Origin of the sequence: Kitasatospora sp. YST-16, from assembly GCF_026802215.1 — a bacterium.
Taxonomy (GTDB): domain Bacteria; phylum Actinomycetota; class Actinomycetes; order Streptomycetales; family Streptomycetaceae; genus Kitasatospora; species Kitasatospora cineracea.
Genome location: NZ_CP113837.1, coordinates 4,997,317 through 5,920,062, shown reverse-complemented (window position 1 = coordinate 5,920,062; position 922,746 = coordinate 4,997,317). Strand labels below are relative to the sequence as shown.

Here is a 922,746-nt window from a genome sequence, read left to right as displayed (position 1 = left end):
CCGAGTACCTGCTGCCGCGCGCCGCCGCGGGCGCCGCGATCGCCGAACTGCGCTCGCTGGGAGCACAGTTGGCGCCGGTGCTGCACATCTCCGAGATCCGCACGGTCGCCGCGGACGACCTGTGGCTGAGCCCCTCGTACGGCCGCGACTCGACCGCCTTCCACTTCACCTGGAAGCCCGACCCCATCGCCGTCGCCCCCGCCCTCGCCGCCGTCGAACGCGCCCTGCTGCCGCTCGGCGGCCGCCCGCACTGGGGGAAGATCACCCTCGCCGACCGCGCCACCACCGGCTACGAGCGCCTCCCCGACTTCCTGGCGCTGCGCCGGGAACTCGACCCGGCAGGCAAGTTCGCCAACCGCTTCACCGAGCAACTGGCCGGCGCCGCCCGCTGATCCGCCCCGCCCGCCCTGTTCCCTCCCCACCCCCACCGCTTCCGCCGACCGGGCAGCCCCCGCTTCGCCGCCCGGCCGACGGCGCCCGCCCCTGCCCGCCGCCCCCGGACACCCGGTCGCGGCGCGGCGGCGGACGGGCCGGTCGGCCGTCGGCCCGCAACGACGCGGAACCAGCCGACGGCCGATCCGAACTCCCGCCCGGCAGCCGGGCCTTGGCGCGCAGAGACCGCCTGGCGACGAGCCCCCGGACGGCAGAGCGACATGACGACATGGCGGCATGGCTGCGCATGGCTGTACGGCTGTACGGCCGGAGCATGGCGGCAAGCCTTCGATCAGCCGGGCCGACCGGCCGATGCCCCGGCCCGGGCCGCCGGGCCCACCGCCACCGCCGACCACCGCCCGTCCGGTCAGCGGACCGCTGGTTAGGATGCGGCGCAGACACGGCAGCAGAGCAGAGCGCAGCACGGCACGGCACGGCACAGGGGGCACCGGTGGGGAGCGGCAGTCGCGGCAGGGGTTTCCTGGGCCTCTTCCGGCGCCGGCGCGCGGACGAACTCGCGCAGATCGACGCCGAGATCACCGCCTTCGGCGAGGCGCTCGCCCGGTACGAGTTCACCTCCGCCCTCCCCTCCGGACCGACCGCGGACGAGGCAGCGGACGAGACCGCGCTCGCCGACTACGGCCGCGCCCTGGACGCCTACGAACGCGCCAAGCGGGACTTCGTCGGCGACCGCGACCGCGCGGACGCCGAGGACGTCGTGCGCGCCCTGGCGGAGGGGCGGCACGCGCTCGCCCGCGCCGAGGCCCGGCGGGCCGGCCGGCCGGTGCCGGACCGGCGTCCGCCGTGCTTCTTCGACCCCCGGCACGGCCCGGCCACCACCGAGTTCCCGTGGTCGCCGCCCGACGGTGTGACCCGCCCGGTCCCGGTCTGCGCGGCCGACGCAGCCCGCCTCTCCGACGGGCTGCCGCCCGCCACCACCGCCCGCCGCCCGGACCGGCGGCCGTCCCGGGCCGCCCGTCCCGCGGCCGCCCGCCCCGCAGCCGTCCAACCGCCCCCGGCAGGCGGGGCCGGCGCTCCCTGGCGGCCGTACAAGACCCCGCCGCCCGGCACCAGGACGGCGCACCGCGCCGAGGGCCGGGGCGAGCGCGAGGTCAGGCTGCACCGGCCCGATCCGGCCGAGCCCGCGCTGCTGGTGATCCGCTCGTCCTACGAGGGCGAGGTCCACCTCGTCGACGGCGCCGGCGGGTCCGGCGGCAGCACCCTGGTCATGCCGCACGCGCTGGAGCGGACGATGGTGCTGCTGCCCCCGGACGGCGGCGAGCACGTCCGGTTGCGGGTGGAGAAGCGGGGGCCGTGGCAGCTGTGGCTGCAGTCGCTGGAGCACGTGCCGGTCCTGGAGCGGAGCCTCTCCTTCAAGGGGCGGTACGTCTTCCGCCACGAGGGCGGGCCGGCCGCCATCCGGTTCAGCCACCGCGGCAGCGGGTCCTGCTGGGTCGAGGAGCTCACCGGGGAACTCACCGCCGGGGCCCGGCTGGTGAGCGGGAAGGGCACGTGCGACCTGACGGGGGAACTCCCGGGGCCGGGGCTCTTCCGCGTCCGGGCGAACCACGACTGGAGCCTCACCCGCCGGACCTGACCACGCGTCAAGCCTGACCACCCGTCGACGGGCACCGAACGCCGGACGCCGACCGGCACCGGGCGTCCCGCCGCACCGGCCACGCCCGCCGCACCCGCCGCACCCGCCGCACCGGCCGAAAGGCGATCGGCGCCGATCGGTCGCGCCCGCGCCGCGCCCGGACCGCGCGTTCCGCGCCACACCGGTCGAATCACCCGCCTTTTCCGGCCGACCGCAGGGCCGCTTCCGGGCATCATTACCGGCGCCGATCGAATATCGGCAGAAAGTTTCAACCGGAACATTGACACCCGAACTGCCCGGGTCAAAACTCTTCGCAGTCGGCCGTCGCCGACTTCCCCCAGTCGAGCCGGGTCGCCGGTTCCATCCGCCTCCCGGGCTCCCCAGCGAACCACGAGGAGTCGCACCCCCATGCGCATCGCCAGTCTTTCGCCGCGCCCGCTGATCGCCGGGCTGGCCGTCGTCGCCACCGCGGCGGCCGCCCTGACCGTCTCCGCCGTCGATCCGGCCCCCGCCCGGGCCGCCACCTGCACCGGCTACGTCGGGCTCACCTTCGACGACGGCCCCTCCAACGACCACACCCCGGCGCTGCTGAACGCCCTCAAGCAGAACGGGCTGCGGGCCACCGTGTTCAACGAGGGCCAGTTCGCCGCCTCCTACCCGGCCCAGGTCCAGGCCGAGCTGGCGGCCGGGATGTGGATCGGCAACCACAGCTACACCCATCCCCACCTGGTCCAGGAGAGCCAGGCCCAGATGGACTCCGAGGTCGGCAACACCCAGTCGGCCATCGCCAACGCGGGCGGCGGCACCCCCAAGCTGTTCCGCCCGCCGTACGGCGAGACCAACGCGACCCTGAAGGCGGTCGAGGCCAAGTACGGCCTGACCGAGGTGATCTGGGACGTCGACTCGCAGGACTGGAACGGCGCCAGCACCGCCGCGATCGTGCAGGCCGTCGGCCGGCTCGGCAACGGCCAGGTCATCCTGATGCACGAGTGGCCCGCCAACACCCTGGCGGCCATCCCGCAGATCGCCCAGAACCTGGCCTCCCGCGGCCTGTGCGCCGGCATGATCTCCCCGCAGACCGGCCGCGCCGTCGCCCCCACCGACAACGGCGGCGGGACCGGCGGCGGCACCGGTGGCGGCACGGGCGGCGGGACCGGTGGCGGGAGTTGCACCGCCACCCTCTCCGCCGGCGCCTCCTGGAGCGACCGCTACAACCTCAACGTCGCCGTCACCGGCTCCAGCACCTGGAAGGTCACCGTCAAGGTGCCCAGCCCCGAGAAGGTCAGCTCCACCTGGAACACCAACGCCAGCTACCCCGACGCCCAGACCCTGGTCGCCACCCCCAACGGCGCCGGCAACAACTGGGGCATGACCATCATGAAGAACGGCTCCACCACCTGGCCCACCGTCAGCTGCACCACCAGCTGACCGCACCGCAGGGGCCGCACGGAAAACCCCCCACAGATACACCGTGCACGTATCGGTAAAAAGGAAAAGCGGCGGATGGAATTCACCGGCGCGGGCCATTCGGTGCACCGCACCACCGCTCCGCCGGGAATTCCTCCGCTCCTGCCGCACCGGACCGCCGGCCCCGGCCCACCCCTCCTCGGTTTCGAAAGTTTCGACCATCTCTTGCCGAAAATTGTGCCGCACGCCCCAGCCGGACGCCATCGAAAGCGCCCGATCCGCGTTCGACTCCCCGCGCCACCCCTCGGCAAATCCCGCGCTGAACAGCAGAGTTGCTCACGCGCCTGCCACAGCCCGGCGATCGACGCATTCGGAAATCCTGTCGAAAGAGTTGACAGCCCGTCGGGGGCCGCCCAACACTGGCGCCGTCGACAAGTCCGTACGGCCGCGGATCCAGGCCGTGCCCGCCAACCTGCGCCCGGTGCAAGCCTGTTGACGACGGACCGGGCCCGGCGCAGAGCGGCATCCCCCACCCCCACCCCTCGCAGAACGGATCTCGACCCGTGACCCTCCCCCACCCCAAGAGCGCCGGCCGCCTGTCGCGGCTGGTCCGCACCGCCCGCATCCTCCCGCTGGCTGCCGCGGCGGTCGTCCTGCTGCCCGGCACCGCCGACGCGGCGACCATCAGCAGCAACCAGACCGGCAACGACGGCGGGTACTTCTACTCGTTCTGGAGCGACGGCAACGGCTCGTCCTCGATGTCACTGAACGGCGGCGGCAACTACAGCACCTCCTGGAGCAACGTCGGCAACTTCGTGGCGGGCAAGGGCTGGAGCACCGGCTCGCGCAACCCGGTCACCTACTCGGGCACCTGGAGCACCAACGGCAACGCCTACCTGTCGCTGTACGGCTGGACCACCAACCCGCTGGTCGAGTACTACGTGGTCGAGAACTACGGCTCCTACAAGCCCACCGGCACCTACAAGGGCACCGTCACCACCGACGGCGGCACCTACGACATCTACGAGACCACCCGCTACAACGCCCCCTCCATCGAGGGCAACAAGACCTTCAACCAGTACTGGAGCGTCCGCCAGTCGAAGCGGACCGGCGGCACCATCACGGTCGGCAACCACTTCGACGCCTGGGCCCAGCACGGCATGAACCTCGGCAGCATGAACTACGAGATCCTGGCCACCGAGGGCTACCAGAGCAGCGGTAACTCCAACATCACCCTCGGCTCCTCCACCGGCGGCGGTGGCACCGGTGGCGGTGGCACCGGTGGCGGCGGCACCGGCGGGAGCTGCACCGCGTCCCTCTCCGCGGGCGACTCCTGGAGCGACCGCTACAACCTGAACGTCTCCGTCACCGGCTCCAGCAACTGGAAGGTCACCGTCAAGGTGCCCTCCCCGGAGAAGGTCAGCGCCACCTGGAACACCAACGCCACCTACCCCGACGCCCAGACCCTGGTCGCCACCCCCAACGGCGCCGGCAACAACTGGGGCATGACCATCATGAAGAACGGCTCCACCACCTGGCCCACCGTCAGCTGCTCCGCCAGCTGACCGCCGACTCCCGTCCTGGCCCCGGCTGTTGGACGCACCGGCGGGTGCGTTCAGCGGCCGGGGCCGGGGGCACCCGCGTCCCGGGCGAGGGCGACGCAGTGGTCCATGACGGCCGGCCGGTAGCGCACGGGCATCGTCTGTCCCGGGGCGAGTCGGGTGAGCTCGGTGATCGTGAGGTCCTCGTCCGCGATACCGCGGAAAGAGCTGCCGTCGGCGGTCTCCACGTCGAGCATCAGGACCACGCGTGGACTGCCGTCGCTGCTGACCTCCCGCCAGTCTACGAGAACGCCGAACGCGAGCTCCCCCGTGCGCAGTTCCGCACTGCGCTTGCGGGCCTCACTGCTCAGGAGCGGGTTCGGGACGACGCCCGGGAAGTCGGGCCCGACACCGAGCGACTCCCGGCTCAGGTCGGGCCTGAGCTGCGCCACCAGATCGTTGAGCTTCTCGCTCGGACCGAGCCTCCCACCGAACATCCCGCCGAACATCCTGCTGAAGATCCTGCCGAACATCCTGGCCCCTCCCCCGCGCCGGTGCCGGAGTCCCGGCCCGGCGCTCCGCCCTCCGCGCGATTCTACGGCGCGGCCGTTCCCGGCCGGCCGGGGCCGAGGAGGGTCCAGGGCTGGGGGCGGGCGAGGGCCAGGTGGGGGCGGCGGGTGGCCCAGTGGTGGACGGAGGCGGCCATGGCGGTGGCCGGGTCGGGGACCTTCCAGGTGGGGGTGAAGGGGCGGCGCATGCTGGTGTAGCTCTGGAACATGGCGAGGAGCTTGACGGCCTGGCTCTGGATCGGGGAGAGGTACTGGTCGCAGAGCGGGAGGAAGAAGCGGTTCCAGCTGTCGACGGGGACCAGCGGCGGGCGGGCGACGGGGGCGGCGCCGTGGGCGGCGCGGAAGTCGTTGAGGGTGGTGCAGATGACGTCGAGCAGGGTGTCGAGGTCGAGGCTGTCGGGTCCGGCGGCGATCACCTCGGTGCGGGGCCGTTCGGGCGGGGCGTCCAGGACGGCGGCGGTGAGGGCGGCGGCCACCTCGTCGACGGGGCTGATCTCGGCGTGGCCGGCCGGGTCGCCGACGACCACGGCGGCGGTGCCGGAGACCAGGGCCTGGAGCATGGTGTAGGGGCCGGAGAAGCGGGCGATCTCGCCGGTGGCGCGGCGGCCGACGACCAGCGGCGGGCGGACCAGGGTGAGCGGGCCGGGGTGGTGGGCGCGGGCGAGGTCCTCGCAGCGGGCCTTGGACCACTCGTAGCCGTTGCGGTAGCCCTCGAACTCGGTGCCGCGCAGGTCCTCGGGGTTGCGGTCGCCGCCGACGTACGCGGTGGAGACCTGGACGAGGTGGGTGTCGCGGTCGGCGAGGGCGAGGACGGCGCGCAGCGGGTCGAGGTTGGCGGCGACGGCCTGGTCCCGGCCGAGGGTCCAGCGGGTGCTGGCGGCGGCGTGCACGACGACGTCCCAGTGGCCGGTGAGTTCGGCGGGCGGGGGTTCGGTGCCCATCCGCCAGCGGACGGTGTGCTCGCCGCGGCGGGAGACCGGGACGAGGTCGAGCGGGCGGCCGTGGGCCGCGGCGGCGGCCCGTAGCTGGTGGGCGAGTTCGGTGCCGACCACTCCGGTCGCCCCGGTGAGCAGGACTCGCATTGCTTGGCTCCATCCGAGGGGCGGGGTCAGGTCGGGGGTGCGAGCACCAGGCAGGCGTTCTGGCCGCCGAAGCCGAAGGCGTTGGAGAGCACGGGGGCGGGGGCGACGGCGCGCGGGGTGCGGTGGACGAGGTCGAGCAGGTCGGCTTCGGGGCTGGCCCGCAGGTTGGCGATCGGCGGGACGAGTCCGTCGGCGGCGCAGCGCAGCGCGAGCGCGGCGGCCAGGGCCCCGGCGGCGCCGATCAGGTGGCCGGTGACGCCCTTGATCGCGGTGACGGGCGGCGGTTCGGCGCCGTAGCAGCGGGCGACGGCGCGGGCCTCGGCGCGGTCGCCGGGGACGGTGGAGGTGCCGTGGGCGCTGATGTGGCCGATGTCGGCGAGGGAGAGTCCGGCGTCGGCGACGGCGGCGCGCATGCAGCGGGCGGCGAGTTCGCCGTCCTCGTGCGGGGCGGCGATGTGGAAGGCGTCGCAGTTCTCGGCGTACCCGGCGATCTCGCCGTGGATCCGGGCGCCGCGGGCGCGGGCCGCCTCCCAGCGTTCGAGGACGAGGACGACGGCGCCCTCGCCCATCACGAAGCCGTCCCGGTCGGCGTCGAACGGGCGGCTGGCGAGGGCGGGTCGGTCGTTGCGCAGGGAGAGCGCGCGCATCCGGGCGAAGGAGCCGAGCACGACGGTGCTGACGGCGGCGTCGACGCCGCCGGCCACCGCGACGTCCAGTTCGCCGTGCCGGATCCGGCGGGCGGCCTCGGCGAGCGCGGTGCCGCCGCTGGCGCAGGCGCTGGAGTAGGTGGTGCAGACGCCCTGGAAGCCGTGGCGCAGCGCGACCCGGCAGGCGGGCGAGTTGGCCATGGTGCGCGGGACGGTGTGCACGGGCAGGTCGCGGGGGCGGTGGACGTACCCGGCGGTGGCCTCCTCCATGCTGGTGAGGCCGCCGATGCCGGTGCCGATCTGGACGCCGATCCGCTCGCGCGGCTGTCCGGCGGGCAGTTCGGCGTCGGCGAGCGCGTCGGCGGCGGCGCACAGCAGTAGTTGGGCGGGGCGGTCGATCTGCCGGGCCTCGCGCCGGCTGAGGTACGGCTCGGTGTCGAACTCCGGTACCAGGCAGGCGATGTGGACGGGCAGGCCGGCTTCGACGAGGCGGTCGAGGCGGGTCGCGGCGGGCTTGCCGGCCAGGACGGCGGCGTACGCCTCGTCGAGGGTGTGGCCGACCGGGGTCTTCAGGCCGATGCCGGTGACGGCGACCCGGTGGCCGCCCGAGGGGTGCCGGTCGCGCGGGTTCACGCGGCGCCTTCCGGGGCGGGCACCAGGTCGATCACCGCGCCGGCCGGCCGGCTGCGGGGGGCGGCGGTCGCCGGGTCGGCCAGCCGGGCGTGCAGCAGGTCGACGGCGTGGCCGACGTCGCGGGCCGAGAGCAGGTCGTCCGGGTCGATCCGCAGGTGCAGCGTCCGTTCCAACCGGGCGCCGATCTCCATGAGTTCGAGGCTGTCGACGCCGTGGTCGTCCGCCAGGCTGGTCCGTTCCTGCAGTGCGTCCGGCTCCGTGCCGAGGACGTCGGAGATGACCGTCCTGACCGTCACGGCCAGTTCCTCTCGCGTGGGCACCTGCGTTCGCTCCTTTCGCCGCACCGGGCGGCGTGCTCCGTACCGGCCGGTCCCGGCCGTTGTCCCGTGCGCCGGCCGGTCCCGGCCGGGGTTCCCCGTGGGCCGGCCGGGGTCAGCCGGTGGTGCCGGTCGGCCGCAGGGCGCGGCCGGTGGCGGTGAGTGCGGCGTCCAGGGCCGCGGCCGCCTCGGCGAGTTCGGTCGCGGTGGCGATCAGCGGCGGCAGCAGCCGGACGGTGGTCGGTCGACTCAGGCACGGGGAGACCAGCAGCCCGGCGGCGGCCAGTTCCAGCACCATCGAGCCGGCCGCCTGCGGGGAGGCGCAGTCCAGGCCGCGCAGCAGGCCGCGGCCGGGGACGGCCCGCACCACCTCGGGGTGGCGCGCGTGCAGGCCGGCCAGTTCGGCGTCCAGCATGGCGGCCAACTCGCGTCCGTGGTCGGCGAGTTGTTCGATCGCGTCGAGGGCGGCGGGGACGGCGGCGCAGCTCAGCGGGTGGCCGCCGAAGGTCGCCGAGTGCAGGAACGGGTCGGCGGCCAGCGGCGCGTACAGCCGCTCCGAGCACAGCAGTGCGGAGAGCGGGACGACGCCGCCGCCCAGCGGCTTGCCGAGCAGCACCGCGTCCACCGAGAGCCCCTCGGCGAGGGCGACCGAGCGTTCGCCGCAGCGGCGCAGGCCGCACTGGATCTCGTCGGCGATCACGAAGGCGCCGTCCCGGGCCGCGTCCGCGCACCACTGGCGCAGCACGTCGGCGGGCAGCGGCAGCGCGCCGTTCTCGCCCTGCACGGGTTCCAGGACGATCGCGGCCACCTCGCCGCCCGCGGTCTCCCGGCCGACCGCCGCCGGGTCCTCGGCGTCCACGTGCACGACGTCGACCTCGCAGCCGAGCAGGCCGCGCCGGTAGAGCGGGCTGTGGGTGAGCGCGAGGGCGCCCTGCGACTTGCCGTGGAAGCCGCCGCGCACCGCCAGCACCCGGGGGCGGCCGGTGGCCAGCCGGGCCAGCTTGACGGCGACCTCGACCACGTCGGCCCCGTTCAGGCCGAAGTAGACCTTCGGGAGCGCGTCGCCGAGGTAGCCGCTGAGCCGGGCGGCGGCCTCGGCGGTGACCGGGTTGGCCAGGCTGCGGGTCGCGGTGGGCATGGTGTCCAGCTGGGCCCGGACGGCGGCGGTGACCGCGGGGTGGCGGTGGCCGAGCAGGGTGACCGCGTAGGAGCCGAAGTCGAGCGCGGTGCGGCCGTCGGAGAGCGTCACCCGGCAGCCGTCGCCGGCCGCCTCCACCGCGCCGCGCCCGGCGAAGCCGCCGGTCAGCGCGAGTTTCGGGGAGAAGTGGCGGCGCAGCCGGTCGAAGACCGCGGCGGGGTCGGCGGCCGTGCCGGGGGCGGTGGTGGTCATCGGGCGGCTCCCTGGAGCAGCAGGCGCTGTTCGAGGGCGCCGAGCATCTGGGCCGCGCTCTCCCGCAGGGCGTCCGCGGCGACCGGGTCGAGCATCTCGGCGAGCAGCGGGATGCCGATGTCGAAGTCGACGTGCAGGGCGACGGTGCTGCCGCCGCCGGGGGCGGGCGACACCGACCAGTGGCCGGTGAACGCGCCGAGGTCGCCGCTGGTCTGCGCGAAGTCGAAGCGGCGGGCGGCGTGGTCGATCACCTCGGCCTCGGTCCAGCGCAGCACCGAGCCCTTGAGCCGGACCGACCAGGCGGTGGTGCGGTGCCGGTCGTCGGGCTGCTCGACGAGTTCGACCGAGTCGACGCTCTCCATGCAGGCGGGGTAGCCGAGGACGTCCACCACCACCGGCCAGGCGTCCTCGGGGGCCGCGGCGACGGGCAGCTCCACTTCAACGTGCGGCATGCGGGGGCCTCTCTTCGGTGCGGGCTTCGGCCCGGGGGTGCGGGGGTGCGGGGCGGGCGCCGCCGTGCGGGCCCAGCGGGCCGTGCGGGCCGAGCGCCCGGTCGCGGGCGGCGGTCAGCGCGGGCGGCAGGAGCCGACGGAGCAGGGCCCGGGGCAGCGGCCGGACGTGGGTCATCGCGTGCCACTGCTCGACCAGGGCGCAGCCCAGCTCCACCTTGGGCAGGTACGCGGTCTGGGCGAAGCGGATGTGCCGGCAGCCCTCGGCCATGGCCAGCCGGACGGCCGCGTAGTGCAGGTTGTGGTAGAGCGCGGCATCGTGGGCCAGCCGGTAGTCCAGCCCGATCCGGGCCCCGGTCGCGCCCGCCGCGGCCGCTGCGACGCCCCCGGCTCCGTCCCCGTCCCCCGCCCCGGCCCCGGCCGCCTCCCCGAACCCGATCCCGTTCCCGGTCCCGGGTCCAAACCCGTCCCCGTCCCCATGCCCGGCCCCGGACCCATGCCCGGCCCCGGTCCCGTCCCCGGACCCGGTCCCGTCCCCGGACCCGGTCCCGTCCCCGGACCCGGATCCGGTACCGGCCCCCGGGGTGAACAGGCAGAGCAGGAAGCCGACCAGCCGCTCGCCCTCGAAGCAGGCGACCAGGCGGCTGAGCGGGTCCTCGGCGACGGCGGCCAGGAAGGCGTGGTCGAGGACGTCCAGGGTCTGGTCGGCCCGGTCCATCACCTGCCCGTAGAGGGCGAGCACGGCGGGCAGCAGGTGGGCGAAGTCGGCCAGCACCTCGATCCGCAGGCCGGGGCGGGCGGCGAAGCGGCGGATCTTGGCCCGGGCGTTGCGGCGCGGCTTGGCCGGGAGGGCGGCCAGGTACTGCTCGAACGAGTCGGCGGGGAGGGCGAGTTCGGTGTCCGGGAGGCTGGGGACGAGGAAGAAGCCGGCCGCCGTCAGCGGGGCGCGCAGCGGGGCCAGGTCGGGCCCGGCGAAGTCCTTGAGGACGACGGTGCCGAGCCGCTCGCGGCGGGCGAAGTCGAGGACGGCGGAGACCAGCAGTTCCCCGGCCGGGCCGTCCAGCGGTTCGGCCGCCAGGACGTGGCCCTGGCCGAGCAGGTGGCCGCAGAACAGCATCGGTACCCGCAGCAGGCGGGGCGCGTGGCGGCGCAGCGGGGCGAGCAGGCGGCGTTCCCGCGGGCCGACGATCCGGTCGAGTCGCAGGTCGCGGAAGAGGCACAGCGGCAGCACCGCGACGGTCTCCGCGCCCCGGCGCACCGTCAGGTAGGCGTAGCCGGACGGGCCGACCCGGCTGCGTTCCAGGGCGCGGAAGACGCCGCGGGACCACATCGGGTCGCCCGCGGGGGCGAGCCGTTCCCAACTGCCGGGCGGCAGCTGGTCGATGCTGCGCAGCACCTCGGCCCGGTGGCCGGTCGCGCGTCCCACCGGGTCAGCCGATCCGCAGCGGGCGGCCGTCGAGGTGCTCCCGGAGCGGGCGGGCCATCCTGGTGCGGGCCGGGGGGTGGAAGGTCAGGGCGAGGGCGGCCGAGGCGAGGTAGGAGCCGTCCGGGGAGTGGACGAAGGACATCCCGCCGAGGGCGGCCAGGCAGGCCCGGGTGCTCTCGGCGATCGCGTCCTGCGCGGCGTAGCGGGCGGTGAGCGCCCGGACCAGCAGGGCCTCGTCCCAGGGCTCGTCGGCCATCGCCCGGGCGACGGCCTCCACGGCCAGCATCGCGCCCTCGACCGGGACGAGGTACGGCGTCGGGTCGTCCTCGGCGGCGCCCGGGCGGCGCAGGGCGCGTTCGACCAGGGCGCTGGCGGTGCCGAGGTAGCCGGCGGTCAGCAGCAGTTCGAACCAGAGGAAGCCCGCCACGTTGAGCGCGTCCGGCACGGCGTCGGCGGTGACCTCGGTGGCCACCACCATGCTCGGGTCCAACTCGACGTCGGTGAGCCGGACTTCGTCGCTCTCGGCGCCCGCCAGGATCGGCGTGCCCCAGAACGGGTGGACGGTGATGCCGGGGGTGTCGGCGGGGATCAGCGCGACGGCCAGCCGCGGCACGCCGTCCGGGCCGGTCAGCGCGACGGAGGCGGTCAGCAGGTCCATCGAGCGGGAGAGGCTGCACGGCATCTTGCTGCCGTTGAGCACGATCCGGTCGCCGTGCCGTTCGGCGGTCAGGTGCGGGGTGAGGATGTTCCGGCCGGGGCGGCCCTCGGCGAAGGCGGAGGCCAGCAGCAGCCGCTGCTTGGCGACGCTCTCCAGCAGCGCCCCGGCCAGGCCGTCGCCGTACTCGGCGGCCGCGGCCAGGCCCGCCACCGAGAAGTGGTGCATGGTGGTGGCCACCGCGAGCGAGGGGCAGCGGGCGCCGACCGCCCGCTGCACCCGGACGGCCTGCAGCGCGCTCGCCCCGGCGCCGGAGTTCGCGGCGGGCACCAGCAGCCCGGGGCCGCCGGCCGCCTTGAACGCGGCGATCGCCGGGCTGGGCGCCTGCTCCAGTTCGGCCAGCGGGTGGCGGGCCAGCGCCTGGTCCAACCCGGGCATGAGCGCGTCGAGTTCGGCGCGTTCGCGGTGCAGGAAGTTCACGGGCACGTCCTTCGGGGCTGCGGTCGGGAGGCTTCGAGCGGGGAGGGTGCGGGCGGGGCGCTAGCCGGTGGCCGCCAGCGGCAGTGCGTCGAACGAGCGCAGGCAGGCCGAGGCGCGCCGCACCGGGGGCCCGGCCGGGGCGAGCCGGGGGAAGCGCTCCAGCAGCCGGCCCAGCAGCACGGCCGCCTCCAGCCGGGCCAGGGCCGCGCCGAAGCAGTAGTGCGGGCCGGCGCCGAAGCTCAGCACGTGGACGTCGGGGCGGGTGACCAGGAACGCGTCCGGGTCGGGGTAGCGGCGCGGGTCGCGGTTGGCGGCGCCCAGCACGGCGGTGACGCTGGCCCCGGCGGGGACGGGCACCCCGGCGACCTCGGTGGGGCGGGCCGCCAGCCGCTCGGTCATCAGCACCGGCCCGTCCCAGCGCAGCGCCTCCTCGACCGCGCCGGGCAGCAACCCCGGGTCGGCCCGCAGCAGCGCCGCCTGCGCGGGGTGGGCCAGCAGCGCGGACACCGCGGTGCCGAGCAGGCCGGCCGTGGTCTCGAACCCGGCGACGAAGACCAGCAGCAGCAGGTCGGCCGTCTCCCGTTCGGTGAGCGGCGGTCGCCCGGACGGCGGCCGCGGGCCGCCCGGGTGGGACGCCGGGGCGAGCAGGGCGGTGGCGAGGTCCTCGGCGGGGCGGGCCCGGCGTTCGCGCAGCAGGCCGGTGAAGTACCCGCGCAGCGCGGTCACCGCCGCGTCCGCCCGCTGCCAGTCCTGCTCCGAGCGGACCGGCTCCAGCAGCCGGGCGGCGTCCCGGCCCAGCCGGTGGAAGTGCTCCCGGTCCGCCCCGGGCACCCCGATCAGCTCGCCCACCACCGCGACCGGCAGCGGGTAGCCGACCAGGGCCTGGAAATCCGCCGTCCCGCCGTCCGCGGTGGCGTCCGCGAAACCGTCCATCAGTTCGTCGGCGATTTTCTCGACGCCTGCCGACAGCCGCGCCGCCTGCCGCGGCCCGAACGCGGCCGTCAGCGGCGCGCGGAGGCGTTCGTGCGCGGCCCCGTTCGTTCCCAGCAGTGAGGCGTAGAAGAAATCCGCCGCGGGCCGGGCCGCCCACTCCGGGCGCTCCCGGGCCAGCCACCGCGCGTCCGGCACCGCGAAGGCCGGGCTCGCCAGCGCGGCCTGGCAGTCGGCGAAACCGGTCAGCAGCCGCGTCCCCAACTCCTCGTCGTACCAGGCCGGATCGGCCTCGCGCAGCGCTGCCAGCGCCCCGTACGGATCGGCCCGGAACGCCGGGCCGAAGGCCGTCGACGGGGCGTGCCGGGCGCCCGCCGGGTCAACCGCGGAACCGTCCACCGAGCTCGCCCACCTCCACCCACTGCCGCGCGTGCCGGACCGGACGAGCCGCCCGGGAATTCCGTTCCGTTCGGACCGAGAGTACCTGAATTGGCGGGCCGAATACACCGGGAATGCATTGAAGTGCCCATCCAGCAATAGGAATTACTGCCCGTCGGATCATTTCCTGGATCCCCTTTTCCGGCCCGCCCTCCCGGCCGCTGCCCCCTCGACCGCGCGGCCGTCCGACCGCCCCGGTGGTGGACGCAAGGCCCGCCGCCCCACGGTTCGGCAAACTTTCGCCGACAGCCTTTCGATGTCACATGAAACATGCCAGCATGCTCGGCGTCGAAAGACCCCACCTTCGACAGCGAGTGATGTCACTTGCTTCCATGAGCTTCGGAGGAGCGGCATGACCGCATTCCGCAGAACCTCGGCGCCCCTGCTCGCGGCGGCGCTGCTGCTGCCCGTCCTGGCGGCGCAGGCCCCGGCCCACGCCCAGCAGTCCGCCACCCCGGCGGGGTGCGCGGGGCTCGGCACCAGCCCCGCCCCGGCGCTGCTGGACGTCGACTACGAGAGCGGGACGCCGGACTCCGGCATCCCGGGCCTGACCACCACCCACGCGAGCGCCCCGGACGCCTCCGCCGTCGTGCAGCCGGGCCACCTCAGCGGGTACGCGATCCAGCACCGGGTCACCCTCGACGACCCCGGCTACTTCTCGGACGGCGCCCCGCGCAGCGAGAGCGCGACCGACCTGCTCCCCAACGGCACCTTCCGCCCGGGGGACGCCCAGCGCTACGAGTTCAGCGTGCTGCTGGAGGACTGGCAGCCCTACCAGGCGGGCGACAGCGCGAGCGGCGACATCTTCTTCCAGGGCAAGTACGGCGGCGGCCAGCCGCCGGCCTTCTACCTGATGACCAAGCGCAACGCGGTGGCGTTCCGCTCCCCGCAGCTGAACCGGCAGGAGACGGTCGTCGCGGACTTCCGGCCCTACGTCAACCAGTGGATGGACTTCCGGGTGGACGTGCGCTGGGCGACCGACTCCACCGGCTGCTTCCGGGTCTCGGCGCGGCTGCCCGGGCAGGACGCCTACCAGCAGGTCGCCGCGTTCGACGGGGTGCCCACCTGGCAGCCGTCCGCGCCCGCCGACCACGGCTACCTCAAGTGGGGGCTCTACCGCCCCTCGGAGTCGCTCCTGAACGGCGACGTCCCCACCCGGACCGTCCGGCACGACGACATCCGCATCCTCGACCTCCCCAGCTGACCCCCGCCCCCCCCCACCCGCCCCCACGCACCCACGCACCGCAGATCCCCCCGAGGAGTACCCGATGACCGACAGCCCCTTCCTGAGCAGGCGCCTCCTGCTGCAGACCGGCGGGGCGCTCGGCGCCGCAGTGGCCGCCGGGCTGCTGCCCGCCGCCCGGGCCGCCGCCGCGGCGCCGAACCCGACCGCGGCCCCGGACCCGCACGCCGTGACGGTGACCGACCTGGGCCCGGGCCTGGTGCAGTTCTCGCTGATGAGCGGGCTGCGGGTGGGCGACACCCTGTACATCGGCTCGCGGAACCTGACCCCCTCCCGGGTGATCGGCTTCCACCTGCCGAGCCGCACCGTGGTGTCGCACACCGAGCTCGGCGCGGGCCCCGAGCCGTCGATCCAGGCGCTCGCGGCCGACCCCACCGGCCGCTACCTGTACATCGGCGTGCTGCTCAAGGCCGACCAGGGCAAGCCGAACCTGTACCGGTGGGACCTGACCACGCCGGAGCAGCCCGCCGTGCCGGTCGGCCGGACCGAGGACCGCGACATCCGCGACCTGGCGGTCGCCCCGGACGGGACGGTCTACGCGGTGGGCGGCATGCCGGGCACCGCGCCCGTGCTGTGGGAGTACGACCCGGCCACCGGCAAGGTGGCGAACCTCGGCGCCCCCGACCCGAACGCGACCCTGGCCCGGGCGGTGGCCGCCACCGACAGCACCGTCTTCTTCGGGGCGGGCAGCATCCTGGCCGGCGGGAACGGCGCCAGCGCCGCCTCGCTCTACGCCTACGACCGGGCCGCGCGCCGCTTCTCCCCGGTGCTGCCCGCGGAGCTGGCGAAGGACCCGAGCCTGCGCGAACTCGCGGTCATCGGCGACCAGTTGGTGGTGGGCACCTCGGGCGGGACGGACCCGGCGAAGTTCGCCGTGCTGGACCTGGCCGACCTCTCCCGCGCCACGGTGGTGCCCACCCGGGGCACCACCGTCAAGGCCTTCACCTCCGACGCGGAGCGGATCTACTTCGCCTCCGAGTCCGGCATCCAGGTCTACTCGAAGGCCGGACGGACCATCTCCCCGCTGCAGTTCGACGGTCCCGACCTCGGCGAGATCTGGGGCCTGGAGCAGACCGGCGGGAAGCTGGAGGCGGTCTCCGGCTACGGCATCGTGGTCGAGATCGACCTGGCCTCCGGCACCTCGGTGACCACCGACCTGGGCCAGGCGGGCGCGCCCGCCGACGCGCAGGCCGCGATGGGCGTCGCGGCCGGCGGCGGCTACGTCTACCTCGGCGGCAACGGCGCCATCGCCCGGCACGACCTGCGCACCGGACAGGTCGTCAACCTGCGGGCGCCCGGGGAGGCCAAGGACGCCGAGGTGATCGACGGCCTGCTCTACACCGGGCAGTACGACGCGCAGGGCATCTGGTGCTACGACCCGAGCGGCGGCGGGCAGCCGCACCAGGTCGCGGCGTTCCCCAGCGAGCAGAACCGGCCGCTGGACACCGCCTGGGACCCGGTCCACGGGCTGCTGCTGGTCGCCGTGCAGAACGACACCCGGGGCGGCGGCGCCCTGTGGACGTACGACCCGCGGACCGGGAGGTCCGCGTCCTTCGCGGACCCGGTCGACGGCGTCCAGCTGGTCCGGGCGGTGGCCTGCCAGGACGGGGTGGCGTACCTCGGCGGGGACAACGCCGCCAAGTCCGGGGCGCGCGGCACCGTCGTCGCCCTCGACCCGGTCACCGGCCGGGAGGGCTGGCGGATCGAGACCGGGCAGCCGGGCGGCGTGGCCGCGCTGGCCGCGCAGGGGCACCACCTGTACGTGCTGACCAGGAACGGCCGGGCGCTGGTGGTCGACCTGCGCACCCGGGAGGTGGTGTCCAGCGCCGACGTGAGCGGCGTCTGCCAGGGCTTCGCGGCGCTGGTGGCCAACCGGGGCATGGTCTACGGCGTCTCCACCACCACGCTGTTCCGCTTCGACCCGGTGACGTTCGCGGTCGGCACGGTCGTGGCCGGCGTCAACGGCGCCTGGTACAGCGGGCCGCACCTCAACGCCCACGGCGGCAGGCTGTACACGCTCCGCGACCACCACCTGATCGAGGTGGTGGACCGGACGGCGCGCTGACCGCCGTTCCGCCGGTCGCCCGATCCGCTCCGGTGTAGACCTTTGATTGATATCTTTCGACGGTCGAGTGAAGGGCAACCGGCTCACTCGCTACCGAGGGAGGGTCGAAGGTGTTGGCTGACGAACGCCGGCAGGCGATTCTGCGGGCCGTGGAACAGCGGGGCGCGATCACCGTCAAGGAGTTGGCGGAGGAGATGGGGGTCTCCGCCGTCACCCTGCGCCAGGACGTCCGGGAACTGGCCGACCGGGGCCTGCTGGCCCGGGTGCACGGCGGCGCCCGGGCGCTGGCCGGGGCGCCGGCGGCGGGGGCGGCCCCGCGGCCGCCGCCCCGGCCGCACGGGTCGCACCGGTCCAGGAGCCGGCGGCCGCCGCACCACCGGCGGCCGCCGGCTCCTGGACCGTCGGGCTGGTGGTGCCGCCGGGCGGCTACTACTACGCGGAGGTGATCCGGGGCGTCCAGGACGCCGCCCGGGCCCGCGGCGTGCGGGTGGTGCTGGCGGTGTCCGGGGAGTCGCTGGCGGACAACCAGGAGCAGGTGCGCCGGCTGGTCGCGGGCGGCGCCGACGGCCTGCTGCTGATGCTGCACCCCGGCCTGCACCCGCTGGCCGGGGCCGAGGCGTGGCTGGACGGCCTGGAGCTGCCCGCCGTCCTGGTGGAGCGCCGGGCCGGCCTGCAGGCGGGCCGGCTGGAGCAGGTGGCCTCCGACCACGCCGGCGGCGCGGCCCTGGCGGTGCGCCACCTGGCCGCGCTCGGGCACGACCGGGTCGCCCTGGTGGCCCGCGCCGAGAGCCCCAACACCGCGCTGCTGAGCGCCGGTTGGTCGGACGCGGTGCGGTCCGCGGGGCTGGCGCCCGGGCCGGAGTACCGGATCACCACCGCCGGTGACGCCGCGGAGGCGGACGCCGGGTTCGAGGAGGTGGTCCGGGCGGTGGCGGCCGGCGAGTTCCGGGCCGCGCTGGTGCACAACGACATCGACGCGATCGCCCTGCTCGGCCTGCTGCGCGCCCGGGGCCTGCGGGTGCCGGAGGACCTGGCGATGATCACCTACGACGACGAGGTCGCCGAGCTGAGCGAGATCCCGCTGACCGCGGTGGCCCCGCCCAAGCAGGCGGTCGGGTCCTGGGCCCTGGAGCTGGTGCTCCGCCGGCTGACCGACCCGGCCGCGCCGCTGGCCGAGGTGCTGCTCCGCCCCGAGCTGCGGGTGCGGGCCTCCTGCGGCGCCGACCGCGCTGGCCTCGCCGACCGGGACGACCGCGCTGACGTCGCCGACCGGGCCGATCGGGCTGCCTCCGGGGTCGATGCCTGATCAAGTGACACTGCGGAGCTTTCGTTTCTAACATTCGACATCATTTGTATTGACGAGCTGTCGTACATACCGAATGATTGCGGTGACACCCCAGCAAACGATCGGTGGCACCCATGTTCCGCAGACGTCTGTCCGCGCTGTCCTGTTCCGTGGCCCTGCTCGGCGCCCTCGTCACGGGCTGCGGGAGCTCGGCGAACGAGCCCTCCGCAGCCCGGGAGGCGACCGGCTCGGTCACCTTCTGGTCCTTCGTCAAGGGCTCCGACAAGGTCGCCGACGCCTTCAACCGCACCCACCCCGGCATCAAGGTGACCTTCGAGTCGGTGCCCTCGGGCCAGGAGTACTACTCGAAGCTCACCAACGCGGTGAAGGCCGGCACCGTCCCGGACGTCGCGGTGGTCGAGTACCCGCAGCTCCCGGAGTTCGCCGCCCAGGGCGCCCTGGAGAGCCTGGACGGCGACCTCGCCGCCACCGTCAAGGGCGAATTCCCGGATTCCGTACGGCAGTTGGTCGAGCTCGGCGGCAAGACCTGGGGCGTCCCCCGGGACGCCGCCCCGCTGCTGATGTACTACCGCAAGGACTTCTTCGACGCCCACCGGATCGCCGTCCCGACCACCTGGGACGCGTACCGGACGATGGCCGGGCAGGTGAAGCAGGCCGACCCGAACGCCCGCGGCGGGGTGCTCTTCACCGACAACCCGGGCCTGCTGACCGCCCTCGCCTGGCAGGCCGGCGCCCACTGGTTCGGCATCCAGGGCGACGCCTGGCAGGTCTCGCTCACCGACCCGGCGTCCCGGAAGGTCGCCGACTACTGGGGCGACCTCGCCAAGCAGGACCTGGTCGGCTCGCTGAGCACCCTCGACCCGTTCTGGACCAGCGTCCAGCAGAACCGGACCGTCGCCTACGTCTGCGCCAGCTGGTGCGCCGGGTCCCTGCAGGCCACCGTCGCCGACCAGGCCGGCAAGTGGGCGGTCGCCCCCGTCCCGACCTGGGACGGCAAGCCGGCCTCCGCGATGTACGGCGGCTCGTCCTTCGCCATCCCGAAGGGCGCGAAGAACAGCGCGGCCGCCGCCGAGTTCATCAAGTGGATCACCACCGACCCCGAGGGCATGAAGGCCTGGGTCTCCTCCGGCACCAGCAGCATGTTCCCGGCCGACCCGAAGCTCGTCCCGGTCGCCAAGGCCGCCTACCCCACCACCTACTTCGGCGGCCAGGACGTGTACGCCGTCGGCAGCGCCTCCTACGACGCGGTCGTGCCCGGCTGGACCTGGGGCCCCGTGATGGGCACCACCAACACGGCGATCGTCGACCAGCTGCCGAAGGTCGCCACCGGCGGCGCGGACCTCTTCGCCGTCCTCGACGGCGCCCAGCAGGCCACCGTCAAGGACGTCCAGCACCGCGGCATGCGGCTCGCCCCGTAACCCCCGGCGGGGCCCCCGCCCGCACCCGACCGCCCCGCCCGGCGCCGCCACCGCCGGGCGCCCCTCCCCCGCACCCTCCGAGGAAGCCGGTATGGCAAGCCCGTCAGCCCGTGCCCAGCGCCGAACCGCCGCGCTGCTCCTGGCACCGTTTCTCGTCCTGTTCAGCGCCGTCACCCTCGCCCCGCTGCTCTACGCGGGCTGGATGAGCCTGTTCACCACCCGCACCTCCGGCCTCGGCTTCGGCGGCGCCCACGAGGTCTTCACCGGCCTGGACAACTTCACCAACGCGTTGGCGGACCCGGCGTTCCGCCGCGGGTTCCTCACCATCGCCCTCTACGTCGCGGTCTACCTGCCGGTGATGATCGGCGGCGCCCTCGCCCTGGCCCTGCTGCTCGACTCGGCACTGGTCCGGGCCCGGGCCTTCTTCCAGCTGGCCCTGTTCCTGCCGCACGCCGTGCCCGGACTGATCGCGGCGCTCATCTGGGTGTACCTGTACACCCCGGGGCTCAGCCCGGTGATCGCCCTGCTCGACTCCGGCGGCCTGCACCTCGACTTCCTGTCCGCGGACAACGCGGTGCTCTCCACCGCGAACATCGCGGTCTGGGAGTGGACCGGCTACAACACGGTGATCTTCTACGCCGCGCTCAAGGCGGTGCCCGGCGAGGTGCTGGACGCGGCCCGGATCGACGGCGCCAGCGGCATCCGCACCGCGCTGTCGATCAAGCTGCCGATGATCCGCCCCTCCGTCGCGCTGGCCGTCCTGTTCACCGTGATCGGGTCGATCCAGCTGTTCACCGAACCGAAGGTGATCTACAGCGCCTCCAGCGCGATCGGCAGCAGCTGGACGCCCAACATGTACGTCCAGACCGCCGCGTTCACCCGCAACGACTTCGGCCTCGCCGCCGCCGCCTCGCTGCTCATCGCGCTCTTCGCCGCGCTCCTCTCGTTCCTCGTCACCCGTCTGTCGCGCCACAGGAGCCAGCCGTGACCAAGCCCCTCACCCTCCGGGCCCCGGCCCCCGCCGCGGCCCCGGGCCCGGCCGGCGGGAGCGGGCCGCAGCGGTCCGCGCCGCGCCGCCCCCGCCGCGCCCCGGCCCTGCTCTCCCGGGCCGCCGTGACCGGACTGCTGGGCCTGGCCGCCCTCTACACCCTGCTGCCGATGCTCTGGCTGCTGCTGTCCTCCACCAAGAGCCGCCAGGACCTGTTCGGCACCAACGGCTTCGCCCCGGGCCGCGAGTTCGCGCTGCTGGACAACCTCGGCCACCTGTTCCGCACCGACCACGGCATCTACCTGCGCTGGATCGCCAACACCGTCCTGTACGCGGGCGGCGGCGCGCTGCTGGCCACCGTGTTCGCGGTCGCCGCCGGGTACGCCTTCGACAAGCTCGCCTTCCCGCTGAAGGAGAAACTGTTCGGCTTCGTGCTGCTCGGCGTGATGGTGCCGGGCACGGCGCTGGCCATCCCGCTGTACCTGCTGGCCGCCCGGGTCGGCCTGGTGAACACCTTCGCGGGCGTCTTCCTGGCCGGCCTGGTCTTCCCGTTCGGGGTGTACCTGGCCCGGGTGTTCAGCGCCGCCTACGTGCCCGACGAGGTGCTGGAGGCGGCCCGGATGGACGGCGCGGGCGAGTTCCGGGCGTTCTGCCGGATCGCCCTGCCGATGCTCGCGCCCGCCTTCGTGACCATCTTCCTGTTCCAGTTCACCCAGATCTGGAACAGCTTCTTCCTCCCCCTGGTGATGCTGTCCGACAAGGACCTGTTCCCGGTCAACCTCGGCCTGTACGTCTGGTACTCGTCCGCGCTCTCCCAGGGCCACCCGCAGGACTACCTGCTGGCCGTCGTCGGATCGCTGGTGTCGGTGGCCCCGCTGGTGGTGCTGTTCCTGATGCTGCAGCGGTTCTGGAAGTCCGGCATGACGGCCGGCGCCGTCAAGTAGGCCCACCGACATGAGGATCCCCGTGCCCGCCACCCCGCCCGCCCCGCACCGCCCGCGCGCCCTGTTCGCCATGGGCCGCCGGCACCGCGACGCGCTCTTCCCGCCCGCCGCCGTCGAACGGCTCACCCGCCACGTCGACCTCGACCTGCAGCTCGTCGTCGAGGACTTCGACCGGATCCCCGGCCCCGCCTCCGTCGAACTCCTGATCACCTCCTGGGGCTGCCCCCCGCTGGACGCCGCCGCCCTGGCCAGGATGCCCGCGCTGAAGGCCGTCGTGCACGCCGCCGGGAGCGTCAAGCACCACGTCACGGAAGCCTGTTGGGAGCGCGGCCTGCGGGTGTCCACCGCCGCCGCGGCCAACGCCGTCCCGGTCGCCGAGTACACCCTCGCCGCCGTGCTGTTCGCCAACAAGCGCGTCCTGGAGATCGCCGACCGCTACCGCGAGCACCGCACCGCGCTCGACTGGTCGGCGCAGTTCCCCGGCTTCGGCAACCACCGGCGCACCATCGGCGTCGTCGGCGCCTCCCTGGTCGGCCGCCGGGTGCTGGAACTGCTGCGCCCCTTCGACTTCGACGTCCTGGTGAGCGACCCCCACCTCGACCCGGCCGACGCCCTCGCCCTGGGCGCCCGGCTCACCGAACTCGACGAGCTGCTCGCGCAGTGCGACGTGGTCTCGCTGCACGCCCCCGCCCTGCCCGAGACCCACCACCTGCTGGACGCCCGCCGGCTGGCCCTGCTGCGGGACGGCGCCACCCTGGTCAACACCGCCCGGGGCTCGCTGGTCGACACCGCCGCCCTCACCGCCGAAGCCCGCTCCGGCCGCCTGCACGCCGTCCTCGACGTCACCGAGCCCGAGGTGCTGCCCGCCGACTCCCCGCTGTACGCGCTGCCCAACGTGCTGCTGACCCCGCACATCGCCGGCTCGCTCGGCAACGAACTGCTGCGGATCACCGACAGCGCCCTGGACGAGGTCGAACGCTACTGCGCCGGACGGGAGTTCGCCCACCCGGTGAACCGCGCCGCGCTCGCCGTCTCCGCCTGACCGCCCGCACACCCCGCCCGCACGCCCCGCCCGCACGCACTCCCGGAGGACCCCCGTGCCCCACCCCGGCCGACCCACCGACGTCCTCCTGTACACCCGCACCACCGGCTACCGCCACGACTCCATCCCCGCCGCCACCGCGGCGCTGCACGAACTCGGCCAGGACCACGGCTTCGCCGTCGAGGCCACCGAGGACCCCGCCGTGTTCACCGACGCCTCCCTCGCGGGGCGCGGCGCGGTGCTGTTCCTGTCCACCAGCGGCGAGGTGCTCACCCCGGCCGGCCGCGCCGCACTGCGCCGCTGGACGGCCGCCGGCGGCGGCTTCGCGGGCGTGCACTCCGCCGCCTGCACCGAGTACGACTGGCCGCACTACGGCGAGCTGCTCGGCGCCCGCTTCGCCGGCCACCCCGAACCCCAGCCCGGCACCGTCCTGGTGGAGGACCGCGACCACCCCGCGACGGCCCACCTGCCGCAGCGCTGGGCCTGGCACGACGAGTGGTACGACTTCCGCCACAACCCGCGCCCCGGCGTCCGCGTCCTGGCGACCGTCGACGAGTCCGGCTACCGGGGCGGCGGCATGGGCGCCGACCACCCCCTGGTGTGGTGCCGGGAGCCCGCCACCGGCGGCCGCTCCTTCTACACCGCGCTGGGCCACGCCGCCGACGCGTACGCCGACCCGGCCTTCCGCCGCCACCTGCTGGGCGGCCTGCGCTGGGCGGCCGGCGCCGCCTCCTGACGACCCGTCCGACCTAGGCGCGGCCCCCGTCCCGGGCCGGGCCGCGGCCCCGCACGCCCGAAAACCCCTGCTCCCCGCGCCCGGGGAGCCCCCTCCTCCGAGAAGAGACCCGCATGTCCCGCAGAGTGATCGGCATCGTCATGAACGGTGTCACCGGCCGGATGGGCTACCGCCAGCACCTGGTCCGCTCGATCCTGGCCATCCGCGAGCAGGGCGGCCTGCCGCTCGGCGACGGCGAGGTGCTGTGGCCCGAGCCGATCCTGGTCGGCCGCAACGCGCACAAGATCAAGGAGCTCGCCGACCGGCACGGCCTGGAGCACTGGACCACCTCGCTGGACGAGGCGCTTGCCCACCCCCTCGCCGAGATCTACTTCGACGCCCAGCTGACCCCGCTGCGCGAGCCGGCGATCCGCCGGGCCATCGCGGCCGGCAAGCACGTCTACACCGAGAAGCCGACCGCCGAATCCCTGGACGCCGCCCTGGAGTTGGCCCGCCTGGCCCGCGAGGCCGGGGTCTGCAACGGCGCGGTGCAGGACAAGCTGTTCCTGCCCGGCCTGCTCAAGCTGAAGCGGCTGGTCGACGGCGGCTTCTTCGGCCGGATCCTGTCGGTGCGCGGCGAGTTCGGCTACTGGGTGTTCGAGGGCGACTGGCAGGAGGCGCAGCGCCCGTCCTGGAACTACCGGGCCGAGGACGGCGGCGGCATGATCCTCGACATGTTCCCGCACTGGCGCTACGTGCTGGACAGCGTCATCGCCCCGGTCCGCTCGGTCTACGCGCACACCGCCACCCACATCCCGCAGCGGGTCGACGAGCAGGGCCGCCCGTACGCGGCGACCGCCGACGACGCCGCGTACGGCGTGTTCGAGCTGGAGGGCGGCATCGTCGCGCAGGTCAACTCCTCCTGGGCGGTGCGGGTCGACCGCGACGAGCTGGTCGAGTTCCAGGTCGACGGCACCGAGGGCAGCGCCGTCGCGGGCCTGCGCGAGTGCCGCTTCCAGCACCGCGCCGCCACCCCCAAGCCGGTCTGGAACCCGGACCTGCCGGTCACCGAGCCGTTCCGCGCCCAGTGGCAGCGCGTCCCGGACAACGCCGAGTACGACAACGGCTTCAAGACCCAGTGGGAGCTGTTCCTCCGGCACGTGACCACCGGCTCCGCCTACCGCTGGGACCTGCTGGAGGGCGCCAAGGGCGTGCAGCTCGCCGAACTCGGCCTGCGCTCCGCCCGCGAGGGCCGCCGCCTCGACGTCCCCGCCCTGGAGCTCGACGTCCCCGCGCGGGAGGTCCGGTGACCGCGCTGCAGCTGCCCGGCACCGGCACGTACCGGCTGCGCGAACCCGTCGCGTTCGACGTCCCCGCGGGCCCGCCGGTCTCCCGCACCGCCTTCGCCGCCGCGCACGTGGTCGCCGACCCGCTCGGCGGAAACGCCCCGGGCGCCCCCGCGGCCGTCGACTGGGACGCCACCCTCGCCTTCCGCCGCCACCTGTGGTCGCTGGGCCTGGGCGTCGCGGACGCGATGGACACCGCGCAGCGCGGCATGGGCCTGGACTGGGCCGCCACCCGTGAGCTGATCCGCCGCTCGGGCGCCGAGGCCCGGTCGGTGGGCGGGCGGCTGGCCTGCGGCGTCGGAACCGACCAACTCACCTCCCCCGTCGCCTCGTTGGCCGAGGTGACGGCCGCCTACGAGGAGCAGCTGGCGGTCGTCGAGGACGCGGGCGCGCAGCCGATCCTGATGGCCAGCCGGGCACTGGCGGCCTCGGCCCGCGGGCCGGAGGACTACCTGGAGGTGTACGGGCGGCTGGTCGGGCAGTCCCGGCAGCCGGTGGTCCTGCACTGGCTGGGCGAGATGTTCGACCCGGCGCTGTCCGGCTACTGGGGCTCGGCCGACCTCGACGCGGCCGCGGCGACGGTGCTGGAGCTGATCCGCAGCCACCCCGGCCGGATCGACGGCATCAAGGTGTCGCTGCTGGACGCCGGCCGCGAGGTCGCCCTGCGGCGCCGACTACCGGACGGGGTGCGGCTGTACACCGGCGACGACTTCCACTACCCGGAGCTGGTCCGGGGCGACGGACTCGGCCACAGCCACGCCCTGCTGGGCGTCTTCGACCCGATCGCCGCCACGGCCGCCGCCGCCCTGCACGCCCTGGACGCGGGCGACCTGGCGCGCTACGACGCGCTGTTCGCGCCGACCCTGCCGCTGGCCCGGCACCTGTTCGCCGCGCCGACCTTCCACTACAAGACCGGCGTGGTCTTCCTCGCCTGGCTGGCCGGCCACCAGGAACACTTCACCATGGTCGCGGGCGCCCAGAGCGGCCGCTCGGTGCCGCACCTGGTCGAGCTGTTCCGGCTCGCCGACGCGGCCGGGATCCTGCCCGACCCGGACCTCGCCGCCGACCGGATGCGCCGCTTCCTCGCGGTCGCCGCCCCGGCCTGACCGCCGCCCGGCCCCGGGGCCGCCGCCCGCCCCGGCGGCGGCCCCTCCTCCGTCCTCCGTCCCCCTCCCCCTTCCTCCGCTTCCCCTGCAACGAAAGGAGCCGCGCCATGACCGGACCGGACCGGCTGTCGCTCAACCAGGTCACCACCAAGCGGTGGAGCCTGCCCGAGGCCGTCCAGGGCTGCGTGGACGCCGGAATCCCGGCGATCGGCCTGTGGCGGGACAAGGTCGCCGAGACCGGGGTCGCCGAGGCCGCCAAGCTGGTCCGGGACGCGGGCCTGGCGGTCTCCACCCTGTGCCGGGGCGGCTTCCTCACCGCCCCCGGCCCGGACGGCCGGCGGGCCGCCCTCGCCGAGAACCTGCGCGCCCTGGAGGAGGCCGCCGAACTCGGCACCGACACCCTGGTGCTGGTGGTCGGCGGCCTGCCCGACGGCAGCCGCGACCTGCCCGGCGCCCGGGCCCGGGTCGCCGAACTGCTGGCCGAACTCGCCCCGCACGCGGGCGACTTCGGCGTCCGCCTGGCGATCGAACCGCTGCACCCGATGTTCTGCGCCGACCGCGCCGTGGTCTCCACCCTCGGCCAGGCCCTCGACCTCGCCGAACTCTTCCCCGCCGACCAGGTCGGCGTGGTGGTCGACAGCTACCACGTCTGGTGGGACCCGGAGTTGGAGCGCCAGGTGGCCCGGGCCGGCGCCGGCGGCCGGATCGCCTCCTACCAGGTCTGCGACTGGACGCTGCCGCTGCCCGCCGACGCGCTGCTCGGCCGGGGCCACGTCGGGGACGGCCACATCGACTTCCGCGCCCTGACCGGCCTGGTCACGGCGGCCGGCTACACCGGCTGGATCGAGGTCGAGATCTTCAACGAGCAGGTCTGGGACACCCCCGGCGCCGACACCCTGCGGACCGTGGTCGAACGCCACCGCGCCCACCTGGAGCGCGCGTGAGGGTCGTCATCGCCCCGGACTCCTTCAAGGGCACCGTCACCGCGGCGGACGCCGCCCGGGCCCTCGCCGAGGGCTGGCACTCCGTCCGGCCGGACGACCGCCTGGCGCTGCGCCCGATGGCCGACGGCGGCGAAGGCACCCTCGCCGCCGTCACCGCCGCCCACCCCGGGGCCGCCACGGTCCGAGTCGGCGGCCGCACCGGCCCGGACGGCCGCCCCGTCGACGGCGCGTACGCGCTGCTGCCGGACGGCACCGCGGTGGTCGAACTCGCCACCGCCAGCGGCCTGCCGCTGCTCGACGGCCGCCCGGCCCCGCTGACCGCCACCACCCGCGGCACCGGCGAACTGGTCGCCGCCGCCCTCGACGCGGGCGCCACCCGCCTGCTGCTCGGACTCGGCGGCTCCGCCACCACCGACGGCGGCACCGGCCTGCTGGCCGCCCTCGGCCTGCGCCTGCTCGACGCCGACGGCCGCCTCCTGCCCGACGGCGGCGGCGCCCTCGTCCGCGCCCACCGGGTCGACCGCACCCGGCTGCGGCCCGCCCCGCCCCGCGGCGTCGAACTGCTCACCGACGTCACCAACCCGCTGCTCGGCCCCGACGGCGCCGCCACCGTGTACGGCCCGCAGAAGGGCGCGGGCCCCACCGAGACCGCCCGCCTGGAGGCCGGCCTCGCCCGGCTCGCCGAACTCCTCGGCGGCGACCCCGGGCAGGCGGGCGCCGGAGCCGCCGGCGGCACCGCGTACGGCCTGACCGCCGCCTGGGGCGCCACCACCACCCCGGGCGCCACCGCCGTCGCCGACCTGCTGCACCTCGACGAGGCGATCGGCCGGGCCGACCTGGTGATCACCGGCGAAGGCCGCTTCGACGCCACCAGCCTGCGGGGCAAGGCCGTCGGCGAAGTCCTCGCCCGCGCCGCCCGCGCCGGAGTCCCGGCCCAAGTGGTGGCCGGCGAATCCCCCGACCCCACCACCCTCACCCTCACCACCCTGGCCGGCAACCCCCGCACCGCCCGCACCGCCGCCCCCCACTGGCTACGCCGCGCCGGAGCCCACCTGGCCGCCACTCACCGGAACACCGTTGCGCACTGGTCCGCCTGACGCTCCGCCAGCTACCGCGGCGATCCCCCGAAGGCCACCCCTCGGGATGCACGGGAAGTGGCGTTCTCCTGAGCAGCGCGGAGCCCCGCCCACCGGCCACAGGGCGTGGCAGGTGGGCGGGGCCGGTAGCGCCGGGTCAGCGAACGGCGGAGAGGACTCGTGTCCTCAGCCGGCCGTCAGCGATGGTGTCGGCGTCACGCCAGGCGTAGCCGCTCACTTCCTCCTCTTGCAGGGACAGGGCGGTGTCTTCCGCCGTCCGGAAGAGGAACCGGAAGTCGATGTGCTGGTGCGCGGGCTCGCCCTTGGCGTCGTTGGCCGGGATGGGGTGCACGTCGATGTGGACGGGCGAGCTGTCCACCAGGGTGATGCCCTCGGGGCTGATGCCGGTCTCCTCGGTCAGTTCCCGGAGGGCGGCCCCGGACAGGGTGTCGTCCTCCGGCTCCAGGTGCCCGCCGGGGGTGAGCCACTTGCCCAACGCCACGTGATGGATGAACAGCGCCTTGCCGTTCCGGTCCACCAGGACGGCCCCGGCGGTGGCGTGCCCCCGGAACTCCTTGCGGCTGGTCACCTCCGCCCCTTCGTCCACCAGGGCGAGGACGGCCGACAGCTCCGGCTTCTCCTCGGGGTGGGCGTCCAGGTAGGCGGTGACGGTCTCGCTGACGTGCTGTGCCGTGATGGGCATCGGATCACCTGTTGTAGTAGTCGAGCCAGGTAGCGGCGATGGCTGCCCGGTCGTCGCCGGGCACTTCGTGCATGGTGGCGTCGAGGTCCCGCCGGGCGAGCAGTCGCACGCCTGCCAGGATCTCAGCCTGTACGAGGTAGATGAACGGGCCAACTGACGCGCCGTGGAGGAAGTTGACGGCGTTTCCGTTGTTGAGCAGGTAGAAGTAGTGGCCCGTCGTGCTGTACCGGGTGACGTTCTCGCCGGAGCCACTGCGGGTGTAGCCGTCCGGCAACCCGTCCAGCTCCAACTCGTCCTCGCTGCTGGTGACCGTGGCGACGTAGGCCCCGTTCCGCAGGTTCGGGAAGTCCTCGCCCTTGAGCGCGAGCGCTCCCGTGGCGCACAGGACGAGCCCGGCGGCGGCGATCGCCCGCTCCCGGTCCCGGGCCAGGCCGAAGCCCTGGGAGAGCGCCTGGGCGCGCCGCACGGGGTCAATGTCATAGACCGTGACGTGAACTCCCTTTGCGTGCAACAGCCTTGCGATGCTCGAACCCAGCTTCCCGAACCCGATCACCAGCGCCGGACGGCCGTGCAGGATGTCTCCCCGGCCCCGCAACAGCGCCTCGGTGGAGAACACGACGGACTGACCGACGAGGAAGTCCTCCGGGTCCTTGAGCGGCGAGCGGGCCACCGACACGACGGGGCACGGCAGCTTGTCCCGATCGGCGTACCGCTTGTGGCCGTTCTCGGTGTCCTCCACCACTCCGAGGACGGTCCCGGAGAACCGGTCGCACAGCGCGTCGAGCACCGGGGCGAAGTAGCCGCCGACGTCCAGCAGCACCACGTCCTCGCCGGCCGCCCGGGTCTCCAGGTAGGTCACCGCCGCTTCCGGGTCGGCGAACAGCTCACGCGACAACTCGTCGCAGACGAAGCCCTGTTCGACCTCTCGGCGCGCTGCGGCGTCGATCGACTTCGGTTTGGGCAGGACCGCCCGGAGGCTGGACACGGTGCCGACCGCCCGCACGAACGACGGGCGCTCCGGCAACAGGTGCGTCACCAGCAGCGAGGACGGGAGGACCGGGGGCGTGAACCGCCGGGCGATCTTCCCGAAGTACGTGTCCAGTCGTGCGCGCTCCGAGGTCTCCACGGAGACTCCCCTCCCTGTCGCTGCTTTCGCTGGAAACCCGCCCGGGCCGAAGCTCTCCCCCAGCAGCCGGGGCGGGAGGCTGCGAGGCCCGCACGGGCCTGCTGGGGCGAAGGAACGCCCGCCCGCCGTGGGCGCCCATGCAGGTGCCTTCTGCGCCCAAGCGGGCCCGGCCCCGGACCACCTCGCCGATCTTCGGGCGGTAGTTCTCCCGCCTGGGTGTCCTGCGCATTGCCATCGGTCAACTCCTCTCCGTGATCACACGAAGAGGCTCCCGTGATGCGATCGGAGCCAACAGGGATGGAACGTCCTACTTCTGACGGCTAATCAGCAACACCCAGCAGGCGTGCCAGCCTCCGAAGGCCGGGGGGCCGGACCGGCCCCGCCCACAGGTCGGAGACGATCGCCACGGCGAGGGTGTGGTGCCGCATCCATCCGGGTGCCACCCGCTGGAGCTTCTCCAGGGTCGCCACCGCCCCGGCGGCGTCTCCCAGGTCCGTGTGCGCCCGCGCCACGTCCAGCAGTAGCCAGGTGCGCCATGAAGGCGGCGTGTCGGCGCTCAGACGGAGCCCACGGGCCAGCGTCAACGCTTCCTCCGGGCGAGCGTGCTGGACCGCGAGGCGCACCCGTTCGATTCGCACGGACGACCGGCTGAACACGCTCACCATCCGCCCGTCCGCAGGGGCTTCCAGGCGGGCCAGCCGAGCGGTGGCCTGCTCCGCCGTGAGCATCATGTCCGACGCGCCCGCGTAGTCACCGCTGCGGGCGGTGCTGGTCGCAGCCGACATGACCAGACCGCCCCAGACCCTCAGCCGCTCGGCGCTCGTCGTCCGGTCCCGCTCCAGCCCGTCGGCGGCACGCACGGCGAGTACCTGCGCGTCGTCCAAGCGGTTCTGCCGCTGGTAGGCCCAGGCCACGGAGTTGCAGATCATCGCGGACAGCAGCGGGTCTTCGGAGGCATCGGCAGCCGCTACGGCCCGCTCAAGGCTGGACAGCCCGAGGTCCGTCTTCCCCAGCCGGATCGCCAGGTGCCCGCCGAGTTGCAGCACCTTTCCGAGCGCGTGTTGGCCCTGTAGCCGATCACGACCGCGCCCGACAGCGGCAACCAGCCGAGCGTCCGCGATGACCCCCGGTAGAAGCTCCATGACCCTGCCGAAGTCGGCATTGTGGTAGAGCGTCCAAGCCTCTGCGATCTCTGCGCGCAGCAGCGCCGGGGACAGGCGATCAGCCCCGTCCGGCACCAGGGGAGGAGCGAACAGCGGCGGCATGATGGCGCGGCGTACCGCCACCAGCTCCGGGGGCTCCACGTCGCCGGTGGACGGTACGGCGGGCGGGTCTCCGAGCAGGGCCGTCACCTCCACTCCGAGTCCCCGCGCAAGTGCGTGCAGCGTCGGCAGTCGAGCGGAGTGCTTGCGCTTCTGCTCCAACTTCCTCACTACGTCTGCGGATACGCCCGACTTCTCCGCCAAGCCCTCTTGCGTGAGGTCCGCCAGCCGTCGCAGCCGGCCGAGCCGGTCGCCGAGATGGTCGTTCGCCATGTCGCAGACCCTACGCCGTGATCGGGCGGGAACAGCCGCCTCGCGGCCAACGCGGAGGAGCCCGACACCGACCCCAGGGCAACAGCCTGTTCACGGTGACCTTGGAGCGTGAGGGTTCCCCGGCGCGTTCCGAAGGGTAAACAGTCCCCTCAGCAGAACCGCATCAACAACCCGCCACCCCGACTACCTGACACGACGTCAACCGCCGATCCTGCGCAGCGCCTTGCGCGTGGTGCCGAGCTTGCGCAGCACCGCGGCGACGTGGTGCTCGGCGGTGCGTTCGGAGACGTAGAGGGCGGCGGCGATCTCCTTGTTGCGGGCGCCCTCGGCGAGCAGGCCGGCGACCTGGCGTTCGCGCGGGGAGAGGGTGTCGGCGGGGTCCGCGGGGGTGCGCGGGACGGGGCCGAGGGTGCGCAGGTGGCGTCGGGTCCGGGAGGCGTCGCGGACGGCGCCGAGGCGGTCGAACTCCTCGGCGGCGGCGGTCAGCAGCGGCCCGGCGTCGGCGGCCGGCCCGGCGAGCGCGGCGCGTTCGGTGGCGAGGGCGGCGGGGTGGGGGCGGCCGACGGCCTGCCAGGCGTCGCGGGCGCGGAGGAACGCGGCGGCGGCCGCGTCCGGGGTGTCGGCGAGCAGTCCGGCGGCGGTGTGCTGTTCGGCCCGGCCGGCGGGGCTGACCAGCCCGTCGAGGCCGGCCGCGTGCTCGGTGGCGAGGGCGGTGGCGGTGGCCCGGTCGTCGCGGCGCAGGGCGGTGTCGACGGCGGTGGGCAGCAGGTCGAAGGCGAACGGCCAGAGTTCGCGGCGGCGCAGCAGGCGCAGCGCGGGGGCGAGGGTCTGCCAGGCGGTGTCGGGGTCGTCGCGGTCGAGGTGGAGGCGGGCCAGGCCGGCGGCGGCGGGCAGGGCGAGGACGCTGGTGGCGTCCTGGTCGAGGGCGCCACGGAAGTGCTCGGCGGCGCGGGCTGCCTGGCCGCGGGCGGCGGCGATGGCGCCCTGGGCGGCGGCGAGCAGGCCGGTGTCGGCGACGGGGCTGTCGGGGAAGCGCCGACGGTAGGCGGCGAGGGCGGCGTCGAACCGGGTCCACCGGCCGGCCGTCCAGTCGAGCAGGACGGGGTAGCTGTGGGCGTACATGGCGAGGCCGCCGAGTCCGGCGCGCTCGCAGAGGGCGGCGGCTTCTGCGGCCCAGCCGCGGACCGAGGCGTCGAGGCCGGTGCAGCAGCCGATCTCGGCGGCGTTGGAGAGGCTGATGGCCGTGCAGAGCACGATCTTGGGGTGGTCGCTGTGCCGGGGCAGGGCGGCGATCAGGTCGGGGATCCCGGGGGTGGCGCAGAGCGGGAGCGAGACCAGCCGGTTGGTCCGGACGACGGCGGTGGTCTCGGGGTCGTCGAAGCGCTCCAGCAGGGCGAGGGCGCGGTCCATCCAGCCCCGGCGTTCGGCGGCGGTGGCGTCGCCGGTGTCCATGGCGGCGATGACGGCCAGCGTCTTGGCCGCGTGCCGGGGGTTGTCGGCCTCCAACTCGACGGCGGCCTCCTCGAGTTCGGCGACGCCGTGGGAGCCGCCGAGGTGCAGTCGGAGGATGTTGCCGAGCCGGGCCCGGATCTCGCCGCGGACGGCCGGGGCCAGGCCGGGGGTGTCGATGATGCGGCGCAGCGCGTCGGCGCTGGCACCGGCCTCCTCGGTGTAGGCGACGGCCTCGGCCAGCGAGCGGGCGGCGGCGCCGAGTTCGTCGGTGGGCAGGCCGGGGTGGTCGATGATCCGGCGGAGCATCAGGGCGGCGGTGCCGAGGTCGCCGACCTCCATCGCCCGGTCGGCGGCGGCGCGGGCGTGCACCAGCCACTGCGCGGTGTCGCCGAGCGCCTCGGTGTGGTGGGCGATCTGCACCAGCGGCTGCGGGTCCCGGGCGGTGAGCAGGCCGAGGACGCGGCGGTGCAGCCGGGTGCGGAGCGGGCCGGGCAGCGCGTCGTAGACGGAGCGGCGGGCCAGGGCGTGCGAGAACCCGTAGCTGTCGGGGCCGTGCTCGACCAGGACGGAGCGCTCCAGGGCGTCGGTCAGGGCGGCGTCGGCCCGGTCGGCAGGGAGCGCGGCGGCCTCGGCCAGCAGGTCGCCGGACGCGGGGACGGCGAGCACGGCGGCGGCGTCGACCAGGTCGGCGGCGTCCAGGGTGAGCCGTTCGATCCGGGCGGCGAGCACCTCGCGCAGGCTGCGCGGCACGCCGAGCACGCCGAGCAGGTCGGGCCGGTCGGCGGCGCCGGGGCGGGTGCCGAGGGTGATCAGGTCCTCGACGGCGATCAGCGGCAGGCCGTGGCTGCGCTCGTACAGTGCGCCGGTGAGCCGGCGGGCGCCGTCCGGGCCGAGGGCGGAGCCGGCCAGTGCGGCGAGGGCCGGCCGGTCCAGCCGGTGCAGGGCCAGGTCGCGCAGGCCGGTGCCGGCGGGGCGGCGCAGTTCGCGGCCCAGCAGCGGGCCGTGCACCTCCTCGCCCCGGTAGGTGAGCAGCAGCGCGGTGTCCTCGGGCAGGCTGCCGGCCAGCAGCAGCAGGAGTTCGCGGGTCGCGTCGTCGGCCCAGTGGACGTCCTCGACCACCAGCACCACGGGGGCCGCGGCCGCCAGCAGGGCCCGGGTGGCGGTCAGCACCGCCTGGCGCTGCTCGCCGGGCCCGGTGGGCTCGGCGGGCGGCGGGGGCAGCCGGTCGGCGAGGTCGGGCAGCAGCGGTGCGAGGGCCGCGGTGGCGGCCCCGAGCCGGGCGCCGGGCGGCAGCAGCGGGCCGAGCGCCCCGAGGGCGTCGATGACCGGGCCGAAGGGCAGCGGCTCGCGCAGCGGGTGGCAGCCGCCCACCACGGTCCCCACTCCGCGGGCCCGCAACGCGTCGGCGGCCTCCGCGACCAGCCGGGTCTTGCCCACCCCGGCCTCCCCCTGCACCAGGGCGACGGCCGGCCGGGCGGCCAACAGGTCCACCAGCTCGGCCAGTTCGGGCCCGCGGCCGACGAAGGCGAAGCCCCGCCGCTCCGGGGCGGGACCGAGCTGCCGTACCGTGCCGACCATCCGCCGCTCCTGACCACCGTGAACGCTTGGCCCCACGCTACTGCCGCCCCCGCCGGAAAACCCCCCGGCGGGGTCCGGCGGGCCGGGAGCTGACCGGTCGGGAGTCGGCCGGGCGGACCGCCCCGGTCCGGGTGCGGAACTACCCATGTCCCGGCCGCCGGCGGACGGGAATGGGTAGTTCCGCGTCTTCCGGCGGGCGGCGGGCCGGTCTTCCCTGGAACCAACAGCACCACCCGCACCACCCGGAGGCGAGCAGCCATGAACCCCACGAACCGTCCGGCGGCCAGCCGCCCCACCGCCATCTACCTGCGCTGCTACCCGTACGACGCGGGTTTCCTGCTGGACTTCTGGAGCGCGCTCAGCCATTACGCCCTGGCCACCGGGCTGGGCGAGGCGACCGTGTTCCTGGACAACGGGCGCCGCTCCCAGGACCCGCTGAGTTCGCTGGAGGCGCTGCTGGCGGCGGCCGCGGCGGGGCGGGTGTCGGCGGTGGTGGTGCCCGGCCCGTTCGTCTTCTCGTTGGACGACGAGGCGGCCCGGGCCACGGTGCGCCGGTTCGAGGCGGTGGGCTGCGCGGTCCACGAGCTGCCGGACACGCACCGGCGGCGGCCCTCCGCCCGGTTCGCCGTGGCGGGCTGAGCGGGGGCGGCGGGCCCGTCAGGGGATTTCGGCGACGACCAGCTGTCCGACCTGTTCGCCGAGCACGGCCCGGGCGGGTGCGTCCAGGCCGGAGTCGGTGACGAAGCAGTCCAGTTCGTCCAGGGCCGCGAAGGCGCTCAGTCCGACCACGCCCCACTTGCTGTGGTCGGCCACCGCGACCACCCGGCGGGCCGAGGAGATCAGGGCCCGGTTGGTCTGCGCCTCGGCCAGGTTGGGGGTGGTGAGCCCGGCCCGTTCGGAGACGCCGTGCGCGCCGATCAGCAGGATGTCGACGTGCAGCGAGCGGATCGCCTGGTCGGCCAGCGGGCCGACCAGGGCGGCCGAGGGGGTGGGGGTGCCGCCGGTGAGCAGCAGGGTCGGTCCGCTGCCCGGGTTCTTCGCGGCGTGCTCGCGCAGCAGGTCGGCGACCGGCAGCGAGTTGGTGACGATGGTCAGGCCGCGGACGTCCAGCAGCCGGCCGGCCACCGCGTGGGCGGTGGTGCCGGCCGAGACGGCGACCACGCTGCCGGGTTCGACCAGGGCGGCCGCGGCGTCGGCGAGCGCGGCCTTGGCGGCGGACTCGCGCTGCGTCTTGGCCTCGAAGCCCGGTTCCTCGGCCCGGGCGGCGCTGGTGACCGCGCCGCCGTAGATCTTCTCCACTTCGCCGGCCCGGGCGAGTTCGTCCAGGTCCCGGCGGATCGTCATGTCGGAGACGCCGAACTGCTCGACCAGGTCGGCCACCCGGACGGCGCCGGTCCGGCGCACCAGTTCGAGGATCAGCGCTCGGCGCTGGGGGCCGAGAAGTGTCGGGTCCGCCACGGGTTCTCCTTACGCCGCTCGGCAGTGGTTCACGGATCAACAGAATAGTGCGGTCCTGATCAGCCGGACGTCCACCCCTGCCCACCCCACCCAGATTCAACATAATCAAACGTTCAATGACGGCGGCGGCAAGGTCACGAAATGTCTCCTTTGAACCGGAGAAAACCCGGCTGACCTGCTCAAACACCCTCGCTCCCGATCGGGGCCCGGAACCGGACCGGTCAGAACCCTTGACACAACCGAACACCGATCCGAAACTCTCCCCAGCCGCTTGTTTGCGCCAACATGCTTCACCCCCACCCCCACCCGAAGCCGCGAGGTACTCCCCCATGTCGCGTACGAGATCCGCGCTGCTCTGCGCCCTGCTGGCGCTCGGCGCCCCGCTGGCCGCCGGCACCGCCCCCGCGCAGGCCGCCCCCGTGCCCGTCGTCAACGGCACCCAGTTCACCGACACCACCGGCGCGGGCGTGCAGGCGCACGGCGGCGGCGTGATCAAGGTCGGCGCGTACTACTACTGGTTCGGCGAGGACCGCAACGCCGACAACAGCTTCCGGTACGTGTCGGTGTACCGCTCCACCGACCTGAAGACCTGGGAGTTCCGCAACCACGTGCTGACCCAGGCCACCGACCCGGAGCTGGCCTCGGCCAACATCGAGCGGCCCAAGGTGATCTACAACCAGGCCACCGGCCAGTTCGTGATGTGGATGCACAAGGAGAGCGCCACCGACTACGGCGAGGCCCGGGCCGCCGTCGCGGTCTCCTCCACGGTGGACGGCAACTACAGCTGGCGCGGCAGCTTCCGGCCGCTGGGCGAGATGTCCCGGGACATCACCACCTTCGTGGACGACGACGGCACCGCGTACATGGTCTCCGCCGCCAACGAGAACCGGGACCTGCACGTCTACCGGCTGACCGCCGACTACACCGGCATCGACGCCCAGGTGCAGAGCCTGTGGAACGGCTCCTCCCGGGAGGCGCCCGCGCTGTTCAAGCGGGGCGGCGTGTACTTCCTGCTCACCTCCGGCGCCACCGGCTGGGCCCCCAACCAGCAGATGTACGGCACCGCCACCAGCGTCACCGGCAACTGGAGCGGCCTGACCAACATCGGCGACGACGTCACCTACGGCAGCCAGACCGCGTACGTGCTGCCGGTCCAGGGCACCTCCGGCACCAGCTACCTGTACATGGGCGACCGCTGGGGCAACTCGATGGGCGGCACCGTCAACGACTCCCAGTACGTGTGGCTGCCGCTGACCTTCCCCACCGACACCAGCATGACGATGGGCGACTCCCCGCAGATCACCGTGGACACCGCGGCCGGCACCGTCGCCCCGATGAACGCCACCTGGGAGAACCTGACCGGGCAGCAGAGCGGCAAGTGCATGGACGTCGCCAACTACGCGTTCTCCGCGGGCGCGCAGGCCATCCAGTGGTCCTGCGGCTGGGGCGCCAACCAGACCTTCTGGTTCAAGCCGCTCAGCGGCGGCTACGTGCAGATCATGGCCCGGCACAGCGGCAAGTGCCTGGACATCGCGGGCAACTCCACCGCCAACGGCGCGGCCGTCGTGCAGAACACCTGCTCCACCGCCAACTCCCAGCAGTGGCAGGTCCAGAAGGCCGACAGCAGCGGCAACGTCCGGCTGGTCGACCGGCGCTCCGGCAAGTGCCTGGACGTGACCAACCAGTCCACCGCCGACGGCACCGCGCTGGAGCAGTGGACCTGCAACACCGGCACCAACCAGCTGTGGCGGCGCGGCCCCTCCTGGCTCTGACCCCTCAACCGCCCCCACGCACCACCCCCACCCGACGGCACGTCCCTGGCCCTCGCCCGGCGAGGGACGTGCCGTTCCGCATGCCCGCCCCCGGAGGAACACCGTGTCCCCACAGCGCCGCACCGCCCGCGCCGCCGCCCTGACCGCCCTGGCCGCGCTCGCCGCCGGCACCCTGGCCGCCCCGCCCGCCGCGGCCGACGAGGCCGCCGCCCACGTCACCGTCCGGCTCGACCCCAGCTACCAGCAGCAGCCGTTCCAGGGCTGGGGCACCGCCCTGGCCTGGTTCGCCAACGCCACCGGCAACTGGCCGGACGCCAAGCGCAACGAACTCGCCGACGCCCTGTACGGGACCAACGGGCTGGGCTTCACCGTCGCCCGCTACAACATCGGCGGCGGCGACAGCCCCGAGACCACGCCCTACCTGCGCCCGGGCGCGGCCGTGCCCGGCTACTGGAACCGGCCCGCCGCGTACGGCCCGCCCGGCGGCGACACCACCGGGTGGACCGAGCAGCCGAACTGGTGGGACCCGGGCAACCCGGACGACTGGAACCCGCAGGCCGACGCCGCCCAGCGCTGGTGGCTGACCGCCGCGAAGAGCCGCGGCGCCGACACCTTCGAGGCGTTCTCCAACTCCGCGCCGTACTTCATGACCAACAGCGGCCTGGTCTCCGGCGCCGTCAACGGCTGGCAGGACAACCTGCGCCCCGACCAGTACGACCGGTTCGCCGCCTACCTCGCCGGGTCGCTGCAGCGCGCCCAGGCCGCCACCGGCGTCACCTTCGGCTCGCTGTCGCCGATGAACGAGCCCGGCACCTCGTACTGGCACGCCGGCGGCCCGCAGGAGGGCTCGCACTGGGACACCGCCTCGCAGACCCAGCTGGCCACCAGCGTCCGCGCCGCGCTGGACGCGGCCCACCTGACCACGCCCCTGGCGGCGATGGACGAGACCAACCCGGACCTGTTCCGCGACGAGTGGAACGCCTACCCGGCCGCCGCCCGCGCCGCGGTCGGCAAGCTCAACACCCACACCTACTCCACCGGCGGCCGCGGCACCGTGCGCGACCTGGCCAAGGGCGCCGGGCTGCCCGACTGGATGTCCGAGGTGGACCTCGGCGGCTCGGTGCCGCAGAGCTTCACCGACATGTCGCCCGCGCTCGACTTCGCGCACCGGATCACCGACGACGTCCGGGAGCTGGAGCCGGGCGCCTGGGTGATGTGGCAGGCCGTCGAGGACTACACCAACATGACGCCCGCCCACGAGAACTCCAACTGGGGCCTGGTCCAGGTCGACCTGAACTCCGCCGACCCGGCGAACGAGCCGCTGCGGCTGAACAAGAAGTACTGGGCGATGGCCAACTACAGCCGCTTCGTCCGGCCCGGCGCCCGGGTGATCGCCACCGACTCCACCGACACGCTGGCCGCGCTGCGGCCGAACGGCACCGGCGCGGTCGCGGTGTACACCAACTCCACCGGCGCCGCGCAGACCGTCACCCTCGACCTGGCGGGCTTCCAGAGCGTCGACACCTCGGTGCCGGTGCAGCAGTGGACCACCGACGGCGGCAAGAACCTGGTCCGCGAACCCGACCTGGCCGCGACCGCCGCCATGACCCTGACCGCCACCGTCGGCCCCGGCTCGGTGACCACCTTCGTGCTGCCCGGCGCCACCGGCACCGCCACCGCGGCCGCCACCGTCCCCACCGGCCAGACCCGCCGGCTGGTCAACGACCACAGCGGCCTGGCCCTGGCCGCCTCCGGCACCGCCGTGGTCCAGCACACCCCGAACACCACCGACACCACCCAGCAGTGGAACTTCACCCGGCTCGCCGGGACGTACGACTCCACCGCCGCCTACCGGATCACCAACGCCAAGAGCGGCAAGGCGCTCAGCGTCGCCGGCGGCGCGCTGTCGCTGGTCGCGGCGGGCAGCTCCACCCAGCAGCAGTGGCTGCTGTCCACCACCGGCGACGGGCACGACACCCTGGTCAACAAGGCCAGTGGCCTGCTGCTGGACGTCAGCGGCGAGTCCACCGCGGACGGCGCGCCGGTCGGCGCCTGGACGCCCACCGGCGGCGGCAACCAGTCCTGGGCGATCGGCTCCGCCGCGCCCGACGCCTACAAGGGCCTGAAGGTCCGGCTCAGCGGGCGCTGCGCGGAGGTCGCGGGCGGCTCCACCGCCGCGGGCACCGCCGTGGTCCAGCACACCTGCGCCAACGCCACCGACCAGCAGTGGACGCTGCGGCCGGCCGGCAGCCCCGGCCAGGTCAACGTGGTGGTCCGGTCCACCGGCCAGTGCCTGGACGTGTCGGGCGCCGCCACCGCGGACGGCGCGCCGCTGGTGCAGTACCCGTGCAACGGCGGGACGAACCAGCAGTGGTCGGTGCGCGACACCGGCTCCGGGTACGTGACGCTGCTGGCCCGGCACAGCGGCAAGTGCCTGGACGTGAACGGCTCCTCGACGGCCGACGGGGCGGCGCTGGTGCAGCGGCCCTGCACGGGCGCGCCGGGCCAGCAGCTGCTGGTCGGCTGACCGACCCGGCCGCGACGACGGCGGCGGGCCCCACCTCCGGGTGGGGCCCGCCGCCGTCGTTCGTTCGGCCTTCAGCCGCGCGGGGCGGGCGGGGGCGCGGTGCTGGCCCGCACCACCAGCTCGGGGGCGACCACGACCGGCGCGTCCCCGGCCGTGCCGGGGGCCTCGATCTGGGCCAGCAGCCGGGCCACGCACTGCCGGCCGACCTCCTCGAAGTCCTGCCGGACGGTGGTCAGCGGCGGCAGGTAGTAGGCCGCCTCGGGCAGGTCGTCGAAGCCGGCCACACTGACGTCCTCGGGGACCCGGCGGCCGGCCTCGTGCAGGGCCCGGAGCAGGCCGAGCGCCAGGTGGTCGTTGGCGGCGAACACCGCGGTGACGTCGGGGCGGGCGGCCAGTTCGCGGCCGATCCGGTAGCCGTCCTCGGCCGTCCAGTCGCCGTACCGCAGCGGGGGCACGGGCGCGCCGGCGGCCTTCAGCGCGGCGTGCCAGGCGGCGGCGCGGCGGCGGGCGGCGTAGGAGTCCTGCGGGCCGCCGAGGTGCCAGACGGTGCGGTGGCCGAGGTCGAGCAGGTGGCGGGTGGCGGCGGCGGCGCCGGCCGCCTGGTCGGTGTCGACCGAGGGGAAGCGGCGCTCCGGGTCGCCGTCGGCGACCACCACCGGGACGCCGGAGGTGACGGAGAAGCCGGGGCGGTCGAGGATCTGCGCCTCGATCACCACCAGGCCGTCCACGGCCTGGTCGGTGAGCTGGCGGACGGCCTGCTGCACGGCGCGCTCGGTCTGGTCCTCGGCGCAGACCACGTTCAGCGAGTAGCCGGCCCGCTGGGCGGCGCGCGAGATCGCGGCCAGGGTCCGGGCGTTGCCCTGGGCGGTGACGTCGAAGGTGACCACGCCCAGGACGTGGAAGCGGCCCAGGGTGAGCGCCCGGGCGGCGCTGTTGCGCTGGTAGCCGAGCACCCGCATCGCCGACAGCACCCGTTCGCGGGTCTCCGGTTCGACGTTGCTGCGGTTGTTGGCGACCCGGGAGACGGTCTGCGAGGAGACCCCGGCGAGCGCCGCGACGTCGGCCTGCGACGGCGGCCGCGTCCTGCCGCGGGCGGTGCCGTCCGCTGTCGGGCCCTGCTGCATGCGGTCCTCCTTCATGTCTGCGTAAACATGGTAGCGGGGTGGAGATCGGAAAAAGCCACCGCCCCGGCTGCCGGAGCAGTCGGGGCGGTGACCTGGCGGGCGCGGCCGACCCTCAACGGCCGGCCCGCCGTTCCGTCCCCGGCCAGGAGCCGGGCCGCCACGCCCGTGGGGCGGCCCACCGAAGCCCGGTGGCAGGGGGACGGAAGCACGGGAGGGCGGGTCAGGCGGGCAGGCCGATGGCGCGTTCGCCGCTGCGGCGCTGCTGGATGACGACGGCGACGACGAGGAGGGCGCCCTGGGCGACGTTCTGCCAGAAGGAGTTGATGCCCTGGACGGTGAGGCCGTTCTCCAGGCAGCCGAGCAGGGCGACGGCGAGCAGGGTGCCGCCGACGCCGCCCTTGCCGCCCTTGAGGGCGCAGCCGCCGAGGGCGGCGGCGGTGATGGCCTTGAGTTCGAGGCCCTCGCTGCCGGAGGTGGGCTGGCCGCTTCCGGTGCGGGCGGTGAGCAGCACGCCGGCGAGGGCGGCGACGATGCCGATCAGGCCGTAGACGGCGATCAGGTACTTGTTGATGTTGATGCCGGCCAGGCGGGCGGCGGTGTCGTTGCCGCCGATCGCGTAGAGGTTGCGGCCCAGGTCGGTGCGGGCCAGCAGGACGTGCACGGCGAGCGCGACCAGGACCAGCAGCCAGACCATGACGGGCAGCCCGGCGATCTTGCCGCGGCCGAGGAAGACGAACACCGGGTCGCCGAGCACGTAGCCCTGGGCGCGGCCGTCGGAGATCAGCTGGGCCAGGCCCTTGTAGGCGGCCAGGCCGGCCAGGGTGGCGATGGTCGGGTTGACCCGGCCGTGCACGATGATCGCGCCGTTGAGCAGGCCGATCAGCAGGCCGACGCCGACGGCGGCGGCGATGCCCGCGTAGGCGTTGGAACCGGCCGAGGTGAAGGCCATCGCGGAGACCACGGAGGCGACGCCGGCCTGCGAGCCGACCGAGATGTCCAGACCGCCGCAGATGATGACCACGGTCTGCACGACGGCCAGCAGGCCGGTGATGGTGGCGGCCTCGGCGATCACCTGGAGGTTGCCCAGGCTCAGGTAGTTGTCGTTGAGCGTGCCGAACACGGCGAGCACGACGACCAGGGCGCCGATCAGGCTCAGGTGCTGGGCGCCGAGCCGGGCGATCAGCGAGGGGAGGACGGAGCCCCGGGCGGCCTCGGGCCGGGCGGGCGGGCTGGTCAGGGCGGTCATGAGGTGGCTCCAGGAGAGGGGTTGCGGGGCGTGAGGTCGTCGGCCATGGCGAGGTGCAGGACGGCTTCCTCGGTGGCGTCGGCGCGGTCGAGTTCGCCGGTGATCCGGCCGCCCTGCATGACGACGATGCGGTCGGAAAGGCCGAGCAGTTCGGGCAGTTCGGAGGAGATCACCAGCAGGGCCACGCCCTGTTCGGCGAGGTCGGCGATGATCCGGTAGATCTCGGCCTTGGCACCGACGTCGATGCCGCGGGTCGGCTCGTCCAGGATCAGCACCTCCGGGCGGCGGGCCAGCCAGCGGGCCAGCACCACCTTCTGCTGGTTGCCGCCGGAGAGCTTGCGCACCTCGTGCTCGATCGAGGGGGTGCGCACCCGCAGCCGCTCGGTGTACTCCTGCGCCAACTGCTTCTCGGCGCCGCGCCTGACGAACCGGAAGCGGCGCAGGCGCTCCAGCACCGCGACCGAGGTGTTGTCGCGGATCGAGCGGTGCAGGAACAGCGCCTGCGCCTTGCGCTCCTCGGGCGCCAGGCCGAGTCCGGCGCGGATCGCCCGGCCGGGGCTGCCGCCCAGCGGGCGGCCGTCCAGGGTCGCGGTGCCGGAGCGGATCGGCAGGTCGCCGGCCAGCGCCAGGGCCAGCTCGGAGCGCCCGGCGCCGATCAGACCGGCCAGGCCGACCACCTCGCCGGCGTGCACCCGCAGGTCGATGCCGTGCACGTCGTCGGTGCTCAGGTTCTTGACGTCCAGCACCAGGCGGTCGGTGGCCACGCGTTCGCGGGTGAACATCGCGGACAGGTCGCGGCCGACCATCAGGCGCACCAGTTCGCCCTCGTTCGTGGTGGCGGCCTCCTGGACGCCGGCGAGTTCGCCGTCGCGCAGCACCGCGATCCGGTCGGCGAGCCGGAAGATCTCCTGCATCCGGTGCGAGACGTAGATGACGGCGACGCCCTGCGCCCGCAGCCGGCCGATCAGCGCGAACAGCGCCTCCACCTCCTGCTCGGAGAGCGAGGAGGTCGGCTCGTCGAACGCGATGACCTTCGCCTCCCCGGTCAGCGCCCGCAGGATCTCCACCAACTGGCGCTGCGCCGGGGTGAGTTGCGAGCCCAGCAGGTCGGGGTCCAGGACGCCGGCGAAGCCCAGCCGCTCCAGGTCGGCCAGGATGCGGCGGCGCAGCTCGGCCCGGTCCAGCCTGCGGCCGGCCTTGCGCGGCAGCGAGCCCGCGTAGACGTTCTCGGCGACGGTGACGTGCGGGATGATCTCCGGTTCCTGCGGGATGATCCGGATCCCGGCGGCCCGGGCGTCGGCCGGGGAGCGCAGGTCGAGGCGGTGGCCGTCCAGGTGCAGGTGGCCCTCGGTGGGCAGGTGGTCGCCGGTGAGGATCTTCAGCAGGGTGGACTTGCCCGCCCCGTTCTCGCCCATCAAGGCGGTGACCTGCCCCGCGGGGAAGTCGAGGGTGACGCCGCCGAGCGCCCGGACGGCGCCGAAGCGCTTGCCGACGGCGACGACACCGGCCGTGCCGGGCGGGAGCGGTGGCGGGGAGTGGTCGGGTGGGGTGGTCATGGCGGGTCACCTCGAAGCGGACGGGCGAACGGGCGGAGGGCGCGGCGCGCAGGAGGGGCGCGCAGGAGAAAGGAAGGGGGTGAGGGAGGGTGGGCCCCCGGCCCGGCGGGGGCAGCCGGGCCGGGCCGGGGGCGGCTCGGGCGGGTCAGCCGCAGCTGACGCCGGCGTCCTGCCAGCTGGTGGCGTCCACCATCCGGGTCGGCGCGAACGCCTCGGCGGGGAACTCCTTGCCGTTCTTGAGCTTGTCGTACACGGTCTGGACGGCGAGCGCGCCGACGTCCTTGCCGTTGATGAACAGCGCGGCCTTCATGCCGCTGGGCTGCCCGCTCTTCCAGTCCTTGCAGGCCAGGTAGGCGCCGAGGCCGACGCCGGCCACGTCCTCGGCCTTGAAGCCGGCGTTGGCCAGCGCGGTGACGCCGCCCTGCACGTTCTCGTCGTTGCAGCCCCACACCACCCAGTGCTTGACGCCGGCGTTGGCGGTGACGGTGGCGGCGACCTTGTCCTGCGCGCCGGTGGGGGTGTTGTCGGTGGCGACGTCGATGGTCTTGACGCCGGGGACGGCGGCGTCGAAGGCCTGCTGGGCGGCCTTGACCCGGTCGCCGCAGACCGTGACGTCCTGCTTCCAGGCGGAGATCACCCGGGTGTCGGCGGCGCTCCAGCCTGCCTTGGTGAACTCCTCGGCGGCGCGCTTGCCGACCTCGCCGCCCATCTGGGCGCCGGAGAAGCCGATCCGCGGCACCAGCTGCTCCTTGGCGCAGGCGGCCGGGTCCGGGCCGTTGGCGCAGATCTGGTCGTCCGAGGTGAGCAGCGCGACCTTGGCGTCCCGGGCGGCCTGGACGACCTGCGGGCCGACCGCCGGGTCGGGGACGACCACGATCAGGCCGTTGGACTTCTGGGCGAGGGCGGACTGCACCTCGCTGACCGTCTTGTTGGCGTCGTTGCCGAGGTTGACGACCTTCAGGTCGACGCCGAGCTCGGCGGCCTTGGCCTTGGCGCCGGCCGCCTCGCCGACGAAGTACTCCTGGTCGCCCTGCTTCTGCAGGTAGGTGATCGAGATCTTCCCGTCGACCTTGGCCACCTCGCCGGTGCCGGACCCGGACTGCTGTCCGGTCGAGCAGGCGGTGGCGGCCAGGCCCAGGGCGAGCAGCAGGGCTGCGGCCGAGGCGGTGCGGGAGGAGGGGGCGGTTCGAGGCATGGGGACGCTCCTTGGCGCAGGAGTCCGGACCGGCGCGAGACTGGCGCGCCGAAGTCAACAGACAACCGAACACGATCAAACGTGATGCAACAATGAGAGGGGCGGGGACTCATCGGAGTCAAGCCGGGTGACCCACCGATACCGGGTCGTAATCTGGCCGCCGAGTCGACCGAACCCGCCACCGCCCGCCCGACCACCACCGCACCGACCGCCGTGACCTGCGGCTTCTCCGGGTGGAACGGGCGCCCGCCGGGGCCGCCGTCCGATCACGAAGCGGCATCACGACGCAACAACTGCTTGACGCCCCGGCAACACCAGGTCAACACTCGTCGCCAACACCATGTTGGCGTAAACATCCGCCGAAGGGCACTTCCCGTGAGCACGTCGCAGAGCACCACCTCCAGTCCCGCCCGGTCCCGCTCCGCCCCCGCCGCCCACCGTTCCCGCAACCGCGGTGCCCGGCACGGCGGTTGGGGCTTCGCGTTCTTCGCGCCGTTCCTGGTGGTGTTCGTGATCGGGGTCGCGGCGCCGCTCGGCTACGCCGCCTACCTGAGCCTGTTCCAGGACCGGCTGATCGGCGGCACCGTCTTCGTCGGGCTGGAGAACTACCGCCGGGCCCTGGGCGACGAACTCTTCCGGGCCGGCCTGTGGCGGGTGCTGATGTTCCTGCTGGTGCAGGTCCCGGTGATGCTCGGCCTGGCCCTGCTGGCCGCGCTCGCCGTCGACAGCGGCCGGCTGCGCCGCCCCGGCCTGTTCCGGATCGGCGTCTTCGTCCCGTACGCGGTGCCCGCCGTGGTCGCCTCGCTGATGTGGGGCTACCTGTACGGCGACCGGTTCGGACTCGCCGGGCAGATCGGCGACTTCCTCGGCACCAAGCTGCCCGACCTGCTCGGCCCGGACTGGATGCTGGCCTCCATCGGCAACGTGGTGACCTGGCAGTACACCGGCTACAACATGCTGATCCTGTACGCCGCGCTGCGCACCGTGCCCACCGAGCTGTACGAGGCCGCGGCGCTGGACGGGGCGGGCGAGTTCCGCAAGGCGTGGAGCATCAAGCTCCCCGCGGTCCGCCCGGCCCTGGTGCTGGCCACGGTGTTCTCGATCATCGGCACCTTCCAGCTGTTCAACGAGCCCAACGTGATGCAGTCGCTGGCGCCGAACGTGGTCTCCACCAGCTACACGCCCAACATGTACGCCTACAACCTGGCCTTCAACGGCCAGCAGTTCAACTACTCGGCAGCCGTCGCCGTGGTCCTCGGCGGCGTCACCGCCGTGATCGCCTACGCCGTCCAGCTCCGGTCGATGCGGAAGGGGCAGGGCGCATGAGCAGCACCACCACCACGAAGCGGCGGCCGCGCCGCAGCCGGGCCAGCAACGCGCTCACCCTGGCGATGGCCCTGATGCTCGGCTACGCGCTGCTCCCGCTGGTGTGGCTGTTCATGGCCTCCACCAAGGACACCGCCTCGCTGATGAACAGCTTCGGCCTGTGGTTCGGCCACGGCTTCCACCTGTTCGGCAACATCGCCGACGTGCTGAGCTACGACCACGGCATCTACCTGCGCTGGTTCGGCAACACCCTGCTGTACGCGGTGGTCGGCGCCGGCGGCGCCGCGTTCATCGCCACCGCCGCCGGGTACGGCCTGGCCAAGTACCGCTTCCGCGGCCGCACCGCGCTGGCCGCCACCGTGCTCGGCGCGATCGCCATCCCCGGCACCGCGCTGGCCGTCCCGACCTACCTGCTGTTCAGCAAGGCCGGGATCGTCGACACCCCGTGGGCGGTGCTGCTGCCCTCGCTGGTCAGCCCGTTCGGCGTCTACCTGATGCGGGTGTACGCCGCCGAGGCGGTGCCGGACTCGATGCTGGAGGCGGCCCGGATCGACGGCGCGGGCGAACTGCGCACCTTCTTCACCGTCTCGCTGCGGCTGCTCGCCCCCGGCTTCGTCACCGTCCTGCTGTTCGCCCTGGTCGCGACCTGGAACAACTACTTCCTGCCGCTGATCGTGCTCAGCGACCCGAAGTGGTTCCCGCTGACCGTCGGCCTCAACCAGTGGAACTCCCTGGCCACCGGCGCGGCCGGCAGCGGCGCCACCACCACCGACTTCTACCCGCTGGTCGTCACCGGCAGCCTGCTGGCGATCGTCCCGCTGGTGGTCGCCTTCCTCTTCCTGCAGCGCTACTGGCAGTCCGGCCTGTCGGCCGGCTCCGTCAAGGAATGACGGCACCTCCCCCTCCCTCCCCCTCTCCACGGCAAGGAACCACCATGTCTCCCGCACCCGCCCGCCGCCGCAGACTCGCGGCCCTCGTCCCGGCCGCCGCCCTGGTGCTCGGCCTGACCGCCTGCGGCTCCTCCGGCGCCGGTTCCGCCGCCCCGGCGGTCACCGACCCCGCCGCGGCGCTGGACACCCCGACCACGCTGACCTTCTGGACCTGGGCCCCGAACATCGACAAGACGGTCGCGCTGTTCGAGCAGAAGTACCCGAAGATCAAGGTGGAGGTGGTCAACGCCGGCCAGTCCGCCACCGAGTACACCAAGATGCAGACCGCGATCAAGGCCGGCAGCGGCGGCCCCGACATCGCCCAGGTCGAGTACTTCGCGCTGCCCGAGTTCGCGCTCTCCAAGCGGCTGGTGGACCTCAAGCAGTACGGCGCGGCCGGCCTGGAGTCGAAGTTCACCCCGTCCGCCTGGTCGCAGGTCGCGCTGAACGGCGGCGTCTGGGCCGTCCCGCAGGACACCGGCCCGATGGCGATGTTCTACAACCAGAAGCTCTTCGACCAGCTCGGCCTCAAGCCGCCCACCACCTGGGCCGAGTTCGAGGACGTCGCGGTGAAGATCAAGGCGTCCGACCCGAACCGCTTCGTCACCTCCATCGACCCCGGTGACGCGGGCGGCCTGGACAGCCTGATCTGGCAGGCCGGCGGCCGGCCCTTCCAGCAGAAGGACGCCAGCAACGTCGCCGTCGACCTCCAGGACCCGGGCAGCAAGAAGGTCGCCGACCTCTGGACCTCGCTGCTGCAGCGCAAGCTGGTCGACGCCGCGCCCGGCTGGACCAACGAGTGGTGGCAGAGCATGGACAGCGGCCGCTACGCGATGTGGATGACCGGCGCCTGGGCGCCCGGCAACATCGCCTCCACCATCCCGAACACCGCCAAGGACTGGCGGGCCGCGCCGATGCCGCAGTGGTCGACGGGCGACAAGGTCTCCGCGGAGAACGGCGGCTCGGCCGTCGCGGTGCCCACCTCCAGCAAGCACCAGGCCGCCGCCGCGGCGTTCGCCATCTGGCTGAACTCCGACCCGGAGGCCGTCCGCTCGCTCAACGACAACGGCCTCTTCCCGGCCACCACCGGCCTGCTCACCGACAAGGCCTTCCTGGACAAGCCGCTGGACGCGCTCGGCGGCCAGCAGGCCAACCGGGTCTTCGCCGACTCCTCCGCCACCGTCGGCACCGGCTGGCAGTACCTGCCCTACCAGGTGTACGCCAACTCGGTCTTCAAGGACACCGTCGGCCAGGCCATGAACGGCGGCGACCTGAACGCCGGCCTGGGCGCCTGGCAGAAGCGGATCGCCGACTACGGCAACCAGCAGGGCTTCAAGGTCACCACGCCGTGACCCCCGGCCGGTGCCCGCCCGTCCCGCCGCGGACGGGCGGGCACCGGCCCCCTCCCTCCAGCACCCCAGGAGCAGCAACCCCATGCCCGTCCTCGACACCGACGGCGGCGAGTTCACCCTCGACGGCGCCCCGTTCCGCATCCTCTCCGGCGGCCTGCACTACTTCCGGATCCACCCCGACCACTGGGCCGACCGCCTGCGCAAGGCCCGGCTGATGGGTCTCAACACGGTGGAGACGTACGTCCCGTGGAACCTCCACCAGCCCCGGCCCGGCGAGTTCCGCTTCGACGGCGGGCTCGACCTGCCGGCCTTCCTCGACCTCGCCGCCGCCGAGGGCCTGCACGTGCTGCTCCGCCCCGGCCCGTACATCTGCGCCGAGTGGGAGGGCGGCGGCCTGCCGTCCTGGCTGCTCACCGACCCCGACATCCGGCTGCGCAGCAACCACCCCGGCTACCTGCACGCCGTCGAGGGCTGGTTCGGCGCGCTGCTGCCCCGGGTCCTGGACCGGCTCGCCACCCGCGGCGGCCCGGTGCTGGCCGTCCAGGTGGAGAACGAGTACGGCGCGTACGGCGACGACACCTCGCACCTCGCCCACCTCGCCGAACTGCTGCGCCGGCACGGCGTGGACGTCCCGCTGTTCACCTGCGACCAGCCCGGCGACCTGGCCCGCGGCGCGCTGCCCGGCACCCTGGCCACCGTCAACTTCGGCAGCCGCTCCCGCCAGGGCCTCGCCGCGCTGGACGAACTGCGGCCCGGGCAGCCCAAGCTGTGCGCCGAGTTCTGGATCGGCTGGTTCGACCGGTGGGGCGGCCGGCACGTGGTGCGCGACCCCGAGGACGCCGCCCGCGAACTCGACGAGCTGCTCGCCACCGGCGCCTCGGTCAACCTGTACATGTTCCACGGCGGCACCAACTTCGGCTTCACCAACGGCGCCAACGACAAGCACACCTACCGGCCCACCGTCACCAGCTACGACTACGACGCCCCGCTCGACGAGGCCGGCGACCCCACCGCCAAGTACCACGCCTTCCGCGAGGTGCTCGCCAAGTACGCCCCGCTGCCCGTCGAACCGGCCCCCGCCGCCGGGCCCAAGCTGCCCGCCACCACCGTCCACCTCACCGAGAGCGCCCCGCTGCTCGCCGACCTGCCGGTGCTCGGCACCGCCGTGCCCGCGCTGCGCCCGCTCACCATGGAGGAGCTCGGCCAGGACTTCGGCTTCGTCCTGCACAAGGCGATCCTGCCCGCCGCGGGTCCCGCCCTGCTGGAGGTCGGCGCCGTCGCCGACCGCGCCCAGGCGTTCGTCGACGGGCAGCCGGTGGGCGTGCTGGAGCGCGAGAACCACGAGCGGGCGATCGCCTTCCACGTCCCGCGGGCCGGCGCCGTGCTGCGGCTGCTGGTGGAGAACCAGGGCCGGGTCAACTACGGCGAGGGCCTGCACGACCGCAAGGGCCTGCACGGGCCGGTGCTCCTCAACGGCGTGGAGCTGACCGGCTGGAGCAGCCTGCCGCTGCCGCTGGACGACCTCGGCGAGCTCTCCTTCACCGGCACCGCGGGCCCCGTCCCCGGCCCGGTCTTCCACCGCGGCACCTTCCAGGTCGACGAGCCCGCCGACACCTTCCTGCACCTGCCCGGCTGGACCAAGGGCAACGCCTGGGTCAACGGCTTCCCGCTCGGCCGCCACTGGTCCCGCGGCCCCCAGTGCTCGCTGTACGTCCCCGGCCCGGCCCTGCGCCCCGGGCCGAACGAGCTCACCGTGCTGGAGCTGCACGCCGCCCCGTCCCACCGCACCGCCCGGCTGCTCCCCCACCCGGACCTCGGCCCGACCGAGGAGTAGCCCCGGCCCCGGACCCCGGCGGCCGCCGCGCCGCCGGGGGCTTCGGCCTGCCCGTGACCAGGGAGAACACCGGCAATCATCACAATCAAACATGATCCACCAGGAAACTCGTCCGTAACCTTGACACAACCAAACAGCGCTCCGAGACTCTCAGCAGTGTCCGCCCGACCGCCCGGGCGCCCTCCCCCACCGCGAGCAGGAGTCCCCCCATGCCCTCGCCCCACCCCTCGCTGGACCGACGGCAGTTCGTCACCGCCGCCGCCCTGACCGCCGGGGCCGCCGCCCTCGGCGGGGCCCTGCTCCCGGCCGTGCGCGCCGCCGCCGCCGTCCCCCCGCAGGTCACCCTCCCGCAGCGCGGCAGCTACGACACCGCGCAGGCCACCGCCTGGACCGACGGCTTCGTCACCGGCAACGGCACCCACGGCGCGGTGCCCTACGGCGCCCCCGCCCTGGAGCGGGTCGTCCTCAACCACCACTCCTTCGTGCTCCCCAACGGCACCCGCGACCTCCTGCCGCCCGTCCTCTCCGGCAACCTCGACACCGTCCGCGACAAGGCGCTGGCCGGCGACTACTGGGGCGCCGCCGGGACCTTCGCCGACGGCTGGTCGCTGCGCTGGACGCAGACCTTCCACCCCGGCTACGAACTGCAGCTGAACAGCCCGGCCATGACCACCGCCGACAACTACGCCCGGATCGTCGACTACCGCACCGGCGAGGTCACCCACACCTGGACCGACAGCGCCGGCACCTGGAAGCGGCACGTCTTCGCCTCCCGGGCCGACGACGTGGTCGTGCACGAGCTGCTGCCCGCCACCGGCCAGACCGTCAACACCACCGTCACCGCGAACACCGCGCTCGACGGCGCCCCCTCGGACGTGACGTTCACGACCGCCGCCGCCCGGGTCTCCACCACCGAGGGCACCCTCGACGTGCGCGGCACCTACCCGGCCGGGCAGGGCGCGTACGGCTTCGAGGGCGTCACCCGGGTCGTGGTCACCGGCAGCAAGGCCACCGTCACGGTCTCCGGCAGCGGCCTGGTGGTCGCCAAGGCCGCCAAGGTGCTGCTGCTCACCAAGCTCGGCCGGTACGAGAACGCCACCGGGTGGAACGCCAAGCCGCTGCAGGCCGCCCTGGCCGCGCTGCCCGCCGACTACCCCACCCTGCTGGGCCGGCACACGCCGCTGCACCAGGCGCTGTTCGACTCCTCCAGCCTCGACCTCGGGGTGTCCGCCGCCGACCGGCAGCTGTCCACCGGCGAACTGATCGCCCGGCAGAACGGCGGCCGCTCCACCGTCGACCTGGCCCTGCTGGAGCGGATGTACGACTCCGGCCGCTACCTGTTCGCCAGCTCCAGCGGCCTGCTGCCGCCCCGCCTCACCGGCCTGTGGGCCGGCTCCTGGAACGCCGCCTGGGCCGACGACATCACCACCGACGCCAACATCAACCTCCAGGTCGCGGGCGGCAACCTGCTCGGCCAGGACGGCGCCATGAACGCCTACTTCACCCTGGTCCTCAGCCAGCTCGCCGACTGGCGCGACAACGCCACCCGCCTGTACGGCGCCCGCGGCTTCCTCGCCCCGAGCCGCACCGACGGCGAGGACGGCCACATGCTGCACTTCAACAACAGCGACTTCCCCGGCCAGTGCTGGACCGGCGGCGCCGACTGGCTGCTGTACCCGCTGCTGGAGCACTACCAGGTCACCGGCGACGCCGCGTTCCTGCGCGACAAGCTCGGCCCGGCCCTGATGGAACTCGCGCTGTTCTACGAGGACTTCCTCACCCGCACCGACAGCAGCGGCAAGGCGGTCTTCGTCCCGTCCTTCTCGATGGAGAACTACCCGTCCAACACCGGGCAGTCGCTCTCGATCAACGCCACCGGCGACATCATGGCCGGCCGGCACGCCCTGCAGGCGGCGATCGACGCGGCGAACACCCTCGGCCTCGAACAGGGCTCCGGCCAGGGCGTGGCCCGCTGGACGGCGCTGCTCGGCAAGCTCCCCGACTACACCGTCAACGGCGACGGCGCGCTCGCCGAATGGTCCTGGCCCGGGCTGCAGGACCGCTACAACCACCGGCACGTCCAGCACCTGTACGGGGCCTGGCCGCTGCACGAGATCAACCCCGAGGAGCGGCCCGACCTGGTCCGCGCGGCCGGCCGCGCCCTGGACCTGCGCGGCGACGAGAACTACTCGGCGCACGGCAGCCTGCACCGCGCCCTGGCCCGGGCCCGGCTCAAGGACGGCGCCGGCGTCCTCGACAACATCCGCAAGATCCTCGGCAGCAACATGGTGTGGCGCTCCCTGGTGACCTCGCACAACCCCGACCTGACCACCTACAACTGCGACGCCGCCAACGCGCTGCCGGGCGTCCTCGCCGAGGCCCTGCTGTACACCCGCCCCGGCGTGCTGGAGATCCTGCCCGCGCTGCCCGAACAGCTCGTCAAGGGCACCATCCGGGGCGTCCGGGGCCGCAACCGCGTCCTGGTGGAGAGCCTGACCTGGGACACCTCGGCCCGCACCGCCACCGCCACCCTGGTCTCCGACACCACCCAGACCCTCACCTTCATCTGCCGCCGCGGCATCGCCGCGCTCTCCACCACCGCCGCCACCGGCACCTCCCCGCTCGGCGCCCACGCCCGGACCCTGACCCTGACCGCCGGCACCCGCACCACCGTCACCGTCACCACGCTGGCCGGCACCTACCGCCTGGTCAACCGGGCCAGCGGCCAGGTCCTGGACGTGGCGAACCAGTCGACCGGGGACGGCGCCCAGGTCGTCCAGTGGCCCTGGAACGGCGGCGCCAACCAGAAGTGGCAGCTGCTGCCCGACTACGACGGCTCGTTCCGGCTCGCCAACGTCAACAGCGGCAAGGTCCTCGACGACCCCGGCTCCTCCCCCACCCCCGGCCAGGCCCTCGACCAGTGGACGGACACCCACAGCCCCAACCAGTGGTGGAACCTCGTCCCCGCCGCCACCGCGGGCTACTACAAGCTGGCCAACGCCTCCAGCGGCCTCTACCTGGACGTGGCCGGCTCCACCACCGCCGGCGCCCCGGCCGTCCAGCTGGCCGCCGGCACCGCGGCCGGCCAGGAGTGGCAGCTCGTCGCGGTCTGACACCCCGGCCCCGCCCCCCACCCCGATCCAGGAGCCGCACCGTGCACCACCCCCGCAGCAGAACCACCGCCAGGGCCGTCGCGGCCGTCGCCGCGCTGGCCACCGCCGTCATCGGACTCGGCGCCCCGCCCGCGGCCGCCGCCGGGAAGACGTACTACGTCGCCACCGCCGGCCGCGACAGCAACGCGGGCACCCAGAGCAGCCCGTTCAAGACCGTCCAGAAGTGCGCGAGCGTCGCCGTCGCGGGCGACACCTGCCTGATCGGCACCGGCACCTACCGGGAGACCGTCACCCCCGCCGCCTCCGGCACCGCCCAGGCCCCGATCACCTTCGCCGCCGCGCCCGGCGCGAGCGTCACCGTCGACGGCACCGACCCCGTCACCGGCTGGACCCTCGACAGCGGGCACGTCTACAAGACCCGGGTCACCCTGGCCGGCACCGCCACCGCCCCCTACGGCTCCACCCCGTACCCGGGCAACACCGACCTGTGGGCCAACCAGCTGTTCACCGGCACCACGCCCGTCCCCGAGGCCGCCTACCCGGCCGCGTCCAGCGACCCGTGGCAGCAGTCCTTCGTCACCGGCGGCTGGTCCTCCACCCGCTCCGGCAGCCCCGACACCTGCGCCACCCCGCCGTGCACCACCGTGCTGGACGGCACCCTGAGCTACGACGGCTTCCCCGCGCTGGGCGACCTGAGCGGCGCCACCGTCTACCTGGCCGGCTCCTGGGTCGCCAACTCGGCGACCGTCAGCGGCGGCACCCTGGACGGCTCCAACAAGACGCTGAACCTGCGCTTCCCCGCCAGCGACGGCCACGTCGAACCCGGCGGCTACTCCACCAAGTTCCGCCTGGTCGGCAAGAAGTCCCTGCTGACCGGCCCGAACGCCTGGTACTACGACGCCGGCGCCCGCGAGCTGTACCTGTGGGCCCCCGACGGCCGCACCCCCGCGAACATCACCGCCAAGAAGCGCAACTTCGGCTTCGACCTGGACGGCCGCAGCAACGTCACCGTCCGCGGCATCGGCCTGTTCGCCACCTCCGTCACCACCGACGACGCCAGCAGCGGCGACGTCCTGGACGGCATCACCGCCCGCTACCTCTCCACCTGGCAGACCGCCCAGTACGACACCTCGCTGCCGTACGCCGGGGTCTACGACGCCAACCACCACTTCGACAGCGGCATCCTGCTGCACGGCACCGGCAACGCGCTGCGCAACAGCACCCTGCAGTACTCGATGGGCAACGGCGTCTCGGTCAAGGGCAGCGGCCACGACATCAGCAACAACCTGATCTCCGACGTGGCCTACGGCGGCACCTACACCGCGGCGGTCGCCCTGGAGATCGGCGCGAGCGGGGTGACGGTCACCCACAACACCATGCGCGCCACCGGCCGCGACGTCGTCAACATGAACACCAACGCCTACCCCAACCCCGGGTACCGCGACATCCGCATCGCCTACAACGACATGTCCGACTACGCCCGCACCAACTTCGACCTGGGCGCCGTCTACACCTGCTGCAACACCGCCTACACCGGCAGCCGGATCGACCACAACCGGATCCACGACCCGGCGCAGATCGGCAACGGCCTGCACTTCGACAACGGCAGCTACGACCTGGACGTCGACCACAACGTCATCTGGAACACCCTCGGCGGCACCGGCATCTCCTTCGGCGGCTTCACCCAGTCCGGGCAGCAACTCCCGTACCTGACCGGGCACATCACCAACAACACCATCGTCACCGGCTCCGGCGACCCGATCTTCGACTACTACGCGGACACCTCCCAGGTCGCCAACACCGTGCTGCGCAACAACATCCTCGACGGCGCGCACCCCGCCGGACAGAGCTACGACTACATCCCCGGCGGCACCCCGAACGAGAGCAACGACCTGGTCACCACCCGCAGCCAGAGCGGCACCGACCCCGACCCGGGCTACACCGCCCCCGGCAGCGGCGGCTTCGGCCTGCGCGCCGGCTCCCCCGCCGTCGACGCCGGCACCCCCGTCCCCGGCCTGACCGACGGCTACAGCGGCGCCGCCCCCGACCAGGGCGCCTACGAGAGCGGCCAGACCCCCTGGACCGCGGGCTGCACCCTGACCGGCTGCGCCTCCCCCACCCCGGCCTTCGCCACCCTCGGGGCCGTCGGCAGCGGCAAGTGCCTGGACCTCGACGGCGGTTCCATCACCGACGGCGCGGCCGCCATCCAGTACGGCTGCGGCAGCCAGTTCAACCAGCAGTTCACCCTCACCGACCAGGGCGGCGGCTACCTCCGCCTGGTCAACCGCAACAGCGGCAAGTGCCTGGACGTCTCCGGCGGCTCCACCGCCGACGGCGCCGGCATCGTCCAGTGGACCTGCAACGGCCAGCCCAACCAGCAGTTCACCCTGACCGGCACCACCGGCCACCAGCAGATCGTCTCCCGCAACAGCGGCAAGTGCCTGGACATCTCCGGCGGCTCCACCGCGGACGGCGCCCGCGTCATCCAGTGGACCTGCGGCACCCAGGCCAACCAGCAGTGGGCGGTGACCCCGGTCGCCTGAGCACCGCCCCGCCCCGCCACCGGGCGCGCCGACCGCTTCGAGCGGGCGGCGCGCCCCAGGCTTCCGGCTCAGCGGTGGCCGGTCACCAGGGCCTCGATCGCGGGGACGCTCGCGGCCGGGGTCGGCAGGGCCTCGTTCTCGGCGCGCAGGCGGGCCGCGGCGGCCCGCAGGCCGGGGTCGGTGACCAGGCGGGTGAGCAGGGCGGTGTCGACGTCGGCGGAGCCGGCGCGCAGGCCCGCGCCGGCCGCGGCCAGGGTCTCGGCGACGATGAAGTTGTCGGCGCCCTGGGGCAGCACCAGCTGCGGGACGCCGGCCTGGAGGCCGGTGAGGGTGCTGCCGGAGCCGCCGTGGTGGACCACCGCGTCGCAGACCCGCAGCAGTTCCGCCAGCGGCACCCAGGGCAGCGGGCGGACGTTGGCGGGCAGCGGGCCGAGCTCGCCGAGGTCGCCGCCGCCGACGGCGAGCAGGAAGTCCGCGTCGACCCCGGCGGCGGCCGCCACCAGGCGGCCGATCGCGGCCAGCCCGTCCGTCCCGGCGATCACGGTGCCCAGCGTGACGGCGATCCGCGGCCGCGCCCCGCGGCGCAGCAGGTCGGCGGGGACGGTGCCGCCTCCGTTGTAGGGCAGGTAGCGCATCCGCAGCCCGCCGGGGTCGCCGCCGAGCGACTCGGGGACGATGTTCAGCGGGGTGGTGGCGGCCGGGCCCGCGACGCCGTGCTTGTCGTACAGGTCGGTGAAGTGACCGGCCAGCCGGCCGGCCATGTCGAGGCCGGAGCTGAGACCGAAGTTCTGCAGCGCGGCCGGGATGCCCAGCTTCGCGGCGACCAGCTGGGCGGACGCCAGGCAGGAGTCGTGCACCAGCAGGTCGGCGCCCCACTCCTCGGCGACGGCGAGCAGGCCGTCCACGGTGGCCCGGGAGGCGTGCGCGAAGGCGGCGGCCGCCAGGTCGAGGATCCGGTCCTGGGTCATGTGCGGCCGGGCGTAGCCGACGGACTCCCCGGCGGGGAGGACCGCCTCGAACGAGTCGCGCAGCGAACTGCCGTCGCCGATCTCGACGATCGGGAACCCGGCCTGGCGGAGCTGGTCGAAGGGCGCGGGCGAAGCGAACAGGACCTCGTGCCCGGCCGCCCGCAGGGCCTGCGCGGTCGGCACCATCGGGAACACATGGGTGGGCGCGGCCGGGCCGGTGAAGAGCATGCGCACGGTGGTCTCCTCGTGTTTCGTCAGCAGACGGAATCGCGTGGGCGCGGGCCGTACCCGGACGACCGCGCCCGCTCCATTAACTGACGGATCCTCAGTTGACCTTCCCGGCACGATCGATAATCGGACGTTCTGTCGCGCCCCTTGCCTTCCCGGCCCCGGTCTGCTCCCGTCGGCCGCCGCTCCGGGTGAACCGTTGGTCAGCGGCGGGTGACGGCCGCGGCCCCGGCGAAGCGGCGGCGACGCTTCCGCGGCCACCGCCGCCGGAGCGCCGCGACCGGTGCCCGGCAAACGACCGGATGCCGCCGCAGTCCCCCGGAGGGAACTGCGGGCGGGCGGGCGGTTCAGCGGGCGGGCCGCGGTTCAGCGGGCGGCGCGGCGGTTCAGCAGGCGATCGGCGCGGAGCCCAGGGCCACGTCGTCGTACCAGAGGGTGTCGGCGCCGTTGCCGTAGGCCTCCCAACCGAGGTCCAGGGTGACCGGCCGCGGGGCGGTGGTGCGGCTGAGCCACTGCTGGTCGATGTCCGCGGTGGGGACGCCGTCGTCGTGCAGGCCGGGCACCAGCTGGTCGTTCAGCCAGGTGTCCATGGACTGCCTGGTGGTGTCGACGGCGAAGCGGACGCAGACCCACTGGTTCACCGGCAGCGGCACGCTCTGCGCGACGCCGACCGGGCTCTGCGCGGGCAGCGTCGCGTCGTCGGACTCCCGGTTCCACTGCAGGGCGCCGTTCTGGCCGCCCAGCCGCAGGTGCTTGTTGCCGTCGGCGGAGTCCGCCATGGTGACCATGGCGATGTGGTCGGCCGGCAGCGCGGTGGTGTGCCGCACCCAGTACCGGGCGTAGACCACCGGCCCGACGGCGGCGACGTTCGCGGTGGCGGCCGCGAACACGTGGTTGCAGTAGCCGGCCTGCCCGTTGACCCGCAGCGAACGCCCGCCGCTGTGGGCGACCGCGGTGTCGACGGTCACCGTCCCGGCACCCGAGCAGTCGGGGGCGGCGACGCTCCAGTCACCGCTCAGGCTGCTGCCGCTCTGGTCCTCGAAGCCCGAGCAGACCACCGTCCCGGCCCCGGCGCAGCCGGTGGAGCCACTGGAGCTGGGCGACGGCGACGGACTGGACGACGGCGACGGGGACGGGGACGAGGACGGGGAAGGGGACGGGCTGGGTGTCGGGGACGGTGTGGGCGTGGGCGAGGGGGTGCCCGAACCCCCTTGGCAGGAGGCGCCGTTGAAGGCGAAGTCGGCGGGGGCCGGGTCGCTGCCCGACCAGGTGCCCTGCAGCCCGAAGGACACCGAACCTCCGCTCGCCACCGTCCCGTTGTAGCTCAGGCTGCTCGCCGTGACGGCGGTGCCGCTCTGGACGAGCTGCGCGTTCCAGCCCGAGGTCACCTGCTGACCGGCCGCGAACGTCCAGCTCAGCTTCCAACTGCTGACTGCCGCACCCGCGTTGGTGACGGTCACCTGCGCGGTGAAGCCGCCGGTCCACTCGTTGCCCACCCAGGAGACCTGGCAGGCCGCACCGCCCGCGCCCCAGGCCGGCGCCGGCCCCTGCCCGAACCCGGCCAGCAGTCCGAGCACCACCGCGAGCACGGCGAGCACCGCTCCCCGTCCGCGCCGGCTTCCGTACGTCCTCGCTCCGTTGCGCACCATGTCGAACCTCTTCGTGTCGTCGGTTCCCGTCCGTGGGTCGTGCGGGCCCCGGGTCCGGGCCCGCCGCGGGCTGCGGCGGGCCCGGACCCGGGGCGCGGGGTCACGCGGCGGTGCAGGAGATGGAGCCGGTCGGGAAGTTGTTGCCGGTGGAGTTGGCGGTGAAGCCCAGCGTGGTGCTGGAGTTCGCGGCGATCGTGCCGTTGTAGGCCGCGTTCTTCACCGTCACGTCGCTGCCCGAGGTGGTCAGCGCCCCGTTCCACAGGCTGGTGATGGTGGTGCCCGGACCGGTCTGCCACTTCAGCGTCCAGGAGTTGACCGGCGTCGCGTTGTGGTTCATCACCTCGACCGACGCCTGGAACCCACCGCCCCAGGAGCTCACCACGCTGTACGTCGCCATGCAGCCGCTGCCCGGCATCGTCGTACCGCTGGACGACGGGGACGGGGACGGGGACGAGCTCGGGCTCGGGCTCGGGCTCGCGGAGGCCGACGGGCTGGAGCTGGAGCTGGGGCTGGGGCTGGGGCTGGTGGAGGCCGGGGCGCTCGGGGAGGACGAGGAGGTCGGCAGGTGGATGCCGGTCACCTCGCCGTTGCCGCCGTCGAAGACCAGGTCGGAGCAGGAGAAGAAGTTCTCCTGGCTGTCCGAGCGCACCCACTGGATGAGCATCTCGGCGGCGCCGCTGCGGCCCGACGGCAGGGCCAGGTTCCAGTAGTAGTGGCCGCCGTCGACGCCGGGGCTGCCCACCTGCGGCGGGTTGGCGACGGTGGTGAGCAGGCCGAGGTCGGCCCAGGCCAGCGGGGTGGTCGGGGACCAGCCCTGCTTGGTCAGGTAGACCCGGAACTCGCCGGGGTGGGCGGCCCAGTTGGAGTAGTCGACCTCGATGGTGGCGCCGGAGGTGAGGTGCGTCTTGGGCCAGTCGTCGCGGGCCGCGTTGTAGGCGGAGAAGTCGTACGGGGACTTGTTGCCGGCGCTGCACAGGGTGCCGTCGGGGACGTAGCCCTGGCCGCGGCCGCCCGCGTTGGAGTCGAGCACCGCGAACCAGTTGTAGAGCGGGGTCGTGCCGCTCTGCGCGACGGCGGCCTGGCAGGCCGGGTTGGTCGGCGTCAGCGCGCCGGTCCCGGTGAGCCCGTCCTGGTAGCACAGGTACGTGCGCGAGCCCGGGACGATCGCCACGCCGTGCGCGTGCGCCGGGGACAGCCCGAGCAGCAGCGCGCAGATCGTCGCGGCCGCGGTCGCCAGGGCCGCGACGATCGTGGAGGTCTTGCGTCGTGACATGAAACTTTCACCACCTCGGTGGATGGGGCCCGCGCGTGCCGTCCCGGCCGGGCGAGCCGTCTGACTGGGGAAAAGCCATGCTCATGCCATGAGCGAGGGGGTCTATGGGAGCGCTCCCAGGGCCCAAGGTAACGGGCTGTCAAGAGCGTGTAAACGGGGTGGCCCGCCGACCGTGAAAGGTTCAAGTCCGTTGAGCGGCAAGGCTGTTGGCGATCACCGCCCCGAGACCCGGCGCCCGCTCGGACCCTGCGCCGACTCCGCACGGACCCCGAGCCGACCCGGACCCGCCCGGCCCCGCCCGGACCCGCCCGGCCCCGCCCGGCCCCGCCCGGCCCTGCTGGGATTCCACATGTATCCTAGTTGGGTGCCGGATTACCGATCCTCTGCTGCCCTGGAAGCCCTGGAGCGCCGCCTGCGCCACTCCCGCCTCCTGAACGTCGTCCTCGCCGCCGTCTGCGTGTTCCTGCTGGTCGTCGCCCTGGCCGGCGGCGGCTCCCGCAAGGTGGCCGGGTCCGCCCCGGCCCCCGCGGCCACCGGCGGCGCGAGCGCCGGCGCCACCGCGCAACGGGCCACCGCCGCCGACTCGTTGGCCCGGCGCGACCCGGCGGACCGGATGGCGCTGGGCCCGGTCGACGCGCCGGTGGTCATGGTCGAGTACGCGGACCTGCGCTGCCCGTACTGCGCGCTGTTCAGCCGGCAGACGCTGCCCGCGCTGCTGTCCGAGTACGTCGACACCGGCAGGGTCCGCTACGAGTTCCGGGACCTGGCGTTCTTCGGCGACCAGTCGGTGGACGGCGCGGTCGCGCTGCACGCCGCGGCCGACCAGGGGCGGTTCCGGGAGTACCTGACCACCCTGTACGGCGCCGCCCCCGACCACGGGCACCCCGACCTGCCGAAGGAGAAGCTGCTCGGCTTCGCCCGCACCGCGGGGGTCCCGGACCTGGCGGCCTTCGAGACCGCGCTCGGCGACGCCGACCTGCGCGCCGCCGTGACCACCGCGACCGGGAAGGCGCAGGACCTGGGCGTCACCAGCGTCCCGTTCTTCGTGGTCGGCGACCGGGTGCTGTCCGGCGCGCAGCCCGCCGACGCGTTCCGCGAACTGCTCGACGGCGCGCTGGCGAAGGCGGGCGGCACCCGGTGAACATCGGCTTCGCCGGGGCCCTGGCCGGCGGCGTGCTGACCCTGCTCAGCCCGTGCTCGGTGATGCTGCTGCCCGCGTTCTTCGCCTACGCCTTCACCGCGCCGGGCCGGCTGGTCGCCCGCACCGGGGTCTTCTACCTGGGCCTGCTGGCCACCCTGGTGCCGGTCGGCGTGCTGGCCGGCGGCCTGGGCGCCGTCGTCGCCGAGCACCGCGGCCTGCTGGTGGGCACCGCCTCCTGGACGGTGATCGCCCTCGGCCTGGTGCAGCTGGCCGGCCTGACCCTGCCGGCGCTCGGGCAGACCCGCACCGGCGACCTGACCTCGAACCTGTCGGTGTTCCTGCTGGGCAGCGTGTACGGGGTGGCGGGGGTGTGCGCGGGGCCGGTGCTGGGCTCGGTGCTCGCACTGGCCGCGCTCGGCGGCACGCCGCTGTACGGCGGCACCGTGCTGGCGGTGTTCGCGTTCGGCATGGTCGTGCCGCTGTTCCTGCTGGCGCTGGCCTGGCCGCGGCTGCCGTGGGTGCGCCGCGCGGTGCGCCCGCGCGAGGTGCGGATCGGCCGGTGGCGCAACACGGTGACCCAACTCGTCGGCGGGGCACTGGGCGTGGCCCTGGGCGTGCTGCTGCTGGCCACCGACGGGACGACCGCGCTGGGCGGGTTCCTGGGGGCGTCCGAGCAGTTCGCGGTGGAGACCCGGACCCTCGACGGGGCCGCGTCCGTGCCCGACCTGGCGGTGGTCGGGGCGGCCGTCCTGCTGCTGGGCGCCGCCCTGCTCGTGCACCGCCGCCGTGCCCGGGCCGCCGCTGCCCGGCGTTGACGGGCGGACGCGCCGCGTGCCCGCCCGGTCGTCCGGCCGGCTCCGGGTCGGGGAAGATGGGGGCCATGTCGACAAGCGAGAGCGCCTCCGAGCGGGCCTACGCCGCCCTCCGGACCGGCATCCTGGACGGGACGCACCGGCCCGGGACGATGCTCGGCGAGGCCGGCCTCGCCGCCGAGCTCGGCCTCAGCCGCACCCCCGTGCGGGCCGCCCTCGCCCGGCTCCAGGACGAGGGCTGGATCACCGTCTACCCCAAGCGCGGCGCCCTGGTCCGCGGCCTGGACGGCAAGGACGTCCAGGACCTCGCCGACGCCCGGCTGATCCTGGAGAGCACCGCCGTCCAGCGCACCACCCCCGAACGCCGGGCCGCCCTCGCCGCCCGGCTGGCGGGCGAGGTCGACCGCCAGGAGCAGGTGCTGGCCGACGGCGACCTGCCCGGCTTCATCGAACTCACGGTGGCCTTCCACCGCTCCTTCGTCGAGGCCGCCGGCAACCAGGTCCTACTGGAGCTGAACGACCGCCTCGCCGACCGCCAGCGCTTCCTGCTGTTCAGCTACGGCGGGCAGCTGATGGAGCGCTGCGCCGACATCATCGCCGAGCACCGCGCGCTGGTCGCCCGCCTCGCCGCCGACGACATCCAGGGCTTCTCCGACATCCTGCGCTCGCACGTCGGCGACACCTACGGCTTCGACCTGCGCCACCTGCGAGTCTGACCCGGCGTCACACCACCGCCCCGCCCTGCGCCACCTGCGGGTCCGACCCGCCGTCACACCGTCGCCCCCGCCCTGGAGCAGTGCAGTTCCGGGTCGGCGACGCTGCCGGTGCGCAGCAGGGCGACGTCGCCGCGGTAGTCCATCGAGGTCAGCCACGGCATCCGGTCGCCCTGGCGGGGCAGCGAGTCGACGGCGCGCCGGACGTACCCGGCGCCGAAGTCCAGGAACGGGCGGGTGGGCATCGCCGGGTCCGCGGGCTCGGGGCGGCAGACGTCGTGGCCGTGGGCGTCCAGGTGGGCGAGCAGGCGACAGAAGTGCTCGCACAGCAGGCCGATCTTCAGCGTCCAGGAGGAGTTCGTGTAGCCGATGGCGAAGGCGAAGTTGGGGACGCCGGAGAGCATCATGCCCTTGTAGGCGAGGGTGTCGGCGAGTCGCACCTCCCGGCCGTCGACGATCAGCCGCAGGCCGCCGAACGCCTGCACGTCCAGGCCGGTGGCGGTGACCACGACGTCCGCCGCGAGCTCCCGGCCGGACTCCAGCCGGACGCCGGTCTCGGTGAAGGTCTCGATCCGGTCGGTGACCACCGAGGCCCGGCCGGCGCGGATCGCGGCGAACAGGTCGCCGTCGGGGACGGCGCACAGCCGCTGGTCCCACGGGTCGTACGGCGGGTTGAAGTGCTCGTCGACGGGGTAACCGGCGGGCAGCCGACGGGTGTTGACCCAGCGGATGATCCGCCGGGCGGCCCGCGGGTGGCGCCGGCAGAAGCTCCACACCAGGCGCTGCTGGGCGATGTTCTTGCGCCGGGTCAGCGCGTAGCCGCGGCGCGGGCCGAACAGCCGCTTCAGCGCGTTGGCGACCGGGTCCTTTCGGGAGACCGGCATGACGTAGGTCGGGGTGCGCTGCAGCATCGTCACGTGCCCGGCGGTGGCGGCCATCGCGGGGACGACGGTGACGGCGGTGGCGCCGCTGCCGATCACCAGGACGCGCTTGCCCGCGTGGTCCAGGTCGGCGGGCCAGTGCTGCGGGTGGACGACGGTGCCGGTGTAGCGCTCGCGACCGGCGAACTCCGGGGTGTGGCCCCGGTCGTAGCGGTAGTAGCCGCCCGCGCTGAACAGCCAGCCGCAGGTCAGCACGGTGCGCTCACCGGTGTCGGTGCGCTCCACCTCGACGCTCCAGCGGGCCGTCGCGGTGGACCAGGACGCGCCGAGCACCTTGTGGTGGTAGCGGATGTGCGGGTCGATGCCGTTCTCGGCGGCGGTCTCCCGCAGGTAGGCCAGGATCCGGGGGGCGTCGGCGATCGACTGCTCGTCGCGCCAGGGCTTGAACGCGTAGCCGAAGGTGTGCAGGTCCGAGTCCGAGCGGACCCCGGGGTAGCGGAACAGGTCCCACGTCCCGCCGGAGGCCGCGCGCGCCTCCAGGACCGCGAAGCTCTTCGCGGGCAGTTCGGTCTTCAGGTACCGGGCGGCGCCGATGCCCGATATCCCGGCCCCGACGACGAGGACGTCGAGGTGCTCGGCGTCGGCACTGGCAGCGGACGGGGACACGGGCGGCTCCGGGGGCGTCGGCGGGCGGACGGGTTCATCGTGCTGCCGCCGCGCCCGTCCGGGCAATGTGCGAACCGCACCCTCCAGGGCCCTTCGAGTGGGCGGAGTGCACCACTACGATGGGCCGCATGTCGTGGCCGCCGCCCTCACCCCGGGTCCGGGAACTGATCCGCCGCGGCGCCGGGATCGCCCTCGACCCGCCGCCCGGCTGGCTTGCCGAACTCGACGCCGCCGTGCTGGCCGGCGAGGCCCGGCAGCAGATCGCCGCCGACCCGGTGCTGGCCGCCGGGACGCGCCGCACCAACCGCTCCAACCTGCTGTTCTGGGCCGCCTCCAACATCCGCGCCCCCGGCGAGCCCGTCCCCGCCAACGACACCGGGGCCCCGCTCGCCGTCGCCCGCGACCTGATCCGGCGCGGCCTCGACGAATCCGCGCTGGACGCCTACCGGGTCGGCGAGAGCGTCGCGGTGCGGATGTGGACGCAGATCGCCTGCACCCTCACCGGCGACCCGGAGGAGCTGCGCGAACTCCTCGACGTCTCGCTGCGCTCCATCTCCGCCTTCGTCGACGACACCGTCAGCGCCATCTCCGCCCGGATGCGCGCCGAACGCGACGAACTCACCCGCGGCACCCAGGCCGAACGCCGCGCCACCGTCGCCCTGCTGCTCGAAGGGGCGCCGATCACCCGGCAGCGCGCCGAGAGCCGCCTCGGCTACCGGCTGCAACCCGCGCACACCGCCGCCGTCCTGTGGAGCGACTCCCCCGCCCCCGACCCGCGCCAGCTCGACCGCGCCGCCGACGCCCTCACCGAGGCCGCCGACCAGCCCCGCCCGCTCAGCGTCGTCGCCGGCACCGCCACCCGCTGGCTCTGGGTGCACGGCCGCCCCGACGCCGACCGGCTGCGCGCCGCCCTCGACCGGCTCCCCGACGTCCGCCTCGCGGTCGGCCCCACCGCCCCCGGCCCCGACGGCTTCCGCCGCAGCCACCTCGACGCCCTGACCACCCAGCAGCTGCTCACCCGCCTGCGCTCCCCCGCCCGCCTCGCCTTCCACCACGAAGTGGAACTCGTCGCCCTCCTCACCGCCGACCCCGACCGCGCCGCCCGCTTCGTCACCCGCACCCTCGGCGCCCTGGAGACCGCACCCCCCGAACTCACCGACACCGTCCGGGCCTTCCTCGCCGAGCAGTGCAACGCCACCCGCGCCGCCGCCCGCCTCTTCACCCACCGCAACACCCTGCTGCGCCGCCTCGCCCGCGCCGACCACCTCCTCCCCCGCCCCCTCGCCGAGCACCCCCTCGACGTGGCCGCCGCCCTCGAAGTCCTGCACTGGAGCGGCCGGCCCTGACCCCGCTGCGACTGCTGCGCCCGCCGCACCCGCCGCACCCGCCGAGGGCAAGATCGCGCCACCGCGCCCCGGCCGGCCCGGCCGGTGCCCGCGGGGCCGCCCCCGGGCGCCGGCGGGACCGGTGACGAGCGGATACGCCGCCCCGGCTCCGCCCCCGGACCGGCCGGGCCGCCGCCCCCGGGTGTGATCACCGTGACGGGCGGGACAGGACGGAGCTCGATCATCCAGTTGTGAACCGTCTTCACATCGGCTCGATCTCCCGCTGCGACCGCCCGGCCCCGGTCGTTAGCGTCGGTGCTCCAACTCACCGGAAAGGGCGAGGACTTGACCGACGACCAGAACCAGGACCCGCAGCTCGGCGGGGCGACGGACCTCTACGTGTTCGGCTACGCGCTGATCATGATGGAGTTGACCCGCCGGCTGCAGACCAACACCGTGCAGGTGAACGCGACCCAGGCCCCGGTCAACCAGTTCTGCCAGCACACCTCGCTGCCCACGCCGGAGATGAAGGACGTGGTCCGGCCCAACCTGGACACGCTCTACAGCCAGGCGTGGCTGGACCTGTCCGCCGAGCCGATCGTGCTCGAGGTGCCGGTCATGGACGAGGGCCGCTACTGGCTGATGCAACTGCTGGACGCCTGGTCGAACACCAGCGAGCAGTCGCCCAGCAGCATCACGCCGCTCACCGCCCCGGCCATCGACCCCGCGCAGGACGTCCAGGTCTACACCTACGCGCTGACCGGCCCCGACTGGAAGGGCGAACTCCCGGACGGTGTCCAGCAGTTGCCGTTCCCGACGAACACCGTCTGGCTGATCGGCCGGATCGAGCTGCACGACGACAGCGAGCAGGAGGTGCAGACCGTCGTCGGCTACCAGGACCAGATGCGGCTGCTCCCGCTGAGCGCCTGGCCCGACAGCGGCAGCTACCTGCCGCCCGCCGGCGTGTACGACCCGGACGCGTCCACCGCCCCGCCGTCCGAGGCCATCACGCAGTACAGCGGCCCCGAGTTCTTCCACGAGCTGGCCGCCCTGCTGGAGCGCACCCCCCTCGACCCGCCGGACGACCGGACCTCCGCCCTGCTCGCCGACCTCGGCGTCCACCCGTACGACGAGGACCGGCTGCCGGACGCCGCGACCCTCGACCTCGCCAAGGCCGCCGGCCTGGACGCCATCGAGCACCACCAGGGGCCCCCGCCGGTGAACGGCTGGGCCTTCCCCACCACCGACATCGGCACCTACGGCACCAACTACCTCCAGCGCGCCTACGTCGCCATGACCGGCCTCGGCGCCAACCTGCCGCAGGACGCCCTCTACCCCAGCACCGGCAACGCCGCCACCGACCCCGGCGGCGCGCCGATCGCCTACACCCTCACCTTCCCGGCCGGCCAGCTCCCGCCGGTGGACGCCTTCTGGTCGCTCACCGCCTACGACTCCGCCAGCTTCCTGGTCGCCAACCCCGAGGACATCTACGCGATCGGCCACTTCGCCGCCCCGCTGGCCGACCCCGACACCGGCGCCACCACCCTCTACGTCCAGGCCGCCGCGCCCGCCGACCCCGAACTGCGGACCGCCAACTGGCTCCCCATCCCCACCAGCGGCACCTTCTCCGTCACCCTCCGCCTCTACGCCCCGGTCACCGCCGACCTCCTCCCCGACTGGCCCCCCGCCCTCACCCCGGTCGCTCCGCAGGACTGACCCGCTCCCGGCCCGGTCCGGCCCGCCGCGCGGCGGGCCGGACCGGGTCAGGCGGACTCGCGGCAGACCAGCGTGGTGGGCAGCAGGGTCCGGGGGCCCGGGGGCGTGCGGTTCTCGATCAGGGCGAGGATGTGGCGGGCCATCGTCGAGCCCTGCTCCTCCACCGGCTGGCGGATCGTGCTGAGCGGGGGGTGGGTGTACTGGGCGACCGGGTCGTCGTCGAAGCCGATGACGGCGACGTCGTCGGGCACCCGGCGGCCCGCCCGGCGCAGCGAGCGCAGGGCCCCGGCCGCCATCAGGTCGGAGGCGGCGAAGACCGCGTCGAGGTCGGGCCGGCGCCTGAGCAGCCGGGTCATGGCGCGCTCGCCGGACTCCAGGGAGAAGTCGCCGAGGTCGACGACGGGTTCCAGGCCGGTGGCGGCCAGGGCCTCGGTGAAGCCGCGGAGCCGGTCCTGGCTGGCGGCCATGTCGCGCGGCCCGGCGATGGTGCCGATCCGCTGGCGGCCGGCCGCCAGCAGGTGGTGGACGGCGGCCTGCGCGCCGCCGTAGTTGTCGGTGTCCACGTACGGCGCCCCGTGCTCGGCCAGCGGCCGGCCGCACAGCACGGTGGGCACCCGGGCCGTGTCCAGGACGGGCATCAGCGGGTCCGAGCCGTGCGAGGAGACCAGCAGCACCCCGTCGACCCCGCGCTGCACGAAGCGGGCCGCCGCCACGTACTCGCTGCGGTCCTGCACCGCGACGAACGCCAGCTGGTAGCCGGCCGGGGCGAGGGCCCGGGACGCGCCGTGCAGCAGGCGGGCGAAGAACGGGTCCGAGAAGAACCGCTGGCTGGACTCGGTGACGATCGCGGCGACCGACCCGCCGCCCGAGCGGTGCGCCCGGGGCGCCCGGCGGCGCACGTAGCCGAGCTGCGCGATCGCCTCCTGGACCCGGCGGTTGGTCTCCTCGCTCACCCGGGCCGAACCGGTGAGGACCCGCGACGCGGTGGCCGTCGAGACGCCGGCCCGCAGGGCCACGTCGGTGAGGGTGGGCGGCGGCGGTGACGGGCTGCCGGCGGCATCGGCGGGTGCGGGCACGGACTCCTCCACGGGGTACCGGGCGACGGGAGCGGACGGGGGCGCCGGACGCGGCCGGGACGGGGTCGGGCGGGATCGGGCGGGATCGGACCGGGGACCGGGGCCCGGCGGGGACGGCCCGGGAGGCGCCTCGGGCGGTCGGGCGGTCGGGCGGTCGGGCGCCTCGGGCGGTCGGGCATCGGGCCGGAGCGGCGGCCCGGCGGTCGCCCCACCCATGATCCACAGCACCGGACGCACCGTCAATCCCGGTCCGGACGGGCCCACTTGGCGCCGCACCCCGGCGGCAGGTCACCGGTGGGCGCCGTCACCGCCGTCCGGCAGGAGCCGCGGCAGCCGGGCCGCCTCCTCCGTGAGCAGCGCCGCCGCCCGCTGCTCGCGCCGGCGCAGCTCGGCCAGGTCGCCGCGGATCCGGTCCGCCGTCAGCGCGGGCGCCCCGGCGTGGAAGGCGTTGATCCGGTCGGAGAGCGCGGTGGCCAGCTGCGCGACGTCCGCGTACGCGGCGCGGACCTGCCCGCCGTGCCGGGTGAGCGCCAGGAAGCGGCCGAACAGGGTGCGCGAACCCGCCAGCAGGGCGATGCTGTTGACGCCGGGCGCCCGGTACACGGCGTCGGCCGCCGCCCGTTCGGCGGCCAGGTTCTCGCCGATCAGGTCGTAGATCCGGAACCCGTCGCGGAACCGGGCCAGGAAGGCGCGGTAGGCGGACTCGAAGCCGTCCAGGTCCGGTCCCGACCGGGGCACCACGGTGGAGCAGTCGACGAACCAGCGCTCCGGCTCCCGGGCGTACCCCTCGCGCAGCACGTCCCACCCCACCGTCAGCGGGACGTACTCGTGGTCGTCGGTGGTGTTGTCGAGCAGCAGCACCTCGCTGCCGCTCGCCCCGCCCACCAGGAACGAGTGCAGCAGCCGCCGTTCCTCCGCGACGGTGCCGACCCGCTCCATGAACTCCACCCAGTGCGGGAAGTGGTGCCGGGGCGCGTAGAACAGCACCGGCCGTCCCGCGGCGAGGAGTTCGGGCAGGCCGGCGGCGAAGCGGTCGACGTCCACCGTGCCGGCCGAGAGCAGGTCGAAGCCGAGCAGCCGCAGGTCGTCCTCGGTCACGTAGGGCGCCTCGAACGCCCAGCGGTCCCTCCCGCGCAGGTAGCAGTGGCGGTAGACGGCCGAGGTCGAGCCCAGCGCCCGGTACATCAGCAGGTCGGAGTGCGGGGTGCGGCCCGCGACGTGGGCCAGCAGCTGGGACTTCCGGCAGTGCAGGTGGTTGTTCGGGTCCTGCGTGCGGATGCGGTCGGCATCCGGGATCCGGATCATCCGGTCGGTGAGCGCCACCGTGGTTCCTTCCGTCGCGTGCGGTCGGGGCGGTCCTCCGTTCCAGCATCCGGCGGCGGTGGCGGACGAAGACGGGCGGCGGGAGGAGATCCTCGCCCCGGCGGCGGGCACCGTCAAGGCGCCCCCGGTCCGCCGCCGGCGGGGGGCCCGGAATCCGCCGGGTCCGGCCGCCCGGACCTGCGGCGGCGGCCCGGATGTAAATTTCACGGCCTTTTGACCCGCCGTCAGGCCCGGACGCATATTGCTGCCCGAGCGACCGATCACGACGTCAGCCCGTCGCGGGCGGGATTCCCGGCGCTCCGGCGGGCCGGTGCTGCGAGCCGCTCCGGCGGCCGGTGCTGCGGGCCGGTCCGGCGGGCCGGTGCTGCGGGCACCGCTCCGGGCGGCGCGCCCCCCATGACCGACTACCGGTGAGGACGTACCTGTGCGGGTGTTACTCCATTTCGGCGGCCTGGGCGATCCCGGGGGCCCGCTGCTGGACCGGCTCCGCGCGCTGTTCCGGCAGCCGCAGAACGCCCGGTTCTTCGCCTCGGCCCTCGCTGGCGTCGAGGCGGCCTTCGAGATCGCGGGCCGCGCGGAGTGCGCCCGCTTCCTGCCCGGCGGGCTGCCGGTGCGCGACTGGCTGGCCGCCCCCGGCGACCCGCTGGTGCCCGCGGCGGCGCGCGGCTCGGTGGCCGAGGGCGTGCTGCTGCACCTGTACCAGCTGTGCGTGCTGCAGCCGGGGCCGGGCAGTCCGCTGGCCCCGGCGGGCGGCCTGCGCCCGGTGGGGGCGGTCGGGCACAGCCTGGGCAGCTACGCCGCGGTCTTCTCCGCCCTGCCCGTCGCGGGCCGGCGCGGGTACGCGGAGGCCGCCGGACGCTCGGTCGCCCAGGTCACGGTGGCGCTGCTGCGCTGCCACCAGGTCGTCCCCGCGGCGCCCCGGCCGGACGGGGAACTGCTGCGCCGGCACGCCGCCCTCGGCCCGGGGGCGGGCGTCCCCGCGGCGATGGCCGCCGTGGTGGGCCCGCGGCGCCCGGTGCTGGAGGAGGCGGTCCGGCGCAGCGGCGACGGCCCGGGCGGCCGGGTCGGGATCGGCCTGGTCAACTCGCCCACCTTCCACGTCCTCACCGGCGCCACCGAGGCGCTGATGCGGCTGCGGCTGGCCGAGGCCGAGCTCTTCGAGCGGCCCGGCGCCCGCTGGACCTACCTGGGCGCCACCGCCCCCTTCCACAGCCCGGCGCTGACCCCGGCCATGGCGCTGATCGGCCGCGACGTCGACCACCACTGGCAGCCCGTCAAGGGCGACGGCCTGACCATGCCGGTCTACGGCACCGGCACCCCCGCCAACCTGCAGTCCTCGCCGCACGTCCTGTACGAGGTGGCCGAGCAGCAGATGTGCCGCCCCTTCGACTGGCCGGCCGTCGTCGACGCCGCGCTGGCGGAGCTGGACCCGGACCTGGTCCTCGACCTCGGCCCCGGCGTCTCGGCGGCCGCGCTGACCCGGTCGCGGCTGCGCGAGAGCGGCTCGGCCGCGCGGTTCACCTCGCTCTGACCGCCCGCCGCGCCCGCGTCGCGCCGCCGGACCCGTACACCCCACGACCACACCCCACGACAGGGAGGGCGCGCCGTGCGCTGCCTCGTTTTCCCCGGCCAGGGCGTCCAACGCCCGGGCATGGGCGCCGAGTTGTTCGACCTGTTCCCGGAGGAGGTCGAGGCCGCCGACGCGGTGCTCGGCCACTCGGTCCGGGAACTGTGCCTGCACGACCCCGAGGGGCGGCTGGGCGACACCCGCTACGCGCAGCCCGCCGTCTTCCTGGTCAACGCCCTCGACGCCCGGCGGCGGCTGGCCGAGGAGGGCGACAGCGCCGAGCCGGTCGGCTGCTACGCGGGCCACAGCCTGGGCGAGTACAACGCCCTGGTGGCGGCCGGCTGCCTGGGCCTGCTGGACGCCCTGCGCCTGGTGCGGGCCCGGGCCGAGGCCATGGCGACGGTGCGCGGCGGGGCGATGGCGGCCGTGGCGGGGATCGGCGGCGACCGGGTGGCGGCGGCGCTGCGGGAGGCCCGGGTGCGCAACGTCTACGTGGCCAACCGGAACTCCGACCGGCAGACCGTCGTCGCGGGCGGCCGGGACGAACTGGCCGGCGCCGCCGCCGTGCTGCGGGCCGCGGGGGCCCGGGCGGTGGTCCCGCTGCCGGTCAGCGGCCCCTTCCACACCCCGCTGATGGCGCCCGCCGCGCGGGCGTTCGCGGCCGCGCTGCGCGGGCAGGCGTTCGCGGCCCCCGCCGTGCCGGTGTTCTCCGGCGTCACGGCGGCGCCCTTCGAGCCGGACCGGGCCGCCGCGCTGCTCGCCGCGCAGATCACCGCCCCCGTGGAGTGGGTGCGCACCGTGCGGGCGCTGCGGGCCGCCGGGGTCACCCGGTTCGACGAGGCCAACGGCAGCACGCTCACCGCCCTGCTGCCCGCGATCGCCTGACCGCTCCGCACCCGCCCCACCGCCCCACCGCTCCGCGCCCGCACCCGCACCCGCACGCCCCGGCCGGCCGCCCGCTGCCTGCTGCCCGCTGCCCGCTACTCGCTGCCCGCCCGCTGCCTGCCCGCCCGCCCGTCCCGAAGGAGAACGCCTTGAACTCGGACATCGCCATCGTCGGCATCTCGGTGGAGGTGCCCGGAACCCGGGACGTCCACGGGTTCTGGGACCTCGTCGCCGAGGGGAGGAACCTCACCGGCCGCTTCCCCGAGCACCGGGCCCGGAGCATCGACGCCTACCTGCGCTACGTCTTCGGCACCACCGTCCGCTCCCCCGCGGACGCCGGCATCGCCTACCGCGACGGCGCCTACCTGGAGCACCCGGAGTACTTCGACGCCGAGTTCTTCGGGATGACCCCGAAGCAGGCCGCGACCACCGAACCGCACCTGCGGCACGCGCTGCGCGCCATGTACCTGGCCTTCGAGGACGCCGGCTACCCGGCCGCCCGGCTGCGCGGCAGCCGGACCGGCGTGTTCGTCGGCTTCGCCGTCAACCCGGGCTCGGCCTACCTGGAGTACCTGTCCAAGATCGACCGGTCGCTGATCCAGCCGGCGCTCACCGGGAACGTGCCCACCATGATGGCCAACCGGCTCTCGCACCTACTGGACCTGCGCGGCCCCAGCATGGTGGTGGACAGCGCCTGCTCGGCCTCGCTGGTGGCCGTCCACCAGGCCAAGAACGCCCTGCTGCTGGGCGACTGCGACACCGCGGTGGTCGCCGGGGCGCGCATCGTCAGCGCGCCGATCGACCACCCGGACACCCGGATCGGCATCGAGTCCTCCGACGGCCGCACCCGCACCCTGGACGAGCGCGCCGACGGCACCGGCTACGGCGAGGGCTCGGGCGCCGTCGTCCTCAAGCGCCTCGACCACGCCCTCGCCGACGGCGACCGGGTGTACGCCGTCATCAAGGGCAGCGCCGTCAACCACGACGGCACCGCCGGCGGCGTCACCACGCCCGACTCCGCCTCGCAGGCGGACCTCCTCCACGCGGCCTGGGCCGACGCCGGGGTCGACCCGCGCAGCATCGGGTACGTCGAACTGCACGGCACCGCCACGAAGTTGGGCGACCCGATCGAGATCGAGGGCCTGCGGCAGGCGTTCGCCCCGCACACCGCGGACCACCGGTTCTGCGCGGTGGGCACGGTCAAGGCCAACATCGGGCACCTCTTCGAGGGCTCCGGCGTGCTGGGCCTGATCAAGGCGGCGCTGGTCCTGCGCCACCGCACGCTGCCGCCGCTGGCGGGCTTCGAACAGCCCAACTCCCGGATCGACTTCGACCACTCCCCGGTCCGGATCCCCACCCGGGCCGAACCGTGGAGCAGCGAGCACGGCCCGCTGCGCTGCGGCGTCAGCGCGTTCGGGCTCGGCGGCACCAACTGCCACGTGGTGCTGGAGGAGTACCCGGACCCGGCCCCCGCCCCCGTCCCCGCCCTCGCCGGCACCGGCGCGCCCGCGCCCGCGCCGCAGCTGTTCGCGCTCAGCGCGCACAGCGAGGAGTCGCTGCGGCTGCTGGTCGGCGCCTACGCGGACTGGTTCGCCCTGGGCCGGTTCGACGGGGTCACCCTCGCCGGGCTGTGCGCCGCCGTCCGCCGTTCCCGCGCCACCCACCGCCACCGGCTGGCCCTGGTCGTCACCGGCCTCGACGAGCTGCGCGCCCGGCTGGAGGCGCTGGCCGCGAACCGGCTCGCCGACGCCGCGCCGTTCCACTCCAGCCACCCCGACTGGGAGTTCTGGGCGCCCGCCCCCGGCACCGCACCCGTCCCCGGCACCGCGGCCGACCCGGACCTCGCCGCCCGGGCCGCCGCCTGGGCCGCCGGGGCCGACCTCGGACCCGACGACGCCCGCCCCGGCACCGGCCCGGCCCCGCGCCCGGTCGACCTGCCGCCCTACGAGTTCGACGAGCGCCGCGCCTGGATCGACTTCCCCGAGGACTGGCGGGAGGCCCTCGCCCTCGGCACCCCCGGCTCCGCCGGCCCCGCGACCCACCAGGTCGTCTTCCGGCCCGCCGACGGCCCCGCCCCCGCCGCCGACCCCGGCGCCCGGGTGCTCGCCCTGGTCGACGGCTCCACCGGCGCCGAGGAACTGCTCCGCGCCGCCGGCCTGACGGACGACCAGCTCGTCCGCCTGCCCGCCGCCGCGGACACCGGCGCGGACACCGGCGCGGACACCGACGCCGACGCCTTCTACGAGGAGCTGGCCGTCCGGGCCGTGGAGGAGGGCGTCACCCACCTCGTGCACGCCCTCGGCTTCGAGGCCGACCCGGCCCGGGACCTCGCCGCCCTGGACGCCCGGCTGGAGAAGAACCTGCACGGCCTGTTCCGGCTCGCCAGGGCGCTGATCACCGAGGGCGCCGAACTCCACCTGGCCGTCCTCACCCGCACCGCCCTGGCCTCCCGCCGCGCGGAGCCCGGCGTCGTGGTGGAGAACTCCACCCTGACCGGCCTGGCCAAGAGCGTGAGCCGCGAGTACCCGTACCTCACCGTCTCGGTGGTCGACACCGACGGCGCCACGCCCGCCCGCACCGTCCTCGACGAGCTCCTCGGCGCCGAGCCCGCCGTCGTCGCGCTGCGCGACGGCGCCCGGCTGCGCGAGACGTTCGCCGAACTGCCGGAGGCCGAGCTGGCCGACCGCGGCGAGTACCTCAAGCCCGGCGGCACCTACCTGGTCACCGGCGGCACGGCCGGCCTGGGCCTGGCCCTGTGCCGCGAGTTCGCGGCCCGCCGGCCCGGCATCAACCTGGTGCTGCTCAGCCGCTCCGGCGACCCCGGCCCGGACGACGGGCAGGCCGGCGCCGACACGCCCGGGGCCCGGCTGCGGGCCGCCCTGCGGGAGCTGCGCGACCTGGGCGCGGAGGTCCTGGTGCTGGCCGCCGACGCCGGCGACCCGGACGCCCTGGCGGCGGCCGTCGCCACCGTCCGGGAGCGCTTCGGCCGGATCGACGGGATCGTCCACGCGGCCGGCGTCCCCGGCGGGGAGGTGATCACCCAGCGCTCCCGGGAGGACTTCGACGCGGTGGTCCGCCCCAAGGTGCACGGCGCGTTCGCCCTCGACCTGCTGACCCGCGACGACCGGCCCGACTTCGTCGTCCACTTCTCCTCGGTGGCGGCCGTGTTCCCCGCCATCGGGCAGGCCGACTACGCCGCCGCCAACCAGTTCCTGGACACCCTGGCGGAGTCCGAGACCGACCCGGACTGCCACGTCATCACCTTCGACTGGGTGTCGTGGAAGGAGATCGGCATGGCGGTGCGCAGCCGCGCCAACGTCGACACCACTTTCAAGGCGCTGCCCACCGCGCTCGGCCTCTCGATCGCCGACGCCGGCCTGCGCTCCGGCCGGGCCCGGGTGTTCGGCGGCGAACTGCACTACGAGGGCGACTACGCCGACGCCCTGCCCGGCTACCACATCGCCCTCGACCCGCCGATCGCCGCCAAGCTCCAGGAGGCGTCGCGCCGCCGCACCGCCCGCCGCGAGCAGGGCGCCGACCAGGCCCGCCGGGAGATCGCCGAACTGCCGGTCGAGCTCACCGGCCGCCTCGACGGCCGGTACACCGACACCGAGCTGACCATCGGCCGCTGCTGGGCCCACGTCTTCGGGTTCACCAGCATCGACGTCGACGCCGACCTGTTCGACCTCGGCATCGACTCGATCACCGGGATGTCCCTGGTGGCCACCGTCACCTCGGTGCTGGGCGTCGAGATGCAGAGCAGCGACCTGCTGGTGGACCGCACGGTCGCCGCCCAGGCCAAGATCGTCGACGAGCGCCGCGCCACCGGGCCCGACGGCCGCCGCGGATGAGCGGGGCCACCCGCACCGGCCCGCCCGGGGGCACCCCGCCCCCGGGCGCCGCCGACGCCACCACGGCCGCGGCCGGAACCCCGGCAGGGGAGCGCTCCCGGCTCACCCGCGGCCCCGTCCTGCGCGCCGTCCTCGGCTTCGCCGCCCCCCTCACCCTCGCCAACCTCCTCCAGCAGACCTACCTGCTCGCCGACGGCGCCGTGCTCGGCCACTGGGTCGGCGTCGACGCGCTCGCCGCCGCCGGTGTCGTCCAGCCGCTCTACCTGCTCGCCGACGGCGTCTTCCTCGGCCTGACCACCGGCTTCGCCATCCGCCTCGCCCACCACACCGGGGCCCGCTCCCGGCGCGGCCCCGCCACCGTCGCCACCGCGCTGGCCCTGGCCGCCGCGGTGTGGGCGGCGGTGTGCTTCCTGGTCGCCCGCACCGCCGGCGGCGCCCTGCTGCGGCTGACCGGGGCCCGCGGCGCGGTGCTGCACGACGCGCAGGTGCTGCTGTCGACGCTGGCGTACGGCTTCCCGTCGGTCTTCGCGGTGTCCGCAGTCTTCGCCCTGCTGCGCGGCCTCGGCGACTCCCGGGCCCAGATGCGGCTGATGGTCGGCAGCAGCCTCGCCAACCTGGTGCTGGCCTGGTTCTACGTGGTGGTGCTCCAGCTGGGCGTGGCCGGCGCGGCCCTGGCCACGGTCACCGCGGCCACCGGCACCGCGGCCGCCGGGCTGGTCCTGCTGCGCCGCCGGGGCGAGCTGCTGCCGCGCCGCTCCCCGGGTGGCCGGACGTGCGGGCCGAGGCGGCGGCCGCCCTGCGCCTGGGCCTGCCCGGCGCCGTCCAGCAACTGCTGATCGCGCTGGGCATCGTGGCGCTGATCCGGATCGTCGCCCCGCTCGGCGCGCCGCTGCTGGCGGCGGTCACCGTGGTGGGGCGGCTGGAGTTCTTCGCTAGCACCGCGTTCCTCGACCTGTCCGGGGCGCTCACCGTCTTCGTCGCCCAGAACCGCGGCGCCGGCCGCCCCGACCGGGTCCGCCGCGCCATCCGCCGGACGCTGCCCTTCGCGCTCGCGCTGGCGCTGGCCGTCAGCCTCGCCGTGGTGCTGCTGCGCCCCGTCATCGCGGCGGCCGCCACCACCGACCCCGCCACCCGGCACCTGGTGGAGCTGTACGTCCTGATCACCTACCCGTGCTTCGTGCTGTACGCCGTCACGGCCGTCGTGCACGGCGCGCTGAACGGCGTCGGCCGCACCGTCGTGCCGCTGGTGTGCACGCTGGTGTCGTTCGTCGCCGTCCGGCTGCCGCTGTCGTACCTGCTGCGGGTGCGGCACGGCGCCGAGGGCGTGATGTGGGCCGTCGACCTCGGCTGGGTGGTCGGCGCGCTGTACACCGCGTTCGCCGTCCGCCGCCACCTGCGCCGCCGCCCGGCCGCCCGGCCCGCGCTGCCCGGGATCCCCTGGACGCGGGTGCTGGCCCCGGTGCTGTGCGCCTGCACCGTCCTGCTGGCCACCGCCGGCCGCTACGGCTACTTCCGCGACGAGCTGTACTGGCTGGCCGCGAGCCGCCACCTCGCCGCCGGCTACGACGACCAGCCGCCGCTGGTGCCGCTGATCGTCCGCGCCGAGACCTGGTTCGGCGGCGACTCGGTGCAGGTCGTGCGGATCGCGCCGATGCTGTTCGCGGCCGCCACCGCCCTGATGTCGGTGCTGTGCGCCCGGGAGCTCGCCGGGACCGACGAGCGGCGCTCGCACCGCGCCCAGCAGATCGCCGCGGTCGCCGTCTCGGCCTCCGTGCTGGTGCTCGTCGAGGGGCACTTCTTCACCACCGCCACCTCCGGCCTGTTCTTCTGGTCGGTGGCGATCTGGCTGGTGCTGCGGATCCTGCGCACCGGCGACCGCCGCCTGTGGTACGGCTTCGGCGCGGTGCTGGGCGTCGGCATGCTCAACAACGACACCATCGTGATGCTGCCGATGTCGCTGCTGGCCGCCGCCCCGTTCACCGGCCACGCCCGGCTGCTGCGCGACCGCGCCCCGTGGCTGGCCCTGCTGCTGGCCCTCGCCGTCGCCTCGCCCGACCTGCTCTGGCAGGCGGCGCACGGCTGGCCCCAGTTCACGATGGCCGGCCACCTGTCCACCTGGGCCAAGCGGTTCACCGCCCTGCCGCTGCAGTTGGAGGCCGCCACCGTGCTCAGCTGGCTGTGGCTGGCCGGCCTGCGGCACACCTGGCAGGACCCCCGCTACCGGGTCCTGCCCGCCGCCTACGCGGTGACCCTCGGGATCGTGGTCGTCTCCGGCGGCAACTTCTACTACCCCATGGGCTGGTACCCGCTCCTGCTCGGCGCCGGGGCCGCCCGGCTCGCCGCCCGCTGGCCGGCCGGCCGCCGCCGGTTCACCGCCTGCGCGGCGGCCGCGGCCGCCGTCACCCTCGCGCTGGGCCCGCCCCTGCTCCCGGTGTCCGCCTACCGCCACCTGACCGCCGTGAACCCCTTCAACGCCGACTCCCTCGGCTGGCCCCGGCTCGCCCGGCAGGTCGCCGACCTGGAACGCCGGCACCCCGGCGCCACTCTGCTCGCCGTCAACTACGGCGAGGCCGGCGCCCTCGCCCACTACGGCCCCGCGCTCGGCCTGCCCGCCCCCTACGCCGACCACAACGGCTACAGCCGCTTCGGCCGCCCCGCCGGCACCTCCGCCACCACCATCGCCGTCGGCTACACCCCCGAGTCCCTCGCCCCCTACTGGCAGAGCTGCACCGTCGCCGACCGCATCGACAACGGCCGGAACGTCCCCGCCATCGAGCAGGGCCTCCCGATCCTGGTGTGCACCGGCCAGAAGTACTCCTGGGAGGAGCTCTGGCCGCTCCTCAAGCACTACAACTGAGCCCGAACCGGCCGGCACAACCGAGCCCGAACCGGCCGGTCGGCGGTTGAAGCCGGCCGTTCCGGGAAGGCGCCCGGTACGGCGACACCGGCGCGCACGGAGGTGACGGCGATGACCGGACCGCGCACGGCCGCCGGGCAGTTGATCGCCTCCCACCTGGTCGGCGGCCGGCCGGTGCCCGGCGAGGAGATCGCCCTGCGGATCGACCAGACCCTCTGCCAGGACGCCACCGGCACCCTGGTCATGCAGGAGCTCGAGGCCCTCGGCCTGGACCGGGCCCGCACCGAGCTGAGCGCGCAGTACGTCGACCACAACATCCTGCAGGCCGACCAGCGCAACGCCGAGGACCACCTCTTCCTGCGCTCCGCCGCCCGCCGCTTCGGCCTCTGGTACTCCAAGCCCGGCAACGGCGTCTCCCACCCCGTCCACATGCAGCGCTTCGGCGTCCCCGGCAAGACCCTGCTCGGCTCCGACTCGCACACCTGCGCCGGCGGGGCGCTCGGCATGCTGGCGATCGGCACCGGCGGCCTGGACGTCGCCCTCGCCATCGCCGGACAGCCCTACCACCTGACCATGCCCCGCGTCTGGGGCATCCGGCTCGACGGCGAACTGCCCGCCTGGGTGAGCGCCAAGGACGTGATCCTGGAACTGCTGCGCCGACACGGGGTGCAGGGCGGGCTGAACCGGGTCCTGGAGTACCACGGGCCCGGGCTGGCCGGGCTGAGCGCGATGGACCGGCACGTCATCGCCAACATGGGCGCCGAACTGGGGGCGACCGCCAGCGTCTTCCCCGCCGACGGCGCCGTGCGGGACTTCCTGCGCGCCGAGGGCCGCGAGGAGGACTTCCGGCCGCTGGCCGCCGAGCCCGGCTGCCGCTACGACCTCACCGAGCGGATCGACCTGTCCGCCCTGGTGCCGCTGGTCGCCGCGCCCAGCTCGCCCGGCAACGTCGTCCCGGTCCGCGAGGTCGCGGGCACCCCGGTCGGCCAGGTGGTGATCGGCTCCTCCGCCAACCCGGGCCTGCGCGACTACGCGGTCGCCGCCGCCATGGTCCGCGGCCGCCAGACCTCCGGCCGGGTCAGCCTGGACGTCAACCCCAGCTCCCGCGAGGTGTTCCAGGACCTGCTGCTGACCGGCGCCGCGTTCGACCTGACCGCCGCGGGCGCCCGCATCCACCAGACCGGCTGCCTGGGCTGCATCGGCATGGGCCAGGCCCCCGCCACCGGGCAGAACTCGCTGCGGACCTTCCCCCGCAACTTCCCCGGCCGCTCCGGCACCCCGGACGACTCGGTCTGGCTGTGCTCGCCCGAGACGGCCGCCGCCTCCGCCCTCACCGGCGTCCTCACCGACCCCCGCGCCTGGGCCCGGCAGGAGGGCCTCGCCCCGCCCGACCCGGCGCTGCCCGACCACGCCTCGGTCAACCGCACGATGCTGGAGGCGCCGCTGCCCCCGGAGGCCGCCGCCGCGGTCGAACTGGTCCGCGGACCCGGCATCTCCGCACTGCCCGACTTCGACCCGCTGCCGGACGACCTCGACCTCCCCGTCCTGCTGAAGACCGGCGACGACGTCTCCACCGACGAGATCTGCCCGGCCGGCGCCCGGGCCCTGCCGTTCCGCTCCGACCTGCCGAGGCTCGCCGAGTTCACCTTCACCCGGATCGACCCCGACTACCCGGACCGCGCCCGCGCCGCCGGCCCGCACCTGGTCGTCGCGGGCGACAACTACGGCCAGGGCTCCTCCCGCGAGCACGCCGCCATCACCCCGCGCCTGCTCGGCCTGCGCGCCGTCCTCGCCAAGTCCTTCGCCCGCATCCACTGGCAGAACCTCGCCAACTTCGGGATCCTCGCCCTCGAGTTCACCGACCCCGCCGACCACGACCGGATCCAGCCCGGCGACCGGCTCCGGCTCACCGGCCTGCACCGGGCCCTGGCCCCCGCCGCCGAACCCCGGCTGACCGTGCACAACGCCACCCGGGACGAGGACTACCCGGTCATCCACCGCCTCTCGCCCCGCCGGCGCGAGGCCGTGCTCGCCGGCGGGGCCGTCCCCGCCCTCCGGCACGCCGGCAGGTGACGGCGGCTCAGAGCGCGGCCAGCCGCCGCCCGGCCGGCCCCAGGGAGCGGCCGCGGCGCAGCTCCCCCGCCCAGGGGTCCTCGCCCGCCAGGCGCTCGCCGAGGGTGGTGAGCGTCCAGCGGCGCGGGGTGAGCGCGGGGTCGTCCAGTTCGTCCCAGCCCAGCGGGGTGGCGACCGGGGCGCCGGGCAGGGCGCGGACCGCGTAGGGGGTGACGGCGGTCTGGGCGTAGGCGTTGCGCTGGACGTCGAGGTAGAGGCGGCCGCCGCGGGCCTGCTTGCGGGCCTCGGTGCTGAGCAGGTCGGGGTGGCGCCGGGCGAGCAGGCGGGCCGCGTCCCGGGCGAAGGCCCGGACCTCGTCGAACGGGGCCCGGCGGTCGAGCCGGACCAGCACGTGCAGGCCGCGCGAGCCGGTGGTCATCAGGGCGGCGGGGAGGCCGAGTCCGTCGAGCAGGCCGTGCAGCAGCCCGGCGGCCTCCCGCACCGGTTCGAAGTCCTCGCCGGACGGGTCGAGGTCGAAGACCAGCAGGTCGGGGTGGTCGGGCCGGTCGGCCTTGGAGAGCCAGCGGTGCGGGGTGACGCACGCCTGGCCGGCCAGGTAGAGCAGGGTGGCCAGGTCGTCGCAGACCGGGTGGGTGACGGTGCCGCCCTCCTTGGGCAGTTCGCTGCGGTGGATCCAGTCGGGGAAGTGGTCGGGGGTGTCCTTCTGCATGAAGCGGCCGCCGTCGATGCCGTCGGGGTGGCGCTCCAGCATCAGCGGGCGGCCGCGCAGCTGCGGCAGGATGCGCCGGCCGACCCGGCGGTAGTGCGCGGCGAGGTCGGCCTTGGTGAGGCCGTCCGCCGGGAACAGCTCCTTGTCGGCCCGTTTCAGCTGGATGATCCGGCCGCTCGCCCGGATCTCGACGGTGGTCATGGCGTGCCCCCTTCGCGGATGGCGTCGGCCGGCCGGCCCCGGGCCGGCCCGGGCAGCGCGGGTGGCGCGGCCGTCCGGCGCGCTGCGCCCCGGCGCCTACCCGGCCGGGGCCGCCCGACACACCCCCGGAGCGGGTGAGCCCCGGGCCGCGGACCGCCCCCGGCCGGGGCCGTGCCAGTCGAGGCACAGCACGGTGGCGTCGTCCGCCAGGTGGCCGCCGCCGGCGTCGGTGACGGCGGCGGTCAGGATGCGCACCACTTCGCGGGGGTGCTCGCGGGCGGTGGCGCGGATCAGCCCGGGCAGGTCCACCCGGGCCGCCTCGCGCTCCTGCATGCCGTCGGTGTACAGGACCAGCCGGTCGCCCGGCCGCAGGTCGAGGCGCTGCACCCGGTACGGGGGGCCCATCACGTCGAGGCCCAGCGGCATGTCGGCGTGCAGCCGCACCTCCTGCACCGCGTCCCCGCGCAGGCGCAGCGGCCGGGGGTGGCCGGCGTTGACGAGTTCGGTGCCGCTGCCGTCGAGGGCGACGCGCAGCAACTGGCCGGTGGCGAAGGCGTGTCCGTGGTCGACGAGGGCCTGGTGGGTGCGGCGGGCCTGCTCGGCGAGGTCGCAGCCGGCCCGGCGGGCGCCGCGGGAGGCGTTGACCAGGAGGGTGGCCGTGAGGGCGGCGGCGACGTCGTGGCCCATCGCGTCGGTGACGGACAGGTGCAGGGTGTCGTGGTCGAGGGTGTAGTCGTAGGTGTCCCCGGCGATGCTGTCGGCCGGGACCAGGGCGGCGGCCAGGGCGAACTCCGGGGCGTCGTAGCTGGACGCGGAGGGCAGCAGCTGGCGCTGGATCTCCGCGGCCAGGCTCAGGTCGGTGGTGCGCCGGCCGCACTGGTAGACGTCGGTGAAGCGGCGGTCGGCCACCACCAGGTAGGCCAGGGCGTGCGCGGCCCGCGCCACCCGGTCCAGGACCTCCCGGGTGACGCGGTCCAGGTGCAGTTCGAGGACGCCGAGGGCGTCGCCGCGGTGGGTGACCGGCGCGAGGATCCGCTGCCCGTGGTCGCCGTCGTCCTCGTGCACCGCCGTCTGGGCCCGCAGCACGTCCTCGTAGCGGCTGCCGGCCAGCGGGACCTGGCCCGTGCGGCACCCGTGCCCCGCGGTGGACTCCTCGCCGACCCGCACCATGCGCCGCCCGGTGACGTCGAGGAGCAGGAACGACGCGTACCGGGCGCCGAAGCGCTCCCGCAGGTCGCGGGCCGCCGCGTCCAGGGACGCCATCGGCGCGTGCCGCTCCGCCGCGGCCAGCATGTCGGCCGGCCCGACCCGTGCACCCATCGCGCATCACCTCCCGGGCCACACCCCGCTTCTGTCCGGGCCGCCCCGCCCGCACACCCCGCCCGGGTCGGACCCCGGGGCCCGCCCGTGTCGGATCCCCCCGGAGCGGGCAGACGTGCGGTGACCGAGAAGGTGATGGAGATGACCACGACCACCACGGCCAAGCGCCCCGCCCCGCCCCGTCCGCGTCCCCCGCTCGACCTGCGCACCCCTTCGGGCCGCCGCCTCCCGTACTGACGCCCCGCGCGGGCGCACGGACGGGCCCGGCCCCGGCACTGTCGCCGGGGCCGGGCCCGTCCGCGTCCCGTGCCCGGGGCCGCGGCGGCCCCGGGGTCAGGCGCCCATGGCGTGGACGCCGCCGTCGACGTGCACGATCTCGCCGGTGGTCCGCGGGAACCAGTCGGACAGCAGCGCCACCACGCCGCGCGCGGCGGGCTCCGGGTCGCGCAGGTCCCAGGGCAGCGGGGAGCGGGTCTCCCAGATCGCCTCGAAGTCGGCGAAGCCGGGGATCGACTTGGCCGCCATCGTGCGGATCGGGCCGGCCGCGACCAGGTTGGAGCGGATGCCGCGGCCGCCGAGGTGGCGGGCCAGGTAGCGGGAGGTGGCCTCCAGCGCGGCCTTGGACACGCCCATCCAGTCGTAGCTGGGCCAGGCCACGGTGGCGTCGAAGTCGATCCCGACCAGCGAGCCGCCGTCCCGCATCAGCGGCAGGCAGGCCGTCGCCAGCGCCTTGTAGGAGAACGCGGAGACCTGGACGGCGGTCGCCACGTCCGCCCAGTCGGTGTGCAGGAAGTTCCCGCCCAGGGCCGCGGCCGGGCCGAACGCGATGGAGTGGACGACGCCGTCCAGGCCGTCCAGGTGCTCGCCCACCCGGTCGGGGAGCGCGGCGAGCTGCCGGGCGTCGGTGACGTCCAGCTCGATCACCGGGGCCGGCTTGGGGAGGCGGTCGGCGACGCGTTCGACCAGGCTGAGCCGGCCGTAGCCGGTCAGCACGACCTCCGCGCCCTCCTCCTGGGCCAGCCGGGCGGCGTGGTAGGCGATCGAGGCGTCGGTGATGACGCCGGTGACGAGGATCCTCTTGCCGAGCAGGAGAGTGCCCATGGTTGCGTGACCTGTGCCCAATCTGCCGCCGGGACGCGGCGGCTGCGGTCGGTGCCGGTGCGGCGGGGTGCGTCAGGGTGCGGCGGGGTGCGTCAGGGTGCGGCCGTGGCGCACTGCGACGCCACGAAGGAGGCGAGCCGGCGGACGCCCTCCTCGATCTCGGAGGGGGACAGGTAGCTGCAGGACAGCCGGAGCAGGCGGGTGCCGGAGCCGTCCGGGTAGAAGGGACTCATCGGGGTCCAGAGCACCCCGAACTCGCGGGCCGAGCGCTCCAGGGCCCGCTGGTCGGCGGTGAACGGGACCGTCATGGTGAGGAAGTAGCCGCCGGCCGGCCGGTTCCAGCCGATGCCCAGCTCCGCCCGGCGGGCGGCCGGGAAGTGGCGCTCCAGCTCGGCCAGCAGGGTCTCCAGGGTGGCCCGGTAGAAGGCGATGGCCCCGGCGTTGGCCTCGCGCAGCCGGAAGCCGCTGTCGATGAGCAGCCCGCCGATGACCGCCTGGCTGAGCGTCGGGGTGTTCACCGTGGTCATGCTCTTGATCTTCGACAGTTCGTCGGCCAGCAGCGTCCGCCGGCCGTCGGCGCCGCGCACCTCCTGGTCGGCCACCACGTAGCCGACCCGGGCGCCGGGGAAGGCGGTCTTGGCGAACGACCCCAGGTAGACCACCCGGCGGCCGGTGTCCATCGACTTGAGCGTCGCGGCCGGCTCGCTCTCCCGGGTGAAGAAGCCGTACGGGTTGTCCTCCAGGAGCAGCAGGTCCTCCGCCTCGGCCACGTCGAGCAGGTCCCGGCGCGCGCCGTGGGACAGGCTCGTGCCGGAGGGGTTGGCGAAGTCGGGCACCAGGTACAGCGCCCGCGGGCGCCGCCCCTCGGCGCGGACCCGCCGGGCGGCCTCGGCGACCGCGGCCGGGTCGAGGCCGTGCGGCCCCTCGGGGACGGTCACCACCGGGATGCCCAGCAGGCTCGCGGCGCCCGTGACGCCCACGTAGCACGGGGAGCTGACCAGCAGGACGTCCGCCGGGGTGGCGCACAGGGCGCGCAGGGCGATCAGCATGCCCTCCTGGCAGCCGACGGTGACCACGACGGACTCCGGCGGCACCGCGATGGACTCGTCGTTGGCGATGGTCCGGGCGACCAGGTCCTGGATGAGGCCGCTGGTGCGCCCGTACTGGAAGAGTTCGGTGTCGACCTGCCGGCCGGTGTAGCCGCGCTCCTTGCGCAGGTGGTCGGTGTAGACGGTGAGCCAGTGGGTGACCTGCTGGACGTCGAAGAAGCCCTCGTAGGGGCGGCCCGGGGCGAAGGAGAGCGCGTCGGGGAAGCGGCCGGTCACCTCGTTGAGGAAGTTCATCGCGTCGAGCAGCGGGTCGGAGACCGAGCCGTGCAGCTCCGCGAGGTCCAGCACCACCGGGGCCGACGCCGGGGCCGGGGCGGGCGCGGGCGCGGCGAGCGAGTCGCGCAGGAAGCGGGCGGCCTGCGCGAGCGCCTGCCGGCCCGCGTCGAGGACGCCGCCCATGGCGAAGAAGCCGTGCACGACGCCCGGGTAGCGGGTGAGCTCGGCCGCGACCCCGGCCGCGGCCAGTTTCCGCGCGTACGCCTCGCCCTCGTCCCGGAGCGGGTCGTACTCGGCGGTGATCACCAGCGCGGGCGGCAGGCCGCCGTGGTCGGCGGCGCGCAGCGGGGAGGCCAGCGGGTCCGAGCCGTGCTCGGGGTCGGCCAGGTAGTTGTCCCAGTACCACTGCGCGGAGCGGGCGTTGAAGAAGTACGGGTCGTTGTTCTCGCGCCGGGAGGGGGTGTCGGAGCGGTAGTCGGTGTTGGGGTAGACGAGCAGCTGGGCGGCGATCTCCGGCCCGCCCCCGTCCCTGGCGCGCAGGGTGACGCCGGCCGCGAGGTTGCCGCCGGCGCTGTCGCCGCCCACGGCCAGGCGGTCCGGGTCGAGCCCGAGTGCGGCGCCGTGCCGGGCGATCCAGTCCACGGCGGCGTGGCAGTCGTCCACGGCCGCGGGGAACTTGTGCTCGGGGGCCAGCCGGTAGCCGACGGCCACCACCGCGCAGCCGGCGGCGTTGGCCAGCGACCGGCAGATCGCGTCCGAGGTGTCGATGGTGCCGAGGGTCCAGCCGCCGCCGAAGAAGTAGACCAGGACGGGCAGCGTCCCCGCGGGCCGCGGCCGGTAGATCCGGATCGGCAGGTCGCCGCCCGGCCCGGGGATGCTCCGGTCCTCCACCAGGGCGACCGGCTCCGGGGTCCCGGCGGTGGCCAGGATCGCCGCGAGGTCCTGGGCCCGGGCCTCCTCGACGGTGTAGCTGTACAGCTGGCGGTGTCCGCCCGCTTCCCGGGCCGCGCGGATCGCCTGGACCTGCGGATCGAGTGGCATGAGTGTCTCCACGAGAGGGGTTCAGGTACGGGTCGGGGACGGTGGGGTGCCGGGGACGACGACGGTGGCCGGGGCGCCGGCCGCGCCGGGGGACCACACGCCGACCGCCAGGCAGAGCCCGGGCGGGGCCTGCGGCAGGCAGAGCGCGAGGTCCGGCCGGGCGGGCAGCGGGGCGAGCAGGCCGGTGGGCGGGGTCCCGGGCGGCAGGACGCGGCGGCGCATCCCGCCGCCGCGCAGCCCGGTGCCCAGGGCCTTGCCGAGCGCCTCCTTCTGCACCCACAGCCGCAGGAAGGCCGTCGGCTGCTCCGGGCCGGGCTGCCGTGCGAGCCACTCGGCCTCCGCCGGGTCGAACCAGCGGCGGGCCAGGCCGGCGGTGGGCAGCGGCCGGACGCGCTCCACGTCCACGCCGACCGGGCCGAGCCGGGTGAGGGCCGCGGCCACGGTGTCGCGCCCGTGGCTGAGCGCGATGTGCAGCGGCCGGTCGGCGCCCTCCGCCGCCGGCGGGCCGGCGCCCTCCAGCACCGGCCGGCCGCCCGGCTCGCGGGCGATCCGCAGGCCGGCCCGGGGGACGCCGAGGGTGTCCGCGGCGGCGTCGAGCAGGAGGCCGCGGACGGTCCGGCGGGCGTCCGGCCCGGCGGCGGCCACCAGCACGGTGACCCCCGCCGCCTCCTCCGACACCGCCGCTGCCGCTGTCGCTGCCGTCGGCGCCACCGCCGCGGTCGGGCCGGTCACCGGTGCGGGGTGGGCCAGTTGAGGGCCACGGCCCGCTCGGCGAGCATCAGCACCGGCAGGTGCGTGGTGGCGCGCGGGCTGACCGGCATGACGGAGGCGTCGACGACCAGCAGCCCCTCGACGCCGTGCACCCGGCAGCGGCCGTCCACCACGGCGTCCGGGGTGTCGGCGGGCGCCATCCGGCAGGTGCCCACCGGGTGGTTGTAGATCGCCGGGTGGTGGCGCACCGCCTCCTCGAGGTCGGCGTCGGCGACCTCGGGGCCGGGGCGGAGCTCTCCGGTGAGCAGTTCGCGCAGCGCCGGGGTGTCGGCCAGCCGGCGGGCCGTCCGGACGCCGGCCGCGACCCTGCGGGCGTCCTCCGGGTCGCGGTAGAAGCCCGTGTCGATGACCGGGTGGTCGGCGGAGTCCGGGGAGGCCAGCCGGACCGAGCCGGTGGACCTCGGCTGGACCAGGCCGACCATCATGATCATGTCGTAGCCGGTCGGGTGGGGGCCGCGGCTCAGGGTGGGGGCGGCGGCCCGGGCCTGGACGTGCAGGTCCACGTCGGGGGCGTCGGGCGAGCTGCGCAGCGACAGCATGGTGCGCAGGCGCGGGGCCGGGTAGTCGCCGGGGCGGGCCGCGAACACGGTGCGGTACGCCGGGTGCTCGACCAGTCCGGAGCCGACCCCGGGCCGGTCGCGGACCACCGCGATGCCCAGCTCGCGCAGGTGGGCGGCGGGTCCGATGCCGGAGCGCTGCAGGATCGCCGGGCTGCTGTAGCTCCCGGCGGACAGCACCACCTGACGGGCCCTCAGCTCCTCCCCGGTGCCCAGCCGGACCCCGACCGCCCGGCCGTCCTCGACCAGCACCGAGTGGACCTCGCAGTCGGCCCGCAGCCGGAGGTTCGGCCGCCGCAGGGCCGGGGCGAGGTGGGTGAAGACCGCGTTCTCGCGGCGGCCGCCCCGCTGGTTGAGCGGTGCCACGCCGACGCCCTCGGCGGTCGGGTCGTTGAAGTCGGCGACCGCCTTGTGCCCTTCGCTGCGGCAGGCCGCCAGGAAGCTGCGCTGGGCGTCCGTCAACTCCTCGGCGCCGCCGCGCCGGACCGGCACCGGGCCGGAGCGGCCGTGCCAGCGGGGGTCGCCGTCCGGGTCGTCCTCCAACTGCCGGTAGAACGGCAGCACTTGCTCCCAGGACCAGTCCGGCAGCCCCAGGGCGGCCCAGGCCCGGTGGTCGGCCGGGCGGCTGCGCAGGGCCAGGCAGTAGTTGACGGCGGAGGAGCCCCCGACGACCTTCCCGCGCAGCAGTCCGACCGGACGGCGGGTTCCGGGCGGGACGGTCTCGCGGTAGCCCCAGTCGTGGTCGGCGGGCATCGCGGCGGCGTCGAGCAGCTGCTCGGGCCACTGCCCGTCGGCGGTGTAGTCGGGGCCGGCCTCCAGCAGCAGGACCTTCCGCTCCGGGTCCTCGCTGAGCCGCGCGGCCACGACGCACCCCGCCGAGCCCGCCCCGACGACGACGACATCCAACTCCATGGCTACTCCGTAAGGTGTTCGGTGCTCCGGCGGCGGTCGGGCGGCTCAGCGGTAGAAGCGGTAGAGGGCCTGGGCGACGCAGGCGGGCTTCGGGCCGTCCTCCACCTCGACGGTGAAGTCCAGTGCCAGTTCGAGGCCCTTGGGGACGTCGGTCACCGAGGCGATCCGGGCCGCCAGCCGGATCCGCTGGCCGGTGCGGACCGGCGCCGGGAAGCGGACCTTGTTCAGGCCGTAGTTGACGGCCATGCCGGCGCCCTTGACCTCCAGCAGTTCCAGGAAGAGCGGGATGAGCAGGGAGAGCGTCAGGTAGCCGTGCGCGATGGTGCCGCGGAAGGGGCTGGCGGCGGCCTTCTCCGGGTCGACGTGGATCCACTGGTGGTCGTCGGTGGCGTCGGCGAAGGTGTCGACGCGGTCCTGGGTCACCGGCATCCAGCCGGTGTGGCCGAGGTCGAGGCCGGCCAGGTCCTTGAGTTCGTCCATGGTGTGCACGTGGGTGGGCATGTCGATCCTTCCGAACCGTTGCGTGGGGGCACCGCGGAGGCGGGTGCCGGGGCGTCAGGGGAGCTCGGCCAGCCGGTGCCGCAGGAGCTTGCCGAGCGCGTTGCGGGGCAGGGCCGGCAGGAACCGGACGGCCCGGGGGACCTTGTAGCCGGCCAGCCGGCCGCGGAGGAACTCGATCAGTTCCGGCCCGTCGGCGGAGGCGCCCGGGCGCAGCACCACCGCGGCGTGGCCGCTCTCGCCCCACTTCGGGTCGGGGACGCCGAACACCGCGCACTCGGCGACGGCGGGGTGGCCGTGCAGGACGTTCTCGACCTCGGCCGGGTAGACGTTCTCCCCGCCCGAGATGATCATGTTCTTGAGCCGGTCGACGATCCGGACGCAGCCGTCCCCGTCGCGCACCCCGACGTCGCCGGTGCGCAGCCAGCCGCCGGACAGGGCGGCGTCGGTGGCGTCCGGGTCGCCCCAGTAGCCGGCCATCACGTTCGGCCCCTCCAGCAGGAGTTCGCCCTGCTCGCCGTCGGCCGCGTCGGCCGCGTCGGCCGGGTCCGGGCCGGCGACCCGGAGGTCGGAGAAGAAGTTGGCGACGCCCACCGACCCGGCCTTGGCCGCCGCCCGCTCCGGTTCCAGCACCGTGGCGCACGGGGAGCTCTCGGTCATGCCGTAGCCCTGGACGAAGGGCAGCCCGCGGTCGAGGTAGGCGCGGACGGTGCGGTCGGAGGCCGGGGCGCCGCCGCTGAGCACGATCCGCAGGCTGCTCAGGTCGGCCGTCGCCCAGCCGGGCGCGGCGGCCGTCGCCTCGTGCATGGTGGGGACGGCGAACACGAAGCCGACCCGTTCCCGTTCGATCAGTTCGAGGGCGCGCTGCGGGTCGAAGCCGTCCTCCAGCAGCACCTTCCCGCCCTTGAGCAGGGTGGGCAGGCAGATCAGGTTGAGCGCCGCCGCGTGGAACAGCGGGGCGTGCACCAGGGACACCCCGTCGGAGTCCAGGTCGAGGTCGACCAGCAGGTTCAGGCAGTTCCACACGACGTTCCCGTGGGTCAGCACGGCGCCCTTGGGGCGGCCGGTCGTCCCCGAGGTGTACATGATCAGGCAGGGGTCCCGGTGGCCGACCGGCAGGTCGACGGGCTCCGGCGGCGCGGCCAGCAGTTCCTCGTACCCGGTGTCCCCGGCCGCCGGGCGGGCGGCCTCCAGTGCGACGAACCGCCGCACCGGCGTGCCGGTCCGCAGCCCGGCCACCACCTGCGCGTGGCCGGGCGCGTGCACCAGGACGGAGCTGCCCGAGTCGGTCAGGACGTGGGCCAGTTCGGGCCCGGCGAGGCGGGTGTTGAGCGGCACGAACACCGCGCCGAGCAGCCCGCAGGCGAACAGGGTCTCCAGGAAGGCCGGGTGGTTGCCGCCGAGGTAGGCCACCCGGTCGCCGCCGCGGACCCCGAGCGTGCGCAGCCCGTTCGCGGCCCGCAGCACCCGTTCGTGGAGCTCCCGGTAGGTGACGGGGCGGTCCCGGTGGAGCAGGGCCACCCGGTCCGGGGAGCGCCTGGCCCGGCGGGCCGGCCACGAGCCGATCCCGTGGTTGCGCACCCCGGGCTCTCAGTCCTTGACCAGGCCGAGCAGGCGGGCCGCGTTCCCCTTGAGGACCTTCGGCCGCACCTCCGGCTTGATGTCGAGCTTCTCGAAGTCCGCCAGCCAGCGGTCCGGCGTGATCATCGGGAAGTCGGAGCCGAACAGCATCTTGTCCTTGAGCAGGGTGTTCGTGTACTGGACCAGCTGCGGCGGGAAGTACTTCGGGGACCAGCCGGACAGGTCGATGTGGACCAGCGGCTTGTGGGTGGCCACCGCCAGCGCCTCGTCCTGCCACGGGAAGGAGGGGTGCGCCATGATGATCGGCAGGCCCGGGAAGTCGGCGGCGACGTCGTCGATCAGCAGCGGGTTGGAGTACTTGAGCCGGATGCCCGCGCCGCCCGGCGCGCCCGCCCCGATGCCGGTCTGGCCGGTGTGGAAGAGCGCCGGGACGCCCAGTTCCTCGATCGCCTCGTACATCGGGTACGCGGCGCGGTCGTTGGGGAAGAAGCCCTGGACGCTGGGGTGGAACTTGAAGCCCCGGACGCCGAACCGCTCGACCAGCCGGCGCGCCTCGCGGGCGCCGAACCGGCCCTTGGCCGGGTCGATGCTGGCGAACGGGATCAGCACGTCCGGGTTCGCGGCCGCGACCTCGGCGACCTCCTCGTTGGGCACTGCCGGGGCGCCGGTGGCGGCCTCGGCGTCGACCGGGAAGATCACGCAGGCCATCTTCCGCTCGCGGTAGTAGCCGGCCATGTCGGCGGCGTTCGGGTAGCGCTTGCGCTCCACCTTGAAGTACGCGGCGGACGCCTCCTCGATCTCGTCCGGCAGGGAGTTGCGGCCCTCCAGCGAGACCTGCGCGTGGGTGTGCATGTCGATGGCGACGAGGTCGTCCACGTCGAGCGTGGTCATCTGCTTCTCCTGGTGGTTTCCGACGGGCGGCACGGGCGGTGGCGGGGTCAGGAGGACAGCTGCTGGAGGGCGGCGATCCCGTACGACTGCGGCTCGGCGCCGACCGAGGTGGGCCAGGCGGTGGCGATCGCGTCCGCGCTCCAGCCGCCGTCGGTGAAGGCCGCCGCCACCTCCTCGGGGTGCGACCACAGGGTGAGCTTGTCGCCGCCGATGCCGACGCACTGGCCGTTGACGTCCTCGGCCGCGTCGGAGGCGAGGAAGACCACGGCGCCCGCCACGTCCTCGGCGGTGCCGAAGCCGATGCCCTTGCGCAGGAAGTCGGGCAGCGGGGTGCCGTGCTGCTCCCAGGCGTCGATGTGCGGCGCGAAGGCCGGGATGGTCTTGGTCATGGCGGTCGCCGCGTTCGGGATCACCGCGTTGACCGTGATGCCGGCCCGGGAGAGCTCCATCGCCCAGGTGCGGACCATCGCCGCGATGCCGGCCTTGGCGGCCGCGTAGTTGGTCTGCCCGAAGTTGCCGCGCTGCCCGGCCGGGGAGCCGGCCAGGATGAGCCGGCCGCCCTCGCCCTGCTCGCGCATCCGGACGGCGGCGGCCCGCGCGCAGACGAAGGTGCCGCGCAGGTGCACCCGGACGACGTCGTCGAAGTCCTCGTCGGTCATCTTCCACAGCACCCGGTCGCGCAGGATGCCGGCGTTGGTGACCATCACGTCGAGGCGGCCGAAGCCGTCGACGGCGGCGGCGACCAGCGCGTCGGCGGACGCGCTGTCGCCGACCGCGGCGACCACCGGGACGGCCCGGCCGCCGGCGGCGGTGATCTGCTTGACGGTCTGCTCGGCCGCGTCCGCGTCGACGTCGTTCACCACGACGGCCGCGCCGCTCGCGGCGAGCGCCAGCGCGTACGCCGCGCCGAGCCCGCGTCCGCTGCCGGTGACGACCGCGACCTTGCCGGTGAGCTCCATTGATCTGCCCTTTCGTTGCGACGGATGAGCGGGACGGTGCGCGGTCAGCCGGCCCGGCCGGAGCGGGCCGCCTCGGCGGCGGCCATCTCCTCCACCAGGCGCCGCGCGCGCAGGGTGCCGGCGTCGTTGCGCAGGTTGACGGTCGGCCGGCCGGGGTTGCGGCGCATCACCGAGTAGGCGCCCTCGATGGCCCCGCTGTCCTCGGCGAAGACGTTGGCGAACTTCTTCTGCAGCACCTCGTCGTAGCCGGGCTCGTCGCGCCGGAACTTGCGGGCGAAGGCCCAGAAGTACCAGGTGGTGTGCTCGGTCTCCGGGGTGCCGAAGTTGAGGTTGCAGCCCTGGGCGCCGTGGCTGCGGTCGCCGCCCGGCGCGCCGGTGCCGACCGGGGCCACCCCGACGTCCAGGACGGTGGAGGCCGGCGGCTGGAACCTGATGATCTGCCAGCGGTCCACGTTGCCGTCCTGGTTGAGCGCCTCGCGCCACAGCGGGGCGGCGTCGTGGTCCAGGATCCAGCGGGTGACCAGCACCGACTTCTCGTCGCCGGTCACGCTGATCGGGTTCGCCTGGATGTTGTCGTCGCCGAGGCTGCCGATGTGGACGTAGGTCTCGTGGGTGGTGTCGATCAGGTTGTCGGCCAGCAGGGTGTAGTTGGCCTGCAGGTGGATCGTCCCGTGGACGGACGTCCAGTCCGGGTGGTCGTTGCGCTCGAAGATGTCCTGGATCAGGTCGGGGTCGGCGAGTTCCGCCTCGCCCGGCCAGACCCAGACGTAGCCGTGGCGCTCGACGCAGGGGAACGCCCGGACCCTGGCCGCGGCCGGGACGTTCGCCTGGCCGGGGGCCTCCACGCAGCTCCCGTCGGCCTCGAACCGCAGCCCGTGGTACATGCAGCGCAGGGTGCAGTCCTCCTCCAGCCGTCCGAGCGCGAGCGGCATCTGCCGGTGGCAGCAGCGGTCCTCCAGCGCGGCGGGCCGGCCCTCGCGGTCGCGGAACAGGACGATCGGCTCGTTGCAGATCGTGCGGGAGAGGATCTCCCCGGGCGGGACCTCCTCGGGCCAGGCGGCGACGTACCAGGCGTTCATGATCAGCGTCATGGCTTCCCCCTTCAGGATGGTGAGCCCTCGGCGCGGGCGGCCACCACGGGGCCGGCCGGGCGAGGGAGCGGGGCCGGGGTCCTCGCGGACTCGGCCGGGGCGTGGAAGTAGTCGTCGGTCCGGGTCTCGTCGGCCCCGTCCGGCACCCGCAGGGCGCGGCAGGCCAGGGTCACCAGGACGGTCACCACCAGGTTGACGACCAGGGCGAGCACGCCGACGTACATCGTCATGTGCGTGTGGAAGCCGAGTTCGGACAGCGGGAGGGCCGAGCCGCCGAAGTGGGCGTGGTGGGTGGCCGGGTTGGGGATCCGGTAGAGCATCCACAGGCTGGCCGCCATGCCGAGCACCCAGCCCGCCAGCAGGCCGGTGCGGTGGAACCACCGGACCACCACGCCGAGGCCGACCGCCGGGAGCGTCTGGAGGATGATCACGTTCCCGATCAGCTGGAAGTCGGTGGAGAACTGCGGGGTGAGCATCAGGGTGCAGATCAGGGCGCCCAACTTGACGGCCAGCGAGGCGAGTTTGGACACCCGCGCCTCCTCGGCGGGCGTCGCCCGGGGCCGCAGGAACTCCCGGTAGACGTTCCGGGTGAACAGGTTGGCCGCGCCGATCGACATGACGGACGCCGGGACGAGGGCGCCGATGCCCACCGCCGCGAACGCGATGCCGGCGAACCAGCTCGGGAACATCTGGTGGAAGAGCAGCGGGACCACGGTGTTGGAGTCGGTGCCCCCGTCGGCGGTGCCGAGCGGCACCACCCCGGCGGCCAGGGCCATCAGCCCCAGCAGCGCGATGAAGCCGACCGCCAGGCTGTAGGCCGGCAGCGCCGCCATGTTCCGCTTGATCACCTTGCGGTCGCGGCTGGCCAGCGCGGCGGTGCTGGTGTGCGGGAAGAGGAACAGCCCCATCGCCGAACCGAGCGCCAGCGAGGCGTAGTTGAGCTGTCCCTGGGGGGCCAGGGCGGTCCTCCCGGTGCCGGACGCGGAGAGCTTGTGGCCGGCCGTGTCGAAGATGTGCCCCCAGCCGCCGAGCTTCAGCGGGATGAACACGATCGCGGCGATGACCACCGTGTAGACCAGGACGTCCTTGACGATGGCGATCAGGGCGGGGGCCCGCAGGCCGGACTGGTAGGTGAACCCGGCCAGCCCGACGAAGGCGACCGCCACCGGCCACTGCCCGTCCACGCCCATCGTCCGCAGCACCGCCTCGATGCACATCAGCTGCAGGGCGATGTAGGGGAGGGTGGAGAGGATGCCGGTCACCGCGACGCACAGCGCCAGCGTCCGGGAGCCGAACCGGCCGCGGACGAAGTCGGCGGTGGTGACGTACCCCTTGGCCTTCGACACCGACCAGAGCCGCACGAGCAGCAGGTAGACCATCGGGTAGACGATGGCCAGGTCCGGCAGCGAGAAGAAGCCGGCGCCGCCCACGTGGTAGATCAGGGCCGGGATGGCGACGAAGGTGTACGCGGTGTAGAGGTCGCCGCCGATCAGGAACCAGGTGATCCAGCTCCCGAACTGGTGGCCGCCGAGGCCCCACTCCTTGAGGTCGTCCATGGCCCGGGTGCGGCGCCACCGCGCGGCCAGGAAGCCCAGCACCGTCACGGCGAGCAACAGCACGGTGAACACGGTGAGTTCGGTGACGTCAAGCTTCATCGGACGCTCCGCCCCGCCGGGTCGCCAGGTAGACGGCGGAGGTGCAGGCCGCGGCGAAGGCGACCAGGAGCAGCTGGAACCAGTAGAAGAACGGGATGCCGGCGAGCCGGGGTTCGTCCCGGTTGAAGATGAAGGTGAGCAGCGGCGCGATCGCCGCCGGGGCGAGCAGCCAGTTCCAGGGGCTGCGGTCGCGTCTCGCGGGTGAGGGTTCGGCGGACGAGGAGTCCGAGGTGGCCTTGACCACGCTTCCTCCGTCGGGTCAGCGGGCGGCAAGTGACGTCAAACAAAGTGAACGATCGATCGGGCAATGTCAAGAGCCCTCAATTCCCCATATCGGGCAGCACTCTTGGGTAACTGATGGTACGTTCGGTCAGTTACATCGTCGTCACCGGCTGTGAGAAGAGAGTGAAAGCCATGGCTGTTTCGCGCACGGCGGCAGGTGTCAGCAGCGGCATCGTCACCGGCCTGGCCTGGGGCTGCATGTTCGCCGTCGCCAAGTCCGCGTACGGGCACCTGGACCCGTTCCACCTGACGGCCGTCCGGTTCGTGCTGGCCGCCGCCGTCTTCTGCGTCCTGCTGCTGGTCCGGGAGGGGCGCGCCGCCTTCGCCTTCGAGGGGCGGCTGGGCCGCCTGTGGGTGCTGTCCACGATCGGCTTCGCCGGCTTCAACTTCTGCACCTACGTGGGCCTGGAGAGCATCCCCGCGCAGAGCTCGGCCCTGATCATGGCGACCATGCCGCTGGTGACCGTGCTGGTGATGTGGGGGCGCACCCGCAAGGCGCCGCCACTGGTCACGCTGGCCCTGGTGCTGGCGGCGCTGCTCGGCGTCGCCATGGTGCTGGGCAACGGCAACCCGGCCGCGGTCGTCACCGGCGGCGTCGGCTACGGCGGCCTGCTGACCCTGGTCGGGGTGGCCGGCTGGATCCTCTACACCACCGGCGCCGCCGGCTACCCGTCCTGGTCGCCGCTGCGCTACACCACGCTGACCTGCCTGCTCGGCACCGCCAGCATCGTGGTGATCACCGTCGCCGCCTCGTTCACGGGCTGGATCCCCAACCCCGGTCTGCGCGAGTACCCGGCCGTGTGGTGGCAGATCCTGTACGTGGTGGTCGCCGCGACCACCGTCGCCGCCCTGACCTGGAACACCGCCTTCCGCAACCTCGGGCCGTCGAACGGCGTGCTGTTCATCAACCTCGTCCCGATCACCGCCTTCGTGGTCCAGGCGTTCCGCGGCCACCGGCCGACCCCCTACGAGATCGCCGGGGTCTGCGTCGTCCTGGCCGCCCTGGCCGCCTCCAACCTCTACTCCCGCCGCCGGGCCGCCGCGCAGGCCGCGCAGGCCGCCCCGGCGACGGAGGCCGAGCCCGCCCCGCAGGCCGCCGCGGGCCGGTAGCCGGGCGTGACGCCCCGGCCGCCGCGTCCCGGCCATGACGTAAGCTGCACGACACCCAACGACCAAGAATCCGGGTGCCGAGCGAGCGGACCGGGCACCACCCCGGTCCGCCGGCCGCACGGCCGGATCTCCACCAGGGGCGCCCACCGCTCTGCCCGGCTCCGCCCCGCAGCCAGACGGATGGAGCCAACATGATCGATCCCCGGACCGACGGCCGCATCCTCCGAGGCAACCAGACCCGACGGACGATCGTGCGCCGGGCCGTCGACATCGCCTCCGTCGAAGGACTGGACGGCCTGTCGATCGGCCGGCTCGCGGCCGACCTGAAGCTCAGCAAGAGCGGCGTGTTCGCCCTCTTCGGCTCGAAGGAGGACCTCCAGCTCGCCGCGGTGCGGGCCGCCACGAAGATCTACACCGAGCAGGTGGTGGATCCCTCGATGGAGGTGGCGCCCGGACTGGGGCGGGTCTGGACCCTCTGCGAGCGGTGGCTGGACTACTCGGAACAGCGCGTGTTCCCCGGCGGCTGCTTCTTCTTCTCCGCGTCGGCCGAGTTCGACTCCCGGCCCGGGCGGGTCCGCGACGCCGTCGCGGACGCCAGCCGGACCTGGCAGCAGATCATGGCGCGGAGCATCACCGACGCGGTCCAGATCGGCGACATCGCCTCCGGCACCAACAGCGACCAGCTCGCCTACGAGCTGATCGCCCTGCTCGAAGCCGCCAACGGGATCGCCCTGCTGCACGACGACCCCGCCGCCTACGTCCGCTCCAGGATGGCGATCCGCGCCCGGCTCAGCACGGTCTGCACCTCGCCCGCGCTGCTCCCCTAGCGACCCGGCCGGCCCCACCCCCTCCGCGGTGGGCGCCGGCCGGTCGCTGCCCGCCAGTTGACGACTTCTGCATGTTGCCAATTTACAAATTGACATACCGCCGACTTCCAGAATTCTCACTGGTGGCCCTTGGCCACGCCCGGTCACGGATGGTAAAAATGTATGACCGTTCGGTCAGACTTTCGCACCCAGGCTCCCGGAGCGCAGCAGGGCGTCCTGGTCCGACCGCACCACTGGGGAGAGGCATGGACAGACGGGGTGCGAAACCCCTGCTCGTCCGGGACTACGAGGACCTGGCCAGGGCCCGGCTCCCGGCGGACGTCTGGGACTTCATCAGCGGCGGCAGCGGCACCGAGTCCACCCTGACCGCCAACCGGGCCGCCCTGGAACGGATCCGGCTGCGCCCGCGCGTGCTCACCGACGTCACCGCGTGTGATCCGGGGACCGAGCTGCTGGGCGCCCGGATCGCCGCGCCGATCGGGATCGCGCCCATGGCCTACCACCGGCTGGCCTGTCCCGAGGGGGAGACCGCGACGGCCCGGGCCGCCGGGCTGGCCGGCGTCCCGCTGATCGTCAGCATGTTCGCCAGCCGCACCCTGGAGGAGATCGCCGCCGCGGGGTCCGGCCCCCTGTGGCTGCAGCTGTACTGGCTGCGGCAGCGGGAGTTGCTGACCGGGCTCGTCCGCCGCGCGGAGGAGGCCGGCTTCGGCGCGCTGGTGCTCACCGTCGACGCGCCGCGCGTCGGCCGGCGCCTGCGGGACGTCCGCAACGGGTTCGTCCTGCCCCCCGGCGTCCACGCGGCGAACGTGGCCCCCGAAGCGATGGCGGCCTCGCACCGCGCCGCGCCCGGCGCCTCGGCGATCGAGCGGCACGCCCGGGAGCAGTTCGATTCCTCGATCACCTGGAAGGACCTGGCGCGGCTCCGCGCGATCACCGCCCTCCCGCTGGCCCTGAAGGGGATCCTGACGGCCGAGGACGCCCGGCTGGCCCTCGAACACGGCGTGGACGCCGTCATCGTCTCCAACCACGGCGGCCGCCAGTTGGACGGCGCGGTGGCGAGCGCGCAGGCGCTGCCCGAGATCGCCGCGGCGGTGGGCGGCCGCTGTCGGGTCATCGTCGACGGCGGGATCCGGCACGGCACGGACGTCCTGAAGGTGCTCGCCCTCGGGGCGGACGCCGCACTGGTGGGCCGGCCGGTCCTGTGGGGGCTCGCCCAGGGCGGCGCGCAGGGGGTCTCGGACGTGCTGGGACTGCTCCGGGACGAGCTGGAAGAGGCGATGGCGCTGTCCGGACGGCCGCGGATCTCCGACGTCGACCGGTCCGCCGTCACACTTTAGAAAGAATCCATACCAGCCCCGTTCATATATCTCCCGGAATATTTTCCGACCCCCCTTGCGCACCGACCGCCCACCCGCAAGGATGAATTCGCCTTCGTTTTCGAATCGCAATGAAAACCGCCCGGTGATGTGCATTCTCCCGGGCGCCTCCCAGCCAGAACGCCGAAACATTGGCTCGTCCCGTCAGCCCGGCATATCAGGTTTCATGGAGGAATCACCATGCATCGATCGTCTTCACCGGAAACGCCGGGAGATTGGGTCGACCGGTTACTCCTGGCCGGCCCGGAGCAGGATATCTGCCTGGAGTTCGACCGGCCGATTTCCCGGGCCGAGCTGCGTGCATCGGTTTCCGAACGGCAGCGGGCGCTCGCCGGGGCCGGCCTCGCGGCCGGCGGGGCGGTGGCGCTGCGGCTGCCGCCGTCGCTCGCCTGCGTCACCGACCTGCTGGCCGCCTGGCGGCTCGGCGCCCAGGTCGCCCTGCTGGACCACCGGCTCACCGAGCACGAGGTCTCCCGGGCGCTGGAGCGGCTCGCCCCGCAGTTCCTGGTCGAGCCGAGCCGCCCGCCGGCCGCCGGCGCCCTGCGCGGCTACCTCTCGGTCGAGGCGCGGATCACCGCCCTCCCCGGCCGGCCGGCCGACGGCGACCACGTCCTGGTCCAGCTGAGCTCCGGATCGACCGGCCCGTCCAAGGTGATCGGCCGCACCGCGGCCGACCTGGCCGCCGAACTCGGGCGCTACGACCTGATCGAGGGCTTCCCGGGCCGCGGCCACCGGGTCGTGGTGCTGGCCTCGCTGGTGCACGTGCTGGGCCTGGTCGGCGGCCTGCTGCACAGCCTGCACGCGGGTGCCCGGATGGTGGTGCCGGAGCGGTTCAGCGTCGACGGGATCCTGCGCGCGCTGGCGGCCGCCGAGGAGCCCACCACCGTCCTGGGCGTCCCGTTCCACGCCGAGATCCTCGCCTCGGTCGCCGCCCCGCCCCCGCTCCCCTTCCTGACCGGCATGATCACCGGCGGCGAGCCGGTGCGCCAGGAGGTCTGGGAGGCGTTCACCGCCCGCTACGGCGCGACGCTGGGCAACATGTACGGGATGACCGAGGCCGGGGTAATCGCCACCGACGTCACCGGCCGGCACCGGCCGGAGCTCGCCGTCGCGCCCGGCATGGAGGTCCGGGTGGACGCGGGCGAGATCCTGATCGGGCGGCCCGCCTCCCCCTACCTCGGCGCCGCCGGCCCGAGCCGCTGGGCGGACGGGTGGCTGCGCACCCGCGACGCCGGCGCCGTCGACCCCGCGACCGGCCGGCTGGCCGTCCGGGGCCGGCTGGACTCCCAGGTCTCCATCGGCGGCCTCAAGGTCGACCTGGCCGAGGTGGAGCAGACCGTCCGGTCGCTGCCGCAGGTGCGCGAGGCCGTCGTGCTGCACGGCAGCCACATCGAGGCGTACCTCGCCCTCGCCGAGCCGGCCCCGGTGGCCGAGCTGGAGCAGGCCCTCGCGGCCCGGCTCGCGGCCTACAAGCGGCCCCGCCGCCTGCACGTCCTGCCGGACCTGCCCCGCACCGGCACCGGGAAGCTCGTCCGGGACCCGGCGGCGCTGCGCGCGGCCGCCGGACAGCCCGCCTCCTGACCCCCTCCTCCCCCACGCCCCCGGCGGCCCGCCGCCCCGGTTCGCACCGCTCCGCACCCGCCCGCACCCGCCCGCATCCTTCGTGTACATGACAAGGAGTCCCCATGAGCGCCGACATCAACCGGTTCATCGTGAAGAGCCTGGCCGAGATGAACTACGACACCTCCGAGATCTCCGACGAGACCCCGCTCGGACCGTCCGGCCTCGACCTGGAGTCGCTCGCCCTCGCCGAGATCGCCATCCAGGTCGAGGACGAGTACGGCGTGCGGATCGACGAGGACGAGACCGAACAGCTGGCCCTGATGACCCTCGGCGAGCTCGCCGCCGAGATCGCCCGCCGGGCCTCGCTCACCCAGGCCGGGGGCAAGTGAGCATGGGCCGGCCCCCGCGCATCGACCGCGCCGAGGTGCTCGCGCTGCTCGCCACCTACCGCGAGCGGGCGGCGCAGGACGGGGTCGAGCAGATCGACTCGCTGGAGCTCGCCTGGCTGATCCACCAGGTCGAGCAGCGCTACCAGGTCCAGCTCGACCTCGGCGACGACCAGCTCGTCCGGATGGCCACCGTGCCCGGCGCGGTCGGCGTCCTGGACGAGCAGCTGCAGGAGTGCGGCCATGGCTGACCCCGTCCCCGACCTCGAACCCGTGATCACCGGCCTGTCGGCGCTCTCCGCCTGCGGCCGGGGCGCCGAGGTCCTGTACGAGCGGGCGGCGGCCGGCGAGCCGGCCTTCGGGCCGGTGACCCGGTTCGACGTCAGCCGGTTCCGGGCCGGCGCCGCCGCCCAGCTGCCCGGCGACCCGGTCCTCGCCGACGAACTGGCCGCGGTGACCGAGGAGGCCTGCGCCGCCGCCCGGCTGTCGGCCGGCCAGCGGGCCGGCAGCCGGCTGCTGCTGGCCGGCCACACCGACCCGGCCGCCGCCCGGCTGCCCGCCGCCGACCGGGCCCGGCACACCCCGGCCGCCGACGCCCGGACCCTCGCCGACCGCTGCGGGCTGCGGGCCGCCACCGCGCCTACACCACGGCGTGCGTGGCCGGGAGCACCGCCGTCGCGGACGCCGCCGCCGCGATCCGCACCGGCTCCGCCGAACGCGTCGTGGTCGCGGCCGGCTACCTGGTCGACGAGGAGCACTTCGCGCTGTTCGACGCCGGACGGGCCCTCGCCCCCGACGGGCGGGTGCGGCCGTTCAGCGCGGGCCGCCAGGGCATGGTGCTCGGCGACGGCGTGGCCGCCGTGGTGCTGGAGTCGGCCGCCGCGGCGCGCCGCCGCAGCGCCCCGGTCCTGGCTCGGCTCGCGGGCTGGGGCCGGGCCGGCGACGCCCACCACGTCAGCCAGCCGCACCCGCAGGGCACCGGGCTCGCCCGGGCCGTCCGCAACGCCCTGCACCGGGCCGGCCGGCTCCCCGAGGACATCGGCTACGTCAACGCGCACGGCACCGGCACGGCGGCCAGCGACGCGGCCGAGACCGCCGGCCTCCGGGCAGCGCTCGGCGACCGGGCCACGCTCGTCCCGGTGAGCTCCTCCAAGTCGGTGCACGGCCACACCCTGGAGTCCTCCGGACTGCTCGAACTCGTCGTCACCGTCGGCACGTTGCGGGCCGGCCGACTGCCCGTCAACGCCGGCTACCTGGGGGCGGACGAGCGCTGCGGTCTCAACCTGGTGACCGAGGGCCCGCACCGGGCCGCCCCCCGCTACGCCCTGAGCCTGAACGCCGCCTTCGGCGGGGCCAACACCGCGCTCCTGGTCGGTGCCGCGTGAGCCCGACCGCCCACCGGGCCGAGGCCCCCGCCGACCGCCCGACCGCCCGACCCGCCGGGACACCGACCACCGGCCGGACGATCCGTCAGACCGGATCACTCGACGACAACCCGGCCACCCGGCCCGCCGAGGCCGACGCCCCGACCACCCGGCACGCCGGAACCGACAACCCGGCCACCCACCGGGCCGAGGCCACCGCCGACCGCCCGACCGGCCAGCAAGCCGAAGCCACCACCGACCACCAGACCGCCCACCGGGCCGGGGCCACCCCCGACCGCCCGACGACCCGACCCGCCGGGGCACCGACCACCGGCCGGACGATCCGTCAGACCGGGTCACTCGACGACAACCCGGCCACCCGGCCCGCCGAGGCCGACGCCCTGACCCCTCGGCACGCCGGAACCGACAGCCCGACCCCCCACCGGGCCGGGGCCACCCCCGACCGCCCGACCGGCCACCGGGCCGAAGCCGACACCGGCAACCCGGCCCGTCAGCAGACCGAAGCCGAAGCCGACGGCCCAGCCGCCCACCGGGCCGAAGCCACTACCGACCACCCGACCGCCTGCCAAGCCGAAGCCGACACCGGCAACCCGGCCCGTCAGCAGACCGAAGCCGAAGCCGAAGCCGACGGCCCAGCCACCCACCGGGCCGAAGCCGCCGCCCGCACCGTCCGGGCCCGGGCCGTCTGGCCCGAGCCCGGCGAGGGCGGGGCGCCCGCCATGCCCGCCGGGTTCATCGCCTCGACCTTCCCCGCCCTGGTCGCCACCGTCGCCGACCGCTGCCTGCGGCGCGGCTACGGCGAGCCGGGCGGGCCCGCCGCCGGAGGCGGGGAGCGGCGCACCGCCGTCGTGCTGGTCAGCGAGCGCGGCGACCAGGGCACCCTCGACGCGGTCGCCGCCGCGGTGGACGGCGGCCGCCGGATGCAGCCGCTGCTGTTCTTCCAGTCCGTGCCCAACGCGGTGCTCGGCTGGGTCGCGGCCCGCTGGGCGCTGGTCGGCCCCGTGGTGTGCGTCAGCCCGGGCGGCGACCCGGCCGCCGAGGGCCTGGAGCTGGCCGACCTGCTGATCGAGGACGGCGACGCGGACGACGTGCTGCTGCTCCTGGCCGACCAGGCCGCCGGGCCCGACCAGCCGGACCGCGCGACCGCGTTTCTGATCACCCGACCGTCGTGAGCAGGCCCGGAAGGGTCCTGACCCAGGAGATGACATGAGCCTACGCACGATCCGCGCCGAGCTCGCGGCGGACCCGCAGCTCGGGACCGGCAACGTCCTCACCACGCTCGTCGCCCGCGGCGAGGGGCTCGACGAGCCGTCGCTCACCTTCGACACCGACGTCGACGGCCACCCGGCGCTGCGCGCCCTGACCCTGCGCGAGCTGGACGAGCGGGTCGCCGCCCGGGCCGCCGCGCTGCACGCGCTCGGCGTCAAGCCCCGGGACCCGGTCGCCGTCCAGGTCACCGCGGGTGCCGACCAGGTCCTGAGCTTCCTGGCGCTGGCCCGGCTCGGCGCCATCCCGGCGCTGGTCAACGGCAGGCTCCCGGCGGAGCCCGCCGCCGAGTTCATCCGCCGGCTGCGGGCCGCCGCCCTGCTGACCGACGCCGCGCACCGCACGGCCTTCGGCGACCGGGACCTCGGCGTCCCGCAGGTGATCGACGTCGCCGGGCTCGGCGCCGGCGACCCGGCCGCGGCCCCCGCCCCGTTCCGGCACCGCCCCGGCGACCCCGCCGTCATCACCCACTCCTCCGGCACCACCGGCCTGCCGAAGGCCGTGGCGCACTCGCACGCCGGCCTGTTCGCGTCGGTCCGCCACCGGCTCACCCTGCCCCGGGCCCAGGGCGTCGAGCGGCTGCTCGGCGCGCTGCCCCCCGCGCACGCCGCCACCGTCATCGCCGTCAACCTGGCGCTGGCCAACCGGTCCGAGCTGCTGGTGCTCTCCGAGCCGAGCGGGACGACCGTGCTGGCGGCGATCGAGGGCTGGCGCCCCACCGGCGTGCTCGGCTTCGCCGCCATCTGGTCGGAGCTGGCCGCCGTCGACCTGACCACCCGGGACGTGGACTCCGTCCAGCTCTGGTGGAACACCGGCGACTGCGCCCACGAGGCCCACATCCGGCGGCTCGTCGCGGTCGGCAGCCGCCGGGTGGCCGCCCGCGGCGGCGGCCGGGTCCAGCCGGGCTCGGTGTTCATCGACGGCCTGGGCTCGACCGAGATGGGCCACTCGCAGTTCTTCATCACCCACACCCCGGAGACCGAGCGCTACGGGCGGTGCATCGGCAAGCCGCACACCTTCTCCGACGTCGCGGTGCTGGACGAGGCCGGCGAGCCGCTCGGCGTCGGCGAGGTCGGGCAGCTCGGGATCAACGCGCCGACCCTGGCGCTCGGGTACTGGAACGACTCGGTCACCACCTGGCGCACCCGGCTGAACGACTACTTCCTCACCGGCGACCTGGTCTACCGCGACGAGGCCGGCTACTACTACCACGTCGACCGGATGGTCGACTCGGTCGACCTGGGCGGCGGCCGGCGGCTGTTCACCGCCGCCTGCGAGGAACGGGTGCTCGCCGCCCTGCCCGACGTGCTGGAGTGCACCGTGGTCGCGGTCGCCGGGCCCGCCGGCGCCGACAGCCACGTGCTGCTGGTGCTCACCGCGGACGCCGACCCGGCCGTCGACCGGACCGCCGCGGTGCTCGCCGCGCTGGAGGAGCACGTCGCGGCGACCGTCCGCGGCGTCGTCGTGGTGGACCCGGACCGGCTCCCGCTCGGCCCGACCGGCAAGGTCCGCAAGCTGCTGCTGCGCGAGCGCTACCTCGCCGGGCAGCTGCTCGCCCCGACGGGCGGTGCCGCATGAGCGCGGACCGCCGCCCCCGGGCCGTGGTCACCGGCATCGGGCTGATCAGCTCGCTCGGCCGCGGCGCCACCCGGACGTTCGAGGCCCTGTGCGCCGGCCACTCCGGCCTGCGCCGCCCGGGCGAGCAGCACCCGGTGGCCGGTTCGGTCGACGTCGCGGGCATCGCCCCCGGGCTGGAGGCGGCCGCCCTGCTGCCGCCCAGCGAGGGCCGGTTCGTGGACCGCTACGCGCTGCTGGCCCTGGCCGCCGCGGACGACGCGCTCGCCGACGCCGGCCTGGTGGTCGGCCGGGACGCCGACCCCTGGCGCACCGGCGTGGTGGTCTCCAGCGGCGGCGGCGGCCTGGAGACGTACGAGGAGCAGGCCCGCGGCCGGCACGCCCGCGGCCGCACCGCCGTCAGCCCCTACTTGCTGCCCGGCATGCTGCCCAACATGGCGGCCGCCAGGATCGCCATCAAGCACGGCATCCGCGGGCACAGCGCGGCGATCGCCACGGCCTGCGCGGCCGGGGCGCAGTCCGTCGCGGAGGCGCTGCGGCTGATCCGCGGCAGGGAGGCGGACGTGGTGGTCTGCGGCGGCTCGGACGCGCCGCTGCACCCCACGATCGCCGAGGCGTTCGGCAACGCCCGGGCGCTCGCCCACGGCTTCGCCGACCCGCGCGAGGCCAGCCGGCCCTTCGACACCCGGCGCAACGGCTTCGTCCTCGCCGAGGGCGCCGGCGTGCTGGTGGTGGAGCGGGCCGAGCACGCCGCGGCCCGCGGCGCCGCCGCCTACGCCGAGCTGCTCGGCTGGGGCGCCACCACGGACGCCTACCGGCCGACCACCCCGCGCCCGGACGGCGAGGGCGCGGTGGAGTGCATGCGCCGCGCCATCGCCGACGCCGGGCTGTCCCCGGCCGACGTCGGCTACGTCAACGCGCACGGCACCGGCACCAAGCTCGGCGACGTCGCCGAGGCGAAGGCGATCCGGGAGGTGTTCGGCCCGCACTCGCCGGCCGTCGGCGCGACCAAGTCGATGACCGGCCACCTGCTCGGCGGCGCCGGCGCGGTGGAGGCGGCCATCACCGCCCTGGCCCTGGCCACCGAGGCGCTGCCGGCCACCCGCAACCTGGACACCGTCGACCCGGCGTGCGAGCTGGACCACATCCGCGGCAAGGCCCGGCTGACCCGGGTCGCCGCCGCCGTGTCCAACTCCTTCGCGTTCGGCGGGCACAACCTCTCCCTGGTGCTCGGCCCGGTCGAGGGCCGGGCCAAGGCGCTGGGCGAGGCGGGCCGGGACCGATGAGCGACGGCCACGACGCCCCGCCGGCCCACCAGTTCTGGTGGCTGCACGACGCCCGCTGGTACCAGGGCGTGCTGAAGCGCTTCGGCCAGGACGCCGCCAACGAGATCAACGCCGAGGCGATCAAGTTCGTCGCCCGCCGGGCCGCCATGTGGTACCGCCGGCAGTCCGGGACGAAGTTCGACGAGATCCCGATGAAGGAGTTCGTCGAACTCTTCGGCAACGTCCCGCCGCTGATGTGGACCGACGACATGTACGTCGCGGACCAGGTCCACCTCGGCGAGGAGGAGTGGGAGAGCGTCGTCCACTTCAACTACGCGCTGAAGATGCTCAGGGCCGCCCGGGCCCTGGACGGCTACGAGTGCCCGTGCCTGGAAATGCGCCAGGGCTGGTTCGAGGGACTGGGCGTGTCGGTGTGCGACAGCCGGGTCGAATGCCTGCGGACCGGCGGCGGGGCCTGCCGTTTCCTGGCCGTGCGGAACGGCCGGTCCGGAAAGACCGCGGAGTGACCGAGAATTCCCATCCGATTCATCCGACGTTGAGGGACGCATGGAAATCCGAGGAATAGACCACGTGGAATTCTACGTGGGCGACGCGCAGCAGTCCGCCTTCTACTTGTGCACCGCACTGGGATTCCGCCTGTGCGGGGAGACCGAGCCCACCGACCACCGCTCGCTGCTGCTGCGCCAGGGCGGCATCCAGGTGGTCCTCACCTCCGCGCTGTCCGAGCACCACCCGGCCGCCGAGTTCGTGCGGCGCCACGGCGACGGGGTCGCGGTCATCGCCCTGGAGACCGCCTCGGCGGCCGCCGCGTACGACACCGCCGTGGCGGCCGGCGCGGCCCCGCTCGCCGAGCCCGCCGTGTACGAGCACGAGGGGGCCCGGGTGGTCACCGCCGAGGTGGCGGCGTTCGGCGACGTGGTGCACCGCTTCGTCGAACGGCACTGCGGGACCGAGGAGTTCCTGCCCGGCGTGATGAACGTGCTCGCCCCGGACCCGGAGCCCGGCGACGAACTGCTCAGCACCATCGACCACTTCGCGGTCTGCCTGCCGGCCGGCGAGCTGCGGCCGACCGTCGAGCGCTACCAGCGGGTGTTCGGCTTCCGGCAGATCTTCGAGGAGTTCATCGAGGTCGGCGACCAGGCGATGGACTCCAAGGTGGTGCAGAGCCCGTCCGGGCAGGTGACGCTGACCCTGATCGAGCCGGTCACCACCAAGCGGCCCGGGCAGATCGACGAGTTCCTCGCCCGCCACAACGGCACCGGCGTCCAGCACATGGCGCTGCTCACCGACGACATCGTCAGCACGGTCCGGACCCTGACCGAACGCGGCGTCACCTTCCTGCGCACCCCCGGCAGCTACTACGACCTGCTGGAGGAGCGGCTCGGCGAGCCCGAGGTGCGGATCGAGGAGCTGCGCGAGACCAACGTCCTGGTCGACCAGGACCACCACGGGCAGCTGTTCCAGATCTTCACCCGCTCCATGCACGTGCGCCGGACGTACTTCATGGAGGTCATCGACCGCCACGGCGCCCGGACCTTCGGCAGCGGCAACATCAAGGCCCTCTACGAGGCCGTCGAACGGGAGAAGGTCACCAGCTGACCCGCCCCGCCCGCCCGTTCCGACCCAGACGAACCCCTGGAGAACCCACCATGTCCGCACAGGAATTCCGGCTCACCGACGAGGAACTGGGACTGCTGCCCACCGACGAGGACGTCCGGTTCTACGCCGAGCACGGCTGGTACCTCAGCGCGAAGCTGTTCACCGACGAGGAGGTCGAGCAGCTGGAGGCGGCCAGCGAGCGGTTCTACGCCGGCCACCGCGACCGGACCCTGCCGGTGCGCCCGCCCAAGCTCGCCTACTGGGAGCCCGCCAAGGGCCAGGTCCAGCGCCACAACGACTACATCCACTACGAGGACGACACCATCGGGCGGATCCTGCGCAAGCCGCTGCTCGGCGCGGTCGCCGCCCGGCTCGCCGAGGCCGACGAGATCCGGGTGTTCCAGTCCACCCTGATCTTCAAGCCGCCCCGGCCGGAGGAGCAGAGCAACATCGTGCCGTGGCACTTCGACCGGCACTACTGGGCCACCTCCACCTCCGAGCGGATGCTCACCGCGTTCATCCCGTTCCACGACTGCGGCGAGGAGATGGGCACCATCACGATGGTGGACGGCAGCCACCGGTGGAAGGAGATCGGCGGGCGGGACACCACCTCGCTGCACTTCGCCGAGCGCAACCGCGACGAGCTCGACGCGATGCTGGAGGAGAACGCCGCGTTCAACGGCACCGAGGTGCGCAAGGTCCCGGTCGAGATCCCCAAGGGGCACGTGAGCTTCCACCACTGCCGGACCTACCACGGCAGCGGCGCCAACCGCAGCGACCGGCCGCGGCGGGCGATCTCCTTCCACCTGCAGGACGGCGGGAACCGGTTCCGCCGGTTCGCCCGCTCCGACGGGAGCCTGGTGTCCTACAACCACGACGTCCTGGTGCGGCGCACCGCCGACGGCGACCCGGACTACGCCGACCCCGAGTTCCTGCCGGTCGTGTGGCGCGCAGAGGCCCCCTGATGCGCAGCATCGCCGTGGTGGGCACCGGCCTGATCGGCACCTCGGTCGCCCTGGCCGCCCGCAGCCGGGGCCTGACCACCTACCTGCTCGACCGCAGCTCGCTGGCGGTCGGCGCCGCGGTGGCCCTGAACGCCGGGATCGCGGGGCCGCCGCCCGAACCGGTCGACCTGGCCGTCATCGCCGTCCCGCCGGCCCAGCTGGCGACGGTGCTGAAGGAGCAGCAGGACCGCGGCCTCGCGCGCTGCTACACCGACGTGGTCAGCGTGAAGACCCGGACCAGGCTGGCCGCGGCCCGGGCCGGGTGCGACCTGAGCCGCTTCGTCGGCGGCCACCCGATGGCCGGCAGCGAGCGGTCGGGGCCGTTCGCCGCCGCCGCGGACCTCTTCCAGGGGCGCAACTGGGTGCTGACCCCGTCGCCGTCCACGGACCGGCAGGCGATCGACCTGGTGCTGCGCCTGGTCGCGCTCTGCGGTGCCACGCCCGTCCTGATGGAGGAGGAGGACCACGACCGCACCGTCGCACTGACCTCGCACGCCCCGCACCTGGTGGCGAGCCTGCTGTCGGCCCGGCTGGAGTCGATCGGGCCGGCGACGGCCCAGCTGATCGGCCAGGGCCTGCGGGACACCACCCGGATCGCCGGCGGCAGCCCCGGGCTGTGGACCGACATCCTGGGCGCCAACGCGGTGGCGGTGGCCGAGATCCTGGACGGGTTCGCGCAGGACCTCGGCCGGGCCCTCGAAGCCCTGGAGCAGCTGGGCAGCGAGGACCCGGAGCACCGCCGCGGCGGCGAGCGGGTCCTCGGCGAGCTGCTCACCCGCGGCGTGGCGGGCCAGGACCGGATCCCGCCCCGCCGCGACGGGCGCGCCGGCACCCCGAGCAGCCGGGTCTCCGTACCGGTGGCCAACCGGCCCGGGGACGTGGAGCGGCTGTTCGCCGACGTGTGGAGCACCGGGATGCACATCGTGGACCTGGCGGTCGACCACACGCCGGACGCCCCGGTCGGCCGGCTCGACCTGATCGTCGACCCCGAGGCGGCGGGCGACCTCGCCTCCCACCTCGCCGAGCGGGGCTGGGCGGCGCGCCGCTGACGCCCCGCCGGCTCCGGCCCGCACCGCCGTCCACCGGGTGGAGCCCGTCCGCCGGTGGGCGGGCTCCACCGGGCCGGGCGCGCGGCACCACCGTTCGCACCCGTTTCGAATCCATGCAGCTGACGAGCGTTCACGTGTTCAAGGAGGGTCCCATGGGGCACTACAAGCCGAACCTGCGCGATCTGGAGTTCAACCTCTTCGAGGTGTTCGGCCGGGACGGGCTGTTCGGGACGGGCCGGTTCGCCGAACTGGACGAACAGACCGCGCGCAGCGTGCTCCACGAGATGGCCAGACTCGCCGAGGGGCCGCTGGCCGAGTCCTTCGCCGACATCGACCGCAACCCGCCGGTCTTCGACCCCGCGACCCACTCGGCCCCGGTCCCGGACTCCTTCCGCAAGAGCTACCGGGCCTACCAGGACGCCGGGTTCTGGCGGCTGGGGATGGCCGAGGAGCTCGGCGGCACCGCCAGCCCGCGCCTGCTGTACTGGGCGCTGGGCGAACTGGTGCTCGGCGCCAACCCGGCGATCTGGATGTACGCGACGACCCCGGGCTTCGCCGGCGTCCTGCACAGCGAGGGCACCGAGGAGCAGCTGCGGATCGCCCGGCTGATGGTGGACCGCGAGTGGGGCTCCACCATGGTGCTGACCGAGCCGGACGCCGGCTCCGACGTGGGCGCCGGCCGCACCAGGGCGATCGAGCAGGCGGACGGCTCCTGGCACATCGAGGGCGTCAAGCGCTTCATCACCTCGGGCGAGCACGACATGTCCGAGAACATCGTCCACCTGGTGCTGGCCCGCCCCGCGGGCGGCAAGCCGGGCACCAAGGGGCTGTCGCTGTTCATCGTGCCGAAGTTCGACTTCGACCGGGAGACCGGCGAGCTCGGCGAGCGCAACGGCGTCTACGCCACCAACGTCGAGCACAAGATGGGCCTGAAGGCGTCCAACACCTGCGAGTTGACCTTCGGCGCCGAGCACCCCGCCAAGGGCTGGCTGGTCGGCGGCCGGCACGACGGCATCCGCCAGATGTTCAAGATCATCGAACTGGCCCGGATGATCGTCGGCACCAAGGCCATCGCCACCCTGTCCACCGGCTACCTGAACGCGCTGGAGTACGCCAAGGAACGCGTCCAGGGCCCCGACCTGGCCCGGTTCACGGACAAGGCCGCCCCGCGCGTCACCATCACCCACCACCCCGACGTGCGCCGCTCGCTGCTCACCCAGAAGGCGTACGCCGAGGGCATGCGCGCCCTGGTCCTGCACACCGCCGCCGTGCAGGACGAGATCGAGGTGCTCCGGGCCCGCGGAGCGGACGCCACCGGCGCGCAGCGCCTGAACGACCTGCTGCTGCCGATCGTCAAGGGCTACGGCTCGGAGAAGTCCTACGAGCAGCTCGCCCAGTCCCTGCAGATCTTCGGCGGCTCCGGCTACCTGCAGGAGTACCCGGTCGAGCAGTACATCCGGGACGCCAAGATCGACACCCTGTACGAGGGCACCACCGCCATCCAGGGCCAGGACTTCTTCTTCCGGAAGATCGTCAAGGACGGCGGCCAGGCGCTGACCGCCGTGGTCGACCGGATCCGCGCGTTCACCGCGGACACCGCCGCCGACGACCCGCTCGGCCGGGAGCGGGCCCTGCTCACCACCGCCGTCAACGACCTCGAAGGCATCGTCGCCGCCATGGTCGCCGACCTCTCCGCCGCCGGGCAGGACCCGGCGAACATGTACAAGGTCGGCCTCAACACCACCCGCCTGCTGCTGGTCTCCGGCGACGTGCTGGTCGGCTGGCTGCTGCTGCGCCAGGCCGACGTCGCGCTGCGCGCCCTGGCCGCGGGCGCCAGCGGGAAGGACGTCCCCTTCTACCGGGGCAAGGTCGCCACCGCCCGCTTCTTCGCCCGCACCGTCCTGCCGACCGTCACCCCGCAGCGCCTGATCGCCGAGGACGTCGACCTCGCCGTCATGGAACTGCCCGAAGAAGCGTTCTGACCACCCGTCGGCCCCGACAGCCCCGTCGGCCCCGTCGCACCACGCACCCACCCCAGCCGGAACGGAAACCGCCATGCCCGAAGCCGTCATCGTCAGCACCGCCCGCTCGCCGATCGGCCGGGCGTTCAAGGGCTCGCTGAAGGACGTCCGCCCGGACGACCTCGCCGCGCAGATCATCGGCGCCGCCCTCGCCGAGGTCCCGCAGCTCGACCCCCACCGGATCGACGACCTGATGCTGGGCTGCGGCCTGCCCGGCGGCGAGTCGGGCCACAACCTGGCCCGGATCGTCGCCGTCCAACTGGGCCTGGACCGCCTCCCCGGCACCACCGTCAACCGCTACTGCGCCTCCTCGCTGCAGACCACCCGGATGGCGCTGCACGCGATCAGGGCCGGCGAGGGCGACGTCTTCGTCTCGGCGGGCGTCGAAACCGTCTCGCGCTCGGTCAACGGCACCTCGGACGGCCTCCCCGGCACCCACAACCCGCTGTTCGCCGAGGCCGAGGCCCGCACGGCCACCTGCGCCGAGGTGGGGAGCGACCACTGGTACGACCCGCGCGAGGAGGACCTGCTGCCCGATCCGTACATCGCGATGGGGCAGACCGCGGAGAACCTGGCCGCGCTCAAGGGCATCACCCGGGCCGAGCAGGACGAGTTCGGCGTCCGCTCGCAGAACCTCGCCGAAGCCGCGATCAAGGCCGGCTTCTGGCAGCGCGAGATCACCCCCGTCACGCTGCCGGACGGCAGCACCGTCAGCGCCGACGACGGCCCGCGCGCGGGGGTGACCCTCGAAGCCGTCTCCGGACTCAAGCCCGTCTTCCGCCCCGACGGCACCGTGACGGCCGGTAACTGCTGCCCGCTCAACGACGGCGCCGCCGCCCTGGTCGTCATGTCCGACACCAAGGCCCGCGAACTCGGCATCACCCCGCTCGCCCGCGTCCTCTCCACCGGCGTCTCCGCCCTCTCCCCCGAGATCATGGGCTACGGCCCGGTCGAGGCGTCCAAGCAGGCCCTGCGCCGGGCCGGGCTGTCGATCGGCGACATCGACCTGGTCGAGATCAACGAAGCCTTCGCCGCCCAGGTCATCCCCTCCTACCGGGACCTCGGCATCGACCCGGACCGGCTGAACGTCAACGGCGGCGCCATCGCCGTCGGACACCCCTTCGGCATGACCGGCGCCCGCATCACCACCACCCTGATCAACTCCCTCCAGTGGCACGACAAGCAGTTCGGCCTGGAGACCATGTGCGTCGGCGGCGGACAGGGCATGGCCATGGTCATCGAACGGCTCAGCTGATGCCGGCCGCCGCCGCCCGCTCGGCCCCGCCGACCGACACCGCCCCGCCGCTGCGCTACCAGCGCTGCGGCTGGTGCGCCGCCGCGGACTTCCTCCCCCGCGCCCTCTGCCGCCTCTGCGGCTCCGACGACCTCGTCTGGGAGGAGAGCGCCGGCTCCGGCTACGTCCACCACGCGGTGGCGGTGCCCCGGGCGGACCGCCGGCCCGGGCAGCACGCCGTGGTGGTCGCCCTGGACGAGGGCTTCCAGCTGCCCGGCGTCGTCGTGGGGGCGGCCGCCCGCCCCGTGCCGGTCGACGCCCGGGTCCGCGTCGTCTCCGTCCCCGGCACGGGCCGCCGCCGGCCCGTGTTCCGCCTCGTCCGCCCCTGAACGCCCCGCCGAACGCTCCGCTCAACGCCCCGCCGAACGCCCCGCTCCGGCAGCGCCGTTGCCGTGCCCACCGAGGAGGACGTCGTGCTCAGCACGATGCAGGACATTCCGCTGGCCATCACCCGCATCATGCAGCACGGCACCACCGTGCACGGCACCTCCGAGGTGGTCACCTGGACCGGTACCGGGGCCCGCCGGGCCAGTTACGCCGAAGTCGGCCGCCGGGTCGCCCAACTGGCCCACGCCCTGCGCGAGTTGGGAATCAGCGGGGACGAGCGGGTCGCCACCCTGATGTGGAACAACCAGGAACACCTGGAGTGCTACCTCGCGGTGCCCTCGATGGGCGCCGTGCTGCACACCCTCAACCTGCGCCTGCCCGCCGGCCAGTTGGCCTGGATCGCCGACCAGGCCGAGGACCGCGTCGTCGTGGTCGACGGCACCCTGGTCCCGCTGCTGGCCGCGGTGCTCCCGGAACTGAAGACCGTCGAGCACGTCATCGTCACCGGCCCCGCCGACACCGCGCCCCTCGAACGGGCGGGCAAGCGGATCCACCGCTACGAGGACCTGCTCGCGGGCCGCCCCACCGGCTTCGACTGGCCGCAGGACCTCGACGAACGCTCCGGCGCCGCCCTCTGCTACACCTCGGGGACCACCGGCGACCCCAAGGGCGTCCTCTACAGCCACCGTTCGACCTACCTGCACAGCCTGCAGATCTGCACCGCCGAGGGCTTCGGCCTCGGCGTCACCAGCCGGGTCCTGCCCGTCGTGCCGATGTTCCACGTCAACGCCTGGGGCCTCCCGTACGCCGCGATGCTCTCCGGCGCCTCCCTGGTCATGCCCGACCGCTTCCTGCAGCCCGAGCACCTCGCCCGGATGATCGCCACCGAACGCCCGACCAACGCCGCGGCCGTCCCCACCATCTGGACCGGCCTGCTCCACCACCTCGACGAGCACCCGGCCGACCTCTCCTCCCTGCGCGAGGTGATCGTCGGCGGCTCCGCCTGCCCGCTCCCGCTGATGAAGGCGTTCCAGGAGCGCTACGGCACCCGCATCCTCCAGGCCTGGGGCATGACCGAGACCTCCCCGCTCGGCAGCGTCGCCCGCGAACCGGCCGGTGTGGCGGGCGAAGCCGCCTGGGCGTACCGCGCCACCCAGGGCCGGCTGCCCGCCACCGTCCAGGTCCGGCTGGTCGGCCCCGACGGCACGGTCGTGCCGAACGACGGCACGACGGTCGGCGAGATCGAGATCCGCGGCCCCTGGATCACCGGCTCCTACTACGGCTCCGACCACCGGGCCGACCCGTCCGGCGGCGGCCGCTTCCACGACGGCTGGCTGCGCACCGGCGACCTCGGTTCCGTCAGCCCCGACGGGTACCTGCGCCTGACGGACCGCGCCAAGGACGTCATCAAATCCGGCGGCGAGTGGATCTCCTCGGTGGAACTGGAGAACCACCTGCTCGGCCACCCCGCCGTCGAGGACGCCGCCGTGATCGCCGTCCCCGACCCCAAGTGGGGCGAACGCCCGCTCGCCCTCGTGGTGCTGCGCCCCGACCCCGCCTCCCCGGAAGAACACCGCCTCCGCGCCCTCAAGGACTTCCTGGCCCACCACGTCGCCCGCTGGCAGGTCCCCGAACACTGGGCCGCGGTGCCCGCGATCCCGAAGACCAGCACCGGCAAGTCCGACAAGAAGGCGCTCCGCGCGTCCCACGCCGACGCCGCCGTCCCCCTCCGCACCTTCCGCTGACGCCCGCCCCCGGCCCCGGCCCCCGCCCCCACGGCCCCGGGACCACGGTCCCGGGGCCGACCCCGCCCCGGAGCACGTTCCCGGTGCGATCTCGTGCTCCGCGCGGACGGATTGACGGACCGTCGGATGGTCCTCTTGGAGGGCGCCGGGAACAGTTCCGGCGCCCACTCCGAGGGGGTCCTTCCCGTGCACGACCACGCACCGCAGCACCACCGTCCGAACCCGCGTCCGGACCGGCGTCCGAACCGCCTCCGCCGGCGCGGGGCCGCGGCGACCGTGACCGCCGTGGCCGCCGCCGTGCTGGCCGGCGTCCTGGCCCCGACCGCGGCCACCGCCGCACCCCGGCCGGACGCCGTGCAGCAGCGCCTCGACGCCCTGGTCCGGGCGGACGGGGTGCCCGCCGCGCTCGCCACCGTCAAGGGCCGCGACGGCCGCGCCCGCACCTACACCGCCGGAGTCGGCGACGCGGCCACCGGGGCCAAGGTCCCGGCCGACGGGCAGGTGCGGATCGGCAGCAACACCAAGACGTTCACCGCCGTCGTCGTCCTGCAACTGGTCGCCGAGGGCAAGGTCGGCCTCGACTCCAACCTCGACACCTACCTGCCCGGCCTGGTGCACGGCGACGGCATCGACGGCCGCACCATCACGGTCCGTCAACTGCTCCAGCACACCAGCGGTCTGCCCGAGTACATGGACACCGGACGCGTGCTCGCCGACCCCAAGCGGTACTTCGAACCGCGCGAACTGCTCGACGCCGCGCTCGCCCAGAAGGCCCACTTCGCGCCCGGCACCCAGTGGGAGTACAACAACACCAACTACCTGCTGGCGGGCCTGATCGTCCAGAAGGTGACCGGACGCCCGCTCGGCGAGGAGATCACCAAGCGCGTCATCGACCGGGCCGGCCTGCGCCACACCTACTTCCCCGCTCCCGGGGACATGACGATCCACGAGGCTCACCCCCAGGGCTACCTGCGCGCCGCGGACGGGTCGCTGCGCGACTACACGGAACTGGACCCGTCCTGGGGCTGGGCGGCCGGCGCGATGGTCTCCACCACCACCGACCTCACCCGGTTCTACGGCGCGCTGCTCGACGGCCGCCTGCTGCCCGCCGCCCAGCTCGCCCAGATGCGCACCACCGTCCCCGCCGAACTCCTCGGCCCCGGCATCCGCTACGGCCTCGGCCTGATCAGCCGCCCGCTGAGCTGCGGCGGAGTCGCCTGGGGCCACGGCGGGGCGATCCCCGGCTACGAGACCTTCGGCGGCACCACCGACGACGGCCGCACCGCGAGCATCGCGGTGACCGCGTTCCCCGGCGACGAGAACATCGGCAAGCACGCGGACCAGGCCGTGGACGAGGCGCTCTGCCGCTGACCGTCCCACCGGGGCGGCCGGCACCGGCCGCCCCGCACTCGCCCCTTCCCAGCCGTGGAGCCCCGATGAACGCACCCGCCCCGCACCGCACCACCCGCCGCCTGCGCCTGCTGCGGCACGCCACGGCGGCCACCGCCGCCGCCGGACTCGCCCTGACCGCCTTCGCCCCCACCGCGGCCACCGCCGCACCGCGCCCGGACGCCGTGCAGCAGCGCCTCGACGCCCTGGTCCGGGCGGACGGGGTGCCCGCCGCGCTCGCCACCGTCAAGGGCCGCGACGGCCGCGACCGCACCTACACCGCCGGAGTCGGCGACCTGGCCACCGGGGCGAAGGTCCCGGTCGACGGGCAGATCCGGGCCGGCAGCAACACCAAGGCGTTCACCGCCGTCGTCGTCCTGCAACTGGTCGCCGAGGGCAAGGTCGGCCTCGACGCGAGCGTCGACACCTACCTGCCCGGCCTGCTGCGCGGCGACGGCATCGACGGCCGCACCATCACGGTCCGCCAACTGCTCCAGCACACCAGCGGCCTGCCCGACTACATGGACGTCCCCCCGCTGGACGACTTCGTCCCCATCCAGTACCGCTACTTCGAACCGCGCGAACTGCTCGACGGCGCCCTGGCCCAGAAAGCGCTGTTCGCCCCCGGCACCGGCTGGATGTACAGCAACACCAACTACCTGGTGGCCGGCCTGCTGGTCCAGAAGGTCACCGGCCGCCCCTTCGGCGAGGAGGTCACCAAGCGCGTCATCGACCGGATCGGCCTGCGCCACACCTACTTCCCCGCCACCGGGGAGACCGCCCTGCGCGAAGCGCACCCGCACGGCTACCTGAACACCGGCCCGGGCGCACCGCTGATCGACTACACCGGGATGGACGCCTCGATGGCCTGGTCCACCGGCGCGATCGTGTCCACCAACACCGACCTCAACACCTTCTACAGCGCCCTCCTGGCGGGCCGCCTGCTGCCCGCCGCCCAACTCGCCCAGATGCGCACCACCGTGCCCGCCGAACTCCTCGGCCCCGGCGTCCGCTACGGCCTCGGCCTGCAGAGCCGCCCCCTGACCTGCGGCGGCCTCGTCTGGGGCCACGGCGGCACCTCCCCCGGCTACCGAACCCGCGGCGGCGCCACCGAGGACGGCCGCGCCGCCACCATCACCGTCACCACCGTCCCGGACGGACCCACCACCGGACACCTGACCGACGCGGTCGACACCGCCCTCTGCCGGTGACCACGCCGCCCCTCCCGGCGCCCGTCACTCCTCGGCGCCGACCGGGGCGTAGCGGCCGGCCGGACGGGGCAGGCCGAGCAGTCCGCGCAGCGTGTCCGCCTCGTAGGCGGTGCGGAAGGCGCCGCGGCGCTGGAGTTCGGGCACCAGGCCGCGGGTGATCGCCGTGAGGTCGTGCGGCAGGGTGCCCGGCCGCAGCCGGAAGCCGTCCAGTCCGGTCTCCCGCCAGTCCAGCAGCAGGTCGGCGAGTTCGGCGGGGGTGCCGGTGAAGACCAGGGCGTCCGAGCCGAGGACGGCGCCGTCCACTCCGTCCAGGCGCTGCTTTCGCTCGGCGGCCCGGCCCGGCTCGCCGTCCAGGAAGACCACCAGGTCGGCGAAGGCCCGGATCGGCTCCGCGGCGGGCCGCTCGAAGCGCTGCCGGGCCCGGTCGAACGCGCCGAGCCTGGCCACGGCGTCCGCGCGGGACTGCGGGGTGACGAGGACGACGTCCGCCCCGGCCGCGGCCAGTTCGTACGGAGTACTGGCGTGCGCGAGGACGGCCACCACCGGCTGGCCCTGCGGCGGGCGCGGGGTGATGGAGGGGCCGCGGACGGAGAAGTGCTCGCCCGCGAAGTCGACGTGGTGCACCTTGGCGGCGTCGAGGTAGCGCCCGGTGGCGGTGTCGCGGATCACCGCGTCGTCCTCCCAGCTGTCCCAGAGCCGGCGGACGGCCTCGACCACCTCGTGGGCCTCGTCGAAGAGTTCGCGCAGCCGGGCGGCGATCAGCTCCGAGTCGGTGACGTCCTCGTCGGTCAGCTGCGGGGTGGTGCGCCGCCCGAAGTGCGCGGCGTCGGCGGCCCGGGAGGTGATCTGCGGGCGCCAGCCGGCCCGGCCCAGGCTGGCGTGGTCGAGCGAGGCGATGCCGATGGCGAGGTGGAACGGCTCGGTGTGGGTGACGTTGGTGGTCGGGACGAGTCCGATGCGCGAGGTCAGCGGGGCGAGCGCGGCCGTCAGCAGGACGGCGTCCAGCCGGCCCCGGACGTGGTCGGTGCGGTCGTCGGGCCGGTGGAAGGCCGAGGTCTGCAGGCCGAGGGCGTCCTCGACGGTGACGAAGTCGAGCAGGCCGCGTTCGGCCTCCAGGACCAGGTCGGCCCAGTAGCGGGCGGTGAGGATCTCGGCGGGCCGGGCGTCCGGTTCGCGCCAGGCGGCGGGGTGCCAGCCGGTGCCGTCCAGGGCGACGGCCAGGTGCAGGTGGGTCACGGGGTCTCCTCGAAGTGGCGGCGGGCGGGCTTCAGCCCGAGGTGGTCGCGCAGGGTGGGGCCGGTGTAGTCGGCGCGGTGGACGCCCATCTCCTGGAGCAGCGGCACCACCCGGTCGACCAGTTCGTCCAGCCCGCCGGGCACCGTGTGCGGGGAGAAGACGAAGCCGTCGGCGGCGTCGCTCTGCACGAACGCGTTCATCGCGTCGGCGACCTGGCGCGGGGTGCCGACGAAGGTGGGCCGGGCGGTGACCTCGGTGACCAGTTCCCGGATGCTCAGCCCGCGCTCCTCGGCGGTCCTGCGCCAGTGCCGGACGGTCTCCTCGCGGCCCCGGCTGCGGTACAGGGTGTGGCCCTTGGTGACGACGCCCTCCGGCACCGGGTCGACGTCCGGCAGCGGGCCGTCCGGGTCGTAGCCGGACAGGTCGCGGCCCCAGGCCGCCTCCAGCAGCATCAGTGCGGTCTGCGGGCCCACCTGCGCGCGGGCGACCTCCTCGGCGCGCTCGGCGGCCTCCGCCGGGGTGTCGCCCAGCACGTAGCTCACCGACGGGATGATCTTCAGGTCTTCGGGGTCGCGGCCGTACTCGGCCAGCCGGGCCTTGACGTCCCGGTAGGCGGCCCGGCCGCCCGCCAGGTCGGCGTGCCGGCTGAAGATCACGTCGGCGTCGGCGGCCGCGAACTCGCGGCCCTCGGGCGAGTCGCCCGCCTGGATGATCACCGGGTGGCCCTGCGGGCCCGCCGGGGTGCTGAACCGGCCGGATATGTCGAAGTGCCGCCCCCGGTGGGCGAACCGGCCCGCCCCCGGTCGGACGAACTCGCCCGCGGCGGCGTCCGCCCGGAAGTCGCCCGGCCGCCAGCTGTCCCACAACTCCCGGGCGGTGTGCAGGAATTCGGCGGCCCTGGTGTAGCGGTCGGCCTCGTCCAGGAAGCTGCCGCGCCGGAAGTTCTCGCCGGTGAACGCGTCGTGGCTGGTCACCACGTTCCAGGCGGCCCGGCCCCCGCTCAGGTGGTCCAGGGTGGCCACCCGCCGGGCCACGTCGTACGGCTCGTTGAAGGTGGAGTTGACCGTCGCGGCCAGTCCGAGGTGCGTGGTGACGGCGGACAGCGCGCTGAGCACGGTCAGCGCCTCGGGGCGGCCCGCGACGTCGAGGTCCAGGACCCGGCCCTTGTGCTCGCGCAGCCGCAGGCCCTCGGAGAGGAAGAAGAAGTCGAACCTGCCGCGCTCGGCGGTCCGCGCGAGACGGGCGAAGGAGTCGAAGGCGATCTGGCTCCCGGCGGCCGGGTCCGACCAGATCACGGTGTGCTGGACGCTGGGGAGTTGGGCGGCGAGGTGGATCTGCTTCAGTGGTTTCACCGGCATGCTGAACTGCCTCCTGTACGGGGTGCGGTGGTTCGGCGGGGTGTTCGGTCCGGGGCGCCTGACGGCCGGTCACCCGCGCCGGGACGGGAAGCCGTGCGACCTGGCGGAGACCACCACGCCCAGCACCGGGACCAGCAGGACCAGCACCGCCCACGGGAAGGACCCGGCGCCGATCCCGTCCAGCAGCAGGCCGCCGATGACGCCGCCCGCCGCCATCGCCGCGTTCCACAGGGTGACCAGCATCGCCTGCGCGGCGTCCGCCCGCGCACCGCCCGCGTCGCCCACCGCGGTCTGCAGCAGGGTCGGCACGCCGCCCCAGCCCAGGCCCCAGAGCGCCGCCGCGACGTACACCGGCGGGTGGGTGCCGGACAGCAGCCCCAGCACCGCCGCCGCGGCCGCGACCAGCAGTGCGCTGCCGATCGTCAGGGCCCGCAGCCGGCGGTGGATCCGGGCACCGACGATCCAGATGCCCAGCATCGAGGTGGCGCCGAAGACCAGCAGCACCAGGTCGGTGGAGTCCCCCATGCCCAGGTGGTCGAGGAAGGTGGCGACGTACGCGTACAGGAGGGTGTGGGCCAGCACGAAGAGCAGCGTCACGAACAGCACCGGCGGCACGCCGGGCACCGAGAGCGCGCCGAGGATCCGGGTGCGCCCCTCGGGCCGCCGGCCCGGGTGGTCCGGGACGGTCGCCACGATCCACCCGATGACGACCACGGCCAGCGCCGACATCGCCAGGAACGCCACCCGCCAGTCGAACACCCGGCCCACGAAGGTGCCCGTCGGCACCCCGAGCGACAGCGCGACCGGGATGCCGGTCATCACGAGCGCGATCGCCTTGCCCTGCAACGGCACCGGCGCCATCCGGCGGGCGTACCCGGCCAGCAGCGCCCAGGCCAGACCGGCCGCCACGCCCGCGACGAACCGGCCCGCCATGGTCAGCAGGTACGCGGAGGACAGCGCGGTGACGGTGTTGGCGACCGCGAACGCGGCCATCGCCGTCAGCAGCAGCCGCCTGCGGCGCCAGGCCGCGGTGGCCGCGGTCAGCGGGATCGCGGTGAGCGCGGTGGCGATCGCGTAGATCGTCACCGACTGCCCCGCCGCCGACTCGCCGACCCCCAGGTCGGCGCTCATCGCGGGCAGCACGCCCGCCGGGAGGGTCTCGGTCAGCGAGGTGACGAAGACGGCGGTGGTCAGGGCCAGCAGCGCCAGGACCGGGAGTCCCCGGCCCTCCGCCTGCTCGCCGTCGTCGGGTGCGGTCGTGGTGCCCACTGGCGACTGGGTGCTCATGGCGGCTATGTTCGAACCCTCACACCTATGTGAGGGTCAATCAGATCTCCCGTGAGGTGGGTCACATGCGCATCGGGGAGCTGTCCGAGCGGACCAACACCTCCCGCCGCCTGCTGCGCTACTACGAGGAGCAGCTGCTGATCGTCTCCGCCCGGATGCCCAACGGCTACCGGGAGTACGACGAGCGCTTCGTCGACCGCGTCCTGCAGATCCGCGGCCTGCTCGACGCCGGACTGCCCATCAGGATCATCAAACAGATCCTGCCCTGCCTCGACAAGCCCCGAACCATCCACTTCCCCGACGCCACCCCCGAGATGCTCGACACCCTGCGCCGCGAACGCGACCGGATGACCGAACGCATCGACTGCCTGATCCGCAACCGGGACTCGGTCTCCGAATACCTCGACGAGGTCAGCAAGGGCCAGCGCCCCACCCCGGAACCCACCCCCGCCGAGACCTGACACACCCCCGAGACGGTAGCGACCTTCGGACAGACCGGTAGAATCATTCCGCTGCGCACCTTCCCGGAGGGTACGAGGCTCAGGTCCCATGTGTCCTCAACAGGCTGCGATTGACGAATGGTTGTGCCCGTCAGATCACCATCTGACGTGAGCGTGGCTGCCCGGTAGGGTGCCCCCTGCCATTCCGATCTCACTACCTAGGGATGGCCACATGACCTCGGTCAAGTGCAAGCTCGCGCGTCGCGAAAGGATCCGCGAGATCCTGACCGACATCGCTGTCGGAGTCGTCTCCAACGTTCTGGTGACGGCGCTGACTTCGGTGGCGCACCTGCTCTTCTGACGCAGGTAGGTGGCGGGCCCGGCGAGCCCGCCACTTCCACCTCGCTGCGCTGTCCGTCAGAACAGCCGAAGGTCGTCCTTGCGTTTCTTCCGCCCCTTCTGCGGACGGGCGTGGTGCTTCGGCAGACTCTCCCGGGTCGGCCGCAACCCGTGGATCTGGGTCTCCCCGACGAGGTTCTTGAGGTACTCCCGGGTCTCTTCGTCCGTGGAGTAGAGCACCGCTGCCCGGCTGGCCCGCGTCATCAGCACGTGGTAGGCGTGCCGAATCAACCGGGCGAACTCCTCGTCGCTGACGCTTCCTGCCTTGACCTTGGGGTCGAAGGACCCGGGAATGCGCACCCGCTTCGCACCCTCCGCCGACTTCCCCGTCTCCTTGCCCCGGCGAAACACCCATCGACCGTCTCGGCGCACCATGTCATCGCCCATGATCACTCCGCACCAGTCCCATTCGAGGCCCTGCGCGGTGTACACGCACCCGATCTGGCCGATGCCGTTCTCGTGCACCGACCACCTGCTGCTGGGCGGGGCTCCGTCCGCACAGAAGCTGTCGCTCTTCGCGTTCCACGGCCGGTGCCAGTCGCCGATCCTGACGTCTGGTTCCAGCCGCTTCTCCGGCTCCAAGGGCTCGGTCCATGGCCAGCAGTAGCCGGCCACCATCCGTGCGGACGCCCCGGCGTTCTTCTCGCTGAGGATGATTTCCTCGAGCGCTTCCGGCGTGTCCACCACCTCGACATGCATCAACCCGTCCGGCGTCCACTGCTCGGGCACGTCGTCCGACACACCGAGCAGAGCGCGTACCCAACGGGCGTAGGCGTCACTGCCACCGCACCGGAACTGTTCGCGGAGCCCGCACTCCATCACTTGGGCTCCGCGACGCTCGGCCGCCTCCCGGATCAGATCGACCGTACCGACCTCGTTGGGACGGACGACTTGGCCTTCGTCGAGGAAGAAGACCGTCAGGCGGGACGCATCGAGGAGTTCGTCCACCTGCGGCCGGGTTCCCTGTTTCTCCGGCGGCCAGTACTGGTTCGTGGAGCGGTCACGGAGTCGGTGCGCCTCGTCGCAGATCAGCACGTCGATCAGCGGTTCGGGAGTCGTGACGTAATTGGAGAAGTAGGTGAAGGTCTCCTTGAACTCCCGGTCCCCGACACCGACGTGCTCCTGCATCGCGGCGTTGAAGGCCCGGCTCCCGCTGGCGTAGTTGACGGTCCGGCCCGCGGCCTCCAGCTCAGCCTTGATCTGCAGGCCGATAGCGCTCTTGCCGGTGCCTGCGCCGCCGGTCACCAGGAAGACCAGCCGCCGCTCGTCCGGAACCAGCGCGGGCTGCTGCGGGGACGGCAGTACCTTGGCGGCGGCTTCCAGGATCTGATCGGCCGCCTTCTTCTGCCGGCCACGGAGGGTGAAGACCGTGTCCGTCCCCCGGGACCACATCATCGCGTCGAGCAGGGGCGTGTTGCGCACGCCAATGCCCCGCAGCAATTGTTCGGCCTGGGAGGCGCCGCCGTCTGCGGCGAAGTGGTTCTGCAGGTCGGTCAGCAACTGTTGGCGCCGGTCCCCGGTGTACACCTGGGCGCAGACACCCATCGGCGCGTCCACGTCGATCAGCGGACGCACCGAGTCCTCGGTGGCGTTGTGCAGGTAAGCGAAACCGCCGCACTCGATGTCGACGGGGAAGGGTCCCTTCTCGCTGATGAAGGCATGGTAGTACTCGCCCAGTTGCAACGCAGGGTGCCTCTTGGGCTTCGCCAGGCCCTCCACGTAGATCAGGTCCGCAACGGCCCTCTCGACCCTGGTCACCGTCGACCAGCGCTTCAGCTCCACCAACTGGACGGACGGCCGGTCCTCGATCGGGTGGCGGCCCACCAGGACAACGTCCACGAGTCTGGGGCTGCCCCCCTTGAGGTCTTCGTCAGCAGTAACGGCACACTCGACGACCATCTGCACGTTGCCCCGGTCAGCGGCAACCAGGTCCTTCGCCAAGCAGATCAGGCTCTCCGCCCACGCGGACCGCTCCGTTTCCGAAGCCTCGTGCTCTCGGAACTTCCGCCACCGTTCGGCGAGGTGCGGCACCATCCGGCGACGCGAGTCAAGAGTGAGCAGATCCTGCGCCGACAAGTTCAGCAGGAGCATAGGCACGAAGGGACCCCCTGGACCGGACCACGAATGATTCGTGCGGGTTGGGGGCATGTCCTCAGCGGGAAGCCTGTCGGGCCGCAAACAGTACCGCAGATCCTAGATGCAGGAGCGGCCGTCTGTGCACAATGCTCATCGACGGCGAGGACGGTTCGGACGGTAGCCCGCGGCCCGTCTCCGGCCATCGGACTTGATCGGGTGCGGTCGGAGTCCGGCTCAGAGGCCGCCTGGGCGCCAAAGGCTCAACCCTGACCTCCGGGGCCTGCTCGTCCGCGCCCGGCTCGAGTCCTCGGCTGCCCGTCTACGTGCCGGACCTCATCCCGCGGGAAAGGATCCGGTCACTGGCCGAACAAGACATCGGGATCCGTCACGCGCCGCTGGAAGCCCAAGTGTTCGGACACCGGCTCAGGCACTCCGTTATAGGTTTGGCCCAGTCATCAGCGCGGCCCGCCGGACTTCCCTCCAGGGACATGCCCCCACCCGCACGAGCCACTTCGTGCTGCCTGGGAGCATGTCTTGCTGTTCCGCGACTCCGCGTCCGCGGTCGCCGCCGAGAGGCTGGCCGGATCACTGTTCGTGCGCCTCATCGACCAGTTCGTCCACCAGCACGGCCACAAGCCCAGCCCGTCCGAGGTGCGCTCCTGGGAGATGAGCATCCCCGAGCTGACCAATGCCCTCCTGGACGCCGGGCTCGGCATGGTGGAGGTCCTCCTCGAGTACTCCCTCCCGCTGAACAGCAAGCGCGCGGACGTCGTGCTCGCCGGCGTCCACCCGGGCACGGGTGAGCCGTCGTACGTGGTGGTCGAGCTCAAGCAGTGGGGCAGCGCGCTGCCGGAGGACGGCGAGCCGCTGCTGTGCCGCGTCGACGCGTACGCCCGGCCGGTGCTGAACCCGATCGAGCAGGTTCGCGGCTACTGCGACTACCTGATCTCCTTCAACGGAGCGCTCGCCGACCACCCGGAGCGGGTGTCCGGGGTGGCCTTCCTGCACAACGCGACGGAGTTCGGCGTCCAGGGCCTGTACGAGGTGCCGCAGGACGAACGCGGTCGGCTGTTCACCGCCGAGCGCCGCGGGGAGTTCGTGGAGTACCTGCGCTCGAAGCTGAAGCCCGCCTCCGGCGCGCAGGCGGCGGACCTGCTGCTCGCGGGCAAGGTGGCCCCGTCCAGGCAGTTGATGGCGGTGGCCGCCGAGGAGGTCCGCGAGCGCGAGCAGTTCGTCCTGCTGGACGAGCAGCGGGTCGCCTACGAGCTGGTGCTTCGGGCGGTGCGCCGGGCGCAGCAGTCCGACCACAAGCAGGTGGTCGTCATCACGGGCGGTCCGGGCACCGGGAAGAGCGTGATCGCGCTGTCCCTGCTGGGCGATCTGTACCGGCGCGGCGTGACGGCCTTCCACGCCACCGGGTCCAGTTCGTTCACCACCACGATGCGCCGGGTGGCCGGGGCACGCAAGCGCCAAGTCCAGGAGCTGTTCAAGTACTTCAACAGCTTCATGACCGCCGAGCGCAACGGGCTGGACGTGCTGATCTGCGACGAGGCGCACCGGATCCGGGAGACGTCGGCGAACCGCTACACCCGGGCCGACCAGCGCACCGGCAAGCCGCAGATCGAGGAGCTGATCGACGCCGCCCGGGTGCCGGTGTTCCTGCTGGACGAGCACCAGGTGGTCCGGCCGGGCGAGATGGGCACCGTGGCGCAGATCAGGGCCGCTGCCGCGGTGAAGGGCCTGGAGTGCCAGGTGGTCGAGCTGGACAGCCAGTTCCGCTGCGGCGGCAGCGACGCTTACCTGCGCTGGGTGGTGCGCCTGCTGGGCCTGGAGCCCGGCGGCCCCGTCGACTGGGAGCCCGACGGCAAGGTCGTCCTCGAAGTCGTTGACACCCCGCAGGAGTTGGAGGCGTTCCTCGACGCCCGGCGCGCGGAGGGCTATGGCGCCCGGATGTCGGCCGGGTACTGCTGGAAGTGGACCACCAAGGTCGCCCCGGGCGACCCGCTCCCCCTCGACGTGCGGATCGGCGACTGGGCCCGCCCGTGGAACGTCTACGGCGACCGCTCGATCGCCGGCGCACCCCCGGCCGCGCTGTGGGCCACCGACCCGGCCGGCTTCGGCCAGGTCGGCTGCGTCTACACCGCCCAGGGCTTCGAGTACGACTGGAGCGGCGTCATCCTCGGGCCGGACCTCGTCTGGCGCACCGACCGCTGGACCACCGACCGGACGGCCTCCAAGGACCCCGTCTTCCGCAAGTCCACCAGCGACGCCGACATCGACCGCCTGATCCGCAACACCTACAAGGTGCTGCTGACCCGCGGCATGATCGGCACGGTCGTGTACTCGACGGACCCGGAGACCCGCGCCAAACTGCGCGAACTGGTCACCGTGCAGCAGGCAGAACGGATCGGGGCGGGGCGGAGCAGCCGCGGCTGACCGCCGACCGTACGTGGCCGGTGCAGGCAGTCAGCCGGTGAACGGCGAACTCTCGGATTCCCGGGGCGCACCGTGGAGGACCTGGGCGGTGTGCCGCTTCCGGTACCGGTCCGCGATCGGGAGGATCCCCGGTTGCGGACCGATGACCGGTCGCCCGGCCAGCGCGAGCAGGTGCTGCCGGCCTCGCTGCGGCCGACGAAGCGCCGGGAGACCAGGACCCGGTGCCCCTCCCCCAACCCCAGCACGCCCTTGTCGAAGAGCTTGTGGTGCAGGGAACACAGGCACAGACCGTTGTCGACCTCGTCCGGCCCGTCGAAGGACCACCACCGCACGTGCGCCGCCTCCAGGCCGACGGTGCTCGCCCCGCGTCTCCTCGGTGTCGGCCAGCTCCAGGTCGGGTCCGAAGATCAGGGTGTTCCCGGAGCCAGGTCGGCGATGAGCCGGTCGAGCGCCGATTCCTCGTGCAGGGCCACGTTCAGTGCCGTCATGGCGGCGGCGAGGTCCGCGTCCCAGCTCGCCTCCACCGGGACGCCGACGAGCGGGAGGCCGGGGCTGCCCTGGTCCCGGGCGTGGGCGGCGAGTTGTTCGTAGTCCTCGGCTGCCATCCGCCAGGGCAGGGCCGCGTAGCGTCGGATGACGCGGTTGGCGAGCGTGATGCCGGGCCAGTCGAAGTCGCCGTGGTAGCGCAGTTGCAGGCCGGCGGCCGCGAGGGTGTCGAGGAGTTCGAGAACGACGGTGGAGGCGCTGCCCGAGGTGCAGACCAGAGTGCCCCCGCAGCGGGCCTCGGCCGCAGCCTCGACCACTCGGGGGTTCTCACAGATGTGTACCAGGGTGTCGGAGGACGGTACGACGTCCAGCTCTCGCAGTTCACGCAGGGTCAGGTGGGTTTCGGCACGGTGGTCGGCCCGTTCCCGCAGGGCCCGTTCGCGCCAGCCGCGGCCCACGGGGCGCAGACCGTAGGTGAGCACGGTGCTCGACACCTCGTCGGGGACGACGGCTGCGGCCCGCCACAAAGCCCGCCGACCAGGCGCGTGCTCGGGCGGTTCGCTGCCGGTGGCCCGTGCGAGGCCGCGTAGGACCAGGCGGGACAGGACCGTGTCGTCGTCCAGGCCGTGTGCCGTGCCGGTCACCCGGGTCGCGAGTTCCCCGCGGCCGTACGGCGCCGCCTCCTCTCCTCGATCGGACCGGAGGAGACTGAGGACTCGGATCGCCCGGTGAAGCAGGTCCACCGCATCCTGGGGCGCGAGCCTGCCGAGTGCGCCGGTGCGGCGCAGGTCGTCGAGCCAGCCGCCTACCCAGTCCTGGCCGGTCAACGGGGATGCGGCGACCGCCGCTTCGGCCGCCGTCCACAGCGCGGTCCGCTCCTGCCGTCCGGTGTCCCGTGCCGCCCGCAGGTCGGTCAGCGGCAGTCCCAGCTGTTCGACAGTTGCGGCCAGTCCGCAGTCCGCTGCGGTGTCGCGCAGCCTGCTGTCCAGGTCCGCCAGCGGGATCGTGGTGGCGGCGGTGGTGACCCGGCGGCCGAGCAGCAGGGACAGGGCCTCGCGCTCGGCTGCGGTGCAGCCGGTCAGCCGGATGCTGCCGCTGGGCTGGATTCCGTTGCGCTCCAGGCGGTGGTGGACAGCTGTCCACAACCGGGCGAGGTCCGGCCGGGCGAGGAATGCGCGGGTCTGCGGCGGGAGCGTCACACGGTCACCAGACGGCGGTTGCGTCCGTTCCAGGTGTAGTGGAGCGTGGCGACACCGCGCACGTGCGGGTCGCGCAGGCACTCGTAGATGTGGAGTGCCGGCACGTCGGGCCAGGTGCCCATCAGGCGTTCGCTGGTCAGTACGAAGTCGAGGTCGAGGTCGACGAGGATGCGGCCCAACCTTCCGTGGGTGGGCTCGTCGACCTTGGCGAAGGCGTCGTCGAGGAGGATCAACCGGGGCACTTGCGGGGCGGCCTCGGCGAGCGTGGTGAAGTGGGCGGCCGCGGCCGCGAAGAGTGCGAGGTAGGAGAGGACCCGCTGCTCGCCCTGGCTGAGCCCGGTCCGCCCGGTGAACTTTCGTCGGCGGGCGGTGGAGGTGTCGTCCAGCACCCACGGCTGGAAGGTGAACCACGTCCGGTAGTCGAGCGCGGTCCGCAGGTGCGCGGCGTAGCCCACGGCCGGGTCGGCGCGACGGGCGTCCTCGATGCGGCGCTGCAGGATCTCCCTCAGTTGCTCCGTCTGCTCGCGGGTGCGCAACCCCGAGGGGCTGCGCAGCAGTTCGACGGCTGCCCGGACGTCCGCGTCGACGGTGTCGGCCAGTCGCCAGTCGAGTTCCACGCCGAGGCCGTGCGAGGTGCGGACGGATCGCAGGGTGGTGTTGAGCGCGTCGACCAGCGCTCCCGCGGCGAGCAGTTGGGTGGACAGGTGGTCGCCCAGCTCCCCGGTGAGGAAGCGTTGGAAGACTTCCCGCTCGCGGTCGGTGAGCCGGGCCCGGGCGTCATCGGCCTGCCGGGCGATGCGTTCGCCGACCAGCGCCACGTCGTGCGGGCCGGTGTCGTCGACGAGGTGGCAGACCTTGATGCCGTCGGGCTCCTCCAGGGTCGCGTCGTAGCCGCCGGCGAGTTGGTCGCGCAATTCGTTGAACCGGTTGAGCAGCGCGGTGTCGGAGATGTCGCGGCGCTCGGGGTCCAGGCCGCGCTGCACCGCCTCGACGAGGGTCTGCAGGGCCCGCAGCCTGGTCCTGGCGTCCTCCTGGGTCGGGTCCGGACTCGACAGCTCGCCCGCGAACTCGTTCAGTGCCGCGCCGCGCACGATGTCGGGTGTGGCCAGGGTGGTCCGCAGGGCGCGTCCGCACCGGATCACCTCGGCCTCCTGCGCCCGGAGCTCCTCGCGCCTGGTCCGCTCGTCCAGTTCGCCGCGCACCACGTCGTCATGCAGGCGCCCGGCCGTGCGCCGCGCCTCGGGCAGTTCTTCGCCGATCTCGTCGAGGCGCCGGACAATGGTCTCTTCCTCGGCGAGGATGTCCTGCTCGGTCGCTCCGACCGCGCTCTCCAGTGTGCGGATCTCCCGGCGGGCCTTCGCCAATTCGTCCGCCCGCCGCGTATGGTCCAGCTCTGCTTCCTCTCGGGCGGTGCGGGCCCGTTCGTAGCTGCGGCGTTCGTCGCGGTGGGCGGCGAGGCCCTCGGCGGTGGCGTCCACGCGAACGCGCAGTCGTCGGGTGCCGCCGGCCAGTGCCTCCAGCGCGGACCGTACGGTGAGCAGCGCGTCCCGGTCGGCCGGCAGGTCGTGCGCGGTGGCGGTGGCTTCGGCGCGGCGGCGGGCGTCGACGTAGGCGGAGCGGGCGTCCTGGGCGGTGCGGGCCGCCGTCGCGGCTTGTCGCCGTAGGCCGGCCGCGACCCGCTCGGTCTCCTCCAGGCGTGCCCAGGCACCGGTGAGCCGCTGCTCGCGCGGCGGACGCCGCAGCAGTTCGAAGTCCTCTTGGAGCTCGGCGAGTTCCTTCACCTCGGACCGCGCGGCCCGTGCCTGTTCTTCGAGCCCCACGAGGCGTTCGGCGAGTTCCGCAATGCGACGCAGGCGGGTCTGCGCCCGAACCTCCGCGCCGACGTACTCCGCCACCGGCTTGGTGTGGGCACCGCCGGTGACGCCGAGCCGCCAGCGGCCGTCCGCGCTCACCGCTCCGCCCGCTGCCGTGCCGAGTGGGGCACCGGCCGGCACCAGGGCGACGGCCGCCAGGATACGGGCGACCTGTGCTGCGGCCACGCTGCTGTCACCGGTAGGTACGGGGTGCAGCACCTCGGCGAGTGACGGGCCGACGGCAGGCATGGTGGCGGTGAGCACGGTGTCCTGGACGAGCGGGTCGGGCAGCACACCGTCCGCGCCGATCCAGGCGTCCAGGATCCCCGATGCCTCCAATGCCGCCTCGATACCGGCTCGTTCCGCCTCGCTCAGCTGCGGGGCGAAGTCTACGAGCCGGTACAGCGGGGCGCCGGTGCTCGGGGTTCGGGGGGCGTCACGGTGCGGTGGCTCGGGCGGGACCGGGTCGCTGCGCTCCTCCCATTCGGCTTTCTCTGCGCGGACGGCGTCGAGCACCCGGGTGAGGTCGCGTGAGCGGAGAGCGGCCCCCTCCCGCCGGTCCTCCAGGTCGCGCCGGTACGGCTCGAGCGCCCGGAACGCAGCGGACGCCACCTCTTCGGCGACCGAGACGGGCAGCGTACGGTCTTCGAAGGACGCTTCCGCAGCCAGGTCGCGTCCTACCGCAGTGCGCACGCCGTCAGCGGGTGCCCCCGATCGCTCCTCCAGCCGGTCCGCCCATGCCTCGATCTCGGACGCGTACGCCGCACTCGCCGTGACGACCGCCGCTTCGCGCTCCGTAACCCGGGCCGCCTGGGCCTGAACCTGCTCCTCCAGGCGTTCGTGCTCGGTGTCGGCCTCCCGCGCCCTCGTTTCGGCCTCGCGCAGCCCGTCGAGGAGGCCCGCGAGTTCCGAGACAGTACGGAGCCGGGTCTTCACCACCGGTTCGGCGGCGGTGAGTCGGGTGCTCCAGGCACGCAAGGAGGCCGTTGTCCCGGTGGTGTCGAATGCCTCCACCCGCTCGGTGTGGACGAGAGCGGTGTCGCCGTCCGGATCGGTGATCTCCTGCTCGGCCACCGCGGCAAGCACTGAGGCGCTGCCACCGACCGGGTCGCCGAAGTGCACAGACGCCAGTCCGGACCGTTCGGCCTGCCCGCACAGTTCGCGGTGGGCCTCGCCGAGCTCGCGCAGTTGTCCCGCGGTCCGCGCGGCTCCTGCGGTGAGCGCGGCCCCGGCGGCCGTCTGCGCGTCGTGGGCGCGTCCGAGCGCCTTGTGAGTGGCCTGGGCCGTCGTTTGGATCGCCGCGACGGTGCGGCGTCGCTCGCCCAACTCGTGCAGGCTCCGGTAACCGGAACTCGCCCGCAGGGTGGCCAGGTTCGCCTCGGCCGACGTGTGTTCTTGCTCCAGCCCGTCGTACCGCTCAGCGGCTTCGGCCTCCTCGGCGCGCAGCGCGGCGACCTTCCTGGTGGCCTCTCCGGCGGCGAGCCTGCGCTCGGCGAGCGTGTGAAGCTCGGCGAGGACCTCGTTCGACCTCCGACGCAGGGCACCTTGAAGGTATCCGCGGTAGCTGCCCAGGAACCGGCGCAGTGCCTCGTCGGTCCGCTCCAGACGGCCGAGGTCGGTCCGGACACTGTCGAGGTCGTCGAGGTTGCGGGCGACGCTGTCGATCACGTTCTCGTCGAGCGCCGGCAGGGTCTCGCCGAGGACGGTCACCAGACCGCCGGACTCGATCCGGTCTCCGGTGGTCGGGCGGCGCAGTCGGTGCAGCAGCTGGGTGAGGTTGCGGTAGCGGGCGGCATCGGCCAGTCCGAACAGTTCGCGGGCCACCCTGGCACGGTGGTCGGCGGGCCGGTCCAGCACGTTGTCGGCGCCGACGGCGGCCCGCAGCCGCTCCAACGGCAACGGCTGCCCGGACTCGACGAGGTCGAGGTCCTCCCCCACCCGCAGGGGGGTCGTGAAGAAGAACGGCTTGGCCGCGTTGGTGGACTTCGACGCACTGACCGCAGCGCCGACCGTCAGATGGTGCTCGGTACCGTCCTCGTCCACCCGCCGGAACTCGACCCACAGGTACCCGAGACGGTTGGTCTGCTGGAAGCCGTCGAGCATCAGCCAGGTCAGCGTGGTGCGGCCGGTACCGGTCGCGTCGAGGGCGCGGACGTCCGCGTCGAGCAGGTAGGGCAGCAGCATCTCCAGGGCCTTGGACTTGCCCGCGCCGTTCTTCCCGCGCAGCAGCAGGCGGCCGCCGCCGAACAGGAACTCCTGCCGGTCGTACTGCCAGACGTTGAGGATCCCGGCCCGGTTGAGCCGGAAGCGGTGCGGGGCCGTGTGCTGCAGGGGCTGCTGGTTCCGGCTCACGTGGGGGTCTCTCCGTTGCGGTCGGTCTGCGGGGGCCGTCGATCGGCGCGCTTGATCGAGACGGTGGTGGCGTACCGGGCAGCGGCGGCGAGCAGCACCCACTCGCCGGTGGTGCCGGGCCGAGCCGTCGACACATCGGTGACCGCCCGACCGTCACCGGCTGAGACCTGGTACTCCGGCGGCACTCCGTGGCCGTCGGAACGCAGTCGGCCCGCCCGGGCCACCAGCCGCATGCGGCTGAGGAATTCGAGGGCGTCGGCGCGCAGGGCGGACGGGTCCTCCAGGTATCCGCGGTGCCAGTTCGCGCGCTGCCCGTACTGGCCGAGCAACTCGTCGACCAGTTCGCCGACCAGACCCGGCGGGATCGGCACGCCCACGATCAGGCGGCCACCGGTCGCCGGATGGCCCGCTCCCTCGGGGCGCAACCGTGCCACCAAGCGGTCGACCAGGAGCAGCGCGGCCTGTGCGACCGTCCCGGTACCGGGGAGTTGGAGGTCCGTCAGCTCGTCCTCCGGGTCGATCATGGCGATGCCCTCGGCGCGGATCTCGGCTTCCAGTCCGAGCAGTTCGGCGAAGGCCTGGGCCTCTCGTCGCTGACGGGTGCGCAGCCATTCGCGTTCGGCGTCGGTGAGCTCGTCGAGGTAGACAGCGGAGGTCTCCACCAATTGCCGGCGCACGTAGGTCCGCGGCCCGCCGAATCCGGGGTCGGCGGCGCGCAGGACGAGGTCAGCGCCGTCGCTGCTGTGGCTCAGGGGACCTGCCACGATCGAGCGGGCGATGTCCCGGTCGACGGTCAACAGGGCCTCGCCGTCCTGCTCCGCAGCAACCGAGCCGACACTCCCTTCGGTCTCGGTCAACGCTCCCCAGAGGACGAGTTGGCGAAGGGCCGCCGCGAGGGCGCGCTTCTCCACCGCCCGGCCGGAATCATCGAGCACCAGGCCCGCGTCGGCTGCTGCCGCCCGCAGGTCGGTCACCAGCCGGGACAGCAGCAGTTGTTCGGGTGCGGTCACCAGCACGGACAGGGCGAGCGCCAGGTAGGCGTAGGTGCGCGGCGTGAACGGAGTACCGGTCGAACGCTCGATTCGGTGCCCAGCTCCCGGTCCGAGACCCGCCTTGAACAGACGCGCGTACGATGCCTCCACCAGCAGGCGGTAACCCAGAACCTGTTGGAACCGCTGGACCAGCCAGTCCGCGTGTCGGCGCACCAGCGGGAAGGTGTCGGCGTGCGGCCCGTCGGCAGTGACCAGCGGGTGGCGCAGCAGCAGGCGGGCTGCGATGCGCCGCTCGGCGGTGAGGGCGACGTCGTGCGACGAGGGCAGCGCCATCAGGCACTCACCTCCTGGACCGCGCTGCCCGGGCCGGTCCCTTCTGCGGCGGTGATCCCGATCTCGACGTCGTCGACCGCCAGGTCCCCGTCGACCGAGCGCAGCACGGTCGTGCGTCCCGGTACCCGGCGCAACGTCAGGCGCAGGTCCAGTTCGGCTTCGACGGCATGAGCGTCCTGCAGGCCGAAGCCGTGCGGCGCGGGCTCCTCGGCCCACTGCAGCATCGAATTCCCGAGCGCCGCGGTCAACAGTTCCAGCAGCAGGGCCATGGCGGGAGCGCTCAGCCGCACCTGGCTGAACCGGTCGGCAACGCTGCGGAGTTCGTCGGCCGCCTCCCGCCGGGCGGTGGCCTGCTCACGGGCCGCCGAGAGCAGCCGGGCCTTCTGCTCCGAGTGGTCCTCCACTGCTGCCGCCCGGCCGCGCGGTGCCCGGCTGCCGCGTTCGCGCAGCGCCACCGGCACCTCGACCGTCGGGCCGCTCCACCAGCTGACGTAGGCGGGCACGGTGCCGTCCGGATCCGGAGCGAGGCCGAGGTGCCGTGCGCTGTAGAGCCCGAAGGCCGCGACTGCGAGGTCGTGCGCCTCCTCGGGGTCGGCGGCGTCGAACCAGGCCGCCAGCCGCAGCAGGTCTCGGCGGCGCGACATCTCCCCTGCCGCCGAACGTAGCATCCGCTTGGCGTTGGCCAGCAACGACTGCAGCGCGCGCAACGTCGCGTCCCGTAGCTGGTCGACCTGGCTGCCGCGCCCGTTCGTGTCCACGAACCAGTCGCGCAGCGCTTCCCAGTCGGCGAGTTCGCGCCCCCGGCTGCGCTGCACGCGAATCTCGGGCAGTCCCTCCCCCAGGGAGCCCAGCCCCGTGGCGTGCGCGCCGATCAGTTTGAGCAACCCCTCCAGGTCCGGCCAGAGCCGGCCCAGGGTGGCCGCGATCCTCGGTGACCGGAAGGAAACCTCCTCCGTGATCGCCTCCACGTAGTCCAGCAGCAGTTCCTTGAAACCCTGGTACTCGGCGCCGTCCAGGTCGTACCGGGCCAGCACCTGGCCGAGGTAGGCGTAGAAGTCCCTTACTGAATCGGCGAATTCGGCGAACTGCACGAACAGCGTGCTGACCTTCTCGAGCGCCTCCTGCGCATCGGCGCCACCCGGCCGACTGACCGCAGTGGCGATCTCCTGCAACCCCCGGTCGACCAGGGCCAGTAGCTCACTGCTCACCTCGCGCGCGGCATCGGCGTTCGCCAGCACCTCCTCGGCGTCGCGTTGCACCTGCTCACCGAGCTTCGAGAGCTGGTACCGGGCGCGCGAGCGCTGGTACTCGGCAATGCTGGTGGCCTTCACCGTGTGACTGCTGCGCAGTAGGTTTCCCCACTTCACCAGTTGCTCCAGCCGCGCCGTCACCACCTCGGCACTGGGTTGCCCGTTCCACGCCGCATCCCGGGCGAGTCTGGCCACCACGTCCGGCACGGCGAGGTCCGCGAGGAGCGTCGAGCAGAAAACCCGCATAACGGCCACGTACTCGAAGCGCTCGGGGGCGCTCAGGTAGGAGTATGCGGCGAGGCGCTGCCAGGCACCGTCACCGGCCGACGGCAACGAAGCAGCTGGGTACGGGGGTTCGTCCGAGTGGTGCGGGACTGGGTGGTCCATGGGGTCGAGGTTACGAGACGCCGTGAAAACCTCGGCCCCGAACCCGGAAAGTCGATCACCGTTCCGCCCTCCACCGTTCCGGTCGGCGGACGGGCCCACGGTCTGTTGTGACCACAGCCCGCGGGCTCCGTCCCGCTCGAAAGCCGGTACCCCGTGGCCGCGGCCCTCCGCGGCCACGGGGTACCGCTTTCGTGCTACCGGTCGGCTTCCGGAGTCCGCACTGCCCCGCCCTGGTCAGGCACGATCCGGATCGCGAGCACGCTGCCGTCGTCACCGAACGAGACCTCCGACCAGTGCTCGTCCCCGCCGCGCGGCAGCTGTCCGCGCAGCCGGTACGCCTCCCGCCGGTACTCCTCGACCTCCTGATCCTTCAGGAGGTCGTACAGGCGATCCGCCATCCCGGAGAACGCCTCCACCCGGAGCCCGCCGAGCCGGAACACCTGGTCGGTACCGACGTAGCGGACGGCACCGAACCGGTTCTCCGCGTCGTGGACACTGTCCGCCCCCGCGAAGGTGTCGATGTCGTAGTGACTGCGGCCCTGGTCCTCGGTCAGGTACCAGGCGATGTGCTTACCGCCGCCCGCCAGCGCGAGCCGGCTCGCCGCCCCGACGTGCGCCACCACCCGCCCGAACCAGGCCGCGTACTCGGCCGGGATCGCGAACCCGTCCTGTACCCGGCCCAACCGCCCTTCCACGGGCGGCACCTGGACGGCGTTGACGTAGGGCGGATTGTGCTTCCGGGGCCGCTCGTCGGCGCTCCCCCTGCCCGTGGCGGGCCTGATCGGCAACAGGCCCTCGCCCCTGGCCCGCAGCGCGTGGACGGTGATGCCGTCGGTGGCGAGCAGTTCGGTCGACAGCAGCAGACACGGGACGTCGTTCCAGGCGGCGAGTTGGAAGTTCTCCGCTCGCTCCGCCCCCCGGGCCAGCTGGTTGTAGCTGGTGCGGTCGGTCGCGCCCGTCCGCTTGGTGGCCACCTGATGGTTGCCGTTCACGGTGACGGCAAACAGCCGGGACGGCGCCCCGGGCCGCCACGCCTCGATGAAGTAGTCCGGCCGGGGCCTGGCCCCCAGGTTGGGCAGGCCCTTGCCGCTGCGGGCGAACCCCGCCAGCAGCACCGGCTCAGCGTCGACCGTGGACACGATCCGGTCGGGGAAGCGCTCCCGGACCGCCCGCTCCGCCACCACCAGCCCGAAGGCCCGCCCCAGCTCCCGCGCCTGCATGCCCCGGTACGACCGCTCCGGCAGCAGGCCGCCCTTCGACAGCCGCATCGCCCCGAGGCTGTCCGTACCGAGCGCGGCACAGTACTTGAGGATCTGCCAGTGCTCGGCGATCCCCCGCCCCCGCCCCTGTCGCGCCAGCGCGGTAGCCCGGGCCAGTACCCCGAGCAGTTCCCAGGCCGTGACCACCAGATCACCACCATCGCGCAGCGGCACCAGGCTTGGCTTGCGGCGTGCGGGTTCGTCGTTCGCCGTCCCCTTCTTCTTCGCCCTCCTGGCCCGCGCGCGGTCGATCGCCGCAGCGGCCGTACCAACCTTGGCCGCCAGCACGGTACTCGACGCCACCCGGACGGAGCGGGGACGGTTCAGCTCGGCCAACACCTCTTCGGTCTGCATTCCCGCACCGTAGGAAGCGCCGGACGGGCGCACGCAAGTACGCATCAGCGCGATACCCGGCGAAAACCGTTCCGGGCCGAGCTACCACCAGTATTGATCAGGGATTCCTTGGGGCATCTCGGTGGAACGCTGAGGATCTTTTGGCCGAGACGCGCACCTGTTTTCCCTCCGCGGGAAACCTGAGCAGGCAAGCATCTAGAGCGGAGCGACCCGGCTGGCCTCGCCTGTTACAGCGATCGAACTTCGCGTCCTGGCCGCGCTCGACTCCTTCCCAGGCAATCAGGGCCATTCCCGATCAGGTTGCAGATGCAGGAGCCCATCCGGGTCTCCTCTCCACGTAGCCAGGGCCGTCCCGTCACCTCGGCCGGAAAAGGCTTTAACCCCGGGTGGCCCAGGTCGTTGGCTGGCTCGGGACTCTGCGAGCGAGTGCTCCGAGAGACGGCCGACTGCCAGTGGCAGAACGGTTCTGCCATGGAGACGGCAGGTGGCCGACGCCAGATTCAGCGGGCTCCCTGCTTGGGCCGGGAGGTCGCGAACCGGACAGGGGCGGTCCAGTCGCGGTCGCCCTTGCGGGCAAGGCAAGCCCGGGCCTTCGCCCTGAGCCCGGATGCACCGGCCAATTGCCGCTCCAGGGGTCGGACATGAAAACGGAGATGCCATCTGACCTGGGAAGATGTGACTTGTCTAGGGTTACATCCACTTGATCAGAGAGGCATCTCCGGGGTGCAATCTCTCGTGCCGTCGCGAGCGGTGTTACTCGCGTTCGACGAACGGAACCTGCTCGCGGACGCAGGGTCGGTCCCGCTGGTTCGCCTGGCCGAGCGGCTCGGCCTGCCGGGCTTGGTAGCCGGCCGGATCCGGATCGGGCAGGCGGCGAACAGCGCCGGAGCGAACGCGACAGCGAAGGCGATGACACTGGTCGCGGCGATGTGCGCCAGGGCCGACTCGATCGGCGACGCCGACCGGCTGCGGCACGGGGCGACGGCCAGGCTCTTCGGCGGGGTACGCGCACCGTCGCCACTCGGCACGTTCCTGCGCGCCTTCACCCACGGACACAACCGCCAACTCCACTGCGTGCACCGCGATTTCCTCGACCGCTTGGCCTCATCGACGCCGCTGCTGCCCGGCATCGGCGAGGTGGCGTTCGTCGATGTCGATCCCACACACCGGCGGATGTTCGGCCGGGCCAAGCAGGGCGCCGAGGTCTGCCGCTTCAAGGGGGTACGCACCCTGCACCCACTCCTGGCAACGCTGTCGACCCCGCTCGCGCGGCCAGTGGTCGCGGCGGTGCGGCTGCGGCGCGGGAAGGCCACGGACGCCCGCGGCGCCGGCCGTTCACCGCCGAGACCGCCGAGACCGAGTACACCTCGTTCACCGGACGCCGGAAGACCGAGCACGTCACCGCCCGGTCGATCGTGCGCCACGTCCGACGACTGAGCGCCGAAACCGCCGCCGGGCAGGGCGAGTTGTTCACCGCCTGGCGTTACCGCACGCTCTTCACCGACAGCCCCTTCGAGACGCTCCAGACCGAACTCCAGCACCGGCAGCACGCCACGATCGAGCAGGTGATCGCTGATGGCAAAGGCTCCGCGCCGGCCCACCCGCCCTCCGGAGACTTCCAAGCCAACGCCGCGCGGCTGACTCTGCGGGCGATCGCGCACAACCTGCTGCGAGCCGCCGACGCACTCACCGGAGCCTTCCACGCGAAGGCGACCACGGCCACGATCCGCACGCATCTGGTCCACATCCCGGCCCGACTCGCCCGCACCGCACGCAGGCTGACACTCCACCCACCGACCCGACGGCCCTGGCAGCACGCCTTCACCCGCCTGTTCCACGCCGTCCACCCGCCGCCGACACGCTGACCACCTCGGCCACCGCCCGCGAGGGCCCGACCAGGACGAACGTGGAAGAGCTGAGCAGACCAGCGGATACCCGACGCCCATCCGCCGACCAACCCGAACGAACCTCCGAAACGATCACACTCACATCAGGCCGGTGTATTCGGGTTGAGCCTACGGATCAAAAGCGGGCATCCGCACTCTCCCAAGACGACCGCTGCGGAGACAGGGCCGACACTGGGGGCGGCCCCTCGTTCACGATCGAAGGGCATCGGTCCCCCACCGGCCCCCAGCAAGATCGCTTAGGGGCGTCCGCAGGCGACCAGCTCCACCAACGGGATAACACGAGAAAGGCCGTTGATCGGGGATTTCTCCCGATCAACGGCCTTCCGACATCTCTGTCGGGACGACAGGATTTGAACCTGCGACCCCTTGACCCCCAGTTTAGTAGGGATATCCTATTACCTCTCAAAATGCGCCCACGCACACGTCGTGCGCGTGCAGACGAGCATGTTTCGCGCACCTCGCGCGGCAGCGCGCACGACGTGTGGTCCCCAGCTGGTCCCCAGGTCAGGGGCTTGACGGAGGGTCCGGGTGGCGTTCATGTCTCCAGGGTAGCGCCACTCCGGCCGCTGATCCAGCGATTCCTGCAGATCACCCAGAGGGCCACCAGGCAGAAGCCAGGTAGCGCCGAGAGAAATCCATCTGACCCAGACCGAACGCCAGTCAAAGAATGGCCACAACAAAATCCCACTCTCACCAATTCCTTGCGGTCTCGCAGAAATTCTCGGCGCTCGCCACCGCTCACTCCGAAGACCAGCCCGAGAATCGGCGCCACGCACCGCACGTGCTCCGGGTTGTACGAGCCCGACAACCCACGGCCAGCCAGCAGACGCCTTGTCCCGGCCCGCGGCCACCCTCCTCGGCGGCGACCCGGTGCGCGGATGGTGCGCGATCAGCTGCTCTACCCACCATCCGCACAGCGTGATCACCCTTACGGCGTGTCGCCGGCGCGTGTCCCGGCCGGTCGATCTCGCTGTGCTCCACGCCCCGCCCCGCACGCTCTGCCGACCCGCCCACCACTCCCGCAACTCTGGACACGCCATCACCACTTGGTTCGAGGAGGAGCCCATGGCGCAGTGTCCCAAGCGTGGTCGGGTGTACCGCAGGTGCGGGTGCAAAGACAGCAACACCGGGAAGCAGTTGGGTTCGTGGTGTCCGCGGCTGGCCGCCGATACCGCGCATGGCCGGTGGACGTACGCGGTGGACCTGGCGCCGGAGGACGGCAAGCGTCGGACTCGGCGGCGGGGCGGGTTCGCCAGCCGGGCGGAGGCGGCCCGGGAGATGGCGCGGGTGCTGGATGCCGAGTACCGGGGCGTGTACGAGGACCGGACGCTGCGCGTCGGGCTGTTCCTGTACGAGTGGCTGGAGGCGAAGCGGCCGGCGCTGGCCCCGAACACCTGGGCCGGCTACCGGGCGTGCATCGAACGCGACCTGGTCCCGGCGTTCGGCGGCATGCTGCTCCTCGACCTCCGCCCCAAGCACATCGACACCTGGGTGAGCAGGCAGCTCGCCGCCGGCCGCGGGCGCACCACCGTCCACCACGCGGTGGCCATGCTGCGAGGCGCCCTGAACCACGCGGTACGGACCTGGCGGCTGCGCTACAACCCGGCCAAGCACTCCGTCCCGCCCAAGCCCCGCGCCGCCGAACGTACCTGCTGGACCCCCGACCAGGCGGCGGCGTTCCTGCGCCACAACGCGGAGCACTACGCGGACCGGCTCACCGACCTGTTCGAGGTCATGCTCGGCACCGGCATGCGCCGCGGCGAAATCCTCGCCCTGCACTGGTCCGACGTCCACCTCATGGACCGCAAGCTCTACGTCCGCTGGACGCTGACCGCCATCAACAACGGGAAGATCCACCTCGGCGAACCCAAGACCGAAGCCAGCCGCGCCTGGATCAGCCTCTCCCCCAGAGTCATGGCTGCCCTGCACCGCCGGGCCGCCATCCAGATGGCCGCCGGTCCCCACGGCCGGCTCGAAGGGCTGGTCTTCGCCCGCCCGGACGGGGAGCCCCTTCGGCCTCAGTGGGTCCTCGATCAGCTCCGCAAACGCACTGCCGAACTCGACCTGCCGAAGATCGGTCTGCACGACCTGCGCCACACCGCGGCCAGCATCATGATCGCCGCCGGCATCCCCCTCGCCGTCGTCTCCAAGACACTGCGCCACTCCAACCTCGCCATCACCGTCGACCTCTACGGACACCTCCTCAAAGACTCCGCCGACCATGCCGTCACCGCACTCAGCAGCGCACTCGACCAAGCGGACAAGCGCTGCGAGGGCGTCACCGATAGGCGACAGGTCACACCTCTGGCCGCCTGACCCTGCGCTGCTGGAAGTGCGGGAAATCTGTGCGGTGTTGTCCGGGGCCGCCGGTATCCTCCCGGTGCGGGCCAGCACGTGGGACGCCGCCTCGCAGCACCGGGTACGGAGGGGTCCTCGTGATAGATCTCAGCAGTTACGAACTGGTCTGGCCTGCCGACCTGTTCGTTGCCGAGGCCGGCCGCATCGCGGCACTCGGGCGGCGGGACTGGGTGTCGCGGGCCGAGTGGCTGCTCACGGAGGCGTTCCAGGGATCGAGTGCCTGCTCGGACTTCGAGAGCCTGCCCTCCACGGCACCGAAGTCCGACGACCCCTGGGGTGCAGGCGCGGATCCATGGAGCCAGGCTCCGGTGCTCACCCAGCAGATGTGGTTGCGTGAACTGATCGGCCGAGCGCAGGAGATCCGCCAGTTCACGGAGCCCCGTCCCTACTGGCCGCACCGCAACGGGCAGGTCGCCCCGACGGCGCCGTCCGATCCGGTTTCTGTGCGGTTTGGCTTCGCGCGGCTGGTCATGGAGTTGCTCGGCAACGGCTACCTCGCCGAGCACTTCGGCGAGGAGTGCGTCGATTCCGACGAGCAACTGCCGGACCCGGCCGAGGTCCTGGAGCAGCGGCTGGGGGTCGGCCAGTTGTGGCCTCTTGAGCCGAAGGACTGGGACGAGGACACCTTCTTCGGTCTCGTCGAGGTTTTCCACGATCTGGTGTCCCGGCCGCGGGATCGCACCTTCCACTCCTGGGACGGATGCGGATGGCACCACCGCGAGTTCCATGTCGGCCCGGCCAGGGTCCTCTACCGATGGCGGGTGAACCGCCTGCTCGCGGGTGCCGGCGTTCAGTACCGACTCGCCGACGAGGGCGAGGACCAGGGCCGGCTCGTCGCGGTCACCGATGACGCCCGCGCCGACCTCGTCCACCGTACCCTCGCCGTCGCCGACCCCGACATCAAGCAGCGCACTACACACGCCATCGCCCTCTACCGCGGCCGCGGCGCGTCCATCGAGGAGAAGCGCTCGGCGGTGATCGTGCTCGCGGGCATCCTGGAGGAGCGGCGCGACCTCATCCGCAGCGAACTCGGAAAGCCGGACGACGGGGCGCTGTTCGTGATCGCCAACAAGTTCGAGATCCGCCATCGGGACGCATCCCAGCAGGAGGACTACGACCCGGCGTTCCTCGACTGGATCTTCTGGTGGTACCTCGCCACCGTCGAACTCACGACGACTCTCCTGAGTCGCCAGCAGGCGGAGGGCTCTCGCGCCTGACAGCAACACGATCAGGCTGCGGTTGTCCGAGAGCCTGTCGAGGAGCTGGGCGTTGTCAGCTTTCGCGTTCGTCCTCCGCGCGGCCGGTGTGTCCGGGGCCGGGGTGGGCGACGCCGGGCACCGTCGGGTTGTCGTAGTCGAGTTCGATCTTTCCGAAGGTGCTGCTGGGGACGGGAGCGGAGTCGTTGTCGGCGATGATCAGCTGGATTCGGGAGCCGTAGGTTTCAGCGATTGCCTGGAGGCGGCGGTAGGTGCGGCGGCCGCGTTCTTGGTCCTGCTCGTTGGTTCCCGATGCCTTGCGTGGTGAGTCGATGATCAGCAGGGACGGGACGAGGACGTCGGGGTGGGTGATGCCGAATTCCAGAAGGGTGAGGCTGTACGCGACGTTGATGCATGTCACGATGCCGCCCCCGTCTGCCTGGAGGGTCTCGAACGAGCCATTGTTGATCAGTGGCAGGTAGGTCGTGGGGTCGATCGTTGCGGACTCGATCCACGGGGCGGGGCGGAGTTCGGCGACCATAGTGTCGAAGTTCCGGCTGAGGTCGGTGACCAGCCCCTTGCGTACGGCGAGTTCCGCGAGTCGGGCTTTTTGGTCGGCGGCGGCGCGGGTGCGGCGGGCTTTGATGTCGCGGACGGTCTGGTCGATCGCGCGGGCTCTGGCCCAGGAGTCACGCAGCTGCGTCACCGCGTCGATGCTCGCCCTGAGGGTGGCTCCGCGGGCGCTGGCATCGGCGATCGCCTCGAAGTGCGGAGACACCATCCCCCGGGTCTGCGCGTCAAGTTGCCGACGCAGGCTGTGCGTGAGGAATTCGGCCTGCTGAGCGCGTTCGCGGGCGGTGCTCAGCACCTCGGTGTCGGCGGCCAGGAGGGTTCGGGCCTCCTGGAGTTGCTGTTCCAAGGCGTTGCGGGTGTGCTGGACCGCGGCCGGGTCGACGTCGTCGTCGGCGGGGTCGGGCTGCAGGCACACCAGGCAGTGGTCTTCCGGCACCGGTCGTGCGTCGAGTCTCTGCATGCATCGGGGGCAGACGACGAAGTGGAAGGGCAGGAGCTTCTCGATGGCGGTGGCGGAGCGTTCCAGGCGGGAGAGGTCGAGTTCGATCTGAGCGACGACCGCTTCCCGGGCTTCGATGAGTTCCTCGGCTGCCAGGAGTTCCTGCGTGGCCTTGCTCGCGTCCTCGATCGCCGTGCGCAGTTCTTGGCGGAGGACCGCGTCGGCCGCACTGCTTTCCTGCAGTTCGTGGCGCAGCGATGCGAGGGCGGTGTCGGCGCGCTGCAGCATGTCGCGCAGGTCGGCTAGTTCGGCGCGGAGTTCCTCGTCGGTTCGGGGGTCGGTGGCGGCCAGGAAGCGCTGGACGCTTTCGTACTCGGCCGTCTTCGCCTTGAGTTGCTCCTTGAGTCTGCCCAGGAGTTTTCCGAGCTCCAGCACGGTGCTGTCGGTCAGTCCGAACATCAGCTTGAAGAGGTGGGTGCGCGCGGACTTGAACCAGGTGTCGAGGTGTCCGACGACCTCTTGGTCGATCCCTCGGGCGTCCCGGTAGACGTATGTGAAGAGGTCGGCGAAGGTGAGGTCGCGTTCGGTGGCTTTCCCCTCGCGGGTGGTGGCGATGCTCTCGCGGGGGAATCGCAGCGCTTCCAGGAGCAGGTCGGAGAGGGATTCTCCGCCGGCGGAGTCGCGGATGGGGAGGGTGCGGCGCAGCGTGAGGGTCTCGGGGTCGAGGACGTCGACGTGGTCGGTCCGGCTGTCGTTGATGGTCCGCTTGAGGGTCATGTGCTGCTCGCCGACGACCACCTCGGCCTGTACTGAGTGGACGTGGTTGCGGACGGCGGGGGTCAGCATGGCTTTGCCGCCGATGGCGTACTTGAGCAGCATGAGCAGGCTGGATTTGCCGGTGCCGCTGGCACCGCTGACGACGGTGGCCGGCTGGTCGAAGCGGTAGGTCTTCTCGGTGTCGGCCGTGGTGACGGTCAGGGAGATGAAGCGGAGGTGGGTTGCCATCAGATCTCCGTGCGCAAGGGCCTGTCGACCGCGTCGGGCAGGCGGTCGTAGATGAGGGTCTTCAACGCTGTTCCCGACTTGTTGAAGTGCCGCTTCAGGAGGGCGATGCGCTGGGCGACCACGGCCCATTCGTCGGTTACCGTCAGCGCGGTGGCGGCGATCGCGCCGTCGGCGGTGACGCGGAACTCCGCGCGGTTCGCGCCGCTGTAGGTGATCAGGCCGCGGGCTGCGAGGGATCCGAGGATGCTGTAGTAGCGCTGGTCCCAGGGGCCGTACTTGTACCGGGTCATGCGGCTTTCGACGGCGAGGCGTTCGGAAGCGGTGGGCTGTGCTCCCTGCGGCCAGTGGATGTCGTCCTCTGCGAGAAGGCGGTCGAGCATGGCGGGGTAGCGCAGCAGGAAGTCGAGCTTGGCGAGTTTGGTGAGCCCGTCCAAGCCTTTCTTCGCGGTGGTGAACTTGTCGATCAGCAGGAGGATGCGGGCCTCGTGGTAGCCGGCTTCGCGCATCTCCTGACGGCGGGCCCGGTCCCTGACCCTCGCGATGGCGGCCGTGTGGTCGTCGCTGCGGCTCGTCACGATGCCTCCTCCTCGGAGGTGTCGAACGGCTCGGAGAAGTAGAAGTCGCACTGGTCGCAGAGTTCGTAGGCCAGGCCGCGCAGGTGTTGTCCGTTGACCGGGAACGCCAGGGACGACGAGAGGTTCTCGGGCAGGAGGCGCTGGGTGAGGAGCTGGTTCATGCGCCGGCCGTAGGGCGCCCCGTCGAGCGCTTCGTTCTCCGCCTGGTCGCGACTGGCGAAGGCCGCGTCGACCACTTCGAGGCTCACGTTCGCCAGGTCGCTGGTGTCGCCCGCCAGGCCCGATCGGTGCTCTTCCCAGGTCGTGTACCAGGCGGAGCGCAGACGTTCGGCGTGGGCGGCCTGGTCGGAAGGGACTCCACCGCGCGCGAGCTTCTTGCGCAGGTTCGCCCCGCCCGGAGCCGCGATGGGGGTTTTCCCCCGGGCGAAGGTCGGCACCGCAGCGCGACTTGAGACGAATTCGTCGAGGATCGTGCGGCGGTAGAGCGTGCGCCGGGCGATGCGCTGCTGGATTTGGACGTTGTGGCGGACCCTGCTCGGGTCTGCGATGTAGGCCGCGTACTGGGCGCGGTCACTCTCGTCGCGGTTCGCCTTGTCGATGCGTTCGACCACAGCCAAATACGTGGCTTCTATGTCCACGTTCTCGCGCTGCAGGAGTTCGACCGCCGGCCGTAGAAGCCTCTGCAGGTTCACGTCCGTGATGTCTCCGCGGGAGGACAGCTCGGCGTCTATGTGGAGCACCGCGAAGAAGGATTTGACCAGGTCGGTGAAGCCGGCCGGGATGACGATGTCGGCGAGTTTGGATACGTCGGGGACCTTGGGGATGGTGGCGTAGGGCTGCTGCAAGCGGATCTTGAGGAAGTGCCGACTGACTGCCTCCGCCATGGCGTCCACCCCGACGGTGGTCTTCGGGTCGGGCCCGCACATGGCGGCGAGCGCCGCCGCACCGGTCTTTCCTGTGGCGAGGCCGGCGTTCGTGGCCAGGCGCAGTCTGACGTTGCCCGCGCCGTCGCAAGCCCGCCAGCGGTCGAAGAGATGCGCCAGGCCGCCGTCTTTGCAGATCTCCTGCAGGTTCCACGGCGTCCGGCTCTTCGCGCGGTGTTTGACCGAGACGAGTTCGACCGAGCCGTCCGTGTAGGCGACAACGTAGTCCTCGTGCCATTCGCAGACGACGTAGTCAATGTTGTCTGCGGTGAGCATGGTGATGCACGTCTGGGCAGTGACCTCGGTCTGGTACCGGTAGTTGCGCAGCGTGTCGGACCCGCTGTCCTCCTTCGGCACCATCCGGAAAATCGGATGGACGAACTCTTCCTTGTCGGCTTCATCAGGGCCGTCGGCAGTCTCGGCTACGACCAGATCAACCACTGCCGCCTCCTGTCCAACCACCACGCGATCGACTGCAGACGACCGGTGCGGAAGATCCCCACAACTACCACACAGATTGCGCAGCCCGTAACTGGTTGATCACATCCGTTATCGGAACGCTGCGGCCCGATGGATGAACCAGGTCAGTGCGTTCTCGGTGGACCCGGTGCGGGTGCCCCGTCGCCGGATCACGTGTCCGAGACGGCGCACTCCTACCCGAGGGCTTGACCCCGCCCCGTTCCCCGGTTCCGGGGCCCGCTGCGGGTCATCCGAGAATGACGACCTCCAGCGTGCGGGGGCCGTGGACGCCCTCGACACGGTCGAGTTCGATGTCGCTGGTGGCGGACGGCCCGGAGATCCAGGTCTGCGGGCGCAGCGGGTCGAGACGGGGCAGGGCCTGGGGGACGGAGGCGACGACCTGGTCGGCGCGCACGACGCAGACGTGGTGGTCGGGGACGAGGGTGAGGACGCGGCGGCCCTGGCCGGGGCCGGCGTCGAGGACGAGGGTGCCAGTCTCGGCGATGGCGAGGGCGCAGCCGGTGACGACACTGTCGGTGGCATCGAGGCGGTTCGGTGTCAGGGCGCCGTCGTCGTGGAGCTGTTCGGTCCGGGTCCGGGCGAGCCAGTGCTCGGGCAGTCCTGCGGGGACGGCGACGGTCCGGGTCCCGCGGTCGGTCAGCAGCCGGGCGAGCAGGGCGGGCAGTTCGTCTTCCGTGCAGCGGTGGACGAGGGCGCGGTAGTCGGCGAGGTTCTCGGCGAGGACGTCCAGCAGTTCGGCGGGGGTGCCGTGGAGGTGGGCGTCCTGGTAGTGGCGTGGGACGTCCTGCTGGTCGGGGGTGTCGGGGAGGTCCGCGAGGGCGGCGCGGATGCGGGCGAGGACCTGTTCGCGGGAGCTGCTCACTGGGGGTCGTTCCCTTCGGTGCGGGGGCCGGCCGGGTGGGTGTTCTTCCACCAGTCGCGGAACGATTCGGCAGGGAGGGCGGGGAGGTCGCGGCTGTCGGTCCAGGCCTTGGCGGGGCCGGGGAGCGGGAGGCGGCGGGGGTGCAGGGCGCGGGTGCGGGTGGCGGCGCGGGTCGCGGCCGTGTAGGCGGCGGGGTGGTCGAGCAGCCAGGTCGCGGCCTTCATCGCGGCCTTCTCGGCGCGGTGGCCGGTGCCCTGGTCGGCGACCTTCTCGCGCAGGTGGACCAGGACCTCGGGGATGTCGATGGCGACCGGGCAGACCTCGTAGCAGGCCCCGCACAGCGTGGAGGCGTACGGCAGCGAGGCGTCCACCTCGCTGGCGGTGCCGCGCAGCTGCGGGGTGAGGATGGCGCCGATCGGGCCGGGGTAGGGGGAGCCGTAGGCGTGGCCGCCGGCCCGTTCGTAGACGGGGCAGACGTTCAGGCAGGCGGAGCAGCGGATGCAGCGCAGGGCCTGGCGGCCGACCTCGTCGGCGAGGGTGTCGGTGCGGCCGTTGTCGAGCAGCACGAGGTGGAAGGCGCGCGGGCCGTCGCCGTCCGTGGTGCCCGTCCACGTCGAGGTGTAGGGGTTCATCCGCTCGGCGGTGGAGGAGCGGGGCAGCAGTTGGAGGAAGACCTCCAGGTCGCGCCAGGTCGGGACGACCTTCTCGATGCCGACCACGGAGATCAGGGTCTCGGGCAGGGTCAGGCACATGCGGCCGTTGCCCTCGGACTCGACGACGACCAGGGTGCCGGTCTCGGCGACGAGGAAGTTGGCGCCGGAGACGGCGATTTTGGCGCGCAGGAACTTCTCCCGCAGGTGCAGGCGGGCGGCCTCGGCGAGTTCGGCAGGGGAATCGGTCAGGCCCTCGGGGGCGGGGCGGCCCCAGCGGCCCATCGCGTCCTGGAAGATGTCGCGGATCTCGGCGCGGTTGCGGTGGATCGCGGGCACCAGGATGTGCGAGGGCAGGTCGTCGCCGAGCTGCACGATCAGTTCGGCGAGGTCGGTCTCGTACGCGGTGATGCCCTCGGCGGCCAGCGCCTCGTTCAGGCCGATCTCCTGGGTGGCCATCGACTTGACCTTGACCACCTCGCTCTCGCCGGTGGCGCGGACCAGGTCGGCGACGATCCGGTTCGCCTCGGCGGCGTCGGCGGCCCAGTGCACGGTGCCGCCCGCCGCGGTGACCGCCTGCTCGGCCTGCAGCAGGTAGTGGTCGAGGCGGGCCAGCGTGCGGTCCTTGATCGCCTTTCCGGCGGCGCGCAGCTCGGCCCAGTCGTCCAGTTCGGTGACGGCCGCGGCCCGCTTGTCGCGGATGGTGTGAGTGGCGCGGGTCAGGTTCGCGCGCAGCTGGGTGTTCTGGGTGCTCGCCTTGGCGGCCTTGGGGAAAGCCGGCATGCCGAGGTAGGTGCCGCTCATGCGTGGGCCTCCGGGCCGGTCGAGGCGAGGATCTCGGCGATGTGAACGGTGCGCAGCGGGGCGTCCTGGCGGCGCAGGGTGCCCTCCAGGTGTAGCAGGCAGGAGTTGTCGGCCCCGCACAGGACGTCGGCTCCGGTGGAGAGCGCGTTGCGGACCTTGTCCGCGCCCATCGCGGCGGAGACGTCCGGGTTCTTGACGGAGAAGGTGCCGCCGAAGCCGCAGCACTCCTGGGCGCCGGGCAGCTCGACCAGGTCCAGGCCGCGCACCGCGCGCAGCAGTTGCAGGGGTCGCTCCCCCAGGCCGAGCATGCGCAGGCCGTGGCAGGAGGGGTGGTAGGTGACGGTGTGCGGGTAGTGCGCGCCGACGTCGGTGACACCGAGGACGTCGACCAGGAACTCGGTGAACTCGTACATCCGGGGTGCCAGTTCGGCTGCGGCGTCGGCGAGTTCGCTGCCGCGGCCCTCGGCTGCGGCCTTCGCGCCGATGCGCGGGTAGTTGTCGCGGACCATCGCCGCGCAGGAGCCCGAGGGGGTCACCACGTAGTCGTAGCCCTGGAAGGCATCGGCGGTGCGGCGCAGCAGGGGTTCGGTCTCGCGCCGGTAGCCGGTGTTGTACTGGGGCTGGCCGCAGCAGGTCTGGGCGGCGGGGAAGTCGACGTCGACGCCGAGGCGGTTGAGGACGCTCACCACGGCCCGGCCGGTATCAGGGTGCAGGGCGTCGTTGATGCAGGTGACGAAGAGGGCGACGCGCATTCTGGTCCCGTCGGTGGCGCGGGTGCGGGGCGGGTGGTTCATCCGGGGTTCCTCGTTCATGTCAGGACAGTCCCACGCGGGCGGCGGCGGAGTCCCAGGCGTGGGTGTCGCCGCTGGGTTCGTAGCGCTTGAGGTGCTGGGTGCGGGCGACCAGGCGGCGCATGGCGCGGCGGTCGGCGACGAGGCCGTGGGTGCGGGCCTGGACGAGGATGTTGCCGATGGCGGTGGCCTCGGTGGGGCCGGCGATGACGGGCAGGCCGGTGGCGTCGGCGGTGAACTGGCAGAGCAGTTCGTTGCGGCTGCCGCCGCCGACGAGGTGGACGGTGCGGATGGGCTTGCCGGTCAGTTCGGCGGCCCGGCGCAGGGTGTGGCGGTGGGCGAGGGCGAGGCTCTCCAGGATGCAGCGGACGACGGCGCCCGGGTCGTCGGGCAGGTGCTGGCCGGTGCGGGCGCAGTACTCGGCGAGGCGGGCGGGCATGTCGCCGGGGGCGAGGAACTCGGGGGCGTCGGGGTTGACGAGCGCGGCGAAGGGGCGGGCGGCGGCGGCGCGTTCGAGCAGCTCGGGCAGCTGATGGCGCTGCCCACGGGCGCTCCAGGTGCGCTGGCTCTCGCTGAGCAGCCACAGGCCCATGATGTTGCGCAGGTAGCGGACGGTGCCGTCGATGCCGCGCTCGTTGGTGAAGTTCGCAGTACGGGACGCTTCGGTGAGGACGGGGGCGTCGAGTTCGAGTCCGGCCAGTGACCAGGTGCCGCAGGAGATGTAGGCGAAGTCGGCGGTGGTGGCGGGGACGGCGGCGACAGCCGAGGCGGTGTCGTGGGAGGCGACGGCGGTGACCGGGATGCCGGGGCGCAGTCCGGTGGCGGCGGTGATGTGCGGGAGCAGGGTGCCGGTGCGGGTGCCGGGTTCGTGGAGGGGCAGCAGCAGGGTGGGGTCGATGCCGATGAAGTCGGTGAGGTCCTTGGACCAGGTACCGGTGCGGGCCTCGAGGAGGCCGGTGGTGGAGGCGTTGGTGGCCTCGGCGCCGAGATAACCGGTGAGCCAGTAGGTCAGCAGGTCAGGAATGAGCAGCAGGGTGCGGGCGGTGGCGAGCTGCGGGGCTTCCTGGGCGGCGGCGAGTTGGAAGATCGTGTTGAAGGGGAGGTGTTGGAGGCCGGTGATGTCGTAGAGGCGGGCGGCCCCTGCGCGGTCTCTGACCTGCTGGGCGATCGCGGTGGTGCGGCTGTCGCGGTAGTGGTGGGGGATGCCGATGAGGGCGCCGTCGGCGTCGAGGAGTCCGTAGTCGACGGCCCAGGTGTCGATACCGACGGAGACGATGTCGGCTTCGCGGGCGGCTTCGCGAAGGCCGTCGAGGACGTTCTGGTGGAGGGCGGTGATGTTCCAGTGCAGCCCGGAGGGTAGGTGCAGGGGGGTGTTGGGGAAGCGGTGGGTCTCGGTGAGGTGCAGGGTGTCGGGGCCGACGCGGCCGACGATCACTCTGCCGCTGGTGGCGCCTAGGTCCACCGCAACGAAGGCGGCGGGTGGGGTGGAGGGCGCAGGTGTTGTCACGGCGGACGTTCCTCGAAGGTGCGGTGGCTGAAGGAAAGGTGGCGCGGCCCGCGGATGGCAGTCCGCAGGCCGCGCCGGTTGCTCCGGGAGACAGCTGGCGGTGCGCGCCGGCTGCCGGTCCGCGGCGGCCCGTATGACGGAACGGTCACCGCGGAGGCTGCCGGAGCTGCTGGGGGTGTCAGCGCAGGAAGGCCGCGGCGACGCCCGCGTCGACCGGGACGTGCAGGCCGGTGGTGTGGGTCAGGTCGCCGCCGGTGAGGGCGAAGACCGCGTTCGCGACGTGCTCGGGCAGCACCTCGCGCTTGAGGATGGTGCGCTGGGCGTAGAACTCGCCGAGCTTGTCCTCCTCGATGCCGTAGGTGGCGGCGCGCTGGGCGCCCCAGCCGCCCGCGAAGATCCCGGAGCCGCGCACCACGCCGTCGGGGTTGACGCCGTTGACGCGGATGCCGTGCTCGCCGAGTTCGGCGGCCAGCAGGCGGACCTGGTGGGCCTGGTCGGCCTTGGTCGCGGAGTAGGCGATGTTGTTCGGGCCGGCGAAGACGGCGTTCTTGGAGGCGATGTAGACGATGTCGCCGCCCAGTCCCTGCTCGATCATGGTGCGGGCGGCCTCGCGGGAGACCAGGAAGGAGCCGCGGGCCATGATGTCGTGCTGCAGGTCCCAGTCCCGGGTGGTGGTCTCCAGCAGCGGCTTGGAGATGGAGATGCCCGCGTTGTTGACGACCAGGTCGACGCCGCCGAAGGCGAGCGCCGCGGCCTTGAACGCCTCGGCGATCTGCGCTTCGTCCGTGACGTCGACCGTCACCGCCACCGCCTTGTCCGGTCCGCCCAGCTCCTGCGCGACGGCCGCCGCGTTCTCGGCGTTCAGGTCGGCGACGACGACGCAGGCGCCCTCGGCGACCAGCCGCTCGGCGATCGCCCGGCCGATGCCGGAGCCGGCGCCGGTGACCAGGGCGACCCGGGTGGCGAGCGGCTTGGGCTTCGGCATCCGCTGCAGCTTGGCTTCCTCCAGCGCCCAATACTCGATGCGGAACTTCTCCGCCTCCTCGATGGGGGCGTAGCTGGAGACGGCCTCGGCGCCGCGCATCACGTTGATCGCGTTGAGGTAGAACTCGCCCGCGACCCGGGCGGTCTGCTTGTCCTTGCCGAAGGAGAACATGCCCACGCCGGGGACGAGGACGATCGCCGGGTCGGCGCCGCGGATCGCCGGGGAGTCGGCGGTGGCGTGCCGGTCGTAGTAGGCGCGGTACTCCGTGCGGTACTGCTGGTGCAGCTCGCGCAGCCGGGCGACCGCCTCGTCGAGGGGTGCGTCGGCGGGCAGGTCGAGGACCAGCGGGGCGACCTTGGTGCGCAGGAAGTGGTCGGGGCAGGAGGTGCCGAGCGCGGCCAGCCGCGGGTGCTCGGCCCGGGCCAGGAAGTCCAGCACCTCGGGGGTGTCGGTGAAGTGGCCGACCTGCGGGTGGTCGGTGGAGGCCAGGCCGCGGATCAGCGGCGCGAGGGCGGCGGCCCGCTCGCGCCGCTCCGCCCCCGGCAGGGCCTGGTAGCCGTCCAGGACCGGGCCGAACGGCTCCGGCTTGCCGCGCTCGGCGAGGAAGGCTTCGGCGGTGCGGATGATGTGCAGCGCGTTGGCCTCGCACTCCTCGCTGCTCCCGCCCCAGGCGGTGATGCCGTGGCCGCCGAGGATGCAGCCGATCGCCTGCGGGTGGGCGGCCTTGACGGCGGCGATGTCCAGGCCGAGCTGGAAGCCGGGGCGGCGCCAGGGCACCCACACCACCGTGTCGCCGAAGCACTCGGCGGTGAGCTTCTCGCCGTCGGCGGCGGTCGCGAGGGCGATGCCGGAGTCGGGGTGCAGGTGGTCGACGTGCGCGGCGTCGACCAGGCCGTGCATGGCGGTGTCGATGGAGGGGGCGGCGCCGCCGCGCCCGTGCAGGCAGTAGTCGAACGCGGCGACCATCTCGTCCTCGCGCTCCACGCCCGGGTAGACGTCGACGAGGGAGCGCAGCCGGTCCAGACGCAGCGCGGCCAGGCCGGAGGCGGTCAGGGTGCCCAGGTCGCCGCCGGAGCCCTTGACCCAGAGCAGTTCGGCCTCGCGGCCGGTGGCGGGGTCGGTGTCGGTGCCCTTGGCGGAGGTGTTGCCGCCGGCGTAGTTGGTGTTGCGCGGGTCCGCGCCGAGCTTGTTCGAGCGCGCCAGCAACGCGGCGACCTCGGGGTGCAGTGCCATGGGGAGGGTCTTCCTTGTCGATCCAGTGGTGCGCCGACGTGGTTCGCGGGTCGGCCGGAGGGTGCGCCGATGCAGCCGACCCGCGGGTTCGGGGTTTCCGGCGGGGTCAGGCGCCCCAGCCGGCCTGGTGGCCGCCGACGCGCTCGGCGGCGATCTTGTCGGCCCATCCGGTGGCCTTGTATGCGGCGAGCGGGTTGGGGTCGAGTCCGGCCTCGGCGCGGACCTCGGCCAACAGCGGGCGAACGTCGGTGTTGTAGGCGTCCATCAAAACGGCGTTCGCTTCCAGGACATCGCCTGCCGCTTGGGCTGCGGAGAGTGCCGCGCTGTCGACGAGTAGAGCCTTGGCGGTGGCCTCCTGGACGTTCATCACCGAGCGGATCACCGCGGGGATCTTCGCCTCGATGTTGTGGCACTGGTCGAGCATGAAGGCCACGCCGGTCTCCGGTGCGAGGCCGCCGTTCTTGACGACCTCGTGCATGATCCGGAACAGCTGGAACGGGTCGGCCGCGCCGGCCATCAGGTCGTCGTCCGCGTAGAAGCGGGAGTTGAAGTCGAAACCGCCGAGCTTCCCCTCGCGCAGCAGGAACGCGACGATGAACTCGATGTTGGTGCCCGGCGCGTGGTGGCCGGTGTCCACCACGACGGTGGCCTTCGGGCCCAGCCGCAGGCAGTGCGCGTACGCGGTGCCCCAGTCCGGGACGTCCATCGTGTAGAAGGCGGGCTCGAACAGCTTGTACTCCAGCAGGATCCGCTGGTCGTCGCCGAGCCGCTCGTACACCTCCGCGAGCGCGTCGGCCAGGCGGCCCTGGCGGGCCGAAGTGTCGTCCTGGCCGGGGTAGTTGGTGCCGTCGGAGAACCACAGCTTCAGGTCCGTCGAGCCGGTGGCGTCCATGATGCCGACGCACTCCAGCAGGTGGTCGACCGCCTTGCGGCGCACCCGCGGATCGGGGTTGGTGACGGAGCCGAGCTTGTAGTCGTCGTCCTGGAAGACGTTGGCGTTGATCGCGCCGATCTCCAGCCCGAGGCCGCGGGCGTGGGCGGCGAGGGCGGCGTAGTCCTCGACCCTGTCCCAGGGGATGTGCAGCGAGACCTTCGGGGCGGCGCCGGTGGCGGCGTGCACCTGGGCGGCGTCGGCGAGCTTCTCGAACGGGTCGCGCGGCACGCCCGGCTGGGCGAAGACCTTGAAGCGGGTGCCCGAGTTCCCGTAGCCCCAGGAGGGCGTCTCGATGCGCTGGGCCCGCAGGGCGTCCTTCACGGCAGATCGGTCGGTCACCGGAGCACCTCTCACAACTTGAATCGTTTCAAACAGACCGTAGGGTGAGTCGACGGAAAACGTCAAGACACTGCCGTAATCTGTTTCCCGCTCGACGAACATGCTTATGAATCTTTTCAACCATGAACGGAGGCAGGCGTAGACATGGGCAGCGCAGCAGGGATCAAGGACGTGGCCCGCGCGGCCGGCGTGTCGGTGGGCACGGTCTCCAACGTGATCAACCGGCCGGAGGTGGTCGGCGAGGAGACCCGGACCAGGGTCCAGGCAGCGATCGAGCGACTCGGCTACGTGCGCAGCGAGTCGGCGCGCCAGCTGCGCTCCGGGAGCAGCCGGATCATCGGCCTGCTGGTCCTCGACCTGGGCAACCCGTTCTTCGTCTCGGTGGCCCGCGGCGCGGAACGGGCAGCGCGGGCGGAGGGCCTGGGCGTGATGGTCTGCAACAGTGCGCAGCGACAGGCCGACGAGGCGGACTACCTGGCCCTGTTCACCGAGCAGCGGGTGCGCGGCGTCCTGCTCACCCCGGCAGACACGGCTGGCTCCGGGGCGGCCGCCCTGCGGCGGGGCGGTGTTCCGTTCGTCCTGGTGGACCGCCTCGCTCCGGGGATCGATGCCTGCTCGGTGTCGGTGGACGACGTCAAGGGCGGCTCGCTGGCGGCCGCGCACCTGCTGGCGGGCGGCCACCGGCGGATCGCGTTCGCGGGCGGCCGCCACCGCCTGCAGCAGGTCGCCGACCGGCGCTCAGGTGCGCTGGCCGCACTGGAGGGCTCCGGCGCCGAGCTGGTGGACCTGGAGGTGGCGGGGCTGGACGTGGCGGCCGGGCGGGACGCGGGCGCCCGCCTGCTGGGCATGCTGCCACGGCCGACGGCCGCGTTCTGCGCCAACGACCTGCTGGCGCTCGGCGTGCTGCAGGCCGCTTTCGCGGCGGGGCTGCGGGTGCCCGAGGACCTGGCGATCGTCGGCTACGACGACATCGAGTTCGCCGCCGCGGCCGCGGTGCCGCTGACCTCGGTGCGCCAGCCCGCCGAGGCGATGGGCCGCACAGCGACGGAACTCCTCATGGAAGAGACCGGCGGCGGAGCACACCAGCACCGGCAGGTGGTCTTCGAACCCGAGCTGGTGGTTCGGCAGTCGAGTCTATTTACCGGCCGTGGCTGATCGTGGGTGAAACCATTCACGTCCGGTAGCCCGGTTTTCGTGCGCTGATCGGTTCCGCTGGGGCCGGATCCAAGCGCGAGACGGCAGGGCAGCGTTCGGCAGATCCGCAGCACGGCGCGGTGAGCGACGGCGGACAGTCCACTCACGCTCCCAGCTCCTGTGCTCTGTCCTCCCACCGGGTCGGTCGACCCCGCAACCTGGCGCCGAGCGGCCCGCGGCCACCGGACGGCTTCGTCCGGTGGCCGGGGCCCTCAGTGGGGAGAGTGCCGGGCTAGGAGGCTGTGACCTGTGCCGGGAGGAACGAGGCACCGGCGTCGACGCTCACGACGTTGGTCCTGCCCTTCGGGTGGAGGACCGCCACGCCTTCCTGGTTCGTCGTCGCGGTCTCACCGCCGACCTTGACCGTGGCGCCTCGGACGGGGCGGCGGTCGACGCCCTGCTCGTTGGCACCGGCCCCGCCGTAGGCGGAGGTCACCTTCACGATGACGGCGTGCCCGGCCCGCTTGGCCTCCACGTCGAGCGCCGTGGGACGAGGCAGCGCGCCGCGGACGTCCTCGCAGCGCTTCTCGGTCGAGTCGGGGCCGGTCACGGTGGTGCCGTCGTAGGTGGCCGTCTGCGATCCGGTGGACTTGAACGGCCTGGACTGGAGGTCCATGGTGATGTCGCCCTTGAGCGAACCGGTGTGCTCACCGCGGAGGGTCAGGTTGTTGAGCAGTTGGACCGTCGTGCCACCGCGCTTGACGATCTGGGTGCCGCTGACGAAGGACTTGCCGTCGTCGGAGTAGTCCTCGTAGGTGGCGGTCGACTCGGTCGGTGCGGTGGCTCCGATCGGAGCGGTGTAGTGGACGGTCACCGTACCCGAGGACAGGCCCTTGAGCGTGACGGTGGTCTTGGCGCCGAGGGCCCCGTGGTACTGGTCCGGTGTGGGAGCCCACGCGCCCGGCTCGGAACTCACGATCGGCAGCGGCTTGCTCGGCGGGCGGTTGAAGTGCGCGACGAGCAGGTAGGGGGCCGCGGCCAGGGTGGTGAAGCTCTGGGTGGTCAGTGCCACCGAGGTGCTGTCCGGGCTCCAGATGGGCTGGCCGTGGATCTGGGTGCTGTCACGGATGTCGCCGCCGTCGTAGGGGTCGATGACCTGGCCCACGAGCCGGCCACCGCGGTCACCGTCAGCCGGCAGCAGGCTGGAGGCGAACGGGGCGCAGGAGCGCAGTTCGGAGGACGACACGTGGGTGATGGCCGCCGCGCCGACCCACGAGCCGTCGAAGAATCCGCGGAACGGCACGAGGCCGGCCCAGTCGAAGTAGTGACGGCCGTGCGAGTCGACCCCGACGTACATCGACTTGCCGTCGGGCGATGTCGCCATGTCCTCCTGCCACTCGGGATCGGCGGTCAGGCGGGTGCGCTGGCCGGTCGCGAGGTCGAGCTTCCACAGGTCCGGGTTGCCGGAAGCGTCGCCGCCGACCTGCACGTAGGTGACGGCGCGCCCGCCGTCCACGAACGCCTTGAACTCGAACAGCGCGGCACTGTCGGACCAGTGGCGCGGATCGGGGTCGGTCGGTGAGGTGGGCCCGGGCGGGTTGAGCGTGCGCGGGTCGCTGACCACGTACTTGTCACCCGTGAACGACAGCTTCGCGAGCACCATCAGTTCGAGGCTGTCGGTGCGGTAGTCCGACCAGGCGATGTAGTTGCCGTCGGGCGAGAGCTTCGGCGACGCCGCCCCGCCGCCGTTGAAGGAGGGCGTCTGCACCGCTCCGCCCGGCGGGACCAGTCCGCCGTTGGGCCGGGCACCCGACTGGTCGATCCGGTAGGTCGTGGCGCTCTGGCAGTCGAGCAGGCTGGGCGCGCAGTGCAGCACCCTCGGGTCTCCGTAGGGACCGTAGAAGGCACGCTTGCCGTCGGGGAACGGGGAGATCAGGCCCGGCTGCTCGGCTTCGCCGACGAGCGGCTCGTCGGTCCCGCAGGACAGGCAGTGCGCGCCCTTGCCGTCGGTGCCCACGATCCACAGGTGCAGCGGTCCGCGGTTGGGGTCGGGGTTCTGCGCGGGATCCGCGACGATGTTGCCGAAGAACAGCAGGTGCTTGCCGTCCGCACTGTACGCCGGGGCTGCCGCGGTCTTGACCGTCGACGGGAGGGAGATCTTCTCCAGGCTCACGGTCTCCCAGGGCGACGCCCCGGGGGTCGTGCCGGGACGCGCCGACTCCGCGGAGAACGCCGGAACGGGCGCCGACGCCACTGCTGCGGCCAGCAGCAGCGGCGCGCTGATGAGGCAGGCGTGTCTGAGCGTGCGCCGACGAGTGGTTTTCGACATGAACACTCTCCTTTGAGTGGGGGGAGGAACGCCGTGCCGAAGGCACGGTGGTCGGAGGGAAAGTGGCTTTCGGGGGTGACGGCCGGCCGGGATGTTCCCGTGGCGCGGTCAGGCGGGTCCGAGCAGGTCCCGAACGAGGTCGTCGGGCAGGACTCGCCTGTCCTCGTCGGTCTCCGCGTACAGGTCGGCGAACCGCCGTGCGTGGGCGGCCGAAAGGGCGCAGTACGCCCGCAGGCCGCGTTCGACGTCTCGCCGCTCCGCCGACGGCCGGTCGAGGTGGTGGAACTTGGGGGCGAGCCACTCGACACCGCGGTAGCGGTCGAGCAGTTGGCGGAGTTTGGCCTGTGTCAGCTGGCCGGCTCCCGCACCTGTCGCGAGGGCCCCGATGGCGAAGGGCTCGAAGTCGGGTTCCAGAGCGTATCGCCAGTGGCCGCCGAGGGCGGCGGGGCCCTCGTCGACGACGGCAATCAGCCAGGGCTTGCCGTCGACCGTGCTGTCGGGCACCGGGAGCGGTGTCGCCGGTAGGGGCTGGGTGAGGTCGAGGTCCGCCATGGCCGGTGTTCCGGCAGGCACCGGCAGGACCCGGACGTCCGCCGCGTCACCGAGGATGTCCAACAGGCCGGTGGCGGGTTCCGCGTCCGCCGGGCCGCCGGGCGCGCTGCCGGAGCCGTGGATTGTCGCGTCCGCGGACAGGTCGGCAGCGAGACGCGCGCTCACCTGCCGCAATGGAACCAGGAAGTCGGAGGAGCTGAAGACCGCCGCGACCGGGCAGGTGATCCGGGAGAGGTGGTCCACCGGCGAGTGTTCGAGCCAGCCCGGTGCGGAGAGGTCCTCGCCGTAGGCGAGCTTCCAGCCCTCGGCTATCGGCAGGGTGGTCTGCAGTAGCAGTGGGACAGCCGGGTGGTCCGGCGGCGGGTCGGCGGTGAGCTGTGGGAGGACGTCCAGCAAGTGGGCCCGCTGGTGGGCGAGGCTGACCACCGGGACGGCGGGCACGGCCGCGGCTGCCGGGAACGCCTCTGCGGCGGTCAGCAGCGCGGCGAACCCTCCGGCGCTGCCGCCGGAGTAGACGATCGAGGCCGGATCGACGAAGGACAGCCCGCGTACGAGGTGGGCCAGGACGAATTCCGTGTTCGGACCGCGCACCAGGGGGTTGGGGCCGGGAAAGACCTCTCCGGGTGCGGGCTCGCACGGGGTCGCCACGATCCATCCCCGGCGGGCTTGTTGCACGGCCGGTGCGTCGGCGAGCTCGTACCCGCAGTTGAACCAGACGGGCACCCGGGCCGCCGGATCCTCGGCGAGGGCGGCCGGGAGGATGACCTTGGCGGTCGCCTCGTACGTCCGGCCGCGCAGGTCCTCCGCGGTGAAGCGGATCGTGACGACGGCGAGGCGGTCTCCGTCTACCGTCCGTTCCTCGGTGCGCAGGTCGGAAATTCGTCCCGCGGGGTCGTCGAACGCGCCCGCCAGCAGGCGTTCCGCCCAGGGCTCGTCGGTCTCGGGCACGTCAGTCCTCCTCGATCCAGCGCGACATGGCGGCCAGGGTCCGTTGGGCCTCGGCCAGGTGGGGCCTGTTGAGGTGCCCGTGCGCGACACCGGGAGCCGTCCGCAGGTCGACGTTCACACCCGCCAGGCGCAAGGCGAGCGCGAATTCCTCGCCGGAGGCGCGCAAGGCGTCGTACTCGCAGTTGAACACCAGTGTCCGGGGCAGTCCTCGCAGGTCCGCCACGGCAGGCATCGCCTCGCCGGGGGCCGAGGCGGACGGCGCTCCCAGGTAGTTCTCGATGACGGCTTCGAACATCCCGGCTTCGTACCTCATGTGTGCGGGGAGTCTGTGGAGTTTGGCGGCGAGTTCGTCCGACGCCGCGGGGAGCACCGGGTGCACGCACGGGTAGAGCAGGAGCAGGGAGGACGGCAGGTGCCCTCCGGCGTCGCGGACCCGCAGGCAGGCCCCGGCCGCAAGGGCCGCGCCCGCGCTGGCGCCACCGAGGTGGATCCGGCGGTGCGGGGTGCCGGAGGCCCCCGCCAGCCGGGTGGCCCACGTGTAGGCGGCGACTACGTCGTCGAGCGGAACGGGGTGGTGCACGCCGTGGACCGCTCGCCGGTAGTCGACGGAGACGACGAGCGCGTCCGCCAGGACGGCGATCGTGCGGGCGGTGGCGTCCGCTTCGGGCATGTCGATGTCTCCGAAGGCGAAGGCACCACCGTGGCACCACACCAGGACCGGTCGGCCTGCCCGGGCACCGTGCGGCTGGTAGATCCTTACGGGAACCGGACCGTGCGGCCCGGGCAGGTGCTCGTCGGCGACCCGGACATCGGGGGGTGCAAAGCCGTCGACGAGCCGGGGCTCCAAGCCCAGGGCGATTTCGGGGTCCTCCCCCGTGCTCGGCTCCTCCTGCTCGGCGGCCAGGGCGAGCAGGCGCTGGAAGTACGGGTCCGTGTCGGCGCTCACCGTTCCTCCAGGTAGGTGAACTCGTGCGGCCCGGTGCCGACGACGTGCTTCGTCCCGTCGGCGAGGATCACCTCGGCCTCGATACCGTCGGGGACCGCCGCACGGACGTGGATGCGGTCGCCTCGGCGTTCCCACCCGCATTCGACGGTGCCGTTGGGCGTGTCCAGGGCGGCACGGGCCCATTCGAGGCCCGGCCCCGGCGTGGGAGCGAGCTCGATCCGGGCGTAGCCGGGCTCGGCGGGGCGGATGCCGGCGACGACCCGGTACAACCAGTCGGCGACCGACCCGAGGGCGTAGTGGTTGAAGCTGGTCATCTCGCCGGGGTTGACCGTGCCGTCGGGCAGCATCGAGTCCCAGCGTTCCCAGATGGTGGTCGCGCCCATGGTGACGGGGTAGAGCCAGGAAGGGCAGTCGGTCTGCAGGAGCAGCCGGTAGGCGTCCTCGACGTGGCCCGTCTCCGACAGCGCCCAGGTGACGTAGGGGGTGCCGGCGAAACCGGTAGTGACGCGGTGGCCCCGCTCGCGCACGATCTCTGCCAGCCGCTCCCCCGCCGCGCGGCGGCGGTCGCCGTCCAGGATGCCGAAGCAGATCGCCAGGGCGTACACGGTCGCGCAGTCGGAGCGCACCCGGCCGTCGGGATCGACGTAGTGCTCCAGGAAGGCGGCCCTCGTCCGGTCGGCGAGGTCGGCCCAGCGGCGGCTGTCCTCGGTGTGTCCGAGCACGTCCGCGGCCCGTGCGGCGAACGCCGCCGACCGGATCAGGCAGGCCGTGGCGACGACGCCGGAGTCGGCCTTCGCCGCCCCGGGCTCGTCGGGCCTCGCGTCGGGGTCGAGCCAGTCGCCCCACTGGAAGCCCTGGTCCCACAGGCCGGTGTCGGAGAGCGCGGCGACGACCGATTCCAGGTGGAGCACCATGCCCGGGTAGTGCGCGGCGAGGCGGTCACGGTCGCCGTACGCCTGCCAGAGCGCCTCGGGGACCCAGACCGCGGCGTCTCCCCACACCGCGGTCGGGCCACTCCGCAGGGGGGCGTCGTCCTCGATCGAGGGAGTGAGCTTCAGGATGTCGGGGACCACGGCGGGTACGGCCGACCTCTCGTTGTGCCGGGTCTCGGCCTCCAGGTCGAGCAGCCAGCCGTGCAGGAAGTCAGCGACATCGAACTGGAAGCACGCCGTCGGCGCGTACACCGCGATGTCGCCGGTCCACCCGAGTCGTTCGTCGCGCTGGGGGCAGTCGGTGGGCAGGGAGAGGAAGTTCCCCTTCTGCGACCAGACGGAGTTCTCGACCAGCCGGGTGACGAGCTGCGACGAGCAGGAGAAGCGGCCGGTGCGGCGGAGGTCGGAGTGGACGACGACGGCCTCCAGCTGATCGGCCGTCAGTTCGCCAGGGTATCCGGTCACTTCGACGTACCGGAAGCCGTGGAAGGTGAGGGTCGGCTCGAACTCGTCTTCGCCGCCCGACAGAACGAAGGTGTCGGTCGCCTTCGCCGAGCGCAGCGGCCTGGTGGCCAACTCCCCGTCGGACAGCGCCTCCGCGTGCCGCAGGACGATCTGCGTCCCGGCCTGCCCGCGGGCCCGCATCCGGACCCAGCCGACCAGGTTCTGCCCGAAGTCCACGAGCGTGGCGCCCGAGGGCGCGAGGCTGATCCGGGTCGGCTTCAGGGTTTCGTGACGGATCACGGCGGGACTGTCCCGGGGCACGAACCTGGCGCGGTCGACGTCGATCCGCCGCACCGGCAGGGTGTCGCGGGTGCCGCGCAGCCGCGCGTCGATGCACTGCCCGCCGTAGAGGTTGTTCGCCACGGTGTCGCTGGTCCGTGCCTGCCAGTGCTGACCGGTCGTCACCGTCTGGGTGTGCCCGTCGTGGTAGACGACCTCGATCTCGGCGACGAAGCCGAGCTCGGAGCCGTAGTTGAGGTTCATGTCCTCGAAGCCGAGGTCACCCCGCCACCAGCCGTTGCCGAGCAGCACCTCGACGGTGTTCTCCTCCGCCAGGAGGTGCCGGACGGGATCGTCGCTCACCGGCAGCCGCCACTCGTAGGCCGACCAGCCCGGGGCGAGCACCTCGGCCGACACCGGGCGTCCGTTGATGCGCGCCTCGTAGACGCCGTGTGCGGTTGCCCGCAGGCGCGCGGAGCGGATCCGGTCCGCGGGCTGGTCGAGGCGGAAGGAGTGAACGAGGACGACGGCCGCGGAGCGGTCGGCGTCGGCAGTGATCATCTCGCTGGTTTCAAGCACTTCGGTTTCCTGGGGTGTTGTCGTTCTCGGGTGCCGAACGGCGCATCACGAGTCGGTGGCTCCCGGCGGGCAGCTCCTGGCTCGGGCCGGCCAGTGGGAGGAAACGGATCGGGACGGGGCTGGAGATCGTGATCTCCTCGCCACGGATGCGGACCTCGACCGGTCCGTGCGGTGTCGGGGCGGCGCCGGCGACCTCGTGCAGCCGGCCCGGTCGGGGGGCGATCCGCACCCGCTCGAATCCCGGCAGGTCCGGGGAGATGCCCAGCACGTGCACGACCAGGTCACGGGTCGGGGTACTGGACCAACCGTGCACCGGGGTGCCCCAGCCCCAGCATTCGCCGAAGGTGTCGTAGCCGTCGTGCAGGAACACCGACCAGTCCCGGACCAGGTCCGCGATCCGGTCGGCGAGGCCGGCCTGGGCCACGGCGTCGTGCACGACGTAGCTGAAGAACGGCTGCGCCCGGACGATCTCGCGCTCGGCGTCCCAGTCGATCCGCTGGATGCCGCGCCGCTGGTCCTCCTCCTTCCGGGGGTCGTAGCCTCCGTCGCCGCCGATCCAGGACCGGGTGACGACGAGGGAGGGATCGATCATCGCCGAGGCGATCGCCCTCCACCGGTCGGTCGGTGCGAGCCCGGAAACGATCGCGGCGGCGTTCGCCGCCTGCGAGGCGGCGGGCCTGCGCTCCCCGTCGACGATGTGGTCGACGTAGAGACCCCGGTCCGGGTCCCAGAAGTCCTCGAACGAGACCGCCACTCCCGCGTGGCGTGCCCGGGCCCAGGCCGCAGATCCGGCGTTGCCCACCCAGTCGGACAGTTCGGCGTACTCGGCGAGCCCGCGGGCCCACAACGCGGACACGATCGAGCTGCGGCCGGTGGTGAAGACGCTCGACCAGTCGACCAGGTTCCATTCGGGCAGGTCGCTCAGCGTCCCGTGCTCGTCAAGGTGGGGCTCGTACCAGCGCAGCACCCGCTCGACGGTCGGCAGGTACTTGGCCAGCCCGGCCCGGTCGCCGGTGTGACGGTAGAGGTTGTGCACGCCGTGGACCCAGTGCAGCGACCAGTCCGGGATGGTGAATCCCTCGTACTGCTCGAAGTCGCCGGCCACGCTCAGCGGCAGGATGCCGTCGGAGCGCGGCGAGTTGGCCAGTTCGACGTAGTGCTCGGCCAGCCGCCAGTCCTCGTTGGTGGCGAGGTGGACCATCTGGTGGACCACCCCATCGCCGACCCAGGAACGCTGCTCCCGGGTCGGGCAGTCGGTGTAGGCGTCGAAGGAGTTGAGCTGGACAGTCCGGATCCCGGCCCGGTAGATGCGGTCGAGCTCCTTGTCGTCGGAGCTGAAGTACGCCGACCCGGTCTGGGGGTAGACGTTCTCCCGCACCGCGACGTCCACGACCGTCACCTCGGCGGCCGTGGGCGTGTGCACGGTGAGGTACAGGTAGCGCAGGCCCGCCGGTTCCAGGGCCGAGTAGACGGCCCGACCGCCGGGACAGACGTACCGCGCGCCGGCTTCGTAGTCGGACGTGGTCTCGACGATCCCGACGCGCTTCCGCTTCTCCCGGTAGCCGAGTTCCAGCACGGTGCCGGCCGGGGCGTCGACGGTGAGTTCCACGAAGCCCGCGGTCAGCGCACCGAAGTCGATCACCAGGTCGAGCGTCCGGTCGGCGCCGATCACTGCGGACAGCGGCAGTCCGGCCGGAAGTGGCTCGCCGGGGAATTCCAGGTGCTGCACCACCCGGGCCCCGGGGTGCTCACTCGCCCATGCGGGCTTCGCCCTGGTGCGGGCATCAAGCACGGCCGCCGGACGGACGGTGTCGCCGCCCAGCACGGCCATCGGCCGGGGCAGCAGCTTTCCGAACGGGCTGACGGGGGGCCGGCTGCGTCCGAGTCCGCCCCAGTGACGTGCCGTCAGGACCGTCGCGGTGGACCACTCCCCGTCGTCGAAGCCCGGACGCGTCCACCCCTCCGGCAGCTCGCGGGCGTCCAGCACCTCGCACGGGACTCCGGCGGCGGCTGCCAGGCTCCAGGCGGAGGAGCGGTGCACACGCCATGAGCTGTCGGTGGCGAGTCCGGCCCCGCCCAGGCGCGCGTCCAGCACCAGGCAGGCGTCGCCGTTGATCCCGCCCTCGGGCGGAGCCGGGTACCACCACGAGGTCGCCGTGCCGTAGTACGTCACCAGCACCGCGACCGCGTTCGATCCTCGTTCGAGGTGCGGGGCGATGTCGAACTCCTCGTACCGCCATCGGCGCGGCTGTGCCCGGACCGGTCCGCGTCCGACCTCCCGGCCGTTGACCCAGACGACGAACCGGCTGTCGGCGGTCAGCCGCAGGGGCGCGGTCGGCGGCACCTCGTCGAGCCGGAACTCCTTGCGGAACAGCACGCGCGAGAACCCGCGTCCCGCAGCGGTCCCGGTGACCGCGTCCTCCAGCTCCGGGACGGGGGCGGGAGCGGCCCCGATCCAGTGCCCCTGCCACGGCTCCTCCCGCGCATCCTTGTCGTGCAGCACCACGCTCATGCGCCCGCCTCCAGGAGCTCGCGACGGCGTCGGCGGCGCTGGGCCTGGACGTCGGGGTCCGGTACGGGGGTGGCCAACTGCAGCCTCCGGGTGTAGGGGTGGACAGGGCGCAGGGAGACTTGCTCGCTGTCGCCCGTCTCGACGATCACGCCTTCGTGCAGCACGGCGATGCGGTGGCTGACCTCCCGCACCACGCCGAGGTCGTGGCTGATGAACAGGTAGGACGCGCCGGTGTCCCGCTGGATTTGGTGCAGGAGGTCGAGGACCTTGGCCTGGGTGGTCAGGTCCAGTGCGCTGGTGGGTTCGTCGCAGACGATGAGACCGGGGCGCAGGGCCAGGGCCCGGGCGATGGCGATGCGCTGCCGTTGTCCGCCGGAGAACTCACTCGGGTAGCGTGCGCCGGCGTCGTCGGGCAGGCCGACCTGCTGCAGCAGTTCCCGGACCCGGGCGTGGCCGTCGGCGACGCCTGCGACGCGCAGGGGTTCGACCAGGATGTCCTGGATCGTCATCGACGGGTTGAGCGAGGAGTACGGGTCCTGGAAGACGACTTGGATGTCATGGGCCAGGGTGCGCCGTCGCGAGCGCGGCAGGTTCGTGAGTTCGTGCCCGCGGAAGGAGACCGATCCGCCGACCACCGGTGCGAGGCCCAGCAGGGCACGGCCGATCGTGGTCTTGCCCGATCCGGACTCGCCGACCAGGCCGAGGGTCTGACCGGGGGCGATCTCGAACGAGACGCCGTTGACGACGTCGACGCGTCCCCTGCCCCGGCCGTAGGCCACCCGCAGGTCCTTGACCTCCAGTCCCTTCCCGGTCGTGTGCTCGGTCGCGGTCTCACCCATCGGTGGCCACCTCTCCCAGGTCCACGACGCGGGTCGAGGACAGCAGTTCCTTGGTGTACGGGTGGTGCGGTGCGCGGAAGACGGTGCGGACGTCGCCGGACTCGACGATCCGGCCGTCCTTCATCACGCTGACGGTGTCGCACAGGTCCGCGACGACGCCGAAGTTGTGGGTCACGAGGACCATTCCGAGGCCGCGCTCGTCGCGCAGTTCCCGCAGCAGGTCGAGGACCTCCGCCTGGACCGTCACGTCCAGTGCGGTGGTCGGCTCGTCCGCGATGATCAGGTCCGGGTCGGCCGCGACCGCGCCGCAGATGAGGACGCGTTGCGCCATGCCGCCGGAGATCTGGTGCGGGTAGAGGTTGAAGACGTGCGCGGGGTCCTTGATGCCGACCCTGGCGAGCAGCGCCAGCACCTCGCGTCGGGCCTCCTGCCGGTCGATCCGCCGTACCGCGCGCAGGCCGTGGACCAGCTGCGAGCCGACCGTGAAGCAGGGGTCGAGGTTCGACATCGGCTCCTGCGGGACGTAGGCGATCCGGCGTCCGCGGACCCGGGCCCGGGTCGCCGGGTCCGCGATCAGGTCGTCACCGTCGAAGACGGCCGAACCGCCGACCAGTGCTTCCCTGCCGAGGATGCCGAGGACCGAGAAGGCGGTCTGGGTCTTGCCTGATCCCGACTCGCCCACCAGTCCTCGGATCTCGCCCCTGCGGACGTCGAGATCGACACCCCGCACGACCTCCGCGGTCCCGCCCTCTGCGGAGGGGTAGGCCACCCGCAGCCCCCGGACCGACAGGAGGGCGCCCTGGTCGGCCGCGGGGCGGGCCGGTTCGTCGTCCGCCCGCACGGCAAAGGCCGCGGCCAGCCGTTCGCGCTGCCGCCGGGTCGGCGTGGTCCGGGCCGCGCCGACCTGGAGGGCGTCGCGCAGCGCGTTGCCGAGCAGGACCAGGACGAGGCCCGTCAGGCTGATCAGCGAGGCCGGCCACACCACGCTCCACGGGTTGGTGTAGATGTTCGCGAACGCCTCCTGCAGCATGGCTCCCCAGGACGCCTTCGACGGGTCGCCGAGGCCGAGGAAGTCCACGGCTGCCTGGATCGCGATGCCAGCGCCGAGCACGAAGGAGCTCTGGATGACGACGGGGGCGCGCACCGCCCAGAGCACGTGCCGGCCGATGATGCGGGCGTCCGACAGGCCGACGACCTTGGCCGCGTCCACGTAGAGCTCGTTGCGCACGCCGAGCACCACTCCACGGACGATGCGGAAGTAGGACGGCGCCACGAGGACGCCGAACACTCCCATGGCCGCGACGAGGTTGGGGCCGGTGAGCGTGTACAGCGCGATCAGCAGGACGATGCCGGGCAGCGTCATGACCAGGTCGGAGACCCAATTGATCAGCGAATCGGCAACCCCGCGGCGATAGCCGGCCAGCAGCCCCGCGGGGACACCGACGACGAGGGCACTGACGAGCATGATCACGCAGGAGAACAGCGTCCGCTGAGTGCCCCACATCAGGCGGGACAGGATGTCCCGGCCCGATCCGTCGCCGCCGAGCAGGTGGCCGGGGGTGAAGGGCGGCGCGTTCACGGCGTCGAGTTGGGTGGCGTCAGCCGGGTGCGGGGCCAGCCACGGGCTGGACAGACCGAACAGGATCGCGGCGGCCAGGAAGACGAGGCAGGCCGCAGCCAGCGGGTTGCCGAGCAGCCGCCGCACCCACCCGGTGCGGCCCCCGGGCTCTGCGGGGGGTCCGGCCGCGTCGTCGGACGCCGCAAGGTGATGCGCGGTCATGACGCCCTCGCTTTCGGGTTGAGTGCCGTGGTGAGCAGGTCGGTGACCAGGTTCACGACCGACACCAGGAGGACGGTGACGGCCACGCAGCCCATGACCACGGAGACGTCACCCCGAGACGCCGCGTCGGTGACGAGCGACCCCATCCCGGGCAGGGCGAAGACCTGTTCGATGATCACGACGCCGCCGAGCAGTCCGATCGTCAGCAGGGAGAGCACGGTCAGCCCTGGCCCGCCCGCGTTCCGCAGGACGTGCCGGTAGATGACGGCCCGTTCGGACAGGCCCCTGGCCCGCAGGGTGCGGACGAAGTCCCGGTCGAGGACGTCCTTGACGGCCCCGCGGAACTGGGCGGCCGCGCCGGCGATGGAGCCGACGAGGATCGCCAGCACGGGGAGGGTGATCGAGGCGGCCCAGTCACCGATGCTGACGTCCGGGGAGACGTACCCCGTAGCCGGGAAGAGGGGCAGGGCGACCGCGAAGGCGAAGACCAGGCCGATCGCCACGATGAAGGAGGGGATGGCCCCGCCGATCACGGAGAGGAACTGGAGCAGCCGGTCCGGCCAGCCTCCGCGGACCGCCGAGGAGACGCCGATCAGGACACTGAGGACGACGGTGAGAACAAGGCTGAGGATCATCAGCGCGAGAGTGACGGGGAACCTGATGCCGAGTGTCGTCAGGACCGGCTGGCCGGTGAAGTACGACTGTCCGAGATCGCCGTGGATGAGGCCGGCGAGCCAGTGCTGGTACTGCTCCAGGAGAGGGCGGTCCAGGCCGAGCTTGACGATTTCGGCCCGGACCGCGTCGTCGTTCGCGCTGATCCCCACGACGTTGCGGGCGATGGCGGCGGGGTTCGCGTAGACGATCGCGAAGGTCACGAAGGTGACGGCGAAAAAGACCGTTGCCGCCCTGAGCACGCGGATGGCGATGAACTTGACCATGGTGGGTATCACTCGCGAGGGTGTGCTTACCGGAAGTCGCTCAGCTGGGGAGCGAGCTGGTTGAGGTCACTGGACTTCTGCAGGACGACCTTCTTCGGGTCGTAGCCGACGAAGCTGTTCATGTACACCCAGGGCGCGAACCACGCCTGGTCGACGATGTGCTTGTTCAGCGCCTTCTGCGCCGCCGCCGATGCCTCGCCCTGGCTGGTCAGGACGGTGTTCCACAACTGGTCGACGGTGGGGTCGCTGGTCTTCCCGGTGTTCCAGACCGATGTCGGCAGGACGGAGCCGTCGATGGTGAGCCGCGAGTCACCGTGGTTGCCGAGCGGCCAGAAGATGACGGGGTACTTGCCGCTGAGCATGTCGAGCAGGGCGTTCGCCCCGGACAGTGTGACCTGCTTGGCCTCGATGTTGAGTTCCTTGAGACCTTGGACGGCGACCGGCATGGCCGAGTCGAGCCCGAAACCGGCCAGGTAGGGAATCTCGAGGGAGAACCCGTCGGCGTAGCCGGCGTCGGCCATGAGCTTCTTGGCGGCCGCGAGGTCGTACGGGTAGGGGTCCTTCAGGTCGGGGATCCACGCGGCACTGTTCTTGCGGAAGATCTGCGCGGTGGGTTCGGCCTGGCCCTGGTAGAGCTTCTGGGCGATGGCGGCCTTGTCGAAGACCATGTTGATGGCCTGGCGGACCCGGACGTCGCCGAGCGCCGGGACGATCTTCCCGGCCCGGTCCTCGATGAGTAGACCCGCCCACTGGCCGTGCTGCTCCAGCGTGTTCAGCCCGGAGGACTTCAGCTGGCCGAGTGTCGACGCGTCGGTGATGGCGCCGGCGATCTGCCCGGTCTTCAGTGCGTTGAGACGCGCGGTCCGGTCGGTGAGGACCTTCAGCGTGACCTTTTCGTAGGGGTAGCGGCCCGCGTCCCAGTTGTCGTGGTTCTTGGTGAACACGTACACCGAACCGGGCGTGGAGTGGGCCTGGTCGTAGACGTAGGGGCCCGAGCCCACCGGAGCCTGGTCGAGGTTCCCGGATGCGAGGTACTTGGGGCTCGCGACGGCCCCGGAGCCCATGCACATGTAGGTGGTGAGGTACGGCTTGGGCGTCGGAGTGGTCATGACCACCGTGGACGCGTCCGGCGAGGACACCGTGACCCCCGGCAGGGTGCTCTTGCCGCCCGGCGCGTTCACCTGGTATTCGAGGGCCGACTTGACGGCCGGGCCGTCCACCGGGGTTCCGTCGCTGAACTTCATGCCGGAGCGGATGTGCAGGGTCAGCTTCGTGTTGTTGTCGGTGAACTCGTAGCTCTGGGCGATGTTCGGCGAGATGTTGCCGAGCTCGTCGCAGTTGAAGACCGTGTCGTAGACGGCCTGCGGAGCCCACCCCACGGAGCCGGGGAGGATCTTGCCCGGGTCCCAGCCGGGGATGTCGGCCTCCAGCCCGAGGACCAGGTCGTCCTTGCTCGCGGTGCTCCCGGTGGCGGATGTGCTCCCGGTGCTGCCGCCGGTGCAGCCGCTCACGAGGAGTGCCGCCAGCAGCGTGCCGCAGCTGACGAGGGGGACGAAGGTACGACGTCTTCCGGTTGACATACGTGCTCCTAGACAGGATCCACGTCCCGCTGCTGCCCGCGCGGGAGTTGGTGACTGGGTGAGGGTGGGGCCCTGCGGTCGAAGCCCCGGACGGGGCGACCGCCAACATCGGCCACTGGTTACTCAGAGGTTGCGAAACGATTTCCAAGCTTTACCTGAAGTCTAGGTTCGCTACGTCACGGCGTGTCAAGACCCGGGCGGCGAAGACTTCGCAGAACGGGTCCACGAGGTAACAAACCGGTGGAGGCGTGCACCGACGGCTTGCAGAGCGTCACTCTGAGGATGTAAAAGGTTTCGCAAGATCGCCCCGTGCGACCGGAAACCGCCCCGGGCCCCTCACCTCCACCGCCGACGGGAAGAGTCCAGTGAACGGCCCTCGTGTCACGATCCGCGACGTAGCGCACGCCGCCGGCGCCTCCATGGCGTCGGTGTCCAAGGCACTCAACGACGGCTACGGCGTCAGCGCGGCCATGCGCGAGAAGGTCCTGCAGGCGGCCGCGGACCTGGGATACCGACCGAACCCCGCAGCCCGGGCCATGCGGGGCCGGTCCCACACGGTGGGCATCGTGGCGGACATCGGCGCGCCGATCGTGGCCCAGATCACCGAAGGCGTCCAGGAGGGCCTGGACGGCTCCTCCCTCGACATCGTGCTCGCTCCGGCCGGAAACACCCCCGAGCGTCAGCGCCACAGCATCGACGCGATGCTCGACCGGAACGTCGACGGCCTGATCCTGGTCGTCCCGACCGTTCCCTACGCCGTCCTCGACGCGTTCGGGCAGGCGACCCCGACCGTCGTGATCGGCAGGCACGGCGGGGGCCGCCACTTCGACAGTGTCATGGACGACGACGCGGCGGGCGCCGGCCTGGCCGTCGAGCACCTGGCAGACCTGGGACACCGGAGGATCTCCCACATCGCGATGCCGATGGGCAGGCTCCGCCGCCCCTCCGTCCTCCCCCAGACCGCCCGGGAGGACGGGTACGTCGCCTCGATGCGCGCCCACGGCCTGGAACCCCACATCCTGACCACCGACTACAGCGAGGAGGGCGGCCACGCCGGCGCCCTGGCCGCGCTGGGCAGCGAAAGTCCACCGACAGCGATCTTCGCGGGCACCGACACGGCCGCCCTGGGCGTCCTTCGGGCGGCGCACGAACTCGGGCTGCGGGTCCCCCAGGACCTGTCCGTGATCGGCGCGGACAACCTGCCGGTCGGCGCCCTGCCGCAGATCTCCCTCACCACGATCGACCCCGCCGGGAAGCTGAACGGCTCGACGAGCGCGAAGCTCCTGCGCGAACGCATCGACGGCCGGCGCAATCCGGTCACCTACGCGATCTCCCCGTCCATGGTCGTCCGAAGCACGACGGCACCTCCACGAGAGTGACCCATGACGTACAGCTCCATCAGGCCGGGCCAGATATGGCTGGACACGAACGGCAACCGGATCCACGCCCACGGCGGCTCGATCCTGCATCTCGACGGAACCTTCTACTGGTACGGCGAGAACAAGGAGAGGTCGAAGCCCGGAAGTGGCATCTGGCACTGGGGCATCCGCTGTTATTCCTCGACGGACCTCTACAACTGGACCGATGAGGGGCTCATCATCCCGCCCGTGGAGGACGACCCCGCCTCACCGCTCCACCCCGCCCGCTTCGTGGACCGGCCCCACATCATCCGCGACGAGCGCACCGGCAGGTACGTGTGCTGGCTGAAGGTCATGAGCGAGGGCCGGCTCCAGACCTCGACGGTCCTGGTCGCCGACCACCTGCTCGGCCCCTACGAGATCGTGCACGCGGAAAAGCGCCCGCTCGGGATGGACACCGGCGACTTCGACCTCGCCGTCGCACCCGACGGCAAGGGCTACTACTACTTCGAACGGGTCCACAGCGAACTCATCTGTGCCGACCTCACCGAGGACTACACCGATGTGACGGGCTACTACTCCACGCACTTCCCCCGGCGCCAGCCGCCCGACGTCCGCGAAGCGCCCGCCCACTTCACCCGTGACGGGCTGCACTACCTGTTCACCTCCGGAACCACCGCCTACTTCCCCAACCGCTCGGAGGTCGCCGTGGCCGAGACCTTCCACGGACCGTGGACGGTCCTCGGCGACCCGCACCCCACCGATCCGACCGGCACCTCGTTCCGGTCGCAGATCACCTCGGTCTTCCGGCATCCCGGCAAAGAGGACCTGTACATCGCCCTCGCCGACCGGTGGCTGCCCAAGGTTTCGGCCGAGCTGGCGGGCCGGGCACCCGAGGCGTTCCGGCGGATGTTCTCGGGCCGACCGGTCGAACCCGACCCGGCCCTCGATGCGGTGGAGATCGACACGTCCGTCGCCGACTACGTCTGGCTGCCCGTCAGATTCCAAGGCGGCACGCCGATTCTGGACTGGCACGACGAGTGGCGGATCGAGGACTACCAGTAGGTCTTCGCCCTCGCCCCCAAACCTTGACCCCGAGTAAAGAAAAGTCCTATGTTACTCGCGAGTCAATGACGTCACAGTCCACATGGGGCTTCCCCGAGGAGAGTCAGGATGACGCGTTCCGCCGACCACCACCCCGTGCACGTCGAGGGCCGGTACGCGGAGAACATGACGGCGGTGGTGGAAGCGTTCGCGGCGAGCGTCGCGGACCCCGCCGCCGGGGGCGCCGCGCTGTCGGTGTGGCACGGGGGCGAGGAGATCGTCGACGTCCGCGTCGGGGTCGCCGACCCGGGGACCGGGCGCCAGTGGGAGGCCGAGACCCGGGCCGTGCTCTTCTCCGCGACGAAGGGTCTCGCCGCGATCGCGGTCGCGCGACTCGCCGAGGAGGGTCTGCTCGACCCGGAGGCTCCCGTCGCGTCCGTATGGCCGGAGTTCGCCGCACACGGCAAGGGCCGGATCACCATCGCGGACGTGTTGGCCCACCGCGCCGGCCTGGTCGCTCCCGCCACCTCCATGACCCTCGACGACCTGGTGGACATATCGGGCTTCGCTGCCCGTCTCGCGGCGCAGCCACCGCTGTGGCCCGACGCCCGGGCGCACCTCTACCACGCCCTCACCTGGGGCCCGTTGGTGAGTGAGATCGTCCGGCGCGCGACCGGCCAGGATGCGGCGGAGTTCTTCGCCCGCGAGATCGCTGCGCCCTTGGACGCCGCGGTCACCCTGCGGGCCGACGAACACGCCCTCGGCCTCGTGGCACCTACCACGATGGCACCCGAGACGGCGCTGCTGACCTCGCGGACCGTCCCGCAGATGGGCGAGCTGGCCGAGCGTATGCTGACCGCGGGCGGCGCCCTGCCGCTCACCCTGGTCGGAAACCGCACTGGCCTCAACGATCCCCGCGTTCTGGGCTCGGGGCTGCTGAGCGCCGCCGGCGTCGGTACCGCGTCGGGCCTCGCACGCATCTGGTCCTCCACGGTCCGGCCCACACGCGGCGTGCGGGTCCTGTCGGACGACGCGGTGCGCCAGCTCACCTCTCCGCGCAGCGAGGGCCCCGGCGCCACTGACACGGACACCACGGGACCGTTCCACCGGTGGGGCTCGGGCGTCCAGCTCGCCTCCGAAGCGCTGACCTGGCTCAGCCCCGACTCCTTCGGACACGACGGCGCCGGAGGCCAGGCAGGCTTCGCCGACCCCCGCTACGGCGTCGGTTTCGGGTACGTCACCAATCGCATGGCCCCTTCGTCCCTGGTCGGCCCGATCGTCGCAGCCCTCCGCGCGGCACTCGACGACGCCTAGACCGACCCCGACCTCCACGATCGGATTTTCATGGACTCGCTCCTGCTGTCCCGCCGCGACCTGGACTTCCTGCTCCACGACTGGCTGGACGTCACCGCCCTGACCGCGCGCGAACGCTACGCCGAGCACGACCGGGACACCATCGACGCGGTGCTCGACCTCAGCGCGGAGATCGCCACCCGGCACTTCGCCCCGCACAACAAGAAGAACGACGCCCAGGAACCGGTCTTCGACGGCGAGCGCGTGCACGTCATCCCGGAGGTCGGGCAGGCGCTGCGGGTCTTCGCCGACTCGGGGCTGGCCGGGGCGGCGATGGACCACGCGGTGGGCGGGCAGCAGCTGCCGCAGGTGGTCGCCCACGCCTGCATGGCCTGGTTCCAGGCCGCGAACGTGGGAACCGCCGCGTACCCGTTCCTCACCGTGGCCAACGCCAACCTGCTGCTGGCGCACGGCAGCCCGGAGCAGGTCGACACCTACGTGCGGCCCATGGTGGCGGGCCGCTTCTTCGGCACCATGTGCCTCTCCGAGCCGCAGGCGGGCTCCTCGCTGGCCGACGTCACCACCCGCGCGGTGCCGCAGCCGGACGGCACGTACCGGGTCACCGGCACCAAGATGTGGATCTCCGGCGGCGACCACGACCTGAGCGAGAACATCGTCCACCTGGTGCTCGCCAAGATCCCGGGCGGACCGGCGGGCGTGAAGGGCCTCTCGCTCTTCGTCGTCCCCAAGTACCTGGTGGCGCCGGACGGTTCGCCCGGCGAGCGCAACGACGTCGTCCTGGCGGGCCTCAACCACAAGATGGGCTACCGCGGCACCACCAACACGATGCTCAACTTCGGCGAGGGACGGCACACCCCCGGCGGCGCACCGGGCGCGGTCGGCTTCCTGGTCGGCGAGCCGCACCGCGGCCTGGCGTACATGTTCCACATGATGAACGAGGCCCGGATCGGCGTGGGCCTGGGCGCCGCCGCGCTCGGCTACACCGGCTACCTGCACGCCCTCGACTACGCCCGCACCCGCCCCCAGGGCCGCCCGCTCACCGGCAAGGACCCGGCCGCCGGGCAGGTGCCGATCATCGAGCACGCCGACGTCAGGCGGATGCTGCTGGCCCAGAAGAGCTACGTCGAGGGCGGCCTCGCGCTGAGCCTGTACTGCAGCCGCCTGCTGGACGAGGAGCGCACCGCCGGGGGCGAGGCCGGACGCGCGCGGGCCCGGCTGCTGCTGGACGTGCTGACCCCGATCGCCAAGAGCTGGCCCTCGCAGTGGTGCCTGGCCGCCAACGACCTCGCCATCCAGGTCCACGGCGGCTACGGCTACACCCGCGAGTACGACGTCGAGCAGTTCTACCGCGACAACCGGCTCAACCCGATCCACGAGGGCACCCACGGCATCCAGGGCCTCGACCTGCTCGGCCGCAAGGTCGTCATGGGCGGGGGCGCGGGCCTGCGGCTGCTGCTGGAGACCATCGGCGCCACCGTCGAGCGCGCCACGGCCGCCGGTGGCGAAGCCGGCACGCTGGCCGCCCGACTGGCCGCGGCCGCCACCCGGGTCGAGCGCACCACCGCCGCGCTGTGGGCGGGCGGCGACCCGGACACCGCACTGGCCAACGCCTCCGTCTACCTGGAGGCGGTCGGGCACGTGGTGCTGGCCTGGATCTGGCTGGAGCAGTTCCTCGCCCTGCCCGACGCCGGGGACGGCTTCCACCAGGGCAAGCGCCAGGCCGCCCGCTACTTCTTCCGCGTCGAACTCCCCCGCACCGGCCCGCAGTTCGACCTCCTGGACGCCCTGGACCGGACGGCCGCCGACACCCGCCCCGACTGGTTCTGACCACCCGCGCACCGCACCGGACCCGACGGCCCGGTGCGGTACGGGCCACCCCCTCAGCGGCCGTCGAGCTCCGCGCGGCGGCGCTCGCGCAGGACGAAGCGCTGGACCTTCCCGCTCGGGGTCTTCGGCAGTTGGTCGGTGAAGTGGACCGCGCGCGGGTAGGCGTGCGCGGCGAAGCGGGTCTTGACCAGGCGCTGCAGTTCGGCGGTGAGCCGCTCGTCACCGACCGCGTCCGGCCGCAGGACGACGAAGGCTTCGAGCACCTCCCCGCGCAGCGCGTCGGGCACCCCGATGACCGCGGCGTCGACCACCTGCTCGTGCTGGAGCAGCACGCTCTCCACGTCGAAGGGGCCGATGCGGTAGCCGGCCATGATGACGATGTCGTCGTCCCGGGCCGAGAAGAAGAAGCGGCCGTCCTCGTCGCGGGCTCCGGCGTCGCCGGTGAGGTACCAAGTGCCGTCGGCGGTGAAGCGTTCGGCGGTCTTCGCGGGTGCGCCGTCGTAGCCGTGGAACCATATCAGCGGACTGTCGGCCACCTTGATCGCGACGCGGCCGGAGGTCCCGACCGGGGCCGGCTCGTCGCGGACGTCGTGCAGGATCTCGGCGGTCCAGCCGGGCAGCGGCCGACCCATCGAGCCCGGTCGGAGCGGGGCCCGAACGCCGTCGGCCCAGCCGTTGGCGATGACCATGCCGTGCTCGGTCTGTCCGTAGTGGTCCCGCACGGGGATGCCGAACGCCTGCTCGGCCCAGTCGATCACCTCGGGCGTCAGCGGCTCGCCGGCCGAGGACGCGGCGCGCAGGCGCAGGCCCTCCGGCAGCGGCGCCTCGGCGGCGCGCAGGCTGCGGTAGACGGTGGGCGCGGCAGCGAAGTTGGTGACGCCGAACGCACGCATGACCTGCCAGGTCAGCGCCGGTGAGAAACCGGCGTGCAGCAGCAGGCTGCGACGGCCCGCCGCGAGCGGGCCGAGGACCGCGTAGTACAGGCCGTAGGCCCAGCCGGGGTCGGCGGCGTTCCAGAACACGTCGTCGGGCCGGACGTCCAGACCGAACTCCAGGTAGGCCTGGAACGAGGCCAGCGCCCTGAGCGGGACGGGCACGCTCTTGGGCGTCCCCGTGGTGCCGGAGGTGAAGAGCCGCACCAGCGGCGCGTCGCCGCCCCCGGCGAACGGGCGGCCCTCCGGCTCGTCCCCGCGGTGCGCGTCGAGCAGGCGGGCGAAGGAAAGTTCGCCCTCGCCGGGTTCGCCGCCCGCCACGATGACCTGCCAGGGGGCATCGGCGGGCAGGTCGGGGCCGGGCGCGAGCTTGCCGCGCTGGTCGGCGTCGACGACGACGGCCTTCGCCGCGCTGCCGTTCAGCCGCAGGGCGACGGCCGGCGGCGCGAAGGCGGTGAACAGCGGCACGTGGACGGCCCCGCGGCGCCAGATGCCCAGCAGCGCCACCACCAGGTCGGCCGACTTGCCCATCAGGACGGCGACCGCGTCCCCGGGGGCGATGCCGAGGCCGGCCAGGGCCGCGGCGAACCGGGCGGAGTCGCGGCGCAGTTCGCCGTAGGTGAGGTCGCGGGCGGAGAGGTCCGCCTCGACGACGGTGAAGGCCACGGCGTCGGCGGGGTGCCGGTCGCACAGCAGCTCCGCGGCGCACGCGCCGGGCGAGTCGAAGCGGGAGAGCAGCTCCCGGACCCGCTCCGCCGCCGTGGCCGGGACTGCGGTTTCCCCTGGTGCTACGGCGGGTTGACCGGTGCTGTGCATGATCGTTCCTTCCCGGCGCGGTCGGCCGACTCTTTGCTGCGGCGTTACGGCGGCCTATGCTCCGGGTCACCAAGGGCCTCCCACTACCCCCGGAAGGGGGCAACACCCGTGCTTCCCGTTCCGGCCCCCTCGATGCGTCCCGACGACAGCGACGCCTTCCGCCAGGCCCTGCGGACGGCCCGGGAGGGATCCGGCGCCCCCGTCGTGTTCGGCGGCCCGGTGCAGAACGGGGTCCTGCACCTGACGCAGCACATCGGGCTGCGGACGGCGGGGCTGCGCGGCCTGTCCGTCCCGGCGGGCACGGGCCTGGGCGGCCACGTGGTGGTGGCCCGCCGGCCCGTCGCCGTGGCCGACTACGGGGCGGCCGACTCCATCACCCACGACTACGACACCCCCGTGCTCGCCGAGCGTCTGTGCTCGGTGGTCGCGGTCCCCGTCGTGGTCGCCGGGTCGGTGCGCGGGGTGCTGTACGGCGCGGTGCGCGAGCGGACCCCGCTCGGCGAGCGCGCCGCCGGGGCGGTGGTCCGCGCCTCGCGGCAACTGGCCCGGGAGCTCGCCCTGCGGGACGAGGTCGACCATCGGCTACGGCTGCAGCGGGCCCTGGAAACCGGCTCGGGACCTGCCCCGGGCCGGGGCCGCGACGAGGAGGTCCGCGCCCTGCACGCAGAACTGCGCCTGATCGCCCAGGCCGTGGGCGACGACGCGCTGCGCGGCCGGGTGCTGGACGCCGCCCGGCGCCTGGCCGGTCTCGACGCGCCGAGGGCGGCGGAGTCGAATCCGCACCCGCCCCTGGCTCCGCGGGAGGTCGACGTACTGGCTCAGGTCGCCCTGGGGTGCAGCAACGCCGAAACGGCCGCCCGATTGTCCCTGAGTCCGGAGACCGTCAAGGCATACCTGCGCAGCGCCATGCGCAAGCTCGACGCGCGCACGCGGTTCGAAGCGGTGGTTACAGCGCGCCGTCAGGGCATGCTGCCCTGACGAACGCCGTCCCTCGAAGGGCCCCCTCGGCCCGCGGATCGAGGCGGCGTGCACGAAGGTTCATCGCGGCGCCCTTCCGTCCAGGGCTGCTCCCTGCATGTCCCAGCATCCCCCGCCGCAGCACGTGACCAGGCAAGCGGACATCCGCTCGACCCAATCCCGACACGCACCTTGACTTGAAGTAAAGCTCCCCCTAATTTAACCCGGCAGTAACAACGTTCTGTGGTCGCGCGACACGAACAACCCACCCCCACCATCGTTGGAGCCCACCCATGCACCGACGCATCTCCCGCCTGCTCGCCGCAGCCCTCCCCGTGCTGGCCACGGTCGGCATGCTCGCCTCGCCCGCCGGCGCCGCAACCCCCACCTACGACTCGACCACCCACTACGTGGCGATGGGCGACTCCTACTCTGCCGGCCTCGGGGCCGCGAACCCCACTCTCCCGTGCGGCCAGAGCACGCAGGGTTACCCCACCCTGTGGGCCCAGGACCACGGCATCGCCTCGTTCACCGACGTCACCTGCAGCGGCGCCGTGAGCGACGACGTGCTGACCAAGCAGCTGCCCGCGCTGAACGCGCAGACCGACGTCGTCACCATCACCATCGGGGGCAACGACGTCGGCTTGGGGCAGCAGGTGTCGACCTGCCTGAGCGGCGGCGACCAGGTCTGCAGTCAGACGGTCCAGCAGTTCAAGGCCGACCTGCCGACCTACCTGGCCAAGATCGACCAGACCTATGCCGCGATCCGCCAGGCCGCGCCCAACGCGAAGGTCTACGTGCTCGGCTACCCGCACCTGTTCGAGCCGAGCCCCATCTGCTGGGACCTCGCCCCCAGCCTGGCCGCCCGCATCACGCTCAACGACGGCAACGACGCCCTGAACAACGGCCTCGCCCAGCACGCGACCCAGGCCGGCTTCACCTTCGTCGACGTGCGCCAGGCATTCTCCGGCCGCAGCGACTGCTCCTTCCTCCCCTCCTGGATCAACCCCACCCTCAACCTGCTCGCCCCGCTGCACCCCACCGCCGACGGCTACAAGTACGGTTACTTCGCCACGCTCAAGTCGGTCACCGGCTGATCCGTATCCGGCGCCCGCGGGCCCGGCCGATCGCCGGCGCGAACGGGACCGCAGTTTCGACTGAGCGCCGGACCGCGCTCCGCACACGAGCGGATTCACGACAGGAAACGGGCAGAAGCTGCGCTTCACCCCGAGCAGGCACACGCGCGTTCGTACAATGATCCGGTGTCCGCGCAATCAGCAACCAGCCTCAGCGGCCGCCGCTTCGAGGAGGACCACCTCCTCGACGCGGCGCTCCGCATCTTCCATGCCGAGGGGTACACCTCCGCGCAGATCGCGGACATCGCACAGCAGGCCGGGACGACCAAACCCACTCTCTATGCCCGGCTCGGCAACAAGGAGCAGATCTACCTCCGCGTCGTCCAGCGCGAGGCGGAGGCGTTCCGGAAGTCGGTCGCCGACGCCTACAAGAAGGGCGACCGCCTGCCCCTACCCGCGCTGGCCGAAGTCGGCATGGAGCCGCTCTTCCGCTTCGCGGCCGAACGGGCCGAGGGATTCGGCCTGCTCTTTCGGGGCGACAAAACCGGCGACCGCACCGCGGCCCTGCGCAGGGAGGTCGTCGCCGACGTGACCGAGCAGCTCACCGCACTCATCAAGCGCCGACAGGACGTCTTCGGGCCCGACTTCGGACCCCAGGTCTCCCTCCTCGCCGCCGCTTGCGTCGGAGTGGCCCGCCAAGTCTGCGAACACGCCATCGACAGCGGCACCGACCTCGGGGTCGCCCAGCACCTCGCGGCCCGCTTCGTCGAGAACGCATTCCGCAACCTCCACTCCGCCGCCTGACCGCACCCGGCACAGACTGCCGGAGCACCACCGCCGACCCGGGTCGCGCCGCTCGCTTGCCGCCCGTCCGGCCGCGAAGCGCTACCAGGGTCCTCGCCACCCGATTGAATGAATCGTTTCAAGCATTACTGCTCGGCTGATCCCGGACAGGGCGGTGCCCCGCTGGTCGACCTTCCCCACGGCGAAGCCCCCTCCACTTCGCCCACATCGGTTGACGCCGAAGAACCAAGGACGGACAACCGTCCTCCGCTGAACCGTGTACGGGCCCGGTCCCGCGTTCGAGGAGGGCCCCACGCCCCGAGCAGAGAAGAGCGCCCCGCCATGAGCAGACCCCACTCCGCACGACGCAGGGCACGCAGCTCCCGCCGCCTCCCGCTCCGCACCGCGCTGACCGTCCTGCTCCTGGTCCCCGGGGTATCGCTCATCGGCGTGACAGCGGTCGGCGCCCTGCAGCCCCTGCGGCAGATCAACCAGGCCCGCGACATCCAGAAACTCTCGCAGGACGTCGGCCCGACGGCCTTCCTGATCTTCTACGACCTGGAGAAGGAGCGACGGCTCACCGCCGAGGCGTTCGGCCCGTCGCAGGCCGCGCGGGCGGCGCTCGTCCAACAACGCAGCCAGACCGACCGGGACACGGCCGCCCTCCGACGGTTCGCCTCGAGCGACACCGGCGAACTGCCGGGTCTCGACGCCGCCATCGACTCCCTCGTGCAGGAGATGGAGCAGCTGCCGAAGGAACGGACCGCCATCGACTCGGGGTCCAGCGGTCCCGACCGGGCGTTCGACTACTACAGCCACCTCATCGGCAGCAGCCTGCGCACGCTCACCCCGTTCGGGCAGAGCACCGACGGCAACGCCGTCACCCCGTTCGAGACGCTCATCGACATCGTGGGTGTGTTCGACGCCATCAACCGTGAGGACGCCCTGATCACCGGCGGTCGGATCTCGGGAAAACTGGAAGGCCGCAACCGTCTCCAGGTGGTGCAGGCAATCGGTGTACAGCGGTACCTGCTGGAATCACGGGTCGTCCCCCGTCTGACGACAGCCCAGGCCGCCCAGTACGGAGCGCTGACCGGTGGCGACGCCTGGAAGACGAAGGCGGCTACGGAGGAGTGGCTGACCGGCGCAGCGACGACACCCGACGGTGCGGTCACCATGAAACCGGACCAGACGCAGTGGCGGGCGGCGATGGACACTGTCCAGCAGCAGATGCTCCTCCTCATGGTCGACGGCCGACGCGCCGTGCAGGACATCGGCAACACGGACGTCCACCAGACGGTCTCACGGCTCGTCACCGTCTACGCGCTCACCGCCGCCGCCGTCGCACTGGTCATCACCGTCACCTGGCGCCTCACCCTCCTGCTGCGCCGCCGCATCCACGCTCTCCAGGCACAGGCGCAGCGACTCCGGGAACGCCTGCCCGATGTAGTGGCACGACTCTCCCGGGGCGAAGACGTCGAGGTGGACCGCGAGGTACCCGAACTCCCCACCCCCTCCGACGAACTCGGCGAACTGGGCCGCACCTTGAACCTGGCCAGCCGCAGCGCGGTCGCGACGGCCGTCCGCCAGGCCGAGCAGCACCGCGGCTTCGAACGGCTGCTGCAGCGCCTCGCGCGGCGGACCCAGCTGCTCATCGGACTCCAGTTGAAGAAACTGGACGAACTCGAACGTCGGCACGAGGACCCCGAGGTGCTGGAGGGGCTCTTCGAACTGGACCACCTCACGGCCCGGCTGCGCCGCTACGAGGAGAACCTGGTCATCCTCGCGGGCGGTCAGCCGCAGCGCCGTTGGCGCAAGCCGGTGCCGCTGCTGGACGTGCTGCGCGCCGCGCAGAGCGAGGTGCAGGACTACCGGCGCATCACCATGGAGGTCGAAGGCTCTCCGTGGATATCGGCGCGGGCGATCGGCACCCTGACACACGTCCTGGCCGAATTGATGGAGAACGCCGCGGCCTTCTCGAAGCCCCCGGCCCCGGTGTCGGTCAGGGCCGGTGCGGCGGGCCGCGGCGCCATCGTGGAGGTCGAGGACCGCGGCCTGGGCATGGAGGCCGAACAGTACGCGGCGGCCAACGCCCTGATGCAGGATCCGCCGGCGCTGGACGTGATGGACCGGGCCGACGACGTGCGCCTGGGCCTGTACGCGGTGGCCCGGCTGGCCGCTGCTCTCGGGCTCGCGGTCGAACTCCAGCCGTCGGTCTTCGGCGGTACCCGGGCCGTCGTGTTCATCCCCGAGGCTCTCGTCGTCGAACACCACCAACCCTTCGATCCCTCGCAACCGGTGCGGGGGGTGCACACGCCCGACCTCCGGCACTCCCTGGTGCGTGTGCTCGGCACCTCGGCCGGGCTGCCGTCGCGCGGTCCCGGGCAGGCAGCGGCTGACGCCGGGGACAGGCTCGACCCGGTGGTGGCGGCCCTGCCCGTCGTACGTCCGGACGGCCCGGGCCAGGGCCCGCTGCCCCGGCGGGTGCCGCAGGAGAGCCTGGCCCCCGAGCTCAGAACAGCCCCTGGGCAGTCGCACCTTCCCGGGCGCGGGGCCGGGTTCCTCCCGGGCACCATCCGACCGGAGCGCTCGGCGGCCGTCATCAGTGCCTTCCGACGGCAGTCCCGCGGCCCGCGGCCCGAGATCCGCCCGGAAGGACCGGTTCCGACTCCTTCCCTCCCCTCCCGCACCTCCCAGACGGAAGACGAACGATGACTCAGCACAACGCCGCCGCGCACCACGACCTGGACTGGCTGCTCGACGGGATGGTGCGGCAGGTGGCCGGGGTCGGGCACGCGGTCCTGCTCTCCGACGACGGTCTGGTGATGGGGAGTTCGACGACGCTGGGCCGGGCCGACGCCGAGCGGCTGGCCGCGATCGCCACCGGCCAGCAGAGCCTGGCCCGCGGGATCGGCGAGATCTTCGACGGGGGCCCGGTCCAGCAGGTCATGGTCGAGTTGGCCGATCTGTGGCTCTTCCTCACCTCTGCCGGCCGCGGGACCCACCTGGCCGTCATCGCCTCCCAGGAGGTCGACGCCGAGCTGATCGCCGTCGCCATGCACACCCTGGTCAGGCAGGTCGGCCAGAAGCTGGGCACCGAGGCACGCCGGCCGGAAGCAGCCGGTCGACCGGGAAGACCCGAATGACCCACTGGTCGCAGGAGGCGGAGGAGGACGGGCTGGACACGCCCTTCGTCCGTCCCTACACCGTCACCGGCGGCCGCGCCGCCCCCGGTTCGGACGCCATGGAGTTGATCACTCTGATCAGTGCCCTACCGGCACCGGAGGCGAGCTCTCGGTACGGGTTGCAGCCGGAGCACCACGCGATCCTGGAGCTGTGCCGACGGCCGCTGGCCGTCGTGGAGATCGCCGCGCGGCTCGATCTCCCGGTCTCGGTCACGAAGATCCTGATCGGCGACCTGGTCGACGCGGGTCGGGCGCACGCCCGTACCCCCGTGGCTTCCGTTGCGGGCGGCCTCCCCGATGTGGCAGTCCTGAGAGCCGTGAGAGATGGCCTCCGCAGGCTCTGACCTGGCGCCGTTCGGCCAGCAGGTGGTGGGGACGGTGCCGGCAGGGGGTTCGGCCCCGGCAAGGCGGCACCTGTGGGGACGGTCACTGAGATCCCCTGCTGCGGACCGGGGCAGCCCTCCTCAGGGCCGGTACGAGTGAGGACGACATGGCTGGTTGACGCGGGACAACTCAGTGCACGGGCGCTCGAGGTCAGTTGCTTCCACGGTATCCGCGAGCGAGGTACGGAGGAGGTACGTTCCGTGCTCGTCCAGGAGCCCGGCCTCCCGGTCCTCTTCCGTGACGCCCACGACCGGCCGGAGGTCCGTGACGTGATTGGCCTTGACCGACCACCTGGTGGAAGGTCGGCTCACGGCATCCCGACCGTGAGCCGACCGGACTCGTCCCGACGTCGCTCTCAGGACGTCGGGCGCGGGTCGATGTGGACCTTCGGGCCCGGCCCGGCGCCGTCCGGGCGCTCCCCGGCGAGGACCGCGCCCGCCCGCTCCAGCGGCACCGTGGCGGCCACGAGCGGCCGGGGGTCGACCCGTCCCTGCGCGTAAGCCCGGACGGTGTCCGCGATTCCGGGCGAGGCCGACAGCACGCCGACTGCGGTGACGTCCTTGAGGGCGAGGGTGCGGGTGTCGATCCGGCTGGGTTCGCCGGCCAGTCCGACGTAGACCAGGCGGCCGCCCGGCTCGACCAGGTCGAGGGCCCGGGCGGGGAGGTGGGCCGCGTTGGAGGCGTCGATCACCGCGTCGAAGGGCAGGTCGGGCAGGGTGTCCTCGTACCAGGTGTGCGCGAAGCCGAGGTCGCGGGCGAACGCGAGGGAGCTGTCGGTGCGGCCCATCAGGTGGACGTCCGCGCCGTCGGCCCGGGCGAACATGGCGGCGAGCAGGCCGATGGTGCCCGGGCCGAGGATCAGGACCCGGTCGTCGGGGGCGAGTTCGGCGGCCCGTACGGCGCGCAGGGCGTTGCCCCCGGGTTCGACCAGGGCGCCGAGGGCGGCGTCGACGGTGTCGGGCAGGACGTGCAGGGAGGAGGCGGGGACGGCGAGTTGCTCGGCGAGGGCCCCGGGGCGGCCGCCGCGCACGCCGACCTCCTGGCGCTGCTCGCACACGTGCTGGTGGCCGCGGCGGCAGCGGCGGCAGGTGCCGTCGCCGAGCATCGTGTCGCCCATCACCCGGCGGCCGGTCCAGGCCGGGTCGACGCCTTCGCCGACGGCGGTCACCTGCCCGGACCACTCGTGGCCCAGCCGGATCGGGTAGGAGGAGTGCCCTTCGTGGAGGTAGGCCATCTCGCCGGTGTAGAACTCGACGTCGGTGCCGCAGACGCCGACGCGCTCGACGTCGACGACCACCTCGCCGGGTGCCGCGACGGGGGCGGGGACCTCCTGTACCGCGCCCTCGAAGGGGCCGGTCAGGACGTAGGCACGTATGGTGCGGCGGTTCATCGCGGCCCGATGACGTGCTGGCGCTGGCTGCCGAGGTGCCGGATGCCGAGTTCCATGACGTCCCCGGCTCGGAGCCAGACCGGCGGGGTGAAGCCCATGCCGACGCCCGGCGGGGTGCCGGTGTTGATCAGGTCGCCCGGTTCCAGGACGAGGAACTGGCTGAGGTGGTGGACGATGAAGTACGGGTCGAAGATCATCGTCTTGGTGTTGCCGTTCTGGCGGCGCACCCCGTTGACGTCCAGCCACATGTCGAGGTCGCGGACGTCCGCGATCTCGTCGGCGGTGGCCAGCCACGGGCCCGCCGGGTTGAAGGTCTCCGCGGACTTGCCCTTGGCCCACTGCCCGCCGCGCTCCATCTGGAAGGCGCGCTCGCTGACGTCGTTGACGACCAGGTAGCCGGCGATGGCGTCGCGCGCCTCCTCCACGGAGTCGAGGTAGCTGGTGCGGCGCCCGATGACGATGCCCAGTTCGACCTCCCAGTCGGGCTTGGTGGAGCCGCGCGGGATCCGCACGTCGTCGTTCGGGCCGACGAGGGTGTTCGGCGACTTGGTGAACAGGATCGGTTCGGCGGGCACGGCTTGGCCGGTCTCGGCCGCGTGGTCGCTGTAGTTCAGCCCGATGCAGAGGATCTGGTGGGGGCGGGCGATCGGTGCGCCGACCCGCTCGCCCGCGAAGGGCACCGTCTGCCCGGCCGCGGCGCGTTCGGCGACCAGGGGTCGGATCCGGTCGAGTCCGCCGGAGCCGAAGAACTCCTCGTCGAAGTCGGTGACGGCGTCCGAGAGGTCGACGTAGGTGGCGTCGTTGATCCGGGCCACGGGCTTCTCGGCGCCCGGGGCGCCGATGCGCATGAGGTACACGGTGTGTGCTCCCGAAGAAGGGGGTGGAGGAGGAGGGGTCAGCGGGCGGGCGGCGCCCAGGGGGCGACCGGCAGGCCCGGCACGTCGACAGGCACGGTGAACAGGCGGCCCGACTGCGGGTGGGCGCGCAGCCGCTCGTCGTCGAGTTCGGCCGTCGCGGTGGTGATCACCAGGGTGCGCAGGTCGGGTCCGGCGAAGGCGACGCTGGAGGTGTGCGGCGCGGGAACGGCGATCCGGTCGGTGAGGGTGCCGTCGGGTGTGTACCGGCACACCGTGCCCGTGCCCCACACGGCCACCCACAGGTGGTCGGCGGCGTCGGTGGCGATGCCGTCCGGGTAGCAGCCCTCGGCCAGCTGGAGGTGGGTGCGGCGGGGGCCGACCGCGCCGCTGTCGGGGTCGTAGTCGCGGACGTGGACGGTGCGGCGGAGGGTGTCGACGCTGTACATGCGGTGGCCGTCCGCCGACCAGGCCAGCCCGTTGGACAGGGAGAGGTCGGCGTCCAGGGTGGTGACGCTCCCGTCGGCCTCCCAGCGGACCAGGGCCTCGCGCGTCGACGGGCCGCCCAGCGACAGGGTGCCGACCAGGAAGCGGCCGGCCGGGTCGGTGCCGCCGTCGTTGAGGCGGCGCGGCTCGCCGGCCGGGATGACGCGGGGGCCGGGCGTGCGGGTGCCGTCGGGGTGGAGGACGACGAGGCCGTGGTGGGCGGCCACCAGGAGGGTGCCGTCCGCGGCCGCCGTCACCGCGCTGACCGTGCCCTCGAAGCGGTGTTCGGCGGTGGCGGTGATCCGCTCCTCGTGGAGGGTGCCCTCGAAGAGGACGCCGTCCAGGATGTCGACCCAGAGCAGGCGTTCGCGGGTGGCGTCCCACCGGGGCCCTTCGGCGAGGCGGTGGATCGTGGCGGTGGCCGGGGAGGCTGCTCTCACGTCCGCGGCCCTCCGAGTGGGCCGAGCGCGGCGCGGATCTCGTCGACGGCGTCGACCAGCACGTCCAGCGTGGTCCGGTAGGTCAGCGCGCTGACGCTCACGGCTCCGCTGGGCGTGGTGGGCGAGCCGCCGTGGACGGGCAGGGCGACGCAGTTGATGCCCTTCTCGCTCTCCTGGTCGTCCACGGCGTAGCCGCGCGCCCGGATCTCCTCGAACGCGCGGTGCAGTTCCTCGGCCGTGCACAGGCTGTTGGGGGTGCGGCGCACGAGCGGCCGCTCGCGGATCCACTGCCGGACGGCGTCGAGGGTGGGCAGTTGGTGCGCCAGCAGCAGCTTGCCGACGCCGGTGACGTGGGCCGGGTTGCGGCCGCCCACGGTGGAGGTGAGGCGGACCGCGCCGCTGGGTGGGTCGACCTTGGCTCGGTAGACCACTTCGTGGCCGGCGAGGACCGCGTAGTGGGCGGTCTCGCCGAACCGGGTGGCGAGCGCCTCCAGTACGGGTTGGATCCGGACGTGTTCGGGCCGGGCCTCGTGGTGGGCGAAGGCCATCCGGAGGAACTCGTCGCCGAGTAGGTAGTGGCCGCGGGCGTCCTGGTCGGCGAGTCCGGCGCGGCGCAGTGCGCCGAGTGCCCGGTGGACGGTGGGCTTGGGGCTGCCGATGACGCGGGTCAGTTCTTCCAGGCCCGCGCCGTCGGGGTGGCGGGCGAGTTCCTTCAGGACGGCGAGGACCCGGTCGGAGCCGACGAGGCGGTTCGCGTCGTCACCTTCGGCCTCCCGGTCATCGGTCGCGTCCGCCCCGCGGAGTTTCTGTGTGTGGTTCATTGCGTTCCAAATATTAGACCGCCGTACCACTTGCCGGAAGAGCTATCCGCCGAGAACCTTGACCTGAAGTAAAGGGCGTCCTACTTTACTCGCAGTCAACCTCCTTTGCCGCGGCCGCCCCCACGCGGCCCGTCGGCTCCCCCACCCAATGGAGGATCCATGCGCAAGCAACTCGTCCGCTTGTTCGCCCCGCTCACCCTTCTGGCCGCAGTCGGTGTGTCCGCTGCACCCGCCGACGCGGTGACCCCCGCCTACAACTCCGCCACCAAGTACGTGGCGATGGGCGACTCCTTCTCCGCCGGCGTCGGTGCGCCGTTCGGCGACCCGACCTGCGGCCGCAGCCCGCTGGGCTACCCCACCCTGTGGGCGCAGGACCACGGCATCACCTCGTTCACCGACGTGAGCTGCGGCGGCGCCGTGACCGAGGACGTGCTGGCCAACCAGGTCTCGGCGCTGAGCGCGGACACCAACGTGGTCACCATCACCATCGGCGGGAACGACACCGCCTGGGGCGAGAAGGTCCTGACCTGCATGAACTCCGGGGACGCGGCCTGCACGGCCGCGGTCGACCAGGCCGTGGCCGACATGGCCCCCCTCGCGGCCAAACTCGACGCCACCTACACGGCGATCCGCCAGGCGGCGCCGAACGCCACCGTCTACGTGCTCGGCTACCCGCTGCTGTTCGAGGAGACCAGCAGCTGCAGCGTCTGGATCGCCCCCAACCAGTTCCAGCGCAAGGAGCTCAACCGCTTCGCCAAGGCGCTCGACCAGACGATCGCGGGCCGCGCGGCGAACGCGGGCTTCACGTTCGTCGACGCCCAGCCGACCTTCGCCGGGCACGCGGTCTGCTCCAGCCAGGCGTGGCTCTACCCGATCGCGAACCTCACCCCCCTCCACCCGACCCCGGACGGCTACCGGTACGGCTACTTCGCCGCGCTGAAGTCCGCCACCGGCTGATCCGGCAGCCGCGGTCCGGGGCACGCACCTCCCCGCGATGCCCCGGACCGCGGCACGACCGAGCAGGACCGCTCCACCGATGAGCGGCCGGACACCTGACGTCCGGCCGCTCGTCCGCGTCACGGCGCGCCGCGCCGTCCGACGGACAGACACCCCACCGACCATCGAAATGAGCGCCGTGCAGCAACTCCGCAGTGCGCAGTGGTACGCGGGCCAGGACCGCAACGCCTACATCCACCGGGCCTGGATGCGCCGGGGCGTCCCCGACGACGCCTTCCGGGGCCGCCCGCAGATCGCCGTCGCCAACACCGCCTCCGACCTGACGCCGTGCAACGCGCACCTGCGCGAAGTGGCCTCAGCTGTCCGCGACGGCGTGCTGGAAGCGGGCGGCGTCCCCCTGGAACTGCCCGTCGTGTCGCTGGGCGAGACGCAGCTGCGGCCCACGGCCATGCTCTGGCGCAACATGGCCGCGATGGCGACGGAGGAGATGCTCCGGGCGAACCCGATCGACGGCGTCGTGCTGCTGGGCGGCTGCGACAAGACGATCCCCTCGCTGCTGATGGCCGCCGCCTCGGTCGACCTGCCCGCCGTCGTGGTGCCCGGCGGCCCAATGCTGACCGGAACCTTCCGGGGCAAGCCGCTGGGCTGCGGCACCGACGTGTGGCGGCTGTCCGAGGAGGTGCGGGCCGGAACGCTCTCCGCCGAGGAGTTCACCCGCTCCGAATCGGCGATGATCCGCAGCCGCGGGCACTGCAACACGATGGGCACCGCCTCCACCATGGCCCTGGTCGCCGAGGCGCTGGGCACCGTCCTCCCCGGCGTGGCGGGCACCCCCGCCCCCGACAGCCGCCTCCTGGAGGCGGCGCACCGCACGGGCCGGCTGGCCGTGGAGATGGTCGGGGCCGACCGCCGCCCCAGCACCTTCCTGACGAAGGCGTCCTTCCACAACGCGATCGTCGCGCTGGCGGCGATCGGCGGCTCCACCAACGCCGTCGTGCACCTGCTCGCCATCGCCGGCCGCCTCGGCGTCGACCTCACGCTCGACGACTTCGACCGGATCGGCTCCCACGTCCCCGTCCTGGCGGACCTCCAGCCCGCCGGACGCTTCCTGATGGACGACCTGCACCGCGCGGGCGGCCTGCCCGCCGTGCTGCGCGAGGTCCGCGACCTGCTCGACCCCGAAGCCCTGACCGTCACCGGCGCGCCGCTGGTCACCCACCTCGACGACGACGCCGTCTGGGACCGGGAGGTCATCCGCCCCCGGTCCGAACCGCTGATCGCGGAAGGGGGCATCGCCGTACTCCGGGGCAACCTCGCCCCGGCCGGCGCCCTCATCAAGCCCGCCGCCGCCTCACCGCACCTGCTCAGGCACCGGGGGCCGGCCGTGGTCTTCGACTCGATCGAGGACTTCCACGCCCGCATCGACGACCCCGACCTCGACGTGGACGCCGACTCGGTGCTGGTGCTGCGCGGCTGCGGCCCCAAGGGCTACCCGGGCATGCCCGAGGTGTCGAACATGCCGTTGCCCAAGAAGCTCCTCGCCCTGGGCGTGCGCGACATGGTCCGGGTCTGCGACGGTCGGATGAGCGGCACCGCGTACGGCACCGTGATCCTGCACGTGGCCCCGGAGGCCGCGGCCGGCGGCCCGCTCGCGCTCGTCCGCACCGGCGACACCGTCGTCCTCGACGTCGAAGCCCGCCGACTCGACCTCGACGTCCCGGCGGACGAACTCGCCCGCCGCAGGCCGAACGAGGCCACCCTCGCCGGGTTCGCCGCCCCCCGGCGCGGCTGGGAGCGGCTCTACGTCGACCACGTGCAGCAGGCCGACACCGGCGCCGACCTGGACTTCCTGATCGGCTCCAGCGGCTCGGAGGTGAGCCGTGAGTCCCACTGACCGGCCCGCCGCCTACCGGGACGCCTCCCCGGCGCTGCTGGAGGTCCTGGAACTGGCCGCGCCGGGCGGGGTGGCCGCCCGCGCCTCCGACCGGCTCTCCTTCGCCCACGACGCCTCCCCCTACCTGCTGGTCCCCGAGGCCGTGGTCACCCCGCGGGATGCCGGACAGGTCGGCGCGCTGCTCCGGGCGGGCGTCGCCCACGGCCTGTCGCTGACCTTCCGCTCCGGCGGCACCAGCCTGTCCGGGCAGGCGACCAACGACGGGATCCTGGTCGACACCCGCCGCCACTTCCGGGACGTCGAGGTCCTCGACGAGGGCGCCCGGGTGCGCGTCCAACCCGGCGCCACCGTGCGCGCCGTCAACACCCGGCTCGCCCGGTACGGCCGCCGACTCGGACCGGACCCGGCCAGCGAGAGCGCCTGCACCATCGGCGGCGTCGTCGCCAACAACTCCAGCGGCATGGCCTGCGGCACCGAACGCAACGCCTACCGCACCCTCGAATCGGCCGTCCTCGTCCTGCCGAGCGGCACCGTCGTGGACACCGGCGCCCCCGACGCCGACGAGCGGCTGCGCACCCTCGAACCCGACGTCCACGCCGGGCTGGCGCGCCTGCGCGACCGGGTGCGCCGCGACCCCGCCTCGGTCGCGACCGTCCGCCGCCTGTACGCCCTGAAGAACACCATGGGCTACGGCGTCAACTCCTTCCTCGACCACACCCGTCCGGTCGACGTCCTCGCCCACCTAGTGGTCGGCAGCGAGGGCACCCTCGCCTTCGTCGCCGAGGCCACCTTCCATACCGTCCCGGTGCACCCGCACGCGGCCACCGCCCTGCTGCTCCTGCCCGACCTCGCGGCGGCCACCGGGGCGCTGCCCGACCTGGTGGCCGCCGGTTTCGCCACCGTCGAACTCCTGGACGCGACCAGCCTCCGGGTCGCCCAGCGCGACCCCGGGGCCACCGGGGTCCTGCGGGCGCTGGAGGTCCGCGGCCACGCGGCCCTGCTGGTGGAGCACCAGGAAGCCACCGAGGAGGACCTCGCCCAGCGGGTCGCCGCCTCGGCGGACGTACTCGCCGCGCTCCCGCTGACCGCTCCCGACGGCCTGAGCACCGACCCGGTCGAGCGGGCCGCTCTCTGGCACATCCGCAAGGGCCTGTACGCGGCGGTCGCCGGCGCCCGTCCCCCCGGCACCAGCGCCCTGCTGGAGGACGTCGCCGTCCCCGTCGAGCGACTGCTGCCCACCTGCACCGACCTCACCGCCCTGTTCGCACGGCACGGCTACACCGACAGCGTGGTCTTCGGCCACGCCAAGGACGGCAACCTCCACTTCCTGCTGAACGAGGACTTCGACGCACCTGAGGGCGTCCGCCGCTACCTGGCGTTCACCGAGGACATGGTCGACCTGGTCCTCGCCAACGGCGGCACGTTGAAAGCCGAGCACGGCACCGGCCGCGTCATGGCGCCGTACGTGCGCCGCCAGTACGGCGCCGAGCTCCACGAGGTCATGCGTGAGACCAAGCGGCTCCTCGACCCGCACGGCGTCCTCAACCCCGGCATCCTCCTCAGCGAGGACACCGTCCACGTCCGCCACCTGAAGTCCACGCCCCAGGTGGAGGAGGAGGTGGACCGCTGCGTCGAGTGCGGCTACTGCGAACCGGTCTGCCCCAGCAAGGACCTCACCACCACCCCGCGCCGCCGCATCGTGCTGCGCCGCGAGATCGCCCGGGCCCGGGCCGACGGCGACACCCGGCTGCTCGGCCTGCTGGAGGACGAGTACCGGTACGACGCGGTCGACACCTGCGCCGTGGACGGCATGTGCGCGACCGCCTGCCCCGTGCTGATCGACACCGGCGACCTCACCCGCCGCCTGCGCGCGGAGGGCCGCGGCAAGGGCGAGCAGCGGCTGTGGGCCTCCGCCGCCCGGCACTGGGACGGCTTCACCCGGGCGGCCGGAAGCGCCCTCACCCTCGCCCGGACCCTACCGGCACCGCTGTCGACCGGTGCCACGGCGACGGGGCGCGGCTTGTTCGGCGCGGAGACCGTCCCCGCCTGGTCTCCCGAACTGCCGGGCGGCGGCGACCGCCGCCGGCCGCGGCGGGCGCAGTCACCGCGGGCCGTCTACTTCCCGGCCTGCGTCTCCACGGTGTTCGGCCCCGCCGCGGAGGACGGCGGTCCGGACGTGCGCGAGGCGTTCCTCGCCCTGTGCGAGCGAGCGGGGGTGGAGGTCCGGGTGCCGGACGGCATCGCTTCCCTGTGCTGCGGGACACCGTGGAAGTCCAAGGGACTGGGTGACGGGTACGAGGTCATGCGCCGACGCGTCTCGCGGGCGCTGGGCGGGGCGACCGGGAGCGGCACCACGACCGTGGTGGTGGACGCCGCTTCCTGCACCGAGGGCCTCGACCGCCTGCTCGGGTCCACCGACGGGGACTTCGAGGTGGTGGACGCCGTCGCTTTCGTCGACTCCGCCGTGCTGCCCCGCCTGACCGTCACCCGCCGCCTGCCCTCGCTCGTCGTGCACCCCACCTGCTCCAGCACCCAGCTCGGTCTCGATGCCGCCCTGCTGCGGGTGGCCCGGGCCGCCGCCGAGGACGTCATCGTGCCGAACGACTGGGGCTGCTGCGCGTTCGCGGGCGACCGCGGGCTGCTCCACCCGGAGCTGACCGCCTCCGCCACCGCCGCCGAGGCGGCCGCCGTCGCCCGGGCACCGGAAGCGGCCGCGTACGCCTCCGTCAACCGCACCTGCGAGCTGGGCCTAACCCGCGCCACCGGCCGTCCCTACCGGCACCTGCTGCAGGTCCTGGAAGAGGCGAGCCGCCCGCTCCCCGCTGAGAACCCCCGATGAACCCCCCGACGAACAGGAGAGACATGACCACCAGGACCGCCCTCGTGACCGGTGGAGCGCGCGGACTCGGCGCGGCCGCCGCCGCCCGGCTGCGCGCCGACGGGCTGCGGGTCACCACCCTCGACCTCCAGGACGCGGACCTCTGCGCCGACGTGACCGACCCACAGGCGCTGCGCCGCGTCGCCGAGGAGGTCGGCCCGGTGGACGTACTGGTCAACTCGGCCGGGATCGTCGGGCCGAACAGGGCGCTGCTGGAGACCGACCCGCAGGAGTGGCAGCAGGTCTTCGACGTGAACGTCCTGGGGACCGTCAACACAATCCAGGCGTTCGTGCCGGGCATGCGGGAGCGGGGCTGGGGCCGCGTGGTCAACTTCGCCAGCATGGCTGGCAAGGACGGCAACCCGAACCTGTCGGTCTACTCCGCCACCAAGGCGGCGGTGATCGCGCTGACCAAGTCCCTGGGCAAGGAACTGGCCACCAGCGGCGTGCTGGTCAACGTGATCGCACCGGCCGTCATCGCGACCCCGATGAACGACAGCACCGCCCCCGACGTCCTCGCGCACATCACCGGCCTCATCCCGATGCGGCGGGTCGGCCGCCCGGAGGAGGTCGCCGAACTGGTCGCCTTCCTCGCCTCCGACCGGGTCAGCTTCTCCACCGGAGCCGTCTACGACATCAGCGGCGGGCGGGCCACCTACTGACGACATCCCGTGCTACTCCTGTCGGCCGAGCCAGTGCTGCAGCTCCAGCGCAAGCCCGATCTGCAGCCCCCGGCCGGGGCGGGGCCGGGGCAGTAGCGCGTCGGCGCGGGCGATCCGGTTGAGGACCGTGTTTCGGTGGGTGTACAGGCGGCGGGCGGCGCGGCTGGCGTTGCAGTCCTCCTGGAGGTAGACGCGCAGCGTCCGGGCCAGCTCAGGGGGTGCCTCGGCCAGTTCGCCGAGCGTGACGGCGACGAACTCCCTCGCCTGGCCCTCTTCGTGCCCGGCCATCGCGACGACCTGGACGTCCTCGTAGGCGGTCAGGTGCGGCGGCCGATGCATCCGGAAGGCCAGCCGCTGGGCGGTCAGGGCCTGCTGGTGGCTCAGCCGGAAGCCGGCGGCACCGGTGCCCGGCAGCCCGGCAGCCGCCCGAACGCCGGTACCCGTGGCAACGAGGGCCTCGTCCAGGGCTTCGGTGTCCACCTCCCCCTGGACCGCGATCCAGGCCCACAGCACCGAGATCCCCGCCGCCACGGTCAGGGGCCGCCGCGCTCCGGCCGCCTCGGCGATCGTGTCGGCTGCGGACTCCAGCTCGCCCTGCTCCACCGTTCCGGGCGCGTGCCACAGCACCAGCGCCAGGTGGCGCCCGCGCAGGTCGTAGCCGAGGCGGGCGCTGGCCCGGTCCTCCGGGATCGGCGCGCCTTCGAGCAGGAGGTTGACGGTCTCCATCCGCCGGGCCGGCATGCCGCCGACGAGCTGGTCGCGCTCGTGCTCGACGTGCCGCTGAACGCCGGTCAGGGTGCGGTCCACGAACCGGGACATGGAGCGGGCCGCCAGGTCCAGGGCTGCGGCCAGTACCTCGGGCGGCCCCGGCTCGGCGAGCGCGGCGCTCATCCAGTACCGCCACAGCAGGTTGTGGCCGCGCCAGTAGCCCTGGACCAGGTACCGCTCGTCCACGCCGCGCCGGACCATGTCGCGCGCCACGTCGAGGATCTGCGCCGTCAGGTCGGCGGGAACGGGATGGCCCGGGCGTAGGCGGTTGGCGTGCACCCAGCGCTCGACGGTGTCGCGGTTGCTCGCCGCAATCTCTTGAATCATGACCGGGTCGACCGGCACCTCAGGCGTATCCGGGGCCAGCTGCCGACCGATCTCGGCGAGCAGCTCGTCCAGCGTGCCCTGCATGCGCTCCGCAGTCGCCCGGATGTGCGCCGCCACCTCGGGCGCAGGGCCCTCCACTGCCTGCTTCATGGCGCCACCCTAGCCCGAACGGTGCCGGGCACAGTGCACACCTGATTGCCGCCTAACTGTGCAGCTGCCCATGGTCCATGGGTGGATCGTCCCCCTAGGTTGGGCTCACCGACAGACTCCACGCCCCCGCCGCAGGAAGAGACAGGTACGTGCAGCGCTCCGTCTACACCGAGGACCACGAGAACTTCCGGGAGATGATCCGGGACTTCATCGCCCGCGAGGTCGTGCCCCACTACGGCGCCTGGGAGGCCGCCGGCCACGCGCCGCGCGAGTTCTACCACAAGCTCGGCGACCTGGGCGTCTTCGGGATCGAGGTCCCCGAGGAGTACGGCGGCTCGGGTGCGGGCGGCTTCAAGTACCAGGCGGTGATCGTCGAGGAGCTGATGCGCGTCGGCGTCTCCTTCGGCGGCTCCAGCGTGCACACCGGACTGGTGCTGCCCTACCTGCTCAAGTTCGCCAGCGACGAGCAGAAGAAGCGCTGGCTGCCCGACTTCGTTTCCGGGCGGATGATGACCGCGATCGCCATGACCGAGCCTGGCACCGGCTCCGACCTGGCCGGCATACGCACCACCGCGAAGCTCTCCGCCGACGGCAGCCACTACGTCCTCAACGGCTCCAAGACCTTCATCACCGGCGGCGTCCTCGCCGACCTGATGCTGGTGGTCTGCCGCACCTCCCCCGCGTCCGCGGACAACCGCCGCACCGGCCTGTCCATCCTGTGCGTGGACACCAAGTCCGAGGGCTACGCGATCGGCCGCAAGCTGGAGAAGATCGGCCTGCGCAGCTCCGACACCGCCGAACTCTCCTTCACCGACGTCAAGGTGCCGGTCGAGAACCTGCTAGGCGAGGAGGGCAACGCGTTCGCCTACCTCACCCACAACCTCGTCCCCGAGCGCCTCGGCATCGCGGTGTCCGCAGTGGCCGCCGCCACGGCCGCGATCGACTTCGCCCTCGCCTACACCCGTGACCGCAAGGTCTTCGGGCGGCCGGTCGCGGACTTCCAGAACACCAAGTTCGTCCTCGCCGAGTGCGCCGCCGAGATCGCCGCCGCCCAGGCGTTCTCCGACCGTGCACTGGACCTCATCGAGCAGGACGCGCTCACCCCCGCCGACGCCGCCGCCGCCAAGCTCTTCTGCACCGAGACCGCCTCCCGGGTCATCGACAAGTGCCTCCAACTGCACGGCGGTTACGGCTACATGCTGGAGTACCCGATCGCCCGGCTCTACGCGGACAACCGGGTCTTTCGCATCTACGGCGGCACCAGCGAGGTCATGAAGACCGTCATCGCCAAGTCCATGGGCCTGTGACCGCGCCCGGCCGCCCCGCCCGCCGCACGAGGAGCCGACCGTCCGTGAAGAAGTTCGCCGCCCCCGCCGACCTGGCAGCCGCCGTCGGCGCCGAGATCGGCCACAGCGACTGGCTGACCGTCGACCAGCAGCGCATCGACCGGTTCGCCGACTCCACCGGCGACCACCAGTGGATCCACACCGACACCGAACGCGCGGCGGCCGGCCCGTTCGGAGCGACGATCGCGCACGGCTACCTGACGCTGTCGCTGCTGCCGGTCCTCGTCGATCAGGTCTACCGCGTCGAGGGCGTCCGGATGGCCGTCAACTACGGCCTGAACAAGGTCCGTTTCATCCACCCGGTCCGGGTCGGCTCGAAACTGCGCGCCCGCGTCACCGTCCTGGCCGCCGAGGAGGTGACCGGGGGCTGGCAGATCACTTCCCGGATCACCCTCGAACTCAACGGCATGGACAAGCCCGCCTGCGTCGCCGAGGCCGTCGCCCGCCTCTACCCCTGATCCTCCCTCTCCCTCTGCGAGGAAAGCACGTGAACGAGAACCCCTAGCGCGTCGCCGTCGTCACCGGCGCCGCCCGCGGCATCGGCGCCGCCACCGCCCTGCGCCTGTCCCGCGACGGCTTCGCCGTCGCGGTCTGCGACCTGACCGAGGACTCCTGCGCCGACACCGTCGCCGCCGTCGAGAAGGACGGCGGCCGGGCCCTGGCCGTCGGCGTCGACGTCCGCGACGCCGAACAGGTCGCCACCGCCGTCGCCCGGATCGCCGAGCACCTCGGCGCACCGGTCGCTCTGGTCAACAACGCCGGGATCACCCGCGACAACCTGCTGTTCAAACTGACAGAGGACGACTGGGACTCTGTCATCGCCGTACACCTGCGCGGCGCGTTCCTGATGAGCCGCGCGGTGCAGCAGCACATGACCGCGGCCGGCTGGGGACGGATCGTCAACCTGTCCTCCACCTCCGCCCTCGGTAACCGCGGCCAGGCCAACTACTCCGCCGCCAAGGCCGGCCTGCAGGGCTTCACCAAGACCCTGGCCATCGAGCTCGGCAAGTTCGGCGTCACCGCCAACGCGGTCGCCCCCGGCTTCATCGCCACCGACATGACCGCCGCCACCGCCGCCCGGATCGGCATGACCTTCGAGCAGTTCCAGGACTTCGCCGCCGAACACATCGCGGTGCGCCGCGTCGGCCGCCCCGAGGACATCGCCGGCGCCGTCTCCTTCCTGCTGAGCGACGACGCCGGCTTCGTCTCCGGCCAAGTCCTCTACGTCGCGGGCGGACCGCAGGGCTGAGCCTCTGCGCGTTGGACAGCTTGCACGGGCCACGCCTTCGCCGCGTTCTCACTGCCAAGGTGGCAGATATGCCGTCGCCTCCCGGAATACGGACACGACCCGGACCTTGCCGCGTACTGTCTGTTCGGCGGGCGGTATCGGACGCCTCTTCGAGCCAAACCGGCGCTGTGAAGCAGACAGCGATGCTGTCCCACATGCACGTTCGCCGTCTGCGCGCAGCCCACCTGCTCCTCACCCGCAACGCCGGACAAGCACGAACTCCTCGCAGCGGCATTGGACTCCTCCCACAAACGTGGACTCGGTGACCTGCTGGACCAGCACGCGCCTGACATCTGCCTCCTCGAACGCCGTGAAATGCACGACACCCTTTTCAGCTGGAGCACCACACGCCTTCCCGGCACGGTGTTCACCGACCACGTGGACTCCCCGGAGGTTCTCGTGCGAGACCTCATTCACGAGGCCGGACACCATTGGTTCAACGACGCCCTGACTGCGGCATCGGTGTCATCTCCGGAGAGTCCTTCCTTCTATTCGCCGTGGCAAAAGAAAAATACAATACGTCCCGCATTCGAATTTCTCCACGCCTGCTGGGCGTTTTCCCTCACCGCCATCTACAGCGCCCAGGTGGTCGACGCGACCCCTTCTCCGGTGCAGGGCTTTCTGCGCGACTACCTAACCGACCAGGGCCGCCACCTACGGGACGCTCTGTCGGCCCTGGCCGATGCCGTCACCCTCATCACGAGCGTGCCCCTGCGCGACCAGCTGTCGAAGGCAGTGGACGCCGCCCTGCGATGCACACCTGGAGCAGTCCATCTGCTCCCCGCCCAGTAGCGGGTGCTCACCGGAAGTCGCAGGTCAGGGCACGAATTCCGCATTGGTGATCGCATGGTGGTCGCAGTCGGCCATCCAGACGTGAAATCTGTAGCCTCGCGGGCTGATCGAAAAGTCAGGACCGCAGGAGGCAGGCGAGAATGCGCAGTTCGGGGCGGCGGCGGGGCCGGGTCTACCGTCGGTGCGGATGCCGTGACGCGGATCGCCGTCAGCTCGGCGCCGGATGCCCGCGCCTGGTCGAGGAGGGGCACGGCACGTGGACCTTCGCCGTCGACATCCCGTCCTTCAACGGCCGCCGGCGTACCGTGCGCCGCGGCGGCTTCGAGGACGCCTTCGCCGCCGAGAGCGCGCTGCGGCGCTTCCTCGAAGGACGCCAGCTGGGGTTCGACGCCGACCCGCACGAGACGGTGGCCGCCTACCTGACCAAGTGGCTGAAGTCGATGGAGTTCCTGCTCAAGCCCACCACGTACGCCCGCTACCGCACCTATGTGCTCTGCGAGTTGATCCCCGTGTTCGGCAAGCTGCGCCTGGAGGAGCTCGCCCACGACCACATCGCCGCCTACGCGCACGAGCAGCTCGAGTCCGGCCGCGGACGCCAGGCCGTCTACCACTGCCTGGCCACGCTCTCCAGCGCCCTGGGGACCGCCGTCCGCACCCACCGGCTCCCCTTCAACGCGGCCCAGCCCCTGCCCATGCGCCGGCCCCGCGCCGACGAGCGAGTGCCCTGGAGCGCGGAGCAGGCCGTCGACTTCCTCACCCACTGCCGAAACGTCGACCCCGCCTTCGCCGACCTCTTCGAGACCATCATCGGCACCGGGCTACGGCTGGGAGAGGCACTCGGGCTTCAACGTCCCTGCGTTCGGATCGACGACCGCGTCATGTACATCCGCCACACCCTCTCCGCGATCGACAACCACGAACTCGTCCTGACCGCACCGAAGACGAAGAAGAGCCGCAACTGGGTACCCCTGTCGGAGCGCGTCGCCGCAGCCCTCCAATGCGCCATGGCCAGAAGCACCGCCACCATCAACGGCCACGTCTTCCAGGGCGCGGACGGCAAGCCCCTCCACCCGGCCGCGGTCCGCCGGCGCTTCCACGAACTGCGCAAGCAGGCCGGACTTCCCCATGTCACCATCCACGACCTGCGACACCTCGCCGCCACCCTCGCCCTGGAAGGCAACGTCCCCATGGCCATCATCTCCAAGACCCTGCGGCACTCCACCCTGTCGACCACCGCGAACATCTACAGCCACCTCACCTGGGACGTCGCCATGGCCGCAGTCCACACCATCGAAGACAGACTCCGCCTCGTCGAGGCCCGCACGCATGGCGTTGACGCCCTCGCCCCCAGCGGCGCTGCACCGACCCCGCTCTTCAGCCACGCCGCCTGACGGCTACGCAGTCGCGCGCTACACCAGGGGCACGCAAAACACCGGGCAGCCGGTCCACAGCTGACGTCTCCTCAAGCCACCGCCCACAAGCGGATGCCCCGAGTCTCACAGGCATGCCTGCCCACAGAAGGATCAACGCCACTCCGACGCCGAACCAAGCCCGAACGACCCGCCAGCCGCGCTCATCTCGCCTACCGAGGAGAGAACGTCGCCCCAAGGCGCTCACGAGCGTAGGACGTGCCCTCGGAGCACGACGTTAACGAGCGTTCACGACCACACTGCGACCACCACAGCAAAAAGGCCGTCTCCGCTGTTCAGCGAAAACGGCCTCCGACCTGCGAAAACGCTGGTCGGGACGACAGGATTTGAACCTGCGACCCCTTGACCCCCAGCATGCCGGGTTCTCCCATTGCCGCCTGAATTGCGCTCACACACACGTCGTGCGTGTGCAGATGAGTGCGTTTCGCGCGCCTTGTGCGGCAGCGCGCATGACGTGTGGTCCCCAGCTGGTCCCCAGGTCAGGGGCTTGACGGAGGGTCCGGGTGGCGTTCATGCCTCCAGGGTAGCGCCACTCCGGCCGCGAGTCCAGACATTCCTGCGGATCACCCAGGAAGTCACCTAATAGGGATTATTCATCGCGGAGTTCAATCAATCTGGCCCGAGCCGAACGTCAGCCAGAAATGGCCGCATCAAATCCAGGGCCCATCCATTTCTTTTGGCCTGACCGAAATACTTGGGGCTAGCTGCGGCATGTTCTGGAGGCCGGCCCGAGACCCGCCGCCGCCACACCATGCGTGCTCCGGGTTGTACGAGCCCGACAAGCCACGGCAGGCCAGCAGACGTGGCCCTCCCGGCCCGCAGCCACTCGTCGCGCAACGACTCCTTGTGGACCGATACCGCGCGATCAAGCAGCCCTACCCACTATCTGGACAGCGTGACCATTGTCGCGGCGTGTCGCCAGCGCGTGTCCCGGCAGCCACACACCGCCTCTGGTGGTTCTCCGCTTTCGCCATCTGTCGGTACGTCAGAATTACTAGGTGCCAAGGGCACGCAGGAACCGACATCGGAGGTACAGCGCATGACGCGCTACAGCGTCGACCTCGACCAGCATCAACTGGTCGCCTCGTGGGGCACCGGCGAGGGCGACCTCTCCACCCGCATCGCCGTGCTGCCGGACGGCGCGGACACCTCTGTGCTGCTGGCTCTGGCCCGCTCCCTCACCCAGCTCTCGGCCGCCGCCTGGCGCACCTACACCCACCCGGCCAGCGCGGCCGACTCCCTCGAACCCAACAGCGAGGGATGGCGCCGCGAGAAGGAACGCGAAGCCTTCGGCGAGGTACCCGGCGCGATCGCCGAGCCGCACCTGCCCCACGGCGGAGCGATGATGGTCTCCTACAGCGCACTGGTCGAATCCGCCCACCGCGTCGGACGCGCCCTGCACGACCTCGACGACGAAGCCCTGGTGAAGGCGGTTCTAGCCGAGGCCGCCTTCGAACTCGCCGCGGTGGAGAACGCCGAACTCGGCGACCTCACCAGCCGCGCCCAGCAGGCCGTGCTCCTCAGCCGCGAGGACGCCTCCCCCGTCCAGGTCGCCGCCGCCGACCGGCTCCTTCAGCAGGACCCCTTCGGCCCGGCCGAGCTGTTCTCGGCCGTTGACCCGACCGCGGCCGCCGTCGCCGCGGCGCACTGGCTCGCCGCCGCAGCCGAGGTCGCCGCCGAATCCTCCGGCGAGCACCCCACCCAGGTGGTCCTCGAAGCCGACAACATCGAGTCCCTGCCCCACGAGACCCCCACTCTCGTCCTCGGCCTCATCGAGGACGGCGCCACCCCGCACGAGGCCGTCACCAAACTCGTCCGCCACGCCATGCACATCACCGACGGCCTCCTGCTCGACCCCGTCGCCCTGCGCGACCAACTGGAGGACTTCGAGGAGACCGTCGCCGAACACACCGGCGAGGACGACCCCGACCTCGACGACGTCGCCGTCCGCCTGACCCCGCTCGACCCCAAACGCCCAGCCCGCGACCTCCTCGAAGACCTCCTCGCCGGCATCCACGGCTGCTGGCTCCTGCACAGCGATTCCGGCGAAGACGACGAGGATGACGAAGACCTTGGCGACGCCGAGGACTGGGACGACGAACAGGCCGAGGAGCACCAGCGGCGCAGCCACGAGCGCTTCGCCCGGCTCGTACGCGAAACCGCCGCCGCGAACCGCGACCGCCTCATCTGACCAGGGCCGCGGAACGGGAAGCTACGAGTCTCCGGCAGCCACGGATACGGGAGGTGGTTCGTGATCGGTGCCGGCTCGCTCAATGCCGCCGAGCCTACTGCTGCGCTGTAGGCGGTGCCCTACCAGTTAACTGGTAGGGGCCGGAGCAGCTTCACCCTGCCCGCTGGTCGAACTGGTGGACGCCGCCCGGAGAAGGACCAGCGCGGCCAGCAGCACCATCGCCACTTGGTGGCGCGGGGGAAGCACCTCCCACAGGTCGTGCGCGATGGAGTTTCGGAGGTTGGGGCCTGCGGCCGGGTCAGAGAGCAGCAGTAGCAAGCTCGGGGCCCACTCGCTCCCAGCCAGACCGGGGGACTGGGCCAGCGCGCGGAGGAGCCCTCCGAGTTGGGTAACACCGCCGGCGGATTCGCCCTTGGCCAGGGTGATCACCGGCTCGTACTGCTGGAGGTAGCGACGCAGGATGCCTTCGACCAAGGGGACGGCAACGAGCGGGGCGACTTCGTCGTGCTCCCAGTAGAACCGGAAGGCGCGGGCGAGCAGCCTGGCGTGCTCAGGGGGAAGGGCCGCCGGGTGGGTGAGCAGTGCCGTCATCTCCCTGGTGCTGGGCTCGAAGCGCTCCCAGAGCCGGTCCAGTTGGCGGCTAATCAGGAGGCCGGTGAGTTCGAGGTGGAGGACACGGCGGGTGTGTCCGGGGTCCTCTGGCTGCCCGGTGCTGTGGACGAGGACCGGTCCGGCCACGTTGATCCGGTTCGTGTCGAGGCGCAGGAAGCCCTGTTCGTGATCCTCGGCCGTCTGCTGGGTCCGTGAAGGCGCCGGGTGGCCGGCGATGCGCTGGACAGCGTCTTGCAGGTCCCCGGCCTCGTCGATGTACGTGTCGGCGGCCGCGAAGAGTTCCTCCGGAAGGCCGGCGTCGAAGCGGATCTTCTGGAGCTCCAGGTCCTCGCGGGAGATCGCCTGCTGCCGCATGCGGATGTCTGTGTACAGGTCGGTGAGGCCCTTGTCCCGGGCGTGCACGGCGGCCTCAGTGAGCAGCATCAGCTTCGCGACGCCGGTGACCTTGTCGGCCGCGTCGGTGTAGGTGGAGGCGATGGTGCGGTTGATCCGCTCGACTCCGCCGGGGTCGTCCTTGGTGGCGGTGGCGAGGTCGCGCAGGAAGGACGCCCGGGCGTGGGGGTCGCGCTGGTAGTGCTCGGCCGCGCGCTCCGCGACGGGCAGGGCGTGCGCATGCCACTTGGGCCGTTCCACGAGCGGATCGATCAGGACGCCTACGACGCCGGGTCCATCGTCGTCCCGGTCCATCTCCGCGTTGGCCTTCTCGACCATCGTCGTGGCGATGCCCACGGCGGAGGGGAGGTTCATCGAGAGGGCGAGTTCGAATGCGCGCACCAGCGCGTTCGCCGCGCGCAGTCTACCGCTCGACACCTGGGGGGCTGCCTCGAACCAGTCCGCCGACTCGGCGTAGGCATCGACCGCCGCGCGGAGGTGTTCGCTCCTGGGGCGGCCGGAGCTGACGGCCTGCAGGAGGTCGTGGAGGCGGCCCCGGACACCCGGGTGGTCGGCGGCTTCGGCGTACGCGGCCCAGATCTCGGTCGTCCGCCCGCTGATTTCGGAGAGTTCACGGGGCCACGGCTGGGGTCCGGATCCCATGTACTGGCCGACGAAGGTGCCGTCGGCGCGCAGGTGGAACAGGCATCCGGCCCGGAGCGCCTCGATGTGCTCCTCGTCGAGTTTGCCGGCCTCTTCCTTCGCCGCGGCACCCAGCGCCGCAGAGATGTCTGAGTACAGGACGAAGCCTTGGGAGGCCGCGTTGAGAGCAGCCAGCGTCGCACTGTCGATCATGGTCGTGATTCCCTCTCCGGGAGGTCTCCCGGGGGCCGGGCGCGGACGCGGGAACCGCGTCGCTGGCGACTGGTACTCAACGCAGCCTAGCGATGGAAGTCGCACGGGTTATTTCATTTTTCCTGGGAGGACTAATGTTTGATGTTGCGTCAGATACGGTCGCCCTCTGCAGCAGTGCGGCTGGGGCGCACGAAGTACGCCGTCGAAGGGGAAGTGATGGCTCAGCCCACAGCAGTGGTGGTCGCGGTGTCCGAGATGGCAGTGGTCCGGGCCCTGGAGCTGGTCGGCAATCGCCTCATGGGCGGGAATGGCCGGAGCGGCCGGGGCACCCTGCAGCGCATGGTCGCCTGGGACCGGCACTCGCTCTTCCGCGTGACCGGTGAGAAGGCGGACAAGCTACTCAGCGGCGTCTGGGAGGCTCCGACGCAGCTTGGCGTGCCCGAGGAACTGCTGCAGGTGCTGGACACCTACGTCCGGCTACTCCTGGCGTCCGGACACTCCCTGCACCGCCCCGACCTGGTGAAGGTGCTGTCGCAGATGCCCCATCAGGTCATCCTGCCGTGGGAGGCCGCTGGGGTCCCCACGGAACCCGCCGTGCCGTAGCGGGTACTGGACCGCACGCCATCGTCTCCCGTTCCGTCGTTCCGCCTCGGAGGTTCCGAGCTGCACCGACTACCCCTACGATCAACGGGCATGGACTCAGCACCGCCTTCCGGCGCTCCCGCCAGGCGCACGCCGATCAGCCCTCACCCGCTGCGGCGTGCGCTGTTCGACACTTCGGCGCTGACGTCGGACGTGATCGCCGCCGCCAAGCGCGGCCAGCCCTCTTCCCTCGAAGCGGCCGCCGCGAAGGGCACCGTTCGCGCATACATCCCCGCGCACGTTCTCGAAGAGGTTCCCCGGGTCCTGGGCGACCGGAGCACCGAGGGCGGAGCGTTCGACTTGAAGCTGGTCCTGCGGATCTGGCGCGAGCGCTACCTGCCGCACCTGTACGTGGTGACGGCCGACGGCCTGCCGATGACCCCCGAGGCTGCGGTCCTCGAACGGGAGGACCCGTCCGACACAGCCATGCTTCTGCTCGCCGGCGTCATCGCCCCGGTCGTGATCATCGCCGAAGACAAGGACCTGCTGCGCAGCAAGCTCGCGTACGAGGACTGGCGCAAGCTCCGTGCGGCGCTGGGCAAGGTCGGCGTCGTGGAGGGCAAGACCCGCGACTACACCGAGACAGCCGCCACGCTTGTGACTTTGACCGGGTATGGCGTCGCCGGCATCGCCCGAATCGTGGCGAAGGCCCCGGCGCTCGCGGTCGGCACCGCCACAGCCGCGACCCTCGCCACTGCCCTCTACCTGCGGCGGCACCCGAAGGTACCCCCGGGAGCAGAGCGAGCCGGATTGTGGCGCGCATTGTGGGACGACCTCGAACCCAAGCTGACCGAAGCGTTCGACCGGCACAGCCAGGGCGAACAACTGTGGAGCGAGGCGGAACGGGGAACCCCCGGCGAGAGCCTGCTGCACCGCGTGGCCCGCCTGCTCGCCGAGGCACCCGAGCCGCTGACCCGCACCCGAATAGTCGAGGAGATCGGCACCGGCGGTAGCGGACACAGGGCGCGGATGGCCGAAGTCCTCGACGTCCTGACCCGTTACCCGGCCTTCTGCGAAATCCGACGCGGCCACTGGCAGCTCGGCCGACGCGGCACCATCGACTGAGGATCGGCTCAACCGTCGAGCCAGCGGCTCGCCACCCTGGCCTTCACGGAGAATTCGTCACGCAGCGTAATAATCCGGCGGCTTCTCCACCCCATCTCCCGCCCCGCCAACCTCGCCGCTTATGTGATATGCGCAACATTCACTGGACGATGGAGATCTATGCATGTAGCTTGGCCCGCTCGCTGATCATGGGCCGCTGCGTGAGGGGGATTGTTGCTGCAGGTGTTCCGGGTGACGGATGGGGCAGTTCGTAGGATCGAGGGCGGGGCGGCGGAGCTGGAGCGCCACCTGCAGGTGCTGATCGAGGCCAACATGCCGGAGATGCTCGGGATGCGGTTCCTGGCGCACGAGTACTCGACCGGGCCCGTTCATCGGGGGCGAATCGACACCCTGGCTCTGGACGAGGACGGCTCGCCCGTGATCGTGGAGTTTACCGACCGCAGGTAGTCCTGCCCGTGATGTCCGTCTGGGACTGTGACCAGCACGTCCCAGGCTTGTTTACCGACCGTGTCCGGGACGTCTGTCATGTTCTGGAGTCGGTACGGAGGACGAGTGGCACGGCACGTGGTGGTCGGGGACTTGCGGGTCCAGCAGATCGAGCGGAAGGACGGGCGGCGGTCGTGGACGATCGTGTGGCCCGAGGGGACGGTGCACACGGAGGCGGACCGGTTCCTGCGTCAGCATGATGGTTCGGGAACGCAGAGGACGTACGCGTATCTGCTGGTGGACCATCTGCGGTGGCTGGAGCGGGAGTGCCTGGCCTTCGCCGCAGTCCAACTGCGGGACCTGGAACGGTACATGGGCATGGTCGGTGCCGAGGTCCGCATGCCGCTCGGAGAGCCGTGGCGGGTCGGCAAGCGCCCCTACGGCCGCTCCGCGCTGTCGACCGCGGCGGCTTGCCTGAAGGGCTTCTATCTACATCAGTCCTCCCTCGGCATCAACGGCGAACTCGGCAAGAAGCTCGACAAGTCGCGGCTGCCGTCGCGGGTGGACCGGCGCCGTTCGTTCCTCGGGCACGTGAAGTCGTCGCTGCCCACAAACCCGCTGGCGCCGAAGGGGCCGCACCGCCGGCATCCGAAGATGCTCCCGGACGGCGCCCGGGAAAGGCTGCTGGAGACGGTGAACGCCGCCCGGGACCGGCTGGTGGTCACCTGGCTCGCCGACGGCGGGCTTCGCATCGGCGAGCTGTGCGGACTCCACCTGGTCGACCTGCACCTGCGCGAGAACGCGGCCTGCGGCGAGTGCCGCGCCCCTCACCTGCACGTCTGCCACCGGCCCGGCAATCCGAACCGGGCCGAAGCCAAAAGCAAGCACCCCTGGCGGGTCGAGCACGGCATCGTGACCGGCGGGCTGATAAAACGGGTCAGCCCCGCGATGGTGCACACCTACTTCGAGTACGTCACCACCGAGTACCCGCGCGGCGCCGGGCACGGCATGCTCCTGGTCCAGCTGCACGGCGCCGATACCGGACAGCCGTGGGCGCCGGTCGGGGCCCGGCGGATGCTCGGCCGGGCCGGGAAGCGCGCCGGTCTGGGGCTGGTGAAACCCCATGCCTTCCGGCACTCGTTCACGTCCGCGGTTCTCGACGCCGCCGACGGCAACACGCTGATCGCCCGAGACGCCGGCGGCTGGGCGTCGGCCGCGATGGTGGATGAGGTCTACGGACACGTCGATGTCCACGACCCGGTCTTCGACGCTGCCCTGCGCACGGTCTGGGGTGAGACGAAGTGACGGCGCCATCGCTGCTGCCGCAGCAGGACGCCCGCACGCAACGGGACCGGTTGGAGGTGCTCACCGCGCTGATCAACGGGCCCGAGTTCGACCCGGTGCTGTGCGGCGGGGTGCTGAAGATCCCGCCGCTGCACCCGGTCTATCCGTGGAGCTGCACGGTCGTCGACTGCGAGCGGCCCCGCTGGCGGCGCTATGCGATGTGCTCGGTGCACGCCGAGCAGTGGCAGGAGGCGGAGGCGCGCGGCATGAACCGGGCTCAGTTCCTGCGGACCGCGGAACCGCTGCCGGCCACGGAGATGCCGGAGGCGATGATGTGCCGGATCTGCCCGCAGCGGCCGGCGTTCAGCCTGCAGCTGGTGCTGTGCTTCCGGCACCGCAACCGGTGGCTGAGCCACCTGAAACGGCACCCCGGTGGGGACGAGGCGGAGTTCGAGCGGTGGCTGGCCGACCAGCCGGCGCTGCCGGGCTACGGTGAGTGCCACGCGGACGTGTGCGACGAACTGGCCGCCTCGCCGCTGGGGTTGTGCGGTGCGCACGAGCGCGGCTACATCCGGGCCGCGCGGCCGGGAGGGGCGACGTTGCCGAAGAACTTCTTCGCCACCTACGAGCGCGGTGATCGGCCTGTCCCGGTGACCTGCCAGGACGAAGTCGCTTTCCGTGCCTGGTGCCGCGCACAGCTGCCGGTGCACCGCACCGGAACGGTCAACCTGCGCGGGCTGCGGCCCCTGCTGCGGGCGGAGTTGCAGTGGGGCATGTATGTCCACGGCCTGCAACCCGTCGCCGTGTGGCACCTGACGTGGGTGCAGTCGCTCGCGGACGAATGCCAGCGCCGCGACGTGGACTCCCTGGCCGGCCTGGATGCGTCCGTCTTTCGCCGCGCCTACCACCAGCGCATGGTCCAGGAGATGCAACAGGCTCTGCGGAAGATCTACTTCACCCCCTCCGAGACCCGGGATGCCGGCTACATCGAGACCGAGCACTTCGGGGTCCGCTTCCCCCACCGCTCCAGCTACGTCGACCTGACCTGCATCACCCAGCGGTGGCTGCGCGACCTGTTGTGGGACCACATCGCCGACGTTCTGCGCTCGCCCACCTGCCCGCGCAGCGCCCAGCCGGTGGACTTCTTGCGCCGCGCTGCCGCCGAACTGTCCGCGTTCTTGGAGGCCGAGGCACCCGGCGGTGGCCACGACCCGACCGTGCTGCGCGGCGAGCACATTCACCGCTTCGTCGCGGACCTGCGCGACCGCGAACGCCTCGGGCTGGCCTTCCGAGGCCAGGCCCGCCTGGACGGCAAGAAGGCGAAGGTCACCGAGAACTCGCGCCGCATGGTGTTCAACTACGGCCGCTCCCTGCTGCGCGGCGCGCTGGACAGCGGCAGCGCCGAGAGAATCGGCCTGGACCGCGCCTTCATAGCGGCCATGCCGGTCGGCGGTCCGGGCACGCCCCGCAGCCGCAACCCCTTCCCCGACGAAGTCGCCCGGGCGCTTGCGGACGAGGCCAACCTGCAGCGGCTCGCCTCCGGCCACGACCCTCACGACCGCGGCCTGAGGGACATGTGGGAGACCATCATCGTCACCGGCCGACGCGCCAACGAGGTCATCCAGCTCCGCCTGGACTGCGTCGGCCGCTACGGCGGGCTGCCTCTGCTCTGGCACGACCAGACCAAGGTCGGCAACCTGAACGCGGCCGTCCGTATCCCCGACCATCTCCTGGACCGGCTCGAAGAACGCCGCCGCAAGACCCTGGCCCACTTCGCCGACCGGCACGCCGGCCGCCCGCCCACTGCTGCCGAGCGCACCCACCTGGCGCTGTTCCCCACTGACATCCTCAATCCCGACGGCCGCCGCGCCCTGTCCTACACCTGGTTCCACACCGGCTTCCGCAGCTGGCTCGCCGACCTCGATCTCGGCGGTCACTACGTCGCGCACCAGGCCCGGCACACGCTGGCCACCCGGCTGCTACGGCACGGCGCGACCCTGAGCCACATCCGCCGCTACCTCGGCCACGTATCCGACCGCATGGCCGAGCACTACGTTCACCTGACCCAGTCGGACCTGGAGAACGTCCTCCAGCACGTGTGGGTCGCCGGCCCCGGCACCACGCATCCCGGCGAACTCCTCACCAGCGACACCACCCCGCTCACCCACGAGCAGGCCCAGGCCCTGGCAATCGACCTCTCTCGCCGCAGCACCCCCGCCGAGGGCGGATTCTGCACCTTCCAGCCCGTTGTCAACGGTGGCGCCTGCCCCTTCAACCTCGACTGCCACAACTGCGACAAGTTCGTCCTCTCGGGCGCCGATCTCCTCTACTGGCGGCGCAAGCGCGAGCAGTGGCGGCTGCTGGCCGAGCGCGCCCCCGACGACGCCACCGCCGACTACCTCCACCGCTACTTCGAGCCCACTGCCCGTGCCATCGACGGCTTGGAGAAGGCCCTGGCCGGCCTCGGCCTCCTCGACGACGCCCTCGCCCTGGACCTGCGCAAACCCCAGGACTACTTCCACCGCGTGTGGTCCACCGCCTTCCGCGCCACCGACCTCGCCGACGCTGGCGTCGAGGACAAGAGCGAGTAGAGCGATACGTGCTCAGCCGAGAACACCGACCCCGAACAGGACATCGCATGACCACCGCCCACACACCGCGCACGACCGCGGCCCTGGCGGCCCGCCGCCAGAAGACCGGTGCCGCCCTTCAGCGCGTTCACGACGCCATCGCTCGATTGCGGCGCGAGAAGGCCCAGGTCAGCGTCGCCGCCGTCGCCCGCCGCGCGGACGTCTCGCGCACCTTCCTCTATGACAACCCCGATGCCCGGGCCGCCATCGCTTCGGCGATGACGAAGGCCGGCGAACGACGATCGGGGATGCTCGTCGAAAAGGACGACGAACGCGAGGCAACCTGGCGCGAACGCGCGCTGAACGCAGAGGATGTTCTCAAGGCCGCCCACGCCGAAATCCGCACCCAGCGCACCAGCATCGGCGAACTCATCGGCCAGATCCGCGACTTGGAAGCAGAGTGGACCGAGGCGGCCATCCAACGGATCACCACCGAGAACACCACCCTCAAGCAACGGGTCCGGCAGCTCACCGCCGACAACCGCCACCTCGACGAACGCCTCCAAGCCGCCCGTTCCAACCTCCGCTTCCAGGACCGCCGCATCGCGGACCTCGAAGCCCGGCTCGCCGAACCAGGGGCAGGGGTAGGGGCAGAGATAGGAACATGATCCTGCCCCGGTGAACACGGCTTCGGGGAACAATGGCGCAGGTTACCTTCGTGACGGATGGGGGTGCCTATCAGAGAACAACGGAAGGCACCTCCCTCGTCACGCGGATTCCGCCTCCGCTGCGGCCTGGCGGGCCAGTCGGCGCGCTTCGGGAAGGGCTTCGGGCGTCGTCAGAGGAAGACGCACCGCATGGGCATTGTCGGCTTGGACGTTGCGCGCGGCAGCGAAGCTACAGCCGTCCGCGGCGTGGCCGGGAAGACGGAAGTCCAGGTATGTACGGTCCGGACGTACGTAGCAGTAAGCGCCCACCCTGCGCGGCCCCGGAACGTACAGCTTCACATAGCTGGTCTTCTCAGTACCGAGTTCGGCGACGGCACCGTGATCGCGAACTTCCGTTTCTACGAACGAGATGAAGAGGTCGGCGTGCTGGGAGGGGGCACGCGTGCGCAGCAGGGTGAGCACGTCGCGATCCAGTACAGGTTCGGTCCGCACCTCTGCCGCCTGCGAAGTGCTGTGCAGACTGAAATCGGCCCCGTGAGCGGCCAACGCATCAATCAGCGCGGGCAGTTCCTCGGGGCGCGCGTGAATGCTCACCTTGATCACCGAATCGGCTCCTTCATCTCGTACGGCTACCTTGCGGCAGCCAACCGAGAGCAGCATAGGGGAAGCAGATGACCAACTGTCAACAGTGCGCGGACTGCTGTTCGTTTACTCTTCGGGTCCGCTGCAGCTGCGATCACCAGGGTTGTCTGTCGTGTCCGATATCGCGTCATGTGCGCACCGTTCTACGGCCAGGCGGGCGGAGCCGCCATTCAACAGGCCGCCGTGACGCCGGTCGCCGCTCAGGCTTCGACGGCACACGCTTGTGGTTCAGTGCCACTGAGTAGCCACCCTGATGGACGGGCCCTCCCCGGAGAGGCCCCGGACGGGGTACGGTAACGACTCAGACTCGGCGTCACGGACATGTAGTCTATGTATCGACGCAGTTCAGAGCCGGTCTCCAAGCTCCTGCGGTCGGTAAAGTCGAATACAAGCGGACCGGCAGCGCCAGCGTGCTTTCGCAGGGCCTCTTCTACCTCGCCTGGCTGGTGGAGCACCGGGACGAGTTCGAGGCGCTCGTGGCGCAGCGGCTGGGCGAGGATGCCGGCCGCACTGTCGACTGGAGCAACCCGCGGATCGTCTGCGTGGCGACCGAGTTCACTCGCTACGACACCGTGGCTGCCGGCATGTCGCACCATCGGGTCGATCTCCTGGTGTACCGGCAGTACGCGCAGGACCTCGTGACGCTGGAGTTGGTGGCCTCGGTTGCAGGGGGCTGCGGCACCCGGGCGGCTCGGGTGGGTTCGTCGAACCGCCCGGAGAGCACTGTGCGAAAGGGGGTCCGCCAGTCGCTGGACTCGGCGTCGCCCGAGCTTCAGAGGCTGTTCTCCGAGTTGGAGGAGCGGCTACTGGACCTTGGTGAGGGCACGTGCGTCGAGCTTCAGCACTACGTGGCGTTCCGCCGCCGCCGGAACTTCGCGTGTGTGCGCGTAACCCGCGAGGCTCTGGTCGTGGTGCTGGCCGTGGACCCCTCGACTGTCCGTCTGGCCCCGGGGTTCACTCGTGACCTGCGCGGTGTTGGTCATCTTGGCACCGGCGATCTGGAGGTGCGGATCGCCTCGGCGGCCGAGTTGGACAGAGCCGAGCCGCTCTTTGCCGCGAGTTTCGCTGCGGCGGCCTGACGGACGAGGGCGGGCCGGACAACTCGATGTCCGGCCCGCCCTCATGTAGGCAGGTTAGCTCGTGCAGTGCCCGTCAGCGTCGGCGTGCCGGCGTGCGCGTGGTTCCGGTGACCGTCTCTCGATCGCTGGACAGCGCCGGGGCTGATGCCCGTCGGCTGCTGGCGGCGAGCACGCGGGGCGATGTGCTGGCCTTCGGTGGGTCGTGGAGGACGTAGCCGAAGTCCGCGTGCGCGATGTACAGCGTGTCGGCGACGGTGATGTCCTCCAGCTTCTTCAGGTGGGCCATATAGGCGGGGATCCGGTCGTCCAAGGGGCCTGCTCCGGGCGGAAGTTCGTTGGCCCTGGCGATGACGTGCGCCATCTGGATCTCGACGAAGAGCTGCCAGTCACGGTGGTCGAGGCCGGCCAGCGAGCACGTCTCAGCAGCGACTTTGGCGAGCGCCTTGGCGATCGGGACGGTGCCGGGCTTCCACACGTCCGAGGTCTCCTGCCCGGTGAAGCGCAGTTCCGCGATCTGCAGGCCGGTGTACACCGCGGCGCCCAGCAGCTCACGCAGCTCGTTGTCGTGCAGCCACGAGGTGCGATCCGCGGGGGTGAGAGGGAGGCGGGGTGAGGTGGTCGAGGCGGTGAGGATCGGTACTGCGGTGGCAGCCTGCTGGGCCTGGGTGATGAGGGCCACGAGCCGGTCCGGCTCCTGGTGGTCGAGTTCACGCAGCAGTGGTGGCAGGCGGCCGTCGAGGGCTTGGTGGATCGCCGGGTCTGCGGCGTGGGCGATGAGGAACAGGGCGTCGGCTTCGACGGCGTGGGCCAGGGCCTGGTCGCCGTGGCTGTGGTGTTCGGCAGCGACGGTGATGGCGTCGGCGAGCGTGCGTCGGCCGGCCAGGTGACGTACGTCGTGGAGAAGGTCTCGGACGACAGCGCGCCCGTGGGGGTAGATGTCGAGAGGGCGGCCCGACGAGGTGGTGGGGGTCCGAGGCATCGGTTGCTCTGTGCTCAGCGGGTTGGCCGGGGTGCGGTGGTGGGTGGGTTCTGACGGGCGGTGGGGATTTCGGTGAGCGGGCCGTGGCGGGTCGCTGAGCTTCGGGCTGCGCGTGCTCGCGGTGCCGTGTGCGGGGCGGCGTCGGCCCTGCGCGGTTCGGCCTGGGCACGCACGTATTCGGCTGTCTCGGTGAACCGGCGCCATGCGTAGTCGGTTCGGTCGGCGGCCCAGCTCGATGCTCGGGCGGTCAGGGCGGGGGCGAGCGTTGCGACCTCGTCGGCGGGGGCGGCGCCCCAGGCCAGTAGGGCGCCGTCGCTCGACCACAGGTCGAGGTACCACTCGCTGCCGAGGGGGAACGCCTTGACGTGGCCTTGGTCGGGCTCCTCCTGGTAGTGCCACAGGGTGCGGTGGAGCGGCTGCCAGCCGGGGCCGACGAACTCGGGGGGCCGGTTCTCTTCGTTGGGACGCGCGCCGCGGTTGGCGACGGTGAACAGGTCGTGCAGCGGCCCGTCGTTGAGCGCTGCCTGGACCAGGCCGAGCACTTCGGTGGCCTCCAGCCCTTCTCGGCCGTCGAGGACGCCGACGACGTTGCGCAGGGTGCGCAGGGTGTGGCGGGCATTACCCGGGTCTATCCACTCCTCGGGTGGGTCCTGGTCCGCCAGACCGGACTTGACCCTCACGGCCGCCGACCGGAGGTCTTCCAGTTGCCGGGCTCCGGGACGATCGGGCAACTGCGATATCCGGTAGGCGAGTTCTGCGTACGGGCGCATGTGCTGGCGGACGAGGTGGAGGGCGTAGCGGTCGGCGCCCTCGCGGAAGTCGGCGACTGCTGCGGTGCGTACGGCCGCGTCGTGGCCGCGGAGCGAGGTGAGTACGGTCATGTACCGGTCGTGGGTGTCGATCTGTTCGCGCAGGACGCGCTCGTACGCCTCGTTCAGCACGTCCAGGTCGGACAGCTCCGCTGTCTGGCGGTCGCCGTAGCGCTCGGCGCTGGCGCGCAGTTCGGCGACGCGGTCGGCCGCCGCCTTGCCCCAGGGCCCGGTCATGGTGTCCGCCTGCGGGGTACGGGCGTCTGCGTCCGGGACGCCTCGGCGAAGAGGGGACCGTTGGCGGTGACCCCCTTGCCGTCGAGGGGCCGTCGGCGGGCGGCGGCGGCGCGGTCGCCCGCGGAGTCGGCGGGCCGCCACTCCAGGGGGACGATGTCCATGTCCGCCCGGTGTTCCTGCGGGATCTGGCGGGCGAGTCGGGTCACGGGCTCGGTGTTGGTGAGCGCGGCGGCGACAGCGGTCAGCATCGGGCGGGGTACTCGGTCGGCCATCTCGATGTACCAGCCCGGGCCCCCGGGCTGGAGGTCGCCTCCGCTGATCACCCAGTGGGGGTTGGCGCCGTCGGCGAGTGCGGACGCGCTGGTGGCGCGTTCGACCGAGGCCGTCTCGTCGCTGGCGTTCCAGATGATGTAGCCGGGCACGTTGTCCATGAACCAGCCGGCCTCGGTCAGGGGCTCAAGACCGCCGGACAGTGCGGGGTAGCGCAGGTCAGCCGGTGCGGCGGCCTGGGTGGCGGCGAGTGCCTGGTGTATCGCGGCTGTGATCTCGGCGGGAGTCCGCACGTCGGCGGTGATATGCCAGAGCTGGTCTCCGGATGCCGGGTCGGTGTAGGCCGTGTTCCAGCTCGTGCCAGCTGGCGCGTGGACCGCGGTGGTGCGGATACGGCCGCAGGGGCTGAGGTAGACGTCCCCGGACGCGATCTCAACGCGGCTCCACCCGGCGGCCAGCAGCGGGGCAGCCGGGCTGGTGGCCGTGGTGTGGCCGGGCCCGGCAAGGTAGGCGGGAGCTGCGGAGACCAGTGCCGGGGGCTGGGGCATGCCCGGCGCGAAGAGGTCGCCGACCGAGTCGTGAACTGCGGTGAAACGTCGGCAGATCTCGTCGTAGGCGGGCTGTACGACGTGGTCGGGATGCTCGTCCCAGAACCGCTTGACGGTCTCCTCGCTGGCGCGGCTTGCGATCGGCTCTCCGTGGAACCCTTCCAGGATCCCGGAGGGGTCGTCGGTGGTGGCGATCATGTAGGCCGCGATGGTGCCGGCCGCAGCGTAGAGGTCGTCGTTGGTGAAGCGCAGGTCCGCGATGGGCACGGCCGGCACGTTCCCGCGGGTGAGGTACTGCCACACCCGTCCGGTGGCGTCGTCGTGCAGGCCGAGCAGACGATGGCTGTACCGGGCGGCGTCCGCGACGAGGTCGAGGGTGAGCATGGCGGCCAGTTGCTGCTGTTCCGGGGGGAGTTGGCCCCAGGTGGTGGCCGGGCCGGGGCCCGTTTCGGTGCTGGGCAGCGGCTGGTCGGCCAGCTCGTCGAGAACCTCCCCCACTGTCAGGTGTCCGTCCGCGGCGGCCAGCAACCTGGCCAGCGAGTGGGCTGCGGCGCGGGTGAGGTCCTCGTCGGTGTAGGGCGGTGGCACCGGCACGAGACCGTCCTCGATCACGGTGTAGCCGAGGTGGGCGAGCAGGTGCTCGTCCATCAAGTCCGCATCGCGCCGCAGCGGGGCCGGGTCGACCAAGGTGCGCACGAAGGCGTTGGTCACCAGCGCGGGCGTGTCCGCGGTGAACAGCGCCTGCCAGTAGGGGTCGCCGACTTCCTCGGGGCCGACGAGGACGGCCAACGCGCAGTTGCCCATGAGGTCCAGGGGGTCGGCGCCGCGCCGCAGTTCGGCACGTACGAGGTAGTCGGGTGACCAGACGCTCCGGACACCGTGGGGTTCCCCGAGGTCGCGCCAGCCTGCGGCGACAAGCGCGTCGAGGAAGGCGTCGCCGTCGAACGCACCTTCCTGGAGTGCCGGATGCTCCGCGCCCGTCCAGTCGGTCCGGGGCAGCGCAACGTGGAGCGCCTCGGTGACAGCGGCGACCATCTCTTCCGGGGTGTCCTTGGAGAACGCAGCCATCCACTGGGGTGGACCGAGCGGCTCGCGGGCGGCGGTGATCCGCCACCACGCGCCCGGGTCGAGCTGGCCCATCCCGATGCGGAACCGGTGGTCGGGGCTGCTGACGAAGGTCTGGTCGAGTTCGCGGTTGTAGTCGTGCCGCCAGTCGAAGGCGAGGACCGCGCGGGCGACGGGGTTGGTCTCGCTGCCGGTTCCGGCGAGGTAGCGGGGTGAGACGTCGAGGAGGGTGTTCGGCTCAGGCTCGGTGGTGATCGGACGGGTTCCTTTCGGGGTCAGCGGTGGCGCGGTGAGGCGGTCGGACTCGGTGCTGGCGCTACGGCGTCTCGGGATGTCGCCGACTGCGCGCCGGCTGCTCGACCGGTGCCACGGGATCGGGCGGCGGCGGCCCGGGCTGACGGCGGTGGTTGTGCGAGGTCGTCGATGTGGTGCTGCAGCGGTCCGGCGGCCGACGCGAGATTGCGCTGCGCCGCGGCAAGGGCGGCCTGGAAGCGTTCGGCGGCATCCGCGTGGTCCGGAGTGTGAGTGGGGACGGCGAGGTTCTCGGTGCGCGCCAGGACCGGGCCCAGAGAGCGGATCACTGACTGGCGCATCTCCTTGAGCAGTCCGGCCTGCTGGCTGTGTCCGTTCAGCTCCAGTTCCTGGATGTGGCCGTTTGTGCTCACGATCGAGTCGAACAGGAGGCTCATGTGGTCCACGGCCAGTTCCTGGTCCCAGTGGGCGGGGTCGAACATCTGCAGGCTCTCCTGCAGTTCGTCTTGGATGTGTTCCAGGTCCTTGGTCGCGAGGTAGATCACGAGGTCAGCAGGGTCTGCGGGGATGCGGTCGTCCGGGTAGGCGTCACGCAGCGCGGCGATGTCGGCTTCGCTGTACATGGTTGCGGTTCCTCAACGGTGGTGGGCGAGAGAGTGCGACGGTGCAGTCGGAGAGACGCTCGGAAAAGGACCGCTGACTACGGCCTTTGCACCAGGTCCGGCTGCTGCGAGGGCCGGGCTTGCCCCGGCTGCCGCGGCTGCGCGCCGGACGGGCGCCGGGGAGAGCGGCTCGACGGTCAGCCTGGCCTTCATTGCCTCGCCGAGGTAGGTGCTGTTGCGCAGCAGCGGCTCCGGGCTGGCGGCGGCGGTGGTGAAGGCCGTCAGGATCCGGACCGGTGTGTTGGCCGTGAACCGGGCGTCCCAACTCGTCTGCGAGTCGGCCGTGTTGCAACTGACGTGGAGGTAGGGGCTGTGCCAGGGGCCGTCCTGGTGCGGCGGGGGTTCGGTGAGGCGAAGGCGCGCGGTGGCGAAGCCGTCGGGTGAGGTGAAGGTGTACCGGCTGGCGGTGACGGTCTCCGACCAGTCCTGCTGGGCGAAGGGGAACAGGACCCGCAGGCCGGAGCCGCCGCGGGTGAACACCCGCTCGTCGTCTTGGGCCAAGGCGGCGGCGACCTCGTCGAGGGCTGCGGCGACCAGTTCCGGCGGGGTCTGCCAGCTGAAGGTGATGTGCCAGTCCGCAAGGCCGCCGGAGTAGGGGTCGCTGCGGGCCACGACCTGCCAGGGGTCGTCGAAGTCGTTGCGGAACCCCAGCCGGATCCGCTCACAGGGCGAGACGAACGGGGTGAAGCACTCGCCGGTGCTGCGGGACGTGGGATGGGTGTACCAGCCGTACGCCTCCGGGATCGCTTCCAGGATGGTGTCGATACCGTGCTCGGCACCGGCCAGGTGCCGCGGGGCGACGTGGACCATGTGGTCCTCGTCGTACCAGTTCTGCCCTCGGATGAGGTCGTCGGTGAAGATGCGGGGGGTCAGGGATCGTGCCTTTCGCGGTGGGTCGAGCTGCGTGGCGGCTGGTGCCGGTGCTCGGTCAACGCTCGCGCGGTCGACGTGGCTTGGCCTCGGGCATCGGCACGGGCTGGTCCGCAGGGCCGGCAGCGGCCTCGCGCTGGGGGCGGGTGCGGCGGTCGATGCGGGCGGCGTCGGCGCGTGCTGCACCGGCCGGGTTGGTCTGCGGCAGAGGGGCGTCGGGGTGGCGCGTCCAGTCGTAGGCGTGCTCCACACTGGCGAAGTGCCCCAGGCGGAGGGTGAACGTCTCGCTGTCCTTCTCCCGGTGGCCGACGAAGACGGCCACCGGGAGAGCCGGGTCGGGGGCCTCGCTGTCGAGGGCGATCACCCACGTGGTGTACGGCGGGCCAATCGTGAATGCCGAATCGTGGATGTCGAACCGGGTTCCGGAATGGCGCAGCATGGCCTCGGCTGCCTCGGTCTGGGCGTCGGCCGGCTCGAACTCGCTGGGGCGCACACGTTCTCGCAGCCGATCAGGATCAGCTCCCCGGGAGATGAGCCATGCTTCGGCCAATTCCGGCATGGCTACGTCGCGCACGGTGGCTCGCACCGACCCCGCGCTCTGGTCCAGCTCCAGGTGCACGCCGAGGTAGAACGGCTTGCCCTGTTCTGCCATCTGCTCATCGTGCGCGAGGTAGAAGTGGTCCGAGCGGCCTGGACGCTGGCCGGGCTGGTCGTAGCTGGCCAGGGTGATGCAGGGGTCGTCCCAGTCGGCAAGGCGGGCGAGGACGCGCTCGGTGTTCTCGTCGGCCGGCGTCAGCTCGTCGAGGTCCAGGTCGGAGACGATGTCGGTGAACGGGGCGTAGTACAGCAAGGTCTCCAGGTCGAGGTGGTGGCGTTCGCCCCAGGGCTGGGGGCTTTGACGCGCGTGAGGGGCAGGCTCCTGGTCGGGGTTGAGCCAGATCGCGGGCAGGTTCAGCGCTTCTTCGTGGCAGCTGCGGCGTCGCGCTGCACGGCGGCCGGGGCCGAGACGACGTTGGCGCTGCCAGGGCCGGCGGCTGATGCGGCTGGGCTGGCGGTGCGAGCGGCAGCTGCCCGGGCGGAGGCCGCGGTGTTCGGGCCGGTGAGGTACGGGAGGACTGCGGGGTCGAGGTCTTCCTGGTAGCGCTCGACAGGTGCCGTGGTGATCAGCGAGCGGGTGGCCGCGGCGACCAGGTGCATCGGAGCGTCGCGGGTGAACTTCGCCTCCCAGCGGTCGGCGCCGCCCTTCGGACCGCCCCACATGGTGATCGGCTCGGCGTAGGGGCCGAACTCCTCGTCCTGCCACGCCTCGGGGTACCGCTGGATGGACAGTCCGGCAAGCCCCGCGTGCTCGCCCTTCGGCGTGATGCGGGTGTGCGTGCCAGTGACCTCCTTGTCCCATCCGGCCTGTTCCAGGAGGCGAGCGGCCTCCGCGATGTGGATGCTGCGGCTCTGGGTGAGCTGGTCTGGGAGGTTTTCGAGGGTGTCGGCCAGGGTCTCGAAGAAGGCCGCGACGATCTCCGGCGGGGTGTTCCCGTCGAAGGCGGCGAACCAGGAGGGTTCCTCCATCGGCTCTCGGCTCACCCGGACCTGCCACGGGGACATGTAGTCGCCCATGAACGCGACGTCCACTCGCCCACAAGGGCTGTGGATGAACGTGTTGCCCGCGTCGAGGTCCTGGTGGATGGGCCAGCCCCGCTTCTTGTAGAGGACTTCGAGGGCCTGGTCCGTGTTGAGGCCCGGTCCGGCGAGGTAGCGGGGGGCTACCGGGATCGGCTGGTCGGTCTGCGTGGGGCGCTCCTCGGGTGGGTGTCGAAAGGTCAGCGGGACGGACCGCGATCGGGGCCGTCGCGGTGCGGCCCGGCTGCTGGCGGCCCGGTGGGTGAGGGGGGCGCGTTCAGGGCCCGTGAAGGCTTGGTCCGGGCGGCGTCGGCTCGGGCGTCGGGTTTCGGCGTGGACTGGCTGACTGCTTCGGCCAGCATGCGGCGCAGGTCGGACATGGTTTCGGCGGCGAAGGCAAGCTTGTCGCGCAGGCCGTCGGTGGCGCCTTCGGCCCAGGGGCCTTGGGCACGCAGCGCGGTCGCGGTGCGGTCGATGACGCCGTCCTCGCCGACGAGCACGTCGAGGATCCTGGCGGCCTCCGCCAGGTCCGGGGCCCTTCCCAGGTGGAACTCGACGCTGTAGATCTCGCGTTCCAGGTCGGTCTTGGCGTCGGTCGGCATCCGGCCGCCGGTTCGGGCGACGTAGCGGACATCGGCCTGCACGCCGAGGGACTCGTCGAGCGCGACCTGGTACCCGGAGTGGGTGAGCAGCCGTGCGGCCTCGGTGGCCAGGCAGACCTTCTCGAGTTCGTCGTGCCCGTCGGCGAGCTGGTACTGCCTGACCCCCTCGGCGGGCACGCGGGCGAATCCGAGGATGCCCACCAGGAAGTCGAGGTGTCCGTCGCCGCCGGCGATGAACACCTCGTCGGTCTCACTGCGGGTGATGGCGACCACGTTGGGGCCTTGGGTCCGGTTCATCGGCTCCTCCTCGCCGGGTCGGTCGGCGTGTAGGCGAGCGCGGTTCCTGAGACAGCGGCGCCGATGACGGGAACCCCGCCGCCGGAGGTCGCACTGGCGGCCCGGCTGCGGCGTGCCTCAATGTGCACGTGAGCGCGGTTGGCTTCCGGGACCTGTCCGAACTCGCGGTCGGCGGGCAGCGGTTCGACCACCTCGTCCAGGGCCGCGATGATCAGGGCGGTGGGCGTGTGCTGGGTGAACGTGGCGCTCCACCAGTGCTGCTCGCGGTCGCTGCCGCTGGGACCGCCGGACAGCGTGGTGACGGTTTCCGCCGGGCCAGGTGCCCACGGGTCGTGCGACGCCGGCGTGATCGCCGCGGTCCCGTCCGCCCGCCTCCACTGGCGTGAGTCGACGGCCTGCTCCCACGGCACGTCCGCGCCTTCCACGGCGTGGCGGACGGCGTCCTCGTAGGGGTGGCCGCCCCACAGCAGGTCTTCGCCGGCCAGCCGCGACGGGGAGTCGAGCGCGGCGGTCAACCGCTGGGCGACGGCCATCACGATCTCAACGGGTGTCCGGGTGCAGAAGGTCGCCTGCCAGGCGAGTTCGTCCACCGGCGACTGGTAGGAGGCGATGGTCCAGCGGGGATTCTCGGTGGTCTCGTGGTCGAGTTCGATGACGGCGGTGAGGCGCTCGTGCAGGGCGAGGGTGGTCTCGTCGTACGGGCGCCATCGGCTCCAGGTCTGGCAGCTCTCGAAGAAGTCCTCGAAGGCGGCCTCCGCGTTGCCCGGTCCGGCCAGGTGCCCGGGGGTGACGCGGACGGGGGTGTCGGGGTTCATTCACGCTCCGTCCGGGGGGAGTTGGCCGGGCCGCCGAGCTCGGCGGCCCGGCCGATGACGGTTTCAGTCAGGGGGAGGGCTCCGTGCCGGCCGTGCCCTCGCGGACCTGCCGGGCGGCTTCCGCCAAGCGCTTCTCGGCCACGCCGGCGTAGTGGTCGGTGACCTCGATGCCGACGAAGCTCCGGCCCTCCAGCAGGGCTGCCACTCCGGTGGAACCGCTGCCCATGCAGAAGTCCAGCACCGTGCCGCCCGGCTTGGCGATCTTGACCAGCTCGCGCATCACCGAGACGGGCTTCTGGGTGATGTGCACCCGGCCCGCGCCCTTGGGCTGGCTGGCCGTGTACAGGCCCGGCAGGTAGACGGGGTTGGCGTCGGCGTCCATCGCCCCCTTGCTCCCCCACAGCACGAACTCGCAGTGCTGAGTGAACCTCCCACGCTGGGGTCGGGCTGCCGGCTTGTACCAGGCCAGCGCGCCGCGCCAGATCCAACCGCCGGCCTGCAGGGCGTCGGCTGTGGAAGCGAGCTGGCGCCAGTCGGTGAAGACCAGCGCGGTGCCGCCGTCGCGGGTGGCGCGGTAGGACTCGGCGAGCAGCTGGCTCAACCAGTACGTGTAACTGCGCTGGTCCTTGTTCTCGCCGGGGAACGACTCCAGCGTGTGGGCGCTGCCGGCGGTGGTGTACTTCTCACGGGCGGTGCGGGCCGTGCGCTCCTTCGCCGTACGCCCTCCCGAGTTGTAGGGCGGGTCGGTGATGACGCAGTCGACGGACTGCGAGGGGATGTCGGCGAGCCGGAGCAGGGCATCGCCGCGATGGATCTTGTAGCTCAGAGGGTCTCCTGCGCAACGGGGACAGGGTGTCATCGCCCTCGGCCGCCCAGGTGGTAGAGGGCGGCAACGCGAAGCGCGGACCGTACGGGCTTGGCGGCTTTCGCGGGGCGGAAACGGCACGTTAGGCGCTACCCGGCCGGAAACCTAAAAAAGCACCTCGCTTTCGACCGGCCCATGATCTTTTTAGGTTTCCGGCCGATCGGCGTCTACCGTCCTCCACGTCGCACGGGTACCCGGACCGACCGCGCCAGATCCCGTTTTAGGTTTCCGGCCGACCGGCTCCTACTGTGTGACACCCCGGCAAGACCGGTCCCCTCCGCGCCAGGTGACGGCACCCATGGCCAACGGCCGGAGAGGGCCCGAGCCTGCCGTCTACCCCGACCCTCGGGCAGGCCGATCCCCTGATTTTTAGGAAAACGGCCACGCCGCCCCTACGGTCGAAAAACCACGTCCGCCGAATTCCGTCACGCCACGGAAAGGGCACCGCCATGCCTTTTCTCAGATTACGAGGGCGGCTTGCTGCCGCTCCCGACCCGTCCCGGCCGCGCCTTCGCGGCCGGGACAGCGCCCCCGCTCCCACCTGAAACGGAGACCCACATCAGCTCCCTGAACCCGTGCCTGCCCCGGCCCCCGACCGACCTCCCGGCCGCCGTCGAAGGCGGCCGGCCGGCCGTCCGATGAGCTGGCAGAAGGCGGCGTGCGGCTGCGCCGCGTTCATCCTGGGCGTTCCCCTCGCGATCGGATTCCCGGCAGTGGCGGTGATGGCGAACGACACCGCCACCAAGGCCAACTGCAACACCGGTGCCCAGCAGGTGGATGCCGCGGCCGTAGCCGCTCAGGTCCAGCAGATCCTGTCCGGCAAGGCCGGGCCGACCGCTCCGGTGTCCGGACTGGACGAGCCGACGACCCAGATCCCGAACGCCAAGGTCATCGTGGCCACCGGCATCGCCATGCAGGTCCCGGCCCGCGGCCAAGTGATAGCCCTGGCAACCGCGTTGCAGGAGTCCGGCCTGCAGAACCTCTCCTACGGCGACCGGGACTCGTTGGGATTGTTCCAGCAGCGTCCGAGCCAGGGCTGGGGCACCCCGGCCCAGTTGCAGGATCCCGTCTACGCCAGCACCGCCTTCTACCAGGCTCTGCTGAAGGTGAACGGGTGGCAGCAGCTACCGCTCACTGAGGCAGCGCAGGCCGTCCAGAGGTCCGGTTACCCGGACGCCTACGCCAAGTGGGAGCCGCTGGCCGGCGCACTCCAGCAGACCATCTCCCAAGTCCTGGGCGGCAGTTCGACCACCCCGGTGCCGTCGCCCTCGCCCGGTTCGCCGCCTCCCGCCCCGACCGGGTGCGGGACGGACGGCTCGGGCATCGACTGGGGGACGATCCCGCCGGGCACCCTGCCCGCCGGGTACGTGATCCCGACCGACGCGCCGCCCGCCGTGCAGTCCGCGATCCGGTACGCGCTCGGGCAGTTGGGCACCCCGTACCAGTGGGGTGGCTCGTGCACCGCGCCGCACGGCCCCGACCCGATGGGGCGCTGCGACTGCTCCAGCCTGATGCAGCAGAGCTACAAGGCCGGCGGCATCACGCTGACCCGCACCACGTACACGCAGGTCACCGAGGGCACCGCCGTCTCGGTCGACGCCCTCAAGCCGGGCGACCTTCTGTTCACCGAACCCGGGCCCGAGGGCCCTGGACACGTCGGCATGTACATCGGGCAGGGCCTGATCGTGCAGGCCCCGCACACAGGGGACGTGGTCAAGATCTCGACCTTGGACTCCTGGCGGTCCGACATCGTCGCCGCCCGCCGCATCGTCCCCTGACGTCAACTGCGGCCTATTTCAGCGCACTTCGCGCATCTCTTCCCCTTTCGCCTTGCCGCGGCCCGGCCGCGTCCACCCGTCCCCTAGCTCGTGGAGCGTGATTGACCACCTACCTCGCCAACGCCGCCGCCAAGGCCCAGCAGCTGGCGTTCGACCCCGGCATCAAGCCCAGTGAGGGCGGCCTGCCCGGCCTCGACGTGCTCAAGAGCACCGTCGGCTCGATCAACCTGTTCGCCATCGTGGCGGTCGTCGGGGCGCTGTGCGTCTCCGGCATCGTGTGGGCGTGGGGCCACCACACCGGCTCGCACGGCTCGGAGCAGAAGGGCAAGCAGGGCGCCCTTGTGGCGGCGGGCTGCGCGCTTCTCCTCGGCGCCGCGAACGGCATCGTGGCCTTCTTCTCCAACGTGGGGACGAGCGTCCACTGATGCCCTCCTCGCCCCAGCCGTTCAAGCCCGGCGGCCAGTCCCTCATGGTCCGCCGCGTGCTCGCCGGCCTGGTGGCAGTGGTGGCCGTCGCCCTGGTGGCCGGGCTCATCGCCCGGTTCACCGGCGGCGGCCACCGCAGCCAGGCCACCTCCTCCGCCACCAGCACCGCAACCCCCGGCCCCGCGCCCAGCAGCACGTCGCCCACCGCTCCGAACAGCCCTGCGCCCGCGCCGACCGGAACGGCGACCAGCAACCCCGTCGCCCCCCCACCTCACACCAACGACCCGGTCGTCTTCGCGAAGGCGTTCGCGCAGGCCCTGTGGACCTACGACGCCCGCACCGCGTCCCAGTCCCAGCAGCTCGCCGGCCTGCGCACCTGGTTGACCGGCGAGAGCAAGTACGCCGACCCGGCCGCCCTCGCCGGCCAGGTCCCCGACCCCACCCTGTGGGACCGGATGCGCGACAACGGCCAGTTCGCCACCGGGAAGGTCAACGAGGCACACCTGCCGACCGCGTTCAACCAGGCCGTGGCCGCCGACCCCACCAAGCTCACCGTCGCCTACGTGTACGCGGTCACCGTCACCGGCTCCCAGTCCATCACCTGGACCGGCGGCGGCCGGGGCGACGAGCAGCGGGCGATCACCATCGCCGTGCAGTGCCGCCCCGGTCACGACTGCGCGCTCGCGTCGATCGCCCCGACCGTCTATCCCTGACCCGCCCCCTATAAGAAAGGAGGGGGTGCCGCATCGGCTTCTGCGATATCCCTCTCGTCGGCAGCGTCTGCGACGTCACCCCCGGCGGCATCGCCGACTCGATCACCGGCTCCATCGGCAACTGGATCGCGCGTTCCTGCGGCGACCTCGCCCAGAGCGCTGCCAACCTCGCCTCCCAGGCCGTGGACTCCACCACGTCGGTCGACCTCGGAGCCTCATGGTTCCGCGAGAACTACGCGATCATCCTGCCGATCGGCCTCATCGCGATCGTCGCGACCTTCTGCCTGCAACTCGTGCGCGCCGCCTGGAGGCGAGACGGCCAAGCCCTGTCCCAGGCCGTGACCGGCACGATCAGCGGCGTGCTGTTCTCGTTCGTGGCCGTCGCCGGCACCGGCGTCGCCCTGAGCGTGGTGGACGCCCTGTCGAACGGCCTGTTCAAGGTCGCGAACACCAGCACCTCGGACGCCGTGACCCGTCTCATCAAGGTCGGCTTGATCGCCGGCACCTCCCAGCTCGGCTGGGCCGTTCCCGCCCTGGTCGCCCTCGGCTGCGTGGTCGGTGCCGTCATGTACTGGGGCACGATGGTGCTGCGGAAGGTCGCCATCCTGGTGCTGGTCACCCTGGCGGTCTTCGCAGGGGCGGGCGGCGGCTGGGAACCGGCGGCCCGCTGGCGGCGCGCCTGGATCGAGGCGACCGCGGCCCTGGTCTTCTCCAAGCTGATCATGACCGTCGTCTTCCTCATCGGCGTCAGCGCCATCGGTAACACCAACAGCACGGACGGCCTCGCGGCCCTGTCGGACATCCTCGCGGGCATCGTCGTGATGGTCCTGGTCCTGCTCTGCCCGATGATGACCTACAAGTTCATCCACTGGGCGAGCGACGGCACCAGCGCAGACCTGCACCGCACCGTGAACGCGGGCATGCAGACCGCTGCGGGCGCCGCCCGCAAGGCCGGCACCATGGCCATGAGCGCGGGCACCGGCGGTGCCGGAGCTGTCGCAACGGCCGCGCCCCAGGGTCCGGCGAAGGTCCCCGGCCAGGGCAGCGCCATCGGCAGCACCCCCTCCCCGTCGAGCACCCCCTCCGACTCCCCGTCGCAGACCAGCTTCGCCTACCCCGGCACGAGCACCGGCGGTGGCAGCGCGAGTGCCGTCGCCAAGCCGCTGATCACCCGCCGCGCCTCCGGCACCGGGCAGCCGCTGATCACCCGCTCCCCCGACAGCCCTGCGGGCGGCGGGTCCGCGCCCGCCTCGGGCGGAGAGAGCACCGGCGGAGCGTCTCCGTCGGCGGCGGCAGCCGCAGCGCCGGGCAGCCCCGGTGCGCCGGTACCGGTCGTCCGCGGCGTCCGCCCGGCCGCCCCCGCGCCTCCTCGCCCTCACCCGCCGGTCCGGCGACCTCAGCCGCGCCGGTCGCAGGACCCACTCCGGCCCCGGCGGCGGGTCCGCCGTCCACGTCGCCGCCCGCCTGATCCCGCCCCGGCCGGGGCACGATCCTGCCGCCCCGGCCGGGCTCCCACGCCAGGAGTCGCCCCTGTCCACCGAGTTCCTCTCCACCGTGCGGTTCCCGTCCCGTTCCCGCCGCGGCGTCCTGCTCGGCCTGAGCCCTGCCCAGCTGACCGTGGTCGGTCTCGCCGGCGCCCTGCTGCTGGTGACCATGGTCGCCAGCGGCCTGGTCGGCGCCGTCCTCCTGACGCCCGTCTGGGCACTGGCAGCCGCACTCGTCCTCATCCGCTTCCACAGCCGCTCCGTGGCAGATTGGGCCCCCATCGTCATCCGCTACTACCTGCGCCGTGCCAAGGGACAGCTGATCTGGCTCGCCCGCCCCAGCTCCCGGCCCCGTCGCGACGGCCTGCTCCACCTGCCCGGGACCATGGCGAGCCTGCGCGCGGTCACCGCCCCCGGCGGCACCATGGGTGCCGTCCACGACCCCCAGCGCGGCACCCTGGTCGCCGCTGTCCGTGTCACCTCCCGCGCCTTCGCCCTCCTCGACGCTCCCGCACAGTCCGCAAACGTGTCCGGGTGGGGCCGCGCCCTGGCCGCCCTCGCCCGCACCGGCTACATCAGCGCGGTCCAGGTCGTCGAGCGCACCGTGCCCGACTCGGGCGACGCGCTGCAGCGCTACTGGGCCGAGCACGGCGACCCGGACGCACCGATCGCCGGAGCGGTCTACCAGGAACTGCTCGCCGCCGCCGGACCGACCGCGGCCCCGCACGAGGCGTACATCGCCATCGCCCTCGACCTCAAGGCCGCGCGCCGCCTGATCGGCGAGGCCGGCGGCGGACTGGCGGGAGCCTTCACCGTCCTCTCCCAGCTCACCCCCGGCTTCGAACAGTCCCTGCGCAACGCGGGCCTCACCCCGTCCGGCTGGCTCACCGGCCGAGAGTTCGCCGCCGTGATCCGCAGCGCCTACGACCCCAAGGCCCTTGCCCCGATGGACCAGTGGTCCGACACCGGCCGCGCCGAAGCCGACCCGGTTGCCGCCGGACCGGTCGTCCTGGTCGAGGAGAGCGAGCGCATCACCAGCGACACCGCCTGCCACGCCGTCTACTGGATCGAGCAGTGGCCGCGCAGCGAAGTGAGCCACGGTTTCCTCCACAGTCTGGTCTTCTCTGCCGGCGTGCGCCGCACCCTGTCCCTGCATTACGGCCCCGAGGACCTCGACGCCGCGCTCAAGGCCGTGCAGCGGCGCAAGGCGTCGATCGTCGCCGACGCGGCAGAGCGCGTCCGCAAGGGCCAGGTGGACAGTGAGGCGGACTCCATGGAGTACGCCGATGCCAAGGAGCACGAGCGCGAGCTGATCTCCGGCCACGCCGATGTCGACTTCACCGGCTTCGTGGTCGTCAGCGCCGACACCCCCGAGGACCTGCGCCGCCAGTGCGCCACCATCGAGACCGCCGCCGCCAGCACCAGCCTGGACCTGCGCCTCCTGAAGTTCGAGCAGAGCGAGGCTTTCTCCCGCGCCGCCCTCCCGCTCGCCCGCCTGTGACGGGAGACCGCGTGCACCACCCTCCGGCCGACAGCGCCCGACTGCTGCGGTTTGCCAGCACTGCCGTCGACGTCCACCACCACACGAGCCTGCCGGACCAACTCCCCGCCTCGCGAACCGAGTTGGATGCCCTCCACGCCCACTGCACGGCCTTGTTCCGGCTCGTCGACACCCACACCGCGACCACCCGGCCGCACCAGCCCGCCGAGGCCGACCAGCTCCACGCCGCCCGGGTCCGCCTGTGGCAGACCGCGGACGCCCTCCACGCCGCCTACCACCGCGCGCCGCGTGGCGACGACCGCGCGCCCACCCGTGAAGCGTGCGCACTGCGACTGCCCGAGGGCGCGCCCGACCTGGGCATCTGCCAGCGCCACACCCTCGTCTCCGTCCGGATGCGGCGCGTCTGCACCCCCGCCGAGCTGCGCGGCACCCCGACCTCCTCCCGCGCCTGACAGGAGAAACCTTCCTGCGCACCTCCTCCGCCTCCCCCCTGTTCACCCCCAGCCGCTCCGACCGGGCCTCCCGACGCCAGGCCCGCCGCGACCTCGCCGCCGCCCGGCGCACCGCCCGCGAAAACGCCCGCCCGCGCCGCACCCGCACCCGGCGCGAAGAGGCCGAGGAGCTACGCCCGTTCTACCCGGTCGGCGGACGCCCGGGCCCGTCCTCCCTGCGCGGAGGCAAGCTCAAGCTGCCGGCCCACCGGATGACCACCGCGACCGCCTCGGGCGCCTATCCGTTCCTCGCCGAAGGCGGCCTCGGAAGCTCCGGTGTACTGATCGGCCGCGACGTCCACGCCGAGGCGAGCTTCGTGTTCGACCCGTTCGCCCTGTACGGGAAAGTTGAAAATTTCACAAACCCGAATACGCTGGTCGCGGGCGTCATCGGTCAGGGCAAGTCCGCGCTGGCCAAGTCGATCGCGCTGCGCTCCACCGCCTTCGGGTACCGCGTCTACGTGGCGTCGGACCCCAAGGGCGAGTGGACGGGCGTCGCGCAGGCCGTAGGCGGCACGACCATCGCGCTCGGCCCCGGACTGCCCGGCCGCCTCAACCCGCTGGATGCCACCGCCGCACCGGCGGGCATAGACGAGCAGGCGTGGGCCAGCGAGGTCCGCAAGCGCCGACTGCTGCTGCTGGGCAGTCTCGCCCGCACCGTCCTGCGCCGCGACCTGCGGCCGATGGAGTACACCGGCCTCGATGTCGCGCTGGACACCGCTGTCCAGCAGGCCGCCGCCGCGGGCCGGGTTCCGCTGCTCGGCGACGTCGCCGCTGTCCTCGGTCAGCCCGACCTGCTGGACGCGGCGCTCGGAGACCCGTCCCGCCGCGTCGGCGAAGCCTCCCAGGACCTCTCCCATGCCTTCCGCCGCCTGATCACCGGCGACCTGGCCGGCATGTTCGACGCGCCGTCCACCGCCGTCTTCGATCCGCGCAGCCCGATGCTGACCATCGACCTGTCCCGGCTCGGTTCCACCGGCGACGACACGGCGCTGACCCTCGCCATGACCTGTGCGTCCGCGTGGATGGAGGCCGCGCTCAGCGACCCCAATGGCGGCAGGCGCTGGGTGATCTACGACGAGGCTTGGCGCATCATGCGGCACGCCGCGCTCCTGGAGCGGATGCAGGCCCAGTGGAAGCTCTCCCGCGGCCTCGGCATCGCGAACATGTTGATCATCCACCGGCTCAGCGACCTGTTGTCGGCCGGCGACCAGGGTTCCCGCGCACGCGCCCTGGCAGAGGGCCTGATGACCGACTGTGCGACCCGGGTCATCTACCGGCAGGAAGCCGACCAGCTCGCCGCCACCGCCGGTCTGCTCGGCCTGACCGGAGTGGAGACCTCCGCGATCTCCCAGCTCGGCCGTGGCCGCGGCCTGTGGAAGGTCGCCGGTCGCTCGTTCATCGTCCAACACCTGCTCCACAAGGCCGAGTTGGAACTGTTCGACACCGACGCCCGCATGCACGGCCCCGGGCAACTGGCGTGACACCGCTCGCCGCTGCGGCACTCCCGGCCCGGCCGCCTGCCGAGTACGTCCCGCATCCGCTTTGACCGGGGCTGCACCCAACCGACCATCCCTGCTTGGAGATTCATGCCGAACACCCTGACCCGACTGGACGAGCGGCTGGAGGCTGCCGCGGGTGACTCGCTCTCCTCCCTGGCCGCCAACGAGGCCCGTGCCGACACAGCGACCGCGAGGCTGATCGAGGCCCATCGCGCCCTGGTAGCGGCCGAGACTCGCGTCTCGTTCCTGCGCGTCAAGCTGATCAACATCGCGGCAGCGCGACGCCGGGTGGACGACGCGGTCCTCGACCAGCTCGACGCCCAGCTGGAGGCGCTGGAGACCGCCGCCGACCAGCGCGACCGGCTGGAGGAGGAACTGCTGCTGCTCATCCAGGCCCGCGAGGACGAGGCCGAGCGGGCGGCCGAACGCGAACGGGCGGCGGCGAGCGCCCCGGCCCGAACAGTCCTGGTGGTCCAGGGCGCACCCCGGCGGCGATGACCATGCCCCACGTGGCCTTCGGCTGGGACCACGACGCGGGGGAGTTCGCCGTCATCCGGGGGCGGCACCCCCGGGCCGTCGGGGAAGTCCTCTACCAGTCGGGCTTCTGGTACCGCGCGGCCGACATCGAGCACAACGCCTGGCGCCAGCGCGCCAGCGTCGATGCGCACGACCAGATCAGGCAGGCTGCCGGCGCCGCGCGGGCCCTGGTGAAGGCCGGGGTGCAGGTGGCGAACTGGCACCGGCCGGAGCAGTCCGCGCTGGAAGTCCTGGCCCACTACGAGTGGCTCCAGTCGGCCGAGCCGTTCCCGGACGCCGACCTGGCCGCCGTGACCGCCCGCAGCACTGCGGAACTCGAGTTGCGCGCCGGGCTGGACGACCCGCTCAGCCGCGAGATCGCGGCCGATGTCCAGGACGGTCGGATCGTCGTCGAGGCGATCCAGAGGTTCGACGACGAGCACTGGTGGCTCGCCCGCCTCAGCGAACAGCTCGACCAGGCCCGGCCGTTCGTGATGATCCGCTACAACTCGCGCGACCGGAACCTGTCCGGGACCGACCGGTGGAACCCCTCTTACGGGGACCTGCCGCGCAGGGACTTCCGCGCCTTCTACCAGCGCGACACCTCGCGACCGGTACCAGTCAGCCTGCGGGCCGCCGCCGCGGTCCGCGCCCCGCTGGCCCGGATGAGCGCGGCCCCGTCCACCCCGCCGCCGCACGCCTCCCCGGCCCCGCTGTCCGGGGCGCACCGCAGCCGCTGAACACCGAGCCCACGGAGCCAACTCGTGCACCACGCCGCAGAATCGAACCATCCCTCGCGCGTCACCTTCCGGCGTCTGCGGGAGGCCGGCGTAACCGCCACCACAGCCAGCCGGGACCAGGCGGTCCACCAAGCGCTGAAGGACGCCGGATTCGCACTCGGTCTACCCGCCGCTCCCGAGCGCTACTCGCTCGCGACCCGGGACGCGGAGCAGCAGAACCGCGCCGCAGACCGGGCCATCGCCGCCTTGGGCCAGCTCGGCGTAGAAATCGCCGTCCGCAACACCGCGCCCGGCCGCACCGACGCCGCCCGCTCCGGCACCGGTCCCACCCGTGTCGTCGCCGCACCAGCGGCCTCGCCCAGTGCCCGCCAGGAACCGGCCCGGCCGACGGCGCGCCGCTGAACTTCCCCCCGTACCGCCACAGGAGTTGCGCATCAACCCCCATCACGTCGCCATCACCCGCGATCCGCAGTACGGCGTCGCCGCCTCCCTGGGCCCCGACACCGACCCGGCCGCCCGAGAGGTCCTGCTCCGCGCCGGATTCCGGCCGCTCGCTGACGGTCGCCTGACCATCGACGCCGTGCCCGACCAGCAGAACCTCTTCCTCCACGTCCGCCAGACCGTCGCCTTCCTGCGCCACAGCGGAGTCCAGGTCGAGGCCGCCGAGGAGTTCGACTACACCGCCGCCAGTCGGCCCTCGCTCCCGAGCCCCGCCCAGGCCGCCGCAGGTGCCGCCGCCACCGTGCAGGCCGCCGCGCCTGCCCGGACGTCGGGCTTCGACGTCGCCATCGGCCAGCACCCCCGGCTGGGCATCGTCGCCCGCAATCTCTCCGACAGCCAGGAAGCCCGGCTCGCCTTCGCCGAGGCGGGATTCGTCCGCACCGATCCGCGCTCCGACCTGTACGCCCTGGACGAGCCGGAGTTCGAGGGAGAGCAGCGCGCCACCTCCACCCTTCGGACCTTGCGAGACAAGGGCCTGCGCGTGGCCGCCGACCTCGACTTCGAACCGCTGGACGGCCCGTACGTGCCGACCGACCCGTTCGCCACCCGGCTCATCGCCGCCATGGACCGCACTCCGCCGTCCCCGGCGCCGAGCCCGGCTCCCGAGCGCACCGACCCTTTCGCCACCCGACTCATCGTGCCCGAGGACCGCGCCCCTGCCTCGCCCGCTCGTGCCGCCGACCAGTCCGACCCGTTCGGCACGGTCGTGCACACCGGGCCGAGCGCCCAGGATCGCGGTGCCGACGCGCTGCTGCACGACCGCGTGGCGATGAACAACGAGGTTGCCGCGAGCCTTCGCGCCATCAATGCCCAACTGCGTGCCGACCCGGCCGCCGTCGATTTCTCCCGCGTGGAATCCGTGATCGCCCAGGCCGACACCGTCCTCGCCGGCAACAGCCGGGACCTGGCCGCTGTCGCCGCCCGGCCCGCCGCAGCCTCCGTCCGGTCAGGTCCCACCAGTCCCCGAGCCCGCGCAGCGCTCGCCACCGGAGGCCGGGTCCGCTCCAGCGCCGCGCTCCACGCGCAGAACGCCGCTTCCGCCGTCCCCGCCGTCGACCCGCGCATCCAGTGGGCCGCCGGACACTCGAACTCGCTTTAAGGAGAGCCTACTTGGCCGTCAAGAAGATCTGGGCCGTGGAGCACTCCTGCGGCCACAGCGTGGACCACGACCTGTCGGAACGCCCCGCCGACAAGCGGGCCGGCTTCGCCCGATGGCTGGCGGAACGCTCCTGCAAGGAGTGCTGGCTGGCCGAGCGCCAGTCGGACACCGCTTCCCGCGAAGCCTGGCTGGCCGAGCGACGCGCCGCCGAGCAGCAGGCCGCCACCGAGTGGGCCGCACAGTTCAGCATGCCCGACCTGGACGGCCCGCCCAAGGCGGTGCCGTGGGGCGAGCGCTGCCGCCACCAGTTGGTCACCGGCGCCTACCGAGCACTCGTCGAAGAGGGCGACCTGGCCGAGGCCGACTGGCAGGAGATCGAGGACCAGGTGCGCCTGCTCGACAAGGCGACCTGGTGGATCGACCAGCGCGACGCCGCGCCCGGCGACCTGCCCGAGCTGGTGGCCGCCGCGCACGAAGCCCGCACCACCGAGAACCCGTACTGAGCCCCGTGCCCGAGCGCCTCTTCCACTTCTTCGTCGACGCTTCGGAGCATGGCCCCTACCCCGGCCTGGTCGACCCCCGCAACACCATGGGGCTCATCGGCCCCTACTGCTCTCCCGCCTTCTCCCGGAGCACCGCCGAGCAGATCGTCGCGGACCTGCACAAGGACAACTGCGGGATGACCGCGCGCTGGGACGGCGAGGTACTGACCTTCGACTGGACGCCCGACTACGACGGGGAGGGCGGCACCGAGTCCGTCACCCCGGACGAGCGCGGGCTCTACCGGATCGGCGGCCACTGGCCCTGGGACTACGACGGCCCCCTCGACGCCACCGAGCGCCACCAGGCGGCACTCGCCCGCTCGGCTGCCCGGTCGACCACACCTGTGCCGCCCACCGCAGAACCCGTCACGGTCACGGCAACCCGGCACGCCACGACCGCGCCGGGCAGGTGACCGTGCACCCGATGATCTCCCGCCACTCCTCCGCCCAGGACCTGATCGCCAGCCTGGCCGCAGCGGCAGCCAACCGGGGAGAGCCGCTGCGGCTGCTGGACGCCTGGCGGCCGGTCCCCGAACTATCCGCGCTCGGCCAACAGGCGTTCGCCGCCGAGCTGACCGCCCACCTTCCCCGAGCGGCAAACCCGGCCCAGGCAGTGAGGTCCCGCATGGTGTGGCAGTGCACGCTGCGCACCGACCCCGACCGGCCTCCTGTTCCCGACCACCGGTTCGTCGAGGTCGCCCGGCGGATCCTGGCCGCCACCGGAATCGCCGCAGCCGGCGACCCCGGCGGCTGCCGCTGGGTCCTCATCCGCAACGACCTGCACGAGGCCCGCCTCTTGGCGCCGCTGGTGCGCGCCGACCAGAGCCTCGCCGAGACCTCTCGCGACCGCTCCCTCGCACTGGCCGTGTGCCAGCTGGCCGAGCACGAGGACCGCAACCCCCGTTCTACTGCGGCCCGTTCGGCCACCGCCCCTCGCGGGACCGTCGTCGCCGCACCACCGGCCGCCGCACCACAGGCCACAGCCCGTTCCCTGCACCGTTCCCCGTAGGAGCCCCCGTCCCCACCACCAACGCCCTCGCCCTCGTCGAGGCCGCGGTCGTACGCGCCAGCGACGCACTGCGGCAGATCGCGAAGCTCGCCCCCGAGCTGACCGCGGAGGACGCCGCCAACGTCGTTCAGTGGATCGGGCTACGGCCCGGGCCGGCCCACCAGCTCGCCGCCGCCGTGACCGCCCTCGGAAACCAGCTCGGCGCCGAGCTGGGCGACCAGCCAGAGGTGTGGGAGCCGGTCCTGGACGCGGGCGCCCGGTTCGCCGCAACCGGGTACCGCGCCGCTGCCTCTACCGCCCACGTCGCAGAAGGCCACGTCGACACAGGAGCCCGTCCCCGCGCGGCCGTCTCCGCCTCCCCAGCGATCCGGACTGCCGGCCCGGGCCCGCAGATCCATGCCGCCCCGGCCGCCGTCGCCCCACACTCCCGGATCGTCGAACCGCCCCACCGTTGACTCAGGAGAAGCGAATACCTCCCCCAGCCGAGGACGAGTTCCTCGTCCGCCCCCGCTACCTCGCCGGAGCTGGAGAGACCAGCCGCGTGCTTCAGCCACTGGTCCACGTTCACGGTTGGCCGCTCCAGAACACCCCAGCCACCGGAAGGATCGCCGCCACCAGCCCCTGCGGCCGGATCGAGGTGGCCGCCGAGATCGCAGTGTTCCACCTGTGGCGGATCACTGTCCGGACCCACCCGGACGACGTGGAACCGCGGTGGTGGGCGACCTTCAGCAAGGAGACGCCTGCCGAGATCGTCGGTGCGCTCGTCCAGGCCCTGGCCGCCGACCGGCACGTTGCCCCCGAGGAGATCGTCGCGGAGTGGCCCGGTCATCCGCCCACCGGATGGCGCCCCCTCCTCAAGGCAGGCTGGGCCGCCTCGGACCTGACAGCCCTGCTCCTCCACGACCACGGCGGCACGATCTCGATCATCGGCGCTCCCGCCGGGCCGACCACCACGGTCGTGGACGGTATCCGGTTCACCTCACCCGACGGCGCCGCCACGCTGACGCACAGGCCCAAGCCGGACAGCGAGTTCGAAGAAGCGATGGGGCCCTGGATGATCGAGGTCGAGTTCGGCCCGACCTGGCAGGACCAGTGGAACGCCACTCTGTCCGCCGCGACCCCGATGCGCTACCTGAACATGCTCACCTCGGCTGTCGTGGACCCGGCCCCGGTAGTCCGCACGACGTCGCAGATCAGCGACGCCACTCGGGCAGCCGCCGCAACTCGCCCCGCTCCGCCACCGCTGAGCAACCCGTTCGCCCACGTCGACGCCGAGTTCGCCAGGACCGACCCACGCCATCCCACCCAGGGGCACCCCCGCCGCTGAACAGAAAGGTCCTCGTCCTGACCGAGTCGATCGTCATCGCCCGCTTCCCGGACGCCAGTGGCAGCACCGCCAGCGCCTGGACCCAGGCCCCCGACATGGCCAGCCGCACACTGCTGGTGCGCGCGGGCTTCGCCGCCGAAGCCCCCGAGCTGAGCAACCCGATCTTCACCGTCGAAGGCCACGGTTCCAGCGACACAACCCAGCGGATCCGCCTCGCAGAACGCATGCTCGCCGACGCCGGATACGCGCCCCGCGTAGTTCCGCCTCTTCCCCGGCAGCGCATCGAACGGCAGCCCTTCCATCCCCAGGACTGGTCCTACCTGGAGTCCCGCCTCGTCGCAGCAACCGCCCAGGCGTACACCGCGGACACCACGGAAGACGTCCACGAGATCGTCCGCCCGCTGATGGACCCGGAGTACGGCCTGATCGGGCGGATGACCGCCCTGCTGGACACCGCCGCCCAGCGGCTCACCGCGATCTCCGCCGCCGACCCGGTCGCCGAACGACGGGCCCACCTCCTGGCCGAGGCCCTGGAGAAGGCCAGCACCCAGTTGACCGCCTTCGGCTACACCGTCGCCGACGCCGACCTCGCCCCGGTCGCCGAGGAACCGGCGTCCTCCCCTCGGGTCGCCGCTGCCCTCACCCGAACCACCGCCCCCGGCAACAGCAGGGAGCCCGCGCCGGCTGCCGGCCCCGCCGCACCGACCCGCCTCTCAAGCGCCGCCTCTCGCTGAGGCAGAAAGCCCCCACCGACCTCAGCCAGCGGGTCCGGCCCCCGTCCGATGCGCATAGGCGAGCACCCCGTTGCCCGCGGCCATCTGACGCAGCGCCGGCCCTCCTCCCGCCCGCGCTCGCGCGGAAGACCAACTCCCCATCCTTGTAAGGAACCACCCCCTGCCCGCCACCCCGAAAAGCCCCTCGCAGAGTCCGGGCACCGACGCCCTCCTCTATGCCCTCATAGGTGCAGGATCCGCGCTCGCCGTCTTCGGCTCGCTCGCCTGGATCGGCGGCAACACCGCCAACTCCCTTACCGGCAGCGGCCCCTGGCGCACTCCGTTCGAGCCGGTCACCGCCGCACTGCACCCCGATCAGCTCTACCCGCACCTGTCGTCGCTGGCACTGCTGGTCGCCACCCGCATCGTCCCCGGGATCACCGCGCTCGCCCTGGTGGCTACCGGCCTGCGGCTGTGGTCCCGCCACCGGAGCAAGCCCAGCGGCCTGGCGACCTCCCGCGACCTCTCCCCGCTGCTGCCCGCCGAGATCACGGCCAAGGCCCGCGACCTGCGTCCGAGTCTCGCGGACTGTAAAAGACCGGGCAATCCGCCCCGATGACAGCGGGTTGCTGCTCGGCAACCTCGCGCCGACCGGCCCCGAGGTCCGCGCTTCCTGGGAGGACGTGTGCGTCGCCATCATGGCGCCGCGAAGCGGCAAGACCACCAGCTTGGCCGTCCCCGCGATTCTGCGTGCGCCCGGCCCTGTCCTGCTGACCAGCAACAAAGCGGCCAGGGATGCCTACACCGCGACGCTGGAGGCCCGCTCCGAGGCCGGCCGGGTCTGGACGATGGACCCGCAGGGCATCGCCCACACCCCACAGGGCATGTGGTGGGACATCTTGGCGGACGCCAAGGACCTCCCAGGTGCGCGCCGCCTGGCCGGGCACTTCGTCGCCGCGGCAGTCGACGAAAGCTCCCAGGGTGACTTCTGGAGCACCGCCGCCCAGAACACCTTGTGTGCACTCTTCCTGGCCGCCGGATGCGACAGCCGCCCCATCACGGATGTCCTGAAATGGCTTGCGGTACCTTCCAACCGCACGCCGATCGACATTCTCCGTGACCACAAGCTGCTGGCCATCGCGGACCAGCTGCAGGGCACCGTTTCAGGCGCGGTGGAGACCCGTGACGGAATTTATGAAACGGCCCGGCAGTATGCGGCGTGCCTACTCGACCCGAAGATTTCCCGGTGGGTCACCCCGAATCCCGGCCTGCCGCAGTTCAAGCCCGAAGAGTTCGTCACCGCCAAGGACACCCTCTATCTGCTGTCCAAGGACGGCGGCGGATCTGCCGGTGCCCTGATCGCCGCGGCAGCCGACTCCGTGATGCGCACCGCGGTCATCCAGGCCGAACGCGCCGGCGGACGGCTCGACCCGCCGCTGCTGGCAATTCTCGACGAGGCCGCGAATGTCTGCAAAATTTCAGACCTCCCCGATCTCTATTCCCATCTGGGCTCGCGCGGCGTCATCCCGATCACGATTCTGCAGAGCTACCGCCAGGGCCAGAAAGTCTGGGGCGAGGCGGGCATGGACGCGATGTGGTCCGCCGCGACGGTCAAGGTCGTGGGCTCGGGAATCGATGACGCGGATTTCGCGGACAAGCTCTCGCGACTGGTCGGCGAGCACGACGTAGAAACCGTTTCGCATTCCACCTCGGAATCCGGGCGCTCCACCTCGACCAGCATGCGCCAAGAGCGCATCCTGCCGCCGGACCAGATCCGCGCACTGCGCAAGGGCACCGCTCTGCTGTTCGCCACCGGCCTGCGGCCCGCCATGCTTGACCTGCGGCCCTGGTACAAGGAGCCGGGTGCCGGGGCGATCGGCAAGGCGTCCTCGCGGCAGACCAACCTCATCACCGAACGCGCGCTCGCCGCGGCGGGTGAGGCCGCATGAGTTACGCGACCGAACCTGCCAGCCGCATTTTGTCGCTCGGCGCGGGGGTGCAGTCCACGACGCTTCTTCTGCTGTCGGCGATCGGAGAGCTACCGAAGCTCGACTACGCGATTTTCGCGGACACGGGCTGGGAACCGGCAGCCGTTTATCGGCATCTGGACGAGGTGGAGCGCCGGATCGCCCGCCCCGCAAATATCCCGATTCTCCGAGTCTCGTCGGGCAACATACGGGCGGACGCCCTCGACCCGGGACACCGATTCGCCTCCATGCCCTTGTACATTCTGAACAAGGACGGCAGTCCTGGAATGACGCGGCGCCAGTGCACGGGCGAATATAAGATTAAGCCGATAAAGCGCGAGGTGCGCCGCATACTCGGCTACCCTCATCCGGTCCGGGTGCCGCGCGGAGTGTACATCGAGCAGTGGATCGGGATTTCGACTGATGAATTCCACCGCGCCAAGGACTCCGACGTCAAGTACGCGCGCCACAGCTTCCCCTTGATCGACCTTGGGTTGTCGCGCCAGGACTGCCTCAATCTCCTTGCTGACCACGGCTGGGAATCCACCCCGAAATCCGCGTGCCTGGGATGTCCATTTCATGGAAATTCCCAGTGGCGGCAGATCCGAGATGGATCACCGGAAGAATGGGCCGATGTCGTCGAGTTCGATGCCGCGATCCGCGCAGGGAACGCTCGGGCTAATTCGGAGGGGCGCCCGCTGCTCGGGCAGGCTTACCTGCACCGCTCCCGTCGGCCCCTGGCCGAGGCTCCGATCGACCGTCTCAGCCGCGCCGAACTCGCCGCTCTGCAGGAGCAGCTACCGCTGGCCGAGGAGGAGCTGGAGAACGGGCCCGCGGACGGCTGCTCCCCGTTCAGCTGCCGCTCCGGCGAGGCAGTCGCGTGACTGTCCAGGCCACCAATCCCGATCTCCTCAACCGCCTGCACCGTGCTGAGCACAATGCCGAGCTGTCGGCCGTCCTGGAGTCAGCGGAGGACGGTCTCCTCGCGCCGCTGCACCAGCTCCTGGAGCAAGCCGCGGAAGTCTTCCGACGGCGCGGCGACCTTCGTTCCGCCGATGCCCTCGGCGCCCACGCTGCCACCATCGAGGGCATCGGCAACGAACTCCACTACTTGGCCGAGGACTTGGCCACCACGGCCTACACGGGTCGTGCCATCGCCGCGAACACCACCTCGGTTCGCGCCGCCCCCGCTGCGGTCGCAGCGGCCCCTGCGCCTTCGCCGGCCCCACTGCTCCGCTCGGCCCGCTCTCGCTGACCCCCTCACACCACCTGGAGGTATCCCCTGGCTCGGATCGAGTCCGTCGACCAGGCCGAGGCCCTGCGGCTGATCTGTGCCCTGCCGGATGGCTCTGTCACCGGACTGCGGCAGGTGGCCCGCCGTGGCGACATGGTTGTTACTGCTGAACTGGCCCAGACCATCCGGCAGGACACCTGGAGCGGCATCCGCATCCGCGTCGTCTCCCCGTCCGCCGGCGTGGTCGACAGCAACTGGTTCGGCTTCTCGCAGTATGGCGTCTTCAACGAGAGGCACCTCGCACCGTCCGCGCGCGACGGAGGCGGCGAACTCACTCGCTACAACGCCGATTTCATGCTGGTTGTGGACGGCATCGATGCCCGCCGCCTCCGGGACGCCGTTTCCGTGTACACCGCCGCCTTCGCGCCGCCCCCCGCACCGGAGTTCACCGCCGCCGCCCATCTGGCCGCCCTGTTCAGCATGGCCCGTCGGCTCGACCACCTGGGCTCCATCAAACCGGAGACGCTGGCCGGGCGCGCCTTCGCCCACGCAGAGGTTCTTCGGGACGTCGCGAGCCAGATCCACTTCGATCTGCTTCCGCTCACCGGAGAACGGCAGGCGGCCGACAGTGCGCCGGTCGAGGTGGCCGAGGGGCTCGCCGTTCTCCGCAAGCTGCGTACGACGCTGACCGCTCTCGCGCACTCTGCCGATGTAGGTGATCACCCGGACTACGCGGAGATCTTCAGGAGCCACTCGGCGAGCCTGGACGGAATCGAGCATGAGATCACGGCCGACCTGGCGGCAGACCGCGCCGCTGCGGAGGGTGCCCGCGCCAGTGCTGCGAAGAGCGCCTCCGCGACCGCCCTGGCCTCGCCGTCAGCAGGCCGGTCGGCGGCCAGCACCACGGCGCCCGCCTCCCCACCGATCCAGGCGTCGGAGAGGGGGCGGCGCTGAACTACCGGTACCCCGAGATCCCGCCGCGCGACTACCGGCCGCGGCTGTCCACCGCCGGCGACCTGCACTGGCCCGACGAAAGCCCCCAGATGGGCCCGTGGACGCACGAGCAACTCGTCGCCATCGCCCACCCGTGGCCCGTGGCCTGGCTTTTCCCGCCTCGCCCCGGCGATCCCCAACGAGTCGTCAACTTGTTCGCCGGGCCCGGCGGTTGGGAGCAGGGGCTGCGAGTCCTGGACCCTTCGGGGTTCGACGTGGTCGGTGTCGAGATCGGCTGGGACGCCTCCGCGACCGCAGTGGCAGCCGGGCACCGACGCATCGTCGCCGACGTTCGCACCCTCGATCCGATCCACCCCGCGCTGCGGTACGTCGAGGGACTCACCGTCAGCGCGCCGTGCCAGGTCTGGTCCCCGGCCGGCAAACGTGAAGGCCATCAGGAACGCAACATCGAGTTGCTGCTGGACACCTTCACCATGGCGTGCGAAGCGAGCTTCGGGCACTACCACGACACCGGGGAGTGCGAGTCCGCCGATACCTGCGGCATCTGCTCCGACCCTGAGTGGGACGGCTACAGCGGCTTCACCGGCCCGTTGCTGACCTTCGAGGAGGCCCGTTCCCTGGTGCCGCAGATGAGCGACGAGCGCATCGGCCTGATCGCCGAGTCGCTGATCTGGTCGCTCGCGCTCACCGCCCGCTACGACAACCTCCGCTGGATGGCGATGGAGCAGAGCAGCGCGCTGCCGGAGGTGGTGCTGGACGCCATCTCGGATGAGCTGCAGATCGCCGACTGGTGCTCGGCCGACTACCAGGTCCTGGATGCCGCCGATGTCGGCGTGGCAGCCCACCGGCGGCGTGTCTACCTCGTGGCCGGCCGCCACCACTACGTCAACCTGCAGGCGATGCAGCCCTCCGAGCCGGTCCCCGGGCGCACGCTCGCCGAGGCACTCGGCTGGCCGGCGGGTGTGCGGGTCAACACCCGCGGAACCAGGCGGACGTCCGGCGGCAACGAGTTCTCGGCCGACCGCACCGCACCGGGCACCACCAGCAAGATCCGCGGCTGGTACTGGGCCGACGACAAGGACCGCAAGTACACGGTGCCGGAGGCGGCCCTCACCGTCGCCATGCCGGCCGACTACCCGTGGACGGGCTCCCGTTCGTCCGCCTGCCAGCAGCTCGCGGACATCGTGATCCCCACCGAGGCCGCCCGTGTGGTGGGCGGCGCGATCCTGCGCAAGGAATGGGAACAGCCCGTTTCCAGCTACCTGGAGACGATCTACAGCCCGCAGAGCCTGGCTCTGGCAGCACCGGCCGCCGCCGAACCCGCGTCGCCCCGGGCGACTGCGGCCACCTCCACCGGCACCGCCCAGGTGCAGATGCTCCCCGGCTTCGACGACTTCTTCGTGAGCGCCGCGCCCAACCCCCGCAGCCGTGCCGCCCGCCCCCGGTAGCACTGCCGTTGCCCGGCCCCAGCCGCACGCCGGGGCCGGGCCGCCCCACCCCCACTGCCACTTCGGAGACCACCATCAACCGCACACCCGAGCACCAGCCCGCCGTACCCGACCGGTTCTCCGGCCCCGGCACCTGGGCCGCCTACCAGGCTGCCCTCTCTCGCTACGCCGCCCGCCGGGCCGCTGTCCAACAAGCGCTCGACACCAACAGCCAGGTCGAGACCGTCCGGCCCCCGCACTCGCCCGGTCCCCGCGGCGCACGACGCTGAGACTTCCCTTCGCGCGACCACGAACGCCATTGATCTGCAACGGACTTGCTTACCATGACCCACTCTCTGCCGCCCTCCGCTGCGACGGCAACACCCGGCCTCGGCGCGGCCAGCGTCCCGCTGCCCGTCGCACGGATCGACGGACGCTGGTACCTGGCCGCCGGCCACGGTCATCTCTCGATCGACGACCGCGCCCTCACCCGCGACCTGGAAACGCTCGCCACGCTCCTGGCCCCCGTCACCTCGCCCGGACGGCACCCGTGAGCGTCGACAGCCCTGGCCTGAGCCCCCAACTGGAGGCCGAGCAGGCCGTGCTGGGCGCCTGCCTCCTCGTCCCCTCACAACTGGCCTCGCTGCGAGCCTGGTTGGAGCCGCGCCACTTCCTGCGCCCCGCCCACGGCCAGTTCTTCGCAGTGATGCTCGCCCAGCTCGACGAGGCGGCACTCCCAGCCACCGGCGAACAGCGCCGTAACTGGGCGCTGCGGGCGATGGACACCGGCGTACGCACCATTCCCGGCTTCAGCGCCAGCTACGGGCAGTCGCTGATCTCGGCGTGCCCGATCGCCGCGCACGCCACCGCATACGGGCGGATGGTGCTGGAGACCGCTGTGCGTCGCTCCCTGGAGCAGCACGCCCACCGGCTGCTGGCTGCCGCCGAGGGCGGCTCCGTGAGGACCACGGTCGCCCTGACGGCCTCGCTGCACACAGTGATCGACCAGCTCACGACGGCGTGGGGCACGATCGACGTCCGGTCGACAAAGCCTCTGCCAGAGCCGGATACCCCCACAGGTCTGCTGGCCGGACGCGCCGCCGAGAACGCCCACGACAACGAGCGCATGCTGCTGGCCTCCATGGTCGCGTCTCCGACGCGAATCAGCGAGATCACCTCCTGGCTGAGCGGCGGCGACTTCCTGTCCCCTTCGCACCGAGCTGTCTACCAGGCCCTGGCTGCCCTCACGCACCGTGGCGAACCCGTAGACGAGCTCACTGCCCTCTGGGAGGTGCAGCGGCGTGGAGCCCTGGCCGACGGAACGACCACGGTCGAGGAAGTGCGGACCCTGGTGGCGACGGGCATGCCGGGCGATGCGGGCTACTGGGCCGAGCGGGTCCTACGGGCTTCGCTCCTGCGGACTTCGGCCACTTCAGCAGGGATCGTGCGCGTCCTGGCGCTGGACGCCGCCGTCTCCGCCGGCACCCTCCTCGGCGACTCGCTACGCGCGCTGGAACCCGCCGACCGCCTCCAGCAACGTCATCGCGCCGCCCTCGGCGCCCCCGCCTCGGACCGTCGCGGCCCCGTGGTCCTGGGCGTCCGCCGCCAGGCCGCCACCCGCACCGCCGGCACAGCCGACCGGCCCTCCCGCCCGCCGATCGAGCCCTCCCCGCACCGGCGCTGACCTACGAGCGAATGCCCATGCCCCTACCTGCTTCCAACTCCCGCGCCTCCCAGCGCCTGCGAGCTGCCGCCGACCAAACCGAGGTGCTGGAGAACGCGCTGCCCCGCGCCTACCGCGAGGAGGGCGTACCCGGCCTGGCCGAACTGGCTGTCCACGCGGACGCTATCGACGATCACCGCCGCGCCGTCCTGGACACCGCCGTCGTCCTGGCCACGCGCCCGCACCCAGCCGCCGCCGAACGGACCGAGACCCGGGCCCTGGCCGTCGCAGCCGAACGGCTCGCCCGCGCAGGCGCGTCCATCGGGCGTGCCGCCACGATGGCCGCACGGCTGCACGAGGTCGATGGCGTCGGTGGTCAAGCCGCCGAGGAGACCCGGGAGCGCGCCACCCGGCACGTCCACCACTCCCTCTCCCACACCCGCATCGCCCTGCGAGAGGCCATCGAGCAACTGCGTTACGAAGCAGAGCGGTTGTCTCTCACGGCACCCGCCGGGCGCAACCCCGCCGCCGTAGCGCGGTCGACCGCTCGCGGTGCCCGCGTCGTCGCTGCACCTTCCCCTCGGCCCGCCGACCTGCAGCAGCACGCGGCCGGCCGACGCCGCTGAACCCGGAGACACTCTGACCAGCACGCCCCCTGCCGCCATCCGCGACATGAGCACCGTCGCCGGGATGCTCCGCCTGCTCGGCCGCGTCACCGCCGCGCCTCCTGGGCCAGGACAGCTCGCTCCCGACCCCGCCGCCGTATCGGAACGCATGGCCCAGGCCCTCGCGTTCCAGCGCCAGTGCGCCGACAACGCGCGCCGCTGCCGAAGGTCGAGCGACTCCAACCCGGCGTTGGCCGGCGCCTACACGGCAGCGGCCGTCCGCGCCGCCACGATCACCCGGCACCTGGCCGTCGCGTTCGACCTCTCGGTCAAGTGCGCCCTGACCGAGCGCGGCGCACCGCGCAGTGCAGCCGAGTCGCTGCACCAGCGCCGCCACAGGGCAGCAGTGGCGGCGCTGGCCGAAGCGGAGAAGGAGGCCGACCGCGGGCACCAGGAAGTCCTCGGCTTCGTCACCACCATCACCACCGACACCGCAGAAGCTCCCGTTCCCCGGCCTGTCGCCCAGCCCGCACCCCGGAAGCACCGGTGAACGGGGACCAGTACGAGGTCGGCCGTCTCCTGCGGAGCATGGCGACCGACACCCGCAAGGCCGCGCTTCGCGGGGTGCCGCCCACCGAACCGGTCGACGTCGCGAAGCAGTTCCAGGACGTCCTCGCCCTGCAGCAGCAAGCCGCCGCCAACGCCGCCCGATTCAACCAGGCGTCCCCCGAACAGCCTGCGTCCCGTACCGGTGCCCTCGTGTTCGCTTGGGCCGCCGCCAGGCTGGGCCTGGTCGGCGCGGTTCTCGGGGAGACCCTGGAGGCCGCCGCCCACCTCTCCGACGCCAGTGCCGCCTCCCTCAACACCCGGCAGCTCGACGCCCTGGAGAGCGTGGTCACGTGGGGGCTGGAGAGCACGCGGTCGGGCCTGCACGCGCTGTCGGCCGACCTCCGCACCGTCAGCACCGCGATCACCACGGGCCCGCCCTGGCCGAAGGTGCCGCTACCCGCTGCGGCTGTCGCTCTCGCCGACTCGTCCTCACCGAAACCTGCGCCGATGCCCCCGGCCGCCGGCGAGCACGAACCTCGCCCTCGCGCAGCACGGCGGCGGACCCCGCATCTGCTGATCGTCGCCGCCCCGCCCGCTGCGGCCCCGGGCGCCCCCGCCGCGTCCGCGACCGTTCTGCCATTCCGCCGTCCCTGACCGGCAGCCGCCGCGCCGGTCACCGCCCCACGTACGGAGCCCACCACGCCCGCCCCCGAACCCGCGCCGGCCCTCGGCGACTACCAGGAGCGGCTTCGCCTCGTCGCCGACCAGGCCGAAGACCTCGCCGAGAAGCTGCCCGGCCCCTTCGCCGCCGACCCCGGTGTCCCGGACGCCCGTGTCGTCGCCCAGCAGCTCAGCGCCCTCCAGCTCGTCCAGACCAGCACGCTCGGCGCAGCCGACTACGCCAACCGCATTCCGCTCGATCCCTCCGCCACCAGCGCCGCACGGCTGACTGCCATCGCCCTCGCCCGTGCCCACACCCGGGTCACGGACGCGACCCTGCACCTGGCGCACCTGTTCCAGCACTCCGTCAGCGCGGACGTGTGGGCCGTTCCAGACGCCCAGCCGGTCGACCCCCGCCAGGTGTACTTCGCTGCCCGGCACCAACTCGGCGCCGCAGCAAGGGAGCTGCGGATCGAGGCGGACCGCCTCCCCTCCGCCGGCGTCTCGTACCTGCCCGCCCAGGCCCGCCAGCACGCAGCGGTGAGTCTGCCGCAGCGGCTGCGCCGCGCTCTCACCCGCCGCTCGGCCGAGCCCGCCCCCATCGCCGCCCTTCCCCGCAGCGCTGCCAAGCTGCGCCGCTGAAACCGAGGCCCCGTCATGACCTACACCACCCCTGTCGAACTGCAGTCGCAGTGGCTGCACGGCACCGCCAACGACCTGCACGCCTTCCGCGAAGAGCTGTGGCGCCTCTACACCTACCGGGGCCCCCAGAGCGCCCGCCTCGGCGCGGTGCTGGAGGGAATGACCCAGGTGCAGGAGACGCTGCTGTCCAACACCACCGATGAGTACGACACCGTCGCGCCCGATTCGACCAAGCCCTCGGACATCGCCTGGCGGCGGTGCACCGTCGCGTACGCCTACGCCGGGCTGCTGACTGCCAAGGCGATCGCGCGCCTGCAGCCCGCCCTCGTCTCCGCCACCCTCACCCGGCTGACGCCTGGCCCCGCCTACGCCTCGCCGCACCGCCTGGCGTACTTCAAGTCGCTGTCCGCCGGGTGGGAGGTCCTCGACGAGGCCGTCTGGAAGCTGCGGGAGGTCGCGGAGAACCTGACCGCCTCCGAAGAGCCCGCCCTGCTCAAGGCATTCACGGGCGACGCCGCCGTCCGCATGGTCCGCTCGGCCGCGGTGACCGCCAAGCCCGCCGAGCCGGACACCGCCCGCACGGCGGCCGGGCCGGGTGCCGTGGTCGTCGCGGCGCCGCCCAGCCGTGCTGCGAGCGCCCGAACCGGGGCGCGCCGATGAGCGCGCCCAACCGCGGGGGGCCGCGGATCGGGTCGATGTGCTCGGGGTTCGGCGGCCTGGACATGGGGGTGCAGGCCGTGCTCGGCGGCGAGGTGGTCTGGCACGCCGAGATGAACCCCTCCGCCGCGCAGATCCTGGCTCACCACTGGCCTAGAGACGCCAAATATCGGTGATATCACCGCAGTTGACTGGTCGTCGGTCCCCTCGGTCGACGTGCTGACGGCGGGCTTCCCCTGCCAGGACCTGTCGGTCGCCGGCAAGCGCGCCGGCCTGATGGAGGGCACCCGCTCCGGACTGTGGCTGACCATCGCCAGCGCGATCGAGGTCCTCAAGCCGAAGTTGGTGATCATTGAAAATGTACGCGGAATCCTCAGCGCAGCCGCTGCCTCGCCAGCCGATGGCGACCTGGAGTGCGGCTGGTGCGATCTGGGAGACGGCGGAGGTGAGCCTCCTCTGCGGGCACTCGGCGCGGTACTCGGAAGTCTGGCCAACCTCGGGATGGATGCGCGATGGACGGTGCTATCCGCGGCAGCCGTCGGTGCCCCTCATCGCAGGGAGCGTCTCTTCCTCGTGGCCTGGCCCGGCGGCTCCAGGGCTGCCGACGCCGCGGGCGCGCGATGCGAAGGGCCCGGATGCCTGGCGGGCGGACCTGGGGCACACGGTGGCGTTGCTCAAGACGCCGACCTCCAACTTGGGGCAGATCGGCGGCAGTCAGCACCCGGACAAGCGCCGCTCGGGCGGGCACGGCCCGAACTTGTCGGACGAGGTGGAGCACCTGTTGCTGCCCACTCCGAAGGCCAGCGACGGGACGCACGGGGGCCCGAACTCCCGTGGCTCCAAGGGCGATCTGACTCTTCCCTCGGCGGCGGCGCAGTTGCTGCCGACGCCGCGGGCCTCGGACACGGGGACGCCGGGGAGGCGGGCGGGACAGGGGTTTCGGCCGCCGCTGTCGGCGGTGCTGCTGCCGCTGTGGGACAGGGTTCTGGAGGAGTGAGCCGGTGGGGACCGTACGCCTCGGCCGTCGCCCGGTGGGAGCGTGTCACCCGGCCGGCCCCGGAGCCCGTCGACGGAAACGGTCGCCTCGCCCCGGAGTTCGTCGAGTGGATCATGGGGCTCGACGCCGGTCACGTCACCGGCGTTCCCGGCCTGTCGCGGTCGGCCCAGCTGACCGCCCTCGGCAACGGAGTGGTCCGCCAGCAGGCAGCTGCGGCAATGCAGTTGCTCGATGCCCCCGGCCTCCTCGCCGCCGCGTGCTGCGGCGGGCGGCGGTGAGGAGGCGGTGCTTATACCTCATGATCGGCCGGATGCGTCCGGCCGATCGCGGCGGAACCTTGTCTCACGCCCCGCAACCGCACCGAAAGGCCCCTTCCTCCCTTGACCGCACCCGAGCCCGACGAGGGCGCCGAGCCGAACTCCGGCTACAGCGACGCCCAGATCGAGGCCCTGTCCGCGAAGCTGACGGCCCTGGCGGCCGGCTTCGACGCTCAGGCCGAACAGCTGGCCACCATGTCGACCGCACTGGAGCCCGAGGACGACGGCGCCGCCGCTGAGCCCATGTTCATCGTCGCCTTCGAGGACCCGGCCTACTACAAAAGAGGTCGAACTCATGGTCCCGTGGGTCGACGAGATCTTCACGAAGATCTACGGACCCGAAACCACGGCGTCGCGGCCGTGGTGCGTGCGCTGGCCTGAGCACCCGGAGGCCGTGGCCCGGCTGCACGCCCTGTGGCTGGCCTGGCAGGCCGCGATCGATCCCGAGTCCGGGGCGAACGGCCCAAGCGCCTGGCAGCGCGACCATCTCGAGCCGGCGCTGATGAAGCTGCGCGCCGCCGACGGCCCCTTCGGCGCGTGCACCAGCTCCGGCGGCCACGTCAGCCACCGCCTGCTGGAGCACCCGGCGCTGACCGACCCCGACTCCCTTACTCCTTTCCCCTCGACCTGACCGGAGGCCGACATGCCCGACCTCAGCCTGCCCCAGTGGCAGCCCGCGGACAGCGCCTCCGCCCGCGCCCAGCAGCACTTCCTGGAGGCCGAAGAGGTCTATGACCTCCTCATCGAGACCGACCCTGCAGAACCCGACGGCCCCGAGCCCGGCAGCGACAACTTCCTGCTGTTCGAGAACCTCGACGCCTACGAAGAGAACGCCAACCCCGCGCTCGGCGCCCATCTGCACTACGGCACCGACGGCACCTTCACCCTGGCCACCCGCCCGGCTCCCACCTTCGCCATGGCGGCGGCGTGGCTGGTCGCCCGCGGCGCCGACCCGGGTGCCTTTCTCCACCGCGCCGGCCACGGCGGCACCCCGGCCGACGAGCGCAGTGCCGCCGTCGCCGCCCGCTTCATCACCGACCATGCCCGGTACGAGCAGGTCGAGCACAGCGTCGAGCCGGGCGAGACGTGGGTGATGCTGCGTGACACCACCTCTGCCGGTGCCGACCGCCCGTACCTCCTGCAGGTGGAGACCGGCGACCCGGACCGCGGGTACACCCTGCGCGAGGGCAGCTTCGCCAGCCCGCAGGAGGTCCAGCAGTGGCTGGAGACCCGGCGCACCGCGCTGCCGCCCGTCGCCCAGGGCGAGGTCACCGTCGTCTACAGCCCGCAGGCCCTGGCAGCACGCGCCCGCACCACCGCATCGTCCGCCAAGAGCACCTCCACCGAGGCTGCCCTCGCCCCCGTCCCGGTGTCGGCCGGACGGCGGGCCGTGCGGTGAGCGAGCAGCGGCCGAGCAGTCCTCCAGTGGGCTTCTCCGCCCACCCGGAGGCGCTCGCCGACCTCCTCGACGCGCCCGCAGACGTTCGGGACCTCGCGTTGGAGTACCTCGACCGGCTGCTGCGCGCAGAGGTCCGAGGACCTCTGCTGGACCAGCAGGGCGACCGCGACCTGCGCGGAGCCCGCAAGCTCTACCTCGACGAACGCAACGCCTACCGGCTCGTCTACACCGAGCAGCGCGCACCGGGCAACCCACGCCGACTGCTCGGCATCCACCTCGTCGCCGTCGGGCGGCGCTACAACATCGAGGTCTACAAGACGGCGGCCGAGCGGCTCAAGCAGGGTGCGGCTCAGGAGGTTCCGCGTCCGGGCATGCCGGCTCGGTTCCAGGCCGCCCTCGCCTCCTCCGTCTCCCGGCCCTCCCCGGCCCAAGCCATCGCGACCACCCCGGGCGCGGCGCCGCCCACCGTGGTCGCTGCCCCTCCCGCCGCCGTCCGGCGCTGATCCCGACACAACCCCACTGCCACACCGGAGTTCTCCATGCCCGCCACCGCCAATGTCACCGTCCTGGACCGCGCCCAGCTGGCCGCCGAGGGGATCTCCACACGCTGGTCGACCCGCCTGCTGCGCACGCTGGGCTCCTCTGGCCCGCTGCGCAAGGCCGAGATCGCGAGCTCCTCCCCGATCCCGGCGGGCAGCCTGTACAAGGTGACCGGTCTGCTGGAGCGCGCGGGTGCGATCACGCGCCTGCCCATTCCCGGCAGCCGCCGGTACGAGCTGGCACTGACCGATGCCGGCAGGGCGTTGGATCCGGTCCACGCCGCTGCCAAGTCCTGGGCCGACCGGCACCTGGTCGGCCGCGCGGCGCTGGAGGCGCCGGAGGCGATCGACGACGCCTTGGGCCTGTTCGCCATTCCCCATACCGGAGCCGTCCTGGTCGAGCTGGTGGCGGGCGAGTCGTTGACGGTCCCACAGCTCGCGCAGCGGCTCCCGGTCCCCAACAACGGGATCCTTCACCACCGCCTGTCCGTGCTGGCAGAGCAGGGCCTGATCTCGCGCAGCGGCAGCCCGCGGGCCTACCGGTGGGCGATCAGCGAGGCCGGCATGCACACCGGCGCCATGGTCCGCGAGCTGTCCGGGTGGGCGGAGCGGTACCTGCCCAGCGTCGCCCACCCCGATCCTGCCGCGCGGGCCTCCTCCGTCGCGCTGACCTCCGGCACCGGCGCCGTGGTCATCGCCGCGCCCCGCCCCGCCGCCGCGCGGACCGACGCGGCCCGGCTACGCCGGGACACCCTGCGGATCCACTTCTCCCACGCTCCCGGCCCCCAGCCCCCGGCGCTCCTGCAGAGCGCCGCCGGCCCGCGCCGCTGATCCGCCCGCCCTCGACCGGAAGTTCCGCCCTGACCACCACACCCGTCACCGACACCGCCCAGCGGTCCGGCCCGGATCGCCCGGTCCGCAGCGTCCTTCGCGCACCGCACGTCGCCGTGCTGCTCACCGCCACCCTGGTGGGACGGCTTCCCACCGCGATGGCCCCGCTCGCTCTGCTGCTCGCCGCCCGCGCCGACCATGCGGGGGCAGCACTGGGAGCGCTGCTGGCCGCGCTCTACGCCCTGTGCGGGGCCGTCAGCCAACCGCTACTCGGCCGAGCCGTCGACCGGCGTCGCCTGGCCGGCGTCGCGCTGGCCGCAGCCACCGTCGCGGGCACCGCGTTCACGGCACTCGCCGTCGTCGGCACGGGCCGCGACCCGCTCCTCTCGGCCGCCCTGGTCGCGGTTGCCGGGCTCGCCACCCCGCCGCTGGAGGCCGGGCTGCGGGCGATGTGGCCGCGCCTGGTCGCCCAGCAGGACCAGCAGGCCGCGTTCGCCCTGGACGCCACCGCCCAGGAGGCTGTCTATGTCGCCGGGCCCGCCCTGGCCACCGTCCTGTGTCAACTCGCTTCCCCAGCTCTGGCGTTGCTCGGTTGCGCGATCCTCGGACTGGCGGGCACGGCATTGGTCGCCTCCCGCCAGCCCGCCCGCGTCCTCAACCCCGTGCGGCGGGAGGCTCACTGGCTGGGGCCGCTGCGCTCACCTGGCCTGCTGGTCCTACTTGGCGCCGCCACACTCCTGGGCGCGAGCCTGGGATCGTTCAACGTCTACGCCCTGGCCGCGGCCGACCACCACGGAGCCGGGTGGCTGGCCGGAGCGCTGCCCGCCGCCCTCTCCCTCGGCAGCCTGGTGGGCGGCATCATGTGGGCCAGGCTCGCCCACAGCGCTCCCGCCGGCCAGCTGCTGCGCGCCGTGAGCGTGCGCTTCGCCGCACCGTTCGCGCTGTTCCTCCTCACTCCCGAACCGGCTCTCGCGGTGGCCGCCGCCGCACTTCCCGGCCTGTTCCTGGCGCCGTGGCTCGCGACGGCATTCCAGCTGGGCGACCGGCTCGCTCCCCAGGGCACCGCCACCGAGGCCGCGGCCTGGCTGGTCGCCGTCATCGGACTCGGCGGCGCTGCCGGCACCGCGCTGGCCGGGCAGCTCTCGACGGCCGGTCCCGTCGCAGTCGCCGCGCTCACCCTGGCGAGCGCGGTCGCAGCCGCGCTCACTCTTGCCGTGCGCCGCTGACCTGCCACCTCCCCGGGCCGCGCTCCGCCCGCCCGGTCTGCGAGTGCGCAGAACCACCTCAACCTTCGTCCGGAGAAGCCTTCTTGCATCGCACCACCGCCCCCGTCCCGACGCCCGTCACCGTTGTCTGGGACTGGAACGGGACCTTGCGCGACGACGTCAAGGACCACCTCGACGCGCTCAACGCCACCCTGCCCGACCTGGGCATTTCCCCGATCACGCTGGAGCGCTACCGCGCCGAGCACCGCACCCCGATCCGCGCCTTCTACGACGCCCTGCTCGACCGCGTCCTGGACGACCAGCAGTGGCACGACGCCGACGCCGCCTTCCAACGCGAACTCGCCCAGCACCCGGTGCGGCTGCAGCCCGGTGCCCGCGACCTGATGCTCGGGCTGCGAGCCCGGGGTATCCGGCAGAGCCTCCTGTCCCTGTCCCTGCACGACCGGCTACTGACCGAAGTCCGGGCCGTCGGCATCACCGGCCTGCTCGACCGGGTCGACGGCCGACACGAACCGGTCGTCGGCAGCAAGGCCCCCGCCATGGCCCGGCACCTCGCAGCCCTCGGACCGGCCACCGACCCGGCGCGCACCCTCGTGATCGGCGACACGGTCGACGACGCGCTCGCCGCACTGTCCGTCGGCGCAGTTCCGGTCCTGCACACCCGCGGCCTCCACTCGCCCGAGCGACTGGCCACCGCCGGAGTGCCCGTCGCCGACAGCCTGAAGGACGCCGTCGACATGGGACTGGCCATCATCAACTCGACCGGGCCGGAGCCCCGGTGAGCGCCGAAGACCGGCGCGGGAGGCCCATCGCTCAATGGAGGCCCCGCGTCCCGGGCAACACCGACGTGGGAACGCGCCTGGTGTGCGTGCAGCTCCAGGTCGAGCATCTTCACCAGCTACCTGGCCGCGGTACCGACACCGTCCACGGAGCCATCGCCGACCAACTCGCCTCCCAGGCACGCCGGCTCGATGACGTCCAGACCCGGATTGTGCACCTGGCCGATGCCCTGCGCCGTGACCTTCAGCGCGTGATCGACGGCCGCGATGCCGAAGAGCCCAGCATCAACGGGCTCCTCCACAACAGCGCCCCAACGCTCGACCTCCTCGCCGCGCGGCGCACCGAACTCCACCGCTCCCTGACCAACCTCGTGGAGATCTACAAGGGTCTACCCCCGTTCGAGGCCCAATCGGACCGGCAGCGGGCCGCCTCCCTCCGCGGCACCGTCAAGACGAGTTCCACGCCCCGCACCCCGTCCGCGCCCCCCAAGAACACCGGAGAACCCCATCACCGACACCACCAAGCCGCTCCTCGCCATTGACGAGGCACTCCAGGTCGAAGACCTCGAAGCCCACGCCGATGAGGACAAACAACGCTGGTGGGAGTTCGCATATGAGCGGAACGTCAGCGTCCTGGCTGCGCAGCACACCGTCAACCCGCATTCGCCGCTGCTGACCGACTCCTACCTCGTCGTCCACGACGCCACCATGACCTATGGCATTCCTGGGTCGCCTCAGCTCGCGGGCATCCACGTCCAGCGCGATCTGGGAGCAGGAACGTTCAGGCTCGACTACGAGCGGGCACCGATCGTGGCCCTCGCGCAGAACTGGCTCATCGCTCGCGGCGCCGACCTCGACCAGCTGACGCCGCAGGCCGAGTGGCTGCCGACCACCGACCAGCCCAGCCGCGACCTGGAGCAGAGGCTCGCCCTGGCCGGTGATCGGTACTGGTTCGCGAACAGCTACACCTCCGACGTCGTCCTGGACCCCGCCCACGCTTCGGGCGGGCCGCCCAGCGCCGCCGAGGACCTGGTCTACGACTTCCACACATGGATCATTGCCCAGGACCAGCGCCCGGAGCCCGGGCTCCACCCCGTCCGGGTGTTCTTCGAGGACGTCGACTACCTCGGCCGCTCGTACACCCTGCGCGAAGGCGGCTTCCCCGATCTCGATGCCGCCTACGACTGGGCCATGCGCATCGGCGAGCCTGACAACCCCCTCCCGCCCGTCGAGGTCGCTCCCTCCACCAGCCCGCGCACCGCCGCCGCCCGCGCCACCAGCCCGGCCTCCGCAGCCGGGGCCGCCCCGGCCGAGGCAGCAGCCCCGCCTGTCATCACCACAGACCCGGCCGCCACCCGCACCCGATGACGGCCCGACCTCCAGGAACACCTATCTCCGCCGACATCCAGCGGGCCCGACCGCGCCCGCGCACCACCGAGCACCGCTCCGTGCAGAAGTCCGTGCGCCTGACGCCGACCGCGTTCTCGGCCATCCGAGAGCGGGCGGCACAGGAGCACCTGACGACCTCCGGGTTCATCGCCACCGCCGCACTGGCCGCCGCTTTGGCCGATGGTCCCGTCGGCCGGCCCGAGACCGACCCGCGCCGCCCTCTCGTCGAAGCGCTCGACCGCCTGGCCTGGGAACTGTGCACGCTGACGGGCACCGTCGCCGGCCGCGAGCAGGCGTCCGAAGTGCCGACTGCACTGCCCGCCCTGGCCCAGCGGATCTACGCCGTCCTCGACGCCGTGCTGGAGGCCGCATGATCCCCGACGTGTCCACCGGTACCAGCCCCCGGCCGCTGCTGGCCTACCTCTACGGCCCCGGTCGACGCGAGGAGCACGAAGACCCGCACCTGGTCGCTGCCTGGGACCGGGCCGGTGCGCCCGACCCCGGCCGCGACCCGGGTGCCACCATCGGCCGACTCGCCGCCCGGCTCGACCAACACGCACAGCTGCGGGCCGCCGAAATCGGCGCACCGCCGCCCAGCCGGGTCTGGCACTGCTCGGTGCGTACGGCTCCCGAGGACCCGCTGCTCACCGACGACCAGTGGGCGCACGTGGCTCAGCGGATCGTCGCCGCGACCGGGCTCGCACCCACCGATGGGCCCGGGTGCCGGTGGGTGGCTGTGCGGCACGCCGTCCACCACATTCACATCGCCGGGATCAGCGTGCTGCCGGACGGGTCCCGGCCGGCGATGCACCGTGATGCGGCCCGCGCACAGGCCGAGTGCCGGGCGATCGAGACGGAGTGGGGCCTTCGGTCCGTCGGCCAAGGCGAGCGCGTCACCACCAGCTATCCGACCACCGCCGAGATCATCAAGGCGGAGCAGCAGGGCTGGGACCAGCCGTCCCGCGTCTGGCTCCAGCAGCGCATGCGCCAGGCCCTGGCCGGTGCCAGCAGCGTCGCGGAGTACGCCGCCGCGCTGGAGGCCGACGGCGTCCAGGTGCGCTGGCGAACCGACGAGACGGGCGCCCGAGTCGGATACAGCCTTGCCCGCCCCGGCGACACCGGAACGAGCGGCATCCCGTTGTACTTCGCTGCCGGCCGCCTCGACTCCGCGCTCACACTGCCTCGGTTGACCGCGCTGCTGGAGGCGAGCGCATCAACGGAGCCGTCCTGAGCGGCCGCCGCCATCCCGTCCTTCACCACACCATGCCCGGTTCGCACCCGTTGGAGACCAACCCTGATCGAGATTCCCTGGGACGACTTCTGGCCCGAGGAGGACACCCTCGTCCGGCCCGCCTACCTCGCCGGTCTCGGCACACGGCTCGGCCTCGACACTCCTCTCAGGGCGTTGGAAGGCTGGACCACCACCGCCGTGCGGGACACGACGCGCCTCGTCAGTGAAAGCCCATGCATGGGGATGCGGGTCGTTTACGACCCGGAGCGTCCCGAGCCCTGGGGCGTCTTCGCCCAGCGCGACCTGTTCGAAGGCATCAACTGGTACGGCTCCTTCAGCCGGAACTGCCCGCCCGAGATCCTCCACACGTTCTTCGCCGACCTGGCCGACGTCTTGGAGCGCGATGTCGTCGCGGACACCGAGGCCGTGTTCATCGGCGACGGCCAACCCGTCGCCGACGCCTTCCAAGTCCTGGCTGCTGACGGCTGGAAGACCACTGCCGCAGCTCACGGCACCCTACGGGCGGCGTCCAACGACGGCCTGGTGCTGGTGACCGCCGGCGCGCATCGCAGCCAGGAGGAGGAATCCGCTGACGGAGCCTTGCGGTTCGTGTGGAGTGTGGCCCCCGGAATTCCGGAGGTGTCGTGGTCCGCCCGGTTCAGCTCCGACACGCCCGCACTCGTGATGGCGGCCTTCAACCGGGCAGTGCTCTACCGCGAGCCACTGATCCGTTTCACCTCCAGTCTCCCGCCGGAGGTGCTCGCCCGGTCCCAGGCCGAACAGGACGCCGCCGAACGCCCGACGGAGTGCCGCCCGATGATGCCGAAGGCCACCGAGCTGCTGGCGGCCTCGCCGGGCCTGGCGGACTCGGAGGTCCTGGTCGTCCCTGCCCATCTCGCCGGGCCCGGGGACAGGGGCCGGGCCGTATCCGCCTTGAGCAGGGCGAACGGGTGGACGACGACGAGCGGCGCCACCGCCAGGTTCTGGGACAGCCCCTGCGCGACCATCCGGGTCGCGCAGCTGCTGCGCACCGATCCGGAACCGTCCTACCGTGTGCGACCGTCCGAGGGCACGTGGATCATCACCGGCGCGGAGGAAGCCCTCGCCGCTCCGCTGTGGCAGATGCACCTGAGCCCGCAGACGCCGGCCGAGGTCGTCGGTGCCGTCACCAGCTTTCTCGCCCGAGCCTCAGCCGAAGGCTACCCCTCGGCCACCCGACGGGCGTTGAACGCCCACAGCTCCCTCAGCAGCAACCTCGTCGAGGGCGGCTGGAGCCGTGAGGAGCACGGGCACACCATCCGCTACACCCATCCGTTCCTGCAGGTCTCCTACTCCCGCAGTCTCCTCTCCTTCTCCCGGCACGAAGAGCTGGACCACAACAGCCCCTCCACCCACCTGCTCGCCTCCCGCCTCGACAGCCGACTGACCGCCTGGACGCTGGCCGGCACCACATCTACCCCACACGTACTGATCAGCGCGGCGCTGGAGGCCGCCACCGCGCCCGAGCCCGCCCGGCGCGCCCAGCACACCGTGCCCCAGCAGTTCCTTCCCTTCATCCGCGTCCTGCCTCCGGCTGCACCCCGTGCCAGCGCTGCCCGATCCGGCACTGCCCGCACCACAGGGCCCGAGTCCATGCCCGGTGCGGCCGCCAACCCGACCACGCCGAGGAGGCGAACACGCTGACCCCAGCTCTGCTCAACGACTTCAGCCAGGCGGTGGCCCTACGCCTGCCGGGCCGCTGGAACGCCTCGCTTCGCGACAACTCCACGGCCAGCCAGCGCACCGCCTTGATGGACCGGCTCTGGGACCTCGGCACCGCCCACTGGGCCCTGCTCGACTTCGTCAACGACCACGTAGGTCAGCTACGCCACCCCGCGGGCCTGGAGCTGGTAGTTCTGCGGCGGCCCTTCCGCTCTCGGCAATACCTCGTCGCCGCGCTGGTCCCCGTCGGCCACGGACTCGCCCACCAGGTCCAGGACGCTGTCCCGTTCGGTATCGCTGTCGCCCACGATCCCGCCCGAGCCGCCGCCGATGTCACGCGGCGCCTGCTCCCCTCCTACCAGCGGGCGCTGCGCACCGTCGGCCACAACGCAGGCTGGAGCACCCTCACCGCAGACCCGCCCAGCCGCGCCGTGGCCGCCACCGGCCGCAGCCCTCACGATGCCACCGTGGTGGCGTCCCCGCCGGCCACCCCCTTCGCCTCGCCTGTCGCCGGCACGCGCCGGGCCCGAACCTGATGGAGCTGCCCGCTTCTTGCTCCCTGCCGCACCGCTCCGATCCGACGTCCTCGTCCGCCCTGCCCGCCTCGCTGACGGCTTCGACCTCCCCTTCCACCTCGCCTCCGAGCACGGCTGGTACCGGCCCGTCGAAGCGCCACCCGCTCTGGTCCTGATCAGTCCACAAGAAGAACTCGCCCTCAACCGGCAGCACCAGCAGTGGACTTTGACCAGTACAGCGGGGTGGACAGTACGCTTCTGCGACCGAGTCCCCGCCGAAGTCCCCTACGCCCTCGTCACCGCAGCCCAGGAGGCCGAGGCTGGTCCCGCCGCCGATGCCGCACCGATCACCGGCGACCGGGCAACCGTGCTGCTGCTGGCCTCCGGCTGGTCCGGGTTCAACCGGGACGGGTACCGCCTGGTGGCGGCCCCCGACCGCCGCGCAGCCCTCTCCTGGCCCAAGTCGGCCCCCTACTCCGGCCCGGCCCTGACTGCCGCCGCCGAGACGGGAGCTGTGTGGACTGTCCAGTTCAGCCACAACGCACCTGACCACCTGCTCACCGTCTCCACTGCGGCGCTGCTGCGTGCCGCGGCCCGGAAGCCGGAGCAGATCCCGGAGCGGTTCCGCGGTCTCATCCGTGCCGATCCCCGCCGCACAGGACGAGGAGATGGCGATCAGGCTGCCCGGTCGGTTGCGGCCCGGCTGCACGGCTCGGCTTCGCATCCGGCGCTGCGGCAGATTCCTCCACCCACCCCTCCGTCCGCCCCCTTGCACTACAGCCCTACGGGACCGGCCCGCTCACGTCCGCGCTGAACGGTGCCCCAGGGAGCGAGCCCCTCACGCTGCGGTCAGCGGCGTCCCGACAGGATCGGATCGGCGGATTCCACTGCGACGTACGTCTCGGCCGTCCTCGCCTCCAGCAATCCGCCTCGGGCTTCCGGCCGTTCCACCACGGTCGGCGCATCGCGCAGCAGCCAGGTCGGAACCTCTCGGGTCGCGTACGCGCGGGCCATGTCCCGTCTGGCTGTCTCCAGCCGCTCGTCCTCGCGCTCGTAGAAAGTGCGCCGAGCCTCGCGACTCACCGCTTCGCGTTCCTCGTCCTCCCCGCGCCCTGTTAGAACCGGATCCGCGGGAAACAGGGGCTCCTCCGCCGGCACCTCTGCCTGCACCTGGTGGAGACGGGCGCAGGCTGCGAACATGCCGAGCGACAAGCCCAGGTGCAGGCCGATGCCGGGGATGCGCCCGACCACGAACTCCCTTACCGAATCGCCCTCGTGGGCGCGAACCCACTCGTAAGGAACTCCGGCGTCCAGTACCATCGCGCGCAACTCACGGGTACGCGCGTCCCGCTCCAGCGGCTGTGCCCTGCCGTCGTGCCGGACGTGTCCGGCGGAGTCCGGTGCTGCGTTCGCGAGCGGGACGACCCGCAGGTCCTGCACCGCCCCGAAGGCCAACGCCCGGAAGACGAGCAGATTTGCCCGCGTGGCCCGGAGCAACTCGTCGGGGGTCTCGTCCAACGGAGGAGCGTCTCCGCCGCTCGGCGGGTCCGGCAGTGAGTAGACGCTGCCGTCCGGGGACGGGGCGGCGAGAGCGGTGTGCACCATCATCACGAGGTGGTCGTCCTTCCACCGATGGGGCTTGGGCAGCACCGTTCCGCAGAGCACCTGCCGATGAGGGACCGCGAGCTTCGCTGACGCCTGGTTCAGCTGTCCCTGTCCTTTGCGCATCTCGGGCTCTCCCAGTGCCTTGCCCGCTTTGGCCTCGATCAGCCACGGCAGTGCCTCGACCACGTGGTTGCCGTAGAGATCCGGGAACTTCTTGGTCGGATCCGTCAGCTCCGGGATCCCGCACGCCTCCAGGTGGACGGTGGCTGGCAGACCTGCCATGCCGACCGTCAGCCACTGGGCCATCGTCATGCCCAGGTGGTATCCGAAGGCTGCGTGGGCGCTGCGCTCCGTACCGTGGCGGTAGACGGTGTTGACGAACAGGCGGCGCCCCGCCGCTCCGGCCGGTGCCGCGACGTCCTCCAGGGCCAGGTACGCCTGCAGCGGGGCCACCCGAGCGATGAGTTCGTTGACGGCCAGCGCCGGCGTCTTGCCCAGCCAGGGGGCCAGATCACGGCCTGCGCTCGTCGCCGCCAAGACAAGCTGCCGCCAGGTGGTCGTCGCCAGGTACTCGCCGTCCGGCGGGAGGGTACCGGCGGTCGACCACGGTTGCACAGCTTTGGGTGCCTGCCGGCTGTGCCACTTCGTCAGGTCCCCGTCGGAGCGCACGCGGACCGGGATGTCGAGTGCGTCGGCCAGCGTGAAGGTGAAGTCCGCGGCATCGGGTGGAGGGATCATCGCCATGGAGAGAGCCTGCCAGATCCTCTCGGCGCTTCGTGGGCAGCCCCGGGCCCGCTCCGGAGCCGTAGGCGCCGCGCCATCGCCCCCGTTCCCAGGAGGTACGACGTAACCGACGACCACACCCCCTCCCTCGTCCAGGTCACCCCGCGCTATCTCGCGGGCGGCCGTCCGGACTTCTTCACCATCACCGGTGCGCTGGCCTCCCGCTTCGGCTGGCAACGGGCCACGCACCACAACAATCTGCGTACCACGCGCAGCCCGTGCGGCCGGGCGGTGCTCATCGACCGCAGCCTGCGTGCCTCGGCCGACCTGGTGGTCGAGGTCGGCGACCCGGGCCGCAGCCCGCTGTGGCAGGCGGTGATCACCAAGCACACTCCGCAAGAGTTCCTCGCGCCGCTCACCCAGAACCTCGCCCGGGAACTGCGCGACCGCCCAGATCTCGTGCTCGATGACGCCACCGCACGCCCTGCCCTACAGACCGCGTGGGCGCCAGCCGACGGCTGGACGGTCGAGGTCGACCGTCCCGGCGGACAACTGCACGCAGCCCCGACCGGGCTGTGCGGGTTCGCCGCCCTGGACCCCGGCAGCGACGGCCGCGCCGGCTACTGGTTCTTCGGCGGCAGCGCAGAGCACCGGTGGCTGATCACTCTCTCCCCCGCGACGCCCGCCAGCGTCGTCCGCCGGCTCTACGCCGACGTCGCCGACCCCGCCCCGGTCCAGCGCGCCCCGCGGGCCTTGCCCTCTTCGCACCTGGGGCACCTCACCATCACGCCCGCAGCGGCGGGCTCCCGGACTCTGCCGATGCCCTCCGGCCTCGCAACCGCAATCGCCCGGATGAAGCAGCGCTCCGGGCCCACCGAACCGCTGTTCGCCAGGACGCCGGCCTCGCCGCCGCCACCCCGCCACCGCTGACCCAACGCGCTTTAGCCCGAACCCACTTGGGGTCGGGCTACAGCGCGTTCGCACGCGGCAGACAACCTGCACCAACCCCTTGACGGGACTATGTGATCCAGGCGCTTCCAAGCAAACATGGACCCCCGGCCGCACCCGTCGAGGAAGGTGACACACCCTGACCATCGTCCTGTCTGCGCCCTCCGCCCCCAGCCTCCGCCCCGGCGACACCGTCCCGGCCCGTGACTGGCTCCTCGGCGAGGGGAACCCGACCGACCTGAACGCCTTTTTGTACGAGAACCGTTGGACGTACGTGATCGACGCCGACGGCGGTCTGCACGCCGCGTCCCCGTGCACCCGGGTGTACCTGGGCTACCAGCCGGACAACCCGCGCGCGGACACCTGGACCATCTCCCTGGACGGTACCGCGCGCCAGCCCGGCTGGCGGGCCCGGTTCGACCGCCACACCCCGGTCGAGGTCGTCCTCTCCGTCCTGCGCACTCTCGTCGACCATCCCGGCCGCTGAGCCCACGCCCGCCGAACCGACCCGACCCGACCCGAAGGGAACCCCGCATCTCCACCCTGCGTTCCACCCGTGCCAAGGCCCGCCTGCTGCACCGCATCGAGGCGACCGAGTGGCTCACCGGCTGCGCCGTGTACACCAGCTTCCTCCACGCGGTGCTGCTGTGGCCCGGCCGACCGCTGATGTCCGCCAGCGCCGTGCTGTGCGCCCTCCAACTGGCGGTCGTCTACCTGATGCTGTGGACGATGCCCCCGCTCGTCGCTGACGCCCTCGGCGACCGCCCTCCGCGCCTCCGCCGCCGGAACCGGTGAACCGACCAGCGCCGGGCCCCACCGCCCGGCGGTCAGTCACGGCGCAACCGTGCCGCACCAGTCCATCGCCCTCGGAGGCCCCTTGCCGCTCCCGATCGAGCTGTCCGGAGACGTCCTCGATCCCGCCACCGTCCACCGAGCCTTCGGCACCGCCTACGGCCCGTTCGACCCGGACGGTAACCGTCCGGCTTTCGCCGTACTGGCCTACCTCGCCCCCGCTGACCGCTACCTGATCGCACCACTGGGAACCCCGACTCGCGACGGCGCGGCCCCAACAGTGGGAGGCTGTGGCTGGGTGGAACCCGCCGCGCTGGACGAACTAGTCGTCGCCCATCCGATCCGCGCCGTCGGCGGGGGCCGGACCGTGTGCCACCACCACGTACGCCCAGGCTCCCCCGGCGCTTGCCGCACCTGCCGCATCCGGCCTCCACGCCCGGACTGCGATTTCTTCCGCGTTTCCCGCTATGCCCCCATTCCCGAGGAGGAATCCTGACCGCTATGCCCGCTAGCCGCCGCCAGCTGCGCCGTGCAGCCCTCGCCACCGCCGCGACCACCGCCGCCCTGGCTGCGGCAACCGTCATCCTGGCGCTCTCCGGCCCCGGCCGTGCGACCGCCATCGCACTGGTCGCCCTCGCGACCAGCGTGCTGACCTTGTACTGGATCTCCCGAAGCCTGGACGCCGATGCGGACGGCGCCGTGCTCGGCTGGCTCGACCAGCACGGCGAGGGCCGGATCGACCAGATCGCCGCAGGGTCTGCGCTGCGACCGGCGACGGTGAGACTCTCCCTGGTCCGGCTGGCGCGCTCCCGAGCGGTCACCGCCTCCAACGACGAGCAGAATCCGGTGTACCGGCTGGCGGGCTGATGCTCTCACCACATGCCGAAGGGCGGTGGTGCACAAGGAAGTTCCTTGTGCACCACCGCCCTTCGGCATGTGCAGCGTCAAACACAGCCAGGACAGCGAAAGGTCAACCCGGAACAGTCACGGATTCCCAATTTCGGAAATCAATTCGCCCCGCCCGCCGCCCTGCTGACGCAGGCTCAGTTGAAGTAGATCCCGGCAAACTCGCCCCCGAACCCGAGGTCCGTCAGCGCCTGCTCGGCATCGCTCCAGGACCGGTCCGCATAGGAGAAGTTCGCCTCGAAGAAGTCGATGTCCAGCTCGCCCTCCTCCCACTCGTATCCGCACCGGCACCGCACGAAAACGCGCCGGCGGGTCTCCAGGAGCAGCCAGTCGCGGTTCGCGCGGCACGAGGAGCAGCGGACGAGGGTGCCCCGCGGGTTCAGTTCGCCGGGGTACTCGACGACGCGGATCACGGCACCGCCCGGAGCGGGCTCGGGCACCATCACGGGATAGTCCGGGATGTGCAGGTCGGCTTCGGAGAGCGGCGGGAGGTTCGAGGGGTCGTTCGGGTTCAGATCGCGTCTCGGCGAGTCCGACAAGCTGCAAGCCCTTTCGTCAGAGAGATGGTGGCTCTAACCGGGGTTCGGGCCCGAGTATTCCCGGAATCAGCAGCCGATATCTGATCGTTATCTATCTCGGTTCGTGTGCCGCCGGGACCGTGGTGGGCCCGATCAGGTGGCCTCGGACACCTCCACGTCGAGGAGGTTGGCGACTTGCTCCAGGCGGGCGTGGATCTGGTCGGTGTCGGTGCCGGTGACGACGAAGTGGGCGAGTCGACCGGTGTGCAGGTTGCCGCCGTGGTCGGGGAGGAGGATCTGCTCGCCAGCCTTGTGCTCGAAGCACAGTCGCTCCAGCCAGTCCGGGGCGCCGAGTTCGGGGCGGGCTTCGGCTCGCTGGAGGGTGCCCGAGGCGGCGGGCGAGAGGAAGCGGACTCCGGCGGCCTCTCGCCGGGTGGGGGTGAGGTCGGGTTCGCGGCCCACTGCGATGTCAGCGGCGACCGCGGGCAGGTCGATCCCGGTGGCCAGCTGGACCAGGCGACCAATGAGGTCGCCGCCGAGGCGGGCGTTGACCTCGATCAGGCGCGGGCCGCCGGCGGTCAGGCGCATCTCGACGTGGGACACGCCCGTGTTGACGCCCAGGGCGTCCAGGGCGGCCTCGGCGATGGGTCCGACCTGCGCGAGGAGCGGGTCGTCGGCGCGGACGGTGTGGCCGACCTCCTGGAACAGCGGCTCGGGGCCCAGCATCTTGCGAGTGACGGCGACCGGGGTGGTGATGCCGTGCACGGTGACGCACTCCACCGAGATTTCGGGTCCGTCGAGGTATTCCTCCACGAGCACGCCGGAGCCCTCCTCGCCCTGGTCGCCGGCGTGGTCGCAGGTGTAGGCGAAGGCGGTCGGGAGGTCTTCGGCTCGTTCGACCTTGATCACGCCGATGCTGGCGGCGTGGGCGGCGGGCTTGAGGACGACGGGGTATCCGATGCGGCGCGCGGCGGTGCTCGCGGTGACGAGCGAGGTGGCACGGATCGACTGGGCGGAGGGCACGCCCTCGGCTGCCCAGACGGCTCGCGCGGCGGCCTTGTTGCGGCAGGCGGCGGCGGTCGCGGACGACTGGCCGGGCAGGGCGAGGTCGGTGGCGATCTGCGCGGCGGGCAGCAGGCAGTACTCGTCCCAGGTGAGGACGCCGGCGATGGTGTGGCGGTCGGCGAGGCGGGCGACGGCACCGCGCAGGGCGGCCAGGTCGTGGGGGTCGGCGACCTCGTGGTCGACGATGTGCGCCAGCTGCCAGGTCGGCGTGGTGGAGTCGACGAGGACCAGGCGGTGGCGGCGCGCGGCGCTTTCGAGGCAGTAGGAGCGGTAGGCGGGGTTGCCCATGGAGATGACGAGCAGGACGGTGTCGTCGTCGGCGTGCGGCATGCGGTCTTTCCGGTCGGGGCTGGGAAGCTCAGGCGGTCGGCGAGGGCGGGGAAGCCGGTCAGGCGCTGTTCGGGCGGCGGCGAGCGGCCTGGAGGGCCAGGGCTGCGGCACAGACCGAGGCGAGGAGGGTGCTGCCCGCCCACAGCCAGCCGGGGCCTCGGTCGAGGGCGGCGGCGCCGATCAGCGGTGCGGCCAGCGCGGAGCCACCGAACGCGGCACCCCAGACGCCGAGGTAGCGGCCGCGTGCGCCGTCCGGTGCGAGGCTGGCGACGTAGGCGGCGGCCCCGACGCAGAACGCCATCTCGCCGAGGGTCCACACGATGGCGGCAGCGATGAAGGCAGTGGCGGAGTGGGCGAGCCCGTTGGCGCCCATGCCGAGGCCGATGGCCAGGGCTCCCGCCGCACACGTCCACAGCGGCGGGGTTCGGTCCATCCGCGGCTGTAGCAAGGGCTGCAGCGCCAGGACCGTCAGCGCGTTGGCCACATTCACCGCACCGTAAACGGCGGGCGAGAGCCCGTCGGCGTGGATGGCCAGTGGGATGCCGTACACCATCTGCTGGTACACGGTGAGCGTGACCAGCGACAGGCCGGTGACCGACAGCAGGCGCCAGTCGGCGAAAACGCTGCGGTAGCCGACGGGGTCGGTGGCGCTGGCCGGGTGGTCGCGGATTGTGGGCAGGGCGAGGATGGCCGCGGCGAACGCGAGGCAGGTCAGCGCGTCGACCAGGCAGAGCCAGGCCATGTGGGAGCTGGCGAGGTAGCCGCCGAGGATTCCGGAGCCTGCTCCGCCCGCGTTGATCATCCAATACTGCAGGCCGTATCCGCGGGCTCGCTGCTGCTCGGGGAGGAGGTCCGCGATCCATGCGGTGATCGCGGTGCGGGGCGCGTCGAAGACCAAGCCGATCGCGGCGGCGAGGGCGACCAGTTCGGGGACGGTGGTGGCGCGGGCGAGCAGCCCGTACGCCGCGGCGGTCAGGGTGAGGGAGACGACGATGGTGCTCTTGCGGCCGATGCGGTCTGCGGCGGCTCCGGCGAGCGGCTGGCCGAGTACCCATCCGGCGCCGAACACGCTCAGGACTTGGCCGGCGGTGCTGACCGAGAGGTGGAGCTGGGTGACCAGGTAGAGGGTCAGGTACGGGACAAGGACGGCGCCGATGCGGCTGGCGCCGAATCCGATCACGAGCACCCAGTAGGCGGCCGGGAGGCGGGTGGTGGGGGGCGCTGTCGCCGGTCCGGTTGGGGCGGCGGCTGTCGACAAGAGGCTGCTCCGGCAGTCGTGTTCGAGTGGGGTGGTCAGTCGGTGGTGAGCGGCTCGACGCGGATGTCCAGGGCTGCGCGCAGGTCGGCGACCTCCTGGTCGAGCGTGTCGAGGTCGTCGGGGACGTAGAGCACGCGGCCGGCGAGCGTCATGGTGCCGATCCCGGTGGGTACGGGCTGGCCGACCGTGAGGCGGATGTCGGCATGGAGCACGCCGGGCAGCGCTTCGATGGTGTCCCGGTCGGGAACATGGGTCACCGTCCCGGCGGGGGCGGTGATCATGACGGCGGTGAGCGCGGGGAAGCGCGGGGTGCCGTCGAGGTCCGGGGCCTGGTCGGTGGCGAGGGCGGCCAGGGTGGCGGGCAGATCGAAGGCGTACATCACGCTGGCGAGTTCGGTGATGCTGCCGCCGCCCGGTCGCGCGCCGGCCTCGCCGACGAACAGGCCCCCGGTGCGGTCGCGCAGGATCTCGCAGTGCACGACACCGCTCTGTGCTCCCAGCGCGGCGGCGGCGCGGGCCGCGAGGTCGGCGACCTGCCGGGCTTCGGGGTGCTGTGGCGGCAGAGCGGTGTCGAAGGAGGCGGCGCCGAGGCTCTGCAGGAGCGGGGCGTTGTAGCGACCCGGCACCGCAAGGAGCACTGTCCCGCGGTGGACGTACAGGTCGCAGAAGAACTCGGCCTCGACGTCGAGAAACTGCTCGACGAGGAATCCGTCCCGGGCTCCGTGCAGGGAGTCCAGGACGTGGCCGGCGGTGAGGCGGCCGGTCGGGTCGGTGATCCGGGCATCGAACGCCCCGGCGTCGACCAGCTCCTTCAGGTGCTCCCGGTCGCGCACGACGAACGTGTTCAGCGTGGCCAGTCCACCGCGGGGCTTGACCAGGACAGGCCAGCCCAACTCGCCTGCTGCACTGGCGACTTCGCGGGCATGGTGGACCACCCGGTGCCGGGCAACGGGCAGCCCTGCTGCGGCGAGGGTGGTCTTCATGACGGCCTTGTCGGTGTAGGCGGTGGCGGCCTCGACCGTCAGGCCGGGCAGGCCGCGCAGCTGCCGCAGGTGCGCGGCGGCCACGATGGCCTGTTCGTCGATCGTCGCGATGGCGGCGACGTCGGGCAGGCCGGGCTCCAGGGCCGTCAGGGCGTCCAGGTCGTCCCAGTGCTCGACCGTGTGCTGCTCGATGCCGGGAAGGGCAGCGGTTCCGGCAGGTTGGAGGACGGTGACGGTGTGACCGGCGGTCAGGAGGGCGTTTTCGAGCAGGGGATTGCCGGTGGACAGGACGAGGACGTGCATCAGGTGGGTCGCTCCGGTACAGGGAAAGAAAGGTGGGGTGGTGGCGATACTGGGAAGCCGTCCTGCGCTTCGGGCTCCTAGCGGACGGGCGAGGCTTGGTGCGGCGGGCGGTCGCTGGTGGTGATCCGCCAGGCAGCGGCAGCCTGGCGGGCGCGGGCCTCGGCCTGCGCGGCGGTGGCGGCGGCGGCGAAGACGTGGCCGGCGGGGGTGAGCGTGCCGACGCGGGCGGGGCTCTGCTGGCCGACGTGGACGATCTGGTGCACGTCGATGACGCCGGGCCGCTTCTGCAGCGCTTCGACGCCGTCCATGTCGATGATCCAGCCGGGCGGGGCGATGGGAGCGGCCCAGGCGACGACCGGGCCAGCGCTGCGCAGGTCCACCTGCGGTGTGAGGCCCATCGCCAGGTCGGCGGCGAGCGCCCAGGGATCGATGCCATGCTGGAGCCCGAGCAGGTGGGGCAGCATGGCGCCGCCGGGACGCAGGCCGATCTCCCCGACAAGCAGGTCACCGGAGCGTGCGAGCAGGATCTCGGCATGGGCGAACCCGGTGACCAGCTGGAGGGCGTCGGCTGCGGCGCGGGCCAAGTCGACGACTTCGCGGGCGTGTTCGTCGTCCGGACCCAGCAGCACCGAACCCAGGAGGGTGGTGTCCAGCAGCGGGCCGGGATATCGGCCCGGCACGGCGTAGACCTCCCGGCCGTGGTGGCGCAGGATCTCACAGTGGTACTCGGCGGCGACGTCGATCCCCTCCTCGGCCATGAGGCCACCGCTCGCGTGGTCCAGCCCATGGTGGATGCCGGAGGCGTGAAGGCTGGCGGGCAGCGCCTGGGGGCCAAAGGCACCCTCGGCACGCAGGCGGACGAGGTGGGCCTGGTCGCGGACGAGGAGGGTACCGATCGCGCCGAACCCCCGACGGGGCTTCACGACGACCGGCCAGCCGAGCAGCTCTGCGGCACTCTCGATGTCGGCGACGCTGTCCAGCGGGACGTGCCGAGCGACGGGGACGCCGGCGGCGGTGAGCACGTCCTTCTGGATGTGCTTGTCCGTTCCGGCTATTGCGCATTCCCTGGACTGGCCCGGCAGGCCGAGCCGTTCACGCAGGAACGCGGCGGCCCGCAAGCAGGGCTCGTCGGTGGTGACCACCGACTCGACAGGCAGCGCGGCCAATTCGCCGGCCAGGGCGGACAGCTGGCGCCGATCGTCCCACGCAGCGACGGTCAGCATCGAATAAGGCACACCACGGGCCTTGCGGTCGGCCTCGACGGCGGGCGGTACGACGACGAGGATCTGCTGCCCGCGCTCGGTGAGCAGGTCCTCAAGCTGGGAACGGAGGGCGGAGAGCACAACGAGCATGCCCACGCTCCTTTCTGTTCGGTTCGGGGAGGGTTGCGCGGCCCTACCGCTGGCGTGCGACTGGCTGGTGGTGCTGGCCGGTGCTCCACTCGCGAGGTGCGGTCGGCTCCAGCGCGACGTGGGGCAGGGCAGCCGAGCTGGCGCGGGCGGCCGAGTCGCGGCTGGACGGGGGCATCGCTGGGGGCGCGGTTTGGACGACCACGCCGAGGAGGTCGGCGGGGCAGGCGTAACCGATGCCCTCGCTCTGGAAGGACCGGACGGCGCGGGTGACCGCGACGCTTCGCGCGGCCAGCCCGGTCACGTCGGGGGGCAGTTGGAACCGAACGTCCGTGGTGGTGGAGTGGTCCACAAAGCCCGCCTCGCGCAGAAGCTGCTCTGCGCGTGTCTGGGTGGCCAGCAGTTCTTCGCGGCCGGGAACGCCGAGCTGTTCCAGGCGCTGGTACACGGCCGCGAGCATCGCAGGGACGCTGCCCCGGTTGTGCTCGTGCGGACCGCCGGGCTCGCTGTCGTAGATCACTTCGAACTGGTCGGTGGCGTCCGGGTGGTCCCGGGTGACGTGCCAGCTGTCGGGGAAGCCGGAGACGGCGTCTGCGATCTTTCCGGTCTCCTGGGGCGGGGAGATCGTCAGGTGGCTGCCGTCGGGCAGCAGGACGTGGACGATGTAGTCGCTCAGCCCGAAGTCCTCGACGCATTCGAGCCCGCGGTGTTCGAGCGGGCCGGTGATGTGCGGATAGCGTCGGCTGATCCGTGCAGCGTCGATGGTCCTGGGCGTGAACGGCCCGTACACGTAGGCGTTCAGCTCGTGGGGTTTCTCGGTGAACAGGACCGTCACCTGGGGCTCGGATTCCACGTCACTCTCCTCTGCTGCACGGGGACGGGTGTGGTGCGCCCGCCGACGCAGCGTCGATCGCGTCCGTCGGCGGGCGGATCACCAGATTCCGCGCCGCGCGGCCGGACGCATCCGGCCGATCTTGTGCTAGGCACCTCTCGGCGAACAGGAAGCCTCCCGTTCTGGGGTAATTCGCTCCGCGTTCGGCAACCGCGGTGAGAGGCTTGGCGCCGTGAATTCGAGGAGATATCTCGGGCAGGCGGGCATGGAGGCAGCCGTCCTCCCCTCCCGGGCGGCCTATCTGATTGCAGACGGCAGCGCGGCCGGGTTCCGTACGGCCGTGACGCAGGCCAGCAGCCGGTGGGGCGGCATGACCGAGCCCATCGTCGAGGCCCTGGCTTCGGGCCTGTCCCCGCTGCACGAGCAGACCGTCCGCGTCGCCAAGGTCGAGGCGCTCGTCAACATCGACGCCGACCCCCTGGCCGCCGAGGAGATCGCGGCGGGCCTGGGGCTGCCCCTCGTTGCGCTTGCGGACATGCGGAAGTACGGCGTGGTGTTCACTTGTTCCCCGGACGAGGTCAGAGAGTTCACGGACGCGGCATACGCGCCGATCGCAGCGAGCCCGACCGGGCCGCTGTGGCAGCTGGCTGTGGCCGGCTGCGTGGAGCCGGGCCTCCGCGAGCACGCCAGGGTGAGCGAGCGGGAGGACGAGTTCGGCCGGTACCAGCTGCAGAGCGACACCCGGATCCAGGGCACGATCGCGCAGTTCGGCGAGTACCTGAGCCCCACCCCGGGGCACACCTCGATGGTCCTGTGGGTCGTCGAGGGCGAGGGCTTCGCCGACAGCCTCGACTTCTGGAACACCAGGGCGATGCGGCCGGTCGACACGATCGACATGCCGATGCTGCTGCTGCCGGGTGCCGACGCGGTCAAGAACTGGATCGACTTCCCGGAGCAGGTGGCTCATCTGCTCGGCTCTCGCCCCGGCCAGTTCGCCCCCGACGTGGCGCTCGTCAGCCGCTCGGCGTCGCCCGAGCAGCTGCTGGAACTCGCCTCGGTGCTCGGCCTGGAGCCCACCGAGGAGGAGCCGCGGGCCGGAGTGCGCATCCCCGTGCCGCCGACCCGGACCGCCCCGTTCACCTTCCGGACGGACTTGGACCCCACAGCCTGGGTGACCCTCGAACGCCACTACGGCGTGCCGACGTCCTTCGACGTTCAGGTCTTCGCCGACGGACCGAGCACCCTGCGCTTCGCTCAGCCCGTCCGGTTCAACGGGCACGCCGGGGCCCTCGTGAGGTTCTGGGGCGAGCCCCTGCTCGGCCTGCCCGCCCGCCCGTCCATCGCCCGGCTCGTCCACCCCGATGCCCAGTGGCGGGACGGCAAGCTGCAGCTCGCGTTCCTGCCGATGACCCATCAGCTCGCCGTTCAACTAACCTTCCCCCTGCTGCCGCAGGCCACAGAACGGCTTCTGGACGATGTCGCGACAGGGCACCAGCTGTCCCCCGCAGGGCGGCTGGGGACGGCCCTGGCCGAGCGCGCCGACAGCACCGCACTCCTCGAACCCGGTGTCTACGAGGCGGCCATCGCCCTGACCACGCCGCGCTCCAAGGAGCTGTTGAAGCGGCTACAGGAGCTTCGGGCGGACGGCGATCCGGACGCCGACCTCGCCGAGCTGGCCGCCACGTGGGGCGGCCGGTCCGAGCGCCGCTATCTACCCGCCGACAAGGTGCCGAACGTCAGGGCGGAGGACCGGGCGGCGGCGCTGGAGCGGCTGTGCGCGCTGGGCTGGGCCGAACGCGGCCTGGAGAGCGTCTGCCCCTCGTGCACCAGCCGGTCGTTCGTTCCCCTCGGACAGACCAGCGGTTCCCCGCAGTGCCCCGGGTGCGGTGCAGTGTCCGCCTACCAATCCGGCGGCGCGCCGACCGCCGTGCACTACCGGCTCGACAGCTTCACCGACCGGGCAAGCGACAACGGCCTGCTGCCGCATCTGCTCGTCATCGCCGAACTCTGCCGGCGCAAGCCCCGCTCCCACTTCCTCCCCGGCACCGACGTCACCTTCGCCGACGGCACCCAGGAGGAGGTGGACATCTACGGCGTCTGGGACGGGAAGGTCCTCTCCGGAGAGGTGAAGACCTCAGCCTCGGAGTTCGACGAGGCCCAGCTCCGGCGTGACGTCGCGCTGAGCCAGCGGCTCGGGGCGGACGTGCACCTGCTCGCCTCGGTCACCCCGGTCTCCGAGGCCGTCCGGGACACCGCGCGGGAGCTGTGCGATGCGGCCGGGCTGGAGCTGGAGGTCTTGGACCAGGCCGACCTTCGCCCAGCCGCGCAGAAGCCAGTCCCTGCGACCGCGGCCGACGGCCTCGGCTGGCTGCGTGCCGCGACGGCCGACCTGGCTGCGCTGGTCGAGAAGGGCAAGCCCGTCAGCCACGGCCAGGTGGCGCGAGTCTTGAAGACTGCGGGCGGCGGCGCTGCCCCAGTCCCCGGACACATCGCGGTTCTCTCCTGGGCGCTGACCGAGCACCGGGACGATGCCGCGAACCTTCTGCTCCGTCTTCTCGGGGCCCTCGATACTGCGGTCCGTGAGCACGGTGCCGCAGAACCGGGGGCGTAGACGCTGCTCGGCTGCTACCGGCCACCGAGCAGACGCAGGCCGGCGGGCTGGCACAGGTACCACCCGCTGACCAGGTGGCCGTCTTCGTCGTGCCAACTGACCTGCGCGGACCAGCTGAGGCTTCCCAGTCGCAGCCTCCAGTGTTCGATCCGGGCGGGGCGCCACTGCCCGCCGACACGGATCTGCGCCCGCACCCAGCGGGCTTCCGCCGGCCAGGTCCGGCCAGGCCCGATCAGCAGCGCGGCCGGCGCGGGCATCGCGTCCCCGTCAGCGTTCCCGAGGGTGCGACTGCCGGTTCGGGGGTGCGGGAGGGCTGTACTCACAACGGCATCGTACGCCTGTTCGATTTTTGTTTTCTGCTCCCCTTCGTGCTCCGGCGGGTGCCGGAAACACCGAGGACGCCAGCCCGGCCGGGCTGGCGTCCTCGGTGCTGCTTTCTCAGGGCGCGACCACGGTAGCGCGTCCGTTCCAACGGCGTGCCGGTCTGTCAGCGCGTCGGGCGCCGCCGCGGAGCTGGAGCCGCTGCGGCTGCCTGCCCGGTCCGGGGGCCGCTACCGCGCTGCACGGCGGCGGGCGCGGGCGCGGGGGCGGGGACGGCCGACAACCCTGCGATCCGGCGGACCCGCCAGACCATCACCGCGGTGACCGAGTCCGCGCTGTCCAACTCCCGCCAGGACTTCGCCTCATCAAGCAGCGCGGCCGGATCGTGGCCGGCGGCCTCGGCCTCGGCGAGGGTCGCGGCGAGCGCGTCCCAGCCCTCCCTCTCCCGTGGGGCACCCTCGGTCTCGGCGAGCCGGGTCCGGATGATCTCGGCTTGGCGCTCGCGGACCTCCGGAGGCAGCCTCCGGCCGCCTTGGGCCATCGCCGCCATGGGCCTGGCGGCAACCGTCCCGTACGCCGCCCGCAGCTCGCGGGCGGCGGCCGCGGCGGCGGCGGCCTGCTGGGCGTGACCGCGCCCTGAATGCCAGCGGGCGGCGGCGATGGCCAGCAGGACCAGGGCCGACAGCAGCATCGCGGTCGCCCCGCCGTCCTCGCCCCGGTTGGTGGCGTAGCCGTTGGAGAGCATCTGCCGGGCGGCGTAGCGCAGAGCGCGGTTGTCGGCTCGCTCGGCGCGGACGTGGCTGCGCGAGGCGCGCTCGAACGCCCGTGCTGCGGCCAGGAGCTGGGCCCTGGTGTCGGCCGGGGCGCGGATGGCGATCACGTCGATCACCTCGATCGCTCCAGCGAGCTGGGCCGCGACTTGGCCGTCGTCGCCTTCGTCGATGGCGCGGGCGGCGGACTCGACCGCGTCGGCGGCGCCGCGTCGGGCCTGAGCGGCCCGGGAACCCGGCACGCGGGCCTGGCCAGTCGCCGCGCCAGCGGGTTGTGCATTGTCGACGGCCTGGAGCGGCCCGGTGCCCAGGCGCTTGCGGATGCGGGGCAGGGACAGGTCAGGGGCGAGCCGGGAGCCGCCGAAGAACACCGGCTGTCCCTGCGCGTTGCGATCGTCCGGGTGGGCGACGGAGTACCCGAGCACGTCGCCCGATGGTGCGATCTTGAGGCTGACCAGGAGGCCGGCGGTCTTGAGCCGGTCGAGGAACTCGTCCTCGTCGGCGGCGCCCGCGACGGCGCGTCGGACGGCGTCGCGCAGCTGGAGCCGGACGGGTTCGCCTCGGCCGAGCCGTTGCGCCTTGTGGCCCTCGGCGCTGGTGGGCCGCTTGGCGGCGGTTCCGTCACCCTGGTTGAGCTCCTTGAGGCCGAAGTCCTTCTCGATCTGTCGGCATTCGGCCTGAGCGCGTTCCGCGTCCTTGTTGAGGCGGGCTTGGCGCAGGTCGCCGCGCACGATGGTGGCCATGATGTGGATGTGCCGGGGGTCGTGGCGGACCGCGATCCAACGGCAGCCGTCGGGGTCGCCGGGCTCGGCGATGCCGGCTGCGGCGACCACGCGGCGGGCGACCTCGGCCCACTCCTCGTCGGTGAGGAGCCGGTCGCCGGGGTCCGCGCTGACGGGGCAGTGCCACACGTGGCGCTTGGGCCGTCGGTCGCCGAGCTGGTTGACGCGCAGGTCGAGGGCGGCCTCCAGTTGCGAGAGCGTGGCGGCCGGGTCGCGGCCCGGGTCCGGGGCGAAGCCGTCCCAGCTCGCGACGATATGCGGGTCGACGTGTTCGTCGTGCTTGCCGGGGCCGAAGAGGTAGGCCAGCAGTCCGTACGTCTTTGACCCGCGGCTGATGTCAGGGACCACCGTTGGCCCTGATGGCGAGCTGGTAGGCGGTGCGGTCGACTGTGGCGATGGCGGCGCGGACCGCGCCGAGCGTGGCGTCGAGGTCAGCGGGTCGAACCTGGCCGCCGGAGTTGAGGGCGAACGCGATCTGGTTCAGGTTGTTGCCGACTCGGGCCAGGTGGGCGCGGGCGGAGACGAGGGTGTCGACGGCTCGGTCGAGTTGGTCTTGCGGGTCGCGGGCGCTGCTGTGGCCGCGGGCGGCGGCGAGCGTGCTGGTGGCGACGAAGCGGGAGACGGTCTGCTCACGCTGTTCGGCAGCGGCGGTGATCTCGTCGCGCTCGGTGGTGTTGAAGCGGGTGACGATGCGGTGGGGGCGCTGCTGGGCGTCGCGGTGGCGGCGGCGCGGACGGCGCACGGGCGTCAACTCGGCTTCAGCGTCTTGGGGTTGTGGCGTGATCGCGGCTTCTCCTTTCCTCGGTTCCCGGAGCGCCCTCGCTCCGGGCTCCTGGGTGGAGCCGAGCGCCCTCGCTCGACTCCACCCAGGTCCCTCGCCCCCGTGGGGCGAGGGCAAGTGCCTGGGGTGGCCCGTAGGGCTGCCCCAGGCGATAGCTTGCTGCGCCGTCGGTGCCCGGTCCCCGTCCTGCTGGTGCAGGTCAAGTCACCTTTACGGCAGCCTATTTCACCGTGTGCCGGAGGTTTCCAGCTGGTAGTCGACGAGCAGCTCGACGGCGTACTCGATCGCGTCCGGCGGCGTCTCAAGGACGAACTGCGGGCCGCTGCGGGTCCGGCGGACGATCCAGCTGCCGTCGCTCGCCCCTTCGGCGGTGTGCAACAGCCCTTGGTCGCGCAGCAGGGTCATCAGGCCGGTGGAGAGGTGTTCGTCGGTGGTGCTGTTGGCGGTCAAGTCGCTTCCTCGGGTGGGATGGTGGCCTGTTCGGCCGGTTTCGGGGCAGTCAGCGTCGGGCCGGCGGTGGTTTGCCCTCGATTTCCTTCAGCTCTCGCAGGAGCTGGCCGAGCGCGGTGTTGTTGATCGGGACGTTCTGGGCCCGGAGGCCGGCGCGCAGGGTCTCGCGGGTCAGCCGTCCCTCGGCGGTAGCAGCCACGGTGCGGCCGATCGGCAGCAGGGCCTTCAGTTCGTCCTCGCTCAGCTCGCGCTTGCGGGCTCCGCGGTCCGGTCCAGCTCCGGTGCCGGGGACGGGGGACGGGGAGGCGGGGACGGGCTCGAAGGTGGTGGCGGCCCTCGGGACGGTCCCCGGTCCCGGCCCCGGCCTGTCCCCGGCGGGGACGGTGGGTGTGCCCGGGGTCTGCGCGGTCCCCGTCCCGGGACCGGTGTCCTTCACGGGGACCGGGCGGGACCGGGTTTCGGGGTCGGTCCTCGCTCGCTCGGTCCCCGGTGTCGGGACGGCGTGCAGTGCGGTCGGCCGCGCGGGGACGGTCCCGGGGTCGACCTGGTGCTCTGCTGCGGCGTTCGGCGGGGCGGGGACGGCCGGCGGGGACGCGGGTGTGCGGTCCGGTGCGGTCGCGGTGGTCTCGCTCACCGACCCGGTTCCGTCGGATTCTCCCGGGAGGGGGGCGGGACCGCCGTCGGGGACCGGTGCGGGCCCGTGCCGGGGACCGGGTTCGGCGGGTGGCGGGACCGTCTCCGTGGGGACTGCGGGGGGCGCGGCGTGCACCTGCGGGGCGGTTTCGGTCCCGGCGGGGACGATCCGCGCCGGGTTGCTCACCGGGGGCGGGGTGGTGGGGACGGTCCCGGTCGGTCCGGGGACCGTCTGCGAGGTGGGGGCCGTTCCGTTCCCGGGGACCGTCCCGGTGGTGGTGGCGGGCGCGGAGGTCTGGGGACCGGGGACGCTCCCGCCGAGGATCGGCGCGGTCCCGGGGACGGGACCGGTTTGCGGTTGTGTCCCCGGGACCGTGGCCGGTCCCGGTGGGAGGGCAGCAGACTCCGCGGGGGCCTTGGTCAAGGACACCGGGGACGGCCCGGGGACTGCGGGCAGTTCGGGGTGCTCGGTTGCGGGTGTGGGCGCCACGCGGTCGAGAGCGGCGGCTTCGGTGCGGCGGTTCCACCACCGGGTGCGGACCGCGGAATTGGCATGGGCACCTGTGGTGGAGGTTCCCCGTCGGCTCCACCAGCGGGTCTTGCCCGGCCCAGGGGCAGCCGAGCCGGTCTCGGGGTCTGCGTCGGCCCCGGAGGTGTGCCGGGACATGACGATGTAGAGGTGGGTGGCGCCGCCCAGCACCAGCGGGGCGATGGTGCTCAGCACGCCGACGGACCAGTCCGGCAGGTGCAGGCCCTCGCCGGCGGGCGCGAGGTCGTTGAGGCGCACGGCGTGGGTCCAGTTGGCCCAGACGCTCGTGGCCGTGGCGCTGCCGAATACCGACCAGGTGTAGATCCGGGCCCTCAGCGGCGCTTCCTTCAGCACGACCAGCGCCCTGGTGCCGTAGGCGATGAACCCGTCGATGGCGACGGGGAACAGGTAGCTCAATTCGGGACGGACGTGCATGGCCACGGCCATCTGCTGCAGTGCGTCGTAGGACAGGGCTCCGCCGACGCCGCCCATGACGCCGATCGCCGCCTTGTCCCACCAGGACATGCCGGTTGCGGACCGCTGGTCCTCGCTCACGCGGCCACCGCCCGGCTGGCGGCCAGCGAAGCGGCGATGCGCTGCTCGCGCCGGACCGAGAGCGGCTGGTTGGCGATGTTGGAGCGGGCCTCGCGCAGGCGTTCCAGGCCGTACTTGCGGCTGATGCCGAGCACGGGCGCCCAGGTGTTCACGTCCAGGTCGAGGATCGCGGCCACCGTCACGACGGAGAGGCGCTCCGGCCGGGAGAGGTGGACCGACCGACCGGCGAGGGCGTCGCGGACGCGCTGTTCCTCCCAGCGGAACACGCCGGCGCTGCGGTGGAGGGCGAGACGCTCAGCCTCGGAAAGTCCGCCGCGGATGCCCCAGCGGTCGTTCAGGTCCAGGGCCTCCTCCAGGCACTGCTGGCTGACGGGGCAGGCGGCGCAGGTCGCTTTGGCTGCGGCGGTCTCCTCAGTCTCGCCGGGGAGGGGGTGGAACTGATCCGGGTTCACGGTGCCGACGCAGGCGGCGTCGGTCGTCCAGCTGTGGTCACGGCGGCGGCCTGCGAGCTGGATCGGGGTGGGCTGGGTGTCGGGCACGGTGCGGTGGTCTCCGAGGCGGGCCTGCGGGGGCAGGCGGTTGGTCGGTGGCGGCTCTGCGGTGGTGGCGGGGTTTGGGCCGCTCGGTTGCTGGTGGCAGGCACGTGGGCTGTTCTGGCCAGCGCGCGGACCTTGTGCTCGATGGCCGGGGTGGCGAGCGGGTCGGCGGGGGCGCGGGTGCGGGCTGCTCGTAGCTGCGCGAGGGCGCGCTGGTAGCCGGGCGAGGCGTTCTTCCGGGGTCTGAGCGGTCCGGGCGGGCGGCGGTCCGGCCTGGTGGTGTTGGTGGTCGGCGTGGGCGCGGCCCTGCCTCCGCGGTCGGCCAGGACGTGGATGTCGCGCGGCTCGTGGGGCGGGGTCATCGGGGGGCTCCGGTGGTGAGGTGGCTGGAAGTGCTGGCGAGGCGCACGACACGCTGGACGAGGTCGGTGCCGTAGATCTGCTCGGCGCTGTCTCGGCCGGCGAGGGTGATGGCGGAAATGACCAGTTCTGGCTGGCCTGCGAGGTACTGGCGCCAGGCAAGGGTGCGGATTTCGGCCTGCTCGGCGTCAGTGGGCTCCGCCGGAAGCTCGGCGAGGTGCGGCTTGGGCTTGGAAGCGGTGAAGGCTTCGCCGACCAGGCGGCGCACTGCGTTGCTGCGCGGCGCGGACCACGAGCTGCTCCACTCGACGTGGCGCTCTCGGCTGGCCTGGGGGCTGTGGCGCCACCAGGCGACCAGGTTGGCGCGCTTGGCCGGGGTGTCGAACAGCTTCTCCACGCCGATCAGGCGGGCCGTCAGGAAGCCGCTGGGCCGGTGGATCCGGTCGGAAGGGGCGCGCAGGGCGAGGACGGCGATGACCTCGTGGGCCGTCCAGCCCGCGTCGGCAAGGTGCCGTGCGGCCCAGGCCACCCGCGCGACCGGCGTGCCGGCCAGCCACGGCACCTGCCGGACCAGTTCCAGGCCGAGCTGGTAGCGCCGTCCAACCGCGTTCAGCGCCTTACGGGTTCTGCCTCTTCTCGTCGGGGAGCTGCTGGATTTCCCGCTTCGAGGCTCGTCCTCAGAGGGAGAAGAAGTAAGTGCTGCAGGAGAGACAGTGCAGGAACCACCCTCCATTGGGGTGCAATCCGAACTCGCAGAAAAAGAGGGCTTCTTGGTGCTGCGGGCCTTGCGGCGCACGGTGCGTGCAGCCTTCTTTCCGAGCCGGGCCAGCTGGGCGCGGCCGTACTCGGAGACGCCGACGACGGCGCGGATGAAGGTGTCCGAGGGCACGGTGCGCAGGCCCAGGGCCTGGTCGAAGGAGGAGGGGATGGTGCGGGCGAACTCGCTTGCAAGCGGGCGTCCTTGACGCACGCGCGTGCCCTTGACGCGGTAGGCCAGCAGGCCCGCTTCCCGCAGGATCGCCATGTGGTACTTCACGGTGCGCGCGGAGACCTTGAGGATCCGGGCGAGGAAGTCGATGCCGGGCCGGCAGGGGGTGAGCTGGGCGAGCTGCTGGGCCAGCAGCACGGTGGTCGTGCCGAAGCGCGGACCGTGGCTGCGGACCGGTATGCGGGTGCCGAGGTCGTGCGCCCAGTGGACGGCCTGCATCCAGGTGTAGGGGTCGGGGGCGATGCGCGAGCCGGTGGTGGAGATCCACTGCTCGGAGTCGGGGACGGGCAGGCCGGGGCCGCCCAGTGCCCTGTCTGCGGAGGTGCGCGAGGGCATGAGGGAGCTAGGCATGGAGGTGGAAGGTTTCGCCTGGTGCGCGCGGCACCGGCCACCAGGGCAGGCGGTGCCGTCAGCGCGGAACGGGTGAGGGCGAGTGAAGGCGCGTCAGGGCGCGGCTGCTCCGGCAACGGGACGGTCCTGTCCCGGCTCGGGTGTGCCTGCGCGGCGCGGCCGTCCGGGGGCGGCGAGCCGGCCCGTCGTCGGACGTGGTGAAGGTGAAGGCTCAGGCTGCCAGCGGGAGGTCCTCGCCGCCGGCGGCAGCGAGAGCGGTCAGCTCCCCGGTGGCCAGGTCGAGGCGGTGGGGGCATCCGCGGTCGAGCGGGAAAGCGGTGCTGATCCAGCGGGCCATCGCCTGGCGGATCGCCAGCGGCTGGGGGACGTGTCGGCCGTGCGCGTCGTACGCCTCGGCCGTGCGCGGCAGGCCGCTCTCTGCGGCACTGTTCAGGCGCACGGAGGCGGCGCCGGGAGCGAGCCTGGCGAGGATCTCGGCAAAGGCCACGGAGGTGGTGGCGACCAGGCGGCCGTCACGGGCCCCGGTTGTGCGGATCGAGGAGGACATGCGAGACTCCTGGGCTGATGTCCGGCCGCGTTGTGAGAGGCGGAGGCCGGCGTCGGACGTGATCGACGTCCTCGCATGCGGAGAGGTCCGGGAGCGCCAACTCCTGGGCCCTCCGCCGAGGGCGGCCGAAGCCGCTGCCCTACCGGCATGACCGGCGCGCCAGCGATGGCATCCCCCAGATGAGCAGGCACGATACGCCCCCCACCAGGGATTCTGCACTCTAGTTTCCCTTCGGCGAGATCAACGTACACCAGAGTTCGCCAGAATGGGACACTAAAGTTCTGGCCCTGGCGTGCATCCGAGCACTGTTGGGTACTAAAGTGCGCCCGTGGGACGATCCGACACGGAGGGCAGTGCGATGGGCGGACAGGCAGACAAGGACAAGGGCCTTGCGCAGATTGCCGAGCGCCTCGACCGCCTCTTCGAGGAGCGCCACCCCGACAACCGCGGCCCGTACACCGTCGGCGAGGTCTCCGCCGGCACCGGGATCAGCGACACCCTGCTCCGGGGCATGCGACGAGGGGACAAGACCAACCCCACGATCGACACCCTCATGAAGATCGCAGCATTCTTCGACGTCCCCCCTACGTACTGGGTCTCGGACGACCCGGGCAAGGAGATCGCCGGCCGCGACCTCCAGCGCGCCATGGAGGACGCCGGCGTCCAGTCGATCGCCCTGCGCAGCAAGGGGCTCGACGCCCGCGGCCTGCGCTTCGTGAGGGAGTCGATCGACATGGCACGCAGCTCGCAGGGCTTGCCTCCAGTGGAGGAGCCGGGCGAGCCGACGCCCTGAGCCCTCTTCGGGACCCGGTCGGAGCGCGACGGAAATTCTACGCGCGGAGATCCACCGGGGCACATTCCTGATTGTCCATCAGGAATTCCCCCCCCTCCCCAAATGTGACAGCTCCATCCCCTGACACAGGGAAATGAATCCACCCCGGAGATAGCGGGAAGGAATCCAACAAGAGGAAGAGAGTGATGCACATCACTCTCCCCTTTGACATGATCCCGACTTATTACTTTCGGTAGTGAAAGGTTCGGGGACTGTCCGTGACATCCCCGGTGGCTTCCGATATCACCACAGGTCACAAGCCGATCAGGCGCGACGTTGAGTAACCATGCAACCCCATACCGTCCAATATTCGGACACCGGGCAGGCAAAAGACCTAAACGATCTTTATGCGATGTGCTTAACATCCTCACGTTGCCATCGCACCGAGCCGCCAAGTCCGACTCGGAATCCGGGTGGCAAGTTCATGATCATTTCTTGGGAGGGGATCGTGCATGCCGAATCGCTGCGCACCGCTTGCGAGGACCTTCTGCTGCACCTTGACCTGCCTCATCGGTTCACAGAGGCCGAACTGATCGAGGCGGTCTCCGCCCGCGTTGGCCGGCGCATCGAGTGCGAGCCCAAGGCGATGCAGGAAAGTGACGGCTGCGGCCTGCGCCAGCGCTACGACGATCGCGAGGTCGTCTTCTACGAGCAGAGCGCGCCACCACTTCTGCGCCTGCAGATCATCGCCCACGAACTGGGCCACATCTTGTTCGACCATGCCGGCACCGTGAACCGGGCCGACTTCAAGACGGACGCCCAACTCGCGTCCGAGATCGACTGGATGGGCGCGCTCGGCATCTCGGCGCGCACTTCCTACAACACCCCCGAGGAGCAGGAGGCCGAGTTCCTCGGCTCTCTGCTGGTCTCGCGGATGGTCCGCGAACGCAAGACTCCCTCAACCCGCCCCGCCGCCGCCTCCGAGCGGTGGGCTGCCATGTACACCTAAGACGAGAGAACAGCGCCACCGTGATCTCCCTCATCACCTTCGGCCTGCCCGCCCTACTGCTCGCGGCTGCCGCCTTCTGGATGCGCCCCCGCCCCGACGGGGTGCCCAGACCGTCTAACGCCGTCTCGACGGCCGTACTGCTCGTCGCCTGGGCGATCGCCATCATCGGCTTCAACCCCGTGGTCCAGGACGCCGCCGACCTCGTAACCCGTGACCTCGCCAAGCTGATCAGCAACGCCTTGATGCTGTGTGCGAGCCTCGCCGTCGTCGGCTTCCTCTTCGCCCTCAACCACGACCCCGCGCCGGCCCGCGCCAAGCTGCGGCCTCGGCTGCGGCTGCTGGCCTTGACCGTCGCGGTGATGAGCGTGGCGTTCTTCTCCACCCCCGCCGACCGGCGGTGGAGCAGCCCCTTCACCAACACCCACTGGGGCCAGGCGCCCGTCACGCTCGCCGTGTACACCATCGCCTACGTCGCCTTCATGGGGCACGCCACCTACGACGCCCTCGTACAGACCTGGCGGCGCAGCACCGAGACAGACTGGCGTGTCCACAAGATCGGACTCAAGGCCGTTGCAAGCGGATGCTCCTTCGTCCTCGTCTACCTGCTCTACAAGGTCGTGAACTCCGCCGCGAGCCTCGCCCACGTCGAACTCTTCCCGGGAGGCCCGCGGTGCACCTCCCCGGTGACCCCCTACCGCTGTGCTTTCAGCTTCACGGCCCCGTTGACCGGCGTGCTGCTGATCACCGCTGGACTGACCGTGCCCGCGATGCTGTGGCCGCTGGCCAAGCGCAGGCTCACCGCTTGGCAGCGGCAGACCGCCCAGATCATGGCTCCCCTGTGGCAGGACCTCACCTCGGTGGACCCCGACGTCGTACTGGCCACCCTCGGCGACGACGCGGAACCCGACCTCGTCCTGCACCGCCGCACCGTCGAGATCGCCGACGGCATCCTCAGCCTTGAGGAGTACCGCTCCCGGGCGGTGCAGAGGGCCGCCGAGGAAGCCGTGGCCGACGCCGGCATCACCGGCATCGAGGCGGACGCCGTGGTCGAAGCAACGGTTGTCGCTGGCGCCATCCAGGCCGCTCGCTGGGGCGCTCGCGCCCAATACGACCCCGCGCCGCTGGCCGATCAGGGCTCCGCCCGCGAGGCGGACCTGGGGAAGGAGGCTGTCTGGCTACGGTTGGTGGCCGAGCAGTACACCTCGAACGAGATCGTCCACCGCATCGCCGCAGCGCACCAGCCCCCCGCGTTGGACGCGGCATAGGAGCGAGCACCATGGCCAGCCCCTTCTCCGACCCCGCCTTCTACCGCGACCGCTACCCCGTCTACGCCGCAATGCGGCAGAGGTGCCCCGTCGCGCAGGTGCCCGTGGGTGGCAGCTCGGGGACCGCGACCGTGGTCACCGGGTACGACCAGGCCCGGGCCGCACTCGCCGACCCCCGGCTGTCGAAGGACACCATTGCGTTCTTCGCCGACCGTCCTTCCGGGAGGGCGCTGCACCCGGCGCTGGCCAGCACCATGCTCAACAGCGACCCGCCCGACCACACGCGGCTGCGCCGCCTGGTCACCCGGGCCTTCACCCCGGCCCGCGTCCAGCAGCTGCGTCCGGCGGTGCTCGCTCTCGCTGAGGAACTGGTCGACGGCTGGTGTCCCGGCGACCGGGTGGACCTGATGGAGGGGCTGGCCGTACCGCTGCCGGGCACTGTGATCTGCCAGCTCCTCGGCGTCCCCGCCGCCGACCGTGAGAGGATCCGCCGTTGGTCGTCGGACCTGCTCGCCACCGGCGACCACGAGCGGATCGACGCCGCCTCCCACGCGCTGGCCGACTACATGGGCGGCCTCGCAGCGGCCAAGCACCGGGAACCCGACGCGGCACTGCTGTCCGCGCTGGTCGCCGTCCGCGACGAGGACGGCGACCAGCTCAGCGAACTGGAGCTGGTCTCCCTCTCGGTACTGCTCCTGGTCGCCGGCCACGAGACGACGACTGCAGCGATCGGAAACAGCGTCCTGGCTCTGCTCCAACACCCCGAGCAGCTCGCGCTGCTGCACGCCGATCCGGACCGGATCGCGGGGGCCGTCGACGAACTGCTGCGCTACGACTCCCCGGTCAGCATCGCGACCTGGCGGTGGGCACCGGCGGACTCACGGATCGGTGACGCGGAGGTGCCGGCAGGCAGCCCGGTCTTCGTCAGCCCCGGCGCCGCCAACCGCGACCCGGGCCGCTTCGCCGACCCGGACCGGCTCGACCTCGGTCGGCCCGACGCCCGAGCGCACCTGGCGTTCGGTCACGGCATCCACCGGTGTCTCGGCGCGCCCTTGGCCCAAGCCGAGGTCGAGATCGTTCTGCGCCTGTTGCTGGAGCGCTTCCCCGGCATGCGCCTGGCCGAGCCGGCCGAGCAGTTGCCGTGGCGGCACTCCAGGCTCGTACGCGGCCTGGAAGCACTACCCGTCCGGCTGTAGCCCGCTGCCGCCGCCCCGTCCGTGTGCCACAACGGCCCGCGGCGGGCCGACACGGGCCCGAACGCTGTCGCCCGGTCCTTCGGGGCCACCCTGGTGGACACGGGCGCACAGCGGGCTTCAGCGCCGCGAACTCGCCATCGCTGCACGCACCTTGGCCATGCCGCGCGCGGTCACCTGGGCACCATGCTCCTGGGCGACGTCGTTCCGGCCAGCGCCTCGGCAACTCCCGCACAGCCCCGGCTCGGGCAGCGGGTCGCGGCACAGCTCGCACTCCGCCAGCCGCTGTCGCAGAGCGGCGGACCGCCCAGCGGGCTTCTTCCGCTCCAACCTCGACCGCACCACCGCGATCGGGGAGTGCACCACCTCAGGCAGCCCTACGAGCAGCGCCTGTCGCAGCTCGTCCTGCGAGGCCCCGCGATCCATCCACTCCCGAACCAGCGGAGCGAGCGCCGCCGCCTCGGCGACACCCAGCGGCAGCCTCCGCTCCGGCCGTACTGCTCTCAGCAGGACGTTCACCGCCGCGAGCGACTCCTCGTCGAGGTCCTCCGGGCGCTCTGGAGGCACAGCACGGCGGAGCTGGGGAGTCTGTTCGGGAACGCTCTCCTCCCGCCCGCCCTCCTCGTCGGCCGGGCTCGCGTCCGCGAGCGGTGCCGTGTCCTCGCCGGAGGGGAGGGAGGGTTCTTTCACCAGGTCCTTTGGAAGGACGCCACGATCACCGCACTCCGGCTCACCGGAGCCCGGCGCAGTGGCACCCGGCAGCAGCCCCGTCTGCGGGCGATCGAAAACGTGCGCCTCGGAACGGACCCGGCCGTTCGGCAGACGGATGACCTCCACGCGGTAGTACCCCCAGGCCCGCAGCTCATCCAGGGCCGCCGCCAAGGTCTTGCGCCCCTGCGGGCTCGAGTCCGCCATCTGACGGCACGTCTCACGCCAGTCGTCCGGCCGGGACAGGAGATCCACCAGCAGCCCGCGGGCGGTGTAGCTCATGGAGCGGTTCTGCGCCAAGGCATTGGGAACGATCACGAAGTTGGACGGGTGCGGGCTACGGTGGATACGCAGGGAGAGCCTCCTCGGAACCGCGGCTGGACCAGTCCCAGCCGAGGGACGACGGACCATAGCCAGGAAGCTGGTGCAAGTGAAGCCAGCACGGAGCGACCTTGATCACATCGTGCACAAGGTCGTGCCGCCTCCGCAGACTTGACCTCCTGCCGAACAACTCGGCCGACAGCGCCCGCCCCCGGCTTTTGACAGCCTGCTCATTTCGATGGACAGGACACAAACGGCGAACTCGACGGTGGGGCGGTACGTCAGGATGGGGTGCCCTGGTGCCGGCCGAGCAGGCGATGGCTATACCAGGCAAAGCCCGTGACAAGGTTGAGGATGAGCATCACGGCCAGACACCTGATGTGCCAACGGGTCAGTAAATTAAGGATTCTGAGAAGCTCACCACCGGTACGGGTTGCCGCTCCCTACGCTGACAATGCAGCGCGGGTACCCAACGCCATGCCCTCCAGCAGTTGGCGCGCGGGGACGGCTCAAGCGCTGTGCGCATCGCCGGGCGGGGGCGACAAACCGAGAGGCAACGCATGAAGGAGGGGTGCCGTGTCCGCGAAAGCACCGTCGGTCGGCCTGGTCTCCGGCTACCTGCTACGGCTGGCCCGCGAGAGCATCCCGCTCACCCAGGAGGGCCTGGCCGAGGCCCTGCACCTGGACGTCGGCACCGTGCAGGGCTGGGAGTCCGGCCGCCGCCCGCTGCCCCACCTGCGCGCGGGCGACCACCTCGACCTGCGCCGCCGTCTGGCCCTGCTCGGCGCTGACCCGATGCTGCTCGCGCACAGCGGCGCGGCGCTGGACGCCGACCGCATCCTGGCCGCCGTCCTCGACCCGCCCGCCGAGACCGGCCGCCACCCGCTGGCCGGGTGGGTCCAGCCCCGCGACTCCGCCCTCCTGGTCGCCTGGGCGCTGCGCGGCACCCCGCCGCCGGCGCTGGCCGCCCACGCCTCTCGGCCCCGGCGCGGCCCGGCCCGCCCCGGCCCCCTGCTGCCCGCGGCCGACCGCGCCCGCTTCTTCACCAACCTGCGCGACACCGCCGAGCGCGCCACCGCCGACGATCACGGCAGGCTGCTGCACCGCCAGGCCCTCTACCTCGCCTCCTACGACACCGCGCCCGACGCCGCCGCCTGGTCGGAACAGGCCCTGCGCGGCATGCGCCCCGCGCTCGGCCGACGCGGCCACGGCCCCCGCTCCATCGAGGCCCGCACCGTCGCCACCGTCGCCGCCCGCCAGGGAGACCCCGACCAGCTAAGACACTTCATCTCCACCGCCCTGCTGGACGACGAGCACGGCGAACTCGCCAACCTCGCCTACTGGGCGCTGTGGCTCGGCGCGATGCCCGCCGACCGCACCGACGACACCTTCATGCACCACCCCGACCCGGCGAGCTGGGACCCGATCCGCCTCTACCGCGCCCTCGTCTCCTCCTTCCACCTCGCCCCCGGCACCGTCGACCTGTACGTCCACTCGATCAGCACCCTGCTCCACCTGCACCCGTGGCTGCCGCACGCAGCACCGGACGCCGCCCAGGCGTTCTACACCCTCACGCCTCAACTCCTCGACGGCACCCTGATCTCCCCGACGTCCCGCCGCGACCTGGACCGCCTGCGCTACGGTCGAATCGACGGGTGACGGATCGCCAGGAGGACCGCATGGCACACCAGCTCGACCATGAGGAAGCGGCCGGCATCGCCCGCCTGCTGTTCGAGACCGGCTCCCTACGCGCCCTGCCCCGCACCGGCTGGCGGCAGGACGGCATCCCGCTGACCGCCACCGAGACCGTCACCGAGCACAGCCACCGGGTCGCCGTCATCGCCGCCACCCTCGCCGCCCTGGAGGGCGCCGACCCCAACCGCACCGCCCTGCTCGGCACCCTCCACGACGTCCCCGAAGCCCGCACTGGCGACCTCACCCCCCTCACCCGCAAGTACGTCACCGCAGCCGACCCCCGCAAGGTCGTCGCCGACCAGACCGCGGCCGCCCACACCGCCGTCCAGTCCCTCTTCGCCAACGCGATCGCCGAGTTCGAGGAGGGCACCACCCCCGAGGCCCGCTGCGCCAAGGACGCCGACAAACTCGACTGCCTGCTGCGCGCCGCCGAGTACCGCGCCACGGGCATCCCCGCCGTGCAGGGCAAGATTGACCGCTGCCGCGCGGCCCTCACCACCGCCTCCGCCCAGCAGATCGCCGACGCCGCCCTCGCGCTCGACCACACCGACTGGCAGACCACACCAGCCTGACGTGCCCGGATTGCCCCTACGCCGCCGTGAGTTGTTTGGCCATGGCTCGGTTGACGAGCGGGTTGCGGCCGGGAGCGTAAGGGGGGATCGGCCGGTATCCGAGGTGTTCGTACAAGGCGAGCGCAGCCAGGTTGCGGCTGCCGGTTTCCAGGATGGCGCGTCGTGCGCCGTGTTCGTACGCCTGGCGCTCCAGGGCGCGCAGGACCCGGCTGCCCAGGGCGAGGCCACGGGCTGCCGGAGCGACGTACATACGCTTGATCTCGACGGTGGCGGGAGCGACCAGGTGCCAGCCGCCGCAGGCGAGTGCCTCGTCGTGGCCGTCCGGGCGGGCGAGGAGGAAGAGGCCGTTCGGCGGCGCGAAGAGTTCCGGCTCGGTGGCCGCCGGGTCGTCGGCGAAGCCGTACATGGCGGTCTGTTCCGCATGCAGGGCGTTGGTGAGGCGGCGGGCCTCCGGGTGGTCGTACGGGACGGCGGAGAGCACGGCGGCAACGGGGCGGGCAAGACCGGGCGGCGTCATATGCCCGATAGTGCCCTGTCCACTTGCTGCAGCGCATCCTTGCCGCTTGCCGACTTGATCCGGGTACCGGCGTGCCGACGGATCCTGAGCAGCAGGTTGCGGCAGCGCACGGACTGGACGTCAGGCAGGTGGGTGGTGAGTTTTCCGAAGGTGGCGAGGGTGGTCTCGGTGTCGTGGGCGAGGAGGTGTGCCCTGGCGAGGTGGACGCCGTGCAGGAAGGCGGAGCGGGTGTAGCCGGTGGTGGGGCCGTGCGCGGTGATCGGTGCCAGGAGGCTGTGCGCTTCCTCCAGCAGTCGGCGGCCCTTGGCACCGGGGTTGGCTGCGGCCAGCTCCACGAGGCCCTGCCCGCTCTCGGCGGCCACCTGGTCGGCGGTGAAGTAGTAGAGCGCCGGGGGGTCGTCGTCGCGGCGGTGTTCAAGGAACGCGCGGCAGCGGTCGGTGGCGGATCGGAAGGCGTCGATGTCGCCGGCGGCAGCATGGGCGGTGGCGAGCCGCCCCAGGGCGCGGGCCCGGACGGTGGGCAGGCTCTTGGCGGCTGTTTCGACGGCGATCTCGGCGAAGCGGATGGCGGCCGTGGGGTTGCCGGCCGCCGCGTGCTGGTAGGCGAGCATCCCGAGGACGTTGGCGACGGTGTCGTGGTCCGCGCTGGCCCGGGCGAGGCGGATCGCGAGCAGCTGGTAGCGCTGGCCCGAGGCCGAGAGGTCGGCGTCGAAGGCCATCCACCCGGCGAGCTGGGCGAGACCTGCAGCGGTTCGTAGGAGCCGGGTGCCGATGTCCGGCGTGTATCGGCTGTTCTGCAGGAGCGACAGCACTCCGTCGAGCGCGGTGCGGACGTACCGCTGGGAGATGGCACCTCCTCCGGTGGCGTCGTCGAGACGGCGCAGGTCGGCGAGGTGCGATTCCAGCAGCGTCATCATCGGCGGCAGCACGTGGTCGGTGCCGCTGTCGCGCCCGGTGCTCTGGGGCTGCTGCCGGTCGGCGTCCCAGACCGCGGTGAACAGGTCGCTGGACGGTCGCAGAGTCGCCTGGGATGCGGGGGAAGTCGCGTTCCAGGCGGTGGCGGTGGCCAGAACGGAGGCCAGCGAGCGGCGTCCGACCAGATTGTCAGTGACAGTCCGGTCATCCCTCTGGCCACGTTCCGGAATCCCCCAGAGCGTGGCCGGGGTGTAGGGCCGGCCGGTCCTCTCCGTCAGCACTGCGGCGGCCAGGCGGCGGACCGTCTCGGAGCGGGGCACCGAACCGCGGCTCCAGGCGTGGGCGACGGTGAGGTCGAGTCGTTGTTCGCCAAGGCCCGCGAGCCTTCCGTTGACCTCGCGGACCAGCTCGCGGGGCGACCAGTTGGCGTATCCAAGGGCCTGAGCCAGAACCGCTCCGGGGCGGTCGCAAGAGGGTTCCGCCTCGGCCCCTAGCTGGGAGTCTCCGAGCGTTGTCACCTGGCGACGGTACGTCAACCAGGCTGGTGCGTGCTCGAATTCGCGGCTTTTCACACCGACCGCGCGAAGTTCTCGACGCTCGCGGCTTCTGCCTCTGCCGACTGGCCGACGAAGGGTGTGTTCTTGTGCATCCGCGCGGCAGCGTCGGCGCGGAGGAACGCGAACCCGTACTCCCGGTGAGTGTTTCCCGACTTCGTTCATTTCTAGCGTAGTTGGCGCATCAGAGCCCCTCCCTGGCGCCGGAGCAAGTCAGACCGACCGATCTGCTGAGCAGTTGAGGTCTCGGCCCCGTTGCGGTCGGAGCGAGTCCTGCGAGGGCCCTCCGGCTCACATCTTGCGGAAGGAGAAACCCATGACAGCCTCTGTCAGGACGCGCAGCCCGGAGCTCGCGGCGGCGCCCTCGACGGCCACGCCGCAGGCGGCGGAGAGCGCGGTCGTCGCAGACCTGCGGGACAGCCGTTTCCAGACCCGGACCGACCTCGGCCAGCACTTCCTGCGTTCCCCGGCAGTAGCGGCGCGGCTGCTGGACCTGACGGGTCTGCGCCCCGGTGACGCGGTGCTGGAAGTGGGGGCGGGCCTGGGTACGTTGTCCGCCGCGGTCGCGCGGGCCGGTCACCCGATCTGGGCGGTGGAGAAGGACCCGCGGATGGCCGAGGCGCTGTGCGCGGCGCTCGAACCGTATGGCGACCGGGCCCGGCCGCTCCTGTCGGACGTCCGGGCGGTCGACCTCGACCGCGAGCTGCCCGTCGGCACGGTGTTCTTGTCGATCCTTCCGTTCGACTGGTCGCTGGCCTTCGGGATCGCCGCCCACGTGTTCGGCTCCTCCGTCAAGGTCGCGCGCGGCCTGGCCGTGCTGCCCGCGGCCACGGCCGACCACACCGCCGCCGGGGACTGGTTCGGTGCCGGCCTGCGGCTGGAGGAGGTCGACGGGATCTCGCGTCACGACTTCTGGCCCCAGGCGGCCGTCCCGCTGCGCGTCGTGTCGATCACGAGGTGCTGAGCGTGGACAGGGGACTGGGGACCAACACCGTGACGGTGGCGGCGACGGGCTGCTTCCACTCCGCGGTGCCGGACGGCGCGGGGATGCTGGCCGAGGTCCGGGTGCTGCGCGAGCAGGGCGCGCTGGTCGTGGACGTCGGCGACTTCTTCGGCGGCAGCGCCTTCCACGAGTACTCCCGGGGACGCACGGAGGAGCGGTTGCTCGCCGACCTCTACGACGCTGTGGTGCCCGGTAACCACGACCTGGCCGACCTGATGCGGCTGCACGAGCCCGAGCGGTTCCCGCCAGTGGTGTGCGCGAACCTGACCCCGCCGCCGGCCTTCGCCGGGCGGTGGGAGCGGGGGCTGCTGCTGGAGGCGGCCGGTCGGCGTATTGGGGTCGTGGGCGTGCTCGGGGCCCAGGCGTTCGGGGCGGTCCCGGTCGCCGAGCGGGACGGGTTCGTGTTCGAGGAGCCGACCCCGGCCCTGCTGGCCGCCGAGCGGGACCGGCTGCTGGAGGCGGGCGCCGAGGTGGTGGTCGGGCTGAGCCACAGCGGCTTCGAGGAGGACGTGGCGCTCCAGCTCGCCGGCGGCCCGCTGGAGATCGTGGTGGCCGGGCACTGCCACAGCCCGACGGGCCACTGGGCGATCCCGCCGCGGTACGTCGTCAAGCCGCCCGAGTGCGGTACCGGCCTGCTGCGGATCGAACTCGGCCAGGGCGAGCCCTCGTTCAGCATCGAGTACACCGGAGGCCGCGAGGCTCCGCGCGGGCTGGTGCCGCCTTACGTGCGGGAGGCGGTCGGCGCGTTCCGGGCCTGGGGCAGCGCGGTGATCGGCGACCTGGCCGTGCCGGTGGACGACCGGCGCCAGCTCGCCGAGCTGATCGCTGATCGGGGTCGGCGCGCGGCGGGTGCCGACGCCTTCGTCCTCAACCTCGCCACCTTGCGTACCGGCCTGCCCCGGCACGTCGACCGGCAGGCGCTCGTGGCCGCCGCACCCTTCGACACCGCCCTGGTCGTCCTGGACGGCCCGCGCACCGCCGAGCAGGTCGCCGCCCTGGCCGAGGCCCTGGGGGAAAGCCCCGTCACCGCCGGGACGACCGGCCGTCCGGGCACCGTCGCCACCACCGCATACCTGGCCGAGCGCCTCGGACTGCCGGCCAGGGCGCTCGATTCGCCGCGCACCCTGCGCGGCCTGCTCACCGAACACGTCAAGGAGGCATCGTGACCGATCTGCTGCCGCTGCCCGCCGCCGGTTTCCTCGACGGCCCCACCGCGCCGCGCGCCTTCGCCGAGCACATCACCGGCGAAGGCGACGGGCGGGTGCTGGTCGCCTTCGACCCGGCCGACCACCGTCTCAACCAGGAACTCGCGCTCGGCCTGTTGTCCGCGCTGGGCCCCGTGCTGGCCGTCTACCCGGTCGACGGCTGCTGGAGCAGCCTCCAGGTGCGCACCGAGGCCGACCCGGGCCGCACCCACGGCACCGGGGAGAACCAGCTGCACGTCGACCTGGTCGACCGCGACCTGATCCCGCGCTACATCGCGCTGTACTGCCAGCAGGAGGACCCGGCGGGCGGCGGGGCCTCGGCCCTGGCCGACCTGTGGGCGGCCGCCGCCGAACTCGGCGACGCCGAACGGGCGCTGCTCCAGCAGCCGGTCTTCTCCTACTGGACCGACCAGGGCGTGCACGGCGTCGGCGACCCGCTGGAGCGCTTCGCGGTCCTGCCCGAGCGGCTGGAGCCGGGCCTGCCGATCCGGTTCACCAGCAAGATGCGCCCGCACCTGCTGCGCGGCGAACTCGTGGAGGGCGCCGGCTCCGCCCGGCAGGAGACGGCCGCCGCGTTCGGCGCCCTCGCCGACGCGGCGCTGCGCCAGCGCACCACGGTCCGGCTCCGCCCCGGGCAGCTGCTCGTCTTCGACCAGCTGCGCTGGGCCCACGGCCGGATGCCGCTCGGCGAAGGCCAGGAGGCGATCGAGCCCGGACGGCGGCGGCTGCTGCGGCAGACCTACGTGCAGGGCGGTGTGCGGTGATCCTCACCGGCCCCGCCATCGCCGACGCGGTACAGGCCGGCCACATCACCATCGAGCCGTTCCTGCCGCAGTACACGAACCCGAACAGCCACGGCTACCGGCTCGGCGAGACGCTCAAGGTGTTCACCCGCACGCCCGTCGACCCGCGCACCAGCCCGCCGACCCGGACGATCACGATCCCGGCCCGCGGCTACCGGCTGCGGCCCGGCCGGGTCTACCTCGGCTCGACCGTCGAGCGCATCGGCTCCGACCGCTTCGTCACCAGCCTGATCGGCCGCTCCTCCGTCGGCCGCCTGGGGCTGTTCACCCAGATCTCCGCCGACCTCGCCCAGCTCGGCGCGGTCCACCGCTGGACGCTGGAGATCGTCGTCACCCAGCCGCTTCGGGTGTATCCGGGCATGGTCATCGGCCAGGTCTCCTTCTGGGACGCGGTCGGCGACCACATGCCCTACGGCGGGTACTACGGCACCCTCAGCGACCCCGCCCCGTTCGCTCCCCACGCCCTGGCCGGCAGCGCAGCCGTGCCCTTCCCGGAGGTGAGCGCCGCGTGATCCTCACCGGCCACCAGATCGGAGCGGAGGTCGAGGAGGGGCGGATCACCATCAGCCCCTTCGACACCTCGCTCCTGAGCCCCAACTCCTACGACTTCCACCTCAGTTCGGACATCGGCTGGTACCGGCGACGCTGGTGGGGCGGGCGCACCCTCGACTGCCGCCGGCCCAACCGGTTCGTGCGCTCCACCATCCCCGAGGAGGGCATGGTCCTGCGCCCCGGCCGGATCTACCTGGCCTCCACCGCCGAGACGATCGGCTCCGAGCATTTCGTGCCGATCATCCGGGCCCGCTCCTCCACCGCCCGCACCGGGTTGTTCGTCCACTGCACCGCCGACCTGATCGACCTCGGCTCGCTCGGCCGCCTGACCCTGCAGTTCCACGCCGTGCAACCGGTGAGGGTCTACCCGGGCCAGCGGATCGGCCAGGTGACCTTCTGGGTGCCCACCGGCCGGCGGGAGCTGTACAGCGGGAAGTACCAGGGCAGCACCCTGCCCGAGCCGTCGCAGATCTGGCGCGACTTCCAGAAGGAGGACGCCCGTGCAGCCGCCGCGTGAGCAGGTCGTCGCGGTGGTCGCGCACCCCGACGACGCCGAGCTGATGTGCTACGGCACCCTGCTCCGCTACCGGGAGCAGGGCGCGGCCGTCACCGTCGTCGTCGTCACCACCGGGGTCAACGGCGTCTCCCTCACCGACCGGGACCGAGGCGTCAGCCTCACCGGCCGGGAGCGGACGGGCGAATCCGCGGCCTCCTATGCCGGCAGCGGCATCGACCTCGTCACCCTGGGCTTCGCCGACGGCGCGCTGGCGCCCGACCGCGAACTGGTCTCCCGCATCGAGGCCGAACTCGCCCGCCTGGGCTGCACCGTCCTGATCACCCACAGCCTGCACGCCGGGCCCGACCACCAGGACCACCTCGCCGTCGCGCAGGCCGCCGTCAACGCCGCGACCCGGATCGGCACCTGCGCCACGATCCTGCACGGCCAGCCCCACGCCCCCCGGGGCGACTTCCACCCCACCGTCCTGGTGGACATCACCGACCTGCTCCCCGACAAGGTCAAGGCCCTCACCGCCCACCGCAGCCAGGCCGGCCGCTGGTACCTCGGCGAGGACTTCACCCGCCACCGCGCCGCCGCCGCCGGTTGGAGCCTCGCCCCGGTCCGTGCCGCCGCCGGTCGCCGCTTCGAGGCGTTCGAGACGTCCCTGATCACCCTGCTCGCCCCCGAGGAGGACCGGTGAACAACCGGCTCTACATCGAACAGCCGCCGTTCGCCCCGTGGTTGGGATTCTGCGAGGCCCTGTTTGCGTGCTCCACCGTCGCCCTGTACGACAACGTCCAGTACGAGGACGGCGGCTTCCAGAACCGCAACCGGATCAAGACCCCGGACGGCGTCAAGTGGCTGACCGTCCCGGTGGTCAAGAACCACGGCCAGCTGATCAAGGACGTGCGGATCGCCGACGCCTTCGACCCGGACAAGATCCTCCGGCAGGTGCGGCTCGCCTACGGCCGCAGCCGCCACCTGGACGAAGTCCTGCAGGTCCTCGCCCCGGTGCTCGGCGCCGGGCACCGGTGGCTGCTCGACCTCAACCTCGACCTCACCGCGGGCCTGGCCGCCGCCCTCGGCGCGCCCGCCCGACTCACCCTCACCTCCCGGCTCCCGATCGAGCCGACGGCCGACCGCACTGGCCGGATCGTGCGCATCTGCCAGGCCGCCGGGGCCGACGAGCTGTGGGCCGGCTCCGGCACCCGCGGCTACCTCGACCCCGCCGACCTCGCCGCAGCCGGCATCGCCGTCACCTGGAACGAGTACCTGCCACGGCACCCGGTCTACGAGCAGGCGTGGCCCCAACAGGGCTTCACGCCGAACCTGTCCGTCCTCGACACCGCCAGCGCGATCGGCTGGGCCGGCACCTCCGCCCTGCTGCGCACCGGCCTCACCACCTACCTCGACTCCCTCCAGCAGGAAGGACAACCCGCATGAGCACCGCCGCCCGGCCGCGGATCACCACCGGCATCGACCTGCCGCTGGCACCCTCCTGCGGCTCCATGATCTTCTGCTCCGACCTGTACCGGGAGATGGCCGACCGCGCCCGCACCACGTTCCTCGCACTCCCGCCCGCCGACCCCGCCTGGCAGCACGGCTTCGAGGAGACCGTCCTCGCCGCCGCCACCAAGGCCCCCTACGGGCCCGGCTTCGCCGCCTACGTCGACGCCCTGACCGCCGAGGTCCGCCAGCACCTCGACCGGGCCCGCCCGCACGTCATCCACGCCCAGCACCTCGGCTTCGGCCTCTCCCTCGCCTTCGTGCGCGCCGCCCAGGGCACCCCGGTCGTCGCCATCGCCCACGGCACCGACGTCATCGCGGCCGACGCCGACCCGCTCGCCCGCGACGTCCTCACCGAGATCGTCGCGGGCGCGACCACCGTCGTCACCCCCAACCAGGCCCTCGCCGAGCGGATCGGCGACCTGACCGGCCACCGCTACCGCGACAAGACGGCCCTCGTCCCCTGGGGCATCCCCCTTGCCCGCGCAGCCCGCACCGCGCCGGCCACCCACGCCGACACCCGCCCGCTGCGGCTGCTGCACGCCGGCCGCCTGGACGCCAACAAGTCCACCCGCACCGCCGTCGAGGCGATGGCGCTCACCGAACACCGGCACGAGCTGACCGTCATCGGCAGCGGCCCCGAGCAGGACAACCTCCAGCAGCAGGCCCGGGAACTCGGCCTCACCGGCCGCGTCCGCTTCGAGCCGTTCGCGCCCCGCGGCACCCTGTGGGAGCGCTTCGCCGACTTCGACGCCTTCGTGTTCACCACCTCCGGCCTGGAGGCGTTCGGCCTGGTCGCCATCGAGGCCCAGGCCCACGCCCTGCCCGTCATCTACTCCGACGTCGCCGGGATGACCCAGACCCTCGGCTCCGCCGGCCTGCCCTACACCCCCGGCGACGCCGCCGACCTCGCCCAGGCGATCGACAAGCTCGCCGCCGACCGCACGCTGCGCACCGAGCTGAGCACCGCGGGCCTGGCCAACGCCTCCTGCTACGGCATCGTCCACAGCGCCCACCGCCTCGACCAGATCACCCGCGACGCGATCGGAGCCGCCGCGTGACCACCGCACCAGCCCCGCTGTTCGCATCCCGGCTGTTCCCCGCACCCCGCCCCCGCGCCACCGACCCCACCGCCCCCACGAAGGACCTGCTCGAACACCTCGGCCTCGTCGGCCGCACCGACACCACCGGCGTGCACACCCTGCTCCCGCTCGGCCTGCGCGTACGCGACCGGCTCGACCGCATCACCCGGGACGCCTTCGAACGCAACGGATTCAACAGCCTCGCCCTGCCCACCCTGCAGAGCCGGACCCTGTGGGAGGAATCCGGCCGGTGGGAGGTCTACACCGCCGAGGGCGCGCTGGTCACCACCCGCGTCGGCGGCGCCGACATGTGCCTCGCGCCGACCTCCGAGGAGATGGCCACCGCCACCGTCCGCTCCCACCTGCGCTCCCACCGCGACCTGCCGGTGCGCCTGGCCCTGAACACCACGAAGTTCCGCGACGAACTCTCCCCCCGCGGCGGCCTGATGCGCGGACGGGAGTTCACCATGGCCGACGCCTACACCTTCGATCCCGACCGCGCGGGCATGCTGGAGTCGATCCGCCTGCTCAACCAGTCCTGCACCGAAGCCCTCACCGGCATCGGCCTGCACGGCGTCTTCCAGGCCCCCGCCGACGGCGGAGCCATCTCCGCCGGCCCGACCACCGAACACCTCCTCCTCGCCGACTTCGGCCAGAGCAGCATCCTCGCCTGCGACCACTGCGGCCACCGCGGCGACGGCACCGTCCTGACCGCCGCCTTCCCCCGCACCGCCCCCCGCAGCGAGCCCGTCGTCAACGTCATCGTCTTCGCCGTCACCGGCCCGGACAACGCCACCCGGCCCACCGCGGTCTGCATCCGCTCCGATCTGACCATCAGCGTCCGCAAGCTCACCGCCGCCCTCGGCCCCGGCCACCACGTCGAACTCCTCGACCCCGACGAGCTGCCCGCCCTGCTCGGGAAAGCCGCCGGCACCCTCACCCCCTGGGACTGCGCGGGAATCGACGTCCTCCACGACCTCTCCGTCACCCACCTGGAGAGCTTCACCATCGCCGACGGGCCCGACAGTCTGCGCACTGGAGCATCGTGGACCGGCGCCACCGGCCTTGCGCCGCTGCCCCTGTACCCCGCCGACGTCCACACCGCCGCCGACGGCCTCGACTGCGGGCGCTGCCCCCGCGGCCGCTACCTGGCGACCGAAGCCGTCGAGGTCGCGCACGTCTTCGAACTCGGCACCCAGTACTCCGGCAAGATGCGCCTGACCTTCACCGACGAGAGCGGCATCCAGCGCACCCCCTACATGGGCTGCTCCGGGATCGGCCTCACCCGCTGCATCCAGACCCTGGCCGGCGTCCACCGGGACGCCGACGGCCTGCGGTGGAAGCCCGGCACCGGCCCCGCCGACGTCCACCTCGTCGTCCTGCGCTCCGACCAGGCCGAGCAGCAGGAACGCACCGGCCGCACCGTCCGCCGGCTCCAGCAACTCGGGCTGCGCATGCTCGTCGACGACCGGCCCCTGCCCGCGGGGGAGAAGTTCCACTACGCCCAGGCGCTCGGCGTGCCCACCGCCCTCGTGCTCTCCCCCCAGCGCGCGGACGGGGAGCTGGAGGCCATCGACCGCTGGACAGGCCGCCGCAGCCCCATCACCTCCGACCAGCTCCACACCCTGCTGAGGAGCGCCGCCTGACCTGACCGCCGACCACGGGGATTCCGGCACCGGAAAAGAAAGGCCCGGTGCCGGAATTGGCATGCCAAAATTCGCCTGAAATAGCTTGAGGATTGGTCATTGACGACCCCATCGGGAATGCGCTAGCGTTTCTTTCATTACGGGCTGGAGCTCAACGGAAAGAGCATGGCATAAGTGTTGCCAAGGAGCTGGTTCGAACCCAGCCAGCCCGACCACTGCCCCGCCGCCGTCCGGCGGCCGAAGGCGCGTCGCCCCGAGCCTGGCTGCTGGCCCGGGGCCGCAGGTTTCACGACCCGCCGCCGCCACCCCCGCCCCGGGGCGTGAATTTCTCCCGGAAATATGGCGAATGGATTCCCCGGAGTGGGTCCGATTTTCCAAAAGCCTGCTACGCTCCACCGCGTGAATCGGAAAATTGGAATCACCGGCGGCGCGAGCGCCGGTCACGTCGTCCCCGCCCTGGCCGTGGCCGCCGAACTGCGGCGCGCGGAATGCGAACTCGTCTATTTCGGCCGAGCCGGAAGCATCGAAGCGGACCTCGCGGCGAAGGCCGGCATCCGGCTCGCGGCCGTCCCCTCGGCGGGCCTGCAGCGCTTCCGCTCCTGGAGCAACCTCGCCATGCCGCTCACCGTCGCCCGCGGGATCTTCGCCGCCTGGCGGGCGATGCGGCGCGAGAGGCCCGACGTCGTCTTCTCCAAGGGCAGCTACGTGTCGGTGCCGGTCGGGATCGCCGCGTGGCTCACCCGCATCCCCCTGGCCATCCACGAGTCCGACCACACCCTCGGCCTGGCCAACCGCATCCTCGCCCGCGTCGCCACCACCGTCTTCCTCGCCGAGGACACCCCCGGCTTGCCCCGGTGGCTCAGCCGCAAGACGGTGGTCACCGGCCTTCCCCTGCGCGACGACCTCGCCGACGGCCGGCCCGAGGACTTCCGCGCCCGCCTGGGCATCCCCACCGGGCCGCCGGTGCTGCTCGTCTTCTGCGGCAGCAGCGGATCCCAGCGCGTCAACGAGGCCGTGCGCCGCCAACTCGGCGGCCTAACCCGGCACTTCTCTGTCGTCCACATCTGCGGGCGCGGCAACCTCGACCCCGCCCTGGCCTCCACGCCCGGCTACTGGCAGCAGGAGTACCTGCACGACGACATGGTCGACGCCCTCACGCTCGCCGACCTCGTCATCGGCCGCGCCGGAGCGACCACGCTGGCCGAGCTGCACGCGCTGGCCAAGCCCGCCGTCCTCGTCCCGCTGCCGGCCTCCGTCAGCCGCGGCGACCAGCTCGACAACGCGAAGGCGTACGCCCAGCACGCCACCTGCCTCGTCGTCGCCGACGAGGAGATGGCCGACGGGACCCCCCTCCTGCATGCCTGCGAGCAGTTGCTGCCTGCGCTCGGCGGTGCCCGCCGCCGCCCCGACCCCGAAGCTGTCCGCCGTACCGCCCGGGAAATCGCCGCCCGGACGATCGCCCTCACCCGCCCGCGCGGCCGGCACGCCAGCTGAACCGCCCCGGACTCAGACCAGGCCCTCCGGGAGGTCGCCCCGGTACAGCACGTGCACGTGCAGGTGCTTCGACTCCTGGTACGCGCCCTCGTTCGTCACCACGCACGCCGCCCCGTACTCCTCGCGCACCCGCGCCGCCACCATCCGCACCACCCGGAAGACGTCGGCCAGGTCCTCCTCCGTGCCGTCGCCCAGGTTCACCAGCGACGGGATGTGCCTCTTCGGGACGACCACGACGTGTACCGGGTAGGAGGGCTTCGTGTGCTCGAACGCGAGCACCGTGTCGGTCTCCTCCACCACCTTTACCGGTGTACGACCGCTCAGGGCCTCGTCGCAGTAGAAGTCCGAAACCTTGGGAGTCTGGGGCGCTGAAGTCGTCACGATGCACCTGTCCTTGGGGCTGCGGCCATACCGAGCAGGGAGCGCCGGAGATGCCGCAGCCGTTGAAGTTGGCCTACAGGCAAACCAGCGTAGCTTCGACGGCTGACGAGGGATCAGCTTCCGTCGCTCTTGTGATGATCCGTCGAATTCGGCATGCGGCTCAACGCCTTCCAGCCCGCTCGTGTGAAAGCGGAGCCCTCCTGCCGGGGAGGGCTCCGCTTTCACACGAGCGGGCTGGACTGGGGTACGTCACCCCCAACCGGATAGTTCAGCTCCGGCGTCGATCGGAGGGGTGACCCCCGTCAGCTCTTGCGCTCGTTTGGCGAGCGGGCCCCCGAGTTCTGGGTACCAACCGCGGGCCACGGCTTGGAGCATCTCGGCTAGGGCCGACAGTTCGCCGATCCGGCCGGCCGGGGTGTCGAGGGTGTCGCGGAACTCATACCGGACGCGGGCGGCGGTGTCGGGGACGAGGAGGCTGTTGGCGTGGAGCAGCCCGGCGTCGAAGCCGAACGGGACGCGGCCCCAGCGTTCCCAGTCGATGATGGTCAGGGTGGGACCGGCCAGGTTGGCCCAGTGGAGGTCTCCGTGGCCGGTCACCCGATGGATAGTCGTCGGCGCGGGGATGCCGAGGAACTGCGGGAACGCCCTCTCGATCCAGGCGTCTCGGACGGTGGTCCGGACGCCGTCGGCGGCGGCCAGGTCCTCGACGGCGCGGCGGAGGTTGTCCCACCAGCTGTCGGAGAGGCGGGGGTTGGTGGGCAAGTCGGGGCGGGAGGAGACGATCGGGTCGGTGATGTGGTCGAGGAGGTCGGCCTGGTAGCCGTGCTCCCCGTCCGTCCAGTCGTGGATGCCGTGCAGGCGCGGCCGGGGGATGTTCGCGGGAAGGAGTGCGTCTGCTCCGGCGATGCCGTGCCCGGGCGTCCGGGTGCTGGTCGGTGAGGTGGCGGCGACGCGCAGCCAGTGGATGCCGGCGCGGCGACCGATGGTGCTTCCGGCGAAGCCCCAGACGGGGTCACCGGTGCAGGTCACGCCGAAGTGGGTGGCAGCGGTCGCGTGCGCGGCTTCCATCCGCACCCTGGTTGATTCGTCAGGCAACTGCACGGATCACGCTCCTGAGCTGGTCGGGTCGAGATGCAACGGCCGAGCGACGAAGGATGTGACGGCAGCAGCGACGTTGCCGGCCTGGCCACCGGTTGGGGCTCTCTGATCCTCGGATTGTCCGCCACGGCACGGGCTGCGAGGGTTCGCCGTTACGGAACAACCATGGACTGCTATCCGTCGGCGCGTGGCTTCCGCATCGGGCAGCGCTCGATATTCATCAAGGAATATGGCCGCGCGCGGTTGGGGGTGATGATGAGCGCCCAGCGCGAGGCCATCCCGTAGGCAGTCCAGGAACGGTCAGGCCGTCATGCGGATGGGCTCCGCTTCCCGATCACCTCCGGCCCCGGTTCGGAGGCAAGGAAGGAGCGAAACGTGATGGACAAACCGACGAGCCCCGCCGAGCAAGGCAGCGGGCTGCTGCTCGCGGTCGAGGAGCTGGGCGCCGTCCACGACCGGTACGACAGCCTCCGGTCGGACAACGCGGGTTCCGGCGGCGACGACCCGTGGCCGGGTGGCGACGGCAACCTGCACGAGAGCGCGTGAACGGCCGGTCGGCGGGCGAGCGTCCTCCGCTCGCCCGCCGACCGGTTGCGTCCGGGGAAGCAGACCAAGGGGAGGTTCGGGTGGAGCACGGGTTGATCAGCGCGGTCGAAGCGGCGCTGGGGTGGAGAGGGCCAGGGGCGATCGGGGAGCGGTTCGCGCGCGGCAGCACGGGGAGCGCGAACCTCGGGGAGCGGCTGCTCACTCCGCAGCGACTGCTCGACCTGGTGATGCGGCGGAGCCTGCAACGGCCGCAGTTCCGGGTGTTCCAGAAGCAGGTGGAAGTCCACCCGGCGGTGTACTACACCGACAGCGTCAGCCCCCGGGGGCAGAGCATCTCTATGGTCAACATGAACGCGCTGGGGCGGCTGCTCGGCGAGGGCGCGACGCTGATCCTCGACCAGGCGAACGTCGCGGACCCCACCTTGGAGGTGGCATGCCGTGCGCTGCAGTGGTGGAGCGGTGAGCGCGTCCAGGTGAACGTCTACTGGACCACCGGCGAGGCGCAGGGCTTTCCGCTGCACTGGGACGATCACGACGTCCTCGTGGTGCAGTTGGCGGGTGAGAAGGGCTGGGAGGTCCGCGGGACCTCGCGCGTGGCGCCGATGTACCGGGACTCCGACCCCAACGCCACGCCGCCCGAGGACGTGCTGTGGTCGGGCGTGCTGCGCGCCGGCGAGGTGATGCACATCCCGCGCGGCCACTGGCACCAGGCGACCAGGACCGGGCACGGTGAGGCCGGGCATTCCCTGCACGTCACGTTCGGCATCACCAAGCGCACCGGTGCCAGCTGGATGGCGTGGCTGGCGGACTGGTGTCGCGATCGGGAGGTCTTCCGGCACGACCTCGACCGCACCCCGGATGCCGACCACAGCGAACTGGTCACCGCGGCACAGGCACTGGCCGCCGAGCGTCGGCCAGCGGAGTTTCTCGCGGCGTACGAGCGTGCGGCCGGTCCGGCCCGGCAGGTCCCGTACCTGGAGGTCTTCGGTCCGCTCACCGGGGCGGTGTGCACCACCAACTTCCGCCCCGAGATTCGGACAGTCGGCAGCACGGTGGAGGTGCTCGCCGCCGGGCAGCGGCTCGTCTTCGCCGCCAAGGCGGAGGCGGCCCTGCGCGTCCTGCTCAGCGGACACCCGGTGGTCCTGTCCGATGCCGAGACCGTCGTGGGAACCGAGGTGCACGAGGTGGCCGCCCTGCTGGTGAAGGAGAAGGTTTGCGCGCCGCTGACCGACGAGTTGTCCTCGGGCTACACCGGTCTCGTCACGAACGCCACGTCCTGACCGCGGCGTTGGACTGCGGGGTCACCGCCCTGGACACCGCGTTCAACTACCGGGGATTCACCTCCCACGCCACGCTCGCCGGCCTCGGCAGGGACCTGCTGGCCCGGTTCACGATCTCCACCAAGGTCGGCTACTTCCCTGCAACGGGCGGTGCCCGGCACAGCCTCGCCCCGGAGGAGCTGAAGAGGGCGCTCGGGCAGTGTGCGCGGGACCTCGGCCGTGAGCCGGACGTCGTGCTCCTGCACAACCCCGAGGCGTCGCTCGCTGTCGGCGAGCAGGGCCGGGAGCAGTTGACCGCGGCCTGCGAGGTGCTCGCCGAGGCCGCCAGGGCCGGCGGTTGCGGCACCTGGGGGATCGCCTCGTGGAACCCGCGCGTCCTGGCGGCGCTCGGGGGGCAACTGCCCTGCGTTCCCAAGGTGCTGCTGGTGCGGGCGGGGCTGCTCGTCGGCCACGAGGTCCTCGCCGCCGCCGAGTCCCTCGCCGCACAGTGGGGTATCCGGCCTGAACAGCGCTGGGGCATGAGCCCCTTCGGAGGTGATCTCGCCAACGCTCCCTGGGGCAGGAGCGACCCCCGGATCTTCCTGGCCAGGGGGTCGGCCGGGGCGAGTGCGGTGCAGGCGGCGTTCCGGGTCGCCTTCGAGGTCCCCGGGGTCGGGTCGGTCGCGGTGGGAACCGACCGGCCCGACCACCTGCGCGAGCTGGTCGACGCCACCGGGCTCGCAGTCGACCGCCAACTCATCGGGCGATACCGGGAGTTACTTATCGATCGGGCTGCTCACTCCCGTTGAAGGTCGCGGATCAGCTGCTGTGCCTCGGCCCTGGCGGGTTCGACCCGGGGGTCGTCCGGGTGGGCGTGTGGGCCGGCGATCTTCGCCAGCACGAACAGCCGCATCACCTTGCCGTCCCGGCTCTCCAGGTCCGCCCGCCGCTCGTACCGGACGCGGTCGGCGAACGCCGGGACGGCGAGAGATGCGGCCAGCAGCGACGCCGAGTCCAGGCCCCGCGGCGCCAACCCCCAGTCCTCCCAGTCGAACAGGCAGAACTCGGGGCTGGTGACGTTGGCCCAGTTCAGGTCCGCGTGCGCCGCCCGCCAGCAGGTCACGCCCGTGTCCACCGCGGCAGGGAAGGCGGCCTGGATGACCTCGTCGACGTGCCGCTGGGTGATCGCCTCGGTGTCCGGCGTCGCCACCCGGGTCGTGGGCTGTGCCGCGAGCGAGGCAAGTGTGGCGTTCAGCGCGGCCCACCAGCCTTCGGGAAGATCGGGAGCCGACGCCAGGACTGCCGTGCCCACCGGAGGGGAGGGCAGGAGGGAGGTTTCGTCCGCCCGCCACAGCGCCTCGCCGCCCGGCTCCATCCACACGACCGATCCGGCCCAGCGCGGCATGGCGACGTCGGTCAGCACGGCTGCGGCCTCGGTGCCGGCCCAGCCCTGCACCACGGCCCGGCTCCACGGCCGGCGCTCCACCCGCACCCAGGTCGAGCGGCCGCTTCGGGCTCCGACCGTCCGGCGCTTGCGGACGACCGTGCTCCTGTCCAGGGCCGTACCGAGCCGCTGCTCGACCAACTCCAGGAGCTGGTCGACGGGTTCCTTCCGAAGGTCCACCGAGTGGCCGTCTGCGGCAGCAAGCGTCATGCCCGCGACCGTAGCAGGCCACCGGGAACAGAGAGCGCCTGGAAATCCGACGCCCTATCAGCTGCTTCTACTGGAACCAGGCGACCGGGTTTCCGGATCTGCTCCACGGACCCGCAACCGTGACTCTCCGACGGTGGCAGCGCTCCCGCACCGCGCAGGGGGAGCCGGACCAGGTCCGGCGGGGCGCCGACCGCGTCCAAGTACTGGACGATCCGGTCGATGTGCGTCAACCGCGCCCTCCCGCTCTCCAGCCGAGAGAGGAAGCCCTGCGTCAGCCCGGTGATCTCCGCAAGCTCGTCCTGACGGAGCCCGGCGAGTTCACGCAGCCGGCTACTCAACCTCCCGAAGTCGAACTCGACGAGGAAGCCGCGCACCGCCTCGTCACGCCAGACCGCGGCAGGAACGGACGGCGACTCAGAGAGCTTCACGGCGCAGGGGCCGCACACGCTGCTTCTACGGTTGTACCGGCTGAGCGCGCAACCGCAGCGCTCGCACGACCGTGCCATCGTCTCCGCCTCCTCGGCCGGCGTTCAGCTCCCCGCGCGCAAGGCAGCCGCATCCGCAACGGACTGCCGTCCGCGCCCTGCCTGCACTTCCCAAGCACTCGGCGACCACACGGCCGAGCTGCGTACCCCGGGATGCGCCAGCTAACCCGAGTCCAACTGCCCTCGGACAGAGGCGGCTTGTCGTCTTCTTGTCGTCTTCCAGTACCAGCTCCCCCATGCGTAACATCAGCACAAAGTGTCGGCCCGAATACTTTCTGTCGACCACGATCGGGGGCGTGAATGGGACGCGGTACCGCTTCGCGCCGAGAGGTGCGGCTGCTCCATCCCCTCGCCGTTGTCCGGTATGAGCACCACTGGACCCATCAGGACGTCGCCGACATCGTCGCCAGAGCCACGAACGGGTCGGCCGACCGGCGCAAGGTGTGGAAATGGGAGCACTGGGGGACCGAACCGGACGCGGAGAGCCAGGCCGCCCTTGCCACCGAACTCGACGTCCCGCTGGGAGAGGTGTCCCGGCTCGGCTGGCCCGGCTGGCTGCCCGACGGGGGTCCGATCCATGCCGACTTCCCCTGGTCCACGGCCGGGGTGCTCAAGGCGTTGGACGACACCTTGGAACGCGCGATGCCGGATCGGCGCGGATTCATGAAACTCGGCGGCCAGGCGCTGGTGCTGCTCGCCGGGCAGTGGCTGGCCGAGGGAGTCGGACCGGTGGCTGCCGCCCTCGCCGGAGGCCGGATCGACCTGCCTCTGGTCGAAGAGCTGGAAGCAGGGCTGCCTCGGCTGCGGCGGATGGAGGCCGCACTCGGCGGCCCCCGTGCCCGCCACCTCCTGCACGCCGAACTCGAGATGGTCACCGGCATCCTCAAGGAGGCGTCCTACAGCGACCGCGTCGGCCAGCGGATGCTATTGCTGAGCGCTGAACTCGCCCGCCTCGCCGGGTGGTCATCCTTCGACGCCGGACTCCACACCTCCGCCCAGCGGTACTGGACCAGCGGCCTGCGCGCCGCGCACGCCGCCGGCGACCGCGCGCTGGGCGCCAACATCATCAAGTCGCTCAGCCTCCAGTGCTACGACCACGGCCTCTTCGCCGACTCCCTCGCGCTCGCCGCCGCCGCCGTCGACGGCGCTGGCGAGGTCACCCCCCGCACCCTGGCCATGCTGCTGCTGCGGCAGGCCCGGGCGGCAGCGGCCTGCCACAACCGCGCCGAGTGCGACCGCCTCCTTGCCACCGCCGAGACCCAGATGGCCCGGGCCGACACCGGCCACGACGATCCCGCCTGGACCGGCTACTTCGACCCGGCCGAGTTCCACGCCCAGACCGCCACCTGCCACGCCGACCTCGGCCGCCCGCAACTCGCCCAACACCACTACGCCACCGCGCTGGCCCTCATGCCCGCCGCCAAGCACCGCGACCTGGCCACCTACACCGTCCAGAACGCCCGAACCCACACAGCCCTCGGCGACGCCGACCACGCCATCCACCTCCTGGAAGCCGCCATCCCGATGATCACCGCCGCCCCCTCCCAGCGGAACGCGGCCCGTGCTGCCGCAGCCCGAGCCGAACTGCCGCTGCCCACGAGGCATCCGAAAGTTCAGCGCCTCGACCAACTGCTCGCCACACTGTCCGCATGACCACACACTCCACCCCGCGCGTCGCGCTCATCTCCGGCGGGAACCGCGGGCTCGGCCTCGCCATCGCCACCCGCCTCGCCGAACAGGGCACGCAGGTAGTCCTGGGCGTGCGCGACCGCCTCGCCGGCCGCGACGCGGAGGAAGCCCTCGGCCGCAAAGGGCTGTTCGTCCACTCTCACGAACTGGACGTCACCGATCCGGCCAGCGTTGCCAGATGCATCGCCGATGTCGCTGCCTCGCTCGGTCGCCTGGACGTGCTGGTCAACAACGCGGGCATCGCCGTCGACCGCGGCCAGGCCGCCGCCGCACCGGATTTCGAACGTGTCCGGGCCACCTTGGACACCAACCTCCTCGGTGCCTGGCGCCTCGCCGCCGCCGCGACCCAGGAGATGCGGAAGAACAACTACGGCCGCATCGTCAACATCACCAGCCACCTCGGTTCGCAGAGCAACATGGGTACCGGGAACGTGAGTTACCGCATCTCCAAAGCGGGCCTCAACGCGCTCACCCAGATCCTCGCCGCCGAGCTCGACGGCACGGGCATCCTTGTCAACGCCGCCTCTCCCGGGCAGATGGCGACCCGCATGGCCTACGGCCAGACCGACCGCACTCCCGAAGACGCCGCCGACACACCTCTCTGGCTCGCCACTCTCCCGGACGACGGCCCCAGCGGCGGCCTGTTCTACGAGCGTAAGCCTCTTGCCTGGTAAGGCTGCCGTACCTTTCGTACCGCCAGGACTGGCCTGGTGGCAGCTGCCGACCGCTCCAGGGTGGCCGACCGGTATCCGCTCTCGGGAGGATGCCGGGCATGGATATCTTGGTGGTCGGCGGCAGCTGGTTTCTGGGCAAGGCCGTCGTCGAGGAGGCGGTGGGCCGCGGCTGGGCCGTGACGACGTTCAACCGGGGACGGTCCGGTGGGCCTTTTCCCGGCGTTCGGCAGGTGATCGGTGATCGGACGTCGACCGAGGACTTGGCCCGGCTGGCCGGGCAAGGGCCGTGGGACGCGGTGATCGATACGTCTGCCGCGTACCAGCCGCCCAAGGTGGTGCTCGCGGGCACGAGAGCGTTGGAGGACGCTGCCGCCCGCTACGTCTACGTCTCGACGGTGTCGGTGTACGCCGGATGGCCGGAACACCCGCTCAAGGTGGGCGATCCGCTGCTGGACGGCCCTGCCGACGCCGATAGCGAGTACGGGAGGAATCCCGAGGGCTGGCGAGGGCCCAACTTGCATTACGGAAGGCAGAAGGCCGGCGGCGAGCGGGCAGTGACCGAGACGTTTGGTGCGGAGCGGTCCTGGCTGATTCGCCCCGGTGTGATCCTCGGCCCCAACGAGTACGTCGGCAGGCTCCCGTGGTGGCTGCGGCGTGCGGAGCGCGGCGGGCAGATTCTGGCGCCGGGGTCCGCGGACAAGGGCATCCAGCCGGTCGACGTCCGCGATGTCGCACGCTTCGCCGTCGACCTCGCCGCCCGACCGGGCGGAGGTGTCTACAACGCCACCGCGCCGATAGGCCGGGACACAATGGGCAGTTTCCTGGGGGCTTGCCTCGCGGCGACGGGGAACCACGGCGTCCTGCGTTGGGTGCCGGATGAAGTGCTGTTGGAGCAGGGCGTCCGCCAGTGGACAGAGGTGCCCCTGTGGCGGACGGGGAAGGGCGTCTGGCTGGTCGACTCCGAACCGGCGTACGCGGCCGGTTTCGTCTGCCGTCCGCTGGAGGAGACGGTGCGGGACACCTGGGAATGGCTCCGGGCCGGGAACATGCCGGTCGCACACCCGCGGGCAGCCGCTATCGGCATCCAGGCCGACCGCGAACGAGCGATCTTGGCGGTCGCCGAGTCCCCCCACTGATCGGCGCGGGACAGGGCGGCCCTCAGCAGAGCCGCCCTGCCCTGTCAGCGCTTCGCCGCCTTACTCGATAGCCAATCGGCCTGCCATGTAGTCGAGTTGCTTCGGTGCGGCAACCCGGGTGTACTCCTCCAGCCCCTCTTGAAGGGCAGCGGCGACGGGGGAGGTGCGGACGGGTTCGGTGGTCAGCAGCCTGCCCACGTGAACGACCCGCTCGACCAGGCCCTTGGTCCGCCGGTCGGGTGCGATGGCCGCGATGGGCTTGAGGACTTCGGCGGCTTCCTCCACCTCGCCGTTGAGGAGCAGCGCCGCGGCGAGATCCGCCCGTGCCTCGGCGTCGATCCGGGGCGACCTCTGCGCGGCGGGCAGTTCGGCCTGCATCTCCAGTACTCGCCGGGTGTGCTCCAGCGCCCGGGCGCCGTCGCGCAGCAGGACGAACGTTGTGCCGTGGGAGCGGACGAGCCGGTCAGGGCTGTGGAGGAACTCTCCGGCCACGCCGTCGTGGAGGTCGTCGTGTTCGACGGCGTCCGCGTCGAGGAAGCGTTCGACCGCGGCTGCTGCCCTCGGCCGGTCGCCGAGGTGCCCGTAGGCCCTGGCCTCGATCGCGGCGATGCGCGCCTGGCCGGCCGTGCCGACGCCGGAGAAGGACTTCGCATGGCGGATGAAGCGGATCGCCTCGCTTGGGCGCCCTTCCCAGTAGGCGAAGATGCCGAGCGATCCGGCCGCGAAAGCGGCCAGCGGGGTGAACCGAGTGGCTTCCGCGTACATGCCGGCGGAACGGGCCAGCCGGTTGGCCTCGCTGACAGCGCCGAGACCGAACGCCGCCATGGCCAGCAGCGCGGTCGTCTGCCCGATCGCGATCAGCAGCTGCTGTCTTTGTGCGGGGATGTGGGTGCGGTCCAACAGGGTTTCGGCGTCCGTTCGGAGTTGTCGGCCTTCGCGGAAGACCTCGAACGGTGAGCGGTGGTTGTAGGTGCGGGCGAGTCGGCGGACGTCTTCTTCGACCTGGTCGATGGACAGCTCGGAGAGGAAGACGGACGCAACGGAAGCGGCGTGGTCAGATGCTTCGCGTGCAGTCATCGCGATTTCTCTTTCAAGGTCTTGCTGGGATATCGCCGCCTGGCCCCTCTCGGAGGGAGGGGCCAGAAGATCGGCGATCTTCCTGTCGAACATGTGCTGGAGCGTTTGGGAGAAAACAGAGCTGGGCTTGGCCACATCTCCGGCGATCCAGCGCCGAAAAGTCTTCTCCGACATTTCTACATCATGGAATCTGGGATCCCCGAGGGTGTGCGCAATTTCTTCCCCGGCTTTCCGTAATTCCCTGCTGAAATCGGAGAATTCCCAGCCCTCGTTCCGGATCAGGGCTTCCAGTAGCGTCCTGTCTGTCATGCCGCAGCCTCCGCCCGTGCTCTCGACTCGGCCCGGCCGCCGCTTGCGCGCGGAGAGCCCGGTTCTAGCAATACCCGACCAAGGGGCTCTGGAGTAGGCGAACTGGCGAGATGACACCTCGATGACACCTCGATGTCTCACGGGCCGTCAGATGACACCCGGATGCTATGGCGTTGGCCTTCCCAAGGCGGGACAGTAGGTCGCCGATCACCGAACCGCAGTGCGCGAAGTGATTTAGGCAGTCCACCAGCCTGCTCAGCGGGCGGGTTGTCCGACTATCCGTCGGCCGCTCTACCCGCACCTTCGGTACGCGGGACTGCGGGCAACTGGAGCAGACAGACCGTGAAGGGGGAACAGGTCATGGCAGCGCCCACCGTCGGTGCCGCTCAGCTCGTACAGCACCCGGCCGGCCACGACGGCGATCTGCGGGCGGCGGTCGAGGATCTGCGGCGGGGGCAGTGGCTCTCGACTCGGGCCCTGCTCTACCGAACCTGGGGCGATCCGGGCCTGTGGGCGTCGCGGACCCAGGCGCTGGGGGTGGCGGCCGGGCCGACCGATGTCCTTCGCCGTTGGGAGGGTGAGGAGCCCCGGGCCTTCGGGCTGACCGCGCTGTGCGCCCGTGTCGTGGTGGACCGCGCTGTGCAGGTCGGACAGCAGCAGCCGGGCTCGCGCGATGCCGCGGCGCTGGAAGAGACGGCACGGAAGTGGTGCTGGCGGGCGGCATCGGTCCTCGACGGCGACGTCGTTCCGTGGCTGGGGCTGCTCACCCTGGCCCAGCTGGATCCCCAGCAGGTGCGGCCGGAGCACCGGGTTGCGGCACCTGACCAGATGCTGCCCATGGGGCCGTGGGCGCTGCTCGGGCAGGTCCGCCGTATCGATCCGTGGTGCCGCGAGGCGTTCCACCGGATGCTGCGCTTCTGGGCGGCCCGGGGGGAGGGCGGGGTGGGCGCCGAGTTCCTGGCCGCCTATCTGCCCAGCGCGCCGGAGGGCTCTCCCCTCCACGCGCTCCCGCTGTACCTGTACGTCGACCGCTACCGCCGTGCGGAGCGCAAGGACGCCGCGCTGCTGCAGTGGACGAACGACGAGCGCGTCCGCGCCGCGGTGCTGGCCGCGTTCTCGCACTGGCGGGCCGCGTTCGAGCAGGGTGCCCGGTGGCCGGTGGTGGACGAGAGCCACCTCGCCCACGCGCTGTGGGCGAGCCGCCGACCGCGGGAGGCGGCCGAGGTGTTCACCGCGATGAACCCGTTCGTCGCCCCGGAACCCTGGGTGACCATGGCCACGGACCGGGCGGACGACCTGCTGCGGCAGGCGATGGCCCAGTCGTACGCCGCCACCGGCTGACCAACCACCTGCCACTTCTTCACCCGGCACCGAGCCGGGCCCAACTCCCCTTTTCTTCTGCGGAGGTTTCGCCATGCCCAGATCCCGCCATGCCGCACCCCAGGCCGAGGACGACTATCTCCTCTCCCTCGGCTACGAGCCCGAACTGACCCGCCGGATGGGCGGTTTCGGGAACTTCGCCGTCAGCTTCTCGGTCATCTCGGTGCTCAGCGGCTGCATGACGCTGTTCGGCCTCGGCCTGGTGAGCGGCGGGCCGGCCGTGATGATGTGGGGCTGGGCGGCGGTCGGCCTGGCCGTGCTGCTGGTCGGCATGGCGTTGGCGGAGGTCACCAGCGCCTACCCCACCTCCGGCGCTCTCTTCTACATGTCCAGGCAGCTCGGCGGGCCCCGGTGGGGCTGGCTGACCGGCCATCTGAACCTGCTCGGGCTGCTCGGCGGAATCGCGGGCATCGACTACGGGGCCGCGTCCTTCATCGCCGCCTTCTGCGGGCTCCAGTGGGGGCTCGTGCCGACGCCGGGCACGATCCTTGCGATCTTCGCGGGCGTCCTGCTGCTGCACGCCCTGCTGAACGTCTTCGGCGTCCGGGTCGTCAGCGTCCTCAACTCGATCTCGGTGTGGTGGCACCTGCTCGGGGTCGCGCTGATCGTCGGCGTGCTGGCCGTCGTCCCCTCCCACCACCAGTCCGCGTCCTGGGTGTTCACCCATTTCGAGAACGGCACCGGCTGGTCCAGCCCGATCTACGCGAGCGCCATCGGTCTGCTGCTGGGCGGCTACACCTTCTGCGGCTACGACGCCTCCGCGCACATGAGCGAGGAGACCACGGACGCCCGGGTGACCGCGCCCCGCGGCATCGTCCGCTCGATCTGGGTGTCGCTGCTGGCTGGCCTCGTGCTGCTGGGCGGCCTGCTGTTCGCGGTGCAGGACTACGCCGGGACGGCCGGCGCCGCCCTGCCGCCCGCGCAGATCTTCCTCGACGCGCTCGGCACGGGCGGTGCGAAGGCGCTGCTGCTGGTCGTCATCGGCGCGCAGTTGTTCTGCGGCAGCGCGGAGACCACCGCCGCGAGCCGGATGATCTACTCCTTCTCGCGCGACGGTGCGCTGCCGGGCTCAGCAACGTGGCGCCGGGTCTCCGCCGCCGGCACTCCGGTCGCCGCGGTGTGGCTGGCGGTGGCGGTGGCGTTCGTCCTGGCGCTGCCCTCGCTGTGGTCGGCCACCGCATACGGGGCCGTGACCGCCATCAACGTGATCGGCATGACGCCGAGTTACATCATCCCCGTCTTCCTGAAGCTGCGGTATCCGGAGAAGTTCACCCCCGGCCCGTGGACTCTGGGCCGGTGGAGCCGACCGGTGGGGATCGCGGCGGTGGTGTGGGTGGCGGTGCTGACGGTGCTGGTGTGCCTGCCGCAGCGCGCCCCGGTGACCGTCGACACCTTCAACTACGCGCCGATCGCGGGGTTGGCCGTGCTCGCGCTGGCGTGGGGGTGGTGGAAGGCAGCGGGTGACAAGTTCAACGTGCCGGTGGTGTCCGACCCCACCATGACCAAGATCGCGGCCGAGATCGTATGAGGACGACGATGCGGACCCCCCGCTCCTCCGCCGTCCCTGCTGCCGCGCCAACCCAGCCGGTCGGGCCGCTGGAGCAGCTGGCCGAAGCGTTCGGCCTGGACACCGTGCTGGTGGCGGTCATCGACCAGCAGGGCAGGCTCAAGGGCAAGGAGTACGACGCGGCCGGGCTGGCGGAGCGGCTGAAACCCGGGGCGCTCCTGGAGGTGTGCGGCTACCTGCTGGGCACCGATGTGGACATGGTCCCGGCGGCGAGCGGCCCGTTCTCCTGGCAGTCCGGGTTCGGCGACGTCGAGGTGCTGCCCGACGTGCAGCGGGTCCGGGTGCTGCCGTGGCTGCCGGCCACCGCGCTGGTCCTCGCCCGCCCGGTAAGCTGCGGTGCCCCGCACCCGCTGGCACCGGAGACGGTGCTGGAGCGGGAGCTGCGCCTGCTGGCCGACCTCGGCGTCACGCCCCAGGTCGGCATCGAGACGGAGTTCGTCCTCTACGAGGGCACCGTCCGCGACGCGCAGGCGTCCGGGTGGCGCCGCCTGCGTCCCGCGGCCGGGGGCAACCGCGACTACGCGCTCGACCAGCCGTCCGTGGTGCGGGAGTTCGGACGCCGCCTGCGGCAGGTCCTCGCGGCGGCCGGTCTGCCGGTCGAGGCCGTCAAGGGCGAGGGAGCGCCCGGCCAGGTCGAGGTCACCTTCCCCTACGGGCCGGCCGGGGAGGCGTGCGAGCAGCACGTGCTGTTCAAGCACGCCGCGAAGACGGTCGCGGACGAGCAGGGGCTGACGGCCTCGTTCATGGCCGCGCCCTCCACCGGGGTCGGCTCGGGGATGCACCTGCACATCTCCCTGCACGACGGCGAGGGCCGCTCGCTGCTGGCCGCCGACCCGGAGCACGGCACGGAACTGTCGGAACTGGCCGGGTCGGCGGCGGCCGGACTGCTGGACGCTCTGCCTCAGCTCGCCCCGCTGTGGGCGCCGTACGTCAACAGCTACAAGCGTCTCGCCGACCACTCCTTCGCCCCGGCTCGGCTGGCCTGGGGCCGTGACAACCGGACGTGCGCGCTCAGGGTGGTCGGCCACGGCCCCAGCCTGCGCCTGGAGGTGCGGCTGCCGGGCGCGGACGCCAACCCGCTGCTCACCCTGGCGGCGTCGCTCGCCGGCATCCGGCACGGCATCACCGCCCAGCTCAAGCCCCCGCCGCTCACCGATGGCGATGCCTACGTGCTGCCCGACGCGCCGCGGGTGCCGCAGTCCCTGGAGGAGGCGGTCGGCCTGTTCGAGGCGAGCCCGCTGGCCAGCGCGCTACTTGGCGAACCCGTGGTCGCACACCTGGCGCGTGTGGCCCGCATGGACCTGGACCACCACGCCGCCCGCGTCACCGACGCCGAGGTGGAACGCGGCCTGGCCCAGGCATGACCGCCGGGCGGCGGCGGGACTGACCCCGCTCCCCGCCGCCGCCCGGTACCAACCCCCCTTCTCTCTCTTCTCCCGCTGGTCGGAGGACTTCGTGAACACCACCACCGCCCCCGCCGTTACCACCGCCCCCGCCCCCGCCGCTGCCGGAGCCGAGGCGGCCGGGCCCGGCGCCGTGCCCGACCTTCTGGCCCGGCCGCACCTGGTGGGCGTGGCCGAGCCCGGCATGCAGGGCCTGGCCCTGTGGCTGGCCGGCAGCGGCGCCACGGTCACCGGCACCGTGCCCGACCGGCTCGCGGACAGCCCGGAGGTGGCCGCGCTGAGAGCTGCGGGCGTGCACGTGGACGTCGGCCACGACGCCGCTCACCTGCCCACCGGCGCCAGCGCCGTGGTGTGGTCGGGCGTCGTCGCCGAGCCGCAGCCCGAGCTGGACCGGGCGCAGAAGCTGGGCCTGCCGGTGCTGGGCCGCGCCGAAGCCCTGACCGAGATCGCCGCCGCGGCCGGGGCGCGGACGGTGGCGGTCGGCGGCAGCCACAACACCGCGACGGCCGCCGCCGCCCTGGCCGTGGCGCTCGGCGACAGCGCCCGTTTCATCCTCACCGCCGCTCCCCGGGGCGGCCGGGCGGGCAGGGCCGCCGCGTCGCCGGGCACGGGGCGGCTGGTGGTGGACTTCTGCCCGGACGCCGGGACGCACGAGGCGACGCCGCCCTTCGGCTGGCAGGGCCGTCCCCGGCCCCACTTCGTGCGCCACCGGCCGGAGCCGGCCGTCGCGCTGATCCTCACCGCTGGGGCGAACCAGCCCCACTTCGAGGACAACCCGGCGGGCCTGGACGCGGCCGAGCGGCTGGCCACGGCCGCCGAGCGGGTCGTCCTGCCCCTGTGGGACACGGGTGCCGTCAATCTGAAGGCCCGCCTGGCCGATCGCGCCGAGCGCGGCCTGCCCTCGCCCTTCGCCTACACCGTCGGCCGCGACCCGGGCGCGGACGTGTGGGTCATGCCGATCGAGTGGACCGGCACCGCGCACCGCGTCACCATCCGCTACGGCGGCAACGACCACACCTACCTGCTGCCGGTGCCCGGCCGCAGCCGCGCCCTGGCCGTGTGCGCGGCCATCGCCACCGCGCTGGTCATGGGCGAGGACCCGGCTGCCGTCGCCGAGCGCCTGGCCGGCTTCCACGGCGTCGAGCGCTCCCTGGCCGCCCTCGGCATCGAGAAGGGCGTCAGCGTCGTCGACTCCCGCGCCCGCCACCCCGAGGAGATCGCCGCCGACCTCGCCGACGCCGTCCGGACGGCCGCCGCCACCGGCGGGTCGGTGGTCGCCGTCCTGGAACCGGACGGCCTGGCCCGCACCCGCGCCCACGGCACCGAGATCGGCCGCGCACTCGAAGGCGCGGGCAGCGTGCTGCTGCTGCCCGTCCACACCCCGCTGGCGCGGGTCCTGGACGTCACCGACCCGCTGGTGGCCATCGAGCGGGCCGTGCGCGAGAAGCTCGGCAAGGGCGCGGTCCGCCGCCTGCGCAGCGGACCGCGCGAACCCGGTTTCGAGCAGCAGATCGCCGCCCTCGCCGCCCCCGGCGACCTGGTCCTGCTCATCGGCCCCGACCACGGGGTGGCGGCCCGCCTGGGACGGCGGCTGCTGTTCCACCTGGCCGCACCCACCGCGCCCGTCCCGCGCCAGCTGTGACCCGGCCAGGAGACAACGTGTCCAACGGAGTTCTGCGCGACCTCACCATCAAGGAGGTCGCCCTCACCAACCTCATCGCGGCCGGGCTCACCGCGCGCGACATCGCCCACACCTCCAGCGCCTACAACAGCACCGAGGCCGCCCGGAAGGCCATCGAGCACCTCCTGCGCAAGACCGGTGCCGGCCACCGCCTGCAGCTCACCGCCTGGGCGACCGCGGCGAAGACCGTCCCCGGCCCGGTGCGCGAGTCGAAGGCGCTTACCTGCGCACCGAAGATCCCGCCCCGGATGCTGGAGATCCTGCAGGGCTGGACGGACGGCCTCGCCACCGAGGAGATCCGCCACGGCCTCGGCACGGCCCAGGACTCCATGGACACCTACATCCGCACCCTGCAGGTGCACCTGGACGTGGACAGCCCCGAGCAGGCCGTGGTCGTGGCCGTCCTCGCCGGCCTCGTACACGTGGCCCTGCCCGGCGCACCGCTACCCGCGGCCCTGGGGAGCGCGCCGTGAACGCGCCCCCGCCCGCCCCGGCGGGCACCGACCAGATCCAGCAGCCCTCGGACGAGGCCGCAGCCGACAGCCGCCTGCGGCGCATCGCCTCCAGGGCTCTGTTCCTCGGTGCCAGCACCGGCCTCGGCATCGGGCTGGCCGTGGGCTTCGTCCTCGGCTGCCGGCCCGTGCTGCGCGTCACCACCGTCCTCGTAGCGGGCCCCGTCCTCCTCGCCGCCGCCGCCCCTACGGCCGTCCAGGAACTCCGGCTCCACCGCGAAGGCCGGCACCCCTTGTTCCCCCGGGGGACCCGCGCCGATACGCAGCCGCCTTCGACCATGCCGGACCGGATCGGGGAGCAGCGGCGGTGACGCCCCGTCGGATGATCAGCCGGGCGGGAGCAGCGATCGTGTGCTTCCTGCTCGGCGTGCCCACCGGCGCGGCCGTGCTGTACCTGATCGAGCACCGCGAGCGCGCCCAACCCGTCTGGCTCGCGCTCGCCGCCGCCCCCGCCCTCGCGGCAGCGGCGGCCACCGACTGGCTGCTGCGCCGACGCGCAGGAGCCGACCGCACCACCCATGGCGGCCGTCCGGGTCAGGGCCGCATCCGTATCCGCACCGACCGAAACCACCGATGACGACCACCACTGCCTCCGCACCCTCCCTGCAAGCCCTTCCGTTGCGTTTCCCCCGCCTGCTCACCACCCATCCCGGGGTCATCGTGGACGCTGCCGCGCTCCTGAGTGCCCACAGAGCCACCCCGGCGGACACGCTCTCGCCGCTGTTCAGCCTCCTGTTCACCGCACGCGAGAAGGGGTGCCCGGTGCTGCTGTACACCGAACGTCCCGGCGAGGAGGACGAGTTGCAGCGCCACGGCGTGCCGAGGCTGTGGACGGTCACTCTGGAACCCGGCCCGCTGACCGCGGTGTCGAAGATTCCGTTCGTCCGGGCGCTGTCCCTCGACCGTGCCAACAAGGTGCTTCTGCCGATGCCGGCGCTGTGGCCGACCGTCTACGGAGAGCTGATCGGGGACCCGCAGCATCCCGCGCGGGTGGAGCCACTGACGGCGGGGATGATCGGCCTGCGCGCGGCGGGATACAACGACAAGCAGATCGCCGAGCTGATCGCCGAACAGGGGGACTGCCACAGGTCCACGCCCTCCAACGCCCTCAACGCCGCCGCCATGCGACGGGGCTGCTTGAACACCGGGCACCTGGTCGCCCGGGACATCGTTGACGGCTACCTCGATCCGGAAGCCGCTCTGCGCGGGGCCGTTGGAGAGCCGGGCGACCTCTCCGAGGTCCAGTGCGAGGTGCTCGTCCTCTCGCTGGAGTCCAACAGCCTGACCGGCTTGGCCCTGCGCCTCGGGTGCACCCGGCCTGCCGCGAACAAGCACAAGCGGGGGACGCTCGAAGCCTTGGGGGCTCGGACCGTCACCCACGCCACGGCCATCGCGCTGGCCCTCGGCCTCATGCCCGACCACGCCGTTCCCGCCCGCAGCCCCTACCCGCCGGACCTGCGGAAGGCCAAGAGCCTGCAGCACGGCGAGACGGCCCTTGCCCGGGCCGAGGGAGCTGAACGACCGTGACGACCCGCCCCGCACCGCTGCCAGGACCAGCGAGCCCCGGGAGCGCCGAGCCCTCCTTCGCACGAGACGGCCTGCGCTACATCGAGGCGCCGCAGCCGTTCGAACCGGACGGCCTGCCCTCGGTGTATCTGGCCGGGGCGACCGTCGACTGCCCCGACTGGCAGTCGCAGGCTGTCCGTCTGCTGGAGGCTGCCGGCTTCGAGGGCACCGTTCTCAACCCCCGGCCGTCCCGCAACGCCGCGGCCGATCCCTACGCGGCGTGGACCCCGCTGGGCTGGCAGGACCGCAACATCCGCCGCGTCGACGTGGTGCTGTTCTGGAATCCGATCGGCCACCACCACGTGCGGAACTGCTACGAGGCCCGCCTGGTCGCCGGGCAAGGCGGGGTAGTGGTCGGCTGCGACCCCGCCGATCCGGTGCAGCGGGCCCACCGGGTGCTGCTGCTCCACGCCGTGCCGTGGCTGCCCGTCGCCGACACCCTCGCGGGCACCGTCTGCGCGGCCCTCGCCGAACTCGAAGCAGTGCCGGCCCGGCTCTGACCACCCATCACCCACCCGCTTCTGCAAGGACTTCCATGCTCCGCACCCAGCCCCGGTACCGGATCGAGGACCACGCGCTCCTCAGCAGCACGGCCTCGGCCGCCCTGGTCCTCCCCGACGGGACCATCAACTGGGCGTGCCTGCCCGACTTCGACTCCCCGGCGGTCTTCACCTCCCTGCTCGGGCGTCCCGAACACGGCTACTGGCGGGTTGGGCCGGCCGTCCCGGACGGGCCGCCGCCGGTCGCCGACCGCCGCCAGTACGTGGGCGACACCCTGGTCCTGCGCAGCGAGTACGACACCCCCACTGGCACCCTCGCGGTCACGGACTTCATGCCCGCCCCCGACCGTCTCGGCATGGTCGCGCCGCGGATCGTGCGGATCGTGGAGTGCGTGAGCGGCGTGGTGCACGCCGCCTCCGTCTACCGGCCCAGAGCCGACTACGGCGCCACCGCGCCGGTCATCCAGCGGGCCAGCTCCGGCGCCCCGTGGCTGGAGGCGGTCGCGGGGGCCGACACCTACTGGCTGCACAGCGACCGCGACCACTCCGTCAACCGCGACCGGGTGTGCCGCGCCACCATCACCCTCACCGCCGGCGAGAGCGCCACGTTCACCCTCACCTGGGGCCCCACCCGGCGCGGTGCCGTCGCCGCTGCCCCCGAGCGGCCGGACGCCTACGCCGAGCTGGCCGCGACCGTGCAGTACTGGGAGGAGTGGGCGCGCGGGTGCACCTACCGCGGCCCCTACCGGGAGGCGGTGGTGCGCGCCGCCCTCACCCTGGCGGCGATGTGCCACCCCTCCGGCGGGATCGTCGCCGCGCCGACGACCTCCCTGCCCGAGTGGCTCGGCGGCGAACGCAACTGGTGCTACCTGTACGTCTGGGTGCGCGACAGCGCGCTGACCGTCGCCTGTCTGCTGCGCGTGGGCAAGACCGAGGAGGCCCTGCGCTGGCGTGACTGGCTCCTGAAGCACCTCGACCCCGCCTACCTGCTGCCGATCTACCGCCTCGACGGCTCCACCGATCTCACCGAGCGGGTGCTGGACCATCTGCCTGGCTACGAGGACTCCCGGCCGGTGCGCCTGGGCAACGGCGCCGCCGGGCAGCTCCAGCTCGATGTCTACGGCGAGCTCGTCGACACCCTGCTGCTGGCCGAGGAGGCCGGGCTGCCGGCCGACCCGAGGGTCGACGAACTGCTGCTGGCGCTGGTGCGGCAGGTGGAGGAGCGCTGGCGCGAGGCGGACGAGGGGATCTGGGAGATCCGCGGCCCCGCCCGGCACTTCACCCACTCCAAGGTCATGTGCTGGGTGGCCGTCGACCGCACCGTGCGCCTGCTGGAGCGCCGCCCGGACGCCGACCCCGCCCTGCTGCTCCACCTCGCCGAGCTGCGCGAGCAGATCCACGCGGACGTGTGCGAGCGCGGCGTCGACACCGAGCGCGGCGTGTTCACCCAGTACTACGGCGGCCAGGCCCTGGACGCCTCACTGCTGCTGATCCCGCTGGTCGGCTTCCTCCCCGCCGACGACGAGCGCGTCGTCGCCACCGTCGAGGCCATCCAGCGCGACCTCACCGAGGACGGCCTGGTCCTGCGCTACGCCACCGAGCAGCACGCCGGCGCGAACGTCGACGGGCTCGCCGGACACGAAGGGGCTTTCCTGGCCTGCTCGTTCTGGCTGGCCGAGGCACTGGAGGCCATCGGCCGCGAGGACGAGGCACGCGACCTCTTCGATCATCTGCTGGGGCTGCGTAGCGACCTGGGGCTGCTCGCCGAGGAGTACGACCCCGTCGCCCGCCGCCATCTGGGCAACTACCCGCAGGCGTTCAGCATGTGGGCCTCGGTCGACGCGGCCGTCCGTTTCGGCAACCGTCCTGCTCCCTGGGTGTTCGTCCCCGAGCAGGCGGCTCGCACCTCCTCCACTGCCCCGGCACGGACGGTGGAGCTGGCGGGGCAGGTGAGCCGGTGACCGCGGCCCTGCCCGCCGGTGCCCTCGGTACCGCGCTTGCCCGATTCCCCCTGACCCCCGACACCGGCCCGCGGGTGGCTCCGCCGCTGGAGCAGCGGGTGGAGGAGATCGCGGCCTCCGCCCGCAGCGCCGCCGACCACGCGGACGCGGGCCTGGCCGCCGATGTTCACCGCTGCGCCGCCCAGTTGCACTTCGACCAGGGCCGCCCCGGGACGGCGTACGCGCTGTGCAATCTCCACACCGCCCTGTTCCTCCAGGCCCGCCCGCTGTCCGTTCCGCTCGCCATGTGCGCGCTGACGTCGCAGCTCACCCACGCCGAACTCCTGGTCCGCGAAGGCCACCCCGGCACGGCCATCGCGCTGCTGGAAGCCGTCTCGCTGGCGATCGGAACGAACCGGGACGCCGAGACCCCCGCCGTCGGCACCCTGTCGCTGGCCGGCCTGAGCGCCGACGACGACGACCGCGCCGTGCTCTACGACTGGTGGGAGGGGATCTCCCTGCTGCCCCTGGCCCACGCGCTGGCGCGCCAGGGCGACTGGGAGAGGGCCCGGGGCACCCTGATGGCCGACCCGACCCCGCCGCCCGGCCCGGGCGCCGCGCTGCAGCTGGCGACGATCGCCCTCGCTCTCGGCGGCCGGAACCAGATCGCCGCAACACGGCTGGCCAGGATCCGCCTCGACCGCCACACCCCGTGGGAGCACGTCGTGGCCGCCGCACTCGCCGTCACCTGCACCCTGCTCGGCCCCTGCCCCGACAAGCATGTGCTCACCGAGCAGCTCACCGCGCTGTGCGAGGCCCACGGGACCTACCGTCCGGGCAGCAACCCCGAGTTCGACACCGAGCTGACGCTCGTGTGCGTCGACCTGTGCACCGCCGCGGACACGCCGATGGCCGCCGACCCGCTCTACGCGATGGCCGCCGACTGGGCGCTGGAGAGGCCCGACGGGTACAGCGCCCGCGCCCTGCTGGAGCACCCCCTCGCCGCCCGCCTCCCGGACACCGACCGCAAGGAGCTGGCGTCGATCGTCGAGCAGGCGGGGCTGGGGGCGGGTGCGCTGCCGCCGCACCTGGACAACCGGCTCATCCAGGCGCTCGCCCTGGCCTCCGAGGCCGTCACCGCCGCCATCACGACCGGTCCGTCGTGAGCACGCCGCCGGCTCCGTCCTACCGCACCGCCCGAGACGAGACGAAGGAACCCATGCTCGACCTGGCCGCCCTGCCCCTCCCGCTGCCCGGCTTCCCGCCGCTGCCGCTGCCGCGCTCGCAGTACCTGTCCGTCCTGTCGTGGACCACCGCCCGCGGCCAGGACCTCGAAGAGGTCTGCCTGATCGCCAAGCGGTACGACCCGGACCTCGTCGTCCTGGGCGAGCTGTGCGAGGAGCAGGTCGAGGACGCCGCGCGGATGCTCGGCATGGACGCCCACCGCAGCGCCGGCACGGACGTCACCGCCCACCGCACCGTCATCTTCGTCCGGCGCGACGGCCAGCTGGTCGCCCTGCACAACCACCAGGGGCCGAACTCCCGGGACCCCAGGATCCCGCGGGTGAACGTCGAGTTCACCCTGCGCCAGGGCACCAGCGGGCGCGTGCCGGGCAGCTTCACCGTCGCCGGCCTCCACCTCAGCTACTGCTCGCCCACCGAGCGCCTGATCGCCGCCGAGAACGTCTCCAACCTGCAGAGTCGGCTGCGCCTGATCATCGGCGACTTCAACGAGGACCCGGTCGGGGAGCAGATCGACCGCAGCCGGGACGCGGACCGCGCCCACTGGCACGACCGCTCCCACCACGTGCACGGCACCGGCCGGATCACCGCGACCCGCGTGGACGAGGACCTCACCGCCCAGGGACTCATCGACGTCGCCCGCCTGCTGAACACCGAGGAGGCGATGCGGCCCACCAGCAGCACCGTGCTGCGCGCCCCGGGGCAGAGCCCGGCCGGACGCGGCTGCCGCGTCTACGCCGACGCGCCCTTCGCCCTGGCCGCCGTGCACCTGGAGGTGCTGGCCGGCTACGACGACGTCTCCGACCACCACCCGATCCTCACCGTCTTCCACCTGCCCGCCCTGCGCGTCGCCGTCGCCGCCGCAGCCGCTGACCGCGACGCCCGCAAGCAGGAGCTGGCTGCCGACCGGGTCGAGTTCAAGACCGCCCGCATCGGCCGCGAGATCGCCGCCGGGATCCGCTGACCGCCGGCCCGCCCCCGCCGTGCGGCGCGGGGCGGCCCCGAACACCTCTCCACCACCACCGACTTGAACTGGGGATTCCGTTGGTCACCCTCTCGCCGCCCGGCGGCCTGACCGTCCCGACCGGCCTGCCCGAGCCGCCGCTAGCGCTGCCGCGCGATCGGCGGCTGGTGGTGGTGTCGTGGACGCTCGACCACGGCCGGGACTTCGACGAGGCATGCCTGATCGCCCGGCGCTACGACCCGGACGTCGTCGTCCTGGGCCTGCTGCGGGAGGAGCACGTCTCCGTCGCAGCGCGGCTGCTCGGCATGGACGCCGAGCACAGCGGCAGGACGCCCGTCACCGCGGACCGCATCGCCGTCTTCGTCCGCCCCGACGGCGCCCTCGCCACACCGTACAACCACCGCAACCCCTACCTCCGGGACCCCGGCGTCCCGCCGGCGAGCGTCAGCTTCGCCCTCCGGGACGCGGAAGGCGCCCGGCTGCCCGGCCTGTTCAACATCCTCGGCGTCCACCTCGGCCGCTCGCCCAGCGAGCGCCTGCTCGCCGTCGAGGGCTTCTTCGCCCGGCGCCCGGCCCCGTCGCGGATCATCGTCGGCGACTTCGGCGAGGCCGCAGCGGACGAGAAGGATGCCGCCGGGACACCCGTCGAGCGCCTGCTCGCCGAGCAGGGCATGCTCGACGTCGCCCGCAGCCTCGGAACACCGGCGGCGATGCGCGACACCGCCGGCGAGCTGCTGGGCCTGGGGGCCCGGTACCCGGCCGGCCGCCGCTGCCGCCTGTACGCGGACACGCACCTCGCCCCCGCCGCCGTGCACCTGGAAGTGCTGCCCGGCTATGACGACGTCTCCTCCCGCCGCCCCCTGCTCACCGTCCTCGACCTCGAAGCGCTGCGCGAGAGCGTCACCGCCGCCCACGAGCACCAGGCGGCCCGCAAGATCCAGCGGTTCCAGGCCGGGACCGCGCTGAGGACCGAGCGCATCGCCCGCGAGCAGGCGGCCGGACTGAGATGACCCCGCCCCGCCTGCCAGCCCGGGGCGGAGCCGAACACCTTTGTGCCACCACCGACTTGAACGGAGACACCCCCTTGGTCACCTCCCAGCCGTTCGCCGAGCTGCCCGTCGACGAGGAGGCCCTGCTGGCGCGCCTCGCGCACCTGCCGGCCGCCGCCGACGTGCCCACCGCCGCCGCGGCCAGCGGCCTCTCGCCCCGCCTGGCACAGGAGTTGATGCGCTCCCTCGCCGGGAAGGGACTGCTGACCGCCGCCTTCGGGGGTGGCGTCCGCGGCACCCTCTACACGCTGCACCCCGACGCGGCCGACCGGGCCCGCGCCCTGCTGCCCTCGATCGGCCCGGAGACCCTCGGCCGCTACCTGGACGCGCTGATCGACACCGCCGAGCAGGCCAGCGGCCTGCTCACCCCCAACCACCGCCTCTTCCCGCACGCCAGCCGCCACCACCCCCTGCCGGCCCTGCGCCTGTCCACCGCCCAGGACGCCCGCACCTGGCTGGACGCCACCGTCCCCGACCTGCCCGCGATCCTCACCGCCGCCGGTGACGCCCGCGAGGATGAGGCCGCCGTCGCCCTCGTCGTCGCCGTCTTCGCCCGCTTCCACCTCACCCGGGGCGGCGACCTGTGGGTCACCGTGCACGAGCTGGGCCTCGCCGCCGCCGAGCGGCTCCAGGCCCCCGAGGCCGTCCGCTACATGCTCCATACCCTGGCCAGCGGACACCGCGAGCGAGGAGAGCACGACCGGGCCATCGACTACCTCACCCGCGCCCTGGCCGTCGCCCACGAGAGCGGCGACGAAGCCGCTGTCGCCCAGCACACCCGCGGTATCGGCGCCTGCCACCACGCCGCCGGCCGCTACGCCGAAGCCCGCCCCTACCTGGAGGAGGCCCGCCTGCGCCTGCGGCAGCTCGACCGGCCCCGCGACCTCGCCCTCACCCTCACCCTCCTCGGCTCCGCCCACACCGCCGCCGGCCACCCCGGCCACGCCGTCGAACTGCTGGAGGAAGCGCTGCCGCTGATCCGCAGCCTCCCGCACCCGGACCCGGTCAACACCGGCCGCATCGAAGCGTTCCTCGGCCAGGCGCACTCCGCGGCCGACTCCCGCGCCCTGTCGACCCTGCACTTCTCCCGCGCCCTGGAGCAGTTCGCCGACGTCGGAGCCCACCACTGGACCGCCCGGACCCTGGAGTTCTTCGGACTCGCCGCCCGCCGCGCCGGCGACGAGAAGGCCGCCGCGCTCTGGCTCCGCGCCTCCCACGCGATGTACCAGGCGCTCGACCGCCCCACGGACACCAAGCGGCTGACCGGGCTGCTGGAGGGGGCCGAAGGCCGGTGACCACCGACACCTCCAGCAGCACGCCCCCGGGCAGTACCGCCACGGCCTCGGATCCCGCCGACACCGCACGGCAGGCGCTCGTCGAGGCCGCCCGGGAACAGGGCATCGACCCGGCCAACGCCCAAATCCTGCAGGATGCCCGCAACTGGGTGTTCCGCCTGCCCCGCGGCGGGGTGGTCGGCAAGGTGCACTCCCGCGCCGCCCACTACGCCGACGTGGCGCGCCAGGCCCGCACCGCGACGGCGCTGCTGGCCGCCGGCCTGCCCACCGCCGCGCCCGTCGGGCGCATCGCCATGGCCCGCGGCCACCTGGTCTCCTTCACCGAGGACCTGGGCCCGCACCAGCCCGGCGAAAGGCAGTTCGGTGAACTCCTCGCCCGCCTCCACCGCCTGCCGCCCACCGGGTTCGACGTCGCCCCGGTGGACAAGGTGGCCAGGGCGTTCGACCGTCTGGCCCGGCTGCGGCCCACCGCCATCTCCGACGCCGACCGCGACCGCCTGCACCGCCTCCTGGAGGACGCGGCCGACGCCTACCGCCAGGCCGCATGGCCCAAGCCCTGCCTCACCCACGGCGACATCACCCTCGCCAACTCGGCCCTCACCGGCCGGGGCGCGGCGCTCCTCGACCTGGAGACCCTCGGGGTGGGCCACCCCTGCTTCGACCAGGCCGCTCCCCGCTTCGCTGTCGACGCTTTCGGCAAGGACCCCGCCGCCTACGAAGCCTGGGCGGCCGGCTACGGCTACGACCTCGCCGCGGCGGATCCGAGGCGCTACGAGCTGCTGGTGCCCTTCCTCGGCGCCGCCTCGTGCCTGTTCTACCTCGACTGGGCCGACCGGAGCCGCCCCGAGGCCCGCCCCGAGGCCGAGCTGCGGCTGGCCACCCTCCTGGAGCGCCGCCCGTTCCCCTGGGGATGGGCCCCCGTCTACGTCGCCGGGAACCCCGCAGCCGATCACCAGCCGCGCGGCCTTCACCGGACGGCAGGCGGCCCCGGCACGGCGCTGTCAGTCCCGCATGCGAAAGTGCCCGTGCCGGTCGGCAACACGGTTGCAAATATGACCAGTTGACGCGATTCACCGGATCGTGTGGCTTCCTCCGGGACACGCCGACACAGGCCCGGACCGCCGCCTACGGTGAGACGTCCGCAGGCGCACTCACGTACGACGGCCGGTCATCCGGTCGATCGCTGCTCCGCCGCGCCCCGAGGAGGGCGGCAGGCGTCGTGCTCCGCTTCCCGAGGGAGGAATCCTGTGTCGCACACCCCGGTGGTGGGGGTCCACCTGGTGCTGGTCGAGGGTGGCAAGGTGCTGCTGGGCCGTCGTGCCAACACGTCGTTCGCCGAAGGGTTCTGGCACACCCCGGCCGGCCACCTCGAAGCGGGTGAGTCGGTGCTGCGCGGCATGGTCCGGGAGGCCGAGGAGGAACTCGGCATCCGGATCCGCGAGGAGGATCTGGTCCTCGTCCATACCCTTCACCACCTGGACGCCGACGACGGCCTGGGGCGGCTGCAGCTGTTCTTCACCGCCCGCTCGTACAGGGGGCCGGTCACCAACCGGGAGCCCGACAAGTGCTCGGAGCTGAAGTACTGGCCGCTGGAGGCGCTGCCGGATACGACCGTCGCCTACACGGCCGCCGCCCTCGCCGAGATCGCCGCCGGCCGCCCGCTGTCCGTCCTCGGCTGGCCGACGACAGCAACGACCAGCAGCCCGGAGCGGGCGGTGTCCGCGACGGCCGTGGGGAGTCCGGAGAGCCGACTGGTGGTGGTCCGGGGGAACTCGGCGTCGGGCAAGTCGTCGGTGGCCGATGGACTGCGGGAGGCGTTCGGGCGGGGCCTGGCGATCGTCGGCCAGGACAACCTGCGCCGGGTCGTGCTGCGCGAGAGGGACCGGCACGGCGGCGCGAACATCGGCCTCATCGACACCACCGCCCGCTATGCGCTGAACGCCGGCTACCACGTCGTCGTCGAGGGGATCCTGTCCGCCGAGCGCTACGGCCCGATGCTCCAGCGGCTGGTGGACGACCACGCGGGCGTCACCCGCTGCTACTACCTCGACGTGCCGTTCGAGGAGACCCTGCGCCGCCATGCCACGAAGCAGGACCCCCAGCTGCTGGCCAACGTCACCGAGCAGCACCTGCGTGAGTGGTACCGCGAGCGCGACCTGCTGCCCGGCGGCGTCGAGACCGTCATCGGCGCCGACAGCACCCTGGCCGCCACGGTGGAGCTGATCATGCGCGACATCGGCCTCGACATCCCGCCCACGCAGCACACCCAGCCCGGCCCATCCGCCGTCGGCGCCGGCACGACCAGCTACGGAAGGCAGGGCAGCTGATGAGCACCGCGAACAGGCTGGCTGTGAGCGTCATCGTCCACGACAAGGCGACCGACCGGATCGCCACCGTCCACTACGGGAAGCGCAGTTGGACGCCGGGCCCGGCGTGGACGATCCCGGGCGGGAAGGTCGAGGCCGGGGAGGAGATCGATGTCGCGGCGGCGCGGGAGCTGCACGAGGAAACCGGTCTGGTCGTCGCGCCCGCCGACCTGCGCCTGGTCCACACGGTCCAAGTCAAGGAGGGCTGGGACGGGCTCGGCCAGTTCCTGCTGTTCGTGTTCGCGACCGGCGAGTTCACCGGTGAGCTGGTCAACGCCGAGCCGGCCAAGCACCTTCAGGTCCGCTGGGCACCGGCCGGCGCGCTGCCCGGCCCGATGTTCCCGTCCTCGAGGAGCGCACTGCAGGCGTACCTGTCCGGCAGCCCGGCGTTCGCCACCTACGGATTCGACGGCTCACCCGACTACTACCGGCTCGTCGAGTGAGCGGCACCGGCCGCCACCGGCGCCCGGCCGCCCCGCCCGACGCCCTGGCCGACCTCGACCAGCGGATGCGCGCCGTCGCCGACCAGGTGCCGGTGGTCGAGGAAGGCGTCGCCCGGCTCGGCGAAGGCGCCGTGTTCCTGTACCGGACCACCTACAGGCCCGACGGGACCGTGCACCGGGAGCTGACCCGGGCGGACGCCGTCGGCTGGCCGTTTCCGCCGCCCGCGACATGAACGACCCCTGCTATGCCGCCGAGCGCCGACCGCGCACCGGCCGGCACGAAGTGACCGAGCACCCGCCCGGCCACCTGCGCCGCCCGCCACTGCCCAACTGCTCGCCCTCCAAGGCGGCCCCGGAAGTAAGGAGCAAGGCCGTGTCCGACGCCCGACGAGTGGGGCGCGCCGTGTCCTCGGCCGCCGCCGGCGCACTGATCACCCGCGGGGATGGGGAGGTCCTCCTCGTCCAGCACGCCCGCTCCCGCACGTGGGTCCTGCCCGGTGGGAAGGCCGAGTGGGGCGAGCCGCCCGCCGCGACCTGCGCCCGCGAGGTCGCGGAGGAACTCGGTGTCCCGGCCACGGTCGGACGCCTGCTCGTCTACAACTGGATGACCATCCGCGCGGAGCTGTTCCCAGGCGCCGCCGCGAGCGAACACGCCTACCCGTGCCACGTGTTCACCTTCCACGCCACCCTCGCCCCCGAAGCGCAGGAGCGGATCCGCACGCCGGAGCGGGAGTTGCTGGGCTGGCGCTGGTGGGACCTGGAGGAGGCGTGCGCGCCGGGCGTGATGGAGCCCTACAACGCCCGGAACCTGCGCGCGGCCCACACCGCTTGGCGCGAGGACCGGGGCGCCGCGTACCTCGAATCCTGACCGGCCTGCGGGCGGAGCAGCCCGCATCCTCGACGAAAGGACTGGATGTGACCAGCGGATCCACGGCGTCCGCCGATCCGGCGGTCTCCGACAGCGAACTACTGCTGTTCGGCGGGCCGATGCGCTACAGCCACGGCTGGGCCAAGCACGAACAAGCCGCGGGGAGGCTGTCGTTCGCCGCGGTGGCCCGGCAGGTCCCGCGGTTCCTGCTGCTGGCCGGGCGGATGTCCTGGACGGCCAGCCCGCGGGCGCTGCTCGTGCTGGTCGTCTCCGAGGTGCTGCGCGGCATCGCGGCGGCGGCGTCGCTGGTCGCCGTCAACCGGGTGCTGGCCGCGCTGCTGGCACCGGGCGACGTCGGGCAGGTGATGCGGGCGGCGGTGCCCGCGGTGGCGGCGGCCGGGACGCTGGCCGCCGGATCAGCGGTGCTGGCGGTGCTGTCGACCTGGGCGACCGGGCGGCTGCAGCCCGCTGTGTTCCGGCTCGCGACGCTGGAGTTCCTGGAGGTGGTCAGCCGCTCCGAGCTCGCGGCGATCGAGGACCCGGAGTTCCTCGCCGAGGTGGACAGCGCCCGCTGGGGCGCGATGTCGCTGCAGAACATCATCGGGCAGGCCACCGCCGTGCTGACCGGCGCGCTGTCGCTGGTCTCGGTGGCCGGGGTGCTGTCCGTGCTGAACCCGCTACTGCTCGGGATGCTGGTGCTGATCACCGCGCCGCGCGGCTGGGGCGCGGTCGTCACCGCCCGCCGCCAGTACACCTCCACCCGGGCGATGCTCCAGCACAACCGGGCCAGCACCGCCATCGCGGACATGCTGATCCACCCCTACTCGGCCGCCGAGCAGCGCGTCCACGCCGCCGGTCCGTTCCTGCTGCACCACTACGCGCGGATGTCCGCCGCCTCGGTCAAGGAGCAGAGCCGCCTCGCCCGCGCCCGGGCCACCACCGACACACTCACCGCCGCCCTGGCCGGCCTCGCCACCGCCGGCGCGTTCGCCCTGCTCGGCTGGCTCGTCCTCGACCACGCCGTCCCGCTCGCCTCAGCGTTCACCGCCGTCCTGGCGATCCGCACCGGAGCCGCAGGGATCGCGGGCCTGGTGGACCGGGTCAACTCCCTCTACGAGGAGAGCCTCTTCGTCAGGGACCTCGACCGGCTGCGCACCGAGGGCCACCGCCGCGCCATTCCCACCGGCGGGGCCCTGCTGCCCGAGAATCCGAAGGCGATCACCGTCGAGGACGTCACCTTCACCTACCCCGGCAAACCGGCGCCCGCCCTCGACCGGGTCACCCTCACCATCCCCGGCGGCCAGGTCACCGCCCTGGTCGGCGCCAACGGCTCCGGCAAGTCGACGCTGGCCCACCTGCTCTGCGGGGTCTACCAGCCGCAGAACGGCAGGATCCGCTGGGACGGCGTCGACACCGCCGACGCAGACCGCCACCAGCAGTTCCGCTCCACCGTCCTCCTCGACCAGAACTACCAGCGCTGGGCCTTCACCCTGGAGGCCAACCTGCTCCTCGGCCGCCCCGAAGTGCCACTACAGCAGGAGCAGTTGGACGCCTCCGGGGACTACGCCGGGCTGCAGCGGGTCCTCGACGGCCTGCCCCACGGCTGGCGCACCCTGCTGGCCAAGGGCTTCGAGGGCGGGGTGAACCTCTCCGGCGGGCAGTGGCAGACCATCGCGCTCGCCCGCACCCACCTGCGCCTGTCCACCCCCGACGCGGACGGCCGCCGCCCCGCGCTGGTCGTCGTCGACGAACCCACCAGCGCGCTCGACCCGGCCGCCGAGATCGAGGCATTCGAACAGATCCGCCGCCTGCGCGACCTCGGCGCCACCATCATCCTGATCACCCACCGCCTCGCCGCCACCGCCAAGGCCGACCACATCGCCGTCCTCGACCACGGCCGCCTCGTCGAACAGGGCACCCACGCCCAGCTCATGGCCGACGACACCCTCTACGGCCGGATGTACCGGCTCCAGGCCCAGCAGTACGACACCACCCCGGCAACCGGACGGATCCCCGACCAGCCCCGCCCCGCCACCGCACCCTGACACCGGCACCGCCCTCCCGGGGGCCTTCGCTCTCACCCTCGTACGGAAGGAAGCAGATGGAGAAGTTCGAACCCAGGTTCCAGGGAGACCGCTGGCCCGACCGCCACGGTCCCGGCAGCGGCGCCCGCGCACTGCACGTCTACGCCGTACCGGACCTCACCGCCCACCCCGAACTCGCCCAGCTGGTCGCCGAGTGCCACAAGGCCATGGCCGACTTCCCGGTCACCCTCATGACCACGACCCTGCACTCCACCGTCGAGATGGTCGCCGACACCACCTCCGACGAGATCACCGTCTCCGAACGCGCCGACCTCGCCGCGGCCCTGCACCGCCACCTCGCCGGCACCGCCCCCATCGAGGTCACCGTCGGCAGCCCCGTCGCCAACAAGGCGGGCGCCTACCTCGACCTGCACCCCGACCAGGAACTCGTCGCCCTGCGCGAGCGCGTCCGCGCCGCCATCAGCGAAGTCCGCGGGCCGAACGCGCTGCGGCACCGCGGCGGCCGACCCCACATCACCCTCGGCTACGCCTGGAACACCGCCTCCTCCGACGCCCTCCAGACCGCACTGCGCCGAATCTCCCCCAGCCACGCCCCCCTCACCATCAGCAGCGTCCAACTCCTCGACGTCCTGTGGCAGCCCAAGCCGCGCCCCGACGACCGCACGGCCTGGGAGATCTCCTGGAACCCGGTGGCGACGATCCCGCTGGCCTCTGCCAGGTAACCCGCCGACGACAACACCGCTGCCTGTCCGGCCGGGCGATCCGCTCGACCGGCCAGGCAGCGCGGCCAAACCCGCCAGAAGATCCCCGCCCGCAGCTCCACCGCACCATGGCGGGGACCGTACCGCCGGGCGCATCCCGAACGAGCTGGTCGAGCACACGGCCGGGCTAGCATGACCAGCGGGCCCAAACGGCTCTGCTGCGAGCGCAGTTCAGCACGGACCGAGGGGGCGCAGACGTGGTGCACTGGATGGTCACCGTCTATGGGGCGGTGCGGATTCGCCGCCGGTCACTCGCCCACGCCGATCACACCCGCATCTGGGACAACGCCGACAGCACCTTCGGGACGCCCCCCGAACCGCCGCCGGCCTTCGAGACCACGCAACTCCGGTGCCCGCACTGCGGAAGCACCGCGGACTTCCTCATCGCCGGGGACTGGGGAGCACCCGGCGGCTTCACCTGCCTGCGCTGCGACCAGGAGTTCACCCTGGACGACCCCGTTCTCGCCGCCGGACTCCTCAAGGAAGCGATCCTCGCCTTCATCAGCCAGTCTCCCGAGCGCGACGACGATGCCCTCTGGCAGGCACCTGTGCCCAGCCTCACCAACGTGGTCCGCCCACTGGCAGACAAGGCCAGGGCCGCCTTCGCCGCCGGGTTGTGGCCACTGCCCGACAGAACCGTCGCCTCCCTCCAGACGCTCCTCGCCCGCCTCCACCGCCCCGAGCACGACAGCGCGTTCCTCCTTGGCGAGCGGATCGACGAGGTCCAGGGTGCCGTGGTCGCCCTCCACGAGTGGCGGGGCTCGGAATGCGAGATCGGGCAGTGGCTGGCCGACTGCGGCCAGGCCCTCGTCCGCGCCGCCTCGTTCAGCGACACCCGGTTTCGCACCTCCCCGCCCTGCGGACTCATCGACGTCGAAGAAGCGCTTGCCCTGGTCCGTAAAGAACTCCACCGTGCGATGAGGAACGTCACAACGACAGACTGAGGCACCCGGTCTCATTGCATGCCCTGTTCCGGGTAACCGCAGTTCAGGCTTCAATAAAAGAGAATAGGCAGGCAATCACACCGCTCATGTGGGCTGTTAGGCGTGTTGGTAGCGGCCTTTGCGCGGGCTCGGGATACTTGTTGACCACCCGCGCCCAGTTAGCAGCCTTCGACGAACCTCTGCGCGGACGGAGGGCACCCACAGTTGCGAGCTGCGGGCCGATTTCGGGGCGGCGAACCTCCGCGCGGGCGGAGGACACTGGGATGTCGAGCACGGTCACGGGCGATGTCCCGGCGAACCTCTGCGCAGGCGGAGGGCACGGATACGCCGCCATCGCGACCGACCTGCTGCCCGGCGAACCTCTGCGCGGGCAGAGGGCACCTCTCCCGCATCCGCCGGCCGACCTCCCACAGCGGCGAACCTCTGCGCGGGCGGAGAGAACTTCTCGATGGTGGCGGCCAGTTCCTCGATCCCAGGCGAACCTCTGCGCGGGCGGAGGGTGCTCGCGGACGACGAGGTGCGGGCCAACTCCCCACGGCGAACCTCTGCACGGGCGGAGGGCACCACGACGTCTTCGACGACATCGGCCAGGCATACGGCGGACCTCTGCACTGGTGGAGGGCGCGTGTTCGACCTGCTGCTGGACGTCGGTCGGCTGGGCGAACCTCTGCGCGGGCGGAGGGCACAAGGTCCAGGCGTGCGAGAGGTGCACCAACTGCGGCGGACCTCTGCGCGGGCGGAGGGCACTTCCCGTGCCGGGGCGGCATGGTGATCATGGCCGGCGAACCTCTGCACGAGCGCAGGGCACGAGGCCGCCCAACTTTGCCGAGTGGGGGCGGCGGCGAACCTCTGCGCGGGCGGAGGGCGCGCAGTCGCGGGCATCTCCGGGCCGAACAGCGGCGGCGAACCTCTGCGCGGGCGGAGGGCACGTCCACCTCGCACTGGACGAGGCCGCCATGTACGGCGGACCTCTGCGCGGGCGGAGGGCACTTGCGCTCCTTGAGTGTCACGAACTGGGCCATCGGCGAACCTCTGCGCGGGCGGAGGGCACCCCACGATGCCGCCCACGTCCAGGCCGTGGTTCGGCGAACCTCTGCGCGGGCGGAGGGCACTCCTCATCGGTATCCACCCAGGTCGCGATCGCCGGCGAACCTCTGCGCGGGCGGAGGACACCCGCCCAGGCCATCGGTGAAGCGGTGCGCGACCGGCGAACCTCTGCACGGGCGGAGGGGACACCCTGGGCTTGTTCATCGACGAGGCCGGCAACGGCGAACCTCTGCACGGGCAAAGGGTACGGCGTACACGCGATGGAGCATGAGATCGACTACGGCGAACCTCTGCACAGGCGGAGGGCACTGGGCGACCACCGCGGTCCAGACGAAGGCGTCCGGCGAACCTCTGCGCGGACGGAGGGCACGTCATGGGGGAGGTGCTGCGGCAAGTCTCCCTCGGCGAACCTCTGCGCGGGCGAAGGGCACTTCACCTCGAAGCGGAACGCCAGCGCCTCCGCCGGCGAACCTCTGCGCGGGCGGAGGACACATCCGGAGCGCCTGGAAGGCGCGTTGGGCCGTCGGCGAACCTCTGCGCGGGCGGAGGGCACGTCCAGAGCGTTCCCAGCGACGGCGCCTGGACCGGCGAACCTCTGCACGGGCGGAGGGCACTGGTCGCCGGTCCGGAGGATCGTGGACGCCTCCGGCGAACCTCTGCGCGGGCGGAGGGCACAGGAAGACCACGGAGAAGTCGCCGAAGCCCGTGCGGCGAACCTCTGTGCGGGCAGAGGGAACTCCGCGGTGCCGACCGAGTACATCGGCCACCCCGGCGAACCTCTGCGCGGGCGGAGGGTACCCGGACCCGGACCGCGTGCTGTACGGCGTCGCCGGCGAACCTCTGCACGGGCAGAGGGCACTGCACTGTCTCGTAAATTCCGCCGTACTCCTACGGCAAACCTCTGCACCGGCAGACGGTGCCTTCTCCTGGATCTCGACGAAGCAGGTAATGTCGGCGAACCTCTGCAGAGGCGGAGGGCACACGGTCCAGAAGTCCGCATCGAAGTGTCCCCACGGCGAACCTCTGCACGGGCAGAGGGCACCCGAGCTGGGCGGGGTCGCCGGAGAGCAGAACCGGCGAACCTCTGCACGGGCAGAGGGCGCATCTGGGGAGCCGTCGCGCTCGCCATCGCCACCGGCGAACCTCTGCGCGGGCGGAGGGCACGGAGTGAGCCGGACCGACACCGTGTGGTCCCGCGGCGAACCTCTGCGCGGGCGGAGGGCACTTGGCGGGTTCGTTAGTGCACCCCTTACACGGTGGCGAACCTCTGCGCGGGCGGAGGGCACGTGCGCAGGTAGTGGCCGTGCTCGCGCCTCCCCGGCAATCCTCTGCGCGGGCGGAGGGCACACCGAGGGCTGGTACGTGACGCTCCCCTCCCCCGGCGAACCTCTGCGCGGGCGGAGGGCACTCGTCATCACCGCCCCGCCAGAACGCCGGGATCGGCGAACCTCTGCGCGGGCGGAGGGCACCGCCCGACGGTCCGGAGGATGTAGCCGGTGGCCGGCGAACCTCTGCGCGGGCGGAGGGCACTTCCAGACCATCCGACTCCCCCGGGTCGGCAACGGCGAACCTCTGCGCGGGCGGAGGGCACGCCGCCCCAAAGCACTGGTTGCAGGCGATGAGCGGCGAACCTCTGCGCGGGCGGAGGGCACGCCGGGAACCACGCCTCGAACACCGATCCGTCCGGCGAACCTCTGCGCGGGCGGAGGGCACGACCGCGACCGCTACGGCCGCCTGTGCCGGGACGGCGAACCTCTGCGCGGGCGGAGGGCACCCTTTGTGAGCTGGGGCGTTGGAGGGGTTTTGCTGTTTCTTTGTCAAGGAGCGGGGAGGTGGTCGGTGTTGGTCAGGTGGTCCTGTTGCGGGTGATGAGACCGAGTGCGGGGTGGAGGTGGAGTGTGTGGGTTCGGGTGGTATAGGGGCGGGTGCCGGTGGGGGTGACGGGTTGAGGGAGGAGTGCGAGGTGGCGTAGTCCGCCGATGGTGTGCCAGTGGTCGGGTGGGCGGGTGTCGGGTTGGTGGCGTGGGAGGAGGGTGGCGCGGATGGGGAGGGTGTGGTTCATGAGGTGGCGGATGGTGGTGAGGTCGTGGGGGTCGACGGTTTCGGGGAGGGGGTGGGTGCAGCGGGGGTTGAGCCAGCGGGTCCCATCGGGGCGGGTGTAGACGGGCAGGACGCGCAGGGTGTCGGCGCCGAGGCGGGTGGCGGGGTCGTCGACGAGTCCTTCGGAGAGGTGGTGGAGGTCGTGCACCTTGTGGGGCGGGTTGATGGCGGCGACGGCGGCGCGGGCGGTGTGCTGGGTGTCGCGGATGTCGCGGGCGCGGCCGTCGGGGGTGGTGAAGTCATCGGCGTAGACGGCTTCGATGAGGGCGGGAACCTGTGGGGGGATGGCGAGGGTGACGGTGCGGGTGTTCTTCGGGTCGAGGGCCCGCAGTTCCTGGCGGGTGTGCAGGAGCAGGCTCTTGTCGTAGACGGACAGCCAGGTGGGCGGTAGGGCGCCGGGCGGGGTGAGGACGACGAGGACGGGGCGGCGGGCCCAGGCGGGTCGGTCGGTGCGGGGGTGGCGGTGTCCGCGGCCGGCGCGTTGGAGGAGTTGGGCGGCGGGGGCGAGGTCGGAGACGACGAGGTCGAAATCGACGTCGAGGGACTGCTCGCAGACGGGGCTGCTGATGACGACGAAGGGGCGTTTGGGTCGGGGGCGGCCGGGGCCGGTCCAGCGTTGGATCTGCTTGGTGAGGGTGGCGCGGTGCTGGTCGGGGAGTTTGGAGTGGAGCAGGAGCAGGCGGGGGGTGTGGGGGCCGGTTCCCCAGGCGGCGCGCAGGAGTTGGCGGGTCTGCTGGGTGTCTTCGACGGTGTCGCAGGTGACGAGGGCGCTGCCGGTGTGGGTGTCGTGCAGCGGGGCGAGGGCCTCCAGGAGGGCTCGGGCGCGGCTGTCGGGGGCGGTGGGGTCGTTGCCGGGTTCGGCGTCGGGGAGGCGGATGGTGAGGGTGTGGGCGCGGTCGGAGGGGATGTCGGGGCGGGAGGCGGTGGTGGTGCCGGTGGCGTCGGTGTAGGTCCAGCCGGGGTAGGCGGGGCGGATCGTCTCGGGTGCAGCCTGGGGGTTCTGGCCGGTGCGGTAGGCGTTGACGAGGCTGGTGGCGGTGCGGCCGGTGAGGGTGGCGGAGAGCAGGACAACGGGGGTGCCGAGCGCGCCGAGCCATTGGAGGAGGCGGGCGGTGAGGTAGTGCTCGTAGGCGCCGTAGGCGTGGGCTTCGTCGATGACGACGACGTGGCGGGTCAGGCCGAGCCAGCGGATCGCGTTGTACTTCACCGGCAGGGTGGCGATGGCGGCCTGGTCCCAGGTGCCGGCGCATGCGTGGGCGAGCAGGCCGCGATAGCGGCCGCGCAGCCACTCCTCCACGATGGCCCAGTCGCTGTGGACGCTCCTGCCGGCGGGGTTGTAGCCGTCGTGGAGCCAGGCGGCGGAGTGCAGCAGGACGGCAGGGTGGCGGCGGCCGGTGAGGCGGCCGAGTTGCCGGCAGTGCTCACGCAGGCGTTCCCACTGGGCGTCGGTGGTGGCCATGGTGGGCAGTAGCAGGCAGGGCCCGGCGGCTCCGCAGGCAGCGGCGGTGACGGCGCAGGCGAGCAGTCCGCATTCGGTCTTGCCGTCGCCGGTGGGCGCGGTGACGAGCAGCAGCCCGGGCCCGCCGGCCGCGACGAGGCAGGGGAGCCGGCGTTCGAGGTCTTCCTGGAGCGGGTGCAGGGGCTTGCCCGCGAGGTGGGGGAACAGGTCGGCGAAGGTGGTGGCCTTCGGGCGGGGCGCGGTGGTGAGCTGGGCGCGGCGCAGGGCGCGGGGTGCGGCGTGCTGGGCGTCGTCGAGGTGGGCGGCCCAGTTGCCGGGGTGGTTCTTCCACTGGCGCTGGCGGGCGCGGATCCAGCCGACTTGGGAGACGAGCCAGTCGGCGAGCATCACGGTGCCGGTGACGAGGACGATCGCGGGGGCGGGGGCGAGCCGGGTGGGCATGGGCGGGTCGCCGAGGCGGTCGGCGGCCAGGCGGAGCAGGGCTTCGCGCTGGGTGTCCCACTGGTCGTGGCCGAGCGCGGGCGCCGCGTCGAGGGGGCAGGTGAGTTGGTTGCCCTGGTGGGAGAGGGCGGGGTGCCACAGGCCGTGGTGGCCGCCGAGGATCTGGGCGAGCTGGTGGGCGACCAGGCGCAGGGGGCGGTCGTCGAGGGGAAGTCGGTAGAGGCGGTGGAGGAGTTCGGGCAGGGCGAGGTGGACGCCGCGGTCGTGGCGCAGGTGTTCGCCGGGTGGGGCGGGCGGGTAGCCGGGGGTGCCGGTGTGGTGGTCGGCGTCGCCGAGCCGGCTGAGGAAGGCGGGGCTGATCTTGGCGAGGTCGTGGAGGGCGGCGAGGAAGACGAGCAGGGTACGGGCCTGGTGCTCGGTCAGGTTCCAGCCGGCGGCGATGGCGTGGCGCTGGTTGGGGGTGAGGTAGGCGTCCCACAGACGTGCGGCCATGACAGCGGCGTCCAAGGCGTGGCAGCCGGCCGGGTAGGTCTTCTTGAGGCCGCGCTGCTTGGCGGGGAGGTCCGGGTCGAGGGCGGACACGACGGTCACGGTCAGGGGCGGTGGGGGGCGATGGACAGCAGGCCCAGGCCGTAGGAGCGGCCCTGGCCGATGCCCTTGCGCAGTGCGGTGCGCAGGGCGTCGGGGTCGGTGATGGTGGCGGTGCCCTCGAAGCGGGTGATGCGGAAGGAGCCGGAGTGGGCGTTCTCCCGCAGGACGGTGGCGATGGGCTGGCGCAGGTCGAGGATCGTGTGGGGTTGCAGGCCGGCGAGGAGGGCCTGGCGGTGCCACCAGTCGACGGCGTCCTGGCCGATGAGGCTGACGGGTTTGCCGCGGGGGCGTTCGACGCCGGGCCGGTGCGGTTCGCGGACCGAGCGCTGGGGCTGGGCGTCGATCCGGTACTGGACAGTGCGGCCGGCCTGCGCCCAGTCCAGGAGCGGGGCGAGGTCACGGTACTCGACGTCGGCGCTGGTGTAGCCGGCGGGCAGGGCGTTGCGGTTGACGGGGATGGCCGACTGGACGAGGAGAGCAGCGGAGCTCTCGGTGCGCTCCAGGCGGAACAGGACGCCGGCGGCGGCGCGCGGGTGCGGGCCGAGTCGGTCGGGGAAGAGCGACTGGACGCGCCGGTGCAGGGAGCCGCGGTCCTTGAGGTCGGCGCGTACTTCCCGGCAGTAGCGGTTGAGGGGGATGCGGGCGAGGTTCAGGGGTGCGGTCAGGACAGTCATCGCTGTTCCTCCAGGTAGTGGGCGAGGGCGTTGAGGTAGGCGGTTCCGAGGCCGGCGTCCGGAGCGGGGAGGGTCCGGGTGCGGTACCAGATGTTGCGGTCGGTGAACTGCCCGCCGGGCAGGGGCTGGTCGCGCAGTTGCCGGTCGGGCGGGGCGCCGGGTTCGGGCGGGGTGTCGTGGACGAAGCCGACGGGGCGGGGTTCCTTGTCCCAGGGCGGCGACGGGGGGCGGTGCAGGGGCAGGTGGTCGAGGGCGTCGAGGGCATCGGGGCAGGCCGTGAGGAAGACCGGCACGTCGGGCGGGCAGGAGCGGCGGCCGAGGTAGGGAGCGAAGACGGGGCGGGCCAGGGCCCGGGCGGCGTCGGCGACGGTGCCGGCGGGCCCGGTGACGGCGACGGTGAACGCGGCGTCGCACAGGTAGGCGCGTTCGGTGACGATGGTGGCGGTGCCCTCGGTACGGGGGCTGCCGTCGGCGCGGGGCACGGCCAGGTGGGCGGGCAGGCCGCCGCCGATGGTGTGGAAGTCGATCTCCCGCTGTCCGGGGCGGTCGACGCGGATGGTGAAGTCCAGTTGCCGCAGGTCCGAGTTGGGGTGGGTGTCGGGGCGGCCCATCGCGGAGGCGATCAAGCCGATCAGGCCGCTGCGGGTGGGGTGCTTCTCGGTGGGGTGGAAGTGGTGCTCGGCCTGCAGTCCCCAGGACTGCATCGGCGAGGAGAGGTGGAGGAGGATGCCGGTCACGGGGAACTCCAGGAGCGGCAGCGGGCGGCCCGGCAGAGCGGGGCCGGGAAACGGTGGGGCCTACGCGGTGAGGCGGGTGACGGCGTCGGTGGTGCTGGCGATGAGGTCGTCGAGGCTCTCCAGGCGCTCACCCAGGTCCGGGACGGAGTCCTCGACGAGTCCGGCGTGGGCGTGGAAGGCGCGGTGGGCGGTGCCGAGGAAGCGGCCGGTGGCGGCGGCGTGCCGGCTGAGCGCGGCCAGCGAGCCGGGCAGGAAACCGCCGTCCTCGGCCGCCTGGACGGGACTCTCGAACGCTCCGACGAGGTTGACCGGGCGGTCGGTGCGCACCACGACGTGGACGAGGTGCGGCACGGTGAACGCGGCGGTGTTGTTGCCCTTGGCCGGCAGCACGGTGGTGATGAACGCGCGGACGAACGCCTCCAGCACCTCCCGCGCGGTGGTTTCGTCGCCGTCGAGGTTGTGCAGCAGTTCGGGCCAGTTCAGCGAGGCGTAGCGGTAGTACACGCCGCTGGTGTACCGCTGGTCGCCGATGTGCCCGGCACCGGTCTCCGTTCCGCCTTTCAGCACGTCGTCCACAGCTGAGAAAAAGTCAGTTTGCACGGACAGGCGGTGAGTTGTCAGGCCGTGGGCGACCTGGACGGCACCGTTCACGCTGGAGGCGGCCTCGTTGGCGAGCATCCGGCCGTAGGCGGCGACCGCGGCGTTGCGCGAGCGCAGGATCGCCAGCACCGGCGCCTTCAACTCCTTCGGCGCGTGGGCGTCCATCGCCTTGGCCCGCGCCGACTCCCTCTCCTCTTCCTCCTCCCGGTCCTGGTCCTCGTCGGCGGGCGGCGCCGTCTTCTTGCCACCGCGCTTCTTCGCGGGCTTCGCGAGGCCGGCCTCGACCGCGGCGACGGCCGCCTTCAGCGCCTCGGCTTCGGCGTCCGCAAGGTCGGCGAACGCCGTCAACGCGCTCTCCGGCAGGAACAGCAGCGCGTTGGTGCCGCCGCTCTCGGTGATCCCCAGCCCCTTGATCCGGGCGCAGTGGATGAGCATCTGCGCGGCGGCCAGGGCCTGTTGGGGATCCCAGCCGCGTTCGGCGAGGATCGCGGCCACCTCCTGGGGCACCTGCCGGGTGCGCAGCGCCCGTACGCCGAGGGCCTTCTCCACGTCGGCGCGGGTGTGGCGGCGGGTGTTCTGCGCGGACAGGCGCCCGCGGGTGACCGCGCCGTAGGTGGCGACCTTCGGGACGCCGTTGCGGTCGCGGTTGAGGTTGGAGTACGGGAAGGACTGGAGGAGGTGGACGTCGACGTGCACGGGTTGCGGGGGGTCGAACACGGTGCCCTCGACGGCCTTGTCGGCGGTCATGGGAGGAACCTTCTTCTCAAGGGGTGATGGGGTGGAAAGCCTGGAACCATTCGCGGCGGACCTGGTCCGCGTGGCGGTTCCAGCGGGTCAGGTCGCGCAGCAGCACCGACCAGGTCACCGGCACCTTCTTCGAGCGCAGCCAGCTGATCGCGCCGGGGAGGGCGAGCACCAGGTCGTCGAGTTCGCCGTCGGCCAGTGTCCGCAGCGCATCCCGGGCGTTGGCCGCGCGTATGCCGTGCTGGATCGCCTCGTGGTAGCTCCAGCCGAGGTTGTGGCGCGCGAACCCGGGGCGGGGCGGGCGGAAGCGGTACTCCCCGGCCGTCCGCGGGTTCGGGGCGTCGTGGAAGGCGTAGAGGCAGGCGATCATGGTGAACAGCCGGGCCTGCTTGCTGTCGACGAGGAACGCGCGGACCTCCTCGTCGGGCTCGGCGTCCAGCAGTTCCTCGACGATCAGGGGCGGAGCGCCCTCGCTCAGGTCGTAGGCCAGCCCGTCGGCGAGAGCCCCCCGGCCGCCGGGCCTCGTACAGACCTTCGCGACCAGGCGCATGAAGTCGTTGAACACCAGCAGCGGGTCGGGCCGGCCCTCGGCAGCCGCAGGCTGCTGGGCAGAGGTGGGGGACGTGGTCACGGGTTCGGCCTTCCTCGATCGGGTGCCGCGGGGGGAGATGACGGCACGGCGGTGGGCGGTGATCAGGTCAAGCTCCGCAACGGTGGCGGTCTGCGGGGCGGTCACCTCGTCGTAGACCTGCAGTGCGAGGCGGCGAAAGCCCAACGGCGACGCTCGCCCGTCCTCGGCGGGCAGCTGTTCGGCAGTGACCGCGGCCCAGAACGGCTCCTCGGCCCGGTCCCAGAACAGCATGTCCGCCGGCCCCGTCCACGGGTTGTGCTTCGGGTCGCCGCCCGTCTCCCGCCACGCGGCCCGCAGCGCGCCGCCGAGCGATTCTGCGGCGTCCTCGGCCGCCTGGCGGGCCCGGGCGACCAGCGCCGCCCGCCCCGGGTGCCGCGACGGCAAGAACGCGGCCACCGTCACCGGCGTCGTCTGCGACCACCAGTGCTCCATCCCCCCGGCCTGCGCCGCCTGCTGGCAGCCCAGCACCCGCACCCGCACATCCGCCACCGCGTCAAGGACCTTCGGCGCCAGGTCCGCGAGAGCGCCCAGCCACACCGGCGGCACGCTCGGCACCCTGCCGCCCGCCGAGACGTCCCTGGCGTGCACCAGGGAGTCGAAGTCCCGCAGCAGCGACCGCCCGGCGTTCGCCAGCCTCGCCTTTCCCTCCGGCGTCGTCATGGTGAACGGGTCCACCGCCGCCGGCAGGTCCTCCTGCGTCGCCCACGCGATCCAGCACGAAACCGTCTCCTCCCCGCCTTCGCCGGGTGCCAGCAGCACCGCGTGCGCCGCCCGCCCCGCCAGCAACGACACCGGCCCGCACGCCGCCACCGGCGCCAGCGGATCCGGCAACCCCTCGCGCTCCCACGGCGCCAGGTCCTCACCGTGGAGCTGCGGCCACCGCCCCGGCGGCGGGCACCCCAGCACCAGCGACGTGAACAGGCTCGACCCCAGCGGGAAGTACGACACCACCCGCCGGTTCGGACCGGCCTTCGACATCTTCGTGGTCTTCCCCCCGTGACTGCGCAACGCCTCCGTCCCGCACGGCCCGTAGTCCCGCCACGCCAACAGCCACCCGAACGCCTCCGCCGAGGCCACCGGCTCCTCCTGCGGCACCCGACTGCGCCACGGCTGCGTGTTCCCCGACGGCCGGGTCATCGCCAACCGCCCCGGCACCGCGACCGTCGTGCACTCCTGCGCCAGCCGCGGGTCCTGCAGCAGCGGCCGGTCCGAGTACAGGTCGAACCGGTCCCCGAACTCCTTCACGTAGTCGTCCACCGCCCCCGCATCGAACCGGCCGGCCAGCAGCAACTCCTGCCGCACGTCCTGCCACACGTCCTCGTCCGCCACGTCCAGGCCCCCGACCCGCACGGCCAGAGCGGTCATGTGGCGACGCAGCGCCGCCTCAACGGCCACGTGCTCAACCTGGAGATCCGCCACCAGATGCGCCGCCCTGAGCGCCTGGCGCATACCGACCCGAGTAGCCTCGCCCGGAACCGCACCGGGGACGAACTCGGCGACCTCCTCGGCGGAAACGTCCTCGCGGAAGCGCACCGGAACGCACGGCGAAGCCATCACGTTGAAACCGGCCAAGGCAGACATGGCCCGCTCCTCTGATCGAAGGAGCCGATGGCAGGGCGGAAACCTGCCGTCGACGCCGCAGAGAAGCCGTAGGGCGGCGTGGTCTGGCCGAATCGTCAGACACGCTCACCAGGGAGTCGTCTTGCTCCAACCAGACGATACGTATACATCGTACCTTCCAATCAGTTAGTGCATAAGAGCAATGGACGCCTCCGCGCGGTGCAGGCCGAGTCCGTAGGCCATCACGCAGAACACGAGCCCCTCAGCGCGCCCTGCGCGGCCACGCCCTGGGCAACGGCGGCGAACCAGCAGCCGACCGAGCCGCGATGCAGGTGCGGCAAGGCGCCCCCGACGGTGACCTGCCCAACCAGCAGGCCGTCGGCGAGCACCACGCCCGGCCAGACCGGACCAGCCCGGTGCCCGACCAACAGCCGGTCGATCCGCGCCGCCCGTCCCTCCAGGGCGAGCAACTCGGCGGGCTGGGGCCACCACCGGAACGGTGCACGAAACACTCTGCCGCTACGGCACCTTGACGGTTGAATCGTAGGCCGGACGACCGGGCGCCCCGGCTGTGCCGATCTCGTCGATCCACTTCGTTGCGGTCACCGCGAAGACGATCCAGAGCCCGAAGGCGCAGAAGGTGCACCCGTAGACGAGGGCTTGGCGCAGAATCTCAGCGCCTGTTGTTCGCGTCACCGCCCCCTTCATGCGGCGGCCCTGCAGCTGGGCACGTCGCCGATGCGCAGCAGTCGTTGGAGTTCGTGCTTGCGGACTCGGTATTCGACTCCCAGTCGCAGCACGTGACAGGGGTACTGGCCGTTCCGTGCCAGCTTGTAGCCGGTGGTCCGGCTGAGACTGAGCAGGTCGTTGGCCTCGGAGAGTCGGATAGCCGGCGGCAGGCTGGCCACTCGACGGCGAATTGGCAGGTCAGGCAGGTCCAGCACTCGAAGAAGGTCAGCGGTCACGACGCGGTGTTGATCTCCAACCTTCAGGACGGCGCACGGGTACGTGCCTTCCTGGATCATCCGGTACCCCGTACTGCGTGTGAGGTCCAGCAACCTGTTGGCGTCCGCAAGGAGTAGCGCAGGAGGGAGCTTGGCCAGGGCCTCGTGGGAGAAGCGCTTGACGCGCGCCCTCGATGTCATTTCGTCCAAAGCAGCCTTCTCCCGTCTGGAGCGTTCTCTGTGGGAGAAACTTCTACCACACTTGCTCGCGAAGCAGCACCCGAGCACGTTATGCTGCTTCCCGTGACGACAAAGCCAGTACCAACCGCACTTACTCTCCGCGTAGGCGAAGCTCTCCGGGACGCTCGCACTCGTCAGGGCCTGTCCGCGCCCGAGGTCGCCAGGCGCTGTGCCGATCTCGGCGTCCCGATCCCGCCTACGGCGATCAACAAGATCGAGACCGCCGGACGCGGGAGCCTCAAGGTCGAGGAGATCCTTGCGTTCGCCGCAGCGCTGAACGTTCCTGTCGCCTCCCTGCTCGTGCCACTCGGGGCGGAGCCAACCATTGACCTCCTGCCGAACCTTCGCCTGTCCCCGTGGGAGGCCGTGCAGCTGATCACTGGCGAAGGCCCCTTGGCTGATGAGTCGGAGGGCAGTCCACGCTTCACGCTGGCGATGTTCCGCGAACACGAGGTCGACGTGCAGACGGCGACAATCTCCACACGCGCTGCCCGCGACTGGCGGGAGCAGGCAGGCAAGTCCTCCGTCGGCTCGGACAGATACGACCAACTGACCCGACAGGCAGCCGAGATGGAGCGCATCGCCCGCGAGGACTGTCGACGTCTGTTGGAGACCCGCCAACGAATGCGTGATCGCGGCCTGCATCCGGCGCCGCTGCCGGAGCATCTCACATTCATCGCCCAGGAAGAGGAGGTGCCCTAACTGAAGGGCTCCATAACCCGCACGTGCTACTGCCGGGATGCGCGGAGATTGCATGACGGCCCCAGCGTCTTGCTCCGCTGCAGTTGCCCTGAACGGCTTCAGGGCCCGCTGCGAGATGTCGACCTACCGCAAGGAGTGCTGCCGCCAGTGCATGCCCGCGAAGTCCCAACAAGATCCGGACTGGCCACCGACCCCTCTCTGAATCTCTTTCGGCCAGTCCAAGGATCACCAACGTGCACCGTCTCTTCGATCAACCCGCGTTCCCTGCGACGCACCCCGCCCGTTCTGGTGAGTGTGCGCCGTGAACGATCTGCAGCAACCCGGAGGCGATACGGGCCAGCCTGCGGTCGTGGACCTGCTCCACAGCGGCTGGTACACGGCGGATGAGCTGGCACCCCTCCTGAAGGTCGATCCGTCGACCCTCCGCCGCTGGCGCACCGCCAAGCCGCCGCAGGGGCCGCCCTTCGTCCGTCTCGCCCACCGAACCGTCGTCTATTCCATTCCTGACACCCAGGCGTGGCTCGAATCTCAGCGAACAGTTCCCCCGAAACCGGAGGCCGCATAGCTTGGCTGACACTCCCGTGATCGTCCCGATCGCAATCGACCTGACTGACGACATTGAGTTCCGGCCGGACCGGCGCCCCGAATTCCGGTACCGCGCTCGTGTGCGCTGGTGGGATCCCGAGGGTGGCGGACGCAAGTCCCTGTCCAACTCGGTCGCCTCCGAAGACGAGGCGAAGGAGTGGATCGACCGCCTGCGCAAGGCGGCCAAGCGCGGAATCGCTCCGTCGCTATCGAATGTGACGCTGGCGGACTACGGGGACCAGAACTGGGACCTGGCCATGCGCGGCCTGGAGCCGAAAACCCTCGATCCCTACCGGGCTGGGTGGAAGCTCCGGGTCGTCCCGACCATGGGACATGTCCCGGTCGTGTCGATCACCAACGGCATCACCGACCGAGCCCTGCACGCCTGGATATCCGACGAGGTCGGGAAGTCCTCCGTCAAGAACACCCTTGCCCCCCTCGTCCGGGTCATGGAGCAGGCCCGCCGCGACGGCCTCATTGACCTCAACCCGTGCCGAATGACCGGCTGGCAGTCCCTGTACAAGCAGTTCGAGGACGAGCTGGACAACCCCCGCGCCCTCGCCCTGCCCGACTGGGACGCCCTCGACACCCTCGCCGAGGCGCTCGTCGCCCGTTCCCACGGCGCCTACCGAATCTGGGGCGACGTCGTCCGCTTCGCCGCGTGCACCGGCACCCGCATCGGCGAGGTCTCCGGCGTCCGGGTCAAGGACATCAACCGATTCGATTGGACATGGGACCTCTGCCGGCAGACCACGCCAAGTCCCGGCGGACTCGTCGACAAGGGCACGAAGGGAAAGCGCCGCCGGACCGTCCCGATCATCAAAGAGATCCGCGACATGGTGACCTGGCGGCTCAGCGTGGTCGGTAACGACCCGATGGCCCGCCTGTTCACCGGCCCCCGGGGCGGACGGATCAGCACGGCCGTCCTTCGCGATGCCACCCACTGGGACGAAGTCGTCACGAAGTTGGGCTATCACTGGCTGCGCCGCCATGGCCTGCGGCACACCGGCCTCACCTGGCTCGCCGACGCTGGGGTGCGCCTGCACGTCCTCCAGCGCATCGCCGGGCACGGGCAGATCACGACGACCCAGCGTTACCTCCACCCCTCGCACGCCGACTACGTCGAGGCCGGCAACAAGCTCAGCATCCACCTCAACGCGGGCCGAGAGGCCACGCCGAAGGATCCTGAGCCCACCGCCCCCCTCCGCCACCTCTACGTCGTCCGCTGAACGACTGTCGGGGTGTGCACCCACTGGTGGGTGCACACCCCGACCGCCCTTTCAGGCATCCACCTGCCTGGAAGACCCATCAGGCACTCCCGGGTAGGAGTTCGTTCCGGATCAGGTGAGGTAGCCGGTGCGGCTGCGGTGTTGCATGCTCAGGAAGGCCGAGGCGAAATGGTCGAGGCGTTCCAGCGCAGTGGTGGCGAACGCCTGCACCAAGGCATCCGGGTGTGCCTTCAGCTTCTCTGCTGCCTCCCGGCGGGGGCAGATCACGGCGTCCAGGTCCGTAAAGACGGCGTTCACTGCCGTCAACCCGTGCAGGATCAGCTCCTCACCGTCAGGGGTCAGCCCGGCAACCAGGAGCTCCGGTACAACCTGTGCCCAGGTTCTGCTCGTCCAGGCAAGGTGAACCGACTTCGCCGCTCGGCGGCGTGCGCTCGGCGGTCCGCCGGCCCACTCGACCAGAGCTCGTGACCAGGCGTCGGTGTCCTTACCGATCGCAGTGAACGTCTCGCACAACACATCTTCGACCAAGTCGTCGAGGACGGTGGCCGGTGCGGCCGACCAACGCTGCTCGAACGCGGCAGTGATCTCGTCACGCACCGCAATGTCGAGCCTCTCAAGGTGCTCCGTCCAAGAAGCCGGCAGGCGGTGGCCTCCGAGGGCATGTCCCGTCAGGACCTGGGCGAACCCCCCGGGCGACCGGCGAGCGATCTGGATGACTCCGTGGCTGATGAGGCCGAGGCCGTCGTTGTTCACGAGGTCGTTGGCGTCGGTGGTGAGCCCCCGCTCCAGCACGGCCACGCAAGCGTTCACCGTTTCGGGATCCACCGGCGCATTGGAGTGGAGCACCATCCCGATCGCCTGCAGCACCTCGGGCACCGCCTGATCCGGCCCCCGGGTGCCAAGCAGGGCCAGACGCCCCAGACGGTCCTCCGCCGATCTCGTGCAGTGCCACGCATGCCGGGCGACCTGTGCGCAGATCGCGGCCGGATCAGCGACTTCGGTTCCGGTTGCCGCGTCCGCGAGAGCGCGAAGGAGTTGCTCTTCCTGTTCGGGGTGGTCGTCCGCCATCGCGAGTGCAAGCTCCGCGATCCTGGGGTCAACCGCACATTGGAAAACCCACTGCCAGACCTGCTTCGGGTGCCGGGTCGCCAGGCCGGCCAGCAGCCCAGCATCGCCTGACAGCGGCCCTCTGGCGATGCGGTCCAGGACGGGATCAGCGCCGGTCGCATTCTCGCCTACCGCTGCAGCGAATGCTGGGAGGACCTCGCGCGCCGTACCGAAGCAGGATGGATCTGCGGCCTCCAGCAGGTCGATGGCCTGCGCGGTGGTCAGCTGACCGGCCAGGGCGATGGCGGTGGACTTCTGGGCTTCGACGTCCTCGGCCCAGGTGGCCGTAAAGGTGTTGGGTGGTTGAACGACGAGGAGGCGCGAGAGCTCCGGGTCGCTGAGTGCCGCCACCGCGACGGGCTCGCCGTTGGCTGCTGCTCCTGCCAGGTCGGTCCGGCGGGTGCCTGTTCCGAGCGCGGCCTCGGCCGCCCGGCGCCGCACGGACAGTGGAAGGTCCGTCCACCGCGCGGCGATCTTCTCGGCAAACCTCGTGGCAGCCTCCGCCAGGAGCTGCTCGGCGTGCGTGGGCAGCGGCTGGTGATGATTACCGGGCAGGCCGCGGCCCGCGATCTGGCGCAGTTGCTCGGGTACTGCGACCAGCGCGTTGAGGAGGTTCAGGTGCTCGGGCTGGTGCAGGGCCGGTTCGGCGAGCAGCGGTTCGAGTAGGTCGAGGGCTTGGTCGAGCTGGTGCTGGGTCTCTGGAAGGTCAGGAAGCGTAGCGGTCCTGATGGTGAGGGTGTTCGCTTGCTCGGGCGTGGCGTGCCGCACGAGTTCGATCATGACAGTCAGGTAGGGCTGCAGGGCCGCGAGGAGGACACGGGCGACGGACTCGGGGCCCCGCTTGGCCGCATCCGCGACGTCGAGTCCCAGGGGTGGTTCGTCGGTACGGTCGCGGACCCAGCGCGAGATCGCGCCGAGGAGGGTGCCTCGGCGGGCCATCAGTGCTTGTCCGTTGTGCCAGCTTTTTGGACCTGCCCAGGTCTGGAATGTACGCAGCAGGGTGTCTGGCTGGTGGCCGCCGAAGACGGGGCGGGCGGCATCCGCCAGCCAGGCGATGTCCAGCACGGATGCCACAGCCGCCGAGGTGGTCTCGGGGTTGATGCGTCCTGCCAGCCGGGCGAACTCCTGGCACAGGCGGTCCAGTTCGAACCGGTAGTAGGCGACAGCGTCGGTGTCCCCCCAGAGCTGCTCGGAGGCCGGCACAGGCCACTGTCGGATCAGCCGTTCGGTGAGCTGCGCGAGAAGTGTCGGATCAGCGGGGACTGCCTGGGAAGCGAGGCGGACAACGCTGGTCCAGTGGCCGAGGTGGGCGTCCTCGGGGAGCAGGCCGAGGACGAAGGCGGTGATCGCCGAGGCGGCGGCTCGGTTGCCGCTGTCGCGGGCGGCTGCGGCCAGTACGCCGATCTGTGGATCGAGCTGACGAGTCGCGGCGTCCAGGGCGTCCGCGTGCTCCTGCGGGGTCATCTCCGGGGTGAGGCCCGAGTGTGCCGCCAGGCGGCGCAGGGCGGCTTCCGGGTCCAGCCGAACCTTGGCCTCCGGAGTGAGGGCGTCGGCCAGGACAACGGCGGCGGCAAGGTCGGGGCGGAAGGTGCAGGGCGGCGTGTCCACCAGCCCGGCGTCGGCGAGGTCGTCCAGGAGCCGGTCGAGCCGATCGGGCTCGGACGGCAAGCCGGAGACCGCTCCGTGGAGAACGGCGATGTCCTGACCTCCGTGGTGCCCGGCCGGGTCGCCGGCTTTGGTCAGCAGAGCGAGAGCGACCGCGACCGTCCGGTGCAAGCTGGGGTCGCCCAGTGCCAGGAGCCTGCTGGCGATCAGCTCCCGCAGGAGGTCGGAGGCGTCGCTCCAGTCGAACTTCCCATTGGCCAGGGCCACTTGGCAGGCGGTGTGGGCGATCAGGGGATTGCCGTCGGCCAGGCCGATGGCGGCCGTGCGGAACTCGTCCAGTTGAATGCCGTGGTCCGTGATGATCGTGTCGATCTCCGGACGGTCCAGGCGGCCAAGTACGACCGAGGTACCGGCCTGGTGCTCGGCTCCGGCGGTGTAGAGCGTCCGCTCGCGCTGGCCCGGACGAACGGTGAGGATCAGCCGGACTCGGTCGAACCGCTGGTCGGCGAGCATCGCGGCCACTGCAGACAGGCTTTCGCTGCGATGGGCGTCGTCGATCACAAGGATCAGCGGTGCATCCAGCCCCACCTCTGTGAACGAGTCAAGCGTGAATGGCGCCCCAGAAGGGACGACCAGGGTTGTGGCGACGGACCGGGCCGTCTCGATCGCGATCCTGGTCTTCCCGGAGCCGCCCGGGCCCTCCACCACGACAACCCGGTCCTCGCAAGATCCCGGGGTGAGCCGGGCGCGGAGCTGACTCTGGATCTCGGCAGTGCCGCGGAGCTCAGCAGCCATCCCTGGCACCGTGCGGGAGAGCCGTTCCAGGTACACCTCCGCAGTGGACAGGGACCGGGGCTGACACGGACGGACCCCCAGCTCAGCCTCGGCTACCCAGCGCAGGTCGTCCGACTCCAGCTCGACGACGAGCTCGGCGAGGTCGATGATCTCCAGACTCACCCCGAAGTCTGTCTTGGCCCGCTCCCGCTCCTGATCCTTCTTGATCTCGGTGGTCGAACGGTTCATCACGAAGACGGCCGGCGCAGTACGTCCGTGCTGCTTGTGCTTCTCCAACTCGATGGTGAGCTTCGTGGTCCACGTGCCCTGCAGGCTGACCCACAGCGCCACGTCGATCTCGTCCTCGAACAAGGGGCGGCTGTAGCCGTCGAGACCTGTGTCACCGGTGGCGCTGGTGAGACGGAGATTGGGGTAGCGCTTCCGGAGCACTCGCAGAGCCACCCGCTCCAGGGCCCGATCGTCCGTGAGCTGTTCCAACGCCATCTTTGCGGTTTCGTACAGCACCCGTCGCCCCTCCGCCTCGCCGAGACCTGCTCGGGGCCATTCTCCTCCGTCTCGTCCTCGGAGCGGGTAAGGCCCCATCGGGGTGCGCCGAATGCCGCCCACAGCGCACCCGGCCGCCCGGCCGCCCGGCAGTATCCGTGCCGACCTGCGCTTGTGGGGTGTCAACAACGTTGCGCAGCAGCACCGGTGAACCCGGATGGTGGGTTGAAGGCAGATTCCAGCCCCGTTGGGGGTCTGCGTCGAAATCTGCTTCGCGTGGGCGGCCAGGGAGTCGACTGGCGATTGGTCGGGTGCACTGCTCCGGAGCATCCGAGATTCGTCACGGTACAGCTGGAACCGGGGCGAGGGAATTCCGGCGTGGGCACTCCAGGCGACCCATTCCTGCGGCTATTCTGGCCGGGAGGGGACATGTGGGTCTCCGGTGGGCTGGTCCCCGGGGAGCGGCCCCTTGAGGTCCGCTCGGGGGTCCTGGTCCCCAGCTGGTCCCCAGCAAGATCGTTTAGGGGTGCTCGTAGGTGACTCGTTCCACTGACGGAGCGTCACGCGAAAGGCCGCTGACCTGGGCGTTAACCCGGCCAACGGCCTTTCCGACTCACGTCGGGACGACAGGATTTGAACCTGCGACCCCTTGACCCCCAGTCAAGTGCGCTACCAAGCTGCGCCACGTCCCGTGGTCGTCTTCCCAGTCGCCCTTGCGGGCTCCTCGGCTTTCTGACCTTGCCCCCGATCTCTCGGCGACGTGGAAAACAATACAGCACGTCGGGGGGTGCTCGCTGCCAGGTTTCGGGGGTGTGGCGGGTGGGTGGGGCGGCGGGTGGTCAGGGGTGGGGTGGCGGGCGTCGTAGTGGCGGAAGGCGGGGCGGCGGAGGGCGAGGTAGAGGACGACGGCGACGCAGGCGAGGCCGCCGGTGAGGATGGAGAGGGTGGGGGTGGTGAGGGAGGAGACGGTGCCGGATTCGAAGTCGCCGAGGCGGGGGCCGCCGGCGACGACGACGATGAAGACGCCCTGGAGGCGGCCGCGCATCTCGTCGGGAGCGGCGACCTGCATCATCGTGTTGCGGAAGATCATCGAGACGGTGTCGGCGCAGCCGGCCGCGGCGAGCAGGAGCAGGCCGAGCGGGAGGTTGCGGACGAGTCCGAAGGCGGCGATGGCCAGGCCCCAGGCGGCGACGGAGGTGAGGACGGCGACGCCGTGGCGGTGGATGCGGCCGATCCAGCCGGAGAAGAGGCCGCCGGCCAGGGCGCCGACGGCGGGGGCGGCGGCGAGCAGGCCGACGGTGCCGGCGTCGCCGCCGTAGAAGGGGAGGACGATGGCGGGGAAGAGGGCGCGCGGCAGGCCGAAGATCATCGCGGCGAGGTCGGCGGCGAAGGAGGTGCGCAGGTTGGGCTGGGTGCGCAGGAAGCGCAGGCCGTCGAGGACGGTGGCGCGCTTGCCGGTGGTGCTCTGCGGGCGCATCGCGGGCAGGCGCCACATCGCGTAGAGGGTGGCGGCGAAGGCGACGGTGTCGGCCAGGTACGCGCTCTGCGCCCCGTACGCGGCGACGGCGACGCCGCCGAGGAGCGGGCCGACGGTCTGGCCGAGGTTCATGCCGATGGTGTTGAGGGCGTTGGCGGCGGGCAGCTGCTCGCGCGGGACGAGGCGCGGGATCATCGAGGAGCGGGCGGGCGAGCTGACCGCGAAGAATCCGCCCTGGAGCGCGACGGCGGCGTAGAGCAGGGTGATGGAGCGCAGGTCCAGCAGGGCCTGGGCGGCGAGGAGTGCGGAGACGGCGGCGAGGCCGCCGGAGCCGATCAGGCCGAGGCGGCGGCGGTCGACGCGGTCGGCGATGGCGCCGCCGTACAGGCCGAAGACGACCAGCGGGACCAGGGAGCAGATGCCGACCAGGCCGGTGAGGAAGGTGGAGCCGGTGAGGGCGTAGACCTGGATGCCGACCGCGAGGGTGGTCATCTGCTGGCCGATCGAGGAGACCGTCTGTCCGAACCAGAGCCGCCGGTAGTCGGGGCTGTGGCGCAGCGGGGTGAGGTCGGCGAAGGCGCCCCGGGTGAGGCGGCGCAGCCCGGTCCGGGCGGGGGCCGGTGGCGGGGACGGTCGGGAGGGGTCGGGCGGCGGGGACGGTCGGGAGGGCGTTTCGGTGGGCACCCCGCCATGCTCGTTCAGTCGTTCGACGGGCTTGCGGGCGGGGTGCGGCTGGACATCCGCCGGAAACAGGCGGGCGCCCCGGCCGCCGGGCGGTCAGCGCAGCAGGGTGCGAGTGAGGAGGGTGGCGAGCTGCTCGTCGAGGGGTTCGTGGGTGGCGAGCAGCCGGTACCAGAGCAGGCCGAAGGCGAGTTCGGCGGCGGTGGCGGGGGTGAGGTGGGGGGCGAGCGCGCCGGCGGCGTGGGCGCGGGCGAGCAGGGTGCCGAGGGCTTCGCGGCGGGGGCGCAGCAGGGTGTCGTGGAAGCGTTCGCCGAAGGCGGGGTCGATCTGGGCCTCGGCCATCAGGGCGCGCAGGGCGTCGGTGGTGGGCGGGGTGGCGGCGGCGAAGGTGGCGGCGAGGAAGGCGTGCAGGTCGGCGGCGTGGTTGCCGGTGTCGGGCAGCGGGATGTGCTGCCGGGCGTACGCGGTGACGGCTTCGAGCAGGACGTCCGCCCGGCCGGGCCACCAGCGGTAGAGGGTCTGCTTGCCGGTGCCGGCCCGGGCGGCGATGCCTTCGACGGTGAGGCGGGCGTACCCGGACTCGGCGAGCAGCTCGTAGGCGGCGGTGAGGATCGCGCGGCGGCTCTCCTCGCTGCGACGGCGGCCTGCCCGTGCGGGAGTTGACGCCCGGTCGGACGGTTGCTGCGGCTCCTGGCGCGTTTGCTCGATCACGGCGGCCACGCTACCGTAATTCGAGACGAGACGTAGCGGTTCGAAATTACGGGCCGCAACCCGCACTGGGGAGGAACCACATGGGCGAGCGCACCGCACTGGTCGTCGGCGGCACTTCGGGCATCGGGCTGGAGACCGCCCGCCAACTGCGCGCCCGGGGCGCCGCGGTGCACGTGGCGGGCCGCAGCAAGGAGCGGCTGGAGGCGCTGGCGGTCAGCGACCCGGAGCTGATCGGGCACCGGGCGGACGGCGGCGACCGCGGGCAGATCACCGAAGTCCTGTCCACCATCGGCACGTTGGACTGGCTGGTGGTCTCGCTCAGCGGCGCCGAGGGCGCGGGGCCGTTCGCCGAACTCGACCTGGACGCCCTGCGCGGCGCCTTCGAGGCCAAGTTCTGGGGGCAGTTGACCACCGTGCAGGCCGCGCTGCCGCACCTGTCCGAGGACGGGTCGATCACCCTGGTCACCGCGATCTCGGCCCGCACCGGCATGCCCGGCACCGCCGGACTGGCCGCGGTGAACGGCGCCCTGGAGGCGATGATCCGGCCGCTGGCAAGGGAGTTGGCCCCGCGCCGGATCAACGCCGTCTCCCCCGGACTGGTCGACACCCCGTGGTGGGACGGCCTGCCCCAGGACGCCCGGGACGCCTACTTCGCCCAGGCCGCCGCCCAGTTGCCGACCCGCCGGATCGCCTCCCCGGCGGACGTCGCCGAGGCGGTCGTGCTGGCCGCAACCAACCGCAACCTCACCGGCACCGTTCTGGAGAGCGACGGCGGACTCCACCTGGCCCCGCTCAACTGACGCACCGTGTCTGGAAGTTCACCTTTCACCTGCCGCCCGCCGGTTCACCGCGCGGCCAGCGCCGTGGTCTGCGCGTGCCCGATCACGTGGCCGCTCATGCTGAACGCGGTGACGGCCGCGGGTGTGGCGGCCGGCAGCGCCAGGCTCGGGGTGTCCAGGGCGTAGACGGTGATCCGGTAGCGGTGCGGACGGTCGCCGACCGGCGGGCAGGGGCCCAAGTAGCCCTGCACGCCCGCGTCGTCGGCGCCCGTCACCGCCCCGGCCGGCGGCGTCGCGCCCAGTCCGGTGGCGGTGGCGGGGACGTCCCAGACCAGCCAGTGCCAGAACCCGGAGCCGGTCGGCGCGTCCGGGTCGAACATCGTGACGGCGAAGCTCCGGGTGCCGGCCGGAGCGCCGCTCCAGGCCAGCCGCAGCGGCTGGTTGCCGCCGTCGCAGCCGAAGGCGTTCGCCCAATGCTCCTGCGGGAAGCGGCCGTTGACGATGTCCGGGCTGGTGACGGTGAACCGCGCCGTCCCGACCGGGACCCCGGAGCGGACCGACACCCGCCCGAACTCGGGCTCCTTCCGGTCCACTTGAGCACTCGAATCGGCGGCCCCCAGCAGCGTCAGCACGGCAGCGGCGGACAGCGCGACCGCGGCGGTGCGGTAACGGCGCGAACGCCGGACGGAGACCTCTCCCCCGGCAGCGGGGCCCTCGCCGCGGACAGCGGGGGCCCCGCCACGGACAACAGCGCGGGTACGGAACGGACGTGACATGGCGCGGGACTTCCCGTCGATCGTCGGAGCTGGCTTCGGACGGCCCAACCCTCCCCCGCCCCGCGACAGTTGGGGAGTCCCTCCGGATGGTGGCACCCGGCGTACCAGCCTCGGCACTGGACGGCCCGCCCGGCCCGCGCCGATGATCGGGAGCATGACCGAGCGCGCCCCGTCCCCGCAGGCCGAACTGGCCGCCTTCCTCCGGGCCAAGCGCGCCCGCCTGCAGCCCGAGGACGTCGGCCTGCCGCGCGGGCCGCGCCGCCGCACCCCGGGGCTGCGCCGCCAGGAGGTCGCCCAACTCGCCGCCGTCAGCGTCGAGTGGTACGTCCGCCTCGAACAGGGCCGGGTCGGCACCCCGGGCAGCGCCGTCCTGGACGCCCTCGCCGAAGCCCTGCGCCTCACCCCGGACGAGCACCGCCACCTGCACCTGATCGCCCGCCGGGAGACCCCCGTCCGGCCCGCGGCGCGTCCGCCGCACGCCCTCGTCCGCGACTCGCTGCGCCAACTGCTGGACGGGATACCGCTGTTCCCGGCCTACCTGACCGACCACCGGCTCGACGTGCTGGCCCACAACCCGGCCGCCCGCGCCCTGTTCGGCCCCGGCTTCGGCACCGGACCGACCGACAACACCGCCCGGATGCTCTTCCTCGACCCGGCCACCCGGGCCACCCAGCTCGACTGGCCACGGGTCGCCCGCGAGACCGTCGGCCACCTCCGCACCGCCGCCGCCCACCACCCCGACGACCCGCGCCTCACCGCCCTCCTCACCGAACTGCGCTCCCACAGCCCCGAGTTCACCCTCTGGTGGGACGACCACACCGTCCTCGACCGCGCCACCGGCACCAAACGCGTCCGCCACCCCGAAGCCGGCGACCTCCGCCTGCACTACGACATCCTCACCACCGGCCCCCACCGCCTCTTCACCCTCACCCCCGCCGACCCCGCCACCGACCGCGCCCTCCGCCACCTCGTCACCACCCACACCGCCGCCCTCACCGCCACGCACCCCACCACCACCGTCCGCCCGATCACCGCGGCCTGAGCACCGCCGGCCGAAGCCCCGGCAACGGCACCTAGCGCCGCGTCAGGCAGGACGGGCAACGGCGCCAGGGCAGAACGGACCGCGGTCGGGCTGTCACCTGCGGTGGTTCGGGGGCGGGCCGCGGATCGGGGTGGCCCCGTTACGATCGGACGCCGTTCCGGCCGACCGGTCCGTGCGGCGCGACCGTTCGGGGAACAGGGGAATGGCAGTGGAGTTCGGCGCGTTGCTGCGGGACCTTCGGCTGGCCGCCGGGTGGACCCAGGAGGAGCTGTCCGACCGCTCCGGCGTCTCCGTCCACTCGATCAGCATGCTGGAGGCCGGCCGCCGTCGGCCCCGGCTGTCCTCGGTGGCCCGGCTGGCGGACGGGCTCGCCCTGCCGGCCGGCCGCCGCGAGCAGCCGGTCGCCGCGGCCACCCGCCCCGCCACCGACCGCCCCGCCACCGACCGTCCCGCGTCCCCCGCTCCCCCGTCCGCCCCGGCACCCGCGTCGGCACCCGCTTCGGCATCCACGTCCGCACCCGCGCCGTCGCCCGTGCTCCCGCCGATGCTCCCGCCCCTGCCCGTGGCCGCGGCCCGGGGTCCGCGTCAACTCCCCTCCGACAGCCGCCTGTTCACCGGCCGGACGGTGGAGGGCGAGTTCCTCGCCGGGGTGGCCCGGCTGGCTCCGGAGGGCACCGAGGCCGGCATGGTGGTGCTGTGCGTGATCACCGGCATGGGCGGGGTGGGCAAGACCGCGCTGGCGGTCCGCACCGCCCACCGGGTGGGCGAGCGCTTCCCGGACGGTCAGCTGTTCCTGGACCTGCGCAGCCACACCGCCGGGCTGGAGCCGCTCAGCGCCGAGGACGCGCTGGAGACCCTGCTGCGCTCGCTCGACGTGCCGGCCGACCGGATCCCGAGCGGGCTGACCGACCGGGCCGCGCTCTACCGGGCCCGGCTGTCCGGCACCCGGACCCTGGTCCTGCTGGACAACGCGTCCAGCGCCGCCCAGGTCCGGCCGCTACTCCCCGGCAGCACCGGCTGCCTGGTGCTGGTCACCAGCCGCAGCCCGTTGGTCGGGCTGGACGACGCCCACCTGCTGACCCTGGACGTGCTCCCCGAGGACGACGCGGTCGACCTGCTGCGCCGCGCCGCCGGGGCCGGCCCCCTCCCCGTCCCCACGCCCACCACCGACCCTGCCAGCCCCGCCGCCCCCGCGATCGGCGAGCTCGCCGACTTCGCCGAACTGGCCCGGCTGGGCGGACGGTTGCCGCTGGCCCTGCGGATCCTCGGGGCACGCCTGCGGCACCGCCCCCGGCTGACCGCCGCCGCCCTGGTGGAGGAGCTGCGCGAGGAGCGGCACCGGCTCGGCCTGCTGCGCGACGAGGACCGCGACCTGGCCGCCCTGTTCCGCGCCTCGTACCGGGACCTGCCGCCGGAGGAGCAGCGGCTGCTGCGCCTGCTGGGCGTGCTGCCCGGGGAGGACCTGGAGGTCTGCGCGGCGGCGCACCTGCTCGGCGCCGACCGCCGCGGTGCGGAACGGCTGCTGGAGTCGCTGCTCGGCCACCACCTGCTCGCCCAGCCGACCCCGGGCCGCTACCGGATGCACGACCTGGTCCGGTCCTGGTCGCGGACGCTGGCCGAGGAGGAGCCGCCGGCCCGCCGGGAGATCGCCGGCCGCCGGTTGCTGGACCACTACCAGGACACCGCCGAGCGGGCCGGCCACCGGCTGGCCCGTTACCGCGGCCACCGTCCGGCGCCGACCGGCCCGGCGCCCCGGCCCGCCCCCGACGTGGACTCCCCCGAGCGGGCCCGGGACTGGCTGCGCGCCGAACGGAACAACCTGCTGGCCGCCATGGCCCGCAGCGGCGACCCGCAGCGCCGCAGCGTCATCACCGCGGCGCTCGCCCCGATCCTGGAGCTGGACGGTCCACGCTCCGAGGAGGCCGCGCTGCACCTGGCCGCCGCCGAGGCGGCCGCCGCCCAGGGCCGGTCGCTCGACCGGGCGGAGGCGCTGTGGCGGGCCGGCCGCGCCCATCGGCTGGCCGGCCGGTTCGAGGAGTCCGCCGAACTGTTCGACCGCGCCGAGCAGTTGTACCGCGAGCTGGGCGACGCACACGGCCGGACCCACTCGGCCTGGGAGCGCGGCCGGCTCGCCTACCAGAGCGGCGACCTGGCCCGCGCGGTCGAACTGTACGGCCGGGCGCTGGCCGGCTACCGGGAGCTCGGCGACCCGCAGGGCGAGGCGCACACCCTCTGGGACCTCGGCCGGGCCCGCCGGATGCTAGGTGAGACCGACATCGCGGAGGAACTGCTGGCCGCCGCGCTGGCCGCCTACCGCTCGCTCGGCGACCGGGCCGGCGAGGCGCACGCGCTGAGCGACCTGGCCGACCTCCGGTACTGCTGCGGGCGGACCGCCGACAGCGGCGACCTGCTGGAGCAGGCGCTGACGATCGCCCGCGAGCTCGGCGACCGGCAGAGCGAGGCCAACGCGGCGTGGCTGCTGGGCCGGATCCGGCTGCTCCAGGGCGCCCACCCGCAGGCCCGGGACCTGCTCGACCTGGCGCTCGCCCGCTGCCGGGAGCTCGGCATCCGGCAGGGCGAGGCCAGCACCCTCAGCGCGCTGGGCGAACTGCACCTGGTGACCGGGCGGACCGCCGCCGCGGTCGAGCTCCAGCGGGAGGCCGCCGCGGTCTTCCGGACCACGGGCAACCCGCACGGCGAGGCCAACGCGCTGCACGGCTTGGCGCTGGCACTGCGCGCGACCGGCGACCGGGCCGCTGCCACCGGCCTGCTGCACGGGGCGCTGGAGACCTTCGAGGCCGACGGGGACCTGCAGGCCCAGGCCGAGGTGCTCAACAGCCTCGGCCTGCTCGCCGCCGACCTCGGCGACCTGCCCGCGGCCCTCGACCGGCACCGCCGCGCGCTCGAACTCGCCCGCCGCAGCGACAGCCCGCTCGACGAGGCCCGCGCACTGCTCGGCATCGGGCGCTGCCTGCCCCCGGCGGAGCGGCCCGCCGCGCTGGACGCCGTCCGCCGGGGCCTCGTGCTCCTCGAAGCGGCCGGAGCGGCCGAGGCCGCCGACGCCCGGGCCCGACTGGCACTGCTGACGGCGGCTCACCCGCAGGCAGCGGCGCAGCCGTAACCCGCGGCCGAGCCGTAACGCCAAGCGAGCACGCAGGAGTTGAAGCCGGAGCCGACACAGGCACAGGCACAGGCACAGGCCCAGGCACAGGCACAGCCGCAGCGCCCAGCCGGGCCGTAACGCCAAGCGAGCGCAGGGTGGACGCCATGGAGCGGGCCGGCCGGGCGGCAGAGGATGAACACCGAGCGCAGGGGCCTCCCCAACGGGCCCCGGAAGCTCCGGCAATCCGTCCGTCAATCGAAAGGCACCAGCAACGATGCGCACGATCCACAAGGCCGCCGCAGCGACTGCGGTCGGCGCGGCGCTGCTCCTCGGCTTCACCGGCACGGCCGCAGCGGCCGACGGCCCCGCCAACCTGGGCGGCCAGGGCTGCCCGGCGGTGGCCTCCAACTCGGACTACTACGGGACGTACGTCCAGCACCTGAACTACACGTACGTCACCGGCAACGGCTTCCGGGACGGCGTCTACCGCGTCGACTACTACAACCGCCAGAACGCGTACCAGGGTTCCTGGACGGTCGAGTACCGCTGCTAGTCGGCCCCGCGCCGGGCAGTCCCCGGAACCGCCGCCGTCCGCGCACGGGGGACCGCCGACCACCGGTCGGCGGAGGCGCGGACGGCGGTGACCGGTGCACCAGGCCCTCCGTCGCAGGTCCCGTGCCGTCAACGCCCTTCCCCCGCACCCGGATTGGCCTTGTCTGCACAACTTGCGACCGAACCGCGCCGACTTGTCCGGACAACTCGAGGCGTTCGTCCGGCGTACGCCGGTCGGCCACGGGCAGGACGACGGGTGGTACCCCGCGGGCGGTGTCCTGGGGGGCGCCCTCCGTCCGTCCCTCACCCCGTAGAGGTCGTGCCCCATGGCTGCCGAACCGAACGAGCCGAACGAACCGAACAAGCCGAACGAACCGAGTCGGCGTCGCTTCCTCCAACTGGCCGGTGCGGGCCTGGCGTTCTCCGCGCTGGCGCCCAGCATCGCGCGGGCCGCGTCGATCGCCCCGCAGGGCGGCACGGGCACCATCCAGGACGTGCAGCACATCGTGGTGCTGATGCAGGAGAACCGGTCGTTCGACCACTACTTCGGCTCGTTGAAGGGCGTGCGCGGCTTCGGTGACCCGCGGCCGGTGACGCTGCCGAGCGGGAAGCCGGTCTGGTACCAGGCGAACAGCGCGAAGAAGGAGATCCTGCCGTTCCGGCCGCAGGTGAACGACCTCGGGATGCAGTTCGTCCAGGACCTCAACCACGACTGGGCGGGCGGCCACCAGGCGTTCAACAACGGCAAGTACGACCAGTGGGTGCCCGCGAAGACGGCCACCACGATGGCGTACCTGACCCGGCAGGACATCCCGTTCCACTACGCGCTGGCCGACGCGTTCACGCTGTGCGACGCGTACCACTGCTCGTTCCTCGGCTCCACCGACCCGAACCGCTACTACCTGTGGACGGGCCACACCGGCAACGACGGGACCGGCGGCGGACCGGTGCTGGGCAACCAGGAGGCGGGCTACTCCTGGACGACCTACCCGGAGCGGCTGGAGGCGGCCGGCGTCTCCTGGCGGATCTACCAGGACGTCGGCGACGGCCTGGACGCGGCCGGCTCCTGGGGCTGGATCAGCGACGCCCACCGCGGCAACTATGGCGACAACTCGCTGCTGTACTTCAACAATTACCGCAACGCCAAGCCCGGCGACGCACTGTACGAGAAGGCCCGCACCGGCACGAACGCCAAGGCCGGCGACGGCCTGTTCGACCAACTGCGCCGGGACGTCGCGGCCGGCACGCTGCCGCAGGTGTCCTGGATCGTCGCCCCCGAGGCGTACACCGAGCACCCCAACTGGCCCGCCAACTACGGCGCCTGGTACATCTCGCAGGTGCTGGACGCGCTGACCGCGAACCCGGACGTGTGGGCCCGCACCGCGCTGTTCATCACCTACGACGAGAACGACGGCTTCTTCGACCACGTGGTGCCGCCGTTCCCGCCCGCCTCCGCCAACCAGGGCCTGTCCACGGTCGCCACCGGCGCCGACTGGTTCGCGGGCAGCGCGAGTTACGCGGCCGGGCCGTACGGTCTCGGGCAGCGGGTGCCGATGCTGGTGGTCTCGCCGTGGAGCACCGGCGGCTACACCTGCTCGGAGACCTTCGACCACACCTCGATCATCCGCTTCATCGAGCAGCGCTTCGGCGTCGCCGAACCGCACATCTCGCCCTGGCGGCGGGCCATCTGCGGCGACCTCACCTCCGCCTTCGACTTCACCGCGAGCAACCCCGCCCCGGCCGCGCTGCCGTCCACCGCCGCGTACCTGCCCGCCGACCACAACCGGCACCCCGACTACGTCCCGACCCCGCCCGCCACCGGCGCCGTGCCGCGGCAGGAGCCCGGCGCCAAGCCCACCCGACCGCTCAAGTACGCGCCGTACGTGGACGGTTCGGCCGACGTCTCGACCGGCAAGTACGCCCTCGCGTTCAGCGGCGGGCCGGCCGCGGGCGCCCAGTTCCTGGTCACCTCGGCGAACCGCACCGACGGACCGTGGACGTACACCGCCGAGGCCGGCAAGTCCGTCTCCGACGCCTGGAACACCGCCTACTCCAAGGGCGTCACCGACCTCACCGTGTTCGGCCCGAACGGCTTCCTGCGCCGCTTCCGCAACCCCGGCAAGACCGCGGGCCCCGAGGTCACCGCCCGCCACGACGCCGCCACCGGCAACCTCGCCCTGACCTTCACCAACCCGGCCGGAGCCGACGCCGTCCTCACCGTGGCCAACGCCTACGCCGGCGCCCCGCAGGCCGTCACCGTCCGCCGCGGCACCACCGTCACCCTCACCGTCGACCTCTCCGCCTGCCGCCACTGGTACGACCTCACCGTCACCTCCGACCGGAGCGCCGACTTCGTCCGCCGCCTCGCCGGCCACGTCGAGACCGGCGCCCCCTCCCTCTCCGACCCGGGCCTGCTCACCTCCTGACCGCCCACCGCCGCCGGCCGGCCCCGGGGTTCGGATCGGAGGGTGTCCGAACCCTGGGGCGGCCCGCCCGGCGGCGGGACCGGCCGCGGCCCGCGACCTTTGACACCGGACGCCCCAGTGGTCTAGACCTACCCTGGCAACGGGCCGGTCGGCGCGGAGCGGACGGGCGGGCGGGCGGGGGGAGCGGAGGAACGCGATGTGCAGGGTGGGCCGGGCCGGGATCGGACGCCGGGCTCCGGGCGGGTGGTGAGGTGACCGCCGCGCTCAAGGTGACCGCCGCGATCGAGGCGACCGGGCGCCGGGCCCGGGTGGAGGAGTTGCTGGGCGCGGACGCCGTCCGGGCGCGGCTGGCCGGGCTCGGCGCGGGCGTGGCCTCCCAGGTCCTGGTGCTCGCCCCGGAGGACGGAGAGCCGGGCCCGACCGGACTCGCCGAACTCGCCGAACTCGCCGAACCGAGCAAACCGACTGAACCGAGCAAACCAGGTGAACCAGGTGAACCAGGTGAACCGGGTGAACCCGACGGCCTGCCGGTCGCGGAACTCCTGCGCCGGGGCGTCGAGTTGCGGGTGCTGCTCGTCGACACGGCGCGCCACCGCCCGGCCGCCGTGGAGTACGCGCGCCAGCTGACCGAACTCGGCGGGCAGGTCCGCACCGTCCCCGCGCTGCCGCTGCGGATGATCGTGCTGGACCGGGAGACCGCCGTCCTGCCGCTCGACCCGGCGCGGGCCGACACCGCCACCGTGCTGCACGGCCGCGGGCCGGTCGCCGCGCTGTGCGCGCTGTTCGAGGGGCTGTGGCACGGCGCCGCGCCGCTGCGCCGCCCCCGGGGGCGCGACCGCAACGGCATGGCGGCGCAGCACTACGCGCTGCTGCGGATCCTCCAGCAGGGCGACACCGACGTGGTCGCCGCCCGGAAGCTGGGCATCTCCGAACGGACCGTCCGCCGGCTGACCGCCGAGGCCCTGGAGGTGCTCGGCGCCCGCAGCCGCTTCCAGGCCGGGGCCCGCGCCGCCGAACGCGGCTGGCTGCGCTGACGGCGGCCCGAGGGGCGACGGCACCGGTCCCCGTCCTGCCGGGAGAGGCGGGACGGGGACCGGCTGCTGCTACTGCTGCGTCCGCGGCGCCGGCGCGTACCCGGCGGGCCGGGTGGTGAACGTGCCCCGGCCCTGGGTGCGGCCGCGCAACGTGCCCGCGTAGCCGAAGAGTTCGGCCAGCGGAACGGTCGCCGTCAGCACCGCGCTGCCGCCGCGCGGCTCGGAGCCGTGCACCCGGCCGCGGCGGGCGGACAGGTCGCCGAGGACGCCGCCGACGCCGTCCGGCGGCACCGTCGCGGTGAGTTCCACGACGGGCTCCAGCAGCAGCGGGCCGCCGCGCCGCAGCGCCTCGCGCAGGGCGAGCCGTCCGGCGGTGCGGAACGCCAGGTCGGAGGAGTCCTTGACGTGGGTCGCCCCGTCGGTGAGGGTGACCCGGACCCCGGTGACCGGGTGGCCGAGCGGGCCGTCCGCGAGGGCGTCCCGGCAGCCCGCCTCGACGGCCTGCACGAACTCCTGCGGGACCCGCCCGCCGGTGACGGTGGAGCGGAACTCGAAGCCGTCCGTGCCGGGTTCGCCGAGCGGGGCGACGTCGACCACGACGTGCGCGAACTGCCCGGAGCCGCCGTCCTGCTTGACGTGCCGCAGGACCAGGCCGGTGACCGCCGCGGAGACGGTCTCCCGGTAGGCGACCTTCGGCCGTCCGACGGTGACCTCCAGCCCGGCGCGGCGCAGCTTCTCCACCGCGACCTCCAGGTGCAGTTCGCCCATCCCGGACAGCGTCCGCTGCCCGCTCTCCGGGTCGCTGCCGACCACCAGCGACGGGTCCTCCTCGTTGATCCGGGCCAGGGCGGCGGCCAGCCGGTCGGTGTCCACCGAGCGGCGGGCCTCGATCGCGACGGTCACCACCGGGTCGGCGGCGACGGCCGGTTCGAGCACCAGCGGGGCTCGCGGGTCGCACAGCGTGGTGCCGACCTTGGCGCCCTTCGCGCCGACCACGGCGACGATGTCGCCGGCCACCGCGCTGTCGGTCTCGGTGTGCCGGTCGGCCTGCACCCGCAGGATCCGACCGATCCGCTCGGTGCGGCCGGTGCGGGCGTCGAGCACGGTGTCCCCCTTCCGTAGCGTGCCGGAGTAGACGCGCAGGCTGCCGAGCCGCCCGGTGGTGGTCGCGGCGACCTTGAACACCAGGGCGGAGAACGGCTGTTCGGGATCGGCGGTGCGTTCCTGCGGCGCGCCGTCGAACTCCCCGCGCACCGGCGGGACGTCCAGCGGCGACGGCAGGTACGCGGCCACCGCGTCGAGCAGCGGTTCGACGCCGCGGTTGCGGTACGCCGAGCCGCACAGCACCACCACCGCCTGTCCGCTGCCGGTGAGTTGGCGCAGCGCACCGGTGAGGGCGGCGGCGGTGAGGGTGCCGGTGGCGCAGTACTCCTCCAGCGCGGCGGGGTGCAGTTCGGCCACCGCCTCCGCCAGGGCCTGCCGCCGCCGGGCCGCCTCGGCCGCCAACTCCTCGGGCACGTCGCCGACTTGGCAGCCGGTACCGGGCTCGGCAGCGTCCGGCCAGGTCAGCGCACGCATCCCGACTAGGTCGACCACGCCGGTGAAGCCGCCCTCCCGGCCGATCGGCAGCTGCACGGCCAGCGGCGCCGGGTGCAGCTTCTCCCGGATCGAGGCGACCGCGGCGTCCAGGTCGGCGCCGGGCCGGTCCATCTTGTTGACGAACGCGATCCGCGGGACGCCGTGCCGGTCCGCCTGCCGCCACACCGACTCGCTCTGCGGCTCGACACCCGAGACGGCGTCGAACACCGCCACCGCGCCGTCCAGCACCCGCAGCGAGCGCTCCACCTCGTCCGCGAAGTCGACGTGGCCGGGCGTGTCGATCAGGTTGAGCCGGTGGCCGCCCCACTCGCAGCTGACGGCCGCGGCGAAGATGGTGATGCCACGGTCGCGCTCCTGCGGGTCGAAGTCGGTGACGGTGGTGCCGTCGTGGACCTCGCCGCGCTTGTGGACCGCCCCGGTCAGGAACAGGATCCGCTCGGTGACGGTGGTCTTCCCGGCGTCCACGTGGGCGAGGATGCCCAGGTTGCGGACCGCGGCGACAGCGGCAGAAGCAGAAGCAGAAGCAGAAGCAGTGGTGGTGGTGACGAGGTCGGTACGCATGGTGGCCCGTGGCCCTTCGGGGTTCGTTCCTGGAATCGGCAGCGCGATTCACGGCACCACGGGGCACACCCACCGCCCCGCACGCACCCGCGCACCACCCGCCGCGTCGAACGGGCAGGCAGAACGAAGGTCAACGAGCAGGACAGGACGGGGAGTTCGTGGTTCCTACCGGCACCGGCCGCGCAGCGGGCACCGGCCCGCCCGGGACACCAGGATCACCTCGAACCGCGACGGGGGAACGACGACGGCGGCAGTACGCACGACCGGCCCCTCCCTCTCCACTCACGTCACGGTGCGCCCGATCGGCCACTGCGGCCCGGGCGTCGTCCAGCGGGCCGAGTCTAGGGACGCCGCCCGCCCGCTGTCACCGCATTTTCCGGACCGTCCAACACCCCTTCGCCACAGTCAATCTGACTGAACGTCAGGAATGTCTTCGACCGCCGCGGCCGCGAACGCCACGAAGGCGTGCACCTTCGCCGTGGCCGCGTCGGCCCGCCAGACCAGGGCCCCGTTCGCCGCGGGCAGGCCGGTGAGCGGGCGGGCCCGGACACGGGGGTGCCGGTGGTTGAGGAACAGGCCGCGGTGGGTGGGCCAGACGGTGTCGCTGACGGCGACCCGGTGCAACGCCTCCTGGTAGGTGCGGCCGCCGGGGGTGCGGCGCAGCGGGCGCCCGCGCGGGGTGAACGGCGGGGTGACGGCGTGCCGGAAGGTGTCGGGGGTGTCGGACGGGCTGTCCAGGACGGGCCAGTCGGCGAGTTCCTCGACGTCGATCCGCGGCCGGGCGGCGAGCGGGTGGTCGGCGCGCAGGGCGAGCACCCGCGGGTGGGAGACCAGGACGGCGCCGACGCCGAGGTCGGGTTCGTCGACGGGCAGCAGGGTGAGCAGCAGGTCGATCTCGCCGGCCCGCAGCGCGGCGTACGGCGCGGCCCAGGGCACCTCGGTGACGCCGACCCGGCAGGCGGGGTGCCGGTGGGCGAAGGCGGCGACGGCGTCGGTGAGCGGCGGCCCGTTGAGGCAGCCGAGGAAGCCCAGGCGCAGGGTGCCGGTGACGCCGCGGGCGATGGCCACGGCCTCGTCGTAGCTGCGGCGCAGGTCGCGGTGGGCCTCGCCGAGGGTGCGGCGGGCGTGCGCGCCGAGCGGGGTGAGCGCCACGCGGCGGCTGGTGCGGGTGAACAGCGGGGCGCCGATGCGACGTTCGAGGGAGCGGATGAGCTGGCTGACCCGGGACTGGGACAGGCGCAGCCGTTCGGCGGTGCGCCCGAAGTGGAGTTCCTCGGCCAGCGCGAGGAAGGTCTCGATCTCGGTCAGGTCCACCGGCGGTGCGCTCCAGGGTCGTCGGTACGTCGGCTGCCGGCGCATCGGCCGGATCGTCCCGCCGGGAGCGGCCGGGAGCGACCGGAAGCGGCCGGAAGCGGCCGGGAGCGGCCGGGGCCGACCGCCGAGGTCCGATCGATGAGTGCGGCTACTGGATTGTGCGCCGGAACGGCCTTGATCACGGGGCCGGTTGACCTGATCTTTGATCTGAAGCGACGCGGCACGACGGAACGTCACGTGACGTTCCGTGGTGTGACGTTCCGTGGCGTGCGGCGTCAACGACACTGGTGGAAGAGCGGGGAGAGCTCATGATCGTGGTGACGGGCGCGACCGGGACGGTGGGTTCGGCGGTGGTCGCGGGCCTGCGGGAGCGCGGGGTGCCGGTGCGGGCGCTGGTCCGGAACGCGGACGCGGTGCCGGCCGGGTGGGACGCCGGGGTCGAGGCGGTGGTCGCGGACTTCGCCGACCCGGCCTCGCTGGACGCGGCGCTGACCGGTGCCGGGGCGGTGTACCTGCTGGTGGCAGCGCAGTCGGCGATGGCGGAGCACGAGCGGAACGTGATCGACGCGGCCGTGCGCACGGGCGGCCGGCCGCGGGTGGTGCTGCACACGGCGGCGGGCGCCGAGGGCGGCGCGACGGGTGCCCGTTTCGTGGACGCGCACGTGGCGGGTTTCGCGCACCTGCGGGCCAGCGGCCTGCCGTGGACGGTGCTGGCGCCGAACGGCTTCTTCCAGAACTTCCTGGGCATGGCGGCCCCGGTCCGCACCGGCCTGCTCGCGGTGCCGGGCGGTTCCGGCGCGGTCTCGTACGTGGACGCCCGGGACGTGGCGGCGGCCGCGGTGGCCGCCCTGGTCGAGGACGGCCACCAGGGCGCGGTGTACACGCTGACCGGCCCCGAGGCGCTGACCCACGACGCGCTGGCGGAGATCCTGGCGGGGGCGGCCGGCCACCCGGTGCGGTACGTGTCGCCGAGCCCCGAGCAGGCCCTGGAGGCCCTGGTCGGTGCCGGCTACCCGCGGTGGAACGCGGAGGGCCTGGTCGAGCTGTACGCCCACTACGCGGCGGGCCGGGCCGCCACCGTCAGCTCGGACGTGGAGAAGCTGACCGGCCGCCCGCCCCGCCCGTTCGCCGCGTTCGCCGCGGAGTTCGCCACCGCGTTCACGGCCCCGCCCGCCTGAACCGCCCGGCCCCGCACCCCGCCCGCCCCGCCGGCCCGCTACTGCGGCAGCGCGCCGTCCCGGATCACCCGGGCGTACCAGTGCGCGCTGTCCTTGGGCGTGCGGCGCTGGCTGGCGAAGTCGACGTGGACGATGCCGAAGCGCTTGCTGTAGCCGTACGCCCATTCGTAGTTGTCGAGCAGCGACCACAGGAAGTAGCCGCGGACGGGGGCGCCGTCGGCGATGGCGCGGTGGACGGCGGCGAGGTGGGCGTGCAGGTAGTCGATCCGCTCGGGGTCGTGGACGGCGCCGCTGGGGTCGGTGTAGTCCTCGTAGGCGGCGCCGTTCTCGGTGACCAGCAGCGGGACGCCGGGCAGGTCGTCGCGCAGCCGGGTGAGGAGTTCGTACAGGCCGTCGGCGTCGACCGGCCAGCCCATGGCGGTGCGGGTGCCGGGGGCGGGCAGGAAGCGGATGCCCTGGTCGGCGGGCCAGGGGCTGCCGCCCTGGTGGCCGTCGCCGCGCGGGGCGTCCGCGTCGACAGCCGGTTCCTGCTCGGCCGCGACGACGGTGGGCGTGTAGTAGTTGATGCCCAACGAGTCGATGGGGCGGGAGATTTCGGCGAGGTCGCCGTCCCGGACGAAGGCCCAGTCGGTGACGTGCGCGGTGTCGGCGAGGACGTCGGCGGGGTAGCTGCCGCGGAACACCGGGTCGAGGAAGATCCGGTTGCCCAGGCCGTCGATCCGGCGGGCGGCGTCGAGGTCGGCGGGGTCGGTGGACAGCGGGCGGACGGCGGCCAGGTTGAGGGTGAGCGAGACCTGGGCGGTGTCGGGGAGTTCGGCGCGCAGCGCGGCGGTGCCGAGGCCGTGGGCGAGCAGCAGGTGGTGGTGGGCGGTGAGGGCGGCGGCGTGGTCGGTGCGGCCGGGGGCGTGGACGCCGTTGCCGTAGCCGAGGAAGGCGCTGCACCAGGGCTCGTTGAGGGTGGTCCAGGTGGGGATGCGGTCGCCGAGCCGGCGGGCGGCGAGGTGCGCGTACTCGGCGAAGCGGTACGCGGTGTCGCGGTCGGTCCAGCCGCCCGCGTCCTCCAACTCCTGGGGCAGGTCCCAGTGGTAGAGGGTGGCGACGGGGGTGATGCCGGCGCCGAGGAGTTCGTCGACCAGGCGGTCGTAGAAGTCGAGCCCGGCCTCGTTGGCGGGGCCCCGGCCGCCGGGCTGGACGCGCGGCCAGGCGAGCGAGAACCGGTAGGCGCCCAGGCCGAGTTCGGACATCAGCGCGACGTCGTCGCGGTAGCGGTGGTAGTGGTCGGCGGCGATGTCACCGGTGTCGCCGTTGCGGACGGTGCCGGGGCGGCGGGCGAAGGTGTCCCAGATGGACGGGGTGCGGCCGTCCTGGGCGGCGGCGCCCTCGATCTGGTAGGCGGCGGTGGCGGCGCCCCAGACGAATCCGGCCGGGAAGCGGGCGGGTGCGGCGGCGGGGGAGGAAGTGGTCACGGGAAGAGTCTCGACGGTCATGTCGCGTTCCATCCAAACAAGTTGAGGGTCTGTCAGCCCATCGGGCCGTACCGCGGGTCAGCCCTTGACGGCGCCCTGCATGATGCCGCCGACGATCTGCCGGCCGAGCAGCGCGAACACCACCAGGACGGGCAGGGTGCCGATCAGGGTGCCGGCCATCACCACGGACTGGTCGGGGACGTAGCCCTGGCCGAGCGACTTCAGCGCGACCTGCACGGTGGGGTTCTGGGAGCTGAGTGCGACGATCGGCCAGAAGAAGTCGTTCCAGGTGGCCATGAAGGTGAGCATGCCGAGCACGGCCATGCCGGGGCGGGCGACGGGCAGCACGATGGAGCGGAAGATCCGCAGCAGCGAGGCGCCGTCCATCCGGCCGGCCTCGACGAGTTCGTCCGGCAGGGCCTGCACCAGGTACTGGCGCATGAAGAAGACGCCGAACGCGGAGACCAGCGAGGGCAGGATCACCGAGGGCAGCTTGTTCTGCAGGTCGAGCTTGACGATCACCATGAACAGCGGGATGACGCCGAGCTGCGGCGGGATCATCATGGTGCCGACGGTGAGCGCGAGCAGCGCGCCGCGGCCGCGGAAGCGCAGCTTGGCGAAGGCGAACCCGGCGAGCGTGGAGGAGAGCACCACGCCGGCGGTGACCACGCTGGAGACGATCAGCGAGTTGAGCAGCGCCTTGCCGATCTCGGCCTGCTGCAGGGCCTCGCCGATGTTGTGGAACAGGTTCGGTCCGGGCGTCAACGCGGGTGTGGCGGCGCTGAGTTCGGAGTTGGAGCGGCTGGCGGCGACCAGCGTCCAGTAGAACGGGAAGACGGCGAGCAGGGTGGCGCCGATCAGCACCGCGTAGGCGAGCGGCCCGCCGTTCAGCGGCGAGCGCGCCTTGCGGCCCTTGGCACGGGCCCGGTCGCCGTCCACGGCGGCGGGCTTGTCGAGCACCTGGGTGGTCACGTGGGTCATCGGGTCACCGGTCCGTACGGTTGCGGCGGGCGGCGATCGCCGCGTTCAGCAGGGCGAGCAGCACGATCAGCAGGAACATCACCCAGGCGACGGCGGCGGCCCGGCCGAGGTGGAAGAACGTCCAGCCCTGCTCGTACAGGTACAGGCCGAGGGTCTGGTACTGGTGCGAGATGCCGCCGCCGGAGTTGCCCTCGTAGAGCAGGGGTTCGCCGAACAGCTGGGTCGCGCCGATGGTGGAGACGACCACGGTGAAGACGATGGTGGGGCGCAGCCCGGGGACGGTGACGTGCCGGAACTGCTGCCAGCGCGAGGCGCCGTCGACGGCCGCGGACTCGTACAGCTCGCCGGGGATGGACTGCATGCCGGCCAGGTAGATCAGCGCGTTGTAGCCGGTCCAGCGCCAGGTGACGATGGCGGAGACGCCGAACTGGGAGGCCCAGGTGTTCGCCTGCCAGTCGACCGGGTGGACGCCGAGGCTGCTCAGCACCCAGTTGATCAACCCGTAGTCGCGGCCGAAGAGTTGGGCGAACACCAGGGTGGCGGCGGCCACCGAGGTGGCGTACGGCATCAGCATGGCGACCCGGAAGAAGGTGCGACCGCGGAGCCGGTAGTTGAGCAGGTGGGCCAGGCCCAGGGCCATCAGCAGCTGCGGCACGGTGGAGAGCACGCCGATGGTGAAGGTGTTGCGCAGCGCGTTCCAGAAGAACGGGTCGGACAGCAGCCGGGTGTAGTTCTGGAAGCCGAGCCAGTCCATCCGGTCCGAGGTCTGGAGCTCGACCCGGTGCAGCGACACCCAGGCGGTGTACAGCAGCGGGAAGAGGCCGAACGCGGCGAACAGCCCGAAGAACGGGGCGAGGAAGCCGTAGGGGGCGAGCCGGCGGCGCAGCCGGCCGGGCCGTCCGGCGGGCGGCGCGGCGGGCAGCCGGGCGGTGGAGCTGAGGGCCATGGGCGGGGTCCTTCGACGGGGGCCGCCCGCCCCGCCGCTGCGTGAACGGCGAGGCGGGCTGCCCTAGTTGACTGCCTGGGCTGACGGTGCGTCAGTTGCCGTTGGCCTTCTTGACGTTGTCCAGGGCGTGCTTCCAGGCGGTGTCCGGCGCGGTGCCGGTCCGCTCGACCTCGCCGAGGGCGTCGGTGAACGCCTTGCCGATCACGCCGTCGTCGGTGCCGAGCACCTGGGCGGGCATCGCCTTGGCCGACTCGCTGAAGATCTGGCCGATCGGCGCGTTGTTGAAGTACGGGTCGGTGACGTCCTTGATGGCGTCCTGGGCGCCGGTGGAGGACGGGAAGGAGCCCTGCTTGGTGAACAGGGTGGCCTGCTGCTCCTTGGCCGTCAGCCACTTGATCAGCTCGGCGGCCTCCTTGGGGTGCTTGGCGGTGCGCGGCACGGCCAGGTAGGAGCCGCCCCAGTTGCCGGTCTTGCCGGGGCCGGCGGCGATGTCCCACTTGCCGGAGCCCGCGTCGCCGGCCTGGCCCTTGATGTAGCCGATCATCCAGGCCGGGCAGGAGAGGGTGGCGAACTTGCCGGTGGAGAACGCCTTGTTCCACTCCGGCGTCCACTGGGCGAGCTTGGCGGACAGGCCGTCGGCGACCAGCGCGGTGGCGTCGGTCCAGGCGGTCTTCACGGCCGGGCTGCTGTCGTAGACGGGCTTGCCGGCCTCGTCGGAGTAGCGGACCTTCTGCTGGCCGACCTCGGCGGTGAACATGCCGGCGGCGCTGTCGGTCCAGGCGTTGCCCGCCTCGGCCTTGGCGGCGTACTGCTTGCCGAGGTCGAGGTAGCCCTGCCAGGTGGACCACTTCTGCGCGAGCTCGGCGCGGTCGGTGGGCAGCCCGGCGGCCTGGAACAGGTCGGTGCGGTAGCAGATCGCCTCGGGGCCGACGTCGGTGCCCGCGCCGAGCACCTTGCCGTCGGCGGTCTTGATCGCGGCGCCCTTCCACGGCACCAGGCCGTCGTTGACGTCGCCGATGCCGAGCGTCTTGAGGTCGGTGAACTTGTCGGCCTGCTTCTGCACCACGCTGGCCACCCGGCCGACCTCCAGGCCCTGGATGTCGGCGAGGCCGCCGCCGCCCGCGAGCTTGGTCTGCAGCGCCTGCCAGTACTGGCCCTCGTCCTGGGTGTCGGTCTGCTTGATGGTGACGTTCGGGTGGAGCTTCATGTACTCGTCGTACAGGCCGGCCTCCTTGAACCCGAAGGTGCCGAACAGGTCCACCGTGATGGTCACCTTGCCGTCGGCGGAGTCCTTGGACCCGGAGCCGCCGGAACTGCAGGCGCTGAGCAGCAGGGCGGTGGCGAGGACGGCGCTGCCCAGGGCAGCGGTGGAGCGGCGGACTCTGGGGGGACGCATGCGAGGGCCTCCAGGGCGGGGCGGGAGCGTGGGTGGGTGCGAAGAAAAGGAGCAGTGCCGATCCGGAAGCGCCCGATTTTCTGAGAGCGCTCTCAACCGATGCCGAGAGACTGCCGGGGCGGAAGTTCGCTCGTCAAGACCTCGAAACCTGAACGTAATCTCCGGGCGCTCCCAACCTGGGCATACGACTTCTGAACGCAACAGTCTGCGTCGAGCCGGTTGACACCCCTTCACGGCCGCCCTTACGGTCCGCTGGCTGAGAGCGCTCTCATACTCACCCGCCCGCCCCCACTCAAGGTGGACACACGATCATGAAGCTCCGCTCCCTGCGCGGCCCCACGGCCGCCCTCACCACGCTGGCGCTGGCCGCCGCGGCGACCCTGACCGCCGCCCTCGGCGCCGGCAGCGCCTCCGCCGCCACCACCGTCCGGGTCGGCCTCGGCGGCTACGCGGACACCCGCCCGGCCGGCACCGTCGGCCCGAGCAACTCCGACGGCGCCCCCGTCACCCCCAAGGTCACCGCGCGGATGGCCGGCCAGGCCGCCCCCACCAACGACTGGTGGTCCTCGCTGATCTACCAGCGCTACGCGGGCAACCCGTACTCGGAGAACCTGTACGCCCACCCGATGACCTTCAAGGCCCAGGCCGCGGGCCTGGAGGTCGGCTACCCCACCACCCCGACCATCACCTCCGACGGCCGCCAGTACGACTACACCCACACCCGGGACCTCACCCTGGGCGTGGCCGGCCTGAACTCCCCCGACACCAAGGTCGACGGCTGGTCCGACTGGACGGTCACCCCGTACTGGGCGGACGGCGCGCACACCTTCAGCGCGACGATCGGCCACGGCCTGCCGTACGTGTTCGCGCACGCCACCGGCGGCGCCGCCCAGGTCACCACCGCCTCGGCGCCCACCGTCTTCAGCAACCAGGGCAGCGTGCTCGGCATCACCGTCGGCGGCCACAACTACGGCCTGTTCGCACCCACCGGCAGCAGCTGGAACGTCAACGGCAGCACCCTGACCGCGAACCTCGGCAGCAAGGACTACTACTCGGTCGCCCTGCTGCCCTCCACCGCCGACCTGGCCCAGTTCCGCACGTACGCCTACGACTTCGTCACCGACACCAAGGTCGGCTGGAACTACGACCAGGCCGCGGGCAGGCTCACCACCACCTTCACCGCCACCACCACCGCCCAGGAGGGCACCGCCACCGGCACCCTGCTCGCGCTCTACCCGCAGCAGTGGCAGGCCACCCCGGACGCCCTCACCGCACTGACGTACACCTCCCCGCGCGGCACCATGAAGGTCCGCCAGGGCTCGTCCTTCTCCACCGTGCAGACCGTCACCGGCGTGCTCCCCTCGCTGCCCGACGCCGGCTCGTACGACCGCGCCGCGCTGGACGGCTACCTGCACCAGGTCTCCGACGCGAGCGACCCGTTCAACGGCGCCACCGACACCTACTGGGTCGGCAAGGCGCTCGGCCAGATGGCCCAACTGGTGCCGATCGCCGACCAGTTGGGCGACACCGCGGCCCGTGACAAGCTGCTCGGGCTGATGAAGGGCAAGCTGCAGACCTGGTTCGCGGGCACCGGCTCGCCCGGCTTCGCCTACGACTCCACCTGGAAGACCCTGATCGGCTACCCGGCCTCCTACGGCACCGACGCCGAACTCAACGACCACCACTTCCACTACGGCTACTTCGTCCAGGCCGCCGCCACCGTCGCCCGCTACGACACCGCCTGGGCCGCGGACAGCCAGTGGGGCGGAATGGTCAAGCTGCTGGCCAAGGACGCCGCCAACACCGACCGCACCGACGCCCGCTTCCCCTGGCTGCGCAACTTCGACCCGTACGAGGGCCACGGCTGGGCCTCCGGCCACGCCGGGTTCGCCGCGGGCAACAACGAGGAGTCCTCCTCCGAGTCGCTGAACTTCAGCGCCGGCCTGCTGCTGTTCGGCGCCGCCACCGGCGACACCTCGCTGCGCGACCTCGGCGTCTACCTGTACACCACCGAGGCCAACGCCGTGCAGCAGTACTGGTTCGACGCCGACCACCAGGTCTTCCCGGCCGCCTTCCAGCACTCCACCGTCGGCATGGTCTGGGGCTCCGGCGCCGCCTACTCCACCTGGTGGACGGCCGCCCCCGGCATGATCCACGGCATCAACTTCCTCCCCGTCACCTCCGGTTCGCTCTACCTGGCCCGGCGCAAGGACGACCTGGCCGCCAACCTGGCCGAGCTGAAGGCCAACAACGGCGGCGCGTTCACCGACTGGCGCGACCTGCTCTGGGAGGCCGAGGCGCTGACCGACCCGGCCGCCGCCAAGGCCGACTGGGACGCCGGGAACGCGGGCTACACCCCGGAGGAGGGCGAGTCCCGGGCCCACACCTACCACTGGATCTACAACCTGGCCGCCCTCGGCACCCTGGACCCGGCCACCACCGCCGACACCCCCACCGCCGCCGTCTTCACCAACGGCAGCACCCGCACCCACGTGGCGCACAACTACACCACCACCGCCCGCACCGTCCGCTTCTCCGACGGCTACACCCTGACCGTCCCGGCCCGCTCCACCGCCTCCGAACGCGGCACCAAGCCCGACGGCGGCACCGGCGGCGCCACCAACTCCCCGTCCCCCTCCCCGTCGGCCTCCTCCTCCCCCTCGCCCTCCCCGTCCCCGTCGGCCTCCACCACGACCGCCCCCGCCCCCGCCGCCCTCTACCTCCAGCCCAACGGCACCCTCACCGCCGCCTACGGCACCGGCGCGACCAGCAGCACCATCGCCTCCGGCGGCGGCACCAACCACGACGGCACCCCCTACCAGCCGCTGACGTACACCCTCAGCCACCTCACCGGCACCCTGCGTCCCGGTGCCGGCACCGACTTCGACCTGTACGTCGACGCCGGCTCCACCGTCGCCCTCGCCCAACAGGCGCGCGTCTCCTACGACTTCGACGGCAACGGCACCGTCGACCGGACCGAGACCTACCGCTACTTCGCCACCGACCCCGTCCCCGGCTGGGAGCGCTACAACGCCACCGCCGCCGGCCTCCAGTCCACCACCGGCGCCCCGCTCACCAACCTGGCCAACGGCACCGTCACCCTCGAAATCTGGCCCGCCCTCGGCAACGCCCCGGCCCAGCTCCGCACCGGAGCCACCCAGTCCCAGGGCAACGCCTCCGTCCTGCGCCTCCCCTTCAACTGACCGACCCACCCCCGACCCCTCCCGGGCCCCGCGGATCCCGACAGTTCCGCCCGGCCCGGGAGGCCCACCCGCCCCGGGAGGCCACCCGCCCCGCACACCGGGCCCCATCTCCCCCTCCCACCCCGGGTCTTGGCAGATTGCCAAAGATTGTTGAAGATGTAACTGACATGATCGCGCACCGCGGTACCCCCCACCGCACGCGCCGATTCCCGCTGCCCGCAAGGAGTTCCCCCATGGCCGCGCCCCGGAAGAAGACCCTCGCCGCCACCGCCGCCACCGGAGCGGCCCTGCTGCTCGGCGCAGCTCTCGCCCAGCCCGCGGCCGCCGTCGAACTCCCGCACTCTGCCGTCGCCTACTTCGCCACCGGTAGCGACCTGACGGGCGCCCGGTTCGCCGTCGACACCACCGACACCGCCTGCCACGACCTCCCGGCCGCCGCGCGCTCCGCCGTCGACTTCACCGCCGCCGACATCACGGTCTACTTCAACGCCGGCTGCGCCACCGGCCGACCCGGCGGGTCCGGCGACCTCGCCTACGGTCTCGGCAGCCTGCACTGGGCCAACTTCCCCTACCCGGCCGTCAGTTACCGCGTCGTCGGCTGACCCGCCGCTCCCGCACCCCCGCCGCCGCTCCCGCACCGCCGCCGCCGGAACCCTCCCCGGGCCCGGCGGCGGTTCCACGCCCGGCCCGCCCGCCCCGCCCCCGCCACTGGAGCCGGAGCCCCCTCCTGCCGATGCACCACGGGACGACCCGCACCGCCCCGACGTCCCGCACCGCACCGAGGAGGCCGCCGATGCACCCGCGCCCCACCCGCCGCCACCTGCTCACCTCAGCCGGCACCGCCGCCCTGGCCTGTACCCTCCAGACCCCCGCAGCAGCCGCCACCACCGCCCGACTCGCCGACTCCTTCCGGCAGTTGGAGCGCGAGCACGGAGCCAGGCTGGGCGTCCTCGCGCACGACACCGGCAGCGGCGCGACGGTCCGCCACCGCGCGGACGAGGCGTTCCCGCTCTGCTCGACCTTCAAGCCGCTCGCCGTCGCCGCCCTGATGCGCGCCGGGGACGACCTCGCGGCCCGGGTCCACTACACCGACGCGGACGTCGCCGACTCCGGCCACGCCCCCGTCACCGGTCGCACCCGGGTCCTGACCGTCGCCGAACTGTGCGCCGCGGCAATCGAGTTCAGCGACAACACGGCCGCCAACCTGCTGCTGCGCCGGCTCGGCGGCCCCACCGCCGTCACCCGCTTCTGCCGCTCCCTCGGCGACCCGGTCACCCGCCTCGACCGCTGGGAGCCCGCCCTCAACTCCGCCGAACCGGACCGCACCACCGACACCACCACCCCGCGCGCCCTGGCCCGCACCTTCGCCCGCCTCACCCTCGGCGACGCCCTCGCCTGCCCGGACCGCGCCCGGCTCACCGCCTGGCTGCGCGCCTCCACCACCGGCACCCACCGCCTGCGCGCCGGCCTGCCGCCCTCCTGGACGCTCGCCGACAAGACCGGCACCGGCTCCTACGGCACCGCCAACGACCTCGCCCTCGCCTGGCCCCCGCACCGCCCGCCCCTGGTCCTGGCCGTCCTCAGCACCAGACCCACCGCCCCGACCGCCGCCCCGGACGAGCCCCTCCTCGCCCGAACGGCCGCCCTGCTGGCCGCCGCCCTCCCCTGAACCGCCACGACCGAGGCTCCGCCCTCAGGCCGACTCCCGCACCACCAGCCCCGTCGGAATGATCACCGACGACGGCGCCGAGGCGCCCGGGTCGTTGAGCCGCCGCAGCAGCAGCCGGGTCATCAGCCGCCCCATCTCCTCGATCTCCTGGCGGATCGTGGTGAGCGGCGGCTCCGTCCAGGCCGCGACGGACTCGACGTCGTCGAAGCCGACCACCGCGACGTCCTCCGGCACCCGCCGCCCGGCCGCCCGCAGGACCCGGATCGCGCCGGAGGCCATCACGTCGGAGGCCACGAACACCGCGTCCAGGTCCGGTCGCCGGGCGAGGAGTTCGGTCATCGCGCGGATGCCGCCGTCCGCGGTGAAGTCGCCGACCGCGATCAGGTCGGCGTCGCCGTCGGGGAGCAGGTCGCGGTAGCCGTCGAGGCGGTCGACGGAGGAGGTCTGGTCGAGCGGGCCGGTGATGGTGGCGATCCGCCTGCGGCCGAGGGAGCGCAGGTGCTGGACGGCGAGCCGGGCGCCGCCGCGGTTGTCGTTGTCGACGTAGACCAGGTCGCGGTCGGACTCGGCGCCGGGCCAGCCGGGGCGGCCGCCGATGACGAAGGGCAGGCCGAGGCGGTGGACGGTCTCGGGGGTGGGGTCGGAGCGGTGCAGCGAGAACAGCAGGACGCCGTCGACGTGGCCGCCGGCCAGGTAGCGGCCGATCCGCTCGTGGTCGCGCTCGTCCTCGGCCAGCAGCAGCACCATCTGGTTGTCGGCGGCGGCCAGTTCGCGGCTGATGCCGCGCAGGTGCTGGGCGAAGAACGGGTCGGAGAAGAACCGGGCCTCGGGTTCGGCGATGACCACGCCGATCGCCCGGTTGCGCCGGGTGACCAGGGTGCGGGCGGCCAGGTTGGGGACGTAGCCGAGTTCGGCGACGGCCCGTTCGACCTTCTCCCGCAGGGCCGCCCGGACGCCCGCGCCGCCGTTGACCACCCGGGAGGCGGTGGCCCGGGACACCCCGGCCCGCTCGGCCACCGACTCCAGGGTGGGACGTCCGCCCACTCCCGTTTCGGACTCGGTCACCGTGGGCTCCTCTCCGCCGTCCGTGCGCACGCACGCACGTGATCGCGTTCCTGCTGCGAGCAGCCTAGCGTCCGCCACCCCGCCCCGAGAGCGCTCTCAGAAACCGGTCCGGCCCAGGCCCCGCCGCCCTCGCGCCGCGACCACCTGCCATCCCACCGCCCTCGCGCCGCGACCACCTGCCGCTCCGCCGCCCCTCACCCCGTGACCACCTGCCGCTCGCCCGCCTCGACCGCGACGTCCAGCCGGTTCCCGGGCGGCGGGAACGGGCAGATGAAGTGGTCGGCGAACGCGCACGGCGGCAGGAACGCCCGGTTGAAGTCCAGCACGGTGCGCCCCTGCGCGTCCGGCGCGGGCAGCGACACGAAGCGGAACCGGTAGGTGTCCCGCCCGCTGGTGCCGTCCGCGATGACGCCGCTGAGCCGCCCGCCCGCGCTGCCGTCGCCGCTGACGGTCAGCGTGTGCGGCTGCCCGGCCAGCGTGAACGCGACCTGCCCGGTGACGGTGAGCGGCCGGGCCCGGCCGTCCGCGTTCTCCACCAGCAGGGCCTGCGCGCCGCCCTCGAACGGCGTGAACACCGCGGGCACCGCCCAGTCGGGGGCGTAGGGGTAGACCGCGATGCCGGCGAACGCGGCCCGGGCGGGGGCGTCCGGGTCGAAGACCCGCAGGGCGAGCTCGCCCTCCCGTTCGATCGGGACCAGCCGCAGCCCGTCCAGGACGGCGAGCTGCGGGTGCCGGTCGGTGTCGGGCCGCAGCGCGACCCGGCCGGTCGACTCCTGCGGCTCGCCCTCGATCCGGACGCCGTCCCCGGCGCGCAGCTCGGCGCAGACCGAGCCGTCCTCGGCCCACCAGCGGCCGGGCAGGCCGGGGACCTCGGCGGGTTCGGGCTCCAGCCAGTGGGTGCCGGTCAGGGCCAGCGGGCCGTGCGGCGCGCCGGCCGCGGCGCTCCGGGCCTCCGTCCAGCGCTGCCAGGCTTCGGCTGCGGTGTCGGTCATCGGACTGCCTCCCAAGTCGCTCTGTTCTCAGGTCACTTCCGGGTCCGCTTCCGGTGCGGCGGCCGGCTCAGGCCCCGTCCGGTCCGGTGGCCGGGTCGGTGGCCGGGCGGGCCAGCGGGCGGAACAGCCCCTCCTGCATCACCGAGACCACCAGCCGCCCCTCGCGGTCGTAGATCTCGCCGCGGGCCAGTCCGCGCGCGGCGTGCGCGATCGGCGACTCCTGCCGGTACAGCAGCCAGTCGTCGGCCCGGAACGGGCGGTGGAACCACATCGCGTGGTCCAGCGAGGCCATGTCGAAGTTCCGCTCGCCCCACAGCGGTTCGACGGGGGCGCGGACGGCGTCCAGCAGGGTCATGTCGCTGGCGTAGGTGAGCGCGCAGACGTGGATCAGCGGGTCGTCGGGCAGCGCGCCGTTGGTGCGCAGCCACACGCCGCTGCGGGCCTCGACGCCGTCCAGTTCCTCGCGCGTCCACTTCAGCCGGTCCACGTACCGGATGTCGAAGGGCTGGCGGCGGCTGATGAACGGCGGGAGCTCGCCGAGCCGGGCGCCGACCTCGTCCAGCGCGCTCGGCAGGCTCTCCGGGTCGGGGACGTCCGGCATCGGGAACTGGTGCTCGATGCCGCCGGGCTCGGGCTTGTGGAAGTCCGCGGTGAGCGCGAAGATCGTCCGCCCGCCCTGGATGGCGAGCACCCGGCGGGTGGTGAACGAGCGCCCGTCCCTGGTCCGCTCGACCTGGTAGACGATCGGCACGCCGGGGACGCCGGGGCGCAGGAAGTACGAGTGCAGCGAGTGCACCGGCCGGTCCTCGTCGACCGTCCGGCCCGCCGCGACCAGCGCCTGCCCGGCCACCTGCCCGCCGAAGGTCCGTTGCAGCGACTCCTCCGGGCTGCGGCCGCGGAAGATGTTCAGCTCGATCCGCTCCAGGTCCAGCAGGTCGACGAGCTGGTCGACGGGGGTTCCCATGTATCGCTCCCTCTCCGGACGCCCGGCGGGCAGGGATGTGCCGCCGAACGCCTCGTCCGTCCTGCACAAGTCTCCGCGCCCGCCGGGAATTCCCGCCTCCCGGCGCGCCCGGCTACCCCAGGCCGGACTGCCGGACGGTGATGTTCAGCCGCCCGGTCAGGCCCAGTTCCGGGTCGGCCGTGCCGGGCAGCGTCCGCACCACCCCGTGGTACGCGTAGCGGTTCTCCCCGCCGAAGACCAGCAGGTCGCCGCCGCACAGCCGCAGGTCCGTCCACGGCCGGCCCCGCCCCTCGGCGTTGCCCAGCCGGAACACGCACTCGTCGCCCAGCGACAGCGACACCACGGGGGCGTCCACCCGCTCCTCCCGGTCCTGGTGCAGGCCCATCCGCGCCCCGTGCGGGTAGTGGTTCACCAGCGCGACGTCCGGCGCGAACCCCGCCGCCCCCGCCACCTCCCCGACCCGCTCCCCGTACGCCTCGGCCACCGCCCGCCGGGCCAGCGAGCCGAGCCGTTCCGGGAACGGCTTCACCGGCGCCCCGTCCCCGTCCAGCACCGTCCGTGCGTACCCGTACGGGTACCAGTGCCACCCCAGGCAGACCGTCCGCACCGACATCGTCCCGCCGCCGGGCAGCAGCACCGAGCGCATCCCGGCCGGCGGCCGCGCCCACTCCCGGCAGGCCACCACCAGCTCCCGCTGCTGCTCCGCCCCCAGCCAGCCCGGCAGCAGCACCACCCCGGGCGCCGGCTCCTCCCGCTCCCGCCCGAACAGCTCCCCGACGAACACCCCGCCACCGCGCATCCCCCCATCCTCGCACCGGTGGGCGGCGACCCCGGGGCCCGCTCAGCCGACCACCGCCCGACGGGGCAGCACGCGCTCGCGGTGGTGCTCCTCGGTGAGGTCGTGCAGGCGGGCCGACAGCAGGTGGCGCAGCGTGATGACGCCCGCGGGCCGGCGGGTGGCCGGGTCGACGACCGGGGCGCTGGTCAGGCCGGTCTCGGCGAAGAGGTGGGCGATCTGGCGCAGCGTCTGGTCGGGGTGGACGGCCAGCCGGCACTCCACGGTGGCCGCGTGCACGACCGGCGGCCCGGCGTCCGCGGCGGCCGCGGCCGTCGCGTCGGCCAGGCGCCGGCGGGTGGTGACGCCGACCAGCGCCCCCTCGGCGTCGACGACGGGGTGCAGCGCGCCGGCCGACCCGTGCAGCGCGCCGATCCGGGTGTGCGTCGCCGTCTCGTGCGCGGCCAGCAGCCGGCCGTGCTCGACGGGCTGCATCACCTCGCGGACGAAGAACGTCTCCAGCGGGTCGGTGGAGTACTCGCGGGTGAGGTGCAGGCCGCGGCGGGCGATCTTCTCGGTCAGCACCGACCGCTTGAGGACCAGCGCGGACAGCGCGTACGCGGCGGTCGAGGCGATCACCAGCGGGAGCATCGCCGGCCAGGCGTGGGTGAGTTCGAGGGTGAACACCACGCCCGTCAGCGGGGAGCGCATGACGCCGCCGACCACCGCGGCGAGGCCGAGGATCGCCCAGAACCCGGGGATCGCCCGGGGGAAGAGCATGCCCTCCCAGGCCCCGAGCGCCCCGCCGATCATGAAGACCGGGGCGAGCACCCCGCCGGAGGTGCCGGAGCCCAGCGACAGCGCCCAGATCGCCGTCTTGACGGTCAGGATGCCGAGGATCAGCCCCAGGCCGGCCCGGCCGGTGAGGAGCCGGTCGATCACGTCGTAGCCGACGCCGAGCGCCCGGGGCTCGACCAGGCCGCCGAGGCCGATCACCAGCCCGCCGAGCGCGGGCCACCACATCCAGTGCACGGGCAGCCGGGCGAAGGCGTCCTCGGCCCGGTAGACCAGCCACGTCGCCGCGACGGCGAGCGCCCCGCCGGTCAGCCCGACCACGACGGCCAGGGCGTCCACCGCCGGGGTGAGGTGCAGCCCGGAGGCGTCGACCGGGAAGACCGGCGCGGTCCCCAGCAGCGGCCCCCGGCACACCGTGGCCACCGCCACCGCGGCCGCCACCGGCACGAAGCTGCGCGGACGCCACTCGAAGAGCAGCAGCTCGACCGCGAGCAGGATCGCGGCGAGCGGCGAGTTGAAGGTCGCGGCCATGCCCGCGGCCGCGCCCGACACCAGCAGCGTCTTGCGCTCGTTCGCGGTCAGGTGCAGCAACTGCGCGAGCAGCGAGCCGATCGCCCCGCCGGTCATGATGATCGGCCCCTCGGCCCCGAACGGACCGCCGGTACCGATGCTGACCGCCGCCGAGGACGGCTTGAGCAGCGCCACCTTCGGCTGGACCCGGCTGCCGCCGGTGAGTATCGCCTCGATCGCCTCGGGCATGCCGTGCCCGCGGATCTTCTCCGACCCGTACCTGGCCATCAGCCCCACCACCAGCCCGCCCGCGACGGGCGCGCCCAGCACCAGCCACCACGGGTGGTGCTGGGCCCCCGGCGCGACCAACTCCGTACTGAACCGCTGGTAGAACACCAGGTTGGTGACCAGCCCGATCAGGCGCAGCAGCGCCAGCGCGGCCACCGCGCCGGCACCGCCGACCACGGCGGCCAGGCCGGTGACGACCAGCATCCGGGGACGGGCGGTGAAATCACCGAGTCGGGCATGGGTGGAGGCGTGCGTGATCCGCATGTTGCTCCGCTCTCTGAAAGATGGGATGCCGGTCGACCCCCGCCACGGCACGACGCCGCCCGACGCCCCCGCCGAACCGGCCGGGGCGCCGCGACAGGGTTGGTCACAGCAGGGATGTGCAGCAGGGATGTGCAGCGGGGACTTACAGCGGTACGGGCCCGTGCAGGTCGGCCGCGTAGTCCTCGCCGACGACCTGGTGGAGGACGGCCAGCCCCTCCGCGGTGGCCGCCCGCAGCGCGGGGTCGAGCCGGGCGAGGATCCGCGCCAACTCCTGCTCCCGCCAGCGCAGCACCCGCCCGATCAGCGCCCGCCCGTCCGGGCTCAACTCCAGGGTCACGACACTCCGGTGATGCGGGTCCGCCCCGCGCACCACGTGCCCCGACCTGACCAGCCGGTCCGCGAGCCGAGTGACCGACGAGGCCCCGAGACCCAGCTCCTTCGCCACCACCGAACACGACACGCACCCGAGATCGTCGAGCGCGAGCAGCATCCGCATCTGCGGCAACGAGACACCGTCACCCGCCGCCTCCAGACTCCGCAACGCCACACCGATCAGGTCCCGGGTCGCCGTCTGGAACGCCTGGATCTCCCCCGCCACCGACGGGGACTGCGGAAACGGACCGCTCTCCGGTATCGCCATGCCGAAATTATTGCATGCAGCAAGACTTGCCAGCAGACAAGTATTGCCCCAAGCAAGCCCCCTCCACCCCCACCCCACCAGCCCCCCAGCCCCACAGGCGGACCACCCCCTCCCGGCGAACCCCACGCCCCCAACCCACCGCAGGCGGACCGCCTCACGTACGCCACCACGCCCCCTCCTCCCCCGCCCCACCCGCCCCAGGCGACCACCCCCTCGCCCTCCGAACCCCACGCCCCCAACCCACCGCAAGCGGACCCGCCTCACGTACGCCACCACGCCCCCTCCTCCCCCGCCCCACCCGACGCAGGCGACCCGCCCGCACCCCACCCCAGCCCGCCACAGGCGCGTCTCGTCCCGCATGCGCCCACCGCCCTCCCGACGAACCCCCCACCCCCTCGCCCGCCGCAGGCGACCACCCACACCCCAGCCCACCGCAGACGCACTTCGTCCCACATACGCCCACCGTCCTCCCGATGAACCTCCCACCCCCTCGCCCGCCGCAGGCGACCACCCACACCCCACCCCCCAGCCCGCCGCAGGCGCGTCTCGTCCCGCATGCGCCCACCGCCCTCCCGGCGGACCCTGGTGAAAGGGCTGTCCCCGGTTGGAGGAGGTGGCGCGATGCATCCGTTGGAGTTCCGCGTGGTGGATCTTCCCGGGGCCTCGCTGCACACGACCGCGGTGCTGGTGCTCGGGCAGCACCGGGCGGTGCTGGTCGGTGCGGGGTTGCGGTTGTCGGACGGCCGCCGGCTGGTCCGGGAGGTGGAGCGTTCGGGGCGCCGACTGGGCGCCGTCCTGGTGCCGCACCACGCGCCGGAGTGGTGGCTGGCGGCGGAGGTGCTGCGGGACGCGTTCCCCGAGGCCCGGCTGCTGGCTCCGGCCCCGGTGCGGGCCCGGATCGAGGACGACTACCCGGCCGTCCGCGCCGCGTGGGCAGGTCTCGGGGAGGAACTCCCGTCCCGCCTGGTCGCGTTGGAGCCGCTGGAGGGCGACGCCGTCGAGCTGGAGGACCGCCGGCTGGAGCTGCGCGGGGCGTCCCTGGGGCTGCCGGACCACCACTACCTGTGGGAGCACCGGAGCCGGACGCTGCTGGGCGGGCCGCTGCTGTGGCAGGACGTGCACCCGTGGCTGGCCGAGGTCCCGCAGGCCGCCCAGCGCGAGGCGTGGATCGGTCTGCTCGACGAGATGGCCGACCTGGAGCCCCTGCGCACGGTCGCCGGCCACCGCCACCTGACCACGCCGGCCACCGCCCCGCCTCCCGACCCGGTCGCCTGGACCGGCGACTACCTGCGCGCGTTCGCCACCGAGTTGGGCAAGCCGGTCGGCCCGGACGAGGTCGCGGCCGCCCTGCTGCACCGCTACCCGTCGGCCGCGCTGCCGTCCGCCGTCGGCCCGGCCGTCCGGACCGCCCGGGAGGAACCGGCCGCCGCCTGAAGCACCCTGACGGCCCGTCACCACGCCCCGGCCCCGCCCTTCCCCGCTGTACCTACTGGTATGTACAGTGCTGCCCGTGAACGTACGGAACGACACCGCACCCCCGCCCGCCCCCGCCGCGGACCGCCTGGTCGAGGCCACCCGCGAACTCCTCTGGGAACGCGGTTACACCGGCACCAGTCCCAAAGCCATCCAGCAGCGCGCGGGCGCCGGGCAGGGCAGCATGTACCACCACTTCACCGGCAAGCCGGACCTCGCGCTGGCCGCGATCACCCGCACCGCCGAGGAGCTGCGCGCCCTCGCCGACGGGCTGCTGTCCGGCCCGGGCACCGCCGTCGAACGGGTCACCGCCTACCTGCGCCGCGAGCGCGACGTGCTGCGCGGCTGCCCGGTCGGGCGGCTCACCCAGGACCCGGAGGTGATGGCCGACCCGGTCCTGCGCGCCCCGGTCGAACAGACCCTCGGCTGGCTGCGCGGCCGCCTCGCGGAGGTCCTCGCCGAGGGCCGGGCGAACGGGGAGCTCCCGCCGTCCGTCGACCCGTCCGGCACCGCCGCGACCGTGGTCGCCGTCCTCCAGGGCGGCTACGTCCTGGCCCGCGCGGCCGGCGACACCGCCCCCTTCGACCAGGCGGTCACCGGCCTGATCACCCTCCTCGCCCCACCCGCCTGAAGCCCCGGCCCGAAACCCGCCCGCCCCAAGCCCCCGCCCGTCCCAAGCCCCCACCCGAAACCCCGCCCGCCCGAAGACGCACCGCCCGAAGACGCACCGACGACAGGAACCCGCCGTGCTCGCCAAGCAGTACGAGATCACCCTGCCCGCCGACTACGACCTCGACGTCATCCGCCGCCGGATCAAGGCCGGCGCCCCGATCCTGGACGACCGCCCGGGCCTCGGCTTCAAGGCGTGGCTGCTGCGCGAGCGCGGGACGGACGGCTCGCCGGTCAACCAGTACGCGCCGTTCTACGTGTGGCGCTCGGACGGGGCCGCGGCCGAGTTCCTGGTCGGCGGCGGCGGTTTCGCCAACATCGTCCGGGACTTCGGACGCCCGGCCGTCCACCACTGGACCGTCCTCGCGCACTTCTCCGGCCCGGCCCGCCGCACCGACCCCGTCCCGGGCAGCGCCGTCCGCCGGCTGACCGCCGTCCCGACCGACCCGGACCCGCTGGCCCTCGCCGCCCACGTCGACCGCGAGGTGGAGCAACTCCGCGAACTGGCCCGCCGCCCCGGTGTGCACACCGCCGTGCTGGCCCTCGAACCGACCCGCTGGGAACTGCTCCGCCTCACCCTCTGGAGCGCCGCCCCGAAACAGCCGCAGCAACCTCAGCAGCCGCAGCAACCGCAGCAGGCGGCGGACGGCTCGACGGCGGTCTTCCGCGTCCCGCACCTCTCCGCCCCGGAGCTGTCCGCCCTCCCCGAGGGCCGCGCCTGGTAGCCGCCCGCCGGGGCCCGCTCACTCCAGCATCCCGATCTGCCGCGCGCACCAGCCCCAGGCGTTCCAGCCCTGGCGGCGCAGGATCTCCTCCCCGACCGCGATCTGCTGCGCCCGGCTCGCCCGGTCGGGGCGGTCGGCGTAGCGCAGGCCGCCGGCCTCGCGCCAGGTGGGCGGCCAGATCTGGAGGCCGCCGTAGTAGCCGTTACCGGTGTCGGCCTGCCAGTCGCCGCTGCTCTCGCAGTCGGCGAGCCGGTCCCAGACCAGGTCGGAGACGCTCTGCCGGGCGGCGGCGGGCGGGCCGGCCGCGCCGGCGACGACGGTGGGGAGCAGCAGGCCGAGCACGATCAGCGCCCGCCGGTACGACCGAGGTATCCGCATCCCCCGACGCTACGCACCGCGCCCGCCGCACCACCCTCCGGACACCGCCGAGCGGGTACCGCCCACAACCCGCGGCCCACAACCCGCAGCACCGCGGAACCCGCAGCACCGCGGAAACGGCGGAAGCCGCCGCCCCGCACGCGGGGTGGCGGCTTCACGCCGACAGGGTGGGGCCGACGGGCGGCCCCGGGGGAAGCGGTGCTTCCGAGGGGGTGGGTCAGACCGACAGGACCTGGCCCGGGTAGATCAGGTCCGGGTTGCCGCCGACGACACCGGAGTTGTTGTTGTACAGGGCGTGCCAGTCGACGCCCAGGCTGTCCGCGATCTTGGACAGGGTGTCGCCGGACTTCACGGTGTAGCTGTTGCCGGAGGCGGCGGTGTTGGTGCCGGTGGTGGCCGCGGCGGACTTGTTCTTCCAGGTCTGCTTCGGGGTCTCCTGCGCGGCGGCCTTGGGGGCCTGGGCGCGGGACTCGGAGCGGGAGGCCTTGGCGGAGTTGTCCGAGGCGGTGCTGTCCGACTTCGACGAGGTCGAGTTCGAGGCCGAGTTCGAAGACGACTTCGAGGTCGAGGTCGAGGAGGAGGTCGACTTCGAGGAGCTGCTGGAGGAGGACGAGCTGCTGGACGAAGAAGAGGTGTCGACCTGGGCCGGCGCGCCGCCCTTGGTCAGACCGGCCTGCACGGAGCAGACGGGCCAGGCGCCCGGGCCCTGCGAGGCCAGCACCTTCTCGGCGACGGCGATCTGCTGCGCCTTGGTGGCCTGGTTGGCCTGCGGGGCGTAGGCGGTGCCACCGAAGGCGGCCCAGGTGGAGGAGGTGAACTGCAGGCCGCCGTAGAAGCCGTTGCCGGTGTTGATCGACCAGTTGCCGGTCGACTCGCACATCGCGACCTTGTCCCAGGTGGAGACGTCCGCGGCGGAGGCCGTGTTGGCCGTGACGAGGCCGGCCACCGGGGCGGCGAGCAGGGCGCCGCCGACGACGGCCGCGCGGACGCGGTTGCGCTTGGGGGCGGTGGTGGCAGCGGCGGTCTCGTTACGGAAGGTCATGAGATTCCTCTCAACATTCCCGGGAGGGGCAGGCGGAACCAGGCCCCAGCCGGGCCGTGTTCGCTCGCCAAGTCCGGTGGGCGGGCCGTGCACGTGTCGGACGTGCCGCTTGCCGCCCCGGCCACCTGTCCGCATCCCCGGCGGCGGCTGGCTGCCGTCGCGCCGGTGGGCGCAGGGTCCGCGTTCCGGGGTGAGCCGGTCCGGGGTGAGCCGGAGGGCGGGCCGTGCGTCGGGGGTGAACCCGGGAGGTGCTCGTTGCACCGGGCAAAAACCTACGATTCGGGCTGCCGGGCTCCAAACACTTTCGGGTCGTCCCAGGTCAAAGCATCGTTACCGGCGGTATCGATCAAGCCGATCGAAGCCAAATGTCCATTTCATCCGCTTTTTCGAAGATCAAACCATATGCGAATATGGCCCCGGTCACAGTTTGTCCGGTGTGAGGTCGGGCACAGCGTCGACAGAATGCGACATTCCGCACACCCGGAGTGATCAGAAGCCGGGCAAATCCCGTCACCCGGCCGCGCACCCGTGACCCCAGCCACAACCTCCCGTTGGTAATGGCGGTCGGCGCTCCCCGCGCCGCGCGCCCGGGACGTCCCGCCCGGGGGTACCCGAACGAGCACCCGGAACGTCAGGGCGAACGAGGAGTCTTCAGTGCCGCGCATGCTTGAGGTGAGCGAGGACGTACGCGCCGAGATCGGCGACGACGAGGCCGAGAGCCTGCTCGCGGGCGTCCACGCCCCCGACGCCTACGACTGCACCTCCTGCCGACAACCGGGCGACTCGCTGCGCGAGCCCACCAGCACCGTGCTGTTCGTCGGCGAGGAGACCGCGGTGCTGGCCTTCGCGCACGCCCGCTGCGTGCCGTCCCAGGTGGTGCCGGTGGACGAGCAGCAGCTGCGCGGCGCCGTCGAGTCGATCGGCCAGGGCACGGACGCCACCGTGCAGCCCGCGGCCGCGCCCCCCGAGCCGGAGCCGGCCGTCCGGGTGAGCATCCCGGAGCCGATCACCGCCCCGCCGACCGCGCCGCCCGGCCGGCCGCAGCCCGCGGTGCTCGGCGTGACCTGCGGCATCGTGCTGTGCGGCGACACCCAGCACGCCGCGCTGGTGGTCGAGCCGACCGGCCCGATCGGGCGCCCGGGCAGCGCGCAGGGCGAGGACGAGTTCCTCTCGCTGCTGACCGAGCACGGCTTCCAGATCGTCCAGGACGTCAACCAGGCGCCGGTGCGGCCGCGGGCCGGCTGGTCGGTGCTGATGGCGATGGGGCAGCTGCACGCGATCCTGCAGCCCTCGGCGACCGGCGGCTCGGCCGCCTGGTGGCAGGCGCACCAGCCGCTCCAGGTCACCCCGGGGTGGCGGGCCGCGGCGGCCCGCAAGTCCGAGGTGATCATGTACGCGGTGCCGGCCGGCAGCATCGGCCGCCAGCCCCGCGAGGACCTGCTGCGGATCGCCATGGACCGGGCCGCCGCCCGCGGCCTGCTCGCCGCCGGCATGCTCCCGCTGGCCGGCACCTGAGAGCGGGGGCCTGCCGATGACCGACCCCGTGAACGACCCGGCCGCCACCGGGGGCGGCCCCGACGACCCGTCAACCCCGGCCGCCCGGACCGCCGTTGACCAGGGCGCGAGCACCCCGGCCGGGATAGCACCGGGGGCGGCGCCCCCGCATCCCAAGCCGGTCTCGCTCGTTGGCTCCTACGTGTACAGCTACGACCTCGCGTCCCCCGGCCGTCCCCCCGCCCAGTCCGGCCCCGGCGGCGCCGGCCGGTCGATCCCGAACATGCGCCCGTCGTACGACGCCGAGCACCCGGTGTCGGCCACCCCGATCTACGACACGCTGTACTCCGAGTACCGGCGGATGTTCCGGGCGCTGCCCGGCGACCGCTCCGGCGAGGAGGGGATGAAGTTCACCGGTTTCGCGGTCCGCGAGGCCCAGCCAGCCGCCCCGGCGGCGGCGCACGCCCGGGAGGCCGCCGACCGCCCGGGCGGGTCGGCCCACCCGCAGCAGCACCAGTCGTTCGAGACGTACGCCGGGCAGGTCGCGGGCGCCCCGCAGTTCATGCCCGCGCAGGGCTCCGCCGCCCACGCCAACGGCCAGGGCTGGGTGGCCACCGGCTACCTCGGCACCCCGGGCGGCGGGAGCACCCCGGGCGGCAGCACCTCGGGCGGACGGCACCGCTCGGTGCTCTCCCTCCCCCCGGGCCGGGACGCCTGAACGGCCGGCCGCCGCCGCACACACGGCGCACACACGGGGAGAGGGCCCGCGGACGACTCGTCCGCGGGCCCTCTCGCCCGTTCCCGCCTACTTCTTCCGGTTGCGCTTCTCGCGGACCCGGACCGAGATCGAGATCGGGGTGCCCTCGAAGCCGAACTCCTCGCGCAGCCGGCGCTCGACGAACCGGCGGTAGCCCGCCTCCAGGAAGCCGGACGCGAACAGCACGAACCGCGGCGGGCGGGTGCCCGCCTGGGTGCCGAACAGGATGCGCGGCTGCTTGCCGCCGCGGATCGGGTGCGGGTGCGCGGCGACCAGCTCGCCGAGGAAGGCGTTCAGCCGGGCGGTCGGGATGCGGGTCTCCCAGCCGGCCAGCGCGGTCTCGATCGCCGGGACGAGCTTCTCCATGTGCCGACCGGTCTTCGCCGAGACGTTCACCCGGGGCGCCCACTGCACCTGCACCAGGTCGCGCTCGATCTCGCGCTCCAGGTAGAAGCGGCGCTCCTCGTCCAGCTGGTCCCACTTGTTGTAGGCGATGACCACGGCGCGCCCGGCCTCGACGGCCATCGAGATGATCCGGGTGTCCTGCTCGGCGAGGGTCTCGCTGGCGTCGACCAGGACGACCGCGACCTCGGCCTTGTCCAGCGCGGCGGAGGTGCGCAGCGAGGCGTAGAAGTCGGCGCCGGAGGTCAGGTGGACCCGGCGGCGGATGCCCGCGGTGTCGATGAACTTCCAGGTCTTGCCGCCGAGTTCGATCAGCTCGTCGACCGGGTCGCGGGTGGTGCCGGCCAGCTCGTTGACCACCACCCGGTCCTCGCCCGCGACCTTGTTCAGCAGGCTGGACTTGCCGACGTTGGGCCGGCCGATCAGCGCGACCCGGCGCGGGCCGCCGGGGGCCAGGCCGTCGCCGAACAGCTGCGGCGGGGCCTCGGGCAGCACCTTCAGCACGGCGTCCAGCAGGTCGCCGGAGCCGCGGCCGTGCAGCGCGGAGACGGGGTACGGCTCGCCCAGGCCGAGCGACCACAGGTAGGCGGCCTCGGCCTCGGCGGACGGGCCGTCCACCTTGTTGGCGCACAGCACCACGGGCTTGCCGGCCCGGCGGATCAGCTTGACCAGGGCGTCGTCGGTGTCGGTGGCGCCGACGGTGGCGTCCACCACGAACAGCACCGCGTCGGCCTGCTCGATGCCCAGCTCGGCCTGCGCGGCGACCATCGCGTCGATGCCGAGGACGTCGATCTCCCAGCCGCCGGTGTCCAGCACCTTGAACCGGCGCCCGGCCCACATCGCCTCGTAGCTGACCCGGTCGCGGGTCACGCCGGGGCGGTCCTCGACGACCGCCTCGCGGCGGCCGATGATCCGGTTGACCAGGGTCGACTTGCCGACGTTCGGGCGGCCGACGATCGCCAGCACCGGCAGCGGGCCGTGGCCGTCCAGGTCGGCGTCGACCTCGTCGGCGTCGAAGCCCTCCTCGGCGGCGAGCGCCATGAACTCGGCGTACTCGGCGTCGCCCAGCTCGCCGTGGTGGGCGGTGGTGTCGTTGCTCATGTTCCGTTTTCCGTTTCCCGGCCCGGCCCTTCCCAGGGGCGTGCCGTGCGTACCTGCCAGGCGGCAGCGCGAACCGCGCGGATCTCGCGCGGTCGGATGATCGTTGCTGTCTTCGGTCCTACTGGGCGGCGGTCAGGCCGGCCTTCCGCTCGACCAGCGCGGTGATCGTGTCGATCACCTGGTCGAGGGTGAGTTCGCTGGTGTCCACCAGGACCGCGTCGGCGGCCTGGGTCAGCGGGGCGGTCTCCCGCGAGGAGTCCGCGGCGTCCCGGCGGGCCAGGTCGGCGGCCATCGCGGTGATGGTCGCCTCGTCCACGCCCTTCGCCCGCAGCTCCGCGGCCCGGCGCTCGGACCGGGCCCGCTCGGACGCGGTCAGGAACACCTTCACGGTGGCGTCCGGGAACACCACGGAGCCCATGTCGCGGCCCTCGGCGACGATCCCGCGCTCGGCGTGCGCGGCGCAGCCGCGCTGCAGCTCCACCAGCCGGGCCCGCACCGCCGGAACGGCCGACACGGCGCTCACCTTGGCGGTCACCTCGGGCCCGCGGATCGGCCCGGACACGTCCTGCCCGTCCACCGTTATGGTCGGCCCCGCGGCGTCCGTCCCGGAGACGATCACCGGCTTGCCGCAGGCGATCGCCACCGCCTCCGCGTCCTCGACGTCCACCTCGTTGGCGAGCATCCACCAGGTCATCGCCCGGTACATCGCACCGGTGTCCAGGAAGCTCAGCCCCAGCCGCGCGGCGACCGCCCGCGACACGGTCGACTTCCCCGACCCCGAGGGCCCGTCAATGGCGACGACGACCGGGCCGCTCGACGCTCGGTCGACACTGTCCACGGGGCGAACCTCTCTCTCACGACACCAGCACTCACCCCCAAGGTTAATGGACACCCACCCACCCCCGCCCCGCCCACCCTCCGCCACCACCCCCACACCGACAGCAACCCCCACCCCGCCCAACCGTGCCCCGTCCCTGCCCTCCTCGGGCTTCGCGCAGCGGGCAACGGCTCCGCGCAGCGCGGGCCCTCCCGCCCCGCACCGTCGCTCTCCCTCTCCTCCCCCTACTGCTCCCGCACCCCCCAGCCCCGCTCGCGCAGCCCCGCCACCAGTGCCCGCACCGACGTCGGCGCGACCGCCAGCTGCACGTGGCCGACCTGCTGTCCCGTCGAGTGCTCGATCGTCACGTCCTCGATGTTCACGCCGAGCGCGCCGACCTCGCCGAAGAGGCGGCCGAGTTCGCCGGGCTGGTCGCCGAGGACGACGGTGACGGTCTCGTAGCGGGTGGGCGGCGCGCCGTGCTTGCCGGGGATGCGGGCCTGGCCGGTGTTGCCGCGGCGCATGACGGCCTCGATGCCGGCCGCGCCGGCCCGCCGCTGGCCCTCGTCGGCGGCCTGCAGGGCCCGCAGCGCGGTGACGGTGTCGGCGAGGTCGGCGGCGAGGTCGTCGAGGACGTCGGCGACGACGCCCGCGTTGGCGGAGAGGATGTCGATCCACATCGCGGGGTTGGAGGCGGCGATCCGGGTGACGTCGCGCACGCCCTGCCCGGAGAGCCGGACGGCGGTCTCCTCGGCGTGCTCCAGCCGGGCGGCGACCAGCGAGGAGAGCAGTTGCGGGGCGTGCGAGACGAGGGCGACGGCCCGGTCGTGGTCGGCGGCGTCCATGACGATCGGCATGGCCCCGCAGAGGGCGACGAGTTCGAGTGCGGCGTTGAGCGTCTCGGTGTCGGTGTCGGCGGTGGGCGTGAGCACCCACGGGCGGCCCTCGAACAGGTCGGCGGTGGCGGCGAGCGGCCCGGAGCGTTCGCGGCCGGCCATCGGGTGCGAGCCGATGTAGCGGGCGGTGTCGAGCCCGAGCGCGGTGATCTCGCCGCGCGGCCCGGCCTTGACGCTGGCGACGTCGGTGTAACAGCGGGCCAGGCCGCGCCGCTGGCAGTCCGCGAGGACCTTGCCGACCAGCGCCGGCGGGACGGCGATGACCGCCAGGTCGACGGGGCCGTCGGCGGGCTCGGTGGTGCCCGCGCCGAGCGAGGCGGCCGTGCGGGCGGCGTCCTGGTCGGCGTCCTCGAGGTGGACGCTTATCCCCCGGCGGGTGAGGGCGAGCGCGGCGGAGGTGCCGATCAGTCCGGTGCCGATGACGGCGGCTGTGCGCATGGCGGCTTCTCGTCTCCCGGGTGCGGCGTGCAGCGGTGTGCAGCGGCGTGCAACTGTCCCCCCATCCTCCCGCACGCCCGGACGCCCCCGCATACCGCCCCGCCCGGGCCGTCCGGCCGACGCGCAGCGGAAATCCGGGTGCGGCGACGGGGGTTGGGTGCAGACTGGGCGCCCGGGTCCGGGGTGCGGGCCGGCAGCGAAGGGGGCCAGGTGGCGGGGCAACGGGCGGTGTGGGAGTCCGGGTTGGAGTCGGTGGTGGTGCACGCGGTGGGCGCGGTGTGCCGGCGCCGGGCCGCGGGCGTACTGCCGGCGGACGGCCGGGTGCGGGTGTCGGGGCTGCCGCTGTTGGCGGCGGCGGGGTCGCTGCGGGTGCGGGTGCTGTCGGGCGAGGGGCGGGTCGCCGAGGCCCGGCTGGGCTATCCGGCCCGGGTCCGCGACGAGGACGAACTCCCGTCCTGGGAGCAGGAGTTGAAGAACCTGCGGGCCCGGTTCGAGCTGCTGGAGGAGCGCTGCCGCCGGCTGGACGAGCGGATCGCGGAGGTCGCGGCGCTGCGCCCGGTGCCGCCGCAGCGCCGCCGGGACGAGGGGCACCGGCGGGCCCCGGCGGACGCGGTGCTGGCGCTGGCCGAGTTCGTGGACGCCCGGCTGGAGGTGCTGCAGGAGCGGGCGGTGGAGCTGGCCCAGCAGGCCCGGCTGGCCGAGCACGCCTACCAGGTGGCGGCCGCCCGGGCGGACGCCCGTTCCACGGCCGAACGGGCGGGCGGGGTCGAGGCGGGGGCGTGCGCGGAGCTGACGGTGCGCGGCGCGGGCCCGGTGGAGCTGGAGGTGGAGTACACCGTGCCGGGCGCGGTGTGGGTGCCGACGTACCAGCTGGCGCACCGCCGGGGCGAGCGGACGGCGCGGCTGGTGCTGCGGGCGTCGGTGGCGCAGCGGACGGGCGAGGACTGGTCGGGGGTGCGGCTGGCGCTGTCGACGGCGGGCCTGCTGCGGGCGGGGGCGCTGCCGGAGCTGGCGTCGCTGCGGATCGGCCGCCGGCAGGCGGCGCCCGCGCCGTCGGGGTGGCGCGCGCAACCGGAGGGCCTGGACGGGCTGTTCGACGGCTGGCAGGACGCGCAGCGGTCGAAACCGGAGCCGCCGGAGCCGCCGGTGGCGGTGTCCGCGGCGATGGGCGCGGCGATGGGCGGCGGCGGCCCGGTGCCCCCGCCGCAGCCGTCGCCGCGGCGGGCCGGACGGCCGGGCGGCGCGCCAGGGTTCGCACCTGGCGGCGCGCCGGGGTTCGCGCCGGCCGGGCCGCCGATGCGGCTGGCCCCGATGGCGATGCCGGTCGCGGCGGCCGCTCCCCGCCGCCCCCGACCGGTGAGCGGTCCCGCGGCCTGGCCTACGGCGGGGCGGCGCCCGCCCCGCAGGCCGACCCCGCGCCCGCGGCCCCGGCCGAGCCGCGGCCGTCCGCCGACCAGCTCGGACTACCCGGCGATGGTGCTGGCGGGCCCGGCGGAGGAGTCGTACCGGCGCGGCCGGCTGTTCCCGGAGCCGCCGCGGCTGCGCGGCGGCGGGAGCGCACTGCGCGCGGCGGAGGCGGTGGGCGGCTGCCGCTGCCCCGGTTCGGGGCGCCGCCGCGCGAGTCGGCGGGCTCGTTCGACCACCGCTTCGACGCGCAGGCCCCGGCGGACGTCCCGTCGGACGGGGTGTGGCACACCGTGGCGGTGGCGGAGCTGCCGGTGGGGGTGCGGACCGCCTACGTGACGGTGCCGTCGGTGGAGGAGGCGGTGTACGCGGTGCTGGAGCTGTCGAACGCGACGGCGCACGCGCTGCTGGCCGGCCCGGTGGAGGTGTCGGTGGACGGCGACTTCCTGCTGACGGCGGCGCTGCCGACGCTGGCGCCGGGCGGGGTGCGGGAGTTGGGCCTGGGCCGGGCCGAGGAGCTGCGGGTGGCCCGGCACGCCGAGGTGCGGGAGTCGACGTCGGGGGTGCTGAACTCGACGACGGTGCTGGAGCACGGCGTGCGGATCGAGCTGGTGAACCGGCTGCCGCACGAGGCGTCGGTGGAGGTCCGCGAGCGGGTGCCGGTGCCGGGCGATCCGGAGGTGCGGGTCGAGGAGCGGCCGGGCTGGTCGCCGCCGGAGCAGCCGTCCGAGGCGGTGCCCTCCTCGGCCCGGATCCGCCGGGTGGTGGTGCCGCCGGGTGGTTCGGTGGAGCTGACGGGCGGTTATGCGATCCGTATTCCGGCCGGCAAGGCCGTGGTCGGCGGGAACCGGAGGAGTTGAACGTGCCGGAGGAGTTGAACGTGGACGAGGAGACGATCGCCCTTCCGGTGACCGCCGCGACCTGTCTGGAGGACCGGGCGCAGCTGGAGCGGACGGCGGAGCTGGAGCTGGCGCCGGGCGTGCACCGGCTGCGGCTGGGCCCGGTGACGGCGCTGGCGGCGGACCGCTCGCTGCACGCCCGGCTGCTGGACCGGGACGGCGCGCCGACCGGCGCGGCCAAGGTGCTGGACGTGCGGCTGGTGCGGTCCTGGCAGCCGCCGGTGCCGCTGCCGCCGGGGCCGGACGACTCGGCGCTGCGCCGCCGGGTGCACGACCTGGAGCGCGAGCACCTGGCCGAGTCGCGCCGCCAGGAGCGGCTGCAGGCCCGGCTGGCGCTGCTCGGGCAGCTGGCCGCGGACCTGCTGCGGGAGATCGGCGAGGGCGCGGGCCACGGCGAGCTGGAGCAGGCCCGCTGGTCGCGCGAGCTGGACCGGGTGGACGCCGAGCGGGAGTCGTACGGCGAGCAGCTGCGCGGCTCGCGGGTGCGCTCGGTGGAGCTGGCGGCGGAGCTGGCCCGGGCCGAGGAGGCGCTGGACCTGGCGGAGCGGGAGCCGGCCGAGCTGCTGGCGTTCGTGGAGCTGTCGGTGGAGTGCGCCGAGTCGGGCCGGTTCCTGGCCCGGGTGGGGCACCTGACGGCGTGTGCGCTGTGGCGTCCGGCGTACCGGGCCGAGCTGGTGGGCGGCACGCTGCGGCTGGAGAGCGACGCGGTGGTGTGGCAGCGCACCGGCGAGGATTGGTCGGACGTGCGGCTGACGCTGTCGACGGCGCGTTCGGCGTCGGCGGGCGAGCCGCCGGCGCTGGTCGAGGACCGGCTGGTGCTGCGGGAGCGCTCGGCGCAGGAGAAGAAGACCGTCGAGGTGGAGCTGCGCGAGCAGGCGGTCTCCGACGCGGGCCCGCTGGAGCCGGGCCTGCCGGGCCTGGACGACGGCGGCGAGGTGCGGGTGCTGCGGGTGGACGGCCCGGTGTCGGTGCCCTCGGACGGGCGGGCGCACCGGGTGCCGGTGAGCGTGTTCGAGGCGGCGGCGCACAGCGAGTTCGCGGCGGCGCCGGAGCTGTCGGAGGCGGTCACCGAGGTGGTGTCGTTCCGCAACGCGGCGGGGCACCCGCTGCTGGCCGGCCCGGTGGACCTGGTGCGCGGCTCGGGCTACACCGGCCGGGGCGCCCTGGAGTTCACCGCGCCGGGCGCGCCGGTGCGCCTGGCGTTCGGTTCCTCGGACGGGCTGCGGGTGGTCCGGGAGGCCGACGAGCGCCGGGAGGGCGCGGGTCTGGGCGGCCAGCGCACCCTGGTGACCCGCACCGTGCGCCTGCACCTGTCGCGCTTCTCCGGCCCGGACGAGCACACCGAGCGGGTGGTGGTGCTGCGCGAGCGGATCCCGGTCTCCGAGGTGTCCGCGGTGCAGGTGCGGCTGCGCAAGGAGCACTGCTCGCCGCCGCCGGACGAGCTGGACGCCGAGGGCATCGCCCGCTGGGAGGTCCCGCTGCCGCCGGGCGGGCGGCGCACGGTGACGCTGGTGTACGAGATCGCGGCGACGGCGAAGGTGGCGGGCCTGTGAGCCGCGCCCTTGGCCCGGCGGCCCGGCCCGGGAGGGGTAGAAAAGACTCATGATCTACCACCTCGCCCCGCTGGACGACTGGCTGCGCGACCCGGGCCGGCCGTACACCGCCGCGTCGCTGCTGACCGAGGGCTTCCTGCACTGCTCGCCGGACGAGCCCACCGCGCTGGCGGTGGCCAACGCGTTCTTCCGGGACGCCCCGGAGCCGCTGATGGCCCTGCTGATCGAGGAGAAGCTGGTCGAGCCGATGGTGAAGTGGGAGGCGGCGGCCGGCGGGCCGCCGCCGGGCGCCGCCGAGGGGGTGCTGTTCCCGCACATCTACGGCCGGCTGAACCGGACGGCCGTGCTCGGCCTGGAGAAGCTGGAGCGCGGCCCGGACGGCCGCTGGGCGGCCCTGCGGCCCTGGAGCTGACCCCGCCCCGGCCCGGTGGGCCCGGCCGGGCGGACGGCGGCCCGCCGGGGCCGGTCCGTCAGAGCCAGCCGCGCTCCCGGGCCGCCATGCCCGCCTGGAAGCGGGTGGTGGCGCCGAGTTCCCGCATCAGGCCCTGCAGGCGGCGCTGGGTGGTGCGGGCGCTCCAGCCCAGCGAGCGGGCGATCGACTCGTCGGTGAGGCCGGCCGCCAGCAGGCCCAGCAGCTTGAGGTGGTCGGCCTCCGGCCCGGGCCCCTCGCCGTCGCCGAGCACGGTCTGCAGCGGCACGGCGCGCTCCCACTCGGCCTCGAACAGCGCGTCCAGGGCCTGCAGCAGCGCGGACGGGTGGATGACGTACGCGGCGTCCAGCACGCTGTCGCCGACGCTGATCGGGATGATCGCCATCTTGTCGTCGGCCATCATCATCTTCATCGGCAGCACCGGCCGGACCCGGGCCTCCTCGCCGTCCTCGACGCCGGTGAGGATCTCCTGCTCCAGCCGTCCGGGCCAGGCGATCGCCTCCTTGTCGAAGACGGTGCGGATCCGCACCCCGGACTTGAGCTTGGCCCGCTGCCGGGGCTGCTCGACCGTCGGGTCCTGCACGTACGGCGGGCAGTCGAAGCCGCGTATCTGGTACTGGCTGGACTCGATCAGGTGCTCCAGGCGCTGGGCGATCGCCTCGCCGCCGGTGAGCACCTCCACCGAGTGCGCCGGGTCGGTGTACCGGGAGGCTTCGCGGAAGGCGTCCATCAGCCGGTGCATCTCGGCGCGGGCGGAGCGCAGTTCGGCCTCGCGGTGGCCGATCAGGGTGCCGATGGCGACGTCGGGGGCGACCGACAGGTAGCGCTCCCGGTCGACCGGGGCGCGGGTGGCCATGCCCTGCTCGGCGAGCCGGTCCAGGGCGGCCCGGCACTGCTCCAGGGTCAGGCCGCAGTGCTCCGCCAACTCCTCGGCGGTGGACTGCGGCGCGACGACCAGCGCGGCGTACACCTGGCCGTCGGGGCGGCCGAGGCCCAGCACGGTGAATGCGTCCAGCATGGTGGTGGTTCCTTCCCCCGCCGCCCAGTGGCCTGACGCGGTGGCGCACTTCCGCCACGCGCCGGGGCGAACTTCGGTGGCAATCTTCTGCCACCGGGCGGAACGATAGCAAGGCCGTGCGGTGCGCCTCACATGTCAAGGCGCGTCGGGGCCCGGCGGGGCCCGCCCTCCGCACGGCCGTCCGGGCACGCGTCGGAGCCCGTCCGCGGCGGTGCGGCGGACGGGCTCCGGTGGGCGGCTGCTACAGGCCGACCTCGTGCATCAGGGTGCCGACCTCGGGGTTGGTCAGGCGGCGCAGCCAGCCGGACTTCTGGTCGCCCAGCGAGATCGGGCCGAACGCGGTGCGCACCAGCTTGTCGACCGGGAAGCCGACCTCGGCCAGCAGGCGGCGCACGATGTGCTTGCGGCCCTCGTGCAGGGTCACCTCGACCAGGTAGTTCTTGCCGAGGTTGGAGATCACCTTGAAGCTGTCGGCGCGGGCCCAGCCGTCCTCCAGCTCGACGCCCTTGGCGAGGGTCTTGCCGAGGTCGCGCGGCAGCGGGCCCTGGATCGCGGCCAGGTAGGTCTTGGTGACGCCGTACTTGGGGTGGGTGAGGCGGTGGGCCAGCTCGCCGTGGTTGGTGAGCAGGATGATGCCCTCGGTCTCGGTGTCCAGGCGGCCGACGTGGAACAGCCGGGTCTCCCGGTTGGTCACGTAGTCGCCCAGGCACTGCCGGCCCTCGGGGTCCTCCATGGTGGAGACCACGCCGGCCGGCTTGTTGAGCGCGAAGAACAGGTAGGACTGGGTGGCGACGGTCAGGCCGTCCACCTTGATCTCGTCCTTCACCGGGTCGACCCGGCGGCCCTGCTCCAGCACGGTCTCGCCGTTGACGTCGACCCGGCCCTGCGCGATCAGCTCCTCGCAGGCCCGGCGGCTGCCCATGCCGGCCCGCGCCAGCACCTTCTGCAGGCGCTCGCCGTCCTCGCCGACCTCCTTGCCGGGGCCCTCGTGCCGGGCCAGCACCCGGTCCTCGATCCGGCCCTGCAGCTCCCGGGAGCGCTGCGGCTGGCGCCGCGGGTCGCCGGGCGCGCCCTGCCCCTCCCGCCGCGGCCGGGGCGCCGCCCCGGGCTTGCGGGAGTCGAACGCCCCGCGCCCGGGCGTCGCGTTCGGCCCGCCGCCGTACTCGGGCCGGTCGTACCGGCGCTCCTCCGGACGCGGCTGCCGCCGCTCCTCGCGCCGCTCGCCCCCGCGCCCGTACGAGCCCGAGCCGGAGCCCGACCCGCCGCGGCCCTGGCCGCCGCCGTACGAGGAGCCGGAGCCCGAGCCCCCGCGCCCGCCGCCGTACGAGCCGCTGCCGCCGCCGTACGAGCCCGAGCCGCCGCGCGAGGACTGCCCGCCGCGGCCACCGCCGCTGCCGCCGCCGTAGGACGACGATCCGCCCCGGCCCCCGCCCTGCTGGCCGCCTCGGCCGCCGCCCTGCCCGCCCCGGCCCTGCCCGCCGCCGCTGTTCCTGCCGTTGCCACCGTTGCCACTGCTACGCATCAAAATGTCCGTACGTCGATATCCGTCTGGTCGGCCTGGTTCGGCCTCGGCCCTTCCTGTGCGGCGGCGACCGCCTGCGCGATCATCGTGCCCTCCAGGGACTCCGCTTCCACGTCGTCGACCTCGGGCAGGAAGGGCGCGAGCTCCGGCAGCTCGTCCAGGCCGCGCAGCCCCATCCGTTCCAGGAAGTAGTTCGTCGTCCGATACAGGATCGCTCCGGTCTCGGGCTCGGTGCCGGCTTCTTCGACCAGTCCTCGCTGTACCAGGGTACGCATCACGCCGTCGCAGTTCACACCACGGACCGCGGAAACCCTCCCGCGCGACACCGGTTGCCGGTACGCGACCACCGCCAGCGTCTCCAGCGCGGCCTGGGTGAGCCGGGCCTGCTGGCCGTCCAGCACGAACCGCTCGACCGCCCCGGCGCACTCCGCGCGGCTGTAGAACCGCCAGCCGCCGGCCACCTGCCGGAGCTCGAAGCCGCGCCCCTGCGCCGTGTACTCGGCCGCCAACTCCCGCAGCACCGCGGCCACTTGCTCCCGCGGCGCGTCCAGCACCCCGGCCAGCCTGCCCTCCGCGACCGGCTCGTCGGCGACCATCAGCACCGCCTCCAGCCCCGCCCGCAGCGGCACCCCGCCGGGCTCCGGCTCCGGCGCGTCCGGCAGCGCCAGGACGCGCTCCACCGGCTCGACGCGCACCCCGTCCGGGTACGCCGACTCCTGCCACTCCCCGGGCCGGGGCGCACCCGGCAGCCCCAGGGACCGGCGCGCGGGCCGCTCCGTCATGCCGTACCGCCTTCCTGGCCGCCGCCCGCCGGGCGGTCGAACTCGTCGGTCACCTCGACCCGCTGCCCGGAGGCGGCCACCCAGCGCACCACCAGCTCCTCCAGGGCCCGCGGCTGCTCGAAGTCCACCGCCCGCTCCCGGTACAGCTCCAGCAGCGCCAGGAACCGGGCCACCACCACCAGCGTGCTCTCGGCGTCCGCCGCCAACCGCCCGAAGGTCGCCTCGCCGAGCTCGCCCAGCCGCCGCGCCACCAGCGCGGCCTGCTCGCGCACGCTGACCGGCGGCACGTGGATGTGGTCCACGTACACGGCCGGCCGCGGCCTGGGCGCGAACGCCTTCGCGGCCAGCTGCGCGAACCGCTCCGGGCCGACCGCCAGCACCACCTCGGGCAGCAGCTGCGCGTACCGGGGCTCCAGCGCGACCGTCCGCGCCCGGCGCAGCGCCTCACCGTCCCAGCGCTCGGCGAACAGCGCCGCGACCCTCTTGTACGCCCGGTACTGCAGCAGCCGCGCGAACAGCAGGTCGCGCGCCTCCAGCAGCGCCAGGTCCTCCTCGTCCTCGACCTCGGCGACCGGCAGCAGCCGGGCCGCCTTCAGGTCCAGCAGGGTCGCCGCGACCACCAGGAACTCGGTCGCCGCGTCCAGGTCCCACTCCGGCCCCATCGCCCTGATGTGCGCGACGAACTCGTCGGTGACCTTCGACAGCGCCACCTCGGTGACGTCCAGCTTGTGCTTGGCGATCAGTCCGAGCAGCAGGTCGAACGGCCCCTCGAAGTTCTCCAACCGGACCTGGAACGCCATGACGCCACATTCTGGCAGACCCGCCGGCGGAAACCCCGGCACCGGCCGGGGGCGCCCCGCGGCGGCCCTCAGCGCCCGCGCAGCCGCCGCACCAGGATCGACGCCTCGCCGCGCTGCTCCAGGTCCGCCAGGACCACCGCGACGGCCTCCCGGACGACCCGTCCGCGGTCCACCGCCAGGCCGTGCTCGCCGCGCAGCACCAGCCGGGCGTGCTCCAGGTCCATCAGTTCCTCGGCGGACACGTACACGGTGATCTTCTCGTCGTGCCGTTCCCGCCCGGAGGGCCGCCGGGCCCGTCCGCGTCCGCGCACCGTGGCCGGGGCCGCCCGCCGGGCCTCTGCGGGGTCCTCCGCGCGCCCCGCAGGGGCCGCCGGGGCGGCTTCCGGTCTGGCGGCCGGCACCTCGGGGGTGCGCGGCGCGGGAGCGGCGCCCTCGCCGCTCCCGGGGGGTTCCTGGCCCGCCGGGGCGGTGCCGTTCGCGGGGGCGGTGCCGGAGCCGTTGCGCGCGAGCGAGGGCGACAGGGCCATTCCGCCGGTTGCCCGGAACAGTTCGTCGGCCCCCGGGAGGCTCACTCGGCGGGGCGGCACCGGTCGAGCACCTCCCTGGCGAGCTGGCGGTAGGCGGCCGCGCCGACCGAGTTGGTGGCGTAGGTGGTGATCGGCTCGCCCGCCACGGTGGTCTCCGGGAACCTGACGGTCCGTCCGATGACGGTGTGGAAGACGTGCTCGCCGAACGCCTCGACGACCCGGGCCAGCACCTCGCGCGAGTGCACGGTGCGCGAGTCGTACATGGTGGCCAGGATGCCGTCCAGCCGCAGGTCGGGGTTGAGCCGCTCGCAGACCTTCTCGATGGTCTCGGTGAGCAGCGCGACGCCGCGCAGCGCGAAGAACTCGCACTCCAGCGGGACGATCACGCTGTGCGCGGCGGTCAGCGCGTTGACCGTCAGCAGGCCCAGCGAGGGCTGGCAGTCGATGATCACGTAGTCGTAGTCGGGCAGCAGCGGCTTGAGCGCGCGGGCCAGCGCCGACTCCCGGGCGACCTCGCTGACCAGCTGCACCTCGGCGGCCGACAGGTCGATGTTGGACGGCAGCAGGTCCATGCCGGGGATGGCGGTCTTCAGCAGCACCTCGTCGGCCGTCAGGCCCCGCTCCATGAGCAGGTTGTAGACGGTGACGTCGAGCTCCATCGGGTTGACGCCGAGGCCGACCGAGAGCGCGCCCTGCGGGTCGAAGTCCACCAGCAGCACCCGGCGGCCGTACTCGGCGAGCGCCGCGCCCAGGTTGATGGTGGAGGTGGTCTTGCCGACGCCGCCCTTCTGGTTGCACATCGCGATGATCTGCGCGGGGCCGTGCTCGGCGAGCGGCGCGGGGATCGGGAAGTACGGCAGCGGGCGGCCGGTCGGGCCGACCCGCTCGCGGCGCTGGCGGGCCGCGTCGGGGGCCAGGGTGGCGGCGTACTCGGGGTCGGGCTCGTACTCGGCGTCCGGGTCGTCGTAGGGCCCGTAGCCGAGCTCGCTGTAGGCCAGGCCGTACGCCGCGAAGTCGGCGTCGTAGTCGGTGGCGGCCGTCGCCGCGCTCTGGCGGGCCTCGAAGGTGCGGACCGCGACCGAGCCGACCTCCTGCGCGCCCACCGTGGCCTGCCGGGCTTCCTCGTTCGGCTGCCCGGCGGAGAGCTCCGCCAGTCCTGGCTGACCACCCCCGGGAGCAAATGTCGACTCATTCACAAGTCGTCTTACCTCCTTGGACGTCCAGGACTCTATGTCGATTCGTCAGCGTGGCAGCATGCCAACGGTTTGCGACTCTAGGCCGTTTCGGGCATTCGCAGCAACACAATCCACGGTAGTGGGCCGTGTGTGTCGGCCGTTCACCCACCCCGTGTCAAGACACGACCCTAACGTTTCCGCGCAGGCACCGGGCCGTGAGGGCCCGTCAGGTGTCCTTGTCGACAGAGCGGGTGACAAACCGCACCGCAATTGACCGCCGGTGGTCACCGCCGGTCCGCCCGCCGGCCCGCGCGGGCATGCCGAAGCCCCCGGCGCGAAGGGGAAGGACGGCCGGGGGCGACAGCGGGTGAGGGGGCGTCAGGCGAGCACGCTCTCCAGGGAGACCGACTCCAGGCCGAACGCCTCGGCGACGGCCGGGAAGGTGATCTGGCCCTCGTGCACGTTCAGGCCCTTGGCGAGCGCGGCGTCCCGGCGCAGCGCCTCCTTCCAGCCGCGGTTGGCCAGCTCGACCACGTACGGCAGGGTCGCGTTGGTGAGCGCGTAGGTGGAGGTGTTGGGGACGGCGCCCGGCATGTTGGCCACGCAGTAGAAGACCGAGTTGTGGACCTGGAAGGTCGGCTCGGCGTGCGTGGTGGGGTGCGAGTCCTCGAAGCAGCCGCCCTGGTCGATGGCGATGTCCACGAGCACCGAGCCCGGCTTCATCTTGGCGACCAGCTCGTTGGTGACCAGCTTGGGGGCCTTGGCGCCCGGGATCAGCACCGCGCCGATCACCAGGTCGGCCTCGACGACGGCCTTCTCCAGCTCGAAGGAGTTGGAGACGATCGCCTTGACCTTGGTGCCGAAGACCTTGTCGGCCTCGCGCAGCTTGTTGATGTCGCGGTCCAGCAGGGTCACGTCGTAGCCCATGCCGATGGCGATGGTGGCCGCGTGCCAGCCGGAGACGCCGCCGCCGATGACGACCGCCTTCGCCGGGTGGGTGCCGGGCACGCCGCCGGGCAGCACGCCGCGGCCGCCGGCCGGGCGCATCAGGTGGTAGGAGCCGACCTGCGGGGCCAGCCGGCCCGCGACCTCGGACATCGGGGCGAGCAGCGGCAGCCCGCCGCCCGGCAGCTGCACCGTCTCGTAGGCGATCGCGGTGGTGCCGGAGGCGACCAGCGCGTCGGTGCCGGCCCGGTCGGCGGCCAGGTGCAGGTAGGTGAAGAGGGTCTGGCCCTTGCGCAGCCGGTGGTACTCGGAGGCGATGGGCTCCTTCACCTTGAGGATCATGTCGGCCGCGGCCCACACCTCGTCGGCGGTGGGGAGGATGGTCGCACCGGCGGCCACGTACTCCTCGTTCGGGATCGAGGAGCCGACACCGGCGTTGTCCTCGATGACGACCTCGTGTCCGTTGCGGACCAGCTCATGCACACCGGCAGGCGTGATGGCCACGCGGTACTCGTGGTTCTTGACCTCGCGGGGGATGCCGACCTTCACGGCTAACACGTCCTCTTGCCATGGGGGATACCGGCCGGGGAAGACCGGCAGGCGACGCACAAGAAGGCACAACGGACAGGCCGGTGCATAGATCTATGCGCGACTGAGTTCGAGTGTAATGAAGCCCAGTCGGCGTGTCAGCCTTCCAAAGTGACTAAATCAGCCAGACACATTGGCAGGTTCGTAGGCTTGCACGCGCTCCAAGGCCACATTTCCGGGCGAACTCCGCACCTACGACATTACTCCGGAAGCGGACGCAGGCCCTCCCGGCCGAGGTGCCGCTGCAGCCGGGCGGCCAGCGCCGCGACCTCCTGCTCGCCCCGCCCGTCGCCGATCCGGCGCAGCACCGCGGCCGCCGACCGGTACTCGCGCAGCGCCTCCTCGAAGCGCCGCAGCCCGGCGTGCGCCTCCGCCAGCCGCACCAGCAGCCGGGCCTCGGCCGGCCGGTCGCCCAGCGCCTGCCGCAGCACCAGCGCCCGCCCGTACGCGTCGGCGGCGCGCAGCGGGTCGCCGAGCGCCCGGTGGCCGTGGCCCACGCCCTCCAGCGCGCGGGCGCAGCCCGCCTCGTCGCCCGCCCCCGGGCCAGCTCGACGGCCCGGCGGTAGCGCTCGCCCGCCTGCTCCCAGCGCCCGGCGGCGGCCTGCAGGTCGCCCAGGTTCAGCAGCGCGGCGGCGGCCCGGCGCGGCGCGCCCTGCCGCTCGGCCACCCTCAGCACCGACTCGTGCAGGGCGTGCAGGTCCGCGGGGGCCGCCTCACCGGTCAGCGGCAGGGCGCGCAGCAGCGCGGTCACCAGGCGGCCCGCCGAACCGTCCAGGTCCCCCTGGCCCACCGCGTCGGCGACCGCGGCCAGCAGCAGCTCGCGCTCCCCCAGCAGCCAGCCCTCGGCGTGCGCGGCGGTGCGCAGCCGCAGCGGCCCCGGCAGCGGGTCCGGATTGGGGCCGGCCGCCGGGTCCAGCAGCAGCCGCGCCGAGTCCACCAGCCGCACCAGCCGCTCCAGCAGCCGGGCCCGGGCCAGCTCCACCTCGGACGGGCGGTCCACCTCCCCGCGCAGCTCCACCAGCCGCCCGTGCAGCCGTCCCGGCACCCGGTAGCGCTCGGTGCCGTCCGCCGCGTCCGGCTCCCGCTCCAGCAGCTCCAGCTCGGCCAGCGCCGCCAGCCCCGCCCCCGCCTCCGGCGCCGGACACCCCGCCAGCGCGGACGCCGTGCGCAGGTCGACCAGCTGGCCGGGCGCCAGCGTGCACAGCCGCAGCAGCCGGGACCTGGCCGCGGGCAGCCGCCGGTACGCCAGCTCGAACGCCCCGCGCAGCGGGTCGCCCTCCACCACCGGCACCGTCTCCCGCTCCGGATCGGCCGGCCGCACCGGCCCCTCCACCACCGCCGGCACGGGCGCCGGAACGGGCCGCAGCCGGGCCGCGGCGTCGGTGACCGCCAGCCGGGGCTCGGTGCGCAGCCACCCCGCCGCCAGGCGCAGCGCGGCCGGCCGGTTCGCGCACGCCTCGGCCAGGTCCGCGGCACCCACCGGGTCGCAGGAGACCCTGGTCCCGCCGACCAGCTCGCCCAGCAGGTCCACCGCGGCCCGGTGGTCCAGCCCGCCGAGGATCACCGGATCGATCCCGTCGATGCCCATCAGCGGCCCCGAGGTGGTCGCCAGCAGCAGCGAGTCGGTCTTCTCCGCCAGCAGCGGCCACACCTGCCCGGCGTCCCGCACGTCGTCCAGCAGCACCAGCACCTTGCGCTGCCCCAGCGCCTCCCGCAGCGCCTCGCAGGCCGGGTCCTCCTCCGCCGCACCCGGCAGCAGCGCCGCCCCCGGCCGCTCCCCCAACTGGTCCAGCAGCACCCGGGCCGCCCGCCCGGCCCCCACCCGCCCCCGTCCGGCGCGGACAGCCGCGCGTACAGCAGCCCGTCCGGGTAGTCCCCCGCCACCGACCTGGCCCACCGCACCGCGAGCGCGCTGCGCCCCGAGCCCGGCCGCCCCGCCAGCACCAGCAGCCGCCCCCGCCCCTGGGCGGGCCGCCCCGCCGCGACCGTCAGCGCCGCCAGCTCCGCCCCCCGCCCGGCGAACGGCCGGGCACCCGCGGGCAACACGTCGAAGATCCCGGCCGCCTCGGCCACCGCCGCCGTCTTCCTCGCCACCCGCGCCACTCCCGACCCGTCGCCCAGCGCCCCGAGCCCGCCCACCGAGCCCTGTCCGCGAAGCGTAGTTCGCCCACCCCGCCCCGCCGAGACACCCTGGTATGACCAACGGCCGAATCACCTTGCTGGCGCAAGGGGAGAACTGCTGCAGCCCCACCCGAGCGCAAACAGGGGCGCGGGGAACTGCGCGGCCAACCGAGCACCCACAGCCAGATCGCGAAGCAGGACGAGAGCTTGCACTATCCCGCGATCTTGCTGACGTTCACCTCCCGCCGCGCGCAGTTCCCCGCGCCCCTGGTTGTGCAACCCCAGCCCGCGCAGCAGTTCCCCCCGCGCCCCTGCTTTCGCGCCGTCCCGCTCGCGTCAGTACGGCCGGGCCGGCCACTCCGCGTCCGCGGGCCTGAGCGCGTCGAGGTCGCCGCCGGTGGCGGTGAGGGCCAGGACGCCGGTGACCAGGGTCGGGTTGTGGAGTTCGCCGGCCAGGATCAGCCGGACCAGGTCCTCGCGCGGCACCCAGGCCGTCTCGATCTCCAGCTCCTCGCCGTGCGCCGCGTAGCGCTCGCCGTCCGCCTCCGACAGGTCCGTCGCCAGGAAGAGCCGCACGGCCTCGTCGCTGCCGCCGGGCGAGGTGAAGAAGTCGACCAGGACGCGCCACTGCCCGGCCTTGCAGTGGGCCTCCTCGAAGAGCTCCCGCTGCGCCGCGTGCAGCGGGTTCTCGCCGGGCACGTCGAGCAGCCCCGCCGGGAGTTCCCAGAGCCGGTGCCGGACGGGGTGCCGGTACTGGCGCAGGGTCAGCACCCGGCCCTGCTCGTCGAGGGCGAGCACCGCGACCGAGCCGGGGTGCAGCTGGTAGTCGCGCTGCGCCCAGACGCCGTCGGGCATCCGCACCTGTTCGCTGCGCACGCCCGTCACCTTGCCGCGGAAGGGCGTGTGCCCGTCCCGGACGTCCCACTCCTCGGCCACGTCGTGAATCCCGGCCACCGGGCACCACCCCTTCTCGTCAGATAGACACAATCTACCGGACGCCGCCCCCGCGACACGCCGAAGCGCCCGCCGGGAAGATCCCGACGGGCGCTCGGCACTACCGGAGGACCACCGAAGGACTACCGGCGGAATCCTCAGCCGACCTTGCGGTCGATCGCCGCCGCGACCAGGCCCGCGAACAGCGGGTGCGGGCGGGTCGGGCGGGACTTCAGCTCGGGGTGGGCCTGGGTGGCGACCAGGTAGGGGTGCACCTCGCGCGGGTACTCGACGTACTCGACCAGGTCGCCCTTCGGGGAGAGGCCGGAGAACTGCAGGCCGGTCTTCTCCAGGTCGGCGCGGTAGGCGTTGTTGACCTCGTAGCGGTGGCGGTGGCGCTCCTCGACGTACTGCTCGCCGCCGTACACCTCGCGCACGATGGAGCCCTCGGCGAGCTTCGCCGGGTACAGGCCCAGGCGCATGGTGCCGCCGAGGTCGCCCTTGCCGTCGACGATGGCGAGCTGCTCGGCCATGGTCGAGACGACCGGGTACTTCGCCGCGGCGTCGAACTCGGTGGAGTTGGCCTCGGGCAGGCCGGCCAGGTTGCGGGCGGCCTCGATGACCACGCACTGCAGGCCCAGGCACAGGCCCAGCAGCGGGATCCGGTTCTCCCGGCCGTAGGTGATCGCGGCGACCTTGCCGTCCACGCCGCGGTCGCCGAAGCCGCCGGGGATGCAGATCGCGTCCACGTCGCCGAGCTGCTCCTGGGCGCCCTCGGGGGTCTCGCAGTCGTCCGAGGCGACCCACTTGATCTGCACCCGGGCGTTGTTGGCGAAGCCGCCGGCCCGCAGCGCCTCGGTCACCGACAGGTAGGCGTCCGGCAGGTCGATGTACTTGCCGACCAGCGCGACCTTGACCTCGTGCTGCGGCTCGTGGACGCGGCGCAGCAGGTCGTCCCAGACCGTCCAGTCCACGTCGCGGAACGGCAGGTCCAGGCGGCGCACCACGTACGCGTCCAGGCCCTCGCCGTGCAGCACCTTGGGGATGTCGTAGATCGACTTGGCGTCGATCGCGGCGACCACGGCCTCCTCGTCGACGTCGCACATCAGCGAGATCTTGCGCTTGATGGCCTGCGGCACCTCGCGGTCGGCGCGCAGCACGATCGCGTCGGGCTGGATGCCGATGTTGCGCAGCGCGGCCACCGAGTGCTGGGTGGGCTTGGTCTTCAGCTCGCCGGACGGGCCGATGTACGGCAGCAGCGAGACGTGCACGAAGAAGACGTTGTCCCGGCCGACCTCGTGGCGGACCTGGCGGACGGCCTCCAGGAACGGCAGCGACTCGATGTCGCCGACGGTGCCGCCGACCTCGGTGATGACCACGTCGACGTCCTCGGTCGCCATCCGGCGGATCCGGGACTTGATCTCGTTGGTGATGTGCGGGATGACCTGGACGGTGTCGCCGAGGTACTCGCCGCGCCGCTCCTTGGCGATCACGGTGGAGTAGACCTGGCCGGTGGTGACGTTCGCCGAACCGTGCAGGTTGGTGTCGAGGAAGCGCTCGTAGTGGCCGATGTCGAGGTCGGTCTCGGCGCCGTCGTCCGTGACGAAGACCTCACCGTGCTGGAACGGGTTCATGGTGCCCGGGTCCACGTTGAGGTACGGGTCGAGCTTCTGCATCGTCACCCGCAGGCCGCGGGCCTTGAGCAGGGCGCCGAGGCTGGAGGCGGTGAGCCCCTTGCCGAGCGAAGAGGCGACACCCCCGGTGACGAAGAGGTGCTTGGTCGTCACGGCACGGCCGTTGGCCGACTTGCCGGAATGGGGCTGTGCCAAGAGGGGGCTCCCGTGGGTCGCGTGTCGGAGGGTGACGCCGGTGGAGGGGCTCCCGGCCCTCGTTCCCACCAGTTCCACGGGATACCAGCGTATCAGTGCCCCGGCGAGTGCTCGCCCGCGTCCGGGTACCGGGGCCCCGGGCGGATCGGCCGGACGGCGCATCCGGGCTGCTCGGAGCGGGGTCGCCCGGCATGGTCCCGGCGCGCGCGGGCAGGCGGCGGGGGCGCGTGAAACCCCCCTAACCGCCCCGATCCACGTATTCTGCTCAAACGTCGACATCCTCGCCCGACCCGTGCGCGCCGTCCGCCGCGGGGCCCGCACGGAACGGAGAACCATGGCCGGTCGCATCGAGGACTACGCGCTGATCGGGGACATGCAGACCGCCGCGCTGGTCAGCCGGGACGGCGCGGTCGACTGGCTGTGCCTGCCCCGGTTCGACTCCCCCGCGGTGTTCGCCGGGCTGCTGGGCACCGACGAGCACGGCTTCTGGCGGATCGGCCCGGCCACGCCGGTCGAGGCACCGCCCCCCGCCCCCGAACCCCGCTCCGCGCTGCTCGACAGCGGCGAACTGCGCGTCCCGCCGGTCACCGCCGCCGCGCCCGCGCTGCCCTGCGACCGGCGCCGCTACCGGGGCGACTCGCTGGTCCTGGAACAGGAGTGGGACACCCAGGGCGGCACCGTCCGGGTGATCGACTTCATGCCGCCGCGCCACCTGCTCGGCACGCCCGACGTCCCGCAGATGATCCGCATCGTCGAGGGCCTGGCCGGCACCGTCCGGATGCGCTCGGCGGTGCGGATGCGCTTCAGCTACGGCCGGATCGTGCCCTGGGTGCACCGGGTCGAGCACCCGGAGGTGGGGCACCGCACCGTCGCCGTCGCCGGGCCCGACTCGGTGTGGCTGGACGGCATGGCCGAGACCTACGGGCGCGACCTGACCACCTACGCCGACTTCACCGTCTCCGCCGGCCAGCGGATCGCCTTCGGCCTGACCTGGAAGGCCTCGCACGAGTCGGCCCCCGCCCCGCCGGACGCCGAGGGCGCGCTCGCCTCCACCGAGCGGTTCTGGCGCGAGTGGGTCGCCCAGTGCACCTACCAGGGCCCCTACCGGGAGGCCGTGGTCCGCTCGCTGATCACCCTCAAGGCGCTCACCTACGCCCCCACCGGCGGCATCGTCGCCGCCCCCACCACCTCGCTGCCCGAGGACCTCGGCGGCGAGCGCAACTGGGACTACCGCTACACCTGGCTGCGCGACGCCGCGATCACCCTGTCCTCGCTGCTGCGCACCGGCTACCGCGAGGAGGCCCGGGCCTGGCGCGAGTGGCTGCTGCGCGCGGTGGCCGGCGACCCGGAGAACCTGCAGATCATGTACGGCATCGCCGGGGAGCGCGAACTCACCGAGTCCGAGCTCGACTGGCTGCCCGGCTACGAGGGCTCCCGCCCGGTCCGGGTCGGCAACGGCGCCGCCGGGCAGCTCCAGCTCGACGTGTACGGCGAGGTCGTCGAGGCGCTGCACCTGGCCACCATGTCCGGCCTGTCCCGGCACGACCACGCCCACCAGCTGCAGCTGCGCCTGATCGAGTACCTGGAGGAGCACTGGCGCAACCCGGACGAGGGCATCTGGGAGGTCCGCGGGCCGCGCCGGCACTTCGTGCACTCCAAGGTGATGGCCTGGGTCGCCGTCGACCGCACCCTCAAGCTGCTCGCCCAGGCCGAGGACCCGCCGCCCGGCCTGGTCGAGCGCTGGACGGCGCTGCGCGCCGAGATCCACGCCGACGTGTGCGCCCGCGGCTACGACGAGCAGCGCAACACCTTCACCCAGTACTACGGCGGCCGGGAGCTGGACGCCTCGCTGCTGCTGATCCCGCAGGTCGGCTTCCTGCCGCCGGACGACAAGCGGGTCATCGGCACCATCGAGGCGATCCAGCGCGAACTGTCCACCGAGGACGGCTTCGTGCTGCGCTACCCGACGCACGACGACGAAGGCAACAACGTCGACGGGCTGTCGGGGCACGAGGGGGCGTTCCTGGCCTGCTCGTTCTGGCTGGCCGACGACCTGGCGATGATCGGCCGGGTCGGCGAGGCCCGCGAGCTGTTCGAGCGGCTGCTGGCGCTGCGCAACGACGTCGGGCTGCTGGCCGAGGAGTGGGACCCGCGGGCCCGCCGCCAGGTGGGCAACTTCCCGCAGGCGTTCAGCCACGTCCCGCTGATCGACACCGCGCTGCGGCTGACCGCCGCCGGCGGCCTCAACCTGTCGGGCTGACGGCCGCTCACTCCTCCGCCGGGCGGCCGAACATCGCCTCGGCCGCCCGGCCGGCCCTCCAGGCCAGCAGCGGGGCGAGCAGCAGCAGCGCCACCCACAGCGCGTACAGCACCGCCATGCCCGGGGTGTAGCCCGAGGAGTGGGTCAGGCCCAGGACCAGCACGCACGTCCCGGCCAGGCCGATCAGCGCGGCGGCGCCCACGCACAGCAGCAGCACCGTCCCGCCGGCCAGCAGGGCCGCGCCGCGCAGCAGCAGGCCCGCCGGCCGGGCGCCGACGGCCTCCAGCAGGACGCCCGCCGAGTACCCGGCGAGCAGCGCGGCGGCCGCCGTCACCGCGTACGACGAGGGCCGCGACCAGTCCTGGTAGCCGAGCAGGTGCCGGGCCGCGAACGGCCAGTCGAAGCGGGCGCCGTCGGCGATCCGCGGGCGGCCCTCGATCGGGGTGTAGGTGACCATCGCCAACTGGCCCAGCGCGTAGGCGGTGGCGACGAACCCGGCGCCCGCCAGCACGAAGCCGAGCGCGGCCCGCTGCCGCTCGCCGGTGCGCTCCCGCAGCAGCGCGCCGCCCGCGGCGACCGCGGCGGAGGTCCGGCGGGCCAGCGCGACCCAGCTCGCCACCGCGCCGGCGGCCGCCCACAGCGCCAGCAGCACCGCCGGGACGCCGATCGCGGCGGCCAGCCGGGTCAGCAGGTCCTCCGGGGTGGGGACGGGTGTCATGGCCGGAGGGTAGGGCGGCCCGGCCGCCCCGTCCACGGGCCGGACGCCTGGGAGTGCGTCAGTTCTGACGCTGCGCCAGTTCGTCGTAGATGGACAGCACCTGGGCGACGGTGGCCGCCTCGTCCGGCCAGGTGGCGGCCTGCGCCCGGCCGGCGGCGGCGAGTTCGGCCCGGCGGTCCGGGTCGGCGAGCAGCTCGCGGACGGCGCCGCCCAGCGCCCGCGGGTCGGCGAAGGGCACCAGCACGGCGGCGTCGCCGACCAGTTCGGGCACCCCGCCCACCGCGGTGGCGACCACCGGGACGCCGGCCCGCATCGCCTCCTGGGCGACCAGCGAGCGGGCCTCCCAGCGGGAGGAGAGCACCACCAGGTCGGCGGCGGCCAGCAGGTCGGGAATGTCGGTGCGGTAGCCGAGCAGCTCGACGGGCAGCTGCTCGGCGGCCACCCGCTCGCGCAGGCCCTGCCGCTCGGGGCCGTCCCCGGCCAGCAGCACCCGCGGGGCGGGGGCGCCGGGCGCGGCGAAGTGCGGGACGGCGTCGAGCAGCAGCGCGAAGCACTTCTGCGGGACGAGCCGGCCGATCGCCAGCACCACCGGGCGGCCGTCGTCGCCGCCGGGCAGCGCCTTGCGGGCGTCGTCCCGGTCGAGGGTGCCGGGCGGCATCGGCGGGGCGGCGACCGGGCCCAGCCGGGCGTCGGTGGCGCCGAGTTCGCGGGCCCGGGCGACCAGGTCGGAGGAGGCGCCGAGGACCAGGTCGGCGGCCCGCACCACCCGGCGCTCCATCAGGCGCTGCAGGCGGCGGTCGAGCCCGGTGGTGAGCAGCGCGTGGTGCGAGGTGACCACCAGCGGGGTCTGGGGCCGGATGCCGGGGAAGCGCCCGGCGGTGCGCAGCGCCAGGTCGGACAGCAGGCCGGCCCGCAGGCCGTGGGCGTGCACGATGTCGGCGCCGGTGAAGGCGCGGCGCAGCTCGCCGATCGCGGTGGCGTCGCTGCGGGCGCCGGAGGTCGGGGTGATGTCGACGGTGTGCAGCCGGGCGCCGGCCGCGGAGAACCCGAACAGCCGGTCGGTGCCCTCGGGCGCGCAGACCGTGACCGCGACGCCGTGCGCCACCAGGCCCCGGGTCAGGGAGCGCACGTGGGCGCCGATGCCGCCGGTCGCGGCGGCCAGGACCAGCACCACGTGCAACTGGGGGGCCGCGGCGGCCCGGGCGGCGGAATGGTCCACGTCTGTCTCGCTCCGACTCGTTGTCAGCAGGTGTCCGCTCGCCACCATGCCAGGTCGGTCCACCTCTTGGACAGTCGGCACCACCGCTGGCGCGTCGCCCGCGGCGGTGCCGGCCGTCCGGCGGATCAGCGGGCCCGGGCCGTCCGGGCCGCCTCCAGGAGCTCCTCGGCGTGGGCGCGGCCCAGCTCGGAGTCCTCCAACCCGGCGAGCATCCGGGACAGTTCGCGCACCCGCTCCTCGTCGCTGAGGGTCTTCACGCCGCTGCGGGTGACGATGCCGTCGTTGGTCTTCTCCACCACCAGGTGCCGGTCGGCGAACGCGGCGACCTGCGGGAGGTGGGTGACCACCACGACCTGCGCGCTGCGGGCGAGTTTGGCCAGCCGGCGGCCGATCTCGACCGCCGCCTTGCCGCCGACGCCCGCGTCGACCTCGTCGAACAGGTAGGTCGGGACGGGGTCGGCGCCCGCGAACACCACCTCGACGGCCAGCATCACCCGCGACAGCTCGCCGCCGGAGGCGCCCTTGGCGATCGGGCGGGGCTGCGCGCCGGGGTGCGGGGCCAGCAGCACCTCGACCTCGTCGACGCCGTGCGGGCCGTAGGCGACGCTGCGGCCCTCCAGCTCGATGCCGGCCAGGTCGTCGAGCTGGCTGATGGCGAACGTCACCCGGGCGTGCGGCATGGCGAGTTCGGCGAGCTCGTCGGAGACCGCGGCGGCGAACTTGTCGGCGGCGGCGTGCCGGGCCTGCGAGACCTCGGCCGCCAGGTCGGCCAGCCGGGCGCGCAACTCGGTCTCCCGGGCGCCGAGTTCGTCGATCCGCTCGTCGTCGCCGTCGAGCTCCAGCAGCCGCACCGAGCCGGTCTCGGCCCAGTCGAGCACCTCGGCGAGGGTGCCCTCGGTGCCCGCGTACTTGCGCACCAGGTGGGCCAGCACGCTGCGGCGCTCCTCGACGGCGGCCAGCCGGACCGGGTCGGCGTCCAGGTCGTCGGCGTACCCGGCGAGGTCGCCGGCCACGTCGGCCAGCAGGTAGCCGCACTCGCCGAGCCGGTCGGCGAGGGCCGCCAGGCGCTCGTCGTGGTGGCGCACCGCGTCGACGGCGCGGCGGGCCTGGGCGAGCAGGGTGCCCGCGTCGACGGCCTCCGGGTCGGCCGGGTCGCCCGCCAGGGCGGCGTGCGCCAGCGTCGCCGCGGAGGACAGCGCGTCGGCGTGGCCGAGCCGCTCGGCCTCCACGGCCAGCTCGGCGTCCTCCCCGGCGACCGGCTCGGCGGCGGCGACCTCCTCCAGCCCGAAGCGCAGCAGGTCGGCCTCCTGGGCGCGCTCCCGGGCCCGGGTGGTCAGCTCCTCCAGCGTCGCGGAGACCTCGCGCAGCTCCCGGTACACCTCCCGGTAGCGGGCCAGCGGCTCGGCGACGGCCTCGCCCGCGTACCGGTCCAGCGCGCCGCGCTGCCGGGACGGGCGTAGCAGCCGCTGCTGGTCGGTCTGGCCGTGCACGGCGATCAGGTCCTCGCCGAGCTCGGCGAGCAGCCCGACCGGCACCGAGCGGCCGCCGACGTGCGCCCGCGAGCGGCCCTCGGCGGAGACGGTGCGGCTGACCAGCAGCTCGCCGTCGTCCAGCTCGGCGCCCGCCTCCAGCGCGCGGGCCACCACCGGCGAGGCCGGGTCGAGCGTCAACCGCCCCTCCACCACGGCCCGTTCGGAGCCGTTGCGCACCAGCGCCGGGTCGGCCCGGCCGCCGAGCAGCAGACCGAGGCTGGTCACCACCATGGTCTTGCCCGCGCCGGTCTCGCCCGTGACGGCGGTGAAGCCGGGGGCGAGCTCGACCACCGCATCGTCGATGACACCCAGATCCCGTATCCGCATCTCGTCCAACACGGAGACGACCTTACGAGGTTCCACCGTCGCTTTGCGACGACCGCCCCCGTTTCCCACCTGAGTGGCGGCCCCGGCCCGGTCCCCCGGGCCGGAGCGGCGGCCGGTCAGAGCCTGCGGAGGAACGAACCGAGCGACTTCACCGCGGCGTCGGCCAGGTCGGCGACCGCCCGGCCGAACCGGTCCAGCTCCTCGGAGAGGGGGCCCGGCTCCGGCCGGTCCCCGGCGGCTGTCCCGGCCTCGATCAACTCGCCCCGGTAGCCGACCGGCCCCTCGTTGACGCGCTGGGACCACCCGAGGAAGGAGCTGCCGTCCCCGGTCAGCCCGACGGACGCCGAGCAGGCCCGCTGGTCGGTCCAGGCGATGCGCTCGAAGGGGGTCTCCTCGCCCACGGCGAGGTGGATCGTGAGCGGGCCGCCCGGGTGCCAGCGGCCGCCCCAGCCGGCCTCGGTGGAGAAGGTGCGGGTGGCGGCCGGGTCGCAGTCGCCGGGGAAGGCCCGGCGGTCGGTCAGGGTGCCGCGCAGCTCGTACCACCGGCCGTCGGCGTCGCGGGTGTGGCCGTAGAAGGTGGTCAGCTCCAGGGCGAACTCGACGGACGCCTCCGCGCCGGACCGCACCCGCCAGTCGATCCGGGCCGGCATCGCCCCCTCGCCGGAGTCGAGGTGCAGCCGCCAGGGCGCGGCGGGCTCCCACTCCTGCGCGCCCGGTGCCCGGCGGTCCGTCCGGTAGGTCAGCAGCGACCGGCCCGCGGAGTCGGCGAGCCAGGCGCGCTCGGCCCCGTCGCGGTCCCAGACGGGCTCGGCCAGCACCCGGTACAGCCACAGGTGCGAGCGCGCGTCGGCGGAGGTGCGGAGCGTCAGGCTGTTGGTCTCCCCCGGGACGAGCAGCTCGGCGGGGACGGCGAGGACGAACTGCTGCGGGATGTCCCCGCCGCCGGGTATCCGGTAGTCCCCGGCGATCGCCTTGGAGTTGACGGCCACGTCGAGCGGCGCGAAACCGGGCCGGGCACCCAGCTTGGAGACGAGGGCGCGGACCTTCACCGTGAGCTCGTCCGTCACGCCCTCCGGCGGGACCTCGAACTCGACGGTGACCGTGGCCCCGGCGTCGAGCGCGAGGTGGTCGCGGGCGAAGCCGGCCCGTTCGGTGCTGACCACGGCGTTGCCGGTCCGGGGGACGGCGGTGGAGAAGTCGACGAACACGGGCTGCACTTGGGCTCCTCGGGACGACCGCTGGGCACGGGTGACTCGGCTCCGGATGATGCCACGGCCCGGTGACGCCCGGCCGGCCCGTGCTCGCCGTTCCCCGGCCCCCGGCGGGCCCCCGCCTCTCAGGCCGGGACGGTCAGCCGCGGCAGGAGGAACTGCACCAGCGGGCCGATCGCCAGGGCGTACGCGACCGTGCCGGGGCCGAAGGTGCCGCCGAGGGCGATGCCGGCGGTCAGGACGGTCAACTCGATGCAGGTGCGGATCAGCCGCACGGAGCGGCCGGTGCGCCGGTGCAGGCCGGTCATCAGGCCGTCGCGCGGGCCGGGGCCGAGGCGGGCGCCGATGTAGAGGCCGGTGGCGAGGGCGTTGAGGAGGATGCCGGCGGCGAGCAGCGGGATCCGGACGGCGAGGGCGTGCGGGTGCGGGACGAGGGAGAGGGTGGCGTCCATCGCCAGGCCGAGGACGGCCACGTTGCCGACCGTGCCGATGCCGGGCCGCTGGCGCAGCGGGATCCACAGCAGCAGCACCAGCGCGCCGACCAGCGTCACCCAGGTGCCGACGCTGAGGTGGGCGTGCCGGGCCAGCCCCTGGTGGAAGACGTCCCACGGGTTGCCGCCGAGCGAGGAGCGCAGCACCAGGCCCATCGAGACGCCGTACAGCACCAGGCCGACGGCCAGCTGGACGAGGCGGCGGGGCAGGCGGCGGGAGGAGCCGGGGCGGGAGGAGCCGGGGCGGGAGGGGGACAGGGGCAGGGAGACGACCGCCATCGGGTGGACCTCTTCTCGGTGCGGTGCTTGCCGTTCTTCGGCACTGCACGCCACTATGGAGAGTCCAAAACCGGACCCGACAGGGCCAATCCGAACCGAGTGGACTGATCGCAGATGGCCGAGTGGCACAGCACGCTCACCCCGCACGCCCTCGCCCGCCAGCTGCCCGCCCCGGACGGCCGCCGCCCCGCCTACCGCGCCCTGGCCGCCCAGGTCTCCCGGCTGGTCGCCGACGGCCGCCTCCCGGTCGGCACCCGGCTGCCCGCCGAACGCGAACTCGCCGCCGAACTGCACCTCTCCCGCACCACCGTCGCCGCCGCCTACGAGGCCCTGCGCGCCGACGGCTACCTGCGCTCGCGCCGCGGCGCCGGCTCCTGGACCGCCCTGCCCGAGGGCACCTCGCCGCCCGCCGACGCCCTGCACCCCGTCTCCCCCGAGCAGGGCGCCGTCCTCGACCTGGGCCTGGCCGCCCCCACCCCCCGCCGCAGCTCGCCGAGGCCGCCGCGCACGCCGTCGCCCAACTGCCCGCCTACACCGGCGGGCACGGCAACTACCCGACCGGGCTGCCGGTGCTGCGCGAGGCCGTCGCCCGCCGCTACACCGAACGCGGCCTGCCCACCGGCCCCGAACAGGTCCTGGTCACCACCGGCGCGATGAGCGCCCTGCACCTGGCCCACCAGGCGCTGCTGGCCCGCGGCGACCGGGTCGCCGTCGAAGCCCCCAGCTACGCCAACACGCTGCGCGCCCTGGACCGGGCCGGCGCCCGCCTGGTACCCGTCCCGCTGACCGCCGACGGGGCCGGACGCACCGGCTGGGACCTCGCCCAGTGGCAGCGGGTGCTGCGCGGCGCCGCGCCCCGGCTGGCCTCCGTCATCCCGGACTTCCAGAACCCCACCGGCGCCCTCGTCGACGAGGACCAGCGCCGCGCCCTGCTCGCCCACGCCCGGGCCGCCGGCACCGCCGTGATCGCCGACGAGACCTGCGCCGAACTCGGCTGGGACGTCGCCGACGCCGACCTGCCCCGCCCGCTGGCCGCGCTCGACCGGGACGCCCAGGTGATCACCGTCGGCTCGGCCGGCAAGATCCTCTGGCCCGGCCTGCGGATCGGCTGGCTGCGCGCCCAGCCCTCCCTGGTCCGCAAGCTCGCCGCCGACCGGGCCCTGTACGACCTCGGCACGCCCGTCCTCGACCAGCTGGTCGCGGCCCGGCTGCTGACCGACCACCTGCCCGCCGTCCGGGCCGAACGGCACGCCCAACTGCGGGCCACCGCCGAGGCGTTCGCCCGCGAGCTGCCCCGGCACTTCCCCGCCTGGCGCTTCGCCCTGCCGCCCGGCGGCCTCGCCCTGTGGGCCGCCACCCCCGGCCTGCCCGCCAGCGCGCTGGCCCGGGCCGGCGAGCGCACCGGCGTCCGGATCGCCTCCGGCGCCCGGTTCGGCGTCGACGGCGCGTTCGAGGAGCACCTGCGGCTGCCGCTCACCCTGCCCGCCGCCCACGTCCCCGACGCGCTGCGGCGGATCGCCGAGGCCGCCGCCCTGGCCCGCACCGAACGCCTCGCGGGCACCGACCCGGCCCCCGCCGCGCTCTGACCCGGCCCGGACGGCCGTGACGGGCCGTCCCGCGAGGTGACGGTCCGTCACCTACCGCCGCGGGCCGGTCAGTGCGCCGAGCGGCCGCGCCAACCCGTCACCGGCAGCGCGAACTTGGCGACCAGCCGGTCCGTGAACGGCGCCCGGTGCAGCCGGGCCAGCCGCACCGGCGTCTTGCCCCGGCGCACCTCCACCCGCGCCCCGGCCGGGAGTTCGACCGAACGGCGGCCGTCGCACCACAGCACCCCGTGCGGGGTCCTCGGCTGCACCTCCACCGCCAGCACCGAGTCCGGCGAGGTCACCAGCGGCCGGGCGAACAGCGCGTGCGCGCTGATCGGCACCATCAGCAGCGCCTCCACCTCCGGCCACACCACCGGCCCGCCGCCGGAGAACGCGTACGCCGTGGAACCCGTCGGCGTGGACAGCACCACCCCGTCGCAGCCGAAGTTCGACACCGGGCGGCCGTCCACCTCGGTGACCACCTCCAGCATCCGCTCCCGGGCCGCCTTCTCCACCGACGCCTCGTTCAGCGCCCAGTCCTCGTGCAGCACGTCACCGTTGGTGCGCACCAGCACGTCGATGGTCATCCGCTCCTCGACCTCGTAGTCGGCCGCCACCACCCGCTCCACCACCGTGGCCAGGTCGTCGCGCTCCGCCTCGGCGAGGAACCCCACCCGGCCCAGGTTGATCCCGAGCATCGGCAGCCCCGACTCGCGGGCCAGCTCCGCCCCGCGCAGCAGCGTGCCGTCCCCGCCCGCGACCAGGATCAGCTCGCAGCCGTCGGCCGCGCCGTGCCCGCCGGGCACCAGCTCCACCCCGTCCGGCAGGTCCAGGCCCACCGCCTCCGACTCCAGCAGCCGGATCCGGATCCCCGCCCGCAGCAGGCCGTCCACCAGCCCCTCGACGCTGCGCAGCGCCGCCTCCCGGCCGGTGTGCGCGATCAGGAAGACCGTACGACGATCGCTCATTCCCCGCTGCCCTCTCCCTACGCCCGCCGGGCCGTTGCGGCCCGGCCACGACCTGCCAGTCTGCGCAACGCCCGGACGCCTGCCAAGTACCCTACTGGGGGCCCTCGGCCACGGCCCGGTCCGCCGCCGCCGGATCCAGCGGTTCCGCATCCCGGCGCAGCCACAGGAAGTACTCCACGTTCCCCGACGGCCCCGGCAGCGGCGACGCCGCCACCGCCCGCACCCCGAGGCCCGACTCCCAGGCCTGCCCGGCCACCTGCCGGATCGTCTCCGCCCGCAGCTGCGGCGACCGCACCACCCCGCCCGAGCCCAGCCGCTCCTTGCCGATCTCGAACTGCGGCTTCACCATCAGCACCAGGTCCGCGTCCTGCGCCGCGCAGCGGGCCAGCGCCGGCAGCACCAGGCCCAGCGAGATGAACGACAGGTCGCCCACCACCAGGTCGACGAGCTCCCCGCCGATCAGCTCCGGCGTCAGCTCCCGCACGTTGGTGCGGTCCATCACCGTCACCCGCTCGTCGCTCTGCAACGACCAGGCCAGCTGCCCGTAGCCGACGTCCACCGCCAGCACGTGCGCCGCGCCCGTCCGCAGCAGCACGTCGGTGAACCCGCCCGTGGACGCGCCCGCGTCCAGCGCCCGGCGGCCCGCCACCACCAGGCCCTGCGGCACGAACGCCGCGAACGCGCCCGCCAGCTTGTGGCCGCCGCGCGACACGTAGTCCGGGTCCGCGTCGTCCTTCGCCACCACCACCGCCGCCGCGGTCTCCACCTGCGTCGCGGGCTTCGTCGCCACCGTCCCGCCCACCGTCACCCGGCCCGCCGCGATCAACTCGCTCGCGTGCTCCCGCGAACGGGCCAGCTTGCGGCGCACCAGCTCCGCGTCCAGACGGCGTCGTGCCACTGCCACTGCTACGTCAGCTCCCACATCGGACGGTCCCTACCCGCGGTCCAGCGCCGCGAGGGTCGCGGCGAGCCGCGCATGGACATCTTCGTACACCTCGGCCCACTGCTCCGCCCCCGCCCCGTCCGGCTCCCCCAGCCGGGCCAGCGCCCCGTCCACCTCGGGCACCCCCGTCCACGGGCCCTCACTCACCGCCGTCCCCCTCCGCCCCGGCCTTCCCCCCGGACGCCGCCCGCTTCGCCGCGGTCTTCTTCGCCGCGGTCTTCTTCGCCACGGCTTTCTTCACCGCGGCCTTCTTCGCGGGCGACGGCGCGTCCGCGGACGACGCCTGCGCCGGGGAGCCGTCGGCGGGCCGGCCGGACGGGGCGGCCTTCTTCGCGCCCGGGCTCCGCTTCACCGGCGCCTTCTTCGCGGGCAGCGGCGCACTCGGGGACTGCGCCTGCGCCGAGGAACCGTCGGCGGACCGGCCGGCCGCCGGGGCCGCCTTCCGCGCCGCGGCCTTCTTCGCCGTACCGGGCCGCTTCGCCGCCGCCTTCTTCGCCACCTCGGCGGGCGTCCCGGCCGCACCGGCCGCACCCGCGGCCCTGCGCGGCACCGAGCGCTGCGCCGACGCCTGCTTCGCCGCCGCGCCCTTGCGCGCCGCCGCCTTCCGCGCCGGGGCCCGCCGCGGCCCCGCCTGCGCACCGGCCGCCGCCCGCCGGCGCGCCGCCGCCACGTCCTCGGCGGCCGGCGCCACCGGCGCCTCCGGTTCCGCGTCCCAGCCCGCGTCGAACAGGCCCTGCGCCCGCGCCGCCGGACGCACCGCCGGTGCCGCCGGTGCCGCCGGCTCCGCGGGCTCCGCGGGCTCCGGCTCCGGCTCCGCCACCGGCGGCTCCGTCGCCGCCCCGCCCTCCGGCTGCTCGTCGACCTCCCGCAGCTTCGACTCCAGGAAGCTCAGCACCACGCCGACCTTCACCACCTGGTCGCCGACCTTCTCGAACACCCGCTCCACCTCGCCCCGGGCCACCCCGGCCACCAGGTCGACCCCGGCCCGCCCGGCCGTCACCGCCTCCCCGGCCAGCACCCTCAACTGCTCGACCCCGGGCGGCAGTTCACCGCCCTGCTTGAGCAACTCCCCGGCCGTGTCCAGTACCCGGCGGCCCGCCTCCTCGGCCAACTCCGCCGCCACCACCAGCACGCCCCGCACGCCCCGCACCGCGTCCTGCAGCATCCGCCTGCCTCCTCGCCGCCGCCACCGACTGCCCGCACCGACGCTACCCGATCCCCCCACCACGCACCGGAGCCCGCGCGAACCCGTTCCACCGGCCGACGTACCCCCGCCCCGCACTCCCCCGGAACGGGCACCGCCGCCGGACGGCCCTGCGCTAGCGTGGGACGCCGGACGACCACCGACGGGAGCAAGCCGCGCACATGGCCACCATCGAGGAGTGCCGCACCGCACTGGAGCAGCTCAGCCGCAACCTCGCCGCCGCCGGCGGCGACATCCGCAAGGCCACCGCCCTCGACCGCTCCCTCAGCTGCCACCTCACCGACCTCGGCCTGACCTTCACCGGCCGCCTCACCGACGGACGGCTCACCGGCATCACCGACGCCCCCGGCCCGCCCGCCACCAAGGCCGACATCAAGCTCACCACCACCGGCGACGACCTGGTCGCCCTGGTCGACGGCAAACTCCCCTTCCCCACCGCCTGGGCCACCGGCCGCCTCAAGCTCGACGCGAGCTTCCGCGACCTGCTGCGCCTGCGCACCCTGCTCTGAGCCGCCCGGCGGTCCCCCCGCCGACGGCCCGTCAGCAGCGCTGCACCACCGCCCCCGGCACCACCGCGGGCGCCGGCTCGTCCAACGGCTCGGCGCCCGCCGCCCCGTCCCCGTCCCGGACCACCGCGGCCACCAGCGGGCCCACCACCGCGAACGGCTCCTCCAGCGCGTAGTAGCGGCGCGTACCGCCCGCCAACTGCTCGGAGCCCAGCTCGTACACGTGCACCGGCAGCGCCCCGCAGGACACCCCGGTGACCCGCTCCCGGTCCGTCCTGAACGTCAGCTCCCAGTGCCCCGAGAACATCGCCGCGGACCCGGTCCACAGCGACGGCCCCGCCGACAGCGGACCGGTCCCGGCCCCCGCGCAGGTGAACCACGGCAGCTCGGGCGAGCCCAGGCAGCGGTTCCCGAACTGCGCCACCCAGCTGAAGAGCGGATGCCCGTCGAACGACCCCGCCGGCACCGCCGAATCCGGCACCCCCGCCCCGCCGCCCGAGGACGGGGACGGGGACGGCGTCCCCGACCGGGAGGCCGACACCGGTGCCGGCACCACCGCCGGACCGCCCCGCGACGTGCACCCCGCCGACGCCAGCAGCAGCACGCACCCGGCCACCGCCACCGCACCCGTACGTCCGCGCACCATCCCACCCCCCAGGACGACCCGAACCCACCCGGGGATACCCGCCCCGACGGCCCGTCAACCCGCCGCGGGCAGCCCCGCCAACGCCTTCGCCGACTCCGGCGCCGCCCCGTGCCCGTCCGCCCACGTCCACGCCGCCGCGCACAGCGCCCGCAGCGCGTCGATCCGCCCGCCCGCACCCTCCAGCGCCAGCACGCCGCCCTCCGCCCCCGCCGTCCAGCCCCCGCAGCCGAACCGGCCGCCGCCCAGCGCCGCCACCTCCGGCTGCGCCTCCAGCAGGCCCCGCAGGTCCTCCGCCAGGTACGTCGGCCGGTACTCGGGCGCGGCGGCCAGCACCTGCTCCGGCGTGGCGATGCCGGTGAACACCAGCAGCGAGTCCACCCCGCCGTTGAACGCGCCCTCGATGTCGGTGTCCAGCCGGTCGCCCACCACCAGCGGACGCTTCGCGCCCGTCCGCAGCACCGTCTCCCGGTGCATCGGCGGCAGCGGCTTGCCCGCCACCTCCGGCTCCACGCCGGTCGCCGCCCGCACCGCCGCCACCAGCGTCCCGTTGCCCGGGGCGATGCCGCGCGCGGTCGGGATCGACAGGTCCGTGTTCGAGGCCACCCACGGCAGCCCCCGGCCCACCGCGTACGAGGCCTCCGCCAGGTCCGCCCAGCCCACCGACGGGTCGTAGCCCTGCACCACCGCCGCCGGACCGTCCTCCAGCGAACGCACCGGCACCAGCCCGCGCTCCTCCAGCGCCTCCACCAGCCCCGCCCCGCCGACCACCAGCACCCGCGACCCGGCCGGCACCTTCTCCGCCACCAGCCGCGCCGCCGCCTGCGCCGAGTTGATCACGTCCGCCGGGTCGGCCGGCACGCCCAGCTCCGTCAGGTGCTCCGCCACCACCCGCGGCGGCCGCGACGCGTTGTTGGTGACGTACGCCAACCGCATCCCGGCCGCCCGGGCCCGCTCCAGCGACTCCACCGCGTGCACGATCGCGTGCGGCCCGGCGTACACCACCCCGTCCAGGTCCAGCAGCGCCGTGTCGTACGCCTCCGTCAGCGCCTCCGCGCTGGACCCCGGCACGCTCCGCACCACCGCGGCGTTCTCCGTCATCGCTGTTCCACCCTCGCCACCTCGAACCGACCCGAACACCCGCCACCCTATGGCGCGGCCGGATCCTCCGGCGGCGCCAGGTACCCGGGCGCCCCCGGCAGCAGCGGCCCGTACGCCCCCGCCCGGGCCGCCAGCGTCGCCCGGGTCTGCCGCAGCGCCGACTGGTAGTGCCGGTTGCCCGGCTGCATCGCCACCGCCAGCGCCAGGTGCTCCGCCGAGGTCTCGAAATCCCCCAGCCGGGCCGCCGACACCCCCCACCCGAACTGCGCGTAGTCGTCCGACGGATCGGCCTCCGCCACCGCCCGGAAACTCTCCAGCGCCTGCCCGTACTGCCCCGCGTCGAACTGCGCCCGCGCCAGCGCCTCCCGGATCGACCCCGACCCCGGCTCCGCCTCCGCCGCCCGCGCCAGCAACTGCACCGCCGCCGCCGGGTGCCGCTCCTCCAACAGCCGCACCCCGCGCCGGAACCAGTCGTACACCCCGCCGCCCGGCACCCCGTTCCCGCCGCCGCTCCCCTCCGGAACCGCCGCCCCGCCGTCGCCCTCGTGCTCCCGGTGACTCATCCGCCGCTACCCCGCTTCCCGTTCGCCCCGCCCATGACCTGGACGTCCGCCCTCATCCCGATCTCCCAACAAGCACTACCCGACTAACATGCCCAGAATGAGCGCCCCTCGTGCCGAAACCGGCAACGAGCCCTCGGGCGGCCCCGGAGACCCCGGGCACGTCGCCACCGCAGGGCTGTCCCTGTCCCCGTTCCGCGGCCTGCGCTACGACCCGCACCGGGTCGGCGACCTGGCCGCGGTCACCTCCCCGCCGTACGACGTGGTCGACCCCGGACGGCGCCTGGACCTGGAGACCGCGGACCCGCACAACATCGTCCGCCTGATCCTCCCCCGCCCCGAACCCGACGACGCCGGCCACCGCCCCGACCGCGACACCCGCTACCGGCACGCCGCCCGCCTGCTCCGCGACTGGCGCCAACAGGGCGTCCTGGCCGCCGACCCGCGCCCCGCCCTGTACGTCTACGAGCAGCGCACCCCCGCCGGCACCCTCCAGCGCGGCCTGATCGGCGCCCTCGCCGTCAGCGGCCCCGAAGCCGGCATCGTCCTCCCGCACGAGGACGTCATGCCCAAACCCGTCGCCGACCGGGTCGGCCTGATGCGCACCACCCGCGCCAACCTCGAACCCCTGCTGCTCACCTACCGCGGCCACGGCCGCGCCGCCGACGTCATCGAACGCACCGCCACCACCGACCCGCTGCTCGCCACCACCACCAGCGACGGCACCCACCACCGCCTGTGGGCCGTCACCGACCCCGCCGACCTGGCCGCCGTCACCCGCGACCTGGCCGGCTGCCGCGCCCTGATCGCCGACGGCCACCACCGCTGGGAGATGTACCTGCGCCTGCAGCGCGAACACCGCCACCTGCCGCGCAGCCCCTGGGACCGCGGCCTGGTCCTGCTCGTCGACACCGACCGCTACCCGCTGCGGGTCCGCGCCATCCACCGCGTCCTGCAACGCCTCCCGCTGGACGCCGCGCTCGCCGCCCTCGACCCCGCCGCCTGGCGGGCCACCGACCTCCCCGGCACCCTCCCCGACGCCCTGCACGCCCTCGCCGAGGCCCAGCACGCCCCCGGCAACTCCTTCGTCCTCACCGACGGCACCGGCCGCTTCCACCTCCTCACCGGCCCCGACGAGGCCACCCTCGCCGACACCGTCCGCACCGACCGCCCCGAGGAGTGGCGCCGCCTGGACGCCACCGTCCTGCACGCCGTCCTGCTCGACCGCACCTGGCACGTCCCCGACAGCCCCGAGCACATCGGCTACCTGCACTCCGCCGAGGCCGCCGTCCGCGAGGCCGCCCGCACCGGCGGCACCGCCGTCCTGCTCCACCCCGTCGAGGAACGCGTGGTGCGCCGCCTCGCCGAACAGGGCGTCACCATGCCCCGCAAGTCCACCTCCTTCGGCCCCAAACCGGCCACCGGACTGGTCCTGCGCTCCCTCGAACTCGGCTGACACCCCTCCCCGCCACACGGCCACACGGCCACAACGAAGAAGGCCCCCGTCCCTACCCGGAACGGGGGCCTTCCCTCACCGCCTGCGGATCAGCCCTGCTTCTTCGGCTGCCCCGGCTGCTCCTCGAACGAGTCCTCGTCGTAGTCCTCGTCGATCTCGAGGTCGTCCTCGTCGTAGAACTCCTCGACGTCCTCCTCGTCCTCGAAGATCATCCGGTCCTCGCCGACGTCGTCCTTGTCGATCTGACGGCGCACCGGCTCCACGGCCTCCGCGCCCTCGTCCTCGGCCTCGGACTCCTCGTCCAGCGCGTCGGTGAACTCGATGCCGTCGATCTCCGCCAGCCGCTCGGCCGCGTTGGTCGACCCGTCCGTGTCCGCCTCCACGGCCTTCACGAACCACTCCCGGGCCTCGTCCGCCCGACCCGCCGCGATCAGCGCGTCCGCGTAGCCGTACCGCAGCCGCGCCGTCCACGGGTGGATCGCCGAGGACGCCAGCTCCGGGCTCTGCAGCGTCACCACGGCCGCGTCGAACTGCTCCAGGTCCGCCCGGGCACCCGCCGCGACCAGCCGCATCTCGACCTGACCGGCCTTGTCCAGCTGCTTCACCTCGGGCTCACCGGCCATCGCCAGCGCCCGCTCCGGCCGGCCCAGACCGCGCTCGCAGTCCGCCATCACCGGCCACAGGTCGACCCGACCGGTCATCCGCTTCGCCGCCCGGAACTCGGTCAGCGCCTCCGAGTACCGCTGCGTCATGTACGAGGCGAAGCCGGCCGCCTCCCGCACGCTCGCCACCCGCGACGCCAGCCGCAGCGCGACCCGCGAGTAGTTGTAGGCCTCCTCCGGCTCGCTGTCGAGCAGCCGCGCCACCATCACCAGGTTGCGCGCCACGTCGTCCGCCAGCGTCTTCGGCAGGCTCTTCAGGTCCTGCTTGACGTCCGCGTCGATCTCGAACCCGGTCACGTCGTCCGGAATCGGCAGCCGCTTCACCGGCTCCTGACGCCGCTCGTCGTACCCACCCCGGTCGTCACGCCCACCGCGGTACCCACCCCGGTCGTCCCGCCCGCCCCGGTACCCACCCCGGTCGTCCCGACGCTCGTACCCACCGCTGCGCTGCGGACGGTCGTCCCGACGCTCGTAGCCGCCACTGCGCTGCGGACGGTCGTCCCGGGAACGGAACCCACCACGGTCCCCACCCTGCGGACGGTCGTACCCGCCACTGCGCTGGGGACGGTCGTCACGGTCCCGCCCGTACGACGGCCGGTCCTCCCGCGGACGGAACCCACCACGGTCCCCACCCTGCGGACGGTCGTAGCCACCACTGCGCTGGGGACGGTCGTCCCGACGCTCGTAGCCGCCACTGCGCTGCGGGCGGTCGTCCCGACGCTCGTACCCACCGCTGCGCTGCGGACGGTCGTCGAACGAACGCTCCTCGCGCGGACGGAACCCACCACGGTCCCCGCCCTGCGGACGGTCGTACCCGCCACTGCGCTGCGGCCGGTCGTCCCGGGAACGGAACCCACCACCCTGCGGCCGGTCGTAGCCGCCGCTGCGCTGCGGACGGTCGTCACGGTCCCGCCCGTACGACGGCCGGTCCTCGCGCGGACGGAACCCACCACGGTCGCCACCCTGCGGACGGTCATCCCGCCCACGGAACCCACCACGGTCCCCACCCTGCGGACGGTCGTACCCGCCACTGCGCTGCGGACGGTCATCCCGGGAACGGAACCCACCACCCTGCGGACGGTCGTCCCGACGCTCGAAGCCACCGCTGCGCTGCGGGCGGTCGTCGAACGAACGCTCCTCGCGCGGACGGTACCCACCACCCTGCGGACGGTCGTAGCCGCCACTGCGCTGCGGACGGTCGTCACGGTCCCGCCCGTACGACGGCCGGTCCTCGCGCGGACGGAACCCACCACGGTCGCCACCCTGCGGACGGTCATCCCGCCCACGGAACCCACCACGGTCCCCACCCTGCGGACGGTCGTCACGGCCGCGGTAACCGCCACCGCCGCCGCCACCGTACGAGGGGCGGTCGTCGCGCGAACGGTAGCCACCGCCACCACCGCTGCCACCGCCCTGCGGACGGTCATCGCGGCCGCGGTACCCACCGCCGCCACCACTGCCGCCGTACGACGGCCGGTCGTCACGGGAACGGAAGCCCCCGCGGTCGCCGCCACGGTCACCACGGTCGTCACGACCGCGGTAGCCGCCGCCTTCGCCACGGTCGTCACGACGCGGGCCGCGGTCGTTCGACCAGCCCCCGCGCGACCGGGGCTCGTAACCCCGGCCGCCGTCGTTACGGCGCTCCGGCCGGTCCTGGGGCGGGTTCGACATGCTGGTGACTCCTGTCTGCACACTGCGAGTTCGAGAGGCGCCACTGTCGATCCACCGACACCGGCGCGAGATCCGGACGTCTCCCGCACCCCACCAGGGCCCGGAACGTCCACCTTGTCCATTGTCCGGCATCCGGCAGAACACCGCGTCCGGGTGCCCGACCGCCGTCCGCCGGCCGTCCACGTGTCCGGCCGATGCCCAACAAAAAAGGCCGAGGCCCCAGCGAATCGCTGGGGCCTCGGCCTATTGAAGAATTGTTCGGCGGCGTCCTACTCTCCCACAGGGTCCCCCCTGCAGTACCATCGGCGCTGTGAGGCTTAGCTTCCGGGTTCGGAATGTAACCGGGCGTTTCCCTCACGCTATGACCACCGAAACCCTATCGGGTATTCAGCGAACACACTTTTCAGTTGAAAGTTGTGTTACTTAACCTGGCGGAGCCAAGAAAACTAGGCTCCGGACCGGCGATAGCTGTTCGCTACCCGGGAACCACACAGTGAACGCGAGCGTCTGAGGACAAGCCCTCGGCCTATTAGTACCGGTCAACTCCACCCCTCACAGGGCTTCCATATCCGGCCTATCAACCCAGTCGTCTACTGGGAGCCTTACCCTCTCGATGGAGGTGGGAGTGCTCATCTCGAAGCAGGCTTCCCGCTTAGATGCTTTCAGCGGTTATCCCTCCCGAACGTAGCCAACCAGCCATGCCCTTGGCAGGACAACTGGCACACCAGAGGTTCGTCCGTCCCGGTCCTCTCGTACTAGGGACAGCCCTTCTCAACACTCCTACGCGCACAGCGGATAGGGACCGAACTGTCTCACGACGTTCTAAACCCAGCTCGCGTACCGCTTTAATGGGCGAACAGCCCAACCCTTGGGACCTACTCCAGCCCCAGGATGCGACGAGCCGACATCGAGGTGCCAAACCATCCCGTCGATATGGACTCTTGGGGAAGATCAGCCTGTTATCCCCGGGGTACCTTTTATCCGTTGAGCGACGGCGCTTCCACAAGCCACCGCCGGATCACTAGTCCCTACTTTCGTACCTGCTCGACCCGTCAGTCTCACAGTCAAGCTCCCTTGTGCACTTACACTCAACACCTGATTGCCAACCAGGCTGAGGGAACCTTTGGGCGCCTCCGTTACCCTTTAGGAGGCAACCGCCCCAGTTAAACTACCCACCAGACACTGTCCCTGATCCGGATCACGGACCCAGGTTAGACATCCAGCACGACCAGAGTGGTATTTCAACGACGACTCCACGACAACTGGCGTTGCCGCTTCACAGTCTCCCACCTATCCTACACAAGCCGAACCGAACACCAATATCAAGCTATAGTAAAGGTCCCGGGGTCTTTCCGTCCTGCTGCGCGAAACGAGCATCTTTACTCGTAATGCAATTTCACCGGGCCTGTGGTTGAGACAGTCGAGAAGTCGTTACGCCATTCGTGCAGGTCGGAACTTACCCGACAAGGAATTTCGCTACCTTAGGATGGTTATAGTTACCACCGCCGTTTACTGGCGCTTAAGTTCTCAGCTTCGCCCGACCGAAATCGGACTAACCGGTCCCCTTAACGTTCCAGCACCGGGCAGGCGTCAGTCCGTATACATCGCCTTACGGCTTCGCACGGACCTGTGTTTTTAGTAAACAGTCGCTTCTCGCTGGTCTCTGCGGCCACCACCAGCTCAGGGAGCAAGTCCCGTCACCAGCAATGGCCCCCCTTCTCCCGAAGTTACGGGGGCATTTTGCCGAGTTCCTTAACCACAGTTCACCCGAACGCCTCGGTATTCTCTACCTGACCACCTGAGTCGGTTTGGGGTACGGGCCGCCATGAAACTCGCTAGAGGCTTTTCTCGACAGCATAGGATCATCCACTTCACCACAATCGGCTCGGCATCAGGTCTCAGACTTCGTGTTGCGCGGATTTGCCTACGCAACGTCCTACACCCTTACCCCGGGACTACCACCGCCCGGGCTGGACTACCTTCCTGCGTCACCCCATCGCTCACCTACTACCCCGTTGGGTCACCGGCTCCACCACGTCCCATTGTCCGAAGACTCCGGGCCGGCTTCACGGGCTTAGCATCAAGAGGTTCGACGTTGGCGCTTCAAAGCGGGTACGGGAATATCAACCCGTTGTCCATCGACTACGCCTGTCGGCCTCGCCTTAGGTCCCGACTTACCCTGGGCAGATCAGCTTGACCCAGGAACCCTTGGTCAATCGGCGCAAGAGTTTCCCACTCTTGTATCGCTACTCATGCCTGCATTCTCACTCGTGAACCGTCCACAACTCGATTCCTCGGCTGCTTCACCCGGCACACGACGCTCCCCTACCCATCACAGCCTCCGTTGGGAGTATTGCTGCAATGACACGACTTCGGTGGTGTGCTTGAGCCCCGCTACATTGTCGGCGCGGAATCACTTGACCAGTGAGCTATTACGCACTCTTTCAAGGGTGGCTGCTTCTAAGCCAACCTCCTGGTTGTCTCTGCGACTCCACATCCTTTCCCACTTAGCACACGCTTAGGGACCTTAGTCGGTGTTCTGGGCTGTTTCCCTCTCGACCATGGAGCTTATCCCCCACAGTCTCACTGCCGCGCTCTCACTTACCGGCATTCGGAGTTTGGCTAAGGTCAGTAACCCGGTAAGGCCCATCGCCTATCCAGTGCTCTACCTCCGGCAAGAAACACGCGACGCTGCACCTAAATGCATTTCGGGGAGAACCAGCTATCACGGAGTTTGATTGGCCTTTCACCCCTAACCACAGGTCATCCCCCAGGTTTTCAACCCTGGTGGGTTCGGTCCTCCACACGGTCTTACCCGCGCTTCAACCTGCCCATGGCTAGATCACTCCGCTTCGGGTCTTGGGCATGCAACTCTGGGCGCCCTATTCGGACTCGCTTTCGCTACGGCTACCCCACACGGGTTAACCTCGCTACACACCGCAAACTCGCAGGCTCATTCTTCAAAAGGCACGCAGTCACAGCCCGAAGGCTGCCCCCACGGCTTGTAGGCACACGGTTTCAGGTACTATTTCACTCCGCTCCCGCGGTACTTTTCACCATTCCCTCACGGTACTATCCGCTATCGGTCACCAGGGAATATTTAGGCTTAGCGGGTGGTCCCGCCAGATTCACACGGGATTTCTCGGGCCCCGTGCTACTTGGGAAATGAGCAAGCAAGCCGCTGATGTTTCGTCTACGGGGGTCTTACCCTCTACGCCGGACCTTTCGCATGTCCTTCGACTACACCAACGGTTTCTGACTCGCCGACCGGCCGGCAGACCGATCAAGCCCACTCCCACAACCCCGCCGCGGCAACCCCTGCCGGGTCTCACACCACAACGGTTTGGCCTCATCCGGTTTCGCTCGCCACTACTCCCGGAATCACGGTTGTTTTCTCTTCCTGCGGGTACTGAGATGTTTCACTTCCCCGCGTTCCCTCCACACTGCCTATGTGTTCAGCAGCGGGTGACAGCCCATGACGACTGCCGGGTTTCCCCATTCGGACACCCCCGGATCAAAGCTCGGTTGACAGCTCCCCGGGGCCTATCGCGGCCTCCCACGTCCTTCATCGGTTCCTGGTGCCAAGGCATCCACCGTGCGCCCTTAAAAACTTGGCCACAGATGCTCGCGTCCACTGTGCAGTTCTCAAACAACGACCAGACACCCAAACCCGACACCCTGTTACAGGGCGCCCGGCATGAGGCCGGCATCCGCGAGAAAACGATCACTCGTTCCCTCAGGACCCAACAACGTGCCCGGCACAGTCACTCCCAGAGAACCGCGTTCCACGCCCCGAAGGGGCAGTACTGGCGACCTGTTCGCTTCCTGTGCCGAATAGTCAACGTTCCACCCATGAGCTAGCACTCCGGGACGTTCGCCCGAAGCTGCCGTGTGCTCCTTAGAAAGGAGGTGATCCAGCCGCACCTTCCGGTACGGCTACCTTGTTACGACTTCGTCCCAATCGCTGGTCCCACCTTCGACGGCTCCTCCCCTGACGGGTTAGGCCACCGGCTTCGGGTGTTACCGACTTTCGTGACGTGACGGGCGGTGTGTACAAGGCCCGGGAACGTATTCACCGCAGCATGCTGATCTGCGATTACTAGCAACTCCAACTTCATGGGGTCGAGTTGCAGACCCCAATCCGAACTGAGACCGGCTTTTTGGGATTCGCTCCGCCTCGCGGCATCGCAGCCCTTTGTACCGGCCATTGTAGCACGTGTGCAGCCCAAGACATAAGGGGCATGATGATTTGACGTCGTCCCCACCTTCCTCCGAGTTGACCCCGGCAGTCTCCTGTGAGTCCCCGACATTACTCGCTGGCAACACAGAACAAGGGTTGCGCTCGTTGCGGGACTTAACCCAACATCTCACGACACGAGCTGACGACAACCATGCACCACCTGTACACCGACCACAAGGGGGCTGATATCTCTACCAGTTTCCGGTGTATGTCAAGCCTTGGTAAGGTTCTTCGCGTTGCGTCGAATTAAGCCACATGCTCCGCTGCTTGTGCGGGCCCCCGTCAATTCCTTTGAGTTTTAGCCTTGCGGCCGTACTCCCCAGGCGGGGAACTTAATGCGTTAGCTGCGGCACCGACGACGTGGAATGTCGCCAACACCTAGTTCCCAACGTTTACGGCGTGGACTACCAGGGTATCTAATCCTGTTCGCTCCCCACGCTTTCGCTCCTCAGCGTCAGTAATGGCCCAGAGATCCGCCTTCGCCACCGGTGTTCCTCCTGATATCTGCGCATTTCACCGCTACACCAGGAATTCCGATCTCCCCTACCACACTCCAGCCTGCCCGTATCGAATGCAGACCCGGGGTTGAGCCCCGGGCTTTCACATCCGACGCGACAGGCCGCCTACGAGCTCTTTACGCCCAATAATTCCGGACAACGCTCGCACCCTACGTATTACCGCGGCTGCTGGCACGTAGTTAGCCGGTGCTTCTTCTGCAGGTACCGTCACTTGCGCTTCTTCCCTGCTGAAAGAGGTTTACAACCCGAAGGCCGTCATCCCTCACGCGGCGTCGCTGCATCAGGCTTTCGCCCATTGTGCAATATTCCCCACTGCTGCCTCCCGTAGGAGTCTGGGCCGTGTCTCAGTCCCAGTGTGGCCGGTCGCCCTCTCAGGCCGGCTACCCGTCGTCGCCTTGGTGGGCCGTTACCCCACCAACAAGCTGATAGGCCGCGGGATCATCCTGAACCGCCGGAGCTTTCCACCGCAGAACATGCATCCTGCGGTCGTATCCGGTATTAGACCTCGTTTCCAAGGCTTGTCCCAGAGTTCAGGGCAGATTCCCCACGTGTTACTCACCCGTTCGCCACTGATCCACCCCGAAGGGCTTCACCGTTCGACTTGCATGTGTTAAGCACGCCGCCAGCGTTCGTCCTGAGCCAGGATCAAACTCTCCGTGAATGTCTCCACGGGGAGCGGCACGGCAACCACCGGAATAAGGCGGCCCCGCGCACTGCGTCCTCGCTAGTGTTTTACTTCAAAAGGAATCTCCAACCCCGACAAGTGTCGAGGCCGGGGATGTCAACATATCTGGCGTTGACTTTTGGCACGCTGTTGAGTTCTCAAGGAACGGACACTTCCTTCGGACCGCATTCCTGCGGACCCTCCGGGCGCTTCGTTCTTTCGTGTTTCCAGCTTATCAGATGTTTTCCGCTCCGCTTTCCGGAGTTTCATTCGATCCGATTTGCTTTGGCCTTTCGGCGCTCCCGAACTCTACCAGAGTTATTCGGTCCGCTTTTCCATCCGGAAATCCGAACGGACGCGCGACGAGTCGCTCATCAGGGTTTGGGGGGTTCCGCCTCCCGGTCTCAGCCGGTTCAGGCGACTCGACCTACGTTAGGACACCGGGAGGGGCGAGTCAAACATGGCGGGGCCCGATCTGGCTGGATCGGGCCCCTGTTCACCATGTCCGCAGGTCAACCGCAGCCTGTTTCAGGCCACTTGACGGTGCGGACCTCGCATGCGGAGGGCACGCGGATGTCGCGTTACGCGCCGGCGAGTTCGACGGCGGCGAGGTTGCGCTTGCCGCGGCGCAGGACGAGCCAGCGGCCGTGCAGGAGGTCGTCGGCGGTGGCGACGGCTTCCTCGTCGGTGACCTTGGTGTTGTTGAGGTAGGCGCCGCCTTCCTTGATGGTGCGGCGGGCGCCGGAGCGGCTGGGGGCCAGGCCGGTTTCGACCAGCAGGTCGACGAGCTGGCCGAGTTCGGTGACCGTCGCCTTCGGGACCTCGGCGAGGGCGGCGGCCAGGGTGGCGGGTTCGAGGTCGGCGAGGTCGCCCTGGCCGAAGAGGGCCTTGGAGGCGGCGACGGCGCGCTCGTACTGGTCGGCGCCGTGGACGAGGGTGGTGAGTTCTTCGGCGAGGGCGCGCTGGGCGAGGCGGGCGGCGGGGCGTTCGGCGGTGTCGCGTTCGAGCTGTTCGATCTCCTCGTGGCTGCGGAAGGAGAAGATCCGCAGGAACTTGGGGATGTCGCGGTCGTCGGCGTTCAGCCAGAACTGGTAGAAGGCGTAGGGGGTGGTGAGTTCAGGGTCGAGCCAGACGGTGCCGGACTCGGTCTTGCCGAACTTGGTGCCGTCGGCCTTGGTGATCAGCGGGGTGGCGAGGGCGTGCACGGAGCGGCCCTCGGCCTTGCGGATCAGGTCGCTGCCGGCGGTGAGGTTGCCCCACTGGTCGCTGCCGCCGGTCTGCAGGGTGCAGCCGTAGCGGCGGTTCAGCTCCAGGAAGTCCATGCCCTGGAGGATCTGGTAGCTGAACTCGGTGTAGCTGATGCCCGCGTCCGAGTTGAGGCGGCGGGCCACCGCCTCCTTGGCGATCATGTTGTTGACGCGGAAGTACTTGCCGACGTCGCGCAGCAGGGAGATGGCCGACATGCCGGACGTCCAGTCCAGGTTGTTGACCATGCGGGCGGCGTACTCGCCCTCGAAGTCGAGGAAGCGCGCCACCTGGCCGCGCAGGCGCTCGACCCAGCCGGCCACCGTCTCGGGGTCGTTGAGGACGCGCTCGGCGGTGGGCTTGGGGTCGCCGATCAGGCCGGTGGCGCCGCCGACCAGGCCGAGCGGGAGGTTCCCGGCCTGCTGGATGCGGCGCATGGTGAGGATCTGGACCAGGTTGCCGAGGTGCAGGCTGGGGGCGGTCGGGTCGAAGCCGCAATAGAACGTGACCGGGCCGTCCGCGAACGCCTTGCGCAGTGCGTCCTCGTCAGTGGACAGGGCGATCAGCCCGCGCCACTGCAGCTCGTCGACGATGTCGGTCACGGTCCCGCGTCTCCTTCGGTCGGGGGTCCGGCGCGGTGGCCCGGGAGCGGGCGGTGCGCCTGGACGGTTCCAGCGGGGTAGAGCCTACGCGCTCGGAGTGCGGGGGCTCCGGCGCAGGTCGGGGTGCGGGGGCGGAAATTCCGTTGTTCGGGGGGAGGCGGGCGTTCACAGTGGTGCCACCGCCGTGCGGCGGGGGCGAGCACTGGAGGTGGCCCGTTATGCGCAACACCCTTGTCCTGAACGCGAGCTACGAACCGTTGAGCACGGTGCCGCTGCGCCGTGCCGTCGTGCTGGTCCTGCAGGACAAGGCGGTGGTCGAGCAGGCGCATCCGCTGCGGGTGGTGCGCGGCTCGGGGGTGCAGCTGCCGGTGCCGCGGGTGATCAGGCTGACCAGGTACGTGCGGGTGCCGTTCCGACAACGGGCTCCGTGGTCGCGGCGGGGGGTGTTGGCGCGGGACCAGTTCCGGTGCGCGTACTGCGGGCGGCGGGGCACCACGGTGGACCACCTGGCGCCCAAGTCGCGTGGTGGGGCGGACAGTTGGCTGAACACCGTGGCGGCCTGCGCGGAGTGCAACCAGCACAAGGCGGACCGGACGCCGGAGCAGGCGGGGATGCGGCTGCTGCGGCGGCCGTTCGAGCCGACGCCGGAGGCGACGCTGATGCTCGCGCTCGGGCTGCGGGCCGGTGAGCTGGGGGAGCTCGCCGCCTGGCTGCCGCAGCGGCCGGAGGACCGGAAGCCGGCCGTGGCAGCGGGCGTGTGAGAGGCCGACGGGCCCGACCTGATCAGGGGACAGGTCGGGCCCGTCGTCATTGCACGGACCGCACGGACCGCACGAACCGCACGGGGCCGGAGCCGGGGCGGGGGCGGGTCAGCCCTTGCTGCTGAAGGCGGTGGCCACGCCGTAGTTGGAGGCGTGCTCGGGGACGGCCACCAGGTGTCCGGAGGCGGTGCGCACCCGGCCGGCCGTGAGCAGCGAGCCGGTGCCCTGCGGGAAGGCGCCGCCCTGGGTCTCCTGGCCGCCGGCCAGGGCGAAGCGGCTGAGGTGGGCGGGCTGGTCGCCGCGTTCGTCGGCGGCGGCCACCAGGCCGCCGGCGTCGACCCCGATCGGGCGGGCCTTGCTCTTCTCGGCGACGGGGGTGCGCCACTGCGGCTTGCCGGTGGCGAGGTCGTACGCGGTGATCGCGGTGGGGTTGCCGCCGCCGTCGGGGACGACCGCGGCGAACATGGTGCTGCCCTGGAAGTACACGGCGGGGACGGGGTCGAAGCTGCCGTGGCCGACGTCCAGCCGGCCGCCGCCCTCGACGGCCACCGGGATCTCCGCCGCCGGGTCGCCCTCCGCGCCCCAGGCGAACACCCGGTCGTCGGCGGGCTTCTCGCCGGTGGTGAGCACCACGGCGGGTTCGGCGGAGAGCACGGTGACGGTGGTGGGCTGGTTGTTCAGGCCCCGCCAGAACTTGACCTTGCCGTCGGAGACGTTGAGCGCGACGGCCTGGTCGGCGGGCGTGGAGTCGGCGCAGCGGCTGTGCAGCACCACGACGGAGGCGCCGGCGTTGCCGGACAGCGTGCAGAACTTGCCCTGGCCGGTGTACTGCCAGGCTTCGGCGCCGTCGGCGGCGGCCCAGGCGGACGCCTTGTCGTCGCCGACCGCGACGACCTTGTCGTCGGTGACGGCGACGTGGGTGGTGTAGCTGTCCTTGGCGTCGGACAGGGTCTTCGTCCAGACCGCCTGGCCGGACTTGGTGTCGACGGCGGCGACGGTGCTGCAGGGGCTCTTCGGGTCGGCGGCTGGGCGGTAGGCGACCGCCCCGAGGCCGGCGGCGTTGACGGCCGGGGACAGGCCGCAGGGGACGGCGCCGTCGGCGGGGGCCTTGAGCGTCCAGGTGGGCTTGCCGTCGGCGAGGGCGTAGGCGTGCACGCCCGTCCCGTCGGCGCGGACCACGCTGTCGGCCAGCAGCCAGCTGCCGACCAGGGTGTCGTCGGCGCCCTGGGCCCCGGCAGCGGCCTGGTCGGCGGGCACCGTCCAGGACTTGGTGTGGGCGACGGCGATGTTCTGCGAACTGCCCTGGGGGCTCTGGGCCGCGGGCTTGTCACCGTCGTCGGACATGGCGAGCACGCCGGCGGTGACCAGTACGGCCAGCGCGGCGACGCCCGCGCCGACCCGGATCGCCAGGCCGCGGCGGCTGGGTGCGCCCTCGCCGGAGAGCACCGCGGCGCGGGCCTTGGCGGCGAAGCCGCCGGCGGCGGGGCGCTCCCGGCCGGAGCCGGTGTCGCCGTCGGCCGGGTCGGTGGCGGAGCCGGCCAGCACGCCGGTGCCGCCGGGGGCGAACGGGTCCTCGGCGCTGGTCTGCGGGTAGTCGGCGGCGGCGGCCGGGGCGGGCGCGGCGGCCGGCTGCCCGTACGGGTCCTGGTGGCCGGCCGGCTCGGTGGCGGGGGGCGCGTAGAGCTGCTGGGCGGACGGGTCCTGGTAGCCGTTCTGCTGCTCGGCGTAGCCCTGCTGCTGCGGGTCGGCGTACGCCTGCTGCTGCTCGGGGTAGCCGTAGGACGGCTGCTGCGGGTCCTGGTAGGTCTCCTGGTAGCCGTAGGACGGCTGCTGCTGCGGGAAGGGCGGCTGCCCGTACGCCTGCTGCTGGTCCGGGTAGCCGTAGGACGGCTGTTGCGGGTCCTGGTAGGTCTCCTGGTAGCCGTAGCCCTGCTGCCCGTACGCCTGCTGCTCCGGGTAGCCCTGCTGCTGGGGCTGGGGGTACCAGGGCTGCTGGTCGTACCCGGGGGTCGTGGGAGGTTCCTGAGCCATGCGTTCCGTCCGTCCCGACTGCGGTCTGGCAAGGGGCCAGCATCTCACGGCGCGGGAACGGGTTTTGCCGGGGCTTTGCGCGGGGTTCGGGGTCGGGCGGGGTGCTGCGGGGGCGGCCGGGGTCAGGCGGCGTCGTCGAGGGCGCGGTCGATCAGGTGGGCGACCGTGATGTCGAGGCTGGTCAGGCCGCCGGAGCTGTGGGTGGTGAGCAGGAAGGTGAGGGTGCGCCAGCGGATGTCGATGTCGGGGTGGTGGTCGAGCGCCTCGGCCTGTTCGGCGACGGCGTCGACGACCTTGATCGCGGTGGGGAAGCTCGCGGTCTCGGCGGTGCGGGTGATGGCTTCGCCGGTGCGGGTCCACTGCGGGAGGTCGGCGAGGGCGTTGGCGATCTGCTCCTCGCTGAGGCGGGTGCGGCTCATGGCGGTCTCCGTCCTGGCTGCGGCCGCGGGGGCGGCCGTCACCGCCGAGCCTACGTCGCGCGGGGCGGCCCGTCGGGTCCGCGGACCGCAGGTCGGCCTGCGGTCCGCACGGCGTGCGGGCGGCCCGGCGGGGACGGTCAGAAGAACAGCAGCTTGGTGACGGCGGCCAGGCCGACCAGCACGATCAGGCCGCGCAGCGCGATCGGCGGGAGGCGGCGGCCGACCTTGGCGCCGAGCACGCCGCCGAGGGTGGCGCCGGCGGCGATCAGCAGGGCGGCGGTCCAGTCGATGTGCGAGGTGAAGAGGAAGAAGAGGGCGGCGACGCCGTTGACGATCACGGCGAGGACGTTCTTGATCCCGTTGATCGTCTGCAGGTCGTCGGGGAGCAGCATGCCCATCAGGGCGAGCAGCAGGACGCCCTGGGCGGCGCCGAAGTAGCCGCCGTAGACGCCGGTGAGGCCGATGCAGAACAGCAGCGGCCAGCCGCCGTCGGTGGCGGGGGCGGCGGTGCCGGCGGCCCGGCGGGCGGCCATCGCGCGGGCCACCCGGGGTTGCAGGACGACCAGGACGAGGGCGGTGAGGATCAGGACCGGGACGACGGCCTCGAAGGCGCTGCCGGGAAGGGTGACCAGCAGGGCGGCGCCGGTGAGCCCGCCGAGCAGCGAGGCGGTGCCGAAGCGGAGCAGGCGGTGGCGCTGTCCGGCGAGTTCGGCCCGGTAGCCGATCGCGCCGGCCAGTGAACCGGGCACCAGGCCGAGCGAGTTGGAGACGTTGGCGGTGACGGGGGGCAGGCCGACGGCGAGCAGGACGGGGAAGGTGATCAGGGTGCCGGAGCCGACGATGGTGTTGATGGCTCCGGCCGCGATCCCGGCCAGCAGGACGGCGGTCATCTCCCACAGCGTCATTGGCTTCCCCCTCGTTGGCTGCTGTCATGCGCCGGTCGATCATGCCGGAGCGGTGCGCGGCTTGGCCAGGGTCGTCCGGACGGTGGACACGCGTTCCGCGATGCGGGAAACCCGGGCCGGGCGGCCCCGGCCCCGGCCCCGGCCCCGAACGCAGACGCGGACGCGGACGCAGACGCAGACACGGACGGGCCCCGGTCGACGCGGGGTCGGCCGGGGCCCGTCGGGGCGCTGCGGGTTGCTCGTCGGGTTACTCGTCGATCTTGGGGTACTCGCGGGTGGGCTCGACCCGGGGGCGGGCGGTCTTGTTCTCGGTGTCCACCGGGCGCGGGCCGGCGGCCGGGTCGACCGGGACGCGGGCGGCCGGCGGCGGGACGGCGGGGGCGGCCGGGGTGGCGCCGCCGCCGGTGACGCCCTGGAAGGCGCCGCCGAGGCCCTTGAGCGCGTCGCCGACCTCGCTGGGGATGATCCACAGCTTGTTGGCGTCGCCCTTGGCGAGCTCGGGCAGGGTCTGCAGGTACTGGTAGGCGAGCAGCTTCTGGTCGGCGTCGCCCTCGTGGATGGCCTCGAAGACGGTGCGGATCGCGGCGGCCTCGCCGTCGGCCTTCAGGACGGCGGCCTGCGCCTCGCCCTCGGCCTGGAGGACGGCGGCCTGCTTCTCGCCCTCGGCGCGCAGGATCTGGGCCTGCCGGGCGCCTTCGGCGGTGAGGATCGCGGCGCGCTTGTCGCGGTCGGCGCGCATCTGCTTCTCCATCGAGTCCTGGATGGAGGTCGGCGGCTCGATCGCCTTCAGCTCGACCCGGTTGACCCGGATGCCCCAGCGGCCGGTGGCCTCGTCCAGGACGCCGCGCAGGCCGGCGTTGATGACCTCGCGGGAGGTCAGGGTGGACTCGAGGTCCATCGAGCCGATGATGTTGCGCAGGGTGGTGACGGTGAGCTGCTCGATGGCCTGGATGTAGCTGGCCACCTCGTAGGTCGCGGCCCGCGGGTCGGTCACCTGGTAGTAGATGACGGTGTCGATGTTGACGACCAGGTTGTCCGAGGTGATGACGGGCTGCGGCGGGAACGGGACGACCTGCTCGCGCAGGTCGATCCGGTTGCGGATGGTGTCGATGAACGGGACCACGATGTTCAGGCCGGCGCTCAGGGTGCGGGTGTAGCGGCCGAAGCGCTCCACGATCGCCGCGCTGGCCTGCGGGATCACCTGGATCGTCTTGATCAGGGCGATGAAGGCCACCACGACCAGGACGATCAGGACGATGAGGACGGGTTCCAACGCTTCTCCCCTAGACGACCAGGGCGGTGGCGCCCTGGATTTCGACGACGTCGACCTGCTGCCCCGGCTCGAACACCGAGCCCGGGTGGAGCGCGCGGGCCGACCAGATCTCGCCGTTGAGCTTGATCCGTCCGCCCTCTCCCCCGTCGACTGTTTCCTGTACCACTGCGGTGGCGCCGGTCAGCGCCTCCACGCCCGTGCGGTAGCCCGGGCCCTTCTTGAGCTGGCGGTAGGCGATCGGGCGGACGAACACCAGCAGCGCGGCCGACACCCCGACGAACACCAGGAACTGCGGGACCGTGCCGCCGCCCAGACCGGCCGTCAGCGCGGCGGCGCCGGCGCCGACCGCGAACATGGCGAACTCGGGCATCGCGGTGACCACCAGCGGAATGCCCAGCGCGACGGCGAGCAGCAGCCACCAGATCCAGCTGTCCACGGGCTCCATCCTAGGGAAGTCGGGTCTCTCCCCGCGTAGCTTCCCGCAGGTGGGGCGGCGGAAACCGGCCGTGTGTACGACCGGTTCCCGCCGTTCGCCCCGGCGGCGCGATTCAGCCGAGCGGGAGGCCCTGCGCGGTCCACCGGTCGCCGCGCTGTTCGAGGGTCAGCGGCAGGCCGAAGCAGTGCGACAGGTTGCGGGCGGTGAGGGTGGTCTCGATCGGACCGGCCGTCATCACCTTGCCCTGACGGATCATCAGCACGTGGGTCATGCCGGGGACGATCTCCTCGACGTGGTGGGTGACCATCACCATGGACGGCGCGTACTCGTCCTGGGCGAGCGCGGCGAGGCGGCGGATCAGGTCCTCGCGGCCGCCGAGGTCGAGGCCCGCGGCGGGCTCGTCGAGCAGCAGCAGCTCGGGGTCGGTCATCAGGGCGCGGGCGATCAGGGTGCGCTTGCGCTCGCCCTCGGAGAGGGTGCCGAACTTGCGGCCGGTGAAGGCGGCCATGCCGAGCAGGTCGAGCAGCACCAGGGCGCGGGCCTCGTCCGGCTCCTCGTAGGTCTCCTTGCCGTGCACGGTCTGCCCGTACGCGGCGGTCAGCACCGTCTCCAGCACGGTCTGGCCGACCGGCAGCTTGTCGTACATCGCGGCACTGGCCAGGCCGATCCGGGCGCGCTGCTCGAACACGTCGACCTGGTCGAGCTTCTCGCCGAGCACCACGGCCTCGCCGGAGCTCGGGAACAGGTAGGCGCCGGCGATCTGGAGCAGCGTGGTCTTGCCCGCTCCGTTCGGGCCGAGCACCACCCAGCGCTCGCCCTCCTTGACCGACCAGGACACGTGATCGACGAGCGCGCGCCCCTCCCGGACCACGGAAACGTCCACCAGCTCCAGCACGTCGCTCATGCCTACGCCTTCCCCAAATGCAAGAATCCGGCCGTCCGTGGGACCTGGGCGTGAGGTCCTCGGGGTGCGGTCCACCTGTGTCAGGCCAAACCTACGCCACCCGCCCGGCGCGCTTGTCCGTAGGCTGGTCCGATGCTCGCCACTCCTGCCGACAATCCGTACCAAGAACCCCGTTCGGGGCGGCTCACCGCCTGGGGGAACGCGCTGCTGACCGGCGCCGCCTCCCCCGACGACGCGGCCGCCGCCGTCCAGGGCACCGACGACGCCCACCGGGTGACCGGCCTGCCCGGCGAGGCCCCGGACTCGCTGCACGGTCTGACCTGGGCGCTGGGACGGCTGCGCGTCATGGGCGCGAAGGGCTTTCGGCTCGCCCTCCCGGTGGCCGGGCACCCGCTCGGCCTGACCGGGCCGCCGGCCTTCAACTCGCTGGCGCTGGGCGCCGGCGAGGCCGTCCTGGCGGTCGGTGTCCCGTACGGGCTGGTGCCGGAGGTCGAGGTGTACGGGCCGGCCGGCGACCAGGGCGTGCGGGTGCTGTGGCAGTGCCTGCCGGTGAACGACGCGCTGCCCGCCGACGTGCCCTCGCTGGACGAGGCCGAGCGCGAACTCGCCGACGGGCTGCGGCAGGCCACCGCGGTGCTGGCCCGGCTGGACGTGGCCGGGGCCGGGCCGGAGACGCTGCGGGCGCTGGAGTCCTTCCGCCGGCGCGGCCACCGCGAGGCGCTGGCGCCCGGCTACCCGCAGCGCGCGGTGCGGGTGCTGGAGTCGGCCCGGCAGGTGTCCGCGCTGCTGCACATCGCCGCGGGCGGGCACGGGGCGGCGGTCTCCGCCTCCGAGATGGCCGCCCGGCGGGACGCCCTGGCCCCGCTGGAGCGCACCGCCCGGCGGGCCCAGGTGGCGGCGCACAACGCGGCCGTGGACGAGCGGCGGGGCTGAGCGGCGGGGCCGACGGGCGCTCAGCCCTGGTTGCGGACCGCCCACAGCGCGGCCTGGGTGCGGTCGGCGACGTCCAGCTTCATCAGGATGTTGGAGACGTGCGTCTTGACGGTCTTCTCCGACAGGTGCAGCGAGCGGGCGATCTCCCGGTTGGAGCGGCCGTCGGCGATGTGCGAGAGCACCTCGCGCTCGCGGTCGGTGAGGGTGCCGCCGCGGCCCTGCGGCGGGGCCGGGACGTCCTCGGCGAGCAGGGCGGCGGCGAGTTCGGGCTGGAGCAGCACGTGGCCGGCGTGCACCGAGCGGATCGCCCCGGCCAGCGCCTCCGGGTCGACGTCCTTGTACACGTAGCCGGCCGCGCCCGCGCGCAGCGCCGGGACCATGGTGCGGTGCTCGGTGAAGCTGGTGACGATCAGCACCCGGGCGGTGCTGCCGCGTTCGCGCAGCAGGCGCAGCGCCTCGATGCCGTCGACCTTGGGCATCTTGAGGTCCATCAGGACCACGTCGGGGGCGAGGTCGGCGGCCCGCTCGACGGCCTGCTCGCCGTCCGCGGCCTCGCCGACCACCTCGATGTCGTCCTGCACCTCCAGGAAGGTGCGCAGGCCGCGCCGGACCACCTGGTGGTCGTCCACCAGCAGCACGCGGATCGGTGACGCGGTGTCAGGCACCGGGGACCTCCAGTTCGACCAGGGTGCCCCGGCCCGGGGCGGACTCCAGGGACAGCCGGCCGCCGACCGCGGCGGCCCGGTCGCGCATCGACACCAGGCCGAGGTGCCGGCCGGCCCGGCGCACCGACTCCGGGTCGAAGCCGCGGCCGTCGTCGCGGACGGTCAGCTTCGCGCCGCGCGGCGGGGTGCCGGTGAGGGTGACCGTGACGCGGCCGGCGCCGGCGTGCCGCAGCGCGTTGTGCAGCGCCTCCTGGGCGACCCGCAGCACGGCCGCCTCCTGGGCGGCGGGCAGCGCGCGGACGCCGGTGGCGGTGAAGGCCACCGCGGCGCTGTGCGCCCGGTCCAGCACCTGGGCCTGCGAGGCGAGGGTGGCCACCAGGCCGTCCTCCTCCAGTGCGGCGGGGCGCAGTTCGACCACCACGGCGCGCAGTTCGTCGGCGGCCTCGGCGGCCAGCCGGGCCACCTCGGCGAGGTTCTCGCGGGCCCGGGCCGGGTCGCGGTCGACCTGCTTGGCGGCGGCGCGGGCGGTCAGGCGCAGCGAGAACAGCTTCTGCGAGACGGCGTCGTGCAGGTCGTGGGCGATCCGGGCACGCTCGCCAGAGAGGGTGAGTTCGCGGCTGCGCTCGTAGAGCCGGGCGTTGCCGAGGGCGAGGGCGGCGTGCGCGACCAGGATCCGCAGCAGTTCCTCGTCGTGGTCGGTGAAGCCGCCGGGCTTGTTGGCCAGGAACAGGGCGCCGGCGATCTCGTCCTCGTCCATGATCGGCATCCCGAGGAAGTCGGTCATGTCCGGGTGGGCGTCCGGCCAGCCGCCGAAGGCGGGGGCGGTGCGGACGTCCGTCAGCCGGGTCGGTTCGCGGTCGTGCAGCATCGAGGCCAGCACGCCGTGCTGGCGGGGCAGCGGGCCGATCGCCCGCCACTGCTCGTCGCTCACCCCGTCGACCACGAACTGGGCGAACCCGCCGTGGTCGTCCGGCAGCCCCAGCGCGGCGTACTCGGCGCCCAGCAGGGTGCGGGCGGAGGCGGTGATCCGGCGCAGCACTTCCCGGACCTCCAGCGGCCGGGACATCGCCAGCACCGCGGCGCTGACCGCCTCGATCGCCTGCAACGACGGGTCGCACCCGGGACTGTCCATGCCGCCCACGCTACCGCCGCGGTCACGGCTGCCACCTCGGGCGGGAGACCTAGGGCGGAGGGCCCCGGTCCGGCGGCCCCGGGAACGCCGAAGGGCCCCCGGAGGGGCCCCTCGCCGTGCGCGCCGCGGGTCAGCCGTTCTGCATGACCTCGGGTTCGTGCCGCTTCTGGAAGCGCTGGACCGCCAGTCCGATGCCCACCGAGATGACGATCATGACGGTCCAGTTGAGGAACATCATGCCCGCGGAGTGGTCCCAGATGGAGTCCAGCGGGGGCGTCTCCGGGGGCTTGACCACCACCACGGGTGAGACGTGGGCGAGGTCGAGCGTGTTGCCGCTGGCGGCGACGCCCCAGCGGGCGGGCATCAGCCAGCCGAGCTGCTCGAGGCCGGGCTTGTCGAAGAGCTGGAAGATGGCGCCGGTGAAGACCATCTGGACGATGGCGAACATGACCAGCAGCGGCATGGTCTTCTCGGCGGTCTTGACCAGCGAGGAGATCGCCAGGCCCACCATCATCGAGGTGAAGCTGAGCAGGATCACGCCGACGGACATCTCGACCGCGGGCAGGTGCTTGAGGAGCAGGCCCTCGGCGGGGAGCTTGCGGACCTTGAAGGCGATCGCCGAGATGATGCCGCCCTGCAGGAAGCTGATCGCGCCGAGCACGATGAACTTCGAGGTCAGGTAGGCGGAGCGGGACAGGCCGGTGGCGCGTTCCCGTTCGTAGATCGCGCGTTCCTTGATGAGTTCGCGGACCGAGTTCGCCGAGCCGGACAGGCAGGCGGAGAACGCGACGACCATCAGGATCAGCCGGGCGATGTCGTTGCGGCCGCTGGCGCAGGGCGCCAGGCCGCACTTGCTGGGGATGACGGCGGAGACCGCGCCGAGCACCAGCGGGAGCAGCAGGGACAGCGCGATGAAGCCCTTGTCGGAGGCGATCACCGCCAGGTAGCGGCGGATCAGCGTCCACAGCTGGGAGCCCCAGCTCTGCGGCTTGGGCGGGCGCAGCTGGTTGAGCGCGTTGGGCTGCTGCACCTGGGAGACCGCGGCGTCCACGTTGGCCGAGTACTGCCGGTAGTGGACGGAGTTGCGGTAGCGGCCGGCCCAGTCGTGGTCCGGGTAGTTCTCGAACGCCTGGAAGACGTCGGCCCAGGTCTCGTAGCCGAAGAAGTGCAGGGCCTCGCCGGGCGGGCCGAAGTAGGCCACCGAGCCGCCGGGGGCCATCACCAGCAGCCGGTCGCAGAGCGCGAGTTCGGCGACCGAGTGGGTGACCACCAGGACGGTGCGGCCGTCGTCGGCGAGGCCGCGCAGGGTCTGCATGACCTCGCGGTCCATGCCCGGGTCGAGGCCGGAGGTGGGCTCGTCCAGGAAGATCAGCGAGGGCTTGGTGAGCAGCTCCAGGGCGACCGAGACGCGCTTCTGCTGGCCGCCGGAGAGCGCGGTGATCCGGTTGTCGGCGCGCTTGTCGAGGCGCAGCTCGTACAGCACCTCGTCGATCCGGCGGTCGCGCTCGGCGGCCTCGGTGTCGCCGGGGAAGCGCAGCCGGGCCGCGTACTTGAGGGCGGTGCGGACGGTGAGTTCCTTGTGCAGGATCTCGGACTGCGGGACCAGGCCGATCCGGGAGCGCAGTTCGGCGAACTGGCGGTACAGGTTGCGGCCGTCGTAGAGCACGTCGCCGCGGTCGGCGGGGCGGTAGCCGGTGAGGGCGCGCAGCAGGGTGGACTTGCCGGAGCCGGACGGGCCGATCACCGCGACCAGGGACTTCTCCGGGACGGAGAAGCTGACGTCGTTGAGCAGGACCTTCTTGCCGCCCTTGAACTCGACCTCGACGGTCAGGTGGTGGGCGGAGAAGGAGACCGCGCCGTCGTCGACGAACTCCTGGAGCTGGTCGCCGACCAGCACGAAGGAGGAGTGGCCGACGGTGAGCCGGTCCTGCGGGCCCATCAGCTGGCGGCGGGTGGGCTGGCCGTTGAGGAAGATCCCGTTGTGGCTGCCGAGGTCGACGATCTCCCAGCGGCCGTCCGGGAGCTGGCGCAGCTCGGCGTGGTGGCGGGAGACCTGGAGGTCGGAGACCACGATGTCGTTGTCGAGCGCGCGGCCGATCCGGATGGTGCGGCCGCCGGCCAGGCTGCGGATCATCGTCGGGTTGCCGAGCCCGCCGACCGGGGCGCCCGGCTGCTGCCCGCCCTGCTGCTGGTGCACCGGCTGCGGCTGCGCGGGCTGCTGCGGCGGGAACTGCTGCTGCACCGGCGGCTGCTGCTGGAACTGCGGCTGCGGCGGCTGGAACTGCTGCGGGGCCGGCGCGGCGACCTGCTGCTGCGGGAAGCCGGGGCGCGGGGTGGGTGCGTCCCAGCCCTGCGGGATCGGCTGCTCGACCGGCGGCGGCCGGTGGCCCTGCGCCGCGGCGGCCGGCCCGGGGCCGAACTGCTGCTGCTGGTACGGGGCCTGGCCCTGCTGCGGGCCGGGGGCCCGGCTGGTGGCGGCCTCGTGGATGCTGCCGCCCTGCGGGGCGGAGGCGGCGGCCGGCGCGGTGAAGGCGAGCCGGGGCCCGTTCTGGCCGTTGCCGAGGTGCACGACGGTGCCGGGGTGGACCGCGCTCTGGGCGACCCGGGCCCCGGCGACGAAGGTGCCGTTGGTGGAGCCGTGGTCGGTGAACTGCCAGGTGGCGCCGTCGAAGCTCAGGCTGGCGTGCCGCCAGGAGACCCTGGCGTCGTCGAACGGGAAGTCCGAGGCCGGATCACGGCCGATGGTGTAGGCACGGCCGGGTTCGAGTACCCGCTGCCGGCCGTCGATTTCTAGTACGAGTTGCGGCAACTCTCCGCCCGCCCCGCTCTCCGGTCCCCCAGGATGTTGCATCTGACGGGGGAATCATTCCAGCCCCGCCGGTGTACTCGGAAGTCGGGCCGGGCTTCTGTGACCGGTCGGCAACCAGGTCGGGACGGTGCCGGGGCCCGCGGCGGGGCTTCCCACGGGGCTCGGGCGGGGCCGCGGGCGGGTGCCGGGCGGGTGCCGGGCGGCGGCCCGGCGGGCGTCCCACCTCGCGGACGCCCGCGATCGGGACGGGGGCGGGCCGGGTAGCGTGGGGGGCACCATGAACGCAACTGATCCGGCCGCTCAGGCCCTTTCCGCCGCGCCGCCCGTGAGCACCGACGCCGAGCGCACGCTGCTGGTCAAGGTGTTCGGCAAGGACCGCCCCGGGATCACCGCGGGCCTGTTCGACCGGCTCGCCGGCTTCGACGTCGAGGTGATCGACATCGAGCAGGTGGTGACCCGTGGCCGGATAACGCTGTGCGCGCTGGTCACTCCCCCGGCCGCGCCGGGTGCCGAGGGCGCGCTGCGGGTGACGGTGCACCGCTGGGCGGAGGAGCACAAGCTCCAGGCCGAGATCATCTCCGGCACCGGCGACAACCGCTCGCGCGGCGAGGGCCGTTCGCACGTGACGGTGCTCGGCCACCCGCTGACGGCGGCCGCGGTGGCCGCGCTGTCGACCCGGGTCTCGGAGGCCGGCGGCAACATCGACCGGGTCTTCCGGCTCGCCAAGTACCCGGTGACGGCCGTGGAGTTGACCATCTCGGGGGTGCCGACCGAGGAGCTGCGCGCGGTGCTGGCGGTGGAGGCCGCGGTCCAGCGGGTGGACATCGCGGTGGTCCGGGCGGGCCTGCACCGGCGGGCCAAGCGCCTGGTGGTGATGGACGTGGACTCCACGCTGATCCAGGACGAGGTGATCGAGCTGTTCGCGGCCCACGCGGGCTGCGAGGAGCAGGTCGCCGCGGTGACCGCGCAGGCGATGCGCGGCGAGCTGGACTTCGCCGAGTCGCTGCGCGCCCGGGTGGCGCTGCTGGCCGGGCTGGACGCGGCGATCACCGAGAAGGTCCGCGCCGAGGTCCGGCTGACCCCGGGCGCCCGGACGCTGATCCGCACCCTGAAGCGGCTCGGCTACCAGGTGGCGATCGTCTCCGGCGGGTTCACCCAGGTCACCGACCACCTGGTGGAGCGCCTGGGCCTGGACTTCGCGGCCGCCAACACCCTGGAGATCGCGGACGGGAAGTTCACCGGCCGGGTGACCGGCGAGATCGTCGACCGGGCCGGCAAGGCCCGCTGGCTGGCCCGGTTCGCCGAGCGGGCCGGGGTGCCGCTGGAGCAGACGGTGGCGATCGGCGACGGCGCCAACGACCTCGACATGCTGAACGCGGCCGGTCTCGGCGTCGCGTTCAACGCCAAGCCGGTGGTCCGCGAGCAGGCCGACACCGCGGTGAACGTGCCGTTCCTGGACACCGTGCTGTACCTGCTCGGGGTGACCCGCGAGGAGGTCGAGGCGGCCGACGAGCTGGACGGCACGCCCACCGAGGACTGAACCGACGCGGATCAGTCCTGCGGCATGAAGTACGAGTCGAGCCGGGCCACTCCGGGCTCGACCAGCTTCCACGGGCCCCCGAAGCTGAGCACGGCGACCGCGGCGGGCGGGAAGCCGTTCAGGCGCAGCCGGTTGAGCGCCTCGGTGTCGCCCTCGTCGCCGGCCAGCACCTGGGTGAGGCCGAGCACGCCGGGGTTGTGGCCGACCAGCAGCAGGTCGGCGTGCTCGTCGGGGGTCTCCTGGATCACCTCGATCAGCCGGCCGGGCTGGGCCTCGTACACCCGGTCCTCGTAGACCGTCTTCCGGGCCCGCTTGGGCAGCTCGTGGGCGACCAGCTTCCAGGTCTCCCTGGTCCGCAGCGCGGTGGAGCACAGCACGTGGTCGGGGTTGACCCCGGAGTCCGCCAGCCAGCGGCCCGCGTCGACGGCCTGGCCGCGGCCGCGGTCGGCGAGCGGGCGGTCGTGGTCGCTGACCTGGTTGGGCCAGTCGGCCCGGGCGTGGCGGAGGACGATGATCCTACGAGGGGTGTCGGCGCTCATACCCCTAGAGCTTCGCAGAAAACCGCCGTCCGGTCGCGTGGTCCGGGAAGCTGCCACCCCTGCGGGTGGCGGTGCCTCCGGAGCCGCCCCGGGGCGGCGGTTCAGCCCATCGCCTGCGCCACCGTCGCCACGACGGCGATGACCACGACGATGGCGGCGATCAGGCCGAGCATCTGCAGCAGCTTCTTCTGCCCGCCCTGCGGGTTCGGGTCCAGTACTGGCATGGCGCCGAGCCTAACGGACGGCCTCGTCCTCGATGTGCCGGGCCCTGGCCGCGCGCAGGCCGACCAGCATCTGCGGCACCAGCAGCAGCGCGAGCAGGCCCAGCGGCAGGTACCAGCGGCCGGTGCTCTGGTAGAGCGCGCCCATCAGGATCGGGCCCGGGATGGAGATCAGGTAGCCCAGGCTCTGCGCGAACGCCGACAGCTGGGTCACCCCGCCCGGGGTGCGGGCGCGCAGGCCGAGCATGGTCAGCGCCAGCGGGAACGCGCACATCGACAGGCCGACCAGCACCGCCCACAGCCACGGCACGGTGCCGGCCGCGAACATCAGCCCGAGGAAGCCGGCGATCCCGGCCAGACCGAGCACCACCACGTACAGCCGCTGGTCGCCGCGCCGGGCGGCCAGGTTCGGCAGCAGGAAGGAGACCGGCACGCTGACCGCCATCACCAGGGCCAGCAGCACGCCGGACGCGGACTCCGAGACCCCGGCGTCGTGGTAGATCTTCGGCAGCCAGCCCATCGCGCTGTACGCGCTGGTGGACTGCAGGCCGAAGAACGCGGCCAGCGCCCACGCGGTGCGGCTGCGCAGGATCGGCAGCTTGACGTGCGCGGCCGCCGGGCCCGCCGCCGTCGTCGCGGTCGCCGTCGCCGTCGCCGTCGCCGGGCCGGACTTCTCCCGGCGGGCGAACAGCACCCCCAACCAGATCAGCAGCGCGACCACCGCGAGCAGGCCCCAGACGCCCAGGCCGAGCCGCCAGTCGCCGCCCATCGCGTTCGTCAGCGGCACGGTGGTGGCGGCGGCCAGCGAGGTGCCCACCGACAGCGACATCGAGTAGAGGCCGATCATCGGCGCCACCCGGTCCGGGAAGTACCGCTTGATCACCACCGGGATCAGCACGTTCGCCAGTGCCACCCCGGCCAGCGCCAGCGCGGTCAGCAGCAGGAACACCACGGCGGAGCCGGTGAACGAGCGGGCCAGCACGCCCGCCGCGATCGCGGCCATGGCGGCCGTCACCACGGCGATCGGCCCCGTCCGGCGGGCCAGGCCGGGGGCGCAGACGCCGAGCAGCGCGAAGCACAGCGGCGGCACTGCGGCCAGCAGGCCGGCCGTCGTGGCGCTCATCCCGAGCCCGTCGCGGACCGGGTCGAGCAGCGCGCCGAGGCTGGTGACCACGGGGCGCAGGTTCACTGCGGCGGCGGCCACCGCGACGGCGAGCAGGACGGCGGCGCCGTTGCGCACGGCGGCGGGGGCGACGGCCCCGGGGGTGGTCTTCTCGGTGGACGGGGCGGCGGGTGGGCGGCTCTCGGTCTCGGTGGCGGCGGGGTCTGCTGCGGTAGACATGGCGCAATCATAGAATCATGGGATGACTTACCGCACCCCGGTATCCTGATGACGTGGACCACAGAAGGAGCACGACCTTGGCGCTGTCGACCACCCGCCGCACCCCGCTCTCCGACCAGGTGATCGCCCAGCTCCGGGCCCAGATCACCTCCGGCGAGTGGCCGGTGGGTTCCCGCATCCCCACCGAAGCGGAGCTCGTCGACCAGCTCGGCGTGGCCCGCAACACCGTCCGCGAGGCCGTCCGGGCCCTCGCCCACAACGGGCTGCTCGACATCCGCCAGGGCTCCGGCACCTACGTCCTGGCCACCAGCGAGCTCGCGGGCGTCCTGCACCGCCGGTTCGCCGACGCCGACCAGGACCAGGTCGCCGAGCTCCGCTCCACCCTGGAGACCTCCGCCGCCGGCTTCGCCGCCCTCCGCCGCACCGCGCGCGACCTCGAACTCCTCGACGCCGCGCTCGCCCGCCGCGACGCCGCCTGGCACGCCGGCGTCCCCGAGGACTTCATCCAGGCCGACGCCGCCTTCCACCAGGCCGTGGTCGCCGCCGCCCACAACGACGTCCTGGCCGCCGTCTACGCCGACCTCGGCGAGGTCCTGCGCGCCCACCTGCGGCACGACGTCGGCCCCGACCTGCTCCCGCACCGCTGGGTTCCGCACGCCGCGATCCTCGACGCGATCCGGGCCGGCGACCCGGAGAAGGCCGCCGACGAGGCGGGCCGGGCGATCGGCTTCTGCAAGGCCGAGAACCGCTAGCCCCCGCGGGCGTTCCCGCACCCCGCGCCGCCGGAACGCCCGCGGGGCCCGGCGACGCGTGCGGTCACCGGGCCCCGCGGGGCGGAGCGCTTACGCCCCGATCGCGTGCAGGCCGCCGTCCACGTGGACGATCTCGCCGGTGGTCTTCGGGAACCAGTCGCTGAGCAGCGCGACGACGCCGCGGCCGGCCGGCTCCGGGTCGGTGAGGTCCCACTTGAGCGGGGAGCGGGAGTCCCAGGTCGCGGCGAGGTCCGGGAAGCCGGGGATCGACTTCGCGGCCATCGACCCGATCGGGCCGGCCGAGACCAGGTTGCAGCGGATGTCGCGCGAGCCCAGGTAGCGGGCCAGGTACCGGTTGGTCGACTCCAGGGCGGCCTTCGCCGGGCCCATCCAGTCGTACTGCGGCCAGGCGAACTGCGCGTCGAAGGTCAGGCCGACCACCGAGCCGCCGTCCTGCATCAGCGGGAGCAGCGCCGTGGTGAGCGACTTGAACGAGTACGCGGAGACGTGCATCGCGGTGGCCACGGACTCCCACGGGGTGTCCAGGAAGCTGCCGCCGAGGGCGTCCTGCGGCGCGAAGCCGATCGAGTGGACGATGCCGTCGAGGGTGGGCAGGTGCTCGCGGACCTGGTCGGCGATGCCGGCCAGCTGCTCCGCGTTGGAGACGTCGAGCTCCAGGACCTTGACGGGGTTGGGCAGCTTCTTGGCGATGCGCTCGGTGAGGCTGGGCCGGGGGAAGGCGGTGAGGATGATCTCGGCGCCCTGCTCCTGGGCCAGCTTCGCGGTGTGGAAGGCGATGGAGGACTCCATCAGCACGCCGGTGATCAGGATGCGCTTGCCTTCGAGAATTCCAGTCATGGTCAGTGACCCATGCCCAATCCGCCGTCGACGGGAACGACGGCTCCGGTGATGTACGCGGCCTCGTCGGAGGCCAGGAACCGCACGGCCGAGGCGATCTCGGCGGGGGCGGCGTAGCGGCCCAGCGGGACGCCGGAGACGATCTCCTGGCGGCGCTCCTCGCTGAGCACCGCCGTCATGTCGGTGTCGACGAAGCCGGGCGCCACCACGTTGACGGTGATGCTGCGGGAGCCGAGCTCGCGGGCCAGCGAGCGGGCGAAGCCGACCAGGCCGGCCTTGGAGGCGGCGTAGTTGGCCTGCCCGGCGGAGCCGCTGAGGCCGACCACCGAGGAGATCAGCACGACCCGGCCCTTGCGGGCCCGCAGCATCTTCGCCGCGGCGCGCTTGACGACCCGGAAGGTGCCGGTGAGGTTGGTGTCCAGGACGGAGCTGAAGTCGTCCTCGGACATCCGCAGCAGCAGGGTGTCCTTGGTGATGCCGGCGTTGGCGACCAGCACCTCGACCGGGCCGTGGGCGGCCTCGATCTCGGTGAAGGCGGCGTCGACCTGCGCGGCGTCGGTGATGTCGGCGCGGACGGCCAGCACGTCGTACTTGGCGAGTTCCGCCGGGACCTCGCCGCTCCGGCTGGTGATGGCGACCTTGTCGCCCGCCTCGGCGAAGCTCTGGGCGATGGCCAGGCCGATGCCCCGGTTACCTCCGGTGACCAGTACCGAGCGGCTCAAGGGTCCACCTCTTCTCTCGATGTGCGTACGTTGTGCGTCCGCGGCTGCGCGCGCAGTTCACCTGCGACGCTATCGGTAGGGTGCGAGCGCGGACGAAGCGGCCTCCGACAGGGGCGTCCGACGAGAACTGTCGCATCTCCACAATGGAGTCATCCAGGGGGCGGGGAACGCCGCGCAGGTCGCGGGCGTTGCCCCGAAGGTGTTCCGGAGAGCCCGGGGCGCCGATTCCGGGCGAGCCGATCGGAGCGGACGCAATGAGTGGTGCACACCCTGACCGGACCGGTCGCCGCAGGCTGGCGGCGCTGGCGGCGCTGGCCCTGGCGGGCGCGGCGGCGTGGGCGCTGCGCGAGGTGCCGGCCCAGTTCGGGCGCCGTCCGGACGCGTCGGACCTGCGGCTGCGGGCGTCCCCGCAGTACCGCGACGGGGTGTTCCACAACGCGCCGTCCGAGGTGTCCGCCGGGGCGCCGGGCCGGCCCGACTCGGCGACGCTGCGCCGGATGCTGTTCGAGAAGGAGGGCCGGGTGCCGACCGCGCCGGTGCCGCTGGCGGTGCCGGAGGTGTCCGGCGGGGCGTCCGAGGGCGTCGCGGTGACGTGGTTCGGGCACGCCTCGGCGCTGCTGGAACTGGACGGCTGCCGGGTGCTGGTGGACCCGATCTGGTCGGACCGCTGCTCGCCCTCGCAGCTGACCGGCCCGAAGCGGCTGCACCCGGTGCCGGTCGAGCTGGCCGAACTCCCGCAGGTGGACGCGGTGCTGATCTCGCACGACCACTACGACCACCTGGACATGGCCACCGTGCGCCGCCTGGTCGAGCTGCAGTCGGCGCCGTTCGCGGTGCCGCTGGGCATCGGCGGCCACCTGCGCCGCTGGGGCGTGCCGGAGCACCGGATCATCGAGCTGGACTGGGACGAGACCTGCACGCTCGGCGAGTTGACGCTGACGCTGACCGCCGCGCACCACTTCTCCGGCCGCAGCCTGGCCCGCAACACCACGCTGTGGGGCTCCTGGGTGGTGGCCGGCCCGGAGCGCAAGGTGTTCTTCACCGGCGACTCCGGCTACTTCGAGGGCTTCGCCCGGATCGGCGAGCAGCACGGCCCGTTCGACGCGGCGCTGATGGCGATCGGCGCGTACGACGACGCCTGGGCCGACATCCACCTGAACCCGGAGGAGGCGGTGCGGGCGCACCTGGAGCTGCGCGGCGGGCTGCTGCTGCCGATCCACTGGTGCACCTTCAACCTGGCGCCGCACCGCTGGGCCGAGCCGGTGGAGCGGCTGCTCGCGGAGGCCAAGGCCCAGGCCGTGCCGCTGGCCGTGCCGCGGCCGGGGCAGCGGGTCGAGGTGGCCAACCCGCCGGAGCTGGACGGCTGGTGGGAGGCCCTGGCGTGACGCCGTTCTGACGGGTCGTCAGCGCGGCGCGGCGAATATTGGCTGGCCGTACGCCCTGCGGCCGGGGATGATGCGAGCGGGTGCGCCCTCGGCCGGGGGCGGCCCGCCGCGTCCGACCCTCGACCCAGGGAGCCCGATGCCCCCCTCCGCGCTGGATCCTCAGTTCCTCTCCTACCCGTTGCGCCCGCTGGCGGACGCCGCCCTGTCGCGGGCCCGGCAGCTGGGGGTGTCGCACGCCGACTTCCGCCTGGAGCGGGTCCGTTCGGCGTCCTGGCGGCTGCGGGACGCCCGGCCCGCCGGCTCCTCGGACACGGTGCAGCTGGGCTTCGCCGTCCGGGTCCTGCTGGACGGCGCGTGGGGCTTCGCGGCCGGGGTCGACCTGACGCCGGAGGCGGCCGCGGCGGTGGCCGAGCAGGCGGTGGCGGTGGCCCGGCTGTCGGGCGGCATCAGCCGCGCCGCGGGCTCCGCCGAGCGGGTCGAGCTGGCCCCGGAGCCGGTGTACCCGGCCGCCGAGTGGGTCTCCGCGTACGAGGTGAACCCGTTCGACGTGCCGGACGCGGAGAAGACCGGCCTGCTGGCCGACTGGTCCGCCCGGCTGCTGGCCGCCGACGGCGTCTCGCACGTGTCGGCCGCGGTGCTGACGGTGCAGGAGAACAAGTTCTACGCGGACACCGCGGGCACCGTGACGACCCAGCAGCGGGTGCGCCTGCACCCCTGGCTGGAGGCCACCAGCGTGGACGAGCGCACCGGCGCGTTCGACTCGATGCGCACCATCGCCCCGCCCGCCGGCCGCGGCTGGGAATACCTTGTGGGGGCCCGGGGGTCATCCCCCGAAGATCGCAGCCTGCGCGGGGTCGGCTGGGACTGGGACGCCGAACTCGCCGAGCTGCCCGGGCTGCTGGCCGAGAAGATGCGGGCGCCGAGCGTCGCCGCGGGCCGCCACGACCTGGTGATCGACCCGTCCAACCTGTGGCTGACCATCCACGAGTCGATCGGCCACGCCACCGAGCTGGACCGCGCGCTCGGCTACGAGGCCGCCTACGCGGGCACCTCGTTCGCCACCTTCGACCGGCTGGGCAGCCTGAAGTACGGCTCCGAGCTGATGCACGTCACCGGCGACCGCACGGCCGAGCACGGCCTGGCCACCATCGGCTGGGACGACGAGGGCGTCGCCACCCAGTCCTGGGACCTGATCCGCGACGGCGTCCTGGTCGGCTACCAGCTCGACCGCCCGATGGCGAAGCTCAAGGGCTTCGAGCGCTCCAACGGCTGCGCCTACGCCGACTCCCCGGCGCACGTGCCGGTGCAGCGGATGGCCAACGTCTCGCTCCAGCCGGCCGCCGGCGGGCCGGACACCGCGGGCCTGGTCTCCCAGGTGGAGAACGGCCTGTACATCGTCGGCGACCGCTCCTGGTCGATCGACATGCAGCGCTACAACTTCCAGTTCACCGGCCAGCGCGCCTACGCGATCCGCAACGGCGAACTCGCCGGCCAGGTCAAGGACTTCGCCTACCAGGCCACCACCACCGACTTCTGGGGCTCGATGAGCGCCGTCGGCGGCCCGCAGACGTACGTGCTCGGCGGGGCCTTCAACTGCGGCAAGGCCCAGCCGGGCCAGGTCGCCGCGGTCAGCCACGGCTGCCCGTCCGCGCTGTTCCGCCAGGTCAACGTGCTCAACACCCAGCAGGAGGCGGGTCACTGATGTCCCTCACGCACCCCCACGAGCTGGTGGAACGCGCCCTCGAACTCTCCCGCGCGGACGGCTGCGTGGTGATCGCCGACGAGGAGTCCACCGCCAACCTGCGCTGGGCCGGCAACGGCCTGACCACCAACGGCGTCACCCGCGGCCGCCGCCTCACCGTGATCGCCACCGCGGACGGCGCCACCGGCACCGCCTCCGGCGTGGTCGCCCAGGAGGCCGTCACGCTCGACGGGGTCGAGCAGCTGGTGCGCGCCGCCGAGGCCGCCGCCCGGGCCGCCGAGCCCGCCGAGGACGCCCAGCCGCTGATCGCGGGCCGGGCCGCCGACCCGCGCTTCACCGAGGCCCCCGAGACCACCGACATCGGCGTGTTCACCGCCTTCGCGCCCGCCCTCGGCGAGGCCTTCGCCCGGGCCCGGGCGGGCGGCGAGCTGCTGTACGGCTTCGCCCGGCACGAGCGCACCACCTCCTACCTGGGCAGCTCCACCGGCCTGCGGCTGCGCCACGACCAGCCCACCGGCACCGTCGAGCTGAACGCCAAGACCGCCGACCTGTCCGCCTCCGCCTGGGCCGGCGCCGCCACCCGGGACTTCACCGACGTCGACGTCACCGCCCTGCACACCGACCTGACCCGCCGCCTCGGCTGGGGCCGCAAGCGGATCGACCTGCCCGCCGGCCGCTACGAGACGCTGCTGCCGCCGTCCGCCGTCGCCGACCTGATGGTCTACCTGTCCTGGTCGGCCGGCGCGCGGGACGCGGTGGAGGGCCGCTCGGTGTTCTCCAGGCCCGGAGGGGGCAGCCGGGTCGGGGAGCAGCTCAGCCCGCTGCCGCTGACCCTGCGCTCCGACCCGGCCGAGCCGGGCCTGCAGGCCGCCCCGTTCGTGCTCACGCACTCCTCGGGCGAGAACGACTCGGTGTTCGACAACGGCTCCCCGCTGGCCGCCACCGACTGGCTGCGCGAGGGCCGCCTGGCCAACCTGCTCACCACCCGGCACTCCGCGGGCCTGGCCGGCCTCCCGCTCACCCCGCCGGTCGACAACCTGGTGCTGGAGACCTCCGCCCCCGGCGCGCCGGGCCTGGACGAGATGGTCGCCCGCACCGAGCGCGGCCTGCTGCTCACCTGCCTCTGGTACATCCGCGAGGTCGACCCGGCCACCCTGCTGCTCACCGGCCTCACCCGGGACGGCGTCTACCTGGTCGAGAACGGCGAGGTGGTCGGCGCCGTCAACAACTTCCGCTTCAACGAGTCCCCGGTCGACCTGCTCGGCCGGATCACCGAAGTGGGCCGCACCGAACGCTGCCTGCCCCGCGAGTGGGGCGACTGGTTCACCCGGGCGGCGATGCCGCCGGTCCGGGTGCCCGACTTCAACATGAGCTCGGTCAGCCAGGCCTCCTGAGCCGACCGGAACCCGAGGGGGCCCCGATGGACGAGAAACGCACCGTGAAGACGTCGAAGATGCTCTCCCGCATCCTGCGGCACGACCCGGGCGCCGTCGGGGTCACCCTGGACGCGGCGGGCTGGGTGGAGGTCGACGCCCTGCTCGCCGCGCTGGCCCGGCACGGCCGCCCGCTGAGCCGCGCCGAGCTGGACCACGTGGTCGCCACCAACAACAAGCGCCGCTTCGCCTACTCCGAGGACGGCCGCTCGATCCGCGCCAGCCAGGGCCACACCGTCGAGGTCGACCTCGGCCTGCCCGCCGCCACCCCGCCGGACGTGCTCTTCCACGGCACCGCCGAGCGCACCCTGCGGTACATCCTGGCCGAGGGCCTGCGCCCGATGTCCCGGCAGGACGTGCACCTGTCCGCCGACACCGGGACGGCCGTCAAGGTCGGCTCCCGGCACGGCCGCCCCGTCGTCCTGGAGGTCGACGCGGCGGCGATGGCCCGGGACGGGCACGAGTTCCGGGTGTCCGCGAACGGCGTCTGGCTGACCGGCCCGGTCCCCGTCCAGTACCTGCGCCGCACGCCCTGAACCCCCGCCGGGCCCGGCCCGCGGCGCCCCGCCGGGCGCCGCGCCGGACCCGGGTGGGTCCGGTCGGCGTCAGCGGGGTTACCGTGGTCGACCGTAGGGCCGCACCGACCCGAGGAACGGATGGGGACGACATGCCCAAGAACGCGGACGACGGCCAGGTCTTCCGGATCACCGGGGCCCGCAGCAGCCTGAGCGAGGACGTCCGGGGGCGCCAGCGCCGCTACGTGGTCTCGATGCTGATCCGCACCGCGTGCGTCCTGCTCGCCGTCGTCCTCTGGGACGTCCAGCGCTGGCTGGCCTTCGCCGCGCTGGCCGGCGGCATCCTGCTGCCCTACTTCGCCGTCCTGATCGCCAACGCGGGCCGCGAGCGCGCCCCTGGCCTGCCGTCGACCTTCGCCTTCTCCCCCGACACGCCGCTGATGCTCGGCCCGGGCGGCACCGGGGGTCGCGGCGCGGGGGCCGAGAATCAGCCACAGGACTGAGAATCCCTCAAATCCACTGTCCGGTATGGCCGTTCATATGCCGCTATGACCGCCCGAAAGCTCAGACGATCCTCAAATTAATCATCGGACAGGCGCACCGACGGCCCTTCCGCCGTGCCATACTTCCTTAGCGCTCCGCATCCCCCGTCGGAGCGACAGACCGACGCCGGGCAGCTCCCCCCGTGGCTGCCCGGCGTCGTCATGCCCGGAGCCGGACCGGACATAGGATCGACCGCATGGACACCCCCGCGCACCCCCTCTTCGGCACTCCTCCCGGCGGCCCCGACAGCCCCGAAAACCCCCCGAAGTGCTCCGCCAAGGGCTGCCGCGACCTCGCCGCCTGGTCCCTGCGCTGGAACAACCCCAAGCTGCACACCCCCGACCGCCGCAAGACCTGGCTCGCCTGCGACGCCCACCGCGACTCGCTCAGCCAGTTCCTGGCCGTCCGCGGCTTCCTCAAGGAGACCGAGCCCTTCTCCGGCTGAGCCCCGCTCCGGGCCCCGGCAGCGCCGCGCTCAGCCGCCGATCGCCGACATCGGCCGCTCCGGCTGGAGGAACTCCGGCCGGTCGATGCCCGCGCCGGCCTTCTTGCCCCACATCGCCGCCCGCCACAGCTCCGCCAGCTCCGCGTCGCCCGCGCCGGAGCGCAGCGCGCCGCGCAGGTCGGTCTCGCCGGTGGCGAACAGGCAGTTGCGGACCTGGCCGTCGGCGGTGAGCCGGGTGCGGTCGCAGGCCCGGCAGAACGGGCGGGTGACGGAGGCGATCACGCCGACCGTCGCGGGCCCGCCGTCGACCAGCCAGCGCTCGGCGGGGGCGGCGCCGCGGGCGGCGGCCGGTTCGGGGGTCAACTCGAAGCGGGTGCGCAGCAGTTCGAGGATCTCCTCGGCGGTGACCATCCGGGTGCGGTCCCAGCCGTGCTGCGCGTCCAGCGGCATCTGCTCGATGAAGCGCAGCTGGTAGCGGTGCTCGATCGCCCAGGCCAGCAGGTCGGCGGCCTCGCCGTCGTTGACGCCGCGCATCAGGACGGCGTTGAGCTTGACCGGCCGCAGCCCGGCGGCCTCGGCGGCGGCCAGGCCGTCGAGCACGTCCTGGTGGCGCTTGCGCCGGGTGAGCCGGGCGAAGGTGTCGGGGTCGAGGGTGTCGAGCGAGACGTTGACCCGGTCGACGCCGGCGTCGCGCAGGGCGGGGGCGATCCGGGCCAGGCCGATGCCGTTGGTGGTGAGCGAGATCTCCGGCCGGGGCTCCAGCGCGGCGCAGGCGGCGATGATCGCCACCAGCCCGGGCCGCAGCAGCGGTTCCCCGCCGGTGAAGCGCACCTCCCGGACGCCCAGCGAGCCGACCGCGAGGGCGACCAGCCGGACGATCTCCTCGTCGGTGAGCAGTTCGGGCTTGCCGAGCCAGTTGAGGCCCTCTTCGGGCATGCAGTAGGTGCAGCGCAGGTTGCACCGGTCGGTGAGCGATACCCGCAGGTCGACGGCCTGCCGGCCGTAGGTGTCGAGGAGCATCCGGCGCCCGCCTTTCCTGGAAAAAGCCCGCTGGCCCGGCCACCGTGCGGTGGCCGGGCCAGCTTAACGCCGCTCCCGGACACCGCCGGGGAGGTGTTCGCTCAGTGGGCGCCCAGGCCGGTGAGCGAGCGGACTTCCAGTTCAGCGTACTTCGCCGGGTCGGCCTTCTCCCGGGAGAGGTAGGTGCCGATCACGCCGGCCAGGAAGCCGACCGGGATGGAGACCAGGCCGGGGTTCTCCAGCGGGAACCAGTCGAAGGAGGCGCTCGGGACGAGCGCCTTGGCGTTGCCGGAGACCACCGGGGAGAAGACCACCAGGGCGACGGAGGTGATCAGGCCGGCGTAGGTGGAGGCGACCGCGCCGGTGGTGTTGAACCGCTTCCAGAACAGCGAGTACAGCAGGGTGGGCAGGTTGGCGGAGGCGGCGACCGCGAAGGCCAGCGCGACCAGCGCGGCGGCGTTCAGCTTGTCGGCGAAGATCGACAGCAGGATGGCGACCGCGCCGATCGCCACCGCGGCGAGCTTGGCGCTGGCCACCTCCTCCTTCTCGGTGGCCTTGCCGCGCCGGATCACGTTGGCGTACAGGTCGTGGGCGAAGGAGGACGAGGACGCCAGGGTGAGTCCGGCGACCACGGCCAGGATGGTGGCGAAGGCGACCGCGGAGATCACCGCGAGCAGCACCGCGCCGCCGGTGGTGCCGGCGCCGCCGCCGAGGTGTTCGGCGAGCAGCGGGGCGGCGGTGTTGCCGGACTTGTCGGCGGACAGCGCCTTGCGGCCGACCAGGGCGGCGGCGCCGAAGCCGAGGGCGAGCGTCATCAGGTAGAAGACGCCGATGATGCCGATCGACCAGAGCACCGACTTCCGGGCGGTACGCGCGGTGGGCACGGTGTAGAAGCGCACCAGGATGTGCGGCAGCGCGGCGGTGCCGAGCACCAGGGCGATGCCGAGGCTGAGGAAGTTGAGCTTGGTGGTGCCGTTGGTGCCGTACTTGAGGCCGGGTTGCAGGAACTTGTCGCCGCTGCCACTGGCCTTGGCGGCGGAGCCGAGCAGTTCGGACAGGTTGAAGTGGAACTTGGCCAGCACCAGGACGGTCATCAGCCCGGCGCCGAGGATCAGCAGCACGGCCTTGATGATCTGCACCCAGGTGGTGCCCTTCATGCCGCCGATGACGACGTACAGCACCATCAGGGCGCCGACCGCGACGATGGTCCAGCGCTTGGCGGAGTCGCTCTGGGCGCCGAGCAGCAGGGCGACCAGCGAGCCGGCGCCGACCATCTGGGCCAGCAGGTAGAAGATCGACACCACGATGGTGGAGATGCCGGCGGCGGTGCGGACCGGGCGCTGGCGCATCCGGAAGGCCAGCACGTCGGCCATGGTGTAGCGGCCGGAGTTGCGCAGCGGTTCGGCGACCAGCAGCAGGGCGACCAGCCAGGCGACCAGGAAGCCGATCGAGTAGAGGAAGCCGTCGTAGCCGGAGAGCGCGATGGCGCCGGTGATGCCGAGGAAGGACGCGGCGGACATGTAGTCGCCGGAGATCGCCAGTCCGTTCTGGAAGCCGGTGAAGCTGCGGCCGCCGGCGTAGAAGTCGGAGGCGTCGCGGTTGTTGCGGCCGGCCCACAGGGTGATGCCGAGGGTGGCGACGACGAACACCCCGAACAGGGACATGATCAGGGTGCGGTGGTCGCTCGCGGAGGTGGCCAGCTGCGTCATTCGGCGGCCTCCTCGGCCACGGCGGTGTGGTCGGCGCCCTGGGCGGGCAGCGTGGCGTCGGCCCGGCCGCGGATCACGGCGGCCCGCGGGTCCAGTTGCCGGTCGGCGAACCGGGCGTACCAGGCGGCGATGACGAAGGTGCTGGCGAACTGGAGGAGCCCGAGCACCAGCGCGATGTTGATGTTGCCGACGACCTTGGTGCTCATGAAGCCGGGGGCGTAGCAGCTGAGCAGGACGTACAGCAGGTACCAGAGGACGAATCCGGCCGTGACCGGGAAGGCGAAGTTCCGGAAGGAGCTCCGGAGTTGCCGGAACTCCGGTGACTCCTCGATACGTTGGAACGATTCGGGGGCTGTCTCGGGCGGGGGTGCCACGCGGGGTCTCCTGACGTCTTCGGTGCGACGGACGATCAGATGGACGTGAGTGACGTCACATTGAGTGCGCTGCATGCTAGATCGAGGAGCGGGTGCCGAGAAGCTTCCCCACGCGATGTGGCCGAAAACTGACCAGAACACGCCACCGGGGCGGCCGCTTTGCGGCCACCCCGGTGTGATGATCAGTCAATTGTCCCTGTTCGCGGGCCGGTTCAGAACGCGATCCGGACCTTCAGCGCCGTCCGCTCGTCCATCGCCCGGTACCCCTCCGGCACCTCGTCCAGCCCGATCGTGCGGTCGAACACCGCGCCCGGGTCGATCGCCCCGGAGAGCACGTCCGGCAGCAGCTCGGGGATGTACGCCCGGGCCGGGGCGACGCCGCCGACCAGCCGCACGTTCCGGCCGAACATCTGGCCGATGTCCACGCCCGCGCTGCCGCCGTGCGGCACGCCCACGTAGCCGACCGCGCCGCCGTCCCGGGCGATCGACAGCGCGGTGCGCATCGACTCCTCGGTGCCCACCGCCTCCAGCACCGCGTGCGCGCCCTGCCCGCCGGTCAGCTCCCGGACCGCCTCGACCGCCGCCTCGCCGCGCTCCGGCACCACGTCGGTGGCGCCGAACGAGCGGGCGATCGCGGTGCGGCCCGCGTGCCGGCCGAGCGCGATGATCCGGCCCGCGCCCAGCCGGTGCGCGGCCAGCACGCCGCACAGCCCGACCGCGCCGTCGCCGACCACCGCGACCGTCGCCCCCGGCCGCACGCCCGCCGAGACCGCCGCGTGGTGCCCGGTCGCCATCACGTCGGACAGCGCCAGCAGCCCGGGCAGCAGCTTCGCGTCGCCGGCCGCCTCCTTGGGCAGCTTCACCAGCGTCCCGTCCGCGAACGGCACCCGGACCGCCTCGCCCTGCCCGCCGTCCGACCCCGGGGTGCCCCAGAACCCGCCGTGCGGGCAGGAGGTCTGCAGGCCCTCGCGGCAGTACTCGCACACGCCGTCCGACCAGACGAACGGGGCCACCACCAGGTCGCCGACCGCGAAGCCGCGCACCTCGGCGCCGGCCTCCTCGACGAAGCCCAGGAACTCGTGCCCGATCCGCTGCCCGGCCTGGCGCTTGGAGACCCCCCGGTACGCCCACAGGTCGCTGCCGCAGATGCAGGCGTTCAGCACCCGGACCACGACGTCGGTCGGCCGCTCGATCCGCGGGTCCGGCACCTCCTCGATCCGGATGTCCTGGGGGCCGTGGATCACGGTGGCGCGCATGAGGGAGTTCCTTCGTTCTACGGGGTACCGCGGGCGTCCGCACCCGCGTCTCCAGTGCCAAGGCACCGCCCGCCCCCGCTATTCCGTCCGGAGCCGCCCGCCGCTCCCCGTACAGTGGTGCGTTATGTACGCGCCATTCCCGACCTCGCCGCTCCCGGCACCGCGCACCGGCCCCGGCGGGGGCCCCGGGCGCGGCTTCGCCGTGGTCGACGTGGAGACCACCGGTCTCGGCCGCTCCGACCGGGTGATCTCGGCGGGCGTCTACCAGCTCGACCCGGACGGCGAGATCACCGACCACTGGTACACCCTGGTCAACCCCGAGCGGGACCCGGGACCGGTCTGGATCCACGGCCTGACCAGCGAGGTGCTGGCCGGGGCGCCGACCTTCCCGGAGGTCGCCGCCGAGTTCGCCGAGCGGCTGCGCGACCGGGTGCTGGTCGCCCACAACGCGCTGTTCGACTGGAACATGATCTCCCGCGAGTTCTCCCGGGCGGGCCTGCGCGCCCCGGTCGAGCAGCGGCTGTGCACCATGGTGCTGGCCCGCGACCTGCGGCTGCCGCTGCCCAACGGCAAGCTCTCCTCGCTGGCCGCCCACTTCGGCGTGCACCAGCGCCAGGCCCACCACGCGCTGGACGACGCCCGGGTGCTCGCCGAGGTGTTCCGCCCCTCGCTGGAGCTGGCCCGCAGCGGCGGCGTCCCGCTGCCGCTGACCGCCTGCGTCGCCGTCACCGACCTCGGCGAGGACGCCGCCGCCACCGCGGCGGCCCCGGCCCGCGGCTCCTGGAGCTCCTCCTACCGCCCCGGCCGCAAGCGCCCGGCCTGCCCGTACCCGAACCCGGGCCGCTGGGCGGACGGCTCCCCGCTGGTGCAGGGCATGCGGGTGGCGATCACCGGCGACACCGCCACCGACCGCGAGCTGCTGGAGGACCGGGCCACCGAGGCCGGCCTGCACATCGCCTCCTCGGTCAGCCGGCTCACCAGCCTGCTGGTCACCAACGAGCCCGCCTCGTGGAGCGGCAAGGCCCGCAAGGCCCGCGAGTACGGCACCCCGGTGGTCGGCGAGGACGCCTTCCTGCAGCTGCTGCGCGAGGTCGCGCCGCACCCCGGTGCCTGACGCGGCGGTAAGGAGGGTTAGCGTGCCGGGTGTGTACCGATTCCTGCTGTCCCTGCGCTGGGCGGTCATCGTCCTGGTGGCCGCGGTGCTGGTCCCGACCATGATCAAGCTGGGGTTCTGGCAGTACCACCGGCACGAGGCACGGGTGGCCCGCAACGACCTGGTGGCGCGCAACCTGGGCAGCGCCCCGGTCGCCTTCGACTCGCTCTCCTCCCCCGGCTGGTCCGTCCCGACCGGCGAGGTCTGGCGCACCGTGACCGCCACCGGCAGCTACGACACCGCGCACGAGGTGGTCGTCCGCGGCCGCACCGAGCCCGGCGGCTCCACCATCGGCTACTTCGTGGTCACCCCGCTGGTGCTCGCCGACGGCAGGGGCTCGGTGCTGGTCAACCGCGGCTGGGTGGAGTCCGCCGCGGACGCCGCCAGCATCCCGGACGTCCCGGCCCCGCCGTCCGGCGAGGTCACCGTCACCGGCCGGCTGCGCGCCGACGAGACGTACGCCTCGCTGGGCGTGAAGAACCGCGGCGGCCTGCCCGAGCGGATGTACAAGGTGATCAACACCGCCGAGCAGGCCAAGTACGCGAACAGCACCGTGCTCGGCGGCTACCTGGAGCTGTCCTCCTCCCGGCCCGCCGCCGGCCCCTCCCCCGAGCTGCTCGCCGAGCCCGGCCACTCCGACATCGGCCCGCACATGGCGTACGCGATCCAGTGGTGGCTGTTCACCTCGCTGATCCCGATCGGCCTGGTGGTGATGGCCCGCCGCGAGGCCAAGCAGCACGCCTCCGAACGGGCCGCCGAGGCCGGGGAACTGGTCGGCGCTACCAGCTGAGGGGGGGCGGGTCGGGGCCTGCCTGACGGCCCCGCCGGATCAGCGCGCGTTGTTGGGCGCCCGGCTGGGCGTGCCGGCGAAACGCCCTCGTACTGGAAGTACTCGGGCGTTTTGCCGGTGCGGCCAGGCGGGATGCCCGGCGGCGCGCGCCCGGCGGGGTCGTCAGGCAGGCCCCATCGGTTGCTCGGCCCAGATGGTCTTGCCGCTGCGGGTGTAGCGGCTGCCCCAGCGCTCGGTCAGCTGGGCGACCAGGTACAGGCCGCGGCCGCCCTCGTCGGTGAGCCGGGCCCGGCGCATCCGCGGCTGGGTGGCGCTGGGGTCGGAGACCTCGCAGGTCAGCACCGAGGAGCGGATCAGCCGCACCATCACCGGCCCGCCCGCGTACCGGATCGCGTTGGTGACCAGTTCGCTCAGCACCAGCTCGGTGGTGAACACCAGCCCGTCCAACCCCCACTCCTCCAGCGTCCGGGTGGCGGCCTCGCGCACCCCGGCGACCGCCGACGGGTCGGCCTCGATGGTCCACACGGCGGTGTCCGCGGGCGGCACCGGGTGCAGCCGGGCCAGCAGCAGCGTGACGTCGTCGCTGAGCCCGGCGGTGGACATCTCGGCGACGATCGCCCGCCCGGCCGCCGCCAGGTCCCCGCCCAGGTCGGCCTCGCCGAGCCGGGCGGCCAGCTGCGCCATGCCCTCGTCCAGGTCGCCGCCGGTGCCGCCCTCGATCAGCCCGTCGGTGTACAGCGCCAGCACGCTGCCGCCGCGCAGCGCGCACTCGACGGTCTCGAACGGCAGCCCGCCGACGCCGAGCGGCGGCCCGGGGTTGACCGGCAGGTACTCGACCCGCCCGTCGGGGTGCACCAGGGCGGGCGGCGGGTGCCCGGCGCTGGCGGCCTGGCAGATGCCGGAGACCGGGTCGTAGACGGCGTACACGCAGGTCGCCCCGGACGGGTCGGCGACGCCGCGCTCGCGCTCCTCCTCGCTGCCCTCGACGACCAGCTGGGAGACCAGGTCGTCCAGGTGCACCAGCAGCTCGTCGGGCTCCAGGTCGAGGTCGGCCAGGGTGCGCACGGCGGTGCGCAGCCGGCCCATGGTGGCGCTGGCCTGCAGGCCGTGGCCGACCACGTCGCCGGCCACCAGGGCGACCCGGGCGCCGGAGAGCGGGATCACGTCGAACCAGTCCCCGCCGACGCCGGTCGCGGTGTCGGTGGGCCGGTAGACGCTGGCGGTGGTGGCGGCGGGCACCGCGGTCTCGGCGGGCGGCAGCAGCGAGCGCTGCAGGCCGACGGCGGCCCGGTGCTCGCGGGTGTAGCGGCGGGCGTTGTCGAGGGCGAGCGAGGCCCGGGCGGCGATCTCCCGCAGCAGTTCCAGGTCCTCGCCCGCGTACGGGCCGTCGTCGGGGCCCCGGTGGACGGTGACCCGGCCGAGCGGGCCGCCGCGGGCGTGCAGCGGGGCGCTCATCGTGGGCCGTCCGGCGGCCGCGGCGGCGGGGCGGCCGAGCTCCTCGCGGGCGATCGGTCCGAGCGGCCCGAGCGGGCGGTCGTCGGGCCCGGGCGGCCCTGCGGTGGCGGTGCGGCGGACGGGGAGCAGCCCGTCGGCGCCGGGCACCGGTTCGTCGCCGGTGAAGACGGCTTCGGCGATGTCCACCTCGGCGCGGTCGCCGAGCCCGGGCACCAGCACGCCGGCCAGGTCCTCGGCGGTGCCGGCCACCGAGAGCGAGCCGCCGACGGCGGCGGTGGCCCGGTGCAGCACGTCGGCGCGCCGCCGGTAGCGGTGCAGTTCGGTGACGTCGCCGAACAGCGCGGTGACGCCGATCAGCGTCCCGTCGGGGGCCTGCAGCCGGAAGGCCTGCACCTCCATCATCACGGCGGGGCCGGGGTCGTCCAGGGTGCGGATCGGCAGTTCGGCCCGGACCACCGGCTCCCCGGTGTCGAGCACCCGGCGCAGGATCGCCTCGGCGTCCTCGGCGTCCCGGGGCTGCAGGAAGTCGCCGAGCCGGTGGCCGGCCAGGTGGTCGGGCAGTCCGGTGTAGGGCAGCAGGTGGGTGTTGGTGCGCAGCAGCCGCAGGTCGGTGTCGAAGAAGGCCAGGCCGAGCCGGTCCTGGAGGAACAGTTCCCGGGTGAACGCCTCGTCCTGGCGCCACCGGGTGACGGTGTCGGCGGGGGTGGCCAGCACCAGGGCCCGGACCTCGCCGTGCTCGCCGGCCAGCGGCAGCACCTGGTAGGCGACCTCCAGCGGGGGCCCGCCGCCGGTGCGCAGCCGCACCTCGCCGGCCCGGCGGCCGAGCGCGGCGGCGTCGGCCGTGGCGTCGGCCAGCAGGTCGGCGGCCGGGCGGCCGGTGACCTGGGCGGCGGCCAGGCCGAGCAGCTGCTCGGCGGCGGCGGTCCAGCCCACGACGCGTCCGTCGCCGTCGACCAGGGCCGCCGCGACGCCGTCGATGTTCGGCAACCGCCGACTGTCCATGCGCTGCACCTCGGGTGGGTGGTCCGATTCCCCCATCTTCGGACGGTTCCCGGCCGCGCGCCATCGACACCCGGTCGGCGCACACCCATTGACGCCCCGTATTGGTCTAGTCCAAATTGGCCGTGCACATGCCCTGAACGCTCTTTCCCCCACTCTGGAGCGACTTCCATGACGCACCGCCTCCACCGCGGCGCCGCCGCGACCGGCGCCCTGGCCCTGGGCTCCGCCGTCCTGGCCCTGCTGCCCGCCCAGGCCGGCGCGGCCACCGAACTCCTGGCCAACGGCGGCTTCGAGTCCGGCGCGCTCTCCCCCTGGAGCTGCACCGGCACCGCCGCCCTCACCGCCTCCGGGCCGCACTCCGGCGCCGCCGCGCTGAGCGCCACCCCCGGCGCGGGCGACCTCGCCCCGTGCACCCAGGGCGTCGACGTCCAGCCGAACACCGGCTACACCCTGTCCGCCTGGGTGAAGGGCTCCTACGTCACCCTCGCCGCCACCGGCACCGGCGTGTCCACCTCCACCTGGGCGAACGCCGCCGGCTGGACGCAGCTCACCCGCACCTTCACCACCGGCCCGGACACCACCCGGGTGACGGTCGCCCTCAGCGGCTGGTACGGCAGCCCCTACCAGGCCGACGACGTCTCGCTGACCGCCCTCGGCGCCGTCCCGTCCACCCCGCCCCCGTCCTCCTCCGCGCCCGCCTCGCCCTCCGCGCCCGCCTCCCCCTCGCCCTCCGCCACCACCCCGACGCCGTCCGCCCCCGCCTCCTCGGCCGCCGCGAACACCGTCCGGGTCTCCACCGCCAAGGAGCTCCAGGCCGCGCTGAGCGCCGCCGTCCCCGGCCGCACCATCCAGCTCGCCGACGGCACCTACAGCGGCAACTTCAAGATCACCACGGCGGGCACGGCCGCCGCCCGGATCACCCTGACCGGCTCGCCGAACGCCGTCCTCACCACCTCCACCGGCGGCGGCTACGGCCTCTCGCTGGCGAACGCCCCCTACTGGACCGTCCAGGGCATCACCGTCACCAACGCCCAGAAGGGCATCATGGTCGACTCCTCGGACTACGTGGTGCTCGACGGCGTGACGGTCCACCACACCACCATGGAGGGCGTGCACTTCCGCAACTCCTCCAGCCACGGCGTGCTGCGCAACTCGACCGTGCACGACACCGGCACCGCCCACGACGGCAAGGGCGAGGGCGTCTACGTCGGCACCGCCAACACGCTCACCGACAAGAGCGACTACGTGCAGATCGTCGGCAACACCATCGGCCCGAACATCGGCGCCGAGAACATCGACCTCAAGGAGGGCACCACCGGCGGCCTGGTCTCCGGCAACCGCTTCGACGGCAACGGCCTGACGAACATCAACTACGACGACTCCTGGGTCGACGTGAAGGGCAACGGCTACGTCATCGAGAACAACACCGGCGTGCGCACCATGAACGACGGCTACCAGACCCACACCCAGCAGCCCGGCTGGGGCTGCGGCACCGTCTTCCGGGGCAACAGGTCCGACCTGACCGGCGCGAACGGCGCCAACACCGCCAAGTACGCGATCGACGTCACCAACTACTCCGCCGACTGCCCGGTCACCGTCACCGCCGACAACACCGTCACCGGAGGCACCGCCCTGGTCAACCCCGGCATCCCGGTGGGCTGACCCGGCGTCCGGGATCCGTGCCGACCGGCGAGAATGGTCGGCATGGATCTCGGACTCAAGGACAAGGTGTACGTGGTCACCGGCGCGACCCGGGGGCTCGGCCACGCCACCGCCCGGCAACTCGTCGCCGAAGGCGCCAAAGTGATCGTCACCGGCCGCACCCAGGCGGCCGCCACCGCCGCCGCGGCCGACCTCGGCGAGAACGCCCACGGCGTCGGCGCCGACAACGCCGACCCGGCCACCCCGCAGCGCCTGGTCGACGCCGCCCGCAGCCGCTTCGACGGCTTCGACGGCATCCTGATCAGCGTCGGCGGCCCCGCCGCCGGCCCGGTCTCCACCGCCACCGACGACGCCTGGCGCAGCGCGTTCGACTCCGTCTTCCTCGGCGCCCTGCGACTGGCCCGCACCGCCGCCGAACGCCTCCCCGCCGGGGGCGTCATCGCCTTCGTGCTCTCCACCTCGGTCCGCCAGCCGATCGGCGGCCTCGGCATCTCCAACGGCCTGCGCCCCGGCCTCGCCATGGCCGCCAAGACCCTCGCCGACGAACTCGGCCCGCGCGGCATCCGCGTCCTCGGCCTGCTCCCCGGCCGGATCGACACCGACCGGGTCCGCGAACTCGACTCCCTCGCCGCCGACCCCGCCGCCGCCCGCGAGGCCGCCACCGAGGGCATCCCGCTGCGCCGCTACGGCACCCCCGAGGAGTTCGGCCGCACCGCCGCCTTCCTCCTCTCCCCCGCCGCCTCCTACCTCACCGGCCTGATGCTCCCGGTCGACGGCGGAGCCATCCGCAGCCTGTAACAACCAGGAACTGCACGGCCGGGCCCCACCCCGCCGGACCACCTCGCGGGACGGCCACACGCGCCGTCCCGCGACCTCTCCGCACAGTCCCCCCGCTTCAGGCCGCCCCGCCCGCGAACACCGCCCCGTGCCGGTGCCCGCGGAAGGCCGGCTGCGCCAGCGCGAGGGCCACGGCCAGGGCGATGACCGCACCGGCGGCGGGGAAGAACGGGGCCGGGCCGAGGCGGTGGACGGCCAGGCCGGCCAGCGCGACGGAGACCGGGAAGGAGCCGGTGACGGCGAGCATCACCATGCTCATCACCCGTCCCAGCAGCCGGGCCGGCGTCCAGGTCTGGAGCATCGTCACGACGACGATGTTCTGCCAGCCGCCGGCCACGCTGTACACCGCGATGCACGCCCCGGCCCCGACCACCCCGCCCGCGTACGGCACGCCCGCCAGGCCGAGGCCCATCACCGCGGCGAGCGCGGCGAACAGCCGGGCGGGCCGCTGCGCGGGGCGGGCCCGGACCGCGATCGCCGAGCCGAGCAGCGAGCCGATGCTCAGGACGGTCAGCAGCGCGCCGTAGTCGGCGGGCCCGAGGTCGCGGTGGGCCCAGTCCGGCAGGGCGACCTCCATGGTGCCGTTGAAGGCGAGGTTGCAGACCAGCGCGACCACCATCACCACGTGCAGCAGCCGTCCGCGCCGCAGCACCTCCGCGAACCCGGGCCCCTCCCCGTCCGGGGCGGGGCCCCCGGCGCGCTCCGCCCGCGCCGGGCGCAGTCCGAGTAGCACCGCCGCCGACAGCGCGAAGGACCCGGCGTCGACCAGCAGCGCCGGCGTGGCCCCCCACAGCGCGACCAGCAGCCCGCCGAGCGAGGGGCCGAGCACACCGCCGAACTGGTTGGCCATGGTGGAGAGCGCGTTGCCCCGCCCGAGCTGGTCGGCCGGGAGCAGCCCGGGCAGCAGGGTGTACGAAGCGGGCAGGAACAGCCCGGAGCCGGCGCCCAACAGCAGGGCGGGCAGCAGGAGTTGGAGCGTCCCGGGTTCCCCGGTGGCGGAGACCGCGGCGAGCCCGGCGACGGCCGCGGCCCGGACGGCGTCCGCGCCGAGCATGATCCGGCGGCCGCCCCAGCGGTCGGCCAGGACGCCGCCGAGCGGGATGGTGGCCACCCGGGCCACCCCGTAGCAGGCCAGGACGGTGCCGAGCAGGGCCGTCCCGCCGTGCCCGCCCAGCACCAGCCAGGGCAGGGCGACGGCGTAGCAGCAGTCCCCCAGCATCGAGGCGAACTGTCCGGCCACCAGCAGCCGGAACCCCGGTATTCGCAGCGGACCGTCCCGCACTCCAACCCCCTTGATCCCACGCCGAATTGGCGGATGGTCAGTAACCGTACCGCCGCGCCCCGGCCCGTTCCGGCCGGTTGCCCGAAGTGGGGGGCGGCCGTTCCGGAGCGCGGTCGTCAGCGCACCCGGGGGGTCTTCCGGCGCTGCCGTTCCTTGCGGGGTTTGCCGCCGCGCAGCCGCAGTTGGGCGGGGAGCGACGTCAGGCCCAGCGAGTGGCGGGCGTGCTCGACCGGGCCGGTGCGGTAGGCGGAGAGCAGGGCGGCGGTGTCGGCGCCGGGGGCGAGCCGGACGGCGGTGTGCACCTCGGGGCGGCGGGCCGCTCCGGTGACCTTGACGGTGACCCGGTCGACGTCCGGGAGCGCCACCGTTTCGGCCTCGATCGCCTCCTCGACCGCCCGGCTGCGCACGTGCAGGGCGAAGTGCGGTTCGCCGGGCGCCGCGGGCGAGGGCAGGTCGACCCCGGCCGGGCCGCCCCGGCGCAGTTGGGAGAACAGCCACCACAGGCAGCCGAGAACCACCAGCGCGGGCACCGCGATGGCCACCGGCCACCACCAGTCGCGGTCGGTCCAGCGGGTGCGGCTGGCCGTGCTGAGCACGGGCTGGTCGGGCGAGGTGAGCGGCCACCAGTGGGGCGGGGTGATCCCGAGGTGCCGGTAGGCGTCGAGCCCGCCGAGCAGCACCAGGGCCCCGCCCGCCAGCAGGGCCAGCCCGACCAGGGCCAGCAGGGTGCGGTTGACGGCGCGTCGGCTCATCGGGGCGGCTCCCACTCGGCGAGTTCCCGGCGGTGGTGGCGCTCGCGCACCGGCCGGGTGCGGACGTCCAGCCGGTGCGGCGCGGCCAGCGGGATCCGGTCCAGTTCGGCCCGCAGTTCGCGCTCCGCCCCGGCCGGGTCGGTGGTGCCGGTCAGCGTGACCCGGGTGCGCCGCCGGCCGACCTTCACCTGCCAGGAGTGCACGTCGGCGCGCCGCTGGGCGCGCCCGGCGATCAGTGCGGCGACCGCGCTGCGGTGGATCGCCGCCCCGCGCGGCTCCAGCGCGAGCCAGCCGCGCAGGCCGCGGGCGAACGCCAGCCACAGCAGCAGCAGCCCGAGGGCGACCGCGCCACCCGCGATGCCCAGCACCCACGGGTCGTCCAGGTGCCGGGTCGCCAACTGCTCCGACAGCTCCCGCCGCCAGGGCCGGGCCTGCCCGCCGGCCCGCACCGCGATCACGTCGTACAGCAGCGCACCGGACGCCACCAGCAGCACGGCCACCACCAGCGCGGCCGGCACCGCCCGCTGGGAGCGCAGCCACCGCCCGGCCCGCCGCCGCCTGGCCTCCAGCCCGCTCGGCCCGCTCCCGTGCGCCGGCTCCGCGCTCGGAACGGACCGCGGCTCCGGCCCGGGCCCCGGTTCCGGCGCGGTCATCCGGCGGCCGCCGGGTGCAGCCGGTCCACGATCACGTCCGCCCCGGTCACCGGCGTGCCGGTCAGCTCGGCGACGGTGCGGCAGGCCGCGTCCCGGGCCGTCCGGGCCAGCGTGCCGACGTCGGACGGGAACGGCAGTTCCAGGTGCAGCGTCAGCCGGACCCGGCCGTGCGAGAACAGCGCCGAGACCTTCGGGCGGGGGACCGGGCCGGGCCGGTCCCGCCAGGCCGGGGCGAGCGCGTCCGCGGCGGCGCGGGCCGCGATCCGCCGGTACACCCGGTCCGCGACCTGCTCGCCGCCGCGCTGCGCGACCACCCCCGGGTGGGCCATCAGCGCCGCCGGTCCCGGCCGCGCAGCAGGTCGCCGAGGTCACCGAGCTCGATGTCCCCCTCGATCAGCCGCCCGACCACGAAACCGACCGCCCCGAGCACCGCCACCAGCAGGAACGCGGCGAAACCGCCGAAGTAGCCGGCGAAGCCGAGGGCCATGCCCGCGAGCAGGCCCACCAACGCCAGGTTCATCCGCTACTCCTTCGGCTTTCCGCTCGGCACTCGGGACGGTCACGACTCACTGCACGCGGGGGCGCCGGCCGGAGGAGGCGGGCTCCTCCTCCTCGTCCTCGTCCGGCTCGTCGGGCAGGTGGACGTCGTTGACGGCGATGTTCACCTCGACCACCTCCAGGCCGGTCATCCGCTCGACCGCCTCGATGATGTTCGACCGCACCTCGCCGGCCAGCGTGGGGATCACCACCCCGTACTCGACCACCAGCGCGATGTCGATGGCGGTCTGCTTCTCGCCGACCTCCGCCTTGATCCCGCGCCCGACGCTGGACTTCGAGCCCGGCACCCGGTCCCGCATCGCTCCGAACGTCCGGGAGAACCCCGAGCCCAGCGCGTGGATGCCCGACACCTCCCGGGCCGCCATGCCGGCGATCTTCTCCACCACTCCGACCGCGAGGGCGGTACGGCCGCGCTCACCGCTCGGCCGGTTCTCCGTCGCGTTCTTCTGCAGGTCCGCGGGGGTGGGGGTGTGAGGCTGCGTCATCTCGGTTCTCCTGACGTTCGACACCAGCTATACCGCACTTCCTCCCAACCCTGACATTTCGCCACGCGGGGCGCAGCGCGGGTGCCTGCGGACGGGCGCACCGGGCACACGAGCAGGGGCGCGGCCCGGCGGCCGCGCCCCTGCTCGTGTCGTGCGGTCGCCTCAGCGGCCCGCGAGGTCGCGGAGGCGGCGGGCCTGGGACTCGCGCTCGGCGGCGCGCTGCTGGTCGTAGGTGCGGTCGATCGCGCCGCGCAGCAGGGACTTGGTCTCGATGACGGCGTTGCGGGGGGCGGCCAGCAGGGCGGCGGCCAGGTCGGCGGCGGCGGCGGGGAGGTCGTCCGCGGGGACGGCGAGGTTGGCGAGGCCGATGGCGACGGCTTCGTCCGCGCCGATCCGGCGGCCGGTGGCGCAGATCTCCAGGGCGCGGGCGTAGCCGACGAGTTCGGTGAGCGGCTTGGTGCCGCCGAGGTCGGGGACCAGGCCGAGGGAGGTCTCCTTCATGGCGAACTGGACGTCCTCGGCGACCACCCGCAGGTCGCAGGCGAGGGCGAGCTGGAAGCCCGCGCCGACCGCGTGGCCCTGGACGGCGGCGACGGTGACCAGGTCGGTGCGGCGCCACCAGGTGAAGGCCTCCTGGTAGAAGGCGATGGTGGCGTCGAGCTCGGCGTCCGGGGAGGCGGCGAGCTGGAGGAAGCCGGTCTCGCCGGGGATGCCCTCGGGGGTGAACATGGCGCGGTCGAGGCCGGCCGAGAAGGAGCTGCCCTCGCCGCGGAGCAGGACGACCCGGACGGTGCCGGGCAGCGCCCGGCCGACGGCGGCGAGGGCCCGCCACATCGCGGGGGTCTGGGCGTTGCGGCGGGTGGGGTCACAGAGGGTGACGGTGGCGAGTTCGCCGTCCAGGTCGAGGCGGACGCCCGCCTTCTCCCACGCGGTGCGGTCGGCGTCGGGGATGTCGGTGGTCATGGCGGTTACCTTCCAGCGGCGGGGCGGGGCTGCCCGCCGACCCCGACGGGCTACTGGAGAGTAACAAAGCGGCCGACCCACGTACAGGAACGGTCCGCGCCGGGCCCGGAAACGGCGGTCGGCGGCTCGGGAGAACCCGGCCGCCGATCCGTTGTGGAGCGTCGTGCATGGCGAGCAGCGAAGTGGTGAGCCGGGGGCGGCCGGAGCTGCTCGGGTGCCGCCCGCCCGGGGTGACGGACCGTCAGGAACCGGCAGCGGCAGTGGCCTTGCCCTTGCCGCGGGTGGCTCCGCCGCGGCCCCGGAGGTTGACCCCGGACTCGCTGAGCATGCGGTGGACGAAGCCGTAGGACCGGCCCGTCTCCTCCGCGAGGGCGCGGATGCTCGCCCCGGAGTCGTACTTCTTCTTGAGATCGGCCGCGAGCTTCTCACGCGCGGCACCTGTTACCCGGCTGCCCTTTTTCAGAGTCTCGGCCACCCGTGCCTCCTCGTAGAGGTGATCGGTCAGAATCCCATGATCACCCATTGCAAGGCTCCTGGCCACCCATTCGACAAGGTCCGTCGCGGGAAAGCGGGCTCGAGCGGTGGTGCGCGCTCCGCACCAGGGCGCTCACGGAGGGTGTGCGCGCCCCTCGGTCGTTCACCCCGGTGAGCGAATCCGCTGCTCAGCCCGGACCGTCAGCGGGCAAACCGCGCGCGGCCGGACGGAGAACGGAGACGCACCTCCCGGTGTTCCCGGGATCGACGGAGGACGAGTTCTTCTCGTACCGGCGGTGGACCCCGCGTCTACCCGCCCGGTCCGGGCGGGGGCCCGGGCGGGCGGGGGTCAGGCCAGCGACACCAGGTCGTGGTAGGCGGGGCTCCACAGGTCCTCGACGCCGTCGGGGAGCAGGATGATCCGCTCCGGCTGGAGCGCCTCGACCGCGCCCTCGTCGTGGGTGACCAGCACGACCGCGCCGGTGAAGGTGCGCAGCGCGCCGAGGATCTCCTCGCGGCTGGCCGGGTCGAGGTTGTTGGTGGGCTCGTCGAGCAGCAGCACGTTGGCGCTGGAGACGACCAGCGAGGCCAGCGCGAGCCGGGTCTTCTCGCCGCCGGAGAGCACCCCGGCGGGCTTGTCCACGTCGTCGCCGGAGAACAGGAAGGAGCCGAGGATCTTGCGGATCTGCACCAGGTCGGTGTCCGGCGCGGAGGAGCGCATGTTCTCCAGCACGCTGCGCTCGGGGTCGAGCGTCTCGTGCTCCTGCGCGTAGTAGCCGATCTTCAGGCCGTGGCCGGGGATGACCTCGCCGGTGTCCGGCTGCTCCACGCCCGCGAGCATCCGCAGCAGGGTGGTCTTGCCCGCGCCGTTGAGGCCGAGGATGACGACCCGGGAGCCGCGGTCGATCGCCAGGCCCACGTCGGTGAAGATCTCCAGCGAGCCGTAGGACTTCGACAGGCCCTCGGCCGTCAGCGGGGTCTTGCCGCACGGGGCCGGGTCCGGGAAGCGGAGCTTGGCGACCTTGTCGGAGACCCGGACCTGCTCCAGGCCGGAGAGCAGCTTCTCGGCGCGGCGGGCCATGTTCTGCGCGGCAACCGTCTTGGTGGCCTTGGCGCGCATCTTGTCGGCCTGCGAGTTGAGCGTCGCGGCCTTCTTCTCCGCGTTGGCCCGCTCGCGCTTGCGGCGCTTCTCGTCGTCCTCGCGCTGCTGCTGGTACTGCTTCCAGCCCATGTTGTAGATGTCGATGGCGGAGCGGTTGGCGTCCAGGTAGAAGACCTTGTTGACGACCGTCTCGACCAGCTCGACGTCGTGCGAGATGACGATGAAGCCGCCCTTGTAGGTCTTCAGGAAGTCCCGCAGCCAGGCGATGGAGTCCGCGTCGAGGTGGTTGGTGGGCTCGTCGAGCAGCAGGATGTCGGCGTCCGAGAAGAGGATCCGGGCCAGCTCGACGCGGCGGCGCTGGCCGCCGGAGAGGGTGTGCAGTTCCTGGCCGAGGATGCGGTCGGGCAGGCCGAGCGCGGCGGCGATGGTGGCGGCCTCAGCCTCGGCGGCGTAGCCGCCCTTGGTGAGGAACTCGGTCTCCAGCCGGGCGTACTTCTTCATCGCGTTGTCGCGGGTGGCGCCCTTGCCGTTGGCCATCCGCTCCTCGTTCTCGCGCATCTTCCTCAGCACGGTGTCGAGGCCGCGGGCGGACAGGATGCGGTCCCGGGCGAGGACGTCGAGGTCTCCGGTGCGCGGGTCCTGCGGGAGGTAGCCGACCTCGCCGGAGGAGGTGACCGTGCCGCCGGCCGGGAGGCCCTCGCCGGCCAGCACCTTCGTCAGCGTGGTCTTGCCCGCGCCGTTGCGGCCGACCAGGCCGATCCGGTCGCCCGGGGCGATCCGGAAGCTGGCGGACTCGATCAGGATGCGGGCACCGGCACGAAGCTCCAGGGCGTTCGCGGAAATCATGGCTGGGGTCTCTCCTCGGCGTGGGTATGGCTCTCAGCCATTGGACCCAAGTTTACGGGAGTATCGGCAAACTCTTTTTCGCGCCAGCCGACGCGGCTTCCGGGCCGGTGACGGCGCTCACTTCTCGCAGGACGGGCGGGCCGCGGCGAACGGGACGGCGGCGGTGCCGCAGGCGGCCTCGCGGGTGCCGAGCCTGGTGTCGTACACCCAGCTGCCGATCACCGGGCCGTCCTCGACCATCACCCGGTGGCCGTCCAGCGGGCGCATCACCACGTCCGGGCCGGTGTTGAGGAAGCCGCCGTGGTCGGTGAGCGAGAACACCATGACGCCGCCGGGCAGTTGGCGGGCGGCCGAGCCGCCGGCCGGCGGGCACAGCCGCGGCACCAGCACCGCGTCGTCGGTCTGCGCGGTGCGCGCCGGGTCGAAGGCGCAGCCCGCCGGGGGGCGGGAGTTGAAGCGCAGGTCGCCGTCGCGCTCGCGGAAGCCCATCAGCAGGCCGGGGGTGACCACCGTCACGAACGCGTCGTTGACCTTGTCGTCGGACGGGTGCAGCGCGTCGGCGGCGCGCTGCAGCATGGTCTGCTGGCGCTGCTCCTCGGTGCGGGTGTCCGCGCCCGGCTCGCCGTCGGCGCGCAGCCAGTCGGCGAGGTCCGGGAAGCCGCGGTGCCAGCGCACCGAGTGGTCGGCGGTGTTGACCGCGGTGATCATGCCGTCGTCCCAGAGCACCACGGCGTCCTCGCCGACCCTGGCCAGGTGCAGCGCGGTGGCGCCCTCCCGGCGGTAGGACCACAGGCGCTCGCCGGTGGACCGCGAGTAGGCCTCCACGCCGGGGCCCACCTGGAGGTCGGCCTGCTCCGCGCCGGTCGACTGCGCGCTCACCGGGCTGGCGTCCGACGCGCCGGGGACCACCCGGTCGCCGAACGGCTCGGGCCGGTTGGCGTGGGCCGCCGCACCGGCCGCGAGGACCAGCAGGACGGCGGCGGCGGGCAGGGCCGAGCGGGGCGACAGGCTTCGCAGCGGGTTGAAGGACACGGGCGGAGTTTATCCGGCGGGTACTGACGGGAGCCCCCGGTTTACCGCCCGGCCGACCCGGGCGTGTCACTGGTCCAGACCTTTATCCGGGCCCGACGCGACCCGGCCCGACCTGCGGGTCCGCCGGGCGGGCGGATGGACGCGGCCCGCTAGGGTACCCGTGCGGTGGCCCGACCGACTGTTACAGAGGTGAGACGGAATGCAGTTCGACGACGAGGCGGAGCTCGACGCCTCGCAGGTGCAGGACCGGCGCGGCATCCCCGGCGGCGGACTGGCGGTCGGCGGCGGGGCGATCGGCATCCTCGGGCTGGTCGTGGCGCTGCTGTTCGGCATCGACCCGGGGCTGTTCGGCGCCGCCGACCAGCCGGCCGCGCCCCCGGTCGGGAAGGCCACCAGCCCCGCCCAGCTGAGCGCGGCCTGCAAGACCGGCGCGGACGCCAACAAGCGGCAGGACTGCCGGATCCTGGCCGTGGTCAACAGCGTCCAGGCGTACTGGCAGGCCGACTTCGCGGCCCGCGGACGCAGCTACCGCCCGGCCGACACCGTGCTGTTCACCGACCGGGTCGCCACCGCCTGCGGCACCGCGACCTCCGCGGTCGGGCCGTTCTACTGCCCCGGCGACGGCAAGGCCTACTTCGACCTGGGCTTCTTCGACGACATGACCCGGCAGCTGGGCGCCAAGGGCGGGCCGTTCGCCGAGGCGTACGTGGTGGCGCACGAGTACGGGCACCACGTGCAGGACCTGCTGGGCACCATGGGCAAGGTCGGCAACGACCGGCAGGGCGCGGACAGCGCCTCGGTCAAGCTGGAGCTGCAGGCCGACTGCTACGCGGGCGTGTGGACGCACCACGCCACCACCACCCCGCAGCCCTCCACCGGGCGCCCGCTGATCACCTCGCTGACCGACCAGGACATCGCGCTGGCGCTGGACGCCGCCGAGTCGGTGGGCGACGACCGGATCCAGCAGCGGGCCACCGGGCGCAGCAACCCGGAGACCTGGACGCACGGCTCCTCGGCGCAGCGGAAGCAGTGGTTCACCACCGGCTACCGCACCGGCGACCCGGCGAAGTGCGACACCTTCGGCTGACCGGCCCCCGGGTTGACCCGTTGGGGTGACATGGGGCATTTATGACGGTCCGTCAGGCTAGGCTCCTGGGGCCGGAATTGTCCCTGGACCCACGGAGAGCCCATGCGTCTCGGCCGCCTGACCCTGGCCGCTGCCGCGCTGCTGCTGGTGACCACCGCGAGCGTGCCCTCCGGCACCCCGCTCAGCCAGACCGAGCGCCACGCCGCGCTCTCCTCCGACGCCATCCAGCCGCGCGGCGCGGCGCCCCGGCCGGTGGTGCAGCGGGCGGTGCACGAGGTGCCGTTCGGCGCGTTCGTCGGCTCCTGGGACACCTACATCCCGAACATCGCCCGGATGTCCTCCTGGCTGAACAACGCCAACCTGCAGGTCGGCCACACCTACCTGGCGGGCAACGGCTGGCAGGACATCGAGGGCGAGCCGATGGTGCTCGGCCTGTGGTCGCAGTGGCGGCAGTCCGACCCCGGGCGGCGGCTGGTGCTGGGCGTGCCGATGCTCGTCCCGAACGAGGGCAACGTGCCGGACGCCGAGGTGGCCCGGCTGCTGGCCCGCGGCAACCAGGGCGAGTTCGACCAGCACTTCCTGCGCCTGGCCCGGAAGCTGGTCGCGTTCGGCGGCGGCGACACCGTCATCACCCTCGGCTGGGAGATGAACGGCGTCACCTACACCTCGCGTTGCAAGCCCGACCCGGCGGCCTGGAAGGCGTACTGGCGGCGGATCGTCGGCGTGATGCGCTCGGTGCCCGGCCAGCGCTTCTCCTTCGACTTCACCCCCACCCGCGGGCTGGACGCCATCCCCTGGACGCGCTGCTACCCGGGCGACGACGTGGTCGACATCATCGGGATGGACAGCTACGACCAGCCGGCCGGCGGCACCTTCGACGAGTACGTCTCCGAGCCGTACGGGCTGCAGGACCAGGTCGAGTTCGCCGCCAAGCGCGGCAAGCCGGTGTCCTACCCGGAGTGGGGGCTGTTCCGCAACGGCGACAACCCGGAGTTCGTCCGGCGGATGGTGGAGTGGATGCGCACCCACGACACCGCCTACCAGACCGTCACCGACTACTGCCCGCACGGCTTCTGGGCCTGCAAGGACAACCCGAAGTCGGCCGCGGTGTACAAGCAGCTGATGTCGGGCTCCTCCGGGGCCGTCGGGCCGGTGAAGACCTCACCGCAGTCGCCGCTGCGCTAGCGCCTCCTTCAGCTTCGGCATCCGGGTCCGCAGCAGGTGCACGGCGGCGATCCGGGCCCGGACCCGCAGCGCGCGGGCGGCCGCCGCGGGGGCCAGCCGGCCGGGGCCGAGCACCAGGCGCTGGTTGGACAGCTGGTCCGGGCGCCAGCGCTGCTTGTACGGCTCCTGGCCGCGCAGCAGGCTGAGCTGCGGGATCCCGGCGGCGCGGACCGCGTCCAGCGCGGCGCCGAACAGCAGCCCGGCGATGTCCAGCTTCTCCCGGAGCCGGGGGTGCGCGCCGTACATGTACAGGCCGCCGAACGGGGCGCAGAGGATCACCAGGTTCACCGCCACCACCTCGCCGTCCAGCTCGAACCGGTGTATCACCGCCCGGCCGGTCGCCACCAGGCCGGTGGTCGACTCGGTCAGGTGCGCGGCGAAGCGCGCGGTGCGGTGCTCCGGGGTGACCCCGCGGTCCTGCCACTGCAGCAGGTGCAGCCGCAGCAACTCGCCCACTGTGTACGGGACTTCCTCGGCCGTCGCGGAGTGCACCAGCACCCCGGACTGGGCGATCCTGCGGAGCTTGACCCGGCTGCGCTGGGCGGTCTTGCCGGGCAGCCGCTTCAGCAGCTCGTCCATCGGGACGGCCGGCAGGTACTGGCAGAGCGAGTCCGCGTAGCGGTGCCGGCGGCCGCGCCAGTGCGCGTACACCCGCTGCACGGCCGCCGACGGGTGCACCTCGCGCAGTTCCAGGCTGTGCCAGGGGCGGTGCAGCGGCAGGGCGGCGGCCAGCTCGGCGGCGGCCCGGTCGGCGCAGTCGTCGTCGAGCAGCACGTCGGTGAAGTCGACCAGGCCCGCGCCCAGGTTGGTCAGACCGCCGAACGGGCCGCGGCGGCGCAGCGCGGCGGCGCCGACCAGCCGGCCGTCGCGGCGGACCAGCACCAGCACCAGCGCGCCGGGGCGGCCGTAGCCGCGCCACCAGGAGCGCAGCCACGGCGCGGCCTGGAAGGCGGTCGCGGTGGCGCAGCGGCGGTGCAGGTCGTCCCAGTCGTCGGCGACCCGGTCCAGGGCGTCGTCGGCGCGCAGCACCTCGGCGCTCCACTGCTCGCGGTCGGCGGCGCAGCGGGCCGGCTGGGCGGGCACCCGGGGCCGCGCCGCTGGCGGAGCTTCACCGGGCGGCCGCCGGGGCGCGGGTCTTCCCGGGAGCGGGCTCGGCGGCCCCGGCGGCCTCGGCCTGGGCGGGCAGCGCGGGCTCGGGCTCCGCGGCCTGCGGGGTCGGCGGGGCTTCCGGGGTGGCGGACGGCTTGCGGCGGGTGAGCAGCACCAGGGCGCCGACCAGCACGCCGGCGGCCGCGCCGACCGCGGTGTCCAGGCTCGCGGACGGGGAGGCGGGGGCGTCGGGCTCGGCGGCGGGGGCCAGCGGGACCAGGCGGACGCCGGTCTCCTTGCTGCTGGCGTTGCCGAACGCGATCAGCGACTTGGCGACCGCGTCGGCGTTCTTCACCGCCTCCTCGCCGCGGGCGCCGGTGCCGGTGATCTCGATCATCGGGGCGTCCGGGGAGGTGGTGCCGCGGACCAGCCCGGCCAGCGCGGTCACCGTCCGGCCGGTCTCGGCGGCGGCCCCGATCAGCACCTGCGGCTGGCCGGTGAGCCGGCCGTACGCCTGGGCGAAGTTGACGGCGGTGGAGTTCTCGCCGGGGTTGTTCGGGACCACCACCACGTAGGAACTCGCCGAGTAGCTGGGGTGCGAGACGAGGGCGTAGCCGGCGCCGGCCGCCGCGCCGAGCGGGACGGCGAGGGCCAGCGGCCACCATCGGCGGGCCAGCGCGCGGGCGCGGCGGCGTGGTTCGGGCATCGGTGGCTCCAGGAGGGTGAGAGGGGCGGGCGGATCGGTGCGCGGCGGCCCGGCAGCGGGCCGGGCCGGCGGGGTCAGGCGTCGGGGCGCCGGCGGCGGCCGGCCGGTGTCCGGCGGGGGTGCGCGCGGGGGTCCGGCTCGGGCCGCGGGCGGGCGGGACCCGGGCCGGGGGTTCCGGGTGCGGCTGCGCGGGCTTGCGGCGGCCCGGCAGGGCGGCGGCCGACTCGCGGTAGAGGGCGGCGAGTTCGGCCGCGATCCGGGCGATGTCGTAGTGCGCGACGGCGGGCGGGACCGGCTGCGGGCCCGGGCGGGTGGTGGCGAGGAGGGCCAACTCGCGGGCGTAGGGCTCGGGTTCGGAGGGGAGCAGGCGGGCCTGCGGGGCGGCGTCCGGGGGGAGCTCGGCGAGCGCCGGGCAGGCGGAGTGCAGCAGCGGGAGGCCCGCCGCCAGGCCCTCCAGGGCGGCCAGGCCGAAGGTCTCCTCGCGGGACGGGGAGACCAGCACGTCGACGGCGGTGAGCAGCTCCGGCACGTCGTCGCGTTCGCCGGTGAGCACCAGGCGGTCGCGGACGCCGAGCCGGGCGGCGCGTTCGAGCAGCGCGGCCCGCTCGGGGCCCTCGCCGATCAGCAGCAGCCGGGCGTCGGGGAGCCTGGCCAGTGCCTCCAGGGGGACGTGGAAGCGCTTGCCGGGCACCAGCCGGCCGACCGCGCCGATCACGAACACGCCGATGGGCAGACCGAGTTGGGCGCGCAGCCGGCCGCGGTGGGCGGCCCGGGCGGCGGGGGTGAAGCGGTACCGGGCGGCGTCCACCCCGTTCGGCAGCAGCCGGATCCGCTCGGCGGGGACGCCCCAGGCGCCGAGCACTCCGGCGACCTGGCCGGAGACCGCCAGGGTGGTGGTGCCGAGCCGTTCGGCGCCCAGGTAGAGCGCCTTGACGCCGCGCGAGGTGGGGCGGCCCTCGATCACGCCGGACTGCAGCGAGTGCTCGGTGGCGATCACCGCGCGGACGCCGGCCAGCCGGGCGGCGAGGCGGCCGTACAGCATGGCCCGGTACAGGTGGGTGTGCACCAGGTCGTAGCGGCCGGCGCGGATCAGCCGGGTGAGCCGGGGCAGCACCGCGAGGTCCCGGTTGCCGCGCATGTCGAGGTGGTGGACGGTGAAGCCGTCGGCGCGCAGTTCCCGGGCGACCGCGCCGGGGTTGGTGAGGGCCGCCACCTCGTGCTCCTGGTCCTTGGGCAAGTAGCGCAGCAGCAGGGCGAGTTGGCGTTCGGCACCGCCCGCGTGCAGGCCGGTGACCACGTGCAGGACTCTCATCGGGGCTCCCCCGCGGCGGCCTTCGGCGCGGACTTCGGCGCGGACTTCGGCGGGGCCCAGCGCAGCCCGGTCACGGCGTCCCGCCAGCGGTGCCGGCCGTGCTTGGCGCGCAGCCGCCAGGCCCCGTCCCGGTCGCCGACGTAGCAGCGCGGCAGGGCGTACCGGCCGGTCAGCCAGGAGTGGTCGATGGCGCAGGCGTAGTCGTACCCGGCGTCCCGCACCGCCCGGGTGGCGGGCAGGTCGACCGCGCCGTACGGGTAGCAGAAGCCGGTGACCGGGCCGCCGACCAGGTCCTCCAGGGCCCGCCGGCTCTCCGCGGTCTGGCGTTCCAGGGCGGCCGGGGACAGGCCGGGCAGGGCCTGGTGGCCCAGCCCGTGCGAGCCGATCTCCCAGCCGGATCCCGCGAGTTCGGCGACCTGCTCGACCGTGAGCAGCTTCTTGCGCGGCCCCTCGGTGTCCCAGCCGTTCTCGCTGCCGAGCAGGTCGGGGACGACGTACGCGGTGGCGGTGAAGCCGTACTCGCGCAGCACCGGGACGGCGTGCCGGGCGAAGTCGGCGTAGCCGTCGTCGAAGGTCAGGCCGACCAGCCGGGCCTCCCGGCCCCGGGCCTGCGCGGCCAGCAGTTCGCGGACGCTGACGCCGCGCCGGCCGGTGCGGTGCAGCCAGTCCATCTGCTCGGCGAACCGCTCGGGGGCGACGGTGAGCAGGTACGGGTCCTCCTCCTCCTCGGCCACCGAGTGGTACATCAGGATCCAGGGCGCGAGCCTGGGGGCGAGTGCCTGGGCCGGCAGGCGGGGATCAGCGGCCATGCGACTTCCCTTCGGCAGCTGGTGCGGTGGGTGACGGGGCGGGCCGCGGCCGGCGGGCCCGGGCCAGCAGCCCGAGCACCGGTCCGCGCACCTCGGGGGCGCCGAACAGCGCGCCGAGGACGGCGAAGGCCAGCAGGACGGCGGTGCCGCCGGAGAGCGCGGCGGGCAGCGGCCCGGCGGCCGTCCGGGCGGCCAGCGCGCCCAGGGCGGTGGCGGCGACGGCGGCGGCCAGCAGCCGGGCCTGGCCGCCGAGCACCCGGGGCAGCCGCAGCGCGACGCCGCGCAGCATCAGGCCGCGCATCAGCAGCGCCGCGGTGGTGGTGATGCCCGCGGCGTTGCCCGCGGCCAGGCCGAGCGCCCCGAAGTGCGGGGTGGCGCCGACGCCGACCGCGACGGTGACGGCCAGGCCGAGCAGCATCGCCCCGACCGGGTACCAGTCCAGCCAGGTGATCCGGTCGCCCTCGGCGCGCGGGACGTCGGCGCGGCGCACCACCGGGCGGACGCAGAAGTACGGCCGGACCATCACGCCGATCATCGCCTGCGCGGGCAGCCCGAAGGAGTAGACCCGGATCACCGCGGCGGTGGCGGCCGTGTCGGCCGGGCCGAACGCGCCGCGCTGGAACAGCAGGGCGACCAGCGCCGGGGCGCAGGCCATCAGGAAGGCGGTGCCCAGCAGGACCAGCGCGGCGGCCTGCCCGAGGTCCTTCTCGACCCGGTCGCGGGCCGCCGTGAAGTCTCCCGCGGCCATCGCCCGGGCCACCACCGGGAAGGTCACGGTGACGATCAGGATCGCCGAGGTCATCGCCAACTGGCTGACCTTGGCGGCGTAGTTGAGGTGCGAGATGGTGCCGGGCGGCAGGTCGGAGCCGAGGTAGCGCTCGATGAACACCTGGGCCTGCCGGGTCAGCGTGAACGCGGCCACCGGCAGCAGCGCCAGCGGGATCAGCACCAGCCGCCGGGCCGCCCCCGGCGCAGCCCGCGCCGCCGCCCGCCGGAGCGCAGCCGGCGGGCGAACGGCAGCACCAGCACGCCGGCCATCAGCGCGCTGCCGACCGCCACGCCGATCGCCGCGGAGCGCACCCCGAGCAGCCGGTGGCCGCTGAGCAGCAGCGCCAGGATGCCCAGGTTGTACATCACGTAGATGACGGCGGGCGCGGTGAAGGAGTGCAGGGCGCGCAGCGCGGAGGCCAGGTACCCGGCGACGCCGAACGGCAGGATGGTGAGCGCGGTGATCCGGGTGCAGGTGACGGCGAGCCGCGGGTCGGCCAGGCCGGGGGCGAGCAGTTCGACCAGCTGCGGGGCGCCGAGCGCGACGGCGCCGGACAGCGTGCACAGCGCGAGCAGCAGCCAGGGCAGCGTGGAGCGGGTCAACTGCCGCACCGGGTCCGGCCCGTGCGGGCGCTCCTCGCGCAGCACCAGGGCCAGGCTGAAGGCCGGGACCATCAGGAACGCCATCGCGTCCTCGATCAGCAGCGGCGCGGCGGTCTCCGGCACCGTCCAGGCGACCAGGAAGGCGTCGGTGCCCTGGTTGGCGCCGAAGTAGCGGGCCAGCAGCAGGTCGCGGAGCAGGCCGAGGCCGGAGCCGGCCGCGCTGAGCAGCGCGGTGACGCCGAACGCCTTGGCCAGGAAGCCTCGTCTGGCCGGTTCGGCGGCCGTGCGCGGGGCGGGGACGGCGGCGGTGGCGGCGGCCACCTCGGCCACCGGCTGGTCGGTCGTCATGCGCCGTTCGCCTCAAGGGGGTCGGGGCCGGGGAAGGCGGTGCGGGCGGCCAGGCCGAGGACCACCGAGGTCAGCACGGTGGTGGTGCCGCCGATGTCGGCGTAGAGGAAGTCCCAGAGCACCCAGCAGAGCAGGGCGAGCGCGGCCAGGCCGGGGCCGGTGGCGCGGCGCAGGCAGCCGAGCAGCAGGGCGAGGAACAGCGCCAGGTAGGCGACGACGCCGAGCAGGCCCTGTTCGCTGAGCACCAGGAAGTACATGTTGTGCGGGGAGAGCAGCGGTTCGCGCTGGAAGCCGATGGTGGAGTCGGCGGCGTCGCTGCCGGAGGAGAGCCGCAGCGGGGCGTGGCTGTCGCGCAGCTGCTGGAACGCCTTGGGGCCGGCGCCGGTGACCGGGTGGTCCTGCCAGATCCGGCCGGCCGTGGACCACAGGTCGTAGCGGTCGGAGACCGACTGGTCGGGGGCGGCGGAGACCGAGCCGATCGAGCTGAGCCGCTCGGTGACGCCGGAGGCGCCGAGGCCGAACCCGCCGACCAGCACCACCGCGGCGGCGGCGCCGACCAGCACGCCCTTGACGGCGAGCCGGGCGTCGGCGCGCAGCAGCAGCACGCCGGCGGCGACGGCGGTGGCGATCCAGCTGCCCCGGCTGAACGAGACCGCCAGCGGGAAGGCCAGGAACGCGGCACTGGCCCACATCGCCCGGCGCAGCACCCTGCTGCCGCCGGGGCGGCGCTCGGCGAGGGCCAGGCCGAGGGCGGCCAGCAGCCCGTACGAGACGACGGTGGACATCGCCATGATGTCGAGCGCGCCGAAGGTGCCGACGGCGCGGATCGGCTGGCCGGTGTAGGAGGCGCCGGTGCGGGTCAGGTACTGGTGGGCGCCGACCGCGCCCTCGATCAGGGCGGCCAGCACGAAGGAGCCGAGCACCAGCCGCCGGTCGCGGGTGTCGCGGACGGCGAGCAGCACCGAGACGGGCACCAGCACGAAGATCTGCACCAGCCGGACGAAGCCGGTGAGGCTGGCGGCCGGGTCGATGGAGTGCGCGGTGGCGACGGCGGCGGCCAGCACCACGCCGCCGAGCAGGGCGCAGACGGCCGGGTCGAGCCGGGGCAGCCGGCCGCGCAGCAGGTCGAGGGCGATCAGCCCGACCAGGGCCAGCGAGGCGAGGTCGGCGGGGGTGACGTGGACGGCCGCGGCGACGTCCTTCTCCCCCGTCGGCACGCACACCAGGAGGACCGTCGCGGCCGCGAGCCAGCTCGGCCGGGCCGGGACTATCGCGGACAACTTCCGCGCGGGATAGGGAAGTTGAAGGGTGATCGCCATCGGTTCAGCTCCCGTCCGGGCGGACCACCAGGGCGGCGGTGCGGAGCAGGATCTTGGCGTCCCCCCACAGGCTCCAGCCCTCGATGTAGCGGTTGTCGAAGCGGGCCCGGTCCTCGATCGAGGTGTCCCCGCGCAGGCCGTTGACCTGGGCCAGGCCGGTCAGGCCGACCGGGACGCGGTGCCGGTCGGCGTACTCGGGGTACGCCTGGCCGAACCGCAGGACGAAGTAGGGGCGCTCGGGGCGCGGGCCGACCAGGCTCATGTCGCCGCGCAGCACGTTCCACAGCTGCGGCAGCTCGTCCAGCGAGGTCTTGCGCAGGAACTTGCCGATCGGGCCCATCCGGTGGTCCTGCGAGATGTTCCAGCGGGTGGCCGACTCGTGCTCGTTCGAGGGGCGCAGGGTGCGGAACTTCAGGACGGTGAAGACCCGGCCGTCCAGGCCGGTGCGCTGCTGGCGGAAGAGCACGCCGGGGCCGGTGTCCCAGCGCACCGCGAGGGCGCAGGCGGCCAGCAGCGGGGAGACCAGCAGCAGGCCGAGGCCGGCCGAGGCGATGTCGAAGCCGCGCTTGACGACCCAGCCGCCGCGGCGCATCGCGGGGGCGCCCAGGCGCAGGCAGGGGAAGCCCCACAGGTGGTCGCCCGCGCCCTGGACCGAGTCGAACTCGCGCAGGCCGGGCACCAGCCAGACCTGGCAGCCGAGCCGGGCGGCGTGCCGCAGCGCGGCCAGCGTGTCGGCCTCGTCGGCGGCGCCGGCGGTGGCCAGCACGTGGTGGATCCGGTAGCGGCGCAGCACCCGGCCGAGCACCTCGCGGCCGCCGAGCACCGGCAGCGCGGCGCCGGGCGGCAGCAGCACCGGGTCGGGGTCGAGGTAGCCGACCGGGCGCAGGCCGTACTCGGGGCGGTCGGTGAGCACCGCGGCGATCTGCTGGCCGAGCTCGCCCGCGCCGAGGATCAGCACCGGGCTGGGGCGGCGGCGGCGGGAGCGGCGGGTGAGGTGGTGGACGAAGGCCCGGCCGAGGGCGGCGAACGGGAGCAGCAGGAGCAGCAGGGCCAGCAGCCGCAGCGGGCTGACCGGGCCGAGGTCGGCCCAGCGGCCGGCCAGGCAGGCGTCGGCGGTGATGGCGAAGGCGGTGGCGACGGCCGCGCGGGCGGCCAGGGCGGGGAGCTCGTCGAGGGCGGAGAGGCTGAGCCGGGTGCGGTAGAGGCCGCCGGCCAGGTTGAGCGGGAGCAGGGCGGGCAGCAGCAGGGCGGCGGTGGCGACCGGGCGGGTGCCGGCGGGGGTGGTCGCGGCCGCGGCCAGGCCGACCGCCAGGGAGTCGGCGGCGGCCAGGGCCAGCGGCAGGGCGACCCGGGCGGGCAGCCGGCCGCGGTGCCGGCCGACCCCGGCCGAGGTCCGGGGCGCGGCGGCCCGGGACTTCGGCCGGTTCTTCGTCCGGAGCCTCGGCCGGTCGAGCGTGCCGGCGCCGGGCGCGGTGCCGGGCCCGGTGCCCGCCCGGCCGCCGGGGCGGCCGGGGCCCGTCAGCGTTCTGCCGGGCCGCGGCACGCTCTCGTGGTCAATGGTCATCAGCGCACGAACTCCCCTGCTGTGTACCCGCCGCGGCCGGGCAGTCGGACCGGACGCGCACCGGCTCGGCGCCTCGACCCGGTGGACGCGGTCCAGGTAAGCACCTGCTGCCGTGAAAGGCGGTCGGCCATTTCGCTACCGAAAATGGAGACGAAGCAGGCAAAATCAGACATTACCGAACGCCGACTGGCGCGCAGGAGGCTGACATGCCATTTCATTCCACCCGCCCAATAATCAGACATTCAGGAAAGAAGGCCGCACCTTGCGCGGGCGGGCGTTCACGGCCTGACAAACGATCAGAACCGCTGCGGGACACGGTCCGAGCGGCTCGCCGGGACCGCGCCACCTCGAACGATCGTCCGGTAGACCGCCGCCACCTGCTGAATCACTCCACGGATATCGTGATGATCTGCCACATATGACCGGGCCAGGACTCCGCGCCGTTCGCACTCGATCCGGTCGCCCAGGAATTCGATCAGCCGTTCGGCCATCGCGCCGGGATTCTCCGGCGGCACCACCGCCCGCTCCCGCTCCCCCGGCGGCAGGCACTCCCGGGCCCCCGGCACGTCGGTCAGCAGCACCGGCCGCCCGCAGGCCATCGCCTCCAGCGGCGCCAGCGCCATCCCCTCCCAGCGCGAGGGCAGCACCACCAGGTCGGCCGCCGCCAGCCACAGCCGCGGGTCCGCCACGTCGCCCACCATCCGCACCCGGGACGGGTCCGGCAGGCCGCGCACCTGCTCCGCCAGCGCCTCGGCGTCCGGTCCGCCGCCGACCAGCACCAGCCGGGCCGCCGGACGGGCCAGCTGCACCCGCGTCCAGGCGTCCAGCAGCACGTCCTGGCCCTTCTGCCGGCACAGCCGCCCCACGCACACCGCCAGCGGGTCCGCCCGGTCCAGGCCCAGGGTCATCCGGGCGGCCCGCCGGGACGCCCGGTCGGCGGGCGCGAAGTGCTCCAGGTCGACGCCGTTGGGCACCACCCGCCAGTCCGCGACCAGTCCGGCCGCCACCCCGTCCGCCCGCTCCCGCTCGCTGACGCACAGCACGGTGCGCGCCCAGCGGGTGGCGTGCCGCTCCCAGCGCAGGCTGGCCCCCGCCAGCGCGCCCTGCACCGCCGCGAACGACCAGGCGTGCGGCTGGAACACCGTCGCCGGAGTGCCGCGGGCCGCCAGCCGCCCGGCCAGCCCGGCCTTCGCGCTGTGCAGGTGCAGCACGTCCGGCGCGGTGCGGCGGACGATCCGGCGCAGCCGCCAGGCCTCCCCCGCGGTGGACGGGCCGGGCGAGCGCTCGGCGGGCCAGTCCAGCACCCGGGCGCCGGCCGCGGCCGCCTCCCGGGCGAGCCGGCCGCCGGGCGGGCAGGCCACCAGCACCCGGCACCCCGCAGCGCGCTGCCCGCGCACCAGGTCCACCACCACCCGGGCCACCCCGCCGTCGACCGGCTGGGACACATGAAGGATCGTCATCTGCACGGCCCGGAGCCTAAGTTGGCGACGGGTGCCGACCGGGCCCGCTTCACCCGTCCCGGGGAAGCAGAACACCCGTACGGCTGACGCGCCGTACGGGTGTCCGAATGCCGCGGGGGCTCAGCCGAGCTCGGCCGCCAGGTTCGCCAGCACCTGGTCGTGGATCCGGTTCAGGCCCTTGGGCGCGAAGGTCCGCTCGAAGAAGCCGCCGATCCCGGTGGCGCCCGTCCAGCTCGCCTCCACGGTGACCCGGCTGCCCTTCTCGCCGAGCGCCGACACCGTCCAGGTGATCACCATCGAGGAGTTGGCGTCGGTCTCCACCAGCTTCTCCGGGCTGGGCGCCGAGACCGTGAACAGGCAGTCCCGCACCCGCTTCTCGGTCGCCTGCAGCTTCCAGTGCACCTGCGTCCCGGCCCCCTCGCCGCCCGCCCGCACCTCGTACTCGCTGTACTGCGCGGGCAGCAGCTTCGGCCGGGTCACCGCGTAGTCCGCCAGTGCCCCGTACACCCTGGCCGGGTCGGCCTGGTACGTCCGCTCGGTGGTGGCGTGCACCTTGCCCATCGCTTCACATCTCCTCGGTCGGCTGCTCGACGGTCGGCCCCACCCAATCACCGCCCCGACCGCCCGCCAAACCGGGGGCGGCCGGCCGCGTTAGGGTGGGCGGATGCTCGATGAGGTGAAGGCGTTGCGGTATGTCGATCCGCTGCGGGCGGGGGGGTCGGTGCCCGGGGTGGTGGAGGCCGACGACCTGGGGACGTACGTGGTGAAGTTCACCGGGGCGGCGCAGGGGGTGAAGGCGCTGGTGGCCGAGGTGATCGTGGGGGAGCTGGGGCGGCGGCTGGGGTTGCGGGTGCCGCCGCTGGTGCTGGTGGACTTCGATCCGGTGGTGGCTTCGGACGAGCCGGACCAGGAGATCCAGGACCTGTTGCGGGCCAGTGCCGGGCGCAACCTCGGGATGGACCTGCTGCCGGGGGCGCGGGACTTCCGGCCGGGGATGATCGAGGTGTCGCCGCAGGAGGCGGGCCGGGTGGTCTGGCTGGACGCGCTGACCGGGAACGTCGACCGCACCGTGCACAACCCCAACCTGATGGTGTGGCACGGGCGGTTGTGGCTGATCGACAACGGCGCGGGCCTGGTGTTCCACCACCGCTGGGCGTCCGCGGCGGCCTCGGTGCACAAGCGGTACGACCTGAGCGGCCACGCGCTGGGCGGCTACGGCCCCGACCTGGCCGCCGCGGACGCCACGCTGGCCCCGCTGGTGACGCCGGAACTGCTGGGCGAGGTGGCCGCGCTGGTGCCGGACGCCTGGCTGGCCGGCGAGCCGGGGTTCGACTCGCCGGCCGCGGTGCGGGAGGCGTACGTGGCGCACCTGGCCGCCCGGGTCGCGCACTCGGCGGCCTGGCTGCCGGAGGGCTTCGCCACGCCGGAGCAGATCCGGGCCGCCGAGGAGCGGGCCGCCGCCGCGCGGCTGGCGGCCCGTCCGGCCTGGTTGAAGCAGGTGCCGAACCGGGCCGGTCTGGCTCCGGTGGAGTCGGACTGGTCCCGGCACGTCGGCGGGGAGTGAGCTACTGGCGCGCCGTCAGTTGCGCCACCCGTCGGCCGCCTTGGCGGCGGAGACCACGCCCGCGCCGTAGAAGCCGTTGTTCTGCTCGGTGCCCTCGCAGGTGGCCGTGTACAGGCCGGTACCGCCCGGGTTGAAGACGCCGGCCGGGCAGGCGTGCGGGTCGGCCTGCTCCACCAGCAGGGTGCGCAGCTGCTCGGGGCCGGCCCACGGGTGGGTGGAGGCGAGCAGGGCGGCGACGCCGGCCGCGTGCGGGGCGGCCATCGAGGTGCCGGAGCTGTAGCCGTACTTGTTGCCCGGGATGGTGGAGAGCACCGAGCCGCGGCCGTCGGGGGTGTCCGGCACCTGGTAGCGGCTGTCGCCGCCGGGGGCCGCGACGGTGACCTTGTTCAGGCCGTAGCTGGAGTAGTACGCCTTGTCGCCCTTGGCGCCGACCGCGGAGACCGCGACCACGCCGGGCAGTTCGGCGGGCAGGTCGAGGCAGTTCTCGTTGATCGGCCGCTCGCCGGGGGTGGTGTCGTCGGGGCTGGAGACGTCGACGGTCTTGTGCGCGAGGTCGATGTTCTCGTTGCCCGCGGCGGCGATGTTCAGCACTCCGTTGCGGCGGGAGTAGTCGACGGCCCGGCGGACGGCCTCGCTGACCGCGGCCTGGTCGGGGTCGTCGGCGCAGTTGAACATCCACGGGTCGACGTAGTAGCTGTTGTTGGTGACCTGGAAGTGGTGCTCGGCGGCCCAGACGAAGCCGCAGATCGCGTACTCGGGGTAGATGAACCCGCCGTCGTCGACCACCTTGACGGCGGCCAGCCGGACGCCGGGGGCGATGCCCTCGATGCCCTTGCCGTTCTTGGCGGCGGCGATGGTGCCGGCCACGTGGGTGCCGTGGCTGCTGGTGGTGGGCTGCCAGGACTGCCAGTCGGTGTCGGGGCGGCCGCTGAGGCAGGACGCGGAGAGCTTGGGGTCGACGTTGGCGGCGAGGTCCTCGTGGGCGGCGTCGATGCCGGAGTCGAGCACGCCGACCACCACGGACCGGCTGCCGAGGGTGGTGGCGTGCGCCCGGTCGACGCCGATCTGCCGCATGTCCCACTGGTTGGCCCAGAGCGGTTCGGCGCCGCCGGCGGCCGCGGCGGGGGCGTCGACCTCCTCGGTGACGCCCTCGACGCCGCCGGCCTGGATGCCCGCGGTGCGGCTGGCGCCGACCGAGTCGACGGTCTTCGACGTCCGGAGCCTCGCGGCGAAGCCGGGGTCGGCGGAGCGGGCGATCACCACGCCTATCTGCTGGTAGGAGGCGACCACGGTGCCGCCGGCCGCCCTGATCTCGCGCTCGGCCTTCTGGGTCTGCCCGTGGTTGGCCTTGGTGTTGACGACATAGCTGAGCAGGGGTCCGTCGGTGGTCGCCGCCGCTGCCGCGCCGGTGGCGGGCAGGGCCACTGCTCCGGCCGTGGCGAGGGCGAGGCAGGCCGCGGTGAGTGCGGAGCGGCGGATCCGGGGAACGCTCATAGGGGTTGACCCTCCCGAGTGTCGTCGGCGCGATCGTTGGTGATCGATGGCGTCCGAATGGCCGGGAGACTATTCAGCAGATATGACAAAAATCAAGAGGTAGTAAAGCAATCTCCTCAGAACGGGCGAGTGCCCGGTCCGCTGTCGGTCGGACCGGGCACTCGCGCTCGGGTGACGGCCCGTCAGCCGTCGGATCGGAGGGGTGACGGCCCGCCGGCCGTCGAGGTGGCGGCCCGTCAGCCGCCGAACAGGTCGCCGTAGGTGGCCATCGCCGTGGCGATGTCGGCCTGCGCCCAGAACCGGTGGTACGTGAAGGTCGGCGCGGCGCCGCCGTTCAGGTACGTCTGGACCTTGGCGAACGACGGGTCGTTCTTGTAGAAGGACCGGATCGACAGGAAGGTCGAGCTGCTGTTGATCGGGTCGCCGTTGGGCATGGTGCCGGTCCAGCCGCTCGGCACCGAGAGCGGGTCGTTGAACCGGCTGTAGTCGGTGCGGGTCTCCGGGACGGAGATGCCCAGCGCGTCCTGGTTGTTGGTCCACATGCCGTCGAGCAGCTTCTGCGCCGCGGCCTTGGCCGCCGCGTTGCCGGACTTGGCCGCGTAGTACGACAGCAGCTTGGCGTAGGAGCCGGAGACGCCCACGTCGCTGGTGTAGTCGACGACGCTCACGTGCAGGCCGGTGTTGGCGCCCGGGGAGGCCGCGTTCCAGGTGTCCGGCTTGCCGCTCCAGGCCAGCGTGGACGGGAACTTGTAGCTGCCGTCGGCGTTGAAGGTGGTCTGGGACAGCGCCCAGGTCACCCACTTGTCCAGGATGGCCTTGGCCTTCGGGTCACCGCTGGAGTAGTAGTACTCGGCCATCCGCTCCAGGCCCCAGGCCTGGAAGCCGAACCACTGGTTGGACGGCGGGTCGTGGTAGACCGGCGCCTCGTCGTAGAACATCCCGTAGAAGGTCGGGGTGCCGGCCGGCGGGGTCCCGTAGTCGCCCTCCCAGCTGTTGGTCGCGCCGCCCGCGATCGCGCCCTCGCTGGACTGCAGCCACTGGGTGAACTCCACCTGGCGGCCCATCGAGGTGGTCCAGTCGGTCTTGCCGGTGGCCGACTTGGGGGCCATCGCCGGGTCGTTGACCAGCGCGTACGCGGCCATCGGGTTCTGGTAGCCGCCGTGCGCCGCGCTGTCGCCGATCCGCCAGGACCAGCCCGCCGAGGTGTCGGTGGCGCCGCCCCAGGCGTAGTACCAGGACAGCAGGTAGTGCTCGGAGCTCTTGCCGCTGCCGGGCGCGCAGGTGCTGGCGCCGACGCAGTTGCCGACCTGCTTGAAGTACTTGTCGAAGAACGAGTACCGCAGGTAGTCGCCCATCTTGCCGGCCTTGGCCACCGTGGTGGCGACCTGCGAGCCGTTGCCCTGCGCCTTGGCCCAGGTGTCGGCCCAGTACGCGGCCTGGATGGCGCGCGCGTCGGCGTCCGGCGCGTCGGTGTACTTCCACTGCTTGGCGTACGAGTTGTCCTTGACGAACAGGTCGAGGTACCCGTTCTTGCCGCCGTACTTGAAGTTGTCGCAGGTGGGCTGCGGGATGGTCTCCCACACCGACTCCTGCGCGCCGCGCTGGTAGGTGTTGATGAACGAGGGGCCGGGCGAGGTCGGGCCGGCCTCGCACTTGCCGGGGCCGTTGCCGTAGCCGTAGACGTTGTCGACGTCCTGCAGCCAGTGCATGCCGTAGATGTCGTCGGTGCCGTACGCGCTCTTCAGCTCACCGGCGATCGGGTCGTTGCCCGCGGTGACCGAGGTGTCCAGCTGCGCCGGGTAGTCGCTCGGCAGCGGGCGCTCGGGCGCGTAGGTGGCCGGCTTGGAGGCGTTGTAGAACGAGTTCGTCGGCTGGTCGGCGTGCCCCGGGATCATGTACGTCTCCATGAGCGTCCATGCCGCGTTGAACTTCGACCAGTCCTGGGTGACCCGCCCGTACTGGGCCTCCAGCCAGAGCAGGTACGAGTACGCCTCCGAGGTGGTCTCGTGCCCCTGGTCGGGGGCCTCGACCAGCAGGGTCTCCACCGAGTGGTAGGGGATGCCCTCGGGCGAGAAGTAGCCGTTCGCCGGGTCCTTGATCTTGTTGTACAGCTGCAGGAACCGGTCGTTGTACACGCCCGAGGCGGCGGCCAGCTCGGTCACCGTGACCGCCGAGGAGGTGTACCCGGTGGCGGTGGAGGTGAAGGTGGCCGAGCCGGTGGAGGAGGCGTCGGCGGTGAGCGTGACGGTCTGCGCCGTCGACCAGTTGCTCGGGGTGAAGGTCAGCGTCGCGCCGGAGCTGATGGACAGTCCGGTGTTGCCCGAGCTCCGGGCGGTGGTGACGGTGACGTTGGCGCTGGGCTGGCTGCTGAGCTTGACCGCGAAGCTGCCGGTCTTGCCCTGGTTGACCGACAGGGTCAGCGGGGTGGCGCTGATCGCCGGGCCGGCCGCCACCGTGATGCCCGCCGGGGTCGACTCGCTGCTCGCGCCGAGGCTGTCGTACGCCTTGGCGTAGATCGAGTGGTTGCCGCTGGCCGCGCCCGTCCAGCTGTAGGTGTACGGGGCGGTGGTGGCGGTGCCGATCAGCGTGGTGTTGTCGTAGAACTCGACCTTGCTGATGCTCGCGCCGTCCGCCGCGGTGGCCGTCGCCGAGAGCGGGATGGCCGCCCCCGCCTGGTAGTTGGCGCCCGGGGCGGGGCTGGTCAGCGCGGTGGTCGGGGCCGCGTGCGCGCCGGTGCAGCTGGTGCCGTTGACCGCGAAGGCGGTCGGCGCGGTGTTGGTGCCGCTGTACGAGAAGTTGGCGCCCGCGGTGGCCGAACCGCCCGCCGCGATGGTGCCCGCCCAGGCGGGGGCGGCGACGGTGACGTTCTTGCCGGACTGGCTCCAGGTGCCGTTCCAGCCGGTGCCGGAGAGCGTCTGGTTGCCGGTGTAGGCGTAGGTGAGCGTCCAGCCGTTGAGCGCGGCGGTGCCCTTGTTGTTGATCGACACGTTCGCGGTGAAGCCGCTGCCCCAGTCGTTCGTCGTGTAGTCGACGGAGCACTGGACGACGGCGGCGGAGGCCGGGACGGCGACCGCGGTCGACAGGCCGGCGGCGAGCAGCGTGAGGGCGGCGGTGAGCGCCGAGACCCTGGTGCGGGGTGGAGACATGACGGCTCCTCGGTGGGGGTGGGTGGGGGAGTCCGGGGGCGATCGTGCGCGGGACGGATCCGGGGGCGGTGCCGGGAAGCCTTCCGCGGAGGTCCGAGCCTTCCGCGGGGTCTTCCCCGTGGGGTCTTCCGGGGTGGATCCGCCGGGGTCGTTCTGTGGGAGCGCTCCCAAATATCGGGAGGGGCATGCGCACTGTCAAGGGATCGCGCACCGCCGAGGCGTGTTGGCAACTGCCGTACCCCTAGCTATGGTTCGGGGCGGGCCTGTGGGAGCGCGCCCACTTTCCCCCCTCCAAGGAGTCGGACATGACCGTCCGCACCACCACCACGGCACTGGTCGCGGCACTGGCCGCGACCGCTGCGGCCACCCTCGCGCTCACCGGCGCCGGCCCCGCGGCCGCCGCCGGCCTCCAGTGCTCCGTCGACTACACGACGAACGACTGGGGCAGCGGCTTCACCGCGAACGTGAAACTTACCAACGCCGGCACCACCCCGATCGACAACTGGAGCCTCGGCTACGCCTACACCGGCAACCAGACCCTCTCCGGCTCCGGCTGGAACGGCACCTGGAGCCAGTCCGGCAAGAACGTCACCGTCGCGGCCCCGGCCTGGGCGGCCACCCTCGCGGCGGGCGGCTCGGTCAGCGCGGGCGCCAACTTCTCCTACAGCGGGACGAACGCGGCCCCGGCCTCGTTCACCGTCAACGGCGTTGCCTGCAACGGGGCTTCGAGCCCGTCCCCGTCCCCGTCCCCGTCGCCGTCCGTCTCCGCGTCCTCCTCCCCCTCGGCCTCGCCGTCCGCCTCGGCCTCGCCCTCCGCCTCGGCGTCCGCGTCCCCGTCCTCCTCGGCCTCCCCGTCGCCGTCCGGGAGCACCGGCACCGGCACCGGTACCGGCAAGGCCCCGGCGCTGCACGTCTCCGGCAACAAGCTGGTGGACGCCAACGGGGCGCAGGTGGTGCTGCGCGGCGTGAACCGCTCCGGCATGGAGTTCATGTGCGTCCAGGGCTACGGGTTCTCCGACGGCCCGGTGGACGCCGCCTCGATCGCCGCGATCAAGGGCTGGAAGGCCAACGCCGTCCGCGTCCCGGTCAACGAGGACTGCTGGAACGGCTACGCCAACGTCAAGCCGGAGTACGCGGGCGAGAACTACCGCACCGCGGTGAAGAACTTCGTCTACGCGCTGCGGGACGCCGGGCTCACCCCGATCATCGACCTGCACTGGACCCAGGGCCTGTACACCGGCAACTCCTCGGGCTGCTCGGACGTCAACTCGACCTGCCAGAAGCCGATGCCGGGCGCCGGCGCGGCGACCTTCTGGTCCTCCGTCGCCACCACCTTCAAGAACGACCCCTCGGTGGTCTTCGACCTGCTGAACGAGCCCTACGCGGACCGCGCCGTCTCCGGCCTCGACCAGGCGTGGAACTGCTGGCGGGACGGCGGCAGCGCCTGCCCCGGCATCGGCTACCCGGTCAGCGGCATGCAGACGCTGGTGAACTCCGTCCGCACCGCCGGTGCGAACAACGTCATCCTGCTCGGCGGCCTGGCCTACTCCAACGACCTCGGCCAGTGGCTGGCCCACAAGCCGACCGACCCGGCGGGCAACCTGGCCGCGTCCTGGCACGTGTACAACTTCAACACCTGCTCCAGCCAGTCCTGCTGGAACTCGACCGTGGCGCCGCTGGCCGCCCAGGTCCCGGTGGTGGTCGGCGAGATCGGTGAGAACGACTGCGCCCACTCCTTCATCGACCAGGTGATGTCCTGGGCCGACGCCGCCAAGGTCTCCTACCTCGGCTGGACCTGGAACACCTGGGACTGCGGCCAGGGCCCGTCGCTGATCTCCGACTTCGACGGCACCCCGACCGCGTTCGGCCTGGGCCTGAAGAACCACCTGGCCGCCGTCAACTGACGGGCCGTCCGGCCCCGCCCCTCCGATCCGCTCCTCCGATCCGCCCGGCCGGCGACTCCCGGTCAGCCCGCCGGGCGGATCTCCACCCCCGCGGCCGCCAGCCGCTCCAGGGCGGGGTGGTCGGGGGCCGCGTCGGTGATCAGGCCGGTGACGCGGTCCCAGGGCAGGACGCGGAACGGGGAGGCGGCGCCGATCTTCTCGGCCGAGGCGAGGATCCAGGTCTCGGCCGCCCGGCCGGCCAGGGCGCGCTTCATCGCCGCCTCGTCGGCGTCGCCGGTGGTGAGCCCGGCCTCGGGGTGGACGCCGGTGACGCCGAGCAGGCAGAGGTCGGCGGAGACGTTCTGGGCGGCTTCGACGGCGGCGGCGCCGCAGGCCACCGCGGAGTGCTTGAACACCCGGCCGCCGAGCAGGAACAGTTCGGCCCGGGGGTGTTCGAGGAGCGCCGCCACCACCGTCGGGCTGTGCGTGATCACCGTGCAGTCGAGGTCGGCCGGGAGCAGCCCGGCGACGGCGAGCGCGGTGGTGCCGCCGTCCAGGATCAGCGTGCTGCCGGGCCGGATCAGCTCGACGGCCGCCGCGGCGACCTTCCGCTTGCCGCCGGGCGTCACCGACTGCCGCTCGGTGTAGCCCGCCATCGCCGGGGAGGCGGGCAGCGCCCCGCCGTAGACCCGCTGGCAGAGCCCTTCGGCGGCGAGGTCGCGCAGGTCGCGGCGGACGCTGTCCTCGGAGATGCCGAGTGCGGCGGCGACGTCCTTGGCCACCACCTTGCCCTCGGTCGCCAGCAGTTCGAGCAGGTGGTCGCGCCGTTCCGCAGCCAGCATTCTCGTTCTCTCCTGTTCTTTCACGTTCTTGCATGTATCGTAGCGCCCCATGACCACACCGGCAGCACCACCCCCCACCGACTCCGACTCCCCCGACTTCCCTGACTCCCCCATGCTCGTCCTGATCGCCGGACCGTACCGCTCCGGCACCGGCGGCGACCCGGCCGCGATGGCAGCCAACCTGGCCCGGCTGGAGGCCGCCGCCTGGCCGGTGTTCGCCGCCGGGCACCTGCCGGTGATCGGCGAGTGGATCGCGCTCCCCGTCCTGCGCTCGGCCGGCGCGGGCCCGACCGACCCGCTGGCCGACCGGGTGCTGTACCCGACCGCGGACCGGCTGCTCGCCCACTGCCACGCGGTGCTCCGCCTGCCCGGCGACTCCGCGGGCGCGGACCAGGACGTCGCCACGGCACGCCGCCGCGGCCTGCCGGTCTACCACGACGTCTCCGAACTCCCGCACCGCGCGGGCCGGGAGGAGGCGTGAGCGGCCGCCCGGGGGTCGACCTCCCCGACCACCGCGGCCGCACCGGCCTGGACCGGGCCGGGCGCGGGCTGCGCGGCAACCCGGACGTGCGGGTGCGCGAGGTGGAGCTCACCTCGCAGGGCTGGCACGTGCTGCGCCGCACCACCTTCGACTACCGCGGCCGCGACGGCCGGTGGACCACCCAGCAGCGCGAGACCTACGACCGGGGCAACGGCGCGGCGGTGCTGCCGTACGACGCGGCGCGCGGCACCGTCCTGCTGACCCGCCAGTTCCGGTACCCGGCGTACGTCAACGGGCACCCGGACGGGATGCTGGTCGAGGCGGCGGCCGGGCTGCTCGACGCGGACGACCCGGTCACCGCCGTGCGCCGCGAGAGCCTGGAGGAACTCGGCGTGGAGCTGGGCCCGTTGACGCACGTGCTGGACGCGTACATGAGCCCGGGCTCGGTCACCGAGCGGCTGCACTGCTACGCGGCGCCCTACCGCCCGGCCGACCGGACCGGGCGCGGCGGCGGGCTGGCGGAGGACGGCGAGGACATCGAGGTGCTCGAACTGCCCTTCGCCGAGGCGCTGGCGATGACCCGGGACGGCCGGATCGCCGACGGCAAGACCGTCCTGCTGCTGCAGTGGGCCGCGCTGGACGGCCCGTTCGCCCCGGGCGCGGCGACCGGCCGGTAGGCGGGGCCCGGGGGGTGCCTACCGGCCGGCTGGACCGCCGGCCGGACCGCCGTTGGCCGGGCCGCCGGCCGGAAACGTGCAGGAACGTGCAGCGGGGGGTCAGAGCCGGGTGGGGCCGCCGTACCGGGCGAAGAACTCCTCGGCGAACATGGCGAACAGCGCCACGTCGCGGTGCTCGCCCGCGACGAAGAAGTGCCGGCCGAGTCGGCCCTCCTCGACGAAGCCGAGCCGCCGCTGGAGCGCCAGCGAGGGCTCGTTGTGGGCGAACACCCGGGCGGTGGCCTTGTGGTGGCGGCGCTCCTCGAACTGGTGCCGCAGCACCAGCCGGACGGCCTCGGCCGCGTAGCCCCGCCGGCGGTGCTCGGCGCCGACGGTGATGCCGTACTCGAACAGCCCGCTGCGGTTGTCCGCCCGGTGCACGCCGACCGAGCCGACCGCGGCGCCGTCCGCGCGCGACTCGACCACCAGCTGGTAGGTGTCGGCGGTCGGGTCGGCGGCGGCCTTCTCCCTGGCCAGCGCTGCCCACCCCTCGGCGGAGCGCGGCGGGTCGAGCGCGTCCCCGAGGCGTTCCTCCTGCTCGGAGAGCCGGGCCAGCAGCGGCCCGTCCCCCGGTTCGACCGCGCGCAGCCTGACCCGTTCGCCCGTCCAGTAGCTCGTCATCCGGTCTTCGTACCACGCCCGGGGCAGCGCCCCCGGACCGGCCCCGTCCGGGGGCTCCCGCCCCGTCGGCCCGGGCGGTCGGACGGCGGGCTGTGACGCGGCGGCCCGCGAACCGCGTCTGAAGGGTGACAGGGCACGGAACCTCGGGGGAGCAGTGATCGTGGCATCGACGGCAGGGCGCGGCACGGACGCGGAGTACACGGACTACACGGAGTTCGCGGCCGCCCGGTCCGGACACCTCTTCCGCTCGGCCTGCCTGCTGACCGGCGGGGACACCCACCTCGCGGAGGACCTGGTGCAGGAGACGCTGAGCCGGATGTACACGGTGTGGCGGCGGCCGGGCCGGTTCTTCGGCGGCCGGGCGATCGAGAACCCGGCCGGGTACGCGCAGGGGGTGCTGTACCGGCAGTTCGTCAGCCACCACCGGCGCCGCAGCGCCGGGGAGCGGCCGATCGCCGAAGTCCCGGACCTGCCGGGCCCGGAGGGCGACGGCGCGCTGCGGGTCGCCCTGCTGACCGCGCTGGCCGCACTGGCGCCGCGGGACCGGGCGGTGCTGGTGCTGCGCTACTGGGAGGACGTCAGCGTGGAGGAGAGCGCGGAGATCCTGCGCTGCAGCGCGGGCGCGGTCCGCACCCGCTCCGCCCGGGCGCTGGCCCGGCTGCGCGCGCTGCTCGGCGACAGCCTCGCGGACCTCTCCGTCCGCTGACGCCCGCCTCCGGCCTCCCGCAGCACTCCTCGCGGAACCCCGCACGGAACCCCGCACGGAACTCCCACGGAACTCCCACGGAACTCCTCACAGAGACGGTGATCACGCATGTCCGAGCAGTCCGAGCACGACTTCGAGGACCGGCTGGCGCAGGTCCTGCGCCGGACCGGCGACGGCTTCCGCCCCGACGGGCCGCACCTGGTGGCAGCGGGCGCGGCCCGGGGCCGCCGCCGGCAGCGCCGGCAGCCTGGCGCTGGTGGCGGGCGCCGCCGCGGCGGTGGTGGCGGCGGGCGGTCTGACGGCCGTGGCGCTGCCGCCGGGCGGCGGGGCGGCGGCCGGTCCGGCGGCGGGGCGTTCGGGCGGGCCGTCCGGGGCCGCGGCGGACGGGCCGTCCCTGGTGTCGGTGCTGGCCGAGCGGCTGCCCGCGGGGGTGCGGGTCCTGCGGTCGGCGGGCGACCGGTCCGGGGTGGCCGGGCTCCGGGTGGCGTACGAGACAGCGGAGCTGACCCTGGACGACGGGCACGGGGCGAGCCTGGTGACGGTGCTGGTGTCCGACGCGGGGGGTCAGAAGCTGAAGAGCGGCTGCCCGCTGTCGAACTCCTCGAACGAGGCGTGCGAGGTGCGGCCGGGCCCGGACGGCGGCTCGCTGACGGTCGGGGCGATGGACCCGGACCCCGGGCCGCGGGGCACCGGCACGGCCGTCTTCACCGGCCCGGACGGGCTGCGGGTGGTGCTGTCCGCGTACTCCTTCGCCGACCAGGAGCACCAGGACCGGACCAGGCCGACCCCGGTGCTGACGCCCGATCAGCTCGCGGCGCTGGCGGCCGACCCGGTCTGGACCTCGTTCCGGTCCGGGCTCTCCCCCGACGACGCGTCCGCCACGGACGCCTTCGGGCCGGACGGGCCGCCGGTGCGGCTGCGCGAGCTGCTGCCGTCCGGGCTGCGGGTGGCGAGCGCCTCGGAGTGGGTGGGCGGGCAGCGGCTGACCGCCGCGCAGGACGGGCACGAGCTGGTGCTGACGGTCCGCGCGCAGCGGGCCGACCGGGCGGCCCGGGACTGGTTCGCCGCGGCGCCGGCCGGGGCGGACGGCGTCCGGGTGCGCGCCACGGCGGCCCGGGAGGTGCCGGGCTCGCAGGGGGCGACCGAGTCGGCGGTGGACGTGCTGCGCCCGGACGGCGTCCGGGTCCGGGTGACGGCGGTGAACCCGGCGGGCGCGGGGTCGCCGGACGCCGGGAAGCCGCCGCTGCTGTCCGCGGAGCAGCTGCGCGGGATCGCGCTCGACCCCCGCTGGGCGGCCCCGGGCGGCGGTGCTCAGTAGCGGTAGCGGACGGCTTCGACGAGCTGCTCGGGGGTGTGGTCGGCGAAGCGGGCGATCTCGGCCTCGCGGACGTCGATGACGGCCTGCCAGAGCTGTTCGCCCATGGCGGTCCGCAGCACCTGCGACTTGCGCAGCGCGTCGACGGCCCGGCCGAGCGTGTCGGGGAGGCGTTCGGCCGCGCCGTCGGGGTCGCCGGTGGTCTCGGCGGGCAGCCGCAGGGCGCCGCCGAGGCCGGCCAGTCCGGCGGCCAGCACGCCGCCGACGGCGAGGTAGGGGTTGGCGGCGGCGTCGAAGCACTTGATCTCGGCGTTGGCCTGGTCGGGGGCGGAGCCGGTGATCAGGCGGAGCGCGGCCTCCCGGTTCTCCAGGCCCCAGCAGCGGTGCGGCCCGGACCAGTGGCCGGGGACCAGGCGCAGGTAGCTGGCGACGGACGGGGCGCCGAGGGCGAGCAGCGCGGGCAGTTCGGCGAGCACGCCGGCCAGGAACGCCTCGGCCTCCCGGGTCAGCCCGTGCGGGCCGGTGCCGCCGTGGCCGAGGTTGCGGCCGTCGCGCCACAGGCTGAGGTGCAGGTGGCCGCCGTTGCCGACGCCGTCGGGGGCGGTGACGGGGGCGAAGCTGGCGCGCAGGCCGTGCCGGAGCGAGACGGCCTGCACGGTGTGCCGGACCAGCAGGGCGGTGTCGGCGGCCTCGACCGGGCCCTCGGGGGCGACCGAGAGCTCGTACTGGCCCTCGGTGTACTCGGGGTGCAGCTGGAGGACGGTCAGCCGCTGTTCGCGCAGCGCGCGCAGCAGGTCGCGCAGGTAGTCGCTGTTGCCGATCAGGCGGCGCATGCCGTAGGCGGGTCCGGGTTCGCCGCCGTCGACGATCCACTCGACCTCGATGCCGGCCTTGACGGCCAGGCCGTGCTCGGCGAGCGCGTCGGCGGTGCGGCGGGCGAACTGCCGCTGGCAGCCGGGGTGCGGTTCGCCCTGCTGGGTCCACCGGTCGCCGGGGGCCCAGGCCCAGCCGGGCTGGGCGGCGAGGCGGCGCAGCCCGGCGAGGTCGGGGACCAGGCGCAGGTCGCCGACGGGGCTGCCGGAGGGGGCGAGCGAGTCGTCGACCAGGAAGGCGTCGAAGCAGGGGGCGGCGCCGACGCCCCACCGGGCGGCGGACTCCAGGGCGCGGACGGGTACGGTCTTGACCCGGGTGACGCCGGCGTTGTCGACCCAGCTGACGATCACGCCGTCGACGCCCTGGGCCTCGATCCGGGTGGCGGCCGTCCGGGCCTCGGCGGCGCGGTCGGCGCGCGGCTCTGCGGTGCTCATGGACCCATCCTGACCAGGGGTTTCGGGCTGTCCGGGGGAACGCGCCGGGGGGTCACCCGTCCGTGGCCGCACCCATGTGACGCAGGTCACATCGGATGATGAAATTTCCGGGGACCAGTTCCCCGTTTAGACATCTGTCCGCAACGAAACGGGGAGAGGATCCCCACTACCGTCCGTCGCTCGAAGGGAGCGCACCATGACCGTCGTCACCGCCGCTCCCGTCCGCCGCGCGGACGCGGCCCGCAACCGGGCCCGGATCGTCGCCGCGGCCCGGGAGGCCTTCGTCGAGCACGGGGCGCTGGCCTCGCTGGACGAGATCGCCCGCCGGGCCGGCGTCGGCAACGCCACGCTGTACCGGAACTTCGCCGACCGCCAGGCCCTGATCCACCAGGTGTCGATCGCCGTGATGGAACGGATCGTGGCGCACGCGCACGCGGCCACCGCGGAGGAGCCCGACTCCTTCGCCGCGTTCAGCCGCTTCGTGCACGCCGCGGCCGAGGAGCGGATCGGCGCGCTCTGCCCCCTGCTGTCCGACACGATCGACCTGAACGAACCCGAACTCACCGCGGCCCGCGCCGAGATGAAGCAGGTCACCGAGGACCTGATCGCGCGCGCCCAGGCCGACGGCCTGCTCCGCACCGACGTCGGCGCCGGCGACATCGTCGTCGCCATGGCCCAGCTCACCCGACCGCTCCCCGGCTTCGGCTGCCTCGACCTGGACCCGCATGTCCGGCGTCACCTGCAGTTGCTGCTGGACGGCCTGCGGGCACCCGCACCGTCCACGCTGCCCGGCCGTGCCGCGACCCTGGAGGACCTCACGCCCCGCGTCTGACCCCTCGGCCCCGCCCGGGCGCGGGCCGACCGGCTTCGAACGCCCCCCGACTCTCCGCAGGAACCGCCCCCGACGGCGGACCCGACCCTGCTCTCCTCCGTACGCTCTCGCACACACAAGTGGGTACCTCCATGTCTGACACCCTCCAGCCGGACCCGCGCCGGTGGAAGGCGCTCGTCTTCATCGCCCTCGCCCAACTGATGGTCGTCCTCGACGCGACCGTGGTGAACATCGCGCTCCCGCACGCCAAGGAAGACCTCGGCTTCGCCGACAGCACCACCCAGTGGGTGATCACCGCCTACGCGCTGGCCTTCGGCAGCCTGCTGCTGTTCGGCGGCCGGGTCGCCGACCTGTGGGGCCGCCGCCGGACCTTCATGGTCGGCCTGATCGGCTTCGCCGCGGCCTCCGCGATCGGCGGCGCCGCCGCCAACACCACCATGCTGCTCGGCGCCCGCGCCCTGCAGGGCGTGTTCGGCGCGCTGCTCGCGCCCGCCGCGCTGTCGCTGCTCGCCGTGATGTTCACCGACGGCAAGGAGCGCGCCAAGGCGTTCGGCATCTACGGCGCCGTCGCCGGCGGTGGCGGTGCGATCGGCCTGATCCTGGGCGGCGCCCTCACCGAGTACCTGAACTGGCGCTGGACCTTCTACGTCAACATCCCGTTCGCCGTGGTCGCCATCCTCGGCGCGGTCATGGTCATCCGCGAGCCCGCCGTCGGCCTGAACCGCAACCGCCTCGACATCCCGGGCGTGCTGCTGGTCACCACCGGCCTGGTCTCCCTGGTGTACGGCTTCACCCGGGCCGAGCAGGAGGGCTGGGGCGACAGCAGCACCATCGGCCTGTTCGTGGCCGCCGCCGTGCTGCTCGCCGCCTTCGCGGTCGTCGAGAGCCGGGTCAAGGCCCCGCTGCTGCCGCTGCGCGTGATCACCGACCGCAACCGCGGCGGCGTCTACCTCTCGCTCGGCATGGCCGTGATCGGCATGTTCGGCCTGTTCCTCTTCCTGACCCTCTACATGCAGGGCGTGCTGGGCTACAAGCCGCTGGTCAACGGCTTCGCCTTCCTCCCGATGGTGGCCGGCATGATCACCGGCTCCACCCAGATCGGCGCCCGCCTGATGACCCGGGTCCCGGCCCGCTACCTGATGGCGCCCGGCTTCCTGGTCGCCTCGCTCGGCCTGCTGATCCTCACCCAGATCGACGTCGGCACCTCGTACTGGCAGATCCTGCCCGGCCTGGTCCTGATGGGCCTCGGCATGGGCACCGCGTTCATGCCCGCGATGAGCCTGGCCACCTACGGCGTGCAGCCGCGGGACGCCGGTGTCGCCTCCGCGATGGTCAACACCTCCCAGCAGGTCGGCGGCGCGATCGGCACCGCCCTGCTGAGCACCGTCGCCCACAGCGCCGGCACCTCCTGGGCCAAGACCCACGCGGCCGCCGCCACCGACCCGAAGCTGTTCCAGCTCCAGGCCCAGGTGCACTCCTACTCGGTCGCCATCTGGTGGGCCTTCGGCATCCTGGTCCTGGCCGGCATCACCGCCTTCACCCTGGTCAACGCCGGCAAGCCCGAGCACCACACCGAGGGCGCCACCGCCGAGGACGCCGTCCCGGTCATGGCCCACTGACCCTCCCCCCGCACACGCCGAACGGCCCGCCCGGAACCCTCCGGGCGGGCCGTTCGGCGTGTCAGCGGGTACGCCGCGCTCACCGCACGAGGGCCGCGCAACCCAGCAGGTAGGCCAGCGCGAACAGGACCGGTACCCAGCGCTCCACCCGGCCGAGCGGCAGGTAGACCCGCCAGTCCCGCCCCTCCCCGAGCGCCCGCCACTCGGCGGCCACGAAGGCCCGGGCCGGCAACCGCTCCTCCAGCGCCCCGATCACCTGGAACTTCCCCCGGTTCAGCTGCTGGTAGGCCCGAAGGGTGAACCACCAGGCGGCGCACATCCCCACCAGCACCAGGGCCGCCACCACGACCAGCGCGGCCGGGACGCTGCGGCGGTGCTCCTGCGACAGCCAGGTGCCGAGGAAGACCAGCAGGCCGCTGTGCAGGGTGAGGAAGAAGGTGTTGGCGAGGTTGCGCCGGGCACTGACCCGGTCGGCCATCTCCACGCACAGCTTGTACTGCTCCAGCACCGCCGCGCGGTACACCGTCTCCTCCTCGCGGTAGCTCGCCGCGGAGACCTTCCCGTTCCACAGCGCACCGCCGATCCCGGCCGCCGCCTCCACCGCAGCCTCCACCGCTGCCGCCTCGGAACCACTCATGACTCCCCCTCCCCCACCCGGCCGGACTGCCAGCCGGTGACGTCCTTGACGATGGTGACGGCCAGCACACCCGCCAGCCCGATGCACAGTGCAAGCACCGTGGTGAGCAGCGCGGCGGAGAGCACGTCGGCCTCGCTCTGCACGTTCTCCACCGCCTGCCACTGGAGCGGCGTGAGGACGACGTTGGACAGCAGCAACAGCACCCACCACACCCGGACCATGACCGGGGCGGCGTCCCGCCGGGGCGAACTGGCCCGCCAGACGTCCGACACGACCTGGTACGGAACCCACATGTTGGCGACCGGGGCGCCCCAGCCGCCCAGCACCCAGCCCCGGGCCCTGCGCTGGGAAGCGGCGCCGCCGATCACCTCGGCGTTGACCCGGGCTCGCCACAGCCAGACGACAAACGCCACCCCGGCCACCAGGCGCAGGAAGAGCGCCGCCCAGATGGAACCGATCAGGTCCACGAACGGGTTCGACAGGAAGGAGTCGAGGTCCTCCTGCGGAACCGTGCCGGCCAGCACGCCGTGGATGAGGAAGTAGTCGCGCCAGAGGACCAGCGCCAGCAGCACTTCACGCACCACGGCCAGGACAATCAGCCAGGTCGCCACCCGGGCCGGGCCCGCCACCTTCCGAAGCCGCTCCGTGCCTCCCCGCTCCGCGTCCCCGTCGTTCTCTTCCCCGACACCTGCCACGATTCCCCCTGGACTCTCCGATACGACTTGTCGTCCGCTTCCGCCCCGGCGTCGCTACCCGAGGCCGGCCAGCTGCAGCACCCGGAACACCGGCCACCCCACCAGCCCCACGGCCAGGAACAGTGCGTAGCCCTTCAGCCAAGACCCGTTCCTGGCGGTGACCGTCCGCCACCCCAGCCGCCAACGGCGGATCCTTCCGACCCCCAGGGCCCTCGCCACGGCGCGGACCAGGTACTGGGTGTACGACGTCAACCTCGCCTCCGCATAGACCGACCGCATCGTCCGGACCGCGCGCCGGACCCGTCCGGCCGGAGGGCCGACCCCCGTCCCGGGGCCCACCGGGTACGCCCGGGGCGCCCAGTCACTGCCAAAGGTGACCACGACGGAGGCCCGCCGAGCCCCGCCGACCGCCTCCACCAGTCGGGACGGGGCCGGCAGGTACCCGTCCAGGCGCCGCGCCACCTCCGCCAAGTCGCCCTCGGCCAGCAGCACCAGCTTCCGGGCGGGCTGGGTGGCCATCGCCTGCCCGACCTCCCACCACAGCCCGTCCCCCGCACCCAGCCGCAGCACGATCAGCCGGGACGCCGCCATCAGTTGCAGCACCGTCGGCTTCCAGTCGTCCAGCGGTAGGTAGAACCGTGCCGCACCCAGCAGCGGCAGCGGCTCCCCCGGCCGTCCCACCGCGATCATCGGGCCGAACGCGCCGAGCGCCGCCGCGAACTCCTCCTCCCTGGTGTGGACATTGACGGCCATCCCCGAGTCGTCGGCCCGGGCCGAGGTGGCGTCGTCGGCGAAACTGCGCAGGTAGAGCACCGGGGCCCGGCCGTCGGCCAGCAGCGCCCGGGCCGCACTGCGGGCCGCACGCGGACGGGCCCAGCGCAACAGCAGCACTCCCGCCCCCATCGCGACCAGGCCCGCCACCAGCAGCAGCGCAGAAAGCGCCAACGGCATCGTGCCCACCTTCTGCCTCCCCGCGTTGGCGCCGCCGAGGCCGCCCGCGAGCAGGACGTACCCGACGCCGCAGAGCACCAGGAAGACCGGCCGGTACCACCAGGCCCGCTCCGGGGCGAACCGGTCGACCAGTGCCGCGAGCTCCGCCGCCCCCGCCCGGCGACGGCGCCTCAGCCACAGCACCGGCGGCAGCAACAGCACGGCCGGAACCGCCCAGCAGAGCGCGGCGACGTACCGGACGCGCTCCCCCGCCCGCAGGTCCCCGACCGCGGTGATCACCATGTGCAACGCAACGTAGCCGACGACGGCGGCGACCGCCACGCCCCACCGGGCGAGTGTCCGCATACCCGAGGTCATCATGGCCCCTCCCCCCGGCCATCACCATGGCAGACTGATGGAGAGTCAACAATCTTATAAGACAATCCAGTTGATTAATTCCCCATTCCCTTGACAGCCCGACAGCCCGGCCCGCACCCGGACACGCCGAACGGCCCGCCCGGAACCCTCCGGGCGGGCCGTTCGGCGTGTCAGCGGCTGAACTCCTTCAGCTCCTCGGTGTCGAGGGCGACGTTCACCGGCTCCGGCAGCTCCACGACGTGCCCGTAGGCCAGCGTCACGACGCTCCGGTAGCGCCCGTCCTCCGGCTCGCTGTGCACCGAGACGGACCCGGCGTCCCGATCCACCAGGAGGAACACCGGAATACCGGTCTCCGCGTACGCCTTCGGCTTCTCGACCCGGTCGCGCCGGTTGGCGTCCGCGTCGTACGACGTCACCTCGACCACCATCAGCACCCCGGCCGGGTCGGCCCACTCGCCCTGGCCCGCGAAACTCCGACGCGGCGCGAGCGAACCGTCGGGCTTGGCCAGGCCGTTGCGGTAGTTCGCCACCTGCAGGCCCTGCTCCGGGTAGAGACGCAGGTCCGGGCGCTGCGCCATGCAGCGTTCCAGCAACCACATGATGATTTCGCCGTGGTCGCCGTCGGGCACCGGCTTGACTCCGATCCTGCCGTTGATGAACTCGAACACCACGTCTTCCCGCTCGGCCGCTATGGCGATCTCCCTGAACTGCTCGAGCTTCATCTGCGGGTGCTCAGTCGTCATGACAGCCATGGTGTCCTCCTTCTACAGCTGCGGCCACAGTATGAGCGCGCCGACCGTCCGGCGTGCCGCGTTCCCCTCTTCCTACCCGCCGGTAGCTGGGCTACAGTGTCGGCACGCGCCAGCGCCGGGCTTCGGGAGCCGCACCGGTGGGTCGCGTTTCTCCCTGTGTGCGCGTCGGCGTCGCTTCATGATCTGGTCGGAGCGCCTGAGCACCACGGCACTGCCCATGGACGGAACTGGAGCGGACCAGTCCGTATCGCGGGTGCCGCTGTTCTTCTTCCGTTCCCGTTTCTCCCGTGCCGTCGGCACACCCTCCCCCGTCACACCCTCCGTCCGGGGTCGCGCTGTCGCGGCCGGACGGTGGCGGGGGCCGCGGCACGGGCCCATGACTAAGGAGTCCGGACAATGGAGCGTCCCTTCCCCACTGTTGCCGTGGTCGGCCTGGGCACCATGGGTGCCGGGGTGGCCGTGGCCCTCGCGCGCAGCGGGCGTCGGGTGATCGGCGTGGAGGCCGGTCCGACGCAGGCGCTGCGGGCGCTGGGCCGGATCGAGGCGTCCACCGCGCGGGCGGTGGAGCGCGGGCGGCTGTCGGCCGACGAGCGGGCGGCGCTGCTGGCGCTGATCGAGGTCGGTGACGACCTGAACGCCGCGGCCCGCGCCGACCTGGTGGTCGAGGAGGTCCCCGAGGACCTGGAGCTCAAGCGGTCGCTGTTCGCCGAGCTGGACCGGATCTGCCCGCCGGAGACGGTGCTGGCGACCGGCACCACGGCGCTGAGCGTGACCCGGATCGCGGCGGCCACCGCCCGTCCGGAGCGGGTGCTGGGCGTGCACTTCTTCAACCCGGTGCACAGCATGCGCCTGGTGGAGGTGGTCCGCACCGTGCTGACTTCGGCTCAGGCGGCCGAGCAGGTGGCCGAGTTGGCCCGGAGCCTGGACAAGGAGCCGGTGGCGGCGGGCGACCGGGCCGGGTTCATCGCCAACGGCCTGCTGTTCGCGTACCTGAACCAGGCGGCGGCGATGTTCGAGTCCCGGTACGCGACCCGGGAGGACATCGACGCGGCGATGCGGCTGGGCTGCGGCCTGCCGATGGGCCCGCTGGCGCTGCTGGACCTGATCGGGATCGACACCGCCCGCACCGTGCTGGAGGCGATGTACGCGCAGTCCAAGGACCGGCTGCACGCGCCGGCGCCGATCCTGGGCCAGCTGGTCGCGGCGGGCCTGCTGGGCCGCAAGTCGGGCCGGGGCTTCTACACCTACGAGGCGCCGGGCTCCTCGAAGGCCGTCCCGGAGCAGCAGGAGGACGCGGGGCCGCGGGCGGCCGGGCGCGAGGTGCGCGGCATCGGCGTGTGCGGCAGCGGGACGATGGCGACCGGCATCGTGGAGGTGTTCGCCAAGGCGGGCTTCCCGGTGCTGCTGGCGGCCCGCAGCCAGGAGAAGGCGGAACGGGCGAAGGCCCAGCTGGCGAAGTCGCTGGAGCGTTCGGTGGCCAAGGGCCGGCTGACCGGGGAGGCCCGGGACGCGGCGCTGGCGCTGGTCACCCCGACCGGCTCGTACCGGGACCTGGCGGACGCCGACCTGGTGGTGGAGGCGGTGGCGGAGGACCTGGCGGTCAAGCGGGAGCTGTTCGGCACCCTGGACGAGATCGTCAAGCCGGGCGCGGTGCTCGCCACGACGACGTCGAGCCTGCCGGTGATCTCCTGCGCCACGGCCACCTCGCGGCCGCGCGACGTGGTCGGGATGCACTTCTTCAACCCGGCGCCGGCCATGAAGCTGGTCGAGGTGGTCTCCACGGTGCTGACCGCCGAGGACGTCACGGCGACCGTGCTGGAGCTGTGCGCGAAGGTGCGCAAGCACCCGGTGGAGTGCGGCGACCGGGCCGGGTTCATCGTGAACGCGCTGCTGTTCCCGTACCTGAACGACGCGGTGCGGATGCTGCAGGAGCACTACGCGACGGTGGACGACATCGACACCGCGATGAAGCTGGGCTGCGGCTACCCGATGGGCCCGTTCGAGCTGCTGGACGTGGTGGGCCTGGACGTGTCGCTGACCATCGAGCAGGTGCTGCACCAGGAGTTCCGGGAGCCGGGCCTGGCGGCGGCGCCGCTGCTGGAGCACCTGGTGGCGGCGGGCTGCCTGGGGCGCAAGACGGGGCGTGGTTTCCGCGACCACGCACGGCGATGACCGGCCGCCCGGTACCCGCCCCGCAGGGCCGTCCGTCGCCCGCCGGGGGCGTCAACCCGCTTGCGGCGAAGCCTCCTTGGGGTACCGGCGCGGTCTCCTCGCGGTGGCCCCGGCCCGCCGTGGCGCCGCCGGTAGCGCCGGTGCGCCGGGGCAGGCCGGCCGGGGCCGCACCGGGTGCGTGTAGCGTTCCGAACATGGATCGCCAGACCTCGACTCCCCAGCAGCAGCCGCCGGCCGCCGGGCCCGATCAGTCGCGCGCGGGGGCGGAGTCCGGACCGGGCAGCCGCCGGGCCGCCGCCCAGCGGCTGCAGATGCGCCAGGACCTCACCGCCGCGGCGATGGAGCTGTTCGCCACCCAGGGGTACGAGGAGACGACGGTCGACCAGATCGCGGCCGCGGCCGGGGTCGCCCGGCGGACCTTCTTCCGGTACTTCCGGTCGAAGGAGGAGGCGATCTTCCCGGACCACGACGACACCCTGGTGCGGGTGGCGGACCTGCTGGCCAGCGCCGACGCCGAGGAGCACCCGCTGGACGTGGTGTGCCGCGGCATCAAGGAGGTGCTGCGGATGTACGCCTCCACGCCGGAGATGTCGGTGGCCCGCTACCAGCTGATCCGGCAGGTCCCGGCGCTGCGCGAGCGCGAGATCGCGGTGGTCTCCCGCTACGAGCGGCTGTTCACCCGCTACCTGCTGGGCCGGTTCGACGCGGCCGAGCAGACCCCGCCGGGCTGGCAGCGCGGCGGGGACGACGACTCGATGCTGGCCGAGGTGTCGGCGGCGGCGGTGGTCGCGGCGCACAACCACGTGCTGCGGCGCTGGCTGCGGGCCGGCGGCCACGGCGACGTGGAGGCGCAGCTGGACCACTCCTTCGGGGTGATCCGGGGGACGTTCTGGCCGACCCCGCCGAGCGGGGCGCGCCGCCGCGGCACCACGCTGGCACCCGGTGCCATTGGTGACGGAGTGCCATCGGAGGAGCCTGCAGCGGTGAGCGCACTGAGTGCCAGTCCGAGTGGTGAGGTACTGATCACAGTGGCCCGGACGGATGCGCCGCTGGAGCTGGTGGTGGATTCCATCAGAGCCGCCCTGGCGAGCGGAAATCCGGTGTAATCCAGGCCGTTTCCGCAGATCACAGGCAGATTCGAAGGCCCGCTCCCGGTTTCGGGAGCGGGCCTTCGGCGTCCCCGGGGCCGCCCCGGCACGGCGTGTCCTGGCTCACGTCACGACTTGGCACCGCGTGTCTTTACGAGTGGCACAGGGTGCCACTACCTTGTTCCCCACCGGCTGCGGCGCCGCGGCTCCCCACCTCGGCGCGCCGTCCGCCGGCGCCCCCTACCGAGGGGGCGAGACCAGCAGCACCCACGCGACGCCACCCAGTCCGTCGCACCGCAGTACCCACCCTCAGACCCTCAGCGAAGCCGGTGTCCGCTCCCGGCTCCCCCAGACGCCCTGTGTCCCTCGCACAGGTACGCCTTCGGAGGCAGCCATGCAGGAAATTCTCGACGCGATCCTCAGCGGCAACGCCACGTCCGCGGACTACGCCGCCCTGGCGCTGCCCGACTCCTACCGGGCCGTGACGCTCCACAAGGACGAGGAGCAGATGTTCGCGGGCCTGGCCAGCCGGGACAAGGACCCGCGCAAGTCGCTCCACCTGGACGACGTGCCGCTGCCCGAACTCGGCCCGGGCGAGGCCCTGGTGGCCGTGATGGCCAGCTCGGTCAACTACAACACCGTGTGGAGCTCGATCTTCGAGCCGGTCTCCACCTTCGGCTTCCTGGAGCGCTACGGCCGCCTGTCGCCGCTGACGAACCGTCACGACCTGCCGTACCACGTCCTCGGTTCCGACCTGGCGGGCGTGGTGCTGCGCACCGGCGCCGGCGTCAACGCCTGGAAGCCCGGCGACGAGGTCGTCGCGCACTGCCTGTCGGTCGAGCTGGAGTCCCCGGACGGCCACAACGACACGATGATGGACCCGGAGCAGCGGATCTGGGGGTTCGAGACCAACTTCGGCGGCCTGGCCCAGATCGCCCTGGTCAAGACCAACCAGCTGCTGCCCAAGCCCAAGCACCTGACCTGGGAGGAGGCCGCCTCCCCGGGCCTGGTCAACTCCACCGCCTACCGGCAGCTGGTCTCGCGCAACGGCGCCGGCATGAAGCAGGGCGACAACGTGCTGATCTGGGGCGCCAGCGGCGGCCTCGGCTCGTACGCCACCCAGTACGCGCTGGCCGGCGGCGCCACCCCGATCTGCGTGGTCTCCAGCCCGCAGAAGGCCGACATCTGCCGGGCGATGGGCGCCGAGGCGATCATCGACCGCTCGGCCGAGGGCTACCGGTTCTGGAAGGACGAGAACAACCAGGACCCGCGCGAGTGGAAGCGCCTGGGCTCGAAGATCCGCGAGTTCACCGGGGGCGAGGACGTGGACATCGTCTTCGAGCACCCGGGCCGGGAGACCTTCGGCGCGTCGGTCTACGTCACCCGCAAGGGCGGCACCATCGTCACCTGCGCCTCCACCTCCGGCTACATGCACCAGTACGACAACCGCTACCTGTGGATGTCGCTCAAGCGGATCGTCGGCTCGCACTTCGCCAACTACCGCGAGGCGTTCGAGGCCAACCGGCTGGTCGCCAAGGGGAAGATCCACCCGACCCTGTCGAAGGTCTACTCGCTGGAGGAGACCGGCCAGGCGGCGCTGGACGTGCACCACAACAAGCACCAGGGCAAGGTCGGCGTGCTCTGCCTGGCCCCGCAGGAGGGCCTGGGCGTGCGCGACGCGGAGCTGCGCGAGCAGCACATCGACAAGATCAACGCCTTCAGGAACGTCTGATGGCCGCTCAGAAACGCGACCGCCCCTGGTTGATGCGCACCTACGCCGGGCACTCCACCGCGAGCGACTCCAACGCGCTGTACCGGCGCAACCTCGCCAAGGGGCAGACCGGCCTGTCGGTGGCCTTCGACCTGCCGACCCAGACCGGCTACGACTCGGACCACGTCCTCGCCCGCGGCGAGGTCGGCCGGGTCGGCGTGCCGGTCGGGCACCTGGGCGACATGCGGACCCTGTTCGACGGGATCCCGCTGGAGCGCACCAACACCTCGATGACCATCAACGCCACCGCGATGTGGCTGCTGGCGCTCTACCAGGTGGTCGCCGAGGAGCAGGGCGCGGACGTCGCCAAGCTCACCGGCACCACCCAGAACGACATCGTCAAGGAGTACCTGTCGCGCGGGACGCACGTCTTCCCGCCCGGCCCCTCGGTGCGGCTGATCACCGACATGATCGCCTACACGGTGGCGCACATCCCGAAGTGGAACCCGATCAACATCTGCAGCTACCACCTGCAGGAGGCCGGGGCGACGCCCGTCCAGGAGATCGCCTACTCGATGTGCACCGCGATCGCCGTGCTGGACGCCGTCCGCGACTCCGGGCAGGTCCCGGCCGAGCGGATGGGCGAGGTGGTCGGCCGGATCTCCTTCTTCGTGAACGCGGGCGTCCGCTTCGTCGAGGAGATGTGCAAGATGCGGGCCTTCAACCGGCTCTGGGAGAAGGTCACCCGCGAGCGGTACGGCATCGAGGACGCCAAGCAGCGCCGGTTCCGCTACGGCGTGCAGGTCAACTCGCTGGGCCTGACCGAGGCGCAGCCGGAGAACAACGTCCAGCGGATCGTGCTGGAGATGCTGGCCGTCACGCTCTCCAAGGACGCCCGCGCCCGCGCCGTCCAACTCCCGGCCTGGAACGAGGCGTTGGGCCTGCCGCGGCCGTGGGACCAGCAGTGGTCGCTGCGGATCCAGCAGGTGCTGGCGTACGAGTCGGACCTGCTGGAGTACGGCGACCTGTTCGACGGCTCGCACGTGGTCGAGGCGAAGACCGCCGAGCTGCTGGCCGGCGCCGAGGCGGAGATCGCCAAGGTGCTGGGGATGGGCGGGGTGATCCCGGCCGTCGAGTCCGGCTACCTGAAGTCCGAGCTGGTCGCCTCGCACGCCGAGCGGCGGGCTCGGATCGAGGCCGGCCAGGACAAGATCATCGGCGTCAACTGCTTCGACAGCACCGAGGACAGCCCGCTCACCGCGGACCTGGACACCGCCATCATGGTGGTCGACCCGGCCTCCGAGCGCTCGGTGCTGGCCAACCTGGACGCCTGGCGCGGCAGCCGCGACGAGGCCGCCGTGCAGGGTGCGCTGGCCCGCCTGAAGGAGGTGGCCGCCACCGACGAGAACCTGATGGAGGCCACCCTGGCCTGCGCCCGGGCCGGCGCCACCACCGGCGAGTGGTCGTTCGCGCTGCGCGAGGTGTTCGGCGAGTACCGCGCGCCCACCGGCGTCGGCGGCGCCCCGGTCGCGGTCGCGGCCGAGCCGGGCGGCGAACTCGCCGCCGTGCGCGCGGCGGTGGCCGCCACCGCCGCCGAGCTCGGCACCGGCAAGCTGCGCCTGCTGGTCGGCAAGCCCGGCCTGGACGGGCACTCCAACGGCGCCGAGCAGATCGCCGTCCGGGCCCGCGACGCCGGGTTCGAGGTGGTCTACCAAGGCATCCGGCTGACGCCCGAGCAGATCGTCTCGGCGGCCGTCGCCGAGGACGTGCACTGCGTGGGCCTGTCCATCCTCTCCGGGGCGCACCCGGAGCTTGTGCCCGACGTCATACAGCGGTTGGGCCGGGCCGGGGTGGAGGATGTGCCGGTGATCGTGGGCGGCATCATCCCGGCAGCCGACGCGGAGGTCCTGCGGGCCGCCGGGGTGGCCGCCGTGTTCACGCCCAAGGACTTCGGCATCACCACCATCATCGGCCGGATCGTGGACGAGATCCGGCTGGCCAACAGGCTCCAGCCGTGGGCCGCGGCCACCGCCGCGACCAGCTGACCCGGAAGGAACACCCTCAATGACCGTGAACCGCCTCCGTCCGCGCCGTTCCTGCCTGGCCGTGCCGGGCAGCAACCCGCGCTTCCTGGAGAAGGCCCAGGGCCTGCCCGCCGACCAGGTCTTCCTCGACCTGGAGGACGCCTGCGCCCCGCTGGTCAAGGAGAGCGCCCGGCACCACATCGTGGACGCCCTCAACAACGGCGACTGGGGCGGCAAGACCCGGGTCGTCCGGGTCAACGACTGGACCACGCACTGGACCTACCGCGACGTGATCACCGTCGTCGAGGGCGCCGGCCAGAACCTGGACTGCATCATGCTGCCCAAGGTGCAGGACGCCCAGCAGGTGATCGCGCTGGACCTGCTGCTCACCCAGATCGAGAAGACGGTGGGCCTGGAGGTCGGCAAGATCGGCATCGAGGCGCAGATCGAGAACGCCAAGGGCCTGATCAACGTCGACGCGATCGCCGCCGCCTCGCCCCGGCTGGAGACCATCATCTTCGGCCCGGCCGACTTCATGGCGTCCATCAACATGAAGTCCCTGGTGGTCGGCGAGCAGCCGCCCGGCTACGGCGCCGACGCCTACCACTACATCCTGATGCGCATCCTGATGGCCGCCCGCGCCAACGACCTCCAGGCGATCGACGGCCCCTACCTGCAGATCCGCAACCAGGAGGGCTACCGCGAGGTGGCCCGCCGCTCGGCCGCGCTCGGCTTCGACGGCAAGTGGGTGCTGCACCCGGACCAGGTCGGCGCCGCGAACGAGATCTACTCGCCCGCGCAGGAGGACTACGACCACGCCGAGCTGATCCTGGACGCCTACGACTGGTGCACCTCGGAGGCCGGCGGCGCCAAGGGCTCGGCGATGCTCGGCGACGAGATGATCGACGAGGCCAGCCGCAAGATGGCCCTGGTCATCGCGGGCAAGGGCCGGGCCGCGGGCATGGAGCGCACCACCAAGTTCGAGATCCCGGGAGCCTGAGCCATGCAGTTCGGACGCACCTACGAGGAGTTCGAGGTCGGCGCGGTCTACAAGCACTGGCCCGGCAAGACCGTCACCGAGTACGACGACCACCTGTTCTGCCTGCTCACCATGAACCACCACCCGCTGCACATGGACGCCAACTACGCGACCACCACCGTGCAGGGCAAGAACGTCGTGGTCGGCAACTACGTCTACTCGCTGCTGCTCGGCATGTCCGTCCCGGACGTGTCCGGCAAGGCGATCGCCAACCTGGAGATCGAGTCGCTGCGGCACGTCGCGCCGACCTTCCACGGCGACACGCTGTACGGCGAGACCGAAGTTCTCGACAAGCGCATGACATCGAAGCCGGATCGCGGCATCGTGTACGTCGAGACCAAGGGCTACAAGCAGGACGGCACCGTCGTCTGCACCTTCCGCCGCAAGGTGATGGTGCCGACGGAGGCGTACGTGAAGGAGCGCGGGGGCGAGCAGCCCGGCCGCCCCGAACCGCTCGCCTGACAGCCCTCAGAGCCCCGGACGGGCGGGCCGCCGTCATCGGCCTTCGCCCCTACCCGGTTCCCGGGGGCTCCGCGGCAGCCACGCGCCGCGGAGCCCCCCAACCCCCACCCTCATCTTCACGAGCATTCACGGAGCCGCACGATGGGACGCCTCGCACAGACCGACGGCCTCACCGAGATCCAGCGGGACATCCTCGCCACCGTGCGGGAGTTCGTCGACAAGGAGATCATCCCGGTCGCCACCGAACTCGAGCACCGGGACGAGTACCCGACCGCGATCGTCGAGGGCATGAAGCAGCTCGGCCTGTTCGGGCTGACCATCCCCGAGGAGTACGGCGGCCTCGGCGAGTCGCTGCTCACCTACGCCCTGGTGGTGGAGGAGATCGCCCGCGGCTGGATGTCGGTCTCCGGCATCGTGAACACCCACTTCATCGTGGCGCACATGATCAGCGCGCACGGCACCCCGGAGCAGAAGGAGTACTTCCTGCCGAGGATGGCGGCCGGCGAGCTGCGCGGCGCCTTCTCGATGTCCGAGCCGGGCCTGGGCTCCGACGTGTCGGCGATCTCCACCAAGGGCGTCAGGGACGGGGAGTTCTACGTCCTGAACGGCCAGAAGATGTGGCTGACCAACGGCGGCACCTCCAGCGTCGTCGCGGTGCTGTGCAAGACCGACGAGGGCGGCAGCACCCCGTACAAGAACATGACCACCTTCCTGATCGAGAAGACCCCGGGCTTCGGGCCGAACGAGACGGTTCCCGGCCTGACCGTGCCCGGCAAGATCGAGAAGATGGGCTACAAGGGCGTCGACACCACCGAGTTGGTGCTGCAGGACGTCCGGATCCCGGCCGACCGGATCCTCGGCGGCGTCCCCGGCAAGGGCTTCTACCAGATGATGGACGGCGTCGAGGTCGGCCGGGTCAACGTGGCCGCCCGCGGCTGCGGGGTGGCCCGCCGGGCGTTCGAGCTGGGCATCGCCTACGCGCAGCAGCGCACCACCTTCGGCAAGAAGATCGCCGAGCACCAGGCGATCCAGTTCAAGCTCGCCGAGATGGCCACCAAGGTCGAGGCCGCGCACCAGATGATGGTGATGGCCGCCCGCAAGAAGGACAGCGGCCAGCGCAACGACCTGGAGGCCGGCATGGCCAAGTACCTGGCCTCCGAGTACTGCAAGGAGGTCGTCGAGGACTCCTTCCGGATCCACGGCGGCTACGGCTTCTCCAAGGAGTACGAGATCGAGCGGCTCTACCGGGAGGCCCCGATGCTGCTGATCGGTGAAGGTACGGCGGAGATCCAGAAGATGATCGTGGGACGCCGACTGCTGGAGGAGTACCGGCTCGCCGACTGAAGACCCTCTCCCCGCACGGACGGTGGGCGTGCGGCCCGCCGTCCGTCGCCCGCCGCGTCCGGCCCCCGGCCTGGTCAGCCGACCCCGGGCCGGACCGGCGCCCGAGGCGACCCACCGGCGCGTTTCCCCAGGTGCGCGCCGGTGGGTCGCCTCCGCACACCGCGTGTCACGCCGCCGTCACTGAGACGTGAATCACCCGTGACCCGGGACCTCTTGGGGAACCGCCTCCGCTCCGGTTACGGTCGTATGCATAGCAGGTGCCCGACTCCGCAGGCAGGCGTAGTTCGACTAGCAGGCGGCTTGCCCAGATACGGGCAGGTCCCGATAGCATCCACCCGGACAGCAGCCGTCCACACAACTCGATCCCCGCGGTGGCCCCCAGTCCAGGGGCCATTCAGTGTCCCCGCGCGGGGCCGCGACTAAAGGTCCTCGATGCCCATCAGCCCGTCCCCTCACACCTCCGCCCAGGGTCCCGGACCCGAGGGTCGGCGTCCCCGCGTGACCATCGCGCGCGGTGCCACCCCCTGGTTCGTTCCCACGCTGGCCACCGCCGCCGTGACGACCGCCCTCACCCGGCGTTCCGGCAAGTGGGCCCTGGCGGCCGTGCCCGCCTGCGCCCTGAGCGCTGGCATGCTGTGGTTCTTCCGCGACCCCGAGCGCGAGATCGGCGCCGGCCGAGTCATCTCCCCGGCCGACGGCGTGGTCCAGTCCATCGACGAGTGGCCGGACGGGCGCACCCGCGTCGCCATCTTCATGAGCCCGCTCAACGTCCACGTCAACCGCGCGCCGCTGCCCGGCACCGTGACGTCCGTCGAGCACGTCGCCGGTGGGTTCGTCCCGGCGTTCAACAAGGACAGCGACCGCAACGAGCGCGTCGTGTGGCACTTCGACACCGAGCTCGGCGACATCGAGATGGTGCAGATCGCGGGTGCCGTGGCCCGCCGCATCGTCCCCTACGTGGACGCCGGCACCAAGGTCGAGCAGGGCGAGCGGGTCGGTCTGATCCGCTTCGGCTCCCGCGTCGACACCTACCTGCCGGCGGGCGTCGAGGTCGGCGTCACGGTCGGCCAGAAGACCACCGCCGGGGTGACTCGCCTTGACCGTGACTGATCCGGAAACCCTCATCGAGCTCGACGACGAAGAGTCGACCGAGCTCCGCCGCCGCCGCTGGGCCCGGGACCGCGAGCTGCGCGCCCCCCGCTCCCCCCAGCACCTGTCCACCGCCGACTTCCTGACCCTGGGCAACGCCGTCTGCGGCTTCCTGGCGATCTACTCGATCACCACCGGGATCCTCATGCCGCACCTCACCGACGAGTCGGCCGCCCCGGTCAAGCACAGCGCCGCCACCGCGGTGACGCTGCTGCTGATCGGCTCCATGTGCGACCTCTTCGACGGCCTGGTGGCGCGCAAGCTGCGCTCCTCCGCGCTCGGCGCCGAGCTCGACAACCTGGCCGACCTGATCAGCTTCGGCATCGCGCCGGCCTACTTCGTCGCGGTGTGGGGCCTGGTCTCCCCCGGCAGCAACCAGCAGCTCTCCGCGTTCATCGCGCTGACCGTGCTGCTGGCCGTGGTGCTGCGGCTGGCCCGCTTCTCGGCCGTGAAGATGCGGCCGGGGATCTTCCAGGGCATGCCCTGCCCGATGGGCGCGATGACCGTGCTGGCCATCGTGCTGCTCGACCCGCCGTTCATCCCGGGCCTGCTGATGATCCTCGGCGTGGCCTACCTGATGGTCAGCCGGATCGAGTACCCCAAGCCGCAGGGCCTGCTGGCCACCGCGACGCTCGCCTGGATCGTCGTCTCCATCGGCTGCCTCGCCTCCTGGGCGGCGGGCCTGCCCGGCGGCGACACCCTGATGCACATCGGCGCGGTCGCCCAGATCGCGCTGGCCGCGATGGCTCCGCTGCTGGTCATCCGCCGCAAGGTCGGCGAGAAGGTCGGCGTGGTGCGGGCGCGTCGCGCGGAGAACCGGGGCTGACCCGAACCGAGACGCAACGCGAAGAAGCCGCCCTCCCGGAGATTCTCCGGGAGGGCGGCTTCTTCGTGTGCGGGCGCGGGCTCAGGCGCCGCCGTTGTGGACGGAGAAGGCGCTGCGGCGGGCGGCGCGGGCGACCGCCGGGTCGGGGTGGACGGAGGCGACGGCGGTCAGCACGCTGGCGGCGCGCGGGTGGCCGGACTGGCGGGCGCGGTGGAACAACCGGACCGGCTCGCCGGCCGAGGCGCCCTCGACGTGGCCGACCAGCAGGGCGGTCTCGCCGTGGTCGAGCACGGCGGCGGCGGTGTCCACCCACAGCCAGGCGGCGTCCTCGGCGCCCAGCACGTCGGCCGGGGACACCCCGTCCTCGTCCAGCTGTTCGGCCAGCCAGAGCAGCGCGTAGGGGCGCAGGACGGGCTCGTCGACGGCGGCCCGCACGCCCTGCTCGGCGGTGGAGCCGGCCACCACCCGCAGCGCCTCGAAGGCCAGGCCGCGGACGAGCGCGTCCTCGCCGCGGGCGGCTTCGAGGAGTTCGGCGACGGCGCGGTCGGCGGGGCGGGCGGCGACCCAGGCCCGGAACTCGGCGCGGGCCGGGCCGGGGCTGTAGTCGGCGCAGGCGCCGAGCAGTTCGGCGGCGCTCTGCTCGATGTGGCCGGCGGCGGTCTGCGCGACGGTGCAGATCTCCTCCAGCTTGGCCCGGACCGCCCAGTGGCCGAGCGGGGAGAGCTCGGCGGCCTCGTCGCGGCGGCCGAGCGCGCCGACGGCGGCCAGGCCGTCGAGCATCCAGTCGAGGACGGCGGCGACGTCGGCGGGCGAGTGCGGGGTGTCGATCTGCGGTTCGCGGCAGGTGCCGCGGACGGCGGAGACGGCGAACGCGGCGTGCGGGACGGGCGACAGCGGGAAGGTGCCGGAGCTGGGGCCGAGGCGGCGCTCGTCGAGGCCGCGGCGGAGCAGTTCGAGCAGTTCGCTGTCGACCACCGGGCCGTCCACCAGGTGCAGGAAGGACAGCAGCTGGGGGGCCTGGTCGACGGCCTGTCCGGCCAGCTGGGCGAAGACGCCGCGCAGGGCGGCGGGCGGGACGGGGGCGAGCAGCGTCCAGGCGTCGAACAGCGCGGACCAGCCGCGGATCACCGCCTCGTCGTCGTGCTCCCAGGCGTGCAGCCGCCAGCCGGGCCCGGCGCCGCCGTCGCGGAGCTCGACCAGGCCGACCAGCAGGGCCTGGCCCCAGGCGTTGGCGGCGGCGCCGACGGTCATGGCGAGGGCGCGCCCGGCGGCGCGGGCGTCCTCGGGCAGGAGTTCGCCGCGCTTGTCGACCTCGGAGAGCTCGCCGGCCCAGCGGGCCACCCGGACCGCGTCGGCGAGCATCCGGCGGGCCAGCGGGGCGAGCTCGGAGGGGGCCGGGAAGCCGTCCGGGACGGGCACCCGGCCGCGCCCCGGCTTCGCGGGGACCCGGCGGCGGTTGGCGGCGGCGGGGGGAGTGCCCTCCACACGACCGACGGCCGCCGTTCCGGGCAGACGGGTCACCGTCGCACCGGTGCGGTGGGGCGGGTGCGGGGCATCACGGTCGCGCGGGTTCCGAGACGTCACGCCGTGCAGTCTTCCCCTTGTACGGGCCTTCTGTCACATCGACTGCCGAGCTGTCTCGGCCCGATGTCCGAACGGATCGAACGGCGGGGGGACGAGTCGTCGCGAAACGGGAGGAATCACTCCGCTTTTCGACGTGGACATGGCGAATAAGGTGACCACTCCGTGACGGAGACGCGGTGCGCCGGGTTCCGGTTCCCGCTCCGGCCCGGCGCCGGGCCCTCCGCCGGATCAGAGCAGCGGGGTGAGGAAGCGGCGCAGCGCCTCGGTGTACCCGTCCGGGTCGGCGTTCCACAGCGCGGCGTGCTCGGCGTGCGGCACCGGGTGCAGGCTGACCAGGTCGTCGCGGCCGTCGGCGAGGCGCTGCGCGGCGCTCCACGGGGCGACCGGGTCGTCGGGGCTGTGCAGCAGCAGCGCCGGCGAGGGCAGGTCGGCGCCGGAGGCGATCCGGGCGAAGTCGGCGAGGTCGACGCCGGTGCGGCCCCGGGCGGCGAGCGTGCCGAGTTCGCCGAGGGCCGGGGAGGACCAGGTCCGGGTGGTGCCCCGGCGGACCGTCTCGGACCAGTCGAGCACCGGGGAGTCCAGCACCAGCCCGGCGATCCGGTCGCGCCAGGTGGAGCGGGCGGCGGTGTGCAGGGCGATGGTCGCGCCGACCGACCAGCCGTACAGCACCACCTGGCCCGCGCCCTGGGCCAGCGCGTACCGGACGGCGACGTCGACGTCCTCCCACTCGGTCTCGCCGAAGTGGCCCAGGCCGTCCGGCGAGGCCGGTGCGTCCGCGTCGCCGCGGTAGCTGACGGTCAGGGTGGGCAGCCGCAGCGCGTGCAGCAGCGGCAGCACCGGCAGGGCCTGTTCGCGGTCGGCGCCCGGGCCGTGCACCAGGAGCACCCAGGTGCCGCGGATGCCCGCGGTGCGCCAGGCCGGCAGGTTGCCGAGGTCGCCGGCCACCGCGACGTCCGCGTAGTCCAGCCCGAGCGCGGTGCGCGGGTCGCCGAACAGCACCCGCGGGGTGACCCGGACCTCGGTGCCGACCGCGAGGGTGCCGCCGTCGGCCCGCTCCAGCCGCCGGGTGACCCGGCCGCCGCCGCTGCCGAGCACCTCGCCGACCACGGCGTGGCCGTCCTCGCCCCACTCCAGCGCGTAGTGCCCGCGGCGCAGGGTGTCCGGCGTCGCGGTCAGCACCACCCGGCCCGGTCCGAGGTCGTGCACCTCGACCGGGGCGGGCGCGAACACGACCTGCGCGGAGCCGGGGCGCACCACCCGGTCCGAGACTCTCCGGCCGAGCAGCAGGAAGGCCGCCGCTCCGGTTCCTGCGGCGGCGGCTGCGACGACGGCTGCGGTTCCCCAACGCATGGCGGTCTCCCGGGTGCTGGCGGTCCTGTGCTCCCAGTGCACCTGCCCGGAGGGCGGACGGCGAATCGGGGCGGCGCTGCGGGTGACCGGCCGGGGCGGCGGCGCGGGGCGGTCAGGGCGTCCCGTCGGCCTCGGCCTCGGCGAGCAGGTGCCAGAAGCGGGCGGTGGGGTCGGGGCGGGTCGGGGCGGGGGCGGCGCCCCAGGAGGTGGGGGTGTGGTGCTCGGACTGGAGGGCGGCGAGGACGTGTTCGAGGACGGCGGGGGCGACCGGGACCAGGCGGGCGACGGGGTGGAGCTGGGCCTGCCAGCGGCCCTGGACGACCTGGCGGAGGCGGGCGTCGAGGTCGGCGGTGCGGCCGGTGAGGCGGATCAGGGTGGGCAGGTCGAGGGCGAGGACCCGGGCGAGCAGGCGGGTCTGGTCCTCGTTGCCGGTCCAGCGTCCGGTGGTCTCGGCCTGCCGGTAGGTGGTGGGGGTGAGGCCGAGCAGGCGGGCGGCCTGGTCCTGGGTGAGCTCGCGGGCGATCCGGTGGTCGCGCAGGGTGGCCGGGGCGGTGCCCATCAGCCGGGCGGGCGGGCACCACAGGGTGCGGGCGAGGGCGGTCAACTGCTCCTCGGTGGGCGGGAGCAGGCCGTCCTCCCAGCCGAGGACGTGCCCGGGCAGCAGCCGCACGCCGTGGGCGGCCAGCCCGTCCGCGACCTGCTCGACCGTCAGGCCGAGCGCGGTGCGGTGGGCGCGGGCGGCGGCCGGGGAGAACGGCACCGGCGCGGGGGCCGGCGGCTGTCTGCGTCGCATGCCTGCCGACGCTAGGCGCGGGGGGCGGTCGGGCCACAGCCGCGGATGGCACGAAACGGGGGCGCGGCCGGGGCGGGGCGGTTGGGCGAACCGACGACCGGGGCGGGCGGGTCAGGCGCGGTCGTGGAGGGTGATGTGGTAGCCGTCGGGGTCGGCGAAGGTGAAGGTCCGGCCGAAGGGGCCGTCGACCGGTGCGGAGACGATGGGGTGGCCGTCGGCGGCGAGGGCGTCGTGGACGGCCTGGACGTCGGTGGCGTGCAACCAGAGCGCGGTGCCGAGGCCGGGCCGGGCGGCGGAGTCGAGGTCGGTGCCGGGGACGAGGTCGCGGAGGGCGAACGCGATCGGCCGGGTGGTGAAGACGACGGCGTGCGGGGGGCCGGCCGGCGAGCGGACCAGGCCGAGGTAGTGCCGGTAGAACGCCTGCGCGGCGTCGAGGTCGCGGACCTGCAGCGAGATGAAGTCGGGGCCGGTGACGGGCATGGCGGTGTTCCTCTCCTCTGTGTCAGATTCCTGACACGGATCAACGTATGTCAGACTTCTGACATGAGTCAAAGCGGCGGCGGCATCGATCTGGACACCTCACTGGGCTACCTGCTGAAGGAGGCTTCGAGCGTCCTGCGCTCGGCCATGGAGGAGGTGCTGCGGCCGCTCGGCATGACCGTGACGCACTACTCCTGCCTCGAACTGCTGGCCCAGCGGCCGGGCATGTCGAACTCCGAACTGGCGCGCGGCGCGTTCGTGACCCGGCAGTCGATGAACGTGCTGCTCCAGCACCTGGAACGGGAGGGGCACGTGGTCAGGCCCGCGGCGGCGCCGGTCGGGAAGGCCCTGCCGGCCCGGCTCACGCCCCGCGGGCGGCGGAGCCTGGAGAAGGCGAGCGCGGCGGTCCGCTCGGTGGAGGTCAGGATGCTGGCCGGGATGACCGCGGCCGAGCAGGCGGACGCGCTCCGGAGCCTGCGGAGCATGATCCACTCCCTGCGCGGGGGAAGTGCCGACGGCTGAGCCGGCGGCGCCGATCGGGTCCTCGACTGCCGCTGGGACAAGGCCGGTTGAGGATGCGGCGGCGACGGGAGGGAGGAGACCGGCTGCGGGGCGACGGCCGTGGACGACGGCGAGCGCGGCGGATCACCACGCCGGTGCACGGCGTCCGGTCCCGGGAGGCGGTGGCCTGGCAGAACACCGCGTACAACCAGCCGTCTCACCCGGGCTTCTTCTCTCGGCGACGGCGTGCCGACCGCGCCGCGGCCCGCCGTGCACCCGCCCTGACCTGGCACCTTGCCCCGCGGTGGCCCCGGTGGCCGCATGTGACCAACCACTCCACCCGCTCGGTTGACTGCCCCGAACCGGGCGTGGTGGGATCTTCGGGCCAAACGGAGGCAAGCAGAGGAAGCCGGTGCGAGTCCGGCGCGGTCCCGCCACTGTGACCGGACCACCCCGCGCGGGGGTGACCGGAAGTCAGGAGACTCTGGCCCCCGTTCCGTCGATCCAGGGCGCGGACCCTGAGTGAGGACACGACGCCATGGGGGCTGCCCCGTACCTGGTGGGCGCGGCCGCGGGATACCTCGCGGACGCCCGGCTCGGAGACCCCCGGCGCGGACACCCCGTCGCCCTGTTCGGCACCGCCGCGGCCCGGCTGGAGCGCCGCCTGTGGCGCGACCACCGCGGGGCCGGGGCGCTGCACACCGCGCTCGCCGTCGGCGCGGTCGCGGCCGGGGCGGCGCTGGCCGTCCGGGCCGCCCGGCGCTCCCCCGTCGCCACCGGGGCGCTGGCCGCCGGGGCCGCCTTCACCGTGCTGGGCGGGACGTCGCTGACCCGGGAGGCCACCGCGATCGGGCGTTCGCTGGCGGACGGCGACCTGGCCGCCGCGCGCGAGCGGCTGCCGCACCTGTGCGGGCGCGACCCCTCGGGCCTGGACGAGCAGCAGGTGGCCCGGGCGGTGGTCGAGTCGGTCGCCGAGAACACCGCCGACGCGGTGGTCAACGCCCTGGTGTGGGGCGGCGTCGCAGGCGTGCCGGGGCTGCTGGCGTTCCGGGCCGTCAACACGCTGGACGCCATGGTCGGGCACAAGTCGGCCCGCTACCGGCGCTTCGGCTGGGCCGCGGCCCGGCTCGACGACGTCGCCGGGTGGCCGGGGGCGCGGCTGACCGCGCTGCTGGCCGTCGCCGCGTCCGGCGCGCCCGGGCGGGCCTGGCGGGTCTGGCGGCGGGACGGCTCCGCGCACCCGAGCCCCAACGCGGGCCAGGCGGAGGCCGCGTTCGCGGGGGCGCTGGGCGTGCGGCTGGGCGGCACCCTGCGGTACGGCGAGCGGGTCGAGCACCGGCCGGTGCTGGGCGCGGGCCTGCCGCCGGTCGGCCCGGCCGACATCGAACGGGCCTGCCGCCTCTCGCGCCGGGTCGGCGCGCTCGCGCTGGCGGCCACGCTGGCCCTGCGGGCGCTGGGCGGACGGCGACGCAGGTGACCCCGCCGCGGTGCGGGCTGATGGTGCAACTGACAGTGATGGCACGGGACTTCGGCATGCCGCCGTCCGCCGCGTGCGGTTCCGCGAGCCCCGGTCGGGGCGTCTCGAAAGGAGTTCGCCGGTGAACGGCGCGCTGCTGGTGGCCGGTACGACCTCGGACGCCGGGAAGAGTGTGGTGACGGCGGGGATCTGCCGCTGGCTGGCCCGGCAGGGGGTGCGGGTGGCGCCGTTCAAGGCGCAGAACATGTCGCTGAACTCGTTCGTGACGGTCGACGGGGCGGAGATCGGGCGGGCGCAGGCGATGCAGGCGCAGGCCGCCGGGGTGGCGCCGGAGGCGGCGATGAACCCGGTGCTGCTGAAGCCGGGCGCGGACGGGCGCAGCCAGGTGGTGCTGCTGGGGCGGGCGGTCGCGGAGGTCGGGGCGCTGGACTACCGGGAGCGCAAACCGGTGCTGCTGGAGCGGGCGCTGGAGTGCCTGGCGGACCTGCGCTCGCGCTTCGACGTGGTGGTGTGCGAGGGCGCGGGCTCCCCGGCGGAGATCAACCTGCGGGACCGGGACATCGCCAACATGGGCCTGGCTTCGGCGGCCCGGCTGCCGGTCGTGGTGGTCGGGGACATCGACCGCGGCGGGGTGTTCGCGTCGATGTTCGGGACGCTGGCGCTGCTGTCGCCGGACGACCAGGCGCTGATCGCCGGCTGGTTCGTCAACAAGTTCCGCGGTGACGCCCGGCTGCTGGCGCCGGGCCTGGAGATGCTGCGGCAGCTGACGGGGCGTCCGGTGCTGGGGACGTTCCCGATGCTGCCGGGCCTGTGGCTGGACGCGGAGGACTCGCTCGGCCTGGCGTCGGTGGCGTCCCGCCCGGCGGCGGGCGGGCCGGCGGGCGCTCAGGTGCTGCGGGTCGCGGTGGTGCGTTTCCCCCGGCTGTCGAACTTCACCGACGTGGACGCGCTGGCCCAGGAGCCGGGCGTGCTGGTGCGCTGGGCGACCCGCCCCGAGGAGCTGGCGGACGCCGACCTGGTGGTGCTGCCCGGCACCCGGGCCACCGTCGCGGACCTGGCCTGGCTGCGCGCGCAGGGCCTGGCCGGGCCGCTGGCGGCCCGGGTCGCGGCGGGGCTGCCGGTGCTGGGGGTGTGCGGCGGCTACCAGATGCTGGGGCGGGAGATCGTCGACGCGGTGGAGTCGAAGTCGTCCGGCCCGGTGGCCGGCCTGGGGCTGCTGCCGACCCGGGTGGTGTTCGGCGCGGACAAGGTGCTGGCCCGGCCGTCGGGGGTGGCGCTGGGCGAGCCGGTGGAGGGCTACGAGATCCACCACGGCGTGGTGGCGGTCGAGGGCGGCGAGGTGTTCGTCGCGGACGCCGCCGGGCGGGCGCTGGACGGCTGCCGGAGCGGCTCGGTGTGGGGCACCACCTGGCACGGGCTGCTGGAGAACGACGCGTTCCGCCGGGCGTTCCTGGCCGAGGTGGCCCGGGCCGCCGGGCGCTCCTTCGTCCCGGCGCCGGACACCTCGTTCGCCGCCGCTCGCGAGCGGCAGCTCGACGCACTGGGCGACCTGGTGGCCGAGCACGCCGACACCGACGCGCTGTGGAAGCTGATCGAGAACGGGGCACCGGCGGGTCTGCCGTTCGTGCCGCCCGGGGCCCCGGCCCCGCTGGAGAGGGGAAGTGCCAAGTGACCGAGGCCCGTTATCCGTTCACGGCGATCGTGGGCATGGACGACCTGCGGCTGGGGCTGCTGCTGAACGCGGTCTCGCCGGCCGTGGGCGGGGTGCTGGTGCGGGGCGAGAAGGGGACCGCGAAGTCGACGATGGTGCGGGCCCTGGCGGGGCTGCTGCCGTCGATCGGGGTCGTGGCGGGCTGCCGGTTCGCCTGCGACCCGGCGGCGGTGGACCCGCAGTGCCCGGACGGGCCGCACCGGGGCGCGGACCGGGGCGAACGGCCCGCGTTCCTGGTGGAGTTGCCGGTCGGCGTGTCCGAGGACCGGGTGGTCGGCTCGCTGGACCTGGAGCGGGCCCTCGCCGAGGGCGTGAAAGCGTACGAGCCGGGGCTGCTGGCGAAGGCGCACCGCGGGGTGCTGTACATCGACGAGGTGAACCTGCTGCAGGACCACCTGGTGGACCTGCTGCTGGACGCGGCCGCGATGGGGCGCTCGTACGTGGAGCGCGAGGGCGTGTCGGTGCGGCACGCGGCCCGGTTCCTGCTGGTCGGGACGATGAACCCGGAGGAGGGCGAGCTGCGGCCGCAGCTGCTGGACCGGTTCGGGCTGACGGTGGAGATCGCGGCGACCCGGGACGCGGACGAGCGCGCCGAGGTGGTGCGCCGGCGGCTCGCGTACGACGCCGACCCGGCCGCCTTCGCGGCGCGCTGGGACGGGCCGGAACGGGAGCTGGCCGAACGGATCACCGCCGCACGGGAGTTGCTGCCGGACGTCGAGCTCTCCGACCTGGCGCTGCGTCAGATCACCGCGGTGTGCGCGGCGTTCGAGGTGGACGGCCTGCGCGCGGACATCGTGATGGCGCGCACGGCGGTGGCGCTGGCCGCCTGGGCGGGGCGCACCGAGGTGCTGGAGGAGGACGTCCGGACGGCGGCCCGGCTGGCGCTGCCGCACCGGCGGCGGCGCAACCCGTTCGACGCGCCCGGGCTGGACGAGGAGCAGCTGGACCGGACGCTGGCCGAGCACCAGCAGCCGGAGGAGCCGGACGGGCCGGAGGACGACGGCCCGGGCGACGGCGGTCCTGACGGTGGTGGCCCGGACAATGGCGGTGGCGGTGCGCCGGAACCTGATGAGCCCAACTCGCCTTCCGCGGAGGCAAGTTCGGACGATTCCACCGTCCTGCCGCAGCAACGCCCGGGCGGCGGGCGGGAGTCGGCGCCGGTGGCGGCCGACCAGCCGTACCGCACCCGGCTGTTCAAGGTGGACGGCACCGGCCGGGGTGCGCAGGGCCGGCGCTCCCCCGCCGAGACGGACGCCGGGCACACCATCCGGGCCCGCCGTCCGCAGGGGCGGCTGTCCCGGCTGCACCTGAGCGCGACGCTGCGCGCGGCCGCGCCGCACCAGGCGGCGCGCGGGCGGGCCGGGCGGGCGCTGGTGCTGCGCCGGGACGACCTGCGCGAGCAGGTGCGCCGGGGCCGGGAGTCGAACCTGGTGCTGTTCGTGGTGGACGCCTCGGGGTCGATGGCGGCCCGGCAGCGGATGACGGCGGTCAAGGGCGCGGTGCTGTCCCTGCTGATGGACGCCTACCAGCGGCGCGACAAGATCGGCCTGGTGACCTTCCGCGGCACGGGCGCGGAGCTGGCGCTGCCGCCGACCTCCTCGGTGGAGGTGGGTGCGGCCCGGCTGGAGCAGCTGCCGACCGGCGGCCGGACGCCGCTGGAGGCGGGCCTGCTGCGGGCGCATGAGGTGCTGCGGGTGGAGCGGCTGCGCGACCCGGACCGGCGCCCGCTGCTGGTGGTGGTGACCGACGGCCGGGCCACCGGCGGCAAGGACGCGCTGCCGCGGGCCCGCCGGGCGGCCGGCCTGCTGGCCGCGCAGGGCGTGGCCGCGGTGGTGCTGGACTGCGAGTCGGGCCCCGTCCGGCTGGGCCTGGCACGGGAGTTGGCCGCGCACCTGAACGGTGACGCGGTGAGCCTGGACGAGCTGCGGGCCGAGGGTGTGGCCTCGCTGGTGCGGGAAGCACGGACGACGACGATGACGCGAAAGGCGGCGTGAGCAGCATGCCCAAGGGAGTGGCGGAGAACGTCCCGGACGACGGCCTGACGACGCGTCAGCGCCGGACCCAGCCGATCACGGCGGTGCACACCGGGCCGGGCAAGGGGAAGTCGACGGCGGCGTTCGGGATGGCGCTGCGGGCCTGGAACCAGGGCTGGCCGATCGGGGTGTTCCAGTTCGTCAAGTCGGCGAAGTGGAAGGTCGGCGAGGAGAACGCGCTGCGGGTGCTCGGCGAGTCCGGGCAGGGCGGCACGGTGGCCTGGCACAAGATGGGCTCGGGCTGGTCCTGGGTGCAGCGCGACATCGAGTCCTCGGAGGAGGCGGCCCGGGAGGGCTGGGAGCAGGTCAAGCGGGACCTGGCGGCCGAGACGTACCGGTTCTACGTGCTGGACGAGTTCACCTACCCGCTGCACTGGGGGTGGATCGACGTGGCCGAGGTGGTCGAGGTGCTGCGGGAGCGGCCGGGCAGCCAGCACGTGGTGGTGACGGGCCGGTACGCGCCCGAGCCGCTGCTCGAACTGGCCGACCTGGTCACCGAGATGACCAAGGTGAAGCATCCGATGGACGCGGGCCGCAAGGGCCAGCGCGGCATTGAGTGGTAGCGGGTTGAGCAGCGTGATTCCCCGGCTGGTGGTGGCCGCGCCGTCCTCCGGGGCGGGCAAGACGACGGTGGCCACCGGCCTGATCGCGGCGCTGGCCGCGCGCGGGCTGAAGGTCTCCCCGCACAAGGTCGGCCCCGACTACATCGACCCCGGCTACCACGCGCTGGCCGCCGGGCGCCCGGGCCGCAACCTGGACGCCTGGATGAGCGGCCCGGAGCGGATCGCCCCGCTGTTCGCGCACGGCGCGGCCGGGGCGGACGTCGCCGTGGTCGAGGGCGTGATGGGCCTGTACGACGGGGCCGCCGGGCGGGGCGAATTGGCGTCGACGGCGCAGGTGGCGAAGCTGCTGCGGGCGCCGGTGGTGCTGGTGGTGGACGCCTCCTCGCAGTCCCGGTCGGTGGCGGCGCTGGTGCACGGCTTCGCGTCCTGGGACCCGCAGGTCCGGCTGGCCGGGGTGATCCTGAACAAGGTCGCCTCGGACCGGCACGAGACGCTGCTGCGCGAGGCCCTGGAGGAGGGCTCGGGCGTGCCGGTGCTGGGCGCGGTGCGCCGGGCCGGGGCGGTCGACACGCCGTCCCGGCACCTGGGCCTGGTCCCAGCCGTGGAGCGGTCCGCGGAGGCGCTGCGGGCGGTGCGCGAGATGGGCGAACTGGTCGCCCGGTCGGTCGACCTGGACGCGGTGCTGGCGCTCGCCCGGACCGCCCCGCCGCTGACCGACCGGCCCTGGGACGCGGCGGCCGAGGTCGAGCCGGTGGCCGGGCCCCGGCCGCGGATCGCGCTGGCGGGCGGTGCGGCGTTCTCCTTCTCGTACGCGGAGAACGCCGAACTGCTGGCCGCCGCCGGGGCCGAGGTGGTGCCGTTCGACCCGCTGCACGACGAGCGGCTGCCGGAGCGGACGGCCGCGCTGGTGATCGGCGGCGGCTTCCCCGAGGTGTACGTCGCCGAGCTGAGCGCCAACGCGGCGCTGCGGAAGGCGGTCGCCGAGCTGGCCGCGAGCGGGGCGCCGGTGGTCGGCGAGTGCGCCGGACTGCTGTACCTGGGGCGGGAGTTGGACGGCCTGCCGATGTGCGGGGTGCTGGACGCGAACGCCCGGATGACGCCCCGGCTGACCCTCGGCTACCGGGAGGCGGTGGCGCTCGCCGACTCCCCGCTCGCCGCGGCGGGCTCCCGGGTGCGCGGCCACGAGTTCCACCGCACCGCCACCGACCCGGCGGCCGGCCCGTCCCCCGCCTGGGGCTGGCGCACCCCCGCCGGACCGCACACCGAGGGCCACCTGCACGGCTCGGTGCACGCCTCCTACCTGCACCTGCACTGGACGGGCGCGCCCGCGCTGCCGTCCCGGCTGGTCCGGCACGCCGCCACCTGGGCGGCCGGGCAGCCGGGCTGAGAGCGGCCGGGGCCGGGTGACGAGGTGTCACCCGGCCCCGGCGGCAGGCAGCGATCGGTGGCGGCGGCGGTCAGACCGCCTGGTTCGAGGGGTGCTTGGTCGGCTCCTCGTCCAAGGTGGACAGGCCGAGCTGGCGGCGCAGGTCGAGGATCAGGTCGTCGCCCAAGTGCTGGTAGGCGGTGTTCAGTTCGCGCTCGGTGGCGGCGTCGTCCGGGGCGTTCGCGGCGGCCCGGAAGTGCTGGGCGGCCACCTTGGACTCGTTCACCAGCCGGTCGACGGTCGCCCGGTCGGCGGTGGTCCACCGGGCGTTGGACAGCGTGGCGGCCTGCTGGTCGGCCGCGGTGGCCAGCTGCCCGGCCCAGGTGCGGAAACCCGCCGGGTCGTCCTGGACGTCGAGGTCCGTGCCCGGGCCCTCGCTCCAGGCCCGGTCGAACTGGTCGGTGGCCAGCAGCAGGTGCAGCTGGTCGTAGGTCAGGTTGGTCTGGTCCTTGCGCAGCGAACCGGTGAGCTGCCCGCTGCCGGTGAAGAAGCAGACCAGCCGGCGGCCGGAGACCGCGTCCCAGCTGTTCCGGTCGGGGTACAGGTAGCGGTAGTCCATCGAGTCGCCGAGCGTCCAGGTGTCCATCACGTACTGGTCGACGTGCTCCTTGCAGCCCTTCTTCGCCTCGGCCTCCAGCACGCTGGGCAGCGGGTAGTCGCCCGTCTCCACCGGGATGCCGGTCCAGAAGACCTCGCCCTTGTGCGGCTTCGAGCAGTCCACCTTCTTGGCGACCAGCGTTCCCGCCAGGTCGAAGCAGTCGCCGACGTCCAGCCGCAGCGGGGAGGCCGCCGGCAGGACCGGGGAGCCGCTGTGCCGGGACGACGTGAAGCCCGAGGAGCCGTCCTCGCCGGTGTCGACGGAGAAGGCGTTGCCGACCACCCCCGCCGCGAAGACCACCAGCCAGAGCGAACCGATCACGATCCCCGCGATCGCCAGGCCCCGGCCGCGCTCACCGGTCCGCTTGATCTGGCGCAGTGCGATCGCGCCCATGATGATGCCGGCCGCGCCGACGAAGCACAGGAAGCTCACCACCAGCGAGGCGATCGCCAGCCCGTTGGTGTACAACTGCCGCTGCGCGAACGCCGGATGGACGGGCATCCCGTACGGCGCCGTCCCCGGCGGGAACGCCCCCGGCGGCAACGCGCCGCTCCCCCACGGCTGCTGGCCGCCGGGCGCCGGGGCCCACGGGTTGCCGACGGCCGCACCACCGGCCTCCGCCGGGCCGGGCACGGGACCGGGCACGGGACCGGGGATCGGCGCGCCGGGGGCGGGGGGTGCCCACGGGTTGGCGGAGGCCGGTGGTGCGGCGGGAACCGGGGCGCCGGGGGCGGGGGGCGCCCACGGGTTGACGGGGACCGCGGGCTCGACGGCCGTCGGAGCGGGGACGGGGGCGGCGTCCGCAACGGGAACGGCGTCCGCAGCGGGCTCGGTCGGCTCCACGTCCACGCCCGTGTCCGCGCCTGCCTCCGTGTCCGCGTCAGGCTTCGTGAACGAGACGGCCGGGGCGGGCTGTGCGGCGTCCGCGACGGAGTCGGCGGGCTCGGTCGGCCCGGTCGGCTCGGCGGGTGTTCCGCGCTTCTCCAGCGAGAGGGCGGGCGGGGCGTCCGGGCCGTCCTTCCCCGTGCCCTCCTGGTCGAGCGGCATGGCTAGTCCCCCCTGGGAGTGAAACGGTTCGCGGCTGCGCGAATATAGCGGACCGCGCCACCGGGGTCCCAACGGGTTCCGGACCTGCGGCCGGGCGCCTTGCGCACGGTCATTGCATACATTGCATACAGCGTTCTACGCTGGCCCCGTGCAGACCGAGAGCACCCGCGCGCGACTGCGGGAATTGATCCTGGACGGCCGCTACCCGCCGGGGGCCCGGCTGGGCGAGGTGGAGGTCGCCGGGGCCCTGGGGGTCAGCCGCACGCCGGTGCGGGAGGCGTTCCGGGCGCTGGCCTCGGACGGGCTGCTGGCGCCCGCCGGGCGGGGTGTGCGGGTGGTGCGGCTGGACGGCGCGGAGCTGGCGCACGTCTACCGGGTGCGGGCCGCGCTCGAGGCGCTGACGGCGGAGCTGGCCGCCGAGCGGCAGCGGGCCGGACGGCTGGCGCCGGCCGAGCTGGCCGATCTGTCCGCGCTCGCCGACCGCACCCACCGGGCCACCGCGGACGGGGAGTTCACCGCCGCGGTCCGGCTAAACCGGGCCTTCCACCGGCGGGTCGCCGAACTGGCCGCCAACCCGGTGGCGCTGCACAGCCTGGACCGGCTGTGGGACCAGATCCAGGTCTCCACCCGGCGCACCCTCGGCCCGCCCGAGCGCACCGCCCTGGTCGACGCCCAGCACCGCGACCTGCTCGCCGCGGTCACCGCCGGAGACCCGGACGCCGCCGCGGCGGCCGCCCGGCGGCACGTCCTGGACACCTGCGCGGCCGACCGACCGGCCGCGTCCGACGAAACGGAGTGATCCGCATGGCCTTCTCGCACGCCCACCACTACGCGGTCCGGGTCGAGTGGACCGGCAACCTCGGCACCGGCACCGACCACTACCGCTCCTACGCCCGCGCCCACACCGTCTCGGCCGAGGGCCTGCCGGACCTCCTGGGCAGCTCCGACCCGACCTTCCACGGCGACCGCACCCGCTGGAACCCGGAACAGCTGCTGCTGGCCGCGCTCGCCCAGTGCCACATGCTCTCCTACCTGCACCACTGCGCGGCCAACGGCGTCGTCGTCCTCTCCTACGCGGACGACTCCACCGGCACCATGCACACCGAGGGCAACGGCGGCCGGTTCACCGAGGCGATGCTCCGCCCCCGGATCGAGGTCGCCGAGGAGTCGATGCGCGAGCAGGCGCTGGCCCTGCACGGCCCGGCGTCCCGGGACTGCTTCATCGCCTCCTCGGTGAACTTCCCGGTCCACCACGAGCCGGTGGTGACCGTTCACTCCGTCGGGTGACGGACCCACCCCTCGCCGGGCAACCGTTCCGCCGGTCGGCACGTCCGAGTATTTTGACTCCGACGCGCAGGTGCATATCAGGAAAACGGGGGCACTATGGCGATCGAACTGCCCGGTGAGGTGGTGGACTTCCTGTCCGTCATCGGGATCAACTGGCCGACGGTGAACGAGGACAAGGTCCGTGAGTTCGCGGGCCACGTGCGGGAGTTCGCGGACAACGTGGACGCCTCGCACCAGCAGTCGACGGCGACGATCCAGCAGCTGGGACAGGCCTACGAGGGCGCCTCCTACGAGGCGCTGCTGGCCAAGTGGGCGTCGGTCTCCGACCAGCACCTGAACGAGCTGGTGCAGGCGTGCCACGTGGTGGCGACCGCGCTGGACGTGGCGGCGGACGTGATCGTGGCGATGAAGGTCGAGACGATCGGCGAGCTGATCGCGCTGGCCGCGGCGTTCATCGCCGACCAGGCCGCGGCGGTGGCGACGCTGGGCGCGGCCGAGGCGGCGGTGATCCTCATCGAGGAGGCCGCCAAGCGCCTGATCAACTACCTGGAACAGCAGTTGGAGCAGTACATCATCGGTCAGGTGATCGAGGCCGCGATCGGCCCGCTGGTGGACACCGTGGCCAATGCGGTGTCGGGGATGGTGTTCCAGGCCGCCGAGTCCGCGCTTGGCGTCTCCGGCGGGGGTGAGGGCGGGACGGGTTTCCGGATCGATCCGGACGCGCTGGACGAGCACGCGCGGATGATGCACGAGCACGCCGAGACCGTCGCCGGGCACGCCCAGGCGTTCCAGTCCAAGCTCGCCGGGGTGAGCTTCGAATGAGCAACCAGATCGTCAAGGCCCTCGAACACGGCGCGCAGAAACTCGGCAAGACGCTGGCCGAGGACGCCGGCAAAGCGCTGAAGGGCTTCTACCGCAAGGCCGGCGACAACCTGAAGACCGTCGCCAAGAACACCCGCGAGATCGAGGAGAAGCACGCCAAGGACCTCGCCAAGATCCTCAAGGGTGAGGGCAAGGACGGCGTCCCCCACCCGCGTTCGGGCCCCGGCGGCGGGCGCGGTTCCGCCCCGCACAACGAGGGCCGGGGCCGGGACCGGGTCGCGGACCCGCACAAGCCGGGCCGGCCGCCCGAGTCGCGCTGCCAGGGCGGCGAGCCGGTCGACATGGCGACCGGCCTGATGTTCATCGAGCAGCAGGACCTCATGCTGCCCGGCGTGCTGCCGCTGCTGTTCAAGCGCTCCTACGAGTCCGACCACCAGGCGGGCTGGTGGATGGGCCCGCGCTGGTCCTGCACCTTCGACGAGCGGCTGGAGATCGACGCCGAGGGCGTCGTCCACCTCACCCCCGACCGCACCGCCCAGGCCTACCCGCACCCCGCGCCCGGCGAGCCGGCCCGGGCCGCCGTCGGCTCCCGGCTGGACCTCGAACTCGCCCCGGACGGCGGCTACACGCTGACCGACCACGCCGGCGGCCTGGTCAAGGAGTTCACCCGCCGCCCGGCCGGGGACGTCGCCCTGCTGACCGGCATCCGGGACCGGACCGGCCACCGGGTCGACCTGGTCCACGACGCCGACGGCGCGCCGCTGAGCATGGCGCACTCCGGCGGCTACCGGGTGCTGGTGACCGTCGACGCCGGCCGGATCACCGCGCTGCGCCTGGCCGGCGCGGGCGAGGAGGGCCGCGACCTGCTGCTGGCCCGGTACGGCTACACCGACGGGCACCTGAGCTCGGTCTACAACTCCTCCGGCAAGCCGCTGCGCTTCACCAACGACGCCACCGGCCGGATCACCGCCTGGACCGACCGCAACGGCACCGAGTACCGCTACACCTACGACGACCGGGACCGGGTGGTCGACGAGGGCGCCGCCGACGGCACCCTGCGCTTCCACTTCACCTACGGCGAACCGGACCCGGACACCGGCCTGCGGACCACCACCGAGACCAACGCGCTGGGCCGCACCACCACCTACACCGTCAACGAGCGCCACCAGATCACCGCGATCACCGACCCGCTCGGCCACACCACCCACTACGAGCGCGACGAGTACGACCAGCTCCTGTCGCGCACCGACCCGCTCGGCCGCACCACCCACTACGAGCGCGACGGCGTCGGCGACCTGATCGCCGTCACCCGCCCCGACGGCCTGCAGTCCACCGCCGCCTACTTCGGCGACACGAACCTGCCCACCGAGATCACCCGGCCCGGTGGCCAGACCTGGCTGCAGACCTACGACGAGAACGGCCTGCGCACCTCGGTCACCGAACCGACCGGCGCCACCACCCTGTTCCGGTACGACGAGCACGGCCACCTGGCCGCCGTCACCGACCCGCTCGGCCACACCACCCTGGTCCGCTGCAACCCGGCCGGCCTGCCCGTCGAGGTCACCGACCGGGCCGGCGGCACCAGCCGCTACCAGCGGGACGCCTTCGGCCGGGTGGTCGCCGTCACCGACCAGCTCGGCCACACCACCCGGCTGGCCTGGACCGCCGAGGGGCTGCTGAGCTCGTACACCGCGGCCGACGGGGCCGCCGAGAGCTGGGCGTACGACGACGAGGGCAACCTGCTCGCGCACACCGACCGCCTCGGCCGGACCACCACGTACGAGTACACCCCGTTCGAGACGGTGGCCGCCCGGACCGACCCGGACGGCACCCGGCTGGCCTTCGGCTACGACGCCGACATGAACCTGGTCTCGGTCACCAACCCGCTCGGGCAAACCTGGACCTACACCTACGACGCGGCCGGGCGGCTGGTCGGCGAGCAGGACTTCCACGGCCGGACCGTCGGCTACCGGCTCGACGGGGCCGGGCAGTTGACCGCCCGCACCACCCCGACCGGCGGTCAGGTCCACTACGCCTACGACGTGCTGGGCCGGCTGACCGCCAAGGACGCCGACGGCGCCCGCACCGTCTACGGCTACGACCTGGCCGGGCACCTGGTCCGGGCCACCGGGCCGGACGCCGACGTGCTGCGCACCGTCGACCCGCTCGGCAACCTGCTCACCGAGACCGTCGACGGCCGCACCCTCACCCACACCCGCGACCCGCTCGGCCGCAGCGTCCGCCGCACCACCCCCGGCGGCCACGCCAGCGACTGGTCCTACGACCCGGAGGGCCGCCGGACCTCGCTGGCCACGCCGGACGGCGCCCTGGAGTTCCGCTACGACGCGGCGGGCCGGGAGCACGAGCGCACCATCGGCGAACGGCTCACCCTGGCCAGCAGCTGGGACGCCGAACAGCGGCTGACCGGCCAGATCCTCCGCTCCGAGCACGGGGTCCTGCAGCGCCGCGACTACCGCTACCGCGCCGACGGGGTGCTGACCGGCATCGACGACCGGCTCAACGGCCTGCGGGAGTTCGAGCACGACGCCGCGGACCGGGTCACCGCCGTCCGGGCCGGCGACTGGCACGAGTCCTACGCCTACGACGCGGTCGGCAACCTCACCGACGCCGACTGGCCCGCGACCGGCGGCACCGAGGCCGCCGTCGGCGCCCGCACCTACAGCGGCTCGCAGCTCACCACCGCGGGCCGGGTCCGGTACGAGTACGACGCCGCGGGGCGGATCGTGCTGCGCCAGGTCACCCGGCTCTCCCGGAAACCCGACACCTGGCGCTACACCTGGGACACCGAGGACCGCCTCACCGGCGTGACCACCCCGGACGGCACCCGCTGGCGCTACCTGTACGACCCGTTCGGCCGCCGGACCGCCAAGCACCGGCTGGCCGCCGACGGGAGCACCGTCGAGGAGCGCACCGAGTTCACCTGGGACGGCTCGGTGCTCGCCGAGCAGACCACCGAGGCCCCCTACCTCCCGGGCCCGCACACCCTCAGCTGGGACCACAAGGGCCTGCAGCCGCTCGCCCAGACCGAGTCCCTCACCGACCAGGACCAGGTCAACCGCCGGTTCTTCGCCATCGTCACCGACCTGGTCGGCACCCCCACCGAACTCGTCGACCCGGCCACCGACGCCATCGCCTGGCGCGCCACCCCCACGGTCTGGGGCCACACCACCTGGCCCTCCGACAGCACCACGTACACCCCGCTGCGCTTCCCCGGCCAGTACTTCGACCCCGAGACCCGCCTCCACTACAACCTCAACCGCTACTACGACCCCGAAACCGCCCGCTACACCAGCCCCGACCCGCTCGGCCTCTCCCCCGCCCCCAACCCCGACGGCTACGTCCACAACCCGCACACCTGGTGCGACCCGCTCGGCCTCGCGCCCGCGAAGGACCCGGACGCGGACCTGCGCAAGGACCTGATGGGCAAGGCGAAGAAGCACGGCGACAAGCACGTGGCCGGGCTCCCGGAGGACGCCGAGGGCCCCGGCGCCTACGCCGCGGGCAAGGACCGCACCACCGGTAAGGTCTACTACGGGCTCAGCGGCGGGGACGACGGCCACCACGAGGACGTGACCAACGCGATGCCCAGCGAGTCGCAGCACCCGTCGGGCCGCCCGCCCGGCATGTGCGCCGAACCGCGGATGTTCACCAACGCGATCAAGGACGGCGCGGACCCGAAGAACATCGACCTGGTCACCGTGAACACCAAGGGGAAGAAGTTCAAGATGTGCGCCAACTGCGCGACGTGGGTCCCGGGCTTCGGAGGAAAGGTCCTGACAGGATGAGCACCACCCCCGGGCGCCCGGCGCTCGAACACCTCCGCTCCGCGCTGACCGGCGTGGAACGGTTCGAGGTCGGCCCGCTGGACCTCGACGACGCCTGCCGCCAGTACACCGAGGAGGGGTACGAAGTCACCCCCTGGCTGCGGGAGTTCCTCACCGACTACGGCGAGCTCACCGTGACCTGGATGCACCGGGACTGGGAGGAGGAGCTGACCACCTCGGTCGAGAGCGCCATGGACGCGCCGATCAGGAACGTGCGCAGCTACGCCCGGCGGATCGGCCGGCCGGTCCTCCCGATCGGCGCGGTGTTCTCCACCGCGGAGTACCTGCTGCTGGCCGAGGACGGCGAGGTCCTGTTCGGCGGCGACGCCGGGATCCAGCGGGTCGCGCACGGCTTCGAGGCGGCGGTCCGGGCGCTGGTCACCGGCGACTGGGACAAGACGTTCTTCTGACCCGGGGCCCGGACGGGACGGCCGGCGGGCGGCCCGGCCTCCCGGCCCTCCGGGCCGCCCTCGGCGACGCGGCCCGGATCGAGGTGCATCCGCTCGACGTCGCGGACGCCTGCCGGCAGTACGTCGAGGACGGCTACGAAGTCACCGGCCTGCTGCGGGAGTTCCTCGCCGCCTGGGGGGAGCTCACGGTGACCTGGCAGTTCCGGGGGCGGGACGTGGTGCTCACCACCGCGGTCGGGCCGACGCTGGAGGCCGCCCACGCCACGCCGCGCAACCTGGGGATCTTCGGCCGGCGGCTGGGGCGGCGGGTCGCCCTGGTCGGGACGGTGTTCGACACCGAGGAGGCCGTCCTGTTCACCGAGGACGGGGACGTCCTGCTGGTCGGCGACGTCGGCTTCCAGCGGGTCGCCAACGGCTTCGCGGAGGCGCTCCGGCGGCTGGTCGCCGCCGACTACGACCGGACGTTCTTCTGGCCCGACCCGCCGGAGCCCGCCGCCGGCCAGGACCCCCGCCGCGACCTGGGCTGACGGGCCGTCAGCCCAGGTCGCGGCGGCGCAGCCCGGCCAGTGCGACGGCCGCCGTGAGGGCGGTCAGCGCGGTGATCCAGAGCAGCGGGGCGGCGTCGATCCGGCCGCCGGGCAGGTGCGGGAGGTGGCTGAACGGGGAGAGGTCGAGGACGGCCTGCGGGAAGCGGAGGATCGGGCCGAGCCAGGCGACCAGCACGAACACGCCGTACCCGGTCCAGCCCGCGGCCGCCCGGTGCGGCAGCAGGGCGTACCCGGCGAGGGCGACGGCCGCGGTCAGCCAGACCGCGGGGAGCTGGACGAGGGTGGCGCCGAGCATCCGGCCGACCGCCGGGCCGGTGCCCCGGCCGAGCGCCAGCCCCTCGGCCAGGCCCGCGGTGAGGCCGGCGGCGGCCAGCAGCAGGGCGGTGCCCAGCAGCGGGAAGAGCAGGTGCCCGGCGGCCCAGCGCAGCCGGGAGACGGCGCCCGCCAGGACGGGTTCGGCCCGGCCGGAGACCTCCTCGGCGCGCATCCGCAGCACCGCCTGGACCGCGTACACGGCGGCGACCATGCCGAACACGGTGGCGATGCTGGACAGGTAGGCGTTCAGCACGCCCTGCTGCCCGCCCATCCGGGCCAGCACCTCGGCCATCTGCCGGTTGTCGCCGACCAGGTCGGCCACGCCCTTGGCGACGCCGCCGAACACCGCGCCGCCGGCCGCCAGGGCCGCCGTCCAGCCGAGCAGCGGGCCGCGGTGCAGGCGGCGGGCCAGGGCGGCGGCGCTCGCCAGCGCGGGGGCGGCGGCGGCCGGGCCGGGGCGCTGCGGGAGCAGTCCGGCGCCCAGGTCGCGGCGGGCGACCAGGGTGCGGGCCAGGGCGGTGAGCAGGGCGGCGCCGGCCAGCGGGAGCAGCAGCACCCACCAGCGGTTCCCGGCGAACGCCCGGACCTGCTCGGACCAGCCGATCGGGGACAGCCGGCCGAGCCAGCCGGTGCCGGTGCCGGAGTCGCCGATCGCGCGCAGCACGAAGGCGGCGCCGATGGCCGCGCCGGCCAGGCCGTTGGCGGCCCGGGCGGTCTCGGCGAGCTGGGCGGTGACGGCGGCCAGCGCGGCGAAGAACAGGCCGGTGGCGCCGAGCGCGAGGCCGAACGCGAGCGATCCCGCGGCGTCCTGACCGGCCGCCAGCAGGGCGGCGGCGACCAGCGCGGCCAGCGCGGTGTCGGCGGTGAGCGCGGCGGCCAGGGCGGCGGTGAGCGGGGCGCGGCGGCCGACGGCGCCCGCGCCGACCAGTTCCAGGCGGCCGTCCTCCTCCTCGGCGCGGGTGTGCCGGACGACCAGCAGGGTCGACATCAGGGCGGCCAGCACCGCGCCGAACACGCCCATCCGCCAGGCGGTCAGGCCGCCGGTGGTGGAGCCGTCGAAGACCGGGCCGTACAGGGCGCGCAGCGAGCCGTTGCCGTCGATGCCGGCCGCGAAGGTCCGCCGGGAGGCTTCGTCGGCGTACAGCTTGTCGAAGGAGAAGGCGGTGGAGGCGACCATGGCGGTGCCGAGGTACACCCACACCGGGAGGGCGATCCGGTCGCGGCGCAGGGCGAGGCGGTAGAGGACGCCGGTGCCGGTGAGGTCGTGGCCGCCGGTGGGGCCGCCGGCGGCGGCCTGGGTCGGGCCGCTCACCGGACGGCCGCCGCGGCGGGTGCGCCGGTGCCGCCGCCGTCGCCCTCGTAGTGGCGCAGGAACAGCTCCTCCAGCGTGGGCGGGCGGCTGGCCAGGGTGCGCACGCCCACCGCGTTGAGTGCGGTGAGGAGTTCGCCGAGCCGGTCGGTGTCGACCTGGCAGCGCAGCCGGTGGCCGTCGACGACCAGGTCGTGGGCGTAGTCGGGGCGGGGCGGGGGCCCGGCGAGTTCGGCGTCGATCGAGGTGCGGGTGAGGTGGCGCAGGCCGGCCAGGGTGCCGGTCTCCACGGTGCGGCCGGCCCGGATGATGGAGACCCGGTCACACAGGGCCTCCACCTCGGACAGGATGTGGCTGGAGAGCAGCACGGTGGTGCCCCGGTCGCGGGCCTCGGCGACGCAGGCCCGGAACACCTCCTCCATCAGCGGGTCGAGGCCGGAGGTGGGTTCGTCCAGGATCAGCAGGTCGACGTCGGAGGCGAACGCGGCGACCAGGGCGACCTTCTGGCGGTTGCCCTTGGAGTAGGCGCGGCCCTTCTTGGTCGGGTCGAGTTCGAACCGCTCCAGCAGGGCGGTGCGGCGGGCCGGGTCCAGGCCGCCGCGCAGCCGCCCGAGCAGGTCGATCGCCTCCCCGCCGGAGAGGTTGCGCCACAGCGTCACGTCGCCGGGCACGTAGGCGAGTCGGCGGTGCAGCGGCACCGCGTCGCGCCAGGGGTCGCCGCCGAGCAGGACGGCGCTGCCGGAGTCGGCGCGCAGCAGGCCGAGCAGGACGCGGATGGTGGTGGACTTGCCGGAGCCGTTGGGCCCCAGGAACCCGTGGACCTCGCCCTGTTCGACCGTGAGGTCCAGACCGTCCAGGGCGCGGGTGCGGCCGAAGGCCTTCACCAGGCCGGACACCGAGATGGCGGTTGTCATGGGATCGACGCTACTCTTGTTTCACAGATTCGTGAAGTTACTGAAAGCTGTGGATCTCCGCGGGTCGGCGGGGAGCCGCGGAGCGGGCGAGAGGCGGGCGGGACGTGGGCGACGTGGACGGGAGCGGGCAGCGGGATCCGGCGGTGGTGGCCGAGTTCGTGGAGCGGTTCGCCACGATCCTGGTCGACGCGGGCTTCCCCCGGATGCCCGCCCGGGTGCTCACCGCCCTGCTCACCTCCGACTCCGGCCGGCTCACCTCCGCCGAGCTCGGCGAGCTGCTCCGGGTCTCCCCCGCCGCGGTCTCCGGCGCCGTCCGCTACCTCGCCCAGGTCGACCTGGTCAGCCGCGAACGCGAACCCGGCTCCCGCCGCGACCGCTACCGGGTCCACGACCACGTCTGGTACGAGGCCACCGCCAACCGCGACCGCACCCTGCTGCGCTGGGAGGCCGGCCTGGCCGACGGCGTCGAGGCGCTCGGCGCGGACACCCCCGCCGGGCGGCGCCTCGCCGACTCCCTGGAGTTCTTCGGCTTCCTGCGGGTCGAGCTGGCCGACATGATGCGGCGCTGGCGCGAGCGGCGCCCCTGACGGGCCGTCAGCCCAGGTAGGCGGGGGCGACGGCGGAGCGGACCAGGCGGACCGGCGCGCCGGTGCCGTCGGCGGGGACGGTCCACAGGTCGGAGCCGTAGTCGCCGGGCATCGAGTACAGCAGGGTGTGGTCGTCGGACCACAGGGCCTGGTCGTCGATGTCGCGCCGCTCGGCGGTCGCGGTCTCGGCCATGGTGGCCAGGTCCAGCACGTACAGCCGCCAGGGGGCGGCCGGGTCGGCGCCCTCCACCCGCTTCTTGTAGGCGATCCGGGTGCCGTCCGGCGACAGCGAGGGGCACTCGACGTTCTGGTGCAGGGTGGTGAGGGTGCGGGTCGCCAGGTCGCCCCTGACCAGGTGGGTCCGGCCGCCGGTGGCGACCGTCGCGTAGAAGCCGCCGTCGTCGGCGAAGGTGACGCCCCAGACGTTGACGTCGGACGCCTGCACCGGGTGCCCGTCCTCGACCAGCCGGAAGTTCTCCAGGTTGTCGTAGAACTGCCAGGTGCGGGTGTCGACGATCGCGGTGCGGGTGGAGAAGTTCGTGCCCGCGTACGAGTCGCCGCTGACGAACACCGTCCAGCCCACCAGGTGCCCCGACGGGGAGACCCGGGCCCGGGTCGGGATGCCCGGCGCGGGGAAGCGCCTGACCTCGTGCAGCGAGGAGTCCAGCACCGAGGCGTGGTACGTGTCGTCCAGCGCGCCGTGCTCGGCCTGCAGGCAGATGCCGGTGCCCGCGGCGGCGTGGAAGCGCAGGCACTTCACCCCGGAGGCGGTGCGCGGGCCGTCCGGGTCGGCGGCGGGCACCGCGGCGATCTCGTCCCGGTGCGGGCCCCAGGCCAGGTTGCGCAGCAGCAGTTGCCGGCCGCCCGTCCCGTCCAGCGAGACCCGGCCCTCGCGGACCGGCGGCCCGCCCGCCTGCTCCTGGTCCCGGCGGTCGGCGCGCTGCCCGGCCCACCGCACCGCGCCGGTGCCGACCCCGGCCAGCAGCAGCACGGCGACCAGCAGCACCAGCAGCTTGCGCCGGACGGACACCGGCGCGGGCCCGTCCGGGCCGGGCTCGGGCGTCCCGTCGGAGACGGGGTCGACGGTGGCGGGAGCGGTCATGCCGGGTCCTCCGGGCGGCTGGGGGGAAGGGTGACGGGTGGTCAGCGGGCCGTGGGGCGCAGCAGCCAGGTCGCGGCGAGGGCGGCGGCGGCGAGGGCGGCCGTGGTGGCGGCGAGGGCGGGGCGGGGGCCCCAGAGCGACCAGGCGGCGCCGAAGGCCAGCGAGCAGGTGAAGCGGGCCAGCGCCTGGCCGGTGCCGACCAGGGCCTGGCCGGCGCCCTGCTGCCCGTCGGGGACGGTGGCGGCGGTGGCGGCGGCGAGGACGCCGTCGGTGGCGGCGTAGAAGGTGCCGTGCAGCAGCAGGACCGCCGTGGCGGCGGGCAGGCCGGACAGCGGGGAGAGGACGACGGCGTAGCCGCAGAGCAGAACGGCGTGGCCGAGCAGGAACAGGGTGCGGCGGCCGATCCGGTCGGCGACCAGGCCGAGCGGGACGGCGAGCAGCAGGAAGACCGCGGCGGTGCCGAGCGGCAGCAGCGGGAACAGGTGCGCGGGCAGGCCGAGTCGGCGCTGCAGCAGCAGGTAGAGGAAGGAGTCGCTGACGGTGGTGAGGCCGAGCAGCACGGCGGCCAGGGTGAGCCGGCGCAGCGCGGGCCGCGACAGCAGGGCGAACGCGTCGCGCAGCGTGGGCTTCGGGGCGGGGGTGTCGGCGGGCGGCTGTCCGGCCCGGGTGATCCGGCCGGGGACGAACAGCACCAGCAGCAGCACGCCGAGCACCGCGACGCAGCCGGAGACGGTGAACACGGCGCCGTAGCTGGAGAGTTCGGTGCGGTCGTCGGCGATCCGCAGGACGGCGAAGGCCAGCAGCGGGCCGATCAGCGCGCCGGTGGTGTCCATCGCGCGGTGCACGCCGAACGCCCGGCCGCGGTGCTCGGGGGCGGTGGCCAGCGAGATCATCGCGTCCCGGGGGGCGGTGCGCAGGCCCTTGCCGGTGCGGTCGACCGCCAGCACGCCGCTGATCAGCGGCAGGGTGTGGACCAGCAGCAGCAGCGGCTTGCACAGCGCGGACAGGCCGTAGCCGAGTCCGGCGACCAGTTTGTGGCCGCGGCCGCCGCGGTCGGCGAGGTGGCCGCCGAGCAGGCGCACCAGCGCGCCCACGCCGTTGTTGATGCCGTCGAGCAGGCCGAAGCCGAGCGGGGACAGGCCCAGCGCGGTGACCACGTACAGCGGCAGGACCGCGCTGACCATCTCGGAGGAGACGTCGGTGACCAGGCTGACCGCGCCGAGCGCGAGCACGGTGCCGGGGACGGCGGCGCGCCGCCCCGAACAGGAGTTCGGGGCGACGGCCGCGGCGCGGTCACTCTTCGTGGAGCGGGCGTCCGCGAGGTACATCGGGCGTCAGTTCCAGATGCCGGTGACGTCGGTGGCGGAGGCGGCGTTGCCGGCGTGGGCGGTCAGGCCGGCCAGGTCCTCCAGGGTGCGCAGCACGTTGTAGTGGTTGTAGGTGGTGGCGCTGCTGGAGCCCGGGGTGACGTGCTGGCCGTAGAACAGGGTCGGGATCCGGTTGCCGGAGAGGCTGTTGTCCTCGTCGAAGGTGACGACCAGCAGGCTGTTGTGGGTCTGCGCCCAGGTGGCGTAGGCGCCGAGGTTGTTCTTGATCCAGGTGTCGCCGGTGGTCACCGAGCAGTCGTGCATGTCGTTGCACAGGTTCGGCACCACGAAGGAGACCTTCGGGAGCTTGGTGTAGTCGGTGGGGAACTGGGCCATCGTGTACGCGGTGCTGGTGGGCACGTTGGAGAAGCCGAACCACGGGTTGTGCTTCTGCGCGTACTTGCCGCTGGAGTTGGAACAGGTGGTGGAGCCCTGGCTGGGCAGGCCCTCGTTGTAGGAGCCCCAGCTCTGGCCGGAGGCGATCAGCTCGGAGGCCAGGTTGGGCGCGGTCATCGAGCCGACGGAGACGCAGCTGTCGTCGGTGCGGCCCTGGTTGGAGCCGGAGAACAGCATGTAGTAGTTGGGCTCCGACGGGTGGGTCAGGCCGTAGGACTGGGTCAGGTTGGCGCCGCCCGCCTTGATGGTGTTGTTCAGGTACGGGGCGCTGGAGCTGCCGATGACCTGGCTGTACGCGTGGTTCTCCATCACCACGACGATCACGTGGTCGGGGGTGGGCAGCGCGGCGGCCTGCGCGGTGCTGCCGGCGGCGGCCCACAGGCCGAACGAGGTGGCGGCGAGGGCGACGGCGCTGCCGGCCGCGGTCAGGCGGCGCTTGGTGCGGCGGCTGAGCTGAGCGGACATGTCGGTGGTCCTCCGTGGCGGGGAAGGTGCCGGACAGGGTGGTGGAGCGCCCGAAAGGCTAGGGCGGGGTCCGTGGCCGCCGGGACTTTTGACACATGAAGAACAAGCGAACGGTTGGCTGGGCAACTTCGGCCCGCCGACGCTTTTCGGCCAGCCGGGCGACGCTTCTCACACCCGTCCCGATTGACCCTGCTCGGACCGACATGGTGGGATTCCTGGCGGCCCGGCGGCACGCCCGGCCCGGAGCGGAACGGACGGGGAGGGCCGAGCAGCACGTGGACGCGGACGGCGCACCCGACGGCCCGGCGCGCGCCCCCCGGCTGGCGCTCGGCCTCGGCCTGCGGCGCGGCACCCCCGCCGCCAACCTGCTGCGCACCGTCGACGCGGCGCTCGCCGCCCTCGGCCTCGACCGCACCGCACTGGGGAGCGCCGCCACCCTCGACAGCAAGCTCACCGAGCCCGGACTGCTCGCCGCCGCAAGGGAGTTGGGCCTCCCGCTGACCGGCCACCCGGCCGCCGTGCTGGCCGCCGTCCCGGGGCCCGGCGGCTCCGCCCGGGTCGCCGCCGCGGTCGGCACCCCCAGCGTCGCCGAGGCCGCCGCCCTCGCCTCGGCCGGGCCCGGCGCACGCCTGCTCGCGCCGCGCACCGCCACCGCCTCGGCCACCGCCGCGCTCGCCGCCCCGCCCCAGGAGGACAACAGGTGAACCAGCAGCCCGATCTGCGCCATCACGGCGACGCCGAGGTCCGCTCCGCGGGCCTGGTCGACCTCGCCGTGAACGTCCGCACCGGCACCCCGCCGGCCTGGCTGCACGCCCGTCTCGCCGCGACCCTCGCCGACCTCGCCGCCTACCCCGACGGCACCGCCGCCCGCGCCGCCGTCGCCGCCCGGCACCGCCGCCCGGTCGGGGAGGTGCTGCTCACCGCGGGCGCGGCCGAGGCGTTCGTGCTGCTGGCCCGGGTGCTGCGGCCGCGCCGCGCCACCGTCGTGCACCCGCAGTTCACCGAACCCGAGGCGGCGCTGCGGGACGCCGGGCACACCGTCCACCGCGTCCTCCTCACACCGGAGCAGGACTTCCGCCTGCCGCCCGGGGCGGTCCCCGAGGACGCCGACCTGGTGGTGGTCGGCAACCCCACCAACCCCACCTCCATCCTGCACCCGGCCGCCGCCCTGGCCGAGCTGGCCCGGCCCGGGCGCACCCTGGTCGTCGACGAGGCGTTCATGGACACCGACCCCGGCGAGCGCCAGAGCCTCGCCGCCGTCCGCGACCTGCCCGGCGACGTGGTCGTGCTGCGCAGCCTCACCAAGACCTGGGGCCTGGCCGGCCTGCGGATCGGCTACCTGCTCGCCCCCGCCCCGCTGGTCGCCGCCCTGGCCGCCGCGCAGCCGCTGTGGCCGGTCTCCACGCCCGCGCTGGCCGCCGCCGAACTCTGCTCCGCCCCGGCCGCCCTGGCCGAGGCCGAGCAGGCCGCGCGCACCACCGCCGTCCACCGCGCCCACCTGCTGGCCGGCCTCGCCGCCCTGCCCGGCGTCCGGGTCCACGGCACCCCCGCCGCGTCCTTCGTCCTGGTCCGCCTCCCGGACGCCGCCGCCGTCCGCACCCGCCTGCGCGAGGCCGGCTACGCCGTCCGCCGCGGCGACACCTTTCCCGGCCTCGGCCCCGACTGGCTGCGCATCGCCGTCCGCGACCCGGCCACCACCGACGGCTTCCTCGCCGCGCTGGCGAAGGCGCTCCCGGACGCCGCGCCGGCGGGTCGCTGACGGCCGGGGGCGCTCAGTACAGCCGCACCCGGTCGCCGGGTCCGACCGTGCCCGGGGTGAGCACCTGGGCGTAGACGCCCAGGCACGGGAGGGGCGGCAGTTCGGGCAGCGGCCGGACCCGGTTGTGCCGGGCCGGGCGGCGCAGCGCCTCCGGGTCGGCGGGCAGCGGGCCGTGCGCGAGGGTGGGGACGGCGCAGCGCGGGGTGCGGGCGATGATCCGCAGCCGCAGTTCGGCGCCGACGGCGAGTTCGCGGCCGGTCCAGTCGTTCTCCGACCAGGGCTCGCCGTCGTGCTCGATCACCAGGTTGGGGCGGTAGCGGGCGGCGGGGGCGCCGGCCAGCGTGGCGGTGGTGACCAGGTGCAGCGGGGCGAAGTCGAAGAAGCTGCCGGGCTCCGCGGCGCTGCCGAACTCCTGCACGGTGTAGTCGACTTCGGCGTCGATCCCGGCGGCCAGCACCTGCTCGGGGACGGAGCGGCGCAGGGTCGAGCCGGGCGGCCGCTCGTCGATCAGCCGGACGGGGCGGCCGAGCAGCGCGGAGAGCGCGGCGTCGTCGAGTTCGGCGCCGTCGGGGCCGGTGATCCGCACCCCGGTGTCCTTGCTCTCTGCGCGCAGGGTGAGCAGGCGGCGCCAGGTGCGGGGCTCCTTGGCGCTGGCGATCCGGCCGTCGGTGAGGTCGAGCAGGGCGTAGCGGCGGTCGCCGTCGAGGCCGCGGCCGTCGATCCGGGCCCGGGCGACCTCCTCGCCGAGCAGCGATTTGACCGGGTGGCGGCGCAGCGTGTGGAGGATCAATTCCCGTTCCTTCCGGCCCAGTCGGCGAGGGCGGTGAAGTCGGCCGGCCGCAGGCCGACGCGGTGGTCGACGGTCAGGGTCAGCGCGGGGGCCGGGTGGTGGGCGGCGATCCACGCGGCGTCCTGCGGCCCGCTCTCGTCGTCCACCCAGGCGAACGGCCGCCCGGCGGCCCAGGCGACCAGGTGGCGGGTCTTCCAGTGCAGGTCGTCGGGGTCGCCGTGGTGCATGGACGGCCAGTCCACGTACGGGAGTTCGGGCAGCCCGAGGAGCGGGGCGAGGTGCTCGTTGGCCTCGTCCTTCCAGGTGGTGGCCCAGACCAGTTCGTAGGGCAGGGCGCGCAGCGCCGGGCCGTGGTCGGGGTGCAGCCAGACCCGCAGCGGTTTCGGGTTGCGGATGCCGGCGGCACGCTGGCGCTCGTGCCAACTGCGCACCGGGACGCGGTGGGTGAGGTAGCCCTCGGGCCGGCGGTAGGGGCTGCCGACGTACGGGGCGAGCGGGCCGTCGACGTCGAGCATCAGCAGCGGGCGGGTCATCAGGCCGCCTTCGCGGTGAGCCAGGCCCGGGCGGCGGCGATCCGGCGGCCGGTGCTGGGGTGGGTGGCGAGGAGCAGTTCGACCGCCCGGGGCGGGTACGGGTCGGCGACGTTGGTGACCGCGAGGCGGCGCTGCATGGCGATGAACTGCTCGGCGTCACCGGTGAGTTCGAGCGCGTGCCGGTCGGCGCGGGTCTCGATCCGGCGGCTGGCGGCGCACTGCGCGGGGACGCTGAGCGCGCCGAGCAGGGCGGCGAGGGCGGCCAGCAGCGGCAGCGAGCGCGGGTCCTGGGCGTCGGCGGCGCCGGCCGCGTCCAGCAGCGGGCGCCAGGCCAGCAGGGCGGCCAGCACCGGCACCGCGACGGCCGCGCCGAGCGCGCCCAGGGCGGTGCCGGTGGCGACGTCCCGGTGCTTGACGTGGCCGAGTTCGTGGGCGGCGACGAGTTCGATCTCGCGCGGCTCGGCGGTGGTCAGCAGGGTGTCGTAGACGACGATCCGCCGGGTCGGGCCGAACCCGGAGACGTACGCGTTCAGCGCGGTGGTGCGGCGGGAGGCGTCGGCGACCAGCACCTCGCGCACCGCGATGCCGTCCCGGCGGGCCAACTCCAGCAGGGCGGTGCGCAGTTCGCCCTCCGCCAGCGGGGTGAACCGGTTGAACAGCGGCTCCAGCACCAGCGGGTGCAGGAAGGACAGCGCGACGGCCAGCAGCGCGGCCCCCACCGCCCCCGGCACCCACCAGCGGCCCGGCGACCACCCGATCAGCGCGTACAGGCCCAGCGTCAGCGGCAGGAACAGCGCGAGCGTGACGGCGGTGCCGCGCAGCACGTCCACCGCCCAGCCGCCCCAGCCCTGGGTGACCAGGCCGTACCGGACCGAGACCGCCCGCACCCGGGCCGAGAACGGCAGCGTCACCGCCCGGCCGAGCAGCACCAGCGCGGCCGCGCCCGCCAACACCTCTGCCGCCCAGCTCCCGCCGAACCACCCCCCGACCGCCCCCACCAGCCCCGCCCCGGCCGCACTGAACCCCAGCACCGCGCTCAGCCCCAGCGAGGCCAGCTGCCCGCCCAGCACCCACGGCAGCCGGGCCCGGCGCAACGCCCGGCCACGGGCCAGCTCCGACGGAGTGAAATCGGCGTCGGTGGACGCGGTGTCAGCCATGGCCCCAGCCTAGGACGCCCCGCACCCGGTTATCCCGCCGCGCGCAGCGCGGCCGTGAACCAGGGCGGTCACCGGGGCCGGGCCGGTGCGCCGATCGCCGTGAGCCCCTCGCTGTCCGTGCCGGTCATGGCGTCCGCCGTGCCGTCTCCCCCGGCGGGAGGCTCAAGCGGCGGCAAACCCTTCGAGCCGGGCGGAGGGAGCGGCCTACGATGGCCGGATGGTCGAGGAGAGCTTGCGGGTGGCGCTGGAGTTCCGGCGGGCCTTCGCCCGGCGGCAGGCTGCCGAGGTGGTGGAACTGCCGGGCGGTTTCGCGGTGTTGAGCGAGGAGTTCGGGTACTCGCACGAGCACAACCAGCTGGTGCTGGACGCCCCGCCGGGCGGGGTGGACGTGGCCGGGCTGGCCGAGGACGTGCTGGGGCACCTGGAGCACCGGCGGATCTCGGTGTTCGACGACGCGTCCGCCCTGGCGCTGGCGCCCGGGCTGGCGGCGGCCGGGTACCGGCACGAGACCGAGGTGGTGATGGTGCACCGGGGCCCGGTGCCGCCCGGCGGCGGCGCCGGGCCGGTCGCCCTGGACGAGCTGGCCCCGGCGCTGGAGCGGCAGTGGCGCTGCTGGCTGCCGTGGGCGGCGGACGAGTCGATCGCCCAGCTGGTGGGTCGGCGCACCGCGCGGGCGGCGGGCGCCGAGCGGGTGCTGACGCTGGCCGCCCGGGCCACCGACGGCGAGTTCGGCTCCTGGGCCGACCTGTACCAGGACGCCGCGGGCACCGCCCAGATCGAGGACCTGGCCACCGCCGAGCACCACCAGCGCCGCGGCCTGGCCGACGCCGTGCTGGCCACCGCGCTGCGGCTGGCCGCCGACCGCGCCCCGGACGGCCTGCGCTTCCTGGTCGCCGACGCCGAGGACTGGCCGCAGCAGTGGTACGCCCGGCGCGGTTTCGGCCCGGTCGGCCGCACCCACGGCTTCGTCCGGATGTAACGGCAGCGGCAGCGGCACGGCCGGACGCAACGACGAGCGCCCGCCGACCCCCTGCGCGGGGGAGCGGCGGGCGCTCGTCGTGCGGTGCGGAAGCGGATCAGACCTGGCCGGCCTTCTCCAGGGCCTCGCAGCAGGTGTTGACGATCAGGCGGGTGACCACGTACGGGTCGACGTTCGCGTTCGGGCGGCGGTCCTCGATGTAGCCCTTGCGGTCCACCTCGACCTGCCACGGGATGCGGACCGAGGCGCCGCGGTCGGACACGCCGTAGGAGTAGACGTTCCACGGGGCGGTCTCGTGCTTGCCGGTCAGGCGGGACTGGATGTCGTCGCCGTACTGGTTGACGTGCTCCAGGACCTTCTCCTGGGAGGCGCCGAGCGACTCGCAGGCGGTGATGATGGCGTCGTAGCCCTCGCGCATCGCCTTGGTGGAGAAGTTGGTGTGCGCGCCCGCGCCGTTCCAGTCGCCGCGGACCGGCTTGGCGTCGAGGGTGGCGTCGATGCCGAACTCCTCGGCGGTGCGGTAGAGCAGGTAGCGGGCGATCCACAGGTCGTCCGAGACGGTCAGCGCGTCGACCGGGCCGATCTGGAACTCCCACTGGCCGGGCATGACCTCGGCGTTGATGCCGCAGATCGCCAGGCCGGCGTCGATGCAGCGGTCGAGGTGCAGCTCGACGATCTCGCGGCCGAAGACCTCCTCGGCACCCACGCCGCAGTAGTAGCCGCCCTGCGGGGCCGGGAAGCCGCCCTCGGGGAAGCCAAGCGGGCGGGAGCCCTTGAAGAAGGTGTACTCCTGCTCGATGCCGAAGATCGACTCCTGGGCGGCGTAGCGCTCGGCGACCTCGCGCAGCGCGGCGCGGGTGTTGGTGACGTGCGCCTCACCGTTGGTCTCGAAGACCTCGCACAGCACCAGGATGTTCTCGCCGCCGCGGATCGGGTCCTTGACGACCTTGACCGGCTTCAGCACGCGGTCCGAGGCGTGGCCCTCGGCCTGGTTGGTCGAGGAACCGTCGAAGCCCCAGGTGGGGATCTTGTCGGCGTTCGGCAGCACCCGGGTCTTGGAGCGGAGCTTGGCGGTCGGCTTCGTGCCGTCGATCCAGATGTACTCGGCCTTGATCGCCATTGCGGTGATCCTCACTGCTCGGGTGGTGGGTGCCCGCGTAGCGTCGCAAGCCGCCGTTTCCCGGTTGTTCCTCCTATGTAACGCCCATGTGAACCAACGGTCCGCAGCGGCACGCTCACCCACGGAGAGTGCCCGTCTCGACATCCGGGCGCAACACCGGGACGGAAGGGGCGGAACGGGCGCCCGGCCGGCGCCCGTCCCGCGTCCGGTCAGCGGTGCCGGGCGTGCGCCGCCCGCCGCCGGCGGGTCATCCAGACCGCGGCGCCGCCGGCCACCAGCAGCGTCCCGCCGCCCGCGGCCAGCACCGTGCTGCCCGAGGAGCCGGTGTACGCCAGTTCCTCGCCGGCCTCCTTCGGCACCGCCCGGTTCTGCGCGGAGGCCGGGGCGGAGGGCGCGGTCGACGGCGCGGGCGAGGAGGCCGCCGCCGGGGCGACCGCCGGCACCGGCTTGCGGCAGGACACCGAGGCGACCGTGACGGTGCCGTTCACCTTCGCCACGTTGAGGTTCAGCGGGTTCAGCGCGATCTTCACCTCCAGTGCGGAGGCCGCCGCCGTGCTGCTGGTCACGGTCTTCCTGGCGAACTCGACGTCCACCGTGCCGATCGCCGGAACGTCCACGTGGGTGGGCGAGTTGAGGCCGACCGTGACCGACCTGCCGAGCACCGTGAGCCTGGCGGGGGCGGTGACGTTCGCGGTCGGCTGCCCGTCCACCGGGCAGTTGGCCTCGGCGCTCATCGCCTCCAGGCCGAGCAGGGTGGTCAGCGGCAGGCCGGGCACGTGCACGTCCGCGTTGACCAGCTTCACGGACGCGGTGGCCAGCCGGTCGTCCGCCTTCGTCACCGACGTGCCCACCTCGGCCTTGACCAGCGTCACCGGCCGCCCGCCGTCCACCCCGTCCACCTTGGCGGTCAGCATCGCGCCGTCCCGCTGCGCGGGCGACTCCACCTTGTTCAGCGCCACATCGACCGGCACGTTCACCGTGTTCAACAGCGTGACGTCCAGCGCCAGTTGGGCCGTCACCGCACTGGCCTTCCCGGGCTGCGCGGGCGTCCCGCCGGCCTCGGCGGCGGAGGCCGCGGGCAGCGGCAGGGCGACCGCGAGGGCGGCCGCCGCGAGAGCCGGGGCGGCGACCGAACGCAGAACAGACATGACAGGAACCCCCACACGTGGTGAACGGAAGAGCGCGCCCGCGACCTCACCCGGCGCTCCGCACGGGGAGGGGACTCGCGCTCTCGACTGGCGCCAGTCTCTTCGAACAGTGCGTCACTCCAGCAACACGGAGCGTCAGTTCACTCCTTCGGGTGAGGTTGACGCTCCGGACTGACCGTTTCCGGAAACATTCCGGCCAGCGGGGAAAGCCCCGGCGGACACCGCCCGACCCCGGCCGCCGGCCCGCGCCCGGCCCGTACCGCCGAACGGGGTGCTCCCGCGTGTCCCGTCCGCGCCGCCCGCGGCGCCGGTGCCAGGGTGGGGAGCCCGTGCCACCGGCCCTCCGCCGGATGGCCGGGGCCGGACGGCGGAACGACTGCCGCCCGGTGGGCCGCGGAGAGGGTGGAGGTGGGCGCGTGCCCCGGGTTCCGCTGTTGTCGCTGCGCGGGATCAGCAAGTACTACGGCGCCGTCCGGGCCCTCGACTCGGTCGACCTCCAGGTGGACCGCGGCCAGGTGCTCGGCCTGGTCGGCGACAGCGGGTCCGGCAAGAGCACCCTGGTGAAGGCCGTCTCCGGGGTCGGCCCGCCGGACGCGGGCACCATCGAGTGGGAGGGCGTCCCGGTCGAACTGCGCCGGCCCGCCGACGCCCGGCGGCTGCGGATCGCCACCGTCTACCAGGACCTCTCGCTGGTCGACCGGCTGGACGCGGTCGCCAACCTCTACCTCGGCCGCGAGCTGCACCGGTTCGGGGTGCTGCGGGAACTGGAGATGGAGAAACGCTCCCTCGCCCTGTTCGACGAACTCGAACTCCCCCTCCCCAGCGTCCGGGTCCCGGTGGGCTCGCTCACCCTGGGCCAGCGCCAGGCCGTCGCCATCGCCCGGGCCCTGATCGGCCGGCCCGAACTGGTGCTCCTCGACGAGCCGACCGTCGCGCTCACCGTCGAGCAGACCGTGCAGATGCTCGACCTGATCCGCCTGCTGCGCTCCCGGGACCATGCGGTGATCATGGTCAGCCACAACCTGGACGACGTCCAGGCCGTCGCCGACCGGATCGCCGTCCTGCGGCTCGGCCGCAACGGCGGCCTGTTCGAAGCCCGGTACACCAGCCAGGAGCAGCTCGCCGCGGCCATCAGCGGCGGCCACCCGCTCGCCGTGACCCTCCAGCAGAGCCTGCTGCCGCGCGACCTGCCCGCCCAGGACGCCGTCGAGGCCGCGCACCGCTACCTGCCCGCCCACGCCGGGGTCGGCGGCGACTGGTTCGACGTCATCCCGCTCTCCGGCGCCCGGGTCGCCCTGGTGGTCGGCGACGTGGTCGGCCACGGCCTGCACGCCGCCGCCACCATGGGCCGGCTGCGCACCGCCGTGCACAACCTCGCCATGCTCGACCTGCCGCCCGACGAACTCCTCACCCACCTCGACGAGGTGGTCGCCCGGATCGACGAGGAGGAGAGCGCCGGCGGCCGGGAGGGCGCGATCATCGGCGCCACCTGCCTCTACGCGGTCTACGACCCGGTCTCCTGCCGCTGCCTGCTCGCCCGGGCCGGGCACCTGCCGCCCGTCCTGGTGCACCCCGACGGCACCGTCGAGATCCCCGACACCCCCGCCGGGCCGCCGCTGGGCCTGCGCAGCCTGCCGTTCACCACCGTCGAGCTCGCCGTCCCCGAGGACAGCCGGCTGGTCCTCTACACCGACGGGCTGGTGGAGTCCCGCACCCACGACATCGACGTCGGCCTGGGCCGGCTCTGCACGGCCCTCGCCCACCCCGGGCGCAGCCCCGAACAGACCTGCCGGGCCGTGCTGGACGCGATGCTGCCCGCCGACTCGGCCGACGACATCGCCCTGCTGGTCGCCCGCACCCTGGCGCTGCCGCGCGACCGGATCGCCGAGTGGAACGTCCCGCCCGACCCCGCCGCGGTCGCCGCCAGCCGGGCCGCCGCCACCGCCCGGCTGCGCCGCTGGGGCCTGGAGGAACTGGTGACGGGCACCGAGCTGATCCTCAGCGAACTGGTCACCAACGCCGTCCGGCACGGCAGCCCCCCGATCGGGGTGCGCCTGGTGTACGGGCGGACCCTGATCTGCGAGGTCGCGGACGCCAGCAGCACCTCGCCCCGGGTCCGGCTGGCCGCCAGCACCGACGAGGGCGGGCGCGGCCTGTTCCTGGTCGGCCAGATCGCCCAGCGCTGGGGCACCCGCTACACCGAGGCCGGGAAGGTCATCTGGACCGAGCAGAAACTCCCCTGACCGGCCCCGGCGGCCGCGCGTCCGGGCTCAGGCCAGCCGCCAGTCCACGGGCCGGCCGCCCTGCCGGACCAGCAGGTCGTTGGCCCGGCTGAACGGCCGGGAGCCGAAGAAGCCGCCGTCCGCGGAACGGGGGCTGGGGTGGGCGGACTCGATGCTGGGCACCTGGCCGAGCAGCGGCCGCAGCTCGCGGGCGGGACGGCCCCAGAGGATCGCCACCAGCGGGCCGCCGCGGGCCGCCAGCGCCCGGATCGCCTGGTCGGTGACGGCCTCCCAGCCCTTGCCGCGGTGCGCGTTGGTCACCCGGGCCTGGGTGGTGAGCGACCGGTTCAGCAGCAGGACGCCCTGCTGCGTCCACGGCGTGAGGTCGCCGCTGGTCGGCACCGGCAGGCCGAGGTCCTGGTTCAGCTCCCGGTAGATGTTCTCCAGGCTGTACGGCGGCCGGACCCCGGGCGCCACCGAGAAGCTGAGCCCCACCGCGTGCCCGGGCGTCGGGTACGGGTCCTGTCCGACGATCAGCACCCGGACGTCCGCGAACGGCTGCTGGAAGGCCCGCAGGATCTGCGGGCCGGGCGGCAGGTAGGTGCGTCCGGCCGCGAGTTCGGCGCGCAGGAAGTCGCCCATCGCGGCGACCTGTCCGGCGACCGGCTCGAGGGCCTGGGCCCAGCCGGGTTCAACGATTTCGTGCAAGGGTCGAGCAGCCATGACGGAAGCCTATCGGCCGCGCTGACAACCGGAGTTCGCGCGGCCCCTCACCCCTCGGCGCCGGCCGGCCCCGCGCTCACGCCACCCGGCCGTTGAGCACCACGCGGGTCGGCGCGGCCAGCACCCGCAGATCGGCGCGGGGGTCGGCCTCGTAGAGGACGAGGTCGGCGGGGGCGCCCTCGGTCAGGCCGGGGCGGCCGAGCCAGCTGCGGGCCGACCAGGTGGCGGCGGCGAGGGCCTCGACGGGGGTGAGTCCGGCGCGGGTCAGTTCGAGGACCTCCTCGGCGACCAGGCCGTGGGCGAGCGAGCCGCCCGCGTCGGTGCCGACGTAGACCGGGATGCCGGCGTCGTGCGCGGCGCCGACGGTGTCGTAGCGGCGGGCGTGCAGCCGGCGCATGTGCGCGGACCAGGCCGGGAACTTGGCCTCGCCGCCGTCGGCGAGCTTCGGGAAGGTGGCGATGTTGACCAGGGTGGGGACGATGGCGACGCCGCGTTCGGCGAAGGCCGGGATCAGCTCCTCGGTCAGGCCGGTGGCGTGCTCGACGCAGTCGATGCCGGCGGCCAGCAGGTCGGGCAGCGAGTCGGTGGCGAAGCAGTGCGCGGTGACCCGGGCGCCCTCGGCGTGGGCGGCGGCGATCGCCTCGGCGAGGGCGTCGCCGGGCCAGCAGGCGGCGAGGTCGCCCGCGCCGCGGTCGATCCAGTCGCCGACCAGCTTGACCCAGCCGTCGCCGCGCCGGGCCTCGGCGGCCGCGTACGCGGCGAGGTCGCCGGGCTCGATCTCGTGCGCGTAGTTGCGGATGTAGCGGCGGGTGCGGGCGATGTGCCGCCCGGCCCGGATCAGCTTCGGGAGGTCCTCGCGCTCGTCGATCCAGCGGGTGTCGGCGGCCGAGCCCGCGTCGCGGATCAGCAGGGTCCCGGCGTCCCGGTCGGTGAGCGCCTGCTTCTCGCTGGTGTCGCGGTCGACGGCGCCGTGCGCGTCCAGGCCGACGTGGCAGTGCGCGTCGACCAGGCCGGGCAGCGCCCAGCCGGTGAGGGTGGCGGACGGCTCGGCGGCGGGGCGCTCGAAGGTCACCCGCCCGTCCACGGCCCAGAGTTCGTCCCGGACGTCGTCGGGGCCGACCAGCACCCGGCCCTTGATGTGCAGCACCGCACGGTCTGTCATGCCTGGCACTGTACTCGGCGCCGGTCGCGGCCCGGCGGGCGATCTGCGGCAGACTGTTCGACGGCGACCCTCCGCCCCGCCGGCCCGTCCCGGCGGCCCTCCGCCGCACCGAAAGGCCCGCCCGCATGCTGCTCGACCTCCCCCCGATGACCGCCGACCGGTTCGCCGCGATCGAGGACGGGGTGGCGGCCCTGCTGCGCACCCGCAACGACGTGATCGTCACCCAGGGCGAGGCGCTGCTCCCGCTGGAGGCCGCCGTCAAGGGCGCGGCGCACCCCGGCTCGACCGCGCTGAACGTCGTCACCGGCCCGTACGGGCAGACCTTCGGCGGCTGGCTGCGCGACGCCGGCGCGGAGGTCGTCGACCTGGCGGTGCCGTACGACGCGGCGGCGGGCGCCGAGCAGGTCGCCGCGGCGCTGAACTCGCACCCGGAGATCGACTTCGTCTCCCTGGTGCACGCCGAGGCCGCCACCGGCAACACCAACCCGGTCGCGGAGATCGCCGAGGTGGTCCGGCAGCACGGCGCCCTGCTGATGCTGGACGCGGTGGCCTCGGTGGCCGCCGAACCGCTGCTCACCGACGAGTGGGGCGTCGACCTGTGCGTGATCGGCGGCCAGAAGGCGATGGGCGGCCCGGCCGGCGTCTCCGCGGTGTCGGTGAGCGAACGCGCCTGGCAGCGGATCGCCGCCAACCCGGCCGCGCCGCGCCGCTCCTACCTCTCCCTGCTGGACTGGAAGGAGCGCTGGACCGACGCCGGCCGCACCCAGCTCCCGCACGCCCCCGCCCAGGTGGAGATGCTGGCGCTGGAGGAGTGCCTGGCCGCGATCGAAGCCGAGACCCTGGACGCGGTGATCGCCCGCCACCGCGCCGCAGCCGCCGCCACCCGCGCGGGCGCCCTCGCCCTCGGCACCCTCACCCCCTACGTCCGGCGCCCCGAGCACGCCGCCCCGGTCGCCACCACCCTGCGCACCCCCGAAGGCGTCGACGCCGCCGCCCTGGCCGCCGAACTCCGCCGCCACACCCCCCAGTTGCCCGTCCAGGCGGGCGGCGGCCCACTGTCCGCCACCATGCTCCGCCTCAACCACTACGGCCCGGCCGCCACCCCGGAGACCGTCATCGCCACCCTGGAACTCCTCGCCCAGGCCACCGGCACCCCGGCCGCAGCAGCGGTCGCGGCGGCCACCGAAGCCTGGGAGCAGTCGGTCTGACGTCGCGGCGCCCGCTCGTGAGAGCCTGAGCGGCAGCCCCGGAACGAAGAGGGAGCACGGGTGTACATCACGAGGGTTCAGCTCCGTAACATCAAGGGCTTCACCGGCGAACGGGCCGTCGACCTGCAACTGCCCGGACGCAGCGGCTGGACGGTGCTCGCGGGGCGCAACGGCTCCGGCAAGTCCACCGTGCTCCAGGCGATCGCGCTCGCGCTGGGCGGTCCGGGCCTCACCCGGGCTCTGGTGCCGGACTTCACGGGGTGGGTCACCATCGGAGCCGAACAGGGGTCGGTGGAAGTTCAGGTGGTCCGCAACCTGGAGACGGACGACTTCATGAGTTCCGTGGAAACCCGCCAGGAGAAGATGCGGCTCGGGCTTCAATGGGTGTTCCAGTCCCCTGACGACAAACTCCCCCCGCGACTTGTCATGACGCCCACCCCGACCACAGCGGAAGACAGCCTCTGGGGCCCTTGGTCCGGAAGCCCGTACGGCTGGTTCTGCGCCGGCTACGGCCCCTTCCGGCGCCTCACCGGAGGCTCCAGCGAGGCATTGCGCCTGATCGCAGGCCCAGGCCCGAGCGGCCGCCTGGCCACCCTGTTCCACGAGGACGCCTCGCTGGCCGAAGGAGTGTCCTGGCTCATCGATCTGCGGCTGCGGGCCTACGAGAACCCGTCCGGTCGCGCCGAGCAACTGCTCGATCAGGCGCTCGGACTCCTCCAGGACGGGCTGCTGCCGGATCAGTACCAGATCCACCGGGTGACGGCCGACGGCCTGTGGATACGCGAGCGGGGAGACCAGGGGCAGGAATTCCCGCTGCGGGAGATGAGCGACGGCTACCGGACAGTGGTGGCGCTGGCACTCGACATCGTGCGCCAGATGCACCACACCTACAACGTTCTGGCCATCGAACCGACCCCGACCGGGGGCCACGCGGTCACCAACCCCGGTGTCGTGCTGATCGACGAGATGGACGCTCACCTGCACGTCACCTGGCAGCGCAAGATCAGCGGCTGGCTGCGGGGGCACTTCCCCAACGTCCAGTTCATCGTCACCAGTCACAGCCCCTACATCTGCCAGTCCGCCGACGAGGGCGGGCTGATCCGCCTGCCGGGTGTCGGCGAGCAGCGGCCTCCGGAGGTCGTCGACGAGGACCTCTACCGTCGGGTCGTCTACGGCAGCGGCGACGACGCCGTGCTCTCCGAGCTCTTCGGGCTGGAGACCCCCTTCTCCGACCGTGCCGAGCAGCAGCGTGCCCGGCTGATCGCACTGGAGGCCAAGGTGTACGACGGGTCCGCCTCGGAGGAGGAGGTCGCCGAGTACCAGGAACTGGGCGAGCTGCTCACCAGTTCGCTGAGCAGCAGGGTCGCCGAAGCGTCCGCCCGGCTGGAGCAGGAGCGGTGATCCCGCTGCCCCGCACGCCCCTCCCGACTGCCTCCGAACAGTTGCTGGCAGGTTGGACGAAACGGGTATCGGCCTCCGGTGGCAATTCCCAAACGGCCCGCGAGCACTGGAAGAAGGCCGCAGCCCCCAAGCAGCACATCCACCGGGCACTGGAACCGATGGCCCGCGGCAACCTCCGCTGCATGTACTGCGACGACAGCCGGGGCACCGACATCGACCACTTCCAGCCCATCGACAAGGCCCCGCTGCGGACCTTCGACTGGGCGAACCACCTCTTCGCCTGCTCGTACTGCAACAGCAACGCCAAGCGGGCCAGTTATCCGGTGGCGTCCGACGGCACCTGCCTGCTGGTCGATCCGACCGTGGAGGACCCCGCTGACCACCTGGTGCTGTTCCTACGGAGCGGCGAGTACCGGCCGGTTGCCGGGTCCGCGAAAGGACAGCCGACCATCGAGGTGTTCGGGCTCAACCGCGGCGAACTGGTGAAGGGGCGTCAGGACGCTTTCGACCGTGCCTGCTCCAACATCCGCGACTGGCTGCTCCTTCGCCAGGACGGTGATCCTCAGGCGGACCGGGTGGCACAGGCCCTGCTGGACTCCCCGTTCATCGACGTCGTCCACGCAATGAGCCGACTCAACCCGGCTGTCGCACCGACCGTGGTCGGGCCGCGAACCGCGCCCGCTCTTACCGCCTGGCGCACCGCACACCCGCCCCGGTTCCCCACGGCCTCGAACCCGTAGACCCGTAGCTCCGGCGGCCGCCGGAGCATGGGAGCGGGCGGTCAGCTCCTGAGCCAGGAGACCTCGATCTGCTCGCACAGCGCGTCCAGCGCCTCCTCGCTGGTGGCCCGCAGCGCCAGCCAGGAGTCGCCCTGCACCGCCAGCAGGGCGTCCGGGCGGGCGAAGAAGCGGGTGTCGATGCCGGGCTCGTACAGGCGCGGGAGTTCGGTCCAGCCGGTCAGGGAGGCCGGGTCGACCTCGCCCGCGTCCACGTGCGCGTCCTCGTCGAACAGCGGCTCGGTGAGGACGACGGCCAGGCACTCGACGGAGAGCCTGGCCGTCCAGGGGGCGGTCTCCGGGTCGGCGGCGTCCGGCCAGACGACGGTCGGCGGGTCGTCCTGGTCGAGGGCGGCGAGCGGGACGCCCCAGTAGGCGCAGGACTGGTTCTCGACCCGGTAGACCAGGTGGTCGCGGTCGACGTACAGCTCCTCGGGCGGCAGCAGGGTGTCCTGGTTGCTGGTGAGGTCGGGGCGGTTGCCGAGCAGCAGGTGCGCCTCGCGCAGGGCGGCGGGCAGCCGTAGGCCCAACCTGGCCTCGGCGGCGTCGAGTTCGGCGTCGGTGCGGCCGTCGCCGGGTTGCAGCGGAGCGTTCCAGAAGGCGGCGAGGTCGGCGACCAGCCGCCAGGCGGCGGTGCGGTCGGTGAGTGCGGCGGGCAGGTCGCGGGGGAGGTCGAGCGTCATGCGGGCAGGTTAGGCCCTGGTGGGGACAGGGTTCGGCTGCCGGTGGCCCGGCGTTCACCGGGTGGGCGGGCGGTGGACGCCCGGGCGGTCTTGGCTGAGCAGCCCCCGCGAAGTTGGCTGTACAACCGGAGGCTGACCCGATGTCCGTGCCCAACCCGTACTGGCTGCGCGACAACTGCCCGTGCACCGAGTGCCGAGACCCGCGCGGCGGGCAGAAGCGCTTCCAGATCGGCGACCTGCCCGACGGCCTGACCGCCGTCGGGGCCGTCGAGGACGCCGCCGGCCTGGCCGTGCACTGGTCCGACGGCCACCGCTCGCACTACCCGGCCGGCTGGGACGCGCCCGCCGCCCCCGACGAACGCACCGAGCACGCCAAACGGCTGTGGCGGGCCGCCGACTTCGCCCGCGGCCTGCCCGAGGCCGACTGGGCCGCGTACCTGGCCGACCCGGAGGAGCGGATCGCGGTGCTGGCGGCCGTCCGCCGCTCCGGCTTCGCGCTGCTGCGCGGCGTCCCGGCCGAGCCGGGGCGGGTGCTGGAGGTCGCCCGCAGCTTCGGGTACGTCCGGGAGACCAACTACGGCGAGCTGTTCGACGTCCGGGTCGAGCCCGACCCGGCGAACCTGGCGTTCACCGGCCTCGCCATCGCCCCGCACACCGACAACCCCTACCGGGACCCGGTGCCCACCCTGCAGTTGCTGCACTGCCTGCGCAACGACTGCGCGGGCGGCGACTCCGGCCTGGTCGACGGCTTCCGGGCCGCCGACCTGCTGCGGGCGGAGGACCCGGCCGCGTTCGCGCTGCTGGCCCGCACGCCGGTGCCGTTCCGCTACCGCGACCGGGGCACCGAACTCGCCGCCGAGAAACCGCTGATCGGACTCGACCCGCGCGGCGCGATCCGCGAGGTCCGCTTCAACAACCGCTCCACCGACACCGCCGCGCTGCGCGCCCTGTCCCCCGCCGGGCTGGACGCCTTCTACGCCGCCTACCGCCGGTTCGCCGCGATCACCCTGCGCCCGGAACTGCGGCTGGACTTCCGGCTCGCCCCCGGCGACTGCCTGCTCTTCGACAACACCCGGCTGCTGCACGCCCGCACCGCCTTCGAGACCGGCGACGACAGCGGCGACGGCACCGGTCACCGCCACCTCCAGGGCTGCTACGCCGACCTCGACGCGCTCTCCTCCACCCTGGCCGTGCTGCGCCGCCGCACCGCCGCCCTGGACGAACTCGAGGAACTGTTCGAGGGCGAGGGCGCCGGCGAGTACCTCGGCGAGGCCGTCACCCTGGCCGCCCACATGCTGCAGGCCGCCGCCCTGGCCCGCGCCGCGGGCGCCCCGCCCGCCCTGGTGGCCGCCGCCCTGCTCCACGACACCGGCCACTTCCGGGGCAGCGGACGGGAGTTGATGGCCGGCACCGACAACCGCCACGGCGCCACCGCCGCCGCCCGGCTCGCCCCGCACTTCCCGCCCGCCGTCACCGAACCGGTCCGCCTGCACGTCGACGCCAAGCGCTACCTGTGCGCCACCGAACCCGGCTACCTCGACCGCCTCTCCCCCGCCTCCGTCCACACCCTGGCCCTCCAGGGCGGCCCGATGCCCCCGGCCGAGGCCGCCGCCTTCGCCGCCCACCCGTTCAGCGCCGACGCCGTCGCCGTCCGCCGCTGGGACGAGGCCGCCAAGGACCCGGCCGCCGCGACCCCCTCGTTCGCCGAATTCCGGCCGCTGCTCATGGAGTCGATGCGCTAGTACCGCGTCAGGCAACCTTCGCCCGTCGCGACGCCCGGCACGCGCCCTCCTTGCCCGCCATCGGGCAGGAGGGGCCCGCTCGCCGCACCGGCCGAAAACCCAAGTACATCCAGTACGAGGGCTTCCGGCCGGCACGCCGAGAGCACGCACCGGACGCCGCTCCTTCACGGCAAAGGTTGCCTGACGCGGCACTAGCCGGGCAGCGGCGACAGCTCGAACCAGATCTTCCGGCCGTAGGAGCTGCGTTCGGCGCCCCACCGGTCGGCGAGCCTGCTCAGCAGCAGCAGGCCCCGGCCGGCCCCTTCCTCCGCGAGCGGGTCCACCTCCGCCAGGGCGGGCAGTTCGCGCTGGTCGTCGGTGATCTCGACCAGCAGCCGGTCGGTCCACACCAGTCGCAGCCCGATCATCTCCTCCGCCGTCGCGACCGCGTCGGTGACCAGTTCGCCGACCAGCAGGGTGGCGGTGTCGGCGATGGAGCCCAGCCCCCAGGCCGCGAGCTGCCGGCGCACCAGCCGGCGGAGCAGCGGCACCTCCACCGGCCGGGGCAGTATCTCGTAGCGCTCCTCCTCCGCCCGGGGCGCGCCGTCGAACGCGGCGGCCAGCACCGCGAGGTCGTCCCGGCGCTCCACCGCGCCCGGCTCCTCCAGCACGAAGTCGCACACCTGCTCCGGCAGCCACCCCGATCCGGTCAACCCGGCGCAGTGGTCGGCCAGTTCGATCCGGTTGCCGCTGCACAGCACCAGCACGGAGCCGTCCGGCACCTCGATGGTGCGGGCGGCGAACGGGACGCCGCCGACGCCGATCGGGGCGTTCGCGGGCAGGGCCACCTCCGTGCTGCCGCCGCCGGGGTGCAGCAGGACGGGCGGCAGGTGCCCGGCCGAGGCGAGTTCGCAGGTGCGGGCGACCGGGTCGTAGACCGCGTACAGGCAGGTGGCGAGGTGGTCGTCGCCGAGCCGCTGGGCCAGGTCGTCCAGGTGCCGCAGCAGCCGGGCGGGGGGCACGTCCAGCAGGGTGAAGGCCTGCACCCCGGCCCGCAGCCGGCTCATCGCCTGGACGGCGGGCAGGCCGTGGCCCAGTACGGCGCCGACCACCAGGGCGACCCGGTTGCCGTGCAGCGGGACGGCGTCGACCCAGTCGCCGCCGGCCCCGCCCTGGCGCCCTCCCGGCCGGAAGCGGTGCGCCAACCGCACCCAGGGCGTGCCCGGCAGGGTGTCGGGGATCATCGAGCGCTGCAGCGCCCGCGCCAGCCGGGCCTCGGCCCGGTGCATCCGGGCGCTGTCCAGCAGCAGCGCCCCGCGCTCGGCCAGGCCGGCCAGCAGTTCGGCCTCGGCCCGCCCGTACGCCGCCCGGCCCCCGTCGCCGCCCGCGCCGCCGAACAGCCGGAGCACGCCGAACACCTCGCCCCGGACGGCCAACGGCAGTGCCAGCACCGGGCCTTCGGGCGAGTCGGCGTGCACCGGCGCGCTCTCCCGGAGGATCCGTTCGGCCTGTGCGCGGGGGACGACCACCCGGTCGCGGTCCTCCCCTGCGGCGCCGGCCGTGCCGAGGCGGTGCAGCAGCAGGCCGTCCGGCGTCCAGCCGTCGGGGGCGCCGTCCTCCCCGACGAACGCGGCGCGCACCTCGACGGCGGCCGCGGCGGCCCAGCCGGGGACGAACACCGCGCACAGCTCGGCGGCGGTGGTCTCCGGGTCGGCCCCGGTGCCGACCGTCCGGGCGAACTCCCGGGTGAGCACCGCCGCGGGCGACTCCAGCTCCGCCCGGTAGTCGAACTCCCGCTCCCGGCGGGCCCGTTGGGTGGTGAGCGCGGCCTCGGCGGCGAGCAGCCGGGCCTCCAGCCGGACGCACTGCTCCTCGGCGTCGTGGCGCAGCGCCTGGGCCCGGGCGAGTTCGGCCCGCAGCAGGTCCAACTCCCGCTTCAGCGCCCGCAGTTCCTCCCGGGCGAAGTCGGCGCCGGATCCGTCCGGCCGGCGCTCCAGCGCGCCGGGGCCGGTCTCGTAGCGGGCGGCGGCCCGGTCGGTCTCCAACTGCCGGTAGCGCTGTTCGGCCTGCGCGGCCTGCGCCTCGGTGGCCTCCAGGGAGCGCAGCAGGTGCCGCTCCCGGACGCCCGCGAGCTGGAGTTCGCGTTCGGCCGCGCCGAGCCGCTCGCGGAGCTCCTCGACCTCGTGCCGGGAGGCGTTGCGCACCCGCAACGCCGCCATCCGCAGCCGGTGGGCGTGCTCCTGGACGTCCGGCGAGACCGACTGCCCGGTGGTCTCGGCGACCTGCCGGAGCAGTTCGTCGACGAAGTCCTTCGGGGCGATCCGGGCGCCGCTCAGGTAGCGCGAGACGCTGCCCTTGTCGCGGTTGCACCGGGCGGCGTACCGGGTGAGCGAGAGGCCGAGGGCCTGGAACAGCTGGCCCAGGAAGGCGGTCAGGGCCGCCACCTCCGGTTCCCCGCCCGGCAGTTCGAGCACCATCGCCTTCCTTCCCCCGTTGCCGGACATCGGCAATCCGTTGCGTCTGGCGCAACGCCCGGTCCGTTCCGAAGAGTAGGAGGAATCCGCAACTCCCCGCAGCGAAAGGCCCATTGATGTTCACCGAAGCCGTCCGCGCCCTGGCCTCCTGCCAGCGCGCGGTCATCGTCGCCCTGGCCCTGCTGCCGGTGCTCCTGGTGACGGCGGCCTGCCTGCCCGCCGTCCTGCTGCTGCCCGCCTTCCCGGGCGGCGTCCGCCGGCTGACCGTGCTGCTGGCCCAGCTCCGGCGCTGGACGGGGGAGGTGCTGACCCGGAGTCAGCCCGGCAGCGCCGCCGTCAGGTCGATCTCGACCAACTGGCCGGTGTAGCCGAGGGCGGCGACGCCGAGCAGGGTGGAGGCGGTGGTGAGGGCGGGGGCGAGCGGGGAGGCGGCCAGGCGGTGCCAGGCCCCGGCGAGGACCTCGCTGCGGTCGCCGACCACGTAGACCACCGAGCGGACCACCCGCTCCGGCCCGATGCCGATCGCGGCCAGCGCCGTCAGCGCGTTGGCCACCACCTGGTCGATCTGGGCGTCCAGGTCTCCCGCGCCGACCAGCTTCTCGTCCGCGTCCAGCGGGCACTGCCCGGCCAGGTGCGCGGTGCGCCCGGCCTCCACCACCGTGATGTGCGCGTAGCCGGAGGTGGGGTGGAGTTCCGCCGGGTCGATGCGCGTGATGTCGGTCATCCGGCGATTCTCACCGGTGCGGCGGCCCGGCGGCACCCGGTTTCCCGCCGCCGCCCGACCGACGCCCGGCCACCACCCGGCCGCCGCCCGACCGCCGCCCGTTCGTTGCGGCCACCGCTCAGTCGTCGTCCCGGGCGTGCCGCGAAAGGGCCGAGGACGCCAGCGAGTTGTGGATGGAGAAGGCGACGGTGCCGGGCAGGTAGCGGTCCTGGGACCACTCGACGGGGGTACCGGTGGGGTCGGTGGTGCGGCGCTTCTCGCGCAGCAGCGGGCTGCCGCGGCGGCAGGAGAGCAGCCGGGCGTCGTCGGCGTTGGCGGCGACCACGTCGATGGTGTGGTCGGCGTCGGTGAACAGGATGCCGTGCTCGCGCAGGGGTTCGGTGTGCGAGACCACGTCGGGCGGGAGCTGGGCGACCACCTCGCCGACCCGGGGCGGGTAGACGGTGCGCTCGACCATGACGGGGGTGCCGGAGAGGGTGCGCAGGCGGAGCGTCACGTAGACCTCGGTGCCGGGTTCGAGGCGCAGTTGCTCGCGTTCGGCGGCGTCGGCGGGGCGGCGGATCAGCGATTCGAGCCGGCCGCCGGGCTCCTCGCCCATCGAGCGGGCCCAGTGGGTGAAGGAGAGCAGCTCGGAGAAGGACTGGACGCGGGCGCTGCCGAGGACGACCCGGCGGGTGCCGCGGCGGGAGGTGACCAGCCCGTCGGCGCGCAGCATGGCGAGGGCCTGGCGGACGGTGCCGCGGGAGACGCCGTACTGCTCGGCGAGGGCGCCCTCCGCCGGCAGGCGCCCGGCTTCGCCGAACGAGCCGGAGGTGATCGCTTCGCGCAGGTCGGCGGCCACCTTGCGGTAGAGCGAGCCGGCGGCGCGGTCCTGGTCGAGTGCCACGTGCGTCGAGTTCCCTTGGTCGGTGGGGAGCCCGGCCGGGGAGCCCGGCCGGCAGGAGGCCCGGCCGGCAAGGAGCCCGGCCGGCAAGGAGATTGGGCCGTGTCCGCGCCGTGATCGCGCGTACACCACGGACTCTAGCCCTTGCGGCCGGTGCCTCCGGCTCCGGGCGCGACCGTTCCCGCAGCCGACCCCCGGCCTGGGCCGTCCGTTCACCTTCCCGTCACCGGCCTCGGGCGTACTTGCTTCCGGCGCCGGAAGTTGGCTGGCCAACTTGGCCGGACAACCGGCCGCGCCGCGCACCGAACACTCCCGTGATCTCTGCAGCTCCACTTCCTCCAGGAGACCCTCCCGTGACCGTGCACCGCCACCGCGCCGCCGCCCTCGCGGCCGTGCTGACCGCTGCCGCGCTCTCCCTCTCCGCCTGCGGCTCCGCCGGCTCGACCGCCAAGTCCGGCGACGCCGCGAAGGGCGGTGCCAAGGACGCGAAGACCGCGACCTCGCTGGCCGACTTCGGCGGCATGGACGGCCTGGTGGCCGCCGCGAAGAAGGAGGGCAAGCTGCACGTCATCACCCTCCCGCGCGACTGGGCCAACTACGGCAAGCTGATGGACGGCTTCAAGGCGAAGTACGGCATCGAGATCGAGGACGAGAACCCGGACGGCTCCAGCCAGGACGAGATCAACGCGATCAAGTCCCGCAAGGGCCAGGACCGCGCCCCGGACACCGTCGACCTCGGCTCGGCGTTCGCGCTCTCCGCCGCGAAGGAGGGCATCCTCGCCCCCTACAAGGTGGCCGGCTTCGACAAGATCCCCGCCACCATGAAGGACCCGAACGGCCTCCAGGTCAACGACTACGGCGGCTACGTCTCGATCGGCTGCGACGCCAAGAAGGTCGCGGTCTGCCCGAAGACCTTCGCCGACCTGCTCAAGCCGGAGTACAAGGGCCAGGTCGCCCTGAACGGCAACCCGACCAAGTCCGGTTCGGCGTTCGGCGGCGTGTACGCGGCCGCGCTGGCCAACGGCGGCTCGCTGGACAACATCCAGCCCGGCATCGACTTCTTCGCCAAGCTGAAGCAGTCCGGCAACTTCAACCCGGTCGAGTCCACCCCGGCCACCGTCGAGAAGGGCGAGACCCCGATCTCGATCGACTGGTCGTACCTGAACGCCGGCTACACCGACGAGTTCAAGGGCAAGGGCGTCGACTGGCAGGTCGCCGTCCCCACCGACGGCTCCTACGCCCAGTACTACAGCCAGGCCATCAACAAGGACGCCCCGCACCCGGCGGCCGCCCGCCTGTGGATCGAGTACCTGTACTCGGCCGAGGGCCAGAACGGCTTCCTGGGCGGCTACGCCACCCCGGCGCTGTTCGACGCGATGAAGGCGGACGGCACCCTGGACGCCGCCGCCGCGGCCAAGCTGCCGGTCGTCGAGAAGCCCTTCACCACCTTCCCCAGCCCGGAGCAGGTCGACGCGGCCAAGAAGGTCGTGACCGACAACTGGGCCAAGGCCATCGCGGGCTGATCACCGACATGACCACGGCTCCCACCCCGGTGCCGGCCCCGGCCGCCGCTGACCCCAGCGGCGGCCCGGGGGCTCCCGGCGCCGCCACCGCCTCCCCACCCCGCGCCCCGCCCGGCGCCGCCCGCGCGGCGGTGCCTGGCTGGCCACCGTGCCGCTGCTGGCCTTCTTCCTGATCGGCTTCGGCCTGCCCGCCGTCGCCATCGTCACCGGGGCGTTCACCGTCTCCAGCGACGCGGAGACCGGCGCCGGCTCCTTCACCACCGCCAACCTCACCGACTCGGTGCAGGGCGCGTACTGGACGGCGCTGCTCTCCAGCGTGAAGCTGTCCGCGCTGACCGCGCTGATCGGCACCGTGCTCGGCGTCCCGATCGCCCAGGCCGTGCTGACCTCCCGCTTCCGGCTGCTGCGCGAGGCGGTGCTGACCGCCTCCGGCGTGCTCGCCAACTTCGGCGGCCTGCCGCTGGCGTTCGCCTTCGTCGCCACTCTGGGCAACGCGGGCGAGGTCACCAAGATGTTCCACCTGACCGACCACGGCTGGTCGCTGTACAGCTTCTCCGGCCTGACCGTCACCTACCTGTACTTCCTGGTGCCGCTGATGGTGCTCACCATCACCCCCGCGCTGGAGGGCCTGCGGGTCCAGTGGCGCGAGGCCGCCCAGAACAACCGGGCCACCGCCCTGCAGTACTGGCGGCACGTCGCGCTGCCGATCCTGTTCCCCTCGCTGCTCGGCGGCTTCGTGCTGCTGTTCGGCTCCGCGTTCGCCGCGTACGCCACCGCCGCCGCGATGGTCGGCGCGACCGTCCCGCTGATCAGCCGTCAGATCGCCGACGCGCTCTCCGGCAACGTGCTGGTCGGCCAGGGCAACCTGGCGCTGGCGCTCAGCCTGGACATGATCATCGTGGCCGTCCTGGTGATGGCCGTCTACCTGCCCCTCCAGCGCCGGAGTGCCCGATGGCTCAGCTGATCTCCCGCCTGCGGGTCTGGCGCGGCGCGGTCCTGCTGCTGGCCGGCCTGTACTTCCTGGTGCCGCTGGCCGCCTCGGTCTGGTTCTCGGTCGACGACCCGAGCGGGATCTCCTTCGACGCCTACACCGGCCTGCTCTCCGCCCCCGGCTTCACCGACAGCCTGGTGCTCACCCTGGAACTCGCCGCCGTCACCGTCGTGGTGCTGCTGCTCCTGCTGGTGCCCGCGATGATCGCGGTCCGGCTCGGCGCGCCGAAGCTCCGCCCGGTCCTCGAAGTGGTCTGCACCCTCCCGCTGGTGGTGCCGCCGGTCGCCCTGACCGCCGGCCTGATCGGCGTGCTGCGCTGGGGCCCCGACTACCTGATGGACACGCCGTTCTTCCAGACCTTCGTGTTCGTCCAGCAGCCGGAGTTCCCGCTCGTCCTGGTCATCGCGTACGTCCTGATGGCCCTGCCGCTCGCCTACCGCGCCCTGGACTCCGGGCTGCGCGCCGTGGACGTGCGCACCCTGGTCGAGGCCGCCCGCAACTGCGGCGCGAGCTGGCCGCGGGCCGTGCTCTCGGTGATCGTGCCGAACCTGCGCGGCGCGCTGCTGAACGCCGCCTTCCTCACCCTGGCCCTGGTCCTGGGCGAGTTCACCACCGCCTCGATCCTCGGCTACCAGCCCTTCGCGGTGTGGATCTACTCGGTCGGCAACAGCCAGGGCCAGATGTCCGTCGCGGTGTCCGTGCTCAGCCTGCTGATCACCTGGGTGCTGCTGCTCCTGCTGGCCGCCGCCGGCCGCGAGCGCCGCCACAAGACCGCCGCCACCTCCTGAACCGCTCCCGGAGACCGCCACCCATGAGCACCGCCACCACCCTCCTCGCCAAGGACGCCGCCACCGGCAGCGCCACCGTCGAATTCCGGTCGCTGCGGCGGCAGTTCGGCGCCACCACCGCCCTCGACGGCCTCGACCTGACGGTCCGCCCCGGCGAACTGCTCGCCCTGCTCGGCCCGTCCGGCTGCGGCAAGACCACCGCGCTGCGGATCCTGGCCGGCTTCGAGACCCACGACTCCGGCGAGGTGCTGGTCGACGGCGAGGACATCACCCGGATCCCCGCCCACCGGCGCGACGCCGGCATGGTGTTCCAGTCCTACAGCCTCTTCCCGCACCTCACCGCCGCCGACAACGTCGCCTTCGGCCTGCGGATGCGCGGCGTCGGCAAGGCCGAACGGCTGCGCCGCGCCCAGGAGTTGCTGGAACTCGTCGGCCTCCCGCAGCGCGCCGCCCACTACCCGCACCAGATGTCCGGCGGCCAGCAGCAGCGCATCGCGCTGGCCCGCGCCCTCGCCCTGCAGCCGCGGGTCCTGCTGCTCGACGAGCCGCTCTCCGCCCTCGACGCGAAGGTCCGGCTCGCGCTGCGCGAGGAGATCCGCCGCCTCCAGCAGGAACTCGGCATCACCACCCTGTTCGTCACCCACGACCAGGAGGAGGCCCTCTCGATGGCCGACCGGGTCGCCGTCCTGCGCGCCGGCCGCCTCGAACAGTGCGCCACCCCCTCGGAGTTGTACTCCCGGCCGGCCACCGCGTTCGTCGCCGAGTTCGTCGGCACCATGAGCCGCATCCCGTGCTCGCGCACCGCCGACGGCCAGGTCGAGGTGCTCGGCCGCCGCCACCCCGTGGACGGCGCCCTCCCCGCCGACGGCGACCTGCACGTCCTGGTCCGCCCGGAGAACGTCCGGCTCACCCCCGCCGAGGACGGCACCGCCCTGGTCGTCGCCGCCTCCTTCCTCGGCGCCGTCACCCGCCTCACCGTCCGCCTCCCCGACGGCACCGAGATCAAGTCCGACCTCCCCACCGAAACCGCCGCCACCCTCCCCCTCGGCAGCCACGCCGCCCTCACCCTCCCCGACCGCCCCGTCCTGGTCGACCACGCCCCGACCACCCCCTCCTGACCCCACACCCCCCGCGCCCCCTCCCGCGCCCCGCCCCACCCCTCCATCTCACGCCCTGCCAGGGGCGCGAGGAACTGCGCGCAGCGGCAGGCACCGACCCGACACCCGCCCACCAAAAGCCAGTTGCACGCCGCTCCACGCCCCGCCCTCGCCCTTCCAGCCCCTCCGCCACCCTTCCCCCGCCCCGCCAGGGGCGCGAGGAACTGCGCGCAGCGGCAGGCACCGACCCAACACCCGCTCACCATCAGCCAGTTGCACGCCGCTCCACGCCCCGCCCCGTGCGTGCCCGAAGACCCCCGTAAGGTACCGCCATGCCTGCACCCCGCCCCGCCGCCGTCCTGTTCGACATGGACGGGACCCTGGTCGACACCGAGCACCTGTGGTGGCAGGCCGCGGCCGAACTCGCCGCCGAACTCGACCTGACCCTCACCGACGCCGACCTCCCCGACGTCCTCGGCCGGGCCGTCGAGCACACCGCCGCCCACCTGCACCGCAGCAGCCGCACCTCGCGTCCGGAGGCCGACCTGGTCGCGCACCTGAACGACGCGTTCGCCGCGAAGGTCGGGGCCGAGATCGTCCCCCGCCCCGGCGCCCTCGCGCTGCTCGCCGCGCTGCGCGCCGCCGGCGTCCCGACCGCGTTGGTCTCGGCGTCCCCGCGCCGGGTGGTCGACCTGGTGCTGGACGCGATCGGCCCGCACTGGTTCAGCACCACGCTGGCCGCCGAGGACACTCCGCGCACCAAGCCCGCCCCGGACCCGTACCTGGCCGCGGCCGCCCGGCTGGGCCTGGCCCCGGCCGTCTGCGTGGCCGTCGAGGACACCCCGACCGGTGTCGCCTCCGCCCGCGCGGCGGGCTGCCCGGTGCTGGCGGTGCCGTCGGCCGTCCCGATACCGGCCGTCGCGGGCACCACCGTGCTGGACAGCCTGGTCGACGCGGACCTGCCGTTCCTCGCGGCGCTGGCCGCCCCCGCCGCCTGATGCCGTACCTGCTGCTGGCCCTGGCGATCGCCAGCGAGGTGTGCGCGACCAGCCTGCTCAAGCTCACCGACGGCTTCTCCCGGCTGTGGCCGAGCCTGGCGGTCGCGGTCGGCTACGTGCTGTCGTTCGCCCTGCTCGGCCGGGCCCTGCGGCACATCCCGGTCTCGGTCGCGTACGCGGTCTGGTCGGGCGCGGGCACGGCCGCCGTCGCGGCGATCGGCGCGTCCTTCTTCGGCGAGTCGCTGGGCCGCCCGCAGTGGTGCGGCATCGCCCTGGTGATCGTCGGCGTGGTCCTGCTGAACCTCCGCTCCACCCACTGAGCCACCGCAGCCCGCAGCCCGCAGCCCGCGGCCCGCGCCGTGCTCACCCCACCTGGTCCGCCTCCAGTTCGGCCCGGAGGGCGGCCAGGGTCGCGGCGAGGCGGGCCAGGTCCCCGGGGGGCACCGACGCGGTCAGCGCGGCGGTCTCGGCCTCCACCACGGGGCGGGCCGCGGCCAGTTGCGCCTCGCCCTCGGGGGTGAGCCGGAGGAGGGAGGAGCGGCGGTCCTCGGGGTTGGCGACCCGCTGGCACCAGCCCGCCTCCACCAGCCGGTCGACCGCCTTGCTGACGGCGCCCACCGTGATCGCGACCTCGGCGACGAGATCGAGGACGCGGCACCCGGGCACCCGGTCGATGATCTCCAGGAACTCGAACTGCCCGAGCGCCAGGCCCTGTTGGGCGCGCAGCCGGGCATTCACGGCGTTGTAGAGCCGGGTCTCGACGCGGATCAGGTCGACGAGGACCGGAGTGACGTGGCTCACATTTCCCCCAATTGATTCCCAGGAATCTTCTTCTCTGGAATACGGTTCAGGTCAGTAGATGCATTCCTAGGAATCCATCCTCGCACACCGACCCCTTTGGAGGCCCCCGTGTCCCGTCAGCAGCGCGAAGCCCTGGACGCCCTGCTCCGCTCCGTCCCCCGCCCCGAGACCCCGCCCACCCCCGAGGAGCAGCGCACCGGCTTCGCCCTCGGCGTCGGCCGCCCCGCCCCGGAGGGCGTGGCCGTCCGCCGGACCGTCCTGGGCGGCCGTCCGGCTCTGGAGCTGGAGCCCGCCGGTGCCGCCGACCACGGCCGGCTGCTCTTCCTGCACGGCGGCGGCTACCTGGTGGGCTCGCCGGACACCCACGCGGGGCTGGTCGGCGAACTGGCCCGCCGCGCCGGGCTGCGCGCGGTCTCGCCGGACTACCGGCTGGCCCCCGAGCACCCCTTCCCCGCCGCCGTCGACGACGGGCTCGCGGCCTACCGCGAGCTGCTGGAGTCGGGCACCGACCCGCGGAGCCTCGTCCTGGCCGGCGACTCCGCCGGTGGCGGGCTGGTCCTCGCCACCCTGCTCGCCGCCCGCGGCGCCGGGCTGCCGCTGCCCGCCGCCGCGGTCCTCTTCTCGCCCTGGGTCGACCTCACCCTCGCCGGGGCGAGCTACCGCTCCCGGAAGGAGGCCGACCCGCTCTTCACCGAGGCCGACATCCGCGCCTACGTCGACCACTACCTCGGCACGGGCGACCCGGCGGACCCCCTGGCCAGCCCGCTGTTCGCCGACCTCACCGGGCTGCCGCCGCTGCTCGTCCAGGTCGGGACGAACGAGCTGCTGCTCGACGACGCGGTCCGGCTGGCCGCCCGCGCCGCCGAGCAGGACGTCGCGGTCACCCTCGAAGTGGAGTCCGGCCTCCCGCACGTCTTCCAGCAGCAGTTCGGCCGCCTCGACGAGGCCGACGCCGCCCTGCAGCGCGCCGCCCGCTTCCTCACCGCCCACCTGGACGCCGCCCGCCTCGACGCCGCCGTCCTCGCCCCGGCCCACTGAACCGGCCGCCGAACCGGCCCGACCGAACCGGCTCGGTCCGGTCAAGGACCCGGCCCGACCCGCTACTTGAGCGTGCCGCGCAGCGCGTCGACCCGGTTCGCGGAGGCGGTGAAGTCGTTGCGGTCCAGTTCCCCGGAGGCCAGCCCGGCGGCGAGGGCGGCGGCGGCGCCGTCGCCCTGGGCGACGTCCCGGCCGGAGCAGAGCAGCAGGTCGACGCCGGCCCGGGCGACGGCCATCGCCCGCTGGCCGGTGCCGCCGACCGGGTCGAGGGCCTTGGCCTCCAGCGCGTCGGTGATGGTGACGCCGTCGTAGTGCAGGCGGCTGCGCAGCTCGTCGCGGACGATCGTGCCGGACATGCCGGCGGGGGTGCCGGGGTCGAGGGCCGGGTAGACCGCCCAGGAGAGCATCACCAGTTTGACGCCGGCGGCGATCGCGTCCCGGTAGGGGCGTTCGTCGGTGCTGCGCAGCTGGTCGAGCGACAGGCCGAGGGTGACGGGTTCCTCGTCGGTGTTGGCGCCGGCGGGGGCGCTGCCGAGGCCGGGGAAGTGCTTGGCGGTGGCGGCGACCCCGGCGTCCTGCTGGGCCTTGACGAAGGCGGAGCCGAGCCGGCCGACGGTGGCGGGGTCGGTGCTGTAGGAGCGCTGCGCGGAGTCGGCGAAGTCGCCGGGGGTGCGGTAGACGTCCAGCACGGGCGCCAGGTTGAGGTTGAGGCCCTGGTCGGTGAGCGCGGTGGCGGCTTCGCCGCCGGTGCGGGTGGCGGCGGCGAGCGGGTCGGCGGCGCGGCCGACGTCCTTGGCGGACTGTTCGGGCCCGCCGGGCACCCGCCGGACGAGTCCGCCCTCCTGGTCGGTCATCAGCAGCAGCGGGCGCGGGCTGGGGCTCTGCTGCTCGGCCTCGCGGAGCCGGGCGACGGCGGTGCGCAGCGCGGTGCCGCCGCTGCCGACGTTCTCGGCGAAGAAGATCACCCCGGCGACCCGGCCCTCGCGGACCCGCTGGAGCAGCGCGTCGGGGACGGTGGTGCCGGGGTACGAGTAGACGATCCGCTGCCCGACGAGCCGGGCGTCGCCGGGGCCGGCGGTCGGCGCGGGGGTGCTCGGCCCGGGCGTGGGCGTCGGCGTCGGCGTCGGCGTGGGCGTCGGGCTCGGGCTCGGAGTGGGGGTCGGGGACGGCGTCGGGCTGGGGCCGGGACTGCTCGGTTCGGCGCTGCCGGTGGTCGTTCCGGCGCCGCCGGAGGGGCTGCTGCTGCCGCCGCCGCTCCCGGAGGAGCCGCAGCCGGTGAGCAGCGCCAGTCCGAGGGTGAGCACTCCGAGCGAACGCACTGACCGCAACATGCCATCAGATAAGCACGCCGGGACGGCCCGAACCAGTACCGCGCGGCCCCGGGGCGTCGCCGGGGCCGCGCGGTCACCGCCGGTGGGCGGCCGCCGGGGTCAGCGGGCGGCCAGCAGCGCGGGCAGTTCGGCGATCGAGGCGAGCACGTGGGTGGCGCCGTCGGCGCGCAGCCGGGGCTCGTCGTGCGCGCCGGTGAGCACGCCGGCCACCACCGAGGCGCCGGCCCGGGTGCCGGTGAGCATGTCGTAACCGGTGTCGCCGGCCACCGCGACCTGCCGCACCGAGTCGGTGCGGGTGCGCAGCAGGGCGGTGAGCGCCAGGTCGGGGTGGGGGCGGCCGCGGCCGGCGTCGGCGGGGCAGAGCGTCAGGTCGGCGATGTCCTGCCAGCCGAGCGCGGCCAGGATGCGGTCCTGGGTGGTGCGGGAGAAGCCGGTGGTGAGCGCCACCTTCCGGCCCTGGCCGCGCAGTTCGGCGATCGCCTCGGCGGCGCCGGGCAGCGCCTCGCAGCGGCCCTGGTCGACCAGGGCGTCGTAGGCGGACTCGAAGGCGAGGTTGGCGCCCTGGGCGCGGTCCTCGTCGCCGAACAGGTGCCGGAAGACGGAGATCTTGGACTCCCCCATGGTGGCCCGGACGTGCGCCAGCATGGCGGCGTGCTCCGGGCTGCCGGTCTCCACCCCCTGGGCGCGGGCGGCGGCGGCGAAGGCCAGCTCCACCAGGCCGTCGTCGGCGACGGTGGTGCCCGCCATGTCGAGCACCACCAGGGTCACATCGTGCGTGGTCATGTTCAGCCTCTGTCGGTTCACGGAAGGATGGGCGGGCGGGGCCGGGCGGGGGCTCAGAGCCCGGCGGCGTCCGCGGTGGCCTCGGCGATGGCCGGGGAACAGGTCATGCCGCGGCCGCCGGGGCCGGTCACCAGCCAGGCGGTGTCGGCGAGTTGCTGGCGGTGGACGACCCGGGCGGGGTCGGTGCACTGGGCGTAGACGCCGGCCCAGCGGCGGCGGGTCCGGGGCAGCGGGCGGCCGAGCAGGTCCGCGGCGACCTCGGCGAGGTGGTCGTACGGGTCCTCGACCACGTCGAAGCCGAACGGCTGGTCGTACTCGTGGGTGTCGCCGACGGTGAGTCCGCCGTCCTGGCGCTGCACCATGAGCAGCTGCATCCGGTGCTGTTCGGCGACGGGCGGCTGCGGCTGGCCGGCCCGCAGGGCGTCCAGCTCGGGGCCGGCGAAGGCCGGGTAGTAGCGGAAGGAGTCGCCGTCGGCGACGGAGGTGGTGAGGGTCTCGCCGAGCGGGTCGGTCTGCATCATCTGCAGGCGGACGCGGCGCACCGGCAGGTCGGGGGCGAGTTCGCGGACGAGCCCGCCGAGCCAGGCGCCGGTGCACAGCAGGACGAGGTCGCCCTCGTGCAGCTGCCCGTGGTCGTCGCGGACGGCGCGGTCGCCGACCAGGTCGCGGACCTCGCGGCCGGGCAGGAAGGTGTAGCGGCCGGTGGCCTCCAGCGCGGCGCGCAGCGCGGGCTGGGCGAGGCGGGGTTCGACGGCGGCGTCCCGGGTGCAGTGCAGGCCGGCCAGGTAGCGGCCGCGCAGCGCCGGGTTGAGGGCGCGGACCTGGTCGGGGCCGAGCAGCCGGTAGCCGCGGGACTCGGCGTCGGGGAGCTTCAACGCGGCTTCGGCGACGGCGAGTTCGGCCTCGGTGCGGGCCAGGGTGAGCGAGCCGTTGGGCCGGAACCACAGGCCGGGGACGCGGGCGCCGATCTCCTCCCACAGCTCGCGGGCCCGCAGTGCGGTCGCCAGTTCCGGCCCGGCGGCCCGGCCGCTGACCCAGACCAGGCCGAAGTTGCGGACGGAGGCGCCGCGGGCCTCGGTCTCGCGTTCCAGGTGGACGACCTCGTGGCCGCGTTCGACGGCCTGCCAGGCGTGCATGGTGCCCAGCACGCCCGCTCCTACGACGATGACTCTCATGCGGACAGGCTCGGGCGCCGAGGTGGCCGCCAGTGGTCGGACTCCCGTCGCGGAGGTGAACCGCCCGCAAGAGTTGTCCATACAACCTGGCCACCCGGGCGTCCGTGGCACGGCACCCGCGCCCGCCTCGGCGCAGCACGCGCGCGTGCAGGTACTCGCGTCAGCGCAGCACGCGCGCGTGCAGGTACTCGCGCCGCCCGAACCGCGGCTCGTCCACCGCCGTCAGCTCCTCCACCTGGAAGCGGTACAGCGCGGCGGCGCCCCGCCCGGCCAGGAACTGGGCGGCGACCTCGGGGTCGGCGGCGAACGACGGGTAGCGGCTCCGGTAGGCGGCCAGCGCCGCCTCGGCCTGCCGCCCCCAGGCCTCGCCGGCGCTGCCGGTGAGCTGGATGCCGCGCAGCTGCTCGCCGTAGGCGGGCGGCTGGAGGTGGACGGTGGCGGCGGCCCGGGCCTCCTCGGCCAGGTGCAGGCTGTGCCGGGTGGAGCGCTCGCTGACGAAGTACAGCACCAGGTCGGAGTCGAAGGCGTAGAAGGCCAGGTTGGCGTGCGGGCCGCGCTCGGGTCCGGCGGTGGCGAGGCTGAGCACCGTGCTGTCGGCGAGCAGGCCCTCCACCCCCTTCCCGAGCTCGTCCGCGGGCCAGTTCCCCTGGATGACGTCGAGTCGGTACGGCATGGCGCGTCCCTCCGCAGAGCTGCAGGAAAAAGCGAGCCGGGCGGGGGAGTGCTCCCCTGCCCGGCTCACATGCTCTCCCCGTGCGGCGCGGGGGCACAAGAGGCCGGCCGGCCCGGATCGATCAGGCCCCGAGGGCCCCCGGACCAGCCCGTTCAGGCCGCTCCGGCTCCCAGGAAGGACCCGAGCGGGCCGGTCCTGAGCCGGTCGACCAGCGGCGCGGCCCGTCCGGCGAGCGCGGCCAGCGGGAGCGCCACCAGGATGCCGACCAGCGCGGCGACCAGCACGTCGTGCGGGTAGTGCGCGCCGACCCAGACCCGGGAGGCGCCCATCAGCACGGCGGCGGCCAGCGCGATCCAGCCGAGCCGGCGGTCGGCGTACCAGAGCGCGGCGGCGGCGGAGAACGCGGCCACCGTGTGGTTGCTGGGGAAGGACCAGTCGCCCACCGGCGCGCAGGACTCGATCACGAAGCTGCCCGGCAGCTGCTGGCACGGCCGGACCTCCTCGACCAGCGACTTGAGCACCGAGTTGACCAGGTAGGCGACCACCATGATCAGCGGCGAGGCCAGGACCCGGGCCATCACCACCGAGTCGGCGGCCCGGGCCCGCCACCAGGCCCAGAGCATCAGCAGCGCGAACACCACGATGCCGTACGCGGACCAGGCCTTGACCAGCTGGTCGAACCAGTGCGGTGCGGACTCGGCCCACCCGGTGACCCGGGTGTAGAGGCCGCCGTCGATGCCGCTGCCGTCGTAGGCGAGCAGGCGGGCGGGAGAATGAACATTCGGGATCACAGGGACAACATGTACCAGAACGGGCGCGGCGGACGGCGCACTCACCGCTCCGAGCGACAGGGTCAGGGGCAAGGCTGGCGGACCTCCCATTACGTTGGAGGGCGTCCGTACGGGGACGCACCCCAGCGTCTACAGTGCTGTAGACGTCCACAGGACTGTAGACGAATCCCGGAGGTTCGCGCGACATGACGGACACGCCCGCCCGTCGGCCCGCGGGAGAACTCGAGGCCCAGGTCCTGGCCGCCCTCTGGGCCGCCGACGGCCCGCTCACCCCGCAGCAGGTCCAGCACGTCCTCCCCGCCGACCTGGCCCGCACCACGGTCGCCACCATCCTGGCCAGGCTGCACGAGAAGGGCACCGTCTCCCGCACCAAGGCCGGCCGGGCCTTCGCCTACACCCCGACCGTCCAGGACGCCGACGGGCTCGCCGCCCGGAGGATGCGCACCGAACTCGACCGCGGCCGGGACCGCTCCACCGTGCTGGCCCGCTTCGTCTCCGACCTCTCCGGCGAGGACGAGCGCCTGCTCCGCGAACTCCTCGGGGAACAGCCGTGACCATCGCCATCTGGGCCCCGCTGCTGCTCCCGCTGCTCGCCGCCCCGCTCGCCCGCCGGCTCGCCGACCAGCTCGCCCCGCGCGCCGCCGCCCTCACCCTGGCCGCCACCGCCGTCGCCCTCGGCACCGCCGCGCTGGCCTCGCTCGGCCTGCTCACCGTCACCGGCCTGCTGCACCTGCCCTACGGCGCCGCCCTCGCCCACCTCTCCCCCGCGCACTGGCACCCCAGCGAACTCTCCGAGTTCGAATGGGTGCCCACCGCGGCCGCCGCCGCCCTCGCCCTGCTCACCGTCACCGTGCTGGCCGCCCGCACCGCCCGCCGCCAGCTCGCCGACCTGCGCCGGGCCCGCGCCGCCACCGGCGACCTCCCGGCCGGCCCGCGCGCCCTGCTCCGCCGCCCCGGCCCCGCCGCCCTCACCGTCCTCACCGACGACCGCGCCGACGCGTACGCCCTGCCCGGCCGCCCGCCCCGGATCGTCGCCACCACCGGCATGCTCGCCGCCCTCACCGGCCCCGAACGCGCCGCCCTGCTCGCCCACGAACGCGCCCACCTCGCCGGCCGCCACCACCTCCTGCTCGCCGCCGCCGAGTACGCCGCCGCCTGCCACCCCGCCCTGCGCCCGCTGCGCCCCGCCCTCGGCTACCACCTGGAACGCTGGGCCGACGAGTGCGCCGCCACCGCCGTCGGCGACCGCGCCCTGACCGCCCGCGCGATCGGCCACGCCGCCCTCGCCGCCGCCCGCACCCCCGCCGCCCCCCGCCCCGGCCTCGCCCCCGCCGCCACCACCGGCCCGGTCCCCCGCCGCGTCCGCGCCCTCCTCACCGACCACCGCACCCCGCCCACCCCCCGCCGCGCCCTGCGCGTCCTCGCCGCCCTCGCCCTGGCCGGCTGCCTCGCCGCCACCACCGCCGCCGCCGCCGAAGCCGGCCACGACTTCCACCAGGCCGTCGAAACCGCCCAGGGCGACCCCGCCGCCCGCTGACCGTTCCGCCCGGGGCCCCGCCCCTCTTCGCCCCACTGCCGAGAACCGCCCGGTCTCCCCCGGCCCCCGTCCCCCGACGACTCTTTTTGCCCACCCGGTACACCCCCGCCGAACCCCCGTACGCTGGCTGCGGGACGGCGAGACGGGGGAACGGCATGCAGCGGACCGACGGCGGCGGCACACCCGCCCGCGCCTCCCTCCGGACCGTCCCGCCGCAGTCCTGCGAGCATCCGCAGCATCCGCAGCGCCCGGAGATAGGCGACTCCTGGGCCCGGCTGCGCCGTCTCGGGCTGGACCCGGAGCGCGGCCGGCCGGCCCGCCACCTGCGTCCCGCGGAGCTGGAGGAGACCCGCCGGGCCACCGGCCTGGAGCAGGTGCTGCCGGTGCTGCGCTCGGCCCTGTTCGGGCCGGGCGAGCCGGCCCCGGTGGTGCTCGCGGTGGCCGACCCGAAGGCCCGGGTGCTGTGGCTGGAGACGGACCGGCGGCTGCGCCGGGACGCCGACGCGATCGGCTTCGAGCCGGGCGCGCTCTGGTCCGAGGACGAGGTCGGCACCAACGGGATCGGCCTGGCCGCCCGCACCGCCCGCCCCAGCACCGTGCACTCCGCCGAGCACTACCTGCGCAGCCACCGCGGCTGGACGTGCGTGGGCGTCCCGGTCCGCGACCCGCGCACCGGCCGGCTGGCCGGCGTGATCGACCTGAGCGGTCCCGCCACCGGCGACCACCCCTACCTGCGGCAGCTCGCGCTGACCGCCGCCCGGCTCGCCGAGACCGAGCTGCGGGCCGGCCACCTGGAGGCGCTGCACCGGCTGCGGACGGTCGCGGTGCCGCTGCTGGCCCGGTTCGGCGGCCCGGCCCTGGTGGTGGACGGGGCGGCTGGACGGCCGCCGCCACCGGCGTGCCCGGCCCGCCCCGGCTGGCCCCGCCGCCCGGCGACTGGGGCAGCGGCGGGGTGCACTGGGTGCCGACGCTGGGCGAGTGCGCGGTGGAGCCGCTGGCCGACGGCTGGCTGGTGCGCCCGGCCGCCCCGCGCCCGGCCGCGCTCGCCGAGCAGGCCGGGGCCGCCGCCGTCGAGCTGGACCTGCGCCGCCCCGCCGGCCCCGAGCTGCGGGTGCGCGGCAGCGCGGGCGCCTGGTCGCACTCGCCGAGCCCCCGGCACGCCGAGCTGCTCCTGCTGCTGGCCCTGCACCGGGACGGCCTGAGCGCCGCCCGGCTCGCCGAGGCGCTGTTCGCCGACCCGGCCCGCACCGTCACCGTCCGGGCCGAGCTGTCCCGGCTGCGCCGCCACCTGGGCGCGCTGCTGGAGGCCCGCCCGTACCGGCTGGCGGCCCGGGCCGAGGTCGCGGTGCTCGGGCCGGACGACCCGTACGACCTGCTGCCCGGTTCGGCCGCCCCGGCCGTCCGGGAGGTGCGGGCCGCGCTGGCCGGGGGTGCGCTGCGGCTGCCGGGGCGGTCCGGCGTTGCTCAGCCGCCGGCCAGCAGTTCGGCCAACTCCTCGTCGCTGGGCAGCAGTTCGGCCGCGCCGCCGTCCGGCACCACGGTGTAGGTGCGTTCCAGCCAGGCTCGCACCTGCGGCCGGGACGCCTCCAGCAGGGCGCTGCCGTGCGGCGACTCCAGGGCCAGGTGCAGGGTCGCGCCGTGGCACGGGCAGGACGCGGGCCACAGTTTGACGTCGCCCTGGCCGCTGAGCGCCTCCAGGCCGTCGCGCAGCAGGTCGCGGGAGAAGACCCAGTCCGCCTCGTCGGGACGCCCCAGGTGGAAGGTCAGCCGCACCTCGTGCGGCGCGGCGGCCGCGTACCGGAACCGGGTGCGCACCTCACCGACCAGGTCCTGGTCCAGGGCGATCCGCAGCAGCAGCACCTCCTCCACCACCGCGGGGGGCACGGCGGCGCCGTCCCGGTCGCCGCCCATGGGGGTGGCGGCGACCGGCTGGTCGGAAGGGGCGGGCAGCGGGTCGCACGGCATGACGATCTCTCCGAAGCGGCTGGGTACGGCACCAGCGTGCTCCGGCGCACGGCCGCTCGCAACGGTTGCAGGGGGTTGCAGGGGGTGTTCCGGATGGCCTGTTCAGGCCACCTCGCACCACCGGCGCGCTCCAACTCGCCGGTCCGGCAAGGGACTCGATTCGGCCGCCGGGTTTCGCCCGGGATCTGGCGGTCCGTCAGACCGCTGGTAGTCTCGTCCCTCCCGCCCCGTTCGCCCGGGCCCGTCCGGGCCGCGCACGGGGTGCGGTGTCGCATGCGGACCTGTCAGGAAGGGGAGCCCGGTGGCGCTCCGCGAGCACTCCAGGCCCGTTCCCGCGGGCCGGTCGGGACGGCACGGCCGGCCCGGGCCCTTCGGCGGGCGGCTGCGGCTGCCCACCATCCGCTTCTCCGGTGCGGCGATGGCGATGTCCACGGTGGTCGGGATCAGCCTGGCCACCACCTGGCTGCTGAACGAGCAGCAGCAGGTCGGCCGCCGGATCGGCGTCACCGTCGGCGGCCCGCCCGTCCCCAGCCCGGACGCCACCCCCGCCGAGAGCCCCGCCCCCGCGCCGGGCAGCACCCTGCAGGCCGCCCCCGCGACGGCCGGCGGCGCCCCCGCCACGCCCACCGGCCGCCCGAGCGACCGTCCCGGCACCGGCACCGGCACCGCCAGCCCGACCGCGGCCACCGCCTCCGCCCCGCCCCTGCGGCTCGCCGAGGACGCCGCCGCCACGGCCACCCCGTCGCCCGCCGCGTCCTCGCCCTCGTCCACTCCCGCGCCCGCCGGCTCGCCGTCGCCCTCGGCCACCCGGCCGGCCCCGCTCGCCCCGGCCCCGTCCGCCTCGTCCTCGCCCTCGCCGTCCGCCAAGCCCACGCCGTCCGCCCCCGCCGCGCTGCCCGGCACCCTGCACGGCACCGCCCGGGTGGACGCCCTGGGCCCCACCGGCACCCGGCACACCCTGCGGCTCGACCTCGACGAGGCGATGACGGCGCTCCAGGTCGAGTTCCGCCTCAACCGCCCCGCCGCACTGCCCGGCAGCACCCCCGCCACCGACCTCCCCGGCGCGGTCGTCACCGTCGCCCTCGAACGCGACACCCTGGTCTACCGCTTCACCACCCCCGCCGACCTCCCGCTGCGCCCCGGCAGCTACACCTTCACCATGACCGGCGCCACCGCCCAGCCCGGCGCCGCCCCGGCGGCCCCCGAGACCTGGACCGCCTCCGCCTTCGCCCTCCCCACCAGCCGCGCCCTCGCCGCCCGCGGCACCTTCTAGGCCAGCACCGTCCGTGCCCCGGTCGGCGGACGGCCGGGGCACGGGCGGGCTCCGCCCTAGAACGCCGCCCGCACCGCCCGGGTGCGCCGCAGGTCGTCCGTCGCGTCGGCCAGGTTGCGCCGCAGCGTGGGCGTCAGCGCGGGGTCGGCGAGGACGGCCTCGGCGGCGGCGACCACCTCGGGGGCGGTCTGCGCGGACGGGAAGAGCGCCTGGCCGAGCAGCTTGGCGACCGCGTCGGTGCGGTCGGCGACCTCGGTGATCCGCGCGAAGAAGCGCAGCGCGTAGGCGTGCTGCCGGTCCGGGTCGCCGGAGGCCCAGAAGCCGCGGGCGGTGGCCTCCAGGACCCGGTTGGAGACGCCGTCGGGGGTGAACAGCAGCTCCCAGGCGTCGGCCTTGGCGTCCTCCCCGGGCCGGGCGGCCCGGGCCCGGGCGGCGCCGAACTCCGCTTCGCTGCCCGGTTCGCGGGCCGCCTCGGCGGCGATCGCGTCCTCGTCGAGCCGCCCGAGCGCGGCCAGCCGGGCCAGGCCGGCCCAGCGCAGTTCCGGTCCGACGGGCAGCGCGCCGGGCGCCGCGTCGTCCGTCAACCATCCCTGCAGCTCGGCGAGTTGGTCGTCACCGCCGCTGCTCTCGACGGCGGCCCGCAGCGCGGCCAGCCGGATGCCGTGGCTGCCGTCGCCGGCCAGCAGGGCGCGGGCGGTGCGGCTGACGGCGGCCAGGCCCTCGGCGCGGCGCGCGGGGGGCAGGTAGCGGCCGGCCACGTGGGTGCGGGCGAAGGTGAGGACGGTCTCGACGATGCTGTCGGAGGTCTCGGCGGGCAGGTGGCGTTCCATCAGGTCGAGGTAGGCCGCGGGGTCGAGTTCGGCGTCCCGGACCAGGTCGCGGGCGTGCTCCCACAGGACGGCGCGGGTGACGTCGTCCTCGATCGCCGACAGCGACTGCGCGACGGCCCGCCAGGAGTCCGCGTCCAGGCGGATCTTGGCCCAGGTCAGGTCGCCGTCGTTGGGGACGACCAGGGTCGCGCCGGCCTCGACCAGGGCGGGGACGGCGACCCGGCGGCCCGGGCCGAGCTCGACCGGGACGCGGCCGGCCGGGACGACCCGGCCGTCCTCGACCCGGTAGCCGCCGACCTCGATCAGGTGCGGCCGGCTGCCCTCGTTGACGACGGTGAGCGCGGTCAGGGTGCCGTCGGCGGCGCGCTCGGCCTCGGCGCGCAGCGTGTCGACGCCGCTGGTGCGCAGCCAGGCGTCCGCCCAGCCGGGCACGTCGCGGCCGCTGCTGGCGCTCAACGCGGCCAGGAAGTCCGGGAGTTCGGCGTTGCCGTAGAGGTGGTCGGCGAAGTAGGCGTTCAGGCCGGCGAAGAAGGCGTCGTCGCCGAGCCAGGCGACCAGCTGGCGCAGCGCGGAGGCGCCCTTGGCGTAGGAGATGCCGTCGAAGTTGACCATCGCCTCGGCGACCGAGCGGGTGCCGTTGCCGGCCACCGGGTGGGTGGAGCCGCGCTGGTCGGCGTCGTAGCCCCAGCCCTTGCGCTGGGCGGAGAACGCGGTCCAGGCGCCGGTGAAGCGGGTGGCCTCGACGGCGATCCGGTAGCCGAGCATCTCGGCGAACGACTCGTTCAGCCACAGGTCGTCCCACCAGCGCATGGTGACCAGGTCGCCGAACCACATGTGGGCCATCTCGTGGCAGACCACCATGGCGCGGGTCTCGTGGTCGGAGGCGGTGGCCGGGGAGCGGAACAGCATCTCGTCGCGGAACACCACGCAGCCGGGGTTCTCCATCGCGCCCCAGTTGAACTCGGGGACGAACGCCTGGTGGTACTCGCCGAACGGGTAGCGCTCGTCGAAGAGCTGGTGCAGCCGGTCCAGCGAGGCGGCCGTCACCTCGAACAACTCGGGCGCCTCGCGGTCGAGTTCGGCGGCCAGCGAGCGGCGGGCGTGCAGGCCCAGCGGGATGCCGTCGTGCTCGCCGCGCACCGAGTGCAGCGGGCCGCCGACCACGGTGAACAGGTAGGTGGAGATCGGCTTGGTCGGGGCGAACCCCCAACTGCCCTTCTCGCCGCGGACCTTGGCGCCGTTGCCGACCAGGGTCCACCCCTCGGGGGCGGTGGCGGTCAGCGTGAACGGGGCCTTCAGGTCGGGCTGGTCGAAGCAGGCGAACACCTTGGCCGCCAGGTCGGGCCCGCAGGTGGCGTACACGTACACCTCGCCGTCGGCCGGGTCGGTGTACCGGTGCAGGCCCTCGCCGGTGCGCGAGTAGCGCATCTCGGCCTCGACCAGCAGTTCGTTCTCGGCGCGCAGCGCGGGCAGCGCGAGCCGGTTGCCGTCCAGCGCGGTGGTGTCCAGCGGCTGCCCGTTCAGGACGGCGCGCCGCAGGACGGCGGGTTCGACGTCGACGAAGCTGTCGGCGCCGGGCTCGGTGCAGCCGAACCGGATCACGGTGGTGCTGCCGAACCGCTCCGGGCCGCCGGTCAGGTCGAGGTCGACGGTGTAGCCGCGGACCTCCAGCAGGCGGGCACGGACAGTTGCTTCGGATCGTTGCAGTGCTGGCATGCCCGCATGCTCGCCGAGCCCGCCCGGCCCGGGCAAGCGGGTGCGCGCCGGATTCGCTCGCGGCGTATCCCGGCGGGCGCGGCGGGTTGGCTAGGGTGGGAACGGCGAATCGAGGAGGAGCACGTGACGACTGTTCTGGTCCAGGGCGGCAACGCACCCCTGGCGTCGGCCCGGGTCGTGGTCGAGGTCACCGCGCCCACGCGGCTGGACGTCTCCGGACTGCTGCTCACCGCGGCCGGCAAGGTCCGCTCGGACGCCGACTTCGTCTTCTTCAACGCCCCGCAGGGCCCCGGCGTCACCCACCGCCCGGCGGCCGGCGGCGCCCCCGACGCGATCGCCGTCGACACCGCGGCCGTCCCGGGCGAGATCACCCGGATCGTGGTCACCGCCTCGCTCGACGACCGGCGCGCCACCTTCGCGGGCACCGAGCCCACCGCGACCGTCCGGGACGCCGACACCGGCCGCGAACTGTTCACCTTCACCCCGCCGCGGCTCTCCCGCGAGACCGCCCTGGTCGTCGTCGAGGTCTACCGGCGCGGCGCCGAGTGGAAGGTCCGCGCCGTCGGCCAGGGCTACGCCAACGGCCTGGCGGGCATCGCCACCGACTTCGGCGTCGCCGTCGAGGACGCACCCCCGGCGGCCGCCGCCGCCACGGCCCCCGCCGCACCCCCGGCCCCGACCCCGCCCGCGGCCCCGCCGATGCCGGGCGCGGCGCCGCAGGGGCCCGCGGCCCCGCCCCCATGCCGTCCGGCTCCCCCGCCGTCGGCAAGATCACCCTCGACAAGGGCCGGGTCAACCTGGTCAAGGGCGGCTCGGTCTCCCTGGAGAAGGCCGGCAAGCCCTTCCTCGCCTCGGTCCGGATGGGCCTCGGCTGGGAGCCCGCCGGGCGCGGCCGCAGCATCGACCTCGACGCCTCGGTGATCGCCTTCGACGCCCAGCGCAACAAGATCGACACCGCCTGGTTCATGAAGCTCTCCGTCTTCAACGGCGCGATCGCCCACTCCGGCGACAACCTCACCGGCCGCGGCGGCGGCGACGACGAAGCCATCACCGTCCACCTGGCCGGCCTGCCCCCCGAGGTCTGCGGCCTGGTCTTCGTCGTCAACTCCTTCTCCGGCCAGAAGTTCACCGACATCAAGAACGCCTACTGCCGCCTGGTCGACGCCGGCACCGACGAGGAACTCGTCCGCTTCGACCTGGCCCAGTCCGAACCCCACACCGGCGTCGCCATGTGCAAACTCGTCCGCCAGTTCTCCGGCGAGTGGGTCATGACCGCCCTCGGCGAGTACGTCGACGCCAAAACCGCCCGCAGCATGGTCAAACCCGCCGCCGCCATGCTCTGAACCACCCCGCCACCGCCCCCGCACGCCGACGGGGCCCGCGACAGTGGGTCGCAGGCCCCGTACGGGAGTCGGGCGGGCGTCAGCCGCGGGTGGCCATCGCCCGCAGGAAGAAGGTCAGGTTGGCGGGGCGCTCCGCGAGGCGGCGCATGAAGTAGCCGTACCACTCCTGGCCGTAGGGGAGGTAGACCCGCATGGTGTTGCCGGCCTCGGCGAGGCGGAGCTGCTCCTCGGGGCGGATGCCGAAGAGCATCTGGTACTCGAAGGAGGTGGTGTCGCGCTTGTTCCACTCGGCGAGCTGCCCGGCGATCTTGATCATGTTGGGGTCGTGCGAGGCCACCATGGGGTAGCCCTCGCCGGCCATCAGGACCTTGAGCGCGCGGACGTACGCGAGGTCGACGTCCCGCTTGCCCTGGAAGGCGACCGACTCGGGCTCCTTGTAGGCGCCCTTGCAGATCCGCACCCGGGAGCCCGCGCCGGAGAGGTCGCGGCAGTCGGCCTCGGTGCGGCGCAGGTACGCCTGGAGGACGACGCCCAGCCAGGGGAAGTCGGCGCGCAGCTCGCGGGCGATGGCCAGGGTGGAGTCGGTGGTGGTGTGGTCCTCCATGTCGAGGGTCACGGTGGTGCCGGCGTCGGCGGCGGCCTGGCAGATCCGGCGGGCGTTCTCCAGGGCGATCTTCTCGCCGTCCACGGGGAGGAACTGGCCGACGGCGGAGAGCTTGACGGAGACCTCGGCGTTGGCGGCGAGGCCGGTCTCCTTGAGGGCGGTCAGCAGGTGCTCGTAGGCGAGGGCGGTGCCGGCGGCCTGGTCGGCGTCCTTGGTGTCCTCGCCGAGGTGGTCGAGGGTGACCTTGCGGCCGCTGGCGACCAGCGTCTCGGTGGCGCTCACGCCCTGGTCGAGCCGGTCGCCGGCGACGAAGCGCTCGACGATCGCGTGGGTGGGCGGGAACTTCTCGACCATGGTGCGCACCTGCGGGGAGCGCGAGGCGGCGAGGAGGGCGGAACGGAGCATCGTGGACTCCCGGCGAAGCGGATCAGCTGGTGGAGAAGAGGGGGCGACGGCCGGCCGGGGGTGGTGGCCGGCCGTCGAGGGGGCCTGGTCAGCCCATGTGCGGGTAGCGGTAGTCCGTCGGCGGGACGAACGTCTCCTTGATGGAGCGGCTGGAGGTCCAGCGCGTCAGGTTCTGCTTGGCGCCGGCCTTGTCGTTGGTGCCGGAGGCCCGGCCGCCGCCGAAGGGCTGCTGGCCGACCACGGCGCCGGTCGGCTTGTCGTTGATGTAGAAGTTGCCGGCCGCGTTGCGCAGCACCCGCATCGCGTGCTCGACGGCCTCGCGGTCCTGGGCGATGATCGAGCCGGTCAGGCCGTACGAGGAGACCGACTCCATCTGCGCGAGCATCTCGTCGTAGTTCTCGTCCTCGTAGACGTGCACGGCGAGGATCGGGCCGAAGTACTCGTCGCGGAAGTACTCGGCGGCCGGGTCCTGGCAGACCAGCACGGTCGGGCGGACGAAGTAGCCGACCGAGTCGTCGTACGTGCCGCCGGCCAGCACCTCGACCTGCGGGTCGGCCTGGGCACGGTCGATGGCGGCCTTGTTCTTGGCGAAGGAGCGCTCGTCGATGACCGCGCCCATGAAGTTGCTCAGGTCGGCGACGTCGCCCATGGTGAGCCACTCGACCTCGTCACGGAAGTCGTCCTTGATCTCGGCCCAGATCGAGGCCGGGACGTACGCGCGGGACAGCGCCGAGCACTTCTGGCCCTGGAACTCGAAGGCGCCACGGGTCATCGCGGTCTTCAGCACGGCCTTGTCGGCGGACGGGTGGGCGACCAGGAAGTCCTTGCCGCCGGTCTCGCCGACGATCCGCGGGTAGGTGCGGTAGCCGGCGATGTTCTCGCCGACGGTGCGCCACAGGTGCTGGAAGGTGGCGGTGGAGCCGGTGAAGTGGATGCCGGCCAGCGCGGGGTGCTTGAGCGCGACCTCGGAGACGGCCAGGCCGTCGCCGGTCACCATGTTGATGACGCCCTTGGGCAGGCCCGCGGCCTCCAGCAGGCGCATCAGGTAGTGCGCGGCGAACTGCTGGGTGGGGGACGGCTTCCAGATCACCACGTTGCCCATCAGCGCGGGCGCGGTCGGCAGGTTGCCGGCGATCGCGGTGAAGTTGAACGGGGTGATCGCGTAGACGAAGCCCTCCAGCGGGCGGTGGTCGGTGCGGTTCCACACGCCGTCGGAGGAGATCGGCTGCTCGGCCAGGATCTGCCGGGCGAAGTGCACGTTGAAGCGCAGGAAGTCGACCAGCTCGCAGGGGGTGTCGATCTCCGCCTGCTGGGCGGTCTTCGACTGGCCGAGCATGGTGGCCGCGGCGAGGGTCTCCCGCCACGGCCCGGCCAGCAGGTCCGCGGCGCGCAGGAAGATCGCGGCGCGGGAGTCGAAGGAGAGCGCCTGCCAGGCCGGCGCGGCGGCCAGCGCGGTGTCGATGGCCTCCCGCGCGTCGTCCTGGGTCGCGTTGCGCAGGGTGCCGAGCTTCGCCGCGTGGTGGTGCGGCTGGACGACGTGGATCTCGGAGCCGCCGCCGAGGCGCTGCTCCCCGTTGATCGTCATGGTCAGCTGGATCGGCCCCTGGCCGCCCAGCTCCTTCAGCTTGGCCTCCAGCCGGGCCCGTTCGGGGCTGCCGGGGGCGTAGCTGTGGACCGGCTCGTTCACCGGCGCGGGGACCTGGGTCACAGCATCCATGGCGCGCACGCTCTCCTTCTCGTCATGGGAAGCCGGCGAGGGTCGCACGCCGGCCATGGAGGAACGCTATTCCCCGTCCCCGCCCGGCACCGTTGGCCGCGCCGCCAAATTCCCCCACTCGCCGTTGTCCGCCCGGACGAACACCGTCACGCCCCGGTCACGGCGGCCGTTTCCTGTCCGCCTCACTAAACTCGGCCCCGCGACCTTGTCCGCCCCGACGAACCCCGCCCCGACGAGCCCCGCCCCGACGAACCGCGCCCCGGCGAACCGCGCCCCGACGAAGCGTGCCCGCCCCGCCCCTGATGCACCGAGGACCCCGACGATGACCGGCCTCCCGCTCCGCCAGCTGCTGATGTCGCTCGGCGAACCCCTGGTCGAGCTGCAGGCCGCGCCCGCCGGGCTGGACGTCCCGGTCCGGCACGTGGCCATCCTCGACCCGGAGGACCCGCCCACCTCCGCGCCGGGCGAGCTCGTCCTGGCCATCGGCGCCCGCGGCCGCGCCGCACTGCCCGCCCTGCGCGCCGCCGGCCGGGCCCGGGCCGCCGCCGTCGCGGTCAAGCTGGACGGGCCGGGCCAGGCGGACGCGCTGCGCGAGGCCGCCACCGAGGCGGGCGTGGCGCTGCTCTCGGTGCGCCGCGAGACCCGCTGGGAGCACCTCGACTCGCTGGCCCGCACCCTGCTCTCCGGCACCGACGGCCCGGACGGCCCGGATCCCGGCGGGCCCGCCACCGGCGACCTGTTCTCGCTCGCCCAGACGGTGGCCGTGCTGACCGGCGGCATCGTCTCGATCGAGGACACCTCCAGCCGGGTGCTCGCCTACTCGCGCACCTCCGAGACCGACGAGGTGGACGACCTGCGCCGGCTGTCCATCCTGGGCCGCCAGGGGCCGGAGCCGTACCTGGCCAAGCTCCGCGAGTGGGGCGTCTTCTCCCACCTGCGCGGCTCGGAGGGCGCGATCGAGATCGCCGCCCACCCCGAACTCGGCATCCGCCGCCGGCTGGCCATCTCGATCCGCTCCGGCGCGCAGCCGCTGGGCACCATCTGGGTGCAGGAGGGCTCCCGCCCGCTGACCGACACCGCCGAGCAGGCCCTGGTCGGCGCCGCCCGGGTCGCGGCCGGCCAACTGGTGCGCCGCCGCCGCGAGTTGTCGGCCGACACCCGGCTGACCCAGACCCTGCTGACCGGCCTGCTGGAGGGCTCCACCGGCCCGCAGTCGCTGGCCACCCACCTCGGCCTGGACGTCCGCCGCCCCGCCACCGTGCTGGCCTACGCGCCCGCCGCCACCGACGACCGGGACGCCGAACTCACCCGCGACGAGGTGACCGGCCTGATCTCGGTGCACACCGCCGCCCGCCACCGCGGCGCCCTGCTCGCTCCCGTCGACTCCCGGGTCTACGTCCTGCTGCCCGAACTCCCGCCCGGCGTCCCGCTCGGCACCCTGCGCGACTGGACCCAGGAGACCGTCGACGCGGCCCGCGACCACCTCTCCATCCCGCTGCGGGCCGCCATCGGCCCGACCGTCCCGGGCCTGGCGGACGTCCCCGCCTCCCGCGCCCAGGCCGACCGGATCCTCGACGCGATGGGCCGCGGCGGGGTCGTCCCCGACGTCGCCGCCCTCCAGGACGTGCAGGCCGAGGTGCTGGTCTCCGAGGTGCTCGCCCTGCTCCAGGACCGCCCCGAGCTCCGCGACCCCCGCCTCACCGCCCTCACCGCCTACGACACCCGCCACCACACCCGCCTGGCCGAGTCCGTCCTCGCCTACCTCGACGCCCTCGGCGAGGTCCGCACCGCGGCCGACGCCCTGCACATCCACCCCAACACCCTGCGCTACCGGGTCCGCAGGGCGGAGCAGCTCACCGGCCTCGACCTGGCACAGCCCCAGCAGCGCCTGCTGGCCATGCTCCAGTTGAGGCTTGCCGAGAACTGAAGTCCCTTACCCCGTCAGGGTCCTGCAGTTCCGTGCCCCGCCAGGGGCGCGGGGAACTGCGCGAGCGACCACCCGTGAACGGCAAGATCCGCCCGAGGAGAGCAGGAACCCTCCCCGGGCGGATCTCAGCGGTACGTCACATCCGGTGCCACGGCCCCGTGATCGCCAGCATGATTCCCGGCTCCTGGATGTTGGCGAACAGCGTCCGCCCGTCGTGCGAGAACGTCACCCCGGTGAACTCGCTGAACTCCGGCTTCTCGGCCGTCCCGAGGTTCAGCTCGTTGCGCGCCAGCGCGTACGTCCGCCCGTCCGCGGTGGTGCCGAACAGGTGCTGCAGGCCGTTGCCGTCCTCGGCGATGATCAGGCCGCCGTGGGGCGAGACGGTGATGTTGTCGGGGCCGTCGAAGTTGCCCTGGTCGGTCCAGACGTCGTTGTTGACGCCGAGGATGACCTTGAGGGTCAGCGTCCGACGGACGGGGTTGTAGAACCAGACCTGCCCGTCGTGCTGCAGCGGCGACTCCTCGCGGGCGAACGAGGAGACGAAGTAGATCCCGTTGTCGCCCCACCACATGCCTTCGAGCTTGCGGGCCCGGGTGACCTCGCCGTCCTTGAACTGCTTGCGGATCGAGGTGGTGCGGGCGTCCCGGTCCTGGACCTTGACCCAGTCGGCGCCGTACGTGGTGCCGGGCTTGGTGGCCCGGGACAGGTCGTCGACCAGCTTGCCCTGGGAGTCGAACGCCTTCAGCGCCTCCAGCACGCCCGCGTCGGCGGCCAGCGTGCGCAGCCGGCCCTTGCCGTGCTTGAAGCCGGCCGGCGGGGTCCAGCGGTAGAACAGGCCGTTGGGCTTGGACGCGTCCTCGGTCAGGTAGGCGTGGCCGCGCTTCTCGTCGATGACGACGGCCTCGTGCGCGAACCGGCCGAGGGCCTTGATCGGCTGCGGGTCCCGGTTGGCGTCCTGGTCGTGCGGGTCGACCTCGAAGACGTAGCCGTGGTCCTTGGTGAAGCCGTTGGTGCCGGCCTTGTCCTCGGTCTCCTCGCAGGTCAGCCAGGTGCCCCACGGGGTGGCGCCGCCGGCGCAGTTGGTGGCGGTGCCGGCGATGCCGACCCACTCGCGGACCCGGCGCTTGCCGTGGCCCCTGCCCCTGCCGTGGTCGTCGTCGTGCCCGTGCCCGTGCCCGTTGCCGTGGCCGGAGACCTCGACGACGGTGCAGCCGCCGGCCGCGGCCGGGTCGTAGACGTGGCCCTCCAGCAGCGGCACGGGGTGCGGCCAGTTGGCCCGCGGCCCGGCCAGCTCGTGGTTGTTCACCAGCAGGGTGGTCCCGCCCCGGCCCTCGAACGCGGCGGTGCCGTCGTGGTTGCTGGGGGTGGACTCGCCGGTGACCAGGGTGGTCACGCCGGTCCGGGTGATGACCTCGTACGAGAAGCCCTTCGGCAGCGCCAGGACGCCCTGCGGGTCGGACACCAGCTCGCCGTAGCCGACCGCGGCGTGCCCGCCCTTGGCGAGGGCGGCCTCACCGCCCGCCGGGGCGGCGATCGCACCGGGCGCGGTGGCCAGCACCTCGGCGCTGCCGGCGATCAGGACGCCTGCTCCGAGCATGGTCGAACGGTTCACGAAGTCCCGGCGGGACAGCGACATGACGGTCACTCCTGGAGGAGAGGGGGGCTCTGGTGACCGAAAGGCTCCGGCCCGGACGTGAACCGGACGTGAATCCGACCCGGCGCCGACGTGCCGATTTACCGACCATAGAACCACCCATGACCCAGCCTTTACCTCGCGGGACGGAACACCTAGCGCCGCCCCCCGTGCTGGGTCCGCTCCACCCGCCACTGCTCCCACGCCGTCAGCCAGGCGTCCTCCGTCCCCGACGGCAGCTCCGGCGTGCCGCCCGCCCACAGCCGCTCCCAGGCCCGCTGCGCGGGCAGGCTCGGCACCTCGCTGGCGAACGCCGTGTACCGGACGACCTCCTCGACGGCCGCCGCGCCCTCGGCCGTCCCGCTCACCCAGTCCGCGTGGTGGGCCAGCCGGCTCAGGTGGTTGACCATCGAGGCGACCGCCTCGTCCGCCTCCTCGCGGGTCTCCGACGCCAGCCGCATCTGCTGCCGCACCGCCGTCTCCCAGCGCACCTGCCGGTCCTCGCCGCGCAGGTGGCGCGGCAACCGGGCCGAGCGCCCGGCCCGCAGCTGCGCAGCCGTCGCGGCGGCCCGGGCGATCGCCTGCACCACCAGGTCCCGGTGCGCCTGCAGCCCCAACTCGGCGGGCTGCGGCTCCGGTTCGGGGGAGCTCCGGTCCGCGCGCAGCGCGGCGACCTGCCGCAGCATCGCCGTCCGGCCGACGATGTACCGCTCGAAGTCGCCGATCCGGCGCAGTTCCACCGACCCGGGCAGGACCCCGCGCCCGGTCACCGTCACCGTCGCCCCGTCCACCCGCAGCCGCCCGGCCCACACCGTGCCGTGCCCGGCGCCGGTCCGCGAGTCCTCGTGCACCTGCACCGCGTGCGGCTCGCCGTCCACGGTGATCCACTCCCGCAGCGCCCGGACCCGCCCGGCGGTGTCGCCCTCGTCGACGCCGAGGTGCTCGTAGACCCGGTCCCGCTCGTCCTCGACGACGTCCTCCAGGTCGGGCAGCAGCCCGCCCGACCCGGCCCCGGCCCGGTAGGTGCGCACCGTCACGTACGGGCCCTGCGCGGAGCTCCAGTCACCGGACCGGACCTCCACCGCCGCCAACTCCCCGTCGCCGACCTCGTACTCCGCCAGCACGTCCCACCCGGGCACCCCCCCGGCCCCGTGCACCCACCCGAACACCGGAAACCCCGCGCCCGCCAACACCTGCCGGCCGTACGCCTCCTGGTCCGAGTACATCGCCTCGATGTCCACGGGCCCGCTCGTGTGCTGCCTCTTCATCCCTCGCCGCACCCCCGGCCGCTCGCCACTCCAACGCCGCCTTACCTTACGGCCAGAGGAACCTGTCGATCCATCAGCCGGACGTGGAGGGCTTGCAGAGAACTCGCGGCCGGAGCCCCGTCCGGGGCCCCGCCGGGAGCACCGCTGCGCTCACCCGGTCTGCCCGCGCAGCGACCGCGCCTTGACCGCCGCCCGCCGGGCCTCCTTCGCCACCTTGCGGTCCAGGTGCAGCTCGCCGACCGCCTCCAGCACCTCCGCCGTCATCGGGTGCGGCACCCGCCACACCTCGCCGAAGTAGCTGGCGGGGTTGTCGGTCACCGGCAGGTCGGCGACCAGGGCCTGCAGCCGGCCGCCCTCGCCCGCGGTGAGCAGCATGACGGCGGCCATCGAGTCGACCACCCGCCAGAGCGCGACCTCGCGCTCCGCGGCCGCGACGTCCGCGCCGCGGGCCCGCAGCCACTCGCGGGCCAGCCCGCCCAGCTCGGGGTCGTCGACGACGCCCCGCACCAACGGGGCCGCCTCCTCGCCGAGTTCGGCGAGGCCGAGCACGCAGTAGTAGCGGCGGACCGGCGACTGCGCGTCGCGCCCCCGCGCGCCGGCCAGCAGTTCGCGGGCGGCGTCCGGCGCGTCCCGGGCGGCCAGCCAGGCCTTCAGCTCGGGTTCGGCGAAGAGCTGCCCGTTCTCGGCGAGTTCGCGCAGCAGGGCGGGGCCGTCCAGTTCGGCGAGGTCGCCGATGAGCGGGGCGTCGTAGCCGTCGGCGAGCAGCCACTCGCGGACGGCGTACTGCCCGAGCACGGTGAGCCGGACGGTGCCGAAGCGGGCCGCGTCCTCGTCGGTCAGCGGCCGGTCGGTGTCCACCACGTCGCCGTCGGCGCCGCCCTCGCCCTCCTCGAACAGGTCGGGGTCGATCGGCCGGTGCTCCAGGAGCCCGAGTTCGGCGAGGTCGCCGAGCATCGGGTCGAGGACGACCATCAGGTCGGTGATCTCGCCGAGCATCTCCTCGTCGGGCTCCTGCCCGTCGGGGACGACCAGCAGCGCGGCGAGCACGCCCAGCGGGACGGTCTCGGCGCCCGGCTCGGCGAACGCGGTGGCCTCGTACAGCACGTGCAGCGCCTCGTCGAGGATCTCGGCGGCCTGGTCGTGGGCGTCCTCGACCTCGGCGAGGCCGTCGGAGTCGTCGCTCCCGCCGCCCTCGACCACCTCGGGGTCGACCGACTCGGCCTCGGCGGCCAGCTCGCGGACCAGCTCGGCGGCCTCGAACCAGAGGCCGAGCACCGCGGCGGGCTCGCCGGCCTCGACGGCCGCCAGGTCGGGGCCGGGGATCGCGACGTGCGCGCCGTCGTCGGTGGTGCCGGTCTCGACCAGGTCGAGGTCGCAGGCCAGCGCCCAGGCCCGCATCGCCTCGACCACGTCGTCCTCGTCCGGGTCCTCGGCGCCGAGCATCCGGGCGGCCTGCACCCGGTCGGCCTCGCCGAGGTCGCCGTGCTCGTCGACCTCGCGGTGCGGGGCGACCCAGCGGGCCAGCGCGACCACCCGGGAGATCAGCGGGACGGCGAGGGCGGCGGCGGCCAGCTCGGCGTCGGCCGGCAGGGTGATCGGCGGGATCAGCACCGCCGTGTCGTCCGGGTCCTCGTCGCCGCTCTGCGCGCCGTACAGGTCGGCGAGGTCGTAGTCGGCGGGCAGCAGCCCCTCGGCCTCGGACGGCTGCTGGTCAGGGGTGTTACGGCTACGTCCGGCCATCGCGCGCGTTCTCCCGGGTGCGTCGCAGGGCACCGCCGTCCGGTGGGCGGCCCGCCCGGGGGGCGGCGGACGCGGGGAGCGGCGGAGCGGGCCGGTGCGTGTCGGCCCGTCAACCCAGCGTATCGGCCGCCACGACCGAACGCTTGAGCTGCGGGATCGTCCCCCCGAACGAGTGGGGCGGTGCGTCCGAACGAGTGCCCGCGGCCACGTATCCTTCGGGGGGCGACGCGCACCACCCCCGCGCGGGCGCCCCGGAACCCGGAGCGACGGCGCTCCGCACTCCACGTACCACGTGCACACCCGCACCGTCCGGGCCGCGCCGCCGCACCTCGGCCCGGCCGCGCCCGGCGGCGCCTTGCCACAGGAGACCCCTGCCATGGCGGACCTCTCCCCCGCCGGCCCCGGCCTGAGCACCGCTCAGTACGCCGGCCGCCGACTGTCGGAGGCCCTGCTTCCGTTGGAACTCGCGCCCCGCAAGCAGCTCCAGCTCGCCCCGATCAGCCGCTGGAACGCACTGCGCGGCATCCGGGTCGGCCTGGTGGCCGCCGCCCTGCTGCTGATGCTGATCGGCGCGAACCTCGCCACCCCGCTCTACCCGGTGCTGCAGCAGCGCCTGGGGCTGAGCCCGCTGGACACCACCGTCCTGTTCACCGTCTACGTGTTCGCGCTGGTCCCGGTGCTGGCCGCGGTCGGCCACTGGTCGGACCACCTCGGGCGGCGCGCCCTGATCCTGCCCGCGGTCGCGCTGGCCGCCGCCGGGGACGCGGTGTTCGCCACCGCAGGCTCGTTCTGGCAGCTGGCCGCCGGCCGGGCCGTGCAGGGCGTCGCGGTCGGCCTGTCCACCGGCGCGGCCGGCGCCGCCCTCGGCGACCTGCTGCCGGACCGCCCCACGCTGGCCGCCAAGCTGACCCTGGCCTGCTCGGCGGGCGGCGTCGCGCTCGGCCCGCTGGTCGGCGCCGCGCTCACCAGCGACGCGAAGCCGCTGCTCGGCCCGTTCCTGCCGCACGCCGTCGCGCTGCTCGCGCTGTGCGTGCCGCTCGCCCTGGTGCACCCGCGGATGCCCGGCTCGGTGCGCCCGCCGGCCTCCCCGCCGCGCGTCACCACCCCCGCCCACCTGCGGCCCCAGCGGCTGCGGCTGCCGCGCACCGGGCGCCGCGAGTTCCTGCTGGCAGCGGCAGCGGGCTTCCTCTCCTACGCGGTCTTCGGCGTCTACCTGGCGCTGGCCCCCGCCTTCTCCTCCACCCTGCTGCACACCCGCTCCCCGCTGGCGGGCGCGGCCGTCGCCGCGCTGCTGCTCGGCTCCTCGGCGGCCGCCCAGCTGCTCGTCCCGCCGACCTCCGACCGGGTGGTGGTCGCGGCCGGCCTGGTCGGCCTGGCCGCCGGGCTCGGCCTGCTCACCGCGGCCGCCGCGACCGGCACCCCGGCGCTGCTGTTCGTCGGCAGCGTGCTGGCCGGCGTCTGCCAGGGCGTCGCCTTCCGCTCCCTGTTCACCACCGCCGTCACCGCCCTCGACCCGGCCCGCCGCGGCAGCGAACTCTCCGCCCTCTGGGTGATCGTCTACCTGGGCTCCTCCGCCCCGATCATCGCCGTCGGCGCCCTCACCCGCGCCTACGGCCTGCTCCCCGCCGTCACCGCCTTCGCCCTCACCGCCGCCGGCGCCACCCTCGCCCTGGCCGCGGTGGTCCTGCGCCGACGCTGACCGCCGACGCCCGGCCCTGCGGCGCCCCGCCGCCGTCAGGGCCGCGGCTCCCCGGCCGTCCCAGCGGCAGGGCGTCACCCGCCACGTGGCGGGGCCCGAGGAGCAGGTCCACCACGGAGCCGGCGATCTCCAGCGCCCGGCCGCCGTCCGGGCCGGCCGGCGGGGCCGGACTCGCCGCCCCGGCCGGCTTGCGGGCGGTCGCGGTCGCTACAGGGACGGGGCCGGACCGCCTGCGAGCCGGAGCCGAGGCCGAGGCCTGGACGGACGCCGGAGCAGCCGGGGCGGCCGAGGCCGGAGCCGAAGCCGAAGCCGGGGCGGAGGCTGAGGCGTCCGGAGCGGGCGTCGCCCGCGGCGCGGCCGAGCCGGTGGCCGCCGGGGCCCCGCTCGCGGCAACCCCCGCCGCCGGACCGCCGCCCGCCGGACCGCCGCCCGCGAGGCCGACCACCGCCGCACCGCCCCCGCCGGCCAGCGCGACCGCCCCGGCCGCCGCCCCGGCGATCCGCAGCCGCCTGCGCCGCCGCTGCGCGCGCTCGTGCCGCTCGGCCATCGCGGCCCAGTCCGGCTGTCCCGGTCGTCCGCCGTTCGCCCCGAAATCCATGGCCCCGCAGTCTAGTTCGGCCCGGGGCGGCGGAACGCGCGAAGGGGCGGGAACCCGGAGGTTCCCGCCCCTGTTTCGACCGCTACCGGCTCAGACGTTGAAGCCCAGCGCGCGGAGCTGGTCGCGGCCCTCGTCGGTGATCTTGTCGGGGCCCCACGGCGGCATCCAGACCCAGTTGATCCGCAGGTCCTTGACCAGGCCGTCGGTGGCGGTGCGGGCCTGGTCCTCGATCACGTCGGTGAGCGGGCAGGCCGCGGAGGTCAGCGTCATGTCGACGGTGGCGGTGTCGTCCGCGTCGATGTGCAGGCCGTAGATCAGGCCGAGGTTGACGACGTCGATGCCCAGTTCGGGGTCGACGACGTCCATCAGGGCCTCCATGAGGTCCTCGGTGGAGACCGTGCCGGCGCTGGTGAACGCGCCGGGGGCCTCGGTGGCCTCAGCGGCCGCTGCCTCGGCGGCCGGAGCCTCGACGGCCTCGGCCGTCTCGTTCTCGCTCATGAATCCAGTGTCCTAACGGGCGTCAGTCGGTGGTCTCGGTGATCGCGGGCTGGCCGCCGAGCGCCTTGGCGGTGGCGTCCTTCCAGGCCATCCAGCTGAGCAGGGCGCACTTGACCCGGGCCGGGTACTTGGAGACCCCGGCGAAGGCCACGGCGTCCTCCAGGATCTCCTCGTCGCCCTCGGACTGGCCCTTGCTCTGCATCAGTTCGAGGAAGGCCTCCTGGATCTGCTGGGCCTCGCCGACCGGCTTGCCGACCACCAGGTCGTTGAGCACGGAGGCGGAGGCCTGGCTGATCGAGCAGCCCTGCGACTCGTAGGAGACGTCGGTGACGACCGCGCCGTCGAGCTTCACCCGCAGGGTGATCTCGTCGCCGCAGGTCGGGTTCACGTGGTGCACCTCGGCGTCGCCGTCCCGCAGCCCCTTGCCGTGGGGGTTGCGGTAGTGGTCCAGGATGATCTCCTGGTACATCGAGTCGAGCTTCATGGCAGCCACCTCAGCCGAAGAAGTTGCGGACGTGGTGGAGGCCGTCGATCAGCGCGTCCACCTCGCCGGGCGTGGAGTACAGGTAGAACGACGCCCTGGTGGTCGCCGGAATTCCGTACCGCAGGCAGACCGGCCGTGCGCAGTGGTGGCCGACCCGGACCGCGATGCCCTGCTCGTCGAGCACCTGGCCGACGTCGTGCGGGTGGATGTCGCCGAGCGTGAAGGAGATCGCCGCGCCGCGGTCGACGGCCGTGCGCGGGCCGATGATCCGCAGGTCGGGGACCTCCAGCAGGCGGTCGATCGCGTACGCGGTGATGGCGTGCTCGTGCGCGGCGACCTTGTCCATGCCGATCGCCGACAGGTAGTCGATGGCGGCGCCGAGGCCGACGGCCTGGGCGATCGGCGGGGTGCCGGCCTCGAACTTGTGCGGCGCGGGGGCGTAGGTGGACGAGCCCATGGTGACGGTCTCGATCATCTCGCCGCCGCCGAGGAACGGCGGGAGGTCCTCCAGCAGCTCCTGGCGGCCCCAGAGCACGCCGATGCCGGTCGGGGCGAGCATCTTGTGGCCGGTGAAGGCGACGAAGTCGGCCTCCAGCGCCTGCACGTCGAGCACGGCGTGCGGGGCGGCCTGCGAGGCGTCGATGGCGACCAGCGCGCCGACCGACTGCGCCTTGCGGACGATCTCCTCGACCGGGTTGACGGTGCCCAGCAGGTTGGACACCAGCGTCACCGAGACGATCTTGGTCTTCTCGGTGATCAGCTCGTCGATGTTCGACAGGTCGAGCCGGCCGTCGTCGGTCAGGCCGAACCACTTCAGCTTCGCGCCGGTGCGCTGCGCGAGCAGCTGCCACGGCACGATGTTGGAGTGGTGCTCCATCTCGGTGATCACGATCTCCGAGTCGGAGTCGACCTTGTACGGCTCCTCGGCCCAACCCAGCATGTTGGCAACGAGGTTGAGCGACTCGGAGGCGTTCTTGGTGAAGATCACCTCGTTGCGGCTGGGCGCGTTGACGAAGGACGCGACCTTGTCCCGGGCGCCCTCGTACAGCGCGGTGGCCTCCTCGGCGAGCACGTGCACGCCGCGGTGGACGTTGGCGTTGTGCTGCTCGTAGTAGGCGTTCAGCGCCTCCAGCACCTGGCGCGGCTTCTGCGAGGTCGCCGCGTTGTCCAGGTAGACCAGGGGCTTGCCGTCGTGCAGCTGCCGCGACAGGACCGGGAAGTCCTTGCGGATGGCGTCGGTGTCGAGCAGTCCGGTCAGATGGGAATGGGTCACTGTCACTCGGAAGCGCCGCCCTTCACGTAGCTCTCGTAGCCCTCTTCCTCCAGCTTGTCGGCGAGCTCGGCACCGCCGGACTCGACGATCCGGCCGCCCGCGAAGACGTGCACGTGGTCGGGCTTGATGTAGCGCAGGATGCGGGTGTAGTGGGTCACCAGCAGGGTGCCGACCTCACCGGTCGAGCGGACCCGGTTGATGCCCTCGGAGACGATCCGCAGCGCGTCGACGTCCAGGCCGGAGTCGGTCTCGTCGAGGATGGCGATCTTCGGCTTGAGCAGCTCCAGCTGGAGGATCTCGTGGCGCTTCTTCTCACCGCCGGAGAAGCCCTCGTTGACGTTGCGCTCGGCGAACGCCGGGTCCATCGAGAGGGCGGCCATCGCCTCCTTGACCTCCTTGACCCACAGCCGCAGCTTGGGGGCCTCGCCGCGGACGGCGGTGGCGGCGGTGCGCAGGAAGTTGGAGACCGAGACGCCGGGGACCTCGACCGGGTACTGCATGGCCAGGAACACACCGGCCCGGGCGCGCTCGTCGACGGACATCTCCAGCACGTCCTCGCCGTCCAGCAGCACCTGGCCGCCGGTGACGGTGTACTTGGGGTGGCCGGCCAGCGAGTAGGCCAGGGTGGACTTGCCGGAGCCGTTCGGACCCATGATCGCGTGGGTCTCGCCCTGCTTGACCGTCAGGTCGACGCCCTTGAGGATCTCGCGGGGGCCGCCCTCGGCGTTGACGGAGACGTGCAGGTCGCGGATTTCAAGCGTTGCCATGGGGTACTCAGTTCTCCTGGTTGACGGAGACGAGCACATCGTCCCCTTCGATCTTTACGGGGTAGACGGCGACCGGCCGGGTCGCGGGCAGCCCGGAGGGCTTGCCGGTGCGCAGGTCGAAGGTGGACCCGTGCAGCCAGCACTCGATCCGGCAGTCCTCGACCTCGCCCTCGGACAGCGAGACGTTGGCGTGCGAGCAGGTGTCGTTGATGGCGAACACGCCCTCGTCGGTCCGGACGATCGCCACCGGGACGCCGTTCAGCTCGACCTTCTTGGGCACGTCCTCCTGCAGGACGCTCAGCGCGCAGGCCCGGACGTAGCTCATGCCACGGTCTCTTCCAGTTCGGCCTCGATCTTCTCCAGCAGCCGGTCCTGGATCTCGGCGACGCCGATCTGCTGGACCAGCTCGGCGAAGAAGCCGCGCACCACCAGGCGGCGGGCCTCGTCGGCCGGGATGCCGCGGGACTGCAGGTAGAACAGCTGCTCGTCGTCGAAGCGGCCGGTCGCGGAGGCGTGGCCGGCGCCGACGATCTCGCCGGTCTCGATCTCCAGGTTCGGCACCGAGTCGACCCGGGCGCCGTCGGTGAGCACCAGGTTGCGGTTGAGCTCGTAGGTGTCGGTGCCGAGCGCGGCGGCCCGGATCAGCACGTCGCCGATCCACACCGCGTGCGCGTCCTGGCCCTGCAGCGCGCCCTTGTAGGCGACGTTGGAGCGGCAGTGCGGGGTGTCGTGGTCGATCACCAGGCGGTGCTCCAGGTGCTGGCCGGCGTCCGCGAAGTACAGGCCGAACAGCTCGGCCTCGCCGCCGGGGGCGGCGTAGTTGACCCGCGGGTGCAGGCGCACCACGTCGCCGCCGAAGGTCACGATGACCGACTTGAACGAGGCGTCCCGGCCGACCAGCGCGTTGCACTGAGCGACGTGCACCGCGTCGCGCTCCCAGTCCTGGACCGAGACGAAGGTCAGCTTCGCGCCGTCGCCGACCAGCAGGTCGACGTTGGCGGCCCGGGTGCCGGTGCCGGTGTGGCCCAGCACCACGACGGCCTCGGCGAACGGCTTGACCTCGACCACCAGGTGCGCGAAGGCGGTGCCGCCCTGGCCGTGCACGTCGATCCGGACCGGCTCGGTGAGCGCCGTCTCCTTGGGGACGGTCACCACCAGGGCCCGGTCGAAGGCGCTGAACGCCTGCGCGGCGACCCGGTCCACCGGGGTGCCGGCCTTGCCGACCCGGGGGTCGTCCCGGCCGACCAGCTCGGAGGTGACGCCCTCCGGCAGGCCCAGCTCGATCTTGTCCTCGCCGCGGGGGGCTTCCAGCGCCTTGCCGTCGTGCAGCCCGCCGAGGCGGTGCAGCGGGGTGAAGCGCCAGTCCTCCTCGCGGCCGGTGGGCACCGGGAAGTCGTTGACGTCGAAGGACGGCTTGACCGCGACCCGGGCGTCGATCGGCTGCCGGACGGTCTCGCGCCCGGTGCCCGGGCCGGCGAGCTGCGCGCCGGCGCCGGCGGTGCCGACCTCGATCGAGCCGGCGGTGGTGGAGCCGGGGGTGTTCTGCTCAGCCATGGCTGTTCGTGTTGCTCTCTTTCGGGAATGGTCGACGGGGGCGGGGCTGACGGCGCGTCAGCCGACCGCGCCCTCCATCTGCAGCTCGATCAGCCGGTTCAGCTCCAGCGCGTACTCCATCGGCAGCTCGCGGGCGATCGGCTCGACGAATCCGCGCACGATCATCGCCATCGCCTCGGTCTCGCTCAGGCCGCGGCTCATCAGGTAGAACAGCTGGTCCTCGGAGACCTTGGAGACGGTCGCCTCGTGGCCCATCGACACGTCGTCCTCGCGGACGTCCACGTACGGGTAGGTGTCCGAGCGGGAGACGGTGTCCACCAGCAGCGCGTCGCACAGCACGTTCGACTTGGCGCCGTGCGAGCCCTCGCCGATCTCGATCAGGCCGCGGTAGGAGGTGCGGCCGCCGCCGCGCGCCACCGACTTGGAGACGATGTGCGAGGAGGTGTTCGGCGCCATGTGAACCATCTTCGCGCCGGCGTCCTGGTGCTGGCCCTCGCCCGCGAAGGCGATCGACAGCGTCTCGCCCTTGGCGTGCTCGCCCATCAGGTAGACGGCCGGGTACTTCATGGTGACCTTGGAGCCGATGTTGCCGTCGACCCACTCCATGGTCGCGCCCTCGTACGCCACGGCGCGCTTGGTGACCAGGTTGTAGACGTTGTTCGACCAGTTCTGGATGGTCGTGTAGCGGCAGCGGCCGCCCTTCTTGACGATGATCTCGACCACCGCGGAGTGCAGCGAGTCCGAGGAGTAGATCGGCGCGGTGCAGCCCTCGACGTAGTGGACGTAGGCGTCCTCGTCGACGATGATCAGCGTCCGCTCGAACTGGCCCATGTTCTCGGTGTTGATCCGGAAGTAGGCCTGCAGCGGGATGTCCACGTGCACGCCCTTCGGCACGTAGATGAACGAGCCGCCGGACCAGACCGCCGTGTTCAGCGAGGCGAACTTGTTGTCGCCGACCGGGATGACGGTGCCGAAGTACTCCTTGAAGAGCTCCGGGTGCTCCTTCAGCGCGGTGTCGGTGTCCAGGAAGATGACGCCCTGCTCCTCCAGGTCCTCGCGGATCTGGTGGTAGACGACCTCGGACTCGTACTGGGCGGCGACGCCGGCCACCAGGCGCTGCTTCTCCGCCTCCGGGATGCCGAGCTTGTCGTACGTCGCCTTGATGTCGGCGGGCAGGTCCTCCCAGGACTCGGCCTGCTTCTCGGTCGAGCGCACGAAGTACTTGATGTTGTCGAAGTCGATGCCCGACAGGTCGGAGCCCCAGGTCGGCATGGGCTTCTTGCCGAACAGCTTCAGGCCCTTGAGGCGGAGGTCGAGCATCCACTCGGCCTCGTTCTTCTTCGCCGAGATGTCGCGGACGACCGCCTCGCTCAGGCCGCGCTTGGCGGCGGCTCCGGCGGTGTCCGAGTCGGCCCAGCCGTACTCGTACTTGCCGAGGCCTTCGAGCTCGGGGTGTGCGATGTCAGTCATGCGAGGTTCCTCCGCGCGGACGAGCCGTTTTCGTTGGGGGACGTACCGGCAGTCGGCGCGGCACCGGGCGTCCGGGAGGACGACGGTGCGGCACCGGATGCCGGCACATACGTGGTGCAGACCCCGTCGCCGTGGGCGATGGTGGCCAGCCGTTGCACATGGGTGCCCAGGAGCTGCGAGAAGACCTCGGTCTCCGCCTCGCAGAGCTGCGGGAACTGCTCGGCGATGTGCGCGACCGGGCAGTGGTGCTGGCAGAGCTGGGCGCCGGCCGGTGCGGCGGGCGCCGCGGCGGCGGACGGGACGCGCCGCACCGTGGCAGCGTACCCGTCGGCGCTGAGTGCCTCGGCCAGCGCCTCGGCGCGCCGGGCGCCGGCCTGGTCGAGGGCGTCCTGGTAGCGCTCGCCCTGCTTGGCGAGCCGGGCCCGGGCGAAGGCGGCGACCGCCTCCTCGCCCGCGCTGCCGCCGCCGGCCGCCTCCGAGATCCAGCGCAGCGCGTCGGCGGCGAGCTGGTCGTAGGCCTGGTAGAAGGCGCTGCGGCCGCTGTCGGTGAGGGCGAACACCTTGGCCGGGCGGCCGCGGCCGCGGCTGCCGTAGACCCGCTGCTCGCGGGCGTCGACCAGCCCGGCGGCGGCCAGGCCGTCCAGGTGGCGGCGGACCGCGGCGGGGGTCAGGCCGAGGCGGCTGGCCAGGTCGGCGGCCGAGGACGGGCCGTGGTCCAGGATCGAGCGGGCGACCCGGTCCCGGGTCGCCCGGTGGCCCTCGGCGAGGGCCTCCGCCGCCGTCGCGGGCACGGCGCAGCCGGGAGCGTCGGGCTCCCCGGGCCGGGCTTCGTGCTCGCGGATGTTTTTCACAACACGATTGTTGCGTAATTCGCCGGGCGGAAACAAGCCGTGATCCACGCCTCACCGGTGTCGTCCATCACGAAAGGCAAGCCTTACCTGAAAGGGCCCGTGAGCTGCTCCTAGACTCGCCGGTATGCATGCAGACCCCGCCGTCGAGGTGACCGGACTGGTCAAGCGGTACGGCGACAAGACCGCCGTGGACGGGCTGAGCCTGGCCATCGCCCGGGGCACCGTGACGGCGGTGCTGGGCCCGAACGGCGCGGGCAAGACCACCACGATCGAGACCTGCGAGGGCTACCGCCGCCCGGACGCGGGCACCGTCCGGGTGCTCGGCCTGGACCCGGTGTCCCAGGCCGGGCAGCTCAAGCCCCGGATCGGCGTGATGCTCCAGTCCGGGGGCGTGTACGCCGGTGCGCGCGCCCTCGAAATGCTCCACCACACCGCCAGGCTGTACGCCGACCCGCTGCCGGTCGGCCCGCTCGCCGAGCGCCTGGGCCTGGACTCCTGCGGCCGCACTCCCTACCGCCGGCTCTCCGGCGGCCAGCAGCAGCGCCTGGCCCTGGCGATGGCCGTGGTCGGCCGCCCCGAGCTGGTCTTCCTGGACGAGCCCACCGCCGGCCTCGACCCGCAGGCCCGCCGCGCCACCTGGGAGCTGGTCACCGAACTGCGCACCGCGGGCGTCACCGTCGTCCTCACCACCCACCGAATGGACGAGGCCGAGCAGCTCGCCGACGACGTCGCCGTCGTCGACCGCGGCCGCGTCATCGCCCAGGGCTCCCCCGACGAGCTGCGCGGCACCGACGCCCAGCTGCGCTTCGACGGCCCGCCCGGCCTCGACCTGGCCGGCCTGCGCAAGGTGCTGCCCGACCGCGCCGTCGTCACCGAACCCACCCCCGGCTCCTACCGGGTCGAGGCCGCCCTGGACGCCGCCCTGCTCGCCGCCGTCACCGGCTGGTGCGCCGAGGCCGGCGTGATGCCCGACAAGCTCGCGGTGCAGCGCCGCAGCCTCGAAGACGTCTTCCTCGACCTGACCGGACGGGACCTGCGATGACCGCCACCGACCTCACCCCCCGCCCGGGCGCCGCCCCGGTCGGCCGGATGCTGCTCGCGCAGACCGCCCTGGAGACCAGGATGCTGCTGCGCAACGGCGAGCAGCTGCTGCTCACCGTGGTCATCCCGACCGTGCTGCTGGTGCTGTTCTCCGCGGTCGACGTGGTCGCCGTGGACGGCCCGGGCAAGCGGGTGGACTTCCTGGCGCCCGGCCTGCTGGCGCTGGCGGTGATGTCCACCGCGTTCACCGGGCAGGCCATCGCCACCGGCTTCGAGCGCCGCTACGGCGTGCTCAAGCGCCTGGGCGCCACGCCGCTGCCGCGCTGGGCGCTGCTGTCCGCGAAGACCGGCTGCGTGCTGGTCACCGAGCTGCTGCAGGTGCTGCTGCTGTCGGCGATCGCGCTGGCGCTGGGCTGGTCGCCGCACGGGAACCCGCTGACCGTCCTGCTCCTGCTGGTGCTGGGCACCGCCGCGTTCTCGGGCCTCGGCCTGCTGATGGCGGGCACCCTGCGGGCGGAGGCCACGCTGGCCGGCGCCAACCTGGTGTTCGTCCTGCTGCTGCTGGCCGGCGGCGTGGTCGTCCCGCTGTCGAAGTTCCCGGACGCGGTGCGCCCGGTGCTGGAGCTGCTGCCGATCTCGGCGCTCTCCGACGGCCTGCGCTCGGTCCTCCAGCTCGGCGCCGGCGTGCCCTGGTCCGACCTCGGCGTGCTGGCCGGCTGGTCGGTGCTGGGCCTGGCCGCCGCGGCCCGGTTCTTCCGCTGGGAGTGAGCACCCGGCGCGGGAACGGCCCCGGGAGCGCCGCTCCCGGGGCCGTCGCCTTCCAACTCGCCTATCAGGCCCCGTTGTCGGCCTTCTTGCGGCGCGCCGCGTAGAGGATGCCGCCGCCCGCGGCGAGCACCGCGGCGCCGCCGACGGTCAGCGTCACGATGCCCTCCGCGCCGGTGAACGCCAGGCCGCCACCGCCGCTGTTCGAGCCGCCGCCGGCGGAGCCGGTGCGGCTCGCGGACGGGGACGGAGCCGCGCTGCCGGAGCCGCTCGGCTGCGGGCTCTCCGGGCCGCCGGGGTCGGCGACCCGCTGCCCGCCGGGGTGGAGGCGCTCGCCGACGGGGACGGGCTCGCCGGGGTGCCGGTGCTCGCCGACGGCGAGGGGCTGCCGGAGGGCGGGGTGGTGGTGCCGCCGGGCAGGCAGCCGGCGAACGGGTAGTGGTGGGTCTCGGCGCCGCCGCTGCCGGTCAGCGACTTCGCCCACACCGAGCCGTTGACCGGGCCGCCGGTGCCGAGGTCGAACGCCGCGTTCGGGGCCAGCACGCCGCCCGGCCAGGCGTTGCCGCTGTGCTTGGTGACCGAGGTCGCGGTCGGGAGGTTCCACAGCAGCTTGGCGCGCTCGGCGCCGCCGTCCGCGGACTGCGTCTTGTCGTCCTGGACGTACGCGCCCTTGGCGTGGTCCCAGATCCAGAACCCGGTGGTCGGGGCCTTGGTCTGGTCGTAGGAGGCGCCGGTCACGTTGATGATCGTGGTGGAGCCCGCCGGGACCTTGAGGTAGACGTCCCCGGCCCTCTGCAGCACGTCGGCCGCGACGGTGAAGACGTTGGTGGCCGCGTCGGTGCCGGTGAAGGTGGTCTTCTTGCCGTCGACGACCGGTGCGCCGCCGGTGGTCTTCGCCAGCTCGGTGGAGACGTGCCGCAGGTTGGCGAACTCCTTGGCGAAGTCGATCGGCGAGGCGCCCTGCTCGACGTTGTCGGCCCGGCCGCCGCCGACCAGGGTGCCGGCGTAGACGCCCTTGCCCTTCATCAGCCGGAAGTGGGCGCCGCCGCCGATGTTCAGGTTGCCGCCCACCACCAGCGAGTAGCCGCCGGGCAGGGCCGCGATCTCCTCGGGGGTGAGCTCGTTGCCGATGGTGAAGCCGTTGCTGAAGTCGGCGTTGCCGCCGACCGCGACGGCGCCCTCGGCGTCCGGCCGGTGGGTGTCGTTCCCCTCGACGAACTCGCCGTACTTCCCGGCGACCCCGAGGTCGAAGCAGGTGCCGCCCGTCGTGGGGGCGGCGGTCGCGGCGGTCGGGGCGACCAGGGCCGCGAGGGCGAGCGAGCCGCCGAGCGCCACGGCGGCGGCGGATATGGACGTGCGCATGTGCAGGACTCCGCGTGTGGGTGCGGGCAGGAGTGGGAGATGAGCCCAGGCCGAAAAGGTATGGACCAATGCGCACTCTTTCGGCCATTCCGGCAACTGGTCAAGACCACTGACCGACACGCTCGAAATGATCCGGTCTGTCCGCGTGTCCGCCGGATCGCCCCCCGCCGCGCCCGCCCGCCGCCCGGGACCGGAGCACGGCGTAAGCCCGCCTACGATGGTCCGGTGACCAACCCGTTCTCCTTCCTCGCCGAACGCTGGCACCCGTCCCCCCAGCACGTCCGCCGGGCGGCGCTGGCCGCACTGGTGATGAGCGTGGTGATCGTGGTGACCGGCGGCGCGGTCCGGCTGACCGACTCCGGCCTGGGCTGCACCACCTGGCCCGCCTGCACCGGCAGCAGCGTAACGCCGACGCCCGAGATGGGCGTGCACGGCGTCATCGAGTTCACCAACCGGATGCTGACCTACGTGCTGTCCGCCGCGATCGGCTGGTTCATCCTGGCCGCCCGCTGCGCGAAGCCGTGGCGCCGCTCGCTGACCAAGCTCGGCTGGGCCCAGTTCTGGCTGGTCTTCTCCAACGCGGTGCTCGGCGGCATCACCGTGCTGACCGACCTCAACCCGTACGTGGTGGCGCTGCACATGGTCGCCGCGCTGGGCCTGGTCTGGGCGGCCGTGCTCGGCTGGGAGCGCAGCAAGGAGGGCGACGGCGCGCCGCACCCGCTGGCGGCGCCCGGGATCCAGCGGTTCGCGCAGGTGCTGGTGGCCTCGATCGGGGCGCTGGTGCTGGTCGGCACGCTGGTCACCGGCGCGGGCCACCACCCGGGCTCGGCCGGCACCTGGCGCATTCCGCTCGACTACGACCGCCTGGCCCAGGCCCACGCCGACCTGGTCTTCCTCACGGTGGGCCTGACGCTGGCCGCGCTGCTGGTGTTCGCCGCGGTCAAGGTCCCGCCCGCCGCCCGGGCCCGGGTGCGGGAGCTGTTCGTGCTGCTGCTCCTGCAGGGCACGCTCGGTTTCGTCCAGTACTTCACGGACGCCCCGGAGGTCATGGTCGGCCTGCACATGCTGGGCGCCGCGGTGATCTGGGGCGCCGCCCTGCGCGTCCCGCTGGCGCTGCGCACCCGGGCGGGCATCCCGGCCCAGTCCGCCGCCCCGTCCACCGAACTGGTCGCCTGACCGGTTCCCCGGAACGCACCGACGGCCCGCCGGGGAACCCGGCGGGCCGTCGTCGTCCGCGCGGCGGTCAGAGCTGGATGCCCGCCATCCGCTTCCACTCGTACGGGCCGGTCTTCACCTTCAGGCCCAGCTCACCCCCGAACTCCTCGTGCAGGGTGAGCCCGGCGAGCTCGGCGGCCCGGCGGCCGACCGCGTAGCTCGGCGCGACCTGGTCGCCCCAGGCGCCGTCGGCGCCGACCAGGACGATCCGGGTGGCGACGGCCCCGACGTACTCGACGACGGCGTCGGCGCTGCCGCCGTGCTGCGCGGCGAAGCTGCTCAGGTGCTTGGCGATGCGCTTGGCGCGGCGCTCGGCGCGGGCGTCCGGCGCGGCGGTGGTGGCGGTCTCTGCGCTGCTCATGCCCGCATGCTACCGACCGGTAGACCGGCTGGCGACGGCAGTTCGCTGTGCCGGGGGCCACACGCCCGCCACCGGCAGCTCGCCGGCCCCCGCGTAGGCCCGGGCGAACTCGGCGCCCTCCGGGCCGGGCCGGGCGATCCGGTGGATCCGCTCCAGCCGCAGCCGCAGCGCGAACTCCCGCTGCTCGGGCGGCAGTCCGGCCGGCAGGTGGAGCAGTTCGAGCAGCCGGTCGGAGAACTCCTGGGTGCGCCAGGCCGCCTCCAGCCGGCGCTGCTGGTAGCCGTCCAGCGCGCCGTGGTCGCCCCGGACGGCGGCGGCCAGCGCCCCGGCCAGGTCGGCGACGTCGGCGACGGCCGAGTTGAGGCCCTTGGCCCCGGACGGGGTGACGGTGTGCGCGGCGTCCCCGGCCAGCAGCAGCCGCCCGGCGCGCATCCGGCGGGCGACCCGGCCGCGCATCCGCAGCATGCCGGTCTCCAGCAGGGCGCCGAGCGCCGGGTCCGCGGCGTCGAGGGCGAGCCTGCGCTCCAGTTCGGCCCGGATCCGCGGCTCGTCCCAGCCGGACAGCTCCTCCCCCGCCGGGACCTCCAGGTAGAAGCGGCCGACGTCGGCGGTGCGCGGCATCATCCCGGCGAACCCGTCGGCGTGCACCGCGTAGCGGATCCGCTCGACCGGGCGGGAGATCCGGGCCAGCACGGTCAGCCAGTCGTACGGGTAGCGCCGGGCGGCGCCGTCCGCGCCGCCGGGGAGGGCGGCGGCGACCGTGCTGCGCGCGCCGTCGCAGCCGACCGCCCAGTCGGCGCGCAGCTCGCCGCCGGCTGTGCGCAGCACGGGGCGGCCGTCCCCGTCGAGGGCGACGGACTCGACGGGGCTCTCGAAGGCGACGGTGCCGCCGTCCTCCTCGTAGGCGGCGACCAGGTCGCGGACCAGCAGCTGCTGCGGGTAGACCCAGTGCCGGACGCCGCCCGAGAGCGCGCCGTAGTCGACCGGCACCCGCTCGCCGAGGCAGGTGATCTCGCACTCCCCGTGCCGCTCGCCCTCGGCGGTCAGCCGGTCGGCGAGGCCCAGGGAGCGCAGGTACTCGACCACCCGGTGCTCCAGCACACCGGCCCGGGCGGTGCGCTCCAGTTCGGCGCGGGAGAGCCGTTCGTGGACGGTGGCCTCGACGCCGGCCCGGCGCAGCGCGTGGGCGAGGACGAGTCCGGCGGGTCCGGCGCCGACCACGGCGACGGTGGTGCGGGCGGTCATCGGCTGCCTCCGGCGGCGAGCAGTCCGGCCCCGAGCGCGGCGGGCACCACGGCGGGGTTGAAGGTCTCGGTGACGGCGGCCAGCGGTCGGCGGCCGTGCCAGAGCAGGTAGGTCTTGTAGGCGGCGGGTTCGCCGTCCCAGTCGCGGACCCCGGTGTCCAGCACGGTGCGCCGGTGGGCGGTGCCGGCGGCCTGGAGGGCGGCGCCGATCGGCGCGCCGGTGTCGGTGAGGCAGCGCTCGGCGTCGGCGTCGAGCGCGGGCCGGGCGACGACCACGTTGCGGGAGAGTTCGGCGCCGTCGCGGCCGTTCAGCACCGAGCGGCGGACGATCAGCCGCTCCTCCGGCCCGGCGCCGAGCAGGGTGGCGGACCCGGCGGGGGCAGCCGCGGCGGGCACCCGGCGGTGGTCGGCCGCGCCGATCCGGGCGGGCCCGCCGGTCCAGGCCTCCAGCAGGGTGGTGGTGAGCCCGTCGGCGCTGAGCAGCATCCGGGTGGGCGGGGCGGTGAAACGGCCCGTGCGGACGGCCGTCTCGGCCGGTTTCCGGGTGGTGAAGGCGTGTGCGGACACGTCGATGGAGTGCAGCGGCATCGGTCCCCCGAGGACGTCGACGGTGTGGGCCGCGCCGGGCCGACGATCCCCCGTCCGTCCCGGCGCCCCCGCGCGGGGCGGGCGGTGGCCGACCCTACTCGACAAGTGTTTCCGCTGACGAAACGTCACCTCATGCCCGGGCAAAGCCGTTCGGCGGTCGGCCACGGGGCGTGAATACTGTCCGGGTGAACGATTTCCGTGGCTGGCCGGCCGAGGCGCTGGAGTTCTACGAGCACCTGGAGGCCGACAACTCGAGGACCTTCTGGACCGCGCACCGCGCGGTGTACGACGAGGCGGTGCGGGCGCCGATGGAGGCGCTGCTGGCGCGGCTGGAGCCGGAGTTCGGGCCGGGGCGGATCTTCCGGCCGAACCGGGACGTCCGGTTCTCGGCCGACAAGTCCCCGTACAAGACGCACGTCGGCGGCTACCTGGAGGGCGGCGGCTACGTGCAGCTGTCGGCCGACGGGCTGGCCTGCGGGCTGGGCTACTACCAGCTGGCGAGCGACCAACTGGCCCGCTACCGCGCCGCGGTGGCCGAGGACGTGCCGGGCGCCGAGCTGGAGCGGGTGGTGGCGGCCGTCCGGGCGGCCGGGCCGCAGGTGGTCGGCCGGGGCAGTCTGAAGACCGCGCCGCGCGGCACGCCCAAGGACCACCCGCGGATCGAACTGCTGCGCCACAAGGGCCTGATCGCCTGGCAGGAGTGGGAGCCCGCGGCCTGGCTGGGCACCGCGAAGGCGTACGACCGGGTCACCGGGTTCCTGCGGGCGGCGGCGCCGCTGCACGAGTGGCTGGAGAACCACGTCGGCCCCAGCGAGCTTCCGCCGCGCTGAGGCCGAGGGTCCTGCGGGAAGGGGGGGGTTCAGCCCACGAAGGGGTCGATCGCCACGACCAGGAACAGCAGGGTCAGGTAGGTGATCGACCAGTGGAACAGCCGCATCTCCTTGAGCTTGGCGCCCACGATGCCGGCCTTGGCGCGCGACTGGAGGGCGTACGCCTCCTTCATCCACAGCGCGCCGAGGACGGCGGCGGTGGCCGGGTACAGCCAGCTGGTGTGCGCGGCGGGCCACAGCAGCAGCGAGGTCGCCACCATCACCCAGGAGTAGGCGACGACCTGCCGGGCCACGCCGATGTTGCCGCGGATCACCGGCAGCATCGGCACGCCGGCCTTGGCGTAGTCGTCGCGGACCTTCATCATCAGCACCCAGGTGTGCGGCGGCGTCCAGAAGAACACCACCAGGAACAGCACCACGGCCGCCCAGGACACCGAGTTCGTCACCGAGGACCAGCCGACCAGCACCGGCATGCAGCCGGCGATGCCGCCCCAGACCACGTTCTGCGAGGTGCGGCGCTTGAGGCCGAGGGTGTAGACGAACACGTAGAACAGCAGCGCGCCGAGGGCGAGCGCCGAGGAGAGCCAGTTGACCAGCAGGCCCAGCCAGAGCGTGGAGACCACGGCCAGCACGACGCCGAAGACCAGCGCCTCGCGCGGGGAGACCATGCCGGTGACGATCGGGCGCCGCTCGGTGCGCGACATCACCGCGTCGATGTCGCGGTCGATGTACATGTTGAGCGCGTTCGCGCCGCCCGCCGACAGGTAGCCGCCGACCACCACCGCGAGCACCCGCCACAGGTTGGGCACGCCGTCCTGGGCCAGGAACATCACCGGTACCGTCGAGATCAGCAGCAGCTCGATGATCCGGGGTTTGGTGAGGGCGACGAAGGCCCCGACGCGGGCCCCGAACGGCCGGGGCGCGGTCCTCGTCCCTACCACCACCCCAGCGGGGCGGGATTCGACGGCGGTCACGGACACCTCAACAGTCGATGAACTTCCACAGGCGACCCGGTAGACCCGCAGGGTGCCCGCCGTCCGCTCTGCGCGTACCACGCAACCATAGACGTTCCATATCTCCCGATCCGCCCCGGGGTCCCCCGGCGAGCCGCGCCCGCTCCCGTCTTGCCCTTCGGACGGGCAAACCCTCCCTGGACGGGTGAAGGTAGGACAGACCAGTTGACGCCCCGCCAGGGGAATGCGACGCCGCGACCCCGCGTTGCCCGGCACAGAGGGTGAGGGGCCCCGCAAACGGTAGGCTCGCACAGAGAAGCGGGATCAACCCTCCGTGATCGGCACCAGCCACAGCGGCGTGGCCGTCCGGTCCCCTTCACGGGGTCACACTTCACAGAATCCGGAAGGAGCCCTGAGTCAGGGTGAGCACCACGCCGAACGTCTTTGAGTGGAGCGAGGCGGACCAGCGGGCCGTCGACACGGCCCGGGTCCTGGCCATGGACGCCGTGCAGAAGGTGGGGAACGGGCACCCCGGAACCGCCATGTCGCTGGCTCCCGCCGCGTACGTGATCTTCCAGCGCTTCCTGCGCCACGACCCGACCGACCCGGCCTGGGTCGGCCGGGACCGCTTCGTGCTGTCCCCCGGGCACACCTCCCTCACGCTGTACACCCAGCTGTTCCTGTCCGGCTACGGACTGTCGCTGGACGACCTGAAGGCCTTCCGGGTGGCCGGCAGCCGCACCCCCGGCCACCCCGAGCACGGCCACACCGCCGGCGTCGAGACCACCACCGGCCCGCTCGGCCAGGGCATCGGCAACGCGGTCGGCATGGCGATGGCCTCCCGCTACGAGCGCGGCCTGTTCGACCCGGACGCGGCGCCCGGCACCTCGCCGTTCGACCACACCGTCTGGGCGATCGTCTCCGACGGCGACCTCGAGGAGGGCATCTCCGCCGAGGCGTCCTCGCTGGCCGGCCACCAGAAGCTGGGCAACCTGGTCGCGCTCTACGACGACAACCACATCTCGATCGAGGGCGACACCGCCACCGCCTTCTCCGAGGACGTGCTGGCCCGCTACGAGGCGTACGGCTGGCACGTCCAGCGGGTCGCCCCGAAGTCCGACGGCGACATCGACGTGGTCGCGCTGGCCGCCGCGCTGGAGGCCGCCCGGGCCGAGACCGGCAAGCCGTCGATCATCGCGATGCGCACCATCATCGCCTGGCCCGCGCCGAACGCCCAGGACACCGCCAAGGCGCACGGATCGGCCCTCGGCGACGCCGAGATCGCCGCCACCAAGAAGGTCCTCGGCTTCGACCCGGCGAAGACCTTCGAGGTCTCCGACGAGGTCGTCGCGCACGCCCGCGGCGTGGTCCAGCGCGGCCAGGCCGCCCGCGCCGCCTGGGACGCCGAACTGGCCGACTGGCGCGCCGCCAACCCGCAGCGCGCCGCCGAGTTCGACCGGATCCAGATCGGCGAGCTGCCCGACGGCTGGGAGAAGGCGATCCCGTCCTTCCCGGCCGGCAAGTCCGTCGCCACCCGCAAGGCCTCCGGCGACACCCTGAAGGCCGTCGGCAAGCTCGTCCCCGAGCTCTGGGGCGGTTCCGCGGACCTCGCCGAGTCCAACCTCACCACGATCGACGAGGAGTCCTCCTTCCTCCCGGAGGGCAACGCGCTCAAGAGCGCCTCGCCGTACGGCCGGACGATCCACTTCGGCATCCGCGAGCACGCCATGGGCTCGATCATGAACGGCATCGCGCTGCACGGCCGCACCCGGATCTACGGCGGCACCTTCCTGGTGTTCTCCGACTACATGCGCCCCGCGGTCCGGCTCGCCGCGCTGATGAAGCTGCCGGTCACCTACGTCTGGACGCACGACTCGATCGGCCTCGGCGAGGACGGCCCGACCCACCAGCCGGTCGAGCACCTGGCCGCGCTGCGCGCCATCCCCGGCCTCGCCGTGGTCCGCCCGGCGGACGCCAACGAGACCGCCGTGGTGTGGCGCACCGTGCTGGAGCGGCAGACCAGCCACCCCGGCCCGGTCGGCCTGGCGCTGACCCGCCAGGGCGTGCCGACCTTCGACCGCGAGGTGTTCGGCTCCGCCGAGGGCGCGGCCAGGGGCGGCTACGTGCTGGCCGAGGCCGAGGGCGGCGAGCCCAAGGTCATCCTGATCGGCACCGGCTCCGAGGTGCAGCTGGCCGTCCAGGCCCGCGAGGCGCTGCAGGCCGAGGGCGTCCCGACCCGGGTGGTCTCGCTGCCGTCGGTCGAGTGGTTCAACGAGCAGGACCAGGCGTACCGCGACAGCGTGCTGCCGCCGAACGTCCGGGCCCGGGTCTCGGTCGAGGCGGGCATCGCCCAGGGCTGGCGCGAGCTGGTCGGCGACGCCGGCCGGATCATCAGCCTGGACCACTTCGGCGCCTCCGCCGACTACCAGGTGCTGTACCAGGAGTTCGGCCTCACCGCGGACGCGGTCGCCAACGCCGCCCGCGCCTCGCTGCGCACGGTCGAGGCCGTCTCCCGCTGACGCGCTGACCCGCCCGGTCCGGGGTATCCGCACTACCCCGGGCCGGCCTCCCCGGACTCCACCTGACGTACGAAAAGAAGAAGAGGGACTGAGCACCATGACCGACGCTTTGAACCGCCTCAGCGAAGAAGGCGTGGCGATCTGGCTCGACGACCTGAGCCGGGAGCGCCTGAACTCCGGCAACCTGGCCGAGCTGGTGCAGGAGAAGCACGTCGTCGGCGTCACCACCAACCCGACCATCTTCCAGAAGGCCATCGGCAGCGGCAGCGCCGCCTACGACGGCCAGCTGACCGACCTCGCGGTCCGCAAGGTCACCACCGACGAGGCGATCCGCATGATCACCACCTCGGACGTGCGGGACGCCGCCGACGTGCTGCGCCCCGTCTACGACGCCTCCAACGGCCGCGACGGCCGGGTCTCCATCGAGGTCGACCCGCGCCTGGCGCACGAGACCGCGGCGACGGTCGCCGAGGCCAAGCAGCTGTGGTGGCTGGTCGACCGCCCGAACGTGCTGATCAAGATCCCCGCCACCATGGGCGGCCTGCCCGCGATCAGCCAGGTGCTGGCGAAGGGCATCAGCGTCAACGTCACGCTGATCTTCTCGCTGGAGCGCTACAAGGCCGTCATCGACGCCCACCTGACCGGCCTGGAGCAGGCCAAGGCCGCCGGCCTCGACCTGTCGCAGATCGAGTCCGTCGCCTCGTTCTTCGTCTCCCGCGTGGACACCGAGATCGACAAGCGCCTGGACGCGGTCGGCACCCCCGAGGCCAAGGAGCTGCGCTCCAAGGCCGCCGTCGCCAACGCCCGCCTCGCCTACCAGGCGTACGAGGAGGTCTACGGCTCGGTGGACGGCGCCAAGCCGGCCTCCGCGCGCTGGGCGGCCCTGGAGGCGGCCGGAGCCAAGCCGCAGCGCCCGCTGTGGGCGTCCACCGGCGTCAAGGACCCGAACCTGCCGGACACCCTCTACGTGACCGAGCTGGTCGCCCCGGGCACCGTCAACACCATGCCCGAGGCCACCCTGGACGCCACCGACGACCACGGCCAGGTCACCGGCGACACCATCACCCCGAACTACGCCGACGCCAAGGCCGTGCTCGACGCGGTCGCCGCCGCGGGCGTGGACTACGACGACGTGGTCCAGGTCCTGGAGGACGAGGGCGTCAGCAAGTTCGAGGCCTCCTGGACCGAGCTGCTCGACACCGTCACCGCGGCGCTCGAAGCGCACGGCAAGAACTGACACCTGCTCACGGAACCGACGCACGGAAAGCGGAGCACACCACAGTGAGCAACACCCAGCCGTACCCGGATGTGGAGGGCACGGAGCCGGCCGCGGGAGACACCCCGGACCGGCCCGTCAACCCGCTGCGCGACCCCGCCGACCGGCGGCTGCCGAGGATCGCCGGGCCGTCCGGCCTGGTGATCTTCGGCGTCACCGGCGACCTGTCGCGCAAGAAGCTGATGCCGGCGGTCTACGACCTCGCCAACCGCGGCCTGCTGCCGCCGGGCTTCTCGCTCGTCGGTTTCGCCCGCCGCGAGTGGGAGGACGAGGACTTCGCCAACGAGGTGCACGACGCCGTCAAGGAGCACGCCCGCACGCCCTTCCGCGAGGAGGTCTGGGAGCAGCTCGCCAAGGGCATGCGCTTCGTCCAGGGCGACTTCGGCGACGACGAGGCGTTCGACACCCTGCGCCGCACGATCGAGGACCTCGACCAGGCGCAGGGCACCAGCGGCAACTTCGCGTTCTACCTGTCGGTGCCGCCGAAGTTCTTCCCGACCGTGGTCCAGCAGCTCAAGAAGCACGGACTGACCGACCCGGCGCCGGGCTCCTGGCGCCGGGCGGTGATCGAGAAGCCGTTCGGCCACGACCTGGCCAGCGCCCAGGAGTTGAACCGGATCGTCCACGAGGTCTTCCCCCGTGACGAGGTCTTCCGGATCGACCACTACCTGGGCAAGGAGACCGTCCAGAACATCCTGGCGCTGCGCTTCGCCAACCAGATGTTCGAGCCGATCTGGAACCGGTCGTACGTCGACCACGTGCAGATCACCATGGCCGAGGACATCGGCATCGGCGGCCGGGCCGGCTACTACGACGGCATCGGCTCCGCCCGTGACGTCATCCAGAACCACCTGCTCCAGCTGATGGCGCTGACCGCCATCGAGGAGCCGGCGTCCTTCCACCCGAAGGCGCTGGTCGCCGAGAAGCTGAAGGTGCTCAGCGCCGTCAAGCTGCCCGCCGACCTGGGCGCGCACACCGTGCGCGGCCAGTACAGCTCCGGCTGGCAGGGCGGCGAGGAGGTGCTCGGCTACCTGGACGAGGACGGCATCAACCCCGAGTCCAAGACCGACACCTACGCCGCCATCAAGCTGGAGATCAACAACCGGCGCTGGGCGGGCGTCCCGTTCTACCTGCGCACCGGCAAGCGGCTGGGCCGCCGGGTCACCGAGATCGCGGTGGTCTTCCAGCGCGCCCCGTACCTGCCGTTCGACTCCTACGCAACCGAGGAGCTCGGCCAGAACGCCCTGGTGATCCGCGTCCAGCCGGACGAGGGCGTCACCGTGCGGTTCGGCTCGAAGGTCCCCGGCACCGCGCTGGAGGTCCGCGACGTCACGATGGACTTCGCCTACGGCGAGTCCTTCACCGAGTCCAGCCCCGAGGCGTACGAGCGCCTCATCCTGGACGTCCTGCTCGGCGACGCGAACCTCTTCCCGCGGCACCAGGAGGTCGAGCTGTCCTGGCAGATCCTCGACCCGATCGAGCAGTACTGGGACGCCAACGGCAAGCCCGCGCAGTACCCGGCCGGCACCTGGGGCCCGGTCGAGGCGGACGAGATGCTCGCACGAGACGGCAGGAGCTGGCGCCGGCCATGAAGATCGACCTGACGGACACCACGTCCAGCAAGATCAACGCTGCCCTGATGGACGCCCGCCGGGCCAGCGGCTCGACCGCCGCCGGCATGGTGCTGACCCTGGTCATCGTGACCGACGAGGGCAGCGCGTACGACGCCCTCAAGGCCGCCAACGACGCCTCCCGCGAGCACCCCTCGCGGACGCTCGCCGTCATCAAGCGGGCCGGCCGCTCGCCCCGCGCCCGGGCCGAGACCCGGCTGGACGCGGAGATCCTGGTCGGCACCGACGCGGGCAGCGGCGAGACCGTCGTCCTGCGGATGCACGGCGAACTCGCCGCGCACGCCCAGTCGGTGGTCCTCCCGCTGCTGCTGCCGGACGCCCCCGTGGTGGTCTGGTGGCCGGACAACGCGCCGCTCAACCCGGCGCAGGACCCGCTCGGCGCGCTCGCCCAGCGCCGGATCACCGACGCGGTGACCGCCGAGTCCCCGGTCGGCCAGCTCGCCCAGCGGGCGGCCGGCTACACCCCCGGCGACACCGACCTCGCCTGGACCAGGATCACCGGCTGGCGCTCCATGCTGGCCGCCGCCCTGGACCAGCGCGACGTCGAGATCACCGGCGCGGTGGTCGAGGGCGAGTCGTACAACCCCAGCGTCGAACTGCTCGGCCTGTGGCTGCACAACCGCCTGCGCGTCCAGGTCGAGCGGGTCGTCACCGGCGGCCCCGGCATCACCGCCGTCCGGCTGCGCACCAAGGAGGGCGACATCACCCTCGACCGCCCCGACGGCCTGCTCGGCACGCTCTGCATGCCCGGCGCGCCCGACCGGATGGTCGCGCTCAAGCGCCGCGACACCGCCGAGCTGATCGCCGAGGAGCTGCGCCGCCTCGACCCCGACGACATCTACGCCGCCGCCGTCCGCACCCCGGTCGACCGGCTGCGCGAGCGGATCGCCGGCGTCGAGCACGCGGGACCCGGCGGCACCGTGGAGGCCGAGGCCCCCGCGGCGGCGGAGCCGGACGCCAAGGTCGTCGAGGCCGCCGTCGCCGCCCCGGCCCGGGTCACCGCCAAGCTGCCGGAGAAGGCCGCCCCGGCGGCGAAGAAGGCCACCGCCAAGAAGGCCGCCCCGCGCAAGCGGAGCGGCCAGTGAGCACCGACCGGGTCCTGGTCCACCGGGACGCCGCGCTGCTCGCCCAGGCGGCCGCCGCCCGGCTGCTCACCGCCCTGGCCGACGCCCAGGCCGCCCGCGGCACCGCCCACCTGGTGCTCACCGGCGGCCGCAACGGCAACGCCCTGCTCGCCGCGCTCGCCGCCCACCCGGCGCGCGACGCGGTGGACTGGGCGCACGTCGACCTGTGGTGGGGCGACGAGCGCTACCTGCCGGCCGGCGACCCGGAGCGCAACGCGGTGCAGGCCGCCGCGTTCCTGGACGCCGTCCGGCCGCTCGGCGCCCGGGTGCACGAGATGCCCCCCGCCGACGGCAGCACCCCCGCCGAGGACGCCGCCGAACAGTACGCCGCCGAGCTGGCCGCGGCCGCCGCCCCCGGCGAACGGCTGCCGCTCTTCGACGTCCTGCTGCTCGGCGTCGGCCCCGACGCCCACGTCGCCTCGCTCTTCCCCGGCCACCCCGGGGTCGAGCAGGCGGACGGCACCGTCATCGCCGTCCACGACTCCCCCAAGCCCCCGCCCACCCGCCTCTCCCTCACCCTCCCCGCCCTGCACCACGCCCGCCAGGTGTGGCTGCTGGCCGCCGGCCCCGACAAGGCCGACGCGGTCGCCCTGGCCCGCACCGCCCCGGGAGCCGCCACGGCCCCGGCCGGCGCGGTCACCGGCACCGAGCAGACCTTGTGGCTGCTGGACGAGGCGGCGGCGGGCAAGCCCGCCTGAGTCCGCACGTCGCACGAGGCCCGGTCCGGTTCCCCGGACCGGGCCTCGTGCGTCCTGCTACAACTCTGCTGTGGAGACGGAGAACAGCATCACCGGCGGCAGCTTCAAGGGCACCGTCGTCCAGGCCGGCACCGTGGTCCTCGGCCCGGCCCCGGTCCGCCCGTCCGGGCTCCCGCCGCGCACCCTGTTCGTCGGCCGCGAGCAGCTGCTCACCGAGCTGATCGACGCACTCGCCACCGGGCACGGCCCGCTGCTGGTCTCCGCGCTCGCCGGCCTCGGCGGGATCGGCAAGACCGCCCTCGCCGTGGAGACCGCCCACCGGGCCCTGCCGCGCTTCCCCGGCGGGGTCCTCTTCATCGACCTGCACGGCTACGACGAGCACCCCGTCACCCCCGAACAGGCCCTCGACACCCTGCTGCACGCCCTCGGCGCGGACCTCCCGCCCGATCCGGCCGCCAAACAGCACCTCTACCGCAGCCGGCTCGCCGCCCTCGACGGGCCGCTGCTGCTGATCGCCGACAACGCCTCCTCCCCCGCCCAGGTCTCCCCGCTGCTGCCCGGCGACCCGCGCCACCGCACCCTGGTCACCAGCCGCCACCGGCTCGCCGACCGCACCCTGGCCCCGCGCCACTTCCGGATCGACGTCCTCGACCCGGCCGACTCCCTCGCCCTGCTCACCGAACTCACCGGTGTCGACGACCCGTTGCTGCCCGAGCTGGCCGAGCTCTGCGGCCACCTGCCGCTGGCCCTGCGGATCGCCGGGGCGCTGCTCACCGACCGCTCCCCCGCCGAACTGGCCACCGCCCTCGCCGACACGCGCGCCCGCCTCGCCGCCCTCGACCTCGGCCCCGACCTGGCCGTCCACACCGCCTTCGACCTCTCGTACCGCCGGCTTTCCCGCGCCGAGGCCCGGCTGTTCGCGCTGCTGTCCCTGCACCCGGGGCCCGATCTGTCGCCCGGGGCCGCCGCAGCCCTCGCCGGCCGCCCCGAGGCCGACACCCTGGAGCTGCTGCGCGCCCTCACCCGGGCCCACCTGCTGGAGGAGGCAGACGGCGGCCGGTACCGCTTCCACGACCTGGTGCGGCTGTACGCGGCGAACCTCCGCGGGCGGGGTGTCCGGGCCGCCCGGAAGCGGCTGCTCGGCCGGCGCTGCCGGAGCTGCGTCCCGGCTACCGGCGCGACGCCCGGCTGCTGGTCGAACGGGCCCGTGCGCTGTTCACCGTCTTCCTGGCCGTCGCCGCCGCGCCCAGGTCGGCCGCCGTCACCGAACTGCCCGCAGTGCTCGCCGCCCTGCACACGCTGGAGGAGCCCGTGTCCCGGTTGGAGGAGCCGGAGGTGACCGGCCAGTACCTGCTCTCGCTGGCCACCGTCCACAGGGCGCGGCACGACGAGGCCGCCGAGGCGGCGGCCCTGACCGGGGTGGTCGAGGAACTCCGGGACCACGCCGCCTCGTACGACCTCCGGTACGCGCGAAGTCGCCTCGCCGTCATCACGGCGAAGGGCGCCACCGGTGGCCGGTGACGCCCTTCGTGTGGTGCTGCCGCGCTCAGATCTCGCCGCGCAGCTTGGCCAGCGCCTCGGCGAGGATCGCCTCGCCGTCGGCGTCGGTGCGGCGCTCGCGGACGTAGGCGAGGTGGGTCTTGTAGGGCTCGTTGCGGGCCGGGGCGGGCGGGTTGTGCTCGTCCTGGCCGGCCGGGAAGCCGCAGCGCGGGCAGTCCCAGGTGTCCGGGATGGCCGCCTCGGCGGCGAAACTGGGGCGCGTCTCGTGCTTGTTGGCGCACCAGAAGGAGATGCGGTTGCGCGGGGCGGATTCACCGCGCTCCGCCTCGCCCATCGGGCCGGCGCCGACTCGGCTGCCTCGGATCGCGTTGCCACTTGCCACGGTCTGACTCCCTGCGTGCTGGTGCCGTCCGGCCGCGGCTGGGCGGACGGTGGCGAAGTCGTCCTAGTGTAAGCGCGAGTTAAGCCGGCGCCACCATCGCCCGGCGACTTCCTGTCAGTTGTTCTTGAGCAGCAACCCGAGCACCACGATGCAGGCGAACCACGCGATCCCGAGGATCACGGTGATGCGGTCGAGGTTGCGCTCGGCCACCGCGGAGCCGCCACCGGTCGAGGCCGCGCCACCGCCGAACATGTCGGACAGGCCGCCGCCCTTGCCCTTGTGAAGCAGCACCATCAGGATCATCAGCACGCTCAGGATGATCAGAGCAATCTCGAACCCGAGAACCACGACGGGACCAACTCTCTCGAATCTTCGGCGAAGGGGCCGGGCCCGCTCCACGCGGTCCGGCCCCAAAGCCTACGTTGCTGCGGCGGCGTTAGCCTACTGCCTGCTCACGGTAGCGCACGATCTTGACGAACTCGTCGGCGTCCAGGGAGGCTCCGCCGATCAGGCCGCCGTCGACGTCGGGCTTGGCCATCAGGCCGGCCGCCGACGAGGACTTCACCGAACCGCCGTACAGGACACGGACCTTGTCGGCCAGCTCGGCCCCGTACAGCTCGGCGAGCCGGGCCCGGATCGCGCCGCAGACCTCCTGCGCGTCCTCGGGGGTGGCCACCTCGCCGGTGCCGATCGCCCAGACCGGCTCGTACGCGACGACGATGCTCTCGGCGTCCGAGGCCGGGACGCCGTCGAGGGCGCCGTCGAGCTGGGCCAGGGTGTACGCGACGTGGGTGCCGGCCTTGCGGATCTCCAGCGGCTCGCCGATGCACAGGATCGGGGTGATCCCGTTGCGGTAGGCGGCCTTCACCTTGGCGTTGACGATCTCCTCGTTCTCGCCGTGGTACTGGCGGCGCTCGGAGTGGCCGATCACCGCGTAGGCGACCTTCAGCTTCGCCAGCATCGGGCCGGACACCTCGCCGGTGTAGGCCCCGCCGTCGTGCTGCGAGATGTCCTGCGAGCCGTACTTGAGCTTCAGCTTGTCGCCGTCGACCAGGGTCTGCACGGAGCGCAGGTCGGTGAACGGGACCAGGACGGCGACCTCGACGGCCGCGTAGTCCTTGTCGGCCAGCGAGAACGCCAGCTTCTGGGTGTGCTGGATGGCCTCGAGGTGGTCGAGGTTCATCTTCCAGTTGCCCGCCATCAGCGGGAGACGCTCAGTCATGATCCTTCTCAGTCCTCCAGGGCGGCGAGACCGGGGAGGGTCTTGCCCTCCAGGTACTCGAGGCTCGCGCCACCGCCGGTCGAGATGTGTCCGAACTCCGTCTCGTCGAAGCCCAGGGTGCGCACCGCCGCCGCCGAGTCGCCGCCGCCGACCACGGTGAACGCGTCCGAGTCGAGCAGCGCCTGGGCGACCGCGCGGGTGCCGTCGGCGAACGCCGGGTGCTCGAAGACGCCCATCGGGCCGTTCCAGAACACGGTCTTCGCGTCGGCGATCTTCTCCGCGAACAGCTGCGCGGTCTTCGGGCCGATGTCCAGGCCGAGCGCGCCGTCCGGGATCGCGTCCACGTCGACGACCGCGTAGTCCTCGACCGGGGCGCCGCCCTTGACGTCCGGGAAGCTGCCCGAGACCGCGGTGTCGACCGGGATCACGAACTCCACGCCCTGCTCGGCGCCGCGCTTCAGGTAGTCCTGGACGACCGGGATCTGGTCCTCCTGGAGCAGCGAGGCGCCGACGCCGTGGCCCTGGGCCGCGATGAAGGTGTACATCATGCCGCCGCCGATCAGGATCCGGTCGGCCTTGCCGAGCAGGTTCTCGATCACGCCGACCTTGTCGGAGACCTTGGAGCCGCCGAGCACCACCACGTACGGGCGGGCCACGTCCTCGGTGAGGCGCTTGAGGACGCCCACCTCGGTGGCGATCAGGTCGCCGACCGCGTGCGGCAGCCGGGCCGGGAGGTCGTAGACGGAGGCGTGCTTGCGGTGCACCGCGCCGAAGCCGTCGCCGACGTACACGTCCGCCAGGGTGGCCAGGGCGTCGGCGAACGCGCCGCGCTCGGCGTCGTCCTTGGACGTCTCGCCGGCGTTGAAGCGCAGGTTCTCCAGCAGCGTGACCTCGCCGTCGCCGAGGGCGGCGACGGTGGCCTTCGCGCTGTCCCCGACGGTGTCGGTGGCGAACGCCACCGGCCGGCCGAGGATCTCGCCGAGGCGGACGGCCACCGGCGCGAGGGAGAACTTCGGGTCCGGCTCGCCCTTGGGACGGCCCAGGTGGGAGGCGACGACGACGCGGGCGCCGCGCTCGACGAGCTTGGCGATGGTCGGCGCGACGGCGCGGATCCGGCCGTCGTCGGTGATGGTGTCACCGGACAGCGGCACGTTGAGGTCGGCGCGGACGAACACCCGCTTGCCGGAGACCTCCAGGTCTTCGATCGTCTTCACGGTCTTGCTCCTCAGGGGGTGGAACGGTGCGCAGACGGCGACACGACGGCGGGCCACCGGTATCGAGGGGTAGGACGGACGGGGGCGGGCGCAGCGGCAGGGCCCGGTCGGCGGTGACAGCCGTCCGGGCCCTGCCCCTCACGTCACGTCAGCTACCGCTGGGATCAGAGCTGGTCGCCGACGAGCGAGACCAGGTTGACCAGGCGGTTCGAGTAGCCGAACTCGTTGTCGTACCAGCCGAGCACCTTGACCTGGTTGCCCTGCACCATGGTCAGCTGCGAGTCGAAGATGCAGGAGTGCGGGTCGTTCACGATGTCCGAGGAGACGATCGGGTCCTCGGTGTACGCCAGGTAGCCCTTGAGCGGGCCCTCCTGCGCGGCCTTCTGGAAGGCGGCGTTGACCTCGTCCTTGGTGACCTCGCGCTCGAGGGTGACCACCAGGTCGGTGATGGAGCCGGTCGGGACGGGGACGCGCAGCGAGGTGCCGTCCAGCTTGCCCTTGAGCTCCGGCAGGACCAGGGCGGTGGCCTTGGCGGCACCGGTCGAGGTCGGGATGATGTTCTGCGAGGCGGCGCGGGCGCGACGCAGGTCCTTGTGCGGGAAGTCCAGGGTGACCTGGTCGTTGGTGAAGGCGTGCACGGTGGTCATCAGGCCCTTGACGATGCCGAAGTTCTCGTGCAGGACCTTCGCCATCGGCGCCACGCAGTTGGTGGTGCAGGAGGCGTTCGAGATGATGTCGTGCGCCGCCGCGTCGTACTTGTCCTCGTTGACGCCCAGGACGATGGTGATGTCCTCGTCGCTGGCAGGCGCCGAGATGATGACCTTCTTGGCACCGGCGGTGATGTGCTTCTTCGCAGCATCGGCCTTGGTGAAGATGCCGGTGGACTCGACGACGATGTCGGCGCCCAGGGCGGCCCAGGGAAGGTTGGCGGGGTCGCGCTCGGCGGTGACCTTGAAGGTGTGACCGTCGACGGTGATGCTGTCCTCGGTGTGCGAGACCTCGCCGGGGAAGGTACCGAGAGTGGTGTCGTACTTGAGCAGGTGAGCCAGCGTCTTGGTGTCGGTCAGGTCGTTGACACCGACGATCTCGATGTCAGCGCCCTGGGACTTGACCGCACGGAAGAAGTTGCGGCCGATGCGGCCGAACCCGTTGATGCCTACCCGGATCGTCACGAACCGATCTCCTCTTAGGTACGCCGGGCCGGAGCCCGACGGGGGTGAAATTTGGGTTGTCCCCGACCACTGCTGACCCTACCTCCCCCAAGTGTTGCAAGGCACATCGCCTCACCGGTTGGGACGGGGCGGCCCGGGTGCGCGGAAGGGGCGCGCGGAGCGGGTGCGGCGGCTGCCGCGGCCTGCTCCGCGCGCCCCTCGGTGCGCGGTCGGACGGTTGACTTCCCGTCAGTCCCGTCAGTTCAGGGCCATCTCCTCGGTCAGGTTGGCCTCGGTGTTCGGCAGGCCGAGCTCGGCGGCCCGCTTGTCGGCCATCGCCAGCAGCCGGCGGATCCGCCCGGCCACCGCGTCCTTGGTCAGCGGCGGGTCGGCGAGCGCGCCGAGCTCCTCCAGCGAGGCCTGCTTGTGCTGCATGCGCAGCGCGCCGGCCGCGGCCAGGTGCTCGGGCACCTCCTCGCCGAGGATCTCCAGGGCGCGCTGCACCCGGGCGCCGGCGGCGACCGCGGCGCGGGCCGAGCGGCGCAGGTTGGCGTCGTCGAAGTTGGCCAGCCGGTTGGCGGTGGCCCGCACCTCGCGGCGCATCCGGCGCTCCTCCCAGGCCAGCACCGACTCGTGCGCGCCGAGGCGGGTGAGCAGCGCGCCGATCGCGTCGCCGTCGCGGATCACCACCCGGTCGACGCCGCGCACCTCGCGGGCCTTGGCCGGGATGCCGAGCCGGCGGGCCGCGCCGACCAGGGCGAGCGCCGCCTCGGAGCCGGGGCAGGTGATCTCCAGGGAGGAGGAGCGCCCGGGCTCGGTCAGCGAGCCGTGGGCGAGGAACGCGCCGCGCCAGGCCGCCTCCGCGTCGCAGGTCGCGCCGGAGACCACCGCCGGGGGCAGGCCCCGGATCGGCCGTCCGCGTCCGTCCACCAGCCCGGTCTGCCGGGCCAGCAGCTCGCCGTCCTTCACCACCCGCACCACGTACCGGCTGCCGCGTCGCAGCCCGCCGGGGGCCATCACCACCAGATCCGAGGAGTGTCCGAAGATCTCCAGGAGGTCCTTGCGCAGCCGCCGGGCCGCAATGCCGGTGTCCAGCTCCGCCTCGATCACGATGCGGCCGCTCACAATGTGCAGTCCGCCCGCAAAACGCAGGATCGCCGAGACCTCCGCCTTGCGGCAGCAGGCACGGGTGACGGGAAGCCGGGAGATCTCGTCTTTCACCGCTGCCGTCATCGCCATGGGCCGATCCTTCCATGAGTCCGGAAAATCCGGTCGTACGCCGCGGCCAAGAGCTCCGCGTCGTGTCGCGGCGTCCCGTCGTCGCGGGCCACCGAGTCGAGCACCAGTGCGGCGCCCATCCGCTCGGCGGCCTGTTCCAGGCCGGCCAGGTCGGCCAGGCCGAAGGCGCCGCCGCTGACCGCGCGCTCGTCCACCAGGATCGCATCGACCGCCAGGCCGGGGGCGTGGTCGGCGATCACCTCCAGGTGGCGCTGCGGGGTGAAGCCCTCGGTCTCGCCGGGCTGCGGGGCCAGGTTGAGGGTCAGCAGGCGGCGGGCCCGGGTCTCGGTGAGCGCCTTGGCGAGCTCGGGGACCAGCAGGTGCGGCAGCACGCTGGTGAACCAGGAGCCGGGGCCGAGCACCACCCAGTCCGCCTCCAGGACGGCCTGCACGGCCTCCGGGACGGCGGGCGGCTCGTCCGGGAGCAGCCGGATCGACTGCACGGTGCCGGGCGTGACGGCCACCGACGCCTGGCCGCGCACCGCGGTCACCTCGGCGGGGCGCAGCGGGTCGTGGCCGCGCACCAGGGCCTCGATGTCGAGCGGGACGGCGGACATCGGCAGCACCCGGCCCTGCACGTTCAGCAGCCGGCCGACCCAGTTCAGCGCCTCCACCGGGTCGCCGAGCTTCTCCCACAGCGCGACGATCAGCAGGTTGCCGACCGCGTGGCCGCCGAGCTCGCCGGTGCCGGCGAAGCGCTGCTGGATCACCTCGGACCAGGTGCGGCCCCACTCGTCGTCGCCGCACAGCGCGGCCAGCGCCTTGCGCAGGTCGCCGGGCGGCAGCACGCCGAGCTCGGCGCGCAGCCGGCCGCTGGAGCCGCCGTCGTCGGCGACGGTGACCACGGCGGTCAGCTCGGTGGTCAGCCGGCGCAGCGCGGACAGCGAGGCGGACAGGCCCTGGCCGCCGCCCAGCGCGGCGATCTTCGGCACGCCGGGCCGCGGTGACTGGACGGCCCGCTCGGCAGGTCTGGTCCGGAGCTGCAGCCGCGCTGGCACGTATCCCGTCACGCCGACCCCATGTTCCTGTCTCGTGCTCGGCCGGGGCGGCGGTACGGGGGTTTCCCGGCCGCTTACTCCCGGCCCATGTCCCGGTGGACCAGCACCGTTTCGACGCCGTCCGCGATCAGACGCTTCGTCAGCTGCTCGGACATCGCCACGCTGCGGTGCTTGCCTCCGGTGCAGCCTACGGCAAGCGTCATGTAGCGCTTCCCCTCGCGGCGGTAGCCCTCGGTGATGATCCGCAGCAGCTCGGTGTAGCCGTCCACGAACTGCTGCGCCCCGGGCTGCTGGAACACGTACTCTGCCACGTCCGGGTCGGTTCCGGTACGGGCCCGCAGCTCGGGCACCCAGTGCGGGTTGGGCAGGAAGCGGCAGTCCACGACCAGGTCGGCGTCGACCGGCAGGCCGTACTTGAAGCCGAAGGACATCACGGTGGCGCGCAGCTCCGGCTCGTCCTGGCCGGCGAACTGGGCGTCCATCTTGGCGCGCAGCTGGTGCACGTTGAGGTTGGAGGTGTCGACCACCAGGTCGGCCTCGCCGCGCAGCTCGCGCAGCAGCTCGCGCTCCTGGGCGATGCCGTCGACGATCCGGCCGTCGGCCTGCAGCGGGTGCGGGCGGCGGACCGACTCGAAGCGGCGGACCAGGGCGTCGTCGGAGGAGTCGAGGAAGACGACGCGCAGCCGGACGCCGCGCTTCTCCAGCTCCTCCAGCGAGGTCAGCAGGTCGTCGAAGAAGGTGCGGCCGCGGACGTCGACCACGACGCCGATCCGCGGCACCGCGCCCTGCGAGCGGGCGCCGAGGTCGACCATGGTGGGGATCAGCGCGGGAGGCAGGTTGTCGACCACGAACCAGCCGAGGTCCTCCAGGCACTTGGCGGCGGTGGAGCGGCCCGCCCCGGACATCCCCGAGATGATCACCAGCTCGGGGGTGGTCTCCCCCCCGTTGGACACTGTCACGTCTCTTCCCCGCTTCTCGGTACTGCTGTGGCCGTGCTGTCTTCGATGATCTCGCCGGTCGCGGTGTTGACCGCGAATGCGGCAGGTGTACGGGAGGCCAAGGCTGCGGCAACAGTCTCGGCGGTGCGGCGCCCGACCCCGGGCACTTCGCACAGTTCGTCGACGGTCGCCGCGCGCAGTTTCTTCAGCGAACCGAAGTGCTTGAGCAGGGCCCGGCGGCGAGTCTCGCCCAGCCCGGGGACGGAGTCCAGCTCCCCCGCCGTGAGCCGCTTGGCGCGCTTGGCCCGCTGGTAGGTGATGGCGAAGCGGTGCGCCTCGTCGCGCACCCGCTGCAGCAGGTAGAGGCCCTCGCTGGAGCGCGGCAGCACCACCGGGTCGTCCTGGCCGGGCAGCCAGACCTCCTCCAGCCGCTTGGCCAGCCCGCACACCGCGACGTCGTCGATGCCCAGCCCGTCCAGCGCCCGGACGGCGGCGGCGACCTGCGGCTGCCCGCCGTCGACCACCAGCAGCTGCGGCGGGTAGGCGAAGCGCTTGGGGCGGCCGTTCTCGTCGGTCAGCGCCTCCTCGCCCTCGGCGGGCTCCTGCTCCGGCACCGCCCACTCGCCGGTCTGCTCGCGCTCCTGGAGGTAGCGGCGGAACCGGCGGGTGATCACCTCGTGCATCGAGCGGACGTCGTCCTGGCCCTCGAAGGTCCTGATCTGGAAGCGCCGGTACTCGCTCTTGCGGGCCAGGCCGTCCTCGAACACCACCATGGAGGCCACCACGTCCTCGCCCTGGAGGTGCGAGATGTCGAAGCACTCGATGCGCAGCGGCACCGAGTCCAGCTCCAGGGCGTCGGCGATCTCCTGGAGGGCCCGGCTGCGGGTGGTGAGGTCGGAGGCGCGCTTGGTCTTGTGCAGGGCCAGCGCCTGCTGGGCGTTGCGCTGGACCGTCTCCATCAGGTCCTTCTTGTCGCCGCGCTGGGGCACGCGCAGGTCGACCTGGGCGCCGCGCAGGGCGGACAGCCACTCGTGCACGGCCTCCCCGGGCAGTGCGGGCACCAGCACCTCGCGCGGGACCTGCTCGCTGCCCTCGCCGTAGAGCTGCTGGAGGGCGTGCTCGACCAGGCCGGCGGTGTCCACATCCTCGACCTTGTCGGTGACCCAGCCGCGCTGGCCGCGGACCCGGCCGCCGCGGACGTGGAAGATCTGCACGGCCGCCTCGAGTTCGTCCTCGGCGACGGCCAGCAGGTCGGCGTCGGTGCCGTCGCCCAGGACGACCGCGTTCTTCTCCATCGCGCGCTTCAGCGCGCCCAGGTCGTCGCGCAGCCGGGCGGCCTTCTCGTACTCCATCTCGGCGGCGGCCTGCTGCATCTGCTGTTCGAGCCGGCGCAGGTAGTTGCCCGTCCGGCCAGCCATGAAGTCGCAGAACTCCTCGGCGAGTTCGCGGTGCTCCTCGGCGGACACCCGGCCCACGCAGGGCGCCGCGCACTTGCCGATGTACCCCAACAGGCAGGGGCGGCCGACCTGTTGGGCCCGCTTGAAGACGCCGTTGGAGCAGGTGCGGACCGGGAAGACCCGGAGCATCAGGTCGACCGTCTCGCGGATCGCCCAGGCGTGCCCGTACGGGCCGAAGTAGCGCACGCCCTTCTTGTGCGCCCCGCGCATCACCTGGACCCGGGGGTACTCCTCGTTGAGGGTGACCGCCAGCTCCGGATAGCTCTTGTCGTCCCGGTACTTGACGTTGAACCGCGGGTCGAACTCCTTGATCCAGGAGTACTCCAGCTGCAGCGCCTCGACCTCGGTGGAGACCACCGTCCACTCCACGGACGCCGCGGTGGTCACCATCGTCGCGGTGCGCGGGTGCAGGTGCGCCACGTCCTGGAAGTACGAGGAGAGCCGCTGGCGCAGGCTCTTCGCCTTCCCCACGTAGATGACCCGGCCGTGCGCGTCGCGGAACTTGTACACCCCGGGCGAGAGCGGGATCGCCCCCGGTGCGGGGCGGTAGGTGGACGGGTCAGCCATGCCCCTACCGTACCGACTGGCGCCGACACTCCGCGGCGCCCGCCGCGGTTCGTCAGCTCTTGGTGACCTGGAGGTTCCCGTTCTGCACCGCCACCTGGTAGGCGGGCAGCGGCTTCGGCGCCGGGCCGTCCTGGACGGCGCCGTCGGCGATGCCGAACCGGCTGCCGTGGCACAGGCACTGGATCTGCTCCTTGACCACGCCGTTGACCAGGCATCCGGCGTGCGTGCACTTCGCGCTGAACGCCTTGTACTCCCCCGCCGTCGGCTGCGTCACCACGACGCCCTGCTCCCGGTAGACCTTCCCGCCGCCGACCGGGACGTCCGCGGCGGCGCCGAGGTCGACCGGGCCGGTCGTCGACTTCGCCTCGTCCTTGCCTCCACCGGAGGAGGAGCACCCGGCGGCCGTGGCACCGGCCAGCGCGACGGCCGCGCAGCACAGGACGGTACGGCGGGAGGCGGTGGGCTCGGGCATCGGGACTCCTCGGTGCGGGGAAGGGCGCCAGCAACCCAGCAACGTAGCACGCACCGACGGGTCCGCCCGGGGAGCGGCGGGCGCTCCCGGGCGGACCCGGTGGACGGCGGGCTACTTCTTGCGGCGCTTCGCCGCGGGCGCCGCGTCCGAGACGCCCGGCAGGATGTCGCGCAGGAACTTGCCGGTGTGGCTGGCGGTGGTGGCCGCGACCTCCTCCGGGGTGCCCTCGACGACCACGCTGCCGCCGCCGGAGCCGCCCTCGGGACCCATGTCGACCAGCCAGTCGGCGGTCTTGATGACGTCGAGGTTGTGCTCGATGACGATGACGGTGTTGCCCTTGTCGACCAGCCCCTCCAGGACCTTGATCAGCTTGCTGATGTCCTCGAAGTGCAGGCCGGTGGTGGGCTCGTCCAGGACGTAGACCGTCCGCCCGGTGGAGCGCTTCTGCAGCTCGGCGGAGAGCTTGACGCGCTGGGCCTCGCCGCCGGAGAGCGTGGTGGCGGGCTGGCCGAGCCGGACGTAGCCGAGGCCGACCTCCTTGAGCGTCTTCAGGTGCCGGGCGATCGCGGGGACGGCCTCGAAGAAGTCGAGCGCCTCCTCGATCGGCATGTTCAGCACCTCGGCGATGGACTTGCCCTTGTAGTGGACCTCCAGCGTCTCCCGGTTGTAGCGGTCGCCGTGGCAGACCTCGCAGGGGACGTAGACGTCCGGCAGGAAGTTCATCTCGATCTTGATGGTGCCGTCGCCGGAGCAGTTCTCGCAGCGGCCGCCCTTGACGTTGAACGAGAACCGGCCGGGCAGGTAGCCGCGGACCTTGGCCTCCTGGGTCTCCGCGAACAGCTTGCGCACGTGGTCGAAGACGCCGGTGTAGGTGGCCGGGTTGGAGCGCGGGGTGCGGCCGATCGGCGACTGGTCGACGTGCACCACCTTGTCGACCAGGTCGGTGCCGGTGATCCGGGTGTGCCGGCCGGGGACGCTGCGGGCGCCGTTCAGCTCGCGGGCCAGGTGCGCGTACAGGATGTCGTTGACCAGCGTGGACTTGCCGGAACCGGAGACGCCGGTGACGGCCGTGAAGGTGCCCAGCGGGAAGGCGACCGTGACGTCCTTGAGGTTGTGCTCGCGGGCGCCGTGCACCACCAGTTGGCGCTTCTTGTCCCGCGGGCGGCGGGCCGCCGGGATCGGGATGGCGCGCTTGCCGGACAGGTACTGGCCGGTCAGCGACTCCTCGTTGGCCAGCAGCTCCTTCAGCGAGCCGGAGTGCACCACCTTGCCGCCGTGCTCGCCGGCGCCGGGGCCGATGTCGACGATCCAGTCGGCGGTCTTGATGGTGTCCTCGTCGTGCTCGACGACGATCAGCGTGTTGCCGATGTCGCGCAGCCGGACCAGGGTCTCGATCAGGCGGTGGTTGTCGCGCTGGTGCAGGCCGATGGACGGCTCGTCCAGCACGTAGAGCACGCCGACCAGGCCGGAGCCGATCTGGGTGGCGAGCCGGATCCGCTGGGCCTCGCCGCCGGAGAGCGTGCCGGCGGCGCGGTTGAGCGAGAGGTAGTCGAGGCCGACGTCGACCAGGAAGCGCAGCCGCTCCAGCACCTCCTTGAGCACCCGCTCGGCGATCTGCTTGTCCCGCCGGTCCAGCCGCAGTTCGCCGAGGAAGTCCGCGCAGTCGCTGATCGACATCGCGGAGACCTCGGCGATCGAGCGGTCCATCACCGTGACGGCGAGGACCACCGGCTTGAGCCGGGTGCCCTTGCAGGTCGGGCAGGGCACCTCGCGCATGTAGCCCTCGAAGCGCTCGCGGCCCGCGTCGCTCTCCGACTCGGAGTGCCGGCGCGTCACGAACGGGACGACGCCCTCGAAGGCGGTGGTGTACGAGCGGTCGCGCCCGTAGCGGTTGCGGTAGCGGACCTCGACCTGGGTCTTGTGGCCGTACAGCAGCGCCTTCTTCGCCCGGACCGGCAGGCCGGCCCACGGGATGTCGGTGCGGAAGCCGAGCTCGCCGGCCAGCGCGTTGACCAGCCGCTGGAAGTACTCCTTGGTGGCGCCCTGCGACCAGGGGTGGATGGCGCCCTCGTCGAGCGACTTCTCCTCGTCGGGGACGAGCAGCTCCGGGTCGACCTCCATCCGGTTGCCCAGGCCCGAGCAGTCCGGGCAGGCGCCGAACGGGGAGTTGAAGGAGAAGGAGCGCGGCTCCAGCTCCTCGAAGGAGGCGTCGTCGTACGGGCAGTAGAGGTGCTCCGAGAACATCTTCTCGCGCTCGGGGTCGTCCTCCGCCAGGTCGACGAAGTCGAGCACCACCATGCCGCCGGCCAGCTTGAGGGCGGTCTCCACCGAGTCGGTGAGCCGGCGCTTGGCGCTCGACTTCACGGTGAGGCGGTCGATGACCACCTCGATCGTGTGCTTCTCCTGCTTCTTCAGCACCGGCGGCTCGGTCAGCTGGACGGTCTGCCCGTCCACCCGGGCCCGGGCGTAGCCCTTGGACTGCAGGTCGGCGAAGAGGTCGACGAACTCGCCCTTGCGCTCCCGGACCACCGGGCTGAGCACCTGGAACCGGGTGCCCTCGGGCAGCTCCAGCACCTTGTCGACGATGGCCTGCGGCGACTGCCGGGCGATCGGGCGGCCGCAGTGCGGGCAGTGCGGCTTGCCGATCCGGGCGAACAGCAGGCGCAGGTAGTCGTACACCTCGGTGATGGTGCCGACGGTGGAGCGCGGGTTGCGGTTGGTGGACTTCTGGTCGATCGAGACGGCCGGGGAGAGGCCCTCGATGAAGTCCACGTCCGGCTTGTCCATCTGGCCGAGGAACTGCCGGGCGTACGAGGAGAGCGACTCGACGTAGCGCCGCTGGCCCTCCGCGAAGATCGTGTCGAAGGCGAGGGAGGACTTGCCGGACCCGGAGAGGCCCGTGAAGACGATGAGGGAGTCCCGGGGCAGGTCGAGCGAGACGTTCTTGAGGTTGTGCTCGCGTGCACCACGGACGACGAGGCGGTCTGCCACTGCTACTGGCGCCTTTCTCCGGGTCGAAGGGAGGAGGGAGTTGAGCTTCTTCAGTGCTTCTTCCAGGATGCGCCCGCCAGCGTACTGGCTCATTCGTTCGAATCTGAGCCTGTCCAGCCGGAGCCACCCGGACGGGTGAACGGCACCCGCGCTCGACGGTAGCGTCAACGACTGACAACCGACTCGGGCAACGCCCGGGCCCGGGTCGCACCGCCGTGCCCCGTCCCACCCGACCGTCGAAAGGCACCGCCCCGATGAGCGACGCCACCGCCGCAGCCACCGCAGCCGCCGAGCAGCTGCGGGCCACCGCGGAGAGCACCGAACTGCTGCTGCACACCCTCGCCGAGCTGGAGCCCGCGCAGCTGCCCGAGCCGTCCGGACTGCCCGGCTGGACCCGCGGGCACGTGCTGACCCACATCGCCCGCAACGCGGACTCGCTGGTCAACCTCCTCACCAGCGCCCGCACCGGCGAGAACATTCCGCAGTACCCGAGCCCGGAGGCCCGGGACGCCGACATCGAGGCCGGCGCCGGGCGCCCGCTGGCCGAGCAGGTCGCCGACGTCCGGGCCAGCCAGCAGCGCTTCCAGGACGCCGCCGCCCTGCTGGCGCCCGAGCACTGGACCGTCCCGCTCACCCACCGCTCCGGCTACGTCTTCCCGGCCTGGCAGCTGCCGGTGAAGCGGCTCGCCGAGCTGGAGTACCACCACGTCGACCTGAACGCCGGCTACACCCCGGCGCACTGGCCGGAGCCGTTCGCGGTCGCCGAGTTCCGGCGGCTGGGCGCGCACTTCGGCGAGCTGCCGGGCCTGCCCGCCGTGCTGCTGGTCGCCGAGGACGCCGGGCTGGAGGCCCGGCTCGGGGACGACGGCGACGGCGGCGGCGGCAGGCCCGGGCTGGTCGCGGAGGGCCCGGTGCGGGCGCTCACCGGCTGGCTGTCCGGCCGCTCGAACGGGGACGGCCTGCAGGTCCACCGCGGTGACGAGGGCCTGGTCGACCCCCGCACGGCGCTGCCCGAGCTCCCCCCGATGGGATGATGGGGCCGGTTGACGGGAGAACCCCCAGCGGCGAACGAGGAGCGGCGTGATGACGTACCACGGAGCGGTGAAGGTCGGCGGGGCGCCGGACGTCCGGGAGCTGGCCCACCTGATCGTCACCAAGGTGGCGGTCGGCCCGCACGACAACAACGCCTACCTGCTGCGCTGCCGGGCCACCGACGAGCAGCTGCTGATCGACGCCGCCGCCGACGCCCCGGTGCTGCTGGAGACCGTCGGCCCCCGGCTGGCCGCGGTGGTCACCACCCACCGGCACCGCGACCACTGGGGCGCGCTGGCCGAGGTGGTGGCCGTCACCGGGGCCCGCACCATGGCCGGGCGGATCGACGCGGAGGGCATCGACGTGCCCACCGACCTCCCGCTGGAGGACGGCTCGGTGCTCCGGTTCGGGCAGATCGAGCTGACCGTCCGCCACCTGGTGGGCCACACCCCGGGCGCGATCGTGCTGGTCTACGACGACCCGCAGGGCCACCCGCACCTGTTCACCGGCGACTGCCTGTTCCCCGGCGGGGTGGGCAACACCTGGGGCGACCCGGCCGCCTTCGACTCGCTCCTCCGGGACGTCACCGAGAAGATCTTCGACCGGCTCCCGGACGAGACCTGGGTCTACCCCGGCCACGGCGACGACACCACGCTGGGCGCCGAGCGCCCGCACCTGCCGGAGTGGCGCGAGCGCGGCTGGTGAGCCGCACGCCCGAGGGCCCCCGCCGACTCCGGCGGGGGCCCTCGGGCGCGGGCGGGATCAGGCGTCGATCCGCTCCGGCTCCGCGGCCTCCTCGGCCGCCTGCTTCTTGGCGGCGACCAGGCTGGTGACGGTGGTGACCGCCAGGGTCAGCACGATGAAGGCCAGCGAGACCGGGATGCTGATCTCCGGCACGTGCACGCCGCTCTCGTGCAGCGCGTGCAGCACCAGCTTGACGCCGATGAAGCCGAGGATCACCGACAGGCCGTAGGAGAGGTGGACCAGCTTCTTCAGCAGGCCGCCGATCAGGAAGTACAGCTGGCGCAGGCCCATCAGCGCGAAGGCGTTGGCGGTGAAGACGATGTACGGGTCCTGGGTGAGGCCGAAGATGGCCGGGATCGAGTCCAGCGCGAACAGCACGTCGGTGGTGCCGATGGCCAGCATCACGATCAGCATCGGGGTGACCAGCCGGCGGCCGTTCTCCCGGACGAAGAGCTTGGTGCCGCGGTAGTCGCCGGTGGCCGGGACGCGCCGCTGGACCGACTTGAGCAGGCGGTTCTCCTCGAACTCCTCCTCTTCCTCGTCGGCCCGGGCCTCCTTGATCAGCTTCCAGGCCGTCCAGACCAGGAAGGCGCCGAAGAAGTAGAACACCCAGGAGAACTCGGAGACCAGCGCCGCACCACCGGCGATGAAGACCGCCCGCAGCACCAGGGCGATGATCACGCCGAACATCAGCACCCGCTGCTGGTAGATCCTCGGCACCGCGAACTTGCCCATGATCAGGATGAACACGAACAGGTTGTCGACGCTGAGCGACTTCTCGGTGATGTAGCCGGCGAAGAACTCACCGGCCGGCTTCCCGCCGCCGTGCCACCAGAGGAAGCCGCCGAACAGCGCGGCCAGCGCCACCCAGACCGCCGTCCAGATGCCGGCCTCCTTGACGGAGACCTCGTGCGGCTTGCGGCCGCCGATGAAGAAGTCGGCCACGATCAGGGCGATCAGCACCGCGATGGTGCCGGCCCACAGGCCTGCGGATACGTCCATGTCTGCTCCTCCGGCAGATAGGCGAACACTCGTCACTGCCGGAGGTCTCTTCCGCCGCGCGGCCCGCACCCGGCGGGCACCGCACGGCCAGCGCCCCGGGACGCCGCGATGGGCGCCCGTGATGACGGGGTCGCTGAACGGGGAATACTCCCCTCCGCTCCCAGAAGGTTAACAGGAAGCCCAAGGGAAGGTAAAGAAGGTAAAGAACCCCCTCGGTCGGACGGTCGAATGATCAGGCGTCAGGTCCCGGAACGCGGATCACGGGTCCCGGATCCCGGATCAGAGGAAGGGCTCGATGAAGGGCAGCATGTCCCGGAAGGTGCGGCCGCTGGCGGGGGCGCCGATCGCGGTCATCTTCCAGCCGCCCTCGCCGTCCCGCTCGACCTTGGCCATGATCTGCCCGGTGTGCGGCCCGCCGCCGGTCAGCTCGTAGCGGGCCAGCTCCTTGCCGGTGGTCTCGTCGACCAGCCGGCAGTGGGCGTTCTGGACCTCCATGAAGTTCTGGCCGGTGTACGAGCTGACGGTGAAGACGATCTGGGTGACCCGGCGGGGCACCTTGGTCAGGTCGACCATGATGCTCTCGTCGTCGCCGCCCGCCCCGGCCCCGCCGACCAGGTTGTCGCCGGTGTGCCGGACCGAGCCCTCGTTGCTGACCAGGTGGGAGAAGAACACCACGTCGCTCATCACCTTGCCGTCGTACAGCAGGGCGGACGCGTCGAGGTCGATCTCCTTGGGGCGGCGGCTGAAGAAGCCGCGCTTGCCGGGGGCGGACTTCCATCCGAGGCCCATCCGGACCACGGACAGAGTCTCGCCGGTGGACTTCAACAGGCTCACGCTCTGGCCCTTGGCCAGGTTCACGGACACGCTGCCGACCTCTGCTTCCTCCGGGCCCCGCCCGGCGTCCTGTCGCACGTCCGGCCGTACCCGGAACGTCCTGGCCCCGGGCAGACCGCGCCCCACCCTACGCCGCCGTTCCGCCCTCGCGCCGCCCCTGCGGCGGGGAACGGGCGGGCTGTGGCCAAACTACGACACAGCGCCCCCGGCCGGGCGGAGAATCGGCTGCGCCCGACCGGAGGTGACGCCGGATCAGGCCATCCCGGCCTCGCGCATCTGCCGCAGCTCGCGCTTGAGCTCCTTGACCTCGTCCCGCAGCCGGGCCGCCACCTCGAACTGCAGCTCGGCCGCGGCGGTGTGCATCCGGTCGGTCATGTTCTGGATCAGCTCGGCGAGCTCGGCCGCGGGCAGGCTCTTGGCGGGCTTGCGGTCGATGCCCAGCGCCGGGACCGGCGCCTTGCCCTTGCCCTGCTGCCGGTACCCGGTGGCGAGCAGCTCCTCGGTGTCGACGTCCTCCCCCGCCATGGTGGAGAGCAGGTCGCCGATCTTCTTCCGCAGCGGCTGCGGGTCGATCCCGTGCTCCTCGTTGTACGCCTGCTGGACGGCGCGCCGGCGGTTGGTCTCGCTGATCGCCAGGTCCATCGCCGGGGTGATCTTGTCGGCGTACATGTGCACCTGGCCGGACACGTTGCGCGCCGCGCGGCCGATGGTCTGGATCAGCGAGGTGCCGGAGCGCAGGAAGCCCTCCTTGTCCGCGTCCAGGATCGCCACCAGCGAGACCTCGGGCAGGTCGAGGCCCTCGCGGAGCAGGTTGATGCCGACCAGCACGTCGTACTCGCCGGCCCGCAGCTCGCGCAGCAGCTCGATCCGGCGCAGCGTGTCGACGTCGCTGTGCAGGTAGCGGACCCGGATGTCGAGGCCGAGGAAGTAGTCGGTGAGGTCCTCGGCCATCTTCTTGGTGAGCGTGGTGACCAGGACCCGCTCGTCCTTCTCCACCCGCTGCCGGATCTCGTGCACCAGGTCGTCGATCTGGCCCTCGGTGGGCTTGACGATCACCTCGGGGTCGATCAGGCCGGTCGGGCGGATGATCTGCTCGACCTGGCCGTCGCCGCGGGCCAGCTCGTACTTGCCGGGGGTGGCCGACAGGTAGACGGTCTGGCCGATCCGCTCCTGGAACTCCTCCCACTTCAGCGGCCGGTTGTCCATCGCCGAGGGCAGCCGGAAGCCGTGCTCGACCAGCGTGCGCTTGCGCGAGGCGTCCCCCTCGTACATCGCGCCGATCTGCGGGACGGTGACGTGCGACTCGTCGATGACCAGCAGGAAGTCGTCCGGGAAGTAGTCGAGCAGGGTGTTCGGCGGGGAGCCGGGCTCGCGGCCGTCGAAGTGCATCGAGTAGTTCTCGACGCCCGAGCAGGTGCCGATCTGGCGGAGCATCTCGATGTCGTACGTGGTGCGCATCCGCAGCCGCTGGGCCTCCAGCAGCTTGCCCTGCTTCTCCATCCGGGCCAGGCTCTGCTCCAGCTCGGCCTCGATGCCGGTGATCGCCCGCTCCATCCGCTCCGGGCCGGCCACGTAGTGCGAGGCGGGGAAGACGTGGATCGCGTCGTCCTGGCTGATCACCTCGCCGGTCAGCGGGTGCAGCGTGTACAGCGCCTCGATCTCGTCGCCGAACATCTCGATCCGGACGGCGAGCTCCTCGTACACCGGGAAGATCTCGATGGTGTCGCCGCGGACCCGGAAGGTGCCGCGGGTGAAGGCGAGGTCGTTGCGGGTGTACTGGATGTCGACGAAGCGGCGCAGCAGGGCGTCCCGGTCGACCTCCTCGCCGACCTTGAGCCGGACCATCCGGTCCACGTACTCCTGCGGGGTGCCGAGGCCGTAGATGCAGGAGACCGACGCGACCACCACGACGTCCCGCCGGGTGAGCAGGCTGTTGGTGGCGGAGTGGCGCAGCCGCTCGACCTCCTCGTTGATCGAGGAGTCCTTCTCGATGTAGGTGTCCGTCTGCGGGACGTACGCCTCGGGCTGGTAGTAGTCGTAGTACGAGACGAAGTACTCGACCGCGTTGTTCGGCAGCAGCTCGCGGAACTCGTTCGCCAGCTGGGCGGCCAGCGTCTTGTTCGGCGCCATCACCAGGGTGGGGCGCTGCAGCTTCTCGATCATCCAGGCCGTGGTGGCCGACTTGCCGGTGCCGGTCGCGCCGAGCAGGACGACGTCCTTCTCGCCGGCGCGGACGCGGCGCTCCAGCTCGGCGATGGCCGCCGGCTGGTCACCGTTGGGCTGGTAGGGACTGACGACCTCGAAGGGCGCCACGGACCGCTCGATACTCGTGATGGGACGCACGCCCCCCACCGTACGACCGGCCACCGACAGAGCGGGTGCTACTTCGCGGAGTCCCGGGCCAGCGCCACCAGCCGGGAGACCGCCCGCAGGTACTTCTTGCGGTAGCCGCCGCGCAGCATCTCCTCGGTGAACACCTGGTCGAACGGCACGCCGGAGGCGGTGATCGGCAGCTCCCGGTCGTACATCCGGTCGGCCAGCACCACCAGGCGCAGCGCGGTCGACTGGTCGTCGACCTGGTGCACCCCGCGCAGGAACACCGCGCCGACCTCGTCCAGCAGCGCGCCGTACCGGCTGGGGTGCACCTCCTTCAGGTGCTCCAGCAGCGCGTCGAAGTCGTCCAGCGAGGCGCCCGGGGTGCGGGCCGCGCGGGCGGTCACCTCGGCGTCGTCGTACGGCGGCGGGGCGTCCGGCAGGCCGCGGTGGCGGTAGTCCTGGCCGTCGATCCGCACCGGGCGGAAGTGCGCGGACAGGCCCTGGATCTCCCGCATGAAGTCGGCGGCGGCGAACCGGCCCTCGCCGAGCTTCTCCGGCAGCGTGTTCGAGGTCGCGCACAGCTTGACGCCGTTCTCCACCAGCTTGCCGAGCAGCGTCGACACCAGGACGGTGTCGCCCGGGTCGTCCAGCTCGAACTCGTCGATGCACAGCAGCCGGTGCGAGCTGAGCGTGCGCACCGCGCCCTGGAAGGTCAGCGCGCCGACCAGGTTGGTCAGCTCGACGAACGTCCCGAACGCCTTCGGCCCGGGAACCGCGTGCCACAGCGAGGCCAGCAGGTGCGTCTTGCCTACGCCGTACCCGCCGTCCAGGTAGATCCCGGCCGGCCCGGTGGGCGCGGGCGCCGAACGCCGGAACCAGCCGCGCTTCGGGGGCTCGGCGGCGCCGTTCAGCCCGGCGGCGAAGGACTCCAGGATCTGGACGGCCTCGTACTGGCTCGGCTGCGCGGAGTCCGGCAGGTAGCTGCCGAAGCTCACCCCGGCGAAGCGCGGCGGCGGCACCATCTCCGCGACCAGCCGTTCGGCCGGTACCACCGGACGCCGATCGGACAGGGCTATCGCGGTGTGAATATCGGACTCCGAGGCTGCAGACACGAGACAACAGGGTACTCGCGCCGGAAGACCCGCCGCCTCCGCCTGCGAGACTCGGAGACATGAGGCAACTGATCGGCGAGACCCCCGGCACCCCCGGCAGCCTGGAGTGGCTGGCGCAGGCGTACGCGTACCCGGACGACGGGGCGTGGCTGCGGGCGAACATGGTGACCTCGCTGGACGGCGCGGCCCGGTTGGACGGCCTCTCGGAGGGGCTGTCCAGCGAGGCGGACAAGCGGATCTTCGGGGTGCTGCGGGCGCTGTGCGACGTGGTGCTGGTGGGGGCCGAGACGGTGCGGGCCGAGGGGTACCGGCCGGCGCGGGCCCGGCCCGACTTCGCGGAGCGGCGGGCGGCCGCCGGCCAGTCGCCGGCGCCGGTGATCGCGGTGGTGTCGCGCAGCCTGGAGCTGGACCTGTCGGCGCCGCTGTTCACCGAGCCGCTGGTGCCGACCGTGGTGGTCACCACCGTCGACGCGCCGCCCGGGAAGCTCGCCCGGGTCGCCGCCGCAGCCGATGTGATCACCGCAGGAACGGGCTCGGTGGACCTCCCCCGGGCGGTGGCCGCGCTCACGGAGCGTGGTTGGCGCCGGCAGCTCTCGGAGGGCGGTCCCCACTTGCTCGGTCAGCTCGCGGCGGGCGGCGTGCTGGACGAGTTGTGCCTGTCGGTGGCGCCCCTGGTGACGGCGGGTGATTCACCGAGGATCGTGAACGGGCCGGGAATCCCGGACGTCCGGCCGATGCGGCTGGTGTCATTGATCGAGGAGAAAGGTTTCCTCTTCACCCGCTATCTGCGGCCGACCGATCCGGACCGCTCCCCGAGCGTCCCCGCCCGCACCTGAGACACATCCTGACCGATGTGGATCATGTGATCGCTGTGGCGCGTGTGCAGCGTGAGGAATCCTTCCTCCGGGCACTATGAAGGAGGGGAGCAGGGAGCCGGACCCGGGGGCCCGCACCAGCGAAGGGACTCACGTGTTCAAGACCGTACTGATGATCGAAAAGGCGCTCTCCGACGCCGACGTGGAACTGGTCACCACGCTCCACGGCGAGGAGAAGGTCTCCTTCGTCGTCCTGATGCAACCCCGCGGCAAGCAGGACGAGTTGCTGCGCGCCCTGGACGACGTGGCCCTCGGCCATCTGGACAAGGCGGTGCACGAGCGCGACGAGGGCGAGGAGGAGGCGCCGACCCTCGCGGGCGAGTCCCTCGAACACAGCCTGCGCCACCTGCAGCGGGCCGGCGCGGAGGCGGTCGGCGAGGTGGTCGGGGCGCACCCGTTGGTGCGGCTGCGCGAGGTGGTCGAGGAGAACCGGGCCGACGAGGTGCTGGTGCTGACCTCGCCGCACTTCGTCGAGGAGTTCTTCCACCGGGACTGGGCCTCCCGCGCCCGGCACGAGGTCGGCGTCCCGGTGCTGAAGCTGTTCGCCAGCGAAGCCTGACCGGTCTCCCGGTTAGGGCAGAATCGTCCCGTGGTGTCTACCGGTAGACACCACGGGACGATCCCGCCTCCTCACGCCCGTACGGAGCCAGCCTTGAACGACGCCGCCCACGACCTGCACGCCCCGCACTTCATCGGCATCGGCGGCGCCGGCATGTCCGGCCTGGCGAAGATCCTCGCGGTGCGCGGCGCGACCGTCTCGGGTTCCGACGCGAAGGAGTCGGAGACCGTGCGGGCGCTGCGCGAGCTGGGCGCGACGGTGTTCGTCGGGCACGCCGCGGAGCACCTGCCGGCCGGGACCAGCAGCGTGGTGGTCTCCAGCGCGATCCGCGCCGACAACCCGGAGCTGGTGGCCGCGCGGGAGCGCGGCGTCCCGGTGGTGCACCGCTCCGACGCGCTGGCGGCGCTGATGGGCGGGCGCCGGGCGCTCGCGGTGGCGGGCACGCACGGCAAGACCACGACCACCTCGATGCTCGCGGTCAGCCTGGGCGAGCTGGGCCTGGAGCCCTCGTACGCGATCGGCGGCGACCTGGACGCACCGGGGTCGAACGCGCACCACGGGGCGGGCGAGATCTTCGTCGCGGAGGCGGACGAGAGCGACCGCAGCTTCCACAAGTACGCGCCCGAGGTGGCGATCGTGCTGAACGTGGAGCTGGACCACCACGCCAACTACGCGTCGATCGAGGAGATCTACGAGTCCTTCGAGACCTTCGTCGGCCGGATCCAGCCCGGCGGCACCCTGGTGGTCTCGGCCGACCACGAGGGCGCCCGCGAGCTGACCCGCCGGGTGACGGGCCGGGAGGGCCTGAACGTGGTGACGGTCGGCGCCGCCGCCGACGCCGACCTGCGGGTGCTGGAGGTCGAGGCGCGCGGCATGACCAGCGAGGTGACGGTCGAACTGGGCGGCGAGCCGCTGACCTTCACCGTCTCGGTGCCCGGCCGGCACTACGCGCACAACGCGGTCGCGGCGCTCGCCGCGGGCATCGCGCTGGGCGTCCCGGCCGAGGGGCTGGCGAAGGCGCTGGGCGCGTACACCGGGGTGCGGCGGCGGCTGCAGCTCAAGGGCGAGGCGCGCGGCGTGCAGGTGATCGACTCCTACGCGCACCACCCGACCGAGATGGCCGCCGACCTGGAGGCGATCCGGGAGGCGGCGGGCCCGGGCCGGGTGCTGGTGGTCTTCCAGCCGCACCTGTTCTCGCGCACCCAGCAGCTGGCCGAGGAGATGGGGCAGGCGCTGGCGCTGGCCGACGCCTCGGTGGTGCTGGACATCTACCCGGCCCGCGAGGACCCGATCCCCGGCGTCACCGCCGAGCTGATCATCGACGCGGCCCGCCGGGCCGGTGCCGACGTCCGCGCCGAGCACGACTTCGCGGCCGCCCCGGCGCTGCTGGCCGCGCTGGCCGCCCCCGGCGACCTGGTGCTGACCATGGGCGCGGGCGACGTCACGAACCTGGGCCCGGAAATTCTGGCCGCCCTGGCGGACGTTGCACCTGCTGTCTGACGTCCCCGTTCCGAGCTGGAGAGCTGGAGAGTCGCCGTGAGCTACGAGGTCCAGAAGTCCGACGCCGAGTGGCGCGCCGAGCTGACGCCGGAGGAGTACCACGTGCTCCGCGAGGCCGGTACCGAGCGGCCGTTCGTCGGCGAGTACACCGACACCAAGACGGTCGGCGTCTACAGCTGCCGGGCGTGCGGCGCCGAGCTGTTCAGCAGCGAGACCAAGTTCGACAGCCACTGCGGCTGGCCGTCGTACTACGCGCCGCTGGCCGGCGACTCGGTGGAGTACCTGGAGGACAGCAGTCTCGGCATGCGCCGGGTCGAGGTGCGCTGCAAGAAGTGCGGCAGCCACCTCGGGCACGTCTTCGAGGGCGAGGGGTACGACACCCCGACCGACCAGCGCTACTGCATCAACTCGATCTCGCTGACGCTGAAGCCCGCCGAGTAGGGTCCGGGCCCGCCCGCCCGCGTGGAAGACTGGATCTTCTTCCGGACGGTCTTGGACGTGGGTGGGGCGGGCGTGGCGCGGCGGCGTGGTTCTGGCGTGTGGTCGGTACTGGCGGAGGCGCAGCGCGAGCAGCACCGCCGGGCGGAGGCGCAGCGGCGGGCGGCGGAGGCCCGGCAGCGGGAGGGCGAGCGGGCCCGGCGGGAGGCGCAGCGGGCGGCGGCGCGGGGTGAGCGCGAGGCGCTGAAGGCGTACCAGCAGGGGCGGGAGTCGGATGCCGTCCGGCGCAGTGCCGAACTGGACGAGCGGGTGGCCGAGTTGCGCGGGGTGCTGGCGGCCGGGCTGGCCGGGCCGGGGTTCTCGCTGGTCGCGGGGGGCCGTCCGGCGGTGCCGCCGTTCGACCCGGGGCCGTTGGGCGTGCCGGTGCCGATGCCGGACCAGAACTGGTACCTGGTGCCGCCCCCGGCCGGGCCGCAGGCGTACCACCCGGGGGCGCGCCGGCAGTGGGAGGAGCAGTCCGCGCAGGCCCGGGCCAGGTTCGAGCACGACTGGCAGGCCGCCTGGGCCGCCGAGCAGCAGCGGCAGCACCAGCTCGCCGACTACCGCGCCCAGTACGACGCGTGGGCGGTGGAGCGGCACCGGCTGCTGGCCGGGCAGACCACGCAGGCGGGGCGGCTGGCGGCCCGGCTGCGGGCGGGCGAGGCGGCGGCGGTCGCCGAGTACTTCGAGGCGGTCGTCGACTGGCGCGAGGACTGGCCGGACGGCTTCCCCGCCGACGGCGAGGCCGTCTGGGACGCCGCGGCCCGGCGGCTGGTGGTGCGCTGGGAGCTGCCGCCGTACGAGGTGGTGCCCGCCCTGTCGAGGTACCGGTACGTCCGGTCGGACGACCGGGAGGACGAGGTGGCCCGGCCGGTCGGGCAGCGGCGGGAGCTGTACCGCGAGGTGCTGGCGCAGTGCGCGCTGCGGGTGCTGGCGGAGGTGTTCCGGGCCGACGCCGGCGGGCTGCTGGCCTCGGTGGGGCTGAACGGCGTGGTGGTGGCGACCGATCCGGCGACCGGACAGGAGGGGGAGCGCTGCCTGCTGGCCGTGGAGGTCGGCCGGGAGGTGTTCGCGGGCCTCGCGCTGGACCGGGTGGACCCGCTGGAGTGCCTGGTCGGCGCGCTCGGCGGGCGGATCGCGGCCCGGCCGGAGAAGGGCGGGACGGTCGCCGAGGTGCCGACCACGGTCGAGCCCGCGCCCGTTCCCGTCCCGGTGCTCGTGGTGGACGGCGAGGGGCCGGACCTGTTCGAGATGGACCCGCTGGAGTTCGAGGAGCTGATCGCCGAGCTGTTCCGCCGCCGGGGCCTGCGCACCAGCACCACCGCGCGCAGCGGTGACGAGGGCGTGGACGTGCTGGCCGAGGACCCGGACCCGATCACCGGCGGGAAGATCGTCATCCAGGCCAAGCGCTACCGGAAGACCGTGCCGCCGAGCGCCGTCCGCGACCTGGAGTCCACCATGCGCCGGCAGGGTGCCAACCGGGGCATCCTGGTGACCACGGCGGGCTTCGGTCCCGGCTCCCGCAAGCACGCCGAGGGCCAGCCGCTCACCCTGGTGGACGGTCCGATGCTGCTCGCGCTGCTGCGCGAGCACGGCCTGCCGGGCCGGCTGGGTCCGGCCCCCTCGGCGCCCGTCCGACCCGCCGTCCCCGCCGTGGAGTTGGTGCCGGGTCAGAACCTGGTGCTGCCCGACGGCGAGGTCAAGGTCCGGTTCCGGTCCGGTGGTGCGGCGGCCGATCTGACGCTGCTGCTGCTCGACGCGGGCGGGCGGGTCCGGCACGACCGGGACTTCGTCTTCTACCACCAGCCCGCCGCGGAGGGCGGCGCCGTGACGCTCCGTCCGGACGAGCGCACCGCGACCGTCCGCACCGCGCAACTCCCGGACGCGGTACGGCGGGTGGCGATCGCCGTCAACCTGGACGCGGACGGCGACGGCACCTGCGCGGACCTGGTCGACCCGGCGGTGGAGCTCGCCTCCGGCGGCGGCCGGTGGCTGTTCCGCCCGCCGGCCGACCCGGCGGTCTCCGCGATGCTGGTCGCCGAGGTCTACCGCCACCCGGCCGACGGCTGGAAGCTCCGCGCGGTCGGCCAGGGCTGGTCCGACGGCCTGGCGGGCCTGGCCCGCGCCCACGGCGTGGACGTCGCTTAGCCGCCTCCCGCCGCGCGCAGTTCCCCGCGCCCCCGAGCTGTCGCCCCGCCCGCGGCTACCCGCCGAGCGCCTTGGTGTGCTTCCACTCGGCCGCGCACGCGCGGTAGCCGAACCAGTCGTTGATGGCGAGCATCGGGGCGTTGCCCTCGTCGTTCTGGGTGTACGCGGCGGTGAGGCCGCGGGCCTTGGCGCGGTGCAGCGAGTGGGCCTTGGCGAGCTTGGCCAGGCCGCGGCCGCGGTGGGTGGAGCGGGTCGCGGTGAAGGAGGACCAGTAGGTGCGGCGGCCGTCGGTCTGGGCGGCGGAGAAGGCGACCGGTTCGCCGTCCGCGAGGACCACCGCGGTGAGGGTGTGGTCCTGGTCGGGGCGCTGCCAGATCTCGGCGAGCCAGCCCTCGTAGGGCTGGTCGTCGAGGACCAGGTCGCCCGGTTCGGCGCGGGCGCCGTCGATGTCGACCAGGTAGATCGGGTACGGGTCGTCCAGGAAGTCGGCGGCGGTGCGCAGTTCGACGCCGGGCGGGGTGGGCGGCAGCGGGCGCAGCGGGGCGGTGAGGTCGAGGCCGGAGAAGCGGCCGGCCCGGCCGCTCCTGCGGTAGCCGCGGGCGGCGGCGAAGCCGAGCGCCTCGGGGGTGTCGTCGGCCCAGCCGTGGGCGTCCCGGGTGCCCAGGGCGGCGAGGTCCCGTTCGGCGGCGGCGAGCAGGGCGGTGCCGATGCCCGCGCCGCGGTGCTCGGGGAGCACGCTGACGTTGAGGAAGCCCTGGTCGGGGGTGGTGCTCTCGGTCACCGGGCCGAACCGGGCGGTGCCGACGACCTGTCCGGCCCGCTCGGCGACCAGCAGGTGGTAGTGCGGCAGGGCGGCCTGCCAGGCGACCACCTCGGGGGTGGTGACCAGGTGCGGGCGGCCGGCCCGGTAGGCCTCGGCGGCCCCGGGGGCGTCGGCGGATGCGAACGGGCGGATGCGGTACGGCGTGGAAGTCATAGGCATGTCACGTTAGCCAGTCGTTCGTCCGCGCGCCGCTGAATTTCCCCCCCGCGCGCGTGTGCGTTCAGTGAAGCCGAAACCTCAAGTTCAGCTCTGAGTTTCCGGTGTCCCGCTTGGCATCGGCGCGCGGTGGATACACCCTCGGCAACGGGGAGTCGGGCGGTCCGAAAGGCCCGACGGAAAGGGGGTGGAATATGTCTTCGTCCGATATTCCGCGATTGGGCACCGGCCTCGGCTGGCGCCCCGAGATCGACACCGCGGTGGAGCGGCTGCCCGGCCTCGACTGGGTGGAGGTGGTGGCCGAGAACGTCTGCGCCGAGCACCTGCCGCCCTCGCTGGCCGAACTGCGCTCCCGCGGGGTCACGGTCGTCCCGCACGGCGTCTCGCTCGGGCTGGGGGACGCCGCCGAACCGGACCCGGCCCGGCTGGCCCGGCTGGCGGGCGTGGCCGAGGCGCTCGGGTCGCCGCTGGTCAGCGAGCACCTGGCGTTCGTCCGGGCGGGCGGCCTGGAGGCCGGGCACCTGCTGCCGGTGCCGCGCACCCGGGCCGCGCTGCGGGTGGTGGTGGCCAACGTCCGGATCGCCCAGCGGGAGCTGCCGGTGCCGCTGGCGCTGGAGAACATCGCCGCCCACCTGGCCTGGCCGGGCGACGAGCTGACCGAGGCCCAGTTCCTCGCCGAACTGGTCGAACGGACCGGCGTCCGCCTGCTGGTGGACGTCGCCAACCTGCACACCAACCGGGTCAACCTGGGCGTCGACCCGGCCGCCGAGCTGGACCGGCTGCCGCTGGAGGCCCTCGCCTACGTGCACGTGGCCGGCGGCGTCGAGCGCGACGGCGTCTGGCACGACACCCACACCCACCCCGTCACCGCACCCGTGCTGGAGGTGCTGGCCGCGCTCTGCGAGCGGACCGACCCGCCCGGGGTGCTGCTGGAACGGGACGGCGCGTACCCGCCGCCCGCCGAACTGTCCGCCGAACTCGACGCCATCCGCCGCGTCCAGCGCCTGCACCGGAGGGAAGCCGCCCGTGTCTGAGCACCACGAATACCTGATCCGCGACCGCGCCGACGCCGAACTCGCCCTCGCCCGGGTCGAACTGGCGCGCCGCCAGGAGGAGTTGCTGGCCGCCCTGACGGCCGGCGGCCCGGCCCCGGCCGGCTTCGACCCCGAGCAGCTGCGCGTCCAGGCCGCGGGCCTGCTCGCCAAGCGCCGGGAGACCGTCGGCCACCTGATGCCGGAACTGCCCGACCTGCTCGGGGCGGACTTCGCCCCGCGGTTCGCCCGCTACGCCGCCGGCCGGCCGCTCACCGGCGGCTACCGGGCCGACGCCCGGGCCTTCGCCGAGTGGGCCCTGGACAGCGGCCCCGCCGCCGCCGACTGGCGGCCCGCGCTGCGCCGCCTGCTGCGCCCCGCCGCCTCCCGGTGGAGCCGCCTGCTGCCGCACCGCGACCGCGCCGCCAAGGCGCACCCGTAACCGCCCGTACCGCACAGAAGGGAACCACGGGGGATGTGGAACTTCCGGTTCGTCCTGGCGTTCGCGCTCGTCGTGTGCTCGATCGCCGTCGCCGCCGCCTTCAACCGGCGCAGCACCCGGGTCACCGACCCGCGCGGCCTGCCCGGACGCGGCCTGCCGCTGCTGGAGGTCGCCTTCCTGGCCGGCGGGCCCGGCCGGGTCGTCGACACCGCGCTGGTCCGGATGGAGCGCGAGGGCCGGGTGGTGGTCTCCCGGGCCCACCGGGTCACCGTCACCACCGACCGGACCACCGACCCGGTCGAACGGGTCCTGATCACCGCGGTCGGCGGCCGGGCCGGGCGCGACCTGTCCGTGCTGCGCACCTCGGTGCCGGGCAGCCCCGAGGTGCAGCGGATCGGCGACGGGCTCGCCGCCCGCGGCCTGCTGCGCCACCCGGGCGCGCTGAAGGCCGCCTGGCGGGCCCGGCGGCTGGTGGTGCTGGCGCTGGTCGTCACGCTGGTGCTGGGCGCGGTCTCCACCGCCCAGTGGCTGGACGCGCCCGACCGGGACTCCACCGCGCCGCCGTTCTTCCCGTTCGGCGTGCTGGCCCTGTTCACGCTGATCAGCCTGGTCGCCACCCGCCCCGCGAAGCGCCGGATCACCCCGGCCGGCCTGCGCCAGCTGCAGCTGGTCCGCGGCAGCACCCCGTGGCGGCCCCGGGAGGTGGAGCGGGCGCACGCCGAACTGGTCGGCGCGTTCGCCCTGGACGGCACCGCCGCGCTGAAGGGCTCCGACCAGCAGGCGCTGCGCGAGGCGCTCGGCGGCGGCACGGCGCCGGCCGGCCGGCTGGTGAAGAGCGGGCGGAGCGGGCGGAACTCCGACAGCGGCAGCTCGGACTTCGCGGCCGGGGCCGGGGCCGGGGTGTGGTGCGGGTCGTCCCCGTCCTCGTCCTGCGGCTCGTCCGGCGGCCACTCGGGCGGTTCCTCGCACCACTCCTGCGGGGGTTCCTCCTCGCACTCGTGCGGCGGTTCCTCGCACTCCTGCGGTTCGTCCAGCTCCTGCGGGTCGAGTTGCGGCGGGGGCGGCTGCGGCGGGTCCTGACCGTTCCTCGAGTCACAGTTCGGTATCGCGGCGCGGGTATCCGTTCCGCTTCCGGCGCGCACAGGACTAGAACAGCAAGCATGTGGGTGTTGCTGCTGATCCCGTCCTGCGCCGCCGCGGTGCTCTCCTGCCTCCGGCTGGTGCGGGTCGCCGCGATCGCGGACGCCTGCACCGGCCGGGTCCCGCACCCGCTCCACCGGGCCTCCGGCGTCGGCCTCTACGAGACCGCGTACCTGGCCGGCGGCCCGGCCCGGGTGGTCGACCTGGCGCTGGTCCGGATGGCCGCCCTCGGCCGCCTCCACCTCGCCCACACCGGCTGGACCACCGTCGTCGACCCGCAGGGGCGCGGCCGCCTGGAGCGCGCGCTGATCGGCGCGATCGGCCCGGACGGTCAGTGCCGCACCGCCCAGTTGAAGGCCGCGCTGGCCGCCCACCCGACCGTCCGCGACATCGGCGACCGGCTGGCGCAGGCGGGGCTGGCGACGCCGGCCGTGGTCCGCGACCACGCCCTGCGGGCGATCCGGCAGGTCCGCTGGGCGCTGGCCGGGGCGGCCTCGATGCTGCTGCTGACCGTCCTGCTCACCGCCCCCGACGGCACCGCCGCCCGCACCGCCGTCGCCTGGTACGCGCTCCCCCTGGTGCTCACCGGCGGCACCCTCCTGATGGCCCGGGTCGACGTGCACGCCTACACCGCGTGGGCCGCCCCGGCCGGCCAGACCCTGCTGCGGGCCCTGCCCTGCCGCCACACCGCCACCGACGACCTGCTCACCGCCGTCGCCATCTCCGGCCCCGCCGCCGTCCCGGACCCGCGCCTGCGCGCGGCCCTCGGCTCCTAGCGGGGAGCACGGGGCCGCGGGCTCGGCCGGGGGTCAGTACAGGCCGGAGAGGAGTTCGGCGACCGGCTTGCGGCGGCCGGTGAAGAAGGGGACCTCCTCGCGGACGTGCAGGCGGGCCCGGGAGGGGCGCAGGTCGCGCATCAGGTCGACGATCCGGTGCAGTTCGTCGGCCTCGAAGGCCAGCAGCCACTCGTAGTCGCCGAGGGCGAAGGAGGCCACGGTGTTGGCCCGCACGTCCGGGTAGCCGCGGGCCATCATGCCGTGCTCGGCGAGCATCGCCCGGCGCTCCTCGTCGGGGAGCAGGTACCACTCGTAGGAGCGGACGAAGGGGTAGACGCAGACGTACTCGCGGGGCCGCTCGTCGGCGAGGAACGCCGGGATGTGCGACTTGTTGAACTCGGCGGGGCGGTGCAGCGCCATGTTCGACCAGACCGGCTCCAGGTGGCGGCCGAGCCCGGTGCGGCGGAAGCGGTTGTACGCCTCCTGCAGGTCGTCGGAGTCCTCGGCGTGCCACCAGACCAGGATGTCGGCGTCGGCGCGCAGGGCGGAGACGTCGTAGGTGCCGCGGACGACGACGTCCTTGGCGGCGAGCTGCTCGAAGAGGGAGTCGACCTCGGCGGCGAGCGCGGTGCGGTCCTCGGGGAGGGCGTCCTTCAGCTTGAACACCGACCACATGGTGTAGCGGATGACCTGGTTGAGGTCGCGGGCCTTCTTCTTCACGGGCTGCTCAGTGCTTTCGGTCATGAGCCCATTGTCCCTTCTGTGCGGGTGGTGCCGGTGCCGGGGGTGAGGTGCTCGGCGGCGCGCCGGGCGCCGGCGATGACGGCGGGGATGCCGACGCCGTCGTACGCGGCGCCGCAGACGGCGATCGCGCCGAGCGCGTCGAGGTGGGCGCGGATCCGGGCGACCCGGTCGAGGTGGCCGACCGGGTACTGCGGGAGCCCGGCCCGCCAACGGGTGACGGCGTGGTCGTACGGGGTGGCGCGCAGGCCGACGGCGGTGCGCAGGTCGGCGAGCGAGCGGGCGACCAGGTCGGCGTCGTCCAGGTCGAGGGCGGCGTCCTCGCGGTGGCGGCCGAGCGAGGTGCGCAGCAGGAAGGTGTCGGGGGCGGAGCGCTCCAGCCAGCCCCACTTGTTGCTGGAGAAGGTGGACGCCTTGATGCTGCGCCGGTCGACCGGCGGGACGAGGAAGCCGCTGCCGGTGAGCGGGCTGTCGGCGAGGTCGGCGCGCCGGAAGGCCAGGGTGACCAGGGCCATGGACGCGTACTCGACGGCGCGCAGTTCGGCGGCGGCGCCGGGGGCGTCGGCGGCGAGCAGTGCGGCGGCCTGCGGGGCGGGGACGGCCAGCACGACGGCGTCGGCGGCGAGTTCGCGTCCGGCGGTGGTGACCAGCCAGCCGTCGGGGGTGCGGCGCAGGGCGTCGACCCGGTGGCCGGTGCGCAGGTCGGCGCCGTGCGCGCGGTCGTGGGCGGCGACGGCTTCGGGGAGGGTGCCGAGTCCGCCGCGCAGGCCCTGGAAGACCGGCCCGGTGGCGGTGGCGCGGCGACTGAGCTCGCGGATGGATGCGGTCAACTCGCCGCCCTGCTGGGCGAGTTGGAGCAGCTGCGGAACGGCGGCGCGGATCGAGATCTCGTCGGCGTGCCCGGCGTAGACGCCGCCGAGCAGCGGTTCGACCAGCCGGTCGACGACCTCGCGGCCGAGCCGGTCGGCGATGTAGCGGCCGATCGGGGCGTCCTCGCCGAGTTCGGCGGGCTGCTCGCGGCGGGCCCGTTCCAGGCCCGCGGGGGTGAGCACGCCGGAGGCTTCCAGCGCGTCCAGGTCTCCCGGCACGCCCATGAGTTGGCCGCCGGGCAGCGGGCGCAGGCCCTCCCGGGTCCAGATCGCGGCCTTGGCGGTGGTGGGCGGTTCGAGCTGCTCGCCGAGGCCGACCCGGCGGGCCAGTTCGACCGCTTCGGGGCGGCGGGCGAGCATCGACTCGGCGCCGAGGTCGACCCGGACGCCGCCGACCTCGCCGCCGCGCAGCTTCCCGCCGAACCGCGCCGACGCCTCCAGCACCGTCACCCGCGCCGCCGCGTCCCCGAGGAACGCGGCCGCGGCCAGGCCCGCGATGCCGCCACCGACCACCACGACGTGAGGTTTCGCCATGCCGACCAGTCTCCCAGCCCTTATCCGATTCGCCGGAATCGGCCCCGGGGCGCCCCGAGACCGGGGTGAGTCCGCAGCGTGATCGTTCCGGTACCGCCGGTGCGGGTCCGGTCCGGGGGCCGCCGCGTCACAGTGCCGTGGGGGCGGGCGGACGGCGCGCCCCGGAACACGGGGAGGGTACCGAATGGACCTGCGGGTACGCAGAGCGGGCGCGGCCGGGGCACTGGCCGCGGTCCTGCTGCTGGCCGGGTGCAGCGCGGACGGGGAGCGCTCGTCGGGCTCGGCGGCCGCCGCCGACGCGAAGGGCCCGGCCCGGACGCAGGGCGCGCCGGCGGCCGCCCCCGGCTCGGGCGGGGCCGCCCCCGGCTCGGCCGGGGCCACCGCCGGGGCCGGCTCCGGGGGGACGACGGCGGCGACAACGGGAACAGCGGCCGCGACGGACCGTCAGATCGCCTACCAGGCGAAGCTGACGCTGCGGGTCGACGCCGTCGACGACGCCCGCACCAAGGCCGTCGACCTGGTCGTCCGGGCCGGCGGGTACGTCGCCGCGGAGAACCTGCGCGGCGGGACGGGCGACACCGCGCAGTCCACGCTGACCCTCAAGGTCCCGTCCGCGGCCTACCAGGCCACCCTGGACGGGCTCGGCGGGCTCGGCACCCGGCTGGGCCTGAGCAGCCAGGCCGACGACCTCACCCAGCAGATCGCCGACACCGACAGCCGGGTCAAGTCCATGCAGGCCAGCGTGGACCGGGTGCGGGCGCTGATGGCCGACGCGAAGAGCCTGTCCGAGGTGGTGTCGCTGGAGGGCGAGCTGACCCGCCGGGAGTCCGACCTGGAGTCCCTGCAGCGCCAGCAGCAGCAGCTCACCGCCCGCACCTCGCTCTCCACCGTGACCCTGGAGCTGGTGACCCGTCAGCCCGTCCACGTCGAGCCGAAGGAGGAGGAGACCGGCTTCTGGGCCTCCGTCGGCCACGGCCTCTCGAACGGCTGGCACGCCCTGGTCACCCTGGTCCGCGTCCTGCTGGTGGCGCTGGCCGCCGTGGCGCCCTTCCTGGTCCTGCTGGCCCCGCTCGGCTGGCTGCTCCGCCGCCGCCTGCGGGCCCGCCGCACCGGCTCCCCCGCCGTCCCGCCCCGTCCGACGCACGCTCCGGACACCGGCGGGAAGGACGGCGCCGGCGACGGGGCGTGACCCGGGGCGGCGGCGCCGGTCAGGTGGCGGCGGCGTCCGGCCCGTCCCCGTCGGGGCGGGCCGGGGCCCGGCGGGGGCCTCCCGCTCCGCCTCCTCCCGGCGGCGGCGCTCCCCCGCCTCGGCGGCCGCCTGCTGCTCCCGGCGCACCTCGCCGCGGCGCACTTCGTTCGCGACGAACAGCACGAAGCTCGACAGCGGCATGACCAGGCCGGCGAGCGACCAGTCGCCGCCGAAGACCCCCATGACGAACATCCACCCGAGCCCGGCCCAGCCGAGCAGCATCAGCAGACAGCTCATGACACCCCCTCCCCGTGATCCACCGTAGCCATCCGGGAGCGCCGCGTAAACGGCCGCGGCGGAGAACGGCTGATTGACGGTACGTCAGAAAGCTTCCACCGCACGGCCCTTGGTGCAGCGCCAAGCCGCCAGGGCCGCGCAGGGGACGGTGACCAGGGTGCAGAGCAGGGCGGTGGCGGCGAGGGTCGTCCAGGGGAGGACGAGGGGGACGGGGGCGCCCGCGCGGTGGAGGGCGGTGCCCATGGTGGCGAGGGTGGTGAGGGTGGCGGCGGTGCCGAGGAGGGCGCCGACCAGCGTGACGAGGAGCGTCTCGGCGGCGACGAGCCGCAGGACGCGGGCGCGGGTGGTGCCGACCAGGCGGAGCCGGGCGAGTTCGCGGCGGCGGTCGGCGGTGGTGGTGAGGGCGGTGTGGGCGAGGGTGATCACGGTGTAGAGCAGGGCGAGTCCGAGGACGGCGGCGATCCGGCGGATCCGCCGGGGGTCGTCCGCGGGGTGGTGGGCGTCGAGCCAGGCGGCGCGGGTCTCGACGCGGGCGCCGTGGTCGCGGGCGAGCGCGGTGACCGCCGCTGCGGCGGCGTCGCGGACGTCGATCCGGTCGGTGCGGGCGCCGGGCGCGTTGCGCGGGGTGACGTACACGGGGTTGCCGCCCGTTCCCTCGCGCAGCACGGCGGCGACCCGCAGCTCCCGCCGGGCGCCGTCGGCGAGCACCACCCGGACGCGGTCGCCGACCTGCGGGTCCCCCCGCTCCTCGGCGAGCACCACGCTGTCGTCGTCGAGCGTCGCGGGGTCGCCCGCGACGACGGGCAGCCGGGTGGTGGCGGCCAGCGCGGCGGGGTCGGCGACGGCCCGGCCCTCGGCGCGGACGGCCGTGCCGTCGGCCTCGACGACGGCGAGCGGCGTCGCGGCGCTCGGCGAGACGACGGCCCCGGGCAGCGCCCGCAGCGCGGCCGTGAGCGCGTCGGCGCCGCCGCTGCCCGCGTCGCCGGGGGCCAGCAGGAAGTCGGCGGCGGTCCGGGTGCGGGCTTCGGCGGCGCGGGCGGCGGCGACGGTGGTCGGGGCGCCGACCAGGGTGCCCGCGAGGGCGACGGCGAGCAGGACGGGGGCGGCGGTGGCGCCGGTGCGGCGCAGGCCGCCGAGCGCGGCGGCCCGGACCAGCCGGGGCGGCCGGGCGGCGGGGAGGGTGAGCAGGCGCAGCAGCGGGCGGGCCAGGACGGGGGCGAGCAGGGCGGTGGCGGCGATCAGCAGCATCGGCTGGAGGGTGTAGGTCTTGCGGTGCAGCAGCTCGGCCGGGTCCCCGGCGAGGGCGGCGGCCACCACGGCGGCGTACGTGCCGAGCAGGGCGAGGCCGCCGAGCAGGCGGCCCGCGGTCATCACCCTCAGGTCGACGTCGGCCTCGTGGAGCGCTTCGAGCGGGCGGACCCGGCCGGCCCGCCGGGCGGCGACGGCGGTGCCCGCGAGGGCGACCAGCGGGCCGGTGCAGAACGCGGTGACCAGCGGCCAGCCGGGGGTGCCGGTGCGGAAGCCCGCGGGGGCGAGGCCGGCGGCGGTCAGCGCGCGGGCCAGCAGCGGGGCGGCGGCGCGGCCGAGCGCGCTGCCGGTGGCGGCGGCGAGCAGGCCGAGCAGCAGGGCCTCCAGCAGGACGGTGCGGGTGAGTTGGCCGCGGGTGGCGCCGGCCAGCCGCAGCAGTCCGAACTCGCGGCGGCGGCGGGCGACCGCGTAGGAGGAGGTCGAGGCGACCACGAACCCGGCGGTGAAGAGGCTGACGCCGCCGGTGGTGCCGAGCTGGGCGATCAGTGCGGTGCGGTCCTCACCGGGCGGCAGGGCGGTGCTCGCGGCGAGGCCGAGCAGGGTGGCGGCGATCAGCGCGACGCCGAGGGCGAGCGCGGTGAACGCCCCGAGCAGGGCGGTCCGTCCGGCGTGCAGGGAGCGCACGGCGATCCTGGTCAGTGGGGTCGTCATGGTGTCCCAGCCAAGCGGCGGGGCGCCGTTCGCACAGTGACGCCCGCTCCACCGCGAAGAGTGGAGCCAGCTCTACCGACACCGCCCGGGGCGGCGGCCTAGTGTCCTGAGTCCTTGATCCGTCGGATGTATCCGGCGAGGGACTCGAGGATCTGGTCGGCGGTCTTGGTCCAGATGTAGGGGCGGGGGTTGTCGTTCCAGTCGGCGACCCAGGCGCGGATGTCGCGTTCGAGGGCCTGGACGGAGCGGTGGACGCCGCGGCGGAGCTTCTTGTTCGTCAGCTCGGCGAACCACCGCTCGACCAGGTTGAGCCAGGAGGATCCGGTCGGCGTGAAGTGCAGCTGGAAACGGGGATGGGCCAGCAGCCACTTCTTGATCGTCTCGGTCTTGTGGGTGGCGTAGTTGTCCAGGATCAGGTGTACTTCCAGGCCGGCCGGGATCTCCCGGTCGAGTTTGGCGAGGAACCTCTTGAACTCGGCGGTGCGGTGGCGCCGGTGCAGGGAGCCGATGACCTTCCCGGTGACCGCGTCGAGGGCCGCGAACAACGTCGTGGTGCCTGCCCGGACGTAGTCGTGGCTGGCCCGTTCCGGGACGCCGGGCATCATCGGCAGCACCGGCTGGGAGCGGTCCAGAGCCTGGATCTGGGACTTCTCGTCGACGCAGAGCACCAGGGCGCGTTCGGGTGGATCGAGGTAGAGGCCGACCACGTCGTGGACCTTGTCGACGAAGAACGGGTCGGTGGACAGCTTGAACGACTCGGCGCGGTGCGGCTGCAGACCGAACGCCCGCCACACGCGTGAGACCGTGGACTGAGACAGGCCCACCCGTCCGGCCATCGAGCGGGTGGACCAGTGCGTGGCGTTCTTCGGTTTCGTCTCCAGCGTGAGCCGGACCAACTCGGCGACCTGCTCGTCGGTGACCGTCCGCTCGCGACCCGGGCGTGGTGCGTCGCCCAGGCCGTCCAGGCGGTCCCGCAGGAATCGCCCACGCCACTTGGAGACCGTCTCCGTGGTCACTCCGGTGGCAGCGGCCACAGATCTGGCCGATCGGGGCAGCCCGTCCGTCTCCGTCTCGCCGCAGGCCAGCACGATCCGCGCTCTCAATGCCAGCGCCTGCGGGGCTGATTGGCTCCGCACCCACGCACCGAGCACCTGCCGCTCGTGATCCGACAACACCAGTTCGGCCAGCTTCGGCCCAGGACGTCCCACGTGCTGAAAAACGACGGATCAAGGACTCAGGACACTAGGGTCGGTCCCGGTGAAAGGAGGTGTCCGGTGTCCGACTGCTGGCAGGCGCTGCGCAGGCCCGGTTTCCTGCGGACGGCCTGGCCGTGGCGCTCGGCGGCGTACCTGCTGGCGTGCGCGTCGGCGGGGGCGGCGCTGTGCGTGGTGCTGCTGCTGTGGGTGGCGGTCGGCGGGGCGCTGTCGGTGCTGCTGGTGGGGGTGCCGCTGCTGGCGGCGCTGCCGCTGGCGGGGCTGGCCTTCGGGGCGTGGGAGCGGCGGCTGGCCCGCTGGATGGGCGGGGCGCCGGTGCCCGATCCGCACCGGGTGCCGGACGGCCCGGGCCCGCGGGCCTGGCTGCGCACCCGGTACGCCGAGGGGGCGACGTGGCGGGAGGCCGGCGGCGCGGTGCTGTCGGCGTTCCTGCTCTGGCCGTTGGAGCTGCTGGTGGTGGCGGGCGCGCTGCTGGTCCCGGCCTGGCTGGTGACGACGCCGCTCCAACTGGCCCTGGACGGCGAGCAGGTGAACGTGCTGAAGGTCTGGCAGCTGCACGCGCCGGGCCCGGCCTGGGCGGTGGCGGCGGCGGGCGCGGCGCTGCTGGCCCTGGCGGGTTACCCGCTGACGGTCGCGGCGGGCGCCCGGGCGGCGCTGGCCCGGGCGCTGGCGGGCGGCCAGGAGCGGGTCGGCGAGCTGGTCCGCTCCCGGGCCCGCCTGGTGGACGCGTTCGAGGCCGAACGCCGCCGAATAGAACGGGACTTGCACGACGGCGCGCAGCAGCGGCTGGTCGCCCTGTCGATGTCGCTGGGCCTGGCCCGGTTGGACGCGCCACCGGGCGGCCCGCTCGCCCGCCGCCTGGCCGCGGCGCAGGCCGAGGCCGACGCGGCGCTGGCCGAGCTGCGCGAGCTGGTGCACGGCATCCACCCGCGGGTCCTCGCCGACCGCGGCCTGCCGGACGCCTGCGCGGACTTGGCGGACCGCTCGGTGCTGCCGGTCGTGGTGGACGTCTCGCTGCCGGGCCGGCTGCCCGCGGCCGTCGAGTCCGCGGGCTACTTCGCGGTCGCCGAGGCGCTGGCGAACGCGGCCAAGCACGCCGGGGCGTCCGCGGTCCGGGTGCACGGCCGCTGGTCGGCCGGCCGCCTGCGGCTCGACGTCTCGGACGACGGCACCGGCGGCGCCGACCCCGCCCGCGGCACCGGGCTGACGGGCCTGGCCGACCGGATCGCGGTGGCCGGCGGCAGACTGTCCGTCAGCAGCCCGCCGGGCGGCCCGACCCTGCTGCGTGTGGAGATCCCGTGCACCCCGACGACCGACCCGACGACCGACCCCCGCTCCGCCTCGTCCTCGCCGAGGACTCCGTCCTCCTCCGCGAGGGCCTGATCGGCCTGCTGGAGCGCTTCGGCCACACCGTCACGGCGGCGGTCGGCGACGCCGAGGCCCTGCTCGCCGCCGTCGCCGAGCACCGCCCCGACCTGGTCCTGACCGATGTCCGGATGCCCCCCGGCCTCGCCGACGAGGGCCTGCGCGCCGCCCTGCGGCTGCGCGCCGAACGGCCGGGCCTGCCGGTGCTGGTCCTCAGCCAGTACGTCCAGCGCTCGTACGCCGCCGACCTGCTGGCCGGCGGCGCGGGCGTCGGCTACCTGCTCAAGGACCGGATCGGCCACGTCGAGGAGTTCCTGGCCGCGGTCGGCACCGTCGCCGCGGGCGGCACGGTGGTCGACCCCGAGGTGGTCCGCCGCCTGCTGGCCCGCCGCCGCGACCCGCTGGAGCGCCTGACCCCCCGCGAGCGCGAGGTCCTCGAACTGATGGCCCGCGGCTGCTCGAACGCGGAGATCTGCCGCCGCCTGACGGTCTCCGAAGCGGCGACCGCCAAGCACATCGGCAACATCCTGCTCAAGCTCGACCTCCCCCCGGCCGAGGACACCCACCGCCGCGTCCTGGCCGTCCTCGCCCACCTCGGCGCGAACGAATAGAGCAGTACGAACGGCGGGATGCACCACCAGGGGCCCGGGGAACGGCGGGACCGTGCTGCTGCGTGCAGTAAACGGAACCGGAAGCCGATGCGCGCTACGGCAGTGCACCGTCAGCAGACCCGGGCTCGCCGTTCCCCGAGCCCCTTGCGGGGCTCTCTGTCGAGGCTCCCCCTACCTCGCGCTCGCCTCGTGGACGAAGGCGACCAGCCGGGTCAGGGCGTCCGGGTCCATGGTGGGCATGACGCCGTGGCCGAGGTTGAAGATGTGGTGGCTGCCGCCCAGGGCCTGGGCGGCGTGCAGGACCTCGCGGGCCTTGGTCTCGACGACGTGGGTGGGCGCGTAGAGGACGGCGGGGTCGAGGTTGCCCTGCAGGCCCTTGCCGGGGCCGACCCGGTTGGCGGCCTCGTCGAGCGGGACGCGCCAGTCGACGCCGACGATGTCCGCGCCGGCCTGGCCCATCAGGCCGAGGAGTTCGCCGGTGTTGACGCCGAAGTGGATCCGCGGGACGCCGTACGGCTCGACCTCGTCGAAGACCTTCGCGCTGGCGGGCATCACGGAGCGGCGGTACTCGTCGGGGGCGAGCGCGCCCGCCCAGGAGTCGAAGAGCTGGACCGCCGAGGCCCCCGCCTCGATCTGGATCTTCAGGAAGGCGGAGGTGATCTGCGCGAGCCGGTCGACGAGTTCGGCCCACAGCTCGGGGGCGCCGTACATCATCGCCTTGGTGTTCTCGTACGACTTCGAGGGGCCGCCCTCGATCAGGTAGCTGGCCAGCGTGAACGGCGCGCCGGCGAAGCCGATCAGCGGGGTGGCGCCGAGTTCGGCGACCAGCAGGCCGACCGCCTCGGTGATGTAGGGCATGTCGTCGGGTTCGAGCGGGCGCAGCCGCTGGAGGTCGGCCGCGGTGCGGATCGGGTCGGCGATGACCGGGCCGATGCCGCTCTTGATCTCGACGTCGATGCCGACGGCCTTGAGCGGGACGACGATGTCGGAGAAGAAGATGGCCGCGTCCACCTTGTGCCGGCGCACCGGCTGCAGGGTGATCTCCTTGACCAGCTCGGGCTGCGTGCAGGCGTCGAGCATCGGGACGCCCTCGCGGACCTTCAGGTACTCGGGCAGCGAGCGGCCGGCCTGCCGCATGAACCAGACGGGGGTGTGCGGCACCGGCTCGTTGCGGGCGGCGCGCAGGAAGACGGAGTCGTACGCGGCGCCGCGGGGCCGCTGACCGGACTGGGCTGCGGGGGTCTCACTCACGGGTCACATCCTCGCACGCGGCCGGCGGGCCCCCGGCCGTGCGGGCGGCCCGGCCAGGCAAAACGGACACCTCGGGCGGTGCCCGCCGGGGCGGCGCCCGCGGCCCGCTCGATTTCCGGGTTTTCGGCACGCCGGAGGCACGAAAGTGCTCGGATTGCGGGTCCGCGCCGCCTAGGCTTCCGGTCATGGCAGCGGTCGGCGGGCAATCCGCGCAGGGTGGAGGAACGGGCAGGGAGTCGGCGCCGATCGAGTTCCGCGACGCGGTCGAGGCGCTGACCGGGGCGCGGCTGCGCCCCGAGGTACGGCTGTCCCCGCAGCCCGCCCCCCGCCGGCTGGCCCCGTACTCCTTCGCGCTCTCCGCCTCGGTCGAGGTGGACGGCGAGGAGCTGGCGGACGGCACCCTGGTGCTGCTGCACGACCCGTCGGCGCCGGAGGCGTGGAACGGCGACTTCCGGGTGGTGACCATGACCCGGGCCGAGCTGGAGCCGGAGATGGCGGGCGACCCGGTGCTGTCCGAGGTCGGCTGGAGCTGGCTGCTGGACGCGCTGCAGGCGCACGCCGCCGGGTACGCCGAGCCGTCCGGCACGGTGACCAGGTGCCACTCGCAGTACTTCGGCGCGCTGGCCGAGCGCGGCTCGTCCACCGAGATCGAGCTGCGGGCGTCCTGGACGCCGGCCGACCGCCGGTTCGAACGGCACCTGGCCGCCTGGGCCGACCTGCTGTGCGGGTGCGCGGGGCTGCCGCCGTCCGCGCCGGCCCAGCTGCCGGCCGACGGGCCGGGCGTGCTGGGCGGGGTGGTGCCGATGCCGGCCCGCCGCCGGCCGCGCAATTCGCACTGACCTCCCGTCAGCCGTCCCGGGCGCTCCGGGGCGGGTCCGCGGACACCGGGTCCGCAGACACCTCAGGGGGACAACCCCGCGCTCCGGGCCCGGTGCCACCCGCAGGGCTGACGGAGTGTGACTTCGCGCGCGCTCCTGGTCAATTACCTGCACGTTTGCGATCGCCGTGGCGTCGTTCCCGATCGAATGCGTGCGATTTCCAGGCATGTCGTACCGGTCATCTGCACGATTTGTCCGTATTGTTACTCACCAGATCGTGATCACCCGCTAAAGCCGGGCACGGTTGATGCCGAAGGTGTCAGTGACCCTTTCCAGACGCGGAACGCTCCGACCGCCCCCTCGGGGTTCGTCCGCCACTCCCCCCGGAGGCCTCAGGTGTCGGTCCTTCTCGAGCACCCCGCAAACGTGGTCGCCTACCGTCCGACGAAGCCCACCGCCATGGTGGTCATCGCAGATCCCCGGGTCCGGAACACGGTGACCCGGCACCTATGGGCGCTCGGTGTCCGCGACGTCATCGAGGTCTCCTCGATCGCCGAGGCCCGGCCCCGGGTCTCCACCCCGCGCGACATCTGCATCGCCGACGTGCACCTGCCCGACGGCTCCGGCCTGACCGTGCTGGCCGAGACCCGCGCCGCGGGCTGGCCCAACGGCCTGGCGCTGTCCGCCGCCGACGACATCGGCGCGGTCCGCTCGGCGCTGGCCGGCGGCGTCAAGGGCTACGTGGTGACCGGCACCCGGACCAACATGCCGATGCCCGGCCGCCCCGGCCTGCCGATCGGCGCCGGCCTGGCCGGCCGGATGCGCCGCCCCGGCATCCCCGGCCACCACCACCCCGGTGCGCCCGGCCACCACGGCGCCCCCGGCCAGCCCGGTGCCGCCCCCGGCGCCCCGGGTGCGCCCGGTGCGCAGCCGTCCGCCTACCGCGAGCTGTCCGGCCGCGAGGTGGAGGTGCTGCGACTGGTCGCCGAGGGCCAGTCGAACAAGGCGATCGGCGTGGCGATGGGCCTCTCGGCGCTGACGGTGAAGAGCCACCTGGCGCGCATCGCCCGCAAGCTGGGCACCGGCGACCGGGCGGGCATGGTGGCGGTGGCGCTGCGCACCGGCATCATTCACTGACCCGCATCGTCCCTGGTGGCGGCCCGGAGGAACGTTTCCTCCGGGCCGCCGTCGTGCGCTCCGCCCCCACCCCGCGCCCCGGCCCCCGCCCCGGCCTGACGGGCCGTCAGCGGCACGTCAGCGGTCCGTCTGCGGTCCGTCGAGGGCCCGCCGGCCGCCCCGCGGCGCCCCGCCTCGCCGGGAGCGGGACGGCCCGCCGCCCCCGGTTGGCATATGTCCGAACGCGGTCCGACCAGTCAGACAACACTCCCGGCGGCGACACACGACGTACCCTTGGGGGGTGACCGACGCCGTAGCCTCCATCCCCGAAGAGACCGCCCCGGTACCGCTCCTCGAGCCCAGGGACGGACTCCCACCGGTGGTGGCGGACGAAGCGGCCCTCGCCGCCGTCGTCGAGGGCTTCCGCGGCGGCACCGGGCCGGTCGCCGTCGACGCCGAGCGGGCCTCCGGCTACCGCTACGGCCAGCGCGCCTACCTGATCCAGCTGCGCCGCCAGGGCGCGGGCACCGCGCTGATCGACCCGATCGCCTGCCCCGACCTGACCGGCCTGAACGCCGCGCTCGCCGACGCCGAGTGGGTCGTGCACGCCGCCACCCAGGACCTGCCCTGCCTGTTCGAGGTGGGCATGCACCCCGGCGTGCTGTTCGACACCGAGCTGGCCGGCCGGCTCGCCGGGTTCCCCCGGGTCGGCCTCGGCCCGATGACCGAGAACGTGCTGGGCCTGTCGCTGGCCAAGGAGCACTCCGCGGTCGACTGGTCCACCCGCCCGCTGCCCGAACCCTGGCTGCGCTACGCCGCGCTGGACGTCGAGGTGCTGGTCGACCTGCGGGACGCGCTGGAGGCCGAGCTCGACCGGCAGGGCAAACTCGACTGGGCGCACCAGGAGTTCGCCGCGCTGGCCGCCGCTCCCCCGCCCTCCCCCCGGGTCGACCCGTGGCGGCGCACCTCCCAGCTGCACAAGGTCCGCCGCCGCCGGCAGCTGGCCGCGGTCCGCGAGCTGTGGCTCGCCCGGGACCGGATCGCCCGCGAGCGGGACGTCTCCCCCGGCCGGGTGCTGGCCGACGCCGCCATCGTGAACGCCGCGCTCGCCATGCCCGCCAACGCGCCCGCGCTGATCGCCGTGCAGGGCTTCGGCCCCCGGGTGAACCGCCGCCAGCTCGAACAGTGGCTGGCCGCGATCGAGCGCGCCCGCGAGCTGCCCGAGTCCGCGCTGCCGCCGCCACCGCCCCGCACGACGGGCCGCCGCCGCCGCGCGCCTGGGCCGAGAAGGACCCGGTCGCCGCGGCCCGGCTCAGCGGCGCCCGGGCCGCCGTCACCGCGCTCGCCGAGCAGCACCACCTGCCCGCGGAGAACCTGATCACCCCCGACCTGGTCCGCCGGGTCTCCTGGGAGCCCCCGGCCCACCCGGACGCCGACGCGGTCGCCGAGGCCCTGCGCGCCATGGGGGCCCGGGCCTGGCAGACCGAGCTGGTCGCCCCCGTCATGGCGGCGGCGTTCCGGACGGCGGCGGAGGGCTAGGACGAGCGGGGAACGGGCCTGGGCCGGGCCGGGGCCGGGCCGGGCGGCGTGACCGCCCTCACGGTCCTTGCCCGGCGTTGTTACTCGCGGGTAGATTGGTGAGCGCAGCAGCGCCGCTCCGGTGTGTGCTCATCGTCATGTCCCCCTGGGAGGAGAGCCCCCGTGCCTCGTACCGCGAGGGACGTCGTCTTCGTCGACGGCGTCCGCACCCCGTTCGGCAAGGCCGGCCCGAAGGGCATCTACCACGAGACCCGCGCCGACGACCTGGTCGTCAAGTGCATCCGTGAACTGGTGCGCCGCAACCCGAGCCTGCCCGTCGAGCGGATCGACGAGGTCGCCGTCGCCGCGACCACCCAGATCGGTGACCAGGGGCTGACCATCGGCCGCACCGCCGCGCTGCTCTCCGGCCTGCCGAAGTCGGTGCCGGGCTACGCGATCGACCGGATGTGCGCCGGTGCGATGACCGCCGTCACCACCACCGCGGGCGGCATCGCCTTCGGCGCGTACGACGTCGTGGTGGCCGGCGGTGTCGAGCACATGGGGCGGCACCCGATGGGCGAGGGCGTGGACCCGAACCCGCGGTTCGTCTCGGAGAAGCTGGTCGACGAGTCCGCCCTGTTCATGGGCATGACGGCGGAGAACCTGCACGACCGCTTCCCGCACATCACCAAGGAGCGCTGCGACGCGTTCGCGGTCCGCTCGCAGGAGAAGGCCGCCAAGGCGTACGCCAACGGCGACATCCAGCCGGACCTGGTGCCGATCGCGATCCGCAACACCAACCCCGAGGTCGGCGAGACCGGTTGGGGCCTGGCCACGGTGGACGAGCCGATGCGCCCGGGCACCACGATGGAGTCGCTGGCGGGCCTGAAGACCCCGTTCCGCCCGCACGGCAACGTGACGGCGGGCAACGCGGCCGGCCTGAACGACGGCGCCACCGCCTCGCTGCTGGCCGCCGAGGACGTGGCCCGCGAGCTGGGCCTGCCGGTCAAGATGCGCCTGGTCAGCTACGCGTTCGCGGGCGTCGAGCCCGAGGTGATGGGCATCGGCCCCGTCCCGGCGACCGAGAAGGCGCTGGCCAAGGCCGGGCTGACCATCGAGGACATCGGCGCGTTCGAGGTCAACGAGGCCTTCGCCGTGCAGGTGCTGGCCTTCCTGGACCACTACGGCATCGCGGACGACGACGAGCGGGTCAACCCGTACGGCGGCGCGATCGCGTTCGGCCACCCGCTGGCCTCCTCGGGCGTGCGCCTGATGACCCAGCTGGCCCGCCGCTTCGAGCAGCGTCCGGACGTCCGCTACGGCATCACCACCATGTGCATCGGCTTCGGCATGGGCGGCACCGTCATCTGGGAGAACCCCCACTTCGAGGGTGGTAAGTGACCATGAGCACCACTGAACTGCTGCAGCGCGCCGCCGAGCTGTTCCCCGGCGAGGTCGTCACCACCGCGCACGTGCGCCACCTGGACCTGCCGCTGCGGGCCGGCAAGCTGGCCCTGATCACCCTGGACAACGGCTTCGACCACACCAAGCCGACCACCTTCGGCCCGGGCTCGCTGGCCAAGCTGTCCGAGGCGCTGGACCAGGTCGAGGCGGAGGCCGCCGCGGGCAAGGTGGTCGCGGTCGCCGTCACCGGCAAGCCGTTCATCTTCGCGGTCGGCGCCGACCTCAAGGGCGTCGAACTGCTCAAGGAGCACGCGGACGCGCTGGCCATCGGCAAGGGCGGCCACGACGTCTTCAAGCGGATCGCCGCGCTGCCCGTTCCGTCCTTCGCGTTCTACAACGGCGCGGCGATGGGCGGCGGCGTCGAGGTCGGCCTGCACTGCACCTACCGCACCGTCAGCGCGGGCGTCCCGGCGTTCTCGCTGCCCGAGGTCTTCCTCGGCCTGGTGCCCGGCTGGGGCGGCTGCACCCTGCTGCCGAACCTGATCGGCCCCGCCAAGGCGGTCAAGGTCATCATCGAGAACTCGATGGCCCAGAACAAGCAGCTCAAGGGCAAGGACGTCTTCGAGCTCGGCATCGCGGACGCGATCTTCGAGCCGGCCGACTTCCTGGAGCAGTCGCTGCTGTGGGCCGCCAAGGTGCTCACTGGCGACGTGGTCGTCGAGCGCGAGGAGTTCGACCGCGGCAAGGCGTGGGACGACGCCGTGCTGTGGGGCCGCTGGGTCGCCGACGCCAAGGTGCACGGCGCCGCCCCGGCCGCCTACAAGGCGCTGGACATCATCCAGCAGGTCAAGGACGGCGACCTGCAGGCCGGCTTCGACGCCGAGGACGCGGCGCTCGCCGACCTGATCATGAGCGGCGAGCTGCGCTCCGGGATCTACGCCTTCAACCTGGTGCAGCGCCGCGCCAAGCGGCCGTTCGGCGCGCCGGACAAGTCGCTGGCCCGCCCGGTCTCCAAGGTCGGCGTGGTCGGCGCCGGCCTGATGGCCTCCCAGCTGGCGCTGCTGTTCGCCCGCCGGCTGGAGGTGCCGGTGGTGCTCACCGACATCGACCAGGCCCGGATCGACAAGGGCGTGGGCTACGTCCACGGCGAGATCGACAAGCTGCTCGACAAGGGCCGGATCGGCAAGGACAAGGCCAACAAGCTCAAGGGCCTGGTCTCCGGGCACCTCGACAAGGCCGTCGCGTTCGGCGACGCGGACTTCGTGATCGAGGCCGTGTTCGAGGAGATGGGCGTCAAGCAGAAGGTGTTCGCGGAGCTGGAGGCGGTGGTCTCGCCGACCGCCGTGCTGGCCACCAACACCTCCTCGCTGTCGGTCACCGAGATGGCCTCCAAGCTCCAGCACCCGGAGCGCGTGGTCGGCTTCCACTTCTTCAACCCGGTCGCCATCCTCCCGCTGCTGGAGATCGTCCGGGCCGAGCAGACCGACGACGCCTCGCTGGCCACCGCGTTCGGGGTCGCCAAGAAGCTGAAGAAGACCGCGGTGCTCACCAAGGACGCCCCGGCGTTCGTGGTCAACCGCATCCTGACCCGCTTCATGGGCGAGATCCAGAACATCATCGACGAGGGCACCCCGTTCGAGACCGTCGAGGCCGCGGTGAAGCCGCTCGGCCTGCCGATGTCCCCGATCGCCCTGCTCGAACTGGTCGGCCCGGCCATCGCCCTGCACGTCTCCGAGACCCTGCACGGCGCGTTCCCGGAGCGGTTCTCCGTCTCCGCGAACCTCGGCAAGGTCGTCGAGGCCGGCAAGCGCGGCTTCTACATCTGGCAGGACGGCGCGCAGGTCCTCGACCCCGAGGTGCTGGCGCTGCTCTCCTTCGGCGACAGCGTCCTCACCGAGGAGCAGGTGCGCGCCCGCGCGCTGGAGGCCGTCGCCCAGGAGATCGGCCTGATGCTGGACGAGGGCGTGGTCGGCGAGGCGCAGGACATCGACCTCTGCATGATCACCGGGGCCGGCTGGCCCTTCCACCTCGGCGGCATCACCCCGTACCTCGACCGCGAGGGCGTCTCCGAGCGCGTCAACGGCAAGAAGTTCCTGGCCCCCGGCCTGGCTTCGGTCCCCGCCTGACGCAGCGGCGCACGGCCGCCGGGCGGCGCCCCGCTCCCACCGGGAGCGGGGCGCCGCCCGGCGGCTTTTCTGTATGCTGCCGGTCCTTTCGGATGCAGGGGGCGTGGGGCGCGTGCTGGTGCTGGTGCACGGCGGGCTGTGGGACGAGGCGATGGACGCGGCGGCGTTCTGGGAGCGGCCCGGGGTGGTCGACGGCCTGCGCGCGGCCGGGGCCGCCGTGCTGGCGCCCGACCGGGCGATGCGGGCCGGGAGCTGGGCGGCCGAGGCGGAGCACCTCGCGGCGGCGCTGCCGGGCGGGCCGCCGGTCGTCCTGGTCGGCGGCTCCAACGGCTGCTCGGCGGCCCTCCGGCTGGCCCTGGCCGCGCCGGACCGGGTCCGGGCCCTGGTGCTGGCCTGGCCCGCCACGGCCGGCGACGAGCGGCTGGACGGGCGGATCCGGGCGGCCGCGCCGGAGGCGGCCGGGCTGCTGGCGGGCGGGACGCTGCGCGGCGTCACCGACGCCGAACTCGCCGGGCTGCGGCTGCCGGTGGCGGTCCTCCCCGCCGCCCCGGAGAACCCCGTCCACCGGCGCCGCACGGCGGACGCGCTGCTGGGGCTGGTCCCCGGCGCGGTGGAGCTGCCGGGGTGCCCGGAGCCGCCGCACCCGGCCTTCCGGCCGGAGCCGCTGGTCGCCGCGCTCGTCGGCTTCGCCGGGTAGTCCGCGGTCCGGCCGCGCGCTCCGGGCGGCGGGGCCCTCGTGGCGGGGGCGCCGGCCGCGGGGGCGCTACTTCTTCTTGAGGCGGTAGATCACCGTGTCGCCCGTGACGCCGACGACCTCGTAGTAGGTGTTGAGCAGGCTGGCGATGCGCGGGACCTTGTCCGGCTGGTAGGGGGCGGTGCCGGAGTCGTCGACGAAGACCTCGGGGAGGCCGTTGGTGGAGATCTCGTTGTCGAAGGTCTGCCAGGCGTCGGAGACGGAGTACTGCTCGCCGACCTTCTCGGCGCCCTTGCCGCCGCTGAAGTTGGTGAGGAAGCCCGCGGTGAGGTAGCGGCTGGCGGGGCGGCGGTCGGCGAGCCAGTAGAGCTCGGGGTGCATGCCCCAGACCAGGACGGTGTCCTTGGGGGTGGTCTGGGCGGCGACGGCGGTGGCGACCTCGGTGGTCTGGGTGAGGCGCTGGCCGGGCCAGAAGACCGCGAGGGCGCAGAAGACGCTGCTGGCGAGGGCGGAGTAGGCGACCACGGGGCGCCAGGGCACGGCGGAGGTGGCGACCGCGCCGACGCCGAGCAGGACCAGCGGGGGCATCAGCTGGAGGTAGTAGTGGCCGAAGAAGTGGAAGCCGACCGAGACGGCGACCGCGGAGGAGAGCAGCCAGACCCAGAGGTCGGCGGTGGAGCCGCGCTCGGGGCCGCGGGCGGGGACGGGTCGGCGGCGGCGGCGCAGCCACAGGCGGTGGGCGTAGGGCAGCAGGAAGGCGAGTCCGGCGCTCAGCAGGATCGCCGAGTTGCCGAGGGCGCGGCCGAGCATCTGCGGCCAGTTGGAGCCGAGCACGGCGTAGTCGCCGGAGCCGGTGACGACCCAGAACAGGAAGCCCTTGGGCTTGGTGAGGATGGCGGCGACCAGCGCTATCGGCAGGGCGAAGCCGAAGCCGATCTTGGCGAGGGCGGGCGGCCAGGGGACGCCGCGGCGGCGGGTGTCCTGGAGCAGCATCCAGAGCACCGGGAGCATGACGGCGCCGCCGGTCTGCTTGGTGAGCGAGCAGAGGGCGACGGCGATGCCGGCGGCCAGCCAGCGGCGGCGCTCCGCGTAGCGGAAGGCCAGCACCATGGCGGGCAGCATGAAGACTTCGAAGGTGGCGGCCTGGGTGTCCTCCGGGGAGAGCCCGATGGACACCAGCAGGTAGAAGACGCCGGCGTAGCGGCCGGCCCGGTCGCCCCAGCGGCCGCGGGCGGTGGAGGCGAGCAGGACGGCGGTGGCCAGGTGGGCGCCGATCGCCAGGATGCGCAGCGGCCAGAGCGAGACGGAGCCGAAGAGCGCGAAGCAGGCCTCGTACAGCCAGGGCAGCAGCGGGGGCTTGCGGTCGACGACGGTGTCGTAGAGGACGCCGCCGTCGGCGAGCATCCGGGCCTGGGTGGCCAGGTAGCCCTCGTCGGGGCTCCACACCGGGCGGAGGAAGGAGGGCAGGTGGGTGGCGGTGGCCAGGACCGCGAGCAGCGGGACCAGTCTGGTCCAGTACCCGGCCCGGACGTGCCCGCGGAGGCGGTCGGCGAGGGCGCGGGGGCGGCTCGTGGCGGTGTTGGGCACGGGTGACAACCTACCGGGCGCGAACGGGCGGAGGGGTGCCGGCCCAGGAATGAGTGTGACGGTCCGACAATAGCCGCACCGCCGGGAGCCGTCGGTGCGGCTCCCGGGCGGTGCGTCCACGGAGGTTCCGGAGGGTCAGCTCCGGGCGAAGGAACGGGCGCTGACCAGTGCTTCGATCTTCGCGGCGACGGCCGGGCCGGTGAGCCCGATCTCCGCCATGATCTCGGCCCGCGAGGCGTGGTCGAGGAACTCCTGCGGAATGCCGAAGTCCCGCAGCGGAACGTCCACGTCGGCGTCGCGCAGCGCCTGGGCGACCGCGGAGCCGACGCCGCCGGCCCGGCCGTTGTCCTCGACGGTGACCACCAGGCGGTGCTGGGCGGCCAGGCCGGGCAGCGCGGCGTCCACCGGCTTGACCCAGCGCGGGTCGACCACGGTGCTGGTGATGCCGCGCTCGGCGAGCAGCGCGGCGGCCTCCAGGCAGAGCGGGGCCATCGCGCCGACCGAGACGATCAGCACGTCGGCGGCCTCGTCCGCGGAGCCGTCCGCGGGGCGGTGCAGCACGTCCATGCCGCCGACCTGGCCGACGGCGGGCACCGCCGGGCCGACGCTGCCCTTGGAGTAGCGGACCACGGTGGGGGCGTCGTCGACCTCGACGGCCTCGCGCAGCTGCAGCCGGACCTGCTCGGCGTCGCGCGGGGCGGCCAGCCGCAGGCCGGGGACGACCTGCAGGATCGACATGTCCCACATGCCGTTGTGCGAGGCGCCGTCGGTGCCGGTGACGCCGGCCCGGTCGAGCACGAAGGTGACGCCGAGCCTGTGCAGGGCGACGTCCATCAGGACCTGGTCGAAGGCCCGGTTCAGGAAGGTCGCGTAGACCGCGACCACCGGGTGCAGGCCGTTGGTGGCCAGGCCGGCGGCGCAGACCGCGGCGTGCTGCTCGGCGATGCCGACGTCGAAGATCCGCTCCGGGTACGCCTTGGCGAACGGGGCCAGGCCGACGGGGTGCAGCATCGCGGCGGTGATCGCCACGATGTCGCGGCGCTCGCGGCCGAGCGCGACCATCTCCTCGCCGAACACCGACGTCCAGTCCTTGCCGGCGGTCTTCACCGGCAGGCCGGTGTCGGGGTGGATCACGCCGACCGCGTGGAAGCGGTCCTCGTCGTTGTTCTCGGCGGCGTGGTAGCCGCGGCCCTTCTCGGTGATGCAGTGCACGATGACCGGGCCGCCGAAGCCGCGCGCCTTGGTGAAGGCGGACTCCAGGGCCTGCAGGTCGTGGCCGTCGATCGGGCCGATGTACTTGAGGCCGAGGTCCTCGAACATGCCCTGCGGGGCGATGAAGTCCTTCAGGCCCTTCTTGGCGCCGTGCAGGGTGTCGAACATCGCCTGGCCGACCACGGGGGTGCGCTGCAGCGCGTCCTTGCCCCAGGACAGGAAGCGCTCGTAGCCCTGGGTGGTGCGCAGCGTGGAGAGGTGGTTGGCCAGGCCGCCGATGGTCGGCGAGTAGGACCGCTCGTTGTCGTTGACGACGATGACGACCGGCAGGTCGCGGCTGTCGGCGATGTTGTTGAGCGCCTCCCAGGCCATGCCGCCGGTGAGCGCGCCGTCGCCGATCACGGCGACCACCGGGCGGTCGTGGTGGCCCTGGATCTTGTTCGCCTTGGCCAGGCCGTCGGCGTAGCCGAGGACGGTGGAGGCGTGCGAGTTCTCGATCACGTCGTGCTCGGACTCGGCGCGCGAGGGGTAGCCGGACAGGCCTCCCTTCATCTTGAGCCGGGAGAAGTCCTGACGACCGGTCAGCAGCTTGTGGACGTAGCTCTGGTGGCCGGTGTCGAAGAGGATCCGGTCGCGCGGGGAGTCGAAGACCCGGTGCATCGCCAGCGTGAGCTCGACCACGCCGAGGTTGGGGCCGAGGTGGCCGCCGGTCTTGGAGACCTCCTCCACCAGGAAGCCGCGGATCTCCTCGGCGAGCGCCGCCAGCTGCGCGGGCGTGAGTCGATCGAGATCGCGCGGTCCCCGAATGCGGGTCAGCAGGGCCACCCGTTCCTCCTCGTCCAAGTTCTCGCGCCCGCATGGGCCCGGAGGGCGTACGCCCCGCTCGAGTCTAATGTCCATTACCGGCCCGTAGTGCGGGGGGCAACCCGACCAGCTCTTCGGGTGGCCGGGGGCCGAACGCGCCGGACCGCGCGGCCGGGCCCTGGTATGGGGCGCCGGTCGCGCGGTCCGGGGTGGGGCCGGGGGTCAGCCGCGGCCGTGGGACTTCTGGGTGCGGCGGGAGACCGAGTCCAGGACCACCGCGGCGAGCAGCACCGCGCCGGTGATCATGTACTGGATGGCCTGCTGGGCGTGGATCATGTCCAGACCGGTGGTGATGGACTGGATGACCAGGATGCCGAGCAGCGCCGACCAGGTCTTGCCGCGGCCGCCGAAGAGGCTGGTGCCGCCGATGACGGCGGCGGCGATGGCGCTCATCAGCACGTTGCCGCTGCCCAGCGCCTTGTCCGCGGAGCCCTGCTGGGAGGCGATGAACAGGCCGCCGAGGCCGGCCAGGCCGGCCGAGATCATGAAGACCGAGATCCGGACCCAGGCGACGTTGATGCCCGCGCGGCGGGCCGCCTCGATGCCGCCGCCGACCGCGAAGATCTGCCGGCCGTAGCCGGTGCGGCGGAGCACGAAGTCGGCCAGCGCGACGATGCCGACGAAGATCACCAGCGGCAGCGGCAGGCCGCGGTCCTGGTTGAGCATGTAGGCGGCGATCAGCACCAGGACGCCGATCACGCCGGTGCGCAGCGCGATCTCGCTCATCGGGCGGGCCGGCAGGTTGGCGGCGCTGCGGCGGCGGGAGTCGAACAGCTGGCCGGCCGCGAACAGCACGATGGTGGCGAGGGCGAACAGCCAGGCCCAGATGACGTCGCCGTCGCCCAGGAAGTAGGTGTCCAGGTTGGCGACCACGCCGTCCATCGGGTTGTTGACGGTGCCGAGGTTGCCCAGGACGAGCATCTGCAGGCCGTTCCAGGCCAGCATGCCGGCCAGCGTGACCACGAAGGCCGGGACGCCGATCTTGGCGAAGAAGTAGCCGTGCAGGGCGCCGATGGCGACCGCGGCGGCTATCGCCAGCACGATGGCGAGCCACTCGTTCAGGCCCTGGCGGACCGAGAGCACCGAGGTGATGGCGGCGGTGGCGCCGGCCACCGAGCCGAGCGAGAGGTCGATCTCGCCGAGCAGCAGCACGAACACCACGCCGACCGCGATCAGGCCGGGGCCCGCGATCCACTTGGTGATGTTGGTGAGGTTGTCGGCGTTGAGGAAGGTGCCGGTCTTGATCTGGAAGATCGCGGCGATCACGATCAGGCCGACGACCACCGGCAGCGAGCCGAGCTCACCGCTGCGGATCTTGCGGGTGAACTCGTCGAAGTAGCCGGCCAGGCCCTCCTTGCGGACCAGCAGGCGCGGGTCCACCGCGGGGGAGACGGGCGGGGTGGTGGGGGTCTCGGTGCTCACTTGGCTTCCTCCGCGATTCGAGCCTGACGGCGGGTCACCGCGTTGTCGGTGGCTCCGGTGATGGCGGAGATGATCTCCTCGTGCGAGGTGCTGGCGACCTCGAAGCTGCCGTTGTTGCGGCCCAGCCGGAGCACCGCGACGGTGTCCGCGACGGCCTTCACGTCGGCCATGTTGTGGCTGATCAGGATCACGCCGAGGCCGCGCTGGCGGAGCCGCTCGACCAGGTCCAGGACCTGGGCGGTCTGCTCGACGCCGAGGGCGGCGGTGGGCTCGTCCAGGATGACGATCTTCGGGTCGCCGACCAGGGCGCGGGCGATGGCCACGACCTGGCGCTGGCCGCCGGAGAGCGAGGCGATCGGGATCCGGACGCTGGGGATGCGGATCGACAGGGTGTCGAGGAGCTCGCGGGCGCGCTTCTCCATGGCGACCTCGTCCAGGGTGCCGAAGCGCTTGAGCTCGCGGCCGAGGAACAGGTTGCCGACCACGTCGAGGTTGTCGCAGAGCGCGAGGTCCTGGTAGACGGTGGCGACGCCCAACTGCTGGGCGTCCTGGGGGCGGTTGATGTTGACCGCCTTGCCCTCCCACTCGATGACGCCCTCGTCGATCGGGTGGACGCCCGCGATGGTCTTCACCAGGGTGGACTTACCGGCACCGTTGTCGCCGACCAGGGCGACGACCTCGCCCGCGTGGACCTCCAGATGCACGTCGGTGAGTGCCTGGACGGCACCGAAGCGCTTGGAGACCCCGCGCAACGCCAGTACGGGTGCGCCTGTCACGTGAACCAACTCCTTGAGTCCCGTGCCGGACCTGACGTTTCCGGCACGGCCGTCCCGCGCGCCGGGCCGGGCACGCGGGGTAGTGCTGTGGGTGAAGCGGTGCGGGCGGGGGCTCCCGGGTGGTCAGGGAGCCCCCGCCCGGCGGGTGCTACTGCAGGCCGGCCGCGGTGCAGGCGGCGGCGAAGTCGGCGGTGCAGATGTCCGCGACCTTGTAGAGGTTGTCGGCGATCACGGTGTCCTTGATGTTCGCCTTGGTGACGACCTTGGGCTCGAGCAGCTGGGCCGGGATGCCCTTGTCGGTGTCGCTGTCGATGGTCGAGGTGGCGACGGACTTGATGTCCTTGCCCTGCAGCAGGTTGACGGCGAGCTGCGCGGCCGAGTCGGCCAGCGGCTTGTAGGCCTTGTAGATGGTGTAGGCCTGGTCGCCGGAGACCAGTCGCTGGATGGCGTCGAGGCCCGCGTCCTGGCCGCCGACCGGGACGTTGATGCCCTGGGACTTCAGCTGGGTGATGATCGCGGCGGCCATGCCGTCGTTGGCGGAGTAGACGGCCTGGAAGCCGTCCTTGCCGAGCTGGGTGATGGCGGCGCCGACCTTCTGGCCCGCGACGGTGGGCTTCCACTCACCGCTCTGCTCGTAGACGATCTTCTTGACCTTGCCGTCCAGCACCTTGTGGGCACCGGCCTTGAACTTGCCGGCGTTCGGGTCGGCGTCGTCACCGTTGATCATCACGACGTTGGCGTCGGCGGCCTTGGCGCCCAGCGCGTCGACCAGGGCCTGGCCCTGGAGCTCGCCGACCTTCTCGTTGTCGAAGGAGACGTACGCGGAGACCGGGCCGGTGGCCAGGCGGTCGTACGCGATGACCTTGACGCCCTTGCCGGCCGCCTCGGTGACCCACGCCTGGGTCGACTTGGCGTCGAAGGCGTCCAGGATGATCACCTTGACGCCCTGGGCGATCAGGGTGTCGAACTGCTGCTTCTGCTTCGCGGCGGAGCCCTCGGCGTTGTTGTACTCGACCTTGCAGTCGGCGCAGAGTTCCTTGACCTTGGCCTCGATGAACGGCTTGTCGAAGGACTCGTAGCGGGTGGAGGACGCGTTCTCCGGCAGCAGCAGGCCGATCGACTTGTTGTCGCTCGAGGCCGCGCTGTCCTTCTTGTCGCTGCCGGCCTTGCCGCAGGCGGCCATGGTCAGCGCCATCGAGACGGCGACGGTACCGACGGCGACGCGACGCATCATTGCGTTCATGGTGGGGGGAGCCTCCCTGACAGAGCCGCGAACATTGCGGCGAGGTGGGCAGGAGTCAACCCCGTGACGGAGCTTGTCGTCAATAAGTAAAACCTGAGGCCCGGTGATTCAAACCCTTTCGTTATCTTCCTGAAGGCTCACCCGATACCGAGCGAGCCTCCGGGGCCCCCTCCGCGGGGGTCAGAGCACCCCGCTCTCCCCCATCTCGCTCATCACCAGGGCCAGCGCTCCGAGCACCTCGGCCCGGCCGCCGAGCGTCCCCGGAACCACCGACAGCTGCCGGGCGGCACTGGGGATCGCGTACCGTGCCACCGAGTCCCGGATCGGGGAAAGCACCAGCTCACCGGCCTCGGCCAGGTCTCCGCCGAGGATCACCCGGCGCGGATTGAGCAGGTTGCACAGGGTGGCCACGCCCATCCCGATCTGCCGGCCCGCGTCGGCGATCACCCGGCGGCAGCCCAGGTCGCCCTGCTGGGCCAGCTGCACCACCTTGCTGAGGCTCAGCTCACCGGGGTGGTTGGCGTTCAAGAGGTTGAGCAGGTAGCGGGAGCCCACGAAGGTCTCCAGGCAGCCCCGGTTGCCGCAGCGGCACACCGGCCCCGCCTCGTCCAGCACGATGTGCCCGATCTCGCCGGCGGTGCCGCCCGGACCCCGGTAGATCTGGCTGTTGATCACCAGGCCGGAGCCGACGCCGCTGGCCACCTTGATGTACGCCAGGTCGCCCAGGCCCCGCCCGGCGCCCCAGACCAGCTCGCCCAGCGCGCCCAGGTTGGCGTCGTTGTCCACGTGCACCGGCATGCCCAGGCGGACGGACAGCTCCTGGCCCGGCATCACACCCGTCCAGCCCGGCAGGATCGCGGTCGAGCCGAGCGCCCCGGTCTCCACGTCGATCGGGCCCGGCACGCCCAGGCCCACCCCGATCACCTTGTCGGCCGGGAAGCCGGCCTGGGCCAGCAGCCGCTCCACCATCCGCTCGGCCCGGTCGAAGCCCTGCTGCGCGGAGACGTCCACGTCCAGCGGCTCGCTCTCCTCGGCCAGCACCCGGTGCGCCAGGTTGCCCACCGCCACCCGCAGGTGGGTGTGCCCGAAGTCCACGCCCACCACGATCCCGGCGTCCCCGCTCAGCGACACGCTGCGCGCCCGCCGCCCGCCCGAGGAGGTGTCGGCCACCACCACGGTGCCGGACTCCTTGAGCTCGCGGACGATGTTGGACACCGTCGCGGCCGACAGCCCCGTGCCCCGGGCGATCTCCGCCTGGGTCAGCGATCCGGCCATCCGCACGGCCCGCAGCACCCGTTCGAGATTCGCCCGGTGCAGCGAGGACTGCGATCCCGGTGTGTCCGTCGACATGTTCCACCCTCCAGGGCGCACTTGCTGTTCGTGAGAAGTTCAGCTTCAACTTCTGAACTCTATGCTCCGGTACTGCTCGGAGGGGGAGTCAAGCCCGAACACGGATCGTTACGCGCATGGGAGGATTCCCGGTAACCCCAGCCCTGACGAAGGAGTCCTGCGAGTGCCTGGCACCAACTTGACCCGTGAGGAGGCCCGCACCCGGGCCGCACTCCTGGCCGTGGACGCGTACGAGATCGAGCTCGACCTGAGCTCCGCGCGCGAGGGCGGCACCTTCCGGTCCACCACCGTGGTCCGGTTCACCGCCACCGAACCCGGCTCCTCCACCTTCATCGACCTGGTCGCCCCCGCCGTCTCCGAGATCGTCCTCAACGGCCGCGCCCTGCCGCCGGAGCGCTTCACCGACAGCCGGATCGAGCTGCCCGGCCTGGCCGCCGAGAACGAGCTCCGGGTGGTCGCCGACTGCGCCTACACCAACACCGGCGAGGGACTGCACCGCTTCGTCGACCCCGCCGACGGCGAGACCTACCTCTACACCCAGTTCGAGGTCCCGGACGCCCGCCGGGTCTTCGCCAGCTTCGAGCAGCCCGACCTGAAGGCCACCTTCGCCTTCACCGTCACCGCCCCCGCCGGCTGGGTCGTGGTCTCCAACTCCCCCACCCCCGAGCCCACCGGCGACGGCGACACCCGGGTGTGGACCTTCGAGCCCACCCCGCGGATGTCCACCTACATCACCGCGCTGGTGGCCGGCCCCTACGTCGGCGTCTTCGACAGCTACGACAACGGCTCGCAGCACGTCCCGCTGGGCGTGTACTGCCGCCCCTCGCTGCGCGAGCACCTGGACGCCGACGCGGTCTTCGCGGTGACCAAGCAGGGCTTCGACTACTTCCAGGAGAAGTTCGACTTCGCGTACCCGTTCGCCAAGTACGACCAGCTCTTCGTCCCGGAGTTCAACGCCGGTGCGATGGAGAACGCGGGCGCCGTCACCCTCCGCGACCAGTACGTGTTCCGCTCCAAGGTCACCGACGCCGCCTACGAGATGCGCGCCGCGACCGTGCTGCACGAGCTCGCCCACATGTGGTTCGGCGACCTCGTCACCATGGAGTGGTGGAACGACCTGTGGCTGAACGAGTCCTTCGCCACCTTCGCCGAGGTCGTCTGCCAGGCCGAGGCCCCCGGCTCCAAGTGGCCGCACTCCTGGACCACCTTCGCCAACCAGATGAAGACCTGGGCCTACCGGCAGGACCAGCTGCCCTCCACCCACCCGATCATGGCGGAGATCAACGACCTGGAGGACGTCCAGGTCAACTTCGACGGCATCACCTACGCCAAGGGCGCCTCGGTGCTCAAGCAGCTGGTCGCCTACGTCGGCCAGGACGCCTTCTTCCAGGGCGTGCGCGCCTACTTCAAGCGCCACGCCTGGGGCAACACCCGCCTCGCCGACCTGCTCGGCGCCCTGGAGGAGGCCAGCGGCCGCGACCTGAAGACCTGGTCCAAGGCCTGGCTGGAGACCGCGGGCATCAACGTGCTGCGCCCCGAGCTGTCGGTCGCCGCGGACGGCACCATCGAGTCCTTCGCCGTCCTCCAGGAGGCCCCCGCGCTGCCCGCCGGCGCCCGCGGCGAGGCCGTCCTGCGCCCGCACCGGATCGCGGTGGGCCTGTACGAGCTCACCGACGGCACGCTGGTGCGCACCGACCGGATCGAGCTCGACGTCGACGGCGAGCGCACCGAGGTCCCGCAGCTGGCCGGCCGGAAGCGGCCCGCCGTGCTGCTGCTCAACGACGACGACCTCTCCTACGCCAAGGTCCGGCTCGACGCCGACTCGCTGGCCGTCGTCACCGAGCACCTCGGCGACTTCACCGACTCGCTGCCGCGCGCCCTGTGCTGGGCCTCCGCCTGGGACATGACCCGCGACGGCGAACTCGCCACCCGCGACTACCTCTCGCTGGCCCTCTCCGGCCTGCCCCGCGAGAGCGACATCGGCGTCGTCCAGTCCGTCCAGCGCCAGGTCAAGCTCGCCCTGGAGCTGTACGCCGACCCCGCCTGGCGCGAGACCGGCCTGCAGCGCTGGGCCGCCGCCGCGGAGGACGCCCTGCGCGCCGCCCCCGCCGGCAGCGACCACCAGCTCGCCTGGGCCCGCACGCTGGCCGGCGCCGCCCGCACCGACGGGCAGCTCGCGCTGCTCGCCGGACTGCTGGACGGCTCGGTCGGGATCGACGGCCTCGCCGTCGACACCGAACTGCGCTGGACCCTGCTGGCCCGGCTGGTCGCCACCGGACGCGCCGACGAGGCGGCGATCGAGGCCGAACTCGCCCGCGACAACACCTCCTCCGGCCAGGAGCACGCCGCCACCTGCCGGGCCGCCCGGCCCACCGCGGCGGCCAAGGCCGAGGCCTGGGCGTCGGTGGTCGACTCCGACACCCTGACCAACTACGTCCAGGAGGCCGTCATCGCCGGCTTCCAGCAGGCCGACCAGCGGGAACTGCTGGCCGCCTACACCGAGAAGTACTTCGCCTCGGTCAAGCAGGTCTGGGAGACCCGCAGCCACGAGATCTCGCAGCAGATCATCGGCGGGCTCTACCCCTCGTACGCGGTCTCGCAGGCCACCCTCGACGCCACCGACGCCTGGCTCGCCGCGGCGGACCCGGCGCCGGCGCTGCGCCGCCAGGTCGTCGAGGCGCGGGCGGGGGTGGAGCGGGCGCTCAGGGCGCAGGCTGCCGACCGCTGACCGCTGACCGCTGACGCGGCGACAGGGGTAGGACGGACAGGGGTCGGAGGCGAGGGTTCGCTTCCGACCCCTGCGGCTTACTGCCCCCAGCCGCGCGGACTTTTCGATGGGCTCCGACCGGCAGCAGCATCGACCCGCCGTTCCCCGGGCCCCTGATGGGGCGTTAGGTCACTTCCCGAGGGTCACGGTGAAGGTGGTGCGGCCCGGGGTGCTGGTGAGGGTGACGGTGCCGTGGTGGGCGTGGACGACGGCCTGGACGATGGCGAGGCCGAGGCCGGTGGAGCCGGTGCGGCGGGAGCGGGCGCGGTCGCCGCGGGTGAAGCGGTCGAAGACGTGCGGGACGAGGTCCGGGGGGATGCCGGGGCCGTCGTCGGTGACGGTGAGGCGGCCGTCGGGGTCGAGGCGGAGGGTGACGGTGGTGCCGTCGGGGGTGTGGGTGCGGGCGTTGGCGAGCAGGTTGGTGACGACCTGGGCGAGGCGGTGCGGGTCGCCCTGGACGGTGACGGGTTCGGCGGGGAGTTCGAGCAGCCAGCGGTGGCCGGGGGCGGCGGCGCGGGCGTCGGCGGTGCAGTCGAGGGCGATCCGGGTGAGGTCGGTGTCCTGGACGGCGAGCGGGCGGCCGGCGTCGAGGCGGGCGAGCAGCAGCAGGTCCTCGACGATGGTGCCCATCCGGCGGGACTCGGCGCTGATCCGTTCCAGCGAGTGCCGGACGGGTTCGGGGACCGGGCCGGGGTGGCGGAGCGCGAGTTCGGCGTGGCCGCGGACGGTGGCGACGGGGTTGCGCAGTTCGTGGCTGGCGTCGGCGGCGAAGGCGCGCAGGCGCTCCTCGACGTTCTGACGGCGGGTCAGGGCGTCCGCGACGTGGCCGAGCATCCGGTTGAGCGCGGTGCCGACCCGGCCGACCTCGGTGCCGGGGTCGTCGTCGGGGACGCGTTCGCCGAGGTCGACGGCGCCGTTGGCGAGCGGGAGGGCGGAGACCCGTTCGGCGGTGGCGACGACCCGGTCGAGCGGGCGCAGCGCGATCCGGGCGGCGAGGGTGCCGACGGCGGCGGCGACGGTGAGCGCGGCGGCGAAGACGATCAGTTCGATCAGCAGCAGGCGCTGCACGGTCTCGTCGACGGGGTGCAGCGGCAGGCCGGTGACCAGGGTGTCGCGGTCGTAGCCGGTGACGGCGACCGCCCGGTAGTGGCCGAGCGCGGAGAGGGTGAGGTCGCGGGGGCGGCCGTCGGCGGGGAGGGCGCGCAGGGCGGCGGCGTCGGCGGGGTCGAGCGGGACGGCGGCGTCGGTGCCGCTGTCCTTGGCGAGCGGGACGGGGTCGTCGTCGCCGGGCGGGACGCCGCCGACCACGGCGGCGTGGGTGACGCCGCCGTCGACCAGCCGGGCGCCGAAGGTGCCGGGCGACTGGGCGCGGGTGTCGTGGCCGCCCTGGCCGGGGTGTTCGAGGCTGGCGGCGTAGCGGCCGCCGGCCGAGGAGAGCTGCTGGTCGAGGCGGTCGACCAGGAAGTGCCGGAGCGCCTCGCAGGTGGCGACGCCGATGCCGGCGCAGATCAGGGTGAGCAGGACGAGCACGCCGGCCACCAGGCGGGCCCGCAGGGTGCGGGGGCGCAGGGCGGGGCGCCTCATCCGGTGGCCGCCCGCAGCACGTACCCGGCGCCGCGGACGGTGTGGATCATCGGGGGCCGGCCGGCGTCGATCTTGCGGCGCAGGTAGCTGATGTACAGCTCGACCACGTGGGCCTGGCCGCCGAAGTCGTAGGACCAGACGGCGTCCAGGATCTGGGCCTTGCTGAGCACCTGGCGGGGGTGCTCCATCAGGTGGCGCAGCAGGGCGAACTCGGTGGGGCTGAGGTCGACGGGTTCGCCGCCGCGGCTGGCCTCCCGGGTGGCGGGGTCGAGCCGCAGGTCGCCGACGGCGAGGGTGCCGGGGGTGGCCGGTCCCGGGGGCGCGGTGCGGCGGAGCAGGCCGCGCAGGCGGACCACCACCTCCTCCAGGCTGAACGGTTTGGTGACGTAGTCGTCGCCGCCCGCGCTGATCCCGGCGATCCGGTCCTCGACGGCGTCCCGGGCGGTGAGGAACAGCACCCGCACCTCGGGGTCGGTGGTGTGGACGCGGCGCAGCACCTCCAGGCCGTCGAAGTCGGGGAGCGTCACGTCGAGCACCATGGCGTGCGGGTGCCAGTCGTCGGCGGCGGCGACCGCGTCCAGGCCGCCGGTGACGCCGCGGGCCTGCCAGCCCTCGTAGCGCAGGGCGCCGCAGAGGACTTCGACCAGGTCGGGTTCGTCGTCGACCACCAGGACCCGCCAGGGGGTGTCCGCGTGCTGCATGGGGCCATTCTGCCGTTCCGGCATGAGAAAGCAGTGAGATCATCAGCCCGGCTCGAACCCCGGTGGAATCCGGCCGGATCCGCCCTGACCTGCGCGGACGCGGCTCCGGATCGGCCGGGTCGGGCGGTCGGTTCATAGGGAATTGAGAACTTCCGGTGCCACCGTGGCCCGGGTACCACCGAAGGAGGGCCCGATGACCGCACTGTCCACCCCCACCCGGGCCGCCCGGCGAGCCGCCCCGGGCCGGGCCCGGCACCCGGACGCCGTCCGGCACGGCGCCGCCGCCCTGATCGTGCTCGGCGCGCTCGGCGTGCTCGGCCTGTGGTGGGCCGACACCCCGCGGGTGGCCGGGGCCGCGGACTGGCTCACCGGCGCGGCCCGGATCACCGGCCTGCTGGCCGGCTACGCCGCGCCCGTCCTGCTGCTGCTGATGGCCCGCGTCCCGCTGCTGGAGCGCGAGGTGGGCGCGGACCGGCTGGCCCGCTGGCACGCGTACGGCGGTCGCTACCTGGTCTCGCTGGTCACCGTGCACGTGCTGACCGTGGTCTGGGGCTACGCGCTGACCGACGGGCGGGGCCTGTGGGGCCAGACCGTCGAGATCGTGTTCCACTTCCCCGACATGCTGAAGGCCACCGCCGCCACCCTGCTGCTGCTCGGCACCGGCGCGGTCTCCGCCCGGGCCGCCCGCCGCCGGCTGGGCTACGAGACCTGGTACTACCTGCACCTGGCCACCTACCTGGCCGTCGCGCTCGGCTTCGCCCACCAGCTGACCAACGGCGCCGACCTGGTCGACGGGCCCGCCAAGGCCGGCTGGTACCTGCTGTACTTCGGCACCGCCGCCGTCCTGGGCCGGTACCGGCTGCTCGCCCCGTACCTGCGCGACCGGCGGCACCGGCTGGAGGTCGCCGAGGTCCGCGCCGAGGGCCCCGGCGTGGTCTCGGTCTTCCTGACCGGCCGCCACCTGGGCGAGCTGCGGGCCGAGCCCGGGCAGTTCTTCCGGCTCCAGTTCCTCACCCCGCAGCTGCGCTGGGCCGCCAACCCGTACTCGCTCTCCGCTCCCCCGCACCCGCGCTTCCTGCGCTTCACCGTCAAGGGCCTGGGCTCCCACAGCGCGGCGATCGCCGCGCTCGCCCCCGGCACGAAGGTCCGGGCCGAGGGCCCCTACGGGGCGTTCACCGCGCGGCGGCGGCACGGCGGCGGGCCGGTGCTGCTGCTCGGCGCGGGCGTCGGCGTCACCCCGCTGCGCGCGCTGTTCGAGACCCTGCCCGGCCGGCTCACCCTGGTGCAGCGGGCCCGCCGCCCGGAGGACGTGCTGTTCCGCCGCGAACTGGCCGCCGTCGCCGAGCAGCGCGGCGGCCGGGTGCACGAGCTGCTCGGCAGCCGGGCCCAGGTCGGCGACCTGGGCGCGGCGCTGCGCCGGCTGGTCCCCGACCTGGCCCGGCACGAGGTCTACCTGTGCGGGCCCGAGGAGTTCACCGCCGACGCGGTCCGCGCGCTGCGCGCCGCCGGGGTCCGGGCCGCCCGCATCCACCACGAGTCCTTCGCCCTCTAGGAGCACCCGCCACCATGCGACGCGCCGTCATCACCGCCTCCGCGACCGCCGCCGGGGTCGTCCTGCTGCTCTCCCTCAAGCCCCACGACCCGTCCACCGCCCCGGCCATCTCCTCGGCCGGCGCGGGCTCCGCCCGGAACACCACCCAGGACACCGGCCAGGGCAGCGGCGCCGGGGCCGCTGACGGCGGGGCCGCCGGCAGCGGGGCCACGCAGACCGTCACCGGCAGCGCGGTCAACACCCGGTACGGGCCGGTGCAGGTCAAGGTCACCATGGCCGGGGGGAGGATCAGCAAGATCGACGTGGTCCAGTACCCTACCCGGGACCGCCGTGACCAGGAGATCAACAGCTCCGCCATCCCGCAGCTCAACCAGGAGGCGCTCGCCGCCCAGAGCGCGGACATCGACGTGGTCTCCGGCGCGACGTACACCAGCGACGGCTACACCCGCTCGCTGCAGAGCGCGCTCGACCAGGTGCAGAAGTGACCGTCCGCCACGTCGAGCACGTGATGGGGACGGTGTTCTCGTTCGCCGTCCGCGATCCCGGGCCCGCGACCGGGGCGGCGATCGGGCGGATCGTCGAGCGGCTGCACCGGATCGACGCGGTGTTCTCGACGTACCGGCCGGACAGCGCGGTCAGCCGGCTCGGCCGCGGGGAGATCACCCCGGAGCAGGCCGGCCCCGAGGTGCAGTGGGTGCTGGAGCGGTGCGCGGAGCTGGGCGCGGAGACCGGCGGCCACTTCACCGCGCGGCCCGGCGGGCGGCTCGACCCCAGCGGCTACGTCAAGGGCTGGGCGGTCGAGGAGGCGTCCCGGGCGCTGCGCGCGGCCGGCTCCGTCCAGCACTGCGTGAGCGGCGGCGGCGACGTGCAGACCGCGGGCGGGCCCTGGCGGATCGGGATCGCCGACCCGCACCGGGCGGGCGCGGTCGCCCGCGTCGTCACCGGCCACGACCTGGCGGTCGCCACCTCCGGCACCGCCGAGCGCGGCCCGCACATCCTCGACCCGCACACCGGCCGCCCGGTGACCTCGCTGGCCTCGCTGACCCTGGTCGGCCCGGGCCTGGCCCGCGTCGACGCCCTGGCCACCGCCGCGTTCGCCATGGGCGCCCCGGCGGCCCTCCCTGGCTCGCCGCCCGGGGCGTCCCGGCGCTGGCGGTCCACCCGGACGGCCGCCGGGAGGCGACGGCCGACTGGGCGTGGCCCGGCCCGGTGGCCTGACGGGAGGTCACCGGCCGCATGCCTGACGGATCGTCAGCGACCGGCGGCCAGGGCGTAGCTGGTGGCGATGACCGGGCTGGTGAAGGTGTTGGTGGCGTCGGCCGGGGAGGGGTGGTAGGAGCCCCACTTGAGGTAGTTGCGGGTGCCGTCCCAGGTGGTGCCGGTGTAGGTGCCGGAGCCGGTGGTGAAGGTCTGCTTGGCGCCGTCGAACCAGAAGTCGACGGTGCCGTCGGTGCGGCCGAGGCGGAGCTTGAGGGTGAAGGTGTGCCACTGGTCGTCGGCGGTGGGGGCGCTCCAGAGCGGGTGGGCGACGTGCTGGGTGTCCCAGTCCTGGAGGCGGATCCGGCCGTCGGCGATGTCGATCTCGACCGGGTGGTTGGCGGTGCCGGTGCTGGGCGAGCACTTGAGCTGGAAGACGTAGCGGCTCTCGGCGTCCCCGATCCGCACCCGGGAGGACCAGCCGACGTAGACGGTGTCGCCCTCGTGGAGGTCGGGGCCCAGGGTCTCGCAGCGCTCCTCGCCGGCGGCCTGCCGGGCGCGCCAGACCTTGCCCCTGGCCGGGTCCTGGACGGTGCCGAAGTTGCCGGACTTGCACTGGACGCCGGCGAAGGAGGCGGCGCCCTTGGCGGTGTCGGCGGCCCAGATCACCTTCCCGGCGGCGGCGGGGGCGGCAGCGGTAGCAGCGGGGACGGTGCCGGACAGGACCGCAGCGGCGAGGCCGAGGGCGAGGGTCGCGGCGCGGGCGGGGCGGAACGCACGGGCGGGGCGGAACATCGGCACTCCTGAGGGTGGGAGGGGCGTCTTCGCTCCGGCTGATGTTCCGTCACCGCCCGGCCGGCCGCCACCCCGCCTCACCCCGCCTCGCCCCGCCCCGCACGAATGCGGCGGCGGCCGCCGGACCGCCGACGCTGGTCGGGGTCCGGCGGCCGCCGCCGTCCGGGTACGGGGCCCGGGGTTACTTCTTCTTGCTGCCCGGGATCATGCAGAGGCCCGCGATCACCGCGAAGGCGACGATCGGCAGGGCGACGAACAGGCCCAGGGTCGCACCGACGCTCAGGCCGGTGCCGGGGTCGTCGCCGTCGTCCCGCGCGAGCGCCATCGCGGGCGACGACATGACCATCATCAGCGTGGCCGCCGCGGTGACCGCACCGGCGCGCATTGCGTTCCTCTTGTCCACGTTTCCCAAGGTACCGGCCCCCTACACCGCTCCGCCCGGCGGGGTGCGCCTGTCGGCGTGTCCCGGCGGGAGGGCGTTCAGCGGGGCGAGGGTGGCGGCGATGCCGGCGGTGCCGGGGGCGGCGGCGAGGGCGTCCAGGGTGCGGGGGGTGCCGGCGGCGTCGGCGACCGGCAGGCGCCAGTTCGGGTACTGGTCCCAGGTGCCGGGGAGGTTCTGCGGGCGGGGGTCGCCGACGGTGTCGGGCAGCCAGACGCCGACCAGCTTGGCGGGGGTGGCCAGCAGGTAGGCGTAGAGCGCCTCGGGGGTGGCCGGCTCGCCCTCGGCGAGCAGCCCGATCCGGACCAGTTCGCGCTGCCAGTCGGCGAGTTCGGCGGCGGCGGCCTGCTGCTCCTCGGCCAGCGGGCGGGCCAGCAGGCCGAGGTGGTGGCGGAGTTCGACGTGCTCGCCGGTGAGCCGGGCGGCGGTGGAGGGCAGGTCGTGGGTGGTGAGGGTGGCCAGGCAGCCGGGGCGCCAGCGCTCGGGGGGCAGCACGGCGCCGCCGGCCTGCCAGTCCCGTTCGAACCAGAGCACCGAGGTGCCCAGCACGCCGTGCTCGGCGAGCCGTTCGCGCACGCCGGGCTCGACGGTGCCGAGGTCCTCGCCGATCACGGCGGTGCCGGCCCGGTGCGCCTCCAGGGCGAGGACGGCGAGCATCGCCTCGGCGTCGTAGCGGACGTAGGTGCCCTCGGTGGGGCGGGCCCCCTCGGGCACCCACCAGAGCCGGAACAGGCCCATCACGTGGTCGATCCGGATCGCGCCGGCGTGCCGGGCGGAGGCCCGGATCAGCTCGGCGAACGGGGCGTAGCCGGCCTCGGCCAGCGCGTCCGGCCGCCACGGGGGCAGGCCCCAGTCCTGGCCGTGGGCGTTGAACGCGTCCGGCGGGGCGCCGGTGGAGATGCCGGCCGCCAGCACGTCCTGCAGCGCCCAGGCGTCGGCGCCGTCGGGGTGGACGCCGACCGCGAGGTCGTGGATCAGGCCGATCGGCATGCCGGCGTCGGTGGCGGCGCGCTGGGCGGCCCGCAGTTGCTCGTCGACCAGCCAGGCCAGCCAGCGGTGGAACTCCACCCGGTCCTTCAACTCGGCCTTGGCGGCCGCCACTTGGGGGTTGGCGGGGTGGCGCAGGCCCTTCGGCCAGGAGTGCCAGCCGGCGCCGTGCTCCTCGGCCAGCGCGTTCCACACCGCGTACCGCTCCAGCCACTCGCCCCCGCGCCGGACGAACGCCCGGTACGCGGCCTCCCGGCCGACGCCGCGCGGCACGGTGTGCAGCAGTTCGAGGGCCTGGCGCTTGAGCGACCAGACCGAGTCGCGGTCGATCAGTCCGTCGTGCTCCAGCACCTCCTCGCGCAGCAGCCGGGCCCGGCGGGCCAGGTCGCGGGCCTCCTCGTGCCGGGCGTACTCGGGGAGCGCCTCGACCCGCAGGTGCACCGGGTCGGCGAAGCGGCGCGAGGACGGACGGTAGGGGGACGGGTCGGAGGGGGCGCCGGGCAGGCCCGCGTGCAGCGGGTTGATCTGCAGGAAGCCCGCGCCGAGTTCGGCCCCGGCCCACTGGGCGAGCTCGGCCAGGTCGGCCAGGTCGCCCATGCCCCAGGACTGTTCGCTCAGCACCGAGTACAGCTGGGCCAGGAAGCCCCAGTGGCGGCCGGCCGGTTCGGGGATCCGGGGCGGGGCGACGACCAGCGCGGACCGGGCGGTGCGGCCGTCCGCCCGGACCGCCAGGACGTGCCGGCCCGGCGGCAGGTCGGCGGGCAGCCAGTGCGCGTGCTCGTCCGTCAACTCCCAGGCGTCGCCGCCCTGTTCGAGCTCGATCCGGACGTCCGCGCCGGCCGGCAGGTCGAGCGCGGTGCGGCGGCCCTGCCAGGCGACCACGGTGGGCGGCAGCAGGCGGGCGGCGCTCTGCGCGCGGTGCCGCTCCAGGGCCGCGGCGGCCAGCTCCGGCGTCCCGGCGTCGATCCCGAGCGCGGCCAGCACGGCGGTCAGCGTCCGCGCCCCGACCTGCACCGGGCCGGCGCCCGCGTCGTAGTGGGTGTCCACCCCGTACGCGTGCGCGAGCGCCGTCAACTCCGGCGGGGCGGGCGGGTTGTCCTCCGCCGGCACCTGCTCGGACCCGGCCTGCTCGCGGTCAAGGTATGCGGCCACCCAGCGCACTCCGTCCTCGGGGTCTCCCCCACGCCACCGATGTCGACAGCCACAGTCCTACCCGGGCCGCTCCCCGCCGACCCCGACCGACACGGCCCGCCGCCCGCACCGGTCGGGTGAACCGTCCGGCGGCGCCTTGCCGGGCGCTCCCGGAAGGAGGAGGTCAAGGGATGTACCGGGCGATAACGGACATAGCTGCCAAGGGCGTTGACAGGGACGCGGGGAGCTGGTGGGGTGGGCGGGCCGGGTGGCCCCGGGGGGCTGGGGCCGGGTCGGCGGGGGGCCGGTGAGCTGGGCGTTTCGGGCGAGGAGGCTCCGGTGCAGGCGCGGGTTTCGGTGGCGGCCGGACGGCGGCTGCGGCAGCGGTTGGAACAGAGCGCGGCACTGCGCGAGGTCCTGCACCACCCGGCGGCGCTGGCGGCCCGCCGGACGGCGGCGCGGACGGCCCGGCAGCTGGCGCCGCGGGCCGCGGACCGGTTCATCGCGGACGTCAAGGGCACCGAACCGCTGCTGGCCTCGGTGCGCGCCGAGCGCCGCGCGGGCCGGCGGGGCAGCGCGCTGCGGGTCGCGGCGACGCTGTCGGCGGCCGCGGTGGTCGGCGGGCTGCTGCTCCCCGCGCCGGGCTTCGCCGTCGAGGCGGGCCTGCGGTCCGGGCCGGGCAGCGCGGTGCCGGACGTCGCGGACCGCTCGGAGACCGTCACCGAGGCGCCGCTGCCGCTGGGTTCGCTGACCGACCCCCGGGTGTTCCCGCGCCCGCAGCAGTTGCGGACGGGCGGCGGCGCGGTGTCGGTGCCCCGGCAGGTGGCGCTGGTGCTGGCGGACTCCGCGGACGGCCCGGCGGTGGACGCGGTGCGCGCGCTGCTGGCCCGGGCGGGCGCGACGGACGTGCGGAGCGTGCCGGAGGCCCCCGCGGTCCCGGCCGCCGGTTCGCTGGTGGTGTACCTGGGCGGCCCGTACGAGGGCGCGGGCGGGGCGACCGACCGGGTGCTGCGGGATCTCGCGGTGGCGAACGGGCTGAAGGACACCGAGGTGCCGCAGCTGGCGGGCCTGCCCGCGGGCGGCTACCTGCTGGCGTCCGGCCGGCTGACCGCGCCGGGCGGCTCGTACGGCGCGGTGGTGCTGGCGGGCGTCGACGGCGCGGGCACCTACTACGCGGCGCAGAGCCTGGCGCAGCTGCTGGCCCCGGTCGCCCCCGGGCAGGGGCAGGGCGGCGAGGGCGACAAGGGCTTCCCCGGGGTGCTGCTGCGGGACTGGCCGAGCGGCGCGGCGGTGCGCGGCACCGCGGAGTCGTTCTACGGGGCGCCGTGGAGCGCCGCGCAGCGGCTGGCGGTGGTGGACTTCCTGGGCCGCACCAAGCAGAACTACTTCCTGTACGCGCCGGGCGGCGACCCGTACCGGGCGCAGCGCTGGCGGGAGGCGTACCCGGCCGCGCGGGCGGCCGAGCTGTCCGAGCTGACCGCCCGGGCCCGGGCCGCGCACGTCACGGTGGCGTACTCGATCGCCCCCGGGCAGTCGTTCTGCTTCTCCTCCGGCAAGGACGTCGACGCGCTGGTCGCCAAGCTCGACGGGCTGCGCCGGCTGGGCATGCGGGCCTTCCAGTTGGACTTCCTGAACGTGTCCTACGACGAGTGGCACTGCGGCGCGGACCGGCGGAAGTTCGGCACCGGGCCGGTGGCCGCCGCCAAGGCGCAGAGCGCGCTGACCGCGGCGGTGCAGGAGCGGCTGGTGGCCCGGCACCCGGACCTGGCGCCGCTGTCGGTGGTGCCGACCGAGTACCTGAAGCAGGGGTCCACCCCGTACCGGGCGGCGCTGGCGGCCGGGCTGCCGGCCGGGGTGCAGGTGGCCTGGAGCGGCGGCTCGGCGATCCCCCAGCAGGTGACGGACGATCAGATCGCCGCCACCGCCGGGCTGTTCGGGCGTCCGCTGATGACGATGGACAACTACCCGGTGAACGACTCGGCGCCGGACCGGCTGTTCCTGGGCGGCTACGACGGGCGCGACCCCGAGGTGGCGCGGCGCTCGGCGGTGCTGCTGACCTCGGCGATGAGCCAGCCGGTGGCGTCCCGGATCCCGCTGGCGACCGCCGCCGACTTCGGCTGGCAGCCGGACGGCTACCGCGCCGACCAGTCGCTGGCCGCGGCGCTGCGGCTGCTGACCGCCGGGCCCGCGCAGCAGGCCGCGGCGGCGGCGCTGGCCGGCAACAGCGCCTCCTCGCCGCTGGGCGGCCAGGAGTCGGCGTACCTGGCGCCGCTGGTGGAGCGGTTCTGGGCGGCCGCCGAGCCGGCCTCGGGCGCGTCGGCCGACGCGGCGAAGCTGCAGGCGGCCGCGCAGCTGCTGCGCGAGGCGTTCACCGTGATGGCGGACGCGCCGAAGGCCCTGGCGGGCGACCCGCTGGCGCAGGACGCGGCGCCGTGGCTGGCCCGGCTGGCGGCGTACGGCGCGGCGGGCCGGGCGGCGGTGGACATGCTGCTGGCGCAGCACGGCGGCGACGGCGCGGCGGCCTGGCAGGCCCGGCTGGAGCTGGGCCGGCAGCGCGGGGTGCTGGAGCAGAACCCGGTGACGGTCGGCAAGGGCGTGCTGGACGCGTTCCTGGACCGGGCGGCGAAGTCCGCGGACACCTGGTCGGGCATCACCGCCGGGGCGTCCCCGACCACCACCCTGGGCACCGCGCACGACCACGGCCCGGCGCTGATGGCGGACGGCTCCGGGCAGACCTTCTACTGGTCGTCCGCGCCGCCGCAGGTCGGCGACAGCTTCGGCCTGGACCTGGGCACCCCGAAGCCGCTGGGCTCGGTGACGGTGCTGATGGGCTCCTGGGGCGACGACCCGGACGCCGCCTCGGCGGCCGACGACTACCTGCACGACGGGGTGCTGGAGTACTGGAGCGGCTCGGGCGGCTGGCAGCAGCTGGCGGCCGTGCACGGGCAGCGGACGGTCACCGCGAACGCCCCGGTGGGCGCGGTGGCCAAGGCGGTCCGGCTGCGGGCCACCGGCGGGCAGCAGACCGCCGTCGCGGTGCGGGAGTTCACCACGGCCGCGCCGGACGCGGTGGACACCGCGGTGTCCGGCCCGCCGGCCGCGCCGGGCTCCTCGCCGGACGCGGTGCTCTCCGGCGACCCGGACTCCGCGTTCCGGGCGGCCGCGCCGCCCGCCGCGGGCGACGCCCCGCTGACGGTGGAGCTGGGCTCGGCCCGGCCGCTGGACCGGCTGACCGTGCTGACCGACCCGACGGTGCGGGCCGAGGCGACCGCGCAGGTCCGCCGCCCGGACGGCAGTTGGGCGGACCTGGGCCCGGTGCGGCCCGGCTACAACGAGCTGCGGGCCGACGGCGGGCCGGTGGAGGCGCTGCGGCTGGTGTGGCAGCCGGGCGGCGAGGCCCCGGTGGTCAACCAGGTGATCCCGTGGTGGGCGGACGTCCCGGCGGCCCGGCTGACGCTGGCCGAGCCGACCCTGGACGTGGTGGCGGGCGCGGCCGCGCCGGCCCAGGCCCGGGCCACCGTGGAGTCCGGCCGGCCGGACGCGCTGACCGGTGCGCTGACCGCCGAGGTCCCGGCGGTGGCCAAGGGGCTGACGGTGGCTCCGGCCCCGGCGGTGACGGTGCCGCGCGGCGGCCGGGCGGGCGCGCCGCTGCTGGTGACGGCGGCCGCGGACACCCCGTCGGGCAGCTACCGGGTGCCGGTGGTGTTCACCGCGGGCGCGCTGACCGTCCGCCAGGAGCTGCTGGTGCACGTCGTCCCGCCGACCGGCGGGCCGGACCTGGCCCGGGCGGCGACCGCCTCGTCCTCGGGCGACGACAGCGCGAAGGCCCCGGCGGCGGCGGTCGCCGACGGCGATCCGAAGACCTCCTGGAACTCCCCCGCCGAGGACGACGCCTGGGTGCAGCTGCGGCTGCCGCAGCCAGCCCGGCTGGGTGCGGCGGTGCTGCACTGGGGCGCGGCGTACGCGTCCGCGTACCGGCTGGAGACCTCGGTGGACGGCGTGGTGTGGACCACCGTCGCGGAGGTCGGCAACGGGCAGGGCGGCACCGAGACGGTCCGCTTCGACGCGCCGGGCGCCCAGTACCTGCGGGTGCAGGGCGTGGGCCGGGCCACCCGCTACGGGTACGCGCTGTCCGGGGTGGAGCTGTACGGCGTGCAGGCGCCGTAGGACGCGCGGCGGGCCGCCGACGCTCCCGTTGCGGGGGCGGCGGCGGCCCATGAGGCGTACCGGTTGTCGTGTCGGGCAGGCCCTTGTCTGTTCAGGCGGAGAGCGGGGCGTGCTGCTCGCCGCGGCGGATCGGTCGGGTGCGGACGGGGGCGGGCAGGACCGTCTCCGGATGGTCGTGGTGCTCGAAGTCCCGGAACTGGTCGAGGCCGCCGTACGGCTCCAGGTAGGGCCGCCAGCGCGGGTCCTTGATCCCGGTGCCGATGACCCGCCAGGCCAGGCCGCTGGGCGCGGCCGGGGGGCGCTTCATCCGCCAGCCGAGGTCGGCGAGGTGCATGTCGGCCTTGGTGTGGTTGCAGCGGCGGCAGGCCGCCACCACGTTGTCCCACCGGTGCTGGCCGCCCCGGCTGCGCGGGATGACGTGGTCGACGCTGGTGGCGGCGGCCCCGCAGTACACGCACCGACCGTGGTCGCGGGCGAACAGCGCCCGCCTGGTCAGCGGTACGGGGCCGCGGTAGGGGACCCGCACGAAACGGGTCAGTTTGACGACGGACGGTGCCTGGACGGCACCGGTGGCGCTGTGCAGTGTGGTGCCCGCATCCTCCAGGGCGATCGCCTTGTGGTTGAGGACGAGGATGAGGGCGCGTCGCATCGAGACGACACCGAGCGGCTCGTACGACGCGTTGAGGACAAGGACATGCGGCACGGGGCCTCCTTGGACGCCTGCGGCGCGTGGCTCGCGCCGAGTCGAGCGGGGCGATCGTGGCCCGTGCGGGACGCGATCTCCCTCAGTGTCGCCTTACGCCGTCGTACGACGCCACCATTTCTCCGTGAACGGCCCGCGCGCGTGCGGTGAGCCACCGCGCGTTCCGCCATAGCCGGTATGCCCAGCTCGCGGCCCTCCTGCACGTACCGTGCGGGCGGCGCTGCGGTGCGTGGCCGGGACGGCTCCGGGGGCCTCCGAGCGGGTGAACGGGCTCGCTAGAGTGGGGCGATGCTCGCCGATTCCGCTGCCGACAGCACCAGCACCCCGACGTTCACGCTGCCCACCAGCGCCGCCGATGTGACCGACACCACCCGGCAGGCGGCCGGCTGGCTCGACGACAACTGGCAGGGCTGGGTGGTCGACGGGCTGCGGATCGTGCTGATCCTCGGGCTGGCCCTGGTGCTGCGGGCCGTGGTCCGCAAGGTGATCGACAAGCTGGTGTCCCGGATGGGCCGCCCGGCGGAGGCCGTCAGCGACCACGGGGTGCTCGGCGGGCTGCTCGCCAACAGCGGCGTGGTCAACACCGAGCGGCGCCAGCAGCGTTCCGAGGCGATCGGCTCGGTGCTGCGCTCGGTGGCCTCCTTCACCATCCTCGGCACCGCCTCGCTGATGGCGCTGTCGGTGCTCGGCGTCGACCTGGCCCCGCTGCTGGCCTCGGCCGGGGTGGCCGGCGTGGCGATCGGCTTCGGCGCCCGCAACCTGGTCACCGACTTCCTGTCCGGCGTCTTCATGATCATGGAGGACCAGTACGGCGTCGGCGACGAGATCGACACCGGCGTCGCCACCGGCACCGTCCTGGAGGTCGGCCTGCGGGTCACCAAGCTGCGCGGCTCGGCCGGCGAGATCTGGTACATCCGCAACGGCGAGGTCAAGCGGATCGCCAACATGAGCCAGGGCTGGAGCACCGCCACCGTCGACGTGCAGGTCGGCTACAAGGAGGACCTGGAGCGGATCGAGGCGCTGGTCACCGAGGCCGCCGAGCAGCTGTCCAAGGAGAGCCCGTACGACGAGCTGATCTGGGGCCGGGTCAAGGTGCTGGGCGTGGAGTCGGTCGCGGTGGACTCGGTGCAGCTGCGGATCGAGGCCCGCTGCACGCCCGGCAAGGCCGCGCAGGTCTCGCGCGCGCTGCGGCTGCGGCTGAAGGCCGCCTTCGACCTGGCGGGCGTCAAGCTCAAGGAGGAGGCCGCCGCGACCGTCCCGGCCCAGGCCGCCGCCCCCGAGGTGCTGCCGCCGTCCGCGCTCGCCGACCCCAACTCGGCCCGCTCGCTGGCCGCCAAGCCGATACCCACCCAGAACTGACGCCCGCACGCAGCCGACGGGGCCCCGGGGGACGCTTCCCCGGGGCCCCGTCGCCGTCGGATCAGCTGCTGCGGCGCCTCCTCGCCACGATCACCAGGCCGGTGCCGAGCACCAGCAGCAGCGCGCCGCCGCCAGCGCGAACGGGACGGCCCCGTCCAGGCCGGTGCTGGCGAGGCTGCCGGAGGGCGCCGGGCGGGCCTGCGGCGGTGCGGGCGCGACCGGGGTCGGCGTGGGGGTCGGGGTGGGCTCAGGTGTTCCGGTCGGGGTCGGGGTGGGCGTCGGGCTCGGGCTGGGTTGCGGGGCGAGGGTGTTGACGGCGGTGGTGGTGAGGCCGGCGTCCAGGTGCGCGTCGTCCAGCACGAGCGGTCCGAGGACCGGCTGTTCGGGGGCCTGGTAGCCCTTGGGCGGGCTGACCTCCTGCCAGTAGTAGGTGCCCAGGTCGGCCTGCTCGGTGCAGGTGCCGTCCTCGCCGGTGGTGCACGGGTCGCCGACCTTGGCGTCGGGCTTCGCCCCGTCGGTCTGCAGGCCGTCGGTGCCGTTGGACTCGCGCCACAGCTGGAAGACCGCACCGGGCAGCGGCTTGCCGTCCTGGTCGTGCTTGACCAGGCGCAGCGCGCCCTGCTGGCGGCTGAACCCGAAGTCGAAGCTGTGGTCGTCCTGGCCGGGGCCGCCGGTGGTCAGGGCCTGTTCCGCGTACTGGCCGCGGGCGTCGGCCTTGGCCGGGGTCCAGTGGTGCAGCGGGCCGCCCTCGGCGTAGTCGGCGGGGTTGTCGAGGCGGACGGTGTAGCCGGTCCTCGGCTTGAGGCCGCCGGTGACGTTGGTGTCGTCGAAGTAGTACTCGCCGCGGGCGGTGGTCTTGGTGGTGCCGACCAGCTTGCCGTCCGCGTCGTACAGGTGGACGGTCGCGCCCGGTACCGGCTGCTGCTGCGGGAGTTGCTGCCCGGAGCGCTCGGGGTCGTACCAGACCCGGTTGCCGATCTGCAGCGGGGCGCGGTCGCAGAGCACTTCGAGGTCGCCGATCGAGGCGCCCTTGCCGAAGGTGGCGGGGTGGGCCTTGTCGTTGAGGCGCAGGCCGAAGCCGGGGTCGACGGTGCCGTCGCGGCGGGTGAACATCGGGCCGTAGCCGTAGGTGGTGTTGTCCGGGTCGACGCCCGCGGTGGCGATGGAGTCCTCGACCCGGGACAGCGCCAGGCCCGCGTAGGCGGCGTTCGGGTGGTAGGTGGTGACCCGGTGCACGTCGAAGAACTTGCCGCCGCGGGTGGTGATCCCGCAGCCCTCGTTCGCGTCCAGCACGTACGTCGCGCCGGACTTGCACGCCTTGCCGAGGTCGCCGCCCGCCCAGACCGGGGCGGTCAGGTTGGCGCCGGAGATGCGGTCGGCGAGCCGGTCGCGGAAGGCCAGCAGCATCGAGCCGTCGGTCTCGAAGCCGATCTCGCCGAGTTCCGGTTCGGGCTCGGCGAAGCCCTTGCCCGCGCACGGGCGGCCCTGGCCGTCGACCGGCCAGCCGTCGGTCCACGGGAACCAGCCCGCGCCCTGGCAGACCGGGTCGGTGGCCCACGGGGTGGCGCGCTGGCGCGGGTAGTCGAGCGGCTGGTCGAGCACGGCCGCCTTGAAGGCGCCGGTGGCCGGGTCGAAGGGCAGCACGACGGCCCGCAGGTCGGTGATCTTCCCGGTGGACTGGCCGGAGCAGACGCCGCCGACGTAGCCGACCCCGTCCTGCATGCCCAGCCCGTACGGGCGCCAGTCGTCGGCCGACGGGCAGCCGGCGGCGGGGATGGCGTACACGGCCTTGGGCGCGGACGCGGTCGGCGCGGTGGCGTCGTACCGGTACAGCCTGCGGTCGTGCAGGTTGACCACGTACAGGTCGCGGCCGTCCTCGGTCAGCTTCAGCCCGCCCAGGCTTTCCTTGCCGGGGGCGGCGAGGAAGCTGCCGTCGTCGCCGTCGTGCGCGGTCGTCCCGGCGTTCGGGACGGTGGCGAACAGGGCGGTGGTCTTCTTCGCCGGGTCGGTGACGTAGATCGCGCCCGGGCCGCCGGGGCCGTAGCGGGTGCCGGCCTTGGCCAGCGCGGAGCTGAACAGCCGCTGGTCGTCGCGGTTCCAGGCCAGGCCGAAGACCGTGCCGGTGTCCGTCGCGGTGGACAGGTCGGTGACCTGCGCGGCGCCGCCGTTCGAGGTGCGGGCCTGGTAGGGGAAGCTCACCAGGGTCCGCCCGCCCGCGGGTTCGGTGGAGGCGGGCTGGCAGGCGGTGGCCAGCGGGGCGTTGCGCTGGCAGTAGTCGGACGGGTTCCACAGGCCGGTGGTGAGCACCGCCTGCTTGCCCGCGGACAGGTCGACGAACTCCTCGTTGCTGCTCAGCTTGTCCGGCGCCCCGGCCAGGCCCTCGCGAGCCGCGAACGCCGGGTACAGCACGCCCGGCTGCGGATTCACCACGTCGACGCGGTACTTGCCGCTCGCGGTGTCCTTGGCGGGCTTGAGGGTCACCGTGCCGTCGGCCGCCGTGACACCGGTGCGCACCCCGCCGTCCTCGCCGGTCAACGTCACCGTCACCCCGGCCAGGCCCGGCTCCAGCGCCGGACTCCACGTCCCGCTCTCGTCCACCGCCCGCACCACCCGCACCGTCACCGACCCGTCCGCCGAGGCCGGGAAGGCGGTGGGTGCGGCGGCCGTCGCGCCGGCCACCAGGCCGACCGCGAGTATGCCCGCCAGCGCGGCGGGGCGCCGGTACTGCTCTCTGATCACTCGCACGTTCCTCCTTCAAGGACCGCCCTCCGCTCCCCCCGGAGCGCGTCGGTCGCTGGGAGGCTACCGGCCCCGGCGGCGCCTCGGAACCGAATCGTCCGTTTTCACCGGGACGGGCAACTGACTTCTCCCGCACCAGGGCTGACGGAGCATCACTTCCGAGCCCAGGGAAAGTGACGGTGCGTCAGCCCGGCCCGCGGATTCTCCCGGGGGCCGGGGTGTGGGATCCTCTGGCGTCGCACGGTGCGGACGAGGGGGATGCATGTCGCAGGGGGGCTACGCCGGCGCACTGGTCGGCGAGCGGTACCGGCTGGTCGAGCAGCTCGGTGCGGGCGGGTTCGGCCGGGTCTGGAAGGCCGTCGACGAGCGGCTGCGGGTCGACGTCGCGGTCAAGGAGGTGCTGCTCCCGCAGGGCGGGCCGAGCGAGGCCGCGGCCGCCAACGCGGCCCGCGCCGAGCGCGAGGCCCGGCACGCCGCCCGGCTGCGCAACCACCCCAACGTGGTGGCCGTGCACGACGTGGTGATCGACCAAGGCGTGCCGTGGATCGTGATGGAACTGGTCACCGGCCGCACCCTGGACGACGAGATCCGCGCCGTCGGGCCGATCCCCGCGCCCCGGCTGTCCGCGATCGGCGACGCCGTGCTCGGCGCGCTGGCCGCCGCACACGCCGCCGGGATCGTGCACCGGGACGTGAAGCCCGCCAACGTGCTGCTCGCCGCCGACGGGCGGGTGCTGCTCACCGACTTCGGCATCGCCGTGCACGCCACCGACACCGCGCTGACCGCCGCCGGGACGGTCGTCGGCTCCTTCGAGTACATCGCCCCGGAGCGCGCCGAGGGCCGCGAGGCCGCCCCGGCCGGCGACCTGTTCTCCTGCGGGGTGACGCTCTACCACGCGGCCACCGGGCACTCGCCGTTCCGCCGCGACAGCGTCTCGGACTCGGTGCTCGCGGTCTTCGCCCACCACCCCGCGCCGCTGCCCGGCCCCGGCCCGCTGTCCGGCGTGATCGGGCAGCTGATGGCGAAGGACCCGGCCGCACGCCCCACCGCCGAGGCCGCCCTGCGGACGCTGCGCGACCCGGCCGCCGCCCCCGCGTTCCCCGCCCCGCCCGCGCCGCCCGCGCCGCCGGCCGTCCCGACGGTGCCACCGGGCCCCGGACCGGTGCCGACCGCGCTGGACCGCACGCCCGCGGTGCCGCCCGCGTACGGGCCGCCCGTGCCCGCGTACGGTCCGCCGCCCTCGTTCGGCCCGCCGTCGCCCTCGTACGGGCCCCCGGCCCCGTCGTACGGCCCTCCGGTTCCGTCGTACGGGGCGGCGCCCGTCCACGCGGCGGCGACCGGGGACGCGGCCTGGGATCCGTTCGAGGACGACGAGGACGCTGCGTACGGGGCCGAGGCCAGGGGCCGGGCGGCCCGGGCCGTGCTGCTGCGGATCGTCGGCGGCTTCGCGCTGCTGGGGCTCGGCCTGGCCCTCACCGCCTACCTGCTGCTCACCTACCTGGTGGGCGACCTGTCGGAGGCCGCCGCGACGGTCACCGCGGCCAAGGTGGCGGTCGAGTCGGTCACCGCGGGCGCCGCGATCACCGGCGGCGTGCTGGCGTTCCCGGGCGGATCACCGCAGCGGCGGCTCTACCTGGCCACCGGGCTGGGCGCGGTGCTGACCGTGCTGGTCACGGCGGTGGTCTCCGCCAACGCGCAGATCAGCGGGATCTTCTGACGGGTCGTCAGGACGCGGCGGGCGGGCGGCACGGGGCCCGTCCGCCGCTCGGCAGCACCGCCCGCCCCCTCCTCGGCGCGGCGCCGTACAACGAACCGGTGTCGGGGCGTTGACATCCGCGACTCATGATTGGAAACTTTCCTAACAGTTGGCCGCAACCGCGTACGCAGAGGAGGATCGGGCCGTGACCACCCGAAAGACGCCCCGTTCCCCGCTGGCCGGTACGCCGAGTCTGCTGCGGGCCATAAACGACCGCGCCGCGCTGGAGCTGCTGCTCGCCAACGGCCCGCTGTCCCGCACCCAGATCGGGAGCCTGACCGGGCTCTCGAAGCCGACCGCCTCGCAGCTGCTGGCCCGGTTGGAGGCCGTCGGGCTGGTGGTGCCGGTCGGGACGACCGCCGGCGGGCCGGGGCCGAACGCCCAGCTCTACCAGGTGAACCCGGCCGCCGGCCACGTCGCGGGCGTGGACGTGACCAGCACCACGGTCCGGGTCGCGGTCGCGGACATCACCGGGGCGACGCTGGCCGAGCACCGGGTGCCGACCAAGGGGTGGCCGGCCGCGGAGACGGTGGCCCGGGTCGCGGAGGCCGTCGCGGAGACGGTGCGCCGGGCGCAGCTCGCCCCCGGGTCGCTGCGCGAGGTGGTGATCGGGATCGGCGGCGCGCCGGACCCGGTGACCGGGAAGCTGCGCTACGCCTCGCACCTGCCGGGCTGGCACTCGCCGCGGCTGGTGGAGGAGCTGGAGCAGGCCCTGGGCGCGCCGGTGTCGATCGAGAACGACGTGAACCTGGCCGCGGTGGCGGAGCAGGCCGGCGGGGCGGCGGCGGGGTGCGAGGACTTCGTGCTGCTGTGGGCCGAGGAGGGCATCGGCGCGGCGATCGTGATCGCGGGCCGGCTGCACCGGGGTTTCACCGGGGGTGCGGGCGAGGTCGGCTACATGCCGGTGCCCGACGCCCCGGTGTCGTTGAACGCCCGCCGGAAGGTGTCCGGCGGGTTCCAGGACCTGGCCGGCGAGCCCGCGGTACTGGCGCTGGCCCGCCGGCACGGGCTGCGCGGCGCCGACGCGGCGCAGGCGGTGGCCGGGGCCCTGGGCAGTGCCGGGGGCGAGGCCTTCCTGGCCGAGCTGGCCGAACGGCTGGCGGTCGGGCTGGCGGTGATCGCCTCGGTGGTGGACCCGGAGCTGGTGGTGCTCTCCGGGGGGACGCCGACCGCGGGCGGGGAACGCCTGCGGGAGCTGGTCCAGGAGGCCCTGGGCCGGATGTCCATCCCGCGGCCGGAGGTGCGGCTGTCGGCCGTGCCGGGGTCGCCCGTCCTGACCGGTGCGCTGCAGCGCGCGCTGGCGACCACCCGGGACGTCCTGTTCAGCACGCACTGACGCACTGACGCACCGCCGCGCGGGCGCACTGGCGCACCCGCGCGGCACCGATCCGAGACGTTCGCTCCCACTCCCCTTCCCCCCACGGGACGCCGGGCCCTGCCGCCCTGCCCCCGTACCCTCCCCAGGAGTGCAATTCCGTGGACACCACCCGCAGCGCCCCGCCCGTCCGCCGCCCGCTGGCCGCGCTCACCGCCGCGCTCTGCGCGACCCTGCTGGCCTCGGCCTGCACCGGCACCAACTCCGGTGGCGGGCAGGACGGTTCGGCGTCCGGCCAGGACGTGACGATCACCTTCTGGCACGGCTGGAACCAGGACAACGAGGTGAAGGCGATCAACGACAACGTCGCCGCCTTCGAGAAGCTGCACCCCAACATCCACGTCAAGGTGGTCGGCGACATCGCCGACGACAAGGCCCAGCAGGCGCTGCGGGCGGGCGGCCCGGACGCCCCGGACGTGGTGTCCTCGTTCTCCACCGACAACGTGGGCAAGTTCTGCTCCTCGCACGTGTGGGCCGACCTCGGGCCGATGCTGAAGCAGGACGGCGTCGACCCGGCGAAGACCTTCCCGGCCGCGATGCTCGCCTACAGCCGGTACCAGGGCAACCAGTGTTCGCTGCCGCTGCTCGGCGACGCCTACGGGCTGTACTACAACAAGACCGCGTTCGCGGCGGCCGGGATCACCGCGCCGCCGAAGACGTTCAGCGAGTTCGCCGAGGACGCCGCCAAGCTGACCGTCCCGGACGGCGACTCGTTCAAGCAGCTGGGCTTCATGCCGAACTACCACGGCTACGAGACCTCGATCGCGCACTACCTCGGCCAGTACGGCAGCACCTACTTCGGCCCGGACGGGAAGTCCGACGTGGCCACCGACCCGACCGTGGCCGCCGCCCTGACCTGGCAGAAGCAGCTGGTGGACCGGCTGGGCGGGTTCGCCAAGCTGGAGAAGTACCGGACCTCCTTCGGCGACGAGTTCAGCGCCAAGAACCCGTTCGCCACCGGGCAGGTGGCGATGAGCATGGACGGCGAGTGGCGCGCCGCCTCGCTGGCCGAGGACAAGCCGTCCTTCGAGTGGGCCACCGCGCCGTTCCCGGTGCCGGACGACCAGGCCGGCACGTACGGGCGCGGCTACCAGACCGGCACCATCGTCGGCATCGCCAACGGCTCGAAGAAGCAGACCGCGGCCTGGACCTTGGTCAAGTACCTGACCACCGACACCGACGCGGTGGTCTCCTTCGCCAACGCGATCCACAACGTGCCCAGCACCCTGGCCGCGCTGGAGTCGCCGAAGCTGGACGCCGACCCGAACTTCCGCACCTTCCTCGACATCGCCAGGAACCCGAACTCCGCCACCACCCCGGCCAGCATCAACGGCGGCGCCTACCAGGTGTCGCTGCAGAACCTCAGCTACGCGGTGGAGTCCGGCCAGCAGACCGATCTGAAGGCGGGCCTGGCGGCCACCGCCAAGGAGATCGACGACGCCGTCAACCAGGCGAAGTGACATGGCGACCGTGAGCCCCGCGCTCCCGCCGGCGCTGCGCCGCAAGCGCCGGCGGGAGCGGGCCAGGACCCTGGCCTTCCTCTCCCCGTGGCTGATCGGGTTCGGCGTCTTCTTCCTGTACCCGCTGGCCTCCACCGCCTACTTCTCGTTCACGCACTACGACGGGTACCTGGCGCCGACCTTCTCCGGCCTGAAGAACTGGGACTACGTCTTCACCAAGTACCCGCCGTTCTGGCGGGGCCTGGGCAACACGCTCTGGCTGGTCGCGGTGATGGTCACCCTGCGGGTGGCGTTCGGCCTCGGCATCGGTCTGCTGATCACCAAGGTGAAGACCGGCGCCGGGTTCTTCCGCACCGCCTTCTACCTGCCCTACCTGGCCCCGCCGGTGGCCGCCACGATGGCCTTCGCCTTCCTGCTCAACCCCGGCACCGGCCCGGTCAACCACCTGCTGGGCGAGGCCGGCCTGCCGCAGCCCGGCTGGTTCACCGACCCGTCCTGGTCGAAGCCGGCCCTGACCATGCTGGCCATGTGGGGCATCGGCGACCTGATGGTGATCTTCATGGCGGCGCTGCTGGACGTCCCCCGGGAGCAGTACGAGGCGGCCGAACTGGACGGCGCGGGCGCCCTGCAGCGGTTCCGGTACGTCACCCTGCCGAACATCTCGCCGATCGTGGTGTTCGCCGTGGTCACCGGCGTGATCCAGACCATGCAGTACTACACCCAGGCGATCGTGGCCGGGAAGGTCGCCTCCGGTGTGATCGGCGGCTCCGGGCAGCAGTTCGAGTCCGGCTACCCGCACGGCTCCACCTGGACGCTGCCGCAGATGGTCTACAACCTCGGCTTCCAGCACTACGACTACGGCTCCGCCTGCGTCGTCGCCCTCATCCTGTTCGCCCTCACCATGGCGTTCACCTCGATCCTGCTGCGGCGCAAGTCCGGCTTCCTGACGGAGGACTGAGCCCCCGTGACCCTCGCCTCCGCGCTCCCCCGCGAGCGCCCCGCCCCGGCCGCCGCCGCCGACCGCGCCGCCCGCCGCCGCGCCGCCCTGAACTGGGTCGCGGTGCACTCCCTGGCGATCGCCGCCGCGCTGTTCTTCCTGCTGCCCCTCGTGTTCGTCCTCCTCACCTCGGTGATGACGGACCAGCAGGCGCTCACCTCCGACCTGTGGCCGCACCACTGGCAGTGGTCGAACTTCACCAAGGTGTGGAACACCGCGGGCTTCCTCACCTGGTGGCGCAACACCCTGCTGTACGCGGCGGCCGGCACCGCGCTGACCCTCGCCTCCAGCCTGCCGGTGGCCTACGCGCTCGCCAAGTTCCGCTTCCGCGGCCGCAACCTGGCCCTGATGGCGGTCATCTCGATGATGATGCTGCCGCCCCAGGTCACCATCATCCCGATGTACCTGTTCTGGGCGAAGCAGCTGCACCTGTCCGGCACGCTCTGGCCGCTGATCATCCCGATGGCGTTCGGCGACGCCTTCTCGATCTTCCTGCTCCGCCAGTTCCTGCTGACCATCCCCAAGGAGTACACCGAGGCCGCCCGGATCGACGGCTGCGGCGAACTGCGCACCCTGCTGCGGGTGGTCCTGCCGATGGCCAGGCCCGCGATCGCCGCCGTCGCGCTGTTCCAGTTCTTCTACTGCTGGAACGACTACTTCGGCCCGCAGATCTACGCCTCCGAGAACCCCGGCGCCTGGACCCTCAGCTACGGCCTGGAGTCCTTCAAGGGCGCCCACCACACCAACTGGAACCTCACCATGGCGGCGACGCTGCTGGTGCTGGCGCCGGTGATCGTTCTGTTCTTCTTCGCACAACGCGCCTTCATCGAAGGCGTCACACTGACAGGGGTCAAGGGCTGATGTCCGCACTGAAGTTGGCAATCGTCGGCGGCGGTTCCACCTACACGCCGGAACTGATCGACGGGTTCGCGCGGCTGCGCGACACCCTGCCGATCCGCGAGCTGGTGCTGATCGACCCGGCGGCCGACCGCCTGGAACTGATCGCCGCCCTGGCCCGCCGGATCTTCGCCAAGCAGGGCCACGGCGCCACCGTCACCACCGCCACCGACGTCACCGCGGGCGTCCAGGGCGCCGACGCGGTGCTGCTGCAGCTGCGGGTCGGCGGACAGGCCGCCCGCAACCAGGACGAGACCTGGCCGCTGGAGTGCGGCTGCGTCGGCCAGGAGACCACCGGCGCGGGCGGCCTCGCCAAGGCGCTGCGCACCGTCCCGGTGGTGCTGGACATCGCCGAGCAGGTCCGCCGCACCAACCCGGACGCCTGGATCGTCGACTTCACCAACCCGGTCGGCATCGTCACCCGCGCCCTGCAGACCGCCGGGCACAAGGCGGTCGGGCTGTGCAACGTGGCGATCGGCTTCCAGCGCAAGTTCGCCGCCCACCTCGGCGTCGACCCCGAGCTGGTGCGCCTGGACCACGTCGGCCTGAACCACCTCACCTGGGAGCGCGGCGTCACCCTGCTCGACTCCCCCGGCGCCACCACCGGCCGCGAGGTGCTGCCGCAGCTGCTCGCCGAGCACGGCGAGGCGATCGCCGCCGACCTGCACCTGCCGCTGCCGGTGGTCAGCCGGCTCGGCGTCGTCCCCTCCTACTACCTGCGCTACTTCTACCAGCACGACCTGGTCGTCGAGGAGCTCAAGGTCAAGGGCTCCCGGGCCGCCGAGGTCGCCGCGATCGAGCAGCAGCTGCTGGAGATGTACGCCGACCCGGCCCTGGACACCAAGCCCGAACTGCTCGGCAAGCGCGGCGGCGCGTTCTACTCCGAGGCCGCCGTGCAGCTGATCGCCTCGCTGCTCGGCACCGACGGCCGCACCACCGTCCAGGTCGTCAACACCCGCAACGACGGCGTGCTGCCCTTCCTGCCCGACGACGCCGTCATCGAGGTCCCCGCCGAGGTCGACGCCGCCGGCGTCCGCCCGCTGCCGCAGCGCCCCGTCGAACCGCTGTACGCCGGCCTGATCGCCAACGTCACCGCGTACGAGCACCTGGCGTTGGACGCCGCCCTGCACGGCGGCCGGGACCGGGTCTTCGACGCGCTGCTCGCCCACCCGCTGGTCGGCCAGATCGAACTCGCCGACCAGCTCACCGACCGACTGCTCGCCCACAACCGCGACCACCTGAGCTGGGCGTGACCGGCACCATGCGCACCAGCACCACGCACCGCCACGGGGGGACCGGCCGATGAGCCACTCCGCACACCTGCCCGGCGTCCTCGCCATCGACGCCGGCAACAGCAAGACCGACCTCGCCCTGGTCGGCGCCGACGGCACCGTCCTGGCCACCGCCCGCGGCGGCGGCTTCCAGCCGCAGCGCACCGGCCCGGCCGCCGCCGTCGCCGCGCTCGCCCCGCTGGTCGACGACCTGGCCCGGCAGGCCGGCGTCACCCGGCAGCCCGGCGGGCGGCCGCTGACCGACCACGTCAGCGCCTGCCTCGCCAACGCGGACCTGCCGATCGAGGAACAGCAGCTGCACGAGGCGATAGCCGGACACGGCTGGGCGACGTCCGTGCACGTCGCCAACGACACCTTCGGCCTGCTCCGGGCCGGCACCGACGGGCCGCTGGGCGTCGCGGTGGTCTGCGGCGCCGGCATCAACTGCGTCGGCCTGCGGCCCGACGGGCGCACCGCCCGCTGGCCCGCGCTCGGCCGGCTCACCGGCGACTGGGGCGGCGGCGGCGGACTCGCCGAGGAGGCCATGTGGCACGCCGCCCGGGCCGAGGACGGCCGCGGCGAAGCCACCCTGCTCTCCCCGATGATCGGCGCCCACTTCGGGCTGGCCGGGGCCAACGCCCTCGCCGAGGCCCTCCACCTGGGCCGGATCGCCCCGGCCCGGCTGCACGAGGTCTCCCAGGTGCTGTTCGCGGCCGGCACCGCCGGCGACCCGATCGCGCTCGGCCTGATCGACCGCCAGGCCGACGAGGTGGCCCGGCTCGCGGTGGTCGCCCTCACCCGGCTGGAGCTGCTCGACCGCCCGGTGCCGGTCGTGCTCGGCGGCGGCGTGCTGGCCTCCCGGCAGCCCCTGCTGATCGACAACCTGACCGCCCGGCTGGCCGCCGACGCCCCGCTCGCCGAACCCCGCGTGGTCGTCGCGCCCCCGGTCCTCGGCGCGGCCCTGCTCGGCCTGGACCACCTCGACGCCGCCCCCGCCGCCCACCGCCGCCTGCGCGACGCCTACCCGACCACCCACCCGATAGCGGCCTGACGGGCCGTCCGGCCGACCGTCCCGCCCGCGAGCCGCCGCCGGCGGGGGCCTCCGAAGCACCGCACATGCCTCGGACGCCCCCGCCGGCGGTCTTCTCCCCGGCGGGCCGGGCGCGTGGCGAGGCGCGTGGCGGGGGGTGCGGATGGGGGTGCGGCGAGGTTCGGCGAGAGGTTAGGCGCAGGGTTTCCGCAGGTGACGGTACGTCACCGGGTCGACAAGTTCCCGGGTCCGGTATCAGTTGAGTGAACATCTGGCAATGGCGCCTGGGATGCCCGTTCTGTCCGTTGAACCCGGCCGGTGGGGTTGTTAGTGTCGCGCGCTCACAGCGCGTCCGACGGGGGCGTGCGCCTGGAGCACCGGGAGCAGCGCCAGATGGCGATCCGCAAGTCCACGATGCAGGAGCAGGTCGCCGCGGCGATCGCCGCGATCGAGCCCAACGACCGCCCGGTGACGACCTTCCACACGGTCACCGGCCCGAGCCCGTGGCTGACCCAGCAGTTCGGTCTGATCGGCCAGCTGTTCGTGAAGTACTACTTCGTGACGCTGACCCACCGGGTCGTCGTCATCCACCGCGCCTCCCGGGTGAGCAACCGTCCGCTGGACCTGCTGCACGTCATCCCGCTCGACCAGGCCCGCGCCTCGATCAGCGACGTGCGCCGCAACACCCTGTGGAGCTCGCTGCGCTTCCAGATCCCGGGCGAGCCGCAGCCGACCCGCCTGAACATCCACCGCTACTGGCGCACCGAGATGGACGCCTTCACCGGCGGCCTGCTCGGCGGCGGCCCCGGCGTCCCGGGCCAGTACCCGCAGGCCCAGGCCCCGGTCCCGGGCCAGTACCAGCCGGCCCCCGGCCAGGCCCCCTACCCGCAGCAGGCCCCGGGCCAGGCCCCGTACCCGCCGGCGCAGGCCCCGGGCCAGTACCCGGCGCCGGGCGCCAACCCGTACCAGAGCTGACCGCGCCGCCGGGGCGCCCGTCCGACCGTCGCACGGTCCGGGCGGGCGCCCCGGCGTTCTCCCGGGCGGCGGAGGTGCCGGGGCGTCAGCCGAGGTGGGTGCGGGCCCAGTCGGCGAGCAGGCGGGCGCAGTCGTCGACGGACTCCCGCCAGCTGCGGACCGCGCCGTCGCCAGCCTCGTCGCTGACGTGCTTGACCAGCCGGACGGGCAGCTGGGCGCGGCGGGCGACGGTGGCGACCGCGTAGCCCTCCATGTCGACCAGGTCGGCGGTGCGGGCCAGCAGGTCGCGGTCGGCGTCGGCGGAGACGAAGCGGTCGCCGGTGGCGAGCACCGGGCCGCCCGCGGAGAGGTCGATCGGGCCGTCCATCGGGCGGCCGGTGAGCTGTTCGAGCAGCGGGGTGTCGAGGTCGTGCTGGAGCACCCGGCCGACCTCGTGGGTGCCGGCCAGGCCGGGCCGCAGGGCCCCCGCGGTGCCCAGGTTGACGACGGCGGCGGGCCGCCGGCCGCCGGCCAGCAGGGTGGCCAGCGCGGCCGCCGCGTTGAGCTTGCCCATGCCGGTGAGCAGCACCGGCAGGCCGCCGTCGAGGTGGGCGGCCTCCTCGGGCAGGGCGAGGACGAGCAGCGGGCGGTCGGGGGTGACGGTTCCGGTCAGGCGCATGGCGTCCAGCTTACGAGGGGGCGGCGGGCGGCCCGGCGGGCCCGGCGGTGGGTCGGGCGGCGGGCCCTTCGTCGGGCCCGGTGGTGGGCCTGGTGGGGCCGGTGGGGCACAGATCGGTCACCGCCCGGCGAACTCCGGACCAACTCCGGCCCGGGGGCCGTTCCGCGTGGCGATACTGCCCGGAGACGGGGCCGGTGGAGCCGAGGGGGAACGGTGGCCGCACAGACACAGGGGGGCGTTCTCGCCCCGCCGCCGGGCCCTGCGCCGGGCCGGACGCCCGACCGGGCCGCGGAGCCGGACGGGGCGCCGGACGGGGCGCCGGGCCGCGGCCCGCTGTCCGCCCCGCTGGCGCGGCTGCGGCTGGCCGCCCGCACCCCGCCGGGGCGGCTGCGCACCGCGGGCGCGGTGCTGGTGGCGCTGGCGCTGCTGTTCGGCGTCACCGCGGCCTGGCAGTCCGCCGACCGGGCGGGCGCGGCCCGGCAGTTGGCGTCCCGCAGCGAGCCGCTCAGCCAGGACGCGGCGGAGCTCTACCGTTCACTGGCGGACGCCGACGCCACCGCCGCCGCGGGCTTCCTGATGGCGTCCGCCGAGCCGCCCGAGGTCCGCAAGCGCTACCAGGACGACCTGGCCACCGCCGCCCGGCTGATCCCGCAGGCGGCCGCGCGCAGCGGCGCGTCCGCCGACGCGCAGCGCCGGCTGGCCGAGCTGAGCGAGCAACTGCCGCGCTACGCGGGCCTGGTGGAGACCGCCCGGGCGATCAACCGGGAGGGCCTGCCGCTCGGCGGGGCCTACCTGCGGTACGCCTCCGACTACCTGCAGAAGACGGTGCTGCCGAACGCGCAGAAGCTGGCCGACACCGAGGCCGCCGCGCTGGACGGCGACTACGACGCGGCCGCCGCCGAGCCCTGGGCCGCGCTGGTGCTGGGCGTGCTGCTGCTGGGCGCGCTGGGCCGCTATCAGGTGCTGCTGTTCCGGCGCACCAAGCGGGTGTTCAACCCGGGCCTGCTGACCGCCTCGGCGGCGGTGCTGGTCGCGCTGGTGTGGACGGTCGGCGGCACCGTGGCGGCCGGCACCGGCCTGCACGAGGCCCGCACCCAGGGCATCGACCCGCTGCGCGCGCTGAACCGGGTCCGGGTGGAGGCGCTGCAGGCGCACACCGCGGAGAACCTCAACCTGGTCTCGCGCGGGGCCACCGAGGCGTACAACGAGCGCTGGACCAGCCTGTCCCAGGCCCTGAACGGCTCGCCCCGCAACGCCGGTTCGGTGGCGGGCCTGACCGCCGCGCCGCCGGCCCGGGCCGGGGACCGGCTGGCCGAGGCGCAGCGCTGGTACGGCGAGTGGCAGCGGCGGCACGCGGCCGCCGCCGAGCTGGACGCGAGCGGCGACTACGAGGGCACCCTGCGGCAGACCCTGGCCCCGGGCCGGGACGACACCGCGGAGGCCGCGTTCAACGCCGCCGAGCAGCAGTGGGAGCAGGCCGGACGGGCCGAGCAGGCCGCGTTCGACTCCGCCGCGGGCGGCGTCGACGGGGCGCTGGCCGTCCAGGCGGTGGCGGCGGCGCTGCTGGCCGCGCTGGCGGTCGGCGGCACGGTGCGCGGCATCGGGCGCCGACTGGCCGAGTACCGGTAACGGGGGGAGCGAAGGATGCGCAGGGCCGGCAGGACTGGCAGGACTGGCAGGGCGAGGACCGGAACGCTGGCCGCGACCGCGGCACTGGTGGCGGGCCTGCTGGGGGTCGGCGGCTCGGCGGCCGGCGCGGGCGGCGCGGCCGGGAACGCGATGCCCGGGAACGCCGTGGCCGGGAACGCGATGCCCGGGAACGCCGTGGCCGGGAACGCGATGCCCGGGAACGCCGTGGCTGCGGACGACTGCGACACCGGGGTGTCGCTGCCGCCCAAGGAGCAGGCGGGGGCGAAGATCCAGGAGATCCGCAAGCGCGGCCGCCTGGTGGTCGGCGTCGACCAGAGCGCCTACAACTGGGGCTACCGCGACTCGCAGACCGGCAAGATCGAGGGCTTCGACATCGACCTGGCGCGCGCCGTCGCCAAGTCGGTGCTCGGCGACCCGGACAAGGTGGTGCTGAAGACCATCGCCACCGCCGACCGGATCAACGTGCTCAAGGACCACCAGGTCGACCTGATCGCCCGGGCGATGACCGTCACCTGCGAGCGGAAGAAGCAGATCGCCTTCTCCGCCCCGTACTTCAAGGTCTCCCAGCGGGTGGTCGCGCCGAAGGCCGCGCACGCCGGCAGCGTGGCGCAGGCGCTCGGCGGCAAGCGGGTGTGCGCGGCGCTGAACTCCTCCTCGCACACCGAGCTGAAGGCGAACGCGCACGGCGCCGCCTCGGTCGTCACGCCCGACAACCAGCTGGACTGCCTGGTCCTGATGGAGCTCGGCGAGGCGGACGCCACCCTGTCGGACAGCTCGCTGGCGGCCGCGATGGTCGCCCAGGACCAGACCATGGAGCTGGCCGGGGAGTCCTTCCTGCCCACGTACATGGGCGTGGGCATGAACCAGGACGACACAGACCTGATCGCCTGGGTCAACCAGGTGCTGGTCGAGTGGCGCGGCGGCGGCTGGCAGGCCAGCTACGACACCTGGCTGCGGCCCAGCATGGGGGTGCCCGACCCGTACCGGCCGTGGTGACCGCGCGGACGCGGGCGGCGCAGGTGGCACGGGCAACGCAGGTGGCACGGACGGCTCGGGCAGCGCGGGCGGCACGGACGGCTCGGGCGACGCAGGTGGCACGGACGGCTCGGGCAGCGCGGGCGGCACGGACGGCTCGGGCAACGCAGGTGGCACGGACGGCTCGGGCAGCGCGGGCGGCACGGACGGCGGCGGGGCGGGGCCGGGCCGGTTTCCCGTCCCGGACCGGGAATCCGGGGGACCGCCGTCCGTGCGGTGCCGGGCGTCGGGGAGACTGGCGGCCCACGGACGGTCGTCCCGACCGCCCCAGGACCGACGCCCCGTCACCACGACCGTGGCCGAGAGGAGGAACCGCGTTGGCCGGAACGACCCGCCCGGTGATGAACCGTGAGGAGGTCGACCGCGCGCTGGCCCGGCTGGGTGCCGAGCGCGACGCGGTCGAGGCGGCGCTGCTGGCGCTCCAGGACCACCCCGGTCTGCGGCTGCTGACCGGCGCCGAACTGTCCGGGCGCACCCGGGAGCGCTGGGCGGTCGCCGAGGGCGGCGTCGCCCTGCTGTGGGCGCTGTTCGACCGGTACGCGGAGGCGCTGGCCTCCGCCCGCGCGGTGCGCTCCCGGCGCACCCGGCCGACCGCCGCCGAGCTCAGCGAGCTCGGCGAACTGCTGTCCGGCCGCTCGGTGACCGTCTCCGGCGGACGGCTGCCCGACGAGGCGGGCCTGATCGGCGGCCCGGCCCGGCTGGTCGAACAGGTCACCCTGGTCGAGCTGCTGGAGCGGATGAACGGCTGGTACGCGGTGGTGGTCGAGGTGGTGAGCGCCGTCGACGCGGTCTGGTCGGCACTGCCCGCCCGGATCGACCTGCTGCTCGCCGAGCTCGGCCGGGTCCAGATGCTCGCGGTCTCGGTCGGGGTCCGCCCCGGCGGGCACCCGCTGGCCGACGACCTCGCCGACCTGGCCCAGCAGTTGGGCGCGCTGCGCGCCCTGGTGGTCGCCGACCCGCTGGCGCTGTGGCGGCCCAGCCGGGTGCCCGCGCAGCGCGGCCGGGCCGCCGAAGGAGCGGCCTGGGCCTCCCCCACCGGCGCCGTCGACACCGCCGGGTTCGACCGGATGGGACGCCAACTGGACGACGTGCGCGTCGAGTTGGAGGGCCTGCTGCGGCTGCGCGACGAGTCCCACGAGCGGCTCCAGCAGGTCGCCGACCTGCTCCAGCGCGCCGACCTGACGCTCGCCGAGGCCCGCCGGGCCCGCGGCGAGGTGCTGGCGAAGATCGCCGCGACCGAGGTGCCCGCCGTGCCCGGCCCGCCCTCCGCGCTGCGCGAGGCGATCGGCCAGGCCGTCGAGTTCCAGCAGACCGGCCAGTGGCACCGGCTCGGCCCGCTGCTGGACGCGCTGGAGGACGCGGCCGCCAAGGAGCTCGGCCGGGCCCGGCAGGCGCTCACCGAGGTCGCCCAGCCGCTCGCCGTCCGGGCCGAGCTGCGCGGGCGGCTGGAGGCGTACAAGGCGATGGCCGCCCGGCTCGGCCTGGCCGAGGACCCCGAGGTGGTCGAACGCTTCGAGAAGGCCCGCTGGCTGCTCTGGAGCGCCCCGTGCGACCTGCGGGCGGCCGCCGAGGCGGTCGGCCGCTTCCAGCAGGCGCTGCGCGCACCCGAACGGCAGCCGCAGCCGCAGCCCCAGCCGGAAGCGGCGGCGGCGCCGCAGGTCCAGGACACCGAACAGGGGGAGGACACCGATGGCTGACGCATGCGCCCGCCCGGGCTGCACCGGGGAGATCGACACCGACGGCTACTGCACCGAGTGCGGCCTCGCCCCCGAACGGAGCGGCACCGCCGTCCCCGGCGGCCCGTGCGGGCGCGCGGACTGCCCGGGCACCGTCGACCCCGACGGCTACTGCGACGAGTGCGGCCTCGCCGCCACGCCCTCCACCGCCGCCCCCGCGCCCTCGTCCCCGTCCTCCGCCCCGGCGCCCCCGTCCGCCCCCGCGCCCGGTTCCGTCCGCGGCTCCTCCGGCCGGTCCCGGTCGAGCCGTTCGGCGCGCGGCGGCTCGGTGTCGGTGCGCAGTTCGCGGGGCAGCACGGGCACCGCGCGGCGCGGCAACCTGGGTGCGGGCCTGGTGGCGATCGCCCCGGTGCCGACCCAGGACCCGGCGCAGGCGGTGCTGGCGAACCCGGAGGTGCCGGAGCGCAAGCGCTTCTGCTCGCGCTGCGACCAGCCGGTGGGCCGGGAGCAGGACGGCCGTCCGGGCCGGCCGGAGGGCTTCTGCACCAAGTGCGGCACCCCGTACTCGTTCAGCCCGAAGCTGTCGCGCGGCGACCTGGTCGGCGGCCAGTACGAGGTGATGGGCTGCCTGGCGCACGGCGGCCTGGGCTGGATCTACCTGGCGGTGGACCGCCGGGTGAACGACCGCTGGGTGGTGCTCAAGGGCCTGCTGGACACCGGGGACGAGGACGCGCTGGCGGTGGCGATCGCCGAGCGGCGGTTCCTGGCCGAGGTCGACCACCCGAACATCGTCCGGATCATCAACTTCGTCGAGCACCCGGACGCCCGGACCGGCGTCGCCGACGGCTACATCGTGATGGAGTACGTCGGCGGCAAGTCGCTGAAGGACATCGCCAACGAGCGCCGCGCCGCGGACGGGCGGCGCGCGCCGCTGCCGGTCGAGCAGGCGCTGGCGTACGGGCTGGCGGCGCTGCCCGCGCTGGGCTACCTGCACGCCCGCGGGCTGGTGTACTGCGACTTCAAGCTGGACAACGTGATCCAGTCGGACGACATGCTCAAGATCATCGACCTGGGCGCGGTCCGCCGGCACGACGACGACGGCCCGATCTACGGCACCGTCGGCTACCAGGCCCCGGAGATCGCCACCGCCGGCCCCTCGCCGTCCTCCGACCTGTACACGGTGGCTCGCACGCTGGCCGTGCTGACCTTCGACTTCGCCGGCTACACCGACCGCTGGCGGCACGAGCTCCCGGGCCCGGACGAGGTGGAGGTGTTCGCCCGCTACGAGTCCTTCCACCGCCTGCTGGTGCGCGCCACCGACCCGGACCCGGCCCGCCGGTTCGCCTCCGCCGAGGAGATGGCCGGGCAGCTGACCGGCGTGCTGCGCGAGGTGCTGAGCCTGCAGGACGGGCAGGCCAGGCCCGCGCCGTCCACCCTGTTCGGTCCGGAACTGCGGGTCGTCGACACCGAGTTGGCCGAGCACGCGCCGGACGCCCGGGCCGCCGCGCTGGCGCTGCCCGCGCCGCTGGCCGACCCGGCCGACCCGAACGCGGGCCTGCTGGCCGCGCTGCCCGCCGCGCCCGCCGAGGCGCTGGCCGTGCTCCGGGCGGCCGGCGCCGACTCGACCGAGCTGCGGCTGCGGGTGCTGCGCGCCCACCTGGAGCTGGGCGAGGCCGCGGCCGCCGCCGAGGTGCTGGCCGCCCTGGAGGCCGAACACCCCGGCGAGTGGCGGGTGGTGTGGCACCGGGCGCTGACCGCGCTGGCGGCCGGCCGGGCCGCCGAGGCCCGCGACTCCTTCGAGGCGCTGTACGACGCGTTCCCCGGCGAGGGCGCCCCCAAGCTGGCGCTGGCGGTCTGCGCCGAGCTGCTCGGCGAGACCGCGGCCGCCGCCGGGTACTACGCGCTGGTGGGCACCGTCGACCGGTCCTTCGTGAGCGCCGCGTTCGGCCTGGCCCGGGTGCGGCTCGCGGACGGCGACCGGGACGGCGCGGTCGCCGCGCTGGAGGCGGTGCCGGAGAGCTCCGCGCACTGGACCGCCGCCCGGATCGGCGCGGTCCGGGCCCGGCTGCGCGGCCGGGCCGCCAGCGAGCCGCTGGCCGCCGAGCTCGCCGACAGCTCCGAGCGGCTGGCGGCGCTCACCCTGGACGCCCGGCGGCGCGAGGAACTCGCCGTCGAGGTAGTGGACTCGGCGCTGAACTGGGTGCTGGCGGGGGCCGCCGGGAAGCCCGCCACGCTGACCGTGCTGGGACATCCCGCCGCGGAACGGGAACTGAGGCTCGCCCTGGAACACTCCTACCGGATGTTGGCGCGGTTGTCCGACCGGGCCGAGACGAGGATCGAGTGGGTGGAACGGGCCAACCGGGCCCGCCCCAGGACATGGGTGTGAGCATGCCGCAGCAGACCGAGTGCCCGAACTGTGCCGAACCGCTGGGCTCGCAGGACGCGTTCTGCGGGGCCTGCGGCACCGCCCTGACCGGGCCGCCGACCCTGCGCGACCTGCCCGTCGTGCCCAGCTGCCCGCACTGCGGCTCCGCCGAGCTCGCGGACGGCTGGTGCCAGCGCTGCGGCCAGGCGCAGCCGCGCGAACGCGACCACCAGGAGCGGGAGCTGACCGGCGTCGCGGCGGTCTCCGACCGCGGCCTGCGGCACCACCGCAACGAGGACGCGTTCACCGTCGCCACCGCCGAGGGCCCGGACGGGGCGCCCGTGGTGCTCGCCGTGGTCTGCGACGGGGTGTCCTCCTCCTCCCGCCCGGACGAGGCGTCCGCCACCGCCGTCACCGCCGCCGCCGACTCGCTGGTCGCCGCGCTGGCCTCCGGCCGCGAGCCCGACCGGGCGATGCGCGAGGCGATCGGCGCCGCCAACCGGGCCGTCACCGCGCTGGCCCACGACGGCACCGCCCCCGACGGCCGGCACAGCAACGCGCCCGCCTGCACCTACGTCAGCGCGGTCAGCTCCGGCGGCCTGGTCACCATCGGCTGGGTCGGCGACACCCGCGCCTACTGGATCCCGGACGACCGCGAGTCCGCCGAGCCGTACCGGCTCACCGAGGACGACTCCTGGGCGGCCCGGATGGTCGCCGCCAACCTGATGGCCGAGGCCGAGGCGTACGCCGACCCGCGCGCGCACGCCATCACCGGCTGGCTCGGCGCCGACGCCGAGGACCTCGACCCGCACACCGTCAGCTTCACCCCGCACGTCCCCGGCGTGCTGCTGGTCTGCACCGACGGCCTGTGGAACTACGCCGAGGCCGCCACCGACCTGGCGTTCTTCGTCCGGGCCGACGCCCGCACCGAACCGCTGGCCACCGCCCAGGAGTTGGTGCGGTTCGCGGTCGAGCGCGGCGGGCACGACAACATCACCGTCGCGGTGCTGCCGATCGACCCGCCGACCGCGCCGGCCGTCCACGACGCCACCCTGCTCGACGTGCCGCTGCCGCGCGCCGCCGACCCGGACGCCACCGTCCCGCTGCGCCCGGCCGTCCCGGCCGCGCCCGCCGCCGCACCCGCCGCACCCGCCGCGCCCGCCGCACCGCCGGCGCCGCCCGCCGCCCCGCCCGCCGTGGTGCCCGTCACGGCGGCGGACGCGGACCCGGCCGGGAACTGACCCCTCCGCCCTCCCGCCCCTCCGCGACAGGAGCTCTCCGCATGGCCTCGTTGTCCAAGCCCGACGCGCCCCGGTTCGACGTCGACGTCTTCCAGAACGAGTACCTCGCCCAGGGCTCCCGGGAGGTCAACGCGATCGTCACGGTGACCGCGACCGGCGGCGGCACCTCCGGCGGGCGCCCGATCGGCGCCCCCGGGCCGGACGCCGCCGTGGTCCTGGTGATCGACTGCTCCGGCTCGATGGAGTACCCGAACACCAAAATGCGGCACGCCCGCGAGGCCACCGCCGCCGCCATCGACGAACTCCGCGACGGCGTGGCCTTCGCGGTGGTCGCGGGCACCCACGAGGCGAACGACGTCTTCCCCGGCAACGGCCGGCTGGCCGTCGCCGACCGGCACACCCGCGAGCAGGCCAAGGACGCGCTGCGCCGGCTCAAGCCGTCCGGCGGCACCGCGATCGGCACCTGGATAGCCAAGGCGCAGCAGCTGTTCGCCTCCCGCCCGGAGGCGGCCATCCGGCACGCGATCCTGCTCACCGACGGCCGCAACGAGCACGAGAAGCCCGCCGCCCTGCAGCGCGCCCTGGACGCCGCCGCCGGGTACTTCACCGCGGACTGCCGCGGCGTCGGCACCGACTGGGAGGTCGCCGAGCTGCGGAAGGTCTCCTCCGCGCTGCTCGGCACCGTCGACATCGTCGCCGAGTCCTCCGGCCTGGCCGAGGACTTCCGCGCGATGATGACCGCCGCGATGGGCAAGCAGGTCGCCGACGTCGCCCTGCGGGTGTGGACGCCCGCCAATGCCCGGGTGAAGTTCGTCAAGCAGGCCGCCCCCGCCGTCGAGGACCTCACCGACCGCCGCACCGACGCGGGCACGCGCGCCGGGGACTATCCGACCGGGTCCTGGGGCGACGAGTCCCGCGACTACCACGTGTGCGTGGAGGTGCCGGCGGCCGCGGTCGGCAACGAGATGCTGGCCGCCCGGATCAGCCTGGTCCTGCCGCACCCCGACGGCACCGCCGAGGTGCTCGGCCAGGGCCTGGTGCGCGCCGTGTGGACGGACGACCTGGCCTCCTCGACCCGGATCAACCCGCAGGTCGCGCACTACACCGGCCAGGCCGAGCTGGCCGACTCGATCCGCGACGGCCTGGAGGCCCACCGGGCGGGCGACTTGGAGCGCGCGGGCGCCAAGCTGGGCGCCGCCGTCCGGCTGGCGTACAGCAGCGGCAACGAGGGCACCCTCAAGCTGCTGCGGAAGGTGGTGGACGTGGTCGACGAACGGGAGGGTACCGTTCGGTTCCGTAAGAACGTGAGCGAGGCCGACTCGATGACACTCGAGACCCGGTCGACGAAGACCGTGCGCGTGAAGAAGTGAGCCGGACACCCGCCGGACCCGAACCTGCTGGAGTGGGGACCTGATGCCGATCTGCCCTAGGGGACACGAGTCGCAGGCCGAGGACTGGTGCGACTACTGCGGCTTCCCGATGACGCCGCCGCCCGGCCTGGCGATCCCGGGCTTCCCGAGCGGCCCGGCCCAGCCCGGCCACCAGGGCCAGCAGGGTCACCAGGGCCAGCAGGGCGCCCAGGGCTACCCGGGCGGCCCCGCCGCGCCGCCCCCGGGCCCGCCCGGCCCGCCCCCGTACACCTCCGCCGGCTACCCGCCGGTCGGCCCGGGCAGCACCCCGCCGTCCGGCACCCCCGCCGGTGGCGGCGGCTACTTCGAGCCGCGCCGCACCCCGACGCCGCCCGCCGGCACCCCCGCCGGGCCCGCCGCGGGCGCGCCCGGCGCCCCCGGCGCGCCCGGCGCGCCCGGACCGTACGGCGCCCCGCCGCCGCCCCCGCCCACCGCGGGCCTGGTCACCTGCCCGATCTGCCGCAGCCCGCAGAGCGGCCGGTACTGCGAGGAGTGCGGCTACGACTACAACCTGGCCACCTCCGCCCGCCCGCCGGGCGCCGCGCCCGCCCCGGCCGCCCCGTTCGGCCAGCAGCCGCCGGCCGCGCCGCCGGGCCACCAGCCCCCGCCGCCGGCCCAGCAGCAGGGCTACGGCTTCCCGCCGCCCGCCGCCGCGCCCCCGGCCCCGCCGACCGCGTTCGACCCGCCGGCGCCCTCGCCGTACGAGCGCCCGCAGCCGCCGCAGCCCCAGCCGCAGTCGCCCTACGAGCAGCAGCGGCCCCCGTACGAGCAGCAGCCGCCCGCCCCGCAGCCGCCGCAGTCCCCGTACGAGCGCCCCCAGCCGCAGCAGCCGTCGCCGTACGAGCGCCCCGGCTACCCGGCCGCGCAGGCCGCCCCGGGCGGGCCGGCCGCGCCGTCGTTCGAGAAGCCTCCGGCCGCGGGGTTCCCGGACGTCGACTACGAGCGCACCGGCCCGGTGTACGCCGAGCCGTCCGCGCCCCCGGCGGGCGGGCGGCCGCAGCCGGGCCAGGGCCCGGACTCCGGGACGTCCTTCCGGCTCACCCCGCCCGGGCAGCCGGGCGGCGGCGCGGCGCAGCGCGGCACCTGGTTCGCCGTGGTGGCGCCCGACCACGAGTACTTCACCGACATGATGACCCGCAGCGGCCCGGAGGCGGCCGGCCTGTACTTCCCGCAGTACACCTCGGAGCGCCGGGTCCCGCTGACCGGCCGGGGCCAGCTGCGGATCGGGCGGCGCAGCCAGCAGCGCGGCACCGTGCCGGAGATCGACCTGTCGGTCGCCCCGGAGGACCCGGGCGCCTCGCACCACCACGCGCTGCTGGCCGAACAGCCGGACGGCAGCTGGGTGGTGGTCGACCAGGACTCCACCAACGGCACCACCATGAACGGCGGCCCGGACACCCTGCCGCCGCACACCGCGATCCCGCTGAACGACGGCGACCGGATCCACGTCGGCGCCTGGACCACCATCACGGTGCACCTGGCCTGACGGCCCGTCGGACCTGACGGCACCTCACCACCGGCCCCGGACCGGGGAGTTCGCTCCCCGGCCGGGGCCGCCGTCCGCACCCGATCGACACGGAAAGCTCAGAATTCGCACAGGAGCCCTCGTCGGGGAACACCCCCACCCCCTACGCTTCGCCCCATGAGTGATGCAATAACCGCGGACGGGATCCGGAAGCGGTACGGGGATGTCCAGGCCGTCGACGGAGTCTCGCTCTCCGTCCGGACTGGCGAGTTCTACGGCCTGCTCGGACCGAACGGTGCGGGCAAGACCACCACGTTGGAGATCCTGGAGGGCATCCGGGAGGCGGACGAGGGGCGGGTCGAGCTGCTCGGCCTGTCGCCGTGGCCGCGCAACCCGAAGCTGCTGCCGCGGATCGGCGTGCAGTTCCAGGCCTCCGCGTTCTTCAACAAGCTGAGCGCGCGCGAGACCATCCGCACCTTCGCCTCGTTCTACGGCATCGGCCCGAAGGCGGCCGACGCGATGCTGGAGCGGGTCGGGCTGACGGAGTCCGCGAACGTGCTGACCGACAAGATGTCCGGCGGCCAGGCCCAGCGCCTGTCGATCGCCTGCGCGCTGGTGCACGACCCGGAGCTGGTGTTCCTGGACGAGCCGACCACCGGCCTCGACCCGCAGGCCCGCCGCAACCTGTGGGACCTGCTGCGCGACATCAACGCCGAGGGCCGCACCGTGGTGCTGACCACCCACTACCTGGACGAGGCGGAGATCCTCTGCGACCGCGTCGCGGTGATGGACCACGGCAAGGTGCTGAAGACCGGCGCCCCCGCCGCGCTGGTCCGCGAGATCGACGACACCGTCCGGGTCCGGATCGAGTCCGGGCAGCTGGCCGTCGACCGGGTGCGCGAACTGCTCGCCGCCGCGGGCGCGGTGTACGCCAACCTGGAGGACGACAGCGTCACGCTGGCGCTGTCCACCGCCGAGCCCGGACCGGTGCTCGCCGTGCTGGCCGAGCAGAACGCCCTGCGCGGCCTCGAGGTCCGCGGCGCCACCCTGGAGGACGTCTTCCTCCAGCTGACCGGACGGGAGTACCGGGCATGACCGCCACCGAACGGCCCCCGGCCCCCGCACCCGCCCCGGCCGCCGCGGGCAAGGAGAAGGCCAACGCCTTCGTCGGCCTGTCCCGGGTGATGCTGCTGGGCTTCCTGCGCGACAAGGGCACCCTGTTCTTCACCCTCGCGCTGCCGCTGATGTTCCTGCTGCTGTTCGGCGTCCTCTACAAGGGCGGCGGCACCTCGCACGTCAAGGTCGCCGAGATCGGCCAGGTCAAGGTGCTCGACGACGCCAAGGCGCACGCCGAGGGCGCGCTGGACGCGCTGGAGATCACCACCGGCCTGGACGAGGCGGACGCCCTCGCCAAGGTCAAGAAGGGCGACCTGGACGGCCTGGTGGCGCAGAAGCCGGACGGCACCCTGGTGCTCCGCTTCAGCCAGGCCGACCAGGTCAAGTCCGCCACCGTGGTGGGCATCGTCAACTCCCTGGTGGACGGCGCCAACCAGGCGGCCTCGAACACCCCGGCGAAGTACACCCTGGACGCCTCCAAGGTCGAGGACGACTCCACCAAGCCGATCCAGTACCTGACCCCGGGCCTGCTCGCCTACGCCGTCGCCATGGGCGCGGTCTACGGCGCGTCCTTCACCCTGGTCACCTGGCGCAAGAAGCGGGTGCTGCGCCGCCTGCGGCTGGCGCCCATCTCGGCGGGCACCATCGTCGGCGCCCGGGTGCTGGTCAGCGTGCTGGTCGCGCTGGCCCAGACCGGGCTGTTCCTGATGGTCGCGCAGATCGACTACTTCGGGCTCAAGCTCACCGGCAACTGGTGGCTGGTGCTGCCGCTGGTGGTCTGCGCCACCCTGGCGTTCATGTCGATCGGCCTGGTCACCGGCTCGCTGGCGAAGACCGAGGAGTCGGCGAACGGCATGAACCAGCTGATCATCCTGCCGATGTCCTTCCTCGGCGGCGCGTTCATCCCGCTGGACTTCGCCCCGAGCTGGCTGCAGGACATCTCCCGGGCGCTGCCGCTGCGCTACCTGATCGTGCCCGCCAAGTCGGTGCTCAGCCAGGGCGGCGGCCTCGCCGACGCACTGCCCGCGATGGGCATCCTGCTCGCCTTCACCGCGGTGCTGTGCGCCGTGGCCTGGCGTTTCTTCAACTGGGACGACGCGTAGCCGCCCCCGTCCCGGGACGGGGGTCGTACGCCGGAAGTCCCGGTGTACGGCCCCCGTCGGCGTCTGCGACCATGGACGGGTGACTGACACCGGGCGCGAGACCACCACCGCACCAGAGGAGACCTTCTACGACCAGGTCGGCGGGGAGGAGACCTTCCGCCGGCTGGTGCACCTCTTCTACCGCGGTGTCGCCCAGGACGAGCTGCTGCGCCCGATGTACCCGGAGGAGGACCTCGGCCCCGCCGAGGAGCGCTTCGCGCTGTTCCTGATGCAGTACTGGGGCGGTCCGCGCACCTACAGCGAGCGCCGCGGCCACCCCCGGCTGCGGATGCGGCACGCCCCGTTCCGGGTCGACCGGGCCGCCCACGACGCCTGGCTGGGGCACATGCGCGCCGCCCTGGACGAGCTGGCGCTGCCCGCCGAGGCCGACCGCGAGCTGTGGAACTACCTGACGTACGCCGCCGCCTCGATGGTCAACACCGCGGGCTGAGCCCCGGGCTGGCGCCGGGCGTCCTTCCCGGGCGTCCTCAGCGCAGCGGGCTGAGCCCCAGTCCCGCGCCGGGCGCGGCGGCGGTGCGCAGCGCGACGGACCCGGCGGGCGCGTCCAGCCGCAGCCAGGCCCCGGCCCGGTGGGCGGCGAGCTCGACGCCGGGCCGCAGGAACCCGATCGCGTGGGCGGCGTGCGCGGCCCGCAGCGGCAGGCCCTCGGCGGCCGCCAGCGGCCGGGACCAGATCTCGTCGGCGATCGCGTCGACCGCCTGCCTGGTCCGGTGGTGCTCGGGCACCTCGGCGGTGCGCCGCTTGAACTCCGCGACGGCGGCGAGCACTTCGCCCACCACCCGCTCGACCGGGGGCCGGCCGAGCGGCTGCCAGCCGGAGCGCGGCGGGAGCAGCCCGGCCCAGGCCGGTCCGGTGACGGGCGCGGGCAGTCCGAGCCCGGCGCCCGGCTCGTCCACCGACTCCAGCAACTGCCCGGCGGAGACGGTCAGGTCGGCCGGCCCGGCCGGCCCGGCCAGCCGCACGGTGCGCACCGCGAGGACCGCGGAGCCGCCGAGCGGCAGCCGCCCGAACACCGCCAGCACCCCGCCGCCGTCCGCGCCCGGCACCGCCTGGAGGCGGACCGCCGCGGCCCGGTCGAAGCGCAGCAGCCGGCCGAGGAAGGCGGCCAGGTCGGCGGCCTCCTGCCGGTCGGCGAGGTCGAGTCGGGTCTGCACGGTCACCGGTTCAGCTCGTTTCTTCGGCGGGTCTTCGACGGGGCGGCGGGCGCGGTCAGGCGGCGGCGCAGTCGGCCGGCTGCTCGTCGGTGAACCGGCTCAGGAACTCCCGCTCGACCGGGCTGATCCGGCGCGGGCGGCCCTCGGCGAGGTTGTAGGGGACGACCACGGTGGAGGCGGTGACGTAGACCGTCTCGGTGCCGTCGGCGGCGACGTCCTTGATCTCGTAGGAGACCGTCAGCGAGGCGCCGCCGATCTTCGTCACCCAGGTCTCGATGGTGACCGGCTCGGGGCGGTGCACCAGCGGCCGCCGGTAGTCGATCTCGTGGCGCGCCACCACGGAGCCGCCCGCGAACTCCCCGGCCCCGGCCTCGGCGGCCTGGGTGAACATGAAGTCGATCCGGGCCTCCTCCAGGTAGCGCAGGAAGACCACGTTGTTGACGTGGCCGAAGGCGTCCATGTCGGACCACCGCAGGGGGCAGGCGTAGATGTGGCGAGCCACGGTGTTCTCCTCGAATTCTCTGTACCCGGAGGTACCCGCTGGGCAGCCTACGGGCGGCGGCCCGGCAGCCCGCCCGCGGGGGCAGTCTGCCGGGCCGACGTTGCGCCCCGGTGTCAGCCGCGGGTCAGCTTCTTGTAGCTCGCGCGGTGCGGGCGGGCGGCGTCCGCGCCCAGGCGCTCGACCTTGTTCTTCTCGTAGGACTCGAAGTTGCCCTCGAACCAGAACCACTTGCTCTCGCCCTCGTAGGCGAGGATGTGGGTGGCCACCCGGTCCAGGAACCAGCGGTCGTGGGAGATGACCACGGCGCAGCCGGGGAACTCCAGCAGCGCGTTCTCCAGCGAGGACAGGGTCTCGACGTCGAGGTCGTTGGTCGGCTCGTCGAGGAGCAGCAGGTTGCCGCCCTGCTTGAGGGTCAGCGCCAGGTTGAGGCGGTTGCGCTCACCGCCGGAGAGCACCCCGGCCGGCTTCTGCTGGTCCGGGCCCTTGAAGCCGAACGCGGACACGTAGGCCCGGGACGGCATCTCGACCTGGCCGACGTTGATCCAGTCGAGGCCGTCGGAGACGACCTCCCACAGGGTCTTCTTCGGGTCGATGTTGGAGCGGGTCTGGTCGACGTAGCTGATCTTGACGGTCTCGCCGACCTTGACCGTGCCGCCGTCCGGCGTCTCCAGGTCCTGGAGCATCTTGAACAGGGTGGTCTTGCCCGCGCCGTTGGGGCCGATCACGCCGACGATGCCGTTGCGCGGCAGGGTGAAGCTGAGGTCGTCGATCAGGACCTTGTCGCCGAAGGCCTTCTGGAGCTTGTCGACCTCGATGACGACGCTGCCCAGGCGCGGGCCCGGCGGGATCTGGATCTCCTCGAAGTCCAGCTTCCGCATCTTGTCGGCCTCGGCCGCCATCTCCTCGTAGCGGGCGAGGCGGGCCTTCGACTTGGCCTGGCGGCCCTTGGCGTTGGAGCGGACCCACTCCAGCTCTTCCTTGAGCCGCTTGGCGCGCTTGGCGTCCTTCTGGCCCTCGACCTTGAGACGGGTCTGCTTGGTCTCCAGGTAGGTGGAGTAGTTGCCCTCGTACGGGTAGGCGCGGCCGCGGTCAAGCTCCAGGATCCACTCGGCGACGTTGTCCAGGAAGTACCGGTCGTGGGTGACGGCGACGACGGTGCCGGGGTACTTCTCGAGGTGCTGCTCCAGCCAGTTCACCGACTCGGCGTCCAGGTGGTTGGTGGGCTCGTCGAGCAGCAGCAGGTCGGGCTGCTCCAGCAGCAGCTTGCACAGCGCCACACGGCGCTTCTCGCCGCCGGAGAGCTTGGTGACCGGCCAGTCGCCGGGCGGGCAGCCCAGCGCGTCCATGGCCTGCTCGAGCTGGGCGTCGAGGTCCCAGGCGTTGGCGTGGTCCAGGTCCTCCTGGAGGGTGCCCATCTCGGCGAGCAGCTCGTCGGAGTAGTCGGTCGCCATCAGCTCGGCGATCTCGTTGAACCGGTCGAGCTTGGCCTTGGTCTCCTTGACGCCGTCCTGGACGTTCTCCAGGACGTTCTTGGACTCGTCGAGCGGGGGCTCCTGCTGGAGCATGCCGACGGTGAAGCCCGGCGAGAGGAAGGCGTCGCCGTTGGAGGGCTGGTCGAGGCCCGCCATCATCCGCAGCACGGTCGACTTACCGGCGCCGTTGGGGCCGACGACGCCGATCTTCGCCCCGGGGAGGAAGCTGAGCGTCACGTCGTCAAGGATGACCTTGTCGCCGTGTGCCTTGCGCACCTTGCGCATGGTGTAGATGTATTCCGCCACGTTGAGATCGCTCCGGCGTCGTCGTGAGTAATCGGCTTGCAGCCTTCCATTGTGCCGTAAGGCCGGGGCCGACCCGAACGCCGCTCCCGGGCGTCCGCGGCCCCGCCGGGCCGCCGGCTGCGGGCGCCCGTCATGCGAACGGCCCCGCCGCCCGGAGCCGGGCGGCGGGGCCGTCCCCGTCCGGCGCGGGCGCCGGACGGGGTTCAGCTGGTGGTTCAGGAGGTGCGGCTGTGGCGGCCGCGGCGGCGCATGCCGTAGACCGCGGCACCGCCGGCGACGAGCAGCACGCCGGCCAGCGTGGCGGTCAGGCCGGAGCCCATGCCGCCGCCGGTGGAGGCCAGCTCGGGGCCGGTCGGGCTGGGCGACGGGGCGGTGGACGGGGTCGCCGACGGGCTGGCCGGCGGCAGGGTGTTGCTGTCGGTCTTGCAGTTCAGCACGCCGCTGAAGGTCTGCGAGAAGCCGCCGGGGCCGGTGACGGTGAACTTGTAGGCGGTGTCCTCCTCGACCGGGAGGGTGACGTCCTGGGTGGCGCCGGGCTTCACGGTGACGTTCTTGCCGCCGACGGTGAACGTCCAGTCCTGGTCGCCCTTGTTGGTGGCGGTGAGGACCAGCGCGCCCTGGGTGCAGTCGACCTTGGCGGTGGCGGCCGGGATCGGGCCCTTGGGCGCCCAGGTCAGCGCGGCGAGGGCGTTGACCTTGACCTTGTCGGTGCCGGCGAGGATCAGGGTCTGGCTGTGCTTGCCGTTGTCGTCGCCGACGAAGGCCCGGCCGAGGTTGATGGTGGCGGTGGCGTCGGCGGTGACGTTCGCGGTGCCGGCGGCGGCACCGGCCGGGACCTTGGCGAACAGCTGGTCGCCGCTCTTGGCGTTCTTCACCGCGGCGCCGTTCTTGTCGACGAGGGTGACGCCCGCGTCGGTGCCCTTCTTGTCGAGCGCGACGGTGACGCTGTCGGTGCTGCCGCCGGTGGTGACGGTGATCGGGCCGAGCAGGTCGCCGCTCTTGCCGGCCACCGAGCCGGGGTTGAGGGCGAGCGAGGGCTTCGGCTCCTCGGCGCCGCCCTTGGCGTCGGCCTGGGCGATCAGCCAGTCGGTGAACTTCTTGGCCTTGTCGTGGTCGTCGCTCTGCTTGGTCGGCACGTTCGGGTCGGAGTAGTGCCAGATGGCGATCTGGGTGGCCGCGGCCGCGTCGTCCTTGGTGAGGCCGTCGATGCCGGAGGCCTTGCCGAGCGCGCCCTCGTCGACGTTCGGGAAGGAGTGCTCGAGCAGCCACTGGATCTTCGGGCCGGCCTTGGCCTTGACCTTCTCCGGCTGGGACAGCGAGGTCGAGGCCCAGTCGGTCTCGTGGTAGGTCGCGTCCTTGAGCGTGTCGTTGAGCAGGTCGATGCAGTACACCTGCAGGATCGTGTCGGTGCCGGTCACCTTGAGGTTGAACTGCCCGGCGGTCACCGGCAGCCAGCGACCGGGGCGGACCTCGTGCTCGATCTTCTCGCCGTAGCGGATGCCGCCGTCCAGCTTCGCCGTGACACCCGAGGAGGGGTCCGCCGCGAACGCCGTACCGGACGCGACCAGGCTCGACCCGACGGCAAGACCCGACGCGAGCATGACAGCTGCTATGCGGGAGACGACCCGCCCCTGCTTGTGGAACATCTGCGATCCCTCCGGGCGGCGACATGCCTTCGGCAACCCGCCCCCTGCAAAGCGGCACCCCCTGTGGCGCCGCTGCACGTGTGTGGACCAGACGCATCCTATTGACACACCCCGACCGGTTCACGCCCGTAGCGAATCAGGACGATTTCGTGGCTGTTCTGTTATCAAAGAGCTCTTCCGCAAGGGAAGTTGATGAGTCGACATAAAGCCACGGGGCGCCTCCGCGGCAATCAGGATTGCACCTCCCGGCTCAAGAAGTGCCCCGATTACGTCAGTTCAGAACCTCCTCCGCCACACCCGCACCTCCCTCCCCGGCCGCCTCACCCGCACCGCCGCCGGCCGCGGCGGCCTCCTCCGCCCGGCGCCGGGCCGCGACCGCCGCCACGATCCACTCCGGCACCGCCTCCCCGACCAGCCGCACCGCCCGCGGCCCGCCCGCCGCCGGCACCGGCACCGCCGCCGCACCACCGTCGGAAGCGCCGTCCGAAGCGCGGACGGGCATGCCGCTCCCGGCCGGCCCCGCGCCCGAACCCCCCCGCCCCGGCGCCGACTTGCCCTCCAGCGCGCGCCGGAACACCGAGGTGCCCCGGGCCAGGTCGTGGCCGATCGAGCGGGCGTCGATCTCCACCTCCGTCCGCCGGCTGCCCTCCTCCCCCCACTCGCGGACCCGCAGCCGCCCGCTCACCACCAGCGGATCGCCCTTGTTCACCGAACCGACCACGTTGGCTGCGAGCCCCCGCCAGGCCACCACCGTCACCCAGGTCGTCCCGCCGTCCGTCCAGTCGCCGCGCTCCCGGTCGTAGCGCCGCTCCCGCGCGGCGAGCCGGAAGTTCGCCACCGCCACCCCGCCGGGCGTCTCCCGGTACGTCACGCCCGACGCGGCGTTGCCGACCATCGTCACCAGTGCCTCGTCCATTCCGACTCCTCCGTTCCCGGCCGCGGCGACCGGTGCCCTTTCCCGGCGGAATCCCCGCCGGGAAAGATCCTCCGTCTTCCGGGAAATCCGCACCAGCACCTTCCGCCCGCCTGTGGACAACTCCGCCCTGTGGAAAACCGGAGTAACTCCCCCGAGTGAATTGAATCGTTTTCCGGTCGAAAATCGACCATTTCAATGCCGTGTCCACGACAACAAAACGACCACCCCGGACAAATGCCACTCCCGGCCCCGACCCGCACCCCAACCTGCGCCCCGACCCGCGCCCCGCCCGGCGCTCCGACCCCGCATCCCTTCCCCCGCAAGGACCGTTCGGGCACCCGCGCCGACCACCCCTTCCGGTGACCGCCCGCACACCCTCCGGACACCCCGGGTCCACCCCCGAAACCACGAACGGGTGGCCCTCGACTCGCCCCGTCCATGTCATCCGACCGATGGAACCCCTAAACGCGCCCCCACCCACCGGCCGCTCGGGGCGATTGCCCCGCCGAATCCATAACGGGTGGGGTCGCAGCCCCGTAACGACTGCACAACGTCCCGCTCCGAGAGCCGGTAGACCGCTGCACTCCCCGGCACTACCTGCGATTATCGGACCGCCCCGAGGAGGCCGACACACCCCGGTCCGGTCTTCGAAGTCCAGGGGGCGGAACTGAACACCCGTATCCTGTCCCGGAACATCCCGTCCCGGCCCAGGCCCGGCAAGCGGGCCGACGTCAGCACCCCGGCCCCCATAGCTCAGCGGATAGAGCACCCGCCTTCTAAGCGGTAGGTCGCAGGTTCGAATCCTGCTGGGGGCGCCCACCCACTCCGACCGGCCCCGTCACCACCGGACGAGCACTCCCCGGCCCCGCGGACCGCCTACCCCGTCCCGCCGCGCACATGCTCCCGCCCCGCCGCCAGGTCGGCCAGGAATCCGTCCAGCAGCACGCGTTGGCGCTCCGGCGGGAACTCCCCGGGGGCGAACAGCGCCTGCACCACCAGCCCGAGCGCGAAGGACTGGGCCCGCGCGGCCAGTTCCTCGGCCGGGCGGTCGGCGGGGAGTTCGCCGAGTTCCTGGGCCTCGGCGCAGAGCCCGGCCATCCGCCGGCGGGCCCGGCGGTAGCGCTCGGCGTGCCCGGCGGTGAGCTCGGCGTCGCCGAGGGCGGCGTCCCAGGAGCCGACCCAGATCCGGTTGGCGGCGGCGCCCTCCGCGTCCAGCGGGAGGATGTCGAGCAGCGCGGCGCGCAGCACGGGCAGGCCCCGGGCGCCGGCGGCGGCCTCGGTCGCGGGCCGGTGGCGTTCGGCGGCCTGCCGGTCGAGGACCTCCAGCGCGTGGGCGACCAGGGCCCGCTTGTGCGGGAAGTAGTGGGTGAGCAGGCCGGTGGAGGCGCCGAGTTCGGCGGCCACCGCGCGCAGGGTCAGGCCGCCGAAGCCGCGGTCGGCGAGCACCCGCCACACCGCCTCCGAGACGTCGCGCCGGCGTGCTTCGTGGTCGCCCCGTGCGGGTGGAGTCATGCGCGCTAGGGTACCTACCAAACGTTTGTTATGTACCACGGCCGTGCACCACTGCCATGCACCACGGCCGTGCACCACTGCCGTGTACCGCGAGGGGATGCCGATGTACGCCGTAGCGCTCGCCGAGGACGCCGAGCTCCGCCCCTTGGAGCCGTGGCAGGCCGAGGAGTTCCTGGAGCACATGGACCGGGCCCGGGCCGGGGTCGATCCGTGGATTCCGTGGGCGACCCGCAGCACCGACCTGGAGTCCGCCCGCGCGACGCTGCGGAAGTTCGCCGACAAGCAGGCCGCCGACGCCGGGCGGATCTACGGGATATGGCTGGACGGGACGCTGGTGGGCGGCGTGATGTTCGTCCAGTTCGACGCCGCGGCCGGGGTCTGCGAGATCGGCGTGTGGACCGAGCCCGCCGCCCAGGGCCGCGGCCTGGTCACCGCGGCCGCCCGCCGGCTGCTGGACTACGCGCTGCTGGAGCGCGGCCTGTACCGCGCCGAGTGGTGGAACAGCACGGTCAACCTGCGCAGCCGGGCGGTGGCCCGGCGGCTGGGCATGACGCTGGACGGCACGCTCCGCAAGCACACCGAACATCTGGGCGTCCGGCTGGACTTGGAGATCTGGTCGATGCTGGCCCCGGAGTGGCGGGCGGTCCGCGAGGGCGCCGGCCCGACGGAGGGTTGACGCGGATCACATGGCCCGCCCCGCGCCCGCGTGAAAGGCTGACGGCCCGTCCGGCACCGTCCCCCGAGAGGCCCGCCATGCCCGCGAGCACCGCCCACCCGCTGGACCGTCCGGGCCCGGGGGACGTCGAACTGCCCACCGGCGCGCCGGGCCTGCGCTGCTGGGTGGGCCCGGAGCGGGTGGCGACGCTGCTGCTGGACCGGCCGGAGCGGCGCAACGCGGTGACCGGCGCGATGTGGCGGGCGCTGCCCGGGGTGCTGGCGGAGCTGGCGGCGCGCCCGGACGTCCGGGTGCTGGTGCTGACCGGCGCGGCGGGCGCGTTCTCGGCGGGCGCGGACATCGCCGAGCTGGCCGGGGTGTACGCCGACCCGGCGTCCGCCGGCGCGTACCACGCCGCGAACGTGGCGGCCGAGCAGGCGCTGGCGGCGTTCCCGCGCCCGACCCTGGCGGTGGTCCGGGGCGCCTGCGTGGGCGGCGGCTGCCAGTTGGCGCTGGCCTGCGACCTGCGGCTGGCCGCCGCGGACGCCCGGCTCGGCATCACCCCGGCGAAGCTGGGCGTGGTCTACCCGGCGGTCCCGACGCTGCGGCTGGCCGCGCTGGTCGGCCCGGCCCGGGCCAAGTACCTGCTGTTCTCGGGCGAGTTGCTCCCCGCCGCCCGCGCGGAGTCGTTCGGCCTGCTGGACGAGGTGCTACCGCCCGCCGAACTGGACTCCCGGGCCCGGGAGTTCGCCGGTCTGCTGGCCCGCCGCTCCCCGCAGACCATCGGCGCGGTCAAGGCCGTGCTGTCCGTCGACCCGGCGGACGCGGCGGACGCCCTGGAGCCCTGGGAGCGCGCGTCCCGGACGGCGCCGGACGTCCGGGAGGGCCTGGCGGCGTTCCTGGAGCGCCGCGAGCCGCGGTTCTGACCGCCCGGTGGCGCCCGACGGCCCCCGGTGCTGCACAATCTCCGGTGATCGGATCACCATCCGGTGCCCGGCACGGTCGAAGGAGCAGCATGTCCAGCCCTGTTCACACCGCCGGAACCGGAACCGCAGCCGGAGCGGCGCCCGGCGCCGAGGGCGGCTGGGCCCGCCGGATCACCGACGGGGTCGAACCGAAGAACGTGATCCTGACGGTGCTGCCGCTGATCGGAGTGGTCCGCCACGGCTGGTCCGGCCTGGCCTGGGCGGCGTTCGCGGCGCTGTTCGCGGCCGTGCTGCCGACCTGGTTCATCCGGCGCGGGATGCGGCGCGGCAGCATCGAGGACCGGCACGTCGGCCGGCGCCGGCGCCGCCTGGTGGTGCTCCCGGTCGTCATGGGTTCGGTGCTGGCCGGCCTGCTGGCGATGCTCCTGCTGGACGCCCCGGCCGACCTGACGGCGATGGTGCTGGCGATGTTCGCCTCGCTGGTGCCGCTCCTGGTGATCACGGCCTGGTGGAAGGTGTCGGTGCACACCGCGGTGGTGTGCGGCGCGGTCGTCTGCACCGCGATCGCGCTCGGCCCGTGGTGGCTGCTGGCGCTGCCCGCGGTCGTGCCGGTGGGGTGGTCCCGCGTGGTGCTGCGGGACCACACCCCGGCCCAGACGGTGGTCGGCGCACTGGTGGGGGCCGCCACCGCCGGGCTGGTCTTCTGGTCGGCCCGCTGACGGACCGCCCACCCGGAGCCCGCTGACGGACCGCCCGCCCGGAGCCCGCTGACGGACCGCCCGCCCGGAGCCCGTCGGCGGACCGCCCGCCCCGGCCGACCCGCCCCGGGCGCACCGCCCCGGCAGGGCTGACGGGCCGTCAGCGGATCGGCGCCCCCGAGATCGCCCGGGCGATGACCAGCCGCTGGATCTCGCTGGTGCCCTCGAACACGGTGTAGATGGCGCTGTCCCGGTGCATCCGCTCGACCGGGTACTCGCGGGTGAAGCCGTTGCCGCCGAGGATCTGCATGGCCTGCGCGGTGACGAACTTGGCGGTCTCGCCCGCGTACAGCTTGGACATCGACCCCTCGGCGCTGGTGAACGGCTGGTTGTTGACGGCCATCCAGGAGGCCCGCCAGACCAGCAGCCGGGCCGCGTCGATCCGGGTCTTCATGTCGGCGAGCTGGAACGCGACGCCCTGGTTCTCGATGATCGGCTTCCCGAACTGCACCCGGGTCTTGGCGTAGTCGAGGGCGACCTCGTACGCGGCCCGGGCGATGCCGATGGCCTGGGCGCCGACGGCGGGGCGGGAGGCTTCGAAGGTGGCCATGGCGGCGTTCTTGCCGCCGCCCCGGGTGCCTTCGCGGGCCCGGGCGAGGCGGGTGTCGAGCTTCTCCTTGCCGCCGAGCAGGCAGTGGCCGGGGACCCGGACGCCGTCGAGGACGACCTCGGCGGTGTGCGAGGCGCGGATGCCGTGCTTCTTGAACTTCTGGCCCTGGCTGAGGCCGGGGGTGCCGGGCGGGACGATGAAGGACGCCTGGCCGCGGGAGCCGAGTTCGGGGTCGACGGTGGCGACCACCACGTGGACGTGCGCGATGCCGCCGTTGGTGGCCCAGGTCTTGGTGCCGTTGATCACCCACTCGTCCTTGGCCTGGTCGTAGACGGCGCGGGTGCGCAGCGCGGAGACGTCGGAGCCGGCGTCGGGCTCGGAGGAGCAGAACGCGGCGACCTTGACGTCCTCGGGGGTGCCGAACATCTGCGGGGCCCAGGTGCCGATCTGCTCGTCGGTGCCGTTGGCGAGGACGGCGACGGCGGCCAGCGTGGTGCCGGTGATGGCGAGGCCGATGCCGGCGTCGCCCCAGAACAGTTCCTCCATGGCGATCGGGATGCCGACGCCGGAGGGGTCGAAGAACTGCTGGGCGTAGAAGTCGAGGGAGTAGATGCCCAGCTTGGCGGCCTCCTGGATGATCGGCCAGGGGGTCTCCTCGCGCTCGTCCCACTCCGCGGCGGCGGGGCGGATGACGTCGGCGGCGAAGCCGTGCAGCCAGTCGCGGACGGCGATCTGGTCCGGCCCGGGGTCGAGCGAGAAGGTGGTCATGTCGGCCTCCAGGAGACGGTCGGGCGGGCCGGAGGGTCCACGCCACTGCGCTGTTACCTCCGGTAACATGGCGGCGAGTCTGCTACCGATAGGTAACCGGTGTCAACGCCCGCCGAGCCGCATACCCGCCCGCACGAGGAGCAGCGCATGACCACCGAACCCCGCCGCGAACAACTGCTCAACGCCGCCGACCGGGTCATCCAGCGCGAGGGCCCGAGCGCCAGCATGAACGCGATCGCCGCCGAGGCCGGCATCACCAAGCCCATCCTGTACCGGCACTTCGGCGACCGGAACGGCCTGATCGGCGCGCTGACGCAGCGCCACACCGCCGGGCTGCTGGCCGCCGTCCGCTCGGCCCTGAACGAGCCGCTGGAGCGCCGCGACCGGGTCGAGCACGTGCTGGACGTCTACCTGGCCGCGATCGAGTCCCGCCCGCAGGTCTACCGGCTGCTCACCCACCCCGAGCCGGGCGACCCGACCGGCGCGGGCAACGCGCTGGCGCCCGCGCTGCGGCAGATCGCCGAGGAGATCACCCGGGCCATCCAGCAGCAGATCGACCTCGGCCAGGAGGGCCCGCTGCTCTCCGAGACCTGGGGCCGCTCGATCACCGGCATGGTGCTGGCGGCCGGCGACTGGTGGCTGGAGACCCGCCCCTGCCCGCGGGCCCGGATGGTGCAGGCTCTGGCCGACCTGCTCTGGGGGCGGCTCTCCGCCGCCGCCGACCTGCCGCCGATGCTGGCCGCCCCGGAACCCCGAGCCCCGGAACCCCGAGCCCCGGAGTCCTGAGCCCCGGCCCCGGCCCCGGCCCCGGCCCCGAGCATGCCGCCCGCAGCCCACAGCCCACAGCCCGCGGAAAACATGAGCTTGTCTCACCTCTTGTGCGGCGGAGGCGGCTCCGGCAGGATCGGCGCACCCCGCCCCCACCCCCGCCGTGAGGTGCCCCCGTGCGCGTCCGCCGCTCCGCCGCCGCCCTGCTGCTCACCGCCGCCGCCGTCCTCGGCACCGTCTCGGCCGGCCCGCCCGCCGACCGCGGCCCGTTCGACGCCCGCAAGGTCTCCGCCACCACCCTCGCCGACGGCCGCACCGCCTTCACCGACCAGCGCGGCCGCGTCCTGGACCTGCGCGGCTTCAACCTCGACAAGTACGACGAGACCACCGAGGCCGACCTGCGCGAACTCGCCGCGCACGGCTTCGGCCTGGTCCGGATCGCGGTCTCCTGGTCCCGCCTCGAACCCGCCCCCGGCCGCTACGACCGGGCCCAGCTCGCCCGGCTCGGCCAACTCCTCGACTGGGCCGGGAAGTACCGCCTGTACGCCGTCGTCGACTACCACCAGGACGTCTACGGCCAGTACTTCCTCGGCGGCGACGGCGGCGCCCCCGCCTGGGCCACCCGCGACGACGGCCTGCCCTTCACCCCCGACCCCGCCGACTGGTTCGCCGGCTACTTCCAGCCCTCCGTGCAGGCCGCCTTCCGCCACCTCTACGACGACCCCGACCTGCGCCGCGCCCAGGCCGACCTCTACACCACCGTCGCCCGCGAACTGCGCGGCAAGCGCGCCCTGCTCGGCTACGACCTGTTCAACGAGCCCTTCGGCCCCGTCCCCGGCGACCCCGCCGACCCGGCCGTCCTGGCCGCCGCCTCCGCCGCCCTCGAACAGGGCCGGCTCGCCGCCATGTACCGCCGCCTGATCACCGCCGTCCGCCGGGTGGACCGCGACGCCTGGCTGTTCGTCGAACCCACCGTGCTGGTCGGCCAGGGCGTCCCCACCAGCCTCCCCGCCTTCACCGACCCCCGCCCCGGCCCCGACCGGATCGGTTACGCCCCGCACTTCTACGACACCGCCGTCGAGGCCGGCCGGGACTGGGACCCCGCCGGCGGCTTCGTCGAGGACTACACCGCCGCCGTCACCGCCTACCCCCGCGCCCACCGCCTCCCCGTCCTGGTCGGCGAGTGGGGCCCGCCCTCCGCCGCCACCCCCGGCAACGCCGAACTGATCCGCCGCCAGGTCACCGCCATGCGCACCTTCGCCGCCGGCTGGACCATGTGGTACTGGTGCCACGGCACCGGCGGCTACTGCGCCCTCACCCCCGACGGCCGCCCCGCCCCCGGCTACGGCCCGGTCTTCGCCCGATGACCGTCCCCGCGCCCCGCCGGGGGCGCGGGGAACCGCGCGCGGCCGCGCACGGCCGGCGCCGGGGGCGCGACGGCCCCGCGGCTCCGCCTACTCCAGCCCGCGCCGGGCGAGCAGCGGCCCGATCTCCGGCTCCCGCCCCAGCACGTCCCGCACGCACTCCAGCGCGTCCCGGCTCCCGCCCCGCGACAGCAGCCGCTCCCGGAACAGCTGCCCGCTCTCCCGCACGCCGCGCCCGCCGGTGCCGAACCACTCCACCGTCTCGGCGTCCAGCACCTCGGACCAGATGTACGCGTAGTACCCGGCGCTGTAGCCGTTCGAGAACACGTGGTTGAAGTACCCGGTGCGGTAGCGCGGCGGCACCGCCGCGACCGCGATGCCCGCCTCGGCGAGCGCCCGGGCCTCGAACGCCTCCGCGTCCTCGACCAGCGGGTCGGCGGCGGTCCGCGAGTGCCAGGCCCAGTCGAGCAGCGCCGCCGACAGGTACTCGACGGTCCGGAAGCCCTGCCCGTAGTTCTCGGCGGCGAGCATCCGCCGCACCACGGCCGGGTCCAGCGGCTCGCCGCTCTCGTGGTGCCGGGCGTAGTTGGCCAGCACCTCGGGCCGGGTCATCCACATCTCGTTGACCTGGGACGGGAACTCGACGAAGTCGCGCGGCACCTCGGTCCCGGCGAACGACGGGTACTGGACGTCCGAGAACAGCCCGTGCAGCGCGTGCCCGAACTCGTGGAACAGGGTCCGCACCTCGTCCCAGCTGAGCAGCGCGGGCTCGCCGGGCGCCGGGTGCGCGATGTTGAGGTTGTTGACGACCACCGGGCGGGTGCCCAGCAGCCGGGACTGGGCGACGAGTTCGTTCATCCAGGCGCCGCCGCGCTTGGACTCGCGGGCGTGGAAGTCGCCGATGAACAGGCCCAGCCCCGAGCCGTCCGCGTCGAACACCTCGAAGACCCGGGCGTCGGGGTGGTACGCCGTCAGGTCGGGCCGCTCGGTGAAGGCCAGCCCGTAGGCGAGGCCGGCCGCGAAGAAGACGCCGTCGCGCAGCACCCGCTCCAGCTCGAAGTACGGGCGCAGCGCCGCGGTGTCCACCTCGTAGCGTTCGGCGCGCACCTTCTCGGCGTAGAACGCCCAGTCGTGGGCGGCGAGTTCGCCGATGCCGTCGGCGGCCGCGGCGGCGGCCAGGTCGGCGGCCTCGCGTTCGGCGTTGGCGACGGCGGGGGCGACCAGGCGGCCGAGCATCGCGCCGACCGCCCCGGCGGTGCCGGCGGTCTCGTCGGCGACCACGTACGAGGCGTGGGTGGGGTGGCCGAGCAGGGCGGCGCGTTCGGCGCGCAGCGCGGCCATCTTGGCGGCGAGCGGGCCGTTGGTGTCGAGGCCGCGGCGCAGCGAGGCGGTGAGCAGGCGCTCGCGCAGGGCGCGGTCGGTGAGGGAGGCGAGTTCGGTCTGGTTGGAGAAGTTCTTCAGGCTGAGCACCCAGCGACCGTCCTGGCCGAGGGCGCGGGCGTTCTCGGCGGCGGCGGCGACCGCGGCCGCGGGGAGGCCGTCGAGGGCGTCGGCGCTGTCCACGGCGACCGCGCCGGCCAGTGAGGCCTCGTGCGTGTTGCGGCGGAACGCGGCGCTGTCGGCGGCGAGTTCGGCGTTGATCTCGCGCAGCCGGCGCTGGCCGTCGGCGTCCAGTCGGGCGCCGGCCCGGACGAAGGCGGTGTGCCGGCGTTCCAGCAGGCGCAGCGACTCGGGGTCGAGGCCGAGTCCGTGGCGGGCCTCGTGCAGGGTGTCGAGGCGGGCGAACAGCGCGGCGTCGAGGTGGATCGCGTCGGCGTGCGCGGCCAGCAGGGGGCTGATCTCGGCGTCGAGTTCCTGGACGCCGGGGGTGGTGTCGGAGGAGTCCTGGTTGAAGAAGACCGCCGAGACCCGGCGCAGTACCGCTCCCGAACGCTCCAGCGCCACCACGGTGTTGTCGAAGGTCGGCGGCTCGGGGTTCGCGGCGATCGCGGCGGTCTCGGCGAGCTGGTCGGCCATGCCCCGTTCGAAGGCGGGACGGTAGTGCTCTTCCCGGATCTCGGCGAAGGGCGGGAGCTCGTACTCCAGGGTGCTGGGCGAGAAGAAGGGGTTGTCGCTCATGGCGGCGACATTACGGGCCCCCGGGCCCTGGCGGAACACTGTCACGCCAAGCCGCCGCTCCGGGCGCCCGCCCCTCGTGCCGCACCGCCCGCTGTCACCCCCACCGGCTACCGTCGACAGGTCCCGCCCCTGCCGGCCGAGAGGAGCCGCCGCCGTGCGCTACGCCCTGGTGCCCGACCCGCACGGTCCGGGCGGGCGGCTGCAGCCGCTCGGCGAGGACGGCGCGCCGCTGGGCCCGCCGGAGCCCGCGCCGCGGCTGGCCGAGGCGGTGGCCGCGGTGGAGGCGGCGCACGCCCCGCGCTGGGTGTGGCCGACGGCGGACACCGCGTACGGTCCGCTGCTGGCCGCGCTGCCGGAGCGGCTGGCGCGCTGCCACGACCTGCGGCTGACGGAGGCGCTGCTGCTGGGCCGGGAGGGCCGGTTCGGGTCGCCGCGGTCGCTGGGCGCGGCCTGGGCGCGGCTGCGCGGCCTGCCGGTGCCGGCCGACCTGCCGGAGGGCGCGCTGCCCGACGAGGACGGCCTGTTCGCCCCGGACCGGCTGCAACTGCCGCCGGGGACAGACCAGTTGGCGGCCGTCGTGGCGGTGCACGCGGAGCAGCTGCGGCGGCTGGCGGCGATCGCCGACCCGGCGGCCCGCTCCCGGTTCCGGCTGCTGGTGGCGGCCGAGTCGGCGGGCGCGCTGCTGGCCTGCGAGATGGCGCACGACGGCCTGCCCTGGCGCGCGGACGTGCACGACGCGCTGCTGACCGAGCTGCTGGGCCCGCGGCCGGCGATCCCGGGCGCGCTGCCGCCGAAGCTGGCCGAGCTGGCCCTGGAGGTGCAGCGGGCGCTGGGCTCGCGCCCGTTCAACCTGGACTCGCACACCCAGGTGATCAAGGCGTTCGCGGACCGGGGCATCCAGCTGTCCTCGACCCGTTCCTGGGAGCTGAAGGCGGTCGACCACCCGGCGGCGGCCCTGATGGTGCGCTACAAGGAGCTGTCCCGGCTGCACGCCGCGCACGGCTGGGCCTGGCAGGCGGCCTGGGCGCGCGGCGGCCGGTTCCGCCCGGAGTACGTGGTGGGCGGCGTGGTGACGGGCCGCTGGGCCTCGCGCGGCGGCGGGGCGCTGCAGATCCCGCGCACCCTGCGCCGCGCGGTGGTGGCCGACCCGGGCTGGCTGCTGGTGGTCGCGGACGCGGCGCAGCTGGAGCCGCGGGTGCTGGCCGCCCTGTCCGGGGACGCGGGGCTGGCCCGCACGGCGGCCGGCGGCGACCTGTACGCGGCGCTGGCGGCGTCCGCGTTCCAGGGCGACCGGGACAAGGCGAAGCTGGGCCTGCTGGGCGCGATGTACGGCCAGACCGGCGGCGGCATCGGCCCGCTGCTGAACACGCTGCGCCGCCGCTACCCGGCCGCGATGGGGTACGTGGAGGCGGCGGCCCGCACCGGGGAGGACGGCGGGGTGGTCTCCTCCCGGCTGGGCCGGGCCTGCCCGCCGCCCTCGGCGGACTGGCTGGACCTGACGGAGGCCCCGGAGTCCGGCGAGGCGGGCGGCCGCTCGGCCCGGGCCCGCGGCCGGTTCACCCGCAACTTCGTGATCCAGGGCAGCGGCGCGGACTGGGCGCTGGCGCTGCTCGCGGCGCTGCGCCGCCGGCTGGCCGCGCTGCGCTCCGGCGAGGACCGCCCGCACCTGGTGTTCTTCCAGCACGACGAGGTGGTCGTGCACACCCCGGCCGACCTGGCGGACGCGGTGGCCGCCGCGGTCGCCGAGTCCGCCGAGGAGGCCGCCGCGCTGGTCTTCGGCGACACCCCGGTCCGCTTCCCGCTGACCACCGCCGTGGTCGACTGCTACGGCGACGCCAAGTGAGCGCCCGGCTCAGCCCGGCTCAGCCCGCCGCGTCCGGCGCGTCCGGCGCGGGCCGGGTGACCAGCAGCAGCAGCGCGTCGTCGCCGAGTTCGCCGCCGGTGTGGGCCAGCAGGTCGGCGTAGAGGCGGGCGACGGCGGCGTCGAGGTCGGCGAGCGAGCGCCAGCCGTCGCGGACCAGCGGCCCGGCGCGCTCGGCCAGCGGGTAGAACTCGCCGCCGCGGGCGCCCTTCGCCTCGATCACGCCGTCGGTGCACAGCACCAGGACGTCGCGCGGGCCGAACGGCACGGCGCTCGCGCAGGGCAGCCCGCCGACCAGGTGGCCGAGGCCGAGCGGCAGCCAGGGGTCCTCGGGTTCGAGCACCTCGGCCCGCCCGTCGGCGCGCACCCGCAGCGGCGGGACGTGGCCCAGGTGCAGCAGGTCGACGCTGCCGGGCTCGCGGAAGGCGGCGAACATCGCGGTGGTGAACTCCCCGTCGGGGACGTGCCGTTCCATGCTGGCCTCGATCCGGCCGGCCACCGCGGGCAGCTGCTCCTCGTCGTAGGCGGCCTCCCGGAACGCGCCGAGCACCACCGCGGCGGTCTGCACCGCGCCGAGCCCCTTCCCGCGGACGTCGCCGACCAGCACCCGGGTGCCGTACGGGGTGTCCAGCACCGAGTACAGGTCGCCGCCGATCCGGGCGGCGTCCGCGGCGGACACGTACCGCACGGCCAGCCGCAGCGGCCCGACCACCGGTTCGGGCTGGCGCAGCAGCGCGCGCTGGGCGGCCTCCGCGACCGAGCTGACGGCCGCGAAGGCCGCGGCTCGTCGCATCCGCAGTTCGGCGATCCCGGCGCTGAGCGCGGTGACCGCGACGTAGCTGACCATCGCGCCGTACAGGAAGCGGCTGTCGCCGAAGTCGACGACCTGGTCGAGGTGGCTGAGGCCGAGCAGGGCCAGCAGGCCGAGGAAGCAGACCGCGAGCAGTTCGCGCGGCCGCAGGGTCAGCGCGGCCACCGACGGGACGACGACCATCAGCGGGGCCAGGTAGCGGTCCTGCCCGGAGAGGTAGTCGGCGAGCGAGACCAGGCCGATGGCGGCCAGGGCGGGCGCGGCCCGGCGCAGCAGCGACAGGTCCTGGAGGTCGGCCGCCAGCAGGGCGTTGCGCCGCCTGCTGGGCGGCACCGCGCCGGTGCGGCCGGGTGGCGTGCCGTCCCCGCGTCGAAGGTGCACCTACCGAACATATCGGACACCGGGCCGCCTTGCGCCGTCCGGGCGAAATCCCGGCGGTCCGGGCCGGGAGCCCTGGGTTTCCCCGCCGTACGGGGGGCGGGCGCCGCACCGCCGCGCCCGCCGTTGCGGTTCCCGGCCCGGCGCGGACTACCCTCGGGGACGGGTCGCGGGAGTGCGGGCCGGAACGCGCCCCCCTCTGGACTAAATACCCCCAGGGGGTATGGTGGTGGTCGTAGGCAGCAGATGCCCTGGGCCCCGCAACCGGCCCAGCCCCAGCGCGTCCCGGGAGGTCCCCATGTCCAGCACCGTCACCTACACCGTCAGCGGGATGAGCTGCGGCCACTGCGAGAAGGCGATCAACGGCGAGGTCTCCGCCCTGCCCGGCGTCACCGCGGTCGCCGCCGACTCCCAGGCCGGCACCGTCACCGTGACCGCCGAGCCCGCCCCCAGCGACGAGCAGATCGCCGCCGCGGTGGACGAGGCCGGCTACGAACTGGTCGGCCGGGCCTCCTGACCCGCCCGCGGGGGCGGCCCGCGCCGCCCCCGCCCCACCGCACCGCGCCACATCGCGCCGCACCGAGCAGCACCCGAACGGACCGGACGAGCTGATGAGCACCACCACCGACCCCGCCGCCGCGCCCCGCGACCGCGTCGAGCTGTCCATCGGCGGCATGACCTGCGCGTCCTGCGCCGCCCGGATCGAGAAGAAGCTCAACCGGATCGACGGCGTCGAGGCCAGCGTCAACTACGCGACCGAGAAGGCCCGGGTGGACTTCGGCCCCGGCACCAGCGTCGCCGACCTGATCGCCACCGTGGAGCGCACCGGCTACACCGCCGAACTCCCGCCCCCGCCCGCCGCGCCCGAGACCCCCGCGGAACCCGCCCGGGAACCCGACCCGCTGCGCGACCGGCTGCTGGTCAGCGCCGTGCTCAGCCTCCCCGTGGTGCTGCTCTCGATGGTCCCGGCCCTGCAGTTCGACAACTGGCAGTGGCTGGCCTTCGCCCTCACCGGCCCGGTCCTGGTGTACGGCGGCCGGCCGTTCCACCAGGCCGCCTGGACCAACGCCAGGCACGGCGCGGCGACCATGGACACCCTGGTCTCGCTCGGCACCCTGGCCGCCTTCGGCTGGTCGGTGTGGGCCCTGTTCTGGGGCGACGCCGGGATGCCCGGCATGCGGCACTCCTTCTCCCTCACCGTCGGCAGCACCGACGCCTCCTCCGCGCTCTACCTGGAGACCGCGGCCGCCGTCACCACCCTGATCCTGCTCGGCCGCTGGCTGGAGGCCCGCTCCAAGCGCCGGGCCGGCGCCGCCCTGCACGCCCTGCTCGACCTCGGCGCCAAGGACGTCGCCGTGCTGCGGGACGGGCGCGAGGTCCGCGTCCCGGTCGGCCAACTGGCCGTCGGGGACCGGTTCGTGGTGCGGCCCGGCGAGAAGGTCGCCACCGACGGCACGGTGGTCGAGGGCAGCTCCGCGGTGGACGCCTCGATGCTGACCGGCGAGTCCGTCCCGGTGGAGGTCGCCGTCGGCGACGCCGTCACCGGCGCGACCGTCAACGCGGGCGGCCGCCTGGTCGTCGAGGCGACCCGGGTCGGCGCGGACACCCGACTGGCCCGGATGGCCGAGCTGGTGGAGGACGCGCAGAACGGCAAGGCCGCCGCGCAGCGCCTGGCCGACCGGATCTCCGCCGTGTTCGTGCCCGCCGTCATCCTGATCGCCCTCGCCACCCTGGTCGGCCGGCTGCTGGCCTCCGACAGCCCCACCGAGGCGTTCACCGCGGCCGTCGCGGTGCTGATCATCGCCTGCCCGTGCGCCCTCGGCCTGGCCACCCCGACCGCGCTGCTGGTCGGCACCGGACGCGGCGCCCAGCTCGGCATCCTGATCAAGGGCCCCGAAGTCCTGGAGAACACCCGCAAGGTCGACACCATCGTGCTCGACAAGACCGGCACCGTCACCACCGGCCGGATGGCGCTGGCCGCCGTCCACACCGCCGAGGGCACCACCGAGGACGAGGCGCTGCGCCTGGCCGGCGCCCTGGAGCACGCCTCCGAGCACCCGATCGCGCAGGCCGTGGCCACCGCCGCCCAGGAGCGGTTCGGCGAGCTGCCCGCCGTCACGGACTTCGAGAACCTCCCCGGCCACGGCGTCCGGGGCACCGTCGACGGGCACGCCGTGCTGGCCGGCCGCACCGCCCTGCTCGGCGCCCCGCTGCCGCCCGCCCTCGCCGCCGCCCGCTCCGCCGCCGAACGCGCCGGACGCACGGCCGTCGCCGTCGCCTGGGACGGCGCGCCGCGGGCCGTGCTGGAGGTCGCCGACGCGGTGAAGCCGACCAGCGCCGAGGCGATCGCCGAACTGCGCGCCCTGGGCCTGCGGCCCGTCCTGCTGACCGGTGACAACCGGGCGGTCGCCGAGACGGTGGCCGCCGAGGTCGGCATCCCGGCCGAGGACGTGATCGCCGAGGTCCTCCCCGAGGACAAGGTCGCCACCGTCCGACGCCTCCAGGCCGAGGGCCGCACCGTGGCCGTGGTCGGCGACGGCGTCAACGACGCGGCCGCCCTCGCCCAGGCCGACCTGGGCCTGGCGATCGGCACCGGCACCGACGCCGCCATCGAGGCCGCCGACCTCACCCTCGTCCGCGGCGACCTGCGCTCGGCCGCCGACGCGATCCGGCTCTCCCGGCGCACCCTGGCCACCATCAAGGGCAACCTGTTCTGGGCCTTCGCCTACAACGTCGCCGCGATCCCGCTGGCCGCGGCGGGCCTGCTCAACCCGGTGATCGCGGGCGCCGCGATGGCCTGCTCCTCACTGTTCGTGGTCGGCAACAGCCTGCGGCTGCGAAACTTCCACGCCACTCGCTGACCGGGCGGCCGTCAGCGGCCCAGCATCTCCCCGCCGTTGCAGTGCAGGATCTCCCCGGTGATGAACCCCGCCTCCGCCGAGGCCAGGAAGTACACGGTCGCGGCGACCTCGCCGACCTCGCCGATCCGCCCGAGCAGCGTGCGCGCCGAGCGCCGGGCCACCTCGGCCTCGTCCAGCCGCGGCCCGAAGAACTCGGTGCCCGCGACGGTGCCCGGGGCGACGATGTTGGCGGTGATCCCGGACGGGCCGAGCTGGGCGGCCAGGAAGTGGTTCCAGGCGTGCAGGGACGCCTTCGCGGCCCCGTAGGAGCCCGCGCCGCGCAGCGCGGCGATCGAGGAGACGGTGACCACCCGGCCGGAGCCGGGGGTGAGCCGGTCGCGGACCGACTCGGTGAGCAGCACCGCGGTCAGCACGTTGCGCTCGAAGTCGCCGCGCCAGCGGGCCAGCACCGCGTGCGGGCCGGCGCCGAGCACGGTCTCCCGGCTGCCCGCGTTGTTGACCAGCACGTCGATCCGGGCGGGCAGCGCGTCCAGCGCGGCCTCCACCGCGTCCGGGTCGGCGAGGTCGCACATCAGCGGGGTGACGTTCGATCCGAGTTCCTGCGCGGCCTGGTCGAGGACCCCGGGCCGGCGGCCGACGATCACCACCCGCTCCCCGGCCGCGGCGAAGCGCCGGGCCACCTCCAGCCCGATGCCGGTGCCCCCACCGGTGACGACGACGTTCCTGGCCATTGCGCACTCCCTCCCTGACCGTCCGCCGCGCCGCGCATCGCAGGCGGTCCGTACCGGATTGCCACGATTCCTATCACGCTGGGTTGCGAGGCCAGCGGGGTGGGTGACGCCGCGCGCCGACCGTGCGGTGTGATATGCGGGCGGCCGTCCGGTGCGCGGGCGCACACGGAGAGTGGAGAGAGACAACTCACACCCCCCTGGCGTAACTCTGCGCCCCCTGGTACGTCTTACCTTTTGTAGAGCGGGGCTCCGGCGGGCCCCGGACGGGCTGTCGATTCGTCGACCGCCCTCGCGCACGGCACCGGGCCGGTCCCGGGCCCCCGGGGACGCTTTGAGCGGCCGTTCCCGACCGGGGCCGGCCCGGGCGCCGTGCGCCCCAGCACGGCGAACACGCGAAGGGGCCCGGCCCCGCCCCCTGTACGGGAGGGCGGGACCGGGCCCCTTCGGCGTCGCGGCCGACGGCTCAGCGCGCGTCGAGCGGCACGTAGTCGCGGATCTCCACGCCGGTGTAGATCTGCCGCGGGCGGCCGATCCGGCTGGTCGGGTCCTTGATCATCTCGTGCCAGTGGGCGATCCAGCCGGGGAGCCGGCCGATCGCGAACAGCACGGTGAACATGCTGGTCGGGAAGCCCATCGCGCGGTAGATCAGGCCCGTGTAGAAGTCCACGTTCGGGTAGAGCTTGCGCGAGACGAAGAAGTCGTCCTTGAGCGCGTGCTCCTCCAGCTTGAGCGCGATGTCCAGCAGCTCGTCGGACTGGCCGAGCTGCGCCAGCACCTCGTGGGCGAGCACCTTGACCTGCGCGGCGCGCGGGTCGAACGCCTTGTAGACGCGGTGGCCGAAGCCCATCAGCTTGACGCCGTCCTCGCGGTTCTTCACCTTGCGGATGAACGCGTCGACGTCGCCGCCGTCCTTCTGGATCTGCTCCAGCATCTCCAGCACGGCCTGGTTGGCGCCGCCGTGCAGCGGGCCCCACAGCGCCGAGATGCCCGCCGAGATCGAGGCGAACAGGTTGGCGTGCGAGGAGCCGACCAGGCGCACCGTCGAGGTCGAGCAGTTCTGCTCGTGGTCCGCGTGCAGGATGAGCAGCTTGTCCAGGGCGTTGACCACCACCGGGTTCAGCTCGTAGTCCTCGGCCGGGACGGCGAAGGTCATCCGCAGGAAGTTCTCGACGTAGCCGAGGTCGTTGCGCGGGTAGACGAAGGGCTGGCCCATCGCCTTCTTGTACGCGTACGCCGCGATGGTCGGCAGCTTCGCCAGCAGGCGGACCGTCGACAGGTTGCGCTGCGCCTCGTCGAACGGGTTGTGGCTCTCCGGGTAGAACGTGGAGAGCGCGCCGACCACCGAGGAGAGCATCGCCATCGGGTGCGCGTCCCGGGGGAAGCCCTGGAAGAAGCGCTTGACGTCCTCGTGCAGCAGGGTGTGCTGGGTGATCTCGTTGCTGAACGCGGCGAGCTCGCCCTGGTTCGGCAGCTCACCGTTGATCAGCAGGTAAGCGGTCTCGATGAAGTTGGCCTCCGAGGCCAACTGCTCGATCGGGTAGCCGCGGTAGCGCAGGATGCCGGCGTCACCATCGATGAAGGTGATCGCGGACTTGTTGGCGGCGGTGTTGCCGAAACCGTTGTCCAGGGTGACCAGGCCGGTCTGCGGGAGCAGCTTCGAGATGTCGAAGCCGGAGTTGCCCGCAGTGCTCTCGACGACGGGGTACTCGTACTCGCCGTCCTGGTACCGCAGTACTACCGATTTGTCGCTCACGTCTTCCTCACCGACGAAATTGATCCTCATCCGACTGCCCTGACTGTCCCAACGATCCCCCACCCGAAGGACGGCCGCGCACCCGGGGGTGACCCCGGGAAGGACCGGGGCCTACAAACTCCGCTGCCGCCACCGGTGTGAACCGGACAAGATCGGCGGCGGCACCGGACCAGGTTCCGCCCTAAATCTCTTCACGTCAAGACAACCTCTGAACGTACCGTACCCCCTCGAACTCAGCCCGCAGCCAATCTGTGGTCCAGCGCGGAGTGCCGCCGACCGGCGCTCACCGCCCGCACCGCCTGCCCGATGGCCTTGCGCGAACCGACCAGCACCACCAGCTTCCTGGCCCGTGTCACCGCGGTGTACAACAGGTTCCGCTGGAGCATCGTCCACGCCGACGTCGTGACGGGAATCACCACCGCCGGGTACTCGCTGCCCTGCGAACGGTGGATCGTCACCGCGTACGCGTGCGCCAGCTCGTCCAGTTCGTCGAAGTCGTACGGCACCTCCTCGTCCTCCTCGGTCATCACCGTCAGCCGCTGGTCGTCCACGCTCAGTGCCGTCACGACGCCCACTGTGCCGTTGAAGACACCGCTGCGCCCCTTGTCATAGTTGTTCCGGATCTGGGTGACCTTGTCGCCGACCCGGAACGTCCGCCCGCCGAACCGGCGCTCGGGCAGGCCCTCGCGGGCCGGGGTGACGGCCGACTGGAGCAGCGTGTTCAGCGCGCCCGCGCCCGCCGGGCCGCGGTGCATCGGCGCCAGCACCTGGACGTCCCGGCGCGGGTCGAGGCCGAAGCGCTGCGGGATCCGGCGGGCCACCACGTCCACCGTCAGGCCGGCCGCGCGCTCCGCGTCGTCCTCGACGAACAGGAAGAAGTCCGGCAGGCCCTCGGTCAGCGGCGGCAGGCCCTCGTTGATCCGGTGCGCGTTCACCACCACGCCGGACTGCTGGGCCTGCCGGAAGATCCTGGTCAGCCGCACCGACGGGACGGGGCCGCCGGCCGCCAGCATGTCCCGCAGCACCTCGCCCGCACCCACCGACGGCAGCTGGTCGACGTCCCCCACGAACAGCAGGTGCGCGCCCGGCGCGACCGCCTTGACCAGCTTGTTCGCCAGGATCAGGTCCAGCATCGACGCCTCGTCGACCACCACCAGGTCCGCGTCCAGCGGCCGGTCCCGGTCGTACGCGGCGTCCCCGCCCGGCTTCAGCTCCAGCAGCCGGTGCACCGTCGACGCCTCCGCGCCCGCCAGCTCCGCCAGCCGCTTCGCCGCCCGCCCGGTCGGCGCCGCCAGCACCACCTTCGCCTTCTTCGCCAGCGCCAGCTGCACGATCGACCTCACCGTGAACGACTTGCCGCAGCCCGGGCCGCCGGTCAGCACCGCGACCTTCTCGGTCAGCGCCAGGCGCACCGACTGCTCCTGCTCCGGGGCGAGTTCGGCCCCCGTCCGCTGCGCCAGCCAGCCCAGCGCGGCCGGCCAGTCCACGCTCCGGAACCACGGCATCCGGTCCTCGTCCGCGCGCAGCAGCCGCAGCAGCTGGTTGGCCAGCGAGACCTCCGCCCGGTGGAACGGCACCAGGTACACCGCTGTCACCTCCTGCCCCTCGGCCCCCGGCAGCCGCTCGCGCACCACCCCCTCCGCCGCGACCAGCTCCGCCAGGCAGTCGATCACCAGCCCCACGTCCACCTGCAGCAGCTTCACGCCGTCCGCGATCAGCCGCTCCTCCGGCAGGTAGCAGTGCCCCTGGTCGGTCGACTGCGACAGCGCGTACTGCAGGCCCGCCTTCACCCGCTCCGGCGAGTCGTGCGGGATGCCCACCGCCTGCGCGATCCGGTCCGCCGTCAGGAACCCGATGCCCCACACGTCCGACGCCAGGCGGTACGGCTGGTTCTTCACCACCCCGATCGAGCCGTCCCCGTACTGCTTGTAGATCCGCACCGCCAGCGAGGTCGACACCTGGACGCCCTGCAGGAAGACCATCACCTCCTTGATGGACTTCTGCTCCTCCCACGCCTTCGCGATCATCTTCGTCCGCTTCGGCCCCAGGCCCGGCACCTCGATCAGCCGCTTCGGCTCGTTCTCGATCACCTCCAGGGTCTCCACCCCGAAGCGCTCCACGATCCGCTCCGCGAACCTCGGCCCGATCCCCTTGATCAGCCCCGAGCCCAGGTACCGCTGGATGCCCTGCACCGTGGCCGGCAGCACCGTCGTGTAGTTCTCCACCGTGAACTGCCGCCCGTACTGCGGGTGCGACCCCCACCGCCCGAACAGCCGCAGGCTCTCCCCCACCTGCGCGCCCAGCAGCGCCCCCACCACCGTCAGCAGGTCGTTCGCCCCCCGCCCGGTGTCCACCCGCGCGACCGTGTACCCCGTCTCCTCGTTGGCGTACGTGATCCGCTCCAGAACCCCCTCCACCTGAGCCAGCTGCACCGGACACCTCACCCGCGATCAGGAACACGCCACCGCGAAAGGTACTCCGCCCCACCGACACCCGGCCCCGGCCGGTCGCCCCGCCGGGGCTGCGCGGCCGAGCACGACGGGGCCGCGCGCCGCCCGCGCGCGCCCCCGTCGCACCACCAGGCCGCCGCCCCGCTACTGCGCGCCCTCGCCCAGTCGGAGGACCTGCGGGACCCGCCGCCGGCCCGTCACCCCTTCCAGTGCCGCCGCGCACGGCACCAGCACCAGCAGCCCGACCGCCGCCAGCGCGACGCCCGCCCAGTCCGGGGCGAAGGGCGGCGCGCCCGGACCGGCCGTGAAGGCCCGCAGTTCGAGGGCCGGACCGAGCAGCCACGGCAGCGCCAGGCCGAGCAGCGTGCCGCCGACCACCGCCGCCGCCATCACCGGCAGCAACTGGACGAGCCGGACGCCCGCCGCGGCCCGCCCGCCGAGCCCCAGCGTCCGCAGGTGGGCCAGCATCCGGCCGCGCTCCGCCGAACTCAGCAGCAGCTCCAGCACCACCGCGACCAGCCCCAGCAGCAGCCCGATCGCCGCCGACGCCCGGAACGCCGTCTCCAGCGCGGACACCAGCCCGTCCCCCGCCGAATCCCTCAACTGCCCGTCCAGCAGCCGGATCTCGACCGCCGCGCCACGGCCCACCGCACCGCCCGCGGCCCCGCCGCCCCCGCACCCGCGGCCGCCGCCGACCCGGCGACCACCGCCCGCAGCCGGGCCGCGTCGATCCGCGCCGCGCCCGCCGCCGACCCCGGCCGCCCCGGGTCGGCGAACAGCACCGCCGCGGTGCGCTGCCCGTTCTGCCGCGGCAGCCGCTCCGCCCCCGGCCCGCCGAACACCAACAGCCCGCCCGCGGTCCCGACGTCCCCGACCACCGGGCCGATCGCCCGGTCCGCGGCCGCGCCGTCCGGCAGCACGCCGACGATCCGCACCCGGAACCGGCTCGCCCCCGCGTCCGCGTCGAACGAGCCGTCCGGGAACCGGGCCGCCGTCACCGGGTCGGCCAGCGCCGGGAGTTCCGCGCCCTCGCCGAGCGGCTCGGCCAGCTCCGGGGACGCCGCCAGCGCCGCCGCCAGCGCCGACCCCGGCTCGTACCGGGCCAGCGCCGCCGGGTCCACCCCGGCCAGGCCGACGCCCTTCACCGCCGTCCCGTCGTCGTCCGAGGTCAACGAGGCCAGCCCGCCGCGCACCTGCAGCACCCCCGCCACCCCCGGCACCCGGCCCAACTCCTCCACCGGCAGCGGACGTTGCGCCGGACCCAGGACCACCGCGTCACCGCCCGTACGCCACTGCGCGGCCGCCACCCGGCCCTCCCGGACGGTGCCCGACACCAGCGCGCCGAACACCGCGCAGGCCAACGCCGGCACCAGCACCAGCAGCGCCGTCGCCGCCGCCCCCGACCGCCGCCCGGCCTGCGCCAGCCCCACCAGCGCCACCGCACCCCGCCGGCGCCGCGCCCACCGCGACACCAACCGCAGCGGCACCGGGTACACCCGCAGCACCACGACCACCGCCGCCAGGCCCAACACCACCGGCACCAGAGCCAGTTGAGGATCCGTCTCGGCCCCCGCCGGCGCCGCTCCGCGCAACCGCAACTGCAGCACCCCCGCCCCGGCCAGCACCAGTACCGCCCCCTCCGCCACCAGCCGCGCGGACAGGCCCAGCGCCCGCCGCAGACCCCGCCGGCGCACCGGCTCCCGGCCCGCCCGGCGCACCGCCCGGCCCTGCCACCACACCGCCACCGCCGGCGCGCACGCCACCAGCACCACCGCCGTCACCGCCGGCCACCACGCCCCCAACGGACGCCCGTCGGCCCACCGCACCGACACCGCCCAACCCGCCAGCAGGCCCACCAGGGCCGCCGGAACGGCCTCCAGCAGCCGAACGGCGGCCAGTGCGGGCTCACCCGCACCCCGCGCCCGCTGCAGCGCCAGCGCCGCCTCCCTGCGCCGCGCCCCCAGCCGGGCCGCGGCCACCGCCGTGGACACCCCGATCGCCAGCAGCCCCGCCAGCGCGAACGACTGCAGCGCCACCGTCCGGGCCCGCTGCGCCACGAACGCGTCCACCAGCACCGACAGCTGCTGGGTCAGCCGCGGCGGCGCCACCGTCCGCGTCCCGACCGGGCAGGGGAACCGGTCCGAGATCAGCCCGCCGCACACCGCGACCGCCGCCGTGTTCCCGAACTCCCGCGCCTGCCGGGACAGTTCCCGCGCCCCGGCCGACGTACCGCCCGTCCCCCAGGGCTGCTCCGCCGCCCAGAACACCCAGGCCGCGTCCAGCGTCCGCGCCCCGCGCGACTCCATCGCCTCCAGCCCCGCCGGGGACACCATCGCCTGCCCGTACCGGACGTACTGGCTCGCCTGCACCTGCGTGTCCATCGGCGAGTTCAGCAGCGGCAGCTCCCGCCACAGGTCGTCCGAACCCTCCAGCGGCTCGAACTCGCCGACCACCACCGCCCCGGTGAACCGGGCGTCCCCGGACAGCTGCACCCGCTGGCCGACCTTCAGCCCGAACTGCTCCAACGACGCCGCGGACAGGCCCAGTTCGATCGGCGCCCGCTCCGGATCGGCCGGCAGCCCCGGCGCCCGCCCGGCCACCCAGCGCACCCGGCTCGCCGCGTCCTGCGCGTACACCAGCGACATCACCCCGGCGTTGCCGTGCGGCTCGGGCACCCCGTCGCCCGACAGCTCCATGCCGTCGGCCTGCACCCACCCCGACACCCGGACCAGCGCCCCCGCCAACTCCCCGGACGCACCCTGCCGCATCTTCTCGCCGACCTTGACCAGATCGGTGTCCAGCGTCCCGAACTGCGGCGGCAACGGCCCGCCCCGCCCGTCCACCGGCGCGTTCAGCGACGCCCGCGACACCAGCAGCGGCCCGCCCACCTGCGCCGCGTCCAACCGGCGCGCCAACTCCCTGGTCGCCAACCGGTCGAACACCGGCGGCCACAGCAGCGCCGCGACCGTCAGCACCGCCGCCAGCACCGCCAGCACGGCCGACACCGGCCAGCCCGTCCGGGCCTCCCGCACCGCCGCCCGCCAGCCGCCGAAACCGCCCGGCCGCCATCCGCCCAACCCGGTCATCCGCTCTCCCCCGCCCGAAGCTCACGCGCCAGATCGACCCGCGCCAACATCCGCGACAGCACCAGCACCACCGAACCGGCCCCCAGGCCGGTCGCCAGCACCACCGCCGCCGTCCATCCCCAACCCACCGTCAACTCCAGGGACGGGAACACCGCCCGCCCCCCGCCGTCGACCATGATCAACGGCAGCACCACCGCCGCCAGCACGATGCCCAGCACCCCGCCCAGCAGCACCGCGAACCCCACCACCACCGACTGCTCCAACCGCAGCACCCCGGCCAACTGCCGCCGCCGCACCCCCAGCGCCCGCAGCACCGCGAACTCCCGCCGCCTGGACCGCGCCGACCCCACCGCGTGCACCGTGAACCCGGCCACCGCGAACACCGGCGACAACACCAGCGACAGCACCAGCGCACTGCGCCGCCCGCTCCGGAACGGGTCACCGGCCAGCGCCGCCGCAGCCGCCCGGGCACTCTCCACCCGCCCCAACCGGGGATCCGCCGCCACCGCGCGCTCCGCCCGCACCGCACCGTCCTTCGACGCCGCCGCCAACAGCCACGCCTCGTCCGCCACCGGCCCCAGCCCCAGCACCGCCCGGGCCGCCGACAGCGCCCGCACGTCCACCAGCGCCTGCGGCTCGTCCCGGCCCGCACCACCCGGCAGGTCCGCCAGCTCCCCGACGATCCGCAACCCGAACCGGTCCTCCTCCCCCGACATCACCCGGACCTCCTGGCCCACCCCGTACCCGGTCTCCCGCAGGAACGCCGCGTTCACCACCGCCGGCACCACCCCGCCCTTGCCCGCCGCCTTCTGCACCCCACCCGGCGGCAACAGCGCGAACGACACCGTGTCCGCACCCGAACTCAGCACGAACGACTCCGCCTCGGGCCCGTCCGGCACCCCGATACCCGGATCGACACCGCGCACCACCGCCGACAACAACCCGCCCGCCGGCTGCGACACCTCGCACACCCCCGCCCTCAGCACCTTCGACGACTGCCCCGCGTCCGAACGCCCCGGACACCCCAGCCCCGTGGCCCCGGCCACCCCCCGGGTGACGTCCGTCCACCGCACCCCCTCCGGCAGCGCCGCCCCCGTGATCCCCGACACCGCCAGCGTCAGCGTCGGCCGCCGGAAATCCCGCACCGGCGTGCTCCGCAACGACAACCCCGTCACCTGCACCGGGTAGTGCAACGCCCCCGACCCCAACGGCAGCGACACCGCCCGCGACACCCCGTCCGGCGTCAACCGGGCCCAGGCCGTCGACACCAACCCGCTCGCGTCCTCCACCTGGACCTGCAGCCACACCGGACCGGTCCGCTCCACCGACGCCACCGACACCTGTACCTCCACCGCCGACGGCCGGCCCTCCAGCACCATCCCGTGCACCGGCACCGCCGCCCCCAACTGACCCAACTGCCCTTCCAGCGAACCCCGTTCGAGATCCGAACGGACCGCCGGCACCGCATGCACCCACGCCCCCGACGCCATCCGCTCCGACGTCGCCACCGGCCGCACCGCCGCCGTGTCCACCCCCAGCACCGTGGCCCGCGACCCCCGCACCTCACCCTGCTCCGACACCAACGGCGTCACCGCTGCCACCCCCGGCAGCCCCGCCAACGCCCCGTACCGCGCCCCCGACGGCAACTCGCCCCCCGTCACCCGCAGATCCGCCCCCACCGCGAACGCCGCCCGGTCCCGATCACTCGGCGCCTCGCCCGCGATCACCGTGGTGGTCAACGCCCCCACCGCCAACGCCAACGCCATCAACAGCACCGGAGCACCCTGCCCCGCACGCCCCCGGCTCACCTGCCACCCGCTCAACGGAGCCACCAGCCCCCGCCCGCGCCGCGCCAACGCCTCCAACGCCCGCCCCAACGGCGGCAACAACCGCAACAGCAGCAACGCCGCCGCCACCGTCATCACCACCGGCGCCGCCACCAGCACCGGATCGAACCCGACCGCACTCGACGCCGGACTCAACAACCCCTGGTACTGCCGCAGTTGCAGGTACGCCAGCACCGCCACCGCGGCCAGCACCAGATCCGCCCCCGCCCGCTGCGCCACCGCCCGCCGGGCACTGCGCGGCGGCGCCTCCCGCTCGCCGCCGTCCGCCGTCCACACCACCGGCAGCAGCGCCGCACACCCGTGCAGCACCAACGCCGTCCCCGCCACCGCCCACGACGCCCCACCGGCCGCCGCAGCCGCCGCACCCTCCACCGGCAGCCCCAACCACTCCAACACCCGCAACAGCGGCCCCGCCGCCCACACCCCCAGCACCGCCGCCGGCACCGTGCACAGCGCCCACTCCACCGCGGCCGCCCCCACCAACCGGGCCCGACCCGACCCGCGCGCCAACTGCAACAGCAGCTCGGCCCGCCGGAAATCCGCCAGTTGACGCGCCGTCAGCACCATCGTCACCGCCGACAGCACACCCAGCATCGTCACCGGCACCAACATCCCCGACCGCGCCACCATCATCGGCGACCGCAACTCGTCCAACGCCACCGGAAGATCACTGAACGCCCGCAGCGCGCCCACCGACGGCTCCGCCCCGCGGAACACCGCCTTGGCCGCGTCCCCGCCGGTCAGCCGCTCCACCCGGCTCCGCAACGCCGCCAACCCGTCGACCCGCCACCGCCCCGGATCCGGCAACGCCGTCCACTGCACGTCCAACTCACCACGCAGCGCCGGATTCGCCCGCAACAACTCGCGCGAAGCCAGCGCCACCCCCTCCGCCCCCTTCAACGAGGACGACACCGCCCACGCCCGCCACAGCGGCTCCGACCCCGGCACCTGCCGGTACACCCCGCTGACCGTCACCGGCAGCACCCCGCTCGCCCGCACCAACGGCACCGTCCCGCCCGCCGAGACCCCCACCTGCCGCGCCACCGACTCCGACAGCGCCACCTGCCCCACCCCGGCCGGCCAGGCCCCCTGCGTCAACTCCGCGAACCGCTGCGGATCCGCCACCGCCAACGGCGTCACCGACAACCCCGTCGACGCCCCCGCTCCCGCTCCCGCCCCCGACGTCGGCAACGTCAACGGGATCGACGTGTGCAGCACCTCCTCCACCTGCGCCGTCGTCCCCGGCAACGCCCGCCGCAACGCCGCCCGCACCTGGGCGTCCGCCTTCTCGTCCGCCCCGTCCGCGTACCGCCCCGACACCGAGAGCGACAGCCGCGGATCCCCCGCCAACCGCTGCCGCATCCCCTCCGTCACCGAACTCCCCGTCAACGCCGTCAGCGCCGCCAACACCGCCACGGCCAACAACACCGTCACCGCCGCAGCCCCCAGCACGACCCCGTGCTGCCCGGCCCGCCGCACGCCAACGGGCGATCCCCGCCCCGCCGTTCCCATGTCTCCCCCGCAGCCCTTCCGTCGCCATCCGGTGGTCTGGACCAATCCTGATGACGGGCAGTCTGCCGCCTACCCCCCGGTCAAACAACCGCCCCACGATCACGGACCGGACTCGTTCGACCACCCACCTCCCGGCCGGCCGCCTCTCCGGGAACGCGAAAAAGCCCCCTGACTTCCCGTCAGGGGGCTTTCCCACAATGATTGTTCGGCGGCGTCCTACTCTCCCACAGGGTCCCCCCTGCAGTACCATCGGCGCTGTGAGGCTTAGCTTCCGGGTTCGGAATGTAACCGGGCGTTTCCCTCACGCTATGACCACCGAAACACTATGAAACTGTGTACCGCCCGCGTGTGCGGGGGTCGTTGTTTCAGAACAACACAGTGGACGCGAGCAACTGAGGACAAGCCCTCGGCCTATTAGTACCGGTCAACTCCACCCCTCACAGGGCTTCCATATCCGGCCTATCAACCCAGTCGTCTACTGGGAGCCTTACCCTCTCAAAGGAGGTGGGAGTGCTCATCTCGAAGCAGGCTTCCCGCTTAGATGCTTTCAGCGGTTATCCCTCCCGAACGTAGCCAACCAGCCATGCCCTTGGCAGGACAACTGGCACACCAGAGGTTCGTCCGTCCCGGTCCTCTCGTACTAGGGACAGCCCTTCTCAACACTCCTACGCGCACAGCGGATAGGGACCGAACTGTCTCACGACGTTCTAAACCCAGCTCGCGTACCGCTTTAATGGGCGAACAGCCCAACCCTTGGGACCTACTCCAGCCCCAGGATGCGACGAGCCGACATCGAGGTGCCAAACCATCCCGTCGATATGGACTCTTGGGGAAGATCAGCCTGTTATCCCCGGGGTACCTTTTATCCGTTGAGCGACGGCGCTTCCACAAGCCACCGCCGGATCACTAGTCCCTACTTTCGTACCTGCTCGACCCGTCAGTCTCACAGTCAAGCTCCCTTGTGCACTTACACTCAACACCTGATTGCCAACCAGGCTGAGGGAACCTTTGGGCGCCTCCGTTACCCTTTAGGAGGCAACCGCCCCAGTTAAACTACCCACCAGACACTGTCCCTGATCCGGATCACGGACCCAGGTTAGACATCCAGCACGACCAGAGTGGTATTTCAACGACGACTCCACGACAACTGGCGTTGCCGCTTCACAGTCTCCCACCTATCCTACACAAGCCGAACCGAACACCAATATCAAGCTATAGTAAAGGTCCCGGGGTCTTTCCGTCCTGCTGCGCGAAACGAGCATCTTTACTCGTAATGCAATTTCACCGGGCCTGTGGTTGAGACAGTCGAGAAGTCGTTACGCCATTCGTGCAGGTCGGAACTTACCCGACAAGGAATTTCGCTACCTTAGGATGGTTATAGTTACCACCGCCGTTTACTGGCGCTTAAGTTCTCAGCTTCGCCCGACCGAAATCGGACTAACCGGTCCCCTTAACGTTCCAGCACCGGGCAGGCGTCAGTCCGTATACATCGCCTTACGGCTTCGCACGGACCTGTGTTTTTAGTAAACAGTCGCTTCTCGCTGGTCTCTGCGGCCACCACCAGCTCAGGGAGCAAGTCCCGTCACCAGCAATGGCCCCCCTTCTCCCGAAGTTACGGGGGCATTTTGCCGAGTTCCTTAACCACAGTTCACCCGAACGCCTCGGTATTCTCTACCTGACCACCTGAGTCGGTTTGGGGTACGGGCCGCCATGAAACTCGCTAGAGGCTTTTCTCGACAGCATAGGATCATCCACTTCACCACAATCGGCTCGGCATCAGGTCTCAGACTTGTGTTGCGCGGATTTGCCTACGCAACGTCCTACACCCTTACCCCGGGACTACCACCGCCCGGGCTGGACTACCTTCCTGCGTCACCCCATCGCTCACCTACTACCCCGTTGGGTCACCGGCTCCACCACGTCCCATTGTCCGAAGACTCCGGGCGGCTTCACGGGCTTAGCATCAAGAGGTTCGACGTTGGCGCTTCAAAGCGGGTACGGGAATATCAACCCGTTGTCCATCGACTACGCCTGTCGGCCTCGCCTTAGGTCCCGACTTACCCTGGGCAGATCAGCTTGACCCAGGAACCCTTGGTCAATCGGCGCAAGAGTTTCCCACTCTTGTATCGCTACTCATGCCTGCATTCTCACTCGTGAACCGTCCACAACTCGATTCCTCGGCTGCTTCACCCGGCACACGACGCTCCCCTACCCATCACAGCCTCCGTTGGGAGTATTGCTGCAATGACACGACTTCGGTGGTGTGCTTGAGCCCCGCTACATTGTCGGCGCGGAATCACTTGACCAGTGAGCTATTACGCACTCTTTCAAGGGTGGCTGCTTCTAAGCCAACCTCCTGGTTGTCTCTGCGACTCCACATCCTTTCCCACTTAGCACACGCTTAGGGACCTTAGTCGGTGTTCTGGGCTGTTTCCCTCTCGACCATGGAGCTTATCCCCCACAGTCTCACTGCCGCGCTCTCACTTACCGGCATTCGGAGTTTGGCTAAGGTCAGTAACCCGGTAAGGCCCATCGCCTATCCAGTGCTCTACCTCCGGCAAGAAACACGCGACGCTGCACCTAAATGCATTTCGGGGAGAACCAGCTATCACGGAGTTTGATTGGCCTTTCACCCCTAACCACAGGTCATCCCCCAGGTTTTCAACCCTGGTGGGTTCGGTCCTCCACACGGTCTTACCCGCGCTTCAACCTGCCCATGGCTAGATCACTCCGCTTCGGGTCTTGGGCATGCAACTCTGGGCGCCCTATTCGGACTCGCTTTCGCTACGGCTACCCCACACGGGTTAACCTCGCTACACACCGCAAACTCGCAGGCTCATTCTTCAAAAGGCACGCAGTCACAGCCCGAAGGCTGCCCCCACGGCTTGTAGGCACACGGTTTCAGGTACTATTTCACTCCGCTCCCGCGGTACTTTTCACCATTCCCTCACGGTACTATCCGCTATCGGTCACCAGGGAATATTTAGGCTTAGCGGGTGGTCCCGCCAGATTCACACGGGATTTCTCGGGCCCCGTGCTACTTGGGAAATGAGCAAGCAAGCCGCTGATGTTTCGTCTACGGGGGTCTTACCCTCTACGCCGGACCTTTCGCATGTCCTTCGACTACACCAACGGTTTCTGACTCGCCGACCGGCCGGCAGACCGATCAAGCCCACTCCCACAACCCCGCCGCGGCAACCCCTGCCGGGTCTCACACCACAACGGTTTGGCCTCATCCGGTTTCGCTCGCCACTACTCCCGGAATCACGGTTGTTTTCTCTTCCTGCGGGTACTGAGATGTTTCACTTCCCCGCGTTCCCTCCACACTGCCTATGTGTTCAGCAGCGGGTGACAGCCCATGACGACTGCCGGGTTTCCCCATTCGGACACCCCCGGATCAAAGCTCGGTTGACAGCTCCCCGGGGCCTATCGCGGCCTCCCACGTCCTTCATCGGTTCCTGGTGCCAAGGCATCCACCGTGCGCCCTTAAAAACTTGGCCACAGATGCTCGCGTCCACTGTGCAGTTCTCAAACAACGACCAGACACCCAAACCCGACACCCTGTTACAGGGCGCCCGGCATGAGGCCGGCATCCGCGAGAAAACGATCACTCGTTCCCTCAGGACCCAACAACGTGCCCGGCACAGTCACTCCCAGAGAACCGCGTTCCACGCCCCGAAGGGGCAGTACTGGCGACCTGTTCGCTTCCTGTGCCGAATAGTCAACGTTCCACCCATGAGCTAGCACTCCGGGACGTTCGCCCGAAGCTGCCGTGTGCTCCTTAGAAAGGAGGTGATCCAGCCGCACCTTCCGGTACGGCTACCTTGTTACGACTTCGTCCCAATCGCTGGTCCCACCTTCGACGGCTCCTCCCCTGACGGGTTAGGCCACCGGCTTCGGGTGTTACCGACTTTCGTGACGTGACGGGCGGTGTGTACAAGGCCCGGGAACGTATTCACCGCAGCATGCTGATCTGCGATTACTAGCAACTCCAACTTCATGGGGTCGAGTTGCAGACCCCAATCCGAACTGAGACCGGCTTTTTGGGATTCGCTCCGCCTCGCGGCATCGCAGCCCTTTGTACCGGCCATTGTAGCACGTGTGCAGCCCAAGACATAAGGGGCATGATGATTTGACGTCGTCCCCACCTTCCTCCGAGTTGACCCCGGCAGTCTCCTGTGAGTCCCCGACATTACTCGCTGGCAACACAGAACAAGGGTTGCGCTCGTTGCGGGACTTAACCCAACATCTCACGACACGAGCTGACGACAACCATGCACCACCTGTACACCGACCACAAGGGGGCGCCCATCTCTGGACGTTTCCGGTGTATGTCAAGCCTTGGTAAGGTTCTTCGCGTTGCGTCGAATTAAGCCACATGCTCCGCTGCTTGTGCGGGCCCCCGTCAATTCCTTTGAGTTTTAGCCTTGCGGCCGTACTCCCCAGGCGGGGAACTTAATGCGTTAGCTGCGGCACCGACGACGTGGAATGTCGCCAACACCTAGTTCCCAACGTTTACGGCGTGGACTACCAGGGTATCTAATCCTGTTCGCTCCCCACGCTTTCGCTCCTCAGCGTCAGTAATGGCCCAGAGATCCGCCTTCGCCACCGGTGTTCCTCCTGATATCTGCGCATTTCACCGCTACACCAGGAATTCCGATCTCCCCTACCACACTCCAGCCTGCCCGTATCGAATGCAGACCCGGGGTTGAGCCCCGGGCTTTCACATCCGACGCGACAGGCCGCCTACGAGCTCTTTACGCCCAATAATTCCGGACAACGCTCGCACCCTACGTATTACCGCGGCTGCTGGCACGTAGTTAGCCGGTGCTTCTTCTGCAGGTACCGTCACTTGCGCTTCTTCCCTGCTGAAAGAGGTTTACAACCCGAAGGCCGTCATCCCTCACGCGGCGTCGCTGCATCAGGCTTTCGCCCATTGTGCAATATTCCCCACTGCTGCCTCCCGTAGGAGTCTGGGCCGTGTCTCAGTCCCAGTGTGGCCGGTCGCCCTCTCAGGCCGGCTACCCGTCGTCGCCTTGGTGGGCCGTTACCCCACCAACAAGCTGATAGGCCGCGGGATCATCCTGAACCGCCGGAGCTTTCCACCGACCCCCATGCGGGAGACGGTCGTATCCGGTATTAGACCTCGTTTCCAAGGCTTGTCCCAGAGTTCAGGGCAGATTCCCCACGTGTTACTCACCCGTTCGCCACTGATCCACCCCGAAGGGCTTCACCGTTCGACTTGCATGTGTTAAGCACGCCGCCAGCGTTCGTCCTGAGCCAGGATCAAACTCTCCGTGAATGTCTCCACGGGGAGCGGCACGGCAACCACCGGAATAAGGCGGCCCCGCGCACTGCGTCCTCGCTAGTGTTTTACTTCAAAAGGAATCTCCAACCCCGACAAGTGTCGAGGCCGGGGATGTCAACATATCTGGCGTTGACTTTTGGCACGCTGTTGAGTTCTCAAGGAACGGACACTTCCTTCGACCGGCCTTCCGACCGTATCTCCGGGCGCTTCGTTCTTTCGTGTTCCCAGCTTATCAGAGGTTTTCGCCACCGTTTCACCGGTGTTTCCTCGAACTCGCTTTCGTTCGCCCCTCTCGGCGCGACTCCGGAACTGTACGGGGAGCGGCGGCCGCAAAGCAAATCCGCCCCCGGGCCGGGTGGCACGGGGGCGGAAGGGGACGCGGGGCGTCCGGAAAGGCCGGAGGTCAGTGGACCTCGGTGATCTCGGGGCCGCGCGAGAAGGGGTCGATCGAGCCGCCGGCGTACGGGGACTCGGGCTCGGCGGGGGCGGCGGCGCCGTCCGCGACCATCTGGGCGTCCTCGGGGAGCTTGAGGACGATCGGGTCGCGGGGGGCCATCGGGGCCTCGCCGCGGACCACGACGGTCTGGCGGAAGACCTCTTCGAGGATGCCGGCCATCTCGGGCTGGACGGCCGCCTGGCCGGAGATCACGCCGCGGAGGAACCAGCGGGGGCCGTCGCAGCCGACGAAGCGGACCAGCTGGACGCCCTGGGTGCCGTCCGGGAGTTGGACGGGGACCTGGGCGCGGAGGTGCCAGCCGAGCGGGCCCTCCTCTTCCTCGACGGCGCCGCCCTGGCCGGTGATGCCGGTGGCGATCTCCTCGCGGACCTCGCCCCAGATGCCCTCCGACTTGGGGGCGGCGAACGCCTGGAGCTGGACGGCGCTGTTGCCCAGGACGAGGGTGGCGGCGACGATCGCGTCACCGGCGACCTCGACCCGCAGCTCCATGCCCTCGACGCCGGGGATCAGCAGGCCCCCGAGGTCGACCCGGCCCTCTTCGGGCTTCTCCAACTCGGAGACGTCCCACGGCCCGTCCGGGCGCGGGGCCGGCGGGAGGCCGACCCGGTCGGCCGGGTCCGGTTCGGTGTCGTTCTCGCTCTCGACGGAACCCTCGACGTCATCGGCCGTCTCGTCGGCGCTGATGGCGTCCTCGGCGAGCTGCTCGACAGCGTCCTCGCTCTTGCGACGACGGAACACGGTCACTGTCCTTCCCGGTCCAAGACCGAATCCAAGACCGAACGCGAATATCTGCTACCTGCTACCCATCGGACCGGCCGAAAACCGCTGCAATCGCCGATCGCACCGCTTCCACCCGCTCGTCGTGCTTCGCTCGGTGGAACCGAGACCGCGGCGCATGCTAGACCGCGGCGTGGCCGCCGGTCGAGCCGAACCCGCCTTCGGCACGGACCGAACCCGGGAGTTCACCCACCTCGTGGAAGCGGGCCTTCTCGACCTGCTGGATGACCAGCTGGGCGATCCGGTCGCCGCGCTTGAAGCGGACGGGCTCCTTGGGGTCCAGGTTGACGACGATCACCTTGATCTCACCACGGTACCCGGCATCGACCGTCCCCGGGGCGTTCACCAGTGCAACTCCGCAACGGACCGCGAGGCCGGAGCGCGGGTGCACGAACGCCGCGTAACCGTCCGGTAGCGCGATGGAGATGCCGGTGGGGAGCAGCGCCCGTTCGCCGGGGGCGAGTTCGGCGTCGACGGTGGTGCGCAGGTCGGCTCCGGCGTCGCCGGGGTGCTCGTAGGCGGGGAGCGGGATCTCCGGGTCGAGCCGGCGGATCAGGATGTCGACGGGCGGGCGGACGGGGTCGGTCACGGGTTCACCTCGAAGGCTCGGGCGCGCTTGATCTGGTCGGGGTCGTCCAGGATCTTCTGCACGTCCTCCGGACGACCGTGCGTGGTGAAGTGTTCCAGCTTCACCTGGATGAAGAGTGCCTGTGCCCGGATGGCGACCGGCCCGTCGGGGGCGCCGATCCGGCCCTCGGCGGCGCTGTAGACCTTGCGGCCGTGCACGCCGGTCACCCGGGCGTGGATGTGCAGCACCGAGTCGACGGGGACGGGGCGGACGAAGTCGGTCTCCAGGCGGCCGGTGACGGCAGGGGCGCCGAGCAGCCAGTTGAGCGTGCCGAGGGTCTCGTCCATGGCGCTGACCAGGACGCCGCCGTGGGCCAGGCCGGGGCCGCCCTGGTGGGCCGGTTTGACGGTGAACTGCGCGGTGACGTCGAGGTGTTGGCCGGCGACGGCGGTGAGCTGGAGGCCCTGGGGGTGGTGCGGGCCGCAGCCGAAGCACTCGTCGTAGTGGGAGCCGATGAGGGTGCCGGGTGCGGGGGCCAGCGGGGAGCGCTCGGGGAGGGCGGCGTCCGCGGGCGGGGTGGTGGGGGTGGTGGGTCCGTTCACGGCGCCGACCCTACCTGTCGGTAGGTTTCCGGGACAGGCGCGCCGACGGGGCCCCGGGGGGTCGGCGCGGTGTGCGGAGCGCCCACAATGGGGGCATGTACGAGGAACGTCTCACCGTCCCGCGGTCCTGGTGGCTGCTGTCCGTGGCGCTCGGGCTGTCGCTCGCGCTGATCCTGCTCCGGTTCAGCGGCGTGGCCGCGCTGGTCGGGCTGGTGGTGGGGGTGGTCGCGGGGGCCGCGGCGCTGAGCAGTTACGGGTCGGCGCGGATCCGGGTGGTGCAGGGGTCGCTGGTGGCCGGGCAGGCCCGGGTCCCGGTGAGCGCGCTGGGTGCGGCCGAGGTGCTGAACCCGAAGGAGGCGGTGGCCTGGCGGTCGGTGAAGGCCGATCCGCGGGCGTTCATGCTGCTGCGCAGCTACGTGCCGACGGCGTTGAAGGTCGAGGTGACCGACCCGGCGGACCCGACCCCGTACCTGTACCTGTCGACCCGGTCGCCGCAGAAGCTGGCGGACGCGCTGGCCGGGGCGGCGGGGCGGGGCGCCGAGCGGGGTGCGGCGCGGGAGCGCTGAGGGCGCCGGCAAGACGTACGGCGCTGAGGGCGCCGGTGAAACGTACGGCGCCGCGCGGCGCCGGCAGGCGAAAGGGACGGTCCCACCCGGGGGTGGGGCCGTCCCTTTCGGTCTGTCTGCGAGCCCTGCGGGGGCAGGAGCGCGGCTCGCGCTCTGCCGGGTGCGACCGCTCGGGACGGTCGCTGCTACTGCCTCCGGCCCTGCTGCTCAGGGCCGGACGGGGCGGCGTACCGGGCCGGCGGAGGGGTCTCGCCCGCCCGGGCCAGTGCCGCTCCGTTTTCAGGCGCCGCAGTCCCGGCAGATCGGCTGGCCGTTCTTCTCGCTGTAGAGCTGGCTCCGGTGGTGCACCAGGAAGCAGCTCATGCAGGTGAACTCGTCGGCCTGTCGGGGAAGCACTCGGACCGAGAGCTCCTCGTTCGAGAGGTCGGCGCCCGGAAGCTCCAGCCCCTCGTTGGCGTCGTACTCGTCGACGTCGACCGAGCTGGACGCCTTCTCGTTCCGGCGGGCCTTGAGTTCCTCGATGCTGTCCTCGTTGAGGTCGTCATCGGTCTTGCGTGGGGTGTCGTAGTCCGTTGCCATAGTTTTCGCTCTCCCCCTTTGGGTGTGTGCGGGTATCTCCAGCGCACGTAACGCCTGGGGGGCCGGTCTTGTGCCCGACCCGAGGCCGAGATTGTGCCTTACTTCAAGCCCCGTTACTCAATCGACATCCGGACAGGGGCCCGTTGGGGTGATCGAACGAGGTCCGAACACCGTCCACCGTACGGGTGAAGCGGTTCGGACCGGAACTTTCCGATCATCACGGTCGGTGATCATCCGGGAGCACCGGGGGCGGCAACTCGGCGGCGGCGAAAGGTTCTTGGCGTCCGGGCGGGGCGCCATCGGCCGGATCGGGCGACTACCCAGTGCGACCGGCCCACCCGAACGAGTGATCACACCATCGAGGGATCCGGGTACGCCTTCCGGACAGGTGTGAGGTTCGTCACATTGGGCGCGACAGCGGGCGTTTGCCGCCAAAGCGGGCCTTTCGTCCGGAGTGCGCGCGACCGGTTTGTCCGCATACCGACCGGTGCGTCCAGGTCCGGCCGGAGAGTCGCCGGAGGACCGCTGGGCGACTCGCGGAGGGCCGGCCCGTGGAGGGCCGGCCCGGGGCGGTGGCGGATCAGGCCCGGGCGGCGGCCGCGGCGGCGCGGCGAGCCAGCAGGGCGGCCTGGCGCTCGTCGAAGCGGGTCGCCTGGGCGTCCAGACCGGCCAGGAAGGCCCCCAGCTCGTCCTGGGCGTGCTGGCCGACCGGGCCGAGGCCGGAGACCTCCATGACCTTCAGGTGGCGCAGCACGGGCTGCAGCACGTCGTCGTGGTGGATCCGCAGGTTGTAGATGCCGCCGATGGCGATCTGGGCGGCCGAGCGCTCGAAGCCGGGCATGCCGTGGCCGGGCATCCGGAAGTTGATCACCACGTCGGCGACGGCGCGCATGGCCTGGTCGGGGGCGAGCTCCAGGGCGGCCTTGAGCAGGTTCCGGTAGAAGACCATGTGCAGGTTCTCGTCGTTGGCGATCTTGGCCAGCAGCTGGTCGCAGAGCGGGTCGCCGGAGTGGTGGCCGGTGTTGCGGTGGGCGATCCGGGTGGCCAGCTCCTGGAAGGCGACGTAGGCGACGGACTGCAGCATGCTGTGCGCGTTGTCGGACTCGAAGCCCTCGGACATGTGCGCCATCCGGGCCCGCTCCAGCTCGACCGGGTCGACGGCGCGGGTGGCCAGCAGGTAGTCGCGGATCGCTATCCCGTGCCGGCCCTCCTCGGCGGTCCAGCGGTGCACCCAGGCGCCCCAGGCGCCCTCGCGGCCGAACATGGTGGCGATCTCGTGGTGGTAGCTCGGGAGGTTGTCCTCGGTGAGCAGGTTGACCACCAGCGAGATCCGGCCCAGCGGGGTGACCTTGGACTGCTCCAGCGACCACGCCTCGCCCCCGAGCACGCCGTCGAAGTCCCGCCCCTGGCTCCACGGCACGAACTCGTGCGGCATCCACTCCTTGGCCACCTTGAGGTGGCGGTTGAGCTCGGTCTCCACGACCTCCTCGAGCGCGAGGATCAGCCTGGCGTCGGTCCAGGCGGTCGTGGCGGTTCGCTGCACGGGGGCGATGGTCACGGCGTTGCTCCTGCGAGTGGGACGGGCTGACCTACGGCTGCGTAGGTTACGACACCGTAAGTTGTCGCGGCCGCAAATGACAAGCCGCCCCTGTCCAGCGCTTATGTCGTTCCGACACGGCTGGGCGGGGGCGGCTGGAGGAGCGCCGCGGGCCGGAGCGCCCGAGGGGGCCGGTGCGGCCCCGGGGGCGCCCGGACGGCTAAGGGATGCGGACCTGGATCCGCAGGCCGCCTCCGGGGCGGGCAGTGACCTCGATGGTGCCTCCGTGGGCGCGCACCACCGAGCGGACGATGGACAGGCCGAGCCCGACGCCCTTGTCGCTGCGGGTGCGGTCGGTGCTCTTGAGCCGCCGGAACGGCTCGAAGATGTGCTCCAGCTCGTAGCCGGGCACGACCGGGCCGGTGTTGCTGACCACCAGCTCGCCGCCCCCGCCGCGGACGGGCGAGGTGGCGATCTCCACCCAGCCGCCGGGGCTGTTGTAGCGGGCGCCGTTCTGCAGCAGGTTGAGCGCGATCCGCTCCAGCAGCACGCCGTTGCCGTGCGCGGGGGCGGGCGCCAGCTGGGCGCGCAGTTCGACCTCGCGGTTGGCGGCCTCGGCCCGGGTCTGCTCCATGGCGCGCTGGGCGACCTCGGCGAGGTCGACCGGGCGGCGCTCGGTGAGCTCGTTCTCGCTGCGGGCCAGCAGCAGCAGGCCCTCGACCAGCTGCTCGCTGCGTTCGTTGGTGGCCAGCAGGGTCTTGCCGAGTTGCTGCAGGTCGGGCGAGGCCTCCGGGTCGGCCAGCTGGACCTCCAGCAGGGTGCGGTTGATCGCCAGCGGGGTGCGCAGCTCGTGCGAGGCGTTGGCGACGAAGCGGCGCTGCGAGTCGAAGGCGCGGTCGAGCCGCTCCAGCATCTCGTCGAAGGTGTCGGCGAGCTCCTTGAGCTCGTCGTCCGGGCCGTCCAGGTCGATCCGGCGGTGCAGGTCGCTGCCGGCCACCTCGCGGGCGGTGCGGGTGATCCGGCCGAGCGGGTGGAGCACCCGGCCGGCCATCGCGTAGCCGACCGCGAAGGCGATCACGGCCAGGAAGACCAGCGCGGTCAGGGCGCGGCGCAGCAGGGTGGACAGCGCCTGGCTGCTGTTGGCCTCCTGGATGCCGCTCATCACCCGGTCCAGGGTGGCCTGGTCGGTGATCTCCTGGCCGTTGAGGGTGACCGAGACCCGGGGGCCGAGGGTGAGGTGCGGCAGCTGGGCCTGGTCGAAGGCGGAGCGGACGAAGTAGTACATCAACAGCAGCAGCACCACGCCGGCCATCAGGAACATCCCGCCGTACAGCAGGGTGAGCCGGATCCGGATGGTGGGGCGCAGGGACAGCCAGGCGAACAGGCCGTCCCCGGGGTGGTACGTGTCGTCGGCGCGGTCGCGGTCGGGGCGGCCCGGGGGGTGCGCCGGTCGTGGGGGCACCTGGTGCGGGCCCGGGGCGGGCGTGCCGGGGGCCCCGCCGGGGAGTGGCGGGGTGGTCATGGCCGGAGGTCCTCTCAGACGGTGGGCGGTTCGGGGGTGCGGGTCACACCCGGTAGCCGGAGCCGGGCACGGTGACGATCACCGGCGGGTCCCCGAGCTTGCGGCGCAGGGTCATCACGGTGACCCGGACCACGTTGGTGAACGGGTCGGTGTGCTCGTCCCAGGCCTTCTCCAGCAGCTGCTCGGCGGAGACCACCGCGCCGCCGGCCCGCATCAGGACCTCCAGGACGGCGAACTCCTTGGGCGCGAGCTGGACGGGCTTGCCGTCCCGGATGACCTCGCGGCGGCCGGGGTCGAGGCTGATCCCGGCGCGCTCCAGCACGGGGGGCAGCGGGACGGTGGCGCGGCGGCCCAGCGCCCTTACCCGGGCGACGAGTTCGCTGAAGGCGAACGGCTTGGGGAGGTAGTCGTCGGCGCCGATCTCCAGGCCCTCGACCCGGTCGCTGATGTCGCCGGAGGCGGTGAGCATGATCACCCGGGTGGCCAGGCCCTGTTCGACCACCCGGCGGCAGACGTCGTCGCCGTGGACCAGCGGGAGGTCCCGGTCGAGCACCACCACGTCGTAGTCGTTCACGGCGATCCGCTGCAGCGCGGCCTCCCCGTCGTAGACGACGTCGACCGCCATGGCCTCCCGGCGCAGGCCGGTGGCGACGGCCTCGGCGAGCAGCTGCTCGTCCTCGACGACGAGTACCCGCACGGTGGTTGTCCCTTCTGCTGGAGCGGCCCTGGCCGTGCCTGCCCGTGCGGGCCGTGGTGCGCCGGGCGCGGATCCGGACAGACGGATCCGACGGTGCCTCCATCCTGCCTGGTCGCGCGGTAAAGCAGTCGTAAGTCCGGTGCGCCGTCCGCGAAAACGGAGCGGTGCGGGCGCGTTTGGACTGTGACTCGGGCAACTTTCCGAGGAGTTGGAGGTTTCCCCGGCCGAGGGGTGGGGAGGACACGTGCACACCGTGATGCCGTCCCGTGGCGCGTCACGGCCACCACCACCCGCCGAGTGCCCCATCCGCACCGGCCTGGGACGGAAAGCCACCGGGTCGCGGCCGCCGAGCCGCCCGAGCGCCCGACCGGAACCTGCGTCCGGTCAACGGTGCCCGTCCTGGGTTTGTCCGGTTCCCGCGCCGGGGGGTCGCTCGGGCCGCGCCCGTCGACACAGCAAAGGGGGCCCGTATGGACGCCTTCACCGCCGGAATCCTTCAGCGGATCAAGAACGCCGAGCAGGATCTGCACCGCGCGATCGAGTCCGGGGACGAGTTCCTGGCCGAGGTCGAGCAGTCCGAGCTGGAGGACCTCCAGCGCCTCGCCACCGAACACGGAGTGGACCCGGTCCTCGGCACGCACCGCTCCGCCGCCTGACCGCTCCCCTTCATTCTTCCCGTACGGCGAGAGCCCCGGCCCGGTTCCCCGGGCCGGGGCTCTCGGCTGTCCGCGGGACGCGGGACGCCGGACGCTGGACGCCGGACGCGGAGGGGATCAGTCGTGCCAGGCGCCGAGCGCCTCCAGCCGGGCCTGCAGCGGTTCGAACAGGCCGGGCGGGGCGGCGACCGTGAGCTCGCCGTCGGCGGGCAGGCCGGGGCGGGAGCCGGTGAGCGCGCCCGCCTCGCGGGCGATCAGCAGGCCGGCGGCGCGGTCCCAGGGGGCCAGGCCGCGCTCGTAGTAGCCGTCGAACCGGCCGGCCGCCAGGTCGCACAGGTCGACGGCGGCCGCCCCGCCCCGACGGACGTCGCGCACCTCGCCCATCAGCGCGTGCAGCACCTCGGCCTGGTGCACCCGCCGCTCGCGCAGGTAGCCGAAGCCGGTCGCCACCAGCGCCTGCCCCCAGGCCGGGGCCGGGCGGACGGCGAGCGGGCGGCCGTCCAGCGTCGCGCCGCCGCCGCGCACGGCCTGGAACAGCTCGCCGCGGGCGGGCACGAAGACCACGCCGACCACCGCCTCGCCGTCCAGTTCGGCGGCCACGCTGACCGCCCAGGAGGGCAGCCCGTACAGGTAGTTGACGGTGCCGTCGAGCGGGTCGACCACCCAGCGGACCCCGCTGGTGCCGGGGTGGTCGGCGCCCTCCTCGCCGAGGTAGCCGTCGTCCGGGCGGCGGGCCGAGATCAGCTCCAGCACCAGCTTCTCGGAGGCCAGGTCCATCTCGGTCACCACGTCCACCGGGCTGCTCTTGGTGGCGGCCACCCCGAGGTCCGCGGGCCGGCCGTCGCGCAGCAGGGCGCCGGCCCGGGTGGCGGCCTCGACGGCGGTGGCGAGGAGTTCCTGCAGCAGGTCGTCGGTCACGGGGTCCTCGTCTTCTCGGGGATCAGGCTTCTTGGGCGGCGGCGGGGCGGGGGGCCCGCGGGTTGGGGCAGCAGGCGGTGGCGCACAGGTCGTGACTGGGGCCGAGGGCGCCCAGCGCGCACCGGGTGACCGGCTCGCCGCGCTGTGCGGCGGCCCGCTCCAGCACCAGGTCCCGGACGGCGGCGGCGAACCGCGGGTCGGCGCCGACGGTGGCGGCCCGGGCGACCGGCAGGCCGAGTTCGGCGGCCTTGGCCACCGCCTCGGTGTCCAGGTCGTACTTGACCTCCATGTGGTCGGAGACGAAGCCGATCGGCACCATCACCACGGCCTCGGCGCCGTCCGCGTGCTGCGCCTCCAGGTGGTCGCAGACGTCGGGCTCCAGCCACGGGGTGTGCGGGGCGCCGGAGCGGCTCTGGTAGACCAGCTGCCAGGGCCGGTCGGCGACGCCGGTGCGCTCGGCGACCGCGGCGGCGATCAGCCGGGCGACGTCCAGGTGCTGGGCGACGTAGGCGCCGCCGGGGGTGCCGCGGGCCGGGTCGTCGGGGGCGCCGGAGGTCTCGGCCATCGCGGTCGGGATCGAGTGCGTGGTGAACGCCAGCCGGGCGCCGTCGCGGGCCCCGGCCGGGAGTGCGGCGAGCGCGGCGAGGGTGGCGTCGGTCATCGGCTCGACGAAGCCGGGGTGGTTGTAGAAGTGCCGCAGCTTGTCCACCGTCAGCTCGGGGCGGCCCTCGGCGGCCAGTTGCGCCAGCGCGTCGGCCAGGTTCTCCCGGTACTGCCGGCAGCCCGAGTACCCGGCGTAGGCGCTGGTGGCGAGCACCAGCACCCGGCGGTGCCCGTCGTCGGCGATCTCCCGCAGGGCGTCGACCAGGTACGGGGCCCAGTTCCGGTTGCCCCAGTACACCGGCAGGTCCAGGCCGTGGTCGGCGAAGTCCTTGCGCAGCGCGGCCAGCAGTTCGCGGTTCTGCTCGTTGATCGGGCTGACGCCGCCGAACAGGAAGTAGTGCTTGCCGACCTCGGCCAGCCGCTCCTTGGGGATGCCGCGGCCCCGGGTGACGTTCTCCAGGAAGGGCACCACGTCCTCGGGGCCCTCCGGCCCCCCGAAGGACAGCAGCAGCAGCGCGTCGTACGGCGCGGGTTCGGCGGGGCGGGGGGTGCGCGTGTCGGACATGGCTCCGATCCTGCCACCCGGAACGGACCGGCCGGTGCACGGGCGGCGGCCGGGCGGTGTCCGGGTTGTCCGCGAACAACCCGGATGCGGACGTTCGCCCACGCTTCGTAAGCTGTCCGGGCGAAGGTCGCACATTACCGATGGTTGCGTCCCCCACCCATCAGCCCCCGATCCGACCCCCGACGGAGCCACCCCCCGTGCTGTCCAGCTACCGCCAGATATTCGCCGCCCCCGGTTCCCTGGCCTTCTCCTCCGCCGGGCTGGTCGCCCGGCTGCCGATCTCCATGACCGGGATCGGCATCGTCACCATGCTCGGCCGGATCAAGGACTCCTACTGGCTGGGCAGCCTGCTCTCCGCCGTCCTCGCGGTCTCCGCCGCGGTCCTGGGCCCGCGCATCTCCCGCCTGGTCGACCGCCACGGCCAGCGCCGGGTCGCGCTCCCCGCCACCGGCGTCACCGTGCTGGCCGCCGCCGGGCTGCTGCTCGGCGCGCACTACGGCTTCCCGGACTGGACGCTGTTCGTCTTCGCGGCCGGCATGGGCACCATGCCCAGCACCGGCTCGATGGTCCGCGCCCGCTGGGCCCACCTCTACCGGGACGCGCCGCCCAAGCTGCACACCGCGTACTCCTTCGAGGCCGTCGCGGACGAGATCTGCTTCATCATCGGCCCGATCCTGGCCGCCACCCTGGCCACCTCGCTCTTCCCCGAGTCCGGCCTGCTGCTGGCCGGGGTCTTCCTGGTGGTCGGCGTCCTGCTGTTCACCGCCCAGCGCCGCACCGAGCCCCCGGCCCACCCGGTCGAGCACCGCAGCGGCAGCCCGGTCGTCCGGGACAAGGGCATCCAGACCCTGATCCTGACGCTGGCCGCGGTCGGCGGCGTCTTCGGCTCGGTCGAGGTGGTCACCGTGGCCTTCGCCCGCGCCCAGGGGCACCCGGCCGCGTCCGGCGGCGTGCTGGCCGTGTACGCGCTCGGCTCCTGCCTGGCCGGGGCGGTCTTCGGCGCGCTGAAGTTCACCGCCCCGCTGGACCGCCGCTTCCTGGTCGGCGTCGGCGTGATGGCCGCCGGGATGGCGCCGCTGATCCTCGCCGCCCAGCTGCTGCACGGCACCGCCGCGCTGGTCGGGGTCGGCGCCGCGCTCTTCCTCTCCGGCCTGGCCATCTCCCCCACCCTGATCACCTCGATGGCGCTGGTGGAACGGCTCGTCCCGGCCGCGCAGCTCACCGAGGGCATGACCTGGACCACCACCGGCCTGGCCCTCGGCGTGGCCGTCGGCTCCTCGGCGGCCGGCATCGTCGTCGACGCCGGGGGCAGCGCCAACGGCTACTGGGTGCCGGTGGCCGCCGCCGCCCTCTCCGCGGTCGCCGCCTACACCGGCCTGCCCCGGCTGCGCCGCCGGCTCGCCGCGGCGCAGCCGGCCGAGGCGGAGGCGGTGCGCTCCTGAGCCGGCCGGAGCTCCCCGCCCCGAACCGTAGACCTGCGCGATCCTGGTGACTACGCTCCCCGTACCCACCGGTAGAACCGGAAGGTAGGACACGCGCGAGCGGGAGGCTCTGGAGATGACCGAGGTCTGGCGGAACTGGGCGGGGAACCAGAGCGCGCGGCCCGCGCAGGTCGTGGCGCCGGGCTCGGTCGAGGAGCTCTCCGCGGCGGTGGTCGCGGCCGGGGAGGCCGGCCTGCCGGTGAAGGCGGTCGGGGCGGGGCACTCGTTCACCGCGATAGCCGCCGCCGGGGACGCGGTGCTGGTCCGCCCGGACCGCCTGACCGCCGTCCGGAAGCTCGACCGCGAAGCCGGGACGGTCACCGTCGAGTCGGGCCTGCCGCTGCACCGGCTGAACCGCCTGCTCGCGGCGGCCGGCCTCTCGCTGACGAACATGGGCGACATCGAGGTGCAGACGGTCGCGGGCGCGACCAGCACCGGCACCCACGGCACCGGCCGGGACTCCGGCTCGCTCGCCGCGCAGATCGAGGAGGTCGAGATCGTCCTGGCCGACGGCTCGGTGCGGACCTGCTCGGCGACCGAGGACGCCGAGCTGTTCCAGGGCGCCCGGCTGGGCCTGGGCGCCCTGGGCGTGGTGAGCGCGCTGACCTTCGCCGTCGAGCCGATGTTCCTGCTCTCCGCGCACGAGAAGCCGATGGGCTTCGACGAGGTGCTGGACTCCTTCGACGACCTGACCGCGGTGAACGAGCACTTCGAGTTCTACTGGTTCCCGCACACCGACCGCTGCTCGACCAAGCGGAACAACCGCAGCCAGGGCCCGGCCGAGCCGCTGCCGAGGTTCAAGGCGTGGCTGGACGACGACTTCGTCTCCAACACGGTCTGGGAGGGCGCCTGCCGGGTGGGCCGCGCCTTCCCCGGGGCGATCCCGACCATCGCCCAGATCGCCAGCCGGGCCTGGTCCGAGCGCCGGTTCACCGACCAGGCGTACAAGGTCTACACCAGCCCGCGCAAGGTGCGCTTCATCGAGATGGAGTACGCGGTGCCGCGCGAAGCGGCCACCGGGGTGCTGCGCGAACTGAGGGCGCTGGTGGAGCGCTCCGACTGGCGGATCAGCTTCCCGGTGGAGGTGCGGGTGGCCCCGGCGGACGACCTGTGGCTGTCCACCGCGAACGGGCGGGACAGCGTCTACATCGCCGTCCACCTGTACCGGGGCACCCGCGAACTCTCCTACTTCACCGAGGTGGAGAAGCTGATGGCGGCCCACCGGGGCCGCCCGCACTGGGGCAAGCTGCACACCCGGGACGCCGAGTACCTGGCCTCCGTCTACCCGCACTTCGGCGACTTCACGGCGCTGCGCGACAAGGTCGACCCGGAGCGCCGGTTCGCCAACGCCTACCTGCGCCGGGTGCTCGGCGCCTGACCTTCCGCCGCCTCAGCCGGTGCCGGTCGGCGCGGCCGTCCCGGGCAGCGCGTCCTGCGCGCCCTTGCCCGCGCCCGCGCCCGCCGCCGGTTCCGCGGTCGGCGCCGCGGTCCGGTCGGTCGGGGCCGCGCCGGAGGGCCCGGCGCTCGGCGAGGGCGGCGCGGACGCCGACCCGGACGCCGCACCCGACGGGGTCGCCGACGGCCCGGCCGAACCGCCCGGCGTCGCCGAGGGGTGGCGGAGGAGCGGCCGGAGGGCAGGTCGGACGGCCCGGCGGACGGGGTGTCCGCGGGGGCCTGCGGCTGCCGGTCGCCGGACGGCCGCGAGGGGTTGAACGAGGTGCCGCCGCCGTCCTGCCCGGTGGTGATGTCGTGCATCGGCTTCCCGGCCGCGAGTTCCACCGCGACGATCGGCACCATGGCGAGCACGAACACCAGCCCGGAGACCGCCGCGTACGACTTCCACGTCCAGCGGCGTTTCGCGCGCAGCAGCCGGGGGGCGTTCCAGTCCTGGCTGATTCCGTTCGGCGGGGCGGGTGCGGGGTGCACCGCGGGGGCGGATTCGGTACCGCGTTCCACCGCGTTGCGCAGTTGTTCCCCGGTGCGTTTGAACAGGTGCTGGAAGAGCGCGCTTCCGACGGTCGCCCCCACCGAGACGACGGCCGCACCGAGTATCGTTCCGTACACTCCGAGTTCCGAGGCGAGTACCGCGCCGGCCACCGCCGCCAGGGCGCTCGCCGCCACCTGAGCGGCCGTCAGGTCGAGCCGTCTGCGCTCGGCCTTCTCCTCCGCGGCGGCCGGTCCGTGCGCGAACTGCTGGCTCTGCTGCGGCATCCCTGTCCCTCGGTCGATGTGTCGGAATTTCGAACAAGCCTCTCCATCTTGCCCAAAGAAGGACACAAGGGTCGAAAATCCGGTTCTCTCCGGTCGATATATGTGAAGATGATCACCGTCCGTTGATCACCGGCGGGTCAATGGGGTGCCCACTCTTGAGATTCCGGTGATTCGCGGGAGACTTGAGCGGCGAGCCGCCCCTTCGGATGCCACGAATGGAGTACTGTTCGTGGAGCCTGAGCCTTCGGACTCGTTGTCGACGACCCGTCGGACGACGGACCGGGCGCCCGGGTGCGATGTCGACCGTCGACGTGGCAAACAGGCAACCGTGCCACAGCGGCGCGCCCGGGTGAAAGCCCGACACGCCGGGTAACTCTGCAAGGTTGTGGCCACTCGCCAACGGGCAGGCCACACTCAGTACGGGAGCAGCGACGCAGGTGACGTCGGCAGGCACCACCCGGGAGGTAACCGTGCCCGAACTGCGCGTCGTGGCCGTCAGCAACGACGGCACACGGCTGGTGCTCAAGGCTGCCGACAGCACGGAGTACACCCTGCCGATCGACGAGCGGCTGCGCGCCGCCGTCCGGGGTGACCGGCCGCGGCTCGGCCAGATCGAGATCGAGGTGGAGAGCCACCTCCGCCCCCGTGACATCCAGGCCCGGATACGAGCCGGTGCCTCCGCTGAGGAGGTCGCCCAGGCCGCCGGGATCTCGGTGGAACGCGTCCGCCGCTTCGAGGGCCCGGTGCTCGCCGAGCGCGCCTTCATGGCCGAGCGGGCCCGCAAGACGGCGATCCGCCGGCACGGCGAGTCCACCGGCCCGCAGCTCGGCGAGGCCGTCGCCGAGCGCCTCGCGCTGCGCGGCGCCGAGAAGGACACCGAGCGCTGGGACTCCTGGCGCCGCGACGACGGCACCTGGGAGGTCGTCCTCTGGTACCGCGCCGAGGGCGAGCACCGGCGGGCCGCCTGGTCCTACGACCCGCCGCGGCGGCTGGTCCAGCCCAACGACGACGAGGCCCGCGCGCTGATCGGCGAGAACGTCGAGCGCGAGGAGGACTCGGTCTTCCCGTTCATCCCGCGGATCGCCCGGCTGCCGCACGACCGCCCGGCCCGCCCGATGATCGAGCGGCCCTCCGCCGACCGCATCATGCAGGTCCGCGAGGCCCGCGAGGCGGCGGCCTCCGCCGCCACCGCGGCCGCGCCCGAACGGGATTCCCTGACCAGCCTGTTGGACGTGGTGCCGTCCTACCGCGGCGACCTCACCCCGGTCGGCCCGAGCGTGGAGACCACGGTCGCCGAGGAGCCCGAGGAGGTCGTCGAGGAGACGGCGGCCCCCGCCGCCAGCGTCGGCGCGGGCTCCGCGTACGCGGACATCCTGATGCCGCGCTCGGTCGCCCCGCACCGGGACCGCCTGGTCGGCACCACCGACCGCCAGGCCGAGGCCGACGGCGTCCGGCCGGGGCGCCGGGCGACGGTGCCGAGCTGGGACGAGATCGTCTTCGGCTCGCGCCGCAAGAAGCCCGAATAACGGTTTCACCTGGGAGCACCACCAGGGGCTCGGGGAACGGCGAGGCCGTGGCTGCGAGAGGTTCGCTGCCGAAGCGCGCATCGGCTTCGGGTTCTGTTCACTGCGCGCGGCAGCACTGACCTTCGACGGGCTCCGACCACCAGCACGTTCCCCGAGCCCCTGGCGGGGCTCACTGCCAGGGCTCTTCCTACTCCACGGGGTTGGCCGGGTTCGCCGACCACTCGCTCCAGGAGCCCGGGTAGAGGGCGGCGCCGTCGTGGCCGGCCAGCGCGAGGGCGAGCAGCTGGTGGGCGGCGGTGACGCCGGAGCCGCAGTAGACGGCGGTGCGGGCCGGGTCGGTGAGGTCGAGGGCGGCGAACCGCTCGGCCAGTGCGGCCGGGGGCAGGAAGCGGCCGTCGGGGCCGAGGTTCTCGGTGGTGGGGGCGGAGACCGCGCCGGGGATGTGCCCGGCCCTCGGGTCGACGGGCTCGGTCTCGCCGCGGTAGCGCTCGCCGGCCCGGGCATCGAGCAGCAGGCCGGTGCGGGCGAGTTCGGCCGCGCCGCTCGCGTCGACGGTGGGCAGGTGGCCGGGGTCGGCCTTGAAGTCGCCGTCGCCGGGGGGCGGGGTGTCGGTGCTGAGCGGGTGCCCGGCGGCGGTCCAGGCGGCGAGGCCGCCGTCCAGGACCCGGACGTCGCCGTGGCCGCCCAGCGCAGCAGCCACCAGGCGCGGGCGGCGGAGAGCGCGGGCCCGGCGTCGTAGGCGACGACGGGGCGCTCGGCGCCGACGCCGCCCGGCGCAGGGCGGCGGCGAGGCGGTCCGGGTCGGGCAGCGGGTGGCGGCCGGCCGGGCCGGGCGGGTCGGCGAGTTCGCGGTCCAGGTCGACGTAGTGCGCGCCGGGCAGGTGGCCCGCGGCGTACTCCTCGGCGCCGGGCGGGCCGCCGAGCGCCCAGCGGACGTCGAGCAGGACGGGGGGCCGGTCGGAGCCGAGCGCGGTGGCGAGTTCGGCGACGCTGATCAGGGGCGAGGTCATGCCGCCATTGTGGCGCGCGGACGCGGCGCGCGGGGCGGGCCGGGCGATCCCGTCACCCGGGGAAACGTTCCTGACGGGTGGTCAGCCCTCGAAGGGGAGCACGTCCGGGGAGAGGACCGCGGCCCGGGCGGTGGCGGCGGTGAGGCGGCGGCGGTGATGGCGGCGGCAGAGCACCTCGTAGCCGATCTCGTCCTCGTTGACGGCGACGTCCCCGACCACCACCTGGGCGCCCTCGACGACCATGACGCCGCCGACGGTGCGGGCGTTGTGGGTGGCCCGGGCGCCGCACCAGCAGAGCGCCTCGACCTGGAGGACCTCGACCCGGTCGGCGAGCTCGATCAGCCGCTGGGAGCCGGGGAACAGCTTGGTGCGGAAGTCGGTGGTGATCCCGAAGGTGAACACGTCGATGCCCAACTCGTCGACGATCCGCGCGAGTTGGTCGATCTGCCCGGCGGAGAAGAACTGCGCCTCGTCGCAGATCAGGTAGTCGACCTTGCCGCCGGCCGAGAGCAGGTGGACGACGTACGCCTGGAAGTCGAAGACGTCGCCGACCTCGACGGCGTCGGCGCGCAGGCCGAGGCGGCTGGAGATGGTGGCGGCGCCGGCCCGGTCGTGGCGGGTGAAGATGATGCCCTGGCGGCCGCGGGCGGCGTGGTTGTGGTCCATCTGGAGGGCCAGCGTCGACTTGCCGCAGTCCATCGTGCCCGAGAAGAACACCAATTCAGCCATGGCGGAGCGTCAGCCTTTCGGGCGAGGGGGTCAACGGGCGGGCTCAGCCGCGGACTTCGAGCAGCGGCACGAGCTGTTCGACGGGGGTCATCGAACCGTGCAGGCCGACCATCTGGGACTCCCCGGGCTCGCTGCGGGTGGCGACGACGGCGATGTCGTCGCGGGCGGCGGCGACCACGTCGCCGATCCGGGGCAGCACGCGCTCGTCCACCGTGGGGCCGAACCAGCCCGCGGCGACGGCCTGTTCGCGGGTGGCGACCCACATCTGCTCGCCCAGCACCTCGCTCCACACCGCGTGCACGTCGGCGGCCGCGCCGGGGTGGGCGTAGACGTGCCGGGCCCGGCCCTCGCCGCCGAGCAGCGCGACGCCGGCCGAGAGCTCCCAGTCCTCGTCGAAGTCGATCCGGTTCTCCGGGGCGACGTCGATCATGCCGTGGTCGGCGGTGACGTACAGCGCGGAGCGCGGCGGGAGCTGCTCGGCCAGCCGGCGGGCGAGGCGGTCGACCGTGAAGAGGGTGAGCCGCCACTCGTCGGAGTCGACGCCGAACCGGTGCCCGGCGGCGTCGAGTTCGCTCAGGTACGTGTAGACCAGGGCGCGGTCGTGCTCGGCCAGCCAGGCGGCGGCCCGGTCCATCCGCTCCTCGCCGGTGGTGCGGCCGAGGAAGGTGCCGCCGGAGAGCGCGACCTGGGTGAGCGGGGTGGAGGCGAACAGCGGGGAGGAGACCTGCGCGGTGGCCACCCCGGCCTGGTGGGCCCGCTCGAAGACGGTGGGGTAGGGCTGCCAGGCGTGCGGGTCGACCGGCGGGTTCCAGCGCAGCTGGTTCATCAGCCGCCCGCTGTCCGGGATCGCCACCGTGTACCCGGCCAGGCCGTGCTGCCCGGGCGGCAGGCCGGTGCCGACCGAGGCCAGCGAGGTGGCGGTGGTGGACGGGAAGCCCGCGGTGATCGGGGAGCGCCCGGCCGTCAGCGAGGTGAGGAACGGCGCCCAGTCCGGGTTGGCCCGGATCAGCTCCCAGCCGAGGCCGTCGACCAGGAACACGCAGACCCGGTCGGCGGGCTCCAGCGGCAGCGCCGGGCGGTAGCCGGGCACGCCGAGGCCCGCCGCCAGCGTGGGCAGCAGGTCGGAGAGCGCGGCGCAGCCGTAGCGCGGGGCGGGGGCGTCGGCCGGGTCGAGCAGCTCGTAGGCGTCGTCGTGCATGTCCCGGCTCAGCCGTTGGCCACGGTCGCCTCGGACAGCGCCCGGGCGAACACCAGCGCCTGGGCGACCGTCTCCGGCCCGTCCCCGGCCTCGCTGACCCGCAGCGACAGGTCGTCGGCGGTGGCGGAGCCGGTGTAGCCGTGGTCCGCCTCGCAGTTCGGGTCGGAGCAGCCGGCCGGCTCCAGGTCGAGGCGCTGCACGGCGCCCCAGCCGATGGTCAGCACGACCTCGCGCGGCGGGGTGCCGGGGGTGTACGTCTCGGGGTTGGCGACCATGCGGCTGACCACCACGGAGGTGATCCGGTCCAGGCGGACGGTCTCGGTGGAGGTGGTGGCGTACGGGACGGGGGTGGCCGCGTCGCCGTTCTGCTCGTCGGTGTGGCTGACCACGAAGCGCGACGCGGTGAGCACCAGCACGGTGACGTGCCGGCGGACCTCGTTGGCGTCGAAGGTGGTCTCCTGGTGCACCAGGTACGAGGTGATCGGCTCGGGGCCCACCGCGGACTCCACCGCCTCGGAGACCAGCGCCGGGTAGTAGCCGCTGCGCTCGATCGCGGACCGCAGGTCCTGCGTGGTGGTACCGGTCTTCGCCATATCTCCATCCTGGCATGTCCCGCCGCTCCGGCGGGTGGCACTGCGCCGGGTTCGCCCGGCCTTCGCTCCGCCGGGGGCCGCCCGGTCCTGGCGAGCGGGCAACCACGCAAGATTACAGCGTGCTCATGGCGCGCGGTCCCAGATCGGTGCGGACCGGCAGCGGGGCGATCCGGACCCGGGCGCCGAGCACGGTCAGGCCGTGCGGGGCGACCACGACGGGCTCCAGGTCGACCGCGGCGATCTCGGGCAGGTCGTCGACGAGGCGGGAGACCCGCAGCAGCACCTCCTCCAGCGCGCCGGTGTCGACGGCCTCGGCGCCGCGCCAGCCGAACAGCAGCGGGGCGGCCCGGACTTCGCGGATCAGTTCGGCGACGTCCCGGTCGGTGGCCGGGACCAGGCGGTGGGCGACGTCGCCGAGCAGTTCGGCGGGGGCGCCGGCCAGGCCGAAGGACAGGATGGTGCCGACGGCGGGGTCGACGGCCGCGCCGATCACGGTGTCCACGCCGCGCGGGGCGAGCCGCTGCACGACCAGTTCGGCCTGCGCGGCGCCGCCGAGCAGCGCGTCCAGTTCGCGGTGGGCGCGGCGCAGTTCGGCCTCGCTGGTCAGGTCGAGCCGGACGCTGCCCAGGTCGGGCCGGTGCCGCAGGTGCTCGGCGGTGGCCTTCAGCGCAACGGGGTAACCGAGCGCGGTGGCCGCCTTGACGGCGGCGGCCTCGTCGGGGGCGGGCAGCGTCGGGCTGACCGGGATGCCGTAGTGGCCGAGCAGGTCGGCGGCCTCGGGGTCGGGCAGGGTGACCCGGGCGCCGCCGGACTGCAGCCGGGCGGCGACCGCCTCCCGGCCGGACAGCGCGCGTTCGACCAGGGCGCGGGCGGCGTGCTCGTCGACGCCCTCCAGTTCGGGGACCCGGGCGGTCTCCTCGGCCTCGGCGTTGCGCCGGCGCCACTTCGCGTAGCGGACGGCGTCGGCCAGGGCGTGCACGGCGCGCTCGGGCGCCGGGTAGGCGGGCACGCCCCCGGCGCGGAGCCGGGCGACCAGCGCGGGCAGGGCGAGGTGGGCGAGCAGCAGCGGTTTGCCGAGTTCCCGGCCGCGGACGGCGGCGTCCAGCAGGGCCTGGGCGATCTCGGGGTCGTCCTCGACGAGTTCCGGCGCCGGGCCGGGGCCGTGCACGCCGATCGGCGGGATGGCGACGGCGATCACCGCGTCGGTGTGCGGGTCGGCGAGCGCGGTGTCCAGGGCGACCCGGAAGTTCTCGCCGGTGGCGCCGGTGGTCAGGTCGACGGGGGTGCGGGGGCGCAGTCCGGCGCTCAGGCAGGTGTCGTAGGTGAGCAGGCCGAGCGAGTCGGAGTTGCCGACCACGGCGACCTTGTTGCCGCGGGGCAGCGGCTGTCCGGCGAGCAGTTCGCCGGTGTCGAAGAGCTCGGTGATGGTGTCCACCCGGATCACCCCGGCCTGCTGGAACAGGGCGTCCACGGTGCTGTCGCGCAGCCGGGTCGCGGCGGGCTGGACGGCGTGGCCGGGCGGCAGGCTGCCGGTGTGCCGGGCGCCCTTGAGCACCACCACGGGCTTGCCGGCGGCCAGTCGGCGGGCGATCCGGGTGAACTTGCGCGGGTTGCCGAAGGACTCGAAGTAGAGCAGCACCACCTCGGTGGCGGCGTCCTCCTCCCAGTACTGCAGCAGGTCGTTGCCGGAGACGTCGGCGCGGTTGCCGACCGAGGCGAACGAGGAGATGCCCATGCCGCGGCGGTGGGCGGCCTCCAGCAGGGCCACGCCGATCGCGCCGGACTGGCAGAACACGCCGAACGGCCCGCGGTCGGGCAGCGCGGGGGCCAGCGAGGCGTTCAGCCGGTGCTCGGGGTCGGTGTTGACCAGGCCGAACGCGTTCGGGCCGATCACCCGCATGCCGGCCGCCCGGGCCTGCCGCACCAGGGCCCGCTGCCGGTCCCGCCCGTCCGGGCCGGTCTCGGCGTACCCGGCGCTGACCACCACCAGGCCCTGCACGCCGTGCGCCCCGCACTCGGCGACCGCGCCGGGGACGGCGGGCTCGGGCACCGCGATCACCGCGAGGTCGACCGGGCCGGGGACGTCCAGCACCGAGCGGTGGGTCGGCACGCCCTCCAGCACGGTGCCGGGCTCGGCGCCCCGGTTGACGGCGTACACCGGGCCGTCGAAGCCGGAGCGGACGTCGCGCAGCAGCGCCCGGCCGACCGACTGCGGGTTGCGCGAGACGCCGATCACCGCGATCGAACGGGGCGTCAGCAGCCGCTGCACGGAACGGGCTTCGGCCCGGTGCTCGCGGGCCCGCATCACGGCGAGCGAGGCGGCGGTCGGCTCCAGGTCGAACTCCAGGTGCACCACGCCGTCGGCGAAGCTGCGCCGCTGGGTGTAGCCGGCGTCGGTGAAGACCTTCACCATCTTGCGGTTCTCCGGCAGCACCTCGGCGGTGAACCGGCGGATGCCGCGCTCCTGGGCGACCGCCGCGATGTGCTCCAGCAGCGCGGAGGCGATGCCCCGGCCCTGGTGGGCGTCCTGGACCAGGAAGGCGACCTCGGCGTCGGTGCCGGTGGTGGACGGCATGCCGTCCTTGTCGGTCCGGTCGTAGCGGACGGTGGCGACGAAGCTGTCCCGCACCACCAGTGCCAGGCCGACCCGGTTCACGTAGTCGTGCCGGGTGAAGCGGCGGACGTCCTTGTCGGACAGGTGCGGGTACGGGGCGAAGAACCGGAAGTACTTCGACTGGTCCGAGACCTGCTCGTAGAACTCGACCAGCCGCTCGGCGTCGTCCGCGGTGATCGGGCGGATCCGGGCCGTCCCGCCGTCGCGCAGCAGGACGTCCGCCTCCCAGTGCTGGGGGTACCCGTTGTCGACCGGTGCGCGCTCGTGCTCCACGCCCGCCAGCGTAGTCGTCGGCGAGCCTGATGGCGCCCGGCCTGCCGGGCACGGCACGCTGGGCCTGCCGCCCCGCGGTTCCGCGGTTCTGCGGTCCGGTGGCCCGCGGTTCCGCGGTTCCGCCGTCCCGTACCGACGGGCCCGCCGTGTCCGGGCGTGCAACACTGGTCTAGACAACCCTGCACCACCCTGCACCACGTGAAAGGCACCTCTCATGGCTGAGCGCCGCGTCACCATCGGTTGGGCCGAGGGCCTGCACGCCCGTCCCGCCTCCATCTTCGTCAAGGCCGTCACCTCCACCGGCGTCCCGATGACCATCGCCAAGGAGGGCGGCAGCCCCGTCAACGCCGGCTCCATGCTCGGCCTGCTCGCCCTCGGCGCGGCCGGCGGCGACACCGTCGTGCTGGCCGCCGACGCGGACGGCGCCGACGCCACCCTCGACCGCGTCGCCAAGCTGGTCCAGGAGGGCCTGGACGAGCTGCCCGCCGCGTAACGGCCGGCATTCAGGGGAGCGGCGAGCCCGGCGCTGCCGGCGGTGCGCGGCCGGGGCGCGCATCGGCCTCCGGTTCGGTTCCCCCGCACCCGGCCGCACGGACCCGCCGCTCCCCCGAGCCCCTGGCGGTGCCCCCCACCCCTCTCCTCTTCAGCTCTCGGCGAGCGCCCAGCCCTCCGCCTCGCGGCGGGTCCCCGGCAGCAGCAGGGGGACGGCGAGCAGCAAGGCCGCGCCCGCGAAGTAGGGGGCCCGGGGGCCCCACTGGTGGGCGAGGAGCCCGGCGAGGGCGGCGCCCGCCGCACCCGCGGCGTTGAAGACGAGCTGGTAGGCCATCGAGATCCGGCCCAACAGGCGGGACGGGACCTGGGACTGGCGGAGGGTCAGCCCGCCGATCGCCCAGGCGAAGTCGGTGGCGCCGTAGCCGGCGACGGCGAGGGCGGAGACCGCGGGGGTGGGGGCGAGCGCCATGAGCAGAGCGCAGACCCCCGAGCCGAGGACGCCTGCGACCATGGTGGCGCGGGCGCCCCAGCGGTGCAGCAGCCGCGGCGTGAGGGCGCTGCCGAGCAGGCCGCCGACGGCGAACACGGCGACCAGCAGGGCGAACCCGGTCGGGCCGAGGTGCTGGGCGCGGCCCGCGTAGAGGACCAGGACGGCGATCAGCCCGGAGGCGACCGCACCGGTGAGGCCGCGGGCGAGGCAGAGCCGGAACAGGACGGGGCGGTCGCGCAGCCAGCGCAGCGCCTCCGCGACCTGCCGCCCCAGTGGGGCCCGGGCGGGGAGCGGACCCGCTCCGCCGGGACGGAAGTCGCCGCGCAGCAGGAGCACCAGGGCGGCCGCGACGGCGAAGGAGAGGCTGTCGACGGCGAGCGGGAGGACCGCGGCCAGCCCGAACAGGACCGCGCCGAGCGGGGTGCCGAGCAGGGTGTCGGTGATCAGGGCCCCGGCCTGCAGGCGGGAGTTGGCCCGGGCGCGCCCGGCGGGCGGGACGAGGGTGGGGACCATGCCCGACCAGCCCGCGCCGTAGACGACGTCCCCGGCGCCGAGCAGCAGGGCCGCCAGCACCAGCCAGCCGATCCGGACGGCGTCCGCGGCCACCGCGACGGCCAGGGCGCCGACCACGAGGGTGCGGGCGGCGTCCGACCAGAGGAGCATCCGGCGGCGGTCGGTCCGGTCGGCCCAGGCCCCGGCGGGGAGGGCGAGCAGCAGCGAGGGCAGCTGTCCGGCCAGCGCGACCAGGGCGATCAGTCGTGCGTCGTCGGTGAGCCCGACGGCGAGCAGCGGGAGGGCGACGAAGCGCATGCCGTCGCCGAGGCTGGATATGGTGACGGACGCCCAGAGGGTGGGAAAGCCGCGCAATAACATGAACGAGAATATCGTTCATGTTATTGCGGCGCGTCAAGGGCCCTGCCCGCCCGGCGCCGTACGAGGAGAGTGAGCCAACCGTGTCCCCCCTGGTCCGCGAGCCGCAGCAGCAGCGCAGCCGCGAGAAGTTCGCCCGCATCCTGGCCACCACGGCCCGGCTGCTGGAGACCGTGCCGTTCGAGCAGCTCAGCACCAAGCAGATCGCGGCCGAGGCCGGGATGTCGGTCGGGGCGCTGTACCGGTTCTTCCCGGACAAGGAGGCGGTGCTGGAGACGCTGGAGCACAGCTGGATGGAGGGCGACCTGCGGCTGCTGGAGGCCGCCACCGCCCCGGAGGCGGTGGCGGCCTGCGGGGCGTCCTCCGAGCGCTTCCTGGCCGGGGTGGTCGAGGCGTACGCGAACCGGCTGCGGGCACTGCCCGGCTACCGGCAGTCGTGGTTCCACAGCCCGAAGATCCCCTCGCTGGTGGACCTGAGCGACGAGGTGGACGCGCTGATCGCCGCCCGGGTGCACCAGGTGCTGGTCGCCTCGTTCGGCCTGGCCGACACCGCCGGGACCCGCCGCCGGGCGGGCCTGGCGGTGACCGTGGGCATCCAGCTGCTCAGCGTGGCGTTCCGCGAGGACCCGGACGGCGATCCGGAGGTCCTCGCGGACGCGGCGCTGATGATGGACCGGTACTTCTTCGCCCCGGAGCGCGACCCGCGAGGGAGTTGACGGAGCGTCAGCCCTTGACGCAGATCACCTGCTTGAGGTGCGCCACCACCTCGACCAAGTCCCGCTGCTGCTCGATCACCTTCTCGATCGACTTGTACGCGCCGGGGATCTCGTCGACCACGCCGGAGTCCTTGCGGCACTCGACGCCCGCCGTCTGCGCGACCAGGTCCGCCGTGGTGAAGCGCTTCTTGGCGGCGTTCCGGCTCATCTTCCGGCCGGCGCCGTGCGAGGCCGAGTTGAACGAGGCGGTGTTCCCCAGGCCCTTCACGATGTACGAACCGGTGCCCATCGAGCCCGGGATGATCCCGTACTCGCCGGAGCCGGCCCGGATCGCGCCCTTGCGGGTGACCAGCAGGTCGACGCCGTCGTAGCGCTCCTCGGCCACGTAGTTGTGGTGGCAGGAGATCATCTCGCCGAACGTCGGCTTGGCCTTGGGCAGTTCGCGGCGGACCGCGCCCTGGAACAGGGCCATCATCAGCGCCCGGTTGTGCTTGGCGTACTCCTGCGCCCAGAAGAGGTCCGACCGGTAGGCGGCCATCTGCGGGGTGTCGGCGATGAAGACCGCGAGGTCACGGTCGATCAGGCCCTGGTTGTGCGGCAGCGCCTGGGCGATCGACATGTGGTGCTCGGCGAGCTCCTTGCCGATGTTGCGCGACCCGGAGTGCAGCATCAGCCAGACCGCGCCGTCGTCGTCCAGGCAGAGCTCGATGAAGTGGTTCCCGCCGCCGAGGGTGGCCATCTGCTGGGCGGCCCGCTCGCGCCGCCAGCGCACCTCGGGGGCGATGCCGTCGAAGCGCTGCCAGAAGTCGGCCCAGCCGGCGGTGGACTGCCCGTGCAGCTTGCCCGGGTCGACCGGGTCGCCGTGCAGGCCGCGGCCGACCGGGATGGCCTGCTCGATCCGGTGCCGCAGGTGCGACAGGTCGTCGGGGAGGTCCTTCGCGGTCAGCGAGGACTTCACGGCCGTCATCCCGCAGCCGATGTCGACGCCGACCGCGGCCGGGCAGACCGCGCCCTTCATCGCGATGACGGAGCCGACCGTCGCCCCCTTGCCCAGGTGGACGTCCGGCATCACGGCGAGGCCGTGCAGCCAGGGCAGCGTGCTGATGTTGCGCAGCTGCTCCATGGCCTGGCCCTCGACGGTGGCCGGGTCGGTCCACATCCGGATCGGGACGCGGACGCCGGGTACCTCGGTGTACGACATGGGGGTTCGACCTCCTGGGTCGGATGGGTTCATGGTGCCGCACGGAAGGGCCCGGTGCGGCGGCGGGGAAGATCGGGGGCGGCCCGGTGCTCCGGGGCCGCGGGCAGCGGACGGGCGCTGCGCGGGGAACTGCTCAGGCGGTGCGGAGGGAGCAACGGAAGGGCAGCCTCGGGGAGCGTCGTCGTGGCTCGACCCGCATGGTGACCGCCTCCTTCCGCACTGTGTCCGACCGCGCGGCTGTCGCCCGGTCGGGGATATCTACCCACGCCGCGCCGACGGCGCGCAAGGCATTAAAAACGGGCGGGAACGCCGAGGGCCCGGCGGGGCTGACGCCCCGTCGGACCCCCGTGCGCGGACGGCTAGTTGGCGAGGACCGTGACGTCCCCGATGCCGAGCGCCTTGACCGGCTCGGCGATCACCGAGGCGTCGCCGACCAGCACGGTGACCAGCCGGTCCGGCGGGAACGCGGCGACCACGGCGCGGGTGGCGGCCGCGGTGTCCAGCTCGGCCAGCTTCCGGTAGAAGTCCGCCTGGTAGGTGTCCGGCAGGTACTGCTCGACCTGGTCGGCCAGGGTCGCGGCGACCGAGCCGGCCGTCTCGAACTTCAGCGGGGCGACGCCGACCAGGAACTGCACGGCCTCCTCCCGCTCCGCGTCGGTCAGGCCCTCGGCGGCCAGCGTCCGCAGGATGGTCCAGGTGTCCTGCAGCGCCGGCGCGGTGGACTCGGTGTCCACCGAGCCGCTGATCGCCAGCAGCCCGCGACCGGTGCCGTCGGCGGACGAGCGCAGCGCCTGGGCGAACGCCCGCACGCCGTAGGTGTAGCCCTTCTCCTCGCGCAGCACGCGGTCCAGCCGGGAGGTGAGGGTGCCGCCGAGGCAGTAGGTGCCGAGCACCTGCGCGGCCCACACCGGGTCGTGCCGGTCCGGGCCGATCCGGCCGATCAGCAGCTGGGTCTGGACCGAGCCGGGCCGGTCGACGATGACCACCCGCCCGGTGTCGTCGCCCGCCACCGGGCCGTGCACGGCCGGCTCCCGGGCCTCCGCGGTCCACCGGCCCAGGGTGGACTCCAGCAGCCCGGCCAGCTCGACGCCGGTGAGGTCGCCGACCACCACGGCGGTGGCGGTGGACGGGCGCAGGTGGGCGTCGTAGAACGCCTTGACCGCGTCCCGGTCGATCCGCTTGACGGTGTCGGCGCTGCCGGACCGCGGCCGGGACAGCCGGTCGGCGGCCGGGAACAGCTCGGCGTACAGCGCCTTGGCGGCGCGCCGGGCCGGGTTGGCCTGCTCGTGGACGATCTCGTCGAGGCGGTTGGCGACCAGCCGCTCGATCTCGTCGGCGGGCAGCGCGGGGGCGCGCAGCGCGTCGCCGAGCAGGGTCAGGCCGCGCTCCAGCCGGGAGGCCGGGACCTCCAGCGAGACCCGGATCGCCGGGTGGTCGGCGTGCGCGTCCAGGGTGGCGCCGGCCCGCTCCAGCTCGCCCGCGAACTCCTCGGCGCTGAGCGTGTCGGTGCCCTCGGACAGCGCCCGGGACAGGATCGAGGCGACGCCGTCCAGGCCCTCCGGTTCGGCGGCCAGCGGCGCGTCCAGCACCACGTCGACGGCGACCAGCTGCTGGCCGGGGCGGTGGGAGTGCAGCACCGTCAGCCCGTTGGCCAGGGTGAGCCGCTCGGGCGCCGGGAACGCCCACGGGGTGGGGGTGCCGGGCTGCGGCTGCGGGTGGAACTCCATCGCGGGGGTGTAGTCGCTCACGCCGCCGCCTCCTCGTCGCTGTCGTTGCTGTCGTCGGCGTCGCCGCCGGTCGGCTCGTACACCAGCACGGCCCGGTTGTCGGGGCGCAGCCGGGCGGCGGCGACCGCCCGGACCTCCTCGGCGGTGACGTCGAGGACCTTCGGCAGGGCGCTGTTGACGAGCTTCGGGTCGCCGAACAGGACGGCGTAGCGGCAGAGTTCGTCGGCCCGGCCGGCCACCGTGGTGAGCCGGTCCAGCCACTCGCGCTCGATCTGCGCCTGGGCCCGTTCGAGTTCCTCGGCGGTGGGGCCCTCGGCGGCGAACCGGGCCAGCTCCTCGTCGACGGCCGCGTCGATCTGCTCCAGGGTGGCCTCGCCGCCCGCCTTGACGTCCAGCCAGCCGAGCGAGGGCGCGCCGGCCAGCCGCAGCAGGCCGAAGCCGGCCGCGACGGCGGTGCGGTCGCGGCGCACCAGCCGGTTGTAGAGGCGGGAGGACTCGCCGCTGCCCAGGATGGTGAGCGCCAGGTCGGCGGCGTCGGCCTCCCGGGTGCCGTCGTGCGGGAGCCGGTAGGCGGCCATCAGGGCGCGGGACGGCACGTCCTCGCGGACCAGCTCGCGCACCTCGGCGCCGAGGGTCTCCGGCAGGGCGCCGTCGCGCGGCGGCTGCTTGCCGTCGTGGGCCGGGATCGAGCCGAAGTACTTCTCCACCCAGGCGATGGTCTGCTCCGGGTCGAGGTCGCCGACGATCGCCAGCACCGCGTTGTTGGGCGCGTAGTAGGTGCGGAAGAACGACCGGGCGTCCTCCAGCGTGGCGGCGTCCAGGTCGGCCATCGAGCCGATCGGGGTGTGGTGGTAGGGGTGGCCGTCGGGGAAGGACAGCGCGGTGAGCTTCTCGAACGCGGTGCCGTAGGGCACGTTGTCGTAGCGCTGGCGGCGCTCGTTCTTCACCACGTCGCGCTGGTTCTCCATGGACGTCTCGTCCAGCGCGGCCAGCAGCGAGCCCATCCGGTCGGCCTCCAGCCAGAGCGCGAGCTCCAGTTGGTGGGCGGGCATGGTCTCGAAGTAGTTGGTGCGCTCGAAGCTGGTGGTGCCGTTGAGCGAGCCGCCGGCGCCCTGGACCAGTTCGAAGTGGCCGTTGTTGGAGACGTTCGCCGAGCCCTGGAACATCAGGTGCTCGAAGAGGTGGGCGAGGCCGGTGCGCCCCTTGACCTCGTGTCGGGAGCCCACGTCGTACCACAGGCACACCGCCGTGACCGGGGTGAGGTGGTCCTCGGAGAGCACCACCCGCAGGCCGTTGGCCAGGCGGTGTTCGGTGATGGCGAGGCCGCTTGCGGGCGCGGGGTTGGCCATGCGGGGTCCTTCCCGTCGTCGGTTCCGGAGTGTTCCGGGCCGGGGGCGTGTGACGTCCCCATTGTGGTGCAACGCCGGGTGCCGCCGTCAGGTGTCCGGGAGCGGGACGCGTTCGCCAGCGGCGGAAGCGGCCCGGGTGACGGGTGCTGTCCCACCGAGGGTCCACAATGGGGGGCGTTCGCGCCCGCGTCCGCCCACCCCCATGTCCCGCATGTACCGCAAGGGAGCCCCGCAGCGATGGCCCGCCGCAGTTCGCCCACCCCGCCGCCCGGTGACTTCGAGGAGCGGATCCTCGACGTCGATGTCGTGGACGAGATGCAGGGCTCGTTCCTGGAGTACGCCTACTCGGTGATCTACTCCCGGGCCCTGCCGGACGCCCGGGACGGCCTCAAGCCGGTGCACCGCCGGATCCTCTACCAGGCCAACGAGATGGGCCTGCGCCCGGAGCGCGGCCACGTCAAGTGCGCGCGCCTGGTCGGCGAGGTGATGGGCCGGCTGCACCCGCACGGCGACGCCTCGATCTACGACGCCGTGGTGCGCCTGGCGCAGCCGTTCTCGATGCGGCTGCCGCTGATCGACGGCCACGGCAACTTCGGCTCGCTCGGCAACGACGACCCGCCGGCCGCGATGCGCTACACCGAGTCGCGGCTGACCGCGGCCTCGATGTCGCTGGTGGAGTCGATCCACGAGGACACCGTCGACTTCGGCCCGAACTACGACGGCTCCGAGCAGGAGCCCCAGGTGCTCCCCTCGGCGTTCCCGAACCTGCTGGTCAACGGCGCCACCGGGATCGCGGTCGGCATGGCCACCAACATGCCGCCGCACAACCTGTCCGAGGTGGTCGCCGCCGCCCGGCACCTGATCAAGCACCCCTCCGCGGACCTCGACGCCCTGATGCGGTTCGTCCCCGGCCCCGACCTGCCCACCGGCGGCCGGATCGTCGGCCTCTCCGGCATCCGGGACGCGTACGAGTCCGGCCGCGGCACCTTCAAGATCCGCGCCACCACCTCGATCGAGAACGTCACCGCCCGCCGCAAGGGCATCGTGGTCACCGAACTGCCGTACTCGGTCGGCCCGGAGAAGGTGATCGGCAAGATCAAGGACCTGGTCAACGCGAAGAAGCTGCAGGGCATCGCCGACGTCAAGGACCTCACCGACCGCGAGCACGGCCTGCGCCTGGTCATCGAGGTGAAGAACGGCTTCGTCCCCGAGGCGCTGCTGGAGCAGCTGTACAAGCTGACGCCGATGGAGGAGACCTTCGGCATCAACAACGTCGCGCTGGTCGACGGGCAGCCGCTGACGCTGGGCCTCAAGGAGCTGCTGGAGGTCTACGTCGACCACCGCTTCACGGTGGTCAAGCGGCGCAGCGACTTCCGCCGCCGCAAGCGCCAGGACCGGCTGCACCTGGTCGAGGGCCTGCTGGTCGCGCTGGTCGACATCGACGAGGTGATCGCGATCATCCGCAGCAGCGACGACGCGGGCCAGGCCAAGGACCGGCTGATGGAGCGCTTCGGCATCTCCGAGATCCAGACCGCGTACATCCTGGACACCCCGCTGCGCCGGCTCACCCGCTTCGACCGGGTCGAGCTGGAGGCCGAGCAGGCCAAGCTGCTCAAGGAGATCGCCGAGCTGACCGAGATCCTGGAGTCCGACACCAAGCTGCGCTCCGTGGTCTCCTCCGAACTCGCGGCCGTCTCCAAGCAGTTCGGCACCGAGCGGCGCACCGTGCTGCTGGAGGCCGGCTCGGTGCCGTCCGCCGCGCTGTCGGTGCCGCTGGAGGTCGCCGACGACCCGTGCCGGGTGCTGCTCTCCTCCACCGGGCTGCTGGCCCGCACCTTCGACCTGGAGCCGGTCGGCGAGCAGGACGCGGCCCGCGCCAGGCACGACGTGCTGGCCTCCGCCGTCCCCGCCACCGCCCGCGGCGACGTCGGCCTGGTCACCACGGCCGGCCGGGTGCTGCGCCTGCCGGTGATCGACCTGCCCGCGCTGCCCCCCGGCACCTCGACGCTGTCCGGCGGCGCGGCGGTCTCCGAGTTCCTCCGGCTGGAGGCCGACGAGCGGCCGATCGCGCTGACCACCCTGGACGAGTCCTCCCCCGGCCTGGCGCTCGGCACCGTGCAGGGCACGGTCAAGCGGGTGGTGCCCGAATGGCCCGCCAACAAGGACGAGTTCGAGGTGATCGCGCTCAAGGACGGCGACGCCGTGGTCGGCGCGGTCGAACTGCGCACCGGCGAGGAGGACCTGGTCTTCATCACCTCCGACGCCCAGCTGCTGCGCTACCCGGCCGGCCAGGTCCGCCCGCAGGGCCGCCCGGCCGGCGGCATGGCCGGCATCAAGCTGGCCGACGGCGCGAAGGTGCTCTCCTTCGCCGCGGTCGACCCGGCGCAGGACGCGGTGGTGCTGTCGGTCGCGGCCGCCTCCGGCACGCTGGCCGGCGAGGAGCAGACCAGCTGGAAGCTCACCCCGTTCGACCAGTACCCGCGCAAGGGCCGGGCCACCGGCGGCGTCCGCTGCCAGCGCTTCCTGCGCGGCGAGGACGGCCTCGCCTTCGCCTGGGCCGCCCGCTGCCCGCCCTCGGCGCGACCACCACCGGCCGGCCCGTCGCGCTCCCCGAGCGCGACCCGCGCCGCGACGGCTCCGGCACCCCCGTCCCGTCCCCGATCGGCGCGGTCGGCACCCGGATGTGACCCCCGCCCCGGGCCCCGCACGGGGCCCGGGGCCCGCCGTCTCCGCCCCGTCCCTGCCCGGGCGGCGGTTCGCACTAGGGTGGGGCGGGTGAGCACCTGTACGACGCTGTCGCACGAACTGGCCGAGCCGCTGGCCGCCACCGCGGCCACCGCCACTACCTGGCTGCTGATCGAGCAGTCCGGTCCGTGGGGGGCGCGGGCGGTGACCGAGAGCCACCTCGACGCCGGCCTCGGGGCCGCCCTGGAGGCCGCCGCGGACGGCACCGGCGTCCGGATCGCGCTGATCCGCCGCCCGGGCCGGCACGCCGACGGCGACGCCACGGCCCGGCACGAGGTGCTGCTCGCGCACACCTCGCCGGCCGACCCGTGGGTCCGCCGCGGGCACGTCGCCGACCCCGCCGAGCTGCTCGGCCTGGACTTCGCCGCGCTCGGCGCGGGCGACCACGGCTCCTTCGGCGCCCCGCACGTCGGCGGCCCGATCGCCCTGGTGTGCACCAACGGCCGCCGCGACCGCTGCTGCGCGCTGCTCGGCCGCCCGCTGGCCGCCGACCTGGCCGCGGCCGGCCACAGCGAGGTCTGGGAGGTCACCCACCTCGGCGGCCACCGCTTCTCGCCGACCGTGCTGGTGCTGCCGCACGGCTACGCGTACGGGCGGCTGACCGCCGAGTCCGCCAAGGAGGTGCTGGCCGCGACGGCGGCCGGCCACACCGTCCCGGCGCACTCCCGCGGCCGCTCCTACTGGCCGCGTCCGGCCCAGGCCGCCGAGCAGGCGGTCCGCGAGCTGTCCGGCGAGACGGCCGCCGACGCGCTGACCCTGCACCCGTCCCCCGGCGGCTCCCCCTGGACGGTCGAGGTGCGGCACGCCGACGGCCGCCGCTGGCGGGCCACCGTCACCGAGTCCCGCAGCGAGCCGCCGCGCCCGGAGAGCTGCGGCAAGAACCCGGGCACCCCGTCCCGGATGGACGTCGTCGCGCTGGAGGCCCTCTCCGCCTGACCGCGCGCGGAACGGCCGGGGCCGCGGCAGGAGGATCGACTCCCGCCGCGGCCCCGGCCGTTCCGCGGCCGCTAGGCGGCGCCCGCCCCGGTCAGGGCGCGCACCTCCAGTTCGGCGTAGCCGTCCTCGTCCGGCGGCTCCCGGTCCAGGACGGTGCCCAGCCAACCGGCCAGGAAGCCGAGCGGGATGGAGACCAGGCCCGGGTTCTCCAGCGGGAACCAGTGGAAGTCCAGACCGGGCAGCACGGAGGTCTTCGCGCCGGAGACGACCGGCGAGAACAGCACCAGCACCACCGCCGGGACGAGGCCGCCGTACACCGACCAGACCGCGCCGCGGGTGGTGAACCGCTTCCAGAACAGCGAGTACAGCAGGGTCGGCAGGTTGGCCGAGGCGGCCACCGCGAAGGCCAGGCCGACCAGGAAGGCGACGTTCAGCCGCTGCGCGAACAGGCTGAGCACGATGGCGAGTCCGCCGATCACGACGGCGGAGATCCGGGCCGCGATCACCTCCTCGCGCTCGGAGACCTGCCGCTCCTCGGGGCGGCGCCAGGCCCGCGCGTACAGGTCGTGGGCGAAGGCCGCCGAGGAGGCCAGGGTGAGGCCGGCCACCACGGCGAGGATGGTGGCGAAGGCGATCGCGGAGATCACCGCGAACAGCAGCAGGCCCCAGGTGGAGTCCGGCCCGCCGCCGAGGTCGAGGGCGAGCAGCGGGACGGCCGTGTTGCCGGCCGGGTTCGAGGCCCGGACGGCCTTGGCCCCGACCACCGCGCCGGCCCCGAGGCCGAGCAGGATCGCCATCAGGTAGAAGCAGCCGATCAGCCCGATCGCCCACATCGTGGAGCGCCGGGCGGCCCGCGCCGTGGGCACGGTGTAGAAGCGGCTGAGGATGTGCGGCAGGCCCGCGGTGCCGAGCACCAGGGCGAGGCCGAGGCTGACGAAGTCGAGCCGGCTGATCGGGCTGGAGCCGTACCGCAGCCCGGGTTCCAGGTACTTGTCGCCGACGCCGCTGTGCTGCGCGGCGGCGTTCATCAGCGCGCCGAAGTCGCCGTGGAAGCGGGCCACCACCAGCACCGTGAGCAGCACCGAGCCGGCCACCAGCAGGAACGCCTTGACGATCTGGATCCAGGTGGTGGCGCGCATCCCGCCGACCGTCACGTAGACGATCATCAGGCCGCCGACCGCGACGATGGTCCAGCCCTTGGCGGCGCCGCTGTCGGTGCCGAGCAGCAGGGCGACCAGGCTGCCCGCGCCGACCATCTGCGCGATCAGGTACATCAGGGTGACGACCATGGACGCCAGTCCGGCCGCGGCGCGCACCGGCCGCTGGCGCATCCGCAGCGCCAGCACGTCGGCCAGGGTGTAGCGGCCGGCGTTGCGGACGAGTTCGGAGACCAGCATCAGCACGACCAGCCAGGCGACCAGGAAGCCGATGCTGTAGAGCACGCCGTCGTAGCCGTACAGCGCGATCAGGCCGGTGACGCCGAGGAAGGACGCGGCGGACAGGTAGTCGCCGGAGAGCGCGAAGCCGTTCTGCAGCGGCGAGAAGTCGCGTCCGCCGGCGTAGAAGTCCTCGGCGGCGTGGCCGCGGCGGCCGACCCAGACGGTGATGGTGAGGGTGACGGCGACGACGACGGCGAACAGGGCCACCGCCAGGCCGTGGCTGGGGTGTGGGGTCATCGCAGTTGGTCCTGGGTGTCCCAGCGCAGTTCGAGGGCTGCTCGGTCGCGCTTGGTGCGGGCGTTGCGGGCGTAGAGCCAGGTCAGCAGGAAGGTCGAGGCGAACTGGCCGAGGCCGAGCAGCCAGGCCAGGTTGAGCGGCCCGGCGACCCGCTCGCGCATCAGCTCCGGCGCGAACGCCTGGGCCGCGACGAACAGCAGGTACCAGGCCAGGAACCCGGCGCTGGCCGGGAAGACGAACGAGCGGTAGCCGCGCCTGATCTCCTGGAACGCGTCGCTGTCCTGGACGCTGCGGTAGACCTCCCGCCCGACCCGTTCCTCCGGCGGGGCCGGTTCCGCGGTCCGCCGCTGCCCCACCACCCGGGGCCGGGAGGCGGCCGCGGCCCACCAGTCGACTCTCTCCTGCTGCGCCACAGCCGACACCTCATCAATTCGGTCACTACGACCGAACCATGATGGAGCGTCACAAACCCCACCACGAAACCCGCGCAGATACGTTCACCCGAACCAGCTACCTGAACGTGGGTTTACGAACCGTCCGAAATTCCATGCTTGAAGGCGTACGCCACGGCCTGGGCCCGGTCCCGCACCGCCGTCTTGGCGAAAAGGTTGTTGATATGTGTTTTCACCGTTGCGGGGCTGACGAACAACCTTCCGGCGATCTCCGCGTTGGACAGACCGGCCGCGATCAGCGCCAGCACCTCGGCCTCCCGCTGGGTCAGCCCGTCCGGCAGCGCCGGGCGCCCTGGCACCGGTGCGGACCCGGCCGCCGGTGCGGGCGGAGCGGCGGCGGGTGCCGGCGGGGCAGCGGCGGGCACCGGTGGCGCGGCGGACCCCGGCCCGCCCGACAGCCGCTCCAGCAGCCGCAGTTGGACCTGCGGGGAGAGCCCGGCCGCGCCCGAGCGGACGTCCGCGACGGCGCGGGCGATCTCCTCCGCGCCGGCGTCCTTGGTGAGGAAGCCGCGCGCGCCGGCCTGCAGCGCGGAGAACAGCGAGTCGTCGTCGGCGTAGGTGGTGAGCACCACCACCTCGGTGCCGGGGTGCTCGGCCCGGATCCGCCGGGTCGCCTCCACCCCGTCGCAGCGCGGCATCCGCAGGTCCATCAGCACCACGTCGGGGGCGTGTTCGGCGACCAGCCGCAGCGCCTCCTCGCCGTCCGGTGCCGAGCCGACCACCGTGATGCCCGGCAGCAGGCCGAGCAGCATCACGATGCCCTCGCGCACCACGGTCTGGTCGTCGGCGACCACCACCCGGATCGGTCCGTCCGTCACGCCGGCACCCGCAGCAGCACGCGCCACCCTCCCTCCTCGGGGCCCGCCAGCAGTTCGCCGCCGAGCAGTTCCGCGCGTTCGCGCATCCCGAGCAGACCGTACCCGTTCCCGCTGCCGCCCAGCACCGGGTGGGCCCCGCGCGGGGCACCGGAGTTGCGCACCACCAGCTCCACCTCGTCCTCCCGGTAGCCGAGCCGGACGTCCACCCGGCTGCCGGGCGCGTGCTTGCGGGCGTTGGTGAGCGCCTCCTGGGCGACCCGGCGCACCGCCAGCCCGGCCTCGGCGGGCAGCGGCCGGGGCACCCCGTCGACGGCCAGCCCGGCCCCGGCCCCGGCGGCCAGTTGGGCCACGAACTCGGCGACCGGCGCGAACTCGCCGCGCAGCGCGGACAGCGCCTGCCGGGTCTCGGCCAGCCCGTCCTGCGCCATCCGCCGGGCGGCGACCACCCGTTCGCGGACCTCGGCCCGCTCGGCCCCGGCGTCCAGCATCAGCCGGGCCGCCTCCAGGTGCACCAGCTGCGCGGACAGGCTGTGCGCCAGCACGTCGTGGATCTCCCGGGCGATCCTGGCCCGTTCGGCGAGCGCCGCGCTCTCGGCCTGCGCGACCTGCGCGGCCCGTTCCTGGGCGAGCAGGGCGCGCTGCGCGGAGCGGGCCTGGCCGTCCAGCCGCAGCAGGTAGCCGAGCAGGCCCATACCGCCCGCGACGGCCAGCATGGCCAGCAGCGAGTCGTCCGTGCCGAAGCCGTAACCGGCCAGCGCCGCACCGGCGGTGAGCAGTCCGGCGGCCAGCGGCAGCCGGACCACGGCGAGCACCGCGAGTCCGCACCAGATCACCGAGGCCAGCGTCCTGGCACCGCCCTCGTCGGCCAGCGCGGCGTACCCCAGCAGCCCGGCGGCGCAGGCCAGCGTGGGCCACAGCCGCTGGGCCCGGCAGAAGTGGTACCAGCCGGTGAACAGCACGGCGGCGGCGGCGATCCAGCCGATCGGGACCAGCACCAGCCAGCCCCGGTAGTGCAGTTCGCCGAAGGTCCCGAACACCACGGCGCCCAGCATGCAGAGCCGGCCGAAGAAGGAGATCGCCATCCGGGCCCGCGAGTCGCGCTCCCGGATCGGGACGTCCCGGTCGGGCCACCTGGTCCACCGGTCCAGCGTGCTCACCTGCGGGTCCTCTCTCGACGGCTCGACGGCGGTGCCGCCGACCCCCGTTGCGGGGGCCGGCGGCGGGGTGGTGACGGGGTGGTGACGGTCGGTCAGGCGGCCAGGCCGTGCAGCTTGCCGCCGCCCAGCTGCCGGGACCGCCACTGGACGGCCGCCGAGCGGACCAGCAGCAGCAGGCCCAGCGAGAGCAGCAGCACGCTGCTGGACTGGTGGACGTGCAGCGCGGCGCCCACCCCGTACCAGGCGGCCCGGATCAGGATCGCGCCGACCCAGGCGAACACCGTGGCGGTGGTGCCCTTGCTCCACAGCGTGCCGTCCGTCTCGCGCCAGATCCGCACCGTCCAGCCCCAGGCGCAGCCCATCCCGGCGGTGGTGAGCATCGAGCCGGCCAGCAGGACGGCGGCGGCGACCCGGTGGTGCGGGTCGATCAGCACCGGGTCGCGCAGCGCGACGGCGGCGAGCACCAGCGGCAGCAGCCAGAAGCGGCGCTCGGTGTCCAGCCGGCGGGCCCGCAGCTGCCGGCCCACCACCAGGACGATCACGGCGGCGGCGATCAGGACGTCGGACAGGGCGGTCATTTCGGGTGCCTCCCGGGCGGGGTGGTTTCGACACCCTGAACGCTACGGACCGCGGGCCCGCCGGTCCTCGGAGCGGGGGTTGATCCACCGCGCGGAGGGCTCTCCACCCTGGGGTGGAGAGCCCTCCGCGGACCGGGGCCGCTCAGGCGTCGATCCGGGACCGGTCCAGGGTGGCCGCCGAGTCGACGATGAACTCCCGCCGCGGCGCGACGTCGTTGCCCATCAGCAGGTCGAAGGTCTTCTCCGCGGAGTCCAGGTCGCCCAGGTTGATCCGGCGCAGGATCCGGAACCGCGGGTCCATGGTGGTCTCGGCCAGCTGGTCGGCGTCCATCTCGCCGAGGCCCTTGTAGCGCTGGATCGGGTCCTTCCAGCGCAGCCCCTTGCCCTGGAACTGCAGCAGGGTGCGCCGCAGTTCGGCGTCGGAGTAGGTGTAGTGGTACTTCTCCTGGCCGCGCTTGGGGTTGGTCAGCTCGATCCGGTGCAGCGGCGGCACCGCGGCGAACACCCGGCCCTGCTCGACCATCGGCCGCATGTAGCGGTGGAACAGCGTCAGCAGCAGGGTGCGGATGTGCGAGCCGTCGACGTCGGCGTCGGCCATGAAGATGACCTTGCCGTAGCGGGCCTGGTCGATGTCGAACGTCCGGCCCGAGCCCGCTCCTATCACCTGGATGATCGAGGCGCACTCGGCGTTCTTGAGCATGTCGCTCACGGACGCCTTCTGGACGTTCAGGATCTTGCCGCGGATCGGCAGCAGCGCCTGGAACTCGGAGTTCCGGGCCAGCTTGGCGGTGCCGAGCGCGGAGTCGCCCTCGACGATGAACAGCTCGCTGCGGTCCACGTCGTCGCTGCGGCAGTCGGCCAGCTTGGCGGGCAGCGAGGAGGTCTCCAGCGCGGTCTTCCGGCGCTGCGCCTCCTTGTGCTGCCGGGCGGCGACCCGGGTGCGGGCCGCCGCGACGACCTTCTCCAGCACCGCCCGGGCCTGGAGCTTCTCGTCCTTCTTGGCCGAGGTGAGGAAGGCCTTGAGCTCCTTGGCGACCACGGCCGCGACGATCCGGTTGGCCGCCGAGGTGCCGAGCACCTCCTTGGTCTGCCCCTCGAACTGCGGCTCGGCGAGCCGGACGGTGATGACCGCGGTCAGGCCCTCCTGCGCGTCGTCCTTGCTGACGTCGTCCTCGGCGACCCGCAGCAGCTTGCTCGCCCGCAGCACCTCGTTGACGGTCTTGGCGAGCTGCCGCTCGAAGCCGGTGACGTGGGTGCCGCCCTTGGGGGTGGCGATGATGTTGACGAAGGACCGCTGGGTGGTCTCGTAACCGGCGCCCCAGCGCAGCGCGATGTCCACCCCGAGCTCGCGGGTGACCTCGGTGGGGGTCATGTGCCCGAACTCGTCGAGCACCGGCACGGTCTCCTTGAAGGTGCCCTCGCCGCGCAGCCGCAGGACGTCGGAGACGGCCCGGTCGGGGGCCAGGAACTCGCAGAACTCGCTGATCCCGCCGTCGTAGCGGAAGGTCTCCTCGCCGATCTGCTCGCTCTCGGTGAGCCGTTCGTCGCGCACCACGATGGTCAGCCCGGGCACCAGGAAGGCGGTCTGCCGGGCCCGGCTGTGCAGCGACTCCAGCGAGAGCTTCGCGTCCTTGAGGAAGATCTGCCGGTCCGCCCAGTAGCGGATCCGGGTGCCGGTGCGGCCGCGGGTGACCTTGCCCTTCTTGGTCATGCCGGCGGCGGGCTTGAAGTCGGCGTCCTGTTCGGGACCGGCGAAGCTGCCGGGGACGCCCCGCCGGAAGCTGATCGCGTGGGTGGCCCCGTGCCGGTCCACCTCCACGTCGAGGCGGGCGGACAGCGCGTTCACCACCGAGGCGCCGACGCCGTGCAGACCGCCCGAGGCCGCGTACGAGCCGCCGCCGAACTTTCCGCCCGCGTGCAGCTTGGTGTACGCGATCTCGACGCCGGACAGCCCGGTCTTGGGCTCGATGTCCACCGGGATGCCGCGGCCGTTGTCGCGGACCTCGACCGAGCCGTCCTGGTGCAGCAGCACCTCGATCCGGTCGCAGAAACCGCCCAGCGCCTCGTCGACCGAGTTGTCGATGATCTCCCACAGGCAGTGCATCAGGCCGCGGCTGTCGGTCGACCCGATGTACATGCCCGGCCGCTTGCGGACCGCTTCGAGCCCCTCGAGGACGAGCAGATGCCGCGCGGTGTAGTCGGACCCGCCCTCACCGGTCACCAGAGAGGACGGGCCGGTCTTTTCTCCACTCACGCTCTGCACTCCTCCATGACGTTGACGGACACCCCCGCATGCTCTCAGCAACTGAGATCCGGGTCGCTGAGGTCCGCGCTCCTTGTACGCGCTGCGCGAACAAGGTTCCCGCCCCGGGGGCGGTTCCCAGCCTGCCATCTCCTGCCGACACCACGGGTCCTGGCGGATCCGGGCGGCCGGGGAGGGCTGCGGAGCTGCTGCGATGCGGTCCAACGGGTTCCGGGACGGGGCTTATGCTCCAACCCAGCGGAGGATTATGCTACGCGGACCTCGCACCCCGGCCCGATCGGGCGTTCGAGGTGATCTGCCGGTCACGGGAATCGGCACGCATGAACCGCCGTTGTCCGGGGCACGTCCTCAACAACAAGACGACGGCAGAATCCTCAAAGAGAAAAGCCACGAGCGGGAACGAATTCGACCTGGTTGGATGTTGATCCTGGTACACAGCTCGTCGAGCTAGAGAAGAGGCGACGTGACTACTGTTCTGACCCCTGCGAGCCCGCTCACCGCGGCAGACCGCTGCGACCGTTGCGGCGCTCAGGCTTACCTGCGCGTCGTCCTCTCCAGCGGCGGAGAGCTGCTGTTCTGCGCCCACCACGGGCGCAAGTTCGAGCCCGAACTCAAGAAGATCGCCGTGGAGATACACGACGAGAGCGACCGCCTCTCCGGCACGTCGGCGACGGCCGAGGAGGGGGAGCGCTGACGCTCCCGCTGCTCCACCGAGCTGCCTGAACGGCCGGGTGGCCCTCCCCTCGGGGGCGGGCCACCCGGCCGTGGCGTTTCTTTCCGGCCACGGCCCGCGGTGCGGTGTGGCTCACAGCACGTTGTGCACGGCCTCCGAGACCGCCGCGATCCGGGTGTACACCCCGGGGTGGTCGGCCTCCGCGCAGCCCGCGCCCCAGGAGACCAGCCCGGCCAGCCGCCCGCCCACCAGCAGCGGCCCGCCGCTGTCGCCCTGGCAGGCGTCCTTGCCGCCCTGCGCCTCCCCCGCGCACACCATGCTGCGGGCGTCGTACGCGCTGTCCGAGCCGCCCGGGTAGGCGTGGCCGCAGGCCTCGTCCGAGATGACCGGCACGGTGACCTGCCGCAGCGTGTTCGAGTAGCTGCCGTTGCCCCGGGTGTCGCCCCAGCCGAACACGGTGGCCGGGGTGCCCGCCGCGTACGGCTCGGTCTCGCCCGGGTTCACCATCTCCAGCACCGGCCGGCCGTCCTGCGGCTCGGTCAGGGTGAGCACCGCCACGTCCCGGGTGTTCGCGGTGAAGCTGTAGCCCGGGTCGATCCACACCCCGCGCACCGCCACCTCCCGCCCCGCGGTGCCCCGCAGGTCGTCCCGGCCGACGATCACCCGCAGCCCGGGCCGGTCGGTGGGGCGGGCGGTGGTCTCGTCGTAGAAGCAGTGCGCCGCCGTGACCACCTTGGTCGGGCTGATCAGCGCCCCGCCGCAGAACTGCCCGGAGCGGGCCGAGCCGAACTGCTGCCGGCTGGCCAGCGCCACCATCCACGGGTGGTCCCCGGTGCTGGCACCGGTACCGCCGATGATCCGCCGCTGCGCGACGGCCGGCCCGGCCGCGCCCAGCGCGACCAGCGGGGCGGGCAGGGCGGCCAGGGCGACGAGCGCGACCGCCCGGCGGCGGAGCCGAGGCGCGAACGTGTCCAGGATGGGCACCGGTTCTCCAGGGGTTCGGCGGGGTGCGGGGTTCCGCGCACGGAGCGGGGCGCGGTGCGGGCCCGACCGGCGCGCGGACGGGCTGCCGCTCCGTCACGCGACAACCGGCCCAGCGTAGTCATCCGCTCACCCGCCGTGCCCGCACCTCCGCTCGCCGCCACCCCATCGGGCGACCCCCGGACACGCGAACGGGCCCCTCCGCCGGTGGCGGAGGGGCCCGTCCAGGTGACTCGGACCGACCGGGATCAGTCCAGGTAGTCGCGCAGCACCTGGGAGCGCGACGGGTGGCGCAGCTTCGACATGGTCTTCGACTCGATCTGGCGGATCCGCTCGCGGGTCACGCCGTAGACCTTGCCGATCTCGTCCAGCGTCTTCGGCTGGCCGTCGGTCAGGCCGAAGCGCATCGAGACCACGCCCGCCTCGCGCTCGGACAGGGTGTCCAGCACGGAGTGCAGCTGCTCCTGGAGCAGGGTGAAGGAGACCGCGTCGGCCGGGACGACCGCCTCGGAGTCCTCGATCAGGTCACCGAACTCGCTGTCGCCGTCCTCGCCGAGCGGGGTGTGCAGCGAGATCGGCTCGCGGCCGTACTTCTGGACCTCGATGACCTTCTCGGGGGTCATGTCGAGTTCCTTGGCCAGCTCCTCCGGGGTGGGCTCGCGACCCAGGTCCTGGAGCATCTGGCGCTGCACGCGGGCCAGCTTGTTGATGACCTCGACCATGTGCACCGGGATGCGGATGGTGCGGGCCTGGTCGGCCATGGCGCGGGTGATCGCCTGCCGGATCCACCAGGTCGCGTAGGTGGAGAACTTGTAGCCCTTGGTGTAGTCGAACTTCTCGACCGCGCGGATCAGACCGAGGTTGCCCTCCTGGATCAGGTCCAGGAAGAGCATGCCGCGGCCGGTGTAGCGCTTGGCCAGCGAGACCACCAGGCGGAGGTTGGCCTCCAGCAGGTGGTTCTTGGCGCGGCGGCCGTCCTCGGCGATGATCTCCAGCTCGCGCTTGAGCTTCGGGGCGAGCTTGTCGGCCTGGCTCAGCTTGTCCTCGGCGAACAGGCCGGCCTCGATCCGCTTGGCGAGTTCGACCTCCTGCTCGGCGTTGAGCAGCGGGACCTTGCCGATCTGCTTGAGGTAGTCCTTGACCGGGTCGGCGGTGGCACCGGCGACCGCGACCTGCTGGGCCGGGGCGTCGTCCTCGTCGTCGTCCGAGAGCACGAAGCCCTGGTCGGTCTCCTCCTCGGCCTCGCCCTCCTTGCCGTCGCCGGGCAGGGCCACGTCCTCGAGGAGCTCCTCCTCGCCGACCATGTCCTCGTCGCCCTTGGCGCCGGGCTTGCCGGCCGCGGCGGTCTTCTTGGCAGCGGTCTTCTTGGCGGGGGCGGCCTTCTTGGCCGCCGCCTTCTTCGCCGGGGCGGCGGCCTTCTTGACGGCGGCCTTGGCCTCGGCGACCTCGATGGTCTCGACGACGGTGACCTCGGTGCTGGTCACCGAGGCGGCCACCGACACCGACGGGGCGATGGTCGCCGCGGGGGCGATCCGCACCGGGGGCTTGGTCTGGGCGACCGGCGTGCGGGTGGTGACCGCCTTGGTCGCGGTGCGCTTGGTGGTGCTCTTGGCCGCGACGCTCTTGCGCTTGGCGCCGGCCGGCTCCGCCGCGCTGACCATCAGCTCCACCCCCTCCTCAATCAGCACCTGGTTGAGGCTGCGCATGACGTTCTTCCACTTGGTGACCGGGATCTGGTCCGCCTCGAACGCGTGGCGCACGTCGTCACCGGCGATCTGCCCCTGGGCCTTGCCCCGCTCGATGAGCGCCAGCAGTGCCGCGGACTCGGCGATCTCGGGGGGAAGGGAACGGGATGTGCTGGCCGACACGAACAACCTCTCGGACGATGAGTGGACACGAACCCGCACCGACCGGCCCGACTGCTCGGGCTCGGGCGGGTGGACGGTGACCGGGGTCTGCAGGACGGCAGCAGCGCCGCGGACCATCACAGCCGACTGGCTTGTGGTGATATTCCGGAGCTGCTTCCGCTCCGTACACATCGCTGCCGCCCCTCAAGTGTTACGCATGCCCGTCGTGGCGCCCGTCACACCACCCGAGCGCCGGTGCGGGCAGCCCCCGAGCGGCCTATCCGCGGGGCCGGACCGGGGTCCGCGCGGGCGCTCCGGCGGGCAGCGGGGCCCGGGGTCCGGGCCCGGTGGGCGGGCTCCGATGTGCCGATGGCCCCTCGGCTGCGCGGGGTGGGGCAGCAGAAGGGCCATCCGGTCGGGGCGACGGGCGCGGTCCCGGCCGCTCAGTGCTCGCGCGGCGCGGGGACGGCGTGCTCGACGTCCGGGTGGACGGTGAGCAGCGCGCGGACGGCGGCCTCGGCGGCGGTGCCGTCGCCGGTGCCGAGCGCGTCCACCAGCCGGGCGTGCAGGCTGACCGCCGAGTCGGACGGGCGCTCGCAGGTGGTGCCGGAGCCGCCGGAGACCTGGAGCGCGCCGGCCACGATGCCGGACAGGTGCTCCAGCATCCGGTTCGCGGCCATCTGCAGCACCAGGCCGTGCAGTTCGGCGTCGGCCCGGGAGTAGCTGACCAGGTCGCCCTGGCCGCCGGCCTGGCCCATGATCTCGGTCAGCTCGACCAGCCGGTGCTGGACGTCCTCCCGGCCGTGGCCGGCCGCCAGGCGCGCGGCCAGCGGCTCGATCGCCCAGCGCAGCTCGAACAGCTCTCGGCGCTGCTCGTCGCGCTGCGGGCCGAAGGCGCGCCACTCGATGATGTCGGGGTCCAGCAGGTTCCAGTCGCTCACCGGGCGGACCCGGGTGCCGACGTTCGGCCGGGCCGAGACCAGGCCCTTGGCCTCCAGCACCCGGAGCGACTCGCGCACCACGGTGCGGGAGACCTCGAATCGCTGGCCGATCTCCTCCGGCACCAGCGGGCGGTCGGCGCCCAGGTCGCCGGAGACGATCATCTGGCCGAGCTGCTGGACCAGCTGGCCGTGCAGGCCGCGGCCGCGGCTGCTGGTGGTCTTCCGACCGACCCGGGCGAGGTCGTTCTCCGCCCCCTCCCAACGGGGTGCGGGCGGGGTCGGGCGGTCGGCGTACGGGAAACGGTCCAACTCGGAGGCGGAGATCGACTCGGCCTGGCGAGCGGCGGTCACGGTGGGGTGCGCAAGGGTACTCACGCCATCCTTTGTCGGCGATCGGCGGATCCGCCTTGAGCATTCTCGTGAAAAGCACACGAAAGGGTGATCGGCCGTGTCTGGATAATTGACTTCTTATCAGTTGGAAATGCGCATACCGGTCATCAGTGGCTGTTTTCCCCCGTGGTTGCTCCCACCCCGCCTGTCACACCGTCAGGGCGCTTCCCGCTGCCGTTCCCTTGTCGACCGCCGCCGTTTCCCGGGCGGAAGCTCCTGGTCACAGGCTCCGGCGGCGCAGCTGGACCAGCACCGCCGCCAGCACCAGCAGGGCGGCCGGGGCCAGCAGCGCGGCGGCCACCGTGCCGTCCAGCGCTCCGGCGGTCCGGTCGGCGGCGCCGCGGACCCAGTCCAGGCCGTACTGGAAGGGCAGCAACTCCCTTACCCAGACCGGCCAGTTGCGGCCAGTGCGGTGCAGCAGCAGGCCCGCGGTGGGCTCCAGCAGGGCGGGCAGCGCGCCGGTCAGCAGGACGCCGGCCAGGGCGCTGCGCACCAGCGAGGTGATCAGCAGACCGGCCCAGCCGCCGGCCACCGCCAGCACCGCGTACGCCGCCAGCGGGCGGCCGATCCCGCCCGCCGCGAACGGGCCGACCGGCAGGTCCGACAGGTCGAGCAGCGCCGACGCGTCCACTCCGGCGGGCAGCGCGAGCCTCACCGCGACGGCGTTCACGCCGAGGACGGCCACCGCCAGCAGGGCCGTCGCCGCGCCCACCACCAGCGACTTCGCCAGCAGCGCGCCCAGCCGGCGCCCCAGGGTCACCCGCGAGGCGGGCAGGCCCGGCCAGCGCGCCTCGTTGCCGTAGGCCAGCGCGCCGAGCACCGCCGCCGCGAGCGCGGTCAGCGGCAGCGGCAGGACCGGCACCACCGCCGCGACCGACCGCACGGCGTCCGGCACCGCCAACTCCCCGGCGGGCAGCCGGATCGCCGAGAACGCCGCCAACGCCGCGTTCACCAGCAGCGCGCCCGCGACCACCACCCACGTGGAGCGCACCCCGCGCAGCCGACGCACCTCACTCGCCACCAACCGCACGGTCACTCACTCCCGTTCTCGTCGCCGACGGCGCCGCGTCGCGCCGCCCCTTGCGGATCCACCGCGCCCGCACCGCCCGGCCGGACCTCGTCCGCCGACCGCGACCGCTCCGCCGGTTCGGCCCGCCCGGCCGGCCGCAGTTCGGCGGTCGCCGCCGACCAGGGACGCCCCGGGAACGGCCGGACGGGGGCGGCGGGCCGCTGGCCGACTCCCCTGATCCGGGCGGGAGTCAGCAGCTCCGCGTCGGTCGGGTTGGCGGCCAACTGCTCGGTGTCGACCGCGGCGGTGTCGACCGCGGCGGGGCCGGGCTCCGGCTCCACCGCTGCTGGCACCGCCGCTGCCGTTGCTGGTGCCGCTGTCGCTGCCGGTCGGCCGAGCGCGGAGGCGCCGCGGGGCGTCCGCCGGGTCAGGTCGACGGGGAACGCCGGCGGTACTGGTGCGGTTTGGGCGGGGGCGGTCGGCGCGGGCACGGACACCGCCGGGGTACGAGGCTCGGCCTGGGCCGGGGCCGGGGGATTCGGTGCGAGGGCGGCGGTGGCCCAACGGCCGGCCTGCAGGCCACGGTGGTCGAGCGGGCGCTCGGGCTCCGGCCCGGCGGGGCGGCCGACGGTCGCGGGGCGCTGCTCGCCGGAACGCTGCTCACCGGGGGCGGGCGCGCCGGGGTGGTCGGCTCCGGGGTGGGCCGCGCCGGGGCCGTCCGCACCGTCCGCGCGGAGGCCGGACGCGCCGGCGGGCTGTGCGGTGCGGCCGGACTGCGACTGCGGTTGCTGCTGCGGGTTCTGACGGGGCGTCCGGATCGACACCTGGCCGGAGCGGCCCGAACTGCCGGGCAGGGCGGCGGGGTAGGAGACCGGGCGCTCCGCCACCCGGTCGGCCAGCTCGTGCAGCAGGATGCCGTTGCGGTAGGCGAGTTCGCCGACCTCGGTGCGGTCGATGCCGCTCACCGCGAGACCGGCGCCGCCGTCCCGCCGGACCTGGCCGCCCTGGGCGACCAGCAGGTCCGCGAGGCGGGCCATCTGCGGGCCCCGGACCAGGACTTCGGGGTGCAGCCTGGTGCGGCGGAACTCCACCACCGGCTGGTCGGCGGCCAGCCGGCCCGCGTCCAGGGTGACCACCCGGTCGGCGAGCGCGGCGGCCTCCGCCGGGGAGCGGGTGGTGGTCAGCACGGTGCCGCCCGAGAGCGCGAAGGAGCGCAGGAAGGCGCCGAACCACTCCTCGTTGCTCGGGGACAGTCCCTCGGTGGGGGCGTCCAGCAGCAGCGTCGAGGGGGTTCCGAGCAGGGCGGCGGCCAGCGCGAGGCGGCGGTGCATGCCGGGCGAGAAGGTGCCGATCCGGTGGTCGGCGACGGCGGCGAGCCGGGTCTGCTCCAGCAGGTCGTCGGCCCGGCGCGCGGGAACGCCGACCGCACCGGCCAGCATCCGCAGGTGGGCCCGGGCCCGCTGCCCCGGGTGCCCGGCCTCCGGGCGGCCCGCGGCCAGCAGGACCCCGATCTCCCGCTCCGGGCGCCGGATCCGCCGGTACGTCCGGCCGTCGAACAGGGTGAGGCCGTGGCCCCGCTCCAGTTCGACCATCAGCCGGAGCGCGGTCGACTTGCCCGCGCCCTCGTCGCCGAGCAGCGCGGTGACCATCCCGGGACGGGCGTCGAAGGTCAGGTCCAGCACCGCGGGGGGACGCCCCCGCCGGTACGCCTTGGTCAGTCCGGTGATCTGGATCATCGCCGCCCGCTCCCTCGCCTGCCGACGGACCGGGGATGTCCACCTGGCCCGAGCCTGCACAGTAGGGCGCGGAAGCGGGGAAACCGGGCATTCCGGATGGGTCGTGAGCGGTGTTAGCACCGACCTCACCCGTACAGGCGACAGCCCTCCCACCGCGCTGACGCCTTCCTCACGGACCGTCACCACCCGTCGGCAGCAACGGCCTTGGGGTCGGAACCGGCCGTCCTGCTGCGGTTCCGGCGCGGAGCCAGCGGGCGGCTGACCCCGGGGTCAGGATTCGGGGCGCAGCATCGGGGGGTTGAGGACGGTGGCGCCGCCCGCGGTGAACAGCTGGGCGGGGCGGCCGCCCTGACGGGTCGTGGTGCCGCCGGAGGGCAGCAGGAAGCCCGGGGTGCCGGTGACCTTGCGGTGGAAGTTGCGCGGGTCGAGCACCACGCCCCAGACCGCCTCGTAGACCCGGCGCAGCTCGCCGACGGTGAACTCCGGGGGGCAGAAGGCGGTGGCCAGCGAGGAGTACTCGATCTTGGAGCGGGCGCGCTCCACCCCGGCCGCCAGGATCTGCCCGTGGTCGAACGCGAGCAGCACGCCGTCGTTGCGCTCCTCGCCGAGCAGTTCGCTCACCGGCGCCCACCGGGCGCTGCTGGCGTCGCCGCCCGCGCGGGGCGACGGCAGGTCCGGGGCGAGGACCAGGTAGGCGACGCTCACCACCCGCATCCGGGGGTCCCGCTGCGGGTGCCCGTAGGTGGCGAGCTGCTCCAGGTGCGCGCCCGCGGGGGCCTGTCCGGCCGGGAGGCTGCCCGGCAGCGACTGCGCCCGCAGCCCGGTCTCCTCCGCCAGTTCGCGGGACGCCGCCTCGGCCAGGCCCTCGTCCAGCCGGACGAAGCCGCCGGGCAGCGCCCAGTAGCCCTGGAACGGTGCCTCGCCGCGCTTCACCAGCAGGGCGCACAGCTCGTGGTCGCGCACCGTCAGCACCACCAGGTCAACCGTGACTGCGAACGGGGGGAAGGCCGACGGGTCATAGCGCGACATGCCGCCGATCTTAGTCGTCTCTCTGACGATAATCACAGACCACGGTGCCTTTCCCCTCTCTCCGGGCCGCCCCGGACCGTCCTTCCCAAGCCGTCCGCCCCGGCGGGGCCGAGTTCAGCCGGCGGCGAGTTGCAGGAACGACGGCGCCTCCTCCACGACCGCGACGCCGATCCGGCTGACCCGGACCGAGAACGGCTCGCCGGCCACCCGCAGGCCGGTCAGTTCCAGTGCGCCCAGCGGGGCGGTGCTCGCCGGGCGGGTGGCCACCCGGCCTGACGGGACGTCGGGGCGGACGCCCGCCAGCGAGAGGACCAGGTGCACGGCGGCGGCCGCGGAGACCCCGGCCGGGCGGCAGGCCGCCGGGTGCGGGACGGGCGGGCAGTCGGCGACCTTCTGCTCGCCGGCGTACATCTCCGGCAGGCGGCCCTCGAAGTGCGCGGACGCCTCCAGCAGGCCCTCCAGCAGTATTTCGGCCTCCCGCTCGAACCCGGCGTCCACCAGGCCGCTCACCGCGAGCGCGGTCTCCTGGACCCGCACCGCACCGCTGCGGTGGCCGAGCGGGTTGAAGCGGGGGGACTTCGCGCTCAGGGTGCGCAGGCCCCAGCCGCAGTCGAGCTCCGGCGTCACCAGGCGCTGGGCGAGCACTCTGGTCTGCTCCCGGTCGAGCAGGCCCTCGTGCAGTTCGCCCTCGGCGGCCAGGCCCAGGTCGAAGAGGTGCACCAGGGTGGAGGCGACGGCGGGCACCGGCCGGTCCGGGGCCAGCAGGGCGGCGGCCGGACGGCCGCCGGACAGGTCGTCGATCCAGAACTGTTCGCGGAACCGTTCCCGCAACTCGGCGGCCCAGGACCGCCACTGCGCCCCGCCGGGCCGGTCGAAGGCATCGAGCAGGTCGGCGCCCTGGAGGGCCGCCCGGTGGGCCTGGGCCTGGACCTCGCAGCGGGCCGGGCCGGGGCGCGCGGCGCGCTCCTCCGCCGGCCGGCCGAAGTCGGCGACGAACCCGACCGGGCCCTCCGGCCCCTCCACCAGTGCGGACCGCAGCGCGCCGAGGGCCCGCTCCGCCGCGGGCAGCAGTTCGGCGACCTCGGCCCGGGGCATGCCCCAGCGCCAGGCCTCCGCCAGCACCGTGACGAACAGCAGGGTGGCCTCCGTCGCGGTGCAGCTGGCCGGGAGTTCGGGCCCGCCGTGCCGCAGCGGGCCGGGGATCACCCCGTCCATCGTCTGCGCCGCCGGACCGGCCTCGCCGCCGGACGGGTTCGGCCCGCCCACCGGACCGGTGGCACCCCCCGGCACCGGACCGGCCGCGCCGGTTCCGGCACTCTCCGGGGCTGACGCCCCGTCACCCGGCGTGGCGTCGGTGGGCCGGGGCGCGGGAGCCGGGGCGGGAGCGGCGGGCGGGGCTGCCTGGTGCTGGCGGCGGGCGACGGCCCGCAGGGTGCCGGCGGCGAGCCGGGTGCCGAGCGGCAGGGTCATCCTGGCGGCCCAGAGCGCGTCGGCGGCGGTGAGGCCGAAGCGCCAGGGTGCGCCCGAGGCGGTGTAGAGGTCGGTGGGGCGGTCCGCGTCGGCGAGCAGCAGGCCGCCCAGCGAATCCAGGGCGCGGGAGACCAGGCGGGCGGCCCGGCGGTCGTCGGCCCGGACCTCGGGCTCGGACCAGGGCAGCGGCACCCCGGGACCGCGCCCGGTCGGCGGCCGCCCCGTCGACGGGGTCTCCAGTTCGGCGCGGAGCTCGACCGACCAGCGGGCGCCGGGCTGGATCTCCAAGTCCCAGCGCAGCACGCCCGCTCCGGCCAGCACCGCGTGCGGCGAGGGCCGGGCGCTGACGGTCGCCGCCCGGCCCTGGCCGACCCAGCGCAGGCCGGACGACTGGACCTGGCCCGGCAGGTCGGCCGAGCGGCGGCCCGCCGCGATGTCGGTGAGCAGGCCGAGGTCGGTGCCGAGCGCGATCTCCAGCGGGAGCCTGGCCGGCCGGGCGCCCGTGTTGCGGACCGTCACGGTCTCCGCGCCGTCGGCGTGCCGCAGCCGCTCGACCGTCAGCACCGGGTCCGGGTCGAGGTCTCCCGGCACCCGGACCGAGCCGACGAACCGGGCCGCCGCCGCGGACGTCAGGGTGCCCTGGAGCGGGAGCGGCTCCATGCCGCCGAGCCGCAGCTCCATCCGGGCCAGGGTGCGCACCCCGTGCCGGAAGAAGCCGTGCATGCCCTGGCCCCGCAGCTGGCCGTCCGGCCCGGAGGAGGCCATGCCGGGGGCGTTGACGCACAGCACGTCGTGCGCGGCGGAGGGCTGCGGCCGGGGCGGCGCCGCCTGGCCGGACGGCCGGGCCGGACCGGCCGCGGGCACGCCCGCCACCTGCTCGGACCGGCCCGCGGGCGCCCCGCTCGGCGCCCCCGGCTGATCGGCGCGCGGGACCGGCCCGCCCCGCCCGGCCGCCGGGTGCCCCGGCCCCTGCCGCGTCACGGTGCCGTACGGCGGGGTGCCGCCCCCGTACGGCGCACCGCCGGCGGGGGTGCCGTACGGCGGTGTGGCGGCCGGAGGCGCGTACGGGTGGGCCGCCGGGTGGGCGGCGCCCGACGGCATGCCGTGCGGCGGCGTGCCGTAAGCGGGGGTGCCGTGGGCCGGAGTGCCGTACGCGGGAACGCCGTAGGCGGGGGTGCCGTACGCGGCGGCGCCGTGGGCCGGAACTCCGTGGGCCGGGGTGCCGGGAACCGCCGGGCCCGCTCCGGGCGTTCCTGGAGCAGAGCCGTTGGGCGTGCCGTGGGGAGGTGTGGCCTGACGGGGTGTCGGAGGGCCGACCGGCCGGGCCGGTGGCGCGGCGGCGGCACCGGACGTCGGCGGGTTGACGGGCGGCAGCGGTTGGGGCGCTGCGTGGGGTGGCCTTGAGTCGGTCACCGGGCTCTCCTCCCCCCGACCGGCCGAGGGCTGCGGGCTCGGTCGGCCGCGAGCGTGCTCGATCGCGGACTGTGCTGCTCTGCCGCCGGAACACGCGGCTCCGACTCGGATCTGACCGGACCGCCGGTGCTCCGCCCCGGCCGGGGTGGTGTCCCGGACCGGACGCCAGGGCCGTCCGGGGGCCGGCCGCGCCGGGTCGAACGACGCGTGACCGGTGCCCGACACGGTCGGCCCGGCCGCAGTCGGCCCGGCGGTGCCGGTTCGGGTGGTGACGTTCTGCAGATTGAACGCACCACACCTGCCCCAGGTCACGCCCGTCCGGCGGGCGTCCGGTCGGAGGCGGCCGCGAGCCGTGGGTGGTTCGGCGCTCCGCGACCGGCACCCGGGGCGCCCGCTGTGTCGTGGTGCCGTTCGAGGGTCTCCGCACGTGGCGGCCGCCCCCCGGCGGCTCCTGTCCGCCGTCAGGATACGGTGCGAGGACGGCGACGGACGCACCGGTGACCCCGGCGTTCGGCGCCGCGACCAGCCTGTGACCAGCTCGCACCTAGGAGTTGCATGTCCTCCCGCAGCCGCATCCCCGGAATCGTCACCACCGACCACGTCTTCCGGGTGCCGCTGGACCACAGTGCCCCCGGTGGCGAGTCGATCGAGGTCTACGCCCGCGAGGTGGTGGCCGCCGGACGCGAGCACGACGAGCTGCCGTGGCTGGTGTACCTGCAGGGCGGCCCCGGCGGGAAGGCGAACCGCCCGATGGGCCGGGACGGCTGGCTGGACCGGGCGCTCGACGACTACCGGGTGCTGCTGCTGGACCAGCGCGGCACCGGCCGCTCCACCCCCGCCAACCGGCAGACCCTGACCCGGCGCGGCAACGCCCGGCAACAAGCCGAGTACCTGGCGCACTTCCGGGCCGACTCGATCGTCCGGGACGCCGAGCTGATCCGCCGTCAGCTGCTCGGCGAGGACGGCGAGTGGAGCCTGCTGGGGCAGAGCTTCGGCGGCTTCTGCACCCTGACCTACCTCTCGCTGGCCCCGGAGCACCTGCGCGAGGCCTTCGTCACCGGCGGCCTGGCCGGCCTGCGCCGCTCGGCGGACGAGGTCTACCGCGCGGCCTACCCGCGCGTCGCCCGCAAGAACGCCGGCCACTACGCCCGCTTCCCCCAGGACGTGGCGGCGGTACGGCGAATCGCGGCGCACCTGGTCGAGCGGCCCGCGGCCCTGCCGGGCGGCGGCACGCTGACCGTGCAGGCGTTCCAGGCGCTGGGCATCCTGCTGGGCGGCGGCTCCGGCTCCTACGTCCTGCACTACCTGCTGGAGGAGGCCTGGGTGGAGGGCGCGGACGGACCCGAGCTCTCCGACACCTTCCTGGCCGGGGCGCAGTCGCACCTGTCCTTCGCCCAGAACCCGCTGTACGCCGTCCTGCACGAGTCGATCTACGGGCAGCGCTCGGTCGACGCCGGGGCCACCGACTGGTCGGCGGAACGGGTGCGCAAGGAGTTCCCCGAGTTCGACGCCGAGGCGGCGCTGGCCGGGGACGGACCGGTGCTGCTGACCGGCGAGATGATCCACCCCTGGATGTTCGAGACCGACCCGGCACTGCGGCCGCTGCGCGAGACGGCGCAGCTGCTGGCGGAGCGCACCGACTGGCCCGACCTGTACGACCTGCCGCGCCTGGCGTCGAACCAGGTACCGGTGTACGCGGCGGTGTACCACGACGACATGTACGTGGACACGGCGCACTCGCTGGAGACCGCGGACGCGGTGGCCGGCACCCGGGTCTGGGTCACCAACGAGTGGGAGCACGACGGTGTGCGGACCAGTGGCCGGACGGTGCTGGACCGGCTGATCCGGATGGCGCGCGGCGAGGTATAGCCGACCGTCCCGCAGCCGCGGGTCGAGGGTTCGCATGTCAGTCTCCGATCGTGTGTCGGCCCCGGCGCGCCCGGACCTGCCGGATGCGGATGCCCGTCGGCACGAACCGGTGGGGGCGCGGACGCCGCCCCGGATCGGGCCGGCAGGCCACTGTCGGGGGCCCGTCGGCGGGGGTGGACGGAGCGGGCGGGTCGGTCGGACCGCCGTCGCCCGGCTCGTCGGCCTCCGCCGGCCCGGGCCCGTCCGGTGCCTCTCCCGGCTCCGGCAGCGGAGCCGGTTCCGCCCTCGGCCCGGGCACGGGGGCGGGGGCGGGCCCAGGTGCAGGGCGCTCCGGAGCGGGGCCGGTTCCGGTGGGCGGCAGGACCGGCCCGGAGTCCGGATCCCGGTGCCCGAAGCCCTCGCCCGGACCGTCCGGGGCGGTTCCTCCGGTGTCGGCACCAGCTACGGCCGGCGGCGGGGGTGCCGCCGGGCGCGGGGCGGGTGCGTCCCGCAGGCGGGCGGTGCGTTCGCGGCGGACCACCCGGAGCAGGGACTCCGGCGCGATGCCGGAGTTCAGTGATTCGTAGAGGAGTTGGGCCAGGGTGTAGCCGGGGTCCAGCTCCAGTGCCCTGGCCAGCACGATCCGGGCCGTGGCCGAGTCTCCCGCCAGCCAGGACGTCCAGGCCAGCAGGGTCATCGGCGGAGCGGCGAGGTGTTCGAACGGGTCGACGCAGCGTTGGACCAGGAACCGCCACAGCCGCTGGGCGGTGCCGAGCTCGTCCGGTTCGGCGTACTCGGCGGCGCGGTCCCGGCCGAGTTTGTCCTGCATACCGATCAGCAGCCTGGCGGTCCGCGCAGCGTCCAACTCGCGCGCCCCGGACTGGAATTCGGCCATCGCCTCGGCGATCAGCCCGGCGGTGCGCCCGACCGCCGCGGTCCGGCCGCCGGGGCCGGCCAGTTCGCGGATGAAGGGCGGCCCGGCGTCCTCCAGGGCGCGGCGCTGCACCTCGGAGAGCGGGGGGCCGACCGGGGCCAGCCCGGCCACGATCGCCTTGCGGCTGCCCCGCGGGGCGAGCCCCGCGTAGGTGGCCGCCACGGCGAGCGGGCTGGGGTGGCGGGCCTCCCGGACCGGAGTGCCGCCCGGCGGGCAGCAGTCGGCTCCGGCGCACAGGAAGGACCACCAGCGGCCGGCGGAGACGCACAGCGACTCCTTGACGGCCACCTGCTCGCCGCGGAAGGCCCGGGCGAGCGCGTCGGCCAGCGGGCGGAGCCGCTCCAGCACGGCGTGCCCGCCCTCGGGCGCGCGGGCGCCCGGGTCGGGGTCCCGGCACAGGTACAACAGGACTTGGACGGGGCGGCGGTCGCGCTGTTCGGACAGCTCGACCAGGAGCCGGGCGGCCTCCGCGGCGGTCCGCTCCCAGTGGGCCGGGTCGTCCGGGATGTCGATCCGGATCACGCCGCCCTGGTCGAGCCCGCTGCCCTGCAGGCCCACCGCGACGATGCTGTCGTCGGGGAAGAAGCCCAGTAGGTAGGGGAGCATCTCCGCCATGTCGGCGGGGCCGCGCAGCCGGACCGGGAGGTGGCCGGGGCGCGGGGCGGGGGTGGTGGTGCGGTCGTCTGCGGTCATGGCGGAAAGCTTGGACCCGATCGCACCCGGTTGCGGATAATTCGCCCGACCCTGTGGATAAGTCGGTGGGTTCAGCATCTCCTCCCCCGAATGCACCGGTTTTCTGGGCGATAACAGCGATTTGACGGCCTATCAACCGATGAACGCCACTCTGTCCACAGCCTGTCATTCGCGATCCGTCCGTGCCGCACGGTATCCATGACCCCATGCAGACGCGCGAGCTCCACCCGACCACCCCCGCCGACCGCGCCGCCGTCCGGGCCGCCGCGGAAGCCGTGCTGCGCGACCTCGCCGGCCCCGGCGCGGCCCTGCGCGAGGACCAGTGGAAGGCCATCGAGGCGCTGGTGGTGGACAGCCGCCGCGCCCTGGTCGTGCAGCGCACCGGCTGGGGCAAGTCCGCCGTCTACTTCATCGCCACGGCGCTGCTGCGCGCCCGCGGCGCCGGACCGACGGTGATCGTCTCCCCGCTGCTCGCCCTGATGCGCAACCAGGTCGACTCGGCCGCCCGGGCCGGCATCCGTGCCCGGACGATCAACTCGGCCAACCCGGAGGAGTGGTCGGAGATCCAGCAGGAGGTCGCCGACGGCCTGGTCGACGTCCTCCTGGTCAGCCCGGAGCGGTTGAACAACCCGGACTTCCGCGACCACGTGCTGCCCAAGCTCGCCGCCTCCACCGGCCTGCTGGTGGTGGACGAGGCCCACTGCATCTCCGACTGGGGCCACGACTTCCGGCCCGACTACCGGCGGCTGCGCACCATGCTGGCCGAGCTCTCCCCCGGCGTCCCGGTGCTGGCGACCACGGCGACCGCGAACGCCCGGGTCACCGCGGACGTCGCGGAGCAGCTCGGCACCGGCGCGGGCGACGAGCAGGCGCTGGTGCTGCGCGGGCCGCTGGACCGGGAGAGCCTCAGCCTGGCGGTGCTGCCGCTGCCCGACCCGGCGCACCGGCTGGCCTGGCTCGCCGACCACCTGCCCGACCTCCCGGGCTCCGGCATCGTGTACACCCTCACGGTGGCCGCCGCCGAGGAGGTCACCGAGTTCCTGCGCGGGCGCGGGTACCAGGTCGCCTCCTACTCGGGGCGGACCGAGGACGCCGAGCGCCGCGAGGCCGAGTCGGCGCTGCTGGCCAACCGGGTCAAGGCACTGGTCGCCACCTCCGCGCTCGGCATGGGCTTCGACAAGCCGGACCTGGGCTTCGTGGTGCACCTCGGTTCGCCGAGCTCCCCGATCGCCTACTACCAGCAGGTCGGCCGGGCCGGCCGCGGGGTGGACCGGGCCGAGGTGCTGCTGCTCCCCGGCCGGGAGGACGAGGCGATCTGGCGGTACTTCGCCTCGATCGGCTTCCCCGCCGAGGAGCAGGTCCGCCGCACCCTGGACGCGCTGTCCGAGGCGGGCCGCCCGCTCTCCACCGCCGCCCTGGAGACCTCGGTCGACCTCCGCCGCACCAGGCTGGAGACCATGCTCAAGGTGCTCGACGTGGACGGCGCGGTCCGCCGGGTGCGCGGCGGCTGGGAGGCCACCGGCGAGCCGTGGCAGTACGACGCCGCGCGGTACGCCAAGGTCGCCCGGGCCCGGGAGGCCGAGCAGCAGGCGATGCGGGAGTACGTGGCCACCGAGGGCTGCCGGATGGAGTTCCTGCGCCGCCAGCTCGACGACCCCGAGGCGGCCCCGTGCGGCCGGTGCGACCGCTGCACCCCGCCCCGGCACTCCGCCGAGGTCTCCGCCGGGGCGCTGGACGCGGCCCGGGCCGCCCTCGGCCGCCCCGGCGTCTCCTTCGAGACCCGGCGGATGTGGCCCACCGGCATGGAGTCCCTGGGCATCCCGCTCAAGGGCCGGATCCCCCCGGCCCAGCAGGCCGAGCCGGGGCGCGCCCTGGGCCGACTGTCCGACATCGGCTGGGGCGGCCGGCTGCGCTCGCTGCTGGACGAGCGCTCCCCGGACGGGCCGCTGCCGCGCGAGGTGCTGGACGCGATGGTCGGGGTGGTGGCGGACTGGGCCCGCGGCCCCGGCGGTTGGGCCGGGCCGGCCGGGGCGGACGGCCAGCGACTCGACCGCCCGGTCGGGGTCGTCGCGCTCGACTCCGCCACCCGCCCACAGCTGCTCTCCGACCTGGCCGGCGGCCTGGCCTCGATCGGGCGGATGCCGCTGCTCGGCCGGGTCGAGTACGCGACCGGGGAGCCGCCGCACGGCCCGCGCAGCAACAGCGCCCAGCGGCTGCGCTCGGTCGCCGGGGCGCTCACCCTCTCCCCCGGCCTGGCCGACGCGCTGGCCGCCGCGCCCGGACCGGTCCTGCTGGTCGACGACCTGGTGGATTCGGGCTGGACGCTGACGGTCGCCGCCCGCCTGCTCCGCCAGGCCGGCGCCACCGCGGTGCTCCCGCTCGTCCTCGCCGTCCGGGGGTGAGGCCCCGCCCCGGAAGCACCGGCCCCGTGAGCGCCGACCCCGGAGGTACCAGCCACGGAGGTACCGACCCTGGCGGTAACCACTCCTGAGCCACCGCCCTCCGAGCCACCGCCCTCGGAGCAGCCGCCCCCGGCCGCTTCCGCCCCCACCGTCCGGGCCAGGGCGGCGTGCCCGGGCCGGGGCGGCGCCCGGGCTCGCCAGAAGGCGTACACCTGAACGTTTCAGGCCGTACACCGACTGCTCACCGGACCGTCAGTCGAATGGCCCTGTGGGGAGCGTGGAACATATCCGGCAGAAGCGCGGTTTTCGGGCCGCGTTCGTCATTTCATCATTGCCGCTCGGAGTGCTCTCGTCCGAGAATTGGAAGGTATCCAGTGCCCGGTCCGTCGGACCCGGCCTTCGGCGTACGCTCGCGCGCTCCAGGGGGCGCGGGCTCGGGAAGGAGGATCGTGATCAACGGCACCGACCGAGGCCCTTCCCGCCACGACAGCCACCGGACCGTCACCCTGCCGGAGTGGGAGAGCTACGGCGTGCCGCTGCTGCGGGCGCCCCGGGAGTTCGTCACCGAGCTCCACCGGCGGCACCTCCCGCAGCCGGGAACCACGGTGGTCGCGGTGCTGAACGCCGAGAACCGGGTGGTGGCCTCCGCCTCGTTCGGGGTCAGGCCGCAGTTCGACGACGGGTGGGACCACCGCAACGCGCTGCTCGGCCACCTGCGCCGGGTCACCCCGCACGACCTGAAGCGGTCCCGCCCCAGCCGCACCGCCGTGCTGCTGCGCTGCCGCGAGGGCGGCCCGGACTGGACCGAGCAGGACGGCGCCTGGATGTGGGCGCTGCGCGCCGCCGCCGAACTGCACGGACTGCGCTGCGGCCCGTACCTGACGCTCACGCCGGCCGGCTGGCAGTCGCTCGGCGACGGCCGGCGCGGGCGCAACCCGCACTCCGGTTCGTGGGAGCTCGGCCCGGTTCACACCGTCACCGAACTGCCGCCGCGCCTGCCGCGCGGGGTGCCGGCCGCGGCGGCCGAACCGCCGCTCCCGCAGCAGCCCGCGGTCGCCCCGGTCACCTCGCTGAGCGCGATCCGCGCGCTGGAGGGCGTCCACGACGGCCGGAGCGTGCGCCGCACCGCCGCCCGCTGAAGCGGACGGCGCGCACCGGGCGCGGGGAACCCGGACGACGCCGCAGGAAAGCGGACGCGCCCGTCCGACCGGGCCCGCCCGCCGTGCCGGAAGGCACCGCGGACGGGCCCGGCCGGGCGGGCGACAGCGAAGGGACGGGCGTCGGCAGGAGGGGTGCTCAGGCGAACAGCGGGGCGACGGTGTCCGTCTCGCCGCAGACCACCAGGAGCTTCGCGGCCCGCTCCAGCGCCTTGCGCGCCGCAGCGGCCACCCGCTCCGAGCGGCCCTCGTTCACCACCAGGACCACCACGTCCCGGCGGAGCGGGCGCGTCGCGGCGGCGTCGGCGTAGAACACGTCGCCGCCGTCGGTGAGCTGCGCCCAGTAGCGCTCCTCACCGAAGCTGAGCTCGTGCTCCTGCCAGGGGTGCGCCTCGCCGACCGTGAGGACCAGCACGTCGCCGGGGCGGCGGCCGGACTCCAGCAGGGCGTCGACGGCCTCGTCGGCACGGTCGATCGCCTCGGCTGCGGCGGCGGGCAGGAGTTGGACGTCCGGTCGGCCGGGGCGCGGCGCGGGGGCGGACTTGGGGCGGGCCGGGGGCCGCGGTCCGGGAACCGGACGGTCGGCACGGGGCGGGGCGGGACGCGGCGGACCGGGGCGGGGGCCCGGGACCGGAGCGGCGACGGCGGTGGAGGAAGGCATACGGGGGGCAGGTGCGTCCGACTTGTGGGGAAGGGGAACGCCGGGGCCCGGGATCGTCTCGTGAATCTCCGGCTCCTCGGGGAAGACAGGCATACCCGGATTCCTATCAAATGCCGGTCGGATGCGCACGGGCACCCCACCACTTGGAAGTCTGGCGCGCCGTACGGGCCCCCGCGGCGACGCTGGGGTGACCGGTGGGTGAATCCTGACGAACCGTCAGGATTCCGGCGGCACCGACGGTGCCGACGGTGTTCAGGCGGTGCCGGCGGCGTTCAGGCGGTGCTCAGAAGCCCAGGGAGAGTTGCTCGCCGGTGTCGACCGGGACGCGCGAGCGCTTGAGGTGGCTCCAGCGCGGCAGCGCGTCCAGGTAGGACCAGGAGAGCCGGTGGTGCTCGGTGGGGCCGAGTTCCTCCAGGGCGGCGCGGTGCGTGGGCGAGGGGTAGCCGGCGTTCTCCCCGAAGGCGAACTCCGGGTGGTCCGAGCCGAGTTCGGCCATCAGCGCATCCCGCCGGACCTTCGCCAGCACCGAGGCGGCGGAGACGCAGACGCAGGACTGGTCGCCCTTGATCACGGTGCGGACCTTCCAGGGGCCGCCCAGGTAGTCGTGCTTGCCGTCCAGGATCACCGCGTCGGGCCGCACTGGGAGCGCCTCCAGGGCGCGGACGGCGGCCAGCCGGAGCGCGGCGGTCATGCCGAGGTCGTCGCACTCCCGGGCGGAGGCGGCGCCGATCGCGTGCGCCGTCACCCACTCCGCCAGGACCGGGGCGAGCGCGGTCCGGCGCCGCTCGGTGAGCAGCTTGGAGTCGGTCAGCCCCTCGGGCGGGCGGCGCAGTCCGGTGACGGCCGCGCCGACCATGACCGGCCCGGCCCAGGCGCCCCGGCCGACCTCGTCCAGCCCGACCACCAGGCGGGCCCCGGCCTGGTGCAGGGAGCGCTCGACCGCGTGCGTCGGGGGGTCGTAGGGCATCGGTGGTTCCGTTCACTGGAGCAGGGTGGGGCAGCGTGGGGCGGCCGGGAGGGCGTGGACGGCCGCTCCCGGTTCCCCTTCAGCGTACGCCGCCGCCCGTCCGGACCGCCGGGACGGCCCGGGCCGCGCGACCGCGGTCCGGACCGCCCCGGCGGCGCCCGCTCGGCGGCCGGGGAGCACGAGGTAACTGGCTTTCGAGCAAGGCGGGGTGACGATCCGTCATGGATAAGGGCGCCACCCCGCCCGCAGGCTCAGTAGGTGCCGTACAGCGAGTACACCAGGTTGTCCTTCACGGCGGTGCCGAAGGCGGCCGGGAAGGTCCCGAACGGGACGGAGGCGCTGCTGTAGACGCCCGAGCCAGCGGGGCCCGAGCTGTAGTGCATGTTGTTGACGGTGGAGCTGGTGCCGTTGGAGTTGTAGACCAGCCAGTAGGTGGTGTTGGGGGCCAGCGTGTAGGTGATCGGCGCGCTGCTCCAGGCGTTGGCGTTCAGCGTGCCGGCCGAGCTGGTGGCCAGCAGGGCGTCGGGCGAGCCGGCGTTGTCGCTGTAGACGGCGATCTGGAACTGGTTGTTGGGTGCCGCGCTGGCCTGCCCGGTGTGCACGTTGAGCGAGGTCAGCGCGATGGCGGTGGCCCCGGTGGTGATCTTGGAGCCGTTGAGGTGGTTGGAGTCGGTGTCGTCGAGCTGGGTGCCGACCGCGCTGTTGCCGATGGTCTGCGGCGGCGCCCCGGCGGTGGTGAAGGCGGCGGTGTAGGCCGCGGCCTGGGTGTTGCCGGCCAGGTCCTTCACGTTGGCGACGCTCAGCGTGTAGCCGGTGCTGAGCGAGAGCGCGGCGGTCGGGGTGAAGGTGACGGTGTTGGTGGCGGCGTCCAGGGCAACGGTTCCGGGCACCGCGGTGGCGCCGGCGGTGGTCTTCAGGGTGACGTTGGTGCCGTTGACGGTGCTCGCCTGGACGGGCTCGCTGAACGAGGCCTTCACCGGGGCGGTGGCCGCGACGCCGGTGGCGCCGTTGGCGGGCACCGAGCCGGTGACGGTCGGCGGGGTGGTGTCCGTGCCGTACGTCGCGGTGTAGGAGCCGACGTTGCCGTCGAAGAAGGCGTAGGCGATGCCGTGGATGGTCTCGATGCGGTAGTTGACGGCGGTGGCGCCCTGCTTGATGCCGGTCAGCGTGCCGACCGAGGAGGTGAGCGGGACCATGGCGCGCAGGCCGTTGGCGCCGCCGGTGATGCTGAAGCTCAGCGCATTGCTGGTCCAGGCCATGCCGGAGAACGCGGAGCCGTTGCGGGCGTCCAGCCAGTTCAGCAGCTGGCGGCCGGAGACCACCGGGGTGCCGTGCGCCTTGGCCGAGGCGATGACCTGGTCGGAGGCGGTGGAGGCGGCGTAGTCGGTGTGGATGTTGGCGGTCAGGACGGTGTAGTAGCCCTTGGCGTTGTAGGCGTTGTCCAGCAGCGTGTTGACGGTGGAGGGCATGGACTGGCCGGACTCGTCGGTGAGCTGGGTGGTGGCCTGGTACTCGTTGATGGTGCTGCCGTCACTGTCCGCGTACTTCATCGGCAGGCCGGTGCCGTTGAAGTAGCCGGGCCGGTCCTGCACGAAGCTTGCCGGGTAGTAGTAGTAGTCGGTGTCCAGCCGGATGCCGTTGGCGAGCTTGGTCTTGGCCTGGGTCGCCCAGTCGTCCCACTCGACGCAGTGGGTGCGGGTGCTGTCCGGGTTGGGCAGCGAGGGGTACTTGGCCTTCCAGGCGCCGATCTGGGTGGTGTAGATGTTCTGCAGGTCGGCGGGGGTGCCCCAGGGGGTGCAGTTGGTGGTGACGTGCGTGCCGATCTCGAAGCCCTGGTCGGAGTAGGCCTTGGCCTGGGCGTCGGTCATCGGGTCGTCGGTGTAGACGTAGGACGAGGCGCGCACGCACTCCCAGTTGGCGACGTTGCAGCCGGCCGGGCTCTGCGCGACGTAGCCGTCGAAGCGGCCCGTGGTGCCGCCGATGCCGTGGTCGTCGCCGGTCATCACCACGACGGCCTTGACGTCCCGCGGGAAGTACCAGAACTTCGGCAGCGGCTTCTTGGCCGCGTCCATGGTGGTGATCAGGTTGGCGAGCAGGCGCTGCTGCTCGTCGGCGATCGGGATCTGCGCCTTGTCGAGGTTGTTCCAGTTGAGCTGTCCGCCGGTGCCGAAGAACATCTCGCTGGCCTCGATGCCGTCGACGTTGTCGCGCTGCTGGCCGCCCCAGGCGATGTTGCCCTGGCGGGTCTGCACGACGGACTTGGCGAGGTCGAAGGTGAACGCGGCGGCCTGGCCGGCGCCGACGGTGCGCAGCGTGACGGCCGGGTTGGCGGTGGCCACCGCGGTGTCGCTGTACAGGGTGGCGACGGCGGTGGCGCCGTTGAGCGCGTACTTGTCGGCGGTGCCGTGGAAGCCCATGGTGTCGGAGGTCAGTCCGGCGCCGGGCGCCGCGGTGGTGTCGATCTTCAGGTAGCTGTCGGCGAGCGTGTCGGTGCTCGCGGTGAGGCCGAGCAGCCCGGCGAGCTGCTTGTCGGGCCGCATCGCCACCAGCCGTCCGCCGCCGTTCACCCAGGTGCTGAACATGGTGCTCTGGGCGGCCGTCAGCTGGTTCTCCGCCAGCAGCACCACGTCGTACGAGTTGAGGGTGGCGGCGGTGACGGTGCTCAGGTCGGCGGTCTTGTAGTAGTTCAGGCCCTCGGCCTTGAGGATCTCGCCGTAGTACGTGGTGTACGGGTTCGCCGAGTTGGTGACCAGCAGGATCGGGCCCTCGTTGCCGGGGCCGCTGCCGGGGGTGCCGGTGCCGCCGCCGGAGGGCGTGTAGGTGGCGTAGATGGAGTAGTTGAGCGAGCCGGTGGAGACGGCGCCGAAGCTGCTGGGCCAGGTGCCGAAGGCGGCGCCGCCGGTGGAGTAGCCGCTCTGGCCGCCGGTGGAGTAGTTCAGGTTGTTGACCGCGGCGGAGACGCCGTTGGAGTTGTACGCCAGCCAGTACGGCGTGTTCGGGGCGAGCGTCGCGGTGACCGGCAGGGTGTTCCAGGCGTGCGCGGTGAGCGTGCCGGAGGCGGAGGAGCCGAGCAGCGGGCCGGGCTTGCCGGCCACGTCGCCGTAGACCGCGACCTGGTACTGGTCGTTGGGCGTGGCGCCGACGGCGCCGACGTACACGCTGACGCTGTTGACGGTGCCGCCACTGGCACCGGTCACGAAGCGCGAGGTGTTGATGTAGTTGGAGTCTCCGGAGTCGGTGGCGGTGCCGACGGTGTTGTTGCCGAGGACGGCGGTGGTGTCCGCGTGTGCCGCGGGCGCCACCATCAGTCCGCTCGCCGCGAGCAGGCCCACGATCAGCCCGGCGATTCGTTTTCTGATCCTCACGCCAACCCCCCAAGGTCGGATGACCGGATGAACGGCAGAAGTGCCGTCCTCCGTCCTACCGGCTCCGCATCCGCCTCGTCCGCAGAACCCTCACATCACAGCCACGAGTTCCGGCCAACTAGGAGCGGGACGCTCCGCATCCGATCGGTCTGTCTGCACACGTTCAACGGCGGTGGCGGGAGGGGCGCGGGGGACGGGAGGGGCGCGGGGCGGCAGCGGGGCCGCCGAGAGGAACGCCGGAGGGCCCCCGGCGTGCCGGGGGCCCTCCACATGCGTTCAACACTTGTCCGCAATCGGCGGCTCAGCCCTTGACCGACCCCGCCAGCAGGCCGCGGACGAAGTACCGCTGGAGGGCGAAGAACACCGCCAGCGGGACGATCATCGACAGGAAGGCGCCCGCGCTGAGCAGCTCCCAGTGGCTGCTGTCCGACCCGGACAGCTGGGCCAGCCGGGAGGTGATCGGCGCCACGGTCGGGTTGCCGCCGGCGAAGGTGAGCGCCACCAGCAGGTCGTTCCACACCCACAGGAACTGGAAGATGGCGAACGAGGCCAGCGCCGGGGCGCTCAGCGGCAGCACGATCGACCGGAAGATCTTGAAGTGCGAGGCCCCGTCCACCACCGCCGCCTCCATCAGGTCGCGCGGCAGCTGGGCGATGAAGTTGTGCAGCAGGAAGATCGCCAGCGGCAGCGCGAACATGGTGTGCGTCAGCCAGACCGGCAGGTAGCTGTCCTTCAGGCCGAGCGCCGGGATCACCGTCACCGACCCGAGGTGCGCGCCGCCGGAGAACAGCCGCAGCAGCGGGATCAGCGACATCTGCAGCGGCACCACCTGGAGCGCGAAGACCACGAAGAAGAGCGTGTCGCTGCCCTTGAACCGCACCCAGGCCAGCACGTACGCCGCCATCGCGGCCAGCACCAGCGGGAAGATCGTCGCCGGGATGGCGATCGCCACCGAGTTGACCAGGTACGGCATCAGGCCGCCAGAGGTGCCGAACGAGTTCTCGAACAGCACCGAGCGGTAGTTCTCCAGCCCCAGGTCGGGGTGGACGAACGCCTCCCACCAGCCGGAGGAGACCACGTCCTGCTTGGGCCGCAGCGAGGTGACCAGCAGGCCGACGGTCGGGATGGTCCACAGCACCGTGACGGCGATCACCAGGGCGCTGGCCAGCGGGGAGCTGAACGCCCGGCGGACCGCCTTGGCCGGCGGCAGGTCCGGGCGGGCCGCCTTGCCGGGCCGGGGGCCGGCGTCCTTGTCGAGGGTGGGCTCGGCGCTCATCGGGTCGCACGCTCCTTGCGCAGCAGGGCGATGTTGTAGACCACCAGGGGGGCCACCGCGAGGAAGAGGATCACCGCGAGGGCGCTGCCGCGGCCGTAGTTGTACTGCTCGAAGCTCTGCGAGTACATCTCGTTGGCCAGCACCTGGGTGCCGAAGTTGCCGCCGGTCATGGTGCGGACGATGTCGAACGCCTTCAGCGTGATGATCATGATGGTGGTGAGCACCACCACCAGGGTGGTGCGGATCATCGGCACCGTGACGTGCAGGAACAGTCGCACGCCGGTGGCGCCGTCGAGCCGGGCGGCCTCGGTGATCTCGTCCGGGATGGCCTTGATCGCGGCGGACAGCACCACCATGGCGAAGCCGGTCTGCACCCAGACCATGGCCGACATCAGCAGGAAGTTGTTCAGCGGCTGGCTCAGGATCCAGTTCGGCGGATCGTCCCAGCCGACCGCGACGGCGAGTTGACTGAGCAGGCCGACCTGGTTCTGCCCGGTGCCGCGCGACTCGTACAGCAGCTTGAAGATCAGCGAGGCGGCCACCAGCGAGACCGCCATCGGCATGAAGATCAGCGACTTGTAGACCGCCTGGCCGCGCATCCGGTCGACCAGCAGGGCCAGCAGCAGGCCGAGCCCGGTGGCCGCGATCGGGGCGACCACCAGCCAGAGCAGGGTGTTCAGCAGCACGTCGTGGATCTGCGAACTGGTCGCCGCCCAGCCGTAGTTCTTCCCGCCGACGAACTTGGCGGAGTCGGCGTCGTAGAAGCTCAGGTAGACGGTGCGCAGCAGCGGCACCACCAGGCCGATGATCAGCAGCAGGGCCGCCGGGCCGAGCATCAGGGCGACGGCCAGCGGTCGGGAGAAGCGTCCGGTGGCGCGGCCGGCCGCGAAGAACACGGCGAGCAGCACGCCGAGGAAGCCCAGGACGGCGCCCGCGGTGTTGCCGAACTTGATCGCCGCGTCCTGCCACAGCGAGTCGGCGAGGTGGAGCGCCGGCCCGGCGAGCCGGGGATCGGTGGGCATGCGGAGGATCCTTCCTCGGGGCACGGGAAGGGCAGCGCGGGTGGGCCCGCGCTGCCCGTTGGCGTCCGGTTACTGCGGCCAGGCGGCGTCGATGTCGGCGGCCGTCTTCTGGATCGACTGGCCCTCGGCGAACCAGGCGGTCAGCGCCTTCCACTCGGCGCCCGAGCCGACGGCGGCGGGCATCAGGTCGGAGGCGTCGAACCGGAAGGTGGCCGAGGGGTCGGTCAGCGACTCGGCGGAGAGCTTGTCGATCGGGTCGGTGTACAGGCTCTTGTCCACGCCCTGGTTGGCGGAGACCCAGCCCGGGGAGACCTTGACCCGGCTGCCGGCCCACTCGGAGGTGGACAGGTAGTTCTGCACGGCCTGCACCTCGGGCCGGTCGGAGAACGCGGCCAGGAACTCGCCGCCGCCCTCGACCGGGTTGGTGACCTGCGGGTTCACCGCGGGCAGGTGGAAGGCGAAGACGTCGCCGTCCGGCCCGATGCTGGTGCCCTTGGGCCACTGGGCGCGGTAGAAGGACGCCTGCTGGAGCATCGCGCACTTGTTGCTGAGGATCGGGGTGCCGGCGTCCTGGAAGGTGGTGGTGGCGATCGTCTTGACGTCGCCGAAGCCGGCGTTCACCCAGGCCGGGTTCTGCATCCAGTCGGCGACGGTCTTCATCGCGGTGGTGATCTTCTCGTCGGAGAACTTCACCTTGTGGCTGATCCACTGGTCGTAGACGTCGCCGCCGTAGGAGCCGAGGACGACCTCCTCCAGCCAGTCGGTGGCCGGCCAGCCGGTGGCGGTGCCGGAGCCGATGCCGCCGCACCAGGGCTTCGTCTCGCCGCCGGCCCGGGCGATCTTGTCGCTGAGCGCGATCAGGTCCTGCCAGGTCTTCGGGACTTCGTACCCGGCGGCCTTGAACGCCTTGGGCGAGTACCAGACCAGCGACTTCATGTTGGCGCTCATCGGCGCCGCGTAGAAGGTGCCGTTGACCGACCCGTACTCCTTCCAGACCGGCGACCACTTGTTCTCGTTGTCGACGGTCTGCTGCGGCGGCTTGACCACCTTGCCGGACTTCACCATCTGGGCGAGCAGGCCCGGCTGCGGGATGATCGCCAGGTCGGGGGCGTTGCCGCCGGCCACCCGGACCGGGAGCTGGGACTCGAAGTCGTTGGAGCCCTCGTAGACGATCTTGATGCCGGTGCAGTTGCTGAACTCGGCCCAGGACTTCTCGAGCGAGTCCGACTCCGGCGAGAGGATCGAGGCGTACATCGACACCTTGGTGCCGGAGTGGCCCGCGTACGCCTGGTACTTGGCGCAGTCACCGGTCAGCGCGGCGGCGGAACCGCCCCCGCCACCGCCGCCGGAGGAACTGTTCGAGCAGGCGGCTGTCAGGGCCAGTGCCAGAACGGCCGGTACGGCGAGCAGCCGACGGCGTCCAGTGGTCACGGGGGTGGTCAATGCGGTCCTCCTTGCCAGGGCATGGACATGCCAGCCGTAAGACAGAACAACACTGCGCTGTACCGGAGATGTGGATCTGTACCCAGCGATCGCTGGCTCAAAGACGTTAACCCACCGGTACCCCCGAGCCAAGGAGCGCGTTCGACCTTCATCGGCCAGCGCCCCAGTTGTGACCACCCCGTGTTATGAGGCCTCCCGCAGCCCGCCCACCAGCGACGCCTCGGTCCGCCGCTCCAGCTCGGCCAGGTCGACGCCCTGGTCGCGCAGCACCCGGACGGCCACCCCGCCGCCCTCCCGGAGCAGGCCGAGCAGCAGGTGGCCGGTCTCGATCCGGCGGGCCCGCCGCCCGGTGGCCGCGCGCAGCGTCAGCACCATCGCCCGCCGACCGCGGTCGGTGAACCGGGGCCCGCCCCACCGGGGGCGGCGGGCCGGGGGCGGGGCGTCCAGCGCGCCCGCGCCGAAGGTGTGCTCGACGGCCGCGCGGACCGCGTCGAGGTCGATGCCGATCGCGGCCAGCGCGGCAGCGTCGCGCTCCGGCTCGGGGCCGCCCAGCGCGCGGAGCACCGCGCGCCGCCCGCCGGCCAGGTCGAGGCCGAAGCCGCCGAGCACCCGGGCGGCCGGGTCCTGCGGCTGGGCGAGCAGGCCGAGCAGCAGGTGCTCGGTGCCCAGGTGGTCGTGGCGCATCCGCCGCGCCTCGGCGCCGGCCAGCGCGACCGCCCGGCGGGCCTCCTCCGCGAACCGTTCGAACATGTCAGTCCCCTCCCTGTCCGGCCGCCCGTCGGGCGTGCTTCTTGTGCACGGCCTGCCGGGTGACCCCCAGGCAGACCGCGATCTCGTGCCAGGACCAGCCCTTGTTCCGGGCGTTGCCGACCTGCAGGTCCTCCAGCCGGTCGGCCAGGTCGCGCAGGGCCCGGACGGCGCGCAGGCCGGTGGCCGGGTCGCCGCTGCTCGCGTCGGCCGCGAGCCGTGTCGTCTCGCTCATGGTGTCAACATAGGTTGACACGCCGGCTCGCGTCAACCATGGTTGACACCCGGGGAGGGTCAGGGCGGACGGCGCTCCGCCAGGAACTCAGCGAAGGTGATCCGGCCCGCCGCACGCCCCGGCGCCAGGTTCCCGCCCGCCCGCAGCGCCCTCACCGCCCGGCCCGGCACCGGCGCCCGCAACACCGGCCGCCGCCGGCCCCGGGCCCGCAGGAACTCCTCCGCCAGCGCCTCCACCGCCCGCACCTCCGGCCCGCCGAAGTCGGCCGCCCGCCCCGCCGGAGCCCCCTCGGCCAGCTGCGCCAACCGCTCCGCGACGTCCCGCACGTCCACCGGCTGGAACGCCACCCCGCGCGGCACCACCAGCACCGGGGCCTTCGACAGGCCCTCCAGCACCCGCAGCAGCAGGTCGTGGAACTGGGTGGCCCGCAGCACCGTCCACCCCAGGCCGGACTCCGCCACCAGCCGCTCGCACTCCGCCTTCGTCCGGTAGTAGCCGAGCGGCACCCGGTCCACCCCGACGATCGACACGTACAGCAGGTGCGAGACCCCGGCGCCGCCCGCCGCCTCCACCAGCCGCCGGGTGGCCGCGACGTCCCGCTTCCCGTTGGTGGTCGCGCAGTGCACCACCGTCCCCGCGCCGGACAGCGCCGCCTCCAGGCCGCGGCCGGTCACCAGGTCGCCCACCGCCCAGCCGTGCTCCCCCGGCGTGTGCGCCTGCCGGCTCAGCACCCGCACCGGACAGCCCCGCGCCAGCAGCCGGCGCACCACCACGCGCCCCAGGGTCCCCGTCCCGCCCGTCACGAGTATCGGCCGCATCGCGTCACCCCTCTGCTCCGCCACTCCCCCAGCCTGCCCGCCACCGGCGCCACCGGCAGCCCGGCCCGCGCGGCCGGGGGAAGGGCGGCTCAGTACTCGCGGTCCGCGGCCAGCTCCTCCCAGGGCAGCCCGGCCAGCCCCGGCACGCTCTCCACCAGCCCGGACAGCTCCGGGCCCGGCTGGTACCAGGCCACCACCAGCTGCGAGAAGTCGGCGTCCGCCCGGCCGACGACCGGGTGGCTGCTGAACAGGCCGACGCACCGCACCGCGGGCAGCCACTCCTCCGGCCCCAGCCCTCCCCGGATCCCGTCCTCCGGGTGCTCCCGCACCGGCTCCACCAGGTGCACCGGCAGCGACGGGTACTGCCGCGCGGCGGCGTCCCGCAGGTGCTTGACGCTCCGGTCGTTGACCCGGCGGCACGGGTAGCCCTCCAGCATGCCCCCGTACGTGGCGGACATCCGCACCTCGTCGAGGCGGATCGAACGGCCGGAGGACAGCAGCACTTCGGTCAGCAGCATGCCCGGAGGGTACCGGCCCGCGTCACAGCTCCTCCGGCCACGTGCGGCCGAGCGCCTCCGCGTACGGGGCGGAGCTGCCGCAGACCCGTGCCCAGGTGCGCGGGTCGGTAGTGGCGACGCGCTCGACCAGGGCTGCGGCCAGGGCATCCGGCTCACCGGCCGGGAGGGGGAGTTCGGCGAGGAACTGCAGCCAGGGCTCGTCGCCGCGGTCCCCGGGCCGGGCCGGGTACCAGAACACGAGGTCCACCCGGTCGGGGTGCCCCGGGCCGGTCCACACGGCGTCCAGCTCGCACTGCCAGGCGGCCAGCAGCTCCGGGCGCCGGACTAGCGCGTCCTCCAGCAGGCGTCCGACGGAGCGCGCGGGCCAGCTCTCGACTCCGCGGCCCGCGCGCTCGACCTCCGCGAGGTACCGCCCGGCGTCGAACCGGTACGCGGGCAGGTCCAGACCCGGGAGGTCGGGGTTGCGCCAGCCGTCCCAGACCACGGCGCCGCCCTCCTGGCGCACCGTCACGTACAGCGCGCCGCAGCACTCTTCGCTGCACCCGGCCCGGGCCAGCTGGACCTCCCGGGGGACGGGGCCGGGCAGCAGCGGGCTGTACGGCCCGAGCAGCACCCTGGCGCTGTGCGCCGGGAGCCGGGGGAAGCCGGTGGCCAGCACGTCCCGCCCGTCGACGACCGGCCGGAGCTGGTCCCGCCCCGGGTCGCGCAGCGCCTCGACCCGCAGTTCCAGCCGGCTGTCCGTGCTCTTGTCCATCCGGGCATTGTGCGGCCCGGGCACCGGGCGGGGTACGGGTTTTCAGCCCTCTCCTCAGCCCTTCGACCGGTCCCGGCACCATCCCGACCAACCCGGACGGCGACGTCCCGCAGGTACGCAACACTCCGGTCATTGCTCCGCCGGTCACGATCCCGTCGAGCTCGTACCGCGTCCAACCCTTCTCGAAGAACGCACGCGAGAAAATCACGACACCGAACGCACTGCGGGCAAGCCCTTGATCGGTCCTGCGTCGGAGGCTGTCCCCGATCTTCAACTCCAGAACATCCAGCCACACCGACACGCCGGCGTCCTGCAAGCATCGAGCCGGCGGGGTCGCCACATCCGCCTTGTCCTCGCTCGCATGAGAGATGAACACCTCCCGCACCGACTCGTCCATGACTTCTGTGGGCAGTGGTTCATGTCTGAATCTGCGCGAGCGGCCCCTGCTGAATCGGCGGGAGCGCAGGGAGCGGTGGCCGTTCCATACGGACCGAGGAACGAACATTTCCTCTGAGACCGGCCATGTCGACGGTTACGTACCACTGTCCGTCACTCGGGATAGCCAGCCGCACCGGAGACCGAGTCGCCAAGCCTCCGAAGTACTTGTGGCGACCACCGCTTTTGTAGGAGCGGTAGTTACTCGGGTCCATGAGACGGACATTCGCCGCGCTACCGGACAGGTTGATCACTGCGACGGCGCCCTTGGGTTGCCGTCCCAGGTCGTGAACTACGAAGTTCATGGTTGCCCTCTGCACATGCACAGGGGACCTCTGGGTGTTGCGCCAGATGCAACGTCGTTGCGTGCGCTCAGACAACCGGTGCATCCCCGGGCCGGCCGCTGCGGGGAGGGGCGCCAGCGCAAGACTGACGCCCCTCTGATCAGGCATGACTTACTTCATCTGCCTGTCGCAAATGTTGCAGCGGATGCGATTCCGACCGGGGTCAGCTGCAGCCGCTGGTGGAGCCGCAGCCCTCGCAGAGGTAGCAGCTGCCGGCGCGGCGCATCTTGGTGCCGCAGGAGAAGCAGAGCGGGGCGTCGGCGTTCAGGCCGAGGCGGATCTCGGCGAGTTCGGTCGAGTTGTGGGCGGCCGGGGCGGCCTTGGGCTGCTCGACGACCGGGAGGGCGACGTGCGGCTTCTCCGGGGCGAGCGGGGCGGACTGGGCCAGCGACTCGATGTCGAGGTCGTCCTCGGTCGGCTCGTAGGAGCCGGTCTCCAGGTGCCGGGTGCGCTCCTCGACGGAGTGGATGCCCAGCGCGGAGCGGGTCTCGAAGGGCAGGAAGTCGAGGGCCAGGCGGCGGAAGATGTAGTCCACGATGGACTGCGCCATCCGCACGTCGGGGTCGTCGGTCAGGCCGGCCGGCTCGAAGCGCATGTTGGTGAACTTGGCGACGTACGTCTCCAGCGGGACGCCGTACTGCAGGCCGACCGAGACGGCGATGGAGAAGGCGTCCATCATGCCCGCGAGGGTCGAGCCCTGCTTGGACATCTTGAGGAAGACCTCGCCGAGGCCGTCGTCCGGGTAGGAGTTGGCGGTCATGTAGCCCTCGGCGCCGCCGACCGTGAAGGAGGTGGTGATGCCGGGGCGGCCCTTGGGCAGGCGCTTGCGGGTCGGCCGGTACTCGACGACCTTCTCCACCGCGGGGGCCGGGGCGGGGGCCGAAGCGGCCGCCGGGGTCTTGGTCTTGGCCGAGAGCGGCTGGCCGACCTTGCAGTTGTCGCGGTAGATCGCCAGCGCCTTGACGCCGAGCTTCCACGCCTCGAAGTAGATCTCCTCGACGTCCTCGACGGTGGCGTTCTCCGGCATGTTGACGGTCTTGGAGATGGCGCCGGAGATCCACGGCTGGATCGCGGCCATCATCCGGACGTGGCCCATCGGGGAGATCGACCGCTCGCCCATCGCGCAGTCGAACACCTCGTAGTGGGCGGTCTTCAGGCCGGGCGCGTCGATGACGTTCCCGTGCTCGGCGATGTGCGCGACGATCGCCTCGACCTGCTCGTCCTGGTAGCCCAGGCGCCCCAGGGCGCGCGGGACGGTGCCGTTGACGATCTGCATCGAGCCGCCGCCGACCAGCTTCTTGAACTTGACCAGGGCCAGGTCGGGTTCGACGCCGGTGGTGTCGCAGTCCATCATCAGGCCGATGGTGCCGGTCGGGGCCAGCACCGAGGCCTGCGCGTTGCGGAAACCGTTCTGCCCGCCGAGCCGGACCACGTCCGCCCAGGTGTCGTTGGCGACCGCCCAGACCGGGGTGTCCAGGTCGTCCAGCGGGGCGACGGCGGCCGAGGCGTCGGCGTGCTGCTGCATGACCCGGCGGTGCGGGGCGGCGTTGCGGGCGTAGCCGTCGTACGGGCCGACCACGCCGGCGAGTTCGGCGGAGCGGCGGTAGGCGGTGCCGGTCATCAGCGAGGTGATCGCGCCGGCCAGGGCGCGGCCGCCGGCGGAGTCGTAGGCGTGGCCGGTGGCCATCAGCAGGGCGCCGAGGTTGGCGTAGCCGATGCCGAGCTGGCGGTAGGCGCGGGTGGTCTCGCCGATCTTCTCGGTCGGGAAGTCGGCGAAGCAGATCGAGATGTCCATCGCGGTGATGACCAGCTCGACGACCTTGGCGAAGGTCCGCGCGTCGAAGGAGTCGTCGTCGCGGAGGAACTTCATCAGGTTCAGCGAGGCGAGGTTGCAGCTGGAGTTGTCCAGGTGCATGTACTCGGAGCACGGGTTGGAGGCGTTGATCCGGCCGGACTCGGGGCAGGTGTGCCAGTGGTTGATCACCGAGTCGTACTGGATGCCCGGGTCGGCGCAGGCCCACGCGGCCTCGGCCATCTTGCGGAACAGGCCCTTGGCGTCGACGGTCTCGATGACCTCGCCGGTCTTGCGGCCGCGCAGGCCGAAGGAGGTGCCGTTCTCCACCGCGGTCATGAACTCGTCGTTCACGCGGACCGAGTTGTTGGCGTTCTGGTACTGGACGGAGGTGATGTCGTCGCCGCCCAGGTCCATGTCGAACCCGGCGTCGCGCAGCGCGCGGATCTTCTCCTCCTCCTTCACCTTGGTCTCGATGAAGGCCTCGACGTCCGGGTGGTCGACGTCCAGCACGACCATCTTGGCGGCCCGGCGGGTCGCGCCGCCGGACTTGATGGTGCCGGCCGAGGCGTCGGCGCCGCGCATGAAGGAGACCGGGCCGGAGGCGTTGCCGCCGGAGGAGAGCAGTTCCTTGGAGGAGCGGATCCGGGAGAGGTTCAGGCCGGCGCCGGAGCCGCCCTTGAAGATCATGCCCTCTTCCTTGTACCAGTCGAGGATCGACTCCATGGAGTCGTCGACGGACAGGATGAAGCAGGCCGAGACCTGCTGGGGCTGCTGGGTGCCGACGTTGAACCAGACCGGCGAGTTGAAGCTGAACACCTGGTGGAGGAGGGCGTGGGTCAGCTCGTGCTCGAACACCTCGGCGTCGTCCGGGGACGCGAAGTAGCCGTGCTTCTCGCCGGCGGCGCGGTAGGTCAGCACCACCCGGTCGATGATCTGCTTCAGGCTCCACTCGCGCTGCGGGGTGCCGACCGCGCCGCGGAAGTACTTGCTGGTGACGATGTTGACCGCGTTGACCGACCAGAAGTCGGGGAACTCGACGCCGCGCTGCTCGAAGTTGATCGAGCCGTCGCGCCAGTTGGTCATCACGACGTCACGGCGCTGCCAGGTGACGGCGTCGTACGGGTGGACCCCGGGGGTGGTGTAGATGCGCTCCAGCCGCAGCCCGGCCTTGGGGGCCTTGGCTCCCTTCGCGGCCTTGTCCGACTTCGACCCTCGTGCGGACCCGCTCGTGGTGTCTGTCACTGCTCCTGCTCCTCCTCCTGGGCAAACGCCCGAAGTGCCCGAAAAAGTCCGGGCACGACTGGTTCGTTCCGTCCGCACGCGGGCAGGGGGGAACCCCGCCACGGCGCACGGCACTACCGGCACGGCCGGTGACTACTGCTGGCTGCTGCTGACTGCTGGAAAACGCGAAAACGTGGAAATGTGGAAACGGGAAAAACGGGGGTGGCCGGTGCGGGCCGCTAGGGCACGGGCACCGGCTCGGGGACCGCGGGCCGGCCGGAACGCAGCTCCGCGATCGCGGCCTCGAAGTCCTCGAGGTTGTCGAACGCGCGGTAGACGGAGGCGAACCGCAGGTACGCCACCACGTCCAGTTCCTTCAGGGGCCCGAGTATGGCCAATCCGACGTCGTGCGTCGAGAGTTCGGCGCTGCCGCTGGCCCGGACGCACTCCTCGACCCGCTGGCCGAGCTGGGCCAGCGCGTCCTCGGTGACCGGGCGGCCCTGGCAGGCCTTGCGGACGCCGGAGATGACCTTCTCGCGGGAGAAGGGCTCGGTGACGCCGCTGCGCTTGATCACCATCAGGGTGGCGGTCTCGACGGTGGTGAACCGCCGGCCGCAGTCGGGGCACTGCCGGCGGCGGCGGATCGAGCACCCGTCGTCGCTGGCCCGACTGTCCACGACTCTGCTGTCCTGATGCCGGCAGAAGGGGCAGTGCACCTGGAACTCCCTCCCTGCAACCCGACGGCGAACAACTCGCAACACTCTACCCGAACACAACACCTGTGCCCGATCGAGGAGACTAGCCACTAGATCTAGTGGCTGGCACGCCGCCACGCCGAGTGAACCCGCCGGTTCCGGAGACAGGCCGCGGGGCCGCGCCATAGACTGTTCGAGTCGAACATGCAATCGACTTACACCCGGAGGCTTGATCAAGTCAGCCAACCTCGAATAAGTTCACTCGAACGTGTGTTTGGCGCAACCTTTCGATAGAGGGGCCAGTTGAGCTGGGCAGATGGAGCACCAGCCCGACGAGAGGGTCCGCCGCGATGTCCACCCCCAGCGCCACCGGCGTCATGCACACCGCCGAAGCCAAGACCGCCATCCCGGTGCAGGAGCGTTCCGCGCGCACCGCTGACCAGGAGAGCATGGACCAGGCCATGAGCCGTAGTCAGCCGATCGAGGAGTCCCCGCTCGGTGCGCCCGTTCCCGTCGTCCGCTCCCTCCCCGGCCGCCCGCCCGGCATCCGCACCGACGAGGCCGGCCTGACCGAGCGTCAGCGCCGGGTCATCGAAGTGATCAGGGACTCCGTCCAGCGCCGCGGCTACCCGCCGTCCATGCGCGAGATCGGCCAGGCCGTCGGCCTGTCCTCCACCTCCTCGGTCGCGCACCAGCTGATGGCGCTGGAGCGCAAGGGCTTCCTGCGGCGCGACCCGCACCGTCCGCGCGCCTACGAGGTCCGCGGCGTCGAGGTGGCCCGCCCGGCCGCGGCGGAGACCTCCGGCCGGCCGTCCACCTCCTACGTGCCGCTGGTCGGCCGGATCGCGGCCGGCGGCCCGATCCTGGCCGAGCAGACCGTCGAGGACGTGTTCCCGCTGCCCCGCCAACTGGTCGGCGAGGGCGAGTTGTTCGCGCTGACGGTGAAGGGCGACTCGATGGTCGACGCGGCGATCTGCGACGGCGACTGGGTGACGGTCCGCAAGCAGCCGGTGGCCGAGAACGGCGACATCGTCGCGGCGATGATCGACGGCGAGGCGACGGTGAAGCGGCTCAAGCGCGAGGACGGCAAGATCTGGCTGATGCCGCACAACGCGGCGTACGAGCCGATCCCGGGCGACAACGCGACGATCCTCGGCAAGGTGGTGGCGGTGCTGCGCCGCCTCTGAACGCGGCAGCAACGCGAAGGGGCCGGTCCCGCTCGGCGGGACCGGCCCCTTCGCGTGCGCTCAGCGCTGCTTGACCGGCGGGGCCGCGGCGTCGATCGCGGCCAGCGAGCGGCGGACCTGGTTGCGGTCGGTGGTGTACCAGAAGTCCGGCATGGAGGAGCGGAAGAAGCCGCCGTAGCGGGCGGTGGCCAGCCGCGGGTCGAGGACCGCGACGATGCCCTTGTCGTCGGCGGCCCGGACCAGCCGGCCCGCGCCCTGCGCCATCAGCAGCGCGGCGTGCGTCGCCGCGACCGCCATGAAGCCGTTGCCGCCGTGCGCCTCGACGTCCTTCTGCCGGGCGCTCATCAGCGGGTCGTCGGGCCGTGGGAAGGGGATGCGGTCCATCACGACGAGCTGGCAGGCGGAGCCGGGCACGTCGACACCCTGCCAGAGCGACAGGGTGCCGAACAGGCAGGTCCGCGCGTCGGCGGCGAACGCCTTGATGAGCTCACCGAGGGTGTCCTCGCCCTGGAGCAGGATCGGCACGTCGAGGCGTTCGCGGAGCTGCTCGGCGGCGGTCTGGGCGGCCCGCATCGAGGAGAACAGGCCGAGCGTGCGGCCGCCGGCCGCGCCGATCAGCTCGGTGAGCTCGTCCAGCATCTCGGGCCGGTCGGGCTCCCGGCCGGGCGGCGGGAGGTGCTTGGCGACGTAGAGGATGCCCTGCTTGGGGTAGGTGAAGGGGGAGCCGACGTCCAGGCCGCGCCAGTACGGCGGGGCGTCCTCGCCCGTCTCGGCGGCGGGCCCGTCGGGGGTGCGGTGGTCGGGGAGCCTGGTCTCGCCGGGCAGGCCGAGCGAGGCGGCGACGCCGTTGAAGTCGCCGCCGAGCTTGAGGGTGGCCGAGGTGAGGACGACCGAGCGGTCCTTGTAGAGGTTCTCCCGGAGCAGGCCGGAGACGGACAGCGGGGCGACCCGCAGCGAGGCGGTGCCCAGGCCGTAGCGGTCGGAGCGCTCGATCCAGATCACGTCGTACTCGGAGCCGGTGAGCAGCCGGTCCGCGGTCTCGTGCAGCGTCTCGGCGGAGGCCATCGCCTGCTTGCGGACGGCGTCCTCGTCGGTGAGGCCCTTGTCGCGGGTCTCGCCGAGCGAGGTGATCACCTGGCGGCAGGCGTCCCGGATGCCGGCCACCGCGTAGCCGAGGTACTCGGGGAGCTCGTCGACCTGGCCGGGCTGCGCGGTCTCCATCAGGCCGTGGAAGTTCTCGGCGGCGGCCTGGAGGGCGTCCACCGCCTTCTCGTTGGCGAGCTTGGCGGCGCGCTTGACCGCCCGGTTGACCGCGCCGACGGTGAGCTCGGCGGTGGCCGCGCCGGTGACCCGGTTCACCAGCTCGTGCGCCTCGTCGATGATCAGCAGGCCGTGCTCGGGCAGCACGGGGGCGCCCTCGATCGCGTCGATCGCCAGCATGGCGTGGTTGGTGACCACCACGTCGGCCAGCTTGGCGCGCTCGCGGGCCTGCTCGGCGAAGCACTCCTCGCCGTAGGCGCAGCGGGAGGCGCCCAGGCACTCCTTGGAGGTGACGGCGAGCTGGGCCCAGGCCTTGTCGGAGACGCCGGGGGTGAGGTCGTCGCGGTCGCCCGTCTCGGTCTCCTCGGCCCACTCGCGCAGCCGGAGCACGTCCTGGCCGAGCTTGCCGGTGGGGCCGCCGAGCGCGTCGACCGGGTCGAACAGGCCCTCGCCCTCGTCGCTCGGGGTGCCCTCGTTGGCGCGGTGCAGGCACAGGTAGTTGGAGCGGCCCTTGAGCATGGCGAACAGCGGGCGGCGGCGCAGCACCGGGTGCAGGGCCTCGACGGTGCGCGGCAGGTCCCGTTCGACCAGCTGGCGCTGCAGGGCGAGCGTCGCGGTGGCGACGACCACCCGGTCGCCGTGGGCGAGGGCGGGCACCAGGTAGGCGAGGGACTTTCCGGTGCCGGTGCCGGCCTGGACGAGCAGGTGCTCGCCCTCGTCGACGGCGGCGGAGACGGCTTCGGCCATCCGGACCTGCCCGGGCCGCTCCGTGCCGCCGACGGCGGCGACGGCGGCGTGCAGCAGCTCGGGGAGGCGGGAGGCGGGGACCGGCGCGGGGGGCTCGGCCGTCTCCGGGCCGCCGGGCAGGGGTTCGATGGTGTCGTTCGTCATGACGCCCCCCAGCCTACGGGGCCGGACTGACAACCCGGACCCGCTGGGCGGGGAGGTGGGCGGTGCTGTGCAGCGGGTTGTCGACCTGGCCGTGCACGGCGGCGTGCGGGCGGTCGGGGCGGTCCCGGTAGCCGTCGAGCAGCAGGCGGTTGCGGTTCAGGCAGAGCCGGTCGATCCGGGGCTTGAACAGGTCGAACAGCCGGTGCCGGTCGGCGAGTTCGGGGAAGCGGCGCTGGCAGTCGAGGATCTCGGCGCGCAGCAGTTCCCAGAACTCCGCTTCCGGCAGGTCGAGTTGGTCCTCCAGCAGCGGGGCGAGGTAGCGGTGGACGCCGATGAACAGGCCGGAGTGCAGGAACTGGCAGAGGTAGTCCGGGTCCTCCCGGTTGAGCACGTCGGCGATCTCCGCGGGCAGGCCGGCGAGTTCGGGCAGCGGCCGGTCGCTGAGGTTGACGTCGTCGACGAAGTCCTTGACGGCGAGCCGGACCGGGACGTCGTCGCGGTCGAAGACCACGATGGCGTTCTCGCCGTGCGGGGAGAACACCAGGCCGTAGCGGTACAGGAAGTGCAGCAGCGGCGGCAGCATCGCGGCGAACAGCCGGCGCACCCACTCCCGGGGCTCCAGGCCGGAGCGGGCGACGAGTTCGGCGGTCAGCGCCCGCCCGTCGGAGCCGGTCTGCAGCAGCGCGGCCAGGGTGCGGGCCCGCTCGCCGGGTTCCAGGTACCGGCCGAGCGGTTCGCGCCAGATCGCGCCGAGCAGTTCCTTGTACTGGTAGGGCGCGTCGGGCAGGTCCCGGTACAGCGGGTGCTCGACGGTGACCGAGGCGATCTCGCCGAGCAGGATCACCCGGCACTCGTCGCGCAGGTACGGGTCGGTGTCGCGCAGGTGGTGGATCCAGGCGGTGACGGCGGGCGCGGCGAGGGCGCGTTCGGTGGGCAGGCCGCGCCAGACCAGGGTGTTGAGGATGGCGAGCGGCAGTTTGACGGTGCAGCGGTCGGGGCGGCTGAGGTTGAAGAAGGAGCGGATGGACTGCTGGGGCAGCCGCAGGTCGCCGTCGCTGGGCAGCGGGATGATCCGGCCGTCGGCGATCCACGGCGCGAACAGGCCGACCACGGTCTCGTCCCACTGCCAGGGGTGCACCGGGAGCAGCCAGAACTCGTCGGCGCGCTCGCCGAGTTGGGTGCGGAAGGCGGGGTCGAGCTCGGTGTCGTAGACGGTCGGGTCGCCGCGGAACTCGGCCAGGCTCTTGTGCACGGCGAGCCAGGGCAGCGGGCGGGGCAGCCTGGCCTCCGGGGTCCAGCCGGCCGCGTCGGTGGCGGAGAAGCCGAGTCGGCCCTTGTTGGCGACGATCCACGGGTGGCCGGTCTGCCGGCCCTCCAGGGCGACGTGGTCGAGGTCGGCGAGTTCGGCGGCGGTCAGCGCGGTGGCCCGCAGGTGGGCGTCGGCGATCAGGGTGGCGGTGAGTTCGCGGACCAGGTGGCCGGTGGTGTCGCCGCTCGCCCCGAGGACGTGCCGGGCCTGCTGGAGGAAGCGCAGCGGGTCGTCGCCGCCCTCGATCGAGGCCGGCTCGACCCGCCAGCTGCCGTACGCGCCGCGGCGGGCGGCGAACCGGTAGTCGGCGTCGGGGAGGCGCAGCAGGTAGCGGCCGTCGCCGTCGGGCTGCGGGTGGAGCAGTTCCTCGTAGGCGAATTCGCCGAGCAGTTTGGCGAGCATGTCCCGTCCGGCGGCCTGCCAGTGCCCGGTGGTGAGCTGGGGTGGCAGGTGGAGCACGGGGTCAGCGGCTGGCTGCGGCACGCTCGGTTCCTTCCTGGGGTCGTGGGAGCACCGCCGGCTGCGGGGCGGGTGCGGGTCCGGGGGCGGCGGGCGGGGCGAATGCTGGGGCGGAGGGCGGGAGGAACGTCGTCCAGGCGGTGCGGTGGGGCAGCGGGTGGAGGGTCTTGCCCGCGACGGCGTTGAGGATCACGGCGGCGCGGTGCGCGCCGAGCCCGAGGTCCGGGGTGCCGACACCGTGAGTGTGCAGCTCGGCGTTCTGGACGTACAGACCGCCGGTGAGTTCCGGCCGGGTGGCGACCCGGTGGTCGAGGTCGACCCGGTAGCGGCCCTGCTCGTCCCAGTCGATCAGGTCGGCGATCGGGTCGAGGGCGGCGGGGCGCACCGCGCGGTAGCCGGTGGCGAGCACCACGGCGTCGGTGCGGACCAGATGGCGGCGGCCGGAGTCGCCGTGCCGGCAGTGCAGTTCGAGGCCGCCGGGGCCCTGGGCGGCCTCGGTGACGGCGGTGCCGGGGAGGATCTCGACGGGTTCGGCGTCGATCGGGCGGCCGACGGTGCGCTCGTACAGGTGGTCGTGGATCTCGGCGAGGGTCTCGGCGCTGGCGGCCTTGTGCAGCTGCCACTGCGCGGGGACGAGGGCGTCCCGGACCTCGGCGGGCAGGCCGTGGAAGTAGCGGGTGTAGTCGGGGGTGAACTGCTCCAGGCCGAGCTTGGAGTACTCCATCGGGGCGATCGCCCGGGTGCGGGTGAGCCAGCGCAGCCGGGTGCCGTCGCCGGCCCGGTGGCGCAGCAGGTCGAGGAAGACCTCGGCGCCGGACTGGCCGGATCCGACCACCGTGACGTCCCGGGCGGCGTCCAGGGCGCGGCGCCGGGTCAGGTAGTCGGCGGAGTGCAGCACGGCGGGGTGGCTGCTCAGCGGGGCGAAGGCCGCGGGGCGGACGGGTTCGGTGCCGGTGCCGAGCACGAGGTGGCGGGCCCGGTGCACCGCGCCGGCGGCGTGCACCAGGTAGAGCCGCTCCTCGGCGTCCCAGTGGACGGCGGTGACGGGGCTGCCGAAGCGGCAGTTCGGGAGCCGGTCGGCGGCCCACCGGCAGTAGTGGTCGTACTCGCGGCGGGGCAGCTGGAAGCGCTCGCCGAAGTAGAACGGGAACAGCCGCTGCTGGTCGCGCAGGTAGTTGAGGAACGACCACGGGTTGGTCGGGTCGACCAGGGTGACCAGGTCGGCCAGGAACGGGACCTGCATCCGGGCGCCGTCGACGAGCATGCCGGGGTGCCAGCGGAACTCGGGCCTGGCGTCGAGGAACAGCGCGCTGACGGTCTCGGCCCGGTCGGCGAGCGCGGCCAGCGAGAGGTTGAACGGGCCGATGCCGACGCCGATCAGGTCGTACGGCTCGGGCGGCCGGCCCGCCGTGTCGTCGTGGGAGGTCATGTCGTCCTAGGTGTCCGCGGGGGTGTCGGCGCGCCGGCGGATCATCAGGGCGGCGCGCTTGTCGGGCAGGTCGAGGTCGGCGACGCGGTCGAACCCGGCGCGCGCGAACGCCCGGACGGAGGGCGTGTTGCGGACGTCGGGTTCGGCGAGCACCCGGGTGCAGCGGGGTTCGCGCCGCAGCAGCCGGGTGGCGATCGCGTCGAGCAGCGGGGCGGCCAGGCCCCGGCCGCGGGCGGCGGGGGCCAGCAGCAGGTGCACGCCCAGGTCGTGCGGGCGGGCGGGGTAGTGCGCGGCCAGCGGGTCGAGGTCGGCCCGGTACAGCTCGAAGTAGCCGGTGGGCGTGCCGTCGAGCAGGGCCAGGACGGGGCGGCTGCGGCCGTCGCCGTCGAGCTGGGCGGCGAGGTGGTCGGCGGTGGTCCGCGGCGGGCCGGCGAGGGCCCACCAGCGGTCGGTGTCCGGGTCGTTCATCCAGCCGGTGAGCAGGTCCAGGTCGGCGTCCAACCGCACGGTGGGCAGGACGAGTTCACCGGCCGCGGTGGGTATCGTCCCGGTCTCCGGGATCACGCCCGGGCCACCGGGTTGTCGATCTCGACGTACACCGACTGGGTCTCGACCGGGCCGACCAGTTCGTCCAGGCCGTGCAGCCGGGTGAGCAGGTTGGCCTTGCAGCGCAGGGTGGGCGCGTCCAGCAGGTGGGCGGGCAGCGCGGAGCCGGTGGCGGTGGCGGCGGGGCCGGCCAGAAAGCGGCGCAGCGCGGCCAGCAGCAGCTGCTCGTCGGCGAGGCCCTGGGAGCCGAAGGCGCCGATCAGGCCGAGCACGTGGTTGATGCCGAGGTAGTAGGCGAAGCGCTCGTCGGCGACCGCGTCGGGCACGAAGGTGTCGCTGTGCGCGCCGAGTCCGGGCAGCCGCTCGTGCAGCCGGTCGGCGTGCGAGGCGCGGAAGTAGTAGCCCTGGTTGTCGCGGTAGCGGCCGCCGGCGGGCCAGCCCTGGGGGTCCAGCAGGACCAGGCTGTTCTGCTGGTGGGCCTCCAGCGCGATGCCGGCCCGCCCGTCCAGCCAGAGGATCGGCAGGACGACGGTGTCCAGGTAGCGCAGGAACCACTCGGTGGCGACGGTCGGCACCGGGCGGCCGGTGCGGGCGGCCAACTCGTCGAGGACGTCCGCCAGTTGCGAGCCGAGCCGGTCCAGCGGCCGTTCGGCGACCAGTCCGGCCACGCACAGCGCCCGGTCGGCGGGCCCGAACGGCAGCTGCCGCAGCACGGTGTCCAGGCCGTTGGGGTCGCCGAGCGCGGGGTGGTCGACGCCGATCCAGGCCGGGTCGCGGACGATGTCGAAGCCGGGGTGGGCGGCCCGCCACTCGGCGGCCAGGCCGGACTCCAGCAGGCGGTGCACCTCGGCGCCCCGGTGCAGTTCCTTGCGGAGGTTCTCCCGGCGGGAGTTGGTGATCCGCAGGCCGAGCGAGAGCTTGAGCATCCACGGGGTACCGGGGCGGCAGACGGTGCGCACCGAGCTGGTGGGGTGCCAGGGCTCGCCGTGCTGGCCGAGGTCGGTGAGCAGGCCCTGTTCGAGCAGGTCGGCGACGGCCGGGCGGAGCACCAGTTCGCGGGCCTGCCAGGGGTGCAGCGGCAGGACGGCCGTGTCGGCGGGCAGCGGGCGGCCGTACAGCCCGGCGGTGAGCTGCTCGACGGGGGTGCCGGCGGCGGAGTCGCCGGCCAGCAGCGAGCGGTGCACGGCCCACCAGTGCAGCCGGAAGCTGCCGTGCAGCTCCGGGGAGTACGCGGCGGACTGGGCGGGGCCGAGGCCGTCGCGGCTCTTCGGGGTGGGGTGCAGCGGGTGGCCGAGCAGCAGGGCCTGTTCGGCGCGCAGGAACGGGTCGGCGGGGGCGGCGGGGGCGGCCCGGCGGTGGGCGAGGATCTCCGCGGTGCGGGCCGAGGAGTCGGCCACCCGGGCGGTCAGGTCGGCGAGTTGGCCGGGTTCGGGGCGGCCGGTGGCGCCGGCCACCAGGGCGGCGACGGTGACCGCGTCGACCGGGTGCTCGGCGGTGCCGGTGGAGACGGTGGCCGGGCCGAACCGGTGCCAGCCGCAGGCCGACCAGTGCCGCACCGGCGCGGACAGCTGCGCGGCGCCGCCGAGCACCGGGATCCGCAGCAGGTCGCCGTCCGGGCGCTCGGCCGCGGTCTCCCGGGCCCAGCAGCGCAACAGGCTCTCGGTGGCGGCGTGTTCGGCGGCCACGGCCGGGTCGGGGTCGAGCAGCGGGTCCGGGGTGGGGTGCCCGGCCGCCGGCCGGGTGGCCGGGGGGACGCCGGTGAGGGTGCTGGCCAAATCCGCTCCTTGTAGCCGCGTGACTGCCTACGGGTAAGGGTTGCCTGTCCACCACCGCCGGGCACAAGGACGGCTCACTCGTTCCGGTGAGTTTCGGGCGATCCCTCACCCCCAGGTGTGAGCGGGCGGCATCCTGACGGACCGTCACCATCACGGTTCGGTGTCCGGACGTCAACGGCAGGGGCACCGCCCGTCCGCCGCGTCGGACCCGGATGGAAGACTGTCCCGGGGAGTCGGTCCGTTCTGGGGGGTTGATGGTGAGGGCACGGGGGGTGGTGGCCCTGCTGTCCGCGGCCGCCGTGGTGGCGGGCGGGACGAGCGCCTGCACCTCGACCGGCGGCGGCGGGGGCGACGGGGCGCCGCGCAGCTTCGCCGAGTTGAAGCAGTGGGGGTACGCCGAGTGGGACCGCTGGGCGCAGCACCACGGCTTCCGCAACCCGGCGGTGCCGGGCCTGTGGAGCGCCGAGAAGATGGACCAGGCCCCGCCGCAGCAGCCCGCCCCGGCCCCGGACGGACCGTCCGCCGCGCCGCCGCCGTCGCTCCCGGTGAGCACCTCGGCGAGCGGGCCGACGAGCGGGCCGGAGAGCGGGCCCGCGTCCGGCCCGGCCACCGCGTCCCCCTCCCCCGCCGCGCCGCCGCCGGTGGCCGCGCAGCCGGTGCCGCGCCCGTACACCAGCTACCCGGCGTCCGGGAAGGTCTTCATGACCGCGCCGAACGGCGGCACCGGCCAGTGCTCGGCCACCGTGGTCGCCGACCCGGCGCACCCGGGGAAGAGCAACCTGGTGTGGACGGCCGCGCACTGCGTGCACGAGGGCAAGGGCGGCGACTGGTACCGGAACCTGGTGTTCGTCCCGGCCTACAACAGCTCCGGCGCGGCCAGCGACCACCGGAAGGCGACGCTCGCCGAGGTCGCCCCGCTCGGGCAGTGGTGGGCCGACAAGGTGATCACCTCGCCGCTGTGGACCACCGAGGGCACCAAGGGCGGGGACGCCGCGAACCAGTACGACTTCGCGGTGGTCAAGGTGCGCGGCCCGGAGGGCGAGACCCGCTCGCTGGAGGAGGCCGTCGGCACCGCCGTGCCGGTGTGGTTCGACGCCCCGCGCGAGCAGTTGGCGATCCAGGCCTGGGGGTACCCGGCCCTCGCGCCGTTCGACGGGCAGGAGTTGGAGCGCTGCGACTCCGGCCGGCCGGGCTCGCGCAGCTTCGACCCGGCCCGGCCCCCGATGCTGGTGATCGGCTGCACCATGACGGCCGGCGCGTCGGGCGGCGGCTGGTTCGCCGACGGCCCGGACGGCCGCCAGCGGCTGGTCAGCAACACCTCGATCGGCACCCCGGCGCACACCGCCCTGAACGGGCCCTACCTGGAGGACGTGGCCCGCCAGGCGCTCGACTACGTCTCCCGGAAGTGACCGCCGCCGGTCGCCTCCGTCCGGCCCGGCCCCGGCCCCGACTCCGCACCCATTCCGACACCGACCACGGGGGAACACCCATGACCGACCAGCACCGCATAGCGCGCCGAGTCCGGAGCGCGGCCGCGGCCGCCCTGGTGACGGTGCTCGCCGTCACCACCGCCGCCTGCTCCCAGAAGCCGGTCCCGTCGCCGCCGCCCGTCAAGTCCTCGGCGTCCGGGTCGAAGGACTCCGTGGACATCGGCGACCTGCAGAACTTCCTCTCCCAGGCGCCGAACTGGAACGCCGACGACTGGAAGAAGTGGGCGTCCAAGAACGGCTTCAAGCCGGAGGACATCGAGGCGATCAAGAGCTTCTGGAACAAGAAGAAGCCCGCCGACCCGAAGAAGACCACCTCGATCGCCCCGGACGAGAAGGCCCCCTCGATCCGGGACGTGGTCTTCCCGTCCGTCGTCCAGGCCAAGGCCCAGCCGCACCCGTACGGTGCGGACACCGCCGTGATCGGCAAGATCTTCTTCGAGAGCGACGAGGGCACCGCGGTCTGCTCGGGCACCGTGGTCGCCGACCCGGGCAACCCCGGCCGGAGCAACCTGGTGTGGACGGCCGCGCACTGCGCCCACGGCGGCAAGGGCAAGGGCTACTTCACCAAGCTGATGTTCGCGCCCAGCTACAACCGCACCGGCGTCACCAGCAACGGCAAGGGCCAGAACGCCACCTGGGAGGAGGTCGCCCCGCTCGGCCGCTGGCTGGCCACCGACATGCTGGTGATGCCGCAGTGGACCCAGGAGGGCAACCTGGTGGGCACCGCGGCCAACCAGTTCGACTTCGCGGTGATCCGGGTGGCCTCGCTGGACGGCTCGAACATCTCGCTGGAGGAGACCGTCGGCAGCTCGGTGCCGATCCTGTTCAACGCCAAGCCGGAGGACATCACCGCGCCCAAGGCGTACGGCTACCCGGCCGGGAAGCCGTACGACGGCGAGGAGTTGGAGCACTGCGACTCCACCGCCAAGCTCACCCCGTTCGTCTTCGACCGCTCGCGCCCGCCGATGCTGGCCATCGGCTGCAGCATGACCGGCGGTTCCTCCGGCGGCGGCTGGATCACCCGGCAGAACGGCAAGCCGGTGCTGTTCTCCAACGTCTCGATCGGCGACAACGGCAACCGCTGGCAGGCCGGCCCGACCCTCGGGCCGGACGCCAAGAAGATGTTCGACGCCTTCCTGGCCAAGGAGTCGGGCAACCGGTAGCCGCCGGAACGCCGACGGGCGGGCGGCGCACCCTCGCAGGGTGCGCCGCCCGCCCGTTCGCTACGGCTTCGTCCGCTACGGCGGGTAGCGGGTGCCGGTACCCGCCGTCAGGCCGCGACGACCGCGTACCGCTCCAGCTCGCCGGCCAGCACGGCCGCCACCTTGGCGTGCAGCAGGGTGCCGTCCGCCGTGTGCTCGGTGGAGATCAGCTCGCCCTCCGCGTGCACCCGGGAGACCAGGTCGCCGCGGGTGTAGGGGACCAGGGCCTTGACCTCCACCGCGGGGCGGGGCAGTTCCCGGTCGATCAGGGCGAGCAGTTCCTCGATGCCCTGGCCGCTGCGGGCCGACACCACCAGGGCGTGCGGCTCGCGGCGCAGCAGGCGCTGGAGGACCAGCGGGTCCGCCGCGTCGGCCTTGTTGATCACCACGATCTCCGGCACGTTCTGCGCGTCGACCGAGACGATCACCTCGCGGACGGCGGCGAGCTGGGTCTCCGGCTCGGGGTGCGAGCCGTCCACCACGTGCAGGATGAGGTCGGCGTCGGCGACCTCCTCCATGGTGGAGCGGAACGCCTCGACCAGGTGGTGCGGCAGGTGCCGGACGAAGCCGACCGTGTCGGCCAGCGTGTAGAGCCGGCCGCTCGGGGTCTCGGCCCGGCGGACCGTCGGGTCCAGGGTGGCGAACAGCGCGTTCTCCACCAGGACGCCGGCCCCGGTGAGCCGGTTGAGCAGCGAGGACTTGCCCGCGTTGGTGTACCCGGCGATGGCCACCGACGGGACGTGGTTGCGCCGCCGCTCCTGCCGCTTGGTGTCGCGGCCCTTCTTCATGTCGGCGATCTCCTTGCGGAGCTTCGCCATCTTCTCGCGGATCCGCCGCCGGTCGGTCTCGATCTTGGTCTCACCGGGACCGCGGGTGGCCATGCCGCCGCCCGAGGAGCCGGAGCCACCGCCACCCATCTGCCGGGACAGCGACTGACCCCAGCCGCGCAGGCGCGGCAGCATGTACTGCATCTGCGCGAGCGAGACCTGCGCCTTGCCCTCCCGGGACTTGGCGTGCTGGGCGAAGATGTCCAAGATCAGGGCGGTGCGGTCGACCACCTTGACCTTGACCACGTCCTCCAGGTGGATCAGCTGACCGGGCGTCAGCTCACCGTCGCAGACCACGGTGTCGGCGCCGGTGGAAGCGACGATGTCGCGCAGCTCCTTGGCCTTGCCGGAGCCGATGTAGGTGGCCGCGTCGGGCTTGTCGCGGCGCTGGATCACGCCGTCCAGGACTTCGGAGCCGGCCGTCTCGGCGAGGGCGGCGAGCTCGGCCATCGAGTTCTCCGCCTCCTCCAGCGTGCCGTCCGTCCACACGCCGACGAGCACCACGCGCTCCAGGCGGAGCTGGCGGTACTCGACTTCGGTGACGTCCTGCAGTTCGGTGGAGAGTCCGCTCACGCGCCGGAGCGCGGCGCGCTCGGAGCGGTCGTACTGCTCTCCGTCGTAGTTGCCGAGGCCCTCGTCGATCGCCGCGAGGTCCTCGTCCATCAGGGCTTCCGCCTTGAGGTCGGCGAGTCGGCTGGCGGACTCGCTCGATCGGGTGCGGCTGTCGAACGTGGAGGTCATTTCATCCTTGGGTTGATCGGATCGTGCTCTCGGACAACACGGCGGAGCCGCCGTGAATTCCCCACGATGGTTGCACGTCCGCTGCGCCCGAGTCATCCCTTTTACCAGCCGCCCCCTCCGGCCCGGCCACCGCCCCCGCCCCCGCCGCCGCCTCCGCCGCCGCCTCCGCGGCCGCTCCGTCCGGCCCGGACTCCGGCCCGGACTCCGGCCCGCCGGGCCGGTACACGTCGTACACGCCCGACACCCGGAGCACCGCCCGCATCACCGCGGGCAGCACCGCGGCGTCGGGCAGCTCCAGGGTGTAGCTGTGCCGCACCCGCAGCTGGCGGGGCGGCTCGACCTCGGCGGAGAAGATCGACGCGCCCTCGCCGGAGATCGCCGCGGTCAGGTCGGCGAGCAGCCGGGGCCGGTTGAGCGCCTCGGCGTGCAGGGTGGCCCGGTAGCCCCACTGCGGGGCGCCGCCGGGCAGCCAGCGGACCCCGACCGGGCGGCGGCCGCCGCGCAGCATCCGGGTGCCGGTGGGACAGCCCGCCCGGTGCACCGCGACGATCCCGCCGCGCAGCGCGATGCCGGTCACCTCGTCGGGCGGGACGGGCGTGCAGCAGCGGGCCAACCGGACGGCCGCACCGGGCAGTTCGGGCACCTCGGCGGGCGCGACGGCCTCGCCGGGGCCGGCACCGGCGACGGCACCGGGCGCGACGGCGGGCGAGGCGACGGCGGCGGGCCCGGGCGCGGGCACGGGCACGGGCGCGGGCTCGGGCAGCTCGGCGGGCGCGGCCGGGCGGGCGGCCAGCCGCCGTTCGACGGCGAGCCGGGCGCCGGGGGTGCGGACGTACTCCAGCCACTGCGGGTCGGGCCCGCTGTCCTCGCCGTCGGGGGCGAGCAGCAGGCCGAACACGTCGCCGTCGCGCAGTTCGGTGGAGAGCGCGGCGAGCCGGCCGTTGACCCGGGCGCCGATACATCGGTGGCCGGTCTCCTCGCCGAGCAGGTAGGCGGCGTCCAGGCAGCTGGAGCCGGCCGGCAGGTGCAGGGTGGCGCCGTCCTCGGTGACGGCGGTGATCTCGCGGTCGTCGCGCAGGTCGGCGGTGAGAGCGGACCAGAAGGCGTCCGGGTCGGGGGTGTCCTGCTGCCAGTCGAGCAGCCGGGCCAGCCAGCCGGGGCAGGCCGGGTCGGTGCGGTCCTCGGGGTCGTCGGCGGTGCCGGGCCGGTCGGCGGTGCGCGGGTCGCCGAGGGCGACCACGCCGGTCTCGGCGACCTCGTGCATCCGCCGGGTGCGGACCAGGACCTCGATCACCTCGCCGCCGGTCAGCGCGACCGCGGTGTGCAGCGACTGGTACAGGTTGAACTTGGGGGCGGCGACGAAGTCCTTGAACTCGCCGGGCAGCGGCGTCCAGCAGGTGTGCAGCTCCCCGAGCACGGCGTAGCAGTCGGCGTTCTCCTCGACCACCACCAGCAGCCGCCCGAAGTCGGCGGGCCGCAGCCCGGCGCCGTCCGGCCCGGCCCCGCGCTTGATCATCACCCGGTGCAGCGAGACCAGGTGCCGGGGCCGGACGGTGACGGCGGCGGGGATGCCGGCCTCGGCGAGCTGGCGGCCGAGCTCGGCGGCGAACGGGGCGAGCACGCCGTCCGTCCAGCCGCCGGCCACCGCGCCGGTGTGCTCGTACTCCTCGGGGTGCAGGGTGGCGAAGACGATGTCCTCCAGCTCCGCCTTGACCATCTGGATGCCGAGCCGTTCGGCGAGCGGGATCAGCACGTCCCGGGTGACCTTGGCGATCCGCACCTGGCTGGCCGGCTTCATGTGCCGGATGGTGCGCATGTTGTGCAGCCGGTCGGCGAGCTTGATCACCATCACCCGGACGTCGTCGCCGGTGGCGACCAGCATCTTGCGGAAGGTCTCCGGCTCGGCGGCGGCCCCGAAGTCGACCTTCTCCAGTTTGGTGACGCCGTCCACCAGGTACGCCACCTCGGGCCCGAAGACCTCAGCGACCTGATCGAGCGTCACCTCGGTGTCCTCGACGGTGTCGTGCAGCAGCGAGGCCACCAGCGTGGTGGTGTCCGCGCCGAGCTGGGCGAGGATCATCGTCACCGCGAGCGGGTGGGTGATGTACGGCTCGCCGCTCTTCCGGGTCTGCCCGCGGTGGCTCTCCTCGGCGAGCCGGTACGCCCTGGTCAGCAGGGGTACGTCGGCCTGCGGGCGGTGCACCCGGTGGGCCTGGACGATCGGCTCGATGGCGTCGGGGACGGGCGTCCGCCCGGTGGCGAGCAGTGCCGCCCGGCCGGCCCGGCCGAGTGCCGCGCGGCTGAACCGGCCCGCCGGCTGCTTGGACGGCGGACCCGCCAGCTCGGAGCGGATGGTCATCTGCACCTCCGGCAGCAACACCGGAGCGACGGCCGACCCGGTGGTCCATGCTACCGAGCAGAGCACGTTGCGCGAGCCCCCGCTTCCCCTCTGTCACCCGGATCACTCGAACGGGCGGATTAGCCGGAAGGCCGGATGGGAAGCGGGAGCTGACGCCCCGTCGCGCTGACCTGCGGTCAGAGCAGGACGCCCTCCGCGACGATCACCGCGGGGCCGGTCATCTCGATCCGGCCGTCCGGGAACTCCTCGATCAGCAGTCGACCGCCCGGCAGGTCGACCGTGTAGCGGACGGCCTCCCCGGTGACCGCCGGGTCGGCGCCGTCCCGCCGGATCGCCGCCACCGCGACGGCGCAGGCGCCGGTGCCGCAGGAGCGGGTCTCGCCGGAGCCGCGCTCGTGCACCCGCATCGCCACGTGCCGCTCGCCGCGGTCCACCACGAACTCCACGTTGACGCCCTGCGGGTACGCGCCCGCGGGGGCGGTGGCCGGGGCGTCGAGCAGGGTGCCCGCGTGCGCCAGGTCCGCGACGAACGCCACGGCGTGCGGGTTGCCCATGTTGACGTTCAGCGCGGGCCAGCTGCGGCCGTCCACGGTGACGGTGATGCCGTCCGGGCCGGGCAGCACGGCGCGGCCCATGTCCACGGTGATCTCGCCCGGGGTGCCGTCCGCGGCGTCCGCGGCGATCCGCACCTTCTTGACCCCGCCGCGGGTGGCCACCGCCAGCTCGCCCGGCTTCGCGTGCCCGGCGTGCACCAGGTACCGGGCGAACACCCGCACCCCGTTGCCGCACATCTCGGCGATCGAGCCGTCCGCGTTGCGGTAGTCCATGAACCACTCGGCCTCGTCGGCCATCCCCGCCGCGGCCGGCTCGGCCGCCGAGCGGACCACCCGCAGCACGCCGTCCGCGCCGATCCCGGCCCGCCGGTCGCACAACTCGGCGACGGTGGCCGCCGGCAGGTCGATCCGCCCGTCCGGGTCGGGGACGATCACGAAGTCGTTCTGGGTGCCGTGCCCCTTGAGGAAGGCCGTTCCGCTGATACCGCTGCGCTCGCTCACACCGCCGATGGTAACGAAGCCCGCCGGAGCCCCGTCGAGGACGGACGGCTGCCGAGACGGGTCCTAACCGCGCAGGTGGACGACCCGCCAGAGGGCGAGCGCCACGGCCGCCGCCGCCAGCAGGGTGTACAGCACGATGGCCTTCCAGCCGGCCCGCTCGGTGCTGCCGCGGCGCGGCACGCCCGGCCACTTGTAGCCGGCCCGGCGGGCCGCCATCGCGCCCCAGCCGACCGAGGCCGCGGTGATCAGCAGGCCGAGCATCCCGATCATCGCGGTCGCGCCCTCGCTGCCGAAGGCCAGCGGGAAGGCGAACATCAGCGAGCCGAACATCACCGTCGCGGCGATCGGCAGGATCTGCCACCAGCGCAACCGGCGGCGCGGCCGGATGTCCCGCTCGTGGACCACGCCCGGCGCGGCGGCCAGGTCGTCGATCGCGGGCAGCGCCACGGCGTAGGAGGTGGTGGGGACGGCGAGCTCGGGGAGGGTCTCGGACCCGTCGGAGACGTCGCCGAGCAGCTCATCGGTTTCGGGGCCGGTACCCGTTGACACGCGGCCTCCCCTGACGGCTCGACACGAGCTCCGGAGCTCGCGGGCGGTGAGGCCGGCCCGCGTGCCGGGCCTCGGTGCTACCGATGATGGCACGTACCAACACCCGGGCAGGGCGTCCCACGGGTCGATCGGGTGATCCGATGCCAGGACGTGATCCCGCCGTGACCGCCGGTGCCTTCTGCACCTGCGTCTGCCGGTGCAGACGCCGCGAGCCTGGCCGGATCCCATCCGCCCGGCAGCCGAAACGCGCCGGTCAGCCCGCCGCGCCCGGCTCTTCCGGACGGTGGATCAGTTCCAGTGCCCGGCCCAGCAGCTCGACCGGATCGGCGCCCTCCGGCCGTTCCAGCCAGTGGATCCGCGGGTCCCGGCGGAACCAGGACTCCTGCCGCCGGGCGAACCGCCGGGTGGCCCGCACGGTCTCCGCCCGCGCCTCGTCCTCGGTGCACTCCCCGGCGAAGAACGCCAGCACCTGCTGGTAGCCGAGCGCCCGGCTCGCGGTCAGCCCCTCGCGCAGCCCGGCCTTCTCCAACTCCCGCACCTCGTCCAGCAGCCCGGCCTCCCACATCCGGTCCACCCGCAGCTCGATCCGCCGGTCCAGCTCCGGCCGCGGCACCTGGACGCCGATCTGCACCGCCGCGTACACCGCCCGCTGGGTCGGCAGGCTGGCCGTGAACGGCCGCCCGGTGATCTCGATGACCTCCAGCGCCCGGACGATCCGCCGCCCGTTGCTGGTCAGGATCGCCTCCGCCGCGGCCGGGTCCAGCTCCGCCAGCCGCCGGTGCAGGACGCCGGGGCCGACCCGCTCCAACTCCTCCTCCAGCCGGGCCCGCACCGCCGGATCGGTGCCCGGGAACTCCATCTCGTCGACCGCCGCCCGCACGTACAGGCCCGACCCGCCGACCAGCACCGGCACCTGCCCCGCCGCCAGCTGCCGGTCCATCTCGGCCCGCGCCAGGCGCTGGTACTCGGCCACCGAGGCGGCCTCGGTCACCTCCCACACGTCCAGCAGGTGGTGCGGGACGCCGCCCCGCTCCGCCACCGTCAGCTTGGCGGTACCGATGTCCATGCCCCGGTACAGCTGCATCGAGTCGGTGTTCACCACCTCCCCGCCCAGCTCGCGGGCGATCGCCACCGCCAGGTCGGACTTGCCGGCCGCCGTCGAACCGACCACCGAGACCACCCGGGGCAGCACGTCGGGACGCGCGGGAGAAGAGGAGGAAGAGGAACCGCTCACCCCCCCAGTCTCGCAAAAGCCGGGCACCTCCCGTGTCACCGCGTCGTTCACCGGGGAGGATCAGCTATGTCTGATCCGGAAATGACCCGAATTGCGAAAGGTGGATGCCATGGGCCTGATGGACAACCTCAAGGGCAAGGCCGAGGAGCTCAAGGACAAGGCCAGCGAACTGGCCGGGAAGCACGGCGACAAGCTCGACGGCATGGTGGACAAGGCCGGCGAGGCCATCGACAAGGCCACCAAGCACAAGTACAGCGACAAGATCGAGAAGGGCGCCTCGGCGACCAAGCACGCCCGCGACGACTTCGCCGCCAAGCCCAAGGACGACTGAGCCCCCGGCCCGCCCGGCGCGCTCTGAGCCCTCAGAGCACTCAGGGCCCTCAGAGCGCTCAGCGCCAGGAGGCCACCAGGTAGCCGACGCCGTACGGGGCGTCCTCGTAGCGCAGTTCACCGCCGAGCGCGGCGCCCTCCGCGGCGCCCGCCAGCACCTGCCACGGGGCACGCCCCTCGGCCATCAACTCCGCCGACAGCCCCGCGTCCAACCCGGCCAGCGCCGCCGCGTCCGCCCCCGCCAGCGCGAGCGCCACCGCCCGGTCGTGGCCCTCGGCCCGCTCGTCCAGGTACCCGGGCGCCTTCACCGAACGCCGGGCACTGCCGTCACCGAGCACCAACAGCCCCACCCGGTCCGCGAGTTCGGCCAGCCCCCGACCCAGCCCCAGCAGCCGCTCCGGCGCCGTGTCCGGCCGCACCGCGACCGCGTGCGCCGGCACCCGCACGCCCGCCTCCTCCAACAGCCACGCCCCCACCGTCAACGCGGGCGACAACTCCGGCCCCGCCACCCCGCCCGACGGCAACCGCACCGCCTTCGCCACCCCGTACCGACGGAACGACCCCGCCCCGCCCTCCGTCCACACCCCGGCCCGCTCCCCGGTCCCGACCACCACCACCAGATCGACCCCGGCCAGCTCCCCCACCGCCGCCAGACACGCCTCCCGCAACCCCGCCACCTCACCGGCGGCCCCCACCGCCACCTCCGGCACGAGCAACGGCGGACACGGGCACACAGCGGCGGCAACAAGCATGCCGATCACTCTACGCGGAGCCCCCGCCCCAAAAGCAGCGACGCAGAGAGACCCGCTGCGCCAGCCCCTGCGAAACCAGGGGCGCGGTGAGGACTGCAGCAGGCCCACCCGAGCGAAACCGGGGGCGCGGGGAACTGCTACAGGCCCACCCGAGCGAAAACAGGGGCGCGGGGAGGACTGCAGCAGGCCCACTCGAGCGAAACCGGGGGCGCGGGGAACTGCGCGGCCAACCGAGCACCCACAGCCAGATCGCCTCGCAGGACAACCACTTGCACTATCCCGCGATCTCGCTGACGTGCTCCTCCGCTGCGCGCAGTTCCCCGCGCCCCCGATCTCGCACCATCCCGCCCGCGCAGCGACTACTCGCAGCCGCAGCCACCCGCCGCCGCAGCCTCCGTCCGCACCGGAACCCCGATCGTCGGCAGCCCCAGCATCACGCCCGCGGGCTTCGCCGCCGGCGCCGCCTGCCGCTTCTCCCACGCGTCGCCCGCCCGGGTGCGGCGCACGCCGAGCACGGGCCCCTCCGCGAGGAGGTGGTGCGGGGCGGCGTAGGTGATCTCGACGGTGACCATGTCGCCGGGGCGGACGCCGCCCTCCGGCCGGGAGAAGTGCACCAGCCGGTTGTCGGGGGCGCGCCCGGAGAGCCGGTCGGTGCGGTCGTCCTTCTTGCCCTCGCCCTCGGCGACCAGGATCTCCAGCTTGCGGCCGACCTGCTTCTTGTTCTCCTCCCAGGAGATCTCCTCCTGGAGGGCGATCAGCCGGTCGTAGCGCTCCTGCACCACGGCCTTGGGCACCTGGTCGGCCATCTCGGCGGCCGGCGTCCCCGGCCGCTTGGAGTACTGGAAGGTGAAGGCGTTGGCGAACCGGGCCTCGCGGACCACGTGCAGGGTCTGCTCGAAGTCCTCGTCGGTCTCGCCCGGGAAGCCGACGATGATGTCGGTGGAGATCGCGGCGTCCGGCATCGCGGCCCGGACCTTCTCGATGATGCCGAGGAAGCGCTCCTGCCGGTAGGAGCGCCGCATGGCGCGCAGCACGGTGTCGGAGCCGGACTGCAGCGGCATGTGCAGCTGGTGCATCACGTTGGGGGTCTCGGCCATCGCGGCGATCACGTCGTCGGTGAAGTCCTTCGGGTGCGGCGAGGTGAAGCGGACCCGCTCCAGGCCCTCGATCTCCCCGCACGCCCGCAGCAGCTTGGAGAACGCCTGCCGGTCGCCCAGGTCGGAGCCGTACGCGTTGACGTTCTGCCCGAGCAGGGTGACCTCGACGACGCCCTCGGCGACCAGTGCCTCGACCTCGGCGAGGATGTCGCCGGGGCGGCGGTCCTCCTCCTTGCCGCGCAGGGCGGGGACGATGCAGAAGGTGCAGGTGTTGTTGCAGCCGACCGAGATGGCGACCCAGGCCGCGTACGCGGACTCGCGCCGGGTGGGCAGGGTGGAGGGGAAGGTCTCCAGCGACTCGAGGATCTCGACCTGGGCCTTGCGCTCGACGGCGGCGCGCTCCAGCAGCGCGGGCAGGTGGCCGATGTTGTGGGTGCCGAAGACGACGTCGACCCAGGGGGCCTTGCGGACGATGGTCTCGCGGTCCTTCTGGGCGAGGCAGCCGCCGACGGCGATCTGCATGCCGCGGTTGGCCTGCTTGGCGGGGGCGAGCCGGCCGAGGTTGCCGTACAGCTTGTTGTCGGCGTTCTCGCGGACCGCGCAGGTGTTGAAGACCACCAGGTCGGGATCGCCGTCGCCGTCGGCCTTGGCGTAGCCGGCCTCCTCCAGCAGCCCGGACAGGCGCTCGGAGTCGTGGACGTTCATCTGGCAGCCGTACGTGACGACCTTGTAAGTTCGCAAGCTCTCCTCCATACCCACAGAGCCAAGGGTACGGGCAGCGGGAAGGGCCTCCCGCCGGGCGGTGGGGGCTGGCAGTATCCACGGCATGGCTGCTGCGAACCTCCTCTCCCGCCCCGCCGCCGGGCTGCGCTCCGCGGCGCGTTCCGTCCTGCGCGGCCGGCTGCTGCGGATCGCCGTGGTGCTGCTGCTGGTGGCGGGGGGCATGGGCGGCTGGTGGGTGTCCTCGGCCCGGTCCTCGTCGGGCCCGCACGGGCGGGTGGCGTTCGCCACCGGGGTGGACGGCGGGGTGTACGACCGGTACGGGGTGCTGCTGCAGCAGTACCTGGGCGACCACATGCCGGGGCTGAAGGTCCAGCTGGACAACTCCGAGGGCTCGCTGGACAACCTGGAGCGGCTGGTCTCGGGCCGGGACGACTTCGCGGTGGCCACGGCGGACGCGGTGGCGACCTTCGACAACCCGGGGAAGCCGAAGCTGCGGGCGATCGCCCGGCTGTACGACGACTACATGCAGCTGGTGGTGCCGGCCGGCTCGCCGGTGCACTCGGTGGCGGACCTGCGCGGGCTGCGGGTCGGGGTGGGGCAGGCCAAGTCGGGAGTGAACCTGGTGACCCGGCGGCTACTGGAGGCGGCCGGCCTGGACCCGGACAGGGACGTGCGGCCGGCGCCGGTCAGCGTCGTCCAGGCGGCGGACGGGCTGCAGCGCAAGGAGCTGGACGCGTTCTTCTGGTCGGGCGGCCTGCCGACCACGGCGCTGTCCAACCTGTCGGAGCACGTCCCGATCCGGATCGTGCCGATGGGCGACCTGTCCGACCCGCTGCACCGGCTGGCCGGGCCGGGGATGGACGCGTACCGGGCGGCGACCATCCCCGCGGACGCCTACCCGAACGTGGAGCCGGAGCGGACGCCGGTGCCGACGGTGGCGGTGCCGAACCTGCTGGTGACCCGGGCCGACGTGGACCCGGCGCTGGTGGAGGCGCTGACCCGGGCGGTGATCGACAGCCGGGACGACATCGGCCGCCAGGTGCACGCCGCCCAGCTGGTGGACCTGCGCACCGCCGTGTACACCGACCCGCTGCCGCTGCACGACGGCGCCAAGCGCTACTACCTGTCCGTCAAGCCCTGAGCCCCCGGGTCCTGCGACCCCGGGCCCGGCTCAGCGCCGCCCCCGGCGCCGGGGCACGCTGAGCCGCACGGTCAGGCCGTTCGGCTCGGCGGGCGCGAAGTCCAGGCCGCCGCCGCCGGCCAGCAGCAGGGTGCGGGCGATGGACAGGCCGAGGCCGGAGCCGTCGATGTTCTGGTGCCGGGAGGAGCGCCAGAACCGGTCGCCGACCCGGGCCAGCTCCTCCTCGGTGAGGCCCGGTCCGGCGTCGGTGACGGTGGCGGTGACCTCGTCCTTTCCGATCAGCAGGCCGACCCGGACCTCGCCGCCGGCCGGGGTGAACTTCAGCGCGTTGTCCAGGACGGCGTCCAGCGCGCTGCCGAAGCCGATCGGGTCGGCCCAGGCGTGCGCCATCGGCGGGCCCTCCCAGTGCAGGGCGACGCCGCGCTGCCCGGCGAGCGGGCGCCAGGCGTCGGCCCGGGTGCGGACCAGGTCGACCAGGTCGACCGGTTCGGGCTCGGGCCGGGAGCCCTCGGCGGTGGCCAGGCCCAGCAGGTCGTCCAGCACCCGGGCCAGCCGGGCGCCCTCCTCGCGGACCGCGACGAGCTCCTCCTCGTGGCCCTCGGGCAGGTCGAGGCCGATCAGCTCGACCCGGAGCAGCAGCGCGGCCAGCGGGTTGCGCAGCTGGTGCGAGGCGTCGGCGACGAACGCCCGCTGCTGGTCGATGGCGAGCACCACGTGGTCCGCCATGTCGTTGAACGAGCGGGCCAGCCGCCGCAGTTCGGGCGGCCCGCCGCTGGGGGCGACCCGGGCTCCGAGCCGGCCGGTGGCGATGTCGTGGGTGGCCCGGTCCAGGGTGCGGACGGGGCGCAGCACCCAGCCGGTGAGCCGGACGGCGAGCAGGATGGCGACGATCATGGCGAGCGCCTCGCCGCCGGCCAGCACCATCCAGCGGTGCAGGATCCGCGAGCGCAGGCCGCCGGTGGGCGATTCGGTGAGCACCACGGCGATCACGTCGCCGTCGCGGACCACCGGCAGGGCGACGGCCAGGGTGCGGTCGGGGGTCCACGGCCAGACCTGCGGCGGGTTGTGGCTGCGGCGGCCGGCCAGCGCCTCGTGGTACGCCTGCTGGCCGGGGCCGGCGGCGGGGGGCCGCCAGCCGGCCGGGGAGACCGCGATGGCGCTGCCGTCGCGCTGGAACAGGCCGATCCGGGCGCCGTACAGCTCGTGGTAGCGCTCGGCCTCGGTGGTGAGGGCGTGCAACCGGCCGACGTCGCCGGGGCCGGGTTCCGGGTCGCCCTTGACGGCGGTGGTGAGGCGGCCCTGGGTGGGCAGGTCCTGGGCGAAGCGGGCGGCGTCGTCGATCCGGTCGACGACCACCTTCGACTGCTCGGAGGCGGCGATCAGGTAGGCCAGGGGCACCCCGAGCGCGGCCAGCACGCAGGCCATCAGGGCGATCAGGATGCCGAGCAGGCGGTTGCGCACGTGCGGTCAGCGCTCCGCCGGGCCGTCGCCGGGGGCGGTGCCGGGGCCGCCGTCGGACGGGTCGGACGGGTCGGGCTGGTCCGGCTGGTCCGGCTGGTCCGGCTGGTCGGGGATCAGCCGGTAGCCGACGCCGCGGACGGCCTCGACCAGGCCGGGCAGGCCGAGCTTGGTGCGCAGCGAGCCGATGTGCACCTCCAGGGTGCGGCCGTTGCCCTCCCAGCCGGAGCGCCAGACCTCGCTGAAGATCTGCTCCCGGCGGTAGACCACGCCGGGGCTCTGGGCGAGCAGCGCCAGCAGGTCGAACTCCTTGCGGGTGAGCGGGACGTCGCGGCCCTCGACCGAGACCCGGCGGCGCTCGCGGTCGATCTCGACGCCGCGGGAGGCCAGCGGGCCGGACGGCTCGGGGCCGCTCTCCTCGGCGCCGCGGGGGGTGCCGCGGCGGGCCACGGCGTGGATCCGGGCCAGCAGTTCGCCCATGTCGTAGGGCTTGACCACGTAGTCGTCGGCGCCCAGGTTGAGGCCGTGGATCCGGGAGCGGATGTCGGCCCGCGCGGTCACCATGATGACCGGGACGCCGCTGCCGGCCCGGATCCGGCTGCACACCTCGAAGCCGTCCCGGTCGGGCAGGCCGAGGTCGAGCAGCACCACCCGGTAGGGGTCGCTGCCGTCCGGGACGAGCGCGTCCAGCGCCTCGTGGCCGCTGCGGGCGTGCCGGACCTGGAAGCCGTGCCGGCCGAGCACCGCGACCAGGGCGGCGGCCACGCGGTCGTCGTCCTCGACCAGGAGCAGGCGCATCGGGTTCCCCTTCCGGCGTTCGTTCGGTCTGTTTCGGTCTGTTCGCTCTGTTTCGGTCCGCGCGTCCGGGCCGGTGCGGAGGCCCCCGGGCCCGCGGGCCGCGCGGTGGCGCGGTTCGCGGTCCGGCGTTGTCATGGCTCGGCCGGTGGCGGATCCGGGCCATCCTGGCATCCATGCCCATCCGGCGTCACCCGGTCAACCGGGTTGCCCGGTCCGTTACCCAGCCGGTATCCGCTACCCGTCGACTACCCGGCGTAGCCGAACCGTGATCCTCAAGTTCAGCTCAGATCGGCTGACGAGGAGTCGTGTACCTGCCTAAAGTCACCCCAGTCCGGGGGCCGTGGGCTCCGCCGGCTCCGGCCCCCGGACATCAGACGGACCATCACCGGCTCTGCGGCCCCAGCGCGTTGGCCCGGGTTGGCAGGACGAGGGAGCGAGCCGCGATGACCGAGAACAGTGCCGACCTGCGCGAGCCCGAGGACGGCGGGGCCGCCCCGCTGGTGTCGCTGCGCGGGGTGAACAAGCACTTCGGCGCGCTGCACGTACTGCAGGACATCGACCTGGACATCGCCCAGGGCGAGGTCGTGGTGCTGATCGGCCCGTCCGGCTCCGGCAAGTCCACGCTGTGCCGCACCATCAACCGGCTGGAGACCATCGACTCCGGCACCATCGAGGTGGACGGCCGCCCGCTGCCCGCCGAGGGCCGCGAACTGGCCCGGCTGCGCTCCCAGGTCGGCATGGTGTTCCAGTCCTTCAACCTGTTCGCGCACAAGACCGTGCTGCAGAACGTGGTGCTGGCCCAGGTGAAGGTCGGCCGGGTGCCGAAGGCCGAGGCCGAGAAGACCGCCCGCGAACTGCTGGAGCGGGTCGGCGTCGGCGCGCAGGCCGACAAGTTCCCCGCCCAGCTGTCCGGCGGCCAGCAGCAGCGGGTGGCGATCGCCCGCGCGCTGGCGATGAACCCCAAGGTGATGCTGTTCGACGAGCCCACCTCGGCCCTCGACCCGGAGATGGTCAACGAGGTGCTGGAGGTGATGCGTTCGCTCGCCGCCAAGGGCATGACCATGGTGGTGGTCACCCACGAGATGGGCTTCGCGCGCTCGGCCGCCAACCGCGTCCTGTTCATGGCGGACGGCCGGATCGTCGAACAGAACACCCCCGAGGCGTTCTTCACGGCGCCGCGCAGCGACCGCGCCAAGGACTTCCTTTCGAAGATCCTGCACCACTGAGCCAGCCATTGTTCTAGCGTCAGTTCGCAATTTGCCCGGAGCCAGCGATGGCCCCTACCGAGGAGAAGAACGACCGCATGAAGGCCCGTCGTACCGTAGCCGCCGCCCTGTCCGTGCTCGCCCTGACCGCGGTCGCGGCCTGCGGCAAGGACGGAACGCCGAACTCGGACAGCAACAAGGGCGGCTCCGCCGCCCCGCAGCTGCCCACCTACCAGGTGAACGCCGACGCCAAGCTGGACGGCTCGCCGGTGTGGACCAAGGCCAAGGCCGCCGGCAAGCTCCGCATCGGCGCCAAGTCGGACCAGCCGTTCCTCGGCTTCGAGGACGTGCAGACCGGCAAGCGCAACGGCTTCGACATCGAGATCGCCAAGATGGTCGCCGCCGACCTCGGCTTCTCCCCGGACCAGATCCAGTTCACCACCATCAACTCCAGCGCCCGCGAGACCTCGATCGCCGGTGACCAGATCGACTACTACGTCGGCACCTACTCGATCAACGACAACCGCAAGAAGCAGATCGACTTCGCCGGCCCGTACTACATCGCCGGCCAGTCGCTGCTGGTGAACAAGGACAACACCGCCATCACGGACGCGAAGTCCACCGAGGGCAAGGCCGTCTGCACCGTCACCGGGTCCACCTCGGTCGACAACATCAAGACCTACAACGCCAAGGTCACCACCTTCGACAGCTACTCGCTCTGCGTGGAGAAGCTGCTCACCAAGGAGGTCGACGCGGTCACCACCGACGACGCGATCCTCAAGGGCTACGCCGCGAAGAACCAGGGCAAGCTCAAGGTCGTCGGCGAGCCGTTCTCCAAGGAGCGCTACGGCATCGGCCTGAAGAAGGGCGACGCGGTGCTGCAGAAGGCGATCAACGACGCCCTCAAGAAGCACGAGGACAACGGCGACTGGAAGAAGGCGTACGACGCCACCCTGGGCCTGTCCGGCTCCGCCGCCCCGGCGGTCCCCGAGCTGGACCCGACCACCGCCTCCTGACGCCCGTCCCGACCGATACCGAGAAAGGAGGGCCGCCGGCATGGGCATACCGTTCGAGGACGGCAACTTCTCGCTGTTCGTCCGCGGGTTCCTGGGGACGATCGAACTGAGCGCGCTCAGTGCCCTGTTCGCCCTGCTGCTGGGCTTCATGCTGGCGGCCTTCCGCGTCTCGCCGGTCCCGGTGCTGCGGGGCTTCGGCACCGCCTGGGTGACGATCTTCCGCAACACCCCGCTGACCCTGATGTTCTTCGCGGTGACCTTCGTGCTGCCGCGGCTGGACGTACACATCAGCAGCTTCACCGCCGCGGTGGCCGCGCTCAGCATCTACACCGGCAGCTTCGTCTGCGAGGTGCTGCGCGCGGGCATCAACACCGTGCCGCTGGGCCAGGCCGAGGCCGCCCGCTCGCTGGGCATGGGCTTCGGCCAGACCCTCGGCCTGGTGGTGCTGCCGCAGGCGGCCCGCTCGGTGCTCGCGCCGATGGGCTCGGTGTTCATCGCCCTGCCCCGCAACTCGGCCATCGGCGGTGCCTTCAACGTGTTCGAGCTGTTCAGCGTGCAGAAGACCCTGACCGAGAAGGGCTACGCCATCTTCGCCATCTTCTTCTGGGTCGCCCTGGCCTACCTGGTGATCAGCTTCGCGGTCGGCGCGGTCTTCTCCGCCCTGGAGCGGCGCACGGCGGTGGCCCGATGAGCACCCGCACCGCCTCCGTCCTGTACGACGTCCCCGGCCCGCGGGCCCGGCGGCGCTACCTGGTGGCCGGCGTGCTCGGCACGCTCGGCATCGCCGCCCTGCTCTGGTGGGTCGTCTCCACCCTGGCCGACCAGGGCCAGTTCGACGCCTCGCTGTGGGACGCCTTCCAGTACACCGCCGTCCAGCAGCGGATCCTCGACGGCGTGCTGGCCACCCTGGAGACCTTCGCGCTGGCCGCGGCCGGCTCGCTGGTCCTCGGCTCCCTGCTCGCGGTCGGACGGCTGTCCGACCACCGCCCGGTGCGGGCGGTGTGCACCGTCGTGGTCCAGTTCTTCCGGGCCATGCCGCTGGTCATCATGATCTTCGCGCTGTACCAGGCGGTGTTCACCGCCGAGCCGATGTGGGGCCTGGTCATCGGCCTGACCCTGTACAACGGCGCCGTGCAGGCCGAGATCATCCGCTCCGGCATCAACGCCGTCCCGCGCGGCCAGGCCGAGGCCGCCCACGCCCTGGGCCTGCGCAAGACCCAGGTGATGAGCCTGGTGCTCGTCCCGCAGGCGGTCCGGACGATGCTGCCCGCGATCATCGGCCAGCTGGTCGTCACCCTCAAGGACACCTCGCTCGGCTACATCATCACGTACTCCGAGCTGCTGTACGTGGGCAAGCTGATCGCCTCCAACTCCGACGGCTACCCGTACATCCCGGTCGTCCTGGTGATCACCCCGATCTACATCGTCATGTGCCTCGCCCTCAGCGGCCTGGCCCGCTGGATCGAGTCCCGCGGCCGCCGCGGCGCGACCCGTCGCGGCGCAGCCGCTGCTTGACGGACACCCAGGTGATCTGTTGCATTGCTCTTCGTGACACCACCTGGGACCTCCCACCCGGCATATGACGCACCGGCGGCCGCCGCCGCCCGCCCGAAGGCCCCGACATGGACGCGGTGATCATCGTCGGGGCCGGGCCGGTCGGCCTCGCCCTGGCCCTCGCCCTGGCCCGCAACGACGTCCCCAGCACCGTCCTGGACGAGGGCCCCGGCGTCAGCCCGGAGAGCCCCCGCACCGTCGTGCTCGGCGGCGACACCACCGCCTTCCTGGCCCGGATCGGCTACACCCGGGTGGTCTCCGACGCCGCCCGCTGGGACGCCTTCACCATCTGGCGCCGCCGCGCCGAGGTGCTGCGCCTGCCGCTGGACGCCGAACCCGTCCTGCACCTCGCCCAGCACCGCCTCCAGCGCGGCCTGCGCGACGCCGTCGCCGCCACCCCGCTGATCCACCTGCTCCCCCGCCACAAGGTGGTCGAACTCGCCCAGGACCACGACGGGGTGACGGTCCGCACCACCTCCGCCGGCCAGGACGCCTGGTGGCGCGGCAGCCACCTGGTCGGCTGCGACGGCGCCCGCTCCACCGTCCGCAAACTGCTCAAGGTCCGCTTCCCCGGCCGCCCCGCCGTCGACCGGCACGCCGTCGCCACCGTCCGGGTCGACCTGCCCTTCCCCGGCGAGGCCCGGATCCACCGCGAACCCCCGTGGCGCGGCGACCGCGAAGCCTCCGCCCGCCCGCTGCCCGACGGCCTCTGGCGGCTCGACTGGCGGCTGCCCCCCGGCCGCCCCCAGCCCACCGAGCCCGTCGACCCGCACGCCACCTGGCCCGGCATCGTCACCGGCGACACCCTGCTCACCCGGGTCACCTCCGCGCTGACCGGCTGGTGCGGCGAACTCCCGCCCCACCAACTCCTCGCCGCCGCCGACCACACCTACCAGCAGCGCCTGGCCGGCCGCTTCCGCACCGGCCGCTGCTTCCTGGCCGGCGACGCCGCCCACCTGCACGGCGCCCTCGGCATGCAGAACCTCGCCGACGGCCTGCGCGACGCCGACAACCTCTCCTGGCGGCTCGCCCTCGCCCGGCACCTGCCCCCCACCGGTGACCGCGCCGACCGCGCCCTGCTCGACGGCTACGAGGCCGAACGCCGCGGCGCGGTCGGCGCCCGGCTGCGCGCCGTCGACCAGAGCATGCCGCTGCTGCGCCCGCTGCGCGGCTGGGCCGAGACCCGCCGCTCGCTGCTCTCCGGCTCCTTCCGCAAGAACGCCCCGCTCCTGGCCGACGGCCAACTCGGCACCGGCCGCTTCGGCGGCGCCCCCGCCTACCCGGCCGCCCCCTCCGGCGTCGCCCCCCGGGTCCCCGAACAGCGCGGCGCCCAGCGCGGCACCTCCCTGACCGAACAGCTCCCGGCCACCGCCCCCGGCGTCCTGGTCCCCGACCTCCCGGTGGTCACCGCCGACGGCACCGCCGACACCCTCCGGGCCCGCCTCGGCGGCCCCTTCCTGCTGGTCCTGGTCGCCCCCGGCACCACCGTCTGGTCAGCCGAACACTGGCTCGGCGCCGGCCTGATGCCCCGCCTCGCCGAACTCGCCGCCGCCCTCCCCGTCCCCACCGAAGTCCTGGTCACCGACACCTACCCCGGCGCCACCCCCCACACCGTCCTCCTGGTCCGCCCCGACGGCCACCTCCTCGGCACCACCCCCGGCCTCCACCCCGAAACCCTCCACGCCCTCACCGCCCCCTCTCCCCCCAGCCGGGCCTGGAACAAGAGAAGACCCGGTAGGGGCGCGAGGAACTGCGCGCCCAACCACCCCCACACCCGCAAGACCGCGCCCCCGACAGCCAGTTGCCGCCCCGGGGCGCCCCTCCCTGCGCGCCCCTCCCCTGCCGATCCCTACCTCCCCTACCGCGCAACCTCCGTCGCCCGCGACTCCCGCACCACCGTGATCCGGATCTGCCCCGGGTACGTCAGCTCCTCCCGCACCTGCCGGGCCACCTCCTTGGCGATCTCCTGCGCCCGCAGGTCGTCCACCGCCTCCGGCTGCACCATCACCCGGACCTCCCGCCCGGCCTGCATCGCGTACACCTTGGTGACGCCCTCGTGCGCCCGGGCGATCTCCTCCAGCCGCTCCAGCCGGCGCACGTACGCCTCCACCGACTCCTTGCGCGCGCCCGGCCGCCCGGCCGAGCAGGCGTCGGCGGCCTGGGTGAGCACCGCCTCCACGGTCTTGGCCTCGACCTCGCCGTGGTGCGCCGCTATCGCGTGCACGACCTCCTCCGCCTCGCCGTGCCGCCGGGCGAACTCCGCACCGATCGCGGCGTGGCTGCCCGGCACCCGGTGGGTGAGCGCCTTGCCGATGTCGTGCAGCAGCGCGGCCCGCCGCACCGGCTCGGGGTCGACGCCGAGTTCCGCGGCCATCATCCCGGCCAGGTGCGCGGACTCCACCAGGTGCCCGAGCACGTTCTGCCCGTACGAGGTGCGGTAGCGCAACGTCCCCAGGGTGCGGACCAGTTCGGGCGACATCTCGCCGCTCGTGCCGATGCCGACGGTCAGCAGCGCGTCCTCCCCGGCCCGGACGCACAGCCGCTCGACCTCGGCCCGGCTGCGCTCGTGCTCCTCCTCGATCCGCGCGGGCTGGATCCGCCCGTCGACCAGCAGCGCCTCCAGGGTGAGCCGGGCGCTCTCCCGCCGGACGGGGTCGAAGCAGGAGAGCTGCACCAGTCCGGGAGTGTCGTCGACGATCAGGTTGACGCCGGTGACGGCCTCGAAGGCACGGATGTTGCGGCCCTCGCGCCCGATCACCCGGCCCTTCATGTCCTCGCTGGGCAGCCGCAGGGTGGTGACCACGGTGTCGGCGGTGTGCTCGGCGGCCAGCCGCTGGATGGACGCGGCGATGATCTCCCGGGCCCGGCCCTCGCCCTCGGTGACGGCCCGCCGTTCGATCTCCCGGACGGTCAGCGCGGCCTCCCGGCGGGCCTCCGACTCGGCGGCCCGGACGATCTCCTCGCGGGCCTGCACGGCGGTCAGCCCGGCGGTGCGCTCCAGCAGCAGGCGGTTCTCCGCGGCCTGGTCGGCGAGTTCGCCGCGGACCCGCTCGGAGTCGGCGGCGCGGGCGGCGAGTTCGTCCTCGTGCACGTGCAGGCGGTGGAGTTCGGAGGTCAACCGCTCCTCGCGACGGTCGAGTTCGGCCCGGCGCTGACGGAGCATCAGGAACCCGGCGGCCAGCACCAGCACCAGGGCGCCGATCAGCACTCCGGCCGCCAGCAGCAGGGAGGAACCCGTTTCGGTGCCCTGAGCGATGCCCATCCGGCCACTCCCCGTCCTGCTCACGCTGCCGCTGAGGCGACCTCCGCGATCGTCCTACCACTGAGTGTGAGGCTAGGCCGAGGTTACGAAACGGTCAAGATGCGATCGAGAATTGACTCCGATGAACTGATCACCAGTCATCAAATCCCACCACCACCCGGCCCGTTCCGACATCCGCGCCCAGCCGCCCACCCGCTCACTCGCCAGCCCGCTCACTCGCCAGCCCGCTCAGTCCTCCGCCCGCTCAGTCGTCCGGCTCCTCCATCCCTTCTTCCTCCACCCCTTCTTCCGCCAGCGCCTCCCGCACCACCCGGAACGCCAGGCCCTCGGCGTAGCCGCGCCGGGCCAGCACCCCGACCAGCCGCCGGATCCGCACGTCCCGGTCCAACCCGGCGGTGGAGCGCAACTTCCGGTCCACCAGCGCCCGGGCGGCCTCCGACTCGTCCTCGGCGTCCACCTGGAGCAGGGCCCGCTCGGCGGTCTCCCCGGTGACGCCCTTGGTGCGCAACTCCTGGGCCAGCGCCCGCCGGGACAGTCCGCGCACCGCGTGCCGGGACTCCACCCAGGCTTCGGCGAAGGCGGCGTCGTCGATCAGCCCGACCTCCTCCAGCCGGTCCAGCACCTGCTCGGCGACCTCGTCCGGGATCTCCTTGCGGCGCAGCGCGTCGGCCAGCTGCTTGCGGGACTTGGCGGCTCCGGTGAGCAGCCGCAGGCAGATGTCCCGGGCCCGGTCGGCCGGATCGCCCGCCGGCTCGGCAGCCCGCCCGCGCCGCCCCTGGCGCGGCTCCCGCTCGCCCCTTTCCTCCCCTTCTTCTTCTCCCCGCTCGGCCTTCGCCCGCCGCCGGGTCCGCGGCCGCTCCGCCGCCACCGGCTCCGCGACCGGCAACTCCCCCAGCGCACTGCGCCGTCGCCGCCGCCCCCGGCCAGCTCGGACGCCCGCACCAGCCCGGGCAACCCCCCAGGTCCGCCACCTGCGCGGTCCCGCCCCCGCCGCCGCCCGCCCCCGCGCCGGGCGGCTCCTCGGCCACCGCCGCGAACCAGTCCGGCGGCCCGTCCGACGTCTCCTCCTCCGCGACGGCGGCGAACCAGTCCGGCGGCCCGTCCCCGCCGCCGGACCGACCACCGTCCCCGCGTCCGCTGCCGCTCTCGCCGTATCCGCTACTGCTCTCGGCGTTGTCCCCGGGAACGCCCGCACCGGGCCCGTCCTCGGACGGACCCGGTGCCGGGTGGTGGTGCTGGTGGCGTGTCAACGGATCAGCTCTTGGCAGCGGCCGCCGTCTTCTTGGCGGCGGCCTTCGCGGGGGCCGCCGCGGCCGGGATCTCCACGGCGGGGGCGGCGTCGCCCTCGGCCTCGGGGAGCTTCGGGCCGATGCCCAGCTTGCCCTTGATCTTGGCCTCGATCTCGTCGGCCAGCTGCGGGTTGTCCTTCAGGAAGTTGCGGGCGTTCTCCTTGCCCTGGCCGAGCTGGTCGCCCTCGTAGGTGTACCAGGCGCCGGACTTCCGGATGAAGCCGTGCTCGACGCCCATGTCGATCAGGCCGCCCTCGCGGCTGATGCCGACGCCGTAGAGGATGTCGAACTCGGCCTGCTTGAACGGCGCGGCGACCTTGTTCTTGACCACCTTGACGCGGGTGCGGTTGCCGACCGCCTCGGTGCCGTCCTTCAGGGTCTCGATGCGCCGGATGTCGAGGCGGACCGAGGCGTAGAACTTGAGCGCGCGGCCACCGGTGGTGGTCTCCGGCGAACCGAACATCACGCCGATCTTCTCGCGCAGCTGGTTGATGAAGATCGCGGTGGTGTTCGACTGGTTCAGCGCACCGGCGATCTTCCGCAGCGCCTGGCTCATCAGGCGGGCCTGGAGGCCGACGTGCGAGTCGCCCATCTCGCCCTCGATCTCGGCGCGCGGCACCAGCGCGGCCACCGAGTCGATGATCACCAGGTCGATCGCGCCGGAGCGGATCAGCATGTCGGTGATCTCGAGCGCCTGCTCGCCGGTGTCCGGCTGGCTGACCAGCAGGGCGTCGGTGTCCACGCCGAGCTTCTTGGCGTACTCGGGGTCGAGCGCGTGCTCGGCGTCGACGAAGGCGACGGTGCCGCCGGCCTTCTGGGCGTTGGCCGCCAGGTGGAGGGTCAGGGTGGTCTTGCCGGAGGACTCGGGGCCGTAGATCTCGACCACCCGGCCGCGCGGGATGCCGCCCACGCCGAGCGCCACGTCGAGGGCGGTGGATCCGGTGGAGATCACCTCGACCGGCTCGTTCGCCTTCTCACCGAGCCGCATCACCGAGCCCTTGCCGAACTGCCGCTCGATCTGGGCGAGTGCGGCCTCCAGGGCCTTCTCGCGATCCGTTCCTGCCATGGCTTCCACCCTCGGGTTCTGTCCTGTGCGCTTCATCGTCATCGACGCTAGCGCGTCCCACCGACAATCGGCCCCGGACGGGCTCGGCCTGTGGAAAACTCCGCACCGAAGAGTACAAAGAACGTTTGTTCGATTCCAGTCCCGCACCCCACCACCCCACAACGGGCCGGGGCCCGACCCCACGGCCGTCGAGCCGTGGGGTCGGGCCCTCGCCCCCGCACCCCCTACTTGAGAGCTACTTGAGCATCTCCTCGCCCGCGTTCGGCACCTCGGCCCCGCTCCGGTCGAAGAACTGCCAGGACACCACCCGCTTCCCGGCCTGCTCCGGCACCACGATCCGCCGGTACGGGGAGTCCCCGACGGTGACCAGCTGCGGCTCGACCACGCTGCCGTCACTCCAGGTCACCACCACCTTGGCGATGTCGGGCCCGAACGCCATCACGGCGAGCGTCACCGGCAGCGGCCCGGAGTGGTCGTCCTTGGTCCGGGGACCCATCAGGTTGCCGTTGAAGGTGGTCGCCATCCACGGCTCCAGGTGCCCGGGCGCCGGGTAGCTGCCCTGCTCGTCGTACTTCTGCCGGACGCCGTCCAGCGTCGCGTAGGTGTCGACGACGTCCTCGTTCGGCTGCCAGTACTGCTGGACGTACGCCTCGGTGGGCTTGTCCAGCGAGGGGTCGACGGCGCTGCGCTCCTGCCAGACCGCCACCGCCTGCTCGTACGCCCGCTCCTGCGGGGCGACCGGCCAGAGCGCCTCCCAGAGCTTCCACTCCTTGCCGTCGACGACGCCCTGCCCGATCACCACCCGGACCGGCGCGAACGGGTCCCGGGCGGCCGCCGACGGGGAGGCCGGGGTGCCGTCGTCCCCGGCCCCGACCAGGCTGCCGCCACCCGCGCCGCCGTCGGCCGGCCCGATCGCCCGCGCGGTGCCGGCCCCGGCCGTCCCGGCGTGCAGCCCGGCCGCCGTGCCGCCGCCCAGGACCACCACCGAGGCCAGCGCCAGCGCGCCGACCGCGGTGCGCCGCCGGCGCCGGATCCGCCGCCCGCCGGCCTCGATGCCCGCGACCGGGACCGACCCGATCCGCACCTCCGCCGCGGCCCCCGCGAGGCCCAGCTCCACCCACATCTCGCCGTTGCCCCGCGCTCCGTCGTCACCCGTGGTCACACCGCACCCCCGATCCGAGTCATGTCCTTCAGTTCCCCCAGGTCCGCGGTCTCCCGCAGCCTGGCTATCCCCTTCGCGGCGTGGCTGCGCACGGCACCGGCCGAGCACCCCATCGCCGCGGCCGCCTGGCTGTCGCTCAGGTCCTCCCAGTGCCGCAGCACCACGGCCTGCCGCTGCCGGGCGGGCAGCCCCGCGAGGGCCGCCATCAGCATCCGGCGCTGGTCCGACCTGGCGTACCCGTCCTCGGACCCGGCCGCGTCCGGCACCGCCTCCACCAGGACCTCGGGGGCCCGGCGGCGCCAGCGGCGGGCGTGCTGGTTGACCATGATCCGGCGCACGTAGCTGTGCGGGTCGTCGGCCCGGCGGACCTTCGACCAGGCCGCGCAGGTCCGCTCGGCGGCGGACTGCGCGAGGTCCTCGGCGGCGTGCTGCTCGCCGGTCAGCAGGTACGCCGTCCGCAGCAGCCAGGGCCACGCCCCCACGATGAACGTCCGGAACTCGTCGTCCGGACCGTTCTGCTTCTCTCCCATGAACACCTCCTCACCCATCCAGAGCCCGGAGGAGGCACCAAACGCTTACCCGCCGGGTCATTCCCCCGGCGGTTCCTCCCGCCGCTCCCCTTCCGCCCGCTCCCCACCGGCACCGTCCGCACCCGAACGAATGGAACCGCCGGAGCTGCCGGGGCCGCCCGAACCGCCCGACATCATCCGCCGCAGCCGCCGCACCGTGTGCCGCCGCCGCTCGCGCCGCTCCTCGCCGCGGTCGATCCGCGGGTCGTCCTCGACCTCGTAGCGGCGCACGTACGTCCCGACGAAGCCCTGCAGCGTCGCGGCGACCGGGATGGCGATCAGCGCGCCGACCGCGCCGAGCAGCGCGGCCCCGGCGATCACCGCGCCGAACGCGACGGCGGGGTGCACGTCGACGGTCTTCGCGGTGATCCGCGGGTGCAGCAGGTAGTTCTCGATCTGCTGGTAGACGATCACGAAGACCAGCACCCACAGCGCCTCCACCGGCCGCTCGGTCAGCCCGACCAGGACCGGCAGCGCGCCCGCCAGGTAGGTGCCGATGGTCGGCACGAACTGCGACATGACGCCGACCCAGACGGCCAGCGCCGCCGCGTACGGCAGGCCGATGGCCGCGAAGAACGCCCAGTGCGCGAGGGTGGAGATCAGCGCGAGCAGCGCCCGGGAGTACAGGTAGCCGCCGGTCTTGGCGAGCGCGATCTCCCAGGCCCGCAGCACCTCGCCCTGCTTGGACGGCGGCAGCAGCGAGCAGACGGTGCGCCGCACCCGGGGGCCCTCGGCGGTGAAGTAGAAGGTGAACAGGCCGACGGTGAAGGCCTGGAACAGCCCGCCGATGACGGTCCCGGTGACGCCCCAGACGTTGTCGGCGGCCTGCTGGGCGTACTTCTCGATGGTGCCGGAGTCCTTGAGCACCTGGTGCTGGAGCTGGTCGAGCGACAGGTCGGTGTGGAAGGTGTGGTTGATCCAGTTGATCAGGTCCTGGAGCAGCTGCGGCAGCTTCCCGGCGATCTGGGTGATCTGGTCGACCAGCAGGGTGCCGAGCGAGGCCAGGAAGCCCGCCACGGCCAGGGCCAGGCCGATGAACACCAGGAAGGTGCCCAGGCCGCGGCGCATCCCGCGGGCGGCCATCCGGTCGACGGCGGGCTCCATCGCCAGCGACAGGAAGAACGCCACCAGCAGCATCACGAACAGGTCGATCAGCTGGTGGAACGCCCAGTCGGCGAGCTGGAACAGACCGACGCCGAGCAGCGCCAGCAGGATCGCCCGGGGCAGCCAGCGGGGCATCGCGCCGCTGCCGGTCTCGGCCCGGCGCAGCAGCCGGGCGGCGGCGGTGCGCGCCGTCTCGGCGTCGGCGGCCGCCACGGCCTCGGCGGCCCGGTCCGTGGTGCCGGGCCCGGCCTCGACCGGGGTGTCGAACGGGGTGTCGGGGGTCGTCCGGCCGGGGGCCGTCGGGTCGGGGTGCTCTGCGCTGCTCGCCACCGGGACAGTCTCGCCCACGGCGGGGCGGACGGTCTCACCTCAGCAGGGACGACACTCCTTGCGTGACGCAGACCACCCGCCACACGTCCTTGGCCTCCCACCCGGCGTCCAGCGCCTGCCGGACGGTGCGGCCGCCGAGCTCGCCCATCACGTGGTCCTGCGCGAAGGACTCCGCGTACGCCTCGCCGAAGTGCTCGTGCATCCGTCGCCAGAACTCGGTCAGCCTCATGCGCCCAGTATCGGGCACCGGCGGCCCCGCCCGGAGTCAGTCGGCGGGCAGGGCGAGGATCCCGGCGCCGTAGAAGCCGCGGTCCTGGCAGCCGAGCGGCAGGGCCTTGGTGCAGTTCTCGTCGGCGGCCCGGGCGAGGTCGGCGGCGATCCGGTCGGGGCTCCAGTCGGGGTGCCGGGCGGCGACCACGGCGACCGCGCCGGTGACGTGCGCGGCGGACATCGAGGTGCCGGCCAGGGCGGCGTACCGGCCGCCGGGCCAGTCGGAGACGACCGCGCCCTGGGTGCCGCCGTCGGGGTCGCCGCCGGGGGCGGCGATGGAGACCTTGCCGCGCCCGTAGTTGCTGTACCCGGCGGGCAGGCCGTTGCGGTCGACGGCGGTGACGGTGACCACGCCGGGCAGCTCGCCGGGCAGCCGGATGCACTCGGTGCCGAGCTGCCGGTCGTCCGGAGGGCCGGTGGTGCGGTCGTTGGGGCTGCGCCGGTCGGCGCGTCCGGCGTTGAGGTCCTGGCCGTCGTTGCCGGCCGAGGCGACCACCACGGCGCCCTTGCGCTGGGCGTAGGCGACCGCCCGGCCGACGGCGGCGGCCAGCGCGGCCTGGTCGGCGTCCTCGGGGCAGTTGTACTTCCACGGGTCGGCGAAGTAGCTGTCGTTGATGGCGCGGGCGCCGTGGTCGGCGGCCCAGAGCATGCCGCAGACGATGTTCTCGGCGTAGTACTGGCCGAGCGGTCCGAGCAGCCGGACGGCGGCGATCCGCACGCCGGGGGCGACGCCGGTGACGCCGTGGCCGTCGCGGGCGGCGCCGACGATCCCGGCGACGTGGGTGCCGTGGCCGCTCTCGTTGATCGCGTCGTCGGGCCGCCAGGCGCCGCTGCGGGAGTCGGGGCGGCCGTCGGCGCAGGACGCGGAGGCGCCCGGGTCGACGGCGGCCCGCAGGTCGGGGTGGGTGTCGTCGACGCCGGAGTCCAGCACCGCGACGGTGACCTTGGACAGCTGCTGGGCGGTGGGCAAGGCGGAGGCCCGGTCGGCGGAGGTCGCGGTGCCGCGGTCGGCGACCGGCGGGCGCAGCAGCGCGGCGCCGCGTCCGGCGGGGCGGTCGAGGGCGCCGATCATGGCGAGGTTCCAGTCGGACTGCTCGCCGGGATCGGGCACGGTGGCGGTGGAGTCGTCGGCGCGCTCGGCGGTGTCGCCGGGCGGCACGGCGTCCCCGAGCGGCAGTGCGGCGGCCTCGGGGCCGTGCGCGGTGCCGGTGTCGAAGGCGGCGCCGGCCAGCGGCCGGGGCGGGGAGGGCACCGGGACGGTGCGGGTGGCGCCGACGGCGGCTATCCCGGGCCGCTGCCGCAGCTTCCCGGCGAACCGGGGTCCGGCGTAGGCGAGCACCGCGCCGATCTGCGGGTAGTCCTGGACGACCTTGCCGCCGAGCGCCCGGGCCTGGTCGGCGGCGTGCTCGGCGCCGCGGGCGTCGGTGCGCTCGTCCAGCACCAGGTAGCTGAGGTAGGTGTCGCCGGTGCCGGTGACGTAGGGGACGGCGCCGCCGAGCAGCAGTCCGGTGAGCAGCGTCGCCCCGAGCACCCGGACGCTGCGGCGCCGGCGGGTGGCGGGGGTGTCGCTGCGGGCCTGGCTCACCTGCTCCATCGCACGGTCTCCGCTCGTCAGGCAGGGCCGGACGCCGGGGATCGGGTCCGGTTCCTCACGATATGAGCGATTTGTACGATTTGCTGCGCGGGGTTGGGTCAGACGGTGACCGTTCCGTGACCTGTCAGCCTGTCGGGGCACCATGGGGGCATGGGCACCTCCGACGCTGATCCGCTGCAAGGCTTCGCCCCGGCCACCCGGGCCTGGTTCACCGGGGCGTTCGCCGCCCCCACCGAGGCGCAGTCCCGGGCCTGGTCGGCGATCCGGCTGGAGACGGACGTGCTGGTGGTCGCCCCGACCGGCTCCGGCAAGACGCTGGCGGCCTTCCTCTCCGCCCTGGACCGGCTGGCCGCCACCCCGCCCCCGGCCGACCCGAAGCGCCGCTGCCGGGTGCTCTACGTCTCCCCGCTGAAGGCCCTCGCGGTCGACGTGGAGCGCAACCTGCGCGCCCCGCTCACCGGCCTGCGGCAGGCCAGCGTCCGGCTCGGCCTGCCGGAGCCCGAGGTGCGGGTCGGCATCCGCTCCGGCGACACCCCGGCCGCCGACCGCCGGAAGTTCGCCACCCACCCGCCGGACATTCTGATCACCACCCCCGAGTCGCTGTTCCTGCTGCTCACCTCCGCCGCCCGGGACGCCCTGCGCGGCATCGACACGGTGATCCTGGACGAGGTGCACGCGGTGGCCGGCACCAAGCGCGGCGCGCACCTGGCGCTCAGCCTGGAGCGCCTGGACGAGCTGCTGGAGCGCCCGGCCCGCCGGATCGGCCTGTCGGCCACCGTCCGCCCGGTCGAGGAGGTGGCGCGCTACCTCAGCCCGCGGCGCGGCGCCGCGATCGTCCAGCCCGGCAGCGACAAGCGCTTCGACCTGTCCGTGGTGGTCCCCGTCCCGGACCTCGCCGACCTGCCCGCCGCGCCCGCCGAGGAGTCCGACCCGCAGCGGCAGTCCTCGATCTGGCCGCACGTCGAGGAGCGGATCGTCGACCTGGTCCAGGCGCACCGCTCGACCATCGTGTTCGCCAACTCCCGCCGACTGGCCGAGCGGCTGTGCCACCGGCTGAACGAGATCGCCTACGAGCGGGCCACCGGCGCCCCGCTGCCCGAGGCGCGCTCCCCCGCCGAGCTGATGGGCGGCTCGGGGGCCGCCGCGGGCGCCCCGCCGCTGCTCGCCCGGGCCCACCACGGCTCGGTCTCCAAGGAGCAACGGGCCCTGGTGGAGGAGGAGTTGAAGGCCGGCCGGCTGCCCGCCGTGGTGGCCACCTCCAGCTTGGAGCTGGGCATCGACATGGGCGCCGTCGACCTGGTGGTGCAGGTCGAGTCCCCGCCCTCGGTGGCCTCCGGCCTGCAGCGGGTCGGCCGGGCCGGGCACCAGGTCGGCGCGGTCTCCAGCGGCGTGTTCTTCCCCAAGTACCGCGGAGACCTGGTGCAGTCCGCCGTGGTCACCGAGCGGATGCGCACCGGCCGGATCGAGGCCCTGCGCGTCCCGCGCAACCCGCTGGACGTGCTGGCCCAGCAGCTGGTGGCGATCACCGCGCTCGACGTCTGGGACGTCGACGAGCTGCTCGCCCTGTGCCGCCGCGCCGCCCCGTTCGCCACCCTCCCGCAGTCCGCGTTCGACGGCGTCCTCGACATGCTGGCCGGCCGCTACCCGTCCGACGCCTTCGCCGAACTGCGCCCCCGCCTGGTCTGGGACCGCGTCGCCGGCACCGTCACCGGCCGCCCCGGCGCCCAGCGACTGGCCGTCACCTCCGGCGGCACCATCCCCGACCGCGGCCTGTTCGGCGTCTTCATCGCCGGCGCGGACCCGAAGAAGGGCGGCGGCCGGGTCGGAGAGCTCGACGAGGAGATGGTCTACGAGTCCCGGGTCGGGGACGTCTTCACCCTGGGCACCACCTCCTGGCGGATCGAGGAGATCACCCACGACAAGGTGCTGGTCACCCCGGCCCCCGGCGTCCCCGGCCGGCTCCCGTTCTGGAAGGGCGACACCCTCGGCCGCCCGCTCGAACTCGGCCGCGCCGTGGGCGCGTTCGTCCGCGAGATCGGCGCCCTGGAGCCCGCCGCGGCCACCGCCCGCCTGCACGCGGCGGGCCTGGACGACTGGGCCGCCGCCAACCTGCTCGCCTACCTCGCCGAGCAGCGCGCGGCCTGCGGCCACCTGCCCGACGACCGCACCATCGTGGTCGAGCGCTTCCGCGACGAGCTCGGCGACTGGCGGATCGTCGTGCACTCCCCGTTCGGCGCCCAGGTGCACGCCCCGTGGGCGCTGGCCATCGGCGCCCGGCTGCGCGAGAAGCACGGCCTGGACCCGCAGGTGATGCACGCCGACGACGGCATCGTGCTGCGCCTGCCGGACGCCGACCTGCTGGCCGACTTCCCCTCCGCCGCGCCCGCGGCGCCCGCCGACGAGGCCCCGGTCGGCGCCGACGCCGCGGTCTTCGACGCCGCCGAGATCGAGCAGCTGGTCACCGACCAGGTCGGCGGCTCGGCCCTGTTCGCCGCCCGTTTCCGCGAGTGCGCCGGCCGCGCCCTGCTGCTGCCGCGCCGCAACCCCGGCAAGCGCACCCCGCTGTGGCAGCAGCGCCAGCGCGCCTCCCAACTCCTGGAGGTGGCCGCCGAGTACGGCTCCTTCCCGATCGTCCTGGAGGCCGTCCGCGAGTGCCTGCAGGACGTCTTCGACGTGCCCGGCCTGGTCGAGCTGATGGGAGACCTGGAGTCCCGCGCGGTCCGCCTGGTCGAGGTCACCACCCCCGAACCGTCCCCGTTCGCCCGCTCCCTGCTGTTCGGCTACGTCGCCCAGTTCCTGTACGAGGGCGACTCCCCGATCGCCGAGCGCCGGGCCGCCGCCCTCGCGCTGGACTCCCGGCTGCTGTCCGAACTGCTCGGCCAGGCCGAGCTGCGCGAACTGCTCGACCCGCAGGTCCTCGCCGACCTGGAGGCCGAGCTCCAGCGCCGCACCCCCGAGCGCCGGATCAGGGACGCCGAGGGCGTCGCCGACGCGCTGCGCCTGCTCGGCCCGCTCGCCGAGGCCGAACTCGCCGAGCGCGGCGCGCAGCCGCTGTGGGCCCTGGAGCTGGAGGCCGCCCGCCGCGCCATCCAGGTCCGGATCGGCGGCGCCCTGCACTGGGCCGCGATCGAGGACGCCGGGCGGCTGCGCGACGCCCTGGGCACCCCGCTGCCGGTCGGCGTCCCCGAGGCGTTCACCGAGCCGGTCAAGGACCCGCTCGGCGACCTGCTGGCCCGGCACGCCCGCACCCACGGCCCGTTCACCGCACAGGAGGCCGCCGAGCGCTTCGGCCTCGGCAGCGCCGTCGTCACCGGCACCCTGCACCGCCTCACCGCCGCCGGCCGCCTGGTCCAGGGCGAGTTCCGGCCCGACGGCTCCTCCACCGTCCCCGAGTGGTGCGACACCGAGGTGCTGCGCCGCCTGCGCCGCCGCTCGCTGGCCGCGCTGCGGCACGAGGTGGAGGCCGTCCCGCCGAAGGCGCTGGCCGCGTTCCTCCCGCAGTGGCAGCACCTGGCCGGGCACCGGCTGCGCGGCGCGGACGGCCTCTACCGGGTCGTCGAGCAGCTCCAGGGCACCGCGCTGCCCGCCTCCGCCCTGGAGAAGCTGGTGCTGCCCGCCCGGCTGTCCGACTACTCCCCCGCCCTGCTGGACGAGCTGATGGCGGCCGGCGAGATCGGCTGGTCCGGCGCGGGCGCGCTGCCCGGCAAGGACGGCTGGATCAGCCTCCACCTGCCGGAGAACGCCCACCTGCTGCGGCCCGAGCCGCTCCCGCTCACCCCGGGCCCGGTGCACGCGGCCCTGCTGGAGGCGCTGACCGGCGGCTACGGCGCGTTCTTCCGCCAGCTCGCCGAGCGCGTCCCGGACACCCCGGACGCCGAGATCGCCGACGCCCTGTGGGACTTGGTCTGGGCCGGGTACGTCACCAACGACACCCTGGCCCCGCTGCGCGGCCTGCTCGGCTCCGGCCGCACCGCGGGCACCACCGCGCACCGCGCACCGCGCGCCACCCCGCGCGGCCGCTACGGCGGCGCGGGGCGCGGCCTGGCCCGCCCGGCCTCCCGCACCGGCCCGCCGACCGCGGCCGGCCGCTGGTCGCTGCTGCCCGCGTTCGGCGGCGAGGTGACGGCGCGGGCCGCCGCCCAGGCGCAGGCCCTGCTGGACCGGCACGGCGTGCTGACCCGCGGCGCGGTGGCGGCCGAGCGCGTCCCGGGCGGCTTCGCGGGCGTCTACCGGGTGCTGTCGGCGTTCGAGGAGCGCGGCCGGGCCCGCCGCGGGTACTTCGTCGAGGGCCTGGGCGGCGCCCAGTTCGCCATGGACGGCGCCGCGGACCGGCTGCGCTCGGTCAGCTCCCGGCTGGAGCGGACGGCGGGCGCCGAGTGGTCCGCCGAGCCCGCCGCGCAGGCCCCGCAGGCCCTGGTGCTGGCCGCCGCCGACCCGGCCAACGCGTACGGCGCGGCCCTGTCCTGGCCGGAGCCGCCCGCCGACACCGCCGCCGCCCACCGCCCGGCCCGCAAGGCCGGCGCGCTGGTCGCCCTGGTCGACGGCGAGCTGGTGCTGTACCTGGAGCGCGGCGGCAGGTCGCTGCTGGCCTGGCCCGCCGAGGGCCCCGCGCTGGACGCCGCCCTGGCCGCGCTGGCCGGTCCGCTCACCGTGGAGCGCGTCAACGGCCACCCCGCCCTCACCAGCCCCCTGGGCCCCCAGCTGGAAACGGCCGGTTTCCACCCCACCCCGAAGGGCTACCGGCTCCGGTAGCGGGGGCTCGCCTCACCCTCCCGGGGGAGCGTCCCCCGCCCCGGGCGGGCCGGGCCGCGGCAGGCCCGGGCCCGCCGCGGCCTCCCGCCGCGCGGGCTCCGGCGCGGTCCTGGCGTGCACCGGGATCAGCCCCACGCCCCACCAGCCGGCCGCGAGCACGCCGAGGGCGGCACCGCCGTGTATCGCGGTGCCGCCCATCAGCAGCAGTATCAGGCCCAGGCCGACCAGTGCCGTCGCACCGAGCAGCAGCGCACTGCGCGCACTCCGCATCGTGGCCCTCCTTCACCCGGCGTCCCGCACCAGCGGGACGGTCGAGGTCCGGTCAGGCCGCCACCACGTCCATCGCCGCCTTGGGCGAGATGGACCCGGACCGGTCGACACCGGGCGCCGGCAGCGGAACCGGTTCGAGCACCGGCCTCAGCAGATCACCCTCCGAGAGTGTCGCCATCGCCGCAAGTTCGGCGAGCGACAGTTCGTCGCTGACCTCCCGCATGACCTCCGACATCCGCACGTCGAGCGCGTCGCAGATGGCGGAGAGCAGCTCGGAGGACGCCTCCTTCTGACCCCGCTCGACCTCGGAGAGGTAACCGAGCGAAACCCTGGCGGCTGCCGACACCTCGCGGAGTGTGCGGCCCTGGCGCTGGCGCTGCCGACGCAGCACATCGCCCAGCAGGCGACGGAGCAGAATCATCGGTGCCTCCCTCCTCGGACTGCGGATCGAGATGTCACGACCCCACCGTACCGCCTTGCCAGCATCCCGTGCGGGGACCGGGGTCGTGTTCACTCTGGGCTGCAAGGCGCCCCCTCCCTGTTTCTTCCCCTCCGGGGCCGTCGAACCACCCGTGACGGGCAGATGTCCGGCTCCGGACGCGCAGTCGACGCCGGGTCGACGCGTGTGCTCCCGGCCGGGGCGGCCCGACCGGAGCCTCCGGTGTAACACGTTCCCCCGCCGGGTGCGGCGGGTTCGCGGGTTTTCGGCGCACCGCACCGGGTCTTCGGCGAAGCTCAGACCTGCCCGGACGCCAGCCGCCGGAGCAGCAGCTCCAGCGCGGCGTCCACCGATCCGTGCCGGATCGTGTCACGCCCACCCGACAACCGGAGCGGGAGCGCTTCTGTTCCCGCCGGTCCGGCCAGCGCCACGTACACGGTGCCGACCGGCTGCCCGTCCTGCGGGTCGGGGCCGGCCACGCCGGTGGTGGCCAGCGCCCAGTCGGCGCCGAGCAGACGGCGCACGCCCTCGGCCATCTGCCGGGCCACCACGGGGTGGACCGGGCCGTGCACGTCGAGCAGTCCCTCGTCGACGCCGAGCACGGAGGCCTTGAGGTCGGTGGCGTACGCGGTGACCGAGCCCCGGAACACCGCGGAGGCGCCGGGCACCCGGACCAGGGCGGCGGCCAGCAGGCCGCCGGTGAGCGACTCGGCGACGGCCAGGGTGGTGCCGTCGGCCTCCAGCGCGGCCAGCACCCGGGCGGCCGCGGCGCCCTCACTCACCGCGGCGCTCCCGGGCGATGCCCTCGCGGCGCAGCCGGACGGCCTGCAGCACGTAGTCGAGGCCGGTGGCCAGGGTGAGGAACACCGCGACGCCCATCACCACGGCGCGGGCGGTGGCCAGCGGTCCGGTGAGCACCAGCACGTACATGCCGACCGCGGTGCCCTGGGCGAGCGTCTTGATCTTGCCGCCGCGGCTGGCCGGGATGACGGCGTAGCGGATCACCCAGAACCGCATCAGGGTGATGCCGAGCTCCCGGGCCAGGATCACTGCGGTGATCCACCAGGGCAGGTCGCCGAGCAGGGACAGGCCGATCAGGCCGGTGCCCATGATCGCCTTGTCGGCGATCGGGTCGGCGATCCGCCCGAAGTCGGTGACCAGGCCCTTGCGGCGGGCCAGCGCGCCGTCGAAGACGTCGGTGATCATCGCGATGGCGAAGGCCGCCCAGGCGAGGGCCCGCCACTTGGGGTCGTGGCCGCCGCCGGCGAACAGCAGCGCGGCGAAGACCGGGACGAGCACCAGCCGGAACATGGTCAGCACGTTGGCGATGTTCCACAGGCCGGGCTCCGGCGGGACCGCGGCCGGGGTCGGCCGGGTGGCGGCCGGGGCCCCCGGCCCCTTGGTCATACGTCGGCTCCGGCGGGCTGCGGGACCTCGATCGCCTCGGCGACCAGGTCGACGCCTTCGGTGCCGGTCACGGTGGCCCGGTAGAACCGGCCGACCACCGCGTCCGGGACGCCGAGCAGGGTGGTCAGGCCGTCGGTCTCCGGGGCCTGGTGGGCGGCCCGGCCCTCCACCACCCCGTCCTCGACGGACTCGACCAGCACCGTGACCTCGCTGCCGATCCGCTGCTCGGCGCGCTGCGCGGTGAGCTCCTCGGCGAGCTTGGAGAGCCGGGCGACCCGGTCGTCGACCACGTCCTGGTCGAGCTTGCCGTCGTAGCCGGCGGCCTCGGTGCCGTCCTCGTCGGAGTAGCCGAACACGCCGATCGCGTCGAGCCCGGCGTGGGTGATGAACCGTTCCAGCTCCGCGTAGTCCTCCTCGCTCTCGCCGGGGAAGCCCACGATGAAGTTGGAGCGGGCGCCGGCCTCGGGGGCCTTGGCCCGGATCGACTCCAGCAGGCCGAGGAACTGCTCGGTGGAGCCGAAGCGGCGCATCCGGCGCAGCACGGCGGGCGCGGAGTGCTGGAAGGACAGGTCGAAGTACGGGACGACCTTGTCGGTGCCGGTCATCACGTCGATCAGGCCGGGACGCATCTCGGCGGGCTGCAGGTAGCTGACCCGGACCCGCTCGATGCCCTCGACCGCGGCGATCTCGGTGAGCAGGGTCTCCAGCAGGCGGATGTCGCCGAGGTCCTTGCCGTAGGAGGTGTTGTTCTCGGAGACCAGGGCGACCTCGCGCACGCCCTGCCCGGCCAGCCAGACCGCCTCGTTCAGCACGTCGCTCGGGCGGCGGGAGACGAAGGAGCCGCGGAAGGCCGGGATGGCGCAGAACGAGCAGCGGCGGTCGCAGCCGGAGGCGAGCTTGATCGAGGCGACCGGGGCGTCGTCCAGCCGCTTGCGCAGGGTGCGCGGGCCCGAGGCGGGGGCGACGCCGTCGGGGAGGTCCGCGGGGGCGCCGTGGCCGGGGAGGGCGATCTCGGCCGCGGCGGCCTGCCGCTCGACCGGGGTGAGCGGGAGCAGCTTGCGGCGGTCGCGGGGGGTGTGGGCCTCGACGTGGCCGCCGGAGAGGATGGTGTTCAGGCGGCTGGAGATGTCGGCGTAGTCGTCGAAGCCGAGCACGCCGTCGGCCTCGGGGAGGGCGTCGGCGAGTTCCTTGCCGTAGCGCTCGGCCATGCAGCCGACGGCGACCACGGCCTGGGTGCGGCCGTGCCCCTTGAGGTCGTTGGCCTCCAGCAGGGCGTCGACGGAGTCCTTCTTGGCGGCCTCGACGAACCCGCAGGTGTTGACGACGGCGACGTCGGCCTCGCTGGCGTCGTCCACCAGTCGCCAGCCGTCGGCCTCCAGTCGCCCGGCGAGTTCCTCGGAGTCGACCTCGTTGCGGGCGCATCCGAGCGTGACCAGGGCGACAGTGCGGGTTTCAGGCATGACGCCAAGATTAACGCGCGCCCCCCGGTGGAGTTCCCCCCGGAGGGCGCGCGCGTTGCTTCGGCGGGCGGATCGTCCCGGTTCAGCCCGCCTGCGGGTCGCCGGGGGTGTAGGCGAGGTGCACGACCTGGCCGTCCTGGCCGGCCGGGCCGAGGTCCTTGCCGTTGACGAACAGGTGGACGGCCCCGGCGTTGCCGATCACCAGGGTGATCTTCTTGCCGTCGGTGAAGGTCTGGTCCTGGCCGGCTTCCAGGTTGTTGGAGTACAGCGACTTGCCGTTGCCGTCCTTGGCGGTCACCCAGCTCTTGTCCTGCCCGGCGACCAGCTTGACGGTGACCTTGTCGGCGGGCGCGGCGGCGATCGCGGCGACGCTGCTCTCGGGGGCCGGCGGCTGCGCGGACGGGGAGGTGGTGGCGGGGGCGGAGACGCCGGAGGGCAGCGGGGCGCTGGCCGCACCGGGCTGGTCGCCGCCGGAGGACGAGGAGCCGACCAGGTTGTAGCCGATCAGCGCGACCACGGCGACGATCGCCACCACCATCGCGGCGGTCCAGTTCGGGCGGTTGTGGTCCTTGACCTTGATCGGGCCGGAGTCGAGCAGTTGTCCAGCGGTCGGCGAGGGCGCGCCGCCGTGCTCGGCGTCGTAGCGGGCGACCAGCGCCTCGCCGTCCAGGCCGACCTCGCGGGCCAGCAGCCGCAGGTGGCCGCGGGCGTAGAAGGCGCCGCCGCAGCGGTCGAAGTCGTCGGACTCGACGGCGTGCACGATCGGCACCCGGATCCTGGTCCGGGTGCTCACCTGGTCGACCGTCAGGCCGGCGTCGATCCGGGCCTTGGCGAGCATCCGCCCGATGCTCGGCCCGCCGGTGGTACGGCTCGACTCCTCGGCGGCGGCGGGCGCGGAGGAGTCGGGGGCGGAGCTGCGGGGGGACTTGCCGATGGTCACTGGGCACGCCTTTCGAGCGGAGGCCACCTGCTGAAGCACCAGTCTAGGGGTGGGGGCGGAACGTTTCTCAACCGGAGGGGGCCCGAACGTGCCACAGTCTCGCAACAGAAGTTGACGCGCGCTCACCGCGCTTTCCGGCCACCGCCCCGCCCCGCCGGGAGACCGGCGGGGCGGAGGGCGGAGGGCGCTCAGCCGCGCAGGGTGACCAGCACGCCGTCCAGCTCGTCGGGCTTGATCAGCACGTCGCGGGCCTTGGAGCCCTCGCTGGGGCCGACGATGCCGCGGGACTCCATCAGGTCCATCAGCCGGCCGGCCTTGGCGAAGCCGACCCGGAGCTTGCGCTGGAGCATCGAGGTCGAGCCGAACTGGGTGGTGACGACCAGTTCGGCGGCCTGGATCAGCAGGTCGAGGTCGTCGCCGATCTCCTCGTCGATCTCCTTCTTGGGGCCGCCGCCGACCACCACGTCGTCGCGGTAGCGGGCGGTCAGCTGGTCCTTGCAGTGCTGGACGATCTTGGCGATCTCCGCCTCGGTGACGAACGCGCCCTGCATCCGGACCGGCTTGGAGGCGCCCATCGGTAGGAACAGCGCGTCGCCCTTGCCGATCAGCTTCTCGGCGCCGGGCTGGTCGAGGATGACCCGGGAGTCGGCCATCGCCGAGGTGGCGAAGGCCAGCCGGGACGGCACGTTGGCCTTGATCAGGCCGGTGACCACGTCCACCGAGGGGCGCTGGGTGGCCAGCACCAGGTGGATGCCGGCGGCCCGGGCGAGCTGGGTGATCCGGACCACCGAGTCCTCGACGTCGCGCGGGGCGACCATCATCAGGTCGGCCAGCTCGTCGACGATCACCAGCAGGTACGGGTAGGGCGCCAGTTCGCGCTCGCTGCCCAGCGGCGGCTGGACGGTGCCGGCCCGGACGGCGGCGTTGAAGTCGTCGACGTGCCGGAAGCCGTAGGCCGCCAGGTCGTCGTAGCGCATGTCCATCTCGCGGACCACCCACTGGAGGGCCTCGGCGGCCTTCTTCGGGTTGGTGATGATCGGCGTGATCAGGTGCGGGATGCCCTCGTAGGCGGTCAGTTCGACCCGCTTGGGGTCGACCAGCACCATCCGGACCTCGTCGGGGGTGGCGCGCACCAGCACCGAGGTGATCAGGCAGTTGATGCAGGAGGACTTGCCCGCGCCGGTGGCGCCGGCCACCAGGACGTGCGGCATCTTCGCCAGGTTGGCCATCACGGTGTGGCCCTCGACGTCCTTGCCCATGCCGACCACCATCGGGTGGGTGTCCTCGGCGGCGGCGCGCGAGCGCAGCAGGTCGCCGAGGGTGACCATCTCCCGGTCCCGGTTGGGGATCTCCACGCCGACCGCGGACTTGCCGGGGATCGGCGAGATGATCCGCACGTCGGGGGTGGCCACCGCGTAGGCGATGTTCTTGGCCAGCGCGGTGATCCGCTCGACCTTCACGGCCGGGCCGAGCTCGACCTCGTAGCGGGTCACCGTCGGGCCGCGGGTGAAGCCGGTGACCCGCGCGTCGACCTTGAACTCGGTGAACACGCCGCTGAGTTGGGTCACCACGTCGTCGTTGATCTGGGACCGGGCCTTGCCGGGGGCGCCGCGCTCCAGCAGGTCGAGGGAGGGCAGCGCGTAGTCGCCGCCGCCGGAGAGCTGGAGCTGTTCCATCCGGGCCGGGGCCGCGCCGTGGCCCTCGGGGGCGTCGGCGGCCCGGGCGGCGGGCACCTCCGGCGTCCAGGGCTCCTCGGGCGGGGCGGTGTTGTCCTTGACCTGGCCGAGCATGCTGGCCACCGCGGGCGAGCCGGGCACTCCGTACAGCAGCGCGCCGTCCAGGTCGGCGGCGACGCCGGCCGCCAGGTCGCGGGTCTGGTACGGGTCCTTCTCGAAGGAGAGGGGCTCGGCGGCCTCCGTGGCCTCGACGTCGTCGTCGGCCTTGCGGCGGCGGCGCTTGCGGCGGGCGGAGAGTTCGTCGCCCTCGATGGTGATCGGCAGCGCGTCCGGGTCGGCGTCCTCGGGCGGGGCGGTGGAGTAGGCGCGCTCGGCGTCGGACGCTCCGGCCTCCGCCGGGTCCGGCTCGCCGGGCAGCGGCTCGACCACGCCCAGGCGCACGCCGAGCAGCCGCAGCCGCTCGGGGATCCGGTTGACGGGGGTGGCGGTGACCACCAGCAGGCCGAAGAAGGCGACCAGCAGCAGCAGCGGGACGGCCAGTGGCGGGCCGGCCGCGGCCATCATCGGGGTGGACACGGCCCAGCCGATCAGGCCGCCGGCCTGCCGGATCCTCGTCGCGCCGGCGCCCATCGCGGGCGCCCCGCAGCCGATGTGCACCAGGCCCAGCACGCCGACCACCAGGGTGCTCAGGCCGATCGCTATCCGGCCGTTGGCCTCCGGGAGTTCGGGGTGGCGCATCAGCCGGACGGCGAGCGCACCGAACAGGAACGGCACCAGCACGTCGAGCCGGCCGAACAGGCCGGAGACCACGTTGGTGGCGGCCTCGCCGAGCCAGCCCTGCGGGCTGAACCACGTCCCGGCGGCGGTCACCAGGGCGAGCGCCAGCAGCAGCAGCGCCACGCCGTCCTTGCGGTGCTCGGGGTGCAGGTTGCGGGCGCCGTGGCCGAAGCCGCGGAACACCGCGCCCACCGAGTGCGCCAGGCCCAGCCAGAGGGCCCGGACGGCCCGGAAGAGTATCGGCCGCTTCGGCGGGGGCGGCGGGGCCGGGGCGGCGGCCTTCTTGGCCGGCGCGGCCTTCTTCGCCGGGGCCTTCTTGGCGGGGGCGGCCTTCTTCGCCGCGGCCTTCTTGGCCGGCGCGCCCTTGGCCGGCCCGGGCTTGCTGGTGCGTGCGGCGGCGCTTCCGGGCGTTCGTGTGGCCATGGGGGGCAGCCTACCGGCGCGCCCGGGCCGCGGACATGCGCGGGCGCACTTCGGCGGGTTGTGTCGCCGACGCGCCGTCAGCCGCCCGGGAACCACCCGGACGGGCGACGCCGACGACCCGTCAGTTCGCGCCGGGGCGCAGCGCGTCCAGCGCCCCGCGCAGGCCCGCGATCTTCCGCTCCAGGTGCGCGGCGGTCGCCGCGGCGCCGCTGTCGGAGCCCGCGTCGAGCTGCTTGGTGAGCGCCTCGGCCTGCTCCTCGACGGCGGCCAGCCGGGCCGACAGCTCGCCGAGCAGCGCCCCGCCGATGGCCGGCTCCGCGCCCGCCTCCAACTGCAGGCGCAGCAGCGCGGCCTGCTCCTTGAGCTGGGTGTTCTTCTGGTACAGGTCGACGAAGACGGAGACCTTGGCCCGCAGCACCCACGGGTCGAAGGGCTTGGAGATGTAGTCGACCGCACCGGCCGCGTAGCCGCGGAAGGTGTGGTGCGGACCGTGGTTGATCGCGGTCAGGAAGATGATCGGGATGTCCCTGGTCCGCTCCCGGCGCTTGATGTGCGCGGCGGTCTCGAACCCGTCCATGCCGGGCATCTGGACATCCAGCAGGATGACCGCGAAGTCGTCGGTGAGCAGAGCTTTGAGCGCTTCCTCGCCGGAGGAGGCGCGCACCAGGGTCTGGTCGAGCGCGGAGAGGATCGCCTCGAGGGCGAGCAGGTTCTCCGGACGGTCGTCGACCAGGAGGATCTTCGCCTTCTGCACCAGGACCCGCCCTCCTGCCGGTTGTTTCCCGAGGGCCGGCACCTTCGTGCCGCCCATCACTGCCCCGGTCATGCTAGCCGTACCCCCTTGCCTGCCACAGGCCCGGTGCCGGGCGTCACCGTCCGGTCACTGTTGGCAACGACGGGTGACCTTACCGGGTTCCCGCCCGCGGGGGCCAGCCGGAGCGGGCCCCCGCGGGCGGCGGTCACCTGACAGGCAGGTGCTGGCGCATCACCGCCAGCAGGTGGTCGGTCTCCACCGGCTTGGTGATGTGGTCGGTGGCGCCCGCCTGGAGGCTCTTCTCGCGGTCGCCCTTCATCGCCTTGGCGGTCAGCGCGATGATCGGCAGGCCGGAGAACCGGGGCATCCGGCGGATCTGCTCGGTGGTCGCGTAGCCGTCCAGCTCGGGCATCATGATGTCCATCAGCACCAGGGCGACCTCCTCGTGCTGTTCGAGCATCTCGATGCCCTCGCGGCCGTTCTCGGCGTACAGCACGGTCAGGCCGTACTGCTCCAGCACGCTGGTGAGGGCGAACACGTTGCGGATGTCGTCGTCGACGATCAGCACCCGCTCGCCGTCGAAGCGCGGCGGGGCCGCGGTGGCGGGGCGGGACGGCTCGCCCTGGCGCGGGACGGTCTCCTCGGCGGGGCGGGGGCCTCGGCGGGGCGGCGGCGCTCGGCGGTCGAGCGGCGGCGCTCCTCGACCAGGCCGCGGGCCTCCTGGGTCCACTGCTCGGCGGGCGTGCGGGGCGCTTCGAGGGCGCGCGGGGCACCTCCGCGCTCCAGGGTGACCGGCTCGGGGCCCTCGCTGCGCAGCGGCAGGTAGAGGGTGAAGGCGGAGCCGCGGCCCAGTTCGCTCTCGACGTGGATCTCGCCGCCGAGCAGCCGGGCGATCTCCCGGCTGATCGACAGGCCCAGGCCGGTGCCGCCGTACTTGCGGCTGGTGCCGCCGTCGGCCTGCTTGAACGCCTCGAAGATCTCCCGGAGCTTGTTGCCGGGGATGCCGATGCCGGTGTCGGAGACCGAGAAGGCGATCAGCGGCTCGTCCGGGTCGGCCATGGTGCCGGACTCCAGCAGCTGCTCGCGCACGTGCTGCGGGATCTCCGCCCCGGCCACCGGGCGGATCATCAGCTCGACCGCGCCGGCGTCGGTGAACTTCACCGCGTTGGACAGCAGGTTGCGCAGCACCTGCTGGAGGCGCTGCTCGTCGGTGTGCAGGGTGACCGGCAGGTCCGGGGAGACCCGGACCGCGAAGTCCAGGTTCTTCTCGGCGGCCAGCGGCCGGAACGCGGCCTCCACGTAGTCGACCAGCTGGACCAGCGCGATCCGGGCCGGGCGGACGTCCATCTTGCCCGCCTCGACCTTGGACAGGTCGAGGATGTCGTTGATCAGCTGGAGCAGGTCGCTGCCCGCGCCGTGGATCGTCTCGGCGAACTCGACCTGCTTGGCCGACAGGTTGCCCTCGTTGTTGTCGGAGAGCAGCTTGGCCAGGATCAGCAGCGAGTTGAGCGGGGTGCGCAGCTCGTGCGACATGTTGGCGAGGAACTCGCTCTTGTAGCGGGAGGCCAGCGCGAGCTGCTCGGCGCGCTCCTCCAGGATCTGCCGGGCCTCCTCGATCTCGCTGTTCTTGATCTCGATGTCGCGGTTCTGCTGGGCGAGCTGCTCGGCCTTCTCCTGCAGTTCCTCGTTGGTGCGCTCCAGCTCCTCCTGGCGGGCCTCCAACTCGGCGGAGCGCATGGAGAGTTCGGCGGTCAGCCGCTGGGACTCCAGCAGCAGGCCCTCGGTCTTGGTGTTGACCGAGATGGTGTTGACGGTGACGCCGATCTGGTCGGCGATCTGGTTGAGGAAGTCCAGCGCGACGGTGGTGAAGCTGGAGAAGGTGGCGAGTTCGATCACGCCGAGCAGCCGGCCCTCGAACAGCACCGGCATCACCACCACGTGCGCCGGGGAGGACTCGCCGAGGCCGGAGGAGATCTTCAGGTAGCCGGGCGGGGTCTCCTTGAGCACGATCGGCCGCTTCTCCACCGCGGCCTGCCCGATCAGGCCCTCGCCGAGCCGGAAGGTGGTGGGCATGGTGCGCCGGTGGTAGCCGTAGGAGCCGATCAGGCGCAGCACGATGTCGTTCTCGTCGTCGTCCTCGGTGACGAGTTCGGCGGTGCGCCCGGCGGGCTGGGCGAGGAAGAAGGCGCCGTGCTGGGCGGAGACCACCGGGGTCAGCTCGCTCATGATCAGCGAGGCGACGGCGGAGAGGTCGCGGCGGCCCTGCAGCATGCCGGACATCCGGGCCAGGTTGGACTTGAGCCAGTCCTGTTCCTTGTTGGTGCGGGTGGTCTCGCGCAGGTTGGCGATCATCTGGTTGATGTTGTCCTTGAGCTCGTCGAGCTCGCCGGACGCGTCCACGTTGATCCGGGGCGACAGGTCGCCGCGGGTGACGGCGGTGGCGACCTGGGCGATCGCGCGCACCTGCCGGGTCAGGTTGTTGGCGAGTTCGTTCACCGACTCGGTGAGGTCCTGCCAGGTGCCGGCCACGCCGGGGACCCGGGCCTGGCCGCCGAGGCGGCCGTCGGTGCCCACCTCGCGGGCGACCCGGGTGACCTCGTCGGCGAAGGCGCCGAGCTGGTCGACCATGGTGTTGATGCTGGTCTTGAGTTCGAGGATCTCGCCGCGGGCGTCGACGTCGATCTTCTGCGAGAGGTCGCCGCGGGCCACCGCGGTGATGACGAGGGCGATGTTGCGGACCTGGCCGGTGAGGTTGTTGGCCATCAGGTTGACGTTCTCGGTCAGGTCCTTCCAGATCCCGGCGACGCCCGGCACGCTGGCCTGGCCGCCCAGGATGCCGTCGGTGCCGACCTCGCGGGCGACGCGGGTGACTTCGACGGCGAAGGCCGACAGCTGGTCGACCATGGTGTTCAGGGTGTCGGCGAGCGCGGCGACCTCGCCGGCCGCGTCGATGGCGATCTTCTTGGACAGGTCGCCGCGGGCCACCGCGGCCGCCACCTCGGCGATGTTGCGGACCTGGCTGGTCAGGTTGGACGCCATCAGGTTCACGTTGTCGGTCAGGTCGCGCCAGATGCCGGCCACGCCGGGGACCCGGGCCTGGCCGCCGAGCCGGCCGTCGGTGCCCACCTCGCGGGAGACCCGGGTGACCTCGTCGGCGAACGCGGACAGCTGCTCGACCATGGTGTTGACGGTGGTGACGAGTTCGCGGATCTCGCCCTTCGCGTCGACGGTGATCTTCTTGGAGACGTCGCCGCGGGCCACCGCGGTGGTCACCTCGGCGATCGAACGCACCTGGCTGGTCAGGTTGTTGGCCATCAGGTTCACCGAGTTGGTGAGGTCCTTCCAGGTGCCGGAGACCCCGGGCACGCTGGCCTGGCCGCCCAGGATGCCCTCGGTGCCGACGTCCCGGGCGACCCGGGTCACCTCGTCCGCGAACGCCGAGAGCTGGTCGACCATGGTGTTGATGGTGTTCTTCAGCTCCAGGATCTCGCCCCGCGCGTCGACCTGGATCTTCTGCGACAGGTCGCCCTTGGCGACCGCGGTGGTGACCTGCGCGATGCCGCGGACCTGGCTGGTCAGGTTGTTCGCCATCGAGTTGACGTTCTCGGTCAGGTCCTTCCAGACGCCGGCCACGCCGGGCACCTGGGCCTGCCCGCCGAGGATGCCCTCGGTGCCCACCGCGCGCGCCACCCGGGTCACCTGCTCGGCGAACCCGGACAGCTGGTCGACCATCGTGTTGATGGTGTTCTTCAGCTCCAGGATCTCGCCCCGGGCGTCCACCTCGATCTTGCGCGACAGGTCGCCGAGCGCGACCGCGGTGGTCACCTCGGCGATGTTGCGGACCTGCGCGGTCAGGTTGGCGGCCATGAAGTTCACCGAGTCGGTGAGGTCGCGCCACACGCCGGCCACGCCCGACACCTGCGCCTGGCCGCCCAGCCGCCCCTCGGTGCCCACGTCGCGGGCCACCGTGGTGACCTGCGCGGCGAACGAGTTGAGCTGGTCCACCATCGTGTTGACGGTGTTCTTGAGCTCCAGCATCTCGCCGTCGACGTCGACGGTGACCTTGCGCGACAGGTCGCCGCGGGCCACCGCGGTGGTCACCTCGGCGATGTTGCGCACCTGCGCGGTCAGCCGGCCGGCCATGGTGTTGACCGAGTCCGACAGGTCCTTCCAGGAGCCGGAGACGCTGCGCACCCGGGCCTGGCCGCCGAGCTTGCCCTCGGTGCCGACCTCGATCGCCACCCGGGTCACCTCGTCGGTGAACTCCGACAGCTGGTCGACCAGGCCGTTGACGGTCCGGCCGACCTTCAGGAACTCGCCGCGCAACGGGTAGCTCGCCCCGGTGGTGTGCACCGACCTCAGCTCCATGGTCTGGGTCAGGTCGCCCTCGGCGATCGAACCCAGCACCCGGCCGACCTCGGCCATCGGCCGGGCCAGGTCGTCGATCAGCGCGTTGCAGTTGTCGACGGCCGCCATCCAGGCGCCCTCGCCGACGCCGGTCTCCAGCCGCTCCGAGAGCCGGCCCTCGCGGCCCACCGCCCGCCGCACCCGGGCCAGTTCACCGGTGAGGTGCTGGTTGCGCTCGGCGACCTCGTTGAACACCGCGGCGATCTCCGCCAGCAGGCCGTCGCCGGGGAAGGTCAGCCGGCGGCGGAAGTTGCCGTCCCGCATCGCGGTCAGCGCGGTCAGCAGCTTGCGCAGCTCCGCGGGCTCCGCGCCGCGCCCCGGCCCCGGGCGCCGCCCGCCGCCGGCCCGCGACGGCGGCACCGGGCGGGCGCCGCGCGCAGCGGCGGTCGTCGTACCGGACACGTCCTTGGTCGCCGAACTCAACGGGGCCCTCCCAGGTCCTGACTCGGTTCACCGCCGCGGGAGGATCGGCGTCCGGCCGGTCGGCTCCCGCGCCGTCCCTGTCGACCGTACTGCGGCGGTGACGGCACGCGGACCCCCCAGTGTGACAGCACTGGCACCCGGTGTCGGTCCGGTTCTCCAGGAGTTTTCCCGACGACCAGGGAAAGTGGTGAACGAAATCACCCCCAGGTGCCTGTTTCGACGCCCCGGCCCCACTGGGTACCAACCGGAAAGTAGGGTGGAGGGCCGCACCGGACCGAGGCGACGCCGCCCCGCGTCCGCCGCACCGCCCGAACCGTCCGCCGGACCAGCAGCAGAGGAGCCGTGGCCGTGGTCACCGCGCGCACAGCCGCCACCTTCGAACCGGTCGACCGGTCGGCCGCCGCGGCCCGCGGCTTCGTCCGGGACGCCCTGCTCGGCTGGGGGCTGCCCGAGGTGGTGGACGACGCCGTGGTGCTGGTCAGCGAGCTGGTCACCAACGCGGTGGTGCACGCCGGGACGGCCGCCGAGGTGGTCTGCCTGCGCGAGGAGGACACCGTCCGGATCGAGGTCAGCGACCGGCACCCCGAGCGCGGCCTGCCGTCCTTCGCCAACGTGACGATGAACTCCGAGCGCTACGCCGACCCGGACGGCGAGGGCGGCCGCGGCCTGCTGATGTGCTCGGCGCTCTCCAGCAGCTGGGGCGTGGAGTACACCGCCGGCCGCAAGACCGTCTGGTTCCGCCTCGCCCTGCCCGAGCAGCGCCCCGGCACCCGCTACGCCCTGCCCAGCCTGCCCGGCGGCGAACTCCCGGCCGCGGACGGCCCGGTGCGGGTCGCCGTGGTGCAGCTCGACGACCACGGGCGGATCCGGCACTGGAACCCGGACGCCGAGACGCTCTTCCACCGCCCCGCCGACGCCGTCTTCGGCCGCCCCTGGGCCGAACTCGCCGTCTGGCCGCAGACCCCCGGCCTCGGCCTCGGCGACACCCTGCGGCTGGCCCGCTGGGAGGGCTCGTACGCGGTGCGCGGCGGCGACGGCGCGGTCCAGGAGGTCTACGGCACCCACGTGCGGCTGCGCGACAGCCAGGGCACCCCGACCGTGCTGTGCGTGCTGGTCCGGGAGGCCGACCGCGCGGTGCTGCGCACCCCCGGCACCCCCGGCAGCGCCGTGGAGGGCGCCGCCACCGCCGTCGAACCGCTGGACCTGCTGGTCGGCCCGGTCTCCCCCGACGACCTGTCCAGCCTGCTGCAGCGGATCGTCGAACGCGCCCGCGACCTGCTCGACGCCGACGCCTCCTACCTGCTGCTCACCAGCGAGGACGAGACCGAGTTCGAACTGCGCGCCGCCACCGGCCTCACCGGCCCGTCCCGGCGCTTCGCCCGGCTGCCGATCGACGCCGGCGCGGGCCGCTTCGACTCGGCCCGGTTGCCCGCCGTCCACGAGGACCTGTCGGTCCGCCCGACCGGCGCCGCCCCGCTGCTCGACGGCACCGAACTGCGCTCGCTGATCACCGTCCCGCTCAAGGTCGAGGGCCGGCTGACCGGCTCGCTCGGGGTGGCCGCGGCCGCCCCCGGCCGCTACGACAACGAGGACGCGCTGCGCCTGCAGTTCGCCGCCGACCGGATCGCGCTGGCCCTGGAGAGCGCCCGCCTGGGCGAGCTGGAGCGGCTGCGGCGCGGCTCGCTGTCCTTCCTGGTCGAGGCGTCCGACCTGCTCGCCGGCACCCTGGAGCACGAGCAGACGCTCGCCCTGATGGCGCAGATGGCCGTCCCCACGCTCTCCTCCTGGTGCGCCGTCTACACCACCGCGGACGCCGCGGCCGGCGCCGAACTCGCCTTCGTGCTGCACGAGGACGAGGACCGGATCGACGCGCTGCGCGCCCTGCTCGACAAGTCCCCCGCCCCGGAGGCGGAGCCCAGCCCCGGCGCCCGCCCGTGGACGGCGCCCGCCGAGACCGCCCGGGCCCTCGGCCACCCGGTCGGCCCGGACCTCGGCGAGACGGTGGTGCTGCCGCTGTCCGCCCGCAACCGGGTGATCGGCCTGCTGGTGCTCGGCACCCGGCACGGCGTCCGGTTCCGCCAGGAGATCCTGGAACTCGGCGAGGACCTCTCCCGCCGGGCCGCCCTCGCCCTGGACAACTCCCGCCTGTACTCCGAGCGCACCGCCATCAGCCAGGCCTTCCAGCGCGCCCTGCTGCCGCCGGAGCTGCCGAAGATCCCCGGCGTCGAGGTGGAGGTCTTCTACCAGGCCGCGGGCGAGGGCAACGAGGTCGGCGGCGACTTCTACGACCTGTTCCCGATCCGCGAGGGCACCTACGGCTTCGCCATCGGCGACGTCTGCGGCACCGGCCCCGAGGCCGCCTCGGTCACCGGCCTGGCCCGCAACTCGCTGCGCCTGCTGGCCCGCGAGGGCCTGAGCGCCCCGCAGGTCCTCACCCGGCTGAACGCCGCGATCCTCGACGAGGGCAGCCGGGCCCGCTTCCTCACCCTGCTGTACGGCGAGCTGACGCCCCGCGAGGACGGCTCGACCGCCCTGTCGCTGGTCTGCGCCGGCCACCCGCTGCCGCTGCGGCTGCGCACCGACGGACAGGTCGACCAGGCCGCCTCTCCGCAGCCGCTGCTCGGTGTGATGGACGAACTCGACCTCACCGCCGAGGAGTTGGTGCTCGCCCCGGGCGAGGTCCTGCTGTGCGTGACGGACGGCGTGACCGAACGCCGGGAGGGCCGCCGGATGCTCGGCGACGACGGCCTGGTCGAGGTGCTGACCGGCTGCGCGGGCCTGACCGCGGGCGCCGTCGCGGCCCGGGTGCACCGGGCGGTGGAGCGGTTCGCGCCCGAGCCGCCCTCCGACGACATGGCCATCCTGACCCTGCGAATCCCGACCCAGCGTCAGAACTGACCGGACCTCCCAGCGCCGGAACCGACCAGGCCCCGCACCCGAACTGGTCACGGTTTGCTCACACTTGCTCATTCTGCGTGATTCACAAGGGTACAAAACCGGGGCGCCGGGTACACCGTAAGCACCGGGGGCTTCCACCCCGGAGGGCATGACCAGCGGCTCGGCCGCCGGTTCTCTCACTCGCCGCAGCCGCCGCACCCTCCCTTCGGTGCGCCCACGACCCGGCACCCGGCACCACCCCTCGCACACCCACTTTTCACCGTGATCCCGCCATGCCCTGGCGCAGAGTGAAAGGAGCCTCCGGTGAGCAATGAAGCCTCCGGGGCGAACGCCCGATCCGCTGACGCGGGTCCGCTCGGTTACCTGGCCCTCGGTCTGACTCTGCTGGCGTACGGCCTGCTCGGCACGGGTGTCCTCAGCGGCACCTCGGTCGGCGGCGCGTCCTCGCTGGCGCACCTGGTCGGCGGTGTGACGCTGTTCGTCGCCGGCCTCTGGCAGTTCCGCGGCGGCGACCGCTTCAGCGGCACCGCGTTCACCGCCCTCGGCGCCTTCTGGGCGACCTGGGCCGCCGCCGGCCCGGCCGGCAAGAACACCGCGGGCCTGTTCCTGCTGCTGTGGGCGCTGCTCGCGCTCACCCTGACCGCCGCCTCCTGGGGCGCCGGCCAGCTCACCCGCGCCGTCTACGGCCTGCTGACGGTCTCCCTGGTGCTCAGCGCCATCGGAGTCCTCGGCGACGCCGCCGGCTGGGGCAAGGTCGGCGGCTGGGTCGCCGCCGTGGCCGGCCTGGCCGCCTGGTACTCCGCCACCGCCGACCTGACCGGCGGCCGCTGGGGCAAGGTCGCCCTCCCGGTCAAGTAACCGCCCCCGCACCACCGTTCACCGCACCACCCCGGGGCCCGGACGCCACCCCCACGGCGCCCGGGCCCCGGCGCGTCCGCGGGCCGGCCCCTCCCCCGCTCCCGGTCCCCGGTGATCGGGCAATCGCCTGCCCCCGTTCACCGCCGATTGCTACTGTCTGCGTTCGGAGGGGACGCATGGGTCATTGGCTGGTGAGCACGGAGTCCCTCGCCGCATGCCGTTTCGCGCTCTCACCGCTGGTCGAGACCGTCGCCGCGGTCGGCGTCCTTGCCGAGCTCCACCCCGAACCCTGGCGCCGCGACTGGCTCGCCACCCACCAGCCCGCCTTCCGCGCCCACCTCGAAGCCACCCCGCACCTCGCCGCCTGGCTGGCCGCGCACCGGCCCGCCGACTGGCCCACCGCCCTACGGCTGCCCGTCCCCGACCCGGACGCCGACCCCCGCCTGCCCGACCTCACCGACGCCGGCCTGCCCGCCGAACCCGCCGAACTCCTCGCCTGGACGTGGCAGCACGTCGTCCGCCCCGAATGGCCCGCCCGCCTGCGCGCCCTCCGCGCCGACCTCACCACCCGCCGCGAACGCGCCCACCGCCACGGCTGGCCCGCCGCCCTCCCCCGCCTCGGCCCCCAGCACCGCTGGCTCCCCGACGGCCGCCTCCGCCTCACCACCCCCGACCTCCCCGCACCCCCACCCGCCTCCCCGGACCTGCTGTTCGTCCCCACCAGCGCCCGCCACGGCTGGCTCTGCCCGAACGAGTCGCACACCCGACTCGCCGTCGTCTACCCGGTCTCCGCCGCCCCCGTTTCCGGCCCGCACACCCCGCCCCCCAGCCTGGGCCGCCTGCTCGGCAGCGCCCGCGCCCACCTCCTCACCGCCCTCGACCACCCGCGCGACACCACCCAACTCGCCACCCGCACCGGCCTGAGCCCGGCCACCGTCGACGACCACCTCACCGTCCTGCTCGACGCCCGCCTCGTCGCCGGCCCCGCCACCACCGGCCGCTACTACCGCACCGCTCTCGCCGAGGCCCTGCTCTCCGCCCAGCCCGGCTGACCAGCCCCCAGACGCCGCTGGCGGCCCCGGAGCCCCCGCCCTCAGACTTTCCCTACTTGCTGCACCGCGCTGGGCTCCCGCTCCCCCGCAGCGGCCGCCACCGCCGTCACGCCGCCCTCTTTCTGCCGCCACCCCGACACCGCCGCCTGCACCAGGTACACGGTCAGCAGGATCACCACCGCCACCAGGCCGTCCGCCCAGAAGTGGTTCGCCGTCACCACCACCACCCACACCGTCACCACCGGGTGCAGCACCATCAGCCACCGCCACGGCCCGCGCGCCACCGAGACCACCGCCACCGCCGCGATCACGCACCACGCCACGTGCACCGAGGGCATCGCCGACAGTTGGTCCGCCACCACCCCCGCGACCGCGTTCCCGTACACCGACTGCCCGTACTGCTCCGCCAGGTCGACGAACCCGTTCCCCGGCAGCATCCGCGGCGGCGCCACCGGAATGAACTGGATCAGCAGGCACACCGCCGTCGTCGCCACCACCGTGGTCCGCACCCACGCGTACCGCGCCCGGTGCCGCAGGAACAGCCAGAGCAGCACCACCAGCATCACGCCGAAGTGCATCGTCGCGTAGTAGTAGTTCGCCCCCTGCACCAGCCACGGATGCCCCACCACCGCCCGCTGCCACGACGCCTCGTCCGGCAGACCGAACTCCCCCTCCGTCCGGTGGATCCACTCCGCCCGCTCCAACGCGTGCCCCGTCCCCACCAACGACAGGTGCCCCACCACCTGCCACAGCGCGAACAGCGCCAGCAGCGTCCCTGCCTCCCGCAACACATCCGCCGCCGTCCCCGCCCGACGCCGCCCCTCCCCGCCGGCCCGCCGAGCCACCCCCCGCCTGACCGCGAACGCCGCAGCGTACAGCGCCGCGGAGGCACCGGCCGAGGTTTGCCACGTCAACGTCAGGTTCTGCATTGGCGCAGGTTACCCGGCAAGCCCCCGAAACGCGAGAAAGCCCCCTGACTTCCCGTCAGGGGGCTTTCCCACAATGATTGTTCGGCGGCGTCCTACTCTCCCACAGGGTCCCCCCTGCAGTACCATCGGCGCTGTGAGGCTTAGCTTCCGGGTTCGGAATGTAACCGGGCGTTTCCCTCACGCTATGACCACCGAAACACTATGAAACTGTCCGCCACCCGACCGCCGGAGCGGTCACGGGGGTCGTTGTTTCAGAACAACACAGTGGACGCGAGCAACTGAGGACAAGCCCTCGGCCTATTAGTACCGGTCAACTCCACCCCTCACAGGGCTTCCATATCCGGCCTATCAACCCAGTCGTCTACTGGGAGCCTTACCCTCTCAAAGGAGGTGGGAGTGCTCATCTCGAAGCAGGCTTCCCGCTTAGATGCTTTCAGCGGTTATCCCTCCCGAACGTAGCCAACCAGCCATGCCCTTGGCAGGACAACTGGCACACCAGAGGTTCGTCCGTCCCGGTCCTCTCGTACTAGGGACAGCCCTTCTCAACACTCCTACGCGCACAGCGGATAGGGACCGAACTGTCTCACGACGTTCTAAACCCAGCTCGCGTACCGCTTTAATGGGCGAACAGCCCAACCCTTGGGACCTACTCCAGCCCCAGGATGCGACGAGCCGACATCGAGGTGCCAAACCATCCCGTCGATATGGACTCTTGGGGAAGATCAGCCTGTTATCCCCGGGGTACCTTTTATCCGTTGAGCGACGGCGCTTCCACAAGCCACCGCCGGATCACTAGTCCCTACTTTCGTACCTGCTCGACCCGTCAGTCTCACAGTCAAGCTCCCTTGTGCACTTACACTCAACACCTGATTGCCAACCAGGCTGAGGGAACCTTTGGGCGCCTCCGTTACCCTTTAGGAGGCAACCGCCCCAGTTAAACTACCCACCAGACACTGTCCCTGATCCGGATCACGGACCCAGGTTAGACATCCAGCACGACCAGAGTGGTATTTCAACGACGACTCCACGACAACTGGCGTTGCCGCTTCACAGTCTCCCACCTATCCTACACAAGCCGAACCGAACACCAATATCAAGCTATAGTAAAGGTCCCGGGGTCTTTCCGTCCTGCTGCGCGAAACGAGCATCTTTACTCGTAATGCAATTTCACCGGGCCTGTGGTTGAGACAGTCGAGAAGTCGTTACGCCATTCGTGCAGGTCGGAACTTACCCGACAAGGAATTTCGCTACCTTAGGATGGTTATAGTTACCACCGCCGTTTACTGGCGCTTAAGTTCTCAGCTTCGCCCGACCGAAATCGGACTAACCGGTCCCCTTAACGTTCCAGCACCGGGCAGGCGTCAGTCCGTATACATCGCCTTACGGCTTCGCACGGACCTGTGTTTTTAGTAAACAGTCGCTTCTCGCTGGTCTCTGCGGCCACCACCAGCTCAGGGAGCAAGTCCCGTCACCAGCAATGGCCCCCCTTCTCCCGAAGTTACGGGGGCATTTTGCCGAGTTCCTTAACCACAGTTCACCCGAACGCCTCGGTATTCTCTACCTGACCACCTGAGTCGGTTTGGGGTACGGGCCGCCATGAAACTCGCTAGAGGCTTTTCTCGACAGCATAGGATCATCCACTTCACCACAATCGGCTCGGCATCAGGTCTCAGACTTGTGTTGCGCGGATTTGCCTACGCAACGTCCTACACCCTTACCCCGGGACTACCACCGCCCGGGCTGGACTACCTTCCTGCGTCACCCCATCGCTCACCTACTACCCCGTTGGGTCACCGGCTCCACCACGTCCCATTGTCCGAAGACTCCGGGCCGGCTTCACGGGCTTAGCATCAAGAGGTTCGACGTTGGCGCTTCAAAGCGGGTACGGGAATATCAACCCGTTGTCCATCGACTACGCCTGTCGGCCTCGCCTTAGGTCCCGACTTACCCTGGGCAGATCAGCTTGACCCAGGAACCCTTGGTCAATCGGCGCAAGAGTTTCCCACTCTTGTATCGCTACTCATGCCTGCATTCTCACTCGTGAACCGTCCACAACTCGATTCCTCGGCTGCTTCACCCGGCACACGACGCTCCCCTACCCATCACAGCAGGCGTTGGCCCTATTGCTGCAATGACACGACTTCGGTGGTGTGCTTGAGCCCCGCTACATTGTCGGCGCGGAATCACTTGACCAGTGAGCTATTACGCACTCTTTCAAGGGTGGCTGCTTCTAAGCCAACCTCCTGGTTGTCTCTGCGACTCCACATCCTTTCCCACTTAGCACACGCTTAGGGACCTTAGTCGGTGTTCTGGGCTGTTTCCCTCTCGACCATGGAGCTTATCCCCCACAGTCTCACTGCCGCGCTCTCACTTACCGGCATTCGGAGTTTGGCTAAGGTCAGTAACCCGGTAAGGCCCATCGCCTATCCAGTGCTCTACCTCCGGCAAGAAACACGCGACGCTGCACCTAAATGCATTTCGGGGAGAACCAGCTATCACGGAGTTTGATTGGCCTTTCACCCCTAACCACAGGTCATCCCCCAGGTTTTCAACCCTGGTGGGTTCGGTCCTCCACACGGTCTTACCCGCGCTTCAACCTGCCCATGGCTAGATCACTCCGCTTCGGGTCTTGGGCATGCAACTCAGGCGCCCTGTTCGGACTCGCTTTCGCTACGGCTACCCCACACGGGTTAACCTCGCTACACACCGCAAACTCGCAGGCTCATTCTTCAAAAGGCACGCAGTCACAGCCAAAAGGCTGCCCCCACGGCTTGTAGGCACACGGTTTCAGGTACTATTTCACTCCGCTCCCGCGGTACTTTTCACCATTCCCTCACGGTACTATCCGCTATCGGTCACCAGGGAATATTTAGGCTTAGCGGGTGGTCCCGCCAGATTCACACGGGATTTCTCGGGCCCCGTGCTACTTGGGAAATGAGCAAGCAAGCCGCTGATGTTTCGTCTACGGGGGTCTTACCCTCTACGCCGGACCTTTCGCATGTCCTTCGACTACACCAACGGTTTCTGACTCGCCGACCGGCCGGCAGACCGATCAAGCCCACTCCCACAACCCCGTCGTGGCAACCCCTGCCGGGTCTCACACCACAACGGTTTGGCCTCATCCGGTTTCGCTCGCCACTACTCCCGGAATCACGGTTGTTTTCTCTTCCTGCGGGTACTGAGATGTTTCACTTCCCCGCGTTCCCTCCACACTGCCTATGTGTTCAGCAGCGGGTGACAGCCCATGACGACTGCCGGGTTTCCCCATTCGGACACCCCCGGATCAAAGCTCGGTTGACAGCTCCCCGGGGCCTATCGCGGCCTCCCACGTCCTTCATCGGTTCCTGGTGCCAAGGCATCCACCGTGCGCCCTTAAAAACTTGGCCACAGATGCTCGCGTCCACTGTGCAGTTCTCAAACAACGACCAGACACCCAAACCCGACACCCCACAACAGGGCGCCCGGCATGAGGCCGGCATCCGCGAGAAAACGATCACTCGTTCCCTCAGGACCCAACAACGTGCCCGGCACAGTCACTCCCAGAGAACCGCGTTCCACGCCCCGGAGGGGCAGTACTGGCGACCTGTTCGCTTCCTGTGCCGAATAGTCAACGTTCCACCCATGAGCAACCGTGCGAGACATGCGCTCGCATTCGGCCGTGTGCTCCTTAGAAAGGAGGTGATCCAGCCGCACCTTCCGGTACGGCTACCTTGTTACGACTTCGTCCCAATCGCTGGTCCCACCTTCGACGGCTCCTCCCCTGACGGGTTAGGCCACCGGCTTCGGGTGTTACCGACTTTCGTGACGTGACGGGCGGTGTGTACAAGGCCCGGGAACGTATTCACCGCAGCATGCTGATCTGCGATTACTAGCAACTCCAACTTCATGGGGTCGAGTTGCAGACCCCAATCCGAACTGAGACCGGCTTTTTGGGATTCGCTCCGCCTCGCGGCATCGCAGCCCTTTGTACCGGCCATTGTAGCACGTGTGCAGCCCAAGACATAAGGGGCATGATGATTTGACGTCGTCCCCACCTTCCTCCGAGTTGACCCCGGCAGTCTCCTGTGAGTCCCCGACATTACTCGCTGGCAACACAGAACAAGGGTTGCGCTCGTTGCGGGACTTAACCCAACATCTCACGACACGAGCTGACGACAACCATGCACCACCTGTACACCGACCACAAGGGGCGCCCATCTCTGAACGTTTCCGGTGTATGTCAAGCCTTGGTAAGGTTCTTCGCGTTGCGTCGAATTAAGCCACATGCTCCGCTGCTTGTGCGGGCCCCCGTCAATTCCTTTGAGTTTTAGCCTTGCGGCCGTACTCCCCAGGCGGGGAACTTAATGCGTTAGCTGCGGCACCGACGACGTGGAATGTCGCCAACACCTAGTTCCCAACGTTTACGGCGTGGACTACCAGGGTATCTAATCCTGTTCGCTCCCCACGCTTTCGCTCCTCAGCGTCAGTAATGGCCCAGAGATCCGCCTTCGCCACCGGTGTTCCTCCTGATATCTGCGCATTTCACCGCTACACCAGGAATTCCGATCTCCCCTACCACACTCCAGCCTGCCCGTATCGAATGCAGACCCGGGGTTGAGCCCCGGGCTTTCACATCCGACGCGACAGGCCGCCTACGAGCTCTTTACGCCCAATAATTCCGGACAACGCTCGCACCCTACGTATTACCGCGGCTGCTGGCACGTAGTTAGCCGGTGCTTCTTCTGCAGGTACCGTCACTTGCGCTTCTTCCCTGCTGAAAGAGGTTTACAACCCGAAGGCCGTCATCCCTCACGCGGCGTCGCTGCATCAGGCTTTCGCCCATTGTGCAATATTCCCCACTGCTGCCTCCCGTAGGAGTCTGGGCCGTGTCTCAGTCCCAGTGTGGCCGGTCGCCCTCTCAGGCCGGCTACCCGTCGTCGCCTTGGTGGGCCGTTACCCCACCAACAAGCTGATAGGCCGCGGGATCATCCTGAACCGCCGGAGCTTTCCACCGACCCCCATGCGGGAGACGGTCGTATCCGGTATTAGACCTCGTTTCCAAGGCTTGTCCCAGAGTTCAGGGCAGATTCCCCACGTGTTACTCACCCGTTCGCCACTGATCCACCCCGAAGGGCTTCACCGTTCGACTTGCATGTGTTAAGCACGCCGCCAGCGTTCGTCCTGAGCCAGGATCAAACTCTCCGTGAATGTCTCCACGGGGAGCGGCACGGCAACCACCGGAATAAGGCGGCCCCGCGCACTGCGTCCTCGCTAGTGTTTTACTTCAAAAGGAATCTCCAACCAACCGGAACCGGTTGGCCGGGGATGTCAACATATCTGGCGTTGACTTTTGGCACGCTGTTGAGTTCTCAAGGAACGGACACTTCCTTCGGACCGCATTCCTGCGGACCCTCCGGGCGCTTCGTTCTTTCGTGTTTCCAGCTTATCAGATGTTTTCCGCTCCGTTTTCCGGAGTTTCATTCGATCCGATTTGCTTTGGCCTTTCGGCGCTCCCGAACTCTACCAGAGTTTCTCGGCCTGTTTTCCCCGCCCCGTTTCGAACGAATTCGAATCCGGAGCGAAGCCGCACGACCGTGGGGCAACTCGGAGAACGTTACGCACCGAGCTGCCCCAGGTCAAATCAGGTCGTGCCTCAGACCTCGACGACGACCGGGAGGATCATCGGGCGCCGGCGGTAGTTGTCCGCGACCCACTTGCCGATGGTCCGGCGGACCAGCTGCTGGATCTGGCGGACCTCCAGGACGCCTTCGCCGGCGGAGCGGGTCAGAGCCTCCTCCAGCTTGGCCGCGATCGAGGTGAACGCACCGTCGTCGATGCCGGAGCCGCGGGCCTGGATGGTCGGGCCGCTGACGATCTTGCCGTTGGCTGAGTCGACCACCACGAAGACCGAGATGAAGCCCTCCTCGCCGAGGATGCGGCGGTCCTTGAGCGAGGCCTCGGTGATGTCGCCGACCGAAGAACCGTCCACGTAGACGTAGCCGGCCCGGACCTTGCCGACGATCCGGGCGACGCCCTTCTCGAGGTCGACGCAGACGCCGTCCTCGGCGATGACGACGCGGTTGCGCGGGATGCCGGTGGCGATGCCGAGGTCGGCGGCGGCGCGCAGGTGGCGCCATTCGCCGTGGACGGGCATCAGGTTCTTCGGCTTGCAGATGTTGAAGAAGTACAGGAGCTCGCCGGCCGAGGCGTGGCCGGAGACGTGCACCTTGGCGTTGCCCTTGTGGACGACCTTGGCGCCCCAGCGGGTGAGGCCGTTGATGACCCGGTAGACGGCGTTCTCGTTGCCGGGGATCAGCGAGGAGGCGAGGACGACGGTGTCGCCCTCGACGATGCGGATCTGGTGGTCGCGGTTGGCCATCCGGGAGAGCGCGGCCATCGGCTCGCCCTGGGAGCCGGTGCAGATCAGCACCACCTCCTTGTCGGGCAGGTCGTCGAGGGTCTTGACGTCGACGATCAGGTTGCCGGGGACCTTCAGGTAGCCGAGTTCACGGGCGATGCCCATGTTGCGGACCATCGAGCGGCCGACGAAGGCGACCTTGCGCTTGTACTCGTGCGCGGCGTCCAGGACCTGCTGGATGCGGTGCACGTGGCTGGCGAAGGAGGCGACGATGATGCGCTTCTCCGCGTTGGCGAAGACGTTGCGCAGGGCCGCGGAGATGTCGCGCTCGTGCGGGATGAAGCCGGGGACCTCGGCGTTGGTGGAGTCCACCAGGAGGAGGTCCATGCCCTCCTCGGCCAGCTTGGCGAAGGCCGGGAGGTCGGTGAGCCGGCCGTCCAGCGGGAGCTGGTCCATCTTGAAGTCGCCGGTGGCGACGACCATGCCCGCGGGAGTGCGGACGGCGACGGCGAGGGCGTCCGGGATGGAGTGGTTGACCGCGATGAACTGGCAGTCGAAGGGGCCGATCCGCTCGCGGTCGCCCTCCACGACCTCCAGGACGTAGGGGTGGATGCGGTGCTCGGCGAGCTTGGCCTCGATCAGGGCGAGGGTGAGCTTGGAGCCGATCAGCGGGATGTCCGGGTTCTCCCGGAGCAGGTAGGGCACGGCACCGATGTGGTCCTCGTGGCCGTGGGTGAGGACGATGCCGTCGATCTTGTCGAGGCGGTCCCGGATGTAGCTGAAGTCAGGGAGGATCAGGTCGACGCCGGGCTGCTCGTCCTCGGGGAAGAGGACGCCGCAGTCGACGATCAGGATCCGGTCGCCGTACTCGAGGACCGTCATGTTGCGGCCGATCTCGCCGAGGCCGCCGAGCGGGGTGATGCGGAGGGCGCCTTCCTTGAGTGCGGGGGGCGCGCCGAGTTCGGGGTGCGGGTGGCTCAAAAGACTCTCCTCACGACGCACGCCATATGCCCGGGGGGTTCTTCCCCCGGTGGCATATGGCGTGCGTCCATCGTGGTTACCTGACTGCCGAGTGCCGCGCGCCTTCGGTCCCGGTCCAGCGGCGGACCCGGGTGGGTCCGGCGAGCCGGGGGCGCGCACGTCTGTTGTTGGTTACAGGTGTACCCCGCCGGCGGCGAGATCCTCCTTCAACCGGGCGGTCTCCGCGTCCGTGGCGGGGACCAGGGGCAGCCGGAGCGGGCCGGCCGGGTGTCCCTGCAGGTTCAACGCAGCCTTGGCGAGGATCACTCCCTGGGTGCGGAACATTCCGCTGAAGACCGGCAGCAGGGACTGGTGGACGGCGAGCGCCTTGGCGGTGTCGCCGGCCGTGAAGGCCTCGATCATGGTGCGCATCTCGGCGGCGACGACGTGGCCGACCACGCTGACCACGCCGACGGCTCCGACCGAGAGCAGCGGCAGGGTCAGGTTGTCGTCGCCGGAGTACCAGGCGAGGCCGGAGCGGGCAATGGCCCAGGAGGCCGCGGAGACGTCGCCCTTGGCGTCCTTGTTGGCGACGATCCGGGGGTGCTCGCCGAGCCGGACCAGGGTGTCCGCTTCGAGTGCGACGCCGGAGCGGCCGGGGATGTCGTACAGCATGACCGGCAGGTCGGTGGCGTCGGCGATGGCGACGGTGTGCCGGTACAGGCCCTCCTGCGGGGGCTTGCTGTAGTACGGGGTGACGGCGAGCAGGCCGTGCGCGCCGGCGGCCACGGCCTGGCGGGCGAGTTCCACGCTGTGGCGGGTGTCGTTGGTGCCGACGCCGGTGACGATGTGGGCGCGGTCTCCGACCGCCTCGACCACGGCCCGCACCAGCTGGGCCTTCTCCGCGTCGGTGGTGGTGGGCGACTCGCCGGTGGTGCCGTTGAGCACCAGGCCGTCGTTGCCGGAGTCCACCAGGTGTGCGGCGAGGCGCTGGGCGCCGTCGAGGTCGAGGTCCCCTTCGGGGGTGAACGGGGTGACCATCGCGGTCAGGACCCGGCCGAAGGGCGTCTGCGGTGTGGAGGTCGGAGCCATGGGTCCAAAGCTACTCGTAGGGCGGTGGTCGATAGCCACGCAGGTCCAGGGTTTGGACAGTGCGGGTCGTCGGGAGGGGCACCGGGACCCGGGCCGGACATGGGATTCCGGTGCTGCGCGCTCGGGGGTTCACGCAGCACCGGAATCCGTGTCCTGAGCGTATGGAGCGGCCGAGAAAGCCGCAATCCAGACATGCCGGACAGTCCGTCCATCTGCTCGTCGGCGCAGGTCAGCGGGCGGGCCCGGGGCGGCGGCCGAAGGCCGCACGGGTGAGGGCGGCCGGCCCGGTGCTCCGATGGGCCGTCAGACCTTGCGCCAGCCCGGCACCCAGGCGCCGTCCTCGACGGTGTAGTCGCCGAACAGCGACGGGGCCTCCTTGACCATCAGCTCGCCGATCTTGCCGAACAGCAGCCGGATCTCCTCCTCGGCGCCCGGCGCGGTGCGGTTCTCGATCACGTGCCGCAGGGTGCGGACGTTGGCCGTCCAGACCAGGCCGGTGGCCAGGCCCTCAGGGGCGAAGCGGCGCATGAAGGAGGTCTTCTCCTTCTTCTCGTGGAACTTCACGCCCTCCTCGTCCAGCCCGAAGTGGGCGGCCATCCAGTGCTGGAACTCCTCGATCTCCTTCATCAGGCCGGTGGCCCGGGACATCAGCTCCTCGTCCTGCTGCGCCCACTCGGGGAACCAGAACGGGATGTCGTCGAGGCGGACGAAGCGCAGCGACTCCTGGGAGACCGCGACGCCGGCCCGGTGGCGGACCAGCTCGTGGGTGACCACCCGGCTGACGTTGTGCAGGACGAAGGTGAAGGAGACGTGCTCCAGCACCGAACCGTGCGCGCTGGCCAGGATGTTCTTGAGGTAGACGTCCTGGTCGGTGCGGACCTTGGTGACGTTCGGGTTGAGGCCCGGCTTCCACGAGCGGTAGCAGATCCGGCCGGCAAACTCGGCCAGGTTCTGGGCGTCGTCCAGGTCGCCGCGGTCGACCCGCTCCAGCCAGCTCTCGCCGCCGACGTCCTGCAGGTAGGCGGCGACCTCGTCGTAGTCGAGCTCGGGGCGGGCGATGAGGTGGACCTGGGGTTCTACTGCGCGCATGGGAGAACGTCCTGGGGGTTCGGGAGGATTCCGGGTCAGTCTACGGCGGGGGCCGGGACGGCCCGACCGTGCAGCTTGATCGCGTGCTGCATGGCCTTGCGGGCCCGCGGCACGTCGCCCGCGTCGGCGTAGGCGACGGCCAGCCGGAAGAAGTTGCGCCAGTCGGTGGGGTCGGCCTCGGCCTCGGCCTTGCGGCGGGCGAACACCGCGTCGGCGGAGGCGCGGTCGATCCGGCCGCCGGAGCTGCGCTTCAACTCGTCGACGGGCAGGCCGCCCTCGGCCTCCAGCTCGCGGGCGAGCCGCTCGCCGGCCCGGCCGAAGCGGACGGTCTGGGTGAGGAACCAGACGCCGATCACCGGGATGACGAAGGCGCACGCGCCGATGCCGATGCCCAGCGGTTTGCCGGTGGCGACCAGTTGGATGCCCTCGCCGATGCAGACCAGGCTGACCAGCAGCAGGATGCCGGAGAGGACGAAGAAGCCGGTGCGGGAAGTCATGTCACAGGTCCAGGAAGTGTTCCAGGCCGAAGGTGAGGCCCGGGTGGTCGGCGATCTTCCGCGCGCCGAGCAGGATGCCGGGCATGAAGCTGCTGTGGTGCATCGAGTCGTGCCGGATGGTCAGGGTCTCGCCGGTGTCGCCGAACATCACCTGCTGGTGCGCCAGCAGGCCGCGCAGCCGCACCGCGTGCACGGGGACGCCGTCCACGTCGGCGCCGCGGGCGCCGGGCAGGCCGTGGGTGGTCGGGTCGTGCTGCGGGGGCAGGCCGGCCTCGGTGCGGGCGGCGGCGATCAGCTGGGCGGTGCGGGTGGCGGTGCCGGAGGGGGCGTCGGCCTTGTTGTCGTGGTGGAGTTCGATCACCTCGACGGACTCGAAGTACCGGGCCGCGGTCTGGGCGAACTTCATGCCGAGGATCGCGCCGATGGAGAAGTTCGGGGCGATCAGCAGGCCCAACTCGGGTGCCTTGGCGAGCAGTTCGCGGACGGTGGCGAGGCGCTCCTCGGTCCAGCCGGTGGTGCCGGTGACCACGTGGATGCCGTTGCCGAGGCAGTAGTCGAGGTTGCCCATCACCGAGTCGGGGTGGGTGAGTTCGACGGCGACGTCGGCCCGGGCCCGGGTGAGTTCGGTCAGGTCGGAGCCGCGGCCCAGGGCGGCCACCAGCTCCAGGTCCTCGGCGGCCTCGACGGCCTTGACCGCCTCCGAGCCGATCCGGCCCTTGGCGCCGATCACGGCGACGCGCAGCGTCATGTCAGTCATCCTCTCAGGCCGGCCGGTCAGACCAGCAGGTCGGCGAGCTTGGCGGCCCGCCGGTCGTTGATCGGGCCGATCAGGGCGAGCGAGGGGCGGTGCGCCCCCAGCACATCACGGGCGACGGCGTGCACGTCGTCCAGGGTCACCGCGGCGATCTTCCCCAGCATCTCGTCCACCGACAGGTGGTGGCCGTAGGAGAGTTCGGCCTTGCCGATCCGGTTCATCAGCGAGCCGGTGTCCTCCATGCCGAGCACGGTGGAGCCGGAGATCTGGCCGATGGCGCGGCGCAGTTCCTCCTCGGTGATGCCCTCCTCGACCACCCGGGCGAGCTCGGTGCGGCAGATCTTCAGCACCTCCTCGACCCGCTTGGGCTGGCAGCCGGCGTAGATGCCGAACAGGCCGGTGTCGGCGTACGAGGAGGAGTAGGAGTACACCGAGTACGCCAGGCCGCGCTTCTCCCGGACCTCCTGGAACAGCCGGGAGCTCATGCCGCCGCCGAGGGCCGCGTTGAGCACGCCGAGCGCCCAGCGGCGCTCGTCGTGGCGCGGCACGCCGGGGACGCCGAGGACCAGGTGGGCCTGCTCGGTGGGGCGGTTGAGGACGGCGGCCCGGCCCGCGGTGCGGACGGCCTTGACGCCGCGGCGGACCTCGGCGGGGTGGCCCTTGGACTTGGCCAGGACGGGCGCGAAGGCCCGCTCGACCAGCTTGACCACCTTGGCGTGGTCGAGGTTGCCGGCCGCGGCGACCACCAGGTTCTCCGGCTTGTAGCGGCGCTGGTAGAAGCCGGCGATCTGGTCGCGGGTGAGCGCGGTGACGGTCTCCTGGGTGCCGAGGATCGGGCGGCCGAGCGGGCCGTCGCCGAAGAGCACCTTGGCGAACAGGTCGTGCACCACGTCGCCCGGGTCGTCCTCGGCCATCGCCATCTCCTCGAGGATGACGCCGCGTTCGGACTCCACGTCCTCGGGGCGGATCAGCGAGCCGGTCAGCATGTCGCAGACCACGTCGATGGCGAGCGGCAGGTCGGTGTCCAGGACCCGCGCGTAGTAGCAGGTGTTCTCCTTGGCGGTGAAGGCGTTCATCTCGCCGCCGACCGCGTCGAGCGCGGCGGAGATCTCCAGGGCGTCGCGCCGGGCGGTGCCCTTGAAGAGCAGGTGCTCCAGGTAGTGGGTGGCGCCGTTGAGGACGGGCGTCTCGTCGCGGGAGCCGACGCCGACCCAGATGCCGAAGGTGGCGCTGCGCACCGTCGGGAGGGTCTCGGTGACGACCCGCAGGCCGCCGGGGAGGACCGTGCGGCGGACGGTGCCCGCGCCGCCCTCGCTGCCCTTGAGCAGGGTCCGGGTGGTTCCGGGGCGCTGCTTCGCCGCCGAGGCCTGGGCCACGGGTGTTCCTTCCAACTGCTGCTTCACGAACAGGACTTCACGAACAGGGTGCGGCCCGCACGCGCCGTCAAGGGCGTGCGGGCCGCGGGTGCTACGGGGTCGTCACTCGGAGGCGGCGGCCTCGCCGCCCTCCTCGCCCTCGATGACCGGGATCAGCGACAGCTTGCCGCGCGGGTCGATCTCGGCGATCTCGACCTGCACCTTGGCGCCGACGCCGAGCACGTCCTCGACGTTCTCGACGCGCTTGCCGCCGGCCAGCTTGCGGATCTGCGAGATGTGCAGCAGGCCGTCCTTGCCCGGCATGAGCGAGACGAAGGCGCCGAAGGTGGTGGTCTTCACCACGGTGCCCAGGTAGCGCTCGCCGACCTCCGGCATGGTCGGGTTGGCGATCTGGTTGATCGTCGAGCGGGCAGCCTCCGCCGAGGGGCCGTCGACCGCACCGATGTAGATGGTGCCGTCGTCCTCGATGGTGATGTCCGCGCCGGTGTCCTCCTGGATCTGGTTGATCATCTTGCCCTTGGGGCCGATGACCTCGCCGATCTTGTCCACCGGGATCTTGATGGTGATGATCCGCGGCGCGTTCGGGGACATCTCGTCGGGCGCGTCGATGGCCTCGTTCATGACGTCGAGGATGTGCAGGCGGGCGTCCTTGGCCTGCTTCAGCGCGGCGGCCAGCACGGAGGCCGGGATGCCGTCGAGCTTGGTGTCGAGCTGCAGGGCGGTGATGAAGTTCCGGGTGCCGGCGACCTTGAAGTCCATGTCGCCGTACGCGTCCTCGGCGCCGAGGATGTCGGTCAGCGTCACGTAGTGGGTCTCGCCCTCGATCTCCTGGGAGATCAGGCCCATGGCGATGCCGGCGACGGGGGCCTTGAGCGGCACACCGGCGTTCAGCAGCGACATGGTGGAGGCGCAGACCGAGCCCATCGAGGTGGAGCCGTTGGAGCCCAGCGCCTCGGAGACCTGGCGGATCGCGTAGGGGAACTCCTCGCGGGTCGGCAGGACCGGGAGGAGCGCCCGCTCGGCGAGGGCGCCGTGGCCGATCTCGCGGCGCTTCGGGGAGCCGACGCGGCCGGTCTCGCCGACCGAGTACGGCGGGAAGTTGTAGTTGTGCATGTAGCGGCGACGGGTCTCCGGGGAGAGCGTGTCGAGCTGCTGCTCCATGCGCAGCATGTTCAGCGTGGTGACGCCCAGGATCTGGGTCTCGCCGCGCTCGAACAGGGCCGAGCCGTGCACCCGCGGGATGGCCTCGACCTCGGCGGCCAGGGTGCGGATGTCGGTGACGCCGCGGCCGTCGATGCGGACCTTGTCCTTGATGACGCGCTCGCGGACGATCTTCTTGGTCAGCGCGTTGTAGGCGGCGCTGATCTCCTTCTCGCGGCCCTCGAACTCCGGGAGCAGCTTGTCGGCGGCGACGCCCTTGATCCGGTCCAGCTCGTTCTGGCGCTCCTGCTTGCCGGCGATGGTGAGCGCCTTGGCGAGCTCGTCCTTGACGGCGGAGGTCAGCGCGGCCAGCACGTCGTCCTGGTACTCCAGGAAGCGCGGGAACTCGCCGGTCGGCTTGGCGGCCTGCTTGGCGAGCTGCGACTGGGCGGCGCACAGCACCTTGATGAACGGCTTGGCGGCCTCCAGGCCGGCGGCGACGACCTCCTCGGTGGGGGCCTCGGCACCGCCCTCGACCAGCTTGATGGTCTTGTCGGTGGCCTCGGCCTCGACCATCATGATCGCCACGTCGCCGTCCGGCAGGACGCGACCGGCGACGACCATGTCGAAGACGGCCGACTCCAGCTCGGAGTGGGTCGGGAAGGCCACCCACTGGCCGTTGATCAGCGCGACGCGGACGCCGCCGATCGGGCCGGAGAACGGCAGGCCGGCCAGCTGGGTGGAGGCGGAGGCCGCGTTGATGGCCACCACGTCGTACAGGTGGTCGGGGTTGAGCGCCATGACCGTGACGACGACCTGGATCTCGTTGCGCAGGCCCTTGACGAAGGACGGGCGCAGCGGGCGGTCGATCAGGCGGCAGGTGAGGATCGCGTCCTCGGAGGGGCGGCCCTCGCGACGGAAGAACGAGCCGGGGATGCGGCCGGCGGCGTACATCCGCTCCTCGACGTCCACCGTGAGGGGGAAGAAGTCGAAGTGCTCCTTGGGCTGCTTCGAAGCGCTGGTGGCCGACAGCACCATGGTGTCGTCGTCCAGGTAGGCCACGGCGGAGCCGGCGGCCTGACGGGCCAGGCGGCCGGTCTCGAAGCGGATGGTGCGGGTGCCGAAGCTGCCGTTGTCGATGACGGCCTCGGCGTAGAAAACGTTCTCTTCCACCTGGAAGATCTCCTCTTTCGTACGTCTCCCCAGGAGCGCCCCTGCGCTTGCCTGCCGTGGCCCGGGCAGCTGGGCCGGTCTTCGATCGAAGCCACCGGGTCGTGCCCCGTTCCTCGGGGTTCCCGGCGGCCACTACCGAGGACCGGCGCCTTTCGGCGCGCGGCGGTCGGCGTGTGGACGCTCCTGCGGGGTGCGGGCGGCTTCCGTTTGAAGCCTTGTTCCGGCCCGCAAGGGCGGGCATGCCCTTTACCTTACAAATTCACACCCTACCGAGCGCGGCTTTATGCGGACGGGTCGTCGCGGGGCGTGGTCGCGGGGTGGCGCGGAATGCGCCGAGGGGCGGCTCCCCCGGAGAGGGGAGCCGCCCCTGCGAGCGGTGTCAGCGGGCGCCGCCGGCGGCACCGCGGCGGATGCCGAGGCGGTCCACCAGGGTACGGAAGCGCTCGATGTCCTTCTTGGCCAGGTACTGCAGCAGGCGGCGGCGCTGGCCGACCAGGATCAGCAGGCCACGACGCGAGTGGTGGTCGTGCTTGTGGAACTTCAGGTGCTCGGTCAGGTCCGAGATGCGGCGGGAGAGCATGGCCACCTGGACCTCGGGGGAGCCGGTGTCGCCCTCCTTCTGGCCGAACTCGGCGATGATCTGCTTCTTGACGTCAGCGGCGAGGGCCACGGGCATCTCCTTCGGTGTGTGGCCGAGCGGTCCTGGTAGGAGGCACAGGACCTGACAAGACTCGGTCTGTTAAACCCTAGCAGTCCGGCTCAGCCGGTCGCGCCGCGCACCACGTTGTAGACGTTGAGCACGGCGAGGGCCAGGGGGACGAGCGCGAGCAGCATCAGGCTGTCGACCATGTCCAGGATGCGGCCCCAGAACGGGGACACCCCGGAGCGCGGGACGATCAGCGCGATGGCGGTCATCACCGCGGCGCCGGCCGCGATGGACGCGGACAGCCACACGGTGCGCAGGTCGGTGCCGCCGGTGGAGCCGGTGGTCAGCTGGGTGAGCAGCAGGTGCACCGGGGTGTGCAGGGCCAGGCCGAGGATCAGCAGGGACAGCGCGGCCAGACCGGAGATGGTGAGCGCGAAGACCTGCGTGGTGTAGCGGAACAGCCGGGCCCGCAGCATGGTCGAGACGCCGATGGACAGGGCCAGCAGTTCGGCCCAGCCCCGGTCGCTGAAGCCGAGCACGGTGCAGGCGCCGACGATGGTGGCGGAGGCGCCGCCGACCAGGCCGACCAGCACCTCGTGGCCGCGGCGGGCCTGGGCGGCGATCCGCTCGTACTGGACGGTCTCGGCGCTGTTGGCCTCCTCGCCGTACGCGGTGCCGCGGGTGCGGGCCTGGCCGGGGGCGCTGAAGCCGACGGGCAGGCGGGCGAAGCGGGCGGACAGCGCGGGCAGGAAGCCGATCACGGCCACCGCGGCGACGCCGGTGACGGCGGCGATGTCGGTGACCGCGGTGCCGGACATCAGCACGGCGGCGAAGGTGGCCAGGGTGCCGGCGGCGGCCAGGAAGGCGGCGGCGACGAACACCGAGTCCTTCTCCGGGAGCAGGCCGACCAGCAGGACGGAGACCACCAGCACGGTGACGCAGCCGACCAGGAACTGGAGCCGGCCGGGGCCGTCGCCGGCGCCGGGGACGTCGATGATGCCGGAGCCGGCCAGCATCGCGTGCGGCAGCGCGCCGAGGCCGAGGGCCAGCGCGGCGCCGTGGTCGGCGTAGACCCGGGCCCGGACGCCGGCGAAGGTCACCAGGACGATCGCGGTGACGCCGGACAGGATGCCGGGCAGGCCGAACATGTTGTGCCGCAGGTCGGAGAACCACAGCGCGAAGGCGAGCAGCGCCAGCAGGACGGTGCCCGCGATCAGGCCGAAGGCCCGCATCAGGTCGGGGCTCCAGAACCGGCGGTCCGCCTCGACGGCGGAGGCGATGGCGTCCGCGACGTCGTCGTAGACGGCCGGCGGCAGTGATTCGGCGAACGGCCGCAGGCTCAGCAGGTCGCCGTCGCGGACCTGCTGGGCCGCCAGCGGCAGTCCGCTGTCGAGCACGGTGCCGTCCCGCCGGACCAGGTGGAAGCCGGTCGGCGTTCCGTCCACCTGGGTCTGTCCGGAGAGCCTGAGCACCTCCGGGTAGATGTCCGCGAGCGGGACATCCTCCGGCAGGGCGACGTCGATCCGGCTGTCCGGTGCCACCACGGTGACCCGGCAGAAACCGGTCGTTGCGTTGTTGCTCACCGGCCCTCTCCCCCTCGTTGGCTGTGTCGGCAAGTCTGCTGACCACTCGTCGCAGCGGCTCCGGAACTGTCACGGCCCGAACGAGAGTTGGCGCGGCGACACCTTACCCTCCGCGGCAAGGGTGGTGTGCGCCGGGTGCGGGGCCGCTCCGGCCGCCGCGGGGCGGGCGGCGGGCGTGACGGGCGGTCAGCTCCGGGCGGGGCCCGGCGCGACCCCGTGGACGAACCGCTTGGCGTGCGCAGTAGGATCGGCCCCTGCGCACGGCGTACGGGGGCCGCGGTCGAAGACGCGAAGCCCCGCGCGCCTGCGGTTCGGCGGAGCGGGGGCGGCGTCATCACACGGGGCGCCCTCACCGTACGTATCCAGATGCGTGAGGGCGGATTGTGAGCGAGCGATGGGGGCGCCCCCTGTCAAGTGCCCTGGGAGGGCGCGTCGTTGAGAACGGGGAGTCGCACGCTGCGGCTGCCGCCCGGGACGGGGTGACGGTATGAACGAGCGGTGCGCGGGTGCGGAGCGCTCGCCGAGCGCCGGCGAGGTGGGCGCATGAGTACGGTGACGGTGAAGCGGCCGCCGCGGGCGTTCCCGCCCGCGGTGTCGGAGGAGCCGGTCGAGCTGGTTCCGCCGCCCGAGCTGCCGCGCGGCGGCGGCGAGGACTGGCTGATGACGCTGATGCCGATGCTCGGCATGGGCGGCAGCGCGGCCTTCCTGTTCCAGGGCGGCCAGGGCCCGATGAAGATGATGGGCGTCCTGATGATCGCCTCGACCGCCGCGATGGCGGTGGCGCAGATCGTCCGGGCCCGCAAGGGCGGTAGCGCGGCCACCTCGGACGAGCGCCGCGACTACCTGAAGTACCTGCAGCAGAAGCGGCGCGAGGTGCGGCGCACGGCGGAGCGCCAGCGCGGCGCGCTGCTGTTCACCCACCCGGAGCCGGACCAGCTGTGGTCGGTGGTGGCCGAGGGCCGCCGGCTGTGGGAGCGCCGGCCGACCGACGCGGACTTCGCGCAGATCCGGGTCGGCCTCGGCCCGCTGCAGCTGTCGACGCCGCTGGTGGCGCCGCAGACCGCGCCGATGGACGAGCT

At 73.3% G+C, this 922,746-nt stretch carries 754 protein-coding genes, 3 tRNA genes, 9 rRNA genes, 22 pseudogenes, 1 CRISPR repeat array and 1 riboswitch (2 of these 790 cut by a window edge); of the genes and pseudogenes, 382 read left to right on the top strand and 406 right to left on the bottom strand.

Going from position 1 to position 922,746, the window contains the following annotated elements:
- From OU787_RS26780 to OU787_RS26765, 4 genes are all read left to right on the top strand, one after another.
- Positions 1-392, top strand: partial view of an FAD-binding protein gene (locus tag OU787_RS26780; RefSeq protein WP_268660850.1) — the 3' end only. Its footprint begins 883 nt before the window's first position; 392 of the gene's 1,275 nt are visible here — the last part of the coding sequence; the start codon falls outside the window, past its left edge; it ends in the stop codon at positions 390-392.
- Between the two features lie 491 nt (positions 393-883).
- Positions 884-2,029, top strand: a complete 1,146-nt coding sequence (locus OU787_RS26775; protein WP_268660849.1) for a hypothetical protein — start codon at positions 884-886, stop codon at positions 2,027-2,029.
- A 408-nt stretch (positions 2,030-2,437) separates the two neighbouring features.
- Positions 2,438-3,457, top strand: coding sequence for a polysaccharide deacetylase family protein (locus OU787_RS26770; RefSeq protein WP_268660848.1), 1,020 nt, complete (start codon positions 2,438-2,440; stop codon positions 3,455-3,457).
- Between the two features lie 575 nt (positions 3,458-4,032).
- The gene (locus OU787_RS26765; RefSeq protein ID WP_442788653.1) at positions 4,033-5,001 is read left to right on the top strand and encodes a glycoside hydrolase family 11 protein; all 969 of its coding nucleotides are present in this window, start codon (positions 4,033-4,035) and stop codon (positions 4,999-5,001) included.
- 50 nt (positions 5,002-5,051) lie between these two features.
- On the opposite strand, the gene OU787_RS26760 is transcribed toward OU787_RS26765, so the two are convergent.
- The 9 genes from OU787_RS26760 to OU787_RS26720 all read right to left on the bottom strand — a co-directional run bounded on the left by OU787_RS26760 (position 5,052) and on the right by OU787_RS26720 (position 13,954).
- The gene (locus OU787_RS26760) at positions 5,052-5,510 is read right to left on the bottom strand and encodes a hypothetical protein (RefSeq protein ID WP_268660846.1); all 459 of its coding nucleotides are present in this window, start codon (positions 5,508-5,510) and stop codon (positions 5,052-5,054) included.
- Positions 5,511-5,572: 62 nt separating this feature from the next.
- The gene (locus OU787_RS26755) at positions 5,573-6,628 is read right to left on the bottom strand and encodes an SDR family oxidoreductase (protein ID WP_268660845.1); all 1,056 of its coding nucleotides are present in this window, start codon (positions 6,626-6,628) and stop codon (positions 5,573-5,575) included.
- A 26-nt stretch (positions 6,629-6,654) separates the two neighbouring features.
- Complete coding sequence (locus tag OU787_RS26750) at positions 6,655-7,908, bottom strand: beta-ketoacyl-[acyl-carrier-protein] synthase family protein (protein WP_268660844.1); 1,254 nt, start codon at positions 7,906-7,908, stop codon at positions 6,655-6,657.
- On the bottom strand, positions 7,905-8,228 hold the full coding sequence (locus OU787_RS26745; RefSeq protein ID WP_268660843.1) for an acyl carrier protein: 324 nt from the start codon (positions 8,226-8,228) through the stop codon (positions 7,905-7,907). The genes OU787_RS26750 and OU787_RS26745 overlap by 4 nt, the downstream gene beginning before the upstream one ends.
- A 112-nt stretch (positions 8,229-8,340) precedes the next feature.
- The gene (locus OU787_RS26740; RefSeq protein ID WP_268660842.1) at positions 8,341-9,615 is read right to left on the bottom strand and encodes an aspartate aminotransferase family protein; all 1,275 of its coding nucleotides are present in this window, start codon (positions 9,613-9,615) and stop codon (positions 8,341-8,343) included.
- Positions 9,612-10,067, bottom strand: coding sequence for a type II toxin-antitoxin system RatA family toxin (locus OU787_RS26735; protein WP_030458693.1), 456 nt, complete (start codon positions 10,065-10,067; stop codon positions 9,612-9,614). The genes OU787_RS26740 and OU787_RS26735 overlap by 4 nt, the downstream gene beginning before the upstream one ends.
- Positions 10,054-11,490, bottom strand: coding sequence for a GNAT family N-acetyltransferase (locus tag OU787_RS26730; protein WP_268660841.1), 1,437 nt, complete (start codon positions 11,488-11,490; stop codon positions 10,054-10,056). The genes OU787_RS26735 and OU787_RS26730 overlap by 14 nt, the downstream gene beginning before the upstream one ends.
- 4 nt (positions 11,491-11,494) lie before the next feature.
- The gene (locus OU787_RS26725) at positions 11,495-12,625 is read right to left on the bottom strand and encodes an acyl-CoA dehydrogenase family protein (protein ID WP_030458695.1); all 1,131 of its coding nucleotides are present in this window, start codon (positions 12,623-12,625) and stop codon (positions 11,495-11,497) included.
- Positions 12,626-12,685: 60 nt separating this feature from the next.
- On the bottom strand, positions 12,686-13,954 hold the full coding sequence (locus OU787_RS26720; RefSeq protein WP_051816661.1) for a cytochrome P450: 1,269 nt from the start codon (positions 13,952-13,954) through the stop codon (positions 12,686-12,688).
- A 391-nt stretch (positions 13,955-14,345) separates the two neighbouring features.
- On the opposite strand from OU787_RS26720, the gene OU787_RS26715 reads away from it, so the two are divergent.
- The 13 genes from OU787_RS26715 (at position 14,346) to OU787_RS26660 (ending at position 28,207) form a co-directional block, all read left to right on the top strand.
- On the top strand, positions 14,346-15,197 hold the full coding sequence (locus OU787_RS26715) for a heparin lyase I family protein (protein ID WP_035954324.1): 852 nt from the start codon (positions 14,346-14,348) through the stop codon (positions 15,195-15,197).
- Positions 15,198-15,261: 64 nt separating this feature from the next.
- Complete coding sequence (locus OU787_RS26710; RefSeq protein WP_030458698.1) at positions 15,262-17,301, top strand: outer membrane protein assembly factor BamB family protein; 2,040 nt, start codon at positions 15,262-15,264, stop codon at positions 17,299-17,301.
- 110 nt (positions 17,302-17,411) lie between these two features.
- Positions 17,412-17,747: a DeoR family transcriptional regulator gene (locus OU787_RS34900; protein WP_442788564.1), complete on the top strand. Its 336-nt coding sequence runs from the start codon at positions 17,412-17,414 to the stop codon at positions 17,745-17,747.
- The gene (locus OU787_RS26705; protein ID WP_268660840.1) at positions 17,711-18,607 is read left to right on the top strand and encodes a LacI family DNA-binding transcriptional regulator; all 897 of its coding nucleotides are present in this window, start codon (positions 17,711-17,713) and stop codon (positions 18,605-18,607) included. Before OU787_RS34900 ends, OU787_RS26705 begins: the two co-directional genes overlap by 37 nt.
- Positions 18,608-18,720: 113 nt before the next feature.
- On the top strand, positions 18,721-20,025 hold the full coding sequence (locus tag OU787_RS26700) for an ABC transporter substrate-binding protein (protein ID WP_030458700.1): 1,305 nt from the start codon (positions 18,721-18,723) through the stop codon (positions 20,023-20,025).
- Positions 20,026-20,116: 91 nt separating this feature from the next.
- Entirely contained in the window at positions 20,117-21,013 is an 897-nt protein-coding gene (locus tag OU787_RS26695) for a carbohydrate ABC transporter permease (protein ID WP_268660839.1), read from the top strand.
- Positions 21,010-21,957 carry a carbohydrate ABC transporter permease gene (locus OU787_RS26690; RefSeq protein ID WP_030458702.1) on the top strand — a complete coding sequence of 316 codons (948 nt, stop codon included), beginning with the start codon at positions 21,010-21,012 and terminating at the stop codon, positions 21,955-21,957. The genes OU787_RS26695 and OU787_RS26690 overlap by 4 nt, the downstream gene beginning before the upstream one ends.
- A gap of 10 nt (positions 21,958-21,967) precedes the next feature.
- Positions 21,968-22,999: a hydroxyacid dehydrogenase gene (locus OU787_RS26685; protein WP_030458703.1), complete on the top strand. Its 1,032-nt coding sequence runs from the start codon at positions 21,968-21,970 to the stop codon at positions 22,997-22,999.
- 55 nt (positions 23,000-23,054) lie between these two features.
- Complete coding sequence (locus tag OU787_RS26680) at positions 23,055-23,735, top strand: ThuA domain-containing protein (protein WP_030458704.1); 681 nt, start codon at positions 23,055-23,057, stop codon at positions 23,733-23,735.
- A gap of 113 nt (positions 23,736-23,848) precedes the next feature.
- Positions 23,849-25,024 (top strand): Gfo/Idh/MocA family protein, encoded by a 1,176-nt coding sequence (locus OU787_RS26675; RefSeq protein WP_030458705.1) that lies wholly within the window; start codon positions 23,849-23,851, stop codon positions 25,022-25,024.
- A complete protein-coding gene (locus tag OU787_RS26670) occupies positions 25,021-26,166 on the top strand; it encodes a dihydrodipicolinate synthase family protein (protein ID WP_030458706.1) in 1,146 nt (381 codons plus the stop codon). Before OU787_RS26675 ends, OU787_RS26670 begins: the two co-directional genes overlap by 4 nt.
- Positions 26,167-26,273: 107 nt before the next feature.
- Positions 26,274-27,110, top strand: a complete 837-nt coding sequence (locus tag OU787_RS26665) for a sugar phosphate isomerase/epimerase family protein (protein WP_030458707.1) — start codon at positions 26,274-26,276, stop codon at positions 27,108-27,110.
- Entirely contained in the window at positions 27,107-28,207 is a 1,101-nt protein-coding gene (locus tag OU787_RS26660; protein ID WP_035954327.1) for a glycerate kinase, read from the top strand. Before OU787_RS26665 ends, OU787_RS26660 begins: the two co-directional genes overlap by 4 nt.
- Before the next feature lie 136 nt (positions 28,208-28,343).
- On the opposite strand, the gene OU787_RS26655 is transcribed toward OU787_RS26660, so the two are convergent.
- The 4 genes from OU787_RS26655 to OU787_RS26640 form a co-directional block, all read right to left on the bottom strand.
- Positions 28,344-28,889, bottom strand: coding sequence for an NUDIX hydrolase (locus OU787_RS26655; RefSeq protein WP_030458709.1), 546 nt, complete (start codon positions 28,887-28,889; stop codon positions 28,344-28,346).
- A 4-nt stretch (positions 28,890-28,893) separates the two neighbouring features.
- A complete protein-coding gene (locus tag OU787_RS26650; protein ID WP_030458710.1) occupies positions 28,894-30,015 on the bottom strand; it encodes an NAD(P)-binding domain-containing protein in 1,122 nt (373 codons plus the stop codon).
- Between the two features lie 320 nt (positions 30,016-30,335).
- A complete protein-coding gene (locus tag OU787_RS26645; RefSeq protein ID WP_030458711.1) occupies positions 30,336-31,550 on the bottom strand; it encodes a helix-turn-helix domain-containing protein in 1,215 nt (404 codons plus the stop codon).
- Between the two features lie 198 nt (positions 31,551-31,748).
- Positions 31,749-34,580, bottom strand: coding sequence for an AAA family ATPase (locus OU787_RS26640; RefSeq protein WP_268660838.1), 2,832 nt, complete (start codon positions 34,578-34,580; stop codon positions 31,749-31,751).
- Positions 34,581-34,838: 258 nt separating this feature from the next.
- Between OU787_RS26640 and OU787_RS26635 the strand changes: the two genes are divergently transcribed.
- On the top strand, positions 34,839-35,219 hold the full coding sequence (locus OU787_RS26635; RefSeq protein WP_268660837.1) for a hypothetical protein: 381 nt from the start codon (positions 34,839-34,841) through the stop codon (positions 35,217-35,219).
- An 18-nt stretch (positions 35,220-35,237) separates the two neighbouring features.
- Here OU787_RS26635 and OU787_RS26630 read toward each other — a convergent pair whose 3' ends face one another.
- Complete coding sequence (locus OU787_RS26630) at positions 35,238-36,038, bottom strand: DeoR/GlpR family DNA-binding transcription regulator (RefSeq protein ID WP_268660836.1); 801 nt, start codon at positions 36,036-36,038, stop codon at positions 35,238-35,240.
- 329 nt (positions 36,039-36,367) lie between these two features.
- Between OU787_RS26630 and OU787_RS26625 the strand changes: the two genes are divergently transcribed.
- Together OU787_RS26625 and OU787_RS26620 are read left to right on the top strand one after the other, a co-directional pair.
- Positions 36,368-37,810, top strand: coding sequence for an RICIN domain-containing protein (locus OU787_RS26625; RefSeq protein ID WP_268660835.1), 1,443 nt, complete (start codon positions 36,368-36,370; stop codon positions 37,808-37,810).
- Between the two features lie 103 nt (positions 37,811-37,913).
- Positions 37,914-40,337, top strand: coding sequence for an RICIN domain-containing protein (locus OU787_RS26620; RefSeq protein WP_268660834.1), 2,424 nt, complete (start codon positions 37,914-37,916; stop codon positions 40,335-40,337).
- A 71-nt stretch (positions 40,338-40,408) separates the two neighbouring features.
- On the opposite strand, the gene OU787_RS26615 is transcribed toward OU787_RS26620, so the two are convergent.
- The 4 genes from OU787_RS26615 to OU787_RS26600 all read right to left on the bottom strand — a co-directional run bounded on the left by OU787_RS26615 (position 40,409) and on the right by OU787_RS26600 (position 45,458).
- On the bottom strand, positions 40,409-41,461 hold the full coding sequence (locus OU787_RS26615; RefSeq protein ID WP_030458717.1) for a LacI family DNA-binding transcriptional regulator: 1,053 nt from the start codon (positions 41,459-41,461) through the stop codon (positions 40,409-40,411).
- 220 nt (positions 41,462-41,681) lie between these two features.
- Positions 41,682-42,707 (bottom strand): ABC transporter permease, encoded by a 1,026-nt coding sequence (locus tag OU787_RS26610; protein ID WP_030458718.1) that lies wholly within the window; start codon positions 42,705-42,707, stop codon positions 41,682-41,684.
- The gene (locus OU787_RS26605; protein WP_035954333.1) at positions 42,704-44,263 is read right to left on the bottom strand and encodes a sugar ABC transporter ATP-binding protein; all 1,560 of its coding nucleotides are present in this window, start codon (positions 44,261-44,263) and stop codon (positions 42,704-42,706) included. Before OU787_RS26605 ends, OU787_RS26610 begins: the two co-directional genes overlap by 4 nt.
- 145 nt (positions 44,264-44,408) lie before the next feature.
- Positions 44,409-45,458, bottom strand: a complete 1,050-nt coding sequence (locus OU787_RS26600; RefSeq protein WP_268660833.1) for a substrate-binding domain-containing protein — start codon at positions 45,456-45,458, stop codon at positions 44,409-44,411.
- 375 nt (positions 45,459-45,833) lie between these two features.
- On the opposite strand from OU787_RS26600, the gene OU787_RS26595 reads away from it, so the two are divergent.
- The 6 genes from OU787_RS26595 (at position 45,834) to OU787_RS26570 (ending at position 56,555) form a co-directional block, all read left to right on the top strand.
- Entirely contained in the window at positions 45,834-46,784 is a 951-nt protein-coding gene (locus OU787_RS26595) for a carbohydrate ABC transporter permease (RefSeq protein ID WP_442788563.1), read from the top strand.
- Positions 46,781-47,674 carry a carbohydrate ABC transporter permease gene (locus OU787_RS26590; protein WP_030458722.1) on the top strand — a complete coding sequence of 298 codons (894 nt, stop codon included), beginning with the start codon at positions 46,781-46,783 and terminating at the stop codon, positions 47,672-47,674. The genes OU787_RS26595 and OU787_RS26590 overlap by 4 nt, the downstream gene beginning before the upstream one ends.
- A 44-nt stretch (positions 47,675-47,718) precedes the next feature.
- Positions 47,719-49,065, top strand: a complete 1,347-nt coding sequence (locus OU787_RS26585; protein WP_268660832.1) for an ABC transporter substrate-binding protein — start codon at positions 47,719-47,721, stop codon at positions 49,063-49,065.
- 82 nt (positions 49,066-49,147) lie between these two features.
- On the top strand, positions 49,148-50,899 hold the full coding sequence (locus OU787_RS26580; protein ID WP_268660831.1) for a glycoside hydrolase family 35 protein: 1,752 nt from the start codon (positions 49,148-49,150) through the stop codon (positions 50,897-50,899).
- A 209-nt stretch (positions 50,900-51,108) separates the two neighbouring features.
- Positions 51,109-54,012 carry a glycosyl hydrolase family 95 catalytic domain-containing protein gene (locus OU787_RS26575; protein WP_268660830.1) on the top strand — a complete coding sequence of 968 codons (2,904 nt, stop codon included), beginning with the start codon at positions 51,109-51,111 and terminating at the stop codon, positions 54,010-54,012.
- 41 nt (positions 54,013-54,053) lie between these two features.
- Entirely contained in the window at positions 54,054-56,555 is a 2,502-nt protein-coding gene (locus OU787_RS26570) for an RICIN domain-containing protein (RefSeq protein WP_268660829.1), read from the top strand.
- Between the two features lie 68 nt (positions 56,556-56,623).
- On the opposite strand, the gene OU787_RS26565 is transcribed toward OU787_RS26570, so the two are convergent.
- From OU787_RS26565 to OU787_RS26555, 3 genes are all read right to left on the bottom strand, one after another.
- The gene (locus OU787_RS26565) at positions 56,624-57,751 is read right to left on the bottom strand and encodes a nucleotide disphospho-sugar-binding domain-containing protein (protein ID WP_268661930.1); all 1,128 of its coding nucleotides are present in this window, start codon (positions 57,749-57,751) and stop codon (positions 56,624-56,626) included.
- 386 nt (positions 57,752-58,137) lie between these two features.
- Positions 58,138-59,400, bottom strand: a complete 1,263-nt coding sequence (locus tag OU787_RS26560) for a cellulose-binding domain-containing protein (RefSeq protein WP_268660828.1) — start codon at positions 59,398-59,400, stop codon at positions 58,138-58,140.
- Positions 59,401-59,500: 100 nt separating this feature from the next.
- Entirely contained in the window at positions 59,501-60,673 is a 1,173-nt protein-coding gene (locus OU787_RS26555; protein WP_268660827.1) for a lytic polysaccharide monooxygenase, read from the bottom strand.
- A gap of 364 nt (positions 60,674-61,037) precedes the next feature.
- Here OU787_RS26555 and OU787_RS26550 point away from each other — a divergent pair, with 364 nt between their 5' ends.
- The 3 genes from OU787_RS26550 (at position 61,038) to OU787_RS26540 (ending at position 63,342) form a co-directional block, all read left to right on the top strand.
- A complete protein-coding gene (locus OU787_RS26550) occupies positions 61,038-61,814 on the top strand; it encodes a DsbA family protein (RefSeq protein ID WP_268660826.1) in 777 nt (258 codons plus the stop codon).
- Positions 61,811-62,629 carry a cytochrome c biogenesis CcdA family protein gene (locus tag OU787_RS26545; protein WP_268660825.1) on the top strand — a complete coding sequence of 273 codons (819 nt, stop codon included), beginning with the start codon at positions 61,811-61,813 and terminating at the stop codon, positions 62,627-62,629. The genes OU787_RS26550 and OU787_RS26545 overlap by 4 nt, the downstream gene beginning before the upstream one ends.
- 65 nt (positions 62,630-62,694) lie before the next feature.
- Complete coding sequence (locus tag OU787_RS26540; RefSeq protein WP_268660824.1) at positions 62,695-63,342, top strand: GntR family transcriptional regulator; 648 nt, start codon at positions 62,695-62,697, stop codon at positions 63,340-63,342.
- A gap of 53 nt (positions 63,343-63,395) precedes the next feature.
- Here the strand turns inward: OU787_RS26540 and OU787_RS26535 are convergent, their stop codons facing one another.
- Entirely contained in the window at positions 63,396-64,886 is a 1,491-nt protein-coding gene (locus OU787_RS26535) for a flavin-containing monooxygenase (protein WP_268660823.1), read from the bottom strand.
- A gap of 128 nt (positions 64,887-65,014) precedes the next feature.
- Between OU787_RS26535 and OU787_RS26530 the strand changes: the two genes are divergently transcribed.
- Complete coding sequence (locus OU787_RS26530) at positions 65,015-66,232, top strand: PucR family transcriptional regulator (RefSeq protein WP_268660822.1); 1,218 nt, start codon at positions 65,015-65,017, stop codon at positions 66,230-66,232.
- A 324-nt stretch (positions 66,233-66,556) separates the two neighbouring features.
- Complete coding sequence (locus OU787_RS26525; protein ID WP_268660821.1) at positions 66,557-67,927, top strand: DUF1254 domain-containing protein; 1,371 nt, start codon at positions 66,557-66,559, stop codon at positions 67,925-67,927.
- A 47-nt stretch (positions 67,928-67,974) separates the two neighbouring features.
- Here OU787_RS26525 and OU787_RS26520 read toward each other — a convergent pair whose 3' ends face one another.
- Together OU787_RS26520 and OU787_RS26515 are read right to left on the bottom strand one after the other, a co-directional pair.
- The gene (locus tag OU787_RS26520) at positions 67,975-69,003 is read right to left on the bottom strand and encodes a LacI family DNA-binding transcriptional regulator (RefSeq protein WP_030458737.1); all 1,029 of its coding nucleotides are present in this window, start codon (positions 69,001-69,003) and stop codon (positions 67,975-67,977) included.
- A 288-nt stretch (positions 69,004-69,291) separates the two neighbouring features.
- Positions 69,292-70,326: a hypothetical protein gene (locus OU787_RS26515; RefSeq protein ID WP_123562417.1), complete on the bottom strand. Its 1,035-nt coding sequence runs from the start codon at positions 70,324-70,326 to the stop codon at positions 69,292-69,294.
- A 430-nt stretch (positions 70,327-70,756) separates the two neighbouring features.
- Between OU787_RS26515 and OU787_RS26510 the strand changes: the two genes are divergently transcribed.
- From OU787_RS26510 to OU787_RS26485, 6 genes are all read left to right on the top strand, one after another.
- On the top strand, positions 70,757-71,857 hold the full coding sequence (locus OU787_RS26510) for a hypothetical protein (RefSeq protein ID WP_268660820.1): 1,101 nt from the start codon (positions 70,757-70,759) through the stop codon (positions 71,855-71,857).
- Between the two features lie 75 nt (positions 71,858-71,932).
- Positions 71,933-72,778, top strand: a complete 846-nt coding sequence (locus tag OU787_RS26505; protein WP_268660819.1) for an ACP S-malonyltransferase — start codon at positions 71,933-71,935, stop codon at positions 72,776-72,778.
- A 149-nt stretch (positions 72,779-72,927) separates the two neighbouring features.
- Complete coding sequence (locus OU787_RS26500) at positions 72,928-76,629, top strand: type I polyketide synthase (protein WP_268660818.1); 3,702 nt, start codon at positions 72,928-72,930, stop codon at positions 76,627-76,629.
- A complete protein-coding gene (locus OU787_RS26495) occupies positions 76,626-77,465 on the top strand; it encodes an MATE family efflux transporter (protein WP_268660817.1) in 840 nt (279 codons plus the stop codon). Before OU787_RS26500 ends, OU787_RS26495 begins: the two co-directional genes overlap by 4 nt.
- Positions 77,402-79,486 carry an MATE family efflux transporter gene (locus tag OU787_RS26490; RefSeq protein ID WP_268660816.1) on the top strand — a complete coding sequence of 695 codons (2,085 nt, stop codon included), beginning with the start codon at positions 77,402-77,404 and terminating at the stop codon, positions 79,484-79,486. Before OU787_RS26495 ends, OU787_RS26490 begins: the two co-directional genes overlap by 64 nt.
- 111 nt (positions 79,487-79,597) lie before the next feature.
- On the top strand, positions 79,598-81,559 hold the full coding sequence (locus tag OU787_RS26485) for an aconitate hydratase (protein WP_030458743.1): 1,962 nt from the start codon (positions 79,598-79,600) through the stop codon (positions 81,557-81,559).
- A 7-nt stretch (positions 81,560-81,566) separates the two neighbouring features.
- Here OU787_RS26485 and ligD read toward each other — a convergent pair whose 3' ends face one another.
- The 13 genes from ligD to OU787_RS26420 all read right to left on the bottom strand — a co-directional run bounded on the left by ligD (position 81,567) and on the right by OU787_RS26420 (position 96,415).
- Positions 81,567-82,469 (bottom strand): non-homologous end-joining DNA ligase, encoded by a 903-nt coding sequence (gene ligD, locus OU787_RS26480; RefSeq protein ID WP_030458744.1) that lies wholly within the window; start codon positions 82,467-82,469, stop codon positions 81,567-81,569.
- Between the two features lie 96 nt (positions 82,470-82,565).
- Entirely contained in the window at positions 82,566-83,789 is a 1,224-nt protein-coding gene (locus OU787_RS26475; RefSeq protein WP_232794857.1) for a PP2C family protein-serine/threonine phosphatase, read from the bottom strand.
- Between the two features lie 333 nt (positions 83,790-84,122).
- Complete coding sequence (gene fabI / locus OU787_RS26470; RefSeq protein ID WP_030458746.1) at positions 84,123-84,890, bottom strand: enoyl-ACP reductase FabI; 768 nt, start codon at positions 84,888-84,890, stop codon at positions 84,123-84,125.
- Positions 84,891-84,982: 92 nt separating this feature from the next.
- On the bottom strand, positions 84,983-87,256 hold the full coding sequence (locus OU787_RS26465; protein WP_268660815.1) for an aminotransferase class I/II-fold pyridoxal phosphate-dependent enzyme: 2,274 nt from the start codon (positions 87,254-87,256) through the stop codon (positions 84,983-84,985).
- A 21-nt stretch (positions 87,257-87,277) separates the two neighbouring features.
- The gene (locus tag OU787_RS26460) at positions 87,278-87,988 is read right to left on the bottom strand and encodes a 4'-phosphopantetheinyl transferase family protein (RefSeq protein ID WP_157852189.1); all 711 of its coding nucleotides are present in this window, start codon (positions 87,986-87,988) and stop codon (positions 87,278-87,280) included.
- Positions 87,985-89,496 (bottom strand): GMC family oxidoreductase, encoded by a 1,512-nt coding sequence (locus OU787_RS26455; RefSeq protein WP_268660814.1) that lies wholly within the window; start codon positions 89,494-89,496, stop codon positions 87,985-87,987. Before OU787_RS26455 ends, OU787_RS26460 begins: the two co-directional genes overlap by 4 nt.
- A gap of 45 nt (positions 89,497-89,541) precedes the next feature.
- A complete protein-coding gene (locus OU787_RS26450) occupies positions 89,542-89,997 on the bottom strand; it encodes a MaoC family dehydratase (RefSeq protein ID WP_268660813.1) in 456 nt (151 codons plus the stop codon).
- Between the two features lie 54 nt (positions 89,998-90,051).
- Positions 90,052-91,575, bottom strand: a complete 1,524-nt coding sequence (locus OU787_RS26445) for an acyl-CoA synthetase (RefSeq protein WP_268660812.1) — start codon at positions 91,573-91,575, stop codon at positions 90,052-90,054.
- Between the two features lie 9 nt (positions 91,576-91,584).
- A complete protein-coding gene (locus OU787_RS26440) occupies positions 91,585-92,466 on the bottom strand; it encodes an amidohydrolase family protein (protein WP_268660811.1) in 882 nt (293 codons plus the stop codon).
- A gap of 47 nt (positions 92,467-92,513) precedes the next feature.
- Entirely contained in the window at positions 92,514-93,425 is a 912-nt protein-coding gene (locus tag OU787_RS26435) for an SDR family oxidoreductase (protein WP_268660810.1), read from the bottom strand.
- Between the two features lie 44 nt (positions 93,426-93,469).
- Positions 93,470-94,516: an aromatic ring-hydroxylating dioxygenase subunit alpha gene (locus OU787_RS26430; protein WP_030458754.1), complete on the bottom strand. Its 1,047-nt coding sequence runs from the start codon at positions 94,514-94,516 to the stop codon at positions 93,470-93,472.
- An 11-nt stretch (positions 94,517-94,527) separates the two neighbouring features.
- Positions 94,528-96,171, bottom strand: coding sequence for a monocarboxylate uptake permease MctP (gene mctP, locus OU787_RS26425; protein ID WP_063759565.1), 1,644 nt, complete (start codon positions 96,169-96,171; stop codon positions 94,528-94,530).
- Positions 96,161-96,415, bottom strand: coding sequence for a DUF3311 domain-containing protein (locus OU787_RS26420; RefSeq protein ID WP_035954340.1), 255 nt, complete (start codon positions 96,413-96,415; stop codon positions 96,161-96,163). Before OU787_RS26420 ends, mctP begins: the two co-directional genes overlap by 11 nt.
- Positions 96,416-96,585: 170 nt before the next feature.
- Here OU787_RS26420 and OU787_RS26415 point away from each other — a divergent pair, with 170 nt between their 5' ends.
- The 20 genes from OU787_RS26415 to OU787_RS26320 all read left to right on the top strand — a co-directional run bounded on the left by OU787_RS26415 (position 96,586) and on the right by OU787_RS26320 (position 118,866).
- Positions 96,586-97,563, top strand: a complete 978-nt coding sequence (locus OU787_RS26415) for a DMT family transporter (RefSeq protein ID WP_268660809.1) — start codon at positions 96,586-96,588, stop codon at positions 97,561-97,563.
- 191 nt (positions 97,564-97,754) lie between these two features.
- Positions 97,755-98,390 (top strand): TetR/AcrR family transcriptional regulator, encoded by a 636-nt coding sequence (locus OU787_RS26410; protein WP_030458758.1) that lies wholly within the window; start codon positions 97,755-97,757, stop codon positions 98,388-98,390.
- Between the two features lie 245 nt (positions 98,391-98,635).
- The gene (locus tag OU787_RS26405; RefSeq protein ID WP_268660808.1) at positions 98,636-99,727 is read left to right on the top strand and encodes an alpha-hydroxy acid oxidase; all 1,092 of its coding nucleotides are present in this window, start codon (positions 98,636-98,638) and stop codon (positions 99,725-99,727) included.
- Between the two features lie 219 nt (positions 99,728-99,946).
- Entirely contained in the window at positions 99,947-101,347 is a 1,401-nt protein-coding gene (locus tag OU787_RS26400) for a class I adenylate-forming enzyme family protein (RefSeq protein ID WP_268660807.1), read from the top strand.
- A gap of 104 nt (positions 101,348-101,451) precedes the next feature.
- Positions 101,452-101,718, top strand: coding sequence for an acyl carrier protein (locus OU787_RS26395; RefSeq protein WP_030458760.1), 267 nt, complete (start codon positions 101,452-101,454; stop codon positions 101,716-101,718).
- A 2-nt stretch (positions 101,719-101,720) separates the two neighbouring features.
- A complete protein-coding gene (locus tag OU787_RS26390) occupies positions 101,721-101,966 on the top strand; it encodes a hypothetical protein (protein WP_030458761.1) in 246 nt (81 codons plus the stop codon).
- A 405-nt stretch (positions 101,967-102,371) separates the two neighbouring features.
- On the top strand, positions 102,372-103,100 hold the full coding sequence (locus tag OU787_RS26385) for a beta-ketoacyl synthase N-terminal-like domain-containing protein (protein ID WP_268660806.1): 729 nt from the start codon (positions 102,372-102,374) through the stop codon (positions 103,098-103,100).
- Entirely contained in the window at positions 103,097-104,272 is a 1,176-nt protein-coding gene (locus OU787_RS26380) for a hypothetical protein (protein ID WP_268660805.1), read from the top strand. The genes OU787_RS26385 and OU787_RS26380 overlap by 4 nt, the downstream gene beginning before the upstream one ends.
- A gap of 34 nt (positions 104,273-104,306) precedes the next feature.
- Positions 104,307-105,944: a class I adenylate-forming enzyme family protein gene (locus OU787_RS26375; protein WP_268660804.1), complete on the top strand. Its 1,638-nt coding sequence runs from the start codon at positions 104,307-104,309 to the stop codon at positions 105,942-105,944.
- Entirely contained in the window at positions 105,941-107,227 is a 1,287-nt protein-coding gene (locus OU787_RS26370) for a beta-ketoacyl-[acyl-carrier-protein] synthase family protein (RefSeq protein WP_268660803.1), read from the top strand. Before OU787_RS26375 ends, OU787_RS26370 begins: the two co-directional genes overlap by 4 nt.
- A complete protein-coding gene (locus tag OU787_RS26365; RefSeq protein WP_268660802.1) occupies positions 107,224-107,733 on the top strand; it encodes a hypothetical protein in 510 nt (169 codons plus the stop codon). The genes OU787_RS26370 and OU787_RS26365 overlap by 4 nt, the downstream gene beginning before the upstream one ends.
- Positions 107,734-107,773: 40 nt before the next feature.
- The gene (gene hppD / locus OU787_RS26360; protein ID WP_035954346.1) at positions 107,774-108,826 is read left to right on the top strand and encodes a 4-hydroxyphenylpyruvate dioxygenase; all 1,053 of its coding nucleotides are present in this window, start codon (positions 107,774-107,776) and stop codon (positions 108,824-108,826) included.
- A gap of 50 nt (positions 108,827-108,876) precedes the next feature.
- Positions 108,877-109,791, top strand: a complete 915-nt coding sequence (locus OU787_RS26355; protein ID WP_268660801.1) for a phytanoyl-CoA dioxygenase family protein — start codon at positions 108,877-108,879, stop codon at positions 109,789-109,791.
- Entirely contained in the window at positions 109,791-110,879 is a 1,089-nt protein-coding gene (locus tag OU787_RS26350) for a prephenate dehydrogenase (protein ID WP_030458769.1), read from the top strand. The genes OU787_RS26355 and OU787_RS26350 overlap by 1 nt, the downstream gene beginning before the upstream one ends.
- 152 nt (positions 110,880-111,031) lie before the next feature.
- Positions 111,032-112,861 carry an acyl-CoA dehydrogenase gene (locus tag OU787_RS26345; RefSeq protein ID WP_268660800.1) on the top strand — a complete coding sequence of 610 codons (1,830 nt, stop codon included), beginning with the start codon at positions 111,032-111,034 and terminating at the stop codon, positions 112,859-112,861.
- Positions 112,862-112,934: 73 nt separating this feature from the next.
- Positions 112,935-114,155: an acetyl-CoA C-acetyltransferase gene (locus tag OU787_RS26340; protein ID WP_268660799.1), complete on the top strand. Its 1,221-nt coding sequence runs from the start codon at positions 112,935-112,937 to the stop codon at positions 114,153-114,155.
- Positions 114,155-114,523: a Zn-ribbon domain-containing OB-fold protein gene (locus tag OU787_RS26335; RefSeq protein ID WP_268660798.1), complete on the top strand. Its 369-nt coding sequence runs from the start codon at positions 114,155-114,157 to the stop codon at positions 114,521-114,523. Before OU787_RS26340 ends, OU787_RS26335 begins: the two co-directional genes overlap by 1 nt.
- 84 nt (positions 114,524-114,607) lie before the next feature.
- The gene (locus tag OU787_RS26330) at positions 114,608-116,266 is read left to right on the top strand and encodes a long-chain fatty acid--CoA ligase (RefSeq protein ID WP_268660797.1); all 1,659 of its coding nucleotides are present in this window, start codon (positions 114,608-114,610) and stop codon (positions 116,264-116,266) included.
- Positions 116,267-116,542: 276 nt separating this feature from the next.
- Positions 116,543-117,637, top strand: a complete 1,095-nt coding sequence (locus tag OU787_RS26325; RefSeq protein ID WP_268660796.1) for a serine hydrolase domain-containing protein — start codon at positions 116,543-116,545, stop codon at positions 117,635-117,637.
- A gap of 65 nt (positions 117,638-117,702) precedes the next feature.
- On the top strand, positions 117,703-118,866 hold the full coding sequence (locus OU787_RS26320) for a serine hydrolase domain-containing protein (RefSeq protein WP_268660795.1): 1,164 nt from the start codon (positions 117,703-117,705) through the stop codon (positions 118,864-118,866).
- Positions 118,867-118,890: 24 nt separating this feature from the next.
- Here OU787_RS26320 and OU787_RS26315 read toward each other — a convergent pair whose 3' ends face one another.
- The 3 genes from OU787_RS26315 to OU787_RS26305 form a co-directional block, all read right to left on the bottom strand.
- Complete coding sequence (locus OU787_RS26315) at positions 118,891-120,102, bottom strand: LLM class flavin-dependent oxidoreductase (RefSeq protein ID WP_268660794.1); 1,212 nt, start codon at positions 120,100-120,102, stop codon at positions 118,891-118,893.
- Positions 120,099-121,460 (bottom strand): NtaA/DmoA family FMN-dependent monooxygenase, encoded by a 1,362-nt coding sequence (locus OU787_RS26310; protein ID WP_268660793.1) that lies wholly within the window; start codon positions 121,458-121,460, stop codon positions 120,099-120,101. The genes OU787_RS26315 and OU787_RS26310 overlap by 4 nt, the downstream gene beginning before the upstream one ends.
- Positions 121,461-121,529: 69 nt before the next feature.
- Positions 121,530-122,747 (bottom strand): MFS transporter, encoded by a 1,218-nt coding sequence (locus tag OU787_RS26305; protein WP_268660792.1) that lies wholly within the window; start codon positions 122,745-122,747, stop codon positions 121,530-121,532.
- Between the two features lie 65 nt (positions 122,748-122,812).
- Between OU787_RS26305 and OU787_RS26300 the strand changes: the two genes are divergently transcribed.
- Positions 122,813-123,208, top strand: coding sequence for a MerR family transcriptional regulator (locus tag OU787_RS26300; protein ID WP_268660791.1), 396 nt, complete (start codon positions 122,813-122,815; stop codon positions 123,206-123,208).
- Positions 123,209-123,419: 211 nt separating this feature from the next.
- Entirely contained in the window at positions 123,420-123,548 is a 129-nt protein-coding gene (locus OU787_RS26295; RefSeq protein ID WP_268660790.1) for a DUF6408 family protein, read from the top strand.
- A gap of 56 nt (positions 123,549-123,604) precedes the next feature.
- Here the strand turns inward: OU787_RS26295 and OU787_RS26290 are convergent, their stop codons facing one another.
- Positions 123,605-125,677: a DUF2075 domain-containing protein gene (locus tag OU787_RS26290; protein WP_327059421.1), complete on the bottom strand. Its 2,073-nt coding sequence runs from the start codon at positions 125,675-125,677 to the stop codon at positions 123,605-123,607.
- Between the two features lie 519 nt (positions 125,678-126,196).
- On the opposite strand from OU787_RS26290, the gene OU787_RS26285 reads away from it, so the two are divergent.
- Positions 126,197-128,098 (top strand): DNA/RNA helicase domain-containing protein, encoded by a 1,902-nt coding sequence (locus tag OU787_RS26285; RefSeq protein WP_268660788.1) that lies wholly within the window; start codon positions 126,197-126,199, stop codon positions 128,096-128,098.
- Positions 128,099-128,128: 30 nt separating this feature from the next.
- Here OU787_RS26285 and OU787_RS26280 read toward each other — a convergent pair.
- The 6 genes and pseudogenes from OU787_RS26280 to OU787_RS26255 form a co-directional block, all read right to left on the bottom strand.
- Positions 128,129-128,469: pseudogene (locus OU787_RS26280) on the bottom strand (HNH endonuclease); the annotation flags it as partial.
- A gap of 36 nt (positions 128,470-128,505) precedes the next feature.
- Positions 128,506-129,783: a TIGR02679 family protein gene (locus tag OU787_RS26275; RefSeq protein ID WP_268660787.1), complete on the bottom strand. Its 1,278-nt coding sequence runs from the start codon at positions 129,781-129,783 to the stop codon at positions 128,506-128,508.
- Entirely contained in the window at positions 129,780-133,988 is a 4,209-nt protein-coding gene (locus OU787_RS26270; protein WP_268660786.1) for a TIGR02680 family protein, read from the bottom strand. The genes OU787_RS26275 and OU787_RS26270 overlap by 4 nt, the downstream gene beginning before the upstream one ends.
- Positions 133,985-135,313 carry a TIGR02678 family protein gene (locus OU787_RS26265; RefSeq protein WP_268660785.1) on the bottom strand — a complete coding sequence of 443 codons (1,329 nt, stop codon included), beginning with the start codon at positions 135,311-135,313 and terminating at the stop codon, positions 133,985-133,987. The genes OU787_RS26270 and OU787_RS26265 overlap by 4 nt, the downstream gene beginning before the upstream one ends.
- Positions 135,313-136,950, bottom strand: a complete 1,638-nt coding sequence (locus OU787_RS26260) for a TIGR02677 family protein (protein WP_268660784.1) — start codon at positions 136,948-136,950, stop codon at positions 135,313-135,315. Before OU787_RS26260 ends, OU787_RS26265 begins: the two co-directional genes overlap by 1 nt.
- A 194-nt stretch (positions 136,951-137,144) precedes the next feature.
- Positions 137,145-138,563 carry a hypothetical protein gene (locus OU787_RS26255; RefSeq protein ID WP_268660783.1) on the bottom strand — a complete coding sequence of 473 codons (1,419 nt, stop codon included), beginning with the start codon at positions 138,561-138,563 and terminating at the stop codon, positions 137,145-137,147.
- A 750-nt stretch (positions 138,564-139,313) separates the two neighbouring features.
- Here OU787_RS26255 and OU787_RS26250 point away from each other — a divergent pair.
- The 4 genes from OU787_RS26250 (at position 139,314) to OU787_RS26235 (ending at position 144,045) form a co-directional block, all read left to right on the top strand.
- Complete coding sequence (locus OU787_RS26250) at positions 139,314-140,000, top strand: hypothetical protein (protein WP_268660782.1); 687 nt, start codon at positions 139,314-139,316, stop codon at positions 139,998-140,000.
- Entirely contained in the window at positions 139,979-140,428 is a 450-nt protein-coding gene (locus OU787_RS26245) for a transposase (RefSeq protein WP_268660781.1), read from the top strand. Before OU787_RS26250 ends, OU787_RS26245 begins: the two co-directional genes overlap by 22 nt.
- 1,107 nt (positions 140,429-141,535) lie before the next feature.
- Positions 141,536-142,786, top strand: coding sequence for a site-specific integrase (locus OU787_RS26240; protein WP_442788560.1), 1,251 nt, complete (start codon positions 141,536-141,538; stop codon positions 142,784-142,786).
- A 119-nt stretch (positions 142,787-142,905) separates the two neighbouring features.
- Entirely contained in the window at positions 142,906-144,045 is a 1,140-nt protein-coding gene (locus tag OU787_RS26235) for a hypothetical protein (RefSeq protein WP_268660779.1), read from the top strand.
- A 55-nt stretch (positions 144,046-144,100) separates the two neighbouring features.
- On the opposite strand, the gene OU787_RS26230 is transcribed toward OU787_RS26235, so the two are convergent.
- The 9 genes from OU787_RS26230 to rhaI form a co-directional block, all read right to left on the bottom strand.
- Positions 144,101-146,041: an AAA family ATPase gene (locus tag OU787_RS26230; protein ID WP_268660778.1), complete on the bottom strand. Its 1,941-nt coding sequence runs from the start codon at positions 146,039-146,041 to the stop codon at positions 144,101-144,103.
- Positions 146,041-146,616, bottom strand: coding sequence for a hypothetical protein (locus OU787_RS26225; RefSeq protein ID WP_268660777.1), 576 nt, complete (start codon positions 146,614-146,616; stop codon positions 146,041-146,043). The genes OU787_RS26230 and OU787_RS26225 overlap by 1 nt, the downstream gene beginning before the upstream one ends.
- A complete protein-coding gene (locus OU787_RS26220) occupies positions 146,613-147,980 on the bottom strand; it encodes a dsDNA nuclease domain-containing protein (RefSeq protein WP_268660776.1) in 1,368 nt (455 codons plus the stop codon). The genes OU787_RS26225 and OU787_RS26220 overlap by 4 nt, the downstream gene beginning before the upstream one ends.
- Before the next feature lie 265 nt (positions 147,981-148,245).
- A complete protein-coding gene (locus tag OU787_RS26215; RefSeq protein ID WP_268660775.1) occupies positions 148,246-148,881 on the bottom strand; it encodes a LutC/YkgG family protein in 636 nt (211 codons plus the stop codon).
- Positions 148,878-150,335: a LutB/LldF family L-lactate oxidation iron-sulfur protein gene (locus tag OU787_RS26210; RefSeq protein ID WP_268660774.1), complete on the bottom strand. Its 1,458-nt coding sequence runs from the start codon at positions 150,333-150,335 to the stop codon at positions 148,878-148,880. The genes OU787_RS26215 and OU787_RS26210 overlap by 4 nt, the downstream gene beginning before the upstream one ends.
- A complete protein-coding gene (locus tag OU787_RS26205) occupies positions 150,332-151,087 on the bottom strand; it encodes a (Fe-S)-binding protein (protein WP_268661929.1) in 756 nt (251 codons plus the stop codon). Before OU787_RS26205 ends, OU787_RS26210 begins: the two co-directional genes overlap by 4 nt.
- 61 nt (positions 151,088-151,148) lie before the next feature.
- On the bottom strand, positions 151,149-152,633 hold the full coding sequence (locus OU787_RS26200) for a rhamnulokinase (RefSeq protein WP_268660773.1): 1,485 nt from the start codon (positions 152,631-152,633) through the stop codon (positions 151,149-151,151).
- A gap of 178 nt (positions 152,634-152,811) precedes the next feature.
- Positions 152,812-154,851, bottom strand: coding sequence for a bifunctional aldolase/short-chain dehydrogenase (locus tag OU787_RS26195; RefSeq protein ID WP_268660772.1), 2,040 nt, complete (start codon positions 154,849-154,851; stop codon positions 152,812-152,814).
- 106 nt (positions 154,852-154,957) lie between these two features.
- Positions 154,958-156,124 carry an L-rhamnose isomerase gene (gene rhaI / locus OU787_RS26190; protein WP_268660771.1) on the bottom strand — a complete coding sequence of 389 codons (1,167 nt, stop codon included), beginning with the start codon at positions 156,122-156,124 and terminating at the stop codon, positions 154,958-154,960.
- Positions 156,125-156,268: 144 nt separating this feature from the next.
- On the opposite strand from rhaI, the gene OU787_RS26185 reads away from it, so the two are divergent.
- On the top strand, positions 156,269-157,279 hold the full coding sequence (locus OU787_RS26185) for a LacI family DNA-binding transcriptional regulator (RefSeq protein ID WP_268660770.1): 1,011 nt from the start codon (positions 156,269-156,271) through the stop codon (positions 157,277-157,279).
- A gap of 271 nt (positions 157,280-157,550) precedes the next feature.
- On the opposite strand, the gene OU787_RS26180 is transcribed toward OU787_RS26185, so the two are convergent.
- The 9 genes from OU787_RS26180 to OU787_RS26140 form a co-directional block, all read right to left on the bottom strand.
- Entirely contained in the window at positions 157,551-159,587 is a 2,037-nt protein-coding gene (locus OU787_RS26180; RefSeq protein WP_268660769.1) for a hypothetical protein, read from the bottom strand.
- A gap of 108 nt (positions 159,588-159,695) precedes the next feature.
- Complete coding sequence (locus OU787_RS26175) at positions 159,696-161,087, bottom strand: hypothetical protein (RefSeq protein WP_268660768.1); 1,392 nt, start codon at positions 161,085-161,087, stop codon at positions 159,696-159,698.
- 1 nt (position 161,088) lies between these two features.
- Positions 161,089-162,033 (bottom strand): alpha/beta hydrolase, encoded by a 945-nt coding sequence (locus tag OU787_RS26170; RefSeq protein ID WP_268660767.1) that lies wholly within the window; start codon positions 162,031-162,033, stop codon positions 161,089-161,091.
- Positions 162,030-164,267, bottom strand: a complete 2,238-nt coding sequence (locus tag OU787_RS26165) for an alpha-L-rhamnosidase (protein ID WP_268660766.1) — start codon at positions 164,265-164,267, stop codon at positions 162,030-162,032. Before OU787_RS26165 ends, OU787_RS26170 begins: the two co-directional genes overlap by 4 nt.
- Entirely contained in the window at positions 164,260-166,779 is a 2,520-nt protein-coding gene (locus OU787_RS26160; protein WP_268660765.1) for a family 78 glycoside hydrolase catalytic domain, read from the bottom strand. Before OU787_RS26160 ends, OU787_RS26165 begins: the two co-directional genes overlap by 8 nt.
- Complete coding sequence (locus OU787_RS26155) at positions 166,776-167,618, bottom strand: ABC transporter ATP-binding protein (RefSeq protein ID WP_268660764.1); 843 nt, start codon at positions 167,616-167,618, stop codon at positions 166,776-166,778. Before OU787_RS26155 ends, OU787_RS26160 begins: the two co-directional genes overlap by 4 nt.
- A complete protein-coding gene (locus OU787_RS26150; RefSeq protein ID WP_268660763.1) occupies positions 167,611-169,398 on the bottom strand; it encodes a dipeptide/oligopeptide/nickel ABC transporter permease/ATP-binding protein in 1,788 nt (595 codons plus the stop codon). The genes OU787_RS26155 and OU787_RS26150 overlap by 8 nt, the downstream gene beginning before the upstream one ends.
- On the bottom strand, positions 169,395-170,348 hold the full coding sequence (locus tag OU787_RS26145) for an ABC transporter permease (RefSeq protein WP_268660762.1): 954 nt from the start codon (positions 170,346-170,348) through the stop codon (positions 169,395-169,397). The genes OU787_RS26150 and OU787_RS26145 overlap by 4 nt, the downstream gene beginning before the upstream one ends.
- 14 nt (positions 170,349-170,362) lie before the next feature.
- Complete coding sequence (locus tag OU787_RS26140) at positions 170,363-171,916, bottom strand: ABC transporter substrate-binding protein (protein WP_268660761.1); 1,554 nt, start codon at positions 171,914-171,916, stop codon at positions 170,363-170,365.
- Between the two features lie 365 nt (positions 171,917-172,281).
- Between OU787_RS26140 and OU787_RS26135 the strand changes: the two genes are divergently transcribed.
- The 4 genes from OU787_RS26135 to OU787_RS26120 all read left to right on the top strand — a co-directional run bounded on the left by OU787_RS26135 (position 172,282) and on the right by OU787_RS26120 (position 177,459).
- Complete coding sequence (locus OU787_RS26135; RefSeq protein WP_268660760.1) at positions 172,282-173,295, top strand: LacI family DNA-binding transcriptional regulator; 1,014 nt, start codon at positions 172,282-172,284, stop codon at positions 173,293-173,295.
- 3 nt (positions 173,296-173,298) lie between these two features.
- Positions 173,299-174,339: a family 43 glycosylhydrolase gene (locus tag OU787_RS26130; RefSeq protein ID WP_268660759.1), complete on the top strand. Its 1,041-nt coding sequence runs from the start codon at positions 173,299-173,301 to the stop codon at positions 174,337-174,339.
- A 108-nt stretch (positions 174,340-174,447) separates the two neighbouring features.
- Positions 174,448-175,632, top strand: a complete 1,185-nt coding sequence (locus OU787_RS26125) for a serine hydrolase domain-containing protein (protein WP_268660758.1) — start codon at positions 174,448-174,450, stop codon at positions 175,630-175,632.
- A gap of 30 nt (positions 175,633-175,662) precedes the next feature.
- Positions 175,663-177,459, top strand: a complete 1,797-nt coding sequence (locus tag OU787_RS26120) for an acyl-CoA dehydrogenase (RefSeq protein ID WP_268660757.1) — start codon at positions 175,663-175,665, stop codon at positions 177,457-177,459.
- Positions 177,460-177,512: 53 nt separating this feature from the next.
- Here OU787_RS26120 and OU787_RS26115 read toward each other — a convergent pair whose 3' ends face one another.
- A complete protein-coding gene (locus OU787_RS26115) occupies positions 177,513-179,207 on the bottom strand; it encodes an AMP-binding protein (RefSeq protein WP_268660756.1) in 1,695 nt (564 codons plus the stop codon).
- Positions 179,208-179,315: 108 nt separating this feature from the next.
- On the opposite strand from OU787_RS26115, the gene OU787_RS26110 reads away from it, so the two are divergent.
- The 6 genes from OU787_RS26110 (at position 179,316) to OU787_RS26085 (ending at position 185,552) form a co-directional block, all read left to right on the top strand.
- A complete protein-coding gene (locus OU787_RS26110; RefSeq protein ID WP_268660755.1) occupies positions 179,316-180,185 on the top strand; it encodes a helix-turn-helix transcriptional regulator in 870 nt (289 codons plus the stop codon).
- 272 nt (positions 180,186-180,457) lie between these two features.
- Positions 180,458-181,261 carry an SGNH/GDSL hydrolase family protein gene (locus tag OU787_RS26105; protein WP_268660754.1) on the top strand — a complete coding sequence of 268 codons (804 nt, stop codon included), beginning with the start codon at positions 180,458-180,460 and terminating at the stop codon, positions 181,259-181,261.
- Between the two features lie 165 nt (positions 181,262-181,426).
- Positions 181,427-182,044 carry a TetR/AcrR family transcriptional regulator gene (locus OU787_RS26100; RefSeq protein ID WP_268660753.1) on the top strand — a complete coding sequence of 206 codons (618 nt, stop codon included), beginning with the start codon at positions 181,427-181,429 and terminating at the stop codon, positions 182,042-182,044.
- 108 nt (positions 182,045-182,152) lie between these two features.
- Positions 182,153-184,738: a sensor histidine kinase gene (locus OU787_RS26095; protein WP_268660752.1), complete on the top strand. Its 2,586-nt coding sequence runs from the start codon at positions 182,153-182,155 to the stop codon at positions 184,736-184,738.
- Positions 184,735-185,169, top strand: coding sequence for a roadblock/LC7 domain-containing protein (locus OU787_RS26090; RefSeq protein WP_268660751.1), 435 nt, complete (start codon positions 184,735-184,737; stop codon positions 185,167-185,169). Before OU787_RS26095 ends, OU787_RS26090 begins: the two co-directional genes overlap by 4 nt.
- On the top strand, positions 185,166-185,552 hold the full coding sequence (locus tag OU787_RS26085; RefSeq protein WP_268660750.1) for a DUF742 domain-containing protein: 387 nt from the start codon (positions 185,166-185,168) through the stop codon (positions 185,550-185,552). Before OU787_RS26090 ends, OU787_RS26085 begins: the two co-directional genes overlap by 4 nt.
- Positions 185,553-185,947: 395 nt before the next feature.
- On the opposite strand, the gene OU787_RS26080 is transcribed toward OU787_RS26085, so the two are convergent.
- The 4 genes from OU787_RS26080 to OU787_RS26065 are packed head-to-tail and all read right to left on the bottom strand — an operon-like array spanning position 185,948 to position 189,583.
- Entirely contained in the window at positions 185,948-186,982 is a 1,035-nt protein-coding gene (locus OU787_RS26080; protein ID WP_268660749.1) for a zinc-dependent alcohol dehydrogenase, read from the bottom strand.
- Positions 186,979-187,839, bottom strand: a complete 861-nt coding sequence (locus OU787_RS26075) for a fumarylacetoacetate hydrolase family protein (protein WP_268660748.1) — start codon at positions 187,837-187,839, stop codon at positions 186,979-186,981. The genes OU787_RS26080 and OU787_RS26075 overlap by 4 nt, the downstream gene beginning before the upstream one ends.
- A 38-nt stretch (positions 187,840-187,877) precedes the next feature.
- Complete coding sequence (locus OU787_RS26070; protein ID WP_268660747.1) at positions 187,878-188,762, bottom strand: SMP-30/gluconolactonase/LRE family protein; 885 nt, start codon at positions 188,760-188,762, stop codon at positions 187,878-187,880.
- Complete coding sequence (locus OU787_RS26065) at positions 188,759-189,583, bottom strand: IclR family transcriptional regulator (RefSeq protein ID WP_268660746.1); 825 nt, start codon at positions 189,581-189,583, stop codon at positions 188,759-188,761. The genes OU787_RS26070 and OU787_RS26065 overlap by 4 nt, the downstream gene beginning before the upstream one ends.
- Positions 189,584-189,742: 159 nt before the next feature.
- Here OU787_RS26065 and OU787_RS26060 point away from each other — a divergent pair, with 159 nt between their 5' ends.
- From OU787_RS26060 to OU787_RS26045, 4 genes are all read left to right on the top strand, one after another.
- Complete coding sequence (locus tag OU787_RS26060) at positions 189,743-190,540, top strand: SGNH/GDSL hydrolase family protein (RefSeq protein ID WP_268660745.1); 798 nt, start codon at positions 189,743-189,745, stop codon at positions 190,538-190,540.
- 169 nt (positions 190,541-190,709) lie between these two features.
- Positions 190,710-192,434 carry an IlvD/Edd family dehydratase gene (locus tag OU787_RS26055; protein ID WP_268660744.1) on the top strand — a complete coding sequence of 575 codons (1,725 nt, stop codon included), beginning with the start codon at positions 190,710-190,712 and terminating at the stop codon, positions 192,432-192,434.
- The gene (locus OU787_RS26050) at positions 192,421-195,273 is read left to right on the top strand and encodes an FAD-binding and (Fe-S)-binding domain-containing protein (RefSeq protein ID WP_268660743.1); all 2,853 of its coding nucleotides are present in this window, start codon (positions 192,421-192,423) and stop codon (positions 195,271-195,273) included. The genes OU787_RS26055 and OU787_RS26050 overlap by 14 nt, the downstream gene beginning before the upstream one ends.
- A 23-nt stretch (positions 195,274-195,296) precedes the next feature.
- Positions 195,297-195,974 (top strand): SDR family NAD(P)-dependent oxidoreductase, encoded by a 678-nt coding sequence (locus OU787_RS26045; protein ID WP_268660742.1) that lies wholly within the window; start codon positions 195,297-195,299, stop codon positions 195,972-195,974.
- 12 nt (positions 195,975-195,986) lie between these two features.
- On the opposite strand, the gene OU787_RS26040 is transcribed toward OU787_RS26045, so the two are convergent.
- Positions 195,987-197,219, bottom strand: a complete 1,233-nt coding sequence (locus OU787_RS26040; protein WP_268660741.1) for a PucR family transcriptional regulator — start codon at positions 197,217-197,219, stop codon at positions 195,987-195,989.
- Positions 197,220-197,368: 149 nt separating this feature from the next.
- On the opposite strand from OU787_RS26040, the gene OU787_RS26035 reads away from it, so the two are divergent.
- The 6 genes from OU787_RS26035 (at position 197,369) to OU787_RS26010 (ending at position 204,266) form a co-directional block, all read left to right on the top strand.
- On the top strand, positions 197,369-198,526 hold the full coding sequence (locus OU787_RS26035; RefSeq protein ID WP_268660740.1) for an acyl-CoA dehydrogenase family protein: 1,158 nt from the start codon (positions 197,369-197,371) through the stop codon (positions 198,524-198,526).
- Positions 198,527-198,570: 44 nt separating this feature from the next.
- The gene (locus tag OU787_RS26030; protein WP_268660739.1) at positions 198,571-199,023 is read left to right on the top strand and encodes a MaoC family dehydratase; all 453 of its coding nucleotides are present in this window, start codon (positions 198,571-198,573) and stop codon (positions 199,021-199,023) included.
- Positions 199,024-199,103: 80 nt separating this feature from the next.
- Positions 199,104-199,814, top strand: a complete 711-nt coding sequence (locus OU787_RS26025) for an SDR family oxidoreductase (RefSeq protein WP_268661928.1) — start codon at positions 199,104-199,106, stop codon at positions 199,812-199,814.
- A 273-nt stretch (positions 199,815-200,087) separates the two neighbouring features.
- A complete protein-coding gene (locus OU787_RS26020) occupies positions 200,088-200,645 on the top strand; it encodes an aKG-HExxH-type peptide beta-hydroxylase (RefSeq protein ID WP_268660738.1) in 558 nt (185 codons plus the stop codon).
- A gap of 140 nt (positions 200,646-200,785) precedes the next feature.
- Positions 200,786-202,036 carry a tyrosine-type recombinase/integrase gene (locus tag OU787_RS26015; RefSeq protein WP_268660737.1) on the top strand — a complete coding sequence of 417 codons (1,251 nt, stop codon included), beginning with the start codon at positions 200,786-200,788 and terminating at the stop codon, positions 202,034-202,036.
- Positions 202,037-203,114: 1,078 nt separating this feature from the next.
- On the top strand, positions 203,115-204,266 hold the full coding sequence (locus tag OU787_RS26010) for a hypothetical protein (RefSeq protein ID WP_268660736.1): 1,152 nt from the start codon (positions 203,115-203,117) through the stop codon (positions 204,264-204,266).
- 126 nt (positions 204,267-204,392) lie between these two features.
- Here OU787_RS26010 and OU787_RS26005 read toward each other — a convergent pair whose 3' ends face one another.
- Positions 204,393-206,105, bottom strand: a complete 1,713-nt coding sequence (locus OU787_RS26005) for a DUF7380 domain-containing protein (protein ID WP_268660735.1) — start codon at positions 206,103-206,105, stop codon at positions 204,393-204,395.
- A 141-nt stretch (positions 206,106-206,246) separates the two neighbouring features.
- On the opposite strand from OU787_RS26005, the gene OU787_RS26000 reads away from it, so the two are divergent.
- The 6 genes from OU787_RS26000 (at position 206,247) to OU787_RS25975 (ending at position 212,760) form a co-directional block, all read left to right on the top strand.
- Complete coding sequence (locus OU787_RS26000) at positions 206,247-206,708, top strand: hypothetical protein (RefSeq protein WP_268660734.1); 462 nt, start codon at positions 206,247-206,249, stop codon at positions 206,706-206,708.
- Positions 206,709-206,798: 90 nt separating this feature from the next.
- On the top strand, positions 206,799-207,812 hold the full coding sequence (locus OU787_RS25995; RefSeq protein WP_268660733.1) for a hypothetical protein: 1,014 nt from the start codon (positions 206,799-206,801) through the stop codon (positions 207,810-207,812).
- A 231-nt stretch (positions 207,813-208,043) separates the two neighbouring features.
- Positions 208,044-208,259 (top strand): hypothetical protein, encoded by a 216-nt coding sequence (locus OU787_RS25990; protein ID WP_442788556.1) that lies wholly within the window; start codon positions 208,044-208,046, stop codon positions 208,257-208,259.
- Positions 208,260-208,364: 105 nt separating this feature from the next.
- Positions 208,365-209,543: a tyrosine-type recombinase/integrase gene (locus tag OU787_RS25985; protein ID WP_268660732.1), complete on the top strand. Its 1,179-nt coding sequence runs from the start codon at positions 208,365-208,367 to the stop codon at positions 209,541-209,543.
- Positions 209,540-212,113: a tyrosine-type recombinase/integrase gene (locus tag OU787_RS25980; RefSeq protein WP_268660731.1), complete on the top strand. Its 2,574-nt coding sequence runs from the start codon at positions 209,540-209,542 to the stop codon at positions 212,111-212,113. Before OU787_RS25985 ends, OU787_RS25980 begins: the two co-directional genes overlap by 4 nt.
- A gap of 47 nt (positions 212,114-212,160) precedes the next feature.
- Positions 212,161-212,760 carry a DUF6262 family protein gene (locus tag OU787_RS25975; RefSeq protein WP_268660730.1) on the top strand — a complete coding sequence of 200 codons (600 nt, stop codon included), beginning with the start codon at positions 212,161-212,163 and terminating at the stop codon, positions 212,758-212,760.
- 99 nt (positions 212,761-212,859) lie between these two features.
- On the opposite strand, the gene OU787_RS25970 is transcribed toward OU787_RS25975, so the two are convergent.
- Entirely contained in the window at positions 212,860-213,363 is a 504-nt protein-coding gene (locus OU787_RS25970) for a hypothetical protein (protein ID WP_268660729.1), read from the bottom strand.
- A 449-nt stretch (positions 213,364-213,812) separates the two neighbouring features.
- On the opposite strand from OU787_RS25970, the gene OU787_RS25965 reads away from it, so the two are divergent.
- Entirely contained in the window at positions 213,813-214,481 is a 669-nt protein-coding gene (locus OU787_RS25965; RefSeq protein WP_268660728.1) for a DUF5655 domain-containing protein, read from the top strand.
- 73 nt (positions 214,482-214,554) lie between these two features.
- Here OU787_RS25965 and OU787_RS25960 read toward each other — a convergent pair whose 3' ends face one another.
- From OU787_RS25960 to OU787_RS25915, 10 genes are all read right to left on the bottom strand, one after another.
- Positions 214,555-215,460, bottom strand: coding sequence for a hypothetical protein (locus OU787_RS25960; RefSeq protein WP_268660727.1), 906 nt, complete (start codon positions 215,458-215,460; stop codon positions 214,555-214,557).
- A gap of 14 nt (positions 215,461-215,474) precedes the next feature.
- A complete protein-coding gene (locus OU787_RS25955) occupies positions 215,475-216,506 on the bottom strand; it encodes a hypothetical protein (RefSeq protein WP_268660726.1) in 1,032 nt (343 codons plus the stop codon).
- Positions 216,503-218,644, bottom strand: coding sequence for a DUF317 domain-containing protein (locus OU787_RS25950; protein WP_268661927.1), 2,142 nt, complete (start codon positions 218,642-218,644; stop codon positions 216,503-216,505). Before OU787_RS25950 ends, OU787_RS25955 begins: the two co-directional genes overlap by 4 nt.
- Before the next feature lie 20 nt (positions 218,645-218,664).
- Entirely contained in the window at positions 218,665-219,264 is a 600-nt protein-coding gene (locus OU787_RS25945; RefSeq protein ID WP_268660725.1) for a hypothetical protein, read from the bottom strand.
- Positions 219,265-219,276: 12 nt separating this feature from the next.
- Complete coding sequence (locus OU787_RS25940) at positions 219,277-220,113, bottom strand: DUF317 domain-containing protein (protein WP_268660724.1); 837 nt, start codon at positions 220,111-220,113, stop codon at positions 219,277-219,279.
- Between the two features lie 118 nt (positions 220,114-220,231).
- Positions 220,232-221,023: a hypothetical protein gene (locus tag OU787_RS25935; RefSeq protein WP_030458436.1), complete on the bottom strand. Its 792-nt coding sequence runs from the start codon at positions 221,021-221,023 to the stop codon at positions 220,232-220,234.
- A gap of 101 nt (positions 221,024-221,124) precedes the next feature.
- Positions 221,125-221,823 (bottom strand): DUF317 domain-containing protein, encoded by a 699-nt coding sequence (locus OU787_RS25930; protein WP_268661926.1) that lies wholly within the window; start codon positions 221,821-221,823, stop codon positions 221,125-221,127.
- A gap of 167 nt (positions 221,824-221,990) precedes the next feature.
- Positions 221,991-222,689, bottom strand: a complete 699-nt coding sequence (locus tag OU787_RS25925) for a hypothetical protein (RefSeq protein ID WP_268660723.1) — start codon at positions 222,687-222,689, stop codon at positions 221,991-221,993.
- On the bottom strand, positions 222,686-223,504 hold the full coding sequence (locus tag OU787_RS25920; protein ID WP_268660722.1) for a DUF317 domain-containing protein: 819 nt from the start codon (positions 223,502-223,504) through the stop codon (positions 222,686-222,688). The genes OU787_RS25925 and OU787_RS25920 overlap by 4 nt, the downstream gene beginning before the upstream one ends.
- A gap of 67 nt (positions 223,505-223,571) precedes the next feature.
- Entirely contained in the window at positions 223,572-224,330 is a 759-nt protein-coding gene (locus OU787_RS25915) for a DNA-methyltransferase (RefSeq protein WP_268661925.1), read from the bottom strand.
- Between the two features lie 677 nt (positions 224,331-225,007).
- On the opposite strand from OU787_RS25915, the gene OU787_RS25910 reads away from it, so the two are divergent.
- The 46 genes and pseudogenes from OU787_RS25910 (at position 225,008) to OU787_RS25685 (ending at position 260,806) form a co-directional block, all read left to right on the top strand.
- Positions 225,008-226,147, top strand: a complete 1,140-nt coding sequence (locus OU787_RS25910; RefSeq protein ID WP_442788554.1) for a C40 family peptidase — start codon at positions 225,008-225,010, stop codon at positions 226,145-226,147.
- 101 nt (positions 226,148-226,248) lie between these two features.
- On the top strand, positions 226,249-226,572 hold the full coding sequence (locus OU787_RS25905; protein ID WP_035954155.1) for a DUF6112 family protein: 324 nt from the start codon (positions 226,249-226,251) through the stop codon (positions 226,570-226,572).
- Positions 226,572-227,285, top strand: a complete 714-nt coding sequence (locus tag OU787_RS25900; protein WP_268660720.1) for a hypothetical protein — start codon at positions 226,572-226,574, stop codon at positions 227,283-227,285. Before OU787_RS25905 ends, OU787_RS25900 begins: the two co-directional genes overlap by 1 nt.
- A 32-nt stretch (positions 227,286-227,317) precedes the next feature.
- Positions 227,318-228,250: pseudogene (locus OU787_RS34895) on the top strand (SCO6881 family protein); the annotation flags it as partial.
- A gap of 565 nt (positions 228,251-228,815) precedes the next feature.
- On the top strand, positions 228,816-230,270 hold the full coding sequence (locus tag OU787_RS25890; protein WP_268661924.1) for an SCO6880 family protein: 1,455 nt from the start codon (positions 228,816-228,818) through the stop codon (positions 230,268-230,270).
- A gap of 11 nt (positions 230,271-230,281) precedes the next feature.
- Positions 230,282-230,722, top strand: a complete 441-nt coding sequence (locus OU787_RS25885) for a DUF6238 family protein (RefSeq protein WP_268660719.1) — start codon at positions 230,282-230,284, stop codon at positions 230,720-230,722.
- Positions 230,719-232,245, top strand: coding sequence for an ATP-binding protein (locus tag OU787_RS25880; RefSeq protein WP_442788652.1), 1,527 nt, complete (start codon positions 230,719-230,721; stop codon positions 232,243-232,245). Before OU787_RS25885 ends, OU787_RS25880 begins: the two co-directional genes overlap by 4 nt.
- Positions 232,246-232,350: 105 nt before the next feature.
- Positions 232,351-232,761, top strand: a complete 411-nt coding sequence (locus OU787_RS25875; RefSeq protein ID WP_268660717.1) for a hypothetical protein — start codon at positions 232,351-232,353, stop codon at positions 232,759-232,761.
- Positions 232,758-233,519, top strand: a complete 762-nt coding sequence (locus OU787_RS25870) for a hypothetical protein (RefSeq protein WP_268660716.1) — start codon at positions 232,758-232,760, stop codon at positions 233,517-233,519. The genes OU787_RS25875 and OU787_RS25870 overlap by 4 nt, the downstream gene beginning before the upstream one ends.
- 24 nt (positions 233,520-233,543) lie before the next feature.
- A complete protein-coding gene (locus OU787_RS25865; protein WP_268660715.1) occupies positions 233,544-233,921 on the top strand; it encodes a hypothetical protein in 378 nt (125 codons plus the stop codon).
- A gap of 25 nt (positions 233,922-233,946) precedes the next feature.
- Positions 233,947-235,119, top strand: a complete 1,173-nt coding sequence (locus tag OU787_RS25860) for a hypothetical protein (RefSeq protein ID WP_268660714.1) — start codon at positions 233,947-233,949, stop codon at positions 235,117-235,119.
- Positions 235,120-235,130: 11 nt separating this feature from the next.
- The gene (locus tag OU787_RS25855) at positions 235,131-235,622 is read left to right on the top strand and encodes a hypothetical protein (protein WP_030458452.1); all 492 of its coding nucleotides are present in this window, start codon (positions 235,131-235,133) and stop codon (positions 235,620-235,622) included.
- Positions 235,623-235,627: 5 nt separating this feature from the next.
- A complete protein-coding gene (locus OU787_RS25850) occupies positions 235,628-236,074 on the top strand; it encodes a hypothetical protein (protein ID WP_268660713.1) in 447 nt (148 codons plus the stop codon).
- An 11-nt stretch (positions 236,075-236,085) separates the two neighbouring features.
- Positions 236,086-236,670 carry a hypothetical protein gene (locus tag OU787_RS25845; protein WP_268660712.1) on the top strand — a complete coding sequence of 195 codons (585 nt, stop codon included), beginning with the start codon at positions 236,086-236,088 and terminating at the stop codon, positions 236,668-236,670.
- A gap of 541 nt (positions 236,671-237,211) precedes the next feature.
- Entirely contained in the window at positions 237,212-237,997 is a 786-nt protein-coding gene (locus tag OU787_RS25840; RefSeq protein WP_268660711.1) for a DUF317 domain-containing protein, read from the top strand.
- 95 nt (positions 237,998-238,092) lie between these two features.
- Positions 238,093-238,731, top strand: a complete 639-nt coding sequence (locus tag OU787_RS25835) for a hypothetical protein (RefSeq protein WP_268660710.1) — start codon at positions 238,093-238,095, stop codon at positions 238,729-238,731.
- A gap of 160 nt (positions 238,732-238,891) precedes the next feature.
- A pseudogene (locus OU787_RS25830) lies at positions 238,892-240,659 on the top strand (type IV secretory system conjugative DNA transfer family protein).
- The gene (locus tag OU787_RS25825) at positions 240,656-241,561 is read left to right on the top strand and encodes a hypothetical protein (RefSeq protein WP_268660709.1); all 906 of its coding nucleotides are present in this window, start codon (positions 240,656-240,658) and stop codon (positions 241,559-241,561) included. The pseudogene OU787_RS25830 and the gene OU787_RS25825 overlap by 4 nt, the downstream one beginning before the upstream one ends.
- Positions 241,558-241,932, top strand: a complete 375-nt coding sequence (locus OU787_RS25820; RefSeq protein ID WP_268660708.1) for a hypothetical protein — start codon at positions 241,558-241,560, stop codon at positions 241,930-241,932. The genes OU787_RS25825 and OU787_RS25820 overlap by 4 nt, the downstream gene beginning before the upstream one ends.
- 114 nt (positions 241,933-242,046) lie before the next feature.
- Complete coding sequence (locus OU787_RS25815) at positions 242,047-242,865, top strand: hypothetical protein (protein WP_268660707.1); 819 nt, start codon at positions 242,047-242,049, stop codon at positions 242,863-242,865.
- 191 nt (positions 242,866-243,056) lie between these two features.
- Positions 243,057-244,313 carry a DNA cytosine methyltransferase gene (locus OU787_RS25810; protein WP_268660706.1) on the top strand — a complete coding sequence of 419 codons (1,257 nt, stop codon included), beginning with the start codon at positions 243,057-243,059 and terminating at the stop codon, positions 244,311-244,313.
- Between the two features lie 323 nt (positions 244,314-244,636).
- Positions 244,637-244,846, top strand: a complete 210-nt coding sequence (locus OU787_RS25805) for a hypothetical protein (protein ID WP_268660705.1) — start codon at positions 244,637-244,639, stop codon at positions 244,844-244,846.
- Positions 244,843-245,976, top strand: a complete 1,134-nt coding sequence (locus tag OU787_RS25800; protein ID WP_268660704.1) for a DnaB-like helicase N-terminal domain-containing protein — start codon at positions 244,843-244,845, stop codon at positions 245,974-245,976. The genes OU787_RS25805 and OU787_RS25800 overlap by 4 nt, the downstream gene beginning before the upstream one ends.
- An 83-nt stretch (positions 245,977-246,059) precedes the next feature.
- Positions 246,060-246,581: a hypothetical protein gene (locus OU787_RS25795; RefSeq protein WP_268660703.1), complete on the top strand. Its 522-nt coding sequence runs from the start codon at positions 246,060-246,062 to the stop codon at positions 246,579-246,581.
- A 46-nt stretch (positions 246,582-246,627) separates the two neighbouring features.
- Positions 246,628-247,110: a hypothetical protein gene (locus tag OU787_RS25790; RefSeq protein WP_268660702.1), complete on the top strand. Its 483-nt coding sequence runs from the start codon at positions 246,628-246,630 to the stop codon at positions 247,108-247,110.
- A gap of 38 nt (positions 247,111-247,148) precedes the next feature.
- The gene (locus OU787_RS25785) at positions 247,149-247,763 is read left to right on the top strand and encodes a hypothetical protein (protein ID WP_268660701.1); all 615 of its coding nucleotides are present in this window, start codon (positions 247,149-247,151) and stop codon (positions 247,761-247,763) included.
- Positions 247,764-248,189: 426 nt separating this feature from the next.
- Complete coding sequence (locus OU787_RS25780) at positions 248,190-248,411, top strand: hypothetical protein (RefSeq protein ID WP_268660700.1); 222 nt, start codon at positions 248,190-248,192, stop codon at positions 248,409-248,411.
- Between the two features lie 15 nt (positions 248,412-248,426).
- Positions 248,427-249,071: a hypothetical protein gene (locus tag OU787_RS25775; RefSeq protein ID WP_268660699.1), complete on the top strand. Its 645-nt coding sequence runs from the start codon at positions 248,427-248,429 to the stop codon at positions 249,069-249,071.
- Positions 249,068-249,244 (top strand): hypothetical protein, encoded by a 177-nt coding sequence (locus OU787_RS25770; protein WP_268660698.1) that lies wholly within the window; start codon positions 249,068-249,070, stop codon positions 249,242-249,244. The genes OU787_RS25775 and OU787_RS25770 overlap by 4 nt, the downstream gene beginning before the upstream one ends.
- Before the next feature lie 40 nt (positions 249,245-249,284).
- Positions 249,285-249,590: pseudogene (locus tag OU787_RS25765) on the top strand (DNA cytosine methyltransferase); the annotation flags it as partial.
- 142 nt (positions 249,591-249,732) lie between these two features.
- Positions 249,733-250,065, top strand: a complete 333-nt coding sequence (locus tag OU787_RS25760; protein WP_268661986.1) for a hypothetical protein — start codon at positions 249,733-249,735, stop codon at positions 250,063-250,065.
- Positions 250,062-250,343, top strand: a complete 282-nt coding sequence (locus OU787_RS25755) for a hypothetical protein (protein WP_232794842.1) — start codon at positions 250,062-250,064, stop codon at positions 250,341-250,343. Before OU787_RS25760 ends, OU787_RS25755 begins: the two co-directional genes overlap by 4 nt.
- A 102-nt stretch (positions 250,344-250,445) precedes the next feature.
- Positions 250,446-250,763: a hypothetical protein gene (locus tag OU787_RS25750; RefSeq protein ID WP_268660697.1), complete on the top strand. Its 318-nt coding sequence runs from the start codon at positions 250,446-250,448 to the stop codon at positions 250,761-250,763.
- Entirely contained in the window at positions 250,678-251,013 is a 336-nt protein-coding gene (locus OU787_RS25745) for a DUF4913 domain-containing protein (protein WP_081966753.1), read from the top strand. Before OU787_RS25750 ends, OU787_RS25745 begins: the two co-directional genes overlap by 86 nt.
- Positions 251,014-251,025: 12 nt before the next feature.
- Positions 251,026-251,781 (top strand): hypothetical protein, encoded by a 756-nt coding sequence (locus OU787_RS25740; protein WP_268660696.1) that lies wholly within the window; start codon positions 251,026-251,028, stop codon positions 251,779-251,781.
- A complete protein-coding gene (locus tag OU787_RS25735) occupies positions 251,778-252,284 on the top strand; it encodes a hypothetical protein (protein WP_268660695.1) in 507 nt (168 codons plus the stop codon). Before OU787_RS25740 ends, OU787_RS25735 begins: the two co-directional genes overlap by 4 nt.
- A 36-nt stretch (positions 252,285-252,320) precedes the next feature.
- Positions 252,321-253,151, top strand: coding sequence for a winged helix-turn-helix transcriptional regulator (locus OU787_RS25730; RefSeq protein ID WP_268660694.1), 831 nt, complete (start codon positions 252,321-252,323; stop codon positions 253,149-253,151).
- 116 nt (positions 253,152-253,267) lie between these two features.
- Positions 253,268-254,377 (top strand): MFS transporter, encoded by a 1,110-nt coding sequence (locus tag OU787_RS25725; RefSeq protein ID WP_268660693.1) that lies wholly within the window; start codon positions 253,268-253,270, stop codon positions 254,375-254,377.
- Between the two features lie 83 nt (positions 254,378-254,460).
- On the top strand, positions 254,461-255,159 hold the full coding sequence (locus OU787_RS25720) for an HAD family hydrolase (RefSeq protein WP_268660692.1): 699 nt from the start codon (positions 254,461-254,463) through the stop codon (positions 255,157-255,159).
- Positions 255,156-255,698: a hypothetical protein gene (locus tag OU787_RS25715; RefSeq protein ID WP_268660691.1), complete on the top strand. Its 543-nt coding sequence runs from the start codon at positions 255,156-255,158 to the stop codon at positions 255,696-255,698. The genes OU787_RS25720 and OU787_RS25715 overlap by 4 nt, the downstream gene beginning before the upstream one ends.
- 166 nt (positions 255,699-255,864) lie before the next feature.
- Complete coding sequence (locus OU787_RS25710) at positions 255,865-256,524, top strand: hypothetical protein (protein ID WP_268660690.1); 660 nt, start codon at positions 255,865-255,867, stop codon at positions 256,522-256,524.
- 80 nt (positions 256,525-256,604) lie between these two features.
- Positions 256,605-256,919, top strand: a complete 315-nt coding sequence (locus OU787_RS25705) for a hypothetical protein (RefSeq protein ID WP_268660689.1) — start codon at positions 256,605-256,607, stop codon at positions 256,917-256,919.
- Positions 256,916-257,776: a hypothetical protein gene (locus tag OU787_RS25700; protein ID WP_268660688.1), complete on the top strand. Its 861-nt coding sequence runs from the start codon at positions 256,916-256,918 to the stop codon at positions 257,774-257,776. Before OU787_RS25705 ends, OU787_RS25700 begins: the two co-directional genes overlap by 4 nt.
- A gap of 174 nt (positions 257,777-257,950) precedes the next feature.
- On the top strand, positions 257,951-259,459 hold the full coding sequence (locus OU787_RS25695) for a DUF317 domain-containing protein (protein WP_268660687.1): 1,509 nt from the start codon (positions 257,951-257,953) through the stop codon (positions 259,457-259,459).
- A 32-nt stretch (positions 259,460-259,491) separates the two neighbouring features.
- The gene (locus OU787_RS25690; protein WP_268660686.1) at positions 259,492-260,013 is read left to right on the top strand and encodes a hypothetical protein; all 522 of its coding nucleotides are present in this window, start codon (positions 259,492-259,494) and stop codon (positions 260,011-260,013) included.
- Between the two features lie 16 nt (positions 260,014-260,029).
- Positions 260,030-260,806 carry a hypothetical protein gene (locus OU787_RS25685; RefSeq protein ID WP_268660685.1) on the top strand — a complete coding sequence of 259 codons (777 nt, stop codon included), beginning with the start codon at positions 260,030-260,032 and terminating at the stop codon, positions 260,804-260,806.
- 35 nt (positions 260,807-260,841) lie between these two features.
- Here the strand turns inward: OU787_RS25685 and OU787_RS25680 are convergent, their stop codons facing one another.
- Complete coding sequence (locus OU787_RS25680) at positions 260,842-262,341, bottom strand: hypothetical protein (protein WP_268660684.1); 1,500 nt, start codon at positions 262,339-262,341, stop codon at positions 260,842-260,844.
- A 270-nt stretch (positions 262,342-262,611) separates the two neighbouring features.
- Between OU787_RS25680 and OU787_RS25675 the strand changes: the two genes are divergently transcribed.
- The 4 genes from OU787_RS25675 to OU787_RS25660 all read left to right on the top strand — a co-directional run bounded on the left by OU787_RS25675 (position 262,612) and on the right by OU787_RS25660 (position 264,927).
- The gene (locus OU787_RS25675) at positions 262,612-263,250 is read left to right on the top strand and encodes a hypothetical protein (RefSeq protein WP_268660683.1); all 639 of its coding nucleotides are present in this window, start codon (positions 262,612-262,614) and stop codon (positions 263,248-263,250) included.
- Between the two features lie 268 nt (positions 263,251-263,518).
- Positions 263,519-263,755, top strand: coding sequence for a DUF317 domain-containing protein (locus OU787_RS25670; RefSeq protein WP_035954162.1), 237 nt, complete (start codon positions 263,519-263,521; stop codon positions 263,753-263,755).
- 128 nt (positions 263,756-263,883) lie between these two features.
- Positions 263,884-264,063, top strand: a complete 180-nt coding sequence (locus OU787_RS25665; protein WP_268660682.1) for a hypothetical protein — start codon at positions 263,884-263,886, stop codon at positions 264,061-264,063.
- 498 nt (positions 264,064-264,561) lie between these two features.
- Positions 264,562-264,927, top strand: a complete 366-nt coding sequence (locus tag OU787_RS25660; protein ID WP_268660681.1) for a hypothetical protein — start codon at positions 264,562-264,564, stop codon at positions 264,925-264,927.
- A 176-nt stretch (positions 264,928-265,103) separates the two neighbouring features.
- Here OU787_RS25660 and OU787_RS25655 read toward each other — a convergent pair whose 3' ends face one another.
- The 6 genes from OU787_RS25655 to OU787_RS25630 form a co-directional block, all read right to left on the bottom strand.
- On the bottom strand, positions 265,104-265,505 hold the full coding sequence (locus OU787_RS25655; protein WP_268660680.1) for a hypothetical protein: 402 nt from the start codon (positions 265,503-265,505) through the stop codon (positions 265,104-265,106).
- Between the two features lie 132 nt (positions 265,506-265,637).
- Complete coding sequence (locus OU787_RS25650) at positions 265,638-266,879, bottom strand: ATP-grasp domain-containing protein (RefSeq protein ID WP_268660679.1); 1,242 nt, start codon at positions 266,877-266,879, stop codon at positions 265,638-265,640.
- Positions 266,880-266,937: 58 nt separating this feature from the next.
- The gene (locus OU787_RS25645; protein WP_268660678.1) at positions 266,938-268,059 is read right to left on the bottom strand and encodes an MFS transporter; all 1,122 of its coding nucleotides are present in this window, start codon (positions 268,057-268,059) and stop codon (positions 266,938-266,940) included.
- Positions 268,060-268,172: 113 nt separating this feature from the next.
- The gene (locus OU787_RS25640) at positions 268,173-269,423 is read right to left on the bottom strand and encodes an ATP-grasp domain-containing protein (RefSeq protein WP_268660677.1); all 1,251 of its coding nucleotides are present in this window, start codon (positions 269,421-269,423) and stop codon (positions 268,173-268,175) included.
- Between the two features lie 77 nt (positions 269,424-269,500).
- The gene (locus tag OU787_RS25635) at positions 269,501-270,775 is read right to left on the bottom strand and encodes an ATP-grasp domain-containing protein (RefSeq protein WP_268660676.1); all 1,275 of its coding nucleotides are present in this window, start codon (positions 270,773-270,775) and stop codon (positions 269,501-269,503) included.
- Between the two features lie 43 nt (positions 270,776-270,818).
- Entirely contained in the window at positions 270,819-271,625 is an 807-nt protein-coding gene (locus OU787_RS25630; RefSeq protein WP_268660675.1) for a hypothetical protein, read from the bottom strand.
- A 244-nt stretch (positions 271,626-271,869) separates the two neighbouring features.
- Between OU787_RS25630 and OU787_RS25625 the strand changes: the two genes are divergently transcribed.
- Positions 271,870-274,215: a hypothetical protein gene (locus OU787_RS25625; protein ID WP_268660674.1), complete on the top strand. Its 2,346-nt coding sequence runs from the start codon at positions 271,870-271,872 to the stop codon at positions 274,213-274,215.
- Between the two features lie 14 nt (positions 274,216-274,229).
- Here the strand turns inward: OU787_RS25625 and OU787_RS25620 are convergent, their stop codons facing one another.
- The 8 genes from OU787_RS25620 to OU787_RS25585 form a co-directional block, all read right to left on the bottom strand.
- A complete protein-coding gene (locus OU787_RS25620; protein ID WP_268660673.1) occupies positions 274,230-274,538 on the bottom strand; it encodes a hypothetical protein in 309 nt (102 codons plus the stop codon).
- A gap of 164 nt (positions 274,539-274,702) precedes the next feature.
- Entirely contained in the window at positions 274,703-276,436 is a 1,734-nt protein-coding gene (locus OU787_RS25615) for a relaxase/mobilization nuclease domain-containing protein (RefSeq protein WP_268660672.1), read from the bottom strand.
- Positions 276,426-276,830, bottom strand: a complete 405-nt coding sequence (locus OU787_RS25610; RefSeq protein ID WP_051816625.1) for a plasmid mobilization protein — start codon at positions 276,828-276,830, stop codon at positions 276,426-276,428. The genes OU787_RS25615 and OU787_RS25610 overlap by 11 nt, the downstream gene beginning before the upstream one ends.
- A 264-nt stretch (positions 276,831-277,094) precedes the next feature.
- On the bottom strand, positions 277,095-277,319 hold the full coding sequence (locus OU787_RS25605) for a hypothetical protein (RefSeq protein ID WP_268660671.1): 225 nt from the start codon (positions 277,317-277,319) through the stop codon (positions 277,095-277,097).
- Positions 277,320-277,368: 49 nt separating this feature from the next.
- Entirely contained in the window at positions 277,369-279,036 is a 1,668-nt protein-coding gene (locus OU787_RS25600; RefSeq protein ID WP_442788553.1) for a DUF2637 domain-containing protein, read from the bottom strand.
- A complete protein-coding gene (locus OU787_RS25595; RefSeq protein ID WP_051816627.1) occupies positions 279,033-279,575 on the bottom strand; it encodes a WhiB family transcriptional regulator in 543 nt (180 codons plus the stop codon). The genes OU787_RS25600 and OU787_RS25595 overlap by 4 nt, the downstream gene beginning before the upstream one ends.
- A gap of 355 nt (positions 279,576-279,930) precedes the next feature.
- Entirely contained in the window at positions 279,931-281,271 is a 1,341-nt protein-coding gene (locus OU787_RS25590; RefSeq protein ID WP_268660670.1) for a helix-turn-helix domain-containing protein, read from the bottom strand.
- 211 nt (positions 281,272-281,482) lie between these two features.
- Entirely contained in the window at positions 281,483-281,818 is a 336-nt protein-coding gene (locus OU787_RS25585) for a hypothetical protein (RefSeq protein ID WP_268660669.1), read from the bottom strand.
- 328 nt (positions 281,819-282,146) lie between these two features.
- Here OU787_RS25585 and OU787_RS25580 point away from each other — a divergent pair, with 328 nt between their 5' ends.
- From OU787_RS25580 to OU787_RS25565, 4 genes are all read left to right on the top strand, one after another.
- A complete protein-coding gene (locus tag OU787_RS25580) occupies positions 282,147-282,611 on the top strand; it encodes a helix-turn-helix domain-containing protein (protein WP_157852167.1) in 465 nt (154 codons plus the stop codon).
- Positions 282,612-283,074: 463 nt separating this feature from the next.
- Complete coding sequence (locus tag OU787_RS25575; protein ID WP_268660668.1) at positions 283,075-283,599, top strand: ImmA/IrrE family metallo-endopeptidase; 525 nt, start codon at positions 283,075-283,077, stop codon at positions 283,597-283,599.
- The gene (locus OU787_RS25570) at positions 283,578-284,864 is read left to right on the top strand and encodes an MAB_1171c family putative transporter (RefSeq protein WP_268660667.1); all 1,287 of its coding nucleotides are present in this window, start codon (positions 283,578-283,580) and stop codon (positions 284,862-284,864) included. Before OU787_RS25575 ends, OU787_RS25570 begins: the two co-directional genes overlap by 22 nt.
- Before the next feature lie 11 nt (positions 284,865-284,875).
- Positions 284,876-286,060 (top strand): cytochrome P450 family protein, encoded by a 1,185-nt coding sequence (locus OU787_RS25565; RefSeq protein ID WP_268660666.1) that lies wholly within the window; start codon positions 284,876-284,878, stop codon positions 286,058-286,060.
- Between the two features lie 117 nt (positions 286,061-286,177).
- Here the strand turns inward: OU787_RS25565 and OU787_RS25560 are convergent, their stop codons facing one another.
- Positions 286,178-287,047, bottom strand: a complete 870-nt coding sequence (locus OU787_RS25560) for a hypothetical protein (protein ID WP_268660665.1) — start codon at positions 287,045-287,047, stop codon at positions 286,178-286,180.
- A gap of 615 nt (positions 287,048-287,662) precedes the next feature.
- Between OU787_RS25560 and OU787_RS25555 the strand changes: the two genes are divergently transcribed.
- Positions 287,663-288,745 carry a helix-turn-helix domain-containing protein gene (locus tag OU787_RS25555; RefSeq protein WP_268660664.1) on the top strand — a complete coding sequence of 361 codons (1,083 nt, stop codon included), beginning with the start codon at positions 287,663-287,665 and terminating at the stop codon, positions 288,743-288,745.
- Between the two features lie 20 nt (positions 288,746-288,765).
- Positions 288,766-289,353: an HD domain-containing protein gene (locus tag OU787_RS25550; RefSeq protein WP_268660663.1), complete on the top strand. Its 588-nt coding sequence runs from the start codon at positions 288,766-288,768 to the stop codon at positions 289,351-289,353.
- Positions 289,354-289,369: 16 nt separating this feature from the next.
- On the opposite strand, the gene OU787_RS25545 is transcribed toward OU787_RS25550, so the two are convergent.
- Together OU787_RS25545 and OU787_RS25540 are read right to left on the bottom strand one after the other, a co-directional pair.
- Positions 289,370-289,870 carry a GNAT family N-acetyltransferase gene (locus tag OU787_RS25545; RefSeq protein WP_268660662.1) on the bottom strand — a complete coding sequence of 167 codons (501 nt, stop codon included), beginning with the start codon at positions 289,868-289,870 and terminating at the stop codon, positions 289,370-289,372.
- Positions 289,867-291,105, bottom strand: coding sequence for a hypothetical protein (locus tag OU787_RS25540; RefSeq protein ID WP_268660661.1), 1,239 nt, complete (start codon positions 291,103-291,105; stop codon positions 289,867-289,869). The genes OU787_RS25545 and OU787_RS25540 overlap by 4 nt, the downstream gene beginning before the upstream one ends.
- A gap of 550 nt (positions 291,106-291,655) precedes the next feature.
- Here OU787_RS25540 and OU787_RS25535 point away from each other — a divergent pair.
- The 11 genes from OU787_RS25535 (at position 291,656) to OU787_RS25485 (ending at position 301,129) form a co-directional block, all read left to right on the top strand.
- Entirely contained in the window at positions 291,656-292,303 is a 648-nt protein-coding gene (locus OU787_RS25535) for an rRNA adenine N-6-methyltransferase family protein (protein WP_268660660.1), read from the top strand.
- 2 nt (positions 292,304-292,305) lie between these two features.
- On the top strand, positions 292,306-293,508 hold the full coding sequence (locus OU787_RS25530) for a metallophosphoesterase (protein WP_268660659.1): 1,203 nt from the start codon (positions 292,306-292,308) through the stop codon (positions 293,506-293,508).
- A complete protein-coding gene (locus OU787_RS25525; RefSeq protein ID WP_268660658.1) occupies positions 293,505-294,311 on the top strand; it encodes a TauD/TfdA family dioxygenase in 807 nt (268 codons plus the stop codon). The genes OU787_RS25530 and OU787_RS25525 overlap by 4 nt, the downstream gene beginning before the upstream one ends.
- Complete coding sequence (locus OU787_RS25520) at positions 294,308-294,862, top strand: dCTP deaminase (protein WP_268660657.1); 555 nt, start codon at positions 294,308-294,310, stop codon at positions 294,860-294,862. The genes OU787_RS25525 and OU787_RS25520 overlap by 4 nt, the downstream gene beginning before the upstream one ends.
- Positions 294,859-295,419, top strand: a complete 561-nt coding sequence (gene dcd, locus OU787_RS25515) for a dCTP deaminase (protein ID WP_268660656.1) — start codon at positions 294,859-294,861, stop codon at positions 295,417-295,419. The genes OU787_RS25520 and dcd overlap by 4 nt, the downstream gene beginning before the upstream one ends.
- The gene (locus tag OU787_RS25510) at positions 295,403-296,101 is read left to right on the top strand and encodes a PIG-L deacetylase family protein (protein ID WP_268660655.1); all 699 of its coding nucleotides are present in this window, start codon (positions 295,403-295,405) and stop codon (positions 296,099-296,101) included. The genes dcd and OU787_RS25510 overlap by 17 nt, the downstream gene beginning before the upstream one ends.
- Entirely contained in the window at positions 296,098-296,844 is a 747-nt protein-coding gene (locus OU787_RS25505) for a WbqC family protein (protein ID WP_268660654.1), read from the top strand. Before OU787_RS25510 ends, OU787_RS25505 begins: the two co-directional genes overlap by 4 nt.
- A complete protein-coding gene (locus OU787_RS25500; RefSeq protein ID WP_268660653.1) occupies positions 296,841-297,968 on the top strand; it encodes a glycosyltransferase family 4 protein in 1,128 nt (375 codons plus the stop codon). Before OU787_RS25505 ends, OU787_RS25500 begins: the two co-directional genes overlap by 4 nt.
- On the top strand, positions 297,965-299,635 hold the full coding sequence (locus tag OU787_RS25495) for a proline--tRNA ligase (protein WP_268660652.1): 1,671 nt from the start codon (positions 297,965-297,967) through the stop codon (positions 299,633-299,635). The genes OU787_RS25500 and OU787_RS25495 overlap by 4 nt, the downstream gene beginning before the upstream one ends.
- A 140-nt stretch (positions 299,636-299,775) precedes the next feature.
- Positions 299,776-299,850, top strand: a tRNA-Thr gene (locus OU787_RS25490).
- Between the two features lie 184 nt (positions 299,851-300,034).
- Positions 300,035-301,129, top strand: a complete 1,095-nt coding sequence (locus tag OU787_RS25485) for a UDP-N-acetylglucosamine--N-acetylmuramyl-(pentapeptide) pyrophosphoryl-undecaprenol N-acetylglucosamine transferase (protein ID WP_268660651.1) — start codon at positions 300,035-300,037, stop codon at positions 301,127-301,129.
- Positions 301,130-301,141: 12 nt separating this feature from the next.
- On the opposite strand, the gene OU787_RS25480 is transcribed toward OU787_RS25485, so the two are convergent.
- The gene (locus OU787_RS25480; protein WP_268660650.1) at positions 301,142-301,510 is read right to left on the bottom strand and encodes an HIT domain-containing protein; all 369 of its coding nucleotides are present in this window, start codon (positions 301,508-301,510) and stop codon (positions 301,142-301,144) included.
- 249 nt (positions 301,511-301,759) lie between these two features.
- Positions 301,760-302,611, bottom strand: coding sequence for a hypothetical protein (locus tag OU787_RS25475; protein ID WP_268660649.1), 852 nt, complete (start codon positions 302,609-302,611; stop codon positions 301,760-301,762).
- A gap of 375 nt (positions 302,612-302,986) precedes the next feature.
- Here OU787_RS25475 and OU787_RS25470 point away from each other — a divergent pair, with 375 nt between their 5' ends.
- The 3 genes from OU787_RS25470 (at position 302,987) to OU787_RS25460 (ending at position 305,222) form a co-directional block, all read left to right on the top strand.
- Positions 302,987-303,154 (top strand): hypothetical protein, encoded by a 168-nt coding sequence (locus OU787_RS25470; protein WP_268660648.1) that lies wholly within the window; start codon positions 302,987-302,989, stop codon positions 303,152-303,154.
- An 80-nt stretch (positions 303,155-303,234) separates the two neighbouring features.
- Complete coding sequence (locus OU787_RS25465) at positions 303,235-304,434, top strand: JmjC domain-containing protein (protein ID WP_268660647.1); 1,200 nt, start codon at positions 303,235-303,237, stop codon at positions 304,432-304,434.
- 8 nt (positions 304,435-304,442) lie between these two features.
- A complete protein-coding gene (locus tag OU787_RS25460) occupies positions 304,443-305,222 on the top strand; it encodes an aldo/keto reductase (RefSeq protein WP_268660646.1) in 780 nt (259 codons plus the stop codon).
- Here OU787_RS25460 and OU787_RS25455 read toward each other — a convergent pair.
- Positions 305,210-306,067: a hypothetical protein gene (locus OU787_RS25455; protein WP_268660645.1), complete on the bottom strand. Its 858-nt coding sequence runs from the start codon at positions 306,065-306,067 to the stop codon at positions 305,210-305,212. The genes OU787_RS25460 and OU787_RS25455 overlap by 13 nt on opposite strands.
- Positions 306,064-306,495, bottom strand: a complete 432-nt coding sequence (locus tag OU787_RS25450) for a helix-turn-helix domain-containing protein (RefSeq protein WP_268660644.1) — start codon at positions 306,493-306,495, stop codon at positions 306,064-306,066. Before OU787_RS25450 ends, OU787_RS25455 begins: the two co-directional genes overlap by 4 nt.
- A 357-nt stretch (positions 306,496-306,852) precedes the next feature.
- On the opposite strand from OU787_RS25450, the gene OU787_RS25445 reads away from it, so the two are divergent.
- The 3 genes from OU787_RS25445 (at position 306,853) to OU787_RS25435 (ending at position 310,051) form a co-directional block, all read left to right on the top strand.
- A complete protein-coding gene (locus OU787_RS25445; RefSeq protein WP_268660643.1) occupies positions 306,853-308,205 on the top strand; it encodes a tetratricopeptide repeat protein in 1,353 nt (450 codons plus the stop codon).
- Positions 308,202-308,915, top strand: a complete 714-nt coding sequence (locus OU787_RS25440; protein ID WP_268660642.1) for an SDR family NAD(P)-dependent oxidoreductase — start codon at positions 308,202-308,204, stop codon at positions 308,913-308,915. Before OU787_RS25445 ends, OU787_RS25440 begins: the two co-directional genes overlap by 4 nt.
- A gap of 98 nt (positions 308,916-309,013) precedes the next feature.
- Positions 309,014-310,051, top strand: coding sequence for an NAD-dependent epimerase/dehydratase family protein (locus OU787_RS25435; protein WP_268660641.1), 1,038 nt, complete (start codon positions 309,014-309,016; stop codon positions 310,049-310,051).
- A 60-nt stretch (positions 310,052-310,111) separates the two neighbouring features.
- Here OU787_RS25435 and OU787_RS25430 read toward each other — a convergent pair whose 3' ends face one another.
- Complete coding sequence (locus tag OU787_RS25430) at positions 310,112-311,437, bottom strand: DNA-binding protein (protein ID WP_268660640.1); 1,326 nt, start codon at positions 311,435-311,437, stop codon at positions 310,112-310,114.
- Between the two features lie 360 nt (positions 311,438-311,797).
- Here OU787_RS25430 and OU787_RS25425 point away from each other — a divergent pair, with 360 nt between their 5' ends.
- From OU787_RS25425 to OU787_RS25315, 23 genes and pseudogenes are all read left to right on the top strand, one after another.
- Positions 311,798-312,778 (top strand): hypothetical protein, encoded by a 981-nt coding sequence (locus tag OU787_RS25425; protein ID WP_268660639.1) that lies wholly within the window; start codon positions 311,798-311,800, stop codon positions 312,776-312,778.
- 73 nt (positions 312,779-312,851) lie between these two features.
- On the top strand, positions 312,852-314,345 hold the full coding sequence (locus OU787_RS25420) for an amino acid permease (protein ID WP_030458525.1): 1,494 nt from the start codon (positions 312,852-312,854) through the stop codon (positions 314,343-314,345).
- A gap of 8 nt (positions 314,346-314,353) precedes the next feature.
- Positions 314,354-315,748: a glutamine synthetase family protein gene (locus OU787_RS25415; RefSeq protein WP_268660638.1), complete on the top strand. Its 1,395-nt coding sequence runs from the start codon at positions 314,354-314,356 to the stop codon at positions 315,746-315,748.
- A 91-nt stretch (positions 315,749-315,839) separates the two neighbouring features.
- Positions 315,840-317,429: a Mur ligase domain-containing protein gene (locus OU787_RS25410; protein WP_268660637.1), complete on the top strand. Its 1,590-nt coding sequence runs from the start codon at positions 315,840-315,842 to the stop codon at positions 317,427-317,429.
- Positions 317,430-317,446: 17 nt separating this feature from the next.
- Positions 317,447-317,941: a hypothetical protein gene (locus OU787_RS25405; RefSeq protein ID WP_268660636.1), complete on the top strand. Its 495-nt coding sequence runs from the start codon at positions 317,447-317,449 to the stop codon at positions 317,939-317,941.
- Positions 317,938-318,291 (top strand): hypothetical protein, encoded by a 354-nt coding sequence (locus tag OU787_RS25400; RefSeq protein ID WP_268660635.1) that lies wholly within the window; start codon positions 317,938-317,940, stop codon positions 318,289-318,291. Before OU787_RS25405 ends, OU787_RS25400 begins: the two co-directional genes overlap by 4 nt.
- Positions 318,288-318,557 (top strand): hypothetical protein, encoded by a 270-nt coding sequence (locus tag OU787_RS25395; RefSeq protein ID WP_268660634.1) that lies wholly within the window; start codon positions 318,288-318,290, stop codon positions 318,555-318,557. The genes OU787_RS25400 and OU787_RS25395 overlap by 4 nt, the downstream gene beginning before the upstream one ends.
- A complete protein-coding gene (locus OU787_RS25390; protein WP_268660633.1) occupies positions 318,554-319,507 on the top strand; it encodes a helix-turn-helix transcriptional regulator in 954 nt (317 codons plus the stop codon). The genes OU787_RS25395 and OU787_RS25390 overlap by 4 nt, the downstream gene beginning before the upstream one ends.
- Complete coding sequence (locus OU787_RS25385) at positions 319,504-320,046, top strand: nucleoside 2-deoxyribosyltransferase domain-containing protein (protein ID WP_268660632.1); 543 nt, start codon at positions 319,504-319,506, stop codon at positions 320,044-320,046. Before OU787_RS25390 ends, OU787_RS25385 begins: the two co-directional genes overlap by 4 nt.
- A gap of 35 nt (positions 320,047-320,081) precedes the next feature.
- Complete coding sequence (locus tag OU787_RS25380; RefSeq protein WP_268660631.1) at positions 320,082-322,007, top strand: glycoside hydrolase family 15 protein; 1,926 nt, start codon at positions 320,082-320,084, stop codon at positions 322,005-322,007.
- 74 nt (positions 322,008-322,081) lie between these two features.
- A complete protein-coding gene (locus OU787_RS25375; RefSeq protein WP_268660630.1) occupies positions 322,082-323,152 on the top strand; it encodes a hypothetical protein in 1,071 nt (356 codons plus the stop codon).
- Positions 323,149-324,192, top strand: coding sequence for a hypothetical protein (locus OU787_RS25370; protein WP_268660629.1), 1,044 nt, complete (start codon positions 323,149-323,151; stop codon positions 324,190-324,192). Before OU787_RS25375 ends, OU787_RS25370 begins: the two co-directional genes overlap by 4 nt.
- A gap of 80 nt (positions 324,193-324,272) precedes the next feature.
- Positions 324,273-325,202 carry a hypothetical protein gene (locus OU787_RS25365; protein ID WP_268660628.1) on the top strand — a complete coding sequence of 310 codons (930 nt, stop codon included), beginning with the start codon at positions 324,273-324,275 and terminating at the stop codon, positions 325,200-325,202.
- Between the two features lie 74 nt (positions 325,203-325,276).
- On the top strand, positions 325,277-326,536 hold the full coding sequence (locus tag OU787_RS25360) for a tetratricopeptide repeat protein (protein WP_268660627.1): 1,260 nt from the start codon (positions 325,277-325,279) through the stop codon (positions 326,534-326,536).
- The gene (locus OU787_RS25355; protein ID WP_268660626.1) at positions 326,533-327,600 is read left to right on the top strand and encodes a phosphotransferase family protein; all 1,068 of its coding nucleotides are present in this window, start codon (positions 326,533-326,535) and stop codon (positions 327,598-327,600) included. The genes OU787_RS25360 and OU787_RS25355 overlap by 4 nt, the downstream gene beginning before the upstream one ends.
- A gap of 18 nt (positions 327,601-327,618) precedes the next feature.
- A pseudogene (locus OU787_RS34640) lies at positions 327,619-328,134 on the top strand (NUDIX hydrolase); the annotation flags it as partial.
- Positions 328,135-328,251: 117 nt separating this feature from the next.
- Positions 328,252-328,782, top strand: a pseudogene (locus tag OU787_RS25345) (AAA family ATPase); the annotation flags it as partial.
- Between the two features lie 80 nt (positions 328,783-328,862).
- Entirely contained in the window at positions 328,863-329,345 is a 483-nt protein-coding gene (locus OU787_RS25340; RefSeq protein ID WP_268660625.1) for an NUDIX domain-containing protein, read from the top strand.
- Positions 329,342-329,578 carry a hypothetical protein gene (locus OU787_RS25335; RefSeq protein ID WP_268660624.1) on the top strand — a complete coding sequence of 79 codons (237 nt, stop codon included), beginning with the start codon at positions 329,342-329,344 and terminating at the stop codon, positions 329,576-329,578. Before OU787_RS25340 ends, OU787_RS25335 begins: the two co-directional genes overlap by 4 nt.
- 140 nt (positions 329,579-329,718) lie before the next feature.
- On the top strand, positions 329,719-330,213 hold the full coding sequence (locus tag OU787_RS25330) for an NUDIX domain-containing protein (RefSeq protein WP_268660623.1): 495 nt from the start codon (positions 329,719-329,721) through the stop codon (positions 330,211-330,213).
- Between the two features lie 47 nt (positions 330,214-330,260).
- Positions 330,261-332,258, top strand: a complete 1,998-nt coding sequence (locus OU787_RS25325) for an ATP-binding cassette domain-containing protein (protein WP_268660622.1) — start codon at positions 330,261-330,263, stop codon at positions 332,256-332,258.
- Between the two features lie 56 nt (positions 332,259-332,314).
- Entirely contained in the window at positions 332,315-332,980 is a 666-nt protein-coding gene (locus tag OU787_RS25320; protein ID WP_268660621.1) for a 2'-5' RNA ligase family protein, read from the top strand.
- 236 nt (positions 332,981-333,216) lie between these two features.
- On the top strand, positions 333,217-333,963 hold the full coding sequence (locus tag OU787_RS25315; RefSeq protein ID WP_268660620.1) for a hypothetical protein: 747 nt from the start codon (positions 333,217-333,219) through the stop codon (positions 333,961-333,963).
- A gap of 1,998 nt (positions 333,964-335,961) precedes the next feature.
- Positions 335,962-336,784: a CRISPR direct-repeat array (repeat unit 29 nt; unit sequence CGGCGAACCTCTGCGCGGGCGGAGGGCAC).
- 72 nt (positions 336,785-336,856) lie between these two features.
- Here the strand turns inward: OU787_RS25315 and cas3 are convergent.
- The 8 genes from cas3 to OU787_RS25275 all read right to left on the bottom strand — a co-directional run bounded on the left by cas3 (position 336,857) and on the right by OU787_RS25275 (position 345,572).
- Positions 336,857-339,601 (bottom strand): CRISPR-associated helicase Cas3', encoded by a 2,745-nt coding sequence (cas3, locus tag OU787_RS25310; RefSeq protein ID WP_268660619.1) that lies wholly within the window; start codon positions 339,599-339,601, stop codon positions 336,857-336,859.
- A gap of 2 nt (positions 339,602-339,603) precedes the next feature.
- Entirely contained in the window at positions 339,604-340,275 is a 672-nt protein-coding gene (gene cas6e / locus OU787_RS25305) for a type I-E CRISPR-associated protein Cas6/Cse3/CasE (RefSeq protein ID WP_268660618.1), read from the bottom strand.
- Positions 340,272-341,012 (bottom strand): type I-E CRISPR-associated protein Cas5/CasD, encoded by a 741-nt coding sequence (cas5e, locus tag OU787_RS25300; RefSeq protein WP_268660617.1) that lies wholly within the window; start codon positions 341,010-341,012, stop codon positions 340,272-340,274. Before cas5e ends, cas6e begins: the two co-directional genes overlap by 4 nt.
- 60 nt (positions 341,013-341,072) lie before the next feature.
- Positions 341,073-342,359 (bottom strand): type I-E CRISPR-associated protein Cas7/Cse4/CasC, encoded by a 1,287-nt coding sequence (cas7e, locus tag OU787_RS25295; RefSeq protein WP_268660616.1) that lies wholly within the window; start codon positions 342,357-342,359, stop codon positions 341,073-341,075.
- A gap of 16 nt (positions 342,360-342,375) precedes the next feature.
- Positions 342,376-344,568, bottom strand: a complete 2,193-nt coding sequence (locus OU787_RS25290) for a type I-E CRISPR-associated protein Cse1/CasA (RefSeq protein WP_268660615.1) — start codon at positions 344,566-344,568, stop codon at positions 342,376-342,378.
- Between the two features lie 221 nt (positions 344,569-344,789).
- A complete protein-coding gene (locus OU787_RS25285) occupies positions 344,790-345,059 on the bottom strand; it encodes a hypothetical protein (protein ID WP_268660614.1) in 270 nt (89 codons plus the stop codon).
- Between the two features lie 7 nt (positions 345,060-345,066).
- Entirely contained in the window at positions 345,067-345,255 is a 189-nt protein-coding gene (locus OU787_RS25280; RefSeq protein ID WP_268660613.1) for a hypothetical protein, read from the bottom strand.
- Entirely contained in the window at positions 345,252-345,572 is a 321-nt protein-coding gene (locus OU787_RS25275) for a hypothetical protein (protein ID WP_442788549.1), read from the bottom strand. Before OU787_RS25275 ends, OU787_RS25280 begins: the two co-directional genes overlap by 4 nt.
- Positions 345,573-345,794: 222 nt before the next feature.
- On the opposite strand from OU787_RS25275, the gene OU787_RS25270 reads away from it, so the two are divergent.
- The 3 genes from OU787_RS25270 to OU787_RS25260 all read left to right on the top strand — a co-directional run bounded on the left by OU787_RS25270 (position 345,795) and on the right by OU787_RS25260 (position 348,247).
- Positions 345,795-346,433, top strand: coding sequence for a helix-turn-helix domain-containing protein (locus OU787_RS25270; protein ID WP_268660612.1), 639 nt, complete (start codon positions 345,795-345,797; stop codon positions 346,431-346,433).
- A 301-nt stretch (positions 346,434-346,734) separates the two neighbouring features.
- Positions 346,735-346,998 (top strand): helix-turn-helix transcriptional regulator, encoded by a 264-nt coding sequence (locus OU787_RS25265; RefSeq protein ID WP_268660611.1) that lies wholly within the window; start codon positions 346,735-346,737, stop codon positions 346,996-346,998.
- Positions 346,999-347,014: 16 nt separating this feature from the next.
- On the top strand, positions 347,015-348,247 hold the full coding sequence (locus OU787_RS25260) for a site-specific integrase (protein WP_268660610.1): 1,233 nt from the start codon (positions 347,015-347,017) through the stop codon (positions 348,245-348,247).
- A gap of 111 nt (positions 348,248-348,358) precedes the next feature.
- Here the strand turns inward: OU787_RS25260 and OU787_RS25255 are convergent, their stop codons facing one another.
- The 4 genes and pseudogenes from OU787_RS25255 to OU787_RS25235 all read right to left on the bottom strand — a co-directional run bounded on the left by OU787_RS25255 (position 348,359) and on the right by OU787_RS25235 (position 355,106).
- Complete coding sequence (locus tag OU787_RS25255; RefSeq protein WP_268660609.1) at positions 348,359-352,258, bottom strand: hypothetical protein; 3,900 nt, start codon at positions 352,256-352,258, stop codon at positions 348,359-348,361.
- Between the two features lie 597 nt (positions 352,259-352,855).
- Positions 352,856-352,929 (bottom strand) — tRNA-Pro (locus OU787_RS25250).
- A gap of 233 nt (positions 352,930-353,162) precedes the next feature.
- A pseudogene (locus OU787_RS34890) lies at positions 353,163-354,398 on the bottom strand (MFS transporter); the annotation flags it as partial.
- 93 nt (positions 354,399-354,491) lie between these two features.
- Positions 354,492-355,106 carry a TetR/AcrR family transcriptional regulator gene (locus tag OU787_RS25235; RefSeq protein ID WP_268660606.1) on the bottom strand — a complete coding sequence of 205 codons (615 nt, stop codon included), beginning with the start codon at positions 355,104-355,106 and terminating at the stop codon, positions 354,492-354,494.
- A gap of 80 nt (positions 355,107-355,186) precedes the next feature.
- Between OU787_RS25235 and OU787_RS25230 the strand changes: the two genes are divergently transcribed.
- Entirely contained in the window at positions 355,187-355,906 is a 720-nt protein-coding gene (locus OU787_RS25230; protein WP_030463129.1) for an SDR family oxidoreductase, read from the top strand.
- A gap of 44 nt (positions 355,907-355,950) precedes the next feature.
- On the opposite strand, the gene OU787_RS25225 is transcribed toward OU787_RS25230, so the two are convergent.
- On the bottom strand, positions 355,951-356,478 hold the full coding sequence (locus OU787_RS25225; protein ID WP_268660605.1) for a YbhB/YbcL family Raf kinase inhibitor-like protein: 528 nt from the start codon (positions 356,476-356,478) through the stop codon (positions 355,951-355,953).
- Positions 356,479-356,815: 337 nt separating this feature from the next.
- Here OU787_RS25225 and OU787_RS25220 point away from each other — a divergent pair, with 337 nt between their 5' ends.
- From OU787_RS25220 to OU787_RS25200, 5 genes are all read left to right on the top strand, one after another.
- Complete coding sequence (locus OU787_RS25220) at positions 356,816-357,703, top strand: helix-turn-helix domain-containing protein (RefSeq protein WP_268660604.1); 888 nt, start codon at positions 356,816-356,818, stop codon at positions 357,701-357,703.
- Positions 357,704-357,905: 202 nt separating this feature from the next.
- Positions 357,906-360,824, top strand: a complete 2,919-nt coding sequence (locus OU787_RS25215; RefSeq protein ID WP_268660603.1) for an ATP-binding protein — start codon at positions 357,906-357,908, stop codon at positions 360,822-360,824.
- Between the two features lie 256 nt (positions 360,825-361,080).
- Positions 361,081-361,359, top strand: coding sequence for a hypothetical protein (locus OU787_RS25210; protein ID WP_030463125.1), 279 nt, complete (start codon positions 361,081-361,083; stop codon positions 361,357-361,359).
- Positions 361,360-361,684: 325 nt separating this feature from the next.
- On the top strand, positions 361,685-363,784 hold the full coding sequence (locus OU787_RS25205) for a phosphocholine-specific phospholipase C (protein ID WP_268660602.1): 2,100 nt from the start codon (positions 361,685-361,687) through the stop codon (positions 363,782-363,784).
- A gap of 251 nt (positions 363,785-364,035) precedes the next feature.
- Positions 364,036-364,818, top strand: coding sequence for a hypothetical protein (locus OU787_RS25200; RefSeq protein WP_268660601.1), 783 nt, complete (start codon positions 364,036-364,038; stop codon positions 364,816-364,818).
- Between the two features lie 69 nt (positions 364,819-364,887).
- Here the strand turns inward: OU787_RS25200 and fusA are convergent, their stop codons facing one another.
- A complete protein-coding gene (fusA, locus tag OU787_RS25195) occupies positions 364,888-366,978 on the bottom strand; it encodes an elongation factor G (protein WP_030463122.1) in 2,091 nt (696 codons plus the stop codon).
- A gap of 405 nt (positions 366,979-367,383) precedes the next feature.
- Positions 367,384-368,292 carry a LysR family transcriptional regulator gene (locus OU787_RS25190; protein WP_030463121.1) on the bottom strand — a complete coding sequence of 303 codons (909 nt, stop codon included), beginning with the start codon at positions 368,290-368,292 and terminating at the stop codon, positions 367,384-367,386.
- 308 nt (positions 368,293-368,600) lie between these two features.
- Between OU787_RS25190 and OU787_RS25185 the strand changes: the two genes are divergently transcribed.
- On the top strand, positions 368,601-369,470 hold the full coding sequence (locus tag OU787_RS25185) for an NmrA family NAD(P)-binding protein (protein ID WP_030463120.1): 870 nt from the start codon (positions 368,601-368,603) through the stop codon (positions 369,468-369,470).
- A gap of 38 nt (positions 369,471-369,508) precedes the next feature.
- Here OU787_RS25185 and OU787_RS25180 read toward each other — a convergent pair whose 3' ends face one another.
- The 4 genes from OU787_RS25180 to OU787_RS25165 form a co-directional block, all read right to left on the bottom strand.
- A complete protein-coding gene (locus OU787_RS25180; protein WP_030463119.1) occupies positions 369,509-370,957 on the bottom strand; it encodes a GH1 family beta-glucosidase in 1,449 nt (482 codons plus the stop codon).
- 57 nt (positions 370,958-371,014) lie between these two features.
- A complete protein-coding gene (locus OU787_RS25175; RefSeq protein ID WP_030463118.1) occupies positions 371,015-371,917 on the bottom strand; it encodes a carbohydrate ABC transporter permease in 903 nt (300 codons plus the stop codon).
- Between the two features lie 4 nt (positions 371,918-371,921).
- Positions 371,922-372,863, bottom strand: coding sequence for a carbohydrate ABC transporter permease (locus tag OU787_RS25170; RefSeq protein ID WP_030463117.1), 942 nt, complete (start codon positions 372,861-372,863; stop codon positions 371,922-371,924).
- 91 nt (positions 372,864-372,954) lie between these two features.
- Positions 372,955-374,259, bottom strand: a complete 1,305-nt coding sequence (locus tag OU787_RS25165) for an ABC transporter substrate-binding protein (RefSeq protein WP_030463116.1) — start codon at positions 374,257-374,259, stop codon at positions 372,955-372,957.
- Between the two features lie 311 nt (positions 374,260-374,570).
- Between OU787_RS25165 and OU787_RS25160 the strand changes: the two genes are divergently transcribed.
- From OU787_RS25160 to bla, 3 genes are all read left to right on the top strand, one after another.
- A complete protein-coding gene (locus tag OU787_RS25160) occupies positions 374,571-377,462 on the top strand; it encodes a glycosyl hydrolase (protein ID WP_198545073.1) in 2,892 nt (963 codons plus the stop codon).
- 233 nt (positions 377,463-377,695) lie between these two features.
- Positions 377,696-378,064 (top strand): hypothetical protein, encoded by a 369-nt coding sequence (locus OU787_RS25155; RefSeq protein WP_030464780.1) that lies wholly within the window; start codon positions 377,696-377,698, stop codon positions 378,062-378,064.
- Between the two features lie 191 nt (positions 378,065-378,255).
- A complete protein-coding gene (gene bla, locus OU787_RS25150; protein ID WP_268660600.1) occupies positions 378,256-379,131 on the top strand; it encodes a class A beta-lactamase in 876 nt (291 codons plus the stop codon).
- A 24-nt stretch (positions 379,132-379,155) separates the two neighbouring features.
- Here the strand turns inward: bla and OU787_RS25145 are convergent, their stop codons facing one another.
- From OU787_RS25145 to OU787_RS25120, 6 genes are all read right to left on the bottom strand, one after another.
- Positions 379,156-380,196, bottom strand: a complete 1,041-nt coding sequence (locus tag OU787_RS25145) for a LacI family DNA-binding transcriptional regulator (protein WP_030464439.1) — start codon at positions 380,194-380,196, stop codon at positions 379,156-379,158.
- A 194-nt stretch (positions 380,197-380,390) separates the two neighbouring features.
- Positions 380,391-381,188, bottom strand: a complete 798-nt coding sequence (locus OU787_RS25140; RefSeq protein WP_030464440.1) for a DUF1684 domain-containing protein — start codon at positions 381,186-381,188, stop codon at positions 380,391-380,393.
- 67 nt (positions 381,189-381,255) lie between these two features.
- Entirely contained in the window at positions 381,256-382,152 is an 897-nt protein-coding gene (locus OU787_RS25135; RefSeq protein ID WP_268660599.1) for an acyl-CoA thioesterase, read from the bottom strand.
- A gap of 112 nt (positions 382,153-382,264) precedes the next feature.
- Positions 382,265-382,951, bottom strand: coding sequence for an alpha-ketoglutarate-dependent dioxygenase AlkB family protein (locus tag OU787_RS25130; RefSeq protein ID WP_268660598.1), 687 nt, complete (start codon positions 382,949-382,951; stop codon positions 382,265-382,267).
- A 42-nt stretch (positions 382,952-382,993) separates the two neighbouring features.
- Positions 382,994-384,784 carry a chloride channel protein gene (locus OU787_RS25125; protein ID WP_268660597.1) on the bottom strand — a complete coding sequence of 597 codons (1,791 nt, stop codon included), beginning with the start codon at positions 384,782-384,784 and terminating at the stop codon, positions 382,994-382,996.
- Between the two features lie 142 nt (positions 384,785-384,926).
- Positions 384,927-385,424, bottom strand: coding sequence for a MarR family winged helix-turn-helix transcriptional regulator (locus tag OU787_RS25120; protein WP_030464444.1), 498 nt, complete (start codon positions 385,422-385,424; stop codon positions 384,927-384,929).
- Between the two features lie 621 nt (positions 385,425-386,045).
- Between OU787_RS25120 and OU787_RS25115 the strand changes: the two genes are divergently transcribed.
- From OU787_RS25115 to OU787_RS25105, 3 genes are all read left to right on the top strand, one after another.
- Positions 386,046-386,858, top strand: a complete 813-nt coding sequence (locus OU787_RS25115) for an MBL fold metallo-hydrolase (RefSeq protein WP_268660596.1) — start codon at positions 386,046-386,048, stop codon at positions 386,856-386,858.
- A gap of 76 nt (positions 386,859-386,934) precedes the next feature.
- Entirely contained in the window at positions 386,935-387,528 is a 594-nt protein-coding gene (locus OU787_RS25110; RefSeq protein ID WP_268660595.1) for a TetR/AcrR family transcriptional regulator, read from the top strand.
- A gap of 115 nt (positions 387,529-387,643) precedes the next feature.
- A complete protein-coding gene (locus OU787_RS25105) occupies positions 387,644-388,291 on the top strand; it encodes a DUF4865 family protein (protein WP_268660594.1) in 648 nt (215 codons plus the stop codon).
- Positions 388,292-388,309: 18 nt separating this feature from the next.
- Here OU787_RS25105 and OU787_RS25100 read toward each other — a convergent pair whose 3' ends face one another.
- Together OU787_RS25100 and OU787_RS34635 are read right to left on the bottom strand one after the other, a co-directional pair.
- Positions 388,310-388,669 carry a transglycosylase family protein gene (locus OU787_RS25100; protein WP_037877503.1) on the bottom strand — a complete coding sequence of 120 codons (360 nt, stop codon included), beginning with the start codon at positions 388,667-388,669 and terminating at the stop codon, positions 388,310-388,312.
- Positions 388,670-388,886: 217 nt separating this feature from the next.
- Positions 388,887-389,711, bottom strand: a complete 825-nt coding sequence (locus OU787_RS34635; RefSeq protein WP_327059419.1) for a transglycosylase family protein — start codon at positions 389,709-389,711, stop codon at positions 388,887-388,889.
- Between the two features lie 663 nt (positions 389,712-390,374).
- On the opposite strand from OU787_RS34635, the gene OU787_RS25085 reads away from it, so the two are divergent.
- Positions 390,375-391,226, top strand: coding sequence for a hypothetical protein (locus OU787_RS25085; RefSeq protein ID WP_268660593.1), 852 nt, complete (start codon positions 390,375-390,377; stop codon positions 391,224-391,226).
- 16 nt (positions 391,227-391,242) lie between these two features.
- Positions 391,243-391,923: a hypothetical protein gene (locus tag OU787_RS25080; RefSeq protein ID WP_268661985.1), complete on the top strand. Its 681-nt coding sequence runs from the start codon at positions 391,243-391,245 to the stop codon at positions 391,921-391,923.
- An 87-nt stretch (positions 391,924-392,010) separates the two neighbouring features.
- On the opposite strand, the gene der is transcribed toward OU787_RS25080, so the two are convergent.
- From der to OU787_RS25065, 3 genes are all read right to left on the bottom strand, one after another.
- Complete coding sequence (gene der, locus OU787_RS25075) at positions 392,011-393,465, bottom strand: ribosome biogenesis GTPase Der (protein ID WP_030464613.1); 1,455 nt, start codon at positions 393,463-393,465, stop codon at positions 392,011-392,013.
- 118 nt (positions 393,466-393,583) lie between these two features.
- Positions 393,584-394,303, bottom strand: coding sequence for a (d)CMP kinase (cmk, locus tag OU787_RS25070; protein WP_030464614.1), 720 nt, complete (start codon positions 394,301-394,303; stop codon positions 393,584-393,586).
- A 224-nt stretch (positions 394,304-394,527) separates the two neighbouring features.
- On the bottom strand, positions 394,528-395,616 hold the full coding sequence (locus OU787_RS25065; RefSeq protein ID WP_030461786.1) for a prephenate dehydrogenase: 1,089 nt from the start codon (positions 395,614-395,616) through the stop codon (positions 394,528-394,530).
- Here OU787_RS25065 and OU787_RS25060 point away from each other — a divergent pair.
- The 4 genes and pseudogenes from OU787_RS25060 to OU787_RS25045 form a co-directional block, all read left to right on the top strand.
- A pseudogene (locus OU787_RS25060) lies at positions 395,533-396,594 on the top strand (DUF4139 domain-containing protein); the annotation flags it as partial. The gene OU787_RS25065 and the pseudogene OU787_RS25060 sit on opposite strands and share 84 nt — an antisense overlap.
- Before the next feature lie 80 nt (positions 396,595-396,674).
- Positions 396,675-397,880 (top strand): DUF4139 domain-containing protein, encoded by a 1,206-nt coding sequence (locus OU787_RS25055; protein ID WP_268661920.1) that lies wholly within the window; start codon positions 396,675-396,677, stop codon positions 397,878-397,880.
- 14 nt (positions 397,881-397,894) lie between these two features.
- Complete coding sequence (locus OU787_RS25050) at positions 397,895-399,472, top strand: DUF4139 domain-containing protein (RefSeq protein WP_268661919.1); 1,578 nt, start codon at positions 397,895-397,897, stop codon at positions 399,470-399,472.
- 49 nt (positions 399,473-399,521) lie between these two features.
- Positions 399,522-399,884 (top strand): DUF952 domain-containing protein, encoded by a 363-nt coding sequence (locus OU787_RS25045; protein ID WP_030461783.1) that lies wholly within the window; start codon positions 399,522-399,524, stop codon positions 399,882-399,884.
- 58 nt (positions 399,885-399,942) lie between these two features.
- Here OU787_RS25045 and OU787_RS25040 read toward each other — a convergent pair whose 3' ends face one another.
- The 11 genes from OU787_RS25040 to OU787_RS24995 all read right to left on the bottom strand — a co-directional run bounded on the left by OU787_RS25040 (position 399,943) and on the right by OU787_RS24995 (position 412,100).
- On the bottom strand, positions 399,943-400,920 hold the full coding sequence (locus tag OU787_RS25040) for a helix-turn-helix domain-containing protein (protein ID WP_030461782.1): 978 nt from the start codon (positions 400,918-400,920) through the stop codon (positions 399,943-399,945).
- Positions 400,921-401,161: 241 nt separating this feature from the next.
- Positions 401,162-402,442: a pseudouridine synthase gene (locus OU787_RS25035; protein ID WP_268660592.1), complete on the bottom strand. Its 1,281-nt coding sequence runs from the start codon at positions 402,440-402,442 to the stop codon at positions 401,162-401,164.
- Complete coding sequence (gene scpB, locus OU787_RS25030; RefSeq protein ID WP_232795059.1) at positions 402,442-403,038, bottom strand: SMC-Scp complex subunit ScpB; 597 nt, start codon at positions 403,036-403,038, stop codon at positions 402,442-402,444. Before scpB ends, OU787_RS25035 begins: the two co-directional genes overlap by 1 nt.
- Before the next feature lie 182 nt (positions 403,039-403,220).
- Positions 403,221-404,024, bottom strand: coding sequence for a segregation and condensation protein A (locus tag OU787_RS25025; RefSeq protein ID WP_442788548.1), 804 nt, complete (start codon positions 404,022-404,024; stop codon positions 403,221-403,223).
- A 68-nt stretch (positions 404,025-404,092) separates the two neighbouring features.
- Entirely contained in the window at positions 404,093-404,551 is a 459-nt protein-coding gene (locus OU787_RS25020) for a hypothetical protein (RefSeq protein ID WP_268660591.1), read from the bottom strand.
- A 41-nt stretch (positions 404,552-404,592) separates the two neighbouring features.
- Positions 404,593-405,654, bottom strand: a complete 1,062-nt coding sequence (locus OU787_RS25015; protein ID WP_030461777.1) for a ParA family protein — start codon at positions 405,652-405,654, stop codon at positions 404,593-404,595.
- Between the two features lie 450 nt (positions 405,655-406,104).
- Positions 406,105-407,220, bottom strand: coding sequence for an alanine dehydrogenase (ald, locus tag OU787_RS25010; protein WP_268660590.1), 1,116 nt, complete (start codon positions 407,218-407,220; stop codon positions 406,105-406,107).
- A gap of 239 nt (positions 407,221-407,459) precedes the next feature.
- Positions 407,460-407,756 (bottom strand): tetratricopeptide repeat protein, encoded by a 297-nt coding sequence (locus tag OU787_RS34885; RefSeq protein ID WP_442788651.1) that lies wholly within the window; start codon positions 407,754-407,756, stop codon positions 407,460-407,462.
- A gap of 1,090 nt (positions 407,757-408,846) precedes the next feature.
- Entirely contained in the window at positions 408,847-409,305 is a 459-nt protein-coding gene (locus OU787_RS34880) for an ATP-binding protein (RefSeq protein ID WP_442788649.1), read from the bottom strand.
- Positions 409,306-409,716: 411 nt separating this feature from the next.
- Positions 409,717-410,334: an NUDIX domain-containing protein gene (locus OU787_RS25000; protein WP_268660588.1), complete on the bottom strand. Its 618-nt coding sequence runs from the start codon at positions 410,332-410,334 to the stop codon at positions 409,717-409,719.
- Positions 410,335-410,471: 137 nt separating this feature from the next.
- Positions 410,472-412,100: a CTP synthase gene (locus OU787_RS24995; protein ID WP_030461773.1), complete on the bottom strand. Its 1,629-nt coding sequence runs from the start codon at positions 412,098-412,100 to the stop codon at positions 410,472-410,474.
- A 376-nt stretch (positions 412,101-412,476) separates the two neighbouring features.
- Between OU787_RS24995 and OU787_RS24990 the strand changes: the two genes are divergently transcribed.
- The gene (locus OU787_RS24990) at positions 412,477-414,402 is read left to right on the top strand and encodes a glycoside hydrolase family 15 protein (protein WP_030461772.1); all 1,926 of its coding nucleotides are present in this window, start codon (positions 412,477-412,479) and stop codon (positions 414,400-414,402) included.
- Between the two features lie 7 nt (positions 414,403-414,409).
- Here OU787_RS24990 and OU787_RS24985 read toward each other — a convergent pair whose 3' ends face one another.
- The 5 genes from OU787_RS24985 to yczE form a co-directional block, all read right to left on the bottom strand.
- Entirely contained in the window at positions 414,410-415,120 is a 711-nt protein-coding gene (locus OU787_RS24985) for a hypothetical protein (protein ID WP_030461771.1), read from the bottom strand.
- A 58-nt stretch (positions 415,121-415,178) separates the two neighbouring features.
- Positions 415,179-416,339 (bottom strand): glycosyltransferase family 4 protein, encoded by a 1,161-nt coding sequence (locus OU787_RS24980; protein ID WP_268660587.1) that lies wholly within the window; start codon positions 416,337-416,339, stop codon positions 415,179-415,181.
- A 125-nt stretch (positions 416,340-416,464) separates the two neighbouring features.
- Entirely contained in the window at positions 416,465-418,198 is a 1,734-nt protein-coding gene (gene recN / locus OU787_RS24975) for a DNA repair protein RecN (RefSeq protein WP_030461769.1), read from the bottom strand.
- A gap of 116 nt (positions 418,199-418,314) precedes the next feature.
- A complete protein-coding gene (locus tag OU787_RS24970; RefSeq protein ID WP_268660586.1) occupies positions 418,315-419,415 on the bottom strand; it encodes a hypothetical protein in 1,101 nt (366 codons plus the stop codon).
- A 119-nt stretch (positions 419,416-419,534) separates the two neighbouring features.
- Complete coding sequence (gene yczE, locus OU787_RS24965) at positions 419,535-420,179, bottom strand: membrane protein YczE (protein WP_268660585.1); 645 nt, start codon at positions 420,177-420,179, stop codon at positions 419,535-419,537.
- A gap of 114 nt (positions 420,180-420,293) precedes the next feature.
- Here yczE and yczR point away from each other — a divergent pair.
- Positions 420,294-421,765, top strand: a pseudogene (gene yczR, locus OU787_RS24955) (MocR-like transcription factor YczR).
- Between the two features lie 68 nt (positions 421,766-421,833).
- Here yczR and OU787_RS24950 read toward each other — a convergent pair.
- From OU787_RS24950 to OU787_RS34630, 4 genes are all read right to left on the bottom strand, one after another.
- A complete protein-coding gene (locus tag OU787_RS24950) occupies positions 421,834-422,733 on the bottom strand; it encodes an NAD kinase (protein WP_030461765.1) in 900 nt (299 codons plus the stop codon).
- A gap of 91 nt (positions 422,734-422,824) precedes the next feature.
- Positions 422,825-423,631 (bottom strand): TlyA family RNA methyltransferase, encoded by an 807-nt coding sequence (locus OU787_RS24945; protein WP_268660582.1) that lies wholly within the window; start codon positions 423,629-423,631, stop codon positions 422,825-422,827.
- Positions 423,632-423,667: 36 nt separating this feature from the next.
- Positions 423,668-423,823: a hypothetical protein gene (locus OU787_RS24940; RefSeq protein ID WP_157852447.1), complete on the bottom strand. Its 156-nt coding sequence runs from the start codon at positions 423,821-423,823 to the stop codon at positions 423,668-423,670.
- Positions 423,816-424,841, bottom strand: a complete 1,026-nt coding sequence (locus OU787_RS34630) for a hypothetical protein (protein ID WP_327059418.1) — start codon at positions 424,839-424,841, stop codon at positions 423,816-423,818. Before OU787_RS34630 ends, OU787_RS24940 begins: the two co-directional genes overlap by 8 nt.
- Before the next feature lie 200 nt (positions 424,842-425,041).
- Here OU787_RS34630 and OU787_RS24930 point away from each other — a divergent pair, with 200 nt between their 5' ends.
- Complete coding sequence (locus OU787_RS24930; protein WP_030461762.1) at positions 425,042-425,389, top strand: SCP2 sterol-binding domain-containing protein; 348 nt, start codon at positions 425,042-425,044, stop codon at positions 425,387-425,389.
- A gap of 31 nt (positions 425,390-425,420) precedes the next feature.
- Here the strand turns inward: OU787_RS24930 and OU787_RS24925 are convergent, their stop codons facing one another.
- Genes OU787_RS24925 through OU787_RS24915 form a run of 3 tightly spaced genes read right to left on the bottom strand, consistent with a single transcriptional unit; the run spans position 425,421 to position 427,693 of the window.
- Positions 425,421-426,029: a hypothetical protein gene (locus tag OU787_RS24925; protein ID WP_268660581.1), complete on the bottom strand. Its 609-nt coding sequence runs from the start codon at positions 426,027-426,029 to the stop codon at positions 425,421-425,423.
- A gap of 57 nt (positions 426,030-426,086) precedes the next feature.
- A complete protein-coding gene (locus tag OU787_RS24920) occupies positions 426,087-427,130 on the bottom strand; it encodes an HAD-IIA family hydrolase (RefSeq protein ID WP_268660580.1) in 1,044 nt (347 codons plus the stop codon).
- A 47-nt stretch (positions 427,131-427,177) separates the two neighbouring features.
- The gene (locus tag OU787_RS24915; RefSeq protein ID WP_268660579.1) at positions 427,178-427,693 is read right to left on the bottom strand and encodes a tetratricopeptide repeat protein; all 516 of its coding nucleotides are present in this window, start codon (positions 427,691-427,693) and stop codon (positions 427,178-427,180) included.
- Between the two features lie 97 nt (positions 427,694-427,790).
- Between OU787_RS24915 and OU787_RS24910 the strand changes: the two genes are divergently transcribed.
- A complete protein-coding gene (locus tag OU787_RS24910) occupies positions 427,791-429,146 on the top strand; it encodes a DUF1015 domain-containing protein (RefSeq protein WP_268660578.1) in 1,356 nt (451 codons plus the stop codon).
- An 89-nt stretch (positions 429,147-429,235) separates the two neighbouring features.
- Here the strand turns inward: OU787_RS24910 and OU787_RS24905 are convergent, their stop codons facing one another.
- The 6 genes from OU787_RS24905 to tyrS all read right to left on the bottom strand — a co-directional run bounded on the left by OU787_RS24905 (position 429,236) and on the right by tyrS (position 438,748).
- A complete protein-coding gene (locus tag OU787_RS24905; RefSeq protein ID WP_030461757.1) occupies positions 429,236-430,132 on the bottom strand; it encodes a tetratricopeptide repeat protein in 897 nt (298 codons plus the stop codon).
- Complete coding sequence (locus tag OU787_RS24900) at positions 430,129-431,376, bottom strand: hypothetical protein (RefSeq protein WP_442788546.1); 1,248 nt, start codon at positions 431,374-431,376, stop codon at positions 430,129-430,131. Before OU787_RS24900 ends, OU787_RS24905 begins: the two co-directional genes overlap by 4 nt.
- 359 nt (positions 431,377-431,735) lie before the next feature.
- Positions 431,736-431,852, bottom strand: a 5S ribosomal RNA gene (rrf, locus tag OU787_RS24895).
- 136 nt (positions 431,853-431,988) lie between these two features.
- A 23S ribosomal RNA gene (locus OU787_RS24890) occupies positions 431,989-435,096 on the bottom strand.
- Positions 435,097-435,381: 285 nt separating this feature from the next.
- A 16S ribosomal RNA gene (locus OU787_RS24885) occupies positions 435,382-436,898 on the bottom strand.
- The 16S, 23S and 5S rRNA genes sit together here, the layout of an rRNA operon.
- A gap of 584 nt (positions 436,899-437,482) precedes the next feature.
- Entirely contained in the window at positions 437,483-438,748 is a 1,266-nt protein-coding gene (tyrS, locus tag OU787_RS24880) for a tyrosine--tRNA ligase (protein ID WP_123817067.1), read from the bottom strand.
- A gap of 218 nt (positions 438,749-438,966) precedes the next feature.
- Here tyrS and OU787_RS24875 point away from each other — a divergent pair, with 218 nt between their 5' ends.
- A complete protein-coding gene (locus tag OU787_RS24875; RefSeq protein WP_268660577.1) occupies positions 438,967-439,509 on the top strand; it encodes an HNH endonuclease in 543 nt (180 codons plus the stop codon).
- A gap of 108 nt (positions 439,510-439,617) precedes the next feature.
- Here OU787_RS24875 and OU787_RS24870 read toward each other — a convergent pair whose 3' ends face one another.
- The 6 genes from OU787_RS24870 to OU787_RS24845 all read right to left on the bottom strand — a co-directional run bounded on the left by OU787_RS24870 (position 439,618) and on the right by OU787_RS24845 (position 445,477).
- Entirely contained in the window at positions 439,618-441,540 is a 1,923-nt protein-coding gene (locus OU787_RS24870) for an outer membrane protein assembly factor BamB family protein (RefSeq protein ID WP_268660576.1), read from the bottom strand.
- Between the two features lie 122 nt (positions 441,541-441,662).
- The gene (locus OU787_RS24865) at positions 441,663-441,959 is read right to left on the bottom strand and encodes a 4a-hydroxytetrahydrobiopterin dehydratase (RefSeq protein WP_030461158.1); all 297 of its coding nucleotides are present in this window, start codon (positions 441,957-441,959) and stop codon (positions 441,663-441,665) included.
- A 137-nt stretch (positions 441,960-442,096) separates the two neighbouring features.
- Positions 442,097-442,864 (bottom strand): sulfite exporter TauE/SafE family protein, encoded by a 768-nt coding sequence (locus OU787_RS24860; RefSeq protein ID WP_030461157.1) that lies wholly within the window; start codon positions 442,862-442,864, stop codon positions 442,097-442,099.
- A gap of 247 nt (positions 442,865-443,111) precedes the next feature.
- The gene (locus tag OU787_RS24855; protein ID WP_030461156.1) at positions 443,112-444,137 is read right to left on the bottom strand and encodes an SPFH domain-containing protein; all 1,026 of its coding nucleotides are present in this window, start codon (positions 444,135-444,137) and stop codon (positions 443,112-443,114) included.
- A gap of 10 nt (positions 444,138-444,147) precedes the next feature.
- Positions 444,148-444,582, bottom strand: coding sequence for an NfeD family protein (locus OU787_RS24850; RefSeq protein WP_030461155.1), 435 nt, complete (start codon positions 444,580-444,582; stop codon positions 444,148-444,150).
- Between the two features lie 103 nt (positions 444,583-444,685).
- Entirely contained in the window at positions 444,686-445,477 is a 792-nt protein-coding gene (locus OU787_RS24845; RefSeq protein ID WP_268660575.1) for an ABC transporter ATP-binding protein, read from the bottom strand.
- Between the two features lie 132 nt (positions 445,478-445,609).
- On the opposite strand from OU787_RS24845, the gene OU787_RS24840 reads away from it, so the two are divergent.
- On the top strand, positions 445,610-446,410 hold the full coding sequence (locus tag OU787_RS24840) for a hypothetical protein (RefSeq protein ID WP_030461153.1): 801 nt from the start codon (positions 445,610-445,612) through the stop codon (positions 446,408-446,410).
- Between the two features lie 20 nt (positions 446,411-446,430).
- Here OU787_RS24840 and OU787_RS24835 read toward each other — a convergent pair whose 3' ends face one another.
- From OU787_RS24835 to OU787_RS24825, 3 genes are all read right to left on the bottom strand, one after another.
- Complete coding sequence (locus OU787_RS24835) at positions 446,431-447,075, bottom strand: response regulator (protein WP_030461152.1); 645 nt, start codon at positions 447,073-447,075, stop codon at positions 446,431-446,433.
- A complete protein-coding gene (locus OU787_RS24830) occupies positions 447,068-448,207 on the bottom strand; it encodes a GAF domain-containing sensor histidine kinase (protein WP_030461151.1) in 1,140 nt (379 codons plus the stop codon). Before OU787_RS24830 ends, OU787_RS24835 begins: the two co-directional genes overlap by 8 nt.
- Before the next feature lie 130 nt (positions 448,208-448,337).
- Positions 448,338-451,058 (bottom strand): FHA domain-containing protein, encoded by a 2,721-nt coding sequence (locus OU787_RS24825; RefSeq protein WP_268660574.1) that lies wholly within the window; start codon positions 451,056-451,058, stop codon positions 448,338-448,340.
- A gap of 235 nt (positions 451,059-451,293) precedes the next feature.
- Between OU787_RS24825 and serB the strand changes: the two genes are divergently transcribed.
- Positions 451,294-452,556 (top strand): phosphoserine phosphatase SerB, encoded by a 1,263-nt coding sequence (serB, locus tag OU787_RS24820; RefSeq protein ID WP_030461149.1) that lies wholly within the window; start codon positions 451,294-451,296, stop codon positions 452,554-452,556.
- An 11-nt stretch (positions 452,557-452,567) separates the two neighbouring features.
- Here the strand turns inward: serB and OU787_RS24815 are convergent, their stop codons facing one another.
- From OU787_RS24815 to OU787_RS24805, 3 genes are all read right to left on the bottom strand, one after another.
- Complete coding sequence (locus OU787_RS24815) at positions 452,568-453,095, bottom strand: SixA phosphatase family protein (RefSeq protein WP_030461148.1); 528 nt, start codon at positions 453,093-453,095, stop codon at positions 452,568-452,570.
- A 101-nt stretch (positions 453,096-453,196) separates the two neighbouring features.
- The gene (locus tag OU787_RS24810; protein ID WP_255358097.1) at positions 453,197-453,319 is read right to left on the bottom strand and encodes an SGM_5486 family transporter-associated protein; all 123 of its coding nucleotides are present in this window, start codon (positions 453,317-453,319) and stop codon (positions 453,197-453,199) included.
- Positions 453,320-453,329: 10 nt separating this feature from the next.
- A complete protein-coding gene (locus tag OU787_RS24805) occupies positions 453,330-454,658 on the bottom strand; it encodes a CynX/NimT family MFS transporter (RefSeq protein WP_268660573.1) in 1,329 nt (442 codons plus the stop codon).
- Between the two features lie 77 nt (positions 454,659-454,735).
- On the opposite strand from OU787_RS24805, the gene OU787_RS24800 reads away from it, so the two are divergent.
- On the top strand, positions 454,736-455,410 hold the full coding sequence (locus tag OU787_RS24800) for a FadR/GntR family transcriptional regulator (RefSeq protein ID WP_030461146.1): 675 nt from the start codon (positions 454,736-454,738) through the stop codon (positions 455,408-455,410).
- A gap of 90 nt (positions 455,411-455,500) precedes the next feature.
- Here the strand turns inward: OU787_RS24800 and fabI (OU787_RS24795) are convergent, their stop codons facing one another.
- Entirely contained in the window at positions 455,501-456,268 is a 768-nt protein-coding gene (fabI, locus tag OU787_RS24795) for an enoyl-ACP reductase FabI (protein WP_030461145.1), read from the bottom strand.
- 2 nt (positions 456,269-456,270) lie between these two features.
- A complete protein-coding gene (gene fabG, locus OU787_RS24790) occupies positions 456,271-456,990 on the bottom strand; it encodes a 3-oxoacyl-[acyl-carrier-protein] reductase (RefSeq protein ID WP_030461144.1) in 720 nt (239 codons plus the stop codon).
- 254 nt (positions 456,991-457,244) lie between these two features.
- On the opposite strand from fabG, the gene OU787_RS24785 reads away from it, so the two are divergent.
- The 6 genes from OU787_RS24785 (at position 457,245) to OU787_RS24760 (ending at position 463,013) form a co-directional block, all read left to right on the top strand.
- Positions 457,245-458,375 carry an MBL fold metallo-hydrolase gene (locus OU787_RS24785; protein ID WP_268660572.1) on the top strand — a complete coding sequence of 377 codons (1,131 nt, stop codon included), beginning with the start codon at positions 457,245-457,247 and terminating at the stop codon, positions 458,373-458,375.
- Between the two features lie 136 nt (positions 458,376-458,511).
- On the top strand, positions 458,512-460,077 hold the full coding sequence (locus tag OU787_RS24780; protein ID WP_268660571.1) for a TldD/PmbA family protein: 1,566 nt from the start codon (positions 458,512-458,514) through the stop codon (positions 460,075-460,077).
- Positions 460,077-461,471, top strand: a complete 1,395-nt coding sequence (locus OU787_RS24775; RefSeq protein WP_268660570.1) for a metallopeptidase TldD-related protein — start codon at positions 460,077-460,079, stop codon at positions 461,469-461,471. Before OU787_RS24780 ends, OU787_RS24775 begins: the two co-directional genes overlap by 1 nt.
- 26 nt (positions 461,472-461,497) lie before the next feature.
- The gene (locus tag OU787_RS24770) at positions 461,498-462,046 is read left to right on the top strand and encodes an RNA 2'-phosphotransferase (protein ID WP_268660569.1); all 549 of its coding nucleotides are present in this window, start codon (positions 461,498-461,500) and stop codon (positions 462,044-462,046) included.
- 131 nt (positions 462,047-462,177) lie between these two features.
- Positions 462,178-462,528, top strand: coding sequence for a DUF3099 domain-containing protein (locus OU787_RS24765; protein WP_030461139.1), 351 nt, complete (start codon positions 462,178-462,180; stop codon positions 462,526-462,528).
- 236 nt (positions 462,529-462,764) lie between these two features.
- Entirely contained in the window at positions 462,765-463,013 is a 249-nt protein-coding gene (locus OU787_RS24760; RefSeq protein WP_268660568.1) for a hypothetical protein, read from the top strand.
- A gap of 30 nt (positions 463,014-463,043) precedes the next feature.
- Here OU787_RS24760 and moaA read toward each other — a convergent pair whose 3' ends face one another.
- The 4 genes from moaA to OU787_RS24740 form a co-directional block, all read right to left on the bottom strand.
- A complete protein-coding gene (gene moaA / locus OU787_RS24755) occupies positions 463,044-464,033 on the bottom strand; it encodes a GTP 3',8-cyclase MoaA (protein WP_268660567.1) in 990 nt (329 codons plus the stop codon).
- A 101-nt stretch (positions 464,034-464,134) separates the two neighbouring features.
- Complete coding sequence (locus OU787_RS24750) at positions 464,135-465,742, bottom strand: solute symporter family protein (protein WP_030461136.1); 1,608 nt, start codon at positions 465,740-465,742, stop codon at positions 464,135-464,137.
- Positions 465,739-466,116, bottom strand: coding sequence for a DUF485 domain-containing protein (locus OU787_RS24745; protein WP_268660566.1), 378 nt, complete (start codon positions 466,114-466,116; stop codon positions 465,739-465,741). The genes OU787_RS24750 and OU787_RS24745 overlap by 4 nt, the downstream gene beginning before the upstream one ends.
- A 212-nt stretch (positions 466,117-466,328) precedes the next feature.
- The gene (locus OU787_RS24740; RefSeq protein WP_030461134.1) at positions 466,329-467,372 is read right to left on the bottom strand and encodes a zinc-dependent alcohol dehydrogenase family protein; all 1,044 of its coding nucleotides are present in this window, start codon (positions 467,370-467,372) and stop codon (positions 466,329-466,331) included.
- Positions 467,373-467,496: 124 nt separating this feature from the next.
- On the opposite strand from OU787_RS24740, the gene OU787_RS24735 reads away from it, so the two are divergent.
- A complete protein-coding gene (locus tag OU787_RS24735; RefSeq protein WP_268660565.1) occupies positions 467,497-468,486 on the top strand; it encodes a DEDDh family exonuclease in 990 nt (329 codons plus the stop codon).
- Positions 468,487-468,517: 31 nt separating this feature from the next.
- Positions 468,518-469,315, top strand: coding sequence for an SURF1 family cytochrome oxidase biogenesis protein (locus OU787_RS24730; RefSeq protein WP_268660564.1), 798 nt, complete (start codon positions 468,518-468,520; stop codon positions 469,313-469,315).
- A 162-nt stretch (positions 469,316-469,477) separates the two neighbouring features.
- Here the strand turns inward: OU787_RS24730 and OU787_RS24725 are convergent, their stop codons facing one another.
- Positions 469,478-471,772, bottom strand: coding sequence for a SpoIIE family protein phosphatase (locus OU787_RS24725; RefSeq protein ID WP_268660563.1), 2,295 nt, complete (start codon positions 471,770-471,772; stop codon positions 469,478-469,480).
- A gap of 168 nt (positions 471,773-471,940) precedes the next feature.
- Here OU787_RS24725 and OU787_RS24720 point away from each other — a divergent pair.
- From OU787_RS24720 to OU787_RS24710, 3 genes and pseudogenes are all read left to right on the top strand, one after another.
- Positions 471,941-472,366 (top strand): annotated as a pseudogene (locus OU787_RS24720) (carbohydrate binding domain-containing protein); the annotation flags it as partial.
- A gap of 48 nt (positions 472,367-472,414) precedes the next feature.
- Positions 472,415-473,434 carry a right-handed parallel beta-helix repeat-containing protein gene (locus OU787_RS24715; protein WP_442788648.1) on the top strand — a complete coding sequence of 340 codons (1,020 nt, stop codon included), beginning with the start codon at positions 472,415-472,417 and terminating at the stop codon, positions 473,432-473,434.
- 42 nt (positions 473,435-473,476) lie between these two features.
- On the top strand, positions 473,477-474,232 hold the full coding sequence (locus OU787_RS24710; protein WP_268660562.1) for an SDR family oxidoreductase: 756 nt from the start codon (positions 473,477-473,479) through the stop codon (positions 474,230-474,232).
- Between the two features lie 97 nt (positions 474,233-474,329).
- Here OU787_RS24710 and OU787_RS24705 read toward each other — a convergent pair whose 3' ends face one another.
- From OU787_RS24705 to OU787_RS24660, 10 genes are all read right to left on the bottom strand, one after another.
- A complete protein-coding gene (locus tag OU787_RS24705) occupies positions 474,330-475,553 on the bottom strand; it encodes an MFS transporter (RefSeq protein WP_051817119.1) in 1,224 nt (407 codons plus the stop codon).
- 116 nt (positions 475,554-475,669) lie between these two features.
- Positions 475,670-476,305: a hypothetical protein gene (locus tag OU787_RS24700; RefSeq protein ID WP_035955817.1), complete on the bottom strand. Its 636-nt coding sequence runs from the start codon at positions 476,303-476,305 to the stop codon at positions 475,670-475,672.
- Positions 476,302-476,958, bottom strand: coding sequence for a DUF6286 domain-containing protein (locus OU787_RS24695; protein WP_268660561.1), 657 nt, complete (start codon positions 476,956-476,958; stop codon positions 476,302-476,304). Before OU787_RS24695 ends, OU787_RS24700 begins: the two co-directional genes overlap by 4 nt.
- The gene (locus OU787_RS24690) at positions 476,955-477,287 is read right to left on the bottom strand and encodes a hypothetical protein (protein WP_035955803.1); all 333 of its coding nucleotides are present in this window, start codon (positions 477,285-477,287) and stop codon (positions 476,955-476,957) included. The genes OU787_RS24695 and OU787_RS24690 overlap by 4 nt, the downstream gene beginning before the upstream one ends.
- Positions 477,287-477,478 (bottom strand): hypothetical protein, encoded by a 192-nt coding sequence (locus OU787_RS24685; protein WP_030461125.1) that lies wholly within the window; start codon positions 477,476-477,478, stop codon positions 477,287-477,289. Before OU787_RS24685 ends, OU787_RS24690 begins: the two co-directional genes overlap by 1 nt.
- Before the next feature lie 46 nt (positions 477,479-477,524).
- Positions 477,525-478,001, bottom strand: coding sequence for an Asp23/Gls24 family envelope stress response protein (locus OU787_RS24680; RefSeq protein WP_030461124.1), 477 nt, complete (start codon positions 477,999-478,001; stop codon positions 477,525-477,527).
- 162 nt (positions 478,002-478,163) lie between these two features.
- Positions 478,164-478,964, bottom strand: a complete 801-nt coding sequence (locus tag OU787_RS24675; protein ID WP_051817116.1) for an enoyl-CoA hydratase/isomerase family protein — start codon at positions 478,962-478,964, stop codon at positions 478,164-478,166.
- A gap of 241 nt (positions 478,965-479,205) precedes the next feature.
- On the bottom strand, positions 479,206-479,439 hold the full coding sequence (locus OU787_RS24670) for a helix-turn-helix domain-containing protein (RefSeq protein ID WP_030461122.1): 234 nt from the start codon (positions 479,437-479,439) through the stop codon (positions 479,206-479,208).
- 348 nt (positions 479,440-479,787) lie between these two features.
- On the bottom strand, positions 479,788-481,386 hold the full coding sequence (locus tag OU787_RS24665; RefSeq protein WP_030461121.1) for an ABC-F family ATP-binding cassette domain-containing protein: 1,599 nt from the start codon (positions 481,384-481,386) through the stop codon (positions 479,788-479,790).
- Between the two features lie 117 nt (positions 481,387-481,503).
- Positions 481,504-482,418 carry a hypothetical protein gene (locus OU787_RS24660; protein ID WP_268660560.1) on the bottom strand — a complete coding sequence of 305 codons (915 nt, stop codon included), beginning with the start codon at positions 482,416-482,418 and terminating at the stop codon, positions 481,504-481,506.
- A gap of 199 nt (positions 482,419-482,617) precedes the next feature.
- Here OU787_RS24660 and ypfJ point away from each other — a divergent pair, with 199 nt between their 5' ends.
- Both ypfJ and OU787_RS24650 read left to right on the top strand, forming a co-directional pair.
- A complete protein-coding gene (gene ypfJ, locus OU787_RS24655; protein WP_268660559.1) occupies positions 482,618-483,505 on the top strand; it encodes a KPN_02809 family neutral zinc metallopeptidase in 888 nt (295 codons plus the stop codon).
- 102 nt (positions 483,506-483,607) lie between these two features.
- The gene (locus OU787_RS24650; protein WP_051817115.1) at positions 483,608-484,690 is read left to right on the top strand and encodes a glycoside hydrolase family 26 protein; all 1,083 of its coding nucleotides are present in this window, start codon (positions 483,608-483,610) and stop codon (positions 484,688-484,690) included.
- Here OU787_RS24650 and OU787_RS24645 read toward each other — a convergent pair.
- From OU787_RS24645 to OU787_RS24600, 10 genes and pseudogenes are all read right to left on the bottom strand, one after another.
- The gene (locus OU787_RS24645) at positions 484,667-485,812 is read right to left on the bottom strand and encodes a GNAT family N-acetyltransferase (RefSeq protein WP_268660558.1); all 1,146 of its coding nucleotides are present in this window, start codon (positions 485,810-485,812) and stop codon (positions 484,667-484,669) included. The two genes, OU787_RS24650 and OU787_RS24645, sit on opposite strands and share 24 nt — an antisense overlap.
- Before the next feature lie 25 nt (positions 485,813-485,837).
- Entirely contained in the window at positions 485,838-486,524 is a 687-nt protein-coding gene (locus tag OU787_RS24640; protein ID WP_268661984.1) for a Wzz/FepE/Etk N-terminal domain-containing protein, read from the bottom strand.
- 184 nt (positions 486,525-486,708) lie between these two features.
- Positions 486,709-487,836: pseudogene (locus OU787_RS24635) on the bottom strand (glycosyltransferase); the annotation flags it as partial.
- Positions 487,833-488,645 carry a polysaccharide deacetylase family protein gene (locus tag OU787_RS24630; protein ID WP_268660557.1) on the bottom strand — a complete coding sequence of 271 codons (813 nt, stop codon included), beginning with the start codon at positions 488,643-488,645 and terminating at the stop codon, positions 487,833-487,835. The pseudogene OU787_RS24635 and the gene OU787_RS24630, both read right to left, overlap by 4 nt.
- Positions 488,635-489,594 (bottom strand): lipid II flippase MurJ, encoded by a 960-nt coding sequence (locus OU787_RS24625; RefSeq protein ID WP_268660556.1) that lies wholly within the window; start codon positions 489,592-489,594, stop codon positions 488,635-488,637. The genes OU787_RS24630 and OU787_RS24625 overlap by 11 nt, the downstream gene beginning before the upstream one ends.
- On the bottom strand, positions 489,588-490,364 hold the full coding sequence (locus OU787_RS24620) for a lipid II flippase MurJ (RefSeq protein WP_268660555.1): 777 nt from the start codon (positions 490,362-490,364) through the stop codon (positions 489,588-489,590). Before OU787_RS24620 ends, OU787_RS24625 begins: the two co-directional genes overlap by 7 nt.
- On the bottom strand, positions 490,361-491,683 hold the full coding sequence (locus OU787_RS24615; protein ID WP_268660554.1) for an O-antigen ligase family protein: 1,323 nt from the start codon (positions 491,681-491,683) through the stop codon (positions 490,361-490,363). Before OU787_RS24615 ends, OU787_RS24620 begins: the two co-directional genes overlap by 4 nt.
- Positions 491,684-491,687: 4 nt before the next feature.
- Entirely contained in the window at positions 491,688-493,247 is a 1,560-nt protein-coding gene (locus OU787_RS24610) for a sugar transferase (RefSeq protein ID WP_268660553.1), read from the bottom strand.
- A gap of 296 nt (positions 493,248-493,543) precedes the next feature.
- On the bottom strand, positions 493,544-494,707 hold the full coding sequence (locus tag OU787_RS24605; RefSeq protein ID WP_268660552.1) for a glycosyltransferase: 1,164 nt from the start codon (positions 494,705-494,707) through the stop codon (positions 493,544-493,546).
- Positions 494,708-494,827: 120 nt separating this feature from the next.
- A complete protein-coding gene (locus tag OU787_RS24600) occupies positions 494,828-495,268 on the bottom strand; it encodes an SRPBCC family protein (protein WP_268660551.1) in 441 nt (146 codons plus the stop codon).
- Positions 495,269-495,371: 103 nt separating this feature from the next.
- On the opposite strand from OU787_RS24600, the gene OU787_RS24595 reads away from it, so the two are divergent.
- Positions 495,372-496,271: a HipA family kinase gene (locus OU787_RS24595; RefSeq protein WP_268660550.1), complete on the top strand. Its 900-nt coding sequence runs from the start codon at positions 495,372-495,374 to the stop codon at positions 496,269-496,271.
- 15 nt (positions 496,272-496,286) lie between these two features.
- Here OU787_RS24595 and OU787_RS24590 read toward each other — a convergent pair whose 3' ends face one another.
- Positions 496,287-497,765 carry a S8 family peptidase gene (locus OU787_RS24590; RefSeq protein ID WP_268660549.1) on the bottom strand — a complete coding sequence of 493 codons (1,479 nt, stop codon included), beginning with the start codon at positions 497,763-497,765 and terminating at the stop codon, positions 496,287-496,289.
- A gap of 236 nt (positions 497,766-498,001) precedes the next feature.
- Entirely contained in the window at positions 498,002-500,911 is a 2,910-nt protein-coding gene (locus tag OU787_RS24585; protein WP_030459344.1) for a glycoside hydrolase family 48 protein, read from the bottom strand.
- A gap of 305 nt (positions 500,912-501,216) precedes the next feature.
- Here OU787_RS24585 and OU787_RS24580 point away from each other — a divergent pair, with 305 nt between their 5' ends.
- Complete coding sequence (locus OU787_RS24580) at positions 501,217-502,815, top strand: cellulase family glycosylhydrolase (protein ID WP_268660548.1); 1,599 nt, start codon at positions 501,217-501,219, stop codon at positions 502,813-502,815.
- A 62-nt stretch (positions 502,816-502,877) separates the two neighbouring features.
- Here OU787_RS24580 and OU787_RS24575 read toward each other — a convergent pair whose 3' ends face one another.
- The gene (locus tag OU787_RS24575; protein ID WP_268660547.1) at positions 502,878-503,636 is read right to left on the bottom strand and encodes a DeoR/GlpR family DNA-binding transcription regulator; all 759 of its coding nucleotides are present in this window, start codon (positions 503,634-503,636) and stop codon (positions 502,878-502,880) included.
- A gap of 112 nt (positions 503,637-503,748) precedes the next feature.
- Between OU787_RS24575 and OU787_RS24570 the strand changes: the two genes are divergently transcribed.
- Positions 503,749-504,117, top strand: a complete 369-nt coding sequence (locus tag OU787_RS24570; protein ID WP_030459341.1) for a hypothetical protein — start codon at positions 503,749-503,751, stop codon at positions 504,115-504,117.
- Positions 504,114-504,794: an NUDIX domain-containing protein gene (locus OU787_RS24565; RefSeq protein WP_268660546.1), complete on the top strand. Its 681-nt coding sequence runs from the start codon at positions 504,114-504,116 to the stop codon at positions 504,792-504,794. Before OU787_RS24570 ends, OU787_RS24565 begins: the two co-directional genes overlap by 4 nt.
- Positions 504,795-504,893: 99 nt before the next feature.
- On the opposite strand, the gene OU787_RS24560 is transcribed toward OU787_RS24565, so the two are convergent.
- The gene (locus OU787_RS24560; protein WP_123562817.1) at positions 504,894-505,454 is read right to left on the bottom strand and encodes a GNAT family N-acetyltransferase; all 561 of its coding nucleotides are present in this window, start codon (positions 505,452-505,454) and stop codon (positions 504,894-504,896) included.
- Positions 505,455-505,614: 160 nt separating this feature from the next.
- Here OU787_RS24560 and OU787_RS24555 point away from each other — a divergent pair, with 160 nt between their 5' ends.
- Positions 505,615-506,160, top strand: coding sequence for a SigE family RNA polymerase sigma factor (locus OU787_RS24555; RefSeq protein ID WP_030459338.1), 546 nt, complete (start codon positions 505,615-505,617; stop codon positions 506,158-506,160).
- A gap of 256 nt (positions 506,161-506,416) precedes the next feature.
- A complete protein-coding gene (locus OU787_RS24550; RefSeq protein WP_268660545.1) occupies positions 506,417-507,478 on the top strand; it encodes a hypothetical protein in 1,062 nt (353 codons plus the stop codon).
- Here the strand turns inward: OU787_RS24550 and OU787_RS24545 are convergent.
- Entirely contained in the window at positions 507,472-508,782 is a 1,311-nt protein-coding gene (locus OU787_RS24545) for a glutamine synthetase family protein (RefSeq protein WP_268660544.1), read from the bottom strand. The two genes, OU787_RS24550 and OU787_RS24545, sit on opposite strands and share 7 nt — an antisense overlap.
- Positions 508,783-508,978: 196 nt before the next feature.
- Between OU787_RS24545 and OU787_RS24540 the strand changes: the two genes are divergently transcribed.
- Together OU787_RS24540 and OU787_RS24535 are read left to right on the top strand one after the other, a co-directional pair.
- A complete protein-coding gene (locus OU787_RS24540) occupies positions 508,979-509,614 on the top strand; it encodes a TetR/AcrR family transcriptional regulator (RefSeq protein ID WP_030459335.1) in 636 nt (211 codons plus the stop codon).
- 131 nt (positions 509,615-509,745) lie between these two features.
- Positions 509,746-511,233, top strand: coding sequence for an MFS transporter (locus OU787_RS24535; protein ID WP_268660543.1), 1,488 nt, complete (start codon positions 509,746-509,748; stop codon positions 511,231-511,233).
- A gap of 79 nt (positions 511,234-511,312) precedes the next feature.
- On the opposite strand, the gene OU787_RS24530 is transcribed toward OU787_RS24535, so the two are convergent.
- From OU787_RS24530 to OU787_RS24515, 4 genes are all read right to left on the bottom strand, one after another.
- Positions 511,313-511,870, bottom strand: a complete 558-nt coding sequence (locus tag OU787_RS24530) for a RipA family octameric membrane protein (RefSeq protein WP_268660542.1) — start codon at positions 511,868-511,870, stop codon at positions 511,313-511,315.
- On the bottom strand, positions 511,867-512,454 hold the full coding sequence (locus OU787_RS24525; RefSeq protein ID WP_268660541.1) for a DUF4328 domain-containing protein: 588 nt from the start codon (positions 512,452-512,454) through the stop codon (positions 511,867-511,869). Before OU787_RS24525 ends, OU787_RS24530 begins: the two co-directional genes overlap by 4 nt.
- Before the next feature lie 165 nt (positions 512,455-512,619).
- The gene (locus OU787_RS24520) at positions 512,620-513,876 is read right to left on the bottom strand and encodes a transferase (protein ID WP_268660540.1); all 1,257 of its coding nucleotides are present in this window, start codon (positions 513,874-513,876) and stop codon (positions 512,620-512,622) included.
- Between the two features lie 167 nt (positions 513,877-514,043).
- Positions 514,044-514,625 carry a Uma2 family endonuclease gene (locus OU787_RS24515; protein WP_268660539.1) on the bottom strand — a complete coding sequence of 194 codons (582 nt, stop codon included), beginning with the start codon at positions 514,623-514,625 and terminating at the stop codon, positions 514,044-514,046.
- A gap of 396 nt (positions 514,626-515,021) precedes the next feature.
- Between OU787_RS24515 and OU787_RS24510 the strand changes: the two genes are divergently transcribed.
- The 9 genes from OU787_RS24510 (at position 515,022) to OU787_RS24470 (ending at position 526,440) form a co-directional block, all read left to right on the top strand.
- Positions 515,022-516,797, top strand: a complete 1,776-nt coding sequence (locus OU787_RS24510; RefSeq protein ID WP_030459333.1) for a 3-hydroxyacyl-CoA dehydrogenase family protein — start codon at positions 515,022-515,024, stop codon at positions 516,795-516,797.
- A gap of 194 nt (positions 516,798-516,991) precedes the next feature.
- Positions 516,992-517,903, top strand: coding sequence for a TetR family transcriptional regulator (locus tag OU787_RS24505; protein WP_030459332.1), 912 nt, complete (start codon positions 516,992-516,994; stop codon positions 517,901-517,903).
- A gap of 376 nt (positions 517,904-518,279) precedes the next feature.
- The gene (gene ccrA, locus OU787_RS24500) at positions 518,280-519,617 is read left to right on the top strand and encodes a crotonyl-CoA carboxylase/reductase (protein ID WP_268660538.1); all 1,338 of its coding nucleotides are present in this window, start codon (positions 518,280-518,282) and stop codon (positions 519,615-519,617) included.
- On the top strand, positions 519,617-521,641 hold the full coding sequence (locus OU787_RS24495; protein WP_268660537.1) for a protein meaA: 2,025 nt from the start codon (positions 519,617-519,619) through the stop codon (positions 521,639-521,641). The genes ccrA and OU787_RS24495 overlap by 1 nt, the downstream gene beginning before the upstream one ends.
- Before the next feature lie 19 nt (positions 521,642-521,660).
- Positions 521,661-522,620 (top strand): HpcH/HpaI aldolase/citrate lyase family protein, encoded by a 960-nt coding sequence (locus tag OU787_RS24490; protein WP_030459329.1) that lies wholly within the window; start codon positions 521,661-521,663, stop codon positions 522,618-522,620.
- Positions 522,621-522,623: 3 nt separating this feature from the next.
- Positions 522,624-523,121: a MaoC family dehydratase gene (locus OU787_RS24485; protein WP_030459328.1), complete on the top strand. Its 498-nt coding sequence runs from the start codon at positions 522,624-522,626 to the stop codon at positions 523,119-523,121.
- Between the two features lie 141 nt (positions 523,122-523,262).
- On the top strand, positions 523,263-524,465 hold the full coding sequence (locus tag OU787_RS24480; RefSeq protein WP_268660536.1) for an acyl-CoA dehydrogenase family protein: 1,203 nt from the start codon (positions 523,263-523,265) through the stop codon (positions 524,463-524,465).
- A 432-nt stretch (positions 524,466-524,897) separates the two neighbouring features.
- Positions 524,898-525,575: a phosphatidylserine decarboxylase gene (locus tag OU787_RS24475; RefSeq protein WP_030459326.1), complete on the top strand. Its 678-nt coding sequence runs from the start codon at positions 524,898-524,900 to the stop codon at positions 525,573-525,575.
- The gene (locus OU787_RS24470) at positions 525,562-526,440 is read left to right on the top strand and encodes a CDP-alcohol phosphatidyltransferase family protein (RefSeq protein WP_369794935.1); all 879 of its coding nucleotides are present in this window, start codon (positions 525,562-525,564) and stop codon (positions 526,438-526,440) included. The genes OU787_RS24475 and OU787_RS24470 overlap by 14 nt, the downstream gene beginning before the upstream one ends.
- Positions 526,441-526,521: 81 nt before the next feature.
- On the opposite strand, the gene OU787_RS24465 is transcribed toward OU787_RS24470, so the two are convergent.
- The 4 genes from OU787_RS24465 to OU787_RS24450 all read right to left on the bottom strand — a co-directional run bounded on the left by OU787_RS24465 (position 526,522) and on the right by OU787_RS24450 (position 530,647).
- Positions 526,522-527,802, bottom strand: coding sequence for a hypothetical protein (locus OU787_RS24465; protein WP_442788647.1), 1,281 nt, complete (start codon positions 527,800-527,802; stop codon positions 526,522-526,524).
- Between the two features lie 450 nt (positions 527,803-528,252).
- On the bottom strand, positions 528,253-529,374 hold the full coding sequence (locus OU787_RS24460) for an alpha/beta hydrolase family protein (RefSeq protein WP_268660534.1): 1,122 nt from the start codon (positions 529,372-529,374) through the stop codon (positions 528,253-528,255).
- A gap of 112 nt (positions 529,375-529,486) precedes the next feature.
- Positions 529,487-530,167 (bottom strand): helix-turn-helix domain-containing protein, encoded by a 681-nt coding sequence (locus OU787_RS24455; protein WP_268660533.1) that lies wholly within the window; start codon positions 530,165-530,167, stop codon positions 529,487-529,489.
- A gap of 111 nt (positions 530,168-530,278) precedes the next feature.
- Positions 530,279-530,647, bottom strand: coding sequence for a VOC family protein (locus OU787_RS24450; RefSeq protein ID WP_268660532.1), 369 nt, complete (start codon positions 530,645-530,647; stop codon positions 530,279-530,281).
- Positions 530,648-530,710: 63 nt separating this feature from the next.
- Between OU787_RS24450 and OU787_RS24445 the strand changes: the two genes are divergently transcribed.
- The 7 genes and pseudogenes from OU787_RS24445 (at position 530,711) to OU787_RS24420 (ending at position 538,319) form a co-directional block, all read left to right on the top strand.
- On the top strand, positions 530,711-531,169 hold the full coding sequence (locus tag OU787_RS24445; RefSeq protein WP_030459320.1) for a MarR family winged helix-turn-helix transcriptional regulator: 459 nt from the start codon (positions 530,711-530,713) through the stop codon (positions 531,167-531,169).
- Between the two features lie 53 nt (positions 531,170-531,222).
- Positions 531,223-531,333, top strand: a pseudogene (locus OU787_RS34875) (hypothetical protein); the annotation flags it as partial.
- Positions 531,334-531,524: 191 nt separating this feature from the next.
- Positions 531,525-531,655, top strand: a riboswitch (cobalamin riboswitch).
- Between the two features lie 31 nt (positions 531,656-531,686).
- The gene (locus OU787_RS24440) at positions 531,687-532,625 is read left to right on the top strand and encodes a cobalamin biosynthesis protein (protein ID WP_268660531.1); all 939 of its coding nucleotides are present in this window, start codon (positions 531,687-531,689) and stop codon (positions 532,623-532,625) included.
- 121 nt (positions 532,626-532,746) lie between these two features.
- A complete protein-coding gene (locus OU787_RS24435) occupies positions 532,747-534,297 on the top strand; it encodes a cobyric acid synthase (protein ID WP_268660530.1) in 1,551 nt (516 codons plus the stop codon).
- 35 nt (positions 534,298-534,332) lie between these two features.
- The gene (locus OU787_RS24430) at positions 534,333-536,330 is read left to right on the top strand and encodes a putative cobaltochelatase (protein ID WP_268661918.1); all 1,998 of its coding nucleotides are present in this window, start codon (positions 534,333-534,335) and stop codon (positions 536,328-536,330) included.
- 5 nt (positions 536,331-536,335) lie between these two features.
- The gene (gene cobO / locus OU787_RS24425) at positions 536,336-536,932 is read left to right on the top strand and encodes a cob(I)yrinic acid a,c-diamide adenosyltransferase (RefSeq protein WP_268660529.1); all 597 of its coding nucleotides are present in this window, start codon (positions 536,336-536,338) and stop codon (positions 536,930-536,932) included.
- Positions 536,933-536,945: 13 nt separating this feature from the next.
- Positions 536,946-538,319 carry a cobyrinate a,c-diamide synthase gene (locus OU787_RS24420; protein WP_442788645.1) on the top strand — a complete coding sequence of 458 codons (1,374 nt, stop codon included), beginning with the start codon at positions 536,946-536,948 and terminating at the stop codon, positions 538,317-538,319.
- Positions 538,320-538,389: 70 nt separating this feature from the next.
- Here the strand turns inward: OU787_RS24420 and OU787_RS24415 are convergent, their stop codons facing one another.
- Positions 538,390-540,003 carry a DUF4190 domain-containing protein gene (locus OU787_RS24415; protein WP_268660527.1) on the bottom strand — a complete coding sequence of 538 codons (1,614 nt, stop codon included), beginning with the start codon at positions 540,001-540,003 and terminating at the stop codon, positions 538,390-538,392.
- A 148-nt stretch (positions 540,004-540,151) separates the two neighbouring features.
- Here OU787_RS24415 and OU787_RS24410 point away from each other — a divergent pair, with 148 nt between their 5' ends.
- From OU787_RS24410 to OU787_RS24385, 6 genes are all read left to right on the top strand, one after another.
- A complete protein-coding gene (locus tag OU787_RS24410) occupies positions 540,152-540,802 on the top strand; it encodes a GntR family transcriptional regulator (RefSeq protein ID WP_030459313.1) in 651 nt (216 codons plus the stop codon).
- A gap of 5 nt (positions 540,803-540,807) precedes the next feature.
- Positions 540,808-541,290 carry an OsmC family protein gene (locus OU787_RS24405; RefSeq protein ID WP_268660526.1) on the top strand — a complete coding sequence of 161 codons (483 nt, stop codon included), beginning with the start codon at positions 540,808-540,810 and terminating at the stop codon, positions 541,288-541,290.
- Positions 541,291-541,386: 96 nt separating this feature from the next.
- On the top strand, positions 541,387-542,112 hold the full coding sequence (locus tag OU787_RS24400; RefSeq protein WP_268660525.1) for a WXG100-like domain-containing protein: 726 nt from the start codon (positions 541,387-541,389) through the stop codon (positions 542,110-542,112).
- The gene (locus tag OU787_RS24395) at positions 542,109-545,918 is read left to right on the top strand and encodes a DUF6531 domain-containing protein (RefSeq protein WP_268660524.1); all 3,810 of its coding nucleotides are present in this window, start codon (positions 542,109-542,111) and stop codon (positions 545,916-545,918) included. Before OU787_RS24400 ends, OU787_RS24395 begins: the two co-directional genes overlap by 4 nt.
- Positions 545,915-546,367 (top strand): SUKH-3 domain-containing protein, encoded by a 453-nt coding sequence (locus OU787_RS24390; RefSeq protein WP_268660523.1) that lies wholly within the window; start codon positions 545,915-545,917, stop codon positions 546,365-546,367. The genes OU787_RS24395 and OU787_RS24390 overlap by 4 nt, the downstream gene beginning before the upstream one ends.
- An 83-nt stretch (positions 546,368-546,450) precedes the next feature.
- A complete protein-coding gene (locus OU787_RS24385; RefSeq protein WP_268660522.1) occupies positions 546,451-546,894 on the top strand; it encodes an SUKH-3 domain-containing protein in 444 nt (147 codons plus the stop codon).
- A 7-nt stretch (positions 546,895-546,901) separates the two neighbouring features.
- On the opposite strand, the gene OU787_RS24380 is transcribed toward OU787_RS24385, so the two are convergent.
- Both OU787_RS24380 and OU787_RS24375 read right to left on the bottom strand, forming a co-directional pair.
- Complete coding sequence (locus OU787_RS24380; protein ID WP_268660521.1) at positions 546,902-548,542, bottom strand: ABC transporter permease; 1,641 nt, start codon at positions 548,540-548,542, stop codon at positions 546,902-546,904.
- Positions 548,539-549,453, bottom strand: coding sequence for an ABC transporter ATP-binding protein (locus OU787_RS24375; protein WP_268660520.1), 915 nt, complete (start codon positions 549,451-549,453; stop codon positions 548,539-548,541). The genes OU787_RS24380 and OU787_RS24375 overlap by 4 nt, the downstream gene beginning before the upstream one ends.
- 104 nt (positions 549,454-549,557) lie before the next feature.
- Here OU787_RS24375 and OU787_RS24370 point away from each other — a divergent pair, with 104 nt between their 5' ends.
- The gene (locus tag OU787_RS24370) at positions 549,558-550,040 is read left to right on the top strand and encodes a GbsR/MarR family transcriptional regulator (RefSeq protein WP_268660519.1); all 483 of its coding nucleotides are present in this window, start codon (positions 549,558-549,560) and stop codon (positions 550,038-550,040) included.
- A 7-nt stretch (positions 550,041-550,047) separates the two neighbouring features.
- On the opposite strand, the gene OU787_RS24365 is transcribed toward OU787_RS24370, so the two are convergent.
- From OU787_RS24365 to OU787_RS24355, 3 genes are read right to left on the bottom strand one after another with little or no spacing between them, the layout of a single operon-like run.
- Positions 550,048-551,142: a TolB family protein gene (locus tag OU787_RS24365; protein ID WP_442788543.1), complete on the bottom strand. Its 1,095-nt coding sequence runs from the start codon at positions 551,140-551,142 to the stop codon at positions 550,048-550,050.
- A gap of 41 nt (positions 551,143-551,183) precedes the next feature.
- Entirely contained in the window at positions 551,184-552,470 is a 1,287-nt protein-coding gene (locus tag OU787_RS24360) for an MFS transporter (RefSeq protein WP_268660518.1), read from the bottom strand.
- Between the two features lie 6 nt (positions 552,471-552,476).
- Positions 552,477-553,370, bottom strand: a complete 894-nt coding sequence (locus OU787_RS24355; protein ID WP_030459303.1) for an alkaline phosphatase family protein — start codon at positions 553,368-553,370, stop codon at positions 552,477-552,479.
- Between the two features lie 203 nt (positions 553,371-553,573).
- On the opposite strand from OU787_RS24355, the gene OU787_RS24350 reads away from it, so the two are divergent.
- Positions 553,574-554,074: a cobalamin biosynthesis protein gene (locus OU787_RS24350; RefSeq protein ID WP_268660517.1), complete on the top strand. Its 501-nt coding sequence runs from the start codon at positions 553,574-553,576 to the stop codon at positions 554,072-554,074.
- Entirely contained in the window at positions 554,071-555,129 is a 1,059-nt protein-coding gene (cobC, locus tag OU787_RS24345) for an Rv2231c family pyridoxal phosphate-dependent protein CobC (RefSeq protein WP_268660516.1), read from the top strand. The genes OU787_RS24350 and cobC overlap by 4 nt, the downstream gene beginning before the upstream one ends.
- Before the next feature lie 13 nt (positions 555,130-555,142).
- On the opposite strand, the gene OU787_RS24340 is transcribed toward cobC, so the two are convergent.
- From OU787_RS24340 to OU787_RS24330, 3 genes are read right to left on the bottom strand one after another with little or no spacing between them, the layout of a single operon-like run.
- Positions 555,143-555,919, bottom strand: coding sequence for an MOSC domain-containing protein (locus tag OU787_RS24340; protein WP_030459300.1), 777 nt, complete (start codon positions 555,917-555,919; stop codon positions 555,143-555,145).
- On the bottom strand, positions 555,916-556,452 hold the full coding sequence (locus tag OU787_RS24335; RefSeq protein ID WP_268660515.1) for a hypothetical protein: 537 nt from the start codon (positions 556,450-556,452) through the stop codon (positions 555,916-555,918). The genes OU787_RS24340 and OU787_RS24335 overlap by 4 nt, the downstream gene beginning before the upstream one ends.
- On the bottom strand, positions 556,452-557,609 hold the full coding sequence (locus OU787_RS24330; protein WP_268660514.1) for a M48 family metalloprotease: 1,158 nt from the start codon (positions 557,607-557,609) through the stop codon (positions 556,452-556,454). Before OU787_RS24330 ends, OU787_RS24335 begins: the two co-directional genes overlap by 1 nt.
- Before the next feature lie 217 nt (positions 557,610-557,826).
- Between OU787_RS24330 and OU787_RS24325 the strand changes: the two genes are divergently transcribed.
- Positions 557,827-558,588, top strand: a complete 762-nt coding sequence (locus tag OU787_RS24325; RefSeq protein ID WP_268660513.1) for a GNAT family N-acetyltransferase — start codon at positions 557,827-557,829, stop codon at positions 558,586-558,588.
- 97 nt (positions 558,589-558,685) lie between these two features.
- Here the strand turns inward: OU787_RS24325 and glnII are convergent, their stop codons facing one another.
- Positions 558,686-559,708 carry a glutamine synthetase gene (gene glnII, locus OU787_RS24320; protein WP_030459295.1) on the bottom strand — a complete coding sequence of 341 codons (1,023 nt, stop codon included), beginning with the start codon at positions 559,706-559,708 and terminating at the stop codon, positions 558,686-558,688.
- Between the two features lie 209 nt (positions 559,709-559,917).
- A complete protein-coding gene (locus tag OU787_RS24315) occupies positions 559,918-560,856 on the bottom strand; it encodes an SCO1860 family LAETG-anchored protein (protein WP_268660512.1) in 939 nt (312 codons plus the stop codon).
- A 350-nt stretch (positions 560,857-561,206) separates the two neighbouring features.
- On the opposite strand from OU787_RS24315, the pseudogene OU787_RS24310 reads away from it, so the two are divergent.
- Positions 561,207-561,773, top strand: a pseudogene (locus OU787_RS24310) (ATP-binding cassette domain-containing protein); the annotation flags it as partial.
- A gap of 225 nt (positions 561,774-561,998) precedes the next feature.
- Positions 561,999-563,099 (top strand): annotated as a pseudogene (locus OU787_RS24305) (SpoIIE family protein phosphatase); the annotation flags it as partial.
- 27 nt (positions 563,100-563,126) lie between these two features.
- Here the strand turns inward: OU787_RS24305 and OU787_RS24300 are convergent.
- Together OU787_RS24300 and OU787_RS24295 are read right to left on the bottom strand one after the other, a co-directional pair.
- Positions 563,127-563,801, bottom strand: a complete 675-nt coding sequence (locus tag OU787_RS24300; protein WP_268660511.1) for a uracil-DNA glycosylase — start codon at positions 563,799-563,801, stop codon at positions 563,127-563,129.
- Between the two features lie 76 nt (positions 563,802-563,877).
- Entirely contained in the window at positions 563,878-564,963 is a 1,086-nt protein-coding gene (locus OU787_RS24295; protein ID WP_030459291.1) for an amidohydrolase family protein, read from the bottom strand.
- Positions 564,964-565,088: 125 nt separating this feature from the next.
- Between OU787_RS24295 and OU787_RS24290 the strand changes: the two genes are divergently transcribed.
- Genes OU787_RS24290 through OU787_RS24280 form a run of 3 tightly spaced genes read left to right on the top strand, consistent with a single transcriptional unit; the run spans position 565,089 to position 568,312 of the window.
- On the top strand, positions 565,089-566,171 hold the full coding sequence (locus OU787_RS24290; protein ID WP_268660510.1) for an aminotransferase class V-fold PLP-dependent enzyme: 1,083 nt from the start codon (positions 565,089-565,091) through the stop codon (positions 566,169-566,171).
- Positions 566,172-566,231: 60 nt separating this feature from the next.
- Positions 566,232-567,572: an AAA family ATPase gene (locus tag OU787_RS24285; RefSeq protein WP_268660509.1), complete on the top strand. Its 1,341-nt coding sequence runs from the start codon at positions 566,232-566,234 to the stop codon at positions 567,570-567,572.
- Entirely contained in the window at positions 567,569-568,312 is a 744-nt protein-coding gene (locus OU787_RS24280; RefSeq protein ID WP_268660508.1) for a hypothetical protein, read from the top strand. Before OU787_RS24285 ends, OU787_RS24280 begins: the two co-directional genes overlap by 4 nt.
- 41 nt (positions 568,313-568,353) lie before the next feature.
- Here OU787_RS24280 and OU787_RS24275 read toward each other — a convergent pair whose 3' ends face one another.
- Complete coding sequence (locus OU787_RS24275; protein ID WP_268660507.1) at positions 568,354-569,031, bottom strand: SMI1/KNR4 family protein; 678 nt, start codon at positions 569,029-569,031, stop codon at positions 568,354-568,356.
- Positions 569,032-569,171: 140 nt separating this feature from the next.
- Between OU787_RS24275 and OU787_RS24270 the strand changes: the two genes are divergently transcribed.
- Positions 569,172-570,773 (top strand): TauD/TfdA family dioxygenase, encoded by a 1,602-nt coding sequence (locus tag OU787_RS24270; RefSeq protein ID WP_268660506.1) that lies wholly within the window; start codon positions 569,172-569,174, stop codon positions 570,771-570,773.
- 191 nt (positions 570,774-570,964) lie between these two features.
- Here OU787_RS24270 and OU787_RS24265 read toward each other — a convergent pair whose 3' ends face one another.
- Complete coding sequence (locus OU787_RS24265) at positions 570,965-573,256, bottom strand: PP2C family protein-serine/threonine phosphatase (protein ID WP_268660505.1); 2,292 nt, start codon at positions 573,254-573,256, stop codon at positions 570,965-570,967.
- Positions 573,257-573,342: 86 nt separating this feature from the next.
- On the opposite strand from OU787_RS24265, the gene OU787_RS24260 reads away from it, so the two are divergent.
- Positions 573,343-573,594: a hypothetical protein gene (locus OU787_RS24260; protein ID WP_123562905.1), complete on the top strand. Its 252-nt coding sequence runs from the start codon at positions 573,343-573,345 to the stop codon at positions 573,592-573,594.
- Here OU787_RS24260 and OU787_RS24255 read toward each other — a convergent pair.
- Both OU787_RS24255 and OU787_RS24250 read right to left on the bottom strand, forming a co-directional pair.
- Complete coding sequence (locus tag OU787_RS24255; RefSeq protein WP_030459286.1) at positions 573,543-573,950, bottom strand: RidA family protein; 408 nt, start codon at positions 573,948-573,950, stop codon at positions 573,543-573,545. The genes OU787_RS24260 and OU787_RS24255 overlap by 52 nt on opposite strands.
- A gap of 118 nt (positions 573,951-574,068) precedes the next feature.
- Positions 574,069-574,836: a GntR family transcriptional regulator gene (locus tag OU787_RS24250; protein ID WP_123562909.1), complete on the bottom strand. Its 768-nt coding sequence runs from the start codon at positions 574,834-574,836 to the stop codon at positions 574,069-574,071.
- Positions 574,837-575,186: 350 nt separating this feature from the next.
- Between OU787_RS24250 and OU787_RS24245 the strand changes: the two genes are divergently transcribed.
- The 6 genes from OU787_RS24245 (at position 575,187) to OU787_RS24220 (ending at position 580,550) form a co-directional block, all read left to right on the top strand.
- Positions 575,187-576,356, top strand: a complete 1,170-nt coding sequence (locus OU787_RS24245; protein WP_268660504.1) for an ABC transporter substrate-binding protein — start codon at positions 575,187-575,189, stop codon at positions 576,354-576,356.
- Positions 576,357-576,504: 148 nt separating this feature from the next.
- Complete coding sequence (locus tag OU787_RS24240; protein WP_442788541.1) at positions 576,505-577,320, top strand: ABC transporter permease; 816 nt, start codon at positions 576,505-576,507, stop codon at positions 577,318-577,320.
- Positions 577,308-578,135 (top strand): ABC transporter permease, encoded by an 828-nt coding sequence (locus tag OU787_RS24235; RefSeq protein WP_030459282.1) that lies wholly within the window; start codon positions 577,308-577,310, stop codon positions 578,133-578,135. Before OU787_RS24240 ends, OU787_RS24235 begins: the two co-directional genes overlap by 13 nt.
- Positions 578,136-578,158: 23 nt before the next feature.
- Positions 578,159-579,253 carry an ABC transporter ATP-binding protein gene (locus OU787_RS24230; protein ID WP_268660503.1) on the top strand — a complete coding sequence of 365 codons (1,095 nt, stop codon included), beginning with the start codon at positions 578,159-578,161 and terminating at the stop codon, positions 579,251-579,253.
- A gap of 311 nt (positions 579,254-579,564) precedes the next feature.
- Positions 579,565-580,230 (top strand): HAD family hydrolase, encoded by a 666-nt coding sequence (locus OU787_RS24225; protein ID WP_268660502.1) that lies wholly within the window; start codon positions 579,565-579,567, stop codon positions 580,228-580,230.
- Entirely contained in the window at positions 580,230-580,550 is a 321-nt protein-coding gene (locus tag OU787_RS24220) for a DMT family transporter (protein WP_030464330.1), read from the top strand. Before OU787_RS24225 ends, OU787_RS24220 begins: the two co-directional genes overlap by 1 nt.
- 43 nt (positions 580,551-580,593) lie before the next feature.
- Here the strand turns inward: OU787_RS24220 and OU787_RS24215 are convergent, their stop codons facing one another.
- Entirely contained in the window at positions 580,594-581,031 is a 438-nt protein-coding gene (locus tag OU787_RS24215; RefSeq protein WP_268660501.1) for a MarR family winged helix-turn-helix transcriptional regulator, read from the bottom strand.
- A 108-nt stretch (positions 581,032-581,139) separates the two neighbouring features.
- Here OU787_RS24215 and OU787_RS24210 point away from each other — a divergent pair, with 108 nt between their 5' ends.
- On the top strand, positions 581,140-582,069 hold the full coding sequence (locus OU787_RS24210; RefSeq protein ID WP_268660500.1) for an alpha/beta hydrolase: 930 nt from the start codon (positions 581,140-581,142) through the stop codon (positions 582,067-582,069).
- Between the two features lie 62 nt (positions 582,070-582,131).
- On the opposite strand, the gene OU787_RS24205 is transcribed toward OU787_RS24210, so the two are convergent.
- The 5 genes from OU787_RS24205 to OU787_RS24185 form a co-directional block, all read right to left on the bottom strand.
- Positions 582,132-583,388 carry a glycoside hydrolase family 3 N-terminal domain-containing protein gene (locus OU787_RS24205; RefSeq protein WP_268660499.1) on the bottom strand — a complete coding sequence of 419 codons (1,257 nt, stop codon included), beginning with the start codon at positions 583,386-583,388 and terminating at the stop codon, positions 582,132-582,134.
- Positions 583,389-583,499: 111 nt separating this feature from the next.
- Positions 583,500-584,183 (bottom strand): phosphonatase-like hydrolase, encoded by a 684-nt coding sequence (locus tag OU787_RS24200; RefSeq protein ID WP_030464326.1) that lies wholly within the window; start codon positions 584,181-584,183, stop codon positions 583,500-583,502.
- Positions 584,184-584,236: 53 nt separating this feature from the next.
- Complete coding sequence (locus OU787_RS24195; protein ID WP_268660498.1) at positions 584,237-585,358, bottom strand: TIGR03364 family FAD-dependent oxidoreductase; 1,122 nt, start codon at positions 585,356-585,358, stop codon at positions 584,237-584,239.
- Positions 585,359-585,518: 160 nt separating this feature from the next.
- Positions 585,519-586,031 carry a pyridoxamine 5'-phosphate oxidase family protein gene (locus OU787_RS24190; protein ID WP_030464324.1) on the bottom strand — a complete coding sequence of 171 codons (513 nt, stop codon included), beginning with the start codon at positions 586,029-586,031 and terminating at the stop codon, positions 585,519-585,521.
- A 152-nt stretch (positions 586,032-586,183) separates the two neighbouring features.
- A complete protein-coding gene (locus OU787_RS24185) occupies positions 586,184-586,822 on the bottom strand; it encodes a phosphatase PAP2 family protein (protein ID WP_030464323.1) in 639 nt (212 codons plus the stop codon).
- A gap of 185 nt (positions 586,823-587,007) precedes the next feature.
- Between OU787_RS24185 and OU787_RS24180 the strand changes: the two genes are divergently transcribed.
- From OU787_RS24180 to OU787_RS24165, 4 genes are all read left to right on the top strand, one after another.
- Positions 587,008-587,376: a BlaI/MecI/CopY family transcriptional regulator gene (locus OU787_RS24180; protein ID WP_030464322.1), complete on the top strand. Its 369-nt coding sequence runs from the start codon at positions 587,008-587,010 to the stop codon at positions 587,374-587,376.
- A complete protein-coding gene (locus OU787_RS24175) occupies positions 587,373-588,359 on the top strand; it encodes a M56 family metallopeptidase (RefSeq protein ID WP_268660497.1) in 987 nt (328 codons plus the stop codon). The genes OU787_RS24180 and OU787_RS24175 overlap by 4 nt, the downstream gene beginning before the upstream one ends.
- Positions 588,360-588,514: 155 nt before the next feature.
- Positions 588,515-589,561, top strand: coding sequence for a GAF domain-containing protein (locus OU787_RS24170; protein ID WP_268660496.1), 1,047 nt, complete (start codon positions 588,515-588,517; stop codon positions 589,559-589,561).
- Positions 589,471-589,905 carry a hypothetical protein gene (locus OU787_RS24165; protein ID WP_268660495.1) on the top strand — a complete coding sequence of 145 codons (435 nt, stop codon included), beginning with the start codon at positions 589,471-589,473 and terminating at the stop codon, positions 589,903-589,905. Before OU787_RS24170 ends, OU787_RS24165 begins: the two co-directional genes overlap by 91 nt.
- Here OU787_RS24165 and OU787_RS24160 read toward each other — a convergent pair.
- Positions 589,824-590,324 carry an SsgA family sporulation/cell division regulator gene (locus OU787_RS24160; protein WP_051817187.1) on the bottom strand — a complete coding sequence of 167 codons (501 nt, stop codon included), beginning with the start codon at positions 590,322-590,324 and terminating at the stop codon, positions 589,824-589,826. The genes OU787_RS24165 and OU787_RS24160 overlap by 82 nt on opposite strands.
- 301 nt (positions 590,325-590,625) lie before the next feature.
- On the opposite strand from OU787_RS24160, the gene OU787_RS24155 reads away from it, so the two are divergent.
- The gene (locus OU787_RS24155; protein ID WP_030461496.1) at positions 590,626-591,597 is read left to right on the top strand and encodes a hypothetical protein; all 972 of its coding nucleotides are present in this window, start codon (positions 590,626-590,628) and stop codon (positions 591,595-591,597) included.
- Positions 591,598-591,653: 56 nt separating this feature from the next.
- On the opposite strand, the gene pepN (OU787_RS24150) is transcribed toward OU787_RS24155, so the two are convergent.
- Positions 591,654-594,143: an aminopeptidase N gene (pepN, locus tag OU787_RS24150; RefSeq protein WP_030461495.1), complete on the bottom strand. Its 2,490-nt coding sequence runs from the start codon at positions 594,141-594,143 to the stop codon at positions 591,654-591,656.
- 135 nt (positions 594,144-594,278) lie between these two features.
- On the opposite strand from pepN (OU787_RS24150), the pseudogene OU787_RS24145 reads away from it, so the two are divergent.
- Positions 594,279-595,486: pseudogene (locus OU787_RS24145) on the top strand (TerD family protein).
- Positions 595,487-595,565: 79 nt separating this feature from the next.
- Here OU787_RS24145 and OU787_RS24140 read toward each other — a convergent pair.
- Positions 595,566-596,495, bottom strand: coding sequence for a proline dehydrogenase family protein (locus OU787_RS24140; RefSeq protein WP_030461493.1), 930 nt, complete (start codon positions 596,493-596,495; stop codon positions 595,566-595,568).
- A gap of 88 nt (positions 596,496-596,583) precedes the next feature.
- On the bottom strand, positions 596,584-598,212 hold the full coding sequence (gene pruA / locus OU787_RS24135) for an L-glutamate gamma-semialdehyde dehydrogenase (protein WP_030461492.1): 1,629 nt from the start codon (positions 598,210-598,212) through the stop codon (positions 596,584-596,586).
- Positions 598,213-598,534: 322 nt separating this feature from the next.
- Here pruA and OU787_RS24130 point away from each other — a divergent pair, with 322 nt between their 5' ends.
- The gene (locus OU787_RS24130) at positions 598,535-600,139 is read left to right on the top strand and encodes a PucR family transcriptional regulator (RefSeq protein ID WP_030461491.1); all 1,605 of its coding nucleotides are present in this window, start codon (positions 598,535-598,537) and stop codon (positions 600,137-600,139) included.
- A gap of 136 nt (positions 600,140-600,275) precedes the next feature.
- Here the strand turns inward: OU787_RS24130 and OU787_RS24125 are convergent, their stop codons facing one another.
- The 3 genes from OU787_RS24125 to OU787_RS24115 all read right to left on the bottom strand — a co-directional run bounded on the left by OU787_RS24125 (position 600,276) and on the right by OU787_RS24115 (position 604,780).
- Positions 600,276-601,775 carry an alkaline phosphatase PhoX gene (locus OU787_RS24125; RefSeq protein WP_030461490.1) on the bottom strand — a complete coding sequence of 500 codons (1,500 nt, stop codon included), beginning with the start codon at positions 601,773-601,775 and terminating at the stop codon, positions 600,276-600,278.
- A 152-nt stretch (positions 601,776-601,927) separates the two neighbouring features.
- Entirely contained in the window at positions 601,928-603,040 is a 1,113-nt protein-coding gene (locus tag OU787_RS24120; protein ID WP_157852425.1) for a hypothetical protein, read from the bottom strand.
- Positions 603,041-603,190: 150 nt separating this feature from the next.
- Positions 603,191-604,780: a hypothetical protein gene (locus tag OU787_RS24115; protein WP_268660494.1), complete on the bottom strand. Its 1,590-nt coding sequence runs from the start codon at positions 604,778-604,780 to the stop codon at positions 603,191-603,193.
- Between the two features lie 376 nt (positions 604,781-605,156).
- Here OU787_RS24115 and OU787_RS24110 point away from each other — a divergent pair, with 376 nt between their 5' ends.
- Entirely contained in the window at positions 605,157-606,479 is a 1,323-nt protein-coding gene (locus OU787_RS24110) for an MFS transporter (protein ID WP_268660493.1), read from the top strand.
- Positions 606,480-607,167: 688 nt separating this feature from the next.
- Here the strand turns inward: OU787_RS24110 and OU787_RS24105 are convergent.
- From OU787_RS24105 to OU787_RS24070, 8 genes are all read right to left on the bottom strand, one after another.
- A complete protein-coding gene (locus OU787_RS24105) occupies positions 607,168-607,455 on the bottom strand; it encodes a metal-sulfur cluster assembly factor (RefSeq protein WP_051817190.1) in 288 nt (95 codons plus the stop codon).
- Between the two features lie 142 nt (positions 607,456-607,597).
- Positions 607,598-608,059, bottom strand: a complete 462-nt coding sequence (gene sufU / locus OU787_RS24100) for a Fe-S cluster assembly sulfur transfer protein SufU (protein WP_030461484.1) — start codon at positions 608,057-608,059, stop codon at positions 607,598-607,600.
- Positions 608,060-608,069: 10 nt separating this feature from the next.
- On the bottom strand, positions 608,070-609,332 hold the full coding sequence (locus tag OU787_RS24095) for a cysteine desulfurase (RefSeq protein ID WP_030461483.1): 1,263 nt from the start codon (positions 609,330-609,332) through the stop codon (positions 608,070-608,072).
- A 2-nt stretch (positions 609,333-609,334) separates the two neighbouring features.
- Positions 609,335-610,099 carry a Fe-S cluster assembly ATPase SufC gene (gene sufC, locus OU787_RS24090; RefSeq protein WP_030461482.1) on the bottom strand — a complete coding sequence of 255 codons (765 nt, stop codon included), beginning with the start codon at positions 610,097-610,099 and terminating at the stop codon, positions 609,335-609,337.
- Between the two features lie 7 nt (positions 610,100-610,106).
- Positions 610,107-610,424, bottom strand: coding sequence for a non-heme iron oxygenase ferredoxin subunit (locus OU787_RS24085; RefSeq protein ID WP_030461481.1), 318 nt, complete (start codon positions 610,422-610,424; stop codon positions 610,107-610,109).
- The gene (gene sufD / locus OU787_RS24080) at positions 610,421-611,653 is read right to left on the bottom strand and encodes a Fe-S cluster assembly protein SufD (protein ID WP_030461480.1); all 1,233 of its coding nucleotides are present in this window, start codon (positions 611,651-611,653) and stop codon (positions 610,421-610,423) included. The genes OU787_RS24085 and sufD overlap by 4 nt, the downstream gene beginning before the upstream one ends.
- Positions 611,654-611,710: 57 nt before the next feature.
- Positions 611,711-613,123, bottom strand: a complete 1,413-nt coding sequence (gene sufB, locus OU787_RS24075; protein WP_030461479.1) for a Fe-S cluster assembly protein SufB — start codon at positions 613,121-613,123, stop codon at positions 611,711-611,713.
- Positions 613,120-613,974, bottom strand: coding sequence for a helix-turn-helix transcriptional regulator (locus OU787_RS24070; RefSeq protein WP_030461478.1), 855 nt, complete (start codon positions 613,972-613,974; stop codon positions 613,120-613,122). The genes sufB and OU787_RS24070 overlap by 4 nt, the downstream gene beginning before the upstream one ends.
- Positions 613,975-614,098: 124 nt before the next feature.
- Here OU787_RS24070 and OU787_RS24065 point away from each other — a divergent pair, with 124 nt between their 5' ends.
- Both OU787_RS24065 and OU787_RS24060 read left to right on the top strand, forming a co-directional pair.
- Positions 614,099-615,016, top strand: coding sequence for an ABC transporter ATP-binding protein (locus tag OU787_RS24065; protein ID WP_030461477.1), 918 nt, complete (start codon positions 614,099-614,101; stop codon positions 615,014-615,016).
- Entirely contained in the window at positions 615,013-615,783 is a 771-nt protein-coding gene (locus OU787_RS24060) for an ABC transporter permease (protein ID WP_030461476.1), read from the top strand. The genes OU787_RS24065 and OU787_RS24060 overlap by 4 nt, the downstream gene beginning before the upstream one ends.
- A 64-nt stretch (positions 615,784-615,847) precedes the next feature.
- Here the strand turns inward: OU787_RS24060 and OU787_RS24055 are convergent, their stop codons facing one another.
- Together OU787_RS24055 and OU787_RS24050 are read right to left on the bottom strand one after the other, a co-directional pair.
- Positions 615,848-615,940 (bottom strand): LPXTG cell wall anchor domain-containing protein, encoded by a 93-nt coding sequence (locus tag OU787_RS24055; RefSeq protein WP_268660492.1) that lies wholly within the window; start codon positions 615,938-615,940, stop codon positions 615,848-615,850.
- Positions 615,937-617,142, bottom strand: coding sequence for a choice-of-anchor A family protein (locus tag OU787_RS24050; protein ID WP_268660491.1), 1,206 nt, complete (start codon positions 617,140-617,142; stop codon positions 615,937-615,939). The genes OU787_RS24055 and OU787_RS24050 overlap by 4 nt, the downstream gene beginning before the upstream one ends.
- A gap of 225 nt (positions 617,143-617,367) precedes the next feature.
- Here OU787_RS24050 and OU787_RS24045 point away from each other — a divergent pair, with 225 nt between their 5' ends.
- Positions 617,368-618,318, top strand: coding sequence for a COX15/CtaA family protein (locus OU787_RS24045; protein WP_030461474.1), 951 nt, complete (start codon positions 617,368-617,370; stop codon positions 618,316-618,318).
- Positions 618,319-618,385: 67 nt separating this feature from the next.
- Here the strand turns inward: OU787_RS24045 and OU787_RS24040 are convergent, their stop codons facing one another.
- Genes OU787_RS24040 through OU787_RS24030 form a run of 3 tightly spaced genes read right to left on the bottom strand, consistent with a single transcriptional unit; the run spans position 618,386 to position 620,550 of the window.
- Positions 618,386-618,718 (bottom strand): hypothetical protein, encoded by a 333-nt coding sequence (locus OU787_RS24040; protein ID WP_030461473.1) that lies wholly within the window; start codon positions 618,716-618,718, stop codon positions 618,386-618,388.
- Between the two features lie 9 nt (positions 618,719-618,727).
- The gene (locus OU787_RS24035) at positions 618,728-619,963 is read right to left on the bottom strand and encodes an FAD-dependent monooxygenase (RefSeq protein WP_035956065.1); all 1,236 of its coding nucleotides are present in this window, start codon (positions 619,961-619,963) and stop codon (positions 618,728-618,730) included.
- Positions 619,960-620,550 carry a hypothetical protein gene (locus tag OU787_RS24030; protein WP_051817183.1) on the bottom strand — a complete coding sequence of 197 codons (591 nt, stop codon included), beginning with the start codon at positions 620,548-620,550 and terminating at the stop codon, positions 619,960-619,962. The genes OU787_RS24035 and OU787_RS24030 overlap by 4 nt, the downstream gene beginning before the upstream one ends.
- Before the next feature lie 185 nt (positions 620,551-620,735).
- On the opposite strand from OU787_RS24030, the gene OU787_RS24025 reads away from it, so the two are divergent.
- Complete coding sequence (locus tag OU787_RS24025) at positions 620,736-621,380, top strand: DUF2461 domain-containing protein (RefSeq protein ID WP_268660490.1); 645 nt, start codon at positions 620,736-620,738, stop codon at positions 621,378-621,380.
- A gap of 29 nt (positions 621,381-621,409) precedes the next feature.
- Here OU787_RS24025 and OU787_RS24020 read toward each other — a convergent pair whose 3' ends face one another.
- Positions 621,410-622,354: a heme o synthase gene (locus OU787_RS24020; RefSeq protein WP_030461469.1), complete on the bottom strand. Its 945-nt coding sequence runs from the start codon at positions 622,352-622,354 to the stop codon at positions 621,410-621,412.
- A 401-nt stretch (positions 622,355-622,755) separates the two neighbouring features.
- Here OU787_RS24020 and tkt point away from each other — a divergent pair, with 401 nt between their 5' ends.
- From tkt to OU787_RS23985, 7 genes are all read left to right on the top strand, one after another.
- Positions 622,756-624,852: a transketolase gene (gene tkt / locus OU787_RS24015; protein ID WP_268660489.1), complete on the top strand. Its 2,097-nt coding sequence runs from the start codon at positions 622,756-622,758 to the stop codon at positions 624,850-624,852.
- Positions 624,853-624,949: 97 nt separating this feature from the next.
- Positions 624,950-626,089 (top strand): transaldolase, encoded by a 1,140-nt coding sequence (gene tal, locus OU787_RS24010; RefSeq protein ID WP_268660488.1) that lies wholly within the window; start codon positions 624,950-624,952, stop codon positions 626,087-626,089.
- Positions 626,090-626,160: 71 nt separating this feature from the next.
- Complete coding sequence (gene zwf, locus OU787_RS24005) at positions 626,161-627,720, top strand: glucose-6-phosphate dehydrogenase (protein ID WP_051817189.1); 1,560 nt, start codon at positions 626,161-626,163, stop codon at positions 627,718-627,720.
- A complete protein-coding gene (opcA, locus tag OU787_RS24000; RefSeq protein WP_030461465.1) occupies positions 627,717-628,844 on the top strand; it encodes a glucose-6-phosphate dehydrogenase assembly protein OpcA in 1,128 nt (375 codons plus the stop codon). Before zwf ends, opcA begins: the two co-directional genes overlap by 4 nt.
- Positions 628,841-629,581, top strand: a complete 741-nt coding sequence (pgl, locus tag OU787_RS23995; protein WP_268660487.1) for a 6-phosphogluconolactonase — start codon at positions 628,841-628,843, stop codon at positions 629,579-629,581. The genes opcA and pgl overlap by 4 nt, the downstream gene beginning before the upstream one ends.
- A gap of 70 nt (positions 629,582-629,651) precedes the next feature.
- Complete coding sequence (locus OU787_RS23990; protein WP_268660486.1) at positions 629,652-630,920, top strand: hypothetical protein; 1,269 nt, start codon at positions 629,652-629,654, stop codon at positions 630,918-630,920.
- Entirely contained in the window at positions 630,917-631,102 is a 186-nt protein-coding gene (locus tag OU787_RS23985) for a hypothetical protein (RefSeq protein WP_268660485.1), read from the top strand. The genes OU787_RS23990 and OU787_RS23985 overlap by 4 nt, the downstream gene beginning before the upstream one ends.
- A 25-nt stretch (positions 631,103-631,127) precedes the next feature.
- On the opposite strand, the gene OU787_RS23980 is transcribed toward OU787_RS23985, so the two are convergent.
- The 11 genes from OU787_RS23980 to uvrA all read right to left on the bottom strand — a co-directional run bounded on the left by OU787_RS23980 (position 631,128) and on the right by uvrA (position 643,751).
- Entirely contained in the window at positions 631,128-631,415 is a 288-nt protein-coding gene (locus OU787_RS23980; RefSeq protein ID WP_014138616.1) for an RNA polymerase-binding protein RbpA, read from the bottom strand.
- Between the two features lie 162 nt (positions 631,416-631,577).
- The gene (gene secG / locus OU787_RS23975) at positions 631,578-631,811 is read right to left on the bottom strand and encodes a preprotein translocase subunit SecG (RefSeq protein WP_030459653.1); all 234 of its coding nucleotides are present in this window, start codon (positions 631,809-631,811) and stop codon (positions 631,578-631,580) included.
- An 88-nt stretch (positions 631,812-631,899) separates the two neighbouring features.
- Positions 631,900-632,685, bottom strand: a complete 786-nt coding sequence (tpiA, locus tag OU787_RS23970) for a triose-phosphate isomerase (RefSeq protein ID WP_030459654.1) — start codon at positions 632,683-632,685, stop codon at positions 631,900-631,902.
- An 8-nt stretch (positions 632,686-632,693) separates the two neighbouring features.
- On the bottom strand, positions 632,694-633,899 hold the full coding sequence (locus OU787_RS23965) for a phosphoglycerate kinase (protein ID WP_030459655.1): 1,206 nt from the start codon (positions 633,897-633,899) through the stop codon (positions 632,694-632,696).
- 164 nt (positions 633,900-634,063) lie between these two features.
- Positions 634,064-635,071 carry a type I glyceraldehyde-3-phosphate dehydrogenase gene (gene gap, locus OU787_RS23960; protein ID WP_014138612.1) on the bottom strand — a complete coding sequence of 336 codons (1,008 nt, stop codon included), beginning with the start codon at positions 635,069-635,071 and terminating at the stop codon, positions 634,064-634,066.
- 237 nt (positions 635,072-635,308) lie between these two features.
- A complete protein-coding gene (gene whiA, locus OU787_RS23955) occupies positions 635,309-636,289 on the bottom strand; it encodes a DNA-binding protein WhiA (RefSeq protein WP_014138611.1) in 981 nt (326 codons plus the stop codon).
- Positions 636,280-637,314, bottom strand: coding sequence for a gluconeogenesis factor YvcK family protein (locus tag OU787_RS23950; RefSeq protein ID WP_030459656.1), 1,035 nt, complete (start codon positions 637,312-637,314; stop codon positions 636,280-636,282). Before OU787_RS23950 ends, whiA begins: the two co-directional genes overlap by 10 nt.
- A gap of 86 nt (positions 637,315-637,400) precedes the next feature.
- Complete coding sequence (gene rapZ / locus OU787_RS23945; protein WP_030459657.1) at positions 637,401-638,279, bottom strand: RNase adapter RapZ; 879 nt, start codon at positions 638,277-638,279, stop codon at positions 637,401-637,403.
- A gap of 2 nt (positions 638,280-638,281) precedes the next feature.
- The gene (uvrC, locus tag OU787_RS23940; protein ID WP_030459658.1) at positions 638,282-640,288 is read right to left on the bottom strand and encodes an excinuclease ABC subunit UvrC; all 2,007 of its coding nucleotides are present in this window, start codon (positions 640,286-640,288) and stop codon (positions 638,282-638,284) included.
- Between the two features lie 52 nt (positions 640,289-640,340).
- Complete coding sequence (locus OU787_RS23935; RefSeq protein WP_030459659.1) at positions 640,341-640,760, bottom strand: Rieske (2Fe-2S) protein; 420 nt, start codon at positions 640,758-640,760, stop codon at positions 640,341-640,343.
- Positions 640,761-640,871: 111 nt separating this feature from the next.
- Positions 640,872-643,751 carry an excinuclease ABC subunit UvrA gene (gene uvrA / locus OU787_RS23930; RefSeq protein ID WP_030459660.1) on the bottom strand — a complete coding sequence of 960 codons (2,880 nt, stop codon included), beginning with the start codon at positions 643,749-643,751 and terminating at the stop codon, positions 640,872-640,874.
- Positions 643,752-644,005: 254 nt separating this feature from the next.
- Here uvrA and OU787_RS23925 point away from each other — a divergent pair, with 254 nt between their 5' ends.
- Entirely contained in the window at positions 644,006-644,785 is a 780-nt protein-coding gene (locus OU787_RS23925; RefSeq protein ID WP_268660484.1) for a maleylpyruvate isomerase family mycothiol-dependent enzyme, read from the top strand.
- 49 nt (positions 644,786-644,834) lie between these two features.
- Positions 644,835-645,488: an MBL fold metallo-hydrolase gene (locus OU787_RS23920; RefSeq protein ID WP_030459662.1), complete on the top strand. Its 654-nt coding sequence runs from the start codon at positions 644,835-644,837 to the stop codon at positions 645,486-645,488.
- A gap of 57 nt (positions 645,489-645,545) precedes the next feature.
- Here the strand turns inward: OU787_RS23920 and OU787_RS23915 are convergent, their stop codons facing one another.
- The 4 genes from OU787_RS23915 to zapE all read right to left on the bottom strand — a co-directional run bounded on the left by OU787_RS23915 (position 645,546) and on the right by zapE (position 650,791).
- The gene (locus OU787_RS23915; RefSeq protein ID WP_030459663.1) at positions 645,546-646,529 is read right to left on the bottom strand and encodes a TerC family protein; all 984 of its coding nucleotides are present in this window, start codon (positions 646,527-646,529) and stop codon (positions 645,546-645,548) included.
- Between the two features lie 279 nt (positions 646,530-646,808).
- The gene (locus tag OU787_RS23910; RefSeq protein WP_030459664.1) at positions 646,809-647,393 is read right to left on the bottom strand and encodes a TerD family protein; all 585 of its coding nucleotides are present in this window, start codon (positions 647,391-647,393) and stop codon (positions 646,809-646,811) included.
- Positions 647,394-647,615: 222 nt separating this feature from the next.
- Complete coding sequence (uvrB, locus tag OU787_RS23905) at positions 647,616-649,706, bottom strand: excinuclease ABC subunit UvrB (RefSeq protein ID WP_268660483.1); 2,091 nt, start codon at positions 649,704-649,706, stop codon at positions 647,616-647,618.
- A gap of 38 nt (positions 649,707-649,744) precedes the next feature.
- Positions 649,745-650,791, bottom strand: coding sequence for a cell division protein ZapE (gene zapE / locus OU787_RS23900; RefSeq protein ID WP_051816841.1), 1,047 nt, complete (start codon positions 650,789-650,791; stop codon positions 649,745-649,747).
- Between the two features lie 59 nt (positions 650,792-650,850).
- Here zapE and OU787_RS23895 point away from each other — a divergent pair, with 59 nt between their 5' ends.
- The 5 genes from OU787_RS23895 to OU787_RS23875 all read left to right on the top strand — a co-directional run bounded on the left by OU787_RS23895 (position 650,851) and on the right by OU787_RS23875 (position 656,350).
- Positions 650,851-651,627 carry a pyrimidine reductase family protein gene (locus OU787_RS23895; RefSeq protein ID WP_030459667.1) on the top strand — a complete coding sequence of 259 codons (777 nt, stop codon included), beginning with the start codon at positions 650,851-650,853 and terminating at the stop codon, positions 651,625-651,627.
- Positions 651,628-651,760: 133 nt separating this feature from the next.
- A complete protein-coding gene (locus OU787_RS23890) occupies positions 651,761-652,225 on the top strand; it encodes a hypothetical protein (RefSeq protein ID WP_030459668.1) in 465 nt (154 codons plus the stop codon).
- A gap of 93 nt (positions 652,226-652,318) precedes the next feature.
- Entirely contained in the window at positions 652,319-653,725 is a 1,407-nt protein-coding gene (murC, locus tag OU787_RS23885; RefSeq protein WP_268660482.1) for a UDP-N-acetylmuramate--L-alanine ligase, read from the top strand.
- A gap of 36 nt (positions 653,726-653,761) precedes the next feature.
- On the top strand, positions 653,762-654,166 hold the full coding sequence (gene msrB / locus OU787_RS23880; protein ID WP_030459670.1) for a peptide-methionine (R)-S-oxide reductase MsrB: 405 nt from the start codon (positions 653,762-653,764) through the stop codon (positions 654,164-654,166).
- A gap of 96 nt (positions 654,167-654,262) precedes the next feature.
- Positions 654,263-656,350: a restriction endonuclease gene (locus tag OU787_RS23875; protein WP_268660481.1), complete on the top strand. Its 2,088-nt coding sequence runs from the start codon at positions 654,263-654,265 to the stop codon at positions 656,348-656,350.
- A 55-nt stretch (positions 656,351-656,405) separates the two neighbouring features.
- Here OU787_RS23875 and OU787_RS23870 read toward each other — a convergent pair whose 3' ends face one another.
- On the bottom strand, positions 656,406-657,326 hold the full coding sequence (locus OU787_RS23870; protein WP_030459672.1) for a GNAT family N-acetyltransferase: 921 nt from the start codon (positions 657,324-657,326) through the stop codon (positions 656,406-656,408).
- A gap of 212 nt (positions 657,327-657,538) precedes the next feature.
- Between OU787_RS23870 and OU787_RS23865 the strand changes: the two are divergent.
- The 3 genes and pseudogenes from OU787_RS23865 (at position 657,539) to OU787_RS23855 (ending at position 660,718) form a co-directional block, all read left to right on the top strand.
- Positions 657,539-658,802, top strand: a pseudogene (locus OU787_RS23865) (DUF692 domain-containing protein).
- A 33-nt stretch (positions 658,803-658,835) separates the two neighbouring features.
- Positions 658,836-659,882, top strand: a complete 1,047-nt coding sequence (locus OU787_RS23860; RefSeq protein ID WP_268660480.1) for a TIGR04222 domain-containing membrane protein — start codon at positions 658,836-658,838, stop codon at positions 659,880-659,882.
- An 80-nt stretch (positions 659,883-659,962) separates the two neighbouring features.
- On the top strand, positions 659,963-660,718 hold the full coding sequence (locus tag OU787_RS23855) for a TIGR04222 domain-containing membrane protein (RefSeq protein ID WP_030459674.1): 756 nt from the start codon (positions 659,963-659,965) through the stop codon (positions 660,716-660,718).
- 33 nt (positions 660,719-660,751) lie between these two features.
- Here OU787_RS23855 and hemQ read toward each other — a convergent pair whose 3' ends face one another.
- The gene (gene hemQ, locus OU787_RS23850) at positions 660,752-661,462 is read right to left on the bottom strand and encodes a hydrogen peroxide-dependent heme synthase (RefSeq protein WP_030459675.1); all 711 of its coding nucleotides are present in this window, start codon (positions 661,460-661,462) and stop codon (positions 660,752-660,754) included.
- On the bottom strand, positions 661,459-662,862 hold the full coding sequence (gene hemG, locus OU787_RS23845; RefSeq protein ID WP_268660479.1) for a protoporphyrinogen oxidase: 1,404 nt from the start codon (positions 662,860-662,862) through the stop codon (positions 661,459-661,461). The genes hemQ and hemG overlap by 4 nt, the downstream gene beginning before the upstream one ends.
- 184 nt (positions 662,863-663,046) lie before the next feature.
- Between hemG and OU787_RS23840 the strand changes: the two genes are divergently transcribed.
- Entirely contained in the window at positions 663,047-664,051 is a 1,005-nt protein-coding gene (locus tag OU787_RS23840; protein ID WP_268660478.1) for a DUF4349 domain-containing protein, read from the top strand.
- 381 nt (positions 664,052-664,432) lie between these two features.
- Here the strand turns inward: OU787_RS23840 and OU787_RS23835 are convergent, their stop codons facing one another.
- Both OU787_RS23835 and OU787_RS23830 read right to left on the bottom strand, forming a co-directional pair.
- Positions 664,433-666,307, bottom strand: coding sequence for an ABC transporter permease (locus OU787_RS23835; RefSeq protein WP_268660477.1), 1,875 nt, complete (start codon positions 666,305-666,307; stop codon positions 664,433-664,435).
- 98 nt (positions 666,308-666,405) lie between these two features.
- The gene (locus OU787_RS23830; protein WP_268658401.1) at positions 666,406-667,515 is read right to left on the bottom strand and encodes an IS630 family transposase; all 1,110 of its coding nucleotides are present in this window, start codon (positions 667,513-667,515) and stop codon (positions 666,406-666,408) included.
- 66 nt (positions 667,516-667,581) lie between these two features.
- Here OU787_RS23830 and OU787_RS23825 point away from each other — a divergent pair, with 66 nt between their 5' ends.
- Complete coding sequence (locus OU787_RS23825; RefSeq protein WP_268660476.1) at positions 667,582-668,904, top strand: sensor histidine kinase; 1,323 nt, start codon at positions 667,582-667,584, stop codon at positions 668,902-668,904.
- Complete coding sequence (locus tag OU787_RS23820) at positions 668,820-669,497, top strand: response regulator (protein ID WP_268660475.1); 678 nt, start codon at positions 668,820-668,822, stop codon at positions 669,495-669,497. Before OU787_RS23825 ends, OU787_RS23820 begins: the two co-directional genes overlap by 85 nt.
- Positions 669,498-669,668: 171 nt before the next feature.
- Here OU787_RS23820 and hemE read toward each other — a convergent pair whose 3' ends face one another.
- The gene (gene hemE, locus OU787_RS23815) at positions 669,669-670,748 is read right to left on the bottom strand and encodes a uroporphyrinogen decarboxylase (RefSeq protein WP_030459685.1); all 1,080 of its coding nucleotides are present in this window, start codon (positions 670,746-670,748) and stop codon (positions 669,669-669,671) included.
- A 185-nt stretch (positions 670,749-670,933) separates the two neighbouring features.
- On the opposite strand from hemE, the gene OU787_RS23810 reads away from it, so the two are divergent.
- The 6 genes and pseudogenes from OU787_RS23810 (at position 670,934) to OU787_RS23785 (ending at position 678,427) form a co-directional block, all read left to right on the top strand.
- The gene (locus OU787_RS23810; RefSeq protein ID WP_030459686.1) at positions 670,934-671,587 is read left to right on the top strand and encodes a DUF3000 domain-containing protein; all 654 of its coding nucleotides are present in this window, start codon (positions 670,934-670,936) and stop codon (positions 671,585-671,587) included.
- 375 nt (positions 671,588-671,962) lie between these two features.
- Positions 671,963-672,703, top strand: a complete 741-nt coding sequence (locus tag OU787_RS23805) for a response regulator transcription factor (protein WP_030459687.1) — start codon at positions 671,963-671,965, stop codon at positions 672,701-672,703.
- A 280-nt stretch (positions 672,704-672,983) separates the two neighbouring features.
- A pseudogene (locus OU787_RS23800) lies at positions 672,984-674,221 on the top strand (HRDC domain-containing protein).
- 162 nt (positions 674,222-674,383) lie between these two features.
- Positions 674,384-675,601 carry a thiolase family protein gene (locus OU787_RS23795; RefSeq protein WP_030459689.1) on the top strand — a complete coding sequence of 406 codons (1,218 nt, stop codon included), beginning with the start codon at positions 674,384-674,386 and terminating at the stop codon, positions 675,599-675,601.
- Between the two features lie 2 nt (positions 675,602-675,603).
- A complete protein-coding gene (locus tag OU787_RS23790) occupies positions 675,604-677,730 on the top strand; it encodes a 3-hydroxyacyl-CoA dehydrogenase NAD-binding domain-containing protein (RefSeq protein ID WP_030459690.1) in 2,127 nt (708 codons plus the stop codon).
- Between the two features lie 103 nt (positions 677,731-677,833).
- Entirely contained in the window at positions 677,834-678,427 is a 594-nt protein-coding gene (locus tag OU787_RS23785) for an alpha/beta fold hydrolase (protein ID WP_268660474.1), read from the top strand.
- A gap of 66 nt (positions 678,428-678,493) precedes the next feature.
- On the opposite strand, the gene OU787_RS23780 is transcribed toward OU787_RS23785, so the two are convergent.
- The 6 genes from OU787_RS23780 to OU787_RS23755 form a co-directional block, all read right to left on the bottom strand.
- Positions 678,494-680,011, bottom strand: coding sequence for a glycosyltransferase family 39 protein (locus OU787_RS23780; RefSeq protein ID WP_268660473.1), 1,518 nt, complete (start codon positions 680,009-680,011; stop codon positions 678,494-678,496).
- Between the two features lie 135 nt (positions 680,012-680,146).
- Complete coding sequence (gene dxs / locus OU787_RS23775) at positions 680,147-682,048, bottom strand: 1-deoxy-D-xylulose-5-phosphate synthase (protein WP_268660472.1); 1,902 nt, start codon at positions 682,046-682,048, stop codon at positions 680,147-680,149.
- A 201-nt stretch (positions 682,049-682,249) separates the two neighbouring features.
- On the bottom strand, positions 682,250-683,509 hold the full coding sequence (locus OU787_RS23770) for a sugar ABC transporter permease (protein WP_030459694.1): 1,260 nt from the start codon (positions 683,507-683,509) through the stop codon (positions 682,250-682,252).
- Positions 683,506-684,294: an ATP-binding cassette domain-containing protein gene (locus OU787_RS23765; protein WP_081966876.1), complete on the bottom strand. Its 789-nt coding sequence runs from the start codon at positions 684,292-684,294 to the stop codon at positions 683,506-683,508. Before OU787_RS23765 ends, OU787_RS23770 begins: the two co-directional genes overlap by 4 nt.
- A 139-nt stretch (positions 684,295-684,433) precedes the next feature.
- Positions 684,434-685,528 carry a substrate-binding domain-containing protein gene (locus OU787_RS23760; protein ID WP_030459696.1) on the bottom strand — a complete coding sequence of 365 codons (1,095 nt, stop codon included), beginning with the start codon at positions 685,526-685,528 and terminating at the stop codon, positions 684,434-684,436.
- Between the two features lie 180 nt (positions 685,529-685,708).
- Complete coding sequence (locus OU787_RS23755; RefSeq protein ID WP_030459697.1) at positions 685,709-686,878, bottom strand: ROK family transcriptional regulator; 1,170 nt, start codon at positions 686,876-686,878, stop codon at positions 685,709-685,711.
- Between the two features lie 163 nt (positions 686,879-687,041).
- Here OU787_RS23755 and pepN (OU787_RS23750) point away from each other — a divergent pair, with 163 nt between their 5' ends.
- Positions 687,042-689,606, top strand: coding sequence for an aminopeptidase N (pepN, locus tag OU787_RS23750; protein WP_268660471.1), 2,565 nt, complete (start codon positions 687,042-687,044; stop codon positions 689,604-689,606).
- Positions 689,607-689,774: 168 nt separating this feature from the next.
- Here the strand turns inward: pepN (OU787_RS23750) and OU787_RS23745 are convergent, their stop codons facing one another.
- Both OU787_RS23745 and OU787_RS23740 read right to left on the bottom strand, forming a co-directional pair.
- On the bottom strand, positions 689,775-691,229 hold the full coding sequence (locus OU787_RS23745) for a sensor histidine kinase (protein ID WP_030459699.1): 1,455 nt from the start codon (positions 691,227-691,229) through the stop codon (positions 689,775-689,777).
- Positions 691,226-691,930 carry a response regulator transcription factor gene (locus OU787_RS23740; protein WP_030459700.1) on the bottom strand — a complete coding sequence of 235 codons (705 nt, stop codon included), beginning with the start codon at positions 691,928-691,930 and terminating at the stop codon, positions 691,226-691,228. Before OU787_RS23740 ends, OU787_RS23745 begins: the two co-directional genes overlap by 4 nt.
- A gap of 193 nt (positions 691,931-692,123) precedes the next feature.
- Between OU787_RS23740 and OU787_RS23735 the strand changes: the two genes are divergently transcribed.
- Genes OU787_RS23735 through OU787_RS23725 form a run of 3 tightly spaced genes read left to right on the top strand, consistent with a single transcriptional unit; the run spans position 692,124 to position 694,758 of the window.
- Positions 692,124-693,482, top strand: a complete 1,359-nt coding sequence (locus OU787_RS23735; RefSeq protein WP_030459701.1) for a ferredoxin reductase family protein — start codon at positions 692,124-692,126, stop codon at positions 693,480-693,482.
- 14 nt (positions 693,483-693,496) lie between these two features.
- Complete coding sequence (locus OU787_RS23730) at positions 693,497-693,967, top strand: FMN-binding protein (RefSeq protein ID WP_030459702.1); 471 nt, start codon at positions 693,497-693,499, stop codon at positions 693,965-693,967.
- Positions 693,964-694,758 (top strand): FAD:protein FMN transferase, encoded by a 795-nt coding sequence (locus OU787_RS23725; RefSeq protein ID WP_327059417.1) that lies wholly within the window; start codon positions 693,964-693,966, stop codon positions 694,756-694,758. Before OU787_RS23730 ends, OU787_RS23725 begins: the two co-directional genes overlap by 4 nt.
- On the opposite strand, the gene OU787_RS23720 is transcribed toward OU787_RS23725, so the two are convergent.
- The 3 genes from OU787_RS23720 to malQ form a co-directional block, all read right to left on the bottom strand.
- A complete protein-coding gene (locus OU787_RS23720; RefSeq protein ID WP_030459704.1) occupies positions 694,734-695,474 on the bottom strand; it encodes a heparin lyase I family protein in 741 nt (246 codons plus the stop codon). The genes OU787_RS23725 and OU787_RS23720 overlap by 25 nt on opposite strands.
- Before the next feature lie 181 nt (positions 695,475-695,655).
- Positions 695,656-695,877 (bottom strand): photosystem II reaction center protein PsbW, encoded by a 222-nt coding sequence (gene psbW, locus OU787_RS23715; RefSeq protein ID WP_081966877.1) that lies wholly within the window; start codon positions 695,875-695,877, stop codon positions 695,656-695,658.
- A 21-nt stretch (positions 695,878-695,898) separates the two neighbouring features.
- A complete protein-coding gene (gene malQ, locus OU787_RS23710) occupies positions 695,899-698,010 on the bottom strand; it encodes a 4-alpha-glucanotransferase (RefSeq protein WP_051816850.1) in 2,112 nt (703 codons plus the stop codon).
- 360 nt (positions 698,011-698,370) lie between these two features.
- On the opposite strand from malQ, the gene OU787_RS23705 reads away from it, so the two are divergent.
- On the top strand, positions 698,371-702,198 hold the full coding sequence (locus OU787_RS23705; protein ID WP_268660470.1) for a beta-N-acetylglucosaminidase domain-containing protein: 3,828 nt from the start codon (positions 698,371-698,373) through the stop codon (positions 702,196-702,198).
- 91 nt (positions 702,199-702,289) lie between these two features.
- On the opposite strand, the gene OU787_RS23700 is transcribed toward OU787_RS23705, so the two are convergent.
- On the bottom strand, positions 702,290-702,901 hold the full coding sequence (locus tag OU787_RS23700; protein ID WP_030459708.1) for an HNH endonuclease: 612 nt from the start codon (positions 702,899-702,901) through the stop codon (positions 702,290-702,292).
- Between the two features lie 288 nt (positions 702,902-703,189).
- On the opposite strand from OU787_RS23700, the gene OU787_RS23695 reads away from it, so the two are divergent.
- Positions 703,190-704,260: a mechanosensitive ion channel family protein gene (locus OU787_RS23695; protein WP_030459709.1), complete on the top strand. Its 1,071-nt coding sequence runs from the start codon at positions 703,190-703,192 to the stop codon at positions 704,258-704,260.
- Positions 704,261-704,350: 90 nt separating this feature from the next.
- On the opposite strand, the gene OU787_RS23690 is transcribed toward OU787_RS23695, so the two are convergent.
- Complete coding sequence (locus OU787_RS23690) at positions 704,351-707,005, bottom strand: SdrD B-like domain-containing protein (protein WP_268660469.1); 2,655 nt, start codon at positions 707,003-707,005, stop codon at positions 704,351-704,353.
- 256 nt (positions 707,006-707,261) lie between these two features.
- Between OU787_RS23690 and OU787_RS23685 the strand changes: the two genes are divergently transcribed.
- The 8 genes from OU787_RS23685 (at position 707,262) to OU787_RS23650 (ending at position 716,760) form a co-directional block, all read left to right on the top strand.
- Entirely contained in the window at positions 707,262-708,716 is a 1,455-nt protein-coding gene (locus OU787_RS23685; protein ID WP_268660468.1) for a serine/threonine-protein kinase, read from the top strand.
- Positions 708,717-708,900: 184 nt separating this feature from the next.
- Entirely contained in the window at positions 708,901-710,091 is a 1,191-nt protein-coding gene (locus OU787_RS23680; RefSeq protein WP_268660467.1) for an ROK family transcriptional regulator, read from the top strand.
- Positions 710,092-710,231: 140 nt separating this feature from the next.
- Positions 710,232-711,590 carry an ABC transporter substrate-binding protein gene (locus tag OU787_RS23675; protein WP_268660466.1) on the top strand — a complete coding sequence of 453 codons (1,359 nt, stop codon included), beginning with the start codon at positions 710,232-710,234 and terminating at the stop codon, positions 711,588-711,590.
- A 1-nt stretch (position 711,591) separates the two neighbouring features.
- On the top strand, positions 711,592-712,548 hold the full coding sequence (locus OU787_RS23670; RefSeq protein WP_030463519.1) for a carbohydrate ABC transporter permease: 957 nt from the start codon (positions 711,592-711,594) through the stop codon (positions 712,546-712,548).
- A gap of 6 nt (positions 712,549-712,554) precedes the next feature.
- Positions 712,555-713,448 carry a carbohydrate ABC transporter permease gene (locus OU787_RS23665; RefSeq protein ID WP_268660465.1) on the top strand — a complete coding sequence of 298 codons (894 nt, stop codon included), beginning with the start codon at positions 712,555-712,557 and terminating at the stop codon, positions 713,446-713,448.
- 8 nt (positions 713,449-713,456) lie between these two features.
- Complete coding sequence (locus tag OU787_RS23660) at positions 713,457-714,737, top strand: 6-phospho-beta-glucosidase (RefSeq protein ID WP_268661914.1); 1,281 nt, start codon at positions 713,457-713,459, stop codon at positions 714,735-714,737.
- Positions 714,738-714,786: 49 nt separating this feature from the next.
- Positions 714,787-715,806 carry an N-acetylglucosamine kinase gene (locus OU787_RS23655; protein ID WP_030463516.1) on the top strand — a complete coding sequence of 340 codons (1,020 nt, stop codon included), beginning with the start codon at positions 714,787-714,789 and terminating at the stop codon, positions 715,804-715,806.
- A 342-nt stretch (positions 715,807-716,148) separates the two neighbouring features.
- Entirely contained in the window at positions 716,149-716,760 is a 612-nt protein-coding gene (locus OU787_RS23650) for a hypothetical protein (protein WP_051817827.1), read from the top strand.
- A gap of 85 nt (positions 716,761-716,845) precedes the next feature.
- On the opposite strand, the gene OU787_RS23645 is transcribed toward OU787_RS23650, so the two are convergent.
- Complete coding sequence (locus OU787_RS23645; RefSeq protein ID WP_030463514.1) at positions 716,846-717,418, bottom strand: nucleosidase; 573 nt, start codon at positions 717,416-717,418, stop codon at positions 716,846-716,848.
- A gap of 213 nt (positions 717,419-717,631) precedes the next feature.
- On the opposite strand from OU787_RS23645, the gene OU787_RS23640 reads away from it, so the two are divergent.
- From OU787_RS23640 to OU787_RS23595, 10 genes are all read left to right on the top strand, one after another.
- A complete protein-coding gene (locus OU787_RS23640) occupies positions 717,632-719,047 on the top strand; it encodes a hypothetical protein (RefSeq protein ID WP_268660464.1) in 1,416 nt (471 codons plus the stop codon).
- A gap of 87 nt (positions 719,048-719,134) precedes the next feature.
- Positions 719,135-720,064 (top strand): glutamate ABC transporter substrate-binding protein, encoded by a 930-nt coding sequence (locus OU787_RS23635; RefSeq protein WP_268660463.1) that lies wholly within the window; start codon positions 719,135-719,137, stop codon positions 720,062-720,064.
- A gap of 380 nt (positions 720,065-720,444) precedes the next feature.
- Entirely contained in the window at positions 720,445-721,800 is a 1,356-nt protein-coding gene (locus tag OU787_RS23630; RefSeq protein WP_268661913.1) for a hypothetical protein, read from the top strand.
- Complete coding sequence (locus OU787_RS23625; RefSeq protein ID WP_268660462.1) at positions 721,793-724,165, top strand: serine/threonine-protein kinase; 2,373 nt, start codon at positions 721,793-721,795, stop codon at positions 724,163-724,165. Before OU787_RS23630 ends, OU787_RS23625 begins: the two co-directional genes overlap by 8 nt.
- Positions 724,166-724,167: 2 nt before the next feature.
- The gene (locus tag OU787_RS23620; protein WP_063759729.1) at positions 724,168-725,385 is read left to right on the top strand and encodes a PP2C family serine/threonine-protein phosphatase; all 1,218 of its coding nucleotides are present in this window, start codon (positions 724,168-724,170) and stop codon (positions 725,383-725,385) included.
- Between the two features lie 41 nt (positions 725,386-725,426).
- The gene (locus OU787_RS23615) at positions 725,427-726,755 is read left to right on the top strand and encodes a vWA domain-containing protein (RefSeq protein WP_030463508.1); all 1,329 of its coding nucleotides are present in this window, start codon (positions 725,427-725,429) and stop codon (positions 726,753-726,755) included.
- 43 nt (positions 726,756-726,798) lie between these two features.
- On the top strand, positions 726,799-728,280 hold the full coding sequence (locus OU787_RS23610) for an FHA domain-containing protein (protein WP_268660461.1): 1,482 nt from the start codon (positions 726,799-726,801) through the stop codon (positions 728,278-728,280).
- Positions 728,281-728,436: 156 nt separating this feature from the next.
- Positions 728,437-729,354, top strand: coding sequence for an ABC transporter ATP-binding protein (locus OU787_RS23605; protein WP_030463263.1), 918 nt, complete (start codon positions 728,437-728,439; stop codon positions 729,352-729,354).
- Positions 729,351-730,478, top strand: a complete 1,128-nt coding sequence (locus tag OU787_RS23600) for an ABC transporter permease (protein WP_081967249.1) — start codon at positions 729,351-729,353, stop codon at positions 730,476-730,478. The genes OU787_RS23605 and OU787_RS23600 overlap by 4 nt, the downstream gene beginning before the upstream one ends.
- Positions 730,479-730,557: 79 nt before the next feature.
- Entirely contained in the window at positions 730,558-730,968 is a 411-nt protein-coding gene (locus OU787_RS23595; protein ID WP_030463261.1) for a globin, read from the top strand.
- A 37-nt stretch (positions 730,969-731,005) separates the two neighbouring features.
- On the opposite strand, the gene OU787_RS23590 is transcribed toward OU787_RS23595, so the two are convergent.
- The 5 genes from OU787_RS23590 to OU787_RS23570 all read right to left on the bottom strand — a co-directional run bounded on the left by OU787_RS23590 (position 731,006) and on the right by OU787_RS23570 (position 736,534).
- On the bottom strand, positions 731,006-731,698 hold the full coding sequence (locus OU787_RS23590; RefSeq protein ID WP_030463260.1) for a hypothetical protein: 693 nt from the start codon (positions 731,696-731,698) through the stop codon (positions 731,006-731,008).
- 49 nt (positions 731,699-731,747) lie between these two features.
- Positions 731,748-732,194 carry an acyl-CoA thioesterase gene (locus tag OU787_RS23585; RefSeq protein WP_030463259.1) on the bottom strand — a complete coding sequence of 149 codons (447 nt, stop codon included), beginning with the start codon at positions 732,192-732,194 and terminating at the stop codon, positions 731,748-731,750.
- Positions 732,195-732,307: 113 nt separating this feature from the next.
- Positions 732,308-733,972, bottom strand: coding sequence for an energy-dependent translational throttle protein EttA (gene ettA, locus OU787_RS23580; RefSeq protein ID WP_030463258.1), 1,665 nt, complete (start codon positions 733,970-733,972; stop codon positions 732,308-732,310).
- Positions 733,973-734,187: 215 nt separating this feature from the next.
- Positions 734,188-735,618: a Cys-Gln thioester bond-forming surface protein gene (locus OU787_RS23575; RefSeq protein ID WP_030463257.1), complete on the bottom strand. Its 1,431-nt coding sequence runs from the start codon at positions 735,616-735,618 to the stop codon at positions 734,188-734,190.
- 271 nt (positions 735,619-735,889) lie between these two features.
- On the bottom strand, positions 735,890-736,534 hold the full coding sequence (locus OU787_RS23570; protein ID WP_063759713.1) for a single-stranded DNA-binding protein: 645 nt from the start codon (positions 736,532-736,534) through the stop codon (positions 735,890-735,892).
- A 742-nt stretch (positions 736,535-737,276) separates the two neighbouring features.
- Here OU787_RS23570 and OU787_RS23565 point away from each other — a divergent pair.
- Positions 737,277-737,349 (top strand) — tRNA-Arg (locus OU787_RS23565).
- Between the two features lie 61 nt (positions 737,350-737,410).
- Here OU787_RS23565 and OU787_RS23560 read toward each other — a convergent pair.
- The gene (locus OU787_RS23560) at positions 737,411-738,046 is read right to left on the bottom strand and encodes a TetR/AcrR family transcriptional regulator (protein WP_107066667.1); all 636 of its coding nucleotides are present in this window, start codon (positions 738,044-738,046) and stop codon (positions 737,411-737,413) included.
- 103 nt (positions 738,047-738,149) lie between these two features.
- On the opposite strand from OU787_RS23560, the gene OU787_RS23555 reads away from it, so the two are divergent.
- The 3 genes from OU787_RS23555 (at position 738,150) to OU787_RS23545 (ending at position 740,346) form a co-directional block, all read left to right on the top strand.
- Positions 738,150-738,722: a GNAT family N-acetyltransferase gene (locus OU787_RS23555; protein ID WP_030463254.1), complete on the top strand. Its 573-nt coding sequence runs from the start codon at positions 738,150-738,152 to the stop codon at positions 738,720-738,722.
- A gap of 77 nt (positions 738,723-738,799) precedes the next feature.
- Positions 738,800-739,627: an enoyl-CoA hydratase/isomerase family protein gene (locus tag OU787_RS23550; RefSeq protein ID WP_232795158.1), complete on the top strand. Its 828-nt coding sequence runs from the start codon at positions 738,800-738,802 to the stop codon at positions 739,625-739,627.
- 89 nt (positions 739,628-739,716) lie between these two features.
- Positions 739,717-740,346, top strand: coding sequence for a hypothetical protein (locus OU787_RS23545; protein WP_063759712.1), 630 nt, complete (start codon positions 739,717-739,719; stop codon positions 740,344-740,346).
- A gap of 139 nt (positions 740,347-740,485) precedes the next feature.
- Here OU787_RS23545 and OU787_RS23540 read toward each other — a convergent pair whose 3' ends face one another.
- Positions 740,486-741,703, bottom strand: coding sequence for an acyl-CoA dehydrogenase family protein (locus tag OU787_RS23540; protein WP_030463251.1), 1,218 nt, complete (start codon positions 741,701-741,703; stop codon positions 740,486-740,488).
- A gap of 147 nt (positions 741,704-741,850) precedes the next feature.
- Here OU787_RS23540 and OU787_RS23535 point away from each other — a divergent pair, with 147 nt between their 5' ends.
- Positions 741,851-742,489: a TetR family transcriptional regulator gene (locus OU787_RS23535; protein WP_051817671.1), complete on the top strand. Its 639-nt coding sequence runs from the start codon at positions 741,851-741,853 to the stop codon at positions 742,487-742,489.
- Positions 742,490-742,647: 158 nt separating this feature from the next.
- Positions 742,648-743,838, top strand: coding sequence for a glycoside hydrolase family 5 protein (locus OU787_RS23530; protein WP_268660460.1), 1,191 nt, complete (start codon positions 742,648-742,650; stop codon positions 743,836-743,838).
- Positions 743,839-743,925: 87 nt separating this feature from the next.
- On the opposite strand, the gene OU787_RS23525 is transcribed toward OU787_RS23530, so the two are convergent.
- Complete coding sequence (locus tag OU787_RS23525) at positions 743,926-745,953, bottom strand: M3 family metallopeptidase (RefSeq protein ID WP_030463248.1); 2,028 nt, start codon at positions 745,951-745,953, stop codon at positions 743,926-743,928.
- 154 nt (positions 745,954-746,107) lie between these two features.
- Here OU787_RS23525 and OU787_RS23520 point away from each other — a divergent pair, with 154 nt between their 5' ends.
- Positions 746,108-747,796: a bifunctional 3'-5' exonuclease/DNA polymerase gene (locus tag OU787_RS23520; protein WP_030463247.1), complete on the top strand. Its 1,689-nt coding sequence runs from the start codon at positions 746,108-746,110 to the stop codon at positions 747,794-747,796.
- Positions 747,797-747,815: 19 nt separating this feature from the next.
- On the opposite strand, the gene OU787_RS23515 is transcribed toward OU787_RS23520, so the two are convergent.
- Positions 747,816-749,006: a PP2C family protein-serine/threonine phosphatase gene (locus tag OU787_RS23515; RefSeq protein WP_030463246.1), complete on the bottom strand. Its 1,191-nt coding sequence runs from the start codon at positions 749,004-749,006 to the stop codon at positions 747,816-747,818.
- A gap of 295 nt (positions 749,007-749,301) precedes the next feature.
- On the opposite strand from OU787_RS23515, the gene OU787_RS23510 reads away from it, so the two are divergent.
- Both OU787_RS23510 and OU787_RS23505 read left to right on the top strand, forming a co-directional pair.
- Positions 749,302-749,520, top strand: a complete 219-nt coding sequence (locus OU787_RS23510; RefSeq protein WP_030463245.1) for a heavy-metal-associated domain-containing protein — start codon at positions 749,302-749,304, stop codon at positions 749,518-749,520.
- 94 nt (positions 749,521-749,614) lie between these two features.
- The gene (locus OU787_RS23505; RefSeq protein WP_268660459.1) at positions 749,615-751,864 is read left to right on the top strand and encodes a heavy metal translocating P-type ATPase; all 2,250 of its coding nucleotides are present in this window, start codon (positions 749,615-749,617) and stop codon (positions 751,862-751,864) included.
- An 11-nt stretch (positions 751,865-751,875) separates the two neighbouring features.
- Here OU787_RS23505 and OU787_RS23500 read toward each other — a convergent pair whose 3' ends face one another.
- The 6 genes from OU787_RS23500 to OU787_RS23475 all read right to left on the bottom strand — a co-directional run bounded on the left by OU787_RS23500 (position 751,876) and on the right by OU787_RS23475 (position 760,753).
- On the bottom strand, positions 751,876-752,595 hold the full coding sequence (locus OU787_RS23500) for an SDR family NAD(P)-dependent oxidoreductase (RefSeq protein WP_030463243.1): 720 nt from the start codon (positions 752,593-752,595) through the stop codon (positions 751,876-751,878).
- Positions 752,596-753,058: 463 nt separating this feature from the next.
- Positions 753,059-754,348 carry a citrate synthase gene (locus OU787_RS23495; protein ID WP_030463242.1) on the bottom strand — a complete coding sequence of 430 codons (1,290 nt, stop codon included), beginning with the start codon at positions 754,346-754,348 and terminating at the stop codon, positions 753,059-753,061.
- 233 nt (positions 754,349-754,581) lie between these two features.
- A complete protein-coding gene (gene recD2 / locus OU787_RS23490; protein WP_030463241.1) occupies positions 754,582-756,780 on the bottom strand; it encodes an SF1B family DNA helicase RecD2 in 2,199 nt (732 codons plus the stop codon).
- A 162-nt stretch (positions 756,781-756,942) separates the two neighbouring features.
- Complete coding sequence (locus OU787_RS23485) at positions 756,943-757,446, bottom strand: FtsX-like permease family protein (RefSeq protein ID WP_268660458.1); 504 nt, start codon at positions 757,444-757,446, stop codon at positions 756,943-756,945.
- Positions 757,398-759,884 carry a hypothetical protein gene (locus tag OU787_RS23480; protein WP_268660457.1) on the bottom strand — a complete coding sequence of 829 codons (2,487 nt, stop codon included), beginning with the start codon at positions 759,882-759,884 and terminating at the stop codon, positions 757,398-757,400. Before OU787_RS23480 ends, OU787_RS23485 begins: the two co-directional genes overlap by 49 nt.
- Positions 759,881-760,753 carry an ABC transporter permease gene (locus OU787_RS23475; protein ID WP_157852525.1) on the bottom strand — a complete coding sequence of 291 codons (873 nt, stop codon included), beginning with the start codon at positions 760,751-760,753 and terminating at the stop codon, positions 759,881-759,883. Before OU787_RS23475 ends, OU787_RS23480 begins: the two co-directional genes overlap by 4 nt.
- On the opposite strand from OU787_RS23475, the gene OU787_RS23470 reads away from it, so the two are divergent.
- From OU787_RS23470 to OU787_RS23460, 3 genes are all read left to right on the top strand, one after another.
- Positions 760,731-761,072 (top strand): hypothetical protein, encoded by a 342-nt coding sequence (locus tag OU787_RS23470; RefSeq protein WP_157852524.1) that lies wholly within the window; start codon positions 760,731-760,733, stop codon positions 761,070-761,072. The genes OU787_RS23475 and OU787_RS23470 overlap by 23 nt on opposite strands.
- Before the next feature lie 336 nt (positions 761,073-761,408).
- Positions 761,409-762,281, top strand: coding sequence for a hypothetical protein (locus tag OU787_RS23465; RefSeq protein WP_268660456.1), 873 nt, complete (start codon positions 761,409-761,411; stop codon positions 762,279-762,281).
- Between the two features lie 171 nt (positions 762,282-762,452).
- Positions 762,453-763,415, top strand: a complete 963-nt coding sequence (locus OU787_RS23460; RefSeq protein ID WP_268660455.1) for a hypothetical protein — start codon at positions 762,453-762,455, stop codon at positions 763,413-763,415.
- 31 nt (positions 763,416-763,446) lie between these two features.
- On the opposite strand, the gene rrf (OU787_RS23455) is transcribed toward OU787_RS23460, so the two are convergent.
- The 6 genes from rrf (OU787_RS23455) to OU787_RS23430 all read right to left on the bottom strand — a co-directional run bounded on the left by rrf (OU787_RS23455) (position 763,447) and on the right by OU787_RS23430 (position 770,955).
- A 5S ribosomal RNA gene (rrf, locus tag OU787_RS23455) occupies positions 763,447-763,563 on the bottom strand.
- Positions 763,564-763,637: 74 nt separating this feature from the next.
- Positions 763,638-766,743, bottom strand: a 23S ribosomal RNA gene (locus OU787_RS23450).
- A gap of 285 nt (positions 766,744-767,028) precedes the next feature.
- Positions 767,029-768,545, bottom strand: a 16S ribosomal RNA gene (locus OU787_RS23445).
- Between the two features lie 409 nt (positions 768,546-768,954).
- On the bottom strand, positions 768,955-769,746 hold the full coding sequence (locus OU787_RS23440; RefSeq protein WP_030458057.1) for a DUF3710 domain-containing protein: 792 nt from the start codon (positions 769,744-769,746) through the stop codon (positions 768,955-768,957).
- A 160-nt stretch (positions 769,747-769,906) separates the two neighbouring features.
- Positions 769,907-770,374 (bottom strand): dUTP diphosphatase, encoded by a 468-nt coding sequence (gene dut, locus OU787_RS23435; RefSeq protein ID WP_030458056.1) that lies wholly within the window; start codon positions 770,372-770,374, stop codon positions 769,907-769,909.
- A complete protein-coding gene (locus OU787_RS23430; RefSeq protein WP_030458055.1) occupies positions 770,371-770,955 on the bottom strand; it encodes a PaaI family thioesterase in 585 nt (194 codons plus the stop codon). Before OU787_RS23430 ends, dut begins: the two co-directional genes overlap by 4 nt.
- 95 nt (positions 770,956-771,050) lie before the next feature.
- On the opposite strand from OU787_RS23430, the gene OU787_RS23425 reads away from it, so the two are divergent.
- Positions 771,051-771,521 carry a DUF3093 domain-containing protein gene (locus OU787_RS23425; RefSeq protein WP_030458054.1) on the top strand — a complete coding sequence of 157 codons (471 nt, stop codon included), beginning with the start codon at positions 771,051-771,053 and terminating at the stop codon, positions 771,519-771,521.
- Positions 771,522-771,800: 279 nt separating this feature from the next.
- Here OU787_RS23425 and OU787_RS23420 read toward each other — a convergent pair whose 3' ends face one another.
- The 4 genes from OU787_RS23420 to OU787_RS23405 all read right to left on the bottom strand — a co-directional run bounded on the left by OU787_RS23420 (position 771,801) and on the right by OU787_RS23405 (position 775,856).
- Positions 771,801-772,100, bottom strand: coding sequence for a DUF4193 domain-containing protein (locus OU787_RS23420; RefSeq protein ID WP_014138508.1), 300 nt, complete (start codon positions 772,098-772,100; stop codon positions 771,801-771,803).
- Between the two features lie 580 nt (positions 772,101-772,680).
- Positions 772,681-773,658 carry an acyl-ACP desaturase gene (locus tag OU787_RS23415; RefSeq protein WP_268660454.1) on the bottom strand — a complete coding sequence of 326 codons (978 nt, stop codon included), beginning with the start codon at positions 773,656-773,658 and terminating at the stop codon, positions 772,681-772,683.
- Positions 773,659-773,857: 199 nt separating this feature from the next.
- Positions 773,858-775,159 (bottom strand): sensor histidine kinase, encoded by a 1,302-nt coding sequence (locus OU787_RS23410; RefSeq protein ID WP_030458052.1) that lies wholly within the window; start codon positions 775,157-775,159, stop codon positions 773,858-773,860.
- Positions 775,160-775,202: 43 nt separating this feature from the next.
- Positions 775,203-775,856 (bottom strand): response regulator transcription factor, encoded by a 654-nt coding sequence (locus OU787_RS23405; RefSeq protein ID WP_030458051.1) that lies wholly within the window; start codon positions 775,854-775,856, stop codon positions 775,203-775,205.
- A 470-nt stretch (positions 775,857-776,326) separates the two neighbouring features.
- On the opposite strand from OU787_RS23405, the gene OU787_RS23400 reads away from it, so the two are divergent.
- Positions 776,327-776,512 carry a hypothetical protein gene (locus tag OU787_RS23400; protein ID WP_030458050.1) on the top strand — a complete coding sequence of 62 codons (186 nt, stop codon included), beginning with the start codon at positions 776,327-776,329 and terminating at the stop codon, positions 776,510-776,512.
- 117 nt (positions 776,513-776,629) lie between these two features.
- On the opposite strand, the gene OU787_RS23395 is transcribed toward OU787_RS23400, so the two are convergent.
- Positions 776,630-777,430, bottom strand: a complete 801-nt coding sequence (locus OU787_RS23395; RefSeq protein WP_268660453.1) for an inositol monophosphatase family protein — start codon at positions 777,428-777,430, stop codon at positions 776,630-776,632.
- 22 nt (positions 777,431-777,452) lie between these two features.
- Positions 777,453-778,598, bottom strand: coding sequence for a ferrochelatase (locus OU787_RS23390; protein ID WP_268660452.1), 1,146 nt, complete (start codon positions 778,596-778,598; stop codon positions 777,453-777,455).
- A gap of 197 nt (positions 778,599-778,795) precedes the next feature.
- Between OU787_RS23390 and OU787_RS23385 the strand changes: the two genes are divergently transcribed.
- Both OU787_RS23385 and OU787_RS23380 read left to right on the top strand, forming a co-directional pair.
- Positions 778,796-780,040, top strand: a complete 1,245-nt coding sequence (locus OU787_RS23385) for an MFS transporter (protein WP_268660451.1) — start codon at positions 778,796-778,798, stop codon at positions 780,038-780,040.
- A gap of 115 nt (positions 780,041-780,155) precedes the next feature.
- Positions 780,156-781,457 carry a D-arabinono-1,4-lactone oxidase gene (locus tag OU787_RS23380; RefSeq protein WP_030458046.1) on the top strand — a complete coding sequence of 434 codons (1,302 nt, stop codon included), beginning with the start codon at positions 780,156-780,158 and terminating at the stop codon, positions 781,455-781,457.
- Here OU787_RS23380 and OU787_RS23375 read toward each other — a convergent pair.
- The gene (locus tag OU787_RS23375) at positions 781,430-782,290 is read right to left on the bottom strand and encodes a hypothetical protein (protein ID WP_268660450.1); all 861 of its coding nucleotides are present in this window, start codon (positions 782,288-782,290) and stop codon (positions 781,430-781,432) included. The genes OU787_RS23380 and OU787_RS23375 overlap by 28 nt on opposite strands.
- A gap of 437 nt (positions 782,291-782,727) precedes the next feature.
- On the opposite strand from OU787_RS23375, the gene sepH reads away from it, so the two are divergent.
- The gene (gene sepH, locus OU787_RS23370; protein ID WP_081966717.1) at positions 782,728-783,816 is read left to right on the top strand and encodes a septation protein SepH; all 1,089 of its coding nucleotides are present in this window, start codon (positions 782,728-782,730) and stop codon (positions 783,814-783,816) included.
- Between the two features lie 187 nt (positions 783,817-784,003).
- Here sepH and OU787_RS23365 read toward each other — a convergent pair.
- From OU787_RS23365 to OU787_RS23345, 5 genes and pseudogenes are all read right to left on the bottom strand, one after another.
- A pseudogene (locus OU787_RS23365) lies at positions 784,004-784,826 on the bottom strand (sulfurtransferase).
- 81 nt (positions 784,827-784,907) lie between these two features.
- Positions 784,908-785,555: a thymidine kinase gene (locus OU787_RS23360; RefSeq protein ID WP_030458042.1), complete on the bottom strand. Its 648-nt coding sequence runs from the start codon at positions 785,553-785,555 to the stop codon at positions 784,908-784,910.
- 43 nt (positions 785,556-785,598) lie between these two features.
- Positions 785,599-786,753 carry an alkaline phosphatase family protein gene (locus OU787_RS23355; RefSeq protein ID WP_268660449.1) on the bottom strand — a complete coding sequence of 385 codons (1,155 nt, stop codon included), beginning with the start codon at positions 786,751-786,753 and terminating at the stop codon, positions 785,599-785,601.
- 8 nt (positions 786,754-786,761) lie between these two features.
- On the bottom strand, positions 786,762-787,346 hold the full coding sequence (locus OU787_RS23350) for a DUF5998 family protein (RefSeq protein ID WP_030458040.1): 585 nt from the start codon (positions 787,344-787,346) through the stop codon (positions 786,762-786,764).
- A gap of 112 nt (positions 787,347-787,458) precedes the next feature.
- A complete protein-coding gene (locus OU787_RS23345) occupies positions 787,459-790,233 on the bottom strand; it encodes a bifunctional acetate--CoA ligase family protein/GNAT family N-acetyltransferase (RefSeq protein ID WP_030458039.1) in 2,775 nt (924 codons plus the stop codon).
- A gap of 214 nt (positions 790,234-790,447) precedes the next feature.
- On the opposite strand from OU787_RS23345, the gene OU787_RS23340 reads away from it, so the two are divergent.
- Entirely contained in the window at positions 790,448-790,726 is a 279-nt protein-coding gene (locus tag OU787_RS23340) for an HPr family phosphocarrier protein (RefSeq protein WP_268660448.1), read from the top strand.
- 150 nt (positions 790,727-790,876) lie between these two features.
- On the opposite strand, the gene OU787_RS23335 is transcribed toward OU787_RS23340, so the two are convergent.
- On the bottom strand, positions 790,877-792,088 hold the full coding sequence (locus OU787_RS23335; RefSeq protein ID WP_268660447.1) for an MFS transporter: 1,212 nt from the start codon (positions 792,086-792,088) through the stop codon (positions 790,877-790,879).
- Between the two features lie 80 nt (positions 792,089-792,168).
- Between OU787_RS23335 and OU787_RS23330 the strand changes: the two genes are divergently transcribed.
- The gene (locus OU787_RS23330) at positions 792,169-792,801 is read left to right on the top strand and encodes a TetR/AcrR family transcriptional regulator (RefSeq protein ID WP_051816539.1); all 633 of its coding nucleotides are present in this window, start codon (positions 792,169-792,171) and stop codon (positions 792,799-792,801) included.
- A 7-nt stretch (positions 792,802-792,808) separates the two neighbouring features.
- Here the strand turns inward: OU787_RS23330 and OU787_RS23325 are convergent, their stop codons facing one another.
- From OU787_RS23325 to OU787_RS23315, 3 genes are all read right to left on the bottom strand, one after another.
- Positions 792,809-794,002 carry an RtcB family protein gene (locus OU787_RS23325; RefSeq protein WP_030458035.1) on the bottom strand — a complete coding sequence of 398 codons (1,194 nt, stop codon included), beginning with the start codon at positions 794,000-794,002 and terminating at the stop codon, positions 792,809-792,811.
- A gap of 359 nt (positions 794,003-794,361) precedes the next feature.
- Positions 794,362-795,729: a M16 family metallopeptidase gene (locus OU787_RS23320; protein ID WP_030458034.1), complete on the bottom strand. Its 1,368-nt coding sequence runs from the start codon at positions 795,727-795,729 to the stop codon at positions 794,362-794,364.
- A gap of 17 nt (positions 795,730-795,746) precedes the next feature.
- Positions 795,747-797,078, bottom strand: a complete 1,332-nt coding sequence (locus tag OU787_RS23315; RefSeq protein WP_030458033.1) for a M16 family metallopeptidase — start codon at positions 797,076-797,078, stop codon at positions 795,747-795,749.
- A 237-nt stretch (positions 797,079-797,315) separates the two neighbouring features.
- On the opposite strand from OU787_RS23315, the pseudogene OU787_RS23310 reads away from it, so the two are divergent.
- A pseudogene (locus OU787_RS23310) lies at positions 797,316-799,765 on the top strand (DNA gyrase/topoisomerase IV subunit A).
- A gap of 79 nt (positions 799,766-799,844) precedes the next feature.
- Positions 799,845-800,759, top strand: a complete 915-nt coding sequence (locus tag OU787_RS23305; RefSeq protein ID WP_268660446.1) for a sucrase ferredoxin — start codon at positions 799,845-799,847, stop codon at positions 800,757-800,759.
- A 71-nt stretch (positions 800,760-800,830) separates the two neighbouring features.
- Here OU787_RS23305 and OU787_RS23300 read toward each other — a convergent pair whose 3' ends face one another.
- From OU787_RS23300 to OU787_RS23275, 6 genes are all read right to left on the bottom strand, one after another.
- Positions 800,831-802,435, bottom strand: coding sequence for a solute symporter family protein (locus OU787_RS23300; RefSeq protein WP_268660445.1), 1,605 nt, complete (start codon positions 802,433-802,435; stop codon positions 800,831-800,833).
- Positions 802,432-802,848: a DUF485 domain-containing protein gene (locus OU787_RS23295; RefSeq protein WP_030458029.1), complete on the bottom strand. Its 417-nt coding sequence runs from the start codon at positions 802,846-802,848 to the stop codon at positions 802,432-802,434. Before OU787_RS23295 ends, OU787_RS23300 begins: the two co-directional genes overlap by 4 nt.
- Before the next feature lie 113 nt (positions 802,849-802,961).
- On the bottom strand, positions 802,962-803,705 hold the full coding sequence (locus OU787_RS23290; protein ID WP_268660444.1) for a response regulator transcription factor: 744 nt from the start codon (positions 803,703-803,705) through the stop codon (positions 802,962-802,964).
- Positions 803,702-804,862 carry a sensor histidine kinase gene (locus tag OU787_RS23285; protein ID WP_268660443.1) on the bottom strand — a complete coding sequence of 387 codons (1,161 nt, stop codon included), beginning with the start codon at positions 804,860-804,862 and terminating at the stop codon, positions 803,702-803,704. The genes OU787_RS23290 and OU787_RS23285 overlap by 4 nt, the downstream gene beginning before the upstream one ends.
- Positions 804,863-804,954: 92 nt before the next feature.
- Positions 804,955-805,440 (bottom strand): CcdC protein domain-containing protein, encoded by a 486-nt coding sequence (locus OU787_RS23280; protein ID WP_268660442.1) that lies wholly within the window; start codon positions 805,438-805,440, stop codon positions 804,955-804,957.
- A 142-nt stretch (positions 805,441-805,582) separates the two neighbouring features.
- Positions 805,583-807,694: a DNA gyrase/topoisomerase IV subunit B gene (locus OU787_RS23275; protein ID WP_268660441.1), complete on the bottom strand. Its 2,112-nt coding sequence runs from the start codon at positions 807,692-807,694 to the stop codon at positions 805,583-805,585.
- A 472-nt stretch (positions 807,695-808,166) separates the two neighbouring features.
- Here OU787_RS23275 and OU787_RS23270 point away from each other — a divergent pair, with 472 nt between their 5' ends.
- Positions 808,167-808,397 carry a DUF7455 domain-containing protein gene (locus tag OU787_RS23270; RefSeq protein ID WP_030458024.1) on the top strand — a complete coding sequence of 77 codons (231 nt, stop codon included), beginning with the start codon at positions 808,167-808,169 and terminating at the stop codon, positions 808,395-808,397.
- 111 nt (positions 808,398-808,508) lie between these two features.
- Here OU787_RS23270 and OU787_RS23265 read toward each other — a convergent pair whose 3' ends face one another.
- The 7 genes from OU787_RS23265 to OU787_RS23235 form a co-directional block, all read right to left on the bottom strand.
- A complete protein-coding gene (locus OU787_RS23265; RefSeq protein ID WP_081966714.1) occupies positions 808,509-809,360 on the bottom strand; it encodes a S1 family peptidase in 852 nt (283 codons plus the stop codon).
- A 245-nt stretch (positions 809,361-809,605) separates the two neighbouring features.
- The gene (locus OU787_RS23260; protein ID WP_030458022.1) at positions 809,606-811,225 is read right to left on the bottom strand and encodes an RNA polymerase sigma factor; all 1,620 of its coding nucleotides are present in this window, start codon (positions 811,223-811,225) and stop codon (positions 809,606-809,608) included.
- Positions 811,226-811,647: 422 nt separating this feature from the next.
- Positions 811,648-812,520 (bottom strand): FadR/GntR family transcriptional regulator, encoded by an 873-nt coding sequence (locus OU787_RS23255; RefSeq protein ID WP_030458021.1) that lies wholly within the window; start codon positions 812,518-812,520, stop codon positions 811,648-811,650.
- A 235-nt stretch (positions 812,521-812,755) separates the two neighbouring features.
- Positions 812,756-813,556 carry a hypothetical protein gene (locus OU787_RS23250; protein ID WP_268660440.1) on the bottom strand — a complete coding sequence of 267 codons (801 nt, stop codon included), beginning with the start codon at positions 813,554-813,556 and terminating at the stop codon, positions 812,756-812,758.
- A gap of 11 nt (positions 813,557-813,567) precedes the next feature.
- Positions 813,568-815,280 carry an ATP-binding cassette domain-containing protein gene (locus OU787_RS23245; RefSeq protein ID WP_268660439.1) on the bottom strand — a complete coding sequence of 571 codons (1,713 nt, stop codon included), beginning with the start codon at positions 815,278-815,280 and terminating at the stop codon, positions 813,568-813,570.
- A gap of 270 nt (positions 815,281-815,550) precedes the next feature.
- Entirely contained in the window at positions 815,551-816,309 is a 759-nt protein-coding gene (locus OU787_RS23240; protein WP_030458018.1) for an NUDIX hydrolase, read from the bottom strand.
- Between the two features lie 114 nt (positions 816,310-816,423).
- Positions 816,424-818,652, bottom strand: coding sequence for an amylo-alpha-1,6-glucosidase (locus OU787_RS23235; RefSeq protein ID WP_442788644.1), 2,229 nt, complete (start codon positions 818,650-818,652; stop codon positions 816,424-816,426).
- 1,095 nt (positions 818,653-819,747) lie between these two features.
- Here OU787_RS23235 and OU787_RS23230 point away from each other — a divergent pair.
- Positions 819,748-821,061, top strand: a complete 1,314-nt coding sequence (locus OU787_RS23230) for an alpha/beta fold hydrolase (RefSeq protein ID WP_268660437.1) — start codon at positions 819,748-819,750, stop codon at positions 821,059-821,061.
- A 37-nt stretch (positions 821,062-821,098) separates the two neighbouring features.
- On the opposite strand, the gene OU787_RS23225 is transcribed toward OU787_RS23230, so the two are convergent.
- A complete protein-coding gene (locus OU787_RS23225) occupies positions 821,099-822,667 on the bottom strand; it encodes a DUF4192 domain-containing protein (protein ID WP_268660436.1) in 1,569 nt (522 codons plus the stop codon).
- 206 nt (positions 822,668-822,873) lie between these two features.
- Between OU787_RS23225 and OU787_RS23220 the strand changes: the two genes are divergently transcribed.
- Together OU787_RS23220 and OU787_RS23215 are read left to right on the top strand one after the other, a co-directional pair.
- A complete protein-coding gene (locus OU787_RS23220) occupies positions 822,874-825,069 on the top strand; it encodes a RecQ family ATP-dependent DNA helicase (protein ID WP_268660435.1) in 2,196 nt (731 codons plus the stop codon).
- A 452-nt stretch (positions 825,070-825,521) separates the two neighbouring features.
- Positions 825,522-826,208 carry a hypothetical protein gene (locus OU787_RS23215; RefSeq protein WP_268661912.1) on the top strand — a complete coding sequence of 229 codons (687 nt, stop codon included), beginning with the start codon at positions 825,522-825,524 and terminating at the stop codon, positions 826,206-826,208.
- A 157-nt stretch (positions 826,209-826,365) separates the two neighbouring features.
- On the opposite strand, the gene OU787_RS23210 is transcribed toward OU787_RS23215, so the two are convergent.
- The 15 genes and pseudogenes from OU787_RS23210 to nrdR form a co-directional block, all read right to left on the bottom strand.
- On the bottom strand, positions 826,366-826,887 hold the full coding sequence (locus tag OU787_RS23210) for a hypothetical protein (RefSeq protein WP_162871522.1): 522 nt from the start codon (positions 826,885-826,887) through the stop codon (positions 826,366-826,368).
- Positions 826,888-827,170: 283 nt separating this feature from the next.
- Positions 827,171-827,854, bottom strand: a complete 684-nt coding sequence (locus OU787_RS23205) for a ribonuclease HII (RefSeq protein WP_030458011.1) — start codon at positions 827,852-827,854, stop codon at positions 827,171-827,173.
- Positions 827,855-828,105: 251 nt separating this feature from the next.
- A complete protein-coding gene (locus tag OU787_RS23200) occupies positions 828,106-831,219 on the bottom strand; it encodes an Ig-like domain-containing protein (protein WP_268660434.1) in 3,114 nt (1,037 codons plus the stop codon).
- A gap of 301 nt (positions 831,220-831,520) precedes the next feature.
- Complete coding sequence (locus OU787_RS23195) at positions 831,521-832,495, bottom strand: carbohydrate ABC transporter permease (protein ID WP_268660433.1); 975 nt, start codon at positions 832,493-832,495, stop codon at positions 831,521-831,523.
- Positions 832,492-833,517, bottom strand: coding sequence for a carbohydrate ABC transporter permease (locus tag OU787_RS23190; protein WP_030458008.1), 1,026 nt, complete (start codon positions 833,515-833,517; stop codon positions 832,492-832,494). The genes OU787_RS23195 and OU787_RS23190 overlap by 4 nt, the downstream gene beginning before the upstream one ends.
- Before the next feature lie 69 nt (positions 833,518-833,586).
- Complete coding sequence (locus OU787_RS23185; RefSeq protein ID WP_030458007.1) at positions 833,587-834,960, bottom strand: ABC transporter substrate-binding protein; 1,374 nt, start codon at positions 834,958-834,960, stop codon at positions 833,587-833,589.
- 183 nt (positions 834,961-835,143) lie between these two features.
- The gene (locus tag OU787_RS23180; protein ID WP_268660432.1) at positions 835,144-835,710 is read right to left on the bottom strand and encodes a Clp protease N-terminal domain-containing protein; all 567 of its coding nucleotides are present in this window, start codon (positions 835,708-835,710) and stop codon (positions 835,144-835,146) included.
- Between the two features lies 1 nt (position 835,711).
- A complete protein-coding gene (locus OU787_RS23175; RefSeq protein ID WP_123563246.1) occupies positions 835,712-835,942 on the bottom strand; it encodes an RNA polymerase subunit sigma-70 in 231 nt (76 codons plus the stop codon).
- Between the two features lie 59 nt (positions 835,943-836,001).
- Positions 836,002-836,760, bottom strand: a complete 759-nt coding sequence (locus OU787_RS23170; RefSeq protein WP_268660431.1) for an SDR family oxidoreductase — start codon at positions 836,758-836,760, stop codon at positions 836,002-836,004.
- 89 nt (positions 836,761-836,849) lie between these two features.
- Positions 836,850-837,278 (bottom strand): hypothetical protein, encoded by a 429-nt coding sequence (locus OU787_RS23165; RefSeq protein WP_030458003.1) that lies wholly within the window; start codon positions 837,276-837,278, stop codon positions 836,850-836,852.
- A 22-nt stretch (positions 837,279-837,300) separates the two neighbouring features.
- Positions 837,301-838,032, bottom strand: coding sequence for a hypothetical protein (locus OU787_RS23160; protein ID WP_051816534.1), 732 nt, complete (start codon positions 838,030-838,032; stop codon positions 837,301-837,303).
- Positions 838,033-838,195: 163 nt separating this feature from the next.
- Positions 838,196-838,429: pseudogene (locus OU787_RS34870) on the bottom strand (toll/interleukin-1 receptor domain-containing protein); the annotation flags it as partial.
- A 19-nt stretch (positions 838,430-838,448) separates the two neighbouring features.
- Entirely contained in the window at positions 838,449-838,772 is a 324-nt protein-coding gene (locus tag OU787_RS34865) for a DUF1883 domain-containing protein (protein ID WP_157852090.1), read from the bottom strand.
- Between the two features lie 202 nt (positions 838,773-838,974).
- The gene (locus OU787_RS23155) at positions 838,975-841,848 is read right to left on the bottom strand and encodes a vitamin B12-dependent ribonucleotide reductase (protein ID WP_030458001.1); all 2,874 of its coding nucleotides are present in this window, start codon (positions 841,846-841,848) and stop codon (positions 838,975-838,977) included.
- 218 nt (positions 841,849-842,066) lie between these two features.
- Positions 842,067-842,543 carry a transcriptional regulator NrdR gene (gene nrdR / locus OU787_RS23150; protein WP_030458000.1) on the bottom strand — a complete coding sequence of 159 codons (477 nt, stop codon included), beginning with the start codon at positions 842,541-842,543 and terminating at the stop codon, positions 842,067-842,069.
- Between the two features lie 440 nt (positions 842,544-842,983).
- Here nrdR and lexA point away from each other — a divergent pair, with 440 nt between their 5' ends.
- Complete coding sequence (lexA, locus tag OU787_RS23145; protein WP_232794816.1) at positions 842,984-843,709, top strand: transcriptional repressor LexA; 726 nt, start codon at positions 842,984-842,986, stop codon at positions 843,707-843,709.
- Positions 843,710-843,769: 60 nt separating this feature from the next.
- On the opposite strand, the gene OU787_RS23140 is transcribed toward lexA, so the two are convergent.
- The 5 genes from OU787_RS23140 to OU787_RS23120 all read right to left on the bottom strand — a co-directional run bounded on the left by OU787_RS23140 (position 843,770) and on the right by OU787_RS23120 (position 851,378).
- Positions 843,770-845,860: an ATP-dependent DNA helicase gene (locus OU787_RS23140; protein WP_268660430.1), complete on the bottom strand. Its 2,091-nt coding sequence runs from the start codon at positions 845,858-845,860 to the stop codon at positions 843,770-843,772.
- Between the two features lie 13 nt (positions 845,861-845,873).
- Positions 845,874-847,571, bottom strand: coding sequence for an IucA/IucC family protein (locus tag OU787_RS23135; protein ID WP_232794815.1), 1,698 nt, complete (start codon positions 847,569-847,571; stop codon positions 845,874-845,876).
- A gap of 61 nt (positions 847,572-847,632) precedes the next feature.
- Entirely contained in the window at positions 847,633-849,057 is a 1,425-nt protein-coding gene (locus OU787_RS23130; protein ID WP_268660429.1) for a lysine N(6)-hydroxylase/L-ornithine N(5)-oxygenase family protein, read from the bottom strand.
- Positions 849,058-849,063: 6 nt separating this feature from the next.
- On the bottom strand, positions 849,064-849,621 hold the full coding sequence (locus OU787_RS23125; protein WP_442788530.1) for a GNAT family N-acetyltransferase: 558 nt from the start codon (positions 849,619-849,621) through the stop codon (positions 849,064-849,066).
- On the bottom strand, positions 849,618-851,378 hold the full coding sequence (locus OU787_RS23120) for an IucA/IucC family protein (RefSeq protein WP_268660428.1): 1,761 nt from the start codon (positions 851,376-851,378) through the stop codon (positions 849,618-849,620). Before OU787_RS23120 ends, OU787_RS23125 begins: the two co-directional genes overlap by 4 nt.
- A 254-nt stretch (positions 851,379-851,632) precedes the next feature.
- Between OU787_RS23120 and OU787_RS23115 the strand changes: the two genes are divergently transcribed.
- On the top strand, positions 851,633-852,787 hold the full coding sequence (locus OU787_RS23115) for a trypsin-like serine peptidase (protein WP_268660427.1): 1,155 nt from the start codon (positions 851,633-851,635) through the stop codon (positions 852,785-852,787).
- Positions 852,788-852,867: 80 nt separating this feature from the next.
- Positions 852,868-854,031 (top strand): trypsin-like serine peptidase, encoded by a 1,164-nt coding sequence (locus OU787_RS23110; protein ID WP_035953859.1) that lies wholly within the window; start codon positions 852,868-852,870, stop codon positions 854,029-854,031.
- A gap of 107 nt (positions 854,032-854,138) precedes the next feature.
- Here OU787_RS23110 and hflX read toward each other — a convergent pair whose 3' ends face one another.
- The 5 genes from hflX to miaA all read right to left on the bottom strand — a co-directional run bounded on the left by hflX (position 854,139) and on the right by miaA (position 860,835).
- Positions 854,139-855,638, bottom strand: a complete 1,500-nt coding sequence (gene hflX / locus OU787_RS23105; RefSeq protein ID WP_030457991.1) for a GTPase HflX — start codon at positions 855,636-855,638, stop codon at positions 854,139-854,141.
- A gap of 1 nt (position 855,639) precedes the next feature.
- A complete protein-coding gene (locus OU787_RS23100; RefSeq protein WP_268660426.1) occupies positions 855,640-857,997 on the bottom strand; it encodes a RelA/SpoT family protein in 2,358 nt (785 codons plus the stop codon).
- A gap of 176 nt (positions 857,998-858,173) precedes the next feature.
- On the bottom strand, positions 858,174-859,052 hold the full coding sequence (dapF, locus tag OU787_RS23095) for a diaminopimelate epimerase (protein WP_232794811.1): 879 nt from the start codon (positions 859,050-859,052) through the stop codon (positions 858,174-858,176).
- Positions 859,053-859,115: 63 nt separating this feature from the next.
- A complete protein-coding gene (locus tag OU787_RS23090) occupies positions 859,116-859,601 on the bottom strand; it encodes a hypothetical protein (protein WP_030457988.1) in 486 nt (161 codons plus the stop codon).
- A gap of 253 nt (positions 859,602-859,854) precedes the next feature.
- A complete protein-coding gene (gene miaA, locus OU787_RS23085; RefSeq protein WP_051816531.1) occupies positions 859,855-860,835 on the bottom strand; it encodes a tRNA (adenosine(37)-N6)-dimethylallyltransferase MiaA in 981 nt (326 codons plus the stop codon).
- A gap of 109 nt (positions 860,836-860,944) precedes the next feature.
- Between miaA and OU787_RS23080 the strand changes: the two genes are divergently transcribed.
- The gene (locus OU787_RS23080) at positions 860,945-861,166 is read left to right on the top strand and encodes an antitoxin (RefSeq protein ID WP_030457986.1); all 222 of its coding nucleotides are present in this window, start codon (positions 860,945-860,947) and stop codon (positions 861,164-861,166) included.
- 58 nt (positions 861,167-861,224) lie between these two features.
- Here the strand turns inward: OU787_RS23080 and OU787_RS23075 are convergent, their stop codons facing one another.
- Together OU787_RS23075 and miaB are read right to left on the bottom strand one after the other, a co-directional pair.
- The gene (locus tag OU787_RS23075; protein ID WP_030457985.1) at positions 861,225-861,917 is read right to left on the bottom strand and encodes a hypothetical protein; all 693 of its coding nucleotides are present in this window, start codon (positions 861,915-861,917) and stop codon (positions 861,225-861,227) included.
- A 359-nt stretch (positions 861,918-862,276) separates the two neighbouring features.
- Positions 862,277-863,767: a tRNA (N6-isopentenyl adenosine(37)-C2)-methylthiotransferase MiaB gene (gene miaB / locus OU787_RS23070; protein ID WP_030457984.1), complete on the bottom strand. Its 1,491-nt coding sequence runs from the start codon at positions 863,765-863,767 to the stop codon at positions 862,277-862,279.
- Positions 863,768-863,840: 73 nt separating this feature from the next.
- Here miaB and OU787_RS23065 point away from each other — a divergent pair, with 73 nt between their 5' ends.
- Positions 863,841-864,878, top strand: coding sequence for a TAXI family TRAP transporter solute-binding subunit (locus tag OU787_RS23065; RefSeq protein ID WP_268660425.1), 1,038 nt, complete (start codon positions 863,841-863,843; stop codon positions 864,876-864,878).
- A 30-nt stretch (positions 864,879-864,908) separates the two neighbouring features.
- On the opposite strand, the gene OU787_RS23060 is transcribed toward OU787_RS23065, so the two are convergent.
- Together OU787_RS23060 and OU787_RS23055 are read right to left on the bottom strand one after the other, a co-directional pair.
- On the bottom strand, positions 864,909-866,339 hold the full coding sequence (locus OU787_RS23060) for a sensor histidine kinase (RefSeq protein ID WP_030457982.1): 1,431 nt from the start codon (positions 866,337-866,339) through the stop codon (positions 864,909-864,911).
- A gap of 6 nt (positions 866,340-866,345) precedes the next feature.
- On the bottom strand, positions 866,346-867,134 hold the full coding sequence (locus tag OU787_RS23055; protein ID WP_268660424.1) for a response regulator transcription factor: 789 nt from the start codon (positions 867,132-867,134) through the stop codon (positions 866,346-866,348).
- Between the two features lie 443 nt (positions 867,135-867,577).
- Here OU787_RS23055 and OU787_RS23050 point away from each other — a divergent pair, with 443 nt between their 5' ends.
- From OU787_RS23050 to OU787_RS34860, 5 genes and pseudogenes are all read left to right on the top strand, one after another.
- On the top strand, positions 867,578-868,360 hold the full coding sequence (locus OU787_RS23050) for an amino acid ABC transporter ATP-binding protein (protein WP_030457980.1): 783 nt from the start codon (positions 867,578-867,580) through the stop codon (positions 868,358-868,360).
- Between the two features lie 77 nt (positions 868,361-868,437).
- Positions 868,438-869,355 (top strand): glutamate ABC transporter substrate-binding protein, encoded by a 918-nt coding sequence (locus tag OU787_RS23045; protein ID WP_030457979.1) that lies wholly within the window; start codon positions 868,438-868,440, stop codon positions 869,353-869,355.
- Between the two features lie 40 nt (positions 869,356-869,395).
- Entirely contained in the window at positions 869,396-870,046 is a 651-nt protein-coding gene (locus tag OU787_RS23040; protein ID WP_268660423.1) for an amino acid ABC transporter permease, read from the top strand.
- A complete protein-coding gene (locus OU787_RS23035) occupies positions 870,043-870,870 on the top strand; it encodes an amino acid ABC transporter permease (RefSeq protein WP_268660422.1) in 828 nt (275 codons plus the stop codon). Before OU787_RS23040 ends, OU787_RS23035 begins: the two co-directional genes overlap by 4 nt.
- A 107-nt stretch (positions 870,871-870,977) precedes the next feature.
- Positions 870,978-872,654: pseudogene (locus tag OU787_RS34860) on the top strand (FAD-dependent monooxygenase); the annotation flags it as partial.
- 113 nt (positions 872,655-872,767) lie between these two features.
- Here the strand turns inward: OU787_RS34860 and rny are convergent.
- The 8 genes from rny to OU787_RS22990 form a co-directional block, all read right to left on the bottom strand.
- Positions 872,768-874,171: a ribonuclease Y gene (gene rny / locus OU787_RS23025; protein WP_030457975.1), complete on the bottom strand. Its 1,404-nt coding sequence runs from the start codon at positions 874,169-874,171 to the stop codon at positions 872,768-872,770.
- Between the two features lie 244 nt (positions 874,172-874,415).
- Complete coding sequence (locus OU787_RS23020; RefSeq protein ID WP_268660421.1) at positions 874,416-875,057, bottom strand: regulatory protein RecX; 642 nt, start codon at positions 875,055-875,057, stop codon at positions 874,416-874,418.
- Between the two features lie 368 nt (positions 875,058-875,425).
- Complete coding sequence (gene recA / locus OU787_RS23015; RefSeq protein ID WP_030457973.1) at positions 875,426-876,526, bottom strand: recombinase RecA; 1,101 nt, start codon at positions 876,524-876,526, stop codon at positions 875,426-875,428.
- Between the two features lie 235 nt (positions 876,527-876,761).
- Positions 876,762-877,688, bottom strand: a complete 927-nt coding sequence (locus OU787_RS23010) for a hypothetical protein (RefSeq protein ID WP_268660420.1) — start codon at positions 877,686-877,688, stop codon at positions 876,762-876,764.
- Positions 877,685-878,218 (bottom strand): SigE family RNA polymerase sigma factor, encoded by a 534-nt coding sequence (locus tag OU787_RS23005; protein WP_030457971.1) that lies wholly within the window; start codon positions 878,216-878,218, stop codon positions 877,685-877,687. The genes OU787_RS23010 and OU787_RS23005 overlap by 4 nt, the downstream gene beginning before the upstream one ends.
- Before the next feature lie 57 nt (positions 878,219-878,275).
- A complete protein-coding gene (locus OU787_RS23000) occupies positions 878,276-879,691 on the bottom strand; it encodes an AI-2E family transporter (RefSeq protein ID WP_442788529.1) in 1,416 nt (471 codons plus the stop codon).
- A 34-nt stretch (positions 879,692-879,725) separates the two neighbouring features.
- On the bottom strand, positions 879,726-879,920 hold the full coding sequence (locus OU787_RS22995) for a DUF3046 domain-containing protein (protein ID WP_030457969.1): 195 nt from the start codon (positions 879,918-879,920) through the stop codon (positions 879,726-879,728).
- 36 nt (positions 879,921-879,956) lie between these two features.
- Positions 879,957-881,555, bottom strand: a complete 1,599-nt coding sequence (locus OU787_RS22990) for a S8 family peptidase (protein ID WP_268660419.1) — start codon at positions 881,553-881,555, stop codon at positions 879,957-879,959.
- A 150-nt stretch (positions 881,556-881,705) separates the two neighbouring features.
- Here OU787_RS22990 and OU787_RS22985 point away from each other — a divergent pair, with 150 nt between their 5' ends.
- Positions 881,706-886,307 carry an ATP-dependent helicase gene (locus OU787_RS22985; protein ID WP_268660418.1) on the top strand — a complete coding sequence of 1,534 codons (4,602 nt, stop codon included), beginning with the start codon at positions 881,706-881,708 and terminating at the stop codon, positions 886,305-886,307.
- Positions 886,308-886,319: 12 nt separating this feature from the next.
- Here OU787_RS22985 and OU787_RS22980 read toward each other — a convergent pair whose 3' ends face one another.
- From OU787_RS22980 to OU787_RS22935, 9 genes and pseudogenes are all read right to left on the bottom strand, one after another.
- Entirely contained in the window at positions 886,320-886,577 is a 258-nt protein-coding gene (locus OU787_RS22980) for a hypothetical protein (protein ID WP_268660417.1), read from the bottom strand.
- 52 nt (positions 886,578-886,629) lie between these two features.
- A complete protein-coding gene (locus OU787_RS22975) occupies positions 886,630-886,998 on the bottom strand; it encodes a helix-turn-helix domain-containing protein (RefSeq protein WP_030457965.1) in 369 nt (122 codons plus the stop codon).
- Between the two features lie 314 nt (positions 886,999-887,312).
- Entirely contained in the window at positions 887,313-887,798 is a 486-nt protein-coding gene (locus OU787_RS22970; protein WP_268660416.1) for a CinA family protein, read from the bottom strand.
- Positions 887,791-888,423, bottom strand: coding sequence for a CDP-diacylglycerol--glycerol-3-phosphate 3-phosphatidyltransferase (gene pgsA, locus OU787_RS22965; RefSeq protein WP_030457963.1), 633 nt, complete (start codon positions 888,421-888,423; stop codon positions 887,791-887,793). The genes OU787_RS22970 and pgsA overlap by 8 nt, the downstream gene beginning before the upstream one ends.
- On the bottom strand, positions 888,420-889,883 hold the full coding sequence (rimO, locus tag OU787_RS22960) for a 30S ribosomal protein S12 methylthiotransferase RimO (RefSeq protein WP_268660415.1): 1,464 nt from the start codon (positions 889,881-889,883) through the stop codon (positions 888,420-888,422). The genes pgsA and rimO overlap by 4 nt, the downstream gene beginning before the upstream one ends.
- Before the next feature lie 82 nt (positions 889,884-889,965).
- Positions 889,966-890,823: a helix-turn-helix domain-containing protein gene (locus tag OU787_RS22955; protein ID WP_030457961.1), complete on the bottom strand. Its 858-nt coding sequence runs from the start codon at positions 890,821-890,823 to the stop codon at positions 889,966-889,968.
- A gap of 188 nt (positions 890,824-891,011) precedes the next feature.
- Entirely contained in the window at positions 891,012-893,699 is a 2,688-nt protein-coding gene (locus tag OU787_RS22950) for a DNA translocase FtsK (protein WP_030457960.1), read from the bottom strand.
- Positions 893,700-893,820: 121 nt separating this feature from the next.
- A complete protein-coding gene (locus tag OU787_RS22945) occupies positions 893,821-894,456 on the bottom strand; it encodes a response regulator (protein WP_030457959.1) in 636 nt (211 codons plus the stop codon).
- 202 nt (positions 894,457-894,658) lie between these two features.
- Positions 894,659-899,124 (bottom strand): annotated as a pseudogene (locus OU787_RS22935) (HAMP domain-containing protein).
- Positions 899,125-899,631: 507 nt separating this feature from the next.
- On the opposite strand from OU787_RS22935, the gene OU787_RS22930 reads away from it, so the two are divergent.
- From OU787_RS22930 to OU787_RS22920, 3 genes are all read left to right on the top strand, one after another.
- Entirely contained in the window at positions 899,632-902,181 is a 2,550-nt protein-coding gene (locus tag OU787_RS22930; protein ID WP_268660412.1) for a SpoIIE family protein phosphatase, read from the top strand.
- Between the two features lie 303 nt (positions 902,182-902,484).
- The gene (locus OU787_RS22925; RefSeq protein ID WP_030457956.1) at positions 902,485-903,039 is read left to right on the top strand and encodes an acetate uptake transporter; all 555 of its coding nucleotides are present in this window, start codon (positions 902,485-902,487) and stop codon (positions 903,037-903,039) included.
- Positions 903,040-903,230: 191 nt separating this feature from the next.
- Positions 903,231-904,091, top strand: a complete 861-nt coding sequence (locus tag OU787_RS22920; protein WP_268660411.1) for a winged helix-turn-helix domain-containing protein — start codon at positions 903,231-903,233, stop codon at positions 904,089-904,091.
- 41 nt (positions 904,092-904,132) lie between these two features.
- On the opposite strand, the gene OU787_RS22915 is transcribed toward OU787_RS22920, so the two are convergent.
- From OU787_RS22915 to eccD, 13 genes are all read right to left on the bottom strand, one after another.
- On the bottom strand, positions 904,133-904,882 hold the full coding sequence (locus tag OU787_RS22915; protein ID WP_268660410.1) for a phosphatase PAP2 family protein: 750 nt from the start codon (positions 904,880-904,882) through the stop codon (positions 904,133-904,135).
- A gap of 217 nt (positions 904,883-905,099) precedes the next feature.
- Positions 905,100-905,216: ribosomal RNA gene (gene rrf, locus OU787_RS22910) — 5S ribosomal RNA — on the bottom strand.
- A gap of 84 nt (positions 905,217-905,300) precedes the next feature.
- A 23S ribosomal RNA gene (locus tag OU787_RS22905) occupies positions 905,301-908,406 on the bottom strand.
- Positions 908,407-908,691: 285 nt separating this feature from the next.
- Positions 908,692-910,207, bottom strand: a 16S ribosomal RNA gene (locus tag OU787_RS22900).
- 445 nt (positions 910,208-910,652) lie between these two features.
- Positions 910,653-912,338, bottom strand: a complete 1,686-nt coding sequence (locus tag OU787_RS22895) for a ribonuclease J (RefSeq protein WP_030462690.1) — start codon at positions 912,336-912,338, stop codon at positions 910,653-910,655.
- Positions 912,339-912,509: 171 nt separating this feature from the next.
- Positions 912,510-913,409 (bottom strand): 4-hydroxy-tetrahydrodipicolinate synthase, encoded by a 900-nt coding sequence (gene dapA / locus OU787_RS22890; RefSeq protein ID WP_030462691.1) that lies wholly within the window; start codon positions 913,407-913,409, stop codon positions 912,510-912,512.
- Positions 913,410-913,712: 303 nt separating this feature from the next.
- Positions 913,713-914,498, bottom strand: coding sequence for an FAD-dependent thymidylate synthase (thyX, locus tag OU787_RS22885; RefSeq protein ID WP_030462692.1), 786 nt, complete (start codon positions 914,496-914,498; stop codon positions 913,713-913,715).
- Between the two features lie 35 nt (positions 914,499-914,533).
- Positions 914,534-914,995: a hypothetical protein gene (locus tag OU787_RS22880; RefSeq protein WP_268660409.1), complete on the bottom strand. Its 462-nt coding sequence runs from the start codon at positions 914,993-914,995 to the stop codon at positions 914,534-914,536.
- Between the two features lies 1 nt (position 914,996).
- Positions 914,997-915,743, bottom strand: coding sequence for a 4-hydroxy-tetrahydrodipicolinate reductase (gene dapB / locus OU787_RS22875; RefSeq protein ID WP_369795008.1), 747 nt, complete (start codon positions 915,741-915,743; stop codon positions 914,997-914,999).
- 26 nt (positions 915,744-915,769) lie between these two features.
- Entirely contained in the window at positions 915,770-917,125 is a 1,356-nt protein-coding gene (locus tag OU787_RS22870) for a M16 family metallopeptidase (protein ID WP_232795127.1), read from the bottom strand.
- Between the two features lie 102 nt (positions 917,126-917,227).
- A complete protein-coding gene (locus OU787_RS22865; RefSeq protein WP_030462696.1) occupies positions 917,228-919,438 on the bottom strand; it encodes a polyribonucleotide nucleotidyltransferase in 2,211 nt (736 codons plus the stop codon).
- A 379-nt stretch (positions 919,439-919,817) separates the two neighbouring features.
- Positions 919,818-920,108, bottom strand: a complete 291-nt coding sequence (gene rpsO, locus OU787_RS22860) for a 30S ribosomal protein S15 (protein ID WP_030462697.1) — start codon at positions 920,106-920,108, stop codon at positions 919,818-919,820.
- Between the two features lie 89 nt (positions 920,109-920,197).
- Entirely contained in the window at positions 920,198-921,667 is a 1,470-nt protein-coding gene (gene eccD / locus OU787_RS22855) for a type VII secretion integral membrane protein EccD (protein ID WP_030462698.1), read from the bottom strand.
- A 543-nt stretch (positions 921,668-922,210) separates the two neighbouring features.
- Between eccD and eccCa the strand changes: the two genes are divergently transcribed.
- Positions 922,211-922,746, top strand: partial view of a type VII secretion protein EccCa gene (eccCa, locus tag OU787_RS22850; protein ID WP_268660408.1) — the 5' portion only. 3,418 nt of this gene lie beyond the right edge of the window; 536 of the gene's 3,954 nt are visible here — the first part of the coding sequence; the start codon lies at positions 922,211-922,213; its stop codon lies beyond the right edge, outside the window.

Bases quoted from the DNA above. Each gene is read 5' to 3' on its own strand.
- OU787_RS24400 (WP_268660525.1), top strand. From the start codon at position 541,387: ATGGCGATCGAACTGCCCGGTGAGGTGGTGGACTTCCTGTCCGTCATC.
- OU787_RS26295 (WP_268660790.1), top strand. From the start codon at position 123,420: ATGACCTCGGTCAAGTGCAAGCTCGCGCGTCGCGAAAGGATCCGCGAG.
- OU787_RS24445 (WP_030459320.1), top strand. From the start codon at position 530,711: ATGAGTCAAAGCGGCGGCGGCATCGATCTGGACACCTCACTGGGCTAC.
- OU787_RS24600 (WP_268660551.1), bottom strand. From the start codon at position 495,268: ATGGGCAAGGTGCACGCCACCACCGAGCGGACGTACCAGGCCGACCCG.
- OU787_RS25025 (WP_442788548.1), bottom strand. From the start codon at position 404,024: ATGGCGTTCCAGGTCCGGTTGGAGAACTTCGAGGGGCCGTTCGACCTG.
- OU787_RS25035 (WP_268660592.1), bottom strand. From the start codon at position 402,442: ATGCGTAGCAGTGGCAACGGTGGCAACGGCAGGAACAGCGGCGGCGGG.
- OU787_RS24605 (WP_268660552.1), bottom strand. From the start codon at position 494,707: ATGACGATCCTTCATGTGTCCCAGCCGGTCGACGGCGGGGTGGCCCGG.
- OU787_RS24300 (WP_268660511.1), bottom strand. From the start codon at position 563,801: ATGGCTGCTCGACCCTTGCACGAAATCGTTGAACCCGGCTGGGCCCAG.
- OU787_RS24275 (WP_268660507.1), bottom strand. From the start codon at position 569,031: ATGACGCTCGACCTCCCCCGCGACCTGCCCGCCGCACTCACCGACCGC.
- OU787_RS23790 (WP_030459690.1), top strand. From the start codon at position 675,604: ATGAGCACCACTGAACTGCTGCAGCGCGCCGCCGAGCTGTTCCCCGGC.
- OU787_RS23620 (WP_063759729.1), top strand. From the start codon at position 724,168: ATGCCGCAGCAGACCGAGTGCCCGAACTGTGCCGAACCGCTGGGCTCG.
- OU787_RS23510 (WP_030463245.1), top strand. From the start codon at position 749,302: ATGTCCAGCACCGTCACCTACACCGTCAGCGGGATGAGCTGCGGCCAC.
- OU787_RS25180 (WP_030463119.1), bottom strand. From the start codon at position 370,957: ATGACCGTCGAGACTCTTCCCGTGACCACTTCCTCCCCCGCCGCCGCA.
- OU787_RS26585 (WP_268660832.1), top strand. From the start codon at position 47,719: ATGTCTCCCGCACCCGCCCGCCGCCGCAGACTCGCGGCCCTCGTCCCG.
- OU787_RS26580 (WP_268660831.1), top strand. From the start codon at position 49,148: ATGCCCGTCCTCGACACCGACGGCGGCGAGTTCACCCTCGACGGCGCC.
- OU787_RS24495 (WP_268660537.1), top strand. From the start codon at position 519,617: ATGGCCGCTCAGAAACGCGACCGCCCCTGGTTGATGCGCACCTACGCC.
- OU787_RS24290 (WP_268660510.1), top strand. From the start codon at position 565,089: ATGCTGCTCGACCTCCCCCCGATGACCGCCGACCGGTTCGCCGCGATC.
- OU787_RS25175 (WP_030463118.1), bottom strand. From the start codon at position 371,917: ATGACCCACGTGACCACCCAGGTGCTCGACAAGCCCGCCGCCGTGGAC.
- OU787_RS23240 (WP_030458018.1), bottom strand. From the start codon at position 816,309: ATGTCGCGCTATGACCCGTCGGCCTTCCCCCCGTTCGCAGTCACGGTT.
- OU787_RS24575 (WP_268660547.1), bottom strand. From the start codon at position 503,636: ATGCTGGCTGCGGAACGGCGCGACCACCTGCTCGAACTGCTGGCGACC.
- OU787_RS26125 (WP_268660758.1), top strand. From the start codon at position 174,448: ATGACGCGTTCCGCCGACCACCACCCCGTGCACGTCGAGGGCCGGTAC.
- OU787_RS23050 (WP_030457980.1), top strand. From the start codon at position 867,578: ATGACCGAGAACAGTGCCGACCTGCGCGAGCCCGAGGACGGCGGGGCC.
- OU787_RS23870 (WP_030459672.1), bottom strand. From the start codon at position 657,326: ATGACTTCCACGCCGTACCGCATCCGCCCGTTCGCATCCGCCGACGCC.
- OU787_RS23860 (WP_268660480.1), top strand. From the start codon at position 658,836: ATGTGGAACTTCCGGTTCGTCCTGGCGTTCGCGCTCGTCGTGTGCTCG.
- OU787_RS26080 (WP_268660749.1), bottom strand. From the start codon at position 186,982: ATGAACCGCCGCACCATACGTGCCTACGTCCTGACCGGCCCCTTCGAG.
- OU787_RS24990 (WP_030461772.1), top strand. From the start codon at position 412,477: ATGGCCGGTCGCATCGAGGACTACGCGCTGATCGGGGACATGCAGACC.
- OU787_RS25940 (WP_268660724.1), bottom strand. From the start codon at position 220,113: ATGGTCCACGTCGCCCCGCGGCACCTGGCCGGTGCCGAGCACGGTATC.
- OU787_RS24085 (WP_030461481.1), bottom strand. From the start codon at position 610,424: ATGAGCTACGTCCGGGCCTGCGCGCTGAGCGTCCTGCAGGAGGACGTG.
- OU787_RS26450 (WP_268660813.1), bottom strand. From the start codon at position 89,997: ATGCCCACCCACGTGCACACCATGGACGAACTCAAGGACCTGGCCGGC.
- OU787_RS26645 (WP_030458711.1), bottom strand. From the start codon at position 31,550: ATGGCGAACGACCATCTCGGCGACCGGCTCGGCCGGCTGCGACGGCTG.
- OU787_RS23110 (WP_035953859.1), top strand. From the start codon at position 852,868: ATGACCGACCAGCACCGCATAGCGCGCCGAGTCCGGAGCGCGGCCGCG.
- OU787_RS24815 (WP_030461148.1), bottom strand. From the start codon at position 453,095: ATGAGCGCCGACACCCCTCGTAGGATCATCGTCCTCCGCCACGCCCGG.
- OU787_RS25790 (WP_268660702.1), top strand. From the start codon at position 246,628: ATGAGCACCGTCGCCGGGATGCTCCGCCTGCTCGGCCGCGTCACCGCC.
- OU787_RS25290 (WP_268660615.1), bottom strand. From the start codon at position 344,568: ATGTCTGCCTTGGCCGGTTTCAACGTGATGGCTTCGCCGTGCGTTCCG.
- OU787_RS23555 (WP_030463254.1), top strand. From the start codon at position 738,150: ATGTACGCCGTAGCGCTCGCCGAGGACGCCGAGCTCCGCCCCTTGGAG.
- dapB (WP_369795008.1), bottom strand. From the start codon at position 915,743: ATGACGCTGCGCGTCGCCGTGATCGGCGCCAAGGGCCGGATCGGCTCG.
- OU787_RS23350 (WP_030458040.1), bottom strand. From the start codon at position 787,346: ATGGCGAAGACCGGTACCACCACGCAGGACCTGCGGTCCGCGATCGAG.
- OU787_RS25065 (WP_030461786.1), bottom strand. From the start codon at position 395,616: ATGCGCACAGCCGCCGTCATCGGCACCGGACTGATCGGCACCTCCGCC.
- OU787_RS25560 (WP_268660665.1), bottom strand. From the start codon at position 287,047: ATGAGCTACACCGCCCGCGGGCTGCTGGTGGATCTCCTGTCCCGGCCG.
- OU787_RS24540 (WP_030459335.1), top strand. From the start codon at position 508,979: ATGACCGTCGTCACCGCCGCTCCCGTCCGCCGCGCGGACGCGGCCCGC.
- OU787_RS23055 (WP_268660424.1), bottom strand. From the start codon at position 867,134: ATGCGCCTGCTCCTGGTCGAGGACGACGACCGCGTGGCCGCCGCCCTG.
- OU787_RS26230 (WP_268660778.1), bottom strand. From the start codon at position 146,041: ATGGCAACCCACCTCCGCTTCATCTCCCTGACCGTCACCACGGCCGAC.
- OU787_RS24130 (WP_030461491.1), top strand. From the start codon at position 598,535: ATGACCGGCCTCCCGCTCCGCCAGCTGCTGATGTCGCTCGGCGAACCC.
- OU787_RS23935 (WP_030459659.1), bottom strand. From the start codon at position 640,760: ATGCCCGAGCCCACCGCCTCCCGCCGTACCGTCCTGTGCTGCGCGGCC.
- OU787_RS26655 (WP_030458709.1), bottom strand. From the start codon at position 28,889: ATGCCCATCACGGCACAGCACGTCAGCGAGACCGTCACCGCCTACCTG.
- recN (WP_030461769.1), bottom strand. From the start codon at position 418,198: ATGCGGATACGGGATCTGGGTGTCATCGACGATGCGGTGGTCGAGCTC.
- OU787_RS22985 (WP_268660418.1), top strand. From the start codon at position 881,706: ATGGGCACCTCCGACGCTGATCCGCTGCAAGGCTTCGCCCCGGCCACC.
- OU787_RS23740 (WP_030459700.1), bottom strand. From the start codon at position 691,930: ATGCAGCACGCGGACACCCCCTGGCGGGTCCTGGTGGTCGACGACGAA.
- OU787_RS23645 (WP_030463514.1), bottom strand. From the start codon at position 717,418: ATGCGCCTGACCGGAACCGTCACCCCCGACCGCCCGCTGCTCGTCCTC.
- OU787_RS24690 (WP_035955803.1), bottom strand. From the start codon at position 477,287: ATGGCCCACCCGGGGGTGGTCGCGCAGCGCGGCGGCGAGCAGGTCGCG.
- OU787_RS26455 (WP_268660814.1), bottom strand. From the start codon at position 89,496: ATGGAGTTGGATGTCGTCGTCGTCGGGGCGGGCTCGGCGGGGTGCGTC.
- OU787_RS25995 (WP_268660733.1), top strand. From the start codon at position 206,799: ATGGACTCAGCACCGCCTTCCGGCGCTCCCGCCAGGCGCACGCCGATC.
- OU787_RS26430 (WP_030458754.1), bottom strand. From the start codon at position 94,516: ATGACGCTGATCATGAACGCCTGGTACGTCGCCGCCTGGCCCGAGGAG.
- OU787_RS26665 (WP_030458707.1), top strand. From the start codon at position 26,274: ATGACCGGACCGGACCGGCTGTCGCTCAACCAGGTCACCACCAAGCGG.
- OU787_RS25770 (WP_268660698.1), top strand. From the start codon at position 249,068: ATGAGCGCGCCCAACCGCGGGGGGCCGCGGATCGGGTCGATGTGCTCG.
- OU787_RS23685 (WP_268660468.1), top strand. From the start codon at position 707,262: ATGTCGCAGGGGGGCTACGCCGGCGCACTGGTCGGCGAGCGGTACCGG.
- OU787_RS25100 (WP_037877503.1), bottom strand. From the start codon at position 388,669: ATGCGGATACCTCGGTCGTACCGGCGGGCGCTGATCGTGCTCGGCCTG.
- OU787_RS24535 (WP_268660543.1), top strand. From the start codon at position 509,746: ATGTCTGACACCCTCCAGCCGGACCCGCGCCGGTGGAAGGCGCTCGTC.
- OU787_RS23225 (WP_268660436.1), bottom strand. From the start codon at position 822,667: ATGACCGCAGACGACCGCACCACCACCCCCGCCCCGCGCCCCGGCCAC.
- OU787_RS26695 (WP_268660839.1), top strand. From the start codon at position 20,117: ATGGCAAGCCCGTCAGCCCGTGCCCAGCGCCGAACCGCCGCGCTGCTC.
- OU787_RS23655 (WP_030463516.1), top strand. From the start codon at position 714,787: ATGAGCCACTCCGCACACCTGCCCGGCGTCCTCGCCATCGACGCCGGC.
- OU787_RS26210 (WP_268660774.1), bottom strand. From the start codon at position 150,335: ATGAGCGGCACCTACCTCGGCATGCCGGCTTTCCCCAAGGCCGCCAAG.
- OU787_RS24265 (WP_268660505.1), bottom strand. From the start codon at position 573,256: ATGTCCGGCAACGGGGGAAGGAAGGCGATGGTGCTCGAACTGCCGGGC.
- OU787_RS23630 (WP_268661913.1), top strand. From the start codon at position 720,445: ATGAACCGTGAGGAGGTCGACCGCGCGCTGGCCCGGCTGGGTGCCGAG.
- OU787_RS26005 (WP_268660735.1), bottom strand. From the start codon at position 206,105: ATGATCGACAGTGCGACGCTGGCTGCTCTCAACGCGGCCTCCCAAGGC.
- OU787_RS23925 (WP_268660484.1), top strand. From the start codon at position 644,006: ATGAGCGACGCCACCGCCGCAGCCACCGCAGCCGCCGAGCAGCTGCGG.
- OU787_RS24570 (WP_030459341.1), top strand. From the start codon at position 503,749: ATGCTCGTCCTGATCGCCGGACCGTACCGCTCCGGCACCGGCGGCGAC.
- OU787_RS25870 (WP_268660716.1), top strand. From the start codon at position 232,758: ATGACCATGCCCCACGTGGCCTTCGGCTGGGACCACGACGCGGGGGAG.
- OU787_RS24850 (WP_030461155.1), bottom strand. From the start codon at position 444,582: ATGGAGCCCGTGGACAGCTGGATCTGGTGGCTGCTGCTCGCCGTCGCG.
- sufD (WP_030461480.1), bottom strand. From the start codon at position 611,653: ATGGCTGAGCAGAACACCCCCGGCTCCACCACCGCCGGCTCGATCGAG.
- OU787_RS24580 (WP_268660548.1), top strand. From the start codon at position 501,217: ATGACCGTCCGCACCACCACCACGGCACTGGTCGCGGCACTGGCCGCG.
- OU787_RS25775 (WP_268660699.1), top strand. From the start codon at position 248,427: ATGACCTACACCACCCCTGTCGAACTGCAGTCGCAGTGGCTGCACGGC.
- OU787_RS22980 (WP_268660417.1), bottom strand. From the start codon at position 886,577: ATGCGGAGTGCGCGCAGTGCGCTGCTGCTCGGTGCGACGGCACTGGTC.
- OU787_RS26180 (WP_268660769.1), bottom strand. From the start codon at position 159,587: ATGTCGAAAACCACTCGTCGGCGCACGCTCAGACACGCCTGCCTCATC.
- OU787_RS25185 (WP_030463120.1), top strand. From the start codon at position 368,601: ATGATCGTGGTGACGGGCGCGACCGGGACGGTGGGTTCGGCGGTGGTC.
- OU787_RS25230 (WP_030463129.1), top strand. From the start codon at position 355,187: ATGGGCGAGCGCACCGCACTGGTCGTCGGCGGCACTTCGGGCATCGGG.
- OU787_RS24630 (WP_268660557.1), bottom strand. From the start codon at position 488,645: ATGGCCGCTGATCCCCGCCTGCCGGCCCAGGCACTCGCCCCCAGGCTC.
- OU787_RS26055 (WP_268660744.1), top strand. From the start codon at position 190,710: ATGAGCGCCGTGCAGCAACTCCGCAGTGCGCAGTGGTACGCGGGCCAG.
- OU787_RS26105 (WP_268660754.1), top strand. From the start codon at position 180,458: ATGCACCGACGCATCTCCCGCCTGCTCGCCGCAGCCCTCCCCGTGCTG.
- OU787_RS23480 (WP_268660457.1), bottom strand. From the start codon at position 759,884: ATGACCGGGTTGGGCGGATGGCGGCCGGGCGGTTTCGGCGGCTGGCGG.
- pgsA (WP_030457963.1), bottom strand. From the start codon at position 888,423: ATGACCAAGGGGCCGGGGGCCCCGGCCGCCACCCGGCCGACCCCGGCC.
- OU787_RS24875 (WP_268660577.1), top strand. From the start codon at position 438,967: ATGCGCAACACCCTTGTCCTGAACGCGAGCTACGAACCGTTGAGCACG.
- uvrC (WP_030459658.1), bottom strand. From the start codon at position 640,288: ATGGCTGACCCGTCCACCTACCGCCCCGCACCGGGGGCGATCCCGCTC.
- OU787_RS24270 (WP_268660506.1), top strand. From the start codon at position 569,172: ATGTCCGTGCCCAACCCGTACTGGCTGCGCGACAACTGCCCGTGCACC.
- hemQ (WP_030459675.1), bottom strand. From the start codon at position 661,462: ATGACCGAAAGCACTGAGCAGCCCGTGAAGAAGAAGGCCCGCGACCTC.
- OU787_RS26120 (WP_268660757.1), top strand. From the start codon at position 175,663: ATGGACTCGCTCCTGCTGTCCCGCCGCGACCTGGACTTCCTGCTCCAC.
- OU787_RS23420 (WP_014138508.1), bottom strand. From the start codon at position 772,100: ATGGCAACGGACTACGACACCCCACGCAAGACCGATGACGACCTCAAC.
- OU787_RS24040 (WP_030461473.1), bottom strand. From the start codon at position 618,718: ATGAGCAGCGCAGAGACCGCCACCACCGCCGCGCCGGACGCCCGCGCC.
- OU787_RS24615 (WP_268660554.1), bottom strand. From the start codon at position 491,683: ATGGCGATCACCCTTCAACTTCCCTATCCCGCGCGGAAGTTGTCCGCG.
- OU787_RS25320 (WP_268660621.1), top strand. From the start codon at position 332,315: ATGGAGAAGTTCGAACCCAGGTTCCAGGGAGACCGCTGGCCCGACCGC.
- OU787_RS25210 (WP_030463125.1), top strand. From the start codon at position 361,081: ATGCGCACGATCCACAAGGCCGCCGCAGCGACTGCGGTCGGCGCGGCG.
- OU787_RS24355 (WP_030459303.1), bottom strand. From the start codon at position 553,370: ATGTCCGCTCAGCTCAGCCGCCGCACCAAGCGCCGCCTGACCGCGGCC.
- sufB (WP_030461479.1), bottom strand. From the start codon at position 613,123: ATGACTGACATCGCACACCCCGAGCTCGAAGGCCTCGGCAAGTACGAG.
- OU787_RS26615 (WP_030458717.1), bottom strand. From the start codon at position 41,461: ATGCAGCAGGGCCCGACAGCGGACGGCACCGCCCGCGGCAGGACGCGG.
- OU787_RS25710 (WP_268660690.1), top strand. From the start codon at position 255,865: ATGACCTATGGCATTCCTGGGTCGCCTCAGCTCGCGGGCATCCACGTC.
- OU787_RS23535 (WP_051817671.1), top strand. From the start codon at position 741,851: ATGACCACCGAACCCCGCCGCGAACAACTGCTCAACGCCGCCGACCGG.
- OU787_RS26390 (WP_030458761.1), top strand. From the start codon at position 101,721: ATGGGCCGGCCCCCGCGCATCGACCGCGCCGAGGTGCTCGCGCTGCTC.
- OU787_RS24510 (WP_030459333.1), top strand. From the start codon at position 515,022: ATGGAGCGTCCCTTCCCCACTGTTGCCGTGGTCGGCCTGGGCACCATG.
- dapA (WP_030462691.1), bottom strand. From the start codon at position 913,409: ATGGCTCCGACCTCCACACCGCAGACGCCCTTCGGCCGGGTCCTGACC.
- OU787_RS26240 (WP_442788560.1), top strand. From the start codon at position 141,536: ATGGCGCAGTGTCCCAAGCGTGGTCGGGTGTACCGCAGGTGCGGGTGC.
- yczE (WP_268660585.1), bottom strand. From the start codon at position 420,179: ATGGCGGTCGTCTCCCTGCCCCTGTCCCCCTCCCGCCCCGGCTCCTCC.
- OU787_RS24480 (WP_268660536.1), top strand. From the start codon at position 523,263: ATGGGACGCCTCGCACAGACCGACGGCCTCACCGAGATCCAGCGGGAC.
- cas6e (WP_268660618.1), bottom strand. From the start codon at position 340,275: ATGACTGTCCTGACCGCACCCCTGAACCTCGCCCGCATCCCCCTCAAC.
- OU787_RS26015 (WP_268660737.1), top strand. From the start codon at position 200,786: ATGCGCAGTTCGGGGCGGCGGCGGGGCCGGGTCTACCGTCGGTGCGGA.
- OU787_RS24415 (WP_268660527.1), bottom strand. From the start codon at position 540,003: ATGCCGCTCGACCAGGAGGGCACGGGGAAGGACGGCCCGGACGCCCCG.
- OU787_RS25420 (WP_030458525.1), top strand. From the start codon at position 312,852: ATGCCCAGATCCCGCCATGCCGCACCCCAGGCCGAGGACGACTATCTC.
- OU787_RS25380 (WP_268660631.1), top strand. From the start codon at position 320,082: ATGCTCCGCACCCAGCCCCGGTACCGGATCGAGGACCACGCGCTCCTC.
- OU787_RS26060 (WP_268660745.1), top strand. From the start codon at position 189,743: ATGCGCAAGCAACTCGTCCGCTTGTTCGCCCCGCTCACCCTTCTGGCC.
- OU787_RS26405 (WP_268660808.1), top strand. From the start codon at position 98,636: ATGGACAGACGGGGTGCGAAACCCCTGCTCGTCCGGGACTACGAGGAC.
- OU787_RS23560 (WP_107066667.1), bottom strand. From the start codon at position 738,046: ATGACTCCACCCGCACGGGGCGACCACGAAGCACGCCGGCGCGACGTC.
- OU787_RS26265 (WP_268660785.1), bottom strand. From the start codon at position 135,313: ATGGCGCTGCCCTCGTCGCACGACGTCGCCCTCACCGCCGAGCGGCGC.
- OU787_RS25575 (WP_268660668.1), top strand. From the start codon at position 283,075: ATGATCATTTCTTGGGAGGGGATCGTGCATGCCGAATCGCTGCGCACC.
- OU787_RS34630 (WP_327059418.1), bottom strand. From the start codon at position 424,841: ATGCTGCAGGACGCGGTGCGGGGCGTGCGGGGCGTGCTGGTGGTGGCG.
- OU787_RS26045 (WP_268660742.1), top strand. From the start codon at position 195,297: ATGACCACCAGGACCGCCCTCGTGACCGGTGGAGCGCGCGGACTCGGC.
- OU787_RS23670 (WP_030463519.1), top strand. From the start codon at position 711,592: ATGGCGACCGTGAGCCCCGCGCTCCCGCCGGCGCTGCGCCGCAAGCGC.
- OU787_RS26625 (WP_268660835.1), top strand. From the start codon at position 36,368: ATGTCGCGTACGAGATCCGCGCTGCTCTGCGCCCTGCTGGCGCTCGGC.
- OU787_RS23300 (WP_268660445.1), bottom strand. From the start codon at position 802,435: ATGACCCCACACCCCAGCCACGGCCTGGCGGTGGCCCTGTTCGCCGTC.
- OU787_RS24350 (WP_268660517.1), top strand. From the start codon at position 553,574: ATGGTGGGATTCCTGGCGGCCCGGCGGCACGCCCGGCCCGGAGCGGAA.
- OU787_RS25125 (WP_268660597.1), bottom strand. From the start codon at position 384,784: ATGCGGATCACGCACGCCTCCACCCATGCCCGACTCGGTGATTTCACC.
- OU787_RS24160 (WP_051817187.1), bottom strand. From the start codon at position 590,324: ATGCCGTGCGACCCGCTGCCCGCCCCTTCCGACCAGCCGGTCGCCGCC.
- OU787_RS25680 (WP_268660684.1), bottom strand. From the start codon at position 262,341: ATGGCGATGATCCCTCCACCCGATGCCGCGGACTTCACCTTCACGCTG.
- OU787_RS24865 (WP_030461158.1), bottom strand. From the start codon at position 441,959: ATGAGCCGCACCCGCCTCAGCGAGGAGCAGATCGCCAACGCCCTCGCC.
- OU787_RS24505 (WP_030459332.1), top strand. From the start codon at position 516,992: ATGGATCGCCAGACCTCGACTCCCCAGCAGCAGCCGCCGGCCGCCGGG.
- OU787_RS25440 (WP_268660642.1), top strand. From the start codon at position 308,202: ATGACCACACACTCCACCCCGCGCGTCGCGCTCATCTCCGGCGGGAAC.
- OU787_RS26155 (WP_268660764.1), bottom strand. From the start codon at position 167,618: ATGGGTGAGACCGCGACCGAGCACACGACCGGGAAGGGACTGGAGGTC.
- OU787_RS25745 (WP_081966753.1), top strand. From the start codon at position 250,678: ATGGTCCCGTGGGTCGACGAGATCTTCACGAAGATCTACGGACCCGAA.
- OU787_RS26710 (WP_030458698.1), top strand. From the start codon at position 15,262: ATGACCGACAGCCCCTTCCTGAGCAGGCGCCTCCTGCTGCAGACCGGC.
- OU787_RS25215 (WP_268660603.1), top strand. From the start codon at position 357,906: ATGGCAGTGGAGTTCGGCGCGTTGCTGCGGGACCTTCGGCTGGCCGCC.
- OU787_RS25435 (WP_268660641.1), top strand. From the start codon at position 309,014: ATGGATATCTTGGTGGTCGGCGGCAGCTGGTTTCTGGGCAAGGCCGTC.
- OU787_RS25140 (WP_030464440.1), bottom strand. From the start codon at position 381,188: ATGACCGACACCGCAGCCGAAGCCTGGCAGCGCTGGACGGAGGCCCGG.
- OU787_RS23855 (WP_030459674.1), top strand. From the start codon at position 659,963: ATGTGGGTGTTGCTGCTGATCCCGTCCTGCGCCGCCGCGGTGCTCTCC.
- OU787_RS25635 (WP_268660676.1), bottom strand. From the start codon at position 270,775: ATGCTCGTTGTGCTCTCCGCCCTCCGTTCCCAGCTTGAGGACCTGCTC.
- OU787_RS25900 (WP_268660720.1), top strand. From the start codon at position 226,572: ATGCCCTCCTCGCCCCAGCCGTTCAAGCCCGGCGGCCAGTCCCTCATG.
- OU787_RS24180 (WP_030464322.1), top strand. From the start codon at position 587,008: ATGACGGACACGCCCGCCCGTCGGCCCGCGGGAGAACTCGAGGCCCAG.
- OU787_RS25960 (WP_268660727.1), bottom strand. From the start codon at position 215,460: ATGCCTCGGACCCCCACCACCTCGTCGGGCCGCCCTCTCGACATCTAC.
- OU787_RS25445 (WP_268660643.1), top strand. From the start codon at position 306,853: ATGGGACGCGGTACCGCTTCGCGCCGAGAGGTGCGGCTGCTCCATCCC.
- OU787_RS23045 (WP_030457979.1), top strand. From the start codon at position 868,438: ATGAAGGCCCGTCGTACCGTAGCCGCCGCCCTGTCCGTGCTCGCCCTG.
- OU787_RS26700 (WP_030458700.1), top strand. From the start codon at position 18,721: ATGTTCCGCAGACGTCTGTCCGCGCTGTCCTGTTCCGTGGCCCTGCTC.
- OU787_RS26740 (WP_268660842.1), bottom strand. From the start codon at position 9,615: ATGACCACCACCGCCCCCGGCACGGCCGCCGACCCCGCCGCGGTCTTC.
- OU787_RS26000 (WP_268660734.1), top strand. From the start codon at position 206,247: ATGTTGCGTCAGATACGGTCGCCCTCTGCAGCAGTGCGGCTGGGGCGC.
- OU787_RS26010 (WP_268660736.1), top strand. From the start codon at position 203,115: ATGACGCGCTACAGCGTCGACCTCGACCAGCATCAACTGGTCGCCTCG.
- OU787_RS25835 (WP_268660710.1), top strand. From the start codon at position 238,093: ATGGCCAGCCGCACACTGCTGGTGCGCGCGGGCTTCGCCGCCGAAGCC.
- OU787_RS24465 (WP_442788647.1), bottom strand. From the start codon at position 527,802: ATGCTCGCCGACGCGGTCCGGGTGGCCCGCTGGGCCGGCGAGCTCTCC.
- OU787_RS26205 (WP_268661929.1), bottom strand. From the start codon at position 151,087: ATGCGCGTCGCCCTCTTCGTCACCTGCATCAACGACGCCCTGCACCCT.
- OU787_RS24590 (WP_268660549.1), bottom strand. From the start codon at position 497,765: ATGAGCGTTCCCCGGATCCGCCGCTCCGCACTCACCGCGGCCTGCCTC.
- OU787_RS23380 (WP_030458046.1), top strand. From the start codon at position 780,156: ATGACCGAGGTCTGGCGGAACTGGGCGGGGAACCAGAGCGCGCGGCCC.
- OU787_RS26395 (WP_030458760.1), top strand. From the start codon at position 101,452: ATGAGCGCCGACATCAACCGGTTCATCGTGAAGAGCCTGGCCGAGATG.
- OU787_RS26320 (WP_268660795.1), top strand. From the start codon at position 117,703: ATGAACGCACCCGCCCCGCACCGCACCACCCGCCGCCTGCGCCTGCTG.
- tal (WP_268660488.1), top strand. From the start codon at position 624,950: ATGACCGACGCTTTGAACCGCCTCAGCGAAGAAGGCGTGGCGATCTGG.
- OU787_RS24115 (WP_268660494.1), bottom strand. From the start codon at position 604,780: ATGGCCGGACGTAGCCGTAACACCCCTGACCAGCAGCCGTCCGAGGCC.
- OU787_RS23080 (WP_030457986.1), top strand. From the start codon at position 860,945: ATGGGCCTGATGGACAACCTCAAGGGCAAGGCCGAGGAGCTCAAGGAC.
- OU787_RS26260 (WP_268660784.1), bottom strand. From the start codon at position 136,950: ATGGACCACCCAGTCCCGCACCACTCGGACGAACCCCCGTACCCAGCT.
- OU787_RS24230 (WP_268660503.1), top strand. From the start codon at position 578,159: ATGAGCACCGCCACCACCCTCCTCGCCAAGGACGCCGCCACCGGCAGC.
- OU787_RS25430 (WP_268660640.1), bottom strand. From the start codon at position 311,437: ATGACAGACAGGACGCTACTGGAAGCCCTGATCCGGAACGAGGGCTGG.
- OU787_RS24845 (WP_268660575.1), bottom strand. From the start codon at position 445,477: ATGAGCGACGTGCTGGAGCTGGTGGACGTTTCCGTGGTCCGGGAGGGG.
- OU787_RS23245 (WP_268660439.1), bottom strand. From the start codon at position 815,280: ATGATCCAGATCACCGGACTGACCAAGGCGTACCGGCGGGGGCGTCCC.
- OU787_RS26605 (WP_035954333.1), bottom strand. From the start codon at position 44,263: ATGACCACCCCACCCGACCACTCCCCGCCACCGCTCCCGCCCGGCACG.
- OU787_RS23035 (WP_268660422.1), top strand. From the start codon at position 870,043: ATGAGCACCCGCACCGCCTCCGTCCTGTACGACGTCCCCGGCCCGCGG.
- OU787_RS24110 (WP_268660493.1), top strand. From the start codon at position 605,157: ATGGCGGACCTCTCCCCCGCCGGCCCCGGCCTGAGCACCGCTCAGTAC.
- OU787_RS26475 (WP_232794857.1), bottom strand. From the start codon at position 83,789: ATGGGTGCACGGGTCGGGCCGGCCGACATGCTGGCCGCGGCGGAGCGG.
- OU787_RS23840 (WP_268660478.1), top strand. From the start codon at position 663,047: ATGGACCTGCGGGTACGCAGAGCGGGCGCGGCCGGGGCACTGGCCGCG.
- OU787_RS26410 (WP_030458758.1), top strand. From the start codon at position 97,755: ATGATCGATCCCCGGACCGACGGCCGCATCCTCCGAGGCAACCAGACC.
- OU787_RS23615 (WP_030463508.1), top strand. From the start codon at position 725,427: ATGGCCTCGTTGTCCAAGCCCGACGCGCCCCGGTTCGACGTCGACGTC.
- bla (WP_268660600.1), top strand. From the start codon at position 378,256: ATGCACCCGCGCCCCACCCGCCGCCACCTGCTCACCTCAGCCGGCACC.
- OU787_RS26255 (WP_268660783.1), bottom strand. From the start codon at position 138,563: ATGCAGACCGAAGAGGTGTTGGCCGAGCTGAACCGTCCCCGCTCCGTC.
- OU787_RS23600 (WP_081967249.1), top strand. From the start codon at position 729,351: ATGACCGCCACCGAACGGCCCCCGGCCCCCGCACCCGCCCCGGCCGCC.
- OU787_RS24665 (WP_030461121.1), bottom strand. From the start codon at position 481,386: ATGATTTCCGCGAACGCCCTGGAGCTTCGTGCCGGTGCCCGCATCCTG.
- OU787_RS26335 (WP_268660798.1), top strand. From the start codon at position 114,155: ATGCCGGCCGCCGCCGCCCGCTCGGCCCCGCCGACCGACACCGCCCCG.
- OU787_RS26675 (WP_030458705.1), top strand. From the start codon at position 23,849: ATGTCCCGCAGAGTGATCGGCATCGTCATGAACGGTGTCACCGGCCGG.
- OU787_RS24065 (WP_030461477.1), top strand. From the start codon at position 614,099: ATGCATGCAGACCCCGCCGTCGAGGTGACCGGACTGGTCAAGCGGTAC.
- OU787_RS26130 (WP_268660759.1), top strand. From the start codon at position 173,299: ATGACGTACAGCTCCATCAGGCCGGGCCAGATATGGCTGGACACGAAC.
- OU787_RS24330 (WP_268660514.1), bottom strand. From the start codon at position 557,609: ATGGCTGACACCGCGTCCACCGACGCCGATTTCACTCCGTCGGAGCTG.
- OU787_RS24360 (WP_268660518.1), bottom strand. From the start codon at position 552,470: ATGTACCTCGCGGACGCCCGCTCCACGAAGAGTGACCGCGCCGCGGCC.
- OU787_RS26040 (WP_268660741.1), bottom strand. From the start codon at position 197,219: ATGAAGCAGGCAGTGGAGGGCCCTGCGCCCGAGGTGGCGGCGCACATC.
- OU787_RS23130 (WP_268660429.1), bottom strand. From the start codon at position 849,057: ATGACCTCCCACGACGACACGGCGGGCCGGCCGCCCGAGCCGTACGAC.
- OU787_RS23425 (WP_030458054.1), top strand. From the start codon at position 771,051: ATGTACGAGGAACGTCTCACCGTCCCGCGGTCCTGGTGGCTGCTGTCC.
- OU787_RS26760 (WP_268660846.1), bottom strand. From the start codon at position 5,510: ATGTTCGGCAGGATCTTCAGCAGGATGTTCGGCGGGATGTTCGGTGGG.
- OU787_RS24695 (WP_268660561.1), bottom strand. From the start codon at position 476,958: ATGACCGCGCCGGAACCGGGGCCCGGGCCGGAGCCGCGGTCCGTTCCG.
- OU787_RS24200 (WP_030464326.1), bottom strand. From the start codon at position 584,183: ATGACCACGCACGATGTGACCCTGGTGGTGCTCGACATGGCGGGCACC.
- OU787_RS24560 (WP_123562817.1), bottom strand. From the start codon at position 505,454: ATGACGAGCTACTGGACGGGCGAACGGGTCAGGCTGCGCGCGGTCGAA.
- OU787_RS22975 (WP_030457965.1), bottom strand. From the start codon at position 886,998: ATGATTCTGCTCCGTCGCCTGCTGGGCGATGTGCTGCGTCGGCAGCGC.
- OU787_RS26365 (WP_268660802.1), top strand. From the start codon at position 107,224: ATGAGCGACGGCCACGACGCCCCGCCGGCCCACCAGTTCTGGTGGCTG.
- OU787_RS25910 (WP_442788554.1), top strand. From the start codon at position 225,008: ATGAGCTGGCAGAAGGCGGCGTGCGGCTGCGCCGCGTTCATCCTGGGC.
- OU787_RS23915 (WP_030459663.1), bottom strand. From the start codon at position 646,529: ATGGACGTATCCGCAGGCCTGTGGGCCGGCACCATCGCGGTGCTGATC.
- OU787_RS26495 (WP_268660817.1), top strand. From the start codon at position 76,626: ATGAGCGGGGCCACCCGCACCGGCCCGCCCGGGGGCACCCCGCCCCCG.
- OU787_RS25585 (WP_268660669.1), bottom strand. From the start codon at position 281,818: ATGTCCTCCTCGATCCGCACAACCGGGGCCCGTGACGGCCGCCTGGTC.
- OU787_RS26755 (WP_268660845.1), bottom strand. From the start codon at position 6,628: ATGCGAGTCCTGCTCACCGGGGCGACCGGAGTGGTCGGCACCGAACTC.
- whiA (WP_014138611.1), bottom strand. From the start codon at position 636,289: ATGGCGATGACGGCAGCGGTGAAAGACGAGATCTCCCGGCTTCCCGTC.
- OU787_RS23720 (WP_030459704.1), bottom strand. From the start codon at position 695,474: ATGTTCCGCCCCGCCCGTGCGTTCCGCCCCGCCCGCGCCGCGACCCTC.
- OU787_RS26085 (WP_268660750.1), top strand. From the start codon at position 185,166: ATGACCCACTGGTCGCAGGAGGCGGAGGAGGACGGGCTGGACACGCCC.
- OU787_RS24460 (WP_268660534.1), bottom strand. From the start codon at position 529,374: ATGCGTTGGGGAACCGCAGCCGTCGTCGCAGCCGCCGCCGCAGGAACC.
- OU787_RS24770 (WP_268660569.1), top strand. From the start codon at position 461,498: ATGGACGAGAAACGCACCGTGAAGACGTCGAAGATGCTCTCCCGCATC.
- OU787_RS23230 (WP_268660437.1), top strand. From the start codon at position 819,748: ATGTCCTCCCGCAGCCGCATCCCCGGAATCGTCACCACCGACCACGTC.
- OU787_RS25160 (WP_198545073.1), top strand. From the start codon at position 374,571: ATGAAGCTCCGCTCCCTGCGCGGCCCCACGGCCGCCCTCACCACGCTG.
- der (WP_030464613.1), bottom strand. From the start codon at position 393,465: ATGAGCAACGACACCACCGCCCACCACGGCGAGCTGGGCGACGCCGAG.
- OU787_RS23695 (WP_030459709.1), top strand. From the start codon at position 703,190: ATGCTCGCCGATTCCGCTGCCGACAGCACCAGCACCCCGACGTTCACG.
- OU787_RS26195 (WP_268660772.1), bottom strand. From the start codon at position 154,851: ATGGCACTGCACCCCGAGGTCGCCGCGTTGCTGGCGCGCTCGAACAAG.
- OU787_RS26540 (WP_268660824.1), top strand. From the start codon at position 62,695: ATGTCGACAAGCGAGAGCGCCTCCGAGCGGGCCTACGCCGCCCTCCGG.
- OU787_RS24740 (WP_030461134.1), bottom strand. From the start codon at position 467,372: ATGCGCGCCACCGTGATCCACGGCCCCCAGGACATCCGGATCGAGGAG.
- ligD (WP_030458744.1), bottom strand. From the start codon at position 82,469: ATGACCACCGTCGAGATCCGGGCGAGCGGCCGGATCATCCAGCTGAAA.
- OU787_RS23835 (WP_268660477.1), bottom strand. From the start codon at position 666,307: ATGACGACCCCACTGACCAGGATCGCCGTGCGCTCCCTGCACGCCGGA.
- recA (WP_030457973.1), bottom strand. From the start codon at position 876,526: ATGGCAGGAACGGATCGCGAGAAGGCCCTGGAGGCCGCACTCGCCCAG.
- OU787_RS23540 (WP_030463251.1), bottom strand. From the start codon at position 741,703: ATGACCACCTTCTCGCTCGACCCCGGGCCGGACCAGATCGCCGTCCGC.
- OU787_RS25825 (WP_268660709.1), top strand. From the start codon at position 240,656: ATGAGTTACGCGACCGAACCTGCCAGCCGCATTTTGTCGCTCGGCGCG.
- OU787_RS23760 (WP_030459696.1), bottom strand. From the start codon at position 685,528: ATGAACGCAATGATGCGTCGCGTCGCCGTCGGTACCGTCGCCGTCTCG.
- OU787_RS24930 (WP_030461762.1), top strand. From the start codon at position 425,042: ATGGCCACCATCGAGGAGTGCCGCACCGCACTGGAGCAGCTCAGCCGC.
- OU787_RS26560 (WP_268660828.1), bottom strand. From the start codon at position 59,400: ATGGTGCGCAACGGAGCGAGGACGTACGGAAGCCGGCGCGGACGGGGA.
- OU787_RS25115 (WP_268660596.1), top strand. From the start codon at position 386,046: ATGCATCCGTTGGAGTTCCGCGTGGTGGATCTTCCCGGGGCCTCGCTG.
- OU787_RS24035 (WP_035956065.1), bottom strand. From the start codon at position 619,963: ATGACCGCCCGCACCACCGTCGCCGTGGTCGGCGCCGGACCCGCCGGA.
- OU787_RS26350 (WP_030458769.1), top strand. From the start codon at position 109,791: ATGCGCAGCATCGCCGTGGTGGGCACCGGCCTGATCGGCACCTCGGTC.
- OU787_RS23040 (WP_268660423.1), top strand. From the start codon at position 869,396: ATGGGCATACCGTTCGAGGACGGCAACTTCTCGCTGTTCGTCCGCGGG.
- OU787_RS24650 (WP_051817115.1), top strand. From the start codon at position 483,608: ATGCGTCTCGGCCGCCTGACCCTGGCCGCTGCCGCGCTGCTGCTGGTG.
- rimO (WP_268660415.1), bottom strand. From the start codon at position 889,883: ATGCCTGAAACCCGCACTGTCGCCCTGGTCACGCTCGGATGCGCCCGC.
- OU787_RS24030 (WP_051817183.1), bottom strand. From the start codon at position 620,550: ATGCCGCTGCACTCCATCGACGTGTCCGCACACGCCTTCACCACCCGG.
- OU787_RS24760 (WP_268660568.1), top strand. From the start codon at position 462,765: ATGGACACCCCCGCGCACCCCCTCTTCGGCACTCCTCCCGGCGGCCCC.
- OU787_RS23165 (WP_030458003.1), bottom strand. From the start codon at position 837,278: ATGCTGCTGACCGAAGTGCTGCTGTCCTCCGGCCGTTCGATCCGCCTC.
- hppD (WP_035954346.1), top strand. From the start codon at position 107,774: ATGGAAATCCGAGGAATAGACCACGTGGAATTCTACGTGGGCGACGCG.
- OU787_RS25805 (WP_268660705.1), top strand. From the start codon at position 244,637: ATGACCCACTCTCTGCCGCCCTCCGCTGCGACGGCAACACCCGGCCTC.
- rny (WP_030457975.1), bottom strand. From the start codon at position 874,171: ATGGGCATCGCTCAGGGCACCGAAACGGGTTCCTCCCTGCTGCTGGCG.
- OU787_RS26770 (WP_268660848.1), top strand. From the start codon at position 2,438: ATGCGCATCGCCAGTCTTTCGCCGCGCCCGCTGATCGCCGGGCTGGCC.
- OU787_RS25845 (WP_268660712.1), top strand. From the start codon at position 236,086: ATGATCTCCCGCCACTCCTCCGCCCAGGACCTGATCGCCAGCCTGGCC.
- pruA (WP_030461492.1), bottom strand. From the start codon at position 598,212: ATGGATGCTGTGACCCAGGTCCCCGCGCCGGTGAACGAGCCGGTCCAC.
- OU787_RS25275 (WP_442788549.1), bottom strand. From the start codon at position 345,572: ATGATCCAGGAAGGCACGTACCCGTGCGCCGTCCTGAAGGTTGGAGAT.
- OU787_RS25080 (WP_268661985.1), top strand. From the start codon at position 391,243: ATGACCGACCCCGTGAACGACCCGGCCGCCACCGGGGGCGGCCCCGAC.
- OU787_RS25550 (WP_268660663.1), top strand. From the start codon at position 288,766: ATGGCACACCAGCTCGACCATGAGGAAGCGGCCGGCATCGCCCGCCTG.
- OU787_RS22995 (WP_030457969.1), bottom strand. From the start codon at position 879,920: ATGAGGCTGACCGAGTTCTGGCGACGGATGCACGAGCACTTCGGCGAG.
- OU787_RS23065 (WP_268660425.1), top strand. From the start codon at position 863,841: ATGGCTGCTGCGAACCTCCTCTCCCGCCCCGCCGCCGGGCTGCGCTCC.
- OU787_RS23195 (WP_268660433.1), bottom strand. From the start codon at position 832,495: ATGAGCGCCGAGCCCACCCTCGACAAGGACGCCGGCCCCCGGCCCGGC.
- OU787_RS24260 (WP_123562905.1), top strand. From the start codon at position 573,343: ATGTTCACCGAAGCCGTCCGCGCCCTGGCCTCCTGCCAGCGCGCGGTC.
- OU787_RS26140 (WP_268660761.1), bottom strand. From the start codon at position 171,916: ATGTCAACCGGAAGACGTCGTACCTTCGTCCCCCTCGTCAGCTGCGGC.
- OU787_RS23100 (WP_268660426.1), bottom strand. From the start codon at position 857,997: ATGACCATCCGCTCCGAGCTGGCGGGTCCGCCGTCCAAGCAGCCGGCG.
- glnII (WP_030459295.1), bottom strand. From the start codon at position 559,708: ATGGCGATCAAGGCCGAGTACATCTGGATCGACGGCACGAAGCCGACC.
- OU787_RS24335 (WP_268660515.1), bottom strand. From the start codon at position 556,452: ATGACCCGCCCGCTGCTGATGCTCGACGTCGACGGCCCGCTCGCCCCG.
- OU787_RS25020 (WP_268660591.1), bottom strand. From the start codon at position 404,551: ATGGCCCTGTCGCCCTCGCTCGCGCGCAACGGCTCCGGCACCGCCCCC.
- OU787_RS23410 (WP_030458052.1), bottom strand. From the start codon at position 775,159: ATGACCACCCCGCCACTCCCCGGCGGGGCCCCCGGCACGCCCGCCCCG.
- OU787_RS25130 (WP_268660598.1), bottom strand. From the start codon at position 382,951: ATGCGCGGTGGCGGGGTGTTCGTCGGGGAGCTGTTCGGGCGGGAGCGG.
- OU787_RS26310 (WP_268660793.1), bottom strand. From the start codon at position 121,460: ATGCCGGTGAAACCACTGAAGCAGATCCACCTCGCCGCCCAACTCCCC.
- OU787_RS25155 (WP_030464780.1), top strand. From the start codon at position 377,696: ATGGCCGCGCCCCGGAAGAAGACCCTCGCCGCCACCGCCGCCACCGGA.
- OU787_RS26115 (WP_268660756.1), bottom strand. From the start codon at position 179,207: ATGCACAGCACCGGTCAACCCGCCGTAGCACCAGGGGAAACCGCAGTC.
- OU787_RS24910 (WP_268660578.1), top strand. From the start codon at position 427,791: ATGAGCGCCCCTCGTGCCGAAACCGGCAACGAGCCCTCGGGCGGCCCC.
- OU787_RS23920 (WP_030459662.1), top strand. From the start codon at position 644,835: ATGACGTACCACGGAGCGGTGAAGGTCGGCGGGGCGCCGGACGTCCGG.
- OU787_RS25470 (WP_268660648.1), top strand. From the start codon at position 302,987: ATGGACAAACCGACGAGCCCCGCCGAGCAAGGCAGCGGGCTGCTGCTC.
- OU787_RS25875 (WP_268660717.1), top strand. From the start codon at position 232,351: ATGCCGAACACCCTGACCCGACTGGACGAGCGGCTGGAGGCTGCCGCG.
- OU787_RS23755 (WP_030459697.1), bottom strand. From the start codon at position 686,878: ATGTCGACGGACACACCGGGATCGCAGTCCTCGCTGCACCGGGCGAAT.
- OU787_RS23325 (WP_030458035.1), bottom strand. From the start codon at position 794,002: ATGTCGTACACCGAGGTACCCGGCGTCCGCGTCCCGATCCGGATGTGG.
- OU787_RS23140 (WP_268660430.1), bottom strand. From the start codon at position 845,860: ATGACGAACGACACCATCGAACCCCTGCCCGGCGGCCCGGAGACGGCC.
- OU787_RS24365 (WP_442788543.1), bottom strand. From the start codon at position 551,142: ATGACCGCTCCCGCCACCGTCGACCCCGTCTCCGACGGGACGCCCGAG.
- OU787_RS24225 (WP_268660502.1), top strand. From the start codon at position 579,565: ATGCCTGCACCCCGCCCCGCCGCCGTCCTGTTCGACATGGACGGGACC.
- OU787_RS23610 (WP_268660461.1), top strand. From the start codon at position 726,799: ATGCCGATCTGCCCTAGGGGACACGAGTCGCAGGCCGAGGACTGGTGC.
- OU787_RS25500 (WP_268660653.1), top strand. From the start codon at position 296,841: ATGAGCACCGCCGCCCGGCCGCGGATCACCACCGGCATCGACCTGCCG.
- OU787_RS23735 (WP_030459701.1), top strand. From the start codon at position 692,124: ATGACCGCACTGTCCACCCCCACCCGGGCCGCCCGGCGAGCCGCCCCG.
- OU787_RS26370 (WP_268660803.1), top strand. From the start codon at position 105,941: ATGAGCGCGGACCGCCGCCCCCGGGCCGTGGTCACCGGCATCGGGCTG.
- mctP (WP_063759565.1), bottom strand. From the start codon at position 96,171: ATGAAGCTTGACGTCACCGAACTCACCGTGTTCACCGTGCTGTTGCTC.
- OU787_RS23570 (WP_063759713.1), bottom strand. From the start codon at position 736,534: ATGGACGAGGCACTGGTGACGATGGTCGGCAACGCCGCGTCGGGCGTG.
- OU787_RS24235 (WP_030459282.1), top strand. From the start codon at position 577,308: ATGGCTCAGCTGATCTCCCGCCTGCGGGTCTGGCGCGGCGCGGTCCTG.
- OU787_RS24430 (WP_268661918.1), top strand. From the start codon at position 534,333: ATGGACGACCTGCGGCTGGGGCTGCTGCTGAACGCGGTCTCGCCGGCC.
- cas7e (WP_268660616.1), bottom strand. From the start codon at position 342,359: ATGACCGCCGACAAGGCCGTCGAGGGCACCGTGTTCGACCCCCCGCAA.
- OU787_RS25975 (WP_268660730.1), top strand. From the start codon at position 212,161: ATGACCACCGCCCACACACCGCGCACGACCGCGGCCCTGGCGGCCCGC.
- OU787_RS24405 (WP_268660526.1), top strand. From the start codon at position 540,808: ATGGCCTTCTCGCACGCCCACCACTACGCGGTCCGGGTCGAGTGGACC.
- opcA (WP_030461465.1), top strand. From the start codon at position 627,717: ATGAAGATCGACCTGACGGACACCACGTCCAGCAAGATCAACGCTGCC.
- OU787_RS25545 (WP_268660662.1), bottom strand. From the start codon at position 289,870: ATGACGCCGCCCGGTCTTGCCCGCCCCGTTGCCGCCGTGCTCTCCGCC.
- OU787_RS23355 (WP_268660449.1), bottom strand. From the start codon at position 786,753: ATGCACGACGACGCCTACGAGCTGCTCGACCCGGCCGACGCCCCCGCC.
- OU787_RS24830 (WP_030461151.1), bottom strand. From the start codon at position 448,207: ATGGACAGTCCCGGGTGCGACCCGTCGTTGCAGGCGATCGAGGCGGTC.
- OU787_RS26305 (WP_268660792.1), bottom strand. From the start codon at position 122,747: ATGAGCACCCAGTCGCCAGTGGGCACCACGACCGCACCCGACGACGGC.
- OU787_RS23180 (WP_268660432.1), bottom strand. From the start codon at position 835,710: ATGTTCGAACGGTTCGCGGAGGAGGCCCGCCGGGCGGTCGCGCTGGCC.
- OU787_RS24620 (WP_268660555.1), bottom strand. From the start codon at position 490,364: ATGACGACCGACCAGCCGGTGGCCGAGGTGGCCGCCGCCACCGCCGCC.
- OU787_RS26530 (WP_268660822.1), top strand. From the start codon at position 65,015: ATGTCGTGGCCGCCGCCCTCACCCCGGGTCCGGGAACTGATCCGCCGC.
- OU787_RS25390 (WP_268660633.1), top strand. From the start codon at position 318,554: ATGACGACCACCACTGCCTCCGCACCCTCCCTGCAAGCCCTTCCGTTG.
- OU787_RS24375 (WP_268660520.1), bottom strand. From the start codon at position 549,453: ATGACAACCGCCATCTCGGTGTCCGGCCTGGTGAAGGCCTTCGGCCGC.
- OU787_RS23190 (WP_030458008.1), bottom strand. From the start codon at position 833,517: ATGCCCACCGATCCCCGGCTCGCCGGGCCGGCGCTCCACCTCGCCGAC.
- OU787_RS26715 (WP_035954324.1), top strand. From the start codon at position 14,346: ATGACCGCATTCCGCAGAACCTCGGCGCCCCTGCTCGCGGCGGCGCTG.
- OU787_RS26590 (WP_030458722.1), top strand. From the start codon at position 46,781: ATGAGCAGCACCACCACCACGAAGCGGCGGCCGCGCCGCAGCCGGGCC.
- OU787_RS24295 (WP_030459291.1), bottom strand. From the start codon at position 564,963: ATGACAGACCGTGCGGTGCTGCACATCAAGGGCCGGGTGCTGGTCGGC.
- OU787_RS23545 (WP_063759712.1), top strand. From the start codon at position 739,717: ATGTCCAGCCCTGTTCACACCGCCGGAACCGGAACCGCAGCCGGAGCG.
- OU787_RS25085 (WP_268660593.1), top strand. From the start codon at position 390,375: ATGCTTGAGGTGAGCGAGGACGTACGCGCCGAGATCGGCGACGACGAG.
- OU787_RS26065 (WP_268660746.1), bottom strand. From the start codon at position 189,583: ATGAACCACACACAGAAACTCCGCGGGGCGGACGCGACCGATGACCGG.
- OU787_RS23525 (WP_030463248.1), bottom strand. From the start codon at position 745,953: ATGAGCGACAACCCCTTCTTCTCGCCCAGCACCCTGGAGTACGAGCTC.
- OU787_RS24520 (WP_268660540.1), bottom strand. From the start codon at position 513,876: ATGATGACCTCGGGTATGCGGACACTCGCCCGGTGGGGCGTGGCGGTC.
- OU787_RS26555 (WP_268660827.1), bottom strand. From the start codon at position 60,673: ATGTCACGACGCAAGACCTCCACGATCGTCGCGGCCCTGGCGACCGCG.
- OU787_RS24825 (WP_268660574.1), bottom strand. From the start codon at position 451,058: ATGCAACATCCTGGGGGACCGGAGAGCGGGGCGGGCGGAGAGTTGCCG.
- OU787_RS24985 (WP_030461771.1), bottom strand. From the start codon at position 415,120: ATGACACCCGTCCCCACCCCGGAGGACCTGCTGACCCGGCTGGCCGCC.
- OU787_RS24515 (WP_268660539.1), bottom strand. From the start codon at position 514,625: ATGGCTGTCATGACGACTGAGCACCCGCAGATGAAGCTCGAGCAGTTC.
- OU787_RS26355 (WP_268660801.1), top strand. From the start codon at position 108,877: ATGTCCGCACAGGAATTCCGGCTCACCGACGAGGAACTGGGACTGCTG.
- lexA (WP_232794816.1), top strand. From the start codon at position 842,984: ATGAGCCGTAGTCAGCCGATCGAGGAGTCCCCGCTCGGTGCGCCCGTT.
- OU787_RS22950 (WP_030457960.1), bottom strand. From the start codon at position 893,699: ATGGCCACACGAACGCCCGGAAGCGCCGCCGCACGCACCAGCAAGCCC.
- OU787_RS23005 (WP_030457971.1), bottom strand. From the start codon at position 878,218: ATGGGAGAGAAGCAGAACGGTCCGGACGACGAGTTCCGGACGTTCATC.
- OU787_RS24735 (WP_268660565.1), top strand. From the start codon at position 467,497: ATGTACGCGCCATTCCCGACCTCGCCGCTCCCGGCACCGCGCACCGGC.
- thyX (WP_030462692.1), bottom strand. From the start codon at position 914,498: ATGCGCGCAGTAGAACCCCAGGTCCACCTCATCGCCCGCCCCGAGCTC.
- OU787_RS34635 (WP_327059419.1), bottom strand. From the start codon at position 389,711: ATGACCTTCCGTAACGAGACCGCCGCTGCCACCACCGCCCCCAAGCGC.
- OU787_RS24490 (WP_030459329.1), top strand. From the start codon at position 521,661: ATGACCGTGAACCGCCTCCGTCCGCGCCGTTCCTGCCTGGCCGTGCCG.
- OU787_RS25205 (WP_268660602.1), top strand. From the start codon at position 361,685: ATGGCTGCCGAACCGAACGAGCCGAACGAACCGAACAAGCCGAACGAA.
- OU787_RS24105 (WP_051817190.1), bottom strand. From the start codon at position 607,455: ATGGAGGCCCTGATGGACGTCGTCGACCCCGAACTGGGCATCGACGTC.
- OU787_RS24860 (WP_030461157.1), bottom strand. From the start codon at position 442,864: ATGACGCTGTGGGAGATGACCGCCGTCCTGCTGGCCGGGATCGCGGCC.
- OU787_RS24395 (WP_268660524.1), top strand. From the start codon at position 542,109: ATGAGCAACCAGATCGTCAAGGCCCTCGAACACGGCGCGCAGAAACTC.
- OU787_RS25920 (WP_268660722.1), bottom strand. From the start codon at position 223,504: ATGAACCCCGACACCCCCGTCCGCGTCACCCCCGGGCACCTGGCCGGA.
- OU787_RS23505 (WP_268660459.1), top strand. From the start codon at position 749,615: ATGAGCACCACCACCGACCCCGCCGCCGCGCCCCGCGACCGCGTCGAG.
- OU787_RS24195 (WP_268660498.1), bottom strand. From the start codon at position 585,358: ATGAGAGTCATCGTCGTAGGAGCGGGCGTGCTGGGCACCATGCACGCC.
- OU787_RS23280 (WP_268660442.1), bottom strand. From the start codon at position 805,440: ATGACCGCCCTGTCCGACGTCCTGATCGCCGCCGCCGTGATCGTCCTG.
- OU787_RS23550 (WP_232795158.1), top strand. From the start codon at position 738,800: ATGCCCGCGAGCACCGCCCACCCGCTGGACCGTCCGGGCCCGGGGGAC.
- OU787_RS22880 (WP_268660409.1), bottom strand. From the start codon at position 914,995: ATGACTTCCCGCACCGGCTTCTTCGTCCTCTCCGGCATCCTGCTGCTG.
- OU787_RS25170 (WP_030463117.1), bottom strand. From the start codon at position 372,863: ATGGCCCTCAGCTCCACCGCCCGGCTGCCCGCCGCGCCGCCCGCCGGA.
- OU787_RS25340 (WP_268660625.1), top strand. From the start codon at position 328,863: ATGAGCACCGCGAACAGGCTGGCTGTGAGCGTCATCGTCCACGACAAG.
- OU787_RS23980 (WP_014138616.1), bottom strand. From the start codon at position 631,415: ATGGGCGAGGCGGAGCGCGGTGAATCCGCCCCGCGCAACCGCATCTCC.
- OU787_RS26440 (WP_268660811.1), bottom strand. From the start codon at position 92,466: ATGACCACGCTCGACGTGGACGACCTCGTCGCCATCGACATGCACACC.
- OU787_RS24530 (WP_268660542.1), bottom strand. From the start codon at position 511,870: ATGAGTGGTTCCGAGGCGGCAGCGGTGGAGGCTGCGGTGGAGGCGGCG.
- OU787_RS26400 (WP_268660807.1), top strand. From the start codon at position 99,947: ATGCATCGATCGTCTTCACCGGAAACGCCGGGAGATTGGGTCGACCGG.
- OU787_RS25730 (WP_268660694.1), top strand. From the start codon at position 252,321: ATGCCCGCCACCGCCAATGTCACCGTCCTGGACCGCGCCCAGCTGGCC.
- OU787_RS23315 (WP_030458033.1), bottom strand. From the start codon at position 797,078: ATGGCCAACCCCGCGCCCGCAAGCGGCCTCGCCATCACCGAACACCGC.
- OU787_RS23170 (WP_268660431.1), bottom strand. From the start codon at position 836,760: ATGCGGCCGATACTCGTGACGGGCGGGACGGGGACCCTGGGGCGCGTG.
- pepN (WP_030461495.1), bottom strand. From the start codon at position 594,143: ATGCCAGCACTGCAACGATCCGAAGCAACTGTCCGTGCCCGCCTGCTG.
- OU787_RS25220 (WP_268660604.1), top strand. From the start codon at position 356,816: ATGACCGAGCGCGCCCCGTCCCCGCAGGCCGAACTGGCCGCCTTCCTC.
- OU787_RS24140 (WP_030461493.1), bottom strand. From the start codon at position 596,495: ATGCTCCGTTCCGCCCTCCTCGCCGCCTCGCGCTCCCCGCAGGTGCGC.
- OU787_RS24255 (WP_030459286.1), bottom strand. From the start codon at position 573,950: ATGACCGACATCACGCGCATCGACCCGGCGGAACTCCACCCCACCTCC.
- OU787_RS24485 (WP_030459328.1), top strand. From the start codon at position 522,624: ATGCAGTTCGGACGCACCTACGAGGAGTTCGAGGTCGGCGCGGTCTAC.
- OU787_RS23500 (WP_030463243.1), bottom strand. From the start codon at position 752,595: ATGGCCAGGAACGTCGTCGTCACCGGTGGGGGCACCGGCATCGGGCTG.
- OU787_RS24050 (WP_268660491.1), bottom strand. From the start codon at position 617,142: ATGCGCACGTCCATATCCGCCGCCGCCGTGGCGCTCGGCGGCTCGCTC.
- OU787_RS24675 (WP_051817116.1), bottom strand. From the start codon at position 478,964: ATGACCACCGACATCCCCGACGCCGACCGCACCGCGTGGGAGAAGGCG.
- OU787_RS24950 (WP_030461765.1), bottom strand. From the start codon at position 422,733: ATGAGCGATCGTCGTACGGTCTTCCTGATCGCGCACACCGGCCGGGAG.
- OU787_RS24765 (WP_030461139.1), top strand. From the start codon at position 462,178: ATGCCCAAGAACGCGGACGACGGCCAGGTCTTCCGGATCACCGGGGCC.
- OU787_RS23810 (WP_030459686.1), top strand. From the start codon at position 670,934: ATGGCAGCGGTCGGCGGGCAATCCGCGCAGGGTGGAGGAACGGGCAGG.
- OU787_RS23320 (WP_030458034.1), bottom strand. From the start codon at position 795,729: ATGGAGTTCCACCCGCAGCCGCAGCCCGGCACCCCCACCCCGTGGGCG.
- OU787_RS25535 (WP_268660660.1), top strand. From the start codon at position 291,656: ATGACAGCCTCTGTCAGGACGCGCAGCCCGGAGCTCGCGGCGGCGCCC.
- OU787_RS24680 (WP_030461124.1), bottom strand. From the start codon at position 478,001: ATGACGCAGCCTCACACCCCCACCCCCGCGGACCTGCAGAAGAACGCG.
- OU787_RS23205 (WP_030458011.1), bottom strand. From the start codon at position 827,854: ATGCCCTACGACCCCCCGACGCACGCGGTCGAGCGCTCCCTGCACCAG.
- OU787_RS26565 (WP_268661930.1), bottom strand. From the start codon at position 57,751: ATGCTCTTCACCGGCCCGGCCGCGCCCACCCATGTGTTCCCGATGGTG.
- OU787_RS25925 (WP_268660723.1), bottom strand. From the start codon at position 222,689: ATGAACCGGACCCAAGGCCCCAACGTGGTCGCCATCACCCGCAGTGAG.
- OU787_RS25625 (WP_268660674.1), top strand. From the start codon at position 271,870: ATGGAGGCAGCCGTCCTCCCCTCCCGGGCGGCCTATCTGATTGCAGAC.
- OU787_RS23730 (WP_030459702.1), top strand. From the start codon at position 693,497: ATGCGACGCGCCGTCATCACCGCCTCCGCGACCGCCGCCGGGGTCGTC.
- sufC (WP_030461482.1), bottom strand. From the start codon at position 610,099: ATGGCAACGCTTGAAATCCGCGACCTGCACGTCTCCGTCAACGCCGAG.
- OU787_RS25660 (WP_268660681.1), top strand. From the start codon at position 264,562: ATGCCCGCTAGCCGCCGCCAGCTGCGCCGTGCAGCCCTCGCCACCGCC.
- OU787_RS23340 (WP_268660448.1), top strand. From the start codon at position 790,448: ATGGCTGAGCGCCGCGTCACCATCGGTTGGGCCGAGGGCCTGCACGCC.
- OU787_RS26345 (WP_268660800.1), top strand. From the start codon at position 111,032: ATGGGGCACTACAAGCCGAACCTGCGCGATCTGGAGTTCAACCTCTTC.
- OU787_RS26160 (WP_268660765.1), bottom strand. From the start codon at position 166,779: ATGAGCGTGGTGCTGCACGACAAGGATGCGCGGGAGGAGCCGTGGCAG.
- OU787_RS26290 (WP_327059421.1), bottom strand. From the start codon at position 125,677: ATGCTCCTGCTGAACTTGTCGGCGCAGGATCTGCTCACTCTTGACTCG.
- OU787_RS26485 (WP_030458743.1), top strand. From the start codon at position 79,598: ATGACCGGACCGCGCACGGCCGCCGGGCAGTTGATCGCCTCCCACCTG.
- OU787_RS23360 (WP_030458042.1), bottom strand. From the start codon at position 785,555: ATGGCTGAATTGGTGTTCTTCTCGGGCACGATGGACTGCGGCAAGTCG.
- OU787_RS23335 (WP_268660447.1), bottom strand. From the start codon at position 792,088: ATGTTATTGCGCGGCTTTCCCACCCTCTGGGCGTCCGTCACCATATCC.
- OU787_RS24610 (WP_268660553.1), bottom strand. From the start codon at position 493,247: ATGACCATTGACCACGAGAGCGTGCCGCGGCCCGGCAGAACGCTGACG.
- OU787_RS24805 (WP_268660573.1), bottom strand. From the start codon at position 454,658: ATGTCTACCGCAGCAGACCCCGCCGCCACCGAGACCGAGAGCCGCCCA.
- OU787_RS23895 (WP_030459667.1), top strand. From the start codon at position 650,851: ATGAGGCAACTGATCGGCGAGACCCCCGGCACCCCCGGCAGCCTGGAG.
- OU787_RS24315 (WP_268660512.1), bottom strand. From the start codon at position 560,856: ATGTCTGTTCTGCGTTCGGTCGCCGCCCCGGCTCTCGCGGCGGCCGCC.
- OU787_RS23160 (WP_051816534.1), bottom strand. From the start codon at position 838,032: ATGGACAAGAGCACGGACAGCCGGCTGGAACTGCGGGTCGAGGCGCTG.
- OU787_RS26735 (WP_030458693.1), bottom strand. From the start codon at position 10,067: ATGCCGCACGTTGAAGTGGAGCTGCCCGTCGCCGCGGCCCCCGAGGAC.
- OU787_RS25455 (WP_268660645.1), bottom strand. From the start codon at position 306,067: ATGACGCTTGCTGCCGCAGACGGCCACTCGGTGGACCTTCGGAAGGAA.
- OU787_RS25640 (WP_268660677.1), bottom strand. From the start codon at position 269,423: ATGCACGTCCTCGTCCTGTCCACCGGCAATCCCCTGCTCGAAAACGCC.
- OU787_RS24390 (WP_268660523.1), top strand. From the start codon at position 545,915: ATGAGCACCACCCCCGGGCGCCCGGCGCTCGAACACCTCCGCTCCGCG.
- moaA (WP_268660567.1), bottom strand. From the start codon at position 464,033: ATGCTCCTCGACACCTACGGCCGGCAGGCCGTCGACCTGCGGGTATCG.
- OU787_RS24870 (WP_268660576.1), bottom strand. From the start codon at position 441,540: ATGGCTCAGGAACCTCCCACGACCCCCGGGTACGACCAGCAGCCCTGG.
- OU787_RS26340 (WP_268660799.1), top strand. From the start codon at position 112,935: ATGCCCGAAGCCGTCATCGTCAGCACCGCCCGCTCGCCGATCGGCCGG.
- OU787_RS23745 (WP_030459699.1), bottom strand. From the start codon at position 691,229: ATGAGGCGCCCCGCCCTGCGCCCCCGCACCCTGCGGGCCCGCCTGGTG.
- ccrA (WP_268660538.1), top strand. From the start codon at position 518,280: ATGCAGGAAATTCTCGACGCGATCCTCAGCGGCAACGCCACGTCCGCG.
- OU787_RS26610 (WP_030458718.1), bottom strand. From the start codon at position 42,707: ATGACCGCCCTGACCAGCCCGCCCGCCCGGCCCGAGGCCGCCCGGGGC.
- OU787_RS26375 (WP_268660804.1), top strand. From the start codon at position 104,307: ATGAGCCTACGCACGATCCGCGCCGAGCTCGCGGCGGACCCGCAGCTC.
- OU787_RS24220 (WP_030464330.1), top strand. From the start codon at position 580,230: ATGCCGTACCTGCTGCTGGCCCTGGCGATCGCCAGCGAGGTGTGCGCG.
- OU787_RS26185 (WP_268660770.1), top strand. From the start codon at position 156,269: ATGGGCAGCGCAGCAGGGATCAAGGACGTGGCCCGCGCGGCCGGCGTG.
- OU787_RS22990 (WP_268660419.1), bottom strand. From the start codon at position 881,555: ATGGAGCAGGTGAGCCAGGCCCGCAGCGACACCCCCGCCACCCGCCGG.
- OU787_RS24450 (WP_268660532.1), bottom strand. From the start codon at position 530,647: ATGCCCGTCACCGGCCCCGACTTCATCTCGCTGCAGGTCCGCGACCTC.
- OU787_RS24585 (WP_030459344.1), bottom strand. From the start codon at position 500,911: ATGTCTCCACCCCGCACCAGGGTCTCGGCGCTCACCGCCGCCCTCACG.
- OU787_RS24060 (WP_030461476.1), top strand. From the start codon at position 615,013: ATGACCGCCACCGACCTCACCCCCCGCCCGGGCGCCGCCCCGGTCGGC.
- OU787_RS24190 (WP_030464324.1), bottom strand. From the start codon at position 586,031: ATGCCGTACCGACTCGACGTCATCCAGGGGAACTGGCCCGCGGACGAG.
- OU787_RS25425 (WP_268660639.1), top strand. From the start codon at position 311,798: ATGGCAGCGCCCACCGTCGGTGCCGCTCAGCTCGTACAGCACCCGGCC.
- OU787_RS25945 (WP_268660725.1), bottom strand. From the start codon at position 219,264: ATGTACAGCGAAGCCGACATCGCCGCGCTGCGTGACGCCTACCCGGAC.
- OU787_RS26685 (WP_030458703.1), top strand. From the start codon at position 21,968: ATGAGGATCCCCGTGCCCGCCACCCCGCCCGCCCCGCACCGCCCGCGC.
- OU787_RS23175 (WP_123563246.1), bottom strand. From the start codon at position 835,942: ATGAGCGAGACGACACGGCTCGCGGCCGACGCGAGCAGCGGCGACCCG.
- tpiA (WP_030459654.1), bottom strand. From the start codon at position 632,685: ATGACTGAGCGTCTCCCGCTGATGGCGGGCAACTGGAAGATGAACCTC.
- OU787_RS24325 (WP_268660513.1), top strand. From the start codon at position 557,827: ATGGTCGAGGAGAGCTTGCGGGTGGCGCTGGAGTTCCGGCGGGCCTTC.
- fusA (WP_030463122.1), bottom strand. From the start codon at position 366,978: ATGCGTACCGACCTCGTCACCACCACCACTGCTTCTGCTTCTGCTTCT.
- OU787_RS24780 (WP_268660571.1), top strand. From the start codon at position 458,512: ATGCCCCCCTCCGCGCTGGATCCTCAGTTCCTCTCCTACCCGTTGCGC.
- OU787_RS25045 (WP_030461783.1), top strand. From the start codon at position 399,522: ATGATCTACCACCTCGCCCCGCTGGACGACTGGCTGCGCGACCCGGGC.
- OU787_RS25740 (WP_268660696.1), top strand. From the start codon at position 251,026: ATGCCCGACCTCAGCCTGCCCCAGTGGCAGCCCGCGGACAGCGCCTCC.
- OU787_RS24455 (WP_268660533.1), bottom strand. From the start codon at position 530,167: ATGCGACGCAGACAGCCGCCGGCCCCCGCGCCGGTGCCGTTCTCCCCG.
- OU787_RS25590 (WP_268660670.1), bottom strand. From the start codon at position 281,271: ATGCCTAGCTCCCTCATGCCCTCGCGCACCTCCGCAGACAGGGCACTG.
- OU787_RS25415 (WP_268660638.1), top strand. From the start codon at position 314,354: ATGCGGACCCCCCGCTCCTCCGCCGTCCCTGCTGCCGCGCCAACCCAG.
- OU787_RS25165 (WP_030463116.1), bottom strand. From the start codon at position 374,259: ATGCGTCCCCCCAGAGTCCGCCGCTCCACCGCTGCCCTGGGCAGCGCC.
- OU787_RS25955 (WP_268660726.1), bottom strand. From the start codon at position 216,506: ATGACCGGGCCCTGGGGCAAGGCGGCGGCCGACCGCGTCGCCGAACTG.
- OU787_RS24440 (WP_268660531.1), top strand. From the start codon at position 531,687: ATGGGGGCTGCCCCGTACCTGGTGGGCGCGGCCGCGGGATACCTCGCG.
- OU787_RS26635 (WP_268660837.1), top strand. From the start codon at position 34,839: ATGAACCCCACGAACCGTCCGGCGGCCAGCCGCCCCACCGCCATCTAC.
- OU787_RS26640 (WP_268660838.1), bottom strand. From the start codon at position 34,580: ATGGTCGGCACGGTACGGCAGCTCGGTCCCGCCCCGGAGCGGCGGGGC.
- OU787_RS23605 (WP_030463263.1), top strand. From the start codon at position 728,437: ATGAGTGATGCAATAACCGCGGACGGGATCCGGAAGCGGTACGGGGAT.
- OU787_RS24700 (WP_035955817.1), bottom strand. From the start codon at position 476,305: ATGAGCCGACGCGCCGTCAACCGCACCCTGCTGGCCCTGGTCGGGCTG.
- OU787_RS24810 (WP_255358097.1), bottom strand. From the start codon at position 453,319: ATGCCAGTACTGGACCCGAACCCGCAGGGCGGGCAGAAGAAGCTGCTG.
- hemG (WP_268660479.1), bottom strand. From the start codon at position 662,862: ATGGCGAAACCTCACGTCGTGGTGGTCGGTGGCGGCATCGCGGGCCTG.
- serB (WP_030461149.1), top strand. From the start codon at position 451,294: ATGAACGCAACTGATCCGGCCGCTCAGGCCCTTTCCGCCGCGCCGCCC.
- miaB (WP_030457984.1), bottom strand. From the start codon at position 863,767: ATGGAGGAGAGCTTGCGAACTTACAAGGTCGTCACGTACGGCTGCCAG.
- OU787_RS24920 (WP_268660580.1), bottom strand. From the start codon at position 427,130: ATGACGGAGAACGCCGCGGTGGTGCGGAGCGTGCCGGGGTCCAGCGCG.
- OU787_RS24840 (WP_030461153.1), top strand. From the start codon at position 445,610: ATGCTCGCCACTCCTGCCGACAATCCGTACCAAGAACCCCGTTCGGGG.
- hflX (WP_030457991.1), bottom strand. From the start codon at position 855,638: ATGACCTCCACGTTCGACAGCCGCACCCGATCGAGCGAGTCCGCCAGC.
- OU787_RS25135 (WP_268660599.1), bottom strand. From the start codon at position 382,152: ATGGGAACCCCCGTCGACCAGCTCGTCGACCTGCTGGACCTGGAGCGG.
- OU787_RS24545 (WP_268660544.1), bottom strand. From the start codon at position 508,782: ATGAGCACCGCAGAGCCGCGCGCCGACCGCGCCGCCGAGGCCCGGACG.
- OU787_RS24685 (WP_030461125.1), bottom strand. From the start codon at position 477,478: ATGAACCTGGCGTTGGTGGGCCTGCTCGCGGGCATGGCCCTCGGCTTC.
- OU787_RS26600 (WP_268660833.1), bottom strand. From the start codon at position 45,458: ATGCCTCGAACCGCCCCCTCCTCCCGCACCGCCTCGGCCGCAGCCCTG.
- OU787_RS23625 (WP_268660462.1), top strand. From the start codon at position 721,793: ATGGCTGACGCATGCGCCCGCCCGGGCTGCACCGGGGAGATCGACACC.
- OU787_RS23115 (WP_268660427.1), top strand. From the start codon at position 851,633: ATGGTGAGGGCACGGGGGGTGGTGGCCCTGCTGTCCGCGGCCGCCGTG.
- OU787_RS24120 (WP_157852425.1), bottom strand. From the start codon at position 603,040: ATGAAGAGGCAGCACACGAGCGGGCCCGTGGACATCGAGGCGATGTAC.
- OU787_RS26415 (WP_268660809.1), top strand. From the start codon at position 96,586: ATGGCTGTTTCGCGCACGGCGGCAGGTGTCAGCAGCGGCATCGTCACC.
- sufU (WP_030461484.1), bottom strand. From the start codon at position 608,059: ATGAAGCTCGACTCGATGTACCAGGAGATCATCCTGGACCACTACCGC.
- OU787_RS25040 (WP_030461782.1), bottom strand. From the start codon at position 400,920: ATGCTGGACGCATTCACCGTGCTGGGCCTCGGCCGCCCCGACGGCCAG.
- OU787_RS23375 (WP_268660450.1), bottom strand. From the start codon at position 782,290: ATGCCGCAGCAGAGCCAGCAGTTCGCGCACGGACCGGCCGCCGCGGAG.
- OU787_RS24475 (WP_030459326.1), top strand. From the start codon at position 524,898: ATGCCCATCAGCCCGTCCCCTCACACCTCCGCCCAGGGTCCCGGACCC.
- OU787_RS24125 (WP_030461490.1), bottom strand. From the start codon at position 601,775: ATGTCGCTGTCCCGCCGGGACTTCGTGAACCGTTCGACCATGCTCGGA.
- OU787_RS23400 (WP_030458050.1), top strand. From the start codon at position 776,327: ATGGACGCCTTCACCGCCGGAATCCTTCAGCGGATCAAGAACGCCGAG.
- OU787_RS23220 (WP_268660435.1), top strand. From the start codon at position 822,874: ATGCAGACGCGCGAGCTCCACCCGACCACCCCCGCCGACCGCGCCGCC.
- fabI (WP_030461145.1), bottom strand. From the start codon at position 456,268: ATGACTGGAATTCTCGAAGGCAAGCGCATCCTGATCACCGGCGTGCTG.
- OU787_RS25280 (WP_268660613.1), bottom strand. From the start codon at position 345,255: ATGAAGGGGGCGGTGACGCGAACAACAGGCGCTGAGATTCTGCGCCAA.
- OU787_RS24785 (WP_268660572.1), top strand. From the start codon at position 457,245: ATGAGTGGTGCACACCCTGACCGGACCGGTCGCCGCAGGCTGGCGGCG.
- OU787_RS26095 (WP_268660752.1), top strand. From the start codon at position 182,153: ATGAATCGTTTCAAGCATTACTGCTCGGCTGATCCCGGACAGGGCGGT.
- OU787_RS26300 (WP_268660791.1), top strand. From the start codon at position 122,813: ATGCGCATCGGGGAGCTGTCCGAGCGGACCAACACCTCCCGCCGCCTG.
- OU787_RS25785 (WP_268660701.1), top strand. From the start codon at position 247,149: ATGGCGACCGACACCCGCAAGGCCGCGCTTCGCGGGGTGCCGCCCACC.
- scpB (WP_232795059.1), bottom strand. From the start codon at position 403,038: ATGGTCGCCGACGAGCCGGTCGCGGAGGGCAGGCTGGCCGGGGTGCTG.
- OU787_RS25120 (WP_030464444.1), bottom strand. From the start codon at position 385,424: ATGGCGATACCGGAGAGCGGTCCGTTTCCGCAGTCCCCGTCGGTGGCG.
- ypfJ (WP_268660559.1), top strand. From the start codon at position 482,618: ATGCAGTTCGACGACGAGGCGGAGCTCGACGCCTCGCAGGTGCAGGAC.
- OU787_RS24750 (WP_030461136.1), bottom strand. From the start codon at position 465,742: ATGACGCAGCTGGCCACCTCCGCGAGCGACCACCGCACCCTGATCATG.
- OU787_RS23575 (WP_030463257.1), bottom strand. From the start codon at position 735,618: ATGTTCCACAAGCAGGGGCGGGTCGTCTCCCGCATAGCAGCTGTCATG.
- OU787_RS24775 (WP_268660570.1), top strand. From the start codon at position 460,077: ATGTCCCTCACGCACCCCCACGAGCTGGTGGAACGCGCCCTCGAACTC.
- OU787_RS24725 (WP_268660563.1), bottom strand. From the start codon at position 471,772: ATGGACAGTCGGCGGTTGCCGAACATCGACGGCGTCGCGGCGGCCCTG.
- OU787_RS26090 (WP_268660751.1), top strand. From the start codon at position 184,735: ATGACTCAGCACAACGCCGCCGCGCACCACGACCTGGACTGGCTGCTC.
- cobO (WP_268660529.1), top strand. From the start codon at position 536,336: ATGCCCAAGGGAGTGGCGGAGAACGTCCCGGACGACGGCCTGACGACG.
- OU787_RS25650 (WP_268660679.1), bottom strand. From the start codon at position 266,879: ATGCCGCACGCCGACGACGACACCGTCCTGCTCGTCATCTCCATGGGC.
- OU787_RS23210 (WP_162871522.1), bottom strand. From the start codon at position 826,887: ATGCCTTCCTCCACCGCCGTCGCCGCTCCGGTCCCGGGCCCCCGCCCC.
- OU787_RS24595 (WP_268660550.1), top strand. From the start codon at position 495,372: ATGCTCGATGAGGTGAAGGCGTTGCGGTATGTCGATCCGCTGCGGGCG.
- OU787_RS23075 (WP_030457985.1), bottom strand. From the start codon at position 861,917: ATGCTTGTTGCCGCCGCTGTGTGCCCGTGTCCGCCGTTGCTCGTGCCG.
- OU787_RS24710 (WP_268660562.1), top strand. From the start codon at position 473,477: ATGGATCTCGGACTCAAGGACAAGGTGTACGTGGTCACCGGCGCGACC.
- OU787_RS26465 (WP_268660815.1), bottom strand. From the start codon at position 87,256: ATGCCACTCGATCCGCAGGTCCAGGCGATCCGCGCGGCCCGGGAAGCG.
- OU787_RS23135 (WP_232794815.1), bottom strand. From the start codon at position 847,571: ATGCTCGCCAAACTGCTCGGCGAATTCGCCTACGAGGAACTGCTCCAC.
- OU787_RS34865 (WP_157852090.1), bottom strand. From the start codon at position 838,772: ATGAACTTCGTAGTTCACGACCTGGGACGGCAACCCAAGGGCGCCGTC.
- OU787_RS25700 (WP_268660688.1), top strand. From the start codon at position 256,916: ATGATCCCCGACGTGTCCACCGGTACCAGCCCCCGGCCGCTGCTGGCC.
- OU787_RS26150 (WP_268660763.1), bottom strand. From the start codon at position 169,398: ATGACCGCGCATCACCTTGCGGCGTCCGACGACGCGGCCGGACCCCCC.
- OU787_RS26575 (WP_268660830.1), top strand. From the start codon at position 51,109: ATGCCCTCGCCCCACCCCTCGCTGGACCGACGGCAGTTCGTCACCGCC.
- OU787_RS24640 (WP_268661984.1), bottom strand. From the start codon at position 486,524: ATGCCCGAACCACGCCGCCGCGCCCGCGCGCTGGCCCGCCGATGGTGG.
- fabI (WP_030458746.1), bottom strand. From the start codon at position 84,890: ATGGGCACTCTCCTGCTCGGCAAGAGGATCCTCGTCACCGGCGTCATC.
- OU787_RS24170 (WP_268660496.1), top strand. From the start codon at position 588,515: ATGCAGCGGACCGACGGCGGCGGCACACCCGCCCGCGCCTCCCTCCGG.
- OU787_RS23390 (WP_268660452.1), bottom strand. From the start codon at position 778,598: ATGTCCGACACGCGCACCCCCCGCCCCGCCGAACCCGCGCCGTACGAC.
- OU787_RS25565 (WP_268660666.1), top strand. From the start codon at position 284,876: ATGGCCAGCCCCTTCTCCGACCCCGCCTTCTACCGCGACCGCTACCCC.
- OU787_RS26435 (WP_268660810.1), bottom strand. From the start codon at position 93,425: ATGGAGCTCACCGGCAAGGTCGCGGTCGTCACCGGCAGCGGACGCGGG.
- OU787_RS24915 (WP_268660579.1), bottom strand. From the start codon at position 427,693: ATGAGTCACCGGGAGCACGAGGGCGACGGCGGGGCGGCGGTTCCGGAG.